A 922746-nucleotide genomic window follows, 5' to 3' on the forward strand; every position below is an offset into this window, starting at 1 on the left:
CAGTGTTCGTGGGGGCGCGGTCAATGGTGTTGATCGCGTCAAAACGTCGTGCCGAGTAGTAGATGGAGGGGGAATCCAGCGGTGCCATATCTCTCTCTGAACCTCTTCGCTAGGCTGTGCACAATGCCAACGGGCACCATGCTCCGCGTCTAATTGTAGGTGAGAGAACGGTCAAGTTGTAATCTCAACGTAACCTGTTGTTCACTTTTGTGCTAAGTGCACTAGTCCACCGCACGTTTTTGCACGACACGCGGAAAACCCCGCCTGCCCCACACCATAAAGCGCGGAAACAGACGGGGTTCACCACCAGAAATCACCGGTAGGTCAGCAGCAAATCCTTAGACCTTATCCACCACGTTCTTACGGGAACGCGAGCTTAGGTAGTACGACTGCACATCCTGCAGCGGGTTGCCCTTGTCATCGGTGTCGTGGCGGGTCCAGTTACCCTCAGAATCCAGGTGCCAGGTACGCGAAGAATCACTCATATAAGTGGTGAACATGTCACGCAGGTACTTCACGTGGCGCGGATCCTTCACCGGCACGAGCGCCTCAATGCGGCGGTCCAGGTTGCGGTGCATCATATCGGCAGAACCAATGTATACGATCGGATCGCCACCGTTCTCAAACGCAAACACACGCGAATGCTCCAAGAAGCGGCCCAGCACCGAACGGACGCGAATATTCTCGCTCAGACCCTTAACGCCCGGGCGCAGCGCACAAATACCGCGAACCACCACATCCACCGGCACATCGGCCTGCGAAGCGCGGTACAGCGAATCGATGACGGCCTCATCCACCATGGAGTTGCACTTGATCTGAATCTTCGCCGGGCGGCCAGCCTTGTGGTTCTCAATCTCCTGGTCGATGCACTCAATCAGGCCGCTACGCAGAGTACGCGGCGCCACCAGCAACGACTGGTAGTTGGTCTTCGGCGCGTAACCGGACAGCTGGTTGAACAGGCGGGAGACATCCTCACAAATCTGCTCGTCGCAGGTGATGATGCCCAAATCCTCGTAGAAACGAGCGGTCGATGGGTGGTAGTTACCGGTACCAATGTGCGCGTAACGGCGCAGGTGGTTACCCTCGCGGCGCACCACCAGCGACAGCTTGCAGTGAGTCTTCAGACCCACGATGCCGTACACCACGTGCACACCGGCGCGCTCCAGCTTACGAGCCCAGGAGATGTTGGCTTCCTCATCAAAGCGAGCTTTAATCTCCACCAGCGCCACAACCTGCTTGCCAGCCTCGGCTGCCTCAATCAGCGCATCCACGATGGGGGAATCGCCACTGGTGCGGTACAGGGTCTGCTTAATCGCCTGAACACGCGGGTCGGCGGCAGCCTGCGCCAAGAACGCCTGCACACTGGTTGCGAAGGAATCGTACGGGTGGTGCAGCAGCACGTCGTGATCGCGGGCGGCAGCGAAAACGTCCGCAGCCTTCGCAGTCTCGGTGGCGTTGAGCCAGCGGGACGTGTGCGCAATGTGCTTGGGATAGTGCAGAGCCGGACGGTTCGCACGAACAATCGCACTCATGCCCCGCAAATCCAACGGAGCCGGCAGACGGTACACCTCGGACTCGTGGATGTTCAGCTCAGAAATCAGCAGATCCAGGATGGTCGGGTTGATGGTGTCCTCAACCTCCAGACGGACCGGCGGGCCGAAACGACGGCGCAGAAGCTCCTTCTCCAGAGCCTTCAGCAGGTTCTCGGCGTCGTCCTCTTCTACCTCAAGATCCTCATTACGGGTCACGCGGAAGACGTGGTGCTCCACAACCTCCATGCCAGGGAAGAGGGTATCCAGGTGCTCAGCAATGATGTCTTCGAGCGCAATGTAGCGGCTTTCGCGGCCCGCAGTGTTGGCGGCGCGCGAACCATCCACAGAGACCATACGGTCCAGCTGATCGGGCACCTTCACGCGAGCGAACAGCTCCTTGCCGGTCTGGGGGTTACGCACCAGCACCGCAAGGTTCAGCGACAGACCCGAAATGTACGGGAAGGGGTGTGCCGGGTCAACCGCCAGCGGGGTCAGAATCGGGAAGATATCCTGCATAAACTCCTGGCGTAGACGCTGCTTAGCGTCCGTATCCAGATCGTTCCAACCCACGATACGGATGTTCTGCTCCTCCAGAGCAGGCAGAACCTGATTATGGAATACATCAGCGTGACGAGCCTGCAGCTGGTGAGCGCGTTCAGCAATCTCTTCCATCTGCTCCTCGGGGCTCAGCCCGGCTGCCGAAGGCACCGCCAAGCCAGTGGCGATACGACGCTTCAAACCGGCCACGCGCACCATGAAGAACTCGTCCAGGTTAGACGCCACAATCGACAGGAAGTTCAGACGCTCCAGCAGAAACAGGTTTGGGTCCTCCGCCAACTCCAACACGCGGGTATTGAAATCTAGCCAGCTGCTCTCACGGTCGAAGAAACGCTCCGGGCCGAACTCCTCTTCTAAGCTGAAGTAGGAGCGCTTCTCACCCTTCTCAATGCGGTCACCGCGAGATTCGGCGCGCTCAATCTTTGAAATATCGTGGCCAATGTGAATGACACCGGTCATGGGCGCAGGCTCAGACGGCTTGGGCTTAGGCGCCTTATTCAGGCCATTGGGGGCGGGTACCATACTGTACTTGCCTTTCTGATCGGGGATAAGTCGTAAAGAAGCACGCCAAAGACTGCGTACAGAAACTATGCGGCAGGCGCATCTTGCTGCTCGGGAGCGTACATGCGATCAACCGTCGCCACACCAAAGCCCAAGGAAGTGTAGAGGGCATAGGCGGTGTCATTATCGGCGTCCACGTACAGGTCAATGGCGCGCAGCGGCTCGCCATTGTCATCCTCAGCGCACGCCAGGTACGCCAGCGCACGCAGAGTGAGGGTGCGGCCCAAACCGCATCCCTGAGCTTGCGGGTTCACGCCCACCACGTAAATCTCGCCGGAGGGGGACAGCTTGCCCTGCTCCTGACCGGTCGGAATCTTAGTCCAGGTGAATGCCGCAATGGCGGAGTCATCATCCACCTCGGAGGCGATGAAGAAACCCTCGGGACGAAACCAGGAGGAGCCGGTGCGCTCGCGCAAATCAGCAAGGGTGAGCTTGCCCTGCTCGGGGTGGTGCGCAAACGCTGCAGCGTTCACGCGTAGCCAGGGAAACTCGTCCACACTGGTGAAGGTGCGCATGCGTAGGTTTTCGGGCAGGGTTCGCGCGTCGGAGCGTTCCACAAGGTCTTCACGAGTTTGAGCGTCCAGAGGCAGAACCATCTTGTATAGCACACGCACCGGCTTGAAGCCGTGCAGGGTCGCAAAGGTGTGGGCGGGGCTTTCAATGCCGGTGTCGGTGGCGGTACCGTGCACCCAGAGACGGTGTCGCGTCGCGTCATTGCCCAGCTGGCGGACAGCATGGTCGAAGAATGCACTGCCGGCGCCTCGTCCGCGATATTCGGGGGCGACAGCTGCCTCAATCACGCCGGTATCTTCGTCATTGGTGGGGGTAAGCGCCACAAAGACGGCTGCGAGGGTGCCCTCGTCCTCTGCGATAAAGAAACGCGGAGGGGTCAGGGTGCTTTCGTGGAGTGCCTTACTCAGCTCAATGCGGGTCTGCTCAGAGAACGCCGAGACGCCGTCATGGCGGGCAACCTTCTGCGCGAAGGAATCGAAGCGTTCTAGTAGCTCTTCGGTGAGCTGCGGTTCTGCGTATACCGGGGTGCTTGCATCGGGCAGGGTGGAGGAATCGGGTGTCTGGTTGTGTACCATCATCGCCTTCTTTCGTAGCCTTCTGGTTCAACTCTACCGGGGATAGTTGCTCTTTGGAGAGTTTGTTCTCCGTCCTGGGCGAATATGACAAGAACCGGAACATTTACGCATTCTGGTACTCGGTGCAGCACCGGGGCAACTGGCAGAGTGGGTACACCAAATGAGTGGTTGGTGCCGCGAAATTTAGCGGGTGATATTGAAGGAATACCCAACATTACGGACGGTCGAGATCATCTGCTCGTACTCGGTTCCTAGCTTGGAACGCAGACGACGTACATGTACATCCACGGTGCGGGTGCCGCCGTAGTAGGAGTCATAACCCCACACTTCGGAGAGTAGCTGGGCACGGGAGAAGACCCGTCCGGGGTGTAGCGCCATGAATTTGAGCAGTTCAAACTCTTTGAAGGTCAGGTTCAGTGCTGTACCAGAAAGATGCGCGGAGTACGCCTGGGTGTCAATCACGAGGTTGCCTGCGCGTACCACTCGTTCCTGCTGGTTTTCTTCTTCGGTGGTTGCTTCCCTTTTAACGGCAAGACGTAGACGCGCATCCATTTCGGAAGGGGAGGCCTGGTCAGAGACAATATCGTCCACCTGCCAGGAGGCGGCAACAGCAGCCATGCCACCTTCATTTAGGAGTGCGATGAGCGGCAGTTGTACACCTGCGATGCGCAGTAGCTGGGCGCAGCGGTGTGCTTTGACGAGGGCGGTGCGGGCATCGACCATGAACAGGTCGAATGTTTCGGTTTCAAGGGCTGTATGGGCGGTGTCGAGGGAGAAAACGTGTACCTTGTGGCTAAGTAGACTCAGCGAGGGGATCATATCCTGTGCGGCGGTATCACTCAGAAGCGCAATACGGTACACACCCTCTCCTTCCCCGGTAAAATATTAGGCTCTTTCTAGTGTACTCGCCCGCCTATGCTGCAGCTGTGGAAGCGGCAAAGAGCAGGAGTAGGTATCGTATGCCGGACTGGTTACTTATTCGTCTGAGCAGGTTGTTGCCGAGAGCTCTGTCCAGTATGTCTTTAGCACTGATTCCGCGCCCCTTTTCAGGGGGAGTCTATGGTAGGTTTAAGGCATGGATAACAATCTTATGGCTCTCGAAGCTCTCTTCATGTCGCTGATGGCTATTATCTCCGTGTGCATCGGTATCGGTGCATTCGCAGTACTGCGTGGCCTCTTCAGCGGTCAGAAGTAGTCTTCCTGCACAGAGCAGAAGTATCGCCCACACAGGGCTTAGGTGGTGTCCCCATATGGTTCGTACCGCCTCGCCAATGACGGCGTAAACCCCCACCGGTCCCTTCCGGTTGGGGGTTTTATTTTTGCCGGGTTTGCTTAATAGCGCGGATCATAAAGCCCCGTAACCCGCCCGGTGCCTTGGGCGAACAGGTGGACATAATGGGCGCTTGTCATGATCCAGGCACTAAAATGGTGGGTATGGCTATTGAAATTCCGACGAATCTAACCCCCGAACTTGTTCCCCTTTCCTGGCTGCTGGGTACCTGGGAAGGTACCGGAACCATGTGGTACGAAGGTCAGGAAAACACCCCCTTCGGCCAGATCATTACTTTTGAGCAGGAAGGCCTGCCTTTTATCGAATACCGCGCCGAGTCTTTCCTGCTCGACGATGAGGGCCAGAAGCTGCGCCCCATCACCGTTGAGACTGGCTTCTGGCAGATTGACCGCCCCCTCACCGATGCTGACGGCGGCTTCGGTATCGTCCCCAAGGACATTGTTCCCGCCTTCGCTGACGCGGCAAGCGTAGAGACTCTCCGCAACGCCGACGACGGCTTCTCCCTGCTGGCGACCATTGCGCACCCCGGCGGCATTAGCGAAAACTACGTGGGCATGGTCAAGGGCCCTGTGATTCGTATGCAGACCGGTAACCTGTTGCGCGATGAGATTTCCCATGAGTACGCAGGCTCCGTGCGACTATGGGGCCTGGTCAACGGTAACCTCATGTGGGACTGGGAAATCGCAGATACCGAGGGCAAGCTGCACAAGCACGCCTCCGCCGAGCTACGTAAGACCTCCTCGATGACCGGTGCTTCCTTGGGCACATCGATGTTCGGGCCTTTGGGCGGTGGCGAGCCTACCGGCGAGCCCGGTGCTGAGTAGGCGAGCCCGGTGCTGAGTAGTTAACTTCTGTCTGCCCCGCTACGTGGCGGGGTAGACTCTTTGCGTGAAAGGTGCACCATCCGTGACTGAATCTTTGTTTGAAGCGTCTCAGGCTGAGGTATCCCAACCTGAGACTGCCCGCCCGGTGAGCCCCTTGTTGAGCCTGCATGGCGCTTTTGCTGCCTCCGGACTGGATACTGGCGTTGCCGTACACTACGGCAATCCGATGCTGGAGCAGCGCGCCCTCAGCTTTGACCGCTCCGCACAGGATCAGGAGCCGCTAGTGTTGGTGGATCGCTCCTGCCTGGGCGTGGTGCGTGTTGAGGGGCCGGATCGCCAGACCTGGCTGACCTCCATTGCCTCGCAGATTCTGACCGGCATGACCGCCGGGGAGAGTCGTGAGTTCCTGCTGCTTTCCCCTCAGGGCCGCGTGGAGTATGCACCCGCCGCAATTGAAGACGGCGAGGCACTCTGGCTAATTGTGGAGGGCGACCAGGCGCAGCTGCTGACCGATTACCTGAACCGCATGAAGTTCATGATGCGCGTTGAGGTGCAGAACCTCAGTGATGAGTATGCGGTGCTGGAGAGCGCCCGCAACCCGATTCTGCAGGACGGTTCAGTGCATCCGGCGCTTGCTGAGGGTAAGCCGCTGGTGTGGGAAGACCCTTGGCACACTCCGGCACCGGGCAGCTACCGTTACGATGAGGCGGGCGATCATCACCCGGGTGCGGACTATGTGCGTTTCTTGAGCATTGTGCCGCGCGCTGTTCTGCCCGCCCTGGCTGAATCTTCGGATGCCCGCTTTGCCGGTCTGTGGGCTGCGGAGGCTCTGCGTATTGAGGCGTGGCGCCCGCGCTACGGCACTGAAGCTGACGATAAGACCATTCCGCAGGAGCTGGATTATACCCGTACCGCGGTGCATTTCGATAAGGGCTGCTACAAGGGCCAGGAGACGGTGGCTCGCGTGCATAACCTGGGTCGTCCACCGCGCCGTCTGGTGTTCTTGGATATTGACGGTTCGGAGCACACCCTTCCGGCGGTAGGTAGTGAGCTGTTTGTGGAGGGTAAGTCCCGCCCGGTTGGTCGAATTACCTCGGTGGCGTTGCATTATGAGGCGGGCCCGATTGCATTGGCTGTGATCAAGCGCGGTATTGATCCACAGGCGCCTTTGCGTGCGGTTGATGGCGGCGACTTCCTGCCCGATGGTTCGCCGGCGCCGGCGACTGAGTATGCGGTAGCTCAGACGACGGTGGTTTCGCCGGAGTCCGGTGAGGTGGCGCGTCGTTCTTTGGCGGGTCAAGATTTCTTGAAGCGCTAGAGTATCTGGCTAGGCAATAGCATCTGACGACCTACATAAAACCGCGGAGGCGGACATTCGTTGTGAGTGCCCGCCTCCGCGGTTTTAGTATGTGCGCCCAGCTAATATGCTGAGGTTGAGGAGTTTAGCGGCCGAAGAGTACGGATGCTTCGTCCCAGCGTTCCTGAGGTACGGACTTCAGACCGTCCAGTGCCTCTTCGAGGGGTACGTACTTGACCTCGGTACCCTGAACGGAGACCATCTTGCCCCACTGCTTCTGAGCAACCATGTCTACTGCGCCCATGCCCAGGCGGGTTGCCAGCACACGGTCATAGCCGGTGGGGGCGCCACCGCGCTGGATGTGACCCAGGATGGTGTTGCGGGTTTCGATGCCGGTCATCTTCTCGATTTCGTGGGTGATGTAGTCACCGATACCACCGAGGCGGGGACGACCGTCCTTCTCAGTACCCTTGTTTGCCATGACCTCGTCAAAGCCTTCGGGGATGAAGCCTTCAGCGACAACAACCAGGGGAGAGCGGCCGCGGTCGTGTACTTCCTTGACCCAGCTTGCAACCTGCTCCATGGAGACCTTGACTTCGGGGATCAGGATTGCGTGTGCGCCTGCAGCCATGCCGGAGTGCAGTGCAATCCAGCCGACGTGGCGGCCCATGACCTCGGCGACCATGCAGCGGTGGTGCGATTCACCGGTGGTGCGGATGCGGTCCATCGCCTCGGTTGCGATGGACACTGCGGTGTCGAAGCCGAAGGTGTAGTCGGTTGCGCGCAGGTCGTTGTCAATGGTCTTGGGGACACCGATGACGGGCAGGCCTGCGTCTGCTAGACGCTTTGCGCCTGCGAGGGTGCCTTCACCGCCGATGGCGACGATGGCGTCGATACCGTGGCGTTCCATCATGATTTCGATGTTTTCGGGGCCACCGTTGGGGCCGTCGAAGGGGTTGGTACGGGAGGTGCCGATGATGGTGCCGCCCTGGGACGCCAGACCGCGGACCTTCTGGCGGGGCAGGTCCATGTAGTCGCCTTCAACGACTCCGCGCCAGCCATCACGGAAGCCGACGAACTCGTAGCCGTACTTCTTGACGCCGTTGAGGACAGCGCCGCGGATGACAGCGTTCAGGCCGGGGCAGTCGCCGCCGGAAGTAAGCAGACCGATCTTCATATTGGCTCCTTGTGGATGTTTGCGCCTTGGGGTGTTGTGCGCGCGTATATAACTATGACCTCCGCGAATCTGGTACCGGAATGCGTACTGGTCGGGAGGTCGTTCTCTTAGTCTCTATTTTAGCGGTGTTTGGGTTGTGTGGGTAGTGGTGGAGAGGCGTGGGAACGCCAGGATTTCTGTATAAAAGTTCAGGTATTTTATACCTGTATGTTTGGGTTTGATATACAAATAGCCGCCTCTTCCCACGTATGACACCAAAAAAGCAGCGGAGGCCTCCACACACCTGAAAAGATGTAGGAGGCCTCCGCAGTTTAAAATTTTTAAATCTTTGTGGGGTTCTCGGTTTTTAGGACAAAAAACGGTCAATAGCCCTGTGATTGATCGTTTTGTACCGGTTCATCCCACACCTGAACCGCTGTCCCCACTGAACTGCAGTCCCTACCGAGGTGAGTTGTACGGTTCAGCGGGCGTGGTCAGAGGGGGACGGAACTAGTCGCGTGCCTGACCGAGGAACTTCTGCAGGCGGTCCAGACCCTCCGTCAGGTCCTCGTCGCTCAGCGCGTAGGAGAGGCGCAGGTAGCCGCTGGGGCCGAATGCCTCACCGGGAACCACAGCGACCTCAGCCTTTTCGAGGATGAGCTCAGCCAGTTCTGCGGTGGTCTGCGGGCGTACGCCTTCAATTTCCTTGCCGAGCAGTTCGCGTACATCCGGGTAGGCGTAGAACGCGCCGGTGGGTACGGGGCAGTGCACGCCTTCAATAGCGTTCAGGCCATCTACGATGGTGCGGCGGCGGCGGTCGAAGGCGGCGTGCATAATTTCTACGTCATCCTGCGGGCCGGTCAGCGCGGCAAGGGCTGCGCGCTGGGCGATGTTGTTGACGTTGGAGGTCATGTGGGACTGCAGGTTGGAGGCTGCAGCGATGACGTCGCGCGGGCCAATCATCCAGCCCACACGCCAACCGGTCATGGCGTAGGTCTTTGCCACGCCGTTGAGAATGACGCACAGGTTAGCGAGCTCGGGTACTGCCTTCAGGATGGAGACTGCCTCAACACCGTCATAGGTAAGATGCTCGTAAATCTCATCGGTCAGCACGAAAATCCCCTTGGACAGTGCCCATTCGCCGATGGCGCGGGTTTCCTCTTCGGTGTAGACGGCGCCGGTCGGGTTGGAGGGGGAGACGAAGATGAGTGCTTTGGTGGCGGGGGTGTAGGCGGCTTCGAGCTGTTCGACGGTGACCTTATAGTGCTGGTCGCTACCGGCGAATACCTCGATGGGGTTACCGCCTGCCAGGCGGATGCATTCGGGGTAGGTGGTCCAGTAGGGCGCGGGCAGCAGGACGTCGTCACCTTCGTCGATGACGGTTGCGAATGCCTGGTAGACGGCCTGCTTGCCGCCGTTGGTGATGACGACCTGGGAGGGGTCAATCTCCACACCGGAGTCGCGCAGGGTCTTTTCGGCAATTGCCTTCTTCAGTTCGGGAAGACCGGATGCGGGGGAGTAGCGGAAGTTCTTAGGGTCGTTGAGCGCTTCGCGTGCGGCATCCACAATGTGCGCGGGGGTGGGGAAGTCCGGTTCGCCTGCACCGAAACCAATGACGGGGCGTCCCTGAGCCTTGAGTGCTTTTGCCTTTGCATCGACGGCAAGGGTGGCGGAGGGTGCGATGGCACCGATGCGGCTTGAAATACGCGCCATAGGGCTCTCTTCTCTTTCTTCGTGTGCGCTGCCGGCGTGAAGTCGACAAGGAAATAGGTGATGGGAATGCGCGTGTAGGACCAATCTGCGCGTGATAGGCGCGGGTGTGGGCGGCGTTCCTTGTAATAGGATAAGGGTCACCAGTGGTGATGCGGAACCCTTCGTGAATGTATCTCAAGAGGTTTTTCGAAAAATATTACACTCTAAAGTTGCATCGGCCCCGAAAGATGGTTTACAGTTAGTTCTGCACCCGCAAGGGTGTAATTGTTTGCCCCTCTAAAGCCGTGGCCTAGGAGGCAATGGAGGAGCAGCAAGTGAGAAGCAACTCTCACACCTGAAGTTAACGCTTCGAAGGGTGGTGGCTCAATTGGTAGAGCAGCGGTCTCCAAAACCGCAGGTTGCAGGTTCGAGTCCTGTCCGCCCTGCTTTTATTGCCTCAATAACATCTTCGTACGCCCGTTCCCCGGGCGTACTTTTTTAGACTCAGAAAGGGGCAGAAGAAATGGCATCGTCTGCTACCGCCGAGAAGGCTGTTAAGTCCGGCGCATCGTTGAAGAGCGATAAGAAGCTTGGTTTCTTCGGCCGTATTTTTGCATTCCTCCGTGAAGTTATTGCGGAGTTGAAGAAGGTTACTACTCCTACCGGACGCGAACTGGTTGGCTACTTCTTTGCTGTTCTGTTCTTCGTCGTGGTGATGCTCTTGCTCATTTCTGGTCTGGATTATCTTTTCGGCCAGGGAGCATTCTGGATTTTTGGTAACGGAACGATTCAGCGTAACTAGTACCGGTTGCATCCTTATCTGGGGTGCCCCATCAGTGATTTCCCTCAGTCCATTGGCGAGTGGGAGTCCCCTCTAGATGATTAACGATAGAAAGTAGGAGCGACGTGTCCGAGCAGGAACTGGTATCCGAGATTGAAGAGGTCGAGGTAGCCGCTGCTGAGGCTACTGAGGAGTCTGAGACTATTGAGCAGCAGGCTGAGGAAGCTACCGAGGCTGTCGAGGTAGCTGAAGCAGCTACTGAGGCGGCTGAGGAAGTCGACGCTCTGGAAGAATTTAAGTCTAAGCTGCGCCGTCAGATGGGCGACTGGTATGTGGTGCACACCTACTCCGGTTACGAGAACAAGGTGAAGACCGGTATCGAGACCCGTATCCAGAACCTGGAGGCTGAAGATGAGATCTTCGAGGTTCAGGTTCCCATGGAGACCGTGGTTGAGTTCAAGAACACCGTGAAGAAGACCATCCGCCGAGTACGCATTCCCGGTTACGTTCTGGTGCGTATGGAACTGACGGACCACTCCTGGGGCGTTGTCCGCCACACCCCCGGTGTCACTGGCTTCGTGGGTCAGGATGCATACAACCCGGTCCCGCTGCGCATGGACGAAGTTTTCGACATGCTCCTGCCGGTCTTCGAAGAGCAGCAGCAGAGTCAGGGCCTTCCCGTTTCCAAGCCCGTTATCGAGTCTGACTACACTGTGGGCGAGAACGTCCGCGTGAAGTCCGGTGCTTTCGAGGGTATGGACGCTACCGTTTCGGAGATTAAGGGCGAGTCCCAGCAGATTGTCGTGATGATTTCCGTCTTCGGTCGCGACACCCCGGTGACCTTGAGCTTCACCGAGATCGAAAAGATTTAACGCTTCTAGCGTGTGAATATGAGCCTCGCACTGTTGGTGCGGGGCTCATATTTTGTGTCGGCTTCATAGGCAGTATTAGCTGTGCAGACGGGGTTTAGTCTTTCTACCAGCTGGCGCTGGATTAAGTCGTTGATTAACGCTAGAATGTTGGTTTGTGTATGCGCATGTCACGCTTTCATGTGGATGCACGGGTGACCGCGCCACGGTCACCGTCTTGCCGGCGTACGCTCCTGTGCGTCGGTTCCCAGCTAAGAAAAGGACCCTACATTGGCTCCCAAGAAGAAGGTCACTGGCCTCATCAAGCTGCAGATCCAGGCAGGCGCCGCTAACCCGGCTCCCCCCGTCGGCCCCGCACTGGGCTCGCACGGTGTAAACATCATGGAGTTCTGCAAGGCATACAACGCTGCAACTGAGTCACAGCGCGGTAACATCATCCCCGTTGAGATTACCGTCTACGAGGATCGCTCCTTTACCTTCATCACCAAGACTCCTCCGGCTTCCCAGCTGATCAAGAAGGCTGCTGGCGTTGCTAAGGGCTCCGCTGTTCCTCACACCACCAAGGTTGGTTCGCTGACCGAAGCTCAGGTGCGCGAGATCGCTGAGACCAAGATGCCCGACCTGAACGCAAACGACCTGGATGCTGCTTCCAAGATCATCGCAGGTACCGCTCGTTCCATGGGTATCACCGTCGAGTAATTTCGGTTCGCCGAATAGCCGAGTAACCGGCATCGTAGATTTTTCTACACAGAACTTGTAAATGCCCGTCATATGGACGGGATGTGGCAGAGCCGAGCGCGGCTCACGAGACCACAACTGCATAAGGAGAAAAGCAGATGGCAAAGCGCAGCAAGGCGTACCAGGCAGCTGTAGCCAAGATTGAAGAGGGTAAGCTCTACACCCCCGCTGAGGCAGTCGCCCTGGCGAAGGAAACCTCTTCCACCAAGACCGACGCAACCGTTGAGGTTGCAATGCGTCTGTCCGTTGACCCCCGTAAGGCAGATCAGATGGTTCGCGGCACCGTGAACCTGCCCAACGGCACCGGTAAGACCGCTCGTGTGGTCGTTATCGCAGCAGGCCCCAAGGCTGCTGAGGCTGAGGCAGCTGGCGCTGACTTCGTTGGTTCCGACGAGCTGATTGCAAAGATCGCTGGCGGCTGGACCGACTTCGACGCAGCGGTTGCAACCCCGGACATGATGGGTAAGGTCGGCCGCCTGGGTAAGATCCTGGGTCCCCGTAACCTGATGCCGAACCCCAAGACCGGTACCGTGACCATGGATGTTGCAAAGGCTGTTGCAGACATCAAGGGCGGTAAGATTGACTTCCGCGTTGACCGTAACTCCAACCTGCACTTCATTATCGGTAAGGCTTCCTTCACCGCTGAGCAGCTGGAGGAGAACTTCCAGGCAGCTCTGGAAGAGGTTAACCGCCTGAAGCCCTCTTCGGCTAAGGGTCGTTACATCTCCAAGGCAACCGTTGCTACCACCTTCGGCCCCGGCATCCCGGTTGATCCGGCTGCCGTTGCTGCATAAGATATGTACCTGTAGCTTCTAGCATGAGCTAGTAGTCGCCCTCGACGTTTAGGCGTCGGGGGCGATTTTTTATGCCTGCTCTCTGCCGCTCTGCTCGTATGTTCTGGAATATATCTGCGACGAGCCCGTTAAAGCAAACAGTGCACTCACCTCGTTCTTATCAGCCTAGTTCAGCTCGCCTGATGGGCGGGCTAAAACAGACCTCAAGGATTTATTCATGACTCAGCCTTTACCGGCTTCTTCTACTCCCTCGGCGCAGGCTACCGCTCGTCCCTTCCCGATTCCGGTCAACTACTTTGCGATGGCACTGGGTACCGGCGCCCTGGGTGCGGCATGGCGTGCTGCCGCCTCCGCGGGTATGACTCCCGCCTGGGTGGGTGAGGCGATTCTTGCCTTCACCGCTGTGGTGTGGCTGATTCTGATTACCGCCATGGTTGTTGCGCTGTTGAATTTCCGCCAGTGGTTGCGGGAGCAGTGGGCGCATCCGGTCCGGTGCTGCTTCTTTTCGCTGATTCCGGCGACGACCGCGCAGATGGGCGCAACGGTCTTCCCGTACCTGTCCTACCTGGGTTATGCTCTGGCGATTCTTGGTGCTCTGGGGCAGCTGTACTTTGCCTCCCACCGTATAGCGGGTATGTGGCGCGGTACCCATGTGGCGGAGGCGACCACTCCGGTACTCTACCTGCCGACAGTTGCGACGAACTTTGCGACGGCAACCGCGATGGGCATGATGGGTTGGAAGGACGCGGCGATGTTTTTCTTCGGCGCGGGCCTGATCTCGTGGTTCAGCGTTGAGTCTGCGATCTTGAATCGTCTGCGTAACCTGGCTCCGATGAATGTTGGTGAGCGCGGTCTGATGGGTGTGCAGTTGGCTCCGCCGTTTGTAGGAGGTAACGCGTATCTTGCGGCTAATGGTGGCATGGTGGACTGGTTCTTCCTCATCATGACCGGTTACGGCATTTTGCAGCTGATTTTCCTGATGCGCCTGCTGCCCTGGATTATGGAGGGCGGCTTCTCCATGAGCCTGTGGGGTTTCTCCTTCGGTATGGGTGCAATGGTTTCTACCGGCGTGCATTTAAGCGCCGCGAACGTGGTGAACCCGCTGGGTATTGTGCTGATGGTGATTGGTACCGGTTTCTTGGTCTTCCTGTGGGGCGGTGTGGCGTATGTTACGTCGCAGGGTCGTCTGCTGGTGCGCCCGAGCTAGGGTGCTCGCATGAGACTCCGGTGTGAGGTTCACGCACCTTTTTATGACGGCGCTTATCTTCTGCGCCCGTACCGGGTGCGAGTTTCGGCGATAATGGGGGAATGACTTCTGCATCCTACTCATCTGCCGTGGCGGAGCCTTTTGAAGGCCTGCGTATTCGAGGCGTCGCTAAGACCTTTGGCCCCGATACGGCGGTTCTGAATGAGATCGACCTGGATGTGCATCCCGGTGAGCTGATTTCTCTGGTTGGTTCTTCGGGTACGGGTAAGTCCACTCTGCTGCGCATTATTGCCGGTTTGGAGGATCCGAGCGCGGGTCGGGTGACCTATGCTGGTCAGCCTCTGGAGCGCGGCTCGGTGGGTGTGGTTTTTCAGCGCCCTATTCTGTACCCGCACTTGAGCGTTAAGGACAATATTCTCTTCCCGACCCGGCTGGGTGCGTTTTCAGGTGGGGTTGATATGGACTACTACCGTGAGCTGCTGGAGGCGTTGAAGCTTGAGGGGTTGGAGTCTCGTAAGCCTTCTCAGTTGTCGGGTGGTCAGGTTCAGCGTGTGGGTATTGCGCGTGCTTTGATTCGTCGTGCTCCGGTAGTTCTTTTTGATGAGCCGCTGGCGAGTGTAGATGAACAGATGAGCGCGAGTATCCGCGCGGATATTGTGCGTCTGCATCAGCGCTACGGTTTTACGGGTCTGTACGTGACCCATGATCAGAATGAAGCGCTCATGCTGGGACAGCGGGTGGCGGTTATGGACGCCGGCTACCTGGTGCAGGTGGATACTCCGGAGCGGCTGCTGGCGCATCCGCATACTCTGCAGGTGGCGAAGCTTATGGCGGCGCCGGCCCTGAACCTTTTGGCTCTTGAGGATTCGGAGTCTCTTCCTATCGGGTGTGAGCTTGCGATTCGTGCAACCGCTTTGTACCCTGTGGCGGCAGATGCTGCTCATGCCCTGCCGGTGCAGGTGCTTGGCAGCCGTCATCTGGTGGGTGGAATGCTGTACTGTGCGCGTCTGCTGGAGACGGTTTCCCTACCTCTGGAATCTCGGCGGGCTTCGGCGGATTCTGAGCTGAGTGCCCGAATGTATACACGAGTGCGTGCCGGTCAGGAGCTTGAGTTCTTTATCCCAGATGCGCAGGGCGGCTCCTCCCTAAGTGTTGGGGAGCAAGTGCACCTGGGTGTGGCTGCTGAGCGTTGCTTCTTGTTCTCGGAAGGAAAGCGTTTTTACCTCTAGAATGCATCTTTGCTGGCTTTTAGCTGAGGAGAAAGAGCGGGTTAACCAGCTTACAGAAGAGATTTAAGTGATTAACCCCGCTTAATCACGTTTTTAACTTGCGATTCAGGCTTTGACCTGAGATGATGAGTAAACCAAAGACCGCCGGTCTAGAACTATGTCCTTTATCGCCACCTCGGTGGAGGCAAAGAACAGGGTTCTGATAAGAGCAGATTTCACTAGAAATCGCCGCCCGCGTAGGTAACTCGAAGTGAATAGCCGTTGCCCTCATTTAGGGTGCCGTCTACCGCGCCTCGTACGCCTACGCGTCGGGGCATTTTTTATTGCTTGCAATAAATGCTTCGAGGCTCTACCGGCGACCTTACAAGAATCGGAAGAAGGAACTACCATGGCGACTCAGGAAAAGATCGCTGCAGTATCCGAGCTGAAGGAACTCTTCGAAGCTTCGAACGCAGTCATCCTGACCGAATACCGCGGTCTCACTGTTGCACAGCTCAAGGAGCTGCGCCGCGCACTCGGTGCAGAGACCGAATACGCCGTGGTGAAGAACACGCTGGCTGCTATCGCAGCTAAGGAAGCTGGCATCGACGTATTCGAAGGCCACCTCCAGGGTCCCTCCGCATTGGCATTCATCAAGGGCGACCTGATTGATGCTGCTAAGGGCCTGCGTGACTTTGCCAAGGCTAACCCCCAGCTGATCGTGAAGAACGGTTACTACGAAGGTGCCGCTCTGACCGAGGACGACGTCAAGCGCTACGCTGACCTGGAATCCCGCGAGGTTCTGCTGTCCAAGGTTGCAGGTGGTGCAAAGGCTACCATCGCACGCATCGCACAGGTTGTGGACGCACTGCGCGTCAAGCTGGAGGAGCAGGAAGGCGCAGCTCCCGCTGCTGCCGAGGAGGCTTCGGAAGAGGCATAAGCCCCTTGCGTGCCACTGCACCAGCGCTGAGATACTCAGCAGCGTAAACGCGAATAGCGTGTAACGCATCCTAAATTTGACCGACCCTTTCGGGGTAGGTACTGAAGTTTTACACCGCGGGCGTCAGCCCGCACCAGATAGTGAAGGAGCCAAACAATGGCTAAGCTGTCCATCGAAGAACTCATTGCAGCATTCAAGGAACTGTCCCTCGTTGAGGTTTCCGAGTTCGTCAAGGCATTCGAGGAAGAGTTCGACGTCACCGCAGCTGCTCCCGTTGCAGTTGTAGCAGGCGGCGCAGCAGGCGAGGCTGCTGAAGAGAAGTCCGAGTTCGACGTTATCCTGGAGTCCGCTGGCGACAAGAAGATCGCAGTGATCAAGGAAGTTCGTGCCCTGACCTCCCTCGGCCTGAAGGAAGCAAAGGACCTGGTTGACAGCGCTCCCAAGGCTCTGCTCGAGGGCGTTTCCAAGGAAGACGCTGAGAAGGCTAAGGAGCAGCTCGAGGCTGCTGGCGCAACCATCACCCTCAAGTAATCGACTTCTTCTCGATTCTTACGCGGGCGGTGCATCCATCGGATGCGCCGCCTCGCGGCATTTAACGGCCCCGCACCTACTCCGGTATGAAGACTGGGGGAGGTTCGGGGCTTCGTCGTGCCCGCTCTTTTCTCCTGTAGCAAACGGGGCATGCGCCACATAATCGGCAGGTGGCGGTATAAGCCGCTGTGGCCGCCCTGTGCCTCGGATGAGAGAGGCTGAGAGCACTGTGGTTCCTCTCTCCTGGAGCCCGGCAATGGGGGAGAGGTGCCGTATGATGGGATGAGACAACCCAGACATTCCTTTGCACGAAAGCGGATAGACATGAGCGAGCAGAAGAAAAAGAAGAAGAGCGCAACCGAGCGACCCGCCCGCGACTTGGCGGCTGAAGCACAGCAGATCCTGGACGCTTTCGGTGCCGGTGTTCGTGAAGACCGCGACTACCCGGCTCTGCACCTGGCACCTCCCGTGGGCCGTCTGAACGACCCGAACGGCCTGGTCTTCGACGGCAAGCGCTACCACGCCTTCTACCAGTACTCGCCCCTGCACCCGGAGCGTATGGTTTACTGGCGCCACGCCGTCAGTGAGGACCTGACCCACTGGACCGATGAGGGTACCGCGCTGGTTCCCGATAGCCGCTACGATTCGCACGGCTGCTACTCCGGCTCCGGCATTAAGGTTCCCGGCGGTTTTGAGTTCTTCTACACCGGTAACGTGAAGGACGAAGAAGGCAACCGCGAAACCTACCAGATTCTTGCTACCGCAGGTGAGGATGCGAAGCCGACCCGTCAGCTGCCCCCGCTGATTTCCGGCCCCGCGAAGGGCTACACCGCGCACTACCGCGACCCGCACGTCTTCGAGCGTAACGGCGAATGGTGGATGGTCATTGGCGCTCAGCGTGAGGACCTGACCGGCGCCGTGGTCGTGTACACCTCCAAGGACCGCCGCGAGTGGACTTTCCGCGGTGAGTTGGGCATCAAGGATAAGACCCTCAAGGGCACCTACATGTACGAGTGCCCCTCCCTGCTGAGCATGCGCGATGAGCTGACCGGCGAAATCCGCGACGTGCTGATTTTCAGCCCGCAGGGCATGCAGCCCCTCGGCGAGAAATACAACAACATTTTCCAGAGCGGCTACATTGTTGGTTCGCTGGATAACGAGACCCTCAAGTTCACCGTGGAGACCCCCTTTACCGAGCTGGATGCAGGTTTCGAGTTCTACGCCCCGCAGACCATCTCCGGTACCGGCCTGACCGCTGACCCGAAGGCACCTCACGATGTATGCGGCGACGCCCCGGTGATGATCGCGTGGCTGGGTAACGCTGATCAGGACGACCTGCCCTCGTGGAGCCACCGCTGGGTGCACATGTTCACCTACCCGCGTGAGCTGCACCTGCGCAACGGCAAGATTTTCCAGCGCCCGGTGCCGCAGCTCAATGACGCGATGGAGATGAACCCGCTGTACCGTGAGGAGGAGAAGGGCAAGCTCGTGGAGCTGAAGAACGCCCTGACCTTCCGTCTGCGTGGCCGCGTGAACGTCTCTGATGAGCGCGTGAAGCTGAAGATTAAGGACACTCACGGCGTGGCACTGAGCATCGTTCTGGATAAGGACTTTGTGCAGATGGACCGTGGCGGTACCCGCTACACCGAGGGTGGTAGCCTGCGCCGTCGAACCCTGAAGCGTTCGAAGATTCGCGAGTTTGACCTGCTTGTGGACGGTTCGGCTACCGAACTGTACGTGGGTGGCAAGCTGGTTGCCTCCATGGGCGCTGAGGTTATGACCGCTCGCACCTTCTTCAAGGGCGATAAGCGCCGCGTCCGCCTGACCGGTGGCGAGGTGCTGTCCCTGGAGTACGGCCGCCTCTAAGACTAAGCAACAAAATAAGATAGGGTGGTACCGATAACATCGGTACCGCCCCATCTTTTTATATGTATATGCTTATTCGTACCTGCTGGGGGCAGTCATATGGCCAGACCCATTGCCGTTGTAGTAAAGAGTACAAGTGTAGTTGCGTGGTGGAAAACCTACAATATCTGCACTACCTACAACATACCGTTGGACAAAAGTAATTTTGTACACTCCGTAGTGAGAGATGTACCCATAACGGTCCATACAGGCGCTGTAACCGCCACTAAGAACCCATCCTCGGCCAGGCCCCAAGTTATAGCCCATGTGGTACTGAGTGGAACGTACGTCGTTCCACGTAGTGGGAGGAATCCATACCGCTTGAGCTGGCGATATGCAGATACCAATAAAAAATCCGAGTGTAGCAAGTACCTTAAAAATATGACGCATCGTTGCACCTCCGTGTAAATTGATGTCTCTATTCTAACAGAGACCTAGGTTGGAGACAGTAAAAATATGGGAGGATAATGATTTGTCTTTAGAAAAATAGCGTGAAGAGATATTGCTGGCTATTGCATAAGCATAAAAGCCTACTCTCCGTGTGGAGGGTGGGCTCTCGCTTTTAAGAACTTTCCCGTGATACCATGTTTTACATTCGATATGTCAAACGTATGACATATGCATGACATGCACACACAGACATATCGCCCCAACTCATTCACAAAGCATCATCCGGTGGTGCTCCAAACAAAGGAGAGCGAGCGTGGACCACAAGTCAGTGGCACAGCGCGTGCTGAAGGACGTCGGTGGCGTCGGCAACATTCTTGCAGCCGCACACTGCGCAACCCGCCTTCGCCTCGTCCTGAAGAACCAGGACAAGGTCGACCAGGCAGCAATCGACAACGACGAGGACCTCAAGGGTAGCTTCCTCAACGCTGGCCAGTTCCAGATCATCGTTGGCCCCGGCGACGTCAACGAGGTGCACAAGCACCTGATTGCCGCTGGCGCACCCGAGGCATCCAAGGATGACCTCAAGAGCATCGCTGCGAAGCAGGGTAACATTGTCTCCCGCTTCATCAAGACCATTGCCGACATCTTCGTGCCGCTGATCCCGGTGCTGGTCGGCGGCGGTATGCTGATGGCGCTCAATAGCCTCCTGACCTCTAAGGGTATTTTCGGTCCTCAGGCTGTTATTGAACTTTTCCCCGAATGGGCTGACTTTGCAGACATTGTCAACCTGCTCTCCGCTGCTCCCTTCGCCTTCCTGCCCGTGCTGGTTGGCTTCTCCGCCACCAAGGTCTTCGGCGGTAACCCCTACCTCGGTCTGACCATGGGTGCCGCAATGGTCTCCCCGGCACTGATGAACGGCTACAACGTCGCAGCATCCCTGGCAGGTGCCGAGGGTACCGACCCCATGAAGTACTGGAACCTCTTCGGTCTGCAGGTTCAGCAGGCGGGCTACCAGGGCACCGTGCTGCCCATCATGCTGGTTGCCTTCATCCTCTCCCACATTGAGAAGTTCTTCCATAAGATCCTCAAGGGCACCATCGACTTCATCTTCACCCCGACCCTCACCATCCTCATCACCGGCTTCCTGACCTTCCTGCTGGTCGGCCCGCCGATGTTCCAGCTGGGTACCTGGCTGGGTGAAGGTATCAACTGGCTCTACACCGTTGCCGGTCCGCTGGGTGGTCTGATTTTCGGTACCTTCTACGCATTCATCGTGATGACCGGTATGCACCAGGCATTCCCGCCCATCGAGATGAGCCTGTGGGCAACCGGCGGTTCCTTCATCTTCGTCGTTGCTTCCATGTCTAACGTGGCTCAGGGTGCTGCCGCAGCCGGTGTCGCACTGACCACCAAGAACAAGAAGATTAAGGGTATTGCTTCGGCAGCCGCACCCTCCGCATTCCTGGGCATTACCGAGCCCGCAATGTTCGGTGTGAACCTGGCTCTGCGCTGGCCCTTCTACATCGCAATCGTTTCCGCGGGTATTGGCTCGATGGTTACCTCTATCCTTGGAATTAAGGCAGGTAAGCTGGGCGCTGCTGGTTACCTTGGCTTCCCCTCGATTGAAGCAACCGTCGGCGCCGGTATCCCGGGCTTCTTGGGCTGCCTCGTCCTGACCACCGTCATCGCCTTCGTTGCCTCCTTCATCTGGGGTAAGAAGGTCGAAGCCGGCAACACTGAGGAAGCTGAGGCACCCGCTGCAGCCGCTCCCGTTGCCACCGTAGCTGCTGCCGCAGCTCCCGCCGCCGCTGTAGCATCTGAGGCTGGCGAGAGCGTCGAAATCGGTTCCCACATGGTCGGTTCCGTGGTTCTGCTGGCTGACGTCAAGGATCCCACCTTCTCCTCCGGCGCACTGGGTGCAGGCACCGCAGTGGAGCCCACCGAAGGTAAGCTCTACGCACCGGCTGACGGCAAGATCACCGTTGCATTCCCCACCGGCCACGCATACGGTCTGCGCACCGAAGACGGCCTGGATCTGCTGATGCACATCGGTATGGACACCGTGGAGCTCGACGGCAAGCACTTCGAGCCCAAGGTTGCTAAGGGTGATACCGTCAAGCGCGGCGACGTCATCGCTGAGTTTGATATCCCCGCCATCAAGGCGGCTGGCTACCCGCTGGCAACCCCCATGGTGATCACCAACGCCAAGAAGGCTGCTGCTTCGGTTGAAGATGTCCAGGCTTCGGGCGCATCTGTCACCAACGCAGATTCGCTCCTGAAGGTTGCACTGAAGGCAAAGGCTAACGCATAGTCTGCACTCTTAGTGAGTAGATAACCTCAATGTGATGTACACCCCGTACCGCTCTTCCTAGAGCTGGTGCGGGGTGTTCAATTTTTCCTGCAAAAGCGTGAAAAAAGTGCGTGAATAAATATGCGTAAAAATTATGCATAATGGTGCAATATTAGCTAGCGCACAATGGTGCATGGTCATGAAAAATGTCTTGATAAGGCACAATCTATTAGCCAGGAGTGAATAATCCAGCTAATATTTATGTATAGTTTCAAGCTTTTGTAAAGGGTGAATATGACCTCAGCTTCCTATACCGTCCGCACCGCCGAGCCTCATGAATATGCCGAAGCGCTCGAAGTACTGATTGCCGCATTCGACGGGGATCCCGCCATGATGGCAGTCATCGCAGGCGGTAGCCGCCGACAGGAACTCGCCAGGCTCCGCGCCATCATGACCCTTCAGGTCTACGGCAACTTTTCCGACCGTGGCCGCATCGATATCGGCATCGAAGAATCCACCGGCAAGATCGTAGGCGTCTGCCTCTGGAGCACCCCCGAATCCCACGAAGGTTCCTTCCTGAACGAACTCAAGCAGATTGGCGCCTACTACAAGGCCCTCGGTTGTAAGAGCCTGCTACGGGCAGTCATGATGGAGCTACACCTGCTCAAGTACCGCCCCGCGTACAAGCACTGGTACCTCTTCAACATTGGTGTTCTCGAAGAGTATCGAGGCCGGGGCATTGGCTCCCAGCTACTCGACTACGGTACCGAACGCATCGGCGACTACCCCGCCTACCTCGAAGCATCGACCTACGACAGTGCCCGCCTCTACGAGCGCCGCGGATTCTTCTCCCTCGGCCCGCTCCACGGAATCTTCTCCAAGGCACACGCCGTCGGCATGGTCTACCCCGGCACCGGTCCCACCGAGATTGTGCAGCGCACCTCCTAAACTTCCGGACGCGCGCAGAACCGATAAATGTATATGAAAAATCCGCCCCACCGTGAGCACTCGCACGGTGGGGCGGATTTTTATTGTCAGAAGAGGAGCCTCTTATTGGAGCTCGTCCGGGGCAGAGGTATCAGGCTGAATCTGATCCAGATTCGGGATAGAACGCACCGTCGCCCCCAAATGCAGCTCAACGGGGAGTACGTCCTCGGGTTGGGTAATTGGGGGAGCGGTCTTCTCTGAAGATTCCTCCTGCTGTAGCTCAATGAGCTCCAGTAGACGCTGCGCGGTACGCTTCGCAATACCCTCAATCGGCTGAACCACGGTCGCCAACTCCGGCATGAGCAGCTGAACGCTCTGCGTGCCGTCGTAGCCAATCACCTGGAAATCCTCAGGAACGCGAATACCGCGTGCGCGCGCCCAGCCCAGCGCCAACGCGGCGTAATTATCGTTGGAGGCGAAGACCGCATCCACCGGCTCCGGGCTATCGGCGCGTTCGTCGAGGTAGCGGTAGAGCACCTCACGCTTAATGCCCAGGGAGGGGCGGAAACCCAGCTCCAGGAACTCCGGCATGAGTCCGGCTTCGAGCATTGCCTCACGGTATCCGCGCTGACGCTTATTGTGCTCACCCAGAGTCGACGTCACGTGCACGATATTCTGCGCACCCGTGGCAATCAGATGCTCCGTGGCGGCGCGAGCGCCTCCGTAGTTATCGGAGCGGATATTCGGGTAAAAACCGCTTTCGAGGCGGTCCACGGTCACCAAGGGAGCCTGGGCGTGCGGAATATTCACCAGTGCGTCAGAGTGCGCGCCGCTGATAATGCCGTCCACCTGGTTGGAGAAAAGCATCTCCAAGTAGCGCTTTTCCTGCTCAGGGTGGTCATCGCTATTGCAGAGAATGACGCGGTAGCCTGCCTCGGCAAGGTAACTTTCGAGGCGGTACACCATCTCCCCGTAGAAGGGGTTCGCGACCGTGGGGAAGATGAGGCCCACCATCTGCGAGCGCTGACCCTGCAGGCTGCGGGCGATGGCGTTGGGTCGGTAGCCGAGTTCCCGCATTGCCTCGTGGACCTTGGAGCGGGTGCTTTCGCTGAGGTAGCCGCGATTATTGAGGACGCGGGATACAGTGGTGGGAGAGACACCTGCGCGGGCTGCAACATCGCTGAGTTTGGGCTTAGCCACAGGGGCTCCCTTCGGTGTGCTAAACGATTGACATATCTCTCTACTATACCCTCTCCACAGAATCTACCTGAGCCCAGAAAACATGAAAAAGCGCTTTTCTACTGTGCCTTCCACCCCATCGGTTGGCAACCCCGGTCTACAGTACCGGAATAATCGGCACTCGAGCCCCCACCTCATGGGCAGAACCGCAGACCGAAGAATCATCCAACACCGCACAATGAGTAGCTGCTGCCAACGATGACAACATATGCGATGCTGACTTCGGTAGAGGATACGCCACACCATCACGCACCAACACCGGTAACAGACGAACCCCCGCTGGCTTACGCAAAGTATCAACCGGCTCACCCAAAACAGCCGAATCCAGCTCCGGTAGGGACATGTCCCTCATACCAGCCAAAAGCGGTGGCAAATACGAATACAAAGCCGTGTATGCTGCCAAAGGATTACCCGGCAGACCCAACACAAAACGCTCACGACCAGAATTTGGGCCCGTCTCCGGAACCTGCAAGCGCGCGGCCAAAGCAGGATGACCCGGACGCACATCCACTGACTCAAACAGGTATGTCGCACCCATATCGTTGAGCACCTTACGCACCAAATCAACACCCGAGGTGCTTGACCCGCCTGTAAACACCAGCACACGAGCCGTAGATGTAGCTAAGAACGTGCGGAACTCAGACTCAACATCCGCCAAACGAGTTGAAGGGCGTGCCTCACAGCCTGCAGAAATAATCGCATGCTCCATAAAGCCGCCAAAAGCATCACGCACCTGCCCCGGCGCAGGCACACCAAAGGTAATAACCTCGTTACCCGTAAACGCACAACGCACCGGAATCGGGGCGTACACCGGCAACTCATCAAAACCATTCATGCCCAAAAACGCCGCCATACGCGCAGAAATACGGTCACCATGGCGCGCCAACAACTCGCCACGTTCCAACTCAACACCAGCATGGCGAATATCAGTACCAGGAGCCGGAGTCTCAAAACCCTCCGCCATATCCAGGTAATGAATACTGGACTGAGTCTCCAAATGAGCAGCTACACCAGGGCGAGACGAAGCCTCCGCACCCTCATACAGGCGCGAATGCTCCTCGCGCACAATTGCCTCAGTACCCTCAGGAATCAACCCACCCGTCAGAATCGGGGTGGCTTCCCCCGGTGCAATAGGAACTGTCAGACGGTGAATATTTGCGCGAGAATCCTCCGGATACGCCGGGGTCACCAGACGCCACGGAGGCGTACCCGCCACAGCGTAACCGTCCATCGCCGAAGAGCTGTAGTGGGGCACCGGCATCATCGAATAAACATCATCCGCCAAATAGTGGCCAATCGTCGCCAGCAGCGGTAAAGACTCCGTCTTCACATGGTGAGCAATCTCCAGGCCCTGCTCATGCAAAATCTGGCGGGCCTGCTGCCACGAAACAGAAGGAATATGGTGAGACATCGTACCTCGTAAAAGTGTGTGCGGGACGCGCAACAGCGCGCGAGCTCAAAAACGCTACATGTACACGGCATCTAAAGCCAAGACTTATCACCTAGGGTACTCGTAGTCAGACCCTAATATCACACTGCGGTATCTCAGCTGCTAATAGCTTGACCAGAGCGACGTCGTATAACCCAGCGCCTGCGCCTGCTCCCACGTATCAACATCGGCGGTATCAGCGGCAGACATCTGAACCGCAGTAGGGTTCAGACGACGCAAAAAAGAACGAACAGAAGCGTCGGTGGTGCCGGCCGAAAACACCGAGCGAATCGCCCCAAAACGGTAAATACCAACCAGCGGCTGATAGATACCCTCAGAAACCCCCCAGAAACCTGCCGATGTTTCAGAATCAGTGAGGGAGAGAGCTGACTGTTCTGCATAAGCCTGCTCGACACTCTGCGCCGCAGTGATTAGTTGCTGAACCGCCGGGGCAATACGCGGAGTATCCACACCCAAAATCAGACACCAGTCGGGCACAGGAATCTGCGAGCGCTCACAATCGGCCGCAATACACTCCAAACCGGCATGAATCGCCGCGGCAGGCCCGGAAAACGGCGGATCCTCACGAGTACGTAACACCCCCGACGGCAATGGCAAGCTCTCAGGGCCCACCACCACGCGTGGGGATGCGGCGGCCACCGCCTTCAGAGCACAATCCAGCAGAGTGCTCGTACCATCAGACAAGGATGCCTTCGGCACGTGGTTCAGGCGGCGAGAAGCGCCTCCGGCGACAACGACTGCGGCGCATGAAAAATCGCCCTCAGCGGGAAGTACAGAACCGGGCATCTTATCCGCCCGCATTATCCACCCGCAAAGGGAGGCAGAACGTCCACACGATCGGCATCCTGTAGGGGCGCCTGAGTATCCGAACGGGCACCATTGACCAGGAACGAGCACTGCTCCATCACCTGCGCAAGAGTCAGACCCGAAGGGGTCGTACCCTCCAAACTCTGACCCAGATACTCAATCAGCGCACCAAGAGTCGCAGACGACAGCTGCGCCAGGGGCACCGACAGCTGCGCGATACCCGCCGCTGAACGTGCGGCAGCAAAAAATTGAACCTGCATAATGCTCCTCAATCCTAAGTCAGGGAACAGCCGAAAATCACGGGTGCAAGATGCCGGTAAAAAGCCTTATCCGGCACCTTCGGTTGATGAATCAGCGGTTTTTCTAGCCACCAATAGCGCTCATCGAGCGGCTCGCCTTAGCGAACTCCTCAATATCGAAGTCAGCGTCTTCTTTACCGTGGGCGCGCGGCTTAAACCACATGCCCTCACGCCAACGCAGAGCTAGCTGCTTATCGTTGGCACCAGAACGCAGAAGCTGCATCAAATCGGTCTCGGTGTCGGAGAACAAACAGGAGCGAATCTTACCGTCCGCCGTCAGGCGGGTGCGTGTGCACGCATTGCAGAACGACTCCGTCACCGAGGCAATAATACCCACACGCCCCAGCGACTCGGTATCGTCAGCCGGGAAGCCAGCCTCATCCAGGGCAGTACCGAGCGGGTATACCTCCCACAGCTGGGCGGGGGAGTCGCCACGCGCCTCCGCCACCGAACCCAGAACGTACTCAGCCGAGAGTTTCTCGCGAATTTCAGCGGCAGTAATCGTGCCCTCACGGGTCCAACGGTTATCAGCGTCCAACGGCATCTGCTCAATGAAACGCAGCTGATAGCCGCCCGCCAACGCCCAGCGCAGAAGCTCCGGAGCCTGGTCATCATTCAGACCCGGCATCAGCACAGCATTAATCTTGATGGGCCACAGGCCAGCTTCCGCTGCACCGTCAATACCCTTGAGCACGGCGTCGAGCTTATCTCGGCGGGTCAGCTCGGCAAAGGTCTCACGGCAAATCGTATCCAGAGAAACATTGATACGAGTCAGACCAGCCTCCGCCAGCGCGGAGGCACGCTTCTCCAAACCAATACCGTTCGTCGTAATAGCAAGCGGAACATCCGGATGCGCCTGATGGATGCGGGAAATAATATCCACTAAATCGGCGCGCACCAGCGGCTCGCCACCGGTAAAGCGGATCTCCTCAACGCCCAGCTCAGTAATCGCAATGTCGGCAAGGCGCGCAATCTCCTCGGCGGAGAGCAGATTCTCCTTCGGGAGCCACTGTAAACCATCCGCCGGCATGCAATAAATGCAACGAAGATTACATTTATCGGTCAGAGAGATACGAAGATCAGTCGCCACACGACCCCAACGGTCCAAGAGCGGACCGCTATTCGTAATATTCGGGAGCTTACGCTGTACCTTGACGCCACTCTCAGATTTTTTGGGCGTCACAAAAGCAGCCCCATTATCCTCCGCAGAAGATAAGGTGCTTAACATTGGGCCCGCAATGAGCTCAGAAGAGGCCGAATTTGCCGTGTACGCCATGTAAAACCTATGTGGAAAATTTGCATATTTCAGGTGACAATATGATTATTCCATGTTCCGGCGCCCGGTACATAGTGTGTGCAAGGTAAGTTACAACTGCGCCACCGCAGACCATCACGAGGAAAACAACACGTACAAGCTAGGGACGTACGCAAAACCTCGCACAGAGCCCGGACGGGGAAACACCTCACCACCGCAAGAGTACGAACCACTAAGGAAACAAATTTCATGAAGACCCCCCTCGCAGCTCTCAGTGCGCTCGCTGCTGCAACCCTCGCCCTCACCGGATGCGGCGCCACCCAGGGCTCCTCCTCCGCATCTGCAACGACCAGCCAGACTGCCTCCGGCAAGATTGAGGTCTTTGCCGCAGCCTCCCTGAACAACGCCGGTGCAGACCTCGAAAAGGCGTATGAAGCCGCCAACCCCGGCGTAGACATCACCTTCGTCTACGAAGGCTCCGCAAAGCTCGTCAACCAGATCGAGCAGGGTGCAACCCCCGACCTGCTCATTACCGCAGACACCAAGAACATGGACAAGGCAAAGAAGCTCGACCAGTTCTCCGATTCCGAAACCAACGTTCTGGTCACCAATAAGCTCGTGCTCGTCACCGCCGAAGGTAACCCCGGCAAAATCAACAGCCTCGAAGACCTCAAGACCACCGAAGGTGTCGTCGCCATCTGCAAAGAAGATGTTCCCTGCGGCACCATCGCCCACCAGGAACTGAAGAAGCACGACATTACCCTCAAGAACGCAACCACCGAAAGTAAGGTCACCGACGTAGCAACCAAGGTCACCACCGGCAACGCCGATGCGGGCTTCATCTACACCACTGACCTCGCCGCAGCCAAGAAGAAGGGCGCCAACCTCGGCTCGGTCGAACTAACCGACGTGGAACGCAACGAATACCCCGCAGCGCTGAGCAAGACCGGCTCCTCCTCCGAGACCGCGAAGAAGTTCAACGAATGGTTGAAGAATTCCGACGAGGCGAAGAAGATTCTCACCGAGTACGGCTTCAGCACCGCAAAGTAATTCAACTCAGTAGGGAACAACCCGAGTCTCATCACCCATGACAGACACCACCGCTACCCATCGCAATGCCGGAACCTCACGCACACCCGGAAGCAGACTCTTCGCCTCCGTGCCTGTGCTCTCCCTGGTTCCGGCGTCGCTGGGTATTTTTCTCATTGCCGGACCGCTCCTCGGGCTCTTCCTTAACATCCCCTGGAGCCAGCTCGGTAGTATCTTCACCCCGCAGGTGCTCGGGGCGGCGAATCTCTCCCTTAGCACCGCCGCCGCCTCCACCCTCATCTGCGGGCTTCTCGGTGCGCCTCTGGCGCTTGTGCTCTCCAAAGTGCTCAACCGCTCACGGCTACACCGGTTTGGGTCGGTGCTCTACGCCATCATCTACACCCCGGTCATTCTCTCCCCGGTGGTCTCCGGCCTCGGGCTACTCTTCTTCTGGGGACGCAAAGGCATGATTGGCACCTACCTCTACCAGGCAGGAATCTCCATCCCCTTCACCCCCAACGCGGTAATTATCGCCCAGGTCTTCGTCGCCCTACCCTTCTTCGTTGCCACCGCGGTCACCACCCTGCAGGCTATTCCCCGCGAATACGAAGAAATTGCCCTCGTTGAAGGCGCTAAACCCGCAGAAATCACCTTCAAAGTGCTACTACCCCTCGCCGCTCCCGGTCTCGTTACCGCATTCCTGCTCTCCTTCGCCCGAGCGCTCGGCGAATACGGTGCAACCGTCACCTTCGCTGGTAACGTCCAAGGTAAAACCCAAACTATACCCCTGGCCATCGACCTAGCCATTAACAGCAGCGACATTCCCAGCGCCCTCGGAAGCGCCCTGATTCTCATTAGCCTCTACTTGGGAATCTTCGGGGTCCTCGGCCTAATTCGCGCTCTAAAAAAACTACGCGAAAGCACTCGATAAGCTGCTCCGCCGCTTGCACCGCACGCCACCCGACACACACCGGTCCTTAGGCAAAACTGCATTTACCAGCCCACAAAAACACACCTACACTAGTCATAACCACCGCCGCACGATTGGAATCGCCATGATTTCCCCCGAATTCAACGGAACCCCCAGCACCGAGGAATACCGCGCCTACCTGGCGCTACTGCTGCGTGAAGTCTTCATCGGCACCGCAGAAACGGTTCCCCTCTACCACGCGGCAGGACGCATCCTCGCCCAAGACATCACCGCACGCATGGATGTACCCAGCTTCGACAACTCCCAAATGGACGGCTACGCACTCACCGCCGAAGCTGCAGACCGCGAAGACCGCATCTTCACCGTCGGGCGCGAAATTCCCGCCGGACGCCCCCTCCAGCGTTCCCGATCCTCTGACGACCTGACCTACCCGATCATGACCGGCGCACCCATCCCCAAGGGATACGACGCAGTCATCCCTGTTGAACAGTCCGAACGCATCGAATACCCCAATCTACCCGAATCCTTTGGCCGCTCCAGTGAAAAGGTCAAACTTGCTCCCGGTAAACCCGGACAATTCGTGCGCCGCCGCGGCGAAGATGTCGTCACTGGCCAGGTCCTTGCACGCGCCGGTGAACGCATTACTCCCGCTCTGCTTGGTGCGCTAGCCTCCCAGGGATACGCACGCCTGACCGTCGCGGCGGGTCCCCGTGTGCTCGTGTGCACTGGCGGCGATGAGATTCTCTCCGGCGTTGAAGAAGATGGAAACGCCACCACTCAGGAACTCGCTCAAGGCCAGATTTTTGACGCCAATGGCCCCATGCTCACTGCTATGCTCCGCGAAGATGGCGCTCAAGTACGCCGTATTGCTATCGGTGATGACCCTATTGAGCTACTGCACCGCCTCACGGCAGAATACGAAAGCTTCAAACCGGACATCATCATCACCTCGGGTGGTATCAGCCACGGCAAGTATGAGGTGGTCCGCAACGCCATCGCCAAGGTGCACGAAGCGGACATTCTGGTGCCCGTCTCTTGGTTTGGACACGTCAGCCAACAGCCCGGCGGCCCCCAAGGCGTGAACCTGCTCGACTTCAAGGGGCACCGTGTGCCCATGATTTCCTTCCCCGGAAACCCAGTGAGCACGCTCATCTCGTACGCGCTAATTCTGCGCCCTTACTTGCGTGCCGGCGGCCCCTACGGTGTGCCCTACGCGGTTGCCTCCGAACAAGCGACCTTGAATAACGCACCGCGAGGCGTGCTCGTCACCGAAACCCCGCTTACCGCTCCGGCGACCAAGCGCCAGTTCCTGCGCGGCACCCTCGCCATGGTCGAGGTCGAGCCCGGAACCTACCGGGTGGAGCTCTATCCGGACGTCCTCTCAGGCTCGCATCTGCTGCACCGCGCAGCACAAGCAGATGTGCTCATTGAGCTGGCACCCGGAACTACCTACACCGGGGGAGAGGCAGTACCCTACCACCGTATTCGCCTCACCGATCACTAGCGAAATACCCCCCCCGCATTGTTCCTTGCGTGAACGACAAGGAATAATTGAGACTCATACTAAGTAATGATTCGCGGCAGAAGAATACCGCGCAGAAGCCAGGAGAAACGATGACCTCTACCTCGCAGCCCAACCAGGAACTGACCCACGTGCGCGCCGACGGCTCAGCACACATGGTGGACGTTACGGAGAAGTCGGTCACCACCCGCACTGCCCTGGCTGAGGCAATCGTACGCACCCGCGAAGACGTTATCGCCATGATTTTTGACGCTGACCTTCCCAAGGGTGATGCGCTTCCGGTTGCACGTGTTGCCGGCATCATGGGCGCTAAGCGCACCCCGGAAATCATTCCCCTCTGTCACCCGCTGCCCCTGGGCAAGATTACGGTGGACTTTGAGCGCGGCACCGACTTCGTGCGTATTGAGGCTTCAGTGAAGACCCGTGGCGTCACCGGCGTGGAGATGGAAGCACTGACCGCCGTTTCCTCGGCGGCACTGACTGTTTTCGATATGATCAAGGCAGTCGATAAGTACGCCGTCATCACCGACATTCGTGTTCTGGAGAAGAGCGGCGGCAAGTCCGGCGACTGGTCCGTCTGCAAGGACTCCTAAGCTGCGGCGGCGCACCCCCCGTCACCTGACAGATATAGAAAAGGAATTCCAATGAGTAGCGAAGACTACACCATGCAGGAGAACCTCACCGGCCTGGTTATTGTCGCCTCCACCCGCGCAGCCCGCGGCGTATATGAGGATAAGTCCGGCCCTATCGCTGTGGAGTGGTTGCGCTCGCGCGGCTTTGACACCCCGGACGCAGTGGTCATTGAAGACCGCGATATTATCGAGTACTTCAACGCCTTAGTGGCCGAGGGTAAGAAGAACGGTAACCTGCCGACGTTCATTCTGACCAGCGGTGGTACCGGTCTGAACTCTGACGACCAGACCGTGGAGGCGGTTCGCCCCCACCTGGATAAGGAAGTGCCCGGCATTATGCATGCCTTCTGGATGAACGGTCTGAAAAATGTTCCCGCGGCGGTGCTTTCACGCGGCGTGGCGGGCGTGATTGACCGTACCTTCGTGATGACTCTGCCCGGTTCGCGCGGTGGCGTGAAGGACGGCGTGGCAACCCTCGATCCGCTCGTTGAGCACATTTGCCGTCAGATGGAGGACTACCATGACCACTAAGTCGCAGAACGAAGAATCACTGGACCACTCGGGCGCGCACGGTGCCGAGCCGAGCGGCTCGACCGTGGTGTTCACCGATATTACGGAGGCGCCCCTGGAACCGCTGTACGCGGCGGCTAAAGCTGAGGTCATGACTGATGCCATGGGTGCCCTGGTAATTTTTGACGGCATTGTGCGCAACCATGATCACGGTAGCGCGGTGCGTGGGTTGTCCTATAGCGCGCATCCGCAGGCTCGTGAGTATATTGCGGAGGTTGCCGCCGAGGTTGCTACCGAGCTGGACGGTGTACGTCTGTGGGCTGTGCACCGTGTGGGTCCGATTGCTATTGGCGAGTCGGCTCTGACCGTAATGGCGGCAGCGGCTCACCGTGGCCGTGCATTTGATGCCTGCGAGCTGGTGGCTGATCGGGTGAAGGCTCGTGTGCCGATTTGGAAGGAACAGGAACTGCTCGATGGAAGCATCGAGTGGGTTGGTGTGGATACTTCGCCTGCTTAGCCTTCTGAATATTCTGAATATAAGCCTGTCAGGGGGATTTCTCTCGGGCAGGCTTATTCTCCTTGATGCTTGGATCCCTAATAAAGTTCAAGCCACCTCTACTATTTGATGCGAGGAACCCCCCCCATGTCTTCTCACACCTCTCGTAGCGCGAGCGAGCTCTCTGCCGCTGAGCGTGCGTTCTACTCTCGTCAGCTGATTCTGCCCGAAATGGGGTATGAGGCTCAGCTGGCACTCAAGGGTGCACGTGTTGTGGTGTTGGGCGCTGGTGGTTTGGGTGCTCCCGCGCTGTTGTACCTGGCGGGTGCTGGTGTCGGTCAGATTGTGGTGGTTGATGATGACGTCGTGGATGATTCGAATCTGCACCGCCAGGTGATTCATACGCACGCCAGGGTGGGTAATTCTAAGGCTGAGTCTGCCGCTGAGTCTTTGCGCTCGCTAAATCCTTTTATTGAGGTTGTACCGGTGCGTGAGCGTTTGACAGAGGCGAATGTTGATGCGCTTTTGTCTGACGCTGATTTGGTGCTGGATGGTAGCGATAATTTTGAATCGCGTTATGTGGTGTCGGCGGCGGCTGCGCGTGCTGGGATTGCGCATGTGTGGGCTGCGATTCTTGGTTTCGATGCGCAGTTGAGTGTGTTTTGGGCGGGGCACGGTCCGGTATATGAGGATTTGTACCCTCATGCTCCTGCTGCCGGTAGTGTGCCTTCGTGTAGTACCGCTGGTGTGGTGGGTGCTATGGCTGGTGTGGTGGGTGCTGCTATGGCTATGGAGGCAGTGAAGCTGCTGACCGGGGTGGGGGAGCCGCTCATGGGTGAGGTTGGCCTATATTCGGCGTTAAGTGGGAGGTGGGAATATATACCTCTTGTGGCTAGTGTGCAAGCTGTACCTAAGAAAAGTGTCGTTTTGTCCCAAGAAACGAGTTATATGCCCAAAAATTCTGTAACAATTCGTAATATTTCTCAGGATTTTGCTAGCTCTTCGACGGATTCGATGCCTCGTCCCATAAGTGCCCAGGACTTTAAAAAGCTGTTATCGGATGAAAATATTGCCCTTTTGGACGTTCGTGAGCAGGTGGAATTCAAAGCTTTTGCTATTGAAGGCGCTATTAATCTTCCTCTGACTGAGTTGCTGGAGGCCAGTCGAAATAGTGGTTTAAAGGCCCTGATTGAGCGTAAAATTCCCACAAACGCCCAGGAAATCGTTATTTACTGCACCGGATACACTCGAACGGTTGAGGCAGCTCGTGAAATAGCGCCCCTGGAGGAGCGTTCTGTGTACATGCTTGAGGGTGGAATTTCCGCCTGGCTTACGGTCTAAAACACCCTTATTTTGCATGAATTAGGCAAGGTTTTTATCTCGTATTTTCCATGCCAAATTTCCGATATATTGGGCAGTATGGAACAAGCATCACAGATTAAGGGCCCGGACGGCCCCCTTACCGATCAGCTGATCAAGTTCGGTAAGTTCTTCTCCCGCTGGGATGAGACTGAAGACGGCCGCGCCGTCTTCCGTGAAGGCGGCCGCGAAGGTGACGCCTTCTACCGCGACCGTTGGAGCCACGATAAGGAAGTTCGCTCTACCCACGGCGTGAACTGCACCGGCTCCTGCTCCTGGAAGGTGTACGTCAAGGACGGCATTATCACCTGGGAAGCACAGGAAACCGACTACCCCTCGGTTGGTCCCGACCGCCCCGAGTACGAGCCCCGTGGTTGCCCCCGCGGTGCATCATTCTCGTGGTACACCTACTCTCCCACTCGCGTTAAATACCCCTACGTTCGCGGTCTCCTGCTGGAGATGTACCGCGAAGCGAAGGCAATCCATAACGATCCCGTGGACGCCTTCCACTCCATCGTGTCCGACCCCGCCAAGCGTGCACGCTACGTGAACGCACGCGGTAAGGGTGGTCTGGTGCGCTCGACCTGGGCTGAGGCTCTCGAGCTGATGGCGGCTGCTCACGTGCACACCATCAAGTACTACGGCCCCGACCGTAACACCGGCTTCACCCCGATTCCGGCAATGTCCATGACCTCCTTCAGTGCGGGTGTTCGCTACATCCAGCTGACCGGTGGCGTGATGACCAGCTTCTACGACTGGTACGCCGACCTTCCCGTGGCTTCCCCGCAGGTCTTCGGCGACCAGACCGATGTGCCCGAGTCTGGCGACTGGTGGGACGCTGCATACCTCATCATGTGGGGTGCAAACGTTCCGCTGACCCGTACCCCGGATGCTCACTGGGTCTCCGAGGTCCGCTACCGCGGTACCAAGGTTGTCACCGTGAGCCCCGACTACGCCGATAACACCAAGTTCGCTGACGAGTGGCTGCCCGCCCAGGCAGGTACCGACGCAGCACTGGCTATGGCGATGGGCCACGTTATCCTCAAGGAGAACTACGTCGACCAGCGTGTCGAGTTCTTCGAGGACTTCTCCCTGACATACACCGACCTTCCCTTCCTGGTCACCCTGGAAACCCGTGAGGACGGCGTGAAGGTCCCCTCCAAGTTCCTGACCGCAGCAAAGCTCGCTGGTGAGGCTGAGCAGCCGAACGCTGACTTTAAGCCCGTGCTGATGGACCGCGAGACCGGTGAGGTCTTCGTGCCCAACGGCACCATGGGTCACCGTTACGCTCAGGAAGACCAGGGCAGGTGGAACCTGGATCTGCAGGGTCGTAAGCCGATTCTGTCGATTCGCGACCTGCCCCAGGGCCAGACAGCAGCTGCAGAGATTAAGATGCCGACCTTCGATAACCCGAAGGGTCACGGCGACGTCATTACCCGCGGTGTGCCTGTAGCATACGTTGAAGGCCACGAAGTCACCACTGTCTTCGACATCATGCTGGCACAGTACGGTGTGGGCCGCGAGGGCCTGCCCGGTACCTGGGCTAAGGACTACGAGGACTGGAACGTTCAGAACACCCCGGCATGGCAGGAGCAGATTACTTCTGTCCCCGCCGAGGCTGTTATCCGCGTTGCCCGCGAGTTCGCTAAGAGCGCCCTGGATTCCGGTGGCCGCTCCATGATTATCTTCGGTGCAGGTATCTGCCAGTGGTACCACGCTGACACCACCTACCGCGCTATCCTCGCCTTGCTGAACCTGACCGGTTCCCAGGGCCGTAACGGTGGCGGTTGGGCTCACTACGTGGGCCAGGAGAAGGCACGTCCGCTGACTGGTCTGACCAACATTGCTAACGCTCTGGACTGGAGCCGTCCGCCGCGTCACATGATCGGTACCGGCTTCTGGTACATGCACACTGACCAGTTCCGTCAGGATGCATACTCCACCGATTACCTGCAGTCCCCGCTGGCTAAGGGTGAGTTGCGCGATGTTCACACTGCTGACGTTGTGGCACGCTCCGTGCGCATGGGCTGGATGCCGTTCTTCCCGCAGTTCCCCGAGAACTCGCTGGAACTGGCTGATAAGGCAGAGCAGGCAGTGGCACGCGGCGAGGCTTCCTCGAACGCGGACTACATTGCACAGCGCCTGAACTCCGGTGACTTGGAGTTCTCCGTTGAGGACGTCGACAACCCCATCAACTGGCCTCGTACCCTGACCCTGTGGCGTTCGAACCTGTTCGGTTCCTCCGCTAAGGGTGAGAGCTACTTCCTGAAGCACCTGGTCGGTAGCATGGACAACGTTCAGGGTTCCGACTCGGAGAAGCACCCGAACGAAGTGAAGTGGGTCGACGACGCACCTCAGGGCAAGCTGGATCTGCTGGTCACCTCGGACTTCCGTATGACCTCCTCGACCCTGCTGTCTGACATCGTTCTGCCGACTGCTACCTGGTACGAGAAGCACGATATCTCCTCGACCGATATGCACCCGTTCCTGCACGCGTTCTCCCCGGCAATTGATCCGCCGTGGGAGGCAAAGACCGACCACGAGACCTTCAAGGCTCTGGCATACGAGTTCACTCGCCTGGCTAAGAAGCACCTCGGCGTCCGCAAGGACATCGTTTCGGTTCCGCTGCTGCACGACACTCCCGGCCAGATTGCTCAGCCTGGCGGTCACGCACCCGACTGGAAGAACACCCCCGGTATGGTGGGCGTGCCCGGCAAGAACATGCCGAACTTCGTCACCGTCGAGCGTGACTACGGCGCACTGTACGATATGTACACCACCGTTGGCCCGCTGTTCGATAAGCTCGGTGCCACCACCAAGTTCATCACTTACGATCTGAAGGACGAAGTCGCGAAGATGGCTAAGGAATTCGGTGTGATGGACTCCGGTAAGGGCGCAGGCCGTCCGGCACTGGATACCGACGTGAAGATTTCTGAAGCAATCCTCATGATTTCCGGTACCTCTAACGGTGAGGTTGCTGTTAAGGGCTTCAAGGAGCTCGAGAAGCAGACCGGTCTGCACCTGATGGACCTGGCAGAAGGTAACGAGGAACGTCGTATTACCTTCCCCATGACCCAGGCCGCACCGCAGCCCGTGATGACTTCCCCCGAGTGGTCCGGTTCGGAGACCGGTGGTCGCCGATACGCTCCGTTTACCGTCAACATCGAGAAGAAGAAGCCGTTCCACACTCTGACCGGCCGTATGCACTTCTTCCTCGACCATGACTGGATGCACGAAATGGGCGAGGCTCTGCCGATTTACCGTCCGCCGCTGGATATGACTGGCCTGTACAACGAGCCTGAGCTCGGTACTACCGACGGTGTTTCAGTTGCTGTTCGCTACCTGACCCCGCACAATAAGTGGGCAATTCACTCGCAGTACTTCGACAACCACTACATGCTCAGCATGTTCCGTGGCGGTCCGACTGCATGGATGAGCCCGCAGGATGCTGAGAAGATTGGCGTCAAGGACGGCGAGTGGATTGAGTGTGTGAACACCAACGGTGTCTTCGTGGGCCGTGCGGTTGTTTCGCACCGTATGCCCGAGGGCGTCTGCTTCGTTTACCACGCTCAGGAGCGTATGGTTAGCCCGAAGTCTGAAGTCACCGGTAAGCGCGGTGGTATTCACAACTCGGTGACCCGTATTCTTCTGAAGCCCACCCACATGATTGGTGGCTACGCTCACCAGGCGTTCGCCTTCAACTATCTTGGACCGACCGGTAACCAGCGAGACATCGTCTCGTACATCCGTCGCCGTAAGTCCCAGGAGGTAACTTTCTAATGCGCGTTATGGCACAAGTTGCTATGGTGATGGCGCTCGATAAGTGCATCGGCTGCCACACCTGCTCCGTGACCTGTAAGCAGGCATGGACGAACCGAGCCGGTACCGAATACGTCTGGTTCAACAATGTTGAGACTCGTCCCGGTCAGGGTTACCCCCGCCGTTACGAGGATCAGGAGAAGTGGAAGGGCGGCTGGGTGCTGAACAAGCGCGGTCGTCTGGAGCTCAAGAGCGGTAACCGCTTCCAGAAGCTCTTCACGATTTTCGCTTCCCCGATTCAGCCCGAGCTGAACGACTACTACGAGCCCTGGACCTACGACTACCAGAACCTGACCAGTGCTCCTCTGGGTGATGATTTCCCGGCTGCTAAGCCGGTCTCCCTCATCACCGGTGAGGACACCAAGGTTGAGTGGGGTATGAACTGGGACGACAACCTGGCTGGTGCGACCGAGTACGGTCATCTGGACCCGCTGGTGGAGAAGGTTCGTAAGAAGGCTGAGGACAAGATTAAGTTCGAGTTCGAGCAGACCTTCATGTTCTACCTGCCTCGTATTTGTGAGCACTGCTTGAACCCCTCCTGCATGGCTTCTTGCCCCTCCGGCGCTATCTACAAGCGCGCTGAGGACGGTATCGTGCTGGTTGACCAGGACCGTTGCCGTGGTTGGCGTCAGTGCATCACCGGCTGCCCCTACAAGAAGGTGTACTTCAACCACAAGACGGGTAAGGCTGAGAAGTGTACCTTCTGCTACCCCCGTATTGAGGCTGGTATCCCGACTGTATGTGCTGAGACCTGTGTTGGTCGTATGCGCTACATCGGCATCTTCCTCTACGACGCAGACCGCGTGACTGAAGCTGCTTCGGTTGAGGATGAGAAGGACCTCTACGAGGCTCAGCTGTCGCTGATGCTTGATCCTTCGGATCCTGCTGTGATTGAGCAGGCTCGTAAGAACGACATCCCCGATGCGTGGATTACTGCGGCTCAGAAGTCGCCCGTGTACAAGCTGGCGAAGGAGTGGAAGGTGGCTCTGCCCCTGCACCCCGAGTACCGCACCATGCCCATGGTTTGGTACGTACCCCCGCTGTCTCCGATTGTTGACCTGCTCAAGGAGCAGGGCCACGATGCGGAGAACAGCAACAACCTGTTCGGTGCTATTGAGTCTCTCCGTATTCCGGTTGAGTACCTTGCTGAGCTGTTCACCGCAGGCGACACTGAGGTTATTACTAACGTTCTGCGCCGCCTGGCTGCGATGCGTTCGTACATGCGTGATATCAACCTCGGTGGCGAAGGCAACGAAGAGATTGCTCAGGCTGTTGGTATGACCGGTCAGCAGGTGTACGAGATGTACCGCCTGATGGCTATCGCTAAGTACAACGAGCGTTACGTCATTCCGAAGGCTCACATGGAGGACGCCCACAACCTTGAGGAAATGGGTTGCTCCCTGAGCGTGGATGGCGGACCCGGCATGTACGGCGATGCGTTCAACGACATGGAGGGTCGCCCGACTCCCGTGTCCACCGGTGTCTACGAGGCTAACAACAAGGTTAGCTTGTTCAGCTGGGACGGTTCTTCCCGTCCTGATGGCCTCTTCCCGAACACCACCGGAAAGAAGTAATAAGTGGCTGGATTCTTTTCCAAGCTCATGGGCAAAGCCAGTTCCGAGGCTGCTGTCTCGGAGCCGGCTCAGCCGGAGAACCCGTTCGATATCGATTACGGTCCCGGCGAGGATATGGACTCGGTAATCTACCAGGTGAGCGGTATGCTCCTGGGCTACCCCGATGAGGAAACTCTGAAGGTTCTGCCTGAACTGGTGGAGATTACCGCTTCCACCCAGAATGAGGCTTTCATTGCTGCCGTTGATGCGGTTCAGCAGTGGCTGACTTCTAAAGACCTGGAGGATGTGCAGTCCGAGTACGTGCAGGAATACGACCTTTCGCGTCGTCATTCTCTGCACCTGTCCTACTGGACCGATGGTGATACCCGCCGCCGTGGTGAGACTCTTCTGCGTTTTAAGCAGATGTACCGCGACTCCGGTATGTTGACCGTTTTGAACGGTGAGCTTCCGGACTACCTGCCGCTGGTGCTGGAGTTTTGTGCGTTGGTGGATCGCCGTAAGGGCCGTTCCGCTTTGCAGGCGTACCGTCCGTCCCTTGAGCTTCTTCGTCTGTCCATGAAGGACGGAAATCTGCCCCACTACGGGTTGTTGCAGAGCATCTGCGATACCCTTCCTGGCGTCTCTCCGGAGACTCAGGAGGAGGTTCAGAAGATGGCTGGCTACGGCCCTCCCGTCGAGACCGTTGGCTTGAATGGTTACGCTGATCATCAGCTGCTCCAGCAGGCTTCGGCTCGTTCTAACTAGTTTTATCCCTTGTGAGGAGACAACACGTGTACGTACTTGCTTCTGAGAACGCAGGACATGCTGCACAGGCTGTAACCGATCCGGGTATTGTGGACATCCTGCTGTGGGGCGTTCTGCCCTATGTTGCGCTGGTGGTTCTGATTGGTGGCACCATCTGGCGTTACCGTACTGACCAGTTCGGATGGACTACCCGCTCGTCCCAGGTCTATGAATCGAAGCTGCTGCGCATCGCTTCGCCCCTGTTCCATTACGGTCTTGCGGCCGTTTTCCTTGGTCACGTTGGTGGCCTGGTGGTTCCCAAGTCGTTTACCGACCTGTTCTTGTCGGAAGATGCTTACCACATGACGGCGCTGGTTGCAGGTTCTGCAGCAGCGATTGCGACCATTATTGGTATGTTCATTCTGATTGGTCGCCGTGCTTCGAACTCTCGTGTTCGTTCGGCTACCACTCGTAATGACGTCCTAATGTATGTCGTTTTGGTTCTAGTGATTCTCGCTGGCACTGCGGCTACTCTGCTTTCGGCTGTGAACCCCTCGGGCGGTTTGCCTCCGGTGAATGGTCACGAGGTTCACTTCAACTACCGTGAGACCATCGCTGTTTGGTTCCGTTCGCTGTTCTACTTCCACCCTGAGGTAGCTTTGATGGTGAATATTCCCGTGGCTTTCAAGATTCACATCGTGGTGGCTATGGTTCTGTTCATCATTTGGCCGTTTACCCGCCTGGTGCACGCACTGACTGTGCCCCTGCACTACCTCTTCCGCCCCTACACCGTGTACCGCTCTCGTGGCGGCCAGCGTGTTGGTGCACGTCGAGGTTGGGATCCGGTTGGTACTCTCCCGCGTGAGCGCGCCGACCGCTAATACACATATCCATATTGCAAAAGAGGAAATATGAGCACCCCTGCTGCACCGAGCTACGACCTGAAGAATGGTCAGCTCCGTAACGTTCTGCTTGCAACCTTCGCCTCTACCATTGGTTTCTGGGCGTGGACCGTTGTTGGCCCGCTGGCCAAGATGTATGCAAAGCAGATGCACCTGGACGCTGGTATGACCAGCCTTCTGGTTGCTATGCCGATTTTCATCGGCGCTATCGGCCGTATTCCCGTTGGTGGTCTGACCGACCGCTACGGTGGTCGTATTATGTTCACCGTTGTTCTGGCGATTAGCGCACCCCTGGTCTTCCTGGTTGGTGTTGCTGGTCAGATGAATTCGCTGCCCATGTTGCTTGTTGTGGCATTCTTCCTGGGTATTGCGGGTACCGTGTTCGCTGTAGGTATTCCCTTCAGCTCCGCATGGTATGACGCTTCCAAGAAGGGTTTTGCGACCGGTGTGTTCGGTGCCGGCATGGTGGGTACTGCAATTTCTGCATTCGCTACCCCCCGCCTGGTGCAGGGTATTGGTTACTTCCAGACTCATGTTCTGATTGCTGTTATCTGTGCTGTAACCGCTGCTATTTCTTTCTTCTTCCTGAAAGACTCTCCGGCAACCATCGGCCGTGAGGTTACTCCGCTGATGCCGAAGATTGTTCAGGCATTCAAGGTGAAGACCACTTGGCAGCTGGGCTTCCTCTACGCTGTTGTGTTCGGTGCGTTCGTGGCATTCTCGAACTACCTGCCCACTTACCTGAGCAACATCTACAGCTTCAACGCTAACGACGCTGGTATGCGTGCGGCTGGCTTCGTGGCTGCTACCGTGATTGCTCGTCCCTTCGGTGGTGTTCTGGCTGATAAGTTCGGTCCGAAGATTATCTCCCTCATCTCCCTGGGCGGTGTGGTGATTCTGGCAGTTATTACCGCGTTCCAGCCTGATGCTGAGCACGTGTATGGTGCTGTCTTCATCCTGATGGGTGCTCTTCTGGGTCTGGGCCACGGCTCGGTCTTCGGCTGGGTGGCTCGTGCAGCTGATCCGAAGAACGTTGGTGCGGTGTCCGGTGTGGTTGCTGCTGCTGGCGCTCTGGGTGGTTTCTTCCCGCCGCTGGTGATGGGTGCAACCTACAACCAGGCTGAGAACAACTACTTCATCGGTCTGATGTTGCTGGCTGTGACTGCGGCTCTGGCTTTCCTGTCGGCATTCCTGGTGCCGCACGGTGGCAAGCCTGACCACGCTAAGTAGGGTCTTCTAATACATCCTTCTGTGGGATGTACTGTGAAGTTTGCTTTGATTGCGTCCGGTTCGTTTTCTCTTCGGAGAGAACGAGCCGGGCTCTGTGCGTTTCTGCTGTTTTTCGTCTAGCAGGGGGAGGGGGTTTAGCGGGGCAGACGACTTTGATGTTTAGGTATGTCGAATGTTGGTAAAGCTGGCGAAACTTCATGGAGATGTGGGACACTTAAGATGTTCGACTCGTCGCAATAATGCGACGTGACCCCTCTACGGTTTGCGCCGACCAATAGGAGAACCCTATGTCCTTTATTGATCGTCATCTCGGCCCCCGTTCCGCAGACGCAGAGCAGATGCTCGAAACCCTGGGATACTCTTCCCTGGATGCGCTGATGGACGCTGTTGTCCCCTCCCAGATCCGCCTTGACGGCGATCTGCAGCTGCCTGCTCCGCTGTCGGAGCATGAGGCTCAGGCAAAGATTGCCGGCTATGCAGCGAAGAATAAGGTTCTTGCCCAGATGATTGGTGCCGGATACTACGATGCTGTAACTCCCGCGGTTCTGCGCCGCAATATTCTGGAAAACCCCGGTTTCTACACTTCTTACACCCCGTACCAGGCTGAGATTTCTCAGGGCCGTCTGGAGGCTCTGCTGAACTTCCAGAACACCGTGATGGAGCTGACCGGCCTGGAGATTGCAAACTCCTCCCTGCTGGATGAGGCTTCTGCTGTAGCTGAAGCAGCTGTCATGATGCACCGTGCAAACCGCAAGGTGAAGAACGGCTTCTTCGCCATTGACTCCCGTTGCCTGCCTCAGGTTATTTCGGTGACTCGTGGCCGCGCAGAGATGCTCGGCATTCCTTTTGTGATTACTGACTTCTCCGAGGGCCTGCCTGAGGGCGATTTGTACGGCATTATCTTGGCGTACCCTAGTAATGAAGGCGAGATTCGCGATATTGAGCCGCTGATTAAGGCCGCTAAGGAGCGTAACGCTCTGGTCACCGTTGCTGCTGACCTGCTGGCTCTGACCCTGCTGAAGTCCCCGGGTGAGCTGGGCGCTGATATCGCTGTGGGTAACACTCAGCGTTTCGGTCTGCCCTTCTTCTTCGGCGGTCCGCACGCTGCGTACATGGCTGTTCACAAGGGTATGGAGCGCACTATGCCTGGCCGTCTGGTGGGTGTTTCTAAGGACTCTGCTGGTAAGCCCGCGTACCGTCTGGCTCTGCAGACTCGTGAGCAGCATATCCGCCGTGAGAAGGCTACCTCTAATATTTGTACTGCTCAGGCTCTGCTGGCGATTGTTGCTGGCGCTTACGCGATGTACCACGGTCCTGAGGGTCTGCGCGCTATCGCGAACCGTCTGCACACCAACGCGGCTCGTGTTGCTACTGCGCTGAAGGCAGCAGGTTACGGTATTGCTCACGACACTTTCTTCGACACCGTCGTGGTGGAGGCTGCTGGCCGTGCCGATGAGCTGGTTGCGAAGGCTCTGGAAGCTGGCGTGAACATCCGCCGCTTCGACGAGAACCGTGTTGGTATCTCTGTGGGTGAGTCTCACGGTGAGGAACTGCTCAAGAGCCTGGTTGAGGCTCTGGGCGGCACCCTGGGCGAGGCAGATGCACAGTATGATCTGCCCGCTGAGCTGCTGCGTACCGATGACTACATGCAGCACCCGATTTTCCACAAGTACCGTTCTGAGACCGAGATGATGCGCTACCTGCGTCACCTCGCTGATAAGGACCTGGCGCTTGACCGCACCATGATTCCGCTGGGTTCGTGCACCATGAAGCTGAATGCAGCGGCTGAGATGGAGCCTATCTCCTGGCCTGAGTTCGCAAACATTCACCCGCTGGTCCCGGAGGACCAGGCTGTGGGCTGGCACGAGTTGATTAAGGACCTGAGCGAGTGGCTGGTTGCTATTACCGGTTATGATGCTATCTCCTTGCAGCCGAACTCGGGTGCAACCGGTGAGTACGCTGGTCTGCGCGCTATCCGTTCCTTCCACGAGGCTAATGGTGACCACGAGCGTGACACTGTACTGATTCCGCTGTCTGCTCACGGTACCAACGCAGCATCTGCCGCTCTGGCTGGTCTGAAGGTTGCCGGTGTGGCAACTGCGGCTGACGGTTCGATTGATGTTGACGACCTGAAGGTAAAGATTGAGAAGTACGGCCCCAAGGTTGCCGGCATCATGATTACCTACCCCTCTACCCACGGTGTGTTTGAGGAGCAGGTTGCTGAGGTCTGCCAGTTGGTTCACGAGGCAGGTGGCCAGGTATACCTGGATGGTGCGAACCTGAACGCTCAGATGGGCTTCGCTCAGCCCGGTAAGTTTGGTGGCGATGTTTCGCACCTGAACCTGCACAAGACCTTCTCCATTCCTCATGGCGGCGGCGGCCCCGGTGTGGGCCCTCTGGCTGTTCGTGAGCACTTGGCGAAGTTCCTGCCCGGTGACGCATACCATGCTGATGCTGAGGGTAAGCTCCCCAATGACGCTGCACTGCCGATTTCGCAGGCGTTCTTCGGTTCTGCAGGCGTTCTGCCGATTAGCTGGATGTACATTGCGATGACTGGTGCTCAGGGTCTGAAGGACTCTTCGCAGTACGCGGTTCTGAACGCTAACTACATTGCGAAGAAGCTCAATGACAAGTACCCGGTGCTGTACACCGGCCCCGGCGGTCTGGTCGCTCACGAGTGCATCCTGGACTTGCGTCAGCTGACCGATCAGACTCACGTGACTGCTGAGGATGTCTGCAAGCGTCTGATGGACTTCGGCTTCCACGCTCCGACCCTGGCGTTCCCGGTTCCGGGCACCCTGATGGTTGAGCCGACTGAGTCTGAGTCGAAGGAAGAATTGGACCGCTTTATTGAGGCAATGGAGACCATCTACGACGAGATCATCGAGGTGGCTGAGGGTAAGGTCGCTGTGGAGGATTCGGTTCTGCGCAACGCACCGCACACCGTTGATGTGGTGAGTGCCGATGAGTGGGATCGCCCCTACAGCCGTACCCAGGCAGCTTTCCCGGTCCCGAGTCTGCGTGCTAATAAGTACTTCACTTCGGTGGGTCGTATCGACGGCGCTGGCGGTGACCGTAACTTCGTGTGCGAATGCCCCCCGATGGAGGCTTTCGACCTGGAAGCATAAGGAGCCTATAACGCTCCTGGGTAGACTGTAGCGGTCTACCTGCCTCACCCGTTCTCAGATTTCTGGGGCGGGTGGGGGTCGCCTCCGCAGCGTATCTCGTGTCTGTGGGGGTGAATGAAATCTATGACGATTGAACGATAACAGCACAAGGCTGTGCGTGAGGAGAATCTAATGTCCCCTAAGAAGACCTCTCTGTACTCTGTCCACGAGAAGCTTGGTGCTTCTTTCACCGACTTTGGCGGCTGGGATATGCCCCTGAAGTACGCTAATGACGTTGCTGAGCATGAGGCTGTCCGTACTAGTGCCGGTATTTTCGACTTGTCTCATATGGGTGAGTTCCGCGTGACCGGTCCGGATGCGGGCGCGTTCCTGGATTACGCTCTGGTGTCGAATATGTCCATCCTGAAGGTTGGTAAGGCAAAGTACTCGATCCTGGTCAACGACAAGGGCGGCGTGATTGACGACCTGATTACTTACCGTCTGGGCGATGAAGAGTTCCTAGTTGTTCCGAATGCTTCGAATATTGAGACTGACTTTGCGGCGATGAGCGAGCGCCTGGGTGATTTCAATGTTGAGTTTGTGAATGAGTCGGAGCAGACTTCTCTGGTGGCTGTTCAGGGTCCTCGTGCTGAGGAGATTCTGCTGGCTGCTGGCATGTCTGATGATGAGGCTGTCCGTGAGCTGAAGTACTACGCTTCGGTACCGCTGACTGTTGCCGGCGTTGATGTTTTGCTGGCTCGTACCGGTTACACCGGTGAGGATGGCTTCGAGCTGTTCGTTCCGAATGAGAACGCTGTTGAGCTGTGGGATAAGCTGGCTGCTGCTGGTGAGCCTTTCGGTATGATTCCTGCCGGTTTGGCTTCTCGTGACTCCCTGCGTCTTGAGGCTGGTATGCCGCTGTACGGTCACGAGCTGGGTCTTGAGATTACTCCGTTTGAGTCCGGTTTGGGCCGCCTGGTTGAGATTGCTCTGGAGAAGAAGGCTACTAACTTTGTGGGTCGTGAAGCTCTGACTGAGTTGGCTAAGAATGAGTCGAAGCGTATCCTGGTTGGTCTGAAGGCTCAGGCGAAACGTCCTGCTCGTGCCGGTTCTAAGCTGGTGGACGCTGAAGGTAATGAGATTGGTGAGGTTACCTCCGGTATTCCTTCCCCGACTTTGGGTTTCCCGATTGCTATGGCACTGGTGAACCGTGAGTTCTCTGAGGTTGGCTCTACTGTGGATGTTGATATCCGCGGTAAGCGTGCTCCGTTTGATGTTGTGGCTCTGCCGTTCTACAAGCGTGAGAAGTAAGAGTTTTTCTGCAGATAATCTGTAGGGGAGAGGCGTCGTGCCCTGTGTAGGCACGGCGCCTTTTATTCGATGTGCTGCGGTGCTGAGTGGTGGGGGAGTGTCGAGGTGTTCTAGGCCTTAGTTTGTGATGGTTCTGAAGTGCGTTAGGATTAGAGCGGTCAGTCAAGGGTGATTGTCCGCACGTAGAGACTGCAGATTGATGTGTGCTTCCTCTGTTGAGGTGCACGTATCTTTTGGTGCGGTGCACAGACATTTTTATTTGAAGGACAGAACATGGCTATTAACCAGAGTGCACCCAGCAGTGCCCAGAAGAAGGCAGAGGCTCTGCCGTACGACATCAGTGTTTTTGAGATGTTCAGCATTGGTGTGGGTCCTTCGAGCTCACATACCGTGGGGCCGATGCGCGCTTCGAACCGTTTTGTGGCGGAGCTGATTGATGAGGGCATGCTGGACTGTGTAACGGGCGTACATGTTGACCTGTATGGTTCGTTGGCGGCTACGGGCGCTGGTCACGGCACGATGAGCGCTGTGTTGAAGGGTTTGTGCGGTTTTGTTCCGGAGACGATTAATATCGCTGATTCTGAGGCGATGATTGAGCGTAATAGTGTGGACGGCACGTTGCCTCTGGCAGGTTACCCCTCCTCTGCTTATGGTGTGACTGCGCCTGGTGGCGAGGAGCAGAAGGTGTATGGTCCGGTGGTGAAGTACCGTGAGCTGGATATGACTCTGCGTCCGCTGACGGTTCTTCCGCGCCATACGAACGGCATGAAGATCGCGGCGTTTGCGGGTGAGCAGCTGCTGTTGGAGCGTACCTACTATTCCATTGGTGGCGGCTTCATTGTTGAGGGTGATGAGGAGGCGACCGGTGGTGCGTCGCTGATGAACCCTCCGTATCCGTTCGGTTCGGCTACTGAGCTGCTGGAGATGGCGAATGAGGCTGGGTTGTCGATTGCGCAGTTGAAAATGGCGAATGAGTGTTCTTTGCGTTCTGAGCAAGAGGTCCGCGATGGCATCTTGCATATCTACCGTGTGATGAAGGAGTGCATTGGCTCTTCTCTGGCACGTGTGGGGTATTTGCCGGGCCCGCTGAAGGTGCGTTGCCGTGCGGGTGCGTGGCATCGCGATTTGATGGTGGAGGATCCTTCGAAGTCTCCTGAGTTCGCTATTGACTGGGTGAATCTGATTGCTTTGGCGGTCAATGAGGAGAACGCTTTTGGTGGTCGTGTGGTGACCGCTCCGACGAATGGTGCTGCGGGCATTATTCCGGCGGTGTTGCATTATGCGATGAACTACACGCAGGGTATTCGACATTGCGGTCAGGCTGCTCGTGATCAGGCGGTTGTTGATTTCTTCTTGGCTTCTTCTGCTGTGGGTGTGCTGTATAAGAAGCGTGCGTCGATTTCTGGTGCTGAGGTTGGTTGCCAGGGTGAGGTGGGTAGTGCCTCCTCGATGGCTGCTGCCGGTTTGGCACAGGTGATGGGTGGTACTCCTGAGCAGGTTGAGAATGCTGCTGAGATTGCGATGGAACACAACTTGGGTCTGACCTGTGACCCGGTGGGTGGTTTGGTGCAGATCCCTTGTATTGAGCGTAATGCGATGGCGGCGTCGAATGCAGTGACGGCTGCACGTATGGCGTTGCGTGGTGATGGTACGCACCGTGTGTCGTTGGATCAGGTGATTGAGACGATGCGTCAGACCGGTTTGGATATGTCTCACCGTTACAAGGAGACGTCTATGGGCGGTTTGGCGGTGAATGTGGTGGAATGCTAGGTGCATGCCGTGGCAGGTTTGCACTCCTGATGCGGGTGTGGTAGACAGATGGGCTTTCTTCCTGTATTGTTAGTATTTACGCTTTCCCTAACCTTTGTGCCTTCATATAGCGGTGGGCACGGGCTGAAGGTGACGTTTTCCGTCCGACTCTATAGCTTCTAGCACCGTTTATATCGGGGGCTGAGGTTGTCGTGTCGCCGGTAATGTCGCCGGGAGGCTGATTGCTAACAGACATGTCTGTGGAAGGATCCCCATTTTGGTCGCTTCGAGCACCTCGAATCATGATGCCGCTAACGGTGCGGAGAACGTCTCCCGCCGAATTTCATTCGCGAAGATTAATGAACCACTGAAGGTTCCCAACCTGCTTGCTATCCAGACCGATAGCTTCGACCGCCTCGTGGGTAACGAGCGCTGGGTGGAGCGTCTGGAAAAGGCACAGGCTGCAGGTGACAATTCTGTCCCCGCTCAGTCCGGTCTGGCTGAGATTTTTGAAGAAATCTCCCCGATTCGTGACTTCCAGGAGACTATGCAGCTCTCCTTCTCTGAGCCTGAGTTTGCTGACCCCAAGTACTCTGTTGAGGAGTGCAAGGACCGCGACGCAACCTACTCGGCTCCGCTGTACATCAAGGCTGAATTCATGAACCTCGCTACTGGCGAGGTCAAGCAGCAGACCCTGTTCATGGGCGACTTCCCCCTGATGACCGAGGCTGGTACCTTCGTTATTAACGGTACTGAGCGTGTGGTCGTTTCTCAGCTGGTGCGTTCCCCCGGTGCTTACTTTGAGAAGGCTCCGGACCGTACCTCAGATAAGGACATTTACTCTGCCCGCGTGATTCCTTCCCGCGGTGCATGGTTCGAGCTTGAGATTGATAAGCGCGATCAGGTAGGCGTGCGTCTGGACCGTAAGCGTAAGCAGTCTGTGACTGTTCTGCTGAAGGCTCTGGGCTGGACCGAGTCTAAGATTCTGGCTGAGTTCGGTCAGTACGACTCCATCCGTGCAACCCTGGAGAAGGACTCCGTTAAGGACCGCGACGAGGCTCTGCTGGATATCTACCGCAAGCTGCGTCCGGGCGAACCCCCGACGGTTGAAGCGGCTCAGGGTCTGCTGGACAACATGTACTTCACCCCGCGCCGCTACGACCTGGCGAAGGTTGGTCGTTACAAGCTGAACCGTAAGCTCGGTGTGGACGTTCCCATGGATTCCCCCGAGGCTTCCGTTCTGAGCCAGGACGACATCGCTCAGATGATTCGTTACCTCTGCGCTCTGCACGCAGGTGAGACCACCATCCCCGGAGTCCGTGACGGCGAGGAAATCTCCCTCAAGATCGATATCGACGATATTGACCACTTCGGCAACCGCCGTATCCGCACCGTGGGTGAGCTTATTGAGAACCAGATCCGTACCGGTCTGTCTCGTATGGAGCGCGTGGTTCGTGAGCGCATGACCACCCAGGATGTGGACGCTATCACCCCGCAGTCCCTGGTGAACATCCGCCCCGTCGTGGCAGCTATCAAGGAGTTCTTCGGTACCTCTCAGCTGTCGCAGTTCATGGACCAGAACAACCCGCTGGCAGGTCTGACCCACAAGCGTCGTCTGTCCGCACTGGGCCCGGGCGGTCTGTCCCGTGACCGTGCAGGCATGGAAGTTCGAGACGTCCATCCCTCGCACTACGGTCGTATGTGCCCCATTGAAACTCCTGAAGGCCCGAACATTGGTCTGATTGGTTCGCTGGCAACCTACGGTCGTATCAACTCCTTCGGTTTCATTGAGACTCCCTACCGCGTGGTAACTGACGGCCGCGTGACCGACGAGGTCCGCTACCTAACCGCTGACGACGAGAAGTCCGTCGTTATCGCACAGGCAAACGCACCGCTGAACCCCGACCGCACCTTCGCTGAGAATGAGGTTCTCTGCCGTGCGGGTGACGGTTCTGGTGAAGCTGTTATGGTTGCTCCCGGCGCCGTGCAGTACATGGACGTTTCCCCGCGTCAGATGGTGTCTGTGGCTACCGCCCTGATTCCTTACCTGGAGCATGATGACGCTAACCGAGCACTGATGGGTGCTAACATGCAGCGTCAGGCTGTGCCCCTGCTGGAGTCTGAGGCTCCCGTGGTTGGTACCGGTATGGAGAAGTATGCAGCACTGGATTCCGGTGACTCTGTGCTCGCGAAGAAGCCCGGTGTGGTTTCCTCCGTTGACGCTAAGACCGTTATCGTCCGTAACGACGACGGCTCTGTCTCCACCTACCCGATTATGAAGTTCTCCCGTTCGAACCCGGGTAACTGCTACAACCAGCGCGTTGTGGTGAAGGAAGGCCAGCGCGTCGAATACCGCGACGTTATTGCTGACGGCCCCTCCACCGACGGTGGTGAGCTGGCACTGGGTAAGAACCTGCTCGTGGCATATATGCCGTGGGAAGGCCTGAACTACGAGGATGCGATCATCCTCTCCCAACGCATGGTTTCTGAGGACGTGCTGACCTCGATCCACATTGAGGAGCACGAGATTGACGCTCGCGACACCAAGCTGGGCCCCGAGGAGATTACCCGCGACATCCCGAACGTGTCCGAGGACGTTCTCTCGGCTCTGGACGAGCGCGGCATCATTCACATCGGTGCTGAAGTTGAGGCTGGCGACATCCTCGTTGGTAAGGTCACTCCTAAGGGCGAGACCGAGCTGACCCCCGAGGAGCGCCTGTTGCGCGCAATCTTCGGTGAGAAGTCTCGCGAGGTTCGTGACACCTCTCTGAAGGTCCCTCACGGCGAGTCCGGTACCGTCATTGGTATCCGCATCTTCGACCGCGAGAGCAATGATGAGGACGATCTGCCCCCGGGTGTGAACCAGCTGGTCCGTGTGTACGTGGCTCAGAAGCGTAAGATTACCGACGGCGACAAGCTTGCAGGCCGCCACGGTAACAAGGGTGTTATTTCCAAGATCCTTCCGATCGAGGATATGCCCTTCCTGGAAGACGGTACCCCCGTGGACGTTATCCTGAACCCGCTGGGTGTGCCCGGTCGTATGAACATTGGTCAGGTTCTGGAAGTCCACACCGGTTGGCTGGCTAAGCAGGGTTGGAAGATTGAAGGCGAGCCCGAGTGGCTCAAGCACATGCCGAACTTCCCGAAGGAATCCGGCCCGACCCGCCTGGCAACCCCGGTGTTTGACGGTGCCCACGAGGACGAGCTGTTTGACCTCATGGATCACTCAAACCCGAACCGCGATGGTGACCGTCTGATCAACCGCTCCGGTAAGGCACGTCTGATTGACGGCCGTTCCGGTGAGCCGTTCCCGGACCCGATTTCGGTTGGTTACCAGTACATCCTGAAGCTGCACCACCTGGTGGATGACAAGATTCACGCTCGTTCCACCGGTCCGTACTCGATGATTACCCAGCAGCCCCTGGGTGGTAAGGCGCAGTTCGGTGGTCAGCGCTTCGGTGAGATGGAAGTGTGGGCGCTGGAGGCATACGGCGCCGCATACACCCTGCAGGAAATCCTGACCGTCAAGTCCGATGACGTGGCGGGCCGTGTGAAGGTTTACGAGGCTATTGTGAAGGGCGAGAACATCCCTGAGCCGGGTATCCCCGAATCCTTCAAGGTTCTTATCAAGGAAATGCAGTCTCTGTGCCTGAACGTCGAGGTGCTCTCCACCGACGGCAAGACTATTGAGATGAGCGACTCGGAGGAAGAAGGCTTCCGGGCAGCAGAAGATATGGGCGTAAGCCTGACCCACGACGAGCCTAGCTCCGTCGACGAGGCATAAGCACCGCCTCCTTCTAGGGTGGGGAACCCCGTATGCGCTCGCGTGCGTTGTGGGGTTCCCACCCGCTAACCTAAGTCTTCAGAAACTTACAGAAAGAGATTAGGACCGATATGTCCAACGAATCTTCGCTTGGTTTGATGCGAATTGGCCTCGCCACCGCCGACGACATCCGTCGTTGGTCTTTTGGTGAGGTTAAGAAGCCCGAGACCATCAACTACCGTACCCTGAAGCCCGAAAAGGACGGTCTCTTCGACGAGCGTATCTTCGGCCCCACCAAGGACTGGGAGTGCTACTGCGGTAAGTATAAGCGCGTACGCTTCAAGGGCATTGTGTGTGAGCGCTGTGGTGTTGAGGTGACCCGCTCTAAGGTACGTCGTGAGCGTATGGGTCACATTGAGCTGGCTGCTCCTGTTACCCACATTTGGTACTTCAAGGGTGTTCCTTCCCGTCTGGGTTACCTGCTGGATCTGGCTCCGAAGGACCTGGAGAAGGTCATTTACTTCGCTGCGTACATGATCACTAAGGTTGATGAGGAAGCTCGTCACGAGGACCTGCCGATGCTGCAGGCTGCTCACGACCGCGAGAAGCAAGAGCTTGAGGCTGCTCTGAACGCTGATGTGAACGCTATTAGCCGTGAGGTTGAGGCGGAGCTGGCTCGTATTGAGGCAGAGGGCGGCAAGGCTGCTGAGAAGCGTAAGCTGCGTGATAACGCTGAGCGTCAGCTCGCGTCGGTGCGTAAGCGTTACGAGCGTGAGGCTGAGCACCTGGATCGTGTATGGGATCGCTTCAAGAACCTGAAGGTCGCTGACCTTGAGGGTGACGAGGCTCTGTACCGTTCCATGATTGATAAGTACGGCCTGTACTTTGAGGGTGCAATGGGCGCAGAGGCTATTAAGAAGCGTCTGGAGTCCTTCGACCTGGAGGCTGAGTCTGAGGCTCTGAAGGAGATCATTCAGACCGGTAAGGGTCAGAAGAAGACCCGCGCTCTGAAGCGTCTGAAGGTTGTTAACGCCTTCCTGACCACTAATAACTCCCCGCTGGGTATGGTCCTGGATGTTGTTCCGGTTATTCCGCCGGAACTGCGCCCGATGGTTCAGCTGGACGGTGGCCGCTTCGCGACTTCCGACCTGAACGACCTGTACCGTCGTGTGATTAACCGTAACAACCGTTTGAAGCGTCTGCTGGAGCTGGGTGCTCCCGAGATTATCGTGAACAACGAGAAGCGTATGCTGCAGGAAGCTGTGGACTCGCTGTTCGATAACGGTCGTCGTGGTCGCCCGGTGACCGGCCCCGGTAACCGCCCCCTGAAGTCTCTGTCTGACATGCTGAAGGGTAAGCAGGGTCGTTTCCGTCAGAACCTGCTCGGTAAGCGTGTTGATTACTCGGGTCGTTCCGTGATTGTGGTTGGTCCTCAGCTGCAGATGCACCAGTGTGGTCTGCCCAAGCAGATGGCACTGGAGCTGTTCAAGCCCTTCGTTATGAAGCGTTTGGTGGAGCTGAGCCACGCTCAGAACATTAAGAGCGCTAAGCGTATGGTTGAGCGTTTCCGCCCGCAGGTTTGGGACGTTCTGGAAGAGGTTATTGCTGAGCACCCGGTTCTGCTGAACCGTGCACCTACCCTGCACCGTCTCGGTATTCAGGCGTTTGAGCCGAAGCTGGTTGAGGGTAAGGCTATTCAGCTGCACCCGCTGGTTTGCTCCGCGTTCAACGCTGACTTCGACGGTGACCAGATGGCAGTTCACCTGCCGCTATCTCCCGAGGCTCAGGCTGAGGCTCGTATCCTCATGCTGTCCTCGAACAACATCCTGAAGCCTTCGGATGGCCGCCCTGTGGCTGTCCCTTCGCAGGATATGATCATTGGTCTGTACCACCTGACTAGCTCCCGCGATGGTCAGAAGAACGAGGGTCACGCATTCTCCTCGGTGGCTGAGGCTCTGATGGCGATGGATCGTCACGAGATTGAGCTGTACACCAAGGTGAAGATTCGCCTTGATGGTGACCAGTTCGTTGCCCCCGAGGATTGGGAAGCACCGGAGGGCTACCAGCCCGGCGATTCTGTGCTGCTGGACTGCACCGTTGGTCAGGTTCTGTTCAACCAGGCTCTGCCGAAGGATTACCCCTGGTTCTCTGGCGTGGCAGATAAGAAGGGCCTGGGTAGCCTGATTAATGATCTGGCTGAGCGTTACCCGATGGATGTTGTGGCTCGTGCGCTAGACAACCTGAAGAACTCCGGTTTCTACTGGGCTTCCCGTTCAGGCGTGACCGTGGCTGTTTCCGATATTGCTACTCCTTCTGAGAAGCCGGCAATTATGGAGCGCTACGAGAAGCAGGCTGCTGCAATTCAGGATGACTTCGAGATCGGTACCATCGATGACGAAGAGCGTCGTCAGGAATTGATCAAGGTTTGGACCGAGGCTACCGACGTGGTTGCAGAGGCTATGCGTGAGAACTTGAGCTCTCACGGTGGTCTGAACACTATTTACCGTATGGTGACCTCCGGTGCACGTGGTAACTGGATGCAGGTCCGTCAGATTGCGGGTATCCGTGGTCTGGTGTCGAACCCGAAGGGTGAGATTATGCCTCGCCCGATTAAGTCCTCGTACCGTGAAGGCCTGTCGGTTCTGGAGTACTTTATCGCAACCCACGGTGCACGTAAGGGTCTGGCTGATACCGCGCTGCGTACCGCTAACTCGGGTTACTTGACCCGTCGTTTGGTGGACGTTTCTCAGGATGTTATCGTTCGTGAGCACGACTGTGGCACCCGCCGTGGTCTGGTTCTGCCTCTGATTGATGAGGACGGCGGTCTGCACCCGGACGTCGAGACTTCGATTCACGGTCGTACCCTTGCGGTGGATGTGAAGGATGAGTCTGGTAACGTTCTGGCTGCCGCGGGTTCCGATGTCTCTGATGAGCTCATTGAGAAGCTCTTCAAGGCAGGCGTGAAGGAAGTTCGCGTCCGTTCGGTTCTGACCTGTGAGTCTGCTATTGGTGTGTGTGCACTGTGCTACGGTCGTTCGATGGCTTCGAACGTTCTGGTGGACATTGGTGAGGCTGTTGGTATTATTGCGGCTCAGTCGATTGGTGAGCCCGGTACCCAGCTGACCATGCGTACCTTCCACACCGGTGGTGTGGCTTCGGCTGATGATATTACTCAGGGTCTGCCCCGTATTCAGGAGCTGTTCGAGGCTCGTACTCCCAAGGGTGTTGCCCCGATTTCTGAGGTCTCCGGTCGCGTGACCATTGAGGATACCGAGAAGTCCTACAAGATTGTGGTGACCCCGGACGATGGTTCTGAGCCTCAGTCCTACACTGTTCTGCGTCGTGCGGCCTCTAAGCTGCAGAATGGCGACCACGTTCAGGTTGGCGATCAGCTGGCTACCGGTTCTGTTGATCCGAAGGAGGTTCTGCGTATTCGTGGTCCTCGTGAGGCTCAGAAGCACCTGGTGAGCGAGGTTCAGGGTGTGTACAAGTCGCAGGGTGTGGAAATCCACGACAAGCACGTTGAGGTTATTGTTCGCCAGATGCTGCGTCGCGTGACCGTGATTGAATCCGGTGATACCGATCTGCTGCCTGGTGAGCTGGTTGATAACATTGCTTTCCAGACTGCTAACCGTAAGGCACTGGTTGAGGGTAAGAAGCCCGCAGCTGGTCGTCCGGAAATGATGGGTATTACCAAGGCTTCGCTGGCTACCGAGTCCTGGCTGTCGGCGGCCTCCTTCCAGGAGACCACCCGCGTCCTGACTCAGGCTGCTATGGAAGCGAAGACTGACCCGCTGCTCGGCCTGAAGGAGAACGTGATTATCGGTAAGCTGGTTCCCGCCGGTACCGGTCTGGCACGTTACAACAATATTGAGGTTGAGCCCAGCGCTCAGGCTACTGCTGAGCGTATGCAGACTCTGGACACTTTCGGTGGTTACCAGAGTGCGTTCCAGATGGATAACGAGGTGTACACTTACGGCAACGGCGGCTTCATGGCTGTTTCGCTGGATGAGTACGGTCGTGGTCTGGACTAAGGCTGCTGCCGTGAGGGGCAGGTTGAGGGTTTAGACTCCCGGCCTGGTCTTCATTAGAAACGCGGATACTCGAGTTTGTCTCGGGTATCCGCGTTTTGTTTTATGAGGGGTGGAGGATTCTTTTAAGCGTGGCTATAATACTCTTTATCCTTCAATATGAGGTTGTATATTCTATGCCTAGTGGGTGAATTTATTTATAAAAATATTGAAGTGCATTATTTTTTATAATGGGAAAATTACTTGACTGCGCAAGAAATTAGGTGTCAGTCAAATATTCCCCATCTCCCTAGAAGACACACCAGGACTGCAATATATAGAATGTTGACTCGTTTTTATTTGAAGTTTATGTAGAATAAACATTCTTGATTTGAGCAATGCGAATTCAACTGGAAAGCCTTTTGGTTAGGTTATAGTCTTGAAGGCATGCATATCGCTCCAATCACTTCCGTACGGGTGATTTTCGCGGTACCCGACTGCTTTCCGGAGCATCTCAATCTCAGATGTCTGAACAGGATTCTTCTATGTCTGCAGGGGAGCGAAAGCACTCCTCTGTTTTTCGCGTTTTAAGGCGCCCACCCACTCTCTTGCTTGCATTGGTGTAGCATACCTTATTGTGGCTTCCGCAGTTCTTCTACCGGTCAGGTTGCGACCGCGGCCCCTGTTTCTCAGAGCGCTAGTGCTACCCCCTACCTGGTAGATGCGGGTGCGGCGGATGTTATCGGTGAGCCCAGTGAAGTCGGCTTCATGGGTTATGACGACTCTTTCCAGAAGGGCAGCGGTGTGCATAATCGTCAGTATGCTCGCGCTTTTCATACGGTGGATCGCGCCTCCGGTAAGCGCAACCTCATTGTTGTCCTGGACTCTCTGACTGGCTGGCAGTCGCTGCGTGATGAACTGGTCAAGAGTATCCGTGCATAGTTTGGCTTCGCATACGATGAGTCGAACATTATGATTACCGTGACTCACACCCACACGCCCCCCCGGTGGTATTACGCACCAGAGCCTGTACAACATTACGACCCTGGGCTTCCATCAGGAGGTGCTCAATGCTAATGCTGGTGATGTTTCCCCGAATACTTGGTTGAAGCCTGGTCAGGGTCCCACTAATGACCGGTTCAAGAATGTGAAGATTCAGGGTGAGAAGCAGTCTAATGCTGTGCGTTCTCAGCTCAAGAGTGCGGGTACTCCGGTGGGTAAGGGGCTGGATTTGCGTATTTCGTACTTCAATTTATCGGGTATGAACGTGGATGCCAAGTACACCGGTGGTGGCCATAATGAGCGCACCTGTCAGGGTTTCTTGAGTACTTCGTTTGGTTATGGTTCCACTGAGGATGGCGGTGGTGGCTGGGATGCCTATAGGGAAGGCTCTGGTTGCCCCTCTATGCTGGTTACTTTGGTGTTCACTCCGAGTGCAGCGCAGACGCGTTGCCAGCAGCCGAAGGGCATTCTCTTCTCTGCAAAAAATGGAACGGTCATTCAGGAAAAGTATCCAGTGCAGATTATGAGCTTCGGCGTCCCAGGTGACGGTTCACTGGAAGGTGTCGGCTAATACTCATAAGGGGTAGTACCGCATCCGCTACTACGGCAATGCCAATAAAAATTCGAAGACTATTACCCTGTTTGAGGGCCAGACTCGAGTCTTCCAGGTGGCGTAGCCCAGCAGCCGCTGTGGTGGACCTATAACTGGATACTCCCTTGCGGGAGGCGGATGTAGCTACGCGCTCGCCTCCCGCATCTGTTGATGCTGCCGAGAATCATCGAGAGGGTTCTGGGTGGTCTTCTGCTTTAACTTACTCCAAGGAGGCAAAAGAAACAGAGCGAGCCGAAGAGGCAGTGGGGGAGCAGTAAATCCCAATAATGTAATTTAAGTGAGGCACATCATCAGCTTTTGCTCTTAGGTAGGGGCTTAAAAGCAAAGAATCCCCGCTCTGGCGCTAGATTAAGTGGGATTTAACCTGTATAGTCTTATGCGAAGTACTTGAGCTCGGTGCACAAGGATCCACCCCCGGTGGGTTTACGCGGGATATTTCCCGAGGGTACGGGCATGATGAATCAATGGCAGTATGGATACCGTCCTTTGGTGTTGCTTTTTGCTGACGCCTAAATGCCATTTTTAAGCGTGCCCAAAAACTTTTTCACCTCTGAAGGTGGGGAATTTTAGCCCTGAGAACTCGCCGAGATGTCGAGGAACCTATAGAAACCAACCGGATATGCATCCGAGCGTTTCTGATAACCGAGAGCACCCATCCAACGTGATGGGGGCCAGTAAGTTTATACGGGATTTTCTAACGAGGAACCCGATCAAGCAACGGAGAAAACGTGCCTACTATTCAGCAGCTGGTCCGTAAGGGCCGGACTCCCAAGGTCGTTAAGACCAAGGCGCCCGCACTGAAGGGCAACCCCATGAAGCGTGGCGTGTGCACCCGTGTGTACACCACCACCCCGAAGAAGCCGAACTCGGCACTGCGTAAGGTCGCTCGTGTCAAGCTCAACGGCGGCGTCGAGGTTACCGCATACATTCCCGGTGAGGGTCACAACCTGCAGGAGCACTCGATTGTGCTCGTTCGCGGTGGTCGTGTGAAGGACCTCCCCGGTGTTCGCTACAAGATCGTTCGTGGCGCTCTGGATACCCAGGGTGTTAAGGGTCGCGGCCAGGCTCGCTCCCGCTACGGCGCTAAGAAGGAGAAGAAGTAATGCCTCGTAAGGGTCCCGCTCCCAAGCGTCCCCTCGTAAACGATCCTGTTTACGGTTCTGCTCTGGTCACCCAGCTGATCAACAAGGTTCTGCTGGACGGCAAGAAGTCCGTCGCAGAGCGCATCGTCTACGGTGCCCTCGAGGGCGTCGAGAAGAAGACCGGTTCTGACCCGGTCGCAACTCTGAAGAAGGCTATGGACAACATCAAGCCTTCTCTCGAGGTTCGCTCCCGCCGCGTCGGCGGTGCAACCTACCAGGTTCCGGTTGAGGTTCGCCCCGGCCGTTCCACCGCTCTGGCTCTTCGCTGGCTCGTTGGCTTCTCCAAGCAGCGCCGCGAGAAGACCATGACTGAGCGTCTGATGAACGAGATCCTGGATGCATCCAATGGTCTTGGTGCCGCTGTGAAGCGTCGCGAGGACACTCACAAGATGGCCGAGTCCAACAAGGCCTTCGCACACTACCGCTGGTAATTCTCCGTTTAGAGCCTGCCGAGTCAATTCGAGTCGGCAGGCTTTCGGAGTATCTCATTTAGGGAGAATAACGTGGCACTTGACGTGTTCACCGACCTTAACAAGGTCCGCAACATCGGTATTATGGCGCACATCGACGCCGGTAAGACCACCACCACTGAGCGCATTCTGTTCTACACCGGTATTAACCACAAGATCGGTGAGACCCACGACGGCGCTTCCACTATGGACTGGATGGCTCAGGAGCAGGAGCGAGGTATTACCATTACCTCCGCAGCAACCACCTGCTTCTGGAAGGACAACCAGATCAACATTATCGACACCCCCGGTCACGTCGACTTCACCGTTGAGGTTGAGCGCTCCCTGCGCGTCCTCGACGGCGCAGTTGCTGTGTTCGACGGCAAGGAAGGTGTTGAGCCCCAGTCTGAGACCGTTTGGCGCCAGGCTGACAAGTACGATGTCCCCCGTATCTGCTTCGTCAACAAGATGGACAAGATGGGTGCTGACTTCTACTTCACCGTTCAGACCATCATCGATCGCCTGGGCGCACGCCCGCTGGTTATTCAGCTCCCCATCGGTGCTGAGAGCGACTTCCTTGGTGTTGTCGACCTGCTCGAAATGAAGGCATACGTCTGGCCCGGCGACGCCAAGGGCGACGTGACCATGGGCTCCTCCTACGAGGTTCAGGACATTCCTGCTGACCTGGTTGAGAAGGCTGAGCAGTACCGAGCTGAGCTGGTTGAGGCTGTTGCTGAGTCCAGCGAAGAGCTCATGGAGAAGTACCTCGAAGAGGGCGAGCTGACCATCCCCGAGATTAAGTCGGGTATCCGTCAGCTGGTTATCGCCGGCGAGGCATTCCCCGTTCTCTGCGGTTCTGCATTCAAGAACCGCGGTGTTCAGCCCATGCTGGACGCTGTGATCGAGTACCTGCCCTCCCCGCTGGACGTTCCGGACGTTGTCGGCTCCAACCCCTCCAACGAGGAAGAGAAGCTGACCCGTAAGGCATCTGCTGATGAGCCCTTCGCAGCGCTGGCGTTCAAGGTTGCAGCTCACCCGTTCTACGGTCAGCTAACCTATACCCGCGTTTACTCCGGTGTTGCAGCTCAGGGCCAGCAGGTCCTGAACTCCACCAAGGGTAAGAAGGAGCGCATCGGTAAGCTCTTCCAGATGCACTCCAACAAGGAGAACCCTGTTGAAGAGATCACCGCAGGTCACATTTACGCTGCGATTGGTCTGAAGGACACCACTACTGGTGACACCCTGTGCGACCCCGCACACCCGATTGTTCTTGAGTCGATGACCTTCCCCGATCCTGTGATCTTCGTGGCTATTGAGCCCAAGACCAAGGGTGACCAGGAGAAGATGTCCACCGCTATCCAGAAGCTTTCCGCTGAGGACCCCACCTTCACCGTTTCGCTGAACGAAGAAACCGGTCAGACCGAAATTGGTGGTATGGGTGAGCTGCACCTGGACATCATCGTTGACCGTATGAAGCGTGAGTTCAAGGTTGAGGCTAACGTTGGTAAGCCTCAGGTTGCTTACCGCGAGACCATCAAGAAGGCAGTCGAGAAGGTCGACTACACCCACAAGAAGCAGACTGGCGGTTCCGGTCAGTTCGCAAAGGTGCAGGTCTCCTTCGAGCCCCTGCCCCTGGATGGCGAAGAGCTGTATCTGTTCGAGGACAAGGTCACCGGTGGCCGCGTTCCTCGCGAGTACATCCCTTCGGTCGACGCTGGTATCCAGGACGCTATGAAGTTCGGTGTCCTCGCTGGCTACCCGATGGTAGGCGTGAAGGCAACCCTGATCGATGGTGCGTACCACGACGTCGACTCCTCCGAAATGGCGTTCAAGATCGCTGGTTCGATGGTCTTCAAGGAAGGCGCTAAGCGCGCTAACCCGGTCCTGCTCGAGCCGCTGATGGACGTTGAGGTTCGTACCCCCGAGGAGTACATGGGCGACGTTATCGGCGACCTGAACTCCCGCCGTGGCCAGGTTCGTTCTATGGAGGACGCATCCGGCGTTAAGATTATCAAGGCTATTGTGCCCCTGACCGAAATGTTCGGTTACATTGGCGACCTGCGCGGCAAGACCCAGGGTCGTGCAGTGTTCTCGATGGCATTCGATAGCTATGGCGAGGTTCCCAAGAACGTCGCTGACGAGATCATTCAGAAGAGCCGCGGCGAGTAATTTCCGCGTCTTATCCGTGGGCCACGGGCTAAAAACCTGTGGCCCACACCAAAATTTTCAATTAAATCCATTATTGAGAGCATGAACAGTTTCATCTCTGCGGCGTAATCCGCTATTGTAGACGCTAGACCGTTTTATAACGGGATGCGCCGGAGCGAAGATCCGCGTGCATGTTTTCAATCGTTCTAGGAGGAACACTCTTGGCTAAGGCTAAGTTCGAGCGCTCCAAGCCTCACGTTAACGTCGGTACCATTGGTCACGTTGACCACGGTAAGACCACCCTGACCGCAGCAATCTCCAAGGTTCTGGCTGACAAGTACCCGGACCTGAACGAGAAGCGCGACTTCGGTATGATCGACTCCGCTCCCGAGGAGCGCCAGCGCGGTATTACCATTAACATTGCTCACATCGAGTACCAGACCGAGAAGCGCCACTACGCACACGTTGACGCTCCCGGCCACGCTGACTACGTCAAGAACATGATCACCGGTGCGGCTCAGATGGACGGCGCAATCCTCGTGGTTGCAGCTACCGACGGCCCCATGGCACAGACCCGCGAGCACGTTCTGCTCGCTCGCCAGGTTGGCGTCCCCACCCTGCTGGTTGCACTGAACAAGGCAGACATGGTTGACGACGAAGAGCTCCTCGACCTCGTCGAGATGGAGGTCCGTGACCTCCTCTCCTCGCAGGAGTTCGACGGCGACAATGCTCCCGTTGTTCGCGTTTCCGCACTGAAGGCTCTCGAAGGCGATCCCGAGTGGGTTGCTAAGGTCGAGGAACTCATGGACGCAGTCGACACCTACATTCCGGACCCCGTTCGTGAGAAGGACAAGCCCTTCCTCATGCCCATCGAGGACGTCTTCACCATTACCGGTCGTGGCACCGTTGTTACCGGTCGTGCAGAGCGCGGTACCCTGAAGATCAACTCCGAGGTCGAGATTGTCGGTATCCGCCCGATCCAGAAGACCACCGTTACCGGTATCGAGATGTTCCACAAGCAGCTCGACGAAGCATGGGCAGGCGAGAACTGTGGTCTGCTGCTGCGCGGTCTGAAGCGTGACGATGTTGAGCGTGGTCAGGTTGTCGTGGAGCCGGGCTCCATCACCCCCCACACCGAGTTCGAGGCAAACGTCTACATCCTCTCCAAGGATGAGGGTGGCCGTCACAACCCCTTCTACTCCAACTACCGTCCTCAGTTCTACTTCCGTACCACTGACGTGACCGGCGTTATCACCCTCCCCGAGGGCACCGAGATGGTTATGCCCGGTGACAACACCGAGATGACCGTTACCCTGATCCAGGAAATCGCAATGGAAGAGGGCCTCGGCTTCGCTATCCGTGAGGGTGGCCGCACCGTTGGTTCGGGTCGTGTTACCAAGATCATCAAGTAATTGCCGTAAATTTACGACAATTCGCTAAAGATCTGCCGGAGCGGAAACTCTCCATCAGGTAGCGATACTCAAGGACCCCCGCATCTGCGGGGGTCCTTTTGTTATGCCCTTTTGAAGAACTAAGGAGGCCGAAGCGCTGTCTGATTTTTAGCGGTGGAACCCATACACGACAGCGGTTATGGGCCTATAGCGGCCGCTAAAAGCCACTGGGATCCGCTGAGAAACCTCTGAGAGGAGCTAGAGAATAAAACCGAAAGCCATGGTAGAAAACGCCAAAGCTAAGGGTTGCGAGAGCCATCTATGCTGTACGGCTGATATTTCTTCTTAAGGACTTACCAAAGGCCTCCTACAGCCCTGGCTCCGACGCCGAGGCTGCAGTTACAAGCCGTAGTGAATCTTCTTATTTTCCTCCTACTGCGAAGCCTCACAGGGCCCTACGCGCAAAGAATACTATCCCCCTATAAGTGACACTCAGGAACCATACAAGCGCTCTTGCCGAGCACAAACGGAGAGGGTGAAGATAGAGGATCTGAGAAGCGAAGAACAAAAGCTGATTTCTTGGTGCAGAGAAAAACTAAAGCTGGTTGCTTGAGAGTAAAGAAAAACGGTTCCCAGCCCGAAGGCTGGGAACCGCAATTCGAATGACTGCCCCCTCGGAAGGGACATAGGTAGTCCTACTACAGAATGCTGCAGTAGCATAACCTATATCTGCAGCAGGCTAGATATTTTCTTCGTCACGAGGCTGGTAGCCCTGCGGAGCAACCTGGCGTTGCTGCACCTGAGCGTTAGCCACCTGGTTCTGAGGGTAGGTACCTTCAGTCTGGGGCTCCTGGGGGTAGCCAACAACCTGAGCGGGACCTTGCTGGGATGCGACAGCATCCTGCTTATTCTGTCGAGCCAGCAGACGCCAGATAACGCCTGCGATGAGCAGAATAGAGATGATGAACAGGGTGAGCGGGTTCAGACCGGTGAGCAAAATCGCTAGGTCGAGGGTGACCAGGGCGGCCGCAATATAGGTCCAGACTCGGTCGAGCAGCAGAGCGCTCAGAAGAGTCAACGCGATACCGAGTACCAGGACCACGATATCCGGACCGTCAGCAGGAACTGCCCACGTTACCAGGGTGAGGAATACCTGCAGACCCAAAGCCCAGTACAAGGGAGCGTCCGATACCTGCGTATCCAACGGCTTCTTTACAATGAGGTTGCTGAGGACCTTCGCAGCGGTGAACGCCAGGAGCGCCAGAAGAATAACCTCAAGAATCACACTCAGCGGGTTGTAGTCTAAGTAATCAAGGACCAGACGGGCAATGAAAAGGCTGAACGCAACAGTGCCAATAGCTGGCAGACTCTTAGGCTTAGAGACCGATACGAAGGATAGAGCAAACAAACCCCAAAGAAGGGCGTTGAGCTCCACCTGCTCGTAATCGAAAATCAAGCCGAAGAACGTCATGAATCCCAACACGCACAGCGCCGGAATCATCAGCAACGTATTGACCGGAGCGTAGATCGCTTGGGCCAGGGAGCGGCGCGGCGTAAAACGCGGATAGGGCGAACCGAGCGGACCGTGCATCGGCAGCTTAACCGTCCTATTACCGGCCGGGACAGAGATGTACGGGCGAATAGTAGCCTTTGCACCAGAGACCTCGACCGGGAGCATCACCTTCAGAACGAAAAGGATAATAACGGCAAAGAGCGTGTAGTACCCCAGAAGAGTGACTTCCATGATGCTCTTCTTAGGGTGGAAGAGATTCCACAGGGAGCCAATGTAGAAAATGGTAACGCTGATGGAAGCGCCAATCTGCATGTAAGGCGCCTTGAAGAAGATTGCCACCGCCCAGAGAACAATCAGGAGAGCCGGAGCAGCTACTGAAAGCAGAAGCTGATTAATATCTGCCATAGTGTGGACTGCGCTCAGTACAGCGCCAAGGGTGAAGAAGCTCGCTGCTGCGTACGCCTCGTAGATTCGCTTGGAACGTGCGTAGAGCAGTACGCTACACAGAGCTTGACCAACCAGCAGAACAATGAACAGGAAGTTGACTACAGAATCCTTCACGTTGCCGCTGATGGCGAGCAGAACAACAGACCAGCAGATGGGGAAACGAGCAATAGTGAGTAGCTCGGAACGGACCGAAGAACCTGCAGCAATGAAAAGGCCAAGTGCCACGTAAATGACCGTCAGAACGGCAGGCAAAGCTACTGCAACATATTCTTTCGGACCGAAGAGCAGATAGTGTCGAGAGCCAATCATAGCGATGGCGAGGGCTGTGTAGAGCGCGATACGCACGGCGCTGACCACGGTGGAGCGGACAGAACCAACAATATCCGGAAGTTGCAGGGCCCGGCCCAGCAGAAGAGCGCTCAGAGTGCTGACGAAAAGAACGGCTCCAGCGAACAGGGAGAAAATGATCCGGAAGCGGTCATGTACGGCACCGTCAATAATGCTGATGCTATATCCTGCAAACAACGCGAAGACGCCCAAGATGAGGTATGCCGCCATCTCATTGAGTCGGTAGCTCGCATTCTGCGCTGCCCCATTCTGAGAGAACGCAAAGGTCAGTAGCGCGATAGCTGAGCAGACCATAGCAAACATCAGAGGCGATTCAGAAGTTTGCATCTCGGGAATGAGAGCAAGGAAGAGCTGAATCATGCCGATGGCATAACCAATATTGCTGAGCACAGCTCCAGCAGTTCGCATCTCAGGGGCTTTAGCACTGAGCAGGTAGATAACAATAGCAGCGGCAAAGAAGAGATAGAAGGTGCCCTGACTATTGGGGGAGAGATACATGGCAATCACAGGAATGACTGCCGCAAAAATCATGAGCACCAGAGGCTGAACTGCCTTGCGGTAGAGCAAGAAACTCACAATGCACAGGACGCCAATAACCCAGGGAGCGGGGAAGAGCCCCTGCTGGCCTTCTGCATAGGGAAGGAAAGTGCTCCAGCGTGTTACATGTGCCGAGCTGTGAGTCGCATAAGCTGCGTAGAATGCATCCAGGACCGTCAAGAAGGAGAAGAAAACACCGATGCACGCATCAACGGCAGGTAGCCATGCCTTCTTGCCAGTACGAGGCTGAAGAGCATCCTGAGCCCAGGGAATAGGGGGCATCTGCTGATTCGGAGCGACATAATACTCGTGAGAGTCAACCATCTCACCAATGTTCTGCTGCAAACGCGGGACAAAAGCGTATACGGAAATTATGTTCACAAGCAGAACTGAAACAAAGAAAATACTCGGGAACCATGGGCCGTGATTCAAATCCAGAACGAAGCACAGGACTAAAGCAATGGGGTAGATACGAGCCTGAGCGTAGTTATCCGCTGTACCGTTCAGCCAGGTGAACAGAATGGCGTGCACAGACATAAGCGCAAAAGCAATACCCGCGTCCGTGTAGATCAGATCGTTAGTGAAGAAGAAAATAGCGATGGCCGTAGCCGGAACGAAAATACGAGAAGAATCAACGAGACCTTCGCGGATGCCCTTCGGCGCAGCGTTCGGCGCAAAGTGCAAAATCAGTCCCAGTACGGTGGCAACAACGGTCAACGAGACGAAATACCAGACAAAAGGCAGGTAGGCGACTTTTGTTGCTGACAGAGAGTCCGAAACGATAAACGAAATCAGCAGGTACGCCATCACGCGGTTGCGCATGAGAGTACAGGCTCCCACAATGGCGGCTGTGCCAACTAGGGAGGTGAGAAACCAGATGTAACGTCCCTCTGTCCAAATCTCAAGGACATAGACGGCGATACCGGTCAGAGGGATAAACGCCAGACCGGTCGCTGCAAAAGAGTAGGAGGCGATACGTAAACGCTCAACGAAACGGTAGGTGAGCAGACCGGCAGAATAGAAGAGGACGGCTCCGAGACCCAATGCGACGACGCGGACAATAGCAGTCTCATCCTTAGAAGAGGTAACCGAGGTGACGAAAAGACCAGCGGCACCTATAAGCAAGAGCGAGCCAATGTACAGAACAATATTGAGGAAGATGTCTTCATTGACTCGGCGTCGTTGTGCAGGAGGCTGAGAATATACGCCCGCTACCGTAGAGGGAGTATGCGTACCAAGAGCCGGTTGCTGAACAAGCTGAGGGCTCTGGGTTGATGAGTGAGAGCTAGAGGGCGCCTGATGAGGTTGTGTCGACTGAGACATAGTTTCTCCTTAGGCTGTAGTGATACTTCTACAATACGAGAGCTTTCAGCACTAAAACCTTTATTGCGGGCAATAAAGCGCATGGAACTTACTGAAAATAGATTGAAAGCTCCCTGAGAGCTACATCGGGGGGGGGGGGGCACCCCCCTGGCTGATAGAGATAGTTAAGTGTTCTTAAGCACTTAACTCGTGTTTGTATTGCGCAAGCGCTCTATCTCTGAGAGAATTGACGACGTTGTCAAAGCGTCTACCTGCACTAAAGGTAGGCCCACGTATGACCCGGTCCGAAGGATGACGGGATGAGTCTGTCTAGAAAATAGGCGACACGCCCGAGTTCGGGGGTCGGTACTCAGGCGGGGTGAGGAACCCGGCAAAGCCGGATTCAGTCCGTTCTGAGTGGCGCACGTGATGAATATATCGCGTTCCTTAAGCGCTATAACAAAGGGGCAAAAGCTCCGATACAGGGAATACATCAAGAAAGAGAGTCCGACAGATGGCGGGACAGAAAATCCGCATCCGTCTGAAGTCCTATGACCACGAGGTCATCGATTCTTCGGCACGGAAAATCGTCGAAACGGTAAAGGGCGCAGGCGCAACTGTAGTTGGCCCCGTGCCGCTGCCGACCGAGAAGAACGTTTACTGTGTTATCCGTTCTCCCCACAAGTACAAGGACAGCCGCGAGCACTTCGAGATGCGTACGCACAAGCGTCTGATCGACGTTGTTGATCCGACCCCCAAGGCTGTTGATGCCCTCATGCGTCTCGACCTGCCGGCAGACGTAAACATCGAGATCAAGCTGTAGAGGATCGCATCTAATGACTAATAAATTCGAGCGCCAGGTGAAGGGCCTGTTGGGCACCAAGCTCGGCATGACCCAGGTCTGGGACGAGGACGGCAAGTTTGTGCCCGTCACCGTCGTTAAGGCTGATTCTAACGTTGTTACCCAGATCCGTAACCAGGAAACTGACGGCTACGAAGCTGTTCAGATTGGTTTCGGTGCAATCGACTCTCGCAAGGTTACCAAGCCCCTGGCTGGTCACTTCGAGAAGGCCGGTGTTACCCCCCGTCGCCACATCGTCGAGCTGCGTACCGCAGATGCTTCTGAGTATTCCCTCGGTCAGGAACTGACCGTTGAGCTCTTCGAAGCAGGCCAGAAGGTCGACGTCGTTGGTAAGACCAAGGGTAAGGGCTTCGCAGGTGTTATGAAGCGTCACGGCTTCAAGGGTGTTGGCGCGTCTCACGGTCAGCACAAGAACCACCGTAAGCCCGGTTCCATCGGTGGCGCATCCTACCCCGCACGCGTGTTCAAGGGTATGCGCATGGCTGGCCGTATGGGCGCAGCACGTCACACTACCTTGAACCTGACTATCCAGGGTGTGGACGCAGAGAACAATGTCCTGCTGATCAAGGGCGCAATCCCCGGTCCCAAGGGCGGCGTTGTTCTGGTTCGTACCGCTGTGAAGGGAGCCTAATACATCATGGCTGTTAAGACCCTTAAGGTAGACCTGCCCGCAGAGATTTTCGACGCGCAGGCATCCGTGCCCCTGCTGCACCAGGTTGTCGTTGCACAGCTCGCTGCTGCACGCCAGGGCACCCACAAGACCAAGAACCGCGGCGAGGTTTCCGGTGCAGGCCGTAAGCCCTTCAAGCAGAAGGGTACCGGTAACGCACGTCAGGGCTCCATCCGCGCACCGCACATGACCGGCGGTGGCGTTGTTCACGGTCCGACCCCGCGTAACTACGCACAGCGCACCCCCAAGAAGATGATTGCCGCTGCACTGCGCGGTGCTCTCTCCGATCGCGCTCGTCACGACCGCGTCCACGTTGTCGAGAACTTCATCTCCGGTGAAACCCCCTCGACCAAGGCTGCAAAGGCTGCATTCGCAGCTATCACCGAGCGCAAGAACATCCTTCTTGTGATTGCTCGTGCAGAGGACGTTGTGGCTCTGTCCGCACGTAACCTGGAGAACGTCCACGTTCTGTACGCAGATCAGCTCAACACCTACGATGTGCTGGTTTCGGACGACGTGGTCTTCACCAAGGCAGCATTCGACGCATTCGTTGCTGCAGCTCAGAAGAAGGAGGGCGCTAAGTAATGAGCGTTTCCACCAAGTCTGTATACGACGTGATCCTCGCTCCCGTCGTTTCCGAGAAGAGCTACGGTCAGCTCGACGAAGGTAAGTACACCTTCGAGGTCGCAACCGATTCCAACAAGCTGGAAATCAAGCAGGCCATCGAGAAGATCTTTGACGTCAAGGTTGCTTCCGTCAACACCATCAACCGTCAGGGCAAGCGCAAGCGCACCCGTTTCGGTTGGGGCGCTCGCAAGAACACCAAGCGTGCGATTGTGACCCTCAAGGAAGGCACCATCGACATCTTCGGCGGTCCGCAGGCATAAGTCCCGCGGAGACCACTTTAACGAAGGAAGAAATATCTAAATGGGTATTCGTAAGTACAAGCCGACGACCCCGGGTCGCCGCGGTTCGAGCGTTGCTGATTTCTCCGAGATCACCCGCTCCACCCCGGAAAAGTCCCTGCTTCGTCCGCTTCACAAGACCGGCGGCCGTAACAACACCGGCCGCATCACCACCCGTCACAAGGGTGGCGGCCACAAGCGCCAGTACCGTCTCATCGACTTCCGTCGTCACGACAAGGACGGCGTTAACGCACGCGTTGCACACATCGAGTACGATCCCAACCGTACCGCTCGCATCGCGCTGCTGCACTACTTCGATGGTTCCAAGCGCTACATCATCGCTCCGAACAAGCTCGCTCAGGGCGACATCGTCGAGTCCGGCCCCGCAGCTGACATCAAGCCCGGTAACAACCTGCCCCTGCGCAACATCCCCGTTGGTACCGTGATTCACTGTGTCGAGCTCCGTCCCGGTGGCGGCGCAAAGCTGGCTCGTTCCGCAGGTGCTTCTGTACAGCTGGTTGCTAAGGAAGGCAAGTACGGTCAGCTCCGTCTGCCCTCCGGCGAAATCCGCAACGTGGATGTTCGTTGCCGCGCAACCGTTGGTGAAGTTGGCAACGCTGAGCAGTCCAACATCAACTGGGGTAAGGCAGGCCGTAACCGCTGGAAGGGCATCCGCCCGACCGTCCGTGGTGTGGTCATGAACCCGGTTGACCACCCGCACGGTGGTGGTGAGGGTAAGACCTCCGGTGGTCGTCACCCCGTTAACCCCAACGGTAAGCCCGAGGGTCGTACCCGCCGTCCCAACAAGGAAAGCGACAAGCTCATCGTTCGTCGCCGTCGTACTGGCAAGAAGCGCTAAGGAGCCTGAAACATGCCTCGTAGTTTGAAGAAGGGCCCTTTCGTTGATCAGCACCTCTACCTGAAGGTTGCAGCTCAGAACGAGAAGGGCACCAAGAACGTAATCAAGACTTGGTCGCGTCGCTCGATGATTATCCCCGACATGCTCGGTCACACCATCGCAGTGTACGACGGTCGCAAGCACGTGCCGGTGTTCATCACCGAGTCGATGGTTGGTCACAAGCTCGGTGAGTTTGCTCCGACCCGCACTTTCCGCAGCCACGTGAAGGACGACCGTAAGGGCAAGCGTCGCTAATCGGTTCACACCGATAAGCTAACGTTTCCCTTTCGGCAATAGACGAAAGAGAGATAGGCAATGGAAGCCAAGGCATCAGCGCGTTTCGTTCGCGTTACGCCTATGAAGGCCCGCCGTGTCGTCAACCTGATCCGTGGTAAGCAGGCGGAAGAGGCTCTGGCGATTCTGAAGTTCGCCCCCCAGGCAGCTTCGGAGCCGGTATACAAGATCGTTGCTTCGGCAGTAGCTAACGCTCGTCAGAAGGCAACCCAGCAGGGTCTGCCCTTCCGCGAGGAAGAGCTGTTCATCAGCGAAGCATTCGTGAACGAGGGCCCGACCATGAAGCGCATTCAGCCCCGCGCTCAGGGTCGCGCATACCGAATCAACAAGCGCACCAGCCACATCACCGTGGTAGTTGCTACCCCGGAGAAGGAGGAGGGCCGCTAAATGGGTCAGAAAATTCACCCGAACGGTTTCCGACTGGGCATCACCACTGACCACGTCTCCAAGTGGTTCGCTGATTCCAATAAGCCCGGCGAGCGTTACGCTGACTTCGTCCGCGAGGACGTAAAGATCCGCGAGCTGCTGGCAAAGAACCTGGATCGCGCAGGCGTTGCAAAGGTCGAGATCGAGCGCACCCGTGACCGCGTGCGTGTGGACATCCACACCGCTCGTCCCGGTATCGTGATTGGCCGACGTGGCGCAGAAGCAGACCGCATCCGCGGCGAGCTCGAGAAGCTCACCAACAAGCAGATTCAGCTGAACATCCTCGAGGTTGCTAACCCCGACCTCTCCGCTCAGCTGGTTGCACAGAGCATCGCAGAGCAGCTCGCATCGCGTGTTGCATTCCGCCGTGCCATGAAGAAGGCAATCCAGTCCGCACAGCGTGCAGGTGCAAAGGGTATCCGTATCCAGTGCTCCGGCCGTCTGGGTGGCGCTGAAATGTCCCGTTCCGAGTTCTACCGCGAAGGCCGTGTGCCCCTGCACACCCTGCGTGCGAACATCGACTACGGCTTCTTCGAGGCTAAGACCACCTTCGGTCGCATCGGCGTGAAGGTCTGGATCTACAAGGGCGACCTGACCGACAAGGAGCTGGCAGCTCAGCAGGCAGCAAACAACCGCCGTGGCAACCGCCGCGATGGTGACCGCCGCCGCCAGGGCAACCGTGGTCCTCGTCGCGAGCGCCGCAACGAGAACGCTTCGGCAAAGGTCGAGGCCAAGACTGCAGAGAACGGTGAGGCATAAATGCTTATTCCCCGTCGAGTAAAGTACCGCAAGCAGCACCACCCCAAGCGTAATGGTCTCGCAAAGGGCGGCACCGAGGTTAGCTTCGGTGAGTGGGGCATTCAGGCCCTGTCGCCCGCATACGTGACCAACCGCCAGATTGAGGCTGCACGTATTGCAATGACCCGTCACATTAAGCGTGGCGGTAAGGTTTGGATCAACATTTATCCCGACCGTCCGCTGACCAAGAAGCCCGCTGAAACCCGTATGGGTTCCGGTAAGGGTTCGCCCGAGTGGTGGGTCGCAAATGTCAAGCCGGGTCGAGTCATGTTTGAACTCTCCGGTGTGTCCGAAGAAGTGGCTCGCGAGGCAATGCGCCTTGCAATCCACAAGCTCCCGATGAAGGCACGTGTTGTGCGTCGCCGCGAAGGTGGTGAATAAGCGAGATGGCAGTAGGATCCAAGGACCTGAGCATCGATAAGCTCGCAGAGCTCTCCAACGAAGAGCTGGCTGCAAAGCTGAGCGAAGCGAAGAAGGAACTCTTCAACATCCGCTTCCAGGAAGTCACCGGTCAGGCTAACGCAGGTCGTCGCCGCACTATCAAGCGCGACATCGCACGTATCTACACCGTGCTGCGTGAGCGCGAGCTCGGTATTCGTCCCGCAACTGAAGGTGAGTCCAAGTGAGTGAAGTAAAGAACGAAGAGCGCGGCTACCGCAAGACCCGCCGCGGCTACGTTGTCTCCGACAAGATGGACAAGACCGTTGTCGTCGAGGTCGAGGATCACGTGAAGCACGCACTGTACGGTAAGGTCGTTCGCCGTAGCTCCAAGATCAAGGCACACGATGAGCAGAACGCTGCTGGCATCGGTGACCTCGTTCTGATTGCAGAGACCCGTCCGCTGTCCGCTTCCAAGCGCTGGCGTATCGTGGAGATCATCGAAAAGGCTAAGTAAGCCCTTTTCATGGTTCTCTGTTAGAGCAGTAAAAGAACCCCTCTCCTACCTAGGTAGGAGAGGGGTTCTTTTCGTAACCTTCGTGCGAGAAGAACTGTGGTGGGGCGCGCCCTATGGCATGGGCTAATAACAGACGCTAAGACAATGTTTGTCATAAATGTCTTGATACGTCATACGAGAGAGTAATATTTTTCTCTTGTTTTGATGGTGCAATCCATGCGTAGACGCTGCTAGAGAAGAAAGCGCATGTGGAGACGGAATTGTGATGAAAAAATGAAGAATAATGCGGGAGTAAGGTGTCTAGGAACTATGACACCTGATGAAAAGCACTTGAAATAACCTAACTAGGCACTTAATATCAACTTTATAGTTGCTTAGCATAACCTTGCCCAATAATCAGTGGGGTGGCTTTGCATCTTCCAGAGGTTGCACGACCTTTGGAGAAGTACCACTACATATTATCGAGGATCAGCATGATTTCTTCGCCCAAGCCCTCACGTAAGCTGCTCGCCATTGCAGGCGCACTTTCCGTTGTTGCAGGCTCTTTCGCTACCGTTCCCGCTACCTTTGCGGCAAACGTTTCCGCATCCGTTCCCGGCGGAAACTCCCAGACTTCTACTGAGGAATGCCGTCACATTGCAGTGAGCGCTACCCAGTACCAGGGTCTGCCCGGCCAGTACCAGCTGGCATACTCGGCGGCAACCTCCTCCCTCTACACTTCATTCTCTTCCGGACGCCCGCCGATTCTGACCGGTGGCGTCGGCACCTGGAACGTTGCATCCACCCCGAGCCTTTCTACTGTCTACCAGTTCCCGACCGCGGACTTTATTGGACGTGGTGCTACTGCACCGACCGGTAAGCAGATCGAATCTCCCTACGGTATTGCCTACGACGAAGCAACCGGATACGTATGGGTGACCCAGACCCGTGTCAACAAGGTATCTGTCTTCGATCCCGCGACCAATAAGATTATTTGGAGTAGCGCAGAAGGCGACGTCAATCACCCGCGTGAGGTACGCATCGACCCCTCTAGTGGCAAGGTCTTTGTATCTGGCTCTGGCGGCATTAGCGTCTTCGATACTACCTCGCACACCCTGGTCAAGAAGATTGAGTTCACCGACGCCAAGGGAGAATCGGACATCGCAATGAACATGCACGTGGACTCCGCCGATGGCAAGCTCTACGTGCCCTCCCTGAGCGCCGGCACCGTGAAGGTGATTGACACCAAGAGCTACGAGGTCGAGAAGACCATTCAGCTGCACAAGGAAAATGCTGAAGCTGCTCTGAACGCATCGGACGTCACTGTAGACAAGTCCCTGAAGGAAATTTACGTCAGCTCCCAGGGTGACCGTAAGGGCACTAACTCCGGTATCACCGCCTACGACCTGGAAACCGGTGCCTACAAGAAGACCATTCCTTTCGGTACCCAGGCCCTCGCCCTCGCCTCCGATGAAGCCCGTGACCTGCTGTACGTGACCGATTACGGTACCGGCAATGTCGGTGTTATTGATGCACGAACTGGTACCGTTGTTTCTCAGGTGTCTACCGGCGCAACTAGCGGTGCAAATGATGTTCTGGTCACCGCAGATGGCAGCGCATACGCTGTAGCCCGCAGCATCGAAGGCACTTCCGCTATCGAAACCGACTACACCATCGATAAGACCACCGGCGAATATCGCACCTCTAGCACGGAGCCCAAGGGCAAGGACAACGCAGATTCCCCGATCGTTCCCGGCGTTATGGTGAAGATCAACACCACCGTTGAAACCACCGCGAAGCCTACCGCGCAGACTTCTTCTGAAGAACTGGTGAAGACCTACGCCGACGGCGCTAAGCTCTACGCTGTGAAGGACTGGACCACCGGTGAAACTCTGAAGCTGCGTGGTGAAGGTTTCAAGACTCAGGACGGTTCAAAGGGCTCCGTACTTGCAGTCAAGCTCAACAAGGGCCGCATCTCTGCCAAGGAAGAGCCGAAGTTCAACGGCGTTGACGGCAACAGTGCGGGTGTCTGGGCGTACATCCAGGCAGATGAGAATGGTAACTTTACTGCTGAACTGCCGTACCCGACCACTGAGAACTCCAACCTGACGGAAAACCTGAAGAACGGCGATAAGGTATCGGTCTTCCTGCTCTCCGGCTCCATGGTTGAAGGTGATACCGCACGTGGTGGTGAAGCGCTCTCCGCAACTGTTGCAGAGAAGAAGGCAGACACCACTGAGACCTGCGCACCGGCGGAAACCACCCAGGTCGCCGCTGCTCCTTCTGGCGTGACTACCACTTACCCCGTCGGTACTAAGCTGAGTCTGCCTGATAGCAACGAGCCCACCCCGGCTCCGAGTGAGTCTGCTAAGCCTGAGCCGACTACTCCGGCTCCGAGTGAGTCTGCTAAGCCCGAACCGAGTACCCCGGCACCCTCCGAAAGTGCAGAATCCAACGAGATTGTGCACGAGTACAAGGATGGCGCAAAGGTCTACTTCCCCAAGACCTGGGACGGCCAGAAGCTGACCTTCCGCGGTGAAGGCTTCAAGACTCGGGATGGTAAGGGCTCCATTATCGCTGTCAAGCTGAACAAGGGCGCTATCTCTGCAAAGGAAGAGCCTAAGCTTGAAGGTGTTGAAGGCAATAGCGCAGGCATCTGGGCTTATATCAAGGCGGATGAAAACGGTAACTTCACCGCAACCATCGACCGCCCCACTGTAGCGAACTCTAACCTGTCTGAAGAGCTGAAGACCGGCGATAGCGTTGCTATCTATCTGCTCTCCGGTTCCCTGGCAGAGAACGATAACGCACGTGGCGGCGTTGCTGTAGAGTACACCTTCAGCACCGAAAATAAGGTACCTGCACCTGAGGCATCGGAGCCGAAGGCATCCGAGTCGGCCAACGCACCTGTAACCAACCCCTCTGATGCTCCGTCTGCACCTGCAGATGCCAAGGAACAGGCAAAGGAGCAGCCTGCTAATGATCAGTCCAAGGCTCCCGCGGATTCTTTGAAGTCCGAGGCGCAGAAGAAGGACAGCACCGCCCCGAAGACCTCCGGCTCTTTGTCGCAGAATGTTACCTCTTCCAGCAACGGCTCCACCTCTTCGAACCCCTCGAAATCTTCACTGGCTAACACCGGTGCTTCGGGCGTCGTCGTTGCAGCTGGAGTTGGCGTTCTTGCCCTGATCGTTGGCGCAACTGTGCTTGTAGCACGTCGTCGCAAGGCATAGTCCGTACCCCACGGTAGCTCACGATACTACCGCTCTGTAGTAACTAAAGAGGTAGGGCGGGATCTGCAGGATATTTAAGAACCCGATTTATCCTCTGAAACTGCCGGTAGACATTGAAAGGGGCGGTACCCATCAAAGCGATGGGTACCGCCCCTTTCAGCTTGTCCATATGTCTGTTATAGAGGTGGAAGGCCTAGACCAGAGTCAGAAGTAGCAGCGAGACGGGGGAGAGAGAAGGAATGAGAGAAATAGGGGAGGGCGAGGCGGACCTTCTGCATTCGCCCGTCCATATTTGACCAGTTAACAGCCCGTAAAAGATGAAATGTAGGGTTCTGGTACCTCAGATATAAAGAAAACCCGCACCGAAGTGCGGGTTTGTGTCAAAGCGAGGTTCGGTCCCTAGACAAACGGATTAGCGAGGAAAAAGGGACCCAAGAAATCTGTCCGATAAGGACCGAACCTCTTATTTGACGCATGCGTCTCTTCTATTATGGTACATCTTGCTGATTTTCGCACCTTGAAGCACATTTATTACCAAAAAACTTGATTTTTGAAAAAACGACCCTTAATTTCTAAATTTTTAAGCAGATTTTTTCAGAGCACTGCTTTGGTGGAGTTCAAGGGTGGCGAAATATGGCGCCATTGCTATGAACAAGGCAGAGGACTACCCTGCAGATTAAGGTTCCCCGCGTGCTGGATGTGCGCTTTGATGAATACTGCGAGGCTCTAGAAGAGAATTGGTAGGGAGAAGCCTCTTGTCCATGACGGTACCGCGAAGTATATGTGTCCTGGCTACTGAGTGAAGAGCGGTCGATATACCTAAAAACAGTCCCGGCCTTCCCTCTGATGCTGTGTGTGCGCTTGTGAGGTGGGAGAGTAGGACTGGGGTGATCTCTTGCTAGCTGCGGCAAGTCTGTCGTGGAAGTACAGTAAAGCGTAGTAAAATATAAATATCTATCTTCCTTGTTTTACACATTGTTTGATAGATTTCTCGAGGCCCCTTCAGTTTCTTATGCGTCAGGAACTACACGAAGGGGCCTCCTGCTTTAAGTGTCAAATAATGGACCTTCTCAATCGATGGTGATGTGGGATATGGGGTTTTACTCTATAAACCCGGCTATCTCCAGAGATAGGGTGGAGGAGACCGAAATCATAGTCGATCAACTCTTGCGCTACATACCTGCTTCCTGTACAGTGTTAAGACTGTGTGGCTGTATCCAAATAGCTGCACAACCACGGGCTTCTCGTGCCAGTGCATAATGCCGCTACTTACGGGTGGGATACGCCCGCTTCACGCGGGTCCAAATGCTTCTGGCATGGGTTTGCCCCAGGCGTTTCCGCTAACCCCTTCCATAGAGATGGGGCCCGGGGCGTCAACCAATCCCGTAAAAATGTTCCGCAAGGCTGGCTCGCGCCTAAAGCGAGTCGGAACCGGCGAGACGACAGGAGAAATATGATTCAGCAGGAGTCGCGACTGAAGGTCGCCGACAACACTGGTGCGAAGGAAATCCTGACCATCCGTGTTCTCGGTGGTTCCTCGCGTCGCTACGCAGGCATTGGCGACATCATCGTCGCAACCGTCAAGGATGCAATCCCCGGCGGTACCGTAAAGAAGGGTGACGTTGTCAAGGCAGTCGTCGTCCGCACCAAGAAGGAAACCCGTCGTCCCGACGGTTCCTACATCAAGTTCGACGAGAACTCCGCAGTGATCCTGAAGAACACTGATGGTGATCCCCGTGGTACCCGTATCTTCGGCCCCGTGGGTCGTGAGCTTCGAGATAAGAAGTTCATGAAGATCGTTTCGCTGGCTCCGGAGGTGCTCTAATTCATGGCTAAGATCAAGTCCGGCGACCTGGTTCAGGTTATTTCCGGTGCAGATAAGGGCAAGCAGGGCAAGGTTCTGAAGGTTCTCCCCAAGGAAAACCGCGTGATTGTTGAGGGCGTCAAGGTCATCACCAAGCACACCAAGGCTAACCCCCTGACCGGCGCAGCAGGCGGCATCCAGAAGGTTGAGGCACCGATCCACGTTTCTAACGTTGCGATTGTTGACCCCGAGACCAAGAAGCCGACCCGTGTTGGTTTCCGCCTCGAGACTGTAGAGCGTGACGGCAAGGAGCGCACCGTTCGCGTGCGCGTTGCTAAGCGTTCGGGTAAGGACATCTAATGACCGAAACCAAGATCACCCCCCGCTTCAAGACCAAGTACGCTGAGGTCGTCGTTCCCGCTCTGCAGGAAGAGTTCAAGTACGAGAACGTCATGCAGACCCCGAAGATCGTTAAGGTCGTCGTAAACATGGGTGTTGGCGAGGCAGCTCGCGACGCAAAGCTCATGGACGGCGCAATCCGCGATCTCACCGCAATCACCGGTCAGAAGCCGATTGTTACCCGCGCTAAGAAGTCCATCGCACAGTTCAAGCTGCGCGAAGGTATGCCCATCGGCGCACACGTCACCCTGCGTGGCGACCGCATGTGGGAATTCCTGGACCGCCTCGTCACCCTGGCACTGCCCCGAATCCGCGACTTCCGCGGCCTCTCGGACCGCCAGTTCGACGGTAACGGTAACTACACCTTCGGTCTGACCGAGCAGTCCATGTTCCACGAAATCGATCAGGACTCGATCGACCGCGTGCGTGGTATGGACATCACCGTGGTGACCTCCGCGAAGACCGACGAGGAAGGCCGTGCAATCCTGAAGGCACTGGGCTTCCCGTTCAAGACCAACTAACGACTACGTTGTAGGTCCAGACCCCGTTACCGCGGGGTAGGGAAACCACAACGAGGAAGGGCTAAAGCCCACAATGACTATGACTGATCCGGTCGCAGATATGCTGACCCGTTTGCGTAACGCAAACTCCGCATACCACGACACCGTATCCATGCCCTACTCCAAACTGAAGGCTCGCATTGCTGAGATTCTGAAGGCTGAGGGCTACATCGCCGACGTGAAGGTTGAGGATGCAAAGGTCGGCAAGACCCTGACCCTCGTCCTCAAGTACGGTCCGTCCCGCGAGCGTTCTATCGCTGGCGTGCGTCGTATTTCCAAGCCGGGCCTGCGTACCTACGCAAAGTCCACCAACCTGCCCCAGGTTCTGGGTGGCCTCGGCATCGCAATCCTGTCCACCTCTTCGGGTCTGCTCACTGACAAGCAGGCTGCGAAGAAGGGCGTGGGCGGCGAAGTCATCGCTTACATCTGGTAGTCGGTTAGAAGAGAAAGGAAGAGAATAATGTCACGTATTGGACGTCTCCCCATCTCGGTTCCCGCCGGCGTTGAGGTTAAGGTCGATGGCAACCTGGTCACTGTTAAGGGCCCGAAGGGCGAGCTCTCCCACAAGGTAGCTTCCCCCATCACCGTGGCTCTGAACGAAAACGAGATCGTTGTATCTCGTCCGAACGACGAGCGTCTGTCTCGCTCGCTGCACGGTCTGACTCGTACCCTGATTCAGAACCTGATTATCGGCGTTACCTCCGGTTATGAAAAGAAGCTGGAAATTGTTGGTACCGGTTACCGTGTGACCCCGAAGGGTAACGACCTGGAGTTCGCTCTGGGCTACTCCCACCCGATCAACATCACCGCTCCTGAGGGTATTACCTTCGCAGTGGAGGGTGCTAACAAGCTGACTGTGTCGGGTATCGACAAGCAGCTCGTTGGTCAGGTTGCAGCAAACATTCGTGGTCTGCGTAAGCCCGATCCCTATAAGGGTAAGGGTGTTCGCTACGCAGGTGAGCACATCCGCCGCAAGGTCGGAAAGGCTGGTAAGTAAACATGGCTATCAAGTCGAAGGCAGCGCAGCGTGCACGTCGTCACGCTCGCGTCCGCAAGTACGTTTCGGGTACCGCTGCGCGTCCGCGCCTGTGTGTCACCCGTTCGACCCGTCACATGTTCGTTCAGGTTATCGACGATGTTAAGGGCGTAACCCTGGCATCCGCTTCCACCATGGAATCAGAGCTGCGTGCAGCTGACCTGGACAAGACCGCTAAAGCAAAGCGCGTTGGTGAGCTCGTAGCAGAGCGTGCCAAGGCAGCTGGTGTTGAGGCAGTCGTGTTCGACCGCGGTGGTAACAAGTACCACGGCCGTGTTGCAGCCGTTGCAGACGGTGCACGCGAGGGAGGTCTTGCACTCTAATGAGCGAGCAGAACGTAAAGGAAACTCAGGTGAGCGAAGCAGTAGTAGCTGAAACCGCTGAGACCTCCAACCAGCGCGAGGAGCGCCGCAACAACCGCGGCGAGCGTCGTGGCCGTGGTGAGCGCCGCAACAACCGCGCTCGCGAGGAGGAGAAGGACAAGTACATCGAGCGCGTTGTGACCATCAACCGCGTTTCCAAGGTCGTCAAGGGTGGTCGTCGCTTCAGCTTCACCGCGCTGGTCGTCGTTGGTGACGGTAACGGCCTGGTCGGCGTTGGCTACGGTAAGGCTAAGGAAGTTCCCGCAGCAATCTCCAAGGGTGTCGAGGAAGCAAAGAAGAACTTCTTCCGCGTTCCCCGCATCGAAGGCCGCACCATCCCGCACCGTGTGCAGGGTGAAGCAGCTGCAGGCGTTGTGATGCTCCGTCCGGCAACCGCTGGTACCGGTGTTATCGCAGGTGGCCCCGTGCGTGCAGTACTCGAGTGCGCAGGCATTCACGATGTGCTGTCCAAGTCGCTCGGTTCCTCGAACCAGATCAACATCGTTCACGCAACTGTTGCAGCACTCAAGCAGCTCGAGGAGCCCCTGGCAGTGGCAGCCCGCCGTGGCCTGCCCACCGATGAGGTTATCCCGAGCTACCTGCGCAACACCAAGTCTGAAAAGGCAGGTGCGTAGTAATGGCCAAGCGTATTCAGCCCAGCGACGCAAAGCTGGAAATCACCCAGGTCAAGTCCTATGTTGGTCAGAAGCAGAATATGCGCGACACCCTGCGTTCCCTGGGCCTCAAGCGCCCCGGCAACAAGGTAGTCCGCACTGCTGACCCCATCACCGTTGGCATGGTTAACACCGTTGCTCACCTGGTGAAGGTTGAGGAGGTCAAGTAAAGATGGCAGAAGCTATCAAGATTCACGATCTGCGCCCGGCACCGGGTGCCCACAAGGCAAAGACCCGCGTTGGCCGCGGTGAAGGCTCCAAGGGTAAGACCGCAGGTCGCGGTACCAAGGGTACCAAGGCACGTTACCAGGTTCGTGTAGGCTTCGAAGGCGGCCAGCTGCCGCTGCACATGCGCCTGCCGAAGCTGCGCGGCTTCAAGAACCCCTTCCGCACCGAGTACCAGGTTGTTAACCTGGACCGAATCCAGGAACTGTTCCCCAACGGTGGCGACGTCACCGTGGAGGCACTGGTTGCTAAGGGTGCCGTTCGCAAGAACGAGCTCGTGAAGGTTCTGGGCAACGGCGAAATCTCCGTTAAGGTGAACGTTGTTGTCGACAAGGCATCGGCTTCCGCTATCGAGAAGATCGAGGCCGCTGGCGGTTCTGTAACCGTTAAGTAGTCTTCAAGACGAGAAAGCCCCCGTCCGTACACTGTACGGCGGGGGCTTTTTGCTGCTCGAAAAGACTCACAACAGGGGTATATTCCTGTATTCGTATATTTGAACGCTTGGTACACGCCACATTTAGTGTTCAGAAATCACGCTAAGAGAATATAAAAGCTACATAATCTGCTAGGGAGTTATCGTTACCCGCTCCAAACACGATAGACTGGAAGATGTGTTTACTGCGCCCTAAAACTCCTCGAGAGGGATGGGCGCCCCATAGACTTACAGGAGGACATGTGCTGAGCGCATTCGGGCGAGTCTTTAAGACCGCCGATTTGCGGCGTAAGCTGCTGTTTACCCTGGCAATGATTGTGCTGTACCGCGTGGGCACTTTCATCCCCGCGCCAGGCGTTTCCTACGGAAATGTACAGCAGTGTCTGAAAGCCAATGTTACGAGCGGTGGCGTCTACGATATCGTCAACCTCTTCAGCGGTGGCGCACTGCTGCAGCTTTCGATCTTTGCCCTCGGCGTGATGCCGTACATTACCGCGTCCATTATCATCCAGCTGCTGCGCGTGGTCATCCCGCGATTCCAGGAGCTACACGATGAAGGCGCGCAGGGCCAGGCAAAGCTCACCCAGTACACCCGCTACCTGACCATCGCTCTTGCTCTGCTGAACGCAACCACCATCGTCTCGATGGCGCGCTCCGGCGTTTTGCTGGGTAACTGCCCCGGCATCATCCCCCAGGACGATGTACTGCACATCCTGCTGATTATCGTCACCCTGTGTGCAGGTACCACCGTCATCATGTGGATGGGTGAGCAGATTACCGAGCGTGGCGTCGGCAACGGCATGTCCCTGCTGATCTTCACCTCAATTGCTTCCTCCTTCCCGAGCGCTCTGGGCTCCATCCAGCGCACCCACGGTTGGGGTATTTTCGCAGCTGTCTGCGGCATCGGCCTGCTGGTTATGCTCGCTGTGGTCTATGTGGAGCAGTCCGTTCGCCGTATCCCTGTGCAGTACGCAAAGCGCATGATTGGTCGACGCACCATTGGCGGCACCAACACCTATATTCCACTCAAGGTCAACATGGCCGGCGTGATCCCGCTGATTTTCGCCTCCTCCCTGCTGACCCTGCCCGGTCTGCTTGCCCAGTTCAACACCCCGACCGACGGCTCCACTCCACCGGACTGGGTTAACTGGATCAACGCATACCTGGTGCGCGGCGACCACCCGCTGTACATTGCTCTCTACTTCTTCATGATTATTGGCTTCGCGTACTTCTACGTGGCGGTCACCTTCGACCCGGTAGAAGTAGCGGACAATATGAAGAAGTACGGTGGCTTCATCCCCGGTATTCGCGCCGGTAAGCCCACCGAGCGTTACCTCAGCTACGTACTCAATCGAATTACGTTGCCTGGTGCACTTTACCTGGGTGTAATTTCCATGATTCCCCTGGTAGCGCTTATCCTATTCAACGCAAACCAGAATTTCCCGTTCGGCGGCGCCTCGCTGCTGATCGTGGTGGGTGTTGGTCTTGATACTCTCAAGCAGATCAATGCTCAGCTCCAACAACGAAACTACGAAGGACTGCTCCGATGAACCGTCTGCTCATCGTCGGCCCTCCCGGTGCAGGTAAGGGCACCCAGGCCGTCAAGATTGCTGAAGCGCTGAAGATTCCCACGATTTCTACCGGTGATATCTTCCGCAAGAACATCAAGGAAGAGACCGAACTGGGCAAGGAAGCAAAGTCGTACATCGACTCCGGCAACCTGGTTCCCGACTCTGTCACCAACAACATGGTGCGCGCACGCCTGGAGGAAAGTGACGTCGTCAACGGCTTCCTGCTCGACGGCTATCCCCGCAACACCTCCCAGGTGCACGAGCTGGACTCCATCCTCGAGGCCAAGGGCGAGAAGATCGACCGCGTTCTCCTGCTGGTTGCAGACAACGACGAACTCGTCGAGCGTCTGCTCAACCGCGCAGCAGAGCAGGGTCGTACCGATGACAACGAAGAGGTCATCCGTCACCGCCTGAAGGTCTACGAAGAAGAAACCGCACCGCTGATCGCAATCTACCGCGAACGCGGCATCGTCAAGGAAGTTAATGGCCTCGGCGAGATTGCTGAAGTCACCAAGCGCATCCTCGACGCTCTGAAGTAATCTTCTGCTGTACCCCCGCAATTTGAGGTGCATGATGCATCACAAAGACTTGCGGGGGTACAGTGCTGTCTGTAGAGTTCTAAGCTTGGGCGTACCGCCCCACATACCTAAGGAGCCAGAATGGCACGAGTCGAAATTAAAACCAACGCACAGCTTCAGCAGATGGCTCGTGCAGGCGTTATCACCAGCCGCGCGCTCGATGCGGCAGTGGCTGCAGCCCGCCCCGGTATAACCACCGCAGAGGTCAACGCCGCCTTTGAGCGCACCATGCTGGAACTGGGTGGAACCTCCAACTTCTACGGCTACTACGACTACCCTGCAACTGTATGTACCTCCGTCAACCATGAGGTTGTTCACGGTATCCCCGGCGACTACGTGCTCAAGGACGGTGATATTCTCTCCATCGACGGTGGCGCGTACGTCATTGATCCCGCTACCAACCGTCAGTGGCACGGCGATTCGGCGCGTACTGTACTGGTTGGTAACGTGAGCGAAGCACGCGCCGAGCTTTCCGCTGTCACCCGCGAGGCAATGTGGCATGGTATTGCCGCTCTGGCAACCGCAAAAAAGGTCGGCGAAATCGGCCTTGCCATCGAAGCGTATGTGACCGAAGAATACGGCGATAAGTACGGCATCATTGAAGACTACGTCGGTCACGGTATCGGCTCCCAGATGCACATGGCACCGGACGTACTGAACTACGCTGTGCGTGACATGGGTCCGAAGATTAAGCCCGGCATGGCTTTCGCTGTCGAACCGATGCTTGTCACCGGCTCCATCGAGACTAACGTGCTCTCCGACGACTGGACTGTTGTGACCGTTGATGGCTCCGATGCATGCCAGTGGGAGCACTCCGTTGCTGTGCACAGTGAAGGTATCTGGGTCCTGACTGCAGAAGACGGTGGCGCAAGCGAACTTGCTCGCTTTGGCGTAACCCCGGTTCCGATTCCCGCCTAAGTCTCACCGCTAGGGTAGGGGAACCCACCTTTAGCTGCCTCACCTCCACCTGAAGAAACCGGCGAATCCGGTCCGGTGCGTGATAACGTATCCGAAAGCATCCACATCACAAGGAAGAAGCTCCATGAGCGAAACTCTCAACAGCGGCGAGACAACCGCACCCGCTGCGACCAAGGTGCCGGTTGAAATCTCGAATATTCGCCCCGCACCCGGCCAGATCACCCTGAAAGCACCGCGCCGTGCGAAGCCGCCCAAGCATATCGCTGACTTCGACATGGCTGGCCGCCGCGAATTTCTGAAGGAACTTGGCCATCAGTCGTTCCGTGCATCCCAGCTGTCCAAGCACTATTTTGAGCGTTTAGTCACTGACCCTGCCGAGATGACTGACCTGCCGGCTAAGGACCGCGAGCAGATAGTTGCACAGGCGATGCCTCAGCTTCTGACCCCGGTCCGTACCCTCGAGGCTGACGGTGGCGACACTCTGAAGGTTGTGCACCGCCTCTTCGATGGTGCGCTCATTGAGTCCGTTATCATGCGCTATGACAACCGCGTGACCATGTGCATCTCTTCGCAGGCTGGTTGCGGTATGAACTGCCCCTTCTGTGCGACCGGTCAGCAGGGTTTGACCCGTAACCTCTCCACTGCAGAAATTGTGGAGCAGGTCGTTGCCGGTGCTCGCTATCTGAAGCAGATGAAGGGCCTGGAAGAAGCAGAAGGTGGTTCTGAGGATACTCGTCCGCTGCGTGTTTCCAATATTGTCTTCATGGGTATGGGCGAGGCGCTCGCTAACTACAAGGCAACCATGGGTGCTGTGCATCGTCTGATTGACCCTTCGCCGGAGGGCCTCGGTATTTCTGCTCGTGGTCTGACCATGTCGACCGTGGGCCTGGTGCCGGGTATTCGTAAGTTCGAGCTGGAGAAGCTGCCCATTACTTTGGCGCTGTCTCTGCATGCTCCGGATGATGAGCTGCGTGATGAGCTGATTCCGATTAACCAGCGTTGGAAGGTCGACGAGACTCTGGACGCTGCGTACGACTACTACCGTACGACCGGTCGCCGCGTCTCCATTGAGTATGCGCTGATTCGCGATATTAACGATCAGGGCTGGCGTGCGGATCTGCTCGGTAAGAAGCTGGCTCAGCGAGGCCGAGGCTGGGTGCACGTGAATCCGATTCCGCTGAACCCGACCCCGGGTTCGAAATGGACGGCATCCCGTAAGGGCGTTGAGCAGAACTTTGTGGAGCGTCTGCGTGCCCACGGTATTCCGACGACTATTCGTGATACTCGTGGTTCCGATATTGATGGCGCATGCGGTCAGCTTGCCGCTAAGGAAGACTAGGCAACTGAGCTTTGCTCGATAAGGTGTGCCCCTTTCCGCCGGTTGGCAGTCCTTAAGGCTTTCTGGAGTGGGGGGGCTTAAACCTTTTAAACCTTAAGTGCCTGATGTCATAAAAATCACGGTTGTTTTTCCCCGCTCTTTGCCGTAGAGTTAAGAGTTGGTTGTTTGTGCCAGTGTTAAGTGCACCTTAAAACGCCCTAGCACCTCACCGCGGTGAGCTCACAGACAGAAGATACATTTGCCCGCCGCACCTGCGACGGGCACCGACGTTAGCGGAGGATATGGCTAAGAAAGACGGCGTCATCGAGATTGAAGGCTCTGTGGTTGAAGCTCTGCCCAACGCGATGTTCCGTGTTGAGCTGGATAACGGCCACAAGGTTCTCGCACACATCTCGGGCAAGATGCGTCAGCACTACATTCGCATCCTGCCTGAGGACCGAGTAGTAGTGGAACTGAGCCCCTACGACCTTTCCCGAGGTCGTATCGTCTACCGTTACAAGTAAACCCGAGATAAACGTCGCCTTTGGCGGCGTTTAAATCGTGTTCAAAGGGATAACGCAGTTCCCCAACGTAAGTGAGGGAACCTCTTATCTCGCCAGTAATCAAGTTGCAATCAAAAGGAATGCGATGAAGGTCAAGCCGAGCGTTAAGCCGATCTGCGATAAGTGCAAAGTGATCCGCCGTCACGGTGTGGTCATGGTGATCTGCGAAAACCCGCGCCACAAGCAGCGCCAGGGCTAATCCCTAGTAGCTGACTTTGTAACCGCCTCAACAGAGGGCGGAATTGTCATAGGCACCGCTCCGAAGCAACGCCCAAAAAGGCGCCTTCGGATACCTCCGGACTCAGAGGCCGGGGACCGAGGCAGAATAACTCGGGCAGTGATGCTATAGACCTCTGGAAAACAACAAGGAGAAGCCAGTATGGCACGTCTCGCTGGAGTTGATATTCCCCGCGAAAAGCGCGTGGAAGTTGCTCTCACTTACATCTACGGCGTGGGCAAGACCCGTGCACATGAAACCCTCGCTGCTACCGGCGTCAACCCTGACACCCGCGTCAAGGACCTGACCGACCAGGAGCTCGTGGCACTTCGTGACTTCATCGAAGGCAACTACAAGGTTGAAGGTGATCTTCGCCGCGAGGTTGCAGCTGACATCCGCCGTAAGGTTGAAATCGGTTCCTACCAGGGCCTGCGCCACCGCCGCGGCCTGCCGGTTCACGGTCAGCGCACCAAGACTAACGCACGTACCCGCAAGGGCCCGAAGCGTACCGTCGCAGGTAAGAAGAAGTAAGCAACGTTGCTCTGTTGGATATCCCTATCCGACCAACGTATTAGAAAACCTTTGTAGGAGAATCAAAAATGCCTCCCAAGACTCGCGCTGCGGCAGCTCGTAAGACCAACCGCCGCAAGGTTAGCAAGAACATCGTTGCTGGTCAGGCTCACATCAAGTCGACCTTCAACAATACCATCGTCTCCATCACCGATCCCACCGGTGCAGTGATCTCCTGGTCCTCCGCTGGCGACATGGGCTTCAAGGGCTCCCGTAAGTCCACCCCCTACGCCGCACAGCTGGCTGCTGAGGCTGCTGCAAACCGCGCCAAGGAGCACGGCGTCCGCAAGGTTGACGTGTTCGTCAAGGGTCCCGGTTCCGGTCGCGAAACCGCAATCCGCTCCCTGCAGGCTGCAGGCCTCGAGGTCGGTTCCATCCAGGACGTTACCCCCGTTGCACACAACGGTTGCCGTCCCCCGAAGCGCCGCCGCGTCTAATTAGGTCTCGACCTAATCCCTCGACGGGCACACTCCGCACGGAGCCGTACCCGGAGAGTACAGACACCCGTCTGCTTCCTAAGATATGTTTTCCCCAACCTGTGGGCTCATATAGCGGAGCTCACCGAAAGGAAACAAAGTGCTTATTGCACAGCGCCCCACTCTGACTGAAGAGGTCGTAGCGCCCAACCGCTCGCGCTTCACCATCGAGCCTCTGGAGCCCGGTTTCGGCTACACCATGGGTAACTCCCTTCGCCGTACTCTGCTGTCTTCCATCCCCGGCGCCGCAGTTACCAGCGTCCGCATTGATGGTGTACTGCACGAGTTCAGTACCGTTCCCGGCGTGACCGAGGACGTCACTGAGATTATCTTGAACATCAAGAAGCTCTCCATCTCTTCTGAGAACGACGAGCCCGTCGTGGCCTACCTGCGCAAGCAGGGCGAAGGTGAACTGACCGCAGGCAACATCGAGGTTCCCGCTGGCGTGGAGATCCACAACCCGGAACTGCACCTGGCAACCCTGAACGCCTCGGCAAACTTCAACGCTGAGCTGGTTATTGAGCGCGGTCGCGGCTATGTGACTGCAGCTCAGAACAAGGCCGGCGATGGCGAGATTGGCCGTATCCCGGTTGACTCCATCTACTCCCCGGTTCTGAAGGTTACCTTCAGTGTGAACGCGACCCGTGTTGAGCAGCGCACCGACTTCGACAGCCTGACTCTGGATGTCGAAACCAAGGAAGCCATCGCACCGCGTGACGCTGTTGCTTCTGCAGGCAGCACCCTGGTCGAGCTCTTCGGCCTGGCACGTGAGCTGAACATTGCCGCTGAGGGTATCGAAGTTGGCCCGTCGCCCGCCGACGAGTCCATGGCAGCTGATCTGGCACTGGCGATTGAGGAACTGAATATGTCCGTTCGTTCCTACAACTGCCTCAAGCGCGAGGGTATCCACACTGTGGGTGAGCTCGTGACCCGCAGTGAAGCTGACCTGATGGATATCCGTAACTTCGGTGCTAAGTCCATTGACGAGGTCAAGGCAAAGCTCATCGAACTCGGCCTGTCCCTGAAGGACTCCCCTCCCGGTTTCGAGCCTGCTGCACGCCCGCTTGATGACGAAGACGGTTCCGGCGAATAATTTCGACCGAATAGTTCACCCGGTTCCACCGGGATCAGTCAAACTTGATTCCCTAAGAGGCTCCGCTGCTGGGGCGTTAGGGAACGCAACTATGGAGATTTAACTATGCCTACTCCCACTAAGGGTCCCCGCCTCGGCGGTTCCCCGACCCACGAGCGCCACATGCTCAACAACCTGTCGGCGCAGCTGTTCCAGCACAAGCGCATCACCACCACCCTGACCAAGGCAAAGCGCCTGCGTCCGGTGGCAGAGCGCTTCATCACCTTCGGTAAGAAGGGCGACCTGGCTGCTCGCCGTCGCGTGCTGCGTTCCATCACCGACAAGTCCGTCGTGCACGAGCTCTTCACCGTTATTGCTCCGGCAATGGCAGAACGCCCCGGTGGTTACACCCGCATCATCAAGATCGGTAACCGCAAGGGTGACAACGCTCCCATGGCAGTCATCGAGCTCGTAATGGAGCCCGTTGCAACCCAGGGTGCAGTTGCTGAGGCAACCAAGGTTGCTGAGAAGGCAGCTGAGGGTACCAAGGCTGAAGCTGCTGAGGGTCTGCCCGCAGGTTCTCACGCACCCCTGGAGTCCGGCGAGGCTCCCGAGGGCTTCGAGGTTAAGGGTAACGCCGATTCCATGAAGTACCACGTGCCCGGTTCCCGCTGGTACACCAGCACCAAGGCTGAAATCTGGTTCGACTCCGCTGAGTCGGCAGAGGCTGCAGGTTATGCCCCCGCAGGTGGCGCAGCAGCACAGAAGGTTTCCGAGTAATACGGATTCCAGCTGATTTAGGCTAAGCCTAAAATATGCCAATCCGCCGCCCACTATAGTGGGCGGCGGATTGGCATATCTGCATACTTTAAGATGAATCTATTCCTGAGGGTACCCAATCTTCAAGAACTTTGCCAATATTTTCGTACACTATTACTGCTGAAAGGCACACCAATGCAGAATGCTACTGCTTTAGAGAATTACGAAGAGCAGCTTTTCATTGCTACGCACCGCGTACGAATTGATTGCGCCTACGACGGTTCCCTTTTCAGCGGATGGGCTGCCCAACCGAACCTTGTCACGGTGCAGGGAGTTATTGAGAACGCTCTTGAGCTGATTTTGCGTGCATCTCACCGCGTGGTGGTCGCGGGCCGAACTGATGCCGGTGTGCATGCGGAAGCTCAGACCCTGCATTGCGATCTGAGCGATGAGGATTGGACTCGCCTGCAAGGTCGAACGGGGGAGGATGACCCGACGGCTGCCCTAGGTCGCCGCCTCACCGGTGCTTTGCAACGTTGCCTCTACGATGCGGAAGAGCAGTTGAACTTGCCGAAGAACGTCCGCGGTATTATGCGGGGTGCTATTCAGATTCACCGGGTCGCTGAGGTTCCCTTCGATTTTGATGCACGCTTCTCTGCTACCGGCCGCCGCTACGTTTATCGCATTGTAGATGGTGCGGCGGACGGTCTTAACCCTCTGCAGCGCACCTACACCTGGGCAGTGCCTGAGTATCTGGATTGCGCTAATCTTAATGAATCGGCACAGCAGCTACTCGGTCTGCGTGATTTTCTCTCTTTCTGCAAACCGCGTGAAGGTGCGACCACGATTCGTGAGCTGCGAGAGCTTAGCTTCACTCGCACAGAGAGTGGTCTTATTGAGGTGCGCGTGGTGGCTGATGCCTTCTGCCATCACATGGTGCGTTCGCTCGTGGGTGCTCTGGTGCTCTACGGTACAGGTAAACGTGACGCCGCCTGGTTGCGTGAGCGGATTGAGAACCCTGGACGCGAGGCTTCGCTGACTTTGGCACCTCCGCACGCGCTTGCTCTGGCTGAGATTTACTACCCTGCGCCGGAGTTGTACGGAGAACAAGCTGAGCGTGCTCGAGCAATGCGTGAAGACCACGAGGCACAGAGCGTTTAACGCCCTGTGTATATTGAGCACCGTCATGTGCTGGAAGTGATAAGGGGCTCAACGTAGGAGCACAACCGTCGAGGGTGAATTACACGAATGGAATTTAAAAATGTGTTTAAGACAAAAAAGCCCTATTTTTAAGGCTTTGGCGGTGGATTAAGCACTCGACGTCCTGTATAGTGTTGATATGTTGTGCGTGTTCTACCCGGGCGCACTCTAAATCGCTGTCTAGTTGCAGGACGTTAAGGCGGTGTAGAGTACGGGCAGAACGGGCGGCAGCTCGGTCCTCACCCGGGTGTTCGTCATGCACGTAAGTAAAAGGCGCGATACCCAACTAAGCGCCGTATGTACATTTCGAGACAAAGGCCAATATTTTGCGCACTTATACTCCCAAGCCCGGCGAAGTCGAGCGCCAGTGGCACGTCATTGACGCCACCGACGTTGTTCTCGGCCGCCTCGCAAGCCAGACCGCTATCCTGCTGCGCGGTAAGCACAAGCCGACTTTTGCTCCCCACGTTGACACCGGTGACTTCGTTATCATCGTGAACGCTGAGAAGGTTGCCCTGACCGGTGCAAAGCTCGAGCAGAAGCGTGCATACCGCCACTCGGGTTACCCCGGCGGTCTGAAGTCCGTGAACTACGCAGAGCTGCTTGAGACCAACCCCGTTCGCGCGGTTGAGAAGGCTGTTAAGGGCATGCTTCCCAAGAACAAGCTTGCTGCACAGCAGCTCAAGAAGCTGAAGGTCTACGCTGGCCCCGAGCACCCGCACGCGGCACAGCAGCCCAAGACCTACGAATTCAACCAGGTCGCCCAGTAATTCGGGCCTACGAAGAAACAATAGGAGAAATCGTGGCTCAGAACGAAGAGCAGATCGTAGTCGAGGAAGAGCTGACCAGCTACACCTCGGAGTCCGCTGCCCCCGCAGCGGCTAAGGCAGCACGTCCGGCACTGACCGTTGCAGGCGCAGCAGTTGGTCGCCGCAAGGAAGCAGTGGCACGCGTTCGCGTTGTGCCCGGTTCCGGCAACTGGACCATCAACGGTCGTAGCCTGGAAGAGTACTTCCCCAACAAGCTTCACCAGCAGGACGTCAACCAGCCCTTCAAGCTCCTGGAGCTCGAGGGCGCATACGACGTAATCGCACGCATCAACGGTGGTGGCCCTTCCGGTCAGGCAGGCGCTCTGCGCCTGGGTATCGCTCGTGCACTGAACGAGATTGACCGCGAGAATAACCGCCCCGCACTGAAGAAGGCTGGCTACCTGACCCGTGACGCACGCGTCATCGAGCGTAAGAAGGCTGGTCTTAAGAAGGCACGTAAGGCTTCGCAGTTCTCCAAGCGTTAATCGCTGGTTTTACGAAGCACTACGCCCCGTCTATCCCATTGGGAGAGACGGGGCGTTCTGCGTATCTACCGGCCTTAAACGTTAAGGGTGTTTGTAACTGTTACGTTTGTTCATAGAAGAGCACACCGGTAGAGTTAAAGAGTCAAAGCAGACAGGAAGAAAAGAGTACTCATGGCAGAGCAGAATCCCTCCACCAAGCCCGAAGAGCAGGCAGTGGAGGCTCCTCAGACTGAAGCCGAGCAGCACACCGCTGAAGGCGCACACGCATACACCGATTCTGAGAAGAAACAAGCCATCAAGGAAGCTCTGAAGCCCCAGGCACGCCGCACCTCCGTCGTTGAAGACTACTCGGCAGAGCTGGACGAAATGGCTTCCCTCACCCGCGCCCTCGGCAAGGACAAGAAGGACGACAAAACCTCTCAGGCATGGAAGAAGGGCTACCCCTACGACACCAAGCTCAGTCGCAAGGCATACGAGAAGGAAAAGCGCGCCCTGCAGATCGAGCTGCTGAAGCTGCAGCTCTGGGCTAAGTCCACCGGTCAGAAGATCCTCATCATTTTCGAAGGCCGTGACGCAGCAGGTAAGGGTGGCTCCATTAAACGCTTCACCGAGCACCTGAACCCCCGTGGTGCTCGCGTTGTCGCACTGGAGAAGCCGACCGATATCGAACAGACCCAGTGGTACTTCCAGCGTTACATCAAGCACCTGCCCTCCGGCGGCGAAATCGTTCTGATGGACCGCTCCTGGTACAACCGTGCCGGCGTTGAGCGCGTTATGGGTTACTGCACCCAGGCACAGTACTTCGAGTTCATGCGCGAAGTTCCGGACCTGGAGCGCATGCTGGTGAACTCCGGTATCCACATCATCAAGTTCTGGTTCTCCGTCACCCGCGAAGAGCAGCTCGCACGCTTCACCTCCCGCCGTACCGACCCGGTTCGTCAGTGGAAGCTTTCCCCCACCGACCTAGCATCCTTGGACAAGTGGGACGACTACACCGCGGCGAAGGAAGCAATGTTCTTCTACACCCACACCGGTGACGCCCCCTGGACCGTTATCAAGTCCAACGACAAGAAGCGAGCACGTCTGGAAGCAATGCGTTATGTGCTCTCCCAGTTCGACTACCCCTCCAAGGATGAGGGTGTCGTGGGTGAACTCGATTCGCTGATTGTCCGCTCCGCATCACACGTCTTCGAGGACGAGTCCGGTGACTCCCCCGACGGATTCCCCGTCGTCAAGTAAGCGTTGATAGATAGGGGAGAGCAACAACTCAACCCTACGGCGATAGAACAGCTAAACAGCTTGCATTATGAAGGTGCCTGTCTCTCTTTTCCCAACCGCGGGAACGGAGAGCAGGCACCTTTGTGCGTCTGCAGAAACATTAGCTATGAAGCAGATATGTAGCCGCTGAAAATCACTTTCTGATTATGAAGAATTTACGGTGTATGCACCTAAGCAGAGTTATGCGCATCGTAAAATAAAAGGGTGACTGAACGACTTTTTGGAACCGACGGCGTACGCGGTCTGGCAAACGATGTAATTACTCCCGCCCTGGCTATGGAGCTCGCGCAGGCGGCTTCTATTGTTCTGGGCTTTGACACGGTAGAAGAGGGTGTACGCCCCCGTGCCGTGATCGCAAATGACTCCCGATCCTCTGCAGACTTTATTGTCTCTGCGATGAAGGCTGGCTTCGCTAGCGCAGGTGTTGACGTGCTGGATGCCGGTATTGTCCCCACCCCCGCAGCAGCTTACCTGGTGGCACACACCGGTGCTGACTTCGGCGTGATGATTTCTGCATCGCACAACCCCGCAGCGGACAACGGTATTAAGTTCCTGGCCCGCGGCGGCCAGAAGCTGGAAGACTCGGTTGAAGACGCTATTGAGCGTGTTTACCGCGATAAGTCCTTCCGCTACCCGACTGGTGGTGCTGTGGGTACCGTCAAGCCCCTGGAGAACGGTACCGAGGCTTACGTGGAGCACCTGGTCTCCACCCTGCCCGAAGGCATGCCCCTCGCAGGTATGAAGATTGTTCTGGACTGCGCAAACGGTGCAGCCTACACGGCATCCCCGAAAACCTTCGAAGCACTGGGTGCAGAGGTTATCGCACTGGCTGTAGAGCCTAATGGCACCAACATCAACGATGGCGTGGGTTCCACTCACCCCGAGAAGTTGCAGGCAGCTGTCGTTGAGCACAGTGCGGACCTCGGTATTGCCCACGACGGTGACTCTGACCGTTGCCAGGCAGTTGACGAAAAGGGCAACCTGGTAGACGGCGACCAGATTATGGCTATTCTGGCTGTTGCAGCTAAGCGCGAAGGTAAGCTCGTAAAGGACACCCTCGTCGCAACTGTGATGAGCAGCCTTGGTCTGGAACTGTACCTGCGCGAGCACGGCATTACCCTCGGCCGTACCGCTGTGGGCGATCGCTACGTCCTCGAGTCTATGCGCGAGCACGGCTACAACCTCGGCGGCGAGCAGTCCGGCCACGTCATTATGAGCGACTACGCAACCACCGGTGACGGCGTTCTGACCGGCATCCAGCTGGCTGCAGAGGTTGCCCGAAGCGGCCAGACCCTCTCCGAGCTGGCAACCCGCATGCAGCCCACCCCGCAGCGTCTGATCAATGTTAAGGGCGTTGACCGTCTGGCGGTCAAGACCAACGAGGCACTTGCTACCGCTGTGAGCAAGGCTGAAGGCATACTGGGTGACAGCGGCCGCGTGCTGCTGCGTGCATCCGGCACTGAGCCTCTCGTTCGCGTCATGGTTGAAGCTGCAACCCAGGAGCAGGCTGATGAGGTTGCTCAGCAACTGGCAGACGTGGTGGCTAAGGAACTGGCACTCTAAACGTATTCTTCCCTAGCGGAGGATTGAGAAAGGGTTGGGAAGGTAACACTTTCCCAGCCCTTCTGCATTATCTTGAGTGGGTGCAGGGGGAAGAGGGTACGGAAAACCCCCGCATCCACAGGGGATACGGGGGTTTGAAACTTAGTGGTAGAGAGCAGAGCAAATTACTTCTTTGCCAGAGCGTCGCGGATCTCCTTCAGAAGGTCGAGCTCGGTCTCTTCCTTTTCAACAGCCTCGTCTTCAGCTTTCTGCTTAGCCAGTGCGATTTCAGTCAGCTTCTGAACCGGGATAACAACTGCGAAGTATACAGCAGCTGCAATCAGAACGAAGTTGACAACAGCGGTCAGGAACACACCAATCTTGACCTGGCCGAAGACCAGGAAGTCGTCGAAGTTGGGGGAGCCAATCAGCATGGAGATAGCCGGCATCAGGACTGCCTGGACAAGCGAGGTCACCACAGCGGTGAAGGCCGTACCCATAATCAGACCAACTGCGAGGTCGATGACGTTACCGCGGATCAGAAAATCTTTAAAACCCTTAAGCATGAGATATAGAATAGCGCCTTTTAGATGTTCAAAATGCCATATTCTGAGAAAATTTTCGCTGTAAAATATGTGTTTTTCTTCACAGGACTTCTAATGTGCCCAGTACTTAAGGTTTAGGTCGCATGAAGCTGAGTGAAAATCTCTAAAACCTGCGAAAAACCGCGGATTTGCAGGACTTATACGCGAAAAAATATACATCTACTGTGCCTATTTAATTCCGACACGGAAGCTAGAAATATGACACGCATCACCACCCAGCGCACCGGGTAAAGCCGAAAGATTAGCTCAGAGCCTAGTTCGCACTTGCATAATCGGGTGCCGCACCCGTACCGATAAACTCCTCAAAAGTCTTCGCGCCCGAAGACACATACTCCTGAGCAATCTGCACACCCACATAGCGATAATGCCACGGCTCAAAATGATAACCGGTTACCGACTGCCGACCATTAGGGAAGCGCAAAATATATCCGTAACGCGGAGCGTTCTTCGCCAACCACTGACCAGCCAGCGTATCGCGGTAACACTCCTCCAAGCGGCAACCCTCAGGAGAGGCAAAATCAATCGCCAAGCCCGTCTGATGCTCCGAATAGCCGGGACGAGCCGACAACTGGTCCGCCACTTGCTGACCGTTCACCGAAACCCAATACTGATAGGTCTGCTGCTGCACCGCATACGAACGATACGCGCTAGAAACAAGCAGAGTCACGCCATCAGTAACAGCCGCATCAATCATCGTATCTGCCGCCTTAGCCGCCTCAGCGCGCAATTGATGACCATAGAACTCCACCAGGTCACTCGGCTCCCAATCCTGCTGCGCAAAGGGGCGCATTTTATTCACGAGGCAACGCAATGAGTGCGGCTGAGACTCAACACTCGGCTGTGCAAGCGCCAATGGGGAAGAAGATGCGCTCGCAGAAGCCGAAGCACTGGTAGCAGAAACAACAGGAGAGGGTGCGGCAGAAGAGGCCGCCGAAGCCGTCGCAGACTCAGCGGCAGAAGCGCTCGCTGCAGAAGATGAAGAAGACGCTCCCTGACCCTGCGAACCACAAGCCGCCAATAAGGCGGTACCGCCAACACCCAAAGCGGCACCCAAGAGAGTACGGCGGTTCACCGCAGAACTATCAAAAGACTCCTGGGCGGTAGACGTACGGTGCAGGGACTTCACAATAACTCCTCATCATGGCGTAGATGCATACAAAAGCGCCGGAAGCCTAAACCCGCCCCGGGAGGGAGTGGAGCCTCCGGTGCCTTCTACTAGAATGCACCACAAACGCGCTACACGGGCAATTAAAGCCGCACACGAACAATAAAAACCTAAAGAACCTCTAGTTCTTACGCAGAAGAACCTGCTCCACGGTATGCTCGGCGCCCTTCTGTAGAATCAAATGCGCACGAGCACGAGTAGGCAAAATATTCTGCAACAGATTCGGCTCATTCACGCTCTTCCAAATGCCGGTCGCTATCTCAACTGCCTGCTCATCGCTCAACTCCGCATAACGCTTGAAATACGACTGAGGATTCGTAAAAGCCGAAGAACGCAGAGTCAAGAAACGACTCACATACCAGCGCTCAATATCCTCAGTGTGGGCATCCACATAAATAGAGAAATCAAAGAAATCGCTCAGCGTCAGATCAGAAGTCTCCGGCCCCTCAGTATGAGAAGGCGCCAAAACATTCAAACCCTCAAGAATCAGCACATCCGGTGCCGTGACCTCAATATGCTCATCCGGCATGATGTCGTAATACAGGTGCGAATACTTCGGCGCAACCACACGCTCAGCACCGGACTTCACCTGCGACACAAAATTCAACAGAGCACGGCGATTATAAGACTCCGGGAAACCCTTACGGTGCATAATGCCGCGACGCTGAAGCTCCGCGTTCGGGTACAAGAAACCATCCGTCGTCACCAGCTGAACATTAGGAGTAGACGGCCAACGACTCAAAAGAGCCTGCAAAATACGCGCCGTGGTCGACTTACCCACCGCAACAGAACCCGCCACACCAATAATGAACGGGACACGCCGCTGAGACACATGCAGAAAATCATTTGTCATATGGTTCAGGGAAGAAGCAGCAGTCACATACAGATTCAAAAGACGAGAAACCGGCAGATAAATACGCTGCACCTCTTCAAGGTCGACAGTTTCACCCAGACCTCGAAGAGACTCAATTTCCTCAGCGCTGAGGGGAACAGAAATCTCATCGGCTAGGTGCGACCAACGGGAACGGTCAAGATGCATGAAGCGGTCATCGCCAGAAATATACGGTGCGGTGCTCATTTATCTAAGTGTACGAACTTTCAGCCCGCGGGGAAAATACCCGCCCTCACCGTTTGTTTCACGAAATAAATTTATGAGAAGAAAAGGACACAACCGAAAAAGGTAGGAAAAGCCATAGTAAACGTGACGCATAACGGTTTTTCACCGTGCGCATATTCGGATACTTGTGGGATAAACTTATAGCATGTGTGGAATTGTAGGATATGTAGGTCTGGACACTGCTCCGGACGGTAACAAGTTTGACCACAACGCGTACGATGTGGTCCTCGAAGGTCTGCGCCGTCAGGAATACCGCGGCTATGACTCTGCCGGTGTGGCACTCGTATGCCCCGACGGCATCGTATTCCGTAAGAAGGCAGGCAAGCTCCTGAACCTCGAAAATGAGGTCAAGGAAAACCCCCTGCCGGAATCCCAGATTGGTATCGGTCACACCCGTTGGGCAACCCATGGTGGACCCACCGACAACAACGCTCACCCCCACGTCGTCGACAACGGCCGCCTCGCCGTCGTACACAACGGCATTATCGAAAACTTCGCAGAGCTGCGTACCGAACTGCTCGCCGAAGGCGTAGAGTTCGCATCTCAGACCGACACCGAGGTAGCTGCAGCAACCATCGCAAGCATCTACAATAAGCTCGGCACCGGTGACCTCACCGAGGCAGTGCGCGTCGCATCCAACCGCCTCGAAGGTGCATTCACCATCCTGGCAGTGCACGCAGACCACCCGGACCGCGTTGTGGCAACCCGTCGTAACTCCCCGCTGGTCATTGGCCTGGGCGAGAACGAGAACTTCCTCGGTTCGGACGTCTCCGCGTTCATTGACTACACCAAGGAAGCCGTCGAGATGGGTCAGGACCAGATTGTGACCATCACCGGCACCGACTACTCCATCATCGACTTCGAAGGCACCCCCGCAGAGGGCAAGCCCTTCCATATCGAATGGGACGCAGCAGCAGCTGAAAAGGGCGGCTTCAATTCATTCATGGAGAAGGAAATCCACGAGCAGCCCACCGCAGTTGAGCAAACCCTCATGGGCCGCCTCGACGAAAACGGCAACCTCACCCTCGACGAACTGAACATTGACGACTCGGTGCTGCGCACCATCGACAAGATTATCGTAGTCGCATGTGGTACCGCAGCATACGCAGGCCAGGTGGCACGCTATGCCATCGAGCACTGGTGCCGCATCCCCACCGAGGTTGAGCTGGCACACGAGTTCCGGTACCGTGATCCCATCGTGAACGAGAAAACCCTCATCGTGGCACTCTCGCAGTCTGGTGAAACCATGGACACCCTGATGGCAGTGCGCCACGCACGCGAACAGGGCGCAAAGGTTATCTCCATCTGCAACACCCACGGTTCGACCCTGCCCCGCGAATCAGACGCCGCGTTGTACACCCACGCAGGCCCCGAAATCGCAGTGGCATCCACCAAGGCATTCCTGGCACAGATTACCGCAGCATACCTGCTCGGCCTGTACCTAGCACAGCTGCGCGGCAACAAGTACAAGGACGAAATTGCTTCGATCCTCGCCGAGTTGCAGAACATGCCCGCAAAGATCCAGAAGGTCATCGACAACGACACCCAGGTCAAGGAACTGGGCGTCGAAATGAAGGATGCCTCCTCCGTGATCTTCCTCGGCCGCCACGTGGGCTTCCCCGTCGCAATGGAAGGCGCACTCAAGCTCAAGGAAATCACCTATATCCACGCTGAAGGCTTCGCAGCAGGCGAGCTCAAGCACGGCCCCATCGCACTGATCGATGAAGGCCAGCCGGTCATCGTAGTGGTTCCTTCCGCAAACGGTCGCGATTCTCTGCACGGCAAGGTCGTCTCCAACATCCAGGAAGTGCGCGCTCGCGGCGCCTTCACCATCGTCATCGCCGAGGAAGGCGACGAGGCCGTCAAGCCCTACGCGGACCGCCTCATCACCGTCCCAGCATGTCCCTCGCTGTTGCAGCCCCTGCTGGCAACGGTGCCCCTGCAGATTTTCGCATGCGCACTGGCAGAAGCTAAGGGCCTGGACGTTGACCAGCCGCGTAACCTCGCAAAGTCCGTGACCGTGGAGTAATCTTCGGAAATCGCCTCAGCGATAACGAAAGGGCGGTGGTTGAGTTCTTAAAAAACTCAACCACCGCCCTTGTCGTTTAATCTGGTGGTTATTCGTGGATGACCCAACAAAAATAGACGCTGTGAAACAGGTATCAATCATGCGTCATATTTGACGCCATCCCACCTAAAAGAAACGAATCTCGCTAGACTTAAAACAAGAGAAACCGCAAACAGGACGCGGTCACCACCCCTAACGTAAAAGGTGCAGCTCATGATTATGGGAATCGGCGTAGATACCGTCAACATTGAACGATTCGAACGAATTGTCACCGAAACACCCGCCTTCGTCCGCCGCATCTTCACCCCCAACGAACGCACCCGAAATGTACGCTCCCAAGCCGTACGATTTGCCGCCAAAGAAGCCGTCGCAAAAGTACTCGGAGCACCCGCCGGACTCAACTGGCAAGATTGCGAAGTCGCCACCGCCGAAAGCGGCCAGCCCTACCTTATAGTTCAGGGCACCATCGCCCGCCGTGTCAAAGAACTCGGCATCAACCGCATCCACCTCTCGCTGACCCACGACGAACCTGTTGCCATCGCAATCGCAACCGCCGAATACCTCAGTGACGCAGAACTGGCGCACCTGCAAAAGTTCAACCCCGAAAGCTACCGACTCAGCGTCATCGCCGGTGACGATACTACCGACGAAAACTAACGCAGAGTCACATCAACACAACACCCGGTGACCCCCCCCTAAGGCCCGTACGATGCAACCCAAGGAGACAGCAATGAAGCTCATCTATACTGCTTCCCAGGTACGCGAAGCAGAAAAGCCCTACATTGAAGCCGCCGACTATGACGGCTACCTCATGCAACGCGCCGCAGACGCCGTCGCAGCCGAAGCGCAGGAGCTGCTCCACGGTAAAGACAAAGCAAAAATCCTGCTACTCATCGGTCCGGGCAACAACGGTGCAGACACCATCTACGCCGGCGCCCGCCTCAGCGCCAAGGGGCACCGCGTTGATGCAGTCATTTTCGACTCCAGCGAAAAGAACCTCGAACTCATCGCCCGCGAAGGCGGCGAAGGCACCCGCGTGCTCGACCCCGAACACGCCCTTGAACAGCTTGCAGGCTACGACCTGACCATCGATGGCATCCTAGGTACCGGCTCCAGCGGTGCCGTACGCGGTAACGCCGGCGAATACCTGGGAGTCCTCCGCGCCGCGCAGCTCGACGGTAAGCTCAGCGCAGTCCTCGCCGTTGATACCCCCTCCGGGGTCGATAACAACCGCGGAACCGTGCACGAACCATCCTTACGCGCCGACCGCACCGTCACCTTCATCGGTCACAAGCTACCGGCAGGCACCAGCCATAGCGTCCACTCCGGAGATATTAAACTCTACGACCTGGGTGTGCCCGAAGCCCTCGACGCCCACAAGCCCGCCCTGCGCGTTCTCGACCGCGAAGACTACCGCGAACTCATTGAAATCCCCGACGAGCACTCCCACAAGTACACCCGTGGCGTACTCGGCATGCTCACCGGAAGCCTCGAATACCCCGGTGCAGCCCTCATGAGTGTGCGTGCTGCCCTCAACACCGGCGTTGGTATGGTTCGCTTCGGCGCCAACTCCCACGAGCTCCGCCAGCTCATGATCGCTCACAACCCCGAAACCGTCTACTTCAGCGGCGCACCTGCCCTGCAGAGAGTTACCGTGTGGGCCGGCGGCTCCGGCTCCAGCTATGACTCGCTGGACAAGAACCGCTACCTGCTCCACTCACCCGAACCCGCAATCCTCGATGCTGGTGCCTGCGACCTGGCGGCAGAATACATGGCAACCGGTAAGCACCTCGGATCCCACAAGATCCTCACCCCGCACGCGGCAGAGCTCGAACGATTCCTGCGCATCGTGCACGAGCTCGCGCCCGAAACCTGGAAGAAGCACCTGGGTGACGCCATCGTACCTAGCTGCAAAGACATTAATGCAGAGCCCTTCCGCTGGGTGCGTGCCGCCTCCGAACTCTCCGGCGCCACCGTCATGCTCAAGGGCGGTTACACGCTCATTGCGGCACCCAACGGCGCCACCTACAGCGTTGCCGGAGGAAGCCCCTGGCTCGCCACCGCAGGCAGCGGAGACACCCTCACCGGCATCTACGGCGCGCTGCTTGCCCAGACCGTAGCCGCCTTCGAAGCCCGAGGAGAAATCTTGGAAGACTGCACCTACGGCTCCATCGGTGCGCTCGCAGTCTACCTGCACGGTGAAGCCGCACGTGCCAGTGCCACCGGAAGCGTCAAGGACGCTCTGCCCGGCCCGGCACCCGCAACCCGCGTCGCGCAGATGCTCCCCGAAGTCATCGCGCGCCTCATCGCGGAATAGGGGAGCGGAACTAGCGCCCTGATGTTCTGACGCTTGTCTAGAAGCGAAGAGCTGACCAGACACCCTGGGCACACAGAAGGGGCGTGAATCCACCGGAAATGGATTCACGCCCCTTCAACGTGCTTATATCAATGCACGATGCCGAGCTGCCTGTGCCGGGACAGCATCACTAAAAACCGGCATATGCACCAGCGGGAGAAACTCCCACCATCTTTCTTAGTACGCGCCTTCCTTAGCGAAAACCGCACGGACAGTACGCAGAAGAATAATGAAGTCACCGGTAAGCGACCAGTTCTCAACATAGTAGAGGTCCAGGCGAACCGACTCTTCCCAGGAGAGATCACTACGACCCGAAACCTGCCACAGACCGGTAATACCCGGCTTCACCAGCAGGCGGCGGTACGCAATGTCCTCGTACTGCTCGACTTCCTCAACCAGCGGAGGACGCGGACCCACCAGCGACATATCGCCAATGAACACATTCCACAGCTGAGGCAACTCATCAATCGAGTACTTACGGATGAATTTACCAATGGGGGTAATACGCGGGTCGTCCTTCATCTTGAAGAGCACGCCGTTACCCTCGTTCTGCTCCATGAGGCGCTTCTTGACCTCTTCAGCGTCAGTACGCATTGAACGGAACTTCACCATCTTGAAAAGCTCACCGTTCAGACCTACACGGTTCTGCAGGAAGAAGACTGGGCCACCATCACGCTTCACCAGCAGTGCCACCACCAGAAATAGCGGAGAGAGCAGAATCAAACCCAGACCCGAAGACACAACATCCACGGCGCGCTTGAAGAACGCCGACAGACCGGTAATACGCGGAGTCGACACGTGCACCAGCGGCAGACCGTTCAACGGCTGCATGTGCATACGCGGACCAGCAATATCGGTCGTCGCAGGAGCCATAATCAGCGAAATATGCGCATCAGCCAGCTTCCAACCCAGCAGACGAACCTGACCCGGGCTCAAGTGGTGACCATTCGTAACAGCAACCATGTGAATATCGTTCTCGCGGATGGCTTCCATAATGTCAGCCGGAGAAGTACTGTAACCAAGCACCGGAATCGGTGCGCCAGCAACAGTGGTACCCGGAGTGAAACCGGGCAGATAGAACGCAGCGGGGGAGAGGCCGGAAGCAACCACGCCCTCCAGGTTCTTGTACAGGTGCTGACCGGTCGTCACATCAGAAATAATCATGACGCGAGTGAGTGCACGACCGCGGGTACGGGAACGCACCAGACCCTGACGAATCAGCCAACGCTCCGTCAGCAGAAGGAACAGACCCAGCGGGTAAGCAATCAACAAGTACATGCGGGTGACGTCAACCTTGAGGAAGAACGCCACAATAATCAGCAGGCAGAAGAAATAGGTGCTACCGCGAGTAATGAGGCGGTATTCCTCATTGCCGAAACCCATGATGCGCAGGCTACGGGAGCCGTTCAGCTGGAGGATAAACCACCAGCCGACGAACATACCGACGCCCAGGAAAATGTAATCGATAGCGGGAATACGGCCATCCAAGGCGTTAATAGGCCAAACGTTCACATAGGGCAGGTCAGCATTCTCCCATCCGAAACGAATCAGATGCGCAGCGACAACCGCGATAACAACGGCGAGAAAATCGCCACAGTAAAGGGCACGCTGAACCTTAGGATGCCAGCTTCGCTTGACGACGAAGTCTGAACCCCACATTTTTTTAAGACGATCTTGTACTTTCAACGGTGTAATCTTCCCCGGAAATTTGCCCTGTGTCGTGGACTGAGAGCGGCGAATAGGCACATTTACCCCTAATTATCGGTGTAAGGGAGCCGTGTCCTAGTCTATGTTCTGAATGAATGAATGAGTGAAGACTTAATCTTGCTGAGTGAATAATGGCAGATATTACGGTAAAGGCGCTGGTTAGACGCCTAATGGAGCGTTATATGAACCTACAGAGCGCATAAACGTGTTCCGTAAACTATTCTACGGGGTCGGGGGTCTTACGTCTCGAAGAATAAAGCCGTAAAGTCGCTCCCGTGTGATGAAATCAATCACAAAAAAGAAGAGAATAAGAGCCCACGAGAAGAATGCCTAGTGTAGCTAAGAAACTCCTAAAAACACCAGACTGTTTCACACACCTGCAGAAAAACAATAACCGGCATATAAAACGACAAACCCCTGAGGCTCAATAACAAACCCTACACGCGGTGTAAAAGGGACATTAAGGACGCTCAAGCCCCGCACGATCCAAAATGAAATCAATCATCGGCTCATAACGACGCGGCGGAACATTATCGTCCATCGGCACACACACCGGCAGATTCCCCTGCTCAGCCGCCACAAACAAACCCGGATCATTACAATCCGCAATACCAATCGTCAACAACTTACAGGTCGAAGAAGCATAACCAGCCATGCCGTGATCCGAAACTACCAGATCCGGAGTCACACCGCGAGCCTTCAACTGATCCAGCGCGATGCGCATCGGGCCAGGGAAATGCGTATGCTGCAGATTGCCGTACTGCTCAAACATCACGACATTCATAATCTGGCGGACATCGCCATCCAGGAAGCGCTCGCCCTCCTCAATCTGAAGAACCTCAGCGCCGGCAGCCTTTGCCGCCGCTGCCATCACCGCATACATGGGGAACAGACCCGCTGGGTGACCGGTCGCAAACAGAATACGAGAACCCGCACGCACCGCATCGCCAAAGATGCGGGCGTACTCCTCCAGCGCGCTGATGCACTGCTCGGCACCAATAGTGTCCTGACCGTGAGTATGCGAACGATCCGGGTTCAGGCCCGCGCGGCGGACCATCACCTCAAACACCGAATCATAATCCCATTTGCGGTTCCACTGCACACCAAACTCAAGGTGCTCATTACCATCCAGGAAACCCTGAATATGGTCCAGGTTATTCTCTCGGGCGGTCGCCACCTCACCGGTAATACGCACCGAATCCAGGTACGCGGCGAACTCATCGCGGTTCATGGAGAAAGACATTAAAACTCCTCACAACGTGAAAAATACATTACTGCGAGATACCCTGACGTACCTCGGCATAAGCTTTAAGGGTTCGGCGCGCCGTCTGATCCCAACCCATCGTACGGGCACGCGCCGCGGCGTTCGCACCCAACGAATGACGCAGATACGGGGCACGCACCAGACGCTCAATAGCCGCAGCCCAACGCTGCGGAGTACGAGGTGCCACCAGCAGACCCGTACGGTGGTTCTCCACCGCATAGCGCAGACCGTCAGCATCCGTAGCGAGCACCGCCGCGCCGCATGCCTGCGCCTCCAGTGCCACCAAACCGAACGTCTCAGATGACGACGGGGACGCCACAATATCGGCGGCACGGAAAATATTCGCCAACTCAGACGCCGGAACTGGGTCCTTCAAATGCACCCGATCTACGACACCCAGCTCAGCTGCACGTTGCAACAGGCGGCGCTCATAATCCGAACCGGAACGACCAATAATATCCACGTCTACCTCCAAATCATCGGGGAGCAACGCGAGCGCCTCCACCAGCAGATGCGGGCCCTTCAACGCCTGAGGCCTACCGGCAAAAATAATGCGGGAACGAGTCTCAGAGGTGTCATTGAGCGGATGCACGCCAGGAATCGTATGGAAAATCGAGGTATCAACACCCGGTGGGATAATGGCCAGCTTCTGCGCCTCCGTACCGTAGTACTCGCCCATCTGCTGTGCCTCCAGGGGAGTATTCACAATCACCCGGCTGGCGGAGCTACTCATCAGGCGCTCGGCGGTATAACGTTCCTCAGGCTCGGGTGCTTCACCTTCGCCGCGGCGCGTATCCTTAGCGGCAGCCGTCGTATGCGGAGTAAAAAGAACAGGAATCGGGAATCCAACGCCCTGAGCCGACCACAGCTGGGATGCACGAGCCGCAGCCTGACCCGACAGCCAATAGTGGGCGTGAATAATATCCGGGGTGTACAGTGCCTGCTCCACACATGCCTGCGCAAAATCATCGGTGACCGCAACCAACTCGTTCTTCGAAAGACCACGGGCGGATGGAAGATCAAGGCTGTGGTGCACAATGCGTTCGCTGGGCTGAGGAGGCTGATGGAACAGCGAATCAGCCAGAAGCGCCTCACCGCGGTCCAGCGTGAAAACCTCAATCCGCAACTCGGGATTCAGCTCCAGCATGGCATGTACCGACCGGGCAATATAGACGTTCATGCCGCCTGCATCTCCGCTACCGGGCTGCGCAAAAGGGTCGGTGTGCATGGAATACACGTGAACCGTCCGAACCGGCGGCAGAGTGCTCATCGATGCTTTCCTCTCTCAAAGGTGTACCTGACCTAGTGTAGCGCGATAGGACTTTCGCACACCGGGAGGTCTAGAATTTAGTACAAGAGAGGCTGCCCAAGTACAGCCTGTAGTACCCGCCCGTCAGAAGGACCGTGAAGGACCGTGACTCACCCTCAGCAGCCTGCCGAACCGATCTACTGCCCGCCCTGCACCCCGGTAGAGGTAGAGCGAAGCGCCACGATTGACCTTGATGCGCTAGAACATAATGTGCGCCGTCTCAAGGAACTTATTGGCGACCGCGTGCTCATTGCAGTGATTAAAGCGGATGCGTACGGTCACGGCGCGTACCCGGTGGCACGTTCGGCTATTGTCGCCGGTGCTGACCTGCTGGGTGTGGTGCACGTGAACGAGGCGCTGGAACTGCGTGCTGACGGTATTGATGCGCCGCTCATGGCGTGGCTACACACCCCCTCCACCGATTTTGAGGCTGCACTGCAGGAGAAAATCCGCCTGGGTGTTTCTGGTTGGGACCTGGAGGCGGTAGCCGCCGCCGCTGAACGCGCCGGCGAGCGCGCTATCGTGCATCTGAAGGCTGATACCGGTCTGGGCCGTAACGGTGCCACCGCTTCGGATTGGCCGGCGTTGGTGGCTCGCGCCGCATCCTTGGAGGAGTCTGGGCTGATTGCGGTTGAGGGTATTTTCAGTCACCTGGCGGTTGCGGATGAGCCGACCCGCGCCGAGACTGCACAGCAGCTCGATACCCTGGATGCTTTTGTGGCTCAGGCTCGTGAAGCCGGCCTGGACCCGAAGATTGTGCATCTGGCGAACTCTCCGGCGACCCTGACCGCCTCGCTGGATGGTTGGGATACGGAGGAGCGTATGCTCGGTGACGGCGTGCGTTGCGGCCTTGCACTGTATGGTCTTTCCCCGCTGCCGGAGGTCACCGCTGAGGAACTAGGCCTAAAGCCCGTCATGACGGTGGGTAGCTATATTGCCGCCGTGAAGGAAGTTCCTGCAGGTCAGGGTGTTTCCTACGGTCTGCGCTACCACACCGGAAAGCCGACCACCCTGGCGCTGGTGCCGCTCGGCTACGCTGACGGCGTGCCGCGTATTGCGGAGAACGCGCCGGTGCGCATCTATCCGGGCGCGCAGAACGTGGAGAACGGCTGCGTGCCTAATAACGCGGAGGGTAAGACCTACCGCGTGGTTGGTCGCATCGCCATGGACCAGATGGTCGTTGACCTGGGCGAACCCGGCCTGAGCGACCCCGAGCTGGGTTACCTTGGTGCTCCCGCAGTCCTCTTCGGTGCCGGTGAGAACCCGCCCGTGGAAGAGTGGGCGGATGCCGCGCAGACTATTAACTATGAAATCGTAACCCGTATTTCACCCCGCGTGGAGCGCCTCTACATCGGTGGCTCCTGGGTTGAAGCTGAACTGAACGAGCTGTGGGGCACCGGTCAGGAGCAGGAGGGCTAATGAGCACTGAGTACATTTCTACCGTCTTCGACCTGGATGTGACCGGCCCCGACCATACCCGCCGCCTGGCGCTCACTCTGGCGCAGCACCTGAATGCCGGGGACGTACTGTTGCTCTCGGGTGAACTTGGCGCGGGTAAGACCACGTTCACCCGCTCCCTGGGTGACGGGCTGGGCGTGCGCGAAGGCGTTATCTCACCGACCTTCGTGCTCTCGCGCGTGCACCCGAACCTGACGGATGGCCCCCGCCCCGGTGGCCCCGACCTGGTGCATGTGGACGCCTATCGCCTCTCCAGCGCTGAAGAGCTCGACGACCTCGACCTGGAGTTCTCCCTGCCGCGCTCTGTGACCGTCATCGAGTGGGGCCGCGATAAGGCTGAGCACCTGAGCGATTCTCGCCTGGAGCTGGACTTCACCCGACTGACCGGTGCGGATGCACGCTTCGCCTACTCGGGTGCCGAAGAGTTCAGTTGGGACGACGAAGACAAGGACGAAAGTGACGAGGACGCGGATACCCCCGAACCTCGTCTGCTGCGGGTGCGCGCCTTCGGCCCCCGCTGGGAGCATGCTTTCGACGCTCTGAAAGAGGACCTGCAGAGCGCCTAGAGCCCGCGCGTTAGAATGATAGGGTGCTAGTACTTGCCCTTGATTCATCCGCCACCGCATCCGTGGCGCTCGCCCGTGTGCACGGCTCCGAAGCCGGTGCATCCTTCGAAATCCTCGCCCGCTATGAGAGTGAAGATACCCGCTCCCATGCCGAGGTGATGGGGCCCTACGCGCAGGCTGCCCTGCAGGACGCTGGCGTGCGCGGAGAAGAATTGGATGTGATTCTGACCGGTACCGGCCCGGGGCCTTTTACAGGTTTGCGTGCCGGTATCGTTACTGCGCGTACTCTGGGTTTTGCCTGGTCGGTGCCGGTGTACGGCTTGATGAGCTTGACCGCCCTGGCTGAGCATGCTGTATCTGGCGCAGCTACCGGGGAAGCTAGCGCAGTCGCCGGGGAAGAAAACACAGAACGAGCGTTCGCTTCTGCTGATCTTGTCGAAGGTGCTGAACTGCTCGTACTCTCCGACGCGCGCCGCCGCGAAGTCTACTCCGCCCGCTACCGTGTGAACGCCGAAGGTTACAACCTAGTGGGCGGCCCAAACGTATGCCCCGCCTCCGAAATTCTGCCCGGTGGGGATCCCGCCTACGCATACGGTTACGGTGCTGGCCTGTACCCCGAAACTCTCGAAGGGCACGGCTGGGCCATCATCGATTCTGCCCGTCAGGTTCACCCCCACGCCGAGTACCTGGTTGCCGCCGCGGCACGCCTGGGCGTAAAGAACCTGAGTGATGACACCTCCGCCCAGTACCTGCGCGACTCGGACGCGAAGATCCCCGCCGCAATGCTTGCCCGCCAGCAGAAGCAGGGCGCACAAATTGCTGCACAGACTGCCGCGCAGGAGGAGAGCTAAATGAGTGCTACCGAAAATATCGCGCGAGATGACCTGGCACTGAATAACCTGGCTCTGGGTGCCCGTCTGCGCATTGCCGAACTTGCCGACGTGCAGGCCATGCACCGCATGGAAACCATCCTGTTCCCCGTCGACGCCTGGCACATCGACATGTTCCTCGAAGAGCTGACCCACCCGACTCGCACCTACTACATACTTGAATTGCCAACTGAAGGTTCGGAAGATAACGAGGGCAGCTGGCGCGCTGTCGGCTACTGCGGAACCATGGTCGTAGCTGACACCGCCGATGTTCAAACCATCGGTGTGGTTCCCGAGTATGAGGGCCACGGCTACGGTCGCACCATGCTTGAGCAGATGCACGAGCGCGCCCGCGAGCAGGGTGCCGAGCGCATCCTGCTGGAGGTGCGTGCCGACAACCCGCGCGCCCAGCGCCTCTACGAACGCAACGGCTACCGCGCGATTCACGTACGACGCGGCTACTACGATGACGGAACAGACGCCATCATTATGGAATGCACGTTCTAAATAGTCCGTTGGGTTAAACGGCAATCCCCGCAGTAGGGGCATGCTTCCGCCGCCCTCTATATCTCAGCATCTCTGCATCACAGCATCCCTACACCACTGCAACTAGAAGCACTACGCGCAGACAGCGCAACAGAAAGACGAACTATGAGCACTCGCGAACCCCTCGTTCTGGGCATCGAATCCTCCTGTGATGAGACCGGTATCGGCATTGTGCGCGGTGCACAGCTGCTCAGCAACACCATCTCCTCCTCTATGGAGGAGCACGTGCGCTTTGGTGGAGTAATCCCCGAAATCGCCTCCCGCGCTCACCTGGATGCCATGATTCCCGCGCTCAAAGCGGCACTTGCCGAAGCGGACATCACCCTCGATCAGGTGGACGCTATCGCCGTCACCGCGGGCCCCGGACTGGCGGGCGCACTCATGGTGGGTGTCTCCGCGGCCAAGGCGCTCGCTATTGCCACCGGTAAGCCCCTCTACGGCATTAACCACCTGGTCGCCCACGTTGGTGTTGGCCTGCTGGAAGATAACGGTACCGAGGACGGCTCCGACCTGTTGGCGAACGCCGGTTCCGGTGGCCTGGGCGCACTGCTGGTCTCTGGCGGTCACACCGAAATCCTGCAGGTGCGCGACATTACCTCCGATGTGCGTCTGCTCGGCGCGACCCTCGATGATGCCGCAGGCGAGGCCTATGACAAGGTCGCCCGACTGCTCGGCCTGGACTACCCGGGCGGCCCCGCGATTGATCGCGCCGCCGCTGACGGCAACCGCAACGCCTTCGTGTTCCCTCGCGGCCTGTCGAACCGCAAGTTCATGGGCACCGCCGAGGAGCCCGGCGCGCACCGCTACGATTTCTCCTTCTCCGGTCTGAAGACCGCTGTGGCGCGCGTGATAGAAAGTTTTGAAGCAGCCGGTGAAGAGGTTCCGGTTGCCGATATTGCCGCGTCCTTCCAGGAGGCGGTCGTGGACGTCATCACCAAGAAGGCGATGCTTGCCTGCCGCGAGCAGGGCATGAAGACTCTGCTGCTTGGCGGCGGCGTGGCGGCTAACTCGCGCCTGCGTGAGCTGCTTGCCGCTCGATGCGCCTCCGAGGGGGTGCGCCTGATTATTCCGAAGTTCACCCTGTGCACCGATAACGGTGCGATGGTTGCGGCGCTGGGCGCTCGCCTGGTCGCCGCCGGTCGTGAGCCCTCGGGAGTGGAATTCACGACGGATTCCTCGCTGCCGGTGACCACCGTTTGTTTCTAAGCGGTCTGCTTCTAAACGGCAATGCGAGCACGTTGAAGCGGCTCGCCTCGAAAATGCTCATAAAAATGCCTCGGCACAGTCTCCCAAAGGACTGCGCCGAGGCATTTTCTGTATTCAAGCTTTAGTTACGGGGGAGGGTCTAACGCAGTGCTCGCGCGCGGGACTGCGTGGCGACATCTAGCGCCACCTCACGCAGAGAGCCGGTCTTCTCAAAGACTGCACGCTGACGATCCGCGCCCGTACCCTCGGCGAGGATGCGGCGTACCTGAGTTAGCTCTACCTCGCAGTCAAGGTCGCGTGACACCGGCTCCAACTTGGGTAGAAGCAGCTCAAAATCTTCATGCAGAGTACGCTGTGTCGGCTCGTTAGAGACCACGATCTTAGCCTCCAGGCCGTAGCGGGCAACGCGCCACTTATTCTCCTGCGCGTGCCAGGGGGCGAGCACCTCAATGCTTTTACCCGCCTCAATACGGCGGGAGAAGTATTCCACCAGGCACTGCGTGAACGCCACGATCGCCGCAACATCCGGCAGGGAAGCGAGGCCATCGCAATAGCGCATCTCAATGGTGCCGTAACGCGGAACCGGGCGAACATCCCAACGGTCTTCGCTCGAATCGGTAATCACGTCAGTTGCCACGAGCGAATCCAGGTAGTCGCTGTACTGCTCCCAAGTATCAAAGTGGAAGGGCAAACCGTTCGTCGGGAGCTGCTGGTAAAGCTGGGTGCGGTGCGAAGCGTAACCGGTATCGACTCCGTCCCAATAGGGGGAAGAACACGAAAGCGCCAGCAGGTGCGGACCGTAGTTGGTCAGCGCGTCAACGAGCGGCAGAACCTTATCGCGAGAGTCAATGCCCACGTGCACGTGCACACCGTAAATGACCATGTGATGGCCCCAATACTGGGCTCGTTCGACCACACGCTGGTAGCGTTCCTTCGCCACGACCGGCTGGTCAGCCCAATGGGAGAAGGGGTGAGTGCCGGCGGGGTAGAACTCAATGCCGAGCTCATCGGTAATTTCACGCAGGGTATCCGTCAAATCCTGCAGCTGACGGCATGCCTCAGCGACGGTGCGGCAGATGCCGGTCACCACCTCGAGGGTGTTTTCCAGGAATTCGCCGGTTACGTGCGCCCGGTCGGAGGCGGGCTTGAGCAGTTCGGGGTGGCGCTCGCGCAGAATGGAAAGCACCTCGCTGGCGCGCTGTGTCAGTTCGCCGCTTTCACGGTCGATGAGCGCAATCTCCCATTCCACGCCGAGAGTGGACTGCGGGGAGGTAGCAAAGTCGATCATATTGCCTTTCCTGCGTCTGGAAATAGGGTCGTGCATGGTGCCGACTGCGGAAGTTATTATCGGTGGGCTCTACCCGGTCGTGCGCTAACTGATGAGAGATCGCTTTCGCGGGGGAGTACCTCTACTAGGCACCGTATCTAGTGTACGGTCTTGCGGTGCCCAGCGCCCTGTCGAGCGCAGAATCCGGAACGGGAAACGTCACGAATCGTTAAGAACGGTAACCCGTCCTCGGGGCTGGGCAGTCAGGGCTGAGCAGCCAGAGTTGAGTAGTCACGGCTGGGCAGTTAGGTTTGGTGAGGTTAGAGCGGGCGCACATGCCAGCCGACGCGTCGTGAATCCCTACCCAAACCGATGCGGGTAAAGACCAGCGTTGCCGGACGGTACGAGGACTCCTGCGCACCCGCCTGTGCATCTGAAGAAGAAATATTGTTCTTTTTCTTTTTCCTCTTGAAAGGCTTAGAACCCGCAGAACCCAGCAGACGCGCACGCAACTGCTCCGGAACAATATCCACGCCACGCTTCTTAATCGTCAGCGCAGTAAAGCCCTGCTCGCGCACCCAACGCTTCAGCTGCTTCTCCTGCAGAGGAATCTCCTCCAGCACCTCGTAGCAAGCAACCAGCGGATGCTCCACCAGCTCGGCAGAATACAGATATGCAAGATGCTCATCCAGCAGATGTGCGCCAATGCTCTGCGCAAACTCAGCGACCAGATGTGAACGCACAACCGCCGGGGCAGGCTCCAATAGGTAATCACCAGGCTGAGGTAGAGACGCCGGAACATCAACGCTCTGCTTCGCCTCTTCCGCCGTCAATGGGCTACGGAAGCTCACCGCCTCATACGCCGGCATCAGGGCACCGGTTTCGGCGGTGCCTTCATGAGGGATAGTCTCTTCCATAGGCAGCTCATGCACTGAGGTGGCCGTGCGAGCCACCCCCTCCTGAGCTAGCGCGTTAAACCAGAGCACCAACTCGGCAAGCGAACCCTCCGACTGAATCCACTCCGCCTCAACGCACGGGTTGGGGTTTGCCTCCGACGCAATATCTTCTGGTGAGGGGATGCCCTCATGCGGAAAACCGGGACCCAACTTCACGCCCATCGGCACGCCCGTACGAGCCAGATTCAGCACGAACGAGAACGGGGGAGAGAACGCCTCCGGATCAAAAAGACGCTCCGTATGAGCCTTCTTCGCACCCCGCAACTCGCGGCGTGCCGGGTCCATCCACACCATGCCCACCGGCTCACCGGCAGCGTCCAGAAGCTCACCGTGCACATAGCCGGTCACATCCCCCGAATACACGCGCGCCTGCGGGCAAAACTCAAGATTCTTCGCCGCAAAAGAAGCCGTCAGCGGGTCCAACTCCACCGCAACCACGGCACCGCGATCTGCCGCATACACGGCAGAATCTGACGCAATACCGCAACCCAAATCAGCCACCGTGCCGGCAACCGGGCGCAGACGCTGGGCGCGATAATGCGCAATCACCGGGCGGGTCGCCTGCTCCGCCGCCTCCTGAGTCAGCATGAGGGTGCGGGCGCGCTCGCCGAATTTGGCGCGTGCACGGGTACGAGCCTGCGCCAGCGAAATAATCTGTGCAGACTCCTCGGGGCTGAAACCTTGCGAACGCAAAGAAGTAACGGTGCTGAGCGTATCCGAGCCCAGCGGGTAGAGCTCATCGGCTGCCGCGAGCGCTTCGGCGCTGAACGGAAGCGTGGCGGCGGGAGTAAAAGGGGATGCGGGAATAGGCATGCTCCTCATTTTACGGGGTGCCGGTTTCGGCAGGTGGGGAGCCTGATTCGCCCAGCTTTTTGCTCAGCGTTCGCCTTGCGGTGAAACACTCCGACAGAGGGGCGCTTTTCTTGACCGAAAGCACAGGTGAAACTAGAGTTGAGGTAGCACTCGAGACAGTTATCGGGCGCGCCACTGCGCCGCTATCTCGCATCAAACGTAAATCCACAACCCGGAGGAACCGATTATGGCTATCAAGCCCCTGGAAGACCGCGTCGTTATCAAGATTGAGCAGGCTGAGCAGACTACCGCATCCGGTCTGGTCATCCCCGAAACTGCGAAGGAAAAGCCGCAGGAAGCACGCGTTGTCGCCGTTGGCCCGGGCCGCGTGGATGAGAAGGGCAACCGCATTCCCGTAGACATCAAGGAAGGCGATGTTGTCGTTTTCTCCCGCTACGGTGGCACCGAGGTCAAGTACCAGGGCGAAGAATACCTGATTCTTTCCGCACGCGACGTTCTGGCAATCGTCGACTAATACTTTCAGATGCTCATGCGCCGTACCGCTCATCCGGTACGGCGCATGAGCTATCATCTGCCCCTCAAAATTTCCTTTTCTGTGACGCACTAGGAGTAGCGAACACATGGCTAAGCAGCTTGAATTCAACGATGCCGCCCGCAAGTCCCTGCAGGCTGGCGTCGATAAGCTGGCAAACGCGGTCAAGGTAACCCTCGGCCCGCGCGGGCGCAACGTTGTGCTCGACAAGCAGTGGGGTGCACCCGTCATCACCAACGACGGCGTGTCCATTGCTCGTGAAATTGAACTGGATGACCCGTACGAGAACCTGGGTGCCCAGCTGGCGAAAGAAGTCGCCACCAAGACCAACGACGTAGCCGGTGACGGCACCACCACCGCAACCGTGCTCGCACAGGCACTGGTCAACGAGGGCCTGCGCAACGTCACCAGCGGCGCGGCACCCGCCGACGTCAAGCGCGGCATTGAGGCTGCCGTGGAGGCGGTCTCCGCACGCCTGCTCGAGAACGCACGCCCTGTGCAGGGCTCGGAGGTGGCTCACGTTGCCGCTATCTCCGCCCAGTCTGAGCAGATTGGTGAGCTGCTGGCTCGCGCCTTCGAGAAGGTCGGCCAGGACGGCGTCATCACCATTGAAGACGGCTCCTCCACCGAAATCGAACTGGACATCACCGAAGGTATGCAGTTCGACAAGGGCTACCTCTCGCCCTCCTTCGTCACCGACGCTGAGCGCGGCGAAGCAGTGCTGGAGAACAGCCTCGTGCTGCTCTACCAGGGCAAGATTTCCACCATCGCAGAAATCATGCCCGTGCTCGAGAAGATTGTTCAGGCCAAGAAGCCGCTGACCATCATCGCAGAAGATGTTGACGGTGAGGCGCTCTCCGCACTGGTCGTGAACAAGCTGCGTGGCACCATCAACGTGGTTGCTCTGAAGGCTCCCGGTTTCGGTGACCGCCGCAAGGCAATCATGCAGGATTTGGCAATTCTGACCGGCGGTACCGTCGTGACCGGTGAGCTGGGCATCGACCTGCCGCAGGTCACCTTGGAGCACCTGGGCTCGGCACGCCGCGTGACCGTCACCAAGTCCCACACCACCATCGTGGATGGCGGCGGCGCCCCTGAGGCAATCGAGGATCGAGTGCAGCAACTACGCCGCGAAATTGAGCGCGTGGATTCCGAATGGGACCGCGAGAAGCTCAAGGAGCGCCTGGCTAAGCTCGCCGGCGGTGTGGGGGTCATCAAGGTTGGTGCCGCAACCGAGGTTGAGGCGAAGGAACGCAAGCACCGTATCGAGGATGCTGTGTCCTCCACCCGTGCCGCTCTGGAAGAGGGCATCGTCTCCGGTGGCGGTTCCGCACTGGTTCACGCGTTGAAGGCACTGGACGGCATGGACCTGGGTAATCACGACGCAAACGTGGGTGTACAGATCGTTCGCCGTGCCCTGGCTCAGCCGCTGCGCTGGATTGCTGAGAACGCTGGCGAAGACGGCTACGTCATCGTCTCCAAGGTCTCCGAGTTGCCCGTGGGTCACGGTTTCAATGCCAAGACCGGCGAGTACGTGGACCTCATCGAAGCTGGCGTGATTGACCCGGTGAAGGTGACCCGTTCGGCTCTGCAGAACGCCTCCTCCATCGCGGCTCTGGTGCTGACCACCGAGACCCTGGTGGTTGAGAAGCCTGAAGAAACTGAAGAAGACTAAATAGTGTGTGTGCCCGGTACCGCCCCCTCCACTATGGAGGCGGTACCGGGCACTCGCTGTCGGTAGGCTCGGGCGCGCTCGCGTTCGAAGGGCGCTAGAACCTGCCGACAGCCTCCCGCTGAAGGACGCTTACTATGAGTGCTTCTCAGCAAAGAAATCTTTAGCGGTTTACTATAGAAGGTAAGCTGTTCCCGTTTGCGCTCAAACCACCTTGTGGGGTGCGAGCAGACGGTTCGTACCGCATCTTGACATATGCAACGTATAGGCTGAGCTTCTCACCGATGAAGCCAGCATCCGAAAGGTAGACAATGACCATTCCCACCGCTCTGTCCGAGGATCCCTTCGGCTTCACCGGCCTGACCTACGATGACGTGCTGCTGCTGCCCGGTAACACCGACGTCATCCCCTCCGATGCGGACACCTCTACCCGCCTGTCCAAGCGCATCACCCTGAACACCCCCATTATCTCCGCCGCAATGGACACCGTGACCGACTCCGCTATGGCTATCGCTATGGCACGTCTGGGCGGTATGGGCGTTATCCACCGCAACCTTTCCATCGAGGACCAGGCTGCACATGTGGACCGTGTTAAGCGCTCCGAGTCCGGCATGATCATTAACCCCGTTACCATCGGTGCTGACGCAACCATTGCCGAATACGACGAGGTCTGCGGCTACTACAAGGTCTCCGGTCTGCCCGTCGTTAGCGAAGAGGGCGTGCTGGAAGGTATCATCACCAACCGCGATATCCGCTACATCTCCCGCTCCGACTACGAGGGCATTCGCGTCCGCGATATCATGACCCCCATGCCGCTGGTCACCGCGCACCCCAGCGTCACCAAGGACGAAGCATTTGCGTTGCTGTCCCACAACAAGATTGAGCGTCTGCCTCTGGTCGACAACGCAGGCAAGCTCGCCGGTCTAATTACCCTCAAGGACTTCGTCAAGACTGAGCAGTACCCCAATGCCACCAAGGACGAGGACGGCCGCCTGCGTGCCGGCGCCGCTATCGGATTCTTCGGCGACGGCTACGAGCGCGCAATGACCCTGGTTGAGGCAGGCGTTGACGCACTGTTCGTGGACACCGCAAACGGTCACTCCCAGGGCGTGCTCGACATGATTGCCCGCCTGAAGAAGGACCCCGCCGCAGCACACGTGGACGTCATCGGTGGCCAGGCTGCAACCCGCCTGGGCGCACAGGCAATCATCGACGCCGGCGCTGACGGCGTGAAGGTCGGCGTTGGCCCTGGCTCCATCTGCACCACCCGCATTATTGCCGGTGTTGGCGTTCCCCAGGTGACCGCTATCAACGAGTCCGCTAAGGCAGCAATCCCGGCGGGTGTGCCGCTGATTGCTGACGGCGGTATGCAGCACTCCGGCGAGATTGGCAAAGCACTGGTTGCCGGCGCTGACTCCGTGATGCTCGGCTCCCTGCTGGCTGGTACCACCGAGTCTCCCGGTGAGCTGATCTTCATGAACGGTAAGCAGTACAAGGCATACCGCGGCATGGGTTCGCTTGGCGCGATGCAGACCCGCGGTCGCCACAAGTCCTTCTCCAAGGACCGCTACTTCCAGGCTGACGTCTCCAGCGAAGAGAAGCTGATTCCCGAGGGTATTGAGGGTCAGGTTCCCTTCCGCGGCCCGCTCTCCGCAGTGATTCACCAGCTCGAAGGTGGCCTGCGTCAGACCATGTTCTACGTTGGTTCCCGCACTATCGAGGAGCTCAAGTACAAGGGTCAGTTCGTGCGCATCACCCCCGCAGGTCTGAAGGAATCGCACCCGCACGACATCATGATGACCGTTGAGGCACCGAACTACCGCCGCTAAAACGCCTCACCAACGATGATTCGCCGCACGGTGTGCACACCATGCGCCGTTGAGCCCGCCCCATACCCGTTCAGGGATCGGGCGGGCATCGGAGCGAATAACGCCCAGCGGCACCCCTCAAACCGAATTCGAAAGGATTCACCCCATGTCTGAAATTCAGATTGGCCTCTCTAAGAACGCCCGCCCCACCTATTCCCTGGATGATGTAGCGCTGGTGCCTACCCGCCGTACTCGCGACCGCCGTGACGTTGACACCTCCTGGCAGATTGATGCCTTCAAGTTCGACACCCCGATTATTGGTGCGCCCATGGACTCGGTCATGTCCCCGGCGACCGCCATCGCACTGGGTAAGCTGGGTGGCCTGGGCGTTCTAAACCTCGAGGGCCTGTGGACCCGCTATGAGGACCCGCAGCCGCTGCTGGACGAGATTGTTGAGCTGCCCGAGGCGGACCCCGCCTCAGCGACCACCCGCATGCAGCAGATTTACTCCGAGCCGATTAAACCGGAACTGATCACTGCACGCCTGGAAGAGATCCGTGACTCCGGTGTGGTTGTTGCCGGCTCCCTGAGCCCGCAGAACACCCAGGAGCACTACGAAACCGTGGTGAAGGCTGGCGTTGAGCTGTTCGTCATCCGCGGTGCATCTGTCTCTGCTGAGCACATTTCGACCTCGCACGAGCCGCTGAACCTAAAGAAGTTCATCTACGAGCTGGACGTTCCGGTCATCGTTGGTGGCGTGGCTGGCTACTCGCAGGCTAAGCACCTGATGCGTACCGGCGCAGCCGGCGTGCTGGTGGGCTTCGGCGGCGGTTCTGCACAGACCACCCGTCAGGGCCTGGGCATTTCTGCACCGATGGCAACCGCTATCGCTGATGTGGCTGCAGCACGTTCGGACTACCTGGATGAGTCCGGCGGCCGCTACGTGCACGTGATCGCTGACGGCTCCCTGGGTCGCTCCGGCGACATGGTGAAGGCGCTTGCACTGGGCGCTGACGCTGTCATGCTGGGCGCTCCGCTGGCTCGCGCATCCGAGGCTCCCGGCCAGGGCTGGTACTGGGGCAACGAGGCGCACTCGCTGGACTTCCCGCGCGGCGTGCGCACCCCGCTGGGTGTTGTCGGCTCCCTGGAGGAGGTCCTGTACGGTCCTTCGCACCACGTGAACGGCACCAGCAACATTGTTGGTGCGCTCAAGCGCGCAATGGCTAACTGCGGTTACCTGGATCTGAAGAAGTTCCAGAAGGCTGACCTGACTGTGGTTCCCTCCTACCGCGGCTAATGTAGCTTCAAGAATCACCGCCCGGTGGTTGGTGGGTTTATCCCTCCGACTACCGGGCGGTATTGTTTTGACCTGCTCTTTTAGGTAGGGGTTGAGTCACTGCCTTTGGGAGAATGGAATTTATGACATATTGTGAAACTTTCTCATTTTTATGGTGACTGAGATTATATTTTCACTGTAGTATATCTGGCAAGGATATGGCTAAAGTCTATATTCCTTGAAAGAACTTCTGCAAAACTGCAAGTTCAATACCATATGGATATACCTATCGAAGGAGATTAGAAATGGGTATCTTCGCCCCCCTGGTAAAAAGGTGCTTACCGCTATCGCCTTGAGCGCGACGGCACTGACTGCCGTTCCTGTCGCAACTGTCCCGGCTGTGGCGACTGTTGTTGATGTGCATGGTGGTACTTGGGACTATGGCTCATCTGTCTGGGGTGTGTGGTCTCGTTATTACCACAAAGAAGAACGGCATAGCGCAACCGTTTGGGGAAGTAACTGGGTTTACTCCGGATGTCAGAAGCCCTTTACCACTGCTAGGGCTTGGTCTGGTCGTTCCTGGGACCACACTAACGAGTCTTACTATAACAACCATTGTTAGAGATGAGCGCGTTGGATGTTCTATAGCGTATTAGCAATATGGCCCTGCAAATGATGCAGGCGGCTAATATACAAAATATTTGGCGGGCCGTCTGAGTGAATCTATCAGACGGTCCGCCCATGTGACAGAAATGAATCCCCATGCTTAAGTGTCGATTCCGATTTGGCCGGTATGTATCGGTCCTCACCTCAGTTTATCTATGGGCGACCCTCGCCTCCATTGTGTTCCCTTTCTTCATGCTTCTGAGTATCAACTCGGAGATGTCTCTTGGGCATACCCGTAACCTCCAGATTGCTTCAATCAGTGAAGGCGTAGATACTCGCAAATTTCTAGAGGATATGTGTCAGGAAGCGGAGAAGAACAGTATCGCTATAGCTCGTCGCACCCTTGATGTGTCAGATACTCGGCACGGTATCGTACTCGAATTCTGTGGTGCCGAAAATACTGTACGTGGGTGGGAACAAACAGGATACCCTTCCTATACCCCTGAAGACCGCGTTGAGGTCAAAAGGTTTAATCCGGGCAAGGTTGCAGAAGCGCGAGGTCTCTACAACCTTTATGGCGGTAGTGAGCAACAACGCGCCCAGCTACTCGCTACCCTGCGTGAAAATGGTGCGCATACAACGGAATACGATGTTCTCAATCTCCGAAGTATTGCAGGGTACTACATGGGAACCCCAGGCGGGTATGCCTTTATTGCAACATGCCTAGCCCTTAGTACGGCTCTGATTGGTGCCATATTCCGGCAGACGAAAAAAAGCGCGCGCCTGCGTCTGCATGGAGCATCCTTAAACCGTGTCTACGGTGCACAGCTGCTAGAGTCGGGGCCTGCTATTCTTTGTGGAATTCTGAGCCTCTATGCCCTTTTCTATATATTCCTCGCCCTGTACAATTCGTGGGCTTTTGCGGCTTTGACACTGAAAGTTCAGCTTATTCTGCTGTGCTGGATGTTAGGCCTTATGCTTCTGTTGCATTATGTGGCTTGTGCACTTACTGTAGCTATACCTATTGGACAAGCCCTTAAAGGAAAGGTACCCACGCGTATTACCTATGCGGCTAGCTGGGCGTGCCGCTCTTTGGCGCTTATTCTTGTTGTTGCTACTCTGACCACTTTGGCTTATGCGACTCAGCAAGTCCATGCACTCAATCAAGCCCGCCCCGCGGTGCTTCAGGGTAACGGATATAGTGTGTCCTTTAATGGTTTCCGATATAAGACTAGTGACATCCAGAACCTTCAAGGCTGGAGTAAAGAACAGATAGAATCTGATAACGTCATCCTCGCTAGTGCAGAGAACCTTGTCTATACATCCTATGAATCGATTGAAGCTTATAGAGCCGGAAAGAATGAATCAGGCTCTCTGAAATCTGATCAGAGCTTGGGCCGTACCTTCCTGTACGTGAATCGTGAATATCTGGACAGTAATCCTGAATCCCTGCCAGCAGGCTTACCTCCTCTTGATGACCTGGAAGGTCGTAGCGGTCTTAGCGTCTACTATCCCCAGGAATTGGAAAAGCACACTGATGATATAAGGCACCTTGCTTCTAGTACTTTTGACTCGGCTGATAGCTCTTCTTCCTCGAATAATTTAGAAGCTTCACGTGCTGAGCTTTCGGAGTTGAGGGCATATGAGTCTGTAACGAGATCCTATACATATGGTGACGGTACTAAAGCGAACTACTTTGTGCAGAACCCCATCATTGTGTATGTCCCGAAAACTGTGCTGACTGACAGAACGGAGATGCTCGTTGCCGCCTTCAGTCAGAACGGGGCATTTATTAAGGACCGGCAGAAAGCTCTTGATTCTCTGAAGGGTAGTGCAGCTCGAAGCTACGTAGGTGAAATTCTGCCGGTGAGCGAAAAATATTTTAGTCTCACAAGCAGGATGCAGAGCGAACAACGCATTAGCTTGTATGCGCTCATCATCCTTTCCGTTTTGTGTCTTGTGACCCTTCTGGAGTACGCACGTGTGTACTGCGCAGAACATCAGCAGCGTATCGCTCGTTCCTTTACCTACGGTATGCATCCGACCCGGACTTTCCGTGGGGTTCTCATTGGGGAGGCGGTTTTGACGATTCTTGTCATTAGCTATGGAGTCCTCCAACTAACGAGTTTGGCCCACGAGCAGTATCTCAATGCTGGGGCTGAGACTGCATCTGTTATTGCAGTACTGGCAACGGTACTCTTCACATCCACTGTTATTGTGTCGATTGGTACGAGTTTATGGTCCTTTGGTAGAGGCTACCGAGTTACTGTTGCCAATCATGCGCGAAAGGAAATGTACTGATGACGTCCATCTTAAAAACAGAGAATCTGCTGGCCGTAAGCGGGGGGTCTGTGCGTATTGCAGGACATCCTATTTTTGCTGATGTCCATATTGCTGTAGCTCCGGGGGAAATGATAGCCCTTACCGGTGCTTCGGGAAGCGGTAAGACCACCCTACTCAATTGCCTGGGAACCCTCGCAGATTTTAGTGAGGGCGAGTATTCATTCCGTGGTGCACGGTTAAGCGGAGCTTCAGCGCGAACCCGCCGTCATTTCCGCCGTGATAGTCTAGGGTATCTCTTCCAGAACTATGCCTTAGTAGAAGGGGAGAGCGTTGAAAAGAATATCCTCGGACCGCTCGCGGTTATGCCGCGTTCGCAGCGTCCGAGCCGCAAAGAGCTAGAGTCCGTCCTCGCCCGGGTCGGTTTGTCTGGGCGAGAGAAGTCTCTTATCTACCAACTCTCGGGTGGTGAGCAGCAGCGCGTGGCGCTTGCTGGGCTTATGTTGAAGCAGCCTTCCCTGATTCTGGCAGATGAGCCGACCGGCGCGCTGGACGCCGAGAACGAGGCGCAGGTGCTTGATATTCTGCGAGAGCTGGTGAACGCCGGGGCCTGTGCCATTATTGCTACGCACAGCGATGCGGTGGCGGACTTCTGCGACCGGCGTATTGATATGTCTCAGTTCAAGGGATAAACGAAGAGGATTGTTTTTTGCAATGTGCCGCCTGGCTATGGAGTCGTTAACTCCGTCGCCGGGCGGTACTTTCTTATACAGGGTTTATTTTTACTTGCTGAAAAGAACGGTCATTCGCTGAAGGGTTCCCGCGCCGCGGGCGTTCAACCCCACAATGCGATAGCGTAAAATAGATATATCCCCGCGCAAGTGCGCGGATTAGTACCAACACGTTGAGGTAATTTTCGTGACCAACTCTGTGAACCTGGACCAGCTCGAAGAGCGTCCCGTCCTGGTGGTAGATTACGGTGCACAGTACGCACAGCTCATTGCTCGTCGCGTGCGTGAAGCCGGTATCTACTCCGAAATCGTCCCCCACTCCATGAGCACCGAGAAGATGCTCGCCAAGAATCCGGCAGCCATCGTGCTCTCCGGTGGCCCCTCCTCGGTCTACGCCGATGGTGCACCCAAGGGTGACAAGACCCTGTTTGAAGCCGGCGTGCCGATTTTCGGTATCTGCTACGGCTTCCAGGTCATGGCCCAGACCCTCGGCGGCACCGTCGCCCAGACCGGTCTGCGCGAATACGGCGCAACCGACGCTGTGGTCTGCGCTGAGAACTCTTCCTTCCTCACCGGCACCCCCACTACCCAGAACGTGTGGATGTCTCACGGTGACTCCGTGACCGAAGCCCCCGAAGGCTTCGAGGTGCTGGCAAAAACCCCCGGTGCATCCGTGGCAGCCTTCGTGGACGAGTCCCGCAAACTCGGCGGCGTGCAGTGGCACCCCGAGGTGAAGCACTCTGACTATGGCCAGGTTGCCCTGGAGAACTTCCTCTACAACGTGGCAGGCCTGAAGCCCACCTGGTCCACCAGCAACATCATCGAAGAGCAGGTCGCAAAGATTCGCGAGCAGGTCGGTAGCGACCGCGTCATCTGCGCGCTCTCCGGCGGTGTTGACTCCTCCGTGGCGGCAGCACTGGTGCACAAGGCTGTTGGCGACCAGCTCACCTGCTTCTTCATCGACCACGGTCTGCTCCGTGAGGGCGAGCGTGAACAGGTCGAGCAGGACTACGCAGCCTCCATGGGTATCAAGGTCATCACCATCGACGAGTCGGAGCGTTTTCTCTCCGCCCTCGAGGGTGTCACCGAGCCCGAGGCGAAGCGTAAGGCTATCGGCCGCGAGTTCATCCGCTCCTTCGAAGAGGCACAGCGCAAGCTGATTGCTGAAGCAGGCGAAGAGGGCGCAGACATCAAGTTCCTGGTCCAGGGCACCCTGTACCCGGACGTTGTTGAGTCCGGCGGCGGCGACGGCACCGCAAACATTAAGAGCCACCACAACGTGGGCGGCCTCCCTGACGACCTGACCTTCGAACTGGTTGAGCCGCTGCGCACCCTGTTCAAGGACGAGGTTCGCGCTATCGGTCGTGAGCTCGGCGTTCCCGAGAAGATTGTGGCACGTCAGCCGTTCCCCGGCCCCGGCCTGGGCATCCGCATTGTCGGCGAGGTTAACCGCGAGAACCTGGAGACCCTGCGTGCCGCTGACGCTATCGTGCGTGAAGAGCTGACCGCAGCAGGTCAGGACGAGCACATCTGGCAGTGCCCCGTGGTTCTGCTGGCTGGCGTTCGTTCCGTGGGCGTTCAGGGTGACGGCCGTACTTACGGTCACCCGATTGTGCTGCGCCCGGTCTCTTCGGAAGACGCAATGACCGCTGACTGGTCGCGCCTGCCGTACGACCTGCTGGCTAAGATCTCGAACCGTATTACGAACGAGGTCAAGGACGTTAACCGAGTGGTGCTGGACGTTACCTCCAAGCCCCCGGGAACCATTGAGTGGGAGTAATCCTTCCACCGGTAGGCTCGTAGCTGCTTGAGGTAGTGAGAGTCTATAAAGAAAGCCGCCCGGTGCATCCTGTTAGTGGATGCGCTGGGCGGCTTTCTTCATGTGAGCGTTTCTAAAAAAACTCCGTAGCTTAGATTTTTCGCATAAATTTTAAAGAAAAACGCCGAAATATTTAAAACGAGAGTTCAAATAAAAGAACTAAAAAATCTCCACAAAACCACACGGGGAAATGAAAACCCTTTAATGCGGGTGATGCGGGTGACGAATCGAATCACGCCAATGAGCGCTCGAACCCAATCCAAAATGCAACGCAAAGAATATTCCAAAGCAACAGAACCCAAACGCGCACGCCATGTAGACGCCATAGGTCAGCATCATGAACTCAGAATCATGGTTCACATCCGATGCCACAATTAGGGCCAAAGAGAAACCCAAGATCACAAGCCACATGGCGCTCGCAGCCGCAATCAGCCACGAGATAATGCTCAATACCGGGTGAGGCACCCTAAAGGTCTGCTCAGGGCCCTCGGGGGTGGGCACGGCGGCTACAGAAGCTGTAGCAGGGGTAGTAGACATAGCGGGAGAACGCCACGGAATATGCGCATCAGCATGCTGGCTAGAAGCCTTCGCCGGACGCTGCGGGACACCACCAGATTCGGGAGGGGATGAAAGATACGGCTGTTGCATTGCGGGCTCCTGCATATTTAGCCTCACGGGAGAAGAAACAGCTTAGTTCCTAATCTCGTAAGGAATGAGTGTCAGTGATAGAACGAAAGAATATGGTGGAAAATATATTCCCTCTATATTTCAAGATTAGAAGCGAACCGTCTAAAAAATGAGAGTATCAGCGAATAAGATGCAATATGACGCAAAAATTTCGAAAAATACAAGGAAAAATTAATAAACCTCAATCTGAAGGTTCAGGGTAGGGTTATTAGACAGGGACCTTAACCGTAAAACAACGGCACAGACACAGCAACAGCGAAAGGAACGAGCATGGGAATGATCCTCCCACTCCTCTACTTAGGGGTAGGCTTCGGGCTCGCAACGTTGCTACCCGAGCACTGGGGCAACCACCTGAAAGAAAGCGCCTCCGCCCTGCTGACCTGCTGGATTATCCCCACCGTCATCGTTTATATCGTCGCCACCAGCCGTCCCGAACTCTTCTTCATGGCAGCCTCCACCATGGTGCTCATGGCGCTTCTCGTACGCTGCTCCGGCTTTTTCACTAACGACCCGGTGCAACGGCTCGCCCTCGTCTACCTCAACGCCGGAATCTTCGGAATCCCCGTAGTCGCCAGCTTCTGGGGTGAGGAAGCCGTACGCCTATACGTCGGCGCGTATATCGGCAACTCCGTCATGGGTAATATTCTCGGCACCTCACTCATGCGCAGAGAAACCAATACAGATGGACTCACGACTAGCCGCACCAAGCCCACACAAAAAGCTGCCGTTAGTGCGGTACTACGGTCCCTGCTCACTAACCGCCCCATTGTCGCCGTAGCAATCGGGCTGATATGCATGCCCACCGGACCGTTTCTCAACACCCACGCCGCCGGTATCTACCGGCTCATCACCTGGGTCTTCAGCTTCGTCGGGCTCATGGTGCTAGGCATGTGGCTGAGCACCGCCCGACTGCACCGAACCGACCTAAAACAAGCCCTCGGGTGGGCAGTACTTCGTGTTGTGCTCGTGAGCGTCTACAGTGTCGGCATACTAACCGCTGCATACTGGATGCACACGCATACCGGAGTGCACCTCGATCAGCTACTGGCACACCCGCAGGTACTTTTTATCCTCGGAGTGCTACCGCCAGCCGCTAATATCGTCATTCTGGAAACCCACTACCGGCACGAGGGGACTGCAGCTCCGGTTATTGCTGCCGGGGCAGTCGTCAGCCTGGGAATGATAGCGCTCGCCGTGCCGATTCTGCAGCTGATGTTCTCCGGCTAAGCGGCACTAAGAATGCACGCCGGAATAATAAAGGACAACACAAAAGGAGGGCGGGACATAAGCCTCACCCTCCTTCTGCTGTCTAATACCTTATCGGCACGCGGTAGCACTCAACGAGCTACAGCGCTTATCGAACGATGTAGTACACCTTCGCCTCGTAGGGGCGCAGGGTCGAATCCGCGTCGTCCTTGTAGTTCGAGCTCACCAGCTCAACACGAGCACCAGCCTCAAGAGCCTCAGCAAGCACATCGAAGTCGCGCTCCTGCTCCTCGGCAGTGAAGTTCGAAACCACCAGCAAAGACTCGTTCGCGGGGCTGCCGTCCGCACCACCGGTACGGGTGTACGCGTACACAGCCTCGTCTTCGTTGTGCGGAACCTGAACCGAGTCCACCGGAGTGAAGGCCGCGTAAACCATCAGGTCCTTCAGCTTGCCGCGGCGCAGAGCCACCAGCTGCTGGTAGTGGTAGAAGATCGAATCCTCATCAGCCAGAACAGCCTCAGCGTTAATCGCCGGGTAGTTCGGGTTCACGGCAATCCACGGGGTCACACCCTCGGGGCTGAAACCACCGTTAGCGGATGCATCCCACTGAACCGGGGTGCGAGCATTGTCGCGGCCCTTAATGTAGATTGCCTGCATCGCCTCTTCGTGGCTCAGACGCTTGTGGTCAATGTGCATATCCTCGTAGAAGCGGATCGAGTCACCATCGCGGTAATCCTCAATCGAATCGAACTTCACGTTGGTCATGCCCAGCTCTTCACCCTGGTAAATGTACGGGGTGCCCTGCATGAAGTGCAGGGTGGTCGCCAACTGCTTAGCGGACAGGGTACGGAACTCATCCGAATCGTTACCGAAACGAGAGACAACGCGCGGCTGGTCGTGGTTGTTCCAGTACAGCGAACCCCAGGCGTTACCCGCCAAGGTGGTCTGCCAGTCGTTCAGGATGCGCTTGAGCTCGGTCAGCTTGTACGGCGCGTAGGACCACTTGCCGCCCAGATTGCCGTTCGGGTCGTTATCCACGCCCATGTGATCGAAGTGGAAGATCATGTTCAGCTCACCGGTGTGGTAGCCAGCCCACAGCTTAGCGTCCTCGGGGCTGGTTGCGCTGGTCTCGCCCACGGTCATCACATCGTAGCGGCTGAAGGTCTCACGGGTGAGCTCCTTCATCCACGGGTGTACCATGGTGCCGTTCGCAATGACGAACGGAATTGAGGAAGTGTGCTTCTCAAAGTCAGTGGAGGGGTCATCCGGGTAGCCCTCGGGCTTGGAGATGATGTTGATAGCGTCCAGGCGGAAGCCGTCAACGCCCTTGTCTAGCCACCAGCGGACCATGGAATACAGGTCCTCACGAACCTTCTCGTTCTCCCAGTTCAGATCGGGCTGTTCCTTGAAGAAGATGTGCAGGTAGAACTGGCCGGTCGCCTCGTCCCACTCCCACGCCGGGCCGCCGAACTCGGATGCCCAGTTGTTCGGAGGAATTGGGTTGCCGTCCTCGTCGAAGCCCTTCGGGTCCTTCCAAATGTAGTAGTCGCGGTAGGGGTTGTCCTTCGAGGAACGGGACTCCTTGAACCAGGGGTGCTCATCGGAGGTGTGGTTTGCGACCAGGTCCATCAGGATCTTGATACCGTGCTCGTGAGCGGTTTCGAGCATCTCGTCGAAGTCTTCCATGGTGCCAAAGTCACTCATGATCGCGAAGTAGTCAGAGATGTCGTAGCCGTTGTCCACGTTCGGCGAATCGAACACGGGGGAGAGCCAGATGACGTTGATGCCCAGCTTAGCCAGGTAGGGCAGCTTCTCGGTGATGCCCTTAAGATCACCGATACCGTCGCCGTTTGCGTCGTTGAAGGAGCGGGGGTACACCTGGTACACCACGGCTTCCTTCCACCACTGGCGGCCTTCGTAGGAGGGAACCTCGTATGCCTCGGAGTTGCTCATAATTGCCTTTCTATACCGGCTAACCAGCCAAAAAGAGAACAAGTTGTCTGTGAAAAATAAAAGACGGTGAAAAATAAAAGATAGAAACCCACGCCGGTGCGGGAAACCCCAAACTATGGGGGTTTCCCGCACCCAAATGCAAGAGCCTTACTTACGCATTACCGAAAAGGTAAACCTTCACCTCGTAGGGACGCAACAGGGTACCCTCGTCGGTGAACTCGCGGTTCTCGTCGCGGTAGTTCGAGCTGATCAGCTTCGGGCTGTTCTCAGTTGCTTTCAGCTCAGCAGGGGAGAGAGCCTGCGAGTTGGTCAGCACCACTGAGTCCAGGTTGCCGCCCGCATAGTTCAGCTGAACGGTGTCATCGGTAAAGTTAGCGACAACCAGCAGGGTGCGCTCGCCGGTTGCTTCGGCGTCCTCGTCGGAGTTCACGCGCAGGTAGGCGTAGACCTGCTCGTCTTCTTCATCCAACAGGCGGTACTCACCGGTCAGGACAATCGGGTGCTCGCGGCGCAAGCTAATCAGGTCGCGGTAGTGGTAGAACACGGAATCCGGGTTAGCGAGCTCTGCCTCTGCGTTGATTTCGGTGTAGCGCGGGTTCAGTTTCAGCCACGGGGTGCCGGAGGTGAATCCTGCGTTCTCGCCGGCGGTCCACTGCATGGGGGTGCGTGCGTTATCGCGACCGGAGGCGCTGATGTAGCGCAGCATATCCTCCGCGGAGACGCGGCCCGACTCTTCAACGTACTTGCGCCAGGAGTCGTGAATCTCCAGGTCGTTGTAGTCCTTCACATCGTCAAAGAAGACGTTGGTCATACCCAGTTCTTCACCCTGGTAGATGTAGGGGGTGCCCTGCATCAGATGCAGTACGGTGCCCAGCATCTTGGCGCTGACGGTGCGGTACTCAGGGGAGTCGTTACCGAAGCGGGAGACGGTGCGCGGCTGGTCGTGGTTGTTCCAGTACAGGGAGTTCCAGCCGCGGCCGTGCAGACCCTCCTGCCAGTGGGTGAGGACCTTCTTGAGGTCAACCAGGTTGAAGCGGCGGTCGGACCACTTGCCGGTCACGCCACCTTCGGAGGCGTCTACGTCCATGTGCTCGAATTGGAACACCATCTGCAGCTCATTGCGGTCGAAACCGGTGTAGAGCGCGGCGTCGTCCACGGTCACGCAGGGGGTTTCCCCCACGGTCATGACCGGGTACTTGCTCAAGACCTCGCGGTTCATCTCCTGCAGGAATTCGTGCACGCGCGGGCCGTTAGCTGCGACAGCCAGGGAGTTGTCGAGGCCGCCAGCGAGGACCGCAGGGTCCTCGGGGAAGGAGAGGTCCTTAGAAATCAGGTTGATGACGTCCATGCGGAAGCCGTCCACACCCTTGTCCAGCCAGAAGCGCATGATGTCGTAGACCTCTTCGCGGACCTTCGGGTTCTCCCAGTTCAGGTCGGGCTGCTTGATGGAGAAGTAGTGCAGGTAGAACTGGCCGGTCGCCTCGTCCCATTCCCACACGGAGGGGCTGAAGCAGGAAATCCAGTTGTTCGGCGGAATCGGGTTGCCGTCCTCATCGAAGCCCTTGGGATCGCGCCAGATGTAGTAGTCGCGGTAGGGGTTGTCCTTGGAGGAGCGTGCCTGCTTGAACCATTCGTGTTCGTCGGAGGTGTGGTTGACAACCAGGTCCATCATGAGCCTAATGTCGTGCTTGTGCGCGGTTTCGAGTAGCTCATCGAAGTCTTCCATGGTGCCGAACTCAGTCATGATGGCGCGGTAGTCGGAGATGTCGTAGCCGTTGTCATCATTCGGCGAGGCGTAGATGGGGGAGAGCCACAGCACCTGAATACCCAGCTTGGCGAGGTACGGAATCTTCTCGGTAATGCCGGGCAGATCGCCGATGCCGTCGCCATTGGAATCGTTGAAGGAGCGGGGGTAGATCTGGTAGACCACCGGTTCCTGCCACCACTGGGTTTGGGTCGTCATGATTGTTCCTTCCCTTGGTATGGTTGCGTGGGGCCGCTCTGTGGGCGGCTAAAGTCTGATTAGCGCTGGTTGGTGAGAGGCGTAAGGAGGCTCTGCGGTGCCCAGCTGGAGGGGTCAATGTCCAGGAGCAGACCGCTGTGATCGGAGATCGCTTCGGGGGAGTTGTCGCGGAAGACTACCGCGTGAGAGTTGACCGTGAGCAGTCGGTCGGCGAAAACGAAGTCGATGCGCTTGGCGTCAGTGTTACCTTCCCAACCGGCGATTTCGCGGTGGACGGTATTCTCACCGTCCGTGTGCTCAGCCAGCATGCGGGTGTCAATCATGCCGCTGGAAGTCACATATGCGTAGCCTTCATCGCTCAGATGCGCGGCAGAGTTAAAGTCGCCGCCGAGTAGCACGGGTGCGGTGAGGGCGCATTCTGCGAGTGCCTGCGAGAGACGGGTGTATTCCTGCGCGAAGAGGGGTTCGCCGTCGAAGTCCCACCAGGACATGTGGGTGGTGGCACACCAGAAGGTGCCCGTCTCAGTTTCGATGAGCGCAGCTTGGGCTGCACGGCGCTGTACCTGGTGGTAGACGTAGTCGGGGGACATCTCGATGGGCTTGATGCCGCGAATCGGCAGGCGCGAGAGGATTGCGACGCATTCGTCGTAGAGGTCCCAACCGATGTGGGTTTCGGTGAGGGTCCACTCATAGCTTGCACCCATTTCGTTGAGTGCCTGTACGAGTAGCAGGGCGTAGTTATCTTCGCGGACCGGCACGCCTGCGCCGCCGCGGTAGTTCAGGGGCTCCTTCACAACGGGGGTGGAGGTGAGCTGGTTGACTTCCTGCAGCGCAATGACATCTACCTGCTGTTCAATGATGAACTTTGCAAGGATGCGGATTTTCAAAATCTGGTGGATTTCGCACCAGCTATGGGTGTTGAGGGTGAGGAAGCGCATATAACTAAGTCCGGGGTAGTGTATGAGAAAGAAGTTTGAGGGACGCACCCCGTTGTTGAAGGTTGGGAGCACAGCGGGGGCTCTGGACCTATGGGTGCACTGTTTATGCTATCGATTCTGTGCGCTGGGTAATAGGGAAAAAGTCTCATCTACAGCAAGTATTTTTAACCAGTGCCGGGAGATGTTTCAGGTTCTGAAAAACTCTTTCAAAACTTCATAAATTGGTATCTCTGACTACGTAAAAGCTGGCATTATTGTTTCTGTCTAAAAACACATTCGGCATTTAGCGCACGCAGGTCATGTGGCGCCGATTTCATACACTTCCAATTAATTAGAGGTATAAAGATACGGCGCTCGAATGCATGAACAGCAGGTTGGCAATGAACGCCAACCCCTGCGTCCGCGCACTCGACAACCCGAAAGGGCGTATAGCCTCATGATGGAAAAAGTACAGAGGTTCGGCTCTGCCATGCTGGCACCCGTTCTTCTCTTCGCATTCGCTGGCCTCGCGGTCGGTATTGCGATCATTGCACAGAACGGCGACCTAATCCCCCTCGCCGCTGACAAGAACAGCCCCTGGAACCACTTCTGGTCTGTTTGGGAGTCTGGCGCATGGACCGTCTTCAACCAGATGGAACTGCTCTTCGTGATCGGTCTGCCCATTGCACTGGCAAAGACCGCTAACGCACGTGCAGTGATGGAAGCTGCCATGGTCTACCTGACCTTCAACTACTTCGTTGGCACCATGCTCAAGGTATGGGGTAAGGGCGAAGGCGGCACCGGTTTCTTCGACCTGGACTACACCACCGACATTTCTGAGAGCGCGGCAGGTACCGGTCTGAAGATGATTGCCGGTATCAAGACCATGGACACCGGTATCTTCGGTGCCATCATCATCTCCGCAATCGTGGTGTGGGTACACAACCGCTGGTTCGACAAGAAGTTGCCGGACTTCCTCGGTATCTTCCAGGGCTCGCAGTACGTTTACGGCGTCTGCTTCTTCCTGATGATGCCCGTGGCATTCCTGTTCTCCTGGCTGTGGCCCTACGCTCAGCACGGCATCTCCTCCCTGCAGGGCTTCTTCATCGCATCCGGCGCAATCGGTGTGTGGGTTTACACCTTCCTGGAGCGCTTCCTGATTCCTACCGGTCTGCACCACTTCATCTACTCCCCGTTCGTCTTCGGTAACGTTGTTACCCCGAACGGTATCGCTAAGGACTGGCCGAGCCACCTGAGCGAGTTCGCTAAGAGCGACAAGCCCCTGAAGGAACTGTTCCCCGGCGGCGGCTTTGCACTGCACGGTAACTCCAAGGTCTTCGCACCCATCGGTATCGCCGCAGCGTTCTACACCACTGCTCGCCCGGAGAAGCGCAAGGAAGTTCTTGCTCTGCTGATCCCCGTCAGCCTCACTGCAATCCTGATCGGTATTACCGAGCCCCTCGAGTTCACCTTCCTGTTCCTGGCACCCCCGCTGTTCCTGGTCCACGCAATCCTGGCAGCAACCATGGCAGCAATCATGTACCAGCTGGGTCTGGTTGGTTACATGGGTGGCGGTCTGCTGGACTTCCTATTCCAGAACTGGATCCCGCTGTGGGCAAACCACTCCGGCACCTACCTCATGCAGATCGGTGTGGGCCTGTGCTTCACCGTCCTGTACTTCGTGATCTTCCGCTTCATGATTCTGAAGTTCGACTTCAAGACCCCCGGTCGTGAAGAAGACGGCGGCGAGACCAAGCTCTACAGCAAGGCAGAGTACAAGGCTGCTAAGGCTGCTGAGAAGGACGGCGGCGCAGCAGCTCCCGCAGCTGACGGTGACCTCTACGCACCTCGCGCAGCAGGCTTCCTCGAACTGCTCGGTGGCGCAGAGAACATCACCACCGTGAACAACTGCGCAACCCGCCTGCGCGTCTCCGTTGCTGATGAGTCTCTCGTCAGCACTTCGGACGCAGACTTCAAGAATGCAGGCGCTCTGGGTCTGGTCCGCAAGGGTAAGGCATTCCAGGTTATCGTCGGCATGGACGTTCCCCAGGTTCGCGAGCGTTTCGAGACCATGGTGAACGAAGCTAAGACCCTCTCCTAAGAGGATTCAGCTTTCAGCCGCCTGACGGCATGACGCCTCATAAGGTATAGACTTCGCCGGCGGTATCGGATAACACCGATACCGCCGGCGAAGCTGTACCCGGATACATACCCGACGTATACCCAGCTCAAATCTGTAGACACACTCACCCTAAGTGAGAGATGACTATCCTCACCCACCCTGGCCGATAACCCTAGAGCGTGTACTATTTATATATTGCTCACCATCGGATTCAGGAGCTTTGAGTGGATTTACAAGACGTCGTGAATGCGAACCAGCACCGATTCAGTGAAACTGAGCGGGAAATTTTGGCATTCATGCTGGAAAATGAAGAGTTCGTTGCAGAGTCAACGATCAACTCCCTGGCGCATAAAACTTATACTTCGACCAGCTCAATTATCCGTTTGACGAAGAAACTGAACTTCTCCGGATTTGCTGAGCTGAAGTACTTCATTAAGTCATCTCTGAACCGCAGCGAACCCTTCAATCCACGGTTCATTGAGAGCGGCCGCGAAGACATTCAGCGGACCTACGACTACCTCGAGCATATGGAGCTGAGCGGACTGCTTAAGCGCATTCATGAGGCTCGCACAGTGTACTGCTTCGGTACCGGCTACGCTCAGCGTAACGCCGTGCAGGAATTTGCCAAGTCCATGCAGGTTTGCGGTAAGTTCTGCCACGTCATTCCGGCACGTAATGAGTTCGAAAGTGCCATGAACAATATGACCCAGGACGACGTGGTCATCATTGTGTCCTTCTCCGGCCAGACCGAGAACATGCGTGAACACATTAAGATGCTGGCGCTACGCCGCATCCCAATGATTGCGGTGACCGCCATTGGCGTGAACTACATGTCCTCGCACGCCGAGTACTCTCTGCACTACCAGACCACTCCCACCCATATCAGCACCCACCGCAAGCCCTACTATTCGTTCGTGGCGCTGTCGGTGCTGCTGGACTACATCGTGCGCCGCTACATTGAATTCGTTGAACACGAGCGCCGTGAAACCCTGCAGGACCAGGTGGACGACGCTCTCAACAGCGGGGGCGAAATCGACGCCTGACAAGGCGTGACTGTGCCCGTCTGCTCCTTTACTCACTCCTCCTGAATCCGACCGAATCCGCCTGAGACCATCTGAAAGAGACACCCTGTGACCGCAATTTTCGCGCTCATCGATAACACCGAGAAGATGCGTAAGTACCTGTTCTGGTACCTCATGATCATCCCCGCACTGCTGTTGCTGTGGATTGTGCTGGGCGCAGCGAACTCCCAGATGGACTTCCAAGCAGCCCTGAAGATTCCCTTCTTCACCGTGGCGTTTCTGAATGCCTGCCTCAGCCTGCTGCTGGGTGGCACCCTCAAGCTCGCAGGTGCAGAGAACGAACGTACCGAACGGGCCTACGCCCTGTACCTGACCGTACTGCTGGTCATTATTGGTAACCTGCCCGGCGCAATCCTGAGCTTCTTCCTCTTCCGCTCCCTGCGTTTCGGCAACCTGGAAAGCGAACTGGCGCCCAAGTACCGTTGGGTGCTTCTGCCTGCCCTGTTCTTCTACGTATTGGTGACCGTAGTGCTGTTCGCCGTCAATATCGCAATGTGGTCGAAGTAAGCGCACAGGCACAGTAAGCACAAAAGTGCAGTAACCATACAGGCACACACTGACACTCGCCCTTTTGAGGCACACCGGGCAGAGGACCCCGGAAGAACTACAATCTTCGGTGTGTACGCGCAAACGTACACCGTACTGATCCACAAGGACACTCGCACCGTGAACCAGATTCCAGAGCCTACCGACGCGCACCACGCACCCGGCACTCCGGCTGATACTGCTCAGCCCGCCGTAGCCGCCGCGACCTCAGCAGAGGAAACCCACGAAGTAGCCGACGAAATCAACATCGCCGAGCTGCCCGCACACCTGAACCCCGCCCACGAGGACTTTGACCCCTCGGCGGGGCTTGAGCGCTGGACAGAACAGATGGACATTTACACCGGTCCCGACGCGATGCTCGACTTCAACCAGGTCGACTACGTGCACATCGACCTGTCCGAGGCGAACCCCTCCGGTTTGGCTCAGCTACTCGCTGGACGTAAGACTCGCCTCTCCACGATTCTGCGCGAAAAGTCGCAGCTGGAGGCAGGCATGCGCTCCGCACGCACCCTGCGCACCAAAATCTACGAGCTTGCCACCGACCACGGCCTGGACTCCGGCTACTTCGTGGCGGGTACCGCCTCGTGGCTTTCGCACGACACCCGCGAGAATACCGCCGCCTACGAGAAGCGCTTCATCGCACCGATTCTTATGGCACCGCTGAGCATCACTCCGCACCCGAAGGACGATGACTTTGAGCTGCGCCTCGCCGGTTCCGCACGCCTGAACCCCGCGATGGTCCGACAGATCAAGCAGGAATACGGTATCGATCTGGGCACCATGGATGTGGCGCAGCTGGCGAACTCCATGTCCCGTCTGGACCCTGAGCCGGTCATCGAACGTATGCGCGCCTCTGCAGGCCGTATTCCGGGCATGACCATCGAGTCGAAGTACTTTATCTCAACCTTTGCTGACCTGAAGGAAAGCCTGGGCGAGCTGCCGCATACCGCCATCACCCCGCTGGTTCGTGACCTGGCGGCGCTGAAGGTGCCCGGCGTGAAGCCCCGCGAGCTCAACGCCCACAACCTGCAACCACCCCTGGATCAGCGTGACCCTGCAGAGGAAATGCTCCTGCTGGATGCGGACGCAAACGCTCAGGAAATTGTTGACACAGCGGTCAGTGGATTCTCCTTCACTATCACTGCGGCGCCCGGCACCGAGCCGCTACGTACTGCTGTGAATATTGCTTCTGCCCTGATGGGGCGCGGCAAGTCAGTGCTGGTGGTGGGCGAGAAGCGCTCCACTCTTGCCGATTTTTCGGCGCTGCTCAAGCGCACCGGCATTGAGAACCTGCGATACGATCTGCTTGCCGAGCATAATGCTGAGGCTCAGCGCGCCGAGTTCATCCGCGCAATCGTGCGTAATGAGGGCGCCGAAGAACCGAACTCCGAGGACCTGAACGAAGAGCTCATGGCAACCCGTGCCGCGCTGCTTGACCATACTCGTGCCCTGCTGAACAAGGACTCGAACTGGCAGATTTCTGTCTACTCGGCGCTGCAGCGTCTGGCTGAGCTGACCGCCTCCGAGGACGGCCCGGCAACCCGCGTGCGTTTTGACCGCCCTATGCTTGATTCGCTCATGGAGCGTGAGCAGGTGCGTGCCGAGCTGGTGCGTCTGGGCGAGATTGATGGTTTTGCGGCAGCTTCGCGTACCTCCCCGTGGTACCGTGCCCGCCTGGTCAATGACGAGGAAGCTGCCGAGGCATACGCCCTGGTCATTACCCTCAAGTCGTCCTTGCTCAACCTGCGTGAGACGATGAACCACACCAGCGCCATGCTGGGTTTGCGCCCGGGTCGTACCATCGCTGAGTGGGAGTCGCAGCTGGCGATTCTGATGCGCATCCGTGAGACGCTCAAGCGTTTCCGTGCGGATGTCTACGACCGCCCGGTGACCGACCTAATCGCGGCGACTGCCTCCGGTTCGTGGCGCCGTGAGAACGGCATCGAGATGAGCAGTATGCAACGTTCCCGCCTGCGCCGCGCGGCGAAGGAGTACATCCTGCCCGGAGTGAATATCGGTGAGCTGCACGAGCAGCTGAAGGTGGTTCAGTCGGAGCGTGCCGAGTGGATTCGCCACATTGAGGCGCCCCGCACCCCGCAGATTCCGGAGAACCTGGATCAGCTGGCTGACGCCCTGAACTCCCTGGTTTCTGAGCTGGCGGGCCTGGGCATTGTCCTGGCTGACACCATTGAAGGCACCGACTTTGTGCGCACCAACCTTGACACACTGGATGCGCGTCTGGACGCCCTCATGGCGGACCGCGTGCTGCTGATGACCCTGCCGGAGCGTGACGCCCTGACCCAGAAGCTGCGTGAGCGCGGTCTGTCGGAACTGCTCGATGACCTGTACGCGCGTAAGGTTCCGACCGAGGTTGTTTCCGCTGAGCTGGAGCTTGCCTGGTGGCAGTCTGCCTTGGAATTCTTGCTACAGCATCACGAAGGTAAACTGCTGGATGGTGACCGTCTGCGCGATGCAGAGTCACGTTTCCGCCGTGCCGATTACGCCCACATGACTAGCGCTCCGGCCCGTTTGCTGGCGAAGGTTGCTCGCGTGTGGACTGAGCGTATTGAGTCTGAGCATGACCAGGCGGCGTACCTGAAGAGTCAGCTGCGTGGCTACGAGTTCATGCTCGAAGAGTTGCTGACTCACGCCCCGGTCATGGTGCGTACCCTGTTTCCGCTGTGGACTGCGAGCCCTTTCGCCCTGGCGCGTAAGGTTTCCTCCTCCATGCGTTTTGATACGGTGCTGCTGCTGGACTCCGAGTCAACCCCGCTGGCGGCGAACCTGCCGGCGATTACCCGCGCCGACCAGGTGATCGCCCTGGGCGACCCGCATTCGGGTTACCCCTCGCCGTTCATCGTGTCTGCGCCGACTTTCGGTGCACCTGAGCCGACCGATGAGCAGCTGGACAGCACCTTCGACGTGCTCGCTACCGTGCTGCCCAACCGTACCCTGGCGATGCTGCACCGCAGCATGGACTCGGTGATTCTCGACTACCTGAACCGTGAGTTCTACGGTTCGCAGCTGCATGCGGCTCCGGTGAGCCGCGCCTCCGCCCAGCCTGCCGGTTCGCTGACCGTTGAGTGCATTGATACTCGCGGTAAGGTCAGCGATAACGCGAACCTGGATTCGCCCGGTGTTGAGGTGGAGCGCGTCACGAACCTGGTGCTGGAGCACGCGTACCGCGCCCCGGACCGTTCGCTGGCGGTTGTGACCGCTAGCCCGAAGCACGCTCAGCGTGTGGCTGAGTCGGTGCGTCACGCCCTGAGCCTGTACCCGCAGCTGGCACCGTTCTTTGCCGCCGGCGAGGAGTCTTTCCGTGTGGTCGACCTGACCCGCGCTGAGAGCCTTGAACGCGATACCGTGATTTTCTCCCTGGGTGTAGGCCGTGCCCGCCTGGGCCAGGCGTCGTACGATTTGGGTCAACTGTCTGCCGAGCACGGTCGCCAGGGCTTTGTGGTTGCGTTGACTCGCGCACGCCGTGCCCTGCGCATCGTTTCGTGCATTGACCCGTCGGAGCTGGACCCGCAGAAGCTACATCATGGTGCGGTGGACTTCTACCATCTGCTGCGTGAGCATGCGGAACGTCAGGCGCGTGAAGAAGTGGAGGCGAAGGCACAGCGCGTACCGGAGAGCCTGCCGCGTAACGCATTCTTGGCAGCTGACGATGTGGACACCCCGGATTTGGGCGACTGGCTGCTGAACGATTTGGTTGCGCGTCTGCAGGATTGCGGTGTGCGTGTGAGCCGCGGTGAGGGCGATATCGCTCTGATTGCGCACGCCCCGGAGAAGCTGGCGGCTGAGCCGGTGCCTGCGTTGGGCGTGGCTCCCGTGGTCTCGTCGAACCCGAGCGTCCCGGCGGCTATGCCGCTGGTGGCGTGCTCTGATGGCGAGCAGAATTATGCGCGGGCTTCGGTGCGTGAGCGGACCCGTCTGCTGCCGGAGCGTCTGAGCCGCACGGGCTGGAACTACATTACGCTGGGCACCCTGGAGGTGTTCGCTGATCCGGATGCTGTGGTGGCGCGTGTGCTGCACTACCTGGATATGGATGAGGGCGCTGAGGTCCGTGGCTAGTTATTCGTCGACGCCGAAGCCTCGCCGCGGCCACCGCCGTGTGAGCGGCGGCGGCTCAGTGAGTGGGGCTGAGCCTCTGCTGGTGGGTGTAACGACGCCTCCGGCGGTGGCTTCGGGTACCTCGTCTGTTGCGGGGACTTCCGTGAAGAAAGCTGATGCTCAGAACCTGACCTCTCAGAAGGCGGGTTCACAGAAAGCGGCTACCTCCGCGCAGCCGCTGCCACCGGAGGAGCGTGAGCGTCTGGAGTGGATGCGTCAGCAGTGTCCTCCGCACTGGGGTAACAATATCGTGTAGTGCATCCGAGCCGGGAGTGCTTCTTGAACGCCGAGGGGCGGGGCAACTTGTGTTGCCCCGCCCCTCTTATGACTGGTGTGGAACTTTCGCTTAGGAGTTGCCCTTATCGGTGCTGTAGAAGCCGGAACCCTTGAAAGTCACGCCAACGGTGTTATAGCGCTTGCGCAGGGTTTCTTCGCCGCACTGCGGGCAGACGCGCAGTGCGGCGTCGCTAAAGGACTGGCGCTGTTCAAAGACGTGATTGCAATTCTTGCACTGGTAAACGTAGACCGGCATATTGTCCTTCTGTATCGATTTTTTAGCTGAGCGGGTTTAATAACAGTGGTTTGAGTGTACCGCTTTTGAAATGCTCTGGGCTATTTGCGGTTTCTTCTCAAAAGCTATTGCTGGTTTCTTTTTGCCTTTTTCTTGAGCGACTTTGTTGGAGTGTTCCTGCATATCTTTGAGCTTTTGCATGAAGATTTGGGGTGTCAAGCAGGAGGTGGGCGGTGCTGGTCAACCGGCTACACTGATGACTGCTGAGAGGCATGGAAAATGCCTTCTTCGGTGAGGATGACTGGCAGAATAGCGTCCCACTGGTCGTAGGGAATAGCTTTATAAATTTCATCGGCAAAGACCACACCGATGGTCTGCTCATTCAGCTGCTGTGCGCTGAGCAGGGGGATAATGCGGTCGTAGTAGCCGCCTCCCTGACCGAGGCGGTGCCCGCCAGCATCAAAGGCGAGAGCGGGGATGAGGCGCACATCGGCGTTCACGAAGGCTTGCTCGTCCTGTTCTTCGCCCTCGGGTTCGGGGATTCCCATGGGACTGAGCGGATGCTCAACGGCGGGGTCCCAGTGCACCCAGGCGAGCTTGCGGCCGGGACGCACGACGGGTACGAGGATGCGGTGTCCCTGCTGATGGAGAGCGTTTAGTGACTGAACGATGGGCGGTTCAGATTTGGTGGGCAGGTATGCCGCGATGGTGCCGGGGGAGTGGAGGCGCTGCGCGACCGCCTCAAGAATGTGGCGGGTGAAAAGGTCAGCCATCTGCTGCTGGTCATGTTCGCCGCGGCGGCTGCGTGCGGTGAGGCGGTGCGGGCGAATCTGGGAACGGAGAATGTCTTTATCCAGGGAGATATCTTCTGCGCTGGCACCGGTGTCGGAGTTGCTGATTGCGGCTGCGGTATTGAGAGGCATGGTGTGTCCCATCGTCTTGCGGGTGAGGTCTTAATATAGGGGCGGGGGAGAGTGGCTCTATGGGTTAGGTTGGCTGGTTTGAATCGTGGTGCCTCTGCTCTGAGGGGCGTTTAAGGTGGGGCGAAAACATCTATGCGGGCGGCAAAAAGTAACCTACTCTGCTGGGCTGTAGAATCTACTTTTTAGTATAGGGATTACAGAAAATAGCATTGGGTTCTGAAGAACGTATTTTCTCTACATCCCGAAGAACGTAGCTTCACTGATATGTAGTTAGTCACGTTGAAGATTTTTTCATGTCATAGTGTCGATAAATCAGCTTAAGTACTTTATAACTTAGGGTATTCTTGTGGCATGGCTACTGAAATTAAGTCTGTTACTAAGGCAGTTATTCCTGCTGCTGGTCTGGGCACCCGATTCCTGCCCGCCACGAAGGCAACCCCGAAGGAAATGCTCCCCGTCGTCGATCGCCCCGCGATTCAGTACGTGGTGGAGGAAGCAATCCGTGCCGGTCTGAACGACGTTCTGATGATTACCGGCCGTAACAAGCGCGCTCTTGAGGATCACTTTGACCGTGTTCCCGTTCTGGAGCAGCAGCTTGCTGAGCAGGGTAAGGACGCCCTGCTCGCATCCGTGGTAGCTACCAATGAGATGGGCGGCGACCTGCACTACGTGCGTCAGGGTGACCCCAAGGGTCTGGGCCACGCTGTTCTGCGCGCAAAGCGCCACGTCGGCGATGAGGCATTCGCTGTTCTGCTCGGCGATGACCTGATTGACGAGAAGGAAGACCTGCTCGCTCGCATGGTGGAGGTCCAGGAGCGTACCGGCGGTTCCGTCGTTGCTCTGATGGAGGTTCCCCGTGAGGCTATTTCTGCTTACGGTGCAGCTGCTATTGAGGCTGTTGAGGGTGAGGACGATTTTGTAAAGATTACCGGTCTGGTTGAGAAGCCTGCTGCTGATGAGGCTCCCTCGAACTACGCTGTGATTGGTCGTTACGTTCTGAGCTCGAAGGTCTTCGAGGTTCTGGAGAACACTGCTCCGGGTCGCGGCGGCGAGATTCAGCTGACCGACGCTCTGCAGACCCTGGCTCAGGGGGAGGGCGAAGGCGAAGGCGTCTACGGCGTGGTCTTCTCCGGCCGCCGTTTCGACACCGGTGACAAGCTGTCCTACCTGAAGGCAAACGTTATTCTTGCTGCTGAGCGCCCCGAGTTCGGTGAGGACCTGCGCGCATGGCTGAAGGACTTTGTCGCAGAGAACTGCTAAGCACTCTGCATCCGCTCTCTAGCGAGGGCAACCGATAAATACCAACCACGCTGAGGAAGGTGTTCTCTCTTGTGGGCGTTAGCCCAAGAAGGGGGGCGCCTTCCTTTGTGTCGTACGTGGGATATTGTTGAGTGAGGGGTCAATGAGAGTACTGCTGCGAACATGTATTGCATCTTCGGATGCATATTCCTTCTAGGGTATATGCGCATATTTAGACCGATTCTTGCCCCTTATGGAAAGCATCGAGAATATAAGGGTATGATTAAAGTCTAGGGATAAAGGGACTATAGAGGGCGACCTGATATGACGCTGTTGAACACTTCTGGTGTGTTGGTAATTCTGACCGTGATTTTGCTGCTGTGGTTTGTACCCAGGAGTCTCCATCGAGCGCCCGCAGGTTCCGTCATGGAGCCTGAGCGTCCCTTGATTAGCGCCGAGCGTACCGCTGAGGACATTCTTGCCTCTGCAGGTGTGCTGCTGAATGAGTCGGATGCGTACCAGTCTTCCGATTATGCGGTGGCGCCGGGTACCTCTCTGCCCTCTTCTGCTCTTTCGCAGGCTTCTTCCTCTCACGCTGTCGATGACTCCGCTCAGCCTGCTCTGGATACGGCTTCTATTTCGCAGATTCGCGAATCTTCTCCCACTGCGCCCTATACCGATGGAATCCCTGTAGTGGAGGAGGTAAAGCCCTCCGCCCTGTCTTACTTTGACACCTCAAGCCCGAGTGGTATTGGCCTGCTGGTTGCTGTTGCATTGGCTGGTTTGGGCCTTCTGAGTGGCGTTCTTGCTCTCTTTGGTGTTGCGGCGTGGGGTTGGGCTGTTCTCTTCCTGATTCTTGCCGGTGGCGTGTGGGCTGTGAGCCGCTTCGGTCTGCTGGAGTCTGCGAGTGATCAGATTAAGGCTCGTCGTGCTGCTCGTCTTGCTGCGGCATCTGAGGAGGAGCCCGGTGAAGAGGATGCAGAAGATTCTGATGAGGACGAAGTGCCTGCCGGTAGTGCCGACGAGTCTGCGGAGGCGCCGGTTCAGGACCCGATCGAAGAAGAGAAAACCCCCGCTCGCTCCGCTACCCGCAAGCCCGTACACGGCATGAACCGCGAGGCAGCACGCCCGAGCCGCGCACATGCTGCAGTGGAGGCATCTGAGGGTGCACCCGAGGTGGCTGCTCGCGAGGAGGCGCCCGCGCCTTCTCAGGCTGTTCGTCCTGTTCGCCCGGCACCCGCTCGTTTTGCCGCAACTAGCTCTGCCGAGTCGCCTGCGGCTCATCACCCTGAGCATCGCCAGCAGCGTCCGAGCCGCTTCCAGCCGATTCGCCGCGGTAGCGTGCTCTTCGACCAGGAGAGTGGCTCGGCTACTTCCTCCGCGGCTGCGCCTCGTACCGCGGGGCAACCTCAGGTTGTACAGGCGTATGTTGGGCAGGCTCAGGCGGTACAGACTCCTATTTCACAGCATCAGCCCGTTCAGAAGGCTCCGGCACCTGTCGCCCAGCCGGTAGCGCCTCAGCCTGCTCAGGTTCAGCAGGATTCCGCTCAGGCACCTGCACAGTCGATGGCAGCTGCCGTACAGCAGCCGGCAATTCATCCTGATCAGCCGGTGGCTCGCCAGGCTCTGCGCGACGGTTCACCCGTCCGCCAGGTAGCTGAGGCTCCTGCCGCTCAGCCGATTCCTGAAGAGATTCCTCTGCCGGATATCCTGGATGATTCCGAGTTCGATACGCTGGATATCGCCTCGCTGAACGACCCGGCTCTCTCGACCGGTGCTACCGCGACCGTTGGTGTTCGTTCGACGAGCCGTCACCCCGGTGCTGGCTCCTCCTTTGAGGCTGTGAGCAACACCTGGAACCCGGTTCAGTTGCCCAAGCCGCTGAGCGCCCTGCACCGCCAGGATCAGGATAAGAAGTAAGCTCTGCGGTCACTACATGTAAAACCCCCGACATGTCGTACTGTCGGGGGTTTCGCGTCCCTGGGTAATAGGGACGGTTAAAGAAAAAGGAACCCCGTCTATGGGGTTCCTTTTCTAGCATCACACACAGGAAGAAAGCCTTCTAGACCGACTAGGAAGGCCTTCCCACAAGACCTGCCCTATTCGGTAATAAAAATATATCCTAATTCCTGCACCTGGTACAAGCTGAAAATAGTGACACCCTGTCAATAAACTAAGGTTTACCTAAGTAAAATCCTTGTTATTGCAGGCGACAAGGGGCAATAACCCCTGGCTGAAAAAAATTTAAAAAAAATTTTAGCCCCCTCCGTACGTTGAATAAGAAGCCTCAAAGAACCTTCAATCAGGCTAATATTGCCCACTCATGAGAAAATAGCCAGATGAAAGATTGGTTTGACGCACTCCCGATTGAGGTAGCCCTAGCAATCATGTGGGGTGTCGGCATTGTTCGCACCAGCATTGTCTACGGCCTCGGAGTGCTGACCGCAGAAGGGGGATCCCGCTTTGACCGCATCCGCAAAGCCATGGATAGCCCGCTCTACCGCAAAGCGCGCGCCTTCATCAACCGATGGGGCGTTATTGCCGTGCCCCTCTGCTTTCTTACCGTGGGTCTGCAAACCGCGGTCATCATCACGACCGGCTTTACGAAAATGCCGTTGCGTCGCTGGGTTCCCGCGATGCTGGTCGGAACCTTCATATGGGCGTGTATCTACACCACCATCGGTTTCGCAATTCTTGCCGCGCTCGGCCTGGAACCGTGGATGTTCCCGGTCGCCCTCGCCATTGTTATTACGGTGCTGGTCATTGCGGCTCAGCTGCGCGAACGCCGCATTAACCGCGAAACCGTTGAGAACGCTACAGCAAACATTACCGAGAACTAGTCCTGCCCCCAGCAGGGGATAGGTGCACTATCTCCCCGGGTTGAGGCCGCTTACCTGACCCCAATACCCCCGCCCAAGATGTGCTAGCGTGGAGGGATGACTTCATCCGCACCCTCCACCGTAGGTATCCCCGAAGAGCAGCCCGCCAACGACCCCGCTCTCACCGCAATCGACCCCGAGCTGAGCGCGCCTGAAAACGCTACCGACGAGGTAGAAACCGAAGCGCTCACCGAGGCCCCCACCCGCGTGTACCTGCATCCCGAGCAGCTGGCAATGATTCAGACTCCGGAGGCTTTGCCCATCCCCGTGATACAGCGCTCTGTGCTGCGTGTTAGCTACGTTCCGGCGATTATGCCCGGCAAGTGGTTCAACCGCTGGCATGAGCGTTACGGCGACCGCGTGCAGCTGGCGGAGGTACCCGTGCGTGAGGCGCGCGGCCTGGACTCCCTACATCAGGATTTGTGCCTGATTGATCCCGCCGCTAACCTCCCTGCTGGATCTTCAGAAGAGGGAACCTCCGAGGTGCCTGCCGAAGTTGCCGAGCACTCTCCCATTGAGTGTAAGGACGTACCCGAGAATCCCTTCGCACACATGAGCATTGTGCGCCCCGACCGCGAACCGGTAAGCACCGACGGCGAGAAGTACCACAGCATCCGCCTCTACGAGGAACTGCCCGTGGTCATTCTGCCGGTGGATCATGTGCTCACCGTACTTGATGAGGTGCCCGTGGAGGAGCTTGCCGAAGAGTTCCTGTTGCAACCGGCCTCCGATATTCCCGCCTATGAGGAAGTATCCCGCGCCTGGCGTGAGAACGCAGGTCGCATTGTGCCCGAAGGTCTGACCGATAAGGAAACCATCGAGCTGGTTGCCGCCGGTGTGGGCCTGTACATTGTGCCCATGTCCATTGCGCGTTTCTACCACCGCAAGGACCTCACCTACCGCCCCGTTGCGGGCTTGGACGTCTACCCGGTGCACCTGGTGTGGCCGCGTGCCCCCAAGGGCGAGCCGCGCAGCGAAGAGCTTGAAGCGCTCCTGCAGGACTTCATCGGTATTGTGCGTGGCCGCACCGCAACCAGTGACCGCGGCAGCGAAACCCGGCAGGCACGCGCTGAACGCGTCGCCGCCGAAAAAGCAAAGGCAAAAGCGAAGGCACGAGCCGCCAACGCCCGCCGTGAAGCACGCGATAAAAAACGCGCCAACGCCAAGAAAAACGGTAACGCACGCCAGCACTCCCGACAGACCGCCAAAGCCGCCAGTGCACGCCGCGGCAAGAAACGCTAAAGAACGATAGACGGTAAAATCAAACCATGGCATTAGCAATGGAAACCCGCCCCGCAGCCTACGCAGTCATCATTGAGCAGGGCAAGCTGCTCATGACCCGCTGGGTGCCCGAAGACCGCGCACTCAGCCCTCTCTGGTCCCTGCCCGGAGGCGGCATGGAACCCGGCGAACAGGCCGATGAAACCGCGCTGAGGGAAACCCTTGAAGAGACTGGCTATAGCGTCGCTATTGAAGACATTCTGGGCGTGCACGCCGGGCACTTCCCCGTGCGCTCCACCCAGAAAGACCCGCAAGCGCTGCCTTTCTGCGCCCTGCGGGTGGTTTTCCGTGCCCATATTGTCACCGGCGAACTGCGCCATGAAATTAACGGTTCCTCCGACACCGCACGCTGGGTACCCATCGCTGAGCTAGATACCATCCGCTACGGTACTCTCATAGACGAGGTAGCCTCCATGATGGGCTACTCCAATGCCGCCAGCTGGGCACGCGAATACCGCGAATTTCTTGCCGACGAAAATGCACGGAAGCTTCCCTAATGAACCGACTAACCATCACCCGCCGTGCGGTGTTCACCTCCCTGGTGCTCATGCCGCTGCTCGCCGCCTGCGGGAATAATGACGCAACCCCCCAGATGGACCTTTCCGCATCCAGCTACGGTACTCTGCGCATCGGCTACGGTGCCCTGCGTGAAATGCGTGCTGTGGCGCACCTGTACGCGCGCGCCCTGCGACAGGTTGGCTACTCCGTTGAACTAGTTGACACCGACAACAGCCGCGCTACCGCCCTGCGCGGGCTCATGGTTCCTTCGGCTAACTCCGCCACCCCTACCGCAACTTTGCCCGACGATGAGGAAACCGGTAGCACCGCAGCCGCGCTTGAATCGTTGGACCTGGTTATCGACTACAGCGGCGACCTGCTGCTTTACCTGACCGACGACGGAAAAATCAGCCCCGCCGCAGCGCAGAACGAACGCATCGCGGCCTCCATGAGCGCCTCCGCTCAAGCCGCAGGCGTGACCCTGCCCCCGGCAGCTACCCCCAACCCGGAGGAGAGCACCGCCTCCGCGCATGCTACGGACGCAACCGCGAGCCCCACGGCAAGCTCTACCCGCTCCGCAGACCCCATCAACCTGCGTGCCATGAGCACCACCGACATGACCAACGCCATCTCGCGTATCCTGCCCGAAGAGCTCATGCTCCTCAACGGTGCCCATGCCACCAACAAGGATGTACTGGTCACCACCCGCGCCGTGAGTGCCCGCCACAAGCTCAACTCCCTCGCGAACCTGCGTGAGGTACACTCTTCTCTGGCGTTCTCCATTCCGACCGGGTACTCCAGCGGCACCTACGGCGTGGATTCTTTGCATAGCCTCTACCGCTACCGTGTGCACAACCCGAAGATTCAGGACAACCCTGCCGAGCGCGTTAAAGCCCTGACCTCCGACAGCGTGCAGGTGACCCTGCTGCACAGCAGCGACTCCGCGATTGAAGAGAACCGCCTGGTTATCCTGGAAGACCCGTCAACGGCACTTTTGCAGCAGCAGTTGGTGCCCATTATTCGTCGTGCCCTGCCAGATAGCGCCCGTACGGCAATTAACCGCGTATCATCTACATTAGACACGGGTAACCTCTCGTTCCTATTGCGTCTGACCAGCGGATCCAACCCCATCGCAGATGATGACGCAGCGCAATTCATTTTGGATCACCCTAGAAAGTAAATCATCATGACGAAGTACCGTCAGTCCTCAAAGTTGAGCAACGTCCTGTACGACATCCGCGGCCCCATTCTGGACGAGGCCAATCGCATGGAGGCGATGGGTCACCGCATCCTCAAACTGAACATTGGTAACCCCGCCCCCTTCGGCTTTGAAGCGCCCGACGCCATCATGATGGACATCATTCGTCACCTGCCCGAAACCCAGGGCTACTCCGACTCCCGCGGCCTCTACTCGGCACGTACCGCCATTGTGCAGCACTACCAGAACCGCGGCATTATGAATCTTGACACCGACGCCGTCTACCTCGGCAACGGCGTGTCTGAGCTAATCCCGATGACCCTGCAGGCACTGTGCGAGACCGGCGACGAAATCCTGGTTCCCATGCCTGACTATCCGCTGTGGACCGCATCCACTGCGCTGGTTGCCGGCAAGCCCGTGCACTACCTCTGCGATGAGGAAAACAACTGGTACCCGGATATTGAAGACATTAAGTCGAAGATTACCGAGCGCACCAAGGGCATCGTGGTTATTAACCCGAACAACCCCACCGGCGCCGTGTACCCACGCGCAGTCCTGCAACAGATTGTGGACGTGGCACGCGAGCACAATCTGGTGGTCTTCGCTGATGAAATCTACGAAAAGATTACCTATGACGATGTTGAGGTTGTCAACATGGCAACCCTCACCGGCGACGACGTGCTCTGCCTGACCTTCTCCGGTCTGTCCAAGGCATACCGCGTCTGCGGTTACCGTGCAGGCTGGGTCGCTATCACCGGCCCGAAGAAGGACGCCACAAGCTACCTTGAGGGTATTCACCTGCTCGCCTCCATGCGCCTGTGCTCCAACGTTCCGGCACAGCACGCAATCCAGACCGCGCTCGGCGGCTACCAGTCCATTAACGAGCTGATTATTCCCGGCGGCCGCCTGTACGAGCAGCGCACCCTGGCGCACAAGATGCTCAACGAGATTGACGGCATCAGTTGCACCAACGCCGAAGGCGCACTGTACCTGTTTCCGAAGATTGATGTTGAGCGCTTCGACATTACTGACGATGAGCAGTTCGTCCTGGACCTGCTTAAGAGCCAGAAGATCCTCTTCAGCCACGGCCGCGCCTTCAACTGGAAGGATTCGGACCACTTCCGCCTGGTGTTCCTGCCCGATACGCAGACCCTCACCAGCGCCCTGGAGCGTCTGGGTAACTTCATGGCTGACTACAAGCAGAAGCACTAGCCCTCCCGCCTCTGCTACATATAGACAGAAGTAGCCTGCCCCGCAGTTCTGATGAGCTACGGGGCAGGCTATTTTTAGTGGCTTAGCGGATGCGTGATGCGCCAGAGAGCCGAGGAACGCGCCGGGGGGGGGGCGTGCTAGTTCGCCGCAGGCTCCCCGCCCTGCGCACCAGCCTGCACACCGCGTGCCGCGTTCAGGCGCTCCTGTGCGCCCTGCAGCCACGCCTCGCAGCGGGCGGCTAGTGCCTCGCCACGCTCCCACAGGGCGATGGAGGTTTCTAGGTCACTGGCGCCGGACTCCAGCTGGCGCACGACCTGCTCCAGCTCGGCACGCGCCTGCTCATAGCCGAGGGTTTCGATGGGTGCGCCCAGTTCGGCGCTGTTGAAGCTAATGTTCTCGCTCATTGAGGAACCTTTCAGAGGTAAAAACTAGGGGTAAAACTTAGGGGTATCGAGGTTTAGGAGATGTTTGAGGGATCCGTGGAGTTTACGGTCGCCTGCGCCGAACCGACCGCCGCGCGCACCGTAATCTGCTCGCCCTCGCTCAGCGCTGAAGCGTCACGCACAATAGCGCCCGCGGCATCCTGAACGATGGAGTAGCCGCGGTTGAGCGTCTGCGCAGGTGAGAGCGACCGCACCCGTGCCAACGTATGCGATAGGGTTGCTGACTCGCGCTCCAGACGGTGATGCACCGAACGGTGCGCACGCTCGCGCAGCTGGCTCAGCTCCTCCACACGCATGAGCAGGGAGGACTCCGGATGGGTGAGCACCGGGCGGCTACGCAGCTGGGCAATGTAGTTCATCTGCATGCCCACGTAGCCGAGCACCGCTCGGTCCAGGCGGGCGCGTGCCTCGATGATACGGGCGGTTTCCTCCGAAATATCGGGCACAATGCGCTTACCCGCATCGGTGGGGGTGGAGGCGCGCAGGTCGGCGACCGCATCGAGGATGGGGGAGTCCGCCTCGTGACCGATTGCCGAGACCACCGGGGTGGTGGCTGCTGCGACAGCGCGGATGAGGGCTTCCTCGGAGAAGGGCAACAAGTCCTCGAAGGATCCGCCGCCTCGGGCGATGACGATGACGTCCACTTCCGGGTGGGCATCCAGCTCGGTAAGAGCCCCAATGACCTCAGCCGCCGCGCCTTCACCTTGAACGCGGGTATTGCGCACTTCGAAGACCACGCCGGGCCAGCGCAGGGAGGCGTTGCGGATAACGTCCTTCTCCGCATCAGAATCGCGACCGGTGATTAGACCGACCCTGTTCGGTAGCATGGGTAGCGGCTTCTTTCGCGCGTCAGAGAACAGCCCCTCGGCGGCGAGAGCTTCACGTAGACGCTGCAGCTGCTCGTGCAGGTTGCCGGTGCCGACCGCGTACACTTCCTTGCCGATGAGGGAGAGTTTGCCGTTCTTCCACAGGCTCGGCTTGGCGCGGGTGACGATGCGAGCGCCTACGGTCACATCAGCTGCCAGGCCGCTACCGGCACGCCCGAAGAGTGCGAGGGTGAAGGAGAAGTCTTCGTTGAGGTCTTTGAGCTCCATGAAGACGTTGCCGCCGCGGCCATTTAGGGAGGCAACCTGCGCCTCCACCCAGAGCTCGGGAACCTTATCTACGTAGTTTTTGAGGTTCTGTGCGAGCAGGGCGAGGGGCCAGGGGTTGGTTGCGGTGGTTTCCTGAGACTTCCCGGGAAGCTGCCGCTCGTGCACGGGTGGCACCACCAGGGCGGGTGCCGGCTGCGCTGCGGAAAGGTTGTAGAAGTTCATACCCTCTATTGTCCCTGATTGGTGAGTTATGCGCCTGCTCACAGGTCAGTCAAGCGAATCGGGGTATCTTGCACGCAACCAGAAAGACTTAGCTTCTGGCGCATTCTGCGGGTCCGAATCGGCTTTGAACAGTGTGAGCGGGTACCCTAGGCTCATGCGCTCACCCGATCAGTCAGCACACCAGAACAATGCCCTCAACACCGCCGCGGCTTCGTCAGCGGCGGGTATTGGCACCCAAAACTACCCGGCGGATACGACCCGAGTCGTCGACACCCGGATTACCCGCACGGACGGCTACTATACGGCGGATGAAGACACCACCCTGCTACAGCCCACCCGCACGCTCGGCCACACCGCAGCCCCCACCAAAGCTGAGTTGCAGGCGGCCCCGGAGCCTCCCTTCGCGGCAGGTTTGCGAAGGTTCCTGACCGTTGTGTTGTGCACCCTGGCCCTGGTCACCGGTCTGGGGGCAACCACGGGTGCCTGGGTGAACTCAAAGCTCATGTCAGAGCGTGGTTTCTCGCAGATTTCCTCCAACCTGGCGGAAGACCCAGAGCTTGCCTCACGCATCGCCGACGGAGCGGTGGAAGACCTCATGAACTCCGAGGCTATGACAACCTTCCTCGACGGCACCAAAGAAAGCGGCTTATACTCCATTCTTGTAAAGCCGACACAAGACGGCATACGTTCCCTGCTCAACCGTTCCGCGGCTGAGCTATCAAAAACTAAAGAATATCGAAGCCTCTGGAAGGAAATAGCTGAGGAAACTCGCCGCTACAACCTTGAGCACCAGGACGGCCCTGCCGTCATTGTGCTCACCCCCTTCTACCGCGCGCTGGATGCGAAGATCGGCTCTATCGGCTTCTTCGACCCGGACCTGACGAAGCTCGGCCCTGAAACCCTCAACATTGACCGGGTAAAGGACGGCAGCAACCAGCAGGGTCAGCAGGATTGGTACCTGCACGCCGGCATTAACCGTGCCGCCGCGTTGGGCAAGTCCACGGTGCCGCTGACCATCATTTCGGTGCTGAGCCTGCTGCTGGCTACGTTGCTGGCACCCAGACACCGCATCCTGGTGCCGGTGGTTACGGCTCTGCTCTACGCCCTGCTGTGCTGGGGCGCCGCATCCTGGTTTGGCGGTCAGAGCCCTGAATCCCTGGGAATTACCAGCCACAGCACCGCCGGAACGGCGCTGATTACCGGGATATGGAACCAGCTTGCACCGTCACTGACCGAGCATTTGCAGGCGGCGGCAAGCTACGGGCCGGTCCTGGCGATCATCGCCCTGCTGCTCGGTATTCTGATCCGCCTCATCGCCCTGGGACGTAACCCTGCGAGCGATGCCACAGCCATCACACACTAAAAGTCCGAACAACGTAGGATAGTAACCATGTCCACTGAAACTATTGCCCTGGGCCTGCCGCCCGTACCCCGCGAGCGCCGCAGTCGCGCCGAGGTTGAAGCCGCTGCACCTGTCAATGGCGAGAAGAAAGTCCTCCTCGCCACCCCGCGCGGTTACTGCGCAGGCGTTGACCGTGCCGTGATTGCTGTTGAGAAGGCACTGGAGCACTATGGTGCGCCCGTCTACGTTCGTAAGCAGATTGTTCACAACCGCCACGTGGTAGAGACCCTGGAGAAGCAGGGCGCTATCTTCGTTGATGAAGTGGACGAAGTTCCCGAAGGTTCCGTGACCGTGTTCTCGGCGCACGGCGTGTCCCCGGCAGTGGTTTCCGCAGCCGGTGAGCGCTCCCTAAACACCATTGACGCGACCTGCCCGCTGGTGAACAAGGTGCACCGTGAGGCCGTACGCTTCGCAAAGCAGGACTACGACATCCTGCTCATTGGCCACACCGGCCACGAAGAGGTTGAAGGTACCGCCGGCGAGGCACCCGAGCATATCCAGATTGTGAACTCACCCGACGAAGTGGACCAGGTGACCGTCCGCAACCCGGAGAAGGTCGTCTGGATTTCTCAGACCACCCTGTCCGTGGATGAGACCCTGGAAACCGTGGCGCGTCTGCGTGAGCGCTTCCCCTCCCTGCAGGACCCGCCCTCGGACGACATCTGCTACGCAACCTCCAACCGCCAGGGTGCAATCAAAGAGATCGCTCCGCGCGCTGACCTGGTGATTGTGGTTGGTTCGGCGAACTCCTCGAACTCCGTGCGCCTGAAGGAAGTGGCACTTGAATACGGCGCTAAGCGTGCCGAGCGTGTGGACTTCGCACACCAGGTGGACGAGGCCTGGTTCGAGGGCGTGGCGACCGTGGGTCTGACTTCGGGCGCGTCCGTGCCGGAGGTGCTGGTTCAGGAGGTGCTGGCGCTACTGGCTGAGTACGGCTACAGCACTATCGAAGAGGTTGAGACCGCGAAGGAAGACATTCTGTTCTCCCTGCCGAAGGAACTGCGTTCCGCCCTGAAGAATGACGAGAACGTCGGCCGCCAGCTCGGTGGCCGTGGCGCGAAGCCCACTCGCTAATACTTTTAGCTTATGACCCCGTGTCCTCTTCCCCGTGTGGGGAGAAGACACGGGGTTTTTCGTGTCTGAGGATGAGCGGGCAAGGACGCTTGCGCAGCTTCACGTTCACGCTACGCGGGAGAGTGCACCCTCTGCGGAGCTGGGGAGCCTTGAGGACGGAGTGCCCGCTTCGCGTAACTGACCGCGACGTTCGCATATCCTCAACTCATGACATTTGTCATGGGCAGGTCATGACACTCTGTACCGCACCGGTGCGAAAACCGGCGGTGTAATAGAAACATGAACACCGCAGTACTTCAGAACAGCACGCAACAAAATATCGCAGAAACCGTTATTTCCGCCCGCTCCCTCCGCCAGGTTTTCTCCACCCGTGCGGCAGACACCGTGGTCGCTGTCGACTCGATTGACCTGACCATCAAGCGCGGCGAAATCATCGCATTGCTCGGCCCCAACGGCGCAGGCAAGACCACCCTCATTGACATGATTCTTGGTTTGACCCAGCCCAGCGGCGGTGAGTTGAGCGTCTTCGGCCGCAACGCCTCCGAGGTGGCACGCGCCGGTCTACTCGGTGCGGTTCAGCAGACCGGTGGCCTGCTCAAGGACTTGACGATTCGCGCCACGGTCGAGATGATTGCTGCCCTGTACCCCAAGCCCATTGATGTGGATGAGGTACTCGCCGGCGCCGACCTGACCGAGATTGCTAAGCGCAAGGTCGGCAAGTGCTCGGGCGGTCAGCAGCAGCGTCTGCGTTACGCCTTGGCGACTATGCACTCGCCGGAACTGCTAATCCTGGACGAGCCGACCTCCGGCATGGACGTGAATGCGCGCCGTACCTTCTGGGAGCGTATGGAAGCCATCGCCGAGCGTGGAACGACCATTCTTTTTGCGACGCACTACCTGGAAGAAGCGCAGAATTTCGCCCAGCGCATTGTGCTTATGGAATCCGGCTCTATCATCGCTGACGGCTCCTCCGACGAGATCCGTGCGCTGACCGGCCACCGCCACCTCAGCTTCCTCGCAGCCGCACCCATCACCGACCTGGACGTGCCGGTTGAGGTTACCGAAGAGTCCGGCGGGTACCGCCACCGCATCTCCGTGCTGGAAATTGAACAGGTACTGCGCACTCTGCTGAACAACTACAGCATCACCGACCTGGAGGTCACCAAGCCCTCCCTGGACGATTCCTTCACCCTGCTGACTGAGCAGGCCGCCGCCTCCAAGGCATCCGAAGCCTAAACACCACACCGCCTCAACATCACACCGCCGTTACATACTTTCAAGGAAAATATCATGCTCCGCTACGCACTCTACGACATCCGCGCTTCTCTCTTCTCTATGGACCGTTTCTTCTTCGGCGTGGCACTGCCTATCGTCTTCTTCCTGCTCTTTGGCGCGATGCAGGAGTATGCCTCCCAGCCGATGGGCGAGGGCAACGTAGCTGCATACGTCATGATTGGCATGGCGCTATACGGTGCCGTGCAGAACACCGTAGCAATTAGCGGCAGCACCGTCACCGAGCTGTCGAGCGGCTGGAACCGCCAGCTGGCATTGACCCCGCTGACCACCGGCAAGTACCTGGGTGCGAAGACATTGACCGCGCTGGTGATTTCTGCGGTGCCGGTGATTGCGGTGAATATTGTGGGCATGTTTACCGGTGTGGAGATGCCGCTGAACCAGCAGCTTGCGGCTGGTGCCCTGACGGTGATGTGTGGTCTGGTATTCGCTTTCTACGGCATCATGATGGGTCTGCTGATTCGTAACGAGAACGCCGTGTCTATTGCGAACGGTCTGCTGGTGGTTATGAGCTTTTTCGGTACCGTGTTCTCCCCACTAAGCACCGACCTGCTGAACTACGCCCGCTTCACTCCGCTGTACGGTGCCGCTGAGATTGCCCGCTACCCATTCGCCGCAGGTCAGACCATTATTCTGGGTGGTAAGGACTGGTTCGTCACCGAGCCTCTCTGGTACGCCGTGGTGAGCCTGGTCGTGTGGGCGGCGATCTTCCTGGGTGTTTCTGCCCTGCTGATGCGCCGCGCAACCCGCCGCTAAATGCTTCTTTCCGCTGCAGTCTCAAGAGTTCCGTAGTATCAGGGGCTCCTGAGGCTGCGGCGGAAGCCATACCCACTCACACCACATCGACTAACACAGCCGCGCCGGTGGTATCTGCACCCGAGGCACCCGCACGTTAGGCTAGACCCATGACCGAAACCCACACCCACCCGAACGAATACCCTCATGCAGAGAACGAGGCGGCCCCCTCCGCCGCGCAGCACACCCTGGGCAAGAACCGCTTCCGTTTCCTCCACCGCGAACGCCGCGGCAGCGTGAACTGGCTGGCGCTGGGCTTCAGCGCCCCGTGGCTGGTGTTTCTGCTCATGCCGCTAGATAGCTTCCTCACCGCCCCGGAGCTGGCGCATATGCGCTGGATCGGTGTGGCGCTGGTGGCGCTGTTCGCGGTGGTGAACTGCTCAGCGTACGCGGTGCCGTGGCTGGTTCCGGTCGCCTCCACAATGCGCCGAAACGTCATCTGGACGATGCTGATGGCACTGCCCGTGGCTGGTCTGACGGTACTGCGGGTGGAATCGGCATATATGGTGTTCCTGGCGTTCAGTATGTACTTTGTGGCGTTCTGGATTTTTGGCACAATCGCCCCGTACCGCCTACGCTTGGGCGTAGCGGCGACGATTGCCGTGGCCTGCTGGTTAATTTTTGTGGCGGGTACCGGTTTTGATGTCACCGCGCATGGCGGTAGTTCCCTCTTTATTGGTGCGCCGATGGCGGGCTTGCTGGGCTTCTCCTACTTGATTGAGCTCGGTGAACGTGCGGACGTAGCGCGTGCCTCCCTGGCGCTCTCTGAGGAACGTGAAGAGATCGCCCGTGACGTGCACGACGTGCTGGGCCACTCCCTGACCGTCATCACCCTCAAAGCGGAGCTGGCACAGCGCCTGCTGGAGATTGACCCCGCCCGCGCCGATGCGGAGATGGAGGCTATCGTGCAGCTGTCCCGCGCATCCCTGGCGGAGGTTCGTTCAACCGTGACGCGTCTGCGTGTGCCTGATTTCTCGGGCGAGATTGAGGGTGCGGGTCGTGCCCTACAGACTGCCGGTATTCGCGCCGAACTGCCGGAGGCTCAGAGTGCGCTCGCGGTGGCTGGTGTGAACGCGAAGCTGTTCTCCTGGGTTCTGCGTGAGGCGGTGACGAACATGGTGCGCCACTCGGGCGCGAACGCGGCTCGGGTGCGTCTGAGCGCAACCGGTCTGGACATCATCGATAACGGCGTGGGTGTGGGTGATGCCCGTGGTAACGGTCTGACGGGTATGGGTCAGCGTGTGGCGGCCTCCGGCGGTAGCGTGGTGATTGAGACGGCACCTGAGCAGTGGCTGGAGGAGAACCCTGCTGGTGGGGTGGGCACCCGCATCCGTGTGAGCATGGATGGCGATACCTCACTGCTGTAGGTAGATGCTGCAGATTGTGGAACTTAGTGCCGCGCCCTAGACGGGTAAGCTACCCACCCCTGTATGGTGGTGGTAGACAACCTATCACGGTTGTTCCGCCCGGTATGTTCTGCCCGTCTTCAGCCCTGGGAGGCTTCCATGATTCGTGTTCTGCTCGCTGACGATCAGCAGCTCATCCGTGAGGCTCTTGCCGCCCTACTGGGTCTGGAGGTTGATCTGCAGATTGTGGGTCAGGTCGGTAGTGGCGACGAGGTGCTGGGTGCTGTCGCACTGTTGCAGCCGGACGTGGTGCTGTTGGACGTGCAGATGCCCGGCACTTTGCTGACTGATGGTATTGAGGCGGCTGCGGCGCTGCGTAATGCGGGTGCTTTGAGCGAGTCGGGTGAGCCGGTGCGCACTCTGATTGTGACGACTTTTGGCCGCCCTGGCTATGTGCGCCGCGCGCTGGAGGCTGGTGCGAGTGGTTTTGTAGTGAAGGATACGGGTGCTCGCCAGTTGGCGGAGGCGATTCGTCGTGTGCATGCGGGGTTGCGTGTGGTGGATCCGTCGTTGGCGGCGGATTCTTTGGTGACGGGTGCTTCTCCGTTGACGGAGCGTGAGGCGCAGGTGCTGCGTGAGGCGGCATCGGGCGGTACGGCTCAGCAGATTGCAGCGGCGTTGTTTTTGTCGGCTGGTACGGTGCGTAATTATTTGTCGGCGGCAATGGCGAAGACGGGTGCGTCGACGCGTCAGGATGCGGTGCGTATAGCCACGGAGAACGGCTGGCTCTAGCCCCCTGATCTCATCAACCAGGGCGGCTCCTGCGTGAACACGGTAGAATGGTAGTGTTTATGTCCGCAGGCGCCCCGCACCCGTTTCTTCCTGAGACTTGCGGTGCCGCGCTTGGAAGCGGGCACCATTTTCGCCCTGTGCCCTCCCACACCCGCCGCATCACTTACGCGGCGCATCCTGAGTGTATGGCGGGGTACATGATTCGAAGGAAAACTTGTGGCTCTAACTATCGGCATCGTTGGCCTGCCTAATGTGGGCAAGTCCACCCTGTTCAACGCTCTGACCGGCAACACTGTGCTGGCGGCTAACTACCCGTTCGCGACCATTGACCCGAACGTGGGCGTGGTGAACCTGCCGGATGTGCGTCTGAACCGCCTGGCTGAGATTTTTGGTTCGGAGCGTATTCTGCCTGCGACTGTTTCGTTTGTTGATATTGCGGGTATTGTGAAGGGCGCTTCTGAGGGTGAGGGCCTGGGTAACAAGTTCCTCGCGAATATTCGTGAGGCGCACGCTATCGCCCAGGTGGTGCGTGCGTTTGATGACCCGGACGTCATTCACGTGGACGGCAAGGTTGATCCCGCCTCCGATATGGAGACCATTAACACTGAGCTGATTCTGGCTGACCTGCAGACTCTGGAGAACGCTATTCCGCGTCTGGAGAAGGCTGTGAAGATTAAGAAGGGTGACGCCGCTCAGCTGGAGACCTACAAAGCCGCGCAGAAGATCCTGGAGGATGGTGACACCATCATTTCTCGTGTGAAGGACGCGAAGCTGGAGCTGGCTCACTTGAAGGAGCTGAACCTGCTGACTGCTAAGCCGTTCATTTACGTTTTCAACGCTGATGAGGGCATTCTGGCCTCTGAGGAGAAGCAGCAGGAGCTGCGTGACATGGTGGCACCGGCTGAGGCTGTGTTCTTGGATGCGAAGCTGGAGGCTGATCTGGTGGAGCTGTCTGAGGAGGAGGCTCGCGAGATGCTGGAGATGAACGGTCAGGATGAGTCCGGCCTGGACCAGCTGGCTCGTGTGGGCTTCTCGACCCTGGGTCTGCAAACTTATCTGACTGCTGGCCCGAAGGAGGCCCGCGCCTGGACTATTTATAAGGGTGATACTGCGCCGCAGGCTGCTGGCGTGATTCACTCTGACTTTGAGCGTGGCTTCATTAAGGCTGAGGTTGTGTCTTTCACTGACCTGGATGAGGCTGGCTCCATGGTGGAGGCGAAGGCTCGCGGTAAGGTCCGTATGGAGGGCAAGGACTACGTCATGCAGGACGGCGACGTGGTCGAGTTCCGTTTCAACGTCTAAGCCGTAAAAACATAAAAGCGGAGCCCAGCACTGTGCACAGTGCTGGGCTCCGCTTTTATGTTTGTTGGCTTCTTCTGAAGAATCTGGTTGGGATATCTTCTTGTTTGACTCTATAGGATGACAAGATAGAAAGCTGTCTTCCGAAGTATTTGTGACAGATTATTGCACGCAAAATATGACCTTTTTTGAGCTGTGTGATTCATTGCATAAAATAAAGTTATGACGAAACCACATCTGGTAGCGTCTAACTACTAGCACGGCAAATATGACGGGCAGCAAAACCAGTCAGATCAGTCAACAGAGAAAGCTGATTGTGGATGCCACCGAGGGCACCTTGACTATATTGCTTACTGCATCGTGCATAACCGTTATTAACCATCTCGGATTTTTACGAAAGAGGCTCCAAATGAGCAACAACGCTATCCCCCAGACTGCAAAGCAGCGCGAGCACGACGAGAACAAGGCTGAAGAGACCAAGGAACCCCGCGGTCCTCTCCAGACCGAGCACGGTATTACCACCATTGATGAGAGCGTCGTCGCAAAGATTGCTGGCATGGCAGCTCGTGAAATCCCCGGCGTCTACGACATGGGCAATGCTGTTCGCCGTGCGTTTAGCGCTGTGACCGACCGTATCCCCAACGCTCAGACCAACGTCGCTGGCGGCATTAGCGTCCAGAAGGGTGAGACCCAGGCAGCTATCGAGGTTACCGTAGTCGTCGAGTATGGTGTCTCCATCGTTGAGGTTTCCGACGCAATTCGTCGCAACGTTATCGAGCAGCTTGAGGGCACCACCGGTCTTGAGATTGTTGAGGTCAACATCAACGTTACCGACGTTCACCTGCCCGAGGATGACTCTGACAAGTCTGAGGACACCGACCTCAAGTAACCCGCATCCAACGCCTTAATCTAAGGAGTTCTTATGAAGACAACGCACCTGGCCCTCCTAGTGGGCCTGTTCCTTGGAGCCGTTCTTGCCTTCGGTTCTTTCGGAACGTTTGTTCTGGTAGCCCTGTGTGGCTTTGCCGGATGGGCCGTAGGCCTCTGCATGGAGGGCCGGGTCGATGTCCGAAGCCTCCTGGACGGGCGAAAGAAGTGACGATGGTGACCGCGAACCAGCGTATAAACACGCAGCTAAGTGCTTCCCAGGAAGAACGTTCTTCCTGGGAGCACCGCGGCACCACCACCATCCCCGCGCGACTCGTTGCAAAGATTGCAGCTGAGGCTGCAAACGAAAGCGCCAATGTTGGCTCAAATGCTGGAGGTGTACTGGGAATTGGTACCCGCCACAACTTCGACTCGCGCCCTGAAGCCCAATGTGAACTCTACGGCCAGGTAGCAGTCCTGCACCTGGACATCGGACTGGTCTTCCCCGCACCTTTGTCCCCCATCATCGAACATCTACGCACACACGTGCGTAATCGCGTTGAGTACCTCACGGGGCTTAGTGTGGGCAAGATTAACATTGAGATATCCTGGCTCAATCCGAGTAGCCACGTTAGGAAGAGCCTTAAATGAGTACACCTGTTCCGAAACTAATTCGTCGTCCCTCGCGAAGCATCCCTAACATCCTGTTGGCTCTGGTATTGCTCGCCTTGGGAGGACTGGTGGTTTGGCTTGCGGTTCACCGAATGGTGAACGGTGCCTGGCCTGAGTCTATGGTGGGTACCCTCACCGCTATTGGTTCTACCACTCTTGGCTCCATCACGGCTATTATCTTCGCCATCATCTTGGCGGGGTGCGGTCTGGCTATGATCATTGGCGCTGTGTGGCCTGGACTTCCGGATCGCCTGGAAATTTTCCCCGACGATATTCCCGGTCAGACTGTCGCAAAACGCCGAGACTTGGCTAACCTCATTCAGACCCAGATTGAGCAGCTTGACGGCGTCCACTCCGCTATCGTTACTGCTAGCGGCTCCCGCGTAGACGTTATTGTCTATAGCGTCTTGGACGACCTCGGCCCCGTGCGTGAAGCTGCGCGGAAGAAGACCAACGAAGTGCTAAAGATGCTTGCACCCGTGGGTATTGTACGTACTCGCGTGCGGATTAAGCATATTAGCTAAAGGAGATACGAATATGCGTTCAGTTTCTGGTGTTTTGAATAGAACTGTCCTGGCCATCTTTGGGCTTCTCCTTGTAGTAGCGTCCTTTTGGCTTTTAGCTTCGGGTTTCAATGCTGGTCAGACTTGGCCTGAAATTGCACCTTACCTGGCCTCTGCACAGGACCCGATAGCTAGCTTTATCGGACCCATGGTGCACACACCGTGGTTCCTGCCTGTAGTAGCACTGGTATCAGTACTTATTATCATTGCTGGCTTGTTCATGCTGGTTGCACAGGTTCCCCGTAAAGCTACTACTTCTCCTTTGAAGTTTAGCGGTTCTGAGGGTGTGCTGATGGCTACTTTGGCACCTGAGGTTCTGGCGCAGGCTCTGTCTGAGCGTGCTCGAGAAGTCCCTGGTGTAGAAAAGTGCGCTGTCTGGGTTACTGGTTCCCCGAAGAGCCTGTGGGTTCAGGCAGAGGCTACTGTCTCTCAGGGGTGTGAGGTTGAGTGGGCTATTGCTGAACTGAAGAACCGACTTAACAATGATGTGGCAGTATCTTTCGGCGCGACCCCCAAGCAGATTGACGTTCTAGTACGGCTGGAGCGTTCTTCGAAGCAGCGTAATGTCTCCGAGTCTGTAACTGGCCATCATGCACCCGAAATCACGGGAGAGAGCATTGGCGCGTAACCCTCAGAGCGAGGTGACGCTGGAACCTCAGCCCCATCAGTACCCCACTGCGCAGCTGAGTGCTTTGTCTGAATCAACGCAGGACGAGGATCGATACCTCGTTCTGCGTGCTCAGGACGGAGATATTGACGCCTTTGAGAAGCTTGTTAAGCGTTATCAAGGGCGTCTCTTTCGCTCTGCATATATGATTGTTCGGAACCGTCAGGACAGTGAGGATATTGTTCAAGACACCCTTGTCCAAGCTTGGGGTAGCCTTCACCTAGTTCGGGAACCAGCAGCTTTTCGTGGCTGGATTATGCAGATTTGCACTAATAAAGCTACTAGTATGGTGCGTAAGCGTCAGCGTCGAGCCACTGATCCTTATGACGCAGAAGGGCTCGAAGGCGTGAGCGGTGCGGCTGAGATGACGTCGAGCAGTACCGCTGACCCGGCTGATTCCAGTGAAGTTAATGCGCAGATTCAGGCCCTTGCCAATCTTTTGGCGTCCGTGGAGCCTGAACTGCGTGTAGTGTGGATTCTTCGAGAAATCGATGAAATGTCATATGAAGAGATTGCCAAGACACTAAACCTGACAGTTTCGACCGTCCGTGGGAGGCTGGCACGAGCCCGTTCTCTCATCATACGCCTGATGAAGGAGTGGGCTTGAGTAAATCCAACAACCTCTCAAATAAGGTCCGACACTCAGCAGCGTCGGCAAAATCACTCTCACGCTCGCATGAGCAGGACAATCTGGACACCCATGAATATCTGAGTCTCATCGCCTCCCTCCACAAGGAATGGGACCGGCTAGAGGCTATGGGAAGTACCTCGGTTATGCCGCGACCCCGTTCCATAATGGACGCTATTATCGCTGAGACTCGACACGGTACTCAGGTGGAAATGCCCGATACAGATTTGGGTCCCTACAGCATGTCTGAGTTTTCGTTGAGGGCCCTTATTCGCCGCATTGTAGACTCAGTACCCGGTGCACGTTCCTTGCGTTCTTCTTTCGAGCACGCACCTTCAAGCGAAGAACATCGCGGTCTGGGGGTTCCGGAGGGTGTATCTTGCCGAATCTCGGCGTACGCTCCCATTAAAAGCTTACCGCAGCTGGCCCAGCAAGTCCGTGATGCCGTCCGCGAAGCCTGCTATGAGAACCTGGGAATCTCCCCGACGGTCAACGTACATATCGAGGATATTCATCATGACGACTAACTTCTCTGCTGCCGAGCTACTCCGGCTTGTCACTGCCATTCCCGGAGTACGAGGAATCGAACCTGGATTGGGTAGCACCCTGAAAGTAATTGGTAGCCGCATGCCGCAGGCCCGATTTGGCGTCATCATTGAATCAGGCTTGCGCAAAGCTACTATTGAGGTCAGTATTGATGGATCCAGGCCGGTCAAAGATATCGTACGAGATATCCAAGAGACTGTCATTCATTCGCTGTCTCAATCGCAACAATACGACGAAGAACATACAAACTCTAAAACCTTAGACTCAACCGGTAGCGATAACGACAATACCCCGCAGGTTAGGGTGAGGGTCCAGTCCCTCCTGTAGGGGGGGTCAACCTCAGAAAACAACGGAGCCCCGCACTACAGCTCGTAGTGCGGGGCTCCGCCCTATTAACCCTCGCGCGCCACAAAAAGCAGCTACCGGGTGTAAGTCTTATTGACCGGGATTAGTGGTCAGCACCAACCATCACGTTGGACGCCTTAATCACTGCGTAAGCGGTCTCGCCAACCTTCAGGCCCAGCTCCTTGATGGACTCGTTGGTGATGGACGCAGAGATAACAACCTCGGGAGCGATCTCGATCTTAACGATGCCGTTAGTTGCACCCTCAGTAATCTCAACAACCTTGCCAGCGAACTGGTTACGTGCAGAAAGCTTCATGAAGCCGTGCCTTTCACTCAATAAACGTACAAATACTCCAAGCATTCTACACGCCGTAGCCATTGAGAAGTATCTTCCAACCAAAATATTACGCACCAACTATGCAAGTTTTATTTTCGGATTTACCCATGCCCCGAATCCGCCCCTAAAGACCAACAAAAACCAGCCCCGCACATGCGGTTCACACCCGCCAAATGGTATAGTCAGCACGAACGCGAGAATCCTCGTACCCTCCACCGTCGCACCCCTTGCCTGGCTGACGCGCGCCCACACGCCGAAGCACCACCGCTGTAGCACCGCGGTAACAGGAGAGCGGCACATCCGCACAGATCGAAGAAGGAACTATGAGCGAAAACCTCAACGAAATCGAAGCACCCGCCTGCCCCGAATGCAATGAAAACTACACCTACGAAATGGGCGCACTCTGGGCATGCCCCATGTGCGGCCACGAATGGGAACGCACTGCAGCCGGCGAAACTGAAGAAGCAGCAGGCTCCAAGGTTCTGGACTCCGTCGGTAACGAGCTCGTCGACGGCGACTCCGTCACCATCGTCAAGGGCCTGAAGGTTAAGGGCGGCGCAGACATCAAGGCGGGCACCAAGGTGCGTGGCATCCGCCTGCTCGAATCCCCCGTGAACGGCCACGACATTGAGGCGAAGGTCCCTGGCGCAGGCCAGATGTACCTGAAGTCCTCTGTGGTGAAGAAGGCATAAAGCGCTTCGCATTAGATGCAGAAAAGGCGGCACCTACCGCACTAGCTCGCGCTAGGGGAGGTGCCGCCTTTTGCTTTATAAAAATTGCTTAGGTTTTAAAAGAAATTGACAAATATCTCTTTACTTTTTACCGGTCAAGCCCATGTACAGGGAAATAGTTAGCATTGCAGCAATAATTGAGATAATCCAGCGGATCCAGTCAATGCCGCTAGTGTCTGCAACACCCAGCTGGGTTGCTGCCCAGGTACCGATAGCCGCGCCGACAGCACCGCAGATAATGGTCCAAAGAATTGAAATATTCTGACGGCCTCGCATAAAGAAGCGTGCAAGTGCACCAATGATTGCGCCGGTAATAATAGTGCCAATAAAAGTACCCATTGTCATCTCCTTGGGTCAATATATCTGCCACTGTGGCAGATAGTAGGTTGATTTCAATTATCAATTATACGTAAATATAATGCAAGAAGAACTTATGAGAGCTTTTATTAAGCTAAAAGCACCTTAATGTTTTATCTCTAAAACACTAAGGTGCTTTTCTCTTCAATGAGATGAGTGTCGAATGTATCGAATGGTGAATGTATTGGCTACTTCGACTTACGCCAAATCTTCAGTGCGCTACAAATCATCGGCAGCTGCAGGGGTAGGCGACCGTACGCAATAGCCTTACGCTGAGTGGACTGGTTACGCGCATCCAGCGCCATCTGAATGTTTGCGGGGAATACTGCAACAAACAGCAGAGCCGCAAGCAGGCCACCGGCACGGCGGGTCTTGTCATTAGCCAGCAGGGCAGCGGTGCCCAGCTCAGCTACACCCGAGCCGTGAGTGTATGCGTGGGGAGGACCCGGCAGGTACTTCGGCACAATCGAGTCGAAGGGATCCGGGATGATGAAGTGCAGAGCACCCATCACAGCGAGGGCGCGAGCCATGCGAGTAGCCGAGCGCTCAGCGCTATACTCTTTCTTCTTAAAAATACTCATGCTCCCATTATGCGCCTGTCAGAGGCGTATTCCTTGGTTCAAGGGCATGTTGAACCACTGCGTGTTTGATTGTCTAGAATGCGGACTCAGCACGTCACACAGAAAAACATTGTTCAAAGGCAGGTAAGATAGGAAGCGATGGCATCACGTGCGGATGACGCCCCGCCTGCCCTCACCTTTGGGTGAGTCGCCAGGGGAGCAAAACACCGGGTGCCTACCGGAACAATCAAAGGAGTTATACCGTGAAGAAGATTCTGTGCATCGCTATCCTGGCAGGCGCCGCATACTTCGGTTACAAGAAGTTCGTTGCCTAAACAGCTAGCCCTCGGGCGCTCTACATATCCTTGAGCAACGAAAAACCCGCCGTCTCACATATGCGCCATATGCGAGACGGCGGGTTTTCTTGTATGCCCAACTTCCTGAGTTTTAAACGCGTAGATTCTGGGTTGCGAGACTATGAGACGGATTGTCCAGTAGCTCGGCCTAGTAGCTCGGCCTAGTAGCTCGGCGGAACCTCACCGGTCATCACAACCTTGTTCTGCGATGAGCTCCAGCTGAACTCAGCGGTCGTGCGGCCGCTTGCGCTGGCGGAGCTCTCATCGCCCTTCACATAGCGGTAGGCCACACTAATCGAGCTGTCCGAGGTGCGGGTAATCACCGGGGAGAATGAGTATGGCTCATAGGTTGCGGTACCAATGAACTTGCTGCGGTGGAACAGCAGAATGTGGTGCGCCATCGAAGAGATACAGCAATCAGACGGGGAAGAACCCGGAATCGCGTCAATCCACGACAGCTCAGCACAGGGGTCATAGCCCTCATAAGTGCTGGAAACGTTCGTCCACTGATCCCACCTGCTCTTATTCTTCAAATTGCGCAGCGCCTTAGACACCACGGTCGATGCAGAATCAGAGGCACAGGTGGAGTCCTTCTTCAGGTCAGACTTCGGATCAGCGTTCTTCGACTCGGAGGCGGTCGGCTCAGCATGAACTGTAATCGTCACCACCGACGGCGCCGGAGCAGGTGACGAAGCACTCACGGATGCACTCGGGCTCGCCGACGGGGTGGGGAACAACTCCTGCGTAGAAGTAGCGCTCGCTGAAGCAGAAGCGCTACCAGAAGAAGACACCACGGTACCAGAAACAGCAGAATCAGTGCTTGCCGAGCAAGAAGTGACAACAAGAGCTAGAGCGGCGCCCAGCGCAGGTAGAGCTAAAGAGGTACGACCGGTAAAGTGGCGGCGTGTAGAAGACATGAATACTCCTCAGATGCGCATCAGCGCACATCAGTACTGGTCATGAAGCGAATAGTGAACTCGTCCAGTATAGGGAAAAAGAGGCGGGCGCGCGGTGCGTGCGGTCAGTGCCGTTCGTTACCGTAGAGTCACAGACCGGGATTACCGTTAGACAGCCGCTACAGCAGGGCCAGAAGAAGTGAAGTAACGTAGCAGGAAATCAGCTATGCGGAAACTCCGCCCACTAGTACCTGTGCCCCCTTGCACACCCGCCGCATCCAAGGGACAATGAAGGTATGGCTGAAGTAACTCTACATAATGAACTCGTAATCCACACCAACGGTGACCTTCCCGCAGTCGGCGCAAAGCTGCCCGAATTCTCGGTTCTCGCGGCTGATCTCTCCGAGATTTCCTCCGCAGACTTCGCAGGTAAGAACCTGGTGCTGAACATCTTCCCCTCCGTCGACACCGGTGTGTGCGCAACCAGTGTCCGCACATTCAACAAGCAGGCTGCAGGCCTGGAGAACACCGTCGTGCTGTGCGTCTCCAACGACTTGCCCTTCGCAATCGGCCGCTTCTGCGCAGCCGAGGGCATTGAGAATGTCGTCACCTCCTCTGCTTTCCGCTCCTCCTTCGGTGAGGACTTCGGCGTGAAGCTCGTGGACGGCCCCCTGGCTGGCCTGCTGGCACGCTCCGTGGTTGTTGTGAACCCCGACGGTGAGGTTGTCTACACCGAGTTGGTTCCCGAGACCACTAACGAACCCAACTACGAAGCAGCCCTGGCAGCTATCAAGTAATCGTAGATTTGGTCGCTATCGAACCAATATCCGGCGGGAGCCAAAGCAATAAGCGTTGACTCCCGCACAGTACTTCCGCCCGAGGAACCAGCTCGGCGGTAACAGCACAGCAGATACTGAACGTCTACAGCGCATCACGATGGGGTTCATTCACACATGCGGCTGGCGACAGCGTAACGCCCCGCCCACCCGAAGTACCGGGTCGGCGGGGCGCTTTACTATATCCAGACTTAGTGCGCGACCCAGACTTAGTGTGTGGGGGCGCCGGGATGGCCGGGAACGCCGGCTTCGGCAGGTTCCTCATCGGCTACCAGCATATGCTCCGGCAGGGTGCTGCGGCGCTTAGCCACAACAAAACGCGACACCAGCAACAGAATGTACACCACCATCGAAATCAGTAGCATCGACTGTGGTGCCACCAGCAAACCAACCGCCGCAGACGCAGCAGCCATCACACCAATCAAATGATCCTTTGACGCCTGGTAAGCATCGATGGCGAGCACCGCAAAGAGCGCCGTCATCACAAAATCCACGCCCTTGAGCTCACTCAAGAAGCTTGCACCCAGCATATAGCCGAGCGTTGCGCTCGCCAGAACACTCAGATGTAGGCCCGCATGAATCCATAGGATACGGGAACCACGCAGCTTATGGCGGTCCGGGCCAGTGTTCAGCGCGTACGCTTCATCGATGAGCGTGTACACGGTGTAGAACTTCGCCAACCCACCACGCACCCGCTCAATCGGATACGAGAGACCATACATGAGGTGACGTGAATTAATGAGCAGAGTCATCACGGCGATAGAGAACAGTGAGGCATGATTCGACACCATATCAATCAGCACGAACTCTACCGAGCCAGCAAAAACAACGGTAGGTAGCAGAGGCGCCACCCAGAACGGTAGATGGTAGCTGTGGACAAGCACACCCAAACCAATACCGACAAAGAACAAACCCAGCATAATCACACCGGCGATGCGCACCGCCTCTGTGAAGCCGCTCTCTCGCGGCTGCTGAGAGCCTTGCGCATCGGGGGAGGTAGGCGCCTCCACCACGGGAAGCATACCGGTTAGCGGAAGAGCGGAGGCAATAACCTGCTCAACCTGTTGCTGGGTTGCCTGCTGAGGTGAGGTTTGAGAAGAAGCAGAATTCTTAGAGATGTTCATCATGACCCCCTAGAAAACCCAGTTAGCCAACACAACGCAGGTGACGGTACCCGCCACCATGCTCAGCACCATATTCTTACGCCACAGGTGCACCCCCACGGTCACCACCAGGCCCGCAAGGTACGGCGCTGCCGTAGCGAACGAGGAGTAATTAATCTTCGCCACCGCATAGATGGCAAGTAGTGCGACCGCGCCGAGCGGAATCCAGTGGCTGAGCGCATCCAGTAGTTCGGAGCCAGCCAGAGCCTTTTTCAGACCGAAGGGGAGCAGGCGCAACAGAAAAGTAATTCCAGCAGCAATGAACACCGCAGCAAGAATATATCCGGTGGTTACTTCACTGTTCATAAGGTTTATCTCTTTCTGCACTACCTCCCCCAAAGACCCATGAAAGAGTGAAAGAACCCTGAACGAAGCGTGTGGGTGAAGCCGTGAAAAAAGGGCAGGGAGAGCCTACTCATAGAGAAGGCGCTCAGTAGTGCGGTAGGTACGTGAGTTGATGAAAGCCGCGAATAGTGAGGTGGAGGGGTATTCCTTCCGGGCAGAGACTACATCTCTGTATGACCTCGGGTGGTGCCGCTCCCGGTGCGGTGTTACTCCGGGGCGGCACAGCGTTCTGCGTCGCTAGTTTCCTTAGCGGTGTCTTTCATCTGAGTCATGGGTACCTCAACTTCTGGGGGCCTCCGTGCAGGTTCGCATGTGAAGGCGTCTTTTGAATCCTAGAAATAGAAAGAGGGGAGAGCGGTGCTCTTCATCTATCCTAGCGGGTTTTGAACACATATGTAATGTTCTTACTGTTGTGTGGAAGCGGGCGCATCAGCGGTAGTGGTGGTGTCGCTACTCTCAGTTGTTTCTGCATAAACAGTACGATGCGGCAGGGTGCCGCGGCGCTTCGCTACCGGGAAGCGCACCAACAGTAGCACCACATACGAACCCAACGCCATCACCAGGAAAGAGGACGGCGCAAAAACTAGGGCTACCGTGGCAGAAATTGCCATAAATAATGCTGCCACACGATCCGGGTTAGCACGGTAACCGTCCATGGCAAGCACCGTGAAGAGTGCTACCATCACAAAATCAACGCCCTTTAAATCGCTCAAGAAGCTTGCACCGAGCACATACCCGAGGATTACGCTCAGAATCCATGAGACGTAAATCAGAGTGTTTACCCACAGGATGCGTGCACCGGAACGGTCATTGCGGTCAGGGCCGGAGTTGAGAGCAAACGCCTCATCACAGAGAGTGTGAATGGCGAAAAGCTTAGCCCAGAAACCCTTGATCCTGTGTAGAGGATAGGAAAGACCGTACACTAGATGGCGGGCATTCACGAGGAATACTGTCAACGCAATCGACGTGATAGAGGCACCACCAGAAATCATGCCCACCATCAAAAACTCCACCGAGCCGGCAAACACCAGTGAAGAAATCAGTGGTGCCGCCCAAAAAGGCATATGGTGCGCACTCAAAATAACACCCAAACCCAAACCCAGCACCGCGATACCGAGCATCACCACGGAAGAATCCGCCATAACCAGACGGATATTATTATGTGTCGTACGCTCAGTGCCGGGGGTCTGTGCCATCAAAGAGTTCCTTGTGTGCGTTGTGCTTTTCAAAAAATTTGCTGTGTGCGCGAGCGGCTTCGAAGCCCCACCGCGGTTTTCCAGTGTATAGGAGCGCTTAGATGGCCGTCGAGAAAAAGAGACCGGGAATAAAATACGAGAAACACGCTTATAGTGAATGACACTAAACAGCGCGGCGCTGAATAACCTGGCGACCGCACAAGCAACCCGAAAGGAATCTCAATGGCTGAGCAGAACAACACCGGGCAGACTGCAGAAGAGCAGAAGAAAGTCTATGAACGCCAGCAGGAACGCCGAAAACTCGACAACTACCGCCAGACCAAGATTGAGCGCATCGACCGCCTGCACTACCGTGCCTACGGTGCCAACGGCGCAACACTCGACTTCGGTGTGGGTGAGGGCCTGCTAACCCCCGTCGAGCTACTACTCGCCGCTATTGCCGGATGCTCCTCCGTGGATGTGGACGCGGGCACCTCCCGCCGCTCCACCCCCGAGGTGTTCGAAGTGCTCGCCTCAGCACTGAAGCAGACCGAAGATGGCGCGGTGCGCCTCGACGACGTTGAGGTGGACTTTGACGTGCGCTTCCCTGAGGATGAGCAGGGTGCTAAGGCGCAGAAGATGGTGGACCGTCTGATTCAGCTCAGCGAGCAGAAGGACTGCACCGTTTCTCGTACCGTGGAACACCCCACGAACGTTTCGTTCTACAACCTGGCTGACTAAAGCCTGGCGAAGTAGATAAGCCAGGGGAACCTAGTAAACAGGTTTTGAACCCTCCTGTACCGCTTGTGATGAGATGGTGCGGGAGGGTTTTTCTGTGTTTTTGTGGTTTTGGGGTGGAAAAGAGCCTGAAAAGCGAGTAGGATTGACCCTCAGATTAGAAAAACTTACGATACGTAAGAAACCCTAATGATTGAAGAATTTCTTGACAGCAGGCTAAACCTTCGGCGACACCACCCGCAGCAAGACTAGACTGGACACCAGACTAGACCGCTAGCAAACGCACGAAGCAAGAGCCTCAGAAAGAAGACCTGACATGGCACAGCCTACAGAGACTTCCGGCGTTGCATCGGAAGCCACCTCCGCAGAGGGCGAACTGAAGCGAGGCCTCTCCGCCCGCCACATGCAGATGATCGCAATCGGCGGCGCAATCGGCACCGGCCTCTTCGTTGCCTCCGGTAAGACCATCTCCACCGCAGGCCCCGGCGGCGCAATCCTCGCCTACGCCCTCATCGGCATCATGGTGCTCTTCCTCATGCAGTCCCTCGGCGAGATGGCTGCTCACCTGCCCGTCCCCGGCGCATTCCAGACTTACGCGGCACGCTACGTGTCTCCGTCCTTTGGATTCGCCATGGGCTGGAACTACTGGTTCAACTGGGCGATTACCGTCGCTGCCGAACTCGTAGCCGTCGGCGAGGTGATGAGGTACTGGTTCCCGAACGTCCCATCCTGGGTATGGGCGGCAGGATTCCTCGTGCTGCTGACCGGCATCAACGCCCTCTCGGCACGCTCCTACGGTGAGAGTGAATTCTGGCTCGCCACCATCAAGGTCGTCACCGTGGTCGTCTTCCTCATCGCAGGTATCGCCATGATCTTCGGCATCCTGGGCGGTAGCTCCCCGGGCGTCTCCAACTGGACTGTTGGTGAGGCACCCTTCGTCGGCGGCGCACCCGCCGTACTCGCCATCTTCATGGTGGCTGGTTTCTCCTTCCAAGGCACCGAAATGATTGGTGTGGCAGCCGGCGAATCTGAGAACCCCCGCCGCGACGTGCCCCGCGCACTGACCAGCGTGTTCTGGCGCATCATGCTCTTCTATATCGGTGCGATGGTCGTCATTGGCTTCCTAATTCCTTACACCGACCCGAACCTGCTCACTGCAGCGGACGGCAACATCAACATCTCCCCGTTCACCCTCATTTTCGAACGTGCGGGTATTGCTTTTGCGGCAGCCATCATGAATGCCGTGATCCTCTCCGCAGTGCTCTCTGCAGGTAACTCGGGCCTATACGTTTCGGCACGTATGCTCTTCGCGCTCGCCCAGGAGGGTAAGGCACCGAAGATGTTCACCCACATCAACTCCGGTGGCGTGCCCATGAATGCGCTACTGGCCACCGCCGCAATCGGTGCGGTCGGCTTTATCGCCGCACTTCTCTCGCCGGATGGTGCGTACCTGTGGCTGGTGAACGTGTCCGGTCTGGCTGGCTTCATTACCTGGGTGGGTATCGCCGTGGCTCACTACCGTTTCCGCCGCGCATACCTGAAGCAGGGCAACAGTTTGAAGGATCTGCCCTATGTGGCGCCGTTCTTCCCCGTGGGCCCGATTATAGCCTTCCTCATGTGCCTGGTCGTTATTGGTGGCCAGAACTATGAGGCGTTCTTGAGCGGTGACTGGGCTGGCGTGCTCAGCTCCTACATTGGTCTGCCCGTGATTATTGCGGTCTGGCTGGTGCACCGCGTGGTCACTCGTGACCGCATCATTCCGCTGGAGCAGATTGACGTGAGCGGCATTGATGTTAAGGTTTCGAAGTAATGCGAACATGCAGAACTATTGGCTGCAATAGCTGATACGTGAAGAGCCGCCGGTTCCCCCATAAGAGGGGAGCCGGCGGCTCTGCTGATGCAGAGAGTTCCCCATCGAGGAGATGAACGTCTTTATCCGTGGGCTGAGTCAAGAATTTGAAGCGTCCAGATGCTAGGGTGGAAAGCATGCAGAACAACCCCTATACCCCTGCCGGCGCGTCACACACCGGGCAGCCCGCCGCTACACATGGCGCTATCGATAATGCACATCGTATTGTGAACGTGTGCGCTGTAGCCATCCGCACTAAGGACGGGCTTGTTCTGACCGTGCGCAAGCAGGGTAGTGACGGGTTTATGATGCCCGGCGGCAAACCTGAACCGGGGGAGACCCCGCTACAGACCGCCTGCCGTGAAGTAAGCGAAGAAATCGGACTCACCCCCGACCCCATCCGGATGCACTACCTGGGCATTCTGAAGGCGGCGGCATTGAATGAGGTCGGCTTTACGGTACGCGCCGAAACCTACGAATACTCACCCACCGACGAGCAGCACGAACAGCTGGCTACGCTGGTGCCGCAGGCTGAAATCGCCGAGCTGCGCTGGGTCAACCCTGCCATGAGCAGCCCCTCCGATTCTGATGCGCAGGCACCGCTGAATACAGAGCAGATTTTCCCGCTACTGGCGCGCACCCCGCTACCTTAACCGTTGAGCCCAACGTGCCTCTGAACTGGCGGGTGGCACACATGAGGTACACAGGTGCATCCGGTACTCTCAACACGGCAACATCTATCGCGGGTAGAACGCATAGAGGCGCTCCACCCCGGAAACCCTTATACACCCCAAGGAGAACCATGAAGAAGACTGACTACAACCTTGCCGTCTACTGCGGTGCACGCTCCGGCAACGACCCGCTCTTCACCACCCGCGCCCAGGAGCTCGGCACTCTCTGCGCCCAGAACAATATTGGCGTGGTGTACGGTGGCGGCCGCACAGGCCTCATGGGCACCATTGCGGGCGCAACCCTGGATGCCGGCGGCGTGGTCTACGGCGTGGTCACCCACAAACTGGTCGGATTGGAGGGCGTGTACCCCGGCCAGACCACCCTCGAAATTGTGGACACCATGCACCAGCGCAAAATCGCCATGATTGAGAAAGCCGACGCATTCGTTGCCATGCCCGGCGGCCCCGGCACCCTCGAAGAGTTCTTTGAAGTTTTTAGCTGGCAGTTCCTTGACATTCACTCCAAGCCGGTGGCCCTGCTAAACGTCAACGGCTACTGGGATAAGCTTATCGACGCCATGCACTACATGGCGTCCACCGGCCTGCTCAACGAACGCTACCTGGATGAGCTCATCATCGCCACCACCCCCGAAGAGCTACTGGAGGCGCTCGCCAAGGACCTGGAGCGCCGCGCCACCAACAAGAACGCCGCTGAATAAAACCAACACTGCATAAAACCAACGCAGAAAACGAGATTGACTATGGTAACCACCCCGAGCCAGGCACGTACCCTGCTGCTGACTTTCTTCGGCCCGTTCCCCGGTGTGCCCGTGAACCCCACCGTAGTGCTCGCCGAAGGTGCTCAGCGTCTGCTGACTCAGATGCGCCCGGATTTGAACGTCATCATCCGCGAGCTGCCCGTCAGCTACGACGGCTCCAGCACCGCCCTGCGCACCGCCCTGCAGGAGGTACAGCCCGATGCGCTCATCAGCCTGGGTGTGGCGGTTGGCCGCGACGTGCTCAGCCTCGAACAGGTCGCTATCAACCTGGATTCTGCCGGTATTGAAGATAACGACGGCGACCAACGTTGCGATGAGCCAATCGCCCCGGGAGGTCAGGAGGCGTACTTCTCCTCCCTGCCGGTGCGCGCCAGTTTTGAGCGCCTGCGTGCGGCAGGAGAGCCGGTCGAGATCTCGTACACAGCCGGAACATACGTGTGTAACCACGTGTTCTACGAGGGGCAGCGCATTAGCCGTGAACTGGGTTTGAGCATTCCCGCCGGATTCGTGCACGTGCCCGCAACGTGCGCCGACGGCGAAGAGAGTACCGAAGGCATCGGTATGACCGCTCACCGTGACGCCGGTGGCGTAGTCCGTGACGAGCAGGGCATCCCGCAGCTACCTGAATCCACCGTGGTGCGCATTATTGCCGAGGTCGCCTCCGACACCCTGCCCGCAGTGGACTAACAGCACGGCATTGAGCTAGAACCCGTACAACAAAACCGCCGGATAGCCTCCCTCACTGGGATCCTATCCGGCGGTTTGTGTATTTGTGCTGAGCTAATTTGCGCTGGGCCAACACAGCCAGGCTATAACACCGGCACATGCAGGCTCACACTACTACTTGGTGCGGTTCTTCAGGTAGTAGTCAATTAGAGAAGCGGTCGAAGAATCCTGACGAGCCAGAACCTCACGGTCACCTTCAATAGCGGGAACCAAATCCAGCGCCAGCTTCTTACCCAGTTCAACACCCCACTGGTCGAAGGAATCAATGCCCCAAACAACACCCTGAACGAAGGTGATGTGCTCGTACAGGGCAATCAGGGAGCCCAGAACGCGCGGGGTCAGGCGCGGCGCCATAATGGAGGTGGAGGGGCGGTTACCGCTGAAGATACGTGCGTTGACCACGTGCTCTGCGGTGCCCTCTGCACGAACCTCTTCCTCGGTCTTACCGAATGCGAGAGCCTGAGACTGTGCGAAGAAGTTAGCCAGGAACAGTTCGTGAACGTCCTGCTCGCCGTCCTTGGTCGGGTGGACCGGGTTAGCGAAGGCAAGGAAGTCTGCGGGAATCAGGCGGGTACCCTGGTGGATCAGCTGGTAGAAAGCGTGCTGGCCGTTGGTGCCGGGCTCGCCCCAGAACACTTCACCGGTTGCGTAGTTGACGAAGGAGCCGTCCGCTCGAACGGACTTACCGTTGGACTCCATGGTCAGCTGCTGCAGGTAGGCGGGGAAGCGGTGCAGGTACTGGTCGTAGGGCAGAACCGCGTGGGTCTCTGCGCCGAGGAAGTTCACATTCCAGATGTTCAGTAGACCCATCAGAACGGGCACGTTCTGAGCCAGGGGAGCGGTGCGGAAGTGCTCATCTATTGCGTGGAAGCCCGCGAGGAAGTCAGTGAAAACCTTCGGGCCGAAAACGATAGCCAGGGAGGTGCCGATAGCGGAGTCTACGGAGTAGCGGCCGCCAACCCAGTCCCAGAAGCCGAAAGCGTTCTCGGGGTCAATGCCGAATGCTGCAACCTTATCCAGTGCGGTGGAGACAGCCACGAAGTGCTTAGCCACAGCCTCGGAAGCTTCCTTACCTTCCAGCGCGTCAGCCTCAGCCAGTGCGGACAGCAGCCATTCGCGTGCCACGCGCGCGTTGGTTAGGGTTTCGAGGGTGCCGAAGGTCTTAGATGCGACGATGAACAGGGTGGTCTCGGGATCTAGGTCGGAGACCTTCTCAGCCACATCGGTCGGGTCAATATTGGAGATAAAGCGTGCGGTGATGCCTGCATCAGCGTAGGGCTTGAGAGCCTCGTACACCATGACCGGGCCCAGGTCGGAGCCACCGATACCGATGTTCACAACGGTCTCGATACGCTTGCCGGTGATGCCGGTCCACTGGCCGTTGCGCACGCGCTCAGCGAATGCGTAAATCTTCTTCAGTACGGCGTGTACGTCTGCGTCTACGTCCTGGCCGTCAACGGTCAGTGCCGGGGTGTAACCCTCGGGGCGGCGCAGAGCGGTGTGCAGTACTGCGCGGTCCTCGGTGACGTTAATGTGCTTGCCGGAGAACATTGCCTCGCGAGTCTGCTCCAGCTTGACCTCTTCAGCGAGCTTGACCAGCAGTTCAAGGGTTTCGGAGGTAATCAGGTTCTTGGAAAGGTCGACGTGCAGTTCGTCGGCGGTGAAGCTGAGCTTCTGCGCGCGTTCCGGGTCAGCGGCAAACCATTCGCGCAGGTTCGGAGTGAGGGACTTGTGATGAGCGGACAGAGCAGACCACGCGGAGGTGGTCGTAGGGTCAATAGAAGTAGTCATGGTTCCATTCTCTTATTTTCGGGTGCCTATGTCACCTCTTTCGAGGGTGAGATAGGACGATACTGCGAAAAAATCGAAACCTGGCACGCCATTGTGTGCCTTGCAGTATCAAGATGTAGAGTAAACCCCATGACTTCTTCACCTGAACACACGCATGAGACTATTTCTGAGAGCGCATTGCGCTACCTGCTCATTTCTCGCGAAGGGGAAACCCTCCTCAACGATGAGGGAACCGTGCACTATCTGACCGGTAGTGATTCTGCCGAACTGCTGCCTGAGGAAGCTATCCTGGCGCACAGCATAATCCGTCCCGCCGCTTACAGCGATGACGTGAAGAAGAATGGCACGGCAGAGGTGCACGTGATTTACTGCGAGGACAAAACCCTCGCGCAGGTTGCCACCGAGCTGAACAACCCTCGGGTGCGCGCCTCCAGCAGGGGCTTCCGCTACTACCCGGTCCACGAGGACCCGGAAGGTCGTGCCCACTACGCCACCGCCCTGGCACGCCGCGACTACCTCATCGACATGCGCTACTCCGCCTACAGCGGTGAGGAGGCGCCCCTCGGTTCCAAGGGAATCCGCCGCACCGCCTCGGGCGAAATGGTGTTCCCCCGCATTGAACCCGCCGTGATGGCGCTGGTGACCAGCCGTGACGGCGAGCGCGTGCTATTGGCGAATAACCGCCAGTGGCACCCCAACCGCTTCGCTCTCATCGCCGGTTTCGTTGACCCTGGCGAAAACCTCGAGGAGGCAATCGCCCGCGAAGTCTACGAAGAAACCGGCTTGCACGCCCTCAGCACCGAGTACCGCATGAGCGATGTGTGGCCTTTCCCGCGTTCGCTCATGATTTGCTACCGGGTGCACGTGGATGAGAACGAAACCATCATCCACCACGATGGCGAGATTCGTGCCGCACGCTGGTTCACCGCCGCTGAGCTGCGTGAGGCAATTGCTCTTTCGGAGGAGCGCGGCAACAGCGACGAGGACGACCCCGCAAAACTGGAGTTGCCCGGCACGAACGCTGTCGCTCGCCGCATGATTGATGAGTGGCTCACGGAAAAGCCCTAGTGATACACTGGTAGCTAAGCCCAACGGAGGGGGTCCGTTTTGGCGTGCCCGGAAACGTTCTCATCGCAGAGCGGGTCCATCGGCAAATACCCAAACCGGCAAACGACCACCAGATACCTATCTGTAGGCACTGCCCTGTGACCTCCTGTGCTGTCTAGAACGCACCCGTTGGCAAGACTATCCCCTAGATTTAAGCGAGAAACTTAACGCATGTCTGAAAACACCGCTTCGCGCCCCGACCTTCGCAATGTGGCTATCGTGGCACACGTTGACCACGGTAAGACCACCATCGTCGACGCGATGCTGCAGCAGACCCACGCCTTCTCTGCCCACGCAGATGTTGAAGACCGAGTCATGGACTCCGGCGACCTCGAAAAGGAAAAGGGCATCACCATTCTGGCGAAGAACACCACCGTGTTCTACAACGGCCCTTCCGCCAACGGTGAGACCATCACCATTAACGTGATTGACACCCCCGGCCACGCCGACTTCGGTGGCGAGGTGGAGCGTGGCCTGTCCATGGTTGACGGCGTTGTGCTGCTCGTGGACGCATCCGAAGGCCCGCTGCCCCAGACCCGCTTCGTGCTGCGTAAGGCACTGGCTGCTAAGCTGCCCGTGATCCTCGTGGTGAACAAGGTTGACCGCCCCGACTCCCGTATTGACGAGGTCGTTGGCGAGTCCATGGACCTGCTGCTCGGCCTGGCATCTGACCTGGCGGACGAAGTTCCCGACCTGGACCTGGACGCTGTGCTGAACGTTCCGGTGGTGTACGCATCCGGTAAGGCTGGCGCTGCATCCCTGAACCAGCCCGCAGACGGCCAGCTGCCCGACAATGATGACCTGGAGCCGCTGTTCAAGACCATCATCGAGCACGTACCCGCCCCCACCTACAACCCGGATGAGGTTCTGCAGGCACACGTGACCAACCTGGACTCCTCCCCGTTCCTGGGCCGTCTGGCACTAGTCCGTATCTTCAATGGCACCCTGAAGAAGGGCCAGACCGTTGCGTGGGCACGTCACGACGGTGAAATCAAGAACGTCCGCATCTCCGAACTGCTGGCAACCAAGGCTCTCGAGCGCGTTCCCGCAGAGTCCGCTGGCCCCGGCGAGATTGTCGCAGTGGCTGGTATCGAGGACATCACCATTGGTGAAACCCTCACCGACGCTGAAAACCCCAAGCCCCTGCCGCTAATCAAGGTGGACGATCCCGCGATCTCCATGACCATCGGTATTAACACCTCCCCGCTGGCTGGCCGCGTCAAGGGCGCAAAGGTCACCGCACGTCAGGTGAAGGACCGCCTGGACCGCGAGCTAATCGGTAACGTGTCCATCAAGGTTCTGCCCACCCAGCGTCCGGACGCGTGGGAAGTTCAGGGTCGTGGCGAGCTCGCCCTGGCTATCCTCGTGGAGCAGATGCGCCGCGAAGGATTCGAGCTGACTGTGGGTAAGCCCCAGGTGGTGACCAAGACCATCGACGGCAAGGTCTACGAGCCCATGGAGCACATGATTATTGACGTGCCCGAGGAGTACCTGGGCGCTGTCACCCAGCTGATGGCTGCACGTAAGGGCCGCATGGAGAACATGGCGAACCACGGTACCGGCTGGGTTCGTATGGAGTTCGCTGTTCCCGCACGTGGTCTGATTGGTTTCCGCACCCAGTTCCTGACTGAGACCCGCGGTGCCGGCATCTCTTCCTCCTACTCGATTGAGCACGAGCCTTGGGCTGGCGACATTGAGTACCGTACCAACGGTTCGCTGATTGCTGACCGTGCCGGCGTGGTCACCCCCTATGCGATGATTAACCTGCAGGAGCGCGGCACCTTCTTCGTAGAGCCCACCTCTGAGGTGTACGAGGGTATGATCGTTGGTATGAACTCCCGTGCAGACGACATGGAAGTTAACATCACCAAGGAAAAGAAGCTGACCAACATGCGTTCTTCGACCGCGGATAACTTCGAAAACCTGACCCCGCCGAAGAAGCTGACCCTGGAAGAGAGCCTGGAATTCGCTCGCGAAGACGAGTGCGTTGAGGTGACTCCCGAGGCAATTCGTATCCGTAAGGTCATCCTGGATTCCAACGAGCGTGTCCGCGAGTTCCGCCGCCGCGCCCGTGCGAACGACTAATACAGCGCTAGCGATTAATACAGCGCGACTATGAGTGTTAGTAGTGCGTTAGCGACTCACCTGCTGTAGCGGGTGTCGTTGCTCAATCGTGTCGTTACCCAAGAGCCGCCGCTACCTTCCGAAGAGGAGGTAACGGCGGTTCTGTTTAATTTAATCACCACGATCTGTTTGGGAAATAACGGCGGGGGAGAATGGAGAGGAGAGACGGTGCTTTTGCTTTCTGCCGAAAAACCGCCTTCCGAGAAGCCCGAACACCTCGCGCTGTACATGCGAGTGTGTAAGATAAAAATAATGCGCCTGCAAGGTGGCGGTACCCGTCCGCCGCTCAACATCTGCCGCCAACGATGTAAATTGCCGGCGCCCTATTGACCGTTCAAGAAACCCAACCCTGCGTATGAGAGGGAAAGCCTGTGTCTGAAACCGAGAACACTCAGCCTGATTCTGCGACCCCCAGCTACCCCACGCAGGGTGAGCGCATCGCCCCCGGCTCGCGCCGTGACCTGCTGCCGAATAACTACGATGCGAAGAAGGCGCGCATCCTGTTCGTGCATGCGCACCCGGACGATGAAACCTCCTCGACCGGCGCAACCATGGCGTACTACGCACAGAAGGGTGCGGAGGTGTACCTGCTGACCGCTACCCGCGGTGAGCTGGGCGAGGTCATCCCCGAGGAGCTGCACCACCTGGAGGTCGGTAAGCTCGGCTGCCGTGATAACGGTGAGGCGCTGGGCGAGTACCGTACCGGTGAGCTTGCCGGCGCTGTTAAGGCTCTGGGCGTGAGGAAGCAGTTCTTCCTGGGCCAGGAGCCTGCTGTCGCTGAGGGTGCGCTACCCCTGTACCGTGACTCCGGCATGGCGTGGGGCCCGGAGGGTAAACCCGTCGCTAACCCGGTAGCGGCGGAGGAGTCGTTGACCGCCCAGCCGCTGGAACCGCAGGCTCAGGCTTTGGTTGCCGCTATCCGTGCTCTCACCCCGGACGTTCTGGTTACTTACGATTCGGACGGTGGCTACGGCCACCCCGACCACGTGCGCGTGTACGAGATTGTGCGCCGTGCCCTGCAGATCCTTGAAGACGACGAGGACCGCCCAATTCTTACCTGGGGTATTGAGGGTGAGTTTGACGCGGATGATCAGCGCCTGCAGGCCGCTATTTACGGTGACGGCACCACCAAGCGCAAGGCAATGGAGGCGCACCGCACCCAGATTACGGTCGTGGACGAGAAGACTTTTGAGTACTCAAATAAGGTGCCGCAGAAGATTTCTGCCGTGGAGACTTTCCGCGTGCTCGACGGTAATCCGACCGCGACCGTGCACCCGAAGCCGCAGGAGGCTGGTCTGGTGGCGGGCGTTCTGACCGGCTCGATTCTGGGTATTTTTGCTGGTATTGCCGGGTCGATCTACCACGCCTGGGTTGTATACGTGGGGGAAACCGCCCTGCCCCTCGGCTTGCTGGTCGCGTACCTGACGGTCTTCTTCACTGCCCTGTGGTGTGCCCTGTCGTTGCGTCGCGGCTACGCTGCGGCTGTCGTGGCTGTTGCGGTGTTCGTGACCGTGTACGTGCTCGGTTACAGTCGTCCCGATTCGCCGTTTGTTCTGGTGAATCCGGGCCATTCGGCGATTGGCCTGTACGGTGCCCTGTGGTGGTTCGGCGCCCCTGTCGCGGCGATGCTTGGCATGCTCGTGTACACGCGCGCTCGCGTGAAGGACGCGCAGTATTTCTCGCCGCGTGCGGCGCATCAGCGTGCTCGCGCCAAGAAGTAGGCTGAAGCCTATCACTACGTCATAATCTAAGGGGAGGGGTGTTCCGGTTAGCCGGGACACCCGTCTGACGTTTTTGGGGTGCTACACCGCTGCTGTCTTCTAAACCCGTCGGATAGAGGGCAATAGGAAAGAAAATATATGCGTTATTCGGTGAATTGTGCGGGGTGGAAATAGCGATGACTTCATCAAAAAATTCATGTGATGAAGATTTCATTTTTGGCTTAATCTATTTTTAAAAGCCTGCGGACTAGCAATAACGCAAAGAAATACCAGGTCAGCCTAGCCTAAAAAATACCCCCACAAACCCATGAGACCACTGTCTGATACGCCACGAAAATACGGTTAAACAGCCGGTGCGCGATAGACTATACACAGACTTCCCCGCCGGGTACCAACTACTCGGCGGTTTACTCTGTAGATTCTGCCCTGCAGCAGACGACCCGCAGAACGGCGGGCACGGGGCGAACAGCTTGTAGAAAGGCACACCAATGACCTACGTAATCGCGCTTCCCTGCGTGGATGTCAAAGACCGCGCATGCGTTGAAGAATGCCCCGTCGACTGTATCTACGAAGGCGAACGCACCCTGTACATCCACCCGGATGAGTGCGTGGACTGTGGCGCCTGCGAACCCGTCTGCCCCGTAGAAGCAATCTACTACGAAGACGACGTCCCCGAAGAGTGGACCGAATACATCAGCGCCAACGCAGACTTCTTCGATGACCTGGGCTCCCCCGGTGGCGCAGCAAAGCTCGGCCCTACCGGTAAGGACGTGCCCTTCATCGCGGCGCTGCCTCCTCGTGGCGAATAATAACCTGCGTTGAATAATAGCTATAACCGCATAGACTGATCGCACCCGCTATAGGGTGCCAAGAGCCTCCATCTAGCACCCGGTGCCCACACACCGTCTACGCGCTGGAATGGAGGTTCTTGCTATAGGCACGCCAGCGCCCGGACGCTAGACTAAAATGACGAAAACTATTCCCAACCAACCAGGTGACACTATGACTTACGGCCTTAACCTGCCCGAATACCCCTGGGAGGCGCTCGCCCCCTACCGCGCAACCGCAGCCGCCCACCCGGATGGTCCGGTGGACCTGTCCATCGGCACCCCGGTCGACCCGACCCCGCAGACCATTCGTGAGGCGCTGGCGGCAGCCTCCGACGCACCCGGCTACCCGACCACCCACGGCACCCCCGCCCTGCGTGAGGCTATCGCCGAATGGTTTGCGCGCCGTCGCGGCGTGACCGGTCTGAACCCGGAAGCTATTATGCCCACGGTTGGTTCGAAGGAGCTCGTTGCGTGGCTGCCGTTCCTGCTGGGTCTGGGCCCGGGCGATGTGATTGTGTATCCCCGCGTTGCGTACCCCACCTACGATATGGGCGCCCGTTTTGCTCGCGCCGAGTCTGTTCCCGCAGACAGCCTGGACGAGCTGGATGCTGACACCCGTAGCCGTGTGAAGCTGATTTGGGTGAACTCACCAGCGAACCCGAACGGTGTGGTGCGTACCGTGGAGCAGCTGCGTGAGGTTGTGGCGCAGGCGCGTGAAATTGGTGCCGTGGTGGCATCTGATGAATGCTACGCGGAGCTCGGTTGGGGTGCTTGGGATGAGGCGTGCGGCGGTCAGCCGGTGCCGTCCATCCTGGATCCTCGCGTGTGCGATGGTGACTTCACTGGCCTGTTCGCCGTGTATTCACTTTCGAAGCAGTCGAACCTCGCCGGTTACCGTGCCGCGTTCATTGCCGGCGCCCCCGAGCTGATGCCGAACCTGATTAATAGCCGCAAGCACGCCGGCATGATTGTGCCCGCCCCGGTGCAGGCTGCCATGATGGTGGCGCTGGCTGATGAGGCGCATGTGGCGGCGCAGAAGGACCTGTACCGTGCCCGCCGTGAGGTGTTGGAGGAGGCGATTACTGTCGCCGGTGGTCGCATCGAGAATTCTGAGGCGGGCCTGTACCTGTGGACCACCTTCGGTGAGTCCACCTGGGATTCAATTGGCCGTCTGGCGGAGCTGGGTATTATTGCTGGTCCCGGTGTGTTCTATGGCGAGGACGGCGAAGGCTACGTACGTATCGCCCTGACCGCCTCCGATGAGGCTGTAGCGAAGGCTGCCGAGCGTCTGAAGGCATCTGTATCTCAGTAGCTTTGCTGCTCTGTAATCCGGGCAGCGGTGCGGCTCCAGTAGCTGTGTAGCCCCGGCAGCTAACTAGCCCGAGAGACAGAGAAAACCCCGCACCCTCCTGAAAGGGGAGTGCGGGGGCTTTGCGGTATCTGCATATCGTCGTTGGCTGGGGAGCCGGGACGATAGGGAGGGGAGGAAGCTACTTGCGGCCGCCGGGCAGAACGAACATCTGGACGGTTGGCGGGTTCGGGTTGTCCAAGGCATCCGGGATCAGGTTACGGGTCACTTTAGCTGAGGTTCGTGAAGCCAAACGATCCGTAATGCCGGTTGCTACCGCGGTCAGCACGAAGTTCACCGTCACGAAGATCGCCGCCGCCAGAATCAGGGTCTGCAGTACGTTGCCGTCACCGGAACCGATGCGTCGGGCTGAAGCCAGCAGCTCCGGGTAGGAGATGATGTAACCGAGCGCGGTGTCCTTCAGAATCACCACGAACTGGCTGAGCATCGACGGCATCATTGCAGTGAAAGCCTGAGGAAGGAGAATCCGAATCAGCGTCTGGGTCGGGGTTAGACCAATCGCAAGACCCGCCTCACCCTGGCCGCGTGGAAGCTGCTTCACGCCCGAACGGAGTAGCTCAGCGATCACCGAACCGTTGTACAGGGTCAGACCAACAACCACGGCGATGAAAGGTAGCTGAGCAGGCGGAAGACCGCTGTACTTGCCCAAAAAGAGCCAGAAGAAGATCATCATGATCAGCACCGGCACGGCGCGGAAGAATTCCACGACCACGGTGCCGAACCAGCGGGTAATGCGGTACTGGGATAGTCGAGCAATACCGAAGACCACACCGAACGCAACCGAGGTAACCACCGAAACCGCTGCCGCCGACAGGGTTGAGGCAAGGCCCGGCAGGTAGTAGGAACTCCAGGCGCGGGCGGTGAACAAATCAGTCCATTTTTCTGCCTCCAGCTGCCCCTTCTGACCCATAACGGTCAGCACATAGACCGCAAATAGTGCAAAAAGGACTACCGCAGCAATGTTGAAGATACGGATACGACGCTGAGCAATAGGACCTGGCTCGTCGAAAAGCACCGAAGAAGTGGCGCGGGTTTCATCACTGATAAAGGGGTTTTTCATCTCTTCACCGCCAGCTTACGGGATGACCAGGTGGTCAATGCACCAATGGGAACAACAATGATGACGAAGCCTATCGCAAACATAATAAAGATAGCGAGCACCATGTTCGCATCGAACTCAATCATGGATTTCATTAGCCCGGAGGCTTCAGCCACCGACGCGACCGAGGCGACAGTGCTGTTCTTCGTCAACGCAATTAGGGTATTACCAAGCGGGGTAATGGCACCGCGTAGAGCCTGAGGGAAAATCACCAGGCGGGCGGTATCGAAGAAACCCAGGCCGATAGCGCGGGCTGCTTCTGCTTGACCCTTCGGCACGGTGTTTACACCCGAACGGATTGCCTCGCAGATAAATGCTGAATGGTAGATTGACAGGGCAATGACCGCGTACACGAAGAAGTTCGTGTCGAAATCGTGTGAGAAGGAGAGCTGGAACTGCGTCCATACACCCAGAATGGCGAAAGTCATCATGATGGTGAGCGGAGTATTACGGACAGTGTGTACGTAGGCGGTGCCCGCCCAGCGCAGGGACGGGACGGGGCTGATGCGCATGAGCGCCAGCACGGTACCGAGGACGAACGATCCAATAGCCGCCCAGAAAGTCAGCTGAATATTGGTCATGAAGGCGCCAACCACATCGTACTTGGACAGGAGAGCGCCGAGTTGGTCAAAGAATGACATTCGTGAACCTCTCTAGAGGCCTAGGCGCAGGAGGTGCCCAGGTGCGGTGGGTTGGTTTCCGTGTTGTAGTGGTAGCCGGTGTCTTCGGTGTACTTGGTGATGAGTTTCTCCCAGGTACCGTCAGCTACCATTTCGTTGATGGCATTATTCACAGCTTCACATTTGTCGGTCCCCTTGGGCAGACCCACACCGTAGCGTTCAGCGGTAAAGGGGGAGCCGACCACTTTTAGCTTGTCCTTGTTTGCCTTGGTTGCTGCTAGACCGGCGAGGGTAATGTCGTCGGTGGTGACGGCATCTACCACGCCACCATTGAGGGCAACCACACAGTCGGAGTAGCTATTCTGCTTGACCAGGTTCACATTCTTGGCGAATTTGTCCTGGACTTTTTTGGCGCTCGTAGAACCGGTTACAGAACAGAGGTTCTTTCCGTTCAAATCATCCGGTCCGTGGATGTCATTGTTATCGACACGAACCAGCAAATCCTGACCGGCAGTGTAGTAGGGACCTGCGAAGTCTACGGTCTTCTTGCGGCTCTCAGAGATAGAGTAGGTCGCAAAAATCATGTCTACCTGGCCGGTATTGAGCATATTTTCGCGGTTAGACGCTGGAGACTCGACGAATTCAATCTGGCTTTCGGAGTATCCAAGCTTACCGGCGACGTAGCGCGCTACCTCCACGTCGAAGCCGGTGTAGGTGTTGCCGTCCTGATAACCGAGGCCGGGCTGGTCTACTTTAATGCCGATGCGGATCTTATTGCCGCTGTCTGCGCTGGAACATCCGGTGAGGACGCCGGTTAGAGCGAGGGATGATGCCGCGGCGAGTGCTGCGAGCTTGCGTGAATATTTTTGCATGTCGGGCCCTCCGCTTTAGTGGTTGATGATCTTGGAGAGGAAGTCCTTGGCGCGCTCGCTCTTCGGGTTAGTGAAGAACTCGTCCGGGTGTGCTTCTTCGACGATCTCCCCGTCGGCAAGGAAGACGATGCGGTCTGCCGCCTTACGGGCAAAGCCCATTTCGTGGGTTACAACAATCATGGTCATGCCTTCCTTTGCGAGGGAGACCATGGTGTCGAGCACTTCGTTGACCATTTCGGGGTCAAGTGCACTGGTGGGTTCGTCAAAGAGCATGACCTTGGGCTTCATAGCGAGGGCGCGGGCGATAGCGACGCGCTGTTGCTGACCACCGGAAAGCTCTGCGGGCATTTTATGTGCCTGGGAATCCACACCAACCTTTGCGAGTAGCTTCATAGCTTCTGCTTCTGCGTCTGACTTGGACATTTTGCGGATTCGGCGAGGTCCAAGGGTTACGTTATCAAGAATGGTCTTGTGAGCGAAAAGGTTGTAGGACTGGAAAACCATACCTACTTCGGCGCGGAGCCTCGCGAGGGCTCGGCCTTCTGCGGGGAGCTCTTCGCCATCAATCGTGATGGATCCGCTGGTGATAGTTTCGAGGCGGTTAATGGTTCGGCAGAGAGTTGACTTGCCGGAACCAGAGGGGCCGAGAAGGATGACAACTTCGCCCTTGCCTACGGAAAGGTTGATGTTTTTCAGAACATGATTGGTGCCGTAGTATTTGTTGACATCAGCAATTTCGATGAGGTTTTTTTGCTCTACGGGAGTTGTCTGTGCGGACATCATGAACCCTTTCATGTGAGGTGCATCTATGATGTGGGTTGTGTATATGCTGAGATTTTAGATTACGCCTCATCAGGTAACGTGTGTGTAAAATATTCGCTTTACTGTGTAAGTTATGTGAATTTTTAAGCCCTAATGCATAGTTATAGTATTTTTGACGTAAAAATATGGGTGAAAAACACCTCATCTATGTAAAGGGCTCTGACTAGGGGGAATGCTTCACCTTTCCGTTTTCTCCCACGACTTGTCAACTGTTTCCAGGGTATGCGTCACAAGCTGGCAAAAATTTCGAAAAAAGCGCACAAAAGTGCCCGACAGGTGAGATAACACCTATCGGGCACTCTTCAACACCCCTCACAAGGGGCTAAAACAGCTTAGGCCTCGTAACCGTTGGGGTTGTTCTTCTGCCAGTTCCAGTGGTCGCGAACCATGGTCTTAATGTCGCGGCTAGCGCTCCAACCCAGATCCGCCAGAGCAGAGGAAGGATCAGCGTAAGAGACCGCAACGTCACCGGGGCGACGATCCACAATCTTGTACGGCAGCTCCTTACCGCACGCCTCCTCGAACGCGTGCAGAACCTGCAGAACCGAGTAGCCGTTACCGGTACCCAGGTTCCAGGTGTGCAGGCCGCAGTGCTCAGTAATGTAGTTCAGCGCCTTCAAGTGGCCGTCAGCCAGGTCAACCACGTGAATGTAATCACGCACGCCGGTACCGTCAACGGTCGGGTAGTCGTTACCGAAGACGTTCAGGTGCTCGCGGCGACCCACAGCAACCTGCGCGATGAAGGGCACCAGGTTGTTCGGGATACCAGCCGGGTCCTCCCCAATACGGCCGGACTCGTGCGCACCAACGGGGTTGAAATAACGTAGCAGAGCAATGTTCCACTTGGGGTCAGAAGCAGCCAGGTCGACCAACATATCCTCGATGTGCTCCTTGGTGCGGCCGTAGCAGGACTGCGCATCCATGTTCATCTTCTCAATCAGAGGCATGGACTCCGGCTCGCCGTACACGGTAGCGGAGGAGGAGAACACGATGGAGTGGCAGTCAGCCTCATCCATTGCGTACAGCAGGTTCAGGGTGCCAGCCACATTGGTCTGGTAGTACCACAGCGGCTTCTCTGCGGACTCACCCACAGCCTTCAGACCCGCAAAGTGAATCACAGCGTCGGGGCGAACCTGCTTGAAGAGAGCCTTCATGCCTTCAAAGTCGAGCAGGTCAACCTTATGGAACTCGGGGGCGCGGCCAGCGAGTTCAGCGACACGCTTGAGGGACTCCTCGGAAGAGTTTGCGAGGTTATCCATGACGACGACGTCGTGACCTGCCTTGAGCAGTTCAAGTACAGTGTGGGAGCCGATGTAGCCGGCGCCGCCGGTAACGAGTACCTTCATGATGTCCTTTCGGGCTTTATATATCCGGAACAATTGCTCCGGATGGGGGACAAAAGCTGTTGAGCTGTATCTAATAGTACAGCCGCACACGATGTGTAAGTACTGCGGGACACTGTGCGCTTGTGCACGCTGGTGTGAGCATGTAGGAGGCGTTATTTAGATGTGTCGACGCTCGCCTTCACACAGCGTCTGAACCCGACTCTCAGCTGATTTCTGAGCCGACCTCTAATCCCACCAGAAATACCACTGGCGGCTCTGGTGAATAAACTCCGTCAGCGGCTCAAAATCTTCAAACACCTGGAACGGAAGATCCGAACAGAACGCGATTTGCTCGACCGCCACCTTCTTCGCCTCCAGCGGGTCTGCCACGGGGCGTTCCACCAGAAATTCCAGACAATTAGCACCGTCAAGAGCCGCCGGGATTGCACCATACTTTTCACGCCAATAGTGGGTGAACGCCAGCTGCGTTTCAGCGTCCGGGCAGTCATTCCAGCCGCCAAAGGGCAAGTACGCGGGAATGTCGGCGGGGTCATCGGTCGGAATCTGCAACAGGAGCATCTCGCCTTGCTCCTCCTCATCCAGGAGCTCGTAGCAGAGCAGAGCAGAAAGAGTCGGGGCCTCATCTTCAGGCTCCTCATCGGGCAGAAAATCGGAGCTCATAAACTCGTCAACAAACTCATTGAGGTTGAACTCGTCCGAGTTGTCCTCGTTAGTATCTTCGCCGTCATCGACAACCCTGCGCAGCTGTTGGGCAATGGCGGCGCTGCCATACTCTTCGGCGGAGGCGCCACCCCGGGCGGTACGGTAACGCTGCAGAACAGCACGAGTGTAGGCACTCACCTGCTCCGGGGTCAGCGTCTCAACATCGTCAATGATGTCGTGTTCAAGGGACACCGCAATGACCATGCTTTCAAGCACCGTATCATTCAGGTTCAGGAAGAAGGGGGCGAACCCCTCCGCACGTCCCAGCTTAGCCAGCTCATCGTAACGGGCCATGGCATCAGTAGCCGCAGCGCCCACCGCAATACGCTCGTGCGGGTAGGGGAAGAGGCGCGTAAAGTGCCGGTAGGTGTCGCTCATCGCAGGCGCGGATGCTGCTGATTCGGATGCTACTGATTCGGACGCTGCTGACTCGGACATGGGGGCTCCTCTCTGAACGGTACCTATCGCCTGCAATGGCGGGTGGGCTGTACCCGACACTACCAGCCTAGCGAAAGCCCGCGCATCCCGCCCCGAAAATGGTCATCGTAACCGCAATGGATCTGCTCCCAGCCTGTGAGAGCGGCGAAAAAGGGGAGCACCGGGCAGAGAAAAAGGGGCCGGGATGATTCACACATCCCGACCCCAAAGTTCACGGGCGGACCCGTACTATTCCAGGTACAGACTAGTCCAGGTGCAGACTAGTTCAGGTGCAGTGCCTCGTTCAGCTCCACGGTGTTCTTCGCACGCGGCAGAACCTCAATCGCGCCGCTGACCGAATTGCGGCGGAACAGCAGGTTCGACACACCGGACAGCTCCGCAGCCTTCACCACGCGCGCCTCCTGACCGGGCAGCAGAACGCTCACGCGCGAACCAGCGGTCACGTACAGGCCAGCCTCAACCACACAGTCATCGCCCAGGGCAATACCGATACCGGACTCCGCACCCAACAGGGAACGCTCACCAATAGACACGCGCTGAGTACCTCCACCGGAGAGTGTGCCCATCGTCGAGGCGCCGCCACCCACATCCGAGCCGTCACCCACCACAACCCCCTGAGAAATACGGCCCTCAACCATGGAGGTGCCCAGGGTACCGGCGTTGAAGTTCACGAAGCCCTCGTGCATCACGGTCGTGCCGGACGCCAGGTGCGCACCCAGGCGCAGGCGGTCACCGTCACCAATACGTACACCGGCGGGAACCACGTAATCCACCAGGCGAGGGAACTTATCAATGTGGCTCACACTCAGGTGGCCCAGCTTGCGCAGACCAATCGCAAGCTTCTGGAACTCGGCGGCAAGCACCGGGCCGTGGTTGGTCCACGTAACATTCGCCAGGGTACCGAACAAGCCGTCCAGGTTCAGCTCGTTGGGGCGAACCAGGGTGTGCGAGAGCAGGTGCAGACGCAGGTATGCGTCAACTGCGTCTTCGGGTGCCTCATCCAGGTTAATGGAGGCAGTGCGTACCTCGGTGCGAGCATTGCGTGCCGGGTGCTCAGCGGCCAGCTCCTCCAGCTCGTCCGCGATGGACAGGTCAGGAGTCTGGGTGAGGGAGGGGGCGGGGAACCAAGCATCCAGGACGGTGCCGGCGTGCTCGCCAGAGATAACAACATTAACCAGTGCAACGCCGGAGGCGTAACGGGGAGTGTTTTCAGACATACCGTCCATTATAGTTTTGGGGATTGGTGTCCCTTCAAGAGCGTCCCATATCCTCGATATGGGCGTTGTGTGCGCGGGGGAACCTGTAAGGTGGAAGGATGAGCGTTTCCCCGAATATTTCTGAGCATCACTCGGTTCCGGCTCCGCCCCTGAACTTGGACGTATCCATGCCCGAGCTGACCCGTGCCCTGCTGGATTACGAGTCGGTTTCTGGCAACGAGCAGCTAATTGCTGACGCCGTGCACACGGCGCTGTCATTCTGCCCGCACCTGCACCTGACTCGTGACGGGGACGCCATTATTGCCCGCACTGAATTCCCGCCGCCGCCCGGCGCTAAGGTCGAGCGTACCCGCATTATCCTTGCCGGTCACCTGGACACCGTTCCCCTGCCCACCGTTGAGGGATCCCTGGGTACCGTGCCGTCCACGGTGCGCGAAGAAGAGGACGGGTACGTGCTCTACGGCCGCGGCGCCACCGATATGAAGGGCGGCGTGGCGGTGCAACTGAAGCTTGCCGCCGAACTGACCGCGCAGGACACCGACTACAACCTGACCTACATCTTCTACGACAATGAAGAGGTTGCCAGCGAACTCTCCGGCCTGGCACGCCTGATCCGCAACCACGGTGAGCTCATCACCGACGCAGACTTCGGTGTGCTGCTCGAACCGACCGACGGCACCATTGAGGGCGGCTGCAACGGCACCATGCGTTTCTTCGTGCGCACCCGCGGCCTTGCCGCCCACTCGGGACGCGCTTGGCGCGGCGAGAACGCGATTCACGCCCTGGCACCGGCATTGGCGGCGCTCGCCTCCTATGATCCGAAAACTATTGCCGTGGAGGGCCTGGATTATCGTGAGGGCCTGAACGCGGTGCAGATTTCTGGCGGTGTTGCCGGTAATGTGATTCCTGATGCAGCGGCAATGCACGTGAACTACAGGTTCGCACCCGATAAGAACCTGGACGAGGCGGTCGCCCATGTGCGTGAGGTCTTCGCCGGTTACGAGCTGGATTTTGTGGATCTTTCCCCGGCAGCTCGCCCCGGCCTGGACACCCCGCTGGCAGCTTCCCTGATTGAGGCGGTGGGGCAGAAGCCGCAGCCGAAGTATGGTTGGACGGACGTGGCGCGCCTGAGTGAGATCGGTATTCCCGCCGTAAACTTCGGCCCCGGTGATGCTCTGCTGGCTCATACCGATAATGAGCATGTGAGCTTTAGTCAGCTGACCCGGTGCCACGCGGATTTGCGTGCCTGGCTACTCAGCGACCGTGACGAGGATTAGACACAACAGGACCAGTCGCGGCGCTGATTCTGCCGGTGCTGACGCTACTATTTGAATTTAGGTGACCGTCAGGGGTTGATGGTCCTGCATGATATGAGATTGAGATGAACTTTCTGCTGATTCTGCTTGCCCTGCTGATTGCGGGCATCGCGGCGCTCTCCGTTGTGGCGCTCACCGGTGAGCGTGCCGTGCCCGGTGCCGCATTCTTTAGTGGTGTGGGCCGTGACGGTTTGGGAACTTTCGACCGTCTGGAGGATTTGACTACCGCGGTTCGTTTCTTCGGCGATCCCGAGGACGAAAAGGCGTCTGCGAGTGAGTCGGTATCCGGTGATGCTTCTGCCGAAGCAGCCGCAGAATCCGCTGAGGGTGCTGCTGAGCCTGCTGTTGAGCAGAAACCCGTGTGTCGCGTCGCGGTTCCGCGGGCTGATGATGCGGAGAGCACCTTGAGCGCGCATAACCTTGTGGAGAAGCGAAAGAACGTCCGGGCGGCTTCCTCCGGTCGGGTGGCTACTCCGGCTGAGGGGAATTAGCGTCTGTGAGTGTTCCTTCTCAGCACCCTAGCCCTGTTCCGCTTGCCCGCGCTAACTCTGCCGCTGACTCGGCACCCCGCACCTCCTCGGAGCAGGGTGAGTCCTTTGACCAGCTACTGACCTGGGCGTACGCCGCTGCCGGTGAGCGCCTGCACCGTGTGTGGGAGCGTCTGTGTGCCCTGCCCGCGTGGCTGTCGGTGCTACTGATTTATGGTCTGTCCCGAGTGTGGGGCTTCATTGTGTTTGCCGTGGTCGGTCAGCAGCAGCTACGAGGTCCGTGGGGTGAGCACCTGGATTATTTGTCGTTCATTAGTATCTGGGATGCCGGCTGGTATGAGCAGATTGCGGTACAGGGCTACCCGAGTGAGTTGCCGGTGAATGCAGCGGGTGTGGTTCAGCAGAATCAGTGGGCTTTTTATCCGATTTTCCCGCAGCTTTCCGGTGCTATTAGCCATGCGACAGGCATCGGGTACTACCCGGTGGCGGCGACTGTTGCTCTGCTTGCCGGTTTCGCAGCCGCGTGGGTGATTTACCTGCTCTTTGAGGCGTCGTTGAAGGCGACCGGTTTCAAGAGTGAGGAGTTGCCTTCTGTGCTGTCTAAGTGGGCTGTTGCGTTGGTGTCATTCTTGCCGGTTGCGCCGGTGCTTCAGGTGCCCTATGCGGAGTCGCTGAATCTGGTGTTCCTTGCCGGCGCCCTGCTGTGCCTGGTTCAGGGACGCTACGGTCTGCTGGTTCCTGTGGCGGCGTTGGCGTGCCTGTCCCGCCCGGTGGGTGTGCCCCTAGGCGCGACTGCCGGTCTGTGGTGGTTTACGTGCTGGGTTCGTTCAAGCCGCCAGTCGAGTATGGGCACGGCGTTTGTACGTCATCTGGGGCAGCTGGTGAGCGCCCTGGTGGTGTGTGCGTGTGCGCTGGTGTGGCCTGCGATTGCATGGTGGGTTACGGGCCGTGTGGATGCATACACCGCCACGGAGACGGCGTGGCGCGGCACCCATCTGGCGCTGATTCAGCCGTGGCTTTCGCAGGGTTACCTGTACTTTGGGTATGCAGCTCCGGTACTGCTGACTCTGCTGATTCTGGGCTTTATCGCTCTGTGCTTGAGCCCGTTGGCACGTAGGGTTTTGGCGGCTCCGTTGAACCTGTGGTGTCTGAGCTATTTTGCGTATTTGATTCTGTTTTTGAATCCGCAGTCTTCGACGTTCCGTCTGTTGTTGCCGTTATTCCCGCTGGTGATTGTGGTGGCGGCGGTGAGCCGTTCGCGGGCGTATCGTTGGGCGTTGCTGGTGGCAGGTGCGTGCGCGCAGTGGGGCTGGGTTGGCTGGCTGTGGCATTGGAAACAGCTCCCCGGCGGTGGAGACTACCCGCCGTAAACCGAATATTGTGTCAGGAGACCGCCGGTGTGTAGCCGGCAGTCTCCTGTGTTCTTAGCCGTGGGCGCAATGCCCCTTTGCGGTGCTGTAGCATACGCCTTTTGCCTGTCCAGATTTTAAAGACACGTCCAGAAAGCGCCGCGGGTTCGGCGGTGCTGGCTCGGAACTGATAATCTATATTCCGTGTTTGGTATTAGTGGCACCGAGTTTATTATTTTGGCCGTTATCACGTTCTTTGTGATCGGTCCCGAACGCATGCCTGAATACGCCCGACAGATCCGTGAATTCGTCAAGATGGTGCGCCGTATGGCGTTCGACGCGAAGGACGACTTCAAGGAAGCCCTGGGCGAGACAGGTTTGGAAGATATTAACTGGCGCCAGTACGACCCCCGCCAGTACGACCCGCGCGTGATTGTGAAGCAGGCGTTCGCTGAGGATGACGCCGAGCGTGAGCGTGAGGCGAAGGAACGTGAAGAGGCGCTGCTGAAGGAGAAGGAAAAGTCGGAGAGCCGTGCTCTTCCGCGAGGCGCATACGCCCCCTTCGATGTGGACGCAACCTAAGATTTTGACATGAAAGAACCCCGCACTGTGATGGTGCGGGGTTCTTTGTATATCTGCTGTTTGGCCGCAGCTTCTAGAAGCTTGGTTCTAGACTGCTGCAGCTTTAGACGAAGAGCGGCAGGCTCTGACCCGCCCTCGACTCGCCCGAGTGCAGTAGCTGCGAGGCAATGGACTGAATCTCTTCGGCAGCGGACGAATCCGGGTGGCTCCAGACCACGGGGGTACCCTCGTCGCCGCCGGTACGCAGGTTTACGTCCAGCGGGACCGAACCGAGCAGTGGTACCGGGTAGGAGAGCGCCTCCGAAAGACGCTCAGCGAGCACCTGACCGCCGCCAGAACCGAACATGTCGAGTACGGTACCGTCCGGTAGGGTCATGGCAGCCATGTTCTCGACCACGCCCACGACCTTCTGACCGGTCTGCAGGCTCAGGGTGCCGGCACGCTCCGCCACATCCACCGCGGCGTGCTGCGGGGTGGAAATAAGCACCAGCTCCGCATTGGGCAGTAGCTGAGCCATGGAGATGGCAATATCGCCGGTACCGGGCGGTAAATCAAGCAGCAGCACATCCAGGGCACCGAAGTGCACGTCCATGATGAACTGCTCCAGGGCACGGTGTAGCATGGGGCCGCGCCACGCTACCGGCTCGTTGCCCTTGAGGAACATACCGATAGAAATCACACGAATAAAGCCGCCGCTGACCTTCTGCTCACCCCAACGCTGGGTGGGGGCGGGAACATCCACGGTCGGCGGAAGAATCAGATCATCCAGGCGGGTCGGGGCGTCAGTAATACCCAGCAGACCCGGGATGGAGAAGCCGTGCACATCCGCGTCAATAATGCCCACCGCAAGCCCGCGTGAAGCGAACGCGGCGGCAAGATTTGCGGTCATAGAGGACTTACCCACGCCACCCTTACCGGACACCACACCGAACACGCGGGTTAGCGAACCGGGTGCGGTAAACGGGTTGGAACGCTCCGGCTTGAGCATCGAACGCAAGGCGGAACGCTGCTGCGGGTTCATCGCACCCACCACCAACTGCACACGCTCAACACCCTCAACGGTGGCGGCGGCGTCACGAACTTGCTGTTCGATGGTGTTCTTCAGCGGGCAACCCTCAATGGTGAGTAGCACCGTGACCTCAGCCCAGTGGCGACCGGGAATCGGCGCACCCAGCTCATCCAGCTCAGGATGCACGAGCGCAGTGTCAACCATACCCAGCTCCGTAATGGGGCGGCGCAGTTCGGGATCCTCGACACGGGCGAGCGCCGCGTAGAGCGCATCCTGCAGGGGTGAATTAGCGGTCATGGGCGCCTCCTTCACGGGTGCGCTCTGCCTGCTGCTGTGCCTGCTGAGCTTCGCGGCTCTGAGGCTGGCTCAGATCGCCGCGGTGGGAATGATCCTGTGCGGAGTCCTTCGCAGAGCGTTCAGACTTGTCAGAGGGCTGCTCGGTGCCGTTCTCGGTGCCCTCAGCGTCCTTTTCCTCGCCCTCGGAGATATCGATATCGTCGATAGCCTCCTCCAAGTCCTCAATGTCTTCACTGATGTCCTGCAGCTGCTCGGCGTGACGCTCCTGCTCCTGCGCAATGTTCTGCAGTTCCTCAAGAATGTCACGCAGCTCGCTACGGACGAAGTCACGGGTCGCAACCTCACGCAGAGCAATACGCAGCGAAGCAATCTCGCGGGTCAGGTACAGGGTCTCCTCCAGGTTCTGCTGGTCGCGCTTACGGTCCTCAGATGCCACCACACGGTCGCGGTCATCCTGACGGTTCTGCGCCAACAGCAGCAGGGGAGCAGCGTAAGAAGCCTGCAGGGACAGCATCAGGGTCAGCAGGGTGAAGTTCAGACTACGCGGGTCGAACTGCATCTCCTCCGGCGCCAGGGAGTTCCAGGCAAGCCACACGCCACAGAAAACGGTCATCCACATCAGGAACTGCGGGGTACCCATGTAGCGTGCAAAGCCCTCGGTCATGCGGCCGAAAGCATCCGGGTTGGGGCTCGAGAACAGCTTCGGCTTACGGGTACCGGGGGTGCTCAGCTGCGAGTCGTTACGCTGCGGGCGGGAGTCGCCGCGCTCGCGGTTGCGTTCAGCGTACTTCTTCTCCAAGCGGTCTTTGAGAATGCGAGCCTTATCGATGCGGGGGTTCTCTTCGGTACGGTTTGCGTCACGGCGGTTCGAATCAGGCAAAGCGTCGTCCTACCTTTCGTACGGGAGTTCCATCATCGTAAGTGCGCCAGTCTTCGGGCAGAAGCGCATCGAGCACGTCGTCGATGGTCACTGCGCCTACCAGGCGGTGCGATTCGTTCACAATGGGAACGATGGTCAGGTCGTAGGTTGCCAGCACGCGTGCCAGCTCTTCCAAGCTGGCCTGGTCAGAGACGGGCTCAGTGCCGGTATCAAGGATGTGACCAATCGGCTCGCTCGGCGGCACACGCAGCAGCTTCTGCATGTGCACCAGGCCCAGGTATTTGCCGGTCGGCGTTTCCAGAGGCGGGCGGGTCACCATCACAGCAGCCGCCATCGCCGGAGGGATTTCCTCGGCGCGGATGTGCGCGAGCGCCTCTGCGACGGTCGCCTCGGGGGAGAGGATAATCGGTACCGGGTTCATGAGCGAACCGGCGGTACCTTCGTCGTATTCGAGCAGTCGACGCACATCGTCTGCTTCGTCGGGTTCCATGAGTTCGAGCAGCTTTTCACGCTGGGCGTCGTCCAGCTCGATGAGCAGGTCGGCGGCGTCGTCCGGTTCCATTTCTTCGAGGACCTGCGCGGCACGCTCGTCATCCAAGTGTGAGAGGATCTGCACCTGGTCCTCGGCGGGCAACTCCTGCAGAACGTCCGCGAGGCGCTCATCCTGCAGTTCGGCGGCGATTTCGACCATGCGCTTATCGCTCATCTCGTGGATAGCGTCCGCAAGGTCGGCGGGCTTGGAGTTCTCATAGTTCGCCACGAACGCGGTTGCTGCCTGCGGTTCCACATCGGTGGAGAGCACCGCTTCGTCCCAGTCGACGATGAGGGTCTCCTTAGAGCGGCGGCGCCACGTGTTGGAGGAGGAACTGACGCGGGAAACGAACAGCTCGGTCACGCCCCAGTCGCCGTTGCGGCGCTGCTCAATGGCGACGTCCTCAATGACGGCGTCGCCGCTGCCGTCGAGCAGGCGCACACGGCGGTCAAAAAGCTCACCAACGATGAGAGTCTCAGAGTTGCGTTGTTCAAAGCGGCGCAGGTTCACCAGGCCGGTTGAAATGATCTGTGAAGCGTCGATACTTCGCACACGGGTCATGGGCATGAACACGCGTTTCTTGCCGAGCACCTCAATAATGATGCCGACAACAATGGGTTCGCTGCCCTTGGCGGGGCGGGCGCCCGCAATGGATGCGCCCAGGCCGCGTTTGAGCACGACAACATCTCGGAGACGTCCGAGGCGGTCACCGAAGGGGTCAAAAACGTCGAGGCCCAGAAGGCGGGCAATGTAAATCTTGCTGGGGGTGCTGAACTTCGAATTGCTCACCTCTCTAGGGTACGCTCTGCCGTGGGGATTCGCACTTTGAGAAGCCTAATTGAAGAGGTGTTTGCTACGCCTGTAGAGGAGCTGACTGCCCACCGGGCCCAGGGTTGGGGTGGGCGGTAGAATAGGAGTCATGACTTCTCACCTGCCGAATATTCCCTCGACCCCGCCTTCTTCATATCTGGCGTCGCGCCTGTCGCAGGCTCAGGGCAAGCCTCTGCCCGCCGGTGAGGCGATTGCCTCCTTCGTTCGTCACGATGATGCGCTCGCCGCTTTTGATGTGCTCAGCGAGCAGGATTATCCGGTCACGGCGCTATACCTGGTCAATGACGGTATCCGCCAGGTGGAGTACCCGGTACAGCCCGGTTATGGTCGTGCCCTGATTTCTTCAGCGATTCAGGGTGTGGTGATTGGCCTGTTGTATTCGGCATTTGTGTCTTTGAACGGCACCTCTTTTATCTCTGCGGCAATGTCTACGGTGCCTATCTCTGTGGCCATTTTTGTCCTGTGGCGTATGTTTGATTTGCGCCGCGGCCGCGGGGCTCGTTACCCGATGCGTACTGAGGCGATTCCCTCGCGCACCGTGATGTACGCTCTGCCGGAGTACGCTCAGGATGCGCGCCGCGTGCTGGGTGCGCATCCTCGCTTCTCGGCGGCGGTTGCGGCTGCGCGTGCGGCTACAGCTCCGGAAGCTTCGCAGGCTCGTGCGGCACAGAGCACCGTTTCGATGAATGGTGCACCGGTTCCGACCGGCGCCCCGAAGGCGCCCTCGTACCGTGCGCAGGCGGGTAGCCAGCCGGCACCGAACCAGAACCTGCCCGTGCGTGATGCGACCGCGCAGAACGCGGTGGCTCAGAGCGCGGCGCAGAATATGCCCGCACCGGTTGCCCCCGTACAGTCCACACAGTCCGCCGAACAGGAACAGGCAAGTACTGACCAGACGACCGGTCAGAAGCCAGATACGCAGAAGCGTCCGGCTCAGCGGTACGGTCTGCGAGTGGACGACCCGGAAGAGTACGCGAAGCTGATTCAGCCCAAGCCGCAGCGTCCGACCCCGCGCCCGCAGGGCCTGCACGATAAGTCCTCGCACGATAATTCTTCGAAGGACTACGAATAACCGAACCCGCAACGGCAGTAGCCGCCCATCACGGTGGGAAACAACCATAGAAGACACGCGAAAGCCCCTCACCGAACGAGTTGGTAAGGGGCTTTCCCTATGAGCCGTTACTAACGCATCTGGGGGTAGGCGTTACTTCGCCAGCTTCGCCATCCACTCCTCAATGCCCTCCACGGTGCGCGGCAGTGCAGCGGAGAGATTCACGTTGCCGTCCTTGGTGCAGAGCACGTCGTCCTCAAGGCGGATACCGATACCGCGGTATTCTTCGGGAACGGACAGATCCTCGTCCTTGAAGTACAGTGCAGGCTCAATGGTGAAGACCATGCCCGGCTCCAGCTCAGCCCACATGTACAGTTCAGCCTTTGCCTGCGCACAGTCGTGCACGTCCAGGCCCAGATGGTGGCTGGTGCCGTGCGGCATCCAGCGGCGGTGCTGACCGCCCTCAACGGTGAGCGAAACATCAGCGGAAACAGGCAACAGGCCCCATTCTTCCAGACGGTGTGCAAGAACGTTCATGGCAGCCTCGTGGATTTCGTAGAACTTGACACCCGGCTTAGCGACAGCGAATGCGGCGTCAGCAGCCTCCAGCACAGCGTTGTAGACCTTCGCCTGAACCTCGGTGAACTTACCGTTCACGGGGAAGGTGCGGGTCACGTCTGCGGTGTACAGGGTGTCGTCCTCAACGCCTGCGTCCAGCAACAGTAGCTTGCCGTCGTCGACGGTGCCGTTGTTGCGGATCCAGTGCAGGATAGTTGCGTTGTTACCGCACGCTGCGATGGTGTCGTAGCCCAAGTCGTTACCGTCGGTACGTGCCACGGAGAAGAACGCGGTCTCAACGACGCGTTCGCCACGGTGATGTTCCTTAGCCTTCGGCAGGGAGCGAATGACCTCTTCGAAGCCCTTGACGGTCAGATCAACGGAACGCTGCAGGTTCTCAATCTCGATAGCGTCCTTGATCAGGCGAGCCTCGGAGAGAGCCACGGCCAGTTCGGAGTCCAGCTTGTCAGCCTGCTCCAGCTCCACGCCGGTGTTGTAGCGGGAGGTGTCAACCAGTGCGTCAACAGCCGGGTCAACATTGCGGACCAGGCGGATGTTCACACCACCCAGGCCCTGGTTACCGGCGTTCTTAGTGATAGCTACCTCAAGCTCGGATAGGTCTCGGGTGCGGATGCCGAAGCGTTCGGAGAACTCCTTCAGGGTGGGGCGGGGACCAACCCAGAACTCGCCATAGCGGGCGTCTGCGTAGAACTCGGTGGTGTCGCGGCCAGCCAGCGGACGGAAGTACAGGGTGACTTCGTGGTTGGAGCCGTTGTCACCGGTACCCTCTTCGACGGGCTCGAAGATCAGCACAGCGTCGGGTTCGTGGTCGATGCCCAGACCGGTCTGGTGCGCAAACGCCGAGTGGGGACGGAAGCGGTAGTCGCAGTCGTTGGAGCGGACCTTCAGCGGGCCTGCGGGCAGGACGAGGCGCTCGCCGGGGAATGCCTTGGAGATCTTGGCACGGCGCTCAGCCGCGTAGTCTGCTACGGGCTCGCGAGTGTAGCCGTCATCTTCGGCAGGTGCCCAGTTTGCGGCAATGAATTCGGTGAACGCAGATGCCTTAGGGGTGCTGCGGTGGTCGTTCTTCTGAGCTTCGGTGCTCTTCTCATTGTTCTCAGTCATGGGTTAATCATATCGCCTTCACCACAAGTGGGCAGATGTTTTAGCGCTTTTGACTATAAGAGAGGGCCGGTGGGGCAGAATATATCTTTGACCTGCGACCGGGTACCCGATATTGCGCCGCCGATATTGGTAGGGTTGAATCAGAAGAGTAGATGACATGCCTTAAAACCCCGCTGAGGTGGCGAGGAACTAGCAAGGGCGGGGAAGGAGAGAAAATGACGCAGACAGAACATCGAAATAGTGCACCGCAAAATAATGCGCAGCAGGCACCGCAGCCCGCTGAATCGGGCGCGCCTGAAAACCGGAACCTTACCGGGAGCTATGATCTGCATATTCACTCCGCTATTTCTGACGGTACGCAGAACCTGGCCGAGCTGGTGCCGCTGATTGCTCGCGCTGGGTTGGCGGGTTTTGCGCTGACTGATCACGATACGACGGCTGGATGGGCGCAGGCGGCTCAGCTGGCGGATGAGTACGGTCTGGATTTTCTGCCGGGTGCCGAGTTCTCTTGCCGCTACCGGTACACCGACGGTGAGGGCCGCGCACGCACGAAGACTATTCACCTGCTCGCTTATGGTTTTGACCCGGTGGGTTCGGAGTTGGCGTGCCGTGTGGAGGCGATTCGCGCTAGCCGTGCGGGCCGTGCACAGGCTATTGTGGACCGTCTTGCCCCTGACTACCGGCTGACATGGGATGACGTGTTGGCGCAGGTGGGGGCGGGGAACACGGCGGTGGGCCGCCCTCATATTGCTGATGCGCTGGTGGCTGCTGGTGTGGTTGCTGATCGTTCTGAGGCTTTTGCGAAGCTACTATACACGGGTAGCCCCTACTATGTGCCGCAGGGCGCGCTGGATCCTTTAGAGGCGGTGCGTCTGGTGCGTGAGGCTGGGGGTGCGCCGGTGATCGCGCACCCGATGAGTACGATGCGTGGGCCCGCGTTGAGCCTGGAGTATCTGGGTTTGATGGTGGAGGCTGGCCTGGCGGGTGTGGAGGTGTATCACCGTGAGAATTCGGTTCAGGACCGTGCGCGTCTGCTGGAGTTCATTGAGGGTCAGCGCGCGGCGGGCCGTGAGGTACTGGTGACAGGTTCGAGTGATTATCACGGTGCGGGCAAGCCGAACCTGCTGGGTGAGAATACGACGGATGCGGCGACGGTGGCGCGTATCCGCGAGCTGCTGGCAGCCCGGTAGTAAGACCAGTAGCTAGGGGAAAGAGTGTGGGGCGGGTTCCTAATCAAGGAACCCGCCCCACACTCTTAACACGTGCTCTCACGAATACGCAGAAAAGACAGCCTAGACGCTCTCACGCGAGGCATGATGTTGCAACACCGCACCCGCAGCAACCGCATCCCGCTGAGCCCGGGCCGCACGAGCCTTAGCCCGCGCCTGATGCTGACGCTGACGACGCAACTCATCACGACCATCAATACGCATCTTCTTATCCACCGCATCCATCGACCGGTGACGCACAAACCGGCACGACGCACCCTCAACCGGCTGCGTAGTCTCGGTGAGCGTATCCAACACAGCCTTTAGCGCATGACGGCTCGCCGCCGTCAACGCATCACGACTCGTACCGCCACGAACACCCACCGTACGCTTCGGTGTGAACAACACACTCGCCCCACGCGGCACACCGCGATACTCAGCGAACGACACCGGATCCACACCCAGGCGCTTAGCCATCACCTCAATAGCCGGTGGATTCTGATCCACACACACGAACTTACGGCCCAACTGAGCTGCCGCCGCACCTGTAGAACCAGAACCAGCGAAGAAATCCAACACCCAATCACCCGGACGGGAACTCGCCGCAATCATACGACGTAACAAACCTGTAGGCTTCTGCGTGGGATACCCCGTCTTCTCCTTACCCGTCGGCGACACAATAGTATGCCACCACACATCCGTAGGGAGCTTACCGCGAGAAGCCTTCTCCTCAGTCACCAAACCGGGAGCCATATACGGTTCACGATCAACCTCCGAAGTATTGAAGTAATAGCTGCGGTAATCCTTCGCGTACACCAAAATATTGTCGTGCTTCGTCGGCCAGCGGCGCGTAGACTTCGCACCGTAGTCATAAGCCCAAATCAGCTCATTAATGAAGTTCTCCCGACCAAAAATCATGTCGCACATAATCTTCACATAATGAACCTCACGCCAATCCAGGTGCAGGTACAAGGTGCCGTCCTGCGCAAGCAGACGATGCGCCTGCTCAATACGCGGTGCTAGGAATGCCCAATAATCCTCGAACGAGTCGTTATAGCTCGCCAGAGTCTGCAGGGTGCTCGAATAGCTCTTGCCCTTAAAGCCGGTGCGGTCACCCTTCTCAGAAGCCTCCGCGCTCAAAGTACGGCGCGTCTGCTTCTTACCCGTATTGAACGGCGGGTCAATGTAAATCACGGTGAACGCACCATCGGGCAGGTCACGCAGATACCCTAGGTTATCTGCCTGCACTAGCAGCGACGGGCCCTGCGGATCGAAAACAGCCGAATCCGCGGGGTGCGTCTTAGCGGTAGAGGAGGGCGCGGCAGGTGCCGGGGATGCTGAAATACCCAACCCCGGCCCTAGCCTTCAGAACCAGCACGGTCAGCGCCACGGCCCTTACTGCGAGAACTCTCAGGACCGGAGTCCCCAGCACGAGAACCTTTAGCACGCGAGCCTTCAGAGCGGTGGCGGGTGCGGCGACCCTCACCCTCCAGCGGCTGACCCTCAACACGGCGGGTACGGCGACGCTTACGAGGCGCACGCTCAGAACGCTCAGAAGAATGCTCGGTACGCTCAGTGCGCTTGCGGCCTTCGGAACGGCTACGGCGCTTGCCACGGCCCTCACCGTCACGACCGCCAGAACGGCCACCATCACGACCTCCGTGAGAACGAGCCGGGCGGCCATCACGAGAATCACGGGCGCTCTCAAAGAACTCCTCGCCCATCCCCTCAGCCACACGCTCCTCGCGCGGCAGACGGCCCTTGGTGCCAGCCGGAATGTTCAGGTCGTAGAACAGGTGCTCAGAGGAAGAGTAAGTTTCTACAGGCTCAGGAACGCCCAGCTCCAGGGCGTCGTTAATGACCTTCCAGCGCGGCAGGTCATCCCAGTCCACCAGGGTCACGGCGGTACCCTCATTGCCCGCACGGCCAGTACGGCCGGTACGGTGCAGGTAAGTCTTCTCATCCTCGGGCACGCGGTGGTTAATCACGTGGGTCACATCTTCAACGTCAATACCGCGAGCCGCCACGTCGGTCGCGACCAGAATATCGACCTTGCCGGAACGGAACGCCTTCAGCGCCTGCTCACGCGCAACCTGATTCAGGTCACCGTGCAGAGGCGCGGCAGCGAAGCCACGGTGCACCAGCTCCTCCGCCACGCGGGCAGCATCACGCTTGGTCTTGGTGAAGATGACGGTGCGGCCGCGACCGGTAGCGCGCAGAATGCGGCCAATCATCTCGTCCTTATCCAGGTGATGTGCACGGTAGACGACCTGGCGGATCGATGCCTTAGTCTTCGATGCGTCCTCGGGGCTAGCGGCACTAATACGCATGGGCTTGGTCATGTACTGGCGGGCCATCGCAATGACCGGGCCGGGCATGGTTGCGGAGAACAGCATACTCTGGCGGTCCTCGGGCAGGTAGCTGAGAATCTTCTCAACCGACGGCTGGAAACCCAAATCCAGCATTTCGTCAGCCTCATCGAGGACCACAATCTTGACCTGCTTCAGGTTCAGGAAGCCCTGCTGGTACAGGTCGATAATGCGACCGGGGGTGCCTACTGCAACCTCCAGGCCGCGGCGCAGCAACTCAGCCTGAGGCTCAATCGGCACACCACCGTACAGGGTAGCGATGCGGGCGTTGCGCAGCTTCGCAGCAATCGCCAGATCCTCACCCACCTGAATAGCAAGCTCACGGGTCGGAACCAGAATCAGCGCCTGAGGTGCGCCGGGGTACTCCACATCATCCCAACCCTCATCGTCGCGGCCGACCACACGCTGAATGGTTGGCAGACCAAAGCCGAGGGTCTTACCGGTACCGGTCTTCGCCTGACCAATGATGTCCTGGCCAGACAGAGCCACGGGAAGAGTCAGCTCCTGGATGGGGAAGGGGGAGGTAATGCCAACCGCCGCGAGGGCGTCGCTAATATCCTGGCGAACGCCGAAGTCGGCGAAGGACTTTGCAGTCTGAGTGGTTTCCTGCGTGTTCGTTTCAGTCACTGGACCGTATCTTTCTACCCCTGTTCGGGGTGTGTTTCTCCCCGAATTGGGGTGTACCAGCCAGCGCCCCAACGGTGGAGGCGGTGACGGGCGGGCGTCGAAAGCCGGCCGCGGGAAATTCTTACACGGGAAATTCTTGCCGAGACGCTGCCTGCACGCATGGTTCATTCATGATGAGAAGGCGGTGCAGCCTTGGGGTCTTGAAAGGGGTACGACCGGTCATTCACTTAACCCCTCAATATTAACCCGGATTTGCTTCTGGTGCACCCCCAAGCGGTTGTGGCGTGCGCCCGTGATGGGCGATATACCGCCCCAAAACCGGGTGTCGCGAGGTTTTTGGGTGGGCGGCTTAAAACACAAATCCCCGCATCCGGCACGGCGTAACCTTACGGCGCATAAAGCGCACGCACACAGCGCATAAAGCGCGGTTACGCATCATGACGGATGCGGGGAGAGCTAAAGCTAAAGGGGAAACAGCTACCGAAGTAATTAGGCGCTGATACCGAAACCAACGTGACGCTTCGCGTCGGAACCCAGCTCAACGTAGCCAATTTGAGCGCCAGAAATCAGGGTGGTGTTGCCCTTATCGTCAGTAATCTGCAACAGGGATCCGTCCTCAATTGCCTTTGCGACCTTCTCGGTGATAACGTCCTTGGATTCGGTGGTCTCAACAACGATTTCGCGGGCGATGTGGCGAACGCCAATCTTGATTTCCATGAGTCTCCTCGCAGAATAGTCCGGCGACGCCAAACGCGCGCCGGGTATAGGAACTGTCTTATCTAGCATCTACTCTAGCGTGAATGCGCCCATCGGCACCGTGAACGGGCGGTACTTCGCCGGGGGCTAATAAAATACTTGCCGCCGGATGCGTGAAAAAGCGCGCGAAAACCCACACAAAACCCGTGCGAAAACGGGTTTAGGTATGCGAAGAATGCCAGAAAGATCGGGGAGAGGCTCTTAAGAGTCCTCCACCTGAATACCGTAGAGAGTCTCCAGTGCCTGTACATAATCCTCCGTGCGGCCCTCCGCCGCAAGTTTCTTGGCGCGCACTGTCGGGGTGTGCAGCAGGGACTTCACCATGCGACGCATCGCCAGCTCAAGCTGCTCCGTCGCCGCACCGCAACCAAACTGGCTACGCACCTTCTCCAGCTCGGAATCCAACACATCCATAGTGTGCGAGCGCAGCGCAACAATCGCGGAATCAATCGTGCGGGAACGCTGACGAGACAGGAACGCCGCCAGCTCAGATTCCACGATGCGCGTAGCCGTCGCCACGGATTCCTCGGTTTCCTCGGGCGCGGCAAGGCGCACCGATTCGAGGGTAATCAGCTCAACGTTCGGCAGGTCAGCAACCGAGGGATCAAAGTCACGCGAAAGTGCCAGGTCGAGGATCGTGTGGTGACCGCCCGGAATCTGTTCGGGAAGCAACGGATCAGAGCCGCCGGAGCAACCAATAATGACGTCGGCAGAAGCCATGGCCTGCTCCATGCCGTCCACCGGCACCGCAGAAACCTCGCGTTTTGCTGCGAACTCGGCGGCACGGCCCGAACGGGAATTGACCCAAATATCGGTGCAACCACGGTCGCGCAGAGCCGCAATGGTCGCGCCGGCGTAAGCACCCGTACCAAAAATCAGGGCGCGGCGGGTCGACCAATCCTTCTCGGCAACCTCATCCGCAAGATCGAGGGCAACAGATACAATGGAGCGGCCCTGAGCACCAAGAGCCGTATGCTGACCCACCTGACGAGCTGTATGCGCCGCGTGTTCAAATAGCTGAACCAGCTCACCGGGAAGGGGCACGCCGTCCTCTTGCGCTTTCGCCTGAGCAACAGCCAGGGCGCGGCGCACCTGACCGGTGATTTCACGCTCGCCAACCACAGCAGATTCTAAGCCGGAGGCGACCGTCAGCAGGTGGCGTGTAGCCTCATCATCGGCGTACACGTCGAAGCTGGAATTAACCAGTTCTTTGTCTAGCCCGGAGGTGTGCGCAATAGAGTCGACAATCCGCTCACGAACCATGGGGACATGGGCGGATACGTGTAGTTGAACATACATTTCAAGACGGTTACAGGTGGCAAGAACGACTGCACCCTTCACACCCAGCTGGCGCGTCATCTCGCCCGCCAGAACATCGGGTACGCCGGAAGCACCGGCGCTCAACGCAGCGACGGTGGTCAAATCAACGGTGTGGTGCGATGCCACAAATGCATAAGTACTCACTAGAGACTAATCATAACCACGCCGGCTAAGCCCCTGTAAAGCTTACAGAACCTAAGTTCCACCATCGTAGGGGTCAAGAGTATCTGCACGGTCGGGGAACTGAGTACGATGAATAGACACAAACTAAGGTTTTCCTCACCACTAAGAAAGCTACCATTAGGTAAGAGTCGCCATGACATAGTGTCGCAAAAACACCCGCATAAACCTGTCACACTAGACACTATGAGCGAAAACCAGCACACAACTCCTGCATCGGAAAAGGGCCCCGCATCGGCTGTCGCACAGGCACCCGCTCTGCCCGCACACCCCACCGACGCCCAGCGACCCCTGCTCACCGACGAACAGCTCGCACACCTACCCGCCAACCACCCCCTGCGCGCAGGCACCACCGCCGACTCGCCCATGCTCCGCGCCCTCACCGGCCGCCCCTCCAGTCACCGACCCGTCTGGTTCATGCGCCAGGCAGGCCGGTCCCTGCCCGAATACCGTGAAGTACGCGAAGGCATCCCCATGTTGGACGCATGCCTCACCCCCGACCTCGCCGCAGAAATCACCGTGCAGCCCGTCCGCCGCCACAAGGTCGACGCCGGCATCTTCTTCTCCGACATCGTCATCCCCATGAAGCTTGCGGGTGTCAACGTCGATATCGTGCCCGGCAGGGGCCCCGTACTCGACCAGCCCGTACGCACCCTCGACGAGGTGCGCGCCCTGCCCGAACTCAAAGACAGCGACCTCGATCCCATCCGCGAAGCCGTAGCCGCCACCGTAGAAATGCTCGGCGACACCCCGCTCATTGGCTTCGCCGGAGCCCCCTTCACCGTTGCCGCCTACATGGTCGAAGGCGGCCCCTCCCGCGACCACCTGCACCCGCGCACCATGATGCACGCCGACCCCGCTGCCTGGCATGAACTCGCCGCCTGGGCATCGCGTACCGCAGGCCAGTTCCTGCGCGCCCAGATCGAGGCGGGTGCCTCCGCCGTGCAGCTCTTCGACTCCTGGGCAGGCTCCCTCGGTGAAAATGACTACCGCCGCTACGTGCAGGCACACTCCGCAACCGCCCTCGACATGGTGCGTGAATACGGTGTGCCGCGCATCCACTTCGGCACCGGCACCACCGCACTGCTGCCCGCCATGCACGAAGCCGGTGCAGACGTCATCGGTGTAGACTACCGCCTGCCGCTATCGGCAGCGAACACCCTGCTCAACGGCGCCGTACCTCTGCAGGGCAACATCGATCCGGCACTGCTTGCCGCAGGTAGCGAAAACCTCTACGCACACGTAGACGAAGTGCTCGCCGAAGGCAACGCCGCCCCCTCGCACGTGGTCAACCTTGGCCACGGCGTACCCCCGACTACCGACCCGCAGGTGCTCACCGACCTCGTGGCGTACATCCACGAGAAAACGGCAAGCTAAAGCAGCGGACCCGCGGGGCTAACACATATCAGCGCTGCGAGACACCGCCCCAGCCACCGCACCCGCTGATAACGCCAACGCCACAGGGCAGACCCGCTGACAGACCGAAGGAGAACCACCATGGGCCAGCACACCAACCAGGCACCAAACCGGACCGCACAGGCCAGCTCCTCCACTGCGCCCCAGACCGCACGAACTTTCACCCGTAACGAGAAGGTGCCCACCGCCATCGTTATCGGTGGCGGCCCCTCCGGCCTCATCTCAGCACGCCGCCTCGCCGCAGCCGGCATGCGCGTCACCCTGCTCGAACAACGGCACCACCTCGGCGGCGCTGTCGGAGCCCACGAAGTTGGCGGCCTGCTCCTAGACTCCGGCGCCGAATCCTTCGCAACCCGCAGCCCCATCGTCAGCGACCTCGTTAAAGAACTCGGCCTGGGTGACCAGATTGTCACCCCCAACTCCTACGGTTCCTGGCTATACCTGCCGCAAGGCGCCCGCCGCACCCCCAGCACCGGCATCATGGGTATCCCCGGCAACGTCAACGACAAATCACTGATTCCCGTCATCGGCAAGAAAGGCCTGCGCCGCGCCCAGGTAGACAAATTCCTACCCATCTCCGCCGGTGAAAACGCAAAGACTCTCGGTGAGCTCGTACGTATCCGCATGGGCCAGAAGGTCCTGGACAACCTGGTCGCCCCCGTCGTCTCCGGCGTGTACTCCACCCACCCCGACAAGCTCGACGTGGACGCCACTATCCCCGGGCTGCGCGCGGCACTGCGCAAGCACCGCTCCCTTGCCGCAGCAGCGGCAGCCTTCCGCTCCGCAGCACCTGCAGGCTCTCAGGTAGCAGGCATTATCGGCGGTATGAACCAGCTCTCTGAACGTCTCGTCGAGGAACTCTACGAAGCCGGTGTACGCATCGTCACCGGATTCGACGTCATCGCCGTAGACCGCGACGAATCCACCGGCCAATGGTTCATCATTCAGCGCCACACCACCGACGGCGAAAACACCCCCCTCTACGCCGACTACCTGGTAGTCGCAACCGATGGCCCGACCGTAGCCCGACTTATCGGCCCGCACGTCTCCACGGCGCTACCCGCCCTGGAGCCCGGCCCCGAAGTCGCCCTCGTCACCCTTGTCGCCGATGCCCCCGACCTGAACAAGCACCCGCGCGGTACCGGCCTGCTCGTCTCCGAAGAAGCAACCGCCGTCCGGGCCAAAGCCCTCACCCACGCCACCGCCAAATGGCAGTGGGTCGCCGACGCAGCAGAACCCGGCCGCCACGTTGTGCGCCTCTCCTACGGCCGCGGTGGCGAAGACTCCCGCTTCTCTGAAGTGGCACTCGCCGACGAGCAGCTCATCACCCTCGCCCTGCGTGATGCAAGCCGCATGATGGATGTATCCCTCACCCACAGCAACCTCGTCGACGCGGACGTTGTACGGTGGCGCGGCGTACTGCCCGCCTCCACTCCCGGCCACCGCGAACGAGTCAAAGAATTCCGCGAACGCGCCAGCGAACTCGGAACCCTCAGCACCGTTGGCTCCTGGGCCGCCGGTTCCGGCCTAGTCCTCACCGTCAAAGACACCTACGAGCAGATGGACCGCCTCATCTATCACGCCGCACAAGACTGGGAAGGCGTCACCGCCCCCAACGCTGCCGACACTCAATAACCGGTAATACGCAGCGCACCATAAACCATAATTTGAGAAAACGCGCGGCTACGGACGCTGCGCCTCTAAGACAGCGAACCCTCGCTGAAGAAAGGAACACACAATGTCTCACGACCACGCAGCACATGGCCACAGCGGTGCACACGGTGCACACGGCAGCTACAGCCACTCCGGCCACGGCTACGGCGGCGCACCCAAGGGCTACGCAGTCCAGCATTCCGCAGCTGACGAGAACCGCCGCGGCCGCGAAAAAGGCGAAACCCTGCACTACGTCCTCTACACCGTCTTCGCACGCTCCGGCGCACGCCCCGCAGAAGCTAACACCGACGAAGCCCGCGCAGAATTCGAGCAGCTCACCGAACAGCTCGCAGCCGAGGGCGTGACCCTGCGCGGCATCTACGACGTCTCCGCAATGCGCGACAACGCAGATATCATGATCTGGACCCACGGCCAGAACCCCGAAAAGCTGCAGGCAGCAGTCCGCAAGATTCGCCGCACTGCACTCTTCACCGGTACCACCATCGTTTGGTCCACCATGGGCGTACACCGCGAAGCAGAATTCACCCGCAACCACGCCCCCGCATACGCGCGCGGCAAGGCACCCGAAGCATGGGTCTGCGTCTACCCCTTCGTACGCTCCTACGACTGGTACTACATGAACCCCGAACGCCGTGCAGAAATGCTCAAGAACCACGGCATGAAGGCAATCGACTTCCCGCAGATACTGGCAAACACCGTCGCAACCTTCGGCATGAACGACTACGAATGGGTCCTCGCCCTTGAAGCACCCGAACTGGTCGACCTGGTCGACATGATGCGCCACTTCCGCAATACCGAAGCACGCCTGCATGTGCGCGAGGAAACCCCCTTCTACACCGGCCGCCGCATCGGCGCAGACGAAGTAGCAGAGGTCCTGGCGTGAGCCATCAGCCAAACGGCGGCGTAACCCTCAACGGCACGCTCTTGCCGGACGACGTGGTACCCAACCACACCGACCCGGCGAACACCGCCTCCAACGGCCCCGCTGCACTCAATGAGCAGACCCTCGGTGATTACCGAAGCGAACGCAGTATCACCCGTGAACGTGCCGAAGAGGCACGCCCCTACGACCTGGTGATTCTCTCCTCCTTCGGCGGACCCGAGGGGCAGGAGGACGTCATCCCGTTCCTACGCAACGTAACCGCTGGCCGCGGCATCCCAGATGAGCGCCTCGAAGAGGTCGCCACCCACTACCGCGCCAACGGCGGCGTCTCGCCCATTAACGAGCAGAACCGTGCCCTGCTCGCCGCACTGCAGCAGGCACTCGCCGAGCGCGGCCCGCACATCCCGATCACCTGGGCGAACCGCAACTGGAAGCCCTACGTGAAGGACGTGCTCGCCGAAGCCTACGAGAACGGTCACCGTAACGTGCTCGTGCTGGCGACCAGCGCCTACCCCGGCTACTCGAGCTGCCGCCAGTACCGTGAAGACTACGGTGTGGCGATTGAGCAGCTCGGTCTGGAAGGGCACGTGCACGTGGGTAAGATCCGTCAGTTCTTTGACGTGCCCGGATTCTCCCGCGCTTTTGCTGACGGGCTGAAGGACGGGCTCGCCACGGTGCGTGAGCAGCTTGCCGCACGCGATAGCGGTTCGCTGAACCCGCGCCTGCGCATCATGTTCTGCACTCACTCAGTGCCGACCTCCGCGGCGAATGAGGCAGGCCCGCGCGGTGTGAACTATGAGGGCGGCTCCGCCTACGTAGAGAAGCACCTGCAGGTCGCTCGTGCCGTGCTATCGCTCGTGCGTGATGAGGCTCCCCAGCTTCTGCAGAACGTCGAGTGGGAGCTGGTGTACCAGTCTCGTTCCGGCCCGCCGTCCATGCCGTGGCTCGAGCCGGACGTCAACGACGCCCTGGAGGCGCTGCCCACCCCCGCCAACCCGGCGGAGGATGGCGAAGCCCCCGTGGAAGGCGTCGTGCTGGTGCCCCTCGGATTCGTCTCCGACCACATGGAAGTCAAGTGGGATTTGGACACCGAGGCGCTGGACACCTGCCAGCGCCTGGGCGTGGTCGCCGTGCGCACCCCCACCCCCGGCACGCACCCGGCGTACGTGGAGTCGCTGCGCCGCCTGATTGAGGAGCGCGTGGAGAACGGCGTTTCAGCCGACCTACGCCCCGAACGTGAGAGCGTCTGTGCCCCGAGCGCGAGCGGTCAGTACGGCTGGTTCGACGAGTGCGAACCTGATTGCTGCAAGCCCGGTCGCGGTGAGCCGAAGCCAGTCATTGCTGAGTATGCAGCCGGTGCTGATAACAGCGCTACTGCACCCAGCACTTCTGAGAACGCACCGGCCAGCCGCTCCGGTGGCTGCGGCTCCGGCGGATGCTGCTCCCACTAACACCACCCCTGTAGCTCCGGCTCGCCCCAACGCCCCTGAAGAGGGTGCGCGGGCGGGTCGGAGCGCATGTGCCTACGGGCTATCACACACATCACCGATAAGGAGAGATATGAGCCACCACGAGTACATCTTGGGCACCCGCGGGTCTGCTCTCGCCCTAACCCAAAGCCGTATTGCTGCTGAAACCGTTACCTCCCTCTACACCGAACACCAGGCACACCACAGCGCCGCAGATGCCGAGGTCGTGGACTTCACCCTGCGCACCGTCAAGACTGAAGGTGACGTACTCACCGGACCCCTGGCAACCCTCGGCGGCACCGGCGTATTCGCGGCGGCACTGCGCCAGCGTCTGCTCGACGGCGAGAACGCTTCCGAAGAAAACCGCGTGGACATGGCAGTACACTCACTCAAGGACCTGCCCTCCGCACCCTGCCCCGGCCTGGTCATCGCCGCAACCCTCAAACGAGAAGACCCCCGCGACGCCCTCGTAGCACGCGACGGTCTGACCCTCGACACCCTGCCCACCGGCTCCCGCGTGGGCACCGGCTCACCCCGCCGTGCCGCCCAGCTACGTGTGCTGCGACACGACCTTGAAATCGTGGACATTCGCGGTAACGTGGGCACCCGCATCGGCCGCGTGAAGGGCCTTGAAGAACACGCCGGCAAGCAGGTCGTACTCCGCCAGAATGCTGAAACCTCCGAACGAGCCGACCACGGGGTAGGCACCGAACGCAGCGGCGACTGCGACGCCGTGGTGCTTGCCGTCTCCGGCCTGAAGCGCCTGGGCAAGGAAGACCTCATCACCGAGTACCTGGACCCCACCCGCATGCTGCCCGCCCCCGGTCAGGGTGCGCTTGCCCTGGAAGTGCGCGAAAGCGAGTTCGAAAACCCGGACCCTGCCGCGCTGGCCGACGCCGAGGTGGCGCGCCCGGTGCGTGCCCTGGGCCGCGCCCTGCTCGCCGCAAACCACTACGAAACCCGCCTGGCTGTCAGCGCCGAGCGTGCCCTGCTGCGCCGCCTCGAAGCCGGTTGCGCCGCCCCCATCGGTGCCTACGCGCAGGTGGTTGAGGGCGACCTGGTGCTCAACGTTGTGGTGGCATCCCCGGACGGTACCGACATGCTGCGTCACACCTCGGCAACTGCTGAGCTGGATGTGCCCGGCGCCGAACGTCTGGGCGTGCGCGTGGCAGAAGACCTGCTGCAGATGGGTGCCGCAGCCCTGGCCGGACTGGAGGCGAAGTAGACGCCATGTCTGCCTCGCGTTCTGAATCCTGGCAAGGCGACACCCCGCCTGCTGAAGCCCCGTGCACGGTTCTGTTGACCCGCTCCGCCGCGCAGGGCGCGGCCTTCGCGCGCGCCCTCGCCGAGGAGTGCGCACAGAACGAGTTGGAAGGATGCCGGGTACTCTTCGCCCCGCTGCAACAGGCGCGCACTGTCGAGCCGGGCGAAGAACACGCAGCCGTGCTGGAGGCGCTTGCCTCCGGCCAGTACGCGTGGGTGAGCTTCACGAGCGCCAACACGGTCCGCGCCTGCACCGAGCTGTGGGGCGATAAGTTCGCCCGCGCCTGCGCGAGTGGGGGAGTGCGCATCGCCTGCGTGGGCGCGGCAACCGCCCGCGCTGTGCACACCCAGCTGGGGCTGGGCACAGATTTTCAGCCGCAGGTGCAGAGCGCCGCCGGTATGCTCGCGGAGTTTGAACAGCCTGCAGCTGATGCCGCCGTGCTGGTTCTGGAAGGCTTCAACGCCCGCCCGACCCTGCGCGAGGGCCTCAAGAACCTGGGCTGGGACAGCCGCCGCTGCGTGCTTTACGGCATGGTGCCCGCCGAGCAGGTGGCACCCGGAGAGCTGAGCCTTTCCGCCGCCCGCGCGCTCGTGCAGGGGACTGCCGCAGATGCCACCAACCCGGAAACCCCCGCGCCGGATGTGCTGGTGGTGACCGCCCCCTCCCGCCTGCACGCCCTGCTGGACGGCACCCCCGCGCTATCGTCTGAATCCGTGCCGCCGGTGGTGGCGATTGGGGCGAGTACCGCCTCCGCATGCCGCGCCCTGAACTTGCGCCACGTGCAGGCCGATTCGCCCTTACCGCAGGATTTGGCGCGCGCCGCCGTAGCCCTGATTTAGGCGCATCCTTCAGCTAAGACTTCACATTATTTCGAAAGAACTTTTCAGGAGAGATCATGAACCTCACCCGCCGCCCGCGCCGCCTGCGCACCACCGCAGCTATGCGCTCCCTCGTCGCTGAGACCACCCTGCGCCCCGCGCAGCTGATTCAGGTGTTCTTTGTTCGCGACGGCATCGACGAGCCGCAGCCGATTCGTTCCATGCCCGGTCAGTACCAGCACACCCTGGAGAGCATCATCCCCGCCGTGCGTGAGGCGTACGAGGCGGGCATCCGCTGCATTGACCTGTTCGGCATTCCCCGCGATGAGGATAAGGACGAGGTCGGTTCGACCGCCTGGGATCCGCAGGGCATCCTGAACCGTGCGATTGCGGTGTGCCGGGAGGAGTTCGGCGATGACCTGGTGGTTATGGCTGATACCTGCCTGGATGAGTTCACGAGCCACGGCCACTGCGGCGTGCTGGTTGATAACGGCCACGGCACGCCCGTGGTGGATAACGATCAGACAGTGGAGCTGTACTGCAAGATGGCGGTTTCGCAGGCTCGTGCGGGTGCGCATACGGTGTCCCCGTCAGGCATGATGGACGGCCAGATTGCGGCGATGCGCACCGCCCTGGACGAGGCTGGCTTTGAGGATGTGTCGATTCTGGCGTATTCGGCGAAGTACGCTTCAGCATTCTTCGGTCCGTTCCGTGATGCGGTGGAGTCCAGCTTCACGGGTGACCGTAAGACCTATCAGCAGGATCCGGCGAACCGCCGCGAGTCGCTGCTGGAGGTGCGCGCTGACCTGGAGGAGGGCGCGGATATGGTGATGGTGAAGCCTGCCGGTAGCTACCTGGATATTGTGCGTGAGGTGGCGGAGTTTTCGCCGGTACCGGTTGCGGCGTATCAGGTGTCGGGTGAGTACGCGATGATTGAGGCAGCCGCTGCGAACGGCTGGATTGACCGTAAGGCTGTGGTGCTGGAGTCGCTGCGTTCGATTCACCGTGCCGGTGCGGATGTCATCTTGACCTACTACGGTACGGAGGCAGCACGCTGGCTCCGCGATCTGGACGCCTAAACCCCTCCCTCATTTAATGCCGAGAAGCCACATGCTATACAAACAGTATGTGGCTTCTGAGCGGTATTAGAGCGGTGAAGAGTAGTCCGCTTACTTGTACTGCGCCTTCTGGAAGGACGCGCGGCGTGCCGCCTCTTCTGCATGCTTACCGGCAGGCTTGTAACCCATGGTCGTACAGATGACGCGGCCGTCCACGAAGTACTTCGCTAACATTTCACGGTCCGCCGGCGAATCCAGCTGCGCCCAGCGTTCCTGCTCAATCTTGAACGCAATCTGCGCCACCAAACAATCAATTTGGTGATCATTGAGCGCATAGTCGTGCTTGCGGCCGCTGGGAAGCAGAATCTCCAGCCTCCACTGGCTCGCGTCCTTCGGATTCAGCTTGATGGCGTCCGGGTTCTTCGGGTACACACGGAACGCGCGAACCTCAGAGTAGGGGCGGGACTTCGCCGGAAGGAACAGCCGCCCAGCCTGGAACGAATCCGGGTTGTACACCACGTAATCGCGGTTGTACATCAGCAGCACGAGGATCAGCGGAATGTACGCCGCCGCCAAGAACCAGGAGGCGTGACCGATATAGATCGCTTCCAAATCCTCGTCGATGCTCCAGCCCGCCAAGGACATCAAGAAGACAGAGGCGAGCAGGAACGCAATACCGTTGAGCACCCAGTAGGCGGTGCGGTCGTTACGAATCGGCTCCACACCCGGCACGGTGCCGTGCACACGGAACGGTGCGCTCAGCTTACCCAGCGTCGCCGAGTAGATGCGCGGCATGCCCAGCACACGGTCGTCTTTGCTGTAACCGCGTGCTTCGCGCCAGCCGCGGCGACCCCAGCGCGCCCCCACGTACACCATGAGGAACGGCAGAATCAGCGCCGGCAACAGAATGCCGTCGTACACGATATCCCAGTACAGGGTGAAGATAGAGACCGCCACAATCCAGCCCCACAGGTACATGACCACGTGGAACCAGCCGCTAAACACGCCAGCGCCCTTAATAGAATCCAGCTTCTTCTTCGCCTTCTTCGTGGCGCTACCCTTACGGGAAGAGCTCAACGGCGCACCCATCGCGGTACGTTCCGCAGTGGAGCGGAGCACCTCATCAACGGGCGAACCGGATACCTCAAGGTACAGGTCGGCTGCCTTCTCCTTCTTGATGGGCACCGGGTAGGCGATATCTACCAGCAGGCACAAGCCCAAGTACACCATGAAGGCGATCAGCCACACATCGCGTAGCTGCTCCATGGGCAGTCCCAAGGCGCTCAGATCCATGAGCGGCTCACCTCCTTACTTCTCGCAAACCCTTACGCGGATGCGGCAGCGGCGGCGGCAGTCGGAAGAGCCGAGATGATACGTTCCATCGCCTCATCATTGTGGGCGGCAGAAACGAACCATGCCTCGAATGCGCTTGGCGGCAGGTACACTCCGGATTCGAGCATGGAGTGGAAGAACGCGTTGTAGCGGCTGGTTGCCGAGGCCTTGATATCGGCGTAGTTGTGCACTCCCGCCTCGGAGGTACCAAACGCCACCGAGAAGAGGTTACCGGCGCTCTGGATGGAGTGGTCCACACCGGCGGCGTTGAACGCCTCGGTCAGAGCCTGCTGCAGCTGGGCGCTACGCGAATCCAGGTGCGCGTAGACGGCGGCATCAGCCAGGGTCAGGGTCGTAATACCCGCCGCAACCGACAGCGGGTTACCGGAGAGGGTACCAGCCTGGTAGACGGGGCCGACCGGCGCCAGGTGCTCCATGACCTCACGCTTACCGGCTAGTGCCGCGATGGGCATACCGCCACCAATGACCTTGCCGAACGTGAAAATATCGGGAACCCAGCCGCCATCCTCGGGAGCCGTGTAACCCCAGTAACCAGCCGAAGATACACGGAAACCGGTCAGCACCTCATCAAAAATGACGAGCGCACCGTTCGCGTGAGCAATCTCGTGCAGGCCACGGTTGAAACCGGGCTCGGGAGTCACCACACCCATGTTGCAGGGCGCCGCCTCAGTAATAATTGCGGCAATTTGACCCTCATGGTTCGCGAACGCCTCACGCACAGCATCCAGGTTGTTGTAGGGCAGAACGATGGTCTCCGCGGCGGTTGCGGCAGTTACGCCAGCAGAACCCGGCAGCGCCAGGGTAGCCACACCCGAACCAGCCTCGGAAAGCAGAGCATCCACGTGACCGTGGTAGCAGCCCGCGAACTTAATAACCTTGTCGCGACCGGTCACACCACGCGCCAGACGAATCGCAGTCATGGTTGCCTCAGTACCGGTGGACACCATACGCACCTGATCAATCGCACCGGGAATTGCCGCGTTAATACGGTTGACCACCAGCTCAGCCAGCTCAGCCTCCGGCGCGCTCGCCGCGCCAAAGGAGAGGCCGCGCTCAGCCGCCTGCTGAACCGCCTCAACCACCTGCGGATGCGCGTGCCCCAGAATCGACGGACCCCACGAGCAGACCAGATCAACGTACTCGTTGCCGTCCGCATCGTACAGGTAGGGGCCCTTAGCCTTTGCCGCAAACGCAGGGGTGCCGCCCACAGAATTGAAAGCACGCACCGGGGAATTTACACCGCCAGGAATTACCGCGCGAGAACGCTCAAACAGCTTCTCGCTGGCTTCGTGGTGTAGCGGGTGGGTAGAGGAAGAAGTCATCGTATCGGTGCCTTTCAACAGGGACGGCGAACTAAAGAATTACAGGGGACGATACACACCGGGCGACAGAGCCTGTACGCTACTAACGTCCCGTACCTAACCATCATAGGCGCTACAGATGAACCGCAGGTGACAAGCACCTGAACGTACCGAAAGGTGACGATAAAACACAACCGGCAGATTAGGTAACAGATAGGTGAAGAAACTCAGAAACTAACGCATATGCCGGTCAGTATCCAGACGGTGCAGCACCTGAGTGTCCTGATCAAACAACCAGTTCTTATCAAAGAGCAGACGCACAAACGCCAAGCCCATACCCAACGCCATGAAAATCAGCATGGACTGCACAAAACCGGTCGTCGCCGAATACATGTCACCGCTGGCAAAATGCGACATGGAACGATAGAACGGAACACCCGGAACCATCGTCACCACCGCCGGAACCGACAGCGAAATACGTGTGTACTTACGATGATGCAGCGGCGCCACAATCTCAGCCAAAATACCCACACCAAACACTGCAATCGTCGCCGCCATATGTGCGGGCATACCCGCCTCCACCATGTAAATACGGGCGGGGTTCGCCACCGCAGCAATTACACCACCCCACAGGCACGCCACCGGAGAGGCAGCAAAAAGCATCGCAAAGCCAGCCGCCGCAACACCCGAGGAAAGCACCTGCAACACCAAATACAGGGTAGGATGCAGATTAAGAGGTGCCGGAGCAGCCAGCGGCAAATGGAATAGCGACCCCAAAACCCACACCGCAAACGACGCACTAATCAGCAACAAACCCACATACGTCAGACGTGAAATACCCGCCAAAAAGTCCATACGAGAAATGTCGAGCATACCCGTCACCATGGGGAAACCCGGCACCAAGAACAGCACCGACGAAATAAAACCAATCATATGGTTCGGACTAATCCAACTTGCCGCAACCAGCACATTAACAATCGCAATGTACAGACTCGCCGCCAAGAAACCACAAGCCATCCACGTGGCCATATGGCTCACCCCGCGCTTGAGCAGAGTCGAACGCAAATACTGGCCAGCACCCGCCGCCAAGAACACAACCGAGCACTCCACCAGACCGCCACGGTTCAAGAAGGCGAACCCGGCACAGGCCACAGCCGACGCCAACGCCAGCATCCAACGGGTATACAGCGGCTTTGCCGAATCGATACGGTCCAGCTCAGCGTTTGCCTCCGCAGGGGTGATCTTTTCAGGAAGCTCAGAAATGAACTTACCCAACTGGTCAAGCTTATGAGCGTTAATGCCCATCGTACGTTGCTCAGCCACCTCAGTACGGAAATTACCGTCCGTGTACGAAGATGTCGAAATCTCAGTGAAGGTCACCTGCGCGTGATGCTCCTTCAACCCCACAGCCTTCGCCAAACGCGCCATCGACGCCTTAATACGGTAGGCGCTCGCACCCGACTTCATCAGGATGCGACCCAGGCGGAGCACCACCTGAGACTGCGCCACCAAATGCTCATGCGCCAGGCGGGTAGAGCCCAGATAGATACTGCGCGTGTTTGTATCCGGGTAGGGTTCGTGTGAAGGGTTGCGGTGATGGTCCATTGAGGGCGCTCCCGGGCTAATTTCTGTCAATGCGTTGTGCATACTCTTTTTAGCATAGGGGAGATGGCCAGCCGACGATAGCGTCAGCCTGTCAGCAAAGGCGAGATAGTTGGGTAGCCGAGGTGAGTTTAGCGACGCACCGGCCAGCGGCCGTCAATGACCTCAGATTCCTTACCCGGTTGCGTACGCAACCACGCCTGGAAGCTTGCCGCCTGCTCCGCCGCCCACTGAACCTGCTGCTCATGCAGCTGGCGCGCATCCACGTTGAGGACCTCGGGGAACTGCTCGGTGAGCTTCACCAGCAGACGCTCCGCTGCCAGGGCGTCATCAGCGGACGTGTGCGAATTCTCCAGGGAGACACCGTACTCGGCGGCGAGAACCTCCAGGGTGCGCTTGCCGCGCTTACGCGGAATCACGTGCTTATGCAGAACGTACGGGTCGAGCACCACACCCGGCGGCAGCTCACCGTTGGCAATATTGTGGCGCAGCATCTCGTGGTGCAGCACCGAAAAATCGTAGGCGGCATTGAACGCAATAGTCGGCACGCCGTCAAGGTTTAGCGCACCAATCGCGCCGGCAAGCTCCCACACGACCTCGCGGGCGGGACGACCGTGCTCACGTGCGTACTCGGTCGTAATACCGTGCACGGCGGCGGCACCGGCAGGAATCTCAACGCCGGGGTCAGCCAGCCACTCGCCACGGCGCACCACATTACCCTGAGGATCCAGCAGAATCAGGGAAGCAGTCACGATGCGGGCGGTGGTAACGTCCACACCGGTGGTTTCAAGGTCAAAAGTGGCGCGCAGGCCGTTCATCCAGGTCATGCTATAAGACTAACCCAGCGGAGAAGGAGGCGCGCGCCCGGTCGTCACGCGGCTGTGGATAAGCGAGAAGCGGTTCTCTCTTACTTGATAACGTGTTCAGAAGCAACGCTAATATCCGCATGTATGCCTTGGATGAGGAGCCTTAATTAGCTCAGGTGACCCCTAGCTTGGCTATGGAATCTCTGTCTAGAGAAGCCGAAAAGATAAACCACCTTATGAGGTGATGAGAGAATTTGAAGGTATCATATATTTACTGAAGTTTTGCGCCCCGGGACATGGAGGTTCCAAATTTAAGAGATAAGATATTTTTTAACTATTCTAAATAGTTCCATTTGTTTTTTGTTTAGGAGGATATTGTGAAATATTGTATTCATAATATGGGGCCAGTCCGGTATGCTGAATACTCTCTCGAGACATTCAATATTATATGTGGCATGAATAACACTGGTAAAACATATGTCACGTATAGTTTGTTTGGGTTTTTAAGTGGCTGGGAAGGGATTTTTGACTCTTTTGCATCTCGTAGTGGATTCAAAGTTAAATCAATTAATCTGAAAGGTCTTTTGAAGACAAGAGAATCGAGGGTTGATTTAGGAGAGTATGTTAATCCATCTTCGGGAGATGTTTCTTTGTTGCAGGAGTTTCTAGATGGGTTATGTAATGTTTACTCGCGGAGTTTAGATGCTATATTTGCTGCCGAAGGCACTAAATTTACTGATAGTTACTTGCGAATCCATTTGGACGAATCGGATATTCAGAAAATACGTGAGTCACAATGGGTGCTGGATGTAAATATTCCTGTCCCGTCGGAAGATGGAGATGATTGGGAGAATGTAGCTATCTCTGCCGAGAAAAAAGAAGGCGAATTGTGTGTGTATTTCAGGATGGAAGACATGGCAAGTAATGGTCTTTTGGCTTTATCTGCATTCAGTTCTGAAGAAATTAGGAGAATTGATGATGGGATATCGTTTGCACTTATAAGATGCATTCTAAAATCTGTGTTTCCTCGGCCATATATATCAAGTGCTGAGAGGACAGGAATTGTCACGTTCCAAGAGAGCTTGATGGTTGCTCGCCAGAATTTTGTTTCATCAATAGTGTCTAAGATGAAAAATCGCGGTGATAGTAGAAATAGGGCTATGCGTGATTCCTTGTTTAGTGAGGAGATTTCTGTTGATCCACAGTATGATTTTGAATATCCTTCTGCGATTCAGTCTAATATCGACTTTATGACGAGGATTAAAACTGTTGTCAAGAAGGATAGTTACATTTATCAAAAACATGAAAATATCCTTGAGTATTTCTTAAATATTAGTGAAGGTGAATATCGATATTCAAGTTCATCTATTGGTTATTTTTTCTCAAAGAGAGAGGCTAAACCCTCGAGGGGTGAGACTAAAACAAAGAAGCGAAATAATCGCTTTAGCCTTGATGAAGTGTCTAGTTCGGTTAGAGCGTTGGTTGATTTGTGGTTCTATCTTCGTTATTATGCCCGTAAAGGGGATTTGTTGATAATTGATGAGCCTGAATTGAATCTTCATCCCCGAAATCAACGTCTTATGGCCCGTCTTTTGGCAATGATTTCTCGAGCGGGAATTAATATTCTTATTACAACTCATAGTGAGTATATTATTCGAGAATTGAATTATCTGATTCGCATGAAGTCCGTATGGGAAGAAGCGATCACCAATAATCCAGATATTATTTCAGGGTACGATGAATCTATGCTGATGAGACATGATGAAATGAATGTCTACGTGACAGGTCCTGCTAGCATTTTTGTCCCCAAAGAACCTGCACCTAAAAGGTTAAGAAGGCAAAATGTAAATACCCTGTCCAAGGTTGAAGTCAGTGAATACGGAATAAAGATGGACTCCTTTAATAGTGTAATAGATGAAATGAATAAATTGGAAGATTACATCTATTGGGGATTAGAGTGATTACACTTTTTGAAAATCTTTTTCATGACGATGCAATTAAATTCTCAAATAATGAAGATCAAACCTTTATTTTGAGTGAGCAGGAGCGGGAAGATTATGCTGGGTACGCTCTAGACATAGCAAGACTTCCAAGAAGTGCTTATATGGTTGATTTGGATAATAATTTTAGTGTGGAGAGAATATTTAATGGAAGCCACTCTGAAGCAAAGCGTCCTGATTATCTGATTGTTGACCCTGAGAATTCTATCGCGTGCGTTATTGAGCTGAAAGGTGGGAATATAAGAAAGCGTAGAGCTGATATAATTAATCAACTGAAAGGGGGAGAAGCTTTTTTAAAATATTGCGAATCTGTTATTAAAATTTTTGCCGAACGTGGGGATGTTGAGAAATGTACCTGTCCTTGCGAATGGTGTAATCAAACATATGAATCTCATAAATATAAGATTCGCTATGTGTGTATATATGGTTTAGGGGGCGAAGGTAGCTCAGGAATTAAAAAGGGGCATAGGTCGGCGGGATCACCTAAACGAAGAGTTGTTCCTCCCTTAAATGAGAATATTAAATCTAAAGCGATAGTTGAAAATACTCCAGATAATTTTGCAAAATTTGGCCCTGGAGATATTGTGCAGAATAATGAAACCGGACATATGCAGATTTATTGGAATAAGGTTTTATACGGATAGAACATAGGGAACTCCTAACCGGGAGAATAATGACGGGCGGCGGGGCGTACCCGCCGCCCACCCGATAGACTGAAACCATGACAACCCAACTTCTCACCGGCATCCCCGGAACCGGTAAAACCCATCACCTCACCGAACGCGCCCTGCGCTACCTCGCCGACGGGAACGACCCCGCCCGCCTGCTCATCCTCGCACCCACCCGCACCGCCGCGACCCGCATGCGAGACACCATCGCCGCATCCAGCGACCGCAGCCTCTCCGTAGCACCCACCCGCGCCTGGGCAGCATACGCCTTCGACCTGCTCAAACGAGCCCAAACCCGCGGGCTACTCAGCGGCGTAGAAGGCAACCTCAAACTCCTCTCCGGCCCCGAACAAGACGTCATCATCGGCGAACTACTCGCCAACCACGCCGAAGGCATCGCCCCCGGACCCGCCTGGCCCGACGTACTCCGCGACGCCCTCGCAACCCGCGGATTCCGCCACGAAATCCGCGACTTCTTCGACCGCATGGCAGAATACGACCTCACCGCCGAAGACGTACACGCCCTCGCCACCGAACACAACCAGCCCGCCTGGCATGCCCTCGCCCAACTGCACACCGAATACCGTGCCGTGCGAGCCCTCCGCGCCAAAAACGCCTACGACCCGGCAGTACTCATCAATGACGCCTGCCGGCTACTGCTGCGCGCCCCCGAATTCCTCGCCGAAGAACGCCGCCGCTACGACCTGATCCTCATCGACGACGTGCAGGAACTTAGCCCCTCCATCTACCGGCTGCTGCGCCTCATCGCCGCAGAAGTCGCCCCCGCAGACGCCGCGCACCTGACCGAAACCCACCCCGACCTCTTCGCTGAAGGCCCCCAGGTTGTCATGACCTACAGCGACGAAGCCGTCGTCCAGGGCTTCCGAGGCGCCCGCCCCGATCTCGTCACCACCCTGCAGGCAAGCTTCCCCAGCATGCGCACCCGCACGCTCACCACCTCGTACCGCCTGCCCGCACTCATGATGCCGCTTGTGGCGGATATTCGCCGCCGCCTGCCGCGCTACACCCGGTTCGTGCCGCTCACCGCTGAACAGGAGGGAGCGAAGGACCGTGCGCAGGGAGGCGCAAAGAACAGTGCGCCCGCAACCTTTGGACGCATCAACACCACCCCCGCCGACGAAGCCCTCACCTGGGGTGCTGCCGACGAACCGCTGCTGCACCTGGGCGCCGACGGCAAAATCCTCGACCCCGCGCACTACCGCACCGCACCCGCCGGTGTGTATAAGTATGCGCTCTCTAGCTCTCAGGACGAGGCGAACCTCATCGCCCAAATGCTGCTCGAAGAACGCATCTACGGCAACCACCCCTACCGCGAGTCCGCCATCATCGTGCGTAGCAGCGCGGACGTGGCGCGCATCCGCCGCGTGCTCTCCTCGAACGGTATTCCCTCGCGTACCTCCGCGGCGCTCGTACCGGTGCGCGACGAGCCCGCCGTACGCCCCTTCCTCGACGCGCTCAGCCTGCTCGTCTATGCCCGCAAGCGCGGCGAGAAGGCGCTCAACCCCGCCGTGCACATGCCCACCGCAGAAGGCGCGGAAGGTTCGGAGGCGGCGGAGCGTGGTGGCTACGAAACCCTCAGCGCCTCCGAAGCTGAAGAGCTCATGCGCCGAAGCCTCAACGACGTCATCGCCGAAGAAAGCCGCGCCAACCCCCTCGGTGGCGCGCAGAGCGCCATCACCCTGCTCACCTCCCGACTCGGCGGCGCATCCAGCATGGACGTGCGACGACTCCGCCAGCAGTTGCGATCCATCGAACTGCAAAGCGGCGGCCACCGCCCCAGCGACGACCTGCTCCTCGGCGCCCTGCTACACCCCGAAACCCTCCCCGAAGAGGGCGTAGGACGCGCAGTGCACCGCATCGCAGCCGTGCTCTCCGCCGGACGTAAAGCACTCGCCCGGCCCGAATCCACCAGCACCGAAGTGCTCTGGGCACTCTGGGAAGCCAGCGGCCTCGAAAAGACCTGGGTCGCCCAGTCGTGCGGCGCAGGCCCCGACGCCGACGCAGCCCACCGAAACCTCGACGCCATGATCGGTCTCTTCGAAGCCGCCGACCGATTCGATGAGCAGATGCGCGGCGCCGATGCCGAGCAGTTCCTCGACTTCATCGACGCGCAGGACCTACCCATGGACACCCTCGCCGCCCGCGGCGTACGCCAAGACGCGGTCGAGATTCTCACCCCCGCACTCGCCGCAGGTCAGTCCTGGCGCACCGTATATGTATGCGGTCTGCAGGAAGGCACCTGGCCCAACACCACTGTGCGCGGCTCCCTGCTGAGCACCGGCGACCTTACGGACCTGTGCGATGCGCGCCTCCGCCAGCGCGCACAGCAGGCAGAACAACAGGCGGGGGAGAGCGAGCAGCCGGTGCCGCCCGCCCGCATCCGTAGCTACCCCGAACGCGTGCGCGACACCCGCCACGACGAGCTGCGCATGTTCGCCGTCGCCGCCACCCGAGCCAGCACCCGCCTCGTGCTCACCGCCGTACGCAACGATGATCAGGCACCCGGTGAGTTCTTCGACTTTGTGCTGCCCACCGACGCGGTCGGCGACTCCACGGACGTGCCCATCACCCGCGTGCGCCGCCCCGCCACCCTGCGTTCCCTCGTGGCGGAGCTTCGCCGCACCCTCGTTGAGGAATCGATGAACGCAATGCGCGCCGAAGACGCCCAGCAGGAGGACACACAGCAGAACGGCGCACCGATGCACAACGCATCGGAGGAAGAGGCGCTCACCCCGGAGGCTTCCGCGTACCGACTCGATGCCGCCTCCCGCACTCTGGCGCGCCTGGCGAACGCCCAGGCACCCGGCGCCGCACCCGACGAGTGGTGGGGCCTGCTGCCGCTTTCTAGCACTGAGCTACTTTTTGCGCACCGCCCGGCAGACCACGCTGAGCTGGACGAAAACCACGGTGAAGAACACGGCGAAGAACAGGCTGAAAACCCTGCCGAAAACCCTGGCCGCCGCACCATTACGCTTTCGCCCTCGCGCCTGGAAACCATCCACAGCTCCCCGCTGGACTGGCTGGTTTCCGCCGCCCGCGCGGAAGCCCAAACCGACCTGTCCCGCTCCCTCGGAACGCTCGTTCACGCCATCGCCGAGGAGTACCCGACCGGCACCCTCGAAGAGCTCCAAACCGCCCTCGACGAGCGCATTAGCTCCCTCGGCGTGCCCGCCCGCAAGGAGGGCGAAACCGACGAAGAGTACCGCGAGCGCGTGCCCTGGGAATCCTACGCCCTCTACGAGCGCGCCAAGCGCATGATTCTGCGCCTGAGCTACTACTACCGTCAGCACATGGGCGACGCCGGCTGGCAGAACCTCGGTGTTGAAGGTTCCTTCGCGGTGCGTGTGCCCGTGCCCTTCGACCCCGCCGGTGAAGTCGGCGAGCTGGACGCGCTGCTCACCGGTCGTGTGGACCGCCTCGAGGGTACCGCCCCGGCGGAGGACGGCACCCGCCGCTACGCCATTGTCGACCTGAAAACCGGCAAGTCTAAGCCGAGTGGGTCGGAGATGGAGACGCATCCGCAGCTTGCCGCCTACCAGATTGCGGTGGAGGCTGGTGCGGGTGAACAGCTGGAGGAGCGTTACCGTGCCGAAGCTGCCGCCTTGGAGGCGGGCGAACCGCTACCGGATGCCCGCCCCCAGGAGCTGGAGTACACCGGCTATACGGGTCATTCCGCAGGCGCGGCGCTCGTGCAGCTGGGCGCCTCGGGCGTGAACGATGAGAGCAAGACTCGCCTGCAGGTTCAGCCCGCCCTGACGGAGCACGATTCGTGGGCGGCTGAGCTGGTGCAACACGCCGCGGAGCTGATTGCTGGCTCGCAGGTACAGGCTCGTCACCGTGAGGGTGGCTACGGGTGTCGTCTGCCGGAGATTTGCCCGATTTGTACGCGCGGCCGTCAGGTGACACAACCCTAGTAGCCGCGTACCCCCGTTTACTTTCGATATCACTCACACTGAACCTCCCATGAGAATGATCCATGAGGAAGAGGAATCATGATTGACTCTGGCGCATACGGCGCTGATATGCACAGTGCTACTAACCTCGGCGCTCACCCCGGTTCTGGCACCGACATGCTCACCCCCGCCCAGTGGTGCGAGCACAATAGCTGGCAGCTGCCCAACGGCGTGCTCTTCTCGGCAGAAGCCGTCACGAATGACCCCGCGCTGAAGTCTACCGACTACCGCAGTGCCCTTGACATTGCCGAGATGCTCAACGACGCTGACGGTAAGAAACCGACCCCCGAGCAGGTACGCATGATTGAGGCGGGCCCTGCCCCGACCCTCGTCATTGCCGGTGCCGGTTCGGGTAAGACTGCGACCATGGTTGACCGCGTGATTTGGCTGGTCGATAACGGTTTTGTACGCCCTGAAGAGGTTCTCGGCGTGACCTTCACCCGCAAGGCGGCAACCGAGCTGCGCAGCCGTATGCGTGCCGGCCTGAATACGCTGCGCCGTAGCCGTCGCGTCGCCCCGACCGATGAGGAGCTGCGCGAGGGCGTCGCTGACCCGACCGTGCTCACTTACCACTCCTACGCGAATAACCTGGTCAAGGAGTACGGTCTGCGCCTGGGCGTGGAGCAGGACGCACAGATGCTTGGCGATGCGCAGAAGTGGCAGCTTGCCGCGCAGATTGTGCAGTACTGGGAGGGGGAGCTTCCCCTCGATAAGGACGGCGTGCCGGTGTCTGCGGCGACCATGATTAACCAGATGCTGCAACTCTCTGACGAGTGCGCGGAGCACCTGGTGGAGCCGCAAAAGGTCATTGATTTCTGCACCGAGCAGTTAGCGGCGTACGCGGCGGTGCCCGAGCCTCGCCGTGAGACGAAGACTGAGAAGGACATTCTGAAGGTTCAGCGTCTGCTGCGTAACCGCCGAGTGTACGCGCGTATGGCGGTCAGCTACGCCCGCGTGAAGTCGCGCATGCAGGTGCTGGATTTCGGTGACCTGATGCGTTTTGCCGCCCGCATTGCGGAGTCTGACCCGGCGATTCGTGAGGGTGAGCGTGCCCGCTTCAAGGTGGTTCTGCTGGACGAGTTCCAGGACACTTCGCACGCGCAGATGAGCTTGTTCTCCTCGATTTACGGTGCCGATGAGGCGGCGGGTATTCCGGCGCATCCGGTGATGGCTGTGGGCGACCCGAAGCAGTCGATTTACGGTTTCCGTGGTGCTTCGGACGGTCAGATGTTCAGCTTCTACCGTCATTTCCCGACTGAGCATGTGCAGCCGCTGTTCCTATCCATTGCGTGGCGTAACGATATTTCGGTGCTGAACGCAGCAAACCACGTGGCGGAGAAGCTGAAGGAGGTTCCCGAGTGGGTGCGTGCCGCTGACGGCGATATTACCGCCGCTCAGGTTCCTGACCTGCGCCCGCGCTGCGCCCTGATGGGGGAGCCTGGTTCGCCCGCTTTTGAGCAGGCTGCCGCGGGCATGGTGGGGCGTGTTGATTTGACGTACCATGACTCTGACCGCGAGGAGGCTGTGGCTATCGCCGAGCGTATTGCGGCGATGCGTGCGCAGGCGGTGCGCGAGTATGAGCGTGCCTACGCGGCGCATCGTTCCGGTGATGGTTCAGTGCGTCCGCGTCTGAAGATGCCCGAGATTGCGGTGTTGGCGCGTGTGCACGGTCAGCTGGACCCGATTCGTGTGGAGTGTGAGCGCCTGGGTATTCCGGTGCAGCAGGTGGGTTTGGGCGGCTTGCTCTCCCAGCCGGAGGTCGTGGATTTGGTGTCGGCGTTGCGTGTGCTGGCTGATCCGAACCGTTCGGATGCCCTGGCGCGCCTGCTGACGGGTGCGCGTTGGCGTTTGGGTGCGGCGGATATGTTGGCGCTGGGCGATTGGGCGCAGTCTCTGGTGCGTGAGCGTGAGCGTGCCCTGCGTGAGCAGATGGCGTTGCGTATGCTCGCCGAGGCTGAAGACGCCGACGACGCAGCTGCTATCAACCTGCAGGCGGAGCACCTGCGTGCCGCCCAGGAACGTCTGGACGAAACCCTCAAGGGTGCGGTGGAGGATTCCTCCGGTTACGCCTCCCTCATCGAGGCGGTGGAGAACCTGCCGCAGGACGGTGTGGACGGTGAACCCCTCTACGGTGAGCAGTACCGTGGCCGCCGTTTCTCCCCGGCGGCGCTGGAACGTCTGCGTGCTTTTGCTGAGCAGATGCGCGTGTTGCGTGCCGGTTTGAGTGAGGATTTGGGCACGCTGCTGTACGAGATTGAGCGGACTATGCTTCTCGATATTGAGTTGGCGGTTCGCCCGGGTACCGACCCGCTGGGTTCGCGCGCGAACTTGGACGCTTTCCACGAGGTTGCTGCCGCCTACGGTATGTCGGCACCGCGTATTAACGCGATGATTTACGCCGGTTCTGACGGTGTGAGCGCGGAGGAGGACGATCCGGGTGCGCGCCGCTTCCTGCTGTCTTCGGGCGGTGTGAGCTACGTGATGGGCTTCCTCGCCTGGCTTGAGCGTGCCGATGATGAGGAGAAGGGCTTGGCGTTGGGCACGGTGGAACCTGACCCGAACGCGGTGCAGCTGATGACCATGCACGCCGCGAAGGGCCTGGAATGGGATCATGTGCTTCTGCCTGGTCTGTGCGGTACTGCGACCGGCGGGCAGACCCCGAACCTGTGGCAGATGTCGGCTAATGCGGCTCTGCCCTGGCCGCTGCGTGGCGACCGCGAGTACCTCCCGTCAATCCTTGAGAGTGCGGAGGAGATTACCGCCTTCGAGAAGGCGAAGGACCTAGAAGACTACCTGGACGAGCATAAGGAAGATGCCGCCGAGCACGCCGGCATGGAGGACCGCCGCCTCATGTACGTGGCGATGACCCGTGCCCGTAACCTGCTGGCGATGAGCGCCTACCGCTGGAAGAGTTCCGCTACGCAACCTCAGCCGGTGCAGCCCTTCTGGGAGGAGCTGATGGAGATGCTTTTCAAGTCGCTCTTCAGCATGGGCACGCCCACGGTAGATGCGCCCTCTGTGCGCTTCGAGGAGACGATGGATACCCCCTGGGCGGCGCCCCAACTGGTGGGTATGGGCCTGTTGTATACGATTCCGAACCCCGCTGATAAGCGCAAAAAGGTGCACCTGAACCATGTGCGCCGCTGGGTTGAGCAGCTGGCTGAGTCGAAGTACCGCCTGACCGAGCCGGTGACCCTGGTGCACGGTACGGTCGTGGACCCCTCGAATCTGCCGCCCACCCCTGATGAGGCGGCCTTGCTGGAGGGTCTGGACCTCTACCCCGTAGACGCTGATGAGCTCACCCCCGAGCAGGTGGAGGCACGCGCGAACGCTCGGGCAACCTACGCCGAGCAGGTGCAATGCTACGCATGGGCGCTGGTTGAGGTCATGGCTCCCGCCCTCGCGCAGGATTGGCAGCTGGCGGCTCCTTCCGTACGAGCACGCACGGTAGCGGAGAACTGCACCCGACTGAACCTGCCGGTGCCCGAATGGATCATCGAAGCCACCGAGCGGGAGAAATGGAGTGAGGCGCAACCGCCTCAGCCCGGTTTTTCGCCCACGGTGGCGGCGGCGCTGCCGATTGAGGTGCGCGGCCAATTCGCCCAGAAGAACTACGAAGACAGGAACCCGAACCTGGGTGCGGTGCTGACCGCCATGTGGCCTTTTGACCCGCTGGAGCGCCCCGTGATTTGGCGTTGGGCTTCTGATGACGCTCTCACGCAGGGCACGAAGGAGGTGCTTCGCTGCGGTCAGCATGAGCACCTGGAGCGTGAGATTGCGATTAACTCCTCGAGCCGTCGCGAGGCGGTGGAGCGTGCCGCCCTGGCGGTGGAGCTCGCCGTCGGCGCGGGTGACGAGGGTACCCCGTATGAGGGTACCGAGTTTGGGGCGGCAGGGGAGAGCGCAAGCAGCCCTGTACCCGCCGCATCCACAGCGCATGGTGAGTCCGCCATTCCAGAATCCCTACGCCAGCAGGTGGTGGACTGGGAACGCGAAGCCGATCTGCTGCTGCTCATGAGGTGGCAGACCGACCCGTTGCTCAGCGATCAGCTGCCGGGGCACCTGTCCGCCTCCACGTTCATCCGCCTGAGCGAGGACCCGCAGGGCACGGTGCATCAGCTGATGCGCCCGGTGCCTCAGCGTCCCTCGCGTGCGGCAACGATTGGTACGGCGGTACACGCGCTGATTGAGGAGCACTTCGGGGTAGTGCCGAGCGCTGACCCGCTGGAAGCACCCGATGCGGAGGACACGGTGGGCGTTGACCTGCCTGGTTCCGCTGCCGCCTCCACCGCGCCCGCTGAGCCTGCAGACTCCTCTGATTTTGCAGACCTGCAGGAACAGGACGAGTTCACCTTCGAAGATGCCTACGAGGAGTCCGAGAGCGAATTGGAGGCCTCCGTTCAGCGCCTCTGGGAGCGCTTCGCCGATAGCGAGTGGGGCAGCGACGAGTGGAAGGACCGCATCTGGGCGGTCGAGTACCCGGTCGAAACCCATATTGAGGGCGTAAGCCTGCGCGGCCGTATTGACGCGGTGTTCCGTACCGAGGACGAGGACGGTGAACGCTGGGTCCTGGTGGACTGGAAGAGCGGTTCCCGCCCAAAGATGGCGACCATGCAGTCTCGACGCTTCCAGCTGGGTCTGTACCGTATCGCGTTCTCCCGCATTATGGGCGTGGACCCGGAGCGTATCAGCACCGTGTTCGTGTACCTGGGCGGCAAGGGCGTTGCGGAGGTGTGGGATCACCAGATCCATGGCGGCCTACCCACGGAGGCACAGCTGGCGAAGGTGATTCGTGAGGCGCGCAAGGGCTAGGTAGCAGGTCTAAACAGCGTCAGGTAGGCGGCGCTCGCGTACTAGCGTGCCCCGCTAGTATGCGCCGTGCCAGTCTGCGCAGTGCGAGCACAAGCTGTCACCGAATATAGAAAAAGCAGCTCCTGTAGGCTTTGCGCCTCGTGAGCTGCTTTTCTGTGCGGACTTTTACGGGGTAATGCCAGAGGACGCCTCTTCACCCCACTGCATTAGGGTGAGGAGGCGTCCTCAGCCGCTGAAGAACTATAGAGCTCCTTCGTGCCCTTGTCCGGGAAAGAATCGCGCCGAACGACTGCCGCTCTCGCGACCTCACTCGCGCCGCCGACGCCCCGTGGGGTTTGCGTGCGTCTATACTCTCAAACACAACCTTGAAAGTAGCTCTATAGTTTTCTGCCATCGGTGATTGGTTGCGCGGTGCATGAATCCGGCTCGGGTCTGACATGACTGGTCAGGGCCCCGTCCAATCTGTCTCCCCTTTTTATCGCTGCCACGATATCAGCACTGGTCAGTGCGCTATGGGGAATGTGTCCGCAGGTTTTCTTGCGGCACAGCAAAAGTATTCCAGGAGTTTTTGAAAAAATCTATAGGGAAAGTTTTTGCCCCAAAATGCACTATTTTGAGCGTAGCTCAAGGTCAAATTGAGGCTCTGTGGACTCTTGAAATCAAAAGTTGGTTTATGTGGATTTATAGTGCATTTGCGCCCAGGAAATATTGTGAATAGCATCTTTACCGCACCTTTAAGTCTCAGCCTTAATTTGAGCCATTCCTGTACAAAAATGCAAAACTGGCAGTCAAAAGGTGATGGGAAACACATAAAAAATATTGATAAAAAGCCCGCTAAAGCCCCTCCGCTAGCCCTTATAGACATGATTCTGCCGGTTTGACAGATACCCAGGACAACTGATTTCACTGGGCACAGGTCAGAGGATATAAACCCAATAGATACACTTCAGCCCCGCAGTGCAGTACTGCGGGGCTGAAACGAAAACCTATGCGGTAGGTGGCACCCTGGCGGGCAATAACCTAGCGGGCAGCAATCTAACAGCTACTCGGTGGGACCGACCAGCGGGCCGACCTCCTCCTGACCGAGCAGTTCGCCGGAAGCTCGCAGGTCGTCCTGAATGTCCAGGAGCATGGACACTGCGTGGGTTGCGCCGTCGCGGTCGCCGATCTCTACGGTATGGGTGAGCCACTGGGCGATTGCAAACTCCGCGTAGAAGTTCGCGCGCTGCGCCAGGTAGGCGTCGGGTAGCTGAGGCATCTGCTGGCGGTACACCTCGATTACCTCGTCGGTGAAGTCGATGTCCTGGCAGGAGTACAGCCAGGCGAAGTCCTGCGCGGGGTCGCCCACGTGCACATCGGACCAGCCGGTGACTTCTACGATGCGTGCCGTCGAGGGCGTGACGTGCAGTACGAGGTTCTCGGCGCCCATGTCACCGTGGACCACGCGCGGGCGGAACTGCCACAGGGGTCCGGGGGAGAGCACGGTACGCCAGTGTGCGAGCAGATCGGCGGGAACCTTGCCGGTTGCGGCCGCACGCTCGAGCTCGGCGTTCTTACGCCGACGGATCTGCTCCGAAGAGTAGGAGGGCAGGTCGGCTTCGTAAATAATGTCTTCGGGCATCACGTGCAGGGTCGCGATGTCTTTGGCGATGATGGATGCCAGGGAAGGGCGGTTCGCTGCAACTTCGCGCCGGCTCAGCTCGGCGAGCTGGTCCACGTCGTAGATGGTGCCGGGGATGTGCGTGTACACGAATACGTTGCCACTCGCGTAGGGTACGGTGCTGGCGACGGTGGGTACGGCGAAGGGCAGTCGGGCGCGAAGGCCGGGGCTGAACGACTGCAGGATGAGGTGTTCAGCTTCAAGACGCATGCTGGCGTCGGGGCGGCGTGGAGCGCGCACTCGCCAGCGGCGACCGGTGGAGTCGGCGATGATTGCCGAGTCGAAGTCGTCGCTGTCTTCGCGGACTGGTTCGGCGCCGACAGGGTAAATCCCGGGCACTCCGGCGGAGACAATGGCTGCTAGCTGAAGGGGAGATAAAGTCACGGGTTAAGGTTACCAAACCAATATGTACCGTTTAGTAGTTTTTGGGATATTTATGTCAAGCGGTGAAGATACTTGTGGACAAGCCTAAACGTGCTTATCTGCGTATTCCTGCGCATTTCGTTGAGCTTCTAACCGTGCGGGTCCAAGGCGGGTTCCTCACACCCTGATTCCTCACGCCCTGAACGAAAGCAACAGTTAAGAAGCCGCGGTGGGTCTGGAGAACACAGGCTGGGAGAATACAATGGAAGACCGGCTATCACCGCCTCGCGCACCCGTATGCCCCGCGAGAGCGTATACCGCCTGTCCGTACCGCCCGCCTTACTGATGGAGCATTATGACCGCCACACCTCAGCAGCCTCAGCATATGATCTCCGCAGACGACATTCTTGCCGGGCTCGACCCGGATCAGCGTGCGGTCGCCACCGAGCTGGACGGCCCCATGCGCGTGCTCGCCGGTGCCGGTACCGGTAAGACCCGCGCGATTACGCACCGCATAGCCTACGGTATTGCGATTGGTCGCTACCAGGGCCCGCGCGTACTCGCCCTGACCTTTACCCTGCGTGCTGCGGAGGAGATGCGTACCCGCCTGCACCAGCTGGGTGCGCACGGAGTGCAGGCACGTACTTTCCACTCGGCGGCACTGCGTCAGCTGGTGTACTTCTGGCCGCAGGTGGTGGGCGGTACCTTCCCATCTATCGTGCAGAATAAGGCAACGCTCATTACGGAGGCGGCGAACCGTCTGCGCATCAGCACTGACCGTTCCCTGCTGCGTGATTTGGCATCGCTGATTGAGTGGGCGAAGGTTCAGCTGCTGACCCCGGACACCATCATGCAGCGTCTGAGTGAGAAGCAGCTGCCCTCGGCGATTACCCCGCAGAATATGCAGCGTATTTTCCAGGCGTATGAGGATTTGAAGGATGAGCGTAACCTCATCGACTTTGAGGACGTACTGTTGCTGACCATCGCCATGCTGGAGGAGGACGAGAAGCTTGCTGCGACCGTCCGTAACCAGTACCGCCATTTTGTGGTGGACGAGTACCAGGACGTGTCCCCGCTGCAGCAACGTCTGCTGGATGTGTGGCTGGGCGGCCGCGAGGATATTTGCGTGGTGGGTGATGCCTCCCAGACGATTTACTCTTTTACCGGCGCGACCAGCCGTTACCTGTTGAATTTTGCGCGCCGGTACCGCGGCGCGCATACGGTGAAGCTGACCCGCGACTACCGTTCCCATTCGCAGGTGGTGGAGTTGGCGAACCGTCTGTTGGCGGCGCGTCGACCGCATCCGGATTCGAGCCCGCATTCGTGGGCGCCGCCGCTGGAGCTGATGTCTCAGCGCGGCCCCGGCGTGGACGTGGAATGGTTCGGCTACGCGGACGATGAGCAGGAGGCCGCCGGCATCGCCGAGGATATCCGCGACCTGATTGAGAAGGACGGTGTGCCGCCTTCAGAGATTGCGGTGCTGTTCCGCACGAACGCGCAGTCGGCGGCGATTGAATCTGCGCTGGCTACCGCCCACATTCCGTACCAGCTGCGCGGCGCGGAGCGTTTCTTTGAGCGCCCCGAGGTCAAGCAGGCGATGCTTGCCCTGCGTGGTTCAGCCAAGTCCACCGACGGTACCGAGGACGTCACCCGTTACACCCGCGATGTGCTCGGCGGCATCGGCTATAAGGAGGAAGCCCCCCTTTCGGGAGGCGCCACCCGCCAGAAGTGGGAATCCCTAGCCGCACTCGTGCACATGGTGGACATGATGGCGCAGAACCGCCAAGAGCAGCTTCAAGAGCATCGCGCAAACCCGCGCCCGGGTGTGCCCGAGCCGCTACCTTTGACCATGCACGAGGTTGTGGCGACTCTGAACCATCGCAGCGAATTCAATGATGCACCGCAGGTCAATGGCGTAACCCTCGCCTCTCTGCACGCGGCTAAGGGCCTGGAATGGGATGCCGTGTTCCTATGTGGCCTGAACGAGGGCCTCATGCCGATCACTTTTGCAACCACCCCGGATGAGGTGGATGAGGAGCGCCGCCTGCTGTATGTGGGCATTACGCGTGCTCGCAAGTATCTGTGGCTGACCTGGACGATGACTCGCACCGTGGGTGGTCGCGGTCAGCGGAAGCGTTCGCGTTTCCTGGACGATATTGATCCGGCGAAGCGCCGCCGCAGGGCTGAAAGCGCCGGCTCGTCGTATAGCCAGGTTCGCTCGGCACCGGCTCGCCGTTCGTCGAAGGGAAGAGGAGAATATGGCTCAGCGTTTTAAGCGTGAAATTCTGCCCGCCACCGAGGACCGCCCGCAGATTGAGCTGGTCCGCTCGGCGCGCCGCACCCGCACCATCAGTATGCAGCGCGACGGCGTGGATGAGCACGGCAACCCCGCCTACCGTCTGCTCATTCCCGCCGCCAGCACGAGCGAAGAGATTGACGAGCATATCGCCCGCCTGCTGCCGCGCATTCAGCGTCGTGCCGCCCGCCGTGAGCGTGCCACACAGTTGACGGTCACAGACGAGTACCTGCGCTCCCGTGCCCTGCATCTGGCGCAGAAGCATCTGCCGGAGCTGGTTGCCTCGGGCAGGCTGGAGAGACTGTCGATTCGCTGGGTAAGCAATCAGCGTCAGCGCTGGGGTTCGGCAACCTACGCGAACACGCAGATCCGCATCTCCTCGGAGCTGCAGGGCGTACCCGAGTATGCGCTGGATTCGGTGATTCACCACGAGCTCTGCCACCTGCTGCAGCCGAATCATTCGGAGGCGTTCCGTACTCTGGAGGCGCGCTACCCGCAGCTGCTGCGGGCACAAGCCTACCTGGAGGGCTACGCGCTGGGGCGCTCGCGTGCTGAGGGCGAACACGTTGGGGATGGGCAGGGTGAAAACACCGCCGACTAAAGCGCTTCCCGAAAATCAACGAAGCAAAAACCAACCGAACACTTGAGCGGGGGTGGCTTGTACATTCACAAGCCACCCCCGCTCAAGGTGTCAGCTAATTACTTTTCGCCGCGCTACTTGTGCCGCTCTACTTTTTGCGGCTCAAAATCCCGATGTTTCCCGCGATGTTACTGCGCTCAGCGTTACTTTTCTTCGGGCGCGTCGCCGAAGCCACCGTCCAGTAGCTTCTGTAGCTCCGAGTCGAAGTCTACGTCGTCCAGGCTGATTTCGTTCATGCGCGCATCGTATGCGGTGAAGTCTTCCAGCTCGGCGGGGGTGGGCAGGGTCTCCGGGGTGTCCCAGAGGCCGTCGCGCGCCTCAATGCCGTGGGCGTTTTCGTACCAGCGCCAGAACTGCTGTGCCTCACGCACTAGGCGGGGGCGCAGTTCCAGGCCGACCAGGTTCTCGAAGACCTGCTCGCTGGGGCCGCCGTCGATGCGGCGGCGCGCCATAATTTCGGTCAGTTGCGGTGCCTTGGGCAGGTTGCGGGTCGCGTCCTCGGTTACGACGGATACCCAACCTTCGATGAGCGCGAGCAGACTCTCCAGACGTTGCACCGCTAGTTCCTGATCTTCGGTGCGCTGGGGGCTGAACAGGCCGCCTTCGAATGCTTCCTGTACGGCGTCGGGATTGCTCATATCCACCTGGGATGCGGCGTCCTGCATGCGGTTCATGTCCACGCGAATGCCGCGGGCGTAGCGCGCCACGAGCTGAACCAGGTCTTCACGCAGCCAGGGGTTTGCCTTGTGCAGGCGAATGAGCGCAGATTCACGCACTGCGAGGTAGAGTAGGACCTCCTGTGGGGGAACCTCGATGCTGTCGGCGAGCTGCTGGTAGCCGTTAGGTAGTAGCGCGGAGGAACCGGGCGCGAGGGGGAAGCCCACGTCGGTGGAGGAGTAGACTTCACCGGCGAGCTGTGCGAGTGCCTGCGCCATCTGCGCACCAAAAATCACGGAACCAATGTTGTTCAAGAAGCCGCTGTTAAGGATCTGAGAGATTTCTTCGGGTACGTCTTCGGACGCGCCGGGCATGACCATGGACTGGGTGACTTCGGCTGCGACCGGCTCGACCATTTCGCGCCAGGAGTCGAAGGAATGCTCAACCCATTCCGCCTTGGACCATGCCTGCACCGGGTGGTTGTGGCGCTCAATGGTGGTCACCGCATCCAGCCAGAGGTCGGCGAGGTTCGCCGCGTCTTCTACTGCGTGCTTGAGATTTTCGGGTACGGAGGGGTCTTCACCCATGGAGACGAGCATCTGACGTGTCTGGTTCTTCACGTTGTCCCAGTTCACGCCGCTGGGGCTGTCGGATGCGCCCGCGCCGGAGAACATCGCCTGCACCTGCGCAAACATGCTCTGCATCATTGCGGGGTCGAAACCCATGCCCATGTTCTTCAGGTCTTCAGGGTCGATGCTGATGCCGAAGGGGTTCTGACCGCCTTCGCCGAAGAGTGCGCTGAAGGGGTTCTGCGCGTTGGAGGAGGTGCCCTTGCCGACCTGGCCGGTTGCCCCCGCGGAGGGGTCGAAGCCCTGCTCCTGCATCTTCTTAATGAATTCTTCGAGGGGGTCGCGCTCGTTGGAGGCGCCGCCGGTGGGGTTCTCAGACATGTAGAAGCCTTTCGTAATCCGGGGGTGGGCGTAGCTGGCCCGCTCGCTGTCCAGCCTACCGATTTTTGCTGAGAATTTCCCGTGTCATTGCTGTGGAGGCGGGTTAATCAGCTAAGGGCTCACAATCTTGTCTTTGGGGTCAGGGTTTGGGAGTTTTTTCGTGCCGTTGTCACGGTCAGGTGCTGACAAAGCGTGGTGCGGGTCAGAGCGTGACCGCCTCCCGGTTACTCTATTTTTAGCGGGGTAACGGTGACCGCCCGCGTGTTGAAAAGCAGGTTTATCCGGTACTGTAGAAACCATGACTAAGTCCACCCCTGATGCTGAGCAACAATCGAACGCCGTCTCCGCGAGTGTGAAGAGTGATGAGAAGGCGGCTAAGCGTTTTTCGCGTTTTGCCCCGCGCCGTGTGAACCTGCGTTCGGTCAGCGCTGTGGCAACGTGCGCCCTGCTGGCTGGTGCTTTTATTCTGCCCAGTTCCTATGTGAAGGAGGGCCCCGGCCCGCTCTTTGACGTGCTCGGAACGTACCAGGAGAAGGATGTCATTGAGGTTTCTGGCGCTCCCAGCTATAAGACGTTTGGCAAGATGAACATGACCACGGTGTCGGTTTCGGGTGGCCCGTACACGGAGCTGTCCGGCGCGGAGGCTTTCTACAGCTGGTTGGCGTTTGACGGTAACCGTAGTCTCGTGGTGCCGACCGATGCCCTGTACCCGCACGTGAGCCATGAACAGGCAACGGCGGCGACCGGCGCGCAGATGGCTGATTCGCAGACTCAGGCGAAGGTCGCGGCGATGCGCGAGCTGAAGATGGCAGTGAATGAGAAGGTTCAGGTGCTTTCCACGGTGGAGGGTTCCCCGGCCGCGAGCGCGCTGAAGGCTGATGACCGCATCGTGAAGGTGGGGGAGAAGCAAATTGAGACCCTCACCGATGTTCCGAAGGCGGTAAACGCCTCGAACGGTTCGCCGATTGACGTGACCGTGGAACGTGACGGCACGCAGCAGACGTTTAAGCTGACCCCGGTTCGTTCCAGTGACAATAGCCGCTGGATTCTGGGTGCTGGCTTGAAGCAGAGCTATGACCTGCCGGCGCACGTGCAGTACAACCTGGACGGTGTGGGCGGTCCGAGCGCGGGTCTGATGCTCGCGCTGGGTACGGTCGATAAACTGAGTGAGGGTACTCTGCTCGCCGATGAGGACGCCGGAGGCGACCCATACCGCAGCTACATTTCGGGTACTGGCACGATTGATGCTGACGGTAAGGTCGGCGCAATTGGCGGCATTAAGTATAAGATCCTGGCGACGGGCCGTTACGGTGCGCGTTATTTCTTGGCGCCGAAGGAGAACTGCGATTCGATTGTGAAGATGCAGGCGCAGGACCCCGACCTGTTCAACTACTATCACGCCGGTCAGGTGAGCGGCACGATGACTGTGATTCCGGTGTCGACCCTGGATGAGGCGGTGAAGACGGTGGAGGCGATTAAGTCCGGTACACCGGATGATTCCCTGCCCCGTTGCGGCTCCTAACGTAACGTTTATCTCCGAGAGGTTCTAACCCGTATAACGTAGAAGTCAGCCCCGGTACTTTACGGTACCGGGGCTGTTCTGCGTCCTTTTCTCTGTCCTCACCTCATTATTTCGCCCCTCAAAATCTCTTAACCCGGTCATATTTCGCCCCGAGCTTCTACGAGTTTCTGCCCTTCTGCTGTACCTCTGAGATACTTAAAGGCAGTTATTTTCTCTGAACATATGATGAGCGAGGAATTGTGTCTGAATCGACCAATAACACCGCGCATCCCAAGCCGACGAATCCTGCCCCCAAGCGCCGTAGCCCCCTGAAGGCAACGATTGCTGTGGTGGCGGTGCTCATTGCTGCGTTTGTGGGTGCGTCCCAGGTGTACACGGACTGGCTGTGGTTTGACCAGCTGGGTTATAGCACCGTGTTCACTACCCAGATTTTGTTGAAGGCAGCTGTATTTGTTGTGGCTGCCCTGGTGGTTTCTGTGCCGCTGTGGACTTCGATGTCCTACGCGGTCCGTCATGCTGATGTGGCTCCGGACCCCGAGAAGAAGCCGCAGGCGACGCCGAACCCGAATCAGAGCGTACCGACCAGCGGCACGGATGCTGCCGAGCAGATGCTGCGTGACGTATTTGGTCAGCAGCGTGCTGAAGAGAGCATGCGCCGCTATCATGAGAGCGTGGATAAGGCGCGTAAGGTTCTGCTGATTGCGGTTCCGCTACTGCTGGGTCTGTTCATTGCTTCGGCGACGATGACTCAGTGGAGCACCGTCGCGCTGTTCTTCAACCAGCAGTCCTTCGGTAAGACTGACCCCGAGTTCGGCCTGGATTACGGGTTCTTCCTGTTTGCGTTGCCGTTCTTCCGCATGGTGGTGACTCTGGTGACCTCCGCTGTGGTGCTATCGGCGCTCGCGGGCCTGTTCATGCACTACTTCTACGGTGGTATTAAGGTGCAGCCGGGCGGTATGAGCACTACCGTGGCGTTCCGTCGTCACGCTGCGATTGTGGTGGCTGCGTTCTTGCTGACTCGTGCGGTGAGTTTCTGGCTGGATCGTTATTCGTCGACTCAGCAGCAGGTGGGCCGCTGGGCTGGTGCAATGTACACGGACGTGAACTCGTCAATCCCGGTGAACGCTATTTTGGCGATTTCTGCTCTGCTGGTGGCGCTCATGTTTGTGGTGGCGGCTTCGATGAATCGTTGGCGTTTGCCACTGATTAGCACCGCGATGCTGGTAATTGTTGCTGTGGTTGCTGGCGGCCTATACCCGTGGATCGTTCAGCGGTTCCAGGTGGTTCCGAATGAGCAGGGTGCTCAGGCGAAGTTCATTCAGCGCAATATTGATGCGACCCGTTACGCGTACGGTCTGGATAAGATTGAGGCCACCCCGTATGACGCGACGATTGATACCCGTGCCGGTGCGTTGAGCTCTTCGAGCGCGACCATTGCGAATATTCGTCTGTTGGATCCGAATGTTGTGTCCTCGGCGTTTGCTCAGATGCAGCAGTTCCGTCCGTACTACCGTTTTGATTCGCAGCTGGCGGTGGACCGCTATTCGGTGGGTAACACCACGCAGGATACGGTGTTGGCGGCTCGTGAGCTGAACCCGGCGCAGACGAGTGGCGATTCTTGGTATAACCGCCACGTGGTGTACACCCACGGTTACGGTGTGATCGCCGCGTACGGTAACCAGGTGGATTCTGCGGGTAACCCGAAGTTCTTGCAGTCCGGCATTAAGGCGACCGGTGCTCTGAGCGAGGACTACGAGCCTCGTATTTACTTTGGCATGAGTTCACCAGAGTATTCGATTGTGGGCGGTAAGGGCGATACCCTGGAGCTGGACCGTCCGCTCTCTGCTGAGGAAACTAACGCCTCCGATGCGAAGTACACTTTCGCCGGTTATGGTGGTCCGCGCGTTGATTCGCTGCTGGCTCGCCTGTCCTACGCGATTAAGTTCCAGTCCTCTGACATTCTGCTTTCGGATGCGGTGCGTGAGGGTTCGCAGATTCTGTACGAACGCAATCCGCTCGATCGTGTGCGTAAGGTGGCGCCGTACCTGAGCGTCGATTCTAAGCCGTATCCGGCGATTGTGAATAACCGCGTGCAGTGGATAGTAGATGCTTACACCACGAGCGATCAGTTCCCCTACGCGCAGGGTAGTTCCCAAGATGCAGCAACTGCTGCGGGTACTCAGCGTTCTAACTCGGTGAACTACATCCGTAACTCGGTGAAGGCTACCGTGGACGCGTATGACGGTTCGGTGACCCTGTATGCATGGGATGAGCAGGACCCGGTGCTGAAGGCGTGGCAGGGTGTTTTCCCTGGCACGGTGAAGAGCTACCGTGAGATGAACGCTTCGCTGATGAGCCACGTGCGTTACCCGACTGACATGTTCAATATTCAGCGCACCATGCTGAACAAGTACCACGTGACGAACGCCAATAGCTTCTACGCCGGTGATGATGTCTGGTCGATTCCGAACGACCCGACCAATGATCGTAACCAGCCGATTTCGCCCTACTACCTGTCCCTGCAGATGCCTGGGGATTCTCGTGCGCACTTCTCGTTGACGACTACGTTCATTCCTCAGCAGAGCGATTCGAACTCTCGTAACGTGATGTACGGCTTCCTTGCCGCTAATGGTGATGCTGGTACCGGTAAGGACGGCGAGCGTAGCCCCGATTACGGTAAGCTGCGTCTGCTGGAGCTGCCACGTTCTTCGGTGGTTCCCGGTCCGGGTCAGGCTCAGAACATTTTTAACTCTGATGCTGAGGTGTCGAACCAGTTGAACCTTCTGCGCCGCGGTTCGTCTGAGGTTATTAACGGCAATATGCTGACTTTGCCGGTGGGCGGTGGCATGCTGTACGTTCAGCCGGTGTATGTGCAGTCGAGCGGTGACGCTAAGTACCCGCGTCTGCAGCGTGTATTGGTAAGCTTCGGCGACAAGGTCGGTTTCGCACCGACTCTGGAGGAGGCGCTGAACCAGGTGTTTGATGGCTCTTCGGGTGTGAAGCTGGACGGTTCATCGTCGGCTAGCCCCTCGGCTTCTGGTTCTTCGGGCGCTTCGACCGGGGCTTCGTCTGTTTCGCAGTCTTCGGAGCTGAAGCAGGCTCTGACGGATGCCTCGAAGGCGATGACCGATGCTGATGCGGCAATGAAGAAGGGTGACTGGGCAGCCTATGGTGAGGCTCAGAAGCGTCTGGAAGCAGCCGTGAAGAAGGCTCTGGAGGCTGAGGAGGCGCAGAGTACAGCTTCCGCTAAGGCTTCTGCATCGGCAGCTCCCAGTACCTCTACGACTCCAAGTGCTGCGGCTTCTGCAAGCGCCCCTGCAAGCGCGAAGCCCAGCGCCAGCGCTTTGGCTTCTCGTTAAGGTGCTGTGAAGTACAAGGTGCTGGGGTAGTGGGGGAGTACACCCACTAGGCGCTTGGGTTTCTGGGTCTAGCGTCCTCGACCTAGAACCGGAGCCTGCACTGGGTACGGCTCCTACTGGCTACCTCTAGCGGTCTCTGATGGAACGGGGTGGAAGCAATGGCTTCCACCCCGTTTTTGTGTGCTTGGTTACAAATAATGATTTTGGCTTGCGTGACCGGTTCTGGGTCTGTATAGTTATATGAGTCGCCGCGGGGTGGAGCAGTTCGGTAGCTCGCCGGGCTCATAACCCGGAGGTCGCAGGTTCAAATCCTGTCCCCGCAACGGATAACTCCCGATAGCTTTTAGCTATCGGGAGTTTTTTTATTCACCAAAACCTGTGCTCTCGCCTGCCTATCTTCTTTTGCCGCCTGCCTGTCGCCTGTTGGGCGGCTCTCTTTATCTCATGCCTTCTGTAATCCGTGGAGGGGATCTTCTGAGCCTTGTCGAGGTTGACCTGCCCTTTATGAGGGCGCTTCGGAGAAGTTGGCGGGGACTTGCCTGCTGACCCTTCAGAGGTGCTTAACGTGGATCTTCGAGCCTCTCGAAACTTCCTTAGAGAACTGCTTTGAAAGCACCTTGGGCTGGTCCTCTGAATGTCTCCCGATGTGTCTTTCGAGGTGTTCCTCAGTGTCTCTATCGAGGCTTAGGCGGGTGTGCTCATAGGGTGGGGCAGAGCTGCTTTTGGGCAGTTATTGGCCAGCGGTTATGCCTTCTTGAGGTGTTGCTTTTGGGTCCCTCAAAAAGGGGCTCTGAAGGGGGTTCTGGGGTGGGGCTCAAGAACGTGATAAGGGGTCCAAAAGGATACCTGAGTGAGGGAGTGGTGAGGGGATATTTTTGCCTCAAAGTGCATTCTCAAAGTGGAATATGCGAAAGTTGCCTATATTCCTGGCTTGGAAATCACCCGTTTTATCCCGGAATTCCGGGGTTTTTGGCAAAAAATGGGCTTCGAGTGCAACAATTCACTATGAAAGTGATTGTAGTCACAGGTGAAACATTCGAGTTAATTATAGGGTTTTTGAAAATTGTTCAAGAAACATTCAAAAACCCCGGAAAATCAAGGAAAAACAGCCCATTCAACCTCTACTTGAGGGTGGCTTAAGTTCGGCTAGAAGTTGAAGAAAAACTCTAGTTAAGATCTAATTTTGTTCGATACCCAAAAATAGCCCCAAAAAACCGCTGGAAAAGGCTTTTTGACCTGGTAGCTTTGAGTACATGGTCACCGCGGTTCACCGCGCAGTTCTCCGGATTGGCCCCGCGCCCTCCATCACATCAGACACCCCCGCAACACGTACGGGCTGGTTGATGGAAGCGTTCCGGGTAGCGTCACATCCGCAGGCCGACCGCCCATAGGACGTCTCACCTATAGACCATCTATCACTCAACCACTTACGGGCCTTTGCGCCCCAGAAACATTAACAATGAGGACAACCCCATGGCACTTCGCCCCCGTACCGTTAAGGCTGGCTCCCTGGCAGCTATCGCCGTACCCTCCGTACTCGGTAGCACCCTGGTAGCACCCGCTTCCGCATTCGCACCCGTTGTTCAGGACATCCCCGGCGCAGCTACCGCAACCACCGCTCCCAAGCCCCTGTTCACCTCCACTGTGCAGCCCACCCTCTCGCAGGTTTCTGTGCAGATCCGCCAGCAGGCAGAACAGGCAAAGCAGACTCAACAGATTCCCGCAACGACCGCGGTTCAGCCCATCCAGCAAACCTACACTGCTCAGGCAACTCAGGCAGCACAGCAGGCGACCCCCTCGGCTACCTTCCAGTCTGCACAGGCTGTTCAGGCTACCCAGGCGGCTCAGCCTTCCGCTCAGCCCACCCTGGCACAGATTGCCCAGATCCCCGCAGCTACCCAGAATGCTGCAACCCCCACCGCTCAGCCCACCCTGGCACAGATTGCCCAGACCCCCGCAGCTACCCAGAATGCTACAACCCCCACCGCTCAGCCCGCGCAGAGCGCACAGGCTACTCAGGCAGCATCCGGTGTGGCGGCAACCCGCACCAACCAGACTTTCCTGTCATACACCTCCCCGGCTGGTACCACCTCGCAGTACCACGTCTACGCTGAGGGCGTGGACTTCTCCAAGCCCGTTGGCGTGGTCTTCTACTTCGACGGCGACTACTGGCGCAACGATCAGTCCAAGGTCTACGACCCCTCCGGCGAGCTGGCTCAGATGGCTGCATCCGCAGCGGCACAGAACATGCTGTTCGTGCCCGTCATCTCCCCGGACACCAACCGTTACGATGCTGGCGTGACCTGGTGGGAAGACATGGATCGTAACGGTGAGTTCTTCCGTGCCTTCGCATCCTCCTTCATCGCGGCTAACGGTGTGGACTCCTCCAACGTGTGGACCATGGGCTACTCTGGCGGCGCTGAGTTCATCACCTACGAACTGAACACCAAACCCCAGACCTGGCGTAACGGCGGCGGCTCCATCATGGTCGCCGGCGGTGGCCTGGACGAGGGCACCCCCTCGGATGCGCTGAAGTCCCAGCCCATGTACTGGTACGCCAATGCGAATGACGGTACCGGCGAGACCTACCCGCAGACTTGGAGCGCACGAGGCGCGGTTAAGGGCGGCTACAACGCCTACCGCAACGCCGGCTACACCAACGTTTCCGCGACCGTTTTGAACGGCTCGGGTCACTTCGACTACAACTTCTCGCAGATTCTGAGCAATTCGCTCACCAAGGGTACGGAAACCGCCGCCCCTAAGGTCGAGCAGAAGACCGAACAGAAGCAACAGAGCACTCAGCGCGCCCGCACCATGCGCTCCGCAACCTACCAGAGCTACACCTCCCCGGCAGGTACTACTTCCCAGTACCACGTGTACGCGAACAACCTAGACTACTCCAAGCCTGTTGGCGTGGTCTTCTACTTCGATGGTGACTACTGGCAGCGTAACGAGTCCAAGGTCTACACCCCCGACGAGGGCATGCTCGCGGCAATGGGCAAGATCGCTAACACCCGCAACATGGTCTTCGTGCCGGTCATCTCCCCGGACACCAATGCATCCGGCGACGGCATCACCTGGTGGGAAGACATGAACACCAACGGTGAGTTCTTCCGATCCTTCGCGAAGTCCTTCATCAGCCAGAACAACCTGGACGCTTCCCAGGTGTGGACCATGGGCTATTCTGGTGGCGCTGAGTTCATCACCTATGAGCTGACCGACCACAACACCGCATGGCGTAACGGTGGCGGCTCCATCATGGTCGCAGGTGGAGACTCGGACGGCTCCATCGACGCTGACGCAACCACCAAGGGTCTGCCCATGTACTGGTGGGTTGGCGCGAACGACACCTCCGGTAACACCAACCCCGTCACCTGGAGCGCACGAGGCGCAGTCGAGTCCGGCTACAACGCATACCTTGGCGCAGGCTTCTCCGACGCCCGTGTGAAGCTGATTGACGGCTTCAGCCACCACGACTACGATCTGCCGCACATCCTAGCGTCCTCCCTGGACTTCGCGGGTAAGACCCCCGCACTGGGCTACAGCGACCTGTCCGATTCGAACCCGAACTACAACGAGATTAGCTGGCACTCTGATCACCGCATCATGATCGGCTTCGCGGACGGTACCTTCCGCCCGAACGCATCGGTCAACCGTGCACAGCTGGCAACCTACCTGTACCGCGTGGCTGGTCGCCCCGCAGTGAACGTACCGGCTGTTTCGCCGTTCAGCGACGTCCCGGTCAACCACCCCGCATACAAGGAGATTTTCTGGCTGAGCCAGCAGGGCATCAGCGGTAGCGACTTCCGCCCCCTGGAGGCCGTCACCGAGTCCACCATGGCTGAGTTCATGTACCGTGCAGCTGGTTCCCCGGCACAGGACCAGGGCGGCTATGCCTCCCAGGCTCTGGCGTGGGCTGCCTCCAACGGTATCGGTACCGGTTCCACCTCTAATGCTGCGGTCACCCGTGACGCTATGGCAGGCTACCTGTACATCTACGCGAACTAAAGCTCGCACCCCTTAACGCATAAAGATCCGCCCCGTTCCTGATGAGTTCAGGAGCGGGGCGGATCTTTATAGGTTTAGCCTAAGAAGCTATGCGCTAGACCAGGCTTAGAGAGTCTGGGTGGGGGATTCCACAGCCAGGGGAGCCGGAGCTGCTGGAGCGTTCTTAGCCTTCAGAGTGGCCAGGCGAGCGTCCAGCTCGGTCTCGCGCTCCATCTGGTCCAGGGTGTTGAACTGTGCGTCCAGGGAGGAAGCTGCCAGTTCCTGCTGACCGATGACGCGTGCCTCTTCGCGGCGAACCTTCTCTTCGAAGCGGCTCATCTCGCTGGTCGGGTCCAGGACATCGAATGCCTTAAGAGCGTCGTTCACCTGAGCCTGAGCTGCTGCAGTCTTCTGACGTGCAGTAAGCTCATCACGCTTGTACTTGACCTCTTCAAGCTTGGAGCGCATCTTCTCCAGGCCGTCCTTGAGCTGGTTGACGACCTGAGTCTGGGAAGCCAGCTGGGGCTCAACAGCCTGTGCAGCCTTCTCAGCGAGCAACTGCTTGTTCAGAGCGATCTTAGCGAGGTTGTCGAACTTGTCAGCATTGGCAACGTCGCCAGCTGCGCGGAATTCATCAGCCTTGTTAGAAGCTGCCAGAGCCTTGGTGCCCCATTCCTGAGCAGCCTTGACGTCCTCTGCGTGATCCTTCTCGAGCAGACGCAGGTTGCCGATGGTCTGTGCTACTGCAGCCTCCGCCTCGCGGATGTTGTTGGTGTAGTCACGAACCATCTGGTCCAGCATCTTCTCCGGGTCCTCAGCTGCATCAATCAGAGAGTTGATGTTTGCCTTAGCGAGCTGTGCAATACGGCCGAAGATGGTCTGCTTAGCCATAATCTCCTACTTTCTGTTCACGGGCTGCGGGGGAGCACTACGCTCCTCGTGAGCCGTGCCCGTATAGCTAATTATGTGGCAGATTTCTGGGTGCATGCTGTGAACATGATACACGCCTGATTTCTGTTACCTAAACTTCTAGTAAATTACCTTAGGTGTTTTCCGGCTGGGGAAGAAACCGGTGAGGTAAGCTACGTACCCTCGCCAGTCAGGGTATAGAAAAATCTGCAGAAACCGACCGGCAGGATCGTTAGCATGGAGGCGGTTAGAAGCTACCGCCGTCGCCGCCGCCGCTGCCCCAATCGCCGCCTCCACTGAAGCCACCGCCCCAGCTTCCGCTGCTACTACCGTCACTGCTGTGGCCACCGTTGCTACCCCAGCTACTGGTGCCGGAGTTCATCGCGGTCATCAGAGCGCCCAGCAGCAGACCCTTCGCAAGGTCACCGCCGAAGCCACCGCCGCGGTCATGGTTGTTGTAGTAGTTGCCGACCTCGCTCTGAGCGCGGTTCTGTGCATCGGTTGCCTTCTGGATGGCCATATTGGCTTCCTTCATAGCGTTCAGCGGATCCGAAGAAGCCAAGCGCTGAGCCTGATCCAGGTGACGCTCCGCCTCAGAAACAGCAGTCAGAGTCATCGGGCCCACCGCAGCACGGCGGTTATTGATGTAGCTACGCGCACCGTTCACAGCAGCGTAGGCAGAACGCATTGTACGATCCAGGTTCTGCGATGCCGCACGAGAACGCTCGCGGGTAGCACGCATATTCGTCATTGCCTTATCCAGCTCAGCGGAGAGCTGATGTAACTGGTTCACCAGAGTTAGTGGGTCATTCGGGCGAGTCGAAGCGCTCTGGGTGACCTGGTTGAGTACCGCCTCCATACCGGCGGCGACCGCACCCAAATCATCGCGACGTCGAGAAGCCGCGAGGCTCTTCGCCTCAGCCACGTCACGCTGAATGCTCAGCAGGTCGGTGCTCAGACCCAGCTGAGCCTGCTCTAGCTCATGCGAACGGGTATTCACGGCCGCACCCAGCGCCTGAATCTGCGAGGCTGCTTCCTCGGCGGTGCGCAGATGAGCAACCGCCTCCGAACGAGCCGTAGCAACGGTTGCCTTAGCCTTCTCAACCTCCGCAGCGCACAGCACCATATTCGACTCCAACAGGGTAGGAGTCTTGGAAATGGGCTCCAGGGCGCTGGGCAGGTAACGTTCCTTCAGTGCGCGGTACTGAGCGGCAATCTCTTCCACCGAGGCACGCAGCTGCGGTAGGCGCTGAGCCAGAGCCTCAATAGCCGCAGGTGCCTCCTGCTCCAGGTTGCGCAACTGAGCCAGCTTAGCGTCCTGCTCCTGAGCAATGCGGGTGACTTCCTGAGAGTTATCAATAATCTCAGTCAACCAAGCACGCTGCTCAGCGTCAGTATCCGGTATGTTATCGGTTAGAAGCTGCTGACGCTGGAAGGACCTACTCATCAGATCCTCAGCACGCGCAATCTCCTGAGCGAACTCGGTGACCTGCTGATCGTTGTACTGGGCGCGCGCGAACTCAAGCTCCTGCTTCGCGTGGCTCATCGTCGTATCAGCCTGGAGCAGGGCGCTACCGGCACGAGTGTGCAGCTCCTCCAATGGAACCTCCGGAAGGGGGGAGTAGTTGCGAGGCGTGCCGTAGGAACGCTGAGGCTGCTGCTGCGCGTTATTCTTCTTGCGGCGGCGGTACATCGCGTAACCACCGGCACCCACGGTTGCCGCCGCGCCCACACCGAGCACGCCGGTCACCAGGCCAGAAGAGCTACCTCCCTTCTGAGCCTCGATACCCTCAACCGCAGCCAGTGCCGCACCCATATAGTCGCTATTCTGCAGCTTCGGCTTGATGTAGTTCTGATACACCTTCGTCTGCTGGTCGCTCGAAAGAGTCTTGGCGCTACCCGCCAAGAAATACGCCTGGCGAGACTCGGTAGCAATCACCAGCACCACATCGGCAGAACCCCAATTGTTCTTCGTAGCAAGCGCCTTCGTCCAGCTTGAAGAAGTAGACGGGTTCTCAAACTTATCGATAACCACCACGTGCAAATCCACGTTGTGCTTCTTCGACAGAGCCGAAATCTTAGACTTTAGGGTAGCGGTATCACCCAAAGAGTTCGTGGAATCGTATACGGTGGTGCCCGTAATCTGCATCGGGGCAACAGCCAACGCCGACGTGCTCAAAAATGCAGAACCAGCCGGCAGAACCACCGGGGCACAAGAAAGACCAGCCGCCAGCACGGTGGCACCCAAGATAGTGCGCAGGCGAGGGCGTGCGGGACGAATCTGACGCGCAAAGGCGTGCTCGGTCATGGTCTTTCCTCCGTTATCGTGAAGTACGAACGGACCTGCACTTCACGGCGTGCTTGTTCATCGCACACCTTAGTGCCGGTCACATTATTAGTGTAGCGGTGGCCTAGTCACACAGACGCACAGATACGAGAATATTGCGCAGCTATTTGCCACCCGTTTACCGACTTCCCAGGATTTATACAGGAAAGCCGGGGGCTAGCCTCACGCTAGATCCCGGCTCACCGGCTATTCAGTTAATTAGCGCCGCCGCGCAATCTCCAGATTACTTATCAGATGCTCCACTACCTCCGCGGCACTAACATCGTGGATACTCTGTACCACACCGTTCACCACCTGAACCCGCGAAGACAAGGTGTACATCCAGCCTAAGAACTGCACATAATTCAGCAACCTAGAACTGGAATCTGCCTGTTCCCGCATCTGCGACCACAAAAAGGGTGTAGTCGGCACGCTACGGCCCTTATACATCTGGGAGTTAGAACGGGCGTCCAGAAGCTCAGCGAGCGCCTCAATATTTTCAGTCAGCTCCTTCAAATCCTCATCAGCGGCAGAGGGACCAACGAAATGACGATCAACCAGGGGCCAAGACATGTAGCCACTACAGCTACTCACCCACGCCAGCTTTAAACGCAGATTCTGTAGGCGAAGCACCTGCTGCAGAAGCCGCGAATGGGTCCGCAACACAGACAGCGGCATGGAGGATAACTTCATCTCTTCCGAAAGCAGACCCTCGGGGGAACCCTCCCCGGAAAACGCCTGATACGGATCTGAGACGCCCAGTAGAAGCACCGTTCCCTCATAATGAACGAACGCCAGAACCTCGGGGACACTTGAGAGAGAACGGATGCGCTCGCCAATGGTTGGCAGATCCTCCCGATCGGGGGCGTACTGTTCGCGCCTGAACATCAACGTATGGATAGGCTGCTTGGCAAGGTGGGGCGAGTAATGAGCAAGTGCCCGCAAATCGGTTACAACCTCCGCCAGAACGCCTTCCTGCTCAACCTGCAGAAGCTCCTGGATAAGCTCAATGATAGAGCGCGCCTGCAGACTCAAAACTGCGGCGCAGAACTCCGCATCCTGAAGCTCAAGACGCACCTTTTCCAGGTGCTCTTCGAGCGTGGACTGTACGCCCTTGAGCTCAAACTCACTCAGCTGTTCTGGGTGGAGCATGCGGTGCGTACCGTCCTCGCTGGAACGGTAGAAAAGCTCGCTAAACTCCAACGTAGACTGAACGCCCTTCAACGCCCGCTCTCGCAAGTGGGGTAGAACGTCAAAGGCAACTTCCGTCATCTCATTCCAGACCTTGACCTCATCGAGATTCGAGTCCTTGCGAACAGTCTTCTTCCAGGTCTCGGCAAGTTGCATGGCGCGGTCAAAATCGCTCAGCTCCACAGAAGCCGCCAGCTTCTGCGCGCTCTCACGCAGATAACGCACCGCGTAGAGGCGGTCGTTCAAAGAGTCCGGGAGGGTATCCTCCAACAGACGCCAACTGAAGGTACGCTCAAAGCACTGTTCCGTCAGGCTAATGACGGCGGCGCTCAGGGAGAGCGCATGATCACGAGCAAAAGCGTAAGAACTCGGGGCATCCGCCAGACGAGGTAGGGACGTATAGAACTCTAACGCCCCGCTCAGCTTCAGCTGAGACATCCGGATGGTTTCTTCCAGCTCGGCGGCAAGCCCCGTACGGTCAGCCTGGGCAGTCTCTTTGAAACTGTGTAGCGGAGAAAACTGCGCACGCTCCAGCGTCTGCAGGTTCATGACCGCACGCATGAGGTAGTTCTCTAGAATATCGACCTGCTGCCAGCGCGGACGCTGATTCAGCGGAACATGATTCTCTTGCGCGCCCACCAGCAGATGCTCCGGTACACCGCTAATCGACGGCAGTGCAAAGACTTCATCCTCTGATGTACTGACAGAAAGCACCATGGGGTAGCGGCTGCGCTGCGCATCCTCTAGCGGGGGAATGAGCTTGTGATTGGTACTCAAAGAGAAACGATCGGAGGGCTTGCTCTCAGGCGCCTGCTGGGGAACCTCCTGCTGCGGGCGCTCTTCAGGCTGCGCCAGGGTGCTCAGGGGCGTGCTCTGTTGCACCTGGCTTTCTGCTGAATGGCTCTGCGCTGAAGAACCGGAGGCGCCACCTACCTGCATCGGCTCCAGAGGCGATGGCACCGCCACCGGCTGCTGAGCACTATGACCCGGCTGAGCCTGCTTCGGCTGGTAGCGCATCGGGTAGCTCACCGTGCCCTGAATCTGCTGAGACTGTGCCTGCTGCGGCGCAGGCTGTGAAGGCCCCTGCTGATCGGGTGCCTGCGGGTGCGGTACCTGCTGATTCATCGACTGGTTCTGTTGCTGTTGCAACACTTGCTGTCTAATCTCACACGCGCGACGGCGCGAGGGGCTCAACGACGCGAACAACGCTACCGCTGCGTAGATCAGAACAAAGATAAGCAACGCGTACAGACGTGTTGTACCGTCCGCAGAAGACGCCACCGCCGCAGATGTGACCGGCAGCGCGCCAACAAGAGCGAAAACAGCAGAAATAATCCTCATAACTTCACCATAACCCAGCTAAATCCTGGGTGCCCGCAACGCCGTCGCCTTACCGCATACTAAAAGGGAAGTAGCCCGGGTACCGGGTGCTTTCGCCCAGTGCCTCCTGCGCTCGCACCACGGTTAAAAGACGATGCGGCGTAAGCCCTCATGCAAGGGTTCACGCCGCATCGATCATCACTCAACTCACTATCGTACCCGGGCAGGTCCTCACACCGCCCCTTCGGGACATACTGGGGATTCTCGTCCCTTCCGGTGCAGGGCTCTTATCTCCCGCCCCGGAAACTATCAAATTCTATGCGCTACCTACCGGTGGTCAACACCTGTGTAGCCAGTGGCTGCGTCAACTCGGCAGTTTTTTCCGCACGATGACGGCGGTGCACCGTTCCCGAGCAACAGGCCACAATACCCGCACCGATACCGATGGAGCTTGCCAAGATCGCACAAAAAATCAGGGTTCCGATCATCATGGGTTTCCTCCTTTGTCCTCGTCTCTATGCACCTGAAACATTACGGAGCAACCCTGTGACCAAGCTGTGTACCAAGAAGCATCAGGCTGTGTAAACCGTGAAGAAAAATTGGGCGCTTTAAAAGACAAACCTGAGAGTGAGTAGCGGACAAAACCCCAAAATAAACTAGCCGCCGAATGAATCGCCGGGTAGCTCAGACCAGCTAATCTGCCCCAAATGAAAGGGGCGAGAAAAATTCCCAGCGAACTCCCCGATTACTAACAGCAAAAAGATACAGAATGCTATAAAACACCCTCTACAGTAGAAACATAGCGTGCGCTCAGGGTGAGGTACACGCTCAACTCTAGGAGAACTCATGACTCAAAACAACGGATGGTTTTACGGGGGCAATGACGGCGTCACGGATGCAACCCGTCCCATGCAGAACGTGAACGGACAGGCAAGCTACCAGCAAGGCCAGAACGCATACCCGCAGGCATACGCCTCTCCCGGATACACCTACCCCCAAGCCGCCGCTCAGGTTAGCGCGGCACAGGCTGCACCCCAGAATACCTATAACAACAAGCGTTACGGTGCCGGCGTTGTGCTCACTGCAGCCCTACTCGCAGCCCTCGTCGGTGGTGGTGTCGGTGCGGGCGTCGGAGGCGGTATCGCTGCCTCGAACAACAGCTCCTCCAGCACCTCCTCCCGCGGCTCCGTTAGCTCCAATATCAGTAACTCCTCCACCGTGGCAGGCGTAGCAGAAACCGCGAAGAAGGTCCTGCCCTCCACCGTGACCATCATGGCGTCAAATGGCTCCGCCTCCGGCGGAGGTAGTGGTGTTGTCCTCGATAAGGCCGGCCACATCCTCACCAACCATCACGTGGTCACCCTCGAATCTTCCAGAGAAGCATACATCATTGAGGTTCGCCTAAGCGATGGCACCGTGCGCACCGCAACAGTGGTGGGCCTGGACTCTGCAGCTGACCTGGCGGTTTTGAAGATTAACCCTTCCGGCCTGGATCTGCAGCCCATCACCTGGGGCGACTCCTCCAAGCTGGTCTCCGGCGAGGCTGTGGTTGCCCTCGGTGCACCGTATCGTCGTAGCGAATCGGTGACTGCCGGCGTAGTCTCAAATGCAAACCGCGTGCAGCCTGCTGACTCGAAGGGCCAGAACTACATCCCCATGATTCAGGTTGATGTGCCCATCAACCACGGTAACTCCGGCGGCCCGCTGGTGAACCTCAAGGGCGAACTGATCGGTATTAACGCGCAGGGCCAGGCAAGTCAGGACGGTGGCACCGCTGATGGTATGGCGTTCTCCATTACCTCCAACTACGCCAAGCGCATCTCCTCCGAGATTATTGCCAAGGGTAAAGCAACTCACGGCTACCTGGGCGCAAGCGTAAAGAACACCCCCGCGGACACCGGTTCGGGCTCATCCAAGCTCATCCCCGGTGGTGTTGAAATTGTCTCGGTAGAATCCAACAGTCCCGCCGCCAAGGCAGGTCTGCGATCCGGCGACGTCGTGATTGAAGCCGACGGCCATGCTGTCACCAAGAGCGAAGAGCTCAACGGTACCGTACGTGCCGCAGCGGCAGGCTCCGACCTGAAGCTGAAGATCAAGCGCGGCTCCTCCACCCAGGACATCACCGTGACTCTGGGCAACGCCGACAGTCAGAAGTAACCCCTCGCGTCTGAACTAACAATACGGCGTAGCTGAGAAACACCCGCTCAGCTGGGACTGCTTAGTTAGCCTAAACAACGTGCATAATAAAGATGCTCCCACCCCATATATGGGGTGGGAGCATCTTTATTAGTAAGGCAGAACTATAGTGATACTGCAGAGCGGGCGGGCTAAGCGTCCTTGAGGACCTCTCCCACACGCCTCCTCAAAGCTGGGATAACCTCCTGCTCGAACCATGGGTTCTTTGCCTGCCACCTAAAATTCAGCGGCGAAGGATGCACCAGAGGCAGGAACTTCGGAAGATAAGACTCCCACGCACGAACCGTCTCTGTCAGGTTCTTCTGTGCCTTCGGGGCGTGCACACCATCCAGGTAATACTTCTGGGAATATGCGCCCACTAGTAGAATCAGCTGAATATTCGGCATGAGCTCCAGTAAGTGCGGATGCCACTTGGAGGCGAAATCCTTACGCGGCGGGTTATCACCGTGTGTGCCCTTGCCGGGGTAGTAAAAATCCATCGGTAGTAGCGAAATCAGCTCAGGATTATAGAACTGCTCGTCCGTTACGCCCATCCACTCGCGCAGCTTCACGCCGCTCTGGTCATTCCATGGAATACGGCTCTCCTGCGCGGCACGTCCAGGTGCCTGGCCAATCACCACAATACGAGCATGAGGGGAGGCTGAAAAGACCGGCGCCCAGCCCCGTCCCGTAAACTCCCTATTCTGCCGATCCAAACGAATCTGCTCAGCCAGGGGAGGGTCCGTCTCCAGAATCTGCTGAACCAGATGCTCCGGCAGATTATGGTGTGTTGCAGTCATGCTAGATGGCGCCTCCCTCAAAACCGTTCTGACGCCACGCCTCAAACACAGCAATGGACGCAGAATTAGCCAGGTTCAGCGAACGACGGCCCGGCTTCATCGGAATCTTCACACGCTCGCTCACATGCGGGTCCTGCTGAACCTCAGCAGGGAGCCCCACCGACTCCGGACCAAACATGAACACATCATCTGGACGGTACTCAATATCCGCATATGAAGTCGAAGCAGTGGTCGTGAACGCAAAAACACGCTCCGGAGCCAGAGCCTCCCACGCATCCTCAAGGGTCTCATGCACCGTCACCACCGCCAGGTCGTGATAGTCCAGACCCGCGCGGCGCAGATGCGCATCATCAAAGTTAAAGCCCAGCGGCTTCACCAGGTGTAGCTCAGCGCCAGTAATCGCCGCCAAACGGATAGCGTTGCCGGTATTGCCGGGAATCTCAGGGGTATAGAAAAGAATCTTGAACACGTTCCTAAGTGTACCGCGCAGCCCACGACCATCATTGAGCGTCCCGGGAGAGTAGCGCTCGCCGACCCTGCCGAGATGAACATGTCTAGAAGAGTGCGGATAGAGCGCGATAAAATAAGCAAGGCGAAAAACCGCCGACAACCCAGCAGGAGGAAGCATGAGCGCAGAAACCAACCCTCAGAACGGCCGGGTCTACCTCGACCATGCCGCCACCACCGACGTACTGCCTGCCGCCATCGACGCCATGGTCGAACAGATGCGCAACGGCGGCAACCCCTCCTCCCTACACGCCGTAGGACGCGACGCCCGCGCCACCGTCGAATACGCCCGCGAACGCATCGCCCGCGCCATCGGAGCCGACCCCGCCGAGGTTATTTTCACCTCAGGCGGCACCGAAGCGGACAACCTAGCCGTCAAGGGCATCTACTGGAAGCGCCGCGAAGAAGACCCGCAGCGCACCCGAATTCTCGTCTCCTCCATCGAACACCACGCCGTGGAAGAAACCTGCGAATGGCTCGAAAAGGCAGAAGGCGCGCAGCTTGAATGGATCCCCGTAGACGAGCACGGTAGCGTCAACCCGCAGACCGTCCGCGAGCTCATCGAAAAGAACCCCGAAGACGTCGCACTCGTGACCGTCATGTGGGCGAACAATGAGGTCGGTACCGTAGAGCCCATCCCCGAGATCGCCGCTATCGCTGCCGAATACGGTATCCCCGTGCACTCGGACGCGGTACAGGCATTCGGCGCAATCCCCATTGACTTCCACGCCAGCAAGGTGGCGACCCTCGCAATCTCAGGCCATAAAATCGGTGGCCCCATGGGCATCGGCGCGCTCGTTGCAACCCGCGCCGTACAGATGACCCCCGTCCTACACGGAGGCGGCCAGGAACGCTCCGTGCGCTCCGGCACCATCGACGCACCCGCGATAGCAGGTTTTGCAGAGGCCGCCGTACACTCGGTTCAGTACCTTGACAAAGAATCTGCCCGTATCGCCGCGCTACGCAACGAACTCATTGCGGCAATTAGCGCGCTCATCCCGCAGGCGCACCTGAGCGGAGAAAATCCGCTCACTGAAGAGTACCCCGGCCAGAAGCGACTGCCCGGTAACGCCCACTTCACCTTCGAAAACGCAGAAGGTGACACCCTGCTCTTCCTGCTGGACATGCAGGGCATCAGCAGCTCCACCGGCTCCGCCTGCAACGCCGGGGTGACCCGCCCCTCCCATGTGCTCATGGCAATGGGAATGGGCGAAGACACCGCCCGCAGCGCCCAGCGCTTCACCCTCGGTCATTCCACCACCGGAGCCGATATTGCGCGCCTCATCGCGGCACTACCCGCCGCCTACGAACAGGCGGCAAAGGCCGGGCTTTCCTCGCAGCTGCCGGACGCCTCCCGCTGGCACTAGAAAACCAGGAGAGAAGAGACCCAACTGCCCTCAGCCTGGAATCTCAGCGTTCGCTGAGGGCTGGCTGAGGGTGCACTGCCCAATATTCCGCCGAGCCCCTGCGTACAATGGGTAGCTACAGTACCGGAAAGTCCGCCCACACAAATACGGCGTACCTTTCTAAAGGCTCAACACAACAGAAGGATAGGCAGTGAAAATTCTTGCAGCTATGAGTGGCGGCGTTGACTCCGCAGTCGCCGCAGCTCGCGCCGTAGAAGCAGGACACGAAGTAGTCGGCGTTCACCTAGCCCTATCCCGCATGCCCGGCACCCTGCGCACCGGCTCCCGCGGCTGCTGCACTCTCGAAGACTCCATGGACGCCCGCCGCGTCTGCTCCCAGCTGGGCATCCCCTTCTTCGTCTGGGACTTCTCCGAACGCTTCAAGGAAGATGTCGTCGACGACTTCATCTCCGAATACGAAGCCGGACGAACCCCCAACCCCTGCATGCGTTGCAACGAAAAGATTAAGTTTGCCGCGCTACTCGAACGGGCCCTCGCACTCGGCTTCGACGCCGTGGTGACCGGACACTACGCCCGCGTCATCACCACCGAAGACGGCAACCGCGAACTTCACCGCGCCGCCGACTGGGCAAAAGACCAGTCCTACGTACTTGGTGTGCTCACCCACGAACAGCTTAAGCACGCCTGGTTCCCCCTTGCAGACACCCCCTCCAAGACACAGGTACGTGCGGAGGCGGCAGAGCGCGGCTTCTCCGTGGCGAAGAAGCCGGACTCCTACGACATCTGCTTTATCCCCGAAGGTGATACTCGCGCCTGGCTGGGCGACCACATCAAGATGCGCCCCGGCCTCATTAAGGACACCCACGGCGAGGTGCTCGGCGAGCACCCCGGCGCGCAGGCATACACCGTAGGTCAGCGCAAGGGCCTGGCACTGGGCCGCCCCGCCGCCGACGGCAAGCCCCGCTTCGTTCTGGAGGTGCGCCCCAAGGAAAACGAAGTTATCGTCGGCTCCCGTGAGTTGCTTGCCGTGCACGAAATCCGTGGTATCCGCGCCACCTGGGCGGGCGTACCCGTAGAGCAGGCGGCACGCTTCCTGGAACAGCCCCCGCAGGCTGGTACTCGCAGCGAAGAGTTCGAAGTGACCGCACAGGTGCGCGCGCACGCCGACCCGGTCCGCGCCAAGGCATACATGACCTGGGCATCCGACCCCGAAGCTGAAGAAGAAGATGTGTTGCGCCTGGAAACCGTAGTGCGCCTACTGGATCCGCTCTCCGGTGTGGCACCGGGACAGACCATGGTTCTCTACCAGGGCACCCGCGTACTGGGTCAGTCCACCATCGCCCGCGCTTACTCGCTGGACCGCGAAGACATTCAGGAAACCCTGTCTAGTGGCGCCTCTACCAACGCCAACTAGCCGCACAGAATAGCTGCACACCCCGCTATCCCCAGCTGTTGCCGCAATAACCTGCTTGAACACAACGCACAGAAGACCACAACCGAACTGAGGAGAGACCGATGACTGCCGAACACACTTCCTGCGAATTTGACCCCCACGCCACCTCCATGGGCGATGAAGTCGCGCCGGAGGTTTACGAGGAGCTCTTCGCCATGCGCCGCTCCATCGACAACTTCGATGCAGCGTTGGTGCACATCCTTGCGGAGCGTTTTCAGGCAACCAAGCGCGTGGGCGTCCTGAAGGCTGAGCACAACCTGCCCGCCGGTGACCCCGGCCGTGAAGAGGCACAGATTGCTCGCCTGCGTGCCATGGCGAAGGAATCCAGCCTGGACCCGGAATTCGCGGAGAAGTTCCTGAACTTCATCATCTCTGAGGTGATTCGCCACCACGTGCGCATCGCGAACGAGCATGCTGACCATGACAAAGAGACTGAAAAGTCTCAAAGCTAAGAGCCTGGAAGGCTATGACTTTCTGAAAGCTCAGCCTCTTCGAAAAGCCCTGCTCTCATCCGTGCTGAGCATCCAGCGGCAGAGCTTTGACCTGCCCGCACTTTTCCCTAACCGGTCTTAACCTCACCTGTTTATGCCCCCTCAATCTTCCTCCCGCCAGAATGCCCGTACCGAGCCGGTGCCAGAGCGCCTGCTACTGCCCGGTGAGTACCGTGCCCCCGAAGGAGACGAACTGACCGAGCAAGATCTTGCCGCACTCGCTACTGAGCGTCCGCTGGTGCGTGCTAGCGGTCGGGGCGATTTTCCCGGCAATGATTTGGCTGAGGCGATGTCCCGTGTAGAAGGCGAGCTGGGTTCCCCGCACTTGCCGTTCCTGCCGCATCTGCCGGCGCTGGGCTGGCGGACTACCCCGCTGGCACGCACCCTGGCGGTGTGCGAGGGACTTGCCTTTGACGGTGCCTCGTTTGGCTGGCGCATGGTGCATAGCGGCGGCAGAGGAGCGCGCGAGTCTGCCCTAGCGCAGGACCGTCTGCTCTCCGATATCAACCTTCTAGCTGACCGTGTGGGTGTGCAGAAGAAGAGGTTCACCTCCGGTGTTGAGGATTCCGCTGCGGTGTATAAGATTCAGCTGGTTGGTCCGCTGACCCTTGCAGCCAGCATCTACCTACCCGGCGGCGAGCGTGCCATCAGTGATGCAGGGGCGAGCCGTGACCTACTGGAATCGTTCCTGGAAGGACTGAAACGCTGGTCGGACTCTCTACGTGAGGCTCTGCAGGCTCCCCAAGCGCTGATTGCCGTGCAACTGGAGGAATCGGAGTTTCAGCGTCTGATGGAGGGCTCCATTCCTACCGTCAGTGGTTTCCGCTCCCTGCCGGTGTTGCAGCCTCATTACTATCAGCAGGTGTACCGTCGGGTGGCGGATCGTTTTGCTGAACTCAATCTGCAGCTCATCCTGGACGTGGATGGCACTGTGCTCAAACCGGTGCAGGAGCTGAAGCTTCTCACCCGGCCCCGTCCCGCCCTTGACACTTTGGCGCTGTTGAAAGCTATGCAGGTTGAGGGTGCTGCTCCTGGTGCTTTGCTGTTGCATCCTGACCGTGCCCGTTTGAAGGGGCCGGGCATGCTGCAGGTTCCGCCGCTAAGTGACCCTCGTTCCTGGGAACCTGTGGCGCAGCTTTTGGAGGCTCAGGCTCAGCTATGGCTGCCGGTGGTGACTTCTGTACGGGTTCCTGATCAGGTGCGCCGTCTGTACAGCCTGTGGCGTGAGGTTGGCCTTGAGCCGAAGCAGTTGAGTGCAGTGGGTTTAATGGCTGATGAGCGTCCGCAAACGGGTTCAGTGCCTTCTGCCTCCACTCCGGGTACGGTGAGTGTGCTGGACGCCACGGCTTCGCTGGCTCGGGTGGCAGAGTGTGCCCGTGCATTGTCTGAGTGCACGGTATGATTGGAGAATCAGATTTTTTATGTAAGCATTTACGATATTTCTTTAGAGAGGTACTGTGAGCGCAAGCGACACACACACCATTTTGGTGGTTGATGATGATGATGCTCTGGCGGAAATGATTGGCCTCGTGCTCGCACAAGAGGGCTTTAACGCTGTTTTCTGCGAAAATGGCGGCCGCGCTTTTGAAACTTTTATGCGCTCCACTCCTGATTTGGTGCTTTTGGATTTGATGCTTCCTGGCATGAATGGTATCGAAGTTTGTCAGCAAATTCGCCGCTCTTCTAATGTGCCGATTATTATGTTGACTGCTAAAAGCGACACAGAAGATGTTGTGAAAGGTCTTGAGGCTGGCGCTGATGATTACATTGCTAAGCCTTTTAAGCATGCTGAGCTTTTGGCGCGTATTCGTACTCGTCTGCGTCCGCGTGAGAGCCGCCAGCTGGTCGTGTCCATTGGAGATATTGCCATGGATATGGACGGTCGCACCGTCAAGTACCACAGCGCCGAGGTTCCCATGACTCCTCTGGAGTTTGACCTGTTGGCTGCGCTGGTGCGTCACCCCGGCCAGGCGTTGAGCCGCCAGGAGCTGTTGGAAATGGTTTGGGGCTACACTGATGTGAGCGATTCTCTGGTAAACGTGCATGTCCAGCGTCTGCGCGCTAAGTTCGATGAGTTGGGTGCGGCGCGTTTTATTCAGACTGTTCGCGGTGTTGGGTACAAGATTCCGGCCGAGCTAGTAGGATCTTCCGGCAGCTAAGCGGAAGCTATTCATAGGCGAAGAGATAACCTGATTGTCTGTTGCGAAGTCGAGCCATGAGCACCGCGCTTTGACGGCGGAGGCGGTCGCCTCCGCCTCTTCGCGTACCCGCTCATCTAAGCCGCGTAAGGTGCAGAAGCAGGGCAAGAGGCTACCTCAGCGCGTTCAGCGTCTGTGGAAAGAATCCCTGCAGTTCCGTGCTCTTGGCACTGCGGGCATCATGATGTTCCTGAGCTTCTTGATGGTGGGTTGGTCCTTGTCGAACCAGATTGCGACGAGTCTTTTTGAGAATCAGAAGACTCAGGCGCTGGAAGAATCGACAAGCGGTTTCCGCAACGTTCAGAGTGTGCTGGACTCCTCTGAAGCTCGTAGTGATAGCGAAATTCGCCGTAACGTGAGCCGTACCCTGACCATTCTTGACGCGGGCGGTTCGGGTAAGCGCAATTGGATTCTTGTGTCTTTGGAAGGTCAAGGTAAACAGGGTTTTATTCCTGAGCAGAGTAGTAATAATTCTTTGAATTCTTCGAGCATTCCGAATGATTTTAAAGAAACTGTTCGTGATAAGAACGGTGTTTTTTGGCAGACGTCTACGGTGACTACTATTGAAAATAACCGTGAGCGTACCTATCCAGTGCTTATTGTTGGTACCCATATTTCTATTGCCCAGAACCCTAATTACGGTTTGTTCCTTGTGTACGACATGACAGATTCTTCCGCCACGATTGCGCATAATAACTTTGTTCTTTTTGGTGGTTTCTGTGCACTGCTTGCTGTGGTGCTTTCTGTAGTGTGGATTGTGACTCGTTTGGTGGTCCACCCGATTACTCAGACCGCTATTACCGCTGAAAAGCTGGCTGCCGGTAACCTGGATCAGCGTGTATCTGTGCATGGTGAGCATCAGGCGGCGCGTCTGGGTTATTCCTTCAACCTGATGGCTGACTCGCTGCAGGAGAAGATTGTTCAGCTGGAGCGCCTGTCGACTCTGCAGCAGCGATTCGTTTCTGACGTTTCGCACGAACTGTGTACCCCGCTGGCAACGGTGCGTTTGGGCACCGAGCTTTTGTACGACTCGCGTGAGGATATGGAGCGGCCGCTGAGCCGCACTGTGGAGCTTCTGCGCGATCAGGTGGATCGTTTCCAGTCGATGCTTACTGACCTGCTGGAAATTTCTCGCTTCGATGCCGGTAACGCAATGCTGACCATCGATACTGAAGACTTCATATGGGTGCTGTCAAATATTCTGCAGGAGGCTCTGCCGCACCTGGAGCGTACAAATACGAAGCTGAACGTGCATACGAGCTATGAGAGCATCATGGTGGATATGGACCGTGTGCGTATTGAGCGTGTGCTCCGTAACCTGCTGTATAACGCGATTGAGCACGGCGAATCCCGACCGATTGATGTGTATGTGGGCGCGAACGCCACGAACCTGGGCGTTGCGGTGCGTGACCACGGTATCGGTCTGTCTGAGGATGAAGCCGTTCAGGTGTTCAACCGTTTCTGGCGTGCTGATACTTCGCGTAAGCGCACCCTGGGCGGTACAGGTCTGGGCTTGTCGATTGCTGCCGAGGATGTGCGTCTGCACGGCGGCACGATTGAGGCATGGGGCGAGAAGGGCCGCGGCGCCTGCTTCACGATGAACCTGCCGTTGGTGCACGGTGCACCTTTGGGCGAGTCGCCGGTTCTTGTAACTGGTGAGCCTGAAGCAAGCGCACATCGTGCGGCGACTGCGAAGGATACGCTGCCGGCTATTTCTCCTCGTGTGAATGTGGAGGACGACGCTTAGCGACTCACACCGACAGGCATTATGGACAGTATTAGCGGCAGAGTTTGAAACTGGTGGGAAGCTCCACGAACGAGTGTGGGTTTTCCTGCCGGGTATAAGGGTTTTCGACTCTGTCCAGGTTAGGGTGCTGATGCTAACTAATGAGCATTTGCGCTTATCCTTGCGTATTTGCACCGGCAAACCAGTACAATCAAGGCAGATATATTTTCACTCCGTTGCGATGGCCCACAACGTTAGATGGAGTGGATTCTTATCAAGGTTCGTAGAGGAAGGTTAAGACCTCCATGTCTCACAGGGCTATTGTTTCTCGACGCGCCGCGCTGTCTTTGGGGGTGGTGTCCTTGGCGACGCTCGTGAGCTCTTGCGCGGGTCTTCCCTCAAACAATCGAGTGACTCAGTATAGCAGCGGCCTGGATGTGAAGAGCGTTAACACTTCTCCGGCTCGTGCTCCCAGTCCGCTGGCTGGTGCGACTCCAGAGGCGATTATTGAGGGTTTTGTGCGTGCCGGTGTGGATAGCATCGAGAACTATGCAGTGGCGCGCCAGTATTTGAGCTCTTCTTTTGCGGGCCGTTGGAACCCGATTGGTGCCACCCGCGTGTACCGTAATACGGTGCAGGCGCGTAGTGACGATAGCGGCAATGCTGAGGGTACGTATCATATGCGTTTCCAGCAGACTGCTACGGTGAGCAGTCAGGGTATTACGAGCACCTTCCCCGAGGCTCAGATTGAGACCCATGATTTCAAGATGGTCATGGAGGACAAGCAGTGGCGTATTAGCTCCTGCCCGGACGGTCTGTGGCTGGACGGTACCGAGTTTGAGCGCGTGTTTAGCCCGTGCCGCCTGTACTTCTATGACCGTGCGTTCCGTTATGCTGTGCCGGATATCCGTTGGTTCCCGCATACGGACCGCTATTTTGAGTTACTGGTGCGTACCCTGATGGCTGGCCCTGCGTCTTATTTAAAGGATGTTGCGTTCTCCGCGTTGAACGAGTCTATGCGCCTTGAAGCTGTGAGCATGAGCGATAACCAGGATATGCTGGTTCGCCTCTCCGGTGAACACTTAGACGATAACCGTTTGGCGCGTGTGCGTGAGCAGATTGTGCACGGTCTGACGAACTTTTCAGGTCTGGGTAAGACCGACGTGTTCTATAACGGCGCCCAGATTTCTGACTCTGATCCGAGCGGATTCTCTGCGGTGAAGCTGAATCCGGGTGTTCCCGCCCGCACTGTCGCTATTAATTCGAACGGCCAGATGGTGGCGCGCGATGACTATATGAGCAATACGGGCGAACAGTTGCTTCTGAGTGGTGTGAGCCAGTTGAGTTCCCCAGCGATGGGCTACTCTGCGGATGTTTACGCCTGCTTGGCGAACGATGCCGCGAGCCTGTACACGGTGTATCAGGGCAGTGTCCGCAGTGTGTGGCAGAGTACCGCTCTGACTGCTCCCAGTTTTGATGCGTATGGCTGGGTGTGGGTTGCCGATGGTGAGGGTGTTGTTCGTGCCTTCAAACCGGGTTCTGAGGATGCAACCGAGCGTGAGCGCGGTGTCGATATTGGTCTGTCCTGGCAGCGTAATTTGATCTTTACGAGCGTGAACGTTTCGCATGATGGTGCCCGCATGGCGATTGTGGCCTCTACTGAGGGTGCGTCAGCTGTGATTATTTCCGGTATTGTGCGTGATGATGCCGGTAAGCCTCTGCGCCTGACGGAGATAGTGCGTCTGAGTTCTTCTGTGACTCCGCGTAATGCCCGTTGGGCTGGCGACCAGAGCGTAGTGGTGGTGAACGTGAAGAATGGTGAGTCTGAGGTGATTTCCCTCAGTGGTGAAGAGACGAAGCTGGACCGTTTGGATGGTGTAATGACCATTTCGACAGCGGATAATACGTCGAATATTATTGCTCACCGTTCTGACGGTTCATGCTACCTGATGGAGGAGCGCGGCTGGATCCGTCTGGACACGACTCTGCATGAGATTAGTTACGCCGGTTAGCCGTGGGCAGGCGCGAGCGAGGAAAGGGTGCTCTCGGTGACTTCAGAACAGCGTGGTTTGAACGATTCCTCCAGCGTGCCCTCAAACAATGCGCGCTCTAGCAACGTGCCCTTGAACGAGCCTTTGACCCGCCTTGCCGGGGCTTTCAAGAATGCCAGCGGGGCTTTGGGCGAGGTATTGATGCCGCGTACCTGCCCGTGCTGTGCGGTGCCGGTCCTCTACGGTGCCGGCTCGCCGCTGTGTGAACAATGCTTGCCGCAGCTACGTTCGGCGTTGGCGCATGTGGAACGTGTGCAGGTTCTGCAACCTCTTGAAGGCGCGGTTGCTCCTGAGGTGCGTGCGGCGTCCCGTTACGTGGGCATTATGCCGCGTGCCCTGTTGGCGTTGAAGAACGCTGGTCGCACTGATTTGTTGCCACTGTTAGGCGAGGGGCTGGCGCGTAGCGTGTATGAGCTTCTTCGGGCGCATCGGGTTGAGCTTCAGAGCGCACCGGCGTCTTCTATCTCTCCTGTAGATGCTTCTGCAGCACCGGTTGAGGTGCTGCTGATTCCGGTACCGTCTTCGGCGCAGAGTGTGCGCCACCGCGGGTATGCGCCGGCGAATCTTTTGGTGCAGGAGGCGGCGCGTCAGCTCAATCAGCGTCTGCCCGACTCGGTGCGGGTGCGGGTTGTGGACGTCATTGGTTACGCGCCTCGTAATCGGCAGGGGAGCGGCGCCTCCTTATCTTCACGTGTGGGGTCTTCTCACATAGTGTCTTCTCTTCTGAGTGCTTCTGAGGCAAAGAACGAGCAGAAGACCCTGGGCGCTGTGGGCCGTGCCGAGCGGATGCACGGTGCTTTACGCGTCATGGAGCCTGCCCTGTGTTCGGGGCAGCTCAGTGTTATTTGTGATGACGTGGTAACCACCGGAGCGACCGCCTCTGAGATGGTGCGCGTGCTACAGGAATCAGGTTCGCGGGTGCTGGGTGTGTGTGCGGTTGCTGCGGTACCGAAAAGAATGCTGACATAGCGTTTCTTGTAATTAGTTGCAAGAGATACACGATTTTTAGCTCTTAAAGTTCGCAGACGGACGAGTAGCTATTATTTGGGCTAAATATTTGTCACATACAGTGATATACGGCATGTTTCGTACTAAAATGTGTGTAAGGGAACGGCACCGGAGTCGAATCCCCCGTACCGGGTCCAACCGGACGCGGTATAAGCCCCCAACCTGGAGGGAATGATCGTGGAAGTCAACATCTACGGCCGCAATATCAAGGTCACCGAACGCCTGGAAGAATACGTGAGCGACAAGGTTCAGAAGTTCGCTCAGCTCGGCGATAACGTGAAGGACATTGACGTCAAGTTCAGCAAGGACGGTCATCTGGGTGGCGAGTCCATCCGCGTTGAGATTACCGTCGTTGGTACCGGTCCTGTCCTCCGTTCCGAAGCCCAGGGTAACGATAAGTTCGCGGTCTTCGATGAAACCTACGGCAAGCTCCTGGAGCGTCTGCGCCGTGCACGTGACCGCCGCAAGCTGCACAAGCGCGGTGGCAAGCACCCCGTATCCGTGGCGGACGCTACCGGCTCGATTCCCGTGGTTACCGAAGCAATTACCGAGATTCTGTTGCCGGATATTCCGGTGGAAGAAGCAGCATTCGATAATAGTGAGGTGACCCTCGCCGATGAGGCAGCATCTCCCATTGAGATTCGCCACAAGAGCTTCAAGGGCGAGCGTCTGACTCCCGCAGAAGCTGTTGACCGTATGGAATTGGTCGGCCATGACTTCTACCTGTACATTGACAGCGAGACCGGGGCACCGGCTGCGGCATACCGTCGTAAGGGCTGGAGCTACGGCATCATTACTCTGGACGACGAGTAAAATCCAAGGTACCTGCTAACTGCTGAGGCGGCATGCCCAGTGAGCAGGCTAAAGACCCGGGCGGTCTGGAAACACGCACTGTGAATCTTCAGGCTCCCGGGTTTTTCTCTGCCTTCTACAGCTGAGGTTCTCAGCTCGGATTCTCAGTACGGGGTTGCGCCCGACCCCGGAACCCGGTGCTCCCTCCACCTCAGCAGAGGATGAATGACGCGCAACGTCACAAAATGTTACCTCTGGGCGTACAGCGTAAAAAATAGCTCGGACGGGTGAATTAGGCGGCTCTGCCATACAATATGTAGGAAGGCCTCACCGCGCGCACTTTTGCGCGCCCTTGGTGAGGGTACCGAAACAAGCAAGGAGTAGAAGCTCAGTGGCATCTTTCTTGGAGAAAATCCTCCGAACCGGCGATAAGAGGGTTCTGCGACAGCTCGAAGCGTACACTAAGGCGGTGAACTCGCTCGAGGACAGCTTCGCATCTATGACCGATGAGGAACTGCGAGCGGAAACTGACAAGTTCCGCGAGCGCGTCAACGACGGCGAATCCCTCGACATTATGCTGCCGGAGGCCTTTGCGGTAGTCCGTGAAGCATCCAAGCGCACCCTGGGCAAGCGCCACTACGACGTTCAGCTCATGGGTGGTGCAGCGCTGCACCTGGGTAACATTGCCGAAATGAAGACCGGTGAGGGTAAGACCCTCGTCGCGACCCTGCCCGCGTACCTGAATGCGCTGAGCGGCAAGGGCGTTCACATTGTGACTGTTAACGACTACCTGGCTGAGTACCAGGCGAACCTCATGGGTCGTGTGTTCCGCTTCCTCGGCATGGAGTGTGGCGTTATTCTCTCCTCCATGGAACCTGATGAGCGTCGTAAGCAGTACGCCGCAGACATTACCTACGGTACGAACAACGAGTTTGGCTTCGACTACCTGCGTGACAACATGGCATGGACCGTGGAGGAGCAGGTTCAGCGCGGTCACAACTTCGCCATTATCGATGAGGTGGACTCCATCCTGATCGATGAGGCGCGTACCCCTCTGATCATTTCCGGCCCCGCAGCCGGTGAGGCGAACCGCTGGTACGCAGAGTTCGCGCGTATTGCCGCAACCCTGCTCAAGCGCGGTGAAGACTACGAAGTAGATGAGAAGAAGCGCACCGTCGGTATCCTTGAACCCGGTATTGACAAGGTGGAAGACCACCTGGGTGTGAAGAATCTCTACGAATCCAAGAACACCCCGCTTATTGGCTTCCTGAACAACTCCATCAAGGCGAAGGAGCTGTTCACCAACAACAAGGACTACGTGGTCATTGACGGTGAAGTCCTGATTGTTGACGAGCACACCGGTCGTATTCTGCCGGGCCGCCGCTACAACGACGGCATCCACCAGGCGATTGAGGCGAAGGAAGGCGTCGAAATCAAGCCTGAGAACCAGACCATGGCGACTGTGACCCTGCAGAACTACTTCCGCATGTACGACAAGCTGTCCGGTATGACCGGTACCGCGGAAACCGAAGCGGCAGAGTTCATGAACACCTACGAGCTCGGCGTGGTGCCCATCCCCACCAACAAGGGTGTGCAGCGCATCGACAACCCCGATAAGGTGTACCGCGACGAAATCGCCAAGTTCAAGGCGGTCGTCAAGGACATTAAGGAACGCCACGAAAAGGGCCAGCCGATTCTGGTCGGTACCGCAAGCGTGGAGAACTCCGAATACCTGTCCCGCCAGCTGGCGAAGGCAGGCGTGCGCCACGAGGTGCTAAATGCAAAGAACAACGAGCGTGAGGCAGCTATTGTTGCGCAGGCGGGCCGTAAGGGCGCCGTCACCGTGGCAACCAACATGGCTGGTCGTGGTACCGACATTATGCTCGGCGGTAACCCCGAATTTGAGGCCGTCGAGAAGATGCGTGAGCTCGGCCTGGACCCGAACACCAACTCCGAGGCGTACGAGGCACGCTGGCCCGAGGTTCTGAAGGCCTGCGAAGACGCCGCAGCAGAAGAGCATAAGGAAGTCACCGAGCTCGGTGGCCTGTACGTGCTCGGTACTGAGCGTCACGAGTCCCGCCGTATCGACAACCAGCTGCGCGGTCGTTCCGGCCGTCAGGGTGACCCGGGGGAGTCCCGCTTCTACCTGTCGTTGACCGACGAACTGATGCGCCTGTTCAACACCGGCATGGCAACCCGCCTCATGTCGGCAGCCCCCGAGGACTCCGCACTGGACTCCAAGATCGTTAGCCGCGCTATCGCTACCGCGCAGGCAAACGTTGAGGGCCGTAACGCTGAGCAGCGTAAGAACGTGCTCAAGTATGACGATGTGCTCAACCGCCAGCGCGAAGCAATCTACAAGGACCGCGGCCGCATCCTGCACGGTGACGACCTGAAGGGCCAGATCTCCGGTTTCGTGGACGAAGTGCTGACCACCATCATTGACGCCCGTGTCTCTGAAGGTCACGCCGAGGATTGGGACTTCGACGAACTCTGGGATGCACTCAAGCAGGTGTACCCCATCTCCATCACCGTGGACGACTTAGCAGAGGACGCTGGAGACCGCACCAAGATTACTCGCGACCAGATCGTGAAGGAAGTTTTGGCGGACGCACACCTCATCTACGATGAGCGTGAAAAGAGCATCGGCGAAGAGAGCATGCGTGAAATTGAACGCCGCGTCATGCTGTCCGTCATTGGTGAGCGCTGGCCCGAGCACCTGTACGAGATGGAATACCTCAAGGAAGGTATCGGCCTGCGTGCAATGGCTCAGCGTGACCCGCTGGTCGAGTACCAGCGTGAAGGCTACGACATGTACCAGTTGATGCTCGGCGCGGTCCGTGAAGAGACCGTAACCTACCTGTTTAACCTGGACCTGTCCAAGCAGCGTACTCAGGCTTCTGCCGTACGTCTGGCTGAACCTTCGCGCCCGAAGTTCCTGCAGTACTCCGCCCCCGATGAGGACGGCCACGAGCAGGTTCACGTTGAGCGCACCAAGGAGAGCTAGCCTCGGCGTAAACTCGAAAACGCTATAGACGCAACAGAGAGGGTGCGAATCCAATACCGGATTTGCACCCTCTCTGCGTGTCTCTGCATGTCTGTGCGTGTTGTGTACGGGATACCTTAGTCTTCGTCCGTTCGGCTCTGAGGCTGCTCAATCGCGGTAATCAGCCACATACCGTGAATCAGGCGCATCTGCATGGTCACCACGCGAACCTTATCCGCACAACGCAGTAGCGCCACCACTTCGTAGAGCTCCTCGTGCACCTTCTGCGCTCGTACCCGCAACAGAACCGGCGGAAGAGTCAACAGCATCTCCTTGCGCACCTGGCGCGGATTTTTGGGGAAAAATGGTAGCAGACGGTGGAAACAATCCGCTGACACCCACTGCGCCAGCTGCTGACGTGAACGACGAGCCGACATGATCTCCAGATAAGCAATTGCCACACCCGCGCAACGACCCTCCAGCTGGCGAGTCAACGTATCCGCAGGGCGCAATGGACGGCCCCTCAACGCAGTCGGCGGGTGCTGCGCCGAATGCTGCTCATAACGCGGCAGCGGCAATAGTGAATAGACCGACGAGTTGTTCCTACTCTGCACCAGTGCCATCGTGCCCTGCCCTTGCTCCGGTAGCGGAGCGACCTGCGAGGCAGGCACAGGCTGAGCCACCGGATGGGAGGTACGTGCCGCCTGACGCTTTGAATACGGGCGGACGGGCTGATCGTTACGGGAGGCAGGCAATGCAGACTGAGCATGCGGCGGCGTCCACGGGGCGCGGGGGAGAAGGTTGGCGAAGCTCATGACGGCTCCTTTCAAGGCAGGGAATGTGAGGTGGGTTGAGCGAATGAGATTGAGTGTTTGAAAAGCTATCGGGTGAGAAAAGGCTAATGAACGGGTTGTTCGGGAATCTGCAGAACCTGCCCTGCGTAGAGCAGTTCGGCGTTCTGGCCCAGAGCGTCCTTATTCACCTCGTAAATATCGAGAGTGTAGTTGTAAATGGTGGAGGCGTCGGTGCCTTCCCCCAGTTGCTCAGCGGCAATAGACCAGAGGGTATCGCCTGTCTGGACCGTGTAGGAGTAGGTGCCCGCCTCAGCGCGGAGAGGAGAGAAGAACGGGCTGCGATCCTGCAGTGAGCCTGCCACTTCCGTGGGGTGAGGAGCCAACGGAATATCGGGAATCTTAGCAGAGAGGGCCAGGGGAGCGGAGGGCGCTTCCGGGGTGGTGCTGTCCATGGTGGTACTGGCAGGATCCGCATCTGAGACGGTGGCTGGGCTGGTCTCTGCCGCCGCGGTGCTCGTTGATGCTACGGCACCCATTGAATCTGTGGTCATGACTGCCGAAATAGTTGTCTGAGACAGTCCATCCGTGCCGTTTGCTCCGGCGTTGCTGGGCGTAACTACCGTAGCCTGAGCGGGAGCCAAGACCGCCCCCACTCCAAGAGCCGTGCCACCGAGCGTCAGAACGATGCGGCGCATAAAGCGCGGACGGAAAAACGCCGGAACCTTCAGAACTGCGCGGTCAGCGTTGTGGCTCGAAACGCGCAAAGACCAAGCGTAGAAGAGCGCGTAGATAAAACTGATGAACCACCAGGCGGTAATGAGGATTGCCGCCGCGCCAGCGCAGAGCAACGAAGCGTCAGCAAGAGGGTGCGCCGAAGGGATGCGGTGCAGGTTCACGCTCAACGCGCCCAAGACTGCTGCCGAAAGCAGGGGAGGGATGATGAAGAGTAGTGCGTCCTGGTAGTTTGCCTTAGCACTGGACTCGGTTGCAGAGTCTGCTGCGGCGGCTACCTCTGCACTGACAGTACGAGGCGCGGCTGCAGAGCGTGAAGCGACGGTGACAGGGCGTAAAGCGAAGGCTGCGGGGGCTGAGCCTGGAGTGGGAAGATGGTCCACAGTGACCTCCAAATGATGTATTTGATAGCTTTTGATGTTGCTTCATTTATACAGGAGGGTGCGCAAAAAATAAAGCAAAACGCATTAAAATGTATGAAAAATATATAATTTGATAGAATTTGCTTCAAAAATCAGGCTTGAGAATCATCATCTGACCAGAAAATGCTCCGGTTCGTATCTGCACCCCTCCTCAGGTAGGGTCATAGTATGAGCATGGAAAAGTTCCTACGAGACATTGAGGCGCGCCTCGCCTCCGAACGCGCCTGGGATATGGAACAAGACGCCCGTCAAGTCGCCCGTGTCCACTATTCAACTATCACCCTCGACGACCGCCTCCTCGCACAGGTTGGTGGCCCTATCCGCATCTGCGCCACCGACATGCAAACCTATGAAGGTAAGCTCGAAATGGTCGGCGAAGAATGGGTCAGCATCGATGCGCGCGGCGAAAACATTATCATCCTCCTGCGTGGAATGCTCTGGTGGGAAGGTGGCATCGCTCCTGGACGTGCTGATGTTCGCCCCGAACGCTACCGCATGAAAATCCAGCTCGCCCTCCGCTCCCTCGCAATGGCGCGTGAGCCCGTCCGCCTCTCCCTTGAAGGTGGCACCGTCAGCTACGATGGTGTGATTGAGCGAGTCGGCGCCGACTTCCTGGAATTGCGCCTACTCAACGGTGGCCAGTACCCGCGCATCTATGAACGCGACCAGTACTCGCGTGCAGCCTATGGCGTGCAGGGTGGTTACGGTCAGGGGGCCTCGGGGTACTCCCGTGCACCTCGCGGTGCTGGCGTGCGCACCATTCCGCTGGCTCGTATTAGCGCAGTCATTGCCCGTATCTCACGCTAAAAGCATAAGGTAAATAGTGGACAGTGCAATTCGTGGGAACTCCCGTAAAAACGCCTCGAGAAGTATAAATGCCCTTATAGAAGCAACAGTACACACAAAAAGGTCCGCCCCTCTCCATTGAAATCTCAACGAAAGGAGCGGACCTTTCTAAAACACTCAAGCATTACGCCCGCGAGGTGCATATCGAAATGCTAATCAACCTTAGCCTTAGGAGTGAGCTTGCCGGAAGCAATCGCCTCCAGAGTCTGCTCGTGGCGCTCGGTAATGTACTCTTCAAAGCGAGAGCGTTCAATACGCCACTGGTTACGTCCACCAATCTGAATGGCGGGAAGTTCGCCGCTGCGCACTAGAGCACGCACCTGCGAAAGCGAAACCTGCAGTTCCTCGGCAACGTCGCTCAGAGTGAGGAAACGAGGTGCAGTCATCAAATTATTCCTTTCCGTGAGTGAAATCCTGGGTCCCTTAGCCAACGTTAGTGGCCTTTTCTATAGAGTCCGTACTGAACATCTATTGAGTACTTTCAGTATATGTCATCACCGTGAAATTTGCTCGCAAAAAGCCTTATATGAGCTGAAAAGTTATCTAATTACCCATTCAAAAGGGGCAAGACTCAAAAATATTTCATAAACGCGACTCTTGAGAGAGAGTACTAAATGAAATATACTGTTAGGGTTAGTGTCAGAACCAGACAAAGCGCTATCGAAAGCACACCAATCGCTCATCGATCAGTTGAACAACACCGGAATCACCGCCGGCTTCCGCACCGAAAGGCACAACCACATCATGCGCATACGACAGAACGCGACGAAGCGTTCCACCCTCACCGAAACCCATACCAAGCGCCTCAAAAAGCCCACCGTCAAAGACTGGCGATTCATCCTCGGTGTACTTCTTGTGCTCGTCTCCATCACCGGTGTGCAGCTCTATGTGCAAGCCAACAACAGCAAAACTGAGTACTACACGGCTAAAAGCGAAATCCGCCTCGGCGAGAAGATCACCGAAGACAAACTCGCCCGAGTCGAAGCGAGCATCGACTCCGCCAAGGACAAGTACTTCACCAGCGCCGAAGCCGCACAGATAAACGGTAAAATCGCCACCCAGCGCATCCCCGCTGGCAACTTTATCAGCAAAGAATCTGTAGGTACCGAAACCTCCCCGGGACGCCGCCTTGCCACCGTCAGCGTTGACCGCACCGCCGCCTCCGCATTGAAGGCAGGTGAGCGTGTGGATGTGTGGACCTCCGGCCCGCGTAACCCCGACACTAAGAGCGATAACCGCAACGAAAATGGTGCCCGCGCCATCGTCACCAACGCCGAAATCGTTGCTGTAACGGTTGATGAAGGCGTACTCGGCGCCAACGGCAAGGCAACCGTGCAGCTGTGGGTCAAGGAAGAAGCCCTCGCCGCCCTCGTTAAGGAAAGCAATAGCGATTCCAAGATCAGCCTCATCCCCGGCACCTACGGGGAGGGTCAGTGAACATCCCCGTTATCCTCTACGGCGATGACGGCTCGCTCCTGAACCGCATCGAATCCCAGCGCGGCCGCGTCTCCGTGGCCCGCACCGTGCAGGACTTCAGCGAAGCCGTCGGAATGGCGCACACAGGTATCGCCCGTGTACTGCTTTGCGCCCACGTGCCTGCCGAAATGAGCGCCTCCACCGTAGACGCGCTCGCCGCTTCTGAAGTGCTCCTGGCGGTTATTGCCCCGGATAACTTGCCGCTGTCTACGCAGGCACACCGCATCCGCCCCGAAGCAGCCCTTGAAGAGATCCTGGGCTCGCTCGAACAGGCTGTGGATGCGGCGCTCGCCCGGCCCACCGCAGGATACGGCGTGCCTGCGCAGATTCCGGCTCAGCTGCCCAATCAGCCTATTGCCCGCCGTCCCGAGGCCGCCTACGGTCAGGATGCCGGTTACGGCTACGATGCAGGGTACGGCTACGGTCAGGATTATAGCGCTGCTGGCTATGGATCGGGCGGCTACGGCTACGACTCCGCCGCAGGCACTTCCTCAAATACCGTCGTGCCCTACGGAAGTTACGGAATCGACCCCGCAGTATCCGCTGGAAACGCACCCGGCGTGCACGACCCGGTAGAAGCCTCCTCTGTTGTGCCCAGCAACGAAGAATCCGTGCTCAGCCAGGCCGCCGCCATCGTCGACTCTTTCGCGCCCGGTAATGACTACGCCCTGCACGTGCAGAACGACAATAACGACGGCACCCTGCCTCAGCTCCCGGACATCAACCAGGACCTCGCCGCGCCCTCCCCCTACCAGCCCGGCCACCGCCTCGGCACAATTGTGACCGTCTGGGGTACCCACGGTGCGCCCGGTCGAAGCACCATTGCCTTCAACCTCGCCGCCCTCGCCGCGCAGCAGGGCCAGCAGGTCTGCCTCATCGACGCAGACACCTACGCGCCCAGCCTGGATGCGCTCATGGCACTCGAGGATACCGGCTCCGGCCTGGCAATTCTCTGCTCGGACGCCGACCGCGCCCAGCTCGACGAGAAAAAAGCCGGCGCCATTATGGAGCGTGTGCCCCTCAAAAACGGCACCTTCGACTTCTTGAGCGGCATTACTTCCTCCTCGCGTTGGCCCGAGGTGCGCGCCCGCGCCTTCGCCGAGGTACTCGAATGGCTCAAACACCGATATGATCTGGTCATCTGCGATGTTGCCGCCCCCATCGAGGTCGACGAGGAACTGACCTTTGATGGTCCGGCACCGCGCCGTAACGCCGCAACCCTCACCGCGCTCGGTTGCGCCGACCGCGTGATTGCGCTTGGAGAAGCGGACGTTATCGGCCTGCCACGCCTGATTAACCTCGCCCGCGAGGTGCAGTCGCGCCCGGATCTTTTCGCCCCCGAAACGGATGTGCAGTACTGGCTCAACCGCAGCCGCCGCGAAGCCGCCGGATTCAACCCCGAGGCGAAGATGCGTGATAACTGGGCACGCTACCTGTCGGTTCCGCTTACCGGTGTGATTCCGTATGAGCGTAAGGTCATGGACCGTTTGCGCCGTAACGGTGAAGCGCTGCTGGAGGTGTCGCCCCGCCACGCGGTTGTGCAGTCCTTGGAAGTGATGCTTGAAGGCATGTACGCTGTACGCGTCGGCGCATGCGTCAAGCCCGGCGCGTAGCGTGAGCCTAAAGCGCTAAAATTATTGTCTGTTAGAAGCGAGCACAAGAAGACCCGACCTACCGGTATAAGATCCCGAAATTGGGAGCGCCACCAGGTCGGGTTTTCTGCGCCTCACGCATATTGAGGGTAGGGGAGTAGCGCGAATATTTCACCTTAAAATTGAGGGGGTATCTCATTGCGCTGCGTAATATATGCGATTAAAAGTGCGCTCCAAGAAATGCTCTGTAAACTATTCCACGTATTGCCGTTTGAATGGGAATTGCGGCGAACAAGCCGTAAAATGGTTGAATCCACCCGAACTCATGGGAAGCACACAAACATATGTCTTTTACAGAAGCGACTCTGAGCGCCTACGACTTCGGTCCTGGCGATACTGAACGCATTCACCTCATCAAGGGTGAATGGCAGGTCATCTCTGATATTGCCCAGAGTGACCTGGTTTTATGGTTCCCCACCAACTACATTGTTGCCGACGGTAGCTCTCCGGATGCCGTATCCGGCCCCAGCGCAACCAGTAATTTCTGTGCCATTGCTCACGTGCGCCCCTCCAATGTCCGAACCCTCTTCCACCACGACATCATTGAGCACGAGATGGATGAGGCAATCCGCGACGAGGCATACCGCGTCTGGATTGACCAGAACATCAGCACTTACACCGACGAAGGAAGCGGTGAAGGCCTTGGCGCCCGCCCGCGCGTACACGTGACCTTCGTTCCCATCGTGCGCAATAACCGCACCATCGCATTGCTGACCAGCCACCGAGTCGCCGCCCCGAGCGGCTACCCGAGCATCAGCGGCGAAGTCTACGAGTATGTTGCCGATACCATGCTTTCCATGGTGCACTCCGGTCTGTGGCCCGATCCCCTCGCGGAGGGAAACAACACTCAGGGCAATCCCCGCGTAATTGATGGCATTATTGTGCTCGACCCTTCCGGTCGTGTGGTCGTCGCTTCCCCGAACGCAAACTCCATGTACAACCGTATGGGCATGACCGGCTACCTCGAAAAGCGAAACCTTGCCGATGTCACCCGCGCGATGCTCCCCGCTGGTGAACAGGCGGATGAAACCCTGCAACTGGTCCTTGCCGGTCGTAGTGACTTGCGCACCGAACTGGTCATTGCCCGTGCCCGCGTGACCATGCGATCCATCCCACTGCTGGCGCAGAAGCGTACCCGTATCGAACGTGAAGGCGCCGTGATTCTATGCCGCGATGTGACCGAGCTGCGCCGCCGCGAGCTGGAACTCATGACTAAGGATGCGACCATTCGCGAAATTCATCACCGCGTGAAGAACAACCTACAGACTGTGTCTGCTCTGCTGCGCCTGCAGTCGCGCCGTATGGCCACGGACGAGGCGCGTCAGGGCCTGGAGCAGGCGATGCGCCGCGTGGCAACGATTGCTACCGTGCACGAGGCGCTCTCGCAGGGTCTGACCCAAAACGTCGACTTTGACGAGCTGATTGAGCGTCAGTTCCACCTTGCCGCTGAGCTTGCTTCCCCCGGTCAGCACGTGTCCACCAAGCTGATTGGATCCTTTGGAGCTTTGCCGAGCCAGTTCGCCACCCCTCTGGCACTGGTTATCAACGAGGTTGTCGCGAACGCCGTGGAGCACGGCCTGGACGGTGAGACCGGCACTGTGACCCTTGAGGGCATTCGCGGTATCAATGATGAGGGTGAGAACATCCTCACCGTTGTGATTACCGATGACGGTAAGGGCATGGGTGATAAGAAGATTGAAGAATCCGGCCCCGACGCGTACCGCCCGGTGACCGGCAAGGAAGGTCTTGGTATGCAGATTGTGCGCACCCTGGTAGCGAGTGAGCTGAACGGCTCGATCCGCTGGGAGGCTAACGAACCGACCGGTACCCGCGTGGTCATTACCGCGGTGCTCATCTAAGCCTCTTCTTACATGACATATGGAACTGCCGCCGCCCCGAGTACGGGGTGGCGGCAGTTTGCTGTCTCGAAGGGTTCTGTATATGGCAAAAGCGTGGTGCAGTAACTCTAAATCACTGCACCACGCTTTTGATGCCCTATTGAATACTCCGGAAGTTAGGATGCACGGCGGGCACGAGCTGCGCGACGCTTCATCGCACGACGCTCGTCTTCACTGGTGCCACCCCATACGCCGGAGTCCTGGCCGGTCTCGATGGCCCACTTCAGGCAGACGTCTACAACCTCGCAAGAGCGGCAGACGGTCTTTGCCTCTTCAATCTGCAACAGGGCAGGTCCGGTGTTTCCTACGGGGAAGAACAGCTCCGGATCCTTATCCAAACAAGCTGCACGACTACGCCAATCCACGGTGGACCTCCTTCATGATTTACGGTCTCACGCGGTGGCAAGACACATCTATTTTCCTGTGCGCGTGTCAAATACATCCGCTGATGGGATGCTCACCCAGCGTTAGGGTGAAAATTGACTTATCAACTTTCGCATGTTGGAGCGGATGTGACAAGTACTTTTCTCTAAAAACTTCAGTATTACACTGAGTCATCTATCACTTAGGTAAACCTTTGTCTAATTGAGGGGATGGGGAATCGCATGCTGACACGCATATCCTGCGCCGCGTCTCATAGATGAGATGCGGGCGGCTGGGGGAGCGGCGCCTCATGCATAATATAAAGCGGTACCTACCCCTGAAATACCGCACCGATGACGAGGCGGTGAACCTGAGACGGGGGAGCACCCCCGCTAACGCACTAGCGCATCGGACAAATGCCAGCCCATCGGACCGAATACACCCCGGTCTGCCCCAACACTACCATGAGGAGCCCACCGTGACGTCACGCCCGTTCAACGTCATCTATGCATTCGTTCTGACCGAAGTCTTCGCGGCATACATTCTGATTCGCGGTATCCTCTACCCCTTTATCGTCAGCGGCATGTCTACCGCTCAGGCGATTGTGGGCGGCGTACTCCAGGTGCTTATCGCTGCGGGCATGACCTACTTCGGCCTGCGTTTTTACCGCGGCCGCTTCGGTTCGCGCCTGCCCATGATCCTAATTACCCTCTGTGCCCTGTGGGTCACCGCAAGCACCTTCGTCATGAACATGAGCGCTTACGGCCTGAATATTGGCCAGGCCATCACGATTGCGGGTGTTATTGGCGCAGCGGCTGCCTTCATCTTTGTGCTTATGCCCAGTAGCCGCCGCTATATTGAGGCGGTCACCGAGGCGTCGGGCGAAGAAGCAGAGAAGTACAGCCGCCGATACCGCTAAATCCCTAGAGCGTAAAACCCTAGCGCCGCTAAACCCTAGATAGCTGGCTCTAGAGTGCTCAGCTCTAGACTGCTACCGGCACCTTCTGCGTAGCTGTTACAGCCTGTGTAGCCGTGGCCAGCGCCAGGGGAACCTGTGCCGCGCACACGGAGGCACCATCCATTACCACAAGACGACCAGCGGGCTGCTCGCCCTGTGTGAATCGATCCAGAGGCAGTGCGGTCACTGTGCACATGTCAGCATCCGCCAAGGATGCGGGTGCGAGCAGAAGCGCACGCGAGCATCCCATGAGCGCAGCCAGCAGGGGTGAGGAGGCGCGCCTCGGCCACGGCGTGTAGGCGACCAGCATGGCGCGGAACTCACCGCGACGCTCCAGAAGTAGCTGCTGAACGGCGGGGGAGAGATACTGCAGGTCATCGATGAATACGAGCGTGCGCGCGGGGTTTTTTACCGAGTCCAGGAGCGCACGGGTATGTTCCACACTCGGTGGCTCATCCATGGTGCCGCCCGAACCCTCAAGGACGAGGGTGCTCAGCTGCGGGTTGAGCTGAGCAATGCTTTCCAGCAGGGTGCTTTTACCCGCCGACCGGGAACCCTGCACCGGAACTACCGCGCCAGCCGGGGTGTTCAACCAGACCGGCATCTGCCCGCGGTCAAAGGCGACCAACAGTTTAGCGCCCCGTGGATTGCAGGTGGCGTGGGTGGCGGTCACGTACTCGGCCGAGGGCATGCGATAGTACTCGGGGAACTGCCGCAGAAGAGTGCCCGGGCGAGTGTCTGACCCTTTAGAAGCGCTCGCGGCGTTACCCCGCAGAACCTGAACCAGCTCCTGGAAACCCGCAACGCAGGGCGAAAGAATTGAAGCGCTCAGCGGCTGATCCCCAATCAACTCCTCATTAATGGCACCCTCCACGCAGTAGTGGCTCTGTGCCGGAGTCGGGTAGTCCTTGTTTGTTGAACGCATCAGGTCAGCATCCAGGAAGCGGCGGCTCAACAGCGTGGAATGCGCCGCAGCGGCGAAACGACCGCGCGGGTTCAACGCGGAGGTGAACGCCACCGAATAGCCGCGGCGGCACCCCTGTGAGAGCAGATCATAGAGCAGGTTCTCCGTATCGGGTTGGCGAACTAGCGACTCCAGCCAAGTGTCTAGACCATCCACGACAATGAGCGGGCGGGTGGAAGCCTCGGCACCCCACAGGTTCGGGGTGCGCAGCTCCTCCAGGCAGAACCGCAGATGTGAAAGTTCCTGCGCACCCACGAGCGCCTCAAAGGCACCGGCGTAAGGTTCCAGGTCGCGGTAGAGCGCGCCGTCAGAGGTCAGCAGAACAACCGGCGTGCGGGCGGCGAACGCCTGAGCTAAAAGCCCGTAGAGCATCGGGGCTCGTTCGGCGCTCTGCGCCAGCAATGCCAGCGCCTGCTGACCCGACCAGCTGATCGGGCGGCGCACGCCGTAGCGGGCAATCTCCAGCTCACCCAATAGATACCCTTCGGAGGCAGCACCAGAGTTTGCAGGTTCCTGCGGGGTGGCGGCCCGGTCAATGCCGTACGCTACCGGTTCGCTAACCGGCGCCTCCAACACAGGCAGCAGGGTGTTCTCGGGAAGCTCCGGCGGAATCGGGCAATACTCATCCTGAACCACCGCATTCTTCTGAAGACTCCTCGGCGCGTACTCGCGTTCATAGAGCGTACGAATCTGCTGCGCCGAACGAATCAGCAGCTCATCCTCATTTCTGCTGCCCTTCTGAATGGCAGAAGTGGCAGTCAGCTCACGCCAGCCGCCCTCCTCTAGCCTCAACACCTGCACCGGGCGGGCATCGCTGCTCGAGGGGACCGCATCCACCAGCGGGGCGCGGAACGGTAGGGAACGGCCATCCGGCAGGCGCACATACCCGGCACCCGGATGCGCGGCCGAAATATACGCCGCAGACTCATGCTCCAGCAGGTTATAGGAATCCTGCGCGCTCGCTACGCGCAAGCAAATACTCGCGGCAATATTGGCGCGAATATCCTGCGAAATAGCACCCTGCGGACGCTGAGTCGCCAACACCAGATGCAGACCCAGCGAGCGACCAATCGTGGCGATGCGCATTAGCTCAGCCATAGCATCCGGCATGGAATCGATGAGCATTCGGAACTCATCCACCACAATCAGCAGCTCGGGGTAGTGCGGAGTCGTGCCCGCCGCCTGACAGGAGGCCAGGTAATCGCGGTAGGAGTTTATGCCGAGCGCCTGCAGATCCACCTCGCGGCGGTGAATATCGGCGCGCAAAAATTCGAGCGCACGCTCCACCGCGGATACATCAAAATTACTCAACACGCTGAGCGCATGCGGCAGCTGAGCCAGAGGGCCCAAACCAGCCGAGCCCTTGAAATCCACCAGAATCAGGCCGAGGCGTTCGGGCGGGTAACGTAGCGCAGCGCTGAGCACCAGCGAACGCAACAGCTGCGACTTGCCTGCACCGGTCGTGCCACCGAGTAACCAGTGCGGACCGTGCTCAGACAAACCAATATTCAGCGAGCCACCCGAAGAAACACCTAGGTAGCAGCGAATATCGGAGGCGTAACACTGAGCCGACCAGCGCTGCAGAACAGACTCCACCGCCATGTCATCGGCGCGGTTCCTTTGCCGCGCACTCTGCGACTGGAGAGAAGAGAAAAGATGTGCCGACTGGTGCACCTGCGCCTCACTGAGCGCGCCCTGCTCCTGCTCGCACCCGACGCGGTACAGGTTCTCAAGAGCGGCACAGAACGCCTTAACGCTGAGCCCATCGGCGTGCTGACACAGACCCTCACACGCCAGAGGATGCACCTGGTAGACACCCTCGATGGGCTGCATCGGAGGCGCCGCATAGCCCTGCGCGCGGTAGCGGATGCTCTGATGATGGCTACCTTCACTCGCGCACTCAACCCAGGCGGCACCAAAAAGCGCACCGGGTGCATGGGCGGAACTATCTCCCTCAGCGCTATCCAGCACGCAGAGCGCTGGGGCATTCACCTTTTGTTCACGCGGGGAAGTGAATGCACGGGACTGTGAAGACTCCGCGACCGCCTCAGAGGTCAGCGAGGTCAGCAGGGGAGCGTAGATAGCGCTCGCCTGCTGGGGCATGAGAATCAGCGGCGGACAAGATGCGGAAAGCTCCGACTGCAAGCTGCTCTGTAGGGCCTGCAGATACTTCTCCTGCTGTACACCCGGCAGACAATGCACACTCACCCCCGGCACCACAGCCAGAGTCTGCATCAGACGATTAGTTCGCTGCTGGCCAGCGCTATCAGCGCTACCCAGCAGAATGTGCATCGAACCGGGATAGCCTGCCACTAGCTGCACCAGGTAGGCGCGCAGATGCGCTTCCTCCAGCTTCAGGTAGTGACCGAGAGCCGGGGTTGGGAGCGGTAGATAGTGGGGTGCATCCTGCTTCTCCAGAGCGCCCAGCGGGAGGTTGCGGCCGCGCAGGTAGGGGTGGCGAGGACCGCACCCGAGCACAATAGCGAGGTAGGCGGCATCATGCAGGGCAGAGGGACCTGAAATCGCCAGGTCTCCCGCGGTCGGCAGGGCGAGAGCACGTTCCTTTTCTTGCAACGCCGCCTGATGAGTCTGCTGCGATGCGGCACGGCTCTCCGCCTGACCACCAAAGAAATGCAGAAGCATCAGCAGTGAAGATGCCGCAGACATCAGCAGAAGGAACCACATGCCTGTCGCCAGCGCAATAATCAGACCCACCACAATTGGCAGGCATACGCTCAACAGAATCTGCTTGAGCTTACGCGGTACGGGAGGGTTCACCCCCACCGGCTCAAAGGGATTGCTGGTATTGCCCAGGGGAGCGAGTGTTTGCACGGGCTCGCCGGAGGAAGAATCGGAGGAAGAATCGGAGGAAGAGCCGGGGGTAGCGGCGGTGACACTTGCCTTCTGCGCGGTGTGTTCGCCGTCGGTGCTGGGGGAGGTAAGTACGCAGAGTGAAGAGCCGAGGCGGAAGGGCTCGTTCCAGTGCAGGATGTACGGCTCGGCGTTCTGCCCCCTCATGCTGCCCTGTACCTTCTTACTTCCCTGCATTTTCTCGCTACCCCCGCTCGTGGCGGGATGCTTCTCGATCCAACGGATGCCGGAGCTATCGGCGTAGAAGCTGCCGTGCACCGGCTTGAGGAAGGGGTCCTGCAGATGGATATGGTGTGGTTGGTCTCCTCCGCGGGCAGTTAGCGCTGCCCTGCCGAGGCTGGTGCGGCCGCGGCTGATGGGGAAGGTTGTGCCCGCGTTGGGGCCCCGCAGAATGTTCAGGAGGCTGACGGCGGGCGCGTTCAGTGGCTGAGAATTCAGGGACTGAGATTCGTTCGGAATGTGGATATTTAGCGTTGTCGAGGCGTTGAGGGGGTCCTTATTGTGCTCGGGGTGTAGCTGGAATGTCGTCTCCTGTGCTTTAGCGCGCGCGCCGGGTGCAGAGCGTTGCAGAGCGTGGTTGAGTGCCTGCTCTAGAGCCTGCTGGTTTGCGTTACCTGCGCTACCGGGGTGCAGCTGTATTCCGTTGGATGCCACCTCGCCGTCGAGTCGGAGTACGCGAGGGTAGGGGAGCGCGTCGGTGGTGTTGTGGTGGTCGAGAAAGAAGAGAGTCATACTCTCAGAAAATATTAAAAACTATCAAAGCTCAATAAATTATCTGTAAATAAACTAATATGTTCGTATTTTTTGAATTTTTCACCCCAATTTTCAAAAAGCTGTGGATAAACCGTCCCAATCACCTCTCGTATGCACCGGCGCGCCTCCCCAAATATGCCGGCAGGGGTGCTTTTCTTGTAGCGGGTGAGAGCGTTGAAGTGCCCGCTCTGATCTGTTGCTTGTGTTTGCAGCCCTATGTGGCGGCTAATTACCGTAGTAAATAGAGTGGGGTGAATATTTACCCATAAATAAAATTCTTTTATTGTGAGCAGGCCGTAAAAATGCGCAGAAGAAAGAACTTTCTTAGACCCGTTTGACCTCGGGGCTTGTGAAGAATATCCACCCAGAGAAAGAGGGCGCGAACAATAGTCCAAAAGTCCCTAAAAGCACGTCATAAGTATGTGTAGTGCTTGATAAACAGGTATCTTAGATTATGACTATATCCATCACGGGAGGGGTTTTTGTACCCGCCCGTGCGGATTGCGGCGCGACTGAGAACCCTCGGATGTGTCCAATCTGGTAGGTGAATACCGCCCTCGCAGAAGCGGCGGTGCGCCGTGATAATACAGGAGAAAACATTGACCGCTGACCTCGTAGTAGTCGGTTCGGGCCTCTTTGGTCTGACCATCGCAGAACAGGCTGCCACTGAGCTGGGCCTGAAAGTTGCCCTGCTGGACCGCCGTTCCCACATCGGTGGTAACGCATACAGCGAGAAGGAGAAGCAGACCGGTATTGAGGTGCACCGCTACGGTGCGCACCTGTTCCACACCTCCAACGAGCGTGTCTGGGAGTATGTGAACCGTTTCACCAAGTTCACCAACTACGTACACCGCGTGTACACCCGCCACAACGGCATCGTATACCCCATGCCCATTAACCTGGGTACCATCAACCAGTTCTTCAACGCAGCTTACTCTCCCGCAGAAGCAAAGGCGCTCATCGCTGAGCAGGCTGGTGAGCTGGCTGGCACCGACCCGCAGAACCTGAACGATAAGGGTATCTCCTTGATTGGTCGCCCCCTGTACGAGGCGTTCATCAAGCACTACACCGCTAAGCAGTGGCAGACCCCGCCGGAAGAGCTGCCCGCATCCATCATTTCCCGTCTGCCGGTTCGCTACAACTACGACAACCGCTACTTCAACGACAAGTACGAGGGTCTGCCCGTTGACGGCTACGCAGCATGGCTGGAGCGTATGGCGGCGCACCAGAACATTGAGGTGCACCTGAACACTGACTTCTTCGAACCCGGCCACCAGTACTCTCGCGAGAACGTCCTGGGTCAGATTCCCGTGGTCTACACCGGTCCGGTTGACCGCTACTTCGACTATGCTGAGGGCGACCTGTCCTGGCGTACCATCGACCTGGAAGAAGAGGTCCTGCCGATTGAGGACTTCCAAGGCTGCTCCGTGATGAACTACCCCGATGCTGATGTTCCGTTCACCCGCATCCACGAGTTCCGTCACTTCCACCCCGAGCGTGACTACACTAAGGACGCAACCGTCATCATGCGCGAGTACTCTCGCTTCGCTAACAAGGGGGATGAGCCGTACTACCCGGTCAACACCTCCGTGGACCGTGAGAAGCTGCTGGCGTACCGCGACCTGGCTAAGGGCGAGAACAACGTGCTGTTCGGTGGTCGCCTGGGTACCTACAAGTACCTCGATATGCACATGGCTATCGGTGCTGCACTGTCCATGTTCGACAACAAGATCCGCCCGCACTTCGCTAACGGGGCGAAGATCGAGTCCGGTGGTGTCGACGCATAACCATGGCTGATAAGACTTTGAAGAACCTGCAGCGGGTTATTTTCCCGAGCGCAGTTGAGACCGACGTCGTCCCCCTGTACGTGGATGCGGGTGTTGCAACCGGCGTTCAGATGCCCACCCGTATTGACGGTGATGCTTCCACCTCCATCGCGGAGGCTATGAACATCTCCGGTCAGTCTGTTTCGAGCGCCAGAGCGAACCGTGATGCCGCGAACAGTCTGAACAGCCGCCGCTCCATCACCGTGAATGCAGGCCAAAGCTTGTCTTTCGGTACGTACTTCAACGCGTTCCCCGCTTCGTACTGGCGCCGCTGGACCGACCTGCAGAAGGTCGTGCTGAGCGTTCAGACTCGCGGCGAGGGCATGGTCATTGTGTACAAGTCCAATGGCCGTGGCGTGATTCAGCGCGTAGATGCGAAGTTGCTCTCCGGCGAGGAGACCAGCACCTTCACCCTGCCCCTGGCACCCTTCGGTGACGGCGGCTGGTACTGGTTCGACCTAGCTGGCACCGGTGACCTTGAGCTGATTGAAGCGAACTGGTTGGGCAATATTGAGCCCCGCGCGGACGTGAAGGCTGGTCAGGCGACCGTCCAGATTACTACCATGAACAAGGTGGAGTACTGCATCAACAACATTCGTGCTCTGGGTGAGAGCCCCGAGATTTTCGATGCTGTGCACGAGTTCCTGATTGTGGATCAGGGCACCCAGAAGGTGCAGGACCACGAGGACTTCGAAGAGGTTGTCAAGCCCCTCTCCGGTAAGTTCCGCATTATCAACCAGGGCAACCTGGGTGGTTCCGGCGGCTTCTCGCGTGGCATGTTCGAGGCTGTCAACAATGGATCCGATTACGTGCTACTGCTCGATGACGACGTCATCGTTGAGCCCGAGTCGATTCTGCGTATGGTGACTTTTGCGAACTACTGCAAGGAACCTACTATCGTGGGTGCGCACATGTTCGACATGTATGACCGTTCGGTCCTGCACGCATTTGGTGAGGTTGTTGACCCGTGGCGCAACTTTTACGCTAAGCCGCACCAAGACATGGGCATGGGTCACAACCTGGGCTACCATAACCTGCGTAGCACCCCGTGGTTGCACCGCCGCGTGGACGTGGACTACAACGGTTGGTGGATGTGCCTCATCCCGACCACTGTCATTAAGGAAATCGGTCTGTCTCTACCGCTGTTCCTGAAGTGGGATGACGCTGAGTACGGTCTGCGCGCTAAGGCTGCGGGCTTCGCTACCGTGTCCTTTCCCGGTGCGGGCGTGTGGCACGTGTCCTGGACCGATAAGGATGACTCCGTCGGCTGGCAGGCGTACTACCACGAGCGCAACCGCCTCATTACGGCGCTGCTACACTCGCCCTTCGATAAGGGCGGCCGCGTGCTGCTGGACTCCCTGTTCTTGGACGTCAAGCATACCCTGTCCATGCAGTACTACACCGAGGCTGGCCGCCTGATGGCGCTGAAGGATCTGCTCTCCGGCCCCGATCATCTGCACCCCTCGCTCTCGCAGCGTCTGCCGGTGATTCGTGCGATGGCTAAGGAGTACCCGGAATCTCAGGTGAAGCCGAACGTGGATGACTTCCCGGCTATTCAGACAAAGAAGCCTCCGTTCCGTGGTCGCCGTTCCTTCTCGTCTCCGGGCTACACGAAGCTTGCTTCGTGGACCGCGAAGACTGTTGCTCGTCAGCTGCTCAAGCCGGTGAGTGAAGAGGCGAAGACTCACCCGCAGATTCAGCTGAACTACGGCGAGACTAACTGGTGGACCCTGTCGAAGTTCGACTCGGCTCTGGCTACTAACGCTGAGGGTACCGGTCTGTTCTGGTACCGCCGCGACCCCGAGCAGCTCAAGTCGAAGCTGGCTCAGGCCGCTAAGCTGCACGTTCAGCTAGTGACCGGTTGGGATAAGTTGCGTGAGCAGTACCGTTCGAAGGCTGCTGAGGTTGCCTCTTACGATGCGTGGGCTAAGACCTTCGCTGAGCACACGGATTCTGAGCTGACCCGATGAACGATCTGAAGTCTGTTCCCCTGAAGGCGCCCGGCCGTGGGCGCGGCATCCTGGATGCGGTGAAGAACCGCTACCTGCTTCGACTGCTGGTCGATAAGGAAATCCAGGTCCGCTACCGCGGCTCGGTGCTGGGCATTTTGTGGTCGTACATTAAGCCGGGTGTGCAGTTCCTGGTGTTCTACATTGCCATGGGTATGTTCCTTGGCTTGGAACGCGGTATGCACAACTATGCGGTGTACCTGTTCTCGGGCATGATTGCCATTAACTTCTTTTCGGAGGGTTTTGGTAATGGTGCTCGCGCAATGGTGGTTAACAGCGCGCTGATTCGTAAGATTTACCTGCCGCGTGAGTTGTTCTCGCTGTCGACGGTGTGGGTGGCTCTGGTGCATTTTGTGCCTCAGATTGCTGTGATGCTACTGGCCTGCTTCTTGGTGGGGTGGTCCCCGACCTTCCTTGCATTTGGGTCGATTCTGGTGGGCATGCTTATCGTGATGATGCTGTCCTATGGTCTGGGTCTGATTTTTGGCGTGGCGAACGTGTTCTTCCGCGATTCGGAGAACATTGTGGACATGCTGCTGATGGTGGCTACCTGGTTCTCGCCGGTGCTGTACTCCTGGACCATGGTGCGTGAAACTCTCTACCCATGGGTGTTCAACGTGTTCATGATGAACCCGTTGACGGTTGCGGTGGAGTTGTTCCACTATGGCTTCTGGCATCCGACGCTCCGTCCTGAGGATTTGGCGCTTCCTGCTTCGCAGGTGGTTCCGCATCTCTTCAGCTTGTGGACTCCGATTGCCCTTGGTATTTCTCTGCTGACCGTTTTAATTGGTGATTTGCTCTTCCGTAAGTTTGAAGGCAACTTCGCCCAGGAGCTCTGATTCTGTGGATATTAAGAAGCTTGAGTTCCCGCCGGTGAGCCCGGACGCTCCCGTGGTGATTCACGTGGAGAATTTGGTGAAGCGCTTCGTTCTGCGCCACACCCGTTCGATGAAGGAAGCTTTTGTGTGGCTGATTAAGGGCCGCAAGGGCGATCTTTCGGAGAAGTTCAATGCGCTCAACGGCGTGAGCCTGGACATTCGTCAGGGTGAGCGTGTGGCTCTTCTCGGTCTGAACGGTTCGGGTAAGTCCACGCTGCTGAAGATGATTTCTGGCGTGATGCGCGCCGACGAGGGCGAGGTTCTCACTCGCGGCAATATTGCGGGTCTGATTGAGGTGGGCGCTGGTTTCCACCCGGATCTGACTGGTCGCGATAACGTGTACCTCAACGGTGCGATTTTGGGTATGTCCAAGGAAGAGATTGAGGCTTCCTTCGATTCGATTGTGGATTTTGCTGAGATTCACGACTTTATTGATACCGAGGTGAAGTTCTACTCTTCAGGTATGTACCTACGTCTGGCGTTTTCGGTTGCGGTGCATACGAACCCGGATATCTTCCTGGTGGATGAGATTCTTGCGGTGGGTGATGAGCCTTTCCAGAAGAAGTGCATTGCGAAGATTCAGGAGCTGTGCTCTGCCGGTAGAACTCTTGCCGTGGTGAGCCATGACTTGGATTTGGTCTCTAAGATTTGTGACCGTGGCGTGGTGCTGGAGCACGGTAACCTGCGTTTTGACGGCCCAATTAAGGAAGCTGTGAAGGTGATTCGCGGTGGCGACTAGCTGCTAAATGATTGCTGGTGATGGGGCGTGTATTCCCGATGGGGGAGCGCACGCCCCTTTGCTATGCCCAGAAGTTGTGCCTGAGAATCTATTGTTGCTCGATAAGGTTCTAGCGTTTCAACAGAGGCGGCTGCGGGGATTTAAGACGAAATGTTACGTGTGCACCGTGCACAATATGGCGGTGGCCAACGGTAATTGGTTCGAGGGATGCACATGCATTTGTTTTGCAAGTCACAACCGACTAGGTGTTTTGGGTTTTAGCACACGTTAGGTAACGATATGTGCATTTCTATGCGTCAAAAATACTCAAATATTATACTCGTAAATATTAAGGGGTGTTTTATTACATTTTGATAAATTTGATGCGCTGAGGGTAGGATGATGGTGGCGTTGAGATATTACTACTTCGCCGTATTCCAGATAACCACATAACCACACACAGCATCGGATCACTTCAATGGAGAATACCGTACTGGATACCCGGGCGGAGCATCTAAATCTGCTCGAAGAAAATATTCGTGAGGCAATGCGCCACCGCAGCCTGGACCCGCACGAGGACCAGCACGCCGTTCGCGGGCTTATTGACGAGCACCTAAACGATTACGAACAGCGACGTACCCGCATTTCTCTGCCCGATTTGGGTGACCGTGAATCCGTGATTCAGCGCCTGCATAATGAAATCTGCGGCTTTGGCGTGATTCAGCCGTTCCTCGATGATGAGAGCGTTGAAGAAATTTGGATCAACTCTCCCGACGAAATCTTTATTGCCCGCAACGGCGAAAGTGAATTGACCGGTCTGCATCTGAGTGCCGAGGCGATTAATAGCCTGCTGGAGCGCATGCTCAAGCCTTCGGGTCGTCGTGTGGACCTTTCCTCCCCGTTTGTTGATGCATCCCTGCCGGATGGTTCCCGCCTGCACGCGGTGATTCCGGATATTACCCGCAGGCACACGAGCATCAATATCCGTAAGTTCGTGGTGCGTGCCCGCCGCCTGCCCGACCTGGTGCGCATGAACTCGCTGAGTGCCGGCGCGGCGTCCCTGTTGCACGCGGCGGTGGAGAGCGGCATGAACATCCTCGTTTCGGGCGCAACCCAAGCGGGTAAGACCACGATGCTGAACTGCCTATCGGCATCTATTCCGCCGCGTGAGCGTGTGATTACGTGCGAAGAAATTTTTGAGCTCGCAGTTCCGCTACGCGATGTGGTGGGTCTGCAGTGCCGCCAACCGAACCTTGAGGGCACCGGAGCGATTGAGCTGCGCCGCCTGGTCAAGGAAGCTCTGCGTATGCGCCCCGATCGCATCCTCATTGGTGAGGTGCGTGAGGCGGAATCCCTGGATATGCTCATTGCGCTCAATGCAGGTCTGCCGGGTATGTGCACGATTCACGCGAACTCGGCGCGTGACGCGGTGACCAAGATTTGCACTCTGCCGTTGCTGGCGGGCGAGAATATTTCCTCGACATTCGTGGTGCCGACCGTGGCGTCCTGCTTTGACATTGTGGTGCATTGCGGGCGCGATTCGCACGGTCAGCGTCAGGTCGAAGAGATTAGCATGCTGGGCGGCCGCGTTGAGGACGGCGTGATTGAGATGTCTCCGCTGTTTGTGCGTCGTGAAGGGCAGATGGTGTGCGTGGCATTGGAGCTGCCGAACCCGGACCGTTGGGTTCGTGTCGGTCACCATCCCGAGCAGGTGCTGGCGGCGGCGAAGGCGGGTCAGTAATGCCTCTGTTTCTGAGCCTGATTTTGGCGTTGGGCGTCTGCCTGATTTACCTTTCCTGCTTTCCTGATAATGGTAAGCCGCCGAAGCCGAGTAACGACCCGGCGCTGGTTGTGGCACTGCGTAAGGCAGGTATGCATTCGCTGACTCCACGAACGTTTATGTGGGTGAGTGTTGCCAGCGGTGTGAGCGCGTCGGTTCTGTTGCTGATTCTTACTCAGCTTTTGCCGCTGGGTCTGCTGGGCCTGATTGGTGGTTTTGTGGCGCCTCGCGTAGTCGTGAATCATCGTGCCCGCGCAGCGGATGCCCGTATTTGGCAGTTGTGGCCGGATGCGGTGGACCACCTGCGTTCGGCCATTCGTGCGGGTTTGTCCCTGCCCGAGGCGCTGATTCAGCTCTCTTACCGCGGCCCGGAAGAGTTGCGTGATGCCTTCACCCATTTCTCGCGTGACTACCGCGCGTCCGGTGAGTTTGTGACCTCACTGAACCGTTTGAAGGAGTACCTCTCTGACCCGGTGGCAGACACCATTATCGAGGCCTTGAAGATTGCCCGCGAGGTGGGTGGGTCGGACCTGGGTAAGTTGCTGGGCACGCTGAGTGATTTTCTACGTGAGAATGCGCGTACCCGTTCGGAGCTTCTGGCGCGTCAGTCGTGGACTGTGAATGCGGCTCGCCTCTCCTGCGTGGCGCCCTGGTTTGTGCTGTGTCTGATGGCAACTCAGCCTGCCGCGCGCATGGTTTATAACTCGTTTGCAGGTGCGACACTGATGATTGCCGGCGCCGCTATTTCTTTGGCAGCGTACCGTCTGATGCTACGTATTGGTGAGTTGCCGCGTGAACGGAGGGTTTTCGGATGAACCTACCTCTGATTTTTGGTCTGCTGTTAGCGACCGGCGTGGGTCTGATTCTCTCATCGGTGCTGAATACTCGCAGTATTTCGTTCTCTGATCGTGTGGCGTCGCAGCTGCGCGGTGAGACTCTGCGTGAGTCGCTCTTGAAGGAGCAGGAGCGCCGCGAGCCGAGCCTGCTGGAGGCGATTTCGGCGTTCTGTGCGCCGCTTCTGCGTTCGCTGTCCTCGTCGTTGAGCGGCTCGTCGCTGAGTGATAGTTCGGTGCAGGAGCGTTTGCGTCGGGCTGGCTCTTCGCAGAGTGTGAGCGCGTTTCGTGCTGAGCAGCTGCTGTGGGCTCTTGCCGGTGTGACCGTCATGAGTGCCCTGACTGTCATCGGCGTGGTGCAGGAGCGTTTTTCCATTCTGGTGGCTCTTGTGCTGGTGCTGGTGAGTGGTTTGAGCGGCTTTCTGGCGCGTGACTGGTGGCTGGGCGAGGCGGTGACTAAGCGCGAGAAGCAGCTGGTCGCTGAGTTCCCGGCGCTGGCGGAGATGATGGCGCTGTCGGTGACGGCGGGCGAGTCGGCCCTGGCGGCTTTGGAGCGTATCTGCCTGACTTCTCGCGGCGAGTTGGCTCGTGAGTTTTCTGATATTTTGGCTCAGACCCGCACCGGTGTTTCGCTCTTGAGCGCGTTGCAGGAGTTCGCGGAGCGTACTCGCGTTCCGGTGTTGAGCCGCTTTGTTGAGGGTATTGCTGTTGCGATTGAGCGCGGTACCCCTCTGGCTGATGTGTTGCGTGCGCAGGCTCAGGATGTACGCGATAACGCTAAGCGTGAGCTGATGGAAACAGCCGGTAAGAAGGAGATTGCGATGCTCGCCCCGGTGGTGTTTTTCATCCTGCCGCTGACCGTAATTTTTGCGGTCTTCCCGGGCCTGTCGCTCATGCGTTTGAACTTTTAGATTTTGCGGCGGGTACACACCGTACCGGCTGCGCCGCGATGGGCTGGGCTGATTGCCCGGTGCACCGCACCAACCACACACTACACCCTTTGATGAAGGAGAAAATCATGTTCCGTCGTTTCCGCACCACCCTCACCGTGCTGATTGCCCTGGCTATCGCATCCGTGCTGGCTCTGCGCCTGAAGAACAAGCAGGGTGACCCCGAGCGCGGCGACGTGCCCGGCTGGGTCATGATCACCATGATGAGTGCCGTGCTGGTTGCCGCTATCCTGGCGATCGCTCAGCCGGCTCTGACCAAGATGTTCAACGACGCGATTGCTCTGGTTCACCAGTAATGTGTAAGCCCCGCATCGCTTCTGAGCTGACTGCCGCTGAGCTATCCTCCGCGGAATATTCTGTGGAGGATAGCGAGCGCGGTGACGCCAGCACGGAATTCGTCATGGTCGGTGCGCTGTTGGTGTTGCTAACCATGGCGATTCTGCAGGTTTCTTTCGCTCTGTATGCACGAACCATGTTGGTGGATGCTGCGGCGGCTGGGGCACGTTACGGTACGATGCGTGACCGCACTCCGCAGGAGGGCATGGAGCGTACCCGTCAGATGATTGAGGGGGTTCTTCCGTCTTCCTATGCTGAGAATATTTCGTACCATCAGAGTAGTGATTCTACGGGGGTGCGCACCTTGGAGGTGACGGTGAAGTCGCCTTTGCCGGTGCTGGGCCCGTGGGGTTTTCCGGATTCCATTGAGGTGAAGGGGCATGCGATTTATGCGGAGCATCGTTCCGGTGATTAGTGGCTTTTCGCTTCGGCGGTGTGTGAAGGAACACCTGAAGAACCGCTCCGATTTGTACAATCCTGAAGAGGGTAGCGCCATTGTGGAGTTCCTGGGGTTGGGCATTACTCTGCTCATCCCGGTGCTCTACGGCATTCTGACGATCTTTAGCTTGCAGTCTTCAGTGATGGCGGCTCATGCTGCGAGCGCCCAGGTGGTGCTGTATGTGCAGGAGCAACCGCAGGATTCGTCGGTTGGCCCGGATTTGGCTCAGCGTCTGGCGGTGCATGCTGCCGCTGATTACGGGGTTGAGCCCTCCGATGTGAGCGTGTCGTTGAGCTGTTCGTCGGGGGAGTGCGTCTCGGGTACGAAGGCGTACGCCACGGTGACGGTTCAGGCGCGTTTGCCGCTGTTGCCTTCGTTTATGGGCGGCGGTGTGATTCCGGTGAGTTCTCATGCGACGAGTTGGGGGTCTGGTCATGCTGATTCCTAATGGTTTACCGGCTCATGCCGGTGTGCAGAGCCGGGCGCTCGCCTCAGACCCGGAAGAGGGCAGTATTGCCCCGCTGATTGTGGGCATGCTGGCGTTGCTTCTGCTCATCGGCTCGGTGACGGTGGCGATTACCGGTGCCTATCTGCAGACTCAGCATCTGCAGGATGTGGCGGACGCTCAGGCGAACTCGATTACCCGCACGATCGGCACTCCGGAGGAGACGAATAGTTCGGCGGCGTGGGAGTATGCGAGCGCGTACCTGGCTGAGGTTCAGCCGGGACAGGATTTTCATAGGTTGAGTCTGGAGAACGTGTCCGTGGATTCTGATCACAGCGTGCACGTGTACCTGTCGGCTCGTATTCGTCCGCCGCTGCTGTCGATTCTGGTGCCTGATGGCATTGAGGTGACCGCTCATGGTTCGTCGCGTTTGAAGATGAGCCAGGGCCCTTCCACCGATTAGTGCGTCTATCAACGGCGCAAGGGCTTATCAGCTCACTCTCTTATTGGTGTGTTGTGAGCCCCCATAGCCTGCGAGGGTGCATCCGTAAGGTAGTGTAACGGCTAGCGGATGCACCCTCGTTTTTTGCCTTCTTTTACATCTTCGTTCCGCGGCCTTTGCCCTCTACCCACCTGTCCTTCTGCGCTGTGGGCTGTTGCGGGCTGTAACGGCGGGACTTTCTGGCAGTTTCGCGATAGTGTTAAAAGCTATGGCATCCTTCGACTTTTCTGCTGAGATTAAAGAGCTTCGCACGATTTTCACCTCTATTGCTGCTGTGAGCGATATTGAGGGGATTGAGCGCGCCATTGAGGACCTGTCTGCGCAGGCTGCTGCACCCGATTTGTGGGATGACGTGGAGAATGCGCAGAAGGTGACGAGCGCACTGTCGTATAAGCAGTCGGAACTGAATCGTCTGCGTTTGCTGTCTTCTCGCATTGATGATGTTGAGGTGATGGTGGAGCTTGCAGAAGCTGAGGATGAGGAGACTGCCGCCGAGCTGCTCGCCGATGCTGAGCGTGAGTGCGGTGAAATCCGCGCCAAACTGGAAGAGCTTGAGGTGCTGGTGCTACTGTCGGGTGAGTACGATCAGCGTGAGGCTGTGGTGACGATCCGTTCGGGCGCCGGTGGCGTGGATGCTGCTGATTTCGCGGAGATGCTGCTGCGCATGTACCTGCGTTGGGCGGAGAAGAACGGCTACCCGACGAAGGTTCTGGATACCTCCTACGCTGAGGAGGCGGGCCTGAAGTCGGTGACCTTTGAGGTTAATGCGCCGTACGCTTTTGGTCGCCTGTCGGTGGAGGCGGGTACTCACCGCCTGGTGCGTATTTCTCCGTTCGATAATCAGGGCCGCCGTCAGACGTCGTTTGCTGCGGTTGAGGTAATTCCTCTGATTGAGCAGACGGATGCTATTGAGATCCCCGAGTCCGAGATTAAGGTGGATGTGTTCCGCTCGTCGGGCCCGGGCGGCCAGTCGGTGAACACGACGGATTCGGCGGTGCGTATGACTCACTTGCCGACCGGTATTGTGGTGTCGATGCAGAATGAGAAGTCTCAGTTGCAGAACCGTGCGGCGGCTTTGCGTGTGCTACAGTCTCGCCTGTTGCTGTTGCGTAAGGAGCAGGAGGATGCGAAGAGGAAGGAGCTTGCCGGTGATATTAAGGCAAGCTGGGGTGATCAGATGCGCTCGTATGTTCTGCATCCATACCAGATGGTGAAGGATCTGCGTACCGGCTATGAGGAGGGTAATACCTCTAATGTTTTGGATGGCGGTTTGAACGCCTTTATTGATGCTGGTATTCGCTGGCGTGCTTCGGGGCGCGCGGTTGAAGAGAGCTAAGACGTATAAGGATTGAGTGATGGCTCAGAAAAAGAAGAAAGACGCAAAGAAGGACCCGAATAACGCGATTATTGCCCAGAATAAGAAGGCTCGCCACAACTACAACATTGTGGATACCTATGAGGCGGGCATTGTTCTGCTGGGTACTGAGGTGAAGTCTCTGCGTGATGGAGGGGCGTCCATTGTGGACGGTTTCTGCCAGGTGACCGATAACGAGATGTGGCTCGAGGGTATTCATATCGCGGAGTATGGTTACGGTACGTGGACGAACCATGCAGCTCGTCGTCGCCGGAAGCTGCTGCTGCATCGTTCTGAGATTAATAAGTTGGCGCAGAAGCTGAAGGAGACCGGTTACACGGTGGTTCCGTTGAAGCTGTACTTCTCGAATGGTCGTGCGAAGGTTGAGATTGCTTTGGCGACCGGTAAGCGTGAGTACGATAAGCGTCAGGCTTTGCGTGAGCGTCAGGATGACCTGGAGGCGCGCCGCGCGATGCGTTACCGCAACCTCGGCTAGAGCTGAGGCGGCGGCGGGAACCTATCTAGTCGGTGACTTCTGGTAGATGCGGGCACGGTTCCTCGCGTATAATTGTTGGAAAATCGTGGCGTACCGCGAGCACCATATTTTATGAGGAGACATATGTCTGAGAACCCGAATTACCAGCAGAACCCGGGCGAGTTCATCCCCGCACCGCAGCAGGCCCCCGCATACAATATGCAGGGTGGCTACCCCGGCTACCAGCCGACTCCGAGCTCGGCTCTGGCGATTGCTTCGCTGATTCTGGGTATTATTGGTCTGCTGTCTGGCTGGCTGATTTTCGGTGGCGTGCTGGGTCTGGTTGGCGTGATTCTGGGTATTGTTGCCCTGGTGAAGGTGAAGAATGGTACCGCCTCCGGTAAGGGTATGGCGATTGGTGGTATTGTCACCGGTGCGCTGGGCATGATTGTTGCTGTTGGCGTGCTGATTCTGGGCTTGATTGGCATTGGTATGCTCAGCGACTGCGCTGAGAATGCGGTGCAGGATTCGAGCGGTAACTATGTGTGCACCGTTCATGGTGAAACCATGACGATGAGCCCTAAGGAATATGAATCTGTCCGCCGTTAAGTCACGTTGAGTCTTTGAAACGTTGAGGGACCGAATAGTGGTGAACTATTCGGTCCCTTGCTCTTTTTCGGCGCTGAATCTGCCCGATTGGTGGATTCTGGGGGATGATTCTGGAATCTTAGACTTCATAGATGCCCCAGGTGATGGCTTATTCATATAATGGAACTGAACTCAGCGCGCAATGGTGCATTGGGTGAGTATAAATTGTTCGCTGTAACTGTGATGGAAAGAACGACGGATGTCTGAGAATAACTACGGAAACAACCAGGGAAACGCACAGAACCCCTACGCTGCTCAGCAGCCTAATTCTTCAGCCCAGAGCTCTTACGGTCAGAATTACGGCCAGGCTCCTGCAACGCAGAGTACTTACGGCCAGGATTACGGTCAGAGCGCATCCGCCCAGAATAGCTACGGCCAGACTCAACAGAACACTACTGCGCAGAACGCGCCCCAGCAGAACCAGTACGGTCAGTTCGGTGCGCAGTCTTCTTCTCAGAATGCTTACGGCCAGAACGCTGCTCAGGGTATTTCTGCCCAGGGCGCTTCGGCTCAGGGTGCTGCAGCGCAGAACCCCTACGGCCAGGCTCAGCCCGTCCAGCAGCAGTATGGCTACGGTCAGGACGCCTCCTACCAGGCGCAGCCCGCTGACTACAACTACCAGCAGAACTCTTACCAGCAGCAGCCTCAGCAGGATGCTTACGGTTACGGCCAGCCCGCGGGTTACCCGTATGCGGCTCCGGTGACGAAGAAGGCTCCCGGCATGGCACTGGCGGCGATGATTCTCGGTATCGCGGCTGTACTGACAGGTTTCCTTGTGTTTGGTGCCCTGTTGGGTATCGCCGCGATTATTCTGGGCGTGCTGTCCCTCAAGAAGACGAAGGAAGTTGGCGCAGGTAAGGCATTCGCCCTGACCGGTATTATCACTGGTGCGGTGTCTGTCCTGATTTCGATTTGCATGCTTTTCGTAGCCATTTCTTTAGTTCAGGCTACTCAGAAGTGCCTTGAGGTTGGTACCGAGGATGGTCACGGTAACGTGGTCTGCCAGATTGGTGACAACCCGAACAACCGCATGACTGTTTCGGCTCACCGCTAAGGTTTGACAGCCTAGTGCGGTACGCGAACGGGGTGAGGCTCCCAGAAGATTTGGGGCGCCTCACCCCGTTTGCTGTGCCCGTGATCTTCTGTGCCGATTTTCTGCACCGATTTTCTGGGCCCGCCGTTGATTCGGGTGTGTGCGGTGGCGGATGTTTCGGCGGTGGAGGTGCGCTCTTCGCAGGCAGCGTTCTCTGCGTCTGTTCTTGGCGGGTGTTCTCTGTCAGTGAGCGCACCCTGCGTGTGGGGTAGGGGACTTGCACACCGTTAAACACCTCCGATATACTGAATCTCTACCGTGTTTGAATGGCACCGCGGCATCAAGGTATGTTGAGGAAAACTTTCAGAAGACGGTGGGCTTTTTGATAAAAGCATAGGGGGATGATCGGTTTCGACGATGTGAGTTGAGATGGGTGAAGCGTGCCGAGGATGCAGGGTTATCTCGTTAACGCCCTCTGCAAAAAAATTAAGTGCAGAATCTAAGCGCACTGACTTCGCACTCGCTGCCTAAGCGCGAGTTGCCGTCTGTCGGCCTGAGCATGCCTTTGGCTCAGTTACCGGCATCGACTTAAAAGGCCACTGCTGCTAGCCCTTGTTGCGGGGGCTGGCGGGACTTTTACGTGACTAGGTTCGTCGGTATATGTGTTTATGCAAGTACCGGAGCCGAAAAGTAGCGTTCGCATAAACTGCGCACGGAGAAGCCCCGTTGACGCCACATCGGACCGGGGTTCGATTCCCCGCATCTCCACGATCTCCCAACCTCCCGCTATCCCGTATGGGGTGCGGCGGTGATTATCGGTTCCAATCCAGAGGAAGAACCGCGGTAGGTTTCTACCACCCGGCAGGATGCCCCACGGCGTCACCTGCCGGGTATTTTTATGCCCAATTGGTCGGTCCTGTATTGCCGGCCCGGTTCATGGCCGCCAGCTCCCACTATGACAAACACGCTGCTGATTATGCGGTGGCGTTCATCCAAGCATTGACCCACACGGAGGGCCGCTGGGCCGGCAAACCCTTCGAACTGATTGACTAGCAAGAGCAGATTTCTGAAACCTACGAGTTGCGGGAGGTTGCGTTCGACCGGTGGGGAGCAGTCCAGATGACCCAAAACTTGGACGCCGTGGGCCTCGACCGCGCGATTAGATGCGGCTGTGGACCCGCCACTGAGAGCGTGTATGACAGAAGAGACATGTTTTTCATGTAATGTCACTTTACGTGTTGCATCTGATGAGAGTCTCTGATACACTACTGAGTAGTGGCGTAATATACATCACATAGTGATGTCAGATACGTCATTATGTGACGTGGGAATGCATTCATCATAAAGCTTATGAGGAATAAGAAATTTCACGCACATCTCCTACACGAACACCGAAATTCGGAAGGAAACGCAAGGAGAATTACAATGACAAAAATTCTAAGAGGTGCTTTTAAAGCACTGGTTGGCTCTGGAACTGCTGTTGCTCTCGTTTTGGGGTCAGGAGGTGTCACTGGAACGGCATATGCTGCTAATCTTGGTGGCAACAGCAAATTTTACGAAAGCGGCAGTGCAGTAATGCCTGAAGCTAACGTTGCGAAATTGGCTGAAGACTTGGAAAAGCTCTTCACCAGGTATATACCTCAAGTTGATGGGAAATACGTTGCAAACGAAGATGCCATCATTGAAGATGGTTATGCGGATCAACTTGAAGATTTTCGTACAGTTGCAGCAGCTTTCAACGATACTTCAAATCGATCAGGTGCAGTGTTCTCTGCTGGACCCGAAGGGAGTAGGGGCGTAGCAACTACTAACAGCGCAGGCAGTTATGCAAAATGCGTGGTTCTTAATGCGTTAGGTATTCCTGCGACTGCTTTCACGTATGGGACTTGGACTGTACTCACAACCGCAATTTCTGCTTGGAATTGGGGGCTAGCTGCTTCCACGATTGCAAGAGCTTTAGGGCCAGCATTTGTTGGTGGTTTTGGAAAAGCCCTTGGAGGTCCGGCAGTAATTGCCGCTGCGCTAGCTGTTCCAGCAGTGTCCTGCACTCTCACTCTTTAACCTGGGAGAGGTCCAATGCGTACGAAGAATATATTTACACTAGGATTTTTTCTCACTATTGTTCCGGTGTTCTGGGTGATTATCTCATTTGCCAGAGACGGGGAGTTCTTTAATCCAGTATCAATTCTAAGTGCAATTTTAGGAGGTCTTTTGGTCACTTTTGCAGCCAGAAGGACGCTTGAGAGTGATTCAAAGTTCCCTAAGGGACCCCCTAAAGGACCTAGTGTGTAAAACATCGCTTAGAAGTTTCTAAGTGGTCAACGAGATGTGGTAGCAGTTTTAAAACTGCTGCCACATCTTGCTGTATATAAAGGTAATATATGAGTCTTTTATCTTGGTTTGGTCTTAAAACACCTGCTCCATCAGCACCACAGAACACCTGGTCTTTGACGAACACCGCGTTCCCCGCATCTCCACGATCTCCCAGCCGTCCGCTATCCCGTATGGGGTGCGGCGGTGATTATCGGTTCCAATCCAGAGGAAGAACCGTGGTAGGTTTCTACCACCCGGCAGGACGCCCCACGGCGTCACCTGCCGGGTATTTTTATACCCAATTGGTCGGTCCTGTATTGCCGGTCCGTTCTGGGGTGTACCGGCGTGCCCGAGGGCGCTCAGGTGACCGCATTGTAATGAGAACGCCATCAGAGAAGACGAAAACGCGTCCTATGCCGTAGTATCGAAGGGTAGATACCGTTGTTCGGTATTGATTGTTTATTCAATCTCACCGGCAACGTTAGAGAGCAACCACAGAGCCACCAAACGAGCCACAAAGTAGCCGGTCATATAGCATAGCCGCTCATAGTGACGCCAACGCTACGATACGGTAGCCACACAGCCGCTATGACGACCACTCAAGGACACACCATGGAGAACCAGATTCCCGCCCCCTCCTTCCCGGAGCAGAACAACGCAAACTCCCCGCAGCCGGTACCTGCAGGCGTAGCACCCGCACCCGCCCTGGGCGTGGCACCCGCTAACGTGCGCGACCGGGACGACAGCTACCAGCGCATCCCGGACATCTACCGGGTGCCGGCTGAGCACCGCCGCCCCTACGGTGAGACCACCGGCGACTTCCGCGGCCCCGGCTACTTCTACTCCATCGGTGCGTTCGGTGCCTCCCTGGGTGCCCTGGCCCTGACCCTCTACGCGTGGGTTCAGGTCGCGGCACTCCACACCGAATCGATGGGCAGCTCCGGCGGTTACAGCTCTGCGTATAGCTCCGGCCTGAGCCTGAGCCCCAACATCATGGTGATTGCGCTACTGCTCGTGGGTCTGATCCCGGTGGGCGTCTCGATTTGGCTTGCCATCTACTCGGCGAAGGTGAACGTCGGTCACACCACCAAGTACACCTCGAAGATGACGACCTTCAACATTCTGGCCTACATCATCTCGGGTCTGAGCCTGCTGGGTCTGCTCGGCACCCTCACGATGCTGTCCTAAAACAGGCAACACTTGCTCTCAGCGCGATAACAGCGAGGCGGCGGCTTTCCACTTACCGGAAAGCCGCCGCCTCGCTATATTGTCACCACTACCGGGGAGGGGAGTGCAGACTAGGGTCGGGGTGCGAGCGCCTCCAGCACCTGCTGCTGGACCGCCGCCGTATTACTTGCCACCAGGGACACCGGGTGCACACCGGAGACTGAAAGGCCCGCATGCTTGGGCAAATCACCCTCTAGGGTGGAGGCGACGCCACCAGCCTCACGAATCAGCGGCAGTAGCGCCGCCACCTCGTAGAAAGACAGGGATGCGTCCACGACGGTGTCCACGGCACCCTCAGCGAGCATACACGCCGCCCAGAACGAACCGTACGCACGGGAACGACCCACTGAACCCAGAAGCTGTACAAGCTCCCCAGAGCGGTCCACAGCGCCTTCAGCAGCGGCCTTCCAGGAAGAGAGGTCGGTGTACGCGGCAGACAGCTGATCCAGCTGAGTCAGCGAAGACACCTCAAGACGAGTCGCCTGCGCCAAAGACTTACCCGTATACGCGTCCGAGCCGCGAGCAGCCCACCAGCGGCGACCCAGCGCGGGTGCAGACACCACACCCACCACCGGCTCACCCTGATCCAGCAGAGCAATCAGAGTCGCCCATACCGGTACGCCGCGGCGAAAATTATCCAGCTCAGCAATCGGTGCAATCACCCACTGGCGCGACGCCTGACCGTTATAGCCGGCATGCGTACCGGCAATACCGTCACGAGTACGCACACGCGACAGTTGCGCGTGCAGAAGCTCCTCAACCTCCTGGGCCACACCCGAGGCGTAATCTGCAGGCTCCTGCACCGGTGCCTGCGGCTCTGCGGGCTGCTGATTAGCCTGCTGCCACGGCGCCAACAGTGCCGCAGCCGGTGCCGTTTCGGCGGGCTCCACTACCTCGGATGCGGGGGAGAAGACCGGGCGGTCACGAAAACGCATGGTGCTCACACGATCGACGCTATCGGCAAGAATATGCGCAAGACGCAAATCGTCGGTGTACTGCTGGGGACGGCTCATAGTAATGATCTTCTTCAGTGTTCGGTGATGTAGTCAGCAAAAATGTGTGTGTAGTGCAGGGGAGAGAACCTAGACGAGAGCGCCCAGTTCCTTCTCCGAATCGCCCTCTTCAGGAGTCAACAGCAGCAGCTTACGCAAGGATTCCAGGCGGGCGGGACCGCTCTGACCGGCATGACCGGCAGCAACGTACGCCTCCAGACCGCACTCGGGAGCCTGCGCTGCGTGAGTACACGCCTTCGCACAATCCGCCGCACCCGGCGCCAGATCCACGAACGCCTCCACCACGGTCTCCTGCGGCACATGCGCCAAACCGAAAGAACGAATACCCGGAGTATCAATAATCCAGGTGCCCGGCTCCATCGGATCCCCATTCGCATTCACCGGACGCAACGCCAACGCCGACGAGGAAGTGTGGCGGCCACGGCCCGTCACCGCGTTCACATGGCCGGTTGCACGCTCAGAGCCGGTCAGCGCATTCACCAGGGTCGACTTACCCACACCCGAATGGCCCAGAAGCACCGACACCTGACCCAGCAGCTCCTGCAGAAGCTCCTGAACCGGCGCCGACTCCAAACCGGCAGCGCCCTCCTGACTCGGCGCCAAACCATCCGAAGACGAAGACAGCACAATCTTCAAACCGCTCGCCGCATAGTAATCCAGCAGGTTCTGCGGGTACCGCACATCGGTCTTCGTAATGCACAGAATCGGCTCAATACAGGCATCAAACGCCGCCACCACGGCACGGTCAATGAAGCCGGTGCGCGGCTCCGGGTTCGCCGCAGCAACCACAATCACCAGCTGCTGAGCATTCGCCACGACCACGCGCTCCGACGGGTCGGTGTCATCGGCGCTACGGCGCAGAATCGAGGTGCGCTCGCCCAGACGCACAATGCGCGCCAGGGTATCCTTCGCACCGGAGGTGTCACCCACCAAATCCACAAAGTCACCGGTCACAATCGCGGTGCGGCGCAGCTCCTTAGCGCGCGCCGCAATGAGGGTACGCTCCTTCTCGGTACCCTCATCAACAACGACCGACCAGCGGCCGCGGTCCACCGTAATGACCCTGCCACGAATCGCTTCTTTGAAGGTCGGGCGGTCCTTCGTGCGGGGGCGGGAGCCCTTCTTGTTCGGGCGCACGCGCACATCCGATTCATCCCATTCGGAGAAATCGCGCACGTTCATGCGGGAAGAACCCATTTAGAAGACCTCCTGGTCGGCGGTAACGGTGGAAGCGCCGGTCTGCCATTGCACCAGCATATCCTCCCACATTACGGTAAATTCGGGCATGGTCTTAGCCACGGTGGCCACATTCTGCACCACCACGTTGGGGCGGCGCAGACCAATAATCGCTGCGAAGGTCGCCATACGGTGATCGTCGTAGGTGCGAGCCAGAACCTGTGCAGCCTCAACGGTAGCGGGGATGGGCGCCTTAATCACCAGCGAATCGGCGGTGTCGTGGGCGCTGCCTCCCAGACGGTTAATCTCAGCGGCGAGCGCGGCAAGGCGGTCCGTCTCATGACCGCGCAGATGCGCAATACCGGTCAGCTCCACGCGACCCTTCACGAAAGCACAGGCAGCCGCCATAGTCGGCGCCAACTCACCACCGGCAGACAGGTCAAAGAAGAAATCACCCTCGGGAAGCTGCACCGGACCGGTTACGGTCAGACGGCCCTCAGAGTAGCGAACCTGCGCACCCAGTGCGGGCAGAAGCTCACGCCACATATCGCCCACCTGGGTCGTGCCCGCCGAAGAATCAGCCGCGGGTTCCGGCCAGTGGGGAATAGTTACCGACTCGCCGGTAACCACGGCAGCGGCAAGGAACGGACCGGCATTCGACAGGTCCGGCTCAATGGTCATCTCAAAGCCGGGGAAAGAACCGGGGTGAACCGTCCAACGGTACTCGCCACCTTCTGCTTCGTTGCCTTGGCTCGGGTAGTGCTCCTGAACCTCGATGCCCATCTGACGCAGTGCCTCCACGGTCATCTGAATGTGCGGGATGGACGGCACCGAAGAGCCCTCGTGCACCAGCACCATGCCCTGCGGCAGGCGAGGGGCCATCAACAGCAGAGCCGAAACGAACTGAGACGAGGTCGAAGCATCAATACGAACCACAGGCGCCTCAGAGACACCCTCCGCGCTCGCCAGACCGGGGGAGCGTAGCACGAAGGGCAGAGCGTTCTCGCCCTGCTCATAATCCACCTGCACACCCAGCTGACGCAGACCCTCTAGGGCAGGACCCATCGGACGCTGACGGGCATGCGGGTCACCGTCAAAAGCAAACTCACCCGGCAGCAGTGCCGCCAGAGCGGGTACAAAACGCATCACGGTACCGGCAAGACCGCACTCAATCGACACCGCCTGCGGCTGTATGGAATCTGCCTGCGCAAAGTTGAGGGGAGTGACCTTGATATCCGGACCAAACGGCGAATCGGTCGGCACCAGCTCAATACCCGCACCCAGCTGACGCAGCGCCTCAATCATCAGCGCCGAATCGCGCGAATGTAGAGGCGCACGCAAATACGAAGGGGAATCGGCCAAAGCAGCAAGCAGCAGATAACGGTTCGTGAGCGACTTAGAACCCGGAATATGCACCAGCGCATTCTTGCCAGCGGTTTCGCTGGAGGCGGGCACCAGGGGAGCGGGCCAATCGCCGGGGGAAAGTTGCACTGCTGCGTCGCTCATACATCCTCTTCTGGTTCAAATCATGGGGGCGCAGACTCAGAGACGCTGCGCCCGTTGACGTCTACCACTATTCTACCGGTTGAGGGTTTGCGAGCCGCTGAGGGCTCCAACGCTGAGATATGCGGCCCGAACGAACCAGGTAACACGAGCTAGACAGCGTGAACCAACCAATACGCGTAAAGGCGGCGCACCGTCATTGGTGCACCACCTTTACTCATCATTCGATTTCTCTACCTCAGCGGGACAACAACTTGGGGCAGTTTAGAGGTTTGCTTTGGCGCAGAAATTCTGCACATCCTGCAACAGTCTCACCTTCAACTGCTCGGGCGCCTGCTGAGCGCACGAAGAACGCATCTTCTCACGCACCATCAGCTCAAAGTCCTTTACATCCGCGCACTCGGGGCAGGCATTCAGATGCGCCTGAATTGTGTGTAGCTGCTCGGGGCTCAGCTCCCTATCGAGGAATTCGTAGAGGCGCTTGAGGGTCGATGAGCAGGGCAGGCCTCCGCAATCCTCTAGCGGCTCAGAAGCTACGGAAGCTGCAGGGGTTTGGGGGACGGAAAAATTCTTGTCTGTGCTTGACATCGGGGGTTCCTTTCACACGGAAGGTATAAAGCGTTAGGGGAAGTCTAGCCTTAACCTCATGGGGCTATCTCACCGGTAGAAGAACGGAGTTAAGAATCCGCAGGCGCCTCGGAACGAGAGCTCGCCGGCGGAGACTTTACGCCCTTGGCTGTGGTAGCCTTAGCCGGCTGCGCCTTAGCATGTGTCTTCGCTGCTACCTTTGCGATAGTCGAAGGGCGCAGACCATTCTCTCGCGCATAATCGAGTAGCTTTTCACGCAAAATCCGGCGGCCACGATGCAGACGAGACATCACCGTGCCCATGGGGATATCCAGAATCTCCGCAATATCCTTGTACGCGAAACCCTCCACATCGGAGTAGTACACCACCATGCGGAAATCCTCAGACAGCTCGTTCAGAGCCTCACGAACCTCCGTATTCGGCAGGGCGCTCAGCGCCTCCGCCTCAGCAGAACGCAGACCTACCGCATCATGCTCGCCGGCCTGAGCTAGCTGCCAATCCTCCACCGTCTCACCTTGAGACTGCTGCGGCTCACGTTTACGCTTACGGTACAGATTGATGTACGTATTCGTCAGGATGCGGTACAGCCACGCTTTCAGGTTCGTACCCTCGGTGAACTGGTGGTACGAGGCAAAAGCCTTCATATAGGTTTCCTGCACCAAGTCTTCAGCATCGGCAGAGTTGCGGCTCATCCGCAGGGCGGCAGCGTAGAGCTGATCCACATACTGCATAGCATCCGCGGTAAAGCGTTCGCGCAGCTCGCGGGTATCCGCCGCGGTGTTGGTTTCAGCCATGTTTCTCCTCTACAGGAACGCGCCAGGCGTTCACATCCATAACGTAGAATTCTTCTCTTTATTCCGCAGAACACCCACAAACATCTACGGGTAAAGCAAAACCCCGGGTCCGAATAATATCCGAAACGCCGGGGTTTTAAAGTGTATACAAGATACCTTATGCGTTGGGGCGCTTACCGTGGTTTGCGCCGCCCTTACGACGGTCCTTGCGCTTACGACCGCGCTTGCTCATCAGAGCCTCCTTATAGTGTTCATGGATGCACGCCCCACCTTCGCGGTGCGCGCTCCCTATTACCTGCCCTAGCAGAGGCGGCCACCGAAAACCGGTGGCCCACGCTATAAGGGCAACGCCGTCTATTTTTTCATAGAAACGGCATGATTGCATCTTGGAACCGGGATATGAGCTAAAAAACACGAACTTTCTTCGCATCAACTCGCAGTCCCAGCCGGGGGAGCAGGCTCTTAGCCGTGCTCAGGAATGTTCAGCCAGTTGTACCAACCGCGGTGCAGAACCAGCCACGCCATCAGACCGTAACCGGACTGACCCGGGCGACCATCATTTGCAGCAAGATCGTTGCGCCACTGCTCATGGTGAAGCAGCGGGTTGAACGTATCCACGTACACGTGGTTACGGCGGGTCACCACATCCGCGTATGCCGCCGACAGGTCAGCGATACGGCGGTTACGCTCAGCGTCCAGGGTCGGCGGCGGACCAACAACCAGAACCTTAATGTTGTTCTGCGACGCCATGTCCACAATGTTTGCCAGGTTCAAACGCGAACGAGCGCTGGTCAGACCCAAATCAATGTCAAAGGTCGACGGAGCAATAATGAGGCGGTTATCAGCACCGGGAACGAAGCGGCGGCGCGCCTCCTCAAACCAGCGTGCATTCAGCTGCTCGCTACCTTCATTGGGCGCGGCAAGGTTATATGCCGCAATGGATGCAGTGGTCTGCGGGGTGCGCGCCATAACACGGCCAAACCAGCCGAGGGTACGGGGGTCGCCAACACCGGCGAGCAGGTCATCGCCGACTGCCACAATTCGAATATTGCGTTGCTCCACGGAATTCTTTCTTCAGCAGGATGCGCCCGCCGTAGAGGCGGCAAGGCACGTGAGTAATAGTCTTCATATCTAGGATAAGCGCTATTGAGCCTCTTTTCGAACTTAATATCCTCTCCGGTAAGTATCTGAGACTAAAAAACCCGTCTTCGCACCAGAAACATCTGATGGGAAGACGGGTTTTGAAGAGCTAAAACCTTAGCTGCTTAGCCGCAGAAGACCTTAGCCTTCGAAGACCTGGTTGAACAGGGCCTCAGCCTCAGCAGTGTGCAGCTTACCGGTACCAGCAGCCGGGGAAGCCGCAGCAGCACGGGAAGCAAGACGCACGCGGCGGTCCAGCAACGGCAACAGGTTCACTGCCATGAACGGCCACTGACCCTGGTTAGCGGGCTCGTCCTGAGCCCACACAATGTCGGTAGCGTTCGAGTACAGAGCCAGCTGCTCCTTGATCTCCTGCTCGGGCAGCGGGTACAGCTGCTCCACCGAGACAATAGCGGTCTTGGTGTCGCCGCGGCGCTCGCGCTCTGCCTCCAGATCGTAGTAGAGACGACCGGAAACAAAGACCAGACGCTCAACCTGAGCCGGGTTGATGCCCGAACGGTCACCAATCACCGGCTGGAACGAACCCTCAGTGAAGTCCTCAATCGAGGATGCAGCAGCCTTCAGACGCAACAGCTGCTTGGGGCTGATCACCACCAGCGGCTTGTACGGACGGTGCTGAGCATGACGACGCAGCAGGTGGAAGTGCGAAGCCGGGGTCGACGGGCAAGCCACAGTCATGTTGTTTTCAGCGCACAGCTGCAGGTAACGCTCAACACGAGCCGAGGAGTGGTCAGGACCCTGACCCTCGTAGCCGTGAGGAAGCAGCATAACCAGCGAGGAACGCTGACCCCACTTCTGCTCGGAGGAGGACACGAATTCGTCAATGATGGTCTGAGCACCGTTTGCGAAGTCACCGAACTGAGCCTCCCACACCACGAGCGAGTCGGGGCGCTCTACCGAGTAGCCGTACTCGAAGCCGAGAACGCCGTACTCAGAGAGGAAAGAGTTGTAGATACGGAACTTGCCCTGATCCTCAGAGAGGTGCTCCAGCGGCGACCATTCCTCATCAGTGATGTGGTCGTGCAGAACAGCGTGACGCTGAACGAAGGTACCGCGCTGAACATCCTGACCGCTCATACGAACGTCGGTGCCCTCCATCAGCAGCGAACCGAAGGCGAGCAGTTCGCCCATACCCCAGTTCACGTTGCCGCTACGGCCCATCTCAACGCGCTGGTCCATGAGCTTCTTTAGCTTCTTGTGGATGGTGAAGCCCTCGGGAGCCTTACCGAACGCGTCAGCGATGTGCTGCAGAGTGTCGCGGGAGATTGCAGTCTTACCGGAGTGAACGACCTCGGTATTCTGCTGGGATGCGGGCAGTTCCAGACCGGAAACATGTGCGCCAGCAGGAGCCGGTGCCGAAGACTGAGTCTCGACGAAGATAGCGTCCAGCTTCGAGTGGTAGGAGTTCAGAACTTCGTCTGCCTCTTCCTGAGAGACATCGCCACGACCGACCAAATCCTGTGCGTACAGGGTGCGGGTCGAGGGCAGGACGTCAATATCCTGGTACATCTTCGGCTGGGTCATCGACGGATCGTCAGCCTCGTTGTGACCGCGGCGGCGGTAGCAAATCAGGTCAATGACAACGTCGCAACCGAAGCGCTCACGGTACTCGAATGCCAGGCGTGCGGCGCGAACTACAGCATCTGGATCATCAGCGTTGACGTGGAAGACCGGAGCCTTGGTCATACGCGCAATGTCGGAGGCGTGGGTTGCGGTGCGGCCATCGTTCGGCAGGGTAGTGAAGCCAATCTGGTTGTTCACCACAACGTGCAGGGTACCGCCGGTGGTGTAGGCCTTCAGACCAGCCATCTGCAGGGTCTCCATGACGATGCCCTGGCCCGCGAACGCTGCGTCACCGTGAATCAGGATCGGCAGGACCGGGTGGCCTTCAATGCCCTGCTCGCGGTAGACGTCCTGCTTAGCGCGGACGATGCCCTCGAGTACGGTATTTGCAGCCTCAAGGTGCGAGGGGTTAGCAGCCACGTACACCTGGGTCTGCTTACCGGAATCCGAGGTGAAGACACCCTCGGTACCGAGGTGGTACTTCACGTCACCGGAGCCGCCCTCGTAAGGTGCTGCGGTGCCGGAGAACTCACGGAAAATCTGAGCGTAGGACTTACCGGCAATGTTGGTCAGCACGTTCAGGCGACCGCGGTGTGCCATACCAATCGCAACGCCCTTTAGGTCGTTGTTAGCGGCCTTGTCCAGAACAGCGTCCAGCAGCGGAATCAGGGACTCGCCGCCCTCCAGGGAGAAACGCTTCTGGCCCAGGTACTTGGTCTGCAGGAAGTTTTCAAACGCCTCAGCCTCAACCAGCTTGGAAAGAACACGCAACTGCTCCTCACGGGTGGGCTTAGCGGCACCGCGCTCCAGACGTTCCTGGAACCATGCACGAACCTCGGGGTCCTCAGAGTACATGTACTCAACGGACAGAGAACCGGAGTATGCCTCGTGCAGGCGCTCCAGGATGGTGCGCAGCGGAAGACGCTCAGAACCGCCAAAGCCACCGGTCGGGTAGACACGGTCCAGATCCCACAGGGTCAGGCCGTAGTTCTCCAGCTTCAGGTCCGGGTGCGAACGCATCTTGTAACCAACGGGGTTGGTTGCTGCGGTCAGGTGGCCGTGCACACGGTAAGCGTGAATCAGCTGCTGAATACGTGCAACCTTGGAAATTTCCTGAGCGTCATCGACGTGGTTGTCGCGGGCCCAACGAACCGGCTCGAAAGGAACCTTCAGATCGCGGAAGATTGCATCGTAGAAGTCGTCGCCGCCGAGTAGGTAGTGCTCAACCAGCTTCAGGAACTCACCGGAACCTGCACCCTGAATGACGCGGTGGTCGTAGGTGTTGGTCAGGGTGATGATCTTGGATAGGCCCTGCTGAGTGATGAGCTTCTCGGACAGGCCGCGGAACTCAGCCGGGTACTCCAAAGCACCCACACCAATGATGGCCGCCTGGCCCTTGGAGAGGCGGGGCACCGAGTGGACGGTACCAATACCACCGGGGTTGGTCAGCGAAACAGTGGTGCCGCGGAAGTCCTCAATGGTCAGCGCGCCATTACGGCCACGCTTAACGATGTCGTTGTACGCATCCCAGAACTCGCGGAAGCTCAGCTGTTCAGCACCCTTCAGGTTCGGAACAACCAGGTTGCGGGAACCATCGGGGCGGGGCAGGTCAATAGCCAGACCAAAGTTCACGTGTGCGTTGTGGATTGCAACGGGCTTGCCCTTCTCATCCACACCGTAGGTCACGTTCATCGAAGGCATCGCTGCTACCGCGCGAATTACTGCGTAACCGATGATGTGAGTGAAGGAGACCTTGCCGCCACGGGTACTTGCCAGGTACTTGTTGATGGCAGTGCGGTTCTCAATGAGCAACTTTGCGGGGACCGCACGAACGGTGGTTGCGGTGGGGACAGTCAGCGACTCTTCCATGGTCGTGACGACTGCCTTAGCAGGGCCGCGGAGGGGGACAATCTTGTCTTCAACAGGTTCCACAGGTTCAGCCTTCTTGGTAGCAGCGGGAGGGGTGGGGGTAGCAGGCGCAGCCGCAGGCTTCGGTGCCGCGGGAGCTGGAGGTGTTACAGGTGCAGCAGGTACAGCGGGTGCCGCAGCAGGAGCTGCACTAGTGGTACCGGCGCCTCCCAGCGCCTTATCGATGGTCTCAAAAATGGGCCACCATGAATGGTCCACGAGGTTCTTGTCCTTCTGGTAACGCTCGTACTGTTCTTCAACGAACCATTCGTTACCGGCAAATTCCTCAGGAACCAGATGTTCTGGCAGATTTGGCACGTTATAACGCCTCTTCCAATTAGTGTGAATTTATCCGTCGCGTCCGGGGCTCGCCCGGCATAGACGACCCGCGTCTTCGAGGGGCGAATCATCACGCTGAGCATGTGCGCATCGCCTTTGGTGGCTGTTGTGTGTGCGGGTGTGCACCGTACCAACCTGCCTAGCGTGCCGTGAACGTCGGGGTTCATCCGCTTGCATGGCGGCACACTCATGCTCCTATGTATAAGTGTAAAGAGAAGCACGGTGAACTTTCCAGCTCATCGCGCTATATCCGCAATGCAATTTTTTACTCTTGCTGATTTGCTATGAGCCGTATGCATAACAATCTCAGTCTTGCACTTGTGAGCAGGCGCTCTAAGGCATCTGGAAGAGATGAAACCTTCGCTAAAATATGGGGTATGGATGACCCTTTGAGTAAGACTCTGACTACTAGTCAATGCAGAATACTGCCAGCACACGCTGCGCCCTATGGCATCAGCGCACCCGAAAATAGCCCCTCCTCGGGCGCTCAGCATCTGGACAAGATGCCTGTTGAATCTCTACGCCAGAACCAGCACAGCGCAAATTACCCCGTGGAGGCGGTGACTGCGTGGATCTGATACTCCTACTCATCGGTCTACTCCTCATCCTGGGTACCGGCTTCTTTGTCGCCGTAGAGTTCTCCCTCGTGGCACTCGAAACTGCGACCGTGCAGCAGGCAAAAGACTCCGGCGATAAAGCCGCAGACGCTGTCCTGCGTTGCCTCAAAACCCTCTCCACTCAGCTGTCCAGCTGCCAGATTGGCATCACCATCACCACGCTGCTGACCGGCTACACTCTCGATTCCGCCATCAAGGCGCTCACCACCGGTGTAATCAACAGCATGGGGTTGCCCAGCAGCGTGACCGATATGCTCACCCTGCTGCTGGCAATGCTCGTCGCAACCCTGCTGTCCATGATTATTGGCGAGCTGTTGCCCAAGGGCCTCGCCATTGCTACCCCCTACACCGTGGCACGCCGAGTTGCCCCCGCACAGCTGGCATTCACCCGGGTCATGTCCCCACTCGTGCGCCTCATGAACGGCTCCGCCAACTGGATCCTCGGACGCTTCGGCATGGAAGCCAAAGAAGAGCTCTCCGCGGCACGCACCCCCGAAGAGCTCTCCTCCATGGTGCGCCGCTCCGCAGAAGAAGGCACCCTTGACTCCGACACGGCACGCTTTGTAGACCGCACCCTGCGCTTCTCCGAGCTGACCGCCTCCGAAGTGATGACCTCGCGCGGGCAGGTCGCCATGCTCGAAGACACCGCCCCCGTTACCGAAGTCATCAAGCTGGCACGCTCCACCGGCCACTCCCGATTCCCCCTTTACAAGGGCGACCATGACAACATTGTGGGCGTCGTGCACGTGAAGAAGGCAGTCGGTGTGCCCCCGGAGGTCCGCGAAACCCTTGAAGCCGGCGCCCTCGCAGAAGACGTGCTGCAGGTGCCCGAAACCCTGCACCTGGACACGCTGCTCACCCGGCTGCGCCAGGGCGCCCTGCAGCTTGCCGTGGTCCTCGACGAATACGGCGGAACCGCGGGCATCGCAACCCTTGAAGACCTCGTCGAAGAAATCGTCGGCGAAGTCTCCGACGAACACGACCGCGGCCGCACCGAACGCCCCCTACGCTACGGCAACGGCGACTGGGTGTTCTCCGGTCTGCGCCGCCCCGACGAAATCAACACCCTTATCCCCGGGCTCGAGGTTGAGGAAAGCCCCGAATATGAAACCGTCGGCGGCTTTATGATGGAACGGCTCGGTCGCATCCCCGAAGTAGGCGACAGCGTCCCCGTACCCGGCGGCACCCTGCGCGTGGACACCCTCGAAGGCCGCCGCGTGGACCGCATCCGATTCACCCCCGCACCTAGTGCGCAGGAACAGACCGAAAAGGGAGGCAAAGCATGAACGACTGGGTAGCCATAGCACTGCTCATCATCCTGCTCGCCGGAAACGCCTTCTTCGTCGCCGGTGAATTCGCCATTATGTCCACCCGACGAGCACAAATCGAACCGCTCGCCGAAGAAGGCAATAAACGAGCGCAGACCGTCATCTACGCGCTAGAAAATGTCTCGCTCATGCTCGCCACCTGCCAGCTGGGCATCACCATCTGCTCCCTGCTGATCCTGAACGTTTCAGAACCGGCGCTGCACCACATGCTGGAGGTGCCCCTGCACCTGGTCGGCTTGCCCCACACAATCGTGGATGTGCTCGCCTTCGGTATCACCCTGATCTTGGTCACTTACCTGCACGTGATTTTCGGCGAGATGGTTCCCAAGAATGCCGCCGTGACCCTCGCCGCCCGCGGTGTGGCTCTCTGGATCGTGCCGACTCTGGTGACCGTCTCCAAAATTTTCGCCCCCGTGGTTGCCCTGCTGAACAATCTGTCCAATAAGCTGTTGGCGCTCATGAAGGTCGAAGCGAAGGACGAAGTCGCCTCCACCTTCACCCTGGGTGAGCTGCAGACCATCGTGGCAACCTCAACCGCGGAAGGCACAGTGGAGGACGACGCAGGCGTGATTGAAAGCGCTCTCGAATTCACCGAGAAGGACGTCTACGAAATCATGGTGCCCGGCGATAAACTCGTCACCCTGCCCTTCGGCAGTACCCCAGCCGAGCTGGAACGTGCCGTGGCACGCAGCGGCTACTCCCGCTTCGTCATTGCCGACAGCGACGGAACTTACATGGGCTACCTGCACGTGAAGGACGCCCTCGCCATCGCCTCCGAACGGTTCGATGAGCCCTTCCCCTGGTACAAGCTGCGTTCCCTGGACACGCTCACCCCGACCACCGATATTGATGACGCGCTCGCCTCCATGCAGCGTAGCCGAACCCATATCGCGCAGGTTATGGATGAGCATGGCGTAACCCTCGGCGTGGTCTTCCTCGAAGATGTGCTGGAGGAGCTCGTCGGCGAAATCAACGACACCACCCAGGACGCGGTGCGTGAGCGTGTGCGCCGACAGCAGTCGCGTAAAGCCCAATAACCGCATCGTGAGATACCCCGAGTAAAACAGGGGAATCTTGAACACACAGCCCGCCCGGCACTCTCGTGAAGAAGAGCGCGGGGTGGGCTGTTTTACTGCCAAAAACGGTTGATGGTGGTACGTAAGAGGTAGTCTCAGGGGGCGGTATGAAGCGGCATTGGGGGAGCGGAATGGGCCTGGCTATATATCCCTGCTCCATAAGCTCCTGACAGAGAAATGAGCCGCCCAACATCACCTCAATGAGACCAATAATGAGACCAATAAAGAGTTGTTTATACGGGTGTGCTCATGATGTAGTTAAGAAACCTACAGAACAGAACGAAGCGAAAGAGAGCCCATATGTCGTACCCGAAGATTACCCGTAAGCACTTCCTCACCGCAATGGGCTCACTCGCTGCATCCTCCCTGCTGCTGGCAGGCTGCGCAACCGAGAACAACACCTCCTCCAGTTCATCCTCCTCGGCTGGTTCCAAAGGCAAGGTCAAGGTTGTCGCCTCCACCGACGTCTACGCAGATATCGCTAAGCAGATTGGCGGCGAATACATTGAGGTGACCGCGCTGATTGCCTCCACCAGCACCGACCCCCACTCCTATGAAGCCACCAGCGCCGACCGCCTTAAGGCAAAGGACGCATCCCTAATCGTCATCAACGGCGCAGGCTACGACCTGTTCCTTGAAGACCTCGCGGGCAAGGATAACACCTCCCAGAAGATTGTGAACGCGGTCAAGATCAGCGGTAAGCTCACCGACGCCGAATACACCCACCTGGTCGAGGACCACCGCGGCGGTGAACATCATGAAGACGGCGACGACCACGCCCACGCACACGAATTCAACGAGCACCTCTGGTACGACTTCGAAACCATGAAGAAAATCGCCCAGCAGATCGCTGAAGAGCTTGCAGGCCTCGACTCCGCACATGCTGAGGTGTTCCGCACCAACGCATCCACCTTCGCCAAGGAACTGGACGCACTGGATGCAGCAGCTAAGGCAATCGCCGGTGAGGGTAAGAAGTACCTGTCCACCGAGCCCGTACCGGACTATCTGATTTCCTCCACCGGCGCAGAGAACGCAACCCCCAGCGAATTCGTTGAGGCGGCCGAAGCCGGCAATGACGTTCCCGCCCTCGTCCTGAAGGAAACCAAGGACATGGTCACCGAGAAGAAGGTCCAGCTACTCGCATACAACGAGCAGACCTCTACCTCCCAGACCAATGAGGTGCTACAGGCAGCTAAGGACGCCTCGGTGAACTACGTATCCTTCACCGAAACCCTGCCGGAGAACACCAACTACCTGGCATGGATGAAGACCAACGTCAGCAACCTCGAAAAGGCGCTCTCCTAAGTGACTGGCAACAATAACGGTGCCACCCCCGCGATTTCTATTCGCGGGGGTAACCTCGCTTTCGGGGCCCGCACCCTCTGGAAAGATCTAACCCTCGACATCGGTGCAGGCGAATACTTCGCCGTGCTCGGACCCAACGGCTCCGGTAAGTCCACCTTCCTCAAAGTCGTTCTCGGTCTGACCGGACTCAACGCCGGCGAAATCTCTGTGCTCGGCAAGCCCGCACGCCTGGGCAACGCCGGAGTCGGCTACGTACCGCAACAGAAGTCCATCCCTACCTCCACCCCGATGCGCGCCCGCGACCTGGTGGGACTTGGCGTGGACGGGCCCCGCTGGGGCATCCGCCTGCACGGCCGAAAATACCGCGCCAAGGTGGACGAGCTCCTCGAAGCCGTCGGCGCGACCGAATACGCGAACGTGCCGGTGGGCCTTCTCTCCGGCGGTGAGCAGCAGCGCCTGCGTATTGCTCAGGCGCTCGCGAACGACCCGAAAATTCTGCTGGCTGACGAGGCACTCCTCTCCCTGGACCTCAACCACCAGTACGCGGTGGCTGAGCTGATTCACCGTTTCAATCGTGAACGCGGCGTGGCGGTAGTGTTCGTGACCCACGAGATTAACCCCATCATTGAGCATGTGGATCGTGTCCTCTACTTGGCGAATGGCCGTTTCACGGTCGGCTCGGTGGAAGAGGTTATGACCAGCGAGACCCTCACTTCCCTGTACGGAACCCCGGTGAGCGTGCTCAAATCCAACGGCCGCTATGTGGTGGTGGGTGAGACTCACGCCAGCGACCACTGCCATCTTGTGGGCACCGACCAGAACAGTCATGGCTCTCACCTGAAGTCTGGTCTTTCTGAACCGCAGCGCACCCTACACCTTCCGGGAGGAACCACTCGATGACCATTCTTGCTTTCCTCCCTGCTCTGGCTCCGGTTGCCGTCGCGCAGAATGATTTGCTCTCCCGTATCTTCGTCTTTGACCGCTACGGTGAGCTGCTGCAGATGCTGCAGAACTCTATTTTTGCTGGCGTTGTTCTGGGCCTTATCGGCGGTTTCGTCGGTATTTTCGTGATGATGCGCGACCACGCCTTTGCGGTGCACGGCATCTCTGAAATGTCTTTCGCTGGTGCCGCCCTTGCCCTGTTGCTCGGCTATGACGTGGTGACCGGCTCCATGGTTGGTTCGATTGCCTCGGCTCTGCTGATTGCCTTTTTGGGCTCTAAGGCGAGTAACTCGAACTCGGTGATTGGTGCACTCATGCCGTTCGGCTTGGGCTTGGGTATTCTCTTCCTCTCCCTGTACCAGGGTCGTAGCGCCAATAAGTTTGGTCTGCTGACCGGTCAGATTGTGTCTGTGGATGCTGACCAGCTGCACACCATGATTATTGGTGCGGTGGTTATTATTTCCCTGCTGGTGATGGTGTGGCGTCCGCTGAGCTTCGCCTCCCTGGACCCGGAGGTCGCGCGCGCTAAGGGCGTGCCGATGCGCTTTTTGTCCCTGGTGTTCATGGTGATTCTGGGTATTGCTGTGGCGCTGTCGGTGCAGGTAGTCGGTTCGCTGCTGGTGCTGGCGCTACTGATTACTCCGGCGGCTGCGGCGATGCAGGTGACTGCCTCTCCGGTACGCACCCTGATCCTGTCGGTGCTGTTTGCGGAGGCGTCCATTGTGGGTGGTATTCTGCTGGCTCTTGCCGGTTCCCTGCCCATTAGCCCCTACGTGACCAGTATTTCCTTCCTAATTTATGTGGTGTGCCGTGTGATTGGTGGTGTGAAGCGTCGCCATAGCGCGTCGGGCCGTCAGCTGACTGAGAAGGCATAGAACCTATAAGAAAGAGCCCCGCCTCAGGAATGAGGTGGGGCTCTTTCATTGTCGTGCATGGGTGCCGCGGTGAAAGGGGGGGGTGTCCCGGTGCGGCGGGGGCTTAGTATGTGTGGTGTTGTCTTGTACAGATGCCCTGTGTGTCGTGCTGTCGCGGCGTCAAAGATCTTTGAAGGCGCCGTTTCCTTCGTTGAGAAGGTTTTCCCTGGATGGGGATAGCTCCTCAGAATGAGGGGCTTAGAGGTTGCGGCTTAGCCTGCAACATTAGCGTGCAGCGCCGCCCTGCGATTCTTCCTGGCGACGTGCTAAAGTGCAGTCCGGGCAGTAGCCGGTCACTTCTACCACATGCTCCAGCTCCGAGAAGCCGTATTGCTTGCCCATCGCCAGCGCCCAGTCCTCGAGGGCGGGTGCTTCCAGCTCAATGGCTGTGCCGCATCGGCGGCAGAGCAGGTGGTGGTGGTGATCTTTCACCTGGCAGTGGCGGTACAGGGTCTCACCTTCAATGCCCTTGACCGAGTCGAGCTCGCCGGCGTTAGCCAGCGACTGCAGTACACGGTAGGTGGTTGCGAGAGAGACCTGTTCCTTGCGGTTCGCGAGCATCAGGTGCAGATCCTGTGCTGAGATGAAATCGCCGAGCTCTTCCATGGTCGCTTTGATGATGCGACGCTGGCGGGTATTTCGGGCTTCGGCGGGCTTCGTAATTCTCCGTACGGGAATATGAGTGTCCATTGCTGAACCTTTCGGGGCGGACCTCCGCCCCATTGTGTGGTCGATCTTGTCTTACGACTTTACACTAGAGGCGTTCAAAAGGTGGGTGATTTGCGCTTTATTCCAAAAGGTGAAGTCACCAACAGGCATGAATGAGGGTTAACGGTAGACTAAAACTATGAAAATGACGAAGTACACCCACTCATGTATCCGCCTTGAGAATGAGGGGCACACCCTCGTTCTTGACCCCGGTAACTTTGCTGTTGAAGGCGAACATGTCACCGTGCTGGAAGGCGCGGATTACCTGTTCGTGACCCACGCGCATCCGGACCATTTTGATGAACCGTCGGTGCTGCCGCTGATTGCTCAGCGCGCCGAATCGCAGAACCCGTTGAAGATTTGGGCTCCCGAGGCTGTCGCCCAGGTTATTAAGGAGGCTGTGCCTGCTGCCGAGGTTACCGTTGTTTCCTCTGATTCTGAGTTCAGCATCCCCGGTTTTGAGGTGAAGACCTACGGCGGTCAGCACGCCCTGATTCACCCGCTGATTCAGATGATCGCCAATGTTGGTTACCTGATTAACGGTGCCGTGTACCACCCAGGTGATTCACTGGTGGTTCCTCACCGGGTGCGTGCAAATACCGTCCTGGTGCCGATTCATGCCCCCTGGTCGAAGGTTCAGGAAGTCATCGATTTTGTGATTGCGACCGGCGCGCAGCGTGTGGTTCCGATTCACAACGGCATGATTAACCAGAACGGTACCGGCATTATTGAGGGCCTGGTGACGAATTTCGGTGCGAAGTACGGTACTGAGCTGAAGCATCTAAACCCCGGTGAGAGTATTGAGGTTCAGGCATAGAGTCTGAATTTTGAGATTCAAACGCGCTGATGACGGCGCATGAAGGAGAGTATCGTGAGCACGATTTTTACTAAGATTATTGATGGCGAAATCCCGGGTCGTTTCGTCTGGAAGGATGACCAGTGCGTGGCGTTCATGGATATCATGCCTCTGTCGGAAGGTCACCTACTGCTCGTTCCCCGCGCTGAGATTGACCGTTGGCCCGATCTGCCGGCTGAACTGGCAGCGCACCTGTTTGCTGTAGCGCACAAGATTTCTGGTGCCCTGGATCAGGCGTTTGATAAGGACCGTGTGGCTCTGATGATTGCGGGCTTCGACGTGCCGCATACCCACATCCACCTGTTCCCAGCTGACGGCATGGCTGATTACGATCCGGCTAATGCAAAGAAGGACGCAACCACTGAAGAGCTGGATGCGGCCGCCGAGAAGGTGCGTGCCGCCCTGCGCGAGCGCGGTTACGGTGAGTTTGTGCCCGAGGCGTAAGCGCCGTTTACAGTGCGTATAAACACGAAGGGGCTGTCCTCTACAGATTTGTAGAGGGCAGCCCCTTCGTTGCTATATCCCGGGGGGGGGGAGCTTAGTGCTTTTCAGCCTTAGAAATCTGCTCTGCCAAATCCTCAGGGGAGAGATTAGCGGAGGAGAACTCAGAGGTCAGCGGCAGGTGCAGCTGCAGACCGGTACCGGGGCAAATCTCGACCTTTGCGGAGCGCAGCTTGAAGTCGACCACGTGGCCGCCGCGGGTGCGCTCGTCGTCGATGAAGTGAGCGTGGCAGCCCGGCACCGAAATACCCTGCTCGTAGATGGGTGTACGGAAACCAACAATCGTACCGGTCACGTTGTCAAACTGGACGATGTCTTCATTTTCGGTTGCGTCTACCATCTTCGGGTAGGGCTTTTCCTGCTTCTTCACGGTGCGGGTGCGGACCCATTCGAACTCGCCGTAAATCTTGATGGCGTACATGTAGTTCTTGGAGACGGTGAAGTCATCCAGAATCTGCGAGGCAGACTTACGGAGCAGGTTCTGCGGTAGCTCACGCTTAATCATGGGCACAAAATTAGTGACCACGGCGTAGGGGGTCTGCTGAGTCAGATCCGGCATAGATACGGAACCATCGTGACGCACCTGGTAGCAGACTCCGTCGAGGACGACCATTTCGCCGTCGAGACCGTTGAAGGTACCTACACCGAAGCTGCCGTGGCTCAGGAGTTCACCGATGGTCATCTCACCGTCGTAAATACCGTCCAGCAGCTGGGACATAAGACCGGTCTGAAAAACTTCGTTACGGAAGACAGTTTCACCGTTTAGGATGGTCGGCTGGTAAGCCATGAGAATTCTCCTTGTTGACATTGGAAGTAGCGTCAGACGGGTCGGTCGGTCATCGGCGATACTAGCTTCGGTGTATGAAAAACCCGGATACCTAGTCGAGAGAACACGGCCATGTGATGTCGCTTCTCGCGGAATTCGGAGGTGCCACCGGCCGGACGCTTGCACTTTCATTGTACGCCTGTCTGCGAAAAATTCCGGGACCTGCAAAGATAGTATCTTATAGTATGCTCTCATGCTCTTTGCGTCCGCTATGAGATTTTAGAGCTTCAACAGCATCTCCACATGCCCGATACCGACCTCTGTCCTGCCCACCTCTGCCAATATTTATTAGGTGGGAGCTGACGGCATAAAAAGACTGATGTTTCCTCCGGTTGCAGAACAAAAAAGGGAGGGACCGCCAGCATCAACAGCTTAGCCCTTAGAGCGACTCCAAGCGCAACTAAGACACACGAAGCTCATCGAGGAAGATAAATATTAGACACGAACCGTCACCAAAATGGTTCGGTGAGCCTGCACTCCACAGAATCCCTGCAGATACCCATCAGAACACACAACAATGGCCTATATGCTCCCCCAAGGGAACATATAGGCCATTGCATACTATTCGGAACGTAGCCCTATGCGGGGCCGGGCTCAGAGCTCAAATCTAGAAGCCTGGAATTAGACGCCGTAGTACAGCTGGTACTCAAGCGGGTGCGGAATCAGCGAGAGCGGCTCCAGCTCGTTCTTACGCTTGTAGTCAATCCACGCCTGAATCAGGTCCTCGGTGAAGACACCGCCCTCGAGCAGGAAGTCGTGGTCAGCCTCCAGAGCAGCCAGTGCCTCCTCCAGGTTAGCCGGAGCCTTCTTGATGTCCTTAGCCTCTTCAGCGGGCAGCTCGTACAGGTCCTTATCGATCGGTGCCGGCGGCTCAATGCGGTTACGGATACCGTCCAGACCAGCCATCAGCTGAGCAGCGAACGCGAAGTAGGGGTTAGCGGAGGGGTCCGGTGCACGGAACTCCAGACGCTTAGCCTTCGGGTTGGTACCGGTAATCGGGATGCGGATACCGGCAGAACGGTTACCCTGCGAGTACACCATGTTGATGGGAGCCTCGTAGCCGGGAACCAGACGCTTGTACGAGTTCACGGTCGGGTTAGTGAATGCCAGCACAGCGGAGGAGTGCTCAATCAGACCGCCAATGTACCAGCGTGCAGTGTCAGAGAGGTTAGCGTAGCCGCGCTCATCGTAGAAGAGAGGCTCACCGTCCTGCCACAGCGACTGATGGCAGTGCATACCGGAGCCATTGTCGCCGAAGACGGGCTTAGGCATGAAGGTTACGGACTTGCCCCATGCGTCTGCGGTGCCCTTGATGACGTACTTGAACTTCAGCAAATCGTCAGCTGCCTTGGTGAGGGTATCGAACTTGTAGTTGATTTCTGCCTGGCCGGCTGCGCCCACCTCGTGGTGGCTACGCTCAACCTCAAGACCAACTTCGTCCATTGCTACGCACATTGCGTCACGCAGGTCAGCCTGCTTGTCGACAGGGGAGACGGGGAAGTAGCCGCCCTTGACGGGGGTCTTGTTGCCCAGGTTGCCGCCCTCTTCCTTGCGGCCGGTGTTCCAGGGAGCCTCGTCGGAATCAATCTTGTAGAACACAGAATTCGGCTCAACCTGGTAGCGGACATCCTCGAAGACAAAGAATTCAGCCTCGGATGCGAAGAACGCGGTATCTGCAATGCCGGTGGACTGCAGGTAAGCCTCAGCGCGCTCAGCAACGCCGCGGGGGTCACGGTGGTAGGGCTCGCCGGTGCGGGGGTTCACGATGGAGCAGATGATGACCAGGGTCTTCTCAATGCGGAAGGGGTCAACGTACGCAGACTGAACATCGGGGATCAGCTGCATGTCAGACTCTGCAATGCCCTGGAAGCCGCGGATAGAGGAGCCATCAAAAAGCTGGCCGTTGATGAAGAAATCGTCATCAATTGCCTTAGCGGGCAAGTTGAAATGCTGCTGCACGCCGGGCATGTCGGTGAATCGGATATCAACGAAGACTACTTCTTCGTTCTTGATAAAGTCGAGAACTTCCTGGGGGCTGGTAAACATGAGGACTGCTCCTTGTGCGATTGAACGTAGGGGAGGGTATCTCCCGAGTAACGCGTCAATCTTTGATGTTAGTGTTGGTCGCGGGCAAAACCCTGTGACATATCCAGGATAGTGGTTATTTTTTGCGTATGCGTGACTATCGTGTTTCGGTAATGTTACAAATCTTGGAAAGCTGTTGCGTCAAAGGCAAACCCACAGCGCAAGGCACCAGATAGACACCCTGATTGCGAGAACAGTCACTGGACATGGTAAAAGGCTCCGGAGTTTCCCCGAAAGGAAAAAGCAGAGCCTTCACACTTACATAAAATCCTCAATTAGCGGCCGCGCATTGCACGACGGTCAGGACGAGCACGCATCGGGTCAACGCCCTTAGGCAGTCCATTCATCGGGTTACGCATCGTGTTCAGAGTGCTCAGACGACCCGAAATAACCTGCATCTCCTGCTGAGTCAGCGCCTTCGGAAGCTTGTTCATAGTCTTCACAACGTCCTTGAGCTCAACCTGACCTTCTTCGTGACCAGTCTCAATCACGTGAACCGGAACGCCGGGAGCTACACGGTTCAGGTGCTTTTTCTCGGTGTTAACCAGGGAACTCACACGGCTGTGAGGACCCTCGGTCACCAGCACAATACCGGGACGGCCCAGCGCACGGAACACTAGATCCTGGTTGCGGTTCGCAGCAACGGGCTGCTCCTCAACAATCCAGCCGCGACGCACCGAGTTCATCGCCGCACCACTACGACCGGGCTGGTTCTCAATCTGAGCAAAAGCTGCAGTCTGCGCGCGCCGACCCAGCAGAAGCATCGCCACGATAGCGGCAACGCCCAGACCCAGAATCAGGAAAGTAATCCAGTTATTCAGGGCAATACCGATGAGGAGGAAAACCAAAAGGGTACCCAAAGCCGACAGAGTCAGAATCCAACCGATATTCGGGTCGGATTTCTTGGTCATCTGGTAGACCTGCTTCATCTGGGCGAAAGTGCCCGGAGTGCGTTCCTTCTTCTTTTTCTTCTCTTCGCGCTTATCTGCCACGATTCTTCCTCGGCTGGTTCTTCCGCGGCCCCGAGAAGCGCCTCAAACGCTCACGGAACCATAGTGACGTAACGATGCAGTGTAGCCTGCAATTTTTCTAGTTTACCGTACCCACACAAGGTACGGGGTATAAAGGGAGGCTCCTTGAACACCGAACGAACATCGGGTTCGAGGAGCCTCAACGCTCTCAGAAAGATTCTGAAAAGGCTTAGTAGCCTGCAGCCACCAGGGAGGAGGCTTCCTGCAGGGCTGCGCCCTCACTCTCAATGTGGGCAAGGTTCTCGGGGATCGGGTAGCCGTTCTTACGCATTGCACGAGCCCACAGGCGACCTGCACGGTACGAAGAACGAACCATCGGGCCCGCCATAACGCCAGCAAAACCAATCTCCTCAGCCATGTTCGCGAAGTCCACGAACTGCTGTGGCTTCACCCAACGCTCAATCGGGTGGAAGAGCGGGCCGGGGCGCAGGTACTGGGTGAGGGTAATGATGTCACAGCCAGCATCGTGTAGATCGCACAGCGCCTCGTAAATCTCGTCGTCGGTCTCGCCCATACCCAGAATTAGGTTGGACTTGGTGACCATGCCGCCTTCCTTCGCCTGAGTAATAACATCCAGGGAACGCTCGTAACGGAACGCTGGGCGAATCTGACGGAAGATGCGGGGGACGGTCTCCAGGTTGTGCGCGAATACCTCAGGCTTAGCGTCAATCACCTTCTGAACATGCTCGGGAACACCCTTGAAGTCAGGGACGAGCATCTCAACGCCGGTGTTCGGGCACATCTTGTGAATCTGGCGGGTGGTCTCTGCGTACAGCCACGCGCCGCCGTCTTCCAGGTCGTCACGAGCAACACCGGTCACGGTTGCGTAACGCAGACCCATGACCTTCACGTTCTTAGCAACCTTGAACGGCTCAGCGTAGTCAACAGCGACGGGCTTGCCGGTCGCAATATTGCAGAAGTCGCAACGACGGGTGCACTCGGAGCCACCAATCAGGTAGGTTGCCTCACGGTCTTCCCAGCATTCGTAAATATTGGGGCAACCAGCCTCTTCACACACGGTGTGCAGACCCTGACCGCGAGCCAGCTCGCGCATCTCGTTGTATTCGGGGCCAACAATAGCCTTGGTCTTAATCCAGTGAGGCTTCTTCTCAATGGGAACCTCGGCGTTGCGGGCTTCCACACGCAGTAGCTTGCGTCCTTCAGGTGCGGTGCTCAAAAGTCTTCTCCTTGGTCTCGGTGTGCCCTCTGTGCAGGTGGGCCACCTTTTATTTTACGCCCGCTTGGGCATAGGTGAAACTGATTGTCGTATATGACGAACAAAGCCGGACGCGTTACGTGTATGGCCCGTTCGATGCTTATGGGCTGCGTCTAACCCTGTGTTTAGTTCTGCGCCGCCACGGGTTCGAAGGACTCCGCCAAGCGGTTCTGATACTTCAGAAGCTCCGCCTCCAGCGGCACCAAAATATCGGCGGGGGTGACAGTGCGGCCCAGCTGCTCCGAAATGGTGGTAACACCAGCATCGCTAATACCGCAGGGAATGAACTGCTGGAAAGGTGCAGTGTCATTGCAGCAGTTAATTGCGAAGCCGTGCATGGTGGTGTTACGCGAAACGCGCATGCCCAGTGCCGCAATCTTCTTGTCCTGGGTGATGCCGTCGCCCAGAATCCACACGCCGCTACGGCCCTCAACGCGCTCACCCTTAATGCCCAGACCAGCCAGGACGTTAATGATGATTTCCTCGATGATACGCACATACGCCACCACGTCAATGGGCTCGGGCAGACGCAGAATCGGGTAGCCGGTCAGCTGGCCGGGGCCGTGCCAGGTCAGCTTGCCGCCGCGGTCAATCTTGACGACGGGGGTGGACTTGTCTGCGGGATACTCGTGGTCTTCCGTGCGTTTACCGGCGGTAATCACTGCCTCGTGCTCAAGTAGAAGAATCGTATTCTGGCGGGTGCGGTTAGCCACCTCATCGTGGATGCGGTACTGCTCGTCAAGGCACTCAACATAGTTCACATAGTTCGGGGCGAAGCCCACGCGTTCAATCGTCACAGACATACTTTCTACCTTAGTACTGCTAGTGGAGGGAAGAAAATTAGGGCGCCCTGAATCACGTGATGAGCGAACACCTCGCAATGTTACATGAGGGTGTGCTTAGGGGCAGGAGGGTTGAAGAGGTAGATAAATACCTGAATCCACCAATAAGATTCTATGGAGTGCTTGAAGTATTTTAGCTTGATTAAAGATATTATTTGATATGTTTTGATAACATAATGGTATGATAAGCAAAGAAGCACACGTTCTGGAAAGCATCGCCAACCCGGCTCTACCCACTCTGCAGATTGTCGAGTACCGGGGTGAAGCTACCGAGAGTGCGCCCTCCGTAATCTCTGCGCACTCCGGACGCTACACCCTGCGCACCATTCCTCAGCCAGCCCTGTCCGCTCCCGCTCTACGGCCGGCACTCAACGGGTATGGATTCGAGGAAAACACGGATGCATCTGCTCAAGGGCACGCCCAGACCCCACAGGTAGCCGCCGCCCTACGTAATGCGCCCGGACTCGCCAAGCTCCACGCCGTTACTGGTGACCGCGCCGATAGCACCGATCGACTGTGCCTCTGGTACGAACCCCTCGACGCGGGCACCCTCGACAAGCTCCTGCGCGCTCGCACCCTGACACCCGCCGAGATCATGACCCTGGCGCGAACCCTGCACCGGGCGCTCGGCACCCTCAAAAAGGTAGGGGAGGGGCGCGCCGAACTCAGCGCCGAATATATTGCTCTGAGCGCCTCCGGAGTGCCCAAACTTCTGCTTCCTGATACGGCCTATCGTGCAGCGGCTCCTCAAGATATGGAACAGCTCACCGCCGCTCGGGGCAACTACGCCCGCACCGCAGCAGCCCTGCTCTGGCAAGCCGCATGCGGACACACACCGGAACCCTCCGCTGCCCGCATACCCCTCTCACTGCGCATGGTGTCACTGCGGATGGGAGCCACCGGCACCGCACCCGAAGGAGCACCCAGCAGCGAGTGGATTGAGCGCCTAGGTAGAGCCCTCGAATACCTGCTTGACGCACCCGACCAGGAGGCGGCGCTCGCAGGGCTCAGCTCCGTGGTCGCCCTCGCGGAGGAGGTGCCGCCTCGTCCACTCAACGTGTACCTGAGCTGTTCAGAAAGAGCCCGCGCCCTAATTCCCGCAGCTGTGGAGCCTGCGCCGGTGCAAAAGCTCTCAAAGGCTCAGAAGGCGCAACGCTACCTGTCGGAACCTTTGCTTCGCGTGAAGAAGCTGGGGCTCGCAGCTGTCGCAGGTTCTAAACCATTGAGCTCTGCAACGAGCTCCGGGGCTAGCCTTACAAAGAACCCTGTAAAGACTACACCCGCCCCAAAGAAAGCAAATGCGACGGATGCATCCCGCCTGATGATGCTACGTGGTGCGTTCACCCGCCCCACCGAGCGATTGGGACTGGCTGCGTGGCTGGGCATCGCTGTGCTCGTGCTGGGGGCTATCATGCTGCCTCTTGGGTTCACCCTCTACGGTCAGAACGCCCCGGCAACGGCACAGTCCGTATCCTCTCAAACCATGAACGCAGCGGGGGAGCAAGCACCCGGCGGCATGGCAACACAGAATCAGAGTGCACAGGACAAGACAACGAAGGGCGAACAAATCCTACGAGCCCTCATCGATCAGCGGAACCACGAACGGCGCATGCGAGGCGGCGCAGAACTCACCCTAGATACAGCCGAAGAACTCAGCCGCGATAGTGAGAATATCCGCGTGATAGCGGTGGTCTCCGCATCCGGCTACCGCGCCAATAAAACTGAGCAAGAAGCCCGTAAGCTCAGCGAAGAAAACGGCGTCACTCGCCAGAAAGTCATCTTCGACCTGCACCGCGGGGAGAAAGGTTGGGAGATAGCCCGTGCCGAACCCATCCAAGCATAGCTGACACCGCGTAACTGACACTGCGAGAACCGCGGACACAACAAAAGCGGCGGCCCCACCCACCGAAATGGATGGAGCCGCCGCCTTTTGCTCGCTGTCCGGCAAATCCCGGAAAGTTACGCTTGGCTACCCATCAGGGTACCCCCACAAGGAAACTTCCTTGAGTCTTTGCAGGTCTTAGAGACCGAGCTCAGACTCGAAGTTTGCCTCCTCCAGGCGGGTCTTGAGGGTGTGGAGGAAGCGACCTGCGTCTGCACCGTCGACCACACGGTGGTCGTAGGTGAGGGACAGGTAGCACATGGAGCGGATAGCGATAACGTCGTTACCGTCAACATCCTTAACAACCATGGGGCGCTTCACGATGGAACCGGTACCGAGGATTGCAACGTTCGGCTGGTTGATGATCGGGGTGTCGAACAGTGCACCGAAGGAACCAATGTTGGTGATGGTGAAGGTCGAACCCGACAGCTCCTCGGGGGAGATGTCACCGGTACGTGCGCGGCCACCCAGGTCGCCAATAGCCTTTGCCAGGCCAGCAATGCCCAGGTCAGAAGCATTCTTGATGACCGGAACCAGCAGACCCTTGGGGGTGTCCACAGCAATAGCGATGTTCTCGGAGCCGTGGTAAGTGATCTGCTTGTAGTCCTCAGTCATGGAAGCGTTCAGAGCGGGGTGCTGCTGCAGAGCCTCAGCAGTTGCCTGGACGAAGAAGGGCAGGAAGGTCAGCTTAGCGCCCTCACGAGCAGCGAAGCCGTCCTTAGCCTTTGCACGCAGCTGAACAACGCGGGTCACGTCAACCTCGGTGACCTGGGTCAGCTGAGTGGAGACGTCCAGGGACTCACGCATACGCTTTGCAATAACCTGGCGGATACGTGCGGTCTTCTCGACGGTGCCACGCTTGGGGGAAACCTCGAAGGTGTGCGGTGCCTTTGCGGAACCAGCAGCCGGAGCAGCAGCTGCAGCGGGTGCAGCAGCGGCGGGAGCAGCGGAACCCTTAGCAGCGATAGCAGCCTGAACATCCTGCTTGCGGATGCGGCCACCAACACCGGTGCCCTTGACGGTGGACAGATCGATGCCGTTGTCCTTAGCGAGCTTACGGACCAGCGGGGTCACGTATGCTTCGCCCTCAGCAGCTGCCGGAGCGGCCGGAGCAGCAGCGGGTGCTGCGGGAGCGGCCGGAGCAGCAGCGGGTGCTGCGGGAGCAGCCGGTGCAGCAGCAGCGGAAGCGTCGCCGATGATAGCCAGAACCTGGCCAACCTCTGCGTCCTCATCCTCGGGGATGCGAATCTCGAGCAGGGTACCTGCTACGGGGGAGGGAACCTCGGTGTCAACCTTGTCGGTGGAAACCTCAACCAGGGGCTCGTCAACCTCAACCTGCTCGCCAACTTCCTTCAGCCAGCGGGTAACGGTGCCCTCGGTGACGGACTCGCCCAGTGCGGGCAGCAGAACCTCGGTGCCTGCAGCAGCAGCTGCGGGAGCAGCCGGTGCTGCGGGAGCCTCAGCAGCCGGAGCGGGAGCAGCAGCAGCTGCGGGAGCAGCCGGTGCAGCAGCGCCGGAACCGTCGCCAATGATAGCCAGAGCAGCGCCGACCTCGACGTCCTCATCCTCGGGGACGAGAATCTGTTCAACAACGCCTGCTACGGGGGAGGGAACCTCGGTATCAACCTTGTCAGTGGAAACCTCAACCAGGGGTGCGTCAACCTCAATGGTGTCGCCGACCTCTACGAGCCAGCGGGTAACGGTACCCTCGGTCACGGACTCGCCCAGTGCGGGCAGTACTACGGTGTGGGACATAATCTTTCCCGTTCTCCTTGTGAATGCTTGAACTAGAAAAATGTGAGCGGCGACCCGGATGCGCGCCGTATGCATCGAAGCACGTCGACGCGCATCCGGATAGGGGGCGTTGTTCAGCGGATACGCCCGCAACCGCTAACGACCAACGGTCGTCAATACTAAGCTGACGCGCTAACGCCAGTCAGCAAAATTTATGCGCTGTGCAGCGGGGTGCCGTTCAGGACCATTGCTGCCTCACCCAGGGACTCGTTCTGAGTCGGGTGTGCGTGGATGAACTTAGCGACGTCCTCGGGGAATGCTTCCCAAGCAACCCACATCTGAGCCTCACCAATCTGCTCACCCATGCGCTTACCAATAGCGTGAACACCAACGATGGGGCCGTCCTTCTGGCGGACAACCTTCACGATGCCGGTAGCACCGAGGATAGCGGACTTACCGTTACCAGCCAGGTTGTACTCAGCGGTCTCAACGTTCTCAGCGCCGAACTTCTCCTTAGCCTTGGGCTCGGAGTAACCAACGGAAGCGATCTCCGGGTCACAGAAGGTGACCTTGGGGATGTTGACATCTTCAACGATGGTGGGGTTCAGGCCAGCGATCTCTTCTGCAACGAAGATACCCTGCTGGTAACCGCGGTGAGCCAGCTGAACGCCGGGGACGATGTCGCCAACAGCGTAGATGTTGCCAACACCGGTGTGCAGGCGCTCGTTAGCCAAGACGAAGCCGCGATCCATGGGGATGCCCTGCTCCTCGTAGCCCATGTTTGCAGTGTTCGGGCCACGACCAACAGCGACCAGAACAATCTCTGCCTCGAAGACCTTGCCGTCAGCCAGGGTGACCTTAGCACCGTTAGCGTCCTGCTCAACCTTCTCGAAGAGGGTGCCGGTGTTGAACTTGATGCCGCGCTTCTTGAACGCACGCTCCAGAACCTTGATGATGGCCGGATCCTCGTTGGGAACCAGGTTCGGCAGGCCCTCGATGATGGTGACGTCAACACCCATAGCGTTCCACATGGATGCGAACTCGCAACCAATCACGCCGCCACCGAGCACGATAGCGCTCTTGGGCAGGTAGTCCATCTCCAGCGCCTCAGTGGAGGTCAGAACGCGATCCTCAATGGGCAGACCAAAGGTCTTGGAGACCGAGCCGGATGCCAGGATAATGTTCTTACCCTTGTACTCAACACCACCGACGGTGATGGTGTCCTGAGCGGTCAGCTTACCCTCGCCGGGGATAACCTCTACGCCCTTCATCTTCAGCAGGCCCGCAAGACCCTTGAACTTACCGGAGACGATGCCGTCCTTGTAATCGCGAACCTTGCCCATCTCGATGGACTGCAGTACAGCGTTAACGCCAACCTTGGACGCCTCGCGTGCCTCTTCAGCCAGTTCAGCAGCGTGCAGGTACGCCTTGGTGGGGATACAGCCGGTGTGCAGGCAGGTGCCGCCGACCTTTTCCTTCTCGATCAGACCGACGGTGAAGCCTAGCTGGCGTGCGCGAATAGCTGCCGAGTAGCCAGCGGAACCGCCGCCGAGGATGAGGATGTCGAATTCTTGAGCCACGATATTGCTCCCTTGCATAGTTGTTGGGGCTGAAACCCCTGCAATGAGTTCTTTACCAATTTACTGGTAGGTTCCTCAGCATGCGCGAAAGGCCCGCGAGCTCGAAAAACTTGCGCGCCTCTCCGCGCACGCAGAAAAACACTTAATACAACAATACCCCCGTTGAGGGTCGTTTAAGTTCACTCAGGGCGGTTTTAGCCGATTAATCGCCTAAACACCGCAAATTTTTCACCACGCAAGAAAAGGGCGGGTCATAAAACAGTCAGATGACAGCACCACCACAGTCGGAACATATAACGCAGTCAAGAACAAGACAAAACAAAGAGGAGGGCTCCCCGATAGAAATACAGGAAAGCCCTCCTCAGATCTGCTCTATGCTGTGCGGCCGTGCACCAGATAAGGAGCACCAGTTAGGATGCGCCAGCTAGGAGCCACGCCTAGCCAAGCAGACTACTTAGCGTACGACTCGATGAAGTTCACCAGGGTAGCGGTACCGAAACCGGTGCCTTCCTTCGGAGTGAAGCCGTACGGGGACTCCTCATTGAACGCGGGGCCTGCAATATCCAGATGAGCCCAGGGGATGCCCTCGCCCACAAACTCCTTCAGGAACAGGCCCGCAGTCAGCGCGCCACCGTAGCGGGAACCAATGTTCTTCAGGTCGGCAACAGGGGACTCCAGGCTCTTTCGCAGATAGGACTCTAGCGGCATCGGCCAGTAAGACTCACCCGCAGCAGCGCCGGCTGCAATCACGCGGCCACGAATCTCCTCGTCACCGAGCAGAGCAGCAGTGCGCAGACCCAGAGCAGCCATAGCGGCACCGGTCAGGGTAGCGATGTCCAGGATGACGTCCGGGTTCGACTCAGAAGCCAGAGCGATACCATCAGCCATGACCAGGCGACCCTCAGCGTCAGTGTTCAGCACCTCAACGGTGCGACCATCACGCATGGTGATAATGTCCTCCGGGCGCAGTGCATGACCGCCGGGCATATTCTCAGCCAAGCACAGGTAACCGGTCACAGCAACCGGAATATCCAGCTCCGCGGAAGCAACCACAGCGCTCAGAACCGATGCGGCACCAGCCATATCGCACTTCATGGTCATCATCGAAGCGGCAGGCTTCAGCGAGTTACCACCGGTATCGAAGGTGATGCCCTTACCAACCAGAGCAACGTGAGCCTTCGGGTTCTCCGGGGTGTACTTTACAACGGCAAGAACCGGCTTGCGCGGTGAACCCTGACCAACACCGGAAATGCCGCCAAAGCCCTCCTCGGCCAGGCGGTCGTGGTGGAAAAGCTCAATCTCAATGTTCAAGTAATCCTCCGCAACCTCAGCAGCGAACTCAGCGAAAGTCTCCGGGTACAGGTGCGACGGAGGCAGGTTCACCAGTCGGCGAGCGTCCTTAGCGGTCTCGCCCAGAACCAGGCCGTGCACCAGAGCCTCTTCAGCCTCATCCTGATCAATAGACGAAACAATCAGAATGGAATCGAGCTCTTCCTTGACCGAATCCTTAGTCTTGCCGCGCAGACCCTCCTCAACGAAGTTACCCAGCACAGCGCCGTGAGCAATAGCCTCAATTTCCTCTACCGAAGAAACACCGAAATCAAAAGCAATCTCCTCAGCAGAACCAACCAGCTGACGAGCCGCAGAACCGGCAGCATAACGCAGAGCATCCAGGCGCTCCTGACCCTCAGCAGCATCAGAGCCCAGGCCCGCCAGCGCCACAATGCCGGCCCCGGTGTCCTCAAGGCCGGGCAGACGCAGCAGCTGATCGGGGGCACCCGAAGCGCCCAGCGCCTCCAACAGCTCGTTAATACCCTCAAAAGAGTCCTCAGACAGGGAGCTCGGCGCCAGGTACGGGCCGTCCGAACCCTTCAGAACGCCCAGAACCAGAACGTCTGCTTCAAGCGCCTCAAGGTCAGTGCTGTGAATAGACAGAGACAGAGACATCGTTACTCCTTTGCGTATGTCTTCTCAAAATAATGGGGGGCACATCCTCGCGCCCGAATCCTCGCGCCCGAAAAACTCAACTGTAGGCCCGCGACGAGTGAGGATGAATACCGCCGCGCAAAGCCGCGCGGACTACTGCTTCTACTCTACACGGATATGTAGGAGGGTGTGAGGTTCAGCTCTCACCCTGAACAGCTGGCAGAACAGAAAAATGCACAAGAAGCGGAGCTACGGCGCTTTAAGAACGTCGACGAGACACCAAACAAGTTCACCTACTGCGAGAAAAGTCCGCACACTGTCGAGACAGGGCGGTAGTGGCATAAAATGAAAGACTACGGAAAGCGTCAGATAACAGAAGACGCCCCTTCGCCCCAATACCTCGGGTGCCGGCAGAAACACTAACCCCACCCCGAACACGGTGCGAACTAGACAGAAGTGAGGAGGCGTAATGCTCAACCCCGAAGATCTCTACTTAGCCAACACCAAAATATTGGACGACCCCAGGATGCACGGGCTAACCCTCATCATCGCCCTTTCCAGCCCGCAAGACGCAGGCTCCACGGCAGGCCAGCTCGGACAGGTGCTGCTCAGCGAACTCAAAAATATTGAAATCGTCGAGTTCGACAGCGATCAGTTGCACAACTACCGTGCCCGCCGCCCCTACATCCGCTACGAAAAAGACCACTTCGAAAAGCCGCAATACCCGCAGCTGAAGCTCTACGCCGCAGAAGATAGCCTCGACAAGCCGTTCCTGTTGCTCACCGGCGCCGAACCGGATCTGCAGTGGCAGCGCTTCGAAAAGGCGGTGCTGACCATCGCCCAGCGGGTCAAGCCCTCCCTGGTCGTGCTGGTCTCCGCATTCCCCATGCCGGTGCCGCACACCCGCCCCTTCCCGATTACCGCGCACGGCTCCCGCAAGGACCTGATTCGCGGCATCTCCCCGTGGAAGCCCAGCGCGGACGTACACGCAACCGTCACCAACCTGCTGGAAGTGCTCTTCACTGAAAACGGAATCGACACCGTCGGCTTCGGAGTGAACATTCCCCAGTACATTTCGGAGGCGGACCTGCCGCAGGGCACCCTAACTGCCCTCGAACAGGTGGGTATGGCAGCGCACCTCTCCCTACCCACCGAGAACCTGCGCGAAGCCGCACGCCACGTACATAGTCAGATCAACGATCAGGTCAAGCAGAACCCCGAAATCGGTCGGATGATTACGACCATGGAAGAGAACTACGACGAGAACTTCCGCACCTCCGACATTGCGGTTCCCCTCTCGCGACGCGATGCGCACAACGTGCCCAGCCGCGATGAGATTGGTGCGCTCTTCGAACGGTTCCTCGACGAACAATAGGTGCGTCCAGTAGAGGAGACTGCGGGGGCGCGAGTCATAGGGGAGTGGAGGGGTACCCGCCACGAACCTGGCTCAGGGCTACCATCTGGCCCTTCGAATACCGCCCGTCAGATAGTGTGTGACAGATTATGACGCGGCACCCCGCACCGCTGTGGACAAACCTCGGTGCACAAACGAACAATACGAATAAATCTGTGGAACCTTCGGACACATGAACCGAAGTATCCACAGAATTATTTGTATGATCTGCGCACCCACGTAAACCATGCCACCGTGAAAGCATGAACGCAAACAACATCTCCAGCGGCAATACCCCTAACAACAACCACCTCCACGGCAGCTACGACACGCCCCCGCCCATCCGCAACGAATACGACGTGCTCAGCTGCGCCCTCCACCAGCACGGCTACTGGCCCGACCGCTCACTCATCATCCTCACCGCAACCGACAACACCCTCGGCCCCAGCCTGCGCGTCAACCTACCCGACGAACCCTGCCCCCACAGTGAACGCGCCGACTTCCTGCACGAAACCTTCACCAAACTCCCCACCTGTCACAACGGCGAAACCCTCACCCGCTTCTACGCCATCATTATCGACGGCGACAACACTGTACGCCAACGGCAACTGCACTCCAAGACCGCACAACTGGCCGCCATTGAAGAAATCCAACAGGACGTCGACACACAAACCCCCATCAATGCATGGCTCCACCTGCTCCACGACCCTCGCATCGTCAGCGAACTACGCTGCGAAGACGTCATCTACGCAGGCGGCGCCAGTATCTGGGCGCTTAACCCCGAACAGCAAGCGCTCACCCTCCTCGCGCCCATCGAAGAAATCCGCCACAGCAACTACTACACCTGGCTCACCCGCCACGGCGACACCATCGCAGACACCGCCCAACACAACTACGCCCACAGCCCTTGGGATACCGACCCCACAACCAACCCTGAAACCCGCCACGACTGGGAAAACGCCGTAGAACTCTGGGACCAGACCCACACCACCCGCCATGACGAAGCCCGCCAGAGCATCCGCACCATCTACCGCCAAGCCCAAATCGACCTGTGCTACTGGGACGCCGCCATCAACGCCGCCGCGCATCTGCTCGCCACCCACCCGGTCGATAACACCGGCAACCCCACCACCAGTGACGTGCCCACCATCGGTGATACACTCCGTGAACTCATCCCCGCCGAAGTCGCCGGGCACCTACGCGCCTCCATCGCACCGGTAACTCTCAACCCCATCACCGCCGAAATGCTCACCTACCTCGCCAGCTACAGGCTGAACCATGCCCAAAAAGCGCTCGCCTACCTGCACTACTCCGCCCAATACACCTACCACGCCTTCGGCGGCGAATACCCCAGCACTAGCCCCAACCCCGCGCCGCTCGAACCACCCCACTACGGCACCCGCATCACCCGCAAAACCTATATACCCGCCAGCTTCACCCATGCACTCAGCACCGCCCCCGGCATCGAACAGGCATACGTACGCGCCGTGCCCGAAAAATGCGTGCAATGGCAAGACTGGATCCGCCGCACCCACCGTACTATCCAACAGAGCGGCACCATTCAGCAGAACCGCAGCATCAAGCACACCAACCTCAACGACTGGGCACTCGAAAACCTCACCCCCGCCGACCACGCCAGCGCCGCCAAACTCAACGCCATCAGCCGCGACGTGCTCCCGCGCCTCGACGAACACCCCAACGACCACAACAAACTCGAAAACCTCCAACAACGAATCGACGAAAGCTGCACCACCAGCGAATACCTCACCAAACACCACGCCGCCTACACCCACTACCTCAATGCCCTCAAAGGAAAACTAGACAGCCCCTACTGGGCACGCCTCAACGCACTCGAACTACTAACCAGCCTGCTCACACCCCACAGCACCGACGGAGAATACGCCGCACTACGCAACACTCAAGCCTGGACCAACTGGTACAAGGGCTACAGCACCTACGCCCGCCTACTCCGCCATGAAGCTTGCCGCCACACATTCGGAAAGGACCTCAATATCCTCGATGTACACCTCAACGCAGGAAACCTACCAGACTGGATCAAACACACCATCTGCGGCGAACCCGGAACACGACGCGAACCTATCAGTGCCCTCAAACCCCGAAAACCCTAAAACCGGTACCTAAAAGCGAGGTGCAAACAGGGGAGGGGCGCGCCACCGGGCACGCCCCTCCTATTGATTCCTCCCTCCCACAACCGCACCCACCCAAAACCAGGTCCACAAGCCACCCAAACAGCGCGTCAAGTTGAAAGCCACCAAAAATCTGCAATACTTATATATTGACCCCGTACAGTCAATGCGCTACAACGCGCCCTCAAACCGCTCTACACAACGAGCAACGGAACCCTGCAAACCGCCCAACGCACGCGGAATAAAACCCGCCCCCACAGCGTTAAACCGGACAAACGCAGCAAACACCCTGACCGAGGACGCCAGCGCAGACTTGACAGGGTCTTAGGTGTTTTGCAGACAAAGCACCCCACCACAAGCCAGAAAGGGTTCTAGTGGCACCTGCAACCAGCAAGAAGACCGCGACCGGCGACGCAACCGAAGAAACTGTCGCAAAAACCACCACCAAGACCACCCGCACCAAGAAGGCAACCACCAAAGCCGCAGCGGCAACCGAAGACACCACCGGTGCAACCGCCGAAACCGAGGCAGACAAGCCCAAGCGCACCCGCAAAACTACCACCAAAACCGCAACCAAGCGAAAGACCGGTGGCCGCCGCAAAAAGAGCGACGATGACGAATTCGACCTCGGACTCGACGAAGAACTCGAAACCACCGACGGCGAAGACGAAATCGACGAAGAAGACGAAGAAACCGCAGCCAAAATAGAAGAAAAGAAGGCCGCAGAAGCAGTAGCAGCCAAGGGCTCGGGCTTCGTCCTCACCGCAAACGACGAAGACGACGCACCCGCACAGCGCGTCGTCACCCCCGGCGCAACCGCCGACCCCGTCAAGGACTACCTCAAGCAAATCGGCAAAGTCTCCCTGCTCAACGCACAGCAGGAAGTCGACCTCGCCATGCGCATCGAAGCAGGCCTCTACGCCGAACACAAGCTCGCCGAAAACCCCGACATGGACAAAGACCTCCAAAAAGCCCTGCGCTGGGTCATCCACGACGGTAAGCGAGCCAAAAACCACCTGCTAGAAGCCAACCTGCGACTCGTTGTCTCCCTCGCCAAGCGCTACACCGGCCGCGGCATGCTCTTCCTCGACCTCATCCAGGAAGGCAACCTCGGCCTCATCCGCGCTGTCGAAAAGTTCGACTACTCCAAGGGCTTCAAGTTCTCCACCTACGCAACCTGGTGGATCCGTCAGGCCATCACCCGCGCAATGGCAGACCAGGCTCGCACCATCCGCATCCCCGTGCACATGGTAGAGGTCATCAACAAGCTCGCCCGCGTGCAGCGCCAGATGCTCCAGGACCTCGGCCGCGAACCCACCCCCGAAGAACTCGGCAAGGAACTCGACATGACCCCCGAAAAGGTCATCGAAGTCCAGAAGTACGGCCGCGAACCCATCTCCCTGCATACCCCCCTCGGTGAAGACGGCGACTCCGAATTCGGCGACCTCATCGAAGACTCCGAAGCAGTCGTACCCGCAGACGCAGTGTCCTTCACTCTGTTGCAGGAACAGCTCCACTCCGTGCTCGACACCCTCTCTGAGCGTGAAGCCGGCGTGGTCGCAATGCGCTTCGGCATGACCGACGGCCAGCCCAAGACCCTCGACGAAATCGGCAAGGTCTACGGCGTGACTCGCGAACGAATCCGTCAGATTGAGTCCAAGACCATGTCTAAGCTCCGTCACCCGTCGCGTTCGCAGGTACTGCGCGACTACCTGGACTAGTACTCCGATAACGGTGCACAGGTTCCCGCTCGCGGTACAGCTCCGCATGACCGGCACGCGGACGATGCTCGTCTTCAGCGACTGGAGGCGCTTCGAGGACGGAGCCCCCGCTATGCATGCCCGCTATGCTGTCTAGGTTCAGGTTCGCTAGTTCTAACACATACAGAAAGGGCTCTCCGATATACCGGAGAGCCCTTTCTATGTCTACATTAGGTCGCGAAGGATATTCGTGCGGGTAGGGTTCGTAAGACAGCTTGCGGACAATGCTCGCGGAGGAGTGCCCCCTCTGCGGCGCTGAGCGCCTTGAGGACGGAGCCCCCGCGCTGCGCATGTCCGCTACGCCGTTGAGGTTTAGCGCCGCTACAGTCCCAGCTGGTGCAGATAGCGTTCTGCCACCGCCTCCACCTGATCCAAACCACGCACACGACCCAGCGCCTCCGACCAAGCATCAGCCTCATCGCCCCCCACCGGGAAACCAGCCGCCGCCCACAACGCCGCCGTCATCGCACCCACCGAATCAGAATCGGAATCCACCGACACCGCACGGCACAACCCGTCAAACAGGGCACCACGCACCGTCGCATCGTCAGCATCAGCTGGTAGACTCTTCGCGGCATCCGCCGAGCACCAGAACGCCACCCCCAACAGCTCAGGCGCTGTCCACCCCGTACCAAAATACTCCGCCACAGCCTCCGGAACCGGTACCGTACCGCCCTCCAGCAGCTCGATGGCACGACTCAACGCCGCCGCCGTACGCGAAGCATCACCCGGAATCGAATCATCCGCCGCCACTGAACCACACCACGAAACCACACGGCGCGCCGCCTCCAATAACGCACCAAATGTGCCAGACGGAGACGCCAACAGGTCACGAACCAGCAACGCATACGCCGCCGCCGAAGCCAACGCCTCCGGATGCCCATGTGTCAATGCTGCCGCACGCACCGCCAACAAAACCACCGTACGCTCCTGCGCTACCGGCAACACACCCAACGCCGCCGAACGTACCAATGCGCCACTACCCAAAGCATCAGGATTCAACGACTTTGATACCAACTGCATCTCACCCGAACCCAACGCCCGCAACGTCGCCGCACCCGGACCACGATGAGCCGTCAGCTCCGACGAACCATCGATTTCACGATCCAACGAAAACGGTGCAGACTCCGGCAGAGCCCCACCAATACCGCGGAACCACCGCAAATATGCCAACCACAGACACGCTAACTCATCCGCCGCCGCACCCTCATTATTCCACTCCAAAACCTCTGTCAAAGCGTCCAGAGTGAAACAGGTCAGCTGTGTATCATCACTGACCAGTAACTCACCAAACGCCGAATCCCACGGCTTAGGGTCGTGCTCCGCAACCTGCTCCGCCGACAACAACTCCAACGGGTACCCCAACGCATCACCCAACGCAGACGCATACAACAAACCACGCACTCTGCCCCCAAATTTAGCCGAAACCTCAGGTGCATGTGTGAACTCAACAGAAGAAAAACTCATAGGGTGATTATCCCACGGGTAGCTAGGATGCACTGGGGGATGTATCGGGCGGTTTCGTGCTTACGCTCGCGGGGGAGTGTCCCCTCTGCGGCGCGGGATGTCTTGCGGACGGAGCCCCCGCTCCGCATGAGCACCTACGCCGTGGATTGAGTACCAGCGCCGTTGTGGGGCTCTGACCCCTGAATGACGAACTGTGAGGCGCAAAACATGATGCAGTGCGATACTGAAACCATGAAGATTCTGCACACCTCCGACTGGCACCTCGGCCGCACCTTCCACCGCAGCCCCCTTACCCGCGAACACCAGCAGTTCATCGACGAACTGCTCAACTACGTGCACGCCGCAGGCGTTGATACTCTCCTCATCAGCGGCGATGTCTATGACAGCACTATCCCCACCGCCGAAAGCACCACTCTGCTCGACCAAGCACTCACCCGCCTCATGCGCGCCGGCGTGCAAGTCATCCTCAGCTCCGGCAACCACGACTCCTTCCGCCGGCTTAGCTACGGCGCCGCCTTCTTTGAAGCCTCCGGCGTGCACCTGCGCACCACCCTCGAAGACGCCACCCGCCCCGTCGAACTCACTGACGGCACCTTGCGCGTACACGTCTACGCCATCCCCTACCTCGCGCCGCGCCTCCATGCCACCGCCCTCGGCGTAGACCCCACCCATCACGCCGTCCTCGGTGCCGTCACCGACGCCATCCGCACCGACGCCGCAGAACGTCACGCCCGCGGTGAAGGCGCCGACCGCATCATCGTCATGAGCCACGCAACCGTCAGCGACACCACCGGCAGCGCAGACACCACACCCCGCAGTGACTCCGAACGTGACATCAGCGTCGGTGGCATCGACTGGGTACCCGCCTCCCTCTTCGACGGCTTCGACTACGTAGCCCTCGGCCACATCCATAAGCGCTACCCCGTCACCCATACCATCCGCTACAGCGGCTCCCCGCTCGGCTTCTCATTCAGCGAAGAACACAACCGCAACGGCGCCTACCTCATCGAACTCAACCCCGGTGAAGAACCCACAATCAGCAGTCACGAATGGGCAACCCGCGTACACATGAAAACCCTGCGCGGCACCATGGAACAGCTACTCAATAGCCCAGAACACACCGACTACGAGCAGGGCTACTACTGCCGCATCGAACTCACCGACGACACCCTACCCGTCGGTGCCGTCGACCGCCTACGCAGCCGCTACGAAACTATCTCCCACTTCAGCTACCGCAGCACACAACCCGCCGCCGACAAACCCGCCGCCGCACCACCCACCCGCGACGACAACCCCGTGGACGTCTTCGACCAATTCCACCAATACGTACGCAACCGCTCCCTCACCAACGAAGAACGCGACGTCATCACCACCCTCAACGACCACATCACAAGCCACAAGGACAACGCATGATCCTGCACAGCCTCGAATTCGAAGCCTTCATGGCATACCCCAATCGCCAAGAAATCAACTTCGACACCCTCAACAACGCCGGTGTATTCCTACTCAATGGCCCCACCGGTGCCGGTAAAACCACCATCCTCGACGCCATCTGCTACGCCCTCTACGGCGAAACCAGCAGCGACCGCGAATCCGCCAAGCTGCACTCCACCTACGCGGCACACAGCGGCGCCAAACCGCGCGTGCTACTCGACGTCACCCTCCACGGCAAGCGCCTGCGCATCGACCGCACCCCCGCCTACAACAAGCCCATCACCCGAGGCGCCCGCAAAGGCCAGATGCGTGAAGAAAGCGCCAAAGCAACCCTTGCCGAACTCGCACCCGGCGCCGACCCCGCTGACGAAAAAGCCTGGACCCCCATCTCTAGCAGCGTCGCCGAAGTCAACCGCACCATCGCCGAACGCACCCACCTGACCAAAGAACAATTTCTCAAAGTTGTGCTCCTCCCGCAGGGTCAGTTCGCGCAATTCCTCAAGTCCAAGCCCAAAGAACGCAAAGAACTGCTCAAAAAGATGTTCCCCGTCGAACACTACGAGCAGCTCTTCGCCGAGCTCACGGAAGAAGCGAAAACCGCCCAGCAGGAAGTCGCCCAGGACGAAAATACCCAGCGCGGCTACCTTGAACGTGCGCGTGTAGAAATGCTTGCCCTGCAGGCGCTACTGGATGCTGCGGATCCGGACGCTGAAGATGCTGCAGAGGAGGGTGCCGCTACCGAAGGCTCAGCGGAGGTGGAGACTACCGAACAGCTCACCGCTGAGAACATCACCGCCGAAACCCTCGACGCATGGGTCGCCGGCGGGGTAGAACGCGCCCGAGAAACCTCCGCGCGCGAAAAGCAGGAACAGCAGCGCCTCACCGACGAAGCCGACCGGAACACCCGCCTGCTCGTCGAACGCGCCCAGCTACGGGCCGACTGGCGTGAATACGAGCAGCTCTGCGAGCGCCGCATCCGCCTGACCGAACGCGCTGACGAGTACAAGGCGCAGCGTGAAGAGCTGGCGCAGGCACGTGCCGCCGCACCCCTGTACACACAGTACGCGCAGGTCCATGCCGAATCTCAGGCGCTCGCCGCCCGCCAGCAGGAGCAGACAACCTGTGCTGCCGTGCTGGAGGAGAACGGCAACGCCCTGCTTGCGGCACTGCGCGACCATGACATTTCGCCGGAGATAAACTTCCCCGAGGAGACGATCTTCGCTGCACTCCCTTCCCTTGAGCCCGCCGAACAGGAACCCAAGCTCGAGGCGCTCCTCGACACCCTGCGCGCCCTGCAGCAGAAGGACGCGCAGCTTACCGAGGAGGAAGCCGCCGCAGCCGCCCTGCTGAAGCAAGCTAACTCCCTCGAACAGGACAAGTCGCGTGCCGAAAAGACACTGAGTGACCTCACCGCCCAAGCCGGGCAGCTCGCCGAAGAACTCGCGGGATACAGCACCGCCGACCAGGAACACACCCTCGCTGCGCACCTGGTCACCGAGACGCAGCAAAAGCATGACGCCGCTCAGCAGATGCAGCAAAAGCTGGATGCCGCCTCTGCCGCGGTCGCCGCGGCCCAGAAACAGATCAACCGCACCGCCGCCGCTGAGCAGAAGGCACTGGAAAAGTGGCAGGCTTCGGCTCAGCAGGCGCTCGCCGTGACGGAGGAGTTCAAGAACCTGCAGGTGCTGCGCCTTGCCCAGGCATCCTCGCTGCTAGCGCGCGAGCTCAAGGACGGTGAACCCTGCGCGGTCTGCGGCTCGGTGGAGCACCCTGCCCCAGCGCAGATTGCCGAGGGCGAGCAGCTGGTTGAGCGCGCCGACCTGGATGCCGCCAAGGAACGTGAAGACAAGGCCCACAAGCAGGCGCGCACCCACGAACTGGCTAAGAACCGGGCGAGCAGGACACACCAGGAAGCCTCCGAGGCGCTTGCCGCCGCCCGCACCCAGTACGAGACCCTGGTTGCTCAGGGCGAGTGCGATATTGAGCAGACTGCCACCCAGCTGCAGCAGGCACAGACCCGCCTCGCGCAGGCTCAGTCACGTGTGACCGCGCGTGACGGCGTGCTGGTGAGGGTAGAGCGGGTGCGGGCCGAGCAGCAGAAGGCTCAGGAGGCGCTACGCACCATCGAGGGTGCGGCGGTTGAGGCTCAGACTCGTCACCGTGACGCTGTGGCGCGCTGTGAGGCAGCTGCGGTTGAGTTGCTGCCTGCTCGTGCGGCGGTGGGTTTTGCGCAGCGTGTTGAGGCTGTGGAAAGCTACCGTGCGGTGCATCAGCGTCTTGCTCGTGCGGTGTTGCTGTTGGGCCAGGACCGTGAGCGTCATGATTTGACTGCGGCGCAGGCTGAGCGTCTGCTGGCTGAGTCTTCGTTTGAGAGCGCTGAGCTGGTGCAGGCAGCGGTGCGTACTCCCGAGCGTGTTGATGCGCTGGAGCAGGCTGTTGCCACGTATGAGTTGGAGCATGCCCGCCTCCTTGAGGGCTTTGGTCGTGAGGCGATTGTTGCGGTGGTGGCGCGTGTTGCCGCTGGTGAGCAGGCTCCGGATGATTTGCAGGATGTGCGTGAGCAGGTTCAGCAGTTGCGTGCGGCGGCGCACCGTTTGACTCTTCGTGAGGGTGAACGGGAGAGCGTGATGCGTTCTTTGCAGGTGCTGCGTGGCGAGTATGCGGCGTTCCGTGCGCAAACGGCGCAGCGTTATGACCGTGCGCAGATGCTGGCTAATCTGGCGGCGGCTGCCCGCGGTGACACTCTGGGCGGTTATGAGCATCAGGTTGACCTGGTCAGCTATGTGCTGGGTGCTGAGTTTGAGCGTATTCTGCAGTCGGCGTCGCTGCATCTGGATCGTATGAGTGAGGGCCGCTACGGTATGGTGTTTAGTGATCACCGTGCGAAGGGTAGCCGTTCCGGTGGGGGCCTGAACCTTGAGATTACTGACACTTGGACGGGCGAGCCGCGTGAGGCGTCCTCGCTGTCCGGTGGTGAGTCGTTCTTGGCGTCGCTGTCGTTGGCATTGGGGTTGGCTGAGGTTGTTCAAGCAAATAATGGCGGTATCGAGTTGGATACCCTCTTCATTGATGAGGGTTTTGGAACGCTGGATGCTGAAACCTTGGACCTGGTGATGGGCACGATCGAGTCCCTGCGTGATAGTGGACGCACTATTGGCCTGATTTCGCATGTGGAGGAGATGAAGAACCGTATTCCCGCCCAGATTGTGGTTGAAAAGGGTCAGAACGGCTCGTCGGTGAGGGTAAACTCCTATTAGGCATAAATTCGCTTCCGGGTTGCTGTTGTAGCATGTCCGGCGGTTTATTCGTGAAAGAGATGATGACCTCGACATCTCAGGGTAGGGACCCGAGCTCAACGTATCGTGTGGAACCTTCGGCTGATGCGCGCGCTAAGGCATCTGCGCCGGAGGTTCCTCCGCGCACCATGAAGGTGACACCCGCCTCCGATTTGCCGGATAAGTTGCGTGCTTCGGGTACGGGTATTCCTACGGTTCCGGGTACGTCCCTGACGGATGTGGTGCGCAGTAACGACCACGTATTGCAGGAGTTGCCGCAGCGACCGGTGGCGGCTACGGATGAGGTTAATACGAACGCCTCGTTGCCGGATATTTTGCGTCAGCATTGGGCGTTGTTCCTGCGTGACGGTAAGGAGCAGCGTTACCATCTGCGCGGTGTGCTCCGTGATGAGGGTTTTCCCCGTAATGTGTTGACGATTCTGTTGCACATTCCGGCGGCTTCTTCGGCGTTTGCGCTGTATATTCTGTTGGCGAGCCACCTGGGTAGTGTGCATGATGGAGGCTATGCGGTGGCGGCGTTTGCTAGTGCGTATTCGGTCCAGGTTATGCTCGGCCCGATGCTGGTGCGTGCCCTGGGTTTGAGGGCGTTGCTGGCGATTACGTCGGTGCTGAATATTGCTGCGGTGCTGAATATGTTGGTCATTGGTTGGCGTTTGACGGTTGACCCGAATAACGTGAGTACGATGTACACTGCGCTCTCTTGCGTGGCGATGGGTTTTACGACTCCGCCGTGGACGCCGTTTGCGTTGGAGTCGCTGTACCGCCGCAACTATAAGTACACTGATGTTCGCTTGTCGACAGCTACTTCTTGGGGTACGACGGCGACCCTGTCGATGCACCCGCTGGCTGCTCTGCTGGTGTGGCTGGGCGATGCATATATCACCCCGAATCATGAGTATGCGGGCTTCTGGATCACTATGATTCTGGATGCGCTGCTGTTCACTGTGGTTCTGGCTGCGCCGAGGTGGATGCCGGATATTTCGCGTATTCGCATGTCTTCGCCAAAGAACCTGGTCCGCCCGAATAAGCAGACGGTGGTGCTGATCCTGGGTCTGGTGCTGCTGGGCGCGAATATGGGTGCGGTCGGTTCGGGTCTGCTGGGCTTCTCGCTGATTCATGGTTCGATGAACCTGTTTATGGCGATGGTTGCGACCGGTACCGGCGCGATGGCGCTCGTGTCTTTGCCCGTGGCTTTGGGCGCCCGTTCGATGAACCCGTGGCATGGTTGGTTGGTGAGCGGCGTTCTGCTGATTATGGGTGCCCTGTATTTGCCGGTGAGTGATGATACGTCCACGATTTTCTATGCTTTGGTGTTCTGCGGTGTGGCGCTGGGTGTGGCTTTTGCCGGTCAGGAGCTGTCGTTGAACCGTTCGATCAAGCATATTTCGGATGCTCAGGCGAGCTTCTTTACCCGTTCGATGCTGGGCATTGGTATGGCGTTGGGTAGCATGTGGGGCGGCTATATGGGCGATGCTCCGTATTACCGTAATGCGTTTATGGTTCCGGTGATTATTGCGACTCTGTATTTTGCCTTGGGCCATTTGTTTGGCTATTTGTGGCGTAAGGAGCGTGAGGAGCAGCTGGCTCCTTGGAATCAGCTGGAACGCAATTAGAGCATGTGTAAAGGCGGATGCCCCGCCACCTTCTGCAGGTGGTGGGGCATCCGCCTTGTGCGTACTGTATTCGGTTTGTGGTGAGGAGCCTCAGCATGAGAGTCTCCGCGCGAGAACCTCAGCGTGAGGCTACCGGTTTAGTGACCGCGCTTAATCCATGCCGGAAGCTCGGGTGCCTCCAGTCCGATGCCGGTGCTGTCGCCGTGGCCGGTGAGGACCGCAGTGGACTCGGGCAGGGTCAGCAGACGGGTCGAAATCGACTCGATGATGGTGTCGAAGTCGCTGTAGGAGCGTCCGGTTGCGCCGGGGCCGCCGTTGAAGAGGGTGTCGCCGGAGAAGACGACGCCTTCGCTGTTCTCCCAGCCGAGGGTGGGGGCGTAGAAGCACACGGAGCCGGGGGAGTGGCCGGGGGTGGTGAGGACCTTCAGCTCGGTATCGCCGATGCGTACTACATCGCCGTCGGCCAGTTCGTGGTCGAAGTCCCAGGAGGGATACACCATTTCCCAGAGCACACGGTCCGCGGGGTTTAGGTAGACGGGTGCGCCGAAGCGTTCTGCCGCTTCCTTTGCGCTGCGGATGTGGTCGTCGTGGGCGTGGGTCAGCAGAATCTTCTCTACGGTGCGGCCTGCGACGGTACGGGAAATCTTGTCGACGTCGTGAGCGGGGTCAATGATGATCACCGAGGAGTCATTGCCGATAATCCAGACGTTGTTGTCGACGTCCCAGCAGCCGCCGTCTAGCGAGAAGGTACCGGAGGTGACGACTCGTTCAATACGTTCGCTCACACTACGCTCCTAGAGTTCCACGACCGAGCGCAGCACGCGGCCGGTCTTCATGGTTTCGAATGCTTCGTTGACGTCTTCGAGGCGGATACGCTCGGAGACGAAGCCGTCCAGGTCGAGGCGGCCGAGCAGGTACTGGTCCACGAATTCGGGGAAGTCGCGGGAGGGCAGGGTGTCGCCGTACCACGCGCTCTTGATGGAGCCGCCGCGGCCGAAGATCTCATCCAGAGGGATGTCCCAGGTGGTGCCGGGGGCGGGCACACCGACGAGGACGACGCGGCCAGCGAGGTCGCGTGCTTCGAATGCCTGCTTAAAGGTGGGGGCGATGCCGACAGCGTCAATGACGAGGTCTGCACCGAAGCCGCCGGTGAGTTCCTTGACAGCCTCGACGGGATCGACCTTGGAGGAGTTCACGGTGTGGGTTGCGCCGTGCTTGCGTGCGCGTGCCAGCTTATCTTCGTCGATGTCGACGGCGATGATGGTGGTTGCGCCACCGAGCTGTGCGCCTGCGATTGCTGCGGTGCCGACGCCGCCGCAGCCGATGACTGCGACGGACTCGCCGCGCTTGAGTTCACCGGTGTTCAGCACAGCGCCCAGACCTGCGGTGACGCCGCAGCCGAGCAGACCGATTGCTGCGTACTGTTCAGGGCTGATGTCAGCGGTGATCTTGGTGCACTGACCTGCTGCGACGAGGGTCTTTTCCGCGAAGGAGCCGATACCCAGTGCGGGGGTGAGCTCGGTACCGTCCTCGAGGGTCATCTTCTGGGTTGCGTTGTGGGTTGCGAAGCAGTACTGCGGCTGACCCTTGCGGCATGCGCGGCATTCACCGCAGACTGCACGCCAGTTGAGGATGACCAGGTCGCCGGGGGCGATGTCGGTGACGTCATCGCCGACAGCCTCGACGATACCTGCAGATTCGTGGCCGAGCAGGTAGGGGAAGTCCTGGCCGACGCCGCCGGTGACGTAGTGGTGATCGGTCTGGCAGACACCACAGGTGAGGACCTTGACGAGTGCTTCGCCCTTGCCCGGGTCAGGTACGTTGATAGTGGTGACGGTGACGGGTGCGTCCTGGGAGAGGGCTACAACAGCCTTAACCTTGTGCATGGTGCTCCTTTGCTGAGGTGCGGTTGAAGCCCAACCGCAGATAAAGGTTTTTTGATACGTTCCCATTCTACGAGCATTGGCGTACCTGGTGCGCGATAAAGCTGATAGTGAAGCCCCCATGCGAATTTGACGTTTTATGACGTTGTTGGATACTCCGCCCGGAGCCCGGACACCGTAGCCTGCGGCTGCTTACTCTGCCGTTTCTACCTCTGCCGCCTCCACATCAGCAGCAAAGGCGAGCGCACCGCGTCGGAACGCACCCGAGGTCAGTGCGTTCACGTGGTCCCGGCCGGGTAGGGGAATAAAACGGTTGAGCGGGTCATCCTCGCGCACCATATCGTAGAGTTCCGCACCGTCGGCGGCGATGGTATCCGCGTCACCGAGTACGACCGCAACGGGTACACGCGGATGTGCGCCGGGGTGGCCCGCCGGCAAGTCCGGGGAACCAGCACGCAGGGCGGGCACGTCGAAGAACGGGCCGAAGGGAATCCGAACGAACTTCAGCAGCGCGTCGGGCTGAATGGGGGACCCGTCAATAATCGAGGTGAAGGAGGCGATCGCCTCATCAGTGGAGTCTGCCGCCGGGGTTTCACTATCCGCCGTGACGCTGGTACCCTCGTGCGCTTCGAGCATGGCGCGCAGGGTGATGAGGTGGTCGTGCAGAGGCAGACCGCCCAGAGTGAGTGATGCGACCGCTTCCGGGTGGGTGAGGGCGAGTTCCCAGCCAACGCGGGCACCGAAGGAGAAACCGATAACGTGTGCGCGGGGCTCCAGTTCAACGCCGAGGTCGTTCTCGGTGGCGACTGTTTGCAGCAACTGGGCGAGCAGGTTGGTGAACAGGTGCATGGGGGGCAGCGGCTGACCTGCAGCATCGACAGAAAGCACCGAATTGAACGGAATTGTGTGGCTGCGCACGCCCGTGTGGTTGGGGAGCTTGCAGTCGATGGCCTGCATGGACTCGGGGTCTTTGAGGTATTCGTCTGAGTGGTAGGGCAGGCCAACGATCAGTACGGGGTATCCGGCGCGCAGATATTGGCGGATCCAGCTGGTGCCGCCGTAGAGCTGTTCGCCGCGGGTGGCGAAGCCGTGAATCATGAGGGTGGGGATACGGCTTTTAAGCTGCTGCGGCTGGTAGAGGGTGTACTCGAGGTCGGGGAGAACAATGGCGGGCGCGGCGGCATTGGGTGCATCAACATTGGACGCAGAGGCGTTGGGTACAGCAAAGGGCGCGGGAGAGAAATCTGCACTGGTCATATGTCTATCTTAGTGACCAGCGCAGGGTTTCTGTCCCACGCCCTTGAAAGATTGAGGTGATATGCGCTTAGCTGAGCTGCCGCTTAGTTCTTCTGTGCCGCACCGGTGGACTTATCGGTGCCCGAGGTCGAAGAGCGCCTGCTACTGAGAGTCAGTCTTCGCCTTATATTCGGTAGCTTCCGCCGTGGTGTCTGCCTCCGCATGCTTGGGCTGCTTCTTACCGCCGGCAAAGAACGTGCGAATCTTGGTGGTGCTGGTGCCCACTGCCTTCTTCACGCGAGCCACAATGGAGGGGCCCTTCGGCTTGGGGAGCATGCCCTGGCCTGCCGCCTGCTGTTGCAGTTCGTGTCCGGCGTACATGAGGCGTTCGCGCTGTTCTTCCAGCGTACGGGACGCGGAGGTGCTGCGCGGCTGAACCTTCAGGCGCCCCTGATCGTCTTCACCGGCGAGGACCTGACGCATGAGCATGATTTCTGCGTCCAAGTGCGCTCCAAAGAGGAGCATATTGTTCATAATCCAGATGAACAGTAGCATCACAATCACACCACCGATGAGGCCGTAGGTGGCGTTGTACTTGCTGAAGTTATTGGTGTAGAGGGTGAAGCCGAAACCGCCCAGGCTCATACCGAAGAGCGCCAGCGCCGCACCGGGGGAGAGCTTCCACTGGTTGAAGTGGCGTACGTTCGGGGTGGCGGCGTAGAGCAGAGTGATCAGGGCGATTGCCATGAACAGGATGAGCACCCAGCGGCCGTTGAGCCAGATGAGCTTGATGAGCTCCATATTGACGGTTTCGGGTAGGTACTGACCAATCAAATCGAGGACGGTTACGCCCAGCAGTATCATGAGGATCATGAGTACCACGAGGATGATAAGCACGGTGGTGACGAAGACATTCAGCGGCTTGAGAATCCAGCCGGGGCGGCCTTCACGTACGTTGTAGACCGTGTTGAGAGCTCGGCCGAATGAGCCGGTGTACCCGGAGGCTGACCAGAGCGCACTGAGGATACCGGTCAACAGCACCAGGCCTGCGCCTTGGTCGCCGGTAAGCTGTTTGATGGGGTCTTCCATAATGGCGTACATCTGGGCGGGCGCGTTGTCCTTGAGGAATGCGAGGATGACTGCGGCGCTTTCCTCACCGTGACCGAATACGCCCAGGAGGGAGACAATCGCCAGCAGGGCAGGGAAGATGGACAGCACGGTGAAGTAAGTGAGCGCTGCCGCCATGTCGCTTGCGCCGTTTGCACCGAATGTGAAGATAGCACGGCGCAGGATGTAGAGGACGCTGCCCTTAGGGAAGTCACGCAGTTTCACGCTTGCGTACTTGGGGGCTGCGGGCTTCTTCTTACGGGAGAAGAGTCCGCGTCGAGCTCCGGCGGATACCTTGGTTGAGGAGGTATCAGTGGAAGAGCCAGTGTGTGCAGACAATAGGGCTCCTTGAATGAGTGGGGTGTACACAGTGGTGCGCCTAGTAGCTTCAGCGTGTGGGGCGCACAGAAGGGACGAGGAGAACAATGAGCTGTCCTTCCCGCCCCTACGGTGACATTATAGGTTTTTCTGACCCTCCCGTATATTTCGGGGAATGCAGATAGTTGGCCTGTGAGTCAGATAGAGAGGGTTATCGCCCCGAAAAACTCCAAAAAGACTCGTCAGGTGCTGTTTGCGACTAGCTGAAAACTAGTTGTGAATACCCAGAACTTTAGCGGTGTGAGCCATCAGCTCATCAGCCAGGTCAGGGTTATCGTTGAGCTTCACACCGTAACCGGGGATGAGCTCCTTCAGGTGGGGCTCCCAACCAGCAATCTTGGAGGGGAAGCACTTCGCCAGCAGGTTCAGCATAATCGAAGCCACAGTAGAAGCACCGGGGGAAGCGCCCAGCAAAGCCGCAATGGAGCCGTCCGCTGCAGAAACAACCTCGGTACCGAACTGCAGGATGCCGCCCTTCTTCGGGTCCTTCTTCATAATCTGGACGCGCTGACCCGCCTCGATGAGCTCCCACTCGTCGCCGATAGCCTCGGGGTAGTACTGGTGCAGGGTCTCCAGGCGAGCGTTCTTGTTCTGCAACAGCTCGGTGAGCAGGTACTTGACCAAGGAGACGTTATCCAAACCTGCACGGGTCATGGGGTACAGGTTGTGCAGGCGTAGGGACTTCGGCAGATCCAGTACGGAACCCTGCTTCAAGAAGTTCGTCTTGAAACCGGCGTAGGGTCCGAAGAGCAAGGCACGCTTGCCGTCCACGTAGCGGGTGTCCAGGTGAGGCACAGACATGGGAGGTGCACCCACCGAAGCCTGACCGTACACCTTAGCGTTGTGCTGGTTTGCGGTCGCCTCGTGGGTGTTGCGCAGGAATAGGCCGGAAACGGGGAAGCCGCCGTAGCCCTTACCCTCTTCAATGCCGGACTTCTGCAACAGGTTCAGGGCGCCACCACCGGCTCCGAGGAAGACAAACTTTGCGTTGATGCTCAGGGGCTCATTCTTGTTGATGCGGTTAATCGCTTCAACCTGCCAGGAGCCGTTCGATTCACGGTTCAGGTTGGTGACCTGATATCCATAGCGAACCTCAACACCCTTGGTCTGCAGGTAAGCGACCAGCTGCTCGGTGAGGAAACCGAAGTTCACGTCAGTACCCTCGGGGGACCAGGTTGCTGCCATCGGCTCGTTCTCCTTACGACCCTTGACAGTCAGCGGAGCCCACTCAGCAATCTTCTCGCGGTCGGTGGAGAACTGCATACGCTCAAAGAGTTTCTCCTTGCGGAAAGAGTCGTAGCGTGCTGCGAGGTACTTGGAGTGGTCCTCACCGAAGACCAGGGACATATGGGGGACCGGGTTGATGAAGCTGGTGTCTGTCAAGATATTCTTCTCCACCAGGGATGCCCAGAACTGACGAGAAATCTGGAACTGTTCGTTAATGTTTAGCGCCTTGGCAGCGGAGACAGTACCGTCAGGACCAGCGGGAGCGTAGTTGAGCTCGCACAGTGCCGAGTGGCCGGTACCTGCGTTATTCCAGGGGTTGGAGGATTCCTGAGCAACCTTGTCGAGGCGTTCGAGCAGGATAATATTCCAGGTCGGTTCGAGTTCCTTGAGGAACACACCGAGGGTGGCGCTCATGATGCCGCCGCCGACCAGGACGACGTCGGTTCGTTCAGTACGTGCTACCACTGAATTCTCCCTTAGGGTGAGGGTGCCCGTCCTTGGGCACAATGACTGTGGGGTACATCATCTAGCCTACTCCTTTTAGCGGGGGAGGCATAGCTAGAATCAGCAAATAACAGGAGGGTGTTACAGTTCACACACTAGTTTCTTTGGGGGCATAGACCCTTCAAGGCATGCCAAACACGCGCACAATGCAACACTCAAACCTGAACTGTCTACAACTTACGCAGTTTTCCAAACAGCTCAATCGCATTCTGCTCCGTCTGATAACCCTGAACCTCACGGCTCACAGCCACTTTAGACGTCACATTCAACAACGGAACAGCCGGCATAAACTGACCCAACTGAGACACAACCTTCGCATACAACTCACGCTGCGAATCCACCGAAACAGCAGAATCCGCAGTACGAATCGCCTCCATTACCTCAGTAAAACGAGGCGACGGCGCCACCGCTGCAGCAGTAGGCGACGGTGAAGGAGTCGCCGAAAGGCTCGGTGAAGCAGAAACCTCCTCCGGAGACAACGGATCCGGCGAATAACTCGGCTGCGGGTTCGGAGTCGCAGAAATCTGCACATTCGAATCCGCACCATGTGACGACGGAAAATCAGAATTCTTCTTCGTCAAACCTGTCGTCATATCCGTCGGCGCATTCGTAATCAACGAACGCACCTGATGCTCCGCAATCAACTGCGCCAACACCGGACCAAAGAACGCATACGGGTCACGGTACATGCCGTAGAAACCAGCCAACGTAATACCGCGCTCAGAAGAAACATCACGGCTCTTCTCCAAATACTCAGCCCACGGCAACGGCACCGGTTTAATATTCAGACCCACCTCAATCAGCGAACCCACCATCTCCGAATACACCTTCTGCGGAGTATCCATCCACGGCAGAGAAACATCGGCAGGGTAGTAGCACTCAATCATCTGATTGTCATAACCAGCAGCCGCTAATAGTGAGCGCGCCATATTCTGATTGCGGTCCGTGTAATCCTTCGCGTCATTAGCCTTAATACGGAATGACGGCGAAATCAGCGTCTGCGCATCCGAGGTGCCCTGCGGATAATACTGATGTAACGCACCACGATCCACCGCATGCGAAATAGCGCGCCGCACCGAAATGTTCTTCAACACCGGATGCGCCGTATTCAACCCCAAATACACCAGCGAGAACGGGTCACGACCAGGAGTCTGATAACCATCACGCGCCAACTGACCCAGATCAGAAGAATTCACCTGATCACACGCATCAATATGACCCTCCATCAGCGCAAAATAACGCTTATCCGACGAAGTGAGGGTCGAAATCTGAATCTCATCCAGCTCAGGTACCGGACCGTCAAAATGGGTGTTCTTCAGCAGGCGCACCATGCCAGCCTCGAATGACTCCACACGGAACGCACCCGTACCCACCGGGTTGCCCGTCAGCTTCTGATCAGCACCAAAAAGCGAAGGATCAATAATGCCGAATGCCTGCTGCGTCAAAATACGCGGGAACGCCAACGAAGGACGCGACAGGGTTACCACCACAGAGTTGCCCTTCGCTACCACCGACGAAACCAACGGCAAAAACGGCTGCACCGCAGGCGACTGAGCGGCATTCGCCTTCTGTGCGCTCTTCTTATCATCCGGCAGTGCAGGCTCAGGAACCGATGGAGTAGCGTGCGGAGAATCAGCCGCGGAAGCACTTGGAGAAACAGACGCGCTAGCAGAAGCAGACGGAGTAGTCGCACCCGACGGAGACGCCTGAACAGGCGCAGGCTCCACTGCCGAAGAATCAATAGAACCTGGCTTTGGCACACCAAAACCCCATGCAAATAAAGGCTGAGCAGGCACCGCATGAGCAGAAGTATCCTGCCCCGTAGCTAACGCCTGCCATCTCTGGAAATTCTGCACTACAGCATCCGCAGTCAATGCAACGCCACTACTAAAATGCGCCTCACGCAGCACAAACGTATGCACCAAACGGTCATCAGAAACCGTCCACTCAGCACACAAAGAATCCTGAACCTCAGGATCGCCCGTGTAATGATTCGCCACCAATAACGTCTGCAAAACCTGCGCCGTCACCTGATACGTACTCGCCACAGGAAACAATGCCGGATCCAAACCCAATGGCGCCGCACCCTGTGCAAAACGGAACATACGACGAACATCAGCAGGCGACGCACTCGCCAATGAACTAGCAGACGAACCAGTAGAAGACTGACCAGAACACGCAGAAAGTGCTAAACCAGCACTAAAAAGCGCGCCAAAACGCAAAACGGCGCGTCGACTCAAGCCGCTCGAGCCGACAGTGGCTCGAAGCAGTGCGCCAGAATTGCCAACAGCTGATGATGCATAAGGCTGATGCTGCACGGGAGCGTCCTCTCTTCCGTCGCGGATGCTTACCTCTCAGGATAACGGTTCAACACCCAACCGGGCGAGACACACTCACCCCGGCAAGGCACATACAAGAAAACCCGCCGCCACGAAAACCGTGACGGCGGACCCAACGTAAAATGTGTTTGTGCGCGAGGGGGGACTTGAACCCCCACGCCATAAGGCACAGGAACCTAAATCCTGCGTGTCTGCCAATTTCACCACTCGCGCGTAGCGTCACCCCACATCCGAAGATGTATGCGTCTGAGGCAACAAAAAATTAGTGTACACCAGGAACCAAGGTTCTCCAAGCCGTAAAAGAAGCCCCCATAGGGAAAAGCCCGAAAATACGCCGAACAGCAGCCCCCTTAAGAAGCATCAGAATGGCGATATGCAAGCCCTAGGAAACATGCCCCTACTTCGGGTCAATACCCAAATCACGACGCAGCTTCGCCACATGGCCCGTCGCACGCACATTGTACTGAGCCACAGAAACAACACCCCGCTCATCAATCACAAACGTCGAACGAATCAGACCCTCGTACACCCTGCCGTAATTCTTCTTCTCACCCCATGCACCATACGCCTCGGCAACCGCATGATCAGCATCAGATAGCAGTGGGAACGTCAACGATTCCTTTTCCACAAAACGTGCAATAGCCGCCGGCGAATCCGGAGAAACACCCAACACTACGTAACCCAACGACTTCAACGATGCCAAATTATCGCGGAAATCGCACGCCTCCTTAGTGCAACCCGGAGTCGACGCCTTCGGATAAAAATACAAAATCACCTTAATGCCCGCATAGTCACCTAGACTATGAGTAATACCAGCCGAATCAACCAACGAAAAAGCAGGTGCCGGAGCACCCGGCTCAAGACGAACACTCATTAATAATTCCTCAAAATAACAGTGGAGGGGTGCGGACGCGCCCCACACAGTGTACACACTAGTGTCTCACACACCTCACTCAAACAATGTGTCCAGCCTCACTGTAAATCAACTTGCGTGCACCATGAAAACTCGCGTATAGTATTTTTCTGTTGCAAGGGAGACCTTGAAAAATAAATAAGCGCCTCTAGCTCAATTGGCAGAGCAATTGACTCTTAATCAATGGGTTCTGGGTTCGAGTCCCAGGGGGCGCACATCAAAGAAAATCCCGCTGATTCTTCGGAATCAGCGGGATTTTTGCGTTCCCCTTGAAATACAGTCTTCATGGCTTGAGGTGCATATTATCCTCTTTGCTCCTGCAGGGGACCTGTCCTCGCAGAGCTCGGACACCCTGATGTCGCGACAGAGGATATATGCACCTCCGCGTGTATCGGTATTTGAGGTACGCTCGGTCCCGCCGGGGTTGCGGCAGGTACGCGGTGGTTCACCATGTGCGCCCCGTGCCTAGCAAACTTGGGAGGGGGAGGGCTGTCGCGGTTTGGCGTGTTGCGTGGCGGTTGGGAGTTTTGCATGCGGGGCGGGGGAAGGCTGTCGTGGTTTAGTGTGCTGCCTGGCGGCTTGGCGTTTGGGTATAGGAAAGCCCGCCGCAAACCCAGAGGGGTGCGGTGGGCTTTCCATACGAAAAGTCTTGACTACAGGACCGGCCATATCCGCGTCACAAACTCGCGGAAATCCTCAACATCGCGACCCTGCTCCAAAAGTCCAGTGCCAAAGCGAGTCGAAAGCTCTGCATTATCCTCAAAAGACAAGAAGAATGAGCTACCATTCACCGACTCGATTGTCACCGCATCGTCACCCACACGATACGCATGCAGCGCATTCGTATTATCAATCGTCGTAGCAGTACCCGCAGGCGTCAACGCCGGCAAATTCACCGGAGCAATAATCACCTCATCAGGCGCATCCTGATACCCCACAATAAAATGCTCCTGATCAGGATGCTGATGCAACGCCAAATCAGGATTACGGTACACCGCGCGGCCAGATGCATATACCAAATTGTATGCACCGTAGTTAATAATCTGCTCGTCAAAAACCGGGTGCAGAACCCGAATGAGTTCCTCGCCCGTCAAAAACTCGCTACTCTCAATAGAGTTACGGGGGTCGATAACCTCTGCGTACTTACTTGCTTCGGTCAGCTCATTAGCGACCGTGATAATCGGTTCGGTCATAGAAATCAGTCTACCGGGGCAAAGGAAGAAGGTCACGAGTATTCGTACATATTACGCGCCATGACATCCAAAAAAGCGAGTTTTTCTCACCTGTTCAAAAACCTGCGCTAAAATCCACGTACACACGCAAAGTGTCCACATCATGAAAGAAGAAGGCTGACTTGGGGGTTTCCGTGCAGAAACCACCACGATACCCCATAGAGATTTGACTCACCCCCGCCCAGGGCTTCATCATGGAAGGGTGAAGACAGCAATGCACCAGCGAATTATCAACCTTGTACTCGTCTCCTAGGGGAGTGGCAGGGTCTATTCACTGCGACTGAGCGCCCCTACCGCTACCACCAACAGCGAGGGGCATTTTTTATAGCTTGGTACCCCCGGGCATAGGATGCGTGAGGACCACACAATCCTCCTGCAGAACATTGAATATAACGAAGAACCATTAAGACACGAGGCATTTCCATGACCATGGGATTTTCCACTTCTGATGACGCGGTAAACGCTCCCGCAGAACGCATGACCGGTTCTCAGGCAATCGTCCGCACCCTCGAAGATTTGGGTGTGACTGACGTATTCGGCCTGCCTGGTGGAGCTATTCTGCCGACCTATGACCCACTGTATGACTCTAAGAAGGTTCGCCACATCCTGGTCCGCCATGAGCAGGGTGCAGGCCACGCAGCTCAGGGCTACGCGGTGTCCAGCGGCAAGACCGGCGTGTGCATCGCAACCTCCGGCCCCGGTGCAACCAACCTGCTGACCGCAATCGCCGACGCAAACATGGACTCCATCCCGCTGGTCGCAATCACCGGCCAGGTGTCCACCGCGTTGCTTGGCTCCGACGCATTCCAGGAAGCTGACATTGTCGGCATGGCAATGCCCATCTCCAAGCACTCCTTCATGATTACCGACCCGCAAGACATCCCCCGTGCGCTCGCAGCAGCATTCCATATCGCATCTACCGGCCGCCCCGGCCCCGTGCTCGTGGACGTCACCAAGGATGCACAGGTTGGCATGATGGAATACCGCGGTATTCCTGAGGACCTCGAATTGCGCGGCTACACCCCCGTCACTCGCGGCCACTCCAAGCAGATCCACGAAGCCGCAAAGTACATTACCGAGTCCAAGCACCCCGTCTTCTACGTTGGCGGTGGCCTGGTCCGTGCAGGTGCTTCCGAAGAGTTCCACAAGCTGGCTAAGCTCATCGGTGCACCCGTCGTCACTACCCTGAACGCTATTGGCGTGTTCCCCGACTCGGACCCCCAGAATCTCGGTATGCCCGGTATGCACGGTACCGTCCCCGCCGTCGCAGCAATGCAGAAGTCTGACCTGCTGATTACCCTCGGTGCACGCTTCGATGACCGCGTTACCGGTAAGCTTGACTCTTTCGCTCCCGAGGCTAAGGTCATCCACATTGACGTTGACCCGGCAGAAATCTCGAAGATTCGCTTCGCGGATGTTCCGATTGTCGGCGACCTCAAGTATGTCCTGCCTGAGCTGACCGACCTGCTCTCCACCGAATTCGCAGACCAGTTGCCGAACCTCACCGAGTGGTGGAACGAGCTGAACGTTATCCGCAAGGATTATCCGCTCGGCTACCAGAAGCCCACCGACGGTCTCGGCTCGCCCGAATACGTCCTCGAGCGTATTAGCGCTCTGACCGGTCCTGACGCATACTACGTCACCGGCGTTGGTCAGCACCAGATGTGGGGTGCACACTACATTCAGCAGGAGAACCCCCGCCACTTCATTAGCTCCGCTGGTCTGGGCACCATGGGCTACGGCGTTCCTGCAGGTATGGGTGCTAAGGTTGCGCACCCCGAATCCACCGTGTGGATTATTGACGGTGACGGTTGCTTCCAGATGACCAACCAGGAACTGGTCACTTGCGCACATAACAACATTCCCGTGAAGGTTGCCATCATCAACAACTCCTCCCTCGGTATGGTGCGTCAGTGGCAGACTCTGTTCTACAACGAGCGCTATTCCAACACCGACCTGAAGGACGGTCACGGCACCGTACGTATCCCCGACTTCGTCAAGCTTGGTGAAGCATATGGCTGTGCAACCTTCCGTTGCGAGCGCGACGAGGATGTGGATGCCACCATTAAGGCTGCCCTGGAAATCAACGACCGCCCTGTCGTCATTGACTTCACTGTCAGCCCCCACGCCCTTGTCTGGCCCATGGTCCCGGCAGGCGTATCTAATGACAAGATTTGGATTGCGAAGAACACTTCGCCCGAGTTCGATCGTGAGGGAGAGAACTAATGGCTCTGCACACTCTGTCCGTTCTGGTAGAAGATAAGCCGGGCGTTCTTACCCGCGTCTCCGGTCTGTTCTCCCGCCGTCTGTTCAACATCCTCTCCCTGGCTGTGGGCCCCACCGAAAACCCCGGTGTTTCCCGTATCACCGTCGTGACCGAGGGTGACGCCCATACCATCGAGCAGATTACCAAGCAGCTGAACAAGCTCGTTCACGTGCTGAAGGTTGTCGAGCTTCCCGCCGAATCCTCCACCCAGCGCGGCCACATCCTGATTAAGGTTAAGGCGGATGCAGTGGCACGCCTGCAGATCGTCCAGGCGGCAGACCTGTTCCGTGCATCTGTGATCGACGTTTCCCCCGAGTCTGTTGTGATCGAGGCAACCGGTTCTGCGGAGAAGCTCAACGCACTGCTGGACGTTCTGGAACCCTATGGTGTTCGCGAAATTGTTCGCGCAGGCACCATCGCCCTGGCACGCGGCCCGCGCGCCATGAGCGAACGTATCTAGCACGAGTGCATCTAGTGCTCCCCACGCTACCCTTGTAGCAGTCCCGCCCGTACCACCGAAACACACCAGTTCACAGTGCGGGCGGGGGAGTGCCAGGTACTGAAAAGCTCGGTACAGAAAATCCGGCACCGAAAACCCCGGCCCCCCCGATCAAGCAGGGTACAAATACTTTCAGCCAAAATCTGAGAAGCACTCTCGTAAGCCTGCACCCCAAAAGCTATCAAGTAGAATAGTCAATGTTGAGCCCAGCCTGGGCCGCATACCAAACTTACTGAGGAGAAGAAATGGCAGCAACCATTTTCTACAACGACGACGCAGACCTCTCCCTGATTCAGGGTCGCACTGTAGCAGTTATCGGCTACGGCTCCCAGGGCCACGCACACGCACTGAACCTGCGTGACTCCGGCGTGAAGGTCATCGTCGGTCTGTCCGAGGGCTCCAAGTCCCGTGCCAAGGCTGAGGCAGAAGGCCTGCGAGTCGCAACCGTTGCAGAAGCAGCAGCAGAAGCAGACGTCATTATGATTCTGACCCCGGACCAGGTCCAGGCAAAGGTCTACGCAGAAAGCATCGAACCCCACCTGAAGCCCGGCAACGCACTGTTCTTCGCACACGGCTTCAATATCCGCTTCGGCTACATCACCGCACCTGAGGGTGTCGACGTGGCAATGGTTGCTCCCAAGGGTCCCGGCCACACCGTCCGCCGAGAATTTGAAGCAGGCCGCGGCGTTCCCGCCCTGGTCGCAGTTGAGAAGGATGCATCCGGCGAAGCACTCGCACTGGCGCTGTCTTACGCAAAGGGCCTCGGCGCAACCCGCGCAGGCGTCATCAAGACCACCTTCACCGAAGAGACCGAGTCCGACCTGTTCGGCGAGCAGGCAGTCCTCTGCGGCTCCACCTCTCAGCTTGTCCAGTACGGCTTCGAGGTCCTCACCGAAGCTGGCTACCAGCCCGAAATCGCATACTTCGAGGTTCTGCACGAGCTCAAGCTCATCGTTGACCTGATGATTGAGGGTGGCATCGCTAAGCAGCGTTGGTCCATCTCCGACACCGCAGAGTACGGCGACTACGTCTCCGGCCCCCGCGTGATTTCCCCCGAGGTCAAGGAAAACATGAAGGCTGTCCTGGCAGACATCCAGAATGGCAACTTTGCAAAGCGCTTCATGGAAGACCAGGCTGCAGGCGCACCCGAGTTCAAGGAACTGCGCGCAAAGGGCGAGGCACACCCCATCGAGGCAACCGGCCGCAAGCTGCGCGAGCTGTTCTCCTGGAACTCCGTTGACGACGACTACACCGAAGGTTCCGTCGCTCGCTAAACGGTAGCTCAGCAATAGCTTTCTAAGAATCCGGCGTTTCACCTCTCGCCCCACATAGAGGAGGGGTGGAGCGCCGGATTCTTTGCTATTTCAAGCTGAAAAGCACCACCTGGCAAATGTGTGATGCAGTTCATTATTAATTGAGTTGCAGGCATTCATAAAATGCCGTATAGTATTTAATCGTTGCAAGGGAGACCTTGAAAAATAAATAAGCGCCTCTAGCTCAATTGGCAGAGCAATTGACTCTTAATCAATGGGTTCTGGGTTCGAGTCCCAGGGGGCGCACATCAAAGAAAATCCCGCTGATTCTTCGGAATTGGCGGGATTTTTGCGTTCTCCTTGTTCCTACAGGGGGACCTGTCCTCGCAGAGCTCGGACACCCTGATGTCACTACGGACGACACCGATTCCTCAGGTGGTTTCTGCAGGTTGGGCAGGGGCGCGTTATCCCGCCGGTTTGTTGGGGTGCACGGTAGTTTCGTGTGCACCCCGTGCCTAGCGAACCGGGTGGGGAGGGTTGTCACGGTTTGGTCTGTTGCTTGGCGGCTTGGTGTTTGGGCCGTCGCATTTCAGACTATACATAACCAGGGTGAGAGCCTAGCCTAAGACTGCGGTAAACTGAAAGTTATGACTGCAACTCCGTTCTACATCACCACCGCCATCTCCTACCCTAATGGCAACCCGCACATCGGCCACGCCTACGAAACCATCGCAGCCGACGTGCTAGCCCGCTTCAAGCGCCTCGACGGCTTCGACGTGCGCTTCATGACCGGCACCGACGAGCACGGCCAGAAGATGCAGACCACCGCAGAGAAGCTCGGTAAGACCGCTAAGGAACTTGCCGACGAGAACTCCGCACGCTTCAAAGCAATGAACGATGCGTTGAACATTAGCTATGACCGCTTCATCCGCACCACCGACCCCGACCACTACACCGCATCCCAGGCCATCTGGAAGCGCATGGAAGAAAACGGCGACATCTACCTTGACAAGTACGCCGGCTGGTACTCCGTACGCGACGAAGCCTACTACGCAGAAGATGAAACTGAAGTGCGCGACGGCCAGCGCTACGCCATCACCACCGGCACCGAAGTCGAATGGACCGAAGAAGAGTCCTACTTCTTCCGCCTCTCCAAGTACGGTGACAAGCTCCTTGAGCTCTACGCTAACGAAGGCTACGTCTACCCCGAATCGCGCCGTAACGAGCTGATCTCCTTCGTCAAGGGCGGCCTCAACGACCTGTCCATCTCCCGCACCACCTTCGACTGGGGCGTACCCGTACCCGGCAACGACAAGCACGTCATGTACGTGTGGGTTGACGCCCTCACCAACTACCTCACCGGCCTCGGCTACCCCGATACCGACAACGAACTGTTCACCAAGTACTGGCCGGCCGACCTGCACCTCATCGGTAAGGACATCACCCGATTCCACTCCATCTACTGGCCTGCATTCCTGTGGTCTGCCGGCCTGGAGCTACCCAAGCGCGTCTTCGGCCACGGCTTCCTGCTCGTGAACGGCGAAAAGATGTCCAAGTCCGTCGGCAACGTCGTCGACCCCGCAAACCTCGTCGACGCATTCGGCCTGGACGCCGTACGCTTCTTCCTCATGCGCGAGGTATCCTTCGGCCAGGACGGCTCCTACTCCGAAGAGTCCATCATCAACCGCATCAACTCCGACCTGGCAAACAACCTCGGCAACCTCGCCCAGCGTTCCCTGTCCATGGTCGCTAAGAACTGCGGCGGCGCGGCGCCCACTCACGGCGAATTTACCGAAGCCGACCGCAAGATTCTCGACGAGGCGGCAGCCCTCTACGAGCCGGTCCGTGCAGACTTCGACGAGCAGGCATTCCACCGCGCTTTGGAACGCATCTGGACTGTGCTCGCAGACACCAACGCCTACTTCGCAGAGCAGGAACCCTGGACCTTGCGCAAGAACGGCGAACTCGACCGCATGAACACCGTACTGTACGTAACCCTCGAAGTCGTACGCAAGGTCGCCCTGCTGCTGCAGCCCGTCATGCCCGACGCAACCGCCAAGCTGCTGACCCTGCTCGGCGTACCCGAAGGCGACGCACGCCAGTTCGCAGCCATCGGTACCGCGCTCGTGCCCGGCACGGAACTGCCCGCACCCGCACCGGTGTTCCCCCGCTACGAAGCGCCCGAGGCATAACAACTGCCTGAACACTAGTGGACAGCGCCTGAGATAGCGCTGCAATGATAGCGCTATAACGGATAGTCTATGAAAGCCTCCGGCTTCCCCACCCCAGACGGGGGAGGAGCCGGGGGTTTTCGCATATATAGGTACGGGTACGAGGCAGAGAAGCAGGGGTAAGGGAAGCGGGGTAAGGATGCACTGTGAGAACGCCGATTGAGCCGCCACTCATCCTTAAGGATGAGGCCTGCATCCAGCCCAGCCCGGCACAGGCTCAGCTCAGCCCGCGGAGTTAGTGGGGCACTCTGAATCCATAGATAAAGACCCGGTGCCCACCCACCAAAATCAACCTGGAGGATGAGAAAAAACCACTAGTCAGCGCCACGCTGTGTGAAATAATTTAAGCATGACTACGACAACTCATCACGCACAGACGGCACAGCCTGCCGTCTCCGCACGAAACCTTTCCAAAACTTACGGCATCGGTGAAGCCACTGTCCATGCCCTCAACAACGTCTCCGTTGACTTTGAGCAGGGTAAGTTCACCGCAATTATGGGTCCTTCCGGTTCCGGTAAGTCCACGCTGATGCAGACCATCGCAACCCTGGACACTCCCGACCCGAACCCGGCGACCTCCATCCGTATTGGCGGTACCGAGCTCTTCGGCCTGAAGGACAACGCCCTCACCGAGTTCCGCCGCGAACACATCGGTTTCATCTTCCAGGCGTTCAACCTGGTCCCCACCCTCACCGCGGGCCAGAACATTGATCTGCCTCTGGGCCTTGCCGGTAAGAAGCCCGACCCGCGGTGGCGCGACTACCTGGTCAAGACCCTCGGCCTGGAAACCCGACTCGACCACCGCCCCGAACAGCTCTCCGGCGGTCAGCAGCAGCGTGTCGCCATCGTGCGTGCCCTGCTTGCACGCCCCGAAGTGGTCTTCGCCGACGAACCGACCGGTAACCTCGACTCCAACTCCGGTGCCGAGGTGCTACGCCTGCTGCGTGCCGCCGCAACCGACCACGCACAGACCATCCTCATGGTCACCCACGACGCAAACGCCGCCTCCTACGCAGACCGCGTGGTCTTCATCAAGGACGGCATGGTCGCCGGCGAAATGATCGAACCCACCTACGACGCCGTCCTTGGCGCAATGGCACAGCTGGAAGGTCGATAAGCCGTGGCAACCACATTGAACACGGTGGCGCGCTCCAACCTGCGCGCCTCCAAAGGAAAATACGTCCTCACGGGCATAGGCATCGCGATCTCATCCTTCTTCATCGCCGCCATTATGATGCTCACCAACTCGCTGCAGGCGACCGTCAACTCCTCCATTGGTGACGTGCTCTCCCGCGCCGAGGCGGTCGTCGCCTCCGCCGCTACAACCAGCGACGGTAAAGACAGCAACGCCATCTTCCTGACCCGTGAGCAGATTATGAAGGTGGAGCAGAGCGACTTGCTCTCCGGCTACTGGGTACAGTATGCCGTTACCGGTACGCTCGGCACTGGTGACCAGAAAACCCAGATGCAGTACAACCAGCTGCCCTCCGATTCTAGCCTCTTCCCGTACAAAGTGCAGGGCAAAATCCCCAGCAGCGACCGTGAAATCATGGTCTCTACCTACTTCGCGAAGGAGCACAACCTTTCGCTGAACGGCAAGGTCACCGGAACCGACGTTGTAGAATCCGTTAGTGCTCCCGGTACTGACAAGACCGCCGAATACACCATCGTCGGTATCTTCGACACCGGATTTGAAGGCTCCACCACTAACCGGGCTGTCTTCGTGGGCGGCACCAGCCTCGGCGAAGCCACCCTGAAAGCAGCCGAGACAGAAAACAGTAGCTCGGCGGCAGGCTACCGTAGCATGGCTGGCGCGAACCTCATCTACCTCAAGTTCAAGGACGGCGTAACCGACGCCAAACTCAAGAGCCTGCAGGACTCCCTCAGCAGCGGCGACACTAAGAACGACCCGCGCGTTATGACCGGTCAGAAGCTGCTGGAAGACTTCCAGAAGAGCATCTCTGAGGTTTTCACCTCCATTAGCGTGATCCTGGGTGCCTTCGCGGCCCTGGCGCTGCTGGTTTCCTCCTTCGTCATCTCCAACACCTTTGCGGTGCTGGTCGGCCAGCGCATCCGCGAGCTCGCCCTGCTGCGCACCCTCGGTGCCCGCGGCGGCTCCCTCGTACGGATGCTGCTCGTCGAATCCATTACCGTGGGCGTGGTGTTCTCCCTCATCGGTGCTCTGCTGACCTTCCCGGTCGGCATGCTGGTGGGAAGCATGGTTCCGACCATCATGATTTCGTACTCGATCACCCCGGTGATTATCAGTACCCTGCTGTGCACCATTGTGACGGTGCTGGCGTCGCTCTCCCCGGCACGAAGTGCCCTGCGCATCTCGCCCATTAGCGCAATGAGCGAACACACCAACCGCGAAGTCAGCAAGCCCGGTAAGGTCGGCCCGATCATCGGTGTACTCTTCGCCATCGGTGGCGTGGTCGCTGTTGTGACTGCTCTCGATAAGGCAACCAGCACGAACCGTGACGGTAACTCCGCAATCTTCCTCGGTATGATCGCAGCACTGCTGCTCGGTATTGCGATCTTCCTCATCACCCCGCTGATGCTACCTCCGCTGGTACGCGCCCTCGGCATGGTCACCCGCACCCAGACCGGTAAGCTTGCGCTCGCCAACGCTCTGCGTTCGCCCAGGCGCACCGTCTCCACCGGCCGTGCTGTGCTTGTCGGCACCCTGGTCGTGTCGATTGTGCTGACCGGCTACACGGTTCTGAGCGCATCGTTCGTCAAGGCGCTGGATCAGCAGTACCCGATTTCTGCGCAGGCGAAGTACAGCTCGTATGACCAGTCTGAGGCGGCTTCTACCGTGACCAAGGCGGAGGGAATTGCCTCCAAGGTCAAGGGCATTAAGAACGTTCAGGCATCCGCTGTTGGTTACGCCGCTGGCGTGGTTGACTACACCGTCGAGTACGAAGGCCAGAGTGTCAACCAGAACGCTGACCTGGTGGCGTTGAGCTCCTCCGATCTGAAGGCAATCCTGCCGAACGAAAACTCGAACCTTGCTGACGACACCGTGCTCGTACCTCAGGGACTCTGGAAGTCCGCTGGATTGAATGAGTCCAGCCGTCTGAAGGCGCGCGGCCCGCTCGGCGAACTGGAACTCAAGCCCGTCAAGTCCGAAACCAAGCAGCACCTGCTGATTGTCAACCCTGCCACCGCTGCCAAGCTGCAGGACGCCAAGACCCCGCAGGCAGTTGCCAACCCCGCCGCTGAGGAAGCTCAGAAGCGACTGGAAGAAGCAATCGCGAGCGGCGATCAGGAAGCTCAGACAAAGGCATCACATCTGACCGTCACCAGCCAGGCACGCGGTAACGACACCGTCATTCTGGTGCGTGCGGTATCCCCGCTGACCAGTAGCGAGAACGTGACCCTGCAGACTGAACTGAACCGTGCCAGCCCTGACAGCTCCTTCACCGGTGGCTTGCAGGAACGCCAGACGTTTGACCAGCTGCTGACCGTCATGCTGACCTTCACCCTGGTGATGCTCATGCTCGCAGTGGTTATCTCCATCATTGGTGTGGCGAACACGATGACCCTGTCGGTCAACGAACGCCGCCGTGAGAATGCGATGCTCCGCTCGCTGGGTCTGTCCCGCAAGCAGCTGCGCCGCATGATCTCCATTGAGGCGATTCTGATTACGCTCGCCGCAGTGGTGCTCGGCATGATTGCCGGTACGGTCATCGGTGCGGTCTCCGCGAAGATTGTGATGGCTGCCGTAAGCTCCAGCGCCCCGCTCGTGCTTGACCTGCCGTACATCTGGTACGTGGTCATCCTCATTGTGGGTGTACTCGCCGCGATGCTCGCTTCGGCGCTGCCTGCGGCTCGTTCGGCTCGCATGTCCCCGGTTGAGGGTATGCGCGGCTAACAACCAAATATAGGGTGTGAGAAAGTAAAGCCCCGGATGGTGCCTTAGATCAGGAGGCGCCCGCCGGGGCTTCACTGTGTCCTTTATTCTGTTGTGCTTGTACTCTCAGATTCTTGGAGCTGACCTGCAGCCTGGCTTTGCGCGTATGATGGGTGTATGAGCACTAGCCACCCCAATCTGCGTCGCGGGTACACGCTACCCCATGAAGCGGAGGTTCTTCAGATCCTCCGTGATGCCGGTGTGCGCCGTGCCCGACTCTTCGGTAGCGCCGCCCGCGGTGAGCTGACCGAAACCAGCGACCTGGATTTTCTGGTGCAGATGCCGGGTGTAGCCCCTTTTGATGAGTTCATGCAGATGGTGGATGCTCAGCACCGCATTGAACAACTGACCGGCCGTAGCGTTGATATGGCTACCCAATTGCGCCCCCGCATCTATGCGGAAGCAGAACCGGACATGGTGGAGCTGCCGCTATGAAAAGCTCGCTTGATGACTTCTCTCTGATTCTTGAGTCAGCTCAGCGTATCTACGCTTTTACGCCCGAGCGATATGAAGACCTGATAGACGGCTCAAACGGGGTAGTCCAGGACGCGCTTTGCATGCGCTTTCAGGTCATTGGCGAAACCCTCAATAGAATTCGTTCAAAATACCCAGAAGATTATGAACGGTATGAACGGGCTGAGTGGCAGTACCTCATTGCTATTCGTAACATCATTTCTCACAGCTATGTGAGTGTTGATTTTGCTGTCCTATGGGACGTCGCCCGGAATAAGTTGCCTGAGCTGATGAGCGACTTTGAACGAATCATCGACGCGATACAAGAAATCACCTAACTAATAGAGCCCCGGAGGGTGCCTCGATTAGGAGGCGCCCGCCGGGGCTTTGCTGTGTCCTCTAGCTTGCCGTGCTCTCTAGCCTGCCGTATTCCTATATATTAGGGAACGGCTACTGGGCAATACCCGCCTCATACGCCATAATGACCGCCTGCACACGATCACGCGCACCCAGCTTCGCCAACACATGCGACACATGCGTCTTCACCGTCGCCTCCGAAAGTACCAACTCCCGCGTAATCTCCGCATTCGACAAGCCGCGCGCAATCAGACCCAGCACCTCAAACTCACGCGGTGACAACTGCTCAATCAACTCGCGATGCGGATAATCCGCAACAGGCTCAAAGCTCGCAGAATCAGCCGAAATAAACGTCGCCTTAGGAATCTCAGGACCAGCAGCCTGCACAGACTCGGCGGCAGGAACAACAGACTCGGTAACAGGAGCGGCAGGATCGGGAGAATCCAGCACCGGAATCATCTGCTCCAATAGACGGCGAGTCGCAGACGGCGCAATTACCGCATCGCCGCGGTGCACCGTACGAATCGCCTCCAGCAGCTGCTCCGGCGGAGTGTCCTTCAACAAAAAACCGCTCGCCCCGGCACGCACCGCCGAATACACGTACTCATCAATATCGAAAGTCGTGAGCATAATAATGCGCACCCGCTCATCTTCGGAAATTTCACGCTGGGTGTCACGCTCCAGAATGTGGCGCGCCGCCTCTAGCCCGTCGCAGTGCGGCATGCGCACATCCATGAGGATGACCTGCGGTGCCTGCCCCTCAGAGACCATGCGGTCAAAAACGTCAATAGCTGCCAGGCCGTCATCAGCTTCCATGACGACCTGCAGGTCCGGCTGGGAGTTGACGAGCATGCTCAGACCGCCGCGCACCAGGCGCTGGTCGTCAACGAGCATCACGCGGATCGGCTGGGCGTTCTGCGGTACGGAAGAGTACATAGTTTCAATCCTAGTCACAGTGGTGGGGTAGAGGAATAAGAGGAGCGAACAGGGTATAGAGGTATTAGAGGTTGCGGTAGGGGAGCGTTGCCTCAACGAGCCAGCCGCCATCGGGTTGCAGACCGTAGGTGAGGGTGCCGTGGTAGAGGGCGATGCGCTCGCTCATGCCGCGCAGACCGTTACCGCTACCGGGTACCGGGCTGCTGGTGTGCTGATTCGAGGCTGAGGTCGAGACAGAGGAAACAGCAGAAACCGGGTCGTTCTGCACCCGCATGTGCAGACCGTCCTCACCCCAGTGAATGGTGACGGCGGTTGCCGCGCCGGGGGAGTGCTTGAGCGCGTTGGTGAGCGCCTCCTGCACGGTTCGGTACGCCGCCAGCTCGGCACCCTGCGGCAGGGTGCGCGCCATGGTGCCGGTGATTCCGGTGAAAGTGACGGGTAGCCCGGCGCGGCGGCTCTGCTCCACGAGGGCGGGTACATCGCTGAGGGTGGGCACGGGCACGTAGGAGGTTGCCTCGTCTGTGCGCAGTAGCCCGAGTAGGGAACGCATCTGGGTGAGGGAGTCGCGTGCCGTATCTGCGATGAGTTCGAGGGTCTGCTCCGCAATGTCCGGTGCGCTCTGCAGCTGAGCTTGACCGGGCTGCTCAACCTGCTCTTCCTGTTGCGTTTGCTGTGCGCGTGCGGTGCGGGCGCTTGCGGCGGCGTAGCGTGCCCCATCCGCCTGAGAAATAATGCTGGACAGTGAGTGCGCCACAATATCGTGCATTTCGCGGGCAATGCGGGTGCGTTCGTCCTGTGCGGCGAGGCGGCGTTCCTGTTCCTGCTCGTATTCGAGGCGGCGGGCGCGTTCTTCGAATTCTTCGCTGCGCAGTTCGCGCATGCGGCGGGAGTCGCCGAGGAACCAGAAGACGGTGAAGATAGATCCGCAGAGTACGCCGAGCATCAGGGAGATGAAGATGCGGGCGGGTATGTCGTCCCAGTGGTAGAGGAGTGAGAGTAAGGTCTGTACGGTGACGGCGAGTGCGCCGACCCAGCCGAGAATGAGGGAGCGGAAGCGGCCGCGGCGGGCCCAGTGCCTGCCGGTGTGGTATGCGGCGAGGCTGACCGGCGGGTAGCAGGTGATGGCGAGTGAGTTGGGGAAGGGAGACAGGAGGGTGATGCAGAGCGCCGCGATGACCACGTAGATGCTTCCGTAGGGGAAGCGGTAGCGGAAGTAGAGTGCGGTGGTGCTGCAGACCGCGGAGATGACCGGGATCCAGCCGTAGCTGTTGATGAAGGCAGTGGAGAGCACGCAGCAGAAGAACTGCATGTGTGCGACGACGATGACGTTCATCCAGCCACGTTTGTCTCTGAGGTAGCTTTGCACGCGGCTGGAGGCAGTGATTGCGTCAGCGGGCAGGTCGTTGCTTTCTGAGATGCCGCGGGTATGCGTTACGGCGTAGCCGGGTTCGGCTGTTGCTGTGCTGTGTTGTGGGTTCTGCTGGGATTCGGTGTACTTGAGAGGCATATTTCCAGTGTATCGAGGTGGTGTAGCTTACCTGGCGTCCGAGCCCTGCATTGACAGCACAGCGATTTGGCAGACTCGCTCCGCAACCGGCGGTATGGACTATGGCAACGGCGGCGTCGGTGGCGAGCAGCCCCTGCTGTACAGCAAGGGCTAACATCTACGGTGTTCTGGGGTTTACCCGCAGAACAAGCAGGAGCCCTTCAGCTCCTCCACCGCTGGCGATAAGGGTGGCTCCGGCTTCGCACAGTTCGGTGGTGCTGGTGGCTCCTACGTGGCTCCCGGTGTTTTCCGGCGGTACTATCGAGTCCGCAGGCAACGCTCCGACCGCTCGTGGCGCACGTGGTAACGGCTACGTCAAGGTCTCCCTCTGCAAGCGCACCGCGTAATTGCATAGACCCTTAGGGCTCTCACACTGAGTGAGAAATCATAACGATATTCCCCGGCTGATTATTCAGTCGAGGAATATTGTTTTAACCGGTGGGATCTGAACGCCACAAAATCCAGAACCCTAGAATTCAGGAGACGTTGCCGGGCAGGGATAGGGATTAGCCCAGAGTCTGAGACCCCGCCCGTACACTCTACCGCCCACCCGCGGCGCGTATTACGGTAGAGGCATGACTGAAGCACGTAGCATCGACCTCGCCGTTATCCCCGGTGACGGCATCGGCCCCGAAATCATTACCGAAGCCCAGCGCATCCTCGCCCGCGCCTGCGAGCTCGAAAATATCACCGTGACCCCCACCCACTACAAGCTCGGTGCTGAGCACTGGCTGGAAACTGGTGAAACTCTGCCCGACTCCACCATGGACGCCCTCAAGCAGCACGACGCGATCCTCTTTGGTGCCATCGGTGCAGACCCGCGCAGCGGCAAGATTCCCTCCGGTCTCATCGAACGCGAAATGCTCCTGAAGCTGCGCTTCGCCTTTGACCACTACATCAACCTGCGCCCCTCCCGCCTGTACCCCGGTGCAGTTTCTCCGCTTGCCAACCCCGGAAACATCGACTTCGTCGTCGTGCGTGAAGGCACTGAAGGGCCCTACATCGGCAACGGCGGCGTTATCCGCGGCGGCACCCCCCACGAAATCGCCACCGAAGTCTCCCTTAACACCGCACACGGTGTGGAGCGCCTAGTGCGCTACGCCTTCGAGCTGGCTTCCACCCGCCGCAAGAAGGTCACCCTCGTGCACAAGACCAACGTGCTCACCCACGCAGGCCGCCTCTACAACCGCTACTTCACCGAAATCGCGGCTGAATTCCCCGAGGTTGAGACCGACTACCTGCATATTGACGCCACCACCATCTTCATGGTCACCGACCCTGCCCGATTCGACGTGATTGTCACCGATAACCTCTTCGGCGACATCATAACTGACCTCGCCGGTGCAGTGACCGGTGGTATCGGCTACGCGGCAAGCGGCAATATTAACGCCGTCGGCGAGTTTCCCTCCATGTTCGAGCCCGTACACGGCTCCGCACCGGATATCGCCCGCCAGAACAAAGCAAACCCCACCGCCGCAATCCTCGCCGGCGCGATGCTGCTGCGTCACCTTGGTCACGATGCTGCCGCAGCCCGCATTGAGGACGCTGTCGAAGCAGATATGCGCGAAAACGGCGCGAGCATGCGCGGAACCGATCAGGTCGGTGCAGACGTGCTCGCACGCCTCGGTTAAAATCCACGCGGCTAAAACTTATCAGCCGTAGCAGCTGAATGCGAAACACCCGTGAAGCCCGGAAGGAACATACCTTCCGGGCTTCACCTGTTCATATCCTGAATGGGAGAAAAGGCGCACATGCGGCAAACGCATCTTTCCGGTACTCTAAAACAGGTCAGGCACACCCGCCTGGCACCTCGGCGGTGGACACCATCCACCACTAGCTTTGATGCATCCGACTAGCACAGACCGCTAGATGCACCATCTGCCCCGTACGACAACGCGCCCGGCGGCACACACTGGTCCCTCGCCCCGCCGCGAGAACCGCCACTCAAAGAACGCCCACAGAGGCAACTAGACGAAGAGGAACGCAGAACGATGGCCATCGAATTCAGCCACGAAGCAAACCAGTCACCCGCCACCGCCGAACGCCGCACTGAAATCCTTGCAAACCCCGGCTTCGGCGACTACTTCAGCGACCACATGGTCACCATCGACTGGGAAGGCGACTACAAGACCGGCGGCACCTGGTACGACGCACGAGTTCATCCCTACGGCCCGCTCGTCCTTGACCCCGCAGCATCCGTCTTCCACTACGGTCAGGAAATCTTCGAAGGCATTAAGGGCTACCGCCACGCTGACGGCTCCGTATGGACCTTCCGTCCCGAGAAGAATGCGGCACGTTTCGCGAACTCCGCACGCCGCCTCTCCCTGCCCGAACTGCCCGAAGAACTGTTCATCAAATCCCTGCGTGAACTCGTGAAGGTCGACGAAAACTGGGTACCCACCGGCGACGGTGAAGCCTTCTACTTCCGACCCTTCATGATCGCAACCGAAGCGTACCTCGGCGTGCGCCCTGCAAAGCACGTGCAGTACCACGTCATCGGCTCGCCCGCAGGTAACTACTTTGGCACCCCCGAACCCGTAGACATCTGGCTCTCCACCACTTACGCCCGCGCAGGCGAAGGCGGCACCGGTGCGGCAAAATGCGGCGGTAACTACGCAGCATCCATGATTGCCCAGACCGAAGGCGAAAAACACGGCTGCAAGCAGGTCATCTTCAAGGACCCACACCGCGGCGACGCCATCGAAGAGCTCGGCGGCATGAACGTCTTCTTCGTCTTCGGCAAGGAAAACAAGATCGTCACCCCCGAACTGACCGGCACCATCCTCGAAGGCGTGACCCGCTCCTCGCTGATTCAGCTCGCCAAGGACCGCGGCATGACCGTCGAAGAGCGCGCCATCACCCTCACCGAATGGCGTGAAGGCGTGGCAAACGGCGACATCACCGAAATCTTCGCCTGCGGCACAGCGGCAGTGGTCGCCCCCATCGGCAAGCTCAAGGCTGAAGACTTCGAAATCCCGGCACCCACCGAGCACTTCGGCGAAATCTCTAAGAGCCTGCGCGAAGAGCTCGTCGGTATTCAGCTGGGCACCGTTGAGGACCGCCACGGCTGGATGACCTGCCTCATCTAAACGTTCAACAAACGTAACCCGCGAAATCCCCGCAGGATGCCCCGCCCGACCCCGCACGTCGCGCGGCGAGTAGCCCGCGGGGATTCGCTGTACCCGGTAAATGCTGTGCCCGGTCAATAGTGCGTGCGGCGTTGCTACCCCGAAGATAGGGGAGGGGAGGCGAACCCCACCCGCCGCCCCGCCCTCGAAGGCTGGTACCCTAGAAGGTATGCGTATTGCACGATTTACCGTAAATAATGAGCTCCACTTCGGGCTGGTAGAAGGCGATGCAGGCGAAGAAACCCTGCGCGTGCTCGCCGGAGACCCCTTCTACTCGGGTATCGAACAGACCGGCACCACCTACCGCATCGACCAGGTGCGCCTGCTCGCCCCGATCATCCCCCGATCCAAGGTGATTGGAGCGATCGCAAACTGGGCAGGAACCGAAGCACCTGCCTCCCCGCAGTTCTTTCTCAAGCCCAACACCACCGTCATTGGTCCCGGTGACCCCGTGACCCTGCCCGAGTATTCCGAAGCTGTCAGCGCAGAAGGTGAACTCGCCGTCATTATCGGTCGTATCGCCAAGTCTGTGCCTCTTGAGCGCGTGCACGAAGTCATCTTCGGCTACACCGTAGCCAACGACCTCACCGCCCGAGACCTGCTCGAAGACCGCCAGTGGACCCGCGCCAAGGGCTTCGACGGCTCCACCCCGCTCGGCCCCTGGATCGAAACCGACCTGGACACCGACTCGCTGAATATTACCACCTGGGTTGACGGCGACGTCGTGCAGGAAGGCAACACCTCCGAAATGCACTACTCTGTAGCCGAACAGGTTGCCGCGGCCTCCGAAATTTTCACCCTGCTGCCCGGCGACGTACTGCTCACCGGCACCCCCGCCGGCATCAGCGTACTGCGCGACGGCAACGAAATAGAGGTCGAAGTCGAAGGCATCGGCTCTCTCGTCACCCGCGTGCGCGACTAAGCTGACCGCGCCCAACAACGTAACGTACATCCTGAAACACACCGTTAAGGAGACATCATGACCGAATACCACGGTCCCGTACTCAACAGCCCCGCAGACACCCGCGTCCGCTTCTGCCCCTCGCCCACCGGCACCCCGCACGTGGGCATGGTCCGTACCGCCCTCTTCAACTGGGCGTACGCGCGCCACACCGGCGGCAAGCTGATTTTCCGCATCGAAGACACCGACGCGGCACGTGACTCCGAAGAGTCGTTCAACCAGGTGCTCGAATCCCTGCACTGGCTCGGCATCAACTGGGATGAAGGCGTTGGCGTCGGCGGCCCCCACGAGCCCTACCGCCAGTCCGAGCGTAAGACCGCAGGCATCTACAACGAGATCTTCGCAAAGCTCGTTGAAGGCGGCTACGTGTACGAAGACTTCTCCACCCCCGACGAGGTGAAGGAACGCCGCAAGGCAGCCGGTCAGGACCCGCAGCTCGGCTACGACAACTACGACCGCAACCTCACCGAAGAGCAGAAGGAAGGCTACCGCGCAGAAGGCCGCAAGCCCGTGTGGCGTCTGCGCATGCCCGATGAGGACATCACCTTCAAGGACCTCGTTCGCGGCGAAATCACCTTCAAGGCAGGCACCGTACCCGACTACGTGGTCGTCCGCTCCAACGGCGACCCGCTGTACACCTTCGTGAACCCCGTCGACGACGCACTCATGGGCATCACCCACGTGCTGCGTGGCGAAGACCTGCTCTCCTCTACCCCGCGCCAGATCGCGCTATACCGCGCGCTCATCGACACCGGCGTGACCAGCTTCATCCCCGAATTCGGCCACCTGCCCTACGTCATGGGCCAGGGTAACAAGAAGCTCTCCAAGCGTGACCCCGAGTCGAACCTCTTCCTGCTGCGTGACTCCGGCTTCATCAAGGAAGGCCTGCTGAACTACCTGTCGCTGCTGGGCTGGTCCCTCTCCGCAGACCAGGACGTCTTCAGCATCGACGAGCTCGTCGAGCACTTCGACGTGCACGACGTTGTTGCCAACCCCGCACGCTTCGATGTGAAGAAGGCAGAGTCTATCAACGGCGATCACATCCGTGCGCTCGATCCCAAGGACTTCCGCGACCGACTCATCCCGTATCTGCAGGCCGCAGGCGTACTCGGCGAAACCCTCACTGAGCGTGAAGAGCAGGTCCTCACCGAAGCTGCCCCCCTCGTTCAGGAGCGTATGCAGCTGCTTGGCGAAGCACCCGGCCTGCTCGTATTCCTCTTTAAAGCTGACGAAGAAATCAGCACCGCAGACGATGCACGCAAGCAGCTCAAGGAATCCGCACCGCAGGTTCTTGCCGCCGCTATCGAGGCTCTGGAGCCCCTCGAGGACTTCACCGCAGCCAACATTGAGGGAGCCCTGCGCGCCGCAATCGTCGACGGCCTGGCAATCAAGCCACGCCTCGCATTCGGCCCCGTGCGTATCGCAGTGTCCGGTGAGCGCATCTCCCCGCCTTTGTTCGAATCCATGGAAATCCTGGGCAAGGAATCCTCCCTCGCACGCCTGCGCAAGCTTGCCGCTGAACTGAGCTAACCATGAAACAGCCGATCATGGGGAAGGCGCTGCTGAAGGGCTCCATCATGGCGCTCACCAACGCCTGCATTATCTGGCTGTTCGCCTATATTGCTGGCTTTGACCGCTCCGTGTGGATGGTCGTCATCATTATTGCCGCTGCGGCGCTCGCCTACGTGACCGCATTCCTGGAGGCACGCGCCATGCAGAACGCGGTTCACGGCGGCGACGTAAGCACCTCCTCGTCTGTTGTTGATTCTTCGGACCCTTCGGACGAAGAAGAGGAAGAGAGCGACGACTTCGTGGACCCGGGCCCCGACCCGGAGGCGGGCGACTTCGACGCTGGAAGCTCCAGTAGCTCCGACTACTCTGGCGGAGGCGACTCCGGTGGAGGCAGCGACTAAGCTCTAGCTACTCTTGATGCAGCTACTCTCTGCGTAGCTACATGGCGTAGTTACTCATGGCGCGCGCTCGCAGGCACCTCAGGTGTGTGTGGCGCGTACTGTGAGAGCCCGGCGAGAACCCACGTTTCAAGAGAATCCCCTTATCCAGCGGGAATCAGAGGACCGAAAAGTCTGAAGAAACCCGGTGGATAAGGGGATTTTTTATAAATTTGAGAATATTTTTTGTGATGGGTATTTCCTGCAAGACTGCTAGTCAGTATATTTTATGGGGGTTAATCTGGTTCTATCTGGGGGAGTGCGGCAAGAATTTAGTTTGCGTACCCCAGTAAAGACTCGTATAGTAGTACCTGTTGTTGCGACGAACTGAAAAGTTCAAAGCGAAAACATGCGGTTGTAGCTCAGTTGGTAGAGCACCACCTTGCCAAGGTGGATGTCGCGAGTTCAAGTCTCGTCAACCGCTCCACTGAAGCCCCGAGGTTCGCCTCGGGGCTTTTTCGTTGTCTCTGGGTTTTGTTGTCTGCAGAAGTTTTAGCTTTTGAAGGCGTGGGTTGGGAGTGAGATAGAGGTCTTGTGATCTTCTCGAGGTGACTGCTTGGGTGAGCTGACTGTCTGGCTATCTGATTTTCTGCCTGACTGACTGTTCGAATACCCGGCTGTCGGGAGGTGGTGCAGAAAGAAAAAATCTTCAAAAAAATTTGAGATGCAAAATGTGCGGGGGAGAGACTAAAGCTGCTCTCTGAGCTCCCTTGAAGCTGCTTTGAGGGGTGAAAAGTGGCCCCAAAACCTTCTTTTTGAAGAAATTTAAAAAACTTTTTAGCCCTAAAAACCCCGGAAATACGCGGAATTGGCGGGTGTAAAGCCGTGAATGTGAGACGTCTCTCCAGGTTTCGGCTTGCACGCCTCCTGAAAGACCCGTATAGTTATTACTCGTTCCGGTGAAAAGCCGAAAGGCAAGAAGCGGAACGGTAACTCAGTAGAGTAATGGGATATGGTGTAATTGGCAACACGAAGGTTTCTGGTTCCTTTGTTCTAGGTTCGAGTCCTGGTATCCCAGCTAACCTCCTAACAGAGGTTGCGGCCCCATCGTATAGCGGCCTAGTACTCCGCCCTCTCACGGCGGCAACACCGGTTCAAATCCGGTTGGGGTCACCACTAGGAAATAAGCCCTCAGTCTTCTGACTGGGGGCTTATTTATTTATTCGGCGAAACTGGTTTTAGATTCTACGGTGCCGCCGTGTACTCATCGAAACTCAAGTGGCTTCTCGGCGGGGAGCAACACAGGAATAAAAAAGGGGGTGGCGCGCAAAATTTGACCTTCATGCCAAGCCCCGGTATAGTCTTATCCGTAAGCGTGATTGGCGCAGTGGTAGCGCGCTTCGTTCACACCGAAGAGGTCACTGGTTCGAACCCAGTATCACGCACCAATAACCCCCGTTTCAAGGAACGGGGGTTTTATTATGCCCACCGGTATTTGTGCCCACAAACAGTACAAACTCAGCCGCGGACACAACCACCCGAGAATGAGGTACCCCGTGACAACACCCGAACTCGCCGCAGCCACCGACTACGGACGCATGTACGCACGCGTCCGCGGAGGAGAACCCCTCGTCCCCTCCATCACCACTGTCATCGGGCAGCACACCAGCGATCTCAGTGGCTGGCACGGGTATATGGCAGCCAAAGCCGCCCTCGAAGACCAGCGCGCATACCGCGCCACCGGATCCCACGGCCTCAAATTCGCCATCATCCGCGACGCAGCCAGCGCCTCCGAACGATACCGCGACGCAGCTGCTGCCCGAGGCGACCGCGTCCACAACTACGCCGAAGCAGTCGCCCTACGCACCATGGGACGCGAACACAACTTCGATGAAAGCCGTGAACAGCTCATCATCAACGGGGAACAAGCCTACGCTGACCGCTTCGACGAATGGTGGGAAGCCTTCAAGCCCCGACCCCTCGCTGCCGAAGTTACCATCTGGAACGAAACCGTCGGCTACGCGGGCACCCTCGACCTCGTCGCAGAGATCGCAGGTCGAACCTGCATTATCGACTACAAAACCAAGGGCACCGACAAACGCGGTCGCGTCAAAGCACTTGACGAAAAAGTCGTTATGCAACTCGTCGCCGGACTCAAAGCCGAAGAATCCCTCCTCGACCCCGACGAAGGCACCTGGGAACCCTGGAAATACGGCGACGCACCCGTCCTCATGGGCGTGGCACTCGGCGAAACGCAGGTGTTGCCGCAGCAGGCAAACCCCGCCGTACTCGAACGCAACTGGTACAAGTTCTGCGCCCTGCGCCGGGTCTGGGAATTCGATCGCCAGGTTCAAGAATTTGAAGACCCCGCGCTCATGCCCGTAGTACCTCCGCCCGCGGCATAGATCAGTACCTCCGCCCGCGGCATAGATCAGTACCCCCGCCTGCGGTATAGGGGAGAGGCTGTAACCCCCGGGAGGTGAGGCTCAGTCCTCACTCCAATGCCTCGATTCGTTCTAGATTCGCGCTACTGAATCGGCGACAATAGAACAATAGGCAGAACGGCACGCTCCCACTGGGAAAAACCTGCTGGGAAAACCGTCAGCGCAGTTCTGCCACCATTTTGAAATCCGTAAGCACATTCCCGGCACCCGCCGGCAAAGGAGAATCATGACCATCCTGAGCATCCGCACCGTAGGCGACCCTGTGCTACGCAGCGTCTGTGACCCCATCACCGTCTTCGACGACGACCTGGCACGACTCATCGACGACATGCTAGAAACCATGTACGACGTGGGTGGCGTGGGCCTTGCTGGCCCGCAGGTTGGCATCTCCAAGCAGATTTTCACCTTCGGAGGCATTGACGACCGCGAGGGCTACATCATCAACCCCGTGCTTGAGGTCGGCGAAGAAAATCAGGAAGGTGGCGAAGGTTGTCTGTCCGTGCCCGGTCAGAAATCCGCGACCCCACGCAAGAACTGGGCGCGCGTGACCGGCGTGGACCGACACGGTGAACCCCTCGTGCTGGAGGGGGAGGGCCTGTTCGCGCGCATGCTGCAGCACGAGACTGACCACCTGCATGGCAAGCTCTTCATCGACCGTCTCGTGGGTGAAGACCGGCAGCGCGTGATGCGTGCCCTGCGCGCCGCAGACTACAACACGGTCGCAGCTAAGACCGTGACCGAGCGTGCAACCCGCGTGGGCGGTGCCTTCGGTGGTGGTGGCGCCTTCGGTGCCGGTTCCTCCCTCGGTAGCTTCGGAAAGTAGGCTCACATGCTCAACATTATTTACGCAGGCACTCCAGATGTTGCCGTGCCCCCGCTCGACTACCTGGCGAACTCCGATAAGGTGCGCGTGGTCGGCGTGCTCACCCGCGAAGACGCCCCCGTGGGCCGCAAGCGCGTGCTCACCCCCTCCCCGGTGGCACAGCGTGCCGAAGAGCTCGGTCTGCCCATCGTGAAAGCAAATCGTTGGAACGACGAAGCCGCCGCGGCCATTGCCGAACTGAACGCTGACGCAGCCGCCGTGGTTGCCTACGGTGCCCTGCTGCCGCTGCCCGCGCTCGAATCCCTGCGCTACGGTTGGGTCAACCTGCACTTCTCCAAGCTACCCGCATGGCGCGGTGCCGCCCCCGTACAGCGCGCTCTCATCGCCGGTGAGCAGGAAATTTTCTCCACCACCTTCCTGCTTGAAGAAGGCCTGGACACCGGCCCAACCTTCGAACAGGAATCCACACCCGTAGCCGCCGACGACACCGCAGGCACCGTGCTGATGCGCCTCGCCACCAGCGGTGGCGCACTGCTTGAACGCACCTTCGAACGCCTCGAAGCGGGCGAGAGCGGCACCGTGCAGGTCGAGGACGAGTCGGTCAGCTACGCCTCCAAGATGAGCATTGCCGACGGCCGCCTCACCTGGACCGAACCCGCCGAGCAGATCCTGGCACGCTTCCGCGGCGTGACCCCCGAGCCCGGCGCATGGTGCGAACTGGGAGAAAACCGCTTCAAGATCGGTGGTCTGGCGGTTGCCGACGAGCGCCTGGTACAGTCCCTGACCGAGGCGAACAGCGGCCCCCTCGCACCCGGTGCGGTGCGTCTGCACGCGAAGAAGGTACTGGTCGGCACCGGTACCGAACCGCTGATGCTGCTGCAGGTTCAGCCTGCCGGTAAGAAAATGATGGATGCGCCCGCGTGGGCTCGCGGCGCTGGCAAGGACATGGCGGAAGGCCTGGTGGTACTCGCATGAGCAACGAAAAGCGCCCCTACAAGGGTGGACACGGCAAGTCCGGTCACTCCGGTAACGGCAAGTTCAACCAGGGCAAGCCCAATCAGGGTGGCGGCCAGGGTTACGGCCAGGGTGAGGGCGGTGCGAAGCGTAAGCGTCGCCGCCGCTCCGGTGCAGGTACCGGCTCTGGTGTGAGTGAGCAGAACCGCCAGCAGTCTCAGAACTCCGAGCGTTCGCAGAATCAGCGCTCGCAGAATCACCGCTCTCAGAGCCGCCCGCAGAAGTGGGATGACAACTCCCGCCCCGAATCGCGCACCGGTCGCCGCTTTGACGGCCTGACCAGCGTCGAACGCGCCGCACGCCGCGCCAAGACCGAGCACGACGACACCAAACGCGGTGGCGGCGGCACCTCCCGGCGCAATAAGAGCGGCCACGAACGCAACCGCCGCTCTATGTCCGCCCGCGAATTCTCCGCTGCGGCACCCTCCGCACGCTCGCGTACCGCAGATACCGCACGCGCAACCGTCTTCGACGTACTGCGCTCCGTGGCGGAATCTGACGCCTACGCGAACCTCGTGCTACCCAAGGCGATTCGTAGCCACCGCCTCGACCACCGCGACGCAGGCTTCGCAACCGAGCTGACCTACGGTACGCTGCGCCACCAGGGCACCTACGACGCAATCCTCAGCCGCTGCGTAGATCGCTCCATCGAGAAGGTCGGCACCACCACCCTTATCGTGCTGCGCATGGGCGTGCACCAGTTGCTGAACATGCGCGTTCCCGCCCACGCGGCACTGAACCAGAGTGTGTCCCTGGCACGCGAAAAGATTGGTGCGGGCCCGGCAAGCTTCATCAACGCGGTGCTGCGCCGAGTCTCTGAACGCACCCCTGAAGAGTGGTACGAACTCATCATTGAGGACGCGAAAGACGACACCGAGCGCATGGCACTGCTCGCCTCGCACCCCGGCTGGATTGTGCGTTCCATGCGCCAGGCACTCGTCGCGCATGGCCGCCCCGCCTCCGAAATTGAGCAGCTGCTCGAAGCGGACAACCTCGCCCCCGTGGTCAACCTGGTTGCACTGCCCGGTCTGGGTACCCTCGACGAGGCACGCGACCAGGGCGCCGTCGACGGCGAACTGGTTGACGGGTCGGCACTGTACGCCTCCGGCGACTTAGCGCGCCTGGAATCCGTACGTGAAGGCACCGTCCGCGCCCAGGATGCCGGTTCCCAGCTGGTAGCACGCGCGCTCGCCGCAGCACCCCTGGACGGCGCCGACACCGCCTGGCTCGACCTGTGCGCAGGCCCCGGCGGTAAAGCGGCGCTGCTCGGCGCGCTCGGTATTCAGCGCGGCGCATCCCTGGTCGCCAACGAGGCGGCACCGCACCGCGCTCAGCTTGTGGAATCCTCTATGCGCCCTCTTCCCGAGGACAGCTACACGGTACTTACCGGCGACGGCCGCCAGATCCGTGAGACCCTGCGCAGGAACACCTCCGACCTGCCCGGCTCCATTGAACCCGGTCAGCTGTTCGACCGCGTCATGGTGGATGTGCCCTGCTCCGGCCTGGGTGCCCTGCGCCGCCGCCCCGAAGCACGTTGGCGCAAGTCCCCGCGCGATATTGCAGAGCTGCTGCCCCTGCAGCGTCAGCTCTTGGATGCAGCGATTGAGACGACCCGCCCCGGCGGCGTCATCGCGTACGTGACCTGTTCCCCGCACGCGGCAGAAACTCAGAACATTGTGGCTGAGGTGCTCGAAAGCGGCGCGGTCAGCCTGCTCGACTCCGCCGCCGCACTGCGTGAAGTTGCCCAGCACACTGAAGGCGCGAAAGGCGAACCCGTGAGCGTACTAGTGGGGGAGAAGGACCCCGGCCACACCCCCGAGATCAAGGTCAAGAAGGGTGCCCCGGACGTGAAGGCTTCTCAGAACCCGACCACGGCACAGCTGTGGCCGCATGTGCATGGAACCGACGCAATGTTCCTCGCCCTGCTGCGCAAGAACTAGCCGCTTCACCGCCTAGCATCATTCGCCATACGGCACGGATTTGAAAGGAACCCCATGGGTATTGCCATTAACCCGTCGATTCTCTCGGCGGATTTCGCGAACCTGCAACGCGAGCTGGAGCGCATTTCCACCGCAGACGCCGCGCATATTGACGTGATGGACAACCACTTCGTCCCCAACCTCACCTGGGGCCCACCGGTGGTCAAGCGTCTGCGCGAAATCTCCCCGGTGCCGTTCGATGTGCACCTGATGATTGACGAGGCCGACCGCTGGGCACCCGAATACGCCAGCATGGGCTGCGAATCGGTGACCTTCCACGCGGAGGCGGCTATCGCACCCATCAAGCTGGCGCGAACCCTGCGTGCTGAGGGTGCGAAGGCAGGTATGGCGCTACGCCCGGCAACCGCCGTGGAACCCTACTTGGACATGCTCAGCGAACTGGACATGCTGCTGATTATGACCGTGGAACCGGGCTTCGGCGGCCAGGCGTTCCTGGACGTAACCCTGCCGAAGATTGCCCGTGCTGCCAAGGCGATTGAGGGCGCGAACCTGCCGGTGACCGTACAGGTGGACGGCGGCATCACCGAAGAGACCATTCTGCGTGCTGCGGAGGCGGGCGCAACCTGCTTCGTTGCCGGCAGCTCGGTCTACGGTGTGGACGAGGCGCTCGGCGGTCCGGAGGCGGCCATCGCCTCCCTGCGTGCGGCGGCCGCATCGGTCAAGCGCTCTGGCACCGGTTGTGGCTGCTAGCGGTACTCGCCGATAACGGTGTACGCCAGTAATGGCGCCCGGCATCTATAAAACCCCGCACCTATAAAACCTCAACGCCCCGTTGCGAAGACTGCACCCCGTCGCGGTTCTTTGCAACGGGGCGTTTTGCATGTCTTGCTTTTTGCCCACCGTGGTTTTATAACGAGATAACGGTGAGGGAGAGACACTCATTTAAGCGACATAGTGTCAGCAAGACAGTGACAAAGAGTGAAATATGTTAACCCGCCGAATTCCGCGGCAAACCTGGGCATCCTGACGGTCGGAGAATGCAAACTGAATACGTCTTGATGTAACACTCAGATATCTGTAAGGTTAGGTATAGTTTAGTTATATCTAGGGGGAACTATGCCTTTCAACCAAACCGATCTGACCGACACCGAAAACCACGGCGCATCGGGCGTTAACCGCCGCGCCTTCTTCGGCTTGGCGCTTGCCTCCTCGGCTGCTCTCGCCCTCGCGGCATGCAGCAGCGAGACCACCACGACCACCACTTCCGGCGGTTCCACCTCGGGCGGCAACGGCGGCACCCGAACCATCAAGGATATCGACGACGAGAACGTAGAAGTTCCCGCCAGCCCGAAGAAGGTTATCGTCCTCTCCGAACCCACCCTCGACGGCCTGCTCGCCCTCGGCGTGACCCCCGCCGGTTCGGTCTCTGGCCGCGGCCAGTCCGGCGTACCCAACTACCTCGCCGACCGCGCCAAGGACGTGCAGATCATCGGCACCGTCGCCCAGGTCAACTACGAGCAGATCGGCAACCTCGAACCCGACCTGATTCTCGTCGACTCCACTGGCGTGGACAAGCGCTCCGATGCCTACGAAACCCTCAAGAAGATTGCCCCCGTGGTCTACTGCGGCTACGCGGGTGGCGACTGGCGAATCAACTTCCGCAACGTCGCCAACGCCATGAACATGGTCGACAAGGGCGAAGAAGTCATCAAGGCATACGAGGCAAATGCCGCGGCGCTGAAGGGTCAGCTCGCCCCCAAGTACGGCGACAAGACCTTCTCTATCGTCCGTTGGGCAGGCAACGGCCCCGCCCTGATTCTCAAGGAACTGCCCGCCGGCCAGGTGCTCAACGACCTGGGTCTTAAGCGCCCCGAGGCGCAGGACCGTAACGGCCAGGGTCACTCCGAGCCCGTCTCCCTGGAGAACCTGGCAACCATCGACGCGGACTACATGTTCCTGGGCACCCTCGGCGGCGCAAGCCAGCAGAACCCGAACGCGCAGGGCTCCGCAGGTCTGCAGGGCGCCGAAGAAGCACTGAATAAGGCGAAGGAAACCTCCGGCTTCACCAACCTGAAGGCCGTCAAGGACGACCACGTGATTCTCGTGGACGGCTCCAAGTGGACCTCCACCGGCGGTCCGCTGCTGCTCGAGGGCATTATCGAAGACGTCAAGAAGGCGCTTCCGCTCTAAACATCCCGTTCTGAACACTCGGTGAAGCAATCACACGCTGAAGCTTCCGCCACACCCCTTCCCACCGCGACCTGAAAACCGCGGCGGGAAGGGGATGCACGACCCACCACACCATCCTCAAGGAGCACAATGACCGAAACTCGACCCGTGCGCACCGCAGCCCGCTACGGTGCCGTCGTGGCTCTCGCCGGCGCGCTCATCACCCCTGGAGCAGCGCTGACCGGCACCACTCTCGCATTCGCGGATTCCAACCTGCCGATTGGTATCGCCTCGGACCCGGCGGCGACCCCGTCAGCCTCGGCTACCCCTAATGCTGCTCCCTCTGATGAGCCGAGCAAGACCGCTGAGCCTACCCCGTCAGCGTCATCGAGTATTCAGCCGACTAAGTCTGCCAGCTCCAAGACAGCGAACCCTGTGAAGGCACGTGTGACCATCTCCACCGAAAAGTGGCGCGAAGGCAAGATTGTGGTGCGCGGTGAAGGCTTCGTGAGTAATGCCCCCGACCGCGGCGCCATATTTGCGGTCAAGTTCCTGGATGCCCTCCCCGATAAAGCACACCAGGCCATTAATCCCCTGACTAAGGAGGGTGGCAACTCGCCTGCAAACTTCATGGCAATTGCCAATGAAGACGGTACCTTTGAGGTTGAGGTTCCTCTGCCCACCACCGAAAACACCGGTTTGAGTGCCGAAAAACTGGTGGAGGCAGGCTGGGCTACCGAAAATTCCGAGCACAACGTGCAGATCCTCTCCGGTTCCTTGGGTGGAGCAGATGAGCAGGGTAAAAACTACGACCGCGGCGTGTCTATTCGACAGAAGATTAAGCTCAGCGACAAGGCTCCGGAGTACGCCCCCGGTGACGCACCCGAGCCGGTCAACGCCTCCGAACTGACCGCTGGTAATGGCGTGCAGGTGAGCCGTGACGGCTCCACCGTGACCGTGACCGTGCCGAACGCTGAACCGGGCACCTGGGTGTACGCCGCGACCTATCTCGGTAACTCCCCGCAGACCCTCTACGGCTCCGGCTGGAAGCGCCTGGATAACAACCGCAGTTTCAGCTACGAGACTAGCGGAACTATGTCTCCCACCACCTACCGAGTGGTTGTGCACAACGGTAATCAGGATGCTGAGAATGCCGTGCTTGGTTTTGCTGACATAACTATCGAGCGTGTCGTGGCACCCCGCGAGGATGTATCCAATGATGACCAGGGCTCCTACGATGTGGAGCCGTCACTCGCCACAGTTGTTACTCCCGCCGAACCTATTGTGAAGCGAGTGCAGGCTAAGGCGAAGGAAGCAGCTCCCCAAAGCGCTGCCTCGACGCCCCAGGCTAATGCGAGTGTTAAAGCCATCAGCTCACCTTCTGCTTCTGCCTCGCCGCGTTCGAATGCAAGTGCTACCTCCAGCCCTACGGCCCTGACTGCGCAGGGGCCAACCATTGAAGGTACTGAGCTAACCGGTATGACCAAGTGGCTAGTCAATAACGCCAACAACCTGCTGCTTTCGGCAGCTGGCTTGGTGATTCTGACTACGGCTCTGGTGTTGCGTACCTCCAAGAAGTAAATTTTCTGACTGCACACTCACACCGGCACCGGCTCACCCCCCTGGAGAAGGGGTGCGTAAACCGGGTGCCCCTCCGACTACTTGGGTTCAGATATACAGCGTCGCTCCGTTGTTTCTGCTACGGACCGGAATATCCAGAGATGAACCTGGCAAAGATTTGAAAGGACAACCATGCGTGCACCTTTTTCGGGAACCCCGAAGGCATCCCTGACCTCTAAGGCACTGACCGCCTGCGCCGCCGCAACCCTGGCACTGGGCCTGGGTGTTGGCACTGCATCCGCTCTGCCTCCGGGTGGTGCGAAGGCATCTACCGATAACACCTCCTCAACCGTTTCCCCCTCTGTGAGCGAGCACGGCGTGATTTCCTTTAGCGTGAGCGGCTTCCCCGCGAACGCTGTGGTGTCCGTGAAGGTGGACGACGGCAACCTGTGCCCCTCCAATGCGGCTCAGGGCGCTTGCGTGGTGCATCAGCAGAAGACCGATGGCAACGGTAACGTCTCCGGTTCCTTCGTGCTGCCGGATGTAGGCCCTGGCACCCACACTCTGCGTTTCCTCGCTTCCCGTGAGAAGCGTGACAAGGACGGCAAGTACCTGGGTACCGAGGCGTACAGCAACCGCAGCCCCGAGTTCACCGTGGTGGGCGAGAACGGTTCTGAATCTTCTAACTCTTCCTCTCGTCGTTCGGGTTCTGATGATTCCGCAAACTCTCAGAGTGATGAGTCGAATGCTGAGGCTGAGACTGTGTACACCGACGCTGACGGCAACACCATCACCAAGGAGGAGTACGACCGCCTGAACGTGGAAGCTGACTCTTCCGCTGCGCCGGCTGCTTCGGCTTCTGCAAATGCCCAGAAGAAGGCTACCGCTTCGGCGAGCGCATCTTCTTCGGCTGTTGCGCGCGGTAATGCGTCGAACCCGAGCGCTTCAGCTTCGGGCGCGGCTAACACCGCATCCACCGTTCAGACCGTGACTTACGGTGCTGCGTTCCCGTGGATTGGCGTGGTGGTTCTGGGCGTAAGCGTTGTGGGTGCCGCTGCGTTGCTGCTGACCCGTAAGCGCTAAGACTTAACGTCGGATGCGGGTGGGGGAGTAACCCACCCGCTCCGGCGTTTCTCTCATTATCTACCGGTGTGCCGGGTACCCCTCGCGTGGTGTGGGTGCGCCGGGCGCGCCTCCTTAGTTTTCTTGTATCGAGCATAAGGAGCATAGTGGCCCGCACGAGCTCATTGTCCCGAGATGTTCAGCAGGAGAGTACGTCCCGTCAGGGTTCTGTGATTCAGGGGCAGAAGTTGGGTAAGCGCCTGGCTTTTCTGTTCCTGTTTGCGGTGCTTTTGGTGGGGGCTGTGGCTGCTTCTTTGCTGTTCGGGTCGAATAATCTTCCGCCGGATCAGGTTCTGGCTGTTTTCAATGGCACTGCTTCTGAGCAGACGCAGACGATTGTGACGGAGCAGCGTATTCCGCGTACCCTGGTGGGTCTTGCAGCGGGTGCTGCGTTGGCGGTTGCCGGTTCGTTGATGCAGTCGTTGACCCGTAACCCGCTGGCTGAGCCCGGTCTGATGGGTGTGAATGCCGGTGCTGCGGTGGCTGTGATTGCTTCCGTGGTGGTTTTTGGTGTGATGGGCATTTGGCAGTACATGGTTGCTGCGACGATTGGTGGTGCGTTGGCTGCGGTGCTGGTGTACACGCTGGGTCGTGGCCGTGACGGGTCGATTGTGAAGCTTGCGTTGGCGGGTGTGGCGATTTCTGCGGCGTTGTCGGCGATTGCGCAGGGCCTGATTTTGGCTGATCAGGATGCGTATAACGAGTTCCGTGTGTGGGTTGCCGGTTCGCTGGAGGGCCGCGGTATGGATATCGCGTCAACGGTGGGCCCGGTGATTGTGCTGGGTGTGCTGGTGGCATTTTTTGTGGCTCCTGCGATTAATGCTCTGAGTATGGGCGAGGAGGCGGCGACCAGCCTCGGCGTGAGTGTGCGTACGACGCAGAATTTGACGTTGCTGGCGGTGACGGTGCTTGCTGGTGCGGCGACTGCTGCTGTGGGTCCGATTGGATTTGTGGGTTTGGCAGTGCCGTTTGTGGTGCGTGCTCTGCTCGGTAATGATGTGCGCTGGGTGAATTATGGTTCGGCGCTGTTGGGTCCGGTGTGGCTGCTGTGTGCTGACGTGTTGGCGCGTGTGCTGGTGGCTCCGCAGGAGACTCAGGTGGGTATTGTGGCGACTCTTGCCGGTGCCCCGGTGTTCTTGTTCCTGATGACTCGTCGTAAGGTGGAGGCTCTCTAATGTCGAATTCTTCCGCTCTATCGACGGAGGCCGCCACCACTGCGACTAATCGTTCTGCGCGTCGTCGTGGCCGCGATTTGGGTGGCCGCCCGGTGTTGACTGTGCGCGGTCCGCTGAGTGCTCAGGTGCCGTGGCGTGTGCTGATTCTGAATGTGGCGTTGGTGGTGCTGATTGCGGTGCTGGCGTTTTGGGGCATGCTGCAGGGGGACTACAAGATTGCCCCGGAGAAGCTGATCCCGGCGCTGCTAGGTGAGGGTAAGCAGATTACGGTGACTTTTGCTCAGCAGCGTGCGGCGCGTATTGTGGCGGCGCTTCTGGTGGGCGCGGCGCTTGGTCTGTCGGGTGCGATTTTCCAGGTGATTTCGGGTAACGCCCTAGGATCACCGGATATTATCGGCTTCACAAATGGTGCCGCAACCGGTGCGCTGTTGCAGATTATTGTGTTCAATTCCGGCCCCGTTGAGGTTGCCCTGGGCGCTGTGGTTGGTGGCTTAGCGACCTCGGTGCTGGTGTGGTTGTTGACGCGGCACACGGGCCTGTACGGTTTCCGTCTGGTGCTGGTCGGTATTGGTGTGGGTTCGACTCTGGCGGCGTTCAACGCGCTGCTGGTGGTGCGTGCTTCGCTGACTCAGGCGCAGACCGCGGCGTCCTGGCTTGCCGGTTCGCTCAATGACATCACCTGGGAGCGCACCTACGCGCTACTGGGTCTGCTGCTTGTGGTGACTCCGCTGCTGCTGATGCTGGTCCGCCCGCTGGGCGCGATTCGTTTTGGTGACCAGGTGGCATCCGGTTTGGGTGTGAGCGTGAATGCGTACCGTGTGGCGGCTCTGTTCATCGGTGTGCTTCTGGTTTCGCTGGCGACCGCGACGACCGGTCCGATTGCCTTCGTCGCCCTGGCTGCGCCGCACATTGCGAAGACTCTCTCCCGTAGTGGTGGGGTGGGCTTCACCTCCGCGGCACTCATGGGTGCGTTCATGGTGCTCGGCTCCGACCTGATTGGCCGATTCGCTGTTTCCGGACGCATCATTCAGGTGGGTGTGGTGACCGGCGCGATTGGTGGCCTGTACCTGATTTACCTGATTTACCTCGAAAGGAAGAAGAGCTAGTGAACACTAGTGTGACGACCCGCCTTGAAGGCGAGAACATGGTGGTTGCCTACGGTGAGCATACGGTGCTCAACGGGGTAGATTTTCAGGTGCCGGAGGGGGAGCTGACCGTTATCCTGGGCCCCAACGCCTGTGGTAAGTCGACCACATTGAAGGCTCTTGCCCGCGTGAACCCGCTCAAAGAGGGCGAGGTTCGCCTAGACGGCACCCCGCTGCCGCAGATGAAGTCCCGCGCCATTGCTAAGATCCTGGCGATGTTGCCGCAGACCCCGGAGGCGCCGAGTGGCGTGACCGTGGCGGATGTGGTGGCGCGCGGCCGCTACCCGCACCAGTCGCTACTGCGTTCCTGGTCTGATGAGGACGAGCGAGCCTGCGTGGAGGCGATGCAGGCAGCGAACGTGCTGGAGCTTGCGGAGCGTCCCATTGAGGCGCTCTCGGGCGGTCAGCGTCAGCGCGTGTGGATTGCCATGACCCTGGCGCAGCAGACCCCGCTGATTCTTCTCGATGAGCCGACCACCTACCTGGACATCACACACCAGATTGAGGTGCTGAACCTGACGAAGAAATTGCATTCCGAAGGCCGGACTGTAGCCGTGGTGTTGCATGACCTGAACCTTGCTTTCAGGTATGCTACTCATGTTGTTTTAATGAAGCAGGGTCGGATTATCGCTCAGGGTGATCCGCGTGCGATAATTACACCGGAACTTATTCAGGAAGTTTTTGACCTGCAATCGGTTATTATTCCTGATCCGTGCACTGGTACTCCTTTGGTTATTCCGAAGGAGAACCAATCAATTCATATTGCCGCTGATGCTATTTCGGCGGCCCGCGAAAGCGAATAGTTTTCGCCCCTAAGCCGCGTGGGAGTTGGCGCCAATCGTCTCAGTACGGGTGGAAAAGCTCGGCATTGCGCCGAGTAGCGAACGTTAGGATCTGAGGGACCCAGGATCCCCTGCGCGTAGGGCGCCTACCCGGTGCTCGCCCGTCTTTGACGCATGAACGGATCCGAGCACTGGGTAGGTTCCATTTTGGGAACCCGTAGATGAGGCACCGAGACTGCCGTATGAGGCTTTGAAAGTTACGACTTGAGAGGTTTGATGCACGGTCTCGGTGCCTCATCTCTTTTAACTTTTGGGGTGGACAGGCTGGTTTTAGGTGGGGCTGGGCTGGGCAGGGTTGTGGTGGCTTCGTGCTTGGGTTTTAGTAGTGTGTGCTGGCTGTCATGATTGTCATCTTTTGGTTCTTTCGTTTTTCCCTTTGGCTGGAGTTTGGGTAAGGGATACCATAGAGTGAGGTAGTAGAGGCTAACTAACGATAATGTGCCTCCTCACCGATTCTCATCAATTGAGTGTTTCCACAGACCAAGGAGGAACCGTTGGGCGAGCACGAACCCACCGAGACCGTTCCCGCACAGAGCATTTCTGTACAGGGCATTTCTGTACAGGGCACTTCTGAACAGCCTGCTTCTGTACAGGCTACCTCTGCGCAGCCGTGTACCGTTGCGCCGGCTGTGCGCCCGAGTCCTCCCAAAACCCCGCGCCCCGTACCGGCACCGCGCGTGGACAGCCCCCTCATCAGCGCCCTCATCGCCGAGGCAGTCAGCTCCAAAGAGCTGAACGCCCGCATCGTTGAGGTCGTCTCCGAAGGTACCCCCATCATCGAGCCGGTGCACCGTAAAGACGGCAGCATCAGTGAGAACGAGCGCATCGTTACCTTCCTGTACCACAACGAGCAGGCGGAGCAGGTGCTCATGTTCATCAACCGCCTGACCGATGAGAAGAATCTTGACCGTTCCCTCATGACCCGCATCGAGGGCACCGGATGGTGGCAGCTGAGCATGCAGATGGAAACTACCTGGCGTGCCTCCTACAACTTCTTGCCGGTGCTGCCCGGCGAGCGCCCCGCCTGGCTGGGTGATGACGACCAGGTGCGCCTGCGCGCCGCGCTGGACTCCGGTGAGGGCGACCCGCTGAACCCCGAGACCGTGTGCAACCGCATCGGTCGTTGCATGGGTGTGGTGCAGCTTGAGCACGCGCCGGTGCAGGAGTTCATCCTGACTCAGGAAGAGATTGACGCACTGCCCGCCCCCGAGTGGATGCATACCCCTGACGGCCACCAGTACGTGCTCGGTCGCGTGGGCGATCCCGCCCCGGATGCGCCGTTGTTCATCCAGTTCGACGGCGAAATGTGGTTTAGTCAGGGCATGGAGCGTATCCTCAATCGCGCCCATGAGGTGGGCCGTATTCCGGCGATGCACGTGTTCTTCCTTCACTCTGGCGGTCGTGAGAACCGCTGGAAGGAACTGAACGGTGACAACCCGATTGCCGACTACCTGGTGGAGATTGCCTTCCCGCACCTGGAAGCGGTGCACGGTATTAAGACCGCGCCGCAGAACATTGTGATTAACGGTCAGTCGCTGGGTGGCCTGTCCTCCCTGTTGGCGGTGCTGAGCCGCCCGGAGGCCTTTGGCGGTGCGATCGCGCAGTCATCGTCGCTGTGGCAGCCACAGGTCATGGACCGCCTGGACGAGCTGGAGGCGGCGGGAGAGATTGATCGTCTGCGCCACCTGTACCTTGAGATTGAGGTGGGGGAGCAGGAGTGGGTTTTGGTGCCTCCTCACCGTGAGCTGAAGGTGCGCCTGGAAAAGCTTGGTCTGGAGAGAGCGCGCTGCACGACCTTTAACGGCGGTCACGATTATGCGTGCTGGCGCGGTGCGATTGTGCCGACCCTGGAACGCATCATTGATGCTCACCAGCGGAATATTGAGCGTGGCGAGCAGAACTACGAGAAAGATGCACGAAAAGTAGCGTAGAGCTTGTACCGCTGCCGATGATTGGGCGCCCCGGACCCCTCGCCTGCTGAGGTTTGCCCCGCCCGCTGGGGGCGCATGGTGGGCATGCGGGGTTCCCGTTAGGGTAAACACCGCCGCGCCCGTATCCTAGAAAAGGACAGCATAAGAGATGCGTAGTCTCTTGGTAGATGTAGCACTACCGTGCCACGAGGGGTACCGAAGGGTACCCGGTGTAGGCTGCGCACCCGCCCTCATTGACGAGATGGCATCACGCTGCGAACGCACGCAGCACGTGAGCGCTATAGAAACCGCAAACGACACAGAAATCGAGAGAAGATGACCGTAGAACGTAGCCCCCTGGCCCCCACACCGCTCATCCCCGAGTCTTTTGCCGCGAAGTACCGCGAAGCCGGCTACTGGATTGACCAGACCATCCCCGAGTTCCTGTTGGATGCCTGCCGAGCGAAGCCGCACTTTCCTGCGCTGGTGGCGATCTCGCACGCGCAGCTTAATGAGGACGGCAAGCCCCAGCAGATTCGCCTCTCCTACGGTGAGCTGGAAGCGGCAGGTCGTGCCGCTGCGGTGCGCCTCATTCAGGCTGGCGTGCAGCCCGGTGACCGCGTGCTGCTGCAGCTGGGTAACACCGCCGAGTACCTGGTGTACCTGCTCGGTATTTTCTGGGCGGCTGCTCTGCCGGTGTTCTGCCTGCCGCAGCACCGCACCACTGAGCTCGTGCACTTTGCGACCCGCACCGACGCGGCGGCGCATGTGTTCTCTTCGCTAACCCCGGGTGCAGATTTCTCCGCCCTGCACGAGGATGTTGCCGCCGAGTTGCGCAAGAACTTTCAAGAGCCGCCGGTTGCTATTGACGTTGCGGAGCCGCTGACCCCGCTGACCGAAGAGGAGCTCGCTGAAGAGTTCGTGCCCGGCGTCATTCAGAACACCGAGAACCTGCGTGCGAGCGAGCAGGTGGCGTTCCTGCAGCTTTCCGGCGGTACGACCGGCATTTCGAAGCTGATTCCTCGCACCCACGCTGCCTACCTGTACTCGGTACGCGGTTCGGTCGATATCTGCAAGCTGAACAACAACACGACCATGCTCGTGGTGCTGCCCGCCGCTCATAACTTCACGATGAGCTCGCCCGGTATTCTGGGCGTCATGTGCGCCTCCGGCAAGCTGGTGTTTGCGGCGGATCCGTCCCCGCAGACTGCGTTCCACCTCATTGAGATGGAAGGTGTGACCACCTCCGCGCTGGTGCCGCCGCTGGCTCAGGCGTGGGTCGCCTCCGCGGAGAAGCGCGAAGTGTCCCTGCCCTCCCTGCAGACCCTGCAGGTGGGCGGCTCGAAGCTGGCTCCGGCGGTTGCGGGCAAGATCGAGTCGGTGCTCGGCTGCACCGTTCAGCAGGTGTTCGGCATGGCTGAGGGCCTGGTGAACTACACCCGTTCGACCGACCCGATTGAGATGCGCCTGAGGACTCAGGGCTACCCGATTAGCCCCGACGATGAAATTCTGATTGTTGATGATCAGGACCAGCCGGTTAAGCGCGGCGAGAGCGGCCACCTACTCACCCGCGGCCCGTACACGATTCGCGGCTACTACCTGGAGGAGAACGCGAACCGCTACGGCTTCACCGAGGAAGGCTTCTACCGCACCGGTGATATTGTGCGCCTAGTTGCCGCTAAGTACCTTGAGGTGACCGGCCGCGCGAAGGACCAGATTAACCGCAACGGCGAGAAGATTGCCGTGGATGAAATTGAAGAGCTGGCGCTAACCCACCCCGACGTTTTTGACGCCGTGGTTCTGGGCATCCCGGATGAGACCGTGGGCGAGCGTGTGGGCCTGGTTATTGTGCCGCAGGAAGGCGCCGACCTGGGTGAAAACCCGCGCCGCACGATGCATGAGTTCTTCACTTCGAAGAAGCTCGCTGACTTCAAGATTCCCGAGCGCGTGCAGGTTCTGCAGAAGCTGCCCACCACGAACGTGGGTAAGATTTCTCGCCGCGAACTGCGCGCCAAGCTTGCCGAAATTTTTGGCTAAATCTTAAGCCCGTATTCCTACCCCTATTGAGGAGAAAAATGTCCGCACTTGAGACCCTGCGCCCCATCATGGAGAAGTACATCGTCGAGCCCGACTCTCTGCAGACCGCGTTTGACGAACCGACCACCGACCTGTTTTCTCTGGGCCTGGACTCGATGGGCTCCTTCGCCCTGCTCGACGACCTTGCCGCTGAGGGCGCCGTGATTGAGTTTACCGAGCTGGTGGAGAACCCGACTGTGGAGTTCATCGCCTCCCGCCTGGGCTAAGTTTCATCGTACCCCGAGCGCCTACCTGCCGCGAATGCAGACGGGTGCTCGGGGTGTTTGCTACTCGCCTCGTTTACCCTTGTCAGCTTACTTCTGCCAGCGTGAATTGGCGGGGCAGTAGCCTACCTTTTACACACCGCATATCATCCTTGACTCAGACCCCTGATCCAGACCTTGAGAGGCCACCATGGGCGTAGCTGATACTACCGCAGCCGCTAGCTTCGGGACTGCTTCCTACCTTCGCACCGCCGCGAACCCCTCCGCACAGCATAGTGCTGACAGTCCCTGGCTGCCGCTGACCACTAACGCGCGCGGCATCTATTTTGCCGCCGCGATTGACCCGACGAATCCCTGCTACAACACCGCGGAGGTTCTGCAATGCCCCGCAGACACCGACCTCGCTCTGCTGCGTGAGGCTTTTGAGCAGCTCTACCGCGAGAACGAGGGCTTCCGCGTGCGCACCCGCATTGCCGATGGTGCCGCCTCCCAGCAGATTCTGTCGCTTGAGGCATTCCTCGCGGGCATTGACCTGCTCGTGGATGAGGGGGATCTGAACGACACCGCGGAGGCGGGGGAGGAGAACATCTCTGACCTGCCTAACTCTGACTTGCCTGCGCCGGTGCGCACCTGGGCACAGCGTCTGCTCGCCCAGCCCCTTACCACCGATGAGGGCGTGACCGTACGCAGCGCTGCAGTGCGTTACGACGGGTTCCTCTGGGTGTACCATTCTTTCTCCCATGTGGTTGCTGACGGGTTCGCGGCGTTCAACGGTCTCTCCCGCGTGGCGGCGATATACCGTGCCCTGTCCGCAGGCCAGCCGGTCCCTGCAACCCGCCGCATGAGCCTGCAACAGCTGCTCGATGCCGACGATGCTGCCTCAACCTCCCGTGACGAAGACGTCGCCTTCTGGGAGGCGAGCGGCGCCCTGGAGCAGGAAGATACCTCCCTGGCGGGTCGTACAGCTTCCCCGTCGGCGCGGTCTGTGCGCCTGGCGTTCAGCATTGACGTGCCCACCCAGCAGGCTCTGCTGGATGCGGCAAAGCAGCACGCCGTCTCCTGGCCGGTGTTGGCGACCGCTGCCGTGGGCTCGTACCTGGCGCGTGTGGGCGGCTACTCGCAGGCTTCGTTCGGTGTGCCGCAGATGAACCGCATGTTCGCCCGCACCCTGCCGGAGGCGACCCGCGCCCTGGGTGCGGCGAGCGCGCAGACCGGCTGTACCGCGGTGAACGTTCTGCCGGTGCAGGTTGCGGCGACCGGTTCCATCGCGGAGTCCCTGCACTCGGTGAAGGAACAGTACGCCCGTAACGCTGAGCATCCGCTGGCTCGCCAGGAAGACCTGGAACGTACCGCACGTAACGCCCAGTCCAGGCTGTTTGGTGCGCAGATTAACGTGGTGCCCTTTGACGCGGTGCTGCCGCTGGCGGCGCCCTCCAAGGACGAGTCCGGGGCCCCGGTACCGACCGCGCGCATTCACAATATCTCCGCCGGTCCCGTTGCTGACGCGACCTTCACCCTGCGCGGCATGCCCGGTCGCGGCAACAGCATCTCCTGTGAGATTGACATGAACCCGGCGCTCTATACCGCCGAGGAGCTGGAGCGCCACGCCGCCCGCCTGAGCGAGTGGCTGCCCGCCTACGCCGCCGAAGCGCAGCGCGAGGGCGCCTCCCTGAACAACCTGGGTCTGGCGACCAAGGCTGAACTGGCGACCCTGCGCGAGCTGACCGCCCCGGCGCGCACCGAGCACCCGATGGAGTACAAGACCCTGCTGGGTCGTTTCCGTGACGCGGTGGTGGCACATCCGCAGGCGCTCGCCGTGCTGGATTCCGCCCCCGCACCCGGCGAGGTACTCACCCCCGAGTCGGAGCGCGCCTACGCCTTCGACCGCGCCCTCACCTACGCGGAACTGGATGAGCGCGCCCGTGCGCTTGCCTCGCAGCTGCTGGACTGGGGTGTTCGCCCTTCCGATGCGGTGGGTCTGCGTGTGCACCGCGGTGTGGAGCAGTACGTGGCGCTGTACGCCCTGCTGTACGCCGGCGCCACCTATGTGCCGGTGCTTCCGGATCTACCCGCCGAGCGTGTGGGCGTGATGATGGAGGATGCCGAGTGCTCCCTGCTGTTGCACGGCCCCGGCCTGCACCCGCTGAGCGCGGAGGCTCTGAACCCGCAGGAACCGCAGCGTCATGTGAACCTGCCCCAGCACGTGCTGTCTGAACAAACCCTGCCGTTGCTGAGCACTAACGATCCCGCCCTGGCCCCCTCCTCAGCACCCGCCGCTGATGAGCTTCCGGGAGTGAAAACCGGTCTGGACGAGGACGCTTACGTGCTCTTCACCTCCGGCTCCACGGGTCGTCCGAAGGGCGTTGCCATTAGCCACCGCGCGATTGATAACCGCCTGCGCTGGCAGCAGCACCAGATTCCGGTAGGGGAGGGTGACCGCATTCTGCACAAGACCCCCATCTCCTTTGACGTGCACGTGTGGGAGCTGTACTGGCCGCTTGCCGAGGGCGCCGCCGTGGTCATTGCCGCCCCGGATGGGCACCGCGACCCCGCCTACCTGGCGCGCGTGATTGCCGAGCAGTCCGTCACGGCGGTGCACTTTGTGCCGACCATGCTGTCGGCGCTGACCTCGTCGCCGGCGGCGCGCCGCATCCTGGCTGATGCCGGCTTCGGCCAGGGTCGAGAGCAGCCCCTGCGCTATGTGGTCTGCTCGGGCGAGGCCCTGCAGAAGGATCAGGTGCAGGCGGCGGGCGAGGTTCTGGGCGTGTACCCGCTGAACCTCTACGGCCCGACCGAGGCGGCGGTGGACGTCACCTTCTGGGAGACTTCCACCGACCCGCAGCGTGAGAGCGTGCCCATTGGCGAGCCGGTCTGGAACACCGGCACCCTGATTCTTGACCCGACCGGTCACCCCGTGCCGGTGGGTGTGACGGGTGAACTGCACCTGTCGGGTGTGCAGCTGGCGCGCGGCTACAAGAACAACCCGCAGGCGACCGAGGCGGCTTTCGTGGAGCAGACTCCCGACGGTGTGCTCGCGCTGCTGAACGGTGAGAGTCAGCGCCTGTACCGTACGGGCGATTTGGCGTGCTGGGAGATTCTTCCCGATGGTCGCGCCGTCATTGGCTACCGTGGTCGCACGGACTATCAGATTAAGGTGCGCGGTCAGCGCCTGGAGCTGGGCGATATTGAGATGGCCCTTGCCGCGGTTGAGGGCGTAACCGCTTCGGTGGCTCTGCTGTACCGCGGTCTGCGTGAGCCTGCCCTGGCGGCGGTGCTGGAGGTGGGCGACGTGCCCGCCGAGCGTGCCGAGCAGCTGGTGGAAGCAGCGCGCGAGCATTGCGCGCAGGTTCTGCCGGACTACATGGTTCCGACCCTGTGGCACACCCTGCCTGCGTTGCCGGTGAGCCCCTCCGGTAAGGCGGATCGCAAGTTGTTGGCGACCCTCGACCTGACCCCTCAGACTTCTGACGCTGAGGGCCCGCACGGTCTGCTGGAGCAGCAGCTGTGCTCGATTATTGCGGGCGTGCTGGGTCGTGAGCGTTTCGGCGTGGATGAGGATTTCTTCGCCTCGGGCGGTCATTCGTTGGCGGCTCTTGAGGTGATTGCCGCGGTTGAGGAGCAGCTGGGCCTGAGCGTGAGTATCGGTGCGCTGTTTGCGCATCCGACCGTGCAGGCGTTGGCGGCGTCCATTGCGGGCGAGCGTGGCGAGGGCGCGGAGTTCGCGCCGGTGCTGCCCCTGCGTGAGCAGCCTGTTGCCTCCGATACTACCGAGGCCCCCGCGCCGCTGTTTATTCTGCCGCCTGCGGGTGGTTTGGGCTGGTGCTATGCGGGGTATCTCTCGCATCTTCCGGCTCAGCAGGGTGTGTATGCTTTGCAGGCTGAGGCGTTCTCTGACCCGCAGGCTGGCTTCGCATCGAGCCTGCAGGAGCTGGCTGAGGGTTACCTGAAGCTGATTGAGAATACTCTGGCGGAGCGTTCGTTGCCGCGTCGTTTTGCGTTGATGGGCTGGTCTGTGGGCGGTACTGCCGCGGTGCAGGTGGCAGCTTTGGCGCAGGCTGCGGGTGCTCAGGTTGAGCGCGTCATCCTGCTGGATGCGTATCCTTCGGAGCAGTGGCAGGGTGTGCCTGCGCCTGATGAGCAGGAGAGCTTCCGCGCGCTGCTGCGTATGGGTGGTTTGCCGGAGCCGGCGGCCGACGAGCAGCTTGATTTGCTGGGTACGTTGGAGCGTTTGCAGCGGGCGGGTTCGGCGATGGGTTACCTACCGGAGGAGAAGTTGGGCGTGTGCTTGGGTAGTATGCGCGCTTCGGCGGCGTTGATGCGTGGTGCTGAGCAGGCGTTCTTTGATGGTGATGTGTTGCTGGTGGGTGTGCCGCATGAGGATCAGCCGTACCTGGATGCGGCGGGTTGGGCGGCGCATGCGTCGTCGTTCCGTGCGGTGTTGCTGGAGGGCACGCACCCTGACCTGGTGAATCCGGCGCGTCTGGCGGAGGTGACCGGCCACTTCGCCAGCTAACGCTCTATAACTGATTTCCCCATAACTGATGTAGCCCGGAGGTAATAGTCGTTACCTCCGGGCTACATCGGTTAAAACATGCGGTTGAGGTAAAAACGAATGCCCCCGGTTGATGAATCATCAACCGGGGGCATCGCTTTATTATCACAAAGAGTATTTTTTAGTGATTTTAGTCACATAAAATATTTGTGCAAAAAATTATCAGTACGCAAATGGTGTAAAATACCAAATTTTACAGCCCTTATTATACATGTACTCTTAGATTTTGTGACACATGCCTCATTCGTTGCTTGAAAAGACTCCTTAATGAGTGCTACATTGTAGCCACCTCTTAAATATGATTCCGATTACATAGAGAGGGATTGTAGCTAAGAGAACGACTTGGTATACACCAAGCCGTAGAATGTATTTCACTCACGCAGAAGGATATCCTTCTCAAAACACTAGGAGTTTACGATGAAGCTCTACAAGGCTCTTGCAACCGCGATGGTTGCAACGGCAGCTACCATGGCAGCGATGCCCGCCGGTAACGCCGCAGTCTTTTACGACTGGCGCAACTATAACGAGGCAGGCGGTATTCACGACACCCACGGTAACTGGGCTGTGCATCACCTGGGCGATATGAATGATCGCGTATCTTCCATCCGAAGCCATGGCGAACATTACGTCGTTTATCAGGATGAAAACTACCAGGGATTCTCATTCGATGTCAATTATCGCGACTTCAACAGCCTCGAAGGTTTCTATGAAGGTCGAAATTGGTGGAACGGAGACTGGAACGATAAGATCACTTCCCTTCACCGAAAGTAATTTCCCCGTATAGATGGTTGGGTGGCGTGGTATTGCATAAGTACTATGCCACCCAACCATAAAATATATCCCCTTGTTGTTCTTGAAAGGAAAAATCATGAACCTCAAGAAATTCTTTCAGCCCGCAATGGCCATAACATTTGCATTCACACTAGCGTGCACATCCTGTTCTACAGGCCCGCAACTAGAACGTGATGAAACAGCCCAAGCAACTCTAGACTATAAAAACAACCAAATCATTACTCCACTCGAAGAATACAATGACATTTTCGATGAAAATTCCCAGTATTACAATCAAGCCTTGGAAATTCTCAGGCAGCGCTGTTTCGCAAAACACGGCCAATCCTACGAAATATATATCCCGGATGTAGAAGATAGGAAATTCTTTTCATCCGGTCGCGAGTTTGGTCTCTGGAACCCCGAATACTCCGCCAAATATGGAAACTACAAGCGATTTGGGAATGCACCATCATCGGGGGGCTATGACACAAAAATCATGGAACAGTGCATGCCTGAAATCTTAGCCACGTTGAAAGAGATTGCGGGCATCAGCCTCGAAGAGCAAAGTGGCCTCTCAGAAGCCTATCGTCGAATCCACGGCCAATCCTATGCAGCTGCCATGAATCATCCCGAATGGAAAAAATACCGTGAAGCATGGTGGAAATGCCTATCGGATAAAGGTTTAACACCACGAAAGGGCGACGAAGAATGGGGTACAAAAGAGCTATCAGATGCAACCCGCGCTAGCGGTGATGATAATGCCCCTGCATCGGAAGAAGAAATTCGGCTCAGCGTCATTGAAGCACAATGCAGTAAAGATACAGGAATGGCTCAAGGTCTTGCCAATCTTGTAGCCTCATACCAAAAACCACTCATTCGAGATAACGAAACAAAACTAGAAGAACAGCGACAGCAGAAATCAGCAGTTAATCTTCGGTATAAAGAGTGGGTTCTCAAAAACCAATAAATAGAAGGTCCCCGGTTGATAAATCATCAACCGGGGACCTCGTTTAGCGTCTAACGCAGAACCGGGGTTCTACAGCTAAATGCTTAGTGCTGCTCCAGCTCGGAGTTAGCGTTCACGTTCAGCAGGTCGTACTTAGCGAATGCCTTCGCGGGGACGTCTGCTGCAACCTCGCCGCGCTTTGCCAGCATCTGCAGGGTGCGGACAACAACCGACTCTGCATCGATGTGGAAGAAGCGACGTGCACCCGGGCGAGTGTCTGCGAAGCCGAAGCCGTCAGCACCCAGGGTTGCGAAGTCGTTCGGAACGAACTGGCGGATCTGGTCGGGAACATCCGAGGAGAAGTCGGTGGTCGCGACGATCGGGCCAGCAGCGCCTGCCAGCTTCTGGGTCACGTAAGGAACGCGAGCGGGCTGGTTCGGGTTCAGTAGAGCCTCTTCCTCAGCGGCAATGCCGTCGCGGCGCAGCTCGGTCCACGAGGTGACGGACCAGACGTCTGCGGAGACGCCCCAGTCCTCAGCCAGCAGCTTCTGAGCCTTCTCGATCCACGGAACAGCAACGCCGGATGCCAGCAACTGTGCCTTGGGGCCGGAGGTCAGCGGGGACTCGCTGATCTTGTGGATACCCTTGATGATGCCCTCAACGTCAACGTTTGCCGGCTCAGCAGGCTGGTGAATCGGCTCGTTGTACACGGTCAGGTAGTACATGACGTTGTGGTCTTCGTCCTTGGTGCCGTACATCTGCTCGATACCGCGCTCCATGATGTGCGCAATCTCGTAGCCGTATGCCGGGTCGTAGATCTTGAACGCCGGGTTGGTGGACGCCAGGACCGGGGAGTGACCGTCAGCGTGCTGCAGGCCCTCACCGGACAGGGTGGTACGACCTGCGGTTGCACCGATGACGAAGCCGCGGCAGAGCTGGTCGCCTGCTGCCCAGAAGGAGTCGCCGGTGCGCTGGAAACCGAACATCGAGTAGAAGATGTAGATCGGAATCATCGGCTCGCCGTGGGTGTCGTAGGAGGTACCGATAGCGGTGAACGCTGCGGATGCGCCTGCCTCGTTAATACCCACGTGAACGATCTGGCCCTCGGGGGACTCGGTGTAGGTCAGCATGAGCTGGTGGTCAACGGGCACGTAGTTCTGGCCGTTGGGGTTGTACAGCTTAGCGGACGGGAAGAAGGAGTCCATACCGAAGGTACGTGCCTCATCGGGGGTGATGGGAACGATACGGTGACCGAAGCCCTTCACACGCATGAGGTCCTTCATCAGGCGGACGAACGCCATGGTGGTAGCAGCGGTCTGCTTGCCGGAGCCCTTCTTGGTCTGTGCGTAGACCTTGGACTCGGGCAGAGTAATCTCGGGCTGTGCGTTTGCACGGCCGGGGATGTAACCGCCGAGCTCCTTACGGCGTGCCTGCATGTACTGCAGTGCCGGGTGGCTTGCCTCGGGCAGGTAGTACGGCGGGTTGTACAGATCCTTCTCCAGCTCCTCGTCGGAGATGGGGATGTTCAGGTGGTCACGGAAGCCCTTCAGTGCTTCCATGGTGAACTTCTTAATCTGGTGGGTGGAGTTACGTGCCTCGAAGAACGGGCCGAGCTCCGCACCCTTAATGGACTGTGCCAGGATGACGGTGGGCTTGCCCTTGGTCTCCATAGCTTCCTTGTAGGCTGCGTAGATCTTCTTGTCGTCGTGGCCACCCAGGCGCAGGTTGAAGATCTGCTCGTCGGTCAGGTCTGCAACCAGTTCCTTGGTCTCGGGGTACTTGCCGAAGAAGTGCTCGCGGATGTAGCCGCCGTCTTCGCCGCGGAAGGTCTGGTAGTCACCGTCGAGGGTTTCGTTCATCAGCTGGATGAGCTTGCCGCTCTTGTCCTTCTTGAGCAGCTCGTCGTAGTCAGAGCCCCACAGGACCTTGATAACGTGCCAGCCTGCGCCGCGGAAGAATGCCTCAAGCTCCTGAACGATCTTGCCGTTACCGCGAACGGGGCCGTCCAGACGCTGCAGGTTGCAGTTGACGACGAAGGTCAGGTTGTCCAGGTGCTCGTTTGCAGCCAGCTGCAGTGCACCACGCGACTCGGGCTCGTCCATTTCGCCATCGCCCAGGAATGCCCAGACGTGCTGCTCGGAGGTGTCCTTGATCTTGTGGTTGTGCAGGTACTTGTTGAAGGATGCCTGGTGGATTGCGTTCAGCGGGCCCAGACCCATAGACACAGTCGGGAACTGCCAGAACTCAGGCATGCAACGGGGGTGCGGGTACGAAGGAATACCGTTTGCGCCCTTGGTCTTCTCCTGGCGGAAGCCGTCCATCTGCTCTTCGGTCAGGACGCCTTCAACGAATGCGCGGGAGTAGACACCGGGGGAGGAGTGACCCTGGAAGAAGACCTGGTCACCGCCACCGGGGTGGTTACGGCCGCGGAAGAAGTGGTTCTGGCCCATTTCGTAGAGGTCAGCAACACCTGCGAAGGTGGAGATGTGGCCACCAACGCCGATGCCCTTCTTCTGGGCACGCTGAACCATAATTGCTGCGTTCCAACGAATCCATGCGCGGTACTGGCGCTCGAGTTCCTCATCACCGGGGTACTCGGGCTGCTGGTCTGCGGGGATGGTGTTGATGTAGTCGGTCTTGACCAGAGTCGGAACCTTTACGCCCTTCTCACCAGCTTCCTTGAGCAGTGCGCGAAGGATGTACTCTGCACGCTCGGTGCCGTGAGTCTTGATAAGGTCCTCGAGGGACTCGGCCCATTCCTGGGTCTCTTCTACGTCGATGTCCTTGAGGCCATCAAGAAGGGTGCTCAGGGAGTGCTCGTTCGGTACGTTAGCCAAACTAATCCAACCTCTCTTCTGTGCGGTTGTGAGATTGCCCGCCCCGCCTTGTTGCGATGTCGAACAATCTTTATGTTTAAGCGATGTAGATCAAAGAGACCTGCTTCGCTTCTTATCTCTACTATCTTAGACCTAAAGGTGCTCCTCTTGGTCTCAAATGAAGGTTTTTGTGATGTGGGTTTCGCATTGTGACAATCTGGGTGGAAAATACGCGCATCAAAAGTACTGGTTAAGGTATTTTTGCACCTAAATAGCGCGGAATGATGGGCTTGGCGGAATGGCGCGGAATGAAGGGGTATGGCCTGCCTAAAAGGTAGTGGCCCAACATGGCTTGCCATGGCTTACTGTGGCTTAGTGTTGGGTATCGTGGGAAAATGAAAAAAATACTGAGATATAGAACACGTATTCAGGATTTGCATGTTGCTCCAGAAGTCCGTATAGTCTTTTCTTGTGTTCGCCACTGGAACGGAAACGAAACAGTGAGAACTATGGGTCTTTAGCTCAGCTGGTAGAGCGCCACGTTTACACCGTGGATGTCATCGGTTCGATCCCGGTAGGACCCACCGCTAACCCCGGTACCGCAAGGTACCGGGGTTTTTGTTTACCCTCGTACAGGCCCCCCAGAATGTTTCGCTCAGAGGTTAAAAACACTTCACTCAAGGGTTCAGAAGAAAATCCGGTCGGCAGCGCCAGCCCCCGGGGTATAAAACTGCACTCCACCTATATATAGTCTGCCCTAAGCGCGTATCCTTATATACATGACTGAAAACAAGAAGGCACAGATTGGTGTCACCGGCCTTGCTGTCATGGGCGCAAACCTCGCCCGCAACCTGGCACGTAACGGCTACACCGTGGCATTGCACAACCGTTCCGTAGAGAAGACCGACGCACTGCTGGCTGAGCACGGCGCAGACGGCGACTTCATCCGTACCGAGTCCCTGCAGGAACTTGTTGACTCCCTCGAGTCTCCCCGCCGCATCCTGATTATGGTCAAGGCGGGCGCACCCGTCGATGCAGTGATCGAACAGCTCACCCCCATGCTCGATGAAGGCGACATTATTATCGACGGCGGTAACTCCCACTTCCCCGACACCATCCGTCGCGAGCGCGCCCTGGCTGAAAAGGGTCTGCACTTCGTAGGCGTTGGCGTCTCCGGTGGCGAAGAGGGTGCTCTCTGGGGCCCCTCCATGATGCCCGGCGGCTCCGCAGAGTCCTACAAGCACCTGGGCCCGCTGCTCGAAAAGATCGCAGCGAAGGCACCTCAGGACGGCGCACCCTGCTGCGCATGGATCTCCACCGACGGTGCGGGCCACTTCGTGAAGATGGTCCACAACGGCATCGAGTACGCTGACATGCAGGTCATCGGCGAAGCTTACGACATTCTGCGCTCCATCGCAGGCATTGAGCCGGCACAGCAGGCAGAAATCTTCAAGACCTGGAACGAAGGCGACCTGAGCTCCTACCTGATTGAAATCACCGCAGAGGTGCTCGCACAGGTAGACGCAAAGACTGGCAAGCCCCTGGTCGACGTTATTGTTGACGCAGCGGGCCAGAAGGGTACCGGTCTGTGGACCGCTAAGGCTGGCCTGGACCTCGGTTCCCCCGTCTCAGCTATCGCAGAGTCCGTGTTCGCACGCGCCCTCTCCTCCTCCGAGCGTGAGCAGCGCGAGCAGGCACAGCGCGAACTGCCCGCGGGCCTGATCGCAACCACCGGCATCGGTGCAGGCGACCCCGAGTTCGTTGAGGATGTGCGCCGCGCACTCTTCGCCTCCAAGCTCGTCGCGTACGCACAGGGCATGGACCTGCTCACCCGTGCAGGTAAGGAATACGGCTGGGACCTGAAGCTGGACACCATTGCATCGCTGTGGCGTGCAGGCTGCATCATTCGCGCCGAGCTGCTGGGCGACATCATGGCTGCTTACGCTGATGAGGCTCCCGCGAACATGCTGCTCGCACCGGCGTTCAAGAACCTCATGGAGGAGCTCGTTCCTTCCTGGCGTCGCGTGGTGGCTAAGGCAACCGCACTGGGCATCCCCGTGCCGGTGTTCGCATCCGCACTGTCTTACTACGACGGCCTGCGCCGCGACCGCCTGCCCGCATCCCTGATTCAGGGTCAGCGTGACTTCTTCGGCGCGCACACCTACGGTCGTATTGACGAAGAGGGCGCCTTCCACACTATGTGGAGCGCTGACCGCTCCGAGGTGAACGCAGCGGACATTCACGTTCACTAAGCTCCCGTAGCTGAATACGTCAAAGCCCGCCTTCGGCTGGATGAGAATCCAACCAAAGGCGGGCTTTTATGTCTTGATATAGGACGCCACCGAGATGGGTCAGGGCGAGATGGGTCAGGGGCATCTTTAGGGTATAGCGGGGGAAGACCTGTAAGAACCTAGCTAGGAGCCTCCAGGTGCGCCTCTACCGCCTCAAAACGCTAACAAGCGCTAAATCCACATGGCGGGGTCAATATACTCCACAGCATCCACCAGGGGCTTCTTCTTCTCCGGGGTACGCGGGCGGTGCTTCGCCGGAATACCGGTAATAATCGAATCGGCGGGGTGATCGTTGACCACCACGGCGTTCGCACCAATAGCGCTATCGGCACCAATAACCACCGGACCCAGCACCTTAGCGCCGGCACCAATGGTCACGCGGTCACCAATGGTGGGGTGACGCTTCACCTTCTCCAGGGAACGACCGCCCAGAGTCACGCCGTGGTACAGCATCACGTCGTCACCGACCTCAGCGGTTTCACCAATGACAATGCCCATGCCGTGATCGATGAAGAAACGGCGGCCAATGGTCGCGCCGGGGTGAATCTCCACACCGGTCAAAAAACGAGCAAACTGCGAGAGAGTACGAGCCAGAGCCTTCGTCTCATCCTTCTGCCAGAGTTTGTGGGTCAGACGGTGAACCCAAATGGCGTGCATGCCCGAATAGTTCAGCGCAATCTCGACAGCGCCGCGCGCAGCAGGGTCGTGCTGGCGGACGTTCTCAATATCTTCACGCAGACGCGCAATAAAACTCATGGGTTCCCTTTCCCTCATCGGTCGTGTTCTGTGTATGCGACCCTTCCAAAGGTACCAACAACGGGACCCTTTCGGCTATTTCCGCCGCGACCCTCAGCGGGGATACGGCAAAGAATACGGGGCGACGGTTCACTGCGGGAGTAAAACCCTCTCAGGTAAGCGGTCACAAGAAACACCGCAAGGATGCACAAATGCCCCGCCCGCCGGGTGTAACCGGTAGACGGGGCGTAGTGCTATAAGCCCCTCCCGGGGCTCAGAAGCTCAATTAGCCGCGGATATCCTCGTACAGCGCGGTAGAGATGTAACGCTCACCGAAGTCGGGAACGATAGCCACAATTAGCTTGTCCTTGTTCTCAGACTTCTTAGCCTCCTCCAGAGCAGCCCAGACAGCCGCGCCGGAAGAAATACCGCCCAGAATACCTTCCTGGGTAGCCAGCAGACGGGAGGTGCGCATAGCGTCCTCAGCGCTGACCGGAGTCACTGAATCGTAGATGCCGCGGTCCAGGGTGTCGGGAACGAAGTTAGCGCCCAGGCCCTGAATCTTGTGGGGACCAACTCGACCCTCGGAGAGTAGCGGGGAGTCCTTCGGCTCAACCGCAACAACCTTCACGTCCGGGTTCTGCTCCTTCAGGTACTTGCCTGCACCGGAGATGGTGCCGCCGGTGCCAATACCCGCCACGAAAATGTCGACCTTACCGTCGGTTGCTTCCCAAATCTCCGGGCCGGTGGTGTTGTAGTGAATAGTGGGGTTTGCCTCGTTAGAGAACTGGGAGGCCAGGATAGCGTTCTCAGTGGTCGCAACGATTTCCTTAGCCTTCTCCACAGCACCGCGCATACCCTCGGTACCGGGGGTCAGCACAATCTGAGCACCGTAAGCACGCAGCAGCACGCGACGCTCAGCAGACATGGTCTCCGGCATGGTCAGGATGACGCGGTAACCGCGAGCAGCACCAACCATAGCCAATGCAATACCGGTGTTACCGGAAGTACCCTCAACAATGGCGCCGCCGGGCTTCAGCGCGCCCGACTTCTCAGCGGCGTCAATGATGGCGCGACCGATACGGTCCTTGACCGAGCCTGCGGGGTTGTAGAACTCAAGCTTGACCGCTACGTTACCGGGAAGACCCTCGTCCAGTCGGTTCAGTTTAACCAGGGGGGTCTGGCCGGTTGCTTCAACAATGCTGTTGAGAATCTTTGCCATGGGGTGCTCTCCTTTGTGAGCTTGGGGGAGGCCGGCCGCGTCGGGGGTCTCCATAATGAATAATCGGTTACGTGGCAACTCTACTACTCGCCAGCAACAGGTTTAAACCTGCAGTCACAGTTCGTAATAATGCCAAAGAAAAACCTCAAGGAACGAGGTTCAGGGAAGAGGGTACAGAAAAGCGCCGCACAACCCCTTTCTCAACAAAGGATGATGCATGTGCGGCGCTCTAGAAACATTATGTACCCCAAAAGACAACCTCAATGTATAAGAGGAGTGATGAACTCTGTTCACCGCAATCTGGAGCCATAAATTTTGCCATCAATGGAAAAACAGTGAAAAACCGCATCCTGAGATGGAAAAGATGCAAAAGCGGAGGAGAAAACCAGTCCAGAGGACTAGTTGATGTCCATGTGCAAATCCCACTTGTTGTTCAAGTAACGGCCAACAGACTCACCGAACATCTTCACGTGACGCTTATCAGCCGCCACGGTCTGCTCCTTACCATCCTTGAACAGCCTCTCACCCAGATCCACGTTCAGAGTCACGGTCCAGTTGTACGCGCCCTGCGCCAGAACCGGCTGCTTGGTACCAATGGTCAAAGTAGCGGTCGGGTTCACGTACCAAGTCTTCTTCTCGTCAATACCTGCCTTGGTGGAGTCCGCGTACTTCTTCATCGCAGTCAGGGTCTCCTGGTCGGTGCTGACCTCGTTCATATAGCGCATATCGCCGGTACGCAGCAGGTACTCAAATGCCGCACCGAAGTACGCCAGAGCCGCCGCGAAGCCAGCCACCGAGTTCTGGTGCATGGTCTCCGGAACGATCGGGGAGGGAACATTCTGTGGTGGGTGCTCAGCGTTACCCGGCTGGTACTCGCCGTGCTCCTCCATATTCTCCAGCTTCGCTACGCCGCTGTAATCCTTATTGTCGTTAGGAAGCGGAGAATTCGCTGTGGTAGCCGACGCAGACGCAGATGCAGAGGGCGAGGTGGCGGCAGACTCAGAAGCCGATGCAGAAGCACTCTCAGAGCCAGAAGCGGAAGCAGACGCCTCAGAAGTAGTCTTAGAGCCACAAGCCGCCAGCAAAGCCATGGAGCTGACACCCAGCACACCCAGCGCCGCGCGGCGGGTCAGGTTCTCGGACATAGTGATACCTTTCAGTCAGTCGGTGATTGTAACCAGTTTAGCCGCAAACCCAACAGGATACAGAGTTGAGTCAAGCGAAGCGTGAGAAGCGCCTCGCAGATAAAAGTGTTATGACGAACTATCACGCCGCGGAGGTGGCGGAAGCCTCAACAGAAGCTTCAGCAGAACCCGAAACAGACTCGGAAGCAGATGCTGCGCCGGATACCGCTGCGCTCGCGGTGCCCTGAGTAGCGCCTCCCTGGAGTGTCGTACCGTACGCTACGCTCAGCTCCCACATCTTAGAATCAGCATGGTAGCGGCCGCGGAAATCGCACTCCTGAACCGTCACCTGAGAAACCGGATCCGCCGCCGTCGCAGAAGCAGTGGGGGACGGCGCATCAGACACCAGCGCATCCTCAGAAGACTCAGTAGGCTCAGTAGAAATACTCGCGGAGGTGACCACCGGCTGAATCTTGCCCTCAGCCACCGCATCCGTACCGAAGTCCAGAGTGTACTTGGCTTTAAACAGCAGATTGCCATCACTCATAATGGACGGCTGCGCACTCGAAAGCGCATAGGAAGCCGACGGATTCACATACCAGGACCCCTTCTCCACACCCGCAAGAATAGAAGCCGACAGAGCATCCACCTCCGAGCGAGTCTTTGACGACAGCAGAATGCCGGTCGAGAACGCATCCGTGCTACCGGTCTTCACTAGATAATCCATGGCCGCCGCAAAATAAGCAATTGCTTCATGGAAACCCGTCACCGTATTTACCGACAGAGCATCAGTCACCTTCGGCTTCGGAGCATTACGCGGCGGATGCTCCACCGCCCCCTGCTCATAACTCAGCGTGCCCTCATAGTGGGTGTACTCCACCAGACCCGAATAGTTCTGACCATCATCACTGTACCCATTCGGGTTAGTGCTCGACTTAGAACCGTTCAGGTTACCGCCCTGAGAACCAGACTGGCGGCTAGATCCACCCGAACTGCAAGCGCTCAACAGTGCTGCAGAACCAGCAACAGCAGAAACGCCCAGACCCAGGCGCAGCAGGGAGCGGCGAGAGAGAGAAGACTGAGAAAAAGAAGACATAAGAGAAAAACCTTCAATCCAGGAAAGCTCGTTACTACCAGAGTAAAACAGATCATGCCCTAACCCGAGTGCGAGTTAGGGCATGATGCCTCATCCATCTGAGGGCTTAAAGGTTGTCACCATTAGAATTTCCGCCATTACCGGAGGTACCGGAATTGCCAGCATTACCGAAGTTAGCGCCACCATTCTTAGGCTGAGCTGAAGCCTGAGCCTCATACTCGTCCTGAATAGTCAAAGTCCAATCATTATCGTCGCGTACACCTGTAACCACCAGGCCACGCTCAGTGCGGCGAACCTTCTCAGACATCTCCGCAGGAGCGCCCTCAACCACAACGGTCGGACCCAAATCAATCACCAGATCGAAAGTCCACTGCACGCTCTTCTTCACCAAGGTCGGAACAGCAGTGAATGCAGACATCGTCACCTTCGGCGACACAAACCAATTACGCACCTGTGAGCTTTCATCCGACTCATCCATGAACGATGAGAACGACGCAACGAACTTCTCATCAGCCTTCGACTCACGTAGCGGAGCTGCATCACCGGTCAACACCAGGTAGTTAATCGCCGCATACACAAACGCAATCGAATCGTACAGACCCTGCACCGAGTTCTCCGAAGCGCTCGGCGGGCGCTTCGGGACCGGCACGTTCTGTGCGGGAGCAGACTCAGTCGCCGGAACGAAAATGCCCTTATTCTCATAGTTATCGAAGGTTACCTCGCCGCTAAAGTCAGTGCGCGAAGAAGCAGAGGAGGAAAACTGAGGGGTATTCACGTCAGTGTCCTCGGTGGTGGGGGAAGAGCCACCGCAGGCAACCAGCAGGGCGCTCAATGACACGCCTGCAACGCCCGCACCGGCGTAACGCAGAGCAGAACGGCGGCTGATGCCGGTAGCGGAACTACCAGAAAGCCCAGAGGTCAAAGGGAAAAGCGCCACGGAGTACCTTTCAGGTGAGAATCTCAGGTGAGAGACGAGTGAGAGTGTGCCTCGTCGAACGGATATCACACGCGGATATCCCTCTAGAGACAGTCCTAAGTATAACGCGCCCTCGCCTTCACACCCGTGTGTACCACCGCTCGATTGAGCGTGATATGCCGCCCATCAGCGAACTTACCGCAACCAGTGGCAGCAGGGCAGCGAAGGGGCACAGGACATAGTGAAGGAGAGGACGCGTTCATTGTCTATAGCGGAGGGGCTACTGGGCGCCCCCGGCGGGAGCAGTATCTGCACCAGCGGCACCGGGCTGAGCAACACCGGGTTCAGGAGCGCCGGGAGCTACACTCGGTTGAGCCGTCGCAACGGCAGGCTGAGGATCCTGTGCTCCACCGTTCTGCGCGCCACTATTCTGCGCCGCACCATTCTGGGAGCCGGTGTCCAGTCGTGCGCCGCCGTTCTGTCCACCACTGTTTTGGGCGGCAGGCGCCTGCGCAGCACCATTATTTGTGGTACCCTGCGCGGCACTGTTACCCGAGGTGTTCGCACCGTCGTTCGCGCCACCATTAGCCGCCACGGTGCTGTCATCAGTCACCGTCGGGGTATAGGTCGAAGAAGGCTGAGCACGCGGAGTCTGAGTAGGCTTCGGAGTCAACGCAGGATCATACTGCTGAGGCGCAATCACCAACCAGCGCTTCGCCTCCTCATCGTACTCAGCGTACAGAGCAGTGGTCTCCGCAGCCTCAGTATTTTCCAGGGGCTTGGTAGCGTTCGTCGACTTCTCAACCTGCAAGCCGTGCGCCTGAGTAACAGAACACGCCCACGAATACTTAGTACCGCGAATAGTCGGCTGCTTCTCGGTCAGACGGAAAGTCCACTCGCCATCAACCAACCAGTTCGTGCCGGGCGCATAGAACGCACGCAGCTTCTCTAAAGAAGCACGCTGAACAGAATTATGCTCATGCACCACCTGCAGAGCCGGACCGGGTTCACCGGTCATACGGGCATAGTTCACCGCCGCCGCAAAATACGCGAAAGTGGCACGCAGACCGCGGGCGTTCTTGTCGTACATGCTCTCATCCTCAATGGGGATGGGCACAGCACTTGCCTTAGAATCTGTGCTAGCAGGACCGGCAGTAGGCTCAATCGTGTACACCTGACCGGTTTCCGGATCGGTACTGCTCATCGGAGCTGCACCATGACCGGGAATGTACTTGGTCCACTTCAACTCGCCCGACAGGTTGTCGTAGGCACCCGCAATCGAAGCGGAAGCAGTGGGGGAGGCGGTCGCCTCCGCAGTCTTCTTGGAACCGCAAGCGGCAAGCATAGTACCCATGGCAGCGGTGCCCGTGAGCGCGATAAAGTGGCGGCGGCTGTGAATCATAGTGATCCCCTTGAATGTGCTGTGATGCGGAAATATCGGTGATAAGTGAAGGGCTCACATCCTAATCCTCAGCCTAACATCACGCCCCTACAGGAGGGTGCGAAGCAGTCACCCGCGGGGCGGGTAGAGACGGATTGAGACGAAAATGGGCCGACCTCATCTAGCCCTAGCCTATAGATTTCGCGCGTGGCACACAAATAAAAGCCCTCATCCGTGCCTCATATCACCCAATATGGAGGGTTCTTCAAGGCACGGATGGAAAGAAGCTTTAGGCTGAGTCACGAATGTAACGAGTCGCCTTCGAGAGGCTGCTCATGTGAGGTGTTGGCTGTGCACTCGGAGTATTCGTGGATGGTTCAGAGTTAGCCACAGGGGTGGTTATTCGTAGAAACCAGCCATCCAAAGCCGATAACTGCAGGGGCTCTACCTGGCGAATGCTAGGGACCCTACGCTAGGAGTTTGACCGTACCTCCTGAGAACCTTGTGGTGCTGAGATGGGGGGGACGGCTCTACTACTGAATGAGAATGAGAATCTGCAGTGTTGCTGCACGCGCTTGCGGGCGCACTCAAAGCTGTACCAGATGTGAGAGTAAGAAGATGGCGGCGCGCCAACACCCAAACATGGCATGAAGCAGGTGCGCCCTATGGGACAATAGCGCTGTGACTACCACTGACTATGCGCAGCTCAAAGCAGCTCGCGAACTGCTCACTCGAATCCCCCTCCCACTCGACGTAGAAGCCGGCGAAACCCCTGGCGCGCCCTACACCGTCACCCACGACGGCACCGGCGAGCACGGCACCGCCACCGCGCGCACCCTGCTCGCCGCCATGGCACGCCAACTTGATGACTACATCCTGCCGCGTAGCGCCAGCGTCGACAACCCCCTCACCATCGTGGTCGGAGGCTCCACCGGTGCCGGCAAATCCACCCTCGTCAATACCCTGCTCGGCGAGCCGCTCACCCAGTCCGGTGCGATTCGACCCACCACCCGCCACCCCGTACTCCTGCACCGCGCAGAAGATGAGGAGGCTCTGTCACCCGAACGCTTCCTACCCACCCTGCCGCGCACCCGCACCTCCGGCATGAACGCAGGAGTGCAGGCACTACCCGGCCTCGACCCGAAGATTGCGCGCGCCCTCATTCCTATTACCACCTCGGCACTACCACAGGGCATCGCGCTTATTGACGCACCCGATATCGACTCCGTCTCCGAGGAAAACCGGACCCTCGCCAAGGAGCTACTCTCCGCCGCTGACCTGTGGCTCTTCGTCACCACCGCCAACCGCTACGCCGACGCCGTGCCCTGGGAACTACTCCACCAAGCAGCCGCACGCTCCATCGCTATTGTCGTGGTGCTCAACCGCGTGCCCGAAGGTGATGAAGAAGCCATCGAAAAAGACCTGCGACGCATGCTCGACGAGGCCGGAATCCACGCCGTACTGATTCACACCGTCACCGAACAGCCGCGCGATGAAAGCGGCATGCTCGCACCCGTCAGCCTTGCCCCGCTGACCCTGTGGATCCGCGAACTCGGCGCCGACGCGCCCGCCCGCGCCGCCATCGCCCGGCAGACCCTCGCCGGTGCCGTCGAAACCCTCGCCGGTAACCTGCAGGTGCTCGCCGCCGAACAGGCACGTCAGCAGGTGGCACACCAGTCGCTTGCCGCCATCGCAGCCGAAGAATACGAAGAGGCGCTGACGACCATCGACGGTGCCCTCTCCGATGGCTCCTTGCTACGCGGCGAAGTACTCTCACGCTGGCACGACTTCGTGGGAACCGGCGACTTCTTCCGATCCCTCGACAGTACCATCGGTCGCCTGCGCGATCGCGTCGGCTCCGCCCTGCGCGGTCAGCCCGCCGCTGCCCAGAAGGTAGAAGACGCCCTCGAAAGTGGCATCCACGCCGTCGTGCTGGATGCAGCCGCCCGCGCCTCCGAAAACACCCGCACCCGCTGGCGTGCCAGCCGCGCCGGGCGCTCGCTAGTTGCGCGCCTGGATGTGCCACAGACTGTCTCTGCCGCGTCCAAACAGAATGCAGAAGCTAAGGGTGAGGTGCAGTCCGCCGACGACATCTTCTCCGCAGCCGTTGCCGAGCAGATTCGCCTTTGGCAGGGCTCCGTCCTCGAAATGATCCGCAAAGAAGGCGCCGACAAGCGCAAACGCGCCCGCTTCCTCTCCCTGGGTGTGAACGCCACCGCCGTGATACTCATGGTCGCCGCGTTCAGCCTCACAGGCGGCATTACCGGTATTGAAGCGGGTATTGCGGGCAGTAGCGGCGTGGTCGGCACCAAGCTGCTCGAGTCCATCTTTGGTGAAGACGCGGTGCGCCGCATGGCAACCCGCGCCCGCACCGACCTGCTCGAACGCATGGCGGATCTGCTCACCGAGCATGCTCAGCCCTTCACTGCTGTACTCGAAGAAACCGACCCGCAGGCTGAGGCTGAGGACATTCATCGTGCGGCGGAGCAGGTGCAGAAAATCGCCGCAGAAATGAGCGCGCAGAGCCAAGCTGCCCAGGCAAAGAATGTGCAGACCCCCTGGTCGGCTACAGCATAGTCGGGGTAGCGCGGTCAACCGCCTGTCACCAGATCATCTCCACCGCGCACCACCTCACCGCGCACCACAGACGAAGAAAAATACACTATGACTACCCCCGAGAAGAAACTCGAGAACAAAGCCGCTGAGCGCAACGCGGAGCGAGGCGCCACCTCTGTCGTGGCGTCCTCGCCCTTCGCGCGCTCCGTTGCATCCCTGAAGGATGCCATTAGCTACGGTGAAGGACGGGTCCCCGAAACCGTGCTGTTCGACGCCGCAGAAACCCTCGAACGCCTCAGCCAGCGCCGCGAACTCTCCACCGAACACACCGTCATCGGCTTCTTCGGTGCAACCGGTAGCGGCAAATCCACGCTATTTAACGCTATCGCCGGGCAGAGTATCGCCCTCTCTGCCCCCACGCGCCCGACCACCTGCACCGTGCAGGCGGCAATCTGGGAGGCAGAAGGCAGCGAAGAACTGCTCGATTGGCTCGGCATTGACAAGCGCGTCTACCCGCAAACTCAGGCGCTCGCGGCCGAAGGAAACGTATCCGAGGGGAATGAAGCAGGCGGAAACAATAAAGCAGCCGGGGGAGCGGCGGCACCCAACGCCGTCACCGAACCGGCACCCGGACTCTTCAACCGCATACGCCGCGCAGCAGGCGGACGCGGCGAAATGCGTACCCGCACCGGCGGCCTCATTCTGCTGGACATGCCCGACTTTGACTCAGTCACCACCACGAACCGCGACCTCGCCGCCCGCATGATGCGCTATGTGGACGTACTCGTCTGGGTAGTCGACCCCCAAAAATACGCCGACGCCGTTATCCACCGCGACTTCATGGTGCCGCTTGCCGCCTCCGGCGCGCAAGCACTCTGCGTGCTCAACCAGGCAGACAAGCTTGCACCTGCCGAGGTGCCCGCCGTGCTCGCATCCTTCACCCGCCTGCTTCAGGCTGAGGGCACCGAAGCGCACCTGCTCGCCGCACCCATCGCCGTTTCCGCACGAACCGGTGAGGGCGTCGACGTGCTACGCGACCTGCTCGCGCAGGTAGCTGCCGCCAAGAGCCTATCCCTCCAACGAACCGACGCACAGCTGCACGCCACTGCATCCCAGCTGCGCACCTATGCCGGGGGAGAGGGAGCCGTGCTCGCCGGAGCCTACGCCCTCGAAGCGGAACAGAAGCTCGCGAAGGCGTGCTACACTTCCAGCCAGGCAGAGCAGGTTTTGCAGGCGGCAACCGCCTCCTACCGTCGCGCCGCAGGTCAGCACACCGGCTGGATCCTCACCCGCTGGATGAGCCGTCTGAAAGCTGACCCCCTGCGCCGCCTGCACTTGGGGCAGCAGGACGAAACGAAGAGCGCGTCTAAGGCGGAGAAATCCTCGGGTATGCTTGGCTCCGATAGTGAGAATGCACCCGAGCTGGTGGCATCCTCGCTACCCCCGCTGAGCGCCGCACAGAAGGCAGGCATGGCGAACGCCGTGCGCCAATACAGCAATCAGATGGCGGACCGCGTCGAAGACCCGTGGAAGCGCAGTATGAAGGAAGCCGCTCTCTCCCGCGAGGCGGATCTACCCGAACTGCTCGAACGGGACATGATGCGCATCGACTACGGTCTGGGCCGTACCCGCGCCCCCTGGGTCCTCTTCAACGCGCTGCAGTGGATCGCGCTACTGAGTGCCCTGGTAGGCGTCGGATGGCTGACACTCATCTCCGGCATGGCGTACCTGCAGATTCAGCTACCGCCCGCCCCGACCCCCGAAGGCTCCCCGGTACCCCTGCCGACCCTGCTTCTGCTGCTGGGCATACTCCTTGGCATCGCTTCGGCGGGGGTGGGCAGATTGCTCACCGCCATGGGCTCACGCTACTACAGACGTAAGCTGCGAGGTCGCCTGCAGACCGGTGTCGAGAAGGCGGTGCAGTCCTGCGTGGTTGCCCCTGTGCAGCTGGAAGCTAAGCGCCTCAACTCCTACCGCAAGGCGCTGGATATTTAGCGGCGTATTATCTGAAAAACAGTATCAGGCTAAGAGCGCATAAAAGGATCCCTCCCCACCTCAAATCGAGGTGGAGAGGGATCCTTTTCATGAAAACTATCCAGAACAGAGCCTTAGCTTTCCTCAACATTCGATGCCGAGTGAGAAGCAGAAAGCTCACGCAAACCGTCAGTAATCGCCTGAGCAGCCTTGACGACCAGCTCGGGGTAGTTGCGGTTCGGCTGGCGGGTCATACGATCCATCGGACCTGAGATGGAGACTGCCGCAATCACCTTGCCACCGGGAGCACACACCGGAGCAGACACCGAGGCGGTACCGCGCTCACGCTCGCCCACGGACTGTGCCCAGCCGATGCGGCGTACAGCGGCGAGCATGGCGGCGCTGAAGTGTGCATCGCGCAGGCCTTCAACAATGCGGTTCTGGTCTTCCCAAGCCAGCAGTACCTGGGCGGCGGAGCCAGCCTGCATGGACAGCTGGGTGCCGACCGGAATAGATTCATGCATGCCGGAGGGGCGTGCCGCGGTCGCCGTGCAGACGCGCCAGTCACCCTGGCGGCGGTACAGCTGGGTGGATTCGTCAGCTGCGAGGCTGAGCTTCTGCAGAATCGGGTCTGCCACGGTGATGAGCTCGTCAGCAATGGTTGCGGATGCGAGTTCGGCCAGACGGGGTCCGAGCATGAAGCGTCCCTGCACGTCGCGGGCTACGAGGCGGTGGTGTGCCAACGCCACGGCGAGGCGGTGTGCGGTGGGGCGTGCCAGACCGGTTGCCTTGACAAGGTCGCCTAGAGATACGGGTCCTGCCTCGAGGCAATCAAGAATGAGGGTCGCTTTGTCGAGTACGCCAACGCCGGAGGAGCCGTGGGAGTTTACCTCTACCATCTGCTCGTCGGCGGCCATGTGTTCGGGCGGCTTGACGGGGTCGACAATCGGTGCGTTGTGGTGTGTGGATGCGTTGGGGTGACGCATTCCGTATGCGTTAAAACGTGAGGCGGAAAGAGTCATTCTTATATTCTATCTCAGAATATGAAAGATGCCCTGGACTTTGTGGACTCTTCCGGGCACACAGCTGAAGATGGAATCACCCCCTACGGGATAAATTATGAATTTGTCATAATAAGTGTTTATGTGGGTTTATGGGTGAAAATGTGTGAAAGAGTCGCAGAAAAGTGCGTGCAACCCCGCAAAATCACCACGGAGTCATAGTGTAAACCCACAATAAATCACCCGCTATCTCGGGGTGATTCCGGTCTGTCTCACAGGCTAAGAATCCGTGAAAAAATACGCGACACGCCGCAGGGAAATACCGGTTTGAGGGTCCCATCGGGTACATAATCCGCCTCTCAATCCCCAAAACCGGCGGCACGCACCACCCCGAACGCATCCACCGTAGGAACGCATCAAGCAGGAGAAAGCATGACTAGCGAACAGAACGCAACCACCGCGGGCACCCGTCCGCGCACCCTGGCAGAAAAAGTCTGGGACGCACACGTCGTCGTCCCCGGTGAAAACGGCAAGCCCGACCTGCTCTACATCGATCTGCAGCTACTGCACGAAGTGACCTCGCCCCAGGCATTTGAGGGTCTGCGCATCGAGAACCGCCCCCTGCGACGCCTCGACCTGACGATCGCCACCGAGGACCACAACACCCCCACCGACAATATCTTCGGCACCATTGCCGACCTGACCAGCCGCACCCAGATTGAGACCCTCCGCCGTAACGCTGCAGAGTTCGGCGTGCGCATCCACTCCCTCGGCGACGAGGAGCAGGGCATCGTGCATGTAGTCGGCCCCCAGCTGGGTCTGACTATGCCCGGCATGACCGTGGTCTGCGGCGACTCCCACACCTCCACCCACGGTGCGTTCGGCGCTCTCGCGTTCGGTATCGGCACCTCCGAGGTGGAGCACGTCATGGCAACCCAGACCCTGCCCCTGGCACGCTTCAAGACCATGGCAATCAATGTTGAAGGCACCCTCAAGCCCGGTGTGACCGCGAAGGACATCATCCTTGCTGTTATCGCCCAGATCGGCACCGGCGGTGGTCAGGGCTACGTGCTCGAATACCGTGGCTCCGCGATTCGCTCCCTCTCCATGGAGGGCCGTATGACCATGTGCAATATGTCCATTGAGGCGGGTGCCCGCGCCGGTATGGTCGCCCCCGATGAGACCACCTTCGAGTACGTCAAGGGCCGCCAGCACGCACCCAAGGGCGAAGAGTGGGACAAAGCAGTCGAGTACTGGAAGAGCCTGCCCACCGACGAAGGCGCCATCTTCGACAAGGAAATCTTCATTAACGCTGACGAGCTCGAACCCTTCGTCACCTGGGGCACCAACCCCGGTCAGGGTATTCCGCTGAGCCACGCCATTCCCTCCCCGGATGACTTCGAGGACGAGAACGATAAGGTCGCAGCAGAACGCGCCCTCGAATATATGGGCCTGGAGGCGGGCACCCCCATGAAGGAAATCCCTGTGGATGTCGTCTTCCTGGGCTCCTGCACCAACTCCCGCATCGAGGACCTGCGCGCCGCGGCGGACATCGTGCGTGGCCGCACCATCGCCGAGAACGTGCGCATGATGGTCGTGCCCGGCTCGCAGAAGGTCCGTGCACAGGCTGAAGCAGAAGGCCTGGACAAGATTTTCAAGGACTTCGGTGCCGACTGGCGTTTCGCTGGCTGCTCCATGTGCCTGGGTATGAACCCCGACCAGCTGGCACCCGGTGAGCGTTGCGCCTCCACCTCGAACCGTAACTTTGAGGGCCGCCAGGGCAAGGGTGGCCGCACCCACCTGGTCTCCCCGGTGGTTGCCGCCGCAACCGCTGTACGCGGTACCCTGTCCGCCCCGTCCGACGTCGTGGCCTAGCACGCCGCTATAGCTAAGGAGCCATTATGGAACCCATTATTAAGCACACCGGCATTGGCGTGCCGCTGCGTTCTTCGAATGTTGACACCGACCAGATCATTCCCGCCGTCTACCTCAAGCGAGTGACCAAGACTGGCTTCGACGATGCCCTTTTCGCTAACTGGCGTAAGGACCCCGAGTTCATCCTGAACCAGGAGCCCTACAAGCACGGTAGCGTGTTGGTGGCGGGCCCAGATTTCGGTACCGGTTCTTCCCGTGAGCACGCGGTGTGGGCGCTGAAGGACTACGGTTTCAAGGTCGTTATTTCCGCTCGTTTTGCCGATATTTTCCGTGGCAACTCCGGTAAGCAGGGCCTGGTTACCGCGCAGGTTGCACAGGATGATATTGAGCTGATCTGGAAGGCACTGGAGTACGAGCCCGGCACCGAAATCGCCGTTGACCTGGAGTCCAAGACCGTAACCGCGGGTGCGCTGGTTGTTCCCTTCGAGATTGACGACTACGTGCGTTGGCGCCTCATGGAGGGCCTGGACGATATTGGTCTGACCCTGCAGAACCTGGACGCTATTGAGGCGTACGAGGCGAAGCGCCCCTCCTGGATGCCCCGCACTCAGGAGCTCTAAGTAGAGAACTCTATATAGGGAATATCTACGCCGAGCGTTCTAAAACCTAGGGATATAAAGCTCGAAGGCGGCGACTGAATCAGTCGCCGCCTTCGAGCTTTTCTGTACCTAAAACCCTTGGCACGCAGATAAAAGTGCCTCCCCGGAGCATCAGCTCCCGGAGAGGCGTATTTATTCAATGCCTAGAGATTAGGGACCCTCAGTGATGGGGGGTTTCCAAGGTTGTATTCTCGGCGCACTTGTACAGTGCCGCCGAACCGGGGGAGCGCACACCTGCAGTCGGGTTCGCGTTCTGTGCGGTGGTAAGAGCGAAGTCAGAGACCACCTCGTAGTTAATGTAGCTGCCGCCCGCGCCGCCGCCACTGCTCAGGGAGCTGATTGAGTAGATGTTGCCTTCGCCCTCGAACTGTACCTGACGGCCGAAAACGCTCTCGTAGTATGCGCCGATAGTCCAGATGTTCAGACCTGCGCCGCCTCCACCATAGCCGGCGCCACCGCCGGATGCTACGGAAGTGAGGGAGAGCCTGCCGTGGGTGTGGGAGAGTAGAGCGCCTGAGCCACCCTTACCGCGGTAGGAGCCGGTAGCGTCCGCGCCACCGGTGCCCTTCTCGCCCTCATGTACGGAGTCACCCTCGTAGAAGTAGTAGCGCGGGAAGCTGTACGAATCGAACCAGGGGTCGGACATCGACTGAAGCTTTAGCTCATTGTTCTCGTTGAGGATGCCGGTCAGTGCCTCACCGAGGGTGCCGGGTGTGCCGGAGCGACCAGCGGTACCGCCGGTGACCACGAAACGCATATCGAAGGGTTTGTCCCCCTCTTCCAGAGGCTTAAATTCCTGGTAGGGGCTTGCCATGAGTATGCCGCCCTGACCGGTGTTATCGGTGCCCAAGTCACTGCCTGCGCTACCGCCTGCGGTAGTGGATGCGTCGCGGCGGTCCAATGCCACGCGCAGTGCCGGGTTCAGCTGATCCTTGGGCTGTACGTTGAAGACGTGCTGGTGGGTGGTGAGGGTGCCCAGCTGGGCACCGCCGCCCCCTGCACCCGCAACAGCCACGACGGTGACCGCACCGTCACGGACCAGCTCGACAGCGGAGGATCCGCCGCCGGAAGCACCGTAGACGTAACCGCTACTGGTGCCCACTACCTGTGCGCTGCCGGTTGCGGTGCTGGAGCCGGTGGAGTCACCACCGGCTGCGTAGCCTTCGCCACCGTATGCGGGCTGCGCGCCGGCCGCGGAGCCGACACCGCCGTTACCCGCCCAGACGCGAAGGATATCGCCGGACTTGACCATCAGAACGCCGCTGAGCTGTGCGCCAGCACCGCCGCCAGCCAGGGATGCGTTCGTGACATTGGTCAGGTAGCTGGGGGTGAAGGAGGATGCGGCACCGCCGGCACCTCCCACGAGGTTGAATCGTACTCGTCCAACGCCTTCAGGAACGAGCCATTCGGTGTACGCACCAGCCTTGTCGTCGAAGCCGGTTGCGGTTGGCTTGAGGGTGAGGACGGGGGAGCATGTGGGCTCGCTACTTGCCGCCCATGCAGGGACGGCTGCACTGGCGAGGATAACGGGGGCACTCCATGCCGCACCCTGTACGAGGCGACGGCGTGAAATGGCAGACGCAGTGTTGTGATGTGTCATATTGGGTCCTCCAGCAGTTCGCGGATGCAGGCGCGAAGTGACCTGTGGTTGGTTGTGATGTGCCCATGGTTTTTAGTTGACTTTCGAATATTTAACGGTGAGGTTGAGATGAATTTTTGAAGTTGAAGTGAATCAGGAAGCCGAACCATTTTGGGTGGGCACTATCGCAAAGGTGTATGCGGTGAATGCACGCCCCGCGCTCTCCCGTGGGACTCTATACTGCGCGGTTGCAAAGGCGGTGCCGGCGCCGATGCCGCAGTGTAGAGCTGATTGGCTCCTCCTAGAGAGCGGAGGTGCCGTTCAGCGGGCACAAGTGTGCACGCTATTGTAGGGGTGAGGTTGCTCTCAAATTTAAATTCGGACGTTAAAAAGACGAAACTAACGTCAAATTTCCGCGAAGAACCCAAAAATGTTTGTATTATTGTGATTTTTTGTGTATTTTTTTATTTTTCGGCACTGAATCTGAAGGTTCAGACCGATTCTTCACATACATAGCAGAGCAAAATCCTCGTCGGCCCTGCCAAAGATTATTCATCGTTTGGAGCACCTATATACAGGGCTTAGAATAATGATGAATATGTGCGCCCGTTTCACCCTGCTACCGGCAGGGGCACGTATGAGAACGCGGCGCATTGGCACACTGTTAAAGTTCGGCCTAAACCAGCCGACTCCATAAAGGATTTTTAATGACTGAGAACATCAGCAAGCTTCGCATTGAAGGTGGCACTCCGCTCGTTGGTGAGGTCCACGTTCGAGGCGCCAAGAACCTGGTGCCCAAGGCGATGGTCGCAGCACTGCACGGTTCGACCCTCTCGACCCTGCGTAACGTCCCTGACCTGAGCGATGTCGAAATCGTTACCACCCTCGTGGAGCTGCACGGCGCAAAGGTTGATTACGACCGCGAAGCTGGTGTTCTGACCCTCAACCCCGCACAGGATGCAACCACCGCTGCAAAGAACGCGGAGGAGATTCAGCTCTTCGGCGGTAACTCCCGCATCCCGATTCTGATGGTGGGCCCGCTGCTGCACACCCTTGGTACCGCACGCATCCCCAACCTGGGTGGCTGCAAGATTGGCGACCGCCCCATCGACTACCATATGGCGGCTCTGCGCAAGTTCGGCGCAGTTGTTGAAAAGGATGATGAAACCGGTACCACTCTGATCGTTCCTGAAGAGGGCCTAAAGGGTGCAGAGATTGTACTGAACTATCCCTCCGTGGGTGCTACCGAGCAGGTTCTGCTCACCGGTGTGCGAGCTAAGGGTAAAACCGTCCTGCGCAACGCAGCGATTGAGCCTGAAATTATTGACCTGATCGCTGTTCTGCAGAAGATGGGTGCCATTATCTTCATCAATGAGGACCGCACCATCGTCATTGAGGGTGTGGACGAGCTGACCGGCTACGATCACACGTCCCTGCCCGACCGTAACGAGTCCGCTTCCTGGGCTTCTGCTGCACTGGCTACCGGCGGCGATATTTTTGTGCGCGGCGCAGATCAGAAGGATATGACCGCGTTCCTCAACCAGTTCCGCAAGATGGGCGGCCTGTATGAGGTGACCGCCGAGGGTATTCGCTTCACCCACCCGGCTCAGCGCACCCCCGGTGCTCAGCTGAAGCCCATTGTCTTTGAGACCAATGTGCACCCCGGCTTCATGACCGACTGGCAGCAGCCCCTTGTTGTGGCGCTGACCCAGGCTAAGGGTGCATCTATCGTGCACGAGACTGTGTACGAGGAACGTTTCGGCTTCACCAACGCCCTGAAGCAGATGGGCGCAGATATTGTCGTCATGCGTGACTGCGTGGGCGGCACGCCCTGCCGTTTCGAGGGTAAGGGGTACGGCCACTCCGCTATTATTTCTGGTCCCACCCCGCTGACCGGTGCCGACATAGAGGTTCCGGATCTGCGCGGCGGCTTCTCCCACATCATTGCTGCTCTGGCTGCTAAGGGTACCTCTCACGTGAGCGGTGTTGAGCTGATTGCTCGTGGCTACGAGAACTTTGAGGAGAAGCTCAAGGGCCTGGGCGCCAACTTTGAGGTGCTGACACGCAAGGTGTCGAAGGCTCCCAAGCCCGATGCTGCAATAGTCGTTGTTGAGCCCGAGGAAGTTGAGGTTCAGGACTAGTGAGCGGACAGCAGGGAAAGCAGGCTCTGTCTGAGATTGAGCCCACCGCCTATGGTGACGCTCTGTACAAGGTGCTCGGTAACGCTACGCGTGGGCTGTACAAGCTCATCGCGCATGTTGAGATTACCGGTCGTGAGAACCTGCCTAAGAGTGGCGGGTACATTATCGTGGCTAACCACACCACCGAGCTTGACCCGGTGACTGTGGCTTTCCCTGTTTTCGTTGAAGGTGCCCTGCCGCGCTTCTTGGCGAAGGATTCACTCTTCCGCGCTCCCGTGCTCGGCTACATTATGCGTAAGCTTGCGCATATTCCCGTGGTTCGCGGTTCGGTGGATGCGCGTAAGTCCCTGATTACTGCCCGCAAGATTGTTGAGGCTGGCGGTGCCGTTGTGATTTTCCCGGAGGGCACCACCACCCACGATCCGCAGCTGTGGCCCATGCAGGCGCGTACCGGTGCGGCTCGTCTGGCTCTTGCGACCGGCGCGCCCGTCTACCCGGTGGCGCATTGGGGCGACGAGCAGATTCTTGGTTACGTGGATGAGGACGGCGAGGATGGCCGCATCAAGGAGAAGCGTAAGATTTCGCTGTTCCCGCGCAAGACCGTCCAAGTGAAGGTTGGCAAGGCACTGGATATTGCCTCCCTCGTTGAGGACATCAGCCCCGATGCTAAGCACACCCGCACCGAACTGGGCGTGGTCACGGACGCCATGCTGGATGCTATTACCGCCGAGCTGGAGAAGATCCGCGGTGAGAAGGCTCCTGAGGGTCGTTGGAATCCGCGCGCTAAGCGTCGTGAAGCCTCCGGCACCCCCTCCGGTCCGGTCGGTGGCCCACTCGGCGAACCGGACGAAAAGTAGTATTCCCACTGGGAAACATATGAGAGTCACCGATAGGTGCCCGACCGGGTGCCTTCGGTGGCTCACCTAAGGACCTCACAAGGAAGAGAAGCTGGTGTTTTCGTGACCTTCTTTGGACGCACCCCCGCAGCAAGCCCTGAATTTACCCCTCCGGCAACCGTGCAGTCTATTGCGGTGTTGGGCGCCGGTAGCTGGGGCACCGCTTTCGCTAAGATTGCAGCGGATGCTGCCCGCGAGCGCGGCGATGACACTCGCGTGACTCTCATCGGTCGTGATGAGCAGGTGATGGCTGAGTGCGAGCGCACCCGCGAGAACGCTCGCTATTTTCCGGGAATGAAGCTGCCAGATAACATGCACTTCACTGCGGATGCCCCCGCCGCGCTGACCGGTGCCGATATGGTGGTTCTTGCTTTGCCTGCGCAGGTTCTGCGTTCGCAGTTGCAGAGCTTCGCCCGCTATATTGAGCCGAACGCCATGTTGGTGTCTTTGGCGAAGGGCCTGGAAACCGGTACGGGTCTGCGCATGTCGCAGGTCATTACTGAGGAGCTGGAAGAATCTATGGCTCTGCGTGGTGCTGATGTGCGCGCGATTGGTCATATTCCGCACCGCGTATGCGTGCTCTCGGGCCCGAACCTGGCGAAGGAAATCATGGGGGAGGAGCCTACCGCCTCCGTGGTTGCGGCTCGTACCCTGCCGGTAGCTGAGTCTGTTGCTCACGCAATTGCGTGCGCGTATTTCCGCCCGTACACCAACACGGATGTGGTGGGTACCGAAATTGGCGGCCTGGTGAAGAACGTGATTGCCCTTTGCGTGGGTATTTGCGAGGGCCGCAATTACGGTGATAACTCGAAGGCGTCCATTATGACTCGCGGTCTGGCGGAGATTACCCGCCTGGCGGTGGCCTTGGGTGGCGAGGCTGCGACGATGAGCGGTCTTGCCGGTATGGGCGACTTGATTGCGACCTGCTCTTCGCCGCTGTCTCGTAACCACACGGCGGGGCGCCTGCTGGCCCAGGGTATTACCCCTGACCGCCTGCATGAGCATATGATCCAGACCGCTGAGTCGATTAAGTCGGCGCCGGTGGTGGCTGAGTTGGCTCGTCGTCACAGTGTGGAGATGCCCATTGTTGAGGCTGTGGTGGCTGTGCTTTCGGGTCGTATTGGCATTGAGGAGTTGGCGCCTCAGCTGTTGGGTCGCCGCCTCAAGCATGAGAGCCACTAGGTTTTGAAGCTATCTGGTGTGCTGGTAACCCCTAATTAGTGATGTGTGCCAGGACATACTAGAAGAAGATTGAACGTAGACATCCGAGGACGGATACCGTTGCGGAAGACCTGTGCGTGAGAAACGCATCAGTGACCGCGACGGTATTCGTGCGTTAGGATTATTGACGCATTGCCGTTCCACCTTCCGGCTCTGAGGGTAGGGGAACATTGACTAGGAGAAATATATGACCGAGAAGAAGACCGTCGCCCTGCTGTGCGGTGGCCGCTCCTCCGAGCATCCCATTTCGCTCATTACCGCCGCTGGTGTGCTGAGCGCCATTGACCGCACTGCCTATGAGGTCATCACTATCGGCATTACCCGTGACGGCCGCTGGTATCTGACCGACGAGCAACAGCTCGCCGAGCTGACCGCTGGCACACGCGGTACCGCAGAGTTTCCCGAGGGTACCCAGCAGGTGTTCCTGCCGATGGGTGCCGGTGATTCCCGTTTGACCCTGGTGGATGCTGAGGGTAACGTTACCCGCACCGCACCGGTGGACGTTGTCTTCCCGCTACTGCACGGCCCATTTGGTGAGGACGGTACCGTGCAGGGTCTGCTGGAAATGGCTGACCTGCACTATGTGGGTTGCGGTGTGACCGCATCCGCTGTGGGTATGGATAAGCATTTCATGAAGGTTGCTTTCGAATCTGCTGGCCTGGAGGTCGGACCCTACGAGGTTGTCACTAACCGCCAGTGGGAGCACGAGGACCGCGAGCAGATTCTGGAGCGCGTGCTGAAGCTGGGCTTCCCCATGTTTGTGAAGCCGACTCGTGCTGGTTCTTCTTTCGGTATTACCAAGGTGGATTCGGTGGAGGAGCTTGTGCCGGCGATTGAAGAGGCTCGCTGCCACGATCCGAAGATTATTATTGAGGCCGGTATTGCGGGCCGTGAAATTGAGTGCGCTGTGCTTGATGGTCACCACGGCGAGATGCCTCGCGCATCCTACCCCGGTGAGATTGAGGTTGTGGACGAGGACCACGGCTTCTACGACTTTGAGGCGAAGTATGTTTCTGAGTCTTCTGCTGTGACCGTGTGCCCGGCGAACCTGCCGCAGGATGTGCAAGATAGTCTGCGTGAGCTGGCTGTGAAGGCGTTTTTGGCGCTGGATGGCGAGGGCCTGTCGCGTGCGGACTTCTTCTACACCGAGGATGGCCGCCTGATCATTAACGAGGTGAACACCATGCCCGGCTTCACCCCGATTTCGATGTACAAGACCATGTGGGAGAACACTGGTATTTCCTACACTAATTTGATTAGCGAGCTGCTGACCCTGGCGATGGAACGCCCTTTGGGTCTGCGCTAGTTTTAGAGAGTGCTTAAGCTTTGAGTGGGCTAAGTTCTTGAGCTGACGCTCAGCGTATGAATATTTAACGGTGGAGGAGTGTCCCTGCTGGAAGGCGCCTCGGTGCGGATTCTTGAGACTCTGCATCGGGGCGTTTCTTGCGCGGCTGATAAGTTAGTTGCCGGGGAAAACGGTGAATTGGTATGTATTTCCCGCATATATGCTGATGAGAATCGCTTGTTTTTCATTCATGAGCAAATCACTAATGTCTATCTTGGGGTACTCCAATGGGGGAGTGTAAGTTCTAAAGCGGCATTGATAGGGTGAAATGTAATTCTGTTCATAAGTGCATGAAATAATGCTTCTAGATGGCGAAAAGATTCGCTAGGTAGTCCTAGCACTTGGCAAAGCTCAAAGCTTGCCAGGAAAGCACTAAAATGAGTAATGAAGAAAAAACTGATTCGGTAGAATAGACGAAGGCAACTCCGGTTTACCTAATGACCGGATATCTATTCACTCACAACGTATTAGAAAGTCAAGGACAACCTTTGGGAAAACGAAGCCGTAAGGTGGTCTCTGCGAGTCTGGCGACAGCACTGGTTGCTTCCGGAAGTCCATGCGTAGCCTCGTTTGCTCAAGATATGCAGGAGGCAGCATCACAGCTTCCGCCGAACCCTGTTGGCACCGCAGAACAAACCCTGGATTCCGCCGCGACCGCGGCATCCTCCTCCCAGACGGTATTACCCGCGCTTACTACCATAAGCGCATGGCCCACCGAGCAGGGGGACAATAAGACTGACAACGCGCAGTCAGAGCCCACCGCTCAGCCTAGCACTTCTTCCAACCCTCAGCCCATTGCTAGTGCTAAACCTTCTGCGATCGCTACGCCCACTCTGGACGCGACACCTACCCCGGACGTGACCGTACAGCCGACTGCCGAGCCCACCGTAGCTCCTGTTGCAGAGCCTACCGATGAGCTCGCTAAGGACGTAACCCCGGAACCTACGGCAGAGCCTACCGCTGAGTTCACTAAGGACGTAACTCCCGAGCTGACCCCGGAACCCACCTCTGATCCGAAGGTAGAGCCTACTCCGGAACCGCAGCCGACTCCGGAACCGGAGCATACTCCCGAACCGAATCCGGAGCTGACCAAGGATGTAACTCCCGAACCGACTCAGGAACCGAGCGAGGCACCCTCCGAGGAGCCGACTCAGGCTCCGGTAGTGCCCGCGCCAACTCAGGAACCCTCTAAGGAAGCAGAAATCCCCGTGGTTCCGGTAGCTCCCGTAGCTCCGGTAAAGGACACAGGTAACGACTCGGACTCCAAATTGGTTGCTCCGGTCGAGACTGAGCCTGTTGCTCCGATTCCTCCGGCGAACAACCAGGTGACCACTCCCGGCAACCGTCAGGAAATCTCTGGGGAAGATGTCATTATTTCGATTGAGCTTCCGCGACCGGGCGGTTCCTCTGAATCCTCCATCTCCTCTTCGGGATCTTCAAGCTCTTCATCGAGTACCAAGGCACCGAATGACGGGCTTGATGACGACGAGGATGATCCGTTGCGTTCTGGCGGCACCACCCTCGGACGAATCGCAGCCAATAATGGCTCGAATGACTCCATCCCGGGGGCGGCAGACTGGGTTGCTGGATACCTCTCGCGCAATACGACCGACGAAGACCACTCCCAGGAGGCAAGCCCCTCGAACTTCTCAAGCTCGGCATCAGCTTCGAAGTCGTCCAGCTCCTCCACCTCGGCTATCGTCAGCCACTCCGCAAAGAGCGTGGCAAAGGCTGACGGCGCGAACGCCGCCCAGGAGCAGGCCGTGAAGAATGCGGACGCTGACGATTCCGGACTTTCCGGCATTGCACCGCTGATTCTCTTCTCACTCATCGGTCTGGTGCTGATTGCTCTGGCAATCCGCTACTTCAGCCGCGGAGCATAAGGCGAACATAACGCGTAAGAATACGCGATAATAGAGGATGTGAATCCTCAGACTTTTAGCGATACGCGGGACAACCCCATGCGAGAGACACCTCTCTCAAAGCTGGGGGAGTCCCGCGTTCTGCGCGCTTTCATGCCGATTATCAACGCCCACAACGAGCAGGTCGCCGCTACGGCACGCCAGGCTGGGCACATTGAACCCCTCGATGTGGGTCCCGGCGACGACTGTGCCGTCCTCGCCGCGCCCGCACCCGGTCAGCGTACAGTGGTCACCACCGACACTCTCGTTGAGGACCAGGACTTCATGAACCTTTGGCCCGGCGGCATCGCGCGGACGGGTGAGGGTGGCGAGTTCATTCTGGAACCCGCCCGCAGCAGCGGTTACGATGTGGGGTGCAAAGCCGCGACCCAGAACCTTGCCGACGTTGCCGCCATGGGTGCACACCCGGCAAGCCTCTTCATCTCCTTGAGTCTGCCCGGTAGCACTCCTTACGGCTGGATTGACGGCTTCGCCCACGGCATTGTGGATGGAATCAATGCCTGTGGAGCCACCGAATGCGTGATTGGCGGCGGCGATATTGGCGACTCCACCGAAATGTCGGTGACTGTTACCGCCCTCGGCTACACGGATCATGCCGTGCTGCGCTCCGGTGCGCGACCCGGTGACACTATCGCCCTGGCGGGACGTACCGCCTGGTCCGATGCCGGTCTGCGTCTGCTGCTCAACCCCCTTTCCCTACCCGCTACGGCACTGCTATGTGCCATTGTTGCAGGTCAGGATGCTGAGGTGGCACTGAGTGCGGTGGCTCAAGCGTGGGCTCAAAAGCACACTGAGAAGCAGGCTGAAGGTTCGGCTGCACTTGCTGCTCTTCCCGAAGGACTCATCGAGCTTGCCCGCACTCTCACCCCTGAAGACGCCGCGCAGATGCTCGCGGTCTGCGAGCGCGCCGTCGACTCGCAGCACCACCCCGTCAGCCCCATCCCCGCAGGAGAGGTGGCACGCCAGCACAAGGCAAGCTCCATGCTGGACCTCTCCGATGGCCTCGTCAAGGACGCTGGACGAGTTGCCGCCGCCTCCGGGGTGCAGATGCGCCTTGACCGCGCCGCCGTGGATGCGTTCGCCGAGCCGCTACTACCGTTGGCACGCCTGCTACTGGCGATTGGTGAGCGCAATGAGGCGGGGGAGAGCCCTGCATCCTTGGCGCGCGCCTTCGTGCTGGTCGGTGGAGAAGACCACGGTCTGCTGGCGACCTTCCCCAGCGAAGTACCCGAAGAGTTCGTGCCCCTGGGAACCTGCGTTGCGGACGTGCCGGAGCGCGGTCTGAGTGCTGAGCTCTACGGTGCCGAGCGCCGCCACGATACGGTAACCGGCGCGGCGGTCGTGATGGACGGCCGCTCCCTGGACGGCATGGGTTGGGAGCACTACGGAGCTTCCGCGTAGGAGCTTGGTTGAGGGCCGTGAGGTGCGTGCGGTTTGTGCGTTCCCTCTGTGCTTTCATTCCGCGGGACAAATGGCGGACAATACCGTACATTTAACCGAAAATTTACTAGAATAGAAGTACGAAATAGGCTGGATACCGCCCGTGCCGCGGACGCTGAGAAATCAGTCAGGAACTAGCCGAGAACTAGTTGAGAAATCAGCCGAGAACCAGGTGAAACTGATAGGGAGGGTAGCGTGAACGCAGAACAGAACCAGCGCACCGAAGAGCGCGAGATCTACCGCCGCGCCTGCGTGCGCGCCTACCGCTTCGGTATAGCGTGGTCCACCGCCGCCCGCACCACCATCGAACGCTACCGTGAGGCGCTCAATGAACTCAATGGGTTCCCCGTGCCCGATAAGGACACCGGCTCCAATATCGCCCACACCCTGCTGACCCTGACTGAAGAGTTTGAGCGGGGTATGGAGCAGGTTCTGCCCAGTGAAATTCTTCCTAGTGAGGTTCTGTCCGGTGAGGTTCTGCCAGCTAACGAAATTCCTGGCGGGGAGGGTGCGTGCGTGCCCGAGTCGGCGGGTGCCTCCGAAGCCGAAACCCTCGCCGACCTGTGGATTCAGCTGGGCGGTATCTACGAGCACGCGATTATGCGCGCATCCCGCGTGGCGCGCGGCAACTCGGGTACTCTGCTCTGTGCCTGGGCGCTGGAGGCAGTGCGCAGCTACTGGTTCCTGCCTGGAAACCTTGCTCGGGAGCTCGGTGACGCAGCCGATGAGTTGCCGCTCGTGCGAGCCCTGGAGGCAGACTACGAGCGCGTTATTGCTAGCGGCTGCTTGCCGAAGCACCGTGAGGTGAAGTTGGAGTACGCCCACGCGGAAGCACGCGCGATGGCGTTCGCGGCGGAGCGGATTCGCGCCAGCGTGGGGGAGCAGATGGTGCCCTCCACAATGCTGTCGGTTATGGTGGAGCTCGCCCGCCTGGACGCACACTACGATGCATTACAGGACGCAGAAGCCGCTGACGAGGCGCTGAAAGAGCGTCGACGTGCGCTGATGTGTGCCACCCTGGAACGTACCGCGCAGTTTCCGCCCTCGCCAGAGCTTGCCGGTTTCGTGGATGCCGGTGCGCTCGGGTTCTACCTTGCCGTGGTGCACTCCAACCCGCGCTGGGAGGCAGCAACCCTGAACGAGGCGCAGGTGGAGTCCATGCTCCGTGCGCCTTCTGCAGTAGATGCGGTGCGAACGGGCTCTGAATCTGCTGAGCACACAGAACAGGTGGGGCAGAGCGGCTGGGAGCTCATGGGTACACTGAGCTGCGAACCTCTGGCCCTGGCGCAGCTGCGCCCTGAACTTGAAGCCATGGGTGACAGCCTGCTTATTACCCCCCTGGACATGGCGGCTGGGCTCTGGACACTGCACGTGCATGTGCCCGACATCGACCCCGCCCGCGAGCTGATTATGGGCTACGGTCAGTGGTCGGATGAGCGTATTTCTTCCCTCGCGGATGGTCACCACACCGACCACGCGTGCGGTGCGGAGGGCGGCGTATGAGCCCCGCCCGACGTTCCGTGAACACGCAGCAGGAAGCCCTGGACTTGGGGCTTCCTGAGCCTGCGCCCGAAAAAACTAAGCCGATAAATACTAAACCTGCGAAGGTTGAAGTAGCGCAGGGTGAGCCCGTAGATTCAGCGGGTGTCGAGTATACCCGTGCCGGTTCTGCGACCCGAGCTCATCATGGGAAAAAAGACGCGCCGCTACTGAGCGATGAGCAGCTCCGCACCACCGCCGAGCTGACCGTGCGTGATCTTGCCGCCTACGCCCGAGGCGAGGTGAGCCGCGCTGAGCTGAGCAAACGCGCCGCGCAGCGCGCCAGTGCCCCCTACCGTAAGGCGCTCAAGACGCTCAAGCATTCGCTGGGCCCCGCAGCGCACACCATGACCGACGACGCTATCTACGAGCTGGTCGATATTGCGTTGGCGGCGCGGCAGGCAACTCAGCCGGATGAACAGCAACCGAAGGAACCTGCCCGGAAAGCGCCCGCCCGGAAGAAGCCAGCTCAGAAGAAGCCAGCTCAGAAGAAAGCAGTTCAGAAGGAACTTGCACAGAAGGAACTAGCTCAGAACGACCCCAACCCGCAGCAGAGCGAAACTGCCGCCCGGGCTACTTCGGCGCGCCCGCAGAAGATAACGAAAGCGAGCGAAGAGGCCGAGCAGAAGCCTGCGCCGAAGAAGAGCGCGCCCGAGGTAGAAGTTGAAAAGTCCGCGACCAAAAAGCCTGCACCTAAAAAGGCTGTAGCGAAGAAGACTGCGCCCGCGGAGAAAGCTCCCGCTTCTAAAGCCTCGGCATCGAAAATCCCGGCAAAGCCGAAAACCGCAGCGCCGAAAACCGCATCCAAGAAGGTAACGCCTGCACAGAAACCCCCCGCCCAGAAAGCTTCGACGAAGAAGGCAACTACTGAGAAGGTTGTGGCTGAGAAGCCCGCATCAGCTACCGCGGAGGCTAAGAGCCGTGCCCTGGCGCGCTACGCCTCCGAAGACCGCATCGAAAATGCGCCGCTCAAAAAGTACCTACCCGCGCCCAGCGCCAAGACAATCTCCACGCACCTGGACCTGCACACCGTCGGGGAGATGCTCGATTACTTCCCTCGCAAGTACCTGCCGCGCGGTGAGCTCAGCTCCTTCGCAAAACTCGTTGAGGGCCAAGACGTCACCATCATCGCCCGCGTGGTGCACGTGAGCACCCGAAATATGGCGGCGCGCCGCGGCAAAATCACGGAAGTGACCATCACTGACCGGCTTTCCGACGCCACCGGGCAGGAAGCACCCGCCGGTTTTGGTGCCGCTGGCCTCAATGCAGGTGGTCCTGTATCCGTGGTGCCCGGCCGTGCTAACCGCCCCGGCGCGTCCGGCGTATCCAGAGTATCCGGTGTGCCCGCGCAGAACTGGCAAGCAACCGGGATGCACAACCCGCGTATCAACGCGCTCGCTAACTCCACGCAGAACCCAGCCGCACAGATTCCCAGCGCCCAGAACCCGATACAGGGCAGGGGAGTGCAACCCGCCTCCTACAGCGGTTACGCAGACAGCTACGGTCAGGATAGCTTCGCACAGGATAGTTTTGCACAGGATAGTTTTGCACAGGGAGGCCTCTTTGGCGTGCCCGCACCTAGCATGACGAACCCCGGCGCGCTCATCGGCTCGCAGATCAAGCTCTCCTTCTTCAACGCCTGGACTGCCGCCCGTGAAATCCGTGAGGGCGAAACCATGATGTTCTCCGGCAGGGTCGGCATCTACCGCGGCGAATACACCCTCACCAACCCGCACTACGCCCTGCTATCGAAGGACGCCTCCGGCGCGGACGTCACCGACGCCGCCACCGCCCCCGTGCCCGTCTACCGCGCCCCAGTGAAGCTACCCACCGACCGCATCAGCGGCTACATGGCGCAGCTGCTCGAAAAGGTGCCGCTCAAAGAACTCGAAGACCCGGTACCCTACACGATTCGTCGCGCCCGCAAGGTGCACTCGCTGGAGTGGACGTATCGCGCCCTGCATACCCCCGACTCGGAGGACACCTGGCGTGCCGCGCAGGCGCAGATGCGTTACCGCGAGGCATTCGTGCTGCAGAGTGCGCTTGCCCGCCTGCATTCGGTGCGTGCCGCGCACCTGACTCAGCCGCGCCCCACCGTGGAGGGTGGACTCGCCGATCAGCTGCTTCAGGTTCTGCCCTACGAGCTGACTGAGGGGCAGCAGAAGGTAGGCGCTGAGATTGCCGCCGATCTGTCGAGCGAATCGCCCATGAACCGCCTGCTACAGGGTGATGTGGGTTCCGGTAAGACCGTGGTGGCTCTGCGTGCCATGCTGCAGGTTGCTGATGCGGGCGGCCAGTCCGCGATGCTGGCCCCGACCGAGGTGCTCGCTGAGCAGCATTTGCGTTCGGTACTAGACATCCTGGGGGATATGGCGGCGTCCGAAGACTCTGATACTGACGATTCAGCCGCCGGTTCTGCCGATGAAACTCCCTGGAGGAGCGGGGAGAAACCCCGCCGTGTGCGTGTGCGCCTGCTGACCGCCTCCATGGGTACCCGCGCTAAGCGCAAGGTACTGCAGGAGCTCGCCGCCGGCGCCGCCCAGATTGTGATTGGCACCCACGCCCTGCTTTCCGATGAGGTGCGCTTCCACGATTTGGGTCTGGTCGTCGTGGACGAGCAGCACCGCTTTGGTGTGGAGCAACGCGACGGTCTGCGCGGCACTGACGGCGCTCTGCCGCACCGCCTAGTCATGACCGCAACGCCCATTCCGCGTACCGTCGCCATGACCGTGTTCGGTGATCTGGATGTGTCCGTGCTCGACACCCTGCCCGCCGGTCGCCAGAAAATCTCAACCCATGTGGTGCCCCTCGCCGAGAAGCCTGCCTGGGCATCCCGGCTGTGGAGGCGTGCCCGCGAAGAAATCGACGCGGGCCACCAGGTGTATGTTGTCGTACCCAAAATTGGGGAGGACGGCGACAGCCTGGAGGAAGGTGCCGCGTTCTTTGGCGCATCCAGTCTGAATGGTGCGGGAACAGGCACGGGCAACTCAGCCCAGGGCTATTTCGGTCAGGGTGGTAACGCCAGCAGCGACGGCAAGGTTCAGCTGACCTCGGTCGCCTCAATGTACTCGTACCTGAGCGCTGAGGACGCCCTCATCGGTATGCGTATCGGCACCCTGCATGGACGCATGGACCCGGCGGAGAAGACGGCCGTCATGACCGCTTTCGAACGCGGTGAAATTGACCTGCTCATCAGCACCACCGTCATTGAGGTGGGCGTGAACGTTCCGAACGCCACGCTCATAATTATCATGGACGCCGACCGCTTTGGCATCTCGGGCCTACACCAGTTGCGCGGTCGTGTGGGCCGCGGCGGCTACGCGGGCACCTGCCTGCTGGTTACCCGCCAGGAGGCAGGTGGCGTGTCCCGCGAGCGCCTGGATGCGGTTGCCTCCACCACGGACGGCTTTGAGCTCTCTCGTATCGACCTGGCGCAGCGCCGCGAGGGTGATATTCTGGGTGCTGCACAATCGGGCTCAAAGAGCACTCTGCGCTTCTTGCGGGCACTTGCCGATGCTGACATTATTGAGTGTGCCCGCGAGGATGCCCGCTCGGTGGTGGAGAAGGATCCGACGCTGGCTAAGCATCCGTCTTTGGCGCGTACGATTGACCGTGCCCTGGACGCTGACCGTGAGGCGTTCCTCGGCAGGGGATAAGCGCTCAACGGGGCAGAACGCTCTGCCAGCCCCGCCCACCAACTTGCTTTGACCATAACCCACCGAAACCGTGACGTTAACACACCGCACTAGTTAAGAGGAGAATCCCTATGAGCCGTATTATTTCCGGTGCCGCCGGAGGTGTTCGCCTTACCTCGGTTCCGGGGGATAATACTCGCCCCACCACCGATCGGGTGAAGGAATCCCTCTTCTCCAAACTAGAGAGCTACGACATTATTCGTGGCGCCCGTGTGCTGGACGCCTTTGGCGGTTCGGGTGCGCTTGGCTGCGAGGCGCTCTCGCGCGGTGCAGCCTCCGTGACTCTGCTGGATACGTACCCGAAGGCTGTTGCGGTGATTCGCAAGAACCTTGCCGCGGTGGAGAAGGCAATGGGGTGCACCGGCTCTGGTCCTTCTGGCGCTACCGGTTCTGTGGCACACGTGCAGCAGTCTCAGGCGCTGACCTACGTGAAGTCCGCCTCCGGTCCGTGGGATCTGGTGTTTGTTGACCCGCCCTACGCCGTGCCAAATGAGCAGGTCAGCGAGCTGCTGGAGGAACTCACCTCTAAGCTTGCCGAGGGTGCCGTGATCGTGGTGGAGCGTTCTTCGCGCGATCCGGAGCCGGTGTGGGGCGAGGGCCTGTACTGTTTTTCGACCCGTCAGCACGGCGAGACAGTTCTCTACTATGTGGAGCCTGACGAGGTGGAGGAGCAAGCGGGCGACGAGTTCGGCAACGAATCTGGTGAGGACGCTGAAGAGATCGCTGCCTAAGATTTCTGTCTCATCTCACCGATCAATCTTTCCGCCTCAGCCTGCGCTCGCCCGCATGACGCTATCCCGCATCCTAAATTCGCCCGTATCTAGTCATTCCAACGTCTGATATTTATTCGTGAAGGGACCGCCATGATTGTCCTCTGCCCCGGATCTTTTGACCCCGTGCACCACGGCCACCTGGAAATCATTGCCCGCGCCGCTCAGCTCTTTGACGAGGTGATCGTGGGCGTGGCGCACAATAGCTCCAAGAAGTACCGTTTCTCCCTGGAGAAGCGCGTGCAGCTGGTGCGTGAGTCTTTGCGGGAGCTCGGCATTGAGGGTGTGGGCGTGGAGCCGATTCCGCCGGGCGTGCTGCTTGCCGAGTACGCGGCGGAGCGTGGTGCGAAGGTGCTGGTGAAGGGTTTGCGTTCGGCGACGGATTACAGCTATGAGGCTCCGATGGCGAGTATGAACCGCCACTTGGCGCAGGTTGAGACGGTGTTCTTGGCCGGTGAGGACCGCTACGGTGCGGTGTCGTCCACGATTATTCGTGAGGTGGCGTCGTTGGGTGGTGATGTGACTGCCTTCGTGCCGGAGGCGGTCGCCCGCGCGTTGAAAAACGCCTAATCAACCCGGGCAACCCGGATGCGCACCCGTCCGATACGCCAGATACGCACACGGCACAGCAAACTGTACCGCCGACCGGGCGCTTAATTACCTCTGGAATGCCCCGACCGGCTGGTTAAGTGCCGCGCGGTGTCTCCTTAAGAGGATCTTTAAGAGGTGAGCGCCACTTAAAGAGATTTAAAAGGCGCTTAATCTTGATTAACGGTGCGAATGACCTCTAAAATGGGACTTTGGTTTATACATTTCGTAAGGAGAAACGCCATTTCACGTGCAGACGCATCGCCGCTGGTTGTATCAGTCACTAACCTGATTCACCGCCCCGGCACCATGGAAACTCTCGCTGAGGTTCTGCCCGCACCGGCAGACCTGGGTAACACGCTCATCGGCGTGGAAGAGGGCTCGGATATTGACCTCGATATTCGTATGGAGTCTGTTGTTGATGGTATCCTAGTAACCGGCTCCGTTGTTGTGGATGTACACGGCGAGTGTAGCCTTTGCTTGGATCCGATTGATTATGAGATGTCGGCCAATATTCAAGAGCTTTTCGTCTTTGAGAAGGCCCCGGCTGGCGGCCCCGAAGACGAAGTAGATGAGCAGTACGCCGTTGAGGATGATTCCATCGACCTTGAACCGGCTCTGCGGGACGCAGTAATCCTTCAACTGCCGTTCCAGCCTGTTTGTAGGGATACCTGCCAGGGTCTGTGCGCCGATTGCGGTGCGCGCCTGGAGGATGACCCCGGGCATCATCACGAGGTGTTGGATCCGCGCTGGTCGGCTCTACAGGGCCTGCTCGGCGCAGATACCGAAAACTAAATTGTTGTTACTAGAGATTGTGAGATAGCTGTGGCTGTTCCCAAGCGCAAGATGTCCCGCGCTAACACCCGCGCACGCCGTTCCCAGTGGAAGGCATCCGTGCCCCAGCTGGTTAAGACCGTTGAAAATGGTCGCGTGACCTACAGCCTGCCCCACCAGGCAAAGGTTGTAACCGACGCTGCAGGCAACACCCTGTTCCTGGAGTACAAGGGCCGTAAGGTTGCAGACGCCTAAGAAGCGGTGAATCCTTATGACTGAATTTCCTAGTGTTGATACTAGGGAGTTGCGTAAACGTCTCGGGGTCGATATCGACGCCGAGACGTTTTTGCTATCCCTAACCCACCGCTCCTACGCCTTCGAGAACCCCGGAGTGGAGCATAATGAACGCCTGGAGTTCCTGGGCGATTCGGTGCTTTCCCTGGCAATTGCTGAAGAAGTGTACCGACGCTACCCCGACCTGCCCGAGGGAGAGCTCGTGAAGCTGCACCACGTGGTGGTGTCTACTGTGGCATTGGCGAAGGTGGCACGCGACCTGGATCTGGGCCGGTACATCCTGCTCGGTAAGGGCGAGATTCACACCGGCGGCGCCGACAAGGACTCGATCCTTGCCGACACCATGGAAGCGATTTTCGGCCTGACCTACCTGGAGTGCGGTCGCGAGGCGGCTCGTGACCTGGTGCTACGCCTGATCGCCCCGCTGCTCGATGATGAGAAGGTTCTGAACTCTGGACGAGACTGGAAGACCGAGCTGCTGAACCTCGCCACCGCCCGCGGTTGGGGAGACGTGCGCTATGAGGTCACCGGTGAGGGCCCCGACCACGCGCGCGTGTACACTGCGGTCGCTATTGTGGCGAACCAGCAGACCGGTACCGGTGTGGGTCCGAGCAAGAAGGAAGCGGAGCGCCTTGCCGCTGAGCAGGCGTACCGCGTTCTGGTTTAGGCTCGTTCAATCATCCTGCAGGTCTGCTAACTCTGCGGGGCTCTTGATCCTGCAATCCTGTTGAGGGGAGTAAATCATGCCCGAACTACCCGAGGTAGAAACCGTTCGCGCGGGCATCGCCAATCATTCCTTGGGTCGCCCCGTGCGGGCGGTGCGCGTGGTCGATGCCCGTTCGCTGCGCAGACACCTGACCGGTCCCGCCCACTTTGAGGTGGCACTGACCGGCAGGGTGCTGCGCGGTGCCTACCGCCGCGGCAAGTACCTGTGGCTGACCCTGAGCGAGGCGGACGGCACACTTGCCGACGAGGCACTCGTGGTGCATCTGGGCATGAGCGGTCAGCTGCTTGTGCGCGATGAACCGGGCAGAGATTTGGGCAGTGACTCGGGTAATGATTTGCAGGCGCGTGCGGCCTTTGATGAGCAGCCGCGGCACCTGCGCGTGGCGCTAGAGCTAGGACCGGCGGAAGCCACCGGCGATGCGGTGAGCACCAACCGGGCATGTACCGGGCAGCGCTTGCTTTTCGTGGATCAGCGCATCTTCGGTGGTATGTTCCTCAGCCCGATGGTACCGGACGTACCCGCGGTGGTAGCAGTGAATGAAGCTGCGGCGGGTGAAGTATCTGAGCGTTTTCTGGTGCCGGAAGCAGTCAAGCACATTGCCCGCGACCCGCTGGACGAATTCTTCGACTCCGCGGCGGTGCGTCGCAAGTTCCTGCGTACCTCCAGCGGGATTAAGAAGGTGCTGCTGGACCAGTCGGTCATCTCTGGCGTAGGCAATATCTACGCCGATGAGGCGCTGTGGCGTGCGCGGTTGCACTATGCGAAGCCCGCACGCACCCTCAGCGCCGCTCAAACCCGCGAACTGCTGGAGGCTGTCACCCAGGTGCTGCGCGAGTCCTTGGCGGCTGGCGGCACAAGCTTCGACGCCCTGTACGTGAATGTGCTGGGGGAGTCTGGCTACTTTGCGCGCTCGCTGAACGCCTACGGCCGTGCCGGGGAGCCTTGCCACCGTTGCGCGGAGGCGGGCCGCACATCCCTGATAGTGCGCGAACCGTTCCAGAACCGTTCGTCCTACCGTTGCCCGCACTGCCAGCGGGCACCGCGCTCTCGACAAGTTGAGGGCTCTCGATAAGGCTTACGGTAGGCACAAACTCACGCTAGTTATGCATATGACGGCGTAGCTACGTTTCTCCCATATGGGGGATGTAGCTACGCCGTCATTCGCTTAAACCTCATTCATTTAAACCGAGAGTGGGGGAGCCAACCCGAAAGCCACCCCGAAAAGAAGCACTTAGCGGCTGTACTTGTTGCCGTAGAATAAGCCCAGACGCTCATAGCCTTCCTCAATCGACACGGCGGGCTCCCAATGCAGAAGCTCGCGGGTGCGGCGCTGATCAAACCAGTGCGCGGTCGACAGCTGCTCCGCAAGGAACTCCGTCATCGGCGGCTCATCACCGGCGGTCACGTTCTTCGGCAGACGCTCCCACACACGCTCAATAACCTTACCCGCCAGAGCCGCAACCTTCGCTGGAACCGAGAAACGCGGAGCGGGAACACCGACCGCCTCACAGAAACCACCCAGTAGCTCAGCGATAGTGCGCGGCTGACCGTTCGTCACCACCAGCGCCCGACCCGCAAAAGCGTCGATGCGCTGATAGCCATGCACCAGCGCATCCGCGGCGTTATCAATGTAGAGCGTATCAATCAGCCCCGTACCGCCAGAGAGCAACGGCAGGCGGCCCGCGGCGGAACGCTCCAGAATACGCTCCACCAGCTGGGTGTCGCCCGGACCCCACATCAGGTGAGGACGCAACGCACCCACGCGCAACACCCCGCCGTCGGGCAGGGCAGTGCCGTTCGCCTCCAACGCCAGCAGCTCAGCGGCAGCCTTTGAACGCGCATAGTTACCGCGCGCATGCTCCGGGGACGCTACGCCGGCACCATCACCCACGATTGCCGCACCGGCATGAGCCACCGACGGCGAGGAAATATACAGGAACGAACCCACCGAATGGTTCAGTGCCGCCTGCAACAGGGTGCGGGTTCCCTCAATGTTGATGCGCTCATAATCAGACCACTCGCCGCTGACCGAAACCTTCGCCGCAGCATGCACCACGCCCTTCATACCGGTCATCGCCAGATCCACAGCCTGCGCGTTCGTAATATCGCCGCGCACCTGCTCAAAACGCGGGCGCACCGAATCGGGCAACAGAGCCGCAATACCCGAATCACCACGCTGAAAAACGCGCACATCATAGCCGGCACGCAACAACGCCAACACACTCTCACGACCTAGCAGGCCGCTCGCACCGGTAAAGAGGATGCGCTCGCCAATACGCGGCGCAAAATCAGGCTCCTCAATTGGGCGTAGCGAACGCGGGGCGGGATCACTGTAGCGTGCCGCCAGCGGCTGCGCCGGCTTACGGAACCGAGCCGTCGGGGAAGTCACCGCATGCGAGGTCGACAGGCGCGGTTCAGATAAGCGGGGTACAGACTCATGGGAAGAGGACTCACGCGAAGAATGAGGGGACATCATACTCCTTAGACTTAGGGGGATCCGGCAGGCGCTTACGCCCCCGCAAGAACCTTCGACGCCCGCTCACCCAGGGCGGGGCGGTTAATCTTTGAATTATGGCGAATATCGGTCGGATGCTCGTGCACCACCAGCACCGCGGCAAGCTCCACACCGGTATCCTCGGCAACCTTCTGACGCACCAGCTGCGACAGCTCGAAGGGAGCCACACCCTCTGCAATGGGGAAGCGGTTGGTGCCAGGCACGCGATTGAGCAGGGCACGCTTGAGACCCGATGCCGACTGGCGTGCCTCCAAAGCGGCAGTATTTGCCGAAGCCTCAATGACCAGCACCGGGGCGGCAGTACCGGCAGGGCCCACTGCAACCAGGGCGGCGCGGCGCACCTCCGGCAGGGACTCGGCGGACTGCTCAGCCGCAACCGGGGTCAGTACACCCTGCGAAGTCAGCAGTACGTGCGCGAGACGGCCTTCAACCCACAGGCGACCCGAAGCGTCCAGGTGTCCAACGTCACCGGTATGATGCCAACCCGGAGTGCTAATGGACTGCTCCTCAGTCACCCACAGGGTGTCGTAGCGGTCCTTCACATGCGGTGCCGACACCAGAATCTCACCGGTCACACCCGGCTCATGGGTCAGCTCATCCGCCACCGAACCGTCCTGCAGCAGCGGCGCAATAGCGACCGCCGCACCGTACACCGCAAACCCAACGCATACGCCGTCACGGGCGAACGGGTCAAGCACCTCACCGGCAGCATTCGGGGTGCCCTCAGCAATCGCCTGGCGAATCATCTCGAAAGACACATCGGTCACCGGCAGGCCCTCGGTCATGCCGTACGGAGTGTGCAGGGAAGCGTTCGGCACCAGGGCGGAGAGCGCCTCCAGCAGCGGCACGGGAATTGGTGCGCCAGCGCTCAGCACGGTCTGAACCTTAGCCAATGCCGCACGCTGCTCCCCGTTCAGCTCATCGGCGGTTGCCACAACATTCACCAGAGCGGCAGGGGAAGCGAACACGACCGTCGCATCAATAGCCGCCGCAGCCGACGCCAGTGCAGAAGCCGTCAGAGTCTTCGGGCGGGTCACATCCATCGTAGGAGTCACGCTGGTAGCACCCAGCGCCGGGCCCAACAGAGCAAAAGGCGCGAAGCCAGCCACCAGACCGCTACCGGGCGCAAAACCGTACGTATTCGCAATGGCATCACGCATACCCGCCAGCTGACGCTGCGTGTACACCACGCCCTTAGCCGGGCCGGTCGAACCGGAGGTGTACAGCACCGCTGCATCAGCATCCGGCACGGGGGAGGGGAACTCCACCACGGTCGGGGTGGGCACTGGCGCACCCGGAGTACCGTCAGCGGCGGGCGCGGTAAATACCGAACCGGCAACGCCTAGTAGCTTCTCCTGCACCGGACCCAGCGGATCCACAGAAATACGCACACCCGGCCATAGCAGCGTACGTGCAGCACTGAGCGCAGCGGGAATACCCACCAGGAAGCTCGGGTTAGCACCCTTCAACGCGCGAGTCAGACCCGGCAGACCCAGACCGGTATCAGCCACCACAATGACAGCGCCCAGCTTCATGCAAGCGTAAATCAGAGTGGTCAGGCGGGCACCCGGAGGCACCATCAGGTTCACGCGGTCGCCCGGACGCACACCTAGGGCGTGCAGGCGGGTAGCGGTGGCGTTGACCTGCTGGTTCAGTTCAGTCCAGGTCAGGGTCACAGACACGGAGGTGCCGTCACCCTTGGGGTCCATATCCACCACGGCGATGGAGGCATCGTCGGCGCGTTCGGTGAGAGCGGCGAGCATGGGGCGGAACGCCGCGGGAATAGTACCCTCAGATTCCTCAGCGGCAGCGCCCTCGCCGGTCGTAAGGCCGTGGCGGCGTGCGCGTGCGGCACGATGCTCCGCCTCCGCATTACGCGCCGGAACCAACACGCCATCCTCCAGCGTGCCAAAGGTTTGCGCAAGCCACGAAATCATGGGGGTGGCAATATCGTAATCCTCAATGACCAGGTGCGACGCCTTCTCGTAACGGTGCACCTTCGCCTGCGGCATGCGCTCCATCAGATCGAACAGGTAGCGGCGCTGGAACACCGGGTCCTTCGTCCCCCACTGGAAGAACGCGGGCACATCCAGCTCACGGATCTGCTCGGCAATATGCTGCATCGGAGCATAGGAGGGGATATCAGTACCGGTCGGAATATCACCCACAAAATTACGCACACCCTCACGCCACGCCGAATGAGCGTACGGCGCACGGTATGTACGGTATATCGCCTCGTTCAGAGGGCTCGGGTACAGGCGCTTAGGCTGCTTACCTACCGGCTGCGGTAGAGCACCATCAAGCGCCCCGGCACCGGCAGAACCCGGCACAGGCAGGCGGCCCTCATTCTGAGCCAAGCCCAAAGTCACATCAATAAACGCGGTCGAATCGTGAGTACCCCACTCGTGCACACCCAACGCCAGACGTAGGGCGGCAGGGATATTCTCAATGCCGTCATGGTAGACCGCGGTGTTCGTCAGCATCACGCCCGAAAGAATCTCACGATGCTCCAGCGCCCAACCAAAGGACACCAGCCCACCCCAATCATGGGCGAGAATCACGACCGGCTTGTTGGTCTCATCCAGACCCAGCGCCTTCGTAAAGTCACCCAGATCAGTGATACGGTCGGTCAGGGTACGGCGCTCACCCTCCAAATCCAGGTGGGTTCGCTCCGAATAACCCATATCAATCTGATCAACCGCAACCACACGCCACGGAGCGCGCTCATTCACACCCGCATCCAGCACGGTACGCCACAGGTACGACCAGGTAGGGTTCCCGTGCACACAGAGGATTGTGCCAATCGGCTCCAAACCCTGCTCGACCAGCACCGGAAGGTTATCTAGGTAGTGCCAGCGGCGCGCACCAGCCTGCTGCGCCCGCTGCTCAATGGGAGCGGTGGTGGGCACCTCCAGAAGGTGGGAGTAGCGCGGGTTCACGCCCGCCCATTCCTCCGGGTTGTAGGGAGGCTGAGCCTTAGGGAAGTTCAAATGGCGCATGCTGGGGGAATCCTTCCGGATCGAATCGGTAAATGTCTACCGCACAAAGGTTAAGGGGCTGCCGGCTAAAGGTTGCCGACTAACGGGCTACCACTGAATTTCAAGTAGGGCAGTGTTCAGACCAGAACCCACACCCATGCACAAAATACGGTCGCCCCCCTTGTAGGTCGGGGCGCACTCCGCAAGAGTCATCGGCAGAGCTGCCGCAGCCACATTGCCCCACTTCGGGAAGGTCATGGGGATGCGCTCACGCTCAATACCGACCGCCTCAATAATCGCGTTCGTGTGGGCGTTAGAAATCTGGTGGGTCACGTAGGAGGTCATGTCGTTCCACTCCCAGCCGTCCTGATGCGCTTGCTCCCAGGCCTGCGCCACCAGCTCCAGACCGTGCTTGAGCAGGCCCTCAGCATCAGTGTTCATGCCCTGATCCGCCTCGCCACCGATGCACAGGTTACGGTGCTCAGTGCCCGCACGGGATACCGAACCGACAATGCGGTGACCCTCCGGGTGGCGGTCAGCGCGACCGATCACAGCCGCCGCCGCGCCCGAACCGAGGGTCAGGGTCGCGAACTGTGCCAGCACATCCTCGCGGGTCGAATCAGGGTTGTTCAGAATGCGCACCGCGGTACGGTGCCACGGGGAGGGATCCTCGCCAGCGACAATCAGGGCGTAGTCGATAGCACCCGCATCAATCATGGTGGAGGCAACAGTCATCGCGTTCACAAAGCCCAGGCAGGCGTTCGTAATATCGAAGTTCAGGGCGTGACGCGGCAGCTCCATGCGGTCATGCACACCCACCGAAACGGCGGGCTCAAAGTTATCGCGAGTCACCGAAGCGTTAATCAGCAGGCCAATCTGGGAACGGTCAATACCCGCCTCCGCAATAGCCTTCTCGGCTGCGGCAACCACGCCGTCCTCGAAGGTCTGGCCCTCGGTCCAGCCGCGGCGAGTGCTAATACCTGCAAGACGTTCCAGCAGGCCCTTCGGCATGCGCAGACGCTGATAGGTTTGGGCCAGCTGCTCATCGAAGTAGTCGCTTGTGACGACCTCCGGAGGCAGCTCATGAGTAATGGACAGCAGAGCTGCATTAGCGTGACGAATGTCAGAGTTCGTGCCGACCTTCTCGGCGGGTGCTTTCAACAATGGTGTGGCCCTTGAAAATAGATGTCAGTGGTATACAAAGACGGCGGGGATACGCACTGCGTTCCCGCAGAATTCGCGATGCTCATTCCAACATACCGCACCGGTCGAGCGGACCCGTATCCGTAGACCCAATATGGACGCCCCCGTTCACCCCGCGCGTAAGATGATGCACAATGACGAACTTTGACTCCCCATCACCCGGTGCACGCTTTCACCCGGTGCACGCTAACGCCGCCCGCCTCCCGCACCGCGTACACTAGAGGGATGCCGCCACGCACCACAAAACGTGCCTGGCACACACCAGTTCTTTTGCAGAAAGGCCCCTTGTGCACCTGATGTCGCTGACCCTGCGCGGGTTCAAGTCTTTCGCCTCCGCCACCACTTTTGAGTTCACCTCCGGCATTAACGCGGTGGTCGGACCCAACGGCTCCGGTAAGTCCAATGTGTTGGATGCGCTCGCCTGGGTGATGGGAGAGCAGGGCGCTAAGAGCCTACGTGGTGGCAGCATGAAGGACGTCATTTTCGCGGGCTCCGGCGAGGCTGGTTCGGGCGACGGGGCCCAGCGTGCGCCCCTGGGTCGGGCCAAAGTCACCCTGACTTTCGATAATTCCGACGGCACCCTCAGCATTCCCGCTGACCGGGTGCAGATTTCGCGCACCATGTTCCGCTCAGGTGGCAGCGAGTACGAGATTAACGGTTCCCCGGCGCGTCTTGCCGATATTCAGGACCTGCTCTCGGAGGCGGGTCTGGGTCAGCAGATGCACGTGCTCGTCGGGCAGGGGCAGCTGGATGCGGTTCTGCACGCTACCGCCCAGCAGCGCCGCGACATGATTGAGCAGGCGGCAGGTGTGGTCAAGTACCGCCGCCGCCAGGAGAAGACCAGCCGCAAGCTGGAGTCTGTAGCATCGAACGTTACCCGCCTGAGCGACCTGGTGGCCGAGCTGGATTCGCAGCTGCAGCCGCTGAGCGAGCAAGCGGAATCCGCCGCGACCGCGCGTCAGCTGCAGGCGCGCATCCGCCAGCTGGAGGCGGTACTTTTGGCGCGTCAGCTGGGTGTTCTGCAGGCTGAGCAAGCGCAGGCTCTCGCCTCCGAGTCTGAAGGTACCCGTCGCACCGAAACCCTGAAAGAACAGCTGGAGGCGGCGCGTGCCGCATCCGCGAAGCATCAGCAGGAGCAGAACCGTCTGAACGCTGAGGTCACCGCTTGCCAGAAGGCCGTGTCGACCCTGCGCGAGTCCGCCGCGCGCGTGCGCACCGTGCAGTCCATCGCCGCCGAACGTGTGCGCACCTACCGCGTGGAGCTGACCGAGGCAACCGCCGCCGCCCGCGCCGGATACGAACGTACCCTGGAACTGCTGGAGGAACGCCGCGAAGAGGCAGAACGCGCAGTTGAAATCTACTCTAGCTTTGAAGAGCGCTACGATGCGGCACTGAAGACCGTTGAGAAGGCGGCATCTGAGGTGGCGCAGACTGAGCGTGTCTCGGGTGAGGCAGCGCAGTCTCGTTCCCGCGCGCAGGCTCAGCTCGATACCGCCCGCGCCGCTGCGGTGGAGGCGACCCGCGCCTACGCGGCGGCGGCTGAGCGTGCAGCAACTCTGCGTGAGGCGCTGGGTCAGAGCCTGGGGGAAGTACCCGCCGAGCTGGGCACTGAATCTGCCGAGGCGTTGTTCGACCCTGAGACTGGTGAGCTCATGGATTCTGCGAGCGAGGGCGCGAGCCTGCTGCGTGTGCTGGATGCCGTGCAGATTAACCCCGAGTATGCGCGCGCGGCATCTGCGGCACTGACCTCGCTGGCAACCGCGGCGTTGAGCGTGCCGGTTGAGGGCGCCGAGGTATCGCAGCTGCGCGGTAATGAGGGTGAAGAAAGCGGCGAATCTGCCGCGAAGGAACTTTCAACAGAACTGCCCGAATCCTGCGCCGCTGAGCTGCGTGAGCTGGGTATCCGCCCCGCAACCGAGATGATTAAGCCGCTCAGTGAAGACGCCGCCGCGCTCGCAGGCATCGACAAGCATACCCTCACTCGCATCACCGCGGCGCTGGGCGAGCGCCTGGTGGGCGTGCTGTTTGCGCCGGATGCCGCCTCCGCAGAGTACGCCCTGCATCTGCTCGCAGAGAGCGCAGGTCAGCGCACTATCTGGCGTATTTTTGACCCCGCAGGCACCGAGCACACCCGCTACAGCCTGCTCTACCCGGCTGAGGGCGCCAGCCCCCTGGAACTTGCCGCCGCATACCGCGCTGCATCCCAGGTCGTGACCCACACCCGCGCCGAACTGGATGAAACCGAGCAGACCGTTCAGAAGGCTCAGGCCGCGGCAGAGGCAGCGGTTGAAGTAGAACGCGAGGCTGCGAAGGCAGCGGGCGTGGCGAGTGCTGAGCATGCGCGTGCCCGCGCCCAGGCAGAGTCCCTGGAAGCATCCGCGCAGAACATTCAGAACGAGCGCGCCCGCCTGAACGAGCGCCTTACCGCCGCAGAGGAATCCGTGGCGCAGGCGCGTACCGCCTATGAGTCGGTGCGCACCCGCGAGGATTCCTACCTGGCGGGCGCGGGGGAGCAGGCTCCCGCGGCGACAATTGAGTGCCGCGCCCAGCGTCTGAGTGAGGTGCTTGCCGAGCAGGTGAGCGAGCGTGAGCAGCAGCTGCACGAGTTGAGCACCGACTTGAAGAACGCCCAGGAGGGCTTGACCAGCACCAATGACGAGGTGCAGGATTTGCAAGGGGCACACGCGGCGGCGCTGACCCTGCTGGCGCGCACCCAGACGGAGGCGGCGCGCGTGCAGGAGCGTGTGCAGGCTCTGGCTGAGCGTGCCCGCCTGGTGACCGGTTTGACCCTGGAGCAGCTGGAGGAGGAGTACTCCGAGCAGCTGCCGGTTGACGCGCCCGTTCAGGAGATGTCCAAAAACGCGGATTCCGAAAATACTGCCGCTGAAACGGCATCAGAGACTACCGAAGCCTCCACCGAGAGCGTCCGCGCTCGCCTCAAGGCAACCCGCGCCGAATTGGAGGCGCTGGGTGCCATTAACCCGCTGGCGCTGGAGGAGTATGAGGCGCTGTCTGAACGCCACGCCTACCTGAACCAGCAGATTGAGGATTTGAAGGCTACCCGCCGTGACCTGAACACGGTCATGGATGAGGTCAGCAGCCACATTGCGGATGTGTTCACCGCCGCGATGGAGGACATTAATACCCACTACCGCCGTATCTTTGAGACCCTATTCCCGGGAGGCGAGGGCCACCTGGAGCTGGACGATCCGTCCGATCCGTTGAATTCGGGTGTGGAGATTCACGCGCGCCCGGCGGGTAAAAAGGTTAAGCGCCTGTCGCTACTGTCTGGCGGTGAGCGTTCGCTCGCTTCGCTGGCGCTGTTGATTGCGATTTATATGTCTCGCCCTTCGCCGTTCTACGCCCTCGATGAGGTTGAGGCGGCGCTGGATGACCGCAACCTGTCGCGCCTGCTGCAGGTGGTTGGGGAGTTGGGGGAGCGTTCGCAGCTGATTGTGATTACGCATCAGAAGCGCACGATGCAGATTGCGGAGACCCTGTACGGGGTATCGATGCGCGGTGGCGTATCGACGGTGCTTTCTCAGCAGATGGAGGAGCTGCGCGAGCTGCTGTAGCTCGACGCGCCCCTCAAACTATGCACCCCTTAACCTGTGCGCTCTTGCCGCACACCTCTGCCTACCCTCGTTTGCGTAGCGTTGAAATCTTCCCAGGTGAGCCTCACATACCCTTGAGCGCACCCACCCCGGAGAATGTCACATGTCCTAGGGGTGGTCATGTGCACCCCAGGGTACTGTTCACCGCCTGCGCCCGGGTACTATAGGGGGATATATGCGAACGTCGCCCCGCCCTACCCGCGGCTGCGTGGTGTTTCGCTGTGATTAGGCCTGATGCCCCGCCCTACCCGCGGCGCGCATCTGGCGGTAACCATCCAGGGAAGGAATAGTGATGAGCGAAAACCTGGCAGATGCTTTCCTCAACGGTAAGTCGTTGAAGAATGCCCCCGGCCCCTATTTTGGTGAGTACGGCGGGCGGTGGATGCCCGAGTCGCTGATTGCCGCCATGGATGAGCTGGAGGCGACCTTTAACGAGGCGAAGAACGACCCCGAGTTTATTGCTGAGTTCCAGCGTCTTTCTGCTGAGTATTCGAACCGTCCGTCGCTGCTGACGGAGGTTCCGAAGTTCTCTGAGCATGCTGGTGCGCGTGTGTTCCTCAAGCGTGAGGACCTGAACCACACCGGTAGCCATAAGATTAATAACGTGCTGGGTCAGGCTCTGCTGGCTAAGCGTATGGGTAAGACCCGTCTGATTGCGGAGACTGGCGCGGGTCAGCACGGTGTTGCGACTGCTACTGCGGCTGCGCTCTTCGGCATGGAGTGCGTGGTCTACATGGGTGAGGAAGACACTGAGCGTCAGTCGCTGAATGTGGCCCGTATGCAGCTACTGGGTGCGAAGGTGATTGCGGTTCAGAACGGTTCCCGCACTCTCAAGGATGCCATTAATGAGGCGCTGCGCGATTGGGTTTCGAACGTTGAGAACACCCACTATCTGCTGGGTACTGCTGCTGGTGCGCACCCGTTCCCGGCGATGGTGCGTTTCTTCCACGACGCTATCGGTGAGGAGGCGCGCGAGCAGATTCTGGTTGAGACCGGCCGCCTGCCCGATGGTATTGCTGCCTGCGTGGGTGGCGGTTCGAACGCGATTGGCCTGTTCCACGCGTTCTTGGACGATTCGTCGGTTGAGATTTACGGTTTTGAGGCTGGTGGCGACGGCGTGGAGACGGGCCGTCACGCGGCGACTATTACTCTGGGACGCCCGGGCATGCTGCACGGCGCGATGACCTACCTGATGCAGGATGAAGACGGTCAGACTATTGAGTCCCACTCGATTTCGGCTGGTTTGGATTACCCTGGTGTGGGTCCGGAACACTCTTACCTGTCTGATATTGGTCGCGTGACCTACGAGCCGGTGACTGACACCGAGGCGATGGATGCCCTGAGCCTGCTGTGCCGTACTGAGGGTATTATCCCGGCGATTGAATCCTCGCACGCTCTGGCGGGCGCGCTGCGCGTGTGCCAGCGTTGGGTTGCGGAGGACCCGGAAGCCGCACGCGAGAAGACGATGATTGTCTGCCTGTCTGGTCGTGGCGATAAGGACATGGAGACCGCCCTGAAGTGGTTCGGCCTGGGTAAGGCTATTCCCTCTTCAACCCTGATGACCGGTAATAAGGAAGCTGCCGCATCCACTGCACAGAACGCACAGGCTGAAAGTGAGGCTAAGTAATGAGCTACCAGGACGCTATTTCGCATGCTGCCCCCTTTGAGGTGTTGGACGGTACGTTCCCGACTTCTAACCCCGATTCGCCGCTGGCAGCTCGTCTGACTGAGTGTGAGAAGCAGGGCCGCGCGGCGCTGATTGGCTACCTGCCGGTGGGCTTTCCGACCCTGGATGAGTCGATTGACGCGGCGATCGCTTTGGGCAATAACGGCGCGGACATTATTGAGCTGGGCGTGCCTTATTCTGATCCGGTCATGGATGGCCCGGTGATTCAGAAGGCGACTGGCGTGGCGCTGGAGAACGGTTTCAAGCTTCCTCATCTGTTTGAGGCGGTCCGCCGTATTACCGAGGCGACCGACGCGGTGGTTGTAGTGATGACTTACTGGAACCCGGTTCTGGCGTACGGTGTGAAGAATTTTGCGCGTGATTTGGTAGCCGCCGGTGGCGCGGGTATGATTACCCCGGATTTGGTGCCTGATGAGGCGTCGGCGTGGTTTGAGGCTTCTGAGGAGTACGGTCTGGATCGTATATTCTTGGCGGCTCTTTCTTCTTCGCCGGAGCGTCTGGCGACTATTGCGAAGGCGTCGAGCGGCTTCGTATACGCCGTGTCGGTGATGGGTGTGACTGGTGCCCGTACCTCCGTGTCGGAGGCGGCTCGTACCCTGGTTGCGGACATTAAGGCTGCCGGTGCGCCTCGTGCGTGCGTGGGCCTGGGCGTTTCGACTCGCGCTCACGTTGAGGAGATTGGTGCGTATGCGGACGGCGTGATTGTCGGTACCGCACTGGTGAAGGCTTTGGCTTCTGGCGGTGTTGATGCGGTGGCTAAGCTGACCCGTGAGCTGGCGGGGTGTGAAGGCTAATGTCTGATGTACTCTCTCTGGCGAGCGTGCCGGTAGCTAACGTGCTGGCTTCGATTCCCTCCCCGAGCGTTTCGTACCTGCAGCTGGGCCCGTTCCGTGTGCATTTCTATGCCCTGTGTATTCTTGCGGGTATGGCGGTGTGCTTGTGGCTGGGCGCTCGCCGTTGGAAGGCGGCGGGTGGCACCCCTGAACGCGTTTTTGACGTGGCGATGTGGGCTATTCCAGCGGGCATTATTGGTGCTCGCGCCTACCACGTGCTGATTACTGACCCGGGTAGCTATTTCGGTCCGAATGTTGCTGATCCGTGGGCTTTCCTGAAGATTTGGGAGGGCGGCATCGGCATCATGGGTGCCGTGTCGGTTGGCGCATTGGGTGCTTGGTATGGTTGCCGCCGCTACGGGATTAATTTCCCGGCTTTTGCGGATGCGGTAGCGCCGGGTATACTGCTGGCTCAGGCGTTTGGCCGCTGGGGTAACTGGTTCAACCAGGAACTGTTCGGCAAGCCGACGACTCTGCCGTGGGGCTTGGAGATTAGCGCGTCGAGCAGTAATTTCCCGCCCCAGTATCCGGCGGGTACGCTGTTCCATCCGACATTTCTGTACGAGTCGTTGTGGAACCTGCTGGGTGTGGCTTTGTTGCTGTGGCTGGGCCGTAAGGGCGTGCTGAAGCTGGGGCAGACCCTGTGGCTGTACGTGCTCTACTACGGTATAGGGCGCCTCTTCATTGAGATGTTCCTGCGTATTGATACCTCGGAGATGCTCTGGGGTGTTCGTATTCACGTGTGGACTGCTCTGCTGCTGGTTCTGCTGGGTGCTACTGGTTTTGTGGTGGCTGGTCGTCGTGCGGCGGCGAAGGCTGCTGCGGGTATTGAGCCAGCTCCTGCGGAGTTCGTTCTGAAGCCTGCCGCAGATGAGTCTGCAGAGGACGCTGAGAAGAAGGCATCCGAGAGGGTAGAGTCCGCCGAGGATTCTGACTCTTCTGAGTCTTCGAGGAAGGGCTCCTAGCTTTCGTCTTCTAGCTTTCGTCTAAATTTCATCTTGATTGAACCCGCCGTGTGGAGGTGCACTCCGCACGGCGGGTTTGCTGTACTTGCCGATGCTTCATCTGCCCTGTCACGCCGCCGACTGCTGATGGTTCGGTGATTGATTTTTCGAGCACTTGCACCCAGAAGCTAGTGAGTACTGCGACTGCCGGTGCAGCTGGCTGACGGTGGCGCTGGCAGCGGTAGTAGGTTCATGGATCTGGGCTAGGCGTTGAACGCTCCGAATGGTCCGGGTGAGCGCGGCGGTGCAGGCTATTAGGGTTGTATTCTGCTTCTAGACGGTGGCTATGAGCGGCTATGAGCCTGTAGGGATTGTATAGGTGCAGATTGAACCCTTTCTTTAGGGTGGTATGCGCCTCAAACTTAATATTTAAATTTTTTTCTAAATGCTTCCCAGGCCTCTGGTTTAGGAAGCATTCTCATCTTCTGTGTCACTTCGTCATAGCGTCATATAAACCTTTGGCGGTTTAGTGCATTGGTAGGAATAGACCTTATCGAAAGCTTATCCTCGCTCGCGTGCCGACCACTAAGTAACCCCTCTGTCATATTCGGGGGTAAACCTTTAGATTGGCGGCTCATCATTTTACGGTGGAAATGTAAAGAATACGCGCGCCCACCCCGTTAGGTTGTACAGCGCAAATTGCGGCTTGAGCGCGGCCACCAATGACTAAGGAGTTTAGGTCATGTGCAAGGAAACCATGAAGGCTGTTGTCGTCCCTGAGAAGGTTGACGGTTCGGTTGTTGTCCGTGAGGTTCCCGTTCCGGCTGTCGGTCACGGCCAGGCGCTTGTGAAAATTGAGTACTCGGGTGTGTGCCACACTGACCTGCATGTGGCTTCCGGCGATTTCGGTGAGGTTCCGGGTCGTATTCTGGGCCACGAGGGTATCGGTCGTGTTGTCAAGGTAGGCGAGGGTGTTGAGTCCCTGAAGGAAGGCGACCGCGTGTCGGTGGCTTGGTTCTTCGAGGGCTGCGGTCACTGTGAGTACTGCACCTCGGGCCGTGAGACCCTGTGTCGTTCGGTGAAGAATGCAGGCTACTCGGTTGATGGCGGCATGAGCGAGTACACCCTGGTGACCGCTGATTACGCTGTGAAGGTTCCCGAGGGTCTTGACCCGGCGCAGGCAAGCTCGATTACCTGCGCCGGTGTGACCACCTACAAGGCGATTAAGGAGTCGCTGGTTCGCCCCGGCGAGTGGCTGGTTGCTTACGGTGCTGGCGGTCTGGGTAACCTGGCTGTTCAGTACGCTAAGAAGGTTTTCGGCGCTAAGGTTATCGCTGTTGACATCAACGATGACAAGTTGGCTCTGGCTCGTGAGACCGGCGCTGACCACGTCATCAACGGCCGTAAGGTTGAGGATGTTCCGGCTCGTATTCGTGAGCTGACCGGCGGTGGCGCTCACGCTGCTGTGGTGACCGCAGTGTCGAAGGTCGCGTTCAACCAGGCTGTCGAGTCGGTTCGTGCGGGCGGTTCTGTGGTTGCTGTTGGCCTGCCCTCGGAGATGATGGAGCTGTCCATTGTGAAGATTATTCTGGATGGCATCCGCGTGGTGGGCTCCCTGGTGGGCACCCGTCAGGATCTGGCGGAGGCGTTCCAGTTCGGTGCTGACGGCATCGTGGTTCCGGTGGTTCAGCTGCGTGAGGTTGACGAAGCACCGGCTGTCTTCGAGGAAATGGCGGCAGGTAAGATTACCGGCCGTATGGTTCTGGACTTCACCAGCCTCTAAGCTGGCGGATGATTCCAGGTCCTCGGTAGGGCTTCAAGGTCTCACTCGGCTGGGGTCCTGCCGGTAGTTTCGATGGTTATAACGTCTAGGGCGCATCCCGTGTGGCGGGGGAGTAGGGGTACTCTTTCTGCCGTGCATACGACGCGGGGTGCGTCCTAGTGTTTTTAGCTAGATGTTTTAGTGCCGGGTTTTTGAGAGCCGTTATCGTAAGGGGCTGAAAATCTGTGTGAGTACTATGTTCATAAACGTAATATGTACGGGAATTTATTTTGAAAATATCGGAGAATATCTCAAAAATCCCACCATATTAGTTCATTAGAGTACCTTATTTGACATCTATTGACCTTAAAATACATACTTACATTGTAAACATTTAATCACTGGTTGAAGTGTAATATTTGCCGAAAAGATAGGTTTCGAACGCCCCTGCGCATACCCTTGATGTATCGGGATGTAACGTGTGAAGGTTTCGGCCTCCTAGATATCGATTCCTTCTCCCAGAACGTTATACCCGGGTGAATTTCAGCATCTTCGTACCGTGCCGTTATTCACCGTTGAGTCCTTACTTCCGGCCAGGCACCCCTCTAAGATACCTGCGGAAGAGGTCTCAGAAAGATTAGTGTGGGCCCCACGGACATAGTCAATGGGGACTATGTCCGCCACACTAATCCGAAATTCTTGGACGATACCGCACCAACGCTTTGCGGCGGCGCACTGCCTCGACATAAATTTATCTGCAGGCACGGGTAATATAACCGAGTTCTCTACTCACTCGGTAACCCACCCGCTACAGAGCACATCTTGATTTTGTGTTGTTCAAAAGATGCGTCCCGTAGCGAAAGAACGAGGGGCACCTCTGCCAGGTGCCTCTCGTTCTTATATGTGCGTTTTATCGTTGAGTAGATTCCACGCTGTTTAGTAACTGACGCGCTCTTTGGTAGATTCCACGCTGCGCGGTCCTGGCCGTTCACCCAGTTGCGGTGCACCGCGTTGGGGTTCTTCGCCAGAGCCTTCAGATCATTCACGGTGCCGAGGAAAAAGTTCGAGTCACCCACGAACGGGCCGGAGTTGGTGAACTGCCACATGCTGTAGCTGCTCCAACCCGCCGGAATTGCATCGACCACGGTCGAGTAGCTTGCCAGGTGCAGCGGCAGAGTGCCGAACTGCGCCGAGCTGTTGTACTGCTGAGCAAAGTAGGGGTTGGTGTAGTAGGTGCTCTCGGTCGCTTTCGCGTAGGCAAAGCGGGAATCTACGGCGTAGGCACTCACCCAGTTCACGTTCTGCTGGTGTGAGGAGACGTCCATGCCGAGGGTTCCGCCGGAAGGAATCTAGAAGGAGCGGCCTTGCGCCAGCGCTTGACCGGATGCCAGGCCCTGACCAGCCGCCAGACCCTGTGCGGAGCTCCGGGTTGTGGAAATACCGCTCAGAGTTGTGGTAAAAGCGGGGGAGGTGGCACCGGTTCGTGTGTTCATTACTGTGCGGACCGCACTATCGGGCGACTGTCTGTCGAGGTGTCTGTCGGAGGTGTCTAGCGCGGTGTGATCGGCCTGAGGGAATACCTCTTGGAGCGCGAAGGAAGGGGGGGTGGGCCGCACACACAAAGACCCACCCCCTCAGCGTCCGGCTACTGTTGGGGTGCGGCCTCGCATCCAGCATCCGGAGTTACATGGCCGATGCAGGAGAGATGAAGAGTCATCGACCACGCTATGGTGCCTGTTGGCACGTTTATCTCGGTGAGCCCCGCCCGACCTCTCGGCTTCTTGCCGTGCCTATCCGAGAGGGGCGGGTGGGGGTCAACGAAAGCTAGTGAATCCTGAAGGATTTAGAGGAACTTCGCGATGTCCTCAATCAGCGGCTTGAGAGTCTCGCGGTCGATGTACTCAGCCTTGCCGGTCTTGTAGCATTCGAGCATCTGCTGAATACCTTCGTTGGGGTGCGGGTTCGCCATGAGCCATGCGCGTACCGGGCCCTTCAGTGCGGTCTTATGAGCCAGTGAAATCTTGTCGAAGTCGATACCGCCACGCAGGTGGTAGACGGGGCGACCTTCGGTGAGTTCGGGCGTGTAGCTCTTGGCGACGGCCTTGTCCAGCAGCTTCTTGGAGTATTCACCGGTGAAAGAGACGGTGAAGAATGCGGTGCGGTTCTTCTTGGGTGCAATAATCGGCAGAATCTTCTTGCGAAGTGCCGGTGCCCCGTTGAGGAATCCACCGTAGTCGCTGCCGGCAATTACGAAAGCGTTGAATGCCTCTGCCTGCTCGGGGGTGACCTTGGAGGCGGGGACAGTCTCAACTTCGGGAGCCTGCGGGAGTGCACGTAAATCTTCTGCCAACCAGGTGGCGTACTGTTCGGTGTAGCCGTAGGTGGAGCCGAAGATAATCAGCACGCGAGTAGTCATCTGTGAACCTTCCAGATATATTTCGCATTTCAAATACTAATTATGGGTTCCAATATAGGCTAGGCGCGCGAAAATGTGAAATCGCCTAGCTCTTGGATGCCCTATCTATTTTCTCATAGCCCAGTCTGAGTGTCTCTATGTTTTTGAAATATGCTCGAACGTTCTCGAATGTAACTAAATATTGTGCAGTAGGGGCTATGCATGAGTAAAAAGTACCCTAATCTACTTTCCGGGGAATGAGGGTGAATGGGGTGACGGTTGGCTCCCTCTGATGTGTCCAGTGGGGAGGGGTAAATAAAATGCGATGTGAAACACTATTCTTCAAGTGGAAAGAGTTGGGTGAGGCATACCCAACTAGAGCCAAAACGCCTATAATTAAGAAGGAACCCCACGCATCTGGCACGTGGTGACCTGTTAGAGCATGTGGGAATAGTTGGGAATTTTGACGTTAGTCTTCCCTGGAAAATCAGCGTGAACCCTAGAGGTCACGCAAAACAATACACAAAGGTTAGGTACATGAGGCGCGCAAAAATCGTTGCAACCATCGGTCCGGCAATCGAATCCCCCGAGAAGATTTCCGAGGCAATCAAGGCTGGCCTGAACGTCGCCCGTCTGAACATGAGCCACGGTGACCACGCCGAGCACCAGGGGCGTTACAACACTATCCGTGAAGAATCCGCAAAGCTCGGTAAGGATGTTGCAATCCTCGCCGACCTGCAGGGCCCCAAGATTCGCCTCGAGCGTTTCGCCAACGGTAAGGAATACCTTGAGCCCGGTGCAGATTTTACCATCACCTCCGAAGACGTTGAAGGTACCGCAGAAATCTGCGGCACCACTTACAAGGGCCTGCCCGGCGACGTAAAGCTCGGTGACAAGCTCCTGCTCGATGACGGCAAGATTCGCCTCGAAGCAATTGAGGTCACCCCCACCACCGTTCGCACCCGCGTGATTGTCGGCGGCCCCATCTCTAACAACAAGGGTATTAACCTGCCCGGCGCAGCAGTCTCCCTGCCCGCGCTGACCGAGAAGGACGCAGACGACCTGCGCTTCGCACTGAAGATGGGTGCAGACATTATTGCACTCTCTTTCGTTCGTACCGGTGCAGACGTTGACCCCGTCCACAAGATCATGGACGAAGAGGGCATCCGCGTGCCCGTTATCGCAAAGATTGAGAAGCCCCAGGCAGTTGAGAACTTGCAGGACATCATTGACAAGTTCGATGGCATTATGGTCGCTCGTGGTGACCTCGGTGTTGAGCTACCCTTCTCTGAGGTTCCCCTCGTCCAGAAGAAGGCTATTGACATGGCACGCCGCTGGGCAAAGCCCGTCATCGTGGCAACCCAGGTGCTCGAGTCCATGACCGACAACCCCGTTCCCACCCGTGCAGAGGTTTCTGACTGCGCTAACGCAATCCTCGACGGTGCAGACGCCGTTATGCTCTCCGGTGAGACCTCGGTCGGTAAGTACCCGATTCTGACCCTGCAGGCAATGGCTGCAATCGTCAAGGACACCGAAAAGGACGGCCTGTACCGCGTACCTGAGTTGGACCGCAAGCCCCGAACCCGCGGTGGTGCAATCACCCGTGCAGCAGTGAACATCGCAGACCAGCTGGATGCAAAGCTCATCGTAACCTTCACCCAGTCCGGTGACTCGGCACGTCGTCTGGCACGTCTGCGCCCCGAGACTCCGATTGTTGCGTTCACCACCAGCTCGAAGGTTCGCTCCTTCCTGTCCATGCTGTGGGGTGTTGACGCTGAGCAGGTTGAGATGATTACCAACCAGGAAGATATGTTCCACTACGTGGATGAGTACCTGCTTGAGAATGGTCTGGCAGAAGCTGGCGACCTGGTCGTCGTTGCTGCTGGTGCTCCTGCAGGCCACGCAGGTACCACCAACATGGTTCAGGTACACCGCGTCTCCGGTGCTGAGGGTGAGCGTGAGGACCTGCGTCCTTACGAGGAGAACGAGGTCAAGCGCTAAGCCGCTAACTCTTTCTGAGTGAATTTTTGAGGGGTAGCTCGGATTAGTTCCCGGAACATACTGCCCGATGTATAGAAATCTCCGCCCGGTCGTGAACTATCATGGCTGGGCGGAGGTTTCTTATGCTTACGGGTGTTTACCTTCGGCTGGCTATGCGAAGGTATGGGCATGCACAGGTATAGAAAAAGCGGCGGGAAAGTTTCAAACTTTCCCGCCGCTTCAGTGTGAGTGCCCGAGGTGGGACTCGAACCCACACTCCGAAGAACCTGATTTTGAGTCAGGCGCGTCTGCCAATTCCGCCACTCGGGCGTATCACGCACTAGTGCGTAACACCTTTAGAATTCTAACCCAGGCTGTCTAGAAAATCTAATTCATCTGACATGTTGAGGGTACTGCGGGGTGCGGAGCGTCTGTTGAAGGTATTTGCCGTGCTCCTGATACGCCTTAGCTAGAGGCGCCCCTCGGTCTAAATCCTGAGCTGAGGGTGAACCGGTGGAGCTTATCCACAGGTGGAGGCGGGGGAGAAAGCGCTCATCCTGTATCCTTAAAGACTGACTAACCATCCCCGTTCGCCTTCGCGGCTGGGGGCCACCTCAACGTTAAGAAAGTGATCACGGCTCGTGTTCAATTCTCTCTCAGACCGCTTGACGGCAACTTTTAAGAACCTGCGCGGCAAGGGCCGCCTCTCCGAGGCAGACATTGATGCAACCGTCCGCGAAATCCGCCGCGCCCTGCTCGACGCTGACGTCGCTGTCCCCGTGGTCCGCGAATTCACCGCCCACGTGAAGGAACGCGCTCTCGGTGCGGAAGTTTCCGAGGCGCTGAACCCCTCCCAGCAGATCGTCAAGATTGTGAACGAGGAGCTGGTGAATATTCTCGGCGGCTCTACCCGCCGCATCAACATGGCGAAGAGCGGCCCGACCATCATTATGCTGGCGGGTCTGCAGGGTGCTGGTAAGACCACCTTGGCTGGCAAACTGGCTCACTGGCTGAAGGGCCAGGGCCACACCCCGATGCTGATTGCATCCGACCTGCAGCGCCCCAACGCGGTGACTCAGCTGAAGGTCGTCGGTGAGCGCGCGGGCGTGCCCGTGTACGCGCCGCACCCCGGTGTGACCAGCGAGTTTGACGTACCCACCGGCGACCCCGTGCAGGTGGCGCGTGACGGCGTAGCTGAGGCTCGCGCTAAGCTGCACGATGTGGTCATCGTCGATACCGCGGGTCGTCTGGGTGTTGACGCTGAGCTCATGCAGCAGGCACGTAATATCCGTGACGCTATTGAGCCGCACGAAGTTCTGTTCGTCATCGATGCGATGATTGGTCAGGACGCCGTGAACACTGCTAACGCCTTCAACGAGGGGGTGGACTTCACCGGCGTGGTCCTCTCTAAGCTTGATGGTGATGCCCGCGGTGGTGCGGCACTGTCGGTGGCTTCGGTCACCGGCAAGCCGATTATGTTCGCGTCCACCGGTGAGAACGTCACTGACTTCGAGCAGTTCCACCCGGACCGTATGGCAAGCCGCATCCTGGATATGGGTGACATCCTGACTCTGATTGAGCAGGCTGAAGCTCAGTGGGATAAGGCTGAAGCCGACCGCATGGCGAAGAAGTTCATCGATCAGGAGGACTTCACGTTTGAGGACTTCCTGGCTCAGATGCAGCAGATTCGTAAGCTCGGTTCCATGAAGAAGCTGCTTATGATGATGCCCGGTGCGGCTCAGATGCGTCAGCAGCTTGAGGCTTTTGACGAGCGCGAAATTGACCGCGTGGAGGCGATTGTTCGCTCCATGACCCCGCACGAGCGTGTGGCTCCGCGCATCATTAACGGGTCTCGCCGTGCCCGTATTGCTAAGGGTGCGGGTGTAACCGTGTCTGAGGTGAACCAGCTGATGGAGCGTTTCGCTCAGGCTCAGAAGATGATGAAGAAGCTTGCTTCGGGCAAGATGCCCGGCATGCCCGGTGGTATGCAGATGCCCGGTATGGCGGCTGCAGCCGGTGGCGCTCGTAAGAACGCGAAGAACAACAAGAAGAAGAAGGCTCGCTCCGGCAACCCGCAGAAGCGTGCGGCTCAGGAGGCGGCAGCAGCTAAGGCACAGCAGGCCCGCGCCGGTGCTGCATTCGGTCAGCAGGCTCAGAGCCAGGAGATGGATCTGTCCAGCATGAACTTGCCGAAGGGCTTCGAGAAGTTCCTGCAGTAAGAGCAAATATGAGCCCCGGTAAGGGGTGGTACGGGTGCGCACGTGGTGACGGGGCGCACCCGTACCGGTATGGTGCCCGGGTTGGGTATATGAACGGGTGTGTGAAGGGAAGGTATCAATGGCTCAGAACGAGCAGAATTGGAATCGAGAGAACGCGGATGATCAGCTGGATGAGCAGGTCATGCCGTGGTCTCAGCGCGCCTTCGCTGATGACGCTGTAGAGGACCCCGCCGGCGAATCTGCAGTTGAGTCTGCAGCTGAGCCTGTAGCTGAGGAGGGCTCGCTGGGCTTCTCCGATGCTCCCGCAGAGGGCAGTGAAGACGACCTTTCAGGTGACTTTTCAAAGGACTTTGCGGATGGCTTCGACGATGGTTCGAGCATCCTTCCCGGGTACACCCCCGTCTGGGCGCGTATCGCCCTCGAGTACGGGGAGCACTCCGCCGAACTGACGGGCGACCTCATCTACTCCAGCGAGAGCGAAGACCCCGCCGTTGACGACGTTGCCGCAACCATCATGAACCTCATTCGTGAAGCCCGCAGCATACACGATGAGGTGAAGGCGGAAGACCACGATAAGCAGCGCACCTGGAACGACCGCACGAAGGTTGACCGCCTAGCCGCCGCCCTGGAGAGCGAAGAGTGGACCGTCGATAAGCTCACCGGCATGTGGGACGACGCCCCCGCACCCGCCGGAACCGGCGAATCGGATAACCCAGAGTACCTGCGCGCCCAGAATGAGGAGCGAACCGCTAAGAAGCAGCGCAATGAGCGCATCGAGCAGACCATGGAGCTGGAGGAGAACATTCAGCGCCGCCGCATCATGGCTCGCTCCACCACCGATGAGGAGCTGATTGTCGCCCTCATTGAAGCGACCGCCGCCTCCCCGGAACTGATTGCCTACGAGGTGGGCGAGCATCAGGTACAGCTCTACGTGCTGTGCGCCGTGGATGATGAAGGTTACATGAATGTGCTGGAGGTCGCTGACGGCCACCTGCACGTGGGTACTCCGGTTGAGGATTACGTGGCGCAGCTGGTGGATCAGCTGCCGGTTACCGGTGCCGCCCTTGAGGGTGAGGCGACCGTGTGGGAGGAACTGCCCAATGGACAGGGTGAGTTGGAGTTCCTGGTGGACGGCGACGCCGCCATGCTCATTGACCTGCCCATTGACATGATTACGGGGCTTCTTTTGGCGTACCTTCCTGCTGGTACCCGGCAGGTTGTTGCCGCGCCGGCGGGGGAGTGGACCCTCATTTCTGCCGATCCGGTGGATCTGATGGGCCTGCTGGGCCTGCTGAACTGTAACGCCCTGATTGCTGAGGGCAACGCGAACCAGCAGCACCTGGTGGTCTATGAGGAGCCTGCCCGTGAACCCTACTCGGATGAGGAGTGGTACCTGGAGGCGTTCGGCGAACCCTACGAGAATATCGTGGAGGAGTTCACCTGGCAGCGTGTCCCTAAGCGCCTGAACCGTGCTCTCAGTCGTGAGGAAATCGCACGTTTTGGCGGTGTGTTGGAGGACCTGCTTTCGGAGCTTCCCGGTAGCGCCCCGGAGCTGTCGGGTTCGAAGATTTTCGGTTCCGAGGAGGAGGAAATCGAGCAGGGTATCGCTAATGTCATGGCGATGTTTGGTGTGGAGGTTGACTCCATTACCAGTCGCCGCCTGAATGCGTACCTGCGCGATACGAGCAATACCTTAGCGTTGGAGTCGGTGCTGCAGCTGCTGGGTGTTCCCACGGAGCTGGCGCTGGTGCCGACCACCGGTTTTGATGTGGCGTCGATTAGTACGGCGCGCGTCTTCGGCAATGAGGATGAGGGCTTCACGCAGCCTGCAGATGCGGCTGAAACTGCCGATGTGTCTAAAGGTACGTTCTCTGAGGAGGATGAGGAGGTCGCACCTTACCCGGGCGGCTACACCTCGCCGCTGGATCGTAGCTACCGCCTCGTGGCGACTGGCCGCCGCGTGACTCTTGCCGAGTGGACGGACGCTATCAATAACGCTCATATTCCTTACGAGTACACCCACCTGGGTTCCCCGGAAGGTTCTGAGTCGGACTCTTTTGTGGAGACTGAAGAAGGCTACCTGACTCTTGACAGCGCCCTGCATGAGGCTGACTCCGCGGTGGATGAGGGGTATGGCATCGTATCGCAGGAGGTGATGGTGAGTCAGCAGGATTTCGAGGGTTCTGCTGGGCTCGTGCCTCAGAAGAACGCTGTGGTGAGTGAAAGAAATGAGCCGAATGCCCCGCAGATGAGTGCATCTCAGAGCTCCGCACCGCAGGGTTCCTTCGTGCAGAGCCTTGTACCACGTTCGCGCTGCAAGCGTCTGACTCCGGAGCAGATTCGTGCCAAGACCCGCCGCGTGGGCATTGCCCTCAGTATTGATGTGACGGCTCAGAGCGCTATCGCCTTGATCCTGGCGAATGTGGCACGCCGCCGTCGCGCTCAGGGTAAGGCGAGCCGTAAGTGCTCGGTGGCCGCAGCGCTCTTTGCTCTGAATGCCACCGTGGAATCTGCGCTGATTCCCACTGTGCTGCGTTCTTTTGAACGTACTCAGACGAAGAAGCATGCCCACACGGTGGCGGACGCTGAGCTGGTGCATCCGGGTGTTAGCGGGAGCGGTGAGCGCTCGACCAAGAAGCGCACTCTGATTGATGATTTGCGTGAGGGGCACTACCGCACGGTGGAGGATGCTACCCCGTCCACGGAGCAGGCACCCTCTGGACTGCGCGAGCGTGCCCTGGGTATAGTGCGTAGCATCAGGCAGCGTACTGCGAAGAAAACCGAACGCTAAAGGAAAGAAGCCATGAAGGATTCCTATCTGAGCAATGAAGAGCTGAAGGCTTTTATCGCCACCTTGCCCACGCGCCGTTTGGCGGCGGGCGCGCTGATTCGTAATGAGCGTGGCGAGATGCTGCTGGTGAAGCCGAACTATAAGGACGGCTGGATTCTTCCCGGCGGTACCGTGGAGGCAGGCGAGGCGCCCAAGCCCGGTTGTGAGCGTGAGATTACGGAGGAGCTGGGCCTGGGTGTGAAGCTGGGTCGTGTGTTGCTGATTTTCCACGGCCTGGCGTTGGGCGTGTGGGGCGATTCGACCTACTACATGTATGACGGCGGCGTGATAGCAGCGGATACGAAGATTACCCTGCAGGATGCTGAGCTGGTGACCTACGAGTGGGTTGCTCCGGAGAACCTAGATGGCTACGTGCGTCCGTCGATGGTGGAGCGTCTGCGTGAGTGCTACCGCGCTCTAGAGACGGGGGAGACCCTGGAGATGAGCAACCTTGACTAGTGGCGGCTATGCTGCGGCTCGCCGGGCATAGCTATCTGAGCCGAGTAACAGCCTAATGACCGGGCACATCACGGGTGCATCACCGGGCACAGAACGCTGTTTAAAAGTGATGTTCGGTGCCTTGAGCAATTATTTTTCCGTGGCGCTAGCTTAAAATCTTGGGCTCTGATACCCTAGCTGAGTACCCGGCGACGCGCGACCCCTCTCTTCGCGCGCTGTTGTGTCCATAGAGGTGCCGTGAACGGCCCGCCCCACGGGTGCTGAACCGTGTGCCTCGCACCAATATTATGAAACAGGAGTAACCACTAAAGTGGCTGTTAAGATTCGTCTCAAGCGTATGGGTAAGATCCGCGATCCTCGTTACCGCGTCGTGATCGCTGATTCGCGCGTCAAGCGCGATGGTAAGACCATCGAAGAGATCGGTATTTACCACCCGACCGAGCACCCCTCGCGTATCGAGATCAACTCTGAGCGTGCTCAGTACTGGCTCTCCGTCGGCGCACAGCCGACCGAGCAGGTTCTGGCTCTGCTGAAGCTCTCGGGCGACTGGGCTGCATTCAAGGGCGAGAAGGCAGAGTCCAAGGTTCTGCCCGTTGAAGCTAAGGCTGAGTTCGTTGTTCCCGAAAAGGGTTCCGTGATCCTGCCCGAGGCTATCACCCCCAAGGCTGAGAAGGCTGAAGAGGCTGCTGAAGAAGCAGCACCCGAGGCTGAGGCTGAGGAAGCAGCTGAGTAATTATGTTGGCTGATGCACTCGAACACCTGGTTCGAGGGATTGTCGATCGTCCGGAGGACGTAAAGGTGCGCCTGCGCACCCAGCGTCACCGTGAAACCCTTGAGGTTCGCGTGCATCCGGATGACCTGGGCCGAGTTATCGGCAGGTCCGGTCGTACCGCCAAGAGCATCCGTCTGGTGATGGACGCGATATCTGATGGCGAGCCGATGCGTATCGACATTATCGACACCGACAAAAAGCGACGCTAGCTCGTAAACGCTTGAAGCCCCCGCTCCCGGAATTATTCCGGAAGGCGGGGGCTTTTGCGTACCCGTTTTCTCTGCGCGAGTTATTGCTGTGAGTTATCTGTACGAGCGCTCGCCCCCGGTCACCGTGGAGGCGAGGGAGAGGCGGCAGAATGCGCCCGTCCTAAGTGCCCGGTAGAATAGTGGGAGCCGTGTACGCGCACGGCGTAGGTTTTAACTTGTATCCAGCGGAGGAAAATTATGCAGGTTGTGGTGGCTCGTATCGGTAAGCCTCACGGTATTCGTGGTGAGGTGACGGTTCAGCTCTTTACTGATGCCCCGCAGGAGCGTTTTGCCCGCGGTGAGGTGCTCGGTATCGAGAATTTCAAGCCCGGCTCTGCTGCCGCTTCGGTGGCGCCTACCGGTGAGCTGACGGTTGCCGGTGCCCGCTGGAACAAGAAGATTCTGGTGGTCCGTTTTGATGAGGTGACTACCCGCAACCAGGCTGAGGAGCTGCGCGGTAGCCGCCTGGTCTACGAGGTTCCCGAGGATGAGGGCGATGAAGAGGGCTTCTACGAGCAGGAGCTGGTGAACCTGCCCGTGTACCTGCTGGCGGACGTTCCCGAGGGTGAGAGCCCCGTGGATAACCCGGCTGTGGGCAAGCCGCTGGGTAAGGTGACCGGTCTGCAGACCATGCCGGTTCAGGATTTGCTGCTGATTAAGCTGGCTCGTTCGCCGCGTCTTGCATCCGGTGCGGGTGAAGAGATCATGATTCCTTTTGTTGAGGAGATTGTGCCCGAGGTGGTTCCCTCGACCGAGAATGAGCCCGGCTTTGTACTGCTGACTCCTCCGGCGGGTTTGATTGACCTGGTTGAGGATTCTGCCCAGGTGACTGAGCATTCGACCGAGCAGGCGGGGGAGTAGTCCGTGCGCTACGATGTGGTCACGATTTTCCCCGAGTACCTGGAGCCGCTGAAGCTGTCCCTGCTGGGTAAGGCGCGCGAGAAGGGCCTGGTGGACCTGCACCTGCACGATTTGCGTGAGCACACCTTTGACCGTCACCGCACGGTGGATGACACCCCGTATGGCGGTGGTGCGGGCATGGTGATGAAGGCGGAGCCGTGGGGCTTGGCGCTGGATGAGGTGCTTGCCGCCTCCCCGCTGAACGTTACCGAAGATGCTCCTGAGGGTGCTAAGTCTGAGGGTGCTGGGCCCGAGGCTGATACCCGCCCGCTACTGATTGTCCCGTCCCCGGCGGGTGCCGTTTTTGATCAGGCAATGGCGTACAAGCTGGCGGAGGAGAAGCATATCGTCTTCGCCCCGGCGCGCTACGAGGGCATTGACGAGCGCGTGCTGGACTGGGCGCAGGAGAGCTTCCGCGTGATGCCCGTTTCCCTGGGCGACTACGTGCTCTACGGTGGTGAGGTTGCAGTCATGGCAATGATTGAGGCTATCACCCGCCTGATTCCGGGTGCGATGGGTAACCCCGCCTCCCTGGAGGAGGAGTCGCATACGGGTGGTCTGCTGGAGTATCCGGTGTACACGAAGCCCGCCGTGTGGCGTAACCGTGAGGTGCCGGAGGTGCTGCTATCGGGTAATCACGGTGCGATTGCGCGTTGGCGTCGTGACCGTCAGATTGAGCGCACCCTGGAGCGCCGCCCCGACCTGTTGGAGGCGTACCCGGTGGAGCAGTGGGATAAGAAGGACCGCCGCTTCTTGGCTGAGCGTGGGGTGCATTTTGCGAACCAGGCGAAGGCTGCTCAGAAGAAGGCGAAGAAGAACCCCGCACCTCAGGCTGATGGTGTGGCTCAGACTGATATCGTGGCTCAGACAGCACAGACTGATACCGTGCAGACCCAGCCGGAATCCTAAGCTGAACGGGTGCTCGTGAGTGCCTTGTGATTCTCTGAACGGGGGTTAGCGTCATATAACTGTTAGTTGGTGCTAACCCCTATTTTTTGTGTCCATGAACCGTTATGCTGAGGTTAACCTCGCTAAGAGCATAGTCTACCTATAGCTGGCGCGAGGTTGTAACCCGCTTTCATTGTTGAAAGTACGTACTCAACAGAAGGAGGACATATGTCCGTTGTTAAGGTTCACCGTTTGACTGTCGTTGGCGACAACCGCGCTGAGCTGGAGAACCGCTTTGCTGCTGCCCGCCACATTGCTGACTCTTTCCCCGGCTTTGAGGGGTTTGAGCTCTGGCGCCCCCTGGATGAGGGTGGCGACTACTTTGTGGTGACCCGCTGGGTTGATGAGGCAAGCCATGATGCGTACGCGGCGGCTCGTCGTGAGCGTGACCCCAATACTGTTGTCTCTCACGCTGATGGCACCATGAGCTTCGAGAAGGTGGAGTTCGGCGAGTAACCGGTCACTCGGGAGAACTACGGATAAACTCCACCGGTTATCGCCCTGAGTAGGGTTCTATCTCATTTTTATCTCAAACAGTGTGGGGCTGCACTAACTTTTCTGCATATTGCTTTAGGTGGGTATTAGCCCAGGTGGAGTGATATAGGGAAGGTTTAGGGTGGCCCCTCCTTGATTTTTCAGGGGTTATAGTCCGCGGGTGTTTTGTCCTGGCTGGATATATGGGGTCGGCACTATAAAGCACCTGAAATGTGCTCAACGGGAATCGGTGGAATACCTCAACCTGAAAGTGACACCTTGATGCAAAAAGGTTATTATGGTTCCCGAGAGCATACATTCGTCCGTGCCGGTAGTTCGGGCGAAGACAGCGATCCCCTCTCAGCTATGTCGTATGATGTGGTTGAGTCACTCAAGGGAAATATTCAGCGCACCCATGTGAGCCCTTCCTCTCCATAGGAAGCTCTGGCAAGGGAGCCAACTCAACTATCACGTATTCACACAAGTGGTGCATGGTACAAAACCCCGCAATATATGGGATGGGAGCTTGGTGGTTCGAGCGTTCATCGTGGTTGATGACCCACCCAATGCGGATAGGAATGTGCTTTGCAAAGCGGGTGAGTAAGCCGGTGGTCCGGACCGGTGCTCACCCGCTCCGCCGTTAAGGACCGCTTTTCACACACTAGGCTCAGTGCTTCCTGCTTTAAGTCTTCTTGTGATAGCTTCGAGTATAGTGCCTGCGTGGTACTCCGCATAGCATGTAATCCAAAACTCTCGTACCCTCAATCGAATTCACGCTAAAATAGGTAACTATGGCTGAATTTATTTATCAGATGATCAAGGCCCGCAAGACTGTGGGTGACAAGGTCATCCTTAACGACGTGACGATGTCGTTCTTCCCCGGCGCCAAGATCGGTATGGTTGGTCCGAACGGCGCGGGTAAGTCGACCATCCTGAAAATCATGGCTGGCCTCGACCAGCCCTCCAACGGTGAGGCGCGCCTGACCGCAGGCTACAGCGTGGGCATCCTCATGCAGGAGCCGCCGCTGAACGAAGAGAAGACCGTTTTGGGCAACGTTGAAGAAGGCGTGGGCGAAATCAAGTCCAAGCTGGACCGCTTCAACGAAATCTCCGCCCTCATGGCTGAGCCCGACGCTGACTTCGACGCCCTCATGGAAGAAATGGGTCAGCTGCAGGAAGCTATCGACGCTGCTAACGCTTGGGACCTCGACTCCCAGCTGGAGCAGGCAATGGAAGCGCTGCGCTGCCCGCCCGCTGACATGCCCGTCACCCACCTCTCCGGTGGTGAGCGCCGCCGCGTGGCGCTGTGCAAGCTGCTACTGCAGAAGCCTGACCTGCTGCTGCTCGACGAGCCCACTAACCACCTGGACGCAGAGTCCGTGCTCTGGCTGGAGCAGCACCTGCAGTCCTACGAGGGTGCGGTCATCGCGATTACCCACGACCGTTACTTCCTCGACCACGTGGCCGAGTGGATTGCTGAGGTTGACCGCGGTAACCTGTACCCCTACGAGGGTAACTACTCCACCTACCTGGAGAAGAAGCGCTCCCGCCTCGAAGTTCAGGGCAAGAAGGACGCTAAGCTCGCTAAGCGCCTGAGCGAGGAACTGGACTGGGTCCGTTCCAACGCTAAGGGCCGCCAGGCTAAGTCAAAGGCTCGTCTGGCACGCTACGAGGAGATGGCTGCGGAGGCTGAGAAGACCCGCAAGCTTGACTTCGAAGAGATTCAGATTCCTCCGGGACCCCGCCTGGGTAACGTGGTTATTGAGGCTGAGAACCTGCAGAAGGGCTTCGACGGCCGCTCCCTGATTAACGGCCTGTCCTTCTCCCTACCCCGTAACGGCATCGTGGGTGTGATTGGTCCCAATGGTGTGGGTAAGTCCACCCTGTTCAAGACCATCGTTGGTCTGGAGCCCCTCGACGGCGGCAACCTGAAGGTCGGCGAGACCGTGAAGATCTCCTATGTTGACCAGAACCGTGCGAACATCGACCCGGAGAAGAGTCTCTGGGAGGTCGTCTCTGACGGTCTGGACTACATCCAGGTCGGCAATGTAGAAATGCCTTCGCGTGCGTACGTTTCCGCGTTCGGCTTCAAGGGCCCGGACCAGCAGAAGAAGGCGGGTGTGCTCTCCGGTGGTGAGCGTAACCGTCTGAACCTGGCGCTGACCCTCAAGCAGGGCGGTAACCTGCTGCTGCTCGATGAGCCCACTAACGACCTGGATGTTGAGACCCTCGCATCCCTGGAAAATGCGCTGCTGGAATTCCCCGGCTGTGCAGTGGTCGTCTCCCACGACCGTTGGTTCCTGGACCGCGTGGCAACCCACATCCTGGCGTGGGAAGGCACCGATGAGAACCCGGATCAGTGGTACTGGTTCGAGGGTAACTTCGAGTCCTACGAGAAGAACAAGATTGAGCGCCTCGGCCCTGAGGCTGCTAAGCCGCACCGCGTGGTGCACCGCAAGCTGACCCGATAGGGTTTAGTTCGGTAGCGAGCCCCGCCTCCTGATGCTGTTATGACGCAGGAGGCGGGGCTTTGCTGTGCACGCTAGATGCCGTATGCGCTGGTGAGGGAAGGAGTGTGTGTTCGCCGGTAGAAATAGTTCGCCCAGTGGTGACCGGTGCGTCATGGCGGAGTTCACATTCATGGTTTAATGGGTGTGTATAACTAACACATTTGATACGAAGGACTGGAGCTCATGCTTTCAAAATATAACTGGATGTCCCTCATTACCGGTCTGTTGCTGTTTGCAACGGCAATCTACATGTTCGCCAACCCCGCCACCCCGCTGGCTGTTCTGGGTTTTGTGTTCTCCATTGCGGTGCTACTCGGTGGTGTGTTTGAAGTGGTCCGCTACTTCGGTGCGCTGAAGCAGGTACGTACCGGCTGGGACCTAATCAACGGCATCCTGACCATGGTGGTTGGCCTGATTCTGCTGACAGCCTCGGCGGGCGCACAGGCGACCTACATCCCGACCATTGTGGGCGTATGGCTGATTGCGTGGGCGCTGATTCGTCTGATGGCTGCTCAGGGCCTGAAGTACCTGAGCTTCGCCGCCGGACGCCACCTGCAGTTCTCTGCTATCGGTACCCTGATCCTGGGTTTGCTCGTGCTGCTGTTCCCGATGTTCTTCGGCGCGGTGGCAGTGTGGCTGATTGCCCTGGTGCTCCTGCTGGCTGGTCTGGTGTTTGTGGGTGACTTCTTTGTTTCCCGCCGCACCAAGCGCACCGTGCATATTTCTCCGGACGGTGTGATTGACGTCGAAACCAAATAAGAGTTTCCAAACGGCTTCTAGACCGTACACTAGAACATAAGAAAGACCGTGTGAGACAACCACCTCACACGGTCTTTCTGTATGCTCTGACGTTTTACGCTGTTACGGTGCCGAAACTCTAAAGGTATTCGGCTTTAGCGGTGCTCGACTTTAGCGGTATTCGGGCAGGCGGAACATCATTTCCTGCGCCACGGTTGCCACCAGCTCGCCGGAACGATTAAAAATCGACCCCTGCGCGAGCATCCTGCCACCCTGCGCGCTCGGGGAATCCAGCACGTACAGTAGCCACTTATCGGCACGTGCCGAACGGTGGAACCACATTGCGTGATCTAGCGAGGCGCTCTTGAGGCCCGGCTCCAGCCAGAACTTGCCGTGACGGCGCAGAGCCGGCTCCAGCGGCAGATAATCCGAAGCGTAGGCGATAGCGGCGCGGTGCTCCGCCTCCGAGGCCTCAGAACCATCAGCATGCACCAGGCGGTCAAAGGTCTTGAACCACACACAGGCACGCGGCTGTGTCGAGGAAGCATCCGCCTGAGTGTACAGGGGTGCGTCCACGTGTCGCATATCAATGGGGCGTTCCCACGCGACCGCCTGTGCAATGGGGTGGGGGAGCTGGCCCAGGTAGTCGCTGACCATCGGCAGCGATTCGGGGTCCGGAACCTCCGGCATAGTTACCGCGGTGTGCTCCGGGCCGCGGCTATCGGACTGAAAAGACATAATCGCCGAGAACATGGGCACCTCATCCTGGAACACCTGCACACGACGGGTCGAGAAGGAACGGCTATCGTTTAGGCGCTGAGTGGCGAAGAACAGTTCACGCTCAATATCGCCGGGGCGCAGAAAATAAGCGTGAATCGAGTGGATGCCCTTGCCCTCCACCGTGCGGTCGGCGGCAATAATCGACTGGGCAAGAACCTGACCACCGAAAGTACGCGGCTGCTCGCGGGTGAGTGTCACGCCGGTAGACACTTCATCACTACCGAAGGAGGCGGGCGCCACCTCCACGGGGGAGAGGTCCAGCATTCGCATAAGGTTTTGGGTCACAGTGGGCTTGGTCATGATTTTATTCTCGCACGTTTTCAAGGAACCGGTTTCTGGCGTAGAGTGGGAGAGCATACTCTGAGATAACCACGACGGGTTGATTTGGAGTATTGACTGTGAACATTGACCCGGATTGTCGATCCGGAACGCCTACCTAACACACCATCGCACAATATCACCCACCAACTTGCCACCGAGCAGGCCAACGCCGAGAAGGAGCAGAGATGACTACGACGTCTGAAACCACCCCTGACAATACCCCCGTGCAGGAGAACGCTCCCAACCAGAACAGCGTGCCGAACGCTGCAGCACCTATTGAACTCAAATACAACCCCCACGAAGGCGTGGAGGAACCCTACCTGATTCTGCCCGGCGGAGCCCAGGGGGCCGCAGTGGTTAAGGACCTTGCCACCTACATTTCTCGCGCCCTGGCGGTGAACCCGGACGCCGTTATCCGACTGACCGCGCGCGGCCGCGTGGTGGCGGTATTCGCCTGCTCCCTGGAGCCGGAGGACGCATCCTCGGATACCCCGGTCATCATGGGTCTGCGTGCCCTGCATCTGCTGGCTGACTCCACCCTGGACATGACTGTTCAGGCGCAGGCGCTGCTGGACCGTCTGGCACATCTGCAGAAGCAGGCAGAAGAACAGCGCAACGAAGGGAACCCGCAGCTGGTGCTGTTCATGCCGCCGGTGACCGTCAACGCTAGCTGGGCAGGTAAGTCAGCCCCGCTCAGCGGCTGGTACGAGGTCGGCACCGTCCCGGTTGAAGAGTTCCACCGGGCCACCGCAGAAGGCCTGGAGGCGGTAGAACGCGCCCTGCCCGAGAACCCCGGCGCCGCGGTGCTTTCCACGGTGCGCTCTCGTATTTGGTCCTCCGATATGGTGCTGGAGTACCTACCAGAATTTGATATCGTGCTTGTACCGACCGGTGCAGCATTTGCCCTGCGCGTGTTCGGTTTCATCCCGGAAGGCTTCACGGGTGATCTGCCGCTGTTCGCGGCGCATGTAGGTTCGGAAGAGTGGCTACGCATTGTGGCGCCCGCCGGTATGGTGCTGGTGCGCCGCGGTTCCGGTTCGCTGCTCTAAACCGCTCCTTGAGACACTTGTTGACTCTTTACGCTGGTGGCGTGGGATTTTCGCCTGCACCACCAGCGGTTTTTCTAGACGCATTAAAATAAAGATGACGAGCTTAATATGATGCTCGATGAGGCATTACTTTACAAAAATAGGGTTTTCTAGAAAAAACACGCCCTTTCACCGGGGCATCTTTGACACGCCGATTACCAGCTACACCGCACGGGAACTCTTCCGCAGCACCCTAACCAGGCGTATCCTTCCCGTACAGATCGAACGTGAGACCTTTATGGATCTGATGGCAGTCAACATCGACGGTACTCTTGCCAGTAACCGAGATTAGATGGACAAATACCTGACCGGTCTCTTCGCCAGCTACTGCCGATTCTTCAAGGCGATTCGCCACGCAACTGTTAACGTTGAAGTTGCTGACCGTATTCGCGACATGGCGGTATAAACGGGAACAGGTCAAACAAATGAGGCGCCGGAAGGCTTGAATCCTTCCGGCGCCTCATTTTTGATGCTATATGCGTTGATTGAAGCTGATGTACGCAGCTGATTAGGCGGTGCCGAGCAATTCACGCAGGCGAGTTGCAAAGGGTACCGCCAGCTTGTACTGTGCCTCATCCTTCAGGTGCACGCTATCAGCCATGTCACCCTCAGCCAGATAAATGGTCTGCCAGCCCGCGGTGTCCATGAATAGTACACCAGTCTCGCGGGCACCCTGCTGTGCGACCTCGTTCGCCACGTGACGCTTATGGGCCAGCTGCTTATCCGGTGCAGACGCCTCATCCATAGACACCACGCCACCGAGCACAATCTTCGAAGACGGGTACATGCGTCGCAACTGCTCAATGACCTGAGTCTGGTGCGCGTTCACGTGCTCACGAGCCTTCGTCTCATCCTCGTGAATATAAATGTCGTTACCGGAGGCATCCAGATAAATCACGCCGGGGTTACCGCTCGGTAGAGCCCAACGGCCACCCATCACACCCTGATAGTAGGAGGGGCATGCACCGTCGCGGGCGATCACAAAACCCACGCCGCCGCAACGGAACAGATAAGGAATGAAACCTGCCTGCTTCAGACCCAAACCAACCCATGAGGTTGAGGTCACCTGCGAGTCACCAATCACCAGGGCATCCTGAGCGCCCAGGATGTTCGCGTTACGCGGCAGACCATTCGCCTTATCCCAGTAGAGTTCAGCCTTCTCAAACTTGGTGTACAGTACGCCGTTCTCGGATCGCCAGCTCACCGGCAGACCCTCCCAAGCGGCAAAGTCGCTGTACCCGCGCTGCTTCCACCAATGCTCGTAGACACCGGATTCCACCGCAACCGGACCGTACTTGGGGGTGTACATGACCACGCCACCCTTGAACTGCTGAACCAGCATGTCGGCGGTATCAGCGGAGGTAGAGAACGGCACCTGAGCCTCGCTGGTTGCCTGCGCCCCCTCCTTGCCGAAGGCGTTCTGTGCGGTGCGTTCCATCTTCTGCGCCGGGGTGGTCGGTTCCGGAGTCGGCTCGGGGGAGGGGGACTCACTCGGGCTTTCCTGCGCTGACTGGGTAGGATCAGCACTCGCCGCAGCAGTTGCGGCGGTGCTACCAGGTGAGTTGAAGCCTCCTGCGGAGTAGTACACGCCAACAGAACCGGTGGCAACCACAGCAAGGATTGCGCCGGTCAGAGAAACTTTCGCGATAGGAGACTGGATAGAAGGCATGCACAACAGTATACGATAGCCGCAACCCCAAGTAGAGAGCCTTTGAAGGATAATCAAATGAAAATAACAAAAAATATGCACCGCAGTGACAAGATTTTAAACACTTGATGCAAAACGTCCCCTCCCACCCCAGAACGGGGCAGAAGGGGACGAACAAAACCTATGAGAGCAGACGGTCAACCCACCTCAACTCACAAGCATTGTTAGATGTCAGCAGCCTGAACCTTCAAGGCACGAGCCACGCCATCACGTGCCTCCGCAATCTGACGGTACAGAGCCGCAGCATCATCAGGTAAAGAAGCCAAGTACGACTCAGTGCGCTCCAACAGCTCAGCAGTCGGCTCGCTCGGGTACATGCCGCTAATAATCTGCATGGAAATCTCATGCGAACGCGAACGCCAGATACCCTCAATCTGCTCGAAATACGGCTCGTGGTACTGCTTGATCAGCTCGGGCTTGCCGGACTGGAAACCAGAAATAGCGTAACGCTGAATCATGTTCGACAGCTCGCCGGTAACCATAATCTTATTCCAGTACTCTGCCTTTGCCTCAGCAGAGGGCATGGAAGCGTACGCCTGAGCAGCATACTGCTGGCCGTTAGCGGTGTTGTCGTTCTCCAGCTCTTCAGCGACCTGCTCCGCGGTGAAGCGGCCACCGGTTGCCAGACGGCACACCAGGTTCCAACGCAGGTCAGCATCAATGTCCAGGCCCTCAAGGGCCAGCTCGCCCTCGAAGAGGCGCTGCACGTTGTCGTACTGCACCTCGGTGCGGGTCTGGTTGATAAACGCCTGCACCAGCTGCAACTGAGCATCCGAATCGGGCTCTGCGGCGTTAGCCAGCTCCCACAGACGGTCAGCAGCACGGCGGCGAGTCTCCTCACGAGCCTCGGGAGCCACGAAGGAGTGCAGGGTAGCAGACAGGTTGTTAATCTGGGTGCGCAGAGCGGTGGAGTTGGTCTCCTGACCGATGTTGTTCAGCACCAAGTCAACGTACTTGCGTGCTGGCATCTGAGCGTCACGCACGGTATCCCAGAGCGAACCCCAGACTACGCCGCGAGCCACGGAAGAATCAATGTCACCTAGGTGCTTGATCGCGGTCTCGATGGAACGCTCATCCAGGCGAATCTTTGCGTATGCCAGGTCCTCATCGTTGAGCAGTAGCAGGTCAGGACGCTTCTTGCCGAGAGCCTCCTCAACCACGGTCAGCTCGCCGTCAATGTCCAGCTCAATGCGGTCGGTACGGGTCAGCTTGCCGTCTACCAGGTTGTAGAAACCAATGACGGCACGGTGCGGGCGCAGAGTCTCGAAGCCCTCAGCGTAGGACTGGCGAATACCCAGAGACGAGATGTTACCTGCCTCGTCGTTCTCAACCTCAACAGCCAGAGTGTTTACTCCAGCAGTCTCAAGCCACTTAGCGCTCCACGCGCGTACGTCACGGCCGGAGGTGCGCTCCAGCTCAACCAGCAGGTCATCCAGAACGGTGTTACCCCAGCTGTGCTTATCGAAGTACACCTTCAGCGCAGCCATGAAGTTCTCCTGGCCGACCCACGCCACCATCTGACGCAGCACCGAAGCGCCCTTCGCGTACGTAATACCGTCGAAATTCACCTGGACATCGGCAAGGTCACGAATCTCAGCCACAATCGGGTGAGTCGAAGACAGCTGATCCTGACGGTAAGCCCAGGTCTTCTCCGAAGCAGCGAAGGTAGCCCACGCCTCCTTGGCGTAGCGAGTGTTCTCCGCAGCAGCCAGAGTCGACATGAACTCAGCGAAAGACTCGTTCAGCCACAGGTCGTTCCACCACTTCATGGTGACCAGGTCGCCGAACCACATGTGAGCCAGCTCGTGCAGAACGGTGATAGCGCGGCGCTCACGCAGAGCCTCCGCAACCTTGGAGCGGAAGACGTAAGTCTCCAGGTAGGTCACGCAGCCAGCGTTCTCCATTGCACCTGCGTTGAACTCGGGCACGAACAGCTGATCATACTTCTCGAACGGGTACGGGGTCTTGAACTGCTCCTCGTAGAACTCGAAGCCCTGACGGGTCAGCTCAAACATGTCCTCAGCATCCACGAAAGGCATGAGAGACTTACGAGCGTACACGCCCAGCGGAATCACGCGACCCTCAGAGTTAGTCAGTTCGCTGGTGACCTTCTCGTAGGGGCCAGCCACAATCGCGGTAATGTACGAAGACATGCGCGGGGTTGGCTTGAAGAACCAGGTCTTCGCACGGCCGCAACCGCATTCCTTATCCTCAACCTTCACCTCGGGCTGGTTCGACACAACCACCCAGTGCGAAGGAACACGCACAATAAACTCGAACTCAGCCTTCAGGTCGGGCTGCTCGAAGACCGGGAACACTCGGCGGGAATCCGGCACCTCAAACTGGGAGTACAGGTACACTTCGCCGTCGGCGGGATCCACGAAACGGTGCAGGCCCTCACCGGTGTTGGTGTAGAACATCTCTGCATCAATGACCAGGGTGTTCTCAGCAGCCAGGTTCGGCAGCTGGATGCGCTCGCCGTCAGCCAGCTCGGTGCTCAGCTCTTCACCGTTGAGGTTAATGGACTTAACTGAGGAGGTAATCGCGTCAATGAAGGTGGAGGTACCTTCCTGAGCATCGAAACGGATTTCAACCTTCGAGGAGAAGACGTCTTTGTCCTTCGGCAGGTCGAGTTCAATACGGTACGAGTGCACACGCTTAATAATGGATGCGCGTTCGATTGCCTCATTGCGGGTTAGGTTCAGGCCGGGCATACAGCTCCCTCTCCTTAGATGTGAATAGCGTGCCGTGCTGGCACGCTCTGTCATGGTGTCCTGGTTCCCGAGGTGCGGCTCCTGCGACGCTGCATACGTAGTGCTGGAGGTTTTGAAACTCAGGCGCGGTGAATCGGGACACTCAAAGTGCCATATCCCACAGTCTACCGCATAGGCGGGGGTCTAGAAGGCATCCCATTACCCGAACCAACGCGAATTCGATACAGTTAAGACAGAAAAACCTAAACGGGGAAGCGCATCCCACCTGATGGATGCGCGGCGCACTCTAGCAACGGTGCTCAGAACTGAGAACCGGCGTCTCCCACGAACACACATTCGCACGTCACACCAAGACAAAATCACCAGGAGAGTACCCATGCGCGTACACATCGCAACCGACCACGCTGGCCTCGAACTGAGCCACTATCTGATCGAGTCCCTCACCGCTGCGGGCTACGAAATGATTGATCATGGCCCCGCCGACTACGACCCGCTGGATGACTACCCCTCGTTCTGTATTAACGCAGCCCTTGGCGTGAAGCGCGACCGCGAGGGCGGCCTGGACTCCCTGGGTATCGTGCTCGGCGGTAGCGGCAACGGCGAACAGATGGCTGCGAACAAGGTTGAGGGTATCCGTGCGGCTCTGGCATGGAACCATGACACCGCGGCACTGGCTCGCGAGCACAACAACGCACAGGTCGTTGCTGTGGGCGGCCGCCAGCACACCAAGGAAGAAGCACTGGAAATCATCAAGGTCTTCCTGGCTACCCCCTGGACCAACGAAGAGCGTCACGCACGCCGTATCGGTCAGCTGGCTGAGTACGAGCAGACCGGCGACATTGCCGGCAAGCAGATTGACGCTGCCTAAGCTCTAAAATCTGAGGCGTATAGTGCAGGCTATACGCCTCAGTTATTTCTGCACCCCATATAATCCACGCTATTTCTAACCAGCAAGTTTTCGAGGAGAACCCGTGCCCGAAGGCCACTCCATCCACCGTATCGCCCGCCAGATTAGCGACGTCTTCACCGGCGAGCACGTGCAGGTTTCCTCCCCGCAGGGCCGCTACGCTGAGGGTGCCGCCCTGCTGGACGGGCACACCATCACCGGTGCATACGCGCACGGTAAGCACCTGTTCGTGACTTTCGACAACGACCTGACCCTGAATGTGCATCTGGGTATTTACGGTAACTGGAGCTTCGGCGGAGACGAAACGTTCACGGGTGCTTCGAGCATCGGTGCGCCCCGCAAGATTGGCGAAAAAGAATACGCCGCGGGGGAGGGAGAGCCCTACGCCGGTCCTCCCGAGCCGAAGAGCACGGTGCGTTGCCGTATTGTTTCCGAACACGGCTGGGCGGATCTGGTGGGCCCGACTATCTGCCGCACCCTTACGCCGGATGAGGTTCGCACCGTCCGCTCTAAGCTTGGCCCCGACCCGCTCAACCCGGACGCCGACCCCGAACATTTCTACCGCGCCGCACGTAAGAGCTCCCGCCCGATCGGTGTGATTCTGATGGATCAGGCAGCAATCTCCGGCGTGGGCAATATCTTCCGCGCCGAATCGCTCTACCGCCAGGAAATTGACCCGCTACGCCCCGGCAAGAGCCTTAGCGACGAGGAGCTGAAGCGACTCTGGGAAGACAATAAGCATCTGCTGGTCATCGGCGTGCGCGTGGGTCGCATCATCACCACCGAACCCAAAGACCGCCCCGGCATACTCGAAACCGAAGCCTGGCCCGAGCACGCCAACTACGTGTACATGCACCACGGCGAGCCTTGCCGTCGCTGCGGAACCACCATCCGTATGGAAGAAATCGCCGGCCGCAAACTCTACTGGTGCCCCGGCTGCCAGGTCTAAAAACTACTCATACATTTGCTCATATATTTGACAGCCCAGATGGAACCTCGCTACTATAGTCAAGTTCCATTCCGGGGATGTAGCTTAATGGTAAAGCCTCAGTCTTCCAAACTGATTACGCGGGTTCGATTCCCGTCATCCCCTCCACTTCAAAGGCTCCGGCGTAAGCACCGGGGCCTTTTTCGTTGCGGGATGACGGGAATCCCTTCCGCATGCGGATTTGTTTCCTCGCGCGCTCGGAATCCGCATGCTCCAGCTCGTCATCCCCTCACCGCGCATCCACACAAAACACCCTACAAAACCAAGGAAGACAGAAGAGTACGCGCTGAGTGGAAATAATTTGTGCACGAGCCGCTGTGTTGGGCATTTAGCAGGAAAACAGGTAAACTAGAGCACTGATTGTGTTATGCATGTATATGTTTAGCATGGTCAGTTTCACGGGGCGTGGCGTAGCTTGGCTAACGCGCCTGCTTTGGGAGCAGGAGATCGCAGGTTCGAATCCTGTCGCCCCGACGTGAAACGAGCGCCGCGACATCGTATCGTGTCGCGGCGCTCTTTCCAGTAAGCAACCGCGGCACACACGATTCGTGCCGCACCGAAACGATATGAGGAGATCACGGACGTGAAGACCGCCGTCGAGAAGCTCAACCCGACCCTCGCAAAGATTGAGGTCGAGGTTCCCTTCGCAGAATTCAAGCCCTACCTGGACCGCACCTACAAGAACCTCGCAGGCCAGATCAGCGTTCCCGGCTTCCGCAAGGGTAAGCTGCCCAAGCAGCTCATCGAGCAGCGTGCGGGCTTCGACTACATCGTCGAGGCATCCCTGAACGACGCTCTGAACGACTACTACGCACAGGCACTGGGCGAGAACGAACTCTCCCCCCTGGCACAGCCCGAGCTGGACGTTCAGTCCCAGCCCTCCACCGAGAACCGTGAGGCAGACGTCAAGCTGACCATTACCGTCACCGTCCGCCCCGAAATCGAGCTGCCCAACTACGAGGGCCTCGAGATTGAGGTTGACGAGGTAGAGGTCACCGCTGAGGACGAGGTTCAGGCACTGGACGCTCTGCGTGAGCGCTTCGGCACGCTGAAGACCGTTGAGCGCCCCGCAGCTGACAAGGACTTCGTGACCATCGACATCACCGCAGAAATCGACGGCGAGCAGGTAGACGCAGCAAACGACCTGTCCTACCAGATCGGTTCCGGTACCATGCTTGACGGCATCGACGAGGCTCTGACCGGCCTGTCTGCTGGCGAGGACGCAACCTTCGAGACCAAGCTCTCCGGTGGCGAGCACGCAGGCGAGCAGGCAGTCATCAAGGTCAAGCTCTCGGCAGTTAAGGAGCGCGAGCTGCCCGCAGCTGACGACGAGTTCGCACAGCTGGCTTCCGAGTTCGACACCATCGACGAGCTGAAGGAAGACATCAAGAAGCAGGTTGCAGAAGCTAAGGTTGCCGAGCAGGGCACCCAGGCACGCGACAAGGTCCTCGCAAAGCTCGTTGAGCTCGTTGAGATCCCCGTCCCCGAGAAGGTTATCGAAGACCAGCTCGAGCAGCACTTCAACAGCCCCAACGCTGAAGCAGCTCACGATACCGAGGAGCACCGCGCCGAGGTTCGCGAGAACACCGAGACCGCATTCAAGAACGAGATGGTTCTCGACGCTGTTGCGGACAAGGAAGAAGTGACCGTTGACCAGGCTGAGATGATCAACTACATCATCACCATGAGCTCCCAGTACGGCATGGACCCCAACCAGTTCGCACAGATGCTGGATGGCTCCGGCCAGGCTGGCGCACTGGTCGGCGAGGTTCGCCGCTCCAAGGCTCTGGCAACTGTGCTGAAGACCGCAGTGGTCAAGGACACCAAGGGCAACGTTGTTGACCTGTCCAAGTACCTGGGTGAGGGCGAAGAGGCAGCTGCCTAAATCCCGCCATGGTCTGCAAGAAGCCACCCCGCTAGAGGGCGTGAGCTGATTGGTTGAAACGTGTAGCCTCAGCGGGCATCCACCGAGTTATCGGTTGGGTGCCCGCTGAGGCTCTTTTCACCCCCCAATCTATTCCACCCCAAGTTTTTGCCTATGCTTCACCCCCTGGCGAACGAACAACGTGCAGAGAAGCGGGGGAGAGCAACTATCGGTAAGGTAGTAGCAACGAAACTTTTCGCGTGCGCTCCGGCGCGTAAATCGCGCAAAGACGCAGCGAAGACCCATTAGAGAAGAAGAGGAAGAATGTCCAGCTACATGCCTCTGCCCATCGGCGCCTCCCAGGCAGCCGGCGTGGCGCCCGCGCCGTCTATGGCAACCCCCATCGTTGGTGCCCAGGAAGATTACGTCTACAACAGCCTCCTGAAGGAGCGTATTATCTGGCTCGGCTCCGAGGTGCGCGACTCCAACGCTAACCTCATCTGCTCCCAGATGCTGCTGCTCTCGGCTGAAGACCCCGAGGCAGACATCTACCTGTACATCAACTCTCCCGGCGGTTCTGTAACCGCCGGCATGGCTATCTACGACACCATGCAGCTCATCCCGAACGACGTGGTGACCGTGGTGACCGGTATGGCAGCATCCATGGGTCAGTTCCTGCTCACTGCAGGCACCATCGGCAAGCGCTACGCAACCCCGAACGCCCGCATCCTCATGCACCAGCCCCTCGGTGGCATTGGCGGTACCGCATCGGATATCCGCACCCAGGCTGAGCTGATTCTGGACATGAAGAAGCGCCTGGCAGAGATCACCGCTGAGCGCACCGGCAAGAGCCTGGAAACCATCCTGAAGGATAACGACCGCGACAACTGGTTCAACGCGGAAGAAGGCCTGGAATACGGCTTCTTCGACCACATTGCCACCACCGCCGGTAAGCTGCCCGAATCGAAGAACGCATAAGGGAGATGCACATGAACTACCTGCCGAACGATATCACCACCTCGGCGCCGGCTATGCCGAGCAACCGCTATGTGCTCCCCAGCTTCGAGGAGCGCACCCCCTACGGTTACAAGCGTCAGGACCCGTACGCAAAGCTGTTCGAGGACCGCATCATCTTCCTGGGCACCCAGGTGGATGACGCATCCGCTGACGACATCATGGCTCAGCTGCTGGTGCTGGAGGCACAGGACCCCGAGCGTGACATCACCCTGTACATCAACTCGCCCGGCGGCTCCTTCACCGCAATGACCGCCATCTACGACACCATGCAGTTCATCCGCCCCGAAATCCAGACCGTGTGCCTGGGCCAGGCGGCATCCGCTGCGGCGGTTCTGCTGGCTGCCGGTACCCCCGGCAAGCGTCTGGCACTGCCGAACGCTCGCGTGCTGATTCACCAGCCCGCGCTGAGCGGCCAGCAGGGCGGTCAGGCATCTGACATTGAGATTCACGCAAACGAGGTTATGCGTATGCGTGAGTGGACTGCACAGACCCTGGCACTGCACTCGGGCAAGACCTACGAGGAAGTTGACCTATCCATTGAGCGTGACAACATTCTGACTGCGGCTGCTGCCCTGGAGTACGGCCTGGTCGATAAGGTGCTGGAGTCTCGTAAGCTACGTAAGCCTGCGACCAACACCGCTATTTCCCACACCTAAACTTTAGTTTTGAGGAATATCCCCGAGCATTTTTTAGGGGAGGGGCGGCATCGTGCCGTGTGCGAGCCTTCGGGCTGGTGCGCGGTGTGGTGCCGCCCTTTTTGTGTCCGCTGATTTGTGCCCGCCGGGTGGGGTGCGGCGAGATCAGCTGATAGGTGGCGTTGGCCTGCGCTTTCTTGTAAGGTTTTGCGATCTGCCAGGCTTTAGCCTCTGCCGGGTTGTCGCGTCACATGCCGGAGTATCAGCCCCCGGCGCCGTCATAAAAGACGCGCTTTGTCATATGCCCGGTAAGTCCGTGCATTTGCGGTGCGTAATTCTTGGTTCCGGGGTGAACTCCGGTAGCCTTAGAGAAGGAGAAAATTCGAGTATTTCATACCGTTTTCTCACTCAAACTAAGGCACCCACTACCCGCCGGTGCACCTCCTGAGAAATCACCGCAGATATCAGGTCACCGACCCTTCTGTACCGATTTCACCACGCCGATTGAAAGGGAATTTTCGTGGCCACAGACATCATTGTGCCTCCCGAACAGCCCAACGCCAGCATGCGATGCTCATTCTGCAAGAAGACTCGCGCGCAGGTTTTCAAGATTGTGCTCGGCCCGAACGTTTCCATCTGCGACGAATGCGTGGAGCTGTGCGAAGAGATTCTCGCGGAAGAGCGTCTGAAAGTCAAAGCCCCCGCAGCTGCCCCCGCGGCTCAGCTGGCTACTCCGCGCGAAATTTACAGCTACCTCAACGACTACGTCATCGGTCAGGACGCGGCGAAACGCACCCTGGCGGTGGCGGTGTACAACCACTACAAGCGCATCCACGATATTGATAACCCAGTACTGACTTCCCGCATTCTTTCGGCGACCGCGGGGGAGCAGGTGGAGCTGGGCAAGTCGAATATTCTGATGCTCGGCCCGACCGGTTGCGGTAAAACCTACCTGGCGGCAACCCTGGCGAAGAAGCTGGATGTGCCCTTCGCCCTGGTCGACGCAACCACCCTCACCGAGGCGGGCTACGTGGGTGACGACGTGGAGAACATTCTGCTGCGCCTCATTAACGCTGCTGACGGTGATATTGCCAAGGCTCAGCGCGGCATTATTTATATTGACGAGATCGACAAGATTGCCCGTAAGGGTGGCGAGAACCTCTCCATCACCCGTGACGTGTCCGGTGAAGGCGTGCAGCAGGCGCTGCTGAAGATTATTGAGGGCACCGTGGCGACCGTACCGCCGGAGGGCGGACGCAAGCACCCCGCGCACGCAAACATTGAGATTGATACCTCAAACATTCTCTTCATCGTGGCTGGTGCCTTCGACAATATTGATGACCGCATCGCAGCCCGCGTGGGTGCCGGCGGTATCGGTTTCGGTGCTGAACTGGGCGGTTCCGTGAAGAACCCGCTGGACCAGATCATGCCCGAGGACCTGGCGCACTACGGCATCATCCCCGAGCTGATTGGCCGTCTGCCGGTTATCTCAACCTTGAGCGAGCTCAACGAAGAAGAGCTGGCTCGCGTGCTGACCGAACCGAAGAACGCGCTGCTCAAGCAGTACCGTCACCTCTTCGCCCTGGACGGAGTAGAACTCATCATCGATGACGCAGCAGTCGAGGCTATTGCGCGCCTCGCTGCCGAGCGCGGTACTGGTGCCCGCGGCCTGCGTTCCATGATGGAGCAGATTCTGCAGCCGATTATGTTTGACATCCCGGACCGTACCGATGTGGTATCTATCGTCATTGGTGAGGACACCGTGCTCAACGGCACGGAACCCCGCTACGTGCTACAGGCGCCCGACCCTGAAGCCGAGGCCACCCGCACCGTGAAGGGGGGAGCGAAGACCGCCTCCCTGAAAGATGCGGACCGTCAGGCAGCATAACCGAATACTTCCAGCCGATAAGGCTAGGGAATAAAGAAGCCGTCGCCCTGGTTGTATGGGGTGACGGCTCACTAGCAGGTACCGCTCTCATTGACATGTCCTGAAGAGCATATGTTGAAGAGCATGTACCCAAGAATAAGCGCCGGCTCATAGAAGCGGCTGGCGTAATCATATGAGAGAGGAACACTCATGGCTGAGAACGCACCCGCACAGGTTGATTTTTGGTTTGACCCGATTTGCCCCTGGTGCTGGATTACCTCCCGTTGGATTGGTGAGGTGCAGAAGGTCCGCAACGTTGAGGTGACCTGGCGCCCCTTCTCCCTGTCCATGCACAACCAGGGTCGCGAGCTGCCCGCTGACTACCAGACAATGATGGACCAGTCCTGGGCGCCGACCCGCCTTATCACCGCTGTGCGGGAGCTGCACGGCAACAAGGTCATCAAGCCCCTCTACGACGCTCTGGGTGAGCAGATTCACCACAATAGCAACAAGGCTGATTCCTACCGCGACGCAATCGTCAAGGCACTGGAGGAGGTCAACCTGCCCGTAGAGCTGGCAGATGTCGCCTTCACCGATCAGTACGATGAGCAGATGCGCGCTTCCTTGAACCTGGCGCTGGAGACCGTGGGCGGCACCGATGTTGGTGTTCCGCTGATCTCTATCAACGGCACCGCTTTCTTCGGCCCGGTCATCTCCCCGAGCCCTGCCGGTGAAGAGGCAGGTAAGCTCTTCGACGGCGCCCTGGCGCTGGCTTCCTACCCCGGCTTCTTTGAGCTCAAGCGCCCCCGTAACGTGGGCCCGATTTTCCACGGCGAAATCGGCGAAGCCTAAGAATCCTGCACTGCGCTGAGGCTCGTTAGAGTCTGCGGCTGCAGAGCATAAAAGTACCGCCCGGTTACTGACCGGGCGGTACTTTTCTATTCACTATGTTGCCCTGAAGCGTACAATCCCTGAAGCGTGCACTCTACGCGCGGTGAGTGCGGCTTGCAGAGGTACCCCTGCGAGCCTTCTGCGCCTTCTGCGTTTTCTGTGCCTTGTGCTGAGCCCTGTGCTCGAGCACCTTCGGGTGCGTTGCGCGCTGCACGATCTTCGTATCACGCATATGGAAGGTGCGGGTTGCCGTGTACTGGACTGCCGCGTCCGAGGTGAAAGCTAGCATCGCGAACACGGCAACGCCCAACTGGAAGAAAATCGTGGACAGCATTAGGGACTGGCGCCCCAACAGCACGCCGCCGGTAATCGCCGTGAAGTTCAGAGCCGTTAATAGTAGAGCCAGTCGGCGAGCCTTCGACGAGCCTCGCAAGGTGCTCCACAGCAGGAACAGGTGCACCGCCGAATAAATCGCTACGAAACCAACCAGCACCGTACTGGTAATGGTCAGCAGTACGTCGCTATCCATCTGATCGAAAAGGCTTAACAACTCAACATCGTTGCCGGAGCCTTCCTCCAGCAACTTGGCGCGCATTGCCGGGCGGCTGAGCGCCAGAATGATGCTATTGATAATGTCTGCGAGCGTCACGGCGATGAGCATACCCGAGCCGACCAGCAGACTCAGCGGCATGCGGTACGCCAGGTCGTGCGCGCTGGAGAGGTGAATTTCTTCCTGCTCCTGCGGCTCCAGGCCCTCGTTGTTCAGCACGATGACCGGGAGCGCGCCGTCCGTGCGGATTGCGTCACCGCCACCGTTACGGGCGTGGTACCCGGAGGAAAAATCGTGCAGAATCTCAACGTGAGTTTCCGGGTGAGCGTACTGAATGGACTCCACAATGTAGTCACGTTCAAAGTCGGTTTCAGCGTCAATGCGGTGCGTGACCTGCAGGGTGAAGAAGCTGAAACCCACGCCGGAGTCGTACGTGCCCGCTGCCAACCAATCCACCTGGTGACCGCCCGGCAGCAACCAGCCGTCCGGGGTTTTCCAGAAGCGCACATGGTGGCGTTTCTCGGGGTTGCCGTCCACTTCCTTCTGATAGGCGAAAGCCTGTGTCTTGCCAAAAATTTTCAGCGGGGAGACGGGTGCCTCCGCGTAGGAGCGGCGGGTGATGGTGGAAAGAATAATCTTCCAGGAAGAGACGAGGGTAACGTCGTCAGCGCGAGTCCAGCCGGCGTCCTGCATGACCTGGTGAATCTGCTCCTCGGTACCAATCAGACCGATATTGACCGGGTCACCGAGCAGGCCGTCCGGGGTGCGGGTACGGCCAATAAAGTAGTCGGGTACGTAGATGCGGGTCATGATGGCGTGAAAACGCGGTAGCGTCAGGTATGCGGTGACCGCCCAGAAAATGAAGGCGATGGGGAAACCCCAAAAAGAGTGGCCGACAGTATTCGCCAGAATCATGAAGGTCAGTACGAGAGCCGCGATGCCTGCGAAGATGAAGAACAGAATATCCCAGAAATTGACCCACAAGCTGCGCGGGACGAGGTCTTGAGCTGAGCCGCGTGTGTCAATATCGCCACGGTAGACCGGTGGAGAGGTAACTGGGGGAGCAACGTCACTACGTATAGGCCGCAGGACGCGTTTTTGGTGGGGCATTCCCGCCCTTTCTGCAAAACATAGTTAGGGTCTTTGAATACCCATAACTATAGCAAGGGACGGGTTGTGTGAAGTATGCATTCCGGGCAGGGCTTAATTGCTTGGCTCGATTGCCCCGCCCCAGAAAAACGCGGTACCAACGCGAAAGTGCTAGTGTTGCCGCACGAAAGAGAATATGGGGTGGCCCTACTTGGGGGGGGCTTAGTCTCAACCGCGGCACGTGCGGCGGTGATGGAGCTTTCGTGGTGCAGCATATCGCAGTTTTCGCGCATGAAGCGCACCCACTTGCGGGTCAGGCCTCAAGCTGCTGAGCGCTCAAAGAACCGGAGGCGATGCTCGCCTCATCGGTGGCGGCGCTGGTGGAGATGTGTTGATGCCAGAGCTCATACACTTCGTTGGTGTAGCTGGCGTGTAGAGCCTGGGCAGACTTATGCGTCTGCCGAAGTTGAATATTCCATGGTCTAACGGACCTAAACCCAACCCCAGAAAATAGAAAACTAACATACAGAGGCACAGAAGACGGGGCAGTACCGTCAATCGGTACCGCCCCGTCTTCAACGCTCAAACAGCGTCATAAATTTAAACGAAGAACGCTTAAAATTTGGCGAAATTACTCAGCTGCTTCTTCCACAACGAGCATAACATCGCGAACCTCCAGCTCACCCTCAGCCGCCACCAGAGACAGCTCACGAGCGTTACCGGCAGCCTTCAAGTCAGCCATGCCAGCGGCAATGCGATTCAGCTGAGCCTGCGGAGCCGCAATAGTTGCGGACTCAACCTCGGTGCGCTGCTTAACCTTCGCGTCGCTCTTAGCCTTGCGCAGGCCACCCAGAGCCTCAGCAACATCCGGCAGAATCTGCTTCAGCGACTCAATCTGAGCCGGGTCAGCATCCGCCAGGACCCACTGGGCAGAAATGCCGGCAGTCGGGTTCTGTGCAGAGTACTCAGCCAGCAGGGTACCTTCCAGAATGGGCAGTGCCTGCGGCCACTCGGCGCGGTGCACGCTACCTGCACGCCACCAGGACCAAATCTCTTCGGTCACGAACGGCAGGAAGGGCGCGAACAAGCGCAGCAGAGCATCCAGGGTGGTTGCCAGCGCAGCTAGAACAGAAGCCTGCTCCTCCTCGCCGCGAGCACCGTACGCACGGTCCTTAATCAGCTCAACGAAGTCGTCGGTGAAGGACCAGAAGAAGCTCTCGCAAATCTGCAGGGCACGAGCGTACTCGTACTTCTCGAATGCGGCGGTTGCTTCCTCAATCAGGTACGCCAAGCGAGCCAGCAGGGAACGGTCCAGAGCGTTGATCAGCACACGACCCTGAGCCTGAGAAGTAATCACGGACTTCTCGGTAGCGCCCAGGTTCAGCACGAACTTGGATGCGTTCAGCAGCTTGATAGCAAGACGGCGGCCAATCTTCATCTGGCCTTCGTCGTAGGCGGTGTCAGCACCCAGGCGAGCGGAAGCAGCCCAGTAGCGTACAGCGTCCGAACCGTACTTCTCCAGAACCTCGTTCGGGACCACAACGTTGCCCTTAGACTTGGACATCTTCTTGCGGTCCGGGTCAAGGATCCATCCGGAAAGCGCGGTGTTGTACCAGGGCACGGAGGAAGCCAGGGTCTCCGCGCGAACAGCGGTGGAGAACAGCCAGGTACGGATAATGTCGTGACCCTGCGGGCGCAGATCCATGGGGAAGGTCTTCGCATGCAGGTCCGGGTTCACGCCCCAGCCGGTCGCAATCTGCGGGGTCAGGGAGGAAGTAGCCCAGGTGTCCAGAACGTCCGGGTCAGCGATGAAGCCACCCGCTACGCCGCGCTGGTCCTCGGTGTAACCGGGAGCAGCCTGAGATGCGGGGTCAACCGGCAGCATCTCTTCGGTCGGCAGAATCGGGTTCTCGTAGTCCGGCTCGCCCTCAGCGTCCAGCGGGTACCAGACGGGGAAGGGAACGCCGAAGAAACGCTGGCGAGAAATCAGCCAGTCGCCGTTCAGACCCTCAACCCAGTTCTCGTAGCGGCTACGCATGAAGGAGGGGAACCAGTTCATCTCACGGCCGCGCTCGATGAGATTCTCGCGGCGTGCCGCGTCACGGCCACCGTTGCGGATGTACCACTGACGGGAAGCAACGATTTCGAGGGGCTTGTCACCCTTCTCGTAGAACTTCACGGGGTGGGTAATCGGCTTGGGGTCGCCGTCCATTTCGCCAGCCTCAGCCAGCATCTCCACGACGGTCTTCTGCGCGGTGAAGACAGTGGTGCCTGCCATGCGTTCGTAGCGCTCGCGACCCTCGGCGGAGGTAATCCACTCGGGGGTTTCACGGGAGAAACGGCCATCGCGACCGATGAGGGCGCGGGTGTCCAGCTGCAGTTCACGCCACCAGGTGACGTCGGTGGTGTCACCGAAGGTACAGATCATGGCGATACCGGCACCCTTATCCGGCTGTGCCAGCGGGTGCGCCTTAATCTCGACCTCAACGCCAAACAGCGGGGAGGTGACGGTGGTGCCGAACAGCGGCTTGTAACGCTCATCGTCCGGGTGTGCCACGAGAGCCACACAGGAGGGCAGCAGCTCGGGGCGGGTGGTCTCAATCCAGACCTTCTCACCGTTGGGGCGGTGGAAGCTGATGCGATGGTACGCGCCGGGGCGTTCCTTGTCTTCCAGCTCAGCCTGTGCCACTGCGGTGCGGAAGGTGACGTCCCACATGGTCGGTGCTTCTGCCATGTAGGCGTTGCCTGCTTCCAGATCCTTCAGGAAGGCGAGCTGGGAGACCTTGCGGGAGTGCGCGTCGATGGTGCGGTAGGTGCGCGACCAGTCAACGGACAGACCCAGGGTGGTGAAGAGGTTTTCGAAGACCTTCTCGTCTTCAACCGCGAGCTCTTCACAGAGTTCAATGAAGTTGTTGCGGGAGATACGCGGCCACTTTGCCTGGCTGCGGTCAGGCTTGGGGGTACCGTCTGCCTTCCAAGTGATCAGGTCACGGAAGGAGTCGTTGTCTGCCACCGAGGGGTCGCAGAGAACGCCGTAGTAGTTCTGAACACGGCGTTCGGTGGGCAGGCCGTTGTCATCCCAGCCGAGCGGGTAGAACACGTTCTTGCCGGTCATGCGCTGGTATCGTGCAATGACGTCGGTCTGGGTGTAGGAGAACATGTGACCCACGTGCAGGGAGCCAGATGCGGTCGGCGGCGGGGTGTCAATGGAGTAGACCTGTTCGCGAGTGGTGTTCTCGTCGAATGCGTAGGTTTTCTCGTCGGTCCAGCGCTGCGAGAGCTTCTCTTCGAGGCCTTCCAGGGCGGGGCGGTCGGGAACGTTAATCTGTACGGGCGAGTCTGAGCCCAAAATGTTTTCAGCCATAACGGCTATTTTCTCATATTCACGGCATTCTCTCAGCTCCAGGGGAATTCCGCGCTGCGCTGTGCTGTTCGTACCGCTCGATGGCGGCTTCTAGACGCGCCAGGAGGTGCCGGTACCGGCGCGCAAATTGTGCCCTGCGTGCTGCGGCACGTATCCCGCTGGAGGCGGTGAGTTCTTGCCAACTGGCGGGGTCGAGGTAGCTCTGCCCGAGTAGCAGGTGAACCTCAGAACTGTAGGGGGTTCCGGTGGCGGCACGGATGCTGTGTGCTCTCTGCTGTAGGGTGCGGCGTTGCTCGTGTAGCGCGGTGATGCGCTCGTGCGGTATTGCTGTCATGGAAGTTCCCTACATGAGGAGTATGCGGTATGAGGAGTAACCGGGGATTCAACGGTAAACTCAGCGGAAAATGGCGAGGGGGAGAGAACCCCCCTATTATCTACCCTCGATTACCAGCAGTGTAGGCGCGAAAATCTTGAGTATCAACAGCTGGTGAATCCTTCTCAGTAGCGCGGAGGCGGCGTAGACTGAAAGTACATGACCTTCGAGGAGTTGCCAATGAGTTCTCTGAGTATTTTTGGTTTGGGTACGCCTGAAACTGTTTTGCTGATACTGCACCTGGTGCTGGTTGCGTTGTGCGTCTGGCATTTGACTGTGTGTAGCGGTTACGGTGAGGCGCGTATGCGTTTCGTACTGCCTCTGATTGTGTTTATGCCCGGTGCCGCGATTCTTTATCTGATGTCGGCGCGTGAAGGTACAGTCCCTCCGGACACCATCAGGACCGGTAGTAGCTCGCCCGTCTATTTTGAGCACCGCCTTGGGTTCCGTGACGGCGGCAGGAGCCGTTGGGGGTTGCCTCGCCGCCGCAAGTAGTAGGTGTGACAGTGCCTGTACCGTTCGTCCTGAATAGTGGCATTGTCGGCATCTATCTCGCTATCGAACATTTCAAAATATATGCCCGCGGGTCTGCTCGAACAGAGCACCCGCGGGCATCGCTCTACTAGGATTAAAGTATGACTGAGAACACCCACATTCCTGTATCTCCTTTCCTGCCCAATACCGGTGTTGGCAAAGTTGCCGTGGTGACCGGCGCCTCCAGTGGTATTGGGCGAGCTACGGTGCATCAGCTGGTGGCTAGCGGATGGACTGTTTATGCAGTGGCGCGGTGTACTGACCGCCTCTACACGCTTTACACCGAGACTGGTGCACATCCGGTTACGTGTGATGTGACCGACGAGCATTCCGTACGCTTCGTTGCCGAGCAGATTTTGGAAGAGCAGGGCACTATTGATGACCTGGTCAATATTGCTGGTGGTGCTATTGGTGTGGACAAGGTCGCAGAGGGTAAGCCTGATGATTATCTGAAGATGTACCAGATGAATGTGCTCGGTATTCTGCATATGGTGCGTGCTTTCGCGGAGGCACTGCGGCAGAATGGCCACGGCACGATTCTGAATCTGACCTCCACCGCTGCTGAGCACGGCTACGAGGGTGGCGCCGGATATAACGCGGCGAAGTTCGGCGCTCGCGGCCTGACGGAGGCGCTGCGCTTGGAAGAGGCAGAGCATAATGTGCGCGTGATTGAGATCTGCCCGGGCATGGTGCATACCGAGGAATTCTCCCTGAATCGTCTGGGTTCTAAGGAGGCGGCTGAGCGTGTTTATGCCGGAGTCGAGAAACCTTTGACTGCCGAGGATGTGGCGCAGACTGTGACCTTTGCGTTAAACGTTCCGCACCACGTGAACCTCGACCGTATTACTATTCGCCCGGTGGCGCAGCCCAGCCAGTTCAAGGTGATTCGCAAAGAGAGCTAAGTTTTGTGATCTTGCGTCCGCTGATGCGAGGCTTTTTGTTCGTGTGCGCGGGAGGTCTGCGGCTTGTATGGAGCTTTGGTTGGGGTGCTACGCGGGGTGGGAAAGAGTGGGGGAGAGATGTCCAAGAGTACTTAATAGAACCATAAAGTGGTACATGAGACTTATGGTTCACTATGGTGAAATAGTTGGGATGAAATTATTCATGGAAAGTATCCTAATTTCCTAAAATGCAATCAAAGTGTAAGGTCGTCGGCGCTCATATGTCAGTATATGACTGGAAAACACCACAATTGGTCTGCAATAACCCTCAACTTAAGAGATGGTTTTATAACGATTTCATTACAGTTACTTAAAGTGGATATTAAAAGAGTAGAAGACTCAGAGTCGGGTGTTAGCCTTTTAGCAATCACACCCATATGTGAATCTGTGCGTCCCTCAATGACGGAGGCGCGCCGCTTAGGTTCACCATCGATAATTCAGAGATCGAGGAAAAATGTCGAAGACTACCCGTCGCGTTTACAAGATTGCAGCTGCGGCAGCTTTTACCGCTGGATCTGTAGCAGCAATCCCGGCAACCTTTGCGGCAGAAGCACCCGCCGATCAGCAGCAGGTTGTTGATCAGAAGGCATCTTCTCAGACTTCTTCCCTGCCCGGCGGCAACGCAACCGAGACTCCCAAGGCTGAAGCCCTTAAGGCTGAGGCAACCGAAGCACCTAAGACCGAAACCCCCAAGGCAGACGCAACTGAGGCTCCCAAGGCTGAGACTCATGCCCCCACCACTCCGGCAACCCCCGAGCCGACCAGTCCCGACACCCCGGCTCCCGAGGTGAAGCAGGCTGACCCCTCCATCGTTATTGAGGATGCTCGCTTCCCCGCTGATGCACAGCTGAACACTGTGAACATTGTTGGCGCAGGCTTCTACGGCGAGAAGGTTGGCCCCGGTGTGCAGGTCAGCATCTACGCACTGGATGCAGACAACCAGATCACCGGCGAGGCTCTTGCTACCGTTGTGGTACCCGCAGACCAGATTCAGGATGGCACCTTCAAAGGTTCCATCACCGTTGAAACAAGCAAGCTGCCCGCCGGCGCATCCTACGCACTGTCTGCTGTAAGCAACCCGCAGAGTCAGCCCGATCAGAGGCTCGTAGCTATCTCCTCCTTCAAGGTTACTGAGAGCGTTACCCACGCACCGGAGACCCCCAAGGAAGAAACTCCTGCACCCGTGACCCCGGCACCCGAGGCGCCCAAGGATGAGACTCCCGCACCGGAAGCTCCCAAGGAAGAGCCCCCCGCACCGGAAGCTCCCAAGGAAGAGCCCCCCGCGCCCGAGGCTCCCGCGGTACCTGAGAACGCAACCCTCACCACCGAGGATGCTTCCCTAGATCCGAACGACCAGTACAACGTTCTGACCTTCAACGGCTCCGGCTTCACCCACGAGTCCGTCGCTAACGGTGTCCAGATCGCGATCTTCCGCTTGGATGCAAGCGGCAACATCACCGGTGAGGCTCTGGCAACCCACGATGTGCCTGCTTCTGAAATCGTGAACGGCACCTTCCGTGTCAAGGTTGGCGTTCTTGCTGAACTGCTGCAGCCCGGTTACGCATACGCAATGGTGGCAACCAGCGACCCCAATGGTCTGGTTCACCAGGTTGCAGTCACCACCGCTACTGTGAGCGATGCGAACAACCCAGCACCGACCCTGCCGGCAGCAACCGAGGATGACAATACCACTGTTCGTGATAACGGCGACGGTACCACCAGCGTCTTCACCGCTGAAATGCGCGAAGACGGTTCGGTTGTCGTAACCGAGACCCGCATGCCCACTTCTCAGGCACCCAAGGCTAAGGTTGGCAACGCTTCTGCTGCTACCTCCTCTAGCTCCAAGGGTCACACCGTAGGCTTCTCCGGCACTAAGGGTTCGACTTCGACCTCTTCTTCGGCTTCCTCGAAGCCGCAGCTGGCTAACACCGGTGCTGAAGGTGTTGCAGGTATCGCAGGCGTTGGCGCTGCAACTCTGATTGCTGGTGCCGCACTGATGCTCCTGCGCCGCCGCAGCCTCTAATAGCTTAGGCTTTAATAGCCCAGGCTCTAAACATCTGATGCTCACCGCGAGGTGTGTGAAGTAAGTGCCGCTAATACTTTAGACAGAGTGTTAGTGGCACTTTTGCGTATCTGTGTTTTTTCTTTCCCTTGCTTTCTGTGCCTGGATGCTTGGGGGAGGGGGCGTGTCGGTTGAGGGGTTGGCTTGTTGCGCTCAATGGTGAGGGGGGTTCTATCAGGAGTATCGGTCTGTACTCTTTGTGAAACAATGTAGGAAAAGTGGCATGACCTGCTATTTTTTGACTTAAAATAAATAAATTAAATGCATTAAAGCACAGAATATTTTTATTGCAAATCCATTAATCTACATATATATGCAATAAAACTTTGACTCTCAAGGTGGAGTTGAAAAGTTTTATCTAGTCTATGTATTTTGAGTGCTCTTGATGGAGTTCTGAAAGATAAAAAATATGCTATGTGGGTTATTGCACAGTAAAATACTTGGGAGGTAAAGCATATTTACCACAATAAATAAAAAAGTATTGTTAGTGTGGAATTACCGATAAATAGAGCAATTCCCTTCATGATCGTGCCCGCAGCTCATCTGATTGTCTCAAAAGAATGATGAAGGCAACTTGGAGCTGAGCATACACCAGTGCCTCAATGTTGAGCAGCCGTACATGGCGGAAATTGAGAATCTGAGCAACAGTGAGACTGTCTCGATTGAGTTTACGCCCAAGCCTGGTGTAACAGTCGACGAGATTATGGCTAGCTGCCAGAACATTTTTCCCGGACACCACCGGAGTTCCCCGCGCCGTAAAGGTGGAGGCGCGGCTTGAGGCTCAGCGTTCTGCTCGTGCGGATTACTGCGCAGTCTCGAAGCTCTGTGGCGGATACTTCTGTGCAGGCTCCTGAGACGATGATTATGTCTGGTCATGCACGCTATTGCGCGGCTGTACTGTGGTGAACCTGCTGGGTTATCAGTCTTCGGAGTCTGAAACGGTGAATGTTGCTTCTCCTCAGGAGAGTGTGGGTGCTGTTGATCTGGGTAGTTTCTATGCTCGTAGTTCGAAGTTGCGTGGTGATTCTTCCGGTTCGAAGCTGAAGGCGAGCGCTCATGATAACGGCACGCTGCTGGAGAGTACGTTGCTGTTGAATATTGCCCTGCTGGGTTGGTGGCTTTTGTGGGTAGTGCTGTGGCGGTGAATGTGCATCGTCGTCGACTTGAAGGTGCTGAAGGGTTAGGTGCGGAGTAGTTTAGCGTATCTGTTTCTTGGTGCTGTGAGGCGTGGCTCTCTGTAGGGGAGTTGTTGAGGGGGAGAGGCTCTGCCGGGTGCCTGCGTGTTCGGTAGGGTACCTTCTGTGAGCCCTACTGCGATTTCTAGCGGCGATTCTACCGTAAATAGTGCTGCGGGCGGCAACAAGGTCCGCGGTATCCGTTCCGATACTGCTATGGCGCCGGGAACTCGGGACGCCATGATTTCTGTTCCTCGCTCCTCGCGCTCTTCGAGCCCTGAATCTTCTTCGGCTCTGGGGTACCGTACTGGGAGGCACATGTTGTGCAGGCAACCCCTGAGTCTGATTTGCCGTCCGGTAATGATTCGGCGGCACAGTCTCGTCGCGCCGCGATTTTGAGTGGCTCCTCGTCGAAGGTGCGCACTGAGTCGGGGTCACCGAATGGTGTGAAGGAGACGGAGGCGCAAATTACTCGCGGAGTTGAGAAGTCCTCGCCCTTGTTGCCGATTTTGGTGATTTTGGGTGGCGGTCTGATTCTTGGCACCCTGGGTGTGTCACGTTTTAACTCTTGGAAGCGAGACTAGGTGAAACGAGGCTAGGGGAGTAGAAGCCGTCTTAGCGCTCTACCTGGCGGAGTGTAGCCGTCGGCGTGCGAGGGTATTTAGGTGATGCGGTATATTTCGCGCGCTGTCACAAAACGGTTTCTTGGAATCTGATGTTGAGAAATGCTTACACTGTCGATATAGTAAGCCTGTCCTAACAATGTCGATAGTATGGATACACACCAATGAAGATTTTCACATCTGGCACCCGCTTCTCCAAGGGAGCCTGCGCCCTCGTCGTCGCTGGCGCTGTCACTCTGCCCCTGGCACCCGTTCTCGCCGAGAACATTAATGTCGCTGCCCAGAACGTTGCCGCACAGAACGTCGCTGCAGGCGATCAGGCAACTGCTGGCGCGTCCTTCGGGTGGGGCGTGCGCGCATCTTTCCTGTCCTATAACGGTATGCCCCGCGAAATGACCGACGGTGCAGCCTGGGACGCAACCGCAAAGCAGTTCACCTTCACCCCGACCTCCACCACCGTCTCTGAAGACGGCAAGCAGGTCACTCTGAATGCTGCAGGCCGCCTCTGGTTCACCGGCCACTGCGCTGAAGGTCAGGACCCCGAAACCGGCTGTGCCCTGAACCTTACCTTCTCCAACCCCCGTGTGGAACTGAACCTCGCTGACGGCACCGGCTCTCTCTACATGACCGTGCGCACCAAGAACTACGCCTCCGGCAAGTTCGAGGGCCCCGCGGAAGTCAAGATGGCGACCCTGAGCACCGGCACCGCCAAGCAGAGCGAGAAGGGCGGCGTGGTCAGCATCAGCGGCATCTCCGCGAACCTGACCGCCGATGGTAACCACGCCTTCTCCGACTTCTACAACGAAGGCGCTAGCCTCGACCCGCTGAGCATCTCCTACACCGGTAGCGCAGCCAACACCCCCAAGAGCGCCTACAGCGTCGCCGAGTCTTACAACACCGGCGCGGGCGTGAGCCAGCCCCAGAACACCGCACGTCTGGGCCGGAACCACATCGTGCACGTCGCACCCCCGAGCTTCGGCGGCGACACCACCTACACCGTGCTGACCAGCTCCAACTTGAAGATGACCGACACCGGCGTCCTGAAGGCAAATAAGGGCGTTTTCGCGGTGGACGCTGACGGCAACCGCATGCTCGTCATCGGCAGTGAGACCAACAAGCCCGAGCTGTACACCGTGACCGCGGAGGGTAAGCTCGTCTCCTCCGGTATCTATTCCAACGCAGAGCTCGGCACCAACACCGTCAAAGCAATCGGCTACAACCCCGCCAATAACACCTGGGGTATCGTTAGCATTGACGGCCATGGTGGCGGCAAACTGACCATTATCGACGCATCCGGCAAGGCAACCTCGGAGGCTCTGCCGAAGCCCGACTCCATCGACCCGCAGGTTGTGAAAGCCTACTCGCTCGACGAGTACTACGGCGACTCGTTCTCCAACAACACCCTGACCCTCGCACCGCTGCCCGACGGCAGCTTCGTTTACGCACCGTCGACTTCCATCTACGATGCGTCCGGCGAAAAGGTTGTTCAGAAGGGCCACCTGCTGCACCTGAGCAGCAACGGCGTGTCCCTGGTGCCGAACTCCTCGCCCGAGGGCTACACCACCACCCTGCCTTCGACCCTGGTCAGCCCCAAGGGCTACATTTACCGTTGGAACAACTGGTACGGCGGTAAGGTGCAGATCCTCAAGTACGAGAACGGCACTTTCAGCGTGGTCCGCGAGTCCGCAACTCTTGAGGGCTTCGAGAAGACTGAGGTTGCCACCATGTTCCTGACCCGCGCGGGTAACGTGGTTGTGGTGGACGCCTCCGGCTCCCGCCTGGTGTTCATGGATGACACCCTGAACAAGGTGAACGAGGTGGTGCTCTCCTCGATGCGCAAGACCGATAAGAGCGGCGGCTACAACGCTCTCGAACTGCCCAACGGCGATATTATCTACCCGACCAGCTTCGAGAACCCGACCACCTACGAGGATCAGCTGTGGCTGAACCGCCTGGCAACGAACTCGGCACCGGAACAGACCCCGGCACCCGAGCCGACCAAGGCACCGGAACCGACCAAGTCTGCTGAGCCTACCGTTGCTCCCACCGAGGCACCGACCGCTGAGCCTACCGTTGCTCCCACCGTCGCGCCTTCGGCTGAGCCTTCTGCAACCGCTGAGCCGACCGTTGAACCCACTGTGGAGCCTACCGCAACTGCAGAACCCTCTACCACCGCAGAACCGACTGCTGAGCCTTCTGCAACCGCTGAGCCGACCGTGGAGCCTTCTGCAACCGCTAAGCCTAGCGTGACCGCAGAACCCACCGCAGTGCCTTCGGAGGAGCCCACCTCGCCGTCTCTGCCGACCGAGTCCGTGGTGCCTTCTGTTGCGCCGAGCGCTTCTGTAACCCCGAGCGCTTCTGTAACCCCGAGCGCATCGGTGAGCGCATCCCCGACCTCGGTTCCGAGCGTTCCCGCCGTGACCCCCTCAGCGAGCGAGTCCGCATCGGCGTCCGCTAGTGCGTCCGCTTCTTCGAGTGTTTCCGCGAGCGCATCGAGTTCCGCAAGCAGCTCCAGCAGTGCATCGGCGACCGCTTCGGCGAGCGAGTCGGCATCTTCGAGTGCTTCCACTTCTGCGAGCGCTTCCGCTTCTGAGAGCAGCACCGCCGACCAGAACGCTGCCGGCTACAAGGGTGGCTCCGACGGTGGTTCTGATGCGGGTTCCGGAGCATCCGACAACTTGGGTGTGAGCGGCTCCAATGGCGGTTCCTCTAACGGCGGTTCCTCCCTCGGTGGTGGTTCTTCCGCAGGTGGCTCCTCGACCTCCGGTAGCTCCTCCTCGAAGCTAGCGCAGACCGGCGCATCCGGCGCTATGTTTGCCGCAGCAGCTGGTGCTATCACCCTGGCGGTAGGTACCGTACTGGTTGTGGCACGCCGCCGCAAGAGCTAATATTTAGCTTTCGTGCAACACCCCGCTTCGTCACTCGTGTTCATGAGTGGGGAAGCGGGGTGTTCCTTTCATACAATGGAAGTATGACTATTCTGAATGTAATCGCCACCTCGCACGGCACCGACTCGGCCGCCGGTCGCGAGGCTATTACGCTGATTCGTGAGCAGATTAAGTTCCTGCTCGCGCAGCGTAATGACGGCGTGGAATACCGTATCCATGCCGCATATGTGGATGTGGAATCTCCCAGCGTTGATGATGCCGCAGCCTCTCTACCCAATGATGAGCCCTGCGTGATTGTGCCGATTCTGCTGTCGACCGGCTTTCACACTCAGGTGGATTTGCGCCGTGCCGCGCGTAATAGCGGCATTGAGCGTATCGGCATTGGTGAGTCGCTGGGTCCGGATCCTCGCCTTGCCGCTTTGACTCGCACCCGCCTGGAGGAGGTCGGCTGGGCTCCCGGTGATGGCCCTGTGGTGCAGGGCGCGGCCGGTTCTTCCCGCGCTGATGGTCGCGCGGATATGAGCCGTGCCGCTGAGCTGCTGGCTGAGGAACTGAATACTCCGGTGCATCACGGCTTCGTTGCCTCTATCGATCCGAAGTTCCACGAGGTGGTTGCTGAGCATCAGCCTAAGTTTGCTGCAACCTACCTTCTGGCGGAGGGGTTCTTCTCCGGTAAGATGCGCCGTGATGCTGAGTCGACCGGTGTGCCGGTGAAGGTTGCCGCGCCGCTGGTGAACGCGCAGGGTGGTGCTTCTGCTGCCGTGGTGGCGGAGTGCTTTATTGACCGCATGGATGCGGCTATTGCGCAGCTGGACGCTGCCTAGATGACTTAAAATCAGGTTAGTGCGCTCGCTGTTCACTCACCTGATGAGGCGGCTTCTAAAAATCCGTACAAAAAACCTCGGGACGTTATGTTCCCGAGGTTTTTTGTGTTGCTGTTTTTGAGAGCCGTAGGCGGCTGAGTGCTTAGGCGGTCTTGAGGTAGACGTCGCCGTCGCGGACCTCTACTGGGTAGACCTTGATGGAGTAGGAGGGGTCGGAGAGGCACTCGCCGGTGGTCAGGTCGTAGACCTCCTTGTAGAGGGGGGAGGTGATGGTGGGGTTGCCGTTCTTCTCGCCGACGATGCCGCGTGCGAGGACCAGTGCCTGGCTGTGCGGGTCGAGGTGGTCGCCGGCGAAGATGCCGTGCTTGGTCTTGTAGATGGCGTACTGGTAGCCGTCGATCAGGGCGACTTCACCCCAGTTTTCTTCGAGGTCAGATTCGGCGCAGATGCGTACCCAGTTCTCAGCCATGGGGGTTTCCTTTCGAAGTGGTGGTCTGCGCCGCGCGGGGTGCAGGATACAATAGCGGTTCGTGTGTTCTTTGTTTGGAGTTTACCTTATAAAACCCACATTTGGAAATGGGGCACGCGGACGGTGCTAAAGGTTATTTTTACCCTAAAACTCAAGTCCGATTTTTGTAGATTAGCCTTACCTAAATTAAGTGCCGGTAAGGTAAGAGTACCCTATTCTAGCCCGGTATTCCGCGGATTTTTTAGAAAATTTTTCCCAAAAAATGCCAATTTTCGACGCCTGAGGTACCTGAGAACGTGTACGATAAAAGTCGTAGTTAAAAACGCCTTTTGACTGCCTGGAGAAAACAACACAATCCCACATAAAAGTGTTTCGTAATTCTCATATGCATTCTAAAGAAGCGGGCGCCTCAACTATCCGGTACGCACCGGTACGAGCCCAAAACCGGGAAACTAGGAGTTCCCGCCGAAGGCACGCCACCACCGCGTATCGAGAGTAGGAACGTGCCATGAACTACCTGCATTACAACTAGGAAGGAAAATCCATGTCGCACACTCCCCGCAACATTCTCGTTGTCGGCGCAGGCCCCGCAGCGTGGCGATTCGTACGCGCATACCACGAAGGCGCTGAAGCTGCAGGTCGCGCGACGGACACCGTCACCATCCTCAACGATGAGCCCTACATCCCCTACGACCGCGTTGCTATCGAGCAGATTTTCAAGGACACCGAGAAAGACCTGACCCTCGGTGACCCCGAACTGTGGAATGCAGAGAACATCAACCTGGTCAACAACTGCCACGCAGAGAAGCTTGACCGCACCCGCCGCGTCGTCATCGACACCGAGGGCAACGAGTACCCCTACGACGTGCTGGTCTTCGCAACCGGTTCCCGCGCGGTTCGCATCCCCATTCTTAACTCGGACGCCGCACACGTTTTCCGCACCATCGATGACGTGAAGAACATGGTCTCCGAGGTCAAGCGCCTGCAGTCCACCCTCGGTCGCGCGCCCCGCAGTATCGTCGTCGGTGGCGGTCTGCTCGGCCTCGAAGCAGCTGAGGGTCTGAAAGACCTGGGTGCAGAGCCCACCATCCTGGACGTGGCTCCCTGGCTCCTTTCCGTTGAGGTTGACCAGGGTGGCGGTTACGCCGTGAACGCCCAGATTAAGGCAACCGGCATTGAGATTGAGACCGGCGTGTTCATCTCCGGTATCAACAAGGACGCTGACGGTAACGTCGTCTCCGTCTCCATCGCAGATTCTCCCTCTGAGGACGCTGAAATCCGCACCCTGCCCGCCGACATGGTGGTCTTTGGTGCCGGTATTCGCGCTAACGACGAGCTGGCACGTGACGCTGACCTGGCACTGGGTGAGCGCGGCGGTATTCTCGTCAACGATGCATGCCACACCTCCGACGAGCACATTTGGGCTATCGGTGAGGTCGCCTGCGTACTGGGCCGCACCTGGGGTCTGGTTGCGCCGGCTAACGCTATGGCTGACGCTGTGGCAGCTAACCTGCTCAACGACAACGAAGAAGCTCAGGTTGAAGAGTTCGACATCGCAACCAAGCTGAAGTTCTCCGGCGTTCAGGTGGCTGGCTTCGGTGACCGCCGCGGCACCACCGAGGGTTGCCTCGAGGTTCTGTTCGCAGACCCCGCACGCGGCATGTACCAGAAGATCGTGACCAGCGGCGACGCAAAGACCCTGCTCGGTGGCGTGTTCGTCGGTGACACCGCTCCCTTCGACTCCCTCAAGCCACTGCTCGGCCGCGAACTGCCCGCTGAGCCGAACGTCTACCTGACCGCAGCTGGCGGCGGCGACGGCATCCCCGACACCGAACTGCCCGACGACGCAATCCTGTGTTCCTGCAACAACATCAGCTTCGGTGCTGTCCGCGAGGCAATCGTAGACGGCAACCACGATGTTGCCTCCCTGAAGTCCTGCACCACCGCGGGTACCCAGTGTGGTTCCTGTGTTCCGATGCTGCAGAAGACTCTGGAACAGCAGATGAAGAAGATGGGTCTGACCGTCTCCAAGGCACTGTGTGAGCACTTCGACTTCTCCCGTGCAGAGCTGGCTGAGGCTGTGCGCCTGACCAGCCTGGATGACTTCGACTCCGTGCTGGCACGCTTCGGTCATGGCGGCGACGGCTGTGCAATCTGTAAGCCGACCGTTGCATCGATTCTCTCCTCCTTCCGCAACTCCTACGTTCTGGACGCTGGTCGCGGTGGCCTGCAGGAGACCAACGACCGTGCACTGGCGAACATGCAGAAGAACGGTACCTACTCCGTCGTTCCGCGTATTCCCGCAGGTGAGATTCCCGCTAAGAAGCTGGGCGTCATCGCAGAGGTCGCTGAAGAGTTCGGCCTGTACGTGAAGATCACCGGTGCTCAGCGTATCGGTATGTTCGGTGCTCGCCTGGAGCAGCTGCCCTACATTTGGGAGCGCCTGGTGGATGCTGGCTTCGAGTCCGGTCAGGCATACGGTAAGTCCCTGCGTAACGTGAAGTCCTGCATGGGTTCGACCTGGTGCCGCTTCGGCGTTCAGGACTCGACCGGCATGGCAGTCCAGCTCGAGAACCGTTACCGTGGTCTGCGCTCCCCGCACAAGTTCAAGTTCGGTGTTTCCGGTTGTAACCGTGAATGTGCCGAGGCACAGGGTAAGGACGTTGGTCTGATTGCAACCACCAACGGCTGGAACCTGTACCTGGGTGGTAACGGTGGTGCAAACCCCGCTCACGGTCGCCTCTTCGTCAAGGACGCCTCCAGCGAGGACATCATCCGCTACATTGACCGCTACCTGATGTACTACATCCGCACCGCAGATAAGCTACAGCGTACCGCTCGCTGGCTTGAGGATCTGGATGAGGAGCACGGCGACGGTCTGGCACACCTGCAGTCCGTCCTCATTGAGGACTCCCTGGGTGTGTGCGAGGACCTGGAGCGCGATATGCAGCGTCACGTTGACTCTTACGAGGACGAGTGGGCTGCAACCCTGCGCGACGAGCGCCGCCTGCGCCGCTTCCGTGCCTTCATCAACGAACCCAACGGTAGCGACGAGGGTTCGCACCTGTACGTGCTGGAGCGCGAGCAGATTCGCCCCGCAACCCCGGAGGAGATTGCGGCAGCAGAATCTGGCGAGTCCAATACCGTCCTGCTGACCGGTGCCAAGATTCCCGTGGGTAAGCCCAGTGACCTCAACCCGGTCCCGGCAGCATAGTATGTGCCCGAAGATTCCTCCGTTCCCGCCCCGTGAATTCGCCACTATTGATGAAATACTCGCGGGCGGGGCGCCCGGGCACACCCTGGACGATAGCGTGACGGAACGCGGTATTGCCCTGCCCGGCGAGCCCGCCGAGAACCCCGGTAAGGTCTACATTGTCGGTGGTGGCCCCGGCGCCGCCGACCTACTCACCCTGCGTGCAGCAAGTGCCCTGAGCGAGGCGGACGTGGTCCTTCTAGATCACCTCGCCCCGCAGGAGTACGGCGAGTATGCACCGAACGCTCTCATCGTTGATGTGGGCAAGGTTCCTGGTAAGCATGCTGTTCCGCAGTCCCGTATTCAGCAGCTCATGATTGATTACGCGCTCTCAGGTAAGACCGTGGTGCGTTTGAAGGGCGGCGACCCGTACGTGTACGGTCGTGGCGCTGAAGAGCTGGATGCATGCATCGCAGCCGGCCTGGAGGCTGAGGTTATTCCCGGGATTACCAGTGCCATTGCGGTTCCTGCGCGTGCGGCGATTCCGGTGACCCTGCGTAAGGTGTCCTCGATTTTCACCGTCATTTCTGGTCACTCCGGCCTGTCGGAGACCGAAGTGTCGGCTGTTGAGGCGACCCTGCGTGCCCAGGGCACCGTGGTGTTGCTGATGGGCGTTCGTACTCTGCCCGATACGGTGGCGTCTCTGCTCTCTCGTGGGATTGAGGCTGACACGCCGCTGGCAACCATTGAAAACGGTTTCTCTGAGAAGGAGCGCGTGACTGTCACGACCCTTCAGAACGCTCAGGGAGATTGCGCATCGGTCAAACCGCCGGCTATTACCGTCATCGGCGAGGTCGTACATTATGCTCGCGATCATCACAACCGCTTTGTGAGCGAGGTTCACGAGCGTCTGCGTGAGCGTTCCACCTCCTAGAGGCGGTCCGCTAGATAGTATTGCGCAGCCCCGCATCCTTAGTTTCCTAGTTACCAAGGAGCGGGGCTGTTGCTGTGCCTGCTGTTATTGTTGCGTGTGCAGATGCTAGATGTTGGGTAACTGAGGCGCTCGCAGGTGCAGTAGCGCCGGGAACGCCGCGGTATAAAAACATACGAAAGCGGGGCGGGTATCAGTTGATACTCGCCTCGCTTTCGTCGGGGGCGTTGCTCTCAGAGCCTATATCTTGAATTCGTTGCTGCTACCGGAGCCACTGGAATTGCTTGCCGAAGCCGAGGCAGACTCAGAAGGCGAAGCCGAAGCTGAGAGGGAAGCGGAGGCGCTCGGGGAGCCGGAGAAAGTATCACCGGTACCGGTGGGGTGGAATATCCTTATTGAAAGCGCATCCTGCTAGAGCCAAAGCACAGGCGGTCAGACCACCAAAAAGAACAGTGCAGCGGGTCAATCCGTTTCGGTCGTTAGCAGAGAAGCTGGCGTGTGCGCTCGACCGGAAGCACATGGTATTTCCTGAAAATGGTTGATTGAGGTAGCGCACTTCACAACGCTGTGATGCGTACGAAAGAATCCGTCTCATCGTTCTGTATGGTGTGCAGTACAAAGGAGGTACCGGGATACGGGTGTGTCGGAGCGCAAATTGCGGCGGTATGAAGTATCCATTTTTTACTATAGAAGATTGGTTTAAAGCTTCATTAGACCTTAGTGGAGCCGCGACCCGAGGACGAAGAACCACTCGAACCGGTAGAGCTGGATTCTCCGGAGCCAGAAGAGCCCTTGCCTCCGATAAAACGCTCACTCAGGTAGTCGTTGCTAATGCGCCACCACTTACCTTCGGTGTAGAGCATCACGTGCGAAACGAATACCTGAGTAATCGCCGGAACCTTGCGCTCGGTGCCATCCGGCTGATGAATGGCAGCGGCAGAATACTCGGCGTCCATCACGATTTCTACGTAGCCGTCACCGTTTTTCAAGGCACTGTCCGGTTCGGTGTTCTGCATGACAATGCTGCACGTGAATTTCATGTACCAGCCATTCTTCTCGTGCAGTTCCTTGAATACTTTGACCTCATCACTGGCACGCTTATCAGCCGGGTAGGTCAAATCATTCGTCTGGTCTATGTAGCGTCCGTCCTTGAGTGTGGCAATCTGAGCGCTGTAGTAGGCGTGCAACGTCTCGTAGACACCCTGAAAGGTCGGTTCCTCACGGTGAGGTCCGGAAGTGACCTCGGGTGTACCTCATGTCGTGGGCGAGGGGTACTGGTGAAACTGCTGTGGTCATGCCCCCGCTGAGAGGGTAGATACTACCGAATCGCCATTGATCTGTTGCATGATTCATTTTAGATTATTTTGAGCTCAAAATGCACGAAAAAGAATCTTAGTAATCTCTGGGAGCCTATGGGACACTCAAGATGTCAGTTACTGTAAAGTATTACGGCTACTCCCTGTTGGTGAGGGGCTATTTGATAGAGGCGACTACTCAGCGAGGGGGTTGTATGCATGTCGAGCTAAGTGATTTCAGTCATATTTATGACTTGAAAAATAAAAGAACTGCACTTCAGCATTTCCAAAAGATGGGGGAGCGGAGGGTGGTTGGTTCAGCCTTCTTACCCTAAGGAAGTCTTCAATAGTCCAGAAGAAATACCCGATTCAATAAGGGGAAAACCTGCTCAATAATCCCCAAATATGCACTCTATTCACCCGCTATGCACTGCTGAATAATCCAGGAAAACGGGTTCCCACACGGGATATCGAGGGTGTGGAAACTTATAGGGGTGAATATCTAGTGGAATTACATCGGTGTTCACCCTATATCTTGTGGTTGTACCGGCACTAATTCTGCAGGTTCCCTTAAAAAAATCAAAACCCACTTAAAGCAACACTTGAGGAATGTAAAAACATACATCCTTAAACACGCCCGAGTGTGGGGTGAGTCGAGCCCCCTTAAGCCCCCTACTCGCTCTAGATATCGCCGAACGAAGAACCATTCTGTTTTACACCTTCAGTATCGGTACATTAGAAAAGTGCTGTTCAAACCCACACCCCGTGGGGTTGCATACAGACACAAAAGCCACATAAACTATTAGTGTTTGCAACGACCCGGCCATCACCGGCGAGCAATTCGGAAGAACGGACCGCACCTGCGGACACCCGCCAATCGCTGCGGCGAGGGTGTCTTAGCGGAAGAGATGTAGTCCCAGTAGAACCGGACGGTTAAGCCCGATATAGCTGTAATAAGCGACTGATACCCGCCCAACGCGCCGCTCTTCCGGTGGCTAGGTATCGCGGTCATGAGCCGTGGCACCCCGTAGCCCCGGGAGGGTTCGGTGCGTTGAGCTGTTAAATCAGTAAGCAAGGTGGTACCGCGCCGCATCCTGCCCCGGCACAGCCCGGATCAGTCAGCGATGCCCAGGCGTCCTTGCACCCGTCATGTCAATCCTCACCCGCTGAAAGGGCGCGGACGACGAGTGCCAACGTACCCTGTCGCCCCAACCTCTCAGCGTTGAGAACAACAGATAAGGGCGCACAAACACATGTCCCATGTATACCCCAAGGCGAGCGCCTTCGAAGCCGCAGGAAGCGGCGTCACCGCATCGCCCAAGTTCCCCGCACTTGAAGAGGCAGTCCTCGACTACTGGAAGAAGGACAACACCTTCTCCGCATCCGTCGAGAACCGCCCCGCAGGCGAAAACGGCGAAAACGAATTCGTCTTCTACGACGGCCCTCCCTTCGCTAACGGCCTGCCCCACTACGGCCACCTGCTCACTGGCTACGCTAAGGACCTCGTCGCACGCTACCAGACTCAGCGCGGCCACAAGGTAGAACGCCGCTTCGGCTGGGATACCCACGGCCTGCCCGCAGAACTCGAGGCAATGAAGCAACTCGGCATGACCGATAAGCGCGAAATCCTCGAAATGGGCATCGACAACTTCAACGATGCTGCCCGCGCATCCGTGCTCAAGTACACCAACGAGTGGGAAAAGTACGTCACACGCCAGGCACGCTGGGTCGACTTCGAAAACGACTACAAGACCCTGAACGTCGAGTACATGGAGTCCGTCATCTGGGCGTTCAAGCGCCTCTATGACAAGGGCCTGACCTACCAGGGCTTCCGCGTGCTGCCCTACTGCTGGAAGGACGAGACCCCTCTCTCCAATCACGAGCTGCGCATGGACGACGACGTGTACAAGGACCGCCAGGACCAGACCGTCACCGTCTCATTCCGTCTCACCGCAGACACCGCCCTCGGTGCTGACGAGAAGGTCGCCGCAGAACTCGACGGCGTCGAAGCACTCGCATGGACCACCACCCCCTGGACCCTGCCCACCAACCAGGCGCTCGCTGTCGGACCCGAGATTGAATACTCCGTCGTGCCCGGTGCAGGCAAGTTCGAGGGCCGCTCCTTCCTGATCGCCTCCGAGCTGCTTGGCTCCTACGCTAAGGACCTCGACTACGAAGGCGACCAGCCCGAAAAGGACGCAGCCGCAGCCGTCACCGCACGCTATACCGGCTCCCAGCTCGAGCATGTGCGCTACACCCCGCTGTGGGACTACTTCGCAGATACCGAAAAGTGGGGCACCGAAACCTCCTGGCAGATCCTCGTCGCCGACTACGTCACCACCGGTGACGGTACCGGCATCGTCCACCAAGCACCCGCCTACGGTGAAGACGACCAGAAAGTCTGTGAAGGCTACGGCATCCCCGTGATTCTCTCCCTCGACGAAGGCGCAAAGTTCCTGAACCTCTTCGCCGAGCCCACCGCCTCCGGTGCCACCGCCCTGGCTGAGATTGCAGGCGTGCAGGCATTCGACGCGAACCGCACCATCATCAACGCCCTCAAGGCAGATGACGTGCTAATCCGCGAGAAGTCCTACGTGCACTCCTACCCGCACTGCTGGCGCTGCCGGACCCCGCTCATTTACCGTGCAATCACCTCCTGGTACGTGAAGGTCACCGACTTCAAGGACCGCATGTACGAGCTGAACAAGCAGATCAACTGGATTCCGGAAAACGTGAAGTACGGCCAGTTCGGCAAGTGGGTTGAGAACGCGCGCGACTGGTCCATCTCCCGTAACCGCTTCTGGGGCTCCCCGATTCCCGTGTGGGTTTCGGACGACCCGAACTACCCCCGCATGGACGTGTACGGCTCCCTCGAAGAGCTCAAGGCAGACTTCGGTCGCCTGCCCCTGAACAAGGACGGCGAACCCGACCTGCACCGCCCGTACATCGACGAGCTGACCCGCCCGAACCCGGATGACCCGACCGGCAAGTCCACCATGCGCCGCGTGGAAGATGTGCTTGACGTCTGGTTCGACTCCGGTTCCATGCCCTACGCACAGGTGCACTACCCCTTCGAGAACCAGGAATGGTTCGAGAACCACTACCCGGCAGACTTCATCGTCGAGTACATCGGCCAGACCCGCGGTTGGTTCTACGTGTTGCACGTCCTGGCGACCGCACTCTTCGACCGCCCCGCGTTCAAGAACGTCATCAGCCACGGTATTGTGCTTGGCTCGGACGGTCAGAAGATGTCCAAGTCCCTGCGCAACTACCCGGATGTCTCCGAGGTCCTCGACCGCGACGGCTCCGACGCGATGCGCTGGTTCCTGATGTCCTCCCCGATCCTGCGCGGCGGCAACCTGATCGTGACCGAGCAGGGTATCCGTGAAGGTGTTCGCCAGGTCATGTTGCCGCTGTGGAACGTCTACCACTTCTTCGCCCTGTACGCTAACGCCGCCAACAACGGCGAAGGCTACAGCGCGAAGCTCAAGTACGACTCACAGCACGTGATGGACCGCTTCATCCTCGGCAAGACCCGCGAACTCATCGAGCAGGTCACCGCAGCGATGGACTCCTACGACATCTGGAACGCCTGTGAATCCCTGCGCCAGTACGCCGACGCACTGACCAACTGGTACGTGCGCCGCTCCCGCGAGCGCTTCTTCAACGAAGACACCGACGCATTCGACACCCTCTACACCGCACTGGTGACCGTGTCGAAGGTTGCTGCGTCCCTGCTGCCGCTCAGCAGTGAGGAAATCTACCGCGGCCTCACCGGTGAACGCTCCGTGCACCTGGCTGACTGGCCCGAGGCATCTGCTTTCGCTGACGAGTCCAACCTGCTGGCTCTCATGCAGACCGTGCGTGAGGTCTGCTCCGCCGGTTCGGCACTGCGTAAGGAAAAGAAGATCCGTGTGCGTCAGCCGCTGCAGAAGATGACCGTGGCAATCGCACCCGAGCAGTTCGCTGCCCTGGGTACCGCATTCGGCGAGAAGGGCGCGGAGTACTTTGCGAACATCGTTGAGGACGAGCTGAACCTGCGCCAGGTGGAGCTGGTCAGCGCCGACACCGTCGACCCCGCCGATTACGGCATCTCCCAGCAGCTGAAGGTCAACGCACGTGCGGCAGGTCCGCGCCTGGGCAAGCAGGTGCAGGTTGCTATTAAGGCGTCCAAGTCCGGTGACTGGGCCGTGACCGAGGACGGCACTGTCCTAGTCGGCGTGGCAGCTCTGGACGGCGGCCTGGCTCTGGAAGAGGGCGAATACGAGCTGGCAACCGTGGTTGCCGCTGATGCTGAGGGTGCTGAGCATACTGCGGCTGCGGTTCTGCCCGGCGGCTTCCTGGTCCTCAACATTGAGCTGACCGACGAGCTGGTTGCCGAGGGCATCGCCCGCGACACCATCCGCGCTATTCAGCAGGCACGTAAGGACGCCGACCTGAACGTTTCGGACCGCATCAACCTGAACATCGCGGCGCCGGAGGAAACTCTGGCAGCTCTGCGCGCCAACGAAGCACTGGTGACCGGCGAAACCCTCGCCGTGTCCCTGCAGCTGAGCGAAGCAGCCGAGCTGAGCATTAGCGTAGCCAAGGCATAAAACGCCTGAACCGTACGGCCGTCTCGCCCCTTTATTGGGCGGGGCGGCCCGTCGTCTATCCCGCCACACGGCGGGCCACCTGCCGGCACCGACCGGCTATCCCAGTGAGGAGAACAATGAGCGAGAAGAATTACCCCGCAATTCCCGACCCCGAGGGCGTGGAGCGGGTCTACGGTGAACTGCTGGCGCGAGCACCCGAAAACAAGATGGCGCCGCGCCTGGACGCCGTGGCGCGCGCCGTCGAAATCCTCGGCGACGTGCACCGTGCCGCGCCGGTCATCCACATCACCGGCACGAACGGCAAGACCAGCACCGCCCGCATGATTGAGGCCCTGTTGCTCGGCCACGACCTGCGCGTGGGCCGCTTTACCAGTCCGCACCTCGAAAGCGTCACCGAACGTATCTGCATTAACGGCGCGCCCGTACCGGATGCCACCTTCGTGCGCATTTGGGATGAAATCGCCCCCTACCTGCAGATTGTGGACGCGGAGATGACCTCCCGCGGCGAGCCCGCCCTGACTTTCTTCGAGTCCATTACCGTGCTTGCCTTCGCGATTTTCGCGGACGAGCCGGTGGACGTGGTGGTGCTTGAAGTCGGTATCGGCGGTACCTGGGACTCCACAAACGTTGCCGACGGCGTGGTTTCTGTGGTCACCCCGATCGGCCTGGACCACACCGATATGCTCGGTGAAACCCTCGCCGAGATCGCAACTGAAAAGTCTGGCATTATCAAGCCCGGTGGCTTCCTAGTTTCTGCCGCCCAGGACCCGGAAGCGGCGGATGTGCTGCTCGCCTCTGCCCGGGAGAAGGAAGCATCCTTCGCCTTCGAGGGGGTGGAGTTCGGCATTGTCTCCCGTGAGCTTGCGGTCGGCGGTCAGCTGCTGACCCTGCGCGGCCTGGCTGGCGAGTACCCGGATGTGCCGCTATCCCTGCACGGTGCGCATCAGGCGCAGAACGCCGTGGTGGCTCTCGCCGCTGTGGAGGCGTTCTTCGGCGGTCGGCGTCAGCTGCCCGAGGACGTGGTCCGTACCGCGTTGGAGACGGTGCGTTCGCCGGGCCGTCTGGAGGTTGTGCGCACCGAGCCGCTGACCATCCTGGATGCGGGCCACAACCCGCACGGTGTGCGTGCTTCCGCGGCTGCGCTGACTGAGGCGTTCAAGCTGTCGCATCTGCATTCCGTGGTCGGAATTTTGGGCGAGAAGGACGCTCTGGGTATGTTCGAGACCATGCGCGAAGAGTACGTGGATGCTTCTGATGGCACTTTCCGCCTGTACTTGGCGGCGTCGGATTCGCCGCGTGCGATTGCACCGGAGCGTCTGCACGAGCTGGCATTGGATGCGGGACTGGATGAAGACTCGATCGAGGTGTTTGAACACTTGGATGAGGCGATTGCCACCGCCATGGAGAACGCCCTCTTTGAGCAGGAGTCGGCGGGTGTGCTGATTACCGGTTCGATTACGGTGATTGGTGAGGCACGTACCCTGCTGGCGGCGCATGAGGAGGCGAAGACCCCCGGCGCTGAGGCTGAGGAGCTGCCGGATGAGCTGGGTGCCGAGGGCGCTTATGCGGGTTCTGCGGGCGCGGCGTCGGCTTCGACTCTGGCTGCCGCGGCGGCTGCGGCAGCCTCTGCTGAGCCGGATGAGCTGCTGGACGGCATCATGGCTGAGCTGGGCGGCGAGTCTGCGGCGGGTTCTTCACTGGAGGATTCGCTGGGTCTGCCGCTGGGTGACTCGTACACCGATGATTTCTTCGGTGGTGATGATTCCGAGGACGAGGCGGATCACTAAATTGACCTGTTGAGGTCATCGACATGAGGCGGGGTGCCGTTCTCTGGCTGGTTTTACTGGCTGAGCTGGTTCTTTTGGCTGCTGAGCTAGTATTGACCGGCTAGAGGAATTGCGCCCTGCCTTTTTTGTGTGCTGTTTTTGGGGCCCGTTTTGTATTTGGGAGAAAAAGAGTAGCTTCATGCCTGAAACCTACCTGAAACCCTACCTGAAACCTAAGAGCCCTCATCCACCCCAAAAACGAAAAGAACGAAAATTTTCGGGTGCCGGGGGTACAAAACCGGGCACACCGTGGTATCCCGGTGCTATATTCACTGAGGCACCGGCCCCATTGTCTGAGGCTGCACCAATAAACCCGCATATATGCGTATACCAGCGACGGTATGCATTATCTCGAAAGGCAACTCTTATGTCCGCGCCCTTTGCTGATGTGAATGGAACTGATTCGTTCACTGAAACGTTGCGCCAGGAGAACATTGATACCTGGCTTTCTGCCACGAATCACCGCTTTGTGACTGAACTTTTTGAGGGCACGATTGCCCCGCAGGTCATGGCGGGGTATCTTGTGCAGGACTACCGCTTCCTTGATACCTTCCTCGCCCTGATTGGTGGCGCAATCGCCAATGCTGACACTCTCTCTGGGCGCTTGCGGTTGGCGCAGTTTGCTGGTGAAATTGCCGGTGATGAGAACACCTACTTCCTGCGTTGTTTTGAGACTCTGGGCGTGACCGAGCATCAGCGTGAATCCATACCCGATACAGAGGCGACCACCGGCTTTAAGCGTCTCTTCCTGGACGCTGCGGCAAGCGGCAGCTACGCGGCGATTCTATCGGTGCTGGTGGTTTGCGAGGGCCTGTACCTGGATTGGGCGTCAAAGGCTCCCACCAAGCGCCCCGATTCTTTTGTGCATCACGAGTGGATTACCCTGCACGACTACCCGGAGTTCCGTGAGCTGGTTGATTTCCTGCGCAGCGAACTGGACCGTGTGGGCCCCTCGGATGCGCAGCGTGCCCGTGAGTTCTTTAGCCGTGCGGTGGAGCTGGAGCAGCTGTTCTTTGATGAGTCGTACACCCACCCGCTGCCCTAACGCACTGCCCTAACGTGCTGTCTGTGCGCTCCACGGTAGTTGCCGTGGGAGCCGCCGCGCGTTGATGAGGCGAATGCCCTAGAAAACATGCGCACCATGCCCCGAAAGGTTCCGCCCGCCGCTACGTTGCGGGCTCCTTCCGGGGTTTTCTGGGTTTAAGGTACGTCACAAAAACGCGCCTATTTGCATGATGTGAGGCGTCATATGGGGAATGTAAAAGCTAATGGCGTGCTATTTAGCAATGTGAGAGGCAATGTGAGAGGCTAGGATAAATGGAGTACTGCTTCCGGGGTGCTGGCTATGCCGCGTCGGTGAATACCTCCTGACAAGCGGGGGGGCGCGACTTTCAGGAACCTCCTAGAGGAACCTAGCGAACCCTCCCTGTGCCTGTCGGCTTGAAGATTGCCAGGCGCCCGAACACCCCAATTTTTCTGGCAGAGCTAAGACGGTACTGCCGTGAACGTACCACCGTAAAACACTATCTAAAGGAGTCGTATGAGTACTGCCGCATCGAGTACTACCGAGCCCACCCACGCTGAAAAAGAAGCGCAACACGGGCACGCGGGAACCCCGGGCAGCTACTCAGACCGACAGCTCGGATTCTGGCTGGTTGGTGCCGGCCTGATTGCACTCATTTCTTCAGCGATTCTGGTGTATGAGCGCCTGCAGATTTACATTGATGCCGGCCACTCAACGGTCTGCGATATCAACGCCCTGCTCAGCTGCGGCACGGTGATGCGCTCGCCGCAGGCGGAAGCTTTCGGCTTCCCGAACCCGTTCATTGGCATGGTGGGCTTCTCGATTGTAGTGACTATCGGCGGCGCGATGATGGCGGGTGCACAGTTCAAGAAGTGGTTCTGGGTGTGCATGAACATTGGTTTGGCTGCAGCGACCGCGTTCACTATGTGGCTGTGGTACCAGACGACCTTCCAGATTAACGCTCTGTGCCTGTTCTGTATGATCGTGTGGATTATGACCATCATGCTTTTTGTGAAGACCACGGTCCGCAATATTTCGGCGGGTGTTATTCCGGCGTCGCAGTCGATGTGTGAGAGCGCTCGCGGCTGGTCCTGGTTTGCGGTTAGCCTGTGGCTGATCCTGATTTTCGGCATTATTGTGATCCGCTTCTTTGAGGTCATTATGAATATGATGCGCTAAGCGTTCATCTCTGAACTTGGTTTGAGGGCCGATACCCCGAACATGCAACGCCCCGGTACTTGTTGGTGCCGGGGCGTTACTGTGTCTGCGGGCGGGTGAGGCTGTGCAGGGTTGGGGGCCCGGGCTGGTTACGCCGGGTAGTGGGGAGGGGAGGGGCCGGTGGCGGCCAGCGGGGAGGCGGAGTGGGTGCGTATAATGGTCAGGTATATTCTTGAACGGCATCGGACGGAGCCGTCCGCGGGGTTCACCTGCGACGTTGACTGCCTGCCGTTCTGCTGGAGACTAGATTCTTGATACCCCTTCGAGGAGAACCGTGAAGACTGCCGGAATTGCCGCAATGGGCGCTGCTGCCGTTATTTTTCTGACTGCCCTGCTGTTGCTGACCGCCGGTCACTTCTCGCTGCTGTGGGTAATTCTGCTGGTGGTTTCTCCGTTTGTTTTTATTCTGGGTGTTCCGTTTGCGACCGGTTCCGGTCCGGAGTATCTGCCGACCGACCCGAAGCTTGCTCAGCAGGCTCGTGAGGCGCGTGATGCGGAGCTGGGTCTGGACTAGCCCCTCCTCTCAAAGTTTTTTGAAGCCGGGTGGTGCGTAGTGGCACGCCCGGCTTTGCTGTGCCCGCTAGATGACCGCCATAATCTGTCCCACGCATCCTGCCCGGAAGTGGAGCCCGGATACGAAGGGTAGGGTGGCTTAGAAGCACACTCTACCGGGTATAATGGAACGCGGTGTCTTGTGCGCCCCGCACGCGCATAAAGATCCCCACCAACGCATCGAGGGAGAGTACCCGAAGAGCGCCGGCTATAAGCCGCGGAGCATAACTGTCGCACCGCGCGAGCCGCCCGCCACGGCGAAGAAACCCGAAGACCGGCAGAACACCCAGGAAGGGTGTGAGCGTGCCGTGCTCGAGAGCGAGGTGGCTGTGACCGTCGCGGCGCGCTCTGCGTTCCGCCCGCTCGCCCCTTACTGCAGAAGCGCTGAACGAGATAGTGCCCGGTAGCGCCAATGAATGTGCACTGTAAGGTGAAGCTTGAGCCGCGGTGACAGCAACTAGGCTTTGCGCTGTATGCGCGCTATTAAAATCCTTGCGGTGCGGAGCAGGGTGTAACGAAAGAAGATTAATGTCTGACGAGAAGAACGTCGAACTTGGGGTTTTTGAGGCGCTGAACGCCCTCGCGGAGGAGAAGAACGCCTCTGCAGAGACCCGTGAAACTCTGCGTAAAAATGTTCGTGAGAGCTCTGAGGCCCAGCAGGGTACTGAGCGCCGCCGCCCGGGTCGCCCGAAGAAGGAGAAGGCTTCTGAGGTTCCCCTGGATGAGGCGATTGCTACTGGCCTGACTAACCTGCGTAACGCTAAGGCTAAGCACGCGCCAGCACCGAAGGTTGCCGCTCCCGCTGTGTCTGAGGCCGAGGTTGCTTCTACTCTAGATAGCCTGTTTGAGGTTGCTGAAAAGAAGGCGGCTGAGTCTGCTGTCGTGGAGAACACCGCGAAGGTCGAGACTGTCGAGAAGACCGCGAAGGTTGAGGAAGTTGTTACGCCCGCCGCTGCGCCTGCTGAGTCTACCGTTGAGATGAAGGAAGAGACCGCCAAGGTTGAGGTCGTAACCCCGACAAAGGCTGAGGAAGCTACCGAGAAGGTCGCTGAGAAGAAGCGCCCTATGAAGAAGGCTGCCGCTCAGAAGGCGGAAGTTGCCGAGGCTAACGCAGCTGAGGTGTCTGTACCCGCCGCGGAGCAGCCCGCTGAGACTGCTGTAGTTGCGGAGGAATCTGCAACCGAAGAAGCTACTTCTGAGGCACCCGCCGCAGAAGAATCTGCTGAAAAGCCCGCAGCTGAGGAACCCGTAGCTGAGGAGTCTGAAGTAGCTCCCGAGCCGGTAAAGACCATTAGCGACCTACAGCGCGAAAAGCTGCAGGAGCTACGCTCGCGTACCCCCATGGGTGCGATGCCGCTGTTCATGGCTCCCGAGCCGGAGGAGCTGAGTGATCTCGCTATCGCCGCCAAGCTGGAGCGTGAGGCACGCCGCGCCGCTGCCGAGGAGCAGAAGCGTAAGGAGCGCATGGAGCGCCGCCGCGAGGAGGCTGCCGCTGAGGCTGAGGTGACGAGCCACCGTCGCCGTCGCCGTCGCCGCGGTACCGAAGATATTGAGATTGAGGGCGGAGTTGATGATGAGGTTGAGACCGTCACCAAGGTGCGTGCACCGCGCCTGGCTGACTCTCACGCATCCAACACTGTGACCGGTGTGCGTGGTTCTACCCGCCTGGAGGCGAAGCGCGTGCGCCGCCGCGAGTCCCGTTCCCTGGGTCGCCGCCGGCACATCGTGACCGAAGCCGAGTTCCTGGCCCGCCGCGAGTCCGTGGACCGTCAGATGCTGGTTCGCCAGAAGGACGGTCGCATCCAGATTGGCGTGCTCGAGGATGGCGTGCTGGCTGAGCACTTCGTGTCCAAGACCCAGCAGGATTCCCTGATTGGCAACGTGTACCTGGGTAAGGTACAGAACGTTCTGCCGTCCATGGAAGCTGCATTCGTTGACATTGGACGCGGCCGTAACGCTGTGCTGTACGCGGGCGAGGTCAACTGGGATGTCACCGGCCTGGACGGTGCACCCCGCAAGATTGAGAACGCCCTGAAGCCCGGCGATTCGGTTCTGGTGCAGGTCACCAAGGACCCGATTGGCCACAAGGGTGCCCGCCTGACCAGCCAGGTTTCCCTGCCCGGTCGCTTCCTGGTGTACGTGCCGGGTGGTTCGATGACCGGTATTTCCCGCAAGTTGCCCGACACTGAGCGTGCTCGTCTGAAGAAGATTCTGAAGGACAAGTTGCCCGAGGGTGCTGGCGTGATTGTTCGTACCGCGGCGGAGGGTGCTTCTGAGGAGGAGCTGACTCATGATATTAACCGTCTGCGTGCGCAGTGGGAAGAGATTCAGGAGAAGGCTAACTCCCGCAAGGTGCTGGCTCCTGAGATGCTCTACCAGGAGCCCGACCTGATGATTAAGACCGTGCGTGACGTCTTCAACGAGGACTTCACCGCGATGATTGTTCAGGGTAAGAACGCGTGGGATTCCATCGAGGCGTACGTAACCTACGTGGCCCCGGATCTGGTGTCCCGCCTGCAGCAGTGGGACGGTGATGACGACCTCTTCGATCATTACCGCATTAACGAGCAGCTGGCGAAGGCTCTGGACCGTAAGGTGTACTTGCCTTCGGGTGGTTCGCTGGTAATTGACCGTACCGAAGCCATGACCGTGGTGGACGTGAACACCGGTAAGTTCACCGGTAGCGGCGGCAACCTGGAAGAGACCGTCACCAAGAACAACCTGGAAGCTGCTGAGGAGATTGTCCGTCAGCTGCGTCTGCGCGATATTGGTGGCATTATCGTCATTGACTTCATTGACATGGTGCTTGAGTCGAATCGTGACCTGGTTCTGCGTCGTCTGATTGAGTGCCTGGGCCGTGACCGTACCAAGCATCAGGTGGCTGAGGTGACTTCGCTGGGTCTGGTTCAGATGACCCGTAAGCGCCTGGGTACCGGTCTGCTTGAGGTCTTCTCGGAGCCCTGTGAGCAGTGCGCCGGTCGTGGCCTGGTGGTTCATGATCAGCCGCTGAGCGGTCGTAACGGTGGCGCGTCGGATTATATCCACCGCCATGAGCGTAATGACCGTAAGCGTAGCCGTGCCGCTGCCCGCGAGGATTCTCGTGACCAGCAGAAGCAGGACGCTCTGGAGTCGAAGAAGGCTGAGCGCCGTAATGCTATGGCTGCGGTGGCTGCCGCATCCGCTCCGAGTGAGGACGTTTCGGAGGAAACTGCTTCGACCCGTAAGAAGCGTAAGCGCCGCAAGCGTTCACGCCGCGCGGAGACCGCTGAGCTTTCGCTTGAGCAGGAGATTCAGGGTATTGCCGAGGCTGCCGGCGAGCAGACTCACGCGGAGGTCGCTCAGCGTGAAGACAAGGTCGCGGAGGTCACCGAGGGCAACTGGATCGGTGAGCAGGGCGGTTTCTCCCTGGAGCAGCTGGCAAACGCGTTCGACCGCGTGGAAGAGGAGTCCGCTGAGGATTCCTCGAAGGACTCTGCTGAGGACCGTTGGGATGAGCGTCGTTCGTCCAAGCATGGCGGTAAGAAGTCTTCTCGTAACCATAAGCGTCGCGAGCTGACTGATGCAGATATTGCCGCTGTAGAGGATTCCGGTGCGGGTGCTCTGGAGGATGAGCACCACGTTGACCCGGAGCTCGACCCGCGCTTTACTCGTTCGTCGGATCGTTTTGAGGCGATTCGCGCCGGCGAGGCGAAGGCCCGTGCTTCTCAGAAGGCCGGCCGTATTGCCCGCGCTGAGGGTGAGTTGTTCCGTTCGGGCCGTGAGGACCGTGCGGCGAAGCGCTCGGAGCATAAGGGTGCGGAGGCAACCTCCGGCGAGCAGAAGGCTCAGGAATCCAAGCGTGTTGAGCGTGAGGACCTGCGCATCGAGGATGTTCGCGAGACTCCGCGTGCGTCCCGCCGCCGTGCTCGTCGTGCCGCTGATGAGAAGCGCGCCGAGAAGGCAGCTGAGCAGGCACCCGCGAAGGCTGATAAGGTTCAGAAGTCTGAGTCTCGTACGGTTGTGACCGGCGTGATTGGTGCTCCGGCTGTGACCGGCGTGGTGGGCGCAGCTCCTGCAGCGGTTGAGGCTCCGGTTGAGGACCTCCAGAAGCCTGTAGCTCAGGTGCCCGGTTTGACCCCGCGTAAGCGTCGCACTCGCCGTGCGGCTTCGAGCGCCGGTGCCGGTGCTCAGGTCGTGACCGTGGACGCTTCCGAGCGTGCTGAGGGTTCCGTGGTTGCTTCCGCTTCTGTTGCGGATGTGGCTCCGGTGTCTAATGACGCTTCGGCCCCTGTCTTGTTCGGCATTGGCGTGGCCGCTGCCGACATTAAGCGTGAAGGTAAGGGCGATTAGTCTTTAGCTTCCAATCATCGGAATTACGATGGTGTGTGTATGTCGAGCCCCGGTGGGGTGGAGTAATCCACCTTGCCGGGGCTTGCCTATGGGCGGCTGTCTCAGCGTTGTTGATACGGACGGGTTGCGTGTGGTTTATGTACGGTGCGTGTGCAGGTTGAGTAGTATCACGTGCCGACTTCGAGCGTTCCGCAAAATTATCTATTGCGTGGCACGTAGATCATGCCGTATCCTTAAGGACTGGTGTTTATCTCAGTGAAGCCCTATCGACGCAGGGCCAGCGGGAGACACCGCTCCCACCCGCATCGTCTTCGGCGCGGTCGAGTAAGCGGCTGAGTTTTGAACGTGCGGGAGAGAGACACCACCGGTGAGCCTCGCGTGTTGGCTTCAGCGGGCAATCCCGCCGGAACGCACGGGCCGTTCCTCCTTGTTCGCGGTCATTCGACTGGCGGGGGAGGGCGCACAGCAATGAAAGCGCAGGCTGCTCATTCGTGTGAGATTCAAGAAGCAAAGTTGTCGAGAAAAGTGAGTCCCATAGTGGCATACGCGATTGTACGCGCTGGCGGCCGCCAGGAGAAGGTTTCCGTAGGCGACCTCGTTACCCTTGACCGTGTTGCAGGCGAGCCCGGTAGCACCATCGAGCTGCCCGTGCTGCTGCTCGTCGACGGTGACAAGGTCACCGCTGACGCAAAGTCCCTGGCTTCCGCCAAGGTTGTTGCTGAGAAGGTTGAGGACCTGCGCGGTCCGAAGATCGTTATTCAGAAGTACAAGAACAAGACCGGTTACAAGAAGCGTCAGGGCTTCCGCGCCGAGCTGACCACCGTCAAGATTACCGCTATCAACGCGTAATCGAAACGACCGGAATTCAACCCTAAGGTAGGAATACAGAATGGCACATAAGAAGGGCGCAAGCTCCACCCGTAACGGCCGTGACTCGAACCCCCAGTACCTCGGTGTTAAGCGCTACGGCGGCCAGTCCGTCAACGCAGGCGAGATTCTCGTTCGTCAGCGCGGCACCCACTTCCACCCCGGCCTGAACGTTGGCCGTGGTGGCGACGACACCCTGTTTGCTCTGGCAGCAGGCACCGTCGAATTCGGTACCCGCAAGGGCCGCAAGGTCGTTAACATCCTGGCAGCAGCTGAGTAATACTCACCGCTAGGGCAGAGGGGGTAGGCGTTAGTCTACCCCCTCTCGCTATGACCTCGAATGCCGTGGATGCCCGCCTGTGCTGGGCTCCACGATGAGGCGCACCCCAACCCGGTCGCGCCTGCCGCCGCATCCGCAGCATGATTGGTGTGTGCCGTGCGGTGGCGAAGTGAAGATTTTCCAAGATAAGGAGAACCCGTGGCAGAATTCGTGGACCGCGTGGTCTTGCATGTATCTGGCGGTCGCGGAGGTAACGGCTGCGTCTCCGTGCGACGTGAAAAGTTTAAGCCTCTGGGCGGCCCTAACGGCGGTAACGGTGGTAATGGTGGCGCGGTGATTCTGCGCGTGGATAACCAGACCACGACCCTGCTGGAGTACCACCACAGCCCGCACCAGCACGCCCCGAATGGCGATATTGGTCGTGGCGATATGCACCACGGCTTTAACGGTGAGGACCTGATTCTGACCGTGCCGCAGGGTACTGTGGTGAAGGACCGCGAGGGTAATGTTTTAGCTGACCTGCTGCGTGTGGGCGATGAGTACGTTGCTGCCCCTGGCGGTATGGGCGGTCTGGGTAACGCTGCGTTGGCTTCGGCTAAGCGTAAGGCTCCCGGTTTTGCTCTGTTGGGCACCCCCGGTGAAGAGGCTGATATTGTTCTGGAGCTCAAGTCCATTGCGGATGTGGCTCTGGTGGGTTACCCCTCGGCGGGTAAGTCTTCGTTGATTGCTGCGATTTCTGCGGCGCGTCCGAAGATTGCTGACTACCCATTCACCACTTTGATCCCGAACCTGGGTGTGGTGCAGGCGGGCGATGTTCGCTACACTGTCGCGGATGTTCCCGGTCTGATTGAGGGCGCTTCGGAGGGCCGCGGTCTGGGTCACCGCTTCCTGCGCCATGTGGAGCGTTCTTCGGCTCTGGTGCATGTGATTGACTGCGCTACTTTGGAGCCGGGCCGCGACCCGATCAGTGACTTTGAGGTGATTCGCGGCGAGCTGGAAAACTACGAGGTTGACCCGACTGCAGGTGTGACCGTGCCGTTGCATGAGCGTCCGCAGATTGTGGTTCTCAATAAGATTGACGTTCCTGAGGCTCGTGAGCTGGCTGAGTTTGTTCGCCCTGAGTTTGAGGAGATGGGCTTCGAGGTCTTTGAGATTTCGACTGCTTCCCATGAGGGTCTGAAGTCTCTGATTTTTGCGATGGCAAAGCTCGTGGAGGAGGACCGCGTGGCTCGTGCCGCTGCCGAGAAGGAAGCGGAGCGTGTAGTCGTTGAGGCTCCTGTGGTTCGCCCGAAGGGGTTCCGCGGTAAGAAAAAGCAGGAGTTCATTATTCGCCGCGAGGAGCGTAACCTTGAGCCGCTGTTCCGCGTGATTGGTGAGAAGCCTGAGCGTTGGATTCAGCAAACTGACTTCAATAATGATGAGGCTGTCGGCTACCTGGCGGACCGCCTGGCGCGCCTGGGTGTTGAGGACGAGCTGTTCAAGGCTGGTGCTCGTGCCGGTGACGCCGTGGTGATTGGCGAGAACGATAACTCGGTGATTTTCGATTGGGAGCCGACCATGGTTGGTGGCGCTGAGCTGCTGTCCTCCCCGCGTGGTACGGACGCTCGTCTGGAAGAGCTCATTCGCCCGACTCGTGCGCAGAAGCGTGTGGAGTACAAGGAGCGTATGGACGCGAAGGCGGAGGCTCGTGCCGAGCTAGAGTCCGAGCGCGTTGCAGGCGTGTGGACTGAGTCCGTTGAGTACCGCAAGAAGTTGAAGGAAGGTAAGGTCGACGAGAATATCGACATGCCGAACGTCGACGACTAATAGCTGAAGCGTTAGCTATTGCATAGACAGTGAATGGTGCCGTGCATCGGGGTTTGCTCCGGTGCGCGGCACTTTCTTGTGTTCGCGATGCTTTCTTGTGTTCTCTGCGGTTGCCTCTCGCGCTGGATGTGTGTGTCGGAACATGCGGGTGAGCCTGTGGCGAACCTGCGATCGGACATGCTGGTTGGGTATTCCACCGGCGGCTTAGCTCACCCCCGTCATTTCGGTTTTTTTAACCGGAAGCAGGTAGCATAGAGGAGAATGTACGCGGGCACCGTTTTCGGTGTTGCGTACCTTCTGTATACCTGCCCGCATCCGCACCTGTGGTGGCTCTTTAAGTTGCCCTGGCGCGGTCTCTGTCCCCAGCAAGGACGGCATTTGTGACTGACCAGCCTGTTCACCTTGATTTTGGTGCTTTGAGCACCGAGTCGATTCCCCCGCGCACTCCCGGCCGGGTGCGTCTGGGCGTGATGGGTGGAACCTTTGACCCGATTCACCACGGACACCTGGTGGCAGCTAGTGAAGTTGCCGCCGTGTTCGACCTGGATGAGGTTGTTTTCGTTCCGACCTGTCAGCCCTGGCAGAAGGTGGGGGAGCGGCATGTGAGTGACGCTGAGCATCGCTACCTGATGACGGTGATTGCGACCGCGTCGAATCCGCGTTTTACAGTGAGCCGTATTGATATTGACCGTGGCGGCGCCACCTACACCTTTGATACGCTTAACGAGCTGCGCGCCCTGCGCCCGGATGCTGACCTGTTCTTTATTACCGGTGCGGACGCGATTAGCCAGATTATGACCTGGCGCAATGCCCATAAGCTGTGGGATTTGGCGACTTTTGTGGGCGTGACCCGCCCCGATCATGAGCTGGATCCGCCGCTGGCAGAGGGTCGTCATATTACGACCCTAAAGATTCCTGCGATGGCGATTTCTTCGACCGATATTCGTCGCCGCGCAGCTGAAGATGCCCCCATCTGGTACCTGGTGCCGGATGGCGTGGTGCAGTACATTACTAAGTACGGCCTGTACAAGAAGGACGCCTTGACGGCGTACCGTGACGGCTTGCCCCGCGTGAAGGATGAGTCTGGGCAGGCACCCCCAATGGACGAATAATGAGGGAACACATGAGTGAAGCTACGGGTTCGAAGCCCTATAGCGAGGACGAAGCGTACCTCTACGAGACGTACGTGACCGAGGACGGTATTGAGGTGCCGCCGCCTACTAAGGTGATGGGTCCGCGCCGTCTTGCCCGTTACCGTGAAGAAGTTGCCGAGTACCTGCGTGCGAGCCGCCGCGGTGAGCCCGCGAAGCCTGTTGCGAACATGGGCTCAGTGGTTCATACGGACGCTATCGACCCGCGGGTTCTGGCTGTTCAGCGTCGTTTTGCAGCGCTGGCTGCTCAGGGCAAGATTGACACTGAGGCGAACGATGAGGAGAAGCTGCACGAGCCTGCTCCTCTGACCACTAGCCTGCGTGTTCTGCGCCCCGAAGACATCGCGCAGAACCGTGTGGATGCGACCAGCCCCTCCGCGGTGGATAACCCGATGAATTCTTCGATCCCGATCATTGCCGTGGTCAAGAAGGAGAAGCCGGAACCCGAGCCTGAGCTGCACCAGTACCTGGTGCGCGATGAGCCGAAGGTTGAGAAGATGGACAGTTCTGACACTGAGGCTGAGCACACCGAGGCTGCTTCCGTTGAGGAAGAGACCGTTGAGGTTGCTGAGGTTGAAGAATCTGCTGACGAGCTGCCCACCCGCGTGAGCGCGGTGGACGCGCAGGGTCTTGATCTGAGCGTGCTGGATAGTGCCTCCGCTGGTGACACCGTGGATTCGGTGGACGGCGACCCGACTGTTGCTCTGAGCCCGGATGAGGTTGAGGAGCTGTTGCAGCGCATGGTGGATCGTCAGAATCCCGAAGAGGCACTGGTCGAGGAGACTGCTGAAGAGTCCGAAGAGGACTCTGAGGATGAAGAGTCTGAACCGGCTGAGCCGAAGTCTGCTTCGACTGTTTCTGCTGAGGCTTCGGAGGCAGCTGAGGAAGAGTCTGCTTCTGAGAGCGCTGTTGAGAAGGGTGAAGAGGTTCTGCAGCCTGCGCGGAAGACCTCCCTGGCGTGGCTGTGGATTGTGCTGCTGCTCGCCCTGTTCGTTGTTGGTTTGATTATGATTTTTGGCCCTAAGTAGGCCGTGAACAATGCACCCCTGTTGCGGGTGCTGCCGGTGGGTGTTCTGCTGGCAAGGAAGGAAAATATGACTGCTGCACAGTCCTCGATTGAGGCTCTGCGCATTGCCGCCCGCGCTGCGGAGGAGAAGCAGGGAACTAACCTGTTCGCTGTGGATGCATCCGACGCGATGGGTCTGATTGATGGCTTCCTGGTGGTTTCTGCCCACAATGAGCGCCTCGTGAACGCTGTTGCGGATGAGGTTGAGGATGCTCTGCGTGAGCAGGCAGGCCTGAAGCCGGTTCGCCGTGAGGGGCGTTCCTCGGGTCGTTGGATTCTGCTGGACTTCGGCGACATTGTTGTGCACGTTCAGCATGAGGAGGACCGCGAGTTCTACGCTCTGGATCGTCTGTGGGCTGAGGCTCCGCGTATTGAGCTGGGCGTTGAGAACGAGGCTCCCTTCGACATCGAGGGTGAGACTGAGGAGGATGCTGCACGCATTATTCCCGCTCAGGATGAGGCGTAAGCTTCCGCTTATTTTTAGCTGATGAGGGGTGGACTCTGCTGGCGCTGTATGGTGCCCGCGGGGTCCGCCCCTTTCTGCGTGTTTGTGGGTGTTTCTGTATGCCCGGTTGCTCCGGAACTTTTTTGTATTTTTGGGTGTGCTGGTTTGCAACGTTCTCCGTGGTGTGTGTAATATATTCATGTTGCCTTATTGAGGTCACTAACAGAATATGGGGATATGGCGCAGCTGGTAGCGCACCTGCATGGCATGCAGGGGGTCAGGGGTTCGAGTCCCCTTATCTCCACGTTTTCCTCGGTTGAGGAGCTTTTCGCCCGGTTCTTGTGACTCGGGCGATTTTGCTATCTGCCGGTAGGTTTTGGTAGCCGACAATTCTTTAGAGCTGACGGTGTAGTGAGTAGTTGAGGAGCCACTTATGGGAGCACACAAACATCACCATGGGCACGACCATTCGCATGCCCCGAGCCCGGAGGACGCCGCTTCGATGCGTCCGCGTCTGCTGATTGCGTTCAGCTTGGCGGTCGTTATTGTGTTGGCTCAGGCGATTGGGTCGTTGGTCACGGGAAGTCTTGCGCTGCTGACTGATACGGCGCACGCCCTGGCGGATGCCTCAGGTCTGCTGGTAGCACTTACAGCGGCTTCACTGATGACCCGGCCCGCGACGTCCCGCCATACATGGGGTTTCCGGCGCATTGAGGTGCTTGCCGCTCTCGGACAGTCGGTGCTGCTGCTGGCGGTGGGTATCTACACGGCGGTGGAGGGCGTGCATCGCCTGTTCGCCCCGCCGGCGGTACCCGGCACCGAACTGCTGATCTTTGGTGTGGTTGGCCTGGTCGCGAACGCTATTGGTATTGCGGTGCTGGCTACGGCGAGGAACACGAACTTCAATATGCGTGCCGCGTTCCTGGAGGTGCTCAATGACGCCCTGGGTTCGTTGGGTGTGATTCTGGCAGCTATCGTGATTTGGCTGACCGGCTTCTATCAGGCGGATGCCCTTGCCGGTCTGCTTATTGCGGCGCTGATTGTGCCGCGTGCGATGCGTCTGATGAAGCAGACGACTGCGGTGCTCATGGAGTTCACCCCGGACGGCCTGGACCTGGATGCGATGCGTGAGCACATGCTACGCGTTGACGGCGTTGTAGAAGTGCACGATGTGCACGCCTCGATGGTGGCGACCGGCCTGCCGGTGGTGACCGCGCACGTGGTGGTTGCCGATTCGTGTTTCCGTGACGGGTCTGCGGTGGCGATTTTGGACCGTATCCGTTCATGTGTGGCGAGCCATTTTGAGGTGTCGGTGGAGCATTCAACGTTCCAGTTGGAGACTGCCGAGTTGGGTGGTCGTGAGCCGGCTTCGATTCGCCACCCCTAAGCCACCTGAAAACCCTGCGTGTATGATTTCTGCGGGCCGAAATGGCAGGGGAGTGCCTACCGTATATTTGGTAGCTCAACTACGCAAAAGATACACTCATTAGGGAGCAAAAGGTGCTCCTCACCCGCATACATTGACAGGCTTCGCAGCTTGTGGGGGATTGCCGCACTAGCCGGCCTGTAATGGCACAGCCGGCAGTCGCATCCTCGAATTGTTGACGAGAAAAACCACGATTAGCAGCAGATACGGAATACTATGCATTCACCTATTGCCACTTACCTGACCGAGACCCTCGAGTCGGTCGCTTCTGATACCTCCGGTGAGCTGGCAAACTACATTCCGGAACTTGCCGCCGTGGACCCGGACAAGCTTGCCGCGTCCATCGCCATGGTTGATGGTGAGCAGTACGCCGCCGGTGACTCTGATGTGGAGTTCACGATCCAGTCGATTTCTAAGCCGTTCGTGTACGCCCTAGCGCTCGCGGACCGCGGCTATGATGACGTGCTTGCGAAGGTGGGCGTGGAGCCTTCCGGCGAGCCGTTCAATGAGCTGTCCCTGGAAGATGACTCCGGTAAGCCGCTGAACCCGATGATTAACGCCGGCGCAATTACCACCCATTCGCTGGTGGGTCCTCCCGGTGCGACTCAGGGCGAGCGCATGGAACGCGTCATTTCTGGTCTGTCTGCGTTTGCAGGCCGCCGCCTGTCGGTGAATGAGCGCGTGTATGAGTCTGAGCTGGAGCACGCGCACCGCAACTACGCGATTGCGCACATGCTGCGCGGTCACGGCATCCTGACCGGTGACCCGACCGTGGCGGTGCAGGGTTACACCCGCCAGTGCTCGCTAATGGTGACGGTCAAGGATTTGGCGTTGATGGCGGCGACTTTGGCGAACTATGGTGTGCATCCGGTGACGGGTGAGCAAGTGGTCCCTAAGGACGTGGTGCGTCAGGTGCTGAGCGTCATGTTCACGTGCGGTATGTATAACGCTGCGGGCGACTGGGCGACCCAGGTGGGTGTTCCGGCTAAGAGCGGCGTGGGCGGCGGCATTATTGGTGCGGTGCCCGGTCAGCTGGGTGTGGCGACGTTCTCGCCGCGCCTGGATGGTCACGGTAACAGTGTGCGTGGTGTGGAGCTGTTTGAGCAGTTCTCTGATGACATGGGCATGCATGTGATGAACGTTCCGACGGTGGCTCGTTCGGCGTTGCGCGCGAACTACCAGGTCGGTTCGGGTGATGAGTCTATGCGCCTGATTCAGCTGCAGGGCCGTATCCGTTTTGCGGGTGCGGAGCGTGTGATTCGTGAGATTGTGGAATCTCCGTTAGAGGGTTCGAAGGTCGCCCTGGATGTTACTCGCGTGTACGCGGTGGATGAGGTCGCTCAGAGCATGCTCCTGGAGCTGATGCGTCGCCTGCGGAATGACGGGTACAAGGTGTATCTGATTGATAATGATGAGACGATTACTGATACGGATGCTCTACGTAGTATGGGCGTGAAGGTTCTGACGAACCCGGCGGCGGTGACTTCTGCCGAGTCGGATAGTGAGCGTGTGGCTGAGGCTGATGCTGAAGAGGCTGCGGAGGCGGCGGCCATAGAGGCGCTGAATGCGCTGGAGCCTGCTGAGGCGCAGCAGTCGGTAGCTTCAGAATCTGAGTAGGTGTGTTTCTGAGCTGGGTCGTATCTGTGCGGCTGGCTGCCGGATGCGTGTTTGAAGTCCCCTTTCCGGGGTGCGTTCTGAAGTGAACGCATTGCGGGAAGGGGCTTTATTGTTCATAATGTAATATTTTGAATTTTTCGATAGCTCAGGGCATGCCCCGCTATACACTCATAATATGAACACTGTTCCACACCCAGAAACACCTATCACTCCTCGTCAATCTGCTATCGCCAACCCCGCGACTGATCACATGATATCGGGCGCCTCTACCCGTGCCTCCATCGGTCGACGGGAACTTTTACAGCATATTGGTACCTATAGTCTGGGTACTGCGGGTTTTGGTCTGCTGGGTCTTGGACTGAGCGGCTGCACCCCGCCCGCGGCGAAAGATGCCCACGGGGCGTCGGCTGGTGGTTCTGCCTCGGGTAGCGCGTCGGGTAATGCTTCTGCGACTCCTTTGCCAACCGCCGCGGTGTCTAAGACCGCTTCTGCGACTGCTGCCTCGTCAAACCCGGTTCCCGTAGCGCACACCTGGACTGGCCCGCAGACCGGCCTTCCCGGTGAGGGCAAGTATATTGCGTGGACGGTTGATGACGGTGCCGACCCGGAGGTGGTGCGCGCCTACGCGGAGTTTGCCCGCCGTACCGGTACACGTCTGACGTTTTTTGTGAACTGTCAGTATCCGGCATTCAAGCAGCATCGTGACCTGTTGTTGCCGCTGGTGAAGAGTGGGCAGTTGCAGATTGCAAACCATACGTATAGTCATCCGGCGTTGACGAGTTTGACGGATGAGCAGATTGTGCGTGAGCTGACCCGTAATGATGAGGAGATTATGCGGCTTTTTGGGGTGTCTTCGAAGCCGTATTTCCGCCCGCCGTACGGGTATTATGATGCGCGCGTGTTGGCGGCTGCGGCCTCGTGTGGTTTTACGCGCCCGGTTCTGTGGTACGGGTCGTTGGCGGATTCGTCTAATATTTCTTCGGCTGAGGTGTATGCCTACGCGGAGAAGTACGCTTTGGCTCAGCATATTGTGATTGGGCATTTGAATTATCGGGGTGTGGTGTCTGAGTTGGACCGTATTCGGGAGTTGTTAGATCGGCGCGGTTTGACGACGGTGACGATTCGTGATTATTACGGGTAGTGCGGAGGAGTCCTGGCGGGGGTTGTGGTGGGTATACTGGGAGGCATGATGAAGCTTCCTCAGAATCCTATCCTTCGACAGGTGTACCGTTTCCGTGAGCCGCTGCTGCTTCTGCTGTATTATTCGCTGTCTTTTCTGGGTGTGCGGTGGATGCGCACGGGGCATCCGCGTGTGGCGGCGGTGTGGTCTGTTGGTTTGTGGCTGAATTTGGTGGTGCGCGGCATGGGCCAGCTGGTGCGTATGCTGGTGCCGATTCTGCAGGATGCGGAGGCGCGCCGTGCTCGCGCTGAGCGTGCTCGCGCCTACCAGCCGCGCTAACCTCCCTGCTACCCGCAGGTTCTTACCCTGTGCGGATTCTATGCTGATATGCTGAAGCCCCCTCGTACTAGAAATAGTACGAGGGGGCTTCGCTATACCTGGGGCTGCATTAGCTGGGGGCGCTAGGGGAGTAGCCCCCCGCCACGCACCTCTCAGTAGCTCTAGGAGCAGTTGCCGTTCATATCGCAGGACGCGCCAGCAACAACCGAGCCCGCCTCCGCAGCACCGTCACCCGCCGTGTCACCAGCCGCGCCCGCCAGCGGGTTCAAAAACTCAACACGGTGAGTCTCCTCCCACACATGACGCAGCGCCTGCAACAGCGCCTCCGCAGGTTGCGCACCATTCACCGCCCACTTCGACTCAAACAAGAAGAACGGCACACCGTTAATACCCAGCTGGTGCGCCAACTGCTCATCAGCACGCACATCCGCCGCATAACGATCGCTCTTCAACACCGCCTCAACTTCGGCGGTATCCAAACCAACTTCAGAGGCGATATCCAGAATCGACTCGTGATCCTGCACCGAACGGCCCTCCGTGAAGTACGCCATCTTAAACGCCTCCTGCGCCGCCGACGCCAAACCCTGCTCGGACGCATAATGAATCACGCGGTGCGCATCAAAGGTGTTACCGTAACGTGCCTGCCGCCAATTGAAATCCAAACCCACCTTGCGGGCACGCTCCGCCAACGACTCCTGGCTCGCAATCGCCTGCTCCAACGGCATCTGATACTTGCTGGCAATCAGCTCAGGCAGCGAACCTGCCGGATGCTCCGTAGCCGACGGGTCCAGCTCAAAACTATGCCACACCACATCCACCTCGTCACGGTGCTCAAACTCGGCGAGCGCCAGCTCCAAGTTACGCTTGCCCACGTAGCAGAAGGGACACACAATATCGGACCAAATATCAATACGCATAGTATCTATTCCTCTCACACTAGGACACGGCAACTGCCGTAACTGTACGACCACCTAACACCCCGGCTGCCACGTTTATTCCTGCCGGGCATGGCAAAGCCCCCTCGTGCCGCTCCGCATGGGAACCGGAGCCAAGGGGGCTTAGCACACACGATATACGCGAGCCTATCGACGGGAAGCCGCCGGAGCGGTAGTGGCAGTAGCCACAGGTGCAGTCGTAGCCTGCTGGTTTGCCGCTACCTCATCCTCATAGCGGGTGGTTGGTGCCTGAGTCGGAGCCTCAACGGTAGACTTCTGGGTAGGGGTTTCCGGTGCCTCAGCGGTCTGCTCGGGTGCCGGGGTGTTCTCCTCCGGGGTAGGAGTCGGTTCGGGCGCTGCCGCCTTAATCTCTTCCTCGGATGCGTCACCGTAGTAGTCGTGAATCGTCACCGCAGTCAGACCGCGGTCATCGAGTAGGCCCTTCACCTTATCGAGAATCGGGATGATCGTCTCGTAGTTCAAGTGACCCAGCACAATCTGCTGCGGCAGCATGTAGCGGATGCAGCGCGTGTAAATCACGCGGGCGCTCGTCTTCGCCTCATCGCCGGTAGTGCCGTTCCACATGACCGGGCGGGTAAAGCCAATCTCGCCTGCAGCCTTCAGCACCGCATCGTTGTAGCGGCCGTAGGGCGGGCGGAAGTACGGCTTTGACGAGACACCGAACATGCTCATAATTTCGTCTTCGTTACGCTGCAGCTCTTCTTTCACACCCTCAGCGTCCAGGGTGGTCAGGTCGGCGTGGCTGTAGGTGTGGTTCGCAACCTGAATCTGGCCGCTCTGAACCAGTGGACGCAGCAATGACACATGCTCCTTAAAACCGGTGTACGAAGCGTTAATGAAGAATGTCAGGCGCGTATTCGTACGCTTCGAAAACTCAGCGTAGCCGCGAATCGCCTCCGGGCTCGCGCCGTCATCAACAGTCCACGCAATATACTTGCCGTCACCAATGAGGGAATTGCCAATGCCGGGCCATTCGCGCGGCTTATCAACCGGGTTGCCAGCAGCAGCAACGGTCGGTGAATTCGTGGCTGCGGGGCGAGTAGCAGCAGTGGTCTCGCCGCCAGCCTGATACGGAGTGAAATTGCCGCTGGTGCCGTCGTAGTCATTTGACTTCTTCGAGCAGGCAGCAAGCAGCGGAAGCATAGCAGTGCCGAGCACAAAAAGTCGGCGGTTAGGCTGTGAGTGGGTCATACTCTCCAGGATAACGCCCCCACCTGCAAGGAACGAAGCTGAACAGCGAATACACCCCTAAATAATGTGCACATCACACCGCACGCTCAGCACCACAGTATTAATAGGTATAAAACTAGGTATAAGAACACAAAATTAAGAAGCCTCAAGCCGGTAACGCTCCGCTACACTAGTGGGATGGAGAATTTGGGCACTCACGAATTGCGCAACCTTGTGAACGATGCTGCCGACGAGGCAGTCAACATCGGCTACCGTGTTGCTGACCGGCTGCACAGGTGGCGCGAAAAGCACGCTATCGCCGCTGGCCGTGAGCCTATCCTCGTGCCCACCGAAGGCTACGGTCGCACCGCCTCCGACGGCAACCCCGGCTGGGTCCGCGTCATCGCCCGCGCAGTCTACAAGACGGTCAACCTCGAACGCCTCCTGCAGGTTGTAGAAGGCACCCAAGACACCGCCAACCCTATGCGCGGCTGGCGCTCCTTCACTGCAACCGCAATGTCCGATGCACCCGTCACCATCGTCATTGACGGCACCAAGTATGAGGCGTACACCGACCACGGCGGCGTGCTTGACGTCAAACTTAGCATCGACCTCGAACCCGGCATACACGAAGTCATCATGTACGTGCCCGGCTCTCGTGCTGTAGCAACCAGCGTCTACATCGTTCCCGAAAGCCAGAAGCTCGGCGTCATCATGGACGTCGATGACACCGTCATGGTCACCATGCTGCCGCGCCCCATGGTTGCCGCCTGGAACTCCTTCATCCTCGACGAGCACGCACGCATCCCCACCCCCGGCATGGCGGTCATGACCGACCGTATCCGCCGCAGCCACCCGGATGCGCCGTTCATGTACCTGTCTACCGGCGCCTGGAACATCACCCCGACCCTGCGCCGCTTCCTCGGCCGCAACGGCTACCCGCGCGGCACGTTCCTGCTCACCGACTGGGGCCCCACCCCCGACCGTTGGTTCCGCTCCGGCACCAATCACAAGGTTGAGTCCCTACGCCGCCTCGCCGAGGAATTCCCGCAGATGAAGTGGATCCTCGTCGGTGACGACGGGCAGCGTGACCCGTACATCTACAACGGCTTCGCGGTACGCTACCCGGACAACGTGGCGGCAATCGTCATCCGCAATCTGACGGTGGGGGAGAGCATGCTCGCCTCCGGTCGCGTGTGGAGTGACTATCGTGCCGAACAGATGATGCGCTCGCCGCTGTGGATTGAAGCCACTGACGGCATAACGCTGAGTAAGAAGCTGCGTGAGCTGGGTCTGATCGATTTCTAGCCGGCCACTGCTCACCGGTTGCTAAAATCTGTGCCTATGGCTTGTAAACCCACTGTGAGTACCGTGAAATAGCGGTATCTGCGGTGGGTTTTACTGTTTCAGCGGAATTAAACAACTTAAACCCACGACACACCGGTTACTAGAAAAGAGTTAAAAATCTTTTCTACAGCTTTAATCACATAGCTTAAACCCGCTCGAAGGGGGTCAACCCTCGTCTTTAAGAAAGTCCGTTCTGCTTTAAAACCCCGCTGTTCCGCGCAAGAACGCGTGAGAGTTAAGATCTATTTAAAATCAAGCCCGGATCTGTCGGGTTTTATGCCCCCGAAAGCATACATGAGGTTAACTGAACCTCAACTTGGCGGGCGAATGAACCCTTAAAAATCCTGACCAACTTAAACCCCACCTGTGGATAACCCGGCGTACTCCGCGAAAATCCGGCGAACCAGTCCTATGGGAAGGTGTGGATAAGCTGTAGGTACCCCCTCTTAAGTGGGTTCAGCTGTGGGTTTATCGAACGAAACACGACCCTTGCACCACATCATCTTGTGGCGAAGAAAAATCTCGACACTAGATGTAGTATTAATACTCGGTTCCACCACTACGGTACTTTTATGGGCACTGCCCTAGCGCAGGAAACCGCCACACCTCACTAGAAGGGGGCAGCGGACGGCACCGCACCCGCCGTAAACAACACATGGTGAGCCATAAACGAAACACACCCGATTCATTCACGAGATAAGCCCGCCTGAGCGGGAGAAAGTAAGAGGCATTCCCATGGTAGTGACCGTGTACACCAAGCCCCAGTGCGTCCAGTGCAACATGACCTACCGCGCCCTCGACGCGAAGGGTATCAGCTACACCAAGGTTGATATCACCGAAGACGCTCAGGCCCTCGAAATGGTCAAGTCCCTCGGCTACATGCAGGCACCCGTTGTCATTGCAGGTGACGAGCACTGGTCCGGCTTCCAGCCCGACAAGATCAACGCTCTGGCAGCCTAACAACCCTGCCGAACCCGTACAAACGGAAAAATTGGCACGGAACTCACACCGGCACACGAGATAAGGAGTACACGTTGAGTACCATCCTCACGCCCAACCCCGTCGATGAGCACGCAGAAATCCGCCAAATTCTTATGGATGCACGCAATGCTTCCGAGGGTCGAGCGACCGAGGTCCTGGACAACTCAGCGCCGCTCATCGTGTATTTCTCCTCCATCTCGGGTAACACCCATAAGTTCGTGGAGAAGATTCGTGCCCGCAGCCTCCGCCTGCCGCTACGCACCGGCGAAGACACCCTCATTCTTGATGAGCCGTTCGTGCTCATAGTCCCCACCTACGGCAAGCCTGAAGGCGCCGGTAACGTTCCCCCGCAGGTGGTTAAATTCCTGAACATGGAGCAGAATCGCAACCACATGCTCGGTGTGATTGGCTCCGGCAACACCAACTTTGGTCCGCTCTTCGGTATTGCGGCAGACATTGTCGCCAAGAAGTGCGATGTGCCCGTGCTCTTCAAATTTGAGCTCATGGGCACCGATTCAGATGTAGAAAAAGTCAACGAAGGATTGGAAGCATTTTGGACGCAAAACTGCCCTCAGCACTAGAAACTCTCGGTGCGAGCCACAGCGGCAAGAGCGTGCCCGAGAAGTTCAAGGGTATGAGCTACCACGAGCTGAACGCACTGCTGAACCTCTACGATGAGGACGGCCAGATTCAGTTCGATGCAGACCGCCAGGCGGCACGTCAGTACTTCCTGCAGCACGTCAACAACAACACTGTCTTCTTCCACGACCTGGAAGAGAAGATTGAGTACCTGATCGAGAACCAGTACTACGAGCCGGAACTCTTCGACAAGTACAACTTCCAGTTCATTAAGAACTTGTTCAAGCGCGCCTATGCCGTGAAATTCCGCTTCCCGACCTTCCTGGGTGCCTTCAAGTTCTACACCTCCTACGCGCTCAAGACCTTCGACGGTCAGCGCTACCTGGAGCGTTTTGAAGACCGCGTCTGCATGGTCGCACTGCTGTTGGCAGAAGGCAACGAGAAGCTCGCCGAAGACATTGTCGACGAGATTATCTCCGGCCGTTTCCAGCCGGCAACTCCGACCTTCCTCAACGCAGGTAAGAAGCAGCGCGGCGAGCTCGTCTCCTGCTTCCTGCTGCGCATGGAAGATAACATGGAGTCCATCGGCCGCTCCATTAACTCTGCACTGCAGCTCTCCAAGCGCGGCGGCGGTGTGGCATTCGCTCTGACCAACCTGCGCGAGTCTGGTGCGCCCATTAAGAAGATTGAGAACCAGTCCTCGGGCGTTATCCCCGTCATGAAGCTGCTGGAAGACGCCTTCTCCTACGCAAACCAGCTCGGTGCACGTCAGGGTGCCGGTGCCGTGTACCTGCACGCACACCACCCCGACATCTACGCCTTCCTGGACACCAAGCGTGAGAACGCTGACGAGAAGATCCGCATCAAGACCCTCTCCCTGGGCGTTGTCATCCCCGATATCACCTTCGAGCTGGCGAAGAAGAACGAGGACATGTACCTCTTCTCCCCGTACGATGTGGAACGCATCTACGGTGTGCCCTTCTCCGACATCAACGTTTCCGAGAAGTACTACGAGATGGTCGATGATGCACGCATCACCAAGACCAAGATCAACGCACGCGAGTTCTTCCAGACCATCGCAGAGATTCAGTTCGAGTCCGGCTACCCCTACGTGATGTTCGAAGACACCGTTAACCGCGCGAACCCCATCGCCGGTAAGGTCATCATGTCCAACCTGTGCTCCGAGATCCTGCAGGTTTCTGAGCCGTCCACCTACCATGCTGACCTTGGCTACGAGACCGTCGGTAAGGACATCTCCTGCAACCTCGGTTCGCTGAACATTGCACTGACCATGGACGGAGAAGATTTCGGCAAGACCGTGGAAACCGCAATTCGTTCGCTAACCTCCGTCTCCGACCAGTCAGACATCCGCTCCGTACCCTCCATCGAGCGCGGCAACAACATGAGCCACGCCGTGGGTCTGGGCCAGATGAACCTGCACGGCTACATGGCACGCGAGCACGTCTACTACGGTTCCGAAGAAGCACTAGACTTCACCAACATGTACTTCTACACCGTCGCCTACCACGCAATCCGCGCCTCCATGCAGATTGCTAAGGAACGCGGTCAGCGTTTCGAGGGCTTCGAGAACTCGAAGTATGCATCCGGTGAGTTCTTCGCCAAGTACATTGAGAAGGAATGGGCACCGCAGACCGAGCGTACCCGCGAACTGTTCGCTAAGCACCACATCCCCACCCGTGAAGAGTGGATTCAGCTGGCTGCTGACGTGGCACAGTACGGCATGTACAACCAGAACCTGCAGGCTGTTCCGCCGACTGGCTCCATCTCCTACATCAACGGCTCGACCTCTTCGATTCACCCGATCGCTTCGAAGATTGAGATCCGTAAGGAAGGCAAGCTCGGCCGAGTCTACTACCCGGCGCCCTACATGACCAACGAGAACCTGGAATACTACCAGGACTCCTACGAAATTGGTTACGAGAAAATCATCGACACCTACGCTGTGGCAACCCAGCACGTGGACCAGGGCCTGTCGCTGACTCTCTTCTTCCGCGATACCGCAACCACCCGCGATATTAACCGCGCCCAGATTTACGCGTGGCGTAAGGGTATCAAGACCATCTACTACATCCGTCTGCGTCAGATGGCTCTTGAGGGTACTGAGGTTGAAGGCTGCGTATCCTGCATGCTTTAGCCTGAATGCTGTGACGCATTCAGCCTGAGCTGGCACACTATAACTAAAGACTGGAAGGGGCGGTTACGGTGAACACGCAAACCGCTTGCGCGACTGGCTGAGCGCGCGTGGGACCGTAATCGCCCCTTAAGAATCGGAGAATTACTAATGAGCGAAAAGGTGAAGCTCGTCGACCACGTGGTTGAGGCTATCAACTGGAACCGTATTGAGGACGAGAAGGACCTTGAGGTTTGGGATCGTCTGACCGGTAACTTCTGGCTGCCGGAAAAGGTGCCGCTGAGCAACGACGTACCCTCCTGGAAGACTCTGACTGAGGAAGAGAAGCAGCTGACCATGCGCGTCTTCACCGGTCTGACCCTGCTGGACACCATCCAGGGTACTGTCGGTGCAGTGTCCCTGCTGCCGGACGCTGTGACCGCGCACGAAGAGGCCGTGTACACCAACATCGCGTTCATGGAGTCCGTGCACGCAAAGTCGTACTCCTCAATCTTCTCGACCCTCGCCTCCACTAAGGAGATTGACGAGGCGTTCCGCTGGGCTTCTGAGAATGAGTACCTGCAGAAGAAGGCGAAGATCGTTCTGTCCTACTACACCGGTGACGACCCGCTGAAGAAGAAGGTTGCCTCCACCCTGCTGGAGTCCTTCCTGTTCTACTCGGGCTTCTACCTGCCGATGTACTGGTCTTCGCACGCGAAGCTGACCAACACCGCTGACCTGATTCGTCTGATTATTCGTGACGAGGCAGTGCACGGCTACTACATTGGCTACAAGTTCCAGCGTGGCCTGGCGAAGGAGTCTGCGGAGCGTCAGGCAGAGCTGAAGGAGTACACCTTCAACCTGCTGTACGAACTGTACGAGAATGAGGTGGCGTACACCCACTCCCTGTATGACGGTGTGGGTTGGAGCGAGGACGTTAAGAAGTTCCTGCACTACAACGCTAACAAGGCTCTGATGAACCTGGGCTACGAGCCGATGTTCCCGGCGTCCGTGACGAACGTGTCCCCGGCAATTCTGTCGGCGCTGTCCCCGAATGCTGATGAGAACCACGACTTCTTCTCCGGTTCCGGCTCTTCCTACGTGATTGGTAAGGCTGTGAACACCGAGGACGAGGACTGGGACTTCTAAGGCTGAAATTTCTAAGTCTGAGACTTCTAAGCCCTTTCTCGCCTTCAGATATAGGCTGAGATAAACCGAGCGGAATCCCCGCGTGTCCACTATGGATGCGCGGGGATTCCGCCGTTTAACCGGGCTATTCAACGTGCCGGGATACCCAGGATTCCCCGGTTTAACCAGGCGCGGAAGCGGCAGAGAAGCTACGGAGAAGCAGGGGAGCGGGAACGATCTGCTGGTGCTGATTGTCGGAATTTTTACCTTCATCCGGTAGCATAAAAAATTATTGATATATCTGCGCGTGGGGCGTACTGTTGGACTACTATCCCACAACCCCCAAAGGAACATCATGCGTTCAGTTGTTATGGAAGCTCCCGGCAAAGTCGTCGTCAACGAAGTTGAGAAGCCGACCCTGCTCGAACCCACCGACGCCATTATCAAGCTCGCAGCATCCTGCATCTGCGGCTCCGACCTGTGGCCCTACCGCGGCGCACAGCCCGTTGACCACAGCGCAATGGGCCACGAATACATCGGCGAGGTCGTAGAAATCGGCTCCGAAGTCACCACCGTAGCCCCCGGCGACTTCGTCGTAGGCTCCTTCTGCATCTCCTGCGGCGAGTGCGAAACCTGCACCGCAGGCTATCCCTCCCGCTGCCTCAAGGCAATCGTAGCAGGTGATGCTTTCGTCGGCATGCGCTCCAACGGCACCCAGGCAGAATACGCCCGCGTACCCTTCGCAGACGGCACCCTCGTCAAGACCCCCGCAACCCCCACCGAAGAGCAGATTCCGCACCTGATGGCGGCATCCGACGTGCTCGGCACCGGCTGGTACGCAGCAGACGCAGCGCAGGCAGGCCCCGGTAAGACCATCGTCGTTGTTGGCGACGGTGCAGTCGGCCTGAGCGCAGTCATCGGCGCTAAGCAGCTCGGCGCAGAGAAGATCATCATCATGTCCCGCAACCCGGAACGTCAGGCGCTCGCTAAGGCATTCGGCGCAACCCACATCGTGGAAGAGCGCGGCGAAGAGGGTATCGCCAAGGTTCTGGAGCTCACCGACGGCGTGGGCGCGCACGGCGTCGCGGAAGCTGTTGGCTCCCAGCAGTCTTTCGACCAGGCACTCGGCTGTGTACGCCACGGCGGTTACATCGGCTTCGTAGGTGTGCCGCACGACAGCTCCATCGGCACCGATAAGCTCTTCGGCAAGCAGGTTCACCTGGAGGGCGGCCCCGCCCCCGTGCGCAAGTACCTGCCGACCCTCATCGACCTGATTTACAAGGGTGAAATTGAGCCCGGTAAGGTATTTGACCTGGTTCTGCCTATTGACGAGGCAGCTAAGGGTTACGAGGCAATGGACCAGCGTACCGCCACCAAGGTTCTGCTGACTATGCCGTAATAGCCGATCGTATTGCCGGTTCTTGTGCTTTCTTGCACCGGCAACCGGCATGTAAGAGCTACTGATCCCCGCACTGACCCTGCTCGTTCCACGTGAGAGTAGGGCCCCGGTTGCGGGGATTAGTGCATTAAAAATTGAGTTTATTCGCCACCTTCCGGCGAGGTGAGGGACAAATGGGTGAGCCAAGGCATAGAATAAAAGAGCATGATTCGTACAACTCGAAGGATGACAATGACGAAGAAGCCTTTCCCTTCCGACCTCGAAATCGCACTTGCCGCCGATCTTTGGCCTATCAATAAGATCGCAGCGGACAACGGCATCAGCGAAGATCGCCTTGAACCCTACGGCAAGTACGTCGCTAAGGTCCTCCTCGACGAAACCACCAACGCAGAGACCGCCCGCAAGCGCGGCTCCAAGTACATCGTGGTTACCGCAGTAACCCCCACCCCGCTCGGTGAAGGTAAGACCGCAACCTCCGTCTCCCTCGCACAGGGCTTCGCCCAGACCGGCCGCAAGGCAGTCCTGGCTCTGCGTCAGCCTGCAATGGGCCCGACCTTCGGCATCAAGGGCGGCGCAGCAGGTGGCGGCTACTCCCAGATCGTTCCCATGGAGAAGCTGAACCTACACCTGACCGGCGACTTCCACGCCGTCACCGCAGCACACAACCTGCTTGCCGCCATGATTGACAACCACCTGCACCACGGCAACGAGCTGCGCATCGACCCGCGTGCAATCGAGTGGCGCCGCGTTATCGACATGAACGACCGCTCCCTGCGCAACATCGTCGTGGGCCTGGGCGAACGCATGGACGGCGTGGTCCGCGAGACCGGTTTTGACATCACCAGCGCCTCCGAAATCATGGTGATTCTCTCGCTGGCAACCTCCTTCAAGGACCTGCGCGAGCGCTTGGCAAAGATCGTTATCGGCCTGAACTACGACGGCGAGCCCGTCACCGCAGCCGATCTGAAGGCTGACGGCGCAATGTCCGTCATCCTGGCAGACGCTATCAACCCGAACCTGCTGCAGACCCTGGAGCACACCCCCGCTCTGATTCACGCCGGTCCCTTCGGCAACATTGCAACCGGTAACTCCTCCGTGGTCGCAGACTATGTTGGTCTGGAGTACTCCGACTACGTGATTACCGAGGCTGGCTTCGGCGCAGACATGGGTGCGGAGCGTTTCTTCAACGTCAAGTGCCGCGTCTCCGGCCTGAAGCCGGACGCAGCAGTGCTCGTTGTCACCGTGCGCTCCCTGAAGTCCCACTCCGGCCTGTACAAGATTGTTCCGGGCAAGCCTCTGCCCGAAGGTATGTTGCAGGAAAGCCCCTCCGACGTGGAGAAGGGTGCAGAGAACCTGAAGAAGCACATCGAGATTGTGCGCAACTTCGGTGTTCAGCCGGTTGTGGCAATCAACGCCTTCCCGACCGACTTTGAGTCCGAGCACGAGACCATCCGCCGTATCGCTGAGGAAGCTGGCGCTCGCGTCGCTATCCACCGTGGTGTGGCTGAGGGCGGTAAGGGCACCACCGACCTGGCCAACGTGGTTGCTGAGGCATGTGACGACGTTTCGGACCTGAAGTACACCTACGATCTTGAGGACTCCATCGAGACCAAGATTGAGAAGGTTGCCACCAAGGTCTACGGTGCGGACGGCATCTCTATTGCTCCCGCTGCCGCTAAGCAGCTGAAGCGTTTCGCTGAGCTGGGCTACTCGCACCTGCCGGTGGTTATTGCTAAGACTCACCTGTCCATCTCGTCGGATGCAACTCTGAAGGGTGCGCCGACCGGCTGGACCCTCCCCGTGCGTGAGGTTCGCCTGGCTGCTGGTGCTGGCTACGTCTACGCTATCTGCGGCACCATGCGCACTATGCCGGGCCTGAGCAAGAGCCCCGCAGCTGAGCGCATCGGCTTCGATGAGAACGGCGTGATGGTCGGCCTGTCTTAAGGCGACTGTGTTAGCTAATCTATAGCTAGTGGAGGCGGCGCTCCTTCCCCGCAGCGGGGGAGAGGCGCCGCTTTGCTGTGCCCGGCAGTTTACCGTGCCCGGTACCGGCAAATGGGGTGAACACCCAGGGTGGTTGCCGGTGAAAGGGGGAGCGTGTTGGCGTTTTCGGTGCTGAACGGTGTGGTACTGAAGGAATCTAAAACCCCTAGTGGAAGGGGATTGTAACCTTTCATGGAGACTCGAATGAGGCCTCTGCGGAGACTGTAAATGGTACGTATGGGTTAATAATTGGGCTCTATGCTTGCTTGAGTGTCAAGTTTTATCAACAATCTATAGAGGTTGATTTTTAGTGACACACTATCTTGTATTTTGTGAAAATATAGTTTTGACTAGGTGTTTTGCTCTTTGAATGGAGTTTCAGTGGGTGTGCCCAGTGAACCTGAAGGTAGGGCTGCTGTTATCGTTTTGTTATAAAAGCTCTACTTCCGCGGAATACCGGGCTAAAACCGGGGATTGAGCCTTCAAAATTACTAAGTGTGAAGCTTGGGTCAAAGGTGTGCAGAAGCGCCAAATGGGGGAAATATTAAACCTATTTTAGGTGAAATAAGTCACGCCAAAACCCGTAAAATGAAATTGGTACGTATGGATAGCCAAAAAATACCTATTTTTATTACAGAACGATTATATTGAGACTCAAGTCGCCAAAACCGGCTCCCCGCGCCAAATCGAGTGGCAAAACAATCCCAAAAAGTTTGCTACCATTAAGTCATCAAGTAATCGTGAGATTTCCAAAGTCCTCGGGTTGCTTGTGTTTGAGTGAGTGATAGATACCCCTGGGTGTCATGAGAAGCGACTGTGTATCGATGCGCAGTCGCTTCTCTGTTTAACTTTGGAATTTCACTGGAGTCTCAGATAGACGGGACCTGGCTAGAGCTTGTTCCGAGCGTGCTCCAGTATCTGTTCCCTGTGCATCCCGCACAGTCAATGCCGAATGCGCTCACAGGGAAGTGCTCTATATAGACTCCTCCTGCAATGTGGGAACCCCTACACTGGAACTATGACTACTTACCCCGAACCCACCCTCATCTTTGAAAACCCCGAACTGACTGTCCGAGCGTTCAGCGTCTCCGAGATGGACAACAGCGTCTACCTCATCACCATGCGCGCCACCGGTGAGCAGGTGCTCATTGACCCCGCAGACGAGGCAGAAGAACTCTATGCCTACACCCTCGATGCGCTTCTGAACGATTGCCCGCAGCTGGAACTGACTGACTCGGAAGACCGTCGCGTGCGCGTTATGGAGAAGGAAGAGGACTTCAACTCCCTTAGGCCCCGGGCAATGGGTCTGACCGGCATCCTTGTCACCCACGGCCACTGGGACCATATTCGCGCTATTAAGGAGCTCGACCACCTCACCGGTGCCGTCACCTCCGCAGGTGCAGCTGACGCAGCCGCTATTAAGGAGCAGGAAGACTACACCGTCGAAGAGGAGCTGGCCGGCGGCGAAAGCTTCGACTTCTACCGCTCCGACACCGTCATCCGCTCGCTGCACGTGCCTGGCCACACCCCCGGATCCATCGTCTACACCCTCGAAACCAGCTGGGAAGACGGCACCCCCGCAACCCTGCTATTCACCGGTGATACTCTCTTCCCCGGCGGCGTGGGCAAGACCGACTCCCCGCAGCAGTTTAGTGAACTCTTCTCCAATGTGCTCGAAAAGCTCTTCGGCGGCTTTGAAGATGACGCAATCGTGCTGCCCGGCCACGGCCGCTCCACCACTCTCGGTGACGAGCGCCCACACCTGGAAGACTGGGCAACCCGCGGCTGGTAAACCGTGCCTGTCAGTCCGCCTCATATAAGTACTGCACCCTCAGGCCTTCACCGGTCGCATAATCCCGCCGGTGAAAGACATGAGGGTGTAGAATTTAAGTTCGAAGATAAGACGAAAGGATTTTCGATGACACCCCGCCCTGCACACGGTAGCACCGCACTCAAAGCGAACGATCTGACCAGCATCCGGGTTCAGGGTGCCCGCGAAAACAACCTCAAGAACGTAGACCTTACCATTCCGCGTGATGCAATGGTCGTCTTCACCGGACTCTCCGGCTCCGGTAAGTCCTCCCTCGCCTTCGACACCATCTTTGCGGAAGGTCAGCGCCGCTACGTTGAGTCGCTGTCCTCCTACGCGCGTATGTTCCTCGGACAGGTCGATAAGCCCGATGTAGACTTCATCGAGGGCCTCTCCCCGGCGGTGTCTATCGACCAGAAGTCCACCTCCAAAAACCCGCGCTCAACCGTCGGTACCATCACCGAAATCTACGATTACATGCGTCTGCTCTGGGCGCGCATCGGCCACCCGCACTGCCCCGAATGTGGCGAAGAAATCACCCAGCAGACCCCGCAGCAAATCGTGGACATTCTGCAAGAGTACCCCGAACGCACCCGCCTGCAGATCCTCGCGCCCGTTGTCAGCGCACGTAAGGGCGAGTTCGTTGACCTCTTCAAGGACCTGCTGACCCAGGGCTACTCGCGCGCCCGCGTGGACGGTGAAACCGTGCAGCTCTCCGCCCCGCCCAAGCTCGCCAAGCAGTACAAGCACACCATCGAGGTGGTCGTCGACCGCATCGTCATCAAGGACGGTATTCACCAGCGCCTGACCGACTCTATCGAAACCGCGCTCAAGCTTGCTGATGGCCGCGTGCTCATCGACTTCGTGGATCGTGAGCAGGACGACCCCGAACGCGCCCGCTCCTTCAGCGAAAACCTCGCCTGCCCCAACAACCACCCGCTGCAAATCGACACGATTGAGCCGCGTGCCTTCTCCTTCAACTCGCCGTTCGGTGCGTGTAGCGCCTGCGACGGCATCGGCTCGCGCCTGGAAGTGGACACTGACCTGCTCGTACCCAACCCCGACCTGACCCTCGGCGAGGGCGCTATCGCTCCCTGGTCGCAGGGCAAAGCAACCACCGAATACTGGCTGCGCCTGCTCGCGGGTCTGGGGGAGGAGCTCGGCTTCGACCTGAACACCCCCTTCAAAGACCTGCCCGCCAAGACCCGCGCTGCCATTCTGGACGGCAAGGACTATAAGGTTGAGGTATCCTACCGCAACCGATTCGGCCGCGAACGCCGCTACACTTCCGGATTCGAGGGCGTGAAGGCGTACATCAAGCGCAAGCACGAAGAAACCGAATCGGACTTCGCCCGCGACCGCTACGAACAGTACATGCGTCAGGTCGCCTGCCCCTCCTGCGGCGGCGCGCGCCTGAACCCGACCATCCTCGGCGTGAAGGTTGGCGGCAAGTCCATCGCAGATATTACCGACCTGTCCCTAGCTGACGCACTTAGCTTTGTGCGTGGCCTGCAGCTCAGCGCACGCGAAGCCAAGATTGGTGAACAGGTCCTCAAAGAAATCGATGGGCGCCTGCAGTTCCTGCTGGACGTGGGTCTGGACTACCTGACCCTCTCACGCTCCGCCGGTACGCTTTCCGGCGGTGAGGCGCAGCGCATCCGCCTCGCAACCCAGATTGGTTCCGGCCTGGTCGGCGTGCTCTACGTGCTCGACGAGCCCTCCATCGGCCTGCACCAGCGCGATAACCGCCGCCTCATCGAGACCCTAACTAAGCTGCGCGATATGGGCAACACGCTTATTGTGGTTGAGCACGACGAAGACACCATGCGCGAAGCCGACTGGATTGTGGACGTAGGACCCGGTGCCGGTGAGCACGGCGGCGAAATCGTGCACTCCGGCAGCTTTGAGGAGCTGCTGAAGAACACCAAGTCCATTACCGGCGACTACATGGCTGGCCGCCGCAGCATTGAGGTGCCCGCATCCCGCCGCCCCGTGGACAAGAAGCGTCAGCTGACCGTGCGCGGCGCCCGCGAAAACAACCTCAAGAACGTGACCGTGTCCTTCCCGCTGGGCGTATTTACCGCGGTGACCGGTGTGTCTGGCTCGGGTAAGTCCACCCTCGTCAATGACATTCTGTACACCTCCCTGGCAAACAAACTCAACGGCGCCAAGCAGGTACCCGGCCGCCACAAGAGCATCGACGGCCTGGAACACCTGGACAAGGTCATTCACGTGGACCAGTCGCCCATCGGCCGCACCCCGCGCTCGAACCCCGCCACCTACACCGGCGTGTTCGACCATATCCGCAAGCTGTTCGCAGAGTCCAGCGAAGCGAAAATGCGCGGCTACACCCCCGGCCGATTCTCCTTCAACGTCAAGGGTGGCCGCTGTGAGGACTGTTCCGGCGACGGCACCCTGAAGATTGAAATGAACTTCCTGCCGGACGTGTACGTACCCTGCGAAACCTGCCACGGCAAGCGCTACAACCGCGAAACCCTCGAAGTGTACTACAAGGGCAAGACCATTGCCGACGTACTCGAAATGCCCGTGGAAGAAGCCGCAGAGTTCTTTGCCGCATTCACCCCGATTGCGCGCCACCTGAACACCCTTGTGGATGTGGGCCTGGGCTACATTCGCCTGGGCCAGCCTGCAACCACCCTCTCCGGCGGTGAAGCGCAGCGCGTGAAGCTTGCAACCGAATTGCAGAAGCGCTCCAACGGCCGCTCCATCTACGTGCTGGATGAGCCGACCACCGGCCTGCACTTTGAAGATATCCGCAAGCTGCTCACCGTGCTGCAATCGCTGGTTGACAAGGGCAATAGCGTCATCACCATCGAGCATAACCTGGACGTGGTCAAGTGTGCCGACTGGATTATCGACATGGGGCCCGAAGGTGGTAGTGGCGGCGGCACCGTGATTGCTGAAGGTACCCCGGAACAGGTGGCTCAGGTGAAGGGCTCGCATACCGGCGTGTTCCTTGCCGAGATCCTGAACTAGTCGAGAACTTGACCTAGAGGAAACCTACGTGACTGATACTCAAGGAACCGAACCCACTCGGGGAGCTCAGGCAACCCGCGGCGCTGTGAACCGGGGAGCTATGAACCGAGGCGCTGTGACCACCGCGGACCGTGCCCGGCACATCCTGCACGCCCAGCTGGAGGCGGATTTCTGCCAGGCACCCGGCTCGATTAGCCGCGCCCTCGAAGAGCTACGCGACTACCTGGAAGCCGAAAGCCTGCCGCTACTCGCCACCGTGCAGCCGCCCTCCGAGAAGATGGGCGCCGCACGCCGCCGCAACGACGACATATGGGAGTTGCGCGTCGCCAACTACGCGAGCGTCGGTATTCTCTGCGCCAAGAATCCGCGCGTGCTCGACAGGGCTATCGACTACATGCTTGGAGACCAGTCGAACTGGCTGGGCGACTACGCGCAGCTGCGCCAGCTCAACGAACTGGTCACCCCCTACACGCTGCAGGTCAGCGGCACGAGCATCTACTACACGCCCGGTCGCGCTCTGCTGAACTCGGTCGTACCCGAGGGCGTTCAGGCGCAGGAGGTCAAGTGCGCCGTGCCCGGTGTGGGCATGATGCGCCGCGTTGACCCCGCCGAGCTGAAGGCTGCATTGCTTGCCGAAATCACCGGCGAACGCAGCATCCGCCGGGAGGCAAACGCCTCCGCGGGGGCGCTTGAGGTTGACCCACAGGACACACAGGCGCGCGTAACACACCTGCGCGTGGAGCTGCTGGACGCTGAGCAGATTGAGCGCTTCCGCGGGGATAAACGCTACTCGAACGCGCTGGGCTTTAGCGTGACCCGCCCGGATGTGCTGGTACTCGCTGCATACCCGGTGGATGAGAATGCATCTAAGGCACCTGATGCACCCGCGGCGGGGGAGAGCCTCGCACTCGTAGACCCTATCGCTATGGTTGGCGTGAGTGACGATTCGCCGATTATGCGCCAGATTGGTATTGACGTGTTGCCCGCCTGGCGTGGCGCAGGCATCGCCAGCGTGCTGGTGCGTGATGCGGCCCACCTGACCCTGGCGGAGGGGTACCTGCCGTTCTACGGTACGAGCCCGTCGCACATCCTCTCGCAGAAGGTTGCGATGAATGCCGGGTTGGTGCCGACCTGGTGGGAGTACGTCTCGACCAGTCTGAATGACCTGCCCATGGACTAAGTGTTATATATGAAAAAGCCCCCGAGATTCAGAGTCCCGGGGGCTTTTTATGTGCTCATTTCGCGGGGTTCAGAGTCTAGAGTCGCCGCATAAGGAACAACTTCTAGAGCCTGACCGGTTACAGCTCCGCGCCGTTGCTGGCAATCACCTCTCGGTACCAGTGGAAGGACTTCTTGCGGTAGCGCGCCAGGGTGCCAGTGCCGTCGTCGTTGCGGTCCACGTAGATGAACCCGTAGCGCTTGGACATCTGCGCGGTGGAGGCGCTAATCATGTCGATGCAACCCCAGGTGGTGTAGCCGAGCACGTTCACGCCGTCCTCAATCGCCTCGCGTACCGCGTGCAGGTGCTGGCGCAGGTAGTCGATGCGGTAGTCGTCTTCCACGGTGAACTCACCGTTCACTTTGACCAGCTCGTCACGGGCACCCAGGCCGTTCTCCACGATGAACAGCGGCTTTTGCCAGCGGTCCCAATACTGGTTGAGGACCACACGCAGACCGGTCGGGTCGATCTGCCAGCCCCATTCGCTGGCGGGCAGGGTCGGGTTCACTACGCCGCCGAGGATGTTGCCTTCGCCGCGCTCGCCTCGTGCCGGATCACCGGTCGCACAGGTAGACATGTAGTAGCTGAACGACACGAAATCTACGGTGTTCTTCAGGTCCTCGCGGTCCTGCTCGGTGATGTTCAGCTCCACGCCCTTCTCACGCAGGGCACGCAGGAAGTAGCCTGGGTATGTGCCGCGCACGTGCACGTCACCGAACGCGAAGTTCGCCTGCTCCGCCTGCAGTGCGGCGAGTACGTCGGCGGGGTCGGGGGTGAGCGGGTAGGTGGGCATGGCTAGAATCATGCAGCCGATCTGTGCCCCCGGTGCCAGTTTGCGTGCCGCAGCGGTGGCACACGCGGATGCGACCAGCTCGTGGTGCATCGCCTGGTACAGGTCGGTGTCGCTGAGCTGATCTGCCGGGGTGTTGATGCCGCCGGACATGAAAGGCAGGTGCAGCATCGAGTTGATTTCGTTGAAGGTCAGCCAGTACTTCACGCGCTTGCCGTAGCGGGCGAACACGGTGCGGGCGTAGCGTTCGTAGAAACCAATGAGTTCGCGGCTGGTCCAGCCGTTGTACTGCTCGACCAGGTGCAGCGGGGTTTCATAGTGGCTGAGGGTGATGAGCGGTTCCATGCCGTGCTTGTCGAGCTCGTCGAGCACGCGGTCGTAGAAGGCGAGGCCCGCCTCGTTCGGGGTTTCTTCGTCGCCACGAGGGAAGATACGCGACCAGGCGATGGAGAAACGGAAGACCTTGAAGCCCATCTCCGCGAGCAGGGTGATGTCTTCGCGGTAGCGGTGGTAGAAGTCGATGCCCTCCAGCTTGAGGTTGTCCTCGGTGGGCTCGGCGGTACGCGGGTACAGGCCGCCGGCGGGCAGCACATCCTGCAGACTGGGGCCCTTGCCGTCTTCGTTCCAGGCGCGCTCGAACTGGTTGGCGGCGGTGGCACCTCCGAAGAGAAAACCGTCAGGGAACGTGCCGAGCGGCTGCGGCTCAGTCACCGCCGGGCTAGTGCGCTGTTCAGTGCTGACGCGCGGGAGCGCGGTGGTTTGGGCGGTGATGTGCTGGTACTGATGCGCGGCATCCTCCAAGGTATTTTGGGCTTTTCTTCTACCCTAGCGGAGGGGGAGGGGGATTACTAGGTTTTAGCTACCCAGGTGGGCGTTTCCGTAATGTGGGGAGCCGTAGGACCTGTGGCGGGCGTAACCGTAAAATAGGAACGTGCAGATTATTCGAGAGACCGGCCCCGAATCCGGCGATATCCTCATTCACCACGATCAGACGGTGCAGATGCTCCGCGAGGTGGCAAGCGGGCAGCGTGAAGCAACCCTACGCATATATCAGCCGAACCCGACGGTTGCGTTCGGCCGCCGTGACGAACTGAACCCCGGCTTCGCGGCTGCCTCCGCGGCGTGCGCCGAGCACGGTTTTGAGGTGCTGGTGCGCAAGGTCGGCGGGCATGCCGCCGCCTACCATCAGGGGTGCCTGGTCGTGGACCATTTTCAGCCCGCCTCTGACGCCCGCAGCGGCAACACCCTACGCTACGAACTGTTCGGTTCCATGTATGCACAGGCGCTACGCGAAGTTGGCGTGGATGCACGCATGGGCGAAATCCCGGGGGAGTACTGCCCCGGCGAGTATTCGGTGCACGCGCAGCTTCCCGCCTCCGCAGATGGTGGCCGGATTAAGCTGGTCGGTACCGCCCAGCGTGTGGTGACCGGCGGCTGGTGGTTCAGCACCGGCATTGTGGTCTCTGATTCTGCACCACTGCGGGCGGTCACCGCGGATGTGTACCGTGCCCTCGGCATGGAGCTGGACCCTGCCACGGTCGGTGCGGCGCAGGATGCGAACCCCGCCCTGCTTATGGAAGACCTGGAAGACGCCATTGTTGAGGTGTACGCCCAAAACGGTTTTCGCTGAAGCGGCTTACTGAGCGATTCGCTGGAGTGATTCACAGGGCTGATTTCACTCATTTTTACCTCTGACTTTTACCCCTAACCCACCTCAAACTACCCCTACCTGAAGCGAAGGAGCATCTATGCGTTGGGCACAGATTAAAGACTCGAAGGGCAGCCGCGCGGTCTGCTTTTTCGAAGAGACCGTGTACGAGCTTCCGGCGAAGCTCAGCCCGCTACTAAATTTCTACAGCCGGTTCCGCCTGAACTTTGGCGATCCGAAGAACGCCGTGGCAATCCTGAAGGAGAACGGCGCGACTGTTATGGGTCACGGCGAGGAACTGTGGAACTCCCTGCCCTTTATTCGCCCGCTGGATAAGCCCGGCAAGATTGTGTGCGCCGGCCTGAACTACCGCGACCACGCCGCGGAAATGAACCTTGAAGTGCCCGAGCACCCAGCGCTGTTCGCAAAGTTCCCGAATGCACTGATTGGTCCCGGTGAGCAAATCCGCATGCCCGCCGATGACGGCACCGGCAGCACGAAAATCGATTGGGAGGTTGAGCTCTGCCTGGTCGTTGGCGCTCGCCTGCGTAACGCCACGGAAGAGCAGGCACTCGAGGCCCTGATGGGGTACACGATCATGAACGATGTGTCGGTGCGTGACTGGCAGGGCCGTTCCTCGGAATGGTTCCAGGGCAAGAATTGGGATGCGATGACCCCCTTCGGCCCGGTGATTGTGAGCCCCGATGAGGTTGATCCGGTTGCTGGCCTGGAGCTGGTCTGCGAGGTGGATGGCGTGGTGCGTCAGCGCGGCACGACGGCGAATATGGTGTTCACCCCGGCGCAGCTATTGTCCTACATTTCGCGGTTCATGACTCTGGAGCCGGGTGATTTGGTGGCGACGGGTACCCCCGCCGGGGTTGGCCTGTCGTTACATCCGCGTCAGTGGTTGAAACCGGGTCAGACGGTGCGCACCCGCATTGAAGGTATTGGTGAACTGGTGAATGTCTGTTCGGAGGCGGGAGCATTGTAACTTTGCAGCTGGGTAGCTCTGCAAGTGGCACTTTCTTGACGTGCCCCCTTTTCTGTACTTAAGGTGAAAATACTATGACTCAGAGCCATCACACAGACCACCATCACACAAAACAGACCGAAACTAACACCCACCACCCCGCAGAACATGTGGCGGCGCATGTAGCTGAGCATGCCCATGAGGTGCCCGCTAACGCTCCCCTCCTCGAAGGCAGTGGCCCCAAAGACTGGGAGGAACAGTTCGGCCCGTCCGTGGCGATTTTCTCTGCGCTTGCGAACCCGCTACGCCTGGCGATTGCGCACCACCTGATGCACCGCCCGCATAGCGTGAGCGAACTGTACACATGCCTGGGCATTTCGCAGCCGCTCGCATCGCATCACCTGCGTATCCTGCGTGAGGCGCACGTGATTGACCGTGAGCAGCGGGGACGTGCCACGATTTACCGCCTGAAAGACCACCATATTAGCCACATTGTGCTTGATGTTTATGAGCATACGCGTGAGCATCATGCGGACTAGTCTGCCCTCAAGCTGAGCGTTGGCTGGGAGCCGTTGTAAGATGGTGTGTGTCCGTGCACCTGTACAGTGCGGAATAGTATGCGCACCCGCGGCGCCCCGAGTGGCACGCTTGCGCCTGAGTTAAGGAGACTTATGTCTGCCGCTGATTCTTCAGCAATTGTTATTAGCGTTTCTGGTGAGGAGCGCGAGGTCACCGCGAAGACTGCCGCTGAGCTGTTCGCTGACGACCCGAAGATCGTTGTGGCACGCGTGAACGGCGTGCTGGTTGATCTCTCCCACGAGCTGTCTGCTGGCGACTCCGTTGAGCCGGTTTTCATTCACGAACCGGACGGCCTGAACGTTCTGCGCCACTCCGCTGCGCACGTGATGGCGCAGGCGGTGCAGGAGTACCGCAAGGACGCCAAGCTGGGCATCGGCCCGTACATTACTGACGGCTTCTACTTTGACTTTGATGTGGCTGAGCCGTTCACCCCGGAAGATCTGAAGAAGATCGAGAAGTCGATGATTAAGATCATCAAGTCCGGTCAGCTGTTCCGCCGCCGCGTGGTCACCCACGACGAGGCTGTCGCCGAGATGGCGAACGAGCCGTACAAGCTGGAGCTGCTCTCCCTGACCCAGGGCCCCGGTTCTGGTGCGGATGCTGCCGAGGGCGCATCCGTGGAGGTCGGCGAGGGTGAAATCACCATCTACGACAACGTGCACCCGAAGACCGGCGAGACCGTCTGGAAGGACCTCTGCCGCGGCCCGCACCTGCCGAACACCAAGCTGATCGCTAACGGTTACGCTCTGATGCGTGCCGGTGGCGCGTACTGGCGCGGTTCTGAGAAGAACCCCATGCTGCAGCGTATTTACGGTACCGCTTGGCCGACTAAGGACGAGCTGGTGGCGTACAAGGAGCGTATCGCTGAGGCGGAGCGCCGTGACCACCGCCGTCTGGGTCGTGAGCTGGACCTGTTCTCTTTCCCGAAGAACATTGGCCCCGGCCTGCCGGTGATTCACCCTAAGGGTGGCGTGATTAAGCGCGAGATGGAAGATTACGTGCGTACCCGCCACATTCAGGAGGGTTTCCAGTACGTCAGCACCCCGCACATTTCGAAGGAAGACCTGTTCTACACTTCCGGTCACCTTCCGTACTATGCGGACGGCATGTTCCCCTCAATGGAGCTGGATAACGGTAACTACCGTCTGAAGGCTATGAACTGCCCGATGCACAACGAGATTTACCGTTCTCGTGGCCGTTCGTACCGTGAGCTGCCGCTGCGTTTCTTCGAGTTCGGCACCGTGTACCGTGACGAGAAGTCCGGCGTGCTGCAGGGCCTGACCCGCGTGCGCATGATTACTCAGGATGACTCCCACTCGTATGTGACGAAGGAGCAGGCACCGGACGAGGTGCGTCACCTGCTGAAGTTCATGCTGAGCCTTCTTGAGGACTTCGGCATGACTGACTTCTACCTTGAGCTGTCCACCCGCGACACTGAGGGCGATAAGAAGGACAAGTTCATCGGTACCGATGAGCAGTGGGAAGAGGCTACCGCCGTTCTGGAGCAGGTTGCGAAGGAGACCGGCCTGGAGCTCGTCCCGGATCCCGGTGGAGCTGCGTTCTACGGTCCGAAGATTTCGGTTCAGGCGAAGGACGCGATTGGCCGTACCTGGCAGATGTCGACTGTGCAGTACGACTTTAACCAGCCGAGCCGTTTCGGTCTGGAGTACCAGGCTGCTGACGGTACCGTGCAGGAGCCGGTCATGATTCACTCGGCGAAGTTCGGCTCGATTGAGCGCTTCTTGGGTGTGCTGACTGAGCACTATGCGGGCGCGTTCCCGGCGTGGCTGGCACCGGTCCAGGTGATTGGTGTGCCGGTGGCTGAGGCGTTCAACGACTACATGACCGAGATCGCGGACAAGCTGCGTGCGCACGGTGTACGTGTTGAGGTGGATTACGGTTCGGACCGCTTCACTAAGAAGATCCGTACTGCGTCTACTGAGAAGGTTCCGTTCATTCTGATTGCTGGCGGTGAGGATGCGGAGCACGGCGCTGTTTCGTTCCGTTTCCGCGGCAACAAGCAGGAGAACGGCGTGCCTGTGGATGAGGCTGTGGCACGTATTGTGGAGCATATCCGCAACCGCGTGAACGAAGACCCCAAGCCCAGCGCTGAAGCTGCTGAGTAGTAGCGGTTAGGATGCGGGTTCGTTGGCGATGCTGACTGCGGTTATCTGCGGTTAGCTGAGCCGGCGGACTTGCACTGAGCCTATATATAGAAACCACCCCCTTTGCGGCGATAAGCTGCGGAGGGGGTGGTTTTTGTGCGCCTTGAGGAGGCGAGAGTGGGGGAGTGCGGTTGGGGGTGCAGAAAACTGTGTTGTGGTGGAGTTTTCCCTAGTCCGGGTGGGTGTCTTCGTGCTAATGTAAGTGATGGTGCTAACGTTCGTTGTCGTTCGGAAGTGCCGGTAACTGTACGATTCGGATAATGATATCTGATACGTATCAGGTAGCCTGTGTTCACTTAGCTGATTTTGATATTTATATCCAAAGAATCAAAGGAGTAGCAAGTATTAAAGATAGTAATTTATTTGAATTCAAATAATATTAGTAATATCCAAGGAGGGTAATGGAAAATCTTTCTGAAGAGAAAGCTCGCAATAGAAAAAAATTTCTAGAAGAATACGAAAAATATAAAAGAACTCCTTCATGGTATGTTGTATCAAATATCTTAGAGGGAACCCCAGTGATGTGGCCAGATTCTATCGACTATGCTGAGTGGAGGCATAATTTAGCAGAGAAGCTAAACATTCCGGCAACATCCATAATTGTGGTTGGAAGCTCAAGGACTGGCTATTCTTTAAATACAAATAGGGAAAAGGATAGGTTGTTTTCTAGCTTCTGCGAGGAATCTGACATTGATGTCGCTATTGTGGACTCATTTTTGTTTGAGAAAGTTTGGAAAAGGTTTAATGAAATTTTTATCAATGGTAAAGTTAACTCAAAACTTAAAAGTAATGAGGTATTTTATAGAAAGATGTTATCTCGGGAGAGTTTATTAATTAGAAGTGACGTTATGGATGTTGTTCCAGACAAGGAAGCTTGGGCTAATGTTGCAGAAGATGATACATTGAAATTAGGAAAGGGGTTCTATGGTAATGAGATAGTGTTTAAGATATATCGAACACATGAAGCTATTTTGCGTTATCATATTGATAATGTTCAAAAAGTCTATAGGAATATTATTTCTTCTGAAGATTCCTAGTTATTTAAGGAGGTTTTACAATTGGCTGATATGAATTTTGATGGTTACTCAAATATAGGTTTTAGGATTGAGTCAATAAATTTATCTACTATAAAAGAGAGGGAAAGGTCCGGTTCCCTAAACTTGAGGCCTGAATATCAGAGGGAATTTGTGTGGCCTGTGAAGGCTCAAATCTCTCTGATTGAATCGATACTTCTGGGTTATCCTGTGCCTGAAATATATCTGGCATATGAAACTGATTCTGAAGGTAATCAGTCTGTTGAAGTGGTGGATGGTCAGCAAAGATTATCAACAATTATAAAATTCTATCGTGATGAGTTGGAGCTTGATGAGGAGTCTCTTGAATATAGGTATTCAATAGATAATTTTGCTGGAAAAAAATTCTCCGATCTTACTGAATCTGAAAAATTGAGTTTCTGGGAATATGAGATTCCTGTGCGTAAATTATCGAACATAGATGAGATGACAATCCGAACAGTCTTTGCTCGAGTAAACCGAGTCAATGTAATATTGAGCGATCAGGAACTTAGGAAGGCGCTATATCCAGGTGAATTCTATGATTTCTTAAAGGATTGTGCAGCAAGTAGTCTGTCTATTCGTTCTGGAGTATTTAGTGGGTCTCGTCGGTTGCGAGGGGGGGATTTGGAATTCTTTGCTGAGGTATTCCTTACTTGCCTATTTGGTATTAAAAACAAAAAAGCTGGTTTTGCAGAAAATTATGAATCTGTTTCCCTAGACTTTGAACCGTATAGGGAGAAATCAAAAGAATTTTTGAAGATTCTTGAAAGCCTGGGATCCTCACTTGAGTGGAAAAAAAGGACTAGATGGTCAAATATTGTTGATTTGTATACATTGATATATACTCTTTGGAAGCTTAATGTTCGTGATGCAGATAAACTAAAGGAATATAAAGATATGTTAACTGTATTCCAAGGAGTTGTTAATATAATTAAGCGGGTAGATGAATATTCTAGTCAGGTAGAGACTGAAGTCCTTAAGGAACTGGAAACTAATCAAATCCCATCAAAGTATAAGGATGTTTTGGTGGAAAAGTCTCAGGAATATTCAGAGGGAATCCGGAATTCATCTGATTTGGCGGCGCGTCGAAAGAGATATGTAGCGTTGAAGGAATGGCTGGAACTAAAAAATAACGAATAAGGTATCTCTGAAACGTGTTTGGGACCCGGCGGACTATCACATAAGATAGCCCGCCGGGTCCTCCTTTATGTATCTTGGGGAATAAGTTAGCCCTGAGAACCTTCAAAGTTCTGTAAGGAGGAATCTAACAAATAACCCGACCAGTAGTTGCAAGCCATGAACTTTGTTGATGTCGAGGCAGCAGGCGCTATTTTCTACAGGTCACCTTTTCTTCGTCAGACTTAGCTCCAGACTGCTAATATGGTAGCAAGGCGAACGTCCATAGTCATTCAGAAAAATGGGTAGCTGGATAGTCCTGAAAATGATGTATCGCTGTTGATTATTGAGGGAGCACGAGCGTATGAAGTCGAATAAGTATGTTCCTGTTGGGATGCTGTTCTTGATCCTGGCAATTGTCTTGAATGTAGTGTCAAATGTCAGCGACCTGGTGCTTGGAATTCTCTACGGCATCTCAATAGCAGTATTGATTATTGGACTATTTAATAGTCGAAAATAAGTGCTGTAGCAGACGAAAACGGACCCGGCGGACTATCCATCAGATAGCCCGCCGGGTTTTTCGGGAAGCAAAGTTTGTTCATGAAGAAGTAGTAGGCTTTGCTGTTGAAGCGCATTTGAAAGGGCTGAGGTATGGCAAGCGTTGAAGTGATGAAAGAACGAGCTCGCATCGCGGGACACTTCAACATGTCTGCCCGCCGCAATCCGGAACACCAGGCACTCGTAGCGCTCGCTGCGCAGAAGGCGGGAGGGGAGTGCCACGTTATCCCTGTTGCTCCCGGCGAAGATGAGGCTGATGTACTCGACCGTGCACGCAAGGTTGCGGACGGCAAGCCGATCATTATTGTGACCGAGGCTGACGGGAAGCTTTCTGCCCGCCTTCGGTAGTATTTGTCACTAATATTTACATAAATATAAAACGGTCTGACGGACATACATAGAGAGAGTCGTCAGACCATTTTAAATAATTTTTTGATGATATATACATATGTATACAGTCAATAAGATTTCCATGCTCTGTAAATTTTTAGATTTAACTCCTATGTTTTAAGGAGAAGGGGCGGGTAATAATGATTTTTAGTCTATATATAATTTTATTATGCCTAGTTTTGCAAATCTATGTGTTTAGAATAATTCTCGCTAGGTATCTCGATATCTATCTCCTCACAACTTTGGATAGCTACACTATCTTTAATTGATTTTTTTTGCACCTTACTTGAAGCGCTATTGTTTCCCAAGCCCGGCTTTTCATCAATAGTAATTTTGGCGTGAGAGAGGATATGCAATAAAGTTTTACCAGGTAAGATGCCATTAATATTTATGTTCACTATATCATCAGATTCAATTTCTCCTGAAAATCTTCTTATAGTGAGATGGGAGTTATTTGTAAATTGAGTATCTTGGAGACTAATCTCTGACATCTCGATATAGTATGGAAGTTTTTCATACTTGGACCATATTTCCCACCAAGGGGTGGCCCATGTTGTCCACCAAGAGATGGACAATACTTTCCACCAAGGGATGAGTTTTTGACGGGGGGAATAATTATCTAGGTAGGCAGCTTCTAGGGTGACAGATTTTTTAAAAATACAGTCATCGAGGATGATTTTCCCTGGTTTAGTCTTATACATTTTATCCTTATATTCGATCAATAGGGATATTTCTAAATCTTCATGAAAAGTGCATCCTTTAAAATCCATACCCTCAACGCTAGCAATTTTTTTAAGTTTAATGGGAAATGTAAAATTAGCTCCCTTGAAATTAAAGTCGAGACCGCCCCAAAGCGAATGTGAATTATCCGATCTGTCAAGCCTGTTATATATTTCATTCATTATGGTTTCACCTACTGCATCTTTGTAGTTTATGTGATTCGAATTTCCGGATTCTCGGATATATGTGCACAATACATTTACAATTGCTTGAGCCTCTTGTTCGCTTTTGCGATAGGTTTCACCTGGAGTATTGATCCATTCATCTGCGAGTCTGCATAAGTTGTGGACTGCGGAAATTGCAGAAAATGTATTCGGGGAGGAGAGGAGTTCAATTGATTTTATGCTTTTTTCGTATCGAGATGATTGTGTTCTTTGAATTTTTTCATCAGCATTTTTTAATTCATCAATATCGTTTTTCCTGCGATTTTCTATATAGCCTAGTAGAACGACTAGTCCACCACTTATAGTTAGAAGTGATTGGAGTAGGAGTGGTCCAGGTCCATCTTTTTGAAAGCTTAGGTTTAGTGTAATTGGTAGAGCAAAAGAAACCTCAATAAATATAGATGCAATATATATTGTAGACAAGATTTTATTTTTTGTTGTGAATTTATTGATAAATAAAAGTATGATTGTTGCGGCAAATAAAACTAAAATTAGTATAAGTATCTCTATTCTTTTTTGACTAAGAGAAGCCAAGGTTTTGAAAAGCTCAGTATCTTCCAAGGTTTTGAAAAGTTGTTCAGTATCTTCAATATTCAAAATAGTTAGTCCCTTCTTGAATAGGTGTAGCTAGCGACATTTTTTACAATATAAATGGAGGCTATTATTAATAATAAATATATTTTGTATTAATGTTACCATGAAAAATATATTTATCTTGTATTATTTTATGGTGTATAAGAATGAAAATTGCAATGAGGGTATATATGGACCGAGGGACCCGGCGGGCTATCACATAAGATAGCCCGCCGGGTCCCTTCTTTTATGCCGCTATGCGCTCAACCCCTGTTAGCGGGTGGTGCGTTCCAGCAGCTGCAGCACGTTCTGGTAGGTGTGGCCGGTCGCCTCGGTCATACCCTGCTCGCAGGTGCGGTTTGCCGAAATGTATGCGGCGAACTGCTTCTGCTCGCTCAGCTCCGCAGCCTCCGCCTCCGTAGCGCTCGCCGTCAGCTCGGGGTGCAGCATACCGCGGTCACCCGCATAACCACAGCAACCCCAGTGCTTCGGCACGTACACGTCGTCACTCATCGCGTTCGCAATCTTCTCAAACGCAGGCTGAGTACCCAGATGCGTCATGGAGCAGGTCGGGTGCAGAGCAATCGACGGCAGGGGAGCAGACACGTTCAGCTTATCCAGCATGTTGTCCGCGGCGAACTGAACCGCATCGTACATGCGCAGACGCGAAAAGTCCGGCTCGCCCGGCTTCAGGCCGTTCACGATCTTGTGCTCAAGCGCCTTAATAACCTTCTCGCGCATCACCTCAAGACCCTCAGTACAGGACGAAGCGTCACATACGACCGGCAGGCGGCCACCATCGGTAGCCTCCCACAGGGACTTCAGCACGCGGTCGCTCATAATCGAGTAGCCGTCAGTGAAGCCCTTCGACTTCCACGGGGTGGAGCAGCACATCTCACCAATATTGTCGGGGATGCGGTACTTCACGCCGGTACGCTCGCACAGGCGGATGAACGCCTGGGTTGCGTTGACCGGGTCATGCTTGCCGTCGCCGTCCACGCCGCCGAACATGGAGTTCACGCAGGCGGGGAAGAACACAATCTCAGCGGTTGCGTCCTTGTGCGGCTTACGTGCCGGGCCACCAACCGGCAGGTCCTTCTTGTAGGAAGGAACCATGTCGTCACCCATGACCTTACGGGCAATGTTGGTGGTACCGTGTACCACGGGGAACGGCAGTTTCTTAGCCACAGTCAGGGACTTACCGGCGACCTTATCCATGATGCCCCACTGCTGTGCGGCGATCTTCCAGCCGGTAGCGGCCAGCTTGTCCTGGTTCTCAGAACGCAGGCGGCGAATCAGGTCACCGGTGTTGATGTTCACGGGGCAGCGGGTCTGGCACATGCCGTCCACAGCACAGGTCTCAATGCCGTAGTACTCGTACTCCTTACGCAGGCGCTCAGCGAGCTCGTGATCGCCGTTCGCCTCAGCGGCAGCAATCTCACGGCGCAGCACAATACGCTTACGGGGGGTCAAAGTCAGGTTGCGGGAGGGGCAGACCGGCTCACAGTAGCCGCACTCCACACAGCGGTCGACTTCTTCCTCGACGGTTTCGGCGACCTTCAGGTCGGTCACGTAGTCGGTGTCCGGCTCGGCAAGCAGAACGCCCGGGTTCATGAAGCCCTTCGGGTCAATGAGGCGCTTAATCTGGCGCATCACGTCGAAGAGTTCGTCACCGAACTGGCGGCTCACGAACGGCGCCATAATACGGCCGGTACCGTGCTCAGCCTTCAGCGAGCCGTCAGCGGCAAGAATCAGCTGAACCATTTCTTCGGTGAAGTCGCGGTAGCGGTCAAGCTGCTTCGGGTCGCGGAACTGCTCGTTCAGCATGAAGTGGATGTTACCGTCCTTCGCGTGACCGAAAATCACGGAGTCCTGGTAGCCGTGGGCGTCGAACAGCTTGGTCAGGTCGCTACAGGTGTTACCCAGAACCTCGACGGGCACGACCACGTCTTCGAGCAGTGCGTTGGTGCCGGAGCGGCGGTTACCAGCGACGGTGGTGTACAGGCCACGGCGTGCAGCCCACAGGGCGTTACGTTCGGACAGCTTGCTGGTCATCGACACGGGCGATGCCACCGGCAGGCTCTTAAACATGGGCGCTGCAGCGGCGGCAAGGTCGTTCAGCTCCTGCTCGGAGTTGCCCTGGAACTCAACCAGCAGCGCGGCGTGATCCTTCACGTCGATGGCGGCGAGCGCCTCCGCAGCCTGACCGGTACGCTGAGCCACACGAATACTGGTGGCGTCCATCAGCTCGACGGTCGCGAGCTTGTTGGCGACCAGTTCGGGTACGGAGCGTGCCGCATCGATGAGGTTGTCGAACACGAGCAGGCCGGTGGAAATGTTCTTCAGAATCGGCAGGGTGCGGTAGGTTGCCGAAGCAACAAAGCCGAGGGTACCCTCCGAACCAATCAGCAGGTGCTGCAGAATGTCCACGGGGGTCTCGAAGTCGACCAGGGAGTTCAGGCCGTAACCCATGGTGTTCTTCATGGAGTACTGCTGGCGAATCTTCGCCATGGATTCGGGGTTCTCAAGCACGCGCTTGCGCAGGCGCAGCAGGCCTTCGTGGAGTTCAGGTTCGAGGGAGCGCAGCTTCTGGTCGGCGTCCGGCTCGGCGGTGTCAATGATGGTGCCGCTGGGGAGCACGAACACCATGGAGTCCAGGGTGTTGTAGGTGTTGTACTGGGTACCCGAGGACATACCGGAGGAGTTGTTAGCGACCACGCCACCGATGGTACATGCGGACCATGATGCCGGGTCGGGGCCGAGCTTGTAGCCGTAGGGTGCCAGGTAGTTGTTGACCATCATGATGGTCGCGCCGGGCTGCACGCGCACCTTCTTGCCGTCTTCAAGGACCTCAATCTTCTTGAAGTGGCGGCGGGTGTCGACCATCAGGCCGTCGCCGCTGGACTGGCCGGAGAGGGAGGTGCCGCCGGAGCGGAAGGTCAGCGGCAGGCCGAGGTCGCCGGCTGCGCGGAAGATGTTTGCGACGTCTTCGGCGGAGTCGGGGCGGACCAGGCCGGCGGGCACGAGCAGGTAGTGGGATGCGTCGTGGGAGATTGCCAGGCGTTCGAGCTCGGAGACGCTGGATTCGACGGCTTCTGCGCGTGCATCGGAAAGTAGACGGTTGAGGGTGTCCGCGTAGGGGGACTTGAGGGCTTCAGATGTATTTGACACGACGGTCATGATCTTGCTTCCTTACTGGTGACAGGTGTGTGAATGCTGTCTTTATTCCAGTATCTTCCTTTGAACGCCGTCTTTTCCGCTTAGCTATGGCTAAGCTTGGCGACTACTTGTCACCATAAGGGGAGTGGGTTATACACCGTGCTGATGCGTAGCTTTGCCGCGTGTTTGCTGGTTTTCCGGGGGAGTAAGCGCGGGCTTGCGGAGGCGCACCCACCACACTCTGAACGCTGCGGCTGCTGTTAGGCGCGACCGCCGAGCGCCGTAACATTCCAGCTAGCAGCACTATCAGAAGTCACCACACCACAAAACAGGGGAGAACCCGCCGAAGCACGCACCCCCAAATCCTCCACAAACACGCGACCACCCGCAGGCACACTACGCTCCTTACGATCCACACCCGCACAATACACCGTCATCTTCGCACCCGAACGGTTCTCCACAGCCACCGAACCGCCGCTCGCACCCGTATCGTGCACAAAACCGCGGCTGCCCTGCATCTGAATCTCACCAACCTCCGCGCCCTGACTCGTCAATGGCACACCATCAGGCGCAGTGAACTTGCCCGAAGCATCCACGCCCGCCGCACGAACCGATACCATCCACTGCGCGTCATCAGTCAGCTGCGAGGTCGAAGCCGTCACACGCGCCGAACTATACGGCACACTCACCGCACCGGCAGACTTAGCGGAACCAGAAGGACCGGTACTAGAAGGACTCGGCGCCGTCGCGCTCGCCGTATTACGAACCCACACGCCCGCACCCTCACCCGAACCGCCAGCAATCACCTCAACCGTGGTACCCGAACCGTCCGCGACCGAAACCTTCATAGTGCCCTCAGGCTCACCGCGACGCTCAAACTCCACATACGAATAAGTAGCGGGAGCCGCGGGGCCCTCAAAGACCGCCTCCTCAACCGCGCCGCGGCCCGTAAACAGGCGGAAACCCTCAGAATCCTGAATCACCGGCGCCGTTGCGTGGCTCGCCGCCGTCGGCTCAGACGAAGCCTCCGCAGAAGCAGAAGGGGAGGAATTCAAGGTGGCGCACCCACCCAGGGCGACGGCGAGCGCACCTGACAGGCAGAGGCTCGCGCCCAGCTGGCGGAAACCTGACTGGCGGAAGAACAGGGTCTGGAAAGCGGCGGTGTGTGAAGGCATGAAGCACTCCGATGTGCGGGTCGGCAACGCAACGGGACCGCAACGCAACGGGGCAGCAACACTGCGAGGCAGTAACATTGCGGGGCGGCGCAACCGACGTGATGGATACACCACATATTGTGTCAGGTTAAATGCTCACCGTGCAAAGACCACAGCACGGCGTAAAGACCGCCAGACGAAGACCACAGTGCAACGAAATAGAAACGCAAACGCAACGGCGTGGAGTATCATTCACACTATGGATAAGGCAGAACAGAACCAGACAGACAACACGGTAAAGAACGGCACAGCACCCAATACCTCGGGGAATACCTCGGGCAATATTCCGGGGAACAGCCCGGTGGGTGCGTCTGCGCGCCCTGAAACTGTTGCATCTGAAACTACCGCATCTGAAGCCGCCGCTGAGAATACCACGAAGGCTGGTTATACCCAGTCGGCACCGGCAGAATCCAGTGCCGCCAAAACTAGTGCTGCAGCAAGTAGCCCCGCAGAGGCTACCGCCCCCGGCATGGAGGCAGTACAGGTTGATGCCGTGCAGATTGATAGCGCCCGCCTGGACAGCACCCACTCCGTCTACTCCACCGACCTGGACCCCGACGACGACTACGAAGAGGTCGTCGAAGAATACGCCACCACCGACGCGCCGGACGGTACGCACCGCGAGGAGCGTCGCATCACCCGCACCACGCATCACCCGCACGGCAAGGGCGACCAGAAAGCGGGCACCCAGGGTAACCCCGATGGTGACGCCGAGATTATTGATGTAGGCGAACCTGAAACGCACACCACGACCATTCGCACGGTCACCCGCACCGTCACGGACCCGCCGCGTCGCACTCCGCGAACCCGCCTCTTCCGCACGCTCAGCAAGTACCGCGGCGAGAAGAACCTGGCCGCGTGGGAAGACCGCTCCTCCACGCCCATGTTCGTGGCGTCCGTGCTGTACCTGCTCGCGTTCGCCGCGCCCATCATGAGCACACGCATTCAGGAGCCGTACGACGGGTACCTCAACATCATTCAGATGATTCTGTGGGGCCTCTTCGCCGCCGACTACTGCGTGCGCCTGTACCTGGCGCCGCGGCGACTCTACTTCATCACGCACAACCTGATGAACCTGGCCATCGTGCTGCTGCCCGCGTGGCGTATTGTCAGCTTCCTCGCCATGATGCACCTGACCACCAACCGCCAATATAAGAGGCTCTCCGAACTGGGGATGAAGCTCTTCGGCTACACCGCGATCTTCATCATCATGTTTGCCCTGTCGATCTATTCGGTGGAGTCCTCCGAGCCGGGCGCGATGATTCGTGACCTGCCCACCGCCTACTGGTGGATGTTCACGACCCTCGCCACGGTCGGCTACGGAGACGTTTACCCGGTCACCGGTATCGGCAGGGTCATCGCCGTGATCGTCATGCTGTACGGCGGGGGCTTGGTCGCGGTTGCTACCGGTGCGCTCGCGAGCTGGATTATCGAAAAGTTTGGTGGCAGGGAGGAGCAGGAGTACCCCGCAACCAAGGCTGACGTGGACGATCTTCGCCAGGAGATTTCTGAGTTGCGTGCCCTGCTGGCTCGTGAGTATGCGCGCCGTGAAGCCCACGACTACACGTTGCGTGAGGTTGTGGATGAGGACGGCGTGCACCCGATCCCTCCGGAGGCGGCACGCCGCGCCGGTTTTAGTGCCGCCGATTTTACCGCCGTGGGTGCTGCTCCAGATGATGCTGAACCCGCCAATCCCTCGACCTCTCATGAGGTTGCGGTGTGTGAGCAGGAGCCGGTCGCCCTGCTGGAGGAGACTCGCCAGACGCTCACGATTATTCGTGAGAAGTTCGCGTTGCGCTCTCACAAATAGTTGTTGAGTTCTGCTGTTATCTGTAGCGAAATCGTGGGTTTTGCCTGTGGTGTGGTGGAAATCCGCGGTAGAAATTCGGAAAGCCTTCGCCAGATGTCATGTTGTGGCTTGTCGGAGCAAAATGAGCCCGCGCAGAGGGCACATTGGGGTTCTTGTGTGAATAAACCACTTAACTTAAGGTCTAATGTAACCAAACGATCTTTTAAAAAATAACCGTCACTAATGAAACTCCTAGCCAGAGCATATAAACTAGCTATGTGCCGATGACCGAGCACCCTGTAGCCCAAATACGCTACGGGGTGTTGTCGTATCCCCACCTCACTCACGGGCAGGAGGCACCACTCAACTCACAAACTCACTCAAACACATACTCTGTTAGGACACTTTTCTGGCACCTAAGTCCACTCTGAGTGCGCTCGTAATACTCGGCGCGCTCACCCTCACCGCGTGCGCATCCGCACGAATAACGCCTCCGACCAGGAAGCCAAGGAATTCATCCTAGAAGACGGCGTGCTGTTTTTCCCCATGACCTTTGAGGGTGCCACCCGTATCATTCGCCTGGAAAAGCTTCACGGCTAGGCGCGCTGCCGGGGGAGTTATCTCATATCTGGCACGCATGACGGACCGGGCATTCCCGTTGCTGCGTGCGGGCTATAGAATGGGACTATGAGCGAGAACACGACCCCCGAGCACAGCACCGCAGCCTCGGTGCAGGATTCCTTCGAGCTACCCGGCGCACCGGACCAGTTCCAGCGCCTGTGGACCCCTCACCGCACCGCCTACGTGAGTGGCGGCCAGAAGGACTACACCGAGAAGACCTGCCCCTTCTGCACTGCGCCCAGCCGCAGTGACGAGGAGTCGCTGATTGTGCACCGTGGCGAGCACGCTTTTGTGATTCTCAATCTCTACCCGTACAACCCCGGGCACCTGCTCATCTGCCCGTACCGCCACATCCCGTTCTACGATGATGCGACCGAGGCGGAAACTATTGAGATTGCGCAGCTGACCCAGCTCGCCATGAAGGTTCTACGTGAGGTGTCGCATAATGACGGCTTCAATATCGGCATGAATCAGGGTAAGGTGGGCGGCGCGGGCATTGCTGATCACCTGCATCAGCATATTCTGCCGCGCTGGAGTGGGGATACGAATTTCCTGCCGATTATCGCTCACACCAAGACTATGTCCCGCACGCTGGACGATATGCGCTCTGCGATTGCGGAGGGGTTTGCCCGCCTCAGCTAGATGGTGTGGCTCATCCGTCAGATAGTCCGGCGACCCGGTTGGCAGGCTTGGTGAGTTTGCGAATCTGCACTAATTGCTTCAATTTGCAAACCAGTGCAGAAAAAATTTGCTTCATAAATGCGTAGATTAGGCGTTTAACGCTCATTTGAATGATGTTACGTCTGCTATGTATGGCAAAGTTTTAAATGCAGCGACGCTGCGGGGAAGCTTCCGGCTTCCAGAAACACCGCATAGCTCACCGAAAAATAGCGGTCACCGATCGCTTTCGGACTTGGCAGGGTAAGCGCCCTGCCTCAACCACAGAGGTCAGCGCCTCAGCTGAGAACCCACCCCGTCGTGCGTGAACGCACGGCAACACTGCGAGGGTGCGGATCAGCGTGAAGGACGCTGGCCTCTTTCAACATTCCGAGGATATGCGCCTGTACTGAACGCATGAGGATGCGTCACCGAAGGTGCGATACCCGGATGCACCGCCCCCACCCCGTGAGAGAACTAGCCAGACCCGCTAGAGTGGAATGCTATGGACTACCCCAACCTGCTTGAGACTGCTTTCGACGAGTTTTCTGCTGCGCCCGCCGCCGGTGATTCTGTAGGCGCGCCGCAGCTGCTCATCTGGAGGCAGATCCGCTGGTCCAACCGCCGCCCGCTCATTGAGGTGGAACCGGTCGTGCCCGGCGGGGGTGCTGAAGGAGCTCATAACCGGGCATCTCAAGCGGCAGGGGTGCCCTATATGACGGGGGAGAGCGCCCCTAGCCAGGAAAGCAGTCCCGCGCAGCGTGGCGTTCCGAGCGGGGTTCGCATCCAGATTCCGTTGACTCCCGGCGCCTATCTGGGGTTGCGTATTCCGCGCGATAGCGAGGGGGAACTCTACCGTTACTGCGCCGGCTACACCACCGGCACGAGCAATGACGCCGCCCCCGAATCCGCGGGAATCCGCCGCGTACCCTGCCCCGAGGGCACCCGCATCCAGAGTGGCCAGCAGTGCCCGCGCTGCACCGCCCGCGACGAATTTACCGCCCTGCACCGCGCGCACCTGTACCCCGGAACGCTCACCGAATCCATGCGCGCCTATGCCAGGCTGGAGCATCGCCTCTACATCGCGACCTTCCCCGACGGCACGCACAAGGTCGGCACGAGCTCCCTGCATTCGACCCCGCGCCGCCTGGATGAGCAGGCGGTCGCCACCGCCACCTACATTGCGCTCGCACCCGATGGGCTTGCCATTCGCCGCGCCGAAGACGCCGTGACCGCCCTCGCGAAGATTCCGCAGGTCAAGCAGGTGGCGAGCAAGTACCGCGCCTGGACGAACCCGCTGCCCGGCGCGCAGCTTCGCACTGCCCATCAGGAGGCGGTCGCCCGCGCCCGCGAAGCGCTCGCCGAACTGGCGCACACCGACCCGGAGGTGCCGCTCACCGCCCTGGATGAGCCGTGGATTCCATCGCTCGCCATGAACCGCCCGTACGCGGCTCTGCGGGCGCAATCGCCCGAACCGCTGGCGCCCTGTGATTCCGGTTTGGGTGATCCTGGCCTGGGTGGTTCCGGAACTGAGAGCGGGTCGGCTGGTTTCTTCTGCACGGGCGCGGCGGGTCAGTTTTTGAGCGCCCACACCGGCGATGCTGACGCGGCGTTCCTGGTGAATACTGCCGCGTGGCGGAATGTGCTGGTGGAGCCGGCACAGGAGTTCACGCGGGTGAGGGTGCAGGGTTCTCTGTTCTAAAAGGGCTCGCTCTTCTAATACCCCCGGTGCGCCGCCCTAGCCGGAGCCCCGCACCAAACCCCCTGAACCAAAACCCCGCACCCCCGCACCAAAATCCCCGCACCCCGCCCCGTCCGGCATGAGCGAACGAGCCCGGCGGACCATTCAGCCGCTGGCGTGCGTGTACTAAAATGGTAAGCATGTCCAAACCCCTCATTCGTCTTCTCGGCCAGGGCGTACGCGCCGCGACTAAGCTTCGCGGCGGCGGCTCCGCCTTCCCCGGCCTTGTCATGGAAAAATTGCACCCCGACTTCGTCGCTGAAGAGCTCGCGAAGCTGCCCTACGGCGTCGTTGTTGTCTCCGGCACGAACGGTAAGACCACCACCACGAAGATGGCTGTGCAGCTGCTTGAAGCTCAGGGTCTGAAGGTTTTCACTAACCGTACCGGTTCGAACTTTGTGCGCGGTGTCGCTGCGGCACTGCTGGGCGAGATGACCCTCGGCGGCAAGCTTGACGCTGATATCGCTGTGCTTGAGCTGGATGAGGCGCACGCCGTGCACTTCGTGAAGGCCGTCAAGCCCGACTACGCCCTGCTGCTGAACGTTCTGCGTGACCAGCTGGACCGCTTCGGTGAGATTGACACGACCCGCCGCATGCTGGCGACCGTCGCCTCCGCAACGACCGGTACCGTGGTGCTCAACCGTGAGGACCCGCGTATCCGCTCCCTCGCTGAGAACGTGCAGCCGGGCGTGACCGTCAAGTATTACGGCCTGGATGAGTCCCTGCGCTCGTACTTCCCCTCGGACGATGAGATGCGCGGCGGCACCGTCGCGAAGGCAACCCTGCCCGAGGCAGACGTCACCCTGACCGCGTTCTCCGGCACCTCCGCAACCTTCGACCTGGCGGGTGTGGAGCGAGTCGGCGAGATCAACCTCTACGGCATTTACAACATCTTCAACGCGGCTGGCGCTATGGCTCTGACCCGCGCCGTCATGGGTGAGAAGCTCAACGAAGATAAGCTCATTGCGGAGCTGACGAAGATTACCCCCGCCTTCGGTCGCGGTGAGACCCTGAACGTGAACGGCCGCCCGCTGCAGCTGCTGCTGGTGAAGAACCCGAGCGGTTTCCGCCTGTCCCTGGCGAGCGCGAACGCTGACGACTACGCCACCATGATCACGATTAACGATCAGTACGCTGACGGTCGTGACGTGTCCTGGCTGTGGGATGTTGACTTCGACAGCTTGAAGAAGACCGGCGTGCAGATGGTTTCGGGTGTGCGTGCCTGGGATATGGCGCTGCGCTTGGAGCATGACGGCGTGAAGGTTGACGAGGTCAACGAGAACCTCGCCGATGCGCTCAAGGGCTTCATTGCCTCCAGCGGTAACGCGCCCATGCGTATTTTCTGCACCTACACCGCAATGCTGGCTCTGCGTGAAGAGCTCGCAAAGATCACTGACGTTGAGAGGGTTTCCTAATGACGGCAACTCACACTTTTGAGGGCACCCCCGCCTCCGGCCCCAATAACGGTAAGACTCTGCGTATTCTGCAGCTGTACCCGCTCGACATGAACATTTACGGCGATTGGGGCAACACCCTGGCGCTGGCGCGTCGCGCGCAGGCACACGGCTTTGACGTGCAGATTTTGGACCACAACCCAGGTCAACCCTTCCCGAAAGATGTTGACATTATTCTGGGTGGCGGCGGTCAGGACTCCGGCCAGTCCGTGATTCAGGATGACCTGCACGCGAACGGTGACACGCTGCGCTCGCTGGCTGAGGACGGCGTGCCGATGCTCGTCATTTGTGGCCTGTACCAGCTGTTCGGCAAGGAATTCCGCACCCGTGAGGGTCAGGTGCTGAAGGGCATCGGCATTTTTGATGCGCACACGGTCGGTGGTGATGACCGCCTAATCGGCAATATTGTTGAGGAGTCTGAGGAGTTCGGCACCGTGATTGGTTTTGAGAACCACTCGGGCCTGACCTACCTGGGTGCTGGCTGCACCCCGCTGGCTACCGTCACCAAGGGCGAGGGCAACAACGTGACTGACACTTATGAGGGTGCGCGCGCGCATAACGTGATTGGTACCTATCTGCACGGTTCGCTGCTGCCGAAGAACCCGAAGATTTCGGACTACCTGATTGAGCAGGCGGCTAAGCGTAAGTTTGGCGAGTTCACGCCGAACACTATTGACGACTCGCTGGTGGAGAAGGCGCGCGCTTCGGCTGCGTCTCGCCCCCGCTAGCACCCTATTCCGGGCGGTGGCGTGCATTTTCTGAGGTGGTGTGCGCCTCCGCTACGGTATAGTTATGTGAGTACAGTACGGTGCGTGGGACGTTTCGCCGTGCCCGCACGGAGGTTTTGACTAAGGGAGATACGAATGTCCGGTCACTCTAAATGGGCGACTACTAAGCACAAGAAGGCCGCTATTGACGCTAAGCGTGCGAAGGCCTTCGCGAAGTTCATTAAGGCAATTGAAGTTGCAGCACGTATGGGCGGTGCTGATATTGCTGGTAACCCCGCTCTTGACCTGGCTGTGTCGAAGGCGAAGAAGAACTCCGTTCCTAACGACAACATTGACCGCGCAATCAAGCGTGGCGCTGGCCTGACCGGTGAGACCATTGACTACACCGAAATCATGTACGAAGCACGCGGCCCGCAGGGTACCGCTCTGTACATTGAGTGTCTGACTGATAACCGTAACCGTGCAGCGTCTGAGGTTCGCCTGGCTGTGACCCGTAACGGCGGTACCATGGCTGACCAGGGTTCGGTTGCGTTCCTCTTCGAGCGTAAGGGCGTTGCTGAGGTCACCAAGACTGACGGCCTGACCGAGGATGACGTTCTGATGGCTGTTCTGGATGCAGGCGCTGAAGAGGTTCTGGACGAGGGCGACGTGTTCACCGTTGTTTCCGCAGCAACCGACCTGCCCGAGATCCGTAAGGCGCTGGACGAGGCTGAGCTCGAGTATAACAATGACGACCCGGTCTTCCGCCCGACTATGCAGGTTGACCTGGACGCTGAGGGTGCTAAGAAGTTCATGAAGCTGGCAGACGCTATTGAAGAGCTTGACGACGTTCAGAACGTCTACTCTAACGCTAATGTTTCTGCTGAGGTTATGGCAGAGCTGGAAGCTGAGTAATCCCTCGGATTCTGATATCTGACGTTTGAAGAAGCCGCTCCTTTAATCGAGCCGCCGTAGGGTGGCTGGTTGGGGGAGTGGCTTCTTAGCGTCTTGGGGATGGCACGAGTAGTGGCCGTACTCGTGGTGACCGTTCTCGTGGCGTGCCCTGGTGCCGGGTGCTAGGATTCTGAAGGGCTAGAATCTAGAGATTCTAGAGGGAGTTTGTCGAAAGGGGAGATGATGTCTGCCGCTCAACCTGCCGCACGCGATAGCATGCGTGAGAATCATACCGCCACCGCTGTGGAGCGTGTTTCGGGTGCGACCCGCATTATGGGCGTTGATCCTGGTCTGACCCGCTGTGGCTTCTCCATGCTTGATATGACTGCTAATCGTAAGGCGCACTTCGTGAACGTGGGTGTTGCTGGCACGATCCCGGCGGAGTCCCTGGACCAGCGTATTTTCTGGATTTTCAACGCCGCCTCCCACTGGCTCGACACCTACAAGCCGGACGCCCTCGCCATTGAGCGTGTCTTCGCCCAGGAACAGGTGAACACGGTGATTGGTACGGCGCATGCTTCGGGTGCGGTGATTTCTGCGGCTGCAATGCGCGGCGTGCCGGTGTTCTTCCATACCCCTTCGGAGGTGAAGGCGGCCGTGACCGGTAGCGGCCGTGCCGATAAGGCATCGGTGGGCCGCATGGTGACCCGTATTTTGGGTTTGGATTCCATGCCGAAACCCGCCGATGCTGCCGATGCTCTGGCGATTGCGATTTGTCACGGTTGGCGTGGCGGCGGCATCGGTTCGGGTATTAACATGTCTGCTCAGACGCAGACTCACCAGGGTTCACGCCCTGTTCAGGCTCGTCGTGGCGGGTCGTTGACTCCGGCGCAGCGTGCCTGGATGGAGGCGGAGACGCGCGCTCGCCGCTAGAGGTGCCTTTGTGGGCTTTTGTACCCCTCGCACTGGCTCGCGTATATTCGCTAAGAAGTTCGAATATATGCTTGATTTCAGAAGAAATATTCTAATATACTTGTAGTGTCTCCCCGTTGAATTGGGGGAGCGCGTTCTGTGGGTGCCGGAGTTCCCGGTGCCCTCACACTGCCGCGAGCCTCCATCTGTGGGCGCGGTGTTGAAAGGTGGAGAGAAAATGATTGCATCCCTGACCGGTCGTGTGGCTCAGGTGGGCCTTGATCATGCGGTGATTAACGTGAACGGTTTCGGCATGCTCGTGTACGCGACTGCGCGTACTCTCTCCAAGCTGCGCACCGGTGAGGAAGCTACCGTGCTGACCACCATGATTGTGCGTGAAGAGTCGATGACTCTCTATGGTTTTTCGGAGCCTGCCGAGCGTGAAGTGTTCGATATGATGCTTTCGGTGTCCGGTATTGGTCCTCGTATTGCCCTGGCGGTGTTGAGCGTTCACACTGCCGCAGAGGTGGAGCGCGCCGTGGCGACCGGTGACGATAAGGCGTTCACGAAGGTTCCCGGTATTGGTCCGAAGGGTGCCCGCCGTATTGTGCTGGAGCTTGCTGGCAAGCTGATTCTCAGTGATGGCCAGACCGATGAGCTGCCGCTGAGTCAGGGCATCGTCTGGAAGCCGCAGGTGCTTGACGCTCTCACCTCCCTGGGCTGGAGTGAGAAGGACGCTTCCGCCGCTATTGACGCTTACGTGCAGCACAACCCTGCCGCAGAGACTGAGCCGGTGGGTGTGGCTCTGCGCGGTGTGCTCGCCTCTTTGGGTACTCAGAACACGGTGGGTCGCCACTAAGCGGCGCGCCCTGTTCGACGTATCCCACTCAAACTTTTGTGAAAGAAGAATTCTATGAGCCAGAATCCCTATGAGCCGCAGCCCGCGGCGTCCCTGGTTTCCGGCGGGTATTTTCCCGGTCAGGTGCCCGGCACTCAGGCATCTTCAGCCCCCGCCCAGCGCCTGGTGGCGATGGAAGAAGAGCCTGAAGAGAAGATGATTGAGGCAGCACTGCGCCCTAAGTCCCTGGACGACTTTGTGGGTCAGCGTCGTGTGCGTCAGCAGCTGTCTCTGGTGCTGGAGGCTTCAAAGATGCGTGGCCGTAGCGCCGATCATGTGTTGCTGTCGGGCCCTCCCGGTCTGGGTAAGACCACTCTCGCGATGATTATTGCGGCAGAGATGGAGGCGCCGCTGCGCATCACCTCCGGCCCGGCGATTCAGTATTCGGGTGATTTGGCGGCGATTCTGTCTTCGCTGACTCCCGGTGAGGTGCTGTTCCTGGATGAGATTCACCGTATGAGCCGCCCGGCTGAGGAAATGCTGTACATGGCGATGGAAGATTTCCGCGTGGACATTGTGGTCGGTAAGGGTGCGGGTGCGACTTCCATTCCGCTGGAGCTGCCGCAGTTCACTCTCGTGGGTGCGACGACCCGTGCAGGTTTGCTGCCCGGCCCTTTGCGTGACCGTTTTGGTTTTACCGGTCACCTGGAGTTCTACTCGGTGGAGGAGCTTGAGCTGGTACTTCGCCGTAGCGCGGGTCTGATGGACATGCAGATCACCTCCGAGGGCTTCACCGAGATTGCTGGTCGTTCCCGCGGCACGCCGCGTATTGCGAACCGTCTGCTGCGCCGTGTGCGTGACTGGGCGCTGGTGAACGGCGTGGATCGTATTAACGCGCATGATGCCGCAACCGCGCTGGACATGTACGAGGTGGATTCACGCGGCCTGGACCGCCTGGACCGTGCCGTGCTGGAGGCGCTGATTCACAAGTTCGGCGGCGGCCCGGTAGGTCTGTCTACCCTCGCTATTGCGGTGGGTGAGGAGACTGAGACCGTGGAGACGGTTGCCGAGCCGTACCTGGTGCGTGAGGGCCTGATTGGTCGCACCCCGCGCGGTCGTGTGGCTCTGCCCGCGGCGTGGGAGCACCTCGGCTTGGAAGCACCCGAAATTCAGCTCTAGTCCCGCATCAACTGATAAAACAGCAGTAGCCCGTGGGAGGTATCAGCCTCCTGCGGGCTTTTCTGTGTGCGCTCCTTGTATTTTTCGGCAACGTATCTTTCTGCAACTCTTCTGCAGGCGCTTTTGGGTTCCATCGGGCTCTGCCGGGCTTCTTCTGGGGACAGAAATTACGCCGAGAGAGTCCAAAACTCAGGTTAACCTCACAAAAATGCTGGTTCGGGGCGCTAAAGCTCATGCTCTCGCGTAGGATGGATACGTACTGTATCTACGATTCCACACCTTCTGGTAGGCTCAACCCTCGCGGTGAGCGGCACGGGTGCGGATGTGAAAGTGAGACCATGGATTTTAACCTCCTGATTATGATTGCCATGATGGCGCTGCTGGCATGGATGATGTTCTCCGCCCAGAAGCGTCAGCGTAAGCAGGTGGAGGAACTGCGCGCAATGCAGCAGTCTCTCGTCCCCGGCACCCAGGTGATGACTGGTTCCGGCATCTACGGCACCGTTGTCAGCACTGATTTTGAGAACAATAAGTTGCAGCTTCAGATTGCGGACGGTGTTGTTATTACTCTGGCACTGAACGCGATTATGGCCGTCGTTGAGGAGGAGGCCCCCGCAGCACCCCTGACTGAGGACGTGTACGAGGCTACCGCATCCGAAGCTCCCGCTTCCGATACCTCTTCTGATACTGCTAAGTAGTTCAGAGCGTATGAGCCCGGCGCCCCCATCAGCGGCGTCGGGTTTTCGCGTTACGGAATCTGTAGAACACCAAATCTACACACGAAAATATTCATAGAAGGAACATTATGGCTAAGCGTTCACCGCTTGCAGCCGCGCGAGGGGCGCTCCTCTCGATGGTCCTGCTCATGGTTGTTATGGCTGCCGGTATTTTCGGCACCACCTACTCGGGAGGTTCTTGGGCACCGAAGCTCGCCCTGGACCTTTCGGGTGGTACTCAGATGATTCTTTCTCCGAAGGTCAATGGCTCTTCGGATGAGAACGTCTCCCAGGAGCAGTTGAATCAGGCGGTTGAGATTATTCGTCAGCGCGTTGATGGTGCTGGCGTTTCGGAGGCGGAAGTCACCACCTCCTTCGGCTCGGGTAATAACGTGGTTGTTTCGGTTCCCGGAACGATGAACGCTGAGACTCGTCAGCTGATTCAGGCGTCTGCAAATATGACGTTCCGCCCGGTGCTGCTTTCTGGCGCCGGTACTGCGGTAGCTGAGAATGCCCGCACTGCGGACGATAAGCTGCCCAAGCCCTCCGCGGAACCGACTAATGGTTCGGACCGCAACTGGATTACGGCGGACCTGTACAAGCAGTACGAGGCGAAGGACTGCACCGCGGCACGCAATGAGGACGCCGATAGTGCGGACCCGACTAAGCCGATGGTGGCGTGCTCCACTGACGGTCAGGAGAAGTATATTCTGGGTCCTGTGGAGCTGAATGGTAGTGATATTTCTACCGCAAGCCACTCGCAGGAGACGAGCGGCCAGGGCGTGACCACGGGCCGTTGGGCTGTGAACATTCAGTTCAACGATGAGGCCCGTGAGAAGTTCCAGAACATTACTTCTCGTCTGAACGCGATTCGTGCACAGAACGCTTCGGATCCTCGTGCCCGCTTCGCAATTCTGCTGGACGGCAAGGTGCTGTCTTCCCCGGTGTCGCAGGCTGTGATTTCTGATGGTAAGCCGCAGATTACCGGTCACTTCACCGAGCAGGAGGCGAAGGCTCTTGCCGATCAGCTGAAGTACGGTGCCCTGCCGATTAGCTTCACGATCCAGTCGGAGCAGCAGATTTCTGCAACCTTGGGTTCGGAGCAGCTGCGTGTGGGTCTGCTGACCGGTCTGATTGGCCTGCTGCTGGTGTTTGTGTACTCACTGTTCCAGTACCGTCTGCTGGGTTTTGTCACGATGATGTCGCTGGTTGTGGCTGGCATTATTTCGTATGAGGCGATTGCTCTGCTGGGTTGGGCGTTGAACTACCGCCTGTCCCTGGCTGGTGTGGCGGGTCTGATTGTGGCGATTGGTGCTACAGCTGACTCGTTTATCGTCTACTTTGAGCGTATCCGTGATGAGATCCGTGCGGGCCGCACGATCCCGTCGGCGGTGAACCACGGTTGGCAGCGTGCATCCCGCACTATTCTGGCGTCGAAGGCTGTGAACCTGCTGGCTGCTGTGGTGCTGTACGTGGTGTCCGTCGGTTCGGTGAAGGGCTTCGCGTTCACCCTTGGTTTGACTGCGATTGCTGACCTTGTGGTCGTGTACCTGTTCACCCACCCGATGCTGACTCTGCTGGCGAATACCCGCTACTTCGGTGAGGGTCACCGCCACTCAGGCTTGTCGCCTGAGTCGCTGGGAGCTACGCCGCTGTACCGTGGTGCCGGTCGCCTCCGCAGCCCGGGGGAGAAGCAGCTGAGCATTGCTGAGCGTCGCCGTGCAGAGCGTGCTGCCGCTGAGTCTGAGGAGTCTGCTTCTGATGAGAAGAAGGAGAGCTAAGCATGGCTACCGATGTGAAACCTAATGCTTTTGCCCGCTTCGGTAATGACCTGCATTCGGGTGCCCGCTCGTACCCCTTCGTGGGTAAGCGCCGCCTGTGGTTGCTGCTTGCGGCTGTGCTGATGGCGGTTTCGGTTCTGATTCCGGCTGTTGGTGGCGGCTTCAACTTGGGTATTGATTTCCGTGGCGGTTCGGAGTTCGTGGTCTCGAAGACCGCGCACGTTGATACTGCTACGGGTGAGCGCATTATTCACGAGAAGGCGAAGGATGCTTCGGATGTTCGCGTGACCAATATTGCGCCGGGTACGATTCGTGCCCAGATGAGCAAGCTCAGCGATGATGAGACTCTGCAGGTGAAGGCCGCTTTGCAGGAGGGTTACGGCGTCTCTGAGAATGACGTGACCTCTTCATTTGTGGGCCCGACCTGGGGTGCGGATGTGACCCGTCAGGCGTTCTGGGGTCTGGTCGCGTTTGTGGTGCTTGCGCTGATTGGTATGGCGTTCTACTTCCGTACCTGGAAGATGTCGCTGGCGTCTATTGCGGGCCTGTTCTTCACCGTGGTGGTGACGGTTGGTCTGTACGCCGCGTTCGGCTTCGAGATCACTCCGAGTGCGATTATTGGTTTCTTGACGATTCTGAGCTACTCGCTGTACGACTCGGTGGTGGTGTTCGATAAGATCCGTGAGAACACCGAGGATGTGCTGGAACGCCGTGACACGACCTTTGCCGAGCAGATTAACCTGGCGGTGAACCAGACTCTGGTCCGTTCGATTAACACCGCTATTGTGGGTGTTCTGCCGGTGGGCGCGATCTTGTTCATTGGTGCGTTCATCCTGGGTGCGGGTACTCTGCAGGACCTGTCCCTGTCGCTGTTTGTGGGTATTCTGGTGGGCATGTTCGGTACGCTGTTCGTGTCTGCGCCGCTGTATGCTTCGCTGCGTTTGGGTGAGGATCAGATTCGTGAGCACACCGCGAAGGTGGAGAGCGGCAGCTTCAAGGACGCTGAGGATGCTGACGAGGCTGAGAAGGCTCAGAAGTCCGAGGATTCCGCAGAGGTCAAGAAAGCAACCGAGAAGCCCGCTAAGAAGCCAGCACGCGCAACCATTGAGATTCACCGCGTGAACCTGAACGGTTAGCCAACGTTCCGCCAGCACCACTGGCATCGCTAACGATAGGGGAGTCGATACCGAGAGGTGTCGGCTCCCCTTTAGCGTGCCCGCGGTTTTATATCCGCTGGTCTGTTCCCCCATGGCTTGTTCTAGCAGTGGCGTGGGGTAGCAGAGCCGGGGGAGTGGCGCCTCCTTGTTCCCCGCTGAACCTCATGTTCGCCGGGCTAATGTTTCACCGGCCTAATATTTCGCAGCGCGGCATAGTTTACGCACATATTTTGGCTCATATCCGCGTGCTGGGTAGGATAAGGGTAGAAGATACTGCGCGCCCGCATCCACGCCTTTCAACGACGAGCAGATTCGGGGGCTCAGGCCATCGCTGTTACGTCCAAAGGAGCCTGGAATGAGTGCAGAACCTGCCGTGAACACCAACGCTGAGAACTCTGCAGGGACCGCCGAGAAGCCCGCGGTTCGGCCCGCTGGCCCGATTCCTCTGCCTGAAACTGATTCGTCTGACGCAAAGAAGAAACGCGGCTCGCACCGCGTCATGGCTGCTGGCGGACGTGTGCCGAACCGCCTGGTCTTCGGTAGCCGCAGCGGCAAGATAGAGGCGCCCGATTCGCACGGCGGCACTATCCGTTTCTCCCCGATGATTGCGCCGGTCGTACGTGCCGTGCGCCGCTACCACCCGGACGAAGACATCCAGATGCTGCAGCGCGCCTACGAGGTGGCGAACCGCTGTCACGAGGGTCAGAAGCGTAAGAGTGGCGACCCGTACATCACCCACCCTGTCGCGGTGACCGCCATTCTTGCGGAGATGGGCGCGACCGGCCCCGTGCTCGCCGCTGGCCTGCTACATGACACGGTGGAAGACACCGATTACACGATGGAGCAGCTTACTGACGAGTTCGGTGAGGAGGTCGCTTACCTGGTCGACGGCGTGACCAAGCTGGACAAGATGACCTATGGCGAGAACGCCTCCATTGAGACGATTCGTAAGCTCGTGCTGTCTATGAGCAAGGACATCCGTGTGCTGCTCATCAAGCTTGCCGACCGCCTGCACAACGCCCGCACCTGGCGTTTTGTGCCGCAGGCTTCTGCCGCGAAGAAGGCAGAAGAGACCCTGAAGATTTACGCGCCGCTCGCGCACCGCCTGGGTCTGAACACGATCAAGTGGGAGCTGGAGGACCTGTCCTTCGCCGCTATGAGCCCGGAAATTTACGCCGAAATGGTGCGCATGGTCGGCGAACGCACCCCCGCCCTCGAAAAGTTCCTGAACGAGGCGCGCACCAAGATTAAGGAGCGCCTGGCGCAGGTCGGTATTGAGGCGACGGTGACGGGCCGCCCCAAGCACTACTATTCGATTCATCAGAAGATGAAGACGAAGGGCCGCAGCTTCGACGAGATTAATGACATTCTCGCCGTGCGTATCATGGTTGAGGAAGAGGCAGAGTGCTACACCGTGCTCGGTCACGTGCTGTCCTTGTGGCCGTCGATGACCGGCCGTTTCAAGGACTACATTAAGAACCCGAAGAACAATAACTACCAGTCGTTGCATTTGACTGTGTACGGTCCGGGTAACCTGCCGCTTGAAATTCAGATTCGCACCTACAAGATGCACGAAGAGGCCGAGTACGGTGTGGCGGCGCATTGGCGTTATAAGGCCGCGTCGCGCGGTGAGAAAGTCGCAACTCGTGGCGGCGCGCCCGCGAAGGACCCGAAGGAGCCGGGCACCCAGACCTCGGCGATGATGAACGTCGGCATCCTGCAGTCCATCGCCGAAATTTCGAACTCCAACCCCGAGTCGGAGAAGTTCTACGAGTCGCTGGCAGACACCCTCGACACCGACGAAATCGTCGTACTCACCCCCAACGGCGAAGCAATCGCCCTGCCTAACGGCTCCACCCCCGTGGACTTTGCTTACGCCATCCACAGCGAGGTCGGCGACCGCACCGTCGGCGCGAAGGTCAACGGCCGCCTGGTACCGCTGCACACGGTCCTGCCCACCGGCGCCACCGTGGAAATTATGACCACGAAGAACGAGGATGCTGGCCCCAGCGAGGACTGGCTGAAGTTCGTTCGCTCCTCACGCGCTCGCACGAAGATTCGTCAGTATTTTGTGAAGGAACGCCGCCTGGAGGCGCTGCTCGCCGGCCGCGAGATGCTGACGAAGAGCATGCGCAACAGTGAGCTGCCGCTGCAGAAGATGATGAGCCCGGAGATCATGACTCAGGTGGCTCAACTGCTGCACAAGAACGATGTGGCGTCGCTGTACCGTGCAATTGGTGAGCACGAAATCGCGCCGAAGCAGGTCATTGACACCCTCGTTGAGGTGCACCGCGGCGACGAGCCGGCACCCGAGGTTGAGGTCAGCGACTTTGACGAGACGCTGCTGAAGTCGACCCGCAAGGCGATTGGCGATAACGGCGTGGTTGTGCCCGGTGCTGAGGGTGTGCTGACGAAGATTGCGCGCTGCTGCACCCCGGTTCCGCCGGATGACATTATCGGCATTGTGACCCGTTACAACGGCATTTCGGTGCACCGCCGTGACTGCCCGAACATGCGTAACGCTGACGAGGAGCCGCGCGTGACTACGGTCGAGTGGGCGTCTTCGCCGACCGCTACGTACCGTGTGCAGATTCAGGTGGAGGCGCTGGACCGTAAGGGCCTGCTGAGCGACCTGATCCGTGCAATTTCTGAATCGGGCGTGAACATTCTGGATGCGCGCGTGCACACTTCGGAGGATCGTACCGTGGTGGACCGCTTCGCCCTGGAGCTGGGTGACCGCTTCATGCTGGAGCACGTGCTGAACGTGGTCCGTAACGTGACGGGCGTGTACAAGGCGTACCGCCTGACCGGCGCGAAACCCTCGGAAGCGTAAATACTTTTCTACGCCCAGAAGCCACATGTGTTTCGAAAAGCCACTTCTTTGGTGGCTTCTCGAAACACATGTGGCTTTTCATCGTTTATAGGGGAGGGCTGGGGCTCCTTCGATAGGTTAGTGTCTTCACTACGGGTTAAAGACCCACGGCGAAGACACTAACCTATCGAGACAACCAGTGGCTCAGCGATGACGAACCAGCGAGTATGGGGTCTGGGGAACCCGTATACTGAAAGAGTTCGCGCCGCCGGGTACGAATCAGCTTGTGGAAGCTATGAACACTCCCACCGAGTAGGGCTTCTGAACCCACACTGGCGTATGTGTACGACCGGGACCGCACGGGTCCCGAACTTTGACGTTTCTTCGACGAGAAACGATAACTAATGAGAGGTTGACCGCCCCTATGACGACGCAGTCTACGGATTCTTCCGCTACCACTGACGAGCACCGTAACCGTAACGCTGAGCGTGCGCAGCTGCACTCTACGATTTGGCGTATTGCGAATGACCTGCGCGGTTCGGTAGACGGCTGGGACTTTAAGCAGTACGTGCTGGGTATGCTGTTCTACCGTTACCTCTCTGAGAGCCAGGTGCGCTTTGTGGAGAAGAAGTACGGTCTGGATCAGGCTTTTGAACAGATTCCTGATGAAGCTTTTGATGAGGATACTCGCCGCATGCTGGTGGAGGAGCGTGGCTTCCTGCTGCTGCCCTCTCAGCTGTTTTCTGTGGTGCATGCGAAGGCGCGTCAGGATCAGAACCTGAATGAGACCCTGGCGAACGTGTTCAAGGCATTCGAGGAGTCGGCGCGCGGTACTGAGTCTGAGAACAACGTGAAGGGCCTCTTCGACGACTTCGTACTGGACTCAAACAAGCTGGGTGTGAGCCCTGCGGCTCGTCACGAGAACCTGCTCAAGCTCATGGATGCTGTGGCGGATATGAACCTGGGTAAGGACTACGAGGATAGCGAGAATGATGCATTCGGTGACGCCTACGAGTACCTGATGGGCATGTACGCGGCGAATGCGGGTAAGAGCGGCGGCGAGTACTACACTCCGCAGGAGGTTTCGGAGCTGCTGGCGAAGATTGCCATGGATGGCCGTGAGGCTGAGCAGATTCGTACCGTGTATGACCCGGCGTGTGGTTCGGGTTCGCTGCTGTTGAAGTTTAAGCGTGAGCTGGGTAAGAACTCGGACGGCCTGCGTTTTGTGGGTCAGGAGATTAACCTGACGACCTATAACCTGTGCCGTATGAACATGATGCTGCACGGTGTGCCGGTGGATGATTTCAGTATTGCGCACGGTGATACTCTGATTGATCCGAAGCATCGTGGTGGTGCGGGCGGTGATTTTGAGGAGCCGTTTGGTGCGATTGTGTCTAACCCTCCGTATTCGACGAAGTGGAAGGGTGATGATGACCCGACCCTGATTCATGATGACCGTTATGCCCCGGCGGCTGTGTTGGCGCCTAAGTCGAAGGCTGATTTGGCGTTTACGATGCATATGTTGGCGTCTCTGGATGAGGCGGGTACGGCTGCTATCGTTGAGTTCCCGGGTGTGCTATACCGTGGCGGTGCGGAGCGTAAGATTCGTGAGTATCTGTTGAAGCAGAACGTGGTGGATGCTGTGATTCAGCTGCCTGCCAACCTGTTCTATGGTACGAGCATTGCGACCTGCATTTTGGTGTTGAAGAAGGGTCGTCGAAAGGACCATTCGGTGCTGTTCGTAGATGCTTCGCAACTCTTTGATAAGGGCACGAACCAGAATATTCTGGGTAAGTCGCACCGCGAGAAGATTCTTGAGGTGCTGGCGGCTCGTGAGGAGCGTGAGCATTTCTCGGCGCTGGTTCCGGTGGAGAAGCTGCTGGAGCAGGAGGCGAACCTGGCGGTGTCGAGCTGGGTTGAGCCGGAGGATACCCGTGAGCGTGTGGATATTGTTGAGCTGAATTCTCGGATTGAGGGTATTGTGGCTCGTCAGGCGCAGTTGCGTGTGGAGATTGACGCTATTGTGGCGCGCCTGGAAGGCGGCAAGTAGTCGTGGTCGAGGTGACGAATTATATTGACCGCCTGGTGGCTGAGCTCTGCCCGGACGGGGTAGAGTACCGCCCTATTGAGGAACTGTTCACTACCCGTAATGGCTATACCCCGTCTAAGTCCAATAGCAGCTATTGGGCGAACGGAACTGTTCCTTGGTTCCGCATGGAAGATATTCGTGAAAATGGCGGAATTCTTTCAAAATCTTTGCAATCCGTTCATGAAAGCGCTTTGAAAAAGGGCGGGATGTTCCCCTCAGGTTCAATCATTGTGGCAACTTCTGCGACGATTGGTGAGCACGCGCTGATTAATGTAGATTTTTTGTGCAATCAAAGGTTTACTGTTCTGATTCTTAAAGACGAATTTAAGAACCTTTTGTCTCCCAAATTCCTCTACTACTATTCGTTTGTCCTGGACCGTTGGTGCCTTGCAAATACTACGCAGTCTAGTTTTGCCAGCGTGGATATGAAACGTTTCAAGAAGTTTGAGTTTCCTGTTCCTCCCTTGGAGATTCAGGAAGCGATTGTTGAAATTCTTGACAAATTCACGAACCTGGAAGCGGAGCTGGAAGCGGAGCTGGAAGCGGAGCTGGAAGCGCGTACTCTGCAATACGAGTACTACCGTGATTCACTCTTCGAAACCCTCAACTGCCCCCGTAATCCGCTAGGCTCTTTTGCTCAATACTCGAAAGACCGAAAAAAGGACGACTCTACGGTAACGGCATATGTTGGGGTAGAGAATCTAAAAAGCGATTTCCAAGGTTGTACTCCAACTGAAAGCACAAATCCTGGGGTTATTTTCCGAAAGGATGACATTCTTCTTGGAAATATTCGACCGTACCTCAGGAAAATGTGGCGTGCTGATTCTGATGGCGTTGCAAGCCCCGATGTTCTCGTTGTAAGAATCCGTGACGAATTCTCGGAAAATATCTCATCTCGATATCTCTATCATCTGCTGGCTTCAAATGAATTTGTTGGATACAACGTTGCGCATTCCAGAGGAGGTAAGATGCCTCGTGGAAATAAAACAAAAATCCTTGAATTTGAAGCACCAATTCCGCCTCTGGAGGAGCAGCAGCGCATTGTCGATATTCTTGACCGCTTTGATGCCCTGACCACCAGCCTCTCCGAGGGTCTACCCGCAGAGCTCGCAGCGCGTCGCAGCCAGTACGAGTACTACCGCGACCAGCTACTTTCTTTCCTCCGCAAGGGCGAAAACCAGTAGCCACCCGCGCATCAACTGCGCATCATGCGTGAACCCCGTGCAGGGGCGGCACCCCGCCACCCCTGCACGGGCCGCTAGACCTCAACCATATACCTCAACACACTCAACAAACCGGGCTCACCAATCCTGAGCCCAACCATCCACACACTCAATCCCTGCGCAAAGGAGCACCCCGTGGAAACCGTACCCAACCACCCCCGCCCCGCCAAAGGACGCACCGCAAGCATCCTCAGCTCGGACGACTTCACCGTCATCGTTAAGCTCAAGGGATCAGACCTCCACGAGGAATGGAAGGCCCAGCAACAGCAGAAGCGCGAGCACCAGAGCGAAGCGCAGCTCGAAGCCGAACTCATCAAAACCCTCAAAACCCAGGGCTACGACTACCAGCCGGACCTCACCGACGAAGCCGCGCTCATCCGTAACCTACGCAAACAGCTCGAACGCCTCAACACCCGCGCCGAAGAAGGCGCCTACGGCCCCAACAGCGGCTTCCACTTCACCGACGAAGAATTCAACCGCCTACTCACCGAACACATCGCCCGCTCCAACGACGGCATCCTGGAGAAGGCCAAGCTCATCCAGGAAGAACGCTTCATCGACTTCCGCCTCGACAACGGCACCCTGCGCAACATCATGCTCATCGACGCCGCCTACCCCGCACGCAACCGCATGCAGGTCATCAACCAGTACCGCGTGCCCACTGCCAACGGAAAGGTACTCAACCGCTACGACGTGACCATCCTCGTCAACGGCCTGCCCCTCGTACACATCGAACTCAAGAAGCGCAACGTGAGCATCCGCGAAGCCTTCAATCAGATCGAGCGATACCAGAACGAAGGCTTCCAGCAGGACAAGCACCGCCTCTTCGAATACGCCCAGATCTTCGTCATCAGCAACGGCTTCGAAACCAAATACTACTCCAATACCGTGCGCCACAAGCACGTCGAAGACCAGCAGAAAACCGGCCGTAAGACTGCCTCCGGCGGCTCCGCAGGCAAGAGCTTCGACTTCACCAGCTACTGGTCAGACGAACAGAACAACCGAATCAACGACCTGATCCTCTTCGCGCGCACCTTCCTCACCCGCCACACCCTCGCAAACATCCTGACCCGCTACTGCATCTTCACCGTAGGCCAGGACCTGCTCGTCATGCGCCCCTACCAGATCGCGGCAACCGAGAAAATCATTAAGCGCGTCGAAATCGCCAACAACGACCCCAAGCTGCTCGGCACCAAAGAAGCCGGCGGCTACATCTGGCACACCACCGGCAGCGGCAAAACCCTCACCAGCTTCAAAACCGCACGCCGCCTGGCAGAAACCGGACTCGTCGACAAGGTACTCTTCGTCGTGGACCGCAAGGACCTCGACTACCAGACCATGCTCGAATATAACAACTTCCAGGCAGACTCCGTCAGCTCCACCGGCAGCACCCGCGAACTCAGCAACCGCCTCGCCGACCGTGGAACCAACATCGTAGTCACCACCATCCACAAACTGTCTAACCTCATCACCGCCGAACCCGAACACCCCGTCTACGGCCAGCGCGTAGCCATCATCTTCGACGAATGCCACCGCTCCCAGTTCGGCCGCATGAACACCGCCATCAAGAAAAGCTTCAAGAAGTACAGCATGTTCGGGTTCACCGGAACCCCCATCTTCGACAAGAACTCCGCAGGCGGCCCCGGCACCACCACCGTCGAAGTCTTCGGCGACTGCCTGCACACCTACACCGTCGTTGACGCCATCAACGACAAGAACGTGCTGAAATTCCACCTGGAATACACCAACACCAGCCCCCACTTCGCCGAACTCGAAGAAACCTCCTACGCAGAAGAAATCGCCGCCGAACACGCTGAAACCCCCGACGCAAAGGAACTCGCCAAGTTCGCAAAGAGCAAGGAAGTACTCGAAAGCCCCGAACGTATCGAAGCCGTAGCCACCTACATTCTGGACAACTACGACCGCAAAACCAACCAGAGCGCAGCCACCAGCTACGACATCAAAAAGACCCGCACCATCAACGGCGTCACCGAACACTACGTACAGCGTGTGCGCGGCTTTAACTCGATCCTGGCAACCTCGTCTATTGATGCCGCCTGCACCTACTACGACGCCATCAACACCCTGCAAGAAGAACGCATCGCAGACGGCACACTGCGCCCCGAACAGAAGCTCAAGGTTGCCATCATCTACTCGCAGGGCAACGGTGGGCAGCTCTTCGACACCTTTGGTGAAGAAGAAAACTTCACCTTCGCTACCGAAGACACCGGCAGCCGCATGGACGGGTTCCTCGAAGACTACAACACCATGTTCGGCACCAACTTCAGCACCGACGGTGACTCCTTCGACAACTACTACAAGGACGTCTCCCGCCGCATGAAGGTACGCGAACTGGACCTGCTCATCGTCGTTAACATGTTCCTGACCGGCTTCGACTCTAAGACCGTCAACACCCTCTGGGTGGACAAGAACCTGAAGATGCACGGCCTGGTGCAGGCGTACAGCCGCACCAACCGAATCCTCAACTCGCTCAAGCCCTCCGGCAACATCGTGTGCTTCCGCGACCTCGAACAGGCAACCAAGGACGCCTTCACCCTCTTCGGCGACACCGAAAACAGCAACGGCCAGTCCGCCCTCGATATCGCCTTCACCCGACCCTACAAGGAAGCCTACGCCGCATACGATCAGGCTGTCTCTGACCTGCGCGAAGAATTCCCCATCGATGAGGGCGGCTCCATCACCGTGGACACCCCCGAAGACAAGGCCCGCTACATCAAGCTCATGAACGATGTGCTTGAACTGCAGCAGGAACTGCGCGTGCACGACGAGTTCATCCGCGACGGCGGCAACGAACTCATCAGCGACTACGACATGCAGGGCTACACCGGTGTCTACAACGACATCTACGAAGAGATTCGTGAACAGCGCAAGGCACAGGAAGAAGGAACCGATGAGGGCGAGGAGAGGACTGATGAGGTCGACCCGTTCGCTGGTGTCCACTTCCTCACTGAGCTGGTGAAGCAGCAGGAAGTCGGTGTGCTCTACATCCTTGAGCTCGTCAAGGCAGCCCGCGCCGTACGCCATGGCAAGGCCGACGCGGCAGGTGAGAACAGCACCGCCGAAACCGCCCAGGACAGCGTGGAGTACTTCCGTGACCGCGTGCGCCTCGCAATTCGTAACGACGCTGACCTGCGCGAAAGCGGCGACATCATCGAGGACTACTTCGATACCTACCTGAACGAGTCCGAAGACCACGACGTGCAGGAACACTTCCACCACTACGTGACCGACCGCCGCACCCGCGAAGAAGACACTATCGTGAAGGATGAAGAGCTGGACTCCGTAGAGACCCAGCGCGTCGTCAACCGTGCGCTCAAGGAAAACCGCCGCACCATTCCCGGCAAGATCAGCCGCCTGGTCAAGGGTAAGATTTCGCTCTTTGGCGGCAAGCTCGGCGGCGCGAAGACTGAGGACGCAGCAACCAAGGCGAAGCGTGTGAAGCAGAAGCTGGAGAAGCATATCGTTCGCTTCATGCCGTTCCTCGGTGGCAACTAACCCTGCGGTTATTTGCCCAGAGGTAATCCGCCCAGAAGCCACATATGTTTCGAAAAGCCACGATAATGGTAGCTTCTCAAAACACATGTGGCTTCTCGGTGTTAATTGAGACAAGTAACCCGGGGCGCCAGCCTCTAGCAGCCAGCACCCCGGGCACTTACCTGTCGGCTAGAACTCCGGCTAGACCCTAGTTGCCGAAGCCCTGTAGGGTTGCTGCCCAGGCGCGGCGCGCCTCCAGAGCTTCCTTAGCCTTGGCGATCTTCTTGGAGTCGCCGCCCTTCTCAGCTGCGGCGAGCTCTGCCTCCAGTTCGGCGAGGGAGTCCTCAATCTGTGCGAGCAGGGAGTTCGCCCGGGCTGCCTTGGCGGGGTCGTTGCGCTTCCACTTTGCTTCTTCGGCGCCGTTGATTTCGTCCTGAATACGGCGCAGTTCGCCGTCGATACGGCGTAGGTCGTTGCGGGGCACACGGCCTGCCGCATCCCAGCGGTCCAGGATCTTTTCGAAGGCTGCCTTTGCAGCCTCAATGTCTTCGACAGGCAGGAGTGCGCGTGCTTCTTCGAGCAGTGCTTCCTTGACCTTGAGGTTTTCGGCGTAGACTGCGTCCTGCGCTGCTTCGGCTTCGTTCCGGGCGTTGAAGAACACGTCCTGTGCCGCGCGGAAGCGTGCCCACAGCTTGTCGTCTTCGCGACGGTGGCCGCGGGGTACCTGCTTCCAGGCGCGCATCAGATCTCCGTATGCGCGGGAAGTATCAGACCAGTCAGTGGAGGTGGACAGCTCTTCCGCACGAGCAATCAGCTCTTCCTTGGCACGCTTGATGCGTGCGTTGCGGTCGTCCAGCTGCGAGAAGTGCGCGCGGCGGTTGCGGTCGAAGGTGGTGCGAGCTGCACGGAAACGCTTCCACAGCTCGTCCTCTACGCTCTTTGCCAGGTGAATTTCGCGCTGTGCCTTCTTCCACGCTTCGAACAGTTCGTTCATGCGGGAGTGGGAGTTCTTCCAGTGAATCTGGTCAGGGTCCTGGCCGGCAATCTGTTCGGCTTCGGCGACGATTTCTTCACGGACGGCGAGGGCGCGTTCACGGTTTTCGCTGCGTGCCTGCTGCTGCTTTTCGCCGAGTTCAGTGATCTGCTCTGCGAGGGAGATGAGGCGCTTCTGCAGGCCGGTGTAGTCGCCGACCATGTTGCGCACACCGATTTGTGCGCCGATGGAGGTGATGCCCTTCTGCAGGTCTGCGGCAGGGGCGTTGTTGGCGAGGCGGGATTCGAGCAGGGAAACCTGCGCCTCGACATTTTCAAATTTGCGGGCGAAGTAGCTGAGTGCTTCTTCTTCGGAGGCGCCGGGCAGCTGGCCTACTGCGTATTCTTCGCCGTCGACAATGACGAAGACGTGGCCGTCCTCGGAGACGCGGCCGTACTGGCGTGCCTTTTCGAGGTTTACAGTGTCGTCGGGTTTGGTAGTCACCGCTATAACTCTTTCACTCGGGGGTGCTGGGGGTGGGGCGCCTATGCGCTGTTCCCAGTGGTGGGCACCCGTTTGGGTGTGCGTGTGCACCTCCTAAGCATAGCCTCTGTGGGGTGTGTGTGAGTAGTGTCTGGTCGTGTTGTGTTGTGGGCGAACCTGCTAGCCGCGGGTTTGTGCGGGTTGTGCTGGGGGAGTGGGTGCTGTGCTGGGGTGGGTGTTGGTATGATGGGTAGATATGCCCGGAGGTGTTCCGGGGGTTTTGTTGTCGAGTTCTTTGTCAAGGAGTATCGCGTATGGCTCGCAAGGCTTCGCTGTCTGGTTTTCCCGAGTACCTTCCGGCTGAGCGGTTGGTTGAGAATCATGTTCTGGACACTTTGCGTGAGACTTTTGAGTTGCACGGTTTCTCCCCGATTGAGACTCGTTCGGTAGAGACTATTGAGCAGCTGCTGCGCAAGGGTGAGATTGACAAGGAAGTTTACGCAATTTCTCGCCTGCAGGAGGATGAGGCTGCTAAGGCTAAGGAAAAGCTGGCTCTGCACTTTGACCTGACCGTGCCGTTTGCCCGTTACGTGGTGGAGAACGCCGGTTACCTGAATTTCCCGTTCTCGCGTTACCAGATTCAGAAGGTGTGGCGTGGTGAGCGTCCGCAGGAGGGTCGTGCCCGCGAGTTCACTCAGGCTGATATTGACGTGGTTGGTGACGGCGAGCTGCCGTTCCGTTACGACGTGACCCTGGCGTTGGTTGTTGTTGATGCGCTGTCGAAGCTGCCGATTCCTGAGTTCAAGCTGCGTGTGAATAACCGCAAGCTGGCTGAGGGTTTCTACCTGGGTCTGGGTTTGACTGATACTGCGGCTGTTCTGCGTTCTATTGACAAGCTGGAGAAGATCGGTGTTGAGCGCGTGGCTGAGGAGCTGCAGGCTGAGGCTGGTGCGAGCGCGGATGCTGCCGCTGCCGCCTTGGAGCTGGCGCAGATCCGCACTGAGGATGCTTCTTTTGTGGAGCAGGTGCGTGCGCTTGCCGCTAAGTATTCGGTGGAGCATGAGCTGCTGGATCAGGGTCTTGCTGAGCTGGCTGAGGTCATTGAGGAGGCGTCTCGCCGTGCGCCGGGTAAGGTGCTGGCTGACCTGTCGATTGCTCGTGGCCTGGACTACTACACTGGCACCGTGTATGAGACTGTGCTGGTTGGTCACGAGTCGCTGGGTTCGATCTGCTCGGGTGGCCGTTATGAGTCGCTGGCGTCGAATGGTAAGAAGACGTACCCGGGTGTTGGCCTGTCGATTGGTGTGACTCGTGTGGTGGCTCGTATTCTGTCGCAGGGTTTTGCGCAGGCGAGCCGTAAGGTGCCTTCGGCTGTGTTTGTTGCCCTGACGAATGATGAGGGCTGGTCTGCTGCGAATGATGTTGCGGATGCGCTGCGTGCCCGCGGTATTGCCTGCGAGGTGTCTGCGAATGCGGCGAAGTTCGGTAAGCAGATTAAGTACGCTGAGAAGCGCGGCATTCCGTTCGTGTGGTTCATTTCCTCGGATGAGTCGGGTGCCCCGGTTCACGAGGTGAAGGATATCCGTTCGGGTGAGCAGGTTGCTGCTGATCCGGCTTCGTGGATGCCGCCGGCTGAGGATCTGCACGTTCAGATTGTACGTGCTGAGGGCCTGTAAATAGTAGGTAAATAGTAGGGGCCCGTCATACCCTGTGGGGTTTGGCCACTGTAGTATCTGACTACTCTAAGCCTGGATATGTACCCGCCTGGTGTGGAGGATTGACTTCCTTGCCGGGCGGGTTTTTGTTGCGCTGTGTGGATTTGTACTGTGCAGATTTGTGCCATGGGTTAGTGTCTTCTGCCATGGTTTTTACCTACGACAGAAGACACTAACCCATGGCACAAAAATTCTGAGATACAACCTAAACCTGTGGATAGTGGATATTTCCCTAAAAACAGCGAAGTTATCCACAGATTTCACGAATAGACTCCACGACTTCGCAGAGACTGTCAGGATAAAGCCATGAATACCGTAAATATCCTGAATCCCCAAACCCCAGCCGTGCAAGGCCCAATCACACGTGCAGCCGAGCTGTACCCTCTCGTGCTCACCCCTCGCATCCTTAACTCACGAGGCATTGGAGCCCGGCATATCCGTGCGATGATAGCGGCAGGAACATTGCAACGTATTCAGCGAGGAGCCTATATTTACACCCGCGATGCTCAGGTGCTCACTCCCGATGAGCGGCTCGCGGTACGGTGCATTGCCGCCTACCTCATGGGTCTTCAGGGGGTTTTCTCACACACATCAGCAGCTGCACTCTGGGGGCTAGATGTACTCAACGTGCCTTCAATCGTGCATGTGTACAGTACCGCCACTAGCCCATCCGATAGAGGGCGCATCTGCAGGCATAGGCGAGGTTTTGACCCTAATGCAGTGACCGCAATACCCGGTACACACGTCATGGCGACAACGGTGGCTCGTACACTGCAGGATTGCGCTCGCACTATGCCCTTTCGGGAGGCGGTAGTCCTCGCCGACTCCATCATGCGGCGGGGACTAATGGAACCCCACGAAGTTATCGAGACTCTGCTGAATCTCACCGGCTATGGCGGTTCCGCAGGGCCCCTCCTGGCACAGGCGGTGGATGCATCCAGCGAGTCGGCTGGTGAAAGCCTCACCCGGTGCCTACTCATGGAACATGAGTTACCTACCCCCATGACGCAGTACCCGATTTCGTGCGAGGGGCGTAACTATCGGGTGGACTTCGCCTGGCCCGAGGCGCGGGTGATTCTCGAGTTCGACGGTGAACAGAAATACGTGGACCACCCCGGCAGGGACCGCTACGAGGCTGCCCGTGACCGCGCTCTAACCCGCGCCGGCTGGAGAATCGTGCATCTAACCTGAGCTGATATTTTTCAGAAAGAGCGGGAATTTATTGCCCATCTTCGGGGACTGCTCATACGGTAAGGCTAACGCTACAAATTTCGACCATAGGTTAGTGTCTTCTGCCATGGTTTTTAACTACGACAAAAGATACTAACCTATGGTACAAACCCGCGTCCTGCCTCCTCACCCCATTTTCTGCCCTCGACCTGCCTAGAGGGGATACAATATATGAGGCGCACGCAGTGTGCGCATATCATCAACCGCGTGTACCCGGCTACTGTCTATAGTCGTGAGGTGCGCGCTATGAAAGGAATGTCTGTGCTTCGCACTCACACCAACGGCGAGCTGACCGCCGCAAATATTGGAGAGACTGTTACCCTGACCGGTTGGGTGGCTCGCCGCCGCGACCACGGTGGTGTCGCCTTCGTTGACCTGCGTGACCGCGAGGGCGTCACCCAGTGCGTTTTCCACAATGAGGCTGACTTTGAGCACCTGCGTAATGAGTACGTTCTGCGCGTGACCGGCCAGGTTTCTAAGCGCCCGGAGGGTAACGAGAACCCGAACCTGGCGACTGGCGAGATTGAGGTTGAAGTGTCCACTGTTGAGGTGCTGAACACTGCCGCTCCGCTGCCTTTCCAGATTGACGAGCACGTTGAGGTGGGTGAGGAGGCGCGCCTGCGCTACCGCTACCTGGATCTTCGCCGCCCGGAGCCGGCCCGCATTATGCGTCTGCGTTCGGACGCGAACCGTGCGGCACGCAACCTGCTGGCCGAGGACGGCTACATTGAGGTTGAGACCCCGACCCTGACCCGTTCCACCCCTGAGGGTGCGCGTGACTTCCTGGTGCCGGCTCGTCTGGCTCCGGGTTCTTGGTACGCGCTGCCGCAGTCCCCGCAGCTGTTCAAGCAGCTGCTGCAGGTGGGCGGTATTGAGAAGTACTACCAGATTGCTCGCTGCTACCGTGACGAGGATTTCCGTGCGGACCGTCAGCCTGAGTTCACTCAGCTGGACATTGAGGCTTCGTTCGTTGATCAGGAAGACATCATTGACCTGGGCGAACGCATCGTTGAGGCTGTGTGGAACCTGATTGATGTGAAGGTTCCCCGCCCGATTCAGCGCATGACCTACAAGGATGCGATGGAGAAGTACGGTTCGGATAAGCCTGACCTGCGTTTTGGTCTGGAGCTGACTGAGCTGACCGAGTACTTCAAGGACACCACATTCCGCGTGTTCAAGGCTCCTTACGTGGGTGCTGTGGTCATGCCCGGTGGTGCTTCTCAGCCTCGCCGTACTTTGGACGCTTGGCAGGAATGGGCTAAGCAGCGTGGTGCTAAGGGCCTGGCTTATGTCCTCATTCAGGAGGATGGCGAGCTGACCGGTCCGGTTGCTAAGAACATTACTGATGCTGAGCGTGCTGGCCTGGCTGAGGCTACCGGCGCGAAGCCCGGCGACTGCATCTTCTTCGCTGCTGGGGAGGCTAAGGCTTCCCGCGCACTGCTGGGTGCTGCGCGTGTTGAGATTGGTCACCGTACCGGCCTGATTAAGGACGGCGAGTGGTCCTTCGTGTGGGTTGTTGACGCTCCCATGTTCGAGTCTTCTGCTGACGCTACTGAGTCCGGTGACGTGGCTCTGGGCCACTCCGCGTGGACTGCTGTGCACCACGCGTTCACCTCCCCGAAGCCCGAGTTCATGGATACTTTCGACACCGACCCGGGTTCGGCTCTGGCGTACGCTTACGACATTGTCTGCAACGGTAACGAGATTGGTGGCGGTTCGATCCGTATTCACCGCCGTGACGTGCAGGAACGCGTGTTCGCTGTGATGGGCATTGGTGAGAAAGAGGCTCAGGAGAAGTTCGGCTTCCTGCTGGATGCGTTCAAGTACGGCGCACCGCCCATGGGTGGTATTGCGTTCGGTTGGGACCGTATTGTGTCTCTGCTGGCTGGCGTTGATTCGATCCGCGAGGTTATTGCGTTCCCGAAGACCGGTAATGGTTACGATCCGCTGACTGCGGCTCCTGCACCGATTACTCCGGAGCAGCGTAAGGAAGCTGGCGTTGATTTCAAGCCGAAGAAGAAGGACGAAGAGTAGTTAGTCTTCTCTAGTCTTTGGTCATGCGCCCCGTAGGGGTGTGGGCCTGTGCGGCGTGGACCCGGCGGGCGTTGAGTTGTGCCGGGGTCGCCGTTGAGGGTGGGCTGTGTATTCTGCCTGTGCAGGGTCACAGCCCGCCCTTTGTCTCAACTGGCGTGCGTGCCGATCTGTGTACTAAGTAAAGGGGGAGGGGAGCATGCGTATTCTGGTTGCCGGCCCGAGCGGTAGCGGTAAGACGACGTTCGCGGCGCGGTTAGGGCGCCTCCTGGACATTCCGCATACGGAGATGGACTCGTTGCATTGGGGTCCGAACTGGACTCCGCGCCCTAGTTTTGAGGCGGATGTTCAGGCGCTCATTGATCGGCCTGCGTGGATTACGGAGTGGCAGTATCCGCAGGTGCGTGGCCGCCTGCTGGAGCGTGCGGATGTGGTGATTTACTTGCGCTATAGCCGTGCGGTAGTCATGTGGCGTGTGGTTCGCCGGACGGTGCGCCGTGCGGTGACGGGTCAGAGGCTGTGGGCTGATAATGTGGAGCCGCCATTGAAGAATATTCTGCGTGACCCGGACAACATGATTCGGTACACGTGGAGGAGCTACCCGCACGTCGGTGAGTTGCTGGCGGAGGCTCGCGGGCAGCATCTGCAGAAGCGTTTTATTGAGTTTCGTACCCCGCGGGCGGCGAACCAGTTTTTGCGTGCCGTGCAGCTGCGCGGCGTGCTCTGAGGCGGCTGCCCTAAACCAGCCGCCGAGAGCGGTGTTGAGTGAGATGTATGAGCCCGGTGAAGGCCGGCTCCAAGTTGAAAGATGAACCCAGTTGAAAGGTGAACGATGCGAGCTGTTATTCAGCGTGTGACCCGCGCGGTGGTGCGCGTGAACGGTGAGACGGTCGGCGCGATTGAGCAGCCCGGCTACCTGATTCTGGTCGGCATCACGCACGGTGACGGTGCGGCGCAGATTGCGAAGCTTGCCGATAAGACCGCGAACCTGCGCCTGCTGGAGGGAGAAAAGTCACTGCTCGATGAGGGTGCACCCGTGCTGGCGGTCAGCCAGTTCACCCTGTACGGGGATGCGAAGAAGGGCCGCCGCCCCTCCTGGTCTGCTGCTGCGCCCGGCGCGGTGAGTGAGCCGCTGTTCAACGATTATGTTCAGGCGTTGCGTGAGCATGGCCTGCACGTGGAGACCGGCGTATTCGGTGCGGACATGCAGGTGGAGCTGGTCAATGACGGTCCGGTAACCCTGATCCTAGATAGTGAGACCCTCTAGGCCGGCGCTTTCGATAGGTTAGTGGATTGCCCCGGGGTGTAAAACCCACGGCGAAGACACTAACCTATCGAAACCCCATCGAAAACCCGTATGGCGTCACGCCGCGAGCTAAATCCGCACCCCGCGCCCACCTCAAGCCTGCAAAACGATAGAGTAAGACTATGGCTGATTCCCTCTTTGATCTTGAATTGCCCGATGACGGGGACCGCGTGAGCCTGATTGGCGCGCCCGCTGAGGAGCCCTCCTCGCGTGCCTCTGCGTCGCGTGCGCACTCTTCCCGTTCGGCGTCTCGTGCACCGTTGGCGGTGCGTATGCGTCCGCGCACTATTGATGAGGTTCTCGGCCAGGATCATCTGCTGACTCCGGGTGCGCCTTTGCGCGTATTGGCGGGGGAGAACGCCGGACCGGCTGGCCCGTCTTCGGTGATTCTATACGGCCCTCCGGGTACGGGCAAGACCACCCTGGCGCATGTGATTGCGCGCGCGCCGGGTCGTAAGTTCGTGGAGCTTTCGGCGATTACCGCGGGCGTGAAGGATGTTCGCGCGGTCATGGATCAGGCGCTGCTCGACCGCGATATGTACGGCACGACTACCGTACTCTTCCTCGATGAGATTCACCGTTTCACGAAGGCTCAGCAGGATGCGCTCCTACCCGGCGTGGAGAACCGCTGGGTGATTCTGGTGGCGGCTACGACGGAGAACCCGTCGTTCAGCATTATTTCGCCGCTGCTTTCGCGCTCGCTGCTGTTGCGGGTTCATTCGCTGGAGCAGTCCGATATTGAGCACCTGATTGACCGTGCGTTGGCTGACCCGCGCGGTTTTGGCGGCGCGGCGGTCATTGATGCGGATGCGCGCGCCCACCTCGCGGCAGTTTCTGGAGGCGATGCTCGCCGCTCCCTAACCTCGCTGGAGGCGGCGGTTGCGATTGCGTTTAGTGAGGCTGAGGACGCCGGGGTTGAGTATTCGGTCAAGCAGCCCCTGCCGGTGACGGCAGAGCACGCGAGCTTGGCGGTCAATCGGTCGGTGGTGCACTATGATAAGCAGGGCGATCAGCACTACGACGTCACCAGTGCCTTTATTAAGTCGATTCGTGGCTCAGACGTGGATGCTGCCCTACACTATCTAGCGCGCATGATTGAGGCGGGGGAGGACCCCCGGTTTATTGCCCGCCGCCTGATTGTTCATGCCAGTGAGGATATCGGTATGGCTGACCCCACGGCCCTGACTGCTGCGGTGAATGCTGCTCAGGCTGTTCAGCTGGTGGGGCTGCCGGAGGCTCGGTTGAATTTGGCGCAGGCGACGATTCATCTAGCGTCTGCCCCTAAGTCGAATGCCGTGTACCGGGCTATCGATGGGGCGTTGGCGGACGTCCGTGCGGGCTTGGCAGGGCCGGTTCCGGTTCATCTGCGCGATGGTCACTACCCGGGGGCTACTGCACTGGGGCATGGTAAGGGCTATGTCTACCCTCACGATCAGAAGAACGGGGTGGCCCGCCAACAATATGCCCCTGAGGCTCTGGTGGGGAAGGTCTACTATACTCCCACAGTTTTTGGGGCTGAGGGACAGATAGGGGAGCGTCTGAAAAAAATAGCCTGCCTACGCGAGCCCGCCTAGTGAAAATCTGCAAAGAAAAGAGAGGAAGCCAGACGCTCTGTGATTAACAGAATACGAAAGAAACTTGGGCGATTACGTCTGCTTTTCTAGCTTACGGGTCTATAATGGAGTTGTAAGTACATCTGTGAGAGCATTGTGTTTTCATAGAGCTTTGTGGTATTTGCACATCTTATTTCTCCCTAAATACTTTAAGGAAAAGTTACACATGACTCACGGTTTTTCCCGACGCACCCTAGCAAAGGGTGTTGCCTGGGCAGCTCCTGTGGTTGTTGCGTCTGCGTCGGTTCCCGTTTACGCGGCTTCTTCTCCCTGCCCCGCTGACATCGACGCACAGGTAGAGGCTGTCTTCCAGAGGCGTCTGGCCGCTCTGCCCAACCTGCAGAACACCACCATTCGTTTCTGGTACAACAATAACGCTAGCTCCAACGGTGCCCTAGGAACCTCCAACCTGCGTGTGCAGGTAACCAACGGTGGTGTTCTGGACGTTCCTCAGCTGCCCTTCGGCTTCGAGTTCGCTCAGCGTAACGTTGCCACCTCTCCCGCTATCAACAAGCTCTTCGGCGGCGGCAAGATCCGTTCCGCCCAGATGCCTGCTGAATGGCCTGCCAACAACAAATGGAACACCAGCACCGGTGTAGCTGACGATTCTCCCGCAGCTGTCAACGTGGATGATCCCAATGCTCCTAACCAGCGCGATGTCTCCCATGCCTCTTCCTACATCGACGTCTACTCTGCTGACGGCCGCTACAACAACCTGGGTGCTGGCGAGTTCGGTGAAGAGACCGGTGTTGCCGAGGGTAACCATCTCAAGTGGCTCTTCGCCATCAAGCCCAACACTGCAGCCACCAAGGGCGACGCTGTTGACTTCGTTAACTCCCACTGGCGTGATGGTACCGTTATTGGCTCTGGCGCAATCTACACTGCCATTGGTGTTCGCCCCGTTGGCTTCCTGCCCCCCAGCTTCGATGAGGTCCGTTCTTCCGTTGGCTCCTCTGTTGACGAGGCCTGCCTGCTGAACGCCTACACCAAGAGTGTAGACAACTGGAACAACAGCAAAAAGCGTTTCGCCGGTGCCACCATCCAGTTCTCTGGTTGGGCTCACGACACCAGCGGTGACACCAAGGCTGTTACCTACACCGGTAGCGGCTACGTCTACTCCAACGAGATTGGTGCCTTCCAGAAGACCACCTCTGCAGGCGCTGCCGGTACCGGCTTCAATGGTTCCACCTCCAATGCTGTGACCTTCTTCAACGCCCAGCTGGTTGGACTCACTCGTGGCCAGGACACCCAGCTTGGCTACCAGCTCATGTATGCCGATGGTATCTGGTAAGATCAAAGGTAAATCCAACTCTTTGTGTCTATAGTTAGACTCATAGGGAAAGGGTTAAGCGGGGGAGGGGTTACATATCCCTCCCCCGCTCTGTGATATCCTCTAAAAGCCCCGCATGGGGGCTGATAAGGCGCAAATGGAGTGTTTTTGCCCCCTATAAAAGGGAGTAAAAACCGAATACATAGTCAGCCTTTAGCTTGCTAAAATCTTAGGTGTGCCACTGATTGGTTGAGACCTAGTAGTCGGCCCCTCCTCGACATATTGCTCACGCTTTCGCATCTTTAGAGATTGGATGATGTACTTATGATGAAAAAGACCCTGACTGCAACCCTTGTAGGCGCTCTAGCCCTGGGCGGTGCAGCCCTGACTCCTGCAGAGGCAGCTACCGCACCTACCTCTGTTAATGCCTACACCAACGTAAGTTCTTTCGCTCCGGTTCCCGGCCTAGCCACCATCGGCCAGCTCTATCTAGGGAATGCAGGCTCCGCCTCAGGCAACCTGCCCAGCGGAACTCGTTTCTACGTAACCGTCGAGGATATGAGCGGTGCCCCCGTCCGGAACACCTCTTAACCCTCACTACTCCCATGTCAACCAAGATCAAGATTGCTCGTGTCAACTCCCACACCTTTATGGTAACCCTCCGCGGTGAGCTGGGTCCCGGCGAGCAGATTCGTCTTGACTGGGCTCATGGCCACTACTTGAACCACTCCAAGCGTAACAAGATTGTGGTTACCACCGACTACATCCCTAACACTGCTGTAGACACCAACACTGCTAACAATACCAGCGTTTACGATAACTACGGCTACGGCATCTAAGAAATTTAAGGTTCCACCTATATGAGAGTAAGTCGGCTCTAGGAGATTTTTTTCCCTTAGAGCCGACTTCTTATATTTGTAAACCAGAAAAAGCTTGTTGAGCATACAGTAGACGCTATGTTTAATATCATAGTCAGTTCCTCCTCCCTGACCTACCTTGAGTGGCTACACTAGAAAGGTGGCTGGCAGACTACCCAAAACGCAGCGTCCGTCCCGGTAACGGGGTAGAAACTGATCATCGGGTAGCTCATAGTACCGAGAGTGCGGCTGCTCTCTACTCTCCACCGCCCAAACCGTGGGCGGCCTACCGGAGGCCAGACCACCAGAACAATGGCACACCCACACCCATGGGAAATGCTCAGCACATCACCGTATATGCGTTATGAGCCGTGCCAACCGCTAAAGAAAAGGAATACGAACTGTGGCAAACCACAACCGCCCCCGCCGTACCGTGCGTCAGTCCCGTGCCCTGGGCATTGCACTGACCCCGAAGGCAGAAAAGTACCTCGAGCGTCGTCCTTACGGCCCCGGCCAGCACGGCCGTGCCCGCAAGAAGGCTGACTCCAACTACGCTACCCAGCTGAAGGAAAAGCAGCGTCTGCGCGCTCAGTACAACATTCGCGAGGCACAGATGCGCCGCGCATACCTCGAGGCAAAGCGTATTGAGGGCCAGACCGGTAAGAACATGGTCGAGCTGCTCGAGACCCGCCTCGACGCTCTGGTTCTGCGTGCAGGCTTCGCCCGCACCATTGCACAGGCGCGTCAGATGGTTGTTCACCGTCACATCATGGTTGACGGCGTTCGCGTGGACCGCCCCTCGTTCCAGGTTAAGCCCGGCCAGTTGATCCACGTTCACCCCAAGGCTGAGAAGACCACCCCCTTCCAGGCTGCGGCTGCAGGTGAGAACCAGGCAGTTCTGCCCGAGGTTCCCGCGTACCTGAACGTTGAGATTGAGAAGCTGCACGCAAAGCTTGAGCGTAAGCCCAAGCGCGAAGAGATCCCCGTGATCTGCGACGAGCAGCTGGTCGTTGAGTACTACTCGCGTCTGGCATAATCTCGATTTTCGAGAAGCAACCCGTCCTGCACCGTTCGGTGGGGGGCGGGTTGTTCCCGTTTAACGCGCGGGTTTTTGGGTATATACACCAGAGAGCAGTGGCGCCACTGAACCTGTGAATCTTCCGTCGCTGGGAGTTTCATGAGAGTTTAGGGGGCGCTTGAAGGATTTTTCGACTAAAATAAGGGATTGAACTGTGTGTACAGTCCTGAACTGTACGCACAATCCGGCTGCATGCCACGGTGGCATGCGGTCCTGTACGACTATTTGATAAGCATCATGCATTGAGCGGAATGGGGTTATAGATGACCGGCGGAGATATTGCGGGCCTGATTGCAGCAGGAGTTTTTGCGATTCTGGTGGCTCTTCTTGCGCTACCCATTATTCGCCTGACTAAAGTATTTGATGAGCTTATCGTGACGATTCGTTCGCTGAACCAGAGCACCGGCCCCCTCATTGAAGAGGTGACCCGCACTGTGGTAACCACCAATGAGCAGCTGGAGAAGGTTGACGACATCACCTCGAACGTTTCAGATGCGTCTGCGAATGTTTCTGCGCTGTCCTCGCTGGTGACCTCGACTGTGGGTCAGCCGCTGATTAAGGTTGCGTCCTTCTCCTACGGTGTGCGTCAGGCGTTCCGCGGAGGTAAGCCCGGCGACGCACACGGCACCGGCAACAACAACGCTGGCGGTCAGTATGGTTCGGCACAGTCCTCTTACTCTGCAGGTGGTGAGAACTAATGGGTCTGCTTCGTTCAGCTCTTCTGCTTGGCGCCGGCGCGGCGGTTGGTTACTTTGCTTCCAAGCGTGCCACCGCCTCCGAACCTGCTCAGCGTACCCCCGGCAGCGCCCTGCTCATGCGTGAGCACGGTGAACTGGCCCTCAACCCGGAGTCTCAGATGGGAAAGTTCTTCGATTCGCCGATTGGCAAGCCCCTGCAGCCGTATGCGTTGCGTGCTGTTGAGTTCGCCGCCCGCGTGCGTGAGGGCATGCAGGAAAAGGAGATGGAGCTCAACGCTAAGGTGGAGCGCCAGAAGCAGGATCTGCGTCCTGGCTCCCTGGATACCTGGGAGCGCAAGATGAGCTCGACTGAGATTGAGTCCACGAACCGCCGCCTGGCTGAGCGTGAACTTATTGAGGTGGAGGCTGAGATTGCCTCCTTGGAAGAGGCGCAGAAGCGAGCGCGTGAGCAGCGCATTGCGCGTGACCGTCAGCTCGGTGATGGCTTCTTCAACTAGGTTTTAAAACGTGGTGTCTTCGCCCGTAAACCACGGTACGAGACTGGCTCAATTAGCCATTTTGCTCTCGGGCAGGCACCATAGGTCAGTAGACTAATTTAGAATTTCGCACAGATTACTCTAAGGAACGAGATGCTCTCACAGGAGATTTCCAAGCGCTGGATCGATTTCTTCGCTTCCCGCGGCCATACTGTGGTGCCTTCGGCATCGCTGATTTCGAACGAGCCCGGCGCTATGTTCACCATTGCCGGTATGGTGCCGTTCATTCCCTACTTCTTGGGCCGTGAGACCCCTCCGTTCTCCCGCGCGACCAGCGTACAGAAGTGCATCCGCACCCTGGACATTGAAGAGGTCGGTAAGACTGCGCGTCACGGTACCTTCTTCCAGATGGCTGGTAACTTCTCCTTCGGTGATTACTTCAAGGAGAAGGCGATTCCTTTCGCTTACGAGTTGCTGACTACCTCTCAGGATCAGGGTGGTTTTGGCCTGGACCCCGAGCGTTTGTGGGTCACCATCTACGAGGGTGACGAAGAAGCATTCGAGATTTGGACTAAGACCGTTGGGTTCCCCGCTGAGCGTATTCAGCGTATGGGCATGAAGGAAAACTACTGGTCCACTGGTCAGCCCGGCCCTGCAGGTCCCGACTCGGAGATTTTCTATGACCGTGGCCCCGCCTATGGTAAGGAAGGCGGCCCGGCGGCTGACGACGACCGTTACATTGAGATTTGGAACCTCGTGTTTATGCAGTACCAGCGTGGCGAGGGCCTCGGCAAGGATGACTTCGAGATTCTGGGTGAGCTGCCGAAGAAGAACATTGATACCGGCCTGGGTGTTGAGCGCCTGGCAATGCTGTTGCAGGGTGTTGAGAACTTCTACGAGACCGACCAGGTTCGCCCGGTTTTGGATGCAGCATCCAAACTGTCCGGTAAGAAGTACCACGGCTCTGAGTCCCCTGAGGACGAAGGCTACGAGGACGACGTGCGTATGCGCGTGGTGGCTGACCACATCCGCTCCTCCCTCATGCTGATTGCTGACGGTGTCACCCCCTCCAATGAGGGTCGCGGCTACATTCTGCGCCGTCTGATGCGCCGCGCTATCCGTGCGATGCGTCTGCTGGGCGTGACTGAGCCTTGCCTGCCCGTGCTGTTCCCGGCGTCTTGCGAGGCTATGAAGGGTGCTTTCCCGTACGTGGGTGATGACTTCGAGCGTATTTCCCGCATTGCCTACGCTGAGGAGAAGGCGTTCCTGCATACCATTGAGACCGGTACTGAGCGTCTGGAAGAGGCAGTTGCTGCCGCTAAGAAGGACGGCTCCAACGCTGTTTCCGGTGCTGAGGCGTTTGCTCTGCACGACACCTACGGCTTCCCGATTGACCTGACCCTGGAGATGGCTGCTGAGGCTGGCGTGAAGGTTGACGAGAAGGCTTTCCGTGAGCTGATGGCTGAGCAGCGTCACCGTGCACAGGCTGACGCTAAGGCGAAGAAGGGCGCGTTCGCTGACCTGTCCGAGCTGCGTAAGCTCGTGGATGAGCGTGGCTCCATCTTCACCGGTTACACCGAGCTGCGTACTGAGACTCACCTGCGTGCAATCCTGGTGGACGGCGTATCTGTTCCCGCAGCTAAGGCCGGCGACAAGATTGAGGTTGTCCTGGATGAGACTCCGTTCTACGCTGAGGCTGGTGGCCAGGCAGCTGATACCGGTGTTATTACCGGCAACGGCTTCATCATTGACGTTCAGGACGTTCAGCAGCCCGTGAAGGGCCTGAGTGTTCACCGCGCCGTTGTACGTGAGGGCGAGGTTCACACCGGTGCTGAGGTTGTGGCACAGGTTGACGTTCAGCGTCGCCGCGACGGTGAGAAGGCACACTCCGGTACCCACATTATTCACGCAGCTCTGCACCAGGTGTTGGGTAATGAAGCAACTCAGCGCGGCTCCTTCAACAAGGAAGGCTACCTGCGCTTCGACTTCGCATGGGGCGAGGGCCTGTCCGAGTCTGCTAAGCGTGAGGTTGAAGAGGTAGCAAACCTCGCTATTCGCGATAACCACCAGGTGATTACCCGTGAGATGCCACTGGCTGAGGCTAAGGCTCTTGGCGCTATGAGCCTCTTCGGCGAGAAGTACGGCGACGTGGTGCGTGTTGTTGAAATCGGTGGCGAGTTCTCCCGCGAGCTGTGCGGTGGTACCCACGTTGGTTCGTCCGCTGAGGTTGGTTCCCTGACCCTGCTGACTGAGGGTTCTGTTGGCTCCGGTAACCGCCGTGTTGAGGCTCTGGTGGGTCTGGACTCCTTCAACCACCTGACTGCTGAGCGTACCCTGGTGAACCAGCTGACCGGTCTGATGAAGGTTCAGTCCTCCGCTGATCTGCCGGAGAAGATTAACCAGACTCTGGCTAAGCTGAAGGCTGCTGAGAAGGAACTGGCTCAGCTGCGCCGCGAGAAGCTGCAGGCTGAGGCTGGCAAGCTGCTGGAGAATGCACAGACCATCGGTTCTGTTCGCGTTCTGGCGCATGACGCTGGCGAACTGGACGCTAACGGCGTTCGTGAGCTGGCTCTGGATCTGCGTTCGCGCTTCGGCTCCGAGGCTGCGGTTGTTGCTGTGGTGGGTGTGGCTAATGGTCACCCCGTTATCCTGGTAGCAACCAACGAGGGCGCTCGTGAGGCTGGCGTGAAGGCTGGCGCTCTGGTCCGCGTCGCTGCCGGTGTTCTCGGCGGCGGTGGCGGCGGTAAGGACGACGTCGCTCAGGGTGGTGGCCAGGATGCATCCAAGATTGGTGCTGCACTGGACGCTGTCCGCGACGCTATCGCACAGGCTCAGGCCTAAATATGGCAGAATTCCAGCGGGGAGTGCGGATGGGCGTCGATGTGGGTAATGCTCGCGTCGGCACCGCCCTCAGCGACCCCGACGGCATCCTTGCCACCCCGCTCAAGACATTACGCCGCGACGCGAAGAAGAACTCTGACCGCCGTGTTTTGCGCAAGCTGATTGAGGTGAACGAGGTGGTGGAGGTTTTCGTCGGGCTTCCGAAGACCATGCGTGGTGGGGATTCTCCCTCCACGGAAATGGCTAGGGAGTACGCGCAGGCTCTGCGCTCCGAGCTGGATGCCGAAGAGAAAACACATATTAATATTTGGCTGGTGGATGAGCGACTCACCACCGTGAGCGCTCACCGTGCACTGCACGAGGCTGGGGTTTCCAGCCGAGATTTCAAGACTATGGTTGACCAGGTGGCGGCTGTGAACATTTTGCAGTACAGCCTGGATGCCCTCAAGGCGGGGCAGTCCGTAGCCGGGTACAAGGTGAGCGATCCGGCCCACGAAGAAAACCGACCGTCCGAGTCAGAAGGGACCGCGGTTGGTGCCGTCAACGAAACGGAGAACCTTCAGTGACCGAACAGAATAAACAGCCCGAAGAGAGCGGGCTCGACCTCTTTAGGCCTACGGCTGAGGACGAACGTAAGGGTATTACCGGCATTACGATGGAACAGGAAATCGTGTCGGTGGCTACGTTGCGTGCGCGTAAGCGCCGCCGCCGCGCCGTTTTCCTGAGCGCAATTTCCCTGTTTGTCGTGGCTCTGGTCATCATTTCTGGTGCCCTGATTACTCGCTACGACCCGTTCAAGAATCGTGACTACTCGGGTGGCGGTAACGGCATGACCGTAACTTTCACGATTCGTTCCGGCCAGTCCACCGCGCAGGTGGCTGCTGAGCTAGAAAATGCTGGCGTCATTGCTGATGCTGATAAGTTCCTTGAGGTGTACGCCAAGGAGAGCAAGGGTAAGTACTTGCAGCCTGGCACCTATGAATTGCAGCAGCACATGAGCAGCTCGAACGCTATCAACACGATTATTCAGGCGAACAGCAACGTACTGTACCTGGCTATTCCTCAGGGTAAGCGCGTGAGCGAGACCATCGATCTGATTGTTTCTGGCTCCGATGGCGCGTTCACCCGCAAGCAGGTTGAGGACGCGATCAGCAACTACACCCAGTACGGCGTGCCGAGCAACTTCCCGTCGATTGAGGGCTGGTTGCACCCGGGTGAGTACCGCTTCCCGAAGGATACCGACATCAAGAAGGTTATTCAGACCATGGTTGATAAGACCAAGGCTGACCTGAAGGAAGCCGGTGTGAGCGGCGATCAGAAGATCTTTGAGGTTCTGACTATTGCCTCTATCGTGGAACTTGAGGCTCAGCCGAAGGACTACGTGGCGGTTGCAGGCATCATTGAGAACCGTCTGAACAACCCCGACGGTGAGACCTCGGGTCTGATTCAGTCGGATGCGACCGTGACCTACGGTCTGGGTGTCCGCTCGTACCACCTGACTGAAGAGCAGAAGGCCGATAAGAGCAATAAGTACAATACTTATGCGAATAAGGGTCTTCCTAAGGGTCCGATTGGTTCCCCGCAGCTGGCTTCGATTAAGGCTGCTGCAGCTCCCGAGAAGAACCCGTACTTCTACTGGGTGACTGTGAATCTGGATTCCGGTGAGACCAAGTATTCCCGCACTTATGCTGAGCACCAGCGTTATGTTGAAGAGTACAACCAGTGGTGTTCTAAGCACCCGAACCGTTGTAGCTAAGCTGTAGCTGATTGGTTCAGCAGGTAGCTACGATTCGGTAGCTTTGGACTGAAGGTTCTTTGCTGAGGCGGGTACCGCCTCCACGAGAGTGGGGGAGGTGCCCGCCTTTGCTGTACCCGAATGCTGGGTCGTGCTCGAGTGGTGGGCTGTACCCGAATAGTGGTTTGTCCCTTAAAATGGGTAGAGTGCGCCTATGAACGTGGGTTCGTGGCGTGCGTGTCCGCAAAGCCCCAAGCGTTGAGAGCATTCCCCAGCGTTGAGAGCGAGAGAGTACCGATGAAGACTGAGCCGTACCGTGAAGCCCCGTATCTTCGCCGTGCCTACGTGCTGGGGCACCCGATTTCCCATTCCCTGTCACCCGCGTTGCATCGTGCGGCGTATAACTTTTTGGGTGAGCAGAATTTGGGGTATGAGCGCCGCGATACTTTGCCTGATGATTTGCCGGCGATGATGCACGGTGTGCGACACCCGGACGGTACGGAGGATGCTCCGTATATTGCAGGTCTGTCGGTGACGATGCCGTTGAAGACCGCGGTCATCCAGTATTGCGATGAGATTAGCGAGATGGCGCAGGTGACCGGTGCGGTGAATACGGTGTATCCGCGTGGTGAGAAGATTCTGGGGCATAATACGGACGTCATTGGCATTGTGAACGCGCTGCGCCACGCCGGTTTGGAACCGGAACCGCTCAAGGATTCTGCCGCGATTGTGGGTGGGGGAGCGACCGCTATTTCTGCTTTGGCGGCGCTGCACGCGCTGGGGTACCGCCGCGTGAGCGTGTACGCCCGTTCGTTGCATAAGCTCGGTAGTGTGCAGGAGGCGGCGGGCCGCCTGGGCGTTCAGCTGGAACAGATTACGTTGGCTGATTTGCCGCAGAATCTTGCTGAGCGCGGTCATCACCCGGTGGTGTCTACTCTTCCTGCTCATGCGGCGGATGAGTGGGCGAGCTGGCTGAGCGGGTTGAAAGGTGCCTCCGCGACGCACCGGCCGGTACTGCTCGATGTTGCGTATAACCCGTGGCCTTCGGTGCTGGCGAGCGCTTGGGAGGCGAACGGCGGTACGGTGGTTTCTGGCCTGGAGATGCTGCTGTATCAGGCGGTGGAGCAGGTGCTGATTTTTACTGACCGCACCCTGTCTGAGGGTGAGCTGCTGGGCTTGGTGAATGCGATGTGTGCGGCGGTTGATCTTGCGTCTCGTGCTTCCGTTTCGTGAAAAAAGCGTGCTTTCACTCGCTCAGTAAACAGGCATTTTATACACTATTTATACACGTGAAGAATTATTATTCCTTCCTCCTGCGCTGCGGTGCGGGTGCGATGAAAAGAGGTTAACCTATGGCCCTGCGTTGGCTCACTGCCGGAGAATCCCACGGCGAGGCGCTCGTCGGCATTATTGAGGGCGTACCCGCCGGTGTGGAACTCACCAGCGACATGGTGCGTGACGCCCTGGCTCGCCGCCGCCTCGGCTACGGCCGCGGTGCCCGCATGAAGTTCGAGGAGGACCGCGTGCGCATCCTGGGCGGTGTGCGTCACGGCCTGACTCAGGGCGGCCCGGTCGCGATTGAGATTGCGAACACCGAGTGGCCCAAGTGGACTGACGTGATGAGCTCCGACCCGGTGGATCCGAAGCTGATTGAGGGTCGTGCGCGTAACGCTGCGCTGACTCGTCCGCGCCCCGGTCATGCCGATTTTGCGGGTATGCAGAAGTACAACTTCTCTGAAGCTCGCCCGGTGCTGGAGCGCGCCTCCGCGCGTGAGACTGCGACCCGCGTGGCTCTTGGCGTGGTTGCCGCACAGATTTTGAAGGCTCTGGGTGTTGAGCTGGTTTCTCACACCGTAGCTGTGGGTGGCGTGCACGCTCCTGAGGGTGCCCCGGTACCTTCGCCCCGCAACGTTGAGCAGCTGGACGCTGACCCGCTGCGCTGCTTCGACAAGGCAACCTCCGACGCGATGGTTCAGCGCGTGGATGAGGCGCACAAGGACGGTGAGACTCTCGGCGGTGTGGTTGAAGTGCTCGCGTACGGTATGCCTCCCGGACTGGGTTCGTACGTGCACTGGGACCGCCGCTTGGACGCGCGCCTTGCCGCGGCTCTGATGGGTATTCAGGCCATTAAGGGCGTTGAGGTTGGCGACGGTTTCGCGACCGCTGACCGCCCGGGCACTGCGGCTCACGACGAGATTTCCATTGGCGAAAATGGCGTCACCCGCGATACCAACCGTGCAGGTGGTATTGAGGGTGGTATGAGCATCGGTGACCTGCTGCGTGTGCGCGCGGCAATGAAGCCCATTGCGACCGTGCCGAAGGCCCTGAAGACCATTGACACGTCCACCGGTGAAGAGGCCCGCGCCCACCACCAGCGTTCGGACGTGTGTGCTGTTCCCGCCGCTGGCGTGGTGGCGGAGGCTATGGTCGCCCTAGTGCTCGCTGAGGCGGCACTGGAGAAGTTTGGTGGCGACTCCATGGGTGAGACTCGCCGCAACATGGATTCCTACCTGGACGCTATTCCGGCGTCTCTGGCTTGGGAGTCTAACGTGGCTGGTTGGGACGCGTAGTGCCCCTTCCTGCGGAGTCTGAGGGCAGCGGCGTGAACGGTTGTGGTTCCGGGGTGGTTTCTGTGGAACAGAGTGTCCGCCCGGTCGCTTCGAGCCCCCTCGCGCGTATTGCTGCGGCAACGCAGCGTGCGCGAGGGGGCGCTTCGCCGCGCCCGGAATCTGGTGTATCGGAATCCGTATCTGCCACGGCTGAGCAGGCTGTTGAGTGTGAGGATTCCTCCCGTCCGGCCTTTCGCGTGCCCACCCCGGCTGACCTGATGCCTTCTGGTACCCGCCCCGTGCCTGCCGCTACTATGGCGAGCACGCAGGGTGTGCGCCTGTACGCTTCCTCGGTGTCTGAGGATGCTGACCCGGCACTCGGTCTGGGCGAGGACCTGAGCCTGAAGCTGCTCAGCGTCCTGCAGGGCATGGGCACCGACGAAGAGGAGCCCCGCAAGGAGCCCGCGAAGGCGGAATCACCTAAGCCGCCTGTGTCCAAGCCTGCAGCTCCGAAGCCGGCTGCACCGAAACCTGCCGCGCCCAAGCCGGCACCTGTAAAGCAGGTACAGCCTGCAGAGGCGGCGGGGGAGAGGGCTACCGCTCCCGTGCAGAAGACTGAACCGCAGTCTGCCCCCGTAGCCCCCATAGCCGCATCCGCAACTCCCGTAGCTGTGCCCGCGGCTGACCCCGCCAAGCCGGTTCGTCCGACCCCGGCACTGTTCGGCAAGGTTCAGGTTGTCGCACCCGCAGTACCCGCCGCGGAAGCAGAGAGCCAACCAGAGGAGAATCCCCTCGAAGCTTCCGAACTGCCCGCAACTTCCGCTGAATCTGCGGCACCTGCAGATATTGCAGCGTCGGAAGAACTGGGCGCGCCGGAAGAAACCCACGCAGAAGTGCTCGCAGAAGACGAGTCTGCCGGCGGCGCTCGCATACACCCGCAGCAGGTGCGTGAAATGCACGAGAACTTCGCGGAACGCGCCCGCCCCATCGTGCTCATCGGCCCCATGGCGGCAGGTAAGACCTATATTGGTACGCACCTGGCGCGTTTTTACGGCTACGAGTTCCTCGACGCCGACCAGCTCATCGTGGAACGCTACGGCGAAGTCTCCGAAATCTTCGAGATTTTCGGTGAGGCGTACTTCCGCGAGCTCGAACGCAAAACCATCGAAGAGGTCCTCACCTCACCGGTGTACCGCAATACGGTGTTCTCCCTGGGCGGTGGCGCACCTATGACCGATTCGGTTGCGGAGCTGCTCAAGGACGAATGCGTGGTGTACATCCTCGTTGATGCTGACACCGTCACCCCGCGCATTACCGGCAGCAAAACCCGCCCGCTGCTGCAGCCGAACCCGGTGGAGCGGTGGACCGAAATTTTTGAGCGTCGCCGCAGCCGATACGAAGAGCTGGCGCACTTCACCCTGGACGCACGAGGCGGCCGCCCTATCACGGAGATGACCGCAGAAATCCAGGCGTACGTGACCGCAATCCGTACTTCCCGAGCGCAGCACCCCCAAGCATAACCCCTCACCTGTGAAAGGACACATGATGAGCACTCAGCCCACCCCCACTTTCGGTGCCTCCGGCGCGGAAGATATCACCCGCATCCCGGTGACCGGCAGCTCCCCGCGTGAGAACTATGAGGTTCTCATTGGCCACAACCTGCTCGGTAAGATTCCCGAAATTCTGGGCAACCGCACCAAGAAGGTGCTCGTGATTCACCCACGTGCCCTGCGTTCCACCGGTGAGCTGGTCATGGAAGATCTACGTGCCATGGGCTACGAATCGTTCAGCGCCGAAATTCCGGACGCTGAGGAGGCGAAGCACTACCAGGTGGCGGCGTTCTGCTGGCAGGTGCTCGGTCAGAACGACTTCACCCGCACCGATGCGATTATCTCCGTGGGTGGCGGCGCTATTACCGACGTTGCCGGCTTCGTGGCGGCAACCTGGCTGCGCGGCGTGCGCGTTATTCACATTCCGACCACCCTGCTCGGCATGGTGGACGCTGCTGTGGGCGGTAAGACCGGCATCAACACTGCCGAGGGTAAGAACCTGGTCGGCGCGTTCTGGCCGCCCGCCGCGGTACTCTGCGAGATCGGCACCCTGCGCACCCTGCCCGAGAACGAGTTGCTGACCGGCATGGGTGAGATCGTCAAGTGCGGCTTCATCGCAGACCCCGAAATCCTCGACCTGATTGAGGCGAACCCGAACGCCGTGCGTGACTCGCAGTCCGTCATCATGCGTGAACTCATTGAGCGTAGCGTGCGTGTGAAGGCTGAGGTCGTCTCCGAGGACCTGCGCGAATCCGACCGCCGCGAAATCCTGAACTACGGCCACACCCTCGCCCACGCCATTGAACGTAACGAACGCTACCAGTGGCGTCACGGCGCAGCAGTGTCCGTCGGCATGGTCTACGCCGCCGAACTGGCGCTGGCAACCGGCCACGCCGACGAAGAACTCGTGGCACGCACCCGCCGCATCCTCGAATCCTTGGGCCTGCCCACCTCCTACAAGGCAGATGCATGGCCCCAGCTGCTCGAAGCAATGCGCCGCGACAAGAAGGCACGCGGCAACCTGCTGCGCTTCATCATTCTTGACGGTTTGGCTCGCCCGCGCGTCTACGAGGTGCCGGACGACTCAATCCTGTACATGACCTACCAGGAGATTATCTCCGAGTAGGCCTGAGTCCCGTACAGTCACCGCCACGCACCCGCCACACGACTGCCAACATATGACAGTCAGCATGCGGCAACAGGGCGGGGTGCCACAGCATCTGTGGTGCCCCTGCTAGGCAAATTCGTGCGCATCCTGTAGAATGTACGGGACATATTTTTGCTCATTGAAAACTTAGCGCCGCGCCGGGTACCACTACGGCGTGAGCGTCGATGACACGAAGGAGAGCCCCATGGCATCCACTACCGATATTAAGAACGGCGCCGTCCTGAAGATTGACGGCAACCTCTGGTCCGTCGTAGAGTTCCAGCACGTTAAGCCCGGTAAGGGTGGCGCATTCGTCCGCACCAAGCTGCGCAACGTTACCTCCGGCAAGGTCGTCGATCGTACCTTCAACGCTGGCGCTAAGATTGAAACCGCAACCGTTGACCGCTCCGACTACCAGTACCTGTACCAGGACGGCGACGACTACGTCTTCATGGACATGAAGACCTACGACCAGATCAATGTTCCCGCAACCGTTGTTGGCGACGCAGCAAACTACATGCTCGAGTCCCAGACCGCAACCATCGCGCTGAACGAGGGCACCCCCCTGTACATTGAGCTGCCCGCATCCGTGGTCCTCGAAATCACCTACACCGAGCCCGGCCTGCAGGGTGACCGCTCCACCGGCGGCACCAAGCCCGCAACCGTTGAGACCGGCTACGAGATCCAGGTTCCCCTGTTCCTGGAGACCGGCACCAAGGTCAAGGTTGACACCCGCACCGGTGAGTACCTCGGTCGCGTGAACGACTAATGAATTCACGTACTAAAGCCCGATTGCGCGCCCTCGAAGTGCTCTTCGAAGCGGATCAGCGCAACGAAGATTATATTGAGGTACTCCGCCGCCGCCGACTGTACACGGTAGCGCAGATTTCTGCTTACTCTGAGGAAATCATTCGTGGCGTCCGCGACCACGATGAAGAAATCCGTGAGTTTGTTGAGACTTACGCCCGTGACTGGTCCTTCGAGCGTATGCCCGCCGTGGACCGTGCCGTGCTACGTATTGGCACTTGGGAGCTTCTGTACAATGACGAAGTTCCGGATGCTGTCGCAATTTCTGAGGCTGTCGGTCTGGCGCGTGTGCTGTCCACGAATGAATCTCCGAAGTTCGTGAACGGTCTGCTGGATAAGCTCCGTCAGGTGAAGCCGACCCTGCTCGCGTAAGACATCCCGCCGCGGCCTGCCGCTGGCTCTTATAGCTGGTTGGCTTGCCGCCGTTGAGGATGCACCCGCAGGGGAGCGTACGTGAAACCCCCGCCGTACTGTAGTTCGCTACAGGACGGCGGGGGTTTTCTGTGTCTAGGTTGCGCTTGGTTGGTGCAGTTCTGCGTGGGGTTCCGTATTGGGGGCGGATGCGCTCGCAGGGTTTGTTAGCAACAGTTGAGGTTTAATCGGAGCCCGTGGGTAGGGGTAGGCGGCAACAGTCGAGGTTTCACCGGACAACGCAGGCGGGGGAGTGCCCCCTCTGCGGCGCTGAGCGCCTTGAGGACGGAGCCCCCGCCCGCGTGCCCGGTATGCGCCTCGAGGATAGAGCCCGCCCCGCTCCATACCAGCTCCGTCTCGCCGTGAGCGGTCTCTCGCCGAACCTGAACGTAGCCTGTGAACTGTGGTACCCTACTAGAAGCACAAAACCTTTAAATCCGTCCCGTGAGGCGGGGAAGGAGACGGCTATGCCTGGGTCAACTGTACCCACATCCGGCGTGAACCAGGGGCGAAATCTAACCGCAGCCCCACATTCGGCAACCCCTCAAAGCACCTCCGTGGACGCGACCACCGTCGGCCGCACCATCCTCAGCGAGGACGAAATCCGCCGCGCCCTCACCCGCATCGCCTACGAAATTATTGAAACCAATAAAGGCGTAGAAAACCTCGTACTCATCGGCATCCGCTCCCGCGGCGTACCCCTCGCCGTACGACTCGCCGCCCGCATCCAAGCCATCGAGCCGAACTTCAACGCAGAAACACGACTCGGCGCCCTGGACATCACCGCCTACCGCGACGACCAGCCTGCCTCGCCCAACGGCACCACCTCCCCAGAGAACACAGGGGAGAGCATCATGCCCAGCATCGGCATTGAAGGTAAAACCATAGTCCTCGTTGACGACGTCCTCTACTCCGGCCGCACCGTACGCGCCGCCCTTGACGCACTCAACGCCCACGGACGACCCGCCCTCGTACGCCTGGCAGTCCTCGTAGACCGCGGACACCGGCAACTACCCATCCGCGCCGACCACGTGGGCAAAAACCTGCCCACCAGCGCCAGCGAAACGGTGCGCGTCGTACTGACCGAAACTGACAACGCAACAGACCGAGTCGATATTATCCAGCTGGGAGGGCTCTCATGAAGCATCTGCTCGACACCCGCGAACTAACCCGCGAAGAAGCCATCGAAATCCTTGACGTCGCCGACTACATGGCGCAGGTCAAAGCCGAAAACCGCACCCTGAACGTACTCAACGGAAAGACCATCGTCAACCTCTTCTTTGAGGACTCCACCCGTACCCGCCTCTCCTTCGAAGCCGCGGAGAAGCGCCTGGGTGCAACCGTCACGAACTTCTCTGCTTCTGGATCCTCCCTGTCTAAGGGCGAGTCGCTCAAGGACACCGCGCAGACTCTCAAGGCGATTGCCGCGGATGCGTTCGTGATCCGCCACTCGGCATCCGGCGCACCGCAGCGCCTCGCCGAGGCAGGCTGGACTGATATCCCCGTGCTCAACGCGGGCGACGGCACCCATGCGCACCCCACCCAGGCACTGCTCGACGCCGTATCCCTGCGCCAGTACAAGGCAGAACGCGACGGCCTCGATAGCCCCCGCGGCACCGACCTGTCCGGTATGCGCGTGCTCATCGTCGGCGACATCCTGCACTCGCGCGTGGCACGCTCCAACCTCTGGCTGCTGACCACCCTCGGCGCGCAGGTCGTCTTCGTCGCACCGCCGACCCTACTGCCGCTGAACACTGCCTCCTGGGTTGAAGAAGCTGGCGTAGAAATCTTCCACGACTTCGACGAAGCCATTGCCACCAACCCCGATGCCGTCATGCTGCTGCGCATCCAGAAGGAACGCATGAACGCCGCGTACTTCCCCTCCGCAGAGGAGTACACCGACCTGTGGGGCCTGACCGCCGAACGCTTCGCAACCCTGCAGGCACAGCCGCAGCCGGTCGCAATCCTGCACCCGGGCCCCATGAACCGCGGCCTGGAGATCTGCTCCGAAGCCGCCGACGCCACCAACTCCTGGGTCCTGCGCCAGGTCAGCAACGGCGTGGCGCTGCGCATGGCGGTGCTCTACCTGCTTCTAACCGACGGCTCCAGCGCCAAACTCTACGCCGGCGACGAATCCTAAACGACCTTCCTAACGAGAGGAACCAACACCATGAGCAAGTACCTGATCAAGGGCGCAAGCCTCTACGGCGAAAAGGTCGCCGACATCCTCATCGAGGACGGCGTGATTAGCCGCATCGCAGAGAACATCGACGCCGCAGACGCACAGGTTGTCGAGGCTGCAGGCCAGGTGGCACTGCCCGGCCTGGTCGACATCCACACCCACCTGCGTCAGCCCGGCTACGAGGCATCCGAAACCGTCGAGACCGGTACCCGCGCAGCAGCCCTGGGCGGTTACACCGCAGTGTTTGCCATGGCAAACTCCATGCCCGTGGCAGACACCGCCGCAGTGGTTGAACAGGTTGACCGCCTCGGCAAGGAATCCGCATGGTGCCGCGTGCAGCCCATCGGCGCAGTGACCGTGGGCCTGAAGGGTGAGCGTCTCTCCGATATTGGCGGTATGGCGAACTCCATCGCGAACGTGCGTGTGTTCTCCGACGACGGCATGTGCGTGTACGACCCCGCCGTGATGCGCCGAGCCCTCGAATACGTCAAGACCTTCGACGGCGTCATTGCGCAGCATGCGCAGGAGCCACGCCTGACTGAAGGCGCCCAGATGAATGAAGGTAAGGTGTCCGCTGACCTGGGTCTAGCCGGCTGGCCCGCCGTCGCTGAAGAGGCAATCATTGCCCGCGACGTGCTACTGGCTGAGCACCTGGACTCCAAGCTGCACATCTGTCACCTGTCCACCAAGGGCTCCATTGAGGTTGTGCGCTGGGCTAAGTCCCGCGGCGTGAAGGTGACCGCGGAGGCAACCCCGCACCACCTGCTGCTCACCGACGAGACCGCACGCACCTACGACCCGGTCTTCAAGGTGAACCCGCCGTTGCGCACCGAAGAAGACGTCATGGCGCTGCGTCAGGCAGTTGCTGACGGCATCATCGACGTGATTGGTACCGACCACGCACCGCACCCGGCAGAGACCAAGGAGTGCGAGTGGGCGTGTGCCGCGAACGGTATGACCGGTCTGGAGCAGGCACTGTCCATCATCCAGATGACTCTGGTTGACACCGGCATGATTACCTGGCGCGATGTGGCACGCATTCTCTCCGAGGAGCCCGCGAAGATTGGTCGCCTGGACCATGAGCAGGGCCGCCCGCTGGCCGAAGGTGAACCGGCAAATATTGTGCTGATTGACCCGAAGGCAACTCGCGTGATCAAGCCGGAGGAGCAGGCAACCAAGGGTAAGAACAACCCCTACCGCGGTATGGAGGTGCCCGGCTCGATCCGTGCAACCTTCTACGCCGGCCACCCGACCGTGCTGAATGGCGAGCTGGCAACCCCGCGCCGCTAACCCGCGAGGCGAACCACGAAGTAACCGTGCCTGGCGGTGGTAGGTTCACGCCTGCCACCGCCTCGCGAGGAATACAGCCTCGTGGGAGCTAGTAACGGCTAGTAGCGGGGGAAAAACCTCCCCGAAACACGACCGGAACCACCAGCGCAAAAACACCCCTCCCTATCAACCCAGGCCGAGACAATCGACCGAGACCCAACCGAAAGAGAGAACCTTCGTGGGAAAGTTCCTGACCGCCATCATCTGCATCGCCCTGGTTGCGCTATGCATCTACGGCATGTGGCATGGATGGCGCTCGCGCCTGGCACGCCAGGCGAACATGTTCGGCTCCCTCAAGGAAGTTCCCGAACGCTACGAGGGCATGACCGCTGACGCTGCTTTCGAGGGCGAGTACGTCAGCACCACGATATTCGGTAACTGGCTGGACCGCGTGGGTTTCGATTCGCTCGGCTTTAAGAGCAAGTCCACCCTGCTGATTTATCCGGACAGCATCATCTTCACCCGTAACGGCGCGAAGGACCTGTGGATTCCAGCGAAGAAGCTCGCAGTCATCACCACCGACCGCGGTATGGCAGGCAAGGTTGTGGAGAAGAACGGCCTGGTTGTGATTGGTTGGACCCTGGACGGTCACCGCGTGCAGACTGGCTTCCGCACCCGCTACGCCGAGGATAAGCAGGCGGTACTGCAGGAGCTACGCCGCATCGCCCCGAACGCGGTAGATGCGCCCGAGAAGTGGGCGGCAGAACCGGAAGCCTAACCCCCGGACAAACCGCGAAACGTATAGATTTGGCCTAGCGGCAGGGGAACAACCCGCCGAAGGCACCATAGACTACCCCGGAACCTGCACGGTAGAGGCCGCACAGGAAGCGGGGGAGAACACCAGAGAAAAGGAAGAAGAGCATGACTGACATGACACGATCCGGCGCCCTGCGTACGGACCGCGCGCTGCTCGTCCTGGAGGACGGCACCGTCTACCGCGGCTATGGCTACGGCGCAACCGGCGCGTCCCTGGGCGAGGCGGTTTTCTCGACCGGCATGACCGGCTACCAGGAAACCCTGACCGACCCCTCCTACGCGGGTCAGATTGTGGTTCAGACCGCTCCGCATATTGGCAACACCGGCGTGAACACCACCGACGCTGAATCCCGCAAGATTTGGGTTGCTGGCTACGTGGTTCGCGATGCCGCACGTGTGGCATCCAACTGGCGTTCTGAGCGCACCCTCGACGAAGAGCTCATCGAGCAGGGCATCATCGGTATTCAGGGCATTGACACTCGCGCTCTGACCCGCCGTCTGCGTTCGAGCGGTTCGATGCGTGCTGGTGTGTTCTCCGGTGAGTACGCAGAACGCTCTGAAGCTGAACTGCTGGAGGAGGTGCGCGCCTCCGAACCGATGGCCGGCCGTAAGCTCGCTGACTCCGTTTCGGTTGATACCGCCTACACCGTTGAGCCGCACCAGTTCAACTGGTTCGCGCCCCCGGTTGCAACCGTCGTAGCCCTGGACCTGGGCATTAAGTCGATGACCCCACAGCGTTTTGCTGAGCGTGGCGTGCGCGTGCACGTGCTGCCCGCAAGCGCAACCCTCGAGGACATCTACTCCCACAACCCCGACGGAGTGTTCTTCTCCAACGGCCCCGGTGACCCGGCAACCGCTGACGAGCAGGTTGAGCTGCTGCAGGGCGTGCTGCGTAAGGGCACCCCGTTCTTCGGTATCTGCTTCGGTAACCAGCTGCTGGGCCGTGCGCTGGGCTTCGGCACCTACAAGCTGCCCTTCGGTCACCGCGGCATCAACCAGCCGGTCATGGATAAAACCACCGGCAAGGTTGAAATCACCGCGCAGAACCACGGCTTCGCTGTGGACGCGCCGATCGGCGACTACGTGACCGCACCGAACGCCGAATTCGGTCAGGTCATGGTCTCCCACGTGGGTCTGAACGACAACGTGGTTGAGGGCCTGACCTGTAAGGATATCCCCGCCTTCTCCGTGCAGTACCACCCCGAGGCTGCTGCTGGCCCGCACGATTCCGCCTACCTCTTTGACCGTTTCATCGACCTGATGGTCGCAACCAAGACTGCAAAGGAAGCATAAATGCCTCGTCGTACTGACCTTAATAGCGTCCTCGTCATCGGTTCCGGCCCCATCGTCATCGGTCAGGCAGCGGAATTCGACTACTCCGGCACTCAGGCACTGCGCGTGCTGAAGGAGGAGGGCGTACGCGTCATCCTCGTTAACTCGAACCCGGCAACCATCATGACCGACCCCGAGTTCGCGGACGCCACCTACATTGAACCCATCACCCCCGAGGTGATTGAGAAGATCATCGCTAAGGAAAAACCGGACGCAATCCTGCCGACCCTGGGTGGTCAGACCGCACTGAACGCGGCAATCTCCCTGGATGAGCGCGGCGTGCTCGCCAAGTACAATGTTGAGCTCATCGGCGCGAACATTGAGGCGATTAACCTCGGTGAGGACCGTGAAGCATTCAAGGGCGTGGTGGAACGCGCCGGCGGCGAGTCTGCACGCTCGGTGATCGTTCACTCCATGCCGGAGGCGTTGGAAGTCGCTAAGGAACTGGGCTACCCGATGGTGGTCCGCCCCTCCTTCACCATGGGTGGTCTCGGCTCGGGTATGGCGTACAACGAGGAAGACCTCTACCGTATTGCCGGTGCCGGTATTCAGTACTCGCCCACCAGCGAGGTCCTGCTGGAGGAGTCCATCCTCGGCTGGAAGGAATACGAGCTGGAGATGATGCGTGACACCAACGACAACGTCGTGGTCGTCTGCTCCATCGAAAACTTCGACCCCGTGGGCGTGCACACCGGTGACTCCATCACCGTGGCACCCGCACTGACCCTGACCGACCGCGAGTTCCAGAAGCTGCGCGATATCGCAATCAACGTGATTCGTGAGGTTGGCGTGGACACCGGTGGTTGTAACATCCAGTTCGCGATTGACCCGAAGACCGGCCGCATCATCGTCATTGAGATGAACCCGCGAGTGTCTCGTTCCTCGGCGCTCGCGTCGAAGGCTACCGGCTTCCCGATTGCGAAGATTGCGACCAAGCTGTCCCTGGGCTACACCCTGGATGAGATTCCGAACGATATCACCCAGAAGACCCCGGCATCCTTCGAGCCGACCCTCGACTACGTGGTCGTGAAGGTTCCGCGCTTCGCATTTGAGAAGTTCCCGGCTGCTGACCCGACCCTGACCACCACCATGAAGAGCGTTGGCGAGGCTATGGCCCTGGGCCGTAACTTCACTGAGGCTCTGCAGAAGGCGATGCGTTCGCTGGAGCAGAAGGGCGCGTCCTTCTCATTCAAGCCGCTGACCCTGTCTGAGGCTGAGCTGGCCGAGCTGATTGAGAAGACGAAGATTCCTACCACTCAGCGTATCTACCAGGTTCAGCAGGCTCTGCTGGCTGGCGCTACCGTGGAGCAGCTGCACGAGGCTACTAAGATTGACCCGTGGTTCCTGGATCAGCTGGTGCTGCTGAATGAGGTTGCCGGTGTGGTTCACGCTAAGCGTGACCACCTTGATCCGGAGACCTTGAAGCTGGCTAAGCGCCACGGTTTCTCGGATGCTCAGATTGCTGAGATTATCGGCTCTTCTGAGGATGTTGTGCGCGGTGTGCGCCACGCTCTGGGTATCCGCCCGGTCTTCAAGACTGTTGACACCTGTGCTGCCGAGTTTGAGGCATTCACTCCGTACCACTACTCCTCCTACGACCTGGAGGATGAGGTTACGCACCACGAGAAGCCCTCGATTATGATTCTGGGTTCGGGCCCGAACCGTATCGGTCAGGGTATTGAGTTCGATTACTCCTGTGTGCACGCTTCGCTGGTGTTGCGTTCGCTCGGCTACGAGACCGTCATGGTCAACTGCAACCCTGAGACTGTTTCAACTGACTACGATATTTCGACTCGCCTGTACTTTGAGCCGCTGACCCTTGAGGATGTACTTGAGATTGTTGAGTCGGAGCGTCGTACCGGCGGTCTAATGGGCGTGTTCGTTCAGCTGGGCGGTCAGACTCCGCTGAAGCTGGCTCGTGCACTGAAGGATGCGGGTGTGCCGATTCTGGGCACCACCCCCGAGGCTATTGACCTGGCTGAGGACCGCGGCGAGTTCTCCCGCGTGCTGGAGGAGGGCGGCCTGATTTCGCCCAAGAACGGTACCGCGTTCACTTTCGAGGGTGCTAAGCGTATCGCTGACGAGATTGGTTACCCGGTTCTGGTTCGTCCTTCGTACGTGCTGGGCGGCCGTGGCATGGAGATCGTCTATGATGAGGCGAACCTGGCACGCTACCTGGAGAACGCTACCGAGGTTTCGCCTTCGCAGCCTGCTCTGATTGATAAGTTCCTTGAGGACGCTATCGAGATTGACGTTGACGCCCTGTTCGACGGCGAGGAGCTGTACCTGGGCGGCGTCATGGAGCACATTGAGGAAGCTGGTATTCACTCGGGTGACTCCTCCTGTACTCTGCCTCCGATTACTCTCGGCCCGGACATCATCGCGAAGGTGAAGGACGCTACCGAGAAGATTGCTCGCGGTACCGGTGTGCGCGGCCTGATTAACATTCAGTTCGCGTACGTGTCTGAGAACCTGTACGTGATTGAGGCGAACCCGCGTGCGTCTCGTACTGTTCCGTTCGTGTCGAAGGCTACCGGCGTGCAGATGGCTAAGGCTGCTGTGCTGATTGGTCTGGGCAAGAGCATTGCGGAACTGAAGGCTGAGGGCTACCTGCCGTCGAACATGGATGGTGCGTCCCTGCCTGAGGAAACCGCGATTGCTGTGAAGGCTGCGGTTCTGCCGTTCGCTCGTTTCCGCACTCCCGAGGGTGTTGTGGTGGATTCGCTGCTGAGCCCGGAGATGCGTTCGACTGGTGAGGTCATGGGTCTGGATAAGCACTATGACACCGCGTTCGCGAAGGCTCAGGCTGGTGCTGGTTCGCCGCTGCCGACCTCCGGTAAGGTGTTCATTTCGGTGGCTAACCACGATAAGCGTAATGTCATTATTTACGCGAAGATGCTGGAGTCGCTGGGCTTTGAGATTGTTTCGACCGGTGGTACTGCTGAGATTCTGCGTCGTAACGGCCTGAACTCGATTCTGGTGGCTTCGAAGTTCGCTGAGGCGAATGGCGACCACTCGATTGTGGACATGGTCCGCAATGGTGATATTGACCTGATTCTAAACACCCCTGCCGGTGGTGCTGCTCGTAGCGATGGTTACGAGATTCGTGCCGCTGCGGTTTCGGTGGGCTGCCCGGTTATGACCACCATTTCTGAGTTCGCTGCGGCTGTTCAGGCGATTACTGCTCTGCGTGAACACAGCTGGGACATCATGAGCCTGCAGGAGCACGGCGTTCAGCTGGCTGCTGCTGTGGATGCTCGTTCCGAGGGTGGCGAGGAGTAATGTCCGCTGCTTTTGGTGATCGTCTGGCGAAGGCGATGGCGGAGCGCGGCCCGCTGTGTGTGGGTATTGACCCGCATCCGAACCTGTTGGAGCAGTGGGGTCTTGAGGATTCCGCTGCCGGCCTGGCTGCTTTTACTGAGGCAGTCTATGAGGGTTGCGCCCCGTTTGCGGCGACGTTGAAGCCTCAGGTGGCGCTGTTTGAGCGTCACGGTTCGGCTGGCCTTGCTGTGCTGGAGGCACTATTTGCCCGCGCTGCCGCTGATGGTGTGCTGATTGTTGCTGACGCTAAGCGTGGCGATATCGGTTCGACCATGAAGGCGTACGCGGATGCGTGGCTCGGCTCCTCGTCGCCGCTGGGTACCGATTCGGTGACTTTGAGCCCGTATCTGGGTTTTGAGTCGCTGCGTCCGGCACTGGATTTGGCTGATGAGAATGATCGCGGCACTTTTGTGCTGGCGCTGACCTCGAACCCTGAGGGTAAGAGCGTTCAGCACGTGGGCGCATCGGAGTCTGAGGGCGCTGTGGCTAAGCGTATTATCGCTGCGGCTACCGCTGAGAATGCTTCCCGCCAATGGGAGCAGATGGGCCCGTGCGGTCTGGTCGTTGGTGCGACTGTTGGTCAGGCGCTGGTTGATTTGGGTATTGACCTGAGCGTGTTCAACGGCCCGATTCTGTCGCCTGGTTATGGTGCGCAGGGTGCTTCGGCAGCTGATCTGTACCGCGTGTTTGCTGGCGTTGAGTCGCAGGTGCTGGTAAATTCCAGCCGTGGCGTGCTGGCTGCTGGCCCGTCAGTTGAGGGCTTGGCGCAGGCTGCGCAGGCGGCTCGTAATGACCTGTTGGCGGCTCGCGGCGCATAGTTTGCGTGTTGTGTGAGAGGGGCGTGTGCTCCGGGTGGATTCTGTTGAGGGTCTGTTCGGGGTGTGCGCCCCTTTTGTGTGCCCATTTTTCTTGCCGGTGGTTTGGGCCGATAGCACTACAATTGTGGCTGTTCTATCGCATTTTTTGTACATCCTGATGCATATTTTGCCGCTACATACTCGCGCCAATGCGAGTTTGCTCACCTCTGTAGTGGGGGAGTACGCCTGCTCTATGAGGTGTGTGCGTGGCTCCGCTTTTGATAGAGCGAATACTCCGCTATGCTATAGGGGTACTCCCCGATATTTACGTGCTGACGTGCGTAGACGCATTGTTGGTGCGAGTGTGAGTGCCGCGGATGGAATGAGGGTTCTCACGCTATCCGTGTTATATTAGTTGATAGGTAAAATTCTATAACTCGCAGAAATGGGGGATCCAACCATGCCGCTGACTCCGCTAACTGAGGATGCGCGCGCCTCCGCCCGCGAGAAGGCAGTACTTGCCCGAGCACACCGCCAGGAAATTAAGCGTGCACTGAGTGAACGTGAACTTTCTGTGCGTCAGGTACTCGATATGGTCGATTCCGACCCTGCGCTGGCTAAAATGCCGGTGGGGCAAATGTTACGCGCACTTCCGGGCATTGGTGCCATTCGAGCTGAACGTATCATTGAAGAACTTCATATTGCACCGACTCGCCGCCTTGGCGGCCTGGGTGTACACCAGCGTCGCAAGATGGTGGAGTACTTCAACCGTAATTCGCGGTATTTGAACCGCGCACGTCGTAAGACTGCTGGTAAGTCTTCCGAGTCTTCTCAGTCCTAATACCTCGTGCCTTCAGCCGATGAAGGTGCAGTAAGGAAGCTATGTTTCAGCCGACTCTCACCGTACTGGCTGGCCCCACTGCTGTTGGCAAGGGTACGGTGTGCCAGTACATTCGTGAGAACTATCCGAACGTGTGGTTCTCTGTTTCCGCTACTACTCGTGATCCTCGACCCGGTGAGGTTGACGGTACTCACTACTATTTCGTTTCGATGGAAGAGTTTGACCAGATGATTGCTGACGGTCAGATGCTTGAGTACGCTGTGGTGCACGGTAAGAACAAGTACGGTACTCCGCGCGCTAAGGTCCAGGAGGCCCTGGACGCTGGCCACCCGGTGATTCTTGAGATTGACCTGCAGGGTGCTCGCCAGATCCGCGAGGCCATGCCTGACGCCCGCCTGATTTTCTTGGCTCCTCCGAGCTGGGATGAGCTGGTATCACGTCTGGTGGGTCGAGGTACCGAGAGTGAGCAGGAGCAGGCTCGTCGCCTTGAAACTGCGAAGGTTGAGCTGGCTGCCGAGAAGGAATTTGATATCACGGTTGTCAACGACACTGTCGAGCGTGCAGCGAAGGAGATTGCTGAGTTGATTGGCGCTGCCTAATCTGCATGTTTTGCGTTTGCGATGGGGCTAGAATTTCTTCCGACCTGTAGTTCCGCCGTGAGATGTTGTGAAGGGTGGGGGTTTCGAAGAGTTTTCTTCGGGCCCCCACCTTTTTGTATGGGCTGGTACGTGCGTTTTAGCCGTTGAGAGGGTAGAATAGTTCTTTAGTTTTGACCGTGCCCTCAGTATGCCCGGTTTGCGCCATGGCGCGAACGGTATGTGGGGACGTTCGGTACGTACATTCCATCAAGCTATTTGGAGTTTTTAGTGGCAAACGAAATCAAGGAACACGAGGACTACAACTTCGTTGACGGTGTCGCTCCCGAGGGCATCGTGAGCCCCAGCGCTGACGCGCTGATTGAGAAGGCGGAGTCCAAGTACGGCCTGGTGATTTTCGGTGCCCGCCGTGCACGCCAGATTAACGCGTACTACGCTAACCTGCAGGACAATACTGCTGCGCACGTTGGCCCGCTGGTTGACGCTGAGTCGAACGAGAAGTCCCTGTCGGTGGCAATGCGTGAAATCATTGCTGACCGTGTTGTGTCGGAGCACCACCCGGACGCAAAGTTTGACGAGGACGGCTACCCCGTTCCCGAGGATCTGTCCGCTGTGATTGATTTCAGCGCGGCTGAGTTCTCCGGCGCTATCGAGGAGGAGTACATCCCCGCAGGTAGCGAAGAGGTTATTGCCATCGAAGAGGTTATCCTCGACGAGTCCGCTGAGTAATCTGCTTTTTATAAGGATTCTATAACGTACCATGCGCATTATCGTTGGTATTGGAGGGGGCATTGCTGCGTATAAGGCGGCGATGCTCCTTCGTCTTTTTGTGAAGAATGGCGACGAAGTTATCGCCATGCCCACCCCGAACGCGACGAAGTTCGTGGGTGTTCCGACTCTGGAGGCGCTGAGCGGCAACCCCGTCTCAACGGACGTGTTTGACCGTGTGCCGGAGGTGAACCACGTCCGTCAGGCTGAACAGGCTGACGCTGTGGTGATTGCCCCGGCGACCGCTGATTTGCTGGCTCGTTTGGCGGCTGGTCGTGCGGATGATTTGCTGTCCTCTACGGTGTTGACCACGCACGCCCCGGTGATTTTGGCACCCGCGATGCATACCCAGATGTGGGAGCATCCGGCGACTCAGGCAAATGTACAGACTCTGCGTTCGTGGGGTTATCACGTGATTGAGCCTGCGATTGGGCGTTTGACGGGCCCGGATTCTGGTCCCGGTCGTATGCCTGAGCCGGAGGATATTTTCGCAGTCGCGCTGGATGTGATTGCTCGCTTCCCGAAGGGTCGGGTGCACCCGGTGTACATGCCCGGTTACGCGCCGACTGAGCCCCTGTACACGGGTACGGAGCAGGAGCGTATGGCGGCGGCACGTGCGGCGACCCTGACTTCGGTGCTGCTGGGTCAGGCAACTGGCGCATCTGAATCGCTGCATGGTCCTCTGGCAGGTCGCCTCGTGGTCATTACCGCCGGCGGCACCCGTGAGGCGCTGGACCCGGTACGCTTCCTCGGCAACCGTTCGACTGGTAAGCAGGGCGTAGCCCTGGCGGAGGCGGCACGCGACCTGGGCGCGACCGTGCACCTGATTGGCGCGAACCTTGAGGTTCCCGCACCCGAAAGTGTACAGGTGACCCGCGTGGTGAGTGCCTTGGAGCTGCGTGAGGCGACCCTTGAGGCGAGCGCGGCGGCGGATGTGCTGATCATGTCTGCGGCGGTGGCTGATTTTAGGCCCGCCGAGTTTGCCGAGTTCAAAATTAAGAAGAGCGCCGATTCTGAGGATGCGCCGGTGATTCAGTTGGTGCGTAACCCGGATATTTTGCGTGAGGTCGTGGTTCGCCGCCAGCAGGCTCGTGAGGCGGGGGAGAGCACCCCCGGTCCGAAGCTCATTGTTGGTTTTGCAGCGGAGACCGGTTCGGCGGAGAAGACTCCGTTGGAGCTGGGTCGTGAGAAGCTACAGCGTAAGGGTACGGACTTCTTGGCGGTTAATACAGTGGGTGTGAATCGTGGTTTCGGCACGGACGATAATGCGATTACGCTGCTGTCGACTCTGAATGATGAGGCGCCGGTGTTCTCCGGTTCGAAGAAGGAACTGTCGGTGCGTATAGTGGAGCATGTGGCAGCTTTCCTACCTGAGCTTTCTGCCTGAGGCGACCTGCGCATCCGCGTAAAGTTTCGCAGCGTTTATAGTGTGGAGCCCGTGCGGTGCCCCCTGTGGGAGGTATAGTGCGGGCTTTGCTGTACCCTCCGTGGCTCCGCTGTACCCTTTGACTCTGCTACCCGTCTCTTTCTGCAGACCCCCTTGTAGAGCATTATGCGCAAGCACTTGTGATGCGGGTTTCTTTCTTCTGGGGTTCTGTCGGGAGAGCGCCTCATATTTCTGTCATACTGGTGAAATTTCTGACCGTACCCCCGAACCGTCAGATAAAGGTCTAGTATCATAGCATAGAGACAATTTCGCGTTGAAGGGGACGAAGAACCATGTCCGAGAATCAGAGCAAGCCCACTACGGTACAGCCCGTCCAGAGCGAGGAACGTCCTCAGATTCTGGTCATTACTGGTATTTCTGGTGCAGGCCGTAGCACTGTCGCAAATGTACTGGAGGATGAGGGCTGGTACGTCATTGATAACATCCCCCCGCAGATGCTCGGTTCCCTGGCTGAACTGGTGACCCGCGACGGTGCACGAGTGCCAAAGGTGGCGCTCGGTATTGACGTTCGCGCCCGCGCCTTGTTCTCTGATTTGCCCGCTGCAATTGAGACTTTGCGCAAGTCAGATATTGATTTCTCCATGCTCTTCCTTGATGCCAAGGACGAGACCATTATTGCCCGTTATGAGGCTCAGCGCCGCCCGCACCCGTTGCAGGGTGAGGGTCGCGTCCTCGACGGCATCCGTGCTGAGCGCACGCTCTTTGAGGGTCTGCGTCTTGCATCTGACCGTACTATTGACACCACCGGCATGAACGTTCACGAGCTGGCTCGTACTGTGCGTGAAATGTTTGCTGAGGGTGCAGATAAGAAGCTGAACCTGACCGTGATGAGCTTCGGCTTCAAGTACGGTGCGCCTTCGGATGCTAACTACATGGCTGATATGCGTTTCATCCCGAACCCGCACTGGGTTCCGGAGCTGCGCCCCCTGACTGGTCAGGACGCCCCGGTGCGCGACTACGTGCTGGAGCACGCCGGTACCGAGGAGTTCATCAGCAACTATCTTGCGGCTCTTCGCCCCGTACTTGAGGGCTACCGCCGTGAGGGTAAGTACTACGCCACCATCGCAATTGGTTGCACCGGTGGTAAGCATCGTTCCGTGGCTGTGACGGAAGAACTGGCTCGTCGTCTCTCTGCTTTCGGTGAGCTGAACGTGAATGTTCAGCACCGTGACAAGGGCCGCGAGTAAGTTCCGCACGGCGCGTCCCAACCACCGCGTCGTAATTCATTAGCCGCCGTCCGGCCCCGCACCCGTGGGGCCGGCATACCATTCCTTCCGGGTATATGAGGTATTACTATGTCCACCCATTCGACCAGTTATGACACTCAGGGTATTCCGCGCCTGCCGACTCTGCCGACTCAGGCTCTGCGCCTGTTGAAGACCACGCACCGTTCGCCTAAGGTCACTGCGATGGGCGGAGGCCACGGACTGTACGGTTCCCTTTCTGCGCTTCGCCACGTCACGCCTGATTTAACGGCCGTTGTGACGGTTGCTGACGATGGCGGCTCGTCGGGTCGTTTGCGTGAGGAGATGGGTATTCTCCCTCCCGGGGACTTGCGTATGGCGCTTTCTGCGCTGTGTGATGACACCGATTGGGGTCGCACGTGGCGTGATGTGATGCAGCATCGTTTTAGCGCGCCGGAGGGTTATGAGGATGAGTTCCCGCTGGATTACCATGCTCTCGGTAACCTGCTGATTGCTACTCTCTGGCAACTGTTGGATGACCCGGTCGCCGGTCTGGACTGGGCGGGTGCTCTACTGAATGCGCGCGGCCGCGTGCTGCCGATGGCGCTGGATCCGATGATCATTTACGGGACCGTGTTGCGTGAGTATAACGGTGGCGGTATCGAGCGTGTGAAGGTGGTCGGCCAGGTGAACCTCTCGAAGGAGGAACGCGTTCACGATATTGGTCTGACCCCGGAGAATGCTCGCCCCTGCCCAGAGGCACTCTCCGCTATTGAAGAATCCGACTGGATTGTTTTGGGTCCGGGTTCGTGGCGTACGTCGGTTCTGCCGCATCTGCTGCTGGACGCTCAGCGTGAGGCGATTATCCGCACGGAGGCACGCCGTTGCGTGGTTATGAACCTCTCCGACGATAGGGAGACGGTCGGCTTTACCCCGGCAACGCATCTGGAATTGTTGCGCCAGTACGCCCCGAAGCTTCACCTGGACGCGGTGATTGCTGACGCTGACATGCAGGCTAATCACCAGTCCGAGCTGGAGCGTGAGGCTTCTGCGATGGGTGCGAAGGTTGTGTGGGCGCATCTGCGTTCGAGCTCCCAGCCGAACGTGCACGACCCGCTCAAGCTTGCGGCTGCGTATAACGAAGCGTTTGAGCTGAGCTCTTAGATTGACTGGCTTGGATGTGCAGCTCAGGTGTACTGCTTGAGCTGGCTATTTTGGTGCGCCCTTCTCCTGATTTTTTAGACTTAGACACTACGCCCAGAAGGATCTGTTTATGGCATTAACCACGCTCGTCAAGGACGAACTCGCCAACTACGAGGCAACGAAAGTCTCTGCTCGTAAGGCAGAAATCTCTACGATTCTGCGTTTTACCGGAGGCCTGCACATTGTCTCAGGGCGAATCGTGGTGGAGTCTGAGGTCGACCACGAGGCAACAGCCCACCGCATGCGCCGCACCATTGCGGAGATTTACGGCCATGACTCTGAGCTGACCGGCGTCAGCGGTGGTGGTCTGCGTCGAGGCGGCCGCTACATTGTGCGTGTGGATCACGGCGGAGAGGCGCTGGCTCGCCAGACCGGTCTGCTGGATTTGCGTGGCCGCCCGGTACGTGGCCTGCCGCCGGCTGTGGTGAACGGCTCGTTGCAGGATGCTGAGGCGGTTATGCGCGGTGCGTTCTTGGCGCATGGTTCGCTGACTGAGCCGGGTCGTTCTTCCTCCCTTGAGATTACCTGCCCCGGCCCGGAGGCGGCGCTTGCGCTGGTGGGTGCGGCTCGTCGCCTGGATATTATTGCGAAGGCACGCGAGGTACGCGGCACCGACCGTGTGGTGGTGCGTGACGGCGAGACCATTTCGCAGCTGCTGGAGCGTATGGGCGCGACCGGTACTCTGACCACGTGGCGTGAGGCGCGCACCCGCAAGGAGGTTCGTGCGACCGCTAACCGTTTGGCGAATTTTGATGATGCGAACCTGCGCCGTAGCGCTCAGGCGGCTGTTGCAGCGAGCGCCCGCGTGGAGCGTGCCCTGCTGATTCTGGGTCATGAGGTGCCGGATCATCTGCGCTATGCCGGTGAGCTGCGTGTGCTGCATAAGCACGCCTCATTGGATGAGCTGGGTCGTCTGGCTGATCCGCCGATGACGAAGGACGCGATTGCGGGCCGTATTCGTCGCCTGCTGGTGATGGCTGATAAGCGTGCTTCGGAGCTGGGTGTTCCGGGTACTGAGCTTCCGCGCGAGGACTAAGCGAGGGCTAGATCCTGGTCTTAAACGGTGCGGGAAGCTCGTGTGGCTGAGGTGTGTGTGACGGTTTTTGTGACAAACCATAACCCGCTGTTTTTGAACAAAAACCGCATATTTTTCAAAAATGAGCCTGTGGATGGCTCTTTTCGCGTTGTGCGAGGGGAGTTATCCACAGGTTCTTTGCATGCCCTCGTGCGTTCGCGCGCGTGAGCCTAGGGTAGGGGTATGACGAGCATGACCCCCAACCCCGACCAGAATGCGGCACAGAACACTGTGCAGGATAGTGCAGCCCAGCAGGGCGGCACACAGCGTAGCGCCCGATCCCTGATGAACAGCCTCTACCGCAGCCCGCGCGCCCGTAAGAACGGTGCACCGGATGCCGAGGACACCGTGCCGCTGGCTATTGCCGCTGAGGTAACACCGGCGGAGGTACCTGCCGAAGAAACACCTGCCGAGCCCGCGGCATCCGGCCCGGAGTCGAATGGCTGGGCTGACTGGAATCAGCAGCCCGATTGGAACGAGGTGGACGACTGGGCGGAGTGGGAGCAGGCTGATCAGCCCGGCACCACCCGCAGTACCCGTTGGGGCTTGTCGCCACGCGTACTGCTTCTAGTGGCAGTGTTGGCGTTGGTTGCCGTGGTGTGGGCTGTGACCCAGTTTTCAGCGGCGCCGCGTGCCGAGCAGCTTGCCTCCCCGAGTGCTACCGCCGAGTCGGCGCATGCGGTGGGTGCCCAGCAGAGCCCCGGAACTCAACCCGGTGCCCAGTCCACCGCCCAGCCGGGCGCTAACCCGAGTGAATCCGCTCAGGGCGGCGCCTCCGGTGAGGCTACCGTGCGGGTGCACGTCGCGGGTGCCGTGAACAACCCCGGCGTATACACACTGCCCGCTCAGGGTCGTTCCGTGGATGCGATTGCCGCCGCCTCCGGTGCCGCCGCGGATGCTGATCTGGATCGCGTGAACCTTGCCGGTGCGTTGAGTGATGGGGTGCAGATTTATGTGCCGCATCGTGGTGAGACGGCTGCTCCAGCGCAGATTCAGCCCAATGGCGGCACAGCGAATGCAGGTCAGGGTAACGCGGCGAATGGTGCATCTCAGGGTGGTTCTCAGCCCCAGTCTGCACGCACGCTGACCGCTTCGGGGAGCGCACAGAAAGGCTCGACCCCGGTGAACATTAACACCGCCACCGCTGAGGAGCTGCAGACCCTGCCGCGTATTGGTCCGGCGATGGCTCAGCGCATTATTGCCTGGCGTGAGGCACACGGTGGTTTCCGTAGCGTGGATGAGCTGGACGCGGTGCCCGGCATTGGTCCGTCGATGCTGGAGAATCTGCGCCCGCTGGTGACGGTCTAATGTACCGCCAGCAGAAGCGTTGCCAGAACCGCCAGCAGGCAGGGGAGCGGGTACTATTTCCCGGATCCTTGCGCCTCACCCGGTCCGCAGCTACTACGTATGACCGTGCCCGCTACCGCTGGAGCATCGGCGCTGAACGGTGGCGTACCCGCCGTGACGAACAGGAGCTACGCGCCCAGGGAAGCCTCATTCACCTGGACTTTCGCCTGAGTTTTACGGTGGTAGCACTGTGGGCTTTTACCGCGCTGGCGCTGACCGTAGGCACGTGGCGGGTGGTGCATCCGCTAGCGTGTGTGCTCATTGCCCTGCTGGGTTGCCTGGCGATTCTGCTTTTCTTTCCGCCGCGTGCGGTGATGCCCTACAGCTTGCTCTTTCGCACGACCGGTCAGCTGGTTTTTCTGGCGTGTATTGTGACTGTTCAAGCAGTGCTTTTGTGCGCTACGGGGGTAGATGCATCCCGCGCCACGTTGCAGCAGGCGCAGGGGGCATCGCTTCGTCTGAATGGCACGGTGGAGCAGGTTCGCCGCGTGGATCCACGCACTACTCTGGTGGTTATTAAGCTGGAGGACATTCAGGGGCGGAGCGTGCGTGCGCTGGTGAATGAGCGGGTGCGTGTGTATCGGCGTGATGGTTCGGCAAAGAACACCGCGCAGCGTCTGGAGGCAAGTTCGGCGACGAGCGCAGAGGTGAGTTCGTCGGCTAGGTACCGGGGGAGCGGTACCGCGCGCTCGCAGGCGATTTATCCGGGTATGAGGGTGACCGCCCTCGGCACGGTGGAGTTTAACGGCCCCACGGCGAAGCTGAGCGGCGCGACTATTTTTCCCGCGCCCGCCTACGGTGCCGGGTCGAACACTGTCGCCCGGACTGTGGAGGAGCCGTACCTGTCCACGCTCAAGGAGCAGCTGCGCATCCGCGCTTTAGATACCCTTGGCACGGAATCGGCGGCGCTGGTTTTGGGCACCGCCTACGGGGACGATTCTCTGATGAGTTCCACCACGCGGGAGGAGTATAAGCTCAGCGGGCTCAGCCATATTACGGCGGTGTCCGGGGCGAATATTGCCATTGTATTTCTGGGCGCGTACCGGCTGGTGTTGGCGATTCACCCGTACCGCTTCGCCAGCGCATACCTGCTGCTTCGGTCCTGGGTACAGCGGTTACGGGGGAGAGGCACGGGTCATTCTCGCCGCTCCGCGTACCCCCGGCACCCTGGATACCCTCAACGACCCGCCCAGCTTCAACAAGCTACCCCGCCAAACGCCCACGCCCTGCCGCCGCTCGTGTACCGGCTGAGTACCCTCGCCATTCCGCACCGCGTCATGGTGCTGTGCGGGGTTGCGGCGGTGCTCGCCTACGCCATGCTGCTGGACTCTGAGGGTTCCGTGATTCGTTCCCTCGCCATGGGTCTGCTCGGTGCTTACGCGATGTTGCGCGGTTCGGGTCGCCAGTCCTTAGCGGCGTTGCAAACAACGGTGCTGATGTGTCTGCTTGCCGCCCCGCACCTCGCCGTGGATATGGGGTTCGCCCTGTCGGTGACGGCAACCTCCGCGCTGATCCTGCTAGGCCCGCCGCTGATTCGTCTGCTCATGCGCGTCATGCCGGTTTTCTATGCGGAAATGCTCGCCGCGCCGATTGTGACGTCCCTGTGGTGCACTCCGCTGATTTTGGCGATGAGCGGTAAGGTGCCGCTCTATTCGGTTCCGGCGAATCTGGTTGCCGCTCCTTTGTCGCCGCTGAGTATGCTCGCCGGGCTGGTTGCGCTCGGATTCATGCTCCTGGGCCTGCCCACTGCGGCGGATCTGTGCCTGCGTGCCGGTGGCCTTGCCGCGCGGGGCATCGAGTGGGCGGCACACACTGCCGCGCACGCGCCGGGTAACCCGTGGGAGCCCGGTTCGGGCGTGCCCGCGGTGGCGTGTAGCGCCCTCTGCGTGCTGGCGTTGAGCATAGCCCTGTGGTGGGTGGATGCATGCCGCTACCGCGCGGTCACGCACCGGCAGTATTTGCGGGTGGTACCGCAAACCGCGCCCTCCTATCAGCGCCCCAATCAGCCCGCCCGTTCCTGACCGACTAACTGTGGGCATATAACCCTAACCGACTACCCCTAACCACCGCTAGGAGGCATCTGAGAAGAAAACGCTATGATGGATACTCGAGACTCTACCCACGCAGCACCCCCGTGCGCAGCGGGGCCGAGTTCAGCCCGTACCCTGCAGATAAAGGCGAGTGATAACCGTGTCCGAGCGTAAGCGTTCAACCCAGCGTGGTGGTTCCCGAGGCTACGCCCGCCGAGGCGGCCCCGCCCTCGACACCGCGTGGCGTACCGTCACCCCGGCACCCGCCGTCATGCTCTACGGCCCGGAGGAGTACTTCGCCTCCCGCGCTGCAGCACGCCTGCGTGAGCTGTTCCGCAGCATCCACCCGGAGGTGGACCGCGTTCAGATTAACGCCGCCACCTACACGGCGGGGGAACTGATCCTGCACGCTTCGCCCTCCCTGTTCGGTTCGGCGAAAATCATTGAGGTTGAGAACGTCGCCTCCATGAGCAACGATTTTTTGACCGATACGCTCGCCTACCTGAACGCCCCCGAGCCGGACATCATGCTCGTTCTGAACCACTCGGGCGGTAACCGTGGCAAGAAGCTTATCGACCTGGTGCGCTCCCAGTTCGTGCTCATTAACTGCAAGGCGCTCAAGACTGATCGTGAGAAGAGCGAGTTCTTGGCGGGAGAGTTCGCCACCGCCCAGCGCCCGATTACTGGCGGCGCTCTGGCGCTACTGACGGCTGCCGCCTCCGACACTGCGGAGCTCGCCGCCGCCTGCCAGCAGCTACTCTCAGATGTGCCCGGCGAAATCACCGAAGAGGCGGTGAACCGCTACTACGGCGGCCGCACCGAAGTCACCGCGTTCCGCGTCAGTGATGCCGCGATTTCCGGTAACGCCCCGGAGGCTCTGCGTCTGCTCCGCCACTCCCTTGCCACCGGCACGGAGCCGATTCCGATGCTGGGTGCGCTCGCCATGCGTATCCGCAATATTGCGCGCGTACACCACGTGCGTTTGAGCGCTAATGAGCTGGCGCGTGAGGTGGGTATGGCACCGTGGCAGGTTGAGCAGGCTCAGCGTGACGGCCGCCGTTTTACCGGCGCCCAGTTGGCGCATATTGTGCAGCTTCTGGCTGATGCGGACGCCCAACTGAAGGGCGAGTCCCAGGATGCGGTGTATGCGGTGGAGCGGGCTGTTTTGGCGATTGCTCGACCTCCGCGTCTGTAGTGCATAATAGAGCCCATGCTCAAAATTCTGAAGAAAATTTTCTTTGCCCTGCTGCCCTTCCTGCAGAAGGCGGCAGAGGATGCCCTCAACGACGCTACTGCGCCTAAGGGCGGCTCCGAATCCTCCCAAAAGAGTGAGTCCCACAAGGGCAAATCTCGTCAGGGTGAGGTTCGTACCTCCGGCTCTTCGGCACCCAAGCCAAGCGCCTTGAAGTCTTCCTCGGCAAAGTCCTCGGCACCTAAGCCTTCCACACCGGCTTCGACCGGCGCATCCGACGGTTCGGATTACCCGGGCGATTACCGCGACATGATCAACTTTGAGTACTCGCCCTCCCTGGACGGCGACGCTGACCCGGGTGAAATCGTGTGGACGTGGGTTCCCTTCGAGGAGGACCACTCGCAGGGTAAGGACCGCCCGGTGCTTCTGGTGGGTCGTGACGGTGAGTACCTGCTGGCGCTGATGATGACCAGCAAGGATCACAATAACCGTGAGCACGCTGATTCGAACTACCTTGATATTGGTTCAGGTCCGTGGGATTCGCAGGGCCGCGCCTCTGAGGTGAAGCTGAACCGCGTGATTCGTGTTCGCCCGGATGCGATGCGCCGTGAGGGTGCGGTGATGCCGCAAGATACGTTCCGCCTGATTGAGCATGCGTGGACTCGCCATAACGGCTAACACCCTGTGCTTTATGCCGGGATACTTTATACCTGGAGCCTGAGGGTGACCAGTGTTAGATGTGGAGGCTGCCTGTAGCGGTCTTCACAGTATTTTTCTCTCCGCGATGCTCTGTCATGGAGGCTGTTCGTCTGGTATTATGTGTGGTTGAGTGTCCGATGGTCATCGGGCACTGCTGGCCGGTTGCCATAGGCATCCCCACGCCGCTCAGTCGATGATCGGCCAGCGTCGCCCTCACCGACCAATAAGACAAAAAAGAAAGTTTAATTGTGGCTAACATTAAGTCTCAGAAGAAGCGTATCCTCACCAACGAGAAGGCTCGCCTGCGCAACAACATTGTAAAGTCCGAGCTGAAGACCGCGACCCGCAAGGTCAAGGCTGCTGTTGAGGCACAGAACAAGGAAGCAGCTGTTGAGGCTCTGCGTTTTGTGAACCGTAAGCTGGACAAGGCTGTTTCCAAGGGTGTTCTGCACAAGAAGACCGCTGCAAACAAGAAGTCCGGTCTTGCTGCGCTGGTAAATAAGGCTTTCTAAAACTTGCGGGGTACGCGAGTATCCCTCTGGTTTAGGGCAAATACCCCCGAAATCCCTTATTTATAAGGGTTTTCGGGGGTATTTTTTCATGCCAAAACTGCAAATGGTGACAGTCTAATAGCAGTCTAGAGAGATTTCAAAGTGGGGAGTAAATGGGGACCAATTCTAGCCAGCCAGCCCCTCCAGTGCGTCCGCAAACGCCGCCTGCTTACTCCTCTGCACATAGGCGGCCCTGGTCATCTCCTCCGATGCATGACCAAGCTGCAGGGACGCCTCAGCAATACCCAGCCTCTCATCCAGGAACGTGGCGGTGGTCTTCCTCAGCACATGCCAGGTCACCCACTCCAAATCCGAACCCTTGAGCGCCCGCATAAGCAAATTCCTCGCCGAATTGTACGCCAGAGATTTACCGCCCTGCTCGAACACAAAGACAGCTCCATCCAAAGACTCAGCCCGCCGCCTCCGCAGCACATCAAGAACAAAGGGCGGCACCTGCAGAGTACGAGCCTCATGTGTCTTCGTGTCAGCCTGCCAGCCAGCCTTCTGGACAAGCGTACCGCAAATGGTCACAGTCCCCGCCTCAAGGTCAACATCTTGCCAACGAATCCCGGCACCTTCACCCCAACGACACCCCGTCCCCAAAAGCACATCCACCAGATCAGGAAGATACCCATTGTAAGTAGGCGTTGCCGGCAGAGCGGCAACGAGCCGCCGCAGCTCTTGAACCTGCGACAGATCCAGCGCTCGCACTTCCTTCTTCTTGGTCTTCACCGGGCGAGTCGCCAGAACAGGGTTGTGGGGGATTGCGCCCAGACGCACAGCCTCATCGAGCGCCATTTTGAGCGTCAAGCGCTGGTTATACCGCACACTAGGCAAATCAATACCCGCCAGATACGCATCCAAAGTTCCAGCAGTGAGCTCTCTCAGCTGCAGGGAGCCAAGATTCTGAGAAAGACGCTCAGCCCACAGCTTGTAATTACGCAAGGTATTCAGCGCCAACCCATCCAGACCAGACACCCACCGGTCCAGAGCCTCCCTCAGCGTCGTCGCCGAGGACAGCTCAGCACCAGCCACAGGCAGATTCGACAGCTTCAACTTCACCCGATGCTCAGCCGCCGCACGAGTAGGCCCCTGCGCCGTCACCTCCCGCCGCACGCCAGCACTATCACGAAAATAGACACGCGCCATCCAGCGTTTCGGCTTAATCCGCCGAGCCATAATCTTTCCATGAGAACCAATCGGAAGAGGGTCCCTAACCACCCGCTTCTCCTTTCACTTGCGCTCGACCGCAGGTGACGCTAAACTCAGTCACTCTCGTTCGAGCAGCCCTTCAGCATGGACTGCACAGGAACCGCCCCGTCTACTGCCGGATACAGCAGGTGGGGCGGTTGTCTTTTTGCCAAAAAAGTAACCGCAACACGCCGTTCGCAGGCTTTCTTGCTATAGCTTCGTACTGACGCTACACTGCTCCAGCAATAACCGATAACTACGAGGCGGAACCTGCAAGGGCGCTGAGTCGGTATCTTGTTGTGTGAGTGAACCGCATCAGACGGATCTAAGCGCTTATTTCTCCTTACATGATTGATGATGCACAGACGGGGAGGGCTGGAATTAGCTATCCAGGCCGCCCCGTTTGCTGTGCTCCCAGAGCCATGCTGAGAGGATACGCTCGGTAACCTCCAGTTCTGCAGCCGCAGCAGGCAGAGAGTCGGGAGCCACCGCTAAGGCAGTCTTCACGGCATGTGGCTGCAGGAGCCACCCGGCGGCGAGGGTGTCGGCGCGCCGCTCGCGCTTGGTGGAGGCGACATCGTCCATGGGGGAGTGTTCGTCTCCGTTGATTGCGTGGGCGAGCTCGTGGGCTATGACGCATCGTCGTTGACGGTGTAGGAGCCCAGGGGCGGTGAGTATGGTCCGGGTTTGCTCATCCCAGAGGGCGAGTGTGCCGGCTGGTGGTTGGGCTTCGACGATGCGGATACCCAGGGACGCGGCGTGGCGTTCTGGGTCGTAGTCGTATGTATTTGTTGAAGTCATGAGTGAATCGGTGATTGACGGGTAGAGCTGGCTATAGCTCTGTCTCTTTCTTATAGGCGGCTTCTGCTACCTGGAGGATATCCCCAAGGTTTATGCTGAGTGCTTCACAGATTCGGTCGAGCTCATTGGTGTTGAGGGGTGAAGCATCTTGGTTGATGGTGGTGCTCAAACGAGCACGGCTAATCCCTGTCATTTCTTCCAGCATCCGCAGACTTATACGTTGCCTTGCAACCTCGGCACGCAGCTCTGCATTAATAAGCTGACTGAAACGGCTTGCGGGGCCAGTTCCCCTGCGGTTTCCTCGTTTTTTCTTTGGCTGAGTCATGATAGCTATGTGGTGGGTGTCCTTACATCGAGTAGGTTTTCACCTCGGATGTCCTTCCAATTCCTGATAATGCGGTTGGTGGCCTCACTGAACGTCTCTGCTTCATTCGAGGGTACGGAGCGCATTATGCGCCCCAGCTTGAATCGTCAGTAAGGACATGGTCAGCAGGGTGGGCGGCAAGATGGTAACCCGACTTGGCCGCCAGCTCCTTCTGTAGCGCTGCCTCAGCACGGAAGCAGACTTCCCCCGGATTGAGCTCGAGTGCTCTGCAAATAAGCTCAAACTCATTTGTATTCAGGGGCGAGGAGTCAAGGTTCAGAGTAAGGGAAAGCCGATTACGACTCACACCAGTGAGCTCTTCCAATGCTCGCAACGTCAAGCGCCTGCGAGATTGTGCCGCACGTAGTTCTTCGTTTAGCAATTGACTGAAACGGCTTGCGGGGCCAGTTCCCCTGCGGTTTCCTCGCTTTGCTTCATTCGAGGGTACGGAGCGCATTATGCGCCCCAGCTTGAATCGTCAGTAAGGACATGGTCAGCAGGGTGGGCGGCAAGATGGTAACCCGACTTGGTCGCTGATTCTGCCCTCGCGAGAATCTCAGCAGCCAATTGAGCATCAGTAAGAGGAGTGGCCACTTGTTCTCGCATTGCGTTGTCTGCCGCAGAGATAATGACCGTCATATCCACATTGAGTGCGGTACAGATGGTCTTGAGGTCACGGACGGGAAGTGAGCCTTCTGACCGATATACCGATCGGCTGAGCTTACTCTTGGAGATGCCAGTTTTTGCGGCGAGAGTCAGCAGGTCTTCACCTCGCCGAATCATCCATATCTTGATTTCACGGTTTACCAAATCGTTGAAGAGCTCTGATTGGGATTGCAGCTCTTTAATGTCTGTCATGGGAACAGTCTACAAGATTCATAAAAAAAATTCCTGTTTCAGGTTGCATGTTCCAAAAAATAGGAATATGCTAGTTGCATACCAACGAAAGGAGGCACTGAGATGCAGGAGGAAATATTCAGCAAAAACATGCGAATGGCTTTAGCTATGAAGTCGAAGACGCAGCACAGTCTGGCTCTAGCATCTGGGCTTCATCCTAGTCGCATCAGTGCAATCGCCACCGGTAAGGCAGACCCTCGCATTACCGAAGCGTGGAAGATTGCAGAGGCTCTTCAGGTGCCCGTCACCTGGCTTTTTGAAGACCATACTGCAGACCTGGGTGCCACTGTCTAATTTTTTTATCCACCATTCCTAAAATTAGGAGTTATTCCTAGAAAAGGACAGGAATAAGTGCTGACTATCCCTGATAACGCGCTCACGGTCTGGAGTCCTGAAGAGCTTGCCGACAACCTCGGCATATCACCCCGAACTCTAGCCGCCTGGCGCAAAGCCAGGACAGGCCCCGCATACGTCAAAGGCGGGGGACGCATCTACTACACATCGGCCGCAGTGACGGGTTGGCTCTCAAACCTCCCCGTCACCCACACCACCAACTAAGGAACCGGAAATGACCACGAACGAAGAGAACGAATTTCTCCGAGGAATCGGAAAAAGAAACCTCAGCGTGATCCGACAGCTTGCCGCGGGGATGCACCTAGGCAACGTCGAAGTCGCTATCACCTACGACAACTGCATCGACGTCAAAGAATTCACCATCCGAGGAGACCTCCTACCCATCTCCCCAGAGATGGAGGAAGAAGAGAGAAGGAAGGAGGAGCAAAAGATCCGTGAGCTCCTCAGCCAATTGAAGCAAAAATAACCGCACCACCCAAGGAAACACCAATGAACGAGAAACACCCAACCCCCACCGAAGCGCTCGCCACAGAGCACGCCCGCACCATCTGGTGGGCACGGCACCTCACCGTCCACAACCGAGACCCGCGCCTCCGCGGTAAGAAGGCACCTGCACTTCACTGCGGGGCATGCCAGGAAGTCTACGCGGAGTTGGAGCCCGGCAATATCGCCCACGTCATGGGCACTGCCGCAGCCGAGCACATCAAGACGGCACACCCCGACTTCTGGATAGAGCTTATTGCTCACGCGAACAAGTGCCTGGACGCCGCCCGCATCTGCTGGGACCGCAGGAACAGTATCCGACCTGACCTGCGACCCACCCTGCACGAAAACGAGCTGTTCAAGAACCTCGTGAACATCCACATTCCCTGCCCTATTGATTGCGGCGTCACCTTGCATGACGCACTAACCGCCGACCAGATCAAGGACGAAGCCACGCTCCAGTTCTCAGATGAAGCGGTAGAGCACTGCATCACCCGCCTCGCAGAGCACCTGATGCGTCACCGCCGCAGCCAAATCGCGCAGCTCCTCTAACCACCCCGGAAGGAAAACACTAATGGACAACGAACAATTCACCCTAATCTTCAACGCCATCTGCTTCTTCATCAGCGTTGCCGGCGCTATCGTCTCCGGATTCTTCTGCTTCAGGACGCTCAAAGATTCCTGGGAAGAGAAGAAGAAAGAAAAGGAAAAAGAGCGCGAGCTATCGGCGAATCGGGACGGGGATAACCTCATCAAGCCCACGGATTCGGAGCTCTAGGTTCGACGGCAACGGCTTACCGGAAGCACCCAGCATGAAGATGCGTAGCGACTCGCCGGGGCGGAACACCTGCTGAACCTGGTCGCAGCGGACGAACTCATCAAGATTCGCCACCTCAAGAACCTCAACGGATTCATTAGTGACGTTGCTCAACAGGTAGGTATCACCGCTATAGGGAGTCAGCTCAAATGTGGGCCTCCACAGGTGAGACTCAATCTTGGCCTGAGACTCGGACTGCTTCTGCTCTTCAGCAACGATTTGCTCCATTTGCTTGAGCGACTTCTCCGCTTGCCGGGCACGCTCCTCCGCAGCCTTTGCAGAGCGAACCGCGGCATCACGCATCTCTAACGCCGCCCGATGTGCCTCCTCAGCCTTCTCCTTCGCTTTCTTAGAGCCAAGGGACTGGTACCAGGAAACAGCGGCGAAAAAGGCAGAGATGATAGCCGCAAATGCTGAACCGCCAGAAAAAAGAGTTGAGAAATCCATACCAACAATCCTAACCACCGACCACACACCAACTAGGAAGGACACACCATGACTGCCACAACCTCCAAGACTAAGCGTGACCGCTCCGCAGGCCGCCGTCACCGCCGCATCGCCATCCAGACAATTATCGACAACAACGACCAAGTCCGCGCCGACATCGACAGCCTCGACAACAGCATCGCCGCGCTGCAGGACGAGCTCTGCGAGACCCGCCGCCTCACCGACCACCTCAACGGACAGGTTGCACAGCACACGAAGGACGTGAACGCCAACGTCGGATTCGCAATGCAATGCATCGTCGAGAACGAACGCAAGCTCACCGAAACCGAGTGCGCAGTCGGAATCCTACAAGGCGCCAGCAAGAACCAGGGCAAGGCACTCGCCCAGCTCAACAGGTACACCCGGCAGCTCCACGCAAAGCAGACGAGCCAGAACCGAGACCTCACCATCGTGCATGCTGACCTCGCGGAGCTGGAAAAGAAAATTATCACCCTCGCCTGGATTTGCCTCGGCATCTGGGTCGCCGCAGCACTCACCATCTTTATCCTCCTCATCATCTAACCCAAGGACACACACCATGACCACCGACCACACTATCCGCACCGCCCGCGCCCTCACCTGGGCCTGCACCCTAGCATCCATCCTCATCATCGGCATCGGCACCGCACAGCCCACAATCACCGCCCGCGCCATCATCTTCACCATCGCACTCATCCCCGCCGCCGCCGCAATCCTCATCGGCAGCTTTGTCCACGACCACACCAAAGGAAGCCTCAATGACCAAGACGCTTGACCTACCACACAAGACCATGTTCGAAGCCTGCAACCCCGGCACAAAGCTCGTCTCTGAAAGCCAGGTAGCCGCCGGCGCTGGCATCAAAGTCTCCACCGTCCGAACCTACTCAGGCGCTGCCGTCCGAGCCGCCGGCATCCGCCTCCGCCCCGTAGCCAAAGACGATGACGGCCGCTACTGGTACAAGACCTCAGACGTCGAAGTCTGGCAACGCAACCGCGCAGCAGGCAAAGCTCGCTACCGCGCAATGATGACAACCTCCATCCACGTCTAGCCCCAAGCTTCCCCCGCCGCCATTCTTTTCCTACAGTAGCCACACCGGCGGCGGGGACCCCACCCCCGCACACCCCACCCAAGGAAACACCACCATGGCACGCCACAAAATCGCAATCGAATTCGCCAACCTCACCACCAACGGCGAAAAAGACATCATCCACACCCACGCCTACTGGGACGGACGCCACAGCGAAAAAGCACGCAACAAAGCAGTTATCGACGCAGTAGCCACCGCACTCGCCCCCCGCGCCTGCAGCACCTACGACGTCCACCCAGGCGGAGACGTCTACCTCTACACCGGCGGCTACCCCCGCAGCAAGATGCTCTGGGCAACCTACACCATCATCAACTAGGGAGAAATACCGATGCAGGACCACATGAAATACGAAGGCCTCCACTTCACCGTCAGAGTCGACCGGCTCACCCGAAACGGAGAAAACGTAGGCAAGCGCTTCCGACTCAGATGCGTCACCTGCCTAAAAGAGCTGGGCAAAGACGTGGAATCGCTCAACTCCCTGTACCTCCAAGACGCATTTGAAGAGCTCTGCGAAGAAGCCAAACTCCACGCCAGCTCCCACGCCGACACCAACTACGCCGAATAAGCCCCCACACCCCAAGGACACACCATGAACCGCTACCACCCCATCGCCAACCCAGACCGAGACCTCACCATCAACGGCACCCCCATCCGCCACATCTACGACGCCGACCGCATCTGGGTCCACAACACCGACCTCGCAGAAGCAATCGGGGCACTCGCCAAAGGCAGCCTCCTCACCGGCGTCTCCACCAAATGGAAGCGGAAGTGGCGCGAAGACCTCGGCGGCGGCAAAGCAACCCGCGCCGCAACCTACCTGGTCGCTGAAGGACTCCTGCAACGCTCCCTCAAGATGAAGCGCGACAGCGACAGCTACCCCCGCCTGCGCGAAGCAATCGACCAGATCCGCACCCTCGAAGCGGCGCGCCGAACCCGGCATGCCGAAGCACTCACCACCGCGGCACATGGAGCCGACCCCAAGGACGAACCAACTCTCCCTATGACGCTCACCCAGCCGCCGGCGCTCACCGCTGAAGCTGCTGAATCGCCGCAGGAATCAGCAGAGGTACTCGGTCGCGTCGAAGAGGCGAAGAAGAGCCTCGCCCCGTTCACCCCCGCCGCACTGCGCAACGCAAACCTCGGAAAGCGCCAGCGTCAGATACGCGAGCGCATGTCCCAAATCCAGCACCTGCTTGACCTCATGGCTGAGGATTTGGTGGATGCCGCTATTGAGAACCCCATCACTAATTAGCAGGTTTCTGCTGATTTTGACACAGATGTAGAGAACGATGATCTACACTACTACCACCGCAAGGAGCCCCCCTCATGCCCTGGCTGAAAGTATCAGATACAGCCGCTCAGCATCGCATTGTGTGGCGAGCGCTGGAGATTCCTGGCGCGAGCATGCAGTCGATGTGGTCGTTGTTTGGTCAGGTGCTTGCTTTGGCTGTTGAGGCGGCGGCGTTCAAGACTGATTACATTATTGAACGCGGCTCCATTCTGAAATTCACCGGTACTCCAGAAGCTGCAGAGAAGTTTATTGCTGATGCGGTCTTCTGTGGGTACCTGACCGGTGAAGTTCCGCTGGATGATGGGCGTATCGCCTATCGTTTGGTGGAGGATGAAGATTTGTTCCACATGCGTCTACGAGAGGAGATTGATTGGGAAAACAGGCGGCGTAACGACACCCGAAAAACTTCGTTGATTGTGCCGATTCGTGCTCGCGACGGCGATGCATGTCGTTGGTGCGGTCACGTCGTTTGGTGGGGGGACCGGAAGGGCGGCCGTGGCGCGACCTATGACCATTTGAATCCTGGAGTTCCTGCAGAAACTCCGGATGACATGGTCGTGGCGTGTCGAAGCTGCAACTCGTCCCGCAAGGACAATGCTGGTTGGGCGGTAGATCTTCTACCTGCCCCGAAGACGCCGTATTTTAGTGCAAAGAGCGCGGCTTGGCTGACTGAGAATGGGGTGCCTACTAAGGCATCTGCTCCGTCAGATAAGCCGGTTGGTAGGTCGGTCGTGGCCGCTTCGCAGGTAAGAGAGTTCTCCCGGAGCCAGGGCACTGGTTCGCAGGTTATTGATGAACCCTTGCCGGCGGTGCAGGCCACCTCGCAGGTAAGAGAGTTCTCCCGGAGTCAGATCCAGAACCAGGGCACTGGTAATGGTGATGGTTCGCAGGTTATTGATGAACCCTTGCCGGCGGTGCAGGCCACCTCGCAGGTAAGAGAGTTCTCCCGGAGTCAGATCCAGAACCAGGGCACTGGTAATGGTGATGGTTCGCAGGTTATTGATGAACCCTTGCCTGTGGTGCAGCCGCAGACCGACTCGCAGGTAAGAGAGTTCTCCCGGAGTCAGATCCAGAACCAGGGCACTGGTAATGGTGATGGTTCGCAGGTTATTGATGAACCCTTGCCTGTGGTGCACACCAACAGCTCTTTGCCGACCATCAGTGCGCAGCAGATGATTGACGAATTCTCTGCGCAAATCGATGCAGCCGAGCTCGCCCTCATCAACGAGCAAGCATCCGCTGCAGAGGTCGTTGAAGAGCCAACCCCAGCCTCCGGTGCACCGGTGGCTGAGGGAAGCCTCACCGGCCATTTCGTCGTACCCAAAACCACCTCTCAAGACCCCTCACAGGATTGGGAGGAATTGGGAGCCGATTCAAATCAGGAGGGTGACGGATTCAAATCCGCCGGGTCGGGACGGGACGGGAACGGGCAGGGCACCGCTCGCGGTAGCGAGCAGAGTGCCCCTGTAACTGACCCTTCCGCTGGGACTCAGGCGGCGAATTCCTCCCAATTACTCCGAATCGATTTGAATCATGAGGGTGACGGATTCGAATCCGCCGGGTCGGGACGGGACGGTAAAGCCGATAAGAACCTAACCACTTCAGAATCGAAACGCCCTCGTCATCGCCGAGCTCGACCCCGCCGAACCAGGAGGTAGAAGTGAAAGCACAAGACTATTTGATGCTTACCGCTCGAAACGTAACGGAAGCTCAATTCCAATCAGCAATCATCACCCTGGCAACCCGCCTGGGATGGATGCACTACCACACCCATGACTCCCGCCGGTCGCCGGCTGGTTTTCCTGACCTGGTACTCGTCCATCCCATCAAGAGGCGAACCATCTTCAGAGAATTGAAGGCGATGAAGGGGCGAGTCTCAGCTGCACAAGTCCAGTGGCTCGACGCGCTCGCTTCGGCTGGCCAGGACGCTGGAGTGTGGAGACCCGACATGTGGACAGCAATTGTGAAGGAGCTGAGTCAATGACTGAGCAAGATGTCGCTGAGATGCGCCGCCGGGTGCGAGCCATCCTGAATGTCTTGGCCTTTGCCCATGTTCGAGCTGAGGATATGGGGGCATCAGCTGAGGCGCTCGAAGATGCTCCGCTGGAGATGGCGTTGCTAGATCAGCTTCGGCAGGCTGTCACTGAGCAGGGTGCGGAGCATGGGAGGGGTCCGTCGTCCTCTGGCTCGCGCTCGCCTCTGGATGTTGCGGCTTTGGATTTGTGGACTGCGGTGGGTCGGTCTGCTGCGGAGACTGCGACAGCTGTGGGTGTGCCGGCAGGGAAGTCACCACCTGAAACCATGCGTGCCGTGCTCCCTCATATTGCCCATGCAAGTCTTCCTGTTCTGATCTGGATTGGTGAGGAGTGGAGCGAGTGGGCGTCAAAGATTCAGGAGCACCTGCAACCTACACGCCGCACGCCGATAGACCGTGCGTGCCCTGTCTGCCACCAGAAGCTCCGAACCTGTCGAGATGAATTCGGGGCAACAGTACAGAAGCCGTGTCTGGTTGCTGTCTGGGACGTTGAGGGGGAGCAGGTTCAGCGTGTCGAATGTTCGGCCTGCTCTGCGATTTGGCCGCGTGCTTTCCTGTGGAATCTGCTGTCTGCGGATGAGGAGGAGGAGACACTGGTTAGACTGTCCTCTGGCGGGTGACGCTGGTAGTTGCACAAGGAGGGATGATGACGCTAGACTATCCCGCTTACCACTGGTGTGTCCTCTGCCTAGCAGGGGGGGTGGTAATGATGCGGGAGACATGTTCAATCGTGTCGGATTCTTCCTCTGGTGGGGGAGGAGGGAAAGCATACAGCCTCCCCCACCAGGTACCAGCCCGCAAGCTACAAATGAATAGTGGAAGAAGGAGGAAGCGTAATGGCGACCAGTCGTACCGGTACCGCCCGCTGGAAGAACCTCCGAAAGCAGGAACTCGCCGCCGCTTTTGAACGCGGCGACATGCGCTGTCCTATTTGTTTCGTTGCCTACGACTGGCACAGGTCGAAGCAGCCGAACTCGCCTGAGCTTGACCACGTGACAGCTCACGCTGAAGGTGGCAAAGATGTTGTGGAGAATACTCGCGTCATCTGCCGCCAATGTAACCAGCGACTCGGCGGAAAGCTTGGAGGCAAACGCTCTCAAGCACGCAAGACAATCAGAATCGCTGAACCAATCAGGCCGAAAACAACGATGGTTCTTTGACCCCAACCACACACCCCAGCCGGTGACCTCTCGCCGTGATAAGGGGGACATCATCAACCGGGGCAAACCACCTGGAGCAAACAGGACCAGGGGGGTACCCCCTCCCCCGGAGGGTGAGTTCGCGCCCTCCGGCGATAGCGATATATCCACAGCAAATTTCCACATAATACGGGTTCGACAAGGAGTGATACCTTGAGCAAAGGCAAGCCTAAGCAGCTCGAATCTATCGATTTTGAGGGAGCCACCCAAGAGGAAGGCTCCCTTTCTCATGCCACCGCAACCGGCACCCGCCTCGACAGGCTCCGTGCCCTGCGCAGCAAACTCGCCGCGCACATCGACAACCCCAACACGCTGGCCCGTGACCTCGCCGCGCTCGCACGCCGATTCCAGGACCTCGATAAGGACATCGAGGAGCTGGAACAGCTAGAGCAGCAGTACGGGGCAGAGATTGAAGGAGAGCACCATCATGAAGAAGATGCCCCCTTCGACCCGTCCACTCTCTGAGGTCGCCGCACAGCTCAAGATACCTACTGGAATTGTGGCGACCGGTTGGCCGTCCATTGCTCGGCAGCTCATGAAGATGAGCTACCCGCTCGATAGCTGGCAGATTGATATTGGCCGCCTGGTTTTCGCGAAGCGCAAGGACGGGTTCTATGCCGCCGGCGTGGGTGGCGCCGCGCTGAGTCTACCTCGACAGGTAGGTAAGACCCACATGATTGCTGGCTTCATCTTCGCCGCCTGCATCGCTTCTCCGAACACGCTCGTCCTCTGGTCGGCGCACCGCGCTCGCACCCACAACGAGACGTTCCAGTCCATGCAGGGCCTTGCGGCTCGCCCGGCGGTTGCCCCGTTCATCTCCCATGTCCGCCGCGGTGCCGGTCAGGAGGCCGTAGAGTTCGCGAATGGTTCACGAATTCTCTTCGGCGCTCGTGAAAGCGGCTTTGGTCGTGGCTTCGCGAAGGTTGATGTCATTGTGCTTGATGAGGCGCAGATTCTCACCGAGAAGGCACTGGACGACATGCTCCCTGCGACCAACGCGGCACCGAACGGATTAGTGCTGATGATGGGTACGCCGCCGAAGCCGACAGACCCCAGCGAAGTGTTCAGTCGGCACCGCGCCGAGTCTCTCGCTGGGGATAAGGACAAGCTTTATATCGAATGTGCAGCAGACCCCGGCTGTAGAGCTGACGATAAGAAGCAATGGGCTAAGGCAAATCCCTCATACCCGACACGAGTCAGCGCTGTCGCAATTGAACGCATGCGAAAGAACCTCACTCCCGATTCATTCAGGCGTGAGGCACTCGGAATCTGGGACGAAGCCACAGCAACCCAGTCAGCCTTCACCCCTGAAGCTTGGCACGCATGCGAGGGCGAAGCCCCCAAGGAGGGCCGCACCGTGTTCGGTGTGCGATTCTCTCCTGACGGTATGGAAGTCGCGCTCGCTGTCGCTCGCCGCCCGGATACTGGCGGCCCAATCTTCATCGAGGGCCTGCGATCTGAACCTCTTTCCAATGGTACCGGCTGGCTCGTAGACTTCCTCGCCGAGCATGCCTCCCGCGCTGCCCAGATTGTTATCGACGGCAAGGCGGGTATCGGCTACCTTACGAACGCGCTCCGTGAAGCAGGCGTGAAATCCAAGACGCTCATCTGGCAGCCATCACTGGACCAGGTCATTGTTGCTCACGCGACGGTCGAGCAGGCAATCATTGGCAAGGACCTCACTCACAGCAACCAGCCTGAACTAACCCAGCAGGTGCTCTCCTGTACCCGCCGAAAGATTGGCAACCGAGGAGGTTTCGGTTGGCAGGCTGCAGAGGGAGGTAGCGTCACCCTGTTTGAGGCTGCCACGCTGGCTTACTGGGGCGCACGCGTAACCAAACGCAACCCCGCACGGAAACAAAGGATTAGCGTATGAGTGACTTCTTCCCTATCCCCGCCGATGGTGGGGATATTTTTACGCCTACTGAGTTGGCGCAGCTACGGCTCATGCGAGACCAGCTACAGGCCAAGCGCGCCAGGAACCGGGTGCGACAGAACTATTACGACCAGCGTGTAGGACTCAAAGATCTGGGTATCTCGATTCCTCCGCAGCTGCGGAATATCGATTCGGTGCTCGGATGGCCTGCCAAGACCGTGGATGTGCTTGCTGACCGTATCCGATTTGAGAAGTTCATCTCGACTCATGAGAGCAATATCGACCCGTTTGGTTTGAATGAGTTGGTGGCGCAGAACGATTTTCAGGAGGTGTTCGCCCAGGCGGCATCCTCCGCTCTGATTAATTCGTGCGCGTTCATCACGGTCACTCAGGGCGATACTGAGGCGGGTGAGCCGGAGGTTCTTTGGCTGCCGCGTAGCGCTCACTGGGCTACTGGACTGTGGGATCAGCGCAAGCGCTCGCTCGCTGCCGGGTTGTCTGTGACTCGTACGGATACGGACGAGTTTGGGGACGTGACGGTGCGCGAGGTAACCGTGTACCTGCCGGATAAGACGGTGGTGCTCGGGTTCCCTGCGGCTGGTGAGCGTGCTGAGGCTACCGCTGTTGTGCTGCCGAACCCCGTGGGGCGTCCTTTGATGGTCGCTCTGGTGGTGGGGGCTGACCTGCGCCGCCCGTTTGGGCGCTCGCGGATTACGCGGGCGGTCATGTCGCTTACGGATTCGGCGGTGCGTACGATTGTGCGTTCCGAGGTTGCGGCGGAGTTTTTCTCGACGCCGCAGCGCGCTATTTTGGGTGCGGACCCGGAGGCCTTGGACGCGTCGAAGTGGGACGCAGTCATGTCGAAGATGCTCGCGATTAGTAGGGATGAGAACGGTGAGTTGCCGCAGATTCAGCAGTTCTCACAGATGTCGATGCAGCCGCACACTGAGCAGTTGCGACAGTGGGCGGCGTTGCTAGCGGCGGAGTCGTCTATCCCGTTGGATGAGCTTGGTTTTCCCTCTGATAACCCTTCGAGTGATTCGGCGATTCAGTCGCAGCGCGACCCGTTGCGGCTGGCGGCGGAGCGCTGTATCAGGGGGTTCCAGTCTGCGTTGCGTCAGGTTGCTGTGCTGACGGTAGCTTTGCGGCGTGGGTGGGAGACCGCCCAGGAGGCAACAAATGTACAGGCGCACTTCGCACCGACGGTGCATGTATCGGATGCAGCTGCGGCAGATGCTGTGCTGAAGCAGGTGCAGGTCATGCCGTGGCTCGCGGAGTCCGGTGTGGTACTGGAGAAGCTCGGGTACAGTGCGACGACGGCGGAGCGGCTCATGAACGATAAGCGCCGCGCCGAAGGCGTCCAGGCTCTTGGGTTCTATAAGCAGTACAAGGAACGTAAGGATGCTGAGCAAGCTCAGCGGCAGGAGAAGCTAGCGAAGCAACCGCTGGGTGAGTTTGAAGTAACAGAATAACGGAATGATGGCGAGGTACCCCCGGTATGGATATGCAGGATATTAGGTACCTCGCCGAAGGCTTGAACGGTATCGTGGCGGAAGCTACAGATCTGTTTGAGGCACGCATCAGGGAGCTTGTTGAGCAGGGTGCACCGTGGGAGCTGGTGCGTGAAGAAGCACGCCGCATGTTCATCTCACTGGTGGACGGATACCGTGTGCAGGCTGAAGCTTCGGGGGAGGAATGGTACAGGTATCTGCGGGAGCTCGCTGTGGGGGAGGCCGCAGGGTTGCCTTCTGTTGAGGTGCCGCTGGTGGAGCGCAGGAAGTTGAGCTCTGCTGTCTGGTGGGCTTCGCAGTGGCTAGAAGAGCCGAACGTGGATGTGGAGCGTGCGCTGGCGGTGTTATCCGAGCGGCTCGACCAGTTCATCAAACATGCTGGGCGCGAGAAGGTTACCCAGCTTGCGGTGGCTGATCCGGCAGCGAAGCGTTTCGGGCGTGTGCCGGTGGGCTCCACCTGCACCTGGTGCGAGATGCTCGCTTCGCGCGGGTTCGTCTACACTAGCCCTAAAAGCGCCGGTATGTTTATGCGGTTCCATTACAAGTGCGATTGCCAGGTGGTGCCCGGGTTTGAGGGCAAGAACCCGGTGGAGGGTTACGATCCTGGCGTGTATAAGGCTCGGTATGAGGCGGCTGTTGCGGCGTTGCGTGCGGAGTCGAAGCCTGGAACACGCTTTGTTGATCGGGATGTGGCGTGGCGGATGGGTGTGATGTTTCCCGAGGTGTACGGCCGTAAATCGGCGGCTCTGGCATGGGAGGGTGAGACTATCCCTCTTGGAGATGGTGTTGCTGCACGTGTGGCGGCAAAGCATACCAAGCAGGATGCTCAAGCGTTGCAGCGCTGGGCAGAAGGTAAACAGCCAGATGGGATACCGTATTATGTGCGTCTGCAGAAGGCGATTCTGGGTGAGATTCCCTGGACTCGTGAGCTGAAAAAGCTTCGTCGCGAGTTGGATAGCGCGATTGACCGGTCTGTGGTCTTGGAGTCGTTTACGGTATCGCGATGGGCACCATTAGAGACTTTCGGTGTGGGCAAGATTGAGGAAATATACTCGCTTCGAGGCTCATTCATAGAGCACAGACCGTATATCGCTGCTGCTGATAAACCTAGTGGGGTAAAAACTAGTAGTGGACGAGTTCAGATGCACGTGTACGTTCCTGCGGGGTCTGGGCTCGCGCCGGTGTGGACACACACAGAGAAATATCGGGGCCAGCGAGAAATTCTGTTGTTACGAGGTGGTATGCTAGACATAATAGACGTCATGAGTATGCCTGACGGTTCCCCGCTGGTTTTTGCATATTATCAGGAGGTTCCCCATGAGTAGCGAGATCGCAGAAGAAGCTTACGATTATCGTGAAGACCCTGAGTATTGGCGTGCCCCGTTCGATTTTACGAAGCCCATATCTGATGCAAATACTCCGGAGGGGTGGATGCGTGCTGAGTTGAAAGGGCGTTTTTTCAACGCTCCGGTGGCACGCCCTGGTGCCGAATATGAGTGGGGTTTAGCAGAGATTAAGCGTAGGAACGAAGCTAAGGAATTCCCCTTCAGATATAGCGAAGTAACCAGGTTGTATCGTGAGAAGGTAGCTAATGGTGAGTTGCCAGATGTTTATGCTGGCACTCCATACGATTTGGCGCTTCTGCCTTTCTAACATAGTTTCCCTTTCCGTCCGGGGTTTTGGGCGGCATAACCGAATATAGAACATATTTTTTACAACACCACCCGTGTAGACGAGTTTCCGTCTGCACCGGGTGGTGTTGGTGCTTAACGAAGCAAGGAGCAACCCTATGAGTGAGAACACCACAGTCGAGACGGCAGAAGTCTCCGAGCAGCCGCAGGTAACCCCCGCGGATGTCGCGGCGGCGCAGCACGAGCACATGGAGGAACCTGCGTTCCGCACCATCACCTCGCAGCGCCAGCTTGACACCATTATCGCCGAGCGACTCAAGCGTGAACGTGCAAAGTTTGCCGACTACGCCGACCTGCGCGAGAAGGCTGCCACCGTGGATGAGCTAACCGCTCGTGCCGAGCAGGCAGAAGGGCGTCTAGCCGAGCTCGAGCACGCGGAGAAGGTGCGCGGATGGAGTGAAGCCGCCGCCGCCGAGTACGGTGTTCCCGCTTCCGCCCTGCGTGGGGAGACGCAGAAGGAGCTAATCGAACACGCGGCGCTTCTGTCTGAGCTGCTCCACGGCGGTGCTACCGGTGGTGCGGCGGGTAACCGCACCGTCATCAAGACCGAGGGTGAAGGGGCGGGGCTTGCGCTCAATGGCGACCCGCTACTGGACAAGCTCAAGGGCGTCCTCGGCATCTAGCTAATCCTCTTCTAGGAAAGGAAAAACCGTTATGGCTATTACCGCCGCAACTAAGACCAGCGACCTCGCCGGGTTTATCCGCCCCGAGATTGCGCAGGCATACTTCGCAGAGGTTCAGAAGGCTTCTGTGGTGCAGTCTCTGGCACGTCAGGTGCCTCTCTCTGTCTCTGGTGAGGCTATCCCCGTACCAACTACGAAGCCCACCGCCTCCTGGGTGGAAGAAGGCGCTAAGAAGCCCACGACCCAGGCGGGGCTGACCCTGAAGACCATGACCCCTAAGAAGATTGCCGCCATCGCGGTGGTCTCCGCCGAGGTCGTCCGTGCGAACCCCGGTAACTACATGGAAGTTCTGCGTCAGGAGATCGCGGAGTCGTTCGCTCGCGCGTTCGACGATGCCGTTATTCACGGCACCTCGAACCCGTTCGGCGTGGGCAGTCACCTTGCCTCCACCAGCAAGGCTGTGAAGCTCGGTACTTCTCCCGCGAATAAGGGCGGTATCTTTGCCGACCTGAACTCGGGTCTGGAACTGCTGGTGAAGGATAAGAAGAAGCTCAACGGCTTCGTGTTCGATGACGTTGCTGAGCCGCTGTTTAACGCCTCGGTGGATGCTAACGGTCGCCCGCTGTTCGTGCCTGAGCCGACCGTGGCAACCGCTGCTGTGCGTTCCGGTACCGTGCTGGGTCGTCCCGCTTCGTTTGCTGATACCGTGGCGAACGGTACCGCTGCCGGTTCGGTGGTCGGTATCGGTGGTGACTTCTCGAAGGCGCTGTGGGGCACTGTGGGTGGCATCAACTTCGATGTGTCCACCGAGTCCACCGTGACGATTGGCAACCAGCTGGTCTCTCTGTGGGAGAACAACCTGGTTGCGATTCGCGCCGAGGCCGAGTTCGGTTGGCTTATCGAGTCCAACGCCCACTTCGTCAAGTACACCCTGTAGGAGACGCAATGGCAGTCTACGGATTCCCACAGCTGACTGCCGACGACCTGCGCGCCCGCTGGCCTGACATGCCTCCAGGGGCAGACTCTCACGCAGAGGTGCTCCTGGAGGACGCAGGCGTGTACATCCGAGCGGTCGCCCCGAACTGGGAAGACCTCGACCCGGATGCAATCGCAATCGTCGCCTGCCGAATGGTCAAGCGCAGCATGTCTGCCGGCCAGCTCATCGACGGAGCATCGTCTCTGTCTCAGACAGCCGGTCCGTTCAACCAGCAGGTCACATTTGCTAACCCTAACGGCGACCTGTACCTGACTAAAGCGGACAAGAAGCTGCTGGGTATCGGCACACAGACATTCAGCACCTACGACATGCTCAGCAACCGGCGGGAGGTGTCGAATGTGGCTTACTCAACGATTCCTTATTCAGCACTTGGCGAGGATTGAGGAAGTAGAGGACAGCTGGGGCACTAAACACTCCGTGTGGGCCGACCCAACCGAAGTCGCCGTGTACGGTTGGGCACCAGCAAGCGCCGACCAGCTCATGCGCGATCTGGATACCGGCATCCGCCGTGACTGCGACCTATACGCCCCCGAACCTTTCGCCTCACCAGGCGACAGGATACTACTCCCCGGAGCGGGGACGTTCGAAGTCGTAGGGCACCCGGAAGACTACTCGACCGGTCCGTTCGGATTCAAAAACGCAGTGCGTATCAACCTCCTACAAGTAGAAGGCTAAACAATGGCCGAAAAAACCAAAGTGAAGCTGCACCTACCTGGGTTCTACGCACTGCGTACCTCACCCGAAATGCAGGCATTGCTCAATGAGCAAGCCCAAGCAATCCAGAGCCGCGCCGGAGCAAACTACAAGCACAGCGTGCATGTAGGCGCAAAAACCGCCGTGGCCCGCGTCTACCCCGCAGGCGCAGCCGGAATCAGAGAAGAGCGCAAACATGCCTCTCTCTCCAAGGCTGTAGGAGGCTGGTAAATGGCAGAAGTCATCCTCTACGAGGACATCTTCAAAACGCTCCGGCACATCATCAACCAGATCACCGGGCTGGACGTACACGTCGGGCGACTGCCCACCGTACGCCCAGCCCGGTTCGTGCACCTCACACCCTCTGGAGGCGAAGACAACAGCCCCGTCCACGGGCAACGAGCCTTCGTCCTGGATGTATGGGGCTCTAAGCCTGCAGGGGATAGAGAAGCATATGAGATGTCCGAACTTATCAGAGCAAACCTCAAAGCGCTCGCCGGCGTGCATGACGGGTTCACAATCTATCGGACACGGCCGGTGGGTGCAATTGTGTGGATGCCTGATGATGAATCGAACCAGCCCAGGTATCGGCAGAACTGGGCAATCTCGTATAGGGGCACCGTTGTGGAGTCCGCAATCAAAACCAATTAATCCAATGAATGGAGGGAACCATTATGGCTCTTACCGCTTCTAATGTGCGCGTGGGCGTCACCGGTGCAATCTATAAGGCACCGTTGAAGACCGCAGCACCGGCAAACGCCGCCGCAGCAATCGATGCCCGGTTCAAGGACCTAGGCTATATCTCTGAAGACGGCGTAACTCAGACTATCGACTCTGATAAGTCCGAGATCAAGGCGTGGCAGAACGGCGACATCGTCCGCACTATTCAGACCTCTCATAATGTGAGCTTCCAGTTCACCCTGATTGAGACCAGCGAAGAGGTGCTCAAGCTCTACTACGCCGACCCGACCGCAACCGCAACCGCGGTGAAGGTCACCGGTGCACAGTCTGCGCATGACTCCTACGTGCTGGATGTGCTGGATGGCGACAAGACTATCCGAATTGTCATCCCGGACGGTCAGGTCACCGAACGTGGTGAAATCACCTACAAGACTGATGAGGCCATCGGCTACCAGGTGACCGTTGCCGCGTACCCGGACGCCACCGGTGCGAAGGCTTACCTGTACCTGAAGTAAGCAACCAAGCTTGTACTCTGCCTGCCCTATAGCGCAGGCTTTGTGTGTTTTTCCGGCGCTAACAACCGGCAGGCAGAGTGCAGAACATTGGCTAAGAAGAAACACACACCTTAGACCTTGAAGGAGAAACACATGAGCAAGAACGACCTGGTCGTTGATGAAAACGGTATCGCACGACCCCAGGACCACAAGCGTAAGGGCAAGAAGGACCTGCGCCGAGTCAAGCTGCGCGGTATCACCTGGGAAATCGATGTGGACGCCATGGACGATGCAGACCTGATGGAAGACCTCGTGGAGTCCGAGAACGGCAACCCTAAGGCAATGTTCACCGTTATCGATGCCATCGTGACTAACGGTGGTGTGAAGGCTGTCAAGGACGCTCTTCGCGATAAGAACGGCAAGGTGAAGTTCTCCGCATACTCCAAGTTCTTTATGGAACTGATGGAGCGTCTGAACCCTTCTTCCTAACGCTCCTGTCCCTACGCAGGGGCTATAGGGAGCAAATAGATGTTGACTGTATCCGCTACTACGGGGCGCCATTTTTGGAAACCCTGCACCGTTACGGAGTGCTCATGACCGCGGCCTTGATCCGGTACCTGCCGGAAGATTCCGCGACCATGCGTAGCATCAACCAGCGTTGGAGTATCACCGACCACCTGCTGGCGGCAATCTATGACCAGCTATCAGTCGCTAACTGGCAACGCTCAGCAGACGGGCAGAAGAACCGCCGGCGCCCCAAACCGATACCCAGACCGGGTGTCGAAGACGCAGATAAGAAGAAATTCGGTACAACCGTGGTCAGTCTGGAAGAGGCAAAGCATCGTTTCAGACGCGACTAACCTAACCCCTTGGAGAGGAGAGAAACATATATGGCCGGTGGCTACGAACTCGCAAAGGCATATGTCTCAGTTATCGCCTCTACCAAGGGTGCAGGTGCCCAGATTATTGCTGAGATGGGCTCTGCAGGTGACAGCGCGGGCGCAAAGGCAGCCGCTGGCTTCGGCTCAAAGTTCGGCTCCATTGTCCCCGGGCTGGTCACCAAAGCACTTGGAGGCATTAGTCTGGGCGCGGTCTTTGGCACCGCATTCAGCAAGGGCTTTAACCGTCTCAAGGCGATTGACGTTGCGCAGGCAAAGTTGCGTGGTCTGGGAAATGATGCGGATAGCGTGAAGGTCATTATGGACAACGCGTCTGCTTCCGTGAAGGGTACCGCGTTCGGTTTGGACGCGGCAGCGACTGCTGCGGCCGGTGCTGTGGCGGCTGGTATTCAGCCCGGTGAACGACTGGAAGCAGTCCTGAAGTCCGTATCCAACTCCGCAGCTGCCTCCGGCTCCAGCATGGAAGAAATGGGCGCGATCTATAACAAGGTTGCCTCCGTGGGTAAGGCTCAGAATGATGTGTTGGCGCAGGTCGCCGACCGAGGCATCCCCATCTACCAGGCACTCGCGGACGAACTGGGTAAGACTACTGAAGAGGTCTTCAAGATGGCCTCCGACGGTAAGATCAACTTTGAGACCTTCGAAAAGGCAATGACGAAGGCTGCTGGTACCGTGGCAACTGAAATGGGTAACACCCTGCCCGGTGCATTCGCCAACGCACAGGCTGCGCTCGGTCGCTTCGGTGCTAACATCCTTTCCGGCGTATATCCGGCGCTCACCCAATTCTTCCTGGCATTCCAGGGGTGGATGAAGCCGGTCGAAGCATTCGGCAAGGTTATCGGCACACAGATTGGTGCGGGTATCACCAAGGCAGGACAAGCCATTAGCGCCTTTGCTGCGGGCTTCAAGTCCACCATGGGTGATGGCAAGAGCTTCACGGTCACCTTCGAGATTATCCGTGAAGAGATTGCCCGGTTTGCCTCCGCATTCCAGACCCAAGGCGCAGGCATTGTCGGCGTAGCCCAGAAGGTAGGGTCATTCCTTGGAACCGTCTTGCCTCCTCTGCTGCATTCCTTCGTCTCGGTTGCGCTGAACATTATCCGTGTGGTGGGCTCCCTGGCGGTTGCGTTCAAGTCCGCCCTTCCCAGCTTCAGTGGAGCAGGGGACGGAGCAAACACAGCAACGGCCGCATTCGATATTCTCGAGTCGTCCATCCGCCTGCTCTCGACTGGACTTTTCCAGCTCTCCCAGTTCATCGAGAACCACCAGCAGGGAGTCGGTAGGCTCGTCCTCGCACTCGGCACCGCCGTCACCGCATACAAGGGCGTGACAACCGCAATCGGGCTGGGAAAGAGCGCCATCGAATCCTACAACGCCGCTATGGGCACCATCTCGGCCGCAAAGGACACCGTCATGGGCGTAGCCGAAGGATTCAAAATGCTAACCAGCGGGGCAGGCTCCGCTGCAGAAATCGCAGAGCTCGGAAGGAACTACCAGCTGGGTGCAACTGCCGCCTCCGTCTACGAGGTAGCTGTCCGTGCGGCAACTGCAGCACAAACCGCCTTCAACACTGCTTCCGCGAACATCGCGAGCAATCTCTCTAAAGCATTTGGCCTGATGAAGGCTAATCCTTTTACCTCTTTGGTCGGTGCTATCGGCATCGTCGCAGGTGCGCTCGCCTACTTCTTCACGCAAACGGAGACTGGGCGCGCCGCGTGGGAATCGTTGATGCAGGCTATCCAGCCTGCTATCGACCAGATTATGCCTATGCTGTCTCAGGCGTTCCAGGGCATTGTGCAGGCTTTGCAACCGGTTATTGCTACGGTGGTGCCTATGCTCGGTCAGCTGGGCGCTAATATCCTTCAGGCTTTGCAACCGGTAATTAGTCAGGTTGCACCTAAGCTGGTAGAGCTGGGAGGGAAGGTTGCTACCGCGTTCGGTAAGCTGCTGCCTGCGATTATGCCTGCTGTGGAAGCTATCGGTGGGGCTTTCTCCCGTATGCTCCCGGTGATTGGTAACGTGGTCGGGCAGATTGCGTCTATGGTGGGTCCCATCTTTGAGACGCTCGGCCCGGCTATCGTTGCTTCGTTGCAACCGGTCATTCCGGTAGTCAGCGGATTCTTCGAGCGTATGGGCGCATGGATCCCGCAGATTGTGCAGTCCCTGTCTCCATTGATCCCGCTGTTCGTCCAGTTCGGCACGACGCTTATGCAACAGCTGGCACCGATTGGCGAACAGGTGATGTCTCAGCTGATGCCGGCAATTATGGAGCTGGCAACTACTCTGATGTCATTCCTGCCTCAGATTGCGCAGATTTTCCAGGCGATTATGCCGGTCATTATGCAGGCTATCGGCGCGATTCTGGCTATGCTCCCGCAGATTGTCGGAATCTTTATTGAGCTTGTCCCAGTCGTGGTGAGCGTGGTCGGTGCTATCGGTCAGCTGGCAGCTGCGCTCCTTGATATTGTCACCGCGATTATCCCGGTGCTCCTGCCTGTCTTCCAGGCACTCATCGGGGTTATCGGCGCAATTCTAGCGGCGCTTCTGCCTCTGATTGCAGCAATCATCAACACGGTTATTCCCATCGTGCTGAGCCTCATCGAGGCAATCATGCCGATTGTCAATATGCTGATTCAGATTCTGGTGCCCGCAATCCAGATGGTTCTGACAGTGGTGCAGGCAGTTATCGGGGCAATCGTCCCGATTATCCAGGCAGCTATCGCTATTATCACCGGCATTATCAAACTCTTTACCAGTGTGCTCAAGGGTGACTGGCAGGGTGCATGGGATGCCGTGAAGCAGATTCTAGAAGGCGCATGGAACCTGATAAAGTCCATCGTCACCGGCGCAATCAACGTTGTCCGCAGCGTTATTGAAGCCGGCGTGAACTTCATCAAGGCAGTATGGGAAGCCGCCTGGAACGGCATCAAATCGTTCTTCACAACGATTATGAACGGCATCACCACCGGTGTCAGCAACGGCATCCAGTCGGTAGTAAACTTCTTCCGAAACCTCGGCTCCGACATCATCAATACTCTGTCCAGTCTGCCCGGAAGGATGGTCCAGATTGGTTCAGAGATCATGGCAGGCATCGGCCAGGGTATCGCTAACGGTATCGGTGCAGTCCGCCAAGGATTCAACAACCTGTTGAGCATGCTCCCCGGCTGGGCTAAAGACATCCTCGGTATCCACTCGCCGTCACGAGTCATGCGTGACCAGGTCGGCCGCTGGATCCCCGCAGGTGTCGCTGTCGGTGTAGAGAACGGAACCGGAGCACTCCGCGACTCTGTGCACCGCATGGCAAACGGAGCCATTGATTCCGTGCAGAACTCCATGGATGACCTCTACGACATCCTGGCGCCGCGAGACATTGAATGGAGCCTCAACGTGGCAGTGAACGAGCCAGCCTTGGCAAACCTGAACGGATCTATCAACGCCAACACCGCCTACAACCCCGCCCCGGTACCCAGTGCAAAGCCTCAGCTGCACGTCCACGTTGAACCGCCTACCGGCGTCGAAGACGTAGATCGCTTCGGGAAGCGAGTTATGCAGGCAATCAACTATGAGATGAACGGAGTGCTGGTCTAATGGTCGATTTAGCTCAGGGCGGCGCTCGCTCCGTATGGCGAGCAGCCCTATCCGGTCCCCATGGGGAGCTGGTGCTCTCAACCTATGAGACGGCGGAGGAGCTGGAAATCTGGCTCACCGACATAGACGGTTTCTACGGAGGAGTGGGCGTAGAAACCTCCGATATTCAGCGCAAGCTCGGACATGGAATGCTCTCAGTACCAGCTCGCCGGTCAGGACGTGCACTCACGCTCAAAGGCACCATCGTTGCCCCCGGCATGAACACCCGCGACTTGTCCGCCCGATTCACCTCATCCCTGCTCTGGGACGGTGCACTTGGCAGCCTCACCGTCTCCTCCGATTGGGGCGAGCTATCCTGTGCCGTACGTATCGACGGGGCGGTAAAGACCGAGTTGCTAAGCGATGTGGGCCTACATTTTGAAGTGCCCCTCCTCGCTCCCGAGCCCTGGCTCTACGGGCCGGAATTCACCACCCAGATATTCCCCGCAGGCCAGGGCACCGGGCTACGCTACCCGCTCTTTGCCCAGAAACCCAAACCCGAGGGCACACTGCACTTCGGCGACCAGGCGCTACCATCTAGCGTCGCGCTCGCTCATGAGGGCACCGCCACCGCGTACCCCACCTATGTTGTGCAGGGGGAGTGGGATTCGGGGTTCCGTCTGGTCAATAGCGGGCGTGTGGTCGAGTACCCCTACCAGGTGCATTCTGCCGCGCCGGTAACGGTGGATTGCCATAAGGGCGCTATCTACATCGGCGGATTCGACATGTCGTACCTGCTTACTCGCAGGGAATGGCATTCGGTGCCTGCCCGCAGTGGTTTCCAGCCTCGTGTGGAGTCCCTGGCACCGTCCACCGGCTGGGTGGATGTTCATCTACGAGACACCTACATCTAAGGAGCAAATATATGGCTACTGGTTTCGGTATCCCTAACGACATGGTGGGTAATGGCACCACCCCCGAGGACATTCAGACCATCACCGCTGCAGAGTACCCGGAGGCTGGTGTTATCTCCGGCTGTGAGGTGACCGGTACATCCACCATGAAGTACAAGGTCGCCGGTGGGGCTGTGGTCATCCATCTTTCTCCGGGGCGCGCAGTGCGTGTCCCTGTGCTGGCTCAGGATCTGACTACCCAGCCGGCACCGGCGACCGGTACCCGCACCGAGTATGTGTATGTCAAGCAGAACACTTTGCAGGATGGCGGTAATATCCACGCGACCGTGGGCATCGGCTCCTCGGTGCCCTCGAACGCGGTCATGCTCTCCAAGCGTGAGATTCGCGCGGGCATGACCTCCACCAGCGCAGCACCCGAGGCAGGCAATATCGTCTATTCCCGCCCCGTGGGTGGTTTGCTGGGTCTGCTGCACCATTCCTGGTATATGGACCGGTCCGCTGTAAACAGGGGTGAATACAGGCGCGGGGAGGGCACCTTCTACGTGCCAACCGATAGGAACATCGATATCCGCCTCTCCTCTTCCGTATCCAACGCTGTAGGCGGCGGGAATAACGCCTCGGCGCGCATCAGCGACACCGGCTCGGTCACCTATGAAATCTGGCTGGACGATAAGAAAATCCTCTCCCGAGAGCGCGCATACAACAATGTCTTTGACACCGAGGATTTCGCCCGTATCTGGACCGTCAAAGCTGGAGTGCACCGCATCTACTACAAGGTCCGCCACCAATGGGGATACCCCTGGTGGATGGTACGCGACAACGCAGCAGGCGACCAGCTCGCAGTGGTCGATATGGGCGTAGCAAAGGAGTAAACCAATGAGCAAGACGCCCCGCACCGGATACCACATCTACTGGCTAGACCCGGTATCCGGTGCCGTCGGCTCACCCGTAGAGGTAGCAGGCGGCGGCTCCTGGTCTATCACGCTCAACGACACCGAAGATTTCAGCTTCACCGTACGCAAGAGCGACCTGGCGACCGTACAGCCACGCTTCTACACGCCCCTATCCGGCGGCGCCCTGCTAACCCACACTGCGCCCGACGGCATTGAATACCCCATCTTCGCCGGTGTCCTCACTGACTGGGGTGCCGAAGAACAACACACCCTCGAACTGAAATTCTCCGGCATCCGAGAAATCTTCGAACGCCGCACCATCTGGGCAACCCTCGAATACACTGGCTCCACCCTCGGTGACATCGCCTGGGCACTCTGCGAACACGGAATGGACCGCCCCGCTGGCCGCTTACCCATCACCCACGGCACCCGAAGCACCGTCACCGGACAGCGCCAACGCACCTACGAGGCATGGAACCTCTCTAACAACTTCATCGGCAAACGCTGGAAAGAACTCTCCGAAGTCATCAACGGCCCAGACATCATGCTGCGTCCCAAATGGACAGACGACACCCACACATATATTCGGTGGGAATTTGTCCACGGCACCGAAGACTACCCATACATCGCCCAAGCCTGGACACCTGACTTCGATACCACAGCTACCGGCGGCGAGATTATCAGCGTAAAAGTCACCTCAAGCGCAAAAGATATCCTCCATCGTGTCTGGTGCACCGGGGCAGGGGAAGGCGAAGGAATCGCATTCGCCTACGCCGAAAACCCCAACGCAATTCGCGACGGGCTCCCATACATCGAAGGAGTCATAAACGACCGCGACCAAACAGATGAAACAATCCTGCGCATCAAGGCCCAAGGCGCGCTCGCGTCCCGCTCTGCAATGGTCGACCAGGTCACCCTTGATTTCCCTGCGAACTCGCAGAAGACCCCGCTTGGTTCTTTCTTCGTGGGGGACATTGCCACTGTTACGCTGCGGAACTGGCTCTCTATCCCGGACGGCACTAAGGACATGCGCATTATCAAGCTCTCCGGCAACCTGGACGCTACGGTCACCATCGATTTTCAGGAAGCCCAATGGTAGAAAGGAGACCCGCATGGTCGGATTCATTGACCAGCGACCAGACGGCAAAGACACCCTCCGACAGCTGGTAACCAAGCTGCGCACGCCCTCCTCTGTTCCTTTCGGCAATAAGGTGGCATCGGCTGGGGAGGGCGTCACCTTCGTAACCAGTGCGGGCGACTCCCTACGCTGGGACGGGGACACCCTCGCAGCGTTCGACACTCGCATGGAGAACGCGGTGAAGGTCGTGCAAGCCTCCCGCGCTAACCTGGAAGCCACCGAAACCCGCCTGGAAGAAGCCGAACGACGCATCCAGGAAGCAGAGGCAGCAGGCGCCAACGTAGATACAGAAGCTATCGCCACCAACGTACAGAAGCGCCTGGTGCAGTCGAAAACCCCATGGATTGACGGCAGGAACCTCATCGTCCCCGGTACCATCGACACCCGACAGCTCAACGTCACCGGCGAATTGGCAGCAAACATCGTGCGCTCCATGTCCGCCGAAACAAAAAAGCTTGTAGTCACTGAGGAAGCAATCCTCAACAATCTGACCGTCATCGAGAACATAGTCACCCCGGAGCTTGTTACTAAGAAGGTCAAGACCAAAGACCTTGCAGCCGAAATGGTGGCCGGTGGCCTTATACAAACATCCACCGAGGCAAACCGGGGTATCAAACTTACCAATGACGGCATTATCGCCTACAACGCCACCGGGCAGGTCACCGCCCACATTAAAGCCACCGGGTCCGACCACTATATCCGCGGCCGGTTCGGTACCGACGAACCCACCAAAGCAGGCGTGCAGATTTATACCACCGACCCGCAACCCATCACCGGGCACCGGGAATCATTCGTGGAGATGCGCCCCATGGACGATAGCGTTGGCGCGCACTATGGCGTCATGTATACCAGCACCCAGGGGGCAATCCGCCTAGTTCTACTCCGCCCCGGGCAGAAACTCGGGGAGGCACACGGCGTTACCATCGACTCCAACGGCGGCCTGAATGTCGAAGAGTCATTGCGCGTACGCCAAAACATGCGCCTAGATGGGCTCTGGTCGATGAGCAAGAACATGTGGGTCCGCTCAGTCGGACCGTACCGAATCGAGTCAGGCAAATCGGTCGAGGTAAAAATCAGCTGGGCACCTATCGGCCAGCAGCCATATCTCATCAGCCAGGCCTTCGGAGATCAGCCACTCACCACCACAATGACAGGAGTGAACCGGTCGGGTGGAATTCTCCGAATCTACAATATCGGCCGCGGCACCGCCGATGTGGTCTGGGCAGACGTAATCCTCCTGCCGTTCAACCGAGCAAGCTCACCATAAAGCGAAAGGATCACAAACCAATGAGCACTTTGACCCAAGATCAGCTCCTCGCAAAGACTATCTACCTCCAGCAGGAAAATAACCGTCTCCGCGAAGAGCTCCTGGACGCACAGGTCCGCCTCGGGCTGATTGCGCTCGCACCCACCGAGGAACCGATGAGTATCGATACAGAGCCTATCGACCCGTCCGCCCCGCAGCCGACCGCACGCGTGATGAGCGTTAACGAAGCCGCAGAGCACTTCTCTAACGGAGAGGGTGAGTGAATGGCAGACGCAATCCTCTTCGGCGATTTGTCCCCCAGAGTTACAGCTCCGGAACCTACACGGTCACATCCACCCGGTATGACCACACCCTGGCTCTGGGCACTACAAAACGCCTTCTACCCCCAGCACAAGAAAACCCCCTAAGGAGGAGACATGGCAGAGTACGCCCACATTATCGGGCGATTCAAAACCCACCAGCAGAAGTACGGCACCCAAGTGCCCGCCACCGGCACCGTGACCTTTACCCCCACGAGCTACGCCACCGACAAGGACACCGTGTATGTGCCCGGTGGCCGCACCGCGTATCTGATTGACGGCGTGATGCGTGAGGAACCGCATGGTGGCGCGGAGGGCATTCTGCTGCTTGCTCCCGGTGAAGGCATGGAGCCGTCGACCTGGGCGTATAAGGTGACCGCCTCTCTGCGTGATGAACGCCGCAACCCGGTGGCATTTCCGCCCGGATACCTTGAGATATCGGCGGGGGAGACCGTGGATTTGGCAGCCCGCGGGCTGACTCACGCCCCGACTGGTGAAGCACATTGGACAGGCATCCGTGGAGAGAACGGCGCCCCCGGTCCGCAGGGTCCTGTTGGTCCGCAGGGTCCTGCTGGTCCGCAGGGTCCTGCTGGTCCGCAGGGTGAACGTGGAGACCCGGGCCCTCAAGGGGAGCAGGGGCCGAAGGGCGATAAGGGAGAACCTGGCAGGGACGGTACAGATGGCGCCCCTGGCCGTGACGGACGGGATGGCGCCACCGGCCCACGTGGTGAGCGTGGTGAGCCTGGTCCCAAGGGGGAGCGTGGCGGACTAGACGCGGAAGCAACCGCACTTGTGCAACGCCTCGCATCAGGGGCAGCCCCGCGCGATACCGGGTGGCGGCGCGTAGCATCCCCCGCCCTCGCCGCCGGAGCTCTCTTCTTCCGTCGCATCGGAGACTGGTGCATCGTCGCCGCACGCGGCGGCAATTGGGATACCATCACTGTCCACGACCTCCCCGACATCACAAATGAAAGCTATAGGGACACGGAGGGAAAAATTCGTCTCGCCATTGTCACACCGCCCGGGTGGCAAACCAACCAACCGGTACTAGCCCCCGTGGTCGCAGACAACGGAGAATTCCGAGGCGTCCTCATCCTCCACTCGAAGAGTGACGGGAATCGGATTACCTGGCGCCGCGGAAACCTCGACCTTTCCCCCGTAAACCGCACCAACCTGCGGTGCGGGCTGCTCATCTACCCAGCCTCCGATCCGTTCCCGACCGTGCTACCAGGCACCCCAGCCTAAACACGGAGCGTCTGAACGCCAAAAAATATTCACTTCGAAGAAAGGAAGGTAACCAGATGGCTACCATCGCACAAGAACTCGCTGCCTCCCAGGACGCCGACCTGCTCAAGCGCGCCACCCAGGCCGCCCAGCGCCAGCGCATCCCCAACGCGCAGCACTCCGTGGAAGCAAACATTGGGCTACTCGTCTCCCTGCCCGCAGGGGCAGGCTCCACCCAGACCATCGCAGACGAACACGCCTACGCCGTAGCTGAGCATGCCAAGGCTGTGGCTGCACTGGATGAGGCGCAGGCCGAGCTTAACGCCAAGCGTGCTGCGCTCGCTTCCCCTGGTGCGGACCCGGCCCGCGTGACGGATGAGTACATCATGTACGCCATTGGGGTTCTCTTCAAGGCGCCCAGCGCCGAAGAACACACTACCGTGGGAGTGTAGGCGCGAGTATGTTCCCTGAGATTCCCCGCATCCTGCAGCAGAGGCGGAACGGAGGGGAGGTGTAGATGGGCTTTGGGACGTTCCCGCCGGAGCTATGGGCGCTCGCCGGAGTCGTTCTAGGCACGCTTATTCCGGCTGCCTTTGGATTCCTGAATGGGCGGATGCAGGCTAAGCACGAGTCCAATAAAACCTTGATTGAGGCTCTAGAGCGCCGAATAGGTGACCTAGAGCAACACCTGCGCGAGGAAACCGCGGCCCGCCGCTCATTGGAGGAGGAGGTGCGTACCCGTGAGAATGAAGCACACGCGACCGCCGATAAGGCGCGCTGGGTTATGAGCATCGCCATAGCTCACATTAACCGCCTGGACGCACACATCACGTCAGGGTCCCCGCCTCCTCCGCCTCCAATGCCGACTGAGGTGGAGGAATGGGTCAGCAGGGAGCTGTGGACCTCTAAACTGCCCGAGCAGGGTTCAAAATTGCCGCGCTAGACGGCATATATTTGATGGAGAGGCAGACACCCCAATCGCGGGGTATCTGCCTCTCCTTAAATAAACACTCAAAAAGATGTTCATACCCCCGTACTTGTCTGAGTGCGGGGGTTTATCTATAGGAAAGGAATGGTGTCACATGGGTGATATCAATAAGTTGATTGATTGGTTCCGGTATCGCATCAATGGCGGCGGCCATGAGGTGGGTTATTCGATGGAGCAGCGCAATGGGCCTGTGTACTACGATTGCTCTTCGAGCGTGTATTTTGCCCTGATTGAGGCGGGCTTCTTGCCTCAGGGGCACCGTATTGGTAATACGGACACTCTCTTTGGTGATTTGGAGGCGGAGGGCTGGCAGCGTATCCCCTTGGATGCGTCTGGCAGCGCTAGCGTGCCGGCGGGTAGTATCTTCATCTGGGGTAAGCGTGGCGCGTCGGGTGGCTCGTTTGGCCACACTGGTGTGTTCGAGGACAGTGCCGATACTATCCTTCATTGCAATTATGCAAATGACGGTATTAGTCGCAATGACCACGATGATTTCTGGATGCTTGCTGGTTGCCCCGAGTACGCTTTTTATGCGCCGCCCGCCCCGATGCGTGAGGAGGTTCATCAGGTGGAGTCTCGCCCTGTCAACGCGATGACTTATGATGAGCTCAAGCGCGCGGTGAAGGACGCGCTGCGTGAGGGGACCGCCTAATGCGTGGCGTCCTAGCGTGGGTGCGTGAGGTGACGGATACTCCTGCAGAGCGTCGTGCGTGGTATGCGGTGGCTATGGCTGTGCTGACTGCGTGCACGACTGCGGGTATTGTGACGGAGTCTGTGGCTGCGCAGGTTACGGGTCTTCTGGTGGCTGTGGGCTCCCTGGTGGTCGCTACGGCTCATGTGCCGCAGTCGCCGTCTGAGGCTTCTGAGGAGCCTTCTAGCACCTCTGAGCGGACGGATTTGCCGTCTGAGTAGGCGCAGGTAGGGTAATGCCCCCGGCTATGTCCCGCAAGACATAACCGGGGCATTATTTTTTATTCTGTGGGTCGGGTGCTAATCCAACTGAATAATGCACTTGCTGCACCCAGGAGCGATGCGGCGATAAATAGGTACATAGACAGCGGAGGGCTCATAAAGTCAAAGTGGGGAGTAAATGGGGACTAATCCCAGATGCACCCGCTCTCTGCCTTGAAATATCAAGGAATCCCAGCTTTTTCGTAAACAAGGCTTTCTAAAACTTGCGGGGTACCTAAGTACCTCTCTGGTTTAGGGCTGAGACCCCCTGTGTTCCCCCTCCTCTAAGGGGAATGCAGAGGGTCTCTTTTTCGTGTATACTTGGGCTCAAGGAGTTAGACGATTCCCCTGCAACCCTGAGCCTCACCTGCTGGTGCGGCAATAATGCTTGGGCGGCCGCGGCTTTATGCTTCGGTCTAGAAGACCGTCGGGGGCGTCACCGGCTAACTCCCTATAACTTTTTGTGAAAGGCATCCTGCTAAGTGGCGGGGTGCCTTTTGCTATACCCAGAAGGAATCCTAAAGATGCGGTGCATGTGTACCATGCCAACAGAACTCAGTAAGAAGCTAGACTAGAATACTCACATGGAACCTGAAAAAATTCCTCCGACGCTGAGCGACCCTATCACCTTCTGCGTAACTAAGATTACGCCGCCGGCACCAGCTAATAAGGCTGAAGCCATGAAACGCCAATGGGTTCTTGAGGAGCGCTTTAAGCGGGGGTCGCATGTCCAAATGCGCACTATCGCACGCGAGTATGATGAGCGTACCGCAGCTGGTGAGGTTCTTATCCCAGAGAGAATTCCACCGTTTCCCCCAATAAACGGAGCTTGATCAGGATAACCACATATTCTGATGTCTTATGAAACTGCCAGCATCATGCGTCCGTATCTGGAAGATGTGAAATTACTTGGGGCAAACCTCTTTGCAGGCTACGTTAGGTCCCCGCGTAATCAGTTCAGAAGCTAATTGCCTCAGCAGCATTGTTACCCTCGCAGAATGTATGCACATCTTTCAAATCGCAAAAATTAAACTATCGAGGAATCGGGGCAGAAAGGACATCATCCCACCCACTAATTCGGACCTCTAGACTTGTAGCCGTCTGATGCATAGCTTCGGCCTTATCCTTGGCCTTCTACGACCCATTGAAGTAGTAGCAAGCCAGTAATACAAAGACAAATGACGAGATAGGAAGATAGATTTTTCGTGTATACTTGGGCTCAAGGAGTTAAACGACCCCTCTGAAACCCTGAGCCTCACTTATTGGTGTGGCAATAATGCTTGGGCGGCCGCGGCTTTGTGCTTCGGTCTAGAAGACATCGGGGGCACTACCGGTTAACTCCTCATAACTTGTGTGAAAGGCATCCTGCTAAGTGGCGGGGTGCCTTTTGCTATACCTGCACGCTGTGGTTTTATGGCACAGATTTCGGGGAGGCGCCCGCCCGGTGACGAAACCGCTTGCGGGTCGCGCGGGAGCCCGTATAGTGGGAACTGTCGGCGGTATCGCACACCGCCCGCGTCTTATGCAAGGTAATAGAACCATGGGTGCCAAAGGGTAGGCGCTCGCGTGGCATGATAATGTCCTCTCTCAGAAAGTGGTTGTGTATTTGCCCACCCGTGCCGTGTCGGGCTATGGAGTGGAGATAAATCAAGGTAAAATATAGGCAAACCATCAACGCGTTAGGTAACCCTAAAGAAGCACATGAGCATAAGGAGGTAGCTTTGTCGTACCCTGCAAAAACTGTGGCAAATAGTCTGCTCAAAAAGTACTTTGAAGCAGGCGAACCCATTACAAACCTCAAGTTGCAGAAAAGCCTCTACTTCCTCGCAAGCGAATATGAGAAAGACACGGGTCGTCCTCTGCTTTATGAACCGTTTCAAGCCTGGACTTACGGACCGGTACTCATCTCTGTATACGATGAGTTCAAAGCATACAGAGGGAACCCGATTACTCAGTACGCTGTAGATCCGCTCACTGGGTCTGAAATTGTAGATGAATCTCGGGAGCCATTCTTTGCAGGTGCGCTCGCACGAGTATGGGAAGCGACCCGACACCGCACTGCTGCTGATCTGGTCAATATTAGCCATGCAGAGGATGGCCCCTGGTACAAAGCATGGATGAATGACAGCCCTGTGATTGACCCCGCAGCGGTAAAAGATGATAAGACGTACCAAAAGGCTTTGGAGCTAACTCGTGGCTAAAGAAGTAAAGCCCGCTGATGAGCACACGGCAGAAGAGGAAGATAATCGAGGTAGCGCTGTATCTTCCCCCAGCAATGTAACGGTAAAGGTTTCCGATGCATCTACTGGTGTGGATGCCGCTATCGGGTGGCTCAGAAAAGGGTCGAAAATCGCCCCGTTTTTGGACGTATACCGCCGGTACCATGAACGAACCGGCAAGATGTATATGAGTTGGGATTTAAATACTTGCAGGCGAATAGCATTGGGTCTATGCTTCGTGCTCGATATGATGGTAAAAGGGATCATTGTCTGTGTAGTTTTCTACCTCCTGTTTAGAGTGCTCCACATCGACCCATCCGGAGTGGTGCCACATATCCGTATACCTGGGGAGAACCCCTGGTTCGAGTGGCCGTCTCGGTAAATCGTGAGGTTGTAACCTGAAACCGTGGTGCGATATGGGCATCTCCCGTCGGAACGACACGGGGCACTCGGTATTACCTCTCTGAATGTTGAACAAATCGGTGAAGTTCGTAAACCCCCGGTGCGCAGTGGTTGCGCATCGGGGGTTTATTCTGTCTCCAGCACCCCGAGACTACCCGAGAAGCACCGCCCGCGCCCTAGCAATAGTGCCGTATAGACGGTACTGGGGGAGTGAGCACCGCCGATACACACCACACAACCACCGACCACGAGCTAAGGACAACGATGAGCCAGCCGAACTTCCCTCCCGCCCGACTCTTTGATGCTTTCGCCAAGCCCGCCTCCACAGAACAGCCCGCAAAGAAGGGACTGCTCGGCAAGCTAGGCCTGGGCGAATCCTCCGAAGAGGACAACTACACGACCGTCATGCTGGTCGGCTTCAACTCCGCGAAGGAACCCCCGGGCAATAGTGAGGATGCCCTCGACATTATTCACCGCGCGTTCGACCCGTGCGATGAGAGCCCCGGCTTCGACATGGACGACTTCTACGACTACGGTTCCGTCGCCCCGCAGCTGCTGAACAATGACGACTCCGAATCCACGGTTCTGGTGTGGCCCAAGGTTTTCTACAACATGGTCACCATCCCGGAGCGTCGCCTGCGCCTGCTCGTAGTGACAGGCCCCGCCCCGAGCCTGTGCCTGCAGCGGTTCATGACCCGCTTCTTCAAGTACGTGAAGAAACTCCACGTGGACCACGCGATCTTCGTTGAAACCTTTGAAGATCAGGTGGCGCACACCCGCCCGTACCCGTACACGCTGACAACTCACGACGAGAAGCTGGCGGCAATCCCGGGTATTCTGCACGAGGACTACACCGGCCCCACTTCGGCGACGATGGCGATGTCTGCACTCGCCGCCGAGCACGGTCTGTCATCCTCAGTCATGCTGCATATGAGCATCCCGGGGTACCTGAGCTTTGACCAGCAGAACCCGCGTGCGGTGGTGAGTCTGATTGAGGCGCTGGAGGTTATCCTCGGCATTAAGGTTGAGTCGGAGGAGTACGACCGCCTGCGCGCCCACGCTGATGAGTGGGAGGCTGAGCTCGCTGAAGAAATGTCGAAGGACTACGAGAAGGTTGAGCTGGTGCGTGAGATTGAGCAGAAGATGGATTCGACTCTGCGCACTGTCTCCGGTGAGGTGATTGCCGAGGATATTGAGGGCTACCTGGATTCCCTCAGCGGCGCCTCCGAGAGCGTAAATCCTGCCGATGGTGGTGCGGAATCCGCGGAGGACTCTTCGGAACGCTAGGTCCGTTCGCACATATGGCGCGGGTATGGGAAAATGATAGGTAACTATGCCCATACCCGCAGCCAGCATCTCGAAAGGATGATGTGATTGGCACCCATGTCGAAGAACCCGCCCGTTCCGGCGGCGACCGACCCCGCGATTATTCGCAACTTCTGCATTATCGCCCACATTGACCACGGTAAGTCCACCCTCGCAGACCGTATGCTGCAGGCCACCGGCGTGGTTGCCCCGCGCGATATGAAGGCGCAGTACCTGGACCGCATGGACATTGAACGTGAACGCGGTATCACCATTAAGTCTCAGGCTGTGCGCATGCCCTGGGATGTTGACGGCACCTCCTACGCGCTGAACATGATTGACACCCCCGGCCACGTGGACTTCACCTATGAGGTGTCCCGCTCCCTGGCCGCGTGTGAGGGTGCGCTTCTGCTCGTGGACGCCGCCCAGGGTATTGAGGCTCAGACCCTGGCAAACCTGTACCTGGCGATGGAGAACGACCTGACCATCATCCCGGTGCTGAACAAGATTGACCTTCCCGCAGCTCAGCCCGATAAGTACGCTGAGGAGCTGGCGAACCTGATTGGTTGCGAGCCGGATGAGGTTCTGCGCGTATCGGGTAAGACCGGTGAGGGTGTTGAGGCTCTGCTGGACCGTATTGTGGAGGCGATTCCCGCCCCGCAGGGTGACGCATCCGCCCCGGCTCGCGCCATGATTTTTGACTCGGTGTACGATTCGTACCGCGGTGTGGTCACCTATGTGCGTGTTGTGGACGGTAGCCTGCAGCCGCGTCAGAAGATTAAGATGATGTCCACCGGCGCTGAGCATGACCTGCTTGAAATCGGCGTGATTTCCCCTGAGCCTGTCCCGTCGAAGGGCCTGGGCGTGGGCGAGGTGGGTTACCTTATTACCGGTGTGAAGGACGTCCGTCAGTCCCGTGTGGGTGATACTGTCACCTCCGCCGCGAAGCCTGCGCAGGAGTCCCTGGGGGGCTACGAGGACCCCAAGCCGATGGTGTTCTCGGGCCTGTTCCCGATTGATGGTTCGGATTACCCGGCGCTGCGTGATGCGCTGGATAAGCTGAAGCTCAACGACGCCGCGTTGATTTACGAGCCGGAAACTTCTGCTGCTCTGGGCTTCGGTTTCCGCTGTGGCTTCCTGGGTCTGCTGCACCTGGAGATTGTGCGTGAGCGCCTGGAACGCGAGTTCAACCTGGACCTGATTTCGACCGCACCGAACGTTATTTACGACGTGGTGGACGAGGCTGGCAACGCTAAGCGAGTGACCAACCCGAGCGAATTCCCTGAGGGTAAGGTCGCCACCATCCGAGAGCCCATGGTGGCGTGTACGATTATTGCCCCGAGCGAGTACATTGGCGCGATTATGGAGCTGTGCCAGGCTCGCCGCGGCCAGATCGGCGGCATGGATTACCTCTCCGAGGATCGTGTGGAGATGCGTTACCGCCTGCCCCTGGCAGAGATTGTGTTCGACTTCTTCGATCAGTTGAAGTCTCGTACCCGCGGCTACGCGTCGCTGGACTGGAAGTTCGACGGTGAGGAAGAGGCCGACCTGGTGAAGGTCGACATCCTGCTGCAGGGTGAGAAGGTGGATGCGTTCAGCGCCATTACTCACCGCGATAAGGCCTACTCGTACGGCCTGATGATGACTTCTAAGCTGCGTGAGCTGATTCCTCGCCAGCAGTTTGAGGTACCGATTCAGGCGGCTATCGGTTCGCGTATTATTGCCCGCGAGAATATCCGCGCGATGCGTAAGGACGTTCTTTCTAAGTGTTACGGTGGCGATATTTCGCGTAAGCGTAAGCTGCTGGAAAAGCAGAAGGAAGGCAAGAAGCGCATGAAGATGGTCGGTCGTGTGGAGGTTCCTCAGGAAGCCTTCATTGCGGCACTGTCTTCGGGCGAGGAGAAGGAAAAGAAGAAGTAGCCTTCCGTTGCTGTAGCTTTTCCGGCTGTGTGCTGACCTGTTTGAGTGGAGAACCCGGCTGGTGCCTCGTGTACCGCCGGGTTCTCTGCACGCTGTCGTTGATATACCGTCTGTTGATGCCACCCGCGTAGCCACATGCGCGGTGCCCATATTTGATTCCCCCAACCGCCACATCTAGTCCCAGGAGGCAGAATGCCCGCCCAGCCCACCGGCGCCCCCGCACCCAGCGACGGGCGCATCCCCGCCACCAGCGCGGCAGGATGCGAAACCCGCGACTTCAGCCTCTACGTACACATCCCCTTCTGCTCCGTACGCTGCGGCTACTGCGACTTCAACACCTATGCCACCGAAGACTTCGGCGACGGCATCGGCTTGGGCACCTACGCTGACGACGCCATCGCAGAAATTCTCTTCGCCGCCCGCACCCTCGAAACCTCCGGCGTCGCAAAACGCCCCATGCACACCGTCTTCTTCGGAGGCGGCACCCCCACCAAACTGCCCGCCCGCGACCTCGTGCGCATCCTGCAGGCAGCCATCGACGTATTCGGTCTGGTTGAAGGCGCAGAAGTCACCACCGAAGCGAACCCCGACTCCGTCACCCGCGAAGACCTGCAGACCCTCAAGGACGGCGGCTTCACCCGCGTCTCCTTCGGCATGCAGTCCGTCGTACCCGAGGTGCTACAGGTGCTCGACCGCACCCACACGCCGTCGAACGTGCCGAAGGTCGTTGCCTGGGCTAAGGAGGTAGGCCTGCAGGTGTCCCTGGATCTGATTTATGGTTCGCCGGGGGAGAGCCTGCAGCAGTGGGAGCGCAGCGTTCGTGCCGCCATCTCTTACGAACCGGACCATATCTCCGCCTACTCACTGATCGTGGAGGACGGCACGAAGCTTGCCGCGCAGATTCGCCGCGGTGAATACACCATGCCCGATGAGGACCTTATGGCGGACATGTACCTGCTCGCCGAGGAGCTACTCACAGAAGCCGGCTACAACTGGTACGAGGTCTCCAACTACTCACGCAGCGAGGACACCCGCAGCGACCACAACCTCGCCTACTGGCGTAACCAGGACTGGTGGGGTATCGGCCCGGGCGCCCACTCGCACGTGAACGGTACCCGCTGGTGGAACGTGAAGCACCCGGTACCGTACGCGCAGAAGGTGCGTGCGGGGGAGTCCCCGGCGGCGGCACGTGAGGTGCTGGACACCGCTACTCGTGCTTTTGAAACGATTATGCTCATGATTCGTGTGCGTGAGGGCTTGGCGATGCGCGAGCTGATTGCCGTGCACGATGAGGCGCAGCTGGGCGCCTCCCTGCGCTGGCTGGTCTCTCAAGCTCTGATTGAGCCTGACGCTTTAACTTCTCAGGCTGAACCTGACCCTGAAGCCCACGTGCGCCTGACCCTCAAGGGCCGCCTGCTGGGGGATGCGGTTACCCGTGAGCTGCTTCCGGAAGTTAGTGAGGAGCACGAGGGATCCTAGAGGGCCTCAACGCCTCCCTGAGTTTCGGGTGGGTTCGTGATGCGCTGACATGCCGGCATCTTGCCCCGCTCCAGTTGCCCTTCCTAGGGTGGGTTTCTCAGGTTGAGCACTCCGGGCCGCCGTAATATTTCGGCAGTTTCGGGGTGTTTCTGCGGGGGTTGAAAGACTTTTAAAATTTTTTCGGTGCTTTTGGAGGAGCATCAGAGGAGTTCAGAAGGAAAACCCCCGCAGAAGAACCTTGCAAGCCCTCCACGCGCAGAACCAGCGGATACAGAACACCCGACAGCCGTATAACCTGCAGGTAGAGAATCAACGAACACTGAAGCAATAGGTAGATCCCACCGGGTAGCGCCTCCGCCAGTAGCCTTTAGAACAGTTGTACTTAAACACGAAACGCCCCGCACACAACGTGCGGGGCGTTCGTCGTAAAAGCTATTAGCGCGGTTTAGGACTCAGTAGATTCTGCGTTCTCGGTGGGGTAGAAGCGGTCCAGCAAGCGGGGGTTCACACGATAGCTGTACGGCTCACCGCGGTTCACCTCAATACCGGCGCGGACAGAAGCAACCGCCATGAACAGCCACACCAGGGTGCCCAAAACCATGGCAATGTTGCCTATGCCGGGTAGGAAGGACAGCACCCACAGCACCATCAGAGCAATGGAGGGTACGAAGGTGAAGTTCATCGCCTCGCGAGCTTCCTGCTCAGCGAAGGGTGCGTTATTGCGGCTGACGTAGAAAACCGCAGCGGAAGGGATGATGCCGAGAATACCGCCGAAATGCGCGAGAGTCGCACGGTTGCGATCCTGAATCACGCTAATCTTACGGGTTTTCTGAGGCCCGGTTGCCGGGCGAACATCGTTAGTCACGAAAATCCTGGTTCGATAGAAGTTTCTTGTGGTGATCACCTAAGCTGGTGGAAATACCCTCCGAAGAGGTAAGTCGTTTGAGCGATGGTGACCCAGAGTGTAGTGACGTTGCGGCAAACCCCGCAGGGGCAATGCCACACGCTCAACCATTGTACCGCTTTAGCGGGCAAAACCCACAGGATAATGCCCTCGAGGGAAAGGTTCTGAGCAAATTCACATCTGCGCCCGCAGACGAGGGCGCAATAACGGGTTTTCGGTGCGGTTAGGCACCCGGTTCGGTCAGAAAATCGATGAGCGATTCGACCGGGCCAAGCAGCGTCGAATCCAGGTCAGCGTAGGAGTCAACGCGGGAGAGGATGTACTTCCACGCTTGCGCCACATCCGCCTGCGTTTCGTGCGGCTGACCCAGACGACGCAGCGTGCCCTTCTTGAAGTCCTCACCGCGCGGCACCTGCGGCCACGTCTTCAAACCCAGCGCTGAGGGCTTGACTGCCTGCCAAATATCGATGAACGGGTGGCCCACGATTTTCACGTGCCTGGCGGCACCCGGCACAGCCAATGCCTCCGCGACAATACGCTGCTCCTTCGTGCCCTCAATCAGGTGGTCGACCAGAATACCCAGGCGGCGGCCTGGGCCCGGCCCAAACTCGCGTATAGCACCGGCAAGATCATCCACGCCGTGTAGCGGCTCCACGACAACGCCCTCAACGCGCAGATCGTGGCCCCAGACCTTCTCCACAAGCTCGGCGTCGTGCAGACCCTCAACCCAGATGCGGGAGGCACGCGCCACCCGAGCCGGGGCATTCTTCACCGCAATAGAACCGGAGCGAGAAATCGTGCGCTTCGGCTCCTTCGCAGCTACCGGGGCGACAATCTCAACGGGCTCACCATCGATCAGGTAGCCAGGACCCAGCGGGAAGTTCTTCACACGGCCCTTCGCGTCCTCGAGTCCGAAGAAGAGAGCACCGCCGATGCGTTCAGCCTTCACGACCTCACCCACCCAGCCGTTAATATCCTCAATGAGTAGGCCGCGCTGCAGCGGTACTTTACGCGGGGCCGGCGCCTGGCGGCTCATGCGGGCAGTATTTAGATCCTGGGCACCCCAGCCGTAGGGGGAGTGGTGGGTACTCAACGTATTCTCCTTTGGGGCGGTAGGGGTAACAGGGGCTGCAGAGCCAGTAGGGCGGTGACAGCGCCGGAACAACGTGATAGAACTATGAGACGGAACCTGCAGGGGAACTCAAACGGGGTTCTGGGTGCACCGCAGATTAAGCGGATAGCGGGAGCGACCCCCATTCAGCCTAGCCATTGTATCGGGTCGAGGGTAGTATCCCCTAGAATTGATACGACCATTGTTGGCGGTGCACTCATCGAGCACCGCCATCGTCTCGCGAGGAAGGAAACGCATGAGCCACTACGATACTCTTGGCGTATCGAACGACGCCAGCGCTGAAGAGATTAAGAAGGCGTACCGAAAGAAGGCACGCCAGCTGCACCCCGACGTGAATCCCTCCGAGGACGCCGCCGAAGAGTTCAAGCGCGTCACCCTCGCCTACGAGGTGCTCTCCGACCCCGAAAAGCGCCGCAACTATGACACCACCGGCGATGAACAGGGCCGCGCAGGCTACCCCGGAGGCGGCTACCCGGGCGGCGGATTCAGCGGCTTCGGCGGTTTCGAGGACCTGCTGAACATGTTCACCGGTGGCGCGGCAGGTACCCGCGGCCCTGCATCCCGTATGCGTCAGGGCCAGGACGACCTGATTACCGTCTCCATCAGTCTGCAGGACGCCGTGTTCGGTGTTGAGAAGACCATTGAGCGTCGCTCCGCCGTGACCTGTAAATCCTGTAACGGTGAAGGAACCGCTGAAGGTACCCAGCCCGAAACCTGCACCACCTGCTCCGGTCACGGTTTCATGCAGCGCCGCGTGCAGTCCATCCTCGGTACCGTCATGCAGCAGGTCGAATGCCCTGACTGCCACGGCTACGGCACCGTCATCAAGACTCCCTGCGCCGAATGTCACGGTCAGGGACGCGTGCGTGAAGACGTACCGCTGACCTTCAACGTTCCCGCCGGCGTGCACGATCAGGCGCGTATCCGCCTGCGAGGCAAGGGCGAAGCAGGCCTGTACGGTGGCCCCAACGGCGACCTGTACGTTGACCTGAACGTCAAGCGTGACAAGTACTTTAGCCGCGAGGGCGACAACCTGGTCACCACCGTGAACATCCCCATGGTTGCGGCGGCACTGGGCACTACCATCCCGCTGAAGACCTTTGATGGCGACCAGGAAGTTGCTATCCCCGCAGGCACTCAGAGCGGTGACGTGATTACCCTCAACGGCCTGGGCGCGACCGTGCTCGGCACCGAGCGTCGCGGTGACCTGCTGGTACGTATCCAGGTGGTCACTCCCACCGACATAACCGAAGAACAGCGTGAACTGCTGCGCCAGTTCGCCGCCCTGCGCGGTGAATCCCTCACCGAAGGTTCGCAGGTCAAGCACCGCGGTGGTCTCTTCTCCCGACTGAAGGACCAGTTCAAGTAGGATTCCTACACCATGTAGTTGAGGATGCGGCGGGTGCAGTTGAGCCTGCACCCGCCGCATCCGCATTGCTACACAGCCCAATATTTCACGCTACCGGCACCGGCAAGCCGCACCTCAAGGAGAACCATGAGCGCCCCCATCTTCTACATCAGCACGGAAGAATACGACGCACTCACCCCCGGCGCCACCTACGCGCTTGGTGGCTCCGAAGGCAAGCACGCCCTCGTCAAGCGCCTTGAGCTCGGCGAACGCATTGACCTGGGTGACGGCACCGGCCGCCGCGCACTCGGTACGGTCGCCTCCATTAACGCGGACGGCGTGAGCGTGCAGGTGCAGGAGCTTTGCGAGGAACACAGCGTGCCCTCCATCTACCTGGTGCAGGCGCTCGCGAAGGACGGCCGCGACCTACTCGCCATCGAAACTGCGACCGAACTGAGCGTGTACGGTGTGCTTCCGTGGAGTGCGGACCGCTCCATCGTACGTTGGAAGGGGGAGCGCACCTCCAAGGCACACACCAAGTGGCAGAATACCGTCACCGCCGCCGCGAAGCAGTCGCGCCGCGCGCTCATTCCCGTAGTGTACGAGCTGTACAGCACTACCGACCTGGTGAAGCTCATTGAAGAAGTAGCCGGCTCTGAGCAGTCCGCCGCCGTGTTCATCCTGCATGAGCAGGCGACCGAACGCCTCAGCGCCCTGGCACGCAAGCTTGTCGAGGCAGAGAAGTTACCCGAAGAAATCTACCTGCTCGTCGGACCTGAAGGCGGTATTAGCGACCGCGAAGTGCAGCTCTTCACCGACGCCGGCGCGCAGCTGGCACTGCTCGGTGATGAGGTGCTGCGTTCCTCCACCGCCGGTTCTGCTGCTATGTGCACCCTGAACGTGGTGCTGGGTCGCTGGTAGAGCGCCGTCGATGGCGACTCCGGTAAAGTAGCCGGTAGCACCCCTCTGCTAAAACCCAGCCGGTAGGAATCCACCAGGGCGTGGCACATCACGCACATCTATACTTGTAAATACATCACTAGCCAAGGAGCCCATATGACTACCTCCCGACCTCTATCGACCGCGCGCACCGTATCTTTCAAAAGCGCTGCAGAAATGATTGCAGTTCTCGGCCCGCAGGACGCGCACCTGGCAATTATTGAGGACTACTTCGAGCAGATTAGCCTGCACCCCAAGGACCTGGACGTACTCATCACCGGCCCCTCCGAGTCCGTGAACACCGCCGCTAAGCTGCTGAACGAACTGCGCGTGCTCTCCAGCCACGACACGCAGATTACCGTGCAGGTCATTCACCGCCTCATGGGTATGCTCGGTGACGAACTGAGCAACCCGGCACATTCACTATCTACCAGCATCCTCTCTACCCGCGGCACCACGATTCGTCCCAAGACCATTAACCAGAAGAAGTACGTGGACGCTATCGATGCGAACACAGTCATCTTCGGTATCGGCCCGGCGGGTACCGGTAAGACCTACCTCGCCATGGCGAAGGCTGTGCAGGCGCTACAGACCCACGAAGTGAACCGCATTATTCTCACCCGCCCCGCCGTGGAGGCTGGCGAGCGTCTGGGATTCCTGCCCGGTACCCTCAACGAAAAGATTGACCCGTACCTGCGCCCGCTCTACGACGCACTGCACGACATGCTCGAACCCGAAACCATCCCCAAGCTCATGGAAGCGGGCACCATTGAGGTCGCGCCGCTGGCGTACATGCGCGGTCGAACCCTCAACGACGCATTCATCATCCTCGATGAGGCGCAGAACACCACCGCCGAGCAGATGAAGATGTTCCTGACCCGCCTGGGCTTCGGCTCGAAGATGGTCATTACCGGTGACATCACCCAGATTGACCTGCCCGGTGGCGCCGCCTCCGGCCTGAAGCAGGTACGAAACATCCTTGACGGCGTGGAGGATATTCACTTCAGCATCCTGGAATCCTCTGACGTGGTCCGCCACACCCTGGTGTCGAACATTGTGTCCGCCTACGATCAGTGGGGCGAAGATCAGAAGGCCATGGAACGCAAGCGCAACCGTAAGGTCAAGCGCGCCACCATCGAGGCCGCGGCCGAGAAGCTGCTGGACCGCGCCGGCATCAACGGCGGCTCCGAAAAGAACGCAGAGAATAACACTGACAACGCCCACCCGGAAGGACGCTAAACGGTGGCAGAGATCGAATTCGACTGTGAAGACCCCGCAACCGGTGCCGACCCGGCAACCAACGCCTTCATCCGTGAATCTTTCGAAGCGGTAGATACTGAGGTGCTCACCCGCCTCGTCGAGCACGCCTTCAAGCGTATGCACCTTGCCGATGACACCTACCTGTCCATCGCCATCGTGAACGAAGACGAAATGGAACGCGTGCACATCGAATGGATGGACCTGCCCGGTGCAACCGACGTGATGAGCTTCCCCATGGATGAGATGGAACCGGGAACCCCCGAGAATCCCTCCAGCGGCATGCTCGGCGACATCATCCTCTGCCCACCCGTCGCCGCACGTCAGGGCACAGATGCTGGCCACAGCACCCTCGACGAGCTATGCCTACTCACCACCCACGGCATTCTGCACTGCCTCGGCTACGACCACGGCACCGCCGAAGAGGAAGCTGAAATGTTCGGCATTCAGCGCTCCATCCTCGAAGAGTTCCTGGGGCGCCCCGCCCCGGTCGAAACCCGACACTAGGGGAGCGGCGTGGATATTCTACTCACAGCCCTCCTTGCCGTTCTCGCGCTCTGTCTGACCGTGGTCGCCGCAATTGCCGAAACCGCGTTCACCTACCTGCCGCATAACGAAGTTGCAGAAGCAGTAGAGGCACACCCGGATACCCTCGGTGCCCGCGTCCTACAGCGCACCCTCGACGGTGGCTCCGAGGCGTACACACACCCGCTACGCCTGACCCGCCTCATTGCCGCTGCCGCCGCGGTGCTTGCCACCATGACCTGCCTACTATACTTGGTCGAGGTGCACGCACTCGCCGCCGTGCTAACCCTCGTGATCGTTGCGCTGGTGGGCTACCCGATTCTGCACGTGCTGGCACGTGCTCTAGGTCGTAACCGCCCGGTCGCGTCAATTCGTATGCTGGCGCGCCCGGTGCACTACCTGTCGGTTCTGCTGAGCCCGGCGACCGGTCTGCTCGATAAGCTCAGTGCGCGCCTGGCACCGGAACGTTCGGCGGAAGCCCCGGTGGGCGTGTTCGATGAGGAGGAGCTACGCGAGTTTCTGGACCGTGCCTCCGAGGCTGAAACCATTGAGGATAACGAAGCACAGATGGTGCAGTCCGTCTTTGAAATGGACGATACCCGCATCCGTTCGCTCATGGTTCCGCGTACCGATATGCTCACCGCCAGCCGTGACACCCCTCTGCGTGAGACGCTGAGCCTGTTCCTGCGTTCGGGTTATTCGCGTATGCCGGTGATTGGTGATTCGAGCGATGAGATTCTGGGCGTACTCTACCTGAAGGACGCGATGCGCGCCTTCATCCTGTATTCGGAGTCTCCGGAGGGTACCGCTTTGCCGACCGTGGTTGAGCTGATGCGCCCGGCTCGTTTTGAGCCCGAGTCGAAGCGTGCCATGGACCTGCTGCGTGAGATGCAGCGCGAGTCCACGCACGTGGCGATCATTGTTGACGAGTACGGCGGCACCGCCGGTCTGATTACCCTTGAGGATCTGATTGAGGAGCTGGTCGGTGACATTTCTGATGAGTATGACCATGAGAGCCCCGATTACACGCTGAATGATGACGGCACGTTCCGTCTCTCTGCTCGTCTGGGTATTGATGAGCTGGGTGAGATTTTTGGTCGTGAGCTCGACGATGAAGATGTTGATACGGTGGGCGGTCTGCTCGCTAAGCATCTGGGCATGGTGCCGATTATCGGTTCTGAAGTTGAGATTGATGGCATTCATATTCGTGCGATTGGTTCGTCGGGTCGCCGCCACCAGGTGGATATGCTGCAGGCGTGGTATGAGCCGCCTCGTGATGAGCGTCAGAACGCTGAAGATTCCCTGATCTCTAATTCACCGGAGTCTTATTCCCTGAAGTCTGAGGTTGCTGACATCCTCACCGTGGATACCGATCCGCCCGCTGTGGCTGAGCCTCACGCGCATCCGGATCTTCCGGGAGATACTGCAGAGGCTGAACCTGCCACCGACAAGCACGGTAAGCGCTAGATATCGAATATAGACGCCGCATTTTCTAACGCACTTTGAGTCGGCTGCCCCACCCCTGAAGGCACAGGCAGATGAGGCTGGCACCCCATACACCCCGCACGAGGTTTGATAAGGAGAAACACAATGGACCAGGAGTACACCCCGCTCGATTTGAGCATGCTGGACTTAAGCACCCCGCTGCCAACCTACCCGGAGAATTTCCGTTCGGGTTTTGCGTCGCTGGTGGGTCGCCCAAATGCGGGTAAATCTACTCTAACGAACGCTATGGTTGGTCAGAAGGTGGCTATCACCTCGAACCGTCCGCAGACGACCCGCCACACGATCCGCGGTATTGTACACAAGGACGAGTACCAGCTGATTCTGGTGGACACCCCGGGTATTCACCGCCCCCGCACTCTGCTGGGTGAGCGTCTGAACGACCTGGTAGCAAGCACCCTTTCACAGGTGGATGTACTGGGCTTCTGCATTCCGGCGAATGAGAAGATTGGTCCGGGTGACCGTTATATTGCCTCGCAGCTGGTGGCGTCGAGCAATAAGCCGGTGGTTGCCATTGTGACAAAGGCTGACACTGTGAGCTCTGAGGAGCTGCGTGAGCAGTTGCTGGCTGTTGAGGCGCTCGGCGAGGAAGTCATGAGCGCTGAGCGTGCGGCTCGTGCTAAGCGTGCCGCGCATCGTGCGAAGCAGAAGGCTAAGGGCCCCAAGGGTAAGGGCGGCAAGAATGATGCTGTGCCTTTCGCGAAGGGTTCGGGTCCTGCGGCTAAGCGCCGTGCCGGTGAGGTTGCTGAGCCGATGCCGGTTGACGGTAAGGGTGGCTGGGCTGCGATTATCCCGGTGTCTGCTGTAAAGCATTTCCAGGTGGATGCGGTTGCTGACCTGCTGGCGCAGTACACTCCGCTGTCGCCGCCGCTGTACCCGGAGGGTGAGCTGACCGATGAGCCGGAGGCAACCCTCATCGCGGAGCTGGTACGTGAGGCCGCCCTGGAGGGTGCGCGTGAGGAGCTGCCCCACTCAATTGCTGTAACGGTTGAGGAGATGGAGTTCCGTGAGGGCCGCCCGGAGGATAACCCGCTGCTGGATGTGCACGTAAACCTGTTTGTGGAGCGTGAGTCGCAGAAGTACATCATTATCGGTAAGGGCGGCTCGAATCTACGCAAGATTGGTACGAAGGCTCGTGAGCAGATTGAGGCAATGCTCGGTACCCGCATTTATTTGAATATTCATGTGAAGGTTGCGAAGGAATGGCAGTCTGACGCGCGTGCGTTGAACCGACTGGGATTCTAGTAGCTTTCCTGAGCGCATCGCCCAGAGAATTTGCTCTGCGCGGTCGCCCCGAGAGGTGGCCTTCGGGGGCGGTCGCGCATCCTTAGTTTTCACCCGGTGGCTTGCATAAATATGTGCATACCTCCGGGTGAAACTTTTCGTTTTTATTCGGCGCTCATAGGGAAGAGTGTTACTCTGAGAAAGCACTTGCTCACCGGCAGAAAGAGAAAAGGTATGCCCCAGGCACCTCGTTTACGAAGCACCGGTCGTCATATGCGCACGACGGTGCTGACATCAAACCGCAATAAGTGGATTGCTCTGCTTACTACTTGCATGCTCGTCATTGTTGTTGGCTTTGGTGGCGTGGTGGCTCTACGTATGCGTAATAATCTGCATACTCAAGAGCTGAACATCAGCAATTACAAGAACGGCCTGGAGAACGGTGCCTTGGACATTCTCGTGATTGGCTCCGATACCCGTAAGGGTAATAACGGTGCGTACGGTGATGAGGATGACCGCAATTCTGAGGCTCGTGCGGACGTGATGATGCTGCTACAAATCAGCAAGGACCGTAAGAACGTGAGCGTGCTGTCGTTCCCGCGTGACCTGATGGTTGACGTGCCGCAGTGTACTGATCCTGAGAGCGGCACTGTGTATCCGGCTGAGAAGAGCGTTCAGATTAACGAGTCTCTGTCTCGCGGTGGTCCCGGTTGTACTGTGGCGACCATTAGCAAGCTGACCGGTGTGAATATTGACCACTTTATGTTGGTCGACTTTAACGCTGTGAAGGAGCTGTCGAAGGTTGTTGGCGGCGTTCAGGTGTGCGTGGACGCTCCGATTGATGATGAGTACAGTGGCCTGAAGCTTCCTGCCGGTACTTCTTCGGTTGAGGGTGAGCAGGCTCTTGCGTTCTTGCGTAGCCGCCACGGCTTCTCGGATGGTTCCGATATTGGTCGTATTCAGGCTCAGCAGGGCTTCTTGTCTTCACTGCTGCGTAAGGTGAAGCGAGAGGGTACTCTGTCGAATCCGGGTCGTCTGATTAACATTGCTGAGGCGATTACTCAGAATGTGACGGTGGATAATAACCTGAGCAATATCAGCACTCTGGTGGGTGTTGGTGCGTCTCTTGGTGGCGTGGACCTGTCAAACGTTGTGTTTGCGACTGTGCCGACTGAGCCGTGGAGCCAGGATGCGAACCGCCTGCAGGTTTCTGCGGATGCTGCGAATGTGTTCCAGCGTCTGCGTGATGATAAGTCACTGAAGGAAGAGCAGGCTCCGGAGGCTCCAGCTATTTCTGCCGCTCCGGTTCAGCTCGATCATACGGTTCCGGTGAGCGTATACAACGCGACCGGTCTGGAGGGCCGCTCGGCTACAATCGCTTCGGTGGTTAAGGGCCTGGGCTACACGAATGTTACTCCGGGTACCTCTGCTAGCCCGACGAACTTCACCACGGTCTTCTACTCGACCGGTTACGAGGCGGAGGCGAAGGAAATCGCCGCGAAGCTGAACGTGACCCGTGTGGTGGCAACCGAAGAGGTTCTGGGCGTGTCGGTGACGATTGGCGCTGACTTCCCGTCCGGTGAGGCGATAGAGAAGAAGGAGGCTGCGATTGCGGGTAACGCGACCGGTCAAACTGCTGATCAGCACAAGTGCCAGACTGCTTTCGCCTACTAGGTTGTAGCTGGTAGAACATAGCGCAGATGCGTGAATATTGAGTGAAGGGGCGTAGGGCCAGAAATGGTGGCTACGCCCCTTTGTCGTTGATTCTTTCCAGATGATGGACGGCTTCCCAGGTGCCCTGCCACCGCCTCCGATCCCTGTGATAGCGTGGAAGCATGATTATTGACGGTGAGAGCACGCGCGGGGTTACCCGCCAGGCAGTGAACCTGCTGCTTATTCGCCGGAACGGGGCACGCTAGAAATCTGCCGCAACCGTTCCGGCTTTTTCACGCGGCATCTCACCTTCGCATCCTTTCTGATGCACCGCCTTGACCACTGCTGCCGGGAACCGATACCCGGCACGGTACGAGCCCCACAAGTGGGGTAGAGCGAGACGGACCAACCAACAGGAAATTCATCATGAAAAACCACCAGAAGCCCAGCCCCATGCCGGTACATAAGTACCGCCCTTTCCACGAGCAGATTGTTGTTGACCTGCCGGACCGCACCTGGCCGGATAAGGTCATTGAGAAGGCTCCGCGCTGGTGCGCAGTGGATCTGCGTGACGGCAACCAGGCACTGATTGACCCCATGGACACCGACCGTAAGCTTGCGATGTTCAAGCTGCTGGTGAAGATGGGTTACAAGGAAATTGAGGTTGGTTTCCCCTCGGCGTCGCAGACTGACTTTGATTTTGTGCGCACTCTCATTGAGGACGGCCACATCCCCGCAGATGTAACCATTCAGGTTCTGGTGCAGGCTCGTGAGCACCTGATTGCCCGCACTTTTGAGGCAATTGAGGGCGCACCGCAGGCGATTGTGCACTTCTACAACTCAACCTCCGTGCTGCAGCGTCGCGTGGTGTTCAACCAGGATCAGGAGGGCGTGCTGGATATCGCCCTGCAGGGTGCGCGCCTGTGCCGCAAGTACGAAGAGCAGATGGTCTCCGATACTAAGGTCATCTATGAGTACTCGCCCGAGTCCTTCACCGGTACCGAGCTTGAGTACGCGGCTCGCGTGGTGAACGCTGTGGCTGAAGAGCTGGAGATTGGTCAGAACGGTAGCGAGCTGATTGTAAACCTGCCCGCTACCGTTGAGATGGCTACCCCGAACGTGTACGCCGACTCGGTCGAGTGGATGCACCGCAACCTGAACCACCGTGAGCACATTGTGCTGTCATTGCACCCGCATAATGACCGCGGTACCGGCGTGGCTGCTGCTGAGCTAGGTTACCTGGCGGGCGCTGACCGTATTGAGGGTTGCCTCTTCGGTAATGGCGAGCGCACCGGTAACGTTGACCTGGTGACTTTGGGCCTGAACATGTACACCCAGGGTGTGGATCCGCAGATTGATTTCTCTGATATTGACGGTATCCGTAAGACTGTTGAGTACTGCAACCAGTTGAAGGTGCACGAGCGTTCGCCGTATGGTGGCGACCTGGTGTTCACTGCGTTCTCTGGTTCGCATCAGGACGCTATTAAGAAGGGCTTTGAGGCTCTGGAGCGTACTGCTGCTGAGGCGGGTAAGACCGTGGATGAGGTTTATTGGGAGGTTCCGTACCTGCCGATTGATCCTCGCGATCTGGGTCGTACCTATGAGGCGATTATTCGTGTGAACTCGCAGTCCGGTAAGGGCGGTATGGCGTACCTGCTGAAGCAGGATCACGGTCTGGATTTACCGCGTCGTGCGCAGGTTGAGTTCTCGAAGATTGTTCAGGCTCGCACTGATGCTGAGGGTGGCGAGATGACCAGCCAGAAGCTGTGGAACATCTTCACCGATGAGTACCTGCCGGCTCCGGATCCGCAGAACCGTTGGGGTAAGTACCGTATTGAGTCGATTAATATTGATTCGGCTGATACTGGTGCGACTACTCTGCGTGTTGGCCTGAACATTGATGGTCACACGTACACTCGTACTGCTTCGGGTACAGGTCCGGTGGATGCTCTGCAGAACATCCTTTCAGGTGAGGGCATGGATATTCGCGTGATGGATTATTCGGAGCACACCATGTCGGCTTCGTCAACTGCTAACGCTGCTTGCTATGTTGAGGCTGCTGTTGGTTCTCGCGTGCTGTGGGGTATTGGCGTGGATAACTCAACGACTCGTGCGGCGTTGAAGGCGATGATTTCGGCTGTGAACCGTGCACTGCGTGATGAGCGCCAGGCGTAGGCGATGACCGTTTATGCTTTGTACGGGGTTCACGTGTGACCGTTAACCGTGCATGATGTAAGGGGCGGGATGCATACTGGGAGTATGTATCCCGCTCCTTAGTCGTTTAGTGTGCGCAGGCATTGTGTGTATCGGCGGTTTGCGCGGCTTTCTTGAGCCGTGGATGCACCGCGGTGTACTGCTTGAACCGGCACCCTGAGCGTTTCACAGTGTGGACGGGGCGGTTTGCGGAAGTCCCACATCACCTTCCGTGAACCGCTCCGGGCTGGCGCGCCTCCTGTATCCTTGAATGCGTGGAATGGATTCAAGCAATTATTTTGGGCTTCGTTCAGGGCCTTACCGAATTTCTGCCGATTTCGTCATCGGCGCATCTGAACATTGTTGGCCAGATCCTGCCTGAGAGGGCTGACCCGGGTGCCGCGTTTACCGCAATCACCCAGCTGGGTACTGAGACTGCGGTTCTGATTTTCTTCTGGCGCGATATTGTTCGCATCCTGAAGTCCTGGTTCGGATCCTTGACCGGCCGCGTACCGCGTAACGACCCGGATGCCCGCATGGGTTGGCTGATTATTCTCGGCTCCCTGCCCATCGGCGTTCTGGGTCTGCTCCTGGAAGACTACATTGACACCCAGTTCCGCAGCCTGTGGGTTGTGGCGACCATGCTGATTGTCTTCGCGGTGTTCCTGGGTCTTGCGGACCGTTTTGGTCGTGAGCAGCGTGAGCTAAAGGACCTGACTTTCCGTCACGGTATTCTGTACGGTTGCGCGCAGGCGCTGGCACTGATCCCGGGTGTTTCACGTTCGGGCGGTACAATTACCGCGGGTCTGTTCATGGGTTATACCCGTGAGGCTGCGGCTCGTTACTCGTTCCTTCTGGCTCTGCCGGCAGTGTTCATGTCTGGTCTGTACAAGACGTTCAAGGTGTTCACTGGTGCTGAGGCTACCGGCTACTACGGTATCCCGTCGACTATCCTTGCGACTCTGGTCGCGTTCGTGGTGGGTTACCTGATGATTGGCTGGTTCCTGAAGTACGTGTCTTCGAAGTCCTACGGCATTTTCATTTGGTACCGCATTGCGCTCGGTATCCTGATTTTCGTTGGTCTGGGCACTGGCGTTCTGAACGCTACTTCTTCGGCGTTCTAAGGCTTTAGCCCTCAGCGTGATATGACATACCCGTCCGTGATTTTCTCACGGGCGGGTATTCTTATTGGAGTAGATTTTTTGGCACCCGAATGCCCTGAGGCTGGGCGGCGGGTGTGGCGCGTCCACCGGTTGTGGGCGTTTTTACGGAAAGGAAACCGATGCGAGCTTGGGATGCCCCCGCCTCTGTGACTCTGCCCGGTCAGGCTGCGCTGCCGCGTATTTTTGATACTTCTGCCGGTGAGATTATTCAGGTTCAGGAGGACAAGGCGGCGAGCCTGTACGTTTGCGGTATCACCCCATACGACGCGACGCATATGGGTCACGCCTCCACCTATGTTGCTTTTGACCTGCTGCACCGCGCCTGGCTGGATGCGGGCGTGCCGGTGACGTACGTGCAGAACGTGACTGATGTGGACGACCCGCTGCTTGAGCGTGCGACTGCCACGAACGTTGATTGGCGTGAACTGGCTGAGGATCAGACGGAGCTGTTCCGCACCGATATGAAGGCGCTGAACGTGATTCCGCCGGCGCACTATGTGGGTGTGGTGGAGTCCATTGAGTGGCTGTTCCCGCTGATTGAGGATTTGCTACGCTGCGGCCTGGCGTACCGCGTGCCCGGTTTCACGGATGAGCAGGGTGTGGTGCATCCTGACGGTGACGTGTACCTGGACTTGAAGGCTGTGCGTGAGCTGCCCGCGAACGCTGAGGGCTACTCGTGGGCACCGGGGGAGGTTAGCCACCTGAGCCGTGATGAGATGCTGGAGATTTTTGCTGAGCGCGGCGGCGACCCGAACCGTGCCGGTAAGCGTGACGCACTGGATCCGCTGCTGTGGCGTGTTGAGCGTGAGGGCGAGCCAAGCTGGGATGCCGGCGAGCTGCGCGCGGGCCGCCCCGGCTGGCACATCGAGTGCACGATGATTGCCCGCCGTTTTGTGGATGGTTCGCTGACCGTTCAGGCTGGCGGTAACGACCTGACGTTCCCACACCACGATTTGGGTGCGGGCCATTCGTGGGCTGTGTCTGCGCGCCCGCACGCTAAGCATTACGCGCACACCGGCATGGTCGGTTTGGACGGCCAAAAGATGAGCAAGTCCCGCGGCAACCTGGTGCTGGTTTCGCGTCTGCGCGCAGCAGGTGAGAATGCGAACGCGGTGCGTCTGGCGATTATGGGTCAGCATTACCGTTCGGATTGGTTCTGGACTGATGAGCTGTTGGAGCACGCGAAGGCTCGCCTGGACACCTACCGTCATGCGGTGTCGGTGGCTGAGGGCCGTGAGGGCGCGAGCGATGAGGCGGCGGTTGAGTTGCTGGTCGCTGTGCGTGAGACACTTGGTGAGGACCTGAACGCTCCGGCGGCGTTGGCTGCTGTGGATGCGTGGGCTGTGAAGGCTCTGGCGGACACCACCGTCGGCGGTGGCGCGCTGGTACGTGACATCCTGGCGGCACGCCTGGGTGTGGTCCTCTAAGATGACTTCGTCGGTCATGGAGGAGCTGTACGCTCTTCGCCCGTACAACCGTGAGACGGTCGATGCGCTCGCCGCAGAGATGTTAGCTGAGGTGCGCGCGTACGAGGCGCAGGAGGAAGCGTAGGGCTTCTGAAAAATATTTTTGAAGAGCAGGAGCGGCGCTACGGTGTGAAAGCCGTGGTGCTGCTCCTGCGCTTTTCTGCGCCTTCCATGCGATACGTCTGCTTTTACCGCACCACCAGCTGACCGCACAAGAAACCAGCCGCCCAGTTATCACGCCCGCGGGTAATACTCCAGAGCCGATATGCAGACTCCGCTAAAATAGAAAAGGACTTTTTCCGTACCCTAGTTCGCCGCAAAGCGCGAACAGCACAGACTGACCCAAACCCGAGGAGAACCACCCCGTGAGCAGCGGCACCCACACCCCCACCGGCGCAATCAACCGCCGCGGCCCCTTCCGCCCCGGCGAGCGCGTCCAAATCACTGACGAACGCGGCCGCATCACCACCATCACCCTCGCCGAAGGCGGCGAATACCACTCCCACAAGGGCTTCCTCAAGCACGACGACCTCATCGGCGCACCCGAAGGCACCGTCATCGCCAACACTCACGGCATCCTCTACCAGGCGCTGCGCCCCCTCTACAAGGACTTCGTGCTCTCCATGCCGCGCGGCGCAGCCGTCGTCTACCCCAAGGACGCCGCGCAGATCATCGTCAAGGCAGACATCTTCCCCGGCGCACGCGTCGTCGAGGCAGGCGTCGGCTCCGGCGCACTGTCTATCGCCCTGCTGCGTGCAGTCGGCGACTACGGTTGCGTGCACTCCTTCGAACGTCGTGAAGAGTTCGCGGACGTCGCCCGCGGCAACATTGAGACCATGTTCGGTGGACCGCACCCGGCGTGGAAGCTGAGCATCGGCGACCTGCAGGACACCCTGCCGCAGGTTGAAGAGCCCGGCAGCGTCGACCGCGTCGTACTCGACATGCTCGCACCCTGGGAGTGCCTGGACGCTGTGGCGGAGGCGCTCGCACCCGGCGGTGTGCTCATCTGCTACGTTGCGACCGTAACCCAGATGTCCCGCCTGGTTGAGGGCATGCGCCTGGACGGCCGCTTCACCGAACCCGAATGTGACGAAACCATTGTTCGCGGCTGGCACGTGGAGGGCCTGGCAGTCCGCCCCGACCACCGCATGGTTGCACACACCGCATTCCTGGTTGTGGCTCGTCGCCTCGCTGACGGTGCGGTGCGCCTGGCGCCGAAGCGTCGCGCGTCCAAGACTGACTTCTCTGAAGAGGATATGAACGCGTGGATTCCCATGAACGTGGGTGAGCGTGAGGTGACCGATAAGAAGATTCGCCGCGCAGCCCGCGATGCGAAGAACCTTGCCGCTCACGCCGCACGCGCGAACGAGATTGCGCTGGAACAGAACGGCTTGGAGACTGAGCAGAACGAAGCATCTGAGTCTGCCGAATAATTGATGAATCATTAACCTGCGGGGGCACGGGCGTTACCTGGAGCCCCCGCAGTGCACTCACCGGGCTACTCGCTGCGCACAACCACCCGCGCCGAGTAGCCACCGATTAGGACGAACAGCTAAAGGAGCTACCGTGTCCACCCACGAATCTGCAGATCAGGCAGGAACCCCCCAGTACGGCACCGCCCACAGTGCAGCCAGCGCGGCACCGCACTACTCGGCTGCTTTCGGGTCGACCTCCCTGCCCGGCAGTCAGCCCGTCAGCGCGCAGGAGTATGACGCCGTGCTGCGTCGACTCTCCGCGGCGGAGGCAACCCGCGACAATATGAGCCGACAGATTCGTGGTGCGGGGGAGAAGAACCGCAAGCTCGTTGAGGCAATCACCAGCATGCGCTACCAGGTGGAGCGTCTGCGCGCCTCCCTATCGCAGAACGTTATGCCGCCGCTGAATTCGGCGATTGTGCTGGCGGTGCATGAGGGTCAGACCATGACCTACGAGCAGGTCGCTGACGATAAAACTCCCGCCGAGATTGACACCTACCTGGATGTTCAGGTGAGCGGCCGTATGATGCGTATTCCCGTATCCCCGCTCATTGACCTGTCCATGCTGACCCCCGGCATGACCGTGCTGCTCAACGACAAGACGGAAGCGGTGCTCGCCCTGGACACCGAACCCTTCGGTGACGTGGTGACCGTGCGCGAGGTGCTGGATGAGCAGCGCGTGCTGGTTGATACGTCCTCGGGTGCTCAGCAGGTGGCGCGTGTGGCTGGTTCCCTCGACATTGAGCAGCTGCGTACCGGTGACGCGGTCACCCTCGACACGCGCACCCGTATGCTGACCTCGCAGGTTCCCGCCTCCCGCTCGCAGGAGCTGGTGCTGGAAGAGATTCCTGACGTCACCTACGAGCAGATTGGTGGCCTGGGCGCGCAGATTGAGCAGATTCGCGACGCGGTGGAGCTGCCGTACCTGCACCCCGAGATTTTTGAGCGCTACCACCTGGCACCGCCCAAGGGCATTCTGCTGTACGGTCCTCCCGGTAACGGTAAGACCATGATTGCTAAGGCTGTGGCGAACTCCCTGGCGGCTCGTGCGGCTGCGCTGAACCCGGGTTCGGCTACTCGCGGCTACTTCTTGAACATTAAGGGCCCCGAGCTGCTCGATAAGTTCGTCGGTGAGACCGAGCGTCAGATCCGCGATATTTTCGTTGCCGCCCGTGAGAAGGCGGAGGCAGGCCACCCGGTCGTCGTGTTCTTTGACGAGATGGAGTCGCTGTTCCGTATGCGCGGTTCGGGTCGTTCCTCCGATATTGAGACGACCATCGTACCGCAGCTGCTTGCCGAAATTGACGGCGTGGAGTCGCTGCAGAACGTCATCGTCATTGGTGCAACCAACCGTGAAGATTTGATTGATGCCGCGGTGATGCGCCCGGGTCGACTCGACCTGAAAATCCGCATTAACCGCCCGGATGCCGCCGGTGCGGCAGAGATTTTCGGCCTGTACCTGACCGAAGACCTGCCCCTGGACGCTGCGGAGGTGGCAGCCGCCGGTTCGACCTGCGCCGCCCTGACCGCGATGATTGCGGCGGCGGCAGGTCAGCTGTACGCACGCACCCCCTCCACGGCGTACGCTGTGGCGACCGTGGATTCTTCCATGGTCGTTGGTTCTGGTGCGAGCGCGAACCTGTCCACTCACACGCTGTACCGCGGCGATTTCACCTCGGGTGCGGTGATTCGCAATATTGTGGACCGCGCGAAGAAGGCGGCGATTAAGGAGCAGTTGCAGGCGCTGACTGCCGGCGCTAACGCAGCGGGTGTGGGTATTGGCACCCGCCACCTGCTGGAGGCGGTACGCGCCGAGTTTGAGGATCAGGTGGACTTACCGCCACTGCCCGATATTGAGGATGCACTCACCGTTGCCGGTGTGCGTGGCCGTCTGGTGTCGGTGGAGCCGCCGCGCTAAACCGCGTCTCCGGCACCATGAGCCGGGAGGCGCTCAACGTGCTTATCCCGCATCAACCTCAATGACCGCAGGTCCAGCCCTTTAGATGGTATAGAACTTTTCAGGAGAACCCCATGAACTCCACCCCCAGCTACGGCGTGCACCGCATTATGGGTGCCGAAACCGAGTACGGCGTCATCGCCCCCTCCGCCCCGGGCACCAACCCGACCGTGCTGTCCGCACTGGTGGTCAACACTTACGCTAAGTTGGCGTTCCGCCGCGGCGCCGCTTTCCGTGAGGAGCTGCAGCGCCGCGCCCTGGCGGATGAGCTGACCGCCGAGCAGGCCCGCCAGGCAGAGAACTACTCGACCGCCACCCCCGAGGGTCAGTGGCTGGGTGAGTCGGAGTCGCCGCTGCGTGATGCTTTCGGTCAGGTTCAGGACGCCTCCACCGCCCACTCAAGCCAGATGACGCACACCCGCACCGAGCTGACCAGCGAAGATATTGCCCTGGAGATTATGCGTGAGGCGGGCGTTCAGGCACCGGGTGAGCCCGCCGAGCCGCGTAGCGCCCTGGATGCGCTCGCCGGCGTGCACGGCCGCGGTGGTTTCCCGGAGCGTCTGGACTGGGACCGCGTGACCATGAACGCGATTCTACCCAATGGTGCGCGCCTGTATGTGGATCATGCGCATCCGGAGTATTCCTCGCCGGAGGTTCTAACCCCCGCCGATGCAGTGCTCTATGACGCTGCCGGTGACGCGCTGGCGTATGAGTCGTTGGTGGAGCTGGGTAACCACGCGCAGGATTTGCCGCAGGTGAAGCTGTACAAGAACAACACCGACTCGAAGGGCCAGTCGTACGGCGCCCATGAAAACTACCTGATTAGCCGTGATGTTCCGTTCGAGCAGGTTGCGGATGCGCTCCTGCCGTTCTTTGCGACCCGCGCGATTTTTACGGGTGCGGGCCGTGTGGGTATTGGTACGCACGGTGAGGTTCCGGGTTTTCAGATGAGTTCGCGTGCTGATTTCTTTGAGCGCACGATTGGTCTGGAAACCACGATTCGCCGCCCGATTGTGAATACGCGCGATGAACCGCATGCGGATGAGTCGAAGTACCGCCGCCTGCACGTGATTCCGGCGGACGCAAACATGTCGCACTATTCGAACCTGTTGAAGTTTGGTACGGCGGCGCTGGTGATGAACCTGATTGAGTCGCACGGTGAGCAGACTCCGGTGCTGCCGGGTGTGCGCCTGTCTGATCCGGTGGCGGCGATGCACGCGGTCAGCCACGACCTGTCACTATCGGTTCAGCTGCCGTTGGCGCCGTCTTCGGCGGCCCTGCCAAATCCGGTGTCCACGAGTGGTTCTGCAAGTGCCCTGCAGATTCAGCGCGCCTACTATGAGGCCTCCCGTGCGCACGAGGAGTCGAACCCGGCGGGTGTGGATGCTGCGACCGCGCAGATTCTCGATCTGTGGGGCGAAGTGCTGGACGCCCTGGAAACTAACCCGCTCTCGCTGGCGGATCGTCTGGATTGGGTGGCGAAGTATGCGCTGGTGCGCGGCTATGTCGCTCAGGGCGTAGATTATGCGAATCCGAAGTTGAAGGCTTTGGATTTGCAGTACGCTGATATTGACCCGTCGAAGAGTCTGTATCACCGTCTGGTGGCCCGTGGCCGTATACGTACGCTGTTCTCTGCGGAGCAGATCGAGCATGCGACCACTGAGCCGCCGCGTGAGACGCGGGCGTTTTTGCGTGGTACTTTGATGGCGCGTTGGCCGGAGGAGATTCTGGGTATTAACTGGGATACGGTGTCTTGCCGTGGCAGGTATTCGAAGGATCTTACCCGTTTTACGATGATGGAACCGACCCGGTACGGTGCCGCCGCGGTGGAACCGCTGCTGGATGAGGTAAACCATTCGGATGAGCTGCTGAACCGCCTGCGCTAGTAGCATCCCCTAAACCCACATGAACTCATATTCTTCCCCGGGGCGAATCCCCCATTTGGAAGAGTAAAAACCACATAACCCACAGGTAGGGTGCATGAAGGTTCGGGTACTACAACCCTTACACCCCGCACCCGACACCACTAAAAACTTATTTGTCCACAACCGAAAACCCCTTGAGGAGAGAACCATGAGCCGCGAACGCATCAGCGCACAGCAGACCGAAACCACCGCAGCCGAGCAGGAGCAGGAGCAGGAACTGACCCTCGCCGCCTCCCACGTTGTCTCTGACGTGAGCGAGGTCGACGACCTGCTCGACGAAATTGACGGCCTGCTCGCTGAGAATGCTGAAGACTTCGTCACCGGCTTCGTCCAGAAGGGTGGCGAGTAACCGGCGCACCTGCACGCCGGGTCAGCATCATGGAACACCGTATTTTCGGCATTGAAAGCGAATTCGGGCTCAGCTACGTCCCGCATGGGCTCGGTCGGCTGAGCATCGAAGAATCCGCCGTTGCCCTTTTCAAGCCCGTCCTGGATCAGTGGCGCTCAACGAACGTTTTCCTACCCAACGGCGGTAGGCTCTACCTTGACGTGGGTTCGCACCCCGAGTACGCCTCCGCCGAATGCGGTAGCATTGACGAGCTACTCGCGCAGGAACGCGCCGGTGAGCTGCTTTTCGCTGATCTGGCGCGTACCGCCCGCAAGCGTCTGCTCGCAGGTTCGGAGGGCCGTCCCCTTGACGGTGAACTGTACCTGTTCAAGAACAACGTGGATTCGGCGGGCAACTCCTACGGCAGCCATGAGAACTACCTGATTAGCCGCAAACTGCAGTTCAACGACCTGATTAAGCAGCTCGTGCCCTTCCTGGTGACCCGCCAGATTCTGGTCGGTGCCGGTAAGACCCACCCGAACGGCGGCCCGGTGCCCGGTTCGACCGACCCGGCGTCCAGCACGGGTGTGCCCTCGTACTCGTTCTCGCAGCGTGCCGACCATATTTGGGAGGCGGCATCCACCTCCACCTCGCGCGCTCGCCCGCTCATTAACACGCGCGACGAGCCGCACGCGGACGCTTCGAAGTTCCGCCGCATGCACGTCATTAATGGTGACTCGAATATGGCGGAGCCGACGACCCTGCTGAAGATTGCCAGCACCGACCTGGTGCTGCGCATGCTGGAGGATCGCTTCCCGGTGACGAGCCTGGATATTGTGTCTGTTCCGGCGGCTCTGCGAGCTATCAGCCACGATCTGACCGGCACCGCGACCTTCGAAACCACCGACGGTAAGTACTACACGGCGTTGAGCGTTCAGCGTCACTACTTGGACGCCGCCCGTCAGTATGTGGAACAGTACGGCGTGCACCACCACCATACGGAATACGCCCTGGACCTGTGGCAGCGCACCCTGGATGCTATCGAGTCCGGCGACTACAGCAGCATTGATACTGAGATTGACTGGGCGATTAAGAAGAAGCTTCTGGATGCGTACATTGCCCGTGCCCGCGCGGCCGGTCAGCCTGCCGATTATGCGAGTGCCCGCATCCGTCAGCTGGACTTGGCGTACCACGACATTGACCCGGAGCGTAGTGTCTTCCATGCGATGGTTCGTCGCGGTGCGGTCAAGCGCATCCTGCCCGAGGGCGTTGCGGAGGCGGCTAAGACTCAGCCGCCGAACACTCGCGCGACCCAGCGTTCGCGTTTCATTAACGCGGCGGTTGCGGCGGGGGAGCAGTTCACCGTGGATTGGGTGCATCTGAAGCTCAACGCCTACCCGCAGCACACGCTGGTGTGTAAGGACCCGTTCGCTACCGGCAGCGAGGAGCTGGAGGAGGTGCTGAGCCTGCTGGCGTCTAAGGAGCGTCAGCATCAGGAGGCGGCATTCCCGCCGCCCTGCTAAACAGCGCCGCTAAAGCCCCGGGCTCGCCACACCACGGCACGGTGTGTTCCCGCCCAAAGTTCCCAGCGCACCCCGCGCCGCGACACAGCCTGAACACAGCTACGTGCCGTAGCATAAAACAGCTAAACCTATACCTGTAAACTGTTCTGTGGCACACGGGCACTCATACGCCCCACTCTCACAGAAAACCCCAGAGGATAACACTATGACCAAACGCTCTAAGCTCACTATTTTCGGTGCCAGCACGGCAGCTCTCGCGCTCGCACTGTCTGCATGTGGCGCACAGTCTAATAATGGCGACCTGTCCAAGGTGCAGTACACCCTGAAGAATGCGACCGCTGAGCCTGAAGCGTCCTTCGCAACTCCCTTCGCCGCTTCTAGCCCCTCCGCGTACGTGATTGAGGAAGGTAACGGCGACTCCATCAACGATGGTGACTACGTGCTTGTTGAGGCTGCCGTATTCAACGGCACCGACGGCAAGCTCAACGGTTCCACTTACTCCAGCGAGCCGATTCTGCTACCGGTTAACGATCAGCTGAAGAAGGCTGCACCGCAGGTGTACGAAACCCTCAAGAAGATTAAGGTTGGCGGTTCCTTCTCGTACACCACCAACGTTCTGCAGCAGCGTAGCACCGCGGGCGTGACCACTACGACCGCTTCGCCCGGTACCGCAACTAACGTTGAGGTGTACACCGTGAAGACGAAGCTGCCCAAGTACGCAACCGGTAAGGCTGTTGAGGCTGACCCGTCGCTGCCGTCCTTCACGCTGGACGAGTCCACCGGCAAGGCTGACATCAAGCTGCCTGACACCAAGCAGGAATACACTGAGCTCGTCTCCAAGAACCTCATTGAGGGCGAGGGCGCTGAAGTCAAGGAAACCGATACCGTCTACGTGCGCTACATTGGCGTGAAGTACTCTGACGGTAAGGTCTTTGACAGCAACTACGACGCTGCCACCCCGACGGGCATCTCCCTGCAGGGTGTTATCAAGGGCTGGACCCAGGGCCTGAAGGGCAAGAAGGTCGGTTCCCGCGTTGAGCTGATTATCCCGGCGGATCTGGCGTACGGTAACGACGCCGGCGGCTCCAAGCCTTCGGGCACCCTCGTGTTCGTGGTTGATATTCTGGGAGCGGAGGAGAACCCGCAGACCTTGCAGCGTGCTCAGGCAGCTTCTAGCGCGGCTGCTGCGCAGGCGAGCGCCTCGGCAACCGCTTCTGCGACCGCAACCCCGGCAGCTACCGCTTCGGCTACCGCGCAGTAGCCCGGTACCCACGTTTTACGTCACATTTTTATACCGCGCTCGCCGCTTATATGGCTTAGGCGGCGGGCGCACCCACTATTTCGATGTATTTCGAACCAATCAAAGGAGACACCCATGTCTTTCGGTCAGCGTAACCTCGACCGCGAAAAGCCTGAAATCGATTTCCCCGAGGGCGACGCGCCCACCGAGCTGGTCATCACCGACCTGATCGAGGGTGCAGGCGCTGAGGTTGTTGCCGGCTCCCGCGTGCTCACCCACTACGTTGGTGTGGCATTCTCCACCGGTGAAGAGTTTGACGCGTCCTGGAACCGCGGCGAGCCGCTGCCGTTCCAGGTGGGCGTTGGCCAGGTTATCCGTGGCTGGGATGAGGGTCTGCTCGGCATGAAGGTCGGCGGCCGTCGTCGCCTGGAGATTCCCGCCGACATGGCGTACGGTGACCGCGGCGCAGGTTCGGTCATTAAACCCGGTGAGTCCCTGATTTTCGTGGTGGACCTGCTGGACGTCCGCTAAGGACTAGCCAGGTTCTCGCATAAGAGACATCTAGCCCGGTGCTTTCTCCCGATTGTGGGAGGGGCACCGGGCTTTTGCCTGCCCGACTTTATGTACCGGGTTTTGTGTACCGTGGTTTTGGGCGTCGGGCTATCAGCGCATCCGCGAGATTTTATACCCGCGTGTTTCTGCCTCAGCCACCCCATACGCTACGTAAGTGCTGCGGAACACACAGGTTATGATGGAATCATGTCCACCGCAGCTCAGCTTTACATGACTCTTCACCGCCTCGCCACCGCCGCCGAGACACCCGACACCGCGACCCGAACCCAGGGCATCAGCCGCAACGAGCTACTGACCCTGCTCGGTATTAGCACACGCGCTAACGGCTCCCTCAACGAGGCCCAGGAACGCGCCTTTGAACGAGCCAAGCAGACCCTGCGTGATGCCGGCGCGCACATCACCCACGTGACCACGGATCTGGGGGAGCGCTACCGCCTCGAACCCAGCAACGCCGCAAAGCTGCCCGCCTGGAACCCCACTGCTGAGGAGTTCCGCCTCATCAACACCATCCTGCGCGGCTGGGAAGGCACCGAGCTACAAGATGATGCCTACCGCATCCTGCGTAAGATTGCGCTCACCAGCAAGAACCTCACTGACGAGGCACTCGCCGCAGCGAAGATCCAGGACCCGAAGACCGGCAAGCGTCAGCGCGCGAAGAACCTGCACACCTACCGTGAGCCCCTTCAGCGCATTTACTTTAGCGATAACCCCCACCTAAATGAACTGTTTACCGCCTACGCGGAGCGTAAGACGGTCACGTTCACCTATCAGACGGCTGCCGGTGCAACCCGTATGCAGGAGAAGGTCAGTGTTGCCGGTATTGGTTACCGTTACGGCACCTGGTACTTCGTCGGGTACTATACCGAGAGTGCGGAACGTAAGGAGTACACATTCCGTGCTAGCCGTATTCAGAAGCTCACGATGCTCTCGCGTATCGATTCGATCCCCATCAACACGACGTTCAACGCTAAGAACTGGCTAGAAGACATCAGGGGATACGAAGAGTACCTGTCCGTCGTGGAGGTCAGCGCCGATTCCACACTTTCGGAGCCTTTCACCGTGCCCTCGTACGGCACGATTGATAGCGCTGTGGCGGCAACCAGCTACAGCTGTGTAATTGAGCCGCCCGCTGAATCAGACTCTGCTGATTCGAGCTCCGATGCTGCCTCTACCCGCCAGCGTGACAGCTACGCCGCCCAGCAGCAGCTCTTGCGCACCCTCACCGACCTGCACAGCGGCGCAGTTGAAGACCCCGGCACCTGGACAGATATTAACCCGCGCAACCGTAACAACTCTCTCGACGACCTTGTGGATCTGCTCCTGGGTTTGCACCACGCTGACCGTTGGGCAAGCACCCATGATGAGGCACCCATGCCGTTGAACCAGCTCAACACCCTCTACAGCGTAGACACCGATAAAAATCGTGCCCTCGGCAAAACTATTGCCGAGATTTTCGCGCAGGTAGACACATCTCCTTTCAACACTGTGCCCTTCGATTCTGACCCCAAGAACCCGGACGCGCTCAAACCCACATACATTAACCTGCTACCGGACTTTGGCAGCGCCACCCCGAACACGCTACTGAACTACGCGCGCCTCACCGACACCGAGCTCGCCATTCTGGCCTTTACTCTCTCTACCGCAGATATTCTGCACCCGGCTGATGGGCGCCTGGGCAGTATCCGGGCAGCGCTCGCCACCGCGTACCCGAACGCACCCGTCTATGCGCAGCACCTGTACTTTGCCCCGGAGGAGCCTCTGCTGCAGGAGGCGACTGCCGCTCTGAGTAGCGGCAACGCCGTGACCATTGGGTACGGTACCTCTGAGCGTGCCGCGGATCGTCTGGTGGACCCGTATGCGTTGGTGTTGCACCGCGACCACATGTATCTGCATGCGTGGTGCCGTACCGCTGAGGAACGCTACTATACCGCGCGCGGTGAAGAGGTCCCTGAGTATGCACCTGAGGCTTTTGCTAACGCAGCCACCGGGGAGGTTGCAGGCAACGAGGCGGGGGAGAAGCCCCCTACTTTCTGGCGTAACTTCCGCCTCACCCGTATCAACCATATTCACGAGGCGGGTGAGGGTCGTACCCACCCGGTCACCGGTGACACTGTCCCTCATTGGCACGCACAACAGCACAACACTCAGAGCAACCCCTTTGCTGAGTTGCGTATTCACCCGACCGAACATATCCCCAACGGCGAACCGCTCGGCACTCTCACCGCAACGTACATGCGCCGAAGCACCCACCACGTGAAGAAGGCTTCACGCACCCAATACGTGCGCATCCACTACTACAACAACGCCCACGGCGCTGGCGATAAGAACATCCTCGACACCGTCATCGCGCACCGAGGTGCCCTCGAACTCATCGGTCCGGCGCACCTGCGCGCGGCGTTGCTTGACCAGTTGCAAACACTTAAGGCGAGCAGCCGCAGCGGTGTGCCCGCAAGTGCGCCCACAGAAAAATAGCACTTCACCCACAAGCAAAAACGTCCCAAAACCCATCTAAGGCGCCAAAACATTAACCTAAAACTTGTATAATGGGCTCATGTCTTGGTGGTTCTGGATTTTGCTATGGGGCGCGCTCATCATCTGCTCGCTCCTCTATTTGGCATGGTTCACCTACAAAGCACTCACTCGCGGTTTCACGCTCCTTGACGAAACCGTAACCTGGGTCGAGTCAATCGAGGGACAATTCGACGCAGCGCAAGCGAACGCAAGCCGAAAACTCCCGCGAGACACCACCCTCGGGGTATTCACGCCCATCACCGAGGCATACAATAACTACGAACAAGGTAAGCAGACACGCAGGTCTGAGCGGATCAAGCGACGGGTCTCCCGACGAGATCGACTCGGCCAACCTCAAAACATCGGAGACCTGCTCTAACCAGAAAGGCACACCATGGGCCAGATTTTCAGCCACCCCGCGACCATCATCGTCGTTATCCTCCTTATCGTCCTGCTCTTCGGCGCACCCAAGCTGCCCGGCATGGCACGCAGCCTCGGCCAGTCCATGCGCATCTTCAAGACCGAAGTTGAGGGCCTGAAGAACGACTCCAAGAAGGACCCCCGCGAGAAGGACGGCGAAGAGGTCGTCACCGCTGAGGTAGTAGACAACGGCAAGACCGAAACTAAGTAACGGTCTCGCCCCCGACGCACCAAACCCGTGCCAGCCCACCGGCCGGCACGGGTTTTGCGGCACCACCCCATAAAACCCCACCAGCCCCCTCAGCCGAATCACACACGGCACCGATACCCAGAGGACACCACGTGGCAACACCCGACCAGGACGTGCGCAACCGCAAACTCAACCCTGAAGCGCGCATGGAACTCAAGGAACACCTACGCGAATTCCGCGACCGCCTCATCAAAGCGGCTATCGCAACCATCATCGCAGCCATCATCGGTACGGTCTTCCTCTACCAGCCTTTCATTGAAATGATCTCTGCGCCCCTGCAGCAGATCAATTCAGAAACCGGCCGCAACGCAAACCTGAACTACGGTAGCGTCGCATCTCCTTTCGACCAGCTGCTTAAGGTCGGTATGTACATTGGCCTGGTCATCGCTTCTCCCGTCTGGCTCTACCAGGCACTGCGATTCCTGCTGCCGGCACTGCACACCAAGGAAAAGAAGTACCTCTTCGGCTTCCTCACCGCATCTATTTTCGCGTTTGCCTGCGGTGTCGCCATCTCCTACTTCACCCTCCCCGGTGTAGTCTACGCACTGCTGAAGTTCACCCCCGTCAACGAAAGTAACTACATTGACGCGGGCGTGTACATCTCCTTCATCCTGAAGTTTGTTGTGACGTTCTCCTGCGCCTTCATCATCCCGGTGATTTTAGTTGGCGTTAACATGCTCGGCCTCATCCGAGGCAAGACCATTCTGAAGTCCTGGCGTTGGGTCGTCGTCCTCGTCGCAGTGATTGCAGCACTGACCGCACCCGGTAGCGACATCATGATGATGTTCGTACTCATGGCGCCGCTGCTGATTTTCTTCTTCGCAGCAATCGGCATCTGCATGATCAACGACAAGCGCCGCGACCGCAAGCTTGTCAAGCTGGCTCAGGGTACGGATGAAGCAAGCCTGAACACCGCAACCAGCAGTGAAGACCTAGCTAAGATGGGTTACTTTGAGGAAGAGAAGACTTCCTAACTAAATAGAGTTTGCTTTGAGCAACGTCGCTGCAACGGGCGGGATACAGAGAACCTGTATCCCGCCCCTTTTCGCATGTTCCACAAAACCGCATCCCTCTCGCACGCCACCGATACGCTCGCTGTTCGCCCATACCGGATTAGTACCCGTGCAGGATGCTTTCTGGAGACTCGCGGCAGGCGAACCGTTACACTGGACATACTATGAGCAAGCACCACGCACAGCACACATCCGACGCACACACTTCTAACGCACAGACTCCGGCGCAGCACATCGACTACGCTGCCGCCTACACCGCATCCCGAGAGCGCGCCGCCTACGCAAAGACTGCCCTCGGCGCTTTTGAGGCGTCCCTAGATTTTCCGCTGGATGATTTTCAGCGTCAGGCGTGTGCCGCCGTGGAGGCGGACCGCTCCGTCCTCGTTGCCGCACCCACCGGTGCCGGTAAGACCATTGTGGGTGAATTCGGCATATACCTGGCGCTACGCCGCGGCATGAAAGCGTTCTATACGACCCCCATTAAGGCGCTGAGCAACCAGAAGTACCACGACTTTGTGCGCGCGTACGGTGAAGATTACGTGGGTCTGCTGACCGGCGATACGAGCATCAACACGGAAGCACCCGTGGTCGTGATGACCACCGAGGTCCTGCGCAACATGCTCTACGCCAACTCGACCACACTAACCGGCCTAGGCTACGTGGTGATGGATGAGGTGCACTACCTCGCGGACCGTTTCCGCGGCGCAGTATGGGAAGAGGCAATTATTCACCTTCCCGAGCATGTAAACGTTATCTCTCTATCGGCGACGGTGTCGAACGTTGAGGAGTTCGGCGCGTGGCTGGATACGGTACGCGGCGGCACGGACATTATTGTTTCTGAGCACCGTCCGGTGCCCCTGTGGCAGCACATGATGGTCGGTCACCGTGTGGTGGACCTGTTCGTACCCGAAGACAACTCCGCACAGGGCAAGACCCAGGAGCCGGAGGAGAAGCTCTCACGCAAGCAGGCGAAGAAGGCACAGAAAGCTAAGCAGCGCGGAACAACCGTAGAGTCGGGCACCAACCCCCTGCTGGCCGGTCTGCGCCTAAACCCGCAGCTGAAAGCGCTACGCCCCGGCTTCCGTTCCGCACCGGGCCGTGGACGTTACGGCGGCAAGCGTGAACGTTTCCGTCACCGTCGTGAGGGCTGGCTGAATGAGACATTCAGCAGCGGCGCAAACCGTCGCGATGGCTTCAATAATAATCATTTCAGTAACGACCGGGACTTTGATGCGCGCGGTGAGCAGAAGCCCCTGCGCCCGCAGCGCATTACCCGCCCCGAGATGGTGCGCGCCCTCGACAAGCAGGGACTGCTACCGGCCATTTGCTTTATCTTCTCCCGTGCCGGTTGCGACGGCGCAGTCAGCCACTGCGTATCCGCCGATATTACACTGACCACCCCTGAACAGCAGCAGACCATCCGCGCCTACATCGCGGAAGCAACATCCCACCTAGACACCCGCGACCTGAACACCCTCGGCTACTACGAGTGGCGTGACGGCCTCATTCGCGGTATCGCCGCACACCACGCCGGCTTACTGCCACTTTTCAAGGAGGTTGTAGAAACCCTCTTCGCACAAGGCCTCATCAAGCTGGTCTTCGCCACCGAAACCCTCGCACTGGGCATCAACATGCCCGCCCGCACCGTCATCCTGGAAAAGCTCACCAAATACAACGGCGAATCCCACGTAGACATCACCCCCGGTGAATACACCCAACTAACCGGACGCGCAGGCCGCCGCGGCATCGACATCGAAGGCCACGCCGTCGTCATGTGGCGCCCCGGCATGTCCCCGGAACACGTGGCAACCCTTGCCTCAACACGCACCTACCCGCTGAACTCCTCATTCCGCCCCACCTACAATATGGCGGCAAACCTCATCGCCTCCTACGGCGCCGAACGCACCCGCAAAATCCTGGAATCCTCCTTCGCACAGTTCCAGGCAGACAAATCGGTCGTGGGCGTCGCCTCCCGCGTACGCAAAAACGAAAACGCCCTCGAAGGCTACCGCGAAGCAATGGCATGCCACCTGGGCGACTTCACCGAATACGTCCAGCTCAGCCGCCACATCGCCGAACTGGAAAAGAAGGCATCCAAGAGCAACGAACGCCACGCACGCGCGCAGGCACACCACAGCATCCAGCAGCTATTGCCGGGCGACATCATCTACATTCCACATGGCCGCTCCCGCGGCTACGCAGTCGTCATCACCCGCTCCGATTCGCACGCCGACCCGCGCATCGGCATCGTTACCGAGGACGCGCACCAGCGCACCGCCTCAACCCGCGACTTCGAAGGCGCCATCGAACCGGTCTCACGCATCAAAATCCCCAAGCGCCTGAGCCTCAAAACCGCCAAGGAACGCCGTGATACCGCAAGCCGCATGCGCCAGGCACTCTACGACGGCCGCGCCCCTCGAGCGCTCGCGCAGCAGAACATCCCGACTCGTCAGAACAGCGTTGACGCACAACTGGAGGCTCTGCAGGCTCAGCTGCGTAACCACCCGTGCCACGGCTGCTCCGACCGCGCGAACCACATGCGTTGGGCTGAGCGCTGGCAGAAGCTCAACTCTGAAACGGAAGGGTTGCGCCGTCAGATTGCCCGCCGCACCAACACGATCGCGCAGGTCTTCAACCGCATTGCGCGCCTGCTGGAAAGCTACGGCTACGTCGAGCGCACCGCGGATAACGAATTATCGCTAACTACCGGCGGCCAGGCTCTGCGCCGCATCTACGGCGAGCGCGACCTGCTGACCGCTCTGTGCCTAGACGCGCACTTCCTCGATGGACTGGAACCCGCCGCCATCGCGGCAACCGTTGCCGCACTGACCTACCAGGGTAAGCGCGACGCGGTGGAATACCTGGCTCACTACCCGCACCCGTCCCTGCGCGCACCCATTGCGACGATTACGCAGCGCCTCGCCGACCTGAACGCAGCTGAGGAACAGTTCAAGGTCACCCCGACCCCGACATGCGACTTCGGTCTGGTCGAACCCATGTACGCCTGGGCGAACGGCGCGCACCTCGCAAAGGCAATCGAGGACACCGGCCTTGCCGCCGGCGACTTCGTGCGCTGGGCAAAGCAGGTACTGGACGCACTGGACCAGATCGCGCACATCCGCTCACTGGACCCGGTGATTCGCGCCCGCTGTGAAGAGGCGATTGAGGCGGTCCGCCGCGGTGTGGTCGCCCTGGACGTCTAACCCGCACCTCAGTGCTACACCGTACCCAACCGGTTCGGGCTACCACCCCCGCCACTGTGCATTGTTCTGCATCATCTAAGTTCCCCCTCATCTAAGGACGAACGAACTACCGTAGGTAGCGGGGGTGCTTCTATACTCAAATGAGATGCTCAGCTGAGCTACGCGGGCACAACTGAAGTACCCGCCCTCGTGTGCGCTTTCGGCGCGCCTCAACGGTGAAAGGATTCTAATGTCTACCCGTATTTTTGTAGATGGTAGCGTGTACAGCCCGGTCGACCCGTACGCAACCGCAATGCTAGTCGAAGACGGATTCGTCCGCTGGGTTGGTTCCGATTCAGGCGCACGTTCAATTGCTGACGAGTCAGCTACCATCACCGAACTTGACGGCGCCTTACTAACCCCCGCCTTCGCGCGCGCACTGGCACCGGTCACAGGCAAGGAAGCACCCGAAATCCTCGACTACCTGCAGGCATACCGCGCAGCCGGCTACCACACGCACACCCTACTCGCCGGCATGGAGGACGTCCCCGACCTCGTCTCCGCTCTCAGCTACTACAGCGCCGAACACGGCACACCCGACATCCGCTTCATCCTCAACGCCACCGGCATTGAGACCGACGAACTAATCAGTGCCATCAAGGCACTACGCCCCCTCACCGAAGGCGAACGCGCCGTCAAGGGCCTGCAGCTGGTCGGCATCTTTGTCGCACCCACCGAGGCCCCCGCAGCAGCGCAGGTAGCCGAAGACGCCGCACTCCTGCTCTCTATAGATGCATCCACCGGCTTCACCACCGCAGCCGATGCCGCACTCACCGTACGCAAAAACCACCCCTGGCTGTCCATACGCCTCGACGCAGCAATCAGCACCCCGCAAGACCCCGTCACCGACGAATACCTCACCAAACTGGCAGAAGCACGCATCAACCTCGGTCTGAGCGTCTGCAAACCCGAAGAAGATGAAGCAGCCAGCGACACCGTCCAGGCACTCCTCGCACACGCTGGGGGAGAGGCGCGTGAGTCGGTAGCCTCCGTAGCACGCCGCGCAAACGCAGTTGGCACCTCCATTGCGCTCGGCTCTGACACTCAGCTCTACGCACCCGGCACCTGGTCCCTCATCCGCGAACTCGTCAACGACGAACATGGCATCTCCGCCCGCAGCGCTTTCGCCGCCCTCACCCGCGGCGTATACCGCCTCGCACACGAAGAAAACCCCTTCACCGGCCAGCTAACCCCCGACACCCCCGCATACGTAGCACAGTGGCGCGTCGAAGCCCTCATGGTCCAGGCGCCCGACTCCCGCGTAGCATCGTGGAGTACTGACCCTCGCGCTCGCATTCCGCTGCTTCCGGTGCTGGATGAGCATGTGGAACTGCCCGTCCTGGAATCTATTTACACTGAAGGTAAATAATTTTTAGCTTGTCAACACTTTTTAGGCGGTTTAGAGCAGTAGAGGCCCCCAATGGTTCAGTTGCTCAAATGTTTACCCGGTATAATGGATACCTAAACTGCCTGTTTTATATGCACCTGTGAGGGAGTAATATGCGCGTTCTAACTGTCATCCCAACGTATAACGAGAAGGAGAACCTGCCCATCGTGGTAGAGCGTCTTCGCAAGGCAGCACCCGAGGTGGATATTCTCGTGGTGGATGATAACAGCCCCGATGGTACCGGTCAGATTGCTGATGAGCTATCAGCTAAGGATTCCCAGATTCACGTTCTGCACCGCACCGTTAAGGACGGTCTGGGTGGCGCATACCTCGCTGGCTTCGATTGGGGCCTTGAAGCAGGCTACGACGTTCTGATTGAGATGGACGCTGACTGCTCGCACCAGCCTGAGCAGCTTCCTTCTCTGGTTCGTGCTGTGGAGGCAGGCGCTGACCTGGCTATTGGTTCGCGTTACGTTCCCGGCGGCAAGACCAAGAACTGGCCGGCTCACCGCCAGATTCTCTCTCGCGGCGCTAACCTGTACACCCGCCTGATTCTGGGTACCTCCATTAAGGACATCACCGCTGGTTTCCGTGCGTACCGTCGTGAGGCCCTGCAGCGTCTGAACCTTGAGGGTATCGACTCGAAGGGCTACGTATTCCAGGTTGATCTGGCGTGGCGTTCTGAGCAGGCTGGCCTGAACATTGTTGAGGTTCCGATTACTTTTGTTGAGCGTGAGATTGGCGCTTCGAAGATGGACGGCAACATTATCTTTGACTCTATGTCTAAGGTGACTCGCTGGGGCATGGCTAACCGCGTTCAGAAGCTGAAGAAGGCCCTGGGCAAGTAAGCCGGTAGCTTTTTGCGCAGATGCTTCTCGCGCCTAAGCTTTAAACGAAAGATAGAGGCGGATACGTAACTATCCGCCTCTATCTTTTTACGCTTTGTGTAGCGCTCTTTCCTGGCTCATGTACCGACGGAGTCAGCACCAAAACGGGGTGGAAGCCCACTAAAGTGCGAGTTGCTCTTAGCGGGCTTCTACAGCATGTCTACGGTGCTTTTAGAGCGCGTAGTGCTTGCGGTAGTATTCCAAGCGGCCTTCCAGAGTCTTTTCCAGCTCTTCGATGCTACGACGTTCCATGAGCATATCCCAGTGGGTACGTGCGGGCTTCCCCTCTTCGGCGTCTGCGGTGGAGTCGCCGTTGACGAGGTAGGCTTCCTTACCGGACTTTGCTGTCCATACCGAGGGGATTTCTGCTTCTGCCGCGAAGGTCACGAAAACGCGGTCACCGTCTGCGGTACGGTATTCGACGCGCTGGCGGGGCGCGGGCTGTACGTTCGATTCGGTTTCCATCGACTGGGAACCCAGGCGCATACCGCGCAGGCTACGATCGCTCATTTTTCCTCCAGTGTCGTCGGGTGCGCTCTTTGGCGCTTTAGGCGTAACGTTGGGCGGGGAGAGCTATTCCCTCGAACGTTTACAAAACATCTATTATATCGGTAATAGTCTCCACCCGCCCAGCGTGGTGGTGTTTATTCGGCGTGATTTTTGGTAATTCACGCCTTTTTATGCGTTAGATTTCGCGTTTAGCTGTTGATGCCGTAGCTTCCGGATGCCTGCGGTGCGCTCTTGGGTGCCGCCGCTGCAGGCTTCTTCGGTGCGCCTGCCAGGTCGGATGCGGGCAGGGTGCCGAATGCGTTGCCCAGACCGCGCAGTGCATCGCCGAGTTCGGTCGGGATGAACCAGAGCTTGTTGGCGTCACCTTCGGCGAGCTTGGGCAGGGTCTGCAGGTACTGGTAGGTGAGCAACTGCTGGCTGGGGTTGGATTCGTGGATTGCCGCGAAGACCTTCTGCACGGCTTCTGCTTCACCGTTTGCCCGCAGGATTGCGGACTGTGCGTCCCCTTCTGCACGAAGGATCTGTGCCTGTTTTTCACCCTCTGCACGCAGGATGGCTGCGCGGGATTCGCCCTCTGCGGTCAGAATGTCGGACTGCTTCTGGCCTTCTGCGGTGAGGATTGCGGCGCGGCGGTCACGCTCTGCACGCATCTGCTTCTCCATGGAGTCCTGAATGGATGCCGGGGGCTGGATTTCCTTGATATCCACGCGGGAGACGCGCAGGCCCCAGCGTCCGGTGGTCGAGTCGAGTACCCCTCGCAGCTCCGCGTTGATCTGGTCGCGGGAGATGAGGGTCTGCTCCAGGTTCAGGCCACCGACGACATTACGCAGAGTTGCGCTGGTCAGTTCATCCACGGCGCGAATGTAGTTGGTAATTTCGTAGGTCGCCGAGCGGGGGTCGGTGACCTGGAAGTACACGACGGTGTCGATACCAACCACGAGGTTATCTTCGGTGATCACAGACTGCGAGGGGAAGGAAACGACCTGTTCACGCAGGTCAATCAGGGGCAGCACACGGTCAATCACGGGGATGACGATGTGCAGGCCGGGGTTGAGAACGGCGTGGAACTTACCCAGTCGTTCGACGATGCCGGCTCGTCCCTGCGGGATAACGCGCACGGTCTTTGCGAGCATTGTCAGTACAAAGAGAATGAGTAGGACTGTCAAAATAAGGCTGATAGGCATTGTTTCTCCTTATGGGTGAGTTATATGGTGTGTTTTTGTATCTGAACCTGCTTCTAGAGCCGGTATTCAGATGGGTCTTAAGCGTAGGGGAGAGGCTCTACGATTGCAGTAGCACCCTCGATGGCTCGCACCCTCACGTGTGATCCTGCAACAAGCGTTCCGGAGGCGGTGCGCGCCGTCCAAGTGTCGCCCGATAGTACCACCAAGCCAGTTTCACTAGTCACATCTTGAGTGACGCGCACCTCAGAACCAATGAGCGCTTCGGCATTAGTGACAGCTCCGGTGGCTGTTTTATTAAGTTTTTTCAGCAGCGGCGGGCGCAGACCAAGAACCAGAATCAGGCAGGTTACCACGAAAATAACGGTTCGAATCAACATGTTATCCACGAAGGGTGATATTGCTGCAGTGACGCCTGCACTAATTGCCAGCATGAGAAAGAACAGGTCGAGGCTGAGCATTTCTATGACGGCGAAAACGAGTGCGAGTGCGACCCAGAGTGTCCAGGGTGTCCCAAAAAGCCAATCCACGAGTTTTCTCCTTTGATGTACATCAACCGGCGTGGTTGACACTGAATCTGTACACGAGGCAACGACACCTTCGTGATGCGGGGTATATCCATTATTCCAGGTGGATTGAGTACTGTCGACGGTTCTGGTGACCGGGTGAGGTTAATACATGAACTGTTAAGACTTTATTTAGATACGGGGAATCTTGGGTTCATTCTAGACCTCCCTAAAAAGCCGATAATATACATTATGTAAAGTAAACCTATTTTTCACTACCCCACCGGCTGCCCACGGATGGTTTATACGCTCTAGCTGGCACGGACCAAACCGGGACTCCTGATAATGAAACTGTTGCGACTGCACTGTTCCATGCGGGAGCTCGGGATCCGCACCCCTCGCATCTTTCTCTGCGCTCAGCGCACCTCAGCTAGCCGTACACTCACATGCTCCGAACCTCTGACTCCTCAGTACGTCCCGTTAAACGACAAACACCCGAGACAAGCTCACACCATTCAGTGCGCCCCATCTCGGGTGCCTATCATCAGCTACTGAGCTTCTTTATTCTGCATGCTTATTCTGCGTGCTTAGAGCTGAACTCTACCCAGGCGTTAAGCACACGCTCTGCTGCACCGGATGCAATAGATTCGCGTGCATCAGCCAATGCCTGTGTGAAGCGAGCCTCAAAACTTTCGCCGTTGGTCGGGCGGTACGCGACCAGGCCTGCGGCAGCGTTCATCACCACAGCGTCGTGAATGGCACGCAGCGGGCTCTTCGGGGCCTCGCCCTCCCCCGCCAAAATTGCACGGAAAACGCCCGCGTTGTACTCGGCGTCGCCACCACGCAACTGCTCCAGCGGTGCGTTCTGCAGACCATACTCGGTCGGATCAAAACGGTACTCGGTCAGTTCACCGTCTACGGCCTCCCACAGGCAGCTCGTGGTGGCGATGGTCAGCTCATCCAGGCCGTCATCACCACGGAAAATCAGGGCGTGATCTCTGCGCTCCGCGAAGACGTGAGCCATCTTCTCAGCCATGACCGGGTTAGCAACACCGATAGCTGAGGACTTCACGCGAGCCGGGTTCGTCATGGGACCCAGGTAGTTGAAAGCGGTCGGAATGCCCAGCAGGCGGCGAGTCGGGCCCACGTGGCGCATTGCCGGGTGGAAGGTCATCGCAAACAGGAACGTGATGCCGGTCTCGCGAGCGCATTCGGCGACTGCGGGAATGGGCATGTCGAGGCGGATTCCGAGGGCTTCGAGGACGTCTGCGGAGCCGGATTTGGAGGTGGATGCACGGTTGCCGTGCTTGACGACGGTGGCGCCGGTGCCTGCGATGACGAGGGCTGCCATGGTGGAGATGTTGACGGTGTTTTGCTGGTCGCCGCCGGTGCCGACGATGTCTACGGCGTGGGGGTCGATGTCGACGGTTTCGGCTTTGGCAATCATGCCGGCTGCGAGTGCGCCGAGTTCTTCGGGGGTTTCGCCTTTGGAGTGGAGGGCGGTGAGGAAGGATGCGAGGATCGGCTGTTCGGTTTGGCCGGTCATGATTTGGTCCATTGCCCAGGCGACTTCGGTGTCGGTGAGGTTTTGGTGTTTGACGAGCTGGTTGAGGATGTATTTCCAGGTGATTTCGTGCGTAGTCATGTGTTAAGTGTAAAACCCCCGCCGCGTATCTGCATGGTTGGTTGCAGGATGCGAGACGGGGGTTTGTTAGGCGTGTTGCGCTTTAGTGGCGCGGGTGGGTGCCTTCGGTTTAGTGGAAGGAGTCACCGCATGCGCAGGAGCCTGCTGCGTTGGGGTTGTCGATGGAGAAGCCCTGCTTTTCGATGGTGTCTTCGAAGTCGATGGTGGAGCCGTCGAGGTAGGGTGCGCTCATCTTGTCGACGATGACTTCTACACCGTCGAAGTTGCGGACTGCGTCGCCGTCGAGGACGCGCTCGTCGAAGTAGAGCTGGTAGATGAGGCCGGAGCAGCCGCCGGGCTGGACGGCGATGCGCAGGCGCAGGTCGGTGCGGCCTTCCTGTTCGAGGAGGGTGCGGACCTTGGTCTGTGCTACTTCGGTGAGGTTGACGCCGTGGGTCGGCAGTTCGGTGGTGGTTTCACTCATTGGTGTGTCCTTTTGTTTGGTTGGTTGCCCATGTGCGCCGCGTGTGGGTGCGTGTGGGCGTTTTAGCCTTCACGATACGCGCCCGGGTGTTTGATGTACAACCTAGGGTGTGCATAGTTCGCCGGGGGCGTGAGTGTTGGTGTGAGGGCTTGACATGTAATTCTGCTTCTAGGATACCGAAAAAGTGGGGGTTGGGGTTTGTGACCCTTCTCCCCCACTTTTTGTGGCTGTTTCTCCCCCGCGCTTCCTGAAACTTTCTATCCGAGTGGGTACTGGTTAGCGGGCGCGTTTAGCGGGCGCCGAGTGCGCTGAGCAGTAGCGCCTCCGCGAGGATTGCTTTCTTGAAGTCCGGGATGTAGAGGGACTCGTTGGCGCTGTGTGCGCGGGTGTCGGGGTCTTCTACGCCGGTGACGAGGATTTGTGCCTGCGGGAAGATGTCCTTCAGGTCGGAGATGAACGGGATGGAGCCGCCCATGCCGGTCTGTACGGGTTCGATGTCCCATGCGGCGCGCATTGCGTCGAGGGCGGTCTGTGCGCCGTCTGCGTCGACTTCGGTGGCGAAGGGCATGCCGGAGTCAACGGCGGTGTATTTCGCCTGTGCGCCGTGGGGTGCGTGTGCCTTGATGTGTTCGGCGAGTGCGCGGTGTGCGTTTTCGGGGTTGTCACCGGGTGCTAGGCGGGTGCTGATGCGTGCGCGGGATACGACGGCGAGGGTGTTGGAGGAGGTTGCGATGGAGGGGATGTCCATGCCGATGACGGAGATTGCCGGCTGGGTCCACAGTCGGGAGGCAACGCTACCGGTGCCTGTCAGGGGTACGGTGTCAAGGATTCCGGAGTCGTTGCGGAAGTCTGTTTCGGCGTATTCGAGTTCGGGTTCGGGGGCGCGGTGTAGGCCTTCGACGGCTACGGCGCCGGTGGCGTCGTGCAGTGTGGCGATGAGCTGTGCCATGAGGGCGTGGGCGTCGAGCATGGGGCCGCCGAACATGCCGGAGTGGATGGCGTGGCTGCCGACGCGTACTTCGATGTCGCCGGATGCGACGCCGCGTAGGCTGGTGGTCAGTGCGGGTACGCCGGCGCGCCAGTTGGCGGAGTCTGCGACGACAATGTAGTCGGCGGACAATTCCTCACGGTAAGTGTTGAGGAAGGCGACGAAGGAGGGTGAGCCTGCCTCTTCTTCACCCTCAATGAAGAGCTTCACGCCGAGCTTGAAGTCTTCGCCGAGAGTTTCGTTGAGGGCTGCGAGCGCGGCGAGGTGTACGAGGATGCCTGCTTTGTCGTCTGCTGCGCCGCGACCGTAGAGGCGGTCACCCTTGCGGGTTGCGACGAAGGGGTCGGTGTCCCACAGCTCGAGGTCGCCGGCGGGCTGCACGTCGTGGTGGGCGTAGAGCAGGATGGTCGGGTAGCCTTCTGCGGCGGGGCGGGAGGCGATGACGGCGGGCATGCCCTGCTTTTCGGTACCGTCTGCGGTGGTGTAGGTGGCGCGTTCGATGCGTACGTTGTCGAAGCCTGCCTTGGTTGCGAGCGCGGCGACTGCTTCGGCGCTGCGGTCTACTTGGGTGAGGTCGTGCGATTCCCAGGCGATGGAGGGAATGGCGACGAGCTCGGTGAGGGTCTGCAGGTTTGCTTCGAAGTTTTTGGTGACGGCGTCGCTCAGGGCGCTGTGGTGGGTGAATTCAGTAGTCATATTTCTACCTTACCCCCACCTTGGCCCTGTCTTGGCCCCGACCGCCGGGTGGTTGGGTTCGTTTCAGTTGCTGGTGTGGGCTTGTGGGGGCGGGTTTGGTGTGTGCCGTTCGGGTATGATGGGAGGGTGTTTGGTCGTAAGAAAGAGAAGGCTGAAGCGGAAGCTGTTCAGCCGCAGGTTGTAGAGGAGCCTCAGGCTCCGGTTAATCCGAAGTTCACCCCGAAGAAGGGCCGTCCTACTCCTTCGCGTAAGGAGCAGCAGGCGGCTCGTCGTCAGCCTCTGGTTGTTAATGACCGTAAGGAGGCGAAGGCTCGTGAACGTGAGGCGATGGCGAAGGCTCGTGAGCGTCAGAATGATGCGTTGATGGGTGGCGATCAGCGTTACCTGCCCGCTGTGGACCGTGGTTCGCAGCGCCGTTATATCCGTGATTATGTGGATGCGCGCCGTAACCTTGGCGATCTTATGCTGGCTGTGCTGCTGGTCCTGCTCATTGGTGGCTGGATTGCTCAGGGTGTGGCGGGTACGTCTTCTGCTGCGGCTCCGATTTATTACGGTTCCGTGTACGCAATGTATGCGCTGATGATTCTGTGGGTTGTTGACTACTTCATTTTGTGGCGTGGCTTGAAGAAGAAGCTGATTGCGAAGTTCGGCGAGGTTCAGCGTGGTTCTGGTATGTACGCGTTTAACCGTGTGATGATGATTCGTCGTATGCGCCGCCCGGTTCCGATGGTGAAGTACGGTGAGTACCCGCACTAAGTCTTAGTGCCTTATAGGTACTTGGGGAGAGGTCCTGAAGGTTCAGGCCTCTCCCCTATTTTTGTGTTCTTATTTTTATGTTCTTACATGAGGAGCCACATATGCTCCGAGAAGCTACTTCTTTGAAGGTTTCCGTATAGTCTCCAGTTTGAATTGAGTAATTTTCATTCAAGACCCAAGCGCGAATCGTCTTCCAAGCCGAAAATCGACTTGTCTCGATATCCCTATTCCGGTGCCTCAGGCTTGGGGTCATTCTGGGCGGTCCCTTTGAATCAGTAGGGCGGTACTCCCCATCCGGTGCCTTTGAGCCGCCCGAGTAGCAGCGGACAGTAGACGGGGTGGCACTCGCCGAAGGCGGCTCAGATGCTGAAGCCGACTCACTAGGCACGGCGGAGGCGGTGGCTGCCGCCTCATTATTCGCCTTCTGGCCACACACCGCGAGCAAGGCGCCAAGGCCCACGAGTGCGCCGCTACCCAGCAGGCGCGACAATTCAATGCTTTATACGTCAAATAACTATGCGTGCTATCGGCGGAATAGAGGGCACACAAAAAGGGGGCACCGCCTCCACCCCAACGGGTAGAGAACGGTGCCCCCTTTCAGCACGCAGAGTCAGCGCGACGGGAAGCATAACGCTCCCGCCTGCAAACCTTCTAGCGGCGAGCGCGGCGTAGCTTCACCAGGCCACGGTTAATGTGTGCCGCCCAGAGCGGCCCCTCATACAGGAACGCGGTGTAGCCCTGCACCAGGTCAGCGCCAGCGTCCAGGCGCTCCTGCACATCCTCGGCGGTGGTCACGCCACCAACGGAGATGATGGCGAGGTCGTCACCGATTTCACGCTTGAGCAGGCGCAACACCTCCAGGGAACGGGGCTTCAGCGGCGCACCGGAAAGGCCGCCAGAACCGATTTCCTTGACCTTGGTCATGTCGCTGGTCAGGCCCAGGCCTTCGCGGGCGATGGTGGTGTTGGTGGCGATGATACCGTCCAGCTTCAGTTCCTTCGCAAGGGCTGCCACCTCGATAACGTCCTCATCAACCAGGTCCGGCGCAATCTTCACGGTCAGCGGTACGTGGCGGTTGGGGCATACGCGGTCTGCCTCTTCACGCACGGCGGCAAGCAGCGGGCGCAGCGACTCGATAGCCTGCAGGGTGCGCAGACCCGGAGTGTTCGGGGAGGAGACGTTCACGACCAGGTAGTCTGCCTGCGGTGCCAGGGTGCGGGTAGAAATCAGGTAGTCCTCGATAGCGTTATCGAGCTCGACGACCTTGGTCTTGCCGATGTTCACACCAATGACGGGGCGTACGGCGCCGCGGTATTCGGTTTCGAGGTCTGCGCGGGCGGCGGCTACGCGCGGGCCTGCCGCTGCGGCACCGTCGTTGTTGAATCCCATGCGGTTGATGACCGCCTTATCTTCCACGAGGCGGAAGAGGCGCGGCTGCGGGTTGCCCGGCTGTGCCTGACCGGTGATGGTACCGATCTCGACGTGGCCGAAGCCGATACCAGCCAGCGCGGCAATGCCCTTACCGCCCTTGTCGAAGCCTGCAGCCAGACCGAACGGCGAGGGGAAAGTAATGCCCATGACGGTAGTTGCCAGTTCGGGTGCGGGCTGGAAGTACTTGCGCAGCGCGCGGGTGATGCCGACGTTGCGCAGGGTCTGAACGCCCCAGAAGCCGACGTGGTGTGCCTTCTCGGGGTCCATGCCTTTGAAGAAGATGTTGAAGAAGGTCGGGTAGATGCGCATTTATTCTCCCTAGTGTTGGAGGGTGTGGGTGGTTTATGGGGCTATGAGCCGGGCGTGCCGGGCCTGTATGTCTGGAGTTACTTGTTGTTGGCGACGGCGTCAACAGCGCCACCGTAGCGGCGGTCGCGGCGCGCGTACTCTTCGACAGCTTCCCAGAGGGTGCGGCGGTCAACGTCGGGCCAGAGCACGTTCATGAAAATCATCTCGGCGTAGGCGCTCTGCCAGAGCAAAAAGTTCGAGATGCGCTGCTCACCGGAGGAACGCAGGAACAGGTCAACGTCGGGCAGGTCAGGCTCGTCCAGGTATTTCTGGATGGTCTTTTCGGTAATGTTGCCGGGCTTGAGCTTGCCCGCCACTGCGTCCGCCGCGATAGCTGCCGCCGCGTCAGCGATTTCTGCACGGCCGCCGTAGTTCACGCACATGGTGAGGGTGCAGACGGTGTTATCGATGGTTTCACGCTCGCAGTGTTCGAGCTCTTCAATGACGTTCTTCCACAGCTTGGGTCGGCGGCCAGCCCAGCGGATGCGCACACCCCAGGTCTTGAGGGTTGCCAGCTGACGCTGCAGCACCTCGGTGGAGAAACGCATAATGAACGCAACTTCGCTGGGTGAGCGCTTCCAGTTTTCGGTGGAGAACGCGTAGGCGGTCACGTACGGGATGCCCATTTCGATAGCGCCCGCAACGACATCCAGCAGTGCCGCCTCGCCGGCGCGGTGGCCCTCGGTGCGGGGTAGGCCGCGTTCGTTGGCCCAGCGTCCGTTACCATCCATGACAACAGCAACATGCTGCGGAATGAACTTCTTCGGAATCGGCGGCGGGGTTGCCCCGGTGGGGTGTGCGGGCGGGGGTACGGGCTGGGTGCGTGCCATATGTGCCTTCCTTCCCTGGCGGGTTCTCCCCCGGGGGTCGTTTGCCTAGATATGCGCCAGATATAAACCTGGTGTGCTGTTAGCTATTTTACCGTGACACAGCGCGCATGGGCGGGTGCTTCGGGGGTTATTTTGCGTCCTGGTTGACCCATATTTGACGCACCCGTGTGCATCTGCGCTGTACCGACTGTTCCGGGTGGGTTCTGGCGGGTCTTTGCTATGCCGACCGGTCTTTACTGAGCCAATTTTTACTGCCCCGGTTTTACGGTGCAGGATTCTCCGCTTCGAGGGCACTCGCCGTTTTGAGGGGGTGTTCAAGCAGGTTCTGGGTGGTTTTCAGGTAGAGTCCCAGAACTTTGGAGGCAACCGGCACGGGTGCGGTGTCAATCGTCGCCCAGGCGCGCGGATCCGCCGATGCGGTGGCGAGCGCATAGCCGAGCTCTTCGGCGCGCAGGCCGGTTAGGGGTGTGTCGGTGGCGGGTGCGCATTGGGGGCAGAGGACCGTGTGGTGCCCGTAGGTGTGGGCGGTGTGGAAGGCAATGTACCTGCCGCTTCCGCTTGTAGTACCGGGGGTGCTACTGTCTGCTCGGTTATCGCCCGGGTAATCTGCGTTCACGAGCGGGTTGCCGCATCGGGTGCAGTTTTCACCGATGAGCGGCCAGCCGGCGGCGTTCATGCTGCGCGCCAGGTAGCGGGTCAGAATCCTCTGCGGTACATGTTGGCCGTGCGCGAGCGCGGCAAGCGCCCCGTGGGTCAGGGTGTAGATGTCGGCGGTGCTGTCGGTATCTTTGGTGAGTGCTTCCGCCAGTTCGGCGATGGTAGAGGCGCATGTGTACGCATCGTAGTTCGCCATGATCGGTGCGGTGTAGGCGTGCAGGGTTACCGCCTGGGTGATGGTGTGCAGGTTGGTGCGGCCGCGGCTGAAGGACAGGTCGGTGTGCATGAACGGTTCGAGTCGTCCACCGAACTTGGAGGTGGGTTTGCGTACGGCTTTGGCGACGGCGTGGGTGATTCCGCCGTCGCGGGTGAGCATGATGATGATGCGGTCGGTTTCGCCGAGTTTTTGGGTGCGGAGGATGAGGGCGGCGTCGCGCCAGGTGCGGGGTTCGCTCACGGGTTTCTCCGTTCTCGGTACATGCTCTGTGGATGTGTGGTGGATTCTCAGTCGGTGTTCGGCGGCCGCTCAGTAGACGCTCGGTAGGCGTTGAGGGCAAAAGCTACGCGGATGTTGCGGGTACGGTTCGACCCCTGCCTCGTTACCCCGTGTAGGGGTACCGGTCAGGGGTCGGTCCGTAACGTATATGTGAGGCGCTATTTAGTCCTCGTAGTCGATATCGTCGTCAATGTCGTCTTCATCATCGAGGATTTCTTCCAGGTCGTCCTCGTCTTCGTCACCGTAGACGCTCAGGGGGGTGACCTCATTGTAGGCTTCGAAGAGGGCATCTTCGTAGGCTTCGAAGGCGTTGGCGATTTCTACGTATGCCTCATCGACGGCGGGGTCGTGCTCGCCGGTTCGGTCTACGACGGCGGTCAGGTGCGCCTCCAGTGCGTCAAGGAGGCGGGTGAGTTCGGTGCGAGGATCAATGCTCATGCCATTAATTCTACTACTTACGCATCTATGGTGTGCTCCCGGCGGTCATACAGCGGTTTAAATGCGGGACCGTGAACGGGCACGGCAGGTAAAACGGTAGCTAGAATCGCGGCGATAGTAGCAAGCACCAAAGCCAGAGCGGTATAGCCAGGTTGGTAAAACCAAGTGTGCATGCAGCACATCAAGCACCGCATAGAAATATCTCCAGACACAGCGAACCCGCCGCCCCCAGTTCCCCCACTCCTGAAGGGGGCAGGTGCCGGGTGCGGCGGGTTCTTCTGCCGGTTAGCTCAGCTATACGCTGCGCCTACTGAATGTTTACTTCTTGCGAATCATGAACCCGAGAGAATTAGAAACCGAGGGAAGCTGCGGATGCGCGGATTGCCTCAGCGGATGCCTTCAGCTGTGCCAGCTCAGCATCGTTCATGGGGACCTCAAGCACGCGCTGGATGCCCTCACGGTTCACGATGGTGGGCAGGGACAGTGCAACGTCCTTGAAGCCGTACAGCTCGCCAGCAATGGTGGTGGAGACGGGCAGCACTGCGTTCTGGCCGCCGAGGAATGCCTCAGCGATACGTGCACCGGAGATACCGATTGCGTAGTTAGTGGAGCCCTTGCCCTCGATGACCTTGTATGCTGCGCGCATAGCTTCGGTTGCCAGCTCTGCACGAACCTCTTCGGTGAAGACGAGCTTGCCGTCCTGCTCCCACTCGGAGAGAGGAACCATACCGATGTTTGCTGCGGACCAGATGGGGAACTCGGAGTCGCCGTGCTCACCGACCACATTTGCGTGAACGCTCTTGATGGAGACGCCAGCCTTGTTAGCAATCAGCCAACGCAGGCGGGAGGAGTCCAGAACGGTACCGGAGGACAGCACGCGGTTTGCGGGCAGGCCGGTAATCTTCTGAGCAACAATGGTGAGAACGTCACAGGGGTTAGTGACGAGCATGATGATTGCGTTGGGTGCTACGGACAGGATGTTCGGCAGTAGCTTCTCGAGGATTGCGACGTTTGCGCCTGCCAGTTCGAGGCGGGGCTGGCCGGGCTTCTGGCGAGCGCCAGCAGTGATGATAACCATGTCGCAGTCGCGCAGCAGTTCGATGTCGTCGCCACCGGTTACGGTTGCTTCGTGTGCGAACATTGCGCCGTGTGCGATGTCCAGTGCTTCAGCGTGTGCGCGCTTGCCGTCGATGTCGTACAGGACGATTTCGTCTGCGGAGCCGCGGACCATAGCTGCGTATGCGGTTGCGCTACCGACGCCGCCTGCACCGATGACGCCGAGCTTGGTGGGGTTGTTGACACCGTTCATTGCTGTATGCCCTCTTTCGTGAGAGTTATCCGTGTGGTGCGAGAAGATTCTCGCATGGTCTATCAGGAAGCGGGTGTGTGCCTCGGGGTTGAATTTCCTTAGGTGGTCGTTCTTCTCCGGTGGGCTCGCTCCGTTATGTTCTATTATGCCGCAAATTCTGCGTTTTGTGTTGGGTTATTTTGCTTTTTTCGATAGGTGCTGGTGACTTTATGGGCTATGAGGGGTGTTTTTCACTCATAAAACCAAATAATGACCTTCTGACCTTTTGAGCAAGCTCACATGCCGCTAAAGTAGCCCTCTACATCCACGGCACCGCCGGAAGCCTCAAAACCAGCACGAACCACCTGCGCCAACTCGTCGTCAACCAGGAAATCCAAAGCCACAGAAGCCAAACCGAACGCAGCATCCAGGGCAGCATCCACCGCTGCCGGAGTGTCCGCACAGTGCGCGAACTCCACCGTATGCATACCGGTACCCTCTGGAGCAATCTGAATCAGCGGGTGAATGCCGGGCACACGCAGGCTCACATTACCAAAATCGGTAGAAGCCGCCAAGGTGTCGCTAACCGTGCCGGGTGGATACGGGTGGCGACCCACCGAACGCTGAGCCGAAACCCAACGCTTCAACAGCGGACGGTTCGTACGCACCGGCATGGTCATCGGTGAAGAATCCCAGGTCACCTCCGCACTCACACCAGCCATGAGCGCCGCACCGCGCAGCACCTCCTCAACCCGTCGCGACAGTGCACGCAGAGTCGGCGCATGCTTAGAACGGATATTAATATGCAGGCTCGCGGTGGCAGGAATCAGGTTCGGCGCGTCCCCACCGTGGTCAATAATCGCGTGGATACGGTCCGAACCGGGAATCTGCTGACGCAACAAACCCAAACCCTGATACGCCAGATTCGCCGCGTCCAGGGCGTTACGACCCATAAACGGGTGCGAGGAAGCGTGCGCGCTTACGCCCGTATAGGTCACGCGACATTCACGGCGACCCAACCACGCCTGATCGGCCACATCCATAAAGTAGGGGTGCACCATAATCGCGGCATCCACCTGCTCAAACGCGCCGGCGCGCGCCATCAGCTCCTTACCGGCATCAGACTCTTCGGCAGGCGTGCCGTAGTAGAGGACCCTACCGCTGAATGCCTCGGGGCCGGCGGCGAGCGCATCCACCAGGGCGAGGAAAGCACCCAGCCCGGATACCGCAATAACGCTGTGACCGCAGCCGTGGCCGATGCCAGGCAGTGCATCATATTCGGAGAGAATCGCAATGGTGCGATGTTTGGTGGGGTCGTAGTCGGCACTGGTGAGTTCCACCTTGAACGCGGTACCCAGGCCGAAGGCAGGGTACTCGATACTGAGGTTCGGGTACGCTTTGCGGACCGCATCAACGAGCGTTCGGGATGCGAAATACTCCTCGTAGGCAGTCTCAGGATGCGCGTGAATCGCCTTGAGAATTGCGGTCAAAGAATCCGCACGAGTGGCTACAGATGCGGCCAGGTCGCGGCGAATATGCGCCAGCCCACTGTCTTCATCAAGACGGTGACCGCGCCCCTTTCCATGACCCTGGCGCTCGCCGCGGCTACGCTCCTGCTCAGGATGCGCAAGTCCACACTTGTGGCGGTGCTCAGCGGCATGCTTACACTGCTCAGTTTCAAGGGCAAGGATCTCGGAGTACTCGCTACCGCGCACGCAATCAGCATCGGGCGCATCATAGTGGCGGGTTATTGCGGCAGGTCGGTTCGGTGTCATTCGACCGGAACTGTCAGAAGTGGGCTGGGTGTGGGCGGCGGTGCCCTGTGCGTTCGTGTCAGTCATGCTTCCACGCTACCGTCTGCGCTCGCCGGGCGCTAGATGGTCAGGCGTGATGGAGTCGAAAACATCCAAAAAGAAATATCTGTCACATAAAAGAAAATTTGTATATATCCTATGAATCTTTGATTCATTGGAGTAGCGTTAAACACATGGGAGCGACAATCCAGCCGCACCCATCACCATCCGGCGCTAGCGATGCGAATGCCGGCAGGACAGTTCACAACCGGTCCAGACCATGTCGTTTGGGCCTCTGTCAATACCGTGACAGACCCATGGATGCGAACCGTACCAGCATGCACACACCGCGGTGAGCGCCACAACCACGCTAAGGAGCTCCATCCCATGAAGGCAGCACGCTTCTACGACCGCCACGACATCCGCATTGAAGATATCCCCGCACCCGAAGCCGCTGCGGGCGAGGTTCTGGTTAAGGTCGCCTGGTGCGGCATTTGCGGTACCGACCTGCACGAATACCTGGACGGCCCCATCTTCTGCCCCCAGCACGGTCGCCCCCACCCCATTTCTGGCGAGGACTCCCCCGTCACCCTCGGTCACGAATTCTCCGGTGTTGTTGAAGCACTGGGCGAAGGCGTAGACGACCTGCAGGTTGGCGACCACGTTGTTGTCGAGCCCTACATCATTCGCGATGATGTCTACACCGGCCCCGATTCCAAGGACTACCACCTGTCTAAGGACATGAACTTCATCGGCCTGGCAGGTCGCGGTGGTGGTCTGTCCGAGAAGGTTGCCGTCAAGCGTCGCTGGGTTCACAAGATTCCTAATAACATTCCCCTGGACGAGGCTGCACTGATTGAGCCCCTGAGCGTTGGCTACCACGCTGTTGAGCGTGCAGGCGAGTTCGAAGAGGGCGCATTCGCGCTGGTCACCGGTGCTGGCCCCATCGGTCTGCTAACCTCCGCAGTTCTGAAGGCTAAGGGCGCTAAGGTCATCATCTCCGAATTGTCCCCGCTGCGCCGCCAGAAGGCTCTGGACTCCGGTGTTGCTGACTACGCTTTCTCCCCCGCAGAGACCGACGTTCTGGCTGAGATTCACAAGCTGACCGACGGCCGTGGCACTGACATCGCCTTCGAGTGCACCTCCGTTCAGCCCGCACTGGATCTGATTCTGGATGCCCTTAAGCCGACCGGCAAGGTTGTCATCGTCTCCATTTGGGGCAAGCCCGCTTCCCTGGATGTGCAGAAGATTGTGCTCAAGGAGCTCGATATCCGCGGCACCATCGCATACGTGAACTCCCACCCGGAAACCATTAAGCTCGTTGAGTCCGGCAAGATTAACCTCAAGCCCTTCATCACCGGCAAGATTGCTGTGGAGGACCTAATTGACAAGGGCTTCGACACCCTGATTCACCACAACGAGACCGCTGTGAAGATTCTGGTCACCACTGACCCGGAGCGTCTGGCTGAGTAATACAGTTTCAGCTGATATAGCTGTTCTTCTAGCTTCCCTAGCGTAGCTAGTGTGGGGTGAGGTTCCCTTCAAGGAGCCTCACCCCACTACTTTTTTGCGCGCTGATATATTTTGAGTGCTTCTTTGTGCCAGAAGTTTCTGCGCCTATTTTTGCAGCCCGAAAGTTTTCAGTCTGAAAGGTTTCAGCCGGGGTCTTCCCGAAAGGCGCAGGCCAGCAAACTGCTGGTGAAATTGTCCAAACATACAAAAATCCCCGGTTCCGAAGAACCGGGGATTATCTGTGCGCGAGGGGGGACTTGAACCCCCACCCTCTAATACGAGGACTAGCACCTCAAGCTAGCGCGTCTGCCTATTCCGCCACCCGCGCAGGTGACTTTCGAACGTTTTCCTTTCGGTGCCGCTCGAAGCAACACGTAATACTATACGGGCTTTCTGGATACTCTGCAAATCGAATGAACATGTTCTATATCACATATTCAGGGTTGATTGATTCCCCGCATCCTGGGTGATCTTCTCGCACCGCGAGTAATATGACCGGCACGCCCACTCAACTGCCATATTTGCGGTCATAACGACTAGAATAAAAAGCATGAATAATGAGAACCTCTCCCGCGAAGAAGCCGCAGAACGTTCGGCTCTCATCAGTGTCGACACCTACGACGTGCATGTCGACCTGACTAACGCCAAGGACCCCGAATTTGAGTCCTACCCTACCGTCACCACCGTCCGATTCTCCTGCAACACCCCCGGTGCAGAAACTTTCATCGACTACATCCACCACAGCGTCGACTCCGTTAAGCTCAACGGCACCGAACTGCCCCTGGCTGATGTCGTCGACGGCGCACGCATCACCCTGCCCAACCTGCAGGCAGAAAACGTGCTCACCATCCACGGTCGCTCCTACTACTCCCGCTCCGGCGAAGGTATGCACCGCTACTTCGATCCCTCCGACGGTCGCGTCTACCTGTACACCCAGTACGAGCCCTCCGACTGCCGCCGAGTCTTCCCGAACTTCGAGCAGCCCGACCTGAAGGCAGTCTTCAACTTCCGCATCACCGCACCCAAGGACTGGGTCGTCAGCTCCAACGGCGTACTCGAAAGCCAGGTCGTAGACCCCGCCGACGACTCCATCACCAAGCGAGTCTTCTCCCCCACCGCAAAGATCTCCACCTACATCACCGCAATCGTTGCCGGCGAATACTTCACCGCAACCACCACCTACAAGCCCAAGAGCAAGGTCAACAGCGGTGACATCCCCCTGGTCGCATACTGCCGCCAGTCCCTCAAGCCGCACTTCGACTACGACCACATCTTCAAGGTCACCGAAAACGGCCTGGACTTCTTCCAGGACCTCTTCGACTACCCCTACCCGTACCCCAAGTACGAGCAGGCATTCGTACCTGAATACAACATCGGCGCAATGGAGAACCCCGGCCTGGTCACCTTCACCGAAGATTACATCTTCGTCTCCGGCGCAACTGAGGACGACCTCGAAGGCCGAACCAACACCATCTGCCACGAAATGGCACACATGTGGTTCGGCGACCTCGTCACCATGAAGTGGTGGGACGATCTGTGGCTCAAGGAGTCCTTCGCAGACTTCATGGGCACCCTCGGCGCTAAGGAAGCCAACAACTTCAACGACGCATGGGTCACCTTCGCGAACAACCGCAAGGCATGGGCATACATGCAGGACCAGCTGCCCACCACCCACCCCATCGTCGCTGACATCCCCCACCTGGAAGCAGCATCGCAGAACTTCGACGGCATCACCTACGCAAAGGGCGCATCCGTGCTCAAGCAGCTAGTTGCCTACGTCGGCTTCGACACCTTCATCGAAGCAGCACGCGTGTACTTCAAGCGTTTCGAGTGGGGCAACACCTCCCTGAACGACTTCCTGCAGGTACTCAACGAGGTGTCCGGCCGCGACATGCAGGCATGGGCTAACGCATGGCTGCAGACCTCCGGCGTGTCCGCACTGGGTACCAAGCGCGTCTACGGCGAAGACGGTCGGCTCACCGACCTGATCCTCACCCAGGAACTGCCCTCACAGCAGCCCGCAGGTCTGGGCCGCCCCCACGTGGCAAAGCTGGAAACCTTCGCACTGACCGACGGCAAGCTCACCTCCACCGGCCTACTCTCCCTCGAGTACCCGGCAGAGCCCGTCTCCGAGCACCGCGTAGAGCTCACCGAGGAGCAGAAGAAGCTCGTTGGTGAAGCTGACCTGCTCATGCTCAACGCAGAAGACCACACCTACGCCAAGGTCGCCCTGACCGACGAAGACGGCCTGCAGGCAGCTATCGAAGGTGTCTCCACCCTCGAATCCGCACTTTCCCGCGGCCTCATCTGGGGCTCCCTCTGGGAGAACGTGCGCGATGCACGCCTGCCCGTCACCACCTACGTCGACGCAGTCGTACGCAACGTCTCCAAGGAACCGAGCGCATCCCTGCTGGGCACCATGGTCAACAACGCACAGGTCGCTATCGCAACCTTCTCCGCACCCACCGGCCGCGAGCGCCTCTACGACGCTCTCTACGACGCATTCGCAGCAGCACTGGCACAGGCTAAGCCCGGCTCCGACGAGCAGCTGATTCTGCTGCGCGCCCTGATTTCGGTCTCCACCAACGCGACCAAGGGTGAAGAGCTCTGCCGCGATATTGCCCGCGGTGCTTTCGAAGACACCACCGGCGATATTGCTGACGCAACCGGCATTCCTTACGACCAGAACCTGGGTTGGAGTGCACTGGGTGCGCTCGCAAGCCGCGACCTGGTGACCGTTGAGGATCTGGACCGTGCGGCTAAGTACAGCCCCTCCTCGATTTCTTCGAATGGTTACGCGTACGCGATTGCTGCCCTGCCCTCTGCTGAGCGTAAGGCTGCAGCGTACAAGACCATCATGGAAGATGAGTCACTGTCGAACGACGCTCTGGCTTCGACCATTAACGGTTTTGCTCGCGGTCCGGTTGAACTGCGTGAGTCCTACTACGACTCCTACTTTGAGGCTCTGCTGCCCCTTTGGGCGTCCCGTTCAATTGGTATGGCGACCCGCATTGTGCGTGGCCTGTACCCGAAGGCTCCGTACAACACCGGCTCCACAGAGGGCCTGGGCGTTGAGGGTAACCCCTCAGTTGCTTTGGCTCAGCGTTGGCTGGAGGCAAACCCCGAAGCCCCTTCGGCTCTGCGTCGTCTGATTCTCGAGGCTCAGGATCACGGCCACCGTTCGATTGTGGCCCAGAAGTTCAACGTTTCCCTACAGGACTAAGTTGCATGGTTTGAGTAGCTGAGCAGGGTGCTATGACCGCCCTGTGAGGCTCTCAGGCTAATTGATGTAGACCACCGCTTGGCACTTACCCGGTTGTAAACCGGGTGGTGTTTGGGCGGTGGTCTTTTTCGTGGCTTTCTCAGCCAAAATTTTTGTTTTGGGAGTGTCCACACGGAGGGGTCGCGGCTCTTTAGTGCGTTGACGTGAGCCAGTGTTACCGGGACTGATTCCCCCAAACACCAAACTATATGCACCCGGTGCTAAAAGACAGATAAATGTCACCCGTTTTTGTGAGCTGTCCGCTCTGAAAGCATGAGAGAATAGACTAGGTATCCGCTCGCTTAGACATATCAGAAGGAGTTTTCAGTGGTCGATTACGCACTCGGTGACCGCGGTAGCGTTGACGTCGTCACCGATGATTACTATGAAGCAGAAACCCTCCAAATTTTTGAGGAACTGCACATCGACCGTGAACGGATCTGGTACGGTGAAGCGCGCCTTGTTCCCGAATCGGATAACCCCTACGAGCCCAATAGCATCGCCATCTACATTGACGAATTCAAGGTAGGCCGTATGAGTGTGGAGGACTCCGCCGCGTACTGGGATTCCATTACCCGCGTGGTCGCCTCTGGCTACGAACCCATCGCGCACCTGCAGCTCTCCGCTGTTGCCGTACGCGCTGAAGGCGGCGGCATGCACGTGAAGAGCACCGGCGTACTCTCCCTGTCCGCACCCGGCTCTCTCTTCCCCCTCAACGACGCGCCGACCCGCGCAACCCTGCTGCCCCAGGGCCCGTCAATGAAGGTGCTCGATGAGAAGGAGCACTCCGAATACCTGCACAGTATCCTGCCGCCCAGCGGTGAAGGCCGCGTAATCCTGACCCTGGAAGCAAATCAGCTCAAAACCTCCGACGGGCGCTTCGTCGACAGCGTTGAGGTGCGCCACGACCGCAAGCTCGTGGGCCGCCTGAGCACCCAGATGTCCGAGCAGCTGACGCCCGTCATCCGTTACGCATTTGAGAATGACCGCCTTACCAGCGCCTGGGGTACTATTCGCGGTAACACCCTGGAACTATCCCTGACCGTTCAGGCTGCACGCCCCGCGGATATTCCACAGGAGTGGTACGAGACTCTGCCCAATAACGTTCCGGCACTGCTACCCGCTGGTGAAGAGTACGAGGTACCCGCCGCATTCGTGCCCACCGAAGGTGAGCGTCACTACCTGGAATCCTCCGCACAGCAAGCACCGAAGAAGCGTCGTGGTTTCATGAGCTCCCTGACCGGCGGTTCCGCCGCCTCTGAGCCGACCCATTATGAGCCCGCCGCCGAGAAGCCGATAATCGAGTACAGCTTGGAAGAAGAGGAGTACTACGAACCGAACGAGCGTGACCGCCTGCTGAACCTGATCAAGGGTGCAGGCCTCGCCGTTCTGGTCGCCGGCCTGATTTCGATGCTGTGGACCCCGATGCTCGGCATCCTCATCGCTATCATGGGTGGCGCTGTTGCGGCTGTGGCATTCTACTTTGGTCGTCAGCCCTACTACGAAGCCTACGATAACGAAGAGGCTACTGAGCAAGAGGAAAAGCCTGAATCGAAGGCATAAGCTCCTCCCCTCAGAACATACGCACAAAGGGCGGCTACCCACCATTATGGTGAGGTAGCCGCCCTTTCACGTACACAGTTTCTCCAGGAACGGTTAAACACAGCGGGGGTGGAAGCTTATACAAGCTTTCCCGCGCAGGAGTCAAATCTTAATCCTGACCGTAAGTAGCCAAGAACTGATCCATCGTATCATTCCGCAGTGCGCTTGCCAGGTGGGCATTTGCAGCCTGGTTAACCAGAATGATTGACTGACCGTCGTAGGACCAACCCGGGCCTGCGTTCGGCAGGGTGGTCATACGCATCGTAGTGTCACCACTGGTCAGCACCGGAGCCGCAATCTGGGCAATCTGCGCAGCGTTCAGGCCGGAATCCACACGCATATAACCAGAAATAGACTCAACGGAAGACTGGAAAGTGCCCACACTGCTCAGCGCACCCTTAACCTTCATCGTGTTGTATAGGCCGCGCAGGAATGCACGCTGGTTACGGACACGCTGGTAGTCACCGTCAGCGAACTGGTAGCGAGCACGCACGAACGCAAGAGCCGCACCACCATCCATATGCTGCACACCCTGCTTGAAAGACCAGGCATTGATGTCGAAGTCGAACGGTACCTGGACATCCACACCACCGACCGAGTTCACAAGAGCCTTGAAGCCCTCAAACTCAATTTCAGCCACGTGATCAATCTTGATACCAACCAGGCTCTCAACGGTCGCCACCTGCAGAGAAATACCGCCGTAGTTGAGTGCAGCGTTAATCTTCGCCGCACCGTAACCGGGGATGTTCACCCAGGTATCACGCATGATTGAGACCAGGTACACGCCCTTGCCATCAGCCGGAATGTGCATGAGCATGATGCTATCTGCACGGGAGCCGCTCACCTGAGCTGCTTCAGAGCCGGAACGAGTATCACTACCGAGTAGCAGAATATTCTTACCCGGGCCCTTGACAACTCCGTAGTTGTAGCCGTTATCGAGGATGCCGTCGCCGTCCTTATCGTGCTCGCTGGCATTATCTGAGTTGGTATCCCCCGGAGCCTTCAGCTCCGTTACGTTGAGCTTCTTAGCCTCTCCAAGCTGCTCCCTAATTTTTCTGAGGTCTTCGTCCACTTTAGTGATGGAGTCGAACTTCTCGGTCTTGCTATCCCAAGTGTGGCCAGCACGCCAGATAAAGAAACCAATACCGAGGGTAATAACCAGCAGAAGAATCAGCAGGATCAGCAGGGCACGCTTGACCCATTTCTTCCTCTGCGACGGTTCAGAATGCGCGTCGCTCATTAAGTTGTCCTTTGTTTGAGATGGTGATACGCGAGACGCGCAGCGCATCCAGCGAAGTCTCTAGAATACAGAGAGCCGGAGAATACCCGCCGATATGGGGCGGTGCTGGAGGGCACAGAAAATGCACAGCTCGCAAAATACTTACTCATTGTAACGCTGTCAGCTGGTCTACGCACCCGTAAGCGAAAGGTTTTACATTACAACTTTCCTCCCGTTTGGGCGAATATTTTAGATTGCACCGTAAAATGCGCAATGCCCCGCCTCCTTGAAAACCAAGGAGAACGGGGCATTAATCTCGCTAAAAAGCAAAGCTGGGAAAGAAGATTTACTTCTTACCGAAGTTGCCGAAGCGTGCGTTGAAGCGCTCGACGCGACCTGCGGAGTCCATGATGCGCTGTTTACCGGTGTAGAACGGGTGCGACTCGGACGAGATTTCAACCTCGACGATCGGGTACTCGTTGCCGTCTTCCCACTTCTCAGTCTTGTCCGAGGTCATGGTGGAACGGGTCAGGAAGACCTTGCCGGATGCGAGGTCGCGGAACAGAACCAGGTTGTAGTCCGGGTGGATTTCTGCCTTCATTGATATACCTTCTTCTGCTACTGGATTTTGCCAGTAGCCCTTATATAGATGGAGTAGGTTTTTCGATGTGCAGCTATCGAGAAAATCTCAGAGCGCATCACCATTGTGCCCGCGTAGGGCGCGCACAACCCATTAAGGGTACCATCTTCACGGATTAAATCCCAGTACGTTCCCTCACAGGCACCAACCCACACACCGCAAGGGCACCCGAAGAAGGCACTCACGGGGGTTACTAATCAGATCAGAACCCAGGCTATGAACGCGGGCGGGTCTCCCAGAACGCCACGGCGCTCGCCGCCGCAACATTCAAAGAATCCACACCGTGCGACATCGGAATCATCACTGTATCGCCACACGCCGCCAAGGTGCGGAACGACAGACCGTGCCCCTCCGTGCCCAGAATCAGCGCAAGCTTCTCATCCCGGCGAGCAGACAGCTCCTCCAGGGTCAGCGAGTCCTCCTTCAGAGCCAACGCCGCGCTCTTAAAGCCCAGCTCGTGCAAAGTCTGCAAGTTATCAGGCCACGACTCCAAGCGAGCCCACGGCACCTGAAAAACAGTACCCATCGACACGCGAATCGAGCGGCGATACAGCGGATCAGCGCATCGCGGAGTCACTAGCACAGCATCCACGTTCAGCGCGGCAGCCGAACGGAAAATAGCTCCCACATTCGTGTGGTCCACAATGTCTTCCAAAATCGCCACGCGAGAGGCACCTCGCAACAACTGCTCCAGAGGCTGCGGCGCCGGACGAGCCATCGCCGCCAACGCGCCACGATGCAGATGAAAACCGGTCACCTGCTCCAGTTGCTCCTCACTACCCACATACGCGGGAGTGTCAGGATGGGCGCGCAAAACATCCGCCAAATCATCAGCCCACTTCTCACTCATCAGGAAAGAAACAGGCTGATGACCTGCAGCGAGCGCACGACGAATCACCTTCGAAGACTCCGCAATGTAAATACCCCACTGCGGCTCCATGGCGCTACGGAGCTTCACATCAGTCAGCTGCGTGTAGTGGCGTAACGCCTGCTCGGGTGCCTGCGCCAGAGCCGTGACCGATTCGATGGCGTAGACACGCTCGGCACGCTCAGCGATCTGTTCGGCGCTCAGCTGCTTCGGGGCACGGCTCATGCGCGCTTAAACGCGGAGTAACGACCCGCGGAGGTGACGGTCAGAGCCAGGTCCATATCGTAGGTTGCTGCGAGGTTCGCCTCGGTAATGGTGGACAGGATCGGGCCGGCAGCGACCACGCCACCGTCACGGACCAGCAGGGCGTGGGTGAAGCCCGCCGGGATTTCCTCGAGGTGATGGGTGATGAGCACGGTAGCCGGTGCGTAGGGGTCAGCAGCCAGCACGGTCAGACGCTCAACCAGGTCCTCACGACCGGAGATGTCCATGCCGGAACCGGGCTCGTCCAGCAGCAGCATTTCGGGGTCAGTCATGAGGGCGCGGGCAATCAGTGCACGCTTGCGCTCGCCGTCGGAGAGGGAACCGAAGGTGCGGTCAGCGAGGGTATCGACGCCCCACTCAGCCAGCAACTCGGTGGCACGATCGTCGTCCATGACGTCGTATTCTTCCTTCCAACGGCCGGACACAGCGTACGCTGCGGTCACGACAACGTCGGAAACCTTCTCGTTGGCGGGAATCTGGGTAGCTGAAGCACCGGAGGACAGACCAATGCGCGGGCGCAGGTCGAACACGTCAACAGCGCCGAGGGTCTCGTCAAGGATCTCAACCTCGCCGCTGGTCGGGTGCAGGCGGGCTGCCGCAATCGAAAGCAGAGTGGACTTACCGGCGCCGTTGGGGCCCAGAACGACCCAGCGTTCACCTTCGTTCACAGTCCACGAAACGTTGTTAAGGATGGGGCGGCCGCCGCGAATCACGGAGACATTCTGAAGGTTGAGTACGGTGCTCATGGTTCTTCTTCCAGTGAGTTAGATGGATGGGATGCGCCCCCCACCCCGCAACCTATACCGGGTTATCGGAGCGGTTGGTGCATAGTGCGCGGGCACCCCACATTGGGTTCTTCGCGCAAAGTCTTAGGGGCTATAGGTGCCGCTGCGTAAGGGGCGGCCGCCTTATCAAATGTACCTTGTCAGAGGGGCGGGCGCATCCGCATCGGCATCTATAGCAGCTAAATTTATTAGTCGATGAAGCCGCGTGCGCCGCCAACCAGCTCAACGTGGCCGGTCTCAACGTCTGCGGTGACCATCTTCGCGATTTCCTGCGCGAACTCGTTGACGGTGTAGAGCTTGCCTGCGGTCTCGCGGCGCTGTTCAATAGCGCCGGGGTGCAGGCGGTTCAGCAAGGTTGCGGTAACGGTGCCTTCAATCATGTCAGCGGACACAACGACCAGGGAGATACCCTTCTCAGAGAGTGCGGGAATCTCGGCGATCAGTGCATCTTCACCGGCACGCTTGGACTCTGCGACGGGCTTGTACTCGTCCATGGTCTCAACTTTGCGGATAAAGTGCGCCTGGTGGCTGGTTACGAACACGATGCGTGCGCCTTCGGGCATCTTCTCTGCTGCCAGGCGTGCCAGGTTCAGCTGTGCGTCACGGTTCAGGCGCATTGCGTAGTCTTCGCCCATACCGGATTCCATACCACCCGACGCGTTGAGGATCAGGTAGTCCAGGGAACCGAAGGTCTCCACGGCAGTGTTAACGAGATTCTGCAGGTCCTCGTTGTTGGTCACGTCAGCCTGCACTGCGATTGCCTTACCAGCAGCCTCTTCAATAGCCTTGACGACCTTGTTCGCGCGCGGTGCCTTAGAGCGGTAGTTCACCACAATATTCGCGCCCTCAGCGGCGAGAATCTGTGCGGTGTCTGCGCCAACGCCGCGGGAGGAACCGGTAATGATGATGGTCTTGCCGGTCAGCTGTGCCATAGTTTTATGTCCTTAAGTCTAGAAAGGGTGCGCCCACGCCCGGGCGTTTCATGTAGTCCGTACCAGGTGGGGTTAGTGCCCCATGCCCAGGCCGCCATCAACGGGGATGACAGCTCCAGAAATGTAGCTAGCTTCATCGGAGGCGAGCCAGCGAATCACGCGAGCGACCTCTTCCGCCTCAGCGAAGCGACCAGCCGGGATGGACGCCAGGTAGTTCTTCTTAGTTTCCTCGGGCAGAACATCAGTCATAGCGGTGTTAATGAAGCCCGGTGCCACCACGTTAGCGGTGATGTTACGGCCGCCCAGCTCACGGGTGATGGAGCGTGCCATACCAACCAGTGCAGCCTTAGATGCGGAATAGTTGACCTGGCCAGGGGAACCGTACAGACCCACCACGGAGGAAACCAGGATGATGCGGCCGCACTTGAGCTTTAGCATGCCCTTGATGGCGCGCTGAACCACGCGGAAAGAACCGGTGAGGTTGGTGTCGACCACATCGGTAAAGTCGGATTCCTTCATGCGCATCAGCAGCATGTCGCGGGTGATACCTGCGTTGGCGACCAGCACCTCCACGGGGCCGAATTCTGCTTCGATTTCCTTGAATGCTTCGTTAATGCTGTCGGCATCGCGTACATCTGCCTTGACGGCGAAAAATTCTTCGGGGGCTTCACCGCTACGGTAGGTGATGCAGACGTTGTGTCCTGCTGCCTGGAATTCCTTGGCAATTTCGTAGCCGATGCCTCGGTTGCCGCCGGTGACCAGCACGGTCTTGGGAGTGTTCTCGCTCATGAGCTTCCTTGATGAGTCGACCCCTCGCGATCAGAGCCGATGCAGCGGCTCCACGGTTGGGGTGTGGACGGATGGACAGTCGAACCTTATTTTACCGCGTTTTAGCACAAAGGTGCCGCAGGCTACACTCCACTCTTGAACGTTGAACACCCACTCCCCTTCTTTTACGTGCCTCATCGGGCGAGTACACTGGCTGAAGCGGAACAGCCCGCACCTCCCTTTCCACTGAATCGCGTGGGCACGGAATACCACCGCATGTTGAAGCGCAAGAGTAAGGATAAGAAAACATGGATCTGCTCGGTTCACTTTCACAGAACGCACAGCCCGAGTACGCCAAGTGCTCCCGCAAGGGCTGCCAGCAGGCGGCAGAATTTCAGCTGCTCTGGAACAACCCGAAGGTGCACACCCCCGAGCGTCGCAAGGTCTGGTTGGCGTGCTCCGAGCATGTGGGCTGGCTGGAGAATTACCTGCGTGAGCGTGAGTTCTGGAAGCAGACTCTTCCGTTTGAAGGGTAGTGTCATCGAAAGGTAGCACTGCTTGAGTGATGACCCTACCTATCGAAAGTAATTTCGATATATGCTATATTTGTTCTAATTAGTTCGGGGGAGCATCCCGGCACCTAGGCAACCACACTCGCTGAGCAATCACACCAAGGAGGCACCTCCCCATGATGGGCTATTCGCACACTGTCAGTGCCGCAGCTGGCTGGCTAGTGCTCGTCGAGACGGGAGTGGTGCAGGTTCCCGATACCCCCACTCTCATTGTAACCACCCTGGCTTGTGCCGGTGCAGGCATGCTGCCGGATATTGACCACCACAACGGCAGTATCGCCAACTCCATTCCGCCCATTTCACGCTGGGTGGCACGCATTGTCGGGGCAGTCAGTGGCGGACACCGCAAGGGAACACACTCTATTTTGGGTCTGGCAGTCTTCTGGGCAATTGCCTATTTCAGCGCCAACCTGAGCTACAACGGAATCCCCTGGGCTTCACTACTTCTTGCCGCGTTCTCGGGCGGTCTAGCCTTGCGCGTGCTCGGTGCACCGGGTGGATGGATCGGTGCCATTGTCCTCGGGTACGCCGCCTATACAACCGATTCGCTGGCACTGCTCCCCTGGGCTATTTCTGTCGGCGCCACCATTCACCTGATGGGCGACCTGCTGACAACCCGCGGCCTACTGCCCCTCTACCCGATCGTTATCAAGCCCCTAGTGGCGTCTCCCCTATGGAAAAAGAGCGGCTACATAGCACTGCCACTCCTGGGTGATGCTGGCAGCGTACGCGAGAAGGCGCTCGTTCTAGCGCTGATCGGGTACGTCGCCTGGTACGCGGCAGCCATGATGGGCTTTACCGAATACCCCCTGCAAATGTTTGGGCTGGGTATTCACGCCGCATAACTAAATTCTCAATGAGGACAGAAAAGCGTCCCGTCACTTCCCTACGGAAGCGGCGGGGCGCTTTTCTAATCCTTATCCCGACCTATCGGGGTGAGAGATTAAGCGTCCTGGATGGGCCAGAAGACGTCAACCTCAACGTTCTCTTCACCGGAGGTGGGGTACTTCTCGAACTCAGTGTTGTGCATTGGCAATTCTCCTTCGTGAGCGGGCGGGAATCTCTTCTCCCCCGCGTTAGCTCACCATCGACAGTGAGCCCTATATGTTCGCATTTGCGTCCTCGCAACCGCGGGAACAGTTACAAGTCTACGCCCCATACATGTTGTGTTTCTACTATTTTTCCCACAATGTATGTAGAGACACATGAAAAATTCAAAAAGCCCACACAGACCCCCTGAAATACCGCCCAGGAGCTTTTCTTTCCCTCAGAATAACCCACAAGGCAACATTATTTCCCGTCAAATAGGCTGCAAGTTTCATATGCCAGAACCCACAAATCACATGCATGGGAACGCAATAACAGCATATACGCTCAGAAAACAATACAAACCCACGGGTCAGGTCATATTTTTCGGCGCTATTCACGAGAAAAATACCGACAATATATCTCCACAACATATTTTCAGAACACAAAAAATACGCCGCGAACGATAAAACAACGCCTAATACACACAAAAAAGGCCCCGGCGCTACACGGCACCGGAGCCTCCCCAGGCTTTTACGCCAGCAAATAGTGCTTTACGCTAGCGAAATCAAATCCTGGTATTCCTTCGACCATAAATCCTCCACCGCATCCGGCAGAAGCAGCACACGCTCAGGATCCAGCGCCTCCACTGCACCCTCATCATGAGAAACCATCACAATGGCGCCCTGGTACGCCTTCAACGCGTTTAGAATCTCCTCACGTGAGGCGGGGTCCAGGTTGTTAGTCGGTTCATCGAGCAGTAGCACGTTCGCACTCGATGCCACCAGGGTCGCCAGGGACAGACGGGTCTTCTCGCCGCCGGAAAGCACACCAGCAGGCTTATCCACGTCATCACCGGAGAACAGGAACGAACCCAGAATCGTACGCACGCGGGTGTCATCCAGATCCGGCGCGGCAGACTTCATGTTCTCAAAGACAGTGCGGTCACCATCAAGAATTTCGTGTTCCTGCGCGAAATAACCCAGCTTCGCGCCGTGACCGTACACAACCTCACCCGTATCTGGCTGGGTTGAGCCAGCCAGCATGCGCAACAGAGTGGTCTTACCGGCACCGTTCAGGCCCAGCACCACCACGCGCGAACCGCGGTCAATCGCCAAATCAACGTCCGTGAAAATCTCCAAAGAGCCGTAGGACTTCGACAGGCCCTGCGCAGAGAGCGGGGTTTTACCACACGGCGCCGGATCCGGGAAGCGAATCGCCGCAACCTTATCGCTCTGACGCTCCTCCTCCAGGCCACGCAGAAGCTTCTCGGCGCGCTTAATCATCTGCTGAGCAGCAACAGCCTTCGTCGCCTTGGCGCGCATCTTATTCGCCTGCTCCATCAGAGCATTCGCCTTCTTCTGTGCATTCGCACGCTCACGCTTGCGGCGGTGCTCATCCTGCTCACGCTGAAGCAAGTAGTTCTTCCAGCCCATGTTGTACTGGTCAATTACGCAGCGGTTCGCGTCCAGATAGAAGACGCGATTGACGACCAGCTCCATCAGGTCAACATCGTGGCTAATAACCAGCAATCCACCAGAGAAGTTCTTCAAGAAGTCACGCAACCACAGAATAGAGTCGGCATCCAGGTGGTTCGTCGGCTCATCCAGCAGCATGGTATCTGCGTTGGAGAAGAGAATACGCGCCAGCTCCACGCGGCGACGCTGACCACCCGACAGTGTAGACAGCGGCTGGGCGAGCACACGCTCCGGCAGGTCCAGGTTGGAGGTGATGACCGCCGCCTCCGACTCCGCCGCATAGCCGCCACCGGCAATGAACTCAGCCTCAAGACGGTCGTAGCGGCGCATACCCTTAGCGCGCAGCGCCGGGTCTTCGCTCGCCATGTCTTCCTGCGCCTGACGCATCTTGCGTGCCACACCGTCCAGGCCACGCGCTGAGAGGATGCGATCACGAGCCAGCTGGCTCATGTCATCCACCTTCGGGTCCTGCGGAAGGTAGCCGATAGTGCCGCTGCGGGTCACCGTACCGTCAGCGGGCAGGGTCAGACCGGCAAGCACCTTAGTCATAGTGGTCTTACCGGCACCGTTACGGCCCACCAAGCCAATCTTGTCGCCCCTATCGATGCGGAAGGTAACCTCTTCCATGAGCAGGCGCGCGCCTGCACGCAATTCGAGGTTCTGTACAGCAATCATGGGTGCCTTTCCGGATGGCGGTCTGGTGTGCGGATTGATAGTGCTCTGTAGGCGGGATTCACCGGGCTAAAAGCGGCGAGCGTGCGGAGCACCTCATCAATTTTAGTGCAGGTGTGCCGAGTGCGCATGTGGGGCACCTTTTGTTTTTGTGGTGTGAGGTGTACTATACATACCGAACACTATTCATAGAGCATTGTTCAAAAACTGGGTTGTAACAAGCAAATCAACCACCGCTACCCTCAACTCTCAACTCTGCAGAAAAATCTGCAGAGCAATATGTACCAAAGGAGTACTACCCCAATGACCGATTCCATACGCGAATCAGCCCAGGCAACCCAGGTACCGCGCAGTAACGTAGCAGCAAAGACCTCTCTCGCCACCGACCTCTCCCTCATCGCAGTATTCGCGGGCTTCATCGCCGCGCTCGCCATCATGCCCGCCGTCAGCTTGGGTGGCGTTGCGGTTCCCTTCACCTTCCAGACCCTCGGCATTTACATCACCGCGCAGGTCCTCGGTGGTAAGCGTGCCACCGCCTCCGTAGCGCTGTACCTGCTGGTTGGTTTTGCTGGCCTGCCCATCTTCGCTAAGGGCGGCGCCGGTTTGGGTTCGCTTGCGTCTCCGAGCGCAGGATACCTACTGGGCTTCCTGCCCTTCGCCGCTATTGCCGGTACCCTCGCCTACCTGTTCACCCGCAACACCCGTTCGGTTGGTGCGACCTTCCTCATGGCTCTGATCGCGAACTTCTGCGGTTTTGTGGTTCTGACCGCCTGCGGTATCGCCGGTATGATGGTGAACGCCCACATGACTTTTGACGCCGCATTCAGCGCGGCAATGGTATTCGTTCCCTGGGATCTGGTGAAGTCCACGATTGCGGTTCTGGTTGGTTTGTCGGTACGCCGCGCCTTCCCGTCCCTGGCTTCTACCCGGCGTTAAAGGCACACAATATGCCGCACGAGAGGATAGCTATGTTTTTTCGCCGCTCCACGCGCCAGTCTGCACCGCAGCAGGTACAGGGCGAGCAGACAGTGAGCACCTCTTCCAGCATGCCCGCCCTTGAGCTTGAATCGGTGAGTGTTTTCACCGAGCTGTCCGAAGGCGGGCATCGCCGTATCCTCAAGGATGTGAGTCTGCGGTTCACGGCGAAGCGTACCGCGGTTCTGGGTCTGAACGGTAGTGGCAAGTCCACCCTACTGGGGCTTTTCAATGGGCTCACCCACCCGGATGAAGGTATTGTGCGCGTGAACAGTGTCGACACCCTGGAGACACCGAGCCGCGGCTCGATGGGTGCTCGCGGTAATTCGCAGGGCGCTTTTGAGGGGGTGGGCATGCTCTTCGCCCAGCCGGAGGCGCAGCTGATTATGCCCACCGTTGTCGAAGATATTGACTTAAGCCTGCGCCGTGCCGCAGCCGTTGAAGGTAGTGCCCTCAGCAGTGAGCAGCGCCGCGAACGGATTCGTGAACTGCTCCGTGAGCGCGGCCTCGAACGTCTGGAGGACCAGAGCGTTTTCACCCTCTCAGGAGGCGAAAAGCAGCTGGTTGCTCTCACCAGTGTGCTGGCGGCACGCCCGCAGATTCTTCTGCTTGACGAGCCGACTACCCTGCTGGATTTGCGCAATCGCGCTCGGCTGCTGAAGCATTTGGAGTCGCTGAATCAGATGCTGGTGCTCAGCACACACGACCTGGATTTGGCGGCGTCCTGCGATGAAGCCGTGATTATTCATGACGGCCGTTTGCTCGCTCAGGGGGATGCGGCGCAGCTGGTGCAACAGTACCGCACCTGGTGTGCCGAGGGGTTCCCCAACGAAGGCGCTACCGAAGATCTGGACTCGGCAGGAGGCGCGCATGGGCGCTAACACGCCGCGCGTGAATCCTCGCCCCGCCTCCCAGGGCTCGGATTTCAACCCCGGTACTATGCTGGTGGGTTTCTACCAGCCGTTGAATACGCCGGTGCATCGGGTGCCGCTGTGGCTCAAGGGCACGCTCTTCTTTGGGTTGTTCCTGCTATTGGCGGTGACCAGCTGGCAGGTGGCGTTGGTGGCGCTGGTGGCGTCCACGCTCTGCGCGTTGTGGGCTGGTGTGCCTGCCTCCCAGCTGTGGCTGGTGGTTCGCATGCTGTCTCTGCTGCTACTGATCATGGTCGCCTATTACGTGTTTACGGGTCAGTACGCCTCCGGCGCGGATGCTATCGCGACCATGCTGACCGCTTTCTACGCTTCCCGTGCCCTGCTGGTGAGCACTCCCCTGCCGGTTCTGATTGACGGTTTTGTGAGGCTCTGTTCACCGCTGCGTTTCGTGGGTCTTTCTCCCGAGCGTCTGGGTCTGCTGATTGCGTTGATGATTCGGTCGATTCCGGCGCTTATGGACCGTTGGGGTGCGTTGCGTAGGGCGGCGGTGGCGCGTAATCTGCCCAAGCGCATGTATTGGCGGCTGCTGATTCCGTGGGTGGTGCAGGCGGTGGATTATGCGACGGCGACCGCGAAGGCGTTGCGAGCGCGGCACGTGGATGAGCTGAAATAGTACAGTGACATAACGCGACAACCTGGGACGAACCCGCGCAGACATCCGAAAAGGGGTGGGGTGAACCGTTTAGTTCACCCCACCCTTTCGCATTTAACTCGGGTTTATTTTCAGATGCTTTTAGGGAGTTTCAACCACCAGGGCTGCGGGGAGTTGCTCCCACCACAGATACCAGTCGTGCTGGCCGTAGAGCGCCTCCACGAGCTTGTCGAAGCCGCGATAGACACGCACCGGCATCGCCGAGGAAACCATCGTGTGCTCGACCGCCAGGATTTCTGCATCGCGGCGGGTGGCGACCGGTACCGGTGTGTAGAACTCTATGAAGTCCGAGGCGATAACAGCCGGATAGGCGTCATCGCGTTCAAGCCAGTAGAGGGCGATGAGCAGCAACGTTTCGGGGCTGGGGCTGGAGTCCCACCCGCCGAAGGGTAGATAGGCAAACACCCCGGAGGCGTCCCGCAGCGGCAGGTCCATGATGAGCAGTTCCGCGGCGCTGTCAATGTCGGTGGATTTGACCTTCTCATTGATGATGCCGGCGGTCAGTTCGAAAGGATACTCTGCTTTCAGGGGCGTGCTAATATCCTCTTCGTCGAGTTCGCCGTTTTTCATGAGGCGGCAATACGTCTGTCGGTAGGCGTTCTCGTTCAGGCGCCGGAAAGCTTCGTGCGCAGCAACTTCTACACCGAACTGGTCCACGTAATGATGCTGGTCGGTGAGGAGGTCATGTGCGTACCGTTTGATGGTGTCGGCGGTGAGGTCCTGCACGGGGGTTAAGGTACGCAGGGATACGTTATTCTCGATGGTTCCGAGCAGGGTCGGGTCGAGGGCAACCACGATGGGGGTTGTTCCCCGGTTCTTGCCCTCGTGGAGGTGTTCGAGGTATCGCCGGTTAAGTTCGGCTCGTGGGGCGCCGTGGCGGATTCGCTCGTGTGGGTAGGGATACAAGGCGATGAAGCGCTCATAGAGCTCTGCCATGGTTTTCTCCGATGTTTGGTTGCCCCCAGTTTATCGCCTATTTTCGCACAAAAATATGGGTTTTTGGATGTTTCAGCAGGGCGCGGAGGGTACGCGATTTTTTCGTGTGATGAGTGTGTATCGGTGTGTGCTAAACACGCTTAAACTGCCTTTGTGTTGGGCGGTTTGCGCACCTGTTTTCGCCAGAAAAAGTTAGAAATTTTTCGCCACCATATGAGATTTTGGGCGAGTTACACCGGGCGGTGTCAAAGGGTTCGGCGGACACTTTTGTGGAGGTGGCGGGCGCCGCCTGAATGCCTGTTATCAACCGCAGATACACGGCAGAAAGGGCACCAAACCCACAATTTCAGAAGGAAAAACACCCTATTTTCTTCTTCGGCGCGTCATATTTGACGTATTAAGAGCGTCTCGGGCGAGTTCCGCCGCTGCCGCATAGCTGCTGGAGTAAAGTGTTGGTACCAGCTACCACCCGTGCCGCATTGGTACGGAAAACGACGCTGGGACCATCAACTCGCAGGAGTTCAAACCAACGGAGGTTCTCATGTCGAATAACTACTACAAAGAGATGGTTCGCCTGGCAGACAGCATCGCTGATAAGGCGCATGAGGGGCAGACTGACCATAATGGCTGGCCCTATATCTCCCACCCCCGCCGTGTGGCTCTTGGGGCGCGTAAGCTTGTGTGTGAGTTGGCTGCCGCAACTCACCCTGATACCTCTTTGGAGGAGCTGAAGGCTGAAGCGCAGATTGTGGCGCTGCTGCATGACACGGTGGAGGATACCGGCGTTTCTCTCGCTTTCTTGGCGCGTCACTTCTCGACGCGTATTGTGGATGCGATTGATGCCCTGACTCGCCGCCCCGGCGAATCCTACGAGACGTACCTGGGTAGGGTACGTGTGAATGATTTGGCTCGTCTGGTGAAGCTTGCTGATGTTGCGGATAATACTGACCCGCAGCGTATGGCGCTTTTGGATGAGTCGACCCGCGCAAAGCTCACGGATAAGTACAAATACTCCCTGAAACTGCTACAGCTAGACGACTGATATGTAGCAAACCCTATAGAGAAGCCGCCCGGTATGGAATGTGTTCCACACCGGGCGGCTTCTCTGAATCATATGTTGAACTAGCTCAGGTGAGAGACTGCGTAATCAGCTTCTTCCTCAGTGAAACCTTCAAAAGAAGAAGTCAGCTGAGAACGGATTGCCTCAGGAGACATGTTCATCGTCTTCTGGTAGCTCTTTGCTTTTTCCAAAGCATTTGCATTCCAGTCAGCCTTCATATTGTCCACTGCATACTGAGCAGCTTCAGGAGTAAACTGTTCGAATTCGCTGGTGAGCTGGTTGTAGATACCCTGCTTGGACATGTGCATAGTACGTGAGTACGATTCGGCCTTCTTCAATGCCGATTTGTACTCACTCGGTACACTATCGCTCTGCTTTGCATTAGACTCTGCCGCAGAGGAGTCCACGGTAGCAGAATCGCTCGTAGCAGCTGAGTTAGCAGCGGCAGGAGATGAGGGAGCGCTTACCGTGGTGTAGCTCTTAGAGCCGCCGCCCATCATTGAAGCGCAACCACCAAGAAGAAAAATAATGACGAGAGTGATAAACCACCAACGGAGGTAGAAGGGCTTCTTCTTAACGTAGACAGAACCGTCAGCGGCAATAATCTTTTGTGCCATGATTTCCTTTCGGCTTTCTTCAAGCAACCGTTGCATGAAGAAAGCCAATATAAAGTGGGTGGATGATTCACAAGGAAATATACTCGACCCCCCCATTGTCAAAGTGGCAAAAATTGGCGTTGCTCAGAACAAGCATCCACTGCTCACATATCTGATATCGCATAAAGGTACCCGCCCGGTGCCGAAGGCATATGCCTTCCGCACCGGGCGGGTACCTTATCTGCGAGTCAGGAGCTTAGATGTTGAAGCCCAGCGCGCGCATCATATCGCGGCCGTCCTCAGTAATACGCTCCGGGCCCCACGGCGGCATCCAAACCCAGTTCACACGCCAAGAATCAACCAGGTTATCCAGGTTAGCCTGAACCTGCTCCTCAATAACCTCCTGCAGCGGGCACGCTGCGGTGGTCAGAGTCAGGTCCAGAATGAGGGTTCCATCCTCATCCCAGCGCAGACCGTAGAGCAGACCGAGGTCAACAATATTGACGCCGAGCTCCGGGTCAATGACCTCCTTGAGGGTTTCCTCAATTTCTTCCTGAGGAACACGACCCTGCACAGTCTCAGTCATAGTTCTATCTTTCTGTCAGAATCCGGTAAGGAGAAGAAGCTTACTTCTTACCCACGTAAGCTACGTAGCCCTCTTCTTCCAGGCGGTCAGCCAGCTCGGGGCCGCCCTGGTCAACCATCTTGCCGTCCACGAACACGTGCACGAACTGCGGCTTGATGTAGCGAAGGATGCGGGTGTAGTGGGTAATCAGCATGACGCCCATGTCGTTCTCGTCGTGCGCACGGTTCACGCCCTCAGAAACGATCTTCAGTGCGTCAACGTCCAGACCGGAGTCGGTCTCGTCCAGGATGCCGAACTTGGGCTTGAGCAGCTCCAGCTGAAGGATCTCGTGGCGCTTCTTCTCACCACCGGAGAAGCCCTCGTTCACGTTACGTGCGATGAACGCGGGGTCAATCTCCAGGTTCTTCATGGCTTCCTTAACGTCCTTGGTCCAGGTACGCAGGGAGGGAGCCTTGCCGTCCACAGCGGTCTTAGCGGAACGCAGGAAGTTGGACATGGTCACACCGGGGATCTCAACCGGGTACTGCATAGCCAGGAACAGGCCTGCGCGTGCACGCTCGTCCACGCTCATCTCGGTGATGTCCTCACCGTCGAGCAGGATCTGACCGGAGTCAACCTGGTACTTGGGGTGGCCAGCAATGGTGGAAGCCAGAGTGGACTTACCGGAACCGTTCGGGCCCATGATTGCGTGAATCTCGCCCGAGTTGATGGTCAGGTTAACGCCCTTCAGGATGGGCTTGGTGGTTTCGTCGTCGAGGATAACCGAGACGTGAAGGTCCTTGATTTCAAGAGTAGACATTGATTTCTCCTGGTAAAGCTTAGTTATTGCTGAGGGCGAGCTCTGCCTCAAGGGCCTCGGTGAGCTGCTCTTCAAGTTCGGGAACACGAATCTGCTGAATGATCTCGTTCAGGAAGCCGCGCACGACCAGACGGCGTGCCTCTGCCTCCGGAATACCGCGAGCCTGCAAGTACCACAGGTGCTGCTCATCGAGCTGGCCGGTGGTGGATGCATGGCCGGCGCCCTCAATTAGGCCGGTCTCAATCTCCAGGTTCGGCACGGAATCGGCGCGGGGGCCAACTTCCAGCAGCAGGTTACGGTTCAGCTCGTAGGTGTCGGTGCCTTCTGCATCCTTACCAATCAGAACGTCACCAACCCATACGGAGTGTGCACCCTTGCCCTGCAGCGCGCCCTTGTAGGTCACGCGGGACTTGCAGTTGGGTACGGAGTGGTCCACGAACAGGCGGGACTCAATGTGCTGACCTGCATCTACGAAGTACAGACCGTACATTTCAGTCTCAGCACCGGGAGCGGTGAACTTGGTGGAGGGGGTCACGCGCACCAGGTCGCCGCCGAGGGACACCACAACGTGCTTGAAGCGTGCGTTGCGGCCCAGCTTAGCGTAGTGTGCGGAGGCGTGGATTGCGTCGTCAGCCCACTGCTGCACGGAAACAACATTCAGCTCAGCCTCGTCGTTCACCACAAACTCAACATTCTGTGCCAGGACGGTGGAGCCAGTGTGGCGCAGAACCACAACAGCCTTCGAGAAGGGCTTAGCCTCAATCACGATGTGCTGCGCGGCAGGCTCGTTGCCGGTGCCGGTGACGTCGATTTCCACGTGCTCAGCCAGTTCAGTTTCGGCGGGGATGGTCACCACGGTTGCTTCGGTGAAGCTGGACCACGCGTTCGCTGCCACACGGTCCTCAGGGATACCTGCGGAGCCGATGCGTGCATCCTCACGGGAGACGGTCTCAACCTGAACCTGCTCGGGTGCAGTAATCTGCGGTGCCGGTGCGGTGCCGGTCAGCTTCTCCAGGTGCAGGCCACCCAGACGCTTCAGCGGGGTGAAGCGCCAGTCCTCTTCACGACCGGTCAGGGGTGCGAAGTCCTCCACCTTGTAGGAGGTCTTACGCTCTGCACGGGATGCTTCGAGTACCTTCTGGATGTTGTTCGGGTTTGAGCCCTGGTGGTGTTCCTCGGTGGCACGCAGCAGGGTGTCATCGTGGGCGAACTCGGTGGCGAGCTTCTCGCCCTCCTGGTCCATGCCGGGGATGATCGGGGAGTGGTAACCCAGGGTTTCTTCGTTGGTCGGCATTAGCCCACAGATCCTTCCATCTGAAGTTCGATCAGGCGGTTCAGTTCGAGTGCGTACTCCATCGGCAGCTCACGTGCGATGGGCTCAACGAAGCCGCGGACAATCATTGCCATTGCTTCTTCTTCGCTCAGGCCGCGCTGCATCAGGTAGAACAGCTGGTCCTCGGAGACTCGGGAAACGGTCGCCTCGTGCCCCATGGTCACATCGTCCTCGCGCACATCCACGTAGGGGTAGGTGTCAGAGCGGGAGATGGTGTCCACCAGCAGTGCGTCACAGACCACGGAAGACTTGGAGTGCTTAGCGCCCTCACGAACCTGAACCAGGCCGCGGTATGCGCTACGGCCGCCGTTACGTGCCACGGACTTGGACACAATGGTCGAGGAGGTATTCGGTGCAATGTGAACCATCTTCGAGCCGGTGTCCTGGTGCTGGCCCTCGCCCGCGAATGCGATGGATAGGGTCTCACCCTTAGCGTGCTCGCCGACCATGTAAACAGCCGGGTACTTCTGGGTGACCTTGGAGCCAATGTTGCCGTCCACCCATTCCATGGTGGCGCCCTCGTGCGCAACCGCACGCTTGGTCACCAGGTTGTAGACGTTGTTCGACCAGTTCTGGATGGTGGTGTAGCGAACGCGTGCGTTCTTCTTCAGCACAATCTCAACCACTGCGGAGTGCAGGGAGTCGGACTTGTAGATGGGGGCGGTGCAGCCCTCAATGTAGTGAACATAGGAGCCTTCGTCCGCAATGATCAGGGTGCGTTCGAACTGGCCCATGTTCTCAGTGTTAATGCGGAAGTACGCCTGCAGCGGGATCTCCACGTGAACTCCCGGGGGAACGTACACGAAGGAGCCACCGGACCATACGGCGGTGTTCAGTGCGGAGAACTTGTTGTCGCCAATCGGGATGATGGAGCCGAAGTATTCCTTGAACAGTTCAGGGTATTCGCGCAGACCGGTGTCGGTGTCGACGAAGATCACGCCCTGCTGCTCCAGGTCCTCACGGATCTGGTGGTACACAACCTCAGACTCGTACTGTGCAGCCACACCCGCGACGAGGGAGTTACGCTCCGCCTCGGGAATGCCCAGGCGCTCATAGGTGGTGCGGATGTCCTCGGGCAGCTCCTCCCAAGAGGTCGCCTGACCCTCGGTCGAGCGCACGAAGTACTTAATGTTGTCGAAGTCGATTTCGGAAAGATCCGCACCCCAGGTGGGCATAGGCTTACGCTCGAAGAACTTCAGCGCCTTCAGACGCATATCCAGCATCCACTGGGGTTCGTTCTTCTTTGCAGAGATGTCACGCACGACGTTCTCATCCAGGCCGCGCTTTGCTACCTGGCCTGCTTCGTCGGAGTCTGCCCAACCGTACTCGTAGTTGCCAATGCCCTCGAGTTCGGGGTTCATCTCCAGGATCTCTGAAATGACGGTGTCGTTGGCGTTCTGCCCAACTTTCTCAGTCATTACGGCCTTTCTTCGATGGTTATTACATTTCTCGCCGGCACCTGCCGGTTACAGGTGCGGTAGTTGAGGGGGCTGACGCCGCACTCAACCACAATGCGTGATGCGGTGTGGTTGCGGGCGGGGTTCAGCGTGCGGGTCGCACCCTTGAGGGGTTCATCGGGGTGCGCCGCTGGGTACTGCGTGATCGTTACACGGAAGGTTCCTCTGCGGATTCTTCTGTGTTCTTCTCACTCTCGGCGGTGACGCGGTTCAGGGGCACGTGCGTGGTACACACATGAGCACCCGAAGCCATGGTTGACAGCCTACGGACATCAACGCCGAGCAGGTCAGAAATAATCCCGGTTTCCTGCTCGCAGAACACTTGAAAGTCTCCAGCGAGGTCGCGTACCGGGCAGTGCCCCTGACAGAGCTGAATACTTGCAAGGAAATGCTCGGGAACGGTGCGTCCTGCAGGAGGTGCGGTAACCTGAGCGGTTGCCACAAAGCCGTCCTTGCTCATTGCCTCTGCGAGTGCCTGTGCTCGGGCTGCTACATCGTCACCGGCGGCTTCTACGATGGGGCGGTAGCGGGCTTCCATGTCTGCGGCGCGGGCGGATGCGAAAGCTTCGAGAGCTTCCTGTCCGACCGTGTCGCGGAGCATTTGCAAGGCATTGCGGGCGATGAGGAGGTAATCGTTGCCGAGGCGTTCGTGGCCCTGGGGGGCGATAACGTAGCGGCGGGCGGGTCGTCCAGCTCCGGCGCCGTGCTTTTTGATGGGCGCGACCTCAATCATATTGTTGGATTCGAGGGCATCGAGGTGGCGGCGTACTGCTGCGGGGGTGAGACTGAGGAGCTCACCGAGGGTTGCGGCGGATACGGGGCCGTTGTTGAGGACTTCGCGTAGGACACGGTCCCTGGTGCGTTCTTCTGCCTCGGCTTTGCGTTTGGATGTGCGTGCCGCGGAGGACTTTGTACTGGAAGCACCAGTAGAGCCCGAGGCGGCGGTTCGGGCGCCGTTTCGGGTCTGCGCCTCGTTCATTGAGGCACGCTGAGGGGTCTTATTCACGGAATACACAAATAAAGTATGTCCTAATTAGTTTTTCTTTGGCTAGTTAGGTACCCCTACTTGCTAACTTTTTTACCTTAAGGTGAAGTTTTGAGTCGTACCGAGCGTGCTTTAAACGTGAGTTAGGGCATAAGATGAAGGAACACACTCTCATTCATCGAAAAAATCGAAAGTGACAGTTTATGGAGACCACCACCGCGGGCCAGCAGGATCACCCGGGGCGTGCATCCGCCGCACCAACAGCACACGCTGAACACCACACAGAGCCCAGCGCCTCACCCACCGCACGACGACGCACCGTCGCTGAAGAACCGGCGCTGAGCATTAAAGACCTCATCAAAGAGTTCAAACCTTCACGCGCCTTCCGCACCAAATACCCCGAACGGCTCACCGCCAGCGGGCTCTACCGCGCCGTCAACAAGGTCAACCTGCGCGTCTTCCCCGGTGAGGTGGTTGTCCTACTCGGAGCCAACGGTGCCGGTAAAACCACGACTCTCGCTTGCGCGCAGGGTCTACTTAAACCCACCCGCGGTACCGTACGCCTCCTCGGAGAAAACCCACTGCAGGCGGACCCAGAACTGCGCGCTAAGGTCGGCATTATGCTCCAGGACGGCGGCCTGCCCAACGCCATGCACCCCATTCCGTTACTGGAACACATCTCGACCATGTACACCGACCCGTACCCGGTCGAAGAGCTCGCAGAACGCCTTGGTATTGACACATTCAACGGCACCACTATTCGCCGCCTCTCGGGTGGTCAGAAGCAGCGCGTCTCCCTTGCCGCAGCCCTCATCGGCCGCCCGGACGTGCTCTTCCTCGACGAGCCCTCCGCGGGCCTGGATCCGCAATCACGCAACGTCGTCTTCGACATCATTCGTGAACAGCGTGAACTCGGCACCGCCATTGTGCTCACCACGCACCTGATTGACGACGCACAGAAGCTCGCCGACTACGTGTACATCATTGAAAACGGCGCCACGGTTCAGGAGGGTACCGTTTCCGAGCTCATCGCCAGCGACGGCACGAACCGTCTGCAGTACAGTCTGAACGCGCCCACCCTCACCTGTGAGCAGCTACTGCCCGCGCATCTGCGTGCCGGTGTGGAGCTCATCGAGAAGGTGCCCTACACCCCGGCTCGTGACGGCACCCCATCCGTGCCCGGCGAGTATGAGCTGGTCGGTGCGCTACGCCCCGAGCACCTGGCGGCATTCACCGCGGCACTCGCCGAGCACTATCTCATGCCGATTTCTCTCACTATGGAACCGAAGACTCTTGAGGATGTCTTCCTCGACATTTCAGGACGTGATATCCGATGAGCAACACCGCACGCACCGACAACAAACGGACTGCTCAAAACCCGATAGAAGAGAACCGCGCAGAGGGGAACCTAATGGAAGAACACGCCGCGAACCTCCGCCCCAAGGTCTCTTCTATTGACGAAGATGAGGAGTACATTCCCCCGCGTGCGAACTACCCGCTCGTGCGCGTGATTGAGCAGGGCCGCTACGAAACCATGGCGATGCTACGCAACGGCGAGCAGCTGATGCTCAACATTATTTTTCCCGTCATGGCGCTCATTGCCCTGCGGTTCACCGGTCTGATTGATGAATACGCGAACTCGGTGGGGGTCTCCCGCATGGATGCGGCGGTCCCCGGCGTTCTGGCGCTCTGCGTGATTTCTACGGCGCTGTCGGGTCAGGGCATTGCTACCGGTTTTGACCGTCGCTACGGCGTGCTGCGGTTCCTGGCGACCACTCCCCTGGGCCGTGACGGCCTGATTATGGGCAAGTGTATTGCGGTGCTGGTGGTCGTGGCGATTCAGTTCACCCTGGTTGCGGCGCTCGGGTACGGCCTGGGGTGGCGCCCGGACGCTATCGCCCTCTCGCGCTCCATCATCACGATGATTATGGGTGCTGGCGCATTTACGGCGCTGGGTCTGCTCATTGCCGGTACGGTGCGTGCGGAGGCGACCCTCGCCATCGTGAATATTGCCTGGGTAATTCTTGCCGGTGCCGGCGGTGTCGTGTTCCCGCTGAACTCCTTCCCTGACTGGTACGCCGGAATTGTGGCCTGGTCACCCTCGGCAGCTCTGGGTGATGCGTTGCGCGGCAACTTCATTCAGCACCAGTGGCTTGCCGACCCTCACTGGGTCATCATCGTGTGGACCGTGGTCATTGGATTTATTGCCTCACGCAAGTTCAAGTGGTCCGACTAGCAGCAGCGTAAATGCAGACAATACAAGAGCAGACAGCGCTTCTTGTCATCACAGGTTAAAAGCAGGTTAAAAAGGTGGGCGCCGGATATGTTCCGATCATATCCGGCGCCCTATACACTGACCTTTCGTCCCTTAGATCGCGTACAATACACACGCTACGGGACGAAATAAAAGCCCTCTTCTCCAGAACCTTTTATCTCACAACCACAGTAAGATAATCGACGGTTTCCACGCGGAAGAGGGGCTTCAATCACCGAGATGTAGACCGACCCAACCACTGTTTCGGTCTACAACTTTGCTACTCAACCTTGACATGAGCTTCACCAATTACACAAAAATGTTACGAAACTGAACAATATTCAGCCACAAGCTCAGAAATGCAGCTCAGATATACACCGCGAACTCCGCGCAGCCCCCCCCCACAACCTGCACCATAACGGCGCATCACCCCCGCTTTACCCTCGCATTACCCCCCCCATCCCCGTATCATCCTGTGAATGTCTGCATTCACACATCGGATCATCCCGCCTCCTGAACTATCCTGTTAAAACAAAAGGGTCGAAACAAACCTCCCAGCTCACCGCACCTACCGGGGTACCTCCCGGCGCGGGAATAAGCACGCCCGAAGGCACGTTACACCCAACGGACAGCGCGCTAGCACAAGCCTGCTGGCGCATCCACTCACATTGTGAAAGGACACCCACGTGGCAGAGAACTTCCAGTGGACAGAAACCGACCAGCGCGCCGTAGATACCGCACGTATCCTCGCTGCAGACGCCGTAGAAAAGGTCGGATCCGGTCACCCCGGAACCGCAATGAGTCTGGCTCCGGTCGCATACCTACTCTTCCAGAAGATCATGAACCAGGATCCCGCCGACGACCGCTGGGAAGGCCGTGACCGCTTCATCCTCTCCCCCGGCCATACCTCCCTCACCCTGTACACTCAGCTGTTCCTCGGCGGCTACGGCCTGGAAATGAGCGATCTGGAAGCCCTGCGCACCTGGGGTGCTCTCACCCCCGGCCACCCCGAATACAAGCACACCAAGGGTGTAGAAATCACCACCGGCCCGCTCGGCCAGGGCCTGGCATCCGCCGTTGGCTTCGCCTACGCACAGCGCCGTATGCGCGGCATGTTCGACCCCGAAGCAGCACCGGGCACCTCCCCCTTCGATCACCACGTCTACGTCATCGCCTCCGAGGGTGACGTTCAGGAAGGCGTCACCGCCGAGGCGTGCGCGCTCGCAGGTCACCAGGAGCTCGGCAACCTGATTGTCGTCTGGGACCGCAACCACATCTCCATTGAGGAGGACACCGACGTTGCATTCACCGAGGATGTAGCAAAGCGCTACGAGTCCTATGGCTGGGATGTTCAGCGAGTGGACTGGACCCGCACCGGCGACTACGTTGAGGACGTCGCAGAACTGTACGCCGCTATTGAGCGTGCGAAGGCTGTCACCGACAAGCCCTCCTTCATTGAGCTGCGCACCGTCATCGGCTACCCCGCCCCCACTAAGCAGAACACCGGCGCAGTACACGGTTCCAAGCTCGGCGCCGATGAGGTTGCTGCCACTAAGGAACTGCTCGGCTTTGACCCCGCCAAGAGCTTCTTCATTGAGGAGAACGTGCTGGCACACACCCGCCAGCTTGTTGAGCGCGGCGCAGCGGCGCACAAGGCATGGGACGAGAAGTTCGAGGCATGGGCCAAGGCAAACCCTGAACGCTCCGAACTGTACAGGCGCCTCGTTGCAGGCGAACTGCCCGCAGATTACAAGGGTGCTTTCCCCTTGTTCGAGGCTGGCACCTCCGTGGCAACCCGTGCGGCATCCGGCACTGTCATCAACGCTATTGCTGACACCTTCCCCGAACTATGGGGCGGCTCCGCTGACCTCGCTGGCTCAAACCTGACCACTATCAAGGGTGCAGAGTCCTTCAACCCGGCATCGCGCAGCACCGAAGACTGGACCGGCAACCCCTACGGCCGTGTGCTGCACTTCGGTATTCGTGAGCATGCTGCCGCAGCAATCGTTAACGGTATTGTGCTCTCCTCCCCCACCCGCGCATTCTCGGGCACCTTCTTCGTGTTCTCCGACTACCAGCGCCCGGCTGTTCGCCTCTCCGCACTGATGGGCGTTCCCTCAGTGTACGTGTGGACCCACGATTCCATTGGTGTGGGCGAGGACGGCCCCACCCACCAGCCGATCGAGCACCTCTCCGCCCTGCGCGCTATCCCCGGCTTCGACGTGGTTCGCCCCGCGGACGCTAACGAAACCGCCGTCGCATGGCGCACCATCCTGGAGAAGTCCGATCGCCCCGCAGGTATCGTACTCTCCCGCCAGAACCTGCCCGTCTGGGCTCGCGAAGACGTGCATGCAGACGCTGAGGGCGAAAAGTTCGCTTCCGCTGAGGGCACCGCACGCGGCGGCTACATCATGGCTGATACCGAGGGCACCCCGGACGTCATCCTGATCGCTACCGGTTCTGAGGTTGAGCTGGCCATTCAGGCCCGCGCAACTCTCGCAGAGCAGGGCATCGCCGCTCGCGTGGTTTCCATGCCTTCGCGTGAGTGGTTCGCTGAGCAGGACGCAGAATACCGCGAGTCGGTTCTGCCCTCCTCGGTTGCCGCCCGTGTCTCCGTTGAGGCTGGCCTGGCAATGAGCTGGTACGACCTACTCGGCACCGCCGGCCGCGCCGTATCTATAGAGCACTTCGGTGCCTCCGCCGATGCAAAGACCCTGTACCGCGAATTCGGTATCACCTCGGAAGCTGTCGTGGCTGCTGCTAAGGAATCCATCGAGGCAGCAAAATAAAACTTTGTCCACTACATCCGTCTGAGTATGCACCCTCTTAGGGCACATATATGAGGTGGTTGTGGTGAACGACGGGTAGGCTCCGGCTCATATTACTGAGCCGGAGCCTACCCAACCCCGGCAGTTTTTTACCGTTATCCAAATTTTATTTCTGACAAAGAATCGAAGGTTTTCACATGTCTGAGTCCACTCAAAAGCTTTCCGACGCTGGCGTCTCCATCTGGCTTGACGACCTCTCCCGTGAGCGTCTGACCAGCGGCAACCTCGCCGAACTCATCGAGACCCACAATGTCGTCGGTGTGACCACCAACCCCACCATCTTCGCTGGTGCGCTCGCCAAGGGTGCCGCATACGCTGAACAGATGCGTGAACTTGCCGCAGTCGGCGCAAGCGTTGAAGAGGCAGTCTTCGCCGCGACCTGCGACGACGTACGCGCAGCCTGCGACGTATTCGCACCCGTCTATAAGGCATCCAACGGTTTTGACGGCCGCGTCTCCATCGAGGTTGACCCTCGCCTGGCACGCGACGCCGAAGGCACCGTCAAGATGGCACATGAACTCTACGAGCGTGTGGGCCGCGAAAACGTCATGATCAAGATTCCTGCAACCCAGGAAGGCCTGCGTCCCATCGCTGAGACCCTGGCTGCTGGCATCAGCGTGAACGTGACCCTGATTTTCTCCCTGACCCGCTACCGAGAGGTCATCAACGCCTACATGCTCGGCCTGGAGCAGGCGCTGGAAAACGGTAAGGACCTGTCCACCATCCACTCGGTCGCATCCTTCTTTGTCTCCCGCGTAGACACCGAAATTGATGCGCGCCTCGAAGCTGCCGGCGGCGACGCTGCGCAGCTTAAGGGCAAGGCAGGTCTGGCAAATGCACGCCTCGCCTACGAGGTGTTCGAGGAAATGTTCTCCTCCCAGCGTTGGGCACGCCTGCAGGCACACGGCGCGAACGTACAGCGCCCGCTGTGGGCATCCACCGGTGTGAAGGACCCTTCGCTGCCGGACACCCTGTACGTCACTGGCCTGGTCGCACCCAATACCGTGAACACCATGCCCGAGGCAACCCTGAACGCTGTTGCTGACCACGGTGAAATCACCGGCAACACCATCGTGCCGAATTACTCCGAATCCAACAAGGTTCTGGACGCTATTGGTGCCGCAGGTGTCTCCTACACCGAGGTCGTAGAGAAGCTCGAGATTGAGGGCCTGTCCAAGTTCGACGTTTCCTGGGAAGAAGTGCTGCAGACCGTCCGTAAGGCGCTTGAGCAGGCCAAGTAACCATACCCATTAGCTGCTGACATTCAACAGCTGCTCAACTGTAGCGCGCTACCTACCGCTACGGATACGCACCACCTCACGTATATGTTGGTAAGCACCCAACCCACCCGGATTCTTGCAGAGATTCTCACCGGGCTTCACCGCCCGAAGCGTCCCAGAGAATTTAGGCGGGTTAGGTGCTCCTCATATCGTCCCGTCAAAACCGGTACAATACAGGGTACACACCTTCCAGAATGCGGCATCCCCTCCGTGCGAATAAGGTACGAACCGCGCGCCGCACGAACCAACCAAGGCAATCAAAGGAATATATTGTGACTAACGGTCATGAAGCGAACCCCCTCAGGGATACTCGCGACCGCCGCATTACCCGCATTGCGGGGCCGTCCGCGCTCGTTTTCTTTGGCGTAACCGGTGACCTGGCCCGCAAGAAGCTGCTTCCGGCAGTATACGATCTAATGAACCGCGGTTTGCTCCCCCCGAGCTTCGGCCTCGTCGGCTTCGGCCGCCGTCCCTGGAGCGATGACGACTTCCGCGCCTACGTGCGTGAATCTGTTGAGGCAAACGCCCGTACCCCCTTCCGTGAGGATGTGTGGAACCAGTTCCAGCAGGGCATGCGCTTCGTTGAAGGTGCCTTCGACGACGACGCAGCCTATGAACAGCTCAAGAGCACCCTCGCAGAACTCGATGAGCGTGGTGCCCACGGCAACCACGCATTCTACCTGTCGATTCCCCCAAAGGCATTCGAGCAGGTTCTCACCAAGCTCGCTGAACACGACCTCGCATCCGGCGATAACGACACCATCAACCCCGTCGACGGTTGGCGCCGCGTGGTCATCGAAAAGCCCTTCGGTCACAACCTTGAAAGCGCACGCGAACTGAACTCCATCGTGGAGGCAGTCTTCCCGCCCGACGCAGTGTTCCGCATCGACCACTACCTCGGCAAGGAAACCGTGCAGAACATCCTGGCAATGCGTTTCTCCAACCAGATGTTTGAACCGCTCTGGAACTCTAACTACGTTGACCACGTCCAGATCACCATGGCCGAAGACATCGGCATCGGCTCCCGCGCAGGCTACTACGACGGCGTGGGTGCAGCCCGCGACGTCATCCAGAACCATCTGTTGCAGCTGCTCGCCCTCACCGCTATGGAAGAGCCCCTCAGCCTCGATGCCAAGCACCTGCGCGCCGAAAAAGCTAAGGTCCTCGAAGCACTCCGCATTGACGATCTGCCGAACTCCTTCGCGCTCGGCCAGTATGCTGCAGGCTACCAGGGCGGAGAACACGTCAACGGCTTCTTCGACGAAAATGACATCCCTGCAGACTCCCGCACCGAAACTTTTGCGGCGCTGAAGGTCTCCATCGCAAACCGCCGTTGGGAAGGCACCCCCTTCTACCTGCGCGCCGGTAAGCGCCTGGGCCGCCGCGTCACCGAAATCGCGGTGGTCTTCAAGAAGTCCTCCGACCGTCTCTTCGGCGAAAGCGAAAACCTGCAGGCAGGCCAGAACGCCGTCGTTATTCGTGTGCAGCCCGATGAGGGTATGACCATCCGCTTCGCTGCGAAGGTCCCTGGCACCCAGATGGAAATCCGCGACGTCAACATGGACTTCGGCTACGGCCACTCCTTCACCGAAGAGTCCCCCGAAGCCTACGAACGCCTCATCCTGGACGTTCTACTCGGCGAACCACCGCTGTTCCCCCGCCACGAAGAAGTTGAACTCTCCTGGAAGATTCTCGACCCCTTCGAAGAGTATTGGGAAGAAAACCGCATTAAGCCTGAACCCTACGAGTCCGGTTCGTGGGGTCCGCGTTCAGCGCACGAAATGCTCGAACGCGACAACCGCGCTTGGAGGCGCCCGTGATCTCGCACCTGCACAACACCACCGTTTCTGCCATCAACAAGGAACTGAGCCAGTTGCGCGCCAACAACGGTAGCCTCAGCAGCGGACGAGTACTCACCCTCGTTGTCCTCGCGGAAAAGGGCCATTCCCGCGAAGCAATGCGCGCCGCAATTCGTGCCTCCCACGAACACCCGAGCCGCATTATCGTACACATCTCCCACGACCCGCTCGACCCCGACCAGTTGGATGCAGAAATCCACCTTGGCGGCGACACTGGCGCATCCGAGATGATTGTTCTGCGCGGTTGGGGTAGCGCATCCCGCCCGACTGAAGCACTGATTTCCGGTCTGCTACTGCCTGACTCCCCGATTGTGGTCTGGTGGCCGCACTCAGTTCCGGAGAACCCAGCACAGCACTCCATCGGTCGTATCGCTCAGCGTCGTATCACCGACTCTGCGCGCGCTGAGGATCCGAAGGAAGCTCTCAAGCACCTCGCCGAGGTGTACCGCGCCGGGGATACCGACCTGGCGTGGACCCGCCTCACCCTGTGGCGTACCCAGCTGGCTGCGCTCCTGGAGCAGATGCCTTCCTCCCCCGTACACCGCGTGGTTGTGTGGGGTTCGGACAAGTCCCCCTCCGTGGTTCTGCTCGGTACTTGGCTCGGTTGGAAGCTTGAAGCGCCCGTACACCTCGCGACCATCGGTGCGGCAAACCGCGGCCTGTACCGCGTCAGCATTGAGCGTGAAGACGGTTCCGTGACAATGTTCCGCCCCGGTATTTCCGTGGCGACTATTTCCACCCCGTACGCACCCGATCAGCAGATTGCGTTGCCGGTGCGTACCCTCGCCGAGTGCATCTCTGAGGAGCTGCGCCGCCTCGACCCGGACGACACCTACAGTGACGTGCTGAAGCAGGCGCTGCGCACCGTAACCCTCGTGGACGATACCTGCCAGCCTGAAGACATGCTGGATCTCGAAGAATACCCGGAGGTTTTCGATGCCTAAGATTCAGAACATGGGCGCATCCACCCCTACCCTGGTGACGCACCCGACCCGCGAGGCTCTCGCAGCAGACGCGGTGACCCGGATCCTCGACATCATTGAGCACGTGCTCTCTGAGCGCACCATCGCCCACATTTCGCTGACCGGCGGCACGATGGGTATCGCTACCTTGAAGGCGTGGGCTGAGAACGAGCGTGTGAAGAATATCGACTGGTCCCGCGTGCACTTCTGGTTCTCCGATGAGCGTTACGTGCCCGAGCGCAGCCCCGAACGTAATGACGGTCAGGCTATTGAGGTGCTGCTCGCTCCCCTGCTTTCGCACGGCCTGGTCGTAGACAATGTGCACCGCATGGGTCCGTCCGATATTTTCACCGGCCTTGAGGCTGCCGCCGAGCACTACGCCTTTGAGATGCGCGACTACGCCGGTTCCGCACCGGCTATGAGCGTGCAGATGCCTGAGGGCGCAACCGAACTACCGCTGGCTGGCGGTCACGGTGGCGGTGCAGGTCACGAGCACGGCGGCTCTGGCAGCTGTGGTTGTGGTGGCGGCGGTTGTGGTTCTTCCGCACCCGAGCAGTCCATCGAAGAGACCACCTTGGAAGACTTCGACGCTGCCGCTGAGGCTTCTGAGCCCGCAGGTGGTTGCGGATGCGGCGGCGGAGGCTGCGGTGGTGGCCAGTGGCCCGCACCGGTCTTTGACATCACCCTGCTGGGCATGGGCCCGGATGGTCATATTGCTTCCCTGTTCCCGGGCCGTAAGCAGGTTCTGCTGGGTACCGGTCTGCCGGAGGATCCGGTTGAGGGCGGTAAGGCTGTGACCGTGATGGTTTCTGATTCGCCGAAGCCGCCGGCTGAGCGTGTGTCGGTGACCCTGCCGATTATCAATAATTCGCGTCACGTGTTCTTCCTCATCACCGGTGAGGATAAGCAGGATGCGACCAGCCGCCTTCTGGCTGGCGCGAAGCTGGACGCTGAGGATCTGAACGCGCAGCTGCTGCTGGAAACCCCGGCGATGGGTGCGCGCGGTAAGAAGCAGACCCTGATTTTTGCGACCGAGGAGTCGTTGGCTCCTGAGAACCGCCCGTAAGGTTCTGGTTCTGAATCAGTTCTGGTTCGGTTCTGAACTGCACCAAACATAGAAAAGTGGAGCCCCGGATAGACACCTATCCGGGGCTCCACTTTTCGCTACGCCCGCCTACTTTTCAGTAGCGGCAGGATTCTGCGGCTGCTGTTCATGGGGCTGCTCCGCTTCGTTTTCGAAGCTCACGTACAGTGCCGCCAGTGACGGAACCGTCGCCTCCAGCACCTTCTGCGCCTCCTCAGCGGTCGGTGCGAGCTTCGCGCCGGTAAGTTGCAGATACTCGCGCACCGTCATGGGCTGCGCCCAGTCAAAGTGCTCACGCACGGCGGTGATATTTGCGCCTGACTGCAGCACGTTAATGCCATGGGCCAGACCGATATCCGTCACCTTCACGATAGCGTCGGTCTCCCCCGGGATATCGTACGGGTCGCAGTTCTGCAGATCTACAATGAACGGCAGCACGCCGCGGCTCTCAGCGCGCAGAGTGAACTTGGTGTGCACCTGACTCACCTCGTGCACCTCACCCACACCCACGGCGGGAACCACCATGAAGCCTGCCTGCAGGTCGTTCACCGCGTCTAGGGTGCGTACCTCCCCGAAGCCTGAGTATAGCTGCACCACCGGCACGAGGTAGCGCACCTCCGCCTTGAGCGCCTTACGAGCCTCAATATCGATGTACTCCCATGCACCACCAGTACCGTCTGTAATGTCACCAGAGTGGTGCGCGTAAATGGCGTCCTGGCTGTTCTTCACGGTCTGCGACCAGTAGCTGATCTTGTCCATGTAGTTGCCTTCAGCATCAAACATCATCAGCGATAGATCAATGTCCACACCCTCATTCCAGAAGCAGAAGAGGCGAATCACGCCGGTGGACGGCAGGTGCACCGTCGAGGTGTTGTAGCGGCCCATACCGTCCAGGGAGGGGCGAGCGCTGCGGGTGTTCAGCGGCATGATCGTATCGCCCACCTCGTCAGGCAGGTAGATGCTGGTCTCGGCAAGGCGACCGGACAGGCCAATTTCGACCAGGCGCTCCAGCAAGTCCAGCACCACCGGGCTGTACTCGCGCGCCGGAATCATGGTAGCGATACCGGTCTTGGACAGGTTCATGCGCTGCGGGGCGGCAGGCTTAGCCTTCTGGTCAGAAGCCTCACGGCGCTCTCCGCGCTGGCTTGCGGCAGGTTCGGAGCCGACCGGAATGGACGGCAACGGGTTCTCCGGGCCGGAATGAGCGCCAAAGAACGAGCCCAATGGGTTCGGGATACCCGCATTCTGCATGAGGTTCTGAACCATCGCGATGCCCTCTGAGTTGCGGCGCGAGTAGTCAGCAAGCTCCCGGTCCTCCTGCCCCGCCACCGGGTTGACGGGGCGCTCCTTCGGCGGGTTTGCGAGCGCGTTACGTTGCAGGGTCACCAGGTTGCGGATCTGCACCAGGATAGGCGCAGATACGCGCGGCGCCACGGCGGCAAACGCGTCAAAGATGACCTGCTGGCCGGGGCTCGGCGCGGTATCAATGCCGTAGCGGGGTGTTTCAAAAGTGTCCAGGGCGCGCACCAGCTGGCGTGCAAACACACCGGGGCGGGTGGAGAGCAGACGTGCCACGTTCTGCGCATCCCGAGTTGCGTAGGCGCGGTCTACCAGCGACTCGAAGCTGTGCACCTCACCGCGGTACAGGTCGTCAGCCCAGTGGCTCAGCGCGGCCAGCGACGGGTAGTCGCCGGGGTGAACCGCCTTGACGAGGCGCTTGTACATTTCGGCGTTGGGTGCGCTGTCGTAGCGAGCGCCGACCGGGTCGTCATCAATAATGCGGTTGAGCAAGTGGGCGATGCGGGTGCGTTCGCTACGGCGCAGCTTCAGGCGCGGCGCGGCGCTCAGGCTCAAATCCCCCACCGTGCCGTTGAAACGCAGACGCGAGTATGCGGCGGCGAGGGCGAGCGCCTCCTTCATGGTGCGCAAATGCTCGGCATCTTCGGGATGCAGGCAGGCGGCGATGAACACGCGGTTTTCGCGGCTGGTGTTCTCCGGTCGGGTAGCCGGCAGCGCGTCATGCTGGGCGAGGAAACGGCGCAACGCCACAAGGTCGCGCTGGTCGGTCTGGTTGTACGCCTGCTGCTGACCGAGCAGCTGCTGGTAAAGGGCATCCGCCATGATCAGGGCATTTTGCACGCCGCTGACCATCTGCAGGGGTCGGCGGTTGCGTTCCATACTGGTGAAGTTGGAGCGACTCATCGGCTGCTGCCACTCGTAAGGCACGTAGTTCTCGGGCAGACCACCAAGGATGCGCTCGGTGCCGTCCGGGTTGTAGTACGGGTTGGAGAGGTAGTGCATGATCTGCTCGGTGTAGCGCTGCTCGTCGGTGAGCGTCAGGGCGCGCAGATCAAAGTCGCGGCGGAATACGCGGCCGGGGCGGTACCCGTATTCGTAGGACCAGATGGTCGCGAACAGGGCAAATTCGTTGGCGCTGGCGTTTAGCGCCTGGGCGAGGGACTCGTTGCTGAGGGTCAGACCGCAATTGCTCAGGAGGGATACTCGCCCCAGGTCGGTGTCGAATGCGCCGGAGTGGTGTAGCTCGTTAATGCTCGAGTAGTTCGAGCGGTAGTAGGGGCCATACAGGTCGGTGAAGACGTACACGCCGTAGCGGCGCATCAGGATGAGGCGCACGAGGGGGCTGAGGCCCTCGGGTGCTTCGCCGTGAAGGTATGCAGATTCGTTAAGGTAGGGTGATTCTTGCAGGTAGGGGGATGCGTCATAGGGATTGGTCACGGGTCGTCCTTTCCGTTGGTCTCACCTGACTGTCACCGTCGGTGGTGTATCTATGTTCTTATCGTAGCGGCGTGGGCACGAGTTGTCGCTGGGTTTGGTCATCGGGACCTGCGGTGTACATCTTCGCGGGGTGCAACGGACCGTTACGTATCGCGGAGTTTGGGCGGCGCTTATCCGGTGTTTGTGTATCGGTCGCTTGCTGATCTGTTGGCTGCTCACCTGTTGGCCGCGTGGGAACGGGGTTAAAAGAAAAATGGCGGGAAGCGAAGAATCCGATAAATATAAGAAAAGATATTTCAGAAAGTAGGACTCTTCATGATCCGCCATTACCTATAGAGTACTCCCGCCCCGCGACGGTGGTCAAGCCTTTTCGTCACCGAAGCATGCTCTGGGGTTTTTACCCGCCGGTGAGGCTTTAGCTAAGGGGCAAGTAGCCTCACCGGCAGGTCGGTTTTTCGGGCTAGGACTTGCCCAGTAGCGCGAGCACGGCGCGCAGGGGCGGGTTGACGTCTACGTTGGTGACGCCTACGGCGCTGTGGCTGGCGTCGAGTGCGCTGGAGTCAACGTCGAGGCGCGCGTACACTCCGCAGCAGACGCTGAAGGATTCGAAGCGCAGGCCTTCGGCGGTGCTGGTGACGACCGGGTCTGCGGCGCGTAGGGCTCCGGCGAGGGAGCTGGGCGGCACGTAGAAGCGGGTGCGGGCGACCCTGGCGACGACCAGTAGTGCGGTGGCGTAGACGTCTGCTCGTTCGAGGAACCCGGAGAAGAAGTACGGGTGAGAGGCGGCACCTTCGGGGGTACTGCCGCCGCTGGTGGCGAGGCTGAGCGCGCGGGAGTCGGCGCCGTCGATGAGGGCTGACGGGGCGGTGTACGTGTAATCGAGGGTGTAGGCGCTCATGGCTTCTTTGCCTTTCGTATGTGGTGTATACGTCCTATGATGCCGTAAAGACTCGCGCCCCGCTACCGCTTTCATGATTGCCGTTTGGTGCATAAAAAATCCCCGGCATTCTCGGTTGAGAAGTGCCGGGGAAAAGCTCTATTGGCTCACCCTCGATGGGGTGGGCGTGGGCTCTGACGAGGGCGACTAGACGACGATCTGGCCGTTGAAGCGCATTGCCAGGCCGTACAGGACCACTGCGATAACCCAGATGACGATCACGGTGACGGTCAGGCGGATCAGGTTCTTGGACGCCATACCGGAGGAGTTCAGGGAGTTGGTCATACCGCCGCCGAACATGTCGGAGAGGCCGCCGCCCTGACCGCGGTTGAGCAGCACAAGCATCACCGCGATCACGCTGGTGATGGCGATGATGACCATGAGTACGTTCATGATGACGACCATGGGTACCTTCCTTCGTTGTCTTCTGGTGGGGTGCCTGGACTGCGCGGGCGCAGACAGACGGGTTTAACTATACGCTACGGCCGCCATTCGGTCACGTTAAGCGGCTTTTTACGCGTCGCGGTTGCTACGGCGCTGGTATTCGCTGGGGGTCAGCTGCAGGGCTGCGGGGCGGTCGGTGAGCACACGCTGGGCAGTGAGTTCGTCGCCTTCAGTGTCGTAGGCGCGCACGTATCCGCTGTCGATGAGGTAGTAGGTGAACTGCTGTGCGGCTGCCCAGTAGGCGCCTCCTTCAGCGTAGAAGCCCTGGTCTACCCAGTCGCGCAGGGTGAGGGTCACGGGGATTTCCGGTGAGGAGGTGCGACTGTAGAGCTGGTCAAGGAATTGGTCGCGACGGCTCTCGAAGTACTGGTATTCGGGCGAGGGGTCCTGGTACTCTGCACCGCCTGCGTAGCCGATGTTGCCGCCGACATTGCCGGGTAGGCGCGGGGCGCTCACTTTGCGGTTGCGCAGATAGCTGTAGAGGATCATGCCGACGAGGGCTGCGACGACCAGGGAAAAACCAAAGCTGAACATGCCGTTAAGTGTACGGGGCAAACCGCAGGGTTGGCGTATTCTGGGTGGGTTTTGTGGTTAGGGGCGAACGCGCCCGGCTCTTACGCCTGAGTCATACACCAGCCTCCTACGCCCGCCCTTTGCCCCCCCCCCGCCGCTAACTCGGTGGCGGGTAAATGGTTCAGCGCCCGGTCGGGTGGGTACCCGCCGGGCGCTGTAACGCTATGAGACGCTATGCTGCGTCGAAGTTTTATGCGTCGAAGCGTGCGATTGCTGCGAATTCGTCAGCCTGCAGGGATGCGCCGCCGACGAGTACGCCGTCCACGTCTTCCTTGCCCATGATGGAGGGTGCGGAGGAGGACTTGACGGAGCCGCCGTAGAGAACGCGTACCTTCTCTGCAACGTCTGCGGAGTAGAGCTTGGCGATTTCTGCGCGGATTGCTGCGGACATTTCCTGTGCGTCGTCTGCGGTTGCAACTTTGCCGGTGCCGATTGCCCAGACGGGCTCGTATGCGATGACGAGGGTTTCTGCCTGCTCTGCGGTCAGACCTGCGATGGAGCCGCGTAGCTGCTCGAGGGTGTACTCGACGTGGGTTCCTGCTTCGCGGATTTCGAGGGGCTCACCGACGCAGAGAACGGGGGTCAGGCCGTGCTTGTATGCTGCCTGGACCTTTGCTGCGCAGAGCTCGTCGCTTTCGTGGTGGTAGGTGCGGCGCTCGGAGTGGCCGACGAGTACGAAGGTTGCGCCGAGCTTGGAGAGGAATGCGCCGGAGATTTCGCCGGTGTATGCGCCGGAGTCGTGGACGGAGAGGTCCTGACCGCCGTAGAGGATGTCCAGCTTGTCGCCTTCGACGAGGGTCTGCACGGAGCGGATGTCGGTGAAGGGCGGGAAGACGGCTACTTCGGTTGCGGAGAAGTTGAAGTTTGCGTCGTCGAGGGTCCATGCGAGCTTCTGGACGAGGGTGACTGCCTCTGCGTGGTTGAGGTTCATCTTCCAGTTGCCTGCGATGAGGGGCTTACGCGACATAGTTCGCTCCTTAGCTCTCCCGCGCGGTATACCGTACGGGGTTGTTGTTCGGAATTTTCCTTTTCTATTTTAGAGGTTTGAGGGCATATTTTCACGGTTTTTGGCGCTTTTTATGCTCTCTGATGAGCATCCTCACCCTACGTTCACTGATTGTGTTGAACCCGGATACGAAGTACCGGCAGGGTGGAGCTTAGAGGACTATACCCTGCCGGTATTCTGCCGGTGGTGTTTGTCTACGGTGTGTTAGTAGCCGCCTCGGAGGCCGCCGCGGAAGAGATACGCCTCAATGCAGAAGAAGGCAATCGTCAGAACAATCACAAGAAGTCTTATGGCGAAGGAACGGCTCCAGGGCAGTTTTCGGATAGCAATCTTCTCAACGATGAGCGCCGCAATAGCACAGTAGGTGAAGCAGACGCACAGCAAAACAACAAACGAAATGATGAGAGTAGCCGTTGCTACCGAGGAAGATTCCCAATAGGCGTATTGCATCCAGCGGTAGGGAGCGTTTGTGATGAAGTAGCAGTGAATCCACCGGTGGGGAGACAGATGAGCGAGTAGAGGCCCATACGCTTGGGCTCTGCGGGGGCGAGCATCCAGAAACCCCCGCGGGAACGGTACCGAAGTACCGCCCGGCGGGGGTTCCTTACACTAAAACCGTGTACTAAATCTGTGCATCCAGATTAGGCGCCCAGTGCCTCCAGGCCGGGCAGGGTCTTACCCTCAATGTACTCGAGGGAAGCACCACCACCGGTGGAGATGTGGCCGAACTGCTCATCCTTGAAGCCCAGGTTACGGACTGCAGATGCGGAGTCGCCACCACCAATGATGGAGAATGCGTCAGACTCGACGATTGCCTTTGCTACAGCGCGGGTACCCTCAGCGAAGGGAGCAATCTCGAACACGCCAACGGGGCCGTTCCAGAAGATGGTCTTTGCCCCCTTAATCTTCTCAGCGAAAATCTCAGCGGTCTTGGGACCAATGTCCAGACCCTCAGCCTCTGCACCGAGCTTGCCGCCGGTCAGGTCCTCAACGGGGCGGACCTCGGTGTTAGCGTCAGCGGAGAATGCGTCAGCCCAAACAACGTCCACTGCGGTAATAATCTCGGTGCCCTTCTCGGGAGCTTCCTTCAGGTAACGCAGAACGTTCTCGACCTGGTCCTTCTCCAGCAACGACTGGCCGACCTCGTAGCCCTTTGCGTATGCGAAGGTGTAGCCCATGCCGCCACCAATGAGGATGGTGTCAGCCTTTCCGATCAGGTTGTCAATCACGGCGAGCTTATCAGAAACCTTAGCGCCACCCATGACCACAACGAAGGGACGCTCGGGGTCGTTCAGGGTCTTAGCCAGAACGTCAACTTCCTTCTTCACCAGGTCACCCAGGTATGCGGGCAGACGCTTAGCAACGTCGTAAACGGAAGCGTGCTTGCGGTGAACTGCGCCGAATGCGTCGTTCACGTATGCGCCGTTCTCGCCGGTCAGCGCGACCAGTTCGTCAGCGAATTCGCCGCGCTCTGCGTCATCCTTGGAGGTTTCGCGTGCGTCGTAGCGGACGTTCTCAACGACCAGAACTTCGCCGTCAGCCAGGGCTGCTGCCTTAGCCTTTGCGTCCTCGCCTACCAGGTCGGTTGCAACCTTCACGGGCACGGATGCCAGCTCAGCCAGACGTGCAGCTGCCGGTGCGATGGAGTACTGGGGGTCGACCTTGCCCTTGGGACGGCCCAGGTGTGCGGTCACGATAACGCGTGCGCCAGCCTTGGCAAGCTTCTCAATGACGGGCAGGGATGCGCGGACACGGCCATCATCGGTGACAACGCCGTCCTTCAGGGGTACGTTCAGGTCGGAACGGACCAGAACGTGGCGGCCTGCGACGCCTTCTTCGAGCAGTTCGGACAGTGCCTTAGCCATAGGAATTCCTCCTGGATAGGTGGGTTTATATACCGTTTCCATCATACCGAATACTAGGGTGTTTAACAGCCTAAAAAATAGCTTTTATATGGTGTTTTCCGCAGAATATCGCGGATATTGACACTCTCTAAAACCTATTTTCTTACGGTATTTTTGACTCAAAAAGGGTGACAGAAAATAGCATGTTTATACGTTATTGAGGGTTTGTATTCAAGACCCTTGTCAAAGAGCCTTGGTACAGCAAACCCCGACTCCCCCGCTTTATGCGGTGGTGCCGGGGTTCACTATGCGTTAGTCACGCGGGGTGACGCTTACACTCGGTGAGCGTCGTAAGCCTATTGGGGCTTAGAGGGATGCCACAACCTTGTTGGTGAACATCACGAGGCGCGAAACGTAGCCGTACTCGTTGTCGTACCAAGCGATAACCTTCACCTGGTCGCCGATGACCTTGGTCAGCGGTGCGTCGAAGACGGTGGAGATGGACTCACCCTCGATGTCCTTGGAGACGATGGGGTCCTCGTTGTACTTGATGATGCCCTTCATGGGGCCCTCAGCTGCTGCCTTGATTGCTGCGTTGACTTCCTCAACGGTGACCTCACGGGAAGCGGTGAAGGTCAGGTCGGTGATGGAGCCGGTGATGGTGGGAACGCGGACTGCGAAGCCGTCCAGCTTACCCTTCAGCTCGGGCAGAACCAGACCAACAGCTGCTGCTGCACCGGTGGAGGTGGGGACCATGTTCACGGCTGCTGCGCGTGCACGGCGCAGGTCGCTGTGGGGAGCGTCCTGCAAACGCTGGTCAGCGGTGTATGCGTGGATGGTGGTCATCAGACCCTGCTTGATGCCGAATGCATCATTCAGAACCTTAGCCATCGGAGCGAGGCAGTTGGTGGTGCAGGATGCGTTGGAGACGATGTGGTGGTTAGCTGCATCGTACTGGTCGTCGTTCACGCCCATGACGAAGGTGCCGTCGATGTTCTTACCGGGAGCGGAGAGGATAACCTTCTTAGCGCCAGCCTCGATGTGTGCCTTTGCCTTGGTGCCGTCGGTGAAGAAACCGGTGGACTCGAGGACTACGTCAACACCCAGGTCCTTCCAGGGGAGGTTCTGGGGGTCACGCTCAGCGAGGATCTTGATTTCCTTGCCGTCAACAACCAGTGCGCCTTCCTTGACCTCAACCTCTGCGTTGAAGCGACCCATGATGGAGTCGTACTTGAGCAGGTGTGCCAGGGTCTTAACATCGGTGAGGTCGTTGATTGCGACGATCTCGAAGCCGACGCCCTCGGTCTGAGCTGCGCGGAAGAAAGTTCGGCCGATGCGGCCGAAGCCGTTGATTGCTACGCGTACGGTCACTGGAGTATCTCCTTGTCAGTGCGTTGGTGGCGGTGTACAAATCCGATGCCTTGTAGACTCTGGTTTAGTCGGATTCGTCCGTGCTCTATGTTGCCCGGTTCGTTCCGCCGTTGTTGGTAACAATCCTACCCTAGTTTGTGTGTGTTTTGGTGTGTTCTATCAATAAATTTTTGTGAGTTACACCATGAAAACCGGTAAAAACCCGTTGTTTTCTGTTGTTTTGCGTTGTGTTCACCCTTAGAAAATGTTGCGATACGGTTACGGCAACATAAACACACGCGAAACACACATTTGCTAAAAACCGCACCATATCAAGGCAAAATCTGAGGGTAAAAAATACCCTTTCACCTGCGAATGGGTTCCAATGACACCCGATACGCTCGCACACGGTGCAAATTATCACCCAAAAACAGACGACCCCAAAGTAAGACACACCACAGCCTTAAAAAGGGCTAAATACGCTCCCGATGTACAAATTGAGCATATTTCGTGTCGCATTTCGTGTCACCCTCGGCGCATCATACGAAAACACCGCACAAGAACACCGCACGAGCACACCCGTAGACACACAACACGGGGCCAGCATGGACACACCGAAAGGCGGCTAGCACACAATCCTAATAAACGACCAGCGCCACAGCACCCAAACCGGAATGAGCCGACAGCACCGGCGGTAGTGCGCTCACCAAAAACTCCGGCGCCGAAGAGTCAGCAGTATCATGAACGAGGGAGCTCTCCCCCAGCATCTGCTGAACCTGCTCGTACAGCTGTACCGCCTGCGCCGCATTACCCACATGATGCACCGCAACCACCTCACCGCGCGGGGTTGCTTTGAGAGAAAAACAGGCGGGAGAAGGATTCATCTCAGGTGCAGCCGCAGAGGTGAGCGCCGCCGCATGCCGTTGATCACGGCAGGTCTGCACGGTAACCTCCACCAGACGCTCCAGGGCGCGCGCCGCAGTACGAGGGCGCTCCACATACGTCAGCTTGCCCTCGGTAATCGTGCCAATGGGTTTGATTTGGAGCATCTGACCCACCATCGCCAATGCCGGGGAGACACGGCCGCCGCGGCGCAGAGCATCCAGGGTCGGGATATAGAAGTAGAGCGTGGACTGCTCGCAGATGGACTGAATGTAGTCCACCAGCTGCGCCGCAGTCGGATAGTCGGGGTTCGGATAGTTAGGGGTCGAATAGCCAGGGCTCGGACACTCAACACTCGAGCCGGCAGATGCAGAGTTCAGCACCTCTAGGGCGCGCACCACCGCATGACCGTAGGCGCCTGCGACCGTGCGGGTATCCACCACGCTAACACCCTCGGAACCCAGGCGGCTCAGGCGGGCACCGGTGCGTGCCGCCTCCACCGTACCCGAGAGTTCACTGGACAGATGCACAGACACCACATGCGTAAAACCTCGCGACGCCAAATCATCATACACATCAGCAAACATGCCCGGCGCGGGCCCGGAGGTGCTCACCGTCTGACCCATCACGTGCGCAAGCATAATCGCCTCGTCCACCTCGGCGGCAGTCAAATCCTGCAGTTGACGATCCGGCTCACCGGGCGTGCGAATAGTCACCGGCATCGGAACCAGCACAAAATTACCGCGAGCGCTCAGGCGCTGCACGAGCTTCGGGTCGAGGGAGGCGGCGCTATCGGTTACCACGGCAATGCGGGGGGCGTTATCCTGCTCGTGTACAGGATTTGCCCGCTCAGCATGTTCCTGCTGAGTATCCTTCTGGCTCATTGGTCTCTCTTCCCTGCTGGTTATATTCACGACACAACTATTGTGTCTGGCGTCTCATTGCGGACTTCTACCACCATAGCCCCGGTAGAGCAGAACGTCCAAGTGCAACGCACTAAAGGCCGCGTTAACGGCGCAAGCCCCGCCACGCCTCCGGGTTCATTCCATAGAACGAACTGAAGCCACAGCGGGGCTTGTGCTTTATCTAAGAAGCTTAGATTACGATGTTCACAAGCTTAGGCGCACGCACAATCACCTTGCGGATCTCGGCGTCACCAATCGAACGCTGAACAGTAGCATCCGCCAGAGCCCGCTCCTGAAGCTCCTGCTCAGAAATATCCTTCGCAACCTCCAGGCGAGCCTTGACCTTGCCCTTAATCTGCACAATAGCGGTGACGGTGTCATCCACCAGCAGAGCCGGGTCAACCTCGGGGAAGCCCGCGGTCAGAACCGGGGTGTCGTAGCCGAGCACGTGCCACATGTCTTCAGAGGTGTAGGGTGCGTACAGAGACAGCAGAATAGCGATGGTTTCAGCAGCCTTACGGACCGCCGGGTCAGCCGCACCGGCCCCGGAGTCAATAGCCTTACGGGTTGCGTTCACAAGCTCCATGGTCTTTGCAACAACCACGTTGAACTTACCGTTCTCCAGCAGGCCCTGAACCTCGTGCACGGTGCGAGCAATCAGCTTCTGCAGCTCCAGGTCACCGGTGGTTGCGTCAACACCGGGTTCGCTGGTGACGTCCTGAGCCACACGCCATGCGCGGGCCAGGAACTTCTGCGAACCAGCCGGGGAAACATCCGCCCAGTCAACGTCATCCTCGGGCGGGGACGCGAAAATCATGGTGGTGCGGATAGCGTCCACACCGAACTTGTCGAGCTGCTCACCCAGGTTAACGCCGTTACCCAGCGACTTGGACATAGCCTTACCGCCGTTAAGCACCTGACCCTGGTTCATGAGCGCCTTAAACGGCTCATCGTGCTTGATCAGCCCCAGGTCGCGAACAACCTTGGTGAAGAAGCGTGCGTACAGCAGGTGCAGAATAGCGTGCTCTACACCGCCAACGTACATGTCGACGGCACCCCACTCGCTCATAGCCTGCGGGTCGAAGGGGCCCTCATCAAAGTTCGGGGAAACGTAACGTAGGAAGTACCAGGAGGAATCCACGAAGGTGTCCATGGTGTCTGAGTCACGGCGAGCTTTCTTGCCACACTCGGGGCAAGGCACAATCGCCCAGTCATCGGCAGCAGCAAGAGGGGACTGGCCCTTAGGAGCCAGCTGCTCACCGCGCAGGTTATCGGGCAGCAGCACCGGCAGCTGATCCTCAGGAACCAGAACCTCGCCACAATCCTCACAGTGGATTACGGGGATGGGGGTACCCCAGAAACGCTGGCGGGATAGCAGCCAGTCACGCAGACGGTAAATGACCTTACCCTCGCCGGTGCCGGCAGTCTCAACCAGCTCAATAGCCTTAGCGATCGCCTCACCCTTCGGCAGGCCGGTCAGCTCACCAGAGTTGATGAGCACGCCGTCACCAGCTGCGGCAATACCGCTGGTAGCCGGGTCCTCAGCACCCTTAACGTCCAGAACCTTCACGATGGGCAGGTCGAACTTCAGGGCGAACTCAAGGTCGCGCTGGTCGTGCGCGGGCACAGCCATAATCGCGCCGGTACCGTAGTCAGCGAGCACGTAGTCAGAAGCCCAGACGGGCAGCTTTGCGCCGGTCAGAGGGTTAATCGCGTAGCGGCCGGTGAACACGCCGGTCTTCTCGCGGTCAGAGGACTGGCGATCAATATCGCTCAGTGCCTTAATGTCTTCGCGGTACTGCTCCAGGGCAGCCTTCTGCTCGGGTGCCACAACCTGCTCGGCGAACGCCGCATCCGCAGCAACTACGATGAAGGTTGCGCCATACAGGGTGTCCGGGCGGGTAGTGAACACGGTGAAGGATTCAGCGGGCTGGTCCTCGGTCGCCTCAATCTCGAAGCGCACCTCAGCGCCCTCGGAGCGGCCAATCCAGTTGCTCTGCATGAGCAACACGCGGTCAGGCCACTTGCCCTCCAGCTGCTCCATATCGTCCAGCAACTGCTGTGCGTAATCAGTAATCTTGAAGTACCACTGGTTCAGCGACTTCTTCGTCACGGTAGTACCGCAACGCTCACACGCACCGTTCACAACCTGCTCGTTAGCGAGCACGGTCTGGTCCTTGGGGCACCAGTTGACCATGGAGTCCTTGCGGTACGCCAGGCCCTTCTTGTAGAACTGCTCGAACAGCCACTGAGTCCACTTGTAGTACTCGGGGTCCGAGGTGTGCAGGCGGCGGCTCCAGTCAGCGGCAATAGCGTAACGCTTAAAGGACTCAGCCTGAGTCTCAATGTTCTTGTACGTCCACTCCTTGGGGTGAGTGTCGTTCTTAATGGCTGCGTTCTCAGCGGGTAGGCCGAAGGAGTCCCAACCAATCGGGTGCAGAACATCGTAGCCGCACTGCTTGAAGTAGCGGGCGTTCATGTCACCAATAGCGAATGCCTCCGCGTGACCCATGTGAAGGTCACCGGAGGGGTACGGGAACATATCCAGCACATACTTGCGGCCCTTAGGGGCGTCACCGGTGGGCTGGAAAACCTTCGTTTCGTCCCAGTAGGGGCGCCACTTGGCTTCCATAGCGCGGAAGTCGTACGCATTTTCGTTGCGTTCGGTCTCTACCTGAGCAGACACAGCGATTCCTTAAATAAAGACAGATTGATAAAAACTTAACCCTCCAAGTGTAACGCGAAACCCGGACCGAGCCAGAGTTGAGACTGTCTCAACTACCAAATGGACGGCACCGCCCGCCCGAGAACCCGCGCAATCACCGATGCGGCAGGCGGGTTTCAGAGCCCTTTCAGGCTTCTCCCCTAGAATTAAGAACGGGACTTTGCCATCCCAGTACCCAACCCACGAAAGGTACCCATGACCTCCACCGTTACCTCGGACTCACCCAACGCCTCAGTTCTTGAGGGCGTGCCCGGCCCGCTCATTCCAGGCACCCGCCACGACACCCTCATCGGTGACGGCGCTCAGGCGGTCATGACCCGCTACTGGCAGTACGGCAAGGGCATGAACGACGGCACCTTCCCCGAAGGTTCCTACCCTGTGCTGCTCGTACACGGCTTCCGCGGCGATCACCACGGCCTGGAAATCATCGCGAACTACCTGCTGAAGCTCATCCCGAACGTCAGCATCATCAGCCCCGATCTGCCCGGCTTTGGCCGCTCCGCAGACCTGACCGAAAGCACCCCGAACAAAAACAGCCAGAGCGCAGACACACAGGGCGAAGACAACATCAACGCGTACGTGGCGTGGCTAAACGACTTTGTGGAGCACACTAACCCCGCCCGCAAGGATGCACAGCCCCTGCCGCTGCACGTGGTCGGCCACTCCTTCGGCTCCATCGTCACCAGCGCCTTCGCCGCCGCACACCCGAACTCGCTCGCGCTACTCTCGCTCATCAACCCGATTAGCGAACCCGCCCTCGAAGGCAGCCAGCGCGTCGCCTCCCGCCTCGCCTCCCTCTACTACCGTGCCGGCGCGGCACTACCCGAAAAAATCGGCTACCCGCTACTGCGCTCGCAGCTGATTACCCGCGCCTCCAGTGAAGTTATGATGCGCACCAAAGACAAGGCAATGCGCCGCTTCATCAACGGCCAGCACGCCGCCTACTTCGGTTCCTTCGGTTCCCGCCGCGGAGTGCTCAGCGCCTACGAAGCGTCCATTACGCACACCGCAGCCGAATACGCCGCCGCAATCCGGGTACCGGTTCAGATGCTTGTCGCCGAAGACGACGACCTGGGTACCCCCGAAACAGCTCGCGCCATGTACGCGACGCTGACCTCCCGCGACCTGCCCGCCTCTTCGTCCGGCGCCCGCGAGCGCCTGGACATGATTCCCGAAGTCGGGCACCTCATCCACTACGAAACTCCTCGCCGCGCCGCGGAACTCATCGCCGATTTCGCCGCCGAACACTAAGGGAACGAACAGAAGGAACCATCATGAAACTCATGGTTGACGCCCGATACACCCGTATCGGCTTCCACGACGGCATCAGCCGCTACACCGCCTCCCTGTTGGGCGCGCTCAAAACCCTTATCGACACCGGTGACGAAGCCGCCGCCGACCTCGACCTGACCATGATTATTAGCGACGAGCGTCAGCTGGAGATGCTACCGGATTTGCCGCACGTGAAAATCTGCTCGCCCACCGGCCCGCTCGAACCGACCGCCTCACTACAGTTGAACAAGTACGCCCCGGACGTGGTGTTCTCCCCCATGCAGACCATCGGCTCCGCCGGACGCAAATTCAAGCTGATCCTCACCCTGCACGATTTGATCTACTACTCGCACCCGACCCCGCCCGGGTTCCTGCCCGCACCGGTGCGCGTGGGCTGGAGACTCTTCCACAAGACCTACACCCCGCAGCGCTTCCTGCTCAACCACGGCGACGCGGTCGTGACGGTTTCTGAGTCGACCGCCGCGCTGATTCGTGAGCACGAGCTGACCACTAAGCCGCTATTCGTGGTGCCCAACGCCCCACAGCCCGGCAGCGTGGTCTCCCGTCAGACCGCGCTGGAACGTGTCATCACCCGTGAAGAGCAGCCCGTCAAGCACCTGGTGTACATGGGTTCGTTTATGCCGTACAAGAACGTAGAAACTCTACTGTTGGCGATGCGCTCGCTACCGGATTACCGCCTGCACCTGCTGTCAAAGATGCCGCCGCAGCGTCTGGTGCAGCTCACCGACGAACGTCTTATCGGTGAGAACGTGGAGGTGCACAATGGCGTGAGCGATGAGGAGTACCAGCAGTTACTCCGCCAGGCGCACGCACTGGTGACTGCCTCCCGCGAGGAAGGTTACGGCCTGCCCGTGGTTGAGGCGCAGGCTGCCGGCTGTCCCGCGGTGATTAGTGACATCCCGATTTTCCGTGAGATTGCGCCGCACACCGTGTTCGCGCCGGTTGACGGTGCCCCGGAGGCACACGCCGCCGACTGGGTGAAGGCTATCCGCTCTCTGGAGAATCCCGCCGTTCGCGAGCGCGTGATTATTGATGGCCTGTCGGATGTGCGCCGCTACTCCTGGCGCGACTCAGCACTCAAACTGCTGGAGGTCGTGCGCGGGCTCTAAAGCCTGCGTTGGGCAAAGAAATGCCGCCGCACTCCCCCGAAGCTCGGGAGGGTGCGGCGGCAATTCTTACTAGTCGTGCTTTAATGATTGGAAAATTTCATTCTAAAACGAAAATTAAAAACTCCCATTCCGAAATCACTTAACACCAACCGACAATATAGTATCGACAGCTGAAAGAACTATAATATCTGTCATGAAAAATATTAATATACATACTACCAACCAAAAGAGTACATCCCACACACGCCCCGTATTTCTGGGATTCTGGAATGAATCTCGAGTAGTTTCAGCAACCACCCTAATCCATAAAAATATTCTCAGAATTAGATAATTATATATTGCAACCACCGGCAAGAATGCAAGAAATAGTTTTAGATCCATGTTACCAGAAAGTACGGTGACGAGCATAGCAATCAAGCAAGAAATAATCTCAATTATCACATCTTTTAAGGAATGAGTTTTTTTCTGCAGAATATCAGGGTTCCCGTATGCAGTTGATAATATATGTTGAACAACCCTCCTCCTCATATAGATATACTTTGATACATGCCGAGCCATGGACTTTACACCAATTTCACCAGCTGTAAAATAGCTCCGGATTGAATGGGCAAACGAACTGTTAGGAGTAATTGCCTTATCTGCCCTGTTTCCATAGTAAAATCCAGCAGAATTTCCTACCGGGTCCAAAAAATGAGAGTATTTAAAGAATTTTAGCCTACTATCACCAATAACATCAATGCTAATAACTTTCTCTATAAAAAATCCGATAGCAAGAAATATAATAAAAAATACACCGTGAAAAATTATATTAAAAACCCGACTCGGTGTTTCAAATGGAATATAAGGATTTCGAATATTTGACCCAATATAAGAATCAAGTGTTTCACTTCCAGCAAGCAGAGGTAGAGACCTATAAAGGTCAAGTACTAGACCTAGAACAGATATAGTGAATCCACTCCAAATAATAAATACCTGAAATGCCGCTCCAAAGGAAAGAAATATTGACTTTGCGATCGAATACTCGCCTTTTCTATCACTTGCTCTAAGAGAACCCATGAGAGAGACAAGCCCAAGACCTCCACCAACCCCAATAAGCTGGACTTCCTTGCAGTTCATGTTTGCGACAGTCCGTTTAAGAGATCTGTACGTAAGATATTCACCCATAGAATGAGCAACAATAATAACCCTATCACTCTCCTTCATTAAGTTTTTAATGCCTAATTCCACAGCCTGTAAATATTTAAATTCAGACCCTGTCCTAATATAATCAGCTGAATTGTTAACCTGCTCCCACATTGGCGCAACCAGAGGCTTAATTCTTTCCCACCCCAGGAAAGGAAAAAGAATAATGAGTGAAACAATTATACCTAGGATTACGATTGACACCCCTGCAGCTACCTTCCATAAGATTTCCACATTGCGCACTACAAATCCCAGAGTAACAATTATAAACGCGAAAATTAAAACCCATTTTTTACGTTCCAACCATTTATCCCATTTTGACCATACAGTAAAAAATAGAAATATTGGTGCAAACAATAGTGCCGCACTGAGATAAAGAGCAAATCCGTCTTCTGGGGTAATTTTTTGAAAATTTGAAAAAATAAAAATTAGTTTATTCCCCAAAAACAAGAACAGGAAAACGGCACTCAAGAAAATATAATATTGTGAATCCTAGATGAAACAATTCTCATTCCACAAAAATACAGGATTAGAAAAAAGCAGTTTATGGCATTTAAAACCCATTCTTTCACCTCAGAAAAACGTGTTCTTTTACCCTTTACCCTTGCCGGATTTGAATATCTTTTATTCCAATTTGACTCTCGGAAAATTACATTCTTAATCGCATTTCCATCAGATATTTCACCGATTACTCCAACTGATTCATCTGAGAGTTTAGAAAGTTCTCTATATTTAAAACGCCCATTAGAATTAAATTCATCTCTGATTGATGGATATATCGCTTTAAATGTTTCACCTTTTTTCTGATCACCAATTCCATGTACGAAAAGGACGCCTAAATCATATTTTTTATTATTCTGATTGTTTTGTTTAGTTACCGCTTGAGATTTTTGATTGTTCTGTACTGCAGTATTTTCCCCTGTCGGGTTAGATATTTGTCCCTCAAAACTAACATCGGAATCTTGCGATGTCTCCTGGGGCCTTGATAAATCCTGTGACAACTCTTCTGTCATAGTCTTCCTCCTTGAAACTAGATGTACACGTGTCGTCATACAATGGCACCGACCTCCTATGGTCAGCCTCACTTATTATATTCACACAAGGGCATAGCCCCTTATCAACACACGTTTAAAGACCGAAAGAACCAGCTCTGCCACTGCAACACAAACAGAAATGCCGCCGCACTCCCCCGAAACTCGGGAGGGTGCGGCGGCATTCTCATATTCAATTCGTGGGCACCGGGTGGCATATGCGGCGTACAGCAAACGATGTGCAGCGGCGGTTCGCTGCACACTTCCTCCGCGCCTAGGCAGGGAACCCGCCCTCGCAGAGCTCGGGCACCCTGAGGGCGCATCCGGAAGGTGCAGCCTCACCGCATCACACCGGAGCAGGCATCCTTAGACCGTAGCAAAGCTACCAGTACGAGCTGCTTCCTTCGCAGCCAGCTCATCCGCATGACCGTACGCGTAGAAAATCTTCGCGTCATCCAGCTCAACAAAACGAGCCAGGTAACGGCACACCGCGCCACGCTGAGCCTTCGTCATCGAGGACAGCAGAACAGGGTCCGGGTGAGTAATGCCGTTGTCGCGGCTCGGTGCCGAATCGCCAAATTCCGGCTCGTAATCATAGGCAATATTGGTAAAGCTCATCGGTGAGTACCTTTCCTTAGGAGCACCCTAAACTACAGCGCTCTGCCCTGCTTTACTCTCCTGCTTTTTCTCCCCTGCGAGGTTATGTTCCTCTGCATCCTCAGCGTCTTCATCCTCACCATCAAGACCCAGAAGAGCCGTCACCATCGGCAAAGGATTGAACTCACTCAGCTGACCTGTGCGGTCCACCTTGCGCATCATGAATGCACGCTGCAAACGCCGCTGAGTCAACGGCGAAAGCACCATCATCAGCAGTGCCTCCACCACAAAAATGCCGACCAGAATCCACAGCAGCAGATCCGAAGAACCCGCCTGCTCACGCAGCTGCTGAGCATCCGCCACCAGACGGTCAAAGCCCTCCGAATGCAGACGCGACGTATCAAGCCCCGTCAACGCGGACAGGCTCACCGGCGACGCCACATTCAGCAGCACCGACAGCATCAGCAGAAGCACCGCATACAGCCCGTAATGCATGGTGCGCATCAGCTTCTTCACGCGCGCAAAACCGTGGTTCAGTTCCGTACCAATATCGGTGAAAGCCGCCGCTTTCTGCGCCTGCTCACCCGCCGGCATCATGTGCGGCACAAGACGGTGCGCAAGCATCAACGGCACCGGCGAGCACGCATCAAAATACTGCATGTGACTATTCACCGACGGGCCCGGCAGGGTCACAAAGCTGACATCCACACCGGCGGGCTGAGTAATATTCGACCTGCCAATACTGTCACCACGAGCGGAAATCTCACACCGGTCAGCCACATCAAGGTCCTGCAGCATCGGCGCGTAGGCGCGCACATACAGGTGGCAGGCGCTACGCACCGACATCATAAGCACCAGAATCAGCGCGCCCCAAAACGCCACGGAGGCAGCGGTCAGCTCAGGGACCGCGCCCTCAACACGCAACTGAGCCAGCAGCAGCATGAACACTGCGTACAGCATGAAAACGCCGTGCACGAAGAGCAGCGGAATCAGCCACTTCACGTAGGCGCGCGTGCCGTAGGGGTTGACCAGGCGCGCATCCGCCAGACGCATATCAGCCGGACTCTTTGCGGAGGGAGTTTCGGGGGTGCTTTCCCGGGCACTCTTGCGGCCAATACGCGCCCTACCCTTGAAGGTACCCGGCACGCTCACAACCAGCGGCACCACACTCAACGCCAGGGGCACCAGCATTGCATAGTGCAACAGCGAACGGTACGGACCAAACAGCAGGGATGCCTCCACCAGCCAGGAGAACGCCGCGACCGCGCTCACCCACAGCAGCATGGCGCGGTTACGGTAGCCGCCCGCAGCATCCAGGTGCCCCGGAATGTCGTTGCGGTCACTAGCGATAATGCTAATCGGGACCACGCCACTACCCAGGCCGTAGAAGAAACGAGTCGGCTTCTTACCCGCCGCCGCACGACGACGCAGAAGCTCATAGCTCAAATAGCCGCCCTGCGAATGGGCAATAATGCCCACCGCATCGCTACGGGAACTCAAATCGTCCAGCTGACGATCCAGACGCGCATAAATACGCTCCAAATCGCGCGACTCCGGGCTGGTCGCCGTCTGAATCAGCTGCGTCGGAATAGCCTTCACCAGCGCCCACAGCTCACGGGCACGACGAGCCAAAACCCAGCCCACAATACCCAGGCCGAGCACTGCCGCAAGACCCGTAAATGCACCCTGCGGAGTACCCAGAGACGCCACAAAAGCATCACGGAATGTCATGAGCACCATAGCCGCCAGCACCAGCCACAGCGCCACGTTCACAAACCGCGCCATAGAACGCAGCAGGTGCCCGGCACGCTCACGCCAGGTTACGCCGGGGCGCTCATAGTAGAAGCAGAACATCAAAAACAGCGGCAAAACCGTCGCCAACCAGGGCAAATGCTCCTTCAACGGGCGGTAATGCTTGGGCCGCCAGAAGCCCTCCTGAAAAAGAAGGCTGCGGCGAGTGACCGTGCGAACCGGGCGCGGTTTCGGCTGAGGCAGGCGCGGAAGCTCAAGATTAGGCAGCTCGATATTCGGGAAATCGATGTTCGGGAGCTCTACTTTAGGCAGTTCCACCTTGGGTAGGTCTATCTTCGGAAGTTCCACCTTGGGCAGCTCAACCTTCGGAAGTTCAACTTTCGGCAGACAGATTCTTATAGATTCTTTGGGCTCGGAGGCTTCGGCGGGTTCTTCCTGCGGGGAGTTCTCTTCAACCTGCGGGCTTTCTTCGACCGGGGCGGCGGGGTATTCTGTGCGCTCAATCGTCAACGAATACGTCAGCTCGCTATGGTGGCTCAGCGGGTTCACCTCAGCGGCAGGCGGGAGGGTATCGCCGTCAGGAATCACCTCAACACGAACCCGTGCAGAATCCTCCTCGGAGGGATTCTCTTCAGAGAGCGCAACAGAATCCGCACCCGTGTTCAGCGCCAACAGAGTCTGCACACTATGCGCTACCGGCTTGCCAAAATACGCGAGCGTCTCACCATGATTCTGGTAGCCAATACCGTGAATCAGCAGCACCGCCGCATCATGGTGCTTACCTTTGCGGTGCAGGACACTCTTCGGATGTGCAGAAGCATACTCAGCCAGCCGACGATGCTCACCGGCAGGCAGCGCACTACCCTTCAGCAGATGAGGCATCTTCGGCATGCCTCTCACCTCCTCGCCTCTGCGCACAACGCGCCCGCAAACCCGCCTACTTAACACTCACAGCACACATATCGGTGCTGCCCGGTGCGTCTCTTTGGGGGCAAAAATCACCCCTCACTAGAACACTACAGCACGACTAGAAAATCACAGCACGTCCAGGCCGTCACATCGAATCTGAACCGGCCGCTCCCCCACGTTCTTCTTCAACGCCGCAATCGTTGCACGCGTAGCACGCAATTCGCGGGTCACCTGCTGGGCAATGCCGTACGAGAAGAACATCAGGGTACGCCAATCGCCCTGAACCGGCGCCTCCTCAGAATCTTCTTCAAGAGACTCCGACCAGGCAAAATACCCCTGATTCAGAGGAACCGGACCCACAATACGCAACTGCTCACGAACCCGCTCCTCCAGCGTAGAAGAGCCCAAGAACTCCTCAATGAAGGCGCGAACATCCGCTTCCGCACCGGTCACCGCAGCCGTACGAACCGCCGGAGGCAGGCCTGTCTGAGAGCGCTCCTCCAGCTCCCGGCGAGCAAACCACGCCGGGTCCCAACGCACCAGCGCCTGCTCCACCGGCGACGGCGAAGCAGTCGTCACCACCGTGCCCTCAAGAGCCACCGGACGAACCAACGCCGCCGCATTCAACCAGCGACGCAACGCCGCCTCCGGGGCACGCAACGAATCAAAACGAAGCATCTTATCGGCATCCAACAAAAGCGCCGCCGCATAGCCACCAAAAGCCACCGGCTCAGCACCCGGAGTCGCCACCACCAACGCAGGCTCAGGACCAACCGACGCCCGCACATGGTCACCCGCCGAAGAAATCACCGGAACATTCGGAAAGGCACGACCCAGCTCCTCAGCAGTACGAGTCGCACCCGCCGCCGAATAACGCCAATGCGTAAAACCGCACTCAGAACAACGCCACTGCTGCGCCAAATGACCGCACCACGAACACGACGGAACTGACGAACCCGAAGCCACCGACAAAGGCCCGCTACACTCGCCACAACGCGCCGGCATGCGGCAACGCTCGCACGAAAACGACGGAATATAACCGCTACGCGCCACCTGCACCAACACCGGGCCACGCGCCAACGCCCGACGAGCATGCTCAAACGCCAGGTGAGGAATACGCGCCATCGCCGCCAACGGGTCACGTGCCAACTCAAACTCCGACCCCGTCGAAAAAATACGCGGCGAATAATCACGCACCAGCGCACGCGGCGCACGTACATGAGACGCCCAGCGGGTACGCACCAAACGCGCCGCTTCACTACTCATGCTGAACCCGGCAAACAGCGCCGCAGTATTCTCAGCAGAAGCACGCAGAAGCAACACATCACGGGCATGACAATACGGGGCGCGCTGCTCCACCAGCGAGGAATCGCCGTCATCCCAGCACACCACCAGGCCCAGGTTCGCCACCGGCGCGTAAGCTGCCGCGCGGGTACCAATCACCACCGGAACCTGCCCCAAACGTGCCTTCACAAACCCGTGATAGCGAGTATGCGGAGTCGAATCAGAACTCAAACGCACAAACGCGTTAGCCGGTAGGCGTTCGGCGAGCGCCGCCTCCAGAAGATCCAGGTTCTTAGCGGTCGGAACCACAGCAATAGCGCCGCGACCACTCGTAGCAGCGGTTGCGAGTGCGGTCGCCAAAACATCCGCCCAGGTGTGCTCCAGGTGGCCGGGAAGAACCGTCATCACGGCGCGGGTCGCGGCACCGGCGGCAACATCCTCAATGAACTCCGCACCGTTCTCATAATCGGAGAAGACGGAGGCGGCATCGGGCACGTCCAGGTTCAGCGCCGGCGGGTCCAGTACGAAGGGCGCGGGTGCGCCGGGGGTGGCAAGCCAGGCATACGTGTCAGTATGAGTGGAGGCAGTGGCGGAGGCGGCAGAAGACTCGGGAGCCGTGTGCTCAGATTCCGCAACCTCGAGAGCCGCGTTCTCGGGGGTGTTTTCCTGCGGCTTCTCCCCCACACTTTTGGGGTTGCTCTCGGAGATGTTTGCCGGGCTGCTCTCAGGGATATTGGAAGTACTTACCCGGGCAGAATCACCCAAATATGCCGACTCGTAACCCGGCAGAAGAGGCGCGTACTTCTTATCTAGAGCGGCAATACGCGGCGGCACCGCCAGACGCAAAACATTCGCCACCGTGGAGGCGTAACGGTCGGCAAGCGCCTCGGCAAGCGCAAAAATTTCGGGCGCAACAGACGGCACACGCGACAGCGCCGACTTGAGCGGCAGCAGCGAGGTGCGCGTCCAATCGGTCGTGGCGGCGCGCTCCTCAATGTAACCGGTCAGCTCATGACCGTTGAACAGCACACGCACGCGGGCGCCGGGCACCGCATCCTCACTCAGCTCAGCGGGCACGCGGTAATCAAACGTGCGGTCCACCTGCGGCAGGGTGCTATCCACGCGCACACGCGCCACAGGGTTCTGCACACCGCTCGCCTCCAGCTCAGCGGCAACATTCACCGGCTCCGGGGCAGCCGGAATCAGGGCATCACGAAGAGCAGGAAATCCCTGCAACAGGTCAAGCTGTTGCAGGGATTCCTGCTGGGCACCCAACGGTGCCGAAGAGTTCGATTCAGAACTGCTCTGAGTCACCCGAATCAGCGTGCTCCTCTACCCTGACAGATATTAGGAGGAGGACACTGCCGAACGCAGCGCATCCACGCGGTTCAGGCGCTCCCAGGTAAATTCCGGCTCGGTACGACCGAAGTGGCCGTGAGCTGCGGTCTTCTTGTAGATCGGGCGGCGCAGATCCAGTTCGTTAATGATTGCCAGCGGGCGCAGGTCGAAGACCTCACGCACAGCCTTCTCAATCTTAATCGGGTCGACCTTCTCGGTGCCGAAGGTTTCAACGTACAGACCGACCGGCGCTGCCTGGCCGATAGCGTACGCAACCTGAACCTCGGCGCGGTCGGCAAGACCGGCGCCCACAATGTTCTTCGCAACCCAACGCATTGCGTACGCTGCGGAACGGTCCACCTTCGACGGGTCCTTACCGGAGAACGCGCCACCACCGTGACGAGCCGAACCGCCGTAGGTGTCCACAATAATCTTGCGGCCGGTCAGACCGGCGTCACCCACGGGACCACCCTGAACGAAACGGCCAGCGGGGTTCACAATGAACTTAGCGTTGGAGGAATCCAGCTCGACGCCGCCCAGAACCGGTGCAATCACGTGCTTCTCAATGTCTGCACGCAGGTCAGCCAGGTCGTAGCTTGCAGTGTGCTGGCTCGAAACAACCACGGTGTCCACGGAGACGGGTTTGTTGTTCGAATCGTAGCCGAGGGTCACCTGAGTCTTGCCGTCGGGGCGCAACTCAGTCAGCAGGCCGTCCTTACGGACCTTGGTCAGACGCTCAGAGAGGCGGTGCGCCAGCCAAATCGGGGCGGGCATCAGCACGTTGGTCTCGTTGGACGCGTAACCGAACATGATGCCCTGGTCGCCCGCGCCCTGGCGGTCGTACTCGTCAGCAGCGATGCCCTGACGAACCTCCAGGGACTCGTACACGCCGGCGTTGATGTCCGGGGACTGCTCACCAATGGACACGGACACGCCGCAGAACTCACCGTCGAAGCCGCGGGTAGAGGAATCGTAGCCGATACCCAGAATGGTCTCGCGCACGATGGAGGGGATTTCGACGTAGCTGGAGGTGGTCACCTCACCGGCAACATGCACCTGCCCGGTGGTTACCATGGTCTCCACAGCAACGTTCGCTACGGGGTCCTGGGCGATGATGCCGTCAAGGATGGCGTCAGAAATCTGGTCACAAATCTTATCGGGGTGGCCTTCAGTCACCGACTCGCTGGTGAATAGGCGCAGATGGTTAGTACTCACGGTTTCCACTCTACTGGTTGAGGGCGCGCGAAGATAGCGCGCTCGTAATGATGACGGTTTCCTTCAATTATGACACGTTTGTTAAGAGCTATTACGAGGCGGGTGCATAGTAGCCAGTCAGCTTCTCAACCGGCATTATCAGCGAAGCTAGCTCAACGCCGCCAAAATCTTCTGAGCCATCGCCGGACCAATACCCGGCACCGCCGTCAGCTCCTCGGCGCTCGCCTGCCTTATCTGAGCCACCGACCCGAAGTGCTTAATCAGCGCGGCACGCTTCACCTCGCCCAGACCGGGCACCTCGTCCAGGGCGGAGGCGACCATCGCCTTACCGCGCTTAGAACGGTGGAAGGTGATAGCGAAACGGTGCGCCTCATCGCGGATGCGCTGCACCAGGTACAGTGCCTGCGAAGTGCGCGGCAGGACGACCGGGTAGTCGTCGTCCGGCAGCCACAGTTCCTCCAGGCGCTTAGCGATGCCGGCAACGTACACATCCGTAATGCCTAGGTCGCTCAGCGCGGCGGAGGCGGCAGCCACCTGAGGCGGACCGCCGTCCACGAGCACCAGGTTCGGCGGGTAGGCGAACTTCGCAGGCTCGGGGGTGGAGGCATCAATCTCACCGGAGTGCACGGGCGCGGCTTCGCGTTCTGCCTGCTGCGCCAGGTGCCTCTTGAAACGGCGCGTAATGACGTCGTACATGCTGGCGGTATCGTCACGCGCGGCGTCGCCGGTAATACTGTAGGTGCGGTAGGCGTTCTTCGCGGGCATGCCATCCTCAAAGACGACCATGGAGGCGACCACGTTCGTACCCTGCACATGCGAAATGTCGTAGCACTCGATGCGTAGTAGCGGATCAGGCAATTCCAGCGCTTCCTGCAGCTCCACGAGGGAGGCGCTGCGAGTGGTCAAATCACCGGCACGGCGGCTCTTGTGCAGGGTCAGCGACTGGCGCGCATTCTCGGCAACCGTCTTCATGAGTTCTGCCTTGTCGCCGCGCTGCGGGACGCTAATTTCCACGGGGCCGCCGCGCACCTCCGCCAGCCAGAATGCCAGCTGCTCCTTATTCTCGGGCTCCACCGGCACCAGCACGGAACGCGGAATATCGTAGCTGTTCAGGCTCTTCTCGGCGTCCTTCTGGGAGGCGAGACTCGCCGCAATATCGCTGTACACCTGCGCAATCAGCTGTTCGATGAGCTGCGCGTCGGTGCTGTCGTTGACCTTCTCCACAATCCAGCCGCGCTGGCCGCGAATCCTGCCGCCACGCACAAAGAACACCTGAACGGACGCCTCCAGGTCGTCCTCAGCGTAGGCGAACAGGTCGGCATCCACGGTCGCGCCGAGCACCACGGCATTACGCTCAAACGCCTTAGTCAACGCGGCAATATCGTCACGAAGAATCGCGGCGCGCTCAAAGTCCATATCAGCTGCGGCGGCTTTCATCTCAGCAGTCAGCTGGGCGATATGCTTCTCAGCACCACCACCCATAAACCGGGTCAGCCCGCGCGCCAACTCGCGATGCTCCTCGGCGCTAATCTTGCCCACGCACGGCGCCGCACACTTATCGATATAGCCGAGCAGGCAGGGCCTGCCACTATTCTTCGCTCGGTTAAACACACCATTCGTGCAGGTACGCACCGGGAACACGCGCAGCAGCGCATCCAGGGTTTCACGAATCGCCCAAGCCTGCGAATACGGGCCAAAATAGCGCACGCCCTTACGTCGCTCACCGCGAGTGACCATCGCGCGCGGGTACACGTCATTGACCGTAATTGCCAGGTACGGGTATGACTTATCATCACGGAACGCAATATTGAACCGCGGCGAAAACTCCTTAATCCAGGTGTATTCGAGCTGCAGCGATTCCATCTCGCTCGCCACCACGGTCCACTCCACACTCGCCGCCGTATGCACCATCGCATAAGTCTTCGGGCTCAGTGTCTGTGGGGACGCAAAATAGCTGTTGAGGCGGTTGCGCAGGTTCTTTGCCTTACCCACGTAGATGACGCGGCCGTCGGTATCGCGGAAACGGTAAACGCCCGGGTCGGTGGGGATTTCGCCGGGGGCGGGGCGGTAGCTGGAAGGCTCTGCCATGGGTACTTTCTCCTAGCTCTACTGGGCTTTATGGTGGTTCTCTACGGGGTCGGTGCGAGGTCTCTGCGGTGGGGGTCTCTACGGGGCTGCCAGGGTCACCTCAGGCTCGCGCATACGACAAACCGCGCATCCTGCACCACTCTCCCCCAAAGCGCGGGGTCGGTGCGTGAATGCGCGGTTTAAGTCTACGCGGTATAGGCGGCGTGTGCCCTAACCTGCGTCACGTGCGGCTGAGGGCGAAACGTTATATTCGTGCTTTCGCGCCTGGCCGGACAGCTGAGCAATCTCATCCATGATCGTGTCGGTGGTGACGCGGCGCTGTTTGCCGGTCATCTTCTCGCCGATCTTCTCAAAGTAGAGCGGCTTGCCCACACGAATCGTGAAGCGGCGCGGGTAAATCATGTTCGACCCGGGCTTCTGCAGGCGGTCGGTACCGATCAGACCGACCGGTACCACGGGCGCGCCGGTCATGTGCGCCAGCCACGCCACACCAATCTTGCCGCGGTACAGGTAGCCGTCACGGGAGCGGGTGCCTTCTGGGTAAATGCCGAAGACCTTACCCTCCTGTAGCTTCTTCAGGGCAATATCGAGCGCCTTGAGCGATTCGGAACGGTCGGAGCGGTTCACGGGAATGATGTCCACGGCTTCGAAGAATGCCTTCATCATCTTGCCGCGCGGACCGGGGGTGTTCACGTACTCAGCCTTAGCTAGGAACGCTACGCGGCGCGGCATCATGGCGGAAATAATGATGGAGTCCAGGAAGGACAGATGGTTGGAGGCGACAATCACCGGGCCGGTGGCGGGGAAGTTTTCGAGTCCGGTCACGCGGGCGCGGAAGACGGTGCGCAGGATTCCGGTGATTGCTTTCTGGGTGGATCTGTAGAGAAGCACGTGAACTCTCCTGAGGTGCCGATAGATTGCGGGCTGTGGCGGCGGTCCGCCGTGGATGCGGGGTGAATGACCCCTTCTGATGATGCACCGTGTGGGTGCACAGAATCTATACTGAAAAAATTTGTACTGTGTTTAGTAGTATCGGGTTTTATTATTCCACACCCGAGTGTAGGAACGTGAGGGGTGCCGCACCTCCCTTCCACATGCTGGGATGCGCCTCCCGCCAAGGATTCAACCTCAACGTAATATTTCAGGTTTTTCGTCGTGTGATTGCAGATTTTCCAGCAAGGTAGCCGCGTCACATTGCGACGAAGCGTCAGTAAAGTTTCTTAAATACGCATTTAATATGCAAAAATAGGAGCAGGGTGGGCTGTCGCACCTCCCTCAAGGACGATTCACCCTGAACATAGTGAGCCGCCCCTCCAGCGGATGTGCGTCGGAACCACTCCACCTACACAATCCACGCACACTGGAGACATACACTATGGCTACAAAACCCGTCTCGCGTGCGCAGGCAGCAAAGATTGCCCGCCGCTCAGACACGGTCGGTGCCTATGCCGGAAAAGGCTGGGTACAGGCTGTTGCGTTTGTGATGCTCCTGGGCTTCACCATCATGGCAGTCCTTGCAATGCGCACCTACGCACTCTCCATGCCGCTACCCGACAAAATCGTCGGTAACGACGGCAAAACCATCGCAACCCAAGAACAGATTCTGCACGGTCAGGAGCTGTTCCAGGGACGCGGCTTGCAGCAGTACGGATCCGTGCTCGGCCACGGCGCCTACCTCGGCCCCGACTACACTGCAGAATACCTGCGCCTGACCACCGATGCCGCCGTCAAGGAGTACCGCGAACAGGGCAAGCAGGACCCCCGCGAACTCGTCAAGAACGAATGGCGCAAGGAGAACAAGTACGACGAGCACACCAAGACCATCACCTGGTCCGCTGGTCAGACCAAGGGCTACCAGCTCATGCTCAAGCACTACCGCGAAACCCTCATGAAGGGTGACACCTCGCAGGGCCTGTTCCCCAACGCCATTAAGAACGAAGAAGAACTGCACGACATCGTCGCATTCTTCGGCTGGACCGCATGGGCATCGGCGGCAGACCGCCCCGACCAGCCCTACTCCTACACCAACAACTGGCCTTCCGAACCCAACGTGGACAACAAGCCCACCGCGGATCTGATGGTCTGGTCGGCACTCTCCCTGATTGCCCTCATCGGTGGTACCGGTCTCATGTTCGCCATCTACGGCCGCTGGTCCCGCGCTATCGGCTGGCACGCGGAAGAGGCACCCGTCCTCGACTTCCGTCAGCCCGACGAAGTTCGCCTAACCCCCTCGCAGAAGGCAGCCTGCCTGCTCTTCGCAACGATTCTGGTGCTCTTCCTACTGCAGGCTCTGGTGGGTGCACTCACCGAGCACTACCGTGAAGAACTCACCGGATTCTTCGGTATCGACATGGGTCAGCTGTTGCCCTACACGGTATCTCGAACCTGGCACCTTCAGCTCTCCCTCTTCTGGACCGCAGGCGCGTTCCTGGCAGGCGGTATCTTCATCGCCCCGCTGATTACCCGCCGCGAACCCAAGAAGCAGGGTCTGCTCACCTACGTTCTCATCGGCGCCGTGGTCTTCGTGGTCCTCGGCTCGCTGCTGAACGAATGGTTCTCGCAGAAGGGCCTGATCCCCAAGGACCTCACCGGCTTCTTCTCGCAGCAGTGGGAGTTCCTGGACCTGCCGCGATTCTTCCAGATTCTGCTCACCGCAGGTATGTTCATCTGGATTGTCATCGTCTGGCGTACCCTCTCCGCTCGTCTGAAGGACTCGAAGAAGACCTCCCTGCCGTGGCTGTTCCTCTTCTCCGGCCTGGCCATCCCCATGTTCTACGCAGTCGGCCTGCTCGCAGGTCAGCGTACCCACGTGACCGTCGCCGAATTCTGGCGATTCTGGGTGGTTCACCTCTGGGTGGAGGACTTCCTCGAACTGTTCACCACCGTCATGGTGGCATACATCTTCGTGCTGCTCGGCGTAGTCCGCGAGCGCATCGCCATCTCCATCATCATGATGGACGCTGTGCTCTACTCCGTCGGTGGCGTGGTCGGTACCCTGCACCACACCTACTTCGTCGGTACCCCCTCCGAACAGATGGCATTTGGTGCGTTCTTCTCCGCAGCTGAGGTTATCCCGCTGACCTTCCTGACCGTTGAGGCATGGGGCTTCATGCAGCTGGGTGCTCGCCAGTACTCCAATCGCACCAAGCCTTTCCCGCACCGTTGGGCTGTCATGTTCCTAATTGCTGTGGGCTTCTGGAACTTCCTCGGCGCAGGTGTGTTCGGCTTCCTCATCAACCTGCCGATCGTGTCCTACTTCGAGATTGGTACGGCACTGACCGCAAACCACGCACACGCCTCCATGATGGGTGTGTACGGTATGCTAGCGATTGCCTTCGCGGTGTTCGGTCTGCGCTACCTGCTCCCGGAGAACAAGTGGCCGGAGAAGAGCCTGAAGTTCTCCTTCTGGACTCTGAATATTGGTCTGCTGTGGATGTCCTTCATCTCGCTGCTGCCGCTGGGTATTGCTCAGCTGTACAAGTCCGTGGGTGAGGGCTACTACGAGGCTCGTTCCTTCGCGTTCATTCACGACGGCGCCTCCGCCGTGATGGGTTGGATGCGTATGCCCGGCGACGTCATCTTCCTGGTTGGCATCATCCCGCTGATCAAGCTGGCACTGCTGGGTATCAAGGAGATTTTCTCCAAGAACGCTAAGGAAACCGTTCTGGAGCTGCCCGAGCCGCCGCTGTATGAAGAGGTTGAGGACGCTCGCATTGCAGAGTTCGCCGGTGCTCAGGCTGCCGAGGAGCTACCCGAGCAGACCAGCCCCTACCGTAGCGATCGTCGAGGCTAATCATGCCTGAGCAGATTGCTGGAGTTTCTTTCTTCGTGTGGCTGGCCTGCGTGTATGCGCTCGGTCTGGTCGCCGTGGGTTGGGGCTTCGATATTCTCGCTAAGCGCACCAGTCAGCGTTTCGTGGCGGCGCGAACTTTCGGGTTCACCTACCACGAAGAGAGCGACGCGTGGCTCTGCCCCGAAGACCAGTGGCTATGGGCGACCGCATTCGACTCGGATAACCGAGTGATGCGTTACCGCGCCAAGCCCAGCGTGTGCAACACCTGCCCTATCAAGGACACCTGCACCGTCTCGGCGAACGGCCGCGAGCTCACCCGCGAAGTGGACGAATGGCCCTACTCCGAGTCGGGCCGTTTCCACCGCGGACTGGCAGTGGCAGTGTCACTGCTAGGTGTGGTCACCCTCATTGGTGCCGCCATCGTCTGGCACTCCCCGCTGGAGCTTCTGGTGGAGGGTGCGGTCGTTGTGGTCTGCCTGTCGCTGACCTACCCGCTGGCTGTGAAGCTCATGCGTTCCCCCGCGAACTTCCAGAACGATCCGAAGCATATTCACGCATCCACCGCTGATGAATCGGTGAACGTGAAGATGGATCGTTTCGCGGCGAAGTGGGGTGGCGTGTCGAATGAGCGTAAGCGCCGCACCGAGCAGACCCGTAAGCAGATAATTGCGGATGCAACCCTGCCGGTTCGTACCTCCTTCCTCGACCCGGACCGCCCCGCATGGAGTGGTACCGGCACCTCCGTTCCGCGTCTGCATAAGACCACGAACGAGGTGTTGCAACAGCAGAACCTTGCTGATGCTCAGGTCGCGGAGGAAATGGCGAAGAAGTAGCGCTGCATAAGTTTTTCCGTTCCGGCGGCTGACCGGTCGGTTGGGTCCGTCTGTTAGCTTCGGTGGCTACCCTGTGTGGATTTCTCTTTCATTTCTCTTTTGCATTTTCCACGCAGGGTGCCGCTAAAGCGCCGACCCGCCGCGACGTACGCCGGGACGGAAAATTCCCCTTCCCAAACTCCTCCATATGTCCGATACCGGGCATCCCCTACTACCTGCACCGTACGGGGCGCGGGCAGGTAGGCACACATACCATCCTCCCCCAATACTTGTGAAGGAAAACCATGGATCCCGTCACTTTGGCAACTATCCTCATCCCAGTTGCCGTTATTGTTCTTTTTATTCTGATTCGTATGTTCCGCGTCATCCCCGAATACGAGCGTGGCATCTCCTTCCGCTTCGGCCACCTGCGCTCAGAGCTGAAGCCCGGCCTGAACGTCGTCTTCCCCTTTGTTGATTCTCTGCAACGCGTTGACATGCGTGTTATCACCCTGACCATTCCCCCGCAGGAAGTCATCACCAAGGACAACGTCCCTGCCCGCGTGAACGCCGTGGTCCTCTTCCGCGTGACTAACGCTAAGAATGCTGTGCTTGAGGTTGAGAACTACCCGATTGCCACCAGCCAGATTGCGCAGACCACTCTGCGTTCCCTGCTTGGTCGCGTTGACCTAGACACCTTGCTCGCGCACCGCGAGGACCTGAACGAGGATCTGCGTTCCATCATTGGTTCGCGTACCGAGCCGTGGGGTATTCAGGTGGAGCTCGTCGAGATTAAGGACGTTGAGATTCCTGAGGCTATGCAGCGCGCCATGGCTCGTGAGGCTGAGGCTGAGCGTGAGCGCCGCGCAAAGATCATTTCGGCCCGCGGTGAGCTGGAGGCTTCGAGCGAGCTGAAGGAAGCATCCGACATTCTGAGCCAGTCCCCCGCCTCCCTGCAGCTGCGTTACCTGCAGACCCTGCTGGAGCTGGGTGCCGACCAGAACTCGACCGTGGTATTCCCGCTGCCCATGGACGTGATTGGCCCGCTCATGGGTGCGCTCAAGGGTGAGAGCAAGTAGGCGCTTCTCCCCCGAATTGCAAGCCGCAGCGGCAGATTCGCAGCGGTGAGAAACATAGAAATATCCCGTGCAGGTGAGAGTATCTGCACGGGATATTTCTATGCGGGATTTATACGCGAAACGCTTTCAAACGGAGCCCGAGAAGAAAACCCGGGAAGGAAGGCGTTTGGCCCGCCGCGGGGGTTGGATGAGGTGGTTGCGGCGGGCCAAACTTTCCTAGGTCGGCTACACACCGTAGAGGTGCGGGCGCGGCAGGTACATCAGCCAGTTGGGTGAGGGCCGGAATCCTACCGTAAACGGTTTTCACCGACGCCTTAAGCATAACCGGCACAACCGCCGAACCGGCGGCAGTCTGAGTGAAGCATCAATCACCCATCTCGCACCATGCTGAGGCAGTATTCAGCCAAAAAACCGGCACCTAAAAGCATCGGTACCTAAAGCACCTACGAGCTGGCTCCGGTGCTACCCTAGCGCAGCGCCCGGCAAACTAACGCAATGCTCGGTGCGCCTGATCAAAGAACTCACGCTCGTACACGCACGCCGACAGGTACGCCCGCGCCGCACGCACACGCTGAGCCGGTGAAGCCGCCTCAAACGCACGCTCTACCTCCGCGAGGCTACGGGCCACATCCGCGGCAAAATCCTCACCACCGTACATGCTCAACCACTCCGCGTACGGGTGGTCCGCGTGATTCTGTGAGGAGAGCACAGCGCCCACCTCTTCGTACAGCCAGTAGCAGGGCAGAATCGCCGCGGCACCGACCACGTAATCATCACCGGCAGCAGAGGCACGCAGGAAATTCGTGTACCCCATCGTAATCGGCGAGGCGCCACCGAGACGCGCACGGTTCGCCAACCAGCCCTCGTGCAGCTGCGATTCGGCAGCAATCGCCTCGTGCGCACCGGCTGCCCAGTGCACCTGCGCCGCAGCGGTATCAGCACGCGCCGAGAGAGTCGCGAGCGCACGCGAATAATCACGCAGGTAGAGGGCGTCCTGGTCCAGGTAGAAGGCGAACAGGTCCTCGTCGAGGGTGCCTTCACCGAGGGCACGCACGAAGGGCAGGTCCAGAATCTGGTGCCAGGTTTCGCCACCGGCTGCCCAGAGGGCGGCGGTCCACGGACCGGCGGGCTTTACGACGGCTTTACCAGCGGGCACAGGGCTGACCGGCAGCAGACGCTCCGGGCTGGTGCCGTCAAGAGTATTGCCCTCAGAGTCGGTGGTGGCGAGCAGGTGATGCCACGGGTACGAGGAAGCGGCAGCCTCCAGACGGCGGGCACGAGCGGCGTGATCCACCGGGCCGTGGCCCTCACCGGAGCCAACCTGCAATCCGGCACCTGCGGCGATGGATTCGTGGAGCCAGCGGGTGCTCCACTGCAGGGCGCGGTGGGTGTCTTCGCTGGTCAGCTGCTGGTCTGCAGCGTGCTCTGCGGCTTCGGTATGCTGTAGCAGTTCCACGCCCAGGCGGGTTGCCAGCGAGGAGGACAGGGAGCATCCGGTGCCGTGCGTATTGCGGCTTTCCAGGCGCGGGGTACGCACATGCGCACAGGTGCCATCCGGGAAGACCGCGGTGTTACCGGCGTCCTCACCGTGCAGGTGGCCACCCTTCACAATCACGGTGGTTCCGGTATCCGCCGCAAGGTTCGCCGCCTGCTCATGAGCCTCATCAAACGTCTGGGCGGGCTCTTTCTGACAGAGCACGGCAAGCTCCGGAACGTTCGGGGTAATCACATCTACGAGCGGCACGAGGTCGCGCAGCGCTTGCTCCGCTTCCGCCTGCAACAGGCGGTCACCGCTAGAAGCAATCATGACCGGGTCGAGCACGACCACGGGCACGGGGTGCTCACTCAGCCAGGTGCGGACTGTGCGAATCGTATCTGCGTCCCCGAGCATGCCGATTTTCACGGCGTCAACGGTGACGTCATCAAAAACAGCGGCAAGCTGCGCGGTCAAAAATTCCAGGGGCGGGGTGAATACTTCGCGCACTCCGCAGGTGTTCTGGGCGACCAGTGAGGTGGTCACGCACATGCCGTAACCGCCGGAAGCGGTAATGGACTTGAGGTCCGCCTGAATGCCTGCACCGCCGGAGGGGTCGGTTCCCGCGATGGAGAGGACCCTCGGCACGTTGAGGGTTCCAACGGCGGTGTTCGTGGCGGGTGTGCTGGTGCGCACGGTAGGCTGCTCTGCCATTATCGATAATCCCTTCGCTAGTTCGAACTAGAGCAGGTTCAATGGGTGATTCTCTCAGCCTTGAGAAGCATGTACTTCACCGGGTGCACCTATCAGAAGACTTTGTGCTGGTGAAGGGGCATGGCGTCAAGGCACCCCATATCGCTCTGCCAGGTTATCACAATGATTCTCACTAGCTGAAAGTTTTGTGGGTGACAAGTGATTCTCTCCGAAATTTTCGTTTAAGCATTGCGGTACTGCACCACCACTCCAGCTCAGTTTTTCCAGCGCAGGTTTCAGCACACACCCCACCCAGAACTCGCCCATTAAAAGACAGTGCCCGGTACCGCTTTAGACAGTACCGGGCGCTATCAGACGGGCATACCTGCCGGGCTTAGGTCAGGGCGAAAATCTCTGCCGGGGAGCCCTCCGCAATGATCCTGCCCTCGTGCAACAGGACCGCACGGTCAGCCAGTGAGGCGATACGCGCATCGTGCGAAATGATTAGCACCGCACGGTTCGCCAGCACGGCACTCAGGGACTCAGTTGCGTCCGCGAGCTCCAGCTGGGTGGTGGACTCATCCAGAATCACGGCGTGCGGGTCAGCAAGCACGATACGTGCCAGTGCCAGCTGTTGAATCTGGTCGCGGGTCAGAGGCGAATCCGCGCCGCTGACGACGGTGTCCATGCCCTGCGGCAGGTCGCGCCACCAGCGGGCACCGATAGCGTCCAGTACCTCGCGCATCTGCTCGACGGTTGCATCCGGCACGACCACCGTAAAGTTATCGGCGAGAGTACCGAAGAAGACGTGTGCTTCCTGGGTGCAGACCAGCAGACGCGGGCGGCCGTCGGTGGCGGCATCGGTCGGGAAGTCGCCGTGACCCACCGGGCGACCCATCACGTTAATGGTGCCGTCCAAGGCGGTCAGCGAACCACCAATCAGACGAGCCAGGGTGGTCTTGCCCGAGCCGGATCGACCCACCAAGGCGAGCGCTTCGCCGCGGCGAATCTTCAGGTTGATGCCTTCCAGAACGAGAGCGTCCGGCGAGTAGCCGTACGAGACGTGGGAGCAGTCAACGGCATACTCCGGGTTCTTCACGGCTTCATCAGACACGGCGGCGAACGCTTCGGCGCGGTGCTGTGCACGCTCCTCACGCTGCTTCTTCGCCAAGGAGACCACGCCGAACACGCGGCCCATGTTCACGAGCATGATGCGCAGGTTGCTAACGTGGTGGTTCAGCATGTCGGCGAGGGTTCGCAGGCTGAAAACCATGACCGAGGCGGTCGCTACGGCACCCCAGCTTGCCCAGCCGAGAGCCACGCAGGCGGCGCCCCAGAGCATGCACAGAACCGTGGGGATCCAAGCGTTGATAGCGTCCACGGTGAAGTACAGCTGGCGGATGCGCACCATGCCCAGCTGCGCGGCGAACTGGCGCTTGTTCTCGCCGGCGAAGGCGTCCTCGCGGGCGGTGTGAACGCCCAGCTCACGGATCGTGGATGTGCCGCGAATATTCTCGGTCAGCACGCTGTTGAGGTCGCTCACGCGCTCCTGGGTGGCCTGGTTGCGTGCCGCCATGAGCGGTAGCATCTTCGACATAATGAGCGCCAGACCGGCAATCATGGGCAGCATGATCAGGCCCATTGCTGGGCTCACAAACGCCAGAGAGATCGTGGAAACCAGGAAGTACAGAATCACGTAGATTGCACCGAGAAGGTCTGTGCTGACAGCGTTTGCTGCCGAGGACAGGTCGTCGGTCACGCGGGTGAGCAGGTCGCCGCTACCGGCTTCTTCCACGGTGCGTGCGTCCAGATCGAGGGTGCCGTCGAGGGTGTCCTGGTTGGCGTCACGGGTGACGAGTGCACCTAGTCGGGCCGCACTGTACGAGGAGACCATGAGGGTTATCGCCTGCACGATGAACGCCGCCAGGATAATCAGAATCGGCTGCCACGGGTAGCTGGAGAACTTGCCCGCCACCACGTCGTCCACAGTGGCACCAATCTGCAGGGGCACCACCGCACCCATGAGGGTGCTGACCATGTAGATGACGAAGGTGTAGAGGGCCCGCCCCTTATGCACTGCGAGGTAGTTCCACATGCGGCGTGCCACATAAGCGGGGGTTTCGATGGGGAGCTGCTTTGCCATGCTAGTTCACCTCCTGATTCTGAGTGGTTTCCGGGTAGCCGTCGCGTTCCATGCGGCGGGTCGTCTCCGCGGTCGTGGAGACAACGTAGACCTGCTCCAAATCCTGTAGCAGGCCGGGATAACCGACGGGCAGGCGGTCGCTACCGATTTGGGTTTCCATCGCATCGTAGATGTAGCGCTGGCTGGGTTCGTCCACGGAGTTCAGCGGCTCAGTCAGGATGAGCACCTGCGCATCCTGTGCGAGCGCACGGGCGAGTGCCAGACGCTGACGCTGACCACCGGAGAGGTTCGCGCCTTCACTGGTGATGCGGGCGGCGAAGTAGTCTTCGGGGTTGCGTCCGCCCAGTCGGTAGGCGATTTCGCGGGAGTCGGTAATCTTCAGCAGCTCCTGGTCCTTTGCCTGTGCCAGCTCCTCGTCGGGGTTCGGCACGGTGCCCAGGCGCAGGTGCTCCTGCAGGGTTCCGGCGAAAATCATGGGGTTCGGCTCGCTCAGCAGCACGCGGCGGCCGGTAGCGTCCTTGAGGTCCTCTCCCCCACGTCGCAGGGTGCGGGCAAGCGCCTCGGCGTAGTCTTGCGCGGTGAGGTTGTAGTCGCGCGGGTTGACGTACACGATGCGCGGGTTGCTAGCGCCGGTGGGAGCGACGGGTACGGACACCTCAAAGGTGCTCGCCTCGACTGCCTGTACGGCGCGTGCCAGCTGCGCCATTTCTTCATCGGTGCGCGGGCTCTTCAGCACGCCCTGGCGTACGCCCGCGTGACCTTCGAGGCGGGCGACCTTGGCGAGCGCAATCTTGGCGTATCGCCATGCGGTGAGGAAGTTCTGGGTAATCCAGATGGGGCCGCCCATCATCGCGATAATGGAGGCGACGGTCACCAGGGACGCAGCGGGCGTGTCGGAGACCCAGCGGCCGTTTTCGACGTGGCCGGTGAGGGCGAAGCCGATGCCGAGCAGGGTGACGGCACCGCCGAGCAGTGCGCGGATGAGGTACATCCAGCGGTGCGTCTTTTCGTAGCGCATGTAGCTGTCGAAGACTTCGGCGGTGCCGCGGTGGTAGCGTTCACGTATCTGTTCTTCGGCGCCGAGGCCGGCGATGGTGCGCAGACCGGTGGCGATGTCGGAGGCGCGTGAGGAGGCTTCGCCGTCCTTTTCGCGGTATTCGCCAATCTTGGATTCGAGGAAGGTCGAGTACCAGGCGATGACGACGACCACAATGAGCGTGCCGATAAGGGTGACGACCGCAGTGACGGGGTTGATGAGCCAGAGCTGCACGGCACCGAGGGTCGCGATGATCATGGCGTTAACGAATAGCGGCAGTGAGAAGTAGACGTCCGTAATGCGGCGTACATCTTTGTTCATGACCGTGACCGCTTCGCCGGAGTCTACGCTGGCTCGGGTTTTGCCCATGAGCCGGTTGATGTAGATGCGCCAATCGCGGCCGAGTTCTGCACTGAGGGTCATGGAGGTACCCCAGCCGAAGAACTCGTTAATCACGATGAAGGTGATGGATGCGACAACTACCCAGAACATGGGCCAGGCGTCGGTGGCTTTTCCTGCGATGTACTGGTTGATGAATTGACCTACCATGACGGGAATCAGGATTGCGCCGATACCTGCGGTAGCTTCACCCACGATGGGGATTGCCCAGCGGTGCCAGGGGTATTTGTGTCCGGGCGCAGTGACACGCAGGGCGAGGCGCTTTTTGAGGGCTTCCTCTTCGGCCTTGCGCAGTTCGCTGCCGGTTATTTCCTGTGCAGATTTTTTCTGAGCGGCTTTTTCCTGCGTAGTTTTGTTATGCATGGATTCTTCATGCGTAGATTCTTCACGCGCAACGTTTTCTTGTGCCTTGTCATCATTGCATTCAGTCATTCAACGTTTCTCCTTTCTCTTACCCTATTCCTTTATCAATGTGGCACGCAACACTAAGAGTGTATTAGGTGGGGTGTGTCGTTATTTATGCAACGTATTTTGGGGCGTGTATCAACCGCACGGTATGAGCCGGCGTCAATCGGAGGACTTGAACCTAGGTGGCAATTTATACGACATGGAGGTCTGTGTTTTCGACCTTCTAAGCACCAAGTTTTTGCACCACTGCACTTTTAGTGCTTTGTTCTACACTACACGAATTTTGGGAATTCCCGCTTTAGCGCGGCACCGCACCTCCGGAACGCTCCGCAAAGGAACCGCAACCACCCTGCAAAGATGCAGCGAACACCCCGCAAACACTCCGCGAGTACCCGTTTGTTCCCTCGTAACGATAACGCCCCCGCACCCGCGCTATTCCCGATAGACTGGAATCCTCATGAGTATTTTGAATTTTCTTTCTCCCACGCTGGGTGAGAATCCCGGCGACTACAATCGACGCGATTTTAAGAGCAACCCCCTCACCGCCGAAGAAATCTATGAATCCTTCACCGAGTGGATTTCGACCCGGGGCATGACCCTGTACACCGCCCAGGACGAGGCTGTTCTGAGCATTGCCGCCGGACATAACGTGGTGCTGGCAACCCCGACCGGTTCGGGTAAGTCCACTGTGGCTGTTGCCGCGCATTTTACGGGCCTGGCAACCGGTCAGCGCTCCTACTATACCGCCCCCATTAAGGCGCTGGTGTCTGAGAAGTTCTTTGATCTGATCAATATTTTTGGTGCCGAGAACGTGGGCATGATTACCGGCGACTCCGCCATTAATACGGAGGCGCCCATTATCTGCTGCACCGCGGAGATTCTCGCCAATATTGCCCTGCGCGAGGGTAAGGATGCGGACCTCTGCCAGGTCATTATGGACGAGTTCCATTTCTACTCTGACCCGCAGCGCGGCTGGGCGTGGCAGCTTCCCCTGCTGGAGCTTCCGCAGGCGCAGTTCCTGCTGATGAGCGCGACCCTGGGCGATACGACTCGCTTCCAGGAGGAGATGACGGCGCTGACCGGTCGTGAGAGTGACCTGGTGGCGCATTCTGAGCGTCCTATTCCGTTGCATTTCTACTACTCCACCACCCCGGTTCAGGAGACGGTGCAGGAGCTCGTGCAGACCAAGCAGACTCCGGTCTATATTGTGCATTTCTCGCAGAAGGCGGCGCTGGAGCAGGCGAATGCGCTGCTGTCGGTGGCTATTGCCTCGAAGGAAGATAAGGAACGCATCGCGGAGCTGATTGCGAAGTTCCGTTTCGGTCCGGGCTTTGGTAAGGCACTGAATAAGCTGGTGCGTGCCGGTATCGGTATTCACCACGCGGGTATGCTACCCAAGTACCGCCGCCTGGTGGAGCAACTGGCTCAGGAGGGCCTGCTCAAGGTGATTTGCGGTACCGACACCCTGGGTGTGGGTATTAACGTTCCCATCCGTACCGTGCTGATTACGGCGCTGTCGAAGTTTGATGGTGCCCGCAGCCGTCGTCTGCGCGCCCGCGAGTTCCACCAGATTGCTGGACGCGCCGGCCGCGCCGGTTTTGATACCGCCGGCACCGTGGTGGTTCAGGCACCCGAGCACGATATTGAGAATGCTCGCCTGCTGGCTAAGGCTCAGGCGAAGTTCGGTGACGACACTAAGCGCATTAACCAGTCACTGTCCTCCAAGCGTAAGAAGGCACCGGAAGGCTTCGTTGGCTGGTCCGAGAAGACTTTTGACCAGCTGGTAGAAGCCGCCCCGGAGCCGCTAACCTCTTCCTTCGACATCACCCACTCGATGCTGCTGAACCTGATGCACCGCCCGGAGAACCCGGTCGTTGCCGCGTACCGCATCATCCAGCAGAACCACGAGAGCCCTGCGCGCCGCCGCGAGCTGCTGCGCAAGGCAATCGGTATCTACAAGGAGCTGCTGACCGGCGGCGTGATTGAGCGAACCAACACCCCGGACGAGCACGGCTCCTACCTGCGCCTGACCGAGGATTTGCAGGATAACTTTGCCCTGAACCAGCCGCTGTCCGCTTTTGCGGTCGCCGCACTGGAACTGCTCGACCCCGAATCCCCCAGCTACGCGCTGGACGCGCTCTCCCTCATCGAGGCGACCCTGGAATCGCCGAACCAGGTGCTGTACGCGCAGGAACGCAAGGCAAAGAACGAGCTGTCGGCACAGCTGAAGGCGGACGGTGTGGACTACACCGAACGCATGAACGAGCTGGACAAGGTCACCTACCCGCAGCCTCTGGCGGAGCTCATTGAGCAGGCGTACACGACCTACAAGCAGTCCGCACCGTGGGTGGCTCGTTTTGAGCCGCGGCCCAAATCGATTGTGCGTGACATGTACGAACGCGCGATGGGCTTCAATGACTTCGTGCAGTACTACTCGCTGGAACGTGCCGAGGGCGTGTTTCTGCGCTACCTCTCTGACGCGTACAAGGCGCTACGCCACACCATCCCTGATTCTGCCGTAACCGACGAGCTCGACGACATTATCGCGTGGCTCGGCGAGCTCGTGCGCCAGACCGACTCCTCCCTGGTGGATGAGTGGGAGAAGCTAGCTGCCGGCGAAGACACCGCCACCATTGCCGCCGAGCACGCCTCCATCGAGGAGGAAGAGCCTCCCGCCGTGACGAAGAACCTGCGCGCCTTCCGTGTGATGGTGCGCAATGCCCTGTTCCGCAGAGTGGAGCTCTTCGCTGAGGAGCGTGACCGCGCCCTGGGCGCCCTGGACGAGTGGTGCGGCTGGGATGCCGACCGCTGGGCGGACGCTATGGACGACTACTTCGACGTCTACGACGACATCTACACGGACGCCGATGCGCGCTCGCCTCGCCTGGTCAGCATGGATGAGGACACCGCCGCGCATCCGGGCGTGTGGAAGGTTCAGCAGAGCTTCGCCGATCCCGAAGACAACTTTGACTTCGGTATTCGTGCCGAGGTTGATTTGGTTGCCTCCGATGAGGCTGGGTACCCGGTATTGAAGATTCTGAGCGTGGGCGAGTTCTAAGACTCCGAATGAAACTCCGTCCGAGGCTCAGCCACGATGTTGCCCGTAGTGGGCTAGAATACAGAGTATCTATCTATTTGAATGAAAGAAGGTTCACCGTTGACCGTTTCTTCGCTTCCCAAGGTTGAGTACCGCAAGGGTTCGGTCGTCAAGCACGACGGCTACGAGATTACCGACCACTGGTTCCAGGTTCCCCTGACCCACGGTCTGATTTTTTCCAAGGGCAAGGATGCCGCTCTCTCCTCCCGTTTCGCGGACCAGACCATCACCGTGTTCGCCCGCGAGGTCGTGAGCACCAACGAGACTCTGACCGTTTCGGCTGATAAGCGTCCTTACATTGTGTACCTGCAGGGCGGCCCCGGTTTCGGTTCGCCGAAGACCGGCTCCATTGGCGGCTGGATTGCTGAGCTGGCGAAGACTCACCGCGTGATTCTTCTGGATCAGCGCGGTACCGGCATGTCTTCCCCGCTGTCTGCTCGCAACATCACCGCTGTGGGTGACCCGCAGGTTCAGGCTGAGTACACGGAGCTGTTCCGGGCGGATTCCATCATTGCTGACGCTGAGGCTGTCCGCGAGGTGCTGCTCGCTAACCGTGCAGACAAGCGCTGGTCCACCATTGGTCAGTCTTTCGGTGGCTTCCTGACTCTGTCCTACCTGTCGTTCGCACCTCAGTCGCTGCGTGACTGCCGCATCACTGCGGGTCTGGCACCGATTCGTACCTCGGTGGATAACGTCTACCAGCACACCTTCGACCGAATGAAGGAACGTGTTGAGGAGTACTACAGCTGGTTCCCCGAGGATGCTGAGCTCGCCACCCGCATCGCTGAGCACCTACGCACCCACAAGGAGTACCTGCCCACCGGTGAGCGTCTGACCGATCACCGCTTCCAGATGGCTGGCCACTTCCTGGGTGGCCGCTGGCGTGAGCGCGGTCTGCACTACTTCCTGGAGACCGCTTTCGCCGAGGGTAACGACCACCTCTCCGATCAGTTCCTGACCGCTATGGGTGCCGAGGTAACCTTCCAGGCGAACCCGCTGTACGCCCTGATGCACGAGACCATTTACGCTGACGGCCCCGCTGACGGCGTTCTGCCCGGCATTCCCGGCTACGAGCTGTCCCCCTCCCCCGCACCGACCAACTGGTCTGCTGCTCGCGTGGCGGCTTCCCGCCCCGAGTTCGCACCGGATGCAGATCGTCTGCTCTTCACCGGCGAGCACATCTTCCCCTGGTACTACGAGGAGGATCCCTCGCTGCGTCCGCTGGCTGAGGTTGCTAACCTGCTGGCTGAGAAGAAGGACTGGGGTCGCCTGTACGACCACGCACAGCTGCATAAGAACGAGGTTCCCGTAGTGGCTGCGGCGTACAACCCGGACGTGTACGTGGACTTTGAGCACTCCATGGAGACCGCTCGCTGGGTCGGTAACACTCAGGTGTGGACCTCGAAGACCCACCACCACGACGGTTTCGGTTCTGACTCTCTGACCATTCTGGGTCACCTGAAGAACATGCTGGCTGAGGTGCACAACCAGTAAAACTTTCAAGATAGCGAAAGCCCCTCACCCCGGTTAATCCGGTGTGAGGGGCTTTCGTGTGAGCGCTTAGCCTGGTGAGGCTACAGGCTCAGTAACTACTTGGAGGAAGAGTGCGCATCCTGTGCGGTGCGGGCACGCATCACGAGGGTGTGGTATTCGTCTTCCTTCTCGATCAGCTCTTCACGCAGCTTGGCGGGAATGGCGTTGAGCTTCTCGGTTTCCTGTTGCCAGCGGACGGTGATGTCTGCACGCTCGGCGGCGGGTGCGTCCTCGGGCAGTGCCAGGTACTTCTCGGAGAGCGCCTGAACACGCTGGATGGTCTGCAGTGCGCGGCCCTTGGGACTGAGCAGCGAAGCAAGCACGGTAATGATTAGAACGCCCACAATGACCATCAGCGACATTTCGGTGCTGATTTCGACCACGTGCACGGGCTCGCCGTGGTTAATGAACGGCAGGTTGTTCTCGTGCATTGCGTGCAGGATGAGCTTCGCACCAATGAACGCGAGGATGGTCGCCAGGCCGTAGGAGAGGTAGATGAGGCGGTCCAGCAGACCGTCAATAAGGAAGTACAGCTGGCGCAGACCCATAAGTGAGAATGCGGTCGCAGTAAACACAATGTAGACCGACTGGGTGAGGCCGAAGATCGCGGGGATCGAGTCGAGTGCGAAGAGCAGGTCGGAACCGGCGATAGCGACCATGACGAGCATCATGGGGGTCATGACACGCTTGCCGTTTTCGATGGTGAAGAGCTTGTCGCCGTCGAAGTGGTCGCTGGTCTTCAGGTACTTCTTGGCGAGGCGGACCATAATGTTGTCTGCTTCGTCGTCACCGTCGCCGTCGGTGATTTCATCCTTGAGCAGGTTACCTGCGGTCATGAGCAGGATCAGGCCGAAGATGTAAAACACCCAGGCGAAGGAGTTGATGATTGCTGCGCCGGCAAAGATGAAGGAGCCACGCGCCAGGATCGCAAAGACGATACCGAAGAGCAGGACCTTCTGCTGATTCTCACGGGTGACACGGAAGGTGCCCATAATGATCATGAAGACGAAGAGGTTATCGACCGAGAGAGCTTCTTCGGTGATGTAGCCTGCGTAGAATTCGGTAGCTGCGGAGGGGCCGTTCGTCACGAAAATGTACAGACCAAACAGCAGCGCGATGCTGATGTAAATACTCGACCAGATGGCCGCTTCCTTGACGGTGGGTTCGTGCGCCTTACGGACGTGGAACACGAAGTCGAAGGCCAATAGACCCGCGATGATGAGAATAGTAACCAACCATTGCAACCCGGTAACTTCCATGGGGAGCCTTTCTTGTGGTGTGCGTACAGGACCACAAGTCTCTCCCGCCGACCTGAATGGAGGTCGGCTCGATTCACCGGTTAGACGCCTTCGGCTAACGTGCTGACGATGAGTCGATTGGTGGGATACTCCCTTGCTCGGTGAACGATTATACAGCAGGTTGGGGTTTTTACGCAGGAGCCCCTCCGGGAGAACTTTCAGGAGCGAGATGTACCGAAACGCCGCATCCGGCAGGGGTGACCTGACGGATGCGGCGTTTCGGGTGATGAATAAGCACTGCCTAGTTGGGGGTCTAGCTGGCGACGCTATGAGTTGGCGCTGTTACTAGTTGGCAACGGTGAAGCGGCGGCCCGCGTGCTTAGGCTCTTCTACCTCATCAATCAGGGCGACAGCAAAATCCTCGGCGCTAACGAACTCGCCTGCGGGGGTGTCCAGTGTGGTGTTGTACTTGCCGGTGCGCTCACCCGGTGCGATTTCAAACGCCGGGGAGAGCATGGTCCAGTTCAGACCCTCGGATGCGCGGTAATCGTCGAGAATCTGCGCGAACGCCTTCGCCTCGGGCTTGTACTCTTCCGGGAAGCCTTCGCTATCAACGAAACGGTTGCCGTTGCCGTCCTCAAGGGAGCCAGCACCACCGACGACCAGCAGTCGACCGGTAGGTGCTGCCGCGATTAGCGCACGGTGTGCGTCGATGACCGGCTGCGCGGAGGTGCCGCGACCGCCCGGAACGGCGACGATGGTGACGTCGTGGTTGTTGACGATGTCGACCAGTGCCGCGGTATCTGTAAGGTCGATGCTGTGGGCGGTGGTGCCTTCGGGTGCCTTGCCGGAGCGGGTGTATGCATCGACCTGGTGGCCGCGGGAGATTGCTTCTGCTGCGGTGCGTGCGCCGACCATGCCGGTTGCGCCGATGATTGCGATGTTCATGAGGGGTTCTTTTCGGGTAGGTCTTCTGTAGTTTTTCTTGCGGTGTTCCGCGTAATGGTTTTATAGTATCTATTAGAAACCAGGTACCTCAAGGTAACTATTGGAGATGCGTAGAAAATATTTAAAAATATTTTTCGCCCCCTCTCCACCCCTAAAACAGCCCCTTGGCAGATTGAAAAGACAGCAGCTATGACCACCCCGCTCACCTCCCCCACACACGAAACTGCAGTAAGCACCTGCACCCAGCAGGACGACCTGCGCGCCAATATTCTCACCAGCGCCTGCCCCTCCCGCACCGTGATGCGCCACCTCACCGACCGGTGGACCCCGCTCATTGTTGCGGTGCTCTCCGAACAGCCCGTCGCCCGCTTCGGCGAACTCAAGGTAAGTATTCAGGGTGTCTCCCCCAAGGTCCTCACCCAGACCCTGCGCTCCATGGAACGTGACGGCCTGGTAGAACGTCGGGTCACCGCATCCATTCCGCCGCGCGTGGACTACGAACTGACCGCGCTCGGTATGACCCTCATTGAGCCGATGTCCGCCCTGCGCCACTGGGCGCAGGACAATATGCAGGCGGTACTCGAAGCCCGCGAGCGCTACGACGCCACCGCACTAGAGAACGGCGACGTGTAAAAGGCGCAACGTAAAAAGTACAGCATAGAGCGGCATAGTATATAAAAACGCAGTGTAGAGAGGCACCGCACAGCTCAATACCGTACAGCAACCCCATATCAAAGTAACCCTCCCCGTGAACTATTACGGGGAAGGCTACTTCTATATTTCATTCTATGAGGAGACCATGTTGAAGGTCGGCGGGGTGAAAGCAATCGGGTTTACCTGCTTGTTGGTATCCACTGTGCCGTTCTCATGAATCATCGGGACGGTAATAACCACCTCAAACTGGTACATGCCTTCCATGAGCTTATCGCCACACAGCGCAAAACGCGCAGAGATGTCCGTCGCTTGATCATTCATGCTCGATGCAAACGGAATGACCTGACCCCGAACGGTCTGAGTCTTGCCGTTGCGGGTCATGACGGCCGCCTTACCGGTCGGGTCAGTGGTGAAGATCTGACGGTCAATGATTTCACCATGGGTAAAGTCTGGCCCCTGAACCGCCTTGCAATCATCAGCCGAAACAGCGAATACGGGCACCGCCGTGGAGTCAGCAATAGCGGGCACAGCCCAGAGTGCGCCGCGGGTGAGGTTGCGGCGGGTAACAAAACGAGCTCCCGTAGTGTGTGCGTCTGGAGATTGATTCACAGTAGTCGCAGATTTTTCTTCGTCGTTCAGAAACATCAAGGTGTTATTTGACACGTAAAATACCTTGATAGTCTACATCATGTATCTGCACCCAGTGGAAGTTCATGAACGATAAGTTACCTCATGGCGAAAAACCCAAGTCGGGACCCTAAACACCGGGCTTAGAACACCGGGTTTAGGCGTGGCCTGCCTCCTTCATCAGGCGCAACTCCTTCTTCAAATCGGCAAGCTCATCACGCAGACGTGCCGCCAACTCAAACTGCAGGTTCTCTGCCGCCACGCGCATCTGCTCGCTCATCTGCTCAATCAAATCCAGCAGATCTTCGGCAGGTGCCGCCGCCAGGCCGTCGGCACGAACACGCGCCTCCGCACGGGCGAGAAGCTCCTCCGACTCCGGGGTGCTCGTGGCAATCTTCGACGAGGTCGCAGAACCGGTCTTCACACCCGCACTCACCGTCCGGGCACCCTTCTTACCGCTCTTCCGCAACTGCAGAAGCTCGCGGGTATCCTCTTCCTCGCGGGCGAGAACATCCGTAATATCGGCAATCTTCTTCCGCAGAGGCTGCGGGTCAATACCGTGCTCACGGTTGTACGACTGCTGAATTTCGCGGCGGCGGTTCGTCTCATCAATCGCCACGCGCATCGAATCCGTCATCTTATCGGCGTACATGTGCACCTGACCGGACACATTACGCGCCGCACGACCAATGGTCTGAATCAGCGACGTGGTCGAACGCAGGAAGCCTTCCTTATCGGCATCCAGAATCGCAACCAGAGACACCTCAGGCAGGTCCAGACCCTCACGCAGCAGGTTAATACCAACCAGCACATCAAAGGTACCCAGGCGCAGCTCACGCAGAAGCTCCACACGGCGCAACGTATCAACGTCAGAATGCAGATACTGCACCTTCACGCCGTGCTGCAGTAGGTACTCCGTCAAATCCTCTGCCATGCGCTTGGTGAGGGTCGTAACCAGCACACGCTCATCACGTTCAACGCGCACGCGAATCTCCTCAAGCAAATCATCAATCTGCCCCTTGGTCGGCTTAACCACAATCTCCGGGTCAATCAGGCCCGTCGGCCGAATAATCTGCTCCACATAACCATCAGCCTGCGACAGCTCATACTTGCCGGGGGTTGCCGAAAGGTAAATCGTCTGACCGATGCGCTCCAGGAACTCCTCCCATTTCAGCGGGCGGTTATCCATCGCCGACGGCAGACGGAAACCGTGCTCCACCAGCGTGCGCTTACGGGACATATCACCCTCATACATGGCACCGATCTGCGGGACCGTCACGTGCGATTCGTCAATAATTAGTAGGAAATCATCCGGGAAATAATCCAACAGACAGTTCGGGGCGCTGCCGGGGGCACGACCGTCAATATGGCGCGAGTAGTTCTCAATGCCATTGCAGAAGCCCATCTGCTCCATCATTTCCAGGTCGTAGGTGGTGCGCATGCGCAGACGCTGCGCCTCCAGCAGCTTGCCCTGGGATTCGAGGGTCTGCAGGCGCTCGCGCAGCTCATCCTCAATGGAGGTAATAGCCTTCGCCATACGCTCAGCACCGGCGACGTAGTGGCTTGCGGGGAAGACATACATTTCTTCTTCCTCGCGAATTACCTCGCCGGTCAGCGGGTGCAGGGTGTAAATCGCCTCAATCTCATCACCGAAGAACTCAATGCGGATTGCGTTCTCCTCGTACATGGGGATGATTTCGACGGTATCGCCGCGCACACGGAACGTGCCGCGGTGAAAGTCCATGTCGTTACGCGCGTACTGCATCGCCACGAACTGACGCAGCAGCTCATCGCGGTCAATCTCCTCACCGCGACGCAGAGTCACCATCTGCTCAATGTACTCCTCGGGCGTACCCAGACCATAAATGCAGGACACGGTCGCAACCACCACCACGTCACGGCGAGTCAGCAGGGAATTCGTCGCCGAGTGGCGCAGACGCTCCACCTCCTCATTGATGGAGGAGTCCTTCTCAATGAACGTATCGGTCTGCGGCACGTACGCCTCAGGCTGGTAGTAGTCGTAGTACGAGACGAAATACTCCACCGCATTATTTGGCAGCAGCTCGCGCAGCTCATTCGCCAGCTGCGCCGCCAGAGTTTTATTCTGTACGAGCACCAGAGTCGGACGCTGCACTGCCTCAATCAGCCAGGCTGCGGTCGCGGACTTACCGGTACCGGTAGCGCCCATCAGCACAATGTCCTTCTCACCGTTCTGCACACGCTCGGTGAGCTCGGCGATAGCCTTCGGCTGATCACCGGCAGGCTGGAAGGGGCTGACTACTTCAAAGGGGGCAACAACACGGTTAATTTCAGGTGCGTAACTCATGTATCCATCCTAGGGGAAAGCCGCCCGATGTGCCCTCGGATTGGTCGCCCTTTTCTACTGGCGCAATAGTCCAGACACGACAGGTAACAAGCCATCACCATGAAAGTGCCCAAGTTCATAAAAGAGGTAGCGCAAAAGATAAGGGGTATTCGACTAGTTCATATGCGCTACCGGGCAGGAACCGAGCGGAAGCATTCTCCCGCACGATAACGGTGCTTTTAGGAACAGCGCTCACAGCATGATTCCGGGCGGTATTTTATTGGTTTGCAGCGGTGGGGGTGCCACAGCGTTAGTGCACCTCCACAGTCGCTCCGGCGAGGCTCATCAGCGCCCGGTTCGTCAGTGGAAGGTACCCATTCAGGGCGCTCAAAATCAGCTGCATGGTGCGCTCTTCATCCTCCACGCTCAGTCCGCGCGGAATACCCACACCCGGCACGCAGATGCGCTGCTTATACAGATCAATCACAGCGCACACGGTGCGGTTCGGCACACCCAATACCGGCAGCATGCCGCGGTGATTGACGGTGCGCAGGCCCTTACCGACCACAGCGGCAGTGCGAATATCCGGACGAGCGCTGCCCTCAAACCGGGAGGCGCCTGCACCGTTCGCAAAAGCGGCAGGGGCGGGAATACTATTCGGCGCCGCACTCTTCTCGTTCAGCACAGACAGCAGCGGCTCCCCCACGGCAGCGGTGACCGCCACGTAGCGTACCTGCCGGTCCATGGCGTTCAGGAAGTCCAGTTCCGCGTATTCCTCCACGCGGTAGTTCTCAACCAGACCGGCTTCACCCGACCCAGTTTCTTCCACGGTTCGGGTGATGACTTCTTCATCGTAGAAGCTTGCTACGCACACCTGCGGGGTACCTCGCTCAATGCGGGCGCGGCACCGATAGTCGTCATCGAGCAGCCAGAGGGACAGTTCGTAGCCGTCGGGTACATCGCGCACACCGGTCGCAAGCAGAACTTCGCTGCCGTTCAGGGGGAATGGCTCCCAGCCTGCCGGTTCAAAAGCATTGAGCGCACCGTCCAGGGCGGGATTGCAGGACCCGAGGCTCGGCGCTTGCTCAGCCGGGGTGAATGCCTCGGTGGAGGGCATAGCGATGGTGAGCCCGCGCATCCTGCCGGCAAGGCATAGTTCAATCGCCATGAGCAGGTGGCCCGCACCTTCACGGCTCAGTGCGGGGCTCTGAACCAGGTGCGCCACACCGGAGTTATCCAGGCTGAGGTGTTCGCCAACTCCGCGAGCGGCGTTAGAGTAGCGGTTGTGCAGGCGCACCAGCTCGTCAATGGGCAGGGCACGGCCCACGATGCCGAACGCCTGGGCGATAGCCTGAACATGTTCAGGGAAGACGCGGCAGAGCCTGCCAAGCTGGCGGGCAAATTCTGCCGGACGCTGCGTGAGCACACCCAACAGGGTGCCGAGGTTCTGCTGGTGGTAGGCGTTGAGCAGCTGGGCGACGGTGGCGGGTTCAAGCTGCTCGACGGTGCCCCTCGTGGGGAGGCGCGCGCCCTGACGGTTGAGGGTTGCGGTGCCGCCGCGGCTACCCGCGGACTGCTCTGATGAGTTTTTGCCTGCTTGTTCTCGGTAGGTTCCCGACTGCGTCACGTTTTCACGACCTCAGATATTGGATAAGCCTTTTGGCACTCCTTCTACCCTAGCAACAAAAACAGGCAAATACTAGGGTTAGAGTAACCATTAACTAAGGTTGAGCTATCTTTTAGATTTTGAGAGCTTTCCGCAAACGCTTTAGCCCGGAAATCTAGGAGGAAATCTGGGAACGGAAATCTAGGGGCCAGTAACCTAGACCGGCAAATCCACCCACTGCGTATCGCCCCAGGTCACGCTAGCCGCGCCGGAACTCAAGCTCACCACCAGTTCCTCGGCACGCGCCAGCTCCTCCGGGCGGTCAAACACGCCCAGGGAAATCATGGCGCCCTCCGCGCTGTACTCGGTACCCAGCACATTCAGACCGGCGGCACGGATCTCGTTCTCCAGGCGGCCAGCATCCGCATGCGAACTGGGCACCTTACCCACGCGCAGACGCTCACGCGAATCGAATAATGCGCCATCCAGGGTCTGCACCACAGAATCAGTGTAGGCACGCACCAGACCACCGGCACCGAGCTTAATGCCACCGAAATAGCGCACGACCACCGCAACCACATCCGACAGGTCGGTAGTGCCATCCTCGCGGGTCTGACGCGCCAGTAGCGCCTGCATCATCGGCACACCGGCGGTACCGGCGGGCTCACCGTCATCGGAAGAACGCTGAATATCGCGGTCAGCACCAATAATAAACGCCGAACACACGTGGCGGGCGTCGTGGTAGGTCTTCCGCACTGACTCAATGTAGGCGCGCGCCTCCTCAACGGTGCTCACCCGCTTGATGTGACCAATAAATTCGCTACGCTTAATTTCGAGGAGGCTCTCATAGGGCTCATCGCCGCGCGGCACAAGGTATCGGTTGGCGCGAGTTTCTTCCTGCATGTGTCCTCCTCTGATCAGTACCTATCTATTGTGGCACAGCCCGTCAGGAGCACCGTCTCATGCCCCAGCCTTCTTTCCCCGCATCCGTTGCCCTGCGCCGTTACGCCCTCACCGGCGGTATCGGCAGCGGCAAAAGCACCATCGCTTCCCTTTTCGTTGAGCAGGGCGCATTCCTGGTAGATGCGGACGCCATCTCCCGCTCCCTCATGGAGCCCGGCGAGGCGGTGCTCGCCCGCACGGTCGCAGAGTTCGGTGAACATCTGCTCGATGAGGACAGCCGCCTCAACCGCCCCGCCCTGGCGCGTATCGTGTTCAATGATGAGCAGGCGCGCCTGCGTCTGAACGCAATTGTGCATCCCGCTATTCGTGAGCGTGCCACACAGCTGGTGGAGCAGGCGCAGTCCGAACCCGGTTTTAGTGGCGTGGTACTTGAGGACATTCCCCTGCTTGTGGAGACCGGCGACCCGTCCGCCTTTGAGGGTGTGGTCGTGGTGCGCACTCCCCTAGCGACTCGCCTGCAACGCCTCGTATCTTCGCGCGGTATGAGTGAGGAGGATGCGCGCGCCCGCATCGCCGCACAGGCAACCGACGAGCAGCGTGAGGCGGTTGCAACCTGGATTATTGATAATGGCGGCTCGCTGGAGGAGACCGCCAAGCAGGTGCACGCCGTGTGGGCGCAAATGATTGCCGCCTAAAAGCCACCTAAAAATCTTCCCCGGCAACACCGGGCACACGCCCTCCGGCTCCCAACGCGCCCAGCTCCAAAACCCCAATAACGCAAAGAACCCCCTCACCTCCCAAACGGGAGATGAGGGGGTTCCTCTGCTCTAGGCACCCCACGCCGGGGTTACCTATCGGCTATTACGCCTGATGAGTGCTCATCTGAGCGGCAGATTAGTTGCCAGTCAGCTTCTTGCGGAGCTCAGCCAGTGCCTCATCCGATGCGAGGGTACCTGCGGAAGCGGGCTCCTCGGAGGAGTAAGAGGTCGGTGCGGGCTCAGCTGCTGCGGGAGCTGCTGCTGCAGCCTCTGCGTCAGCCTCGAGAGCCTTAGCAACCTGAACCTTGTGAGCCTCAAAGCGAGCCTGTGCCTCTGCGTACTGTGCTTCCCAAGCCTCGCGCTGTGCGTCGAAGCCTTCCAGCCACTCGTTAGCCTCGGGGTCGAAGCCCTCGGGGTACTTGTAGTTGCCAGCCTCGTCGTACTCTGCAGCCATGCCGTACAGAGCGGGGTCAAACTCGGTAGCGTTGGGGTCAACGCCCTCGTTTGCCTGCTTGAGGGACAGGGAGATGCGGCGGCGGTCCATGTCAATGTCGATGATCTTAACGAAGACCTCTTCACCAACGGAGACGACCTGCTCAGCCAGGTCAACGTGGCGGGTTGCCAGCTCGGAGATGTGGACGAGGCCCTCGATGCCGTCCTCAACGCGCACGAATGCACCGAAGGGAACGAGCTTGGTGACCTTGCCGGGCACAATCTGACCCAGAGCGTGGGTGCGAGCAAATGCCTGCCACGGATCTTCCTGGGTTGCCTTGAGGGACAGGGACACGCGCTCGCGGTCCAGGTCCACCTCGAGAACCTCGACGGTAACGGGCTGGCCAACCTCGACAACCTCGGACGGGTGGTCGATGTGCTTCCAGGACAGCTCGGAAACGTGAACCAGACCGTCCACGCCACCCAGGTCCACGAATGCACCGAAGTTGACGATGGAGGAGACAACGCCCTCGCGGACCTGACCCTTCTCCAGCTCGTTGAGGAAGGAGGAGCGAACAGCGGACTGAGTCTCTTCCAGGTATGCACGGCGGGACAGAACAACGTTGTTGCGGTTCTTGTCCAGCTCGATGATCTTAGCTTCGATCTGCTGACCGATGTAAGGTGCGAGGTCGCGGACGCGGCGCATCTCAACGAGGGATGCGGGCAGGAAGCCACGCAGACCGATGTCGAGGATAAGGCCACCCTTGACAACCTCGATAACGGTACCGGTAACGACGCCGTCGTTTTCCTTGACCTTCTCGATGTCGCCCCATGCACGCTCGTACTGTGCGCGCTTCTTGGAGAGGATCAGGCGACCTTCCTTGTCCTCCTTGGTGAGGACGAGTGCCTCAACCTCGGAGCCGAGCTCGACAACCTCAGAGGGGTCGATGTCGTGCTTGATGGACAGCTCGCGGGAGGGGATGACGCCTTCGGTCTTGTAACCGATGTCGAGCAGAACCTCATCGTGGTCGATCTTAACGACCTGGCCGGAGACGAGATCGCCGTCGTTGAAGACCTTAATGGTCTTCTCGACAGCCTCGAGGAATGCCTGCTCGTCGCCGATGTCGTTGATTGCGACCTGAGGGATGTTGGTGCTCATGTAGTGAGGGCTCCAATTGGGTTTCTAATAGGTCGACGCTGCCGGTTCGCCGTTCAACACCCCCGGGTGGAGGCGTCGACCGGCTCACTTTTTCACCCCGGCGCGCACGGCATAGGGCCGCTAACGCCTTTGAACGAGGTGAGGAAACGTCGAGCTGACGGATACTTACATGTGTACCACCCCACCGGAAGCAGATGCTCTAGGCAGGGTGTGCGAGCGGTCTATGCCCGTTTTCTCCCCGTTTTCTTAAGGAGAAAAAGAGCATAGAAAACCCGTACGTTGGTACACGCGATTAATAGTGTACGGGAATCCCGGGCGTGTCGTCAATGGTTACGCGCCCGGGATTCCCGTACTTATTTGCGGTTTTAGAGTTGCAGTTTGCGGAGGGGGTGATGAGGGGACAACGTTCGTCCTCGTTCCTCTCAACCTGGGAAGGGTGGGGGTGCCCCTGTAGGAACGAGGACGAATACCGCTTTCCGTGCGGAGCAAAGCTGAGCACCGCCTTTCCAAGTGGCCCCCAGAATGAGCACTATTTTCCAAGCGGGAACTGAGGAGCTGAGCCTAGTGGCCCGCCTCCTGCCAGGACTTACCCCAGCCGACCTGCACATCCAGAGGAACACGCAGGGAGGCGGCACCGCTCATCTCCTCGACGAGCACGCGTTCGGCGGCTTCACGCTCACCGGTGGCGACCTCAAGGATGATTTCGTCGTGCACCTGCAGCAGCATGCGGGTCTTGAGGCCCTCTTCGCGCAGGCGGCGGTGAATGTTGATCATGGCGATCTTAATGATGTCCGCGGCGGTGCCCTGAATCGGGGCGTTGAGGGCGGCGCGTTCGGCGGCTTCACGGCGTACGCGGTTGGGCGAGTCCAGGTCGGGCAGCACGCGGCGGCGGCCGAAAATGGTTTCGGTGTAGCCGTCCTGGTGTGCCTGCTTGAGCACACCGCGCAGGAATCGTCCCACGCGTCCGAAGCGCTTGAAGTAGTTGGTGCGCAGTTCGCCTGCCTCGTCGGAGCTGATGTTCAGCTGCTTGGCGAGGCCGAATCGGGACAGACCGTATGCCAGGCCGTAGGACATTGCCTTCACCTTGGAACGCTGCTCGGGGGTGACTTCTTCGGGTACTACACCGAAGACTTCGGAGCCGACGTAACGGTGCAGGTCCTCCCCCGCTTCGTAGGCTGCGATGAGCTTCTCGTCGGCGGCGAGGTGCACCATGATGCGCATTTCAATCTGCGAGTAGTCGGCGGTGAGCAGGCCCTCGTACTCCACACCATCAATGGGTGCGGGCGCGACGATGAAGGCACCACGGATGCGGCGGCCTTCTTCGGTGCGGATCGGGATGTTCTGCAGGTTCGGTGCGGTTGAGGAGAGTCGACCGGTGGAGGCGGCACCCTGCTGGAAGGTGGTGTGCACGCGTCCGTCGTCAGCGGCTGCTTTCTGCAGGCCTTCGACGGTCTGGACGAGCTTGATGTTGTCGCGGTAGGCGGCGAGCGCACCGAGGAATGCGGCACCGTCGGACTCAGGGGAGATTTTGGTGAGCAGTTCGGTGACGGATTCGGCGTCGGTGGAGTAGCCGGACTTGATTTTGCGGGTGTGCGGCAGGGCGAGCTTGTCGAAGAGCACGGTCTGCAGCTGTTTGACGGAGGCGAGGTTGAGGGGTTCTTCACCGTCGTCGGTTTGGACGGTGTCGCCGATGATGGCGCGTGCGGCGTCCTGTGACTGGGCGGCACGTGCCGAGAAGGTGTCGTGCAGTTCGGTCAGGAGTGCGTCAGAGACGGCGATGCCTGCCTGTTCCATGTCTGCGAGGACGTAGAGCAACGGCAGTTCGATTTCTTCGTAGACTTTCAGCTGGCCGTGCTCTTCCATTTCGAAGTGCAGCAGGCGCGCGAGTTCGTGGATGATGCGGCTGATTTGCGTGAAGTAGCGTAGGTTTTCGACGGGTTCGGCTTCGCCAGGCAGGCTGAAGAGGGAGGGTGCTGCCTCTTCTTCTTCGGGCTGGAAGACGAGCTGCGCGTAGGGGCCCTTGGGGATCCAGAGGTAGCGTTCGGCGAGGTCTTCCATGCGTTCGGAGAAGAGCTTACGGGTTGCGGTGGGGATGAAGCCGCACATGTAGGAGGACAGTGCGGGGTCTTCGACGGCGCCGGCGAGTTCGTAGCCGTAGGCGCGCAGGAGTTTGCGCTGGTTTTTGAGGTCCATGACGATTTTGCGGGCTGCTTCGTCGGAGAGCCAGGCGGCGAGGGCGGCGTCGAGTTCCGGGTCGATGGTGCGGGTGTCAATCCAGAGGCTGATGCTCTTGCTGGTGAGGAGCATGCCGAGCAGTTCGGGGTTTTCTTCGGCGGCGCGGATCTTGGTTTTGGTGACCTTGACGGCGGGTGCATCGCCGATGGCAGGGCGCGCTACGGGCAGGTTGGTGACCGGGTAGAGGGTCACGGCACCTTCGAGGCGTTCGGGTACGGCAATGGGCGCGTCCTGTTCGTCACTACCGTAGTTTTCTTCGGCTGCGGCGGCGCAGAAGGCGCGGAATGCCGCTGCGTCTGCGTTTTTGGTGGGTGCGCTGGTAGCAATGGGTGCGTAGACGGGGCCTGTGGGTGCCTTCTTGGTAGCACCCTCCTCCCCTGCTTCTGCGGCTGAACTTGTGGAGCCTGCGGCGCACACGATGGGGCCGAGGGTGTCGGCTGCACGCTTGCGGATGGTGCGGAACTCTACTTCGTCGAAGAAGGTGTTGAGTGCATCCAGGTCGGGGGTGAATGCGGCGTCTTCGAGAGTGACGTTCAGGTCAAGGTCCTTGACAAGCTGGTTGAGACGGCGGTTGCGCACCACGTTGTCGATGTTTTCGCGTAGCGCCTCTCCCTTTTTGCCGCCAATTTTGTCGCTGTTTTCAATGATGGCATCGAGGGAACCGTATTCGCTGAGCCACTTGGCGGCGAAGCCGGGGCCCACGCCGGGCACGCCGGGCAGGTTGTCCGCCTGTTCGCCGGTGAGGGCGGCAAGGTCGGGGTACATGTGCGGGGGCACCTTGGTTTTCTTTTCGACGGCGGCGGGGTCCATGCGCTGAATACCTTTGGAGGGGCCGGTGGTGACCGGGTAGAGCAGGGTGACGTCGTTGGTGACAAGCTGGAAGATGTCGCGGTCGCCGGAGAGGATGAGGACCTGGTAGCCGGCTTCGATACCGCGGTGGGTGAGGGTTGCGACGATGTCGTCGGCTTCGTAGTTTTCGTAGGTGAGCGCGGGGATATTGAGCGCGCCAAGCATCTTTTTGATGAGGTCGATCTGGCCGTTGAAGGCTTCAGGGATGGCGTTGCGACCGCCCTTATATTCGCCGTATTCGGCGGTACGGAAGGTGCCGCCGGGCAGGTCGAAGGCTACGGCGATGTGGCTGGGCTGGTTGTCTTTGATGATGCTCAGCAGGGTGGAGAGGAAGGCGTGGACGGCTTCGGTGTGTTGGCCGTCGCTGCGCACGAAGATGTGCTGTCCGGTCTTTTCGGCCATGGTGTAGATACCGAAGAAGGAGCGTAGGGCGAGGGAGTGTCCGTCAATGAGCAGGAGGGTTTTGTTCTCTGTAGTCACCCCTCTAGTGTATCGAGTCTGAGTTTTCTCGGTGGCTAACTTCGTGACAGAGGGTTTCGTGATGGCTGGTTTTGTGATGGCGTCTGGTCAGTGTTGTGGGGGGGTGCCCGCGCCGTATTGGGTGCCAGTGCTGTGCCATATAGCGGAATAATGGGGTGTGTGGAAAGAGTTTTACCTCATATATAGGTACCGGTGGGGTGTGTTTGGTGAGTTTTCTTCCCAAAGATTGTGCCCCAAGCCACTGTGTAAGGTGGATAATAATACAGTTTCCGGATAATATATAACCTTATTATCGCCTCCAGCGTAGGAAACCCCCACACCCCGTGTATTCATAGGCAGAACTCTACCCAGAATTCACCGACAGGATTCACCGGACTGTGAGGGCGCCTCCCGCACTTAACACAACGAACCCTCATTGAGGAAACTATGAAGGTACTCAAAAAACTCCCCCTCCTCGCGTGGATTATTATCGCCATCGCATCGGGCGTGCTGATTGGCATGCTGACCCCCGGAATGATTAGCGGCATCAATGACGCCACCGGCGCAGCCATCCCCACTGACCTCATTGTGCAGATCTTCGTCTCCTTCTCCACCGTATTCAGCGCTTTCCTGAGCTTCGCGATTCCGCTGATTATTATCGGCTTCATCGTGCCCGGCATTGGTTCCCTCGCTCAGGGCGCCGGTAAGATGCTCGGTATCACCGTGGGTCTGGCGTACATCTCCAGCATTCTTGCTGGCTTCCTGGCACTGGCCTGCGCACTGCTGCTCTACCCCATCATTCTGCAGGGTCAGCAGCTGGCATCATTCGACAACCCGGAGAACGCACTGTCCAAGGGTTACATCTCCATCGAGCTAACCCCGATTATGGGGGTACTCAGCGCGCTGATTCTCTCCTTCATCCTGGGTCTGGGCATTACCGCGCTGAAGACCCGTGCGATGCTGAACCTCTTCGAGGACTTCCAGGTCATCGTTGAAAAGATGCTCGGCTACGTAATTATCCCCCTGCTGCCGGTGCACATTGTGGGCGTGTTCGCGAACATGACCCTCGCCGGTCAGGTAGCGAAGATTCTCTCGGTCTTCGGCCTCGTCTTTGTCATGGTGATTATCCTGCACTGGGTCACCCTGGCCCTGCAGTATTCGGTGGCTGGTGCAATTTCCCGCCGTAACCCCATCCAGATGCTCAAGACCATGCTCCCGGCATACTTCACCGCAATCGGTACCCAGTCTTCGGCTGCAACTATCCCGGTGACCGTGCGTTCAGCTAAGAAGGCTGGCATCTCTCCCCGCGTAGTGGACTTCGCTATCCCGCTGTGCGCAACCATCCACCTTTCCGGATCTATGATTACCATTACCTCCTGCTCGGTGGCAGTGCTGTTCATGACCGGTCAGCACCCTGATTTTGGTAGCCTGATCCCCATGATTCTGGTGCTTGGCGTGATGATGGTGGCCGCTCCCGGCGTTCCCGGCGGTGGCGTGATGACCGCAATCGGTTTGCTGCAGTCCATGCTTGGCTTTGACACCTCCATGATTGCTCTGATGATTGCCCTATACCTGGCTCAGGACTCCTTCGGTACCGCAACCAACGTGACCGGTGACGCAACCATCGCAGCCCTGACTGAGCGTATCTCCAAGGCAAGCGGCGTGAACCCCGATAAAGAAATCCGCGACGAGGACATCGAAAAGGCAGAAGCTATTTCCGCCTAATTCTCATCCGCTCACATAGCGTTTTTCAGCCCCGCCTCCCCGTTTAGGAGGCGGGGCTGAATCATACCCGGACGCTGACCAAGAAACCGACCGTTGCACCAAAGGCACCCTAACCGGGGAGTACACTGGAAGGCATGACTGAAAACAACACACAGCACGCACCCGTCCGTGCGGCAGCACCCACCACCCTCACCGCAGAAGAAATCAAGGCGCAGCTAATCGAAAGTGGCATCCCCGAACACTTGCACTCCTACTTCCCCCACGGCCTGGGCGAGCTTATTCCCGCCATGGGCATTAAGTTCCAGGAACTCACCGAAGAACGCACCGTCGCAACCATGCCCGTCGCCGGCAACACCCAGCCCATCGGTCTGCTGCACGGCGGCGCCAACGTGGTCCTTGCCGAAACCCTCGGTTCACTCTCAGCGGGCGTGCACGGTGGTGAAGACCTCGTAGCAGTCGGTGTAGACATCAACGCAACCCACGTGCGCCCGGCAGTCTCCGGCATGGTCACCGCCACCTGCACCGCCGTCAAGCTCGGACGCACCCTGTGCATCCACTCCATCGACATTGTGGATGAGCGCGGCCGCACCACCTGCACGGCACGTATCACCAACATGCTGATCCCCCGCCCCACTGCATAATCTCCCGCAGCATGAAGTCCTACAGCCTCAGCAAGTAGCCTAAAATCGTAGAAGCACGGGGTACACAGCACCCCCACCAGAAGGTACGACCAGAAGGAGCACCATGGCCCGCGAGCGCACCCCCTATTTCAAGCGTTACCCGAAGATTGTGCGCGCCAAGCGCATTGTCCTGCCCATCGCAATCGGTGTGATGCTGGTGTGCCTGGTGACCGCAATTAATAACCCCGGTAGCTTCTGGTGGCTGGGCGTGATGCTCGGTACCGGCGGCATGCTCTGGGCTGGATCCCCCACGGACCGCCCGATTAGCGGCCACAACAATAACGAAGACGATTTGAGCCGCTACATGCGCTAAGCCTGTCCGACGCTGCGCCTCTTGTGGTACTGAGTTGCCTGCAGCACTGACATAGAAACGCTCCGACTGCTCTGGCAGGGTGTGAGCTTCAGAAGATAAAACGTTAACGCCCCGTCCTTAAGCTTCATTGTGAGGGATGGGGCGTTAGCGTGTCAGAAAAGGTGCAGGTCAGATGCTGACCAACCGAAGGCGCATACGGGCGATTCCTAGTCTTCGCCGTAGCGTACGTTCATACCTATACCGATGTGTACTGTGTATGTCTCGTATTTAGGAGAGCTGCTTGATGATGGTGTCAGAAACTTCACGCATGGACAGGCGGCGGTCCATGGAGGTCTTCTGAATCCAACGGAATGCTTCCGGCTCGGTCAGGTTCATCTTAGTGATGAGCAGCGACTTTGCACGGTCAACCAGCTTACGGGTCTCGAACTGGTCGCGGATGGTGCCAACTTCCTTCTCGAGGGCGCGAATTTGCTCGTAGCGGCTGATTGCCACCTCGATTGCGGGAACCAGGTCATTCGGGGAGAACGGCTTGACAACGTACGCCATAGCGCCTGCCTCAACGGCACGGTCAACGAGTTCCTTCTGGCTGAATGCGGTCAGCAGAACGACGGGAGCAATCTGTTCCTTCGCGATTTCTTCAGCTGCGGTGATGCCGTCCATAATCGGCATCTTCACATCCATGAGGACCAGGTCCGGGCGGTGCTTCTGCGCTAGCTCGACAGCGGTCTTGCCGTTGTCAGTCTCAGCGACTACATCGAAACCCTGGTCCTTCAGAATTTCGACGATGTCGAGGCGAATCAATGCCTCATCTTCTGCCACGACGACAGTGCGGGCCGGGCCCTGCTCCTCCGCCTGATTTTGAGTGGTCAGCTCTGACATAACTCTTCTCCTTTATCAAATTTCAATCATTTAAAGTCTACAGGACGGATTAAACGTTCAGCCACTTTCTCCCCCTATCCCCAGCGTGTTATATGCGTCCCATGTGCATGTTGAAAAAGTTTTCTGACGTCATTTTGGAACCCGTTCAACAGACTTTGCATCATAATGCACATTTGTTCTGTATTGCTCATACCTGTGAAAACAAAACCGCACAACATAGACACGTCACGCAGCGAAATTAACAGCCACAACCCAGGTCGTAGGCGTTATCGCCAGGCCAATTTGCGGGGTCGGGAAGGTAGGTTCCATCCAGGTACCGCAGCGCGGGTTCCAGGGGCGCGGGAGCATCCGCCGAGAGGTCGGGGCGGCGCTGCTTCAACCCAGCTGTTCACGGTAGCTTCGTCAGCAATGCCGGTAGCCTCAGCCAGCTGGGTGTGGGAAAGGCTGTACGGTGTAACGAGCTGGGCAAGGCCGTCGCACGCGCCGTTGGAGCATAGGTAGGCGCCAGTAGTTGGGGTCGGGAAGAGTTCCAAGGAGGTTGGTGGCTGCCATGGTAACTCCTTCGCTGAACTTCGGGGTGAATTGGGTTGTATGGTGTGCGATGATCGGGGCCGTCTGAGGGGTGTTTCATCTTCTAGTTTCAGAATATCCCTCAGAATACCCCAGAGTCTCGCCTCGTATACTGCCCGCCATCATTACACGCCCGTTAACCGCGAAAAGCCACACGTGTTTCGAAAAGCCACGTCTTTGGTGGCTTCTCAAAACACATGTGGCTTCTCGGCGGAATATGAGGATGTTAGTCCAGCAGTGCGTCCACGAACGCTTCCGGGTCGAACGGCGCTAGGTCGTCCGGACCTTCACCCAAGCCGATGAGCTTGACGGGAACGCCGAGCTCCTCCTGGATAGCAACCACGATGCCGCCCTTTGCGGTGCCGTCGAGCTTAGTCAGTACGATACCGGTGACATCCACGATATCGCCGAAGACCTTCGCCTGAACCATACCGTTCTGGCCGGTGGTCGCGTCAATCACGAGCAGAACCTCGGTGACCGGCGCTTCCTTCTCGATAACGCGCTTGATTTTGCCGAGCTGATCCATCAGACCGGACTTGTTCTGCAGACGGCCCGCGGTGTCCACGAGCACAGTGTCAACACCCTGCTCCTTACCAGCCTTCACAGCATCAAATGCAACGGATGCAGGGTCGGCGCCTTCCTTCTCGGAACGCACGGTCTTCACGCCCACGCGGTCACCCCAGGTGGTCAGCTGCTCAGACGCAGCCGCACGGAACGTATCCGCAGCACCCAGAATCAGGGACTGACCGTCAGCGACCATCACGCGGGCGATCTTGCCGACAGTCGTGGTCTTACCCACGCCGTTCACGCCAACAACTAGCACCACTCCGGGGTTGCCATCGCTGCCGGCAGTCTTCAGTTCGCGGTCCATGTCGGGGCGAACAATCTTCACAAGCTCTTCGCGGAGCATCTTCTTCACGGCGGCGGGGTTGCTCGTACCCTCAACGCGCACACGCTGCTGCAGCGCCTCCACTAGACGGGTGGTCGGCTCAGAACCGAGGTCGGCGAGCAGCAGGGTTTCTTCAACCTCGTCCCAGACATCCTGGTCGATGCGGTCGCGGGAGAGCAGAGCCAGCAGGCCCTGGCCGAGCATGTTGTTGGAGCGTGCCAGACGGGCACGCAGGCGGACCAGGCGCCCCGCGGACGGGTCGGGCATATCAAGTTCAATAGCGCGAGGTGCCAGGCTTTTAGGTTCTTCCGCCGAACCGCCAGAGGCTTCTGCCGCTTCCTGACGCAAAGACTGCAGATTCGCGGTCTTCTTGGGTCGGCGCAGAATGGCGAAAACTACACCGGCGATAACCAGTACACCCAGCACGATTGCGCAGATTATTATCATCGTTTCATTCACACTACTAGCTTACCGGTTTGGGCGGTTTGACTGGTCGAGGCGACGCGCGTGCCCGGCTGTCGGCGAGTAGACTGGACACTGTTAAGTTTTTTAGCCGAATACATGATGGGCAGTTGCGGGTGGGGCCCGCGGCTGCCGTAAGGCACCGCACTATTTCGAGGACGAGCATGAGGAACCCTGCCAAAACACCGCCTGTTTTTGACCCGCGCACGATTGATCCGAACCGCGTGCCAACCGGTTTGAAGGTTCTGATTGCTGCGTCGTTCATGATTGCGGTGGGTTTTGGTTTGGTGGCGCCGGTGCTGCCAAATTATGCGCAGAATTTTAATGCCACGGTCGCTATGGCGACGATGGTGGTTTCTGCGTTGGCTATTACGCGCCTGATTTTTGCGCCGTCGGCGGGTCAGATGATTACCCGTTGGGGTGAACGTCCGGTGTACACGATTGGCATGCTGATTGTGTCGGTGACGTCGTTTATGATTGCGTTCGCCTGGGATTATTGGGTGCTGCTGGGTTCGCGTGCGGTGGCGGGTATCGGCTCGGTTATGTTCACGGTCTCTGCGATGGGTCTGCTGGTGCGTCTGTCCCCGGCGCATATGCGTGGCCGTATTTCGGGCTATTATGCGACGGCGTTCCTGCTGGGTAACCTGCTGGGTCCGGTGATTGCGAGCGCGCTGGCACCCTTTGGTATGCGTGCGCCGTTCATTGTGTATGGTTTTTCGCTGTTGTCGGCGGGCCTGATTGTGTGGTTCTTGATGCCTTCGCAGGCGGCTCTGGAGGCGGAGCGCGACGCCATTATGGAGGCGGCGGCGCTGGCTGAGGGTAAGGGCGCCGGGTCGTTGCCGTCAGCGGCACCTTCCCCTACTTCTGAGTCGGCTGATGAGTTGCTGACGGATTCACCTGCTGGTGCATCCGGTAAGGGCGCTAAGCCTGAGTCTTCTTCGGGTGAGAGCGATCTGCCGGCGATGACGGTTCGTGACGCGTTGAAGTTCTCAAATTACCGTTCTGCGCTGGTTTCAAATTGGGCGATTGGCTGGTCGGTGTTTGGTGTGCAGTCGTCGATTATTCCGTTGGCGGCGGCGTACTTGGCGACTGGCGGCGATATGTCGAATTCAGTGGCGGGTACTCTATTGGCTTCTTTGGCGATGGCGACGAACTCGTTGGGTAATGCGTTGACGCAGACGTTCTCGGGTCGTTTTTCCGATCGTTTTGGTCGTCGTGTGATGGCGTTTTCGGGTCTGCTGTTGGCGGGTTCTGCGGTGACGTTTATGGGGTTCGCGCCGGTGGCGTGGGTGTTTGTGTCGTTGACGGGGTGCTTGGGTATTGGTGCGGCATTTATGGGCCCGTCGATTCAGGCTGCGGTGTCTGATGTGATTGGTACTCGCCGCAGTGGTGGTCAGGTGTTGGCAGTGTATCAGATGTTTAGTGATTTCGGTATGATTTTGGGCCCGCTGGTGGCTGGGTTGATTGCGGATGCGTGGGGCTTTGTTCCAGCATTCATCATCAGTGGTTTGCTGCTTGTGGCGGCAGCCTTCACGTGGGCGCCGTTCCGTAAGGCGCGCTGGCCGAAGGATATCGCGGACGCGGACTATACGGGCCGCTAAGAGCTCTCTAATAGGTGAAAAGCCGGTGCCCGGTTCCTGTTGCGTGACAAGAACCGAGCACCGGCTTTATGCAGCTATTTTTGATTTTAGGGCAGCAGCCAGACGGGGCCAATCACGTCCGGGCCGCCCCAGAGCAGACGCATCCACAGGGCGGAGCCGAGCAGACCCACCAGTACCAGCAGGAGGCGGTACATGCGGCTCTTCGGCAGGTACGCGGCGATTAGTAGCGACAGGGGGAACAGCGGCAGCAGAATACGTACGGTGGATGACGTCGGGAGCCAGAAGATGAACAGGTATCCGGCGTAGCAGGCGGTCCACAGCCGCAGGGCGGGGTGTAGCAGGGTGCGGGTGAATTTCTGCGACATCCACCAGTAGAAGCTCAGGATGAGGAGCACCAGGGCGGCCCACATGATGATGGCGGGTACGGAGCCCACGTAGTAGAGGTTGAATTGGTGGACCCACTGGGCGAAGTACTGGTGGCCGTCTTCGACCTTGCGGAAGCTCCAGCCGAGTTCTGTGGCGAGGTAGGCGTCCATGCGTCCGGTGCGCAGAGCCGCGTGCAGGGGGTGTACGAAGGCGAAACTGCAGACCAGTAGGGCACCGAGGAGCTGGACGAAGCGTCCGCGGAACGCGGCCCACGCATCCGACAGGACAGACTGCGAGGAGTCATCGGAGCGGCGGGCAAGATAGTCAGAAACGGTGCACCAGAACCACCATAGGCCTATGAACGCGCCGAGTGGTACACCCAGCGGGCGGGACAGTGCCGTCAGAAGTGCCACAGGAAGGAGCAGAATGTAGCGGCCACACACCACACACCACACACTCAGGGCAAGGAGCAGAGTGGAAAGAGCCTCGGCGTAACCGGTGACGAAGATGGGGCTTGCCGGGCTGAACGCGTACACGGCGAGCGCCCACAGGGCGATGCGGTTTCGGCTTTCGTCGCCAACGAGTGGGCGGGTGTCGAAGGTGCCGCGGTCACGCCAGTTCAGGGAGCCGATGAAGAGGCGGTAGAGCACAACGGCCAAGGCGAGGCCGGCGGCGAGGCTGACTCCGACTGCGGCAAGGTGGTACTCGATACCGAAAATGTCAGCGACTTTGCCGCTGATCATTGAGTGGAGGGGCATGAAGGCCCAGGAGTTGAAGGATACGGACCCGTCGGCGCGCAGGGGTAGTTCGGTGGGGTACCACTCTTTGTAGATGTCCCGGTACCAGCCGGCGTCCCAGATGTTGAGGTAGGAGAGGAAACCGTTGTGGTTTTTGTTTTCGTGGCTGAGGGGGTTTCGCTGGTCTTCTGCGAGCGAGTATGCGAAGGTGCCGAGGTGGGTTGCGCAGGCTAGCGCCCAGATGATGAGGGCGGGGACCCAGGTGCGCCAGGCAGCCAGCTTCTGGGGGTTGGCGGCGGGTTCGGTGTTACTCATCTTGGTTTTTGTGGAGGGGCGCTGCGCTTCGAGGGCAGGCACGGGGCCGGTGGAGGAGCCGGATGAGAGGTCGCGTTCGATGAAGGACACAGGTTTTCCTGGGGATTGAGCCATAAGTATTCTCGCGAGTGTAGTGTGGACGCATGATGGACATTGCGGCGCCGTATCAGTTGAATCGTGTCTATTAGATACGGCGGGTGCTGCCCAGTCCAAAGCGGATGGTGCAGTTTGGTGAAATATCCATGTGTAGACTATCAACGAACTGACTGCGCCTCAATATGAACGTGCTATTCCTGCTAATTATGACGAAAGAGATGCGTGAAGCCGGTGCTTGCTGCGAAGCAGGCACCGGCTTTTCACGTACCAGGCTTATGTTCAAGAAATAGATAAAGAATCCGACAGGATAAATAACCCCAGAATCGGGTGAGTTGACGGCATCACCCAACCCCAGACCAAGCCATCTATATATCCCCAGCCCAAGGCAAGCTAACCCGAGAAGGAAACCACGCACCAAGCATATATTTCAACCAGTCCGAGGCAAGCCGCCAATCGGAGAAGGTAACCATATACCAACCCCTATCTCACCCAACCCGAGGGATAGGCGGCCTAGAGGGCGTACCTGACACGCGAAGCGGGGGCTCCGTCCTCGAAGCGCCCCCAGGCGCTGAAGAGGGGGCACTCCTCCGTGAGCGTTGTCCGGTATGCCATCTCAAACAACTAACCCACAGGCTAGCGGGTCACAGGCACCTTGGAGAATTCACGCACGGTACCCTCCGGATCGCCGGAGCGTACCAGTGCTTCACCGATGAGGACCGCATCGGCGCCAGCGCCGGCGTAGGCGCGCACGTCCTCGATGCCGGCGACACCGGATTCAGCGACCTTGATGACGGAGTTGGGCAGGTGCGCTGCGAGGGATGCGTAGTGCTCGTTGTTGACTTCGAGGGTCTTGAGGTTACGCACGTTGATGCCCACAATCTTGGCGCCGATGCGCTGGGCGACTTCGATTTCTTCGGGGGTGTGGGTTTCGACGAGGGCATTCATGCCGAGCGATTCGGTGAGTTCGAGGAACTCGCACAGGGTCTGCTCGTCGAGGGCTGCGACAATGAGCAGCACCAGGTCGGCGCCGTGTGCGCGTGCCTCCCAGATCTGGTATTCGTCGACGGTGAAGTCCTTGCGCAGCACGGGGATGTTCACGGCGGCGCGGACTGCGTCAAGATCGGCGAGGGAGCCGTTGAATCGGCGCTGTTCGGTGAGCACGGAAATTGCTGCGGCGCCCCCTGCTTCGTAGCGTGCGGCGAGCGCGGCGGGGTCCGGGATTTCGCCGAGTGCACCCTTGGAGGGTGAGGAGCGCTTCACCTCAGAAATAATGCGTGCGGTGGTGCCGTTGCCGCCGCCGGGTACTTCGCCGCGTAGGGAGTCGAGTGCATCGCGGGCGGGTGCAGCTGCGAGGGCGCGCTTCTTTATTTCCTCAAGGGGAACCTGCTGTACACGGGCGGCGAGGTCTTCGCGGACGCCGACAATGATCTCGTCGAGAACGGTGCTCATGGTGTCTCCTTGGGTTACTTGGTGGCGTTGACGGCTGCGTCTGCGTCCAGCGGTGCCAGGCCGGAGGCGGTCAGCACGGCGCGCAGCGGGGCGGCGGACTTGTTGACGGTTTCGAGGGTTTCGGAGTCCGGGTTGGAGTCCATGACGAGGCCTGCACCTGCCTGTACGTAGGCGGTGCCTTCCTTGAGTACGGCGGTGCGGATGGCGATTGCCATGTCCATGTTGCCGGCGAAGTCAAAGTAGCCGCACACGCCGCCGTAGACGCCGCGGCGGGTGGGTTCATATTCGTCGATGAGCTGCATGGCGCGCGGCTTGGGCGCGCCGGAAAGGGTGCCCGCCGGGAAGGCGACACGTAGCACATCGTAGGCACTGAACTGCGGGTCGAGTTCGGCGCTAACGGCGGATGAAATGTGCATGATGTGGCTGAAACGCTCAATGATCATGAACTGGTCGACGGACACAGTGCCGGGCTTGGCGATGCGCGAGAGGTCGTTGCGTGCCAGGTCGACGAGCATAAGGTGTTCAGAGCGTTCCTTCTGGTCGGCGAGCAGTTCCTCGGCGAGCGCGAGGTCCTCTTCGCGGGTTGCGCCGCGCGGGCGGGAACCGGCGATGGGGTGGGTGCTGGCGATGCCGTCCTTGAGGGTGACGAGCGCCTCCGGGGAGGATCCGACAATATGGAAGGGGGTGCCGTTGCTGTCTTCGAAGTTGAAGAGGTACATGTACGGCGAGGGGTTGGACTGGCGCAGTACACGGTACACGTCGAGGGCCTTGGCGTTGGTTTCGGCTTCGAATCGGCGTGAGAGCACGATTTGGAAGACGTCGCCGTCGATGATGTTTTTCTTGGAGCGGTCGATGGCATCCTTAAAGCCCTGTTCGCTCCAGGTGAGGGTGACGTCTTCGCGGACCTTACGGTCTACGTCTGCCACGCCGGAGAGAATGGAGGTGGTGGCTGCGGCGCCGCGCTGTAGGCGGCGGAGCATGCTGTGCAGGCGCGCGACGGCATCTTCGTAGGCGCCGTCGACGTTTTCGCTGGTGCCGTTGAAGTTGATGGCGTTGGCGACGAGTAGGACGGTGCCGTCCTTATTGTCGTGGATTGCCATGTCGGAGACCATGTTGAGTGCAAATTCGGGTAGGTTCACGTCATCAGCAGGGGGGAAGGGTAGGTGCTCCCAGTGGCGGACGACGTCCCAGCCGAGGTAGCCGACCAATCCGGAGGTGAGCGGCGGCAGGGTCGGGTCGGGTTCGGTGTAGAGCATCTGCAGGGTCTTGGCGATGGCTTCTACGGGGTCGCCGTCGACGGGTGCGCCAGCGGGGGTGCGTCCCTGCCAGTGGACTGCGCCGTCGACGGTGGTGAGAGTGGAGCGGGAGGACGCGCCGATGAAGGAGTAGCGGTCCCAGGCTGCGGATTCGCCTTCTGCAGAGATTTTGGCGGATTCGAGCAGGAAGGTACCGTGGGCTGCTTCGACCGGTTCGCCCTGGTCGTTTTGGAGTACGAGGGCTCGGTAGATGCCGATGGGGGTGAGTGAGTCGGCGAGGATTTTGATGTGTACGGGAATGACGCGGGTGCTGGCTGCGCGGGCGCGAAATTCTTCGAGGCTGGGGGTGATAGTGCCCAAATCCTGCATTGCTGTACTCCTTGGTGTTGGGGTGGGAGCGCGTCGGTGCGCTGTGTCCCTTAGCTGCCGCGCGGGGGTTTACCGTATATGCCGGCATGTATCTTTCTGGTGCATACATGCCAGATTCATAGACGCCCGATTATGCCTGATAAAGCCCGGTAAGTCCGGTGCGCGGGTTGTTTCAGTTTAACCGGTGCTGCAACCCAGTTTCACGGTGAAGAGTCAATAGGTCTCTTCGTGAAACTGAGCCGCGTACCGTTCAGTGGTGTTAGTTGCTGAACTGCTTGAGGGTTGCTGCGGTCTGCAGTGCCGCTGCGGTTGCCTCGTAGCCCTTATCTTCGTTAGAACCTTCCAGGCCTGCACGGTCGAGTGCCTGCTGCTCGTTGTCGCAGGTGAGCACGCCGAAGCCGATGGGGCGGCCGGTCAGCACGGACACGTCGGTCAGGCCGTTGGTTGCGCCCTGGCAGACGTAGTCGAAGTGGGGGGTGCCGCCGCGGATCACCACGCCGAGCGCGACGATTGCGTCAAACTTCTCAGCGAGGCGGGTTGCTGCGACGGGCAGTTCGAAGGTACCGGGAACGCGCACGAGGGTCGGCTCGAGGCCTGCGTCGCGTGCTGCACGCTGCGCACCGTCGATGAGGCCGTCCATGACCTGGGTGTGCCAGCTTGCCGCTACGATTGCGAGCTTGAAGCCCCTGTAGTCTTCGGGGTTGAGGGTGATATCTGCTGCGCCTACGCCGCTCATTGTGTTCTCCTTGTGGGTTGTGGGTTTTTGAAAAGTTTAGTGTGCAGGGGGTTACACGGGCTATCTGCAGGGTTTCTAATCTGTGCGCTATGCGCTTTTGAGCATGTGGCGCATGCGCTCACGCTTGGTCTGCAGGTAGTGTGCGTTCTCGACTCGAGCGGGAATTTCGTCCGGGATGAGTTCGGTAACCTGCAGGCCGAGGCTTTCGAGCGCCTCCCGCTTGGCGGGGTTGTTGGTCACGAGCCTCAGCTCGTTCACACCGAGTTCCTGCAGGATCAGTGCCGCCTGCGAGTAGTCTCGCATGTCGCCGTCCAGGCCGAGCACCAGGTTCGCGTCGAGGGTGTCGAGTCCGGCATCCTGCAGCGCGTAGGCACGGAGCTTGTTGACCAGGCCGATGCCGCGTCCTTCGTGGTTGCGCACGTAGATGAGGTACCCGCCGGTGCGGTTGAGGATGCGCAGGCCGTTCTCCAGCTGGGGGCCGCAATCGCATCGGAAGGAACCGAAAATGTCACCGGTGGCGCATTCAGAATGGACACGTACTGCGGGCGCTCCCCCATCCTCAGCAGGTACGGGGTCACCATCAGGGTCGAGGGCACGGGCACTGAGGTGCTCGGCACCATCTGCAAATCGCCAGGCGCGCAAACCGAACAGACCCTGGGGGGTGGGTACGGCGACCTCTTCGGTGCTTTCGACCAGCAGCGGGCTGGGGCTGGGCACCATGTCGAGGGGGCTGACTCGATAGCCTTCAGCGAGCTGGGAGGCGATGCTCAGGAATTTGGCGCTGAGCTCTTCAGCCTGCGCCTCAACCGGCTCGACCAGGATGACCGGATCTGCCAAGGTACCCGCTACGGAGGTGCCCGGCGTTGCCTGGGTGTTAGGGTTTTCGCTCATGCGTTCTCCTACGCTTTAGCTACGTACTTGATGAGGTCTTCGATAGAGATCATGGGTAGGTTGTGCTCGGTGGCGAAGGCGCGCAGGGCGTCGAAACGCATCATGGAACCGTCGTCGTGCACGACCTCGGCGATAACACCCACACCGGACAGGCCCGCCACGCGGGAGAGTTCCACTGCGGCTTCAGTGTGGCCGGGACGCTCCGCCACGCCGCCGTCAACGGCGCGCAGCGGGAAGATGTGGCCCGGGCGGGTGATGTCAGCCGGGGTGGAGGAAGTATCCGCGAGGATCTGCACGGTGCGTGCGCGATCTGCCGCGGAGATGCCGGTGCTCACGCCGGATGCCGCATCGCAAGAGACGGTGTATGCGGTGCCCTTGGGGTCCTCGTTGTTGGCAACCATGGGCGGCAGGTTCATCTCGTCGGCACGCTTATTGCTCAGGGGCGCGCAGACCACGCCGGAGGTGTAGCGGATCATGAAGCCCATCAGCTCGGGGGTTGCGTGCTCGGCAGCGAAGATGATGTCGCCTTCGTTTTCGCGGTCTTCATCGTCGACGACGACTACGGCGCGACCTGCGGCGATAGCGTCCACTGCGGTCTGCACGCTGTCAAGGACGGTTGCGGCGTCGGCGCGGCGCGGCGCAACCTGCTCACCGGAGTGTGCAGGGCCGGTCTGCGGTACGCCAGCGAACGCGGTCAGACGTTGCACGTACTTAGCGAGCGCATCGGTCTCAAGGTTCACGCTGTCGCCGACCTTGAGAGCGCCGAGGTTGGTTGCCTTCAGAGTTTCGGGAATCAGGCCAACCTCGAACCACGCGGGGGTTTCGCCGGGCTCAGATACTGCGGTGACGGTCAGAGACACTCCAGAAACAGCGATGGATCCCTTCTCAGCGAGCAGGGGTGCCAGGTCGGCGGGCAAGTTGAAGCGCAGGGTACTCCATGCCTCGTGCGCAGTAACGGATGCGAGGGTGCCCACCGCATCCACGTGACCCTGCACGACGTGACCGTCGAAGCGGCCACCGGCGGGCAGGCAGCGCTCCAGGTTGACGGTGTCACCCGGGTTCAGGTTGCCGAGGTTGGTGCGGCGCAGCGTCTCGCCCATGGCGTAGGCGCGGAACTGGCCGGGCTGTAGCTGGTCGAGGTCGATAGCGGTGAGGCATACACCGTTGACGGCGAGGGATCCGCCGTGTTCGAGGTCGGCGACGACATCTCCGGCGTTGAGGGTCAGGTAGGCTGCGTCGCTACCTTCGATGGGAGTGATGGATTCTACGGTGCCGAGGGCGCCAATGATTCCGGTAAACATGTGTGCTTTCCTTTTCTCGCCGTGTCCGCCGGGGCGTCGTCGTTGAGGGCGACGGGCGGCGATGGTTTGTTCGTCGGTATAACTATACGTATTTTTCGAATATTCCCCGTGACGGGGAGGTTTTGTGCCAGCATGCGAACCAGCCGGTATGAATCAGCTGGCATGAACTAGCCAGCGCCAACTATTCGGGCGCAGCCAGGCATCCAGCTTCGCCGGGGTGCGCCGCTACCCGGAGTCCTGCGCAGTTCCGCGAGGTGCCGGCACCAGGTGCGTTGCGGTGTCATTGCCGAGCACGCGTACCGCCGGGAACATGCCCAGGTCATCCAGCTTCATGCGCAGTGCCTGCGCCAGGGTGTCCACGAACAGACGGTACACGGCGCTCTTACCTTGCCCCATGATCATGGGAGCGCGGTACCAGACCATCTCGTCGATGAGGTCTTCACCGGCGAAGAGGCCGACCATGCCGGGGCCGCCCTCAATCATGAGGTGCCGTACCCCGCGGGCGTACAGCTCGTCGAGCAGTTCGCGAGGGTCGTGGGTGAAGACCTGCAGGAAGTTCTGCGGGTCCGCCTCCACGCCTTCGGGCGGGTTGAGACCGCGCACACGGTAGTTCTCGGCAATCTCGGTCTTGCCCATAACCACCCGCAGCGGCTGCTTCTTGAAGCGTTCCCCATTGGCGTCGCGCGCATCCAGGGTCGGGTCGTCCATGAGAGTTGTTCGGGTGCCAATCATGACGGCGTCGGAGCGGTGACGAATCAGATGCCCATCAATGCGCGCTGCGGGGCCGGTAATCCACTTGCTCGTGCCGTCAGCTGCCGCAATAAACCCGTCCAGGGTGGAGGCGCTCTTTGCGGTGATGAAAGGGCGGCGTTCGGCGGCGGCAATGAACCAGCGCTCATTCAGCAGGTAGGATGCGTTCGCGAACTCCTCCATGGCGTGCACAGTGACCCCCTGCGAGCGCAGGTAGGCGGCGCCTCCCGCTGCATTTTCGGTATCGTCGCTGTAGGCGTAGTAGAGTTCGCTGATACCCGCCTCGGCGACGGCGTGGGAGCAGGGGCCGGTGCGTCCGGTATGGTTGCAGGGCTCGAGACTCACGTACATGCGGGCGCCGGTAAGGTCAGTTCCCGCAGCACGGGCGGCGGCGAGAGCGTCGGCTTCGGCGTGCGGGGTGCCTGCACCTCGGTGGTAGCCCACGTGCAGCACGTGCCCGTGCGCGTCGGTGATAACGGCGCCGACAAGCGGGTTCGCGCCGCGGATACCCTGGCGTGCCGCCTGCAGTGCCAGGGTCATAGCTTCTGCGTGGCTGAGCGTCTGCTCGGGGCCGGGCAGCTGGAGAGTGCGTGCGGCGGCCAGCCCGGCAAGGTGCCCGTACTCCGCGGCGGAGTAGTCCAAATCGTTGTGCGGCAAAGATACACTCGGGGCAACAGTTGCGGGCTGGTGTGCGCTCGCCAGCACCTGCAGCGAGGGGTTCTGCGACATCTTAAGCACGACCCTTCTGTACATCGGTTACCTCAACGGCCACGTCGGGGAACTGGGTCTGCACCTGAGTCTTCTGCGCCTCCAGGTTGCGGGTGCGCCACCAGACGAAGAAGCCAATCAGGGTGAAGCATCCGTAGAACACGTACATGAAGGAGGTTGCGTAGTAGCCTGCGTTCCACAGTAGCGGCACACCGACCAGGTCAACGGCAACCCAGATGAGCCAGAATTCAACCCAACCGCGCGCCATACCGTAAGTGGCGAGCAGTGAGCCGGTGAAGATCCAGGCGTCGGACCAGACCGGTTCGTAGGAGCCGAGGGCGCGGAAGATGGGGGTGAGCAGCAGAGTACCTGCAACCATAGCGACAACCAGGCCTGTGCGTTCGATGTTGGTAGCCCACTTGGGGATTACCGCGACACCTTCGGAGGCGTCACCGCCGGAGGCGCGGGTTACGCGCCAGCGGTGCCAGCCCCAGATGGACACGGCAATAAACATGACCTGTCGGCCTGCCTGGCCGAGCATGGTCACGGGGTGCGGGCTGCCGACGAGGGCGCCCAGGAAGACAGTGAGGAGCAGTAGGTTGCCGAGAATGCCGACGGGCCACGCCCATACTTTGCGTCGCATGCCACCAAGCGCCGATGCCAAGCCGAATGCGTTTCCGAGAACTTCGCGCACGAGGAGAGACTGGTCCCCCACGTGAATTTGTGCGTCGAAGAGCCACCGCACAATGTCCATTGTTTCTTTCCTCTCTGAGTTGGACCGTGTGTCGGATGCGCTGTGTGCGCATCTGCGGCGGCTCCGGGGAGAGGAACAGAAAAAGGCGCGGCTAACGCGGGGTTCTTAGGGAGTGCCCGGTATCCGTGCTGAGGCGGGAGCGGCGAATCAGCCCACCATGGCTGAAATCAGTGACTGCGGTCGAGGGGAATAATGTACCGGCACCTACGAAAGGTGCCTCTCCCCCGTCATACAGAAAACCGCTGTGCCCTTGGGCAACGGTTTTCTCAAGTATTTTTCTCGAGCAACAGTTTTCTCAAATAACTGCTTCGGTGCACCCTACACGCTACCTCGAGGTTTCTCGGGAGGCTCGGCGGAGTGCGCTCCTGCCTTTTTCTGCTCGTGCTACCTTCCATCCAGACTGTACTGTCGGCACCGGATTTTCACCGGTTCGGCCTCTCTTGCAAGCGGGCGTCTCTAGCGGAGTCTTGGCGTCCTGCCCGGATGCGAAGATTCGTATGATTCTTTGCCTGCCTGCGAGAGTGGTTCGCGGGCTGTGACCGCCGGTTCGGAATTTCACCGACCCCGGAGCACGATGTTGATACTGATTATGCCACAGCGCACGCTGGGGTTTTAATTTGTTTTCTCTGGGATAACTTCCGTGACAAGATGACGTTTTGTGACCACGTTCCGAGTACGTTTTCAAGACCCATCAGCTTGCTTCTATCGACAGTCACCTGTGGAGTCATTTAGGAGTTCTGTTCTTCAACTTTTCGGGGATGATTTATCACGGTTTCATAACGGTGGAGAGTGCTAAACAGGCCAAAGAGTTACAGCGGTTTCCAGCGGATTACCCAGAGCATATTGAACACCCATCACTACCTTTACGACAAGGAATTATAAAATAGGGTTAAATTATTGGTTTAAGGATTAGTTCAGGGGTGGTTTAAGGTTATTCTTATCTACAGGAGCGCCCATCACCGATAAACCGGTTCCGTTGGGAACGACATGATTCGGACCATCCGAGCACTCACATCAAACCCTTAAGCTTCTGCCATTTGAAGCTAGAAAAGCGGAACCGGCGGGGGAGCTCTTCCGATAAACTTCCAGAAGAACGCACAGCGTCCACCTTTCTATGGGGCTCTGTGTGTGTCAACCGGTCATAAACTCCCATTCTTCTGTCGTCGCCTACCGCGGTCCGCGATGGGAGTTACGGGAACCTTACGGGATGGTTGATCCCGTGCGCTCTGCATTGTCTTGTGGAGTGTGGTGTGTTTGGGTGGCGTATTCGCAGTACAGGAGCGAATACGCCACCCGTTTATAACGTGTAAAACCCTGCCTACCCACACTCAGGAGAGCTGCACACAAAACTCAGCCCCACACCGACCTCATATGCCCCGGACTGAGGCAAACTACCCCGAGAAGCTACCCCTTTATATCTTTCCCCGAGGGGCAGGCGACCTAGAGTGTGTACCGGACACGCGAGGTGGGGGCACTCCCCCGCGAGCGGTGTACGGTACAACTTCTCAAACAACTAACCCGCAGGTAAAACTTCATACGCAAACAGGGGCGCCTACGATAGACATCTATCGCAGGCGCCCCTGTTTATTGCCAAGCCTCCAGAGGGTGCCTCTCGGGAATACGACGGGACTCCATCTTCAAGGCGGCTGGGTTATTGATGATTAGGGGCGCCGCAGAGAGGGCACTCCCCCGCTAGCATTTCCGACGTGCCCTTTCTATGAGGCTGTCGAAGAGTTTTAGCCCTCTACTGAACGGAACGCTACAACAGCATTGTGACCGCCGAAACCGAAGGAGTTCGACAGTGCCACGATGTCGCCGGCGGGTAGCTCGCGAGCCTCGGTCACCACATCCAGGTCAATCTGGGGGTCCTTGTTGTCCAGGTTGATGGTGCAGGGTGCGATGCGGTGGTGCAGAGCCAGGACGGTCAGCACAGCCTCAAGGGCACCCGCGCCGCCGAGCAGGTGGCCGGTCATGGACTTGGTTGCGGAGACGGCGATGTTCTTGGTGTGCTCACCGAAGGTTTCGTGCATTGCGGTTGCTTCAGGCAGGTCACCGGCAGGGGTGCTGGTGGCGTGCGCGTTGATATGCACGACGGTCTTCGGGTCAATGTTGCCATCTTCGAGGGCTTCACGCAGTGCGCGGGTTGCGCCGAGTGCTGCGGGGTCCGGTGCGGTGATGTGGTAGGAGTCGGCGGATACGCCGGTGCCTGCTAGTTCCGCGTAGACGCGTGCGCCGCGTGCCTTGGCATGCTCTTCAGATTCGAGGATGAGTGCTGCTGCACCTTCACCCATGACGAAGCCATCGCGGTCGACGTCGTAGGGGCGGGATGCCTTTTCGGGTTCGTTGTTCCGGGAGGAGAGTGCCTGCATCTTGGCGAATGCTGCCATGGGTAGCGGGTGGATAGCTGCTTCAGCGCCACCAACGATGACCACGTCAGCCTTGCCGCTACGAATCATTTCAGCACCCAGCTGCATGGCCTCGGTGGAGGATGCACATGCGGAGACGACGGTCTGCGCTGCGGCACGTGCCTTGAGGTTCATGGAGACTGCTGCAGCGTTACCGTTGGGCATGAGCATCGGAACAGTCATGGGTAGGACGCGGCGGGGACCCTTCTCACGGAGGGTGTCCCATGCGTCGAGGAGGGTCCACACGCCACCAATGCCGGTGCCGAAGGCTACGCCGGTGCGCTCGGGATCGACTTCTTCTGCAGAGTCGGCGTCGGGGCCGGTGAATCCTGCGTCTTCCCATGCTTCGCGTGCGGCGATGAGGGCGAGCTGACCCGAGGGATCCAGGCGCTTTGCTTCTACCTTGGTGAGGCGGCCGGATTCGAGGGCGGGCACGGCGAGCTGGCCTGCAATGTATACGGGCAGGTCGTATTCCTTGACCCAGGGGTAATCAAGGGTAGATACACCAGATACGCCCTTGGTTGCGTTTTCCCAGGTGGTGGGGACGTCGCCGCCAATGGGGGTGGTCGCGCCGAGGCCGGTCACCAGCACTTTTCGAGACATTGTGGCACTTTCTCTTCGGTGGTCGATTTGGTGGTTTATCCGGTGGTGTGTGGATAAAAACCTGTAGGTCCCGGGGGGGTATACGTGTGTGTTCCGCGTGGGGTCCGCACTGCGGGTTCCTCGCTGTATTCCCGGGGTGTATTGGGTTAGTTGGGTAAACAGCGATGCGGCGCGGGCCGGTGAGAGCCCGCGCCGCATCGTTATTGGTGATAGCTTAGGCAGCGTTCGCGATGAACTCGACTGCGTCGCCAACGGTCTTGAGGTTCTTGACCTCTTCGTCCGGGATGGTCACCTCGAACTTCTCCTCAGCGTTCACGACGATGGTCATCATCGAGATGGAGTCGATGTCCAGGTCCTCGGTGAAGGACTTGTCTAGCTGAACGTCCTCAACCTCAACGCCGGTCTCTTCGTTAACGATTTCTGCCAGACCTGCGAGGATCTCTTCCTTGTTAGCCATTCAGGGGCTCCTTTGTTGTTCGATGGTCATCGCACCCGCCGGTTGGGGGTACGCGTGCATTACCGAGTTTATCGTGTCTACGTGGTGTACGCATGCGGAAACTCGGAGTTTAGGGGATGCTTTCCCGCTTTATTTTCTTTCTCGTGCACCGGTGTGGTGCCGGTTATGAGGGGGCGGTGAGCATCGGGCTCTTGTGGTTTTCCTTAGGGAAGGACGACTACCTGAGCTGCGAATGCCAGGCCGGCACCGAAGCCAATCTGCAGGGCGAACTTGCCGGAGAGTTCCGGGTTCTCCTTAAGCAGGCGATGTGCGGCGAGGGGGACCGATGCGGCGGAGGTGTTACCAGCATCAACGATATCGCGTGCCACTGCCACCGTGTCGGGAAGCTTGAGGGTCTTGACCATCTGGTCAATGATGCGGGCGTTTGCCTGGTGCGGGATGAGCGCGCCAAGCTCGTCGGGGGTGATGCCGGCGGTTTCGAGTGCCTGCTTGGCGACCTTTGCCATTTCCCATACTGCCCAGCGGAAGACGGAGGGGCCGTCCTGTCGCAGGGTGGGCCAGATCTTTTCGCCTTCCTGTACGGGGTTTGCTACGAAGTCGCGGTTGCGAATGTCTAGCATCGAGCGGTCCATGCCAACGGTGCCCCAGCGGGAGCCGTCCGAACCCCATACAGTGGGAGCGATACCGGGTTCGTCGGAAACGCCCACGACTGCTGCGCCTGCGCCGTCGCCGAGCAGGAAGGAGATGGTGCGTTCGGTGTTGTCAATGAAGTCGGAGAGCTTCTCAACGCCGATGACCAGCACGTGCTTTGCGGTGCCTGCGCGGACGAGGGCGTCTGCCTGGGCGATGCCGTAGCAGAAACCTGCACACGCTGCGGAGATATCGTATGCGGGGCACTTGGAGCCGATTGCATCGGCGACCAGGGTTGCCAGGGAGGGGGTTGCGTAGGGGTGCGAGATGGTCGAGATGATGACCGCCTCAATGTCCTCACCGGCTACACCGGATGCCGCCAGGGCGTCCTTGGCGGCACCGATGGCGAGGTCAGTTACGGACTGGTTTTCGCTGGCGCGGTGGCGAGTTGCGATACCAGTGCGCTGCTTGATCCACTCGTCGGAGGAGTCGATTGCCTCAACGATGTCATCGTTGGGGACGATGACCTCACCGCGGGCTGCGCCGTAACCGAGGATGCGGGAGTAGCGGTTGATTTCGTACTGCTTGAGGGTAGTCACGTATTCAATCCTTAGTGCTGATGCTCGCAAGACACTGTGTGCCTCGCATGTCTAAAGTGCATGTCTAGTGTGAAGGGTTCCTAGCGCAGGGAGAGCTGGGTTCTCTCCTCTGGCGTTTAGCCCTTCAGTGAGGCGAGGTCCTCCGGAGCGTTGATGGAGGTGCCGGGCACGCCGCGCATCGCGCGCTTTGCCAGCCCAACCAGGGTGCCTGCGGGGGCGACCTCGATAATGCTGGCGACTTCACGTTCAAGCAGGGTTGCCATGCACAAATCCCAGCGCACGGGGCTGGTCACCTGGGAGACGAGGGTCTTGACGAACTCTTCACCGGATGCCACTGCGGAACCATCGCGGTTGGTCAGTAGCGCGGAGGTCGGGTCGGATACCTGCAGGGCTACGGCGAACTCTTCCAGTGCGGGCACGGCAGGTGCCATTGCCTCGGTGTGGAATGCGCCAGCGACCTTCAGAGGGATGACGCGTGCGCGTGCGGGCGGGTTCGCGGCGAATGCTTCAATGGCGGGGATGGGGCCTGCGGCTACGATCTGGCCGCCGCCGTTGGAGTTTGCTGCGACGAGGCCTGCTGCGTCGATGGCTTCGCGGACGTTTTCTTCAACGCCTCCGAGTACTGCAGCCATGCCGGTCGGGGAGGCGGCTGCCGCCTCCGCCATGCCGTTGGCGCGCACGCGCACGAAACGCATTGCGTCTTCGTCGCTGAGTACGCCTGCAAGTGCCGCTGCTGTGATTTCGCCGACGGAGTGGCCCGCGAAGATGAGCTCTTCACCGTCGAGTTCGTGCAGTGCGAGGCGACCGGTGACGATGCCTGCAGCCACGATGAGGGGCTGGGCGATTGCGGTGTCCTTGATGGTTTCTTCTTCGGCTTCAGTGCCGTAGTGAATTAGGTCGATGCCTGCCGCTTCGGAGAGTCGTTCCAGGTGCTCACGCACACCTTCAATCTCGAGCCAGGGGCTCAGGAAGCCTTTCTTCTGAGAACCCTGTCCGGGGCAAACGAGTGCGCGCATGCGGTGCGACCTTTCTAGTTTTTAATACTCGTACGCGGTGCCTCCGTAGAGACGGATACCACGGTTAGTCTGTTACCTATGCTACCTTGTTCAGCGGCTTTGAATAAACATCGCTGTGCAGAAAGTTTAGGGTGCACAGGATATCCAGATAGACATTGAACAGTGTATAGCTTAGATTGAATCGTACAACCCGCACGGGCAAGATTCAAATAGAGAGACAGCTAACTTTCGGGTTCCACCCCTATGCTCGCGGATGCGCCCGAGCATACGTCTCCGCCAGACGCTTCATCGACACGTGCGTGTAAATCTGCGTGGTCGCCAACGACGAATGCCCCAATAGCTCCTGCACCGAACGAATATCGGCACCACCATCAACCAGATGAGTCGCCGCCGAATGACGCAAAACGTGCGCACCCGAGGCGGTTGTGTTCTCCACCGTGCGCAGCAAGCGGGTCAGATCCTCACGAATCTGACGGGCATTCGCACGCCCACCCCGAGGGCCAATAAACAGAGCCGTCACGCCCTGAGCGCCCTCCGGAATCCACTGCGGACGACCATACGAAACCCAACGATTCAACGCCTTGAGCGCCGGGGTACCCAACGGCACCACTCGCTCCTTATTGCCCTTACCCAGCACGCGCACCGTCTTATTTGCCCGGTCCACACTTTGCAAATCCAGGCCGGTCAGCTCAGAGATACGCATGCCCGAGGCGTACAGCACCTCAACCACAGCTTCCAGGCGCAGCAGGCGCGCATCACGAGGATCCTGCACCCGGCGCTTCTGCAGAGTAGTCAGTAACTGGTTCATCTGCTCCTGGCTCAGCACCGGCGGCAGGTGATTCTCCCGCTTGGGGGTGCGCATACCGCGCGTGGGATTGGCGTGCACCAGTTCCTCATCCTGAGCCCAGGTGAAGAACGTACGCAGGGTCGAGCCGCGGCGAGCCACCGTAGAACGAGCCGCCTGCCGCAGATGTAGCGAACCCAACCACTCACGAATCAGGGACGCATCAATACTCTCCAGATGCCGCACACCGCGGCGCGCCATATAACCGAAAAAGCCCTCCAAATCCGAAATATAGGAACGAATCGTCTCTTCAGAACGGTGCTTCTCATAACGCAGAAAACGCTCAAAACGGTCCAGGACGGGGCGGAATACTTCGCCAGAAACGCCCAGCGCTGATTCAGGTAAGGCGGAGCCGGACAGGGCTGAATCCAGGCGTTCACCGTGCCTCTGTGGGTTATCTGCGGCGAGGCTGCGGGTATAGGTCACCGGCAGGGTCGCAGAGGGATCATCATCCCGGTTCTCGTCCCGGTATTCTTCCGGGTTCTCGTTCCGGTTTTCAGCCCAGTTTTCGTGCTGGCGGGCGGGGGTCATGCGTCCCTCCTTTCGTGGTTCCGGCTCCTGGGTCTAGCGGCATTGATGCTTCTCGACGTTGTATTTCTATTCCCCACGCATCTGCCGATAGGGCGGCGGGGTAGGCTCCGCACCAGTACGCGCAGGCCTACCCCAATTGTAGAGAGGTTCAGTCTCCTCTACATGCCGCCCTGTCATGACCGGCTCTCACAACCCGCTACTGCCTCAGGTGTTCAGTAGGGGTGTTCAGGGGCTCTTCTACGCTGCAACAGCCGGGCGGACCTTTCTCCAGCTTGTTCCGCTACTCTCCGCTAGGCCGCAGCGCTCCAGGTGGAACAGATCAGCCATCACGTCGCGAGCACTCAACCCAAGGGCTGCGGCAATCTCGTCCACGCCACGGTAGGAGCGCGGGCTCAAGTCATCCCAGACCCTGCCCTGCCGTTCGGTCAGCTCATCCAGCGTGCTAGAGGAGGCAGCCTGATCCCACTCGCTCTCGTGCTCGGTGCCCAGCTCGAAACCCGCGGCGGCATCGTATTCGAGAATGTCGGCGGCCTCGGTAAGTGTTTGCGCTAGTCCATCACGTAGCAGACGGTTCGTGCCCACCGAATTCGGCGAGTTAATCTGGCCCGGAACCGCCCAGAGAGTACGCCCAATCTCCATTGCGTGACGAGCCGTATTCAGCGCACCGGAACGCCAACGTGCCTCCACCACAATGGTATGCCGCGCTAACGCCGCAATCAGCCGGTTACGCTCCAGAAAACGCCACCGCGTGGGGGTATTACCCACGCTCACCTCGCTCATGATGAGCCCTCGGTCAATAATCATGTTCAGCGCATCCGAGTTCTGCGCCGGGTACAGCCGGTCCAACCCACCCGCCATGAAAGCGATGGTCGGCAGGTCGCTACCCTGCTGGGTCAGCGCCGCCCGATGCGCCGCAATATCAATGCCCATCGCACCGCCAGAAATCACCGTGTACCCGTGGCGCGCCAGCTCAGCGGCGAGGTGGGTCGTCGCCTCCGTACCGTAGATGCTCGGGTCACGCGAACCGACCAGCGCCACGCTCGGGGTAGAGGCCAAATCCAGCAGGTGCCGCGAATCGCCTCGGCACCACAGCCCGTATGGTCGAGCAGGCCCCAAATCGTTCAGCTGCGGCGGCCACAGCGGATCAGCAGGAGTGACCAGCCACGCCCCGCAGGTTGCCGCCATATGCGCCTCCGCGTTCAGGGTGCGTTCCATGCGGCGGTTCCAGCGCAGGCGGCGGGTCGCGAGCAACTTGCCGAACTTATCGCGGCTCATCTGATGCTCACCCGGCGTGTAGTAGCCATTCGCGCTGGAGAACAGGGCGGACTCCCCTGCCACAGGCGCACCCACCGAGTGCAGAAATTCGCTGAGCTGTTCGTCCGGTTCGCCGTTCTCCCAGGTGTACTCATCCGGGATATGCCCGGTCAACAGGTAGTGCAGGGTCAGCGGCGCACCCAGGCTGGCGAGGGATTCGACCACGAGCTCATCGGCGGGCTCCGCGTAGCGCATCAGTTGAGCGGTGCAGCAGCGGATGTACTCACGGCACGCCGCCTCAAGCTCCGGCGCGCTGAGGGCGGGATTGAACAGGGGCTCAGGAGTGAACAGATGTACAGGATCAGAGCCGCTGGAGGCTGTGCCCACCGCAGGTTCGGGGCGCTCGCTCTGTAGCCCCTCACCCTGTAGCTCCTCTCCCGGCTGTTCCTCCCGGCTCAGTTTCTGCTGATTCATCTCTTCCAGATACACCGGGTTCAGGCAGGAGGCGAGGAATCCCGGCAACCGCGCCCCGTTGTATGGGCTCGGCGAAGGTTCCTGCCCCAGCGACAGGATATGAGCCGCCCTCTCACGCACCAGGGCGTGCACATCCAGAGTGCGACCGGGCAGGCGGATCTGCAGTACCTCCTGTACAAAATCCTCAGCCGCGCTCTCTTCTGGCGCTTGCTCTTCCAGTGCTGTTTCTCTCAGCCCATAATCTTTCAATTCGGTATCTTCAACTCGTTTTCTCAGTTTCTTCTCACTCATGACGTTCTTCTCCTCTCGTGGGTGATTCCTTCTATAAACCAGCACGCTATGTCAGCTGTCCCTATTTCAGCTGCCCCTGCTGCCGCAGGAAAAGCGCCACATCCAGATGCTCCCGGCTCGGGTAGGCGGCACCTTCCAAATCAGCGAGGGTCCAGGCGATACGCAACACCCGGTCATAGCCGCGAGCCGTCAGCGTTCCGCGATCCACGGCGGCGTTCAGCTCGCCGGTGAGCTTCGCATCCAGACGCAGCGGACCTCGCAAAATTTTGCCGTTCATCTCCGCATTCGTTTTCAACCCGTACGGTTCCAGGCGCTCCCGCTGAGCCTGCCTCGCCGCCATAACGCGCTCGCGAATCTGCGCCGAGCTCTCATTCACCTGACCGCCCGCAAGCTCCGTGGACGACACCTTCGGAACCGTCACATTCACGTCAATACGGTCCACCAGCGGGCCGGACAGCCGCCCAAAATAGGCGCGACGCTCACGCGGAGCACACGTGCACTCCGTACCGGTACCCACGTTCATGCCACAGGGGCACGGGTTCGCCGCCAGAATCAGCTGAAAACGCGCCGGATACGTCGCCGATGCACTCGAACGGTCCAGAGTCACGGTCCCCGACTCCAGGGGTTGACGGAGCGAATCGAGCACCGTGCGTTTAAACTCCGGCGCCTCATCGAGAAAGAGCACGCCGCGGTGCGCTTTAGACACGCAGCCCGGGCGGGGAATGCCGCTGCCGCCACCCAAAATCGCCGGCGCGGAGGCGCTATGATGCGGCGCCTCAAACGGCGGCTGACGCACCAGCTCACTCAGGTGCTCCCCCGCCGAGCAGAGGGAACGAATCGCGGTCACCTCCATCGCGGCATCGTTGTCGAGGGTCGGCAGGATGCTCGGCAGGCGCTCCGCCAGCATGGTTTTACCCGAACCAGGCGGTCCGGTCAGCAGCATATGGTGACCACCCGCAGCGGCAATTTCCAGGGCGAAACGGCCCTGTGACTGACCGGCGACATCGCTCATATCCGAGGGAATTTCAGCCGGTTTCGCTACCGGTACGCTCGCCTCAGTCTGCGGGGCGGGCGGGTAGGTCAGCTTCTGACTCTCCGCGCCGAGAGCGGCAAAAACCTCTGCCAAGCAGCGGAAACCGCTCACCTGCGCGCCGGGGATGAGCGCCGCCTCCTCAGCATTTTCGGCGGGCACAATCACGCGGTGGTGTCCGGCATCCACGGCAGCTTTGACTGCCGGCAGGATGCCCGGCACAGGGCGTAGCGTTCCGTCCAGTCCCAGCTCACCCAGAAAAACGCTATCGCCGCTGGGGTGAAGTTTCTTCTCCGCCTGTAGCGCCGCAACCACAATGGCTAGATCAAACGCAGAGCCGCGCTTGGGTAGGGTCGCCGGGGTCAGGTTCACGGTGAGCCGGTGCTGAGTGAGGGTGATGCCGGTATTCTTCGCGGCGGAGCGTACACGCTCTTTCGACTCGTTAAGGGCGGTATCGGGCAGGCCCAGCAGCACGAAGCCGGGCAGGCCCTGTGAAATATCAGCCTCGACGTCAACAATGTGCCCACGCAAGCCCACGAGCGCCACGGAATAGGTGCGTGCGAATCCCATTACGCCACCGCCTTCAGATGCTCGAAGGTGAAGGTTTCGCAGGATCCAGTCACCGCAATTGCGTCAATGCGAAAGCGCGGAAAATCCAGGTTCTCGCGCAGCCTGCACCAAAGAATCGCCAGCGAGCGCGTGCGGCGCGCCTTATCGCGGTCAATAGACGCGAACGGGTGCCCAAAATCTTCGCTGCTGCGGGTCTTGACCTCAATAAAAACCAGTTCGTCCTCGGGGTCAATGGCGATCAGGTCGAGCTCACCGCGGATTTGTTCGTATTCCAGTCCGGCAGGCGGGCGCCAATTCCTCTCCAGAATCCGGTAGCCATTCGTCTCCAGGATGCGGGCGGTCAGTTCCTCGCCCCATCTACCGACGCTGTGGGCGCGGGGTGGGGTTCGGTGGATTCGGAGTCTGTTGGGTGCGTTTTGGGTTGTGGCGTGGGCTGTTATTCGGGCTGTTGTCATGGGTCTCTCCCGGTAGATAGCGGTAGTGCTTCTACTGTGCCCGCCGCGCGCGTGCCCGAACGTGGTTAACGAAAAACTGTGGATAACCTCAGTTCTCAGAAGGAATTAGAGGTTATCCACAGCTATTTATTTGAAATTTTGGGGCATATTTTTCAAAAACGCCGCTCGGGTGCCAATTCGCCGCGTCATATTCGCGTAGTTTCATCGCGCGGTTTCATCACCTAAGTTCTGCCGCCCAGCAGCTCGGCACTGGTGCGCTTACCTCCGGCAAGGCGGTGAATCAGGCCTGAGCTAGGCGTTAAAGTCCGGCATTTCCGGCACGGTGAACTCCTGGTTGGGCAGGCGCTCCTCCACGTTCACATCACGTACCGAGTAGGCGTGCACCTTCTTCACAAAGCGGTTGGAGCGGAATACATCCCACACCCACACGTCGCTCATGCTCACCTCAAAGTAGAGGGTGCCGCCCTGCACATGCGGGGTGACGTCCACCTGGTTTGCCAGGTAGAAGCGTCGGTCGGTTTCTACCGCGTAGCTAAAGAGCGACATGACGTCTTTGTATTCGCGGTAGAGCGCCATTTGGGCGTCGGTCTCGTAGTTTTCGAGGTCTTCTGCGCTCATTACTCTTCCTTTCCTGGGCTTTCTTAGTACTGATTCAGCGGTGGCACGTTAGGCTTTCGCCAGCTTCCGAGGCGCGGTCTTCAGGAACGCCACGCGCCCTAGCCGCGCTGTGTCGCGGCGGCCTTAATCTGCTCGGCGGTCGCCGGAAGCGACCATGACAGTCGATGCTGCGGGCTGGGGCCCTGCACGCTAATCGCCTCGCGGTGAGCGGCGGATCCGTAGCCCTTGTTGTTTGCCCAGCCGTACCCCGGGTAGCAGGCATCCAGCTGGACCATCAGCTCGTCACGTTCCACCTTCGCAACCACCGATGCGGCGGCAATGGAGGCGCATTTGTAGTCGCCCTTAATGACCATGGTCACCGGCATCTGCGCGGGCTCACCTGCGCCCTCCCATGCCTGGGCGAGCAGTGCGTTATAGTGTGCCTGCGCCGGGTCCGGTGCCAGCGCACTGAACAGGTCCTCCTGCGGAGGGGTAAACCAGTCGTGCTTACCATCCAGCAGGGCGGCGTCGGCACGGTATCCGCGGCGCGCCAGCTCAGCGAGCGCACACTGAGCGGCAAGTCTCAGCGAGAGGGTCATGCCGAGCCGGTCAATATCTGCCGGTTCCACGTGGCCGACTGCCACGGCGCACCACTGGCGGATTTCGGGAACCATGGATTCGCGGCGTGCCGGTGAGAGTGCTTTGGAGTCGATTAGCCCGCCCACTTCGAGGGTGGCGTCCGGGGTGAGGATTGCGACGCCCACGGTGACCGGGCCCGCCATGGAGCCGCGGCCCACCTCGTCGATTCCGGCAACCGTGCGGGTGCCGGAGGCGAAGAGCTGCTGCTCGTATTCGAGGTCGGCGGCAGGCGGTGTTGTCTTCGCAGGCTTAGATTGAGCGGGTTTCCTTGCGCTCTTCTGAGCGCTCACCATCATTCCCAAGCTCGCTTACTCGCTCGGGGTGGAGGTCGGCTCGGGAATCGAGGAGAACACTGAGCTCTGATCCTGTAGCAGACCGAAGTGGTTCAGCGGCCACGCCACCACGAACACGTTACCCTGCACGTCGTCCTTGGAGATGAACGCGGTGCCGTCGCTAATGTGGTAGCGGGAGTCGGCGGAGTTGCTGCGGTGGTCACCCATCACGAAGTACTTGCCGGCGGGCACGGTCACCTTGAAGGGGATCTCCGAGGGCTGGTTGCCGGGGTACAGGTACGGTTCGGTAATTTCTACACCATTGACCTTGACCTTGCCGTTTCCGTCGCTTTCGACCACGTCACCGGGGGTACCAATAACACGCTTGACTAGGTAGTTCGATGAGGTATCCGGCAGAATACCCATGAAGGACAGGCCGTCCTTGAGCGGGTTGCTGGATTTTTGGGTGGAGGGAATCCAACCCTGAGAGTCCTTGAAGACAATGACGTCGCCGCGCTTGGGATTGCTAAAGTAGGAGCCCGCCACGTTAATGAACACGCGGTCGTTCACCTGCAGGGTCTGCTCCATGGAGCCGGAGGGAATGTAGAAGCCACGCAGCAGGAAGGTCTTGACCAGGAATGCGATGACCAGCGCGTAGAGGATGACAGTGCCGCCCTCGCGTGCCTGTACCCAGAGCCATTCGCCGAGTCGGCCTTCTTCCTGCGCCTGGGAGTAGGTCAGCTCTGCTTGTTCGGCGCGCTTTGCCTTGCGGCGTTCCTTGGGGGTCATTTCGGAGAAGTCCTTGGTAGTTTCCACATCTGCGGTAGTCTCCTCATCGGCGGTTTCTTCACGCTCGGTATTCTTCACTGCGGCGTTCTTCTTCGCTTCCTTCACGGAGGAAGAAGTCACGGCGGCGCTTGCCTCGGCGCTAGCTACCAGCTCACGAGTGCTCTCGGTATTACATTCGGTCGCCCCGGTAGCGTCCGCATTCTCTGCGGCGCTCTGCTCAGTAGCTGCATTCTCAGCTGTGGCCTTCTCAGCGGCGAGACGTGTGAAGTATTCTTCCATTTCTCGGCGCTCGCGGCGGCTTTGAGGCTGGTATCCCTCAGGGAAGGGGCTGGTGTTCGCAGTGTTCTTGTCGTCTGCCATGCTGGAGTGAGCCTTTCGTTTGAGAGATACCTAGCTCGGGTGAAACGGTACCTAGCTATTGTATCGAGAGTGCTTGTGCTCTTGGGCTTTTATTTTCTGAGAGCGGCAAGGTTCTCAGAATATGCAAAAACCGCTCCTTGCCCGCGGAATGCGGTTGGGGAGCGGTTTGCAACAGAATTCTGTATCTATAAAGATTAGAACTCGCGCTTCTCGCGGATACGAGCAGCCTTACCGTGGCGGTCGCGCATGTAGTACAGCTTTGCACGACGGACGTCACCGCGGGTCACAACCTCAATCTTCTCGATGGAGGGAGAGTGAACGGGGAAGGTACGCTCAACACCAACGCCGAAGGAAACCTTGCGGACGGTGAAGGTCTCGCGAACGCCTGCACCCTGGCGGCCAACGACGAAGCCCTTGAAGACCTGGATACGGTGGTTCTTACCTTCAACGATTTTAACGTGAACGTTCAGGGTGTCACCGGGGCCGAATGCGGGGATGTCGTCACGGAGGGACTTCTTGTCGAGGAAGTCAAGAGTCTGCATAGTTGTAGATCTCCAGAGCCATCTGCCGCAGGTCAAATAGACTCAGATTGCTCTGCCCCACTGCGGGACAGAAAACTTTATGCTTCGGACAGGATTGGTGCCCGAAGGTTGACATCGTTGGTCGCTCTTCCCCCTGCGGCAGGGGCGTGCCCGATGTCAACACAATGCTCCATTATCCCAATGCACCCGCGTTTATGCAAGCATCCGGGGAACACTTTTAGAAGGGGGGTTCGTCACTCTGCACTCCCCCACCCTCGGATGCGCCGTTCTGCACAGGAGCATACTGTTGCGTGTACTGAGGCGCCTCCTGCAATGGTGCACCCGAGTGCGGCGTACCCTGCTGCGTCGTGTCCTGCTGAGGTACCCCCTGCATGGAACCCTCGTTGACCGTGCGCTTCTCCACGGTGCGGGCGAAGGTGCTCGTACCGTAGTTCAGGTCGTGACCGATACCGAGGGCATCCACTTCTACCGTGGTGCCCTGCGTGCCGTCTTCACGGTTCCAGCGGCTAATACGCTGGCGGCCACTCACGACCAGTGGTTGCCCTTTCTCAATGGAGGTGGCTATGTTCTGGGCGAGGCGGCGGTAGGCTTTCACGGTGTACCAGTTGGTGGTGCCTTCTTTCCAGGTGCCGGTAGCGTCTTGCCAACGCGGGGTGCTGGCGAGGCGAAAGTTCACGACGGGCACCCCATTGGGCAGGGTGCTCAGTGTCGGGTCGGAAGCGGTGAATCCACGGATCAGGATGGTGTCGCTCATGGTTTCTCCTTAGAAACTAGTGGGTGGGTTCCTCCACCCTGCCAGCATTGACCCGACTCTGCACCTGGCGGTTACCGCTTCTGTGGATAACCTCACGTTTTACGGTTTTGGGTACCGCCTGTGGATAGAGTTTTTGAATTTTTCACCCCGTTTTTCAAAATCTACCCGCAGGCAGTGCACTCCCCACAGAAATATGACGACTACTCCCCATCCGGCATCACGCCCGCGGCCCCCAAAGCTACTTCCACAAAACCCCACCCCATCCGGCATCATGATAGGCATTTCAGCGTCGGGGCGGCTATTTTTTGCCCTCACGTTAACTATTTCTATCCCACGCGCTCTATCCTTGATGATGCGGTGCACTCAGCCGCATCCCGATCTACCCCCGGAGTTTCCGTGAGCAAAAAGCCCATCAACAGCAACGACCTGCCCACACTACAGGATCTTCAGCGGATTCAACGCAACCTGCCCAAGCTGCCCGACTCGATGGACCCGCAGAAAAAGCGTCTCATTTACGGTCTGCTCGCTGTGTTTGCCGTTATCTTGCTGATTATTGGCCTAGTCTACGTGAGTAAGAACGGTGTGGACGGCATGCTCGGTTCGGAGGCGACGACCTCCGCCACCGATGAGGGAGAAACCACCGTTGCCACAGAAACCCTCGCCGAGGTCAAGAACCCGTACAAGGCGGTTGATCTCGCGACCGCGCTCGCACCGGATCTGGCGACCGCGAAGAGCGAGCTGGTATCCCTGCAGGTGAAGGAACGCGCGTCGAAGGCTGGCTACTCTCGTGAACAGTTCGGCCCCGCTTGGGATGACGTTGACGGTAACAAGTGCAACACTCGCGACGACATTCTGCGCCGCGATCTGACCAACCTTCGTTTCAAGGTCAGGACCCACGCATGCACCGTAATTAGCGGCACTCTGAATGACCCGTACACCGGCAAGACCATTGAGTTCAAGCGCGGCAAGAAGACCTCCGCAGCCGTGCAGATTGATCATGTGGTGGCTCTTTCGAACGCGTGGCAGACCGGTGCGCAGGATCTGACCGCAGAGCAGCGCCGCCAACTGGCGAACGACCCAGAAAACCTGCTCGCTGCAGACGGCCCGGCAAACCAGCAGAAGTCCGATGCAGACGCCTCCGATTGGCTGCCGAGCAACACCGCCTACCGCTGCACCTACGTGGCACGCCAGGTGCACGTGAAGGCGAAGTACAAACTGTGGGTCACCGCGGAGGAAAAGAAGGTTATGGAGCGCGTCCTTAACTCCTGCAAGGGCACCAACCCAACCAAGAAGTAATCCCAGCCAAGAAATAGCCTCCCGGCACCTCGCGGCACACCAACGCAAAAACTATAAAGAAAACCGCCCCGCACCCTGAGTTTAGGGTGCGGGGCGGTTTCTGCATGTGGCGCCCCAGGAGGGAATCGAACCCCCGACCAAGAGATTAGAAGGCTCCTGCTCTATCCTCTGAGCTACTGAGGCCTTCCTCTAGGGTACATGAGAATTTATGCTTCTCCTGCACCGCGCCTCTCACGCGGGGGCCGGTCCACTGGGCAGCGCATCCGGCTGGCCCGACATCCGGTAAGCACGACCGGGATTTACACCGGGAGTTCGCGCTGGGAATTCACGCTAGGAGCCTATCTTGGCGGCTTCCCGTTCTGCCTTTTTCACCTCGCGGCGGCGGGTACGACGGCTTGATGCGCCGGGGAACAGCTGCCACCACAGGCGGATGGCGGTGCGGCGAATCTGCGTGGGGTGCAGGCTCACGTACACCAGGCGGCGGGTTGCCGGGTCGAGGGCCACCAGGTAGATGATGTAGCCCAGGCAGATGACGGTCGCGATGAGTCGGCCCATGTCCTGGTTGAAGTCACGCAGGTAGGGCGATACGTTCAGCTGGTCGCTCACACCGTACGCCATGAAGAACAGCGTGGTGATGAAGTACCACATGAGCTGGAAGTGCGAGCGCAGACCGGTTGCGGCGAGCATCGGGATTGCCCAGAGCAGGTACCAGGGCTGAATCATGGGGCTGCACAGGAGCATGAACAGGATTGCGAGGCCGGCATGGCGGACGATGTTGCGGTCGCGTCCAACGAATGCCATTGCCATAGCGCCGAGCATGCCGATGCCCTTGCCGACGGTCTCGATGAGCTTGCGTATGACCTCGAAGGCGTCGCCCTGAACGAACAGGGAGGCGGCGCCGATGACCAGGCCGAAGGGGGTGTACCAGATGTACTGGCCGCCGGTGGTAGACAGTGCCCTAATCCAGCCGAATTCCAGTCCGGTTACCCAGCCCATGAGCGTCATTTCAGCAAGCAGTAGCACGCCGGAGAGGGCCCAGAAGATGAACTTGCGCGGCCAGGAGGCGTTCTTACCCGCCCAGAGCAGACCCACGAAGGGCAGCACCACGAGGGCAAGCGGCTTGACAGCAACGCCGAGGGCTACGAAGGTCACGCCGAGTGGGCCGCCCCACCAGGTGTCGCGGTAGCGCTTGGCGTAGTAGAGGCCGCCGAGCATGAACATGGTCATGAGTGAGTCGTTGTGGCCGCTGGCGATGAACGATGCGATGAACAGCGGGTTCGGGCCGATCTGCCAGAGGGCGCGGACCTGATTGAAGCCGTGTGCCTTAGCGAGTTTTGCCACGTAGAAGAGGATGCCGATGACCGCGAACACGGAAAGCAGGCGGAAGTAGAAGAGGGAGAGGTCGATGTTCTCCCCCGCCAGGTGCACAATCCACTCTTCGAGCTTGAGTGAGACCGGTCCGTACGGGGGTGGAGATTCCGCCCACATGGGGTCCGCACCGTTCTGCATGAAGTTCGAGATCTCGGAGACACCGTGCTTGTACGGGTTGAGGCCGTGCGCCATGACCATGCCCTGCCCGTAGTAGGAGAACATGTCGCGGCTGTAGATGGTGAAGGCGAAGACCTGCGGCAGAGACCAGCTGGTGATGACGGCAATCATCCAACGCATGGTGTTGGGTTCGTTCCAGTCACCCATTTTCTGGTAGATGCGCAGCCATTCACGGCACATGATCATGGCGCCGAGGGCGAGCATAATAATACCGGTAATGACCCATGCGGCTTCGAATCGGATGGCGCGGATAATGTCGTAGCGCCAGAAGTTAGAGCTGTCGGCGAGCCAACCGACGGCGTAGGAGCCGAGGGTGACCATGATGGAGCCGATAGTGCCGATAATCAGCGTACGCAGACGATGATTATTGACGTAGTCCAAGAGTTTGGGTGAGAGAGGTGCGTCGTGTGCGCTGGGGGTGGTGAGCCAGTGTGCTAGCTCCTTTAGTGCGCGCATAACTCCCTTTCTGTCTGCATCGTCCTTCTGGCTTTTATCATACCGGAGCCCTTGGATGCACTTGTGAGAATCACTGTTATGAAGAAGCTTGTGAACATACCTCAGGGGCACGCAGAGTGGCGCAGTTCTCCCTCGATGCTGCCGTTTGTGCATCCTCTTGCGCCCTCTTGCACCCTTTTGTGATGTGCTATCCACCGGGTCGGCGGTGTTTGGGGGTAGAGTGGGAGGGTGAGTATTTCTAGTGAACGTATTGTATGGATTGACTGTGAGATGACCGGCTTGGACGTGGAGAATGATGCTCTCGTCGAGGTGGGCGTTCTGGTCACGGATGCCGATTTGAACATTCTGGGTTCCGGTGTTGAGTTCGTCATTAAGCCCGGTGACGAGTCTCCTGCCGGCGCGCTGGAGAGCATGAATGACTTTGTGCGTTCGATGCATGAGGCCTCGGGTCTACTGCCCGATATTGAGCACGGTGTGTCAATGGATTACGCGCAGGAGCAGGTGCTTCGCTACATCAAGAAGTATGTTCCGGTGGCGGGCAAGGCGCAGCTGGGCGGCAACTCGGTGGGCATGGATAAGCGTTTCCTGGAGCGTTACATGCCCGAGGTCATGGCGCACCTGCACTACCGTGTAATTGATGTGTCGACCATTAAGGAGCTGGCGTCGCGCTGGTACCCGGCGGCTCGTCACAGCGCCCCGGCGAAGACCGGTAACCATCGCGCACTGGGTGATATCAAGGACTCGATTGATGAGTTGAAGTATTACCGCCGCACTATTTTTGTGCCGCAGGGCCCGGATGCGATTGCTTCGGCGCAGATTGCGCGTGAGGTGGAGACTGAGCGAGCCACACGTGAGGCGGCTGAGTGCGAGGCTGAGGCGTCCGTTTCTGAGGCATCCAAGGCGTAAGCACGGACTGTAACAAGCATCACGGCTTTTTGATTTGGCAGGTTTCTGAATCTCCTGTACAGTAGTATCCGTTGCGTATCGCAAGGGAAACCAAGCGAAGCACATGGTGGTCGTAGCTCAGTTGGCAGAGCGCCTGGTTGTGGTCCAGGAGGTCGCGGGTTCAACCCCCGTCGATCACCCCGATGGAAAGGGTCGTTATGGTTATCCGTAACGGCCCTTTCGTTTACCCTCGATTCGGTTTGCCCGCACACGGTGTACCGGAACAGAGCTTTTACACCCGCACTTTAAACTAGCGAGCGGGAACAGGGCGCACCACATCTTCACGAGGTAATTCTTCACGAGGTAGGCGCATCCGTTAAGTTCCCACCCAACAGTTCCCGTTCAACACAAGCAAAGGATGATTCCGTGGCTATTCGCCCCATCGTTATTCACGGCAACCCCGTTCTGCACCGCCCAGCGGCACCCGTCACCGAGTTTAATGATGAGCTCAAGGAGCTCGTGGCTGACATGTACGAGACTATGGACGCATCCAACGGTGTGGGTCTAGCGGCACCGCAGATTGGTGTGGGCCTGCGCATCTTCACCTACAAGATGGAGAATGAGGACGGCGTTCCCCCGCGCGGCTGCATCATCAACCCGGTATTGACCTTGGGCAAGATTTCTACCGCTGACCCGGACCCCTACGAGGAGGAAGAGGGTTGCCTGTCCTTCCCCGGTTACGGCTTCCCCCTCAAGCGTGCCGAGTGGGTGACCGTGAACGGTCTTGACGAGCACGGCAACCCCGTCCAGTTTGAGGCAACCGGGTGGTTTGCACGCTGCATGCAGCATGAAACCGATCACCTGGACGGCAAGCTGTACGTGAACCGCCTGAACAAGAAGTGGACCGGCAAGATGAAGAAGGTCGTGAAGAAGGAAGGCTGGACCGTCGACGGTAACTCCTGGATGCCCGGCGTAGACCCGGATCCGTTCGGTCACTAATCACGAGCACTTCTGGAGGTCAGAGACCTTTCGAGAAGTTTTAAACGAAGACCGCGAATGCGCTTGAGCGTGCATTCGCGGTCTTCGTTTTCGATCAGTCGATGATGTTTTTCATCAGTCAACAGCAACGTGAAACGGGTCATCCTATGAGCCGGGTTCTGTCTAAAACGCCGCCCGAAGGGGCATTTCGAGGCAATCATCTATCTAGGACGTACGTTGCCGTACGTCTCAAGCAGCCTACCCGAATACGCACCCCACCTCCATGAAGGAAGCTAACGGGGATCGGGCGCACTACCCTACCATGGCGTATTCTGTTTGACCTTGCTCCGAATGGGGTTTACCTAGCCGGGCACGTCACCGCGCCCGCTGGTGGTCTCTTACACCACCCTTTCACCCTTACCGCGGCGAACCGCGGCGGTTTACTTTCTGTGGCACTAGCCTGCGGGTTACCCCGAGTGGATGTTATCCACCATCCTGTGCTGTGGAGCCCGGACTTTCCTCGAAACACGTATGCCTCGCGATTGCCCGGACGGCCCGTTTCACCCAACCCATTATACGCACAACCTTGGAGGTGGCTTGTCCCGGACTCCCTCACGGGTACACAGGGGCGTGTTGGGGGCACACCGGCGTCTCGCGGGTACACTGGAGAGATGCTGATTCTTCTTCCCCCCTCCGAAGGTAAAACCTCCGCCCCCACTGGTAACGCGCCCGTATGCTTTGCTGACCTCTCGTTCCCTGAGCTTACGGCTGAGCGTGAGAGCGTTCTGGAGGAGCTGGCGCAGGTAAGCGCCGGCGTAGACGCTCTGGCGGAGCTCAAGGTGGGTTCCTCTCTCAAAGCAGAGGTGGAACGCAATACGCGCCTGCTGACCGAACCAGCACAGCCCGCGATCCGCACCTACACTGGCGTGCTCTTTGAAGCACTGGATTATGCAAGCTTCTCCCCCGCCGAACGCGATGCCGCGCACTGGTCGCTACTAATTTCTTCGGCGCTGTGGGGTATTCTGCGCCCCGAGGACGCGATCCCCGCCTACCGCCTGTCGATGGGCGTAAAGCTGGGTTCGGTGGGTGCGCTTGCCTCCTTCTGGAAGGGCGCGTTAGGTACCGCTCTGGAGGCGACCGCGAAGGACCAGCTGATTCTGGATTGCCGTTCTGCAGCCTACGCGAAGTCGTGGGTGACTTCCCCGTCACAGACTCTGGCGGTTCGTGTGGAGCGTGTGGCGGCTGATGGGTCGCGTAAGGTCGTCTCGCATATGGCGAAGCATTACCGTGGCCTGTTTGCGCGCTACCTGATTCAGTCGGGTTTGGCGGCTCGTCCTATTGGTGGTTCCACAGCGGGTATTGCCGAATTTTTGGAGGCGGTCAGCGAGGACTGGTCGGTGGAGTGCACTCTGCCGACGGCGCGTAAGGCGGGTGTTTTGACTCTGTTGGTGCATGAGCAGTAGGTTGCCCAATTATTTGTTTTCGCCTATTTTTTACATCATATTGAAGATTTTTTAACTATTTTCTAGGGGCTTAAGCCTGTATCGCCCCCCTGTAAAACCACTTTCCCACATTTGCGGCGCTTTCGATGCTCAGCACATGGTCAGTCATGGTGAGCTGGTCACTCTGATCGGCGCATTCCAGGCTCGCGCTACGTAAGGTCGTTTAGACCGCTCGCGTTCGCAGGGTGCCCCCCCCAAAAAAGTAATGCCCTGCCTTTACGTTCTTTTGAGAATCCTTGATGAAAGATTCCTGTCGGACGCGTACAGGCCGGGCTTTACTGTGTCTATTTCTTGGCTCTTGGCAGCTCTTCAGCCGCTACTTTGAGCGTTTACTGTTCAGTCAGGCTGGTCCATGTGACAGCGGGTTCGGTGCTTGCCGAGTGCGCCTCCTGACCGGTTGCCACGCCAGTGGAGACGGTGAAGTCCCACGGGTCGGTGTTCAGCGTGGACAGCTTCGTTTCGATGGTGAAGCCGCGCTCAGCGAGCAGGGCGCGCAGGCGGTTTGCCGCCGACTGCAACCACAGGGATTCGCTGGCTGCGTGGGAACAATCAATCAGAGCGATGTTGCTGCCGTCAACTCGTGCAGTTTCACGGAATTCACTGGCGGGGTGGTGGCGCAGGTCGGCGGTGATGTACACCTGCGCGTCGGTGGCGCGCACGGCGCCGAAGAGAGAGTCACCGGCACCGCCGCAGAGGGCGACGCGGCGGATTGGCTGGTCGGCGCGTCCGGCGATGCGCAGGCCACCGGCGGTTGCGGGCAGCACCGCAGCGAGGCGTTCTGCCAGTTCCTTGAGGGTGATTTCTTCGGGTAGGGTGCCGAGGCGACCGGTGCCTACCGTGTGTTCCTGTTCGTCGAGTACCTGGGTTTGTGCTTCGGTAAGCGGTTCACAATCAATCAGGCCGATAGCCTCACAGAGTGCTTCATTCACGCCTTCAACGGCGGCATCTGCGTTGGTGTGCGCGCCAAGCAGGCCGCATCCGCCCTCGATGAGGGTGTGCAGAATGTTGCCCTTGTAGTCGCTGTCGGGGATGAACTTTGCGCCGCGCAGCAGCAGCGGGTGGTGGGTGATGAGTAGCTGCGCGCCTTCAGCTACGGCTTCTTCGGCGGTGGCGGTGAGGGCGTCTACTGCGAAGAGAACAGTGCTCACTTTAGCAGCGCCACGTCCGGCGACGAGGCCGGATGCGTCCCATCCGGCAGCGAGCTGCGGCGGGAAGAGCGTGTGGAAGGCGTCGATGACTTCTGCAAGGGTGGGGGTTTCTAGTTTTTCAGTCATACCTCTATTGTGGCAGGTGGCGGTTTACGCCGAAGCATGCGTCTGCTTAGGAATATTCTGTGGCTCTGCGGTGTTCTTTAGGTAGTGTGGATTTCTAAATGTTAGTTCGAGGCTCACTATTTGAGGAGGAATCATGACTGATGTTGTGCTTGCTGGCGGCTGTTTCTGGTGCCTGGATGCGGTGTACCGCCAGTTCTGCGGGGTTGAGGTGAGCGTCTGCGGCTACACGGGCGGCGATACTCCCGACCCTAATTATCGTTCGGTGTGTTCGGGCACGACCGGGCATCAGGAGGCGGTAAAGCTCAGTTTTGACCCGCAGGTGATTGACCTGGATACGGTGTTGGATATTTTCTTCACGAGTCACGATCCGACGAGCTGGGATCGTCAGGGCGCGGATACCGGTTCGCAGTACCGTTCAGTGCTTTTCTACGCGGATGAGCAGCAGCGTGAGGCGTTTGAGCGTGCGGTGGCGCGTGCTCAGCAACTGTACCCCTCCCCCATTGTTACGGAGATTAAGCCCCTGGGCGTGTTCTATGAGGCTGAGGAGTATCACCAGAATTATTACGCGTTGAATCCGGCGCAAGGTTATTGTGCGTTTGTGGTGAGCCCGAAGGTGGCTCAGGCACGCCGTAATTTTGCGCATCTGCTCCGTTAGCCGGTGCTTCCGGATCAGTCGAGGTGTATTCCGTTGTTCACCCTGTAGCTGTCTTTTATTGTGTGGCAGCTACGGGGTGTCTTCGTATGCGCCCGGCTATTTGTTGTTCATCTGCGTTTTGGGGTTGTTATAAGGTACGCCGGGTATGATGGGGGTGTCAACTCACTCAATTTCCTTTGTTGACTTCCTATGAAAGGCTGATCATGACGAGCCCTTCCCTCACTTCTGCTGGTATGTCCCGCCGCGTGGCACTGGGTGCGACCGGTGCCGGCGTGCTGGCTGCCTTGACTGCGTGCGCTAGAGATATCCGCCCGCTGGCTGAAGGTTCGGCATCTAGCTCCGCTTCCGCGAGTGCTTCCGGAAACGCTTCGGCTACTGCTTCCGCATCTGCTTCTTCGGACAAGTCCTATAAGGGCTTTGTGAAGTTCGATAACTTCGAGAAGAACGAGGAATACGTTCCCGCCACTGCCGAAAAGAAGGCGCAGAACGTGCCCAAGCCTCTCGTTCCGGCAAACATGAACGAAGATAACGTTGATGGCATGTATGCGTTCATTGGCTACTGGCTGGCGAGCTTTAACTATGCGTTGATGACCGGCGATACTGAGCCGATGAAGAAGGCTGACCCTGCAGATGTGTATGCGAAGAGTCTGCAGGAACTTACGCTCATGTACGAGAGCGATCTGGGCTGGATCTACGGTACGGATACCCCGGTTACTCTTGAGCTCATTAGTGGTTCTCCACAGAAGGCGTCCGGTAAGGGTACCCGTCGTTACACCTGGCCGGCATACATGAACTACAGCGCCGATGCGAAGATTCATCGTGAGGATACGTCTGACCAGCCCTTTATGACCGCTTCTAGCCCGAATGGCAAGCTAATGAAGGTTGCCGTGGAGTACAAGGACGGTAAGTGGATTATGCTCACCGGCGACGAAGATTCTCCTTCGTCGGCTTCCGGTTCTTCCTCTAGCTCTTCTGCTGTCTAAGACTCTCATCCTACTGAGTTAAGACATAACAGCTTGAGGTAGGCTTCTCCCCCGCCTGCGGTAATGCACCGTGGGCGGGGTTTCTTTGTGCCGAATCTCTGCCGTAACTCTGCGGAGTCTCAGGGAACACCCAGGGGAAAACCCTACGGATATTCGGGGTAGGAGGAGCGGCGCTTGGGTGCGCTTAACGTATATACATTGACGTACTGATAAGTCTTTACAGGGCGTTTACGTCTGCTCTGGTGCACGGCGTCGTTATTTGTTCTGTATTGGATCCAACGAAGAGCTTCTGATGACTATCTTCTTCACTCGACGTACTCTTCTGGAGTTGGTGCGACCGGTATTCATGCGGCTCTGACTGCGTGCGCAAGCAATATTCGCCCGCTGGATGATCCGAGCGTAGTTGACCCGCTGCTCCCCCACAAGGGCGAATTGAAGTTCAATAGCTACAAGTCCACCGGAACGTACCGCCCCGCAAGCTCCACGAAGAAAGTAGAAAACCCGCCCATGCCCGCCCCTCCCGATGGCATGGAGCGTAAGACGAGGTCAGGTATGTACCTTGCTATAGGCTACTGGGTCGCATCCCTGAATTATATGGTGATCACCGGTGACGCTAAACCGCTCAAGGTCGTGAACCTGGACACCATCTACGTGCAGAAAATGGAAGCATACGTAGAGTTATACGCAAAGGATGAGGAGTGGATATACGGCACCGAGACGCCACTCATAGCTGATCTGTCCGAGGAGACCCCACAGAAGGTTGACGAACAACAGTACCGCTGGCTGGGTGTTGGCCGTTACAGCAAGGAAGCAAAAATCCACTATACAGATAGTGGGGAACTCACCATGGCCTCATTGAGTAGCAGCCCCCGGTGATTTTATGAATTTTTCTTTATCTTGAAGTATCAGGATGGTGCCTGGACGGTTAGAAATGAACCAGCCAAACTTACAACATGCTCACCCACTTCAAGCGTGAGCAGATCCGGCGCCTCCGTTTAGGACCTCGGTCATATCGCAGTCGTATGAGAAGCCTTGGGCCCCGTGTTTTTCGTCATCTACCGCCACTTTTACCGCGATGGAGGCACACACAACATTGGGCTGACCGCTCCCCTGCGATACCCTGGAATTAGTTCATTTCCGCCACATACTTTATTCACCTCAGAAAGAGCCCCATGTCTACCATGTACACTCGCCGCACCGCCCTGACCGCTCTAGGTCTGGGCACCGCAGCGCTTCTTGCCGCATGCTCCTCGAAGTCCTCCGAATCTTCGGCGACCACGAGCGCATCCGCTACCGAGTCTTCGACCGCGAGCGCTACCGCATCCGTCTCTCCCACTGCGGAGGTAACCACCACCGTTGAGGCTGGTCCCAGCATGAAGGGTGAGGTCGTTCTTGCTGACTACTCCTCCACCGGCACTTTTGAGCCCGGCACCAAGGAACACAAGGCTGTCAACGTTGCGATTCCGGTAGAGCCGGCGAAGCTGCGTGAGAACAGTGTTGAGGGTCTACACGCGTTCATTGCGTACTGGCAGGCTACCCTGAACTACCTGCTGCTGACCGGTGACGGTGCACGCTTCACGAACATTGACCATACCGGCGACTACTCAACCGTGGCTGAGTTCTTCCAGAGCATGTACGCTTCGGAGAGCGGCTGGGTTATCGGTTCGGAGCGTCCGGTGATTCTGTCGTTGACTACTGACCGCCCGACTAAGGACACCCGCACCGGCTACTACTCTTGGGCAACTGAGATGGTGATTGATAGTGCTGAGGGGGCTGGTGTGTACAGCAAGACCAATGATCGTGTACAGCCGCTGACCGAGGTGTTCAAGTACCCGGGTAAGCCGGTAACTGGCCAGATTGTGGCGCACTACCAGGACGGCACTTGGCGTATGGTGCGTCGTGCTCCGGGTACTGCTTCTGCTTCACCGGTTCCGTCACTGAGCCCGAGCGCTTCTGCTGAGGCTGCTGCGCCTGCGGAGGCGACTGCTGCAGGTTCTGCTGAGGCGTCGGCACAGTAGGTTCTGGATCCTCTATACCGCCGAGAAGCCGCATGTGTTTGAAACACATGCGGCTTCTCGCTTTTATTCTTTTGAGAGGTCACGGCGGCACCATAGATTCTAAGAGATATTCCCGCTGATACAGACATAAATAAAAAGCCTTGACTCCGAAGAATCAAGGCTTTTTCCTAGTGGTGACCCCAACCGGTTTGTAACGGTGACGGAGGGGCATGATGCCGAGCGCGCGAGGGATTCCATCATGCCCCGCAGTGCCGCGACGTAAGGAGCGGCGCCGTGAGAGGTCACGGCGGCACCATAGATTCTAAGAGATATTCCCGCTGATACAGACATAAATAAAAAGCCTTGACTCCGAAGAATCAAGGCTTTTTCCTAGTGGTGACCCCAACCGGATTTGAACCGGTGTTGCCGCCGTGAGAGGGCGGAGTACTAGGCCGCTATACGATGGGGCCGTGAGATTTAAATCTCTTTTACCAGGCCTCCCTGGCAACACATATAACTTTACAGAGGTTCTCGAAAACAACCAAATCGAAGAGCAGTGAATTGAGTCACATATTTTACATTGGGTGCAAAACCCACCGCATGGGCCCTTTTCCAGCTATGCCAGGTGCTCCCCCGACATCTGTCCAGCACCTCCACCGCACTTACCTCCGCACCCGCGGTCGGGTAATGTCGACGGCACCCTCAGCGAAGTTCAGGGGAGGGGTCAATCAGCACTGCGGTAGCCTGATTCGGGTAGCCCTGGAAAGGAATCTTAGCGGGGTTAATGGTCGTGGTGGAGGTGAACTCACCCTTGGAAACCTCAGCGTAGAACTTCACGATGGAGTACGGTCGGTTTTCGCATCAAAGATAGCAATCTTGCCAGTACCGAAGTCAGTCACGTACACCAGGTCGCGTGCCTCATCGTTCTCCATAGACAGCGCCTGGGTGCCGAACTTGACGAACTTCTTAAACTCACCGGTGCTCAGGTCATAGAAGGAGATACCGGAGTTCACGCCGTCCACCCCCTGGGAAGAGACGTAAATTTCGTTCTCGGAGTGGTCAATAGTGACATCAGAGGGGCGAACCTCAACAGTGGAATCCTCGGCGCGGGTCCGGATAACCTGCTCGGTCTTAAACGTATGGGTGTTAATGACGAAGACCTTGCCGCCGGTGCGCTCAGGCACGTACAGCTTGTCACCATCAACGGTCATGTTCATACCAACGTAGCGGGTGCCACCATTGGGCGCGCCTTCGAGCTGCAGCTTGGTGACCTCGTAGGTCTTCATATCGATAGCGGACACGTAGTAGCGACCGGTGACGAACACCTTGCCGGAGTTGTGATCCACGAGCACGGAGCGGGGGTGCTCAATCCAGTTAGGGTCACTCTCGGCAATGCCGTGGTTAGTCCAAATCAACTCCATGGTGTTCTGATCGAACACAGACAGGGAGTTGTCGGTGGTATTAGTAACCCACACGGTGCCGATCACGTCATCAACAGTGATGCCGTACGCAGAAATGTAGCCAAATTCGCCGTTCTTATCCAGCTCGAAAGGAACCACTGCCACTTCTTCAATCTGAAGAGTGTCTGCATTGACACGAGCAATCGTGGAGGCGAGGTCATCGCGTGCACCCACGCCGACCATCCAGATCTTGTTGATCTCCTTAGAGTAGGCAACCTGGTACTGACCGGGCAGACCCTGGGTAATCTGGGCAATGGATGCGGATGTGTCAACAACGCGGCTCAGCGCTGCGGTAGAAGGATACGATGCGCTGATCTGGTGTGCGGTGTTCGGTGCTGCGAAGGAGCCGACGGCGAGCCCTTTCAATGCTTTAACCGAGGAGGGAGTGAGGTTCAATGTGTATCCTTCAAATATATAACGGAAGTGCTCACATGCCACAGGCGAATGCTAACAAGACACCCGTGAATATGCGGTGACATATTCGACGGCATGAAAAGCAGAAGTGTAGTAACACATAAATTTACTTACCTTCTCATCCTCAGTGTTCTACTCGTAAAATAATAAGCAACGACGTGGGCATGTTTTGTGTTTTTATAAATGACCCCCAAATTCGCCTTCAGCATCATTCGAAGGTTGATTCGTTTCCAGGGTTTTCCTTGACCTTGCGGGCGAAAACCCTGGAAACTAGGGGTATTGTGATGCTCTCATATTTACATATTAATTTAAAATTTTAGGTGAGGCGCGCCAGCAACATTCACCATGAGCCGCACATTTTCGACATTCAAAACCTATATTTTTATAGTCATGTGCATATATATAAATATGCTTTCAAACCACCCATCCAGCATTAGCCCAAGCAGATACACAAAAGGCGGGTACCCCCTCCCCCAGATTCAAAGAATCCAAAAGAGAAAATACCCGCCTTCTCACGCGTTACATCGAATCGAGCATTTAAGCCCGAAAGCTAAACGCCACGCTTATGCCTTGCGACGGCGCATCACCAGAGCAGCACCCGCGATCAGAGCCACCGAAGCGAAAGCAACCAGCGGCAGCACAGCGTTAGCACCGGTGTTCGCCAAAGCACCACGCGAAGAGCCAGCCTGCGAGGAACCAGCATCGCTCTTAGCGACCGAGGAACCGCCATTCTTCACCGCCGAACCGGACTTATCAGCCTTCACAGCATCCGGAACAGGCTTGGAGTCCGAGTTGGAATCAGACTTGGAGTCCTGTGCACCGGTCTTAGCGTCAGGCTTAGAATCAGACTGAGATGCCTGATCCTTGGAGGTCTGATCCTTAGCCTCTGCGGTGTTCTCGGACTTAGCGTCAGACTTCTTATCCTCAACCTTCGGATCAGCTGGCTTCGGCTCCTCAGCCTTCACACCGGTCACCGTCGGGTAACCCGCAAACTGAAGCGAAGTCGGGGTGATACCCACAGGAGCTGCGCTCGCGTCGGTGTCCTTCACGCCAACCTTGAACTTCAGAATCGAGTTAGACTTCAGCTGCTGAACCGATGCAGGAACGTCGTTACCCTGGCGGTCCTTGGTGGGCAGGGTGGTGTACTCGCTGGCGGTGGTGATTTCGCCGGTGGTGCCGTTGAGCACGTAGGGCAGGGTCACCTTCTCGTCGCGGTCCTTCTTATCGAGGACGAGCACGGAGCCGTCCTTGAGCAGGGTCACGTCGTTCGCGGCTGCGCCGTTCATCTCGACCTCGCCGATGACCTCGTCAGCGCGACCGTCGAAGACAGCTACCTTACCGGTGCCAAAGTCAGCCACGTACACCAGGTCGCGATCCTCGTCATGCTCCAGGGCGAGCGCCTGGGTGCCGAACTTGACGAACTTCTTGAACTCGCCGGTGGTCAGGTCGTACACGGAGATACCGGAGTTGACACCCTTCACGCCCTGGGAAGAGACGTAGATTTCGCCCAGGGAGTAGTCCACAGCAACGTCGGAGGGGCGAACCTCAACGGTGGAGTCCTCACCCTGAGTCTGGATGGTCTTCTCAACCTTGAAGGTCTTAGTGTCCACGACGAAGAGCTTGCCACCGGTGCGCTCGGGAACGTACAGCTTGCCGCCGCCCAGGAACATGTTCATGCTCACGTAGCGGGTGCCACCGTCGGGTGCGCCTTCGAGCTGAATCTTCTCAACCTGCTTGGTCTTCAGGTCGATAGCGGAGACGAAGAAGCGGCCGGTCACGAACGCCTTGCCGGACTCGTGGTCAACCAGAACGGAGCGGGGGTGCTCGATCCAGTTCGGGTCGTCTTTCTTCACACCCTCGTTGGTCCAGATGGGCTTGAGGGTCTGCTGGTCGTACACTGCCACGGAGTTGTCGATGGTGTTGGTAACCCAGACGGTGCCGTCCACGTCATCAACGGTCACGCCGTACGCGGAGGTGTAACCGTACTGACCCTTATCGTTCTTCTTCACGGGCAGCTCGGCGAATGCCTCAGTCTTCAGGGTATCTGCATCCACGCGTGCCAGGGAGGAAGCGAGGCCGCCGCGCGCACCCACGGTGGGTACGAACAGCTTGTGGTTCTTCTTGGAGTAGCCAACCTGGAACTGGCCGGGCAGGCCCTGAATGATGTTCGCAACGCTACCGTTTGCATCCACGGTGCGGTGTGCCTCGGTGGAGGGGGTGGTAGAGTCGGTTGCCTTGGTCTTCGTGGCGGTTGCCGGGTAGCCCTGGAACTCGCGGGTTTCGGGGGTGACCTGCTTGACCTGAGAGTTGTCGCCTGCGGTTGCGGTGACCTTGAACTTCAGGATGGAGTTCGCCTGAATGTCGGTGGTCTTTGCGGGTACGTCATTGCCCTGGCGGTCCTTGCCGGGCTTGCTGGTAACCTGGCTGGAGGTGCTGACGGTGCCGGTGGTGCCGTCGAGGACGTAGGGCACGGTTGCGGTTGCGCCAGCCTGCTTGTCCACAGCGACAACGGAACCGTTGGGCAGTACGACCAGGTCGTTTGCCTTGCCGCCGTTCATTGCGACCTCGGCGATCAGCTTGTCTGCTGCGCCGCCGTCAATCACACCGACCTTGCCGGTGCCGAAGTCAGAGACGTACACCAGGTCGTTCGCCTCGTCGTTGTCCAGTGCGAGTGCCTGGGTGCCGAAGGGGATGAACTTCTTGAACTCGTGGGTGGTCGCATCGTACACGGATACACCGGAGTTCTCGCCCTTCACGCCTTGCGAAGAGACGTAAATTTCGTTCTGCGAGTGGTCAATAGCCACGTCGGAGGGGCGAACATCGCCGTCCTTATCGCCCTTCACAGAGATGGTCTTCTCGACCTTGAAGGTCTTGGTGTTGATGACGAAAATCTTGCCGCCGGTACGCTCGGGAACATACAGCTTACCGCCGTCCACCAGAATGTTCATGCTGATGTAGCGGGTACCGCCATCGGGTGCGCCCTCAAGCTGAATCTTCTCGACCTTCTTAGTCTTCAGATCGATAGCCGAGACAAAGAAGCGACCGGTCACGAAAGCCTTACCCGACTCGTGATCGACACGCACCTCGCGGGGGTGCTCGATCCAGTTCGGGTCGTCCTTGCTCAGACCCGCATTGGTCCACAGCTGCTTCATGGTCGCCTGATCGTATACGGCAACGGAGTTATCGCGGGTGCTGGTCACCCACACGGTACCTTCCTCGTCATCGACGGTGATACCGTACGCACCCTCGTAGGAGTAGCCCGAGTCCCCCTTGATAATGGGCAGCTCGGCAACTGCCTCAATCTTCAGGGAGTTTGCGTCAATGCGAGCGATAGTGGAAACGTGCTCGTCGCGGTCTGCAGTGCCAGCAACCCAAATCTTGTTTGTCTTCTTGGAGTATGCGACCTGGAACTGACCGGGCAGGCCCTGGGTGATCTTTGCCATCGCCTTGTCGGTGATGGTGCGAGCGTCGCTGCTCTGGCTTGCTGCCCGGGTGGATTCTGCCGCGAACGATGCGGGGATGGTGGCAACGCCGGAAATTGCCAGTGCCAGCGATCCAACGGCGAGGCCCTTGAATGCCTTGCTTGATGCGAGCTTCATATGTATGTCCTTTTTTTCGTGGGTGTGTGTAAAGGTGCGTCTCTCCGCCACCGACAGGTGGTGAGGTGCCGTGATTTTCCTACTCTTTGCTATGGGTTTCGTGGGCCCACGAGGAAGGAAACTAGTCTTCACACAGTATTAAGTAAGGCAAACTTTAACTTACCTTCTAGGTAATACTTACTTAGCGCACAGGATTTTGCAAGATTTTAGGCATATATAACGCAAAATTTCATATGCCAGGCACAGCCTGTCACTAAAACTCCGCGATGAGCGGCAATACGGGGCATGGCAAAACCCCCGCCTCCAGCAAAAGCCAGAAGACGGGGGTTCCACACACCCCAACACACGGTGCCGAGGTGACTAAAAATTAGGAGACATACGAGAAGTCAGTGAACAGCAGGTTCTGCAGCTTGTAGCGGCGAATGAAACGAGCCAGCTCCTCATGAGAAACCGGTGCGGTCGGGTTGAACACGCCCGAAGAATCCAGCACGATGTCGTTCGCGCCAGCCCACGCAACGTAACGGTGCAGAGTACCGGCACCGAGCACGTCGCGAAAACGAGAACCAGCAGCCTCGTTCATTTCAGTCAGCTGAACCTCCGCGTTGTACTGGAACAGCACAGCCGCCAGCTCCTCGTGAGAAACCGGTGCGGTCGGGTCAATCTTGTCGCCACCAGTGAGCGGCTCGGTGATCTTGTGGTCACGAGCCCAGTGCAGCGCATTCGCGGTCGGACGGCCTGCCGCACCCGCGAAGGGGGCAACCTCAGAGTTTTCGCTCACACCAGCGTGACCTGCAGCGTGGTTCAGCAGAGCAATAAGCTCCTCATGGGGCACATGGCAGTCCGGCTCAAACGCGCCAGTCTGCGGGTTCGGCATCAGCCACTTCTTCTGGTTCGCCATGCTGATATCCTCAGCGAACGGGTGGCTATCCGGAATATCCTCGAAAGAAGTCTTCAGGTCTTAGTCTCAGCCAAGGGAACACGCGCAGCAATCTGGTGGGTAACCTCCTGACCCCACGGGTCGGAGCAAATATCCAGCCGCAGGGCGTAATCAACGCCCTCACCCTGCATCAGCTCGATGGGGAACTGGTCGCTACCGCTGAAGCTGTCAGCGTCACCGTCAAATTCGGGGGTGAGCGGCCAGGAGCGGAGGGTTTCGAAAGAGTCGTTACGAATGTAGCCGTGGCGTACGGTCAGAGTGGTGCCTTCGCTAAGGAATTCGCGCAGACCGTGTGCAGTGTAGTTCACGGTCATACCGGTTTCAGTGATGGTGGCACGCTGAATAACGAGGCGCCGGCCTTTAGTTTCCTCGGTTGCCGGGGCAAGGTTTGCCGGAAGTTGGTATGGGGTCTGGAGGGGCACAGGGTTTTCTTTGTATCAAGATGCGGAGTCAGTGGGTTTCTGATGTTTTATGTGTGACACGCCGGTTCAAATCCTTTTCAAAGAGTTATTGTTATTGGTACCCTATCACTGTTTCTATATCCTCAACAAAGGAGTTACCCATGGAGGCCAAGGAATTCTCATACGAGAAGGCTCTCCTCTTTTTCGCCAAGTCTAAGTACGCCGACCTTTTCGGCGTAGCACTGGTTATCGCCATCGCAATCGCCTCAGGATACCTGAGCACCAACCTCGCCAAGTACGTTGACTGGGGCCCGATCACGAGCTTCATCCCCCTCGGCTTGATTTCCGTGATTAACGTGGGTATTTCAATGATGTCTACCCGCCTGACCGGCCGCCTCTCAAACGTCGGCAACGTGCTCGGCATTATTAACACGGCGCTGTCTGGCGCGATTGACTATATTCTGGGCAATAAGGCAGCAATCATCACCTACCCGGTGACCTTTATCGTGTACACCTTCGCAATTCGTAGGTGGCAGAACTCCGAACGCGGCAAGGCAATGGAACCACTGACCGGCACGAAGGGGCAGCTGATTATTGGTGGTATTGTGGCCGGTTCGTTCGCGTTCTCCCTGATTGCGAACTATGTCGGTTACGGCGGCAAGACCTCGTTCCTGTTCTGGATCACGACCGTAGTGTTTGGCCTGTCCCTGTCAGCAAACATTCTGAACGCGCTCAAGCTCACGATGCAGTGGCAATTCTGGTTCCTGTACAACACCGTGCAGTGCATCAAGGCGCTGACTCAGGGCAACTTCGCGAACGTCGGCAAGTACATCTTCTACATCATCAACAGCGTGGCGGCGCTCCTGCTGTGGACCCGAAATGGTACCGCAGCCAAGGGTACCGTGGCGGTGGCGTAAGGGGCGGTTCCCTAGTTTTCTAGGGCTGACCTTTCTACCAGCTAATGGATGAGGAGGCCCCTCGACCTGCAGTTTACTGCTGCGGGTCGAGGGGCTTTACCTGTGCCCCGCGAGTGCGGGGAATACGTTGAGCCTCTTTCATTATTGCCCTTAATATAGGACTCATCCCCACTCACGCAGGGCACACGCGAAGCGAGAGAGCTCCCTTCGCGCCGCTGGGGGCTCATCCCCGCTCGCGCGGGGAACACGGTGCGGGTTTGCGGGTGCGTCGTGTGAATGATGATGGGAAGGTGGAGCTGTTTAGTGTGCAGCGTGGATAATTGTGGTGATGTGGATTAGAAGGGTTTGGCCCCGGAGCAGCGTAGGTGCTGTTCCGGGGCCAAACCCTTTTTTTGGGGGGGGGTTAGTTGAGGTCGTAGTTGCTGGTGCGTTCGGGGGTGGGTCGCTTGTCGGCTAGAACCTGCGGGTCGGCGGCGGGGTCGTTGGGTTCGGAGAGTACCCAGTCGGAGCCGTCGGTGCTGGTGAAGGTGCCGCCGTAGCGGGGGAAGGCTTCGCGGTTGTAGACGCAGTAGGCGTTATAAGTGCGTTCCGTGCCGGCTACCGGGTTGATGACGATATCAGTCAGCGTCGGGTTATCGGTGGTGAGGTTGCGCAGGTCGGTGTCCTTGAGTCCTTCGAGTACGTCGGAGGTGACGTAGGGTTCAATATTTTTGAGGAACGTCTCTTTGCTGGCGGAGGCGGTAGCCCATGCCTTGCAGAACTTGGTGACGGACGTTGCAGGGGCGGTGTAGAGCGGCTGGCCGTTCACCTTCGTGCCGCCAATAATGGTGCTGGACGCTTGCGGGGTGGGGCTGCTCGGGGTGGTGGTGGGCGCCTGGTTGTAGATGACGCTGCCGGTGGGGGTGGGGGCACTCGCCGGTTTGGGGTCGGTTTTGTTGGTGAGGATGTAGCCGATGATGAGCAGGGCGAGGACTGCTGCGATGGCTAGCGCGGTGGCGAGTTTGCGGGTGGCGTTGTTGGTGGTGGGTGTCTGGTTTTGGGAGGTGGTGGGGGTGCGCATGGTGGTTTCCTTTCGTTATTTGACGTTAATGTAGGGCTCATCCCCGTTCGCGCGGGGAACACACTAGCGCTGCCGATTAGAGGAATGAGGCTCTCAAGGCTCATCCCCGCTCGCGCGGGGAACACGCATACATTCAAGCTTATTCATTGCGCCGCCCCGGCTCATCCCCGCTCGCGCGGGGAACACTCTTCGCCCCACTCAGAGCTAACGCGCGTGGTCGGCTCATCCCCGCTCGCGCGGGGAACACAGCTCTGGTATCAGAATATGGCTCTGCAGGCTCGGCTCATCCCCGCTCGCGCGGGGAACACTCCTTGCCCTTGAGCTTCTCAACAACCCAGTTCGGCTCATCCCCGCTCGCGCGGGGAACACCAGCTGATTACTGGTACCCATCAGATCGCTCCCGGCTCATCCCCGCTCGCGCGGGGAACACGATGCCTGCGACGGTGATGTCGGCGGTGTAGGCGGCTCATCCCCGCTCGCGCGGGGAACACGAGTACATCATCAAGACCTACGGCGAAGACATCGGCTCATCCCCGCTCGCGCGGGGAACACGTCTCGGTCACCGTCTGGAAGCCTCGCGCGTCCGGCTCATCCCCGCTCGCGCGGGGAACACGGGGATTCCCAAATCCTTGATGAGGGTCTGGTAGGCTCATCCCCGCTCGCGCGGGGAACACTTAATGCACTTTAGAGAACATTTTTTAGTGACCGGCTCATCCCCGCTCGCGCGGGGAACACAGATACGACAGAGGGCTCCAGCACGGTCAATCCGGCTCATCCCCGCTCGCGCGGGGAACACTGCAGTCGGAGCGCCTAGCGATTCTGTGAACTCGGCTCATCCCCGCTCGCGCGGGGAACACATTTTCCAGTACCCCCACGGGTGGGACTATTCCGGCTCATCCCCGCTCGCGCGGGGAACACAGAGTAACGGCTGAGACAACGGTTGCCGCTCTAGGCTCATCCCCGCTCGCGCGGGGAACACGCGGCGGCGTGAACGAACTTCGAGAACTGAATATCCTCATCCCCGCTCGCGCGGGGAACACGTAGCGTCAATAGCCATATTTAATCTCCAAATCGGCTCATCCCCGCTCGCGCGGGGAACACTGTGCAATCGCAGGTATAGGCGGCGGCCTTGTCGGCTCATCCCCGCTCGCGCGGGGAACACGGTCGCCATGACAGAGACAGCGCCGCGCGGGTCGGCTCATCCCCGCTCGCGCGGGGAACACGTCTTAGTTGCCATGTCTGATTTTCTCCAATCCGGCTCATCCCCGCTCGCGCGGGGAACACGCGGCAATAGTGCCAGTGAACGCGCTCTTGAACGGCTCATCCCCGCTCGCGCGGGGAACACTTTCCCACCTGCCCGCTATCCGCATTGTCAATCGGCTCATCCCCGCTCGCGCGGGGAACACGAGGAATGGCTTAGGGGTGGTAAAGTCCACTTCGGCTCATCCCCGCTCGCGCGGGGAACACCATTTTTTGTGTGACGTGCATCATGTGGATAACGGCTCATCCCCGCTCGCGCGGGGAACACCCCATTCCACCAAACCGGCCAGCGTGTCGGTTGCGGCTCATCCCCGCTCGCGCGGGGAACACTTCAAAGTCCATCACCACGGCATTTGTCATCGCGGCTCATCCCCGCTCGCGCGGGGAACACAACCCCTCCGGCGAGCGCCTATACTTCATCACCGGCTCATCCCCGCTCGCGCGGGGAACACTTCCACTGAGCAGACGGTCACCGATGCACCACCGGCTCATCCCCGCTCGCGCGGGGAACACGCTAACATCTCCACTGCCTCCGGCTATGCCGTCGGCTCATCCCCGCTCGCGCGGGGAACACCGTGAGGAGTTCTCCCGCGCCGTCGCGACCTACGGCTCATCCCCGCTCGCGCGGGGAACACATCAGGTGCCGGGCTGACGGGGTCTGCGCCCGCGGCTCATCCCCGCTCGCGCGGGGAACACCCCAGTTTCGATGCCCCCAAGAACCTCTAGTTCGGCTCATCCCCGCTCGCGCGGGGAACACTTCGGGTGCGTTGCGGTTTAGGCGTGCTGCGCCGGCTCATCCCCGCTCGCGCGGGGAACACGGAACTCCATCAAGTGGTTCATTGTCAGTATCCGGCTCATCCCCGCTCGCGCGGGGAACACACGTGTCTAAGGCTGTACCGCCTAAGACCGTTCGGCTCATCCCCGCTCGCGCGGGGAACACGCAGCCCGTAGCGTCGTCAACGCTCTGCCTGACGGCTCATCCCCGCTCGCGCGGGGAACACGAGCCGACACCGCTAAGAGCCTTAGAAACCTGCGGCTCATCCCCGCTCGCGCGGGGAACACCTGAGGTGCTGCGCTCGATCCGCTCTAAAGCTCGGCTCATCCCCGCTCGCGCGGGGAACACTTTGATGCAGGCGTTAAGGCTGTCGGTGCCGTCGGCTCATCCCCGCTCGCGCGGGGAACACTAACGGCGGTAACGCTAGGGGTGCGGTCGGTCAGGCTCATCCCCGCTCGCGCGGGGAACACGGTAAGCTCACCTTGAAGTAAAACGATTATTCCGGCTCATCCCCGCTCGCGCGGGGAACACAGGAGGTTGATTTCCCGGTTGAGCGCGACCTGCGGCTCATCCCCGCTCGCGCGGGGAACACATCACGCCGCGAAGCGTCTCCGCGACGACTTCCGGCTCATCCCCGCTCGCGCGGGGAACACACTTGCTGACATGAGGCTTTACCCACTACATCAGCAAAATAGAATCACTTTGGAGCCAGAGCCTGCATCCAGAATACACGATAAACATTTGTTCCTAACCACGACGAGCACGGCGATACTTACTCGCCTTACTCCACCCAGATTTCGGCACAACTTTACGAACCACCGGACGATAAATCAGCTTAACACCCTCAAAATCGACAGGCTCCCAATCGGCATTATTCACCAGAAACTCAAGCCGCTGCTCATTATCCGCCGGAAACACCATAGTCGCACGACCAGTACCACCCGACTCCAACACACGCGCCCACAACTTCTCACGAATCCTAGCGCTCACACGCCCAACAAATACCCCAGGATTAATCTCCAAAAGCCATTTCGTCAAATCACCACGAAGACTTACAGGACAAGCAGACAACACAATGACAATCATGACTCGTCTCCAGAGAAATTCGCGCGCGCCATAGTACCTCCCGTGTACTCATCCCACAAAAGCATCTCAGTACTATCAAGCATCTCCTCAGGAACCTCCTCAGACAGCAAAAGCCGCTGAATATCCCGCACAACCCGCTCCATCACCTTCTCAGAACGAATACGGTCACGCACCGCCCTACGCGTCACAGACCCAATATCTATCCCCTCCGTATAGCCAGCAACGACCTCAAACGCAGCAGGAATCGTAATCTCCGCCTTATACAAATCAGCAACGTCGTAGACAAAAGACCAAGAATTCCCGGTATGCACAAAACCCAGCCCAGGCGCACACCCCAAAGACACAATCGCCGCATGAACAATCCCATACAACGCAGCATGAGCAGCCGACAACGCCTGATTAATCGGTGACCCATCACCAAAATTATTCGGATCATACTCACGGCGCTCCCACGGAACACCAGTCCGCTCAGACCACTGCCTATACACAGAACGTACCCTAGCACCTTCCCTGCCACGCAACTGCTGCATCGTCAGCTCACTCGTATCCTCACCAGGAAAACGCCACTGATACATCATGCGAGCCACAGCCAAACGGCTCCGCGTATTCGACACCAGCTTCGCCTGAGCAATCAACAGACGCGAAGAACGCGCCACAGACTTACCGCTCGCATAATAACGAACCCCCTGCTCGCCAACCCACACCACCGTAGTACCGCACTCCCCCAACAAAGCCATCGCCTGATGAGTAATACGAGTACCCGGCCCCAACAGCAAAGCGCTCAAGCTCGCAGCAGGGCAATGAACCACGCCCTCTTCCTTCACAAACGTCACCGCACTATCAGCACGGGAAATCGTCGCATGCTCCACATACACAAAACTCAAACGGTCAGAACTACGAAACAGCTCAGACGAGCCCGGAGGAACAGCCCCCTGCATGATCTTCTCCTATGAACATCAGCGTGCCAGCATCGGCACAAAAATATGAGTGAATAAAGAAAGGGCGGGGCCCCATTACACAGAACAGTCCCCCGCCCTTCACCCGCATTACCTAGCGGGACAGAGGCGCCAACGTCAGAAGGCCCATGCCGTACGCCTTTCCCCTGCCCATACCAGAGAGCAAAGACTGACGGAACAGCTCAACATCAGTAATGCGAAGAGCACCTTCAAACAGAGCCTTACGGTGAGTCACCTTACCAACCTTGCCATCAGCATTACGGCGGGCAAATGCAAGATCCTGACGAGAAGAAATCATCGGGCACTCCTCAATATCCTGACCTTCAACACTAGGAATTACTTCAAATCCCCATTGCGGAGCACGCTCACGAATCCACGCTTGCTGCTGGGCAACAGTCACGTGCGGGAACACCTCACGCTTACCCGTCTGCTGATTCGTATGACGCTTCACCGGGTTCGCGGCAAGGCGGAAAGCCCACTCCTGACCGTTCTCCAGCTTCGCCAGCAGACGACCATAATGAGCACTCTCACCAGGGCGAGTCTGCCAACCAGCTTGCTCCACAAGAGCCGAAAAATCAGGCTTCTCAGGGCTCAACATGTACAAAACCGGAGCATGCTGAGACTCATCCAAACGCCACAGAATACGGCTCTCAGAATAGTCCGTATCCGGCGGCAAAGTCGCCATCACGGTAGCATGCATCGCCTGCGGGCTACGCAACAACTTCCACGCGCCACGACGCTGCGGATTAATCATGAAACGAGAAAAAAACGTCATGCTTCCACCACCGCCTTCATATAATCAGGCTCAGAATCCTGGGTAGAAGAGTTCTTTACAGAAGCCCCTTCCTCCATGTTCTGTGCACGCTGATTTTCCTTGATATTTACGAGGACAGGCTCAACCGATACAACCTCACGCGAAGCATACTGACGATGCTCCGAGCTGAAACTCACCGGAATATCCTGAACCAAATCACCACGCTCGCCAGGCAACGCATCACGCAGGATACGCAACACTACCGGGCTCGAAAAATCCTTACGACGATACTCAGGAACCTGCCATTCCAACGAACGCAGAGCCTCTTCAGCGGGCTCCTCACGGATACCCAGGACAAGATCGTAACCAGCCGGGCACGCACGTCGCCCAAGGTACAAAGGATACACAGGCTTCTTCAGCGCAGATTCGATAGTCTCCAGCTGTTCACGTTCACCTTCCAGAGCCACCACAAAAACAGCGTCCGAAAGGTACATACGGGTCGAAAGAGAAGCCGCACCATTCGGGTTCTTAGCCCAATTCTTAGCGGTCTGATAGTCACGAATCAGGGTACCCTGGGCATCCGTACGCACCGCGAACTTCAACGAAACCAAGTCATCAACCGGCTCGTTACGCGAGCGCCCCAGAGCTGCAGCGACCATTCCAATCACGCCAGACTTGCTCGGCTCATGCCCAGCATCACGACGACGGAAACGGCTCTGAATGCCCCATGACTGCAACGGCCCGCTCATCTTCAAGAGCAGGGTAGGCATTAGGACTCCTGAGAGGTGAGAGCAGTCAGCTGAACTTCCAGGGACTCCAACAGACCCTTCAAAGAAACAGACTCGCCAAGACCAGCCAGTTCTTCCTTGAGGTCACCCAAAGCCAGAACATACGAAGCAACAGGCTCGTAACCGTACGCTTCTTCAATATTCTTCGCCTCAGATGCGAGCGCACGAGCAGCAACCACGCGGCGGCCCTCAACCTCCGTAATAGCCTTCTCGAAGGCGTTCACATAGGAGATGGGGCGGTCGTTACGAACGGTGACGATAACAGCGTCAGGCAGGGTGCGTGCAGCGAAAGAGTTCTGCTTACCAGTAGGCATGGAATTGATGAAGGAACGGACAAACGCCAGGGTTGCTTCAACGCTTGCAGAAGCGTCACCCAGATTAGCATTCAGCGCATCCAGGTTGATGTTGGCGTAGCGGTAGAAGGTGCTTGCCGCCATCTCAACGGTACCAATCATGCCCGCACCGGTAGCGTCATCCGAAGAACGAACGACGTCATCCACAGCGGTGTAGTAGTCGAAATCGGGTTCGGAACCGTGAACACTCAGAGCGTGTGCTACCTGGCATGCGGCGTCAACGTTGAAGTCGGCAGCTTCTGCCAGCATGCGACCGAAGAGAGCAATATCAACGCTGTGGTTGGTGTCGAGGATTTCCTTAACATCCTTCGCAACGAGCTTCTCGCCGTTAGCGTCAATGATTGCCTGCGCCAGCTTGTCAATCTGCTGGTTGCTCAGCAGAATCAGGTAGCCAGAAACAGCACGGCCTGCTTCTTCGTCTTCCTTCTTCTTCGGCCTCTCCAGCTTAATCTTTGCCGCCTTGAACGCCTCCACGACAGCCTTTTCAGCCAGGTCAGCATCGAACTCGGGCGCAAGATCCAGGATGCGCGCCACTACCTTGTCAGCAACCAAGCGGGTACGTACACCCAGCTTCGAGCTGTCGAGATGCGATTCAAAATCACGGCGAATAACGGACTTCCAAGCCTGGCTGGAAACACGCTGACGCTGAACGCCGCCAAAGAAAGCGGACTTGGGGCTGCCTGTGTCGTCACGGTTAATGTTCGACGGGGGCAGGGTCTGCAGGGCATGGATATCGACGAAAGTAGTCATGATTTTTCCTTCTTTCAGGAGTGATAGTTACTTAGTGGTTTTGTTCGCAACAGCGCGAACAGGGACGAGCCCGTAGGAGAAGTCACGGTTCCAGCGGTACAGAACCTTCTGCCGCGTCGTGGGCTTCAGAAGGTACATATAGTCAGTCGCGAATCGACCGTAGTCAAACGCAATACCTTCGGAGCGGAGAAGAGTAATCAGGCTACGCAGGTAATACTGGCGAGCGTTCTCCGTCTGAGCAGTCAGCAGAGAATCAAAACGCTTCTTCATCGAAGAAGTAGTCTGACTGACCAAGCGACCGATTGCCTGACCGAAAGAAACACCGGCAACATGCATAGGCTGATTCTGTGCCTGCTGGTGCAGAGCAAAAAGAGTCAAAGCAGTGTATGCAGCATTCTCCGCGTTACTCGGCTGGTCGCCCTTACCACGGTACTCTTCGGGGATACCTTCAGTACCGTCTTCCTTCTCCAGGACGAATCCCCAAAGCTCAGGATGAGCCAAGGGCGGTTCACCCGTTCCCCTGCGAAGCTTCGCCAACTGTGCAGTAGCAGACGAAACACCGCTACTCTTCTGGTGGTAAAGGCGCATCACCTTTGCAGCAATAAACTGCTGCAGATCATTCTGCGCAGTACGGTCACTCATTCGTATCCTCCTGAGGTGAGTGAGAGGTAGAGGCTTGATAAGCCAAAGGGATGATCTTACGCAGACGCGCATGGAGCTGCCGTTCTGCGTGAGCAACACTGTAAAGAACTTCGTTCCCGGAAAGATCCTTACCAAAGAAGCCAAGCATAGCCTTGGATCCTGCGCTATCAATAAGGATGTTCGATTCGTGCTCGATAGCGTTACGCATCAGACGCTGCCATTCTTTCTTCTTGACAGAGATGTCTTCTGCAGCCCCTTGATTCGCAAGCCAGAGGCGGAAAGATCCTTCCATACGGTTAAGTACGGCTTCGGTAGCATCTGCACGGAATTCATATTCCCGGCCTGCGGCACGTAACAAATTACCCGCGAACTGTCCCAGAGCAATTGCCGCGTCCATGGTTGCCTGAATATTTTCACGCACCATCTGGGAGGCACTCACTCCTTCATCAGCCAGCAGAGAAAGCTCAAGGGTCATAGAGTCAGAAATAATGTTCTCAATCACGGCGCTCTGATTGCCGTATTCAACGCCTACCAGCTGAACCTGCACCTCCGCGTCGGTCGGGAAGTACCTTCCCGAACCCAACTGACGAATCACAGGAGCAGGCTTATTCTGCTTTTCCGATTCCGGGGTGAGACGAGTCAGCAGAGCATCAGCACCACGCCACAGAGTGCGTTCAGCCGAATGAGCCTGAGGCATCCACACCTGTTCGGTCTTCGACGACTGGTTCTTGCTGTAGCGATAACCCGTCAGAGGGTCAGTATAGGTATTGCGGTCAAACCACTTGTCGCCGTTAGCAACAAGGACCGAAGTTACGCGCTCACCGTCATGATGCAAGCGGACGCGACGCGACTGCCAGGTCAAAATCTCGCACATACCGCTCGCGGGTACCGGCTGGTCCTTGTATTGAGCCGCGGGACCGCCCGTGTACGCACGCGGTGCTGCAGTATCAGGCTCAGCACGCTCCCATACAGGGAGGTCAAGAGCAAACGACTCATCATCAGTCAGCTGCTCATAATCAAGGCTATACAGCAAGGTTTCCATCATATTGGCGCCGTGAACAATCACCTTGCCAGTGGTACCGTACCAGCCAACACCCAGAGGATAGCCCTTACCACCCTTAACACGGGGGTCACCTACTGCGCCAGATTTAATGCCCGAGTAGTCCCAGGCTTGAATCGTCAGCAGGTAGCGTGCAGCCTCGGCAAAGCTCAGAGAGTCCAAGGTCTTTTCAGCACGAACCGAGAAGTACTCACTCTCTGAGTCCAAAAGCAAACGGCTAACCGGCTTCGTGTCTCCCTTAACCGTATGCAAATCATGCACCTGCATAAAGGGGCGATCACCCCCCACCAGCCAGAAAAGGTCCTTGAAAATTTCAAGGTATCCCAGAACAGCAGCCAGGTTATTAGCGTTGGGCTCGCGCATCTGGCGAATCCAAGGAGCCGCACCACCAAAAGTCTTAACGCCTTCGCTAAGAAAAGTGGCACGCGCAAAGATAATGAGCATAACACCCAAGATTGCAACATCGGTTAGCGGATTATCCGATTGAATTCGGTCAATCTCATACACCCGTTTAAAGAAATCATGGAGTGACAGCTCAGCAACCTCGCCCGTTTTCAGTCGAACCGGGATCCATGCTTCATCAGCAAGATTGAAGCGAGGTTCTTCCAAGCTAGCCATTCTCACTCCTTTCATCATCGAAATCAGCTCACTGTCGAGTGACGAATGAGCAGTCATAAAAATGGTTTCTAGTCCACAATGGGAGTGGACCGTTAATTCAGCCTTGTCAGGGGGCTCTTGGCGGGCCTCCAGTGGCTTGATAATTTCACTATAGGAGCGCCAAGAAGGTTAAGTCAAGCAAATCTACCAATTTATTAATACATTTGATATTTTTAATGTATAGAGTGGAACGGGGAGTAACGAAAAGCAGAATCCCCGCTGACGCAGGGACCACATCAACCAATTTTATAAATACTGGCTCATCCCCGTCTGCTTCGGGGAACATACACCTCGCACCGCACTGAGGCACGCACTAGTCTACCGTCTAAGGAGAATCATGGCACCCGCCCCTGAGTATCTTTCAACACCTGAAACAGCATCATTCTGGGCAAAAACAGGAGACAAGGACTCCCCCACCCACGGTCTCTCCCTTGTTCAACATATGCTCGATGCCGGTTCTGTTGCCACCCGACTCTGGGACACATGGCTCGCGCCCGGTCTGCAGAAACGATTCAGTGAGCATCTCCATCTCTCCGTGGAAGATACGCGCGCGCTCGTATGCTGGCTCGCCGCCACCCACGACATGGGCAAAGCAACCCCTGAATTCTCCGGGCAGCTCGATGCACGACGTGACGAAAACCTCGCGGCGTACCGTCAGCGTATCGAGCAGCAGGATTTTGAGTTCCCCGAAGACCTTGTCACACCCACTAGCGGCTTGCGATGCCCCCACAGTAAATACAGCCAGAGCATCCTCATTCACCTGCTCACCAGCAATATTGAGGGCATGCCGAATGAAGTTGCTGTAACTCTCGCGAGTATCTCCGGCGCGCACCACGGCACACCCGCAGACTACATGCCCGCATCCACTGAATTGAGCAATGTCATTTTAGAGCGCCTCTCCCCCAAATGGCATGCCACCTGGCAGGAACTCTACAACATCACTCTGAAACGCTTTGGCGCATCCTCAGCATTGCAGCAGTTAGCACAGCACGGACAGGCTATCCCCGTCTCCGTGCAATTCTGCATTACCGGTTTCGTCATCATGTCAGACTGGATTGCTTCAAACCCTGATTTCTTCCCCATGGGAACCTTCGGTTCGGCCGAGCAGGAACAGCGAGCGCGCATCGGTTGGCAGGCGCTCGGGCTTGAACAGCGCTGGACCGCCGCACTGGATACCAACCCCGACACCCCTGCAGCTGATCTCTATACTTCCCGTTTTGGGTGGCAGAATCCCACCCTACGCCCAATGCAGGAAGTCGTAGTCGAAGCGGCACGCTCCATGCAAAGCGGCGGCATGATGTGCATCGAAGCACCCATGGGTCAGGGCAAGACCGAAGCTGGCCTCATCGCTGCCGAGTTCCTTGCACAGGCAGCCGGTCGTACCGGTGTAGCCTTTGCTGCACCAACTCAGGCGACTTCTAATGCCCTCTTTGACCGTGTTATCGAATGGGTGGAATACCAGACAGCCGATGTAGCGCAAGGACACGGCGGACCTATTGAGCCGCATTCCATGTTCCTGGGTCATTCTAAGAACCGCTTCAATAAGTCCTATGAGGCGCTCTCCAAGGCAGATATTTTTGACGAGTCTTCTGCCCCCGAGCGAGAAAATAACCGAAAAACGCTACGCCCCGGAACATCTCTCGCCCGGCACAGCTGGCTCAGCAGCACGAAGAAGGGGCTTCTCTCCAGCTTCGTTGTGTGCACCATCGACCAGGTTCTCATGACCGCCCTGCAAGCACGGCATGTAATGCTCCGATACCTTGGCCTTGCGTCTAAGGTTATCATCATTGACGAGGTTCACGCCTACGATGCGTATATGAGCCGGTATCTCTCTGCTGCGCTCTACTGGCTGGGTCAGATGAATGCGCCCGTCATTCTCATGTCCGCAACCCTGCCGTCAGCTACTCGTGATGATCTCATGGAGAGCTATGCCAATGGTCTAAAAATTGGGGCGGAGCCACAGCACAAGGCACCTGCATCTTCATCGGCGCCCCAGAATGACATGATGGCGCGAATGATGGCGAATATTGCGAAAAATCAGACACCTTCAACGCCTGCCGTGACTGAAAATTCTCCTCTTGATTTGGATTACCCCGTCATTCACACGCTCACCGCCGAAGATAACGGAACACCTAAGAAATGGAAGGTTGAACAACCCGTAGAGCAAACCGAAATCGAGTTGAAGCTCATTGATGACAGCCCCGAAAGCGTCCTGAAGGTACTCGAACCGCTCGCCAATGACCACGGATGCGCCGCAGTCATCTGCAACACCGTTGGACGAGCCCAGGAAATACACGCATTCCTGAGTGAACAGTTTGGTGAAGAGCATGTAATCCTCACCCACTCTCGCTTTACCGCCACGCACCGCACCGAGCAAGAAGAACTTCTTGTCTCAAAGCTCGGCAAGAAAGCGCACTACAGCGAAGCTGACGGGGAGGATTCCTCACGCCCGCACAGCCTCATTGTGGTGGGTACGCAGGTCATCGAGCAGTCGCTTGACCTGGACTTTGACGTAATGATTACCGACTTCGCGCCGGTCGACCTGGTACTTCAGCGCATGGGACGTCTACACCGTCACGATAGCCGCAACAACTCAGAACGCACCCCCGCATACCGCAAGCCGGTGTGCTACGTGCGAGGAGTTGAAACTTTCGGCTCACACATTGAGGCACCCGACTTCCCTCGTGGATCGAAGGCAGTCTATGAGCCGATGATTCTGCTCAGCAGCTACGCACAGCTACTCCCCCACTTCGAGGGTGAACCTATTCTAATTCCTACGGACATTAGTCCTCTGGTACAGAAGACCTACCAAGAAAATACATCTGCTGAGATTCCTAGTGCTTGGGCAGAAGTCTACGAGAGCGCCAAGCAGGAGTGCGATAAGGTTAAGGAACAAGCCAAGGTCCGAGCTAAAGGCTATCTACTCTGTGCACCTGATGGTGACCAGCACACCATGGCGGACTGCATGAAACGTCTCCTTAAGCCTGATGACTTGCGATTCTCCGACGAGCAAATCGGTGAGGCGAAGGTTCGCGACACCGATGCATCCCTGGAAGTTATCGCAATCGTTGTAGAACGGAACCAACCGGGCAATACCAAGAGCGCGATTAAAAGCTACTGGCTCTTGCCCTCTATCAACGGCACAGACGAGGCTGGTTCTCTCCGCTTTGACGCTTCAGCCGATGATCCACCGACTTACTGGCAGAGCATGCAACTTGCGGCTTCATCGATTCGACTCCCCTACCAGTACTCAGATGCACCCAACCACCGTATCAAGGGTGGGAAACTCCGATTCGACGCCGCGCTCGACCAGCTAGAAAAGGAACGCATCGAGAACTGGCAGAAGTCATTCATGCTGGAGGGGCAGCTCATCCTGCCCTTCGAAGAAGTCGAAGCAGGCGTGTACTCGTATGCCCTCTGCGATTACGAGCTGGTGTATAGCACCCAGCTAGGCTTGCAAAGCTTCAAGCTTGATAACGAAGACTAGCCAAAACAAACAAAGACCCCCTCCGAATCCTCTCGTGGAGCATCCGGCGGGGGTCTTTACTATATAAACTTTTCGGCGCGATTCACACTACACGGTTCACGCTACGGGATTCACGCTGCCCAGTTTTGCAGCGCCAAGCCGCGGCTACTCAGATTCGCCGAGCATGCCCTCACGAGCCAACGCCGTCAAACGAGACACCGCACGGAAATACTTCTTCTGATAACCACCAGCCAGCATCTCCTCAGTAAACACCTTGTCAAAAGGCACACCCGAAGAAACAATCGGCAGGTCCTTGTCATACAGGCGGTCAGCCAACACCACAAAACGCAGCGCCACCGACTGCTCAGTAATCGGGTGAACATCACGCCACGCAATACCATCCAGGCCATCAATCAGCTGACGGTAACGCGACGGGTGCACCTTCGCCAGGTGCTCCACCAGGTCAGCGAAGTTATCAACGCCAACAGTCTGGCCGCCGAACACTTCCTCAACCTTCGCATCAAACGCATCATCAGCAACAGGCTCCGGCGCGGCAGGCAGGCCACGGTGACGGAAATCCTCACCATCCACACGGTGCACCTCAAACTGCGAAGCAAGCACCTGAATCTCACGCTTAAAATCCTCAGCCGCGAAACGGCCCTCACCCAGTGCACCAGGCAGCGTGTTTGAGGTCGCCACAAGCTTCACGCCAGCATCCGCCAGCTCACGCATCAGACGAGACATGAGCACAGTATCACCCGGATCATCCAGCTCAAACTCGTCAATACACACCAGCTTGTAGCTGCTCAACGCCTCAACCGTCTTACGGAACGTCAACGCACCCACCAGGTTCGTGTATTCCACAAAAGTACCGAACGCCTTCGGGCCATCCACGTAATGCCACAGCGACGCCAACAGGTGAGTCTTACCCACACCAAAACCGCCGTCAAGGTACAGGCCAGCCTTCGTCGCATCCTTCTTCTTGCCACCAAATAGGCGACCAAAGAAACCGGCACCAGCACCGCCACCATTAATCTTGTCGCCAAAATCCTTCAGCTTCTGCACGGCCTCAGCCTGCGACGGCTGATTCGGGTCGGGAATATAGCTATCAAAAGACACTTCACCAAAACGCTCAGAGGGTCGGAAACCCGCCAGCAACTCATCAGCAGAAACGCGAGGGATGCGGTCGGTCAAGTGTACGGTCGTGGTGGGCACAAAAACTCTTTTCTTCAGTGACGGCGATGTGACATTCGCTTTAAGTGTAGTACTGTCTAACACCCCGCGTGAGCCTCATGAGTTGCCCGCCACATTACGGGCATGAGGAGGGGCGGCGGGAGGATCACAAACGCACCCCACAGTGCATGGTGACTTCCGTAAAATGGTGTCTATGGCTAAGAAAACTAAAGGTAAGAAGAGTGGCGCAGCAACCGCCGCCGTAGCGTTGCTGACCGAGACGAATACCCCCTTCCAGATGCGCGAATACGAGCACGTTGAGGGTGTCACCTCCTTCGGTGAAGAGGCCGCGAAGAACCTCGGCGCCTCCGAGGAACAGGTGTTCAAGACCCTACTGATTGTGCACGAGAAGGATTTCGCGGTCGCAATCGTGCCGGTGTCTGGCAAGCTGAACATTAAGGCAGCCGCCGCTGCTCTGGGGTGGAAGAGCGCCTCCATGTGCAACCCGAAGGTCGCTGAGCGCCGCACCGGCTACGTGGTGGGCGGTATTTCTCCGCTGGGTCAGAAGACTCCCTCCCCCACCCTGCTGGATGAGTCTGCGCAGCTTTTTGACACGATTATGGTCTCTGGCGGTAAGCGCGGCCTGGATGTTGAGCTCGCCCCAGACGACCTACTGAAGCTGACCAACGGCAAGTACGCTGATATCCGCGCGTAGCGGGAATAATCCGCCCAGCCGCGGCGTTATGTGAGCTGTAAGAGCCTGAGCATGAGAGCAAACTGAAGGAGTCATGATGGGCAACTCATTACCCGGCGTGGGTGCTATCGCTAAGAACTGGCGTGAAGTTCTCAAGCCTGAAGAATACGCTGTTCTACGTGAGGGCGGCACCGAGCGCGCATTCACCGGCGAATACTGGAACACCCACACGGAGGGTGTGTATTCTTGCCGTGCTTGCGGTACGGAGCTGTTCCGTTCTGGTGAGAAGTTCGATTCGCATTGTGGTTGGCCGTCGTTTTTCGCGCCGCTGGCCGAGGATCGTGTGCGTTACCTGGAGGATACGACGTTCGGTATGCGCCGTGTGGAGGTGCGTTGCGCCGCCTGCGATTCGCATCTGGGTCACGTGTTTGAGGGTGAGGGTTACCCAACTCCAACGGATTTGCGATATTGCATCAATTCGGTGTGTCTGACGCTGACCCCGGCTGGTGAAGCACAGCCCGGTGAGGCCCCGGCTGGTGATGCTCCGGTTGACGAGGCGCCAGCTGACGAGGCGGAAACCGCCGAATAAAGCCCGGCGATAACCCCCAGCAGGCACGCCGGTGAACCCCTTATTGTGAGTCTCTCTAAAATTCGAGGCTTTAAGCTCGGGCGGGTAAAATGGCGTAGTGCCTTCGCGGGCACGCTACCCCGCCCGGGCTCGTATTTACTCGGGCATGGGCCACCCGGGCATCTGGCGCATCGTATGGGCGCGTCGAACCAGACAGAGGAAAAGGATTGAGTGCATGAGTACCGCAGCTGAACAGAATGCCGCAGGCACCCCTCAGCTGACCCTTCACGGTATCGAAGTCCCTGACGTTGTTCCTCTGGAGACCCCTTCCTCACCGATTCCGACTCTCATCACCACTGAGAGCGGCCTGCGTCGTGCCGCTGAACAGTTGGTGGCGGCGTCCGGCCCGGTGGCTGTTGATACGGAGCGTGCCCAGGGCATCCGCTACGGTTCACGTGCTTTTTTGGTGCAGCTTAAGCGTGAAGATCAGCTGTACTTGATCGACCCTGAGGCGTTTAAGGATTTGCGCATTATTAACGATGCCCTGGCGGATGCTGAGTGGGTTATTCACGCCGCAATTCAGGACTTCCCGAGCCTGGATATGCTCGGTATGCGCCCGAACCGTCTGTTTGATACGGAGCTTGGTGCGCGTCTTGCCGGTCTGGAGCGCGTGAACCTGGGTGCAACCGTTGAGGAGCTGCTCGGCTATAAGCTGGCGAAGAAGCACTCGAAGGAAGATTGGTCGCGCCGCCCCCTGCCGGAGTCCTGGCTGAACTATGCACTGCTGGACGTTGACGTGCTCATTGATTTGCGTGACGCATTGGAGGATTTGCTCCGCCAGCAGGGTAAGCTACAGTACGCCCTGGAGGAGTTTGAGTACCTGTGCAAGACCCCGGTGAAGAATCCTGCGGATCAGCCGGAGCGTTGGCGTAAGACGAAGGGCCGCACGATGCTGCGTTCGGTCAAACAGCTGACGGCACTGCGTAACCTGTGGCATGAGCGTGACTCGCTGGCGCGTAAGAAGGACGTTGACGCGAAGCGTCTGCTGCCTGACTCTGCGATTGTGGAGGCGGCACGCACCATGCCGCGTAACGTTCCCGCCATCATGGCGATTCCCGGTTTTCAGACGCGCGGTCTGCGTCGTGAGGGCCCGCGCTGGGTGCGTGCTATTGCCGCGGCGGCACGCGGCGAGAACGCCGTACCGTTCACTTTGCCGTCGACTGCCCCGCCACCGTTGAAGGCGTGGGAGTCCAAGCGCCCCGAAAACTTGATGCTGTTCACCGAGGTTCGTCATGCCATTGATGAGCTCTCGGAGAAGCTGACTATTCCGGCGCAGAACCTGATCACGACCGATTATGTTCGCCGCCTCTGCTGGGAGCCGCCAACTCGTTTTGATGAGCAGACCCTGCGGGGTGCACTCGCCGAGTACGGTGCGCGTTCGTGGCAGACGGGTCTGGTTGCCCCCGTGATTGCACCGATTTTTGCCCGCCATCTAGGGTAGCTTTCACTAATGCTAAATAGACGTGTGCCGGTTGGGTGTGTTGCTGATGCGCCCACCCGACCGGTATTTTGTGTGCCTCGGAAGTTTGCCTCAGAAATTTGTGTCGGGAGCAATACAAACCAAGCTTAGCCTGCTCTCATTCGCTTTTTATCCTAAACCGGCCTAGGGCGGAGAGAGTACACGAAAGGAACCACCATGCCCGCATCCAACGGATGCTGCCGCTCTCAGAAGGCATGCTCCTCGCCCACTGCATCTGCCGCCATCGAATCTAATGCTGTCGATACCGTAGCAGCTACCGCCGAGACTGAATCTTCTGCGCGCGTCCTCTCCCGACGCGCAACCCTCGTCACCGGTGCCGTCGCGTCCGGTGCCCTACTTGCTTCCTGCGCTGAGGGGGACTCCGCCGTCACCGCACCTGAAGGTACCATTGAGGTAGGTTCTGCCTCCGCTGTGGGTGTGGGCAAGGCGGCGCGTCTGACCCATGGCTCCACGACTGTTATCGTGTCACAGCCCTCTTCAGGTGAATACAAGGCGTTCAGCACCGTGTGCACCCACCAAGGTTGTCAGGTACAGGTGCAGGACTCCAACCGTATCGTGTGCCCCTGCCACGGCTCCGAATACGCCGTAGCTGACGGCTCAGTAGTGCACGGCCCTGCGGAGGCGCCTCTGACCAGCTACCCGGTGCAGGTGAAAGGCGGCAAGATTTTCGTCAGCGGCACTACTAACAATTCCTAAAACCACTACTTCTCATGCTCATAAGCTCAGGCGCTGGCCGATAGTGCCCCGTATAGTGGATACAGCATAGTGCATACAGCAAAGCCCCGCCCATCAGTTATGATGGGCGGGGCTTCTGTCTGCCTATGCTGTCTATTATTGAGAATCTACCGCTGAGAGCCGATGGCTGAGGAAGCGCAGACCGGAATATCTAGCGGGTGTGGCGCGGCTTCTGGCCCTCTTCCCGAGCGAACGGAACCTTATCGCCAGCCAGCTGCGCACGCAGGTCAGCGATAATGGTTTCCGCAGTCAGGCCGACCTCTTCCAGAATCTGCTCGCGGGAAGCGTGCGGAATGAACTCCGCCGGCAGACCCAGCTCGCTCAGCGCGGTATCCACACCGGCCGCACGCATTTCCTGGCGGATGCGTGAACCCACACCGCCGGAACGTACGCCGTCCTCAATGGTCACCACAATGCGGTGATCACGCGCTAACTCAATAACCGAAGATGGCACCGGCATCACCCAGCGCGGGTCAACCACGGTGGACTGGATACCCTCGGCGGCAAGCACCTTCGAGGCTTCCAGGGCCACACGGGCCATAGCACCAACAGCGACGAACAGCACATCACGCTGGCCGGTCTCCGGGTGGGGTTTATCAGTTCGTGCCAGTACATCCACGCCGTCGTTACGACGTTCCAGGGCGGGAATGTCCTCGCCCACGGAGCCCTTCGGATAGCGAATCACGGTCGGTGCATCGTTAATAGCTACAGCCTCACGCAGCTCTTCGCGCAGGGTCGCACCATCACGCGGAGCCGCCAGGTGCAGACCCGGAATGAACTGCAGCATCGCCAAATCCCACATACCGTGGTGGCTTGCGCCGTCCGGACCGGTAATACCGGAGCGGTCCAGCACCACGGTCACGCCCGCCTTGTGCAGAGCAACGTCCATGAGCAACTGGTCAAAGCCACGGTTCAGGAAGGTTGCGTAGAGGGCAACCACCGGGTGCATACCGCCGTACGCCAGGCCGGCACTCATCGCCACGGCGTGCTGCTCAGCGATACCTACGTCAATAACGCGCTCGGGGTGGCGCTTCTGAAATTCGCGCAGACCCACGGGAATGAGCATCGCGCCGGTAATACCGACAACGTTCTCCTGCTCATCAGCAATATCCGCGATTTCGCGGCCAAAAACGCTGGTCCACGATTCAGAGGTGCTGGTCGAAACATCCTCACCGGTCAGCGGGTCAATCTGGCCCACCGCATGGAACTGGTCGTCCTCATTCGCGCGGGCAGGCGCGTAACCGTGGCCCTTCTCGGTAATGGCATGCACAATCACCGGGCCGGCGTAGTTCTTCGCCGCGGTCAGTGCGTTCTCCACAGCCTGCTGGTCGTGGCCGTCAATGGGGCCCACGTACTTCATGCCCAGGTCTTCAAAAATACCCTTAGGTACGACAACGTCCTTAATGCCCGCCTTCATGCCGTGCAGACCGCGGTACACCATCTGACCGACGGGGCCGCCACGCTGTAGACCGATACGCACAGCATCCAGGGCGTTGTCATAGCGGTGGTCAAGGCGCACGCGATCCACCTGCTGCTGCACACCGTGCTTGAGCTCAGACAGCTGGTTTGCGAAACCGCCAATAGTCGGCGCGTAGGAGCGGCCGTTATCGTTGACCACAATCACGACCTTGCGGGTGCGGTCGGCAGCAATATTGTTTACAGCCTCCCACGCCATGCCACCGGTCAGCGCGCCGTCGCCAATGAGAACCACGGTGTAGCGGTCATCTTCGCCGTTAAGCTTATGCGCGCGAGAAATACCGTCAGCCCACGAAATCGAGCTGGAGGCGTGCGAAGAAGCAATAATATCGTGTTTAGATTCGTCGCGATCCGGGTAACCCGACAGGCCTCCCTTCTGACGCAGAGTCTTAAACGCGTGACGACCAGTCACCAGCTTATGCACATAGGACTGGTGGCCGGTGTCGAAAAGAATATTGTCCTTAGGAGATTCGAAGACACGGTGAATGCCGAGAGTCAGCTCCACAACGCCCAGGTTCGGACCCAGGTGACCACCGGTTGCCGACACATTCGTCACGATGAACTGGCGAATTTCCTTAGAGAGCTCCTCCAACTGCTCGTAGCTGAGGTTCTGCAGGTCTGCCGGGGACTGAATACCCGGGAGCAACTTGGCAGTGGCACCATCGCCAATGCTGTAGTCAGCGGTGGGTGCGCCACCGGGGGCGCTATTCGGGGTCTCCTCCTGCGGCAATGCGTTTTCAGCGGACATACACCCACACTCCTCAAGGTTGGGGCACGGCTCATTCCGTGCGTTGGTTCTTCAATGATTCTACCGTTTACAGTGCCAAAAAGCAGATTTATGCTCCCGCAGAGCAAGACGCACCGGATTGAGCGAAAACAGCCTGAAATAACCCCTAGTGGGTAGGCTGGTGAGCAGCCCAACCCTCCCAACACAGCAATTATGTGCTTCTTTGTTAAGGCAACTAGTTGCACGCTACGTGGTGCGGCGGCGGCGCGGACGAGGCTTCGCCGGGGCACGCTCAAAAAGCGCCACCGACTCCACATGATGCGTATTCGGGTACATATCAAAGGCCCGAAGCTGCACCATGTCCCAACCCAGCTCACGCAAAATACCGGTGTCACGCCCCAGGGATGCCGGGTCACATGCCACGTACAGAATACGTTTGGGGTCCAGCACATCCAGGCGTTCCAGGGTGGTTCGGTTCGCACCCTCACGGGATGGATCAAGGACCACCGCATCAATAGCGGGGATTTCACCAAACTCAAGGGCTGTCTTCAAATCGACCAGGTGGCGTGCCACGTCGCCACGAATCACCTCAATACGGGTGTCCGCAGAGTTTTCCGTGCGAGAACAACCATCAGGCGCGAAGTTCGAGCGGGCATCCTTATGGGTCACCGGGGAACCCTCAATGCTGATAACGGTACCCGTCGCACCCACGGCATCTGCGAGCGCGGCGGTGAACAGGCCCGCGCCGGCGTACAGGTCGAGAGTGCATTCACCTTCCTGCGGGCGGAGCATGTTGAGCATGGCTCCGACCATGGTGGAGGGGGCGGCGCGGTGAATCTGCCAGAAGCCGCCGGCAGACACCTGGTAGCTGAATCGGCGGGAGCCGAAGGTGACTTCTTCGGTGACGGAGCGCAGGCCCGCGCCGAGCAGCTGGTCGCCTTCGGGTACGCGGCGGTAGGGGCTGTGGGCGGAGCCGGGGCGGCGGCGCTTGGGCTTGCCATTCGAGGTGGACTGCGGGGTGAAGAAAAGGGAGATCTTGCGCTTGGCGAGCAGTCCCCAGGCGTCGGATGCCTGCTGTTCGATGTCCTTGGCGACTTCTTCGATGGAGAAACGCGGGTCAACGATGAACTGCAGAAGAATCCTGCCTCGGGAGGAGACGGTTGCCTCGACTTCGCGTACGCCGCGCAGGTTCAGCCGCTCAAGCTCCAGGTTACGCAGTTCGGGTGCGGCGAGGGGAAAGTCTACGACCGGTACGGGCTGGGAGGCGCGGTAGGGGTGCATGCCGACGCGCCAGGTGACGGCGGGGTTCTTCTTGCCGCTGTTCTTCTGGTCGCTGGGCTGGGTGCGGACCTTGGTCACGTTGTAGCGCACGCGGGTACGCCAGGACAGGCCTTCGTTGTTACCGCGCAGGGGTAGCTCTTCAACGATGAGGTTGGTCAGCAGGGGTGATTCGAGGGGCAGGCCGCCCAGCCGGTTGATTTGGGTGCGGACAATATCGGTCTTGTAGTGTCGCTGCTCGGCCAGGCTGATGTGGCCATATTCCATGCCGCCGAGCAGTTCGGGTACGCCGGTTGCTGTGGCGCGTTCCTCTTCGGTGGCGAGCGCATCCGCCTGAATCCAGGGGTGGGGGCGGCGTTCCAGGGAGGGTACGGATACGGAGATGACGTCTGCGAAGTAGAAGCGGCGCTTGGGGCCGATTGCGGTGATGCGCACTTCTGCCTGTTCGCCGACGATGCCGTGACGCACGAAGATGACGCCCTGTTCGGTACGCGCTACGAAGGCGCCGCCGTGCGCGGGTGCCTCACAGGTGACGGTGAGGGTCTGCCCGACGCTGTATCCGTCTACGTTGTTGGAGGCGGCAGGCGTGGTAGCAGTGTGGGTCACAGCATTGTCTCCTAAAAGAATCACTTAATGTGAACTATTTTACACCCGATTGTGCCTTCGCTCCGGTTCCGACGCCCCCGCAAGGGGTGCCTCATCCATTGCAAAAGGCTAAGTCCAGGCGTTATACGGGGTGTTCAAGCAAAGTTGCAGGGCAATTGACCGGGCAGGGCGCTGGGCAATTATTTCTAGGCACCAGGCGATTATTACGGCTGGCGTTTCTTCTCGCTCGCCACCGCGTCCGCCTCGTGCAGGCGGCCGCGGTACACCGCGTGGCGGTTGCTCTGAATCAGTTCACGGCCGCCACCGGCAGAACGAGTAATCTTCGGGGCAACAGATGCCGTTGGGGGCTCTGCTTCTACCGTTGATTCTTCGCTTTGTAAACGCTGATCAAAATTCTCATCATACACCTCATCCTCATGCATCGCCCAGGGCACGGTGGCCGTCATAACGCCCGGCTCGTGCAGAAGCGCCCGCTTGAGGAGACGCACCGTGCGGCGGTGCAGAAGCCGCTGCCACCAGTGCTTCACCACGAATTCCGGCAGGTACACCACCAAAATATCGCGGGGTGACTTCTTGCGGCGGCGGCGAATATACGAGACGACAGCATCCACCGTGTCACGGTACGGCGAGTCAATGACCGACAGCGGCACCGGAATACCGAGAGCGTACCAGCGCTTCTTCACGATCTCCAGGGCAGCGCGGTCGTTGTTGACCGTTAGCGCCTCAATCGTGGAGGGGCGACCGGCACGTGCATAGGAGAGGGCACGAACCGCCGGGCGGCGCACACGCTCCACGTACACGATGGCGTGCACACGCGAAGGCAGGGCTGCCACATCCGCAACGGATTCGGCGTTCAGGGGGACGTCCAGGGCGGCATCCACCGCATCATAATGGCGGCGAGTCACAACCATACCTCCAACCATCAGGGCAATCATTCCAAGGGAAAGCCACGCACCGGCGGCAAACTTCGTCACCACGACGATGACCAGCACCACGGCGGTCACGACCACTCCCACCGCAGAGACAGCAATATCACGAATCAGGGCGCGGCGCGGTATCTGCGCGAGAGTAATACGCAGCAGGCGTATGCGGTAGCGCACCACCGCCAGCTGCACCATCACCATGGACAGGCACATGCCCACAATGTACAGCTGAATCAGCGAGTACACATCCGAACCGAAAATGGTGGTGAGGAAAATTGAGAATGCCGACAGCGCCAGCACACCATTCGCGTACAGCCCGCGTGATTCCACGCTGCGGAAGAAGACCGGCAGGTACTGGTAATCAGCCAGGGACGAGGCAATCATCGGGAATCCCGTAAACGCAGTCAGCGAGGCGATAATCAGCACGCCCACCGTGGCAAACACCAGCAACTGCGCGAAGAACGGAACACCCTGATAAATCGCCAAAGCCACTTGATACAGCGCCGGCTTCTGGTGGAAGTACTCCCCTGGCGTGTGCCCGTCAATGAACAAAAAACGGGTCGTATCGTGCACCATGTGCACACGGGTTGCCGCCGCAAAACCGAGCAGGCTCACCAGCAGGACCGAGGTAATCACGCCCATCAGCATCATGGTGACCGCCGCATTATATTTCTTCGGGCGGCGGAAATACTTCACAGAATTAGAGATCGTAGAAACACCCGAGAACGCCACCACACCTGCGGAGAAAGAACGCGCCAGAAGCAATACCAGCGCCAGCCCTTCCAGGGCATAATCGTGGTATTCGGGGGCAATCACGTAGGTAGCCGATTCAGCCAGCGGCAGAGTACCCGTGGCGGCACGAATCCAACCCACAATGAGGGTGCCCCCCAACAGCGCCAAGAAAACGTACAACGGCCAGTACGCAATCTTTCCCAGCAATTGCACACCGCGCAACGCAAACAGCGTCAGAGCAACAATGAGCAGCACCGCAATGAGGGTGCGCCAATCCTGAATCTGCGGGTACAGCGCCACCAAAAACGAGGACGCCGAAGACATCGAAACCGCCACCGTGAGCATATAGTCCATCAGCGAGGATGCGCCCATCACAATCGAGGGTAGCGCACCCAGCTTGTGGTGCACCAGCTGAATATCGCCCTCGGAGGCAATCTGGTTAATGTTGTACCGGTAGGTACCAATCACCAGCAGACCCACCATCGCTACGCCCAAACCAATCCAGGGCGAAAAAGCGAGCGCAGAGGCACCCGCAGCGGCAAGGGTCAGAATCATCTGGTCGGCAGCGTAGGCGACCGAGGAGATACCGTCGGTGCCGAAAAGAGGCAGAGCGTAACGCTTCGGCAGGTTAACAGCCGAAAGATTTCGCGTGCTGACCGGCCTGCCGGTCAGGGCGATGCGCATCTTATCCCAACGATTCCTCACGCTGTTAAGGCTATAGGTCGCAGCCTCAAAGCTCAATTTTATTCAGCCGAATAGTGGGCATGGCGAGCGGAATATCACGGAGCATCGGCGCGGAACCTCACCCGCCCATTACACTGGTAGAGGTAGGCGGTAACGCCTTGTCGACACAAAACATCAACACATTCGGAGGGTTGTATGCCTCACTTCGTCATTATGGGCGCCGGGCGCGTGGGCGTCATGTTGGCGCGCACTCTGGAAGCTTCGGGGCATACGGTCGCCGTCATTGACCAGGACGAACGCGCTTTCCAGCCGCTGCGTAAGGGCTTTGAAGGCCGTCTGGTGACCGGTGTTGGCTTCGATGAGGACACCCTCAAGCGTGCCGGTATTACCGAAGCGTACGCTTTTGCCGCCGTCTCATCGGGCGATAACTCGAATATTATTGCCGCCCGTGTGGCACGCGAAATGTTCAAGGTAAAGAACGTTGTGGCGCGTGTGTACGACCCAAACCGCGCCGAGTTCTTCCAGCGCATGGGCATTCCCACGGTCGCTTCGGTGCGCTGGTCTACCGACCAGGTGCTGCGCCGTCTGCTGCCCGAGCAGGCGCTCAAGGGTGATTTCCGTGAACCCTCGGGTCGCCTCATGCTCACCGAAATTCCGCTCAACGACGGTTGGGCAGGCCACGCCCTGACCAGCATCGAAAGTGCCGCCGGGGTGCGCATCGCCTACGTCACCCGCTTCGGTGAGGGTATGCTCCCCCGCCCTGATACTGCCTACCAGCAGGGTGATAGCGTGCACGTGATGATGCACACCGACGACGTTGCGGACGTAACCCGCATCCTCTCCCGCCCGCCGCGCGTTGAAGACAAAGAAGTGGAGGCGGAGTACACCCCCGCCTCGGGACGCAGCAAGCATCCCCACGCCCCGAAGAAACCCGCCGAGCAGAAGCACAACAACCGCCTCGTTGTCGAACATGAATTCCACATCGGTGACGCTCCCCCGGAGCTACCCGATCCCGTGGAGCTCATCGGCCGCCATCGTGACTCCTCGAAAGGTAAAAAGTAAGTGAAGGTCCTTATTGTTGGTGCCGGTTCCGTGGGCGCCTCCATCGCCAAAGAGCTCATGATGAACAGCCACGACGTGACCATCATCGACTCCAAGCCCGAAGCCAAGAAGCGTGCCGATCTGCCCGGCGTGCGCTGGCATATTGGTGATGCCTGCGAGCTGTCCGTGTTGCGCCAGGTGCACCCGAACAAGGCGGACGTGGTCGTTGCCGCAACCGGTGACGACAAGGCAAACCTGATGGTGTCCCTGCTGGCTCGTAGTGAGTTTGGTGTGCCCCGCACCGTGGCTCGTGTAAACAACCCACGTAATGAGTGGCTTTTTGATGACTCCTGGGGCGTGGACGTTGCCGTGTCCACCCCGCGCCTGATGACCGCCCTCGTCGAGGAAGCCGTGGAAGTCGGCGATGTGGTGCGTCTGCTGACCCTGCAGGCTGGCGGCGCGACCCTTGCCGAGTACACTGTGCCGGATGATCACCCTGTCATCGGTTACCGTGTGGACCACGTGCAGTGGCCCGTCGATACGGTGCTCACCGCGATTCTGCGTGACGGTACGCCGATTCCGCCCAGTGCGGATGTAGCGATTGAGGGCGGTGACGAGCTGTTCTTCATCACGACCATTGCCGGTGAGGATCAGATTCGCACGCTGTTCGCATAGCCCTGATCGCATAAGCGTTGCGAGGCATGGTTCTCTCCCCCCCCCCAAAAAAAATTGAGGAGGCACAGGTTTGAGGGGACAAAAGCCCCGGTCACCCATACGGGTACCGGGGCTTTCGCTTATTTTTATGAAGCTATTTCGCGAAGTTTCAGGCGCACAAGTTGCCGGGCTTACCTTAGCGGTTCGCAGAGCCTTCAGCATCCGGTACTTCAGCATCCAGCGTCTCGGGGGCCTCGCTCACCAGCGCCTCCTCGGGAGCCGACACACGCCACGCCAGCCACACGCCCAAAGCGTACAGCGGCAGGCCCATGATGAGGCGGGTTGCGCCCAGCACCTCCACATTATTCGCGAAGTACAGAGGCACCTGCACAGCAAGGCGCAGCATCATCAGCACGGTAATAATCCAGGTCGCCAGCATGTACTGGCGCAGACGCGCCGGGTTCTCACGCCAGGTCAGCGCCTCACCGCGAATCACCGCGAAGATCAGACCCATCAGCGGCCAATGCACCAGCATCGACAGCAGATACGCCAGAATGTACACGCCGTTCGTCCAGAAACCGACCACAAAGTAGTCGCTCGCATTACCGGTACGGTACGCAGCAAACGCACAGATTGCCACGCCAACCAGACCGGTCAGCGCGCTCACCAGCTTAGAGCCCTGCACCAGGCGAATCAGCGTGAATACGCTCGCCGCAGCCAACGCCGCAATCAGGGACAGGTTCAGTTGCTTCGTCACGGTGAACAGCGCCAGGAACGCCACAGCAGGCAGAGAGGATTCCACCAGGCCGCGCCAGCCGCCAATAGCGTGCAGAATATCCACATCACCGTTAGCAGTGCGGCGCATATTTGCACCCATGGAGACGCTCAGGCTCTGCGCCAGCTGCTTCTCCTCCTGCCCCGGGTTATCTGCGGGGCTAATTGCGGGGTTAGCGTGCGGATTGGGCTGGGTCGAAGACTGCTCAGCGCTCATATTTTCCCTTTTCCACAAAGAACTGCGGCACAATCTCATAGCGCGGGTTATAAATCACCGGCTGATGCGCCCTCACAGACACCACACCAGAACAGCGCAGCAGCACACCGGCAAGTACACCGGGCACCATCTGCTGGCCCTGCCACTTGAGCATGACCCTATCCCCCGGAGTAAACGGTGCATAGGGTGGGAAAGACACCTCGTGCGGATCCTGCACCACCACGGTCGCCAAAGACGCCGTGTTCAGATGGTACTGCTTCTCGGAGTCCTCCTCGAAATCCTCACCGGGCGGCTCCACAATCGGCATACCAATCAATGCCAGCGGGCTCGACCACTGCAGAGGCTTCGACTTAGCCACCACCAGCTCGGCACGGTACATCGGCTTATCCTGGGCAGTCGGCAACCACACCTGCTCCACGCGTCCGGCAAGGCGTACGCGAAAGCGCTCGGGGTACCCGGGAGCAAAAATCTGCTCCTCAAGAACCGCGAACGCACTCGGGTAGTTCGAAAACTCAGGCATTAGCCAATCTCGGTAATCTCAGGGCCGCGGCGAGGCATCGGGCGCAGCTTGCTGTGCTCATTCTCGGTTTCTTGCTCAACGGCGGGCTCTTCCTCAGCCGCAACGATCAGGTCGGCGGGCAGAGTCATTGGCAGCAGTTCACGCGGCGGGCGCGGGTCGTCGCCACGGTCCACCACGACGGTGCGGAATACTTCTTCCGCGGAGGCGGCAGCCTTATCGTCACCGAGCACAGCCGCGCCGGAGATGACGCCGCGCAGGAACCAGCTAGGGCCGTCCACACCCACGAAGCGGGCGACGCGCTCGCCGGGCTTACCGTCCGGGGTGACGGCTGGCAGGCGAGTGAGCATCTCGGCACCGAATACGCCAGCGTAGATTTCGACATTGCCGCCCTGGGAGGCGACGGATTCAGTCAGGTCGTGACGGATATCGTCCCAGATACCGGTGGTGCGCGGTGCGGCGAATGCCTGCACCTGCAGGGTTGCGTCGTCGCGGGTGATGGTTGCGGCGATAACCGCGCCGGTTGCGTCGTCGGTTTCGAGGCGCAGGTTCATGCCATCGAGCAGCTTGATGCGCAGTGCCCCCAGGTCGACGTAATCTTCGAGGTCTTCGGTGGTGACTTCTTCGATGTCGTGCGGGCCGTTAACGCGGTCGTACTTGATAACCTCGGGTGCGTCAGCTTCGGTGCCCTCAGCCGCGCTGTCCTCAGCTTCAGTGGTTTCTTCGGTCGCCTCGACTGCCTCTTCGGTCTTTGCCTCTTCAACCTCGGCGGTGCGCTTCTTCTTACCAAATCCGAACATGGTATTCCTACTTTCACCACACACAGGGTGCGGGGGTTTCTTCTCTTCTCTCGTGCGACAATCGCGGTGAGAGCAGACTAGTGGATTCCGCTGGAGCCGAAGCCGCTGGAGCCGCGTTCGGTCTGTTCCAGTTCATCCACCACGGTAAAGGTTGCGTGCTCGTACTTCTGAATGACCAGCTGGGCAATGCGGTCGCCGCGCTGCACGTGGAAGGACTTGGTCTTGTCAGTGTTGAGCAGAGTGACCATCAGCTCGCCGCGGTAGCCGGAATCAACGGTGCCGGGTGCGTTCACGATGGTGATACCGTTCTTTGTCGCCAGGCCAGAGCGCGGGTGCACCAGACCGACGTAACCTTCGGGCAGGGCGATTGCCACGCCGGTGGGGACAAGAGCGCGTTCGCCCGGTTCCAGGTCGAAGTCAATGCGGGAGCGCAGGTCAGCGCCGGCATCGCCGGGCTTTGCGTAGGCGGGGGCGGGCAGCTCGGGGTCGAGCAGCTTAATGTGGACGTTTACGGGGGTCATCATGGTCAATACTCTAACCTTTCGCGGGTGTCTGTGCCATCACCTCGCGCTGTGTTGAGGCTCTACTGCGGGGTGTTTTCGTTGCGTGTTGATGTTCAGCACCTGCCGCGATGCGCCCTGTTGGGTTCGACGCGGCGCTGTTCATGTGTGCGCGACTTTCACATACTCAACGGGGCGGGTGCACTCGGCACTCGCCCCGTCATGAGGTGTATGTCGGGTGGGTGTTAGCCCTTCCCTAAAGTTTTAGCCCTCGCACTCGATGCAGTAGGACAGGTTGCCCTCTTCGTGTGCAATCTGCGAGCGGTGGCGTACCAGGAAGCAGGAGGCGCAGGTGAACTCGTCGTCCTGAGCGGGCAGAACAACAACGTTCAGCTCCTCGTTGGAGAGATCAGCACCGGGCAGCTCGAAGCTTTCTGCTGCACTGTTCTCGTCTTCGTCCACCGCACCGGACTGCATCTCGGAACGGCGGGCGTTCAGCTCCTCGTAGGACTCTTCGTTCTGCTCTTCGTCCTGCTTGCGAGGTGCATCGTAATCAGTTGCCAAACTTTCACGCTCCGTTGGTTCTGTGGCTGTGTGTTGGACCAGGCCACGCTTGTTTAACTTATTTAATGAGTGCTCTAGATGCCGCTGGCGTGTAATTTAACCCCGACGGCATGCCAGGTATTGTTCACCATTGGCACCCTATTTGTCTAATCCTGGGTAGGCTTTGGACTGTTTAGGCGTCACATTTTAGCTTTTTTGGCGCGAAAAGTACATGTTTTTTTGGTGAAAATCCCGCCTCCGCTACTGATTTACCGCGCTTTCACGGTACCCTGGTAGGTAGTTTGCGTTCCGTGCAACACATTCACGAACGCGTCCGGTTCACCTATGGAGGTTCTCATGCTTGAACTGCGTCTGATTGGCGTTCACGATGACGGCGAAAATCTGGTGCTTGAGTCTGCTGACGGCACCCGCTTCTTACTGCCGATTGACGCAAACCTGCGCACGAGCATCACCAAGGCTCGCCGTATTCAGCCCGCCCGCGGTCTGGGCGCTAAGGGCACCTACGGTCCGCGCGATATTCAGACCCGTTTCCGTCAGGGTGCCTCCGTTGAGGAAATCGCTGAAGAGTCCGGTTGGGAGCCGGAGCGCGTGCGCCGCTACGAGTGGCCGATTGTTGCTGAGCGTGCCCACATTATTCGTGCCGCTCAGAGCGTGAAGATTGGTCGCCGCAGCTCCGCTTCGGGTACCGCACAGATTCCCGTAACCCTGAGCGCCCGCATTGAGGAAGTCTCCGAGCGTTACGGTTTTGAGGACGCAACCCAGGACTGGACCACCCGCCAGCAGGAGAACGGCCAGTGGCGTGTTGAGGTTGATATTGCGCTGAAGGATTCGGTGCGTCAGAACCTGCCCGCGCAGGTCGTCTTCCCCGCGCGCTGGGTGTACAACCCGGCGAACCAGGGCCTGTACGCGTCGAATGAGGCGGCGTACTTCCTGATGGGCAATAGTGAGGACGCCGTTGCCGCCGCCGCGAAGAAGGCTCCCGTTGAGGTCCCGCCCGCCCGCCTGCCGAAGGCACCCGAGCCCGCACCGGCACCCCTTACCTCCTCTGAGAGCGCTGATGAGCGTAAGCTCAAGGAGCTTCTGGAGCGCGCCCGCTCGGTGCGCCCGGCGCAGGTTGAGGAGCCTGAGGTGTTCATGCACCGCGAGCCTGTAGCACCGGCTGCGCCCGCTGCACCTGTTGCCCCGGTAGCGCCTGCGGCACCGGCTACACTCGAGCCCACCGCAGAAACTACCGTAGAAGCAGAAACTACCGTAGAAACCATCGGCCCGCTGGCTGTGGACTCGGAAGCACCCGTTGAATCCGTTCCGGTCGAGTCCTTCACCATGCCGGCACCCATCGAGGACACACCCGCAGCTGAGGCCCCCGTTGCTACGACGCAGACTGAGCCCGCCTCCGATGAGAAGCCTAAGCCTTCCTCCTCGAAGAAGCAGCGCGTGAGCGTTCCGGCATGGGATGACATCATCTTCGGTAGCCGCAAGTAAGCGACCGCCCTCGCCGCCCGATAAAGGGGATCTAGGCGAGAGCATCTAGACAAGGGCATCTAGACATACAAAAACCGCTGGTTATTCCCCCGAATCACCAGCGGTTTTCTATGCCCTCTGGGGTTTTAGAAGACTAGTACTTTAGAAAGTCTTGAGCATACGCAACGGCACCAGACGCTCAGCGTCCGTCAGCGAACCGTGCTGACCAACCATGTGCAGGGCACGCTCCTGATAGTGGCGCATATCGTACAGCGCCCAGTCATCGCGAGCGCACACCATTAGGTCGCCAATGCGGCCACGCGCCGCATCCGTGATGACCGGGCCGAAGTAGCCGGCACGCATCAGTTCGCGAGAGTCAATCACCCAGGCGCGTTCGCCCCAGTATTGCGCCCAACGCTGAGCGGTGGCGGTGCGTGCCGCCTCCGAAGTATCTTCGAGGTACAGGTGCACGGCGCGCGGTTCACCGGCTGTCATTGCGATGTTGCGGGTCAACTCCTCAACGCCCGAGTAGTCGATGCGCTGATGCTCGGGCACATTCACCATGCCGTGATCGGCGGTGACGAAGAGTGCCGCCCACGCCGGGGCTCGCTCTGCCAGACGCTTCAGCGCCGAGTTCAGCTCCTCCAACTGTTGCAGCCATTCGTCGCTACCCACACCGTAGCGGTGGCCCGCCGCGTCGATCTCTCCCCAGTACAGGTACACGGTGGTCGGGGTGCGGTTGGAGAGCGCCTCCAGGGCGTAGGTGACGCGGGCATTGTAGCCGACAGCATCCACGAATTCGCCGCCGCGCAACGCCGCCTCAGTCAGGCCGGTACCACGGTACTTACCCAGCGAAATGGTGAGCACGCGGCGGTTTTCGTGGTGGCGTTCCAGCACGGTTGGCAGCGGCTGCCAGGCGTGCGGATCAACCGACTGGTCCCAACCGGACAGGTGGTTCATGACCGAGCCCGCTCCCCCATTACCCGTAGGATTGCGCACCTCATAACCGGCGATGCCGTGTGCGCCGGGTGCCGTACCGGTACCCAGCGAGGTGAGGGAGGCGGCGGTCGTGGTGGGGAATGCGGCGTCCAGCGGGCCCAGGTTCAGGGTGTTACGCAGGGCGGGCGCGTAGCCGCCGTAGCTATTGAGTAGCTGATCGCCCAGACCGTCGACCAAGATCACACAGGCGTGGCGGAAAGACGCCGGGTCAACGTCTTGCTCCGCGAGGCGACCGGCAAGGTTCAGCGGATCGGCTACGGAGTTAAACGCTGGGTCGGCGTCCAGAGCGTGCGCGGGGCGCGCCAGGCTTCGCTGAGCCACCAGAGAGGAGGCGGACTCCAGCACATCGGCGATGCTATTGCTGCCGTAGGCGGGTGCTGCGGGCAGGGGCGCACCCAAAACATCGTGCAGGGTGGTCTGTGCCGTCATAGGTTCCTCTCGGGGGGTCTCTCTCGGGGGGGGTGCCTCAGGGGGTACGTGAAAGTACAGGGCGCCGCGCGGGATTATTGCCGCGAGGGCTGTTACTGCGCGGGATTTATACTGTGCGAGCGCTTATCGGCGGGTTGCGTACATGCGGGCACGGTGCAGAGCACGCGCAAAATCCTGGGCACGCTGAACCGACTCCGGGCCGTCAGCGGTCGCAGAAACACGCACCGCGATGTCCTCGCGGCGTGCATCGCCAGTGAAGCCGTGGTCAGCATTGCACTGCGGATCCTGGCAGCCGGCAGGAGCCAGCTCCATGTGCAGCGAACCGGTCCAGGCAATCTGGAAGGAAATCTCAGTCGGGGCGGTGCTACCGGCATTGTACGCCTGCGGCTGGCTGAAACCGTAGCTGATGGTCACCGCGTTCAGGGCGCTCAGGTGCACCGCCTCCACGCTCACATGCGCCACGGTACCCTGCGCATCACCCTCAAGATGCTGGTCGTCCAAGTGTGCAAAGATAACGTGCTCACCGCAGAGCACCATCACGGTGATGTGGCGGTGAAAATCATCGCGTGAGAAGTGGGTTTCATGCTGTACAAAGTGCGCATCCGGGTTCATACCCGCCAGAGCGTCATCCACCACTTCCAGCACGAGGTCGGGGTAGAAACCGGCATGCTTAATGTCTGCGACCAGTTGCTCGCGTTCGGGGGTGGTGGCGTACATCGTACCTCTTTCGTGCGGTGCCCTCATGAGGCGACGTCGGTCGGCGCACACCGTGAAGGCGGTTAGGTGTTACTCCCCTCTACCTTAGAGGGTTCTAGCCGGGCTGTGCTACTTGACCACGCTGATACAGGCGCATATGACGGCGTGAGCTCTCCCGGTACGCTTCGGTTACTGCCCCGCGGCCGGCTTGGTGCACCCCACAGATGACGCTGACCAGCCAGCCCGACTCCTCCGCTCCCACCCGCTAAAATAGGAGGAGCGAAAACACACCGACACGAGGAGATATATGGCTCGCCGATCCAAATCCGCCGTCAGCGATTACCTGGTGGATGTGGTAGAGAATATCGTCGACATCGACGTATCCACCGAGATGGAATCCAGCTTCCTGGAATACTCTTACTCGGTGATTTATTCGCGCGCCCTCCCCGACGCCCGCGACGGCCTCAAGCCAGTGCAGCGCCGCATCCTCTATATGATGCAGCAGATGGGTCTGCGCCCCGATAAGGGCCACGTCAAGAGCGCCCGCGTGACCGGCGAGGTCATGGGTAAGCTCCACCCGCACGGTGACGCCGCCATCTACGACGCCATGGTGCGCCTCGCTCAACCTTTCGCGCTGCGTCTGCCCCTCGTTGACGGTCACGGTAACTTCGGTTCCCTCGACGACGGCCCGGCAGCCGCCCGATACACCGAAGCACGCATGGCACCCGCCGCCCAGGCACTCACCGCTGATCTTGACGAAGACGTGGTTGACTTCGTACCAAACTACGACAACCAGTTCATGCAGCCCTCCGTGTTGCCCGCAGCGTTCCCGAACCTGCTCGTCAACGGCACCACCGGCATTGCGGTCGGTATGGCAACTAACATGGCGCCGCACAACCTGCGCGAAGTTATCGCCGGTGCCCGCCACCTCATCGCCCACCCCGAGGCGACCCTCAAAGACATCATGAAGTTCATCCCCGGACCCGACCTGCCCACTGGCGGAACCATCGTGGGTCTGGGAGGCATCCGTGACGCCTACGAAACCGGCCGCGGCACCTTCAAGACCCGCGCGAAGGTCTCCATCGAGCAGGTCAGCCCCCGCAAGCAGGGCATTGTCGTCACCGAACTGCCGTACATGGTCGGCCCCGAAAAGGTCATCGAAAAGATCAAGGACGGCGTCAACTCCAAGAAGCTCACCGGCATCTCCGACGTGGTCGACCTGACCGACCGCACCAACGGTCTGCGCCTCGTCATCGAAATCAAGAACGGTTTTAACCCGGAGGCGGTGCTCGCCGCCCTCTATAAGCACACCCCGCTCGAGGACTCCTTCGGTATTAACAACGTCGCGCTCGTGGACGGTCAGCCGCAGACCCTCGGCCTGCTCGACCTGATGCGCGTGTACATTGACCACCGTCTGAACGTGGTCCGCCGCCGCACCGAATTCCGCCTGGGCAAGCGCACCGACCGCCTACACCTGGTGGAAGGCCTGCTCGTGGCAATCCTCGACATTGACGAGGTCATCCAGATCATTCGTGAGTCTGATGAGACCGCTCAGGCCCGCGAAAAGCTGAAGGTCGTCTTCGACCTGACCGACACCCAGGCGAACCACATTCTGGAGCTGCGCCTGCGCCAGCTCACCAAGTACTCCCGCCTGGAGCTGGAAGCAGAGCGCGAAACCCTGCAGCAGGAAATCGCGGAATTGCAGCGTATCCTCGGCTCCGATGCGGCGCTGCGCGAATTGGTCTCCGACGAGCTCACCGAGGTCGCCGAACTCTACGGCACCGACCGCCGCACCCAGCTTAAAACCAAGGACGACATGCAGGTCGCTATTGAGGCAGTCACCGCACAGTCCAAGGCGAAGAAGAGCCTCGGCCTCGCCCTCGAAATCGCGGATGAGCCCTGCTGGGTGTTGCTTTCGGCCTCCGGCATGATGGGACGAACCCCCGGCAAGCCCATCCGTGAGGCGCTCGTGGATCCCGGCAAGCGTTTCAAGCACGACGTGTTCACCTCGATTGTGCCGACCACCGCGCGCGGTGAGATCGGTGCCGTGACCTCCGCAGGACGCATGGTGCGTCTGTCCGTCATAGACATTGCGGTGCTGGACGAGAACGGTGGCACCCCCTCCATAGCGTCGGCAGTGAAGGCAACCGAGCTGGTTCAGCTCGCCAAGGGTGAGAAGCTGGTTGCCCTGGCACCGCTGAATACGGTTCTGGCGATGGCAACCGCGGGAGGCGTGATTAAGCGAGTCAACCCGGATTACCCGCTGAACCAGACCGAGTGGGACATCATGAAGCTCAAGGACGGCGACGAAATCGTAGCCGCCGCTCCCTGCCCCACCGACGATGCGGTACTCACCTTCGTCACTCGCGACGCGAAGCTACTGACCTTCGACGCAGCAAAGGTCCGCCCGCAGGGACGCACCGGCGGCGGTATCGCAGGCATCAAGCTTGCCGAGGACGACCGCCTCATCGCCCTGGGCGTGACCGCGCCCGGCGACGCGGCGGAGGTCGTGACTGTCACCAACGGCAAGGACGGGTTGGCGAGTGCCAAGGTCACCGCCCTGAGCGAGTATCCGCAGAAGGGCCGCGCGACCGGTGGTGTGCGTGCGCACCGTTTCCTCACCGGTGAGAGTCAGCTGGCTCTGGCGTGGGTGGGTGTGGGCCCGGCGAAGGCGGCGTCCTCCGGTGGTGTGGCTCGTTCCCTGCCGACCGAGCACGGTGCCCGTGACGGTTCCGGTGTGATGCTCACTCAGAGCATCGGCATTGTGGGCCCGAACTATGCGGCTGTTTCTGCTGCGATGGCGGTTAGCCCGGAGGCTGAAAAGCTCTTCTAGGCGCGCTTCCCTACTTCATTCCGCGGGGCTCAATTCACTGGCTCCTTGGAATCGCCATGGATGCGCCAATATGGCGCGAAGCTGGGTTGGTGCCCGCACCGCAATTCACCTGGGCGAGCGATTCATTCGCCGTGTGCTCATTATCGTTGTAACCATCATGCTGTTGCGGTTAAGCGCACAGATACTCAGTTAGGTGTAGCTCCCCCCCCGACCGGACCTATCTGTGCGGAAATATGAACGCGCAAAAAGGCCCCGGTACATCATGTACCGGGGCCTTTCTTCGTGGGCAATCCGCACGTGGTGCCTGCGTCAGAGGCGTTTAGAGACGAACCACCTCATCGCAGCGGGCAATATCCTCAGGACGGTGCGACACCAGAACCGCAGCCACGGAGCTAGAGCGGGTCGCCGCATCCAGGTCAGCCATCAGCGCGCGGGCAGATTCAGCGTCCAGGTGTGCCGTCGGCTCATCCAGCAGCAGCACCGGCGAGTTCACCAACAGAGCACGAGCCACCGCCAGACGCTGACGCTGACCGCCGGAGAGGAAGGAACCGCCAGCACCCACAGGGGTGCGCAGGCCCTGAGGCAGAGCGTCAAACCACTCACCCAGACCCACACGGCGCAGAACCTCAATCAGCTCTTCCTCGCTCGGGCGATCCGAACGGTCACGAGCCAGCATTAGGTTACCTTCAAGAGTCGACTCAAAAATGTGAGCCGCCTGCGGGCACCACGCCGCGTAGCCGCGCAGCTGCTCACCTTCCAGGACCTCACCGGAAGCCAGCACACGGCCGGACTCCAGCGGCAAGAAGCCCAGAACGATTGCAAGCACCGTAGACTTACCAGAACCGGAGGGGCCGGTCACCGCAGTCCAGGAGCCCGCGCGGGCGTTCATGTTCAGGTCGGTGAAGACCGGGTGATCCATACCGGGCCAGCGAGCAGCTGCGTCCTGCAGACTCAGGGCGGGTTCGGTGACCTTCACGCCGAGGTCCTGCTGAGTACCGCAGCTGACCAGGGTGGGTTCGCCAGGCTTCGGCGGGCGCGGTGAGCCAGCCTTAGATTCCGCTTGAGCGTTAGCCGCAGATTCGGGGCGGTCAAAGCGGTGCGCACGCTGACGGTCTGCCTCCAGCAGTTCCTCCATCTCGGCCTCCGCGCGGGCACGCAGACGCTCAGCACGACGCGGCAGAACGTGGGTGTCTACCTCAGCCTCGGTCGGTACGAAACGCTTCAGGGTCGAGACGGCAACAATGCCCTCCAGGGATACGTCGCGCACGCTCGGGGCAATCGTCGCGAGCAGACGGCTGAACGCAGGCCAAGAGCGGACCGCCTCAACATGGCCCAGGGAGCTTTCCAGCATGCCGGTGCACAGCAGCACCACGATCGCCGCTTCGGGGGCACGCACGGTGCCGTCAACAGCCAGCGGGTACGCAATGATTGCGCTCGCCAGAGCCGCACCGAACCAGCTCAGAGTCACGAGGGTACGGCCCACACCCTGAGCGGTCGAGCCCTTCTGCAGGGCGGACAAGTTCTCAGCGTCCAGGGCGCCGTTAGCCTTCTCAGTGGTGGTTGCCACGCCGTTAGCGCGCAGGTCCTCAGCGGCCGAGAGCATGCCGGTACCCAGGCGCAGCATCTGCGCGGTGGAGCGGCGAGCCAGCGCTTCCGCACGGGCATCGGCGCGAAGCACAATCCACGGAGCCACAAAAGTGCTGACCAGCACGGCAAGCAGGACCGGAATCAGAGCCTGCGGCAGGATGCACGCGGTCGTAATCAGCGCCGCAGTCATGACCAGCAGGTGCGCAGCCGGCGGAATAATAACGCGCGGCACGCCGTCACGCAGCTCATCAATACCGCCCACGAGGCGTTCGAGCAGCGCGTCACCACGCAGCAGGGCACGCACGCTACTCACGCTCTGCCATGCGCCAACCCAGGCGCGCAGACGCAGAATATTTGCGGCGGCAAGAACCTTCGAGTGGGTCATCAGACGCTCAGCATAGCGGGCACAGGCACGACCCAGGCCGAAGAAGCGCACGCCCACAATGGCGACCATTAGGTACATCATTGCCGGACCCTCGGCGGCGCGAACAATCAGCCAGCCGGACAGCGCGGTCAGTGCCGCCGCCATCAGGGAAGTAATCGCAGCCATGATCACCGGGCCAGTTGCGGCGCGAACACCAATACCCGTCAGTTCCTTCAGTGTGCGCAGGCTTGCGAACAGGCCGGCAGGCTCGACTTCCTCGGCCTCGACAGCTGCGGAGGCGCCCACCGGGGCGCTGCTTTCAGCCTCGTACTCTTCCCGATCCTTGAGCAGGTGCGCGGGGGCTTGCGCAGGAACCGCAACGCGGGCGGTATTCGCCTCAGCGGTCCAGGTGTAGCCCTGGGGGGTCTGCACGGCACGAACGAGGGTGTCGCAGCCGGCGGCGAGCTCCTGCTCATGGGTCACAATCAGCACGGTTGCGCCAAGTTCCGCCAGGCGGTGCAGAGCGCGGGTCACCAGGTATGCCGAGTAGGCGTCCAGGTGCGCGGTCGGCTCATCCACCAGGACGGTCAGCACGGCCTGCTCACCGCCGGCACGGTAGATAGCCTCGGCCCGAGCCAGGGTGCGTGCCACGGCGAGGCGGCGTGCCTGACCTGCACTGAGGGCACCGGGCTCAAGGGCGGTGAGCTTCTCCATGCCCAGCTGAGCCAGCGGGCCAACCAGCAGCTCGGACTCGGCATCGGTAACGGACAGCTTCTTGGAGTGCATCGCTTCACCGAGCAGAGCCGCTGCACGCTCACGCTCCGCCTCGGTAGCACTCAGCGCGTAGAGAGCCATTTCGGTCTGCACAGTGGGTGCGGTGAAGACCGGCGACTGCGGAATGACCAGGGTCGTTCCCAGACCGGTCACGCTACCGGTCAGGTACATGGGCTCCTCCGAGCCGGTGGGCACCAGACCCTCACGCACGGCACCGGAAAACACGTTCAGCAGGGTCGACTTACCGCAACCGGACTCACCCATCACACCGATAACCGCACCGCGCTCACCCTGGGCAGTTTCACCCTGGGCAGTGGCAACGTGACGGTCCAAGTTCAGGGACAGGTTAGTCAGCACCGCAGGACGCGCCGGGTAGTTCACCGACAAGTCCTCAACAGAGATGGTGGAAGGCTGAGCCTCTTTACTCTCAGTTGCAGCACTGTCTGCTACAGCTGCGGGCAGGGGCGCATCAATAATCTTCTGAGCGCTACGCAGTGCGGCAACGCCATCCTCCGACTGGTGGTAGGCGGCACCCACATCACGCAGCGGTTGGTAGCATTCGGGAGCCAACAGCAGCACGAGAATTGCGGTGTCCAGGCCCAAGGTGCCGTTGACCAGTCGCACACCAATCAGCACAGCAATCAGCGCCACCGAAATGGTGGTGATAAGCTCCAGTGCCAGCGAAGACATGAAGGCGCTACGCAAGGTCTGCATGGTGCGTTCACGGTAACGCTGGCCGAGAGCGTTCATGGCGCGCGTCTGTGCGCGTTCACGACCCAGACCGATAATGACGGGCAGGCCGCGCACCAGCTCCAGAATATGGTCGGAGAGTCGGTGCAGTTCAGCCTGAGCTTCTGCGGTTTCGTCGCGGGTGTTCTTACCAATCAGGATCATGAACACCGGAATGAGCGGCAGGGTGCACGCCAGCACCATTGCGCTCATCCAGTCCAGGGACGCCACAACGACCCAGAGCATGAACGGCACAATCGCGGTGGAAACAAACGCGGTCAGCGTCTTGGTGTAGTAGTCATCCAGGGCGTTCAGGCCGCGGGAAAGCAACACAGCGGTCGCGCCGGTACCCTCGGGGGTGTCTGCGCCACCAGTGGCGAGCACTCGCTTGAGCAGGGCGGAACGAATCTGAGACTTCGCTCCGGAGGCGGCACGCTGCGCGCTCACAGCCAGCAGGTAGTCGGTACCCGAGCGGACGAGCAGCGCAATGACGGCAACCGCAATCAGGCCGGGGGTAATGGTGTCTGCGTCACCGAAGAGCCCACCGAGGCCGAGCAGCCAGCCACCGTGCGCCTCCAGCTGCGCCTGCGCGGAACCAGCGAATTCGACGTAGGCGCGGTACACATCCGGCGCGCTGGTCTCTTTGAGGTGTGCATGCTCGGCGGCAACAGCGGCAAAACCGGCGTGGGCTGCGCGGGCAATAATCACAGCCAGGGCGGCGCTGAAAAGCACCGTCGCGAGGGTGTGCACGGCGGTGATAACACCGAAGGTGCTGAGGGTTTTACGGGCGTCAGGGCCCAGGGGCGGGCGACGGTCAGCGCAGTCGTTGCGCTTTCCCGCGGTCACCTCTGGTGCCTCAGTATTCTGATGTTTGTCAGCATGACGCGGTGTGTGCGTTCGACTCACGTGTTGTCCTTTGACCTAGTCTTCTGCTGTTTTTACCTCCCATCAGTTTAAGGGCTGGGCTATCTAATACCTATTTGACCAGTCAGGTTTCGGATATTTGACTGCCCCCCCCCCGCCCAGCGCTAACTCTAGCCGCGCATCGCGTCGGCGGGGCTCTTACGGGATGCCACCCACGCCGGGTACGCCGAAGACACCAGACCGGTGAGGGCACCAACTCCCACGCCGAGCACCACGAATCCCGGGGAGAGAATCGCCTGCCAGCCCTGCACGAGTGAAAGCATGATGGTCGCAATCATGCCGGAGCAGGCACCAATGGAGCCGCCGAGCACACCGAGCATGACCCCCTCCATGAGGAAGATGCGGGCAATCAGCCATTTACTCGATCCGATGGCGCGGCGTAGTGCAATTTCTGCGGTGCGCGATTGCACGGACAGGTACATGGCGGTTGCCGCCGAGAGGGAGGCGAGCACCAGCAGAATCCCGGAGAGCACACCCACGTACAGGCCCAGATCCGAGGCGATGGACGCGCGTAGGCTCTGCAGGTCGGAGGGGGTTTCCACATTGATTTGGCTGGGTTCAGCAGGTTTGAGGGTCAGCGGAATGGCCTTGGCAACTGCTTTACCGTAACCTCGTTCAGTTTCGGCAATGTAGGTCACCTGGCCGCGTCCGGTGCGTTGTAGCTTACCGGGCGAGACAATGACCGTGTTCCTGAATTCGTAGCCGCTATTGCCGGGGTCGAAGAGGCCGATGACCGGCATCAGCTGGCCGTCCACCCAGATGCTCACACCGGGTGCCACCTGCGGCAGCCCGCCGAGCTTAATGCCGTAGTCGACGGCGGGTAGCTCGCCGGGGCGGGGCTCGGTTGTGGCGTTATCTGCCGCCTTATCTTCGGGGATAATGCCGAGGGCGCGGGCAGCGGAGACCGACACAATAGCGCCGGAGAGCTGCTCGGCGCGTTCACGGTCGGCAACGTTCTCCCGGGTGAGGGTCGAGTTCATCTGTTCGAGCGCACGCAGGGTTTCGGGGTTCATGCGGGCACCGATTTGCTCAAGCCGGGTCTTCGAGGTGGAGCTGAGGCCAATCGCCGTTTTTGGTTCGTCCTCGTAGGGGCTGAACCGGGTGATTCGCACGTCGGCGGGTGCCACGCTGCTGACGAATCCGGTGTTCTTCACGTAGTCCAGCGCGCTAATGCGGTCGGCAACGTTCTGCGCGGATTCGCCCTGCCGGTAGGTTCCGAGCACGTTCTCATCATTATCCCTGTCGCTGATGTAGAGCGTGGATTGTTCGGATCCGAGCAGGCGCTGGTTCACCTGGTAGCTGGCGGATTCGCTCATGCCGGAGGCGCTAATGAGTCCGCCTACGCCCAGTGCGAAGGACAGGCCCAGTAGCAGGGTGCGTAGCGGTCGTGAGGTGAGCGCGGAGATCGCCTCGATGCTGTCGTCGGTGAGGAAGCTTCCGCGGCGATGCGTAGCGGGCTTCTCCCCCGGTGCGAGGCTGGCGGGAGCTTCTACCGTGGTTTCCGCCGGGGTATTCGTTGCAACCGGTGCAACCTCAGTACTCGGCACCTCAGCGACCGGCACCGTAGCCAAGTCGGCGCGGCTCTGCTCGTGCAGCCGCCCATCCTCAATGCGGATCACGCGGCGGGCGGCGGCGGCAACCTCCGGGTCGTGGGTAATCACCAGCACGGTACAGCCGGTCGCGTTAATGCGCTGAAGAATCTCAATGACCTTCGCGCTATTGTGGCTATCCAGGTTGCCGGTGGGCTCGTCGGCAAGAATCAGTGGCGGGCGCGTGGCGAGGGCACGAGCAATGGCGCAACGCTGCTTCTCGCCACCGGAAAGGTAGCGGGTGCGGATGCTGGCGCGATCGCTCAACCCCAGAAATTCTAGGGTTTCTTCGGTGCGTTGCAGGCGCTCGCCGTAGGGTACCCCCTGCACGCGCAGACCCATGGAGGCGTTGGTCGTGCTGGTTTCGTCCAGCAGCATGTTTGATGATTGGAAGATGAAGCCGAGGTGGTCTCGGCGCATTTCGTCGCGTTCTCTGTCGCTGAGTCCTTCCGTGTTTTTGCCGAAGAGGCTGTAGGTTCCGCTGGTGGGAGTGTCGAGCAGGCCAATGGCGTTGAGCAGGGTGGATTTACCGGAGCCGGACGGACCAATAATGGCGAGGAATTCGCCGCGTTCGACCACCAGGTCGAGACGATCGAGGACTGCTCGTTCGCTCCCCTCGAAGATGCGGGTAATGCCGTGCATTTCGATAGCGGGCGCGGTGTTTGGTACAGTGTCGGGCGCAACGTCGAGCCTGGCGGCTTCTCCCCTGACTCGCGGGGCTGTCATGCCGTCGGGGGCTCGCTCGGGGATTCTATTACGGCGGCTCATGAGACAAGCACCTTCTGTCCCGCGCTGAGGTTCGCGTTGATTGCGGCGTACCCGCCGGCGGTGCGTAGAACCTCAACGTTGACTCGTTCGGTGGCGGGCGCATCCTTGCTGGTCGAGGTGGAGCTTCCGCCCTTTTCAACGAGCACGTAGGTGCCCTGGGAGTCCTGGCGTACCGCGGTAGTCGGCACGGCGAGGGTGGTTGAGGTGTTGCCCTTACTGGTGATGGATGCGCTCTGCCCCGGAGTGAGCTTGCTCGGGTCGTCGGCACTGAATCGCACGCTCTTTGCCGCACCCTTGGAGGGGTCGTTCTGCAGCTCACCAATGCTGGTGATGGTGCCCTCCACACTGCCGGTGGAGGTGCGCAAGCTAATGCGGTCGCCGACCTTGAGCTTATTGGCGACGGCGAGTTCAACGCTGGATTCCACGTAGGGTTCGCTGGTTTCTACACTCGCGATGGGGTTGCCGTCGCTGATGAGCTGGCCGACCGCCGCAACTGCGGTGACGGTGTGGCTTCCGCCGGGCAGAATCGCGTAGTTGTTGCGGGCAATGCTGGTGACCCCTTCGCTGGGCACGCCGGTCAGGTGCGCGCGGTGCAGGCGCGTGACGGCGTCGAGGGTGTCTTCGGTGACGGTGCCGCTCTGAGCGGTGGCGTACCCGGCGGAGTTCAGTGCCTTCTGGAAGGCGAGCACGTCGTCGCCGTTATCGCCCAGGTTGAGGTCGCGGTACAGCGGTAGCGGCCCCTCCAGCACGAAGACGGGGTCGGCACCAATAATGCCGATGAAGTCACCGGCCTTGAGCACGTTGCCGGGCTTCTGGTTCTGGTAGACGAGCACCGGCTCACCGTTGGTGCGCGCGCTAATCGGGGCGGTCTCCCCAGCCTTGGTGGTTCCGGCAATGGCGAGTCCCTCGCTGACGGTGCGTTCTTCAATCTTCGCCCAGACCGGAATCACGGTTTTCGCCTGCACGGTCGGGTCGGGGCCCGTGGCAGCGTAGCGGGTGCCCAGGTAGAAGGACAGCATGAGCGAGCCGATGGCGAGGATAGCCAGCAGCAGGAGCACGCGGGGTCGGGCGATGCGCTCGCTGAAGCGGTGCCCGCTGTTTTGGTTCTGTGAGTGAGTGGTCATGGCGGTGTCTTTCTGAACTGTTTCTGCGCCGTCTATTTCTCTGCGCTATATTTCGTTGCGCGGTCTTTCGGTGCGCTGTCTTTTAGTGCCCCGGTTTACTGGTGATCCAGAACGTACTGTTTGAACTTCTCGTCACGCTCACGTTCTGCCTTGCGGTCCTGCTCAAGCTGCGACTGGTACTTGCGGATGAGCGGCATCTGATACTGTGCCTCCAGGTCGTAGAGCTGCTGGCTCATGCCGACCTGTTGGTTGCATTCTGCCATGATGGTGGCGATGCGAATTTCCTCTTCGGAGGCGGGCTCGTTGATACCGTCGTTCTTGCTCTGCTGCTCAGCCAGCGGGGATTCCTCGGCTACCGCCCCTGCCTTAATGGGGGTGAGCCCCCGGTTTGAGACGCACTGCTTCCACTTCTCTTCGAGTTCGCGGTGCAGTTTGCTACCGTAAACGGCGTTGATTGCCTCGGTGGAGATACGACTGTATGTGGACTGCACGTCGTTCTCGGGCCTCTTACCTTCGGGCACCGCGGCATCCAGGGTCTCGCGGGCCTTGTCATCACATTCGATGATGAGCCTCTCCTCGGGGCTGAGGCTTGCCCCTGGGGTGACGGAGATGGGAGCTTTGGCGTTGGGGTCTCGCTTCTGAAAACCGTACTTCTTGGCGTACTCGACGTTCCATGGTCCGTACACTCGGCCCAAATCGCCACTCGGCGCGCTTTCAGATTGGGGAGCTTGGTCGGGGTCGGTGTAGCTCTGCCCGTGTTCGGCGTAGCACTGCTTAATGGCGATTTGATGGGCCGTGTATTCGTAATGAGTGCCCCCCTCGTAGTAGGGGTAATCGTCCAGGGGCATCTTCACGATGTCCTGTTCCGCGTCGAAGATGGCGTGGACGCTTTCGTCGCGTTCCAACGGCGGGTTGAAGAGCGAGCAGGCACTCAGGGGGAGCACGCCGATGGTCAGCAGGGCACCCGTGGCGAACAGGCGGCGGCGCGTGCCGGTGCGAGGGGCGGTTCCGGTGTGACGGTTGGGGGACTTCATCATCAAACTCCTTATCGTGAGAGTGAGTTGTACACCACATTACACGTTCTACTCCCTGTCCCGCCCGAATTTCCGGGGGGTGTGCACCAAAAATTTTTGCGCGCCCACCCGCCTGCCGCGACCTGCGTCCTCTGCGGGAATATCCTCGCGGGTGCGGGCTACCCGCCGAGCCTGTGTCTCGGATGGCCCGCACCATTACCGGTCTTTCCCCGGTGTCAAGATTCGGTTTTAAAATCCGACGTCAAAACCGGTCGTGGACGCTCGGGTTACTGGTGCTCTTGAACGTACTGCTTGAACTTCTCGTCGCGGTCGCGGTCGGCTTGGCGTTCCTGTTCAAGCTGTGACTGGTGCTTACGGATGAGCGGCATCTGGTACTGGGCTTCCAAGTCGTAGAGCTGCTGGCTCATGCCGACCTGCTGGTTACATTCGGCCTGGATGGTGGCGATACGGATCTCTTCTTCGGAGGCGGGCTCGTTGAAACCGCCGTTCTTGCTCAGCTGCTCAGTCAGCGGGGTTTCCTCGGCGACGGAGCCTGCCGAACGCGGGGTGAGGCCGCGGTCAGAGACGCACTGCTTCCACTTCTCTTCGAGCTCGCGGTGCAGTTTACTACCGTAAACGGCGTTACCCGCCTCAGTAGAGATACGAATGTACGTGGCCTGATCTTCCTTCTCGGGCCTCTTACCTTCGGGCACCGCGGCGTCCAGGGTCTCACGGGCCTTGGGGTAGCATTCGGTGCGAAGCTTGTCCTCGGGGCTCATGGTCTCTCCCGAGTTATAGGAGATGGGCTCGGCAGCGTTGGGGTCACGCTTCTGAAAACCGTACTTCTGGGCGTACTCGACGTTCCAGGGACCGTACTTTCGCCCCATCTCTCCGCGGGGCGCACCCTCAGAGTAGGGAGCCTGGATGGTGTAGTTCTGCCCGTGTTCGGCGAAGCACTGCTTCATGGCAATCTGAAAGGCCGTGTATTCGTAGTGAGTGCGCTCGCCGTAGAGGTAATCGTCCAGGGGCATCTTCACGATGTCCTGTTCCGCGTCAAAGATGGCGTGGACACTTTCGTCGCGTTCCAGCGGCGGCTCGAAGAGCGAGCATGCGCTCAGCGGGAGCACGCCGATGCAGAGCAGGGCACCCGCGGTGAGCAGTCGGCGGCCCATATTGGCGCGAGGGGTGGGTGCGGTGGAGCGGCGGTTGCGGGACTTCATCGTTGAACACCTTTCATCAGAGTGAGTTGTTAGCCATATTACACTTCCTGCTCCCTGTTGCGCGCGAATTTCGGGGGGTGCACCAAAAATTTTTGCGCGCCCACTCATCTACCAAGAACTGCCTCCTCTGCGGGCATAGAAAAATCCCCCGAACTTCTCAGAAGAGAAATTCGGGGGATCCTTCAACCAGCTATATGCTACTTGGTCGGCAGTTCAGCCAGTTCGGTAGCGTCGTGAGCCTCGGGGATGTGATCCACGTGCAGACGCTTACGGAAGACCCAGTAGGTCCATGCCTGGTAGACGAAGACGACCGGCAGACCGAGGCAGGTCACGAAGGTCATAACGCCCAGGGTGTACTCGGAGCTGGATGCGTTCGCAATGGTGAGCGAGTATGCCGGGTCCAGGGTGGAGGGCAGAACGTTCGGGTACATTGCGGTGAAGATTGCCAGCGCGCCGAATGCGAGGAACACGGACAGACCAGCAAAAGCGCGACCCTCACGGCCACCCTTTGCGGAGATCCAAGCAATCAGAACAGCAACCACAGCCAGGATGGTGAACAGCCAGGAGATGCCGTTACCGGTGGTGAAGTCCAGTACCAGAACCCATGCAACAATCGGCAGCAGCAGGACAGGAGCCCAGCGTACCAGGGTGTTGCGGGCACGGTCGCGGATGTCACCGTCAGTCTTCAGAGCGATGAAGGCAAGGCCCTGAACCAGGGAGAAGCCCACGAAGCCCAGACCGCCGAGCAGAACCGGCAGGGAGACCCATGCGAAGGCGCCGCCGACACGGTCGCCATTCTCGTTGATGGGCAGGCCCATGGAGGTCAGACCAAGCAGAGCACCAACGAGCAGTGCGATACCGAAGGAGGAGACGGACAGAGCAATGTTCCAGTTACGGATCCACTTCTCGTCGTTCTTCTTCCCGCGGTATTCAATTGCGACCACGCGCAGAATCAGGAAGACCAGCGCGAGGGTCAGGGGGATATATAGAGCCGAGAAGAGGGCTGCGTACCAGATGGGGAATGCCGCGAACAGAGCTGCACCGCCGGACACAATCCACACCTCGTTACCGTCCCAGACAGGGCCGATGGTGTTCAGTAGCAGACGACGTTCCTTCTCGTTCTTAGTGAACTTGGAACCCATCAGCATACCGACGCCCAGGTCGAAACCATCCAGAATCAGGTACATGATGAAGAAAACACCAATGGCAACAAACCAGAGGGTGGGCAAGCCAGGCTGACCGGCAAAGATATTGAAATCAAAGTTCATGGTGAATCAATCCTTACCCGCCTAGTAGGCGAACTCCAGCACATCGCGCTTAGACTTGTCGTTGGACTCGTCCTCGTGGTGCGACTGAACCAGCTCGGGCATTGCTGCCACCACACCGGCCTTGACGTACTTGATGAGCAGGTAAACCTCAACCACCATCAGCACACCGTAGAGCAGACCCAGGGTGAGCAGGGAGAAGAGGATTTCTTCACCGGAAACACCCGGGGAGATAGCTGCTGCGGTGAACAGGTGAATCGAGGGGTCACCCTGAAGGTTCGGAGCCACAACGAAGGGCTGGCGGCCCATTTCGGTGAAGATCCAGCCGAGGGAGATAGCGAAGAAGGGGGCCATAATAGACCAGACTGCAACGTTCTTGAGCAGCTTGGACTCGGGAACGGTGCCCACACCCTTCTTACGGGTTACCCACAGTGCGTAGAGGTAGAAGGGCAGTACAACCGCACCCAGACCAATCATGCCGCGGAAGCCCCAGTAGGAGACCTCGAGGGAGGGCAGGTAGTCGATCTTCTGACCTGCACGCTCACCGTAGAGCGGGTTGTTGGGCAGGTTAGTGCCGAACTTAGCTTCGTATTCGGGCAGCAGGGTCTGAATACCCTTCACCGGGGTGTCGAAGTTGTCGTGTGCCAGGAAGGACAGCACGCCGGGGACCTCGATGATGGTGTTGATCTTGTCACAGCTCTGAGCGCCGAGTTCACCGACTGTCAGAACGGAGAAGGAGGTGCCGTCGTGGCACGCAGCTTCTGCAGCAGCCATCTTCATGGGCTGCTCGTGAATCATCATCTGTGCCTGCAGGTGACCGGACGCACCGATACCTGCGAAGGCGAGGAGACCCACAACAGCGCCCAGGCGCAGGGACTTGAACCAAACCTGGAAATCAGCCTTGTCACGTGCACCCTTGTCGGACTCACCAACAACGACCTTGCCGTCAACGACCTTGTCGATGCCGTCCTTGCGGCGACGCCACAGCTTGTACCATGCGATACCAACCAGGAAGCCACCAGCAACCTGAATAGCGGAGGTGATGACGTGAGAGAAGGTTACCCATGCGAGGGGGTTCATCAGCACTGCGCCAATATCGGTCATACGGGGACGACCGTCAATCATTTCTGCACCGACGGGGTGCTGCATCCAGGAGTTTGCAACCAGAATGAAGAATGCAGAAATCCAGGAGCCGAGGACTGCCATGAACAGCGAGAATGCGTGTACAGCAGGCTTGAGTCGGTCCCAACCGAAGATCCACAGACCGAGGAAGGTAGACTCAACGAAGAAGGCGAAGAGGCCTTCCATTGCCAGCGGAGCGCCGAAGACGTCGCCGACGAAGCGGGAGTATTCGCTCCACGCCATGCCGAACTGGAATTCCTGAACCAGACCGGTGGCCACACCCATAGCGAAATTAATGAGGTACAGCTTGCCCCAGAACTTCGTCATGCGCTTGTATTCGTCCTTCTTGGTACGAACGTAGCGAATGTACAGGTAGGTCACCACAAGGCCCAGACCCAGAGTCAGCGGAACCATGAAGAAGTGGTAGACGGTGGTAATACCGAACTGCCACCTACCAAAATCAAGGGGATCCATTGATAGGTCCTTACTATGTGTGTACTTAATGTGTGTTTGTGCCAGATTTCGGGTAGTCCCCCACCAATGGAGGGCATACGAGAGTTACTGACACAGTGTCTCTCATGCTTCTAAGGTACAGGGTTTTCCTCGCGAGCTGTGAGTAGACTGTGCATAGTATGGACGTTTATTGTTTGACGTTTCTCTAAAGGTACCTTGAACGTTATCCCTCGGCGTGCGGATGGATTGAGGGACGAAACACGATAGTGCCTTGCGGGGTTGGAAGGTACTTTCGGAACTAGGGTGAAACTTTGCAGTTTTATATCACTTTTGCAAAATTTTGGTGACAGATTCCCGGATTGTGACAGGTAATCCGAGTAGCACTCAAAGCTTAAACTTGCCCAAGTTATACCAATTTTACTGAGATTTCCAAGAAATATTGTGATTATTATCATGGAAAAATCATAGAATGTGACACGCCAGCCGCCACTACCCCGTAAGGTACACCGCAAGCTACATATCAATACTCTCAGTATCCAGCTGATGAGCACCCGCAATGATGAATTCCTTACGCGGAGCCACCTCAGAACCCATCAACAAGGAGAACGCACGCTCGGCAGCCTCCGCATCCTCAATGCGAATACGGCGCAACATGCGATGGCGCGGATCCATCGTCGTCTCAGCCAGCTGATCGGCATCCATCTCACCCAGACCCTTATAACGCTGGATGGGTTCCTTATAAGACACATCCTGCTCCTGCAAAGATTCCAGAAGCTCGTGCAGCTGCTTCTCCGAGTAGGTGTACACCATCTCGTTCGGCTTGCCGCGGCGTACCACCTCTACACGATGCAGAGGCGGAACCGCAGCGTACACGCGACCGGCCTCAATCAGCGGACGCATGTAACGGTAGAACAGGGTCAGCAGCAGGGTACGAATGTGGGCACCGTCCACGTCCGCATCGGTCATCATAATAACCTTCCCGTAGCGAGCAGAGTCCAGGTCAAAAGTACGACCCGAGCCCGCACCGATAACCTGAATCAGCGCCGCGCACTCAGCATTCGCGAGCACATCAGTCACCGAAGCACGCTGAGTGTTCAGGATCTTACCGCGAATCGGTAGCAGAGCCTGATACGAGGAAGAACGCGCCAGACGCGCAGTACCCAACGCCGAGTCACCCTCCACAATGAACAGCTCAGAATGCTCAACATTGGTCGAACGGCAATCCACCAGCTTAGTGGGCATAGATGAAGACTCCAGTGCGGTCTTACGGCGCTGAGTTTCCTTATGGATGCGCGCCGAGACGCGGGTTTTCATCTCAGAGACAACCTTCTCGCACAGAGCGGTCGCCTGAGCCTTCTCCGCACGAGCGGTCGACTCCAGGCGAGCCTTCAGGGCATCCCCCACGACCTTCGACACGATTTGGCGGACCGCCGGGGTACCCAGAATTTCCTTGGTCTGACCCTCAAACTGCGGCTCAGCAAGACGCACGGTCAGCACGGCGGTCAAGCCGGCGAGCACGTCGTCCTTCTCAATCTTGTCGTTACCCACCTTGTACTTGCGTGCGTTATCGGCAAGGTGCTTGCGCATCACGCGCAGCAGTCCCTGCTCAAAACCGGTAGTGTGAGTACCACCTTTGGGGGTGGCAATAATGTTCACGAAGCTACGGACCGTCGTCTCATAGCCAATACCCCAGCGCAGCGCAACGTCCACTTCACAATCGCGCTCCACATCGGTCAGCTGTGAGCGGCCATCCTCACCCAGCACGGGCACGGTCTCGGTGAAAGAGCCACTGCCGCTAAAACGCCAGGTGTCGGTAATACGCTCATCATGAGCCAAGAACTCGACGAACTCGCTAATGCCGCCATCGTACTGGAAAACTTCCTCGTGGGGCTCCAACTCGCCGGGGGTGCCAGGCAGGCGGCGCTCATCGCGGATGCAAATACGCAGACCCGGAATAAGGAACGCGGTCTGGCGCGCACGAGCAGCCAAGTCCTCGTAGCTGAACTTAGCATCGGGGGTGAAAATCTGCGGGTCAGCCCAATAGCGCACACGGGTGCCGGTCACCCCGCGCTTAGCGCGACCCACAATCTGCAGGGCGTCAGTACCCTCGGTTGCGGTAGTGAACGGATCTTCGGGCTTGGGGGTGCGACCGGACTCGAAGTGACCGGGAATGCCGTGGCGGAAGGACATCTGGTAGGTCTTCGAGCCACGGTCCACCTGCACATCCAGGCGGGAAGACAGCGCGTTCACCACAGAAGCGCCCACACCGTGCAAACCACCGGAGGCGTTATAGGAGCCGCCGCCAAACTTACCGCCGGCGTGCAGCTTAGTGAACACGACCTCCACACCGGACAGGCCGGTGCGCGGCTCAATATCGGTGGGGATACCGCGGCCATCATCGCGCACCTCAACCGAACCGTCACGGTACAGAATGACCTGAATAGACTGACCGAAACCGGCGAGCGCCTCATCCACCGAGTTGTCGATAATCTCCCAAAGGCAGTGCATCAGGCCGCGGGAGTCGGTGGAGCCAATGTACATGCCCGGGCGTTTGCGTACAGCTTCCAGACCTTCCAACACGGAGAGGTGGCGGGCGGTGTAGTTCGAAGACGCCACGGGAATCCTTTCGGCAAGTGATGACTGTGTGTTCTCTGTAGGTGTTCCCTGCAGATGCTCTCTGCAAATATGCTCTGCAGATGTTTTCAGCACGGCAAGCTCGCGAAAGGGAGAAAATGCCCCGGGCTTGTACTCATAGTGCTCTAAGTTTCTATTCTATCGTGGCTTGTTGTTGCTTTCTGTCTGCTCCGTCATTAGGCCCTACACCGTCATGAGGCTCTGCCGAGAAACTGGGAACGCAGAGAAGGAACACAGAGAAGCACCGGCTGCCACTCCCCCCCCCCTGGAGTAGCAGCCGGTGTGTGAGTATCTGTGGGTATCTGAATTTTATTTTTAGGGTGAACTTTTTGAGGTATTCAGTCTGGGCGCTTCCAGCCTGTGCATTTCCATCCTGATCGCCTCATAGCAGAGGCACTCCCCTAGTGTGCTTCACCCGAGGCACGCGAGGAGCTCTCGTGACGGTTCGTGACCATGATATTGGACTTGAAGTAGAACTCTTCGGGAAGCTCATTCGTGACCGGGCCATGCGGGAACTCGCTGAGCTTCGGCACGAAGTGCCAGTCCATCAGCTCGCCGCTGCTCTGCTTGAGCACACGGCGTTCCCTCATGGCGTGGTGTACCTTGCGGCGCAGACGCGGGCTGTCTTTCAGGGTGCTGGTGAAGACCCACGGAGTCTCGTAGCCTTCGGTGACCATGCCGAAGGTAATGCGCAGGTTGCCGTTCTCGTCGGCGTCCATCGTGAAGTCGCCGTCTGCGATGTCGGTGAAGGCGAGCATCCAGCTGTGGCGGCGTTCGTAGCTTTCGCGGGTGGTTTGCAGTGCCACAATGATGCGGTGGTCGACCAGCAGCTCCACCTTACGTTCGGTGATTTCGCCCAGACGAGCATAAGAGCCGAAGGCACGATTCGCACCGCTGCGGCGAGGCCACTTGGTGACCGCACCGTGCGGCACCTCCCCCGCAAAGGTGAAGGGGCCCGTCATGGTACCGGGCAGACGCAGACGCTCAAACGGAGCGGTCGGCAGGAACGTTGTCAACAGCTGATCGGAGCTGACCGATTTACCCCAGCGCGCCATCTCCAAAATCGTCGGTTCAGGACCTACGGGGTAGATATGCGGCATCTTCCGACCGAATTCATCAAAGCCCTCAATAAACTCACCGTTAGAGCTGTACCCGGGCATGGTCGCACCGAGCGGGCGAGTCCAAGACCCCGAATACGGTTTGGTCAGGTGCGGGTTCTCCACCGGCAGGATGCTGGTGCGAGCACCCAGGTAGGCGGGCATCCGCGAGAGGTTGCGCCAGGCGAACTTCGCGGCAACTGCTTCACGCCACCACATCGGGCGTTTGCCCGGGGTCTGCCCGCCCAGGCAGTGCATGAGCAGCCAGAATCCAGCCCAGCCGAGGCAACCTACGGCAATCACCCAGAAAATAATCGTCAGCACGGTGTGCAGGGTTCCGGTCACCCAGATGTTCGTGGCGATGAGAGCCATGAACGCCGCCCACGCCGCCATGATGTACGGGCCGAGCGTAATCATCGGGTCGACCACCTTCACGGCGGCAATGACGCGGCGGTTCAGTCCGCGCCACACATAGGAGTACGCCCAGCATCCGGCGGCAAGGGCGAATGCCATCAGCAGAAGAAGGATGAGCATCGGTGTGTCTCTTTCGCTGCAGGTTTTTCTACCACGGTCGGTGACAGCAAGCATCTGGGCAGATGCAGCGTTGAAAGGCTCTTCAATAGCAAAACTCGTCTGCCGAAGGTACCTTCAGCAGACGAGTTTCTTTGGTGTCACTAACCTTGAGGTAAAGCTTCTCACACTATTGTGCCTTTAATTGGTATCCCTGTGGGGGATTTTAGAGGGATGCGTAAAAAAATCGCACCCAGCCCCGCGTTTTCACCCATCAGGCCAGCGCAGTGAGACCGGCACAGCGAGTACACTCTGGCACCTCAGCGACGGTTTTAGGAAGCCAGCGCCGCAGCAATCTGAGGAATTAGCGCCTCAAAAGCACGCGCACGGTGGCTAATCGAATTCTTAATCTCTGCGGGAATCTCAGCGCACGACTTGCCAGCGTACTGGCCCTCATACAGGGCGTTCTCGCCGTTCAGCTCCACGGGGCGCAGAATCGGGTCGTAGCCGAAGCCGCCCTTCCCAGCCGGTGCAGTCAGCAACTCGCCAGGCAGCTCGCCGTACTCGACCGCCTCAAAACCGTTCGGGGAGGCGACTGACGCCGCACAGCAGAACTTCGCACCGCGGTGCTCGGCAGGAATATCGCTCAGCTGAGCCAGCAGCAGGTTCAGGTTCGCGGTGTCATCACCGTGGTTACCCGCCCAGCGTGCCGAGAAAATACCGGGGGCGCCGTTGAGCACATCCACCGACAGGCCGGAATCGTCAGCAATAGCGACCAGGCCAGTTGCCTCGGCAACAGCGCGTGCCTTCAGCAGGGAGTTCTCAGCGAAGGTCACGCCGGTCTCGGGAACATCGGGTGCGTTCACGCTGGAGGCGTCAACCACCTGGGTATTAACGTCCAGGCCATCAATGCGTCCGCGCAGAATTTCGCGCAGTTCCTTGAGCTTGCCCTTATTGTGGCTTGCCAGAACAATCTTTGCGTCTGCCATAGTTTCTCCTTATCGACGGAACTAGTTACCGGGACGGGTTAGTGTGCTAGTGCTTCACGCTGAATCTGAGC

The 922746-nt window shown here is 58.7% G+C and carries 737 protein-coding genes, 18 tRNA genes, 2 other RNA genes, 1 CRISPR repeat array and 1 riboswitch (2 of these 759 running past the window's edge); of the genes, 501 read left to right on the forward strand and 256 right to left on the reverse strand.

Going from position 1 to position 922746, the window contains the following annotated elements; all coding sequences use genetic code 11:
- From QFX07_RS01740 to QFX07_RS01755, 4 genes are all read right to left on the reverse strand, one after another.
- Window positions 1–88: the start of an NUDIX hydrolase gene (locus QFX07_RS01740; RefSeq protein WP_279754853.1), read on the reverse strand. Its footprint begins 920 nt before the window's first position; only the first 88 of its 1008 coding nucleotides appear in the window; the start codon lies at window positions 86–88; its stop codon lies off the left edge, out of view.
- A gap of 250 nt (window positions 89–338) precedes the next feature.
- Window positions 339–2612 carry an RNA degradosome polyphosphate kinase gene (locus QFX07_RS01745; RefSeq protein WP_279754854.1) on the reverse strand — a complete coding sequence of 758 codons (2274 nt, stop codon included), beginning with the start codon at window positions 2610–2612 and terminating at the stop codon, window positions 339–341.
- A 65-nt stretch (window positions 2613–2677) separates the two neighbouring features.
- Window positions 2678–3742, reverse strand: a complete 1065-nt coding sequence (gene mshD / locus QFX07_RS01750; RefSeq protein WP_279754855.1) for a mycothiol synthase — start codon at window positions 3740–3742, stop codon at window positions 2678–2680.
- Window positions 3743–3922: 180 nt separating this feature from the next.
- Window positions 3923–4600 (reverse strand): winged helix-turn-helix transcriptional regulator, encoded by a 678-nt coding sequence (locus tag QFX07_RS01755; RefSeq protein ID WP_279741360.1) that lies wholly within the window; start codon window positions 4598–4600, stop codon window positions 3923–3925.
- A gap of 573 nt (window positions 4601–5173) precedes the next feature.
- Here QFX07_RS01755 and QFX07_RS01760 point away from each other — a divergent pair.
- Both QFX07_RS01760 and ygfZ read left to right on the forward strand, forming a co-directional pair.
- Window positions 5174–5854, forward strand: coding sequence for a nitrobindin family protein (locus QFX07_RS01760; protein WP_279741358.1), 681 nt, complete (start codon window positions 5174–5176; stop codon window positions 5852–5854).
- Window positions 5855–5936: 82 nt separating this feature from the next.
- Complete coding sequence (gene ygfZ / locus QFX07_RS01765) at window positions 5937–7172, forward strand: CAF17-like 4Fe-4S cluster assembly/insertion protein YgfZ (protein ID WP_279754857.1); 1236 nt, start codon at window positions 5937–5939, stop codon at window positions 7170–7172.
- Window positions 7173–7296: 124 nt separating this feature from the next.
- Here the strand turns inward: ygfZ and QFX07_RS01770 are convergent, their stop codons facing one another.
- Together QFX07_RS01770 and QFX07_RS01775 are read right to left on the reverse strand one after the other, a co-directional pair.
- Window positions 7297–8328 (reverse strand): 6-phosphofructokinase, encoded by a 1032-nt coding sequence (locus tag QFX07_RS01770; protein WP_279754858.1) that lies wholly within the window; start codon window positions 8326–8328, stop codon window positions 7297–7299.
- 489 nt (window positions 8329–8817) lie between these two features.
- A complete protein-coding gene (locus QFX07_RS01775; RefSeq protein WP_279754860.1) occupies window positions 8818–10020 on the reverse strand; it encodes a pyridoxal phosphate-dependent aminotransferase in 1203 nt (400 codons plus the stop codon).
- A gap of 352 nt (window positions 10021–10372) precedes the next feature.
- On the opposite strand from QFX07_RS01775, the gene QFX07_RS01780 reads away from it, so the two are divergent.
- The 12 genes from QFX07_RS01780 to QFX07_RS01835 all read left to right on the forward strand — a co-directional run bounded on the left by QFX07_RS01780 (window position 10373) and on the right by QFX07_RS01835 (window position 22600).
- Window positions 10373–10445, forward strand: a tRNA-Trp gene (locus QFX07_RS01780).
- Window positions 10446–10522: 77 nt separating this feature from the next.
- Window positions 10523–10801 carry a preprotein translocase subunit SecE gene (secE, locus tag QFX07_RS01785; RefSeq protein ID WP_279741351.1) on the forward strand — a complete coding sequence of 93 codons (279 nt, stop codon included), beginning with the start codon at window positions 10523–10525 and terminating at the stop codon, window positions 10799–10801.
- Window positions 10802–10905: 104 nt separating this feature from the next.
- Window positions 10906–11652, forward strand: a complete 747-nt coding sequence (nusG, locus tag QFX07_RS01790) for a transcription termination/antitermination protein NusG (protein ID WP_279754861.1) — start codon at window positions 10906–10908, stop codon at window positions 11650–11652.
- A 267-nt stretch (window positions 11653–11919) separates the two neighbouring features.
- Entirely contained in the window at window positions 11920–12348 is a 429-nt protein-coding gene (gene rplK / locus QFX07_RS01795) for a 50S ribosomal protein L11 (RefSeq protein ID WP_005504870.1), read from the forward strand.
- 137 nt (window positions 12349–12485) lie between these two features.
- A complete protein-coding gene (rplA, locus tag QFX07_RS01800) occupies window positions 12486–13181 on the forward strand; it encodes a 50S ribosomal protein L1 (RefSeq protein WP_279741346.1) in 696 nt (231 codons plus the stop codon).
- 217 nt (window positions 13182–13398) lie between these two features.
- Window positions 13399–14388, forward strand: a complete 990-nt coding sequence (locus QFX07_RS01805) for a TDT family transporter (RefSeq protein ID WP_279754862.1) — start codon at window positions 13399–13401, stop codon at window positions 14386–14388.
- 101 nt (window positions 14389–14489) lie between these two features.
- A complete protein-coding gene (locus QFX07_RS01810) occupies window positions 14490–15617 on the forward strand; it encodes an ABC transporter ATP-binding protein (protein ID WP_279741342.1) in 1128 nt (375 codons plus the stop codon).
- Between the two features lie 388 nt (window positions 15618–16005).
- Window positions 16006–16536, forward strand: a complete 531-nt coding sequence (rplJ, locus tag QFX07_RS01815) for a 50S ribosomal protein L10 (RefSeq protein WP_279741341.1) — start codon at window positions 16006–16008, stop codon at window positions 16534–16536.
- 156 nt (window positions 16537–16692) lie between these two features.
- Window positions 16693–17067: a 50S ribosomal protein L7/L12 gene (gene rplL / locus QFX07_RS01820; RefSeq protein WP_005504884.1), complete on the forward strand. Its 375-nt coding sequence runs from the start codon at window positions 16693–16695 to the stop codon at window positions 17065–17067.
- 324 nt (window positions 17068–17391) lie between these two features.
- Complete coding sequence (locus tag QFX07_RS01825) at window positions 17392–18933, forward strand: glycoside hydrolase family 32 protein (protein WP_279754863.1); 1542 nt, start codon at window positions 17392–17394, stop codon at window positions 18931–18933.
- A 742-nt stretch (window positions 18934–19675) separates the two neighbouring features.
- A complete protein-coding gene (locus QFX07_RS01830) occupies window positions 19676–21673 on the forward strand; it encodes a glucose PTS transporter subunit IIA (RefSeq protein WP_279754865.1) in 1998 nt (665 codons plus the stop codon).
- Window positions 21674–21946: 273 nt separating this feature from the next.
- Window positions 21947–22600 (forward strand): GNAT family N-acetyltransferase, encoded by a 654-nt coding sequence (locus tag QFX07_RS01835; protein ID WP_070846809.1) that lies wholly within the window; start codon window positions 21947–21949, stop codon window positions 22598–22600.
- 102 nt (window positions 22601–22702) lie between these two features.
- Here QFX07_RS01835 and QFX07_RS01840 read toward each other — a convergent pair whose 3' ends face one another.
- The 5 genes from QFX07_RS01840 to moaA form a co-directional block, all read right to left on the reverse strand.
- Entirely contained in the window at window positions 22703–23779 is a 1077-nt protein-coding gene (locus tag QFX07_RS01840; RefSeq protein ID WP_279754868.1) for a LacI family DNA-binding transcriptional regulator, read from the reverse strand.
- Between the two features lie 136 nt (window positions 23780–23915).
- Window positions 23916–25229, reverse strand: a complete 1314-nt coding sequence (locus QFX07_RS01845) for a molybdopterin molybdotransferase MoeA (protein ID WP_279754869.1) — start codon at window positions 25227–25229, stop codon at window positions 23916–23918.
- A gap of 141 nt (window positions 25230–25370) precedes the next feature.
- Window positions 25371–26069 carry a molybdenum cofactor guanylyltransferase gene (gene mobA / locus QFX07_RS01850; RefSeq protein WP_279741327.1) on the reverse strand — a complete coding sequence of 233 codons (699 nt, stop codon included), beginning with the start codon at window positions 26067–26069 and terminating at the stop codon, window positions 25371–25373.
- Window positions 26069–26335: a MoaD/ThiS family protein gene (locus QFX07_RS01855; protein WP_279754870.1), complete on the reverse strand. Its 267-nt coding sequence runs from the start codon at window positions 26333–26335 to the stop codon at window positions 26069–26071. Before QFX07_RS01855 ends, mobA begins: the two co-directional genes overlap by 1 nt.
- Before the next feature lie 103 nt (window positions 26336–26438).
- Window positions 26439–27650 carry a GTP 3',8-cyclase MoaA gene (gene moaA / locus QFX07_RS01860; protein ID WP_279741324.1) on the reverse strand — a complete coding sequence of 404 codons (1212 nt, stop codon included), beginning with the start codon at window positions 27648–27650 and terminating at the stop codon, window positions 26439–26441.
- Window positions 27651–27878: 228 nt separating this feature from the next.
- Between moaA and modA the strand changes: the two genes are divergently transcribed.
- The 23 genes from modA to tuf all read left to right on the forward strand — a co-directional run bounded on the left by modA (window position 27879) and on the right by tuf (window position 63062).
- The gene (modA, locus tag QFX07_RS01865; protein WP_279754871.1) at window positions 27879–28679 is read left to right on the forward strand and encodes a molybdate ABC transporter substrate-binding protein; all 801 of its coding nucleotides are present in this window, start codon (window positions 27879–27881) and stop codon (window positions 28677–28679) included.
- 37 nt (window positions 28680–28716) lie between these two features.
- Complete coding sequence (locus QFX07_RS01870) at window positions 28717–29589, forward strand: ABC transporter permease (protein WP_279791162.1); 873 nt, start codon at window positions 28717–28719, stop codon at window positions 29587–29589.
- Window positions 29590–29713: 124 nt separating this feature from the next.
- Window positions 29714–31093 (forward strand): molybdopterin molybdotransferase MoeA, encoded by a 1380-nt coding sequence (locus tag QFX07_RS01875; protein ID WP_279754873.1) that lies wholly within the window; start codon window positions 29714–29716, stop codon window positions 31091–31093.
- Window positions 31094–31203: 110 nt separating this feature from the next.
- The gene (gene moaC, locus QFX07_RS01880; RefSeq protein ID WP_279741317.1) at window positions 31204–31704 is read left to right on the forward strand and encodes a cyclic pyranopterin monophosphate synthase MoaC; all 501 of its coding nucleotides are present in this window, start codon (window positions 31204–31206) and stop codon (window positions 31702–31704) included.
- Between the two features lie 51 nt (window positions 31705–31755).
- Window positions 31756–32274, forward strand: coding sequence for a MogA/MoaB family molybdenum cofactor biosynthesis protein (locus QFX07_RS01885; RefSeq protein WP_279741316.1), 519 nt, complete (start codon window positions 31756–31758; stop codon window positions 32272–32274).
- On the forward strand, window positions 32264–32770 hold the full coding sequence (locus QFX07_RS01890; protein ID WP_279741314.1) for a molybdenum cofactor biosynthesis protein MoaE: 507 nt from the start codon (window positions 32264–32266) through the stop codon (window positions 32768–32770). The genes QFX07_RS01885 and QFX07_RS01890 overlap by 11 nt, the downstream gene beginning before the upstream one ends.
- Before the next feature lie 126 nt (window positions 32771–32896).
- The gene (locus tag QFX07_RS01895; RefSeq protein WP_279754874.1) at window positions 32897–34090 is read left to right on the forward strand and encodes a ThiF family adenylyltransferase; all 1194 of its coding nucleotides are present in this window, start codon (window positions 32897–32899) and stop codon (window positions 34088–34090) included.
- Window positions 34091–34168: 78 nt separating this feature from the next.
- Window positions 34169–37888, forward strand: a complete 3720-nt coding sequence (locus tag QFX07_RS01900) for a nitrate reductase subunit alpha (protein WP_279754875.1) — start codon at window positions 34169–34171, stop codon at window positions 37886–37888.
- Window positions 37888–39501: a nitrate reductase subunit beta gene (narH, locus tag QFX07_RS01905; protein WP_279741310.1), complete on the forward strand. Its 1614-nt coding sequence runs from the start codon at window positions 37888–37890 to the stop codon at window positions 39499–39501. The genes QFX07_RS01900 and narH overlap by 1 nt, the downstream gene beginning before the upstream one ends.
- 3 nt (window positions 39502–39504) lie before the next feature.
- Window positions 39505–40245 (forward strand): nitrate reductase molybdenum cofactor assembly chaperone, encoded by a 741-nt coding sequence (gene narJ, locus QFX07_RS01910; RefSeq protein ID WP_279741308.1) that lies wholly within the window; start codon window positions 39505–39507, stop codon window positions 40243–40245.
- Window positions 40246–40271: 26 nt separating this feature from the next.
- The gene (narI, locus tag QFX07_RS01915) at window positions 40272–41105 is read left to right on the forward strand and encodes a respiratory nitrate reductase subunit gamma (RefSeq protein ID WP_279741306.1); all 834 of its coding nucleotides are present in this window, start codon (window positions 40272–40274) and stop codon (window positions 41103–41105) included.
- A 30-nt stretch (window positions 41106–41135) separates the two neighbouring features.
- Window positions 41136–42356 carry an MFS transporter gene (locus tag QFX07_RS01920; RefSeq protein ID WP_279754876.1) on the forward strand — a complete coding sequence of 407 codons (1221 nt, stop codon included), beginning with the start codon at window positions 41136–41138 and terminating at the stop codon, window positions 42354–42356.
- A gap of 287 nt (window positions 42357–42643) precedes the next feature.
- Window positions 42644–45484, forward strand: a complete 2841-nt coding sequence (gcvP, locus tag QFX07_RS01925; RefSeq protein ID WP_459741199.1) for an aminomethyl-transferring glycine dehydrogenase — start codon at window positions 42644–42646, stop codon at window positions 45482–45484.
- Between the two features lie 171 nt (window positions 45485–45655).
- Window positions 45656–46774 carry a glycine cleavage system aminomethyltransferase GcvT gene (gene gcvT / locus QFX07_RS01930; protein WP_279754878.1) on the forward strand — a complete coding sequence of 373 codons (1119 nt, stop codon included), beginning with the start codon at window positions 45656–45658 and terminating at the stop codon, window positions 46772–46774.
- 273 nt (window positions 46775–47047) lie between these two features.
- Window positions 47048–48544, forward strand: coding sequence for an L-serine ammonia-lyase (locus QFX07_RS01935; RefSeq protein WP_279741299.1), 1497 nt, complete (start codon window positions 47048–47050; stop codon window positions 48542–48544).
- Window positions 48545–48800: 256 nt separating this feature from the next.
- Window positions 48801–52307 carry a DNA-directed RNA polymerase subunit beta gene (gene rpoB / locus QFX07_RS01940; RefSeq protein ID WP_279741297.1) on the forward strand — a complete coding sequence of 1169 codons (3507 nt, stop codon included), beginning with the start codon at window positions 48801–48803 and terminating at the stop codon, window positions 52305–52307.
- A 110-nt stretch (window positions 52308–52417) separates the two neighbouring features.
- A complete protein-coding gene (locus QFX07_RS01945) occupies window positions 52418–56320 on the forward strand; it encodes a DNA-directed RNA polymerase subunit beta' (RefSeq protein WP_279754879.1) in 3903 nt (1300 codons plus the stop codon).
- Between the two features lie 588 nt (window positions 56321–56908).
- Window positions 56909–57238 carry a neutral/alkaline non-lysosomal ceramidase N-terminal domain-containing protein gene (locus QFX07_RS01950; protein ID WP_279741293.1) on the forward strand — a complete coding sequence of 110 codons (330 nt, stop codon included), beginning with the start codon at window positions 56909–56911 and terminating at the stop codon, window positions 57236–57238.
- A gap of 121 nt (window positions 57239–57359) precedes the next feature.
- Window positions 57360–57869, forward strand: a complete 510-nt coding sequence (locus QFX07_RS01955) for a neutral/alkaline non-lysosomal ceramidase N-terminal domain-containing protein (RefSeq protein WP_279754880.1) — start codon at window positions 57360–57362, stop codon at window positions 57867–57869.
- A gap of 770 nt (window positions 57870–58639) precedes the next feature.
- On the forward strand, window positions 58640–59014 hold the full coding sequence (gene rpsL / locus QFX07_RS01960) for a 30S ribosomal protein S12 (RefSeq protein ID WP_005504939.1): 375 nt from the start codon (window positions 58640–58642) through the stop codon (window positions 59012–59014).
- The gene (gene rpsG, locus QFX07_RS01965) at window positions 59014–59484 is read left to right on the forward strand and encodes a 30S ribosomal protein S7 (protein ID WP_005504941.1); all 471 of its coding nucleotides are present in this window, start codon (window positions 59014–59016) and stop codon (window positions 59482–59484) included. Before rpsL ends, rpsG begins: the two co-directional genes overlap by 1 nt.
- A gap of 72 nt (window positions 59485–59556) precedes the next feature.
- Window positions 59557–61671 (forward strand): elongation factor G, encoded by a 2115-nt coding sequence (gene fusA / locus QFX07_RS01970; RefSeq protein WP_279741289.1) that lies wholly within the window; start codon window positions 59557–59559, stop codon window positions 61669–61671.
- A 200-nt stretch (window positions 61672–61871) separates the two neighbouring features.
- Window positions 61872–63062 (forward strand): elongation factor Tu, encoded by a 1191-nt coding sequence (gene tuf / locus QFX07_RS01975; protein ID WP_005504946.1) that lies wholly within the window; start codon window positions 61872–61874, stop codon window positions 63060–63062.
- A 718-nt stretch (window positions 63063–63780) separates the two neighbouring features.
- Here tuf and QFX07_RS01980 read toward each other — a convergent pair.
- Window positions 63781–67209 (reverse strand): Fe2+/Zn2+ uptake regulation protein, encoded by a 3429-nt coding sequence (locus QFX07_RS01980; protein ID WP_279754881.1) that lies wholly within the window; start codon window positions 67207–67209, stop codon window positions 63781–63783.
- A gap of 493 nt (window positions 67210–67702) precedes the next feature.
- On the opposite strand from QFX07_RS01980, the gene rpsJ reads away from it, so the two are divergent.
- From rpsJ to glmM, 36 genes are all read left to right on the forward strand, one after another.
- Entirely contained in the window at window positions 67703–68011 is a 309-nt protein-coding gene (gene rpsJ, locus QFX07_RS01985; RefSeq protein ID WP_004005287.1) for a 30S ribosomal protein S10, read from the forward strand.
- Window positions 68012–68024: 13 nt separating this feature from the next.
- Window positions 68025–68681 (forward strand): 50S ribosomal protein L3, encoded by a 657-nt coding sequence (gene rplC, locus QFX07_RS01990; protein WP_005504955.1) that lies wholly within the window; start codon window positions 68025–68027, stop codon window positions 68679–68681.
- Window positions 68682–68687: 6 nt separating this feature from the next.
- The gene (rplD, locus tag QFX07_RS01995; RefSeq protein ID WP_005504957.1) at window positions 68688–69305 is read left to right on the forward strand and encodes a 50S ribosomal protein L4; all 618 of its coding nucleotides are present in this window, start codon (window positions 68688–68690) and stop codon (window positions 69303–69305) included.
- Entirely contained in the window at window positions 69305–69607 is a 303-nt protein-coding gene (rplW, locus tag QFX07_RS02000; protein WP_279741285.1) for a 50S ribosomal protein L23, read from the forward strand. Before rplD ends, rplW begins: the two co-directional genes overlap by 1 nt.
- A 40-nt stretch (window positions 69608–69647) precedes the next feature.
- Window positions 69648–70484 carry a 50S ribosomal protein L2 gene (gene rplB / locus QFX07_RS02005; protein WP_005504961.1) on the forward strand — a complete coding sequence of 279 codons (837 nt, stop codon included), beginning with the start codon at window positions 69648–69650 and terminating at the stop codon, window positions 70482–70484.
- Window positions 70485–70496: 12 nt separating this feature from the next.
- Window positions 70497–70778, forward strand: a complete 282-nt coding sequence (gene rpsS / locus QFX07_RS02010) for a 30S ribosomal protein S19 (protein ID WP_004005282.1) — start codon at window positions 70497–70499, stop codon at window positions 70776–70778.
- Between the two features lie 60 nt (window positions 70779–70838).
- Window positions 70839–71204 carry a 50S ribosomal protein L22 gene (rplV, locus tag QFX07_RS02015; RefSeq protein WP_279741282.1) on the forward strand — a complete coding sequence of 122 codons (366 nt, stop codon included), beginning with the start codon at window positions 70839–70841 and terminating at the stop codon, window positions 71202–71204.
- The gene (gene rpsC, locus QFX07_RS02020; protein WP_005504966.1) at window positions 71205–72002 is read left to right on the forward strand and encodes a 30S ribosomal protein S3; all 798 of its coding nucleotides are present in this window, start codon (window positions 71205–71207) and stop codon (window positions 72000–72002) included.
- Window positions 72003–72422 carry a 50S ribosomal protein L16 gene (gene rplP, locus QFX07_RS02025; RefSeq protein WP_044150210.1) on the forward strand — a complete coding sequence of 140 codons (420 nt, stop codon included), beginning with the start codon at window positions 72003–72005 and terminating at the stop codon, window positions 72420–72422.
- 5 nt (window positions 72423–72427) lie between these two features.
- Window positions 72428–72667, forward strand: a complete 240-nt coding sequence (gene rpmC / locus QFX07_RS02030; protein WP_005504969.1) for a 50S ribosomal protein L29 — start codon at window positions 72428–72430, stop codon at window positions 72665–72667.
- Complete coding sequence (gene rpsQ / locus QFX07_RS02035) at window positions 72664–72936, forward strand: 30S ribosomal protein S17 (protein ID WP_005508401.1); 273 nt, start codon at window positions 72664–72666, stop codon at window positions 72934–72936. Before rpmC ends, rpsQ begins: the two co-directional genes overlap by 4 nt.
- A 473-nt stretch (window positions 72937–73409) precedes the next feature.
- Window positions 73410–76145 (forward strand): LPXTG cell wall anchor domain-containing protein, encoded by a 2736-nt coding sequence (locus QFX07_RS02040; RefSeq protein WP_279741277.1) that lies wholly within the window; start codon window positions 73410–73412, stop codon window positions 76143–76145.
- A 1453-nt stretch (window positions 76146–77598) separates the two neighbouring features.
- A complete protein-coding gene (rplN, locus tag QFX07_RS02045; protein ID WP_005504986.1) occupies window positions 77599–77970 on the forward strand; it encodes a 50S ribosomal protein L14 in 372 nt (123 codons plus the stop codon).
- Window positions 77971–77973: 3 nt separating this feature from the next.
- Window positions 77974–78309, forward strand: a complete 336-nt coding sequence (rplX, locus tag QFX07_RS02050; RefSeq protein WP_279754882.1) for a 50S ribosomal protein L24 — start codon at window positions 77974–77976, stop codon at window positions 78307–78309.
- Window positions 78309–78869, forward strand: a complete 561-nt coding sequence (gene rplE / locus QFX07_RS02055) for a 50S ribosomal protein L5 (protein WP_005505001.1) — start codon at window positions 78309–78311, stop codon at window positions 78867–78869. The genes rplX and rplE overlap by 1 nt, the downstream gene beginning before the upstream one ends.
- A gap of 73 nt (window positions 78870–78942) precedes the next feature.
- Window positions 78943–79341, forward strand: a complete 399-nt coding sequence (rpsH, locus tag QFX07_RS02060; RefSeq protein WP_005505003.1) for a 30S ribosomal protein S8 — start codon at window positions 78943–78945, stop codon at window positions 79339–79341.
- Window positions 79342–79368: 27 nt separating this feature from the next.
- The gene (gene rplF, locus QFX07_RS02065; RefSeq protein ID WP_005505004.1) at window positions 79369–79905 is read left to right on the forward strand and encodes a 50S ribosomal protein L6; all 537 of its coding nucleotides are present in this window, start codon (window positions 79369–79371) and stop codon (window positions 79903–79905) included.
- 2 nt (window positions 79906–79907) lie between these two features.
- A complete protein-coding gene (gene rplR, locus QFX07_RS02070; protein ID WP_279741272.1) occupies window positions 79908–80267 on the forward strand; it encodes a 50S ribosomal protein L18 in 360 nt (119 codons plus the stop codon).
- 29 nt (window positions 80268–80296) lie between these two features.
- Window positions 80297–80941: a 30S ribosomal protein S5 gene (gene rpsE, locus QFX07_RS02075; protein WP_204860947.1), complete on the forward strand. Its 645-nt coding sequence runs from the start codon at window positions 80297–80299 to the stop codon at window positions 80939–80941.
- Window positions 80942–80943: 2 nt separating this feature from the next.
- Window positions 80944–81150 (forward strand): 50S ribosomal protein L30, encoded by a 207-nt coding sequence (gene rpmD / locus QFX07_RS02080; protein WP_279741271.1) that lies wholly within the window; start codon window positions 80944–80946, stop codon window positions 81148–81150.
- A 2-nt stretch (window positions 81151–81152) separates the two neighbouring features.
- Entirely contained in the window at window positions 81153–81599 is a 447-nt protein-coding gene (gene rplO, locus QFX07_RS02085) for a 50S ribosomal protein L15 (protein ID WP_279741269.1), read from the forward strand.
- Between the two features lie 281 nt (window positions 81600–81880).
- Window positions 81881–83188: a preprotein translocase subunit SecY gene (secY, locus tag QFX07_RS02090; RefSeq protein ID WP_279741267.1), complete on the forward strand. Its 1308-nt coding sequence runs from the start codon at window positions 81881–81883 to the stop codon at window positions 83186–83188.
- Entirely contained in the window at window positions 83185–83748 is a 564-nt protein-coding gene (locus tag QFX07_RS02095; protein ID WP_279741266.1) for an adenylate kinase, read from the forward strand. Before secY ends, QFX07_RS02095 begins: the two co-directional genes overlap by 4 nt.
- A gap of 120 nt (window positions 83749–83868) precedes the next feature.
- On the forward strand, window positions 83869–84705 hold the full coding sequence (gene map / locus QFX07_RS02100; RefSeq protein ID WP_279741264.1) for a type I methionyl aminopeptidase: 837 nt from the start codon (window positions 83869–83871) through the stop codon (window positions 84703–84705).
- A 124-nt stretch (window positions 84706–84829) separates the two neighbouring features.
- Window positions 84830–86044 carry a dual-specificity RNA methyltransferase RlmN gene (gene rlmN / locus QFX07_RS02105; RefSeq protein ID WP_279741262.1) on the forward strand — a complete coding sequence of 405 codons (1215 nt, stop codon included), beginning with the start codon at window positions 84830–84832 and terminating at the stop codon, window positions 86042–86044.
- A gap of 281 nt (window positions 86045–86325) precedes the next feature.
- The gene (gene infA, locus QFX07_RS02110) at window positions 86326–86547 is read left to right on the forward strand and encodes a translation initiation factor IF-1 (protein ID WP_005505018.1); all 222 of its coding nucleotides are present in this window, start codon (window positions 86326–86328) and stop codon (window positions 86545–86547) included.
- A 124-nt stretch (window positions 86548–86671) separates the two neighbouring features.
- The gene (gene rpmJ / locus QFX07_RS02115) at window positions 86672–86785 is read left to right on the forward strand and encodes a 50S ribosomal protein L36 (protein WP_004005257.1); all 114 of its coding nucleotides are present in this window, start codon (window positions 86672–86674) and stop codon (window positions 86783–86785) included.
- A 180-nt stretch (window positions 86786–86965) separates the two neighbouring features.
- Window positions 86966–87334 (forward strand): 30S ribosomal protein S13, encoded by a 369-nt coding sequence (gene rpsM, locus QFX07_RS02120; RefSeq protein ID WP_005505026.1) that lies wholly within the window; start codon window positions 86966–86968, stop codon window positions 87332–87334.
- A gap of 68 nt (window positions 87335–87402) precedes the next feature.
- On the forward strand, window positions 87403–87810 hold the full coding sequence (gene rpsK / locus QFX07_RS02125; RefSeq protein ID WP_005505028.1) for a 30S ribosomal protein S11: 408 nt from the start codon (window positions 87403–87405) through the stop codon (window positions 87808–87810).
- A gap of 139 nt (window positions 87811–87949) precedes the next feature.
- Complete coding sequence (locus QFX07_RS02130) at window positions 87950–88942, forward strand: DNA-directed RNA polymerase subunit alpha (RefSeq protein WP_279741260.1); 993 nt, start codon at window positions 87950–87952, stop codon at window positions 88940–88942.
- A gap of 105 nt (window positions 88943–89047) precedes the next feature.
- Window positions 89048–89701 carry a 50S ribosomal protein L17 gene (gene rplQ / locus QFX07_RS02135; protein ID WP_279741258.1) on the forward strand — a complete coding sequence of 218 codons (654 nt, stop codon included), beginning with the start codon at window positions 89048–89050 and terminating at the stop codon, window positions 89699–89701.
- A 174-nt stretch (window positions 89702–89875) separates the two neighbouring features.
- Entirely contained in the window at window positions 89876–90841 is a 966-nt protein-coding gene (gene truA / locus QFX07_RS02140) for a tRNA pseudouridine(38-40) synthase TruA (protein ID WP_279741256.1), read from the forward strand.
- A gap of 365 nt (window positions 90842–91206) precedes the next feature.
- Window positions 91207–91650: a 50S ribosomal protein L13 gene (gene rplM / locus QFX07_RS02145; protein ID WP_005505035.1), complete on the forward strand. Its 444-nt coding sequence runs from the start codon at window positions 91207–91209 to the stop codon at window positions 91648–91650.
- A 32-nt stretch (window positions 91651–91682) separates the two neighbouring features.
- Complete coding sequence (rpsI, locus tag QFX07_RS02150) at window positions 91683–92174, forward strand: 30S ribosomal protein S9 (RefSeq protein WP_279754883.1); 492 nt, start codon at window positions 91683–91685, stop codon at window positions 92172–92174.
- Window positions 92175–92345: 171 nt separating this feature from the next.
- Entirely contained in the window at window positions 92346–93413 is a 1068-nt protein-coding gene (gene ppk2, locus QFX07_RS02155) for a polyphosphate kinase 2 (RefSeq protein WP_279741251.1), read from the forward strand.
- 243 nt (window positions 93414–93656) lie between these two features.
- Complete coding sequence (gene glmM, locus QFX07_RS02160; RefSeq protein WP_279754884.1) at window positions 93657–95015, forward strand: phosphoglucosamine mutase; 1359 nt, start codon at window positions 93657–93659, stop codon at window positions 95013–95015.
- Between the two features lie 164 nt (window positions 95016–95179).
- On the opposite strand, the gene mscL is transcribed toward glmM, so the two are convergent.
- From mscL to coaA, 3 genes are all read right to left on the reverse strand, one after another.
- Window positions 95180–95560, reverse strand: coding sequence for a large conductance mechanosensitive channel protein MscL (mscL, locus tag QFX07_RS02165; RefSeq protein ID WP_279741247.1), 381 nt, complete (start codon window positions 95558–95560; stop codon window positions 95180–95182).
- A 292-nt stretch (window positions 95561–95852) separates the two neighbouring features.
- On the reverse strand, window positions 95853–96725 hold the full coding sequence (locus tag QFX07_RS02170; protein WP_279754885.1) for a M15 family metallopeptidase: 873 nt from the start codon (window positions 96723–96725) through the stop codon (window positions 95853–95855).
- A 160-nt stretch (window positions 96726–96885) separates the two neighbouring features.
- Window positions 96886–97842, reverse strand: a complete 957-nt coding sequence (gene coaA / locus QFX07_RS02175; RefSeq protein WP_279754886.1) for a type I pantothenate kinase — start codon at window positions 97840–97842, stop codon at window positions 96886–96888.
- A gap of 184 nt (window positions 97843–98026) precedes the next feature.
- Between coaA and glmS the strand changes: the two genes are divergently transcribed.
- The 3 genes from glmS to QFX07_RS02190 all read left to right on the forward strand — a co-directional run bounded on the left by glmS (window position 98027) and on the right by QFX07_RS02190 (window position 102266).
- Window positions 98027–99910: a glutamine--fructose-6-phosphate transaminase (isomerizing) gene (gene glmS / locus QFX07_RS02180; RefSeq protein WP_279741241.1), complete on the forward strand. Its 1884-nt coding sequence runs from the start codon at window positions 98027–98029 to the stop codon at window positions 99908–99910.
- A 252-nt stretch (window positions 99911–100162) separates the two neighbouring features.
- Window positions 100163–100606: a holo-ACP synthase gene (locus QFX07_RS02185; RefSeq protein WP_279754887.1), complete on the forward strand. Its 444-nt coding sequence runs from the start codon at window positions 100163–100165 to the stop codon at window positions 100604–100606.
- Window positions 100607–100679: 73 nt separating this feature from the next.
- Window positions 100680–102266 carry a bifunctional ADP-dependent NAD(P)H-hydrate dehydratase/NAD(P)H-hydrate epimerase gene (locus QFX07_RS02190; RefSeq protein ID WP_279754888.1) on the forward strand — a complete coding sequence of 529 codons (1587 nt, stop codon included), beginning with the start codon at window positions 100680–100682 and terminating at the stop codon, window positions 102264–102266.
- A gap of 216 nt (window positions 102267–102482) precedes the next feature.
- Here the strand turns inward: QFX07_RS02190 and QFX07_RS02195 are convergent, their stop codons facing one another.
- From QFX07_RS02195 to QFX07_RS02205, 3 genes are all read right to left on the reverse strand, one after another.
- Window positions 102483–103964 (reverse strand): sugar transferase, encoded by a 1482-nt coding sequence (locus QFX07_RS02195; protein ID WP_279754889.1) that lies wholly within the window; start codon window positions 103962–103964, stop codon window positions 102483–102485.
- A 508-nt stretch (window positions 103965–104472) separates the two neighbouring features.
- On the reverse strand, window positions 104473–105255 hold the full coding sequence (locus QFX07_RS02200; RefSeq protein WP_279754890.1) for a phosphatase: 783 nt from the start codon (window positions 105253–105255) through the stop codon (window positions 104473–104475).
- A 28-nt stretch (window positions 105256–105283) separates the two neighbouring features.
- Window positions 105284–106546 carry a glycosyltransferase gene (locus tag QFX07_RS02205; protein ID WP_279741234.1) on the reverse strand — a complete coding sequence of 421 codons (1263 nt, stop codon included), beginning with the start codon at window positions 106544–106546 and terminating at the stop codon, window positions 105284–105286.
- A 144-nt stretch (window positions 106547–106690) separates the two neighbouring features.
- Between QFX07_RS02205 and alr the strand changes: the two genes are divergently transcribed.
- The 5 genes from alr to tsaD all read left to right on the forward strand — a co-directional run bounded on the left by alr (window position 106691) and on the right by tsaD (window position 111230).
- Window positions 106691–108004, forward strand: coding sequence for an alanine racemase (gene alr / locus QFX07_RS02210; RefSeq protein ID WP_279741233.1), 1314 nt, complete (start codon window positions 106691–106693; stop codon window positions 108002–108004).
- Window positions 108004–108609 (forward strand): tRNA (adenosine(37)-N6)-threonylcarbamoyltransferase complex ATPase subunit type 1 TsaE, encoded by a 606-nt coding sequence (tsaE, locus tag QFX07_RS02215; protein ID WP_279754891.1) that lies wholly within the window; start codon window positions 108004–108006, stop codon window positions 108607–108609. Before alr ends, tsaE begins: the two co-directional genes overlap by 1 nt.
- A 23-nt stretch (window positions 108610–108632) precedes the next feature.
- Window positions 108633–109460 carry a tRNA (adenosine(37)-N6)-threonylcarbamoyltransferase complex dimerization subunit type 1 TsaB gene (gene tsaB, locus QFX07_RS02220; protein WP_279741231.1) on the forward strand — a complete coding sequence of 276 codons (828 nt, stop codon included), beginning with the start codon at window positions 108633–108635 and terminating at the stop codon, window positions 109458–109460.
- The gene (gene rimI / locus QFX07_RS02225; protein ID WP_279741229.1) at window positions 109461–109985 is read left to right on the forward strand and encodes a ribosomal protein S18-alanine N-acetyltransferase; all 525 of its coding nucleotides are present in this window, start codon (window positions 109461–109463) and stop codon (window positions 109983–109985) included.
- 144 nt (window positions 109986–110129) lie between these two features.
- Complete coding sequence (gene tsaD, locus QFX07_RS02230) at window positions 110130–111230, forward strand: tRNA (adenosine(37)-N6)-threonylcarbamoyltransferase complex transferase subunit TsaD (protein ID WP_279741227.1); 1101 nt, start codon at window positions 110130–110132, stop codon at window positions 111228–111230.
- 139 nt (window positions 111231–111369) lie between these two features.
- On the opposite strand, the gene QFX07_RS02235 is transcribed toward tsaD, so the two are convergent.
- On the reverse strand, window positions 111370–112518 hold the full coding sequence (locus QFX07_RS02235) for a glutamate--cysteine ligase (protein ID WP_279741225.1): 1149 nt from the start codon (window positions 112516–112518) through the stop codon (window positions 111370–111372).
- Window positions 112519–112817: 299 nt separating this feature from the next.
- A complete protein-coding gene (locus QFX07_RS02240) occupies window positions 112818–114266 on the reverse strand; it encodes a class I SAM-dependent methyltransferase (protein WP_279741223.1) in 1449 nt (482 codons plus the stop codon).
- A gap of 226 nt (window positions 114267–114492) precedes the next feature.
- On the opposite strand from QFX07_RS02240, the gene groES reads away from it, so the two are divergent.
- The 8 genes from groES to guaA all read left to right on the forward strand — a co-directional run bounded on the left by groES (window position 114493) and on the right by guaA (window position 124951).
- The gene (groES, locus tag QFX07_RS02245; RefSeq protein WP_005505066.1) at window positions 114493–114780 is read left to right on the forward strand and encodes a co-chaperone GroES; all 288 of its coding nucleotides are present in this window, start codon (window positions 114493–114495) and stop codon (window positions 114778–114780) included.
- A 106-nt stretch (window positions 114781–114886) separates the two neighbouring features.
- The gene (groL, locus tag QFX07_RS02250) at window positions 114887–116473 is read left to right on the forward strand and encodes a chaperonin GroEL (protein ID WP_279741221.1); all 1587 of its coding nucleotides are present in this window, start codon (window positions 114887–114889) and stop codon (window positions 116471–116473) included.
- 308 nt (window positions 116474–116781) lie between these two features.
- Complete coding sequence (gene guaB, locus QFX07_RS02255) at window positions 116782–118299, forward strand: IMP dehydrogenase (RefSeq protein WP_279741219.1); 1518 nt, start codon at window positions 116782–116784, stop codon at window positions 118297–118299.
- Between the two features lie 145 nt (window positions 118300–118444).
- Window positions 118445–119575, forward strand: a complete 1131-nt coding sequence (locus tag QFX07_RS02260; RefSeq protein ID WP_049353743.1) for a GuaB3 family IMP dehydrogenase-related protein — start codon at window positions 118445–118447, stop codon at window positions 119573–119575.
- Window positions 119576–119972: 397 nt separating this feature from the next.
- The gene (locus QFX07_RS02265) at window positions 119973–120176 is read left to right on the forward strand and encodes a lactococcin 972 family bacteriocin (protein ID WP_414628311.1); all 204 of its coding nucleotides are present in this window, start codon (window positions 119973–119975) and stop codon (window positions 120174–120176) included.
- Between the two features lie 260 nt (window positions 120177–120436).
- On the forward strand, window positions 120437–122461 hold the full coding sequence (locus tag QFX07_RS02270; protein ID WP_459741222.1) for a hypothetical protein: 2025 nt from the start codon (window positions 120437–120439) through the stop codon (window positions 122459–122461).
- Window positions 122461–123132, forward strand: coding sequence for an ABC transporter ATP-binding protein (locus QFX07_RS02275; RefSeq protein ID WP_279741215.1), 672 nt, complete (start codon window positions 122461–122463; stop codon window positions 123130–123132). The genes QFX07_RS02270 and QFX07_RS02275 overlap by 1 nt, the downstream gene beginning before the upstream one ends.
- Before the next feature lie 226 nt (window positions 123133–123358).
- Window positions 123359–124951 carry a glutamine-hydrolyzing GMP synthase gene (gene guaA / locus QFX07_RS02280; RefSeq protein ID WP_279741213.1) on the forward strand — a complete coding sequence of 531 codons (1593 nt, stop codon included), beginning with the start codon at window positions 123359–123361 and terminating at the stop codon, window positions 124949–124951.
- Between the two features lie 240 nt (window positions 124952–125191).
- Here guaA and QFX07_RS02285 read toward each other — a convergent pair whose 3' ends face one another.
- Window positions 125192–125653 carry a hypothetical protein gene (locus QFX07_RS02285; RefSeq protein WP_279741211.1) on the reverse strand — a complete coding sequence of 154 codons (462 nt, stop codon included), beginning with the start codon at window positions 125651–125653 and terminating at the stop codon, window positions 125192–125194.
- A 294-nt stretch (window positions 125654–125947) separates the two neighbouring features.
- Here QFX07_RS02285 and QFX07_RS02290 point away from each other — a divergent pair, with 294 nt between their 5' ends.
- Window positions 125948–126904 (forward strand): AEC family transporter, encoded by a 957-nt coding sequence (locus QFX07_RS02290; protein WP_279741210.1) that lies wholly within the window; start codon window positions 125948–125950, stop codon window positions 126902–126904.
- 127 nt (window positions 126905–127031) lie between these two features.
- Here the strand turns inward: QFX07_RS02290 and QFX07_RS02295 are convergent, their stop codons facing one another.
- The 3 genes from QFX07_RS02295 to QFX07_RS02305 form a co-directional block, all read right to left on the reverse strand.
- Window positions 127032–128837: a glycoside hydrolase family 13 protein gene (locus QFX07_RS02295; protein WP_279741209.1), complete on the reverse strand. Its 1806-nt coding sequence runs from the start codon at window positions 128835–128837 to the stop codon at window positions 127032–127034.
- Window positions 128838–128988: 151 nt separating this feature from the next.
- The gene (locus tag QFX07_RS02300) at window positions 128989–130800 is read right to left on the reverse strand and encodes a glycoside hydrolase family 13 protein (protein WP_279754893.1); all 1812 of its coding nucleotides are present in this window, start codon (window positions 130798–130800) and stop codon (window positions 128989–128991) included.
- Between the two features lie 59 nt (window positions 130801–130859).
- The gene (locus QFX07_RS02305) at window positions 130860–131738 is read right to left on the reverse strand and encodes an endonuclease/exonuclease/phosphatase family protein (protein ID WP_279741206.1); all 879 of its coding nucleotides are present in this window, start codon (window positions 131736–131738) and stop codon (window positions 130860–130862) included.
- A 439-nt stretch (window positions 131739–132177) separates the two neighbouring features.
- On the opposite strand from QFX07_RS02305, the gene QFX07_RS02310 reads away from it, so the two are divergent.
- From QFX07_RS02310 to QFX07_RS02330, 5 genes are all read left to right on the forward strand, one after another.
- Window positions 132178–133818, forward strand: coding sequence for an alpha-glucoside-specific PTS transporter subunit IIBC (locus QFX07_RS02310; RefSeq protein ID WP_459741331.1), 1641 nt, complete (start codon window positions 132178–132180; stop codon window positions 133816–133818).
- A gap of 245 nt (window positions 133819–134063) precedes the next feature.
- Window positions 134064–134882, forward strand: coding sequence for a MurR/RpiR family transcriptional regulator (locus tag QFX07_RS02315; RefSeq protein WP_279741203.1), 819 nt, complete (start codon window positions 134064–134066; stop codon window positions 134880–134882).
- Between the two features lie 87 nt (window positions 134883–134969).
- Window positions 134970–135428 carry a cell shape determination protein CcmA gene (locus QFX07_RS02320; RefSeq protein ID WP_279741202.1) on the forward strand — a complete coding sequence of 153 codons (459 nt, stop codon included), beginning with the start codon at window positions 134970–134972 and terminating at the stop codon, window positions 135426–135428.
- A gap of 111 nt (window positions 135429–135539) precedes the next feature.
- Window positions 135540–139541, forward strand: a complete 4002-nt coding sequence (locus QFX07_RS02325) for a DEAD/DEAH box helicase (RefSeq protein WP_279754894.1) — start codon at window positions 135540–135542, stop codon at window positions 139539–139541.
- Window positions 139534–139836, forward strand: coding sequence for a hypothetical protein (locus tag QFX07_RS02330; protein ID WP_279754895.1), 303 nt, complete (start codon window positions 139534–139536; stop codon window positions 139834–139836). Before QFX07_RS02325 ends, QFX07_RS02330 begins: the two co-directional genes overlap by 8 nt.
- A gap of 90 nt (window positions 139837–139926) precedes the next feature.
- On the opposite strand, the gene QFX07_RS02335 is transcribed toward QFX07_RS02330, so the two are convergent.
- Both QFX07_RS02335 and QFX07_RS02340 read right to left on the reverse strand, forming a co-directional pair.
- Window positions 139927–140112, reverse strand: coding sequence for an FmdB family zinc ribbon protein (locus tag QFX07_RS02335; RefSeq protein ID WP_279755104.1), 186 nt, complete (start codon window positions 140110–140112; stop codon window positions 139927–139929).
- A 227-nt stretch (window positions 140113–140339) separates the two neighbouring features.
- Window positions 140340–141014, reverse strand: coding sequence for a 5-formyltetrahydrofolate cyclo-ligase (locus tag QFX07_RS02340; protein ID WP_279755105.1), 675 nt, complete (start codon window positions 141012–141014; stop codon window positions 140340–140342).
- Window positions 141015–141365: 351 nt separating this feature from the next.
- Between QFX07_RS02340 and galU the strand changes: the two genes are divergently transcribed.
- The 7 genes from galU to QFX07_RS02375 all read left to right on the forward strand — a co-directional run bounded on the left by galU (window position 141366) and on the right by QFX07_RS02375 (window position 149321).
- On the forward strand, window positions 141366–142274 hold the full coding sequence (galU, locus tag QFX07_RS02345) for a UTP--glucose-1-phosphate uridylyltransferase GalU (protein ID WP_279741195.1): 909 nt from the start codon (window positions 141366–141368) through the stop codon (window positions 142272–142274).
- 303 nt (window positions 142275–142577) lie between these two features.
- Window positions 142578–144173 (forward strand): hypothetical protein, encoded by a 1596-nt coding sequence (locus QFX07_RS02350; protein WP_279755106.1) that lies wholly within the window; start codon window positions 142578–142580, stop codon window positions 144171–144173.
- 419 nt (window positions 144174–144592) lie between these two features.
- On the forward strand, window positions 144593–145093 hold the full coding sequence (locus QFX07_RS02355; protein WP_279741192.1) for a DedA family protein: 501 nt from the start codon (window positions 144593–144595) through the stop codon (window positions 145091–145093).
- Window positions 145094–145189: 96 nt separating this feature from the next.
- The gene (locus tag QFX07_RS02360) at window positions 145190–146374 is read left to right on the forward strand and encodes a LysR substrate-binding domain-containing protein (protein WP_279755107.1); all 1185 of its coding nucleotides are present in this window, start codon (window positions 145190–145192) and stop codon (window positions 146372–146374) included.
- Window positions 146375–146400: 26 nt separating this feature from the next.
- On the forward strand, window positions 146401–146910 hold the full coding sequence (locus QFX07_RS02365; RefSeq protein WP_005508451.1) for an NUDIX domain-containing protein: 510 nt from the start codon (window positions 146401–146403) through the stop codon (window positions 146908–146910).
- Complete coding sequence (locus tag QFX07_RS02370; RefSeq protein WP_279755108.1) at window positions 146910–148091, forward strand: glycine betaine ABC transporter substrate-binding protein; 1182 nt, start codon at window positions 146910–146912, stop codon at window positions 148089–148091. Before QFX07_RS02365 ends, QFX07_RS02370 begins: the two co-directional genes overlap by 1 nt.
- A 6-nt stretch (window positions 148092–148097) precedes the next feature.
- Entirely contained in the window at window positions 148098–149321 is a 1224-nt protein-coding gene (locus QFX07_RS02375) for a pyridoxal phosphate-dependent aminotransferase (RefSeq protein ID WP_279755109.1), read from the forward strand.
- A 137-nt stretch (window positions 149322–149458) separates the two neighbouring features.
- Here QFX07_RS02375 and QFX07_RS02380 read toward each other — a convergent pair whose 3' ends face one another.
- Window positions 149459–149725 (reverse strand): exodeoxyribonuclease VII small subunit, encoded by a 267-nt coding sequence (locus QFX07_RS02380; protein WP_279755110.1) that lies wholly within the window; start codon window positions 149723–149725, stop codon window positions 149459–149461.
- A gap of 53 nt (window positions 149726–149778) precedes the next feature.
- Window positions 149779–151080: an exodeoxyribonuclease VII large subunit gene (gene xseA, locus QFX07_RS02385; protein ID WP_279755111.1), complete on the reverse strand. Its 1302-nt coding sequence runs from the start codon at window positions 151078–151080 to the stop codon at window positions 149779–149781.
- Between the two features lie 154 nt (window positions 151081–151234).
- Between xseA and QFX07_RS02390 the strand changes: the two genes are divergently transcribed.
- The 14 genes from QFX07_RS02390 (at window position 151235) to QFX07_RS02455 (ending at window position 163351) form a co-directional block, all read left to right on the forward strand.
- Window positions 151235–152443 (forward strand): dehydrogenase, encoded by a 1209-nt coding sequence (locus tag QFX07_RS02390; RefSeq protein WP_279755112.1) that lies wholly within the window; start codon window positions 151235–151237, stop codon window positions 152441–152443.
- Window positions 152444–152470: 27 nt separating this feature from the next.
- On the forward strand, window positions 152471–153556 hold the full coding sequence (locus tag QFX07_RS02395; protein ID WP_279755113.1) for a 4-hydroxy-3-methylbut-2-enyl diphosphate reductase: 1086 nt from the start codon (window positions 152471–152473) through the stop codon (window positions 153554–153556).
- A gap of 279 nt (window positions 153557–153835) precedes the next feature.
- Entirely contained in the window at window positions 153836–154792 is a 957-nt protein-coding gene (locus tag QFX07_RS02400) for an ABC transporter ATP-binding protein (protein WP_279755114.1), read from the forward strand.
- 54 nt (window positions 154793–154846) lie between these two features.
- Window positions 154847–155605: an ABC transporter permease gene (locus tag QFX07_RS02405; RefSeq protein WP_279755115.1), complete on the forward strand. Its 759-nt coding sequence runs from the start codon at window positions 154847–154849 to the stop codon at window positions 155603–155605.
- 149 nt (window positions 155606–155754) lie between these two features.
- Window positions 155755–157011: a sensor histidine kinase gene (locus tag QFX07_RS02410; RefSeq protein ID WP_279755116.1), complete on the forward strand. Its 1257-nt coding sequence runs from the start codon at window positions 155755–155757 to the stop codon at window positions 157009–157011.
- A gap of 138 nt (window positions 157012–157149) precedes the next feature.
- The gene (locus tag QFX07_RS02415) at window positions 157150–157782 is read left to right on the forward strand and encodes a response regulator transcription factor (RefSeq protein ID WP_279755117.1); all 633 of its coding nucleotides are present in this window, start codon (window positions 157150–157152) and stop codon (window positions 157780–157782) included.
- Between the two features lie 216 nt (window positions 157783–157998).
- A complete protein-coding gene (gene ychF, locus QFX07_RS02420; protein ID WP_279741172.1) occupies window positions 157999–159084 on the forward strand; it encodes a redox-regulated ATPase YchF in 1086 nt (361 codons plus the stop codon).
- A gap of 406 nt (window positions 159085–159490) precedes the next feature.
- The gene (locus QFX07_RS02425) at window positions 159491–159970 is read left to right on the forward strand and encodes an Asp23/Gls24 family envelope stress response protein (protein ID WP_279741171.1); all 480 of its coding nucleotides are present in this window, start codon (window positions 159491–159493) and stop codon (window positions 159968–159970) included.
- Window positions 159971–160182: 212 nt separating this feature from the next.
- The gene (locus QFX07_RS02430; RefSeq protein ID WP_279741170.1) at window positions 160183–160599 is read left to right on the forward strand and encodes an Asp23/Gls24 family envelope stress response protein; all 417 of its coding nucleotides are present in this window, start codon (window positions 160183–160185) and stop codon (window positions 160597–160599) included.
- Window positions 160596–161144: a DUF6286 domain-containing protein gene (locus tag QFX07_RS02435; RefSeq protein WP_279755118.1), complete on the forward strand. Its 549-nt coding sequence runs from the start codon at window positions 160596–160598 to the stop codon at window positions 161142–161144. The genes QFX07_RS02430 and QFX07_RS02435 overlap by 4 nt, the downstream gene beginning before the upstream one ends.
- Before the next feature lie 187 nt (window positions 161145–161331).
- Window positions 161332–161811, forward strand: coding sequence for a hypothetical protein (locus QFX07_RS02440; RefSeq protein WP_279741166.1), 480 nt, complete (start codon window positions 161332–161334; stop codon window positions 161809–161811).
- Window positions 161774–162457 (forward strand): RNA polymerase sigma factor, encoded by a 684-nt coding sequence (locus QFX07_RS02445; RefSeq protein ID WP_279741165.1) that lies wholly within the window; start codon window positions 161774–161776, stop codon window positions 162455–162457. The genes QFX07_RS02440 and QFX07_RS02445 overlap by 38 nt, the downstream gene beginning before the upstream one ends.
- 188 nt (window positions 162458–162645) lie before the next feature.
- Window positions 162646–163005 carry a hypothetical protein gene (locus tag QFX07_RS02450; RefSeq protein ID WP_459741232.1) on the forward strand — a complete coding sequence of 120 codons (360 nt, stop codon included), beginning with the start codon at window positions 162646–162648 and terminating at the stop codon, window positions 163003–163005.
- A complete protein-coding gene (locus QFX07_RS02455) occupies window positions 162995–163351 on the forward strand; it encodes a transcriptional regulator (protein WP_279741161.1) in 357 nt (118 codons plus the stop codon). Before QFX07_RS02450 ends, QFX07_RS02455 begins: the two co-directional genes overlap by 11 nt.
- 121 nt (window positions 163352–163472) lie before the next feature.
- On the opposite strand, the gene QFX07_RS02460 is transcribed toward QFX07_RS02455, so the two are convergent.
- Window positions 163473–163685, reverse strand: a complete 213-nt coding sequence (locus QFX07_RS02460; RefSeq protein WP_005505155.1) for a TOBE domain-containing protein — start codon at window positions 163683–163685, stop codon at window positions 163473–163475.
- A gap of 344 nt (window positions 163686–164029) precedes the next feature.
- On the opposite strand from QFX07_RS02460, the gene QFX07_RS02465 reads away from it, so the two are divergent.
- Window positions 164030–164398 (forward strand): zinc ribbon domain-containing protein YjdM, encoded by a 369-nt coding sequence (locus QFX07_RS02465; protein ID WP_279741157.1) that lies wholly within the window; start codon window positions 164030–164032, stop codon window positions 164396–164398.
- A gap of 120 nt (window positions 164399–164518) precedes the next feature.
- Here QFX07_RS02465 and QFX07_RS02470 read toward each other — a convergent pair whose 3' ends face one another.
- The 3 genes from QFX07_RS02470 to QFX07_RS02480 all read right to left on the reverse strand — a co-directional run bounded on the left by QFX07_RS02470 (window position 164519) and on the right by QFX07_RS02480 (window position 166627).
- Window positions 164519–164776 carry a GlsB/YeaQ/YmgE family stress response membrane protein gene (locus QFX07_RS02470; RefSeq protein ID WP_044150247.1) on the reverse strand — a complete coding sequence of 86 codons (258 nt, stop codon included), beginning with the start codon at window positions 164774–164776 and terminating at the stop codon, window positions 164519–164521.
- Window positions 164777–164982: 206 nt separating this feature from the next.
- Window positions 164983–165375, reverse strand: a complete 393-nt coding sequence (locus QFX07_RS02475) for a DoxX family protein (protein ID WP_012903126.1) — start codon at window positions 165373–165375, stop codon at window positions 164983–164985.
- A 496-nt stretch (window positions 165376–165871) separates the two neighbouring features.
- A complete protein-coding gene (locus QFX07_RS02480; RefSeq protein ID WP_279755119.1) occupies window positions 165872–166627 on the reverse strand; it encodes an LppP/LprE family lipoprotein in 756 nt (251 codons plus the stop codon).
- 275 nt (window positions 166628–166902) lie between these two features.
- Here QFX07_RS02480 and tpx point away from each other — a divergent pair, with 275 nt between their 5' ends.
- Window positions 166903–167403 carry a thiol peroxidase gene (tpx, locus tag QFX07_RS02485; protein WP_070593671.1) on the forward strand — a complete coding sequence of 167 codons (501 nt, stop codon included), beginning with the start codon at window positions 166903–166905 and terminating at the stop codon, window positions 167401–167403.
- A gap of 248 nt (window positions 167404–167651) precedes the next feature.
- Here the strand turns inward: tpx and QFX07_RS02490 are convergent, their stop codons facing one another.
- The 3 genes from QFX07_RS02490 to QFX07_RS02500 form a co-directional block, all read right to left on the reverse strand.
- On the reverse strand, window positions 167652–168566 hold the full coding sequence (locus QFX07_RS02490) for an AzlC family ABC transporter permease (RefSeq protein WP_459741332.1): 915 nt from the start codon (window positions 168564–168566) through the stop codon (window positions 167652–167654).
- Window positions 168567–168575: 9 nt separating this feature from the next.
- Complete coding sequence (locus QFX07_RS02495) at window positions 168576–168911, reverse strand: branched-chain amino acid transporter permease (protein WP_279741147.1); 336 nt, start codon at window positions 168909–168911, stop codon at window positions 168576–168578.
- 443 nt (window positions 168912–169354) lie between these two features.
- The gene (locus QFX07_RS02500; protein ID WP_279755121.1) at window positions 169355–170146 is read right to left on the reverse strand and encodes an AzlC family ABC transporter permease; all 792 of its coding nucleotides are present in this window, start codon (window positions 170144–170146) and stop codon (window positions 169355–169357) included.
- A 222-nt stretch (window positions 170147–170368) separates the two neighbouring features.
- Here QFX07_RS02500 and QFX07_RS02505 point away from each other — a divergent pair, with 222 nt between their 5' ends.
- From QFX07_RS02505 to QFX07_RS02525, 5 genes are all read left to right on the forward strand, one after another.
- Window positions 170369–170866: an OsmC family protein gene (locus QFX07_RS02505; RefSeq protein ID WP_279755122.1), complete on the forward strand. Its 498-nt coding sequence runs from the start codon at window positions 170369–170371 to the stop codon at window positions 170864–170866.
- 313 nt (window positions 170867–171179) lie between these two features.
- The gene (locus tag QFX07_RS02510) at window positions 171180–172673 is read left to right on the forward strand and encodes an amino acid permease (protein WP_279741141.1); all 1494 of its coding nucleotides are present in this window, start codon (window positions 171180–171182) and stop codon (window positions 172671–172673) included.
- A gap of 176 nt (window positions 172674–172849) precedes the next feature.
- Window positions 172850–173365, forward strand: coding sequence for an NUDIX hydrolase (locus tag QFX07_RS02515; RefSeq protein WP_279755123.1), 516 nt, complete (start codon window positions 172850–172852; stop codon window positions 173363–173365).
- Between the two features lie 149 nt (window positions 173366–173514).
- Entirely contained in the window at window positions 173515–174102 is a 588-nt protein-coding gene (locus tag QFX07_RS02520; protein WP_279741136.1) for an LOG family protein, read from the forward strand.
- A gap of 42 nt (window positions 174103–174144) precedes the next feature.
- Entirely contained in the window at window positions 174145–174849 is a 705-nt protein-coding gene (locus QFX07_RS02525) for a pyroglutamyl-peptidase I (RefSeq protein WP_279755138.1), read from the forward strand.
- A 153-nt stretch (window positions 174850–175002) separates the two neighbouring features.
- On the opposite strand, the gene pgi is transcribed toward QFX07_RS02525, so the two are convergent.
- Entirely contained in the window at window positions 175003–176679 is a 1677-nt protein-coding gene (gene pgi / locus QFX07_RS02530) for a glucose-6-phosphate isomerase (RefSeq protein WP_279755124.1), read from the reverse strand.
- A gap of 129 nt (window positions 176680–176808) precedes the next feature.
- Between pgi and QFX07_RS02535 the strand changes: the two genes are divergently transcribed.
- The 5 genes from QFX07_RS02535 to dapC all read left to right on the forward strand — a co-directional run bounded on the left by QFX07_RS02535 (window position 176809) and on the right by dapC (window position 183773).
- Entirely contained in the window at window positions 176809–177747 is a 939-nt protein-coding gene (locus QFX07_RS02535) for an NAD(+) diphosphatase (protein ID WP_279755125.1), read from the forward strand.
- A 210-nt stretch (window positions 177748–177957) separates the two neighbouring features.
- Complete coding sequence (typA, locus tag QFX07_RS02540) at window positions 177958–179871, forward strand: translational GTPase TypA (RefSeq protein WP_279741127.1); 1914 nt, start codon at window positions 177958–177960, stop codon at window positions 179869–179871.
- Between the two features lie 410 nt (window positions 179872–180281).
- Entirely contained in the window at window positions 180282–181631 is a 1350-nt protein-coding gene (locus QFX07_RS02545; protein WP_279741124.1) for a PIG-L family deacetylase, read from the forward strand.
- 488 nt (window positions 181632–182119) lie between these two features.
- Window positions 182120–182440, forward strand: coding sequence for a ferredoxin (gene fdxA, locus QFX07_RS02550; RefSeq protein ID WP_279741121.1), 321 nt, complete (start codon window positions 182120–182122; stop codon window positions 182438–182440).
- Between the two features lie 193 nt (window positions 182441–182633).
- Window positions 182634–183773: a succinyldiaminopimelate transaminase gene (gene dapC, locus QFX07_RS02555; RefSeq protein ID WP_279755126.1), complete on the forward strand. Its 1140-nt coding sequence runs from the start codon at window positions 182634–182636 to the stop codon at window positions 183771–183773.
- Between the two features lie 178 nt (window positions 183774–183951).
- Here the strand turns inward: dapC and QFX07_RS02560 are convergent, their stop codons facing one another.
- The 7 genes from QFX07_RS02560 to dapD all read right to left on the reverse strand — a co-directional run bounded on the left by QFX07_RS02560 (window position 183952) and on the right by dapD (window position 190955).
- Window positions 183952–184890 carry an amino acid ABC transporter permease gene (locus QFX07_RS02560; RefSeq protein ID WP_279741117.1) on the reverse strand — a complete coding sequence of 313 codons (939 nt, stop codon included), beginning with the start codon at window positions 184888–184890 and terminating at the stop codon, window positions 183952–183954.
- Window positions 184887–185570 (reverse strand): amino acid ABC transporter permease, encoded by a 684-nt coding sequence (locus QFX07_RS02565; protein WP_279755127.1) that lies wholly within the window; start codon window positions 185568–185570, stop codon window positions 184887–184889. The genes QFX07_RS02560 and QFX07_RS02565 overlap by 4 nt, the downstream gene beginning before the upstream one ends.
- Window positions 185571–185590: 20 nt before the next feature.
- Window positions 185591–186421, reverse strand: a complete 831-nt coding sequence (locus tag QFX07_RS02570; RefSeq protein WP_279755128.1) for a glutamate ABC transporter substrate-binding protein — start codon at window positions 186419–186421, stop codon at window positions 185591–185593.
- Window positions 186422–186436: 15 nt separating this feature from the next.
- A complete protein-coding gene (locus tag QFX07_RS02575) occupies window positions 186437–187201 on the reverse strand; it encodes an amino acid ABC transporter ATP-binding protein (RefSeq protein ID WP_279755129.1) in 765 nt (254 codons plus the stop codon).
- Window positions 187202–187575: 374 nt separating this feature from the next.
- The gene (galE, locus tag QFX07_RS02580) at window positions 187576–188589 is read right to left on the reverse strand and encodes a UDP-glucose 4-epimerase GalE (protein WP_279741107.1); all 1014 of its coding nucleotides are present in this window, start codon (window positions 188587–188589) and stop codon (window positions 187576–187578) included.
- A 225-nt stretch (window positions 188590–188814) separates the two neighbouring features.
- Window positions 188815–189729, reverse strand: coding sequence for a DUF4253 domain-containing protein (locus QFX07_RS02585; RefSeq protein WP_279755130.1), 915 nt, complete (start codon window positions 189727–189729; stop codon window positions 188815–188817).
- Window positions 189730–189989: 260 nt separating this feature from the next.
- On the reverse strand, window positions 189990–190955 hold the full coding sequence (dapD, locus tag QFX07_RS02590) for a 2,3,4,5-tetrahydropyridine-2,6-dicarboxylate N-succinyltransferase (RefSeq protein WP_279755131.1): 966 nt from the start codon (window positions 190953–190955) through the stop codon (window positions 189990–189992).
- Between the two features lie 89 nt (window positions 190956–191044).
- Between dapD and dapE the strand changes: the two genes are divergently transcribed.
- The 4 genes from dapE (at window position 191045) to QFX07_RS02610 (ending at window position 194681) form a co-directional block, all read left to right on the forward strand.
- The gene (gene dapE, locus QFX07_RS02595; RefSeq protein ID WP_279755132.1) at window positions 191045–192223 is read left to right on the forward strand and encodes a succinyl-diaminopimelate desuccinylase; all 1179 of its coding nucleotides are present in this window, start codon (window positions 191045–191047) and stop codon (window positions 192221–192223) included.
- Between the two features lie 104 nt (window positions 192224–192327).
- On the forward strand, window positions 192328–192753 hold the full coding sequence (locus QFX07_RS02600; RefSeq protein ID WP_279755133.1) for a taurine ABC transporter substrate-binding protein: 426 nt from the start codon (window positions 192328–192330) through the stop codon (window positions 192751–192753).
- A gap of 5 nt (window positions 192754–192758) precedes the next feature.
- Entirely contained in the window at window positions 192759–194120 is a 1362-nt protein-coding gene (locus QFX07_RS02605) for a hypothetical protein (RefSeq protein ID WP_279741095.1), read from the forward strand.
- A gap of 183 nt (window positions 194121–194303) precedes the next feature.
- On the forward strand, window positions 194304–194681 hold the full coding sequence (locus tag QFX07_RS02610; RefSeq protein ID WP_279741093.1) for a Sec-independent protein translocase family protein: 378 nt from the start codon (window positions 194304–194306) through the stop codon (window positions 194679–194681).
- A gap of 103 nt (window positions 194682–194784) precedes the next feature.
- Here QFX07_RS02610 and QFX07_RS02615 read toward each other — a convergent pair whose 3' ends face one another.
- Genes QFX07_RS02615 through QFX07_RS02625 form a run of 3 tightly spaced genes read right to left on the reverse strand, consistent with a single transcriptional unit; the run spans window position 194785 to window position 198188 of the window.
- Window positions 194785–195987: a P-loop NTPase gene (locus QFX07_RS02615; protein ID WP_279755134.1), complete on the reverse strand. Its 1203-nt coding sequence runs from the start codon at window positions 195985–195987 to the stop codon at window positions 194785–194787.
- Entirely contained in the window at window positions 195977–196867 is an 891-nt protein-coding gene (locus QFX07_RS02620; RefSeq protein ID WP_279741087.1) for a DUF1003 domain-containing protein, read from the reverse strand. The genes QFX07_RS02615 and QFX07_RS02620 overlap by 11 nt, the downstream gene beginning before the upstream one ends.
- Complete coding sequence (locus tag QFX07_RS02625) at window positions 196860–198188, reverse strand: magnesium transporter MgtE N-terminal domain-containing protein (RefSeq protein WP_279755135.1); 1329 nt, start codon at window positions 198186–198188, stop codon at window positions 196860–196862. Before QFX07_RS02625 ends, QFX07_RS02620 begins: the two co-directional genes overlap by 8 nt.
- Before the next feature lie 130 nt (window positions 198189–198318).
- Between QFX07_RS02625 and QFX07_RS02630 the strand changes: the two genes are divergently transcribed.
- On the forward strand, window positions 198319–199302 hold the full coding sequence (locus tag QFX07_RS02630) for a hypothetical protein (RefSeq protein ID WP_279755136.1): 984 nt from the start codon (window positions 198319–198321) through the stop codon (window positions 199300–199302).
- 132 nt (window positions 199303–199434) lie between these two features.
- Here the strand turns inward: QFX07_RS02630 and QFX07_RS02635 are convergent, their stop codons facing one another.
- Window positions 199435–200964, reverse strand: a complete 1530-nt coding sequence (locus QFX07_RS02635; protein ID WP_279741079.1) for an aminopeptidase P family protein — start codon at window positions 200962–200964, stop codon at window positions 199435–199437.
- A gap of 215 nt (window positions 200965–201179) precedes the next feature.
- Between QFX07_RS02635 and QFX07_RS02640 the strand changes: the two genes are divergently transcribed.
- Entirely contained in the window at window positions 201180–202154 is a 975-nt protein-coding gene (locus QFX07_RS02640) for a PHP domain-containing protein (RefSeq protein ID WP_279755137.1), read from the forward strand.
- A 102-nt stretch (window positions 202155–202256) separates the two neighbouring features.
- Here QFX07_RS02640 and QFX07_RS02645 read toward each other — a convergent pair whose 3' ends face one another.
- From QFX07_RS02645 to QFX07_RS02660, 4 genes are all read right to left on the reverse strand, one after another.
- Window positions 202257–203522 carry a DNA-methyltransferase gene (locus QFX07_RS02645; protein ID WP_279755060.1) on the reverse strand — a complete coding sequence of 422 codons (1266 nt, stop codon included), beginning with the start codon at window positions 203520–203522 and terminating at the stop codon, window positions 202257–202259.
- 8 nt (window positions 203523–203530) lie between these two features.
- The gene (locus tag QFX07_RS02650; protein WP_279755061.1) at window positions 203531–205168 is read right to left on the reverse strand and encodes a DEAD/DEAH box helicase; all 1638 of its coding nucleotides are present in this window, start codon (window positions 205166–205168) and stop codon (window positions 203531–203533) included.
- Window positions 205169–205657: 489 nt separating this feature from the next.
- Window positions 205658–205885: a DUF3107 domain-containing protein gene (locus QFX07_RS02655; protein WP_279755062.1), complete on the reverse strand. Its 228-nt coding sequence runs from the start codon at window positions 205883–205885 to the stop codon at window positions 205658–205660.
- Between the two features lie 240 nt (window positions 205886–206125).
- Window positions 206126–207388 carry a glutamyl-tRNA reductase gene (locus QFX07_RS02660; protein ID WP_279755063.1) on the reverse strand — a complete coding sequence of 421 codons (1263 nt, stop codon included), beginning with the start codon at window positions 207386–207388 and terminating at the stop codon, window positions 206126–206128.
- Window positions 207389–207610: 222 nt separating this feature from the next.
- On the opposite strand from QFX07_RS02660, the gene hemE reads away from it, so the two are divergent.
- From hemE to hemB, 7 genes are all read left to right on the forward strand, one after another.
- A complete protein-coding gene (gene hemE, locus QFX07_RS02665) occupies window positions 207611–208801 on the forward strand; it encodes a uroporphyrinogen decarboxylase (RefSeq protein WP_279755064.1) in 1191 nt (396 codons plus the stop codon).
- Between the two features lie 120 nt (window positions 208802–208921).
- Window positions 208922–210475, forward strand: a complete 1554-nt coding sequence (gene hemG / locus QFX07_RS02670) for a protoporphyrinogen oxidase (protein WP_279742143.1) — start codon at window positions 208922–208924, stop codon at window positions 210473–210475.
- A gap of 103 nt (window positions 210476–210578) precedes the next feature.
- The gene (gene hemQ, locus QFX07_RS02675) at window positions 210579–211397 is read left to right on the forward strand and encodes a hydrogen peroxide-dependent heme synthase (RefSeq protein WP_279755065.1); all 819 of its coding nucleotides are present in this window, start codon (window positions 210579–210581) and stop codon (window positions 211395–211397) included.
- Window positions 211394–212848, forward strand: coding sequence for a ferrochelatase (locus tag QFX07_RS02680; protein WP_279755066.1), 1455 nt, complete (start codon window positions 211394–211396; stop codon window positions 212846–212848). Before hemQ ends, QFX07_RS02680 begins: the two co-directional genes overlap by 4 nt.
- 109 nt (window positions 212849–212957) lie before the next feature.
- Window positions 212958–214091, forward strand: a complete 1134-nt coding sequence (locus QFX07_RS02685; protein ID WP_279755067.1) for a hydroxymethylbilane synthase — start codon at window positions 212958–212960, stop codon at window positions 214089–214091.
- A 5-nt stretch (window positions 214092–214096) separates the two neighbouring features.
- Window positions 214097–214969 carry a uroporphyrinogen-III synthase gene (locus tag QFX07_RS02690; RefSeq protein WP_279755068.1) on the forward strand — a complete coding sequence of 291 codons (873 nt, stop codon included), beginning with the start codon at window positions 214097–214099 and terminating at the stop codon, window positions 214967–214969.
- 56 nt (window positions 214970–215025) lie between these two features.
- Complete coding sequence (gene hemB, locus QFX07_RS02695) at window positions 215026–216027, forward strand: porphobilinogen synthase (RefSeq protein WP_279755069.1); 1002 nt, start codon at window positions 215026–215028, stop codon at window positions 216025–216027.
- Between the two features lie 90 nt (window positions 216028–216117).
- Here hemB and QFX07_RS02700 read toward each other — a convergent pair whose 3' ends face one another.
- The 4 genes from QFX07_RS02700 to QFX07_RS02715 form a co-directional block, all read right to left on the reverse strand.
- Window positions 216118–217299 (reverse strand): sugar dehydrogenase, encoded by a 1182-nt coding sequence (locus QFX07_RS02700; protein ID WP_279755070.1) that lies wholly within the window; start codon window positions 217297–217299, stop codon window positions 216118–216120.
- A 32-nt stretch (window positions 217300–217331) separates the two neighbouring features.
- A complete protein-coding gene (gene hemL / locus QFX07_RS02705) occupies window positions 217332–218681 on the reverse strand; it encodes a glutamate-1-semialdehyde 2,1-aminomutase (protein WP_279755071.1) in 1350 nt (449 codons plus the stop codon).
- Window positions 218682–218894: 213 nt separating this feature from the next.
- Entirely contained in the window at window positions 218895–220265 is a 1371-nt protein-coding gene (locus tag QFX07_RS02710) for a threonine/serine exporter family protein (protein ID WP_279755072.1), read from the reverse strand.
- Window positions 220266–220393: 128 nt separating this feature from the next.
- Window positions 220394–221089: a 3'-5' exonuclease gene (locus tag QFX07_RS02715; RefSeq protein WP_279755073.1), complete on the reverse strand. Its 696-nt coding sequence runs from the start codon at window positions 221087–221089 to the stop codon at window positions 220394–220396.
- A gap of 434 nt (window positions 221090–221523) precedes the next feature.
- Here QFX07_RS02715 and QFX07_RS02720 point away from each other — a divergent pair, with 434 nt between their 5' ends.
- The 4 genes from QFX07_RS02720 (at window position 221524) to QFX07_RS02735 (ending at window position 232522) form a co-directional block, all read left to right on the forward strand.
- Window positions 221524–223029, forward strand: coding sequence for an AAA family ATPase (locus tag QFX07_RS02720; RefSeq protein WP_348539962.1), 1506 nt, complete (start codon window positions 221524–221526; stop codon window positions 223027–223029).
- Window positions 223026–223712 (forward strand): hypothetical protein, encoded by a 687-nt coding sequence (locus tag QFX07_RS02725; RefSeq protein ID WP_279755075.1) that lies wholly within the window; start codon window positions 223026–223028, stop codon window positions 223710–223712. The genes QFX07_RS02720 and QFX07_RS02725 overlap by 4 nt, the downstream gene beginning before the upstream one ends.
- Window positions 223713–223789: 77 nt before the next feature.
- Entirely contained in the window at window positions 223790–227671 is a 3882-nt protein-coding gene (locus QFX07_RS02730; RefSeq protein WP_279755076.1) for a UrvD/REP family ATP-dependent DNA helicase, read from the forward strand.
- Between the two features lie 78 nt (window positions 227672–227749).
- Window positions 227750–232522 carry an ATP-dependent DNA helicase gene (locus QFX07_RS02735; RefSeq protein ID WP_279755077.1) on the forward strand — a complete coding sequence of 1591 codons (4773 nt, stop codon included), beginning with the start codon at window positions 227750–227752 and terminating at the stop codon, window positions 232520–232522.
- Window positions 232523–233564: 1042 nt separating this feature from the next.
- Here QFX07_RS02735 and QFX07_RS02740 read toward each other — a convergent pair.
- Window positions 233565–234566 carry a phosphotransferase gene (locus QFX07_RS02740; RefSeq protein ID WP_279755078.1) on the reverse strand — a complete coding sequence of 334 codons (1002 nt, stop codon included), beginning with the start codon at window positions 234564–234566 and terminating at the stop codon, window positions 233565–233567.
- A 334-nt stretch (window positions 234567–234900) separates the two neighbouring features.
- On the opposite strand from QFX07_RS02740, the gene QFX07_RS02745 reads away from it, so the two are divergent.
- Together QFX07_RS02745 and QFX07_RS02750 are read left to right on the forward strand one after the other, a co-directional pair.
- Window positions 234901–236820 (forward strand): ATP-dependent helicase, encoded by a 1920-nt coding sequence (locus tag QFX07_RS02745; protein WP_279742130.1) that lies wholly within the window; start codon window positions 234901–234903, stop codon window positions 236818–236820.
- The gene (locus tag QFX07_RS02750; RefSeq protein ID WP_279742129.1) at window positions 236804–237442 is read left to right on the forward strand and encodes a M48 metallopeptidase family protein; all 639 of its coding nucleotides are present in this window, start codon (window positions 236804–236806) and stop codon (window positions 237440–237442) included. The genes QFX07_RS02745 and QFX07_RS02750 overlap by 17 nt, the downstream gene beginning before the upstream one ends.
- 182 nt (window positions 237443–237624) lie before the next feature.
- On the opposite strand, the gene QFX07_RS02755 is transcribed toward QFX07_RS02750, so the two are convergent.
- Window positions 237625–239088 carry a zinc-dependent metalloprotease gene (locus QFX07_RS02755; protein ID WP_279755079.1) on the reverse strand — a complete coding sequence of 488 codons (1464 nt, stop codon included), beginning with the start codon at window positions 239086–239088 and terminating at the stop codon, window positions 237625–237627.
- A gap of 298 nt (window positions 239089–239386) precedes the next feature.
- Between QFX07_RS02755 and QFX07_RS02760 the strand changes: the two genes are divergently transcribed.
- From QFX07_RS02760 to QFX07_RS02780, 5 genes are all read left to right on the forward strand, one after another.
- Complete coding sequence (locus tag QFX07_RS02760; RefSeq protein ID WP_279755080.1) at window positions 239387–240610, forward strand: YlbL family protein; 1224 nt, start codon at window positions 239387–239389, stop codon at window positions 240608–240610.
- A gap of 239 nt (window positions 240611–240849) precedes the next feature.
- On the forward strand, window positions 240850–243969 hold the full coding sequence (locus tag QFX07_RS02765) for a UPF0182 family membrane protein (protein ID WP_279755081.1): 3120 nt from the start codon (window positions 240850–240852) through the stop codon (window positions 243967–243969).
- Between the two features lie 249 nt (window positions 243970–244218).
- Window positions 244219–244292: transfer RNA gene (locus tag QFX07_RS02770), tRNA-Met, on the forward strand.
- 484 nt (window positions 244293–244776) lie between these two features.
- Window positions 244777–245109: a hypothetical protein gene (locus QFX07_RS02775; protein WP_279742125.1), complete on the forward strand. Its 333-nt coding sequence runs from the start codon at window positions 244777–244779 to the stop codon at window positions 245107–245109.
- A 333-nt stretch (window positions 245110–245442) separates the two neighbouring features.
- Window positions 245443–247977, forward strand: coding sequence for an S-layer homology domain-containing protein (locus QFX07_RS02780; RefSeq protein ID WP_279755082.1), 2535 nt, complete (start codon window positions 245443–245445; stop codon window positions 247975–247977).
- A gap of 105 nt (window positions 247978–248082) precedes the next feature.
- Here QFX07_RS02780 and QFX07_RS02785 read toward each other — a convergent pair whose 3' ends face one another.
- From QFX07_RS02785 to QFX07_RS02800, 4 genes are all read right to left on the reverse strand, one after another.
- Window positions 248083–248847: a PspA/IM30 family protein gene (locus QFX07_RS02785; protein ID WP_279755083.1), complete on the reverse strand. Its 765-nt coding sequence runs from the start codon at window positions 248845–248847 to the stop codon at window positions 248083–248085.
- 265 nt (window positions 248848–249112) lie between these two features.
- Window positions 249113–251173 carry a TPM domain-containing protein gene (locus QFX07_RS02790; RefSeq protein ID WP_279755084.1) on the reverse strand — a complete coding sequence of 687 codons (2061 nt, stop codon included), beginning with the start codon at window positions 251171–251173 and terminating at the stop codon, window positions 249113–249115.
- 237 nt (window positions 251174–251410) lie between these two features.
- Entirely contained in the window at window positions 251411–253723 is a 2313-nt protein-coding gene (locus QFX07_RS02795) for a non-ribosomal peptide synthetase subunit (RefSeq protein WP_279755085.1), read from the reverse strand.
- A 302-nt stretch (window positions 253724–254025) separates the two neighbouring features.
- Window positions 254026–254193, reverse strand: coding sequence for a hypothetical protein (locus QFX07_RS02800; RefSeq protein ID WP_279742120.1), 168 nt, complete (start codon window positions 254191–254193; stop codon window positions 254026–254028).
- A 355-nt stretch (window positions 254194–254548) separates the two neighbouring features.
- On the opposite strand from QFX07_RS02800, the gene QFX07_RS02805 reads away from it, so the two are divergent.
- Entirely contained in the window at window positions 254549–255859 is a 1311-nt protein-coding gene (locus tag QFX07_RS02805; protein WP_279742119.1) for a S1C family serine protease, read from the forward strand.
- A gap of 170 nt (window positions 255860–256029) precedes the next feature.
- Here QFX07_RS02805 and QFX07_RS02810 read toward each other — a convergent pair whose 3' ends face one another.
- The gene (locus tag QFX07_RS02810; protein ID WP_279742118.1) at window positions 256030–256677 is read right to left on the reverse strand and encodes a uracil-DNA glycosylase family protein; all 648 of its coding nucleotides are present in this window, start codon (window positions 256675–256677) and stop codon (window positions 256030–256032) included.
- Window position 256678: 1 nt separating this feature from the next.
- Complete coding sequence (locus QFX07_RS02815; protein WP_279742117.1) at window positions 256679–257146, reverse strand: tRNA (cytidine(34)-2'-O)-methyltransferase; 468 nt, start codon at window positions 257144–257146, stop codon at window positions 256679–256681.
- A 157-nt stretch (window positions 257147–257303) separates the two neighbouring features.
- On the opposite strand from QFX07_RS02815, the gene QFX07_RS02820 reads away from it, so the two are divergent.
- The 10 genes from QFX07_RS02820 (at window position 257304) to secA (ending at window position 271277) form a co-directional block, all read left to right on the forward strand.
- On the forward strand, window positions 257304–258551 hold the full coding sequence (locus QFX07_RS02820; RefSeq protein WP_279755086.1) for a cysteine desulfurase family protein: 1248 nt from the start codon (window positions 257304–257306) through the stop codon (window positions 258549–258551).
- 190 nt (window positions 258552–258741) lie between these two features.
- Window positions 258742–259965, forward strand: a complete 1224-nt coding sequence (gene mnmA / locus QFX07_RS02825; protein ID WP_279742115.1) for a tRNA 2-thiouridine(34) synthase MnmA — start codon at window positions 258742–258744, stop codon at window positions 259963–259965.
- 101 nt (window positions 259966–260066) lie between these two features.
- Entirely contained in the window at window positions 260067–260456 is a 390-nt protein-coding gene (locus QFX07_RS02830; protein WP_279742114.1) for a chorismate mutase, read from the forward strand.
- 133 nt (window positions 260457–260589) lie between these two features.
- Window positions 260590–261897: a uroporphyrinogen decarboxylase/cobalamine-independent methonine synthase family protein gene (locus tag QFX07_RS02835; RefSeq protein ID WP_279742113.1), complete on the forward strand. Its 1308-nt coding sequence runs from the start codon at window positions 260590–260592 to the stop codon at window positions 261895–261897.
- Between the two features lie 55 nt (window positions 261898–261952).
- Window positions 261953–262654, forward strand: a complete 702-nt coding sequence (mtrA, locus tag QFX07_RS02840) for an MtrAB system response regulator MtrA (RefSeq protein ID WP_279755087.1) — start codon at window positions 261953–261955, stop codon at window positions 262652–262654.
- Between the two features lie 34 nt (window positions 262655–262688).
- A complete protein-coding gene (mtrB, locus tag QFX07_RS02845; RefSeq protein ID WP_279755088.1) occupies window positions 262689–264440 on the forward strand; it encodes an MtrAB system histidine kinase MtrB in 1752 nt (583 codons plus the stop codon).
- Window positions 264441–264724: 284 nt separating this feature from the next.
- Window positions 264725–266431 carry an LpqB family beta-propeller domain-containing protein gene (locus QFX07_RS02850; protein ID WP_279789503.1) on the forward strand — a complete coding sequence of 569 codons (1707 nt, stop codon included), beginning with the start codon at window positions 264725–264727 and terminating at the stop codon, window positions 266429–266431.
- A gap of 36 nt (window positions 266432–266467) precedes the next feature.
- Complete coding sequence (locus QFX07_RS02855; RefSeq protein ID WP_279755089.1) at window positions 266468–267439, forward strand: ComF family protein; 972 nt, start codon at window positions 266468–266470, stop codon at window positions 267437–267439.
- Between the two features lie 216 nt (window positions 267440–267655).
- Window positions 267656–268291 (forward strand): ribosome hibernation-promoting factor, HPF/YfiA family, encoded by a 636-nt coding sequence (hpf, locus tag QFX07_RS02860; protein WP_314078916.1) that lies wholly within the window; start codon window positions 267656–267658, stop codon window positions 268289–268291.
- Between the two features lie 370 nt (window positions 268292–268661).
- Complete coding sequence (gene secA, locus QFX07_RS02865; protein ID WP_279742107.1) at window positions 268662–271277, forward strand: preprotein translocase subunit SecA; 2616 nt, start codon at window positions 268662–268664, stop codon at window positions 271275–271277.
- A gap of 116 nt (window positions 271278–271393) precedes the next feature.
- Here secA and QFX07_RS02870 read toward each other — a convergent pair whose 3' ends face one another.
- Together QFX07_RS02870 and QFX07_RS02875 are read right to left on the reverse strand one after the other, a co-directional pair.
- Entirely contained in the window at window positions 271394–272071 is a 678-nt protein-coding gene (locus tag QFX07_RS02870; protein ID WP_279742106.1) for an Rv3235 family protein, read from the reverse strand.
- Between the two features lie 83 nt (window positions 272072–272154).
- Window positions 272155–273165, reverse strand: a complete 1011-nt coding sequence (locus QFX07_RS02875) for a LysM peptidoglycan-binding domain-containing protein (RefSeq protein WP_279742105.1) — start codon at window positions 273163–273165, stop codon at window positions 272155–272157.
- 207 nt (window positions 273166–273372) lie between these two features.
- Between QFX07_RS02875 and QFX07_RS02880 the strand changes: the two genes are divergently transcribed.
- A complete protein-coding gene (locus QFX07_RS02880; protein WP_279755090.1) occupies window positions 273373–274011 on the forward strand; it encodes a histidine kinase in 639 nt (212 codons plus the stop codon).
- A 191-nt stretch (window positions 274012–274202) separates the two neighbouring features.
- Here QFX07_RS02880 and QFX07_RS02885 read toward each other — a convergent pair whose 3' ends face one another.
- Window positions 274203–274436, reverse strand: a complete 234-nt coding sequence (locus tag QFX07_RS02885; RefSeq protein ID WP_279742103.1) for a helix-turn-helix domain-containing protein — start codon at window positions 274434–274436, stop codon at window positions 274203–274205.
- A 250-nt stretch (window positions 274437–274686) separates the two neighbouring features.
- Between QFX07_RS02885 and QFX07_RS02890 the strand changes: the two genes are divergently transcribed.
- The 3 genes from QFX07_RS02890 to QFX07_RS02900 all read left to right on the forward strand — a co-directional run bounded on the left by QFX07_RS02890 (window position 274687) and on the right by QFX07_RS02900 (window position 279037).
- Entirely contained in the window at window positions 274687–275487 is an 801-nt protein-coding gene (locus tag QFX07_RS02890; RefSeq protein WP_279755091.1) for an SAF domain-containing protein, read from the forward strand.
- Window positions 275484–277139: an AAA family ATPase gene (locus QFX07_RS02895; protein ID WP_279755092.1), complete on the forward strand. Its 1656-nt coding sequence runs from the start codon at window positions 275484–275486 to the stop codon at window positions 277137–277139. Before QFX07_RS02890 ends, QFX07_RS02895 begins: the two co-directional genes overlap by 4 nt.
- Before the next feature lie 323 nt (window positions 277140–277462).
- Entirely contained in the window at window positions 277463–279037 is a 1575-nt protein-coding gene (locus QFX07_RS02900) for a sensor histidine kinase (protein WP_279742100.1), read from the forward strand.
- Between the two features lie 155 nt (window positions 279038–279192).
- On the opposite strand, the gene QFX07_RS02905 is transcribed toward QFX07_RS02900, so the two are convergent.
- On the reverse strand, window positions 279193–279441 hold the full coding sequence (locus QFX07_RS02905; protein ID WP_005505386.1) for a WhiB family transcriptional regulator: 249 nt from the start codon (window positions 279439–279441) through the stop codon (window positions 279193–279195).
- A gap of 476 nt (window positions 279442–279917) precedes the next feature.
- Here QFX07_RS02905 and QFX07_RS02910 point away from each other — a divergent pair, with 476 nt between their 5' ends.
- Complete coding sequence (locus QFX07_RS02910) at window positions 279918–280358, forward strand: alpha-N-acetylglucosamine transferase (protein WP_279755093.1); 441 nt, start codon at window positions 279918–279920, stop codon at window positions 280356–280358.
- A gap of 64 nt (window positions 280359–280422) precedes the next feature.
- On the opposite strand, the gene QFX07_RS02915 is transcribed toward QFX07_RS02910, so the two are convergent.
- Both QFX07_RS02915 and QFX07_RS02920 read right to left on the reverse strand, forming a co-directional pair.
- Window positions 280423–284964 (reverse strand): FtsK/SpoIIIE domain-containing protein, encoded by a 4542-nt coding sequence (locus QFX07_RS02915; protein ID WP_279755094.1) that lies wholly within the window; start codon window positions 284962–284964, stop codon window positions 280423–280425.
- A gap of 14 nt (window positions 284965–284978) precedes the next feature.
- On the reverse strand, window positions 284979–285380 hold the full coding sequence (locus QFX07_RS02920; protein WP_279755095.1) for a hypothetical protein: 402 nt from the start codon (window positions 285378–285380) through the stop codon (window positions 284979–284981).
- 204 nt (window positions 285381–285584) lie between these two features.
- Here QFX07_RS02920 and glf point away from each other — a divergent pair, with 204 nt between their 5' ends.
- The 18 genes from glf to QFX07_RS03010 all read left to right on the forward strand — a co-directional run bounded on the left by glf (window position 285585) and on the right by QFX07_RS03010 (window position 302712).
- On the forward strand, window positions 285585–286772 hold the full coding sequence (gene glf / locus QFX07_RS02925; RefSeq protein ID WP_279755096.1) for a UDP-galactopyranose mutase: 1188 nt from the start codon (window positions 285585–285587) through the stop codon (window positions 286770–286772).
- Between the two features lie 2 nt (window positions 286773–286774).
- Window positions 286775–288781 carry a glycosyltransferase gene (locus QFX07_RS02930; RefSeq protein WP_279755097.1) on the forward strand — a complete coding sequence of 669 codons (2007 nt, stop codon included), beginning with the start codon at window positions 286775–286777 and terminating at the stop codon, window positions 288779–288781.
- Entirely contained in the window at window positions 288778–289659 is an 882-nt protein-coding gene (locus tag QFX07_RS02935) for an ABC transporter permease (protein ID WP_279742094.1), read from the forward strand. The genes QFX07_RS02930 and QFX07_RS02935 overlap by 4 nt, the downstream gene beginning before the upstream one ends.
- 4 nt (window positions 289660–289663) lie before the next feature.
- A complete protein-coding gene (locus QFX07_RS02940; RefSeq protein ID WP_279742092.1) occupies window positions 289664–290437 on the forward strand; it encodes an ABC transporter ATP-binding protein in 774 nt (257 codons plus the stop codon).
- 457 nt (window positions 290438–290894) lie between these two features.
- Window positions 290895–292157, forward strand: coding sequence for a CpaF family protein (locus tag QFX07_RS02945; protein WP_279742090.1), 1263 nt, complete (start codon window positions 290895–290897; stop codon window positions 292155–292157).
- The gene (locus QFX07_RS02950; protein ID WP_279742087.1) at window positions 292157–293011 is read left to right on the forward strand and encodes a type II secretion system F family protein; all 855 of its coding nucleotides are present in this window, start codon (window positions 292157–292159) and stop codon (window positions 293009–293011) included. The genes QFX07_RS02945 and QFX07_RS02950 overlap by 1 nt, the downstream gene beginning before the upstream one ends.
- A complete protein-coding gene (locus QFX07_RS02955; protein WP_279755098.1) occupies window positions 293008–293940 on the forward strand; it encodes a type II secretion system F family protein in 933 nt (310 codons plus the stop codon). Before QFX07_RS02950 ends, QFX07_RS02955 begins: the two co-directional genes overlap by 4 nt.
- Window positions 293941–294047: 107 nt before the next feature.
- Window positions 294048–294275, forward strand: a complete 228-nt coding sequence (locus tag QFX07_RS02960; RefSeq protein WP_279742084.1) for a hypothetical protein — start codon at window positions 294048–294050, stop codon at window positions 294273–294275.
- Entirely contained in the window at window positions 294275–294730 is a 456-nt protein-coding gene (locus QFX07_RS02965; RefSeq protein ID WP_279742083.1) for a TadE family protein, read from the forward strand. The genes QFX07_RS02960 and QFX07_RS02965 overlap by 1 nt, the downstream gene beginning before the upstream one ends.
- Before the next feature lie 22 nt (window positions 294731–294752).
- Window positions 294753–295202, forward strand: coding sequence for a pilus assembly protein TadE (locus QFX07_RS02970; protein ID WP_279755099.1), 450 nt, complete (start codon window positions 294753–294755; stop codon window positions 295200–295202).
- A complete protein-coding gene (locus QFX07_RS02975; protein ID WP_279755100.1) occupies window positions 295165–295662 on the forward strand; it encodes a Tad domain-containing protein in 498 nt (165 codons plus the stop codon). The genes QFX07_RS02970 and QFX07_RS02975 overlap by 38 nt, the downstream gene beginning before the upstream one ends.
- Window positions 295663–295909: 247 nt before the next feature.
- The gene (gene prfB / locus QFX07_RS02980; RefSeq protein ID WP_279755101.1) at window positions 295910–297037 is read left to right on the forward strand and encodes a peptide chain release factor 2; all 1128 of its coding nucleotides are present in this window, start codon (window positions 295910–295912) and stop codon (window positions 297035–297037) included.
- A gap of 19 nt (window positions 297038–297056) precedes the next feature.
- Entirely contained in the window at window positions 297057–297551 is a 495-nt protein-coding gene (gene smpB / locus QFX07_RS02985) for an SsrA-binding protein SmpB (protein WP_005505423.1), read from the forward strand.
- Between the two features lie 123 nt (window positions 297552–297674).
- Window positions 297675–298139, forward strand: coding sequence for a DUF4190 domain-containing protein (locus QFX07_RS02990; RefSeq protein WP_279742075.1), 465 nt, complete (start codon window positions 297675–297677; stop codon window positions 298137–298139).
- Window positions 298140–298377: 238 nt separating this feature from the next.
- Window positions 298378–299232, forward strand: coding sequence for a DUF4190 domain-containing protein (locus QFX07_RS02995; protein ID WP_279742073.1), 855 nt, complete (start codon window positions 298378–298380; stop codon window positions 299230–299232).
- 376 nt (window positions 299233–299608) lie between these two features.
- Window positions 299609–299982, forward strand: a transfer-messenger RNA (tmRNA) gene (ssrA, locus tag QFX07_RS03000).
- A gap of 654 nt (window positions 299983–300636) precedes the next feature.
- Window positions 300637–301272 (forward strand): hypothetical protein, encoded by a 636-nt coding sequence (locus QFX07_RS03005; RefSeq protein WP_279755102.1) that lies wholly within the window; start codon window positions 300637–300639, stop codon window positions 301270–301272.
- 840 nt (window positions 301273–302112) lie between these two features.
- A complete protein-coding gene (locus QFX07_RS03010; RefSeq protein ID WP_279755103.1) occupies window positions 302113–302712 on the forward strand; it encodes a hypothetical protein in 600 nt (199 codons plus the stop codon).
- 110 nt (window positions 302713–302822) lie between these two features.
- On the opposite strand, the gene QFX07_RS03015 is transcribed toward QFX07_RS03010, so the two are convergent.
- From QFX07_RS03015 to QFX07_RS03050, 8 genes are all read right to left on the reverse strand, one after another.
- Window positions 302823–303764 (reverse strand): inositol monophosphatase family protein, encoded by a 942-nt coding sequence (locus QFX07_RS03015; RefSeq protein WP_279754227.1) that lies wholly within the window; start codon window positions 303762–303764, stop codon window positions 302823–302825.
- A gap of 69 nt (window positions 303765–303833) precedes the next feature.
- The gene (rsgA, locus tag QFX07_RS03020; protein ID WP_279754226.1) at window positions 303834–304961 is read right to left on the reverse strand and encodes a ribosome small subunit-dependent GTPase A; all 1128 of its coding nucleotides are present in this window, start codon (window positions 304959–304961) and stop codon (window positions 303834–303836) included.
- Window positions 304962–306446: a 3-phosphoshikimate 1-carboxyvinyltransferase gene (gene aroA, locus QFX07_RS03025; RefSeq protein ID WP_279754225.1), complete on the reverse strand. Its 1485-nt coding sequence runs from the start codon at window positions 306444–306446 to the stop codon at window positions 304962–304964.
- A gap of 261 nt (window positions 306447–306707) precedes the next feature.
- On the reverse strand, window positions 306708–307031 hold the full coding sequence (gene rsrA, locus QFX07_RS03030; protein WP_279754224.1) for a mycothiol system anti-sigma-R factor: 324 nt from the start codon (window positions 307029–307031) through the stop codon (window positions 306708–306710).
- 89 nt (window positions 307032–307120) lie between these two features.
- Window positions 307121–307825: a sigma-70 family RNA polymerase sigma factor gene (locus tag QFX07_RS03035; RefSeq protein ID WP_279754223.1), complete on the reverse strand. Its 705-nt coding sequence runs from the start codon at window positions 307823–307825 to the stop codon at window positions 307121–307123.
- A gap of 157 nt (window positions 307826–307982) precedes the next feature.
- Window positions 307983–308057 (reverse strand): 50S ribosomal protein bL37, encoded by a 75-nt coding sequence (locus tag QFX07_RS03040; RefSeq protein ID WP_095343185.1) that lies wholly within the window; start codon window positions 308055–308057, stop codon window positions 307983–307985.
- A 230-nt stretch (window positions 308058–308287) separates the two neighbouring features.
- Entirely contained in the window at window positions 308288–308887 is a 600-nt protein-coding gene (locus QFX07_RS03045; protein WP_005505446.1) for a GDSL-type esterase/lipase family protein, read from the reverse strand.
- A 219-nt stretch (window positions 308888–309106) separates the two neighbouring features.
- On the reverse strand, window positions 309107–312775 hold the full coding sequence (locus QFX07_RS03050) for a multifunctional oxoglutarate decarboxylase/oxoglutarate dehydrogenase thiamine pyrophosphate-binding subunit/dihydrolipoyllysine-residue succinyltransferase subunit (RefSeq protein WP_279754222.1): 3669 nt from the start codon (window positions 312773–312775) through the stop codon (window positions 309107–309109).
- Window positions 312776–313364: 589 nt separating this feature from the next.
- Between QFX07_RS03050 and QFX07_RS03055 the strand changes: the two genes are divergently transcribed.
- From QFX07_RS03055 to QFX07_RS03075, 5 genes are all read left to right on the forward strand, one after another.
- Window positions 313365–314699 (forward strand): hemolysin family protein, encoded by a 1335-nt coding sequence (locus QFX07_RS03055; RefSeq protein ID WP_279754221.1) that lies wholly within the window; start codon window positions 313365–313367, stop codon window positions 314697–314699.
- Complete coding sequence (locus QFX07_RS03060) at window positions 314696–315778, forward strand: hemolysin family protein (protein ID WP_279754220.1); 1083 nt, start codon at window positions 314696–314698, stop codon at window positions 315776–315778. The genes QFX07_RS03055 and QFX07_RS03060 overlap by 4 nt, the downstream gene beginning before the upstream one ends.
- Window positions 315779–316117: 339 nt before the next feature.
- Window positions 316118–317122, forward strand: coding sequence for a metal ABC transporter solute-binding protein, Zn/Mn family (locus tag QFX07_RS03065; protein WP_279754219.1), 1005 nt, complete (start codon window positions 316118–316120; stop codon window positions 317120–317122).
- A complete protein-coding gene (locus tag QFX07_RS03070) occupies window positions 317123–318022 on the forward strand; it encodes a metal ABC transporter ATP-binding protein (protein ID WP_279754218.1) in 900 nt (299 codons plus the stop codon). It begins immediately after the preceding gene.
- The gene (locus QFX07_RS03075; RefSeq protein ID WP_279754217.1) at window positions 318019–318939 is read left to right on the forward strand and encodes a metal ABC transporter permease; all 921 of its coding nucleotides are present in this window, start codon (window positions 318019–318021) and stop codon (window positions 318937–318939) included. Before QFX07_RS03070 ends, QFX07_RS03075 begins: the two co-directional genes overlap by 4 nt.
- Before the next feature lie 264 nt (window positions 318940–319203).
- Here the strand turns inward: QFX07_RS03075 and QFX07_RS03080 are convergent, their stop codons facing one another.
- Window positions 319204–319668, reverse strand: coding sequence for a Fur family transcriptional regulator (locus QFX07_RS03080; protein WP_279754215.1), 465 nt, complete (start codon window positions 319666–319668; stop codon window positions 319204–319206).
- A 157-nt stretch (window positions 319669–319825) separates the two neighbouring features.
- Between QFX07_RS03080 and QFX07_RS03085 the strand changes: the two genes are divergently transcribed.
- Both QFX07_RS03085 and QFX07_RS03090 read left to right on the forward strand, forming a co-directional pair.
- The gene (locus QFX07_RS03085; RefSeq protein ID WP_279754214.1) at window positions 319826–320503 is read left to right on the forward strand and encodes an MBL fold metallo-hydrolase; all 678 of its coding nucleotides are present in this window, start codon (window positions 319826–319828) and stop codon (window positions 320501–320503) included.
- A 54-nt stretch (window positions 320504–320557) separates the two neighbouring features.
- Window positions 320558–320986, forward strand: a complete 429-nt coding sequence (locus QFX07_RS03090; protein WP_279740332.1) for an HIT family protein — start codon at window positions 320558–320560, stop codon at window positions 320984–320986.
- Between the two features lie 94 nt (window positions 320987–321080).
- On the opposite strand, the gene budA is transcribed toward QFX07_RS03090, so the two are convergent.
- The 5 genes from budA to lipB form a co-directional block, all read right to left on the reverse strand.
- The gene (gene budA, locus QFX07_RS03095; RefSeq protein ID WP_279754213.1) at window positions 321081–321830 is read right to left on the reverse strand and encodes an acetolactate decarboxylase; all 750 of its coding nucleotides are present in this window, start codon (window positions 321828–321830) and stop codon (window positions 321081–321083) included.
- A gap of 660 nt (window positions 321831–322490) precedes the next feature.
- Window positions 322491–323915 (reverse strand): type I glutamate--ammonia ligase, encoded by a 1425-nt coding sequence (gene glnA / locus QFX07_RS03100; protein ID WP_279740329.1) that lies wholly within the window; start codon window positions 323913–323915, stop codon window positions 322491–322493.
- Between the two features lie 314 nt (window positions 323916–324229).
- On the reverse strand, window positions 324230–324946 hold the full coding sequence (locus QFX07_RS03105; protein ID WP_279740327.1) for a DUF4191 domain-containing protein: 717 nt from the start codon (window positions 324944–324946) through the stop codon (window positions 324230–324232).
- Window positions 324947–325154: 208 nt separating this feature from the next.
- Complete coding sequence (gene lipA, locus QFX07_RS03110; protein ID WP_049354315.1) at window positions 325155–326162, reverse strand: lipoyl synthase; 1008 nt, start codon at window positions 326160–326162, stop codon at window positions 325155–325157.
- 164 nt (window positions 326163–326326) lie between these two features.
- Window positions 326327–327082 (reverse strand): lipoyl(octanoyl) transferase LipB, encoded by a 756-nt coding sequence (gene lipB / locus QFX07_RS03115; protein ID WP_279754212.1) that lies wholly within the window; start codon window positions 327080–327082, stop codon window positions 326327–326329.
- A gap of 142 nt (window positions 327083–327224) precedes the next feature.
- On the opposite strand from lipB, the gene QFX07_RS03120 reads away from it, so the two are divergent.
- Entirely contained in the window at window positions 327225–328886 is a 1662-nt protein-coding gene (locus QFX07_RS03120; RefSeq protein WP_279754211.1) for a peptidase, read from the forward strand.
- Between the two features lie 177 nt (window positions 328887–329063).
- On the opposite strand, the gene sucB is transcribed toward QFX07_RS03120, so the two are convergent.
- From sucB to QFX07_RS03135, 3 genes are all read right to left on the reverse strand, one after another.
- The gene (gene sucB / locus QFX07_RS03125; protein WP_279754210.1) at window positions 329064–330680 is read right to left on the reverse strand and encodes a 2-oxoglutarate dehydrogenase, E2 component, dihydrolipoamide succinyltransferase; all 1617 of its coding nucleotides are present in this window, start codon (window positions 330678–330680) and stop codon (window positions 329064–329066) included.
- A gap of 191 nt (window positions 330681–330871) precedes the next feature.
- Window positions 330872–332257 carry a dihydrolipoyl dehydrogenase gene (lpdA, locus tag QFX07_RS03130; protein ID WP_279754209.1) on the reverse strand — a complete coding sequence of 462 codons (1386 nt, stop codon included), beginning with the start codon at window positions 332255–332257 and terminating at the stop codon, window positions 330872–330874.
- 432 nt (window positions 332258–332689) lie between these two features.
- Window positions 332690–334186 (reverse strand): leucyl aminopeptidase, encoded by a 1497-nt coding sequence (locus tag QFX07_RS03135; protein ID WP_279754208.1) that lies wholly within the window; start codon window positions 334184–334186, stop codon window positions 332690–332692.
- Window positions 334187–334634: 448 nt separating this feature from the next.
- On the opposite strand from QFX07_RS03135, the gene QFX07_RS03140 reads away from it, so the two are divergent.
- The 3 genes from QFX07_RS03140 to QFX07_RS03150 all read left to right on the forward strand — a co-directional run bounded on the left by QFX07_RS03140 (window position 334635) and on the right by QFX07_RS03150 (window position 339426).
- On the forward strand, window positions 334635–335540 hold the full coding sequence (locus tag QFX07_RS03140; protein WP_279754207.1) for a PAC2 family protein: 906 nt from the start codon (window positions 334635–334637) through the stop codon (window positions 335538–335540).
- Window positions 335541–335821: 281 nt separating this feature from the next.
- The gene (locus tag QFX07_RS03145) at window positions 335822–337687 is read left to right on the forward strand and encodes a metal-dependent hydrolase (RefSeq protein WP_279740314.1); all 1866 of its coding nucleotides are present in this window, start codon (window positions 335822–335824) and stop codon (window positions 337685–337687) included.
- 392 nt (window positions 337688–338079) lie between these two features.
- Entirely contained in the window at window positions 338080–339426 is a 1347-nt protein-coding gene (locus QFX07_RS03150; RefSeq protein WP_279740312.1) for an RNA polymerase sigma factor, read from the forward strand.
- 360 nt (window positions 339427–339786) lie between these two features.
- On the opposite strand, the gene QFX07_RS03155 is transcribed toward QFX07_RS03150, so the two are convergent.
- Entirely contained in the window at window positions 339787–340932 is a 1146-nt protein-coding gene (locus QFX07_RS03155) for an ADP-ribosylglycohydrolase family protein (RefSeq protein WP_279740310.1), read from the reverse strand.
- A gap of 207 nt (window positions 340933–341139) precedes the next feature.
- On the opposite strand from QFX07_RS03155, the gene QFX07_RS03160 reads away from it, so the two are divergent.
- The 3 genes from QFX07_RS03160 (at window position 341140) to QFX07_RS03170 (ending at window position 347275) form a co-directional block, all read left to right on the forward strand.
- Window positions 341140–342345 carry an exonuclease SbcCD subunit D gene (locus QFX07_RS03160; protein WP_279740308.1) on the forward strand — a complete coding sequence of 402 codons (1206 nt, stop codon included), beginning with the start codon at window positions 341140–341142 and terminating at the stop codon, window positions 342343–342345.
- Entirely contained in the window at window positions 342342–345623 is a 3282-nt protein-coding gene (locus tag QFX07_RS03165) for an SMC family ATPase (protein ID WP_279754206.1), read from the forward strand. The genes QFX07_RS03160 and QFX07_RS03165 overlap by 4 nt, the downstream gene beginning before the upstream one ends.
- Window positions 345624–345685: 62 nt before the next feature.
- The gene (locus QFX07_RS03170) at window positions 345686–347275 is read left to right on the forward strand and encodes an MFS transporter (protein WP_279754205.1); all 1590 of its coding nucleotides are present in this window, start codon (window positions 345686–345688) and stop codon (window positions 347273–347275) included.
- Window positions 347276–347412: 137 nt separating this feature from the next.
- On the opposite strand, the gene QFX07_RS03175 is transcribed toward QFX07_RS03170, so the two are convergent.
- From QFX07_RS03175 to bcp, 8 genes are all read right to left on the reverse strand, one after another.
- Entirely contained in the window at window positions 347413–348060 is a 648-nt protein-coding gene (locus QFX07_RS03175) for an MBL fold metallo-hydrolase (RefSeq protein WP_279754204.1), read from the reverse strand.
- 9 nt (window positions 348061–348069) lie between these two features.
- On the reverse strand, window positions 348070–349161 hold the full coding sequence (locus QFX07_RS03180; RefSeq protein ID WP_279740301.1) for an S-(hydroxymethyl)mycothiol dehydrogenase: 1092 nt from the start codon (window positions 349159–349161) through the stop codon (window positions 348070–348072).
- Window positions 349162–349350: 189 nt separating this feature from the next.
- Entirely contained in the window at window positions 349351–350415 is a 1065-nt protein-coding gene (locus tag QFX07_RS03185; RefSeq protein WP_279754203.1) for an alpha/beta hydrolase, read from the reverse strand.
- A 141-nt stretch (window positions 350416–350556) separates the two neighbouring features.
- Window positions 350557–351840 (reverse strand): YihY/virulence factor BrkB family protein, encoded by a 1284-nt coding sequence (locus tag QFX07_RS03190; protein WP_279740298.1) that lies wholly within the window; start codon window positions 351838–351840, stop codon window positions 350557–350559.
- Window positions 351841–352089: 249 nt separating this feature from the next.
- Entirely contained in the window at window positions 352090–353571 is a 1482-nt protein-coding gene (locus QFX07_RS03195) for a malate:quinone oxidoreductase (RefSeq protein ID WP_279754202.1), read from the reverse strand.
- A 209-nt stretch (window positions 353572–353780) separates the two neighbouring features.
- On the reverse strand, window positions 353781–355928 hold the full coding sequence (locus QFX07_RS03200) for an ABC transporter substrate-binding protein (protein WP_279754201.1): 2148 nt from the start codon (window positions 355926–355928) through the stop codon (window positions 353781–353783).
- Between the two features lie 152 nt (window positions 355929–356080).
- Window positions 356081–356162, reverse strand: a tRNA-Leu gene (locus QFX07_RS03205).
- Window positions 356163–356346: 184 nt separating this feature from the next.
- Window positions 356347–356823, reverse strand: coding sequence for a thioredoxin-dependent thiol peroxidase (gene bcp, locus QFX07_RS03210; RefSeq protein ID WP_279754200.1), 477 nt, complete (start codon window positions 356821–356823; stop codon window positions 356347–356349).
- A gap of 181 nt (window positions 356824–357004) precedes the next feature.
- On the opposite strand from bcp, the gene QFX07_RS03215 reads away from it, so the two are divergent.
- Window positions 357005–357077 (forward strand) — tRNA-Lys (locus QFX07_RS03215).
- 438 nt (window positions 357078–357515) lie between these two features.
- Here QFX07_RS03215 and QFX07_RS03220 read toward each other — a convergent pair.
- A complete protein-coding gene (locus QFX07_RS03220) occupies window positions 357516–358055 on the reverse strand; it encodes a hypothetical protein (RefSeq protein WP_279754199.1) in 540 nt (179 codons plus the stop codon).
- Between the two features lie 462 nt (window positions 358056–358517).
- Here QFX07_RS03220 and QFX07_RS03225 point away from each other — a divergent pair, with 462 nt between their 5' ends.
- The 9 genes from QFX07_RS03225 (at window position 358518) to QFX07_RS03265 (ending at window position 369050) form a co-directional block, all read left to right on the forward strand.
- A complete protein-coding gene (locus QFX07_RS03225; RefSeq protein WP_279740291.1) occupies window positions 358518–360320 on the forward strand; it encodes an acetolactate synthase large subunit in 1803 nt (600 codons plus the stop codon).
- Entirely contained in the window at window positions 360320–360820 is a 501-nt protein-coding gene (ilvN, locus tag QFX07_RS03230; RefSeq protein WP_279740290.1) for an acetolactate synthase small subunit, read from the forward strand. The genes QFX07_RS03225 and ilvN overlap by 1 nt, the downstream gene beginning before the upstream one ends.
- A gap of 284 nt (window positions 360821–361104) precedes the next feature.
- Window positions 361105–362133 (forward strand): ketol-acid reductoisomerase, encoded by a 1029-nt coding sequence (gene ilvC, locus QFX07_RS03235; RefSeq protein WP_005508646.1) that lies wholly within the window; start codon window positions 361105–361107, stop codon window positions 362131–362133.
- Between the two features lie 212 nt (window positions 362134–362345).
- Window positions 362346–362418, forward strand: a tRNA-Lys gene (locus tag QFX07_RS03240).
- Between the two features lie 341 nt (window positions 362419–362759).
- The gene (gene metG, locus QFX07_RS03245; protein ID WP_279754198.1) at window positions 362760–364304 is read left to right on the forward strand and encodes a methionine--tRNA ligase; all 1545 of its coding nucleotides are present in this window, start codon (window positions 362760–362762) and stop codon (window positions 364302–364304) included.
- Between the two features lie 388 nt (window positions 364305–364692).
- Entirely contained in the window at window positions 364693–365460 is a 768-nt protein-coding gene (locus QFX07_RS03250) for an ABC transporter ATP-binding protein (protein WP_279754197.1), read from the forward strand.
- 3 nt (window positions 365461–365463) lie between these two features.
- Window positions 365464–368220: an ABC transporter permease gene (locus QFX07_RS03255; protein ID WP_279754196.1), complete on the forward strand. Its 2757-nt coding sequence runs from the start codon at window positions 365464–365466 to the stop codon at window positions 368218–368220.
- A 156-nt stretch (window positions 368221–368376) separates the two neighbouring features.
- A complete protein-coding gene (locus QFX07_RS03260; protein WP_279754195.1) occupies window positions 368377–368694 on the forward strand; it encodes a nucleotidyltransferase family protein in 318 nt (105 codons plus the stop codon).
- A complete protein-coding gene (locus QFX07_RS03265) occupies window positions 368691–369050 on the forward strand; it encodes a HepT-like ribonuclease domain-containing protein (RefSeq protein WP_279754194.1) in 360 nt (119 codons plus the stop codon). The genes QFX07_RS03260 and QFX07_RS03265 overlap by 4 nt, the downstream gene beginning before the upstream one ends.
- A gap of 112 nt (window positions 369051–369162) precedes the next feature.
- On the opposite strand, the gene QFX07_RS03270 is transcribed toward QFX07_RS03265, so the two are convergent.
- Together QFX07_RS03270 and QFX07_RS03275 are read right to left on the reverse strand one after the other, a co-directional pair.
- The gene (locus QFX07_RS03270) at window positions 369163–370005 is read right to left on the reverse strand and encodes a response regulator transcription factor (RefSeq protein WP_279754193.1); all 843 of its coding nucleotides are present in this window, start codon (window positions 370003–370005) and stop codon (window positions 369163–369165) included.
- Between the two features lie 64 nt (window positions 370006–370069).
- Window positions 370070–371512: a histidine kinase gene (locus QFX07_RS03275; protein WP_279754192.1), complete on the reverse strand. Its 1443-nt coding sequence runs from the start codon at window positions 371510–371512 to the stop codon at window positions 370070–370072.
- 7 nt (window positions 371513–371519) lie between these two features.
- Here QFX07_RS03275 and QFX07_RS03280 point away from each other — a divergent pair, with 7 nt between their 5' ends.
- From QFX07_RS03280 to QFX07_RS03415, 28 genes are all read left to right on the forward strand, one after another.
- Window positions 371520–371666 (forward strand): hypothetical protein, encoded by a 147-nt coding sequence (locus QFX07_RS03280; protein ID WP_279754191.1) that lies wholly within the window; start codon window positions 371520–371522, stop codon window positions 371664–371666.
- A 100-nt stretch (window positions 371667–371766) separates the two neighbouring features.
- On the forward strand, window positions 371767–371898 hold the full coding sequence (locus QFX07_RS03285) for a hypothetical protein (RefSeq protein ID WP_279740274.1): 132 nt from the start codon (window positions 371767–371769) through the stop codon (window positions 371896–371898).
- 228 nt (window positions 371899–372126) lie between these two features.
- Window positions 372127–373182 carry a 3-isopropylmalate dehydrogenase gene (locus tag QFX07_RS03290; RefSeq protein ID WP_279740273.1) on the forward strand — a complete coding sequence of 352 codons (1056 nt, stop codon included), beginning with the start codon at window positions 372127–372129 and terminating at the stop codon, window positions 373180–373182.
- A 360-nt stretch (window positions 373183–373542) separates the two neighbouring features.
- Window positions 373543–374640: a branched-chain amino acid aminotransferase gene (locus tag QFX07_RS03295; protein WP_279754189.1), complete on the forward strand. Its 1098-nt coding sequence runs from the start codon at window positions 373543–373545 to the stop codon at window positions 374638–374640.
- A gap of 208 nt (window positions 374641–374848) precedes the next feature.
- Complete coding sequence (locus QFX07_RS03300) at window positions 374849–375601, forward strand: fumarylacetoacetate hydrolase family protein (RefSeq protein WP_279754188.1); 753 nt, start codon at window positions 374849–374851, stop codon at window positions 375599–375601.
- 57 nt (window positions 375602–375658) lie between these two features.
- The gene (gene gltX / locus QFX07_RS03305; protein WP_279754187.1) at window positions 375659–377170 is read left to right on the forward strand and encodes a glutamate--tRNA ligase; all 1512 of its coding nucleotides are present in this window, start codon (window positions 375659–375661) and stop codon (window positions 377168–377170) included.
- 17 nt (window positions 377171–377187) lie between these two features.
- The gene (locus QFX07_RS03310; RefSeq protein WP_279754186.1) at window positions 377188–377553 is read left to right on the forward strand and encodes a hypothetical protein; all 366 of its coding nucleotides are present in this window, start codon (window positions 377188–377190) and stop codon (window positions 377551–377553) included.
- Between the two features lie 387 nt (window positions 377554–377940).
- Window positions 377941–378016: transfer RNA gene (locus QFX07_RS03315), tRNA-Gly, on the forward strand.
- Between the two features lie 519 nt (window positions 378017–378535).
- Window positions 378536–378607 (forward strand) — tRNA-Gln (locus QFX07_RS03320).
- Window positions 378608–378629: 22 nt separating this feature from the next.
- A tRNA-Glu gene (locus tag QFX07_RS03325) sits at window positions 378630–378705 on the forward strand.
- 197 nt (window positions 378706–378902) lie between these two features.
- Window positions 378903–378977, forward strand: a tRNA-Val gene (locus tag QFX07_RS03330).
- Between the two features lie 108 nt (window positions 378978–379085).
- Complete coding sequence (locus QFX07_RS03335) at window positions 379086–379934, forward strand: PD-(D/E)XK nuclease family protein (protein WP_279754185.1); 849 nt, start codon at window positions 379086–379088, stop codon at window positions 379932–379934.
- Between the two features lie 265 nt (window positions 379935–380199).
- The gene (gene def / locus QFX07_RS03340; protein WP_279740262.1) at window positions 380200–380796 is read left to right on the forward strand and encodes a peptide deformylase; all 597 of its coding nucleotides are present in this window, start codon (window positions 380200–380202) and stop codon (window positions 380794–380796) included.
- A gap of 6 nt (window positions 380797–380802) precedes the next feature.
- Window positions 380803–381771, forward strand: coding sequence for a methionyl-tRNA formyltransferase (gene fmt, locus QFX07_RS03345; protein WP_279740260.1), 969 nt, complete (start codon window positions 380803–380805; stop codon window positions 381769–381771).
- A complete protein-coding gene (locus QFX07_RS03350; protein WP_279754184.1) occupies window positions 381768–383750 on the forward strand; it encodes an RsmB/NOP family class I SAM-dependent RNA methyltransferase in 1983 nt (660 codons plus the stop codon). The genes fmt and QFX07_RS03350 overlap by 4 nt, the downstream gene beginning before the upstream one ends.
- A gap of 54 nt (window positions 383751–383804) precedes the next feature.
- Window positions 383805–384500, forward strand: a complete 696-nt coding sequence (gene rpe / locus QFX07_RS03355) for a ribulose-phosphate 3-epimerase (RefSeq protein WP_279740256.1) — start codon at window positions 383805–383807, stop codon at window positions 384498–384500.
- Window positions 384501–384866: 366 nt separating this feature from the next.
- A complete protein-coding gene (locus QFX07_RS03360; protein WP_279740254.1) occupies window positions 384867–385940 on the forward strand; it encodes an iron-siderophore ABC transporter substrate-binding protein in 1074 nt (357 codons plus the stop codon).
- 129 nt (window positions 385941–386069) lie between these two features.
- The gene (locus tag QFX07_RS03365; RefSeq protein ID WP_279740252.1) at window positions 386070–387500 is read left to right on the forward strand and encodes a hypothetical protein; all 1431 of its coding nucleotides are present in this window, start codon (window positions 386070–386072) and stop codon (window positions 387498–387500) included.
- 171 nt (window positions 387501–387671) lie between these two features.
- Window positions 387672–388562, forward strand: coding sequence for a plasmid partitioning protein (locus QFX07_RS03370; RefSeq protein WP_279740251.1), 891 nt, complete (start codon window positions 387672–387674; stop codon window positions 388560–388562).
- Between the two features lie 146 nt (window positions 388563–388708).
- The gene (locus QFX07_RS03375) at window positions 388709–389776 is read left to right on the forward strand and encodes a FecCD family ABC transporter permease (protein ID WP_279754183.1); all 1068 of its coding nucleotides are present in this window, start codon (window positions 388709–388711) and stop codon (window positions 389774–389776) included.
- Window positions 389776–390882: a FecCD family ABC transporter permease gene (locus QFX07_RS03380; protein ID WP_279740247.1), complete on the forward strand. Its 1107-nt coding sequence runs from the start codon at window positions 389776–389778 to the stop codon at window positions 390880–390882. The genes QFX07_RS03375 and QFX07_RS03380 overlap by 1 nt, the downstream gene beginning before the upstream one ends.
- Window positions 390882–391724: an ABC transporter ATP-binding protein gene (locus QFX07_RS03385; protein ID WP_279754182.1), complete on the forward strand. Its 843-nt coding sequence runs from the start codon at window positions 390882–390884 to the stop codon at window positions 391722–391724. The genes QFX07_RS03380 and QFX07_RS03385 overlap by 1 nt, the downstream gene beginning before the upstream one ends.
- Window positions 391725–392257: 533 nt before the next feature.
- Window positions 392258–393694 carry an enterochelin esterase domain-containing protein gene (locus QFX07_RS03390; protein ID WP_279754181.1) on the forward strand — a complete coding sequence of 479 codons (1437 nt, stop codon included), beginning with the start codon at window positions 392258–392260 and terminating at the stop codon, window positions 393692–393694.
- Between the two features lie 315 nt (window positions 393695–394009).
- Window positions 394010–395710, forward strand: coding sequence for a (2,3-dihydroxybenzoyl)adenylate synthase (locus tag QFX07_RS03395; RefSeq protein WP_279754180.1), 1701 nt, complete (start codon window positions 394010–394012; stop codon window positions 395708–395710).
- A 38-nt stretch (window positions 395711–395748) separates the two neighbouring features.
- Entirely contained in the window at window positions 395749–395976 is a 228-nt protein-coding gene (locus QFX07_RS03400) for a phosphopantetheine-binding protein (protein ID WP_219101141.1), read from the forward strand.
- 187 nt (window positions 395977–396163) lie between these two features.
- Window positions 396164–400486, forward strand: coding sequence for an amino acid adenylation domain-containing protein (locus QFX07_RS03405; RefSeq protein ID WP_279754178.1), 4323 nt, complete (start codon window positions 396164–396166; stop codon window positions 400484–400486).
- Between the two features lie 456 nt (window positions 400487–400942).
- On the forward strand, window positions 400943–401296 hold the full coding sequence (locus QFX07_RS03410; protein ID WP_279754177.1) for a beta/gamma crystallin-related protein: 354 nt from the start codon (window positions 400943–400945) through the stop codon (window positions 401294–401296).
- A gap of 97 nt (window positions 401297–401393) precedes the next feature.
- On the forward strand, window positions 401394–402263 hold the full coding sequence (locus QFX07_RS03415) for a hypothetical protein (RefSeq protein ID WP_279754176.1): 870 nt from the start codon (window positions 401394–401396) through the stop codon (window positions 402261–402263).
- 83 nt (window positions 402264–402346) lie between these two features.
- Here the strand turns inward: QFX07_RS03415 and aceE are convergent, their stop codons facing one another.
- Complete coding sequence (gene aceE, locus QFX07_RS03420) at window positions 402347–405079, reverse strand: pyruvate dehydrogenase (acetyl-transferring), homodimeric type (RefSeq protein ID WP_279754174.1); 2733 nt, start codon at window positions 405077–405079, stop codon at window positions 402347–402349.
- A gap of 490 nt (window positions 405080–405569) precedes the next feature.
- Between aceE and QFX07_RS03425 the strand changes: the two genes are divergently transcribed.
- Window positions 405570–405642 (forward strand) — tRNA-Val (locus QFX07_RS03425).
- 195 nt (window positions 405643–405837) lie between these two features.
- Window positions 405838–407310, forward strand: a complete 1473-nt coding sequence (gene gndA / locus QFX07_RS03430) for an NADP-dependent phosphogluconate dehydrogenase (RefSeq protein WP_279740232.1) — start codon at window positions 405838–405840, stop codon at window positions 407308–407310.
- Window positions 407311–407520: 210 nt separating this feature from the next.
- On the opposite strand, the gene epsC is transcribed toward gndA, so the two are convergent.
- From epsC to QFX07_RS03460, 6 genes are all read right to left on the reverse strand, one after another.
- Window positions 407521–408105 (reverse strand): serine O-acetyltransferase EpsC, encoded by a 585-nt coding sequence (epsC, locus tag QFX07_RS03435; RefSeq protein ID WP_005507433.1) that lies wholly within the window; start codon window positions 408103–408105, stop codon window positions 407521–407523.
- Window positions 408106–408370: 265 nt separating this feature from the next.
- On the reverse strand, window positions 408371–409306 hold the full coding sequence (gene cysK, locus QFX07_RS03440) for a cysteine synthase A (protein ID WP_279754173.1): 936 nt from the start codon (window positions 409304–409306) through the stop codon (window positions 408371–408373).
- A 398-nt stretch (window positions 409307–409704) separates the two neighbouring features.
- Window positions 409705–410451, reverse strand: coding sequence for a DUF6318 family protein (locus tag QFX07_RS03445; RefSeq protein WP_279754172.1), 747 nt, complete (start codon window positions 410449–410451; stop codon window positions 409705–409707).
- A gap of 121 nt (window positions 410452–410572) precedes the next feature.
- A complete protein-coding gene (locus QFX07_RS03450; protein ID WP_279754171.1) occupies window positions 410573–411526 on the reverse strand; it encodes a DUF6318 family protein in 954 nt (317 codons plus the stop codon).
- A 106-nt stretch (window positions 411527–411632) separates the two neighbouring features.
- Window positions 411633–412463, reverse strand: a complete 831-nt coding sequence (locus QFX07_RS03455) for a DUF6318 family protein (protein ID WP_279754170.1) — start codon at window positions 412461–412463, stop codon at window positions 411633–411635.
- 259 nt (window positions 412464–412722) lie between these two features.
- Entirely contained in the window at window positions 412723–413844 is a 1122-nt protein-coding gene (locus QFX07_RS03460; RefSeq protein WP_279754169.1) for a DUF6318 family protein, read from the reverse strand.
- A 660-nt stretch (window positions 413845–414504) separates the two neighbouring features.
- Between QFX07_RS03460 and QFX07_RS03465 the strand changes: the two genes are divergently transcribed.
- Together QFX07_RS03465 and QFX07_RS03470 are read left to right on the forward strand one after the other, a co-directional pair.
- The gene (locus QFX07_RS03465; protein WP_279754168.1) at window positions 414505–416400 is read left to right on the forward strand and encodes a dynamin family protein; all 1896 of its coding nucleotides are present in this window, start codon (window positions 414505–414507) and stop codon (window positions 416398–416400) included.
- An 87-nt stretch (window positions 416401–416487) separates the two neighbouring features.
- A complete protein-coding gene (locus tag QFX07_RS03470; protein WP_279754166.1) occupies window positions 416488–418374 on the forward strand; it encodes a GTPase in 1887 nt (628 codons plus the stop codon).
- Window positions 418375–418487: 113 nt separating this feature from the next.
- On the opposite strand, the gene QFX07_RS03475 is transcribed toward QFX07_RS03470, so the two are convergent.
- Window positions 418488–419375, reverse strand: a complete 888-nt coding sequence (locus QFX07_RS03475) for an IclR family transcriptional regulator (RefSeq protein ID WP_459550475.1) — start codon at window positions 419373–419375, stop codon at window positions 418488–418490.
- A 411-nt stretch (window positions 419376–419786) separates the two neighbouring features.
- Here QFX07_RS03475 and leuC point away from each other — a divergent pair, with 411 nt between their 5' ends.
- Both leuC and leuD read left to right on the forward strand, forming a co-directional pair.
- Window positions 419787–421229, forward strand: a complete 1443-nt coding sequence (leuC, locus tag QFX07_RS03480; RefSeq protein ID WP_279740215.1) for a 3-isopropylmalate dehydratase large subunit — start codon at window positions 419787–419789, stop codon at window positions 421227–421229.
- Window positions 421230–421255: 26 nt separating this feature from the next.
- Window positions 421256–421849 (forward strand): 3-isopropylmalate dehydratase small subunit, encoded by a 594-nt coding sequence (gene leuD / locus QFX07_RS03485; protein WP_279754165.1) that lies wholly within the window; start codon window positions 421256–421258, stop codon window positions 421847–421849.
- Window positions 421850–422048: 199 nt separating this feature from the next.
- Here the strand turns inward: leuD and QFX07_RS03490 are convergent, their stop codons facing one another.
- Window positions 422049–423488, reverse strand: a complete 1440-nt coding sequence (locus tag QFX07_RS03490; RefSeq protein ID WP_279754163.1) for a transcriptional initiation protein Tat — start codon at window positions 423486–423488, stop codon at window positions 422049–422051.
- Between the two features lie 686 nt (window positions 423489–424174).
- Here QFX07_RS03490 and murA point away from each other — a divergent pair.
- From murA to mutM, 14 genes are all read left to right on the forward strand, one after another.
- Window positions 424175–425608 (forward strand): UDP-N-acetylglucosamine 1-carboxyvinyltransferase, encoded by a 1434-nt coding sequence (gene murA / locus QFX07_RS03495; RefSeq protein WP_279740210.1) that lies wholly within the window; start codon window positions 424175–424177, stop codon window positions 425606–425608.
- Window positions 425608–426465, forward strand: coding sequence for a lysophospholipid acyltransferase family protein (locus QFX07_RS03500; protein WP_279740209.1), 858 nt, complete (start codon window positions 425608–425610; stop codon window positions 426463–426465). Before murA ends, QFX07_RS03500 begins: the two co-directional genes overlap by 1 nt.
- A 102-nt stretch (window positions 426466–426567) precedes the next feature.
- Window positions 426568–427686: an NAD(P)H-dependent glycerol-3-phosphate dehydrogenase gene (locus QFX07_RS03505; RefSeq protein WP_279740208.1), complete on the forward strand. Its 1119-nt coding sequence runs from the start codon at window positions 426568–426570 to the stop codon at window positions 427684–427686.
- 226 nt (window positions 427687–427912) lie between these two features.
- Entirely contained in the window at window positions 427913–429031 is a 1119-nt protein-coding gene (locus tag QFX07_RS03510; protein WP_279754162.1) for a D-alanine--D-alanine ligase family protein, read from the forward strand.
- A gap of 620 nt (window positions 429032–429651) precedes the next feature.
- On the forward strand, window positions 429652–430953 hold the full coding sequence (locus QFX07_RS03515; RefSeq protein WP_279754161.1) for a hypothetical protein: 1302 nt from the start codon (window positions 429652–429654) through the stop codon (window positions 430951–430953).
- Between the two features lie 78 nt (window positions 430954–431031).
- The gene (locus tag QFX07_RS03520; protein ID WP_279754160.1) at window positions 431032–432393 is read left to right on the forward strand and encodes a thiamine-phosphate kinase; all 1362 of its coding nucleotides are present in this window, start codon (window positions 431032–431034) and stop codon (window positions 432391–432393) included.
- 234 nt (window positions 432394–432627) lie between these two features.
- Window positions 432628–433935, forward strand: a complete 1308-nt coding sequence (locus QFX07_RS03525) for a DAK2 domain-containing protein (protein ID WP_279740203.1) — start codon at window positions 432628–432630, stop codon at window positions 433933–433935.
- Window positions 433932–437627, forward strand: coding sequence for a helicase-related protein (locus tag QFX07_RS03530; RefSeq protein ID WP_279754159.1), 3696 nt, complete (start codon window positions 433932–433934; stop codon window positions 437625–437627). Before QFX07_RS03525 ends, QFX07_RS03530 begins: the two co-directional genes overlap by 4 nt.
- Before the next feature lie 110 nt (window positions 437628–437737).
- The gene (gene rsmD / locus QFX07_RS03535; RefSeq protein WP_279754158.1) at window positions 437738–438397 is read left to right on the forward strand and encodes a 16S rRNA (guanine(966)-N(2))-methyltransferase RsmD; all 660 of its coding nucleotides are present in this window, start codon (window positions 437738–437740) and stop codon (window positions 438395–438397) included.
- A gap of 132 nt (window positions 438398–438529) precedes the next feature.
- Window positions 438530–439006, forward strand: coding sequence for a pantetheine-phosphate adenylyltransferase (gene coaD / locus QFX07_RS03540; protein WP_279740199.1), 477 nt, complete (start codon window positions 438530–438532; stop codon window positions 439004–439006).
- 204 nt (window positions 439007–439210) lie between these two features.
- The gene (locus tag QFX07_RS03545) at window positions 439211–439819 is read left to right on the forward strand and encodes a YceD family protein (protein ID WP_348539939.1); all 609 of its coding nucleotides are present in this window, start codon (window positions 439211–439213) and stop codon (window positions 439817–439819) included.
- 30 nt (window positions 439820–439849) lie between these two features.
- Entirely contained in the window at window positions 439850–440053 is a 204-nt protein-coding gene (gene rpmF / locus QFX07_RS03550; RefSeq protein WP_279754157.1) for a 50S ribosomal protein L32, read from the forward strand.
- Window positions 440054–440069: 16 nt separating this feature from the next.
- Complete coding sequence (gene rnc / locus QFX07_RS03555; RefSeq protein WP_005508108.1) at window positions 440070–440759, forward strand: ribonuclease III; 690 nt, start codon at window positions 440070–440072, stop codon at window positions 440757–440759.
- A gap of 76 nt (window positions 440760–440835) precedes the next feature.
- On the forward strand, window positions 440836–441891 hold the full coding sequence (mutM, locus tag QFX07_RS03560) for a bifunctional DNA-formamidopyrimidine glycosylase/DNA-(apurinic or apyrimidinic site) lyase (RefSeq protein ID WP_279754156.1): 1056 nt from the start codon (window positions 440836–440838) through the stop codon (window positions 441889–441891).
- Between the two features lie 159 nt (window positions 441892–442050).
- Here mutM and QFX07_RS03565 read toward each other — a convergent pair whose 3' ends face one another.
- The 3 genes from QFX07_RS03565 to QFX07_RS03575 all read right to left on the reverse strand — a co-directional run bounded on the left by QFX07_RS03565 (window position 442051) and on the right by QFX07_RS03575 (window position 447476).
- Complete coding sequence (locus QFX07_RS03565) at window positions 442051–443292, reverse strand: NAD-dependent epimerase/dehydratase family protein (protein ID WP_279754233.1); 1242 nt, start codon at window positions 443290–443292, stop codon at window positions 442051–442053.
- 35 nt (window positions 443293–443327) lie between these two features.
- The gene (locus tag QFX07_RS03570) at window positions 443328–446333 is read right to left on the reverse strand and encodes an alpha/beta fold hydrolase (RefSeq protein WP_279754155.1); all 3006 of its coding nucleotides are present in this window, start codon (window positions 446331–446333) and stop codon (window positions 443328–443330) included.
- A gap of 87 nt (window positions 446334–446420) precedes the next feature.
- Window positions 446421–447476, reverse strand: a complete 1056-nt coding sequence (locus tag QFX07_RS03575; RefSeq protein ID WP_279754154.1) for a 3-oxoacyl-ACP synthase III — start codon at window positions 447474–447476, stop codon at window positions 446421–446423.
- 335 nt (window positions 447477–447811) lie between these two features.
- On the opposite strand from QFX07_RS03575, the gene QFX07_RS03580 reads away from it, so the two are divergent.
- The 5 genes from QFX07_RS03580 to adhP all read left to right on the forward strand — a co-directional run bounded on the left by QFX07_RS03580 (window position 447812) and on the right by adhP (window position 456376).
- Window positions 447812–451090, forward strand: coding sequence for a chromosome segregation SMC family protein (locus QFX07_RS03580; RefSeq protein WP_279754232.1), 3279 nt, complete (start codon window positions 447812–447814; stop codon window positions 451088–451090).
- A 331-nt stretch (window positions 451091–451421) separates the two neighbouring features.
- Complete coding sequence (gene trpB, locus QFX07_RS03585) at window positions 451422–452756, forward strand: tryptophan synthase subunit beta (protein WP_279754153.1); 1335 nt, start codon at window positions 451422–451424, stop codon at window positions 452754–452756.
- Complete coding sequence (gene trpA, locus QFX07_RS03590) at window positions 452756–453610, forward strand: tryptophan synthase subunit alpha (protein ID WP_279754152.1); 855 nt, start codon at window positions 452756–452758, stop codon at window positions 453608–453610. The genes trpB and trpA overlap by 1 nt, the downstream gene beginning before the upstream one ends.
- Entirely contained in the window at window positions 453610–454614 is a 1005-nt protein-coding gene (gene lgt, locus QFX07_RS03595; protein ID WP_279740184.1) for a prolipoprotein diacylglyceryl transferase, read from the forward strand. The genes trpA and lgt overlap by 1 nt, the downstream gene beginning before the upstream one ends.
- A 721-nt stretch (window positions 454615–455335) precedes the next feature.
- Complete coding sequence (adhP, locus tag QFX07_RS03600) at window positions 455336–456376, forward strand: alcohol dehydrogenase AdhP (protein ID WP_279740182.1); 1041 nt, start codon at window positions 455336–455338, stop codon at window positions 456374–456376.
- Between the two features lie 764 nt (window positions 456377–457140).
- Here adhP and QFX07_RS03605 read toward each other — a convergent pair.
- The 3 genes from QFX07_RS03605 to QFX07_RS03615 form a co-directional block, all read right to left on the reverse strand.
- Complete coding sequence (locus QFX07_RS03605) at window positions 457141–457680, reverse strand: GH25 family lysozyme (protein WP_279754151.1); 540 nt, start codon at window positions 457678–457680, stop codon at window positions 457141–457143.
- Window positions 457681–457704: 24 nt separating this feature from the next.
- Window positions 457705–457848 carry a hypothetical protein gene (locus tag QFX07_RS03610; protein WP_279754150.1) on the reverse strand — a complete coding sequence of 48 codons (144 nt, stop codon included), beginning with the start codon at window positions 457846–457848 and terminating at the stop codon, window positions 457705–457707.
- Window positions 457849–458198: 350 nt separating this feature from the next.
- Window positions 458199–458771, reverse strand: coding sequence for a flavodoxin domain-containing protein (locus tag QFX07_RS03615; protein ID WP_279754149.1), 573 nt, complete (start codon window positions 458769–458771; stop codon window positions 458199–458201).
- A gap of 516 nt (window positions 458772–459287) precedes the next feature.
- On the opposite strand from QFX07_RS03615, the gene pyk reads away from it, so the two are divergent.
- On the forward strand, window positions 459288–460751 hold the full coding sequence (pyk, locus tag QFX07_RS03620; protein ID WP_279740175.1) for a pyruvate kinase: 1464 nt from the start codon (window positions 459288–459290) through the stop codon (window positions 460749–460751).
- A gap of 229 nt (window positions 460752–460980) precedes the next feature.
- Here the strand turns inward: pyk and QFX07_RS03625 are convergent.
- A tRNA-Leu gene (locus tag QFX07_RS03625) sits at window positions 460981–461060 on the reverse strand.
- A gap of 311 nt (window positions 461061–461371) precedes the next feature.
- Here QFX07_RS03625 and ffh point away from each other — a divergent pair.
- From ffh to QFX07_RS03675, 10 genes are all read left to right on the forward strand, one after another.
- Window positions 461372–462949 carry a signal recognition particle protein gene (gene ffh / locus QFX07_RS03630; RefSeq protein ID WP_279740173.1) on the forward strand — a complete coding sequence of 526 codons (1578 nt, stop codon included), beginning with the start codon at window positions 461372–461374 and terminating at the stop codon, window positions 462947–462949.
- Window positions 462950–463067: 118 nt separating this feature from the next.
- Complete coding sequence (locus QFX07_RS03635; RefSeq protein ID WP_279740171.1) at window positions 463068–465740, forward strand: YqhG/Tai3 family protein; 2673 nt, start codon at window positions 463068–463070, stop codon at window positions 465738–465740.
- A 12-nt stretch (window positions 465741–465752) separates the two neighbouring features.
- Window positions 465753–466238 carry an NUDIX hydrolase gene (locus QFX07_RS03640; RefSeq protein WP_279740169.1) on the forward strand — a complete coding sequence of 162 codons (486 nt, stop codon included), beginning with the start codon at window positions 465753–465755 and terminating at the stop codon, window positions 466236–466238.
- A gap of 310 nt (window positions 466239–466548) precedes the next feature.
- Window positions 466549–466971, forward strand: a complete 423-nt coding sequence (gene rpsP / locus QFX07_RS03645) for a 30S ribosomal protein S16 (protein WP_005505689.1) — start codon at window positions 466549–466551, stop codon at window positions 466969–466971.
- Window positions 466972–466973: 2 nt separating this feature from the next.
- Window positions 466974–467219: an RNA-binding protein gene (locus QFX07_RS03650; protein WP_005505691.1), complete on the forward strand. Its 246-nt coding sequence runs from the start codon at window positions 466974–466976 to the stop codon at window positions 467217–467219.
- A 237-nt stretch (window positions 467220–467456) separates the two neighbouring features.
- Window positions 467457–468119: a ribosome maturation factor RimM gene (gene rimM / locus QFX07_RS03655; RefSeq protein WP_279740166.1), complete on the forward strand. Its 663-nt coding sequence runs from the start codon at window positions 467457–467459 to the stop codon at window positions 468117–468119.
- Window positions 468120–468122: 3 nt separating this feature from the next.
- Window positions 468123–469067, forward strand: coding sequence for a tRNA (guanosine(37)-N1)-methyltransferase TrmD (gene trmD / locus QFX07_RS03660; protein ID WP_279740164.1), 945 nt, complete (start codon window positions 468123–468125; stop codon window positions 469065–469067).
- A 207-nt stretch (window positions 469068–469274) separates the two neighbouring features.
- Window positions 469275–469562, forward strand: coding sequence for an antibiotic biosynthesis monooxygenase family protein (locus QFX07_RS03665; RefSeq protein ID WP_279754148.1), 288 nt, complete (start codon window positions 469275–469277; stop codon window positions 469560–469562).
- An 809-nt stretch (window positions 469563–470371) separates the two neighbouring features.
- A complete protein-coding gene (gene ettA / locus QFX07_RS03670; RefSeq protein ID WP_279754147.1) occupies window positions 470372–472051 on the forward strand; it encodes an energy-dependent translational throttle protein EttA in 1680 nt (559 codons plus the stop codon).
- 222 nt (window positions 472052–472273) lie between these two features.
- The gene (locus tag QFX07_RS03675) at window positions 472274–472849 is read left to right on the forward strand and encodes an HdeD family acid-resistance protein (protein WP_279754146.1); all 576 of its coding nucleotides are present in this window, start codon (window positions 472274–472276) and stop codon (window positions 472847–472849) included.
- Between the two features lie 150 nt (window positions 472850–472999).
- On the opposite strand, the gene QFX07_RS03680 is transcribed toward QFX07_RS03675, so the two are convergent.
- The gene (locus tag QFX07_RS03680) at window positions 473000–473908 is read right to left on the reverse strand and encodes an acyl-CoA thioesterase (RefSeq protein WP_279754145.1); all 909 of its coding nucleotides are present in this window, start codon (window positions 473906–473908) and stop codon (window positions 473000–473002) included.
- A 206-nt stretch (window positions 473909–474114) separates the two neighbouring features.
- Here QFX07_RS03680 and QFX07_RS03685 point away from each other — a divergent pair, with 206 nt between their 5' ends.
- A complete protein-coding gene (locus tag QFX07_RS03685) occupies window positions 474115–474978 on the forward strand; it encodes a transcriptional regulator (protein WP_279754144.1) in 864 nt (287 codons plus the stop codon).
- Window positions 474979–475525: 547 nt separating this feature from the next.
- On the opposite strand, the gene QFX07_RS03690 is transcribed toward QFX07_RS03685, so the two are convergent.
- Both QFX07_RS03690 and pepN (QFX07_RS03695) read right to left on the reverse strand, forming a co-directional pair.
- Window positions 475526–476686: an SGNH/GDSL hydrolase family protein gene (locus QFX07_RS03690; RefSeq protein WP_279740156.1), complete on the reverse strand. Its 1161-nt coding sequence runs from the start codon at window positions 476684–476686 to the stop codon at window positions 475526–475528.
- Between the two features lie 203 nt (window positions 476687–476889).
- Window positions 476890–479439: an aminopeptidase N gene (gene pepN / locus QFX07_RS03695; RefSeq protein ID WP_279740155.1), complete on the reverse strand. Its 2550-nt coding sequence runs from the start codon at window positions 479437–479439 to the stop codon at window positions 476890–476892.
- A 376-nt stretch (window positions 479440–479815) separates the two neighbouring features.
- On the opposite strand from pepN (QFX07_RS03695), the gene QFX07_RS03700 reads away from it, so the two are divergent.
- The 9 genes from QFX07_RS03700 to QFX07_RS03740 all read left to right on the forward strand — a co-directional run bounded on the left by QFX07_RS03700 (window position 479816) and on the right by QFX07_RS03740 (window position 487569).
- Window positions 479816–480307 carry a ribose-5-phosphate isomerase gene (locus QFX07_RS03700; RefSeq protein ID WP_070686549.1) on the forward strand — a complete coding sequence of 164 codons (492 nt, stop codon included), beginning with the start codon at window positions 479816–479818 and terminating at the stop codon, window positions 480305–480307.
- Window positions 480308–480410: 103 nt separating this feature from the next.
- On the forward strand, window positions 480411–481295 hold the full coding sequence (locus tag QFX07_RS03705) for an Fpg/Nei family DNA glycosylase (RefSeq protein WP_279740151.1): 885 nt from the start codon (window positions 480411–480413) through the stop codon (window positions 481293–481295).
- 73 nt (window positions 481296–481368) lie between these two features.
- Window positions 481369–481442: transfer RNA gene (locus QFX07_RS03710), tRNA-Gly, on the forward strand.
- A gap of 291 nt (window positions 481443–481733) precedes the next feature.
- Window positions 481734–481808, forward strand: a tRNA-Pro gene (locus tag QFX07_RS03715).
- A gap of 109 nt (window positions 481809–481917) precedes the next feature.
- A complete protein-coding gene (gene tig, locus QFX07_RS03720) occupies window positions 481918–483219 on the forward strand; it encodes a trigger factor (protein ID WP_279740149.1) in 1302 nt (433 codons plus the stop codon).
- 303 nt (window positions 483220–483522) lie between these two features.
- Complete coding sequence (locus QFX07_RS03725; protein ID WP_005505718.1) at window positions 483523–484176, forward strand: ATP-dependent Clp protease proteolytic subunit; 654 nt, start codon at window positions 483523–483525, stop codon at window positions 484174–484176.
- Between the two features lie 5 nt (window positions 484177–484181).
- Window positions 484182–484871, forward strand: coding sequence for an ATP-dependent Clp protease proteolytic subunit (locus QFX07_RS03730; RefSeq protein ID WP_414628308.1), 690 nt, complete (start codon window positions 484182–484184; stop codon window positions 484869–484871).
- Between the two features lie 499 nt (window positions 484872–485370).
- Window positions 485371–486738, forward strand: coding sequence for an ATP-dependent Clp protease ATP-binding subunit ClpX (clpX, locus tag QFX07_RS03735; RefSeq protein WP_279740143.1), 1368 nt, complete (start codon window positions 485371–485373; stop codon window positions 486736–486738).
- Between the two features lie 189 nt (window positions 486739–486927).
- Window positions 486928–487569: a DsbA family oxidoreductase gene (locus QFX07_RS03740; protein WP_279740141.1), complete on the forward strand. Its 642-nt coding sequence runs from the start codon at window positions 486928–486930 to the stop codon at window positions 487567–487569.
- A 133-nt stretch (window positions 487570–487702) separates the two neighbouring features.
- On the opposite strand, the gene QFX07_RS03745 is transcribed toward QFX07_RS03740, so the two are convergent.
- Together QFX07_RS03745 and valS are read right to left on the reverse strand one after the other, a co-directional pair.
- The gene (locus tag QFX07_RS03745) at window positions 487703–489268 is read right to left on the reverse strand and encodes an LssY C-terminal domain-containing protein (protein WP_279754143.1); all 1566 of its coding nucleotides are present in this window, start codon (window positions 489266–489268) and stop codon (window positions 487703–487705) included.
- 610 nt (window positions 489269–489878) lie between these two features.
- On the reverse strand, window positions 489879–492611 hold the full coding sequence (valS, locus tag QFX07_RS03750; RefSeq protein ID WP_279754142.1) for a valine--tRNA ligase: 2733 nt from the start codon (window positions 492609–492611) through the stop codon (window positions 489879–489881).
- Between the two features lie 553 nt (window positions 492612–493164).
- Here valS and QFX07_RS03755 point away from each other — a divergent pair.
- From QFX07_RS03755 to QFX07_RS03785, 7 genes are all read left to right on the forward strand, one after another.
- Window positions 493165–493479 (forward strand): penicillin-binding protein, encoded by a 315-nt coding sequence (locus tag QFX07_RS03755; RefSeq protein ID WP_279740135.1) that lies wholly within the window; start codon window positions 493165–493167, stop codon window positions 493477–493479.
- A gap of 140 nt (window positions 493480–493619) precedes the next feature.
- Window positions 493620–494420, forward strand: coding sequence for an SDR family oxidoreductase (locus QFX07_RS03760; RefSeq protein WP_279754141.1), 801 nt, complete (start codon window positions 493620–493622; stop codon window positions 494418–494420).
- 493 nt (window positions 494421–494913) lie between these two features.
- Window positions 494914–496482, forward strand: a complete 1569-nt coding sequence (locus QFX07_RS03765) for an LPXTG cell wall anchor domain-containing protein (RefSeq protein WP_279754140.1) — start codon at window positions 494914–494916, stop codon at window positions 496480–496482.
- Between the two features lie 923 nt (window positions 496483–497405).
- The gene (locus QFX07_RS03770; RefSeq protein WP_279754139.1) at window positions 497406–497666 is read left to right on the forward strand and encodes a hypothetical protein; all 261 of its coding nucleotides are present in this window, start codon (window positions 497406–497408) and stop codon (window positions 497664–497666) included.
- A 353-nt stretch (window positions 497667–498019) separates the two neighbouring features.
- On the forward strand, window positions 498020–498280 hold the full coding sequence (locus tag QFX07_RS03775; RefSeq protein ID WP_279754138.1) for a hypothetical protein: 261 nt from the start codon (window positions 498020–498022) through the stop codon (window positions 498278–498280).
- A 203-nt stretch (window positions 498281–498483) separates the two neighbouring features.
- Window positions 498484–501207 (forward strand): HtaA domain-containing protein, encoded by a 2724-nt coding sequence (locus QFX07_RS03780; protein ID WP_279754137.1) that lies wholly within the window; start codon window positions 498484–498486, stop codon window positions 501205–501207.
- Window positions 501208–501290: 83 nt separating this feature from the next.
- Window positions 501291–502031 carry a sirohydrochlorin chelatase gene (locus tag QFX07_RS03785; RefSeq protein ID WP_279740125.1) on the forward strand — a complete coding sequence of 247 codons (741 nt, stop codon included), beginning with the start codon at window positions 501291–501293 and terminating at the stop codon, window positions 502029–502031.
- A gap of 142 nt (window positions 502032–502173) precedes the next feature.
- Here the strand turns inward: QFX07_RS03785 and nirD are convergent, their stop codons facing one another.
- On the reverse strand, window positions 502174–502500 hold the full coding sequence (gene nirD / locus QFX07_RS03790) for a nitrite reductase small subunit NirD (RefSeq protein ID WP_279740123.1): 327 nt from the start codon (window positions 502498–502500) through the stop codon (window positions 502174–502176).
- Window positions 502501–503044: 544 nt separating this feature from the next.
- Here nirD and nirB point away from each other — a divergent pair.
- Both nirB and cobA read left to right on the forward strand, forming a co-directional pair.
- Complete coding sequence (gene nirB / locus QFX07_RS03795) at window positions 503045–505714, forward strand: nitrite reductase large subunit NirB (protein ID WP_279754136.1); 2670 nt, start codon at window positions 503045–503047, stop codon at window positions 505712–505714.
- Between the two features lie 97 nt (window positions 505715–505811).
- On the forward strand, window positions 505812–506627 hold the full coding sequence (cobA, locus tag QFX07_RS03800) for a uroporphyrinogen-III C-methyltransferase (protein ID WP_279740118.1): 816 nt from the start codon (window positions 505812–505814) through the stop codon (window positions 506625–506627).
- Between the two features lie 707 nt (window positions 506628–507334).
- On the opposite strand, the gene QFX07_RS03805 is transcribed toward cobA, so the two are convergent.
- Window positions 507335–507811 carry a hypothetical protein gene (locus QFX07_RS03805; RefSeq protein ID WP_279740116.1) on the reverse strand — a complete coding sequence of 159 codons (477 nt, stop codon included), beginning with the start codon at window positions 507809–507811 and terminating at the stop codon, window positions 507335–507337.
- A 1361-nt stretch (window positions 507812–509172) separates the two neighbouring features.
- On the opposite strand from QFX07_RS03805, the gene ileS reads away from it, so the two are divergent.
- From ileS to QFX07_RS03890, 17 genes are all read left to right on the forward strand, one after another.
- Window positions 509173–512514, forward strand: a complete 3342-nt coding sequence (gene ileS / locus QFX07_RS03810) for an isoleucine--tRNA ligase (protein WP_279740114.1) — start codon at window positions 509173–509175, stop codon at window positions 512512–512514.
- Between the two features lie 116 nt (window positions 512515–512630).
- Window positions 512631–514301 (forward strand): bifunctional folylpolyglutamate synthase/dihydrofolate synthase, encoded by a 1671-nt coding sequence (locus QFX07_RS03815; RefSeq protein ID WP_279754135.1) that lies wholly within the window; start codon window positions 512631–512633, stop codon window positions 514299–514301.
- Window positions 514302–514707: 406 nt separating this feature from the next.
- On the forward strand, window positions 514708–515385 hold the full coding sequence (locus QFX07_RS03820; protein WP_279754134.1) for a TenA family protein: 678 nt from the start codon (window positions 514708–514710) through the stop codon (window positions 515383–515385).
- A 495-nt stretch (window positions 515386–515880) separates the two neighbouring features.
- Window positions 515881–516543, forward strand: a complete 663-nt coding sequence (locus tag QFX07_RS03825; RefSeq protein WP_279740111.1) for a vitamin K epoxide reductase family protein — start codon at window positions 515881–515883, stop codon at window positions 516541–516543.
- 313 nt (window positions 516544–516856) lie between these two features.
- A complete protein-coding gene (locus QFX07_RS03830) occupies window positions 516857–517096 on the forward strand; it encodes a hypothetical protein (protein ID WP_005505761.1) in 240 nt (79 codons plus the stop codon).
- Between the two features lie 566 nt (window positions 517097–517662).
- Window positions 517663–521463 carry an Rne/Rng family ribonuclease gene (locus QFX07_RS03835; protein WP_279754133.1) on the forward strand — a complete coding sequence of 1267 codons (3801 nt, stop codon included), beginning with the start codon at window positions 517663–517665 and terminating at the stop codon, window positions 521461–521463.
- Window positions 521464–522000: 537 nt separating this feature from the next.
- Window positions 522001–522312 (forward strand): 50S ribosomal protein L21, encoded by a 312-nt coding sequence (gene rplU, locus QFX07_RS03840; RefSeq protein WP_005505764.1) that lies wholly within the window; start codon window positions 522001–522003, stop codon window positions 522310–522312.
- Between the two features lie 40 nt (window positions 522313–522352).
- Window positions 522353–522610, forward strand: coding sequence for a 50S ribosomal protein L27 (gene rpmA, locus QFX07_RS03845; RefSeq protein ID WP_005505766.1), 258 nt, complete (start codon window positions 522353–522355; stop codon window positions 522608–522610).
- Between the two features lie 198 nt (window positions 522611–522808).
- Window positions 522809–524416, forward strand: coding sequence for a GTPase ObgE (obgE, locus tag QFX07_RS03850; RefSeq protein ID WP_279740101.1), 1608 nt, complete (start codon window positions 522809–522811; stop codon window positions 524414–524416).
- Between the two features lie 470 nt (window positions 524417–524886).
- A complete protein-coding gene (gene nadD, locus QFX07_RS03855; protein ID WP_279740363.1) occupies window positions 524887–525528 on the forward strand; it encodes a nicotinate-nucleotide adenylyltransferase in 642 nt (213 codons plus the stop codon).
- A gap of 11 nt (window positions 525529–525539) precedes the next feature.
- A complete protein-coding gene (locus QFX07_RS03860) occupies window positions 525540–526595 on the forward strand; it encodes a sulfite reductase subunit alpha (protein WP_279740099.1) in 1056 nt (351 codons plus the stop codon).
- A 66-nt stretch (window positions 526596–526661) separates the two neighbouring features.
- On the forward strand, window positions 526662–527099 hold the full coding sequence (rsfS, locus tag QFX07_RS03865; protein ID WP_279740098.1) for a ribosome silencing factor: 438 nt from the start codon (window positions 526662–526664) through the stop codon (window positions 527097–527099).
- A gap of 210 nt (window positions 527100–527309) precedes the next feature.
- Window positions 527310–527382, forward strand: a tRNA-Ala gene (locus QFX07_RS03870).
- A 129-nt stretch (window positions 527383–527511) separates the two neighbouring features.
- Window positions 527512–528465: a cation diffusion facilitator family transporter gene (locus tag QFX07_RS03875; RefSeq protein WP_279740096.1), complete on the forward strand. Its 954-nt coding sequence runs from the start codon at window positions 527512–527514 to the stop codon at window positions 528463–528465.
- A gap of 255 nt (window positions 528466–528720) precedes the next feature.
- The gene (locus QFX07_RS03880) at window positions 528721–530121 is read left to right on the forward strand and encodes a glutaminase (protein WP_279740094.1); all 1401 of its coding nucleotides are present in this window, start codon (window positions 528721–528723) and stop codon (window positions 530119–530121) included.
- 175 nt (window positions 530122–530296) lie between these two features.
- On the forward strand, window positions 530297–531262 hold the full coding sequence (locus QFX07_RS03885) for a polysaccharide deacetylase family protein (RefSeq protein ID WP_280926387.1): 966 nt from the start codon (window positions 530297–530299) through the stop codon (window positions 531260–531262).
- 45 nt (window positions 531263–531307) lie between these two features.
- Window positions 531308–531580: a hypothetical protein gene (locus QFX07_RS03890; RefSeq protein ID WP_279754132.1), complete on the forward strand. Its 273-nt coding sequence runs from the start codon at window positions 531308–531310 to the stop codon at window positions 531578–531580.
- A 161-nt stretch (window positions 531581–531741) separates the two neighbouring features.
- Here QFX07_RS03890 and QFX07_RS03895 read toward each other — a convergent pair whose 3' ends face one another.
- Together QFX07_RS03895 and QFX07_RS03900 are read right to left on the reverse strand one after the other, a co-directional pair.
- Window positions 531742–532497, reverse strand: a complete 756-nt coding sequence (locus tag QFX07_RS03895; RefSeq protein WP_279754131.1) for a DsbA family oxidoreductase — start codon at window positions 532495–532497, stop codon at window positions 531742–531744.
- A 165-nt stretch (window positions 532498–532662) separates the two neighbouring features.
- A complete protein-coding gene (locus tag QFX07_RS03900) occupies window positions 532663–533727 on the reverse strand; it encodes a polysaccharide deacetylase family protein (RefSeq protein ID WP_279740087.1) in 1065 nt (354 codons plus the stop codon).
- 177 nt (window positions 533728–533904) lie between these two features.
- Between QFX07_RS03900 and QFX07_RS03905 the strand changes: the two genes are divergently transcribed.
- From QFX07_RS03905 to QFX07_RS03950, 10 genes are all read left to right on the forward strand, one after another.
- Complete coding sequence (locus QFX07_RS03905) at window positions 533905–535014, forward strand: App1 family protein (RefSeq protein WP_279740085.1); 1110 nt, start codon at window positions 533905–533907, stop codon at window positions 535012–535014.
- Between the two features lie 774 nt (window positions 535015–535788).
- A complete protein-coding gene (gene nrdH / locus QFX07_RS03910) occupies window positions 535789–536013 on the forward strand; it encodes a glutaredoxin-like protein NrdH (RefSeq protein WP_005505794.1) in 225 nt (74 codons plus the stop codon).
- A gap of 74 nt (window positions 536014–536087) precedes the next feature.
- Window positions 536088–536615: a class Ib ribonucleoside-diphosphate reductase assembly flavoprotein NrdI gene (gene nrdI, locus QFX07_RS03915; RefSeq protein WP_279754130.1), complete on the forward strand. Its 528-nt coding sequence runs from the start codon at window positions 536088–536090 to the stop codon at window positions 536613–536615.
- On the forward strand, window positions 536588–538768 hold the full coding sequence (nrdE, locus tag QFX07_RS03920; RefSeq protein WP_279754129.1) for a class 1b ribonucleoside-diphosphate reductase subunit alpha: 2181 nt from the start codon (window positions 536588–536590) through the stop codon (window positions 538766–538768). Before nrdI ends, nrdE begins: the two co-directional genes overlap by 28 nt.
- Window positions 538769–538915: 147 nt before the next feature.
- Window positions 538916–539893 (forward strand): class 1b ribonucleoside-diphosphate reductase subunit beta, encoded by a 978-nt coding sequence (gene nrdF / locus QFX07_RS03925; protein WP_279740074.1) that lies wholly within the window; start codon window positions 538916–538918, stop codon window positions 539891–539893.
- A gap of 334 nt (window positions 539894–540227) precedes the next feature.
- A complete protein-coding gene (locus QFX07_RS03930) occupies window positions 540228–541271 on the forward strand; it encodes a zinc-dependent alcohol dehydrogenase family protein (protein WP_279754128.1) in 1044 nt (347 codons plus the stop codon).
- 231 nt (window positions 541272–541502) lie between these two features.
- Window positions 541503–543215, forward strand: a complete 1713-nt coding sequence (locus QFX07_RS03935; protein WP_279754127.1) for a formate--tetrahydrofolate ligase — start codon at window positions 541503–541505, stop codon at window positions 543213–543215.
- Window positions 543216–544272: 1057 nt separating this feature from the next.
- Window positions 544273–545046 (forward strand): MBL fold metallo-hydrolase, encoded by a 774-nt coding sequence (locus tag QFX07_RS03940; protein WP_279754126.1) that lies wholly within the window; start codon window positions 544273–544275, stop codon window positions 545044–545046.
- Window positions 545047–545172: 126 nt separating this feature from the next.
- Window positions 545173–548061 carry an excinuclease ABC subunit UvrA gene (gene uvrA, locus QFX07_RS03945; protein ID WP_279754125.1) on the forward strand — a complete coding sequence of 963 codons (2889 nt, stop codon included), beginning with the start codon at window positions 545173–545175 and terminating at the stop codon, window positions 548059–548061.
- Window positions 548062–548089: 28 nt separating this feature from the next.
- Window positions 548090–549241 (forward strand): GNAT family N-acetyltransferase, encoded by a 1152-nt coding sequence (locus QFX07_RS03950; protein ID WP_279754124.1) that lies wholly within the window; start codon window positions 548090–548092, stop codon window positions 549239–549241.
- Between the two features lie 118 nt (window positions 549242–549359).
- Here the strand turns inward: QFX07_RS03950 and QFX07_RS03955 are convergent, their stop codons facing one another.
- The gene (locus QFX07_RS03955) at window positions 549360–550871 is read right to left on the reverse strand and encodes a glycoside hydrolase family 1 protein (RefSeq protein WP_279754123.1); all 1512 of its coding nucleotides are present in this window, start codon (window positions 550869–550871) and stop codon (window positions 549360–549362) included.
- Window positions 550872–551001: 130 nt separating this feature from the next.
- Between QFX07_RS03955 and QFX07_RS03960 the strand changes: the two genes are divergently transcribed.
- The 7 genes from QFX07_RS03960 to QFX07_RS03990 all read left to right on the forward strand — a co-directional run bounded on the left by QFX07_RS03960 (window position 551002) and on the right by QFX07_RS03990 (window position 558509).
- Window positions 551002–551700: a lipoate--protein ligase family protein gene (locus tag QFX07_RS03960; protein WP_279754122.1), complete on the forward strand. Its 699-nt coding sequence runs from the start codon at window positions 551002–551004 to the stop codon at window positions 551698–551700.
- A 118-nt stretch (window positions 551701–551818) separates the two neighbouring features.
- Window positions 551819–552709, forward strand: coding sequence for a fumarylacetoacetate hydrolase family protein (locus QFX07_RS03965; RefSeq protein WP_279754121.1), 891 nt, complete (start codon window positions 551819–551821; stop codon window positions 552707–552709).
- 74 nt (window positions 552710–552783) lie between these two features.
- Window positions 552784–553227 carry an ArsR/SmtB family transcription factor gene (locus QFX07_RS03970; RefSeq protein ID WP_279754120.1) on the forward strand — a complete coding sequence of 148 codons (444 nt, stop codon included), beginning with the start codon at window positions 552784–552786 and terminating at the stop codon, window positions 553225–553227.
- A 132-nt stretch (window positions 553228–553359) separates the two neighbouring features.
- Window positions 553360–555393, forward strand: a complete 2034-nt coding sequence (thrS, locus tag QFX07_RS03975; protein WP_279754119.1) for a threonine--tRNA ligase — start codon at window positions 553360–553362, stop codon at window positions 555391–555393.
- A 440-nt stretch (window positions 555394–555833) separates the two neighbouring features.
- Window positions 555834–556469, forward strand: coding sequence for a hypothetical protein (locus QFX07_RS03980; protein WP_279754118.1), 636 nt, complete (start codon window positions 555834–555836; stop codon window positions 556467–556469).
- A gap of 30 nt (window positions 556470–556499) precedes the next feature.
- Window positions 556500–557627: a DUF262 domain-containing protein gene (locus QFX07_RS03985; protein ID WP_279754230.1), complete on the forward strand. Its 1128-nt coding sequence runs from the start codon at window positions 556500–556502 to the stop codon at window positions 557625–557627.
- 627 nt (window positions 557628–558254) lie between these two features.
- A complete protein-coding gene (locus tag QFX07_RS03990; protein WP_279754117.1) occupies window positions 558255–558509 on the forward strand; it encodes an aminotransferase in 255 nt (84 codons plus the stop codon).
- 215 nt (window positions 558510–558724) lie between these two features.
- On the opposite strand, the gene QFX07_RS03995 is transcribed toward QFX07_RS03990, so the two are convergent.
- From QFX07_RS03995 to QFX07_RS04005, 3 genes are all read right to left on the reverse strand, one after another.
- Window positions 558725–560092 carry a hypothetical protein gene (locus QFX07_RS03995; RefSeq protein ID WP_279754116.1) on the reverse strand — a complete coding sequence of 456 codons (1368 nt, stop codon included), beginning with the start codon at window positions 560090–560092 and terminating at the stop codon, window positions 558725–558727.
- 249 nt (window positions 560093–560341) lie between these two features.
- Complete coding sequence (locus tag QFX07_RS04000) at window positions 560342–563248, reverse strand: FAD-binding and (Fe-S)-binding domain-containing protein (protein WP_279754115.1); 2907 nt, start codon at window positions 563246–563248, stop codon at window positions 560342–560344.
- A 239-nt stretch (window positions 563249–563487) separates the two neighbouring features.
- Window positions 563488–564402, reverse strand: coding sequence for a hypothetical protein (locus QFX07_RS04005; protein ID WP_279740053.1), 915 nt, complete (start codon window positions 564400–564402; stop codon window positions 563488–563490).
- Window positions 564403–564640: 238 nt separating this feature from the next.
- Here QFX07_RS04005 and QFX07_RS04010 point away from each other — a divergent pair, with 238 nt between their 5' ends.
- From QFX07_RS04010 to QFX07_RS04090, 17 genes are all read left to right on the forward strand, one after another.
- Window positions 564641–566251 carry an ion channel gene (locus tag QFX07_RS04010; protein ID WP_279754114.1) on the forward strand — a complete coding sequence of 537 codons (1611 nt, stop codon included), beginning with the start codon at window positions 564641–564643 and terminating at the stop codon, window positions 566249–566251.
- A gap of 447 nt (window positions 566252–566698) precedes the next feature.
- Window positions 566699–566830, forward strand: coding sequence for a hypothetical protein (locus QFX07_RS04015; protein ID WP_279754113.1), 132 nt, complete (start codon window positions 566699–566701; stop codon window positions 566828–566830).
- Between the two features lie 87 nt (window positions 566831–566917).
- On the forward strand, window positions 566918–567493 hold the full coding sequence (locus QFX07_RS04020) for an HIT family protein (protein ID WP_279754112.1): 576 nt from the start codon (window positions 566918–566920) through the stop codon (window positions 567491–567493).
- Window positions 567494–568013: 520 nt separating this feature from the next.
- Window positions 568014–569210: a hypothetical protein gene (locus QFX07_RS04025; protein ID WP_279754111.1), complete on the forward strand. Its 1197-nt coding sequence runs from the start codon at window positions 568014–568016 to the stop codon at window positions 569208–569210.
- A 170-nt stretch (window positions 569211–569380) separates the two neighbouring features.
- A complete protein-coding gene (locus tag QFX07_RS04030; RefSeq protein WP_279754110.1) occupies window positions 569381–570664 on the forward strand; it encodes a Mur ligase family protein in 1284 nt (427 codons plus the stop codon).
- Window positions 570664–571431 carry a type 1 glutamine amidotransferase gene (locus tag QFX07_RS04035; RefSeq protein ID WP_279754109.1) on the forward strand — a complete coding sequence of 256 codons (768 nt, stop codon included), beginning with the start codon at window positions 570664–570666 and terminating at the stop codon, window positions 571429–571431. Before QFX07_RS04030 ends, QFX07_RS04035 begins: the two co-directional genes overlap by 1 nt.
- Window positions 571432–571566: 135 nt before the next feature.
- Window positions 571567–572325, forward strand: coding sequence for a YebC/PmpR family DNA-binding transcriptional regulator (locus QFX07_RS04040; protein WP_279754108.1), 759 nt, complete (start codon window positions 571567–571569; stop codon window positions 572323–572325).
- Window positions 572326–572547: 222 nt separating this feature from the next.
- Window positions 572548–573237, forward strand: coding sequence for a crossover junction endodeoxyribonuclease RuvC (gene ruvC, locus QFX07_RS04045; RefSeq protein WP_459741336.1), 690 nt, complete (start codon window positions 572548–572550; stop codon window positions 573235–573237).
- 217 nt (window positions 573238–573454) lie between these two features.
- Window positions 573455–574075, forward strand: a complete 621-nt coding sequence (ruvA, locus tag QFX07_RS04050; protein WP_005505871.1) for a Holliday junction branch migration protein RuvA — start codon at window positions 573455–573457, stop codon at window positions 574073–574075.
- A 171-nt stretch (window positions 574076–574246) separates the two neighbouring features.
- The gene (ruvB, locus tag QFX07_RS04055) at window positions 574247–575233 is read left to right on the forward strand and encodes a Holliday junction branch migration DNA helicase RuvB (protein ID WP_279754228.1); all 987 of its coding nucleotides are present in this window, start codon (window positions 574247–574249) and stop codon (window positions 575231–575233) included.
- Between the two features lie 338 nt (window positions 575234–575571).
- A complete protein-coding gene (gene yajC / locus QFX07_RS04060) occupies window positions 575572–575931 on the forward strand; it encodes a preprotein translocase subunit YajC (RefSeq protein ID WP_279754107.1) in 360 nt (119 codons plus the stop codon).
- A gap of 107 nt (window positions 575932–576038) precedes the next feature.
- On the forward strand, window positions 576039–577730 hold the full coding sequence (gene secD / locus QFX07_RS04065) for a protein translocase subunit SecD (RefSeq protein ID WP_279754106.1): 1692 nt from the start codon (window positions 576039–576041) through the stop codon (window positions 577728–577730).
- 2 nt (window positions 577731–577732) lie between these two features.
- Window positions 577733–578866 carry a protein translocase subunit SecF gene (gene secF / locus QFX07_RS04070; protein ID WP_279754105.1) on the forward strand — a complete coding sequence of 378 codons (1134 nt, stop codon included), beginning with the start codon at window positions 577733–577735 and terminating at the stop codon, window positions 578864–578866.
- 376 nt (window positions 578867–579242) lie between these two features.
- On the forward strand, window positions 579243–581720 hold the full coding sequence (locus tag QFX07_RS04075; RefSeq protein ID WP_279754104.1) for a RelA/SpoT family protein: 2478 nt from the start codon (window positions 579243–579245) through the stop codon (window positions 581718–581720).
- A 403-nt stretch (window positions 581721–582123) separates the two neighbouring features.
- Window positions 582124–583749 carry a type I restriction-modification system subunit M gene (locus QFX07_RS04080; protein ID WP_279754103.1) on the forward strand — a complete coding sequence of 542 codons (1626 nt, stop codon included), beginning with the start codon at window positions 582124–582126 and terminating at the stop codon, window positions 583747–583749.
- 2 nt (window positions 583750–583751) lie between these two features.
- Window positions 583752–584972 carry a restriction endonuclease subunit S gene (locus tag QFX07_RS04085; protein WP_279754102.1) on the forward strand — a complete coding sequence of 407 codons (1221 nt, stop codon included), beginning with the start codon at window positions 583752–583754 and terminating at the stop codon, window positions 584970–584972.
- A gap of 174 nt (window positions 584973–585146) precedes the next feature.
- Window positions 585147–588527, forward strand: coding sequence for a type I restriction endonuclease subunit R (locus QFX07_RS04090; protein WP_279754101.1), 3381 nt, complete (start codon window positions 585147–585149; stop codon window positions 588525–588527).
- A 187-nt stretch (window positions 588528–588714) separates the two neighbouring features.
- Here QFX07_RS04090 and QFX07_RS04095 read toward each other — a convergent pair whose 3' ends face one another.
- Window positions 588715–589983, reverse strand: coding sequence for a DUF349 domain-containing protein (locus QFX07_RS04095; RefSeq protein ID WP_279754100.1), 1269 nt, complete (start codon window positions 589981–589983; stop codon window positions 588715–588717).
- Between the two features lie 293 nt (window positions 589984–590276).
- On the opposite strand from QFX07_RS04095, the gene hisS reads away from it, so the two are divergent.
- The 40 genes from hisS to rpsT all read left to right on the forward strand — a co-directional run bounded on the left by hisS (window position 590277) and on the right by rpsT (window position 635887).
- Window positions 590277–591638 (forward strand): histidine--tRNA ligase, encoded by a 1362-nt coding sequence (hisS, locus tag QFX07_RS04100; RefSeq protein WP_279740030.1) that lies wholly within the window; start codon window positions 590277–590279, stop codon window positions 591636–591638.
- An 885-nt stretch (window positions 591639–592523) separates the two neighbouring features.
- Window positions 592524–592868, forward strand: coding sequence for an endonuclease domain-containing protein (locus QFX07_RS04105; RefSeq protein ID WP_279754099.1), 345 nt, complete (start codon window positions 592524–592526; stop codon window positions 592866–592868).
- A gap of 300 nt (window positions 592869–593168) precedes the next feature.
- Entirely contained in the window at window positions 593169–594941 is a 1773-nt protein-coding gene (aspS, locus tag QFX07_RS04110) for an aspartate--tRNA ligase (RefSeq protein WP_279754098.1), read from the forward strand.
- A gap of 196 nt (window positions 594942–595137) precedes the next feature.
- A complete protein-coding gene (locus tag QFX07_RS04115; protein WP_279754097.1) occupies window positions 595138–595665 on the forward strand; it encodes a P-loop NTPase family protein in 528 nt (175 codons plus the stop codon).
- Between the two features lie 105 nt (window positions 595666–595770).
- Window positions 595771–596205 carry a D-aminoacyl-tRNA deacylase gene (dtd, locus tag QFX07_RS04120; RefSeq protein WP_279740022.1) on the forward strand — a complete coding sequence of 145 codons (435 nt, stop codon included), beginning with the start codon at window positions 595771–595773 and terminating at the stop codon, window positions 596203–596205.
- Window positions 596206–596366: 161 nt separating this feature from the next.
- A complete protein-coding gene (locus QFX07_RS04125) occupies window positions 596367–597818 on the forward strand; it encodes a replication-associated recombination protein A (protein ID WP_279740020.1) in 1452 nt (483 codons plus the stop codon).
- Between the two features lie 205 nt (window positions 597819–598023).
- The gene (locus QFX07_RS04130) at window positions 598024–599148 is read left to right on the forward strand and encodes a hypothetical protein (protein ID WP_279754096.1); all 1125 of its coding nucleotides are present in this window, start codon (window positions 598024–598026) and stop codon (window positions 599146–599148) included.
- Window positions 599149–599451: 303 nt separating this feature from the next.
- Window positions 599452–599718, forward strand: a complete 267-nt coding sequence (locus QFX07_RS04135; protein WP_459741314.1) for a hypothetical protein — start codon at window positions 599452–599454, stop codon at window positions 599716–599718.
- A 14-nt stretch (window positions 599719–599732) separates the two neighbouring features.
- Window positions 599733–599966 carry a hypothetical protein gene (locus QFX07_RS04140; protein ID WP_459741315.1) on the forward strand — a complete coding sequence of 78 codons (234 nt, stop codon included), beginning with the start codon at window positions 599733–599735 and terminating at the stop codon, window positions 599964–599966.
- Window positions 599967–600387: 421 nt separating this feature from the next.
- On the forward strand, window positions 600388–601020 hold the full coding sequence (gene rpsD / locus QFX07_RS04145; RefSeq protein ID WP_279740015.1) for a 30S ribosomal protein S4: 633 nt from the start codon (window positions 600388–600390) through the stop codon (window positions 601018–601020).
- 305 nt (window positions 601021–601325) lie between these two features.
- Window positions 601326–601760 (forward strand): DUF948 domain-containing protein, encoded by a 435-nt coding sequence (locus tag QFX07_RS04150; protein ID WP_279740013.1) that lies wholly within the window; start codon window positions 601326–601328, stop codon window positions 601758–601760.
- On the forward strand, window positions 601760–602257 hold the full coding sequence (locus QFX07_RS04155) for a peptide chain release factor 4 (protein ID WP_279740012.1): 498 nt from the start codon (window positions 601760–601762) through the stop codon (window positions 602255–602257). The genes QFX07_RS04150 and QFX07_RS04155 overlap by 1 nt, the downstream gene beginning before the upstream one ends.
- A 132-nt stretch (window positions 602258–602389) precedes the next feature.
- Window positions 602390–605077, forward strand: a complete 2688-nt coding sequence (gene alaS / locus QFX07_RS04160) for an alanine--tRNA ligase (RefSeq protein WP_279754094.1) — start codon at window positions 602390–602392, stop codon at window positions 605075–605077.
- A gap of 2 nt (window positions 605078–605079) precedes the next feature.
- On the forward strand, window positions 605080–605643 hold the full coding sequence (gene ruvX, locus QFX07_RS04165; RefSeq protein ID WP_005505922.1) for a Holliday junction resolvase RuvX: 564 nt from the start codon (window positions 605080–605082) through the stop codon (window positions 605641–605643).
- Window positions 605640–606833, forward strand: a complete 1194-nt coding sequence (gene mltG, locus QFX07_RS04170; protein ID WP_279754093.1) for an endolytic transglycosylase MltG — start codon at window positions 605640–605642, stop codon at window positions 606831–606833. Before ruvX ends, mltG begins: the two co-directional genes overlap by 4 nt.
- Window positions 606834–607109: 276 nt before the next feature.
- Window positions 607110–608045 carry a shikimate dehydrogenase gene (locus tag QFX07_RS04175; protein WP_279754092.1) on the forward strand — a complete coding sequence of 312 codons (936 nt, stop codon included), beginning with the start codon at window positions 607110–607112 and terminating at the stop codon, window positions 608043–608045.
- A 119-nt stretch (window positions 608046–608164) separates the two neighbouring features.
- Window positions 608165–609382 carry a chorismate synthase gene (aroC, locus tag QFX07_RS04180; RefSeq protein WP_279754091.1) on the forward strand — a complete coding sequence of 406 codons (1218 nt, stop codon included), beginning with the start codon at window positions 608165–608167 and terminating at the stop codon, window positions 609380–609382.
- Entirely contained in the window at window positions 609382–610881 is a 1500-nt protein-coding gene (locus tag QFX07_RS04185; protein ID WP_279754090.1) for a shikimate kinase, read from the forward strand. Before aroC ends, QFX07_RS04185 begins: the two co-directional genes overlap by 1 nt.
- Before the next feature lie 25 nt (window positions 610882–610906).
- Window positions 610907–612037, forward strand: coding sequence for a 3-dehydroquinate synthase (gene aroB / locus QFX07_RS04190; RefSeq protein ID WP_279754089.1), 1131 nt, complete (start codon window positions 610907–610909; stop codon window positions 612035–612037).
- A 226-nt stretch (window positions 612038–612263) separates the two neighbouring features.
- The gene (gene efp / locus QFX07_RS04195; protein ID WP_279740000.1) at window positions 612264–612827 is read left to right on the forward strand and encodes an elongation factor P; all 564 of its coding nucleotides are present in this window, start codon (window positions 612264–612266) and stop codon (window positions 612825–612827) included.
- Window positions 612827–613237 carry a transcription antitermination factor NusB gene (nusB, locus tag QFX07_RS04200; protein WP_005505934.1) on the forward strand — a complete coding sequence of 137 codons (411 nt, stop codon included), beginning with the start codon at window positions 612827–612829 and terminating at the stop codon, window positions 613235–613237. Before efp ends, nusB begins: the two co-directional genes overlap by 1 nt.
- A 506-nt stretch (window positions 613238–613743) precedes the next feature.
- Window positions 613744–614418 (forward strand): bifunctional pyr operon transcriptional regulator/uracil phosphoribosyltransferase PyrR, encoded by a 675-nt coding sequence (gene pyrR, locus QFX07_RS04205; RefSeq protein WP_279754088.1) that lies wholly within the window; start codon window positions 613744–613746, stop codon window positions 614416–614418.
- Window positions 614415–615416, forward strand: a complete 1002-nt coding sequence (locus QFX07_RS04210) for an aspartate carbamoyltransferase catalytic subunit (RefSeq protein ID WP_279754087.1) — start codon at window positions 614415–614417, stop codon at window positions 615414–615416. The genes pyrR and QFX07_RS04210 overlap by 4 nt, the downstream gene beginning before the upstream one ends.
- A gap of 30 nt (window positions 615417–615446) precedes the next feature.
- The gene (locus QFX07_RS04215) at window positions 615447–616748 is read left to right on the forward strand and encodes a dihydroorotase (RefSeq protein WP_279754086.1); all 1302 of its coding nucleotides are present in this window, start codon (window positions 615447–615449) and stop codon (window positions 616746–616748) included.
- A 217-nt stretch (window positions 616749–616965) separates the two neighbouring features.
- The gene (locus QFX07_RS04220) at window positions 616966–617505 is read left to right on the forward strand and encodes a PH-like domain-containing protein (RefSeq protein WP_279739991.1); all 540 of its coding nucleotides are present in this window, start codon (window positions 616966–616968) and stop codon (window positions 617503–617505) included.
- 143 nt (window positions 617506–617648) lie between these two features.
- On the forward strand, window positions 617649–618836 hold the full coding sequence (gene carA / locus QFX07_RS04225; protein WP_279754085.1) for a glutamine-hydrolyzing carbamoyl-phosphate synthase small subunit: 1188 nt from the start codon (window positions 617649–617651) through the stop codon (window positions 618834–618836).
- Window positions 618837–622157, forward strand: a complete 3321-nt coding sequence (carB, locus tag QFX07_RS04230) for a carbamoyl-phosphate synthase large subunit (protein WP_279754084.1) — start codon at window positions 618837–618839, stop codon at window positions 622155–622157.
- Window positions 622157–623014: an orotidine-5'-phosphate decarboxylase gene (pyrF, locus tag QFX07_RS04235; protein WP_279754083.1), complete on the forward strand. Its 858-nt coding sequence runs from the start codon at window positions 622157–622159 to the stop codon at window positions 623012–623014. Before carB ends, pyrF begins: the two co-directional genes overlap by 1 nt.
- A 424-nt stretch (window positions 623015–623438) precedes the next feature.
- Window positions 623439–623834: an integration host factor, actinobacterial type gene (mihF, locus tag QFX07_RS04240; RefSeq protein ID WP_279754082.1), complete on the forward strand. Its 396-nt coding sequence runs from the start codon at window positions 623439–623441 to the stop codon at window positions 623832–623834.
- Window positions 623835–623875: 41 nt separating this feature from the next.
- Window positions 623876–624433 (forward strand): guanylate kinase, encoded by a 558-nt coding sequence (gmk, locus tag QFX07_RS04245; protein ID WP_279739981.1) that lies wholly within the window; start codon window positions 623876–623878, stop codon window positions 624431–624433.
- Window positions 624434–624700: 267 nt separating this feature from the next.
- A complete protein-coding gene (gene rpoZ, locus QFX07_RS04250) occupies window positions 624701–625159 on the forward strand; it encodes a DNA-directed RNA polymerase subunit omega (protein WP_279739979.1) in 459 nt (152 codons plus the stop codon).
- Between the two features lie 31 nt (window positions 625160–625190).
- Entirely contained in the window at window positions 625191–626585 is a 1395-nt protein-coding gene (locus QFX07_RS04255; protein WP_279754081.1) for a bifunctional phosphopantothenoylcysteine decarboxylase/phosphopantothenate synthase, read from the forward strand.
- A gap of 332 nt (window positions 626586–626917) precedes the next feature.
- Complete coding sequence (gene rapZ / locus QFX07_RS04260) at window positions 626918–627832, forward strand: RNase adapter RapZ (protein ID WP_279739975.1); 915 nt, start codon at window positions 626918–626920, stop codon at window positions 627830–627832.
- A 108-nt stretch (window positions 627833–627940) separates the two neighbouring features.
- On the forward strand, window positions 627941–628993 hold the full coding sequence (locus tag QFX07_RS04265) for a gluconeogenesis factor YvcK family protein (RefSeq protein ID WP_279739973.1): 1053 nt from the start codon (window positions 627941–627943) through the stop codon (window positions 628991–628993).
- A gap of 109 nt (window positions 628994–629102) precedes the next feature.
- Window positions 629103–630068, forward strand: a complete 966-nt coding sequence (whiA, locus tag QFX07_RS04270) for a DNA-binding protein WhiA (protein ID WP_279739972.1) — start codon at window positions 629103–629105, stop codon at window positions 630066–630068.
- 222 nt (window positions 630069–630290) lie between these two features.
- A complete protein-coding gene (locus tag QFX07_RS04275) occupies window positions 630291–631415 on the forward strand; it encodes a ComEA family DNA-binding protein (RefSeq protein WP_279754080.1) in 1125 nt (374 codons plus the stop codon).
- Window positions 631415–633475 (forward strand): ComEC/Rec2 family competence protein, encoded by a 2061-nt coding sequence (locus tag QFX07_RS04280; RefSeq protein WP_279754079.1) that lies wholly within the window; start codon window positions 631415–631417, stop codon window positions 633473–633475. The genes QFX07_RS04275 and QFX07_RS04280 overlap by 1 nt, the downstream gene beginning before the upstream one ends.
- 169 nt (window positions 633476–633644) lie before the next feature.
- A complete protein-coding gene (holA, locus tag QFX07_RS04285; protein WP_279754078.1) occupies window positions 633645–634679 on the forward strand; it encodes a DNA polymerase III subunit delta in 1035 nt (344 codons plus the stop codon).
- 15 nt (window positions 634680–634694) lie between these two features.
- Window positions 634695–635354 (forward strand): type II toxin-antitoxin system PemK/MazF family toxin, encoded by a 660-nt coding sequence (locus QFX07_RS04290; RefSeq protein WP_279754077.1) that lies wholly within the window; start codon window positions 634695–634697, stop codon window positions 635352–635354.
- A 269-nt stretch (window positions 635355–635623) separates the two neighbouring features.
- On the forward strand, window positions 635624–635887 hold the full coding sequence (gene rpsT / locus QFX07_RS04295; protein ID WP_049349792.1) for a 30S ribosomal protein S20: 264 nt from the start codon (window positions 635624–635626) through the stop codon (window positions 635885–635887).
- A 165-nt stretch (window positions 635888–636052) separates the two neighbouring features.
- Here rpsT and QFX07_RS04300 read toward each other — a convergent pair whose 3' ends face one another.
- The 5 genes from QFX07_RS04300 to QFX07_RS04320 form a co-directional block, all read right to left on the reverse strand.
- Window positions 636053–637105, reverse strand: a complete 1053-nt coding sequence (locus QFX07_RS04300) for a tyrosine-type recombinase/integrase (RefSeq protein ID WP_279754076.1) — start codon at window positions 637103–637105, stop codon at window positions 636053–636055.
- A 393-nt stretch (window positions 637106–637498) separates the two neighbouring features.
- On the reverse strand, window positions 637499–637918 hold the full coding sequence (locus QFX07_RS04305) for an ImmA/IrrE family metallo-endopeptidase (protein ID WP_279754075.1): 420 nt from the start codon (window positions 637916–637918) through the stop codon (window positions 637499–637501).
- A 31-nt stretch (window positions 637919–637949) separates the two neighbouring features.
- A complete protein-coding gene (locus QFX07_RS04310; protein ID WP_279754074.1) occupies window positions 637950–638243 on the reverse strand; it encodes a helix-turn-helix domain-containing protein in 294 nt (97 codons plus the stop codon).
- 124 nt (window positions 638244–638367) lie between these two features.
- On the reverse strand, window positions 638368–638739 hold the full coding sequence (locus QFX07_RS04315) for a helix-turn-helix domain-containing protein (RefSeq protein WP_459741326.1): 372 nt from the start codon (window positions 638737–638739) through the stop codon (window positions 638368–638370).
- The gene (locus QFX07_RS04320; RefSeq protein ID WP_279754073.1) at window positions 638739–639140 is read right to left on the reverse strand and encodes a helix-turn-helix transcriptional regulator; all 402 of its coding nucleotides are present in this window, start codon (window positions 639138–639140) and stop codon (window positions 638739–638741) included. Before QFX07_RS04320 ends, QFX07_RS04315 begins: the two co-directional genes overlap by 1 nt.
- Before the next feature lie 147 nt (window positions 639141–639287).
- Between QFX07_RS04320 and QFX07_RS04325 the strand changes: the two genes are divergently transcribed.
- Genes QFX07_RS04325 through QFX07_RS04345 form a run of 5 tightly spaced genes read left to right on the forward strand, consistent with a single transcriptional unit; the run spans window position 639288 to window position 640794 of the window.
- Entirely contained in the window at window positions 639288–639473 is a 186-nt protein-coding gene (locus tag QFX07_RS04325) for a helix-turn-helix transcriptional regulator (protein WP_279754072.1), read from the forward strand.
- Window positions 639474–639530: 57 nt separating this feature from the next.
- Entirely contained in the window at window positions 639531–639737 is a 207-nt protein-coding gene (locus QFX07_RS04330) for a helix-turn-helix transcriptional regulator (RefSeq protein ID WP_459741328.1), read from the forward strand.
- Window positions 639738–639747: 10 nt separating this feature from the next.
- Window positions 639748–639999, forward strand: a complete 252-nt coding sequence (locus QFX07_RS04335) for a hypothetical protein (RefSeq protein WP_279754071.1) — start codon at window positions 639748–639750, stop codon at window positions 639997–639999.
- Between the two features lie 23 nt (window positions 640000–640022).
- Window positions 640023–640568, forward strand: coding sequence for a hypothetical protein (locus tag QFX07_RS04340; protein ID WP_279754070.1), 546 nt, complete (start codon window positions 640023–640025; stop codon window positions 640566–640568).
- A 22-nt stretch (window positions 640569–640590) separates the two neighbouring features.
- Window positions 640591–640794 carry a hypothetical protein gene (locus QFX07_RS04345; RefSeq protein ID WP_279754069.1) on the forward strand — a complete coding sequence of 68 codons (204 nt, stop codon included), beginning with the start codon at window positions 640591–640593 and terminating at the stop codon, window positions 640792–640794.
- On the opposite strand, the gene QFX07_RS04350 is transcribed toward QFX07_RS04345, so the two are convergent.
- The gene (locus QFX07_RS04350; RefSeq protein ID WP_279754068.1) at window positions 640738–641280 is read right to left on the reverse strand and encodes a hypothetical protein; all 543 of its coding nucleotides are present in this window, start codon (window positions 641278–641280) and stop codon (window positions 640738–640740) included. The genes QFX07_RS04345 and QFX07_RS04350 overlap by 57 nt on opposite strands.
- Before the next feature lie 48 nt (window positions 641281–641328).
- On the opposite strand from QFX07_RS04350, the gene QFX07_RS04355 reads away from it, so the two are divergent.
- From QFX07_RS04355 to hemW, 37 genes are all read left to right on the forward strand, one after another.
- On the forward strand, window positions 641329–641841 hold the full coding sequence (locus QFX07_RS04355; RefSeq protein WP_279754067.1) for a hypothetical protein: 513 nt from the start codon (window positions 641329–641331) through the stop codon (window positions 641839–641841).
- 16 nt (window positions 641842–641857) lie between these two features.
- Complete coding sequence (locus QFX07_RS04360) at window positions 641858–642073, forward strand: hypothetical protein (protein ID WP_279754066.1); 216 nt, start codon at window positions 641858–641860, stop codon at window positions 642071–642073.
- A complete protein-coding gene (locus QFX07_RS04365; protein ID WP_279754065.1) occupies window positions 642057–642347 on the forward strand; it encodes a hypothetical protein in 291 nt (96 codons plus the stop codon). The genes QFX07_RS04360 and QFX07_RS04365 overlap by 17 nt, the downstream gene beginning before the upstream one ends.
- Window positions 642348–642441: 94 nt before the next feature.
- Complete coding sequence (locus QFX07_RS04370; RefSeq protein WP_279754064.1) at window positions 642442–642702, forward strand: hypothetical protein; 261 nt, start codon at window positions 642442–642444, stop codon at window positions 642700–642702.
- 12 nt (window positions 642703–642714) lie between these two features.
- Window positions 642715–642951 (forward strand): hypothetical protein, encoded by a 237-nt coding sequence (locus QFX07_RS04375; protein WP_279754063.1) that lies wholly within the window; start codon window positions 642715–642717, stop codon window positions 642949–642951.
- A gap of 24 nt (window positions 642952–642975) precedes the next feature.
- Window positions 642976–643638 carry a hypothetical protein gene (locus QFX07_RS04380; RefSeq protein ID WP_279754062.1) on the forward strand — a complete coding sequence of 221 codons (663 nt, stop codon included), beginning with the start codon at window positions 642976–642978 and terminating at the stop codon, window positions 643636–643638.
- A gap of 74 nt (window positions 643639–643712) precedes the next feature.
- Window positions 643713–645335: an HNH endonuclease gene (locus QFX07_RS04385; RefSeq protein WP_459741153.1), complete on the forward strand. Its 1623-nt coding sequence runs from the start codon at window positions 643713–643715 to the stop codon at window positions 645333–645335.
- Between the two features lie 98 nt (window positions 645336–645433).
- Window positions 645434–645661 (forward strand): VRR-NUC domain-containing protein, encoded by a 228-nt coding sequence (locus QFX07_RS04390; protein ID WP_279754966.1) that lies wholly within the window; start codon window positions 645434–645436, stop codon window positions 645659–645661.
- Between the two features lie 125 nt (window positions 645662–645786).
- A complete protein-coding gene (locus QFX07_RS04395; protein WP_459741337.1) occupies window positions 645787–646332 on the forward strand; it encodes a DUF7341 domain-containing protein in 546 nt (181 codons plus the stop codon).
- Window positions 646333–646548: 216 nt separating this feature from the next.
- Window positions 646549–646872, forward strand: coding sequence for an HNH endonuclease (locus QFX07_RS04400; RefSeq protein ID WP_279754964.1), 324 nt, complete (start codon window positions 646549–646551; stop codon window positions 646870–646872).
- Window positions 646873–647064: 192 nt separating this feature from the next.
- Window positions 647065–647376 carry a hypothetical protein gene (locus QFX07_RS04405; protein WP_279754963.1) on the forward strand — a complete coding sequence of 104 codons (312 nt, stop codon included), beginning with the start codon at window positions 647065–647067 and terminating at the stop codon, window positions 647374–647376.
- Window positions 647339–648787 (forward strand): hypothetical protein, encoded by a 1449-nt coding sequence (locus tag QFX07_RS04410; protein WP_279754962.1) that lies wholly within the window; start codon window positions 647339–647341, stop codon window positions 648785–648787. Before QFX07_RS04405 ends, QFX07_RS04410 begins: the two co-directional genes overlap by 38 nt.
- Complete coding sequence (locus tag QFX07_RS04415; RefSeq protein WP_279754961.1) at window positions 648784–650259, forward strand: phage portal protein; 1476 nt, start codon at window positions 648784–648786, stop codon at window positions 650257–650259. The genes QFX07_RS04410 and QFX07_RS04415 overlap by 4 nt, the downstream gene beginning before the upstream one ends.
- A gap of 26 nt (window positions 650260–650285) precedes the next feature.
- Complete coding sequence (locus QFX07_RS04420) at window positions 650286–651623, forward strand: VG15 protein (protein WP_279754960.1); 1338 nt, start codon at window positions 650286–650288, stop codon at window positions 651621–651623.
- The gene (locus QFX07_RS04425; protein WP_049353063.1) at window positions 651616–651951 is read left to right on the forward strand and encodes a hypothetical protein; all 336 of its coding nucleotides are present in this window, start codon (window positions 651616–651618) and stop codon (window positions 651949–651951) included. Before QFX07_RS04420 ends, QFX07_RS04425 begins: the two co-directional genes overlap by 8 nt.
- Window positions 651952–652087: 136 nt before the next feature.
- Complete coding sequence (locus QFX07_RS04430) at window positions 652088–652612, forward strand: hypothetical protein (RefSeq protein WP_279754959.1); 525 nt, start codon at window positions 652088–652090, stop codon at window positions 652610–652612.
- Between the two features lie 31 nt (window positions 652613–652643).
- The gene (locus QFX07_RS04435) at window positions 652644–653549 is read left to right on the forward strand and encodes a phage major capsid protein (protein WP_279754958.1); all 906 of its coding nucleotides are present in this window, start codon (window positions 652644–652646) and stop codon (window positions 653547–653549) included.
- Between the two features lie 8 nt (window positions 653550–653557).
- Window positions 653558–653992: a hypothetical protein gene (locus QFX07_RS04440; protein WP_279754957.1), complete on the forward strand. Its 435-nt coding sequence runs from the start codon at window positions 653558–653560 to the stop codon at window positions 653990–653992.
- Between the two features lie 295 nt (window positions 653993–654287).
- Entirely contained in the window at window positions 654288–654533 is a 246-nt protein-coding gene (locus QFX07_RS04445) for a hypothetical protein (protein ID WP_279754955.1), read from the forward strand.
- Entirely contained in the window at window positions 654534–654953 is a 420-nt protein-coding gene (locus QFX07_RS04450) for a hypothetical protein (RefSeq protein WP_070600060.1), read from the forward strand.
- 23 nt (window positions 654954–654976) lie between these two features.
- Window positions 654977–655498, forward strand: a complete 522-nt coding sequence (locus tag QFX07_RS04455; protein WP_279754954.1) for a phage tail tube protein — start codon at window positions 654977–654979, stop codon at window positions 655496–655498.
- Window positions 655499–655630: 132 nt separating this feature from the next.
- The gene (locus tag QFX07_RS04460; RefSeq protein WP_070600064.1) at window positions 655631–655966 is read left to right on the forward strand and encodes a hypothetical protein; all 336 of its coding nucleotides are present in this window, start codon (window positions 655631–655633) and stop codon (window positions 655964–655966) included.
- A 104-nt stretch (window positions 655967–656070) separates the two neighbouring features.
- A complete protein-coding gene (locus tag QFX07_RS04465; RefSeq protein ID WP_279754953.1) occupies window positions 656071–656337 on the forward strand; it encodes a DUF5361 domain-containing protein in 267 nt (88 codons plus the stop codon).
- A gap of 30 nt (window positions 656338–656367) precedes the next feature.
- A complete protein-coding gene (locus QFX07_RS04470; RefSeq protein WP_279754952.1) occupies window positions 656368–659964 on the forward strand; it encodes a tape measure protein in 3597 nt (1198 codons plus the stop codon).
- Window positions 659964–660857, forward strand: a complete 894-nt coding sequence (locus QFX07_RS04475; RefSeq protein WP_279754951.1) for a hypothetical protein — start codon at window positions 659964–659966, stop codon at window positions 660855–660857. The genes QFX07_RS04470 and QFX07_RS04475 overlap by 1 nt, the downstream gene beginning before the upstream one ends.
- A gap of 11 nt (window positions 660858–660868) precedes the next feature.
- A complete protein-coding gene (locus QFX07_RS04480; RefSeq protein WP_279754950.1) occupies window positions 660869–661729 on the forward strand; it encodes a hypothetical protein in 861 nt (286 codons plus the stop codon).
- 4 nt (window positions 661730–661733) lie between these two features.
- Window positions 661734–662849: a hypothetical protein gene (locus QFX07_RS04485; RefSeq protein ID WP_279754949.1), complete on the forward strand. Its 1116-nt coding sequence runs from the start codon at window positions 661734–661736 to the stop codon at window positions 662847–662849.
- Between the two features lie 13 nt (window positions 662850–662862).
- Window positions 662863–664155: a hypothetical protein gene (locus QFX07_RS04490; RefSeq protein WP_279754948.1), complete on the forward strand. Its 1293-nt coding sequence runs from the start codon at window positions 662863–662865 to the stop codon at window positions 664153–664155.
- A gap of 20 nt (window positions 664156–664175) precedes the next feature.
- Window positions 664176–664418, forward strand: coding sequence for a hypothetical protein (locus QFX07_RS04495; RefSeq protein WP_279754947.1), 243 nt, complete (start codon window positions 664176–664178; stop codon window positions 664416–664418).
- A gap of 153 nt (window positions 664419–664571) precedes the next feature.
- Window positions 664572–665699: a collagen-like domain-containing protein gene (locus QFX07_RS04500; RefSeq protein WP_279754946.1), complete on the forward strand. Its 1128-nt coding sequence runs from the start codon at window positions 664572–664574 to the stop codon at window positions 665697–665699.
- A gap of 56 nt (window positions 665700–665755) precedes the next feature.
- Complete coding sequence (locus tag QFX07_RS04505; RefSeq protein WP_279754945.1) at window positions 665756–666130, forward strand: hypothetical protein; 375 nt, start codon at window positions 665756–665758, stop codon at window positions 666128–666130.
- Window positions 666131–666760: 630 nt separating this feature from the next.
- Window positions 666761–667318 carry a peptidoglycan amidohydrolase family protein gene (locus QFX07_RS04510; protein ID WP_279754944.1) on the forward strand — a complete coding sequence of 186 codons (558 nt, stop codon included), beginning with the start codon at window positions 666761–666763 and terminating at the stop codon, window positions 667316–667318.
- Window positions 667318–667578 carry a phage holin gene (locus QFX07_RS04515; protein WP_279754943.1) on the forward strand — a complete coding sequence of 87 codons (261 nt, stop codon included), beginning with the start codon at window positions 667318–667320 and terminating at the stop codon, window positions 667576–667578. Before QFX07_RS04510 ends, QFX07_RS04515 begins: the two co-directional genes overlap by 1 nt.
- A 1760-nt stretch (window positions 667579–669338) precedes the next feature.
- The gene (locus QFX07_RS04520) at window positions 669339–669818 is read left to right on the forward strand and encodes a Panacea domain-containing protein (RefSeq protein ID WP_279754942.1); all 480 of its coding nucleotides are present in this window, start codon (window positions 669339–669341) and stop codon (window positions 669816–669818) included.
- Window positions 669819–670502: 684 nt separating this feature from the next.
- A complete protein-coding gene (locus QFX07_RS04525) occupies window positions 670503–671525 on the forward strand; it encodes a PAC2 family protein (protein ID WP_279754941.1) in 1023 nt (340 codons plus the stop codon).
- Window positions 671526–671621: 96 nt separating this feature from the next.
- Window positions 671622–673463, forward strand: a complete 1842-nt coding sequence (lepA, locus tag QFX07_RS04530) for a translation elongation factor 4 (RefSeq protein ID WP_371260509.1) — start codon at window positions 671622–671624, stop codon at window positions 673461–673463.
- Window positions 673464–673655: 192 nt separating this feature from the next.
- Window positions 673656–674942, forward strand: coding sequence for a radical SAM family heme chaperone HemW (hemW, locus tag QFX07_RS04535; protein ID WP_279754940.1), 1287 nt, complete (start codon window positions 673656–673658; stop codon window positions 674940–674942).
- Between the two features lie 445 nt (window positions 674943–675387).
- Here hemW and QFX07_RS04540 read toward each other — a convergent pair whose 3' ends face one another.
- Window positions 675388–675807: a DUF4870 domain-containing protein gene (locus QFX07_RS04540; RefSeq protein WP_279754939.1), complete on the reverse strand. Its 420-nt coding sequence runs from the start codon at window positions 675805–675807 to the stop codon at window positions 675388–675390.
- 262 nt (window positions 675808–676069) lie between these two features.
- Window positions 676070–676939, reverse strand: a complete 870-nt coding sequence (locus QFX07_RS04545) for a DUF3097 domain-containing protein (protein ID WP_279754938.1) — start codon at window positions 676937–676939, stop codon at window positions 676070–676072.
- 274 nt (window positions 676940–677213) lie between these two features.
- On the opposite strand from QFX07_RS04545, the gene dnaJ reads away from it, so the two are divergent.
- From dnaJ to QFX07_RS04670, 25 genes are all read left to right on the forward strand, one after another.
- Entirely contained in the window at window positions 677214–678347 is a 1134-nt protein-coding gene (gene dnaJ / locus QFX07_RS04550; RefSeq protein ID WP_279754937.1) for a molecular chaperone DnaJ, read from the forward strand.
- Between the two features lie 126 nt (window positions 678348–678473).
- Window positions 678474–679247: a 16S rRNA (uracil(1498)-N(3))-methyltransferase gene (locus QFX07_RS04555; protein ID WP_279754936.1), complete on the forward strand. Its 774-nt coding sequence runs from the start codon at window positions 678474–678476 to the stop codon at window positions 679245–679247.
- 135 nt (window positions 679248–679382) lie between these two features.
- Window positions 679383–680504 (forward strand): PhoH family protein, encoded by a 1122-nt coding sequence (locus QFX07_RS04560; protein ID WP_279754935.1) that lies wholly within the window; start codon window positions 679383–679385, stop codon window positions 680502–680504.
- Between the two features lie 69 nt (window positions 680505–680573).
- Window positions 680574–681029, forward strand: coding sequence for an rRNA maturation RNase YbeY (gene ybeY / locus QFX07_RS04565; RefSeq protein ID WP_371567837.1), 456 nt, complete (start codon window positions 680574–680576; stop codon window positions 681027–681029).
- Between the two features lie 9 nt (window positions 681030–681038).
- Entirely contained in the window at window positions 681039–682514 is a 1476-nt protein-coding gene (locus QFX07_RS04570; protein WP_279739943.1) for a hemolysin family protein, read from the forward strand.
- Between the two features lie 123 nt (window positions 682515–682637).
- Complete coding sequence (locus tag QFX07_RS04575; RefSeq protein WP_279739941.1) at window positions 682638–683795, forward strand: GTPase Era; 1158 nt, start codon at window positions 682638–682640, stop codon at window positions 683793–683795.
- Window positions 683796–684008: 213 nt separating this feature from the next.
- Window positions 684009–685448 carry an LCP family protein gene (locus QFX07_RS04580; RefSeq protein ID WP_279754933.1) on the forward strand — a complete coding sequence of 480 codons (1440 nt, stop codon included), beginning with the start codon at window positions 684009–684011 and terminating at the stop codon, window positions 685446–685448.
- A gap of 405 nt (window positions 685449–685853) precedes the next feature.
- Window positions 685854–687602 (forward strand): 2-isopropylmalate synthase, encoded by a 1749-nt coding sequence (gene leuA / locus QFX07_RS04585; protein ID WP_279739938.1) that lies wholly within the window; start codon window positions 685854–685856, stop codon window positions 687600–687602.
- Between the two features lie 293 nt (window positions 687603–687895).
- Entirely contained in the window at window positions 687896–688744 is an 849-nt protein-coding gene (locus tag QFX07_RS04590; protein ID WP_279739936.1) for an undecaprenyl-diphosphate phosphatase, read from the forward strand.
- Between the two features lie 158 nt (window positions 688745–688902).
- On the forward strand, window positions 688903–690210 hold the full coding sequence (gene mshC, locus QFX07_RS04595) for a cysteine--1-D-myo-inosityl 2-amino-2-deoxy-alpha-D-glucopyranoside ligase (RefSeq protein ID WP_279754932.1): 1308 nt from the start codon (window positions 688903–688905) through the stop codon (window positions 690208–690210).
- 1 nt (window position 690211) lies between these two features.
- Window positions 690212–690334, forward strand: a complete 123-nt coding sequence (locus QFX07_RS04600; RefSeq protein WP_279754931.1) for a hypothetical protein — start codon at window positions 690212–690214, stop codon at window positions 690332–690334.
- A 280-nt stretch (window positions 690335–690614) separates the two neighbouring features.
- Window positions 690615–691682, forward strand: coding sequence for a tRNA (adenine-N1)-methyltransferase (locus tag QFX07_RS04605; RefSeq protein ID WP_279754930.1), 1068 nt, complete (start codon window positions 690615–690617; stop codon window positions 691680–691682).
- Window positions 691683–691815: 133 nt separating this feature from the next.
- Window positions 691816–693642 carry a proteasome ATPase gene (gene arc, locus QFX07_RS04610; protein ID WP_279754929.1) on the forward strand — a complete coding sequence of 609 codons (1827 nt, stop codon included), beginning with the start codon at window positions 691816–691818 and terminating at the stop codon, window positions 693640–693642.
- 113 nt (window positions 693643–693755) lie between these two features.
- Window positions 693756–695567 (forward strand): depupylase/deamidase Dop, encoded by a 1812-nt coding sequence (gene dop / locus QFX07_RS04615; RefSeq protein ID WP_279754928.1) that lies wholly within the window; start codon window positions 693756–693758, stop codon window positions 695565–695567.
- A gap of 187 nt (window positions 695568–695754) precedes the next feature.
- Complete coding sequence (locus QFX07_RS04620) at window positions 695755–695955, forward strand: ubiquitin-like protein Pup (protein WP_279754927.1); 201 nt, start codon at window positions 695755–695757, stop codon at window positions 695953–695955.
- Between the two features lie 29 nt (window positions 695956–695984).
- Entirely contained in the window at window positions 695985–697457 is a 1473-nt protein-coding gene (gene pafA, locus QFX07_RS04625; protein ID WP_279754926.1) for a Pup--protein ligase, read from the forward strand.
- Between the two features lie 205 nt (window positions 697458–697662).
- Window positions 697663–698718 (forward strand): FKBP-type peptidyl-prolyl cis-trans isomerase, encoded by a 1056-nt coding sequence (locus QFX07_RS04630; protein ID WP_279754925.1) that lies wholly within the window; start codon window positions 697663–697665, stop codon window positions 698716–698718.
- A gap of 114 nt (window positions 698719–698832) precedes the next feature.
- Window positions 698833–699228 carry an FKBP-type peptidyl-prolyl cis-trans isomerase gene (locus QFX07_RS04635; protein WP_279739918.1) on the forward strand — a complete coding sequence of 132 codons (396 nt, stop codon included), beginning with the start codon at window positions 698833–698835 and terminating at the stop codon, window positions 699226–699228.
- 228 nt (window positions 699229–699456) lie between these two features.
- A complete protein-coding gene (locus QFX07_RS04640) occupies window positions 699457–701742 on the forward strand; it encodes a helix-turn-helix transcriptional regulator (protein WP_279754924.1) in 2286 nt (761 codons plus the stop codon).
- 79 nt (window positions 701743–701821) lie between these two features.
- Window positions 701822–702160, forward strand: a complete 339-nt coding sequence (locus QFX07_RS04645; protein WP_044142748.1) for a hypothetical protein — start codon at window positions 701822–701824, stop codon at window positions 702158–702160.
- 15 nt (window positions 702161–702175) lie between these two features.
- Window positions 702176–702412: a Sec-independent protein translocase subunit TatA gene (tatA, locus tag QFX07_RS04650; protein WP_070686784.1), complete on the forward strand. Its 237-nt coding sequence runs from the start codon at window positions 702176–702178 to the stop codon at window positions 702410–702412.
- Window positions 702413–702543: 131 nt separating this feature from the next.
- Window positions 702544–703425: a twin-arginine translocase subunit TatC gene (gene tatC, locus QFX07_RS04655; RefSeq protein WP_279754923.1), complete on the forward strand. Its 882-nt coding sequence runs from the start codon at window positions 702544–702546 to the stop codon at window positions 703423–703425.
- A 203-nt stretch (window positions 703426–703628) separates the two neighbouring features.
- On the forward strand, window positions 703629–706667 hold the full coding sequence (locus tag QFX07_RS04660) for a DEAD/DEAH box helicase (RefSeq protein WP_279754922.1): 3039 nt from the start codon (window positions 703629–703631) through the stop codon (window positions 706665–706667).
- A gap of 229 nt (window positions 706668–706896) precedes the next feature.
- Window positions 706897–708075: an amidohydrolase gene (locus QFX07_RS04665; RefSeq protein ID WP_279754921.1), complete on the forward strand. Its 1179-nt coding sequence runs from the start codon at window positions 706897–706899 to the stop codon at window positions 708073–708075.
- A 131-nt stretch (window positions 708076–708206) separates the two neighbouring features.
- The gene (locus QFX07_RS04670) at window positions 708207–708941 is read left to right on the forward strand and encodes a polyprenol monophosphomannose synthase (RefSeq protein WP_279739897.1); all 735 of its coding nucleotides are present in this window, start codon (window positions 708207–708209) and stop codon (window positions 708939–708941) included.
- A gap of 210 nt (window positions 708942–709151) precedes the next feature.
- On the opposite strand, the gene QFX07_RS04675 is transcribed toward QFX07_RS04670, so the two are convergent.
- The 6 genes from QFX07_RS04675 to QFX07_RS04700 form a co-directional block, all read right to left on the reverse strand.
- A complete protein-coding gene (locus QFX07_RS04675; protein WP_279739894.1) occupies window positions 709152–709490 on the reverse strand; it encodes an RNA polymerase-binding protein RbpA in 339 nt (112 codons plus the stop codon).
- 188 nt (window positions 709491–709678) lie between these two features.
- The gene (locus tag QFX07_RS04680; protein WP_279754920.1) at window positions 709679–710674 is read right to left on the reverse strand and encodes an SPFH domain-containing protein; all 996 of its coding nucleotides are present in this window, start codon (window positions 710672–710674) and stop codon (window positions 709679–709681) included.
- Between the two features lie 77 nt (window positions 710675–710751).
- On the reverse strand, window positions 710752–711201 hold the full coding sequence (locus tag QFX07_RS04685; RefSeq protein ID WP_279754919.1) for an NfeD family protein: 450 nt from the start codon (window positions 711199–711201) through the stop codon (window positions 710752–710754).
- Window positions 711202–711751: 550 nt separating this feature from the next.
- Window positions 711752–712822, reverse strand: a complete 1071-nt coding sequence (gene trpD, locus QFX07_RS04690) for an anthranilate phosphoribosyltransferase (RefSeq protein ID WP_279754918.1) — start codon at window positions 712820–712822, stop codon at window positions 711752–711754.
- Window positions 712823–712931: 109 nt separating this feature from the next.
- Entirely contained in the window at window positions 712932–713285 is a 354-nt protein-coding gene (locus QFX07_RS04695; protein ID WP_005506039.1) for a HesB/IscA family protein, read from the reverse strand.
- 289 nt (window positions 713286–713574) lie between these two features.
- Window positions 713575–714969, reverse strand: coding sequence for a M20/M25/M40 family metallo-hydrolase (locus QFX07_RS04700; protein ID WP_279754917.1), 1395 nt, complete (start codon window positions 714967–714969; stop codon window positions 713575–713577).
- 126 nt (window positions 714970–715095) lie between these two features.
- On the opposite strand from QFX07_RS04700, the gene QFX07_RS04705 reads away from it, so the two are divergent.
- A complete protein-coding gene (locus QFX07_RS04705; RefSeq protein ID WP_279754916.1) occupies window positions 715096–715725 on the forward strand; it encodes a DUF3043 domain-containing protein in 630 nt (209 codons plus the stop codon).
- 651 nt (window positions 715726–716376) lie between these two features.
- Here QFX07_RS04705 and QFX07_RS04710 read toward each other — a convergent pair.
- The 6 genes from QFX07_RS04710 to QFX07_RS04735 all read right to left on the reverse strand — a co-directional run bounded on the left by QFX07_RS04710 (window position 716377) and on the right by QFX07_RS04735 (window position 723054).
- Window positions 716377–717465 (reverse strand): quinone-dependent dihydroorotate dehydrogenase, encoded by a 1089-nt coding sequence (locus QFX07_RS04710; protein ID WP_279754915.1) that lies wholly within the window; start codon window positions 717463–717465, stop codon window positions 716377–716379.
- A gap of 77 nt (window positions 717466–717542) precedes the next feature.
- On the reverse strand, window positions 717543–718334 hold the full coding sequence (locus tag QFX07_RS04715; RefSeq protein WP_279754914.1) for an isoprenyl transferase: 792 nt from the start codon (window positions 718332–718334) through the stop codon (window positions 717543–717545).
- Between the two features lie 262 nt (window positions 718335–718596).
- Complete coding sequence (recO, locus tag QFX07_RS04720; RefSeq protein ID WP_279754913.1) at window positions 718597–719448, reverse strand: DNA repair protein RecO; 852 nt, start codon at window positions 719446–719448, stop codon at window positions 718597–718599.
- A gap of 201 nt (window positions 719449–719649) precedes the next feature.
- Window positions 719650–719925, reverse strand: a complete 276-nt coding sequence (locus QFX07_RS04725; RefSeq protein ID WP_279754912.1) for a hypothetical protein — start codon at window positions 719923–719925, stop codon at window positions 719650–719652.
- A gap of 349 nt (window positions 719926–720274) precedes the next feature.
- Window positions 720275–721234 (reverse strand): L-lactate dehydrogenase, encoded by a 960-nt coding sequence (locus tag QFX07_RS04730; RefSeq protein ID WP_279739873.1) that lies wholly within the window; start codon window positions 721232–721234, stop codon window positions 720275–720277.
- A 275-nt stretch (window positions 721235–721509) separates the two neighbouring features.
- Window positions 721510–723054, reverse strand: coding sequence for an amidohydrolase (locus QFX07_RS04735; protein ID WP_279754911.1), 1545 nt, complete (start codon window positions 723052–723054; stop codon window positions 721510–721512).
- 339 nt (window positions 723055–723393) lie between these two features.
- Here QFX07_RS04735 and QFX07_RS04740 point away from each other — a divergent pair, with 339 nt between their 5' ends.
- Complete coding sequence (locus tag QFX07_RS04740; RefSeq protein ID WP_279754910.1) at window positions 723394–724479, forward strand: 2,3-butanediol dehydrogenase; 1086 nt, start codon at window positions 723394–723396, stop codon at window positions 724477–724479.
- Window positions 724480–724760: 281 nt separating this feature from the next.
- On the opposite strand, the gene QFX07_RS04745 is transcribed toward QFX07_RS04740, so the two are convergent.
- Window positions 724761–724846: transfer RNA gene (locus tag QFX07_RS04745), tRNA-Leu, on the reverse strand.
- A gap of 222 nt (window positions 724847–725068) precedes the next feature.
- On the opposite strand from QFX07_RS04745, the gene pepN (QFX07_RS04750) reads away from it, so the two are divergent.
- Entirely contained in the window at window positions 725069–727741 is a 2673-nt protein-coding gene (pepN, locus tag QFX07_RS04750; protein ID WP_279754909.1) for an aminopeptidase N, read from the forward strand.
- Window positions 727742–728107: 366 nt separating this feature from the next.
- A complete protein-coding gene (locus QFX07_RS04755) occupies window positions 728108–729343 on the forward strand; it encodes a hypothetical protein (protein ID WP_279754908.1) in 1236 nt (411 codons plus the stop codon).
- Window positions 729344–729491: 148 nt separating this feature from the next.
- Here QFX07_RS04755 and QFX07_RS04760 read toward each other — a convergent pair whose 3' ends face one another.
- From QFX07_RS04760 to QFX07_RS04785, 6 genes are all read right to left on the reverse strand, one after another.
- Entirely contained in the window at window positions 729492–730622 is a 1131-nt protein-coding gene (locus tag QFX07_RS04760) for an LCP family protein (RefSeq protein WP_279739862.1), read from the reverse strand.
- Window positions 730623–730947: 325 nt separating this feature from the next.
- Complete coding sequence (locus tag QFX07_RS04765) at window positions 730948–731202, reverse strand: type B 50S ribosomal protein L31 (RefSeq protein WP_005506069.1); 255 nt, start codon at window positions 731200–731202, stop codon at window positions 730948–730950.
- Between the two features lie 253 nt (window positions 731203–731455).
- On the reverse strand, window positions 731456–732334 hold the full coding sequence (locus tag QFX07_RS04770) for a TrmH family RNA methyltransferase (RefSeq protein WP_279739850.1): 879 nt from the start codon (window positions 732332–732334) through the stop codon (window positions 731456–731458).
- The gene (locus QFX07_RS04775; protein WP_279739847.1) at window positions 732331–733119 is read right to left on the reverse strand and encodes an ABC transporter ATP-binding protein; all 789 of its coding nucleotides are present in this window, start codon (window positions 733117–733119) and stop codon (window positions 732331–732333) included. The genes QFX07_RS04770 and QFX07_RS04775 overlap by 4 nt, the downstream gene beginning before the upstream one ends.
- Window positions 733120–733346: 227 nt before the next feature.
- Window positions 733347–734090 carry an SDR family oxidoreductase gene (locus QFX07_RS04780; protein ID WP_279754907.1) on the reverse strand — a complete coding sequence of 248 codons (744 nt, stop codon included), beginning with the start codon at window positions 734088–734090 and terminating at the stop codon, window positions 733347–733349.
- Window positions 734091–734162: 72 nt separating this feature from the next.
- Window positions 734163–734879, reverse strand: a complete 717-nt coding sequence (locus QFX07_RS04785) for a beta-ketoacyl-ACP reductase (RefSeq protein WP_279754906.1) — start codon at window positions 734877–734879, stop codon at window positions 734163–734165.
- A gap of 287 nt (window positions 734880–735166) precedes the next feature.
- Between QFX07_RS04785 and QFX07_RS04790 the strand changes: the two genes are divergently transcribed.
- Complete coding sequence (locus tag QFX07_RS04790; RefSeq protein ID WP_279739841.1) at window positions 735167–735394, forward strand: acetone carboxylase; 228 nt, start codon at window positions 735167–735169, stop codon at window positions 735392–735394.
- A 152-nt stretch (window positions 735395–735546) separates the two neighbouring features.
- The gene (locus QFX07_RS04795) at window positions 735547–736275 is read left to right on the forward strand and encodes a metal-dependent hydrolase (protein WP_279754905.1); all 729 of its coding nucleotides are present in this window, start codon (window positions 735547–735549) and stop codon (window positions 736273–736275) included.
- Between the two features lie 735 nt (window positions 736276–737010).
- Here QFX07_RS04795 and QFX07_RS04800 read toward each other — a convergent pair.
- Window positions 737011–738609, reverse strand: a complete 1599-nt coding sequence (locus tag QFX07_RS04800; RefSeq protein ID WP_279739836.1) for an ABC-F family ATP-binding cassette domain-containing protein — start codon at window positions 738607–738609, stop codon at window positions 737011–737013.
- Window positions 738610–738909: 300 nt separating this feature from the next.
- Between QFX07_RS04800 and QFX07_RS04805 the strand changes: the two genes are divergently transcribed.
- The 3 genes from QFX07_RS04805 to QFX07_RS04815 are packed head-to-tail and all read left to right on the forward strand — an operon-like array spanning window position 738910 to window position 741126.
- Window positions 738910–739542, forward strand: a complete 633-nt coding sequence (locus tag QFX07_RS04805) for a biotin transporter BioY (RefSeq protein WP_279739835.1) — start codon at window positions 738910–738912, stop codon at window positions 739540–739542.
- 32 nt (window positions 739543–739574) lie between these two features.
- Complete coding sequence (locus QFX07_RS04810) at window positions 739575–740462, forward strand: energy-coupling factor ABC transporter ATP-binding protein (protein WP_279754904.1); 888 nt, start codon at window positions 739575–739577, stop codon at window positions 740460–740462.
- Complete coding sequence (locus tag QFX07_RS04815; protein ID WP_279739830.1) at window positions 740452–741126, forward strand: energy-coupling factor transporter transmembrane protein EcfT; 675 nt, start codon at window positions 740452–740454, stop codon at window positions 741124–741126. Before QFX07_RS04810 ends, QFX07_RS04815 begins: the two co-directional genes overlap by 11 nt.
- Before the next feature lie 120 nt (window positions 741127–741246).
- On the opposite strand, the gene QFX07_RS04820 is transcribed toward QFX07_RS04815, so the two are convergent.
- Window positions 741247–742101 (reverse strand): DUF4253 domain-containing protein, encoded by an 855-nt coding sequence (locus QFX07_RS04820; protein ID WP_279754903.1) that lies wholly within the window; start codon window positions 742099–742101, stop codon window positions 741247–741249.
- A gap of 541 nt (window positions 742102–742642) precedes the next feature.
- Here QFX07_RS04820 and QFX07_RS04825 point away from each other — a divergent pair.
- Window positions 742643–743143, forward strand: a complete 501-nt coding sequence (locus QFX07_RS04825) for an HD domain-containing protein (RefSeq protein WP_279739827.1) — start codon at window positions 742643–742645, stop codon at window positions 743141–743143.
- Between the two features lie 80 nt (window positions 743144–743223).
- Here QFX07_RS04825 and QFX07_RS04830 read toward each other — a convergent pair whose 3' ends face one another.
- The 6 genes from QFX07_RS04830 to QFX07_RS04855 all read right to left on the reverse strand — a co-directional run bounded on the left by QFX07_RS04830 (window position 743224) and on the right by QFX07_RS04855 (window position 748947).
- Window positions 743224–743778, reverse strand: a complete 555-nt coding sequence (locus QFX07_RS04830) for an Ltp family lipoprotein (protein WP_279739826.1) — start codon at window positions 743776–743778, stop codon at window positions 743224–743226.
- Window positions 743779–744013: 235 nt separating this feature from the next.
- A complete protein-coding gene (locus QFX07_RS04835) occupies window positions 744014–744343 on the reverse strand; it encodes a metal-sulfur cluster assembly factor (RefSeq protein WP_279739823.1) in 330 nt (109 codons plus the stop codon).
- A 40-nt stretch (window positions 744344–744383) separates the two neighbouring features.
- Window positions 744384–745142, reverse strand: coding sequence for a Fe-S cluster assembly ATPase SufC (gene sufC / locus QFX07_RS04840; protein ID WP_005506105.1), 759 nt, complete (start codon window positions 745140–745142; stop codon window positions 744384–744386).
- A 19-nt stretch (window positions 745143–745161) separates the two neighbouring features.
- Window positions 745162–746436 (reverse strand): Fe-S cluster assembly protein SufD, encoded by a 1275-nt coding sequence (gene sufD, locus QFX07_RS04845; RefSeq protein ID WP_279754902.1) that lies wholly within the window; start codon window positions 746434–746436, stop codon window positions 745162–745164.
- The gene (gene sufB, locus QFX07_RS04850; protein WP_049337647.1) at window positions 746436–747893 is read right to left on the reverse strand and encodes a Fe-S cluster assembly protein SufB; all 1458 of its coding nucleotides are present in this window, start codon (window positions 747891–747893) and stop codon (window positions 746436–746438) included. Before sufB ends, sufD begins: the two co-directional genes overlap by 1 nt.
- Window positions 747894–748080: 187 nt before the next feature.
- Complete coding sequence (locus QFX07_RS04855; RefSeq protein ID WP_279739812.1) at window positions 748081–748947, reverse strand: helix-turn-helix transcriptional regulator; 867 nt, start codon at window positions 748945–748947, stop codon at window positions 748081–748083.
- Between the two features lie 173 nt (window positions 748948–749120).
- Here QFX07_RS04855 and QFX07_RS04860 point away from each other — a divergent pair, with 173 nt between their 5' ends.
- The 7 genes from QFX07_RS04860 (at window position 749121) to QFX07_RS04890 (ending at window position 759166) form a co-directional block, all read left to right on the forward strand.
- Complete coding sequence (locus tag QFX07_RS04860) at window positions 749121–750254, forward strand: ABC transporter ATP-binding protein (RefSeq protein ID WP_279754901.1); 1134 nt, start codon at window positions 749121–749123, stop codon at window positions 750252–750254.
- Window positions 750251–751153, forward strand: a complete 903-nt coding sequence (locus tag QFX07_RS04865; RefSeq protein WP_279754900.1) for an ABC transporter permease — start codon at window positions 750251–750253, stop codon at window positions 751151–751153. Before QFX07_RS04860 ends, QFX07_RS04865 begins: the two co-directional genes overlap by 4 nt.
- A gap of 704 nt (window positions 751154–751857) precedes the next feature.
- Complete coding sequence (gene tkt / locus QFX07_RS04870; protein WP_279754899.1) at window positions 751858–753960, forward strand: transketolase; 2103 nt, start codon at window positions 751858–751860, stop codon at window positions 753958–753960.
- A 176-nt stretch (window positions 753961–754136) separates the two neighbouring features.
- Complete coding sequence (tal, locus tag QFX07_RS04875; protein WP_279739803.1) at window positions 754137–755240, forward strand: transaldolase; 1104 nt, start codon at window positions 754137–754139, stop codon at window positions 755238–755240.
- Between the two features lie 311 nt (window positions 755241–755551).
- Complete coding sequence (zwf, locus tag QFX07_RS04880) at window positions 755552–757099, forward strand: glucose-6-phosphate dehydrogenase (protein WP_279754898.1); 1548 nt, start codon at window positions 755552–755554, stop codon at window positions 757097–757099.
- On the forward strand, window positions 757096–758082 hold the full coding sequence (locus QFX07_RS04885; RefSeq protein ID WP_279739799.1) for a glucose-6-phosphate dehydrogenase assembly protein OpcA: 987 nt from the start codon (window positions 757096–757098) through the stop codon (window positions 758080–758082). The genes zwf and QFX07_RS04885 overlap by 4 nt, the downstream gene beginning before the upstream one ends.
- Window positions 758075–759166: a 6-phosphogluconolactonase gene (locus QFX07_RS04890; protein WP_279754897.1), complete on the forward strand. Its 1092-nt coding sequence runs from the start codon at window positions 758075–758077 to the stop codon at window positions 759164–759166. Before QFX07_RS04885 ends, QFX07_RS04890 begins: the two co-directional genes overlap by 8 nt.
- Before the next feature lie 108 nt (window positions 759167–759274).
- Here the strand turns inward: QFX07_RS04890 and QFX07_RS04895 are convergent, their stop codons facing one another.
- The 10 genes from QFX07_RS04895 to leuS all read right to left on the reverse strand — a co-directional run bounded on the left by QFX07_RS04895 (window position 759275) and on the right by leuS (window position 772493).
- Window positions 759275–761920 (reverse strand): hypothetical protein, encoded by a 2646-nt coding sequence (locus QFX07_RS04895; protein WP_279755022.1) that lies wholly within the window; start codon window positions 761918–761920, stop codon window positions 759275–759277.
- 460 nt (window positions 761921–762380) lie between these two features.
- Complete coding sequence (locus QFX07_RS04900) at window positions 762381–762818, reverse strand: hypothetical protein (protein ID WP_279755023.1); 438 nt, start codon at window positions 762816–762818, stop codon at window positions 762381–762383.
- A gap of 186 nt (window positions 762819–763004) precedes the next feature.
- Window positions 763005–763262 carry a preprotein translocase subunit SecG gene (gene secG / locus QFX07_RS04905; protein WP_279740740.1) on the reverse strand — a complete coding sequence of 86 codons (258 nt, stop codon included), beginning with the start codon at window positions 763260–763262 and terminating at the stop codon, window positions 763005–763007.
- A 108-nt stretch (window positions 763263–763370) separates the two neighbouring features.
- Window positions 763371–763835 (reverse strand): hypothetical protein, encoded by a 465-nt coding sequence (locus QFX07_RS04910; protein ID WP_279740737.1) that lies wholly within the window; start codon window positions 763833–763835, stop codon window positions 763371–763373.
- A 229-nt stretch (window positions 763836–764064) separates the two neighbouring features.
- The gene (gene tpiA / locus QFX07_RS04915; RefSeq protein WP_005509126.1) at window positions 764065–764841 is read right to left on the reverse strand and encodes a triose-phosphate isomerase; all 777 of its coding nucleotides are present in this window, start codon (window positions 764839–764841) and stop codon (window positions 764065–764067) included.
- 243 nt (window positions 764842–765084) lie between these two features.
- Complete coding sequence (locus QFX07_RS04920) at window positions 765085–765330, reverse strand: hypothetical protein (protein WP_279755024.1); 246 nt, start codon at window positions 765328–765330, stop codon at window positions 765085–765087.
- A gap of 191 nt (window positions 765331–765521) precedes the next feature.
- The gene (locus tag QFX07_RS04925) at window positions 765522–766745 is read right to left on the reverse strand and encodes a phosphoglycerate kinase (protein ID WP_279755025.1); all 1224 of its coding nucleotides are present in this window, start codon (window positions 766743–766745) and stop codon (window positions 765522–765524) included.
- 345 nt (window positions 766746–767090) lie between these two features.
- Window positions 767091–768095, reverse strand: a complete 1005-nt coding sequence (gap, locus tag QFX07_RS04930; protein ID WP_279740731.1) for a type I glyceraldehyde-3-phosphate dehydrogenase — start codon at window positions 768093–768095, stop codon at window positions 767091–767093.
- A 617-nt stretch (window positions 768096–768712) separates the two neighbouring features.
- Window positions 768713–769840, reverse strand: a complete 1128-nt coding sequence (locus QFX07_RS04935) for a DegV family protein (protein ID WP_279740730.1) — start codon at window positions 769838–769840, stop codon at window positions 768713–768715.
- Between the two features lie 211 nt (window positions 769841–770051).
- Window positions 770052–772493, reverse strand: coding sequence for a leucine--tRNA ligase (leuS, locus tag QFX07_RS04940; RefSeq protein WP_459741339.1), 2442 nt, complete (start codon window positions 772491–772493; stop codon window positions 770052–770054).
- 288 nt (window positions 772494–772781) lie between these two features.
- Between leuS and QFX07_RS04945 the strand changes: the two genes are divergently transcribed.
- Together QFX07_RS04945 and QFX07_RS04950 are read left to right on the forward strand one after the other, a co-directional pair.
- Window positions 772782–773837 (forward strand): alpha/beta fold hydrolase, encoded by a 1056-nt coding sequence (locus QFX07_RS04945; protein WP_279755027.1) that lies wholly within the window; start codon window positions 772782–772784, stop codon window positions 773835–773837.
- Window positions 773838–773860: 23 nt separating this feature from the next.
- Window positions 773861–774988: a glycosyltransferase family 4 protein gene (locus QFX07_RS04950; protein WP_279755028.1), complete on the forward strand. Its 1128-nt coding sequence runs from the start codon at window positions 773861–773863 to the stop codon at window positions 774986–774988.
- Between the two features lie 135 nt (window positions 774989–775123).
- On the opposite strand, the gene QFX07_RS04955 is transcribed toward QFX07_RS04950, so the two are convergent.
- The 8 genes from QFX07_RS04955 to QFX07_RS04990 form a co-directional block, all read right to left on the reverse strand.
- Complete coding sequence (locus tag QFX07_RS04955; RefSeq protein WP_279755029.1) at window positions 775124–776641, reverse strand: hypothetical protein; 1518 nt, start codon at window positions 776639–776641, stop codon at window positions 775124–775126.
- The gene (locus QFX07_RS04960) at window positions 776638–777183 is read right to left on the reverse strand and encodes a hypothetical protein (RefSeq protein ID WP_279755030.1); all 546 of its coding nucleotides are present in this window, start codon (window positions 777181–777183) and stop codon (window positions 776638–776640) included. Before QFX07_RS04960 ends, QFX07_RS04955 begins: the two co-directional genes overlap by 4 nt.
- 384 nt (window positions 777184–777567) lie before the next feature.
- Complete coding sequence (locus tag QFX07_RS04965) at window positions 777568–777819, reverse strand: DNA mismatch repair protein (RefSeq protein WP_279755031.1); 252 nt, start codon at window positions 777817–777819, stop codon at window positions 777568–777570.
- A gap of 27 nt (window positions 777820–777846) precedes the next feature.
- Window positions 777847–780441 carry an aconitase gene (locus QFX07_RS04970; RefSeq protein WP_279755032.1) on the reverse strand — a complete coding sequence of 865 codons (2595 nt, stop codon included), beginning with the start codon at window positions 780439–780441 and terminating at the stop codon, window positions 777847–777849.
- Between the two features lie 144 nt (window positions 780442–780585).
- Entirely contained in the window at window positions 780586–783057 is a 2472-nt protein-coding gene (locus tag QFX07_RS04975) for a primosomal protein N' family DNA-binding protein (protein WP_279740722.1), read from the reverse strand.
- Window positions 783058–783090: 33 nt separating this feature from the next.
- Window positions 783091–784296, reverse strand: a complete 1206-nt coding sequence (gene metK, locus QFX07_RS04980) for a methionine adenosyltransferase (RefSeq protein WP_279740721.1) — start codon at window positions 784294–784296, stop codon at window positions 783091–783093.
- A gap of 147 nt (window positions 784297–784443) precedes the next feature.
- A complete protein-coding gene (uvrC, locus tag QFX07_RS04985) occupies window positions 784444–786384 on the reverse strand; it encodes an excinuclease ABC subunit UvrC (RefSeq protein WP_279740720.1) in 1941 nt (646 codons plus the stop codon).
- A gap of 210 nt (window positions 786385–786594) precedes the next feature.
- Window positions 786595–787275, reverse strand: coding sequence for a lysophospholipid acyltransferase family protein (locus tag QFX07_RS04990; RefSeq protein WP_279740719.1), 681 nt, complete (start codon window positions 787273–787275; stop codon window positions 786595–786597).
- 484 nt (window positions 787276–787759) lie between these two features.
- Between QFX07_RS04990 and QFX07_RS04995 the strand changes: the two genes are divergently transcribed.
- The 3 genes from QFX07_RS04995 (at window position 787760) to QFX07_RS05005 (ending at window position 792068) form a co-directional block, all read left to right on the forward strand.
- Window positions 787760–790177, forward strand: coding sequence for a nitric-oxide reductase large subunit (locus QFX07_RS04995; RefSeq protein WP_279740718.1), 2418 nt, complete (start codon window positions 787760–787762; stop codon window positions 790175–790177).
- Window positions 790178–790179: 2 nt separating this feature from the next.
- On the forward strand, window positions 790180–791010 hold the full coding sequence (locus tag QFX07_RS05000; protein WP_279740716.1) for a transposase: 831 nt from the start codon (window positions 790180–790182) through the stop codon (window positions 791008–791010).
- 284 nt (window positions 791011–791294) lie between these two features.
- Window positions 791295–792068, forward strand: a complete 774-nt coding sequence (locus QFX07_RS05005; RefSeq protein WP_279740714.1) for a slipin family protein — start codon at window positions 791295–791297, stop codon at window positions 792066–792068.
- Window positions 792069–792555: 487 nt separating this feature from the next.
- Here QFX07_RS05005 and QFX07_RS05010 read toward each other — a convergent pair whose 3' ends face one another.
- From QFX07_RS05010 to QFX07_RS05020, 3 genes are all read right to left on the reverse strand, one after another.
- A complete protein-coding gene (locus QFX07_RS05010) occupies window positions 792556–794256 on the reverse strand; it encodes a bifunctional hydroxymethylpyrimidine kinase/phosphomethylpyrimidine kinase (protein WP_279740712.1) in 1701 nt (566 codons plus the stop codon).
- Between the two features lie 373 nt (window positions 794257–794629).
- Window positions 794630–796378, reverse strand: a complete 1749-nt coding sequence (locus QFX07_RS05015) for an ABC transporter ATP-binding protein (protein WP_279740710.1) — start codon at window positions 796376–796378, stop codon at window positions 794630–794632.
- A 1-nt stretch (window position 796379) separates the two neighbouring features.
- Window positions 796380–798245, reverse strand: a complete 1866-nt coding sequence (locus QFX07_RS05020) for an ABC transporter ATP-binding protein (RefSeq protein ID WP_279740709.1) — start codon at window positions 798243–798245, stop codon at window positions 796380–796382.
- Between the two features lie 433 nt (window positions 798246–798678).
- Between QFX07_RS05020 and QFX07_RS05025 the strand changes: the two genes are divergently transcribed.
- Entirely contained in the window at window positions 798679–801279 is a 2601-nt protein-coding gene (locus tag QFX07_RS05025) for a DEAD/DEAH box helicase (RefSeq protein ID WP_279740707.1), read from the forward strand.
- 81 nt (window positions 801280–801360) lie between these two features.
- Entirely contained in the window at window positions 801361–802812 is a 1452-nt protein-coding gene (locus QFX07_RS05030) for an alpha/beta fold hydrolase (protein ID WP_371567824.1), read from the forward strand.
- Window positions 802813–802907: 95 nt separating this feature from the next.
- Here QFX07_RS05030 and QFX07_RS05035 read toward each other — a convergent pair whose 3' ends face one another.
- Together QFX07_RS05035 and QFX07_RS05040 are read right to left on the reverse strand one after the other, a co-directional pair.
- Window positions 802908–804110, reverse strand: coding sequence for a TerC family protein (locus tag QFX07_RS05035; protein WP_279755034.1), 1203 nt, complete (start codon window positions 804108–804110; stop codon window positions 802908–802910).
- Between the two features lie 324 nt (window positions 804111–804434).
- Window positions 804435–805037: an NAD(P)-dependent oxidoreductase gene (locus QFX07_RS05040; protein WP_279755035.1), complete on the reverse strand. Its 603-nt coding sequence runs from the start codon at window positions 805035–805037 to the stop codon at window positions 804435–804437.
- A gap of 189 nt (window positions 805038–805226) precedes the next feature.
- Between QFX07_RS05040 and QFX07_RS05045 the strand changes: the two genes are divergently transcribed.
- Window positions 805227–805670 carry a winged helix-turn-helix transcriptional regulator gene (locus QFX07_RS05045; RefSeq protein ID WP_459741154.1) on the forward strand — a complete coding sequence of 148 codons (444 nt, stop codon included), beginning with the start codon at window positions 805227–805229 and terminating at the stop codon, window positions 805668–805670.
- A 153-nt stretch (window positions 805671–805823) separates the two neighbouring features.
- Here QFX07_RS05045 and QFX07_RS05050 read toward each other — a convergent pair whose 3' ends face one another.
- The 4 genes from QFX07_RS05050 to QFX07_RS05065 all read right to left on the reverse strand — a co-directional run bounded on the left by QFX07_RS05050 (window position 805824) and on the right by QFX07_RS05065 (window position 811132).
- Complete coding sequence (locus tag QFX07_RS05050) at window positions 805824–806354, reverse strand: hypothetical protein (RefSeq protein WP_279755036.1); 531 nt, start codon at window positions 806352–806354, stop codon at window positions 805824–805826.
- 121 nt (window positions 806355–806475) lie between these two features.
- Window positions 806476–808644, reverse strand: a complete 2169-nt coding sequence (uvrB, locus tag QFX07_RS05055; RefSeq protein WP_279755037.1) for an excinuclease ABC subunit UvrB — start codon at window positions 808642–808644, stop codon at window positions 806476–806478.
- A 289-nt stretch (window positions 808645–808933) separates the two neighbouring features.
- A complete protein-coding gene (locus QFX07_RS05060; protein ID WP_279755038.1) occupies window positions 808934–810250 on the reverse strand; it encodes a 2-oxoglutarate dehydrogenase in 1317 nt (438 codons plus the stop codon).
- 195 nt (window positions 810251–810445) lie between these two features.
- Window positions 810446–811132 (reverse strand): IMPACT family protein, encoded by a 687-nt coding sequence (locus tag QFX07_RS05065; protein WP_279755039.1) that lies wholly within the window; start codon window positions 811130–811132, stop codon window positions 810446–810448.
- 59 nt (window positions 811133–811191) lie between these two features.
- On the opposite strand from QFX07_RS05065, the gene coaE reads away from it, so the two are divergent.
- Window positions 811192–811827, forward strand: a complete 636-nt coding sequence (coaE, locus tag QFX07_RS05070; RefSeq protein ID WP_279755040.1) for a dephospho-CoA kinase — start codon at window positions 811192–811194, stop codon at window positions 811825–811827.
- A 199-nt stretch (window positions 811828–812026) separates the two neighbouring features.
- On the opposite strand, the gene rpsA is transcribed toward coaE, so the two are convergent.
- A complete protein-coding gene (rpsA, locus tag QFX07_RS05075) occupies window positions 812027–813481 on the reverse strand; it encodes a 30S ribosomal protein S1 (RefSeq protein WP_005506223.1) in 1455 nt (484 codons plus the stop codon).
- A gap of 561 nt (window positions 813482–814042) precedes the next feature.
- Window positions 814043–817045: a DNA polymerase I gene (gene polA, locus QFX07_RS05080; RefSeq protein WP_279755041.1), complete on the reverse strand. Its 3003-nt coding sequence runs from the start codon at window positions 817043–817045 to the stop codon at window positions 814043–814045.
- Window positions 817046–817471: 426 nt separating this feature from the next.
- Here polA and QFX07_RS05085 point away from each other — a divergent pair, with 426 nt between their 5' ends.
- The 3 genes from QFX07_RS05085 to QFX07_RS05095 all read left to right on the forward strand — a co-directional run bounded on the left by QFX07_RS05085 (window position 817472) and on the right by QFX07_RS05095 (window position 819742).
- Window positions 817472–818749 (forward strand): dicarboxylate/amino acid:cation symporter, encoded by a 1278-nt coding sequence (locus QFX07_RS05085; RefSeq protein ID WP_279755042.1) that lies wholly within the window; start codon window positions 817472–817474, stop codon window positions 818747–818749.
- A gap of 134 nt (window positions 818750–818883) precedes the next feature.
- Complete coding sequence (locus QFX07_RS05090) at window positions 818884–819390, forward strand: PaaI family thioesterase (RefSeq protein WP_279755043.1); 507 nt, start codon at window positions 818884–818886, stop codon at window positions 819388–819390.
- A 103-nt stretch (window positions 819391–819493) separates the two neighbouring features.
- Entirely contained in the window at window positions 819494–819742 is a 249-nt protein-coding gene (locus QFX07_RS05095) for a hypothetical protein (protein ID WP_279755044.1), read from the forward strand.
- Window positions 819743–820009: 267 nt separating this feature from the next.
- Here the strand turns inward: QFX07_RS05095 and QFX07_RS05100 are convergent, their stop codons facing one another.
- The 3 genes from QFX07_RS05100 to ftsY all read right to left on the reverse strand — a co-directional run bounded on the left by QFX07_RS05100 (window position 820010) and on the right by ftsY (window position 822527).
- On the reverse strand, window positions 820010–820621 hold the full coding sequence (locus QFX07_RS05100) for an ANTAR domain-containing response regulator (protein WP_005509159.1): 612 nt from the start codon (window positions 820619–820621) through the stop codon (window positions 820010–820012).
- A gap of 238 nt (window positions 820622–820859) precedes the next feature.
- The gene (locus QFX07_RS05105; RefSeq protein ID WP_279740685.1) at window positions 820860–821000 is read right to left on the reverse strand and encodes a hypothetical protein; all 141 of its coding nucleotides are present in this window, start codon (window positions 820998–821000) and stop codon (window positions 820860–820862) included.
- Between the two features lie 417 nt (window positions 821001–821417).
- Window positions 821418–822527, reverse strand: coding sequence for a signal recognition particle-docking protein FtsY (ftsY, locus tag QFX07_RS05110; RefSeq protein WP_279755045.1), 1110 nt, complete (start codon window positions 822525–822527; stop codon window positions 821418–821420).
- Window positions 822528–822706: 179 nt separating this feature from the next.
- Here ftsY and QFX07_RS05115 point away from each other — a divergent pair, with 179 nt between their 5' ends.
- Window positions 822707–824143, forward strand: coding sequence for an MFS transporter (locus QFX07_RS05115; RefSeq protein ID WP_279755046.1), 1437 nt, complete (start codon window positions 822707–822709; stop codon window positions 824141–824143).
- 86 nt (window positions 824144–824229) lie between these two features.
- Here QFX07_RS05115 and QFX07_RS05120 read toward each other — a convergent pair whose 3' ends face one another.
- The 21 genes from QFX07_RS05120 to QFX07_RS05220 form a co-directional block, all read right to left on the reverse strand.
- Window positions 824230–825651 (reverse strand): hypothetical protein, encoded by a 1422-nt coding sequence (locus QFX07_RS05120; RefSeq protein ID WP_279755047.1) that lies wholly within the window; start codon window positions 825649–825651, stop codon window positions 824230–824232.
- Between the two features lie 639 nt (window positions 825652–826290).
- Window positions 826291–827106, reverse strand: a complete 816-nt coding sequence (gene trpC, locus QFX07_RS05125) for an indole-3-glycerol phosphate synthase TrpC (RefSeq protein ID WP_279740679.1) — start codon at window positions 827104–827106, stop codon at window positions 826291–826293.
- Between the two features lie 14 nt (window positions 827107–827120).
- Entirely contained in the window at window positions 827121–828731 is a 1611-nt protein-coding gene (locus tag QFX07_RS05130) for an anthranilate synthase component I (protein WP_279755048.1), read from the reverse strand.
- Between the two features lie 259 nt (window positions 828732–828990).
- Window positions 828991–829467 (reverse strand): 6,7-dimethyl-8-ribityllumazine synthase, encoded by a 477-nt coding sequence (gene ribH / locus QFX07_RS05135; RefSeq protein WP_279740676.1) that lies wholly within the window; start codon window positions 829465–829467, stop codon window positions 828991–828993.
- A gap of 87 nt (window positions 829468–829554) precedes the next feature.
- Window positions 829555–830358: a GTP cyclohydrolase II gene (locus QFX07_RS05140; protein ID WP_279755049.1), complete on the reverse strand. Its 804-nt coding sequence runs from the start codon at window positions 830356–830358 to the stop codon at window positions 829555–829557.
- Window positions 830359–830366: 8 nt separating this feature from the next.
- Window positions 830367–831659: a 3,4-dihydroxy-2-butanone-4-phosphate synthase gene (ribB, locus tag QFX07_RS05145; protein ID WP_279755050.1), complete on the reverse strand. Its 1293-nt coding sequence runs from the start codon at window positions 831657–831659 to the stop codon at window positions 830367–830369.
- A gap of 225 nt (window positions 831660–831884) precedes the next feature.
- The gene (gene ribD / locus QFX07_RS05150; protein ID WP_279755059.1) at window positions 831885–833138 is read right to left on the reverse strand and encodes a bifunctional diaminohydroxyphosphoribosylaminopyrimidine deaminase/5-amino-6-(5-phosphoribosylamino)uracil reductase RibD; all 1254 of its coding nucleotides are present in this window, start codon (window positions 833136–833138) and stop codon (window positions 831885–831887) included.
- Between the two features lies 1 nt (window position 833139).
- A complete protein-coding gene (gene pnuC / locus QFX07_RS05155) occupies window positions 833140–833871 on the reverse strand; it encodes a nicotinamide riboside transporter PnuC (protein WP_279755051.1) in 732 nt (243 codons plus the stop codon).
- A gap of 377 nt (window positions 833872–834248) precedes the next feature.
- Window positions 834249–834448, reverse strand: a riboswitch (FMN riboswitch).
- A gap of 1159 nt (window positions 834449–835607) precedes the next feature.
- Window positions 835608–836879 (reverse strand): beta-ketoacyl-ACP synthase II, encoded by a 1272-nt coding sequence (gene fabF, locus QFX07_RS05160; RefSeq protein WP_279740668.1) that lies wholly within the window; start codon window positions 836877–836879, stop codon window positions 835608–835610.
- Between the two features lie 214 nt (window positions 836880–837093).
- Complete coding sequence (locus QFX07_RS05165; RefSeq protein WP_005507475.1) at window positions 837094–837336, reverse strand: acyl carrier protein; 243 nt, start codon at window positions 837334–837336, stop codon at window positions 837094–837096.
- Between the two features lie 203 nt (window positions 837337–837539).
- The gene (locus tag QFX07_RS05170; protein ID WP_279755052.1) at window positions 837540–838565 is read right to left on the reverse strand and encodes a beta-ketoacyl-ACP synthase III; all 1026 of its coding nucleotides are present in this window, start codon (window positions 838563–838565) and stop codon (window positions 837540–837542) included.
- A 116-nt stretch (window positions 838566–838681) separates the two neighbouring features.
- On the reverse strand, window positions 838682–839581 hold the full coding sequence (locus QFX07_RS05175) for an ACP S-malonyltransferase (protein ID WP_279740665.1): 900 nt from the start codon (window positions 839579–839581) through the stop codon (window positions 838682–838684).
- 241 nt (window positions 839582–839822) lie between these two features.
- Window positions 839823–840956: a tyrosine recombinase XerC gene (locus tag QFX07_RS05180; RefSeq protein WP_279740664.1), complete on the reverse strand. Its 1134-nt coding sequence runs from the start codon at window positions 840954–840956 to the stop codon at window positions 839823–839825.
- A 237-nt stretch (window positions 840957–841193) separates the two neighbouring features.
- Entirely contained in the window at window positions 841194–842975 is a 1782-nt protein-coding gene (gene dprA, locus QFX07_RS05185; protein WP_279740663.1) for a DNA-processing protein DprA, read from the reverse strand.
- Between the two features lie 61 nt (window positions 842976–843036).
- Entirely contained in the window at window positions 843037–844575 is a 1539-nt protein-coding gene (locus QFX07_RS05190; protein ID WP_279740661.1) for a YifB family Mg chelatase-like AAA ATPase, read from the reverse strand.
- Entirely contained in the window at window positions 844575–845030 is a 456-nt protein-coding gene (locus tag QFX07_RS05195; protein ID WP_279740659.1) for a YraN family protein, read from the reverse strand. Before QFX07_RS05195 ends, QFX07_RS05190 begins: the two co-directional genes overlap by 1 nt.
- Before the next feature lie 291 nt (window positions 845031–845321).
- Window positions 845322–845648, reverse strand: coding sequence for a DUF2469 domain-containing protein (locus tag QFX07_RS05200; RefSeq protein WP_279740657.1), 327 nt, complete (start codon window positions 845646–845648; stop codon window positions 845322–845324).
- Between the two features lie 98 nt (window positions 845649–845746).
- On the reverse strand, window positions 845747–846559 hold the full coding sequence (locus tag QFX07_RS05205) for a ribonuclease HII (protein ID WP_279755053.1): 813 nt from the start codon (window positions 846557–846559) through the stop codon (window positions 845747–845749).
- 15 nt (window positions 846560–846574) lie between these two features.
- Window positions 846575–847687, reverse strand: a complete 1113-nt coding sequence (lepB, locus tag QFX07_RS05210) for a signal peptidase I (RefSeq protein ID WP_279755054.1) — start codon at window positions 847685–847687, stop codon at window positions 846575–846577.
- Between the two features lie 194 nt (window positions 847688–847881).
- On the reverse strand, window positions 847882–848229 hold the full coding sequence (gene rplS, locus QFX07_RS05215; RefSeq protein WP_049337710.1) for a 50S ribosomal protein L19: 348 nt from the start codon (window positions 848227–848229) through the stop codon (window positions 847882–847884).
- Window positions 848230–848446: 217 nt separating this feature from the next.
- On the reverse strand, window positions 848447–848983 hold the full coding sequence (locus QFX07_RS05220) for a single-stranded DNA-binding protein (RefSeq protein ID WP_279755055.1): 537 nt from the start codon (window positions 848981–848983) through the stop codon (window positions 848447–848449).
- A gap of 396 nt (window positions 848984–849379) precedes the next feature.
- On the opposite strand from QFX07_RS05220, the gene QFX07_RS05225 reads away from it, so the two are divergent.
- On the forward strand, window positions 849380–850279 hold the full coding sequence (locus QFX07_RS05225; RefSeq protein ID WP_279740648.1) for an HNH endonuclease family protein: 900 nt from the start codon (window positions 849380–849382) through the stop codon (window positions 850277–850279).
- 107 nt (window positions 850280–850386) lie between these two features.
- On the opposite strand, the gene QFX07_RS05230 is transcribed toward QFX07_RS05225, so the two are convergent.
- Together QFX07_RS05230 and mptB are read right to left on the reverse strand one after the other, a co-directional pair.
- A tRNA-Arg gene (locus QFX07_RS05230) sits at window positions 850387–850462 on the reverse strand.
- A 147-nt stretch (window positions 850463–850609) separates the two neighbouring features.
- A complete protein-coding gene (mptB, locus tag QFX07_RS05235; protein ID WP_279755056.1) occupies window positions 850610–852283 on the reverse strand; it encodes a polyprenol phosphomannose-dependent alpha 1,6 mannosyltransferase MptB in 1674 nt (557 codons plus the stop codon).
- 228 nt (window positions 852284–852511) lie between these two features.
- On the opposite strand from mptB, the gene orn reads away from it, so the two are divergent.
- The 3 genes from orn (at window position 852512) to def (QFX07_RS05250) (ending at window position 854167) form a co-directional block, all read left to right on the forward strand.
- Complete coding sequence (orn, locus tag QFX07_RS05240) at window positions 852512–853189, forward strand: oligoribonuclease (protein ID WP_279740645.1); 678 nt, start codon at window positions 852512–852514, stop codon at window positions 853187–853189.
- A gap of 106 nt (window positions 853190–853295) precedes the next feature.
- Window positions 853296–853368: transfer RNA gene (locus tag QFX07_RS05245), tRNA-His, on the forward strand.
- 226 nt (window positions 853369–853594) lie between these two features.
- Window positions 853595–854167 carry a peptide deformylase gene (gene def / locus QFX07_RS05250; protein ID WP_060823562.1) on the forward strand — a complete coding sequence of 191 codons (573 nt, stop codon included), beginning with the start codon at window positions 853595–853597 and terminating at the stop codon, window positions 854165–854167.
- 131 nt (window positions 854168–854298) lie between these two features.
- On the opposite strand, the gene rnpB is transcribed toward def (QFX07_RS05250), so the two are convergent.
- Window positions 854299–854704, reverse strand: an RNA gene (gene rnpB / locus QFX07_RS05255) — RNase P RNA component class A.
- Between the two features lie 113 nt (window positions 854705–854817).
- On the opposite strand from rnpB, the gene QFX07_RS05260 reads away from it, so the two are divergent.
- Window positions 854818–855609: a YaaA family protein gene (locus tag QFX07_RS05260; RefSeq protein ID WP_279740641.1), complete on the forward strand. Its 792-nt coding sequence runs from the start codon at window positions 854818–854820 to the stop codon at window positions 855607–855609.
- 368 nt (window positions 855610–855977) lie between these two features.
- On the opposite strand, the gene QFX07_RS05265 is transcribed toward QFX07_RS05260, so the two are convergent.
- Window positions 855978–856922 (reverse strand): Nif3-like dinuclear metal center hexameric protein, encoded by a 945-nt coding sequence (locus tag QFX07_RS05265; protein ID WP_279740639.1) that lies wholly within the window; start codon window positions 856920–856922, stop codon window positions 855978–855980.
- Between the two features lie 133 nt (window positions 856923–857055).
- Between QFX07_RS05265 and msrA the strand changes: the two genes are divergently transcribed.
- The 4 genes from msrA (at window position 857056) to QFX07_RS05285 (ending at window position 860578) form a co-directional block, all read left to right on the forward strand.
- The gene (gene msrA / locus QFX07_RS05270) at window positions 857056–857577 is read left to right on the forward strand and encodes a peptide-methionine (S)-S-oxide reductase MsrA (protein ID WP_279740637.1); all 522 of its coding nucleotides are present in this window, start codon (window positions 857056–857058) and stop codon (window positions 857575–857577) included.
- A 203-nt stretch (window positions 857578–857780) separates the two neighbouring features.
- The gene (locus tag QFX07_RS05275) at window positions 857781–858560 is read left to right on the forward strand and encodes a DUF6318 family protein (RefSeq protein WP_279755057.1); all 780 of its coding nucleotides are present in this window, start codon (window positions 857781–857783) and stop codon (window positions 858558–858560) included.
- A 507-nt stretch (window positions 858561–859067) separates the two neighbouring features.
- The gene (locus tag QFX07_RS05280) at window positions 859068–859436 is read left to right on the forward strand and encodes a DUF6318 family protein (RefSeq protein ID WP_458390955.1); all 369 of its coding nucleotides are present in this window, start codon (window positions 859068–859070) and stop codon (window positions 859434–859436) included.
- A gap of 296 nt (window positions 859437–859732) precedes the next feature.
- Window positions 859733–860578: a DUF6318 family protein gene (locus QFX07_RS05285; RefSeq protein WP_279740631.1), complete on the forward strand. Its 846-nt coding sequence runs from the start codon at window positions 859733–859735 to the stop codon at window positions 860576–860578.
- A 373-nt stretch (window positions 860579–860951) separates the two neighbouring features.
- On the opposite strand, the gene QFX07_RS05290 is transcribed toward QFX07_RS05285, so the two are convergent.
- The 6 genes from QFX07_RS05290 to QFX07_RS05315 form a co-directional block, all read right to left on the reverse strand.
- Window positions 860952–861027: transfer RNA gene (locus QFX07_RS05290), tRNA-Glu, on the reverse strand.
- A gap of 232 nt (window positions 861028–861259) precedes the next feature.
- On the reverse strand, window positions 861260–861394 hold the full coding sequence (locus tag QFX07_RS05295; protein ID WP_279740630.1) for a hypothetical protein: 135 nt from the start codon (window positions 861392–861394) through the stop codon (window positions 861260–861262).
- A complete protein-coding gene (locus QFX07_RS05300) occupies window positions 861391–862413 on the reverse strand; it encodes a YncE family protein (RefSeq protein WP_279754579.1) in 1023 nt (340 codons plus the stop codon). The genes QFX07_RS05295 and QFX07_RS05300 overlap by 4 nt, the downstream gene beginning before the upstream one ends.
- A gap of 581 nt (window positions 862414–862994) precedes the next feature.
- Window positions 862995–866030, reverse strand: a complete 3036-nt coding sequence (locus tag QFX07_RS05305; RefSeq protein ID WP_279754580.1) for a DUF5074 domain-containing protein — start codon at window positions 866028–866030, stop codon at window positions 862995–862997.
- 367 nt (window positions 866031–866397) lie between these two features.
- Window positions 866398–866928, reverse strand: a complete 531-nt coding sequence (locus QFX07_RS05310; protein WP_279754581.1) for a hypothetical protein — start codon at window positions 866926–866928, stop codon at window positions 866398–866400.
- Between the two features lie 53 nt (window positions 866929–866981).
- Window positions 866982–867389: a hypothetical protein gene (locus tag QFX07_RS05315; RefSeq protein WP_279754582.1), complete on the reverse strand. Its 408-nt coding sequence runs from the start codon at window positions 867387–867389 to the stop codon at window positions 866982–866984.
- A 140-nt stretch (window positions 867390–867529) separates the two neighbouring features.
- Between QFX07_RS05315 and QFX07_RS05320 the strand changes: the two genes are divergently transcribed.
- The gene (locus QFX07_RS05320; RefSeq protein WP_279754583.1) at window positions 867530–868285 is read left to right on the forward strand and encodes a nicotinamide mononucleotide transporter; all 756 of its coding nucleotides are present in this window, start codon (window positions 867530–867532) and stop codon (window positions 868283–868285) included.
- A gap of 403 nt (window positions 868286–868688) precedes the next feature.
- Here the strand turns inward: QFX07_RS05320 and QFX07_RS05325 are convergent, their stop codons facing one another.
- The 8 genes from QFX07_RS05325 to casA all read right to left on the reverse strand — a co-directional run bounded on the left by QFX07_RS05325 (window position 868689) and on the right by casA (window position 878387).
- The gene (locus QFX07_RS05325) at window positions 868689–869345 is read right to left on the reverse strand and encodes a hypothetical protein (protein WP_279754584.1); all 657 of its coding nucleotides are present in this window, start codon (window positions 869343–869345) and stop codon (window positions 868689–868691) included.
- 33 nt (window positions 869346–869378) lie between these two features.
- A CRISPR array of direct repeats spans window positions 869379–872033; the repeat unit is 29 nt; unit sequence CGGCTCATCCCCGCTCGCGCGGGGAACAC.
- A gap of 94 nt (window positions 872034–872127) precedes the next feature.
- Window positions 872128–872466: a type I-E CRISPR-associated endoribonuclease Cas2e gene (gene cas2e / locus QFX07_RS05330; protein WP_279754585.1), complete on the reverse strand. Its 339-nt coding sequence runs from the start codon at window positions 872464–872466 to the stop codon at window positions 872128–872130.
- Entirely contained in the window at window positions 872463–873404 is a 942-nt protein-coding gene (cas1e, locus tag QFX07_RS05335) for a type I-E CRISPR-associated endonuclease Cas1e (RefSeq protein ID WP_279754587.1), read from the reverse strand. The genes cas2e and cas1e overlap by 4 nt, the downstream gene beginning before the upstream one ends.
- 112 nt (window positions 873405–873516) lie before the next feature.
- Complete coding sequence (gene cas6e / locus QFX07_RS05340; protein WP_279754588.1) at window positions 873517–874197, reverse strand: type I-E CRISPR-associated protein Cas6/Cse3/CasE; 681 nt, start codon at window positions 874195–874197, stop codon at window positions 873517–873519.
- Entirely contained in the window at window positions 874194–874946 is a 753-nt protein-coding gene (gene cas5e, locus QFX07_RS05345; protein WP_279754589.1) for a type I-E CRISPR-associated protein Cas5/CasD, read from the reverse strand. The genes cas6e and cas5e overlap by 4 nt, the downstream gene beginning before the upstream one ends.
- The gene (gene cas7e / locus QFX07_RS05350; RefSeq protein ID WP_279754591.1) at window positions 874946–876067 is read right to left on the reverse strand and encodes a type I-E CRISPR-associated protein Cas7/Cse4/CasC; all 1122 of its coding nucleotides are present in this window, start codon (window positions 876065–876067) and stop codon (window positions 874946–874948) included. Before cas7e ends, cas5e begins: the two co-directional genes overlap by 1 nt.
- Before the next feature lie 27 nt (window positions 876068–876094).
- Complete coding sequence (casB, locus tag QFX07_RS05355; RefSeq protein ID WP_279754592.1) at window positions 876095–876709, reverse strand: type I-E CRISPR-associated protein Cse2/CasB; 615 nt, start codon at window positions 876707–876709, stop codon at window positions 876095–876097.
- Window positions 876702–878387, reverse strand: a complete 1686-nt coding sequence (gene casA / locus QFX07_RS05360) for a type I-E CRISPR-associated protein Cse1/CasA (protein WP_279754593.1) — start codon at window positions 878385–878387, stop codon at window positions 876702–876704. Before casA ends, casB begins: the two co-directional genes overlap by 8 nt.
- Window positions 878388–878763: 376 nt before the next feature.
- On the opposite strand from casA, the gene cas3 reads away from it, so the two are divergent.
- Entirely contained in the window at window positions 878764–881913 is a 3150-nt protein-coding gene (cas3, locus tag QFX07_RS05365) for a CRISPR-associated helicase Cas3' (RefSeq protein ID WP_279754594.1), read from the forward strand.
- A 144-nt stretch (window positions 881914–882057) separates the two neighbouring features.
- On the opposite strand, the gene zapE is transcribed toward cas3, so the two are convergent.
- Window positions 882058–883107, reverse strand: a complete 1050-nt coding sequence (gene zapE / locus QFX07_RS05370; protein ID WP_279754595.1) for a cell division protein ZapE — start codon at window positions 883105–883107, stop codon at window positions 882058–882060.
- Between the two features lie 172 nt (window positions 883108–883279).
- On the opposite strand from zapE, the gene ybaK reads away from it, so the two are divergent.
- The 4 genes from ybaK to QFX07_RS05390 all read left to right on the forward strand — a co-directional run bounded on the left by ybaK (window position 883280) and on the right by QFX07_RS05390 (window position 886563).
- Window positions 883280–883780: a Cys-tRNA(Pro) deacylase gene (gene ybaK / locus QFX07_RS05375; protein WP_279754596.1), complete on the forward strand. Its 501-nt coding sequence runs from the start codon at window positions 883280–883282 to the stop codon at window positions 883778–883780.
- 76 nt (window positions 883781–883856) lie between these two features.
- A complete protein-coding gene (gene msrB / locus QFX07_RS05380) occupies window positions 883857–884348 on the forward strand; it encodes a peptide-methionine (R)-S-oxide reductase MsrB (RefSeq protein WP_279754597.1) in 492 nt (163 codons plus the stop codon).
- Between the two features lie 214 nt (window positions 884349–884562).
- Window positions 884563–885828: an HRDC domain-containing protein gene (locus QFX07_RS05385; protein ID WP_279754598.1), complete on the forward strand. Its 1266-nt coding sequence runs from the start codon at window positions 884563–884565 to the stop codon at window positions 885826–885828.
- A 195-nt stretch (window positions 885829–886023) separates the two neighbouring features.
- Entirely contained in the window at window positions 886024–886563 is a 540-nt protein-coding gene (locus QFX07_RS05390) for a Rieske (2Fe-2S) protein (protein WP_279740599.1), read from the forward strand.
- Between the two features lie 190 nt (window positions 886564–886753).
- Here QFX07_RS05390 and dxs read toward each other — a convergent pair whose 3' ends face one another.
- From dxs to QFX07_RS05405, 3 genes are all read right to left on the reverse strand, one after another.
- Entirely contained in the window at window positions 886754–888826 is a 2073-nt protein-coding gene (gene dxs, locus QFX07_RS05395; RefSeq protein ID WP_279740597.1) for a 1-deoxy-D-xylulose-5-phosphate synthase, read from the reverse strand.
- A 225-nt stretch (window positions 888827–889051) separates the two neighbouring features.
- A complete protein-coding gene (locus QFX07_RS05400) occupies window positions 889052–890689 on the reverse strand; it encodes a class I SAM-dependent RNA methyltransferase (protein WP_279754600.1) in 1638 nt (545 codons plus the stop codon).
- A gap of 203 nt (window positions 890690–890892) precedes the next feature.
- Window positions 890893–893028, reverse strand: coding sequence for an APC family permease (locus QFX07_RS05405; RefSeq protein WP_279754719.1), 2136 nt, complete (start codon window positions 893026–893028; stop codon window positions 890893–890895).
- A 195-nt stretch (window positions 893029–893223) separates the two neighbouring features.
- Here QFX07_RS05405 and QFX07_RS05410 point away from each other — a divergent pair, with 195 nt between their 5' ends.
- The gene (locus QFX07_RS05410; protein WP_279754601.1) at window positions 893224–894090 is read left to right on the forward strand and encodes a potassium channel family protein; all 867 of its coding nucleotides are present in this window, start codon (window positions 893224–893226) and stop codon (window positions 894088–894090) included.
- Complete coding sequence (locus QFX07_RS05415) at window positions 894091–894744, forward strand: potassium channel family protein (protein ID WP_279754602.1); 654 nt, start codon at window positions 894091–894093, stop codon at window positions 894742–894744.
- A gap of 175 nt (window positions 894745–894919) precedes the next feature.
- Here the strand turns inward: QFX07_RS05415 and QFX07_RS05420 are convergent, their stop codons facing one another.
- The 5 genes from QFX07_RS05420 to QFX07_RS05440 form a co-directional block, all read right to left on the reverse strand.
- A complete protein-coding gene (locus QFX07_RS05420) occupies window positions 894920–895714 on the reverse strand; it encodes a DUF3159 domain-containing protein (RefSeq protein ID WP_279754603.1) in 795 nt (264 codons plus the stop codon).
- Complete coding sequence (locus tag QFX07_RS05425) at window positions 895704–896234, reverse strand: asparaginase (protein ID WP_279740588.1); 531 nt, start codon at window positions 896232–896234, stop codon at window positions 895704–895706. Before QFX07_RS05425 ends, QFX07_RS05420 begins: the two co-directional genes overlap by 11 nt.
- Window positions 896234–897031, reverse strand: a complete 798-nt coding sequence (locus QFX07_RS05430) for a DUF3710 domain-containing protein (protein WP_279754604.1) — start codon at window positions 897029–897031, stop codon at window positions 896234–896236. The genes QFX07_RS05425 and QFX07_RS05430 overlap by 1 nt, the downstream gene beginning before the upstream one ends.
- Window positions 897032–897108: 77 nt before the next feature.
- Entirely contained in the window at window positions 897109–897555 is a 447-nt protein-coding gene (dut, locus tag QFX07_RS05435) for a dUTP diphosphatase (protein WP_279754605.1), read from the reverse strand.
- Between the two features lie 240 nt (window positions 897556–897795).
- Window positions 897796–898095, reverse strand: coding sequence for a DUF4193 domain-containing protein (locus QFX07_RS05440; RefSeq protein ID WP_279740582.1), 300 nt, complete (start codon window positions 898093–898095; stop codon window positions 897796–897798).
- A 336-nt stretch (window positions 898096–898431) separates the two neighbouring features.
- Here QFX07_RS05440 and sepH point away from each other — a divergent pair, with 336 nt between their 5' ends.
- On the forward strand, window positions 898432–899577 hold the full coding sequence (sepH, locus tag QFX07_RS05445; protein ID WP_279754606.1) for a septation protein SepH: 1146 nt from the start codon (window positions 898432–898434) through the stop codon (window positions 899575–899577).
- Between the two features lie 141 nt (window positions 899578–899718).
- On the opposite strand, the gene QFX07_RS05450 is transcribed toward sepH, so the two are convergent.
- Window positions 899719–900984 carry an alkaline phosphatase family protein gene (locus QFX07_RS05450; RefSeq protein WP_279754607.1) on the reverse strand — a complete coding sequence of 422 codons (1266 nt, stop codon included), beginning with the start codon at window positions 900982–900984 and terminating at the stop codon, window positions 899719–899721.
- 123 nt (window positions 900985–901107) lie between these two features.
- A complete protein-coding gene (locus QFX07_RS05455) occupies window positions 901108–901701 on the reverse strand; it encodes a DUF5998 family protein (protein ID WP_279740577.1) in 594 nt (197 codons plus the stop codon).
- A 286-nt stretch (window positions 901702–901987) separates the two neighbouring features.
- Here QFX07_RS05455 and QFX07_RS05460 point away from each other — a divergent pair, with 286 nt between their 5' ends.
- Both QFX07_RS05460 and QFX07_RS05465 read left to right on the forward strand, forming a co-directional pair.
- A complete protein-coding gene (locus tag QFX07_RS05460) occupies window positions 901988–904513 on the forward strand; it encodes a DNA gyrase/topoisomerase IV subunit A (protein ID WP_279754608.1) in 2526 nt (841 codons plus the stop codon).
- A 70-nt stretch (window positions 904514–904583) separates the two neighbouring features.
- Window positions 904584–904706 (forward strand): hypothetical protein, encoded by a 123-nt coding sequence (locus QFX07_RS05465; protein WP_279754609.1) that lies wholly within the window; start codon window positions 904584–904586, stop codon window positions 904704–904706.
- Between the two features lie 126 nt (window positions 904707–904832).
- On the opposite strand, the gene QFX07_RS05470 is transcribed toward QFX07_RS05465, so the two are convergent.
- The 11 genes from QFX07_RS05470 to rph all read right to left on the reverse strand — a co-directional run.
- A complete protein-coding gene (locus QFX07_RS05470) occupies window positions 904833–908813 on the reverse strand; it encodes an ATP-binding cassette domain-containing protein (protein WP_279754610.1) in 3981 nt (1326 codons plus the stop codon).
- A gap of 188 nt (window positions 908814–909001) precedes the next feature.
- Window positions 909002–911248 (reverse strand): ABC transporter ATP-binding protein/permease, encoded by a 2247-nt coding sequence (locus QFX07_RS05475; RefSeq protein ID WP_279754611.1) that lies wholly within the window; start codon window positions 911246–911248, stop codon window positions 909002–909004.
- Window positions 911245–912372, reverse strand: a complete 1128-nt coding sequence (locus QFX07_RS05480; protein WP_279754612.1) for an efflux RND transporter periplasmic adaptor subunit — start codon at window positions 912370–912372, stop codon at window positions 911245–911247. The genes QFX07_RS05475 and QFX07_RS05480 overlap by 4 nt, the downstream gene beginning before the upstream one ends.
- Window positions 912373–912467: 95 nt before the next feature.
- Complete coding sequence (locus QFX07_RS05485; protein ID WP_279754613.1) at window positions 912468–913409, reverse strand: multidrug transporter; 942 nt, start codon at window positions 913407–913409, stop codon at window positions 912468–912470.
- A 263-nt stretch (window positions 913410–913672) separates the two neighbouring features.
- The gene (locus tag QFX07_RS05490) at window positions 913673–914605 is read right to left on the reverse strand and encodes a multidrug transporter (RefSeq protein ID WP_279754614.1); all 933 of its coding nucleotides are present in this window, start codon (window positions 914603–914605) and stop codon (window positions 913673–913675) included.
- A gap of 197 nt (window positions 914606–914802) precedes the next feature.
- Window positions 914803–915873, reverse strand: coding sequence for a cytochrome d ubiquinol oxidase subunit II (gene cydB, locus QFX07_RS05495; RefSeq protein WP_279754615.1), 1071 nt, complete (start codon window positions 915871–915873; stop codon window positions 914803–914805).
- Between the two features lie 21 nt (window positions 915874–915894).
- Window positions 915895–917466: a cytochrome ubiquinol oxidase subunit I gene (locus QFX07_RS05500; protein ID WP_279754616.1), complete on the reverse strand. Its 1572-nt coding sequence runs from the start codon at window positions 917464–917466 to the stop codon at window positions 915895–915897.
- 492 nt (window positions 917467–917958) lie between these two features.
- Window positions 917959–920061 carry a DNA gyrase/topoisomerase IV subunit B gene (locus QFX07_RS05505; RefSeq protein WP_279754617.1) on the reverse strand — a complete coding sequence of 701 codons (2103 nt, stop codon included), beginning with the start codon at window positions 920059–920061 and terminating at the stop codon, window positions 917959–917961.
- Window positions 920062–920480: 419 nt separating this feature from the next.
- Entirely contained in the window at window positions 920481–921710 is a 1230-nt protein-coding gene (locus QFX07_RS05510) for an RDD family protein (protein WP_279754619.1), read from the reverse strand.
- Window positions 921711–922018: 308 nt separating this feature from the next.
- Window positions 922019–922675, reverse strand: coding sequence for a non-canonical purine NTP pyrophosphatase (locus tag QFX07_RS05515; protein ID WP_279740560.1), 657 nt, complete (start codon window positions 922673–922675; stop codon window positions 922019–922021).
- 38 nt (window positions 922676–922713) lie between these two features.
- On the reverse strand, window positions 922714–922746 hold the 3' portion of the coding sequence (gene rph / locus QFX07_RS05520) for a ribonuclease PH (protein ID WP_005506419.1). 699 nt of this gene lie beyond the right edge of the window; only the last 33 of its 732 coding nucleotides appear in the window; its start codon lies off the right edge, out of view; the stop codon is at window positions 922714–922716.

Origin of the sequence: Rothia similimucilaginosa (assembly GCF_029850985.2) — a bacterium.
Classification (GTDB): Bacteria; Actinomycetota; Actinomycetes; order Actinomycetales; family Micrococcaceae; genus Rothia.

Bases quoted from the DNA above. Each gene is read 5' to 3' on its own strand.
- QFX07_RS05180 (WP_279740664.1), bottom strand. From the start codon at position 840,956: ATGACCCCCGCCCGCCAGCACGAAAACTGGGCTGAAAACCGGAACGAG.
- QFX07_RS04325 (WP_279754072.1), top strand. From the start codon at position 639,288: ATGAAGTCGAAGACGCAGCACAGTCTGGCTCTAGCATCTGGGCTTCAT.
- QFX07_RS02990 (WP_279742075.1), top strand. From the start codon at position 297,675: ATGTCTGAGAACCCGAATTACCAGCAGAACCCGGGCGAGTTCATCCCC.
- QFX07_RS04355 (WP_279754067.1), top strand. From the start codon at position 641,329: ATGACTGCCACAACCTCCAAGACTAAGCGTGACCGCTCCGCAGGCCGC.
- mshC (WP_279754932.1), top strand. From the start codon at position 688,903: ATGCGAGCTTGGGATGCCCCCGCCTCTGTGACTCTGCCCGGTCAGGCT.
- pgi (WP_279755124.1), bottom strand. From the start codon at position 176,679: ATGACTACTTCTATTGACCCTACGACCACCTCCGCGTGGTCTGCTCTG.
- QFX07_RS04735 (WP_279754911.1), bottom strand. From the start codon at position 723,054: ATGACTGACACGAACGCACAGGGCACCGCCGCCCACACCCAGCCCACT.
- QFX07_RS02515 (WP_279755123.1), top strand. From the start codon at position 172,850: ATGCAGAACAACCCCTATACCCCTGCCGGCGCGTCACACACCGGGCAG.
- QFX07_RS05195 (WP_279740659.1), bottom strand. From the start codon at position 845,030: ATGACAACAGCCCGAATAACAGCCCACGCCACAACCCAAAACGCACCC.
- QFX07_RS04630 (WP_279754925.1), top strand. From the start codon at position 697,663: ATGACCAAACGCTCTAAGCTCACTATTTTCGGTGCCAGCACGGCAGCT.
- QFX07_RS03395 (WP_279754180.1), top strand. From the start codon at position 394,010: ATGACCGTAGAACGTAGCCCCCTGGCCCCCACACCGCTCATCCCCGAG.
- QFX07_RS01745 (WP_279754854.1), bottom strand. From the start codon at position 2,612: ATGGTACCCGCCCCCAATGGCCTGAATAAGGCGCCTAAGCCCAAGCCG.
- leuC (WP_279740215.1), top strand. From the start codon at position 419,787: ATGACTAGCGAACAGAACGCAACCACCGCGGGCACCCGTCCGCGCACC.
- QFX07_RS02935 (WP_279742094.1), top strand. From the start codon at position 288,778: ATGAACGATCTGAAGTCTGTTCCCCTGAAGGCGCCCGGCCGTGGGCGC.
- QFX07_RS02635 (WP_279741079.1), bottom strand. From the start codon at position 200,964: ATGACTGAGAACAATGAGAAGAGCACCGAAGCTCAGAAGAACGACCAC.
- QFX07_RS04490 (WP_279754948.1), top strand. From the start codon at position 662,863: ATGGTCGGATTCATTGACCAGCGACCAGACGGCAAAGACACCCTCCGA.
- QFX07_RS05100 (WP_005509159.1), bottom strand. From the start codon at position 820,621: ATGTCAGAGCTGACCACTCAAAATCAGGCGGAGGAGCAGGGCCCGGCC.
- QFX07_RS03170 (WP_279754205.1), top strand. From the start codon at position 345,686: ATGACCTCGACATCTCAGGGTAGGGACCCGAGCTCAACGTATCGTGTG.
- QFX07_RS02795 (WP_279755085.1), bottom strand. From the start codon at position 253,723: ATGAGGATTATTTCTGCTGTTTTCGCTCTTGTTGGCGCGCTGCCGGTC.
- cas7e (WP_279754591.1), bottom strand. From the start codon at position 876,067: ATGACTACTTTCGTCGATATCCATGCCCTGCAGACCCTGCCCCCGTCG.
- QFX07_RS04695 (WP_005506039.1), bottom strand. From the start codon at position 713,285: ATGAGTGAAACCACCACCGAACTGCCGACCCACGGCGTCAACCTCACC.
- QFX07_RS03875 (WP_279740096.1), top strand. From the start codon at position 527,512: ATGGGAGCACACAAACATCACCATGGGCACGACCATTCGCATGCCCCG.
- QFX07_RS03615 (WP_279754149.1), bottom strand. From the start codon at position 458,771: ATGACTACTCGCGTGCTGATTATCTTCGGCTCCACCTACGGCTACACC.
- QFX07_RS04435 (WP_279754958.1), top strand. From the start codon at position 652,644: ATGGCTATTACCGCCGCAACTAAGACCAGCGACCTCGCCGGGTTTATC.
- mutM (WP_279754156.1), top strand. From the start codon at position 440,836: ATGCCCGAACTACCCGAGGTAGAAACCGTTCGCGCGGGCATCGCCAAT.
- QFX07_RS04025 (WP_279754111.1), top strand. From the start codon at position 568,014: ATGGACTACCCCAACCTGCTTGAGACTGCTTTCGACGAGTTTTCTGCT.
- cysK (WP_279754173.1), bottom strand. From the start codon at position 409,306: ATGGCAAAGATTCTCAACAGCATTGTTGAAGCAACCGGCCAGACCCCC.
- leuA (WP_279739938.1), top strand. From the start codon at position 685,854: ATGAAAAACCACCAGAAGCCCAGCCCCATGCCGGTACATAAGTACCGC.
- QFX07_RS03640 (WP_279740169.1), top strand. From the start codon at position 465,753: ATGAAGGATTCCTATCTGAGCAATGAAGAGCTGAAGGCTTTTATCGCC.
- QFX07_RS04635 (WP_279739918.1), top strand. From the start codon at position 698,833: ATGTCTTTCGGTCAGCGTAACCTCGACCGCGAAAAGCCTGAAATCGAT.
- trpA (WP_279754152.1), top strand. From the start codon at position 452,756: ATGAGCTACCAGGACGCTATTTCGCATGCTGCCCCCTTTGAGGTGTTG.
- QFX07_RS04730 (WP_279739873.1), bottom strand. From the start codon at position 721,234: ATGAACGGTGTCAACAACCCCACCAAGCTCGGCGTCATCGGTGCAGGC.
- QFX07_RS04505 (WP_279754945.1), top strand. From the start codon at position 665,756: ATGGCTACCATCGCACAAGAACTCGCTGCCTCCCAGGACGCCGACCTG.
- QFX07_RS04715 (WP_279754914.1), bottom strand. From the start codon at position 718,334: ATGGCACGCACCCAGCCCGTACCCCCGCCCGCACACCCCACCGGGGCA.
- QFX07_RS05115 (WP_279755046.1), top strand. From the start codon at position 822,707: ATGAGGAACCCTGCCAAAACACCGCCTGTTTTTGACCCGCGCACGATT.
- coaD (WP_279740199.1), top strand. From the start codon at position 438,530: ATGATTGTCCTCTGCCCCGGATCTTTTGACCCCGTGCACCACGGCCAC.
- QFX07_RS03685 (WP_279754144.1), top strand. From the start codon at position 474,115: ATGACTACGACGTCTGAAACCACCCCTGACAATACCCCCGTGCAGGAG.
- QFX07_RS02885 (WP_279742103.1), bottom strand. From the start codon at position 274,436: ATGACTGCACCTCGTTTCCTCACTCTGAGCGACGTTGCCGAGGAACTG.
- QFX07_RS02375 (WP_279755109.1), top strand. From the start codon at position 148,098: ATGACGAAGTACCGTCAGTCCTCAAAGTTGAGCAACGTCCTGTACGAC.
- ftsY (WP_279755045.1), bottom strand. From the start codon at position 822,527: ATGATAATAATCTGCGCAATCGTGCTGGGTGTACTGGTTATCGCCGGT.
- QFX07_RS04275 (WP_279754080.1), top strand. From the start codon at position 630,291: ATGACGAGCATGACCCCCAACCCCGACCAGAATGCGGCACAGAACACT.
- QFX07_RS04700 (WP_279754917.1), bottom strand. From the start codon at position 714,969: ATGACTACTGAATTCACCCACCACAGCGCCCTGAGCGACGCCGTCACC.
- ruvX (WP_005505922.1), top strand. From the start codon at position 605,080: ATGGCAGAATTCCAGCGGGGAGTGCGGATGGGCGTCGATGTGGGTAAT.
- ileS (WP_279740114.1), top strand. From the start codon at position 509,173: ATGTCCCATGTATACCCCAAGGCGAGCGCCTTCGAAGCCGCAGGAAGC.
- pnuC (WP_279755051.1), bottom strand. From the start codon at position 833,871: ATGGACATTGTGCGGTGGCTCTTCGACGCACAAATTCACGTGGGGGAC.
- QFX07_RS05005 (WP_279740714.1), top strand. From the start codon at position 791,295: ATGGATCCCGTCACTTTGGCAACTATCCTCATCCCAGTTGCCGTTATT.
- QFX07_RS03520 (WP_279754160.1), top strand. From the start codon at position 431,032: ATGCGAGAGACACCTCTCTCAAAGCTGGGGGAGTCCCGCGTTCTGCGC.
- pepN (WP_279754909.1), top strand. From the start codon at position 725,069: ATGAATAATGAGAACCTCTCCCGCGAAGAAGCCGCAGAACGTTCGGCT.
- QFX07_RS01935 (WP_279741299.1), top strand. From the start codon at position 47,048: ATGGCTATTAACCAGAGTGCACCCAGCAGTGCCCAGAAGAAGGCAGAG.
- QFX07_RS05420 (WP_279754603.1), bottom strand. From the start codon at position 895,714: ATGAGCGCTGAGCAGTCTTCGACCCAGCCCAATCCGCACGCTAACCCC.
- QFX07_RS04290 (WP_279754077.1), top strand. From the start codon at position 634,695: ATGCTCAAAATTCTGAAGAAAATTTTCTTTGCCCTGCTGCCCTTCCTG.
- QFX07_RS03160 (WP_279740308.1), top strand. From the start codon at position 341,140: ATGATGCAGTGCGATACTGAAACCATGAAGATTCTGCACACCTCCGAC.
- secE (WP_279741351.1), top strand. From the start codon at position 10,523: ATGGCATCGTCTGCTACCGCCGAGAAGGCTGTTAAGTCCGGCGCATCG.
- QFX07_RS03405 (WP_279754178.1), top strand. From the start codon at position 396,164: ATGGGCGTAGCTGATACTACCGCAGCCGCTAGCTTCGGGACTGCTTCC.
- QFX07_RS03155 (WP_279740310.1), bottom strand. From the start codon at position 340,932: ATGAGTTTTTCTTCTGTTGAGTTCACACATGCACCTGAGGTTTCGGCT.
- fdxA (WP_279741121.1), top strand. From the start codon at position 182,120: ATGACCTACGTAATCGCGCTTCCCTGCGTGGATGTCAAAGACCGCGCA.
- QFX07_RS03005 (WP_279755102.1), top strand. From the start codon at position 300,637: ATGACAAAAATTCTAAGAGGTGCTTTTAAAGCACTGGTTGGCTCTGGA.
- QFX07_RS03530 (WP_279754159.1), top strand. From the start codon at position 433,932: ATGAGCCCCGCCCGACGTTCCGTGAACACGCAGCAGGAAGCCCTGGAC.
- QFX07_RS05085 (WP_279755042.1), top strand. From the start codon at position 817,472: ATGAAGGTACTCAAAAAACTCCCCCTCCTCGCGTGGATTATTATCGCC.
- QFX07_RS04040 (WP_279754108.1), top strand. From the start codon at position 571,567: ATGTCCGGTCACTCTAAATGGGCGACTACTAAGCACAAGAAGGCCGCT.
- QFX07_RS03970 (WP_279754120.1), top strand. From the start codon at position 552,784: ATGACTCAGAGCCATCACACAGACCACCATCACACAAAACAGACCGAA.
- def (WP_279740262.1), top strand. From the start codon at position 380,200: ATGACCATCCTGAGCATCCGCACCGTAGGCGACCCTGTGCTACGCAGC.
- QFX07_RS02295 (WP_279741209.1), bottom strand. From the start codon at position 128,837: ATGAGCAACTCCGAGGCATACGAGGTTCCCTCCTACGAAGGCCGCCAG.
- QFX07_RS02960 (WP_279742084.1), top strand. From the start codon at position 294,048: ATGTTCCGTCGTTTCCGCACCACCCTCACCGTGCTGATTGCCCTGGCT.
- tsaE (WP_279754891.1), top strand. From the start codon at position 108,004: ATGAGCACTGAGTACATTTCTACCGTCTTCGACCTGGATGTGACCGGC.
- QFX07_RS02400 (WP_279755114.1), top strand. From the start codon at position 153,836: ATGAACACCGCAGTACTTCAGAACAGCACGCAACAAAATATCGCAGAA.
- QFX07_RS03610 (WP_279754150.1), bottom strand. From the start codon at position 457,848: ATGAACACACGAACCGGTGCCACCTCCCCCGCTTTTACCACAACTCTG.
- rplC (WP_005504955.1), top strand. From the start codon at position 68,025: ATGACTAATAAATTCGAGCGCCAGGTGAAGGGCCTGTTGGGCACCAAG.
- ribH (WP_279740676.1), bottom strand. From the start codon at position 829,467: ATGAGCGGCGTAGGCGCAGCAGATATCACCCTCAACCCCGAAGACTAC.
- QFX07_RS02340 (WP_279755105.1), bottom strand. From the start codon at position 141,014: ATGCCTCTCAATACCGCAGCCGCAATCAGCAACTCCGACACCGGTGCC.
- lgt (WP_279740184.1), top strand. From the start codon at position 453,610: ATGTCTGATGTACTCTCTCTGGCGAGCGTGCCGGTAGCTAACGTGCTG.
- sufC (WP_005506105.1), bottom strand. From the start codon at position 745,142: ATGTCTACTCTTGAAATCAAGGACCTTCACGTCTCGGTTATCCTCGAC.
- hemQ (WP_279755065.1), top strand. From the start codon at position 210,579: ATGTCTCACGACCACGCAGCACATGGCCACAGCGGTGCACACGGTGCA.
- QFX07_RS04340 (WP_279754070.1), top strand. From the start codon at position 640,023: ATGAACGAGAAACACCCAACCCCCACCGAAGCGCTCGCCACAGAGCAC.
- QFX07_RS05010 (WP_279740712.1), bottom strand. From the start codon at position 794,256: ATGGCAGAGCAGCCTACCGTGCGCACCAGCACACCCGCCACGAACACC.
- carB (WP_279754084.1), top strand. From the start codon at position 618,837: ATGCCTCGTCGTACTGACCTTAATAGCGTCCTCGTCATCGGTTCCGGC.
- modA (WP_279754871.1), top strand. From the start codon at position 27,879: ATGAAGACCCCCCTCGCAGCTCTCAGTGCGCTCGCTGCTGCAACCCTC.
- QFX07_RS05500 (WP_279754616.1), bottom strand. From the start codon at position 917,466: ATGGATCCCCTTGATTTTGGTAGGTGGCAGTTCGGTATTACCACCGTC.
- QFX07_RS04255 (WP_279754081.1), top strand. From the start codon at position 625,191: ATGCGCATTATCGTTGGTATTGGAGGGGGCATTGCTGCGTATAAGGCG.
- sufB (WP_049337647.1), bottom strand. From the start codon at position 747,893: ATGACTGAGAAAGTTGGGCAGAACGCCAACGACACCGTCATTTCAGAG.
- QFX07_RS02275 (WP_279741215.1), top strand. From the start codon at position 122,461: ATGACGTCCATCTTAAAAACAGAGAATCTGCTGGCCGTAAGCGGGGGG.
- QFX07_RS03745 (WP_279754143.1), bottom strand. From the start codon at position 489,268: ATGCCCCACCAAAAACGCGTCCTGCGGCCTATACGTAGTGACGTTGCT.
- QFX07_RS01770 (WP_279754858.1), bottom strand. From the start codon at position 8,328: ATGAAGATCGGTCTGCTTACTTCCGGCGGCGACTGCCCCGGCCTGAAC.
- QFX07_RS04440 (WP_279754957.1), top strand. From the start codon at position 653,558: ATGGCAGTCTACGGATTCCCACAGCTGACTGCCGACGACCTGCGCGCC.
- rpe (WP_279740256.1), top strand. From the start codon at position 383,805: ATGGGTATTGCCATTAACCCGTCGATTCTCTCGGCGGATTTCGCGAAC.
- rsmD (WP_279754158.1), top strand. From the start codon at position 437,738: ATGAGCCGTATTATTTCCGGTGCCGCCGGAGGTGTTCGCCTTACCTCG.
- truA (WP_279741256.1), top strand. From the start codon at position 89,876: ATGCAGAATGCTACTGCTTTAGAGAATTACGAAGAGCAGCTTTTCATT.
- rpsS (WP_004005282.1), top strand. From the start codon at position 70,497: ATGCCTCGTAGTTTGAAGAAGGGCCCTTTCGTTGATCAGCACCTCTAC.
- dnaJ (WP_279754937.1), top strand. From the start codon at position 677,214: ATGAGCCACTACGATACTCTTGGCGTATCGAACGACGCCAGCGCTGAA.
- QFX07_RS04035 (WP_279754109.1), top strand. From the start codon at position 570,664: ATGACGGCAACTCACACTTTTGAGGGCACCCCCGCCTCCGGCCCCAAT.
- QFX07_RS03415 (WP_279754176.1), top strand. From the start codon at position 401,394: ATGAACCTCAAGAAATTCTTTCAGCCCGCAATGGCCATAACATTTGCA.
- QFX07_RS04465 (WP_279754953.1), top strand. From the start codon at position 656,071: ATGACCGCGGCCTTGATCCGGTACCTGCCGGAAGATTCCGCGACCATG.
- prfB (WP_279755101.1), top strand. From the start codon at position 295,910: ATGGCATCCTTCGACTTTTCTGCTGAGATTAAAGAGCTTCGCACGATT.
- QFX07_RS01805 (WP_279754862.1), top strand. From the start codon at position 13,399: ATGACTCAGCCTTTACCGGCTTCTTCTACTCCCTCGGCGCAGGCTACC.
- cas1e (WP_279754587.1), bottom strand. From the start codon at position 873,404: ATGCAGGGGGCTGTTCCTCCGGGCTCGTCTGAGCTGTTTCGTAGTTCT.
- rplD (WP_005504957.1), top strand. From the start codon at position 68,688: ATGGCTGTTAAGACCCTTAAGGTAGACCTGCCCGCAGAGATTTTCGAC.
- QFX07_RS04765 (WP_005506069.1), bottom strand. From the start codon at position 731,202: ATGAAGGCAGAAATCCACCCGGACTACAACCTGGTTCTGTTCCGCGAC.
- QFX07_RS02505 (WP_279755122.1), top strand. From the start codon at position 170,369: ATGGCTGAGCAGAACAACACCGGGCAGACTGCAGAAGAGCAGAAGAAA.
- pepN (WP_279740155.1), bottom strand. From the start codon at position 479,439: ATGCCCGGCCTGAACCTAACCCGCAATGAGGCAATCGAACGCGCATCC.
- QFX07_RS03765 (WP_279754140.1), top strand. From the start codon at position 494,914: ATGTCGAAGACTACCCGTCGCGTTTACAAGATTGCAGCTGCGGCAGCT.
- QFX07_RS03725 (WP_005505718.1), top strand. From the start codon at position 483,523: ATGTCCAGCTACATGCCTCTGCCCATCGGCGCCTCCCAGGCAGCCGGC.
- QFX07_RS02975 (WP_279755100.1), top strand. From the start codon at position 295,165: ATGCGACGAGTTGGGGGTCTGGTCATGCTGATTCCTAATGGTTTACCG.
- QFX07_RS02575 (WP_279755129.1), bottom strand. From the start codon at position 187,201: ATGTCCGCACAGACAACTCCCGTAGAGCAAAAAAACCTCATCGAAATT.
- QFX07_RS04460 (WP_070600064.1), top strand. From the start codon at position 655,631: ATGAGCAAGAACGACCTGGTCGTTGATGAAAACGGTATCGCACGACCC.
- QFX07_RS02810 (WP_279742118.1), bottom strand. From the start codon at position 256,677: ATGACTGCAACACACCATAATCTGCCGGAGCATCTGGTTCAGCAGATT.
- QFX07_RS03605 (WP_279754151.1), bottom strand. From the start codon at position 457,680: ATGGACGTCTCCTCACACCAGCAGAACGTGAACTGGGTGAGTGCCTAC.
- rpsA (WP_005506223.1), bottom strand. From the start codon at position 813,481: ATGAGCACCAACATCCCTCAGGTCGCAATCAACGACATCGGCGACGAG.
- QFX07_RS03700 (WP_070686549.1), top strand. From the start codon at position 479,816: ATGCGCGTACACATCGCAACCGACCACGCTGGCCTCGAACTGAGCCAC.
- QFX07_RS03990 (WP_279754117.1), top strand. From the start codon at position 558,255: ATGGCAAGCGTTGAAGTGATGAAAGAACGAGCTCGCATCGCGGGACAC.
- QFX07_RS02965 (WP_279742083.1), top strand. From the start codon at position 294,275: ATGTGTAAGCCCCGCATCGCTTCTGAGCTGACTGCCGCTGAGCTATCC.
- QFX07_RS02270 (WP_459741222.1), top strand. From the start codon at position 120,437: ATGTCTCTTGGGCATACCCGTAACCTCCAGATTGCTTCAATCAGTGAA.
- QFX07_RS03185 (WP_279754203.1), bottom strand. From the start codon at position 350,415: ATGACCAGTGCAGATTTCTCTCCCGCGCCCTTTGCTGTACCCAACGCC.
- QFX07_RS03885 (WP_280926387.1), top strand. From the start codon at position 530,297: ATGAACACTGTTCCACACCCAGAAACACCTATCACTCCTCGTCAATCT.
- QFX07_RS03140 (WP_279754207.1), top strand. From the start codon at position 334,635: ATGCTCAACCCCGAAGATCTCTACTTAGCCAACACCAAAATATTGGAC.
- moaA (WP_279741324.1), bottom strand. From the start codon at position 27,650: ATGGCGTACACGGCAAATTCGGCCTCTTCTGAGCTCATTGCGGGCCCA.
- thrS (WP_279754119.1), top strand. From the start codon at position 553,360: ATGTCTGCCGCTGATTCTTCAGCAATTGTTATTAGCGTTTCTGGTGAG.
- rpmC (WP_005504969.1), top strand. From the start codon at position 72,428: ATGGCAGTAGGATCCAAGGACCTGAGCATCGATAAGCTCGCAGAGCTC.
- efp (WP_279740000.1), top strand. From the start codon at position 612,264: ATGGCATCCACTACCGATATTAAGAACGGCGCCGTCCTGAAGATTGAC.
- QFX07_RS03580 (WP_279754232.1), top strand. From the start codon at position 447,812: ATGTCGCTGACCCTGCGCGGGTTCAAGTCTTTCGCCTCCGCCACCACT.
- QFX07_RS03895 (WP_279754131.1), bottom strand. From the start codon at position 532,497: ATGCGTATTGATATTTGGTCCGATATTGTGTGTCCCTTCTGCTACGTG.
- rpmD (WP_279741271.1), top strand. From the start codon at position 80,944: ATGGCCAAGCGTATTCAGCCCAGCGACGCAAAGCTGGAAATCACCCAG.
- QFX07_RS02500 (WP_279755121.1), bottom strand. From the start codon at position 170,146: ATGGCACAGACCCCCGGCACTGAGCGTACGACACATAATAATATCCGT.
- QFX07_RS02790 (WP_279755084.1), bottom strand. From the start codon at position 251,173: ATGACCGAGCACGCCTTTGCGCGTCAGATTCGTCCCGCACGCCCTCGC.
- QFX07_RS03890 (WP_279754132.1), top strand. From the start codon at position 531,308: ATGATGAAGCTTCCTCAGAATCCTATCCTTCGACAGGTGTACCGTTTC.
- QFX07_RS03220 (WP_279754199.1), bottom strand. From the start codon at position 358,055: ATGACCGAACCGATTATCACGGTCGCTAATGAGCTGACCGAAGCAAGT.
- QFX07_RS05390 (WP_279740599.1), top strand. From the start codon at position 886,024: ATGCCCGCATCCAACGGATGCTGCCGCTCTCAGAAGGCATGCTCCTCG.
- galU (WP_279741195.1), top strand. From the start codon at position 141,366: ATGGCTACTGAAATTAAGTCTGTTACTAAGGCAGTTATTCCTGCTGCT.
- mptB (WP_279755056.1), bottom strand. From the start codon at position 852,283: ATGCGCGCACTAAAGGAGCTAGCACACTGGCTCACCACCCCCAGCGCA.
- QFX07_RS03225 (WP_279740291.1), top strand. From the start codon at position 358,518: ATGACCATGGGATTTTCCACTTCTGATGACGCGGTAAACGCTCCCGCA.
- leuD (WP_279754165.1), top strand. From the start codon at position 421,256: ATGGAACCCATTATTAAGCACACCGGCATTGGCGTGCCGCTGCGTTCT.
- QFX07_RS05280 (WP_458390955.1), top strand. From the start codon at position 859,068: ATGCCCGCCCCTCCCGATGGCATGGAGCGTAAGACGAGGTCAGGTATG.
- QFX07_RS04305 (WP_279754075.1), bottom strand. From the start codon at position 637,918: ATGACTTCAACAAATACATACGACTACGACCCAGAACGCCACGCCGCG.
- QFX07_RS04950 (WP_279755028.1), top strand. From the start codon at position 773,861: ATGAAACTCATGGTTGACGCCCGATACACCCGTATCGGCTTCCACGAC.
- QFX07_RS04965 (WP_279755031.1), bottom strand. From the start codon at position 777,819: ATGAGCTTTACCAATATTGCCTATGATTACGAGCCGGAATTTGGCGAT.
- QFX07_RS03300 (WP_279754188.1), top strand. From the start codon at position 374,849: ATGCGTATTGCACGATTTACCGTAAATAATGAGCTCCACTTCGGGCTG.
- rapZ (WP_279739975.1), top strand. From the start codon at position 626,918: ATGTCCGAGAATCAGAGCAAGCCCACTACGGTACAGCCCGTCCAGAGC.
- cas6e (WP_279754588.1), bottom strand. From the start codon at position 874,197: ATGACGTTTTTTTCTCGTTTCATGATTAATCCGCAGCGTCGTGGCGCG.
- QFX07_RS03400 (WP_219101141.1), top strand. From the start codon at position 395,749: ATGTCCGCACTTGAGACCCTGCGCCCCATCATGGAGAAGTACATCGTC.
- QFX07_RS03120 (WP_279754211.1), top strand. From the start codon at position 327,225: ATGATAAGCAAAGAAGCACACGTTCTGGAAAGCATCGCCAACCCGGCT.
- rlmN (WP_279741262.1), top strand. From the start codon at position 84,830: ATGAGCGAAACTCTCAACAGCGGCGAGACAACCGCACCCGCTGCGACC.
- QFX07_RS02655 (WP_279755062.1), bottom strand. From the start codon at position 205,885: ATGGAAATCAAGATTGGCGTTCGCCACATCGCCCGCGAAATCGTTGTT.
- casA (WP_279754593.1), bottom strand. From the start codon at position 878,387: ATGGCTAGCTTGGAAGAACCTCGCTTCAATCTTGCTGATGAAGCATGG.
- cydB (WP_279754615.1), bottom strand. From the start codon at position 915,873: ATGAACTTTGATTTCAATATCTTTGCCGGTCAGCCTGGCTTGCCCACC.
- hemE (WP_279755064.1), top strand. From the start codon at position 207,611: ATGAGCGAAAACCAGCACACAACTCCTGCATCGGAAAAGGGCCCCGCA.
- QFX07_RS02445 (WP_279741165.1), top strand. From the start codon at position 161,774: ATGCACCCGAAATCACGGGAGAGAGCATTGGCGCGTAACCCTCAGAGC.
- QFX07_RS04335 (WP_279754071.1), top strand. From the start codon at position 639,748: ATGACCACGAACGAAGAGAACGAATTTCTCCGAGGAATCGGAAAAAGA.
- dapD (WP_279755131.1), bottom strand. From the start codon at position 190,955: ATGGACGGTATGTCTGAAAACACTCCCCGTTACGCCTCCGGCGTTGCA.
- QFX07_RS02455 (WP_279741161.1), top strand. From the start codon at position 162,995: ATGACGACTAACTTCTCTGCTGCCGAGCTACTCCGGCTTGTCACTGCC.
- QFX07_RS04790 (WP_279739841.1), top strand. From the start codon at position 735,167: ATGGATCTGCTCGGTTCACTTTCACAGAACGCACAGCCCGAGTACGCC.
- QFX07_RS01875 (WP_279754873.1), top strand. From the start codon at position 29,714: ATGATTTCCCCCGAATTCAACGGAACCCCCAGCACCGAGGAATACCGC.
- QFX07_RS04760 (WP_279739862.1), bottom strand. From the start codon at position 730,622: ATGAGCGACGCGCATTCTGAACCGTCGCAGAGGAAGAAATGGGTCAAG.
- QFX07_RS05045 (WP_459741154.1), top strand. From the start codon at position 805,227: ATGACCACCCCGCTCACCTCCCCCACACACGAAACTGCAGTAAGCACC.
- QFX07_RS04785 (WP_279754906.1), bottom strand. From the start codon at position 734,879: ATGAGCGAGAACACTCCCAAGACCGTGCTGGTCACCGGCGGCAACCGA.
- QFX07_RS02490 (WP_459741332.1), bottom strand. From the start codon at position 168,566: ATGAACATCTCTAAGAATTCTGCTTCTTCTCAAACCTCACCTCAGCAG.
- QFX07_RS02350 (WP_279755106.1), top strand. From the start codon at position 142,578: ATGACGCTGTTGAACACTTCTGGTGTGTTGGTAATTCTGACCGTGATT.
- dapC (WP_279755126.1), top strand. From the start codon at position 182,634: ATGACTTACGGCCTTAACCTGCCCGAATACCCCTGGGAGGCGCTCGCC.
- hemG (WP_279742143.1), top strand. From the start codon at position 208,922: ATGGGCCAGCACACCAACCAGGCACCAAACCGGACCGCACAGGCCAGC.
- mobA (WP_279741327.1), bottom strand. From the start codon at position 26,069: ATGCGGGCGGATAAGATGCCCGGTTCTGTACTTCCCGCTGAGGGCGAT.
- QFX07_RS04365 (WP_279754065.1), top strand. From the start codon at position 642,057: ATGACCAAGACGCTTGACCTACCACACAAGACCATGTTCGAAGCCTGC.
- QFX07_RS04000 (WP_279754115.1), bottom strand. From the start codon at position 563,248: ATGACCGTCGTGTCAAATACATCTGAAGCCCTCAAGTCCCCCTACGCG.
- QFX07_RS04030 (WP_279754110.1), top strand. From the start codon at position 569,381: ATGGTAAGCATGTCCAAACCCCTCATTCGTCTTCTCGGCCAGGGCGTA.
- QFX07_RS04675 (WP_279739894.1), bottom strand. From the start codon at position 709,490: ATGAGCGATCGTAGCCTGCGCGGTATGCGCCTGGGTTCCCAGTCGATG.
- aroC (WP_279754091.1), top strand. From the start codon at position 608,165: ATGGCCCTGCGTTGGCTCACTGCCGGAGAATCCCACGGCGAGGCGCTC.
- QFX07_RS04280 (WP_279754079.1), top strand. From the start codon at position 631,415: ATGTACCGCCAGCAGAAGCGTTGCCAGAACCGCCAGCAGGCAGGGGAG.
- QFX07_RS04560 (WP_279754935.1), top strand. From the start codon at position 679,383: ATGACTACCTCCCGACCTCTATCGACCGCGCGCACCGTATCTTTCAAA.
- tpiA (WP_005509126.1), bottom strand. From the start codon at position 764,841: ATGTCGCGTAAGCCCCTCATCGCAGGCAACTGGAAGATGAACCTCAAC.
- nrdH (WP_005505794.1), top strand. From the start codon at position 535,789: ATGGTAGTGACCGTGTACACCAAGCCCCAGTGCGTCCAGTGCAACATG.
- QFX07_RS02630 (WP_279755136.1), top strand. From the start codon at position 198,319: ATGACTTCTCACCTGCCGAATATTCCCTCGACCCCGCCTTCTTCATAT.
- nrdF (WP_279740074.1), top strand. From the start codon at position 538,916: ATGAGCGAAAAGGTGAAGCTCGTCGACCACGTGGTTGAGGCTATCAAC.
- glmS (WP_279741241.1), top strand. From the start codon at position 98,027: ATGTGTGGAATTGTAGGATATGTAGGTCTGGACACTGCTCCGGACGGT.
- rpsH (WP_005505003.1), top strand. From the start codon at position 78,943: ATGACTATGACTGATCCGGTCGCAGATATGCTGACCCGTTTGCGTAAC.
- QFX07_RS03265 (WP_279754194.1), top strand. From the start codon at position 368,691: ATGAAAAGCTCGCTTGATGACTTCTCTCTGATTCTTGAGTCAGCTCAG.
- QFX07_RS04910 (WP_279740737.1), bottom strand. From the start codon at position 763,835: ATGTTCAGCTTTGGTTTTTCCCTGGTCGTCGCAGCCCTCGTCGGCATG.
- QFX07_RS02430 (WP_279741170.1), top strand. From the start codon at position 160,183: ATGGTGACCGCGAACCAGCGTATAAACACGCAGCTAAGTGCTTCCCAG.
- pafA (WP_279754926.1), top strand. From the start codon at position 695,985: ATGGAACACCGTATTTTCGGCATTGAAAGCGAATTCGGGCTCAGCTAC.
- QFX07_RS04860 (WP_279754901.1), top strand. From the start codon at position 749,121: ATGGAGACCACCACCGCGGGCCAGCAGGATCACCCGGGGCGTGCATCC.
- QFX07_RS03460 (WP_279754169.1), bottom strand. From the start codon at position 413,844: ATGATTCACAGCCGCCGCCACTTTATCGCGCTCACGGGCACCGCTGCC.
- guaB (WP_279741219.1), top strand. From the start codon at position 116,782: ATGACCATTCCCACCGCTCTGTCCGAGGATCCCTTCGGCTTCACCGGC.
- rplP (WP_044150210.1), top strand. From the start codon at position 72,003: ATGCTTATTCCCCGTCGAGTAAAGTACCGCAAGCAGCACCACCCCAAG.
- QFX07_RS03860 (WP_279740099.1), top strand. From the start codon at position 525,540: ATGAGTGAAGCTACGGGTTCGAAGCCCTATAGCGAGGACGAAGCGTAC.
- QFX07_RS05305 (WP_279754580.1), bottom strand. From the start codon at position 866,030: ATGAAGCTCGCATCAAGCAAGGCATTCAAGGGCCTCGCCGTTGGATCG.
- typA (WP_279741127.1), top strand. From the start codon at position 177,958: ATGTCTGAAAACACCGCTTCGCGCCCCGACCTTCGCAATGTGGCTATC.
- QFX07_RS03510 (WP_279754162.1), top strand. From the start codon at position 427,913: ATGACCGAGAAGAAGACCGTCGCCCTGCTGTGCGGTGGCCGCTCCTCC.
- QFX07_RS01775 (WP_279754860.1), bottom strand. From the start codon at position 10,020: ATGGCGCGTATTTCAAGCCGCATCGGTGCCATCGCACCCTCCGCCACC.
- QFX07_RS04175 (WP_279754092.1), top strand. From the start codon at position 607,110: ATGAAGACTGAGCCGTACCGTGAAGCCCCGTATCTTCGCCGTGCCTAC.
- dprA (WP_279740663.1), bottom strand. From the start codon at position 842,975: ATGAGTGAGAAGAAACTGAGAAAACGAGTTGAAGATACCGAATTGAAA.
- QFX07_RS04400 (WP_279754964.1), top strand. From the start codon at position 646,549: ATGGCGACCAGTCGTACCGGTACCGCCCGCTGGAAGAACCTCCGAAAG.
- QFX07_RS04960 (WP_279755030.1), bottom strand. From the start codon at position 777,183: ATGACAGAAGAGTTGTCACAGGATTTATCAAGGCCCCAGGAGACATCG.
- QFX07_RS04150 (WP_279740013.1), top strand. From the start codon at position 601,326: ATGACCGGCGGAGATATTGCGGGCCTGATTGCAGCAGGAGTTTTTGCG.
- QFX07_RS04360 (WP_279754066.1), top strand. From the start codon at position 641,858: ATGACCACCGACCACACTATCCGCACCGCCCGCGCCCTCACCTGGGCC.
- QFX07_RS04865 (WP_279754900.1), top strand. From the start codon at position 750,251: ATGAGCAACACCGCACGCACCGACAACAAACGGACTGCTCAAAACCCG.
- narH (WP_279741310.1), top strand. From the start codon at position 37,888: ATGCGCGTTATGGCACAAGTTGCTATGGTGATGGCGCTCGATAAGTGC.
- QFX07_RS03675 (WP_279754146.1), top strand. From the start codon at position 472,274: ATGCTTTCAAAATATAACTGGATGTCCCTCATTACCGGTCTGTTGCTG.
- rplW (WP_279741285.1), top strand. From the start codon at position 69,305: ATGAGCGTTTCCACCAAGTCTGTATACGACGTGATCCTCGCTCCCGTC.
- QFX07_RS04130 (WP_279754096.1), top strand. From the start codon at position 598,024: ATGACTCACGGTTTTTCCCGACGCACCCTAGCAAAGGGTGTTGCCTGG.
- QFX07_RS04815 (WP_279739830.1), top strand. From the start codon at position 740,452: ATGGGCGCTAACACGCCGCGCGTGAATCCTCGCCCCGCCTCCCAGGGC.
- QFX07_RS03930 (WP_279754128.1), top strand. From the start codon at position 540,228: ATGCGTTCAGTTGTTATGGAAGCTCCCGGCAAAGTCGTCGTCAACGAA.
- rplR (WP_279741272.1), top strand. From the start codon at position 79,908: ATGGCTATCAAGTCGAAGGCAGCGCAGCGTGCACGTCGTCACGCTCGC.
- QFX07_RS04005 (WP_279740053.1), bottom strand. From the start codon at position 564,402: ATGCCTTCACACACCGCCGCTTTCCAGACCCTGTTCTTCCGCCAGTCA.
- QFX07_RS04300 (WP_279754076.1), bottom strand. From the start codon at position 637,105: ATGGCTCGGCGGATTAAGCCGAAACGCTGGATGGCGCGTGTCTATTTT.
- QFX07_RS05275 (WP_279755057.1), top strand. From the start codon at position 857,781: ATGACGAGCCCTTCCCTCACTTCTGCTGGTATGTCCCGCCGCGTGGCA.
- QFX07_RS05140 (WP_279755049.1), bottom strand. From the start codon at position 830,358: ATGAGCGAAAACCCTAACACCCAGGCAACGCCGGGCACCTCCGTAGCG.
- QFX07_RS01825 (WP_279754863.1), top strand. From the start codon at position 17,392: ATGAGCGAGCAGAAGAAAAAGAAGAAGAGCGCAACCGAGCGACCCGCC.
- pyrR (WP_279754088.1), top strand. From the start codon at position 613,744: ATGCCTGGGTCAACTGTACCCACATCCGGCGTGAACCAGGGGCGAAAT.
- glnA (WP_279740329.1), bottom strand. From the start codon at position 323,915: ATGTTTACCAGCCCCCAGGAAGTTCTCGACTTTATCAAGAACGAAGAA.
- QFX07_RS03275 (WP_279754192.1), bottom strand. From the start codon at position 371,512: ATGCCTCTCAAGTACACCGAATCCCAGCAGAACCCACAACACAGCACA.
- groES (WP_005505066.1), top strand. From the start codon at position 114,493: ATGGCTATCAAGCCCCTGGAAGACCGCGTCGTTATCAAGATTGAGCAG.
- QFX07_RS03370 (WP_279740251.1), top strand. From the start codon at position 387,672: ATGCGTGCACCTTTTTCGGGAACCCCGAAGGCATCCCTGACCTCTAAG.
- dapE (WP_279755132.1), top strand. From the start codon at position 191,045: ATGAGCGTTTCCCCGAATATTTCTGAGCATCACTCGGTTCCGGCTCCG.
- QFX07_RS04525 (WP_279754941.1), top strand. From the start codon at position 670,503: ATGAGCCAGCCGAACTTCCCTCCCGCCCGACTCTTTGATGCTTTCGCC.
- QFX07_RS05205 (WP_279755053.1), bottom strand. From the start codon at position 846,559: ATGGTGAGCGCTCAGAAGAGCGCAAGGAAACCCGCTCAATCTAAGCCT.
- QFX07_RS04310 (WP_279754074.1), bottom strand. From the start codon at position 638,243: ATGACTCAGCCAAAGAAAAAACGAGGAAACCGCAGGGGAACTGGCCCC.
- map (WP_279741264.1), top strand. From the start codon at position 83,869: ATGGCACGAGTCGAAATTAAAACCAACGCACAGCTTCAGCAGATGGCT.
- epsC (WP_005507433.1), bottom strand. From the start codon at position 408,105: ATGAGTTTTATTGCGCGTCTGCGTGAAGATATTGAGAACGTCCGCCAG.
- QFX07_RS02915 (WP_279755094.1), bottom strand. From the start codon at position 284,964: ATGACTCTCTTCTTTCTCGACCACCACAACACCACCGACGCGCTCCCC.
- rplS (WP_049337710.1), bottom strand. From the start codon at position 848,229: ATGCAGACTCTTGACTTCCTCGACAAGAAGTCCCTCCGTGACGACATC.
- QFX07_RS02410 (WP_279755116.1), top strand. From the start codon at position 155,755: ATGACCGAAACCCACACCCACCCGAACGAATACCCTCATGCAGAGAAC.
- trpB (WP_279754153.1), top strand. From the start codon at position 451,422: ATGAGCGAAAACCTGGCAGATGCTTTCCTCAACGGTAAGTCGTTGAAG.
- rplV (WP_279741282.1), top strand. From the start codon at position 70,839: ATGGAAGCCAAGGCATCAGCGCGTTTCGTTCGCGTTACGCCTATGAAG.
- QFX07_RS04430 (WP_279754959.1), top strand. From the start codon at position 652,088: ATGAGTGAGAACACCACAGTCGAGACGGCAGAAGTCTCCGAGCAGCCG.
- QFX07_RS02465 (WP_279741157.1), top strand. From the start codon at position 164,030: ATGAGCGAAAACCTCAACGAAATCGAAGCACCCGCCTGCCCCGAATGC.
- QFX07_RS02200 (WP_279754890.1), bottom strand. From the start codon at position 105,255: ATGTCTTTCTCCATGAACCGCGATGAGTTCGCCGCGTACCTGGATTCG.
- QFX07_RS03450 (WP_279754171.1), bottom strand. From the start codon at position 411,526: ATGTCTTCTTTTTCTCAGTCTTCTCTCTCTCGCCGCTCCCTGCTGCGC.
- QFX07_RS02300 (WP_279754893.1), bottom strand. From the start codon at position 130,800: ATGACGACCCAAACCCAGTGGTGGCAGGAACCGGTGGTCTACCAGATC.
- QFX07_RS05020 (WP_279740709.1), bottom strand. From the start codon at position 798,245: ATGACTGAATGCAATGATGACAAGGCACAAGAAAACGTTGCGCGTGAA.
- QFX07_RS05165 (WP_005507475.1), bottom strand. From the start codon at position 837,336: ATGGCTAACAAGGAAGAGATCCTCGCAGGTCTGGCAGAAATCGTTAAC.
- QFX07_RS02095 (WP_279741266.1), top strand. From the start codon at position 83,185: ATGAACCGTCTGCTCATCGTCGGCCCTCCCGGTGCAGGTAAGGGCACC.
- QFX07_RS03060 (WP_279754220.1), top strand. From the start codon at position 314,696: ATGAACGACTGGGTAGCCATAGCACTGCTCATCATCCTGCTCGCCGGA.
- rpsK (WP_005505028.1), top strand. From the start codon at position 87,403: ATGCCTCCCAAGACTCGCGCTGCGGCAGCTCGTAAGACCAACCGCCGC.
- dtd (WP_279740022.1), top strand. From the start codon at position 595,771: ATGCGAGCTGTTATTCAGCGTGTGACCCGCGCGGTGGTGCGCGTGAAC.
- QFX07_RS04945 (WP_279755027.1), top strand. From the start codon at position 772,782: ATGACCTCCACCGTTACCTCGGACTCACCCAACGCCTCAGTTCTTGAG.
- lepB (WP_279755054.1), bottom strand. From the start codon at position 847,687: ATGGCAGACGACAAGAACACTGCGAACACCAGCCCCTTCCCTGAGGGA.
- yajC (WP_279754107.1), top strand. From the start codon at position 575,572: ATGGATTTTAACCTCCTGATTATGATTGCCATGATGGCGCTGCTGGCA.
- QFX07_RS05510 (WP_279754619.1), bottom strand. From the start codon at position 921,710: ATGCTCATCCTTCTTCTGCTGATGGCATTCGCCCTTGCCGCCGGATGC.
- secF (WP_279754105.1), top strand. From the start codon at position 577,733: ATGGCTACCGATGTGAAACCTAATGCTTTTGCCCGCTTCGGTAATGAC.
- QFX07_RS03570 (WP_279754155.1), bottom strand. From the start codon at position 446,333: ATGCGCCATTTGAACTTCCCTAAGGCTCAGCCTCCCTACAACCCGGAG.
- QFX07_RS04580 (WP_279754933.1), top strand. From the start codon at position 684,009: ATGCCCCAGGCACCTCGTTTACGAAGCACCGGTCGTCATATGCGCACG.
- QFX07_RS02930 (WP_279755097.1), top strand. From the start codon at position 286,775: ATGGCTGATAAGACTTTGAAGAACCTGCAGCGGGTTATTTTCCCGAGC.
- gcvT (WP_279754878.1), top strand. From the start codon at position 45,656: ATGTCCCCTAAGAAGACCTCTCTGTACTCTGTCCACGAGAAGCTTGGT.
- fmt (WP_279740260.1), top strand. From the start codon at position 380,803: ATGCTCAACATTATTTACGCAGGCACTCCAGATGTTGCCGTGCCCCCG.
- QFX07_RS04925 (WP_279755025.1), bottom strand. From the start codon at position 766,745: ATGGCTAAGGCACTGTCCGAACTGCTCGAAGAAGGCGTCGCAGGCCGC.
- QFX07_RS04725 (WP_279754912.1), bottom strand. From the start codon at position 719,925: ATGAGCATTGATCCTCGCACCGAACTCACCCGCCTCCTTGACGCACTG.
- QFX07_RS03780 (WP_279754137.1), top strand. From the start codon at position 498,484: ATGAAGATTTTCACATCTGGCACCCGCTTCTCCAAGGGAGCCTGCGCC.
- QFX07_RS03310 (WP_279754186.1), top strand. From the start codon at position 377,188: ATGGGGAAGGCGCTGCTGAAGGGCTCCATCATGGCGCTCACCAACGCC.
- QFX07_RS03085 (WP_279754214.1), top strand. From the start codon at position 319,826: ATGAAAATGACGAAGTACACCCACTCATGTATCCGCCTTGAGAATGAG.
- QFX07_RS04680 (WP_279754920.1), bottom strand. From the start codon at position 710,674: ATGCCTATCAGCCTTATTTTGACAGTCCTACTCATTCTCTTTGTACTG.
- QFX07_RS04210 (WP_279754087.1), top strand. From the start codon at position 614,415: ATGAAGCATCTGCTCGACACCCGCGAACTAACCCGCGAAGAAGCCATC.
- QFX07_RS02235 (WP_279741225.1), bottom strand. From the start codon at position 112,518: ATGATCGACTTTGCTACCTCCCCGCAGTCCACTCTCGGCGTGGAATGG.
- rpmA (WP_005505766.1), top strand. From the start codon at position 522,353: ATGGCACATAAGAAGGGCGCAAGCTCCACCCGTAACGGCCGTGACTCG.
- QFX07_RS04140 (WP_459741315.1), top strand. From the start codon at position 599,733: ATGTCAACCAAGATCAAGATTGCTCGTGTCAACTCCCACACCTTTATG.
- QFX07_RS04480 (WP_279754950.1), top strand. From the start codon at position 660,869: ATGGCTACTGGTTTCGGTATCCCTAACGACATGGTGGGTAATGGCACC.
- QFX07_RS04010 (WP_279754114.1), top strand. From the start codon at position 564,641: ATGGATAAGGCAGAACAGAACCAGACAGACAACACGGTAAAGAACGGC.
- gltX (WP_279754187.1), top strand. From the start codon at position 375,659: ATGACCGAATACCACGGTCCCGTACTCAACAGCCCCGCAGACACCCGC.
- QFX07_RS04820 (WP_279754903.1), bottom strand. From the start codon at position 742,101: ATGGCAGAGCTCTATGAGCGCTTCATCGCCTTGTATCCCTACCCACAC.
- QFX07_RS01895 (WP_279754874.1), top strand. From the start codon at position 32,897: ATGTCTTCTCACACCTCTCGTAGCGCGAGCGAGCTCTCTGCCGCTGAG.
- QFX07_RS04320 (WP_279754073.1), bottom strand. From the start codon at position 639,140: ATGACAGACATTAAAGAGCTGCAATCCCAATCAGAGCTCTTCAACGAT.
- QFX07_RS02525 (WP_279755138.1), top strand. From the start codon at position 174,145: ATGGTAACCACCCCGAGCCAGGCACGTACCCTGCTGCTGACTTTCTTC.
- QFX07_RS04315 (WP_459741326.1), bottom strand. From the start codon at position 638,739: ATGCGCTCCGTACCCTCGAATGAAGCAAAGCGAGGAAACCGCAGGGGA.
- QFX07_RS02305 (WP_279741206.1), bottom strand. From the start codon at position 131,738: ATGCGCTTCCTCACCCTCAACACCCATAGCTGGTGCGAAATCCACCAG.
- ribB (WP_279755050.1), bottom strand. From the start codon at position 831,659: ATGTTTACCGGAATCATTGGCGCCCTCGGCACCGTAGAATCCATCACT.
- uvrA (WP_279754125.1), top strand. From the start codon at position 545,173: ATGACACCCCGCCCTGCACACGGTAGCACCGCACTCAAAGCGAACGAT.
- QFX07_RS04740 (WP_279754910.1), top strand. From the start codon at position 723,394: ATGAAGGCAGCACGCTTCTACGACCGCCACGACATCCGCATTGAAGAT.
- QFX07_RS05190 (WP_279740661.1), bottom strand. From the start codon at position 844,575: ATGGGATTCGCACGCACCTATTCCGTGGCGCTCGTGGGCTTGCGTGGG.
- QFX07_RS04215 (WP_279754086.1), top strand. From the start codon at position 615,447: ATGAGCAAGTACCTGATCAAGGGCGCAAGCCTCTACGGCGAAAAGGTC.
- rsgA (WP_279754226.1), bottom strand. From the start codon at position 304,961: ATGGGTTCTTCCCGCATGAACGTGCGCGATTTCTCCGAATGGGATGAA.
- QFX07_RS04470 (WP_279754952.1), top strand. From the start codon at position 656,368: ATGGCCGGTGGCTACGAACTCGCAAAGGCATATGTCTCAGTTATCGCC.
- QFX07_RS03165 (WP_279754206.1), top strand. From the start codon at position 342,342: ATGATCCTGCACAGCCTCGAATTCGAAGCCTTCATGGCATACCCCAAT.
- QFX07_RS04265 (WP_279739973.1), top strand. From the start codon at position 627,941: ATGTCCACCCATTCGACCAGTTATGACACTCAGGGTATTCCGCGCCTG.
- QFX07_RS03880 (WP_279740094.1), top strand. From the start codon at position 528,721: ATGCATTCACCTATTGCCACTTACCTGACCGAGACCCTCGAGTCGGTC.
- QFX07_RS04485 (WP_279754949.1), top strand. From the start codon at position 661,734: ATGAGCAAGACGCCCCGCACCGGATACCACATCTACTGGCTAGACCCG.
- QFX07_RS03905 (WP_279740085.1), top strand. From the start codon at position 533,905: ATGGAGAATTTGGGCACTCACGAATTGCGCAACCTTGTGAACGATGCT.
- QFX07_RS05490 (WP_279754614.1), bottom strand. From the start codon at position 914,605: ATGAAGTCCCGCAACCGCCGCTCCACCGCACCCACCCCTCGCGCCAAT.
- QFX07_RS05515 (WP_279740560.1), bottom strand. From the start codon at position 922,675: ATGGCAGACGCAAAGATTGTTCTGGCAAGCCACAATAAGGGCAAGCTC.
- rpsM (WP_005505026.1), top strand. From the start codon at position 86,966: ATGGCACGTCTCGCTGGAGTTGATATTCCCCGCGAAAAGCGCGTGGAA.
- nirD (WP_279740123.1), bottom strand. From the start codon at position 502,500: ATGGCTGAGAACTGGGTACGCATCTGCGCCGAATCTGACCTCGAAGAA.
- aroA (WP_279754225.1), bottom strand. From the start codon at position 306,446: ATGAGCGACGCAGCAGTGCAACTTTCCCCCGGCGATTGGCCCGCTCCC.
- rplN (WP_005504986.1), top strand. From the start codon at position 77,599: ATGATTCAGCAGGAGTCGCGACTGAAGGTCGCCGACAACACTGGTGCG.
- sufD (WP_279754902.1), bottom strand. From the start codon at position 746,436: ATGCCGACCAACGAAGAAACCCTGGGTTACCACTCCCCGATCATCCCC.
- groL (WP_279741221.1), top strand. From the start codon at position 114,887: ATGGCTAAGCAGCTTGAATTCAACGATGCCGCCCGCAAGTCCCTGCAG.
- QFX07_RS05000 (WP_279740716.1), top strand. From the start codon at position 790,180: ATGCCTGAGCAGATTGCTGGAGTTTCTTTCTTCGTGTGGCTGGCCTGC.
- QFX07_RS04805 (WP_279739835.1), top strand. From the start codon at position 738,910: ATGACCGATTCCATACGCGAATCAGCCCAGGCAACCCAGGTACCGCGC.
- QFX07_RS05475 (WP_279754611.1), bottom strand. From the start codon at position 911,248: ATGAGCCGCCGTAATAGAATCCCCGAGCGAGCCCCCGACGGCATGACA.
- lpdA (WP_279754209.1), bottom strand. From the start codon at position 332,257: ATGCAAGGGAGCAATATCGTGGCTCAAGAATTCGACATCCTCATCCTC.
- QFX07_RS04825 (WP_279739827.1), top strand. From the start codon at position 742,643: ATGTCGAATAACTACTACAAAGAGATGGTTCGCCTGGCAGACAGCATC.
- budA (WP_279754213.1), bottom strand. From the start codon at position 321,830: ATGGCTTACCAGCCGACCATCCTAAACGGTGAAACTGTCTTCCGTAAC.
- pyrF (WP_279754083.1), top strand. From the start codon at position 622,157: ATGTCCGCTGCTTTTGGTGATCGTCTGGCGAAGGCGATGGCGGAGCGC.
- xseA (WP_279755111.1), bottom strand. From the start codon at position 151,080: ATGAACTTCTACAACCTTTCCGCAGCGCAGCCGGCACCCGCCCTGGTG.
- QFX07_RS04475 (WP_279754951.1), top strand. From the start codon at position 659,964: ATGGTCGATTTAGCTCAGGGCGGCGCTCGCTCCGTATGGCGAGCAGCC.
- rplX (WP_279754882.1), top strand. From the start codon at position 77,974: ATGGCTAAGATCAAGTCCGGCGACCTGGTTCAGGTTATTTCCGGTGCA.
- QFX07_RS03065 (WP_279754219.1), top strand. From the start codon at position 316,118: ATGTCGTACCCGAAGATTACCCGTAAGCACTTCCTCACCGCAATGGGC.
- QFX07_RS04455 (WP_279754954.1), top strand. From the start codon at position 654,977: ATGGCTCTTACCGCTTCTAATGTGCGCGTGGGCGTCACCGGTGCAATC.
- QFX07_RS04835 (WP_279739823.1), bottom strand. From the start codon at position 744,343: ATGACTGAGACTGTGCAGGGTCGTGTTCCTCAGGAAGAAATTGAGGAA.
- QFX07_RS03985 (WP_279754230.1), top strand. From the start codon at position 556,500: ATGAATTTTGATGGTTACTCAAATATAGGTTTTAGGATTGAGTCAATA.
- QFX07_RS04495 (WP_279754947.1), top strand. From the start codon at position 664,176: ATGAGCACTTTGACCCAAGATCAGCTCCTCGCAAAGACTATCTACCTC.
- QFX07_RS02720 (WP_348539962.1), top strand. From the start codon at position 221,524: ATGAATAACACTGGTAAAACATATGTCACGTATAGTTTGTTTGGGTTT.
- QFX07_RS02880 (WP_279755090.1), top strand. From the start codon at position 273,373: ATGAGCATGGAAAAGTTCCTACGAGACATTGAGGCGCGCCTCGCCTCC.
- rplJ (WP_279741341.1), top strand. From the start codon at position 16,006: ATGGCGACTCAGGAAAAGATCGCTGCAGTATCCGAGCTGAAGGAACTC.
- QFX07_RS03180 (WP_279740301.1), bottom strand. From the start codon at position 349,161: ATGCACAAGGTTAAGGCTGTTGTAGCCCTCTCCCAGGACGCACCCGTC.
- gmk (WP_279739981.1), top strand. From the start codon at position 623,876: ATGTTTCAGCCGACTCTCACCGTACTGGCTGGCCCCACTGCTGTTGGC.
- sepH (WP_279754606.1), top strand. From the start codon at position 898,432: ATGCTTGAACTGCGTCTGATTGGCGTTCACGATGACGGCGAAAATCTG.
- QFX07_RS05130 (WP_279755048.1), bottom strand. From the start codon at position 828,731: ATGCAGGATTTGGGCACTATCACCCCCAGCCTCGAAGAATTTCGCGCC.
- mihF (WP_279754082.1), top strand. From the start codon at position 623,439: ATGGGGGATCCAACCATGCCGCTGACTCCGCTAACTGAGGATGCGCGC.
- lepA (WP_371260509.1), top strand. From the start codon at position 671,622: ATGTCGAAGAACCCGCCCGTTCCGGCGGCGACCGACCCCGCGATTATT.
- QFX07_RS02780 (WP_279755082.1), top strand. From the start codon at position 245,443: ATGGCACTTCGCCCCCGTACCGTTAAGGCTGGCTCCCTGGCAGCTATC.
- QFX07_RS03365 (WP_279740252.1), top strand. From the start codon at position 386,070: ATGACCGAAACTCGACCCGTGCGCACCGCAGCCCGCTACGGTGCCGTC.
- ribD (WP_279755059.1), bottom strand. From the start codon at position 833,138: ATGTCGCAGAACCCCTCGCTGCAGGTGCTGGCGAGCGCACACCAGCCC.
- QFX07_RS04600 (WP_279754931.1), top strand. From the start codon at position 690,212: ATGACTTCGTCGGTCATGGAGGAGCTGTACGCTCTTCGCCCGTACAAC.
- QFX07_RS03690 (WP_279740156.1), bottom strand. From the start codon at position 476,686: ATGCCTTCTATCCAGTCTCCTATCGCGAAAGTTTCTCTGACCGGCGCA.
- QFX07_RS05410 (WP_279754601.1), top strand. From the start codon at position 893,224: ATGCCTCACTTCGTCATTATGGGCGCCGGGCGCGTGGGCGTCATGTTG.
- QFX07_RS01885 (WP_279741316.1), top strand. From the start codon at position 31,756: ATGAGTAGCGAAGACTACACCATGCAGGAGAACCTCACCGGCCTGGTT.
- QFX07_RS03135 (WP_279754208.1), bottom strand. From the start codon at position 334,186: ATGTCTCTGTCTCTGTCTATTCACAGCACTGACCTTGAGGCGCTTGAA.
- QFX07_RS04575 (WP_279739941.1), top strand. From the start codon at position 682,638: ATGGACCAGGAGTACACCCCGCTCGATTTGAGCATGCTGGACTTAAGC.
- ruvA (WP_005505871.1), top strand. From the start codon at position 573,455: ATGATTGCATCCCTGACCGGTCGTGTGGCTCAGGTGGGCCTTGATCAT.
- QFX07_RS01890 (WP_279741314.1), top strand. From the start codon at position 32,264: ATGACCACTAAGTCGCAGAACGAAGAATCACTGGACCACTCGGGCGCG.
- QFX07_RS02685 (WP_279755067.1), top strand. From the start codon at position 212,958: ATGAGCCACCACGAGTACATCTTGGGCACCCGCGGGTCTGCTCTCGCC.
- QFX07_RS02310 (WP_459741331.1), top strand. From the start codon at position 132,178: ATGGAAAAAGTACAGAGGTTCGGCTCTGCCATGCTGGCACCCGTTCTT.
- QFX07_RS05175 (WP_279740665.1), bottom strand. From the start codon at position 839,581: ATGCGCGCACTCGTTTGCCCCGGACAGGGTTCTCAGAAGAAAGGCTTC.
- QFX07_RS02715 (WP_279755073.1), bottom strand. From the start codon at position 221,089: ATGACCTGGATGAACGGCCTGCGCGCCACTTTTGACCTTGAAACCACC.
- QFX07_RS02190 (WP_279754888.1), top strand. From the start codon at position 100,680: ATGAAGCTCATCTATACTGCTTCCCAGGTACGCGAAGCAGAAAAGCCC.
- QFX07_RS05035 (WP_279755034.1), bottom strand. From the start codon at position 804,110: ATGGAAGTTACCGGGTTGCAATGGTTGGTTACTATTCTCATCATCGCG.
- QFX07_RS04510 (WP_279754944.1), top strand. From the start codon at position 666,761: ATGGGTGATATCAATAAGTTGATTGATTGGTTCCGGTATCGCATCAAT.
- QFX07_RS03740 (WP_279740141.1), top strand. From the start codon at position 486,928: ATGGCTGAGAACGCACCCGCACAGGTTGATTTTTGGTTTGACCCGATT.
- QFX07_RS03680 (WP_279754145.1), bottom strand. From the start codon at position 473,908: ATGACCAAGCCCACTGTGACCCAAAACCTTATGCGAATGCTGGACCTC.
- adhP (WP_279740182.1), top strand. From the start codon at position 455,336: ATGTGCAAGGAAACCATGAAGGCTGTTGTCGTCCCTGAGAAGGTTGAC.
- rplE (WP_005505001.1), top strand. From the start codon at position 78,309: ATGACCGAAACCAAGATCACCCCCCGCTTCAAGACCAAGTACGCTGAG.
- QFX07_RS02710 (WP_279755072.1), bottom strand. From the start codon at position 220,265: ATGGACCATCACCGCAACCCTTCACACGAACCCTACCCGGATACAAAC.
- QFX07_RS01835 (WP_070846809.1), top strand. From the start codon at position 21,947: ATGACCTCAGCTTCCTATACCGTCCGCACCGCCGAGCCTCATGAATAT.
- QFX07_RS03785 (WP_279740125.1), top strand. From the start codon at position 501,291: ATGACTATTCTGAATGTAATCGCCACCTCGCACGGCACCGACTCGGCC.
- hemW (WP_279754940.1), top strand. From the start codon at position 673,656: ATGCCCGCCCAGCCCACCGGCGCCCCCGCACCCAGCGACGGGCGCATC.
- QFX07_RS03075 (WP_279754217.1), top strand. From the start codon at position 318,019: ATGACCATTCTTGCTTTCCTCCCTGCTCTGGCTCCGGTTGCCGTCGCG.
- QFX07_RS03835 (WP_279754133.1), top strand. From the start codon at position 517,663: ATGTCTGACGAGAAGAACGTCGAACTTGGGGTTTTTGAGGCGCTGAAC.
- QFX07_RS05320 (WP_279754583.1), top strand. From the start codon at position 867,530: ATGGAGGCCAAGGAATTCTCATACGAGAAGGCTCTCCTCTTTTTCGCC.
- dop (WP_279754928.1), top strand. From the start codon at position 693,756: ATGAACTCCACCCCCAGCTACGGCGTGCACCGCATTATGGGTGCCGAA.
- QFX07_RS01900 (WP_279754875.1), top strand. From the start codon at position 34,169: ATGGAACAAGCATCACAGATTAAGGGCCCGGACGGCCCCCTTACCGAT.
- QFX07_RS02390 (WP_279755112.1), top strand. From the start codon at position 151,235: ATGCGCTCACCCGATCAGTCAGCACACCAGAACAATGCCCTCAACACC.
- msrA (WP_279740637.1), top strand. From the start codon at position 857,056: ATGACTGATGTTGTGCTTGCTGGCGGCTGTTTCTGGTGCCTGGATGCG.
- ruvB (WP_279754228.1), top strand. From the start codon at position 574,247: ATGGAAGAAGAGCCTGAAGAGAAGATGATTGAGGCAGCACTGCGCCCT.
- QFX07_RS03965 (WP_279754121.1), top strand. From the start codon at position 551,819: ATGCGTTGGGCACAGATTAAAGACTCGAAGGGCAGCCGCGCGGTCTGC.
- QFX07_RS03825 (WP_279740111.1), top strand. From the start codon at position 515,881: ATGAGTACTGCCGCATCGAGTACTACCGAGCCCACCCACGCTGAAAAA.
- pyk (WP_279740175.1), top strand. From the start codon at position 459,288: ATGAGGCGCGCAAAAATCGTTGCAACCATCGGTCCGGCAATCGAATCC.
- cas3 (WP_279754594.1), top strand. From the start codon at position 878,764: ATGGCACCCGCCCCTGAGTATCTTTCAACACCTGAAACAGCATCATTC.
- coaE (WP_279755040.1), top strand. From the start codon at position 811,192: ATGCCCCAGCCTTCTTTCCCCGCATCCGTTGCCCTGCGCCGTTACGCC.
- nusB (WP_005505934.1), top strand. From the start codon at position 612,827: ATGAATTCACGTACTAAAGCCCGATTGCGCGCCCTCGAAGTGCTCTTC.
- QFX07_RS03445 (WP_279754172.1), bottom strand. From the start codon at position 410,451: ATGTCCGAGAACCTGACCCGCCGCGCGGCGCTGGGTGTGCTGGGTGTC.
- murA (WP_279740210.1), top strand. From the start codon at position 424,175: ATGACTGAGAACATCAGCAAGCTTCGCATTGAAGGTGGCACTCCGCTC.
- ppk2 (WP_279741251.1), top strand. From the start codon at position 92,346: ATGGCAGAGCAGAATCCCTCCACCAAGCCCGAAGAGCAGGCAGTGGAG.
- QFX07_RS04370 (WP_279754064.1), top strand. From the start codon at position 642,442: ATGGCACGCCACAAAATCGCAATCGAATTCGCCAACCTCACCACCAAC.
- rimI (WP_279741229.1), top strand. From the start codon at position 109,461: ATGAGTGCTACCGAAAATATCGCGCGAGATGACCTGGCACTGAATAAC.
- QFX07_RS03760 (WP_279754141.1), top strand. From the start codon at position 493,620: ATGACTGAGAACACCCACATTCCTGTATCTCCTTTCCTGCCCAATACC.
- QFX07_RS04410 (WP_279754962.1), top strand. From the start codon at position 647,339: ATGAAGAAGATGCCCCCTTCGACCCGTCCACTCTCTGAGGTCGCCGCA.
- QFX07_RS02750 (WP_279742129.1), top strand. From the start codon at position 236,804: ATGGCTCAGCGTTTTAAGCGTGAAATTCTGCCCGCCACCGAGGACCGC.
- QFX07_RS02800 (WP_279742120.1), bottom strand. From the start codon at position 254,193: ATGATGATCGGAACCCTGATTTTTTGTGCGATCTTGGCAAGCTCCATC.
- QFX07_RS04135 (WP_459741314.1), top strand. From the start codon at position 599,452: ATGATGAAAAAGACCCTGACTGCAACCCTTGTAGGCGCTCTAGCCCTG.
- QFX07_RS03035 (WP_279754223.1), bottom strand. From the start codon at position 307,825: ATGGCTGAAACCAACACCGCGGCGGATACCCGCGAGCTGCGCGAACGC.
- ybaK (WP_279754596.1), top strand. From the start codon at position 883,280: ATGGCTAAGAAAACTAAAGGTAAGAAGAGTGGCGCAGCAACCGCCGCC.
- QFX07_RS02495 (WP_279741147.1), bottom strand. From the start codon at position 168,911: ATGAACAGTGAAGTAACCACCGGATATATTCTTGCTGCGGTGTTCATT.
- dxs (WP_279740597.1), bottom strand. From the start codon at position 888,826: ATGTCCGCTGAAAACGCATTGCCGCAGGAGGAGACCCCGAATAGCGCC.
- QFX07_RS03755 (WP_279740135.1), top strand. From the start codon at position 493,165: ATGAGTTCTCTGAGTATTTTTGGTTTGGGTACGCCTGAAACTGTTTTG.
- gndA (WP_279740232.1), top strand. From the start codon at position 405,838: ATGACTGAAAACAAGAAGGCACAGATTGGTGTCACCGGCCTTGCTGTC.
- QFX07_RS05430 (WP_279754604.1), bottom strand. From the start codon at position 897,031: ATGTTCGGATTTGGTAAGAAGAAGCGCACCGCCGAGGTTGAAGAGGCA.
- QFX07_RS04620 (WP_279754927.1), top strand. From the start codon at position 695,755: ATGAGCCGCGAACGCATCAGCGCACAGCAGACCGAAACCACCGCAGCC.
- QFX07_RS04920 (WP_279755024.1), bottom strand. From the start codon at position 765,330: ATGCAATACGCCTATTGGGAATCTTCCTCGGTAGCAACGGCTACTCTC.
- QFX07_RS05065 (WP_279755039.1), bottom strand. From the start codon at position 811,132: ATGCAGGAAGAAACTCGCGCCAACCGATACCTTGTGCCGCGCGGCGAT.
- mscL (WP_279741247.1), bottom strand. From the start codon at position 95,560: ATGCTTAAGGGTTTTAAAGATTTTCTGATCCGCGGTAACGTCATCGAC.
- rplQ (WP_279741258.1), top strand. From the start codon at position 89,048: ATGCCTACTCCCACTAAGGGTCCCCGCCTCGGCGGTTCCCCGACCCAC.
- QFX07_RS05260 (WP_279740641.1), top strand. From the start codon at position 854,818: ATGCTGATTCTTCTTCCCCCCTCCGAAGGTAAAACCTCCGCCCCCACT.
- QFX07_RS05025 (WP_279740707.1), top strand. From the start codon at position 798,679: ATGAGTATTTTGAATTTTCTTTCTCCCACGCTGGGTGAGAATCCCGGC.
- rplF (WP_005505004.1), top strand. From the start codon at position 79,369: ATGTCACGTATTGGACGTCTCCCCATCTCGGTTCCCGCCGGCGTTGAG.
- QFX07_RS03815 (WP_279754135.1), top strand. From the start codon at position 512,631: ATGAGCGAGAAGAATTACCCCGCAATTCCCGACCCCGAGGGCGTGGAG.
- tsaD (WP_279741227.1), top strand. From the start codon at position 110,130: ATGAGCACTCGCGAACCCCTCGTTCTGGGCATCGAATCCTCCTGTGAT.
- hemB (WP_279755069.1), top strand. From the start codon at position 215,026: ATGAACCTCACCCGCCGCCCGCGCCGCCTGCGCACCACCGCAGCTATG.
- QFX07_RS05265 (WP_279740639.1), bottom strand. From the start codon at position 856,922: ATGACTGAAAAACTAGAAACCCCCACCCTTGCAGAAGTCATCGACGCC.
- rsrA (WP_279754224.1), bottom strand. From the start codon at position 307,031: ATGTCAAGCACAGACAAGAATTTTTCCGTCCCCCAAACCCCTGCAGCT.
- QFX07_RS02520 (WP_279741136.1), top strand. From the start codon at position 173,515: ATGAAGAAGACTGACTACAACCTTGCCGTCTACTGCGGTGCACGCTCC.
- bcp (WP_279754200.1), bottom strand. From the start codon at position 356,823: ATGAGTGTTCGTCTTGAGCCGGGTGCTCCGGCACCTGCTTTTTCGTTG.
- QFX07_RS02475 (WP_012903126.1), bottom strand. From the start codon at position 165,375: ATGAGTATTTTTAAGAAGAAAGAGTATAGCGCTGAGCGCTCGGCTACT.
- QFX07_RS04425 (WP_049353063.1), top strand. From the start codon at position 651,616: ATGAGTAGCGAGATCGCAGAAGAAGCTTACGATTATCGTGAAGACCCT.
- coaA (WP_279754886.1), bottom strand. From the start codon at position 97,842: ATGAGCACCGCACCGTATATTTCTGGCGATGACCGCTTCATGCATCTT.
- QFX07_RS03270 (WP_279754193.1), bottom strand. From the start codon at position 370,005: ATGTACTCTTCCGTACCGCAGAACGCCCAGCCGATCCGCGTGATGCTC.
- leuS (WP_459741339.1), bottom strand. From the start codon at position 772,493: ATGGAAGCCAAGTGGCGCCCCTACTGGGACGAAACGAAGGTTTTCCAG.
- QFX07_RS02470 (WP_044150247.1), bottom strand. From the start codon at position 164,776: ATGGGTACTTTTATTGGCACTATTATTACCGGCGCAATCATTGGTGCA.
- QFX07_RS04385 (WP_459741153.1), top strand. From the start codon at position 643,713: ATGCCCTGGCTGAAAGTATCAGATACAGCCGCTCAGCATCGCATTGTG.
- QFX07_RS02290 (WP_279741210.1), top strand. From the start codon at position 125,948: ATGGGAATGATCCTCCCACTCCTCTACTTAGGGGTAGGCTTCGGGCTC.
- QFX07_RS05030 (WP_371567824.1), top strand. From the start codon at position 801,361: ATGAAAGAAGGTTCACCGTTGACCGTTTCTTCGCTTCCCAAGGTTGAG.
- infA (WP_005505018.1), top strand. From the start codon at position 86,326: ATGGCTAAGAAAGACGGCGTCATCGAGATTGAAGGCTCTGTGGTTGAA.
- QFX07_RS03260 (WP_279754195.1), top strand. From the start codon at position 368,377: ATGAGCACTAGCCACCCCAATCTGCGTCGCGGGTACACGCTACCCCAT.
- QFX07_RS04555 (WP_279754936.1), top strand. From the start codon at position 678,474: ATGAGCGCCCCCATCTTCTACATCAGCACGGAAGAATACGACGCACTC.
- QFX07_RS02205 (WP_279741234.1), bottom strand. From the start codon at position 106,546: ATGAGCACTCTGCCGCCGGTTCGGACGGTTCACGTGTATTCCATGCAC.
- QFX07_RS02870 (WP_279742106.1), bottom strand. From the start codon at position 272,071: ATGAGCTTCGCCAACCTTCTCCCCCGCGCCCCGTGGACGCCGCCGCAT.
- QFX07_RS04380 (WP_279754062.1), top strand. From the start codon at position 642,976: ATGAACCGCTACCACCCCATCGCCAACCCAGACCGAGACCTCACCATC.
- QFX07_RS02565 (WP_279755127.1), bottom strand. From the start codon at position 185,570: ATGTCATTCTTTGACCAACTCGGCGCTCTCCTGTCCAAGTACGATGTG.
- QFX07_RS04770 (WP_279739850.1), bottom strand. From the start codon at position 732,334: ATGAGCCGTGCCCCGAAGCAGCTGAGCGCCGAACAGATCGCTGAGCGT.
- QFX07_RS04350 (WP_279754068.1), bottom strand. From the start codon at position 641,280: ATGGATTTCTCAACTCTTTTTTCTGGCGGTTCAGCATTTGCGGCTATC.
- QFX07_RS05455 (WP_279740577.1), bottom strand. From the start codon at position 901,701: ATGTACGCCACCACCCCCGAACGCGAGCAACTGGTCGCAGACATTAAG.
- QFX07_RS02365 (WP_005508451.1), top strand. From the start codon at position 146,401: ATGGCATTAGCAATGGAAACCCGCCCCGCAGCCTACGCAGTCATCATT.
- QFX07_RS03980 (WP_279754118.1), top strand. From the start codon at position 555,834: ATGGAAAATCTTTCTGAAGAGAAAGCTCGCAATAGAAAAAAATTTCTA.
- nadD (WP_279740363.1), top strand. From the start codon at position 524,887: ATGGGTGGAACCTTTGACCCGATTCACCACGGACACCTGGTGGCAGCT.
- msrB (WP_279754597.1), top strand. From the start codon at position 883,857: ATGGGCAACTCATTACCCGGCGTGGGTGCTATCGCTAAGAACTGGCGT.
- QFX07_RS02820 (WP_279755086.1), top strand. From the start codon at position 257,304: ATGAGCGCAGAAACCAACCCTCAGAACGGCCGGGTCTACCTCGACCAT.
- carA (WP_279754085.1), top strand. From the start codon at position 617,649: ATGACTGACATGACACGATCCGGCGCCCTGCGTACGGACCGCGCGCTG.
- QFX07_RS05405 (WP_279754719.1), bottom strand. From the start codon at position 893,028: ATGCGCATCGCCCTGACCGGCAGGCCGGTCAGCACGCGAAATCTTTCG.
- QFX07_RS03015 (WP_279754227.1), bottom strand. From the start codon at position 303,764: ATGAGCCGTCCCCAGCAGTACACCGACGATTTGCGTCTTGCGCATATT.
- QFX07_RS03820 (WP_279754134.1), top strand. From the start codon at position 514,708: ATGTCCGCGCCCTTTGCTGATGTGAATGGAACTGATTCGTTCACTGAA.
- QFX07_RS05200 (WP_279740657.1), bottom strand. From the start codon at position 845,648: ATGAGCGCAGAAGACCTCGAAAACTACGAGACCGACGCCCAAATGGCG.
- QFX07_RS02415 (WP_279755117.1), top strand. From the start codon at position 157,150: ATGATTCGTGTTCTGCTCGCTGACGATCAGCAGCTCATCCGTGAGGCT.
- sucB (WP_279754210.1), bottom strand. From the start codon at position 330,680: ATGTCCCACACCGTAGTACTGCCCGCACTGGGCGAGTCCGTGACCGAG.
- QFX07_RS02380 (WP_279755110.1), bottom strand. From the start codon at position 149,725: ATGAGCGAGAACATTAGCTTCAACAGCGCCGAACTGGGCGCACCCATC.
- QFX07_RS01920 (WP_279754876.1), top strand. From the start codon at position 41,136: ATGAGCACCCCTGCTGCACCGAGCTACGACCTGAAGAATGGTCAGCTC.
- QFX07_RS05095 (WP_279755044.1), top strand. From the start codon at position 819,494: ATGGCCCGCGAGCGCACCCCCTATTTCAAGCGTTACCCGAAGATTGTG.
- QFX07_RS04995 (WP_279740718.1), top strand. From the start codon at position 787,760: ATGGCTACAAAACCCGTCTCGCGTGCGCAGGCAGCAAAGATTGCCCGC.
- rplB (WP_005504961.1), top strand. From the start codon at position 69,648: ATGGGTATTCGTAAGTACAAGCCGACGACCCCGGGTCGCCGCGGTTCG.
- QFX07_RS02360 (WP_279755107.1), top strand. From the start codon at position 145,190: ATGACTTCATCCGCACCCTCCACCGTAGGTATCCCCGAAGAGCAGCCC.
- QFX07_RS04390 (WP_279754966.1), top strand. From the start codon at position 645,434: ATGCACTACCACACCCATGACTCCCGCCGGTCGCCGGCTGGTTTTCCT.
- QFX07_RS02355 (WP_279741192.1), top strand. From the start codon at position 144,593: ATGAAAGATTGGTTTGACGCACTCCCGATTGAGGTAGCCCTAGCAATC.
- moaC (WP_279741317.1), top strand. From the start codon at position 31,204: ATGACCTCTACCTCGCAGCCCAACCAGGAACTGACCCACGTGCGCGCC.
- rsfS (WP_279740098.1), top strand. From the start codon at position 526,662: ATGACTGCTGCACAGTCCTCGATTGAGGCTCTGCGCATTGCCGCCCGC.
- QFX07_RS02615 (WP_279755134.1), bottom strand. From the start codon at position 195,987: ATGACCGCTAATTCACCCCTGCAGGATGCGCTCTACGCGGCGCTCGCC.
- QFX07_RS02585 (WP_279755130.1), bottom strand. From the start codon at position 189,729: ATGTCCGAGTCAGCAGCGTCCGAATCAGTAGCATCCGAATCAGCAGCA.
- alaS (WP_279754094.1), top strand. From the start codon at position 602,390: ATGCTCTCACAGGAGATTTCCAAGCGCTGGATCGATTTCTTCGCTTCC.
- QFX07_RS02405 (WP_279755115.1), top strand. From the start codon at position 154,847: ATGCTCCGCTACGCACTCTACGACATCCGCGCTTCTCTCTTCTCTATG.
- rpsJ (WP_004005287.1), top strand. From the start codon at position 67,703: ATGGCGGGACAGAAAATCCGCATCCGTCTGAAGTCCTATGACCACGAG.
- gcvP (WP_459741199.1), top strand. From the start codon at position 42,644: ATGTCCTTTATTGATCGTCATCTCGGCCCCCGTTCCGCAGACGCAGAG.
- QFX07_RS02950 (WP_279742087.1), top strand. From the start codon at position 292,157: ATGCCTCTGTTTCTGAGCCTGATTTTGGCGTTGGGCGTCTGCCTGATT.
- QFX07_RS02185 (WP_279754887.1), top strand. From the start codon at position 100,163: ATGATTATGGGAATCGGCGTAGATACCGTCAACATTGAACGATTCGAA.
- uvrC (WP_279740720.1), bottom strand. From the start codon at position 786,384: ATGGCAGAGCCTTCCAGCTACCGCCCCGCCCCCGGCGAAATCCCCACC.
- QFX07_RS04660 (WP_279754922.1), top strand. From the start codon at position 703,629: ATGAGCAAGCACCACGCACAGCACACATCCGACGCACACACTTCTAAC.
- QFX07_RS02745 (WP_279742130.1), top strand. From the start codon at position 234,901: ATGACCGCCACACCTCAGCAGCCTCAGCATATGATCTCCGCAGACGAC.
- secG (WP_279740740.1), bottom strand. From the start codon at position 763,262: ATGGTCGTCATCATGAACGTACTCATGGTCATCATCGCCATCACCAGC.
- QFX07_RS04105 (WP_279754099.1), top strand. From the start codon at position 592,524: ATGGAACCCCACGAAGTTATCGAGACTCTGCTGAATCTCACCGGCTAT.
- smpB (WP_005505423.1), top strand. From the start codon at position 297,057: ATGGCTCAGAAAAAGAAGAAAGACGCAAAGAAGGACCCGAATAACGCG.
- QFX07_RS03475 (WP_459550475.1), bottom strand. From the start codon at position 419,375: ATGACTCTTTCCGCCTCACGTTTTAACGCATACGGAATGCGTCACCCC.
- QFX07_RS02285 (WP_279741211.1), bottom strand. From the start codon at position 125,653: ATGCAGGAGCCCGCAATGCAACAGCCGTATCTTTCATCCCCTCCCGAA.
- QFX07_RS02370 (WP_279755108.1), top strand. From the start codon at position 146,910: ATGAACCGACTAACCATCACCCGCCGTGCGGTGTTCACCTCCCTGGTG.
- rnc (WP_005508108.1), top strand. From the start codon at position 440,070: ATGACTGAATTTCCTAGTGTTGATACTAGGGAGTTGCGTAAACGTCTC.
- QFX07_RS03360 (WP_279740254.1), top strand. From the start codon at position 384,867: ATGCCTTTCAACCAAACCGATCTGACCGACACCGAAAACCACGGCGCA.
- QFX07_RS03350 (WP_279754184.1), top strand. From the start codon at position 381,768: ATGAGCAACGAAAAGCGCCCCTACAAGGGTGGACACGGCAAGTCCGGT.
- ettA (WP_279754147.1), top strand. From the start codon at position 470,372: ATGGCTGAATTTATTTATCAGATGATCAAGGCCCGCAAGACTGTGGGT.
- QFX07_RS04810 (WP_279754904.1), top strand. From the start codon at position 739,575: ATGTTTTTTCGCCGCTCCACGCGCCAGTCTGCACCGCAGCAGGTACAG.
- QFX07_RS01810 (WP_279741342.1), top strand. From the start codon at position 14,490: ATGACTTCTGCATCCTACTCATCTGCCGTGGCGGAGCCTTTTGAAGGC.
- QFX07_RS04445 (WP_279754955.1), top strand. From the start codon at position 654,288: ATGGCCGAAAAAACCAAAGTGAAGCTGCACCTACCTGGGTTCTACGCA.
- rpsG (WP_005504941.1), top strand. From the start codon at position 59,014: ATGCCTCGTAAGGGTCCCGCTCCCAAGCGTCCCCTCGTAAACGATCCT.
- QFX07_RS04645 (WP_044142748.1), top strand. From the start codon at position 701,822: ATGTCTTGGTGGTTCTGGATTTTGCTATGGGGCGCGCTCATCATCTGC.
- QFX07_RS05450 (WP_279754607.1), bottom strand. From the start codon at position 900,984: ATGACGGCACAGACCACCCTGCACGATGTTTTGGGTGCGCCCCTGCCC.
- QFX07_RS03010 (WP_279755103.1), top strand. From the start codon at position 302,113: ATGACGACCACTCAAGGACACACCATGGAGAACCAGATTCCCGCCCCC.
- QFX07_RS04395 (WP_459741337.1), top strand. From the start codon at position 645,787: ATGGCGTTGCTAGATCAGCTTCGGCAGGCTGTCACTGAGCAGGGTGCG.
- rimM (WP_279740166.1), top strand. From the start codon at position 467,457: ATGCAGGTTGTGGTGGCTCGTATCGGTAAGCCTCACGGTATTCGTGGT.
- QFX07_RS02785 (WP_279755083.1), bottom strand. From the start codon at position 248,847: ATGGCTAAGCAGACCATCTTCGGCCGTATTGCACAGCTCGCTAAGGCA.
- QFX07_RS04420 (WP_279754960.1), top strand. From the start codon at position 650,286: ATGGATATGCAGGATATTAGGTACCTCGCCGAAGGCTTGAACGGTATC.
- QFX07_RS04375 (WP_279754063.1), top strand. From the start codon at position 642,715: ATGCAGGACCACATGAAATACGAAGGCCTCCACTTCACCGTCAGAGTC.
- QFX07_RS04935 (WP_279740730.1), bottom strand. From the start codon at position 769,840: ATGAGCCAGAAGGATACTCAGCAGGAACATGCTGAGCGGGCAAATCCT.
- nirB (WP_279754136.1), top strand. From the start codon at position 503,045: ATGTCGCACACTCCCCGCAACATTCTCGTTGTCGGCGCAGGCCCCGCA.
- QFX07_RS03730 (WP_414628308.1), top strand. From the start codon at position 484,182: ATGCACATGAACTACCTGCCGAACGATATCACCACCTCGGCGCCGGCT.
- QFX07_RS03935 (WP_279754127.1), top strand. From the start codon at position 541,503: ATGACGAAGAAGCCTTTCCCTTCCGACCTCGAAATCGCACTTGCCGCC.
- QFX07_RS04890 (WP_279754897.1), top strand. From the start codon at position 758,075: ATGCCTAAGATTCAGAACATGGGCGCATCCACCCCTACCCTGGTGACG.
- QFX07_RS03900 (WP_279740087.1), bottom strand. From the start codon at position 533,727: ATGACCCACTCACAGCCTAACCGCCGACTTTTTGTGCTCGGCACTGCT.
- aroB (WP_279754089.1), top strand. From the start codon at position 610,907: ATGAGCACTCAGCCCACCCCCACTTTCGGTGCCTCCGGCGCGGAAGAT.
- QFX07_RS02955 (WP_279755098.1), top strand. From the start codon at position 293,008: ATGAACCTACCTCTGATTTTTGGTCTGCTGTTAGCGACCGGCGTGGGT.
- QFX07_RS02195 (WP_279754889.1), bottom strand. From the start codon at position 103,964: ATGTGGGGTTCAGACTTCGTCGTCAAGCGAAGCTGGCATCCTAAGGTT.
- QFX07_RS02440 (WP_279741166.1), top strand. From the start codon at position 161,332: ATGGTGCACACACCGTGGTTCCTGCCTGTAGTAGCACTGGTATCAGTA.
- QFX07_RS04450 (WP_070600060.1), top strand. From the start codon at position 654,534: ATGGCAGAAGTCATCCTCTACGAGGACATCTTCAAAACGCTCCGGCAC.
- QFX07_RS02805 (WP_279742119.1), top strand. From the start codon at position 254,549: ATGACTCAAAACAACGGATGGTTTTACGGGGGCAATGACGGCGTCACG.
- QFX07_RS02335 (WP_279755104.1), bottom strand. From the start codon at position 140,112: ATGCCGGTCTACGTTTACCAGTGCAAGAATTGCAATCACGTCTTTGAA.
- QFX07_RS04830 (WP_279739826.1), bottom strand. From the start codon at position 743,778: ATGGCACAAAAGATTATTGCCGCTGACGGTTCTGTCTACGTTAAGAAG.
- QFX07_RS04710 (WP_279754915.1), bottom strand. From the start codon at position 717,465: ATGCGCATCTACCCGACCTTCTTCAACATCTTCTTCAAAGGCATGGAC.
- QFX07_RS03080 (WP_279754215.1), bottom strand. From the start codon at position 319,668: ATGGACACTCATATTCCCGTACGGAGAATTACGAAGCCCGCCGAAGCC.
- QFX07_RS02570 (WP_279755128.1), bottom strand. From the start codon at position 186,421: ATGCAAAAATATTCACGCAAGCTCGCAGCACTCGCCGCGGCATCATCC.
- QFX07_RS02425 (WP_279741171.1), top strand. From the start codon at position 159,491: ATGAGCAACAACGCTATCCCCCAGACTGCAAAGCAGCGCGAGCACGAC.
- tpx (WP_070593671.1), top strand. From the start codon at position 166,903: ATGGCTGAAGTAACTCTACATAATGAACTCGTAATCCACACCAACGGT.
- QFX07_RS02260 (WP_049353743.1), top strand. From the start codon at position 118,445: ATGTCTGAAATTCAGATTGGCCTCTCTAAGAACGCCCGCCCCACCTAT.
- QFX07_RS02240 (WP_279741223.1), bottom strand. From the start codon at position 114,266: ATGCCTATTCCCGCATCCCCTTTTACTCCCGCCGCCACGCTTCCGTTC.
- QFX07_RS03515 (WP_279754161.1), top strand. From the start codon at position 429,652: ATGCAGGAGGCAGCATCACAGCTTCCGCCGAACCCTGTTGGCACCGCA.
- rpsC (WP_005504966.1), top strand. From the start codon at position 71,205: ATGGGTCAGAAAATTCACCCGAACGGTTTCCGACTGGGCATCACCACT.
- rplA (WP_279741346.1), top strand. From the start codon at position 12,486: ATGGCAAAGCGCAGCAAGGCGTACCAGGCAGCTGTAGCCAAGATTGAA.
- QFX07_RS02600 (WP_279755133.1), top strand. From the start codon at position 192,328: ATGAACTTTCTGCTGATTCTGCTTGCCCTGCTGATTGCGGGCATCGCG.
- hemL (WP_279755071.1), bottom strand. From the start codon at position 218,681: ATGACTTCTTCCTCTACCCACCCGCTACACCACGAAGCCAGCGAGAAG.
- QFX07_RS04665 (WP_279754921.1), top strand. From the start codon at position 706,897: ATGTCTACCCGTATTTTTGTAGATGGTAGCGTGTACAGCCCGGTCGAC.
- QFX07_RS05465 (WP_279754609.1), top strand. From the start codon at position 904,584: ATGGCGCGAAGCTGGGTTGGTGCCCGCACCGCAATTCACCTGGGCGAG.
- QFX07_RS05425 (WP_279740588.1), bottom strand. From the start codon at position 896,234: ATGCCTGAGTTTTCGAACTACCCGAGTGCGTTCGCGGTTCTTGAGGAG.
- QFX07_RS04970 (WP_279755032.1), bottom strand. From the start codon at position 780,441: ATGCCGAAGATGCCTCATCTGCTGAAGGGTAGTGCGCTGCCTGCCGGT.
- QFX07_RS03295 (WP_279754189.1), top strand. From the start codon at position 373,543: ATGGCCATCGAATTCAGCCACGAAGCAAACCAGTCACCCGCCACCGCC.
- QFX07_RS01980 (WP_279754881.1), bottom strand. From the start codon at position 67,209: ATGTCTCAGTCGACACAACCTCATCAGGCGCCCTCTAGCTCTCACTCA.
- QFX07_RS04115 (WP_279754097.1), top strand. From the start codon at position 595,138: ATGCGTATTCTGGTTGCCGGCCCGAGCGGTAGCGGTAAGACGACGTTC.
- QFX07_RS03410 (WP_279754177.1), top strand. From the start codon at position 400,943: ATGAAGCTCTACAAGGCTCTTGCAACCGCGATGGTTGCAACGGCAGCT.
- QFX07_RS02700 (WP_279755070.1), bottom strand. From the start codon at position 217,299: ATGGATCTGAGCGCCTTGGGACTGCCCATGGAGCAGCTACGCGATGTG.
- QFX07_RS04345 (WP_279754069.1), top strand. From the start codon at position 640,591: ATGGACAACGAACAATTCACCCTAATCTTCAACGCCATCTGCTTCTTC.
- QFX07_RS04155 (WP_279740012.1), top strand. From the start codon at position 601,760: ATGGGTCTGCTTCGTTCAGCTCTTCTGCTTGGCGCCGGCGCGGCGGTT.
- QFX07_RS05480 (WP_279754612.1), bottom strand. From the start codon at position 912,372: ATGACCACTCACTCACAGAACCAAAACAGCGGGCACCGCTTCAGCGAG.
- rplL (WP_005504884.1), top strand. From the start codon at position 16,693: ATGGCTAAGCTGTCCATCGAAGAACTCATTGCAGCATTCAAGGAACTG.
- dut (WP_279754605.1), bottom strand. From the start codon at position 897,555: ATGATGACCCCCGTAAACGTCCACATTAAGCTGCTCGACCCCGAGCTG.
- ruvC (WP_459741336.1), top strand. From the start codon at position 572,548: ATGTCTGCCGCTCAACCTGCCGCACGCGATAGCATGCGTGAGAATCAT.
- QFX07_RS04500 (WP_279754946.1), top strand. From the start codon at position 664,572: ATGGCAGAGTACGCCCACATTATCGGGCGATTCAAAACCCACCAGCAG.
- QFX07_RS05485 (WP_279754613.1), bottom strand. From the start codon at position 913,409: ATGATGAAGTCCCCCAACCGTCACACCGGAACCGCCCCTCGCACCGGC.
- QFX07_RS02395 (WP_279755113.1), top strand. From the start codon at position 152,471: ATGTCCACTGAAACTATTGCCCTGGGCCTGCCGCCCGTACCCCGCGAG.
- trpC (WP_279740679.1), bottom strand. From the start codon at position 827,106: ATGAGCACCGTTCTCGACGAGATCATTGTCGGCGTCCGCGAAGACCTC.
- QFX07_RS05310 (WP_279754581.1), bottom strand. From the start codon at position 866,928: ATGGCGAACCAGAAGAAGTGGCTGATGCCGAACCCGCAGACTGGCGCG.
- QFX07_RS04795 (WP_279754905.1), top strand. From the start codon at position 735,547: ATGATGGGCTATTCGCACACTGTCAGTGCCGCAGCTGGCTGGCTAGTG.
- QFX07_RS02690 (WP_279755068.1), top strand. From the start codon at position 214,097: ATGTCTGCCTCGCGTTCTGAATCCTGGCAAGGCGACACCCCGCCTGCT.
- QFX07_RS01945 (WP_279754879.1), top strand. From the start codon at position 52,418: ATGTCCAACGAATCTTCGCTTGGTTTGATGCGAATTGGCCTCGCCACC.
- QFX07_RS05460 (WP_279754608.1), top strand. From the start codon at position 901,988: ATGGCTCGCCGATCCAAATCCGCCGTCAGCGATTACCTGGTGGATGTG.
- QFX07_RS04670 (WP_279739897.1), top strand. From the start codon at position 708,207: ATGCGCGTTCTAACTGTCATCCCAACGTATAACGAGAAGGAGAACCTG.
- ilvN (WP_279740290.1), top strand. From the start codon at position 360,320: ATGGCTCTGCACACTCTGTCCGTTCTGGTAGAAGATAAGCCGGGCGTT.
- QFX07_RS02510 (WP_279741141.1), top strand. From the start codon at position 171,180: ATGGCACAGCCTACAGAGACTTCCGGCGTTGCATCGGAAGCCACCTCC.
- QFX07_RS05285 (WP_279740631.1), top strand. From the start codon at position 859,733: ATGTCTACCATGTACACTCGCCGCACCGCCCTGACCGCTCTAGGTCTG.
- QFX07_RS03565 (WP_279754233.1), bottom strand. From the start codon at position 443,292: ATGTCCCCTCATTCTTCGCGTGAGTCCTCTTCCCATGAGTCTGTACCC.
- rpmJ (WP_004005257.1), top strand. From the start codon at position 86,672: ATGAAGGTCAAGCCGAGCGTTAAGCCGATCTGCGATAAGTGCAAAGTG.
- casB (WP_279754592.1), bottom strand. From the start codon at position 876,709: ATGAGTGACCGTACTGCGCAGAATGATCTGCAGCAGTTTATTGCTGCA.
- QFX07_RS02945 (WP_279742090.1), top strand. From the start codon at position 290,895: ATGGAGAATACCGTACTGGATACCCGGGCGGAGCATCTAAATCTGCTC.
- ilvC (WP_005508646.1), top strand. From the start codon at position 361,105: ATGGCAGCAACCATTTTCTACAACGACGACGCAGACCTCTCCCTGATT.
- secD (WP_279754106.1), top strand. From the start codon at position 576,039: ATGGCTAAGCGTTCACCGCTTGCAGCCGCGCGAGGGGCGCTCCTCTCG.
- QFX07_RS05220 (WP_279755055.1), bottom strand. From the start codon at position 848,983: ATGAGCGACACCATCCTGATCCGTGGATTCACCGCTTCCGACCCGACA.
- QFX07_RS04020 (WP_279754112.1), top strand. From the start codon at position 566,918: ATGAGCGAGAACACGACCCCCGAGCACAGCACCGCAGCCTCGGTGCAG.
- QFX07_RS02760 (WP_279755080.1), top strand. From the start codon at position 239,387: ATGACTAAGTCCACCCCTGATGCTGAGCAACAATCGAACGCCGTCTCC.
- cas2e (WP_279754585.1), bottom strand. From the start codon at position 872,466: ATGATTGTCATTGTGTTGTCTGCTTGTCCTGTAAGTCTTCGTGGTGAT.
- whiA (WP_279739972.1), top strand. From the start codon at position 629,103: ATGGCATTAACCACGCTCGTCAAGGACGAACTCGCCAACTACGAGGCA.
- QFX07_RS02435 (WP_279755118.1), top strand. From the start codon at position 160,596: ATGAGTACACCTGTTCCGAAACTAATTCGTCGTCCCTCGCGAAGCATC.
- QFX07_RS02480 (WP_279755119.1), bottom strand. From the start codon at position 166,627: ATGTCTTCTACACGCCGCCACTTTACCGGTCGTACCTCTTTAGCTCTA.
- QFX07_RS02450 (WP_459741232.1), top strand. From the start codon at position 162,646: ATGGACGCTATTATCGCTGAGACTCGACACGGTACTCAGGTGGAAATG.
- cas5e (WP_279754589.1), bottom strand. From the start codon at position 874,946: ATGCCTACCCTGCTCTTGAAGATGAGCGGGCCGTTGCAGTCATGGGGC.
- QFX07_RS02835 (WP_279742113.1), top strand. From the start codon at position 260,590: ATGCCCCCTCAATCTTCCTCCCGCCAGAATGCCCGTACCGAGCCGGTG.
- tal (WP_279739803.1), top strand. From the start codon at position 754,137: ATGTCTGAGTCCACTCAAAAGCTTTCCGACGCTGGCGTCTCCATCTGG.
- QFX07_RS05040 (WP_279755035.1), bottom strand. From the start codon at position 805,037: ATGAACATCGCAATCATCGGCGCAACCGGCATGGTCGGCGCACGCACC.
- uvrB (WP_279755037.1), bottom strand. From the start codon at position 808,644: ATGAGTTACGCACCTGAAATTAACCGTGTTGTTGCCCCCTTTGAAGTA.
- QFX07_RS04780 (WP_279754907.1), bottom strand. From the start codon at position 734,090: ATGGCACAGCTGACCGGCAAGACCATCATCATTACCGGTTCCTCCCGC.
- QFX07_RS02560 (WP_279741117.1), bottom strand. From the start codon at position 184,890: ATGAAAAACCCCTTTATCAGTGATGAAACCCGCGCCACTTCTTCGGTG.
- hisS (WP_279740030.1), top strand. From the start codon at position 590,277: ATGGCTCGCAAGGCTTCGCTGTCTGGTTTTCCCGAGTACCTTCCGGCT.
- QFX07_RS04125 (WP_279740020.1), top strand. From the start codon at position 596,367: ATGGCTGATTCCCTCTTTGATCTTGAATTGCCCGATGACGGGGACCGC.
- QFX07_RS03940 (WP_279754126.1), top strand. From the start codon at position 544,273: ATGACTACTTACCCCGAACCCACCCTCATCTTTGAAAACCCCGAACTG.
- QFX07_RS01845 (WP_279754869.1), bottom strand. From the start codon at position 25,229: ATGTCTCACCATATTCCTTCTGTTTCGTGGCAGCAGGCCCGCCAGATT.
- QFX07_RS02640 (WP_279755137.1), top strand. From the start codon at position 201,180: ATGACGCAGACAGAACATCGAAATAGTGCACCGCAAAATAATGCGCAG.
- QFX07_RS02040 (WP_279741277.1), top strand. From the start codon at position 73,410: ATGATTTCTTCGCCCAAGCCCTCACGTAAGCTGCTCGCCATTGCAGGC.
- QFX07_RS02535 (WP_279755125.1), top strand. From the start codon at position 176,809: ATGACTTCTTCACCTGAACACACGCATGAGACTATTTCTGAGAGCGCA.
- galE (WP_279741107.1), bottom strand. From the start codon at position 188,589: ATGAAGGTACTCGTTACCGGCGGCGCCGGCTACATCGGCTCCCACACT.
- QFX07_RS03380 (WP_279740247.1), top strand. From the start codon at position 389,776: ATGTCGAATTCTTCCGCTCTATCGACGGAGGCCGCCACCACTGCGACT.
- metG (WP_279754198.1), top strand. From the start codon at position 362,760: ATGACTGCAACTCCGTTCTACATCACCACCGCCATCTCCTACCCTAAT.
- QFX07_RS03290 (WP_279740273.1), top strand. From the start codon at position 372,127: ATGACTGAAGCACGTAGCATCGACCTCGCCGTTATCCCCGGTGACGGC.
- QFX07_RS01760 (WP_279741358.1), top strand. From the start codon at position 5,174: ATGGCTATTGAAATTCCGACGAATCTAACCCCCGAACTTGTTCCCCTT.
- tatA (WP_070686784.1), top strand. From the start codon at position 702,176: ATGGGCCAGATTTTCAGCCACCCCGCGACCATCATCGTCGTTATCCTC.
- QFX07_RS02730 (WP_279755076.1), top strand. From the start codon at position 223,790: ATGACAACCCAACTTCTCACCGGCATCCCCGGAACCGGTAAAACCCAT.
- valS (WP_279754142.1), bottom strand. From the start codon at position 492,611: ATGGCTGAAAACATTTTGGGCTCAGACTCGCCCGTACAGATTAACGTT.
- QFX07_RS04800 (WP_279739836.1), bottom strand. From the start codon at position 738,609: ATGATTGCTGTACAGAACCTCGAATTGCGTGCAGGCGCGCGCCTGCTC.
- QFX07_RS03250 (WP_279754197.1), top strand. From the start codon at position 364,693: ATGACTACGACAACTCATCACGCACAGACGGCACAGCCTGCCGTCTCC.
- QFX07_RS02995 (WP_279742073.1), top strand. From the start codon at position 298,378: ATGTCTGAGAATAACTACGGAAACAACCAGGGAAACGCACAGAACCCC.
- QFX07_RS02850 (WP_279789503.1), top strand. From the start codon at position 264,725: ATGTCTCACAGGGCTATTGTTTCTCGACGCGCCGCGCTGTCTTTGGGG.
- QFX07_RS02755 (WP_279755079.1), bottom strand. From the start codon at position 239,088: ATGTCTGAGAACCCCACCGGCGGCGCCTCCAACGAGCGCGACCCCCTC.
- QFX07_RS05090 (WP_279755043.1), top strand. From the start codon at position 818,884: ATGACTGAAAACAACACACAGCACGCACCCGTCCGTGCGGCAGCACCC.
- trpD (WP_279754918.1), bottom strand. From the start codon at position 712,822: ATGACTACGCACGAAATCACCTGGAAATACATCCTCAACCAGCTCGTC.
- QFX07_RS03665 (WP_279754148.1), top strand. From the start codon at position 469,275: ATGTCCGTTGTTAAGGTTCACCGTTTGACTGTCGTTGGCGACAACCGC.
- QFX07_RS05385 (WP_279754598.1), top strand. From the start codon at position 884,563: ATGAGTACCGCAGCTGAACAGAATGCCGCAGGCACCCCTCAGCTGACC.
- QFX07_RS02900 (WP_279742100.1), top strand. From the start codon at position 277,463: ATGTCTTTTACAGAAGCGACTCTGAGCGCCTACGACTTCGGTCCTGGC.
- QFX07_RS03490 (WP_279754163.1), bottom strand. From the start codon at position 423,488: ATGACACATCACAACACTGCGTCTGCCATTTCACGCCGTCGCCTCGTA.
- fabF (WP_279740668.1), bottom strand. From the start codon at position 836,879: ATGTCTCGAAAAGTGCTGGTGACCGGCCTCGGCGCGACCACCCCCATT.
- QFX07_RS05015 (WP_279740710.1), bottom strand. From the start codon at position 796,378: ATGGCAAAGCAGCTCCCCATCGAAACCCCCGCTTATGTGGCACGCCGC.
- QFX07_RS04640 (WP_279754924.1), top strand. From the start codon at position 699,457: ATGTCCACCGCAGCTCAGCTTTACATGACTCTTCACCGCCTCGCCACC.
- QFX07_RS01870 (WP_279791162.1), top strand. From the start codon at position 28,717: ATGACAGACACCACCGCTACCCATCGCAATGCCGGAACCTCACGCACA.
- QFX07_RS05325 (WP_279754584.1), bottom strand. From the start codon at position 869,345: ATGCGCACCCCCACCACCTCCCAAAACCAGACACCCACCACCAACAAC.
- rplO (WP_279741269.1), top strand. From the start codon at position 81,153: ATGGCAGAAGCTATCAAGATTCACGATCTGCGCCCGGCACCGGGTGCC.
- QFX07_RS02735 (WP_279755077.1), top strand. From the start codon at position 227,750: ATGATTGACTCTGGCGCATACGGCGCTGATATGCACAGTGCTACTAAC.
- QFX07_RS02830 (WP_279742114.1), top strand. From the start codon at position 260,067: ATGACTGCCGAACACACTTCCTGCGAATTTGACCCCCACGCCACCTCC.
- QFX07_RS04775 (WP_279739847.1), bottom strand. From the start codon at position 733,119: ATGAGCACCGTACTCAACCTTCAGAATGTCTCCGTGATTCGCGGCGGC.
- QFX07_RS04515 (WP_279754943.1), top strand. From the start codon at position 667,318: ATGCGTGGCGTCCTAGCGTGGGTGCGTGAGGTGACGGATACTCCTGCA.
- QFX07_RS03635 (WP_279740171.1), top strand. From the start codon at position 463,068: ATGGCTCAGAACGAGCAGAATTGGAATCGAGAGAACGCGGATGATCAG.
- QFX07_RS03650 (WP_005505691.1), top strand. From the start codon at position 466,974: ATGTTGGCTGATGCACTCGAACACCTGGTTCGAGGGATTGTCGATCGT.
- QFX07_RS02460 (WP_005505155.1), bottom strand. From the start codon at position 163,685: ATGAAGCTTTCTGCACGTAACCAGTTCGCTGGCAAGGTTGTTGAGATT.
- QFX07_RS04080 (WP_279754103.1), top strand. From the start codon at position 582,124: ATGACGACGCAGTCTACGGATTCTTCCGCTACCACTGACGAGCACCGT.
- QFX07_RS03470 (WP_279754166.1), top strand. From the start codon at position 416,488: ATGACTACCCCCGAGAAGAAACTCGAGAACAAAGCCGCTGAGCGCAAC.
- mshD (WP_279754855.1), bottom strand. From the start codon at position 3,742: ATGATGGTACACAACCAGACACCCGATTCCTCCACCCTGCCCGATGCA.
- QFX07_RS04415 (WP_279754961.1), top strand. From the start codon at position 648,784: ATGAGTGACTTCTTCCCTATCCCCGCCGATGGTGGGGATATTTTTACG.
- QFX07_RS03145 (WP_279740314.1), top strand. From the start codon at position 335,822: ATGAACGCAAACAACATCTCCAGCGGCAATACCCCTAACAACAACCAC.
- QFX07_RS04075 (WP_279754104.1), top strand. From the start codon at position 579,243: ATGAGTGCAGAACCTGCCGTGAACACCAACGCTGAGAACTCTGCAGGG.
- QFX07_RS01855 (WP_279754870.1), bottom strand. From the start codon at position 26,335: ATGCAGGTTCAATTTTTTGCTGCCGCACGTTCAGCGGCGGGTATCGCG.
- QFX07_RS04900 (WP_279755023.1), bottom strand. From the start codon at position 762,818: ATGAGCGCCTACACCCTCGATTACACGTACACCGCCCCGTCAGCCCTC.